Below are 922,746 nucleotides of genomic sequence, written 5' to 3'. Positions count from 1 at the left end.
CGCGCCCACCCTCGTCGACGGTGCGGGCATGGCGCAGATGGGGCGAGACCGGGCTGCTGTCGTGCACTTCGCAGGTGAGCGTGCGGTCCAGGATCAGCCGCAGCCGCAGCGGAGGGGTGCCGTAGCGGACCGCGTTGGTGACCAGTTCGCTCACGATGAGTTCGGTCGCCTCGATCGTCTCCTCGTCGAGGTGCCAGCCGTCGAGCCGGTCGCGCACGAGCCTGCGGGCGACGCCCGGCGCGGTCCGGTCCTGGGCCAGCTCCCAGATGGCGAACCGGTCCGGTGGGACGACGCCGGTACGGGCGAGGAGCAGGGCGGCACCCTCGGGATGCGCATCGTCCGGAAGGTTGTAGACCACGTCGTCGCACAGGTCCTGCAGGCTGCGGCCGGGCTTCGTGAAGGCCTCGCGCAAGCCGGCCGACTGCCGGCCCTCGGGCATGGGGGTACCGGAGAAGAACGCCAGGATGCTGCCTTCGTCGAGCTCGAAGGTGGCGGTGGCGAAGAGGGCGCTGTCGCCGGAGAAGAGCCGGGGGCCCTCGGGCACATCCAGCGGGACCGAGGTGCCGTCGGGGGAGATGAGGCCCGGTGTCGCGTTCCCCGCCCGTGCGATGGTGCAGGTGCCGGAGAACGGGTCGTGGACGGCGTACATGCAGGTTGCCGTCATGGACTGTCCGAGCAGCCGGTCCCCGGGCGGCAGCGCCGCCCGTTCCCCGGCGAGGCGGTCGGCGGTGTCGGCCAGCCGGGCCAGCACCTCGTCGGGTTCCAGGTCGAGCCCGGCCAGCGCGTGGATGGCGGTCCGCAACTGGCCCATGGTGATGGCCGTCTGGAGCCCCGGCCCCTCCACGGCGCCCACGACCAGGGCGGTGCGGGCGCCGGAGAGACCGATGGTGTCGAACCAGGAGCCGCTGTTGCGTCCGGGCAGCAGGACATGAGCGGTCTCCACGGCGACGTGGTCACTGTCGCGCTGCGGCAGGAGCCGGCGCTGAACCGTCGACGCGATCACATGGTCGCGCTCGTACCGCCGCGCGTTGTCGATGCTGAGGGCGACATGGGCGGCGGCCGTCAGCGTCAGCGGGAGATCGTTCTCCCCGAAGGGCTCCGACTCCCGGCACCGGTAGAGAGTCACCAGACCGAGGACCGCGCCGTGCAGTTTCAGCGGTGCCGTGATCATGGAGTGGGCCCCGATCGCCTCGATCAGCCGCGCACTGTCGGGGGCCGTGGCGAGCCAGGGCGTCCGAGCGCCGATCCGGACCAGGCGGGGCCGGAGATCCGATACGGCCAGCGCGTAGGGCGTACGGGCGGGCAGCCGGCGCATCTCGCCGACGAGGCCGTCCCGGTGACCGTCGGCACCGAGACCCCGAAGGGCCGCGCGGCGCAGCGGGACGTCGTGCCCCAGGGGCCCCGGCGGCGGATCCGCCCCCCGCAGGACCTCGTCCACCACCTCGACGACGGCGAAGTCGGCGAACACCGGCACCACTGCCGCGACGAGCCCCTCGCAGGTGGCCGCCACATCGAGCGACCTGCCCACCCGGGTGCGCACCGCGGTCAGGCACGCCGCCCGGGTGCGTGCCTTCTCCTGCTCGTCGACATCGACGACCGTGGCCAGCAGCCCGAGCGTTCGCCCCTGCGCGTCGTCCAGCCGGTGGACGGACACCTTGAGGCTGCGGTCGGGGCCGGTCGTGTCCACGAGCCGGCCGCGGACCACGAGGTCGCGCACGGCCACACCGCTGTCCAGCACTTCACGCAGCACCCGCTCCGCCTCGTGCGGCCGCTCCAGCCGGTACGCGTCGGTGAAGTAGTGCCCCGCGAGACGCTCGCCGGGAACGGTGCCGGAAAGGACGGTCGCCCGGACCACCCGCAACCGCGTGTCCAGAACATGCAGCCCCACGGCGGACTGGGTGAACAGGGTGTGCAGGATCGCCGCCGCCATACCGTCGGCCTCTGCCGACGCGGGGTCCGGTGCACCGGCGTCCGACACGGATTCACCCCCATCAGGCTCCGCCACCTGCCCGGATCGGCAGGTTGCGACAAGCCTCGGCGCACTGCGCGGACTCCGCCACCGGAGGGGCGGTGGACGGGCGAGCCGCTGTCCGGCCGACGCGCGCGACCGCCGTCGGTGTGCCACGGGCGCTACTCCCGCATTTCGCCCCGGGTTCACCCGATGGTTCCGGAATCAAGAAATCCTCCTGATGGCGGCCCTGCGGTCCGGGCCCCGGACCGTCGCCGCCCCGCACGAAGGAGAACGCCGCGTCATGTCCCACCCCGTGCCCGAATGGGCCGACCCCCAGGTTCCCGAGGAGTCGCTCGACCCCCAGGGCCTCAGCCGCCGAGGGCTGATGCGCCGCGCCGGTCTGTTCGGTGCGGCCTTCGCCGCTGCCTCGCTGCCGCTGCCCGCGCTGGCCGACAGCCGGGGAGGCCGGTCCCACGGGCACCATCACGGGCACGCCCCGGACCTGGTCTATCTGGTCGGCGACCATCACAACCACTCCGTGTACAGCCATGACGCCAAGTACACGTTCTCCCAGCTCGCCTCGGCAGGCCAGAAGTTCGGTCTCGACTGGATGGTCTTCACCGAGCACAGCAACATCGGCCATGCCGAGTTCGGCGCCGCGCAGGAGCACCGGGAGATCCTCAGGGCCCGCGCCGACAACAAGCGCATGCTCATCTTCCAGGGGCTGGAGTGGTACATCCCCGGCGCCGAGCACTGCACCGTCTTCTCGCCGCCCGGACGGCACGAGGTCGACCTCCTCACCCGCTTCGAGGAGGCCTTCGACGGCAAGCTGCTCGGCTACACGGCCGGCGCCCCGACGCACCCCGACACCCCGCGCAACGAGGCACACGCGGTCAAGGCCCTCAAGTGGCTGGCCGAACAGCGCCGCACCCGGTACGTCGACGACGTACTCGTCCTCGCCAACCACCCCATGCGCCTGGGCATCGACTCCCCGCACGAGATGCGCGCCTGGCGCGACGCCGCCCCCGGGATCATGATCGGCATGGAGGGTGCCCCCGGCGCCCAGGCCGGGGCGATCCCGGGCTGGCACCCGGACACCAACATCCGCGGCGAGTACAGCAATTCACCGTCCGCCGACTCCTGGCCCGGCTACCCGCGCGAGGCATACGTCACCTACGGCGGATTCGACTGGGCCACCGCGACCGTCGGCGGCCTGTGGGACGCGATGCTGGCGGAGGGCAAGCTCTTCACGATCACTTCCAACTCCGACGTCCACCGCGTCGCCCAGGACACCTGGGTCAACGGCGAGTGGCCGCCCGGCCGGAATTTCGACAACACCGGCCACCTCCCCGACCCCTACAACACCACCGAGCCGCAGCCCGGCGGCGACTTCTGGCCCGGCCAGTTCAGCCGCACGCACGTCGGCGTCACCCGATACGGCTACCGGAACGTGATGGAGGGGCTGCGGGCCGGCCGGGTCTGGGTCGACCACGGCCATCTGATCGACGGCATCGACGTCAAGGTGCGCGGCGAGCACGGCAACAGCGCCACACTCGGCGGCCGGCTGCGCGCCCGGCGCGGCGAGCGGCTCACCCTCACCGCCACGGTGACCGCGGCGTCCCGCCGCAACCCCTACGGTGTGCTGCCGCGCCTGGAGCACGTCGACGTCATCCGCGGTGCGGTCCGCGGCCCCGCTGCCGACCGCGACGACTGGCGAGCCCCCGACACCCGGCTCGCCCACACCGCCGACGTCTCGGGCCGCCGCGGCACGTACACCCTGCGCATCCCGGTCGGACGCGCGGACGAGCCGTTCTACCTGCGGCTGCGCGGCAGCGACGGCAAGCGCCACGGCAAGGGGTTCCTCGGCGCGGCGATCGACCCGCACGGCCCGCTGCCGCACGAGCCGGGCCAGGGCAACCCGTGGCTGGACACCTGGTTCTACACCAACCCGGTCTTCGTGGACGTCGTGCGCTGAGAGCCTGTCGGAGTTCACCCGACAGGCTCTCAGCCCGTCGGACGGCCGGGGCGGCCCGCGGACCGCCCCGGCGGAGCCTCAGGCCTCCAGGGCCGCGGAGACCACGGCCTTGGCCTCCTCCTGCACCCGGCCGAGATGGTCGGCGCCCAGGAACGACTCCGCGTAGATCTTGTACACGTCCTCGGTGCCCGAGGGACGTGCGGCGAACCAGGCGTTCTCGGTGGTCACCTTGATGCCGCCGATCGTTGCGCCGTTGCCGGGCGCCTCCGTCAGCACGGCCGTGACCGGTTCACCGGCCAGGGTGTCGGCCGTGACCTGCTCGGGGGAGAGGCGGGCGAGAACCGCCTTCTGCGCGCGGTCCGCGGGAGCGTCGATCCGCGCGTACGCCGGCTCCCCGAACCGGGCGGTGAGCGCCGCGTAGTGCTCGGACGGGGACTTGCCCGTCACCGCGAGAATCTCCGAGGCGAGCAGCGCCAGAATGATGCCGTCCTTGTCGGTCGTCCACACCGATCCGTCGCGGCGCAGGAACGAGGCCCCGGCGGACTCCTCGCCGCCGAACCCGAGCGAGCCGTCGACCAGGCCGTCCACGAACCACTTGAACCCGACCGGTACTTCGACCAGCTCACGGCCGAGATCGGCGGCGACCCGGTCGATCATCCCCGACGAGACCAGCGTCTTGCCGACCCCCGCGGCCACCGGCCACTGCTCCCGGTGGGCGTACAGGTAGTTGATGGCGACGGCGAGGTAGTGGTTCGGGTTCATCAGCCCGGCGTCCGGTGTCACGATGCCGTGCCGATCGGCGTCGGCGTCGTTCCCCGTCGCGATCTGGTACCGGTCGCGCTGCCCGATCAGCGAGGCCATCGCGTACGGCGACGAGCAGTCCATCCGGATCTTGCCGTCCCAGTCCAGCGTCATGAACCGCCAGGTGGGGTCGGTCAGCGGATTGACCACCGTCAGATCGAGCCGGTGCTGTTCGGCGATCCGGCCCCAGTACGCGACCGACGCGCCGCCCAACGGGTCGGCTCCGATACGGACTCCGGCCGCGCGGACCGCGTCCAGGTCGAGCACGGACGGCAGGTCGGCCACGTAGTTGCCGAGGAAGTCGTACGTCCCGGTGGTCGACGCCGCCCGTGCGCGGGCGTACGGCAGCCGGCGTACGTCCTTCATTCCGGCGGCGATGATCTCGTTGGCCCGCTCCTGGATCCAGCCGGTGGCATCGGACCCGGCCGGGCCGCCGTTCGGCGGGTTGTACTTGAACCCGCCGTCGCCGGGCGGGTTGTGGGACGGAGTGACCACCACACCGTCGGCGAGCCGCGCCGTCCGGCCCCGGTTGTGGCCGAGGACGGCGTGCGAGACCGCCGGGGTCGGGGTGTAGCCGTCGGCCGGATCGATGAGCACGGTCACGTCATTGGCGGCGAACACCTCGATGGCGGTGATCCGGGCCGGCTCCGACAGCGCATGGGTGTCGGCGCCGAGGAAGAGCGGCCCGTCCGTGCCCTGCAGCGCCCGGTACTCGCTGATGGCCTGGCTGGTGGCGGCGATGTGGTCCTCGTTGAACGCGGTGGCCGTGGACGACCCGCGGTGACCGGAGGTACCGAACGCCACCCGCTGGTCCGGCTCGGCCGGGTCCGGGTGCAGTGTGTAGTACGCCGTCACCAGCCGGGCCACATCGATGAGATCCTCCGGCCGGGCCGGCTGTCCAGCTCGTTCGTGCGGCATCTGCCCACTCCTCCGTATCGGTCGGTCGCTTCGGTCTTCCCCCGCCACATTTTCGCGGGTGGCCCGCGCCGCTCCGCGACCGCCCCGCCCGGACGGACAGGCCGAATCCCCCTGGCGGATCCGACGGGCTCCGGCATAGGTTCGTCCACGATCACGAGCAGTTCGTCGCGGACTGCGCGAAGTGGCGGGTTTCCGGCCGGACCAGGAGAGACGAGATGGCACCGAACGATTCCGAACCGCACGGCCGGATACTGCTGCGCGACGCCACCGCCGCGGACGCCGGACCACTGACCCGGCTCTTCCTCGCCTCGCGCGCCGAGTCCATGCCGTACCTGCCGAAGGTGCACAGCGACGAGGACACGCTCGCCTGGATGACCCATGTCGTCCTGCCCGGAACGACGGTGCGTATCGCCGAGACCGGTACCGGGGAACTGCTCGGCTTCGCCTCCCTCGACGGATCCGAGCTGGAACACCTCTACCTGCGCCCCGACGTACGGCGACGGGGCATCGGCTCACTGCTCCTGGCCGAAATGCGTGGGCTCGCGGCCGAAGAGCTCACGCTGTACGTCTTCCAGCGCAACACGGACGCCCGCGCCTTCTACGAACGGCACGGGTTCACCGCCGTCGAGTTCGACGACGGCAGCCGCAACGAGGAGAAGGAACCGGACGTCAGATACCGGTGGACGGCGGTGTCGACCCCCCGCGAGAGGAAGGCCCACGTGGCAGCCGGCCCTGCGCCCCAGGTCGCCTCGGACTGGTGGCGGGACGCCGTCATCTACCAGATCTACGTACGCAGCTTCGCCGACGGCGACGGGGACGGAACCGGCGACCTCGCGGGAGTACGCGCCAGACTGCCCTACCTCGTCGAACTGGGCGTGGACGCGATCTGGTTCACCCCCTGGTATCTGTCGCCACTCGCCGACGGCGGATACGACGTGGCCGACTACCGCACCATCGACCCCGCGTTCGGCAGTCTCGCCGAGGCCGAGGGACTGATCGCGGACGCCCGTGAGCTGGGCATCCGTGTGATCGTCGACATCGTCCCCAACCATGTCTCCGACCAGCACGCGTGGTTCCGCGCGGCCCTCGCCGCAGGGCCGGGCAGCCCCGAGCGGGAACTCTTCCACTTCCGGACCGGTCGCGGCACGGACGGCGAACTCCCGCCCAACGACTGGGTCTCCGAATTCGGCGGCGTCCCATGGACCCGGCTCGCGGACGGCGATTGGTACCTGCACCTGTTCGCCACCCAGCAGCCCGACCTCAACTGGGCACACCCGGCAGTCCGCCAGGAGCACGAGGACGTGCTCCGCTTCTGGCTCGACCGGGGCGTGTCCGGCGTACGGATCGACTCGGCGGCCCTGCTCGCCAAGGACCCCGCACTGCCCGACTTCGTCGAGGGCCGTGACCCCCACCCGTTCAGCGACCGCGACGAGCTCCACGACATCTACCGCTCCTGGCGGGCCATCGCCGACGAGTACGGGGCGATCTTCGTCGGTGAGGTATGGCTCCCGGACAGCGAGCGCTTCGCCCGCTATCTGCGCCCCGACGAACTGCACACCGCCTTCAACCTCAACTTCCTCGCCTGCCCCTGGGACGCCGGGCGGCTGCGCTCCACGATCGACGACACGCTCGCCGAGCACGCCGCGGTCGGCGCCCCCGCCACCTGGGTCCTGTGCAACCACGACGTGACCCGGACCGTCACCAGGTACGGCCGCGAGGACACCGGATTCGCCTTCGGCGCCAAGACCTTCGGCACGCCGACGGACCTGGCACTGGGCAGCCGACGGGCCCGTGCCGCGGCACTGCTGTCGCTCGCCCTGCCCGGCGCGGTCTACCTCTACCAGGGCGAGGAACTGGGACTTCCGGAAGCCGACATCCCGCGCGACCGGATCCAGGACCCGATGCATCTGCGCTCGGGCGGCACCGACCCGGGACGCGACGGGTGCCGGGTACCGCTTCCGTGGTCGGCGCAGGCACCGTACGCCGGATTCGGCTCCACCACGGAGCCATGGCTTCCGCAGCCGGCGGACTGGTCCTCGTACGCCGCCGACCGGCAGCGCACCGACCCGGACTCGATGCTCAGCCTCTACCGCGAGGCGCTGCGGCTGCGCCGGACCGAGCCCGGCTTCCGTGCGGCGGGGGCCGGTGGCCGGCGGCTGACCTGGCTGCCATCCGCACCTGGTGTGCTCGCCTTCACCCGTACCGGCGGACCGACCTGTGTGGTCAATCTGAGGGAGGAACCCGTGGAGCTGCCAGAACACACGGACACCCTCCTCCTCAGCGGCCCGCTGGACGAGCAGGGGCGGCTCCCGCAGGACACCGCGGCCTGGCTGCGGCCGCACGGGCGCCCGGCCGGGCAGGCGGCCGGGTGATCCGCGCGGCGGGCCGGCGCCAGGATCGCGGGGGGACGAGCACTGCGGCACAGTGGGCACATGGACGATCTGAATGCCCTCGCCGACGAGCATCTGGCCGCGGCCCGAGCCTCCGCACACGGCCGCAGCGCCCACCGCCTGCTGCATGAGGAACCCCTGAGGCAGACCGTCATCGCCCTCACCTCGGGTTCCGCACTCGACGAGCACAACGCCCCCGCCGCGGCCTCCCTCCAGGTGCTCCGCGGCAGGGTCCGTCTCACGGCGGCCTCGGGCGATGTGGAGCTGAGCGCCGGCGGGCTCCAGCCGATCCCGCAGGAGCGGCACGGGTTGCTGGCACTGGAGGACGCCGTGGTGCTGCTGACCGCCGTCAACGACTGACGGTGCCGGCCCCGGGACGTGCGGCGGAGGCCATCCGGGTGCGCTCCAGGACCCACAGCACGAGGCTGCCCGCGGCGAGCCCGCCGCCCAGGAGACAGATCCCGCTCCAGCCCGCCCGGGACCAGACCACCGAAGCGAGTGCTGCTCCGGCCGCCCCGCCCATGAAGAAGAGCGTCATGAACGCGGAGTTGATCCGGTTGCGGGCCTCCGGGCGGAGCGCGTAGATCACGTTCTGGCTGCTGTTGAGCCCCGCCTGCTGGGCGATGTTCAGCAGGATCACGCCGACCGTCAGCCACAGCAGGGACGACTCACCGGCCAGCAGCGGCACCCAGGCGAGTGTGAGGAGCGCGGCCGCCGTTCCCGACACCGCCTGCACCCGGCCGCGGTCGCTCAGCCGGGCCGCGATGTTCATGCCCACCACACCGATCACGCCCACCAGGCCGAAGAGCCCGATGGCGGCTGCGTTCCACCGGAAGGGCGGCCGGGTCAGCAGGAACGTCAGCGCGGTCAACTGCACGCTGTACGAGGCCATCGAGAACGCGCCGATGGCCGCCCGCCGGCGCAACAGGGGCTCCTGCCGCAGCAGGGCCAGTGTGGAGCGCAGCAGCCCGGTGTACGACATCGTGACCGTGTCGCGCGGCCGGGGCAGGCGGGGGAGACGGTTGTGCAGAAGTACCGCCATGACGGCCATGAGCAGCGCGTTCACCCAGTACACGGTCCGCCAGCCGCCGAGCTCGGACAGCGCGCCGGCGGCCAGCCGTCCGAACAGCCCGCCGAGCAGCACGCCGGACATGACGACGCCGACGATCCTGCCGCGCTCGGCCGGAGCAGCGAGGGCCGCCGCGAACGGCACCACGACCTGGGCCCCGACGGAGGTCAGCGCGGTCAGCAGCGTGCCGGCGATCAGCAGCGGGCCGGTGGGGGCGGCGGCCGTCACCAGGAGGAAGAAGGCGGTCAGCGCGAACAGGCCCACGGCGAGCCGTCGCCGGTCCATGACGTCCCCGAGCGGGACGAGCAGGATCAGCCCCAGCGCGTACCCGGCCTGCGCAGCGGTCACGATCAGCCCCGCCGCGGTGACACCTATGTGCAGATTCACCTCGATGATGTCGAGGAGCGGCTGCGCGAAGTAGTTCCCGGCGCAGGAGAGGGCGGCGGCGAGAGCCATCAGCAGAACCAGACCGCGCCCGAGCGAGGGCGGTTCGGACATGGTGCGGGGCACGGCCCGGCCGCGGGTTTCGTGAGTGGTGTGAGCCATGTGTCTCAGCGTCAGGGATCGACCATCCATGAGTCCAACACATGTTTTTCATTCCATCGATCGTGGTTCACGATGGATGGATGGAACTTCAGCAGATGCGGTACGTCGTCGCGGTGGCGGAACTGGGCAGCTTCACGCGTGCCGCGAAGCGGTGCCTGGTCGTCCAGTCCGCGCTCAGCCATCAGATCGCCCGGCTGGAGAAGGAGCTGGGGGCCCGGCTCTTCGACCGCACCAGCCGCCAGGTGCGGCTCACCGCGGCGGGCGAGGCGTTCCTGCCGGAGGCCCGGCAGGCGCTGGACGCGGCGGAGCGGGCCCGCGCCGAGGTCGCAGCGACGGCGGGGGAGGTCCGCGGGCGCCTCGCGGTGGGGGCCATTCCGACCGTTTCATCGGTCGACATCCCGGCGGCGCTGCGGGCGTTCCACCTCCGTTATCCGAAGGTGCACATCGTCCTGCGGGACGGGGCGAGCAAGGACCTGGTCCAGGAGGTGCGGGACGGGACGCTCGACGTGGCCTTCCTGGGAGTGCTGCCCAGCTACCGGCCCAAGGGCGTGAGCGATCACGAGCTCGCCACGGGCGAACTGGTCGCCGTCGTGGCGCCCACCCACGCCCTGGCCGGGCAGCCGGAAGCGGGTCTCGACCGGCTGGCGCAGGAGATGTTCGTCGATTACCCCGACGGCACCGCGGCCCGGGCGCAGTCGGAGGAGGCGTTCGCGGCGATGGGCCTCACCCGCGAGGTGGCGTTCGAGGTCAGCGGCACCGACTTCATCGTCCGGCTGGTACGCAGCGGGCTCGGCATCGCCATGCTGCCGGCCGCCTTCGCGGCGGAACTGACCGGCGTACACGTGCTGCCCGTCCGCGATGCCCCCGCACGCACGGAGCGCCTGGTCTGGAGCCGGTTCCGTCCCACCCCGGCCGCCGCGGCGTTCCTGACGGGACTCGGTATCGATCCCGGTGCCATGGGCGGCTGAAGATGATGCACAGCGCATGACATCGGCCCGGATCTACGCATTGGGATGACCTTGATCGGCCGTTCGGCGCGACCGGGCGCTGGCGGGGAAGCCGAGCGGCGGGCTCGGCGCGGTGATCACGCCGATGCTCCGGCCCGATCTGTTCGGCGCGTTCGCGACGCACTCGGGCGACTCGTTGTCGGAGGCCCAGTACATTCCTCATTTCCTCATGGCGGCACGCCACTTGAGGGCCTACGGCGGCGACATCTTCCGCTGGTGGGACGACTTCCGCTCACGCGTGGCCTTCACCAAGGACGAGGATCTGCGGCTGCTCGAACTGCTCGGCGTCTCGGCCTGCTTCTCGCCCGCCCCGGACGGCACGCCGCAGTTGCCCTTCGACCCGCGAACGGGTGCGCTCCGGCCGGAGATCTGGCAGCGCTGGCTGGACTGGGACCCGGTGCGGATGGCACCACTGCACGCCGAGGCGCTGCGGTCCCAGCGGGCGATCTGGATCGACGCGGGCACCCGCGACGAATGGTTCCTCGACCTGGGGGCGCAGGCGTTCCGCGATGCCCTGGCCGAGGCCGGGGTGGACGACGGGGTCATACGCTTCGAGTTGTTCGACGCGGGACACCACGCCGTCGAATACCGGATGCCGCCCGCACTGGCATGGCTCTCCCGGCAGATGGCGCAGCCGAGTTGACGAAACGGCGGTCCGGCGGGACGCCCCACCTGCCGGACGTCCACGGCATGTTCCGGCGGGCGCCGAGGTGTCGGTCCGGCCATGTGCGGGCTTCTTCACGTCATCCGCGCCGGCCGGGCCACCGGGTGGGGTGTCACGGGAGTTTGCTGGGCAGGTACTGGTGTACGACCCCGGAAAGAGGGGGCGTAGCGACCGGTGGCGAGAGGCGTGGTGACGTGAGGGAGCAGAGCGTGTGGCAGTTCTCCGACGATCGTGGGCAGTTGTCGACCGCCGGGCGGCGCCCGGCGCGGGTGCTCGCCTATGTTCAGGCCGGAGCGACCCTGTGGGACCACGGGATACGCCCGAGTGCGATATTCGGCTCCGATCACGACGACCGGGCCGTGCCGGACGCGGCGAAGACCGGTTCGCTCTCGTTGACCGAGGTCGGCTACCTCGGTGCGGGCAGCACGCTGGACGTGGAGACCCTGCTGAGCGGTGAGCCGGACCTCGTCGTGGCCGTCAGCTACGGCGGCGGCCATGTCTACGGGCTCGCCGCGGAGACCGCCAAGCATCTGGAGGAGCACGTCCCGGTCGTCGTCATCGATGTGGGGCAGGCGCGCACCCTCGCCGAGATCGGTGACCGGTTCGCCCTGCTCGCCCGCTCGCTCGGTGCGGAGGAGCCCGAGGCAGCGACTCAGGAGCTGGACGCCGCGCGGCACCGGCTGCGCACGCTCGTCGCCGGTGCGGACGGGCCCCGGATCGTCGCCCTTTCCCCGGCCGGCCAGGAACAGGCGCACCTCGCCCGACCCCGGATGTGGCCCGAGCTGCGGGTGCTGGCCGAGCTCGGCGCCGACATCGTGGAGCCGGCCGAGGGGCCCGGTTTGAACTGGTCCACGGTCGGCTGGGCGGAAGCGGCGGCCCTGCGCCCCGCGGTGGTCCTCGCCGACATCAGGGCCAATGCCACGCCGCTCGGCGAGCTGCGGAGGACCAACGAGGACTGGTCGGCGATCGAGCGGGACGCCCGGGTGGTGCCGTGGAACCCGGAGCCGGTGTGCAGTGCGCGGGCCCACGCGCGGTTCCTGACGCTCGTGGCCGACGCGGTGGAGGCGGCCAGGGGCTGAGCACGGGCGCCCGCCGCATAGCAGGGACGTCCGCCGTGCGCCCGGGCGCCCGGACGCCGACGCCCCCGTACGGACGTGTCCGATCGCGCGGGCCGCACCGGTTCGCGAGGCTGGTCGTGACCGCCCCGCGCCGATCCCGTACGTCCCCAGGAGCAGGCATGCAGCAGGACAAGCACCCTTCCTACCGTCCCGTCGTCTTCCGAGACCGTTCGGCGGGCTACGCCTTTCTGACCCGGTCCACCGCGTCGAGCGAGCAGACGATCGACTGGGACGACGGCAACAGCTATCCCGTCATCGACGTGGAGATCTCCGCCGAGAGCCACCCCTTCTTCACCGGGAAGGCGCGCGTCGTCGACTCGGAGGGGCAGGTCGCCAAATTCGAGCGCCGGTACGGGGGAGAGGGGAGCGACGGCACCTCCTGACCCGCGCAAGGACCCGCATCGGGACCCGAGTCCCCCGGCCCTCCACGAGGGGCGGGGGACTCGCTCCGTCACAGCTCTTGACACCGTCGGCCAACCCCTCGTAACTTGCCTGCAACATCGAACTAACGCGCGTTACTAAAGCGCGTAACCAGAGCACGGCCCGCAGTTCGCGGGACGCAGGGGGTAACCGAAGTGGCCACGAACAAGGCGCGACGCGTGACGATGAGCGATGTCGCCCGCCACGCCGGTGTCTCGCGCACCACCGTCTCCTTCGTCCTGAACGAGCGGGCCGACGCCGGCATCCCCGAAGAGACCCGGGTCCGCATCCGGGCCTCGATCGAGGAGCTCGGCTACCGGCCCAACGCCGGAGCGAGGGCGCTCGCCGCCAAGCGCAGCGAGTGGTACGGGCTGATCACCGAGATCGTCACCGCGCCGTTCGCCGTCGACGTGATCAAGGGGGCGCAGGATCGGGCCTGGGCCGACGGGAAGTTCCTGCTCATCACGGCGGGGGACCGGGACCCCGCCATGGAGGCCGCCGCCTTCGACAAGCTTCTCGAGCAGCGCGCCGAAGGGCTGCTGTACGCCACGACCTGGCACCGTGCGGTGACCCTGCCGCCCGCCGCCCGCGAGGTGCCGGTCGTCCTGGTGAACTGCTTCGACGCGGACGGCGCCCTGCCGTCCGTGGTGCCCGACGAGGTGGCGGGCGGCCACACCGCGACCCGGCGGCTGCTCGACGCGGGACACCGGCGCATCGGATTCATCAACCTCGACAGGGGCATCCCGGCCGCCGTCGGACGACGCCAGGGATACGAACAGGCGCTGTGCGAGGCCGGTCTGGACATCGACGACAGCCTCGTCGTACCGGGACATGCCACCGCCGACGGCGGATATGCCGCGGCCTGCGAACTCCTCGACCGCGAGGACGGCCGCCCCACGGCGCTGTTCTGCGGCAACGACCGGATGGCGATGGGCGCCTACGACGCCATCAAGGAACGCGGACTGCGGATCCCGGACGACATCGCCGTCATCGGATTCGACAACCAGGAACTCATCGCCGCCTACCTGCGGCCCGGCCTCACCACGGTCGCCCTGCCCTTCGAGGTCATGGGAGCCAAGGGCGTCGACATGCTCGGCGCTCTCACAGCGGGACAGCCGCTCGACACCACACAGATGACGGTCGGCTGCCCGCTGATCGAACGCTCGTCGGTCTGACTGCGAATCAGCCCGACGGGAATCCTCACCCGTCTTCGGCCAATGAAGAGAGAGAAGAAACCACATTATGGCACCGTCGATACGCGCCCGGCGCCGCGGTCCCGCGGCGCTCGCCGCCCCCGTCCTCGCCGCGGCCCTGCTGCTCACCGGCTGCAGCGGCACCGGCACGAAAGCGGCGGGGGACACCTCCGGTCATCAGCTCCTGACCGTCCCCCGCGAGGACTTCGCCACCTTCACCCGGAACTTCAATCCGTTCGCCCCCGGCCAGGTGGTCGCCCCGATGACCACCCAGGCGATCTACGAGGCGATGCTCGTCTACAACCCGGCCGACGGGAAGGCCACCCCCTGGCTGGCCACTTCCTGGGAGACGTCGAAGGACGGGAAGACCGTGACGTTCACCCTGCGCCACGGCGTCAAATGGTCCGACGGCAAGCCGCTGACCGCCGAGGACGTCGCGTACACCTTCGGACTGCAGAAGAAGCTGCTCGGCGGCTACGAGTATCTGCGGACGGCGAAGGCCGAAGGCACCGACAAGGTTGTCTTCTCCCTCACCAAGCCGTACTCGCCCGGCTTGTTCGAGCTGGGCAAGCAGATCATCGTGCCCAAGCACGTCTGGGAGAAGGTGAAGGACCCGGCGAAGGACACCAACCCCGACCCCGTCGGCTCCGGCCCGTACACCCAAGTCGCCAACTTCCAGAGCCAGTCGTACGAGCTGCGCAGGAACCCCGAGTACTGGCAGCCGAAGAAGCAGCGCATCGAAGGCATCCGGGTGCTGGGCTTCTCCGGCAACGACAGCGCCAACCTGGCCTTCGTCAACGGTGAGGCGGACTGGACGCAGTCGTTCATCCCCGATGTGGCCAAGAGCTTCGTCGCCAAGGACCCGGAACACAACAAGTACTGGTACCCGAAGACCGGTTCGATGGTCGACTGGACCATGAACACCACCAAGGCGCCGTTCGACGACGCGAAGGTGCGCAAGGCGCTCAGCCAGGCCGTCGATCGCGAGAGCGTCACCAAGGTCGGGATGAACGGCTACACCCGGCCCGCCGACTGCACGGGCCTGTCCGGTGGTTACGACAAGTGGCGCGACAAGGACCTCGCCGCCTCCTGCACCTGGACGAAGCACGACCCCGCGGCGGCGGCGAAGGCGCTCGACGACGCCGGTTACAAGAAGGGCTCCGACGGCAAGCGGAAACTCAAGAACGGCAAGCCCTTCACCTTCGACATCTCGGTCGGTTCCGCCTCCTCCGACTGGCTGTCCGTCGCCAACATCATCAAGCAGAACCTCGCCGAGATCGGCGTCACCGCGAACGTCAAGTCCCCGGACTGGGCCGCGGTCGTCAGCGACTACGAGACCGGCGACTACGACACCGGCATCGTCTGGAGCGACAACGGCGCCACGCCGTTCCAGTTCTACCGGACCACCATGGGCACCGAATCGGTCAAGCCCGCCGGCACCAAGACGGTCAGCAACTACCACCGCTTCGGCGACAAGAAGGCCGACACCCTGCTCGACCGGTTCGCCGCCGCCACCGACGAGGCCGGGCAGCGCGACGCGATCGACGGACTGCAGAAGCTGTTCGCCGAGGACGCGCCCGTCGTACCGCTCTTCCCCGGCCCGGAGTGGGGCGCCTACACCGACACCCGGTTCACCGGCTGGCCCACCGAGGACGACCCGTACGCCACGCTCACCAACCGCGGCGACACCACCGTCCTCGTCCTGACGAGCCTGAAGCCCGTCAAGAACTGACCGCACTGACACCCCGCCACTCCGGTGGCCCGCCCGCGCCGACCCCATGGGCGGGTCACCGGCCCTCATAGATTCGGAGAGGGACCAGTGCGTTACATCCTGCGCAACCTGGGCTTCTACCTGCTCGCCTTCTGGGCCTCCATCACCCTGAACTTCATGCTGCCCCGCTTCATGCCGGGCGACCCCGTCTCCCGGATGTTCGCCCGGTCGCAGAGCCAGATGCAGCCGGAGCAGATCGACCAGCTCCGCCGGCTGTTCGGCCTCGACCACCGACCGATGTGGCAGCAGTACATCGACTACATCAAGGACGTCTGCACCGGGAACATGGGCATCTCCATCTCCCGGTTCCCGACCCCCGTCTCCGAGGTCATCGCCTCCCAGATCGGCTGGACACTGCTGCTCGGCGGCACCGCCCTCGTCATCGCCGTCGTCATCGGCAACCTGCTGGGCATCCTCGCCGCGTGGCGGCGCGGCGGTCTGCTCGACTCGGTGTTCCCGCCGCTGCTCGTCTTCGCCGGTTCGTTCCCGTACTTCTGGCTCGCCATGGGTGCGCTCTACCTCTTCGGGATGACGCTCGGCTGGTTCCCCATGCGGCACGCCTTCGACGTCGGCCTCAGCCCCGACCTGTCCTGGGGCTTCGTCTCCAACGCCGCCTCGCACCTCTTCCTGCCCGCGCTGACCATCGTCCTGGTGTCGATCGGCGGCTGGATGCTCGGCATGCGCAACACCATGATCGCCACGGTCGCCGAGGACTACATCACGATGGCCGAGGCCAAGGGCCTCAGCCCGAGCCGGATCATGTTCCGGTACGCGGCACGCAACGCGATGCTCCCGTCCGTCACCAACTTCGGCATGGCGCTCGGATTCGTGGTCGGCGGCGCGCTGCTCACCGAGGTCGTCTTCGCCTACCCCGGCGTCGGCTTCCAGCTGCTCGCCGCCGTCCAGGGCCTCGACTACCCGCTGATGCAGGGGATCTTCCTCACCATCACCGCCGCCGTACTGGTCGCCAACTTCCTCGTCGACCTCGTCTACGTCCGACTCGACCCGCGTGTGCGCGTCCGCTGAGCGGCCGGACAAGGAGAAGACCCATGAGTGCCCTCGACTCCCGCACGGAGCCCGTCGCACCACCCACCTCGCCGCCGGCCGCCGGAACCCCGAAGCCCCGTCGCGCCCGCGCCGGACTGCTGCGGTCCCTGCTCGCCAACCGCAAGGCGCTGTTCGGAGCCGTCGTCCTGGTGCTCTTCGCGCTGCTCGCCCTGCTGGCACCGCTGATCGCCCCCGGCGATCCCTCGAAGATCAACGGCCTGGGCGCCTCCGCCCCATCCGGCTCCCACCTGCTCGGCACCACGGCCAAGGGGCAGGACGTCCTCGCACTGACCCTGTGGGGCGCGCGCAGCTCGCTGCTCGTCGGATTCTCCGTCGGGATCGCCGCGACAGCCCTCGCCGTGCTCGTCGGCATGGCCTGCGCCTACTTCGGCCGGATCGTCGACGACGTGCTCTCCCTCGTCACCAACATCTTCCTGTTGGTGCCCGGAGTGCCGCTGCTCGTCATCCTCGCCGCATTCATGCCGCCGGGCACTGCGACCGTCGTCCTGGTCCTCGTCGTCACCGGCTGGGCCGGCTCCGCCCGGGTGCTGCGCGCCCAGGCCAAGTCGATCCGCGGCAAGGACTTCGTCGCCGCGTCCGTCGTCACCGGTGAACGCGCGCTCCGGATCATGTTCCGGGAGATCCTCCCCAACATGGCGTCGGTCGTCATGACGACCCTGCTGGGCTGCGTCATCTTCGGCATCGGCGCCCAGGCGGGCCTCGAATTCCTCGGCCTCGGCGACGCCTCCGTCGTCAGCTGGGGCACCAACCTCTACTGGGCCGGCAACGACGGTGCGCTGATGACCGGCGCCTGGTGGGTGTTCGTGCCCTCCGGCCTCTGCATCGCCCTCGTCGCCTTCGCCCTCGCGATGGTCAACTACGCCGTCGACGAGATCACCAACCCACGACTGCGCGCACGCCGCACCAAGAACCGCAACCGGAAGGGCTGAACGATGAACACGCCCTCTCAGAAGAACCCCGTGCCCTCTCCGGACCTCGTACCCGCCCGGGAACCCGTCCTCGACGTACGGAACCTGCGCGTCGAGTACGGCGGCGACGGCCGCGGCGTCATCGGCGCCGACAATGTCTCCTTCACCATCGGAGCCGGTGAGGTCTTCGGCCTCGCCGGGGAGTCCGGCTGCGGCAAATCGACCGTCGCCAACGCCCTGATGCGCCTCCTCAAGCCGCCCGCGCGGATCACCGCGGGATCGGTCACGTTCAAGGGGCGCGATGTACTCGCCATGGACCCGCGCGAACTGCGCGCCTTCCGCTGGCGCGAGATCGCCATGGTGTTCCAGTCCGCGATGAACTCGCTCAACCCGGTCCTCACCATCGGCGAGCAGATCGGCGACATCTTCACCACCCATGAGCGGATGAGGAAGCGGCAGGCCAGGGAGCGTTCCGGCGAACTCCTCGAACTCGTCGGCATCGACCCCGCCAGGCTGAAGTCGTACCCTCACCAACTCTCCGGCGGCATGCGCCAGCGCGTCGTCATCGCCATGGCCGTGGCCCTGAAACCGGCGCTGCTCATCATGGACGAGCCGACCACCGCACTCGACGTTGTGGTCCAGCAGGAGATCATGGCGCAGATCGGCGACCTCCAGCGCGAACTGGGCTTCTCCGTCCTCTTCATCACCCACGACATGTCCCTGATGGTCGAACTCTCCCACCGGATGGGCGTGATGTACGGCGGACGGCTCGTCGAACTCGCCCCGGCCAAAGAGCTCTTCGCCGACCCGCTCCACCCCTACACCCAGGCGCTCATGAACGCCTTCCCGCCGCTCACCGGACCCCGCGTCCACCTGACCGGCCTCGCCGACCTCCCGCGCACGGGGACGAGCTGCGGATTCCACGCACACTGCCCCGACGACCGGTCGGACTGCTCCGTGAACATCCCCGATCTGCGCGAGGTGGCCGCCGGCCGCTTCGTCGCCCGTACCAGTGGAGGCGCGCGATGACGGCCCCGGCCACCACCACCCGCACCCCGCTGATGAGCGTGCGCGGACTCACCAAGGACTTCCGGATGGGCGGACTGTTCTCCCGCGACCACCACCGGGCCCTGAACGCCGTCGACCTCGACATCCCGCACGGGAAGATCGTCGCCCTCGTCGGCGAGTCCGGCAGCGGCAAATCCACCCTCGCCCGCTGCCTCGCCCGCCTCGAACAGCCCACCTCCGGCCAGGTCCTGCTGGAAGGCCGGGACGTGCTGAGGACCCAGCGGCGCGGCGCCTCCCGCGCCTACCGGGGCACCGTACAGATGGTGTTCCAGGACCCCTTCGGCTCCCTCAACCCCGTCCACCGCGTCGAGCACTTCCTGCGCCGCGCCCTGCTGGTGCACGGACGGCCCGCGGGCGAAAGCGAACTGCGCGAACTCATCACCACGGTCGGGCTGACCGAGGACATGCTCCAGTCCTACCCGCACGAACTCTCCGGCGGACAGCGCCAGCGCGTCGCCATCGCCCGCGCGCTCGCCGTCGACCCCCGTCTCGTCCTCGCCGACGAGCCGACCTCGATGCTCGACGTCTCCGTACGCATCGGCATTCTCAACCTGATGCGGCGGCTGCGGGACGACCACGGCATCTCCATGCTGTACATCACCCACGACCTGGCATCGGCCCGCTATGTCGCCGACACCACCCAGGTGCTCTTCGCCGGTGAACTCGTCGAGGGCGGCGACTCGCTCGCCCTGATGGACCGCCCCGCCCACCCCTACACCAGGCTCCTGCTCTCCGCCGTCCCCGACCCGGAGCGCAACCACGGCTACGACCACGTCGAGCGGGCCGCGCTGCGCGCCGCCGTGCTGACGCCCGACTCGTGCCCGTACGAGGACGAGGGCGCGTGCAGCCGCACGGAGCCCGTCCGCCATGTCATCGGCGAGGACGAAGGGCAGCCCCACTGGGTGCGCTGCCACCTCTACGCCCCCGCCACCCCCACCGCGCGCCGCGTCCTGACCGCGGCCACCCCGGAAGCCGAGAACGTCTGATCATGACGAACGACCTCACCCTGCCCCGCGCCCGTCACGAGGACGCGCCGAAGGGCCTGGCCGAACGGGCCGTCCTCGACCCGCACCGTCCCCGCTTCCACTTCACCGCCCCCGGCGGCTGGCTCAACGACCCCAACGGGCTCACTCATTGGGACGGCGTCTACCACCTCTTCTACCAGTACAACCCGCTCGCCGCCGCCCACCACCGCATCCACTGGGGCCACGCCACCAGCCGCGACCTGGTCCACTGGACCGACGAACCCGTCGCACTCGTCCCCGGCACCGACGGCCCCGACCGGGACGGCTGCTGGTCCGGCGTCCTCGTCGACGACGGCGGCACCCCGACCCTCGTCTACTCCGGCCGGCACGGCGAGCGCGAACTCCCCTGCGTGGCAACCGGATCGCCCGATCTGCGCAGCTGGCGCAAGGACCCCGCCAACCCGGTGATCGCCGCCCCGCCGCAGGACGACATCACCGCCTTCCGCGACCACTGCATCTGGCGCGAGAACGGGAAGTGGCGCCAGCTCGTCGGCTCCGGCATCCGGGGCGTCGGCGGCACCGCGTTCCTGTACGAGTCCGAGGACCTGCGCGACTGGCGGTACGTGGGCCCGCTGCTCACCGGCGACGCGAGCACCGGCACGGCCGCCGACCTCGACTGGACCGGCACCATGTGGGAGTGCGTCGACCTGTTCCGGATCGACGGCACCGACATCCTCGCCTTCTCCGCCTGGGACGAAGGCGCCACGCACTACCCGCTGTACTGGACCGGACGGTACGAGGGCGACACCTTCACCCCCGCCGGACTGCACCGGCTCGACTACGGGCAGCGCTACTTCTACGCCCCGCAGTCCACCCGCGACGCACTCGGCCGGCGCATCGTGTTCGGCTGGCTCCAGGAGGGCCGGGACGAGGACGCCGTGGCCGAGGCCGGCTGGTGCGGTGTGATGTCCCTGCCGCGCGTCGTCACCCTGGGCGCCGACGGCCGGCTCGCCCAGGCACCCGTTCCGGAACTCGCCCGCCTGCGCCGCGAGGCGGTGCGCACCGGTGCATTCGACGTGACCGACGGGACGTACCTGCGGCTCGACGACGTACGCGGCGACCAGCTCGACATCGAGACGACCCTGCGGCTGGCCCCCGGAGCGGCGGCCCGCCTGGTGGTGCGCGAGAGCGCGGACGGTTCGGAGCGGACCGTGATCGAGGTGGAGCGCGCCGCGGACGGCGCGACGGGCACCCTGCGGCTGCACCGCGAGGCGAGCAGCCTCGACCCGGCCGTCGACAGCGAACCCCGGTACGGGGAACTGCCGTTGAACGGCGAGGGCATCGTGGACCTGCGGGTCCTCGTCGACCATTCCGCGCTGGAGATCTTCGCCAACGGGCGTGCGCTGGCCGCCCGGATCTACCCGACCAGGACCGACGCACTGGGCGTCGGCATCGCGGCCGCAGGCACGGTCGCGGTGGAGCGGCTCGACGCCTGGCGGATGGCCGCGGTCTTCGACAGCCCCCGCCCGCTCTGGCCCTGAACGGCCCGCCTTCCCCCCCCACCCTGAGGAGACGACCATGTCCATTTCCCGGCGTGCACTCCTGTCCTCGGCCGGTCTGACGCTGCTGGCCCCCCTCGCGGGGGCCGGCCGGGCGTCGGCCGCGCCCCCGGCCCCGGACGCGGCCGGCCACCGAACGGCTTCGCTCTCCGGTGACCTCGCCGCGATACCCGATCCGCTCGGCCTCACCGGCACCTGGTCCCGTACCACCGACGGCGGGCAGCGGGTCGTGACCGGAGCCGAACGCAATGCCGTCGCCCTGTCCGAGCAGCGCATCGAAGCCGTCGCCGGATACGCGGCCCGGATCACCATCGACCCCGGATCGCCCTACGCGGTCGGCTCGCTGGTCGTACGCGCCACCGACGACGGCTCGGCCGGATACGCGGCGAGCGTCGACCCCAACCTGCACCGCATCCGCCTCCACGACCTGGCGACCGGACGCGACCTCGTGCCACCGGCCACCGCCACCCTCGCACCCGGAACCAGCTACGTCCTCGAAGTGACGCTGGACGGACCGGAGTTGACCGTCATCCTGGACGGCAAGCAGGTGCTCGCCGCCCGGGACACCGCGTACGGGCACGGCGCCGCCGGGCTGCACGCCTACAACGGCACCGTCGTCTTCGGACCGCCCGGACTGCGCTCCGTCACCACCGACGCGACCGGATGGACCACCGACGGCGGCACCTGGACCGCCACTTCGCTCGGCTGGCACGCGCAGGCCCCCGCCGACACCAACTGCCGTGCCGTGTCGTCCACCCGGGTGCATGACACGGCCTACCAGGCCGACATCCGGATCACCGATCCGTGCGCGGTCGCCGCCCTGCTGCTCCGTACCGACGCGCAGGGATCATCCGGTTACGGGGTCCAGATCGATCCGAACCTGAACCGGCTGCGGCTCTACCGGATCGACGGTGACATCACCCTCGGGACGCACAGCACCACCATCGACGTGGACAAGGTGTACCGGATCCGGGTCGAGGCGGACGGCCCGCGCCTCAGGGTGCGCTGGCAGACCGACTTCATCACCCCCGACGGCTACGCCCCGGTCATCACCGCGCAGGACGCCGAGCACGGTTCGGGACTGCTCGGCGTCCTGGCCTACAACGGGTCCGTCCGCTTCGAAGGGATCACCGCCAGCGGCCTCGTGACGGACCTTCAGGGCTGGTCGACGGTGTCCGGGGCCTGGACCCCCGATCTGCGCGGGCTGCGGGCCGAGGGCACCGGCGCGCTGCACATCGCACCGTTCCCCGGCGGCGACGTGCTGATCAGCGCCGACATCGGACTCGTCGGTGCGACCGGCGCGGGGCTCGTGGTCCGCGCTGACGCGGCCGGAGCGGGCGGCTACGAGGTCCGGCTCGACGCCAAGGGCGTACGCCTGCTGGACCGCGTCGACGGCACCGAGATCGGCCACGCCGCACCGCCCGTCCGGCCCTTCGAGGCGGGCGGCACCTACCGGACCGAAATCCATGCCCTCGGTACCACCGTCACCGTGACCGTGGACGGAGTCGAGGCCATCACCGCCACCGTGCCCCGTACCGGCGGAAGGACCGTCGGGCTCGCCGCGACCGGTGGCACGGCACACTTCCAGGAAGTCAGGGCCCGCACCCCGCGGACGTACTACACGGACACCTACCGCCCCGGCTACCGCTACACCCAACTCGCCTCGCACACCAGCGATCCCAACGGACTGGTCCACCACGAGGGCGAATACCACCTCTTCCACCAGGACTCCGGACAGTGGGCGCACGCCGTCTCCACCGATCTCCTGCACTGGCGCGCGCTGCCCGTCGCGCTTCCGGTCTCCGACTTCGGCCACACCTGGTCCGGATCGTGCGTGGTGGACTCCGACGACACCAGTGGGCTCTTCGGCGGCCGGGCGGGGCTCATCGCCTACTACACCAGCTACCACCCGGACAGGCCCGGCGGGAACCAGTGCGTACGCGTCGCGTACAGCGAGGACCGGGGCCGCTCCTGGCAGTGGCACGGCACCGACCCCGTCGTGCAGAACCCCGGTGGTCCGGAGGGCGGTTGGGACTTCCGCGACCCGAAGGTCGTGCGCGACGCCGGACGCGACCAGTGGGTGATGGTGGTCTCCGGCGGCGACCACGTGCGCTTCTTCACCTCCACCGACCTGCTGCACTGGGCGTACCGCTCCTCCTTCGGCTACGGCGACTGGGTGACCGGCGGCGTCTGGGAGTGCCCCGACCTGTTCCCGCTGCCCGTCGATGGCGACCCGGACCAGGTGCGTTGGGTGCTCGCGCTCTCGACCGGCGCGGTCCGCAGCACGGACGGGTCGGCGGCCGAGTACTTCCTCGGCGACTGGGACGGCACCACGTTCACCACCACGAACCAGGCCGGCACCCCACTGCGTGCCGAGGCCGGCCGGGACTACTACGCCGCCATGACCTTCTACGGACTGCCGGACGGCCGACGCGTCCAGCTCGGCTGGCTCAGCAACTGGGACTACGCGTTCAGCGCCCCGACCGGCGAATGGAACGGCCAGCTCAGCATCGCGCGCGAACTGACCCTGACCGGCAAGGGACTTGTCCAGCGGCCCGCCGCCGAGATCGAGACCCTGCGCACGAGCAGCACCACGATCGAGAACATTACCGTGCGTCCCGGCTCCGCCAACCCGCTCTCGGCCCAGCGCGGCCGGTCCTACGAGATCCAGGCCGAGATCGCCCTGCCGTACACGGGCGCCGCGACGGAATTCGGCTTCCGGCTGCGTACCGGGGGAGACCGGCGGACCCTCGTCGGCTACGACGTCGGCACCGGGAAACTCTTCGTGGACCGCAGCGCCGCGGGTGCCGACGACTTCACCGAGCACTTCGCCGGACGGACGGACGCGGCCGTGCCCCTCGCCACCGTCGACGGTGAACGGCGGCTGCGGATCAGGCTGTTCATGGACACCTCCTCGGTCGAGGTGTTCGGCGGCGACGGCCTGGTCACGATCAGCAGCCTCCTCTTCCCCGAACCGGACGACCGGGGCATGGCCTTCTACGCCACCGGAGGCGCGGCCCGCATCGTCACCCTGACCGTCCACCGGCTCCGCGATGTCTTCCGGGTGACGGACGCCGACCCCGAACCGGCCGTGAACCCACCGGGCGGCACCTTCCGCAACGGCGGGCTCGGCGAACTCACCGTCGTACCGGCCGGGCACTGGACGACCACCGGCGCCGGCCGTACCGGAGTCTTCGACCGGGACTCGACCGCCGTCTCCAGCACCGAGTACGGCGATCTGGAGCTGACCTCGCTCGTCCGCTTCGGCGGCCCCGACGGGACCGGCGGCGCCGGATCGGTGCTGCTGCGCGCCACCCCCGACACGGCCGACGGATACGCCCTCAACCTCGACCCGAACCTGCGGACCGTCAGGCTCTTCCGCAAGGACGGCGGGCGGACGACCGTGCTTGCCGAGGCGCCCCTGCTCGTCCGTACGGGAGTCAGCCTTCCGCTGCGGATCAGGGCCCGGGGCGGGCGGATCGAGGCATTCATCGACGGCCGGCCGGTCATCGATGTGACCGACACCCACCACACACGCGGCAGAATTGGACTCAATGTGTTCGGAGGCCGCGCCGCCTACCAGGACACCTTCGTCACCGCGCTATAGGAGATCCCACCCCATGTTCGACAGACTCGACCTGCTGGTCATCGGCGAATGCGTCGCCGACATCGTCCGGCTGCCGGGTGCGGCCGATCAGGTCCACCCGGGCGGGAGCCCGGCCAACGTCGCGTACGGCCTGGCCCGGCTCGGGCACGGCACCACCCTGCTCACCCAGCTCGGCCCCGACGACAACGGCCGGCTGATCAGGGACCATCTCGCCGGTGCCGGGGTCGAGGTCCGCACGGACGACGCCACGGCCCCCACCCCGTCCGCCGCCGTCGCCCTGGACGACGAGGGCCGGGCCGCGTACACCTTCGAGATCACCTGGACGCTCGGCCCGGTCTCCCTGGACCGGCCACCGCAACACGTCCACACCGGATCCATCGCGGCGGTGATGGAACCCGGCGCGGCCACCGTCCTCGGCACCGTCGAGTCGCTGCGGACGTCCGCGACCGTCAGCTACGACCCCAATGTGCGGCCCGAGCTGATGGGGGACCACGAGTCCGCCGTCCGCAGGGTCGAGCGGTGCGTCGCGCTCAGCGATGTGGTCAAGGCCAGTGACGAGGACCTGGAGTGGCTGTATCCGGGCCAGGATCCGGAGCGGGTCGCCGAGCGGTGGCTGGCCTCCGGCCCGGCGGTCGTCCTCGTCACCCGGGGCGGCGACGGTGCGCTGGCCGTACTGCCCGACGGACAGGTGACGGTCGACGCGCTGCCCACCGACGTCGTCGACACGGTGGGGGCGGGCGACGCCTTCATGTCGGGCACCCTGCACGCCCTCGCGGCGCACGGGCTGCTCGGTGCGGACGGCCGGGAGCGGCTGCGCTCGCTGGACCGGGCCCGGGTGACCGACGTCCTGCGGCACGCGGCGGCCTCCGCCGCGGTGACCGTCGCCCGGGCCGGCGCCAACCCGCCGGACGAGACGGAGCTGAAGGCGGCACTCGCCCGGACCTGAACCCGGCCGTCTCACCGGCCGGCAGGGCGCACCGTGCGGGAACGGTGCGCCCTGCCGGTGGGGAGCCCTTCGTCACCCGGGCACCGCCAGATGCGGGCTGCTGTCGTCGTCGAGGAACTCGACGACGGCGAGAACGAACAGCGCACACAGCGCGATCCACACGGTGACCAGGCCCGTCGGCCGGTCCCACGCCACCAGGACTGCGGCGGCCACCACGACCACCGTCCAGTTCAGCGGGCGCCTTGCGCGGTGCACCCACCGGCCGACCGGACCGCCGGTGAAACCAGCCGCGTCGCGTACCGCACCGATGCCGCCGCTCCACATCGCCATGACGCGGCCGGCGGCGCGGCCGTCACCGGTGAGCCAGGCGGCAAGGGCCACCACGATGCCGAGCGTGACGACCATGCGGACCAGGGCACGCATCTGGCCGACCAGGGCGTCGAAGACCGAACCGGCCGCCGGCTGCGACACCCCGGACGGCAGGCTGTCGAGATAGAACGCGCGGCCCACCCACACGGCCAGGCCGAGCACCGCGGCACCGGCCGCGACCGCGAGGGCCGTCGTGACCAGTGCGCGGCGGCGGCGCACCGCGAGGAGCACCCCGCTCGCGGCCAGCACCAGAGCGACCAACGGCAGCCAGAAACCGATGATCTGGAGGGCCCGGAACCACCTCTTGGCCTTGCCCACCGAGTCGGAGGTCAGCACCGTGAAATCGGTGTGGACCTCGGGGATCTTCGCCGCGACGCCCAGCCCCCGGTCGACGAGACGCTGCTTCACCCGGTCGATGACCGGAGCGAGGTCGATGGTGACGGTGTCATCGGTGAGCTTCACCGCCCCGCCGCCGCTTCCGGACAGCGCCTTCACCGCGGCGGACTGGGCGGCCCGGTTGAGGCCGGTCCAGATCGTCGCGAAGGCGTCACCGGAGACGAACCTCTCCACGGTCCCGTGCACGAAGTTCGAAATGCCCATGGTGATGGGGCCGTTCAGCTTCGACAGCGCCTTGTCGAGAACCGGCCGGTCCGCGGGGGAGACGTCGGACAGCAGGGTCTTCATATCCAGGTGCTGCATGACAGCACCGGTGACGCGATCGGTCACCGCGGCCTGCACATCGGGGTCGGAGGCGAGCGGCGCCATCATCGACACATAGTTGTCGGTGTCGCCGATCTGGTTCTTCGCCCAGGTGGACACAATGCTCAGCGGAGTGAGGACGGCCGCGACCAGGACGAGCAGCACGGCCAGGAACGAACGGGCCCGCGGCCGGTGCCGGGCCGGGGCACGGGTCTCCAGCACAGCCACCCTGGCGCGCAGCTCCTCCAGCTCGGCGCTGTCTTCCGGGGGCTTCGGCTGATCGCGGTCCGCTTCCATCCCCCCAGGGGACGGCCTGCCGAGGCACACGGCACGGCGGACGGCTCCGGACGGGTGAACACGGTCACCGTGGCGTGCGGCACCGTTCGGCCTGCCGGAGGTATCGATGACCCTTTCGGCTCATTGGGCGCATCCTCGCCCGGGCCACTGCCGTTCGACAACCGGTAGGCGTGATCGATTAAGGAGGAGGGGGCGGACATGACGCGGGTCGACAGGTACGTCGCGGTGACCGGACTGGGACTGGTGACGCCCGCGGGCGCGGACGAGCACACCTTCTGGGAGGGGCTGTGCGCCGGTGTGTCCACGGCCCGCAGCTGCGAGGAACTGGCCGGACTGCCGGTCGACTTCGGCTGCCCGGTGGACGGGATCGATCTGGACGCGGCGGTCGGCGGGCGTTCGGTGTGGCGGATGGCACGGTTCGTCAAGATGGCACTGGTCGCCGCCCGCCAGGCCGTGGCGGACGCCGGTCTGTCGCCGGAGCGGTGGGACGGCGACCGGGTCGCGGTGGTGCTCGGCGTCGGGGTGGGCGGGGTGTCCGTGCTCGTCGACAACGTGCGCAGACTCGACGACGGCGGAGCGGACGCGGTGTCGCCGCTCCTGGTCCCGATGATGATGCCCAACGCGGCCGCCGGGGAGGTAGCCATCGCCCTGCGGGCCCACGGCCCCAGTCTGGCCCCGGCGACCGCCTGCGCGTCCGGGGCGACGGCGCTCGCCGTCGCCCGCGACCTGCTGCTGAGCGACCGGTGCGATGTGGTGGTGGCGGGCGGTGCCGAGGCCGTGCTGACCCCGCTGGTGGTGAGCGCCTTCGCAGGAATGGGCGCGCTCTCGCTGCGCACCGGCGATCCGTCGGGGGCGTCGCGGCCGTTCGCCGCGGACCGGGACGGGTTCGTGATCGGCGAGGGCGCCGCCGTGCTCGTACTGGAACGGGCGGCCGATGCGCACGCCCGGGGCGGACGGGCGCGCGCCCTGCTGACCGGTGCGGGTTCTGCCACCGATGCCCACCACCCCACGGCCCCGGACCCGGACGGCGGCGGCGCGCGCAAGGCCATCGAGGCCGCGCTGCGCGAGGCGGGCTGGGCGGCCCACGAGGTCGACCACATCAACGCGCACGGCACATCGACCCCGCTGAACGACGCGATGGAGAGCGCGCTGATCTCCGGGCTCTTCCCCCACCGGCCTTCGGTGACCGCACCGAAAGGTGTACTCGGGCACACCCTTGCGGCGGCGGGGGCGATCGAGGCGGTCGCCACCGTACTGACCCTGGAGCACGGCCTCGTCCCGCCGATCGCCAACCTGGACTCGCTGCCGGACGGGTTCGACCTCGACTGCGTGGTCAAGGAACCCCGGGTCCAGCAGGTCGAGCGGGCGCTGAGCCACTCCTTCGGCTTTGGCGGACACAACGTCGTACTCGCCTTCCAGCGCGTCGACGCGGACGGCCCGGCACTGACGGACCCGGGTGTCCTCGCCATTGCTTGATCGTTATATTTTCATGACCGCAACCATCGACAGCCCCTCCGCAGAACAGTCCACGGACCTCCTCACCGGTGTGCTCCTCGGCGACAACTTCCGCCGGGAGCACGGCTTCTGGCAGCGACTGATCAGCACGGAACCCTTCCGCCGCCCGGACCGCCGCACTGCCGAGGAGCGCCTGGCTCTCACGTACGAGCGGCTGCGCGTCCTCAACGACTGTCTGGACAGCGGTGCCCGGCTGGCCGCGGACCCCCGTGCCCTCGCGGCGCTGCACGAATGGCTCGGCCCGGTGGACCCGGCGCTCACCACGGTGGCGGGGATCCACTACAGCCTCTTTCTCGGCAGCCTCCTCGACCACGGGGGCGACCGCGATCTGTCGGACTTCCTGCGGCTGCGGCGCATCGGCACCTTTCTCTGTACGGAGGTGGCACACGGCAACGACGCCGCGGCCGTCGAGACCACGGCCGAGTACGACCGTGAGCGCGACGGATTCGTGCTCCGCACACCGCATGCCGGGGCCCAGAAATTCATGCCCAACACCAGTCCGGCCGGCGGCCCCAAAACGGGGCTCGTGGCCGCGCGTCTGCTCGTCGACGGCGCCGATCACGGGGTCTTCCTCTTTCTCGTACCGCTCACCGACGCCGTTCAGGCCCTGCCCGGAGTACGGGTCCGCAGGCTCCCCACCCGCACCGGCAGCCCGGTGGACCACTGCCTGACCTCCTTCGACCGGGTCTTCGTGGGACGCGCCGCGCTGCTCGGCGGGGACCACGGACGGATCGGTGCGGACGGGGAGTTCAGCAGCGCCATCGACAACCGCAGGCGTCGCTTCCTCGCGTCGATCGCGCGCGTCACCGCCGGCAAGATCTCGATGACGGCCTGCGCGGTCGGCTGCGCGCGCGCGACACTCGCCGTCGCCGTCCGCTACGGCGGCCACCGGTACATCTCGGGCCCCCGCGGCTCGCGCCGGCTGCCGGTGATCGCCCACCGCAGTCACCACGGACCGCTCGCCTCGGCGATGGCCACCGTCTTCGCGATGAGCCTGCTGCACCGCAGGGCGCTGGACCGCTGGGAACGGGGTGGGGAAGGGGAGGAGGCGGAGCGGCTGGTCGCCGTCGCCAAGGGGTGGATCACCTGGCAGGCCAGGTCCGTGATCGTCGAATGCCGTGAACGCTGCGGTGCCCAGGCCCTCCTGGAGAACAACGGCATGAGCGAACTCGTCACCGGTGTGGAAGGCGCCATCACTGCCGAGGGCGACAATCTGGCCATCCACGCCAAGGCGGCCGCGGAAATGCTCTTCGCCGCAGCACCGGCTGGGCCCGAGTCTTCCCCCGGCGGCGGACCCGGCGATCTCGACGACCCGGACTTTCTCGGCAGGCTGCTCGCGGAGCTGGAGCGGATCTGGTTCGGCCGGGCCCGGGAGCGGATGGGCCTCGCACCGCACGGTGACCCGCTGGCGCGGTGGAACGCGGCATCCGGGCCCGCCCTGCGCGGCGTCGAGGCCCACGCCCACCGGCAGGCGGCCGAGGCGTACGCGGAAGCGGTGACCGCGCTGCCCGAGGGGCCCGCCCGCGACCGGCTCGGCGAGCTGCAGCGGCTCTTCGCACTCGACCGGATCGCCCGCGCCAGCGGTGATCTGCTGGCAGCGGGCCTGTTGACCGGCGAGCAGGTCAACGGCCTGCCGGACAGGGTGGAAGAGCTCATCACCGCTGTCGCCGCCCATCTGCCCGACCTCGCCGAGTCCTTCGCGCTGCCGCCGGAACTGCTCGCCGACTGGCCCATCGCCGGAGCCGATTACGTGGACGCCTACGACGATCCGGGCGCCGCCTGGCAGACGGACGGGGGCCGGGCGACGGCTCCGGGCGAGCGGTGAACGCCATGAAGAGGAAGGGGACAGTTGTGCGGGGCCGCCAGGGCAGGGAGGCGGCCGGGGCCCTCGGGGTCCGCGTTGTCCTGCTGGCCTTCTGGGGTACGGCGTCCGTCCTGGCCCGGTGGTGCGGGGAGCGCGGGGAGGACGGTGCCGAATCGGTTCGGCACAAGGCGTAACTGGAGGCACTCCACCCAGTTGATTCGGCGTCGGGACGGTGCCACCGCCGACCCCGACAGCCGGACCGAATGATGGAGAGAAAGCTCATGAGTGCGATTCACCCCAAGATCACCGAGGTTCTGACACACACCTTCAAAGTGCCCGCCGCCGAGATCCACCCGGGCTCCACGATGGACAGCCTGGAGATGGACTCCCTCGCCGTCGCCGAGTTCGCCGTCCTGATCAGGGATACGGCCGGCGGCGACCGGGACTTCGACCAGCTCCCCAAGGACGCCACGCTGGCCGACATCTCACGGTTCATCTACGCGGCGGCCGACGGCGGGGCGCGGGTCGGCGGCGGGACAGCGATGAGCAACGCCCGATGAACAGGCCGGCCGTCGCCGTCACCGGCCTGGGCATGATCACCCCGGTCGGCAACGACACCGAATCCACCTGGAAGGGCGTGTGCGCGGGCGTGTCACCGGCCCGTACCGTCGCCGAACTCGAAGGGTGCGCGATCGACTTCGCCTGCATGGTCGACGGCATCGACCTGGACGCCGCGATCGGCGGCCGCGCGTCCTTCCGCATGGGGAAGTACGTGAAGCTCGCCGTGGTCGCCGCCCGGGAGGCGGTCGCCGACGCCGGGCTCGACCCGGCCCGGTGGGAGGGCGCCCGGGTCGCGGTGGTCGTCGGTACCAGCAGCGGGGGATCCGCCTCGCTGACCGAGCAGGCCGTCGTGCTCGACCGGCTCGGGGCCGGGGCCACCTCGCCGTCGGGCATCCTGCTCACCATTCCGAACATGCCCGCCGCCGAGATCGCGATCCAGCTGCGGGCCACCGGACCCAGCATGGCCCCGTGCACCGCCTGTTCGTCAGGCGTCACCGCGCTGTCCGTCGCCCGCGACCTGCTGGTCACCGGGCAGTGCGACATCGCGATCGCCGGAGCCACCGAGTCGATCGTCTACCCGGTCGCCATGGCCGGGTTCGCCAGGTCCGGAGCCGGGGCCCGGACGGACGGCGACCCGGCCAGACTGTGCCGGCCCTTCGCGGCCGACCGGGCCGGCCTGGTCATGGGCGAGGGCGCGGCCGTCATGGTGCTGGAACGGGCGGACGACGCCCGGGCCCGGGGCGCGGCCCCACGGGCGCTGCTCGCCGGCACCGGCGCCACCACCGACGCCCACCACCCCATCAGCCCGCATCCGTCCGGCACGGTCGCCCAGGCGGCGGTCGAGGCCGCGCTGCGCGACGCGGGCTGGGCGGCCGAGGATGTCGAGCACGTCAACGCACACGGCACGGCGACCCCGGCCAACGATGCCACCGAGGCCGCTCTCATCGCCCGGGTCTATCCGCACCGGCCGCCCGTCACCGCCCCCAAGGGCGTACTGGGGCACTGCATGGGGGCGGCCGGAGCGATCGAGGCCGGACTCACCGTCCTCACGCTCCAACGCGGAGTCGTGCCACCGATCGCCAACCTGGACGCCCCGGCGCCCGAGTTCGACATCGACTGCGTCACCGAGCAACCTCTGCGGCGGCCCATCAGGCGCGCCGTCAGCCATTCCTTCGGATTCGGCGGACACAACGCCGTCATTGCTCTTCAGCGTCCGTAGGCAGCAGGAAGGTGGTGCGACGGGAACAGCCCGGCGTACCACCGGCCACACCGTCCGGACGCCGGGTGCGGCGTCGGGGACGTAGCGGCTGTCCGCTCTGTCGTGGCGGGAGCCGCGACGGCGAGCGGGCGGACCCGGCACGACATGGGCCCGCCCTCACGCTCCGGATGCGGCTGTCCGCCGCGGTGCCCGGGACGGGGTCAGCGGCGGCGCCCCCGGCCGATATCGCCGCCCATGTCCTTGCCACCGATGTCCGTGCTGTCCGTGTAGTCGATCTGCTCCTTGCGGAGTTCGGCGGAGACTTCCTTCTGCTCGGTCACCTTCTTGGTCTCCATCCGCACCCGCTCGACGGGCACGGTCTCCTTCCGCGTGGTCGCACGTTCCGCGTGCAGGGTGACCTCGACATCCTGCTCCCGGATGGCGGCACGCTCCGCCGTCTTCTCGCCGGGCTGCAGCGGCTCACGGATCAGGCGCACCTCTTCGTGGGTCACGGGCACGGTCCTGGTGACGTTCTCGGTGACGACGTACTTGTGCAGCCGTGCCGTTCCGCTCTCGTACTGCTCGGTACCGACGTGCAGTTGCTCCTCGGAGCGGATCATCTCCTCCTTGCCGCGCAGGTCGGCGGAGGACCGTTCGGAGCCTGCCCCGGCGCCGACGGGGGGACGCGAGGTGCCGGCCGCCCCGGTGTCGCGGTGCATGCCCTGGCCCATGCCGGACGAGGTTGTACGGGCCGTTCCCGTACCGGAGGCGGTGGGGCCGGTCATGGCCGTCCTGTCGGACCCGGTGGTGCGTCCGGCGCCGGCCGCTCCCATGGCTCCGGCTCCGGCGGCTCCCGCGGTTCCTGCGGATCCCATGGCCGTGGTGCCCGTCCCGGACGCCGTTGCGGTTCCCGTGCCGGTTGCCTTGCCCGACCGGCCGCCGAGCTTGGCGGTGGTGTTCGTGGCGAGGCCGTAGTGGTTGTAGAGCTCCTCCTCCTCCGCCACGGACAGATGAGCGTCCGCGTCCACCCGGGGGGCTTCCTTGACGCGGTCCTTCGGATGCGAGATGTGCAGATCGGATCCCACGCGGCGGGCTCCGGCAAGCGGAACGAAACTCTCCTTCATGCCGAACAGGCCGGTCTTCACCGTGATCCAGTCCGGTCGGCCGGTGTTGTCGTCGACATACACCCGGCCCACACTGCCGACCTTCTCGCCGTCGGTGTCGTACACCGTCAGGCCGTCGAGCTCTCCGGAATCCGTGAATCCGTCAGCGGCTCCCATGACCGATTCCTCCTCGTCCGGGCGCGTCCTGTGGCTGGGGCCATCAGAGGAGGCGCGTCCGCATTCCATCGCGCCTCACCTGGATGGCCGCTGCAACCGCCCGGGCCGCGGAGGCCGGGCGCCGCATGCTCGGCGGTCGCGCGGTGACCGCCTGCCACGGTGGCGGGCGCCCCGTTCGCGCGTTAGGCCATTCGGGTGAGGCGGGAGGTTGCGCACCGGGTATCCGGAGATGGCGCGGCGCGACCGGCGGTCGCATCGGGCGGCCGGAACCGTCGCGCCATGAAACCGCTGGGATCCGCTCGGAGTTGTACCCGGCATGAACGCGTCGCGCGGCACATTACGACGAGGACGCCGAGCTCTACGACCGGATGCGCCCGCGCTATCCGTCGGAGCTGGTCGCCGGAATCGTGACTCCGGCCGGTCTCACCCCGCACAGCAGGGTGCTCGAAGTCGGGCCCGGCACAGGTCGGTTGACGGTTCCGCTCGCGGAAATCGGATGTGAGCTGCGCGCCGCCGCCGAGGCCCTCGCCGCCCGCACCGAGTGGCCCGCCCTCTACGACCTGGACCGGCTCGCCGCCAACGAGGTCCCCGTCGTCGCTGCCGTCTACCACGACGACATGTACGTCGAGCGCGAGCAGTCCCTCGCCACCGCGGACGCGGTCCGCGGTCTGCGCACCTGGGTGACCGACGCCTACGCCCACGACGGGGTGCGCGCCGACGCCGCCGTGCTGGACCGGCTGATCGCCATGGCCCGCGACGAGTCCTGACTGCCCGTGCCGGGGCAGAGCACATTCGGGAGTGCCCTGCCCCGGCACATATCATCGACGGGCCAACTGCCGACCGTCGTCCTGCCGTGCCACCGGGGGTGCCCCATCCGTTCCGTACGCAGCCGGCTGCCCGAACAGCGCGGTGAACTGCTGGCCCGGCGCGAGGACGGTGCGGACCTGCACCATCTGGTGTGGCGGCTCGGGCCGGGGTGGCGGGTCTGCGGCAGCGCCGTGCTCGGCGGCGGCATCGGCCCGCGCGACTGGATCCTCAACGCCCAGGTGCCCGGCGGCTATCCGCGCCTGGACCCCGACCGGCACCTCGCCGAGATCGCCGCCGCCGAACACCTCACCGGACCCGGTGCCGGGCTGATGACGGCCGCCGACGTGACCGCGTACACGGTCGCGGCGGACGAGGGCGTGACGGCCACCGCCACTTGCGGACTCGGCGTACGCGGCTGGGCCGCCGCCCCGGCGGAGGGCACCGACGGGCCGCCGCGTCCGGGCACGATCAACATCGTCGTCACCCTCCCCGCGCCGCTCTCCGACGCCGCACTCGTCAACGCCGTCGCCACGGCCACCGAGGCCAAGGTCCAGGCACTTCTGGACGCGGGTCTCGACTGCTCCGGCACCCCCACGGACGCCGTCTGCATCGCCGCCCCGTCCCCGGGCCCCGCCCCCGCCGAACCCTTCGCGGGACCGCGCTCCCGCTGGGGCGCGCGACTCGCCAGGGCCGTGCACGCTGCCGTCCTCGAAGGCGCGCTCCGGCAATCCTGAGAACCCACAGCGCCGCGAGCCGACCCGGCGCGGCCGACGAAGGGAGCCCCCTCATGACATCGAGCGCCGCCGACGCCACCCCGCAGCGGCCGGTCGTCGCCGTCCTCGGTACCGGGATCATGGGATCGGGAATGGCCCGGAGCCTCCTGCGGGCCGGACTCGATGTCCGCGCCTGGAACCGTACGCCGTCCAAGGCGGCCCCACTCGCCGCCGACGGTGCCACGGTCACGGAGACGGCCGAGGAAGCCGTACGCGGTGCGGATGTCGTACTCACCATGCTCAACGACGGCCCCTCCGTCGCCGCCGCGCTCGCCGCGGCGTCCGGGGGAGTGCACGCCGGCCAGGTCCTGCTCCAGAGCTCGACGGTCGGGCCCGACGCCACCGCCGATCTCGCCCAGCGCGCCGCGGACCTGGGCCTGGTCTATCTGGACGCACCGGTCTCCGGCACCAAACAGCCCGCGGAACAAGGCGCGTTGACGGTCTTCGTCTCCGGTCCCTCCACCGTCCGCACGACGGTCGACCCCGTGCTGGACGCGATCGGGCAGCGCACGGTCTGGGTAGGAGAGGCCCCGGGAGCGGCCTCGCGGCTGAAGCTCGTGGTCAACACCTGGGTGATCACCATGGTCAACAACATCGCGGAATGTCTCAACCTCGCGGAAGGGCTGGGCATCGATCCACAGACGTTCCTCGACGTCATGAAGGGCGGCCCGCTGGACTCCGCCTATCTGCAGGGCAAGTCCGCCGCGGTCCTCTCCGGCGACCTCACCCCGAGCTTCACCCTGTCCACCGCGCTCAAGGACACCCGCCTCATCCTGGACGCGGCGCGGTCGTCGGGGGTGCGGCTGGACCTGGTCGCGGCGTCGGCCGACCGCTTCGTGCGCGCCGAGGCGGCGGGGCACGGCGGCGAGGACATGATCGCGACCTACTACGCGGGCCGTGCCCCGGAGAAGGACGGCGACTGAGCCCACGACCGGCGGCCCGAGGACGCCGGGGCTCCGGGCGCTCGGGCCCCCGGCAGGGGTCACTCCTCGACGAGCATCCCGCTGCGGAGCGTCCGCAGAATCCTGCTGATCAGCCGCGACACGTGCATCTGCGAGATGCCGAGTTCCGCGCCGATCCGGGCCTGTGTCATCTCCTGCACGAAACGCATGTCGATGATGCGACGATCGCGGTCGTCGAGACACCCCAGCAGCGGCGCGAGCGCGTGCAGGTTCTCGACCGTCTCCAGTGCGGGATCCGGACCGCCCAGGACATCGGCGAAGGTGCGCCCCGGTGCGTGGCGCCGCCCCGCTTCCGACGGATCGGCCGGCACGTCCAGTGAACCCGCCGCATACCCGTTGGCCGCCACGATGCCCTCGGTGACCTCGTCCTCGCTCAGCCCCATATGCTCGGCGAGCTCCGGGACGGTGGGGTCACGGTCGAGCTCCGTGACGAGCGACTCCTTGGTCCTGGCGATGTCGACCCGCAACTCCTGGAGCCGGCGCGGGACATGTACGGCCCAGGTGGTGTCGCGGAAGAAACGTTTGATCTCCCCGGTGATGTACGGGACCGCGAAGGAGGTGAACTCGACCTCGCGAGAGAGTTCGAACCGGTCGATGGCCTTGATCAGCCCGATGGTGCCGACCTGGACGATGTCCTCCATGTCGCCGCCGCCCCGGCTGCGGAACCGTCCTGCGGCGAACCGTACGAGGGAGAGGTTCATCTCGATGAGGGTGTTCCGCGCGTACTGATGGGCGGGGGTCCCCTCCTCCAGATCCTGGAGACGGGCGAAGAACAGCCTGGACAGTGCGCGCGCGTCAGAAGGGGCGATCTTTCCCGCGTCCTCGATCCACGGCAGCCCGCCGACGTCCCCGGCCGACGTGTCCGCCGGTGTCGGGCGGACACCCTCCGCACTTTCCGCTCGCTCCGCACCGGCGGTCCGCGCAGTGTGCGCCGTCATCTCGTCACGCTCCCCTGGTCGTAGCCCATGAGGTGTATGCACCTGCCCCGGGAGGGAGTTCCCATGCGAAATAACGGGAGTTGGTCAGGTCACACGGCAGCTATTGGCCAGGAATCGTCGTGATCCCGCGTCGTATCCCCTGCGGGTCGGGCGCGCGGGACAGCAGAACCGCCCCACCGGTACGGGGGAGCCCGGTGGGGCGGTCGCTCACCAGACTGCCACAGCCGACGGGGCAATGGGGACCGACCGGCGCATATCCAGCGGTAGTTGAGTCGAAATCGACGGTGTGCCGACTTCGACGCCGCATGTTCGGGAGAGGGACGGCGACTGCGGCCGGAGGACCGGCCCCGTCGCTCCGCCGCCTCACGCCCGGTCCGCGGAGCCCAGGCGTACAGCCGCGATGGACCGGCTGCGCGCAGCGGTGACGGCTCCCACCACCGGCATGGCCAGTACGGCCAGGATGACGGGTCCGTAGCCGCCCTCGGACGACACGTCCATCACCACCACCTCACCCGCGGACAGCGTCGTCCCCACCACGAAACACGTCAGACCGCGCAGGGGAGCGGACGCGAGCACGCGTGGGGGAACGAATGCCAGCACCACGCCCGTCACCAGGCCCAGTAACGCCCCCACCGCCAGGGAACCCAGCACGGCGACGGAGCCCGCCACGGGCTTCTCGAAGGTGCTTCCCACCGGCCCTCCGAACAGTCCCGCCAGTGCGATCACCGCCCACAGCACGGCGCAGATCCCGGCCGGGATCGCCCCGGCCCGGATACCGAACAGCAGCCCACGCCGCACCACGGCGCCCGACGCTCCCATGTGTTTTCCCCCTGCCCGTGCACCGCGCGTCCGTTGTCACCGAAGCCCGGCCCCAGACGACGCGCATCAGTGGGGCCGTGACATCTTCGCAGCTCCGCCGAGCGGTCGGACGGCGCGTCCGCACGGATGGGAACCCGCTCCCGTGCAGCGTCTTCGGGACCCGCGGTCGGCATGTGGACCATCATGTGGTGGACGGATGGTGCGGCCGAGGGGGCATGGGTGATTTCCGAGCCGGAGATGGTGGGCGAGTTCGGTGCGGTCGGCATGGGCGAGGTGGTGGGCGACTTCGACCGGAAACCCACGCGGGAACCACGGCCACGCCGCCCGTGGTGGTGGGCGCTGAGCGGAGCCGTGGTGGCCTCGGCCGTGTGGGCAGGTGCGTTGTACCTGTACCCGGTAGGCGACCGGAAGCCGGACATGCACGGGTACCGGCTGAACGGGGACCCGTGCCCGACCGTGCGGCTGAAGGCGCTGGGCGCGGCGATAGCGCCGAAGGAGGCCACCCCCGGGATCGAATCCGAGCTCCTGAGCGATCCGGCCCTGGACCGGGTGAAGTGCCTCTTCTCCTTTCGGTCCCCGGCCGCGAAGAAGTCGATCAGGAGCCGCTGGCACATCGAGTACTCCGTCGGAATCACCGTGGCGCTGCACAAGCGGTCCGATCCGGCAGCCGAATTCGAGGCGATGCGCGGGCTGACCGATTCCGGTGTCGATGCCGATGTGAAGGTGGAGGAGGTGCCGAACCTCGGCGACAGCGCGTACGCGCTGACACAGGACGACGGCAACGCGGAACTGCGGGTCCTGGAGGGCGGCGCGGTCCTCTCGCTGAGTCTCCCCGCCTACACGCAGTACAACAGCGACCGGGGCGAGCCGCCGTCGGATGACGGGCCGGACGCCTCTGATCTGTCCCCGTACCAGTCCGCGATGATCAGCGACATGCGCGACCTGATGAAGAGCCTCAAGCGCTGACCCCGAATCATTGCGGCCCGATGAACACACCGCCCCCGGGGAATACGTGCCCGGACGAAGGCCTTCCTGCTGCTGTGACGATCGGTGACCGGCCCGCCCGCCGGTGCCGTGAACAGGAGAGAGGGAGCTCATGCCCAAGGCGTACGTGTTCACCCGCAACGGCGGACCGGAGGTGGAGGCCCTCATCGAGCAGGACGTGCCGGTGCCGGGCCCAGGTGAGCTGCTCGTCGCGGTTCGGGCGGCCGGGGTCAACCCGGTCGACTGGAAGCTGCGCACGGGGTACATCAGGCCCGGCAGCGAGTCGCAGCCCTTTCCCACCGTCCTAGGCAGCGAGGCCGCCGGAGTCGTCGAGGCCATCGGCCCGGACGTCGAAGGGTTCGCGATCGGGGACGAGGTCTTCGGCAACCCGGTGACCGGCGGGTACGCCGAGTACACGCTGCTGCCCGTCGCCGTGACCGCGCACAAGCCGGCCGGGCTCTCGTTCACGGACGCGGCGGTACTGCCGGTCGCGGCCGCCACCGCGTACGACGGCGTGCGCCAGCTCGGCCTCGCCCCCGGCTCGACGCTGCTGATCACCGGGGCCGGGGGCGGTGTGGGAACCGCGGCCGTGCAGCTCGCCCGGCATGCCGGCGTCCAGGTCATCGGCGCCGCGAGCGCGGCCAAGAAGGACTTCGTCGAGTCGCTCGGTGCGGTGCACGTCGCATCCGGCCCCGGACTCGCCGACCGGGTGCGGGCGGCGGCCCCCGACGGCGTGGACGCCGTCTTCGACCTGGTCGGCGGCGACACCCTGAGGGCCGTGGCCCCGCTGCTCGCGGACCCGGCCGCACTGATCAGCGCCGGGGGCAAGCCGCTGGCCGTGGAGCTCGGCGGGGCGGCCGTCGAGCGGGCCCGCACCGCGGCGGTCCTCGACGAGGTGGCGGACCTCGTCGTCACCGGCGCCCTGCGGACCCATGTGAACCGGGCGTTTCCGCTCTCCGGGGCGGGAGACGCGCTGCGCGCCGTGGAGAACGGCCACACCCTCGGCAAGATCGTGATCGAGGTGGTCGCGTGAGCGCGCCGTATGCCGCCGCCGGTGATGTGCACCCGCTGGACAGCCCGGTCCGCGCCGCGCTGACCGGCCCGCACGCCCATTTCGCCGAGCGCCGTGGCCGTATCCTGCGCTACCCGGCGGACGTGGCCCCGTGGGTCGCGGTCCCGGACGACCCGAAGGCCGGGGACTGGGACGACGCGGCGGCGCTCGCCGGACCCGGTGGCGCCGTCACCATCACCGCCTTCCGCGAGCCGCCGCCGGACGACTGGGAGGTCGTCTTCCGGGCCGAGGGCGTCCAGCTCGTCGACGCCGGCGTCGCGACGGCGCCGTTCCCCGAGGCCGTACGGCTCGGACCCGCGGATGTGCCCGACATGATGGCCCTGGTCGAGCGCACCCGGCCGGGGCCGTTCCTGTCCCGCACCGTCGAGCTCGGCACCTACCTCGGGGTACGGCGCGAGGGGGTGCTCGTCGCCATGGCCGGCGAACGGCTGCGCCTGCCGGGCTGGACCGAGATCAGCGCTGTCTGCACGGACGAGTCCGTACGCGGTCAGGGGCTCGGCACCGGGCTCGTGCGCGCCGTCGCCCACGAGATCGGGCAGCGCGGCGAAACGGCGTTCCTGCACGCTTCCGCCTCCAACACCAACGCCGTCCGGCTCTACGAATCCCTGGGATTCGAGCTCCGCCGCCGGACGTCCTTCCTCTCGGCGCTCGTACCGGAACCGCTGCCGGCGCGCCTGCCGGGACCCGGTGGCGTCCGCGGCGAGCGCGAGGCCCGCGCGGCAGTCGTGCGCTGACCCGCGGCAGGGACCTTCGGCCCGGCAGTTGCGGGCCGAAGGTCCCTGCCGCCTTCCGGGTCGGGACCTTCGGCGCGGCCCGAGGGGCCCTAAGCCTCGTGTGCTGCCCCGAGGGGCCGGGTGCACTCGGAGGGAACGCCGGCACCGGGCCGGCAGGTCCCGGGAGGAGTCGGCCGTGACGTTCGGGCCTCAGCGCCAGCTTGCGACGCGTGGAGCGGCGCTCCCTGGGACGGACGCGGGGGAGGCGGCCGTTCGCGCGCCACGGGTCGGGAACCCCGCGCTGTTCGGCGGACTGGCCCTGCTGACGGCCCTGGTCGTCCTGCTGGATCTCCGGACCGGTGAGGACCTGCGCCTCGTACCGCTGCTGGTGGTCGTGCCCGCGCTCGTCTCGGTCTTCGGAACGATCCGGCAGACCGTGGGCGTGTCCGTCTTGATCATGATCGTCGTCGTCGGCTCGCATCTGGTGTCCGACGGCATGTTCTGGGACGTCGTCACAGGCGTCGTCGTCACCGTGCTGGCCTGTTGCCTGGGGATCGGCGCCTGCGCGCTGCGGATCCGCCACGCCACGCAGATTGCCAGGCTGCGCTCCGCCGCCGTCGCGCTCCAGCGCCAGATCCTGCGCCCGCTGCCCATCCTGACCGACCAGATCCTCGCCCACGGCATCTATACGCCGATCGAGGAGGACCGTCTGGTCGGCGGCGACATCTACGAGGTCGTCCAGTCGCCCTACGGAACCCGGGTGATCATCGGGGACGTCCAGGGCAAGGGCCTCGCCGCGATCGGGGCAGGCTTCGCCGTGCTCGGAGCGTTCCGGGAGGCGGCCATTCGCGAGCCCACCCTGACGGGTGTGGTCGATTCCCTGGAGGACGCGGTCGCCAGGCACAACGTGTTCTCCGCCCAGACGGGGGAGGCCGAGCGCTTCGTCACCGCCCTGGTGCTCGGCTTCGACGGGAGCGACCGGGCCCAGGCCGTCAACTGCGGCCATCTGTCGCCCCGGCTGCTGCACGACGGCGTGGCCGGTGCCGTTCCGCTGCGCCGCACCTCCGTTCCGCTGGGCCTGGCGGAACTCAGCCGTGAGGCGAGGGCCGCCGAGTGGCTGGACTTCCCGCCGGGTGCCACGCTGCTGATCTGTACCGACGGGGTCACCGAGGCACGCGACGCGTCCGGCGCCTTCTATCCCTTGGATGCCCGGCTGGGCCGCTGGGCGGAGCGGGCGCCGTACGAGGTGCTGGAGGCGCTCAACGCCGACCTCGACGCCTTCTCCGGAGGCGTGCGGCGCGACGACATCGCCGCGCTCGCCCTGCGCCGGACGGCCGCCGACGGCCTCGACCGGCCCGGGGCCACCGGTCATGGCGCCCGCCGGGCGGCCGAGACGTTCAGCGGCCGGTAGCGACAGCAATTTCATAGGCCAAATGTCCCGCCGAGACTTATGTCGCGGCGGGACATTTTTGGGTGTACGGTGCACTTATGAATCCGGAACGGAAGACCCCGGAGCGGCGGAGCCGCAAGGCCCGTAGGACCCGGGACACACTGGCGCAGGCCGCGTTCGAGCTCGTACTCGACCGGGGTCTGAAGAATGTGACGGTCGAGGAGATCGCGGAACGCGCGGACGTCGACCGGCGCACCTTCAGCCGGTACTTCACGAGCAAGGAAGCCGCGGTCCTGGACTCGCTCCGGGAGGACGGCGACCGGATCAACGACGCCCTGCGGGCCCGCCCCGCCGACGAGCCCCCGCTCACCGCCTACCGCAGGGCCGTCCACGACTGGCTCGAAGACCCCGGATCGCAGGCCTGGCACCGGCGCGAGCGGATCTTCGACCTGCTGGTCCTCGCCGAACAGGAGCCGACTCTCTACGCGGCGTTCCACCACATCCGGGTGGACGCCCAGGAGGAATCGGTCGCCATCGTCGCGGACCGGCTCGGGGTCGACCCGCGACGGGACATCCGCCCCGCCGTCACGGTCGCCGCGGGCGCCGGGGCACTCCTCGCGGCCCAGGCCGCCTGGGCGCGCGCCGGGCTACCGGACGACCTGCCCCGACTGATCGGGCAGGCCTTCGACGCCCTCGCCGGGGAACTGCTCGCGCAGCCTCCCGCCGGGCAGGCACCGCACAGCACCACGGAAGGAAGCACGGAATCATGAGCACCACCCCCACCCCCGCCGACCAGGAGTTCGCCGGCAGGACCGCCCTCATCACCGGCGGAGCCTCCGGCATCGGACTGGCCCTGGCCCACCGACTGGCCGCAGGCGGCGCGTCCGTCGTCGTCGCCGACTACGACGAGGCCAGTGCCCGCAAGGCGGTCGCCGAACTGGAGAGCGCCGGAGCCAAGGCCGCCGCCGTGGCCATGGACGTGACCGACCCCGCCTCCGTCGAAGCGGGCGTGCGCTTCGCCGTCGACACCTTCGGCGCCCTGCACCTCGCCGTCAACAACGCCGGCATCGGCGGCCCCAGCAACCCCACCGGTGAGTACGGGATCGAGGACTGGAACCGGGTCGTCGCCACCAACCTCAGCGGTGTCTTCTACTCGATGCGCTACGAGCTCCCCGCCATTGTCGCGGCGGGCGGCGGCGCCGTCGTCAACATGTCGTCGATCCTCGGCACCAACGGCTTCGCCGGATCGCCCGCCTACGTGGCCGCCAAGCACGGCGTCGTCGGCCTCACCAAGACGGCGGCCCTCGAATACGCGGCCCAGAACGTCCGGGTCAACGCTGTCGGACCCGGCTTCATCGACACGCCGCTGCTGCGCAACACCGACAGCGTGGCCCGCGACCACCTGATCTCGCTGCACCCGGCCGGACGCCTCGGCAAGGCGGAGGAAGTCGCCGAACTCGCCGCCTTCCTGCTCTCCGACCGCGCCTCCTTCATCCACGGCAGCTACCACCTCGTGGACGGCGGCTACTCCGCCTCCTGAGTGGTGGACGGGGGAACGGGGGCGAGTAATGGAACAAAGAACGTGAGGAGAATTCCATGAAGGCCGTTCAGTACCGCACCGTGGGCGCAGCACCCGAGGTCGTCACCGTGCCCGACCCGGAGCCCGGCCCCGGTCAGGTGATGCTGAAGGTCACTGCCGCGGGGGTCTGCCACTCCGACATCGCCGTGATGAGCCGGCCCGCGGAGCAGATCCCGTTCCCGCTGCCGCTCACCCTCGGCCATGAGGGCGTGGGCACCGTCGCCGCACTCGGCGACGGCGTGAGCGGGCTCTCGGTCGGCGAGTCCGTCGCGGTCTACGGCCCCTGGGGCTGCGGCACGTGCGTCAAGTGCGCCGAGGGCAAGGAGAACTACTGCCTGCGCGCCAAGGAGCTCGGCATCACCCCGCCCGGACTCGGCTCGCCCGGCGCCATGGCCGAGTACATGATCGTCGACGACCCGCGCCATCTGCTGCCGCTCGGCGACCTCGACCCGGTCCAGGCCGTGCCGCTCACCGACGCGGGCCTGACCCCGTACCACGCGATCAAGCGGTCGCTGCCCAAGCTGGTACCGGGCGCCACCGCCGTGGTCATCGGAACCGGTGGCCTGGGCCATGTCGCGATCCAGCTGCTGCGTGCCATGACGGCCGTCCGGGTCATCGCCCTCGACGTCACCGAGGACAAGCTCGCCCTCGCCCGCGCCGTCGGTGCCCACGAGACCGTCCTGTCCGACAAGGACGCCGCGGCGAAGGTCCGTGAGCTCACCGGCGGAGTCGGTGCCCAGGTCATCCTCGACTTCGTCGGAGCGCCGCCCACCGTCGCCACCGCCGGGGCCGCGGCCGCCATCGACTCCGACGTCACGATCGTCGGCATCGGCGGCGGTGCGCTGCCGGTCGGCTTCGGCTCCCTGCCGTACAACACGACGGTGACCTCCCCGTACTGGGGATCGCGTTCCGAGCTCGCCGAGGTGCTCGACCTCGCCCACGCCGGATCGGTCGAGGTCCACGTGGAGACGTACACCCTGGACGAGGCGCCGCTGGCGTACGAGCGACTGCACCACGGCAAGATCAACGGCCGCGCGGTCATCCTCCCCAACGGCTGACCGACCGGGAACTCCTTCTCACGGCCTCGCGGGCCGTCGCACGGTGCGACGGCCCGCATCGTCATACCCGCGACCGATGCGCACCGCGCCGCCCGCGGAGATACTCGGCGGATGGAATTCGTCGTGCTGATGACCCTGCCCGGACTGGTGATCGGGCTGACCGCGGTCGCCTTTCTCGATCAGCTGATGCTGCGCGCGGGGCGGGCCGGTCTGCTGCCCTGGCGCAACAGCGCGCGGCAGGGGCAGGTGTCGGCGACCGGGTTCGAGCAGCTGCACGCGAGCTTCTCGCCCGGCAAGCAGAGCGAGCTCAAGGAGCGCCAAAGCGCGCTGCTGATGCGCGACGACGAGGAGGACGGCGCCCCGCCCCACCGCTCCACCGTCGACCTCGACGGCGGCCGCGCCGTCATCCGCCTGCCTGGCACCGCAACCCGGTAGGACGCTCTTCCGCCTCCTCCAACAGCCTGCTCAGGACCCGTCCTGATCGGGCGTCACCCGCCCGTCCGCCAGGTGTTCCCGCAGCCGGTCGAGGAAGATCCGCTGTCCCGTGACGAGCCGCTCCGCCGCCTCCCCGGGCGTGCACCAGGCGAACCGGTCGACCTCCGGGAACTCCCGCAGCACGCCCGACCCCCTCGGCCACTCCATGGTGAACGTCCCGGGGACCGCCGTCGCGGCGTCGACATCCGCCTCCAGCGCCCACACCGTCACGGTCTTGCCGCCGGACTGGCGTGCCTCGCCCAGCGCCACCCACTCGCCGTCCGGCGCCGGATGCCCGAACTCCTCCTCGAACTCACGGCGGGCGGCGGCCTCGGGCTCCTCCTCGGGTCCGTACTCACCCTTGGGGAGCGACCACGCCGCGCTCTCGCGGCCCGCCCAGAACGGGCCGCCCATGTGCCCGATGAGCACCTCGAAACCGGCGCCGTCGTCCACAGCCGTATCGTCCACGGCCGTATCCTCCACGGCCCCGTCCGGTCGACGGAACAGGAGAAGGCCCGCACTGCGCCTGGCGCGCTTCTGAGATGGCATGCCGTCAAGTCTGCGTCCCGGCCGCGGTGCACCGAGGCGGACGACACTCCCTTCCCGGTGATCATCGGCGTCATCGAGCCGACGCGTTCTGTTCGCCGCGAGGTTCCCGATGCCCCCTGGTGCGCGGTTGCGCGCGCGGCCATGCTGTCCGCCGACAGCGCCTTTGCCCGGAACGGGCCGCGCAACCATCGCAATCCCAGGAGGACTTGTGGGCCTTGGCATAGTCGGCAGGACAACCGGACCGCGCGGGAGGGCGGCGCGAGGACTCGGGACGGTCGCGCGCCCGCTCGTGCTGCTCGCGACGGTGTCCGCCATGACCGTCGGCGCGGTCTCTCCCGCACTCGCCGATCCGACCCCCGACCCACGTCCCCGCACCCCTGCCGAGATCCTCAGACCGGTCGCCCCACCGCCCGCGAGCAACCCGGCGGGGGCACCCCGGTCGGTCGCGGACGGCGACGGCATCGAGACCGCACGCACGTCCCGCCCGATCGCCCCGGGGGCCCGCCTCAGCTCGTACGACCGGCTCGAGTCCGGCAAGTGGCTGCGGGTGGACAACCTCTCGGTGGACCTCGACGGCAGCGGCGTACGCGCCGACTACCTCTCCTCCGGCAAGGTCTCCGAGCGGCACACCGTCTCCGAACTCGCCGCCGGACACGACGCGGGCCGCGGCCGCCGCACCGTAGCCGCGATCAACGCGGACTTCTTCGACATCAACCAGACCGGCGCGCCCGAGGGGATCGGCATCAAGGACGGGGCCACCGTCCAGTCGCCCGCCCCCGGGATCAACCGGGCCGTCGGAATCGGCCCCGACAGCGCGGGCCGCATCCTGAACCTGTACTTCGAGGGGACGCTCACCCTGCCCGCCGGGCAGCGGCCGCTCGCCGCGTACAACGCGGCCAATGTGCCGGCCGGCGGAGTCGGCGCGTACACCTCTGCCTGGGGAATTGCCGACCGCGCCCTGACCGTGGACAAGGCGACCCCGGTCGCCGAAGCGGTCGTACGGGACGGCAAGGTCGTCTCCGTCTCGCACGCACCCGGATCGGGGGCCGTCCTCGACGGCACCACCGTCCTGGTCGGCCGTGAGGCCGGAGCCGTCGCGCTCGACGCCCTGAAGCCCGGCGACCCGGTGTCCCTGACCTACCGGGCACGTACCGACGGCGGGACCGTGCCGCGCACCGCCGTCGGCGGCCGGGAACTCCTGGTCGTCGACGGAGTCGCGCAGAACCACGACGGCGAGGGCAACAACACCGCCGCACCCCGCACCGCCGTCGGCTTCTCCGAGGACGGCCGGACCATGCAGATCCTCACCGTCGACGGGCGGCAGGCCGACAGCGGCGGCGTCACCCTCACCGAACTCGCCCTGATGATGAAGCGCGCCGGATCGTACAGCGCACTCAACCTGGACGGCGGCGGATCATCGACCCTCGTCGCCCGCGAACCCGGCAGCGACGCGCTCCGGGTGGAGAACAGCCCGTCCGACGGCAGCGAACGCACCGTCCCCAACGGCCTCGCCCTCACCGCCCCCGACGGCAGCGGCCGGCTGAAGGGCTACTGGGTCCAGCCCCGCACGCCCGCCGGCTCCGCGCCGGGCGCCGACCCCGTCAAGGGCGGCCACCCCGACCGGGTCTTCCCCGGCCTCACCCGACGCCTCACCGCGACCGGATACGACGAGACGTACGGCCCCGCGCAGGGCACCCCGCGCTGGCACACGGCACGGGGATCGGTCGGCACGGTCGACGGCAACGGGCTCTTCACCGCACGCCGCGGCGGCACCACCGATGTACGGGCCGAACGCGGACCGGCGCACGGCACCACCTCCCTGACCGTCCTCGACGAGCTGGCCCGGATCGAGCCCACCACCCAGCGGGTGGGCCTCGCCGACGCCGGGGCGACCGGAACGTTCGGCATCGTCGGGCTCGACGCCCACGGCACCAGCGCCCCCGTCGAACCACGCGACATCGCGGTCTACTACGACCGAGCCCTCTTCGACATCCGCGACGACGGACAGGGCTCCTTCACCGTCGCCTCACGCACCGGCTCCGGCGCCGGACAGATCAAGGCGACCGTCGCGGGCACCACCACCGTCCTCGCCGTCAGCGTCGGCCTCACCGAGCAGTCCGTCTCCTCCTTCGACGACGCCGGTTCCTGGAAATTCAGCCAGGCCAGGGCGGACGGATCGCTGGCGGCCACGCCCGACGGCCACACCGGCACCGCACTGAAGCTCACCTACGACTTCACCCGGTCCACCGCCACCCGCGCCGCCTACGCCGCCCCGCCCCAGCCGGTCACCGTGCCCGGCCAGCCCCAGTCGTTCAAGCTGTGGATCAAGGGCGACGGCCGGGGCGCCTGGCCGACCCTGCACCTCAAGGACGCGGCCGGCTCCGACCAACTGCTGCGCGGACCGTACGTCACCTGGAACGGCTGGCGGCAGGTCACCTTCGCCGTGCCGCCGGGAGCAGCCATGCCGCTCTCCGTGTCCCGCTTCTACATCGCGGAGACCGCGGCGGCCGAGCAGTACACCGGTGAGATCGTGATCGACGACCTCACCGCCCAGGTCCCGCCCACCGTCGACCTGCCCGAACAGGCCGCTTCTGCCGACCCGCTGATCGACCCGGCGGCCGTGACCGGGCGCAGGGACTGGCAGTTCGCGGTGATGTCCGACGCCCAGTTCGTCGCCCGCGACCCGGACAGCGCGATCGTCACCCAGGCACGGCGCACCCTGCGCGAGATCAAGGCGGCGGCCCCGGACTTCCTGGTCATCAACGGGGACCTCGTCGACGAGGGATCGCCCGCGGACCTGGCCTTCGCCCGCCGCATCCTCACCGAGGAACTCGGCGACTCGCTGCCCTGGTACTACGTGCCGGGCAACCATGAGGTGATGGGCGGCAGGATCGACAACTTCATCACCGAATTCGGGCCCGCCCAGCGGACGTTCGACCACAAGGGCACCCGCTTCGTCACGCTCGACACATCCAGCCTCAGCCTGCGCGGCGGCGGCTTCGCCCAGATCGAGCAGCTCCGCGCCCAGCTGGACGCGGCGGCGAAGGACCGGACCGTCGATTCGCTCATGCTGATCGAGCATGTGCCGCCGCGCGATCCGACCGTGCAGAAGGGCAGCCAGCTCGGGGACCGCAAGGAGGCGGCCCTGGTCGAACAGTGGCTCGCCGACTTCCGCCGTACGACGGGCAAGGGCGCGGCCTTCATCGGCAGTCACGTGGGGGTCTTCCACGCCTCGCACGTCGACGGAGTGCCGTATCTGATCAACGGCAACTCCGGCAAGGCACCGGCCGGGCCCGCGGACGAGGGCGGCTTCACCGGCTGGTCGCTGGTCGGCGCCGACCGCGTCACCCACGGAGCACAGGCCGCCGCGCGGCAACGGCCGTGGCAGGGCGGGCCCGACTGGGTCTCCGTGCAGACCCGCGCACATGTGGACGCGTTGAGGATCGACGCGCCTTCGGTGCTCGGCACCGGAAGCCGTACGAAAGTCACCGCGACCGTCACCCAGCAGACCCGCAGCGTCCCGGTCGGCTTCCCGCTGGCCGCGGACTGGACCGGCTCCCCGAACGTCCACATCGGCGACCGGAGTGGCGCCCGTCACCGCCACACGGCGGTACTGGACCCGTCCACCGGCACCCTCACCGCGCTCCGGCCGGGCACGATCACACTCGCCGTCGCGGTCAACGGCACGACACAGAAGGTGCAGATCAGGATCGGGGCGGCCGGGTCCGCGTCGGCCGCCTGACGGACCGAGAACCTGTCCGGCCCGGCGCGCCGGACAGGCCCTGGGGCGTGTCCGCCCACCCCAGGGCGCCGACCCGCCCCGCACCCGTCCAGGGCCGCCCCGCACCCACGCCACGGTGCGGGCGGCCCCGCCCGCCTACAGCTTGCGGTACCCGTACGCCTCCGAGGCCGCAGCCTCCACCGCCGCGATGTCGCCGCCCGCCGACGCGGTGACCACGGCCGCCACGGCACCCTCCACGAACGGCGCGTCCACCAGCCGCGAGCCGTCCGGCAGCTCGTCACCCTCGGCCAGCATCGACTTGACCGTCAGCACCGCGCTGCCCAGATCGACCAGCAGCGCGACGCCCGCGCCGGAATCCACCGACCTGGCGGCCTCGGCGATCAGTTCCGCACTCGTCCCGAGGCCGCCCGCGGGGGTGCCTCCGGCGGCAGCCACCGGAGCCGTGGCGCCGCCCGCGGCAAGGCCCTTGGCCAGCTCGGCGACGGACTCGGCCACCGGGCCGCTGTGCGAGACCAGCACGATGCCGACCTGATTCCCGTCACTCATGCCTTACTCCCGTCCGCCGCTCCGGTGTCGGCCAGTGCGGCGATCAGCAGGGCCGAGGACGTCGCCCCGGGATCCTGATGACCGATGCTGCGCTCGCCCAGGTAGCTCGCCCTGCCCTTGCGGGCCTGCATCGGCACCGTCGCCAGCGCGCCCGCCTCGGCCGCCTCCCGGGCCGCCCCGAACGAGGTGCCGAGCGCCTCGGCGGCCGGCAGCAGCGCATCGAGCATCGTCTTGTCCCCGGCCTGCGCCCCACCGAGCTGCGCCACGGCCGCGACGCCCGCCCCGAGCGCCTCCGCCAGCTGCTGCGGCGTCACGGCGGGGGCGTCGCCCAGGGCCTTACCCGTACGCCGCAGCAGCGTCCCGTACAAGGGGCCCGAAGCACCGCCGACCGTCGAGATCAACTGCCTTCCGGCCAGCATCAGTACGGCCCCCGGAGTCTGCGGTGGCTCCTTGTCGAGGACCGCGGTCACCGCTGTGAACCCCCGCTGCATGTTGCTGCCGTGATCGGCGTCCCCGATCGCGGAGTCGAGGTCGGTGAGGTGGTCCGCCTCACGGCTCACCAGAGCCGCGGCCGCGGTCATCCAACGGTGGAAGAAGTCGGTGTCGAGCACATGATCTCCTTGTAGCTCCAGCAGGACGGGATGCGGTACGGGCGGATCAACGGCCCCAACGCAGCGCCGGCGTCTCCACCGGCGCGTCCCAGAGTCGCAGCAGCTCCTCGTCCACCTGGCAGAGCGTCACCGAACAGCCCGCCATGTCGAGCGAGGTCACGTAGTTCCCCACGAGCGTACGAGCTGCCACGACTCCCCGCTCGGACAGCACCCGCTGGACCTCGGCATTGAACCCGTACAGCTCCAGTAGCGGCGTCGCACCCATACCGTTGACCAGCACGATCACCGGTCCGGTCGGCCGCAGGTCGTCCAGCACCGCGTGCACCGCGAAGTCCGCGATCTCCCGCGAGGTCATCATCGGCCGCCGCTCCCGCCCCGGCTCGCCATGGATGCCGATGCCGAGCTCCAGCTCACCCGGCGGCAGATCGAACGTGGGGGAGCCCTTGGCCGGTGTGGTCACGGCGCCGAGAGCCACCCCAAAACTCCGCGACGCCTCGTTCACCTGCCGGGCGACGGCCGCCACCCGGTCCAGTGGCGCACCCTCGTCGGCCGCCGCCCCGGCGATCTTCTCGACGAACAGGGTCGCGCCCGTGCCTCGCCGGCCGGCCGTGTACAGGCTGTCGGTCACCGCCACGTCGTCGTTGACGAGCACCTGGGCGACCTGCAACCCCTCGTCCTCGGCGAGCTCGGCCGCCATCTCGAAGTTCAGCACGTCACCCGTGTAGTTCTTGACGACGAACAGCACCCCCGCCCCGCTGTCGACCGCGGCGGCGGCCCGCACCATCTGATCCGGCACGGGCGAGGTGAACACCTCTCCGGGGCAGGCCGCGGAGAGCATCCCGGGCCCGACGAACCCCGCATGCAGCGGCTCGTGCCCGGAACCGCCACCGGAGACGAGCGCCACCTTCCCGGCCACGGGCGCGTCGCGTCGTACGACGACACGGTTGTCGACATCCACGGTCAGCTCGGGATGGGCGGCGGCCATACCGCGCAGTGCGTCCGCGACAACGGTTTCGGGGACGTTGATCAGCATCCTCAACGGTATCTCCTAGCGAGGTGGGAAGTTCCGGCGCTGAGCAGGGAGCACACGGGCCGGGCTGGATTCGCCGATTCACTGCCGACTCTACTGACGGGGTATCACGTTGTGCCGAAGGCAGCTGAACGGATGTCCGCACGAACGGCGGGCGGCCGGTGACCGTCGGAGCGGGTACCGGGGCCACCGCCCGAAGCGCCGCCCTTCGCGTCGTACCCGTTCCGTCGCCGTGCTGTCAGACGCCCGCCGCCCGCGCCGCCGCGTACACCTCGGCCGCCACGTCGATCAGCTCCGAGGCGTCGCGTGTGGTGCCCTGGAGATCCAGCATGATCTCCGGAACCCCCGTCTCGGCATGGGCCACCAGGTCCTCGACGATCTGGGACACACTGCCGTGGAAGGCGGCGCGGCCCGCACTGGCGACCGGTTCGGCGCTGTACATGGCATTGGCGCGGGCGCAGACGCCGACCGGACGCTCCCGGCCGCGCTCGGCCGCCAGGTCCTGGACCCGCTTCCACTGCTCGGCCAGCTGCGCGGCGCCCATGGCCACGGGCATCCAGCCGTCCGCCCGGTCGACCAGGCGGCGGGTGGCCCGGGGACTGTTCGCCGGCAGATAGACCGGGATGGGGCGCACCGGCTTCGGACCGACCTCGGACGGGGCGATGGTGGTCAGCTCGCCCTCGTACGAGACCGGATCCGGGCCCCAGACGGCCGCGCACACGTCCAGCAGCTCGTCCAGGACCGCGCCGCGCTTCTCGAAGGGGGCGACCGACGCGGCCGCGTACTCGTCCAGGGACCAGCCCGTGCCGAGGCCCGCGATCACCCGGCCGCCGCTCGCGACATCGAGCGAGGCGAGCGAACGGGCCAGCTGGAACGGTACGTGCAGCGGCGCGACCAGGACGCTGGTGCCGAGCCGCGCCCGGCTCGTCGCCCCGGCGGCCAGCGCGAGCGTGATCAGCGGGTCGGCGACACTGCGGTACTGCTCGGGCCAGGGCAGCCCCGGAACGCCGTACAGTCCCTGTGTGGCGGGCTCGGGAAAGATGATCCGCTCGAAGACCCACAGGCTCTCGTAGCCGGCCTCCTCCGCCGCGCGTGCCACGGCGGCCACATCGCGGCCGATGTCGTACTGCTTCATCTGCGGAAGACCGAGACCCAGCGAGACCGGCATGTGTGCGCTCCTTCTGGTGTGCAGTGGGACAACCACCGTATGACACCTGCCTGTTGCCCGCGCAGCCTCCCGTCGGGAGCGCTGCCGGGTGCGATCGTGATCGGGGGGCGGGTGTGGTGTGTACGCGGCGACCGGGGCGTACGCCGACGGGCGGCCGCCGGGCCGGGGCGGGGCACATATTGCGGTGTGTGGCCGTGGTGACACGCTTCGCCGCCGATGAAGGCAGGGCCCTGTCGAGGCCGGGGGGATCACGAGATATCTTGATGTCAAGCAATGTTGCAGACGTGGAGCGGAGCACAGGGTGACTGACTCGACCATCATCTATACACACACCGACGAGGCCCCGGCCCTGGCGACGTATTCGTTCTTGCCCGTGATCCAGGCGTACGCCTCGACGGCCGGGGTCAATGTCGAGAGCCGTGACATCTCGCTGGCCGGACGCATCATCGCCGGCTTCCCCGAGCGTCTTCAGGAGGGCCAGCGCATCGACGACGCGCTCGCCGAGCTCGGCGAGCTGGCCAAGCGCCCCGAGGCCAACATCATCAAGCTTCCGAACATCTCGGCCTCGATCCCGCAGCTGAAGGCGGCCATCGCCGAGCTGCAGGCGCAGGGCTACGCGCTCCCGGACTACCCGGACGACCCGCAGACCGACGAGGACAAGGACGTCCGCGCGCGCTACGACAAGGTCAAGGGCAGCGCGGTGAACCCCGTGCTGCGCGAGGGCAACTCCGACCGCCGTGCCCCCGCCTCGGTCAAGAACTACGCCAAGGCGCACCCGCACCGCATGGGCAAGTGGTCCGCCGACTCGAAGACGAACGTCGCCACCATGGGCGTCGACGACTTCCGCTCCACCGAGAAGTCCACGGTCATCGCCGAGGCCGGTTCGCTGCGCATCGAGCTCGCGGGCGACGACGGCAGCACCACCGTTCTGCGCGAGTCGGTGCCGGTGCTCGCGGGTGAGGTCGTCGACACGGCGGTCATGCGCGTCGCCGCCCTGCGCGAGTTCTTCACCGCGCAGGTCGCCCGCGCCAAGGCAGAGGGCGTGCTGTTCTCCGTACACCTCAAGGCCACCATGATGAAGGTCTCCGATCCGATCATCTTCGGTCACGTGGTCCGCGCCTTCTTCCCGAACACCTTCGCCAAGTACGGCGAGGTGCTCGTAGCCGCCGGCCTGTCCCCGAACGACGGTCTCGGCGCCATCCTCAACGGCCTGGACTCGGTGCCGCACGTGGGCGCCGAGATCAAGGCGTCCTTCGAGGCCGAGCTCGCCGAGGGCCCCGCGCTGGCCATGGTCGACTCCGACAAGGGCATCACCAACCTGCACGTCCCGAGCGATGTCATCGTCGACGCCTCTATGCCGGCCATGATCCGCACCTCCGGCCACATGTGGGGACCGGACGGCCAGGAGGCCGACACCCTCGCCGTCCTGCCGGACAGCAGCTACGCGGGTGTCTACCAGGTCGTCATCGACGACTGCCGCGCCAACGGCGCCTTCGACCCGTCGACCATGGGCTCGGTGCCGAACGTCGGCCTGATGGCACAGAAGGCCGAGGAGTACGGCAGCCACGACAAGACCTTCGAGATCCCCACCACCGGCACGGTGCGGGTCGTCGACGGCAGCGGCGACGTCGTGCTGGAGCAGGCCGTCGGCGCCGGCGACATTTTCCGTATGTGCCAGGCCAAGGACCTGCCGATCCAGGACTGGGTCAAGCTCGCCGTCACCCGCGCCCGCGCCACCGGCGTCCCGGCCGTGTTCTGGCTGGACGAGGCCCGCGCCCACGACGCGCAGCTGATCACCAAGGTCAAGAAGTACCTCGCCGACCACGACACCGACGGCCTGCAGATCGAGATCATGTCGCCGGAGAAGGCGACCGCGTTCTCGCTGGAGCGCATCCGCCGCGGTGAGGACACCATCTCCGTCACCGGCAACGTGCTGCGTGACTACCTGACCGACCTGTTCCCGATCCTCGAACTGGGCACGAGCGCGAAGATGCTCTCCGTCGTCCCGCTCATGAACGGCGGCGGCCTGTTCGAGACGGGCGCCGGCGGCTCCGCGCCCAAGCACGTCCAGCAGCTCGTCAAGGAGAACTACCTGCGCTGGGACAGCCTGGGCGAGTTCTTCGCGCTCGCGGCCAGCTTCGAACACCTGGCGACGACCACGGGCAACGCGCGCGCCCAGATCCTCGCCGACACGCTCGACCGCGCGACCGGCACCTTCCTCAACGAGGACAAGTCGCCGAGCCGCAAGCTGGGTGGCATCGACAACCGCGGCAGCCACTTCTACCTGGCCCTGTACTGGGCCCAGGAGCTGGCGCAGCAGACCGACGACGCACAGCTCGCGCAGGCGTTCGCCGGGCTCGCGAAGACGCTGGGCGAGCAGGAGCAGACCATCGTCGACGAGCTGATCGCGGTGCAGGGCTCGCCCGTCGACATCGGTGGCTACTACCAGCCGGACCCGGCCAAGGCCTCCGCCGTCATGCGTCCGTCGGCGACGTTCGTCCAGGCCATCGCGGCCATCGGCTGACGGAAGCCTGACGAGACACTCGCGGAAAGGGGCGCATCCCGGCGCCCCACCCTCCCGCCCCGGTCGGCACCATGCCCGACCGGGGCGGTTCCGTGTCCGGGACCGGGACGGGGACCGGCACCGAAGGCGTGGCCTGAGCATCGCCGGGGGAGCCCGCCCCCGGTCGGGGCGTTCGCCGGATCACGCGGCAACGGCACCGGACAGCAAAGGAGTTCGGCCCGCAGCTCCCGGGCCCGCGGTGGACCGACGGTCCGAGACGCAGCCCGTGCCCGCGGGCGCCCTGACGGGTGAATGTCGCGTGACGGCGGGCGGCGGGCCACACATAGCAGCCCCGCGGCTGATTTGCTGCAACTGGAATCTGGCGTGACGCGCGCGGGACCGGTCTGTCGGCGGTCCCGGTGGGAACGGCGCCCCTGCCGGGTGCTCGGTCCACCCGCGAATGACAATCGAAGGAGCGTCCCAGTGACGACGACGGGCACAACAGGGGCAGCCGACGAAGAGGAGGAGTACGCGAACGAACTTCCGGTCCGCGCCAAGGAACCGGGAAACGTCGTCATCAAATGGCTGACCACCACCGACCACAAGACGATCGGCACGCTCTATCTCGTCACCTCGTTCGCTTTCTTCATGATCGGCGGTGTGCTGGCCCTGGTCATGCGCGCCGAGCTGGCGCGTCCCGGGATCCAGATCGTCTCGCCCGAGCAGTTCAACCAGGCGTTCACGATCCACGGCACGATCATGCTGCTGATGTTCGCGACGCCGCTGTTCGCCGGGTTCACGAACTGGATCATGCCGCTGCAGATCGGCGCGCCCGACGTGGCGTTCCCGCGGCTGAACATGTTCGCCTACTGGCTGTACCTCTTCGGCTCGATCGTCGTCGTGGCCGGCTTCCTCACCCCGAACGGGGCGGCGGACTTCGGCTGGTTCGCCTACTCCCCGCTGACCGACGCGGTCCGCTCACCGGGCATCGGCAGCGACATGTGGATCATGGGGCTGGCCTTCTCCGGCTTCGGCACGATCCTCGGATCGGTCAACTTCATCACCACGATCATCTGCATGCGCGCCCCCGGCATGACGATGTTCCGCATGCCGATCTTCGTCTGGAACGTCCTGCTGACCGGTGTGCTGGTCCTGCTGGCCTTCCCGGTCCTCGCGGCGGCCCTCCTGGTACTGGAGGCGGACCGCAAGTTCGGCGCGCACGTCTTCGACGCGGCCAATGGCGGCGCACTGCTCTGGCAGCACCTCTTCTGGTTCTTCGGCCACCCGGAGGTGTATATCATCGCCCTGCCGTTCTTCGGCATCGTCAGTGAGGTCATCCCGGTCTTCAGCCGGAAGCCGATCTTCGGCTACATCGGCCTGATCAGCGCGACGATCGCCATCGCGGGTCTCTCCGCGACCGTGTGGGCGCACCACATGTTCGTCACGGGCGGTGTGCTGTTGCCGTTCTTCTCGTTCATGACCTTCCTCATCGCGGTACCGACCGGTGTGAAGTTCTTCAACTGGATCGGCACGATGTGGAAGGGATCGCTGTCCTTCGAGACACCGATGCTCTGGTCGGTCGGCTTCCTGGTGACCTTCCTCTTCGGCGGTCTGACCGGTGTGATCCTCGCGTCGCCCCCGATGGACTTCCACGTCTCGGACTCGTACTTCGTCGTCGCGCACTTCCACTACGTCGTCTTCGGCACCGTGGTCTTCGCGATGTTCGCCGGATTCCACTTCTGGTGGCCGAAGTTCACCGGCAAGTTGCTGGACGAGCGGCTCGGCAAGATCACGTTCTGGACGCTGTTCGTGGGCTTCCACGGCACGTTCCTGGTGCAGCACTGGCTCGGTGCCGAGGGCATGCCGCGCCGTTACGCGGACTACCTCGCCGCCGATGGTTTCACCGCGCTCAACACGATCTCGACGATCTCCTCGTTCCTGCTCGGCCTTTCGACGCTGCCGTTTCTCTACAACGTGTGGAAGACCGCCAAGTACGGCAGGAACGTCGGGGTCGACGACCCGTGGGGCTACGGCCGTTCGCTGGAGTGGGCGACCTCCTGCCCGCCGCCTCGGCACAACTTCCACACCCTGCCGCGGATCCGTTCCGAATCCCCGGCCTTCGACCTGCACCACCCCTCGGTCCGCGCGCTCGACGAAGCCCTCAGCCGTCCGGACATCGAGATGCCCCGGCCCCCGGGGGACGAGCGGGCGTGAGCACGACCGCCCGGGGAGAGGAGGAGCGAGTGGACCCCGACAAGGACAGCGCCCGCGGTCTGGCACAGCTGCAGGGCTACCTGCTGTGGAATGCCGAGGTCGAGGAGGCCCGCCGCCGGGCGGGCCGCTTCACCGACGAGCTGCCCTGGCTCACCACCGCCCAGCGTGAGGACGTGGAGCGCGTCTACACCGCCGACCGCCTCGCCGCGTCACGGGCGACGCTCTCCCGGATCTCCGCCCGCGCCACCTCGCTGCGCGGCGAGTACGAGGCGCGCTACCGCATGCTCAAGGCACGCTGCGTGGCCACCGGTGTCGTGCTCGTCGGCGCGGTCGGCGGCACCTGCACCGCGGTCACCCTGCTGACCCGCTGACCGGGTGTGTCGTCCGTCCGCCGCCCCCAGCAGGCGAACTCGCCCGCGGCTCGTGAAGATGAGAGAGGACGGGCGCGTGCGACGGGGCAGGCGAACGGATGAACGTACAGGCCCGAGAAGGGACGAACACCGTGGCACGACCCAGGATCCTCGTTGTCGGCGCCGGATTCGCCGGAGTGGAGTGCGTACGCCGTCTGGAGCGCGGGCTCATCCCGGGCGAGGCGGAGATCGCGCTCGTCGCCCCGTTCTCGTACCAGCTCTATCTCCCCCTGCTGCCGCAGGTGGCGTCGGGTGTGCTCACCCCGCAGTCGGTCGCCGTCTCGTTGCGCCGCAGCCGCAAGCACCGCACCCGGATCATTCCGGGCGGGGCCATCGGTGTGGATCCCGAGGCGAAGATCTGCGTCATCCGCAAGATCACCGACGAGATCGTCTACGAGCCCTACGACTACATCGTGCTCAGTGCCGGGAGCGTCACCCGCACCTTCGACATCCCCGGGCTGCTGGACAACGCACGGGGCATGAAGACCCTGGCCGATGCCGCTTACGTACGGGACCACGTGATCGCCCAGCTCGACCTCGCGGACGCCAGCCACGACGAGAACGAACGGGCTTCGCGGCTGCAGTTCGTGGTGGTCGGCGGTGGCTACGCGGGCACCGAGACGGCGGCCTGTCTGCAGCGCCTCACCAGCAACGCGGTCAGGCACTACCCGCGGCTCGACCCGAAGCTGATCAAGTGGCATCTCATCGACATCGCCCCGAAGCTGATGCCCGAGCTGGGGGACAAGCTGGGCCGGAGCGCCCTGGAGGTGCTGCGCGCACGCGGCATCGAGGTGTCGCTCGGGGTCTCGATCGCCGAGGCCGCCCCGGCGAAGGTCACCTTCACCGACGGCCGGGTGCTGCCCTGCCGGACCCTGATCTGGACGGCGGGCGTCGCGGCGAGTCCGCTGGTCAGCACGTTCGACGCGGAGACGGTACGCGGCCGGCTGGCCGTCACACCAGAGATGAGCCTGCCGGGCTTCGACGGCGTCTTCGCCCTCGGCGACTGCGCGGCCGTGCCGGACCTGAGCAAGGGCGACGGAGCGGTCTGCCCGCCCACCGCACAGCACGCCATGCGCCAGGGCCGCAGGCTCGCCGACAACCTCATCGCGACACTGCGGCACCAGCCGCTGAAGCCGTACGTCCACAAGGACCTCGGCCTCGTCGTGGACCTCGGTGGCAAGGACGCGGTCTCCAAACCGCTCGGCGTCGAGCTGCACGGAGTCCCCGCACAGGCCGTTGCCCGTGGCTACCACTGGTCGGCACTGCGCACCAATGTCGCCAAGGCGCGGGTCATGACCAACTGGATCCTCAACGCCGTCGCGGGCGACGACTTCGTACGCACCGGCTTCCTGTCCCGGCAGCCGGCCAAGCTACGCGACTTCGAGCACACGTACCCCTACCTCACACCGGCGGAGGTCCGTGAACACACCGCCTCGCTGCACACCGGCACCTGATCGCCGGCGCGGCCCGGACAGGCTCAGGCTTCCGGGACGGTGCGGTGGACGGAACGGAGGAACGCCGCGTTGTCCGGGGTGTGGCGGATCCGGTCCAGCAGCGTTTCGAGCGCGGTCCGCGGGTCCCTGGCGTGCAGTGCGCGCCGCAGTCCCCGTACCACCCGCAACTCGCCTTCCGGCACGAGGAGTTCCTCGCGCCGGGTGCCGGACGCCGGGATGTTCACGGCCGGATGGGTGCGCCTGTCCGCCAGGGCGCGGTCGAGCCGGAGTTCCATGTTGCCGGTGCTCTTCAGCTCCTCGAAGAAGTAGTCGTCGGCACGGGAGCCCGTCTCCACCAGCGCGGTGGCCAGGATGGTGAGGGAGCCGCCCTCCTCGGCGAGTCGTGCGGCGCCGAAGAGCTGCTTGGGGCCGAGCAGTGCGGCCGCGTCGACGCCGCCGCTGAGGGTGCGTCCGCCTGCGGCGGAGGCGTTGTTGTGGGCGCGGCACAGGCGGGTGAGCGAGTCGAGCAGGATGACGACGTCCTGGCCCTGCTCGACCAGCCGCTTGGCACGTTCGACCGCGAGTTCGGCGAGTGCGATGTGCTCCTTCGCGGGCCGGTCGAACGTCGAGGCGAGCACCTCGCCCCGTACGGACCGGCGCATGTCCGTGACCTCCTCGGGGCGTTCGTCGACCAGCACCACCATCAGGTGGCACTTGGGGTGGTTGGCGGCGACGGCGGCGGCGACCTGCTGGAGCAGCACCGTCTTTCCGGTTCTGGGCGGCGCGACGACGAGCCCGCGCTGCCCCTTGCCGATCGGCGCGACCAGGTCGACGAGACGCATCGCGGCACCGCCGGACGGTGTCTCCAGCCGCAGCCGTTGCCTCGGGTGGAGCGGGGTGAGATCGCGGAAGTGCGGCCGGCCGCGAAGCGCATGCGGGGAACGGCCGTTGACCCGCTCCACGCTGGACAGGGTGCGAGGCCGGTCGCAGAGCCCCTCGACGGCATCGCCCCGGCGCAGGCCGTGGCGGCGGATCAGGGCGGCCGGGACCAGTACGTCGCCGGGGGAGGGACGGCCGTCCCGGGCGCGCAGCGCGCCGTTTCCCTGGTGCGTGATGTCGAGGACGCCGACGGCCCCGGTGGCCTTGGCGGTGGTTGCGGACTCGGTGGTCAACTCATGCTGGTGCAGCGGGTGTTCGAGAGTGCTGGTCATGAAGGGTGGTCCTTTCGCGGACATGGCGAACGAAGGGGCCGGACGGCGCGGGGCGGAAGGGATCACACCCCCGACGACGGGCGGGAAAGTCCGAACGGCGATAACCCGGTCCGAACTGGATGAGATGAAGCGGAGAGCTGGATCGCCGGTCGGAAAAGAACGGGCGCGGCAGCCTCGGAGAGCTGATTCGGCACCGGCGCCTCAAGACGAGGCGGGCACATGTACCAATTGGACAGTACCACGGCCCTCGGGGAACGAAACCGTGTCGACGTTCCCGATATCCGGTTGCTGTGGTGTTTGCGGAGTGATGTGGTTCTCCGGGCCACCCGCCCGCTCACCCATCCCGATCGGCGCCCCGGGGCGCGGAGGAGTCACTTTGTCGATACGCATCACCGTGCTGGCCGACCCCGACCGGTCCGGCGGGAGCCACCGTTCGGCCTGGCTCGCCTCCGACCCCGCGGGTCACCCCGTCGGCTCGGCGTTCCTGCGCCTCTTCACCCGCGAGGGCCAGGACCACCTCGCCGAACTGGAACTGAACGTCCACCCCGCGGAGCGCCGCAACGGCGTCGGCTCGCGGCTGCTCGACACGGTGGTCGCAGCCGCCCGCGAGGAGGGCCGGCGCAGCGTCATCGCGCAGGTCGAGGCCGGTTCGGCAGGGGATCATTTCCTGCGGGCCAAAGGACTGCGCAAGGTCCTGACCCTGACGTACGTCCGGCTCCCGCTGGCCGAGGCCGACACCGGGACCCTGCGCCGGACCGTCGGGCAGCCGCATCCGGGCTACCGGCTCATCTCCTGGGACGGCACCGTCCCGGACGAGCTCGCGCCGACGTTCGCCGCTTCTCGCCGGGCCATGGACGACATGCCCATGGACGACACCGACTTCGGCACGGTCGTCTGGGACGTGGACCGGGTCCGGTCCGCGGCGGCGGCCATCGCGGCACGCGGCGACCTGCTCCACACGGTCGCGGCGGTCGACGAGTCCGACTCCACCATCGTGGGCTTCACGGAACTCGTCGTCCCGGGCGACGGAAAGGGCGACGGCCAGCACTACGGCACCGGAGTCCTGCCCGAACACCGGGGGCACGGCCTCGGCCGGTGGATGAAAGCGCGGTCCATCCTCCGGGCCCGCGAACGCCACCCGGGCCTGGAAGGGCTGCTGACGGACACCGCCGACAGCAATACGCACATGCGGAGCATCAACGACGCGCTCGGCTACGAGCCGACACACAGGTCGGTCGAGTACCAGCTCGATCTGTAGGAGCTTGCCGTCCGGCGGATCGGGGGAGGCCCCGACCGCCGGACCGATGCCGGCGCCCGGGGCCCGTCGTTCGGATCAGGCCGTGCCCCGGAACGCGCCCAGGATCCGCTCGGCCGCCAACGTGGCTGTCAACTCGCCGTCCCGTACCCGCTGTTCCAGCCCCGGAGCGAGCGCACGCACCTCCGGATGGCCGCGCAGACTCTCCAGCAGCTCGTCCCGCACCATCGTCCACGTCCAGTCGACCTGCTGGTCACGCCGCTTCGCGGCGAGCCGCCCGGTCGATTCCAGCAGCGCGCGGTGCTGCTCCAGCCGCTCCCACAGGGTGTCGAGACCGGCCGACTCACGGGCGCTGCAGGTGAGCACCGGAGGCGTCCACGCCGCGTCCACCGGGTGCATCAGCCGCAGCGCACCCGCCAGTTCACGCGCCGCCGCGCGCGCGTCGCGCTCGTGCGGGCCGTCCGCCTTGTTGACCGCGATCGCGTCCGCCAGCTCCAGGACGCCCTTCTTGATGCCCTGGAGCTGATCGCCGGTCCGGGCCAGCGTCAATAGCAGAAACGTGTCGACCATATTGGCCACCGCCGTCTCGGACTGTCCGACGCCGACCGTCTCCACCAGCACCACGTCGTATCCCGCGGCCTCCATCACCACGATGGACTCCCGGGTCGCCTTGGCCACCCCGCCGAGCGTCCCGGCGGTGGGGGACGGGCGCACGAACGCCGCCGGATCCACCGCGAGCCGCTCCATCCTGGTCTTGTCGCCCAGGATGGAGCCGCCCGTACGACTGGAGGAGGGATCGACGGCCAGCACCGCGACCCGGTACCCGAGCCCGGTGAGCATCGTGCCCAGCGCGTCGATGAAGGTGGACTTCCCGACCCCCGGCACGCCGCTGATGCCGATCCGCCGGGCAGCGCCGGAGTGCGGCAGCAGCTCGCGCAGCAACTGCTGGGCCAGCGCCCGGTGATCGGGTCGGGTGGACTCGACGAGAGTGATGGCGCGCGCGATGTGCGCCCGCTTCCCGTCGAGCACCCCCTTCACATAGCTGTCGATGTCGATCTTCGGTGCCATCGGGTCAGCGGCTCACAGCTCGTGGCCGAGCGCGGCACCGAGCCGCGTCACCAGGTCGTACGCGGCATCCGGGATGACCGTGCCGGGCGGGAACACGGCCGTCGCGCCCGCCTCGTGCAGCGCCTCGATGTCCTGCGGCGGAATCACCCCGCCCACCACGATCATGATGTCGTCGCGCCCCTCGGCCGCCAGCTCCTCGCGGAGCGCCGGCACCAGCGTGAGGTGCCCTGCGGCCAGCGAGGAGACGCCCACGATGTGCACGTCCGCCTCCACCGCCTGCCGTGCCACCTCGGCCGGCGTCTGGAACAGCGGGCCGACGTCCACGTCGAAGCCCAGGTCGGCGAAGGCGGTCGAGATCACCTTCTGGCCGCGGTCGTGGCCGTCCTGGCCCATCTTGGCGACCAGGATGCGCGGACGGCGCCCCTCGGCCTCCTCGAACCTGTCCACCAGAGCCCGGGTCCGGTCCACGGAAGGGGATTCACCTGCCTCGTTGCGGTACACACCGGAGATCGTACGGATCTGGCCCGCATGCCTCCCGTACACCTTCTCCAGGGCGTCCGAGATCTCGCCCACGGTCGCCATCGCGCGCGCCGCGTCGACGGCGAGTGCCAGCAGATTGCCTTCGAGGCCGGGGCCGGGGTCCCGCTCGGCCGCCGTCGTGAGCGCGCGCAGCGCGGCCTGGCAGGCCGACTCGTCGCGCTCCTCGCGCAGCCGGCGCAGCTTCTCGATCTGCTGGGCGCGCACCGAGGAGTTGTCGACCTTGAGCACATCGATCTGCTCGTCGCTCTCCACCCGGTACTTGTTCACCCCGATCACCGGCTGGCGCCCGGAGTCGATCCGCGCCTGGGTGCGGGCCGCGGCCTCCTCCACCCGGAGTTTCGGGATGCCCGCATCGATGGCCTGCGCCATGCCGCCCGCCGCCTCGACCTCCTCGATGTGCTGCCAGGCCCGGCGCGCCAGGTCGTACGTCAGCTTCTCCACGTACGCGCTGCCGCCCCACGGGTCGATCACCCGGCAGGTGCCCGACTCCTGCTGGAGCAGCAGCTGGGTGTTCCGGGCGATCCGGGCGGAGAAGTCCGTCGGCAGGGCGAGCGCCTCGTCGAGCGCGTTGGTGTGCAGCGACTGGGTGTGCCCCTGTGTGGCGGCCATCGCCTCCACACAGGTCCGGGTGACGTTGTTGAACACGTCCTGCGCGGTCAGCGACCACCCCGAGGTCTGCGAATGGGTGCGCAGCGAAAGCGACTTGGCGTTCTTCGGCTCGAACTCCTTGACCAGCTTGGCCCAGAGCAGCCGGGCCGCCCGCAGCTTCGCGATCTCCATGAAGAAGTTCATGCCGATCGCCCAGAAGAACGACAGCCGCGGTGCGAACGCGTCCACGTCGAGACCGGCGTCCCGGCCGGCCCGCAGGTACTCCACTCCGTCCGCGAGGGTGTACGCCAGCTCCAGATCGGCCGTCGCACCCGCCTCCTGGATGTGATAGCCGGAGATGGAGATCGAGTTGTAGCGCGGCATCTTCTGCGAGGTGTACGCGAAGATGTCGGAGATGATCCGCATCGAGGGCTTCGGCGGATAGATGTAGGTGTTGCGGACCATGAACTCCTTCAGAATGTCGTTCTGAATGGTCCCGGCCAGCTTCTCGGGCCCGACGCCCTGTTCCTCCGCGGCCACGATGTACAGCGCGAGCACGGGGAGCACCGCGCCGTTCATCGTCATCGACACCGACATCCGGTCCAGCGGGATGCCGTCGAAGAGCTGCCGCATGTCGTAGATCGAGTCGATCGCCACGCCCGCCATGCCGACATCGCCGGTCACCCGCGGGTGGTCGCTGTCGTAGCCACGGTGGGTCGGCAGGTCGAAGGCGACGGAGAGGCCCTTCTGTCCGGCCGCGAGGTTGCGGCGGTAGAAGGCGTTGGACTCCTCGGCGGTGGAGAACCCGGCGTACTGCCGGATCGTCCAGGGCTGATTGACGTACATCGTCGGGTACGGGCCGCGCAGATACGGGGCGATGCCCGGATACGTACCGAGGAAGTCGAGCCCTTCGAGGTCGTGCCCGGTGTACAGCGGCTTGACCGCGATACCTTCCGGGGTCTCCCACAGCAGGTCGCCGTCGGAACTGCCGGAGGACTCCTTCACCGAGGTCCGCCACCGGTCCTCGGACACCTCGGCGGCGCCGCCCGTACCGAGCTCGATGCCGGAGAAGTCAGGGATACGCATTACGCCACATCCATACGGTCGAGGAGGGAGGAGAGGACGGCCACCACATCGGAGCCCGCGAAGACGTACTCGTCGACGCCGGCGTACTCGCCGGGCCGGCCGGCCAGGAACACCCGCCGCGCCCCCGCCGATCCCAGCGCCTCGGCGACCGCCCCGGCCTGCTCGGCGTAGAGCGCGTCGCTGGAGCAGAGGCACGCCACGGCGGCCCCGCTGGCCCTGAACGCGTCGGCGGCCGTGGTCGCGTCGACCGAGACCGGGTCGTGGACCGGTTCGATGCCGCCCGCCTGGAAGAGGTTGGCGGCGAACGACACCCGCGCGGTGTGGGCCGCGGCGGGGCCGAGCGCGGCGAGGAACACCCTCGGCCGCTGTCCGGTCACCTCGAGGTGCGCGTCCGACCGGGCGCGCAGCGCCTCGAACGCCTCGTCACGGCGGACCCTGGGCAGACCGCCCGATGCGGCCGGTCCGGCGGGGGCCGGCTCGCGCTCCACCGGTCGCTCCGCCAGCTGCGGGAACTCGCTGACCCCGGTGATCGGCTCCTTGCGGCGCGCCAGGTCCTTGCTGCGCGCCGCCCAGGTGGCCGCGAGACGCTCGCCGATCATCCCCGAGCGAAGGGCGGCGGCCTGGCCGCCGGACCGCTCGATCTCCTGGAAGAACGACCATGCGGCGTCGGCGAGTTCGGCAGTGAGCCGTTCCACGTACCAGGAGCCGCCGGCCGGGTCGATCACCCGGGCCAGGTGCGATTCCTCCAGCAGGATCGTCGACGTGTTGCGGGCGATGCGCCGGGCGAACGCGTCCGGCAGGCCCAGGGCGTGATCGAACGGCAGCACGGTGACGGAGTCGGCGCCGCCGACACCCGCCCCCAGACACGCCAGCGTCGTGCGCAGCATGTTCACCCAGGGATCGCGCCGCGTCATCATCACCGACGACGTCACCGCGTGCTGGCGCTGGGCGCCGGCGTCGGCGGCCCCGCACACCTCCGCCACCCGGGACCACAGCCGGCGCGCGGCCCGCAGTTTGGCGATGGTCAGGAACTGGTCGGCGGTCGCCGCGTACCGGAACTCCAGCTGCCCGCAGGCGTCTTCGACCGGGAGTCCGGCGTCCGTCAGCGCCCGCAGACAGGCGACACCGGTCGCCAGCGAAGCACCCAGTTCTTCAGCTGCGGAGCCGCCGGCCTCGTGGTACGGCAGTGCGTCGACGGTCAGCGTCCGCAGTCCGGGAAACTCCCGTACGCACCGCTGCGCCCAGTGGACCGCGGCCGACAGGTCGGGCTCGGCGCCGCTGCGGGCGGCCTGCCCGAACGGGTCCGCACCGAGGCTGCCGCGCACGCTCCGCGTGTCGACGCCCCGCTCCGCGCAGATCCGCAGCAACTCCGTCGCCGCGGCGTCGGTCTCGCCGCCGGCATCGAGCACCACGGGAGCCAGATCGAGGTAGACGCCGTCCAGGGCCGCCGCCAGCGCGGACACGGGAACACCTGCGGCACCGCCCACGGTCAGCCACAGCGAGGTGACGCCGTTCTCCAGATCGGCGAGCACCGCCTCGTTGAGGCGCGCGGGATCCGGGAGGGTGTGCCGCTGCCGTACGTCCCAGCCGCCCGCCGCGTTGCCCTCGGCCTGGCTGCCGCGGGTGAAGGGGGCGAAGCCCGGATATCCGGCATCGGGCGCGCTGTCGCGCGAGGTGTAGAGGGGGCGGGTGATGAGCCCGTCCTCCACCGTGGTGGACAGCGCTTCCTCGGCGGCCGAACCCGCAGCCTCCTTGCCCGACTTGCGCAGCACACCTTCGACGAGGTGTTGCCAGTGCTCATGGGCGGGGGCAGGGAATTCGGCGGCCAACGAAAGCCCGTCGGCAGGCAGGACCGTCATGCCCAGATGCTAGGTCAGGGGGCTTGAGGGCAGCATGGGTTCCGCTTGTGACCTTGCCCTCTCCGGAGCGCACTTGATCCTTCACCCACCGTCGCGTAGACGGCCCGGATCCGGCGCTTGGTGATTCCTCCAAGACGCCTGGCATTTGCTCCACAGATCACTCGGACGGATTGCAGCTGCAAGCCGGATTCGAATATCTTGTCGCACATGCAGTCCTACACAATCGGGCAGGCGGCGCGTCTGCTGGGGGTCAGCCCCGACACGGCCCGTCGTTGGGCGGACGCCGGAAGGGTCGCCACCCACCGCGACGAAAGCGGCCGCAGGCTCATCGACGGCCGTGACCTGGCCGCGTTCTCCATCGAGATCGGCCAGGGCGCGGGAGGCGAGGACGACCCCTCGTACACCTCGGCCCGCAACGCCTTCCCCGGCATCGTCACCGCGGTGAAACTCGGCGATGTCGCGGCCCAGGTCGAGATCCAGGCAGGCCCGCACCGGCTGGTGTCACTGCTCACGCGGGAGGCCGTCGAGGAACTGGGGCTGGAGGTCGGCATGCAGGCCACCGCCCGCGTGAAGTCCACCAGTGTGCACATCGATCGCGTCTGACCGCGCGTCACCCACGGCACGCATCAACTCCAAGGAGTCACGGGACCATGACGACCCCCCTCACCGGGCGCCGCACCGCCGCCGCGGTCATCACCGCCGCGCTGCTGCTCCCACTCGCCGCGTGCGGCAGCGGCGACGACAGCAAGAAGGAACCCGGCGGGAAGTCCGCGGATTCGTCCGGGGCCCGGCTGACGGTGCTGGCCGCGGCCTCGCTCACCGATGTGTTCAAGACCGCGGGCGCCGCGTACGAGAAGGGACACCCGGGTACGAAGGTGACGTTCTCCTTCGCCGGTTCCCAGGAACTCGCCGCCCAGGTGAAGCAGGGCGCGCCCGCCGACGCTCTCGTCACCGCGGACACCAAGACGATGGACGGGCTGAAGTCCGACACCGCGACGCCCACCGTTATCGCGAAGAACCGCCTCGTCATCGCCGTCCGGGAGGGCAACCCGGAGAAGATCGCGGGCCTGAAGGACCTGACGGACCCCGGGTTGAAGGTCGTCCTGGCGGCACCCGAGGTGCCCGTCGGCCGCTACAGCAAGCAGGTCCTCGACGCCCAGAAGCTCACCGTCGAGCCGGTCTCGCAGGAGCCCAACGTCCGCGCGGTCCTCAGCAAGGTCGAGCTCGGCGAGGCCGACGCGGGCATCGTCTACAAGACCGACGCCGCCACGGCCACCGACAAGGTCGACGCCGTCGACATCCCCGACGCACAGAACGCCGTGGCCTCCTACCCGGCGGCTACGCTGCGACAGTCCGAGAACGCCGAGGCGGCCACGGCGTTCGTGAAGTGGCTGAGCACCCCGCAGGCGCAGAAGATCCTGCAGTCGGCGGGCTTCCAGCAGCCGTAGGGCCTGTCCGGCCCTGATCCGCCGGGCACCCCAGGCCCGCGGTCCGGCCGACCGGGGTCCGGTCGGCGGGGGGAGCGGGAGCGACCCCAGTCCTGCCCGAACCGACCGATCGCGGGAACCTCCGATGAGAGCCCTCCGCAGCCGGGTGCCCGGCATGCGCACCCCCGTCGCCCTGGCGCTCCCCGCGCTGCTCGCCGTCGCGTTCCTGCTGATTCCGCTGATCGGCATTCTGGCCCGTACCTCCTGGGCCGACCTCGGGACCCATCTGACCAGCCCGGGAGTCACCCAGGCACTCAGACTGTCCCTGCTCGTCTCCTTCTGGGCACTGGGCCTCTCGCTGCTGCTCGGGGTGCCCCTGGCCTGGCTGCTGGCCCGGACCGACTTCCCCGGCAAGGCGCTCGTGCGCTCGCTGGTCCTACTCCCGATGGTGCTGCCGCCCACCGTCGGAGGCGTGGCACTCCTCCTCGGCTTCGGCCGCCGGGGACTGCTGGGGCCCTGGCTGGAGGACACCTTCGGGATCACACTGCCCTTCCATACCTCGGGCGCGGTGGTCGCGGCGACCTTCGTCGCGATGCCGTTCCTCGTCATCAGCCTCGAAGGCGCCCTGGCCGGACTGCGCCCCGCATACGAGGAGACCGCGGCCTCCCTCGGGGCCTCACCGGTCCGGGTGTTCTTCACCGTCACCCTCCCGATGGTCGCCCCCGGGCTTGCCGCCGGGGCCGCACTCACCTGGGCGCGGGCGCTCGGCGAGTTCGGTGCCACCATCACCTTCGCGGGAAATCTGCCGGGTACCACCCAGACGCTTCCCCTCCAGGTCTACCTGCTGCTCCAGGACTCCCCGGAGGCCGCCACCTCCGTCTCGCTGCTGCTGCTCGCCATCGCCATGGCCGTACTGATCACTCTGCGCGGGCGCTGGACCGGAGCGCCGCGCGACCGCGCACGCGGCTCGGAACCCCCGGCGGACGACGCGGCCGACACGGACACGGCAGCCCGGGCGGGCCATGAGATGCCCCCGGTCCCGCAGGAACGACGGTCGCTGCATGCCGAGGTCACCGGCTTCAACCGGCTGACCCTCGACGCGGCGCCCGGCACCACGATCGCCGTCGTCGGCCCCAACGGCGCGGGCAAGACGACCCTGCTGCGCGCACTCCTCGGCCTGACCCCGCGCGCCCGGGCCCGGCTGCGCCTCGGCGACACCGACGTCACCGCGCTGCCCCCGCACCGCCGCCAGGTCGCCTGGGTGCCGCAGGACGGTGCGCTCTTCCCGCATCTGAGCGCGCTGACGAACACCGCGTACGGGCTCCGCGCCCACGGCGTCGCCCGCGCCGAGGCCCGGCGCGAGGCGCAGCAGTGGCTCGACCGGCTGGGTGTCGGCCACCTCGCCCACCGCCGGCCCGCCCAGCTCTCCGGCGGCCAGGCCCAGCGCGTCGCCCTGGCCAGGGCGCTCGCCGCCCGCCCCTGGCTGCTGCTGCTCGACGAGCCGCTCGCCGCCCTCGACCAGACCACCCGCGCCCATGTCCGGCACACCCTGCGAACCCATCTCGCCGGGTTCGGCGGCGTCTGTCTGATCGTCACCCACGACCCCGTCGAAGCGGTTTCACTGGCCGACCGGGTGCTCGTGCTCGACGAGGGCCGCACCCTTCAGTACGCGCCACCGGCCGAGGTCACCCGGCATCCCCGCTCGCCCTGGGTCGCCCGGATGCTCGGCCGCAACGCCTGGCCCGGCACCGCCGCGCCCGACGGCACCCTGGCCCTCGCGGGCGGCGGCCGGCTGGTCGTCGCGGACGCGCTTGCCGAGGGGGCGGCCGCCCTCGCGATCATCGCGCCCGAAGCGGTCTCCGTGCACCACGACAGGCCCGGCGGAAGCCCCCGTAACGTCTGGCCCGGAACGGTGCGCGAGCTCACCGCCGTCGGCAGTCGGCTCCGGGTGGTGATCGTCTCCGACGAGGCGCCGGACCTGGTCGCCGAGATCACCCCCGAAGCGGCGACCGAGCTGGGTCTCGTCGAGGGGACTGCCGTATGGACGAGCGTCAAGGCGACCGAGGTCACTGTCGTCAGCCTCTGAGGGCGAAGATTCCGCGGGCTGTGCGGGTGAAGATTTCGCCGCCTGACCCGTCCCGCCTCTGCGAGAATCGCGGTGCCGGGAATTCAGGGGGCGTAGTACCGGCGCGTGCGCTGACCGGCGTTGCCCTTCGAGCGGGGTTTCGGAGAAAACACCGCTATTGGTGTGGTGTGCCCCTGACCTGGGTGTGGACGGTTGCGGTTTCACATTTCCTTTATCTCCGAAGATGCCCCCGATCGATGCCGCCCGGCGTTTTACTTTGTCGATTTCCCGGCTGCGTGCGACGTTTGATCCGGACAATTTGGTCCGGCCAAGCCGAATGAATTCGGATACGCGTCGGGAAAAGGGGAAGTTCATCGTGCAGACCGCCAGGGCCGTCCCGGCATCCACCGTCCTCAACCTGCGCGACCTGGGCGGTATCGCCCTGGGTCCGCACCACCGGGTCCGGGCGGGTGCCGTGCTGCGGTCCGGACAGCTCAGTGGGCTCGACGCGGCGCAGGACTCGCAGGTGGCCGCGCTCGGCATCCGTACCGTCGTCGATCTGCGGACCGCCGACGAGCGCGCCGCGGCACCCGACCGGCTGCCTCCCGGGGCGCGGCTGTTCGTCGCCGACGTGCTCGGGGACAATCCGGGTGTGGCGCCTGCCCGGCTGCGCGCACTGCTCGCCGACCCCGTCGCCGCGGAGCAGATGCTGGGAGGCGGGAAGGCGGAGGGGCTGTTCGCGGAGACCTACCGGCAGATGGTGCTCTCGCCGGGTGCGTCCGCCGCCTACCGGGCCTTCGTCGAGACGGTCGCCGACGACCGTGCCCGCCCGGTGCTCTTCCACTGCACGGCGGGCAAGGACCGTACCGGCTGGGCCACCGCTCTCCTCCTGATGATGGCCGGCGCGTCACGCGATGTCGTGCGTGCCGAGTTCCTTGCGGTGAACCCGGTGGTACGGGTCGCCTTCGCGCCCTATGTGCAGGACTTCCTCGACGTGGGCGGTGATCCGGATATCGCGTCCGCGATCATCGAGGTCCGCCCCCGCTATCTCGATACGGCGCTGGACGCCATGGACGAGAGGTGGGGCGGACTCGAGGGATATGTACGCAACGGCCTGCGCATTCCCGAAGCCGCGGTGGAACGGCTGCGCGACGGACTGGTGGTGCCCGCCTGAGTGGTGGTCCCGGGTTGACTTGATACCCCCAGGGGGTATCTTGAGAGGCGTCGGGAAGCGCTGCCTCCCGGTCGACCCGATGGAGGGAACCGTCATGAACAACGCACTGAGGATCACCGCCTTCGCCGCCGCGCTCGCCGCGACCTTCGGAACCGCGTACGGAGTGGGCAGGGGCGTCGACCCGCTGGTGGCCGCGGAGGACCGCCCCGCAGGGCAGCACGGCGGCCACGACGGGGGAGAGGAGGGCGCGGCGGAGGCAGCGGCGGACCAGGTGCCCGGCGGGCTGCAGATCTCCGACGGCGGCTACACGCTGGCCCTGGAAACACCGACGGTCCGGGCCGGGGCCCGGACCGAGATCCGGTTCGCAGTCAAGGACGACAGTGGGCGCAAGGTCACGGCCTATCGACGCGAGCACGGCAAGGAGTTGCACTTCATCCTGGCCTCCACCGACCTCACCCAGTACCGGCATCTGCACCCCGTCCGTGCGGCCGACGGCACCTGGTCGACCCCCGTCGACCTTCCCGAAGCCGGTGGCTACCGGGTGTTCGCCGACTTCACCCCGGCGGCCGCGGGTGCCGAGAACCTCACGCTGGGCGCGGATCTGGCCGTCTCCGGCGCCTACCACCCCGCCGCTCTCCCGGCCCCGGGCGCCGTCGCCGAGGTCGATGGCTACCGCGTCACGCTCGGCGGCGAACTCCGGGCCGGGCAGGCCGGCGAACTGAGGCCGTCCATCAGCAGGAACGGCCGTCCCGTCACCGATCTGCAGCCCTACCTCGGTGCGTACGGGCACCTGGTCGCCCTGCGCTCGGGCGACCTGGCCTATCTGCACGTCCACCCGAACGAGGGCGGTCCGGGTCCGGTGGTGTCCTTTACCGCCACGGCGCCCAGCGCGGGAGCGTACCGGCTCTTCCTCGACTTCAAGCACGAGGGAAAGGTGCGCACCGCGGCGTTCACCGTCCGGGTGGCGGAACCGGGGAACGGCGGCGACAGCGACGGACACCGGGAGAGCGGGGCCGAGGCGCCCGCGGGGCACGCGCACTGACGCGGGCGCGGGCGGTCCGGTCCCGAAGTGGCGTCGCACTGAAGCGCGTTGCGATGCGGGGACGTGGGTGCACCGGGGGCTCCCTCGGCCCCCTGGGTATGGTGAAAGGACCGGATTTCGAATCCTCCGAGAGGGGCGTACGTTGACCGAGCGCAAGCCTGCGGGCGTCAGCTTCGAATCATGGGTCGACAAGCAGATCCGGGAGTCCGAGCAGCGCGGCGACTTCTCGCAGTTGCCGGGATTCGGCAAGCCGCTCGAAAGTCTTGAGGCTCCCTACGACGAGAACTGGTGGATCAAGCAGAAGATGCAGCGCGAGGGGGTGTCGGTGCTCCCGCCGGCGCTGGCCCTGCGCAAACAGGCGGAGGATGTGGCCGAGGCCGTGTCCGGGGCGCGGACGGAGGCCGAGGTGCGGCGCATGCTGGCCGAGGTCAACGAGAAGATCCTGGCGGCCATCAGGCGGCCGCCGCCGGGACCGCCGCTGAACCTCAAGCCGTTCGACATCGACGCCGTGGTCGATGAGTGGCGCGCGGCGCGCGATCAGTCGTAGCCCCAGGGCCCGCGGTGGGTGCCCCGCAGCCGGATGCGTAATACTCCATCCATGACATCGAGCATTACGCACCGGGGTGGCGAGGTGCGACGGGAGACCGTACGCGTCAGGCGGGCCACTGCACGGGACGCGAAGCGGCTCACCCGGCTGGTCAGGACGTCCCGCGCCTACGAGGGGCAGTACGCCGCCATGGTCGCCGGATACCGGGTGGGTCCCGACTACATCGAGACCCATCGGGTCTTCGCGGCCGTGGAGCCCGGCACCGACCGGCTGCTCGGCTTCTACTCGCTCGTTCTCGCGCCGCCGGAACTCGACCTCATGTTCGTCGCCGACGACGCGCAGGGGCTCGGCATCGGGCGGCTCCTCATCGGACATCTGCGCGACGAGGCGGAGCGCGTCGGCCTCACCGGCGTCCGTATCGTCTCGCACCCCCCTGCCGAGGGTTTCTACCGGAGTGTGGGTGCCCGGCGGACCGGCACCGTGGCGGCCAACCCGCCCGCGGTGATGTGGGACCGGCCCGAGCTGCTGCTGCCGATCGACTGACCCGAAACGGAAGGGTCCGGCCGGAACCCGTGCCCGAGTCCCGGCCGAACCCCCGTGTTCAGAACGGTGTGTTACGAGGTGAAGCCCCCGTACGGGCGCGTGATGATCTCCATGGCGTGACCGGCGGGATCGAGGAAGTACACGCCTCGGCCGCCGTCGTTGTGGTTGATCTCGCCCGGATGTTTCTGGTGCGGATCCGCGTAGTACGTGATCCCGAGCTCCTTGATCCGGGCGTACGCCGTGTCGAACTCCGCCTCCGAGACGAGGAAGGCGTAGTGCTGCATGACGATCGAGGATTCGGGAATGGTCGCGAAGTCCAGTGTGACCCCGTTCGCGGTTTCGACCGCGATGAACGGGCCCCATTCCGCGCCGACTTCCAGCCCCAGAATGTCCGCCAGGAACTCGGCGGACTCCCGGTTGTCCCGGGCGTGAACGATGGTGTGATTCAACTCGACTGACACTGTGGAATGCCTCCAACAGGCATCTCACGGGCGCCTCCACGCCTCACCCAGCCGGTGACCGACGCGCGATGCCGTACTTAGAATCCTAGGCGAGGTCGAACTGATCGTCGAAGTCGGGCGAACAGATCCGGCCACCGCCCGTCCCAGATGACCGGTTACGGTGGGGGAGGAGGGGAACGCGACGTACTCCGGGTATTCGGACGGAGGCTCCCGGTGACCTCGACAGCACGTCTTTCCGACAGTCAGGGCCGCGACGACGGCCGCGACGAGACCCCCGATGAACGGGCGGACCGGCGGTGGACCGATCTGCTCCAGGAACTGCGCGTGGCCCAGACCGGCGTCCAGATCCTGTTCGGCTTCCTGCTCGCCGTCGTCTTCCAGCCCCGCTTCTCCGAGCTCTCGGACACCGACCGCACCATCTACGTGGTCACCGTGATGCTGGGATCGGCCACCGCCGCCGCCCTGATCGGGCCCGTTTCGTACCACCGGCTGCTCACCGGGCGGCGGCTCAAGCCACAGACGGTCACCTGGGCGTCACGCATGACCGTGCTCGGACTCGTCCTGCTGTTCTGCACCATGTGCTCCGCCCTGCTGCTCATCCTGCGGGTGGCCCTGCACAACTCCGTCGCCCTGTGGCTGGTCGGCGGCATGGCGCTCTGGTTCCTGATCTGCTGGTTCGTCTTCCCGGCCTGGGCGCTGGCCCGCACCTCGTCCATGCGCGAGAATTTGACCGCGCCCCGGCGGAACGGCCCGGTCAGCCGGAATCGCCTGCCGAGATCCCCCGGACGTCCGTGACCGTGAAGAGGCCGCCGTCCGGGTCCAGCAGGGTCGCCTCCGTGCCCTGCGTCAGCGGCCGCTGCTCGACCAGGCTGCCGCCGTACTCCCGCGCCGCCGCGACCGTGGCCGCCACATCGGTGACGGGGAAGTACACCTGCCAGTGCGGGCGGACCAGCGGATCGGGCGCCGCCTCCACCGCGCCGGAGCCGATCCGCACGAGCCGGCGCCCGTCGCAGTCGACGATGACCTCGTCCTTCTCGTACGACACCTCGCAGCACCCCGGCCGCCCGCTCGCCCAGTCGAGCACCTGGCCGTAGAAGATCGCGGCATCGAAGGCGTTCCTGGTGTGCAGACGCAGCCAGGCGTGCGAATGGTCGTCGGGCGTGGGAGGCGAGGTCGCGGGCTCGGTCCGTTCCCAGATGCCGAACACCGCACCGTCCCGGTCCGCCGCGAGAGCCCCGCGCCCCTTGCCGAGTGCCAGTGGCCCCACCGCGACCGTGCCGCTGCGCTCACGGATGCGCGAGGCGGCCGCGTCGGCGTCGGCGACGGCGAAGTAGGGCGTCCAGGCCACGGCCACCCGGTAGGCGGTCGCCACAGCGCCGATGCCGGCGACCGGTACGTCGCCCCGGCGTGCGACCGAGAACTCCTGCCCCAGCTTGCCCGGGCGGAAGTTCCACCCCAGCACGGCGCCGTAGAACTCCTGCGCCGATCCCAGGTCGCGGGTCATGAGGTTGACCCAGCAGGGCGCTGCGGGTCCGGTCAGCGGCGCCGGTGTCGACGCCTTCCCCGGGTGGCTTCCGGTCATGGTCCTACTGCCTTCATCGGTTCCGAGGTCTGGGCACGCCCGTGGCCGTCGGGCCCCACCAGCCTCACCGGGGGCGGCCGCGCCCGCAACACGCGATGCCCCCACCGCGGACCGATGCCGGGAAGTCCGCGGGGTCAGTCGCGCTGCTCGTCGGTCTCGCGGCGGATGGGTTCGTTCCCGTGGTCACCGAGTTCGTACGGCGAAAGGCCCCGGCGGTCGGGCGGGAAGTGGTCGTCGCCGTGCACATCGCGTTCCTCGATGTGGTTGCGGTGGTCCGGCCGCGGGGGCTGCTCGTCGGGTCTGGGTGGTGGCAGCTCCTCGGCCCGGCGCCGCATCCCGAGCCAGACCGCGCCGATCAGCACGGCCACCAGAGCCACTCCGACAATGCCCATCACCGACCCGGTGGCGCCCCGGCCGTCGGCGAAGGTGAGGGCCAGCGAACTCAGGTCTGCGTTCGAAACGTCCATGCTTGCCGGATACCCCGAGGCGGAGCCCTCACTCAGTAATTCACATGAATTCATGTTTTAAGTGGATATGACCTAAAAGGTGTTTCACTCCGAGGGGCACGATCCGTTCGGATTCCGGTGGTCTCGTGTCGCCGTCGCCCTGCCACGGGGTGAGCCTGGAGACATCCCCGAATCGCCCCAGGGGCACGGAGCGGAAGGAACCGCGGTGAACACCATCAAGGAGAAGCAGGCGGAGGGGAGCGGGTACGGCCAGGAGGTCTCGGTCGTCATCAGCGGGTGCGAGAAGGCCGACGCGCGGATGGTCTTCGACGTGCTGCGGGCCGCGTTCACCACTGACCGGGCCTCGGTCGACGTGCCGCAGAACCTCGCCGGGAAGCGCCCCACCGCATGGGTGGTGACCGTCGACGTCACCGAGGCGCGAGTCGTCTCGGGACCGGTCGCGCTCGGCGCGCCCGTGAGCGTCGATGTGCAGGGCGGTTACTGGGCGGTGGAGCGGCTCCGGCAGAGCCTGGCGCATGCCTTCGACGTGAAGGTCGTCGGGACCGTCTCCGGTGACCAGGAGGAAGAGGTGCGGCTGCGTCTGGCGAGCCGGTAGACCGATGGGCCGACCGGCCGACGGGTCACCGCCCGGCGGCGGAGCAATGAAGCGGGAAGCCGTTTCATGTCTGGTAGAAAGCGGACAAAAGGCCACCTCTGAAAGGTGCGAGTGCGTGGACCCCTCTCGCGGGCGGGACGACGGTACGCAACAGCCGGGAGCAACCGGCGACCGTTCCACCCTGACACTGCAGATCAATGGAACCGAGCGGACGCTCACGCTCGATCACCGCACCACCGTCCTGGACGCCCTGCGCGAGCACCTCGGCCTCACCGGTGCGAAGAAGGGCTGCGACCACGGACAGTGCGGGGCGTGCACCGTCATCGTCGACGGCCGGCGCGCCAACAGCTGCCTGCTGCTCGCCGTCGCCCACGACGGCGCCGCCATCACCACCGTCGAGGGCCTCGCCGACGGCGACCGGCTCCACCCCCTCCAGGAAGCCTTCCTGGACCGCGACGCCCTGCAGTGCGGTTACTGCACCCCCGGCCAGATCTGCTCGGCCGTCGGCATGCTCGGCGAGGCGGCGGACGGCTTCCCGTCCCATGTCACCGCCCGCAGGGCGCCCGTATCGGCCCCGGCACCGCTCGACGCGGACGAGATCCGCGAGCGGATGAGCGGCAACCTGTGCCGCTGCGGCGCCTACCCCCGCATCGTCGAGGCGATCGAGGACGTGACGCCGTGAAGCCCTTCGCCTACCTCCGCGCCAGGTCCACCGAGGAAGCGGTCCAGGAGAGCGCAGCCCACCCCGGAGCCGTGTTCCTCGGCGGCGGCACCAACCTCGTCGACCTGATGAAGCTCGGTGTCGAAGCCCCGGACCGGCTCATCGACATCAGCCGGCTGCCGCTGGACCACGTGACCGAGACCGCGGACGGCGGCCTTCGGATCGGCGCGACCGTGCGCAACAGCGACCTGGCCGCCCATCCCGTCGTACGCACCCACTACCCCGTCCTGTCCCAGGCGCTGCTGTCCGGCGCCTCCGGGCAACTGCGCAACACCGCCACGACCGGTGGCAACCTGCTGCAGCGCACCCGTTGCCCGTACTTCCAGGACACCTCCAAGCCGTGCAACAAGCGGGAACCCGGCACCGGCTGCCCCGCCCTCGACAGCGCCCAGCGCGATCTCGCCGTGCTCGGTCACTCCACGTACTGCGTCGCCACCCACCCGTCCGACATGGCCGTCGCCCTTTCCGCCCTCGACGCCACCGTCCACCTGCACGGACCGGACGGCGGGCGGACCCTGCCCGCCACCGGATTCCACCGCCTGCCGGGCGACACCCCCGACCGGGACACCGAGATCCGGCCGGGCGAACTCATCACCGAGGTGGTCCTGCCACCGCGCCCGGACGGCGCCGCATCCCTCTATCGCAAGGCCCGCGACCGCGCCTCCTTCGCCTTCGCCCTCGCGTCCGTCGCCGCCGTACTGAGCGTCCGCGACGGCCGGATCGAGCATGCCGCGCTGGCCTTCGGCGGGCTCGCCCACCGGCCCTGGCGCGCACAGGCCGCCGAGGACGTGCTCCGGGGCGCACCGGCCACCGAGGAGACCTTCGCGCGGGCCGTGGACGCAGAACTCGCCGCGGCCCGCCCGCTGCGCGACAACGCCTTCAAGGTGGGCCTCGCCCGCAACCTGGCCGTCGACGCGCTCGCCGAACTCGCCGCCGACAGCTGAGCAACCCGCCCCGGCGCCGCCCCGCCGACAGCTGAGCAACCGCACCAACGCCGACCCCGCCGTGAGGACCCCGTCATGAGCCAGGCCCCGCCACCACTGGGCACCCCCGTCGTCCGCCGCGAGGGCCGGGACAAGGTCACGGGCACCGCCCGCTACGCCGCCGAGCACACCCCGCCGGGGTGTCTGTACGGCCGGCCCGTCCCCGCCACGATCGCCCGCGGCCGCGTCGATGCCGTCCACGCGGACGAGGCACTGGCCCTGCCGGGTGTGCACGCCGTACTCACCCACAGCAACGCCCCCCGGCTGAAGGAACCCGACGACCCGATCCTCGCCGTCCTCCAGAACGACCGGGTCCCGCACCGGGGCTGGCCCGTCGCACTCGTGGTGGCCGACACCCCGGAGCGTGCCCGCGCGGGGGCCGAGGCACTGCGGATCACGTACGAGACCGACGGGCACGACGTCCTGCTGACCGAGGACCACCCCGGCCTGTACACCCCGGAGACGGTCAACGGCGGCTACCCCGCCGTCCGCGAACGCGGCGACACCGACCGGGCCCTCGCCATCGCCCCCGTACAGGTCGACGCCACCTACACCATCGGCGCCCTGCACAACCACCCCATGGAGCCGCACGCCACGACGGCGCAGTGGGACGACGACGGACATCTGACCGTCCACGACTCCAGCCAGGGCTCCACCGCGGTCCGCGACAGCCTCGCCACCGCCTTCGGGCTCCGGCCGCAGCAGATCACCGCGGTCTCCGAGCACGTCGGCGGCGGCTTCGGGTCCAAGGGCACCCCACGCCCGCAGACCGTCCTGGCCGCCATGGCCGCGCGCCACACCGGGCGCCCCGTCAAGATGGCGCTGCCCCGCCGTCAGATGGCCTCCGTGGTCGGCCATCGCGCTCCCACCATCCAGCACGTCCGGCTCGGCGCCGAACTCGACGGCACCCTCACCGCCGTCGACCACGAGGTCATCACCCAGACCTCCACCGTCAAGGAGTTCGTGGAGCAGGCGGCCGTACCGACCCGGATCATGTACGGCTCCGCCACCAGCCGCACCACCCACCGGGTAGTCGCTCTGGACGTGCCGAGCCCCTCCTGGATGCGCGCACCGGGCGAAGCCCCGGGCATGTACGCACTCGAATCCGCCATGGACGAACTCGCTTCGGCCCTCGGCATGGACCCCGTCGAACTGCGCATCCTCAACGACCCGGCGAACGAACCGGACTCCGGACGCGCGTTCAGCAGCCGCGGCCTGGCCGCCTGCCTGGAGAAGGGCGCCGCACGGTTCGGCTGGTACGACCGCGACCCGCGCCCCGCGGCCCGTGAGGAGGGACCGCTGCTGCTCGGCACGGGCGTCGCCGCCGCCACCTACCCCGTGTACATCGCCGCCTCCAGTGCCTCGGCGCACGCGGCCCCCGACGGCTCGTACCGCATCCGGGTCAACGCCACCGACATCGGCACCGGCGCCCGCACCGTGCTCGCACAGATCGCCGCCGACGTCCTGGGCACCCCCGTGGAGAACGTCCGGATCGACATCGGCAACAGCGACCTGCCCGACGCCCCACTGGCCGGCGGATCGTCGGGCACGGCCTCCTGGGGCTGGTCCGTGCACAAGGCGTGCACCCTGCTGCTGCGGCAGTTGCGCGAGCGCACCGGCCCGGTTCCCGCCGACGGGCTCACCGTCACCGCCGACACCCAGCAGGAGACCGCCGGGCAATCCCCGTACGCACGCCATGCGTTCGGGGCACACTTCGCCGAAGTCGCCGTGCACGCACGGACCGGAGAGGTCCGACTGCGCCGGATGCTCGGCGTCTTCGCCGCCGGACGCATCCTCAACTCCCGTACCGCACGCTCCCAGTTCATCGGCGGCATGACCATGGGGATCGGCATGGCGCTGACCGAGGCCTCCACCATGGACCGCGTCTTCGGCGACTTCACCGAGAGCGATCTCGCCTCCTACCATGTGCCGGCCTGCGCCGACGTGCGGGAGATCGAGGCGCACTGGATCGACGAGGAGGATCCGCATCTCAACCCGATGGGCAGCAAGGGCATCGGCGAGATCGGCATCGTCGGCGCGGCGGCGGCCATCGGCAACGCCGTCCGGCACGCCACCGGTATCAGGTTGCGCACCCTCCCGCTCACCCCGGACGCGCTGCTGCCGTACCTCCTGTGACCGTCTCCTGTGCCCCGGGCGGACGTCCATACGTGTTGCGCGACCGGTTCTGCCGGGTCACCCTGTGGAGTGACCCATAAGAGTCATCTGCTCACTCTTCGTGTTCGGGGGTCGTTGTTCAACGGGGCGAAGTTCAGTGGGCCTCGATGTGAGGAGCCTCGACGATGACCGTTCCACTCGACCGGCACTATCTGGTCGAATTCCAGGTTTCGGCAGAGCGTGTGACCCAGCTGCGACGAATAATCGCCGCGCACCTCCGCCACTGGAATCTCGAACTCCATATCCGGCCGGTGTGCCGGGGTGTGGAGGAGCTGCTGACCAATGTCCACCGGCATGTCGGTGAGGACAACCACTGCGTCGTCGAACTCCGCTGGTCCGGGCGGCATCTCACGGTCTCCGTCGCCGACAACGGCTCCGAGATGCCGCGGCTGCTCAGCAACGGCGGCGGTGGCCTGAGCCGTGTCATGGCCCTGAGTGACAGCTGGGGCACCTGCCGTACGGCCGAGGGCAAGGTCGTCTGGTTCACCCGGTACGCCGAGGAGCCGTACAGCGTGGATCTGGACCCGCTCACGCCGCTGCCTGGTGTGCGCGAGTTCCGACGCCCGCCCGTCGCGGTCGCCGCCCCCGTCGTCGAGCCCGTGACGGCATCCGACCCCGCTCTCGTCTGAGACGGCCCCACCGGGACCGGTACCGCCGCCGTCCGTACCCGCTGAACGCTTCCCCCTCCCGGCGCGGACGACGTGCACACGCACGCACGGACCGCGCCGGTCGGGTGTCCGCCCGGCGGGGCCCGCGTTGCGGCGCGGCGTACGGCACGGCACGGTCGAAGAACCGAGCAAGGAGGACACGGCCATGCCCATCGCGACGGTCAATCCCGCGAACGGCGAAACCCTCAGAACATTCGACGCGCTCGACGAGGCGGGGATCGAGCAGCGGCTCGACGCCGCCGACACCGCGTTCAAGCGGTACCGGACCACCGGATTCACCGAACGGGCCCGGCTGCTGAACCAGGCCGCCGGGCTGCTCGACGAGGACCAGCAGGACATCGCGCGCACCATGACCACCGAAATGGGCAAACCCGTCAAGGCGGCCCGCGCGGAGGCCGCCAAATGCGCCAAGGCGATGCGCTGGTACGCGGCCCGGGCGGAGGAACTCCTCGCGGACGAGCACCCGTCCCCGGCCGATGTGCAGGACTCCGGCGCCTCCCGGGCCTACGTCCACTACCGGCCGCTCGGTGCCGTGCTCGCCGTGATGCCGTGGAACTTCCCGCTCTGGCAGGTCGTACGGTTCGCCGCCCCGGCCCTCATGGCGGGGAACGTCGGCCTGCTCAAGCACGCCTCCAACGTCCCGCAGACGGCAATGTACCTGGAGGGCCTGTTCCGCCGGGCCGGATTCCCGGCGGGGTGCTTCCAGAGCCTGCTGGTGGGATCGGGGGCGGTCGAGGCGATCCTGCGGGACCGCCGGGTCGCCGCGGCCACCCTCACCGGCAGCGAACCGGCCGGTCGCTCGGTCGCTTCGATCGCCGGCGACGAGGTGAAGCACTCCGTCCTGGAGCTGGGCGGCAGCGACCCGTATCTCGTCATGCCGTCGGCGGACGTCGCGAGGGCCGCCCGCACCGCCGTGACCGCGCGGGTGCAGAACAACGGGCAGTCCTGCATCGCCGCCAAACGGTTCATCGTGCACACGGAGGTGTACGAGGAGTTCGCCGAGCGGTTCACCGTGGGCATGAGCAATCTGGCGGTCGGTGACCCGATGCAGGAATCCACCGACGTCGGGCCGCTCGCCAGCGAACAGGGCCGCACCGACCTGGAGGAGCTGGTGGACGACGCGGTACGGCAGGGCGCGAGAGCGCTGTGCGGAGGCGGCAGGCCCGAGGGTCTGGCCCCGGAACTGGAGCGTGGCTGGTTCTACGCCCCCACGGTCCTCACCGGGATCACCCCCGCCATGCGCATCCACCGCGAGGAGACCTTCGGCCCCGTCGCCTCCCTCTACCGCGTCGACAGTCTCGACGAAGCCGTGGCGCTCGCCAACGACAGCCCGTTCGGCCTCAGCTCCAACGTATGGACCCGCGACGCGGACGAGGCGCGTCGCTGCGTACGTGACCTGGAGGCCGGTGGCGTCTTCTTCAACGGGATGACGGCGTCCCATCCCGCGCTGCCCTTCGGCGGCGTCAAGCGCTCCGGCTACGGACGTGAACTCGCCGGGCAGGGCATCCGCGCGTTCTGCAACGCGACCACGGTCTGGTACGGCCCCGAGCCCGTCGGCGCCACCTCCTAGGTGTACTGACCACGAGCGCCTCTCGTCTGGAGACACGCATGAGCAACGCCCCCGGCCCGACAGCCCCGTCCGGCCCGACAGCCCCGTCCGGCCCGTCCGGCCCGTCCGGCCCTTCCGACGAGGAGATCGCGGCACTCGACGCGCACTGGCGGGCCGCCAACTACCTGGCCGTCGGCCAGATCTATCTGATGGACAACCCGCTCCTGACCCGGCCGCTCGTCCGGGAGGACATCAAGCCGCGCCTGCTCGGCCACTGGGGCACCTCACCCGGACTGAACCTGGTCCACACCCACCTCAACCGTGTCATCAAGTCCCGCGGCGTCCAGGGCCTCTGCGTCTGGGGCCCCGGCCACGGCGGACCCGCCGTCCTCGCCAACTCCTGGCTGGAGGGCAGCTACTCGGAGACGTACCCCGACGTCGGCCGCGACGCCGACGGCATGGGCCTGCTGTTCAAGCAGTTCTCCTTCCCCGGCGGAGTGCCCAGCCACGTGGCACCGGAGACACCCGGCTCCATCCACGAGGGCGGCGAACTCGGCTATGCCCTCACCCACGCCTACGGGGCCGCCCTCGACCACCCCGACCTGCTCGTCACCTGCGTCATCGGCGACGGTGAGGCCGAGACCGGACCGCTCGCCGCGTCCTGGCACTCCAACAAGTTCCTCGACCCGGTGCACGACGGAGCCGTCCTGCCGGTCCTCCACCTCAACGGCTACAAGATCGCCAACCCGACCGTGCTCGCCCGCCTTCCCGAGACGGAGCTCGACGCCCTGCTGCGCGGCTACGGACACGACCCCCTCTACGTCGGCGGCGACGACCCGATCAGCGTCCACCGGGCGATGGCCGCCGCGATGGACCGCGCCGTCGACCGGATCCGGGAACTCCAGGCCGCCGCCCGCACCGGCGGCGACACCGACCGCCCGCACTGGCCGATGATCGTGCTGCGCACCCCCAAGGGCTGGACCGGCCCGGTCGAGGTCGACGGGGTGCCCGTCGAGGGCACCTGGCGCGCCCATCAGGTCCCGCTGCCCGGGGTCCGGGACAGCGAGGATCATCTGCGGCAGCTGGAGGCGTGGATGCGCTCCTACCGGCCCGAGGAGCTCTTCGACGCGTCGGGGCGGCCCGGCCCCCAGGTGCTCGCCTGTGTGCCCGAGGGCGACGCCCGGCTCGGCTCGACCCCGTACGCCAACGGCGGTCTGCTCCTGCGTGAGCTGCCGATCCCGCCGCTGGACGACCACGCCGTCGAGGTCGACAAGCCCGGCACCGTGCTGCACGAGCCGACCCGGGTGCTCGGCGGTCTGCTGGAGGCCGTCATGGCCGCCACCGCCGAACGCCGCGACTTCCGCGTCGTGGGCCCCGACGAAACCGCCTCGAACCGGCTCGACGCCCTCTACGGCGCCACCGCCAAGGCATGGCAGGAACGGACGCTGCCGACCGACGAGCACCTCGCCCGCGACGGACGCGTCATGGAGGTGCTCTCCGAGCATCTGTGCCAGGGCTGGCTGGAGGGATATCTCCTCACCGGCCGGCACGGTCTCTTCTCCTGCTACGAGGCGTTCGCCCACATCGTCGACTCGATGGTCAACCAGCACATCAAATGGCTCAGGACCGCCCGCCGGCTGGCCTGGCGCCGTCCCATCGCCTCGCTCAACTACCTGCTCACCTCGCACGTCTGGCGCCAGGACCACAACGGGTTCTCCCACCAGGACCCGGGCTTCGTCGACCACATCCTCAACAAGAGCCCCGAGGTCGTACGGGTCTACCTGCCACCGGACGCCAACACCCTGCTCTCCGTCGCCGACCACGCGCTGCGCAGCCGCGACTACGTCAATGTGATCGTGGCCGGCAAGCAGCCGTCCTTCGACTGGCTCACCCTCGACCAGGCCCGCGCGCACTGCGCCCGCGGCGCGGGCGTGTGGGAATGGGCGGGTACGGAGGACGGCAGCCGCGAACCCGACGTGGTGCTGGCCTGCGCCGGCGACGTGCCCACCCTGGAGACACTGGCCGCCGCCGACCTGTTGCGCAGGCACCTGCCGGAACTGGCGGTACGGGTGGTCAACGTGGTCGACATGGCACGGCTGCTGCCCCGCGAGGAGCACCCGCACGGCATGCCGGACTCCGAGTACGACGCGGTGTTCACCAGGAACACCCCCGTGATCTTCGCCTACCACGGCTATCCGTGGCTGATCCACCGGCTCGCCTACCGGCGCGCGGGTCATGCGCAGCTGCATGTGCGGGGCTACAAGGAGGAGGGCACCACCACAACGCCCTTCGACATGGTGGTCCGCAACGACCTGGACCGCTACCGGCTGGTCATGGACGTCATCGACCGGGTGCCCGGCCTCGGCGTCCGCGCAGTGGCGGTGCGCCAGGCGATGGCGGATGTCCGCACCCGCCATCACGCCTGGATCCGTGAACACGGCACGGACCTGCCCGAGGTGGCCGACTGGACCTGGAACGGCTGACTCCGCCCCGGCTGCCACGACGTCGGCTCAGCGGCCGACCGCCCGTGCCAGCTCGGCCTTCGTCATGTGCGACCGTCCGTGGATGTTCTTCCTCTTCGCCTCTTCGTAGAGCTGGTCGCGGGTCGGCCCTTCCGCTCCGCTGTGGGAGCGCAGACCGCCGCGCCGCGAGGACGACATGTCCTCGATGGAGGTACGGCTCGCCGTCCTCGATTCCCCGGCGCGGGCGCGTGCCTTGTTGACCGTACGGGCTGCGATCTCCTCGGCCCGTTCCTCGCTGACCCCGCGCTCCTGCGCGCTCTCCTTGATGTGTTCGTACTGCCGTTCCCGTTTGGCGTTGGATCCGCGTGGCATGGTGCGGTCACTCCTCTCCCTGGGATCAGCCCGGGGCCCGGCCCGGGATTCGATCGGGGGCCTCTCCAGTGTCCCAGCGGCCCCCCGGGCCCGCATGCCTGCCGTCGATTCATTCCTTTCACTCCTAATATGAGCGAGTTCTCGTCCTGCGGGCGAGCTCTTGTCCTGGGCCCAGGGAGGTACGAGCGATGTCCACGCTCACCGTGTGGAAGGTCCGGTGAGCGCCGCCGCCGAGGCCGTCACCGACGCCCTGCGTGAACTGCACACACGGTTCACCGGACTGCGGGACGGTCAACTCGCCGACTACATCCCGCAATTGGCGCGGACCGAGCCGGATGCGTTCGGGCTGGCGCTGATCAGCATGGACGGCCACCGCTACAGCGCGGGTGACGCCGACGCCCCATTCACCATGCAGTCCGTGTCGAAACCGTTCGTCTACGCGCTCGCCCTGTCCGTCCTCGGGCTCGACGAGGTGTGCCGCTGGGTCAATGCCGAGCCCAGCGGGGAGGCGTACAACGCCATCAGCCTGGAACCGGACACCGGCCGGCCCGACAACGCCATGGTCAACGCGGGGGCCATCATCACCACCGCGCTGATCCCCGACACCCCCGACGCCCCGAGGTTCGACCGCATCCTCGACTGCCTGAGCCGGTTCGCCGGCCGACGGCTGGACGTGGACGAGCAGGTGTACGCCTCCGAGGCCGCCACCGGCGACCGCAACCGCGCCCTCGCCTATCTGATCCGGAGCACCGGTCCGCTGCCCGTCGACCCGGTCGCGGCGGTCGAGACGTACTTCAGGCAGTGCGCGGTACGGGTCACCGCGCTCGACCTGGCCGCGATGGCCGCCACCCTCGCGCACGGCGGCGTGAACCCGCTCACCGGCGAGGCGGTGGTCCCGGAGCCGGTAGCCGCGCAGGTGCTGGCGGTGATGGCGACCTGCGGCATGTACGACGCCTCGGGCGACTGGCTGCTGCGCGTCGGGCTGCCGGCGAAGAGCGGCGTGTCCGGCGGGCTGATCGCCGCCGGTCCCGCGAGGTTCGGCCTGGCGACGTACAGCCCGCGGCTGGACCCGACCGGCACCTCGGTACGCGGGCGCGCCGCGCTCGGCGCCCTGTCGGAGCGGCTCGGCCTGCATCTGATGCACAATCCGGCATTGGCCGGCTCCACCGTCACGCTCGTCGCCACCGCCGACGAGCTGCCCGCCGCCGGGGCCGCGCCACGGGACCGTGCCCCGCGTGAACGGGGCGCGGTGGTGGCCGCCCAGGGGGCCATCGACTTCACCGCGGCCGAGCGGGTGCTGTACGCGCTGGACGAGTCGCGCCCTGGGGAGGCGGGGCCGGTCGTGCTGGACCTGCGGCAGGTGACCGGCATCGACAGGGTGGCCCGGGCGATGCTGCGCAGCGGGCTCGGCCGGATCGCGGCGGACGGGGTGCGCACCGCCGTCGCCGACCCGGCGCGCCGGCTCACCCCGCCTGGCCCCGGACGGCAGGACGGGCCGACGGCCCTGCGGTGCTTCGCCACCCGTGAGGAGGCCGTGGCCTGGTGCACCAGCGGCACGGCCGACTGAGTGCCGCCGGCCCGCACCGTCACGTCGCCGGGTGGGCCGGCGACGTGACGGGGACGGCAACCGGTCCGGCGGTTGTCCGCCGGTTGTCCGGGGCGGTCGGGTCTACCAGATGGACTCGACCCACTCGGGGTGATCGATGAACGGGTTCCGGTTGTGCTGGTACTGGTCGAATATGACGTCGTTGCGCCGCTTCTCGAAGGTGTCCGGCGGGTCCTCCTGGCTCCACGCCTTCAGTACCGACAGCCGGCCGATGTTCGGGGCGGAGCCGTTGGACACGCTTTCGTTGGGTTCCAGGTCGGCGAAGGAGTCGTCGCCCTCGTAGCGCACCGCCATGTAGAGGATCATGCGGGCCACATCGCCCTTGACCGCGTCGCGCGGCTCGAAGGAGTCGCTGTCGGTGTAGTTGCCCGGTGCGCCGCTGACCGAGCTGCCGCCGTTGTCGAAGTCCTTGTTGCCGCGGATCGAGTTGACGGTGACATCCTCCGGGCGCAGGTGGTGGATGTCGGTGCCGGGGCCGGTGGCGGTGCCGAAGTCGCCGTGGGACTTGGCCCAGACGTGCTCGCGGTTCCAGTCCCCGACCGAGCCGCCGTTGGAGTTCTTGGACAGGGAGCGGCCGGTGTAGAGCTCGATCACGTTCGAGCTGTTGGAGGGGTCCTCGTCGGTGTCCTTGAGGGCGGTCCAGACCTGGCTGTAGGAGAGCTTGGTCTGGTCGCTGATGATCTCGTGCAGTGCGCTCTTCAGCTGGGTGCCGGTCTTGCCGAGCGCGTCCTGGTAGTACGTGTCGTCGAGTGCCCGGAGCGGGGTCGCGGTGGTGGGCGTGGCCTCGGGTGTGGCGGCCGGTGCGGCGGCGGCGGTGCCGCCGAGCACCGCGAAGGCGGCAAGGGTCGCCAGCAGCGGGCGCCGGTAACGAAGGTGACGACGGGACATGTGGGGTGTCCTCTCCGAAAATGCGTGCGCCACGACACCGTCACCAGGTGGGGGGCGGCGCCGCGGCGGTCGTGTGGTACGTGGTAGGCGGGAGCCTTCCACACGCACCGTGACCGTGGTGTGAACACCGTGTACCTATCATGTGCAGGTCAAGTGATGGCTTGATCGTGACGTCCGGAGCGGATCGCGGGGGCCTCGGATGCGGTGGGCCGGGCGCGGGGCGAGAATGACCGAAAGGACGAGGAGGCGGCATGAGCGACGAGCCCGAATCCGTATCCGCATCTCGGGGAGTGACTCCCGACAGCCTCTTGCACACCGGCGGCAGCGACAATTCGTCGGCGGAGGACTTGGTGCTCGCCTCCGGGCGGGACCTGACTCCGAAGAATCTTGAGTGGGCGGAGCGCAGGCTCGCCCGGGAGGGCCGGTCGGCGATCGAGAAGGTGCTGCCGTAGCGGGGCGCAGCGGCCCGGTGGCCGGCGCGCGGGGAGTGTGTGGGCGCTCCCCGCGGCTCGGCTAGCCTGGGTGCACAATGAACCGTTTGACGACGTCAGGGGCCGGGTTCGATCTCGCCCGCTACCCCGAGGACCCGCGCGACCCGTTCCGCGCCTGGGACGCTGCCGACGAGTATCTGCTGCGGCGGCTGGAAGGGGCCGACGGCGCGGATCCGGTCGATCTGTCGGGCGCCGTGGTCGTGGTGGGCGACCGCTGGGGCGCGCTGAGCACCGTACTGGCCGGGCACCGGCCCGTACAGATCACCGACTCCTACCTGGCGCAGCGCGCGACCCTGGCGAACCTGGACCGCAATGGCGTGGACGCGGACGCGGTACGCCTGCTGTCGGCCAGGGACGCGCCGCCGGACCGTATCGACGTCCTGCTGGTACGTGTCCCGAAGAGCCTCGCACTCCTGGAGGACCAGCTGCACCGGCTCGCGCCGGCCGTCCACCCCGGCACCGTCGTCATCGGCACCGGGATGGTCAAGGAGATCCACACCTCCACCCTCAAGCTCTTCGAGCGGATCATCGGTCCTACCCGCACATCCCTCGCGGTCAAGAAGGCCCGGCTGATCTTCTGCACCCCGGGCCCGGGAACGGCCCGTACCCCCAGCCCCTGGCCGTACCGCTACGACCTGCCCGAAGGGCTCGGGCCGGTCTCCGGCCGGACCGTCACCAACCACGCCGGGATCTTCTGCGCCGAGCGCCTCGACATCGGCACCCGGTTCTTCCTCGGCCACCTCCCCGTGCGCAGCGGCCCCGACCGGGTCGTCGACCTCGGCTGCGGAAACGGCGTCGTCGGGCTGTCCGCGGCGCTCGCCAATTCCGAGGCGACGGTCACCTTCATCGACGAGTCGTACCAGGCGGTCGCCTCCGCCGAGGAGACCTTCCGGGCCAACGCCGGCCCGGACGCCAAGGCCGAGTTCGTCGTCGGCGACGGGCTGGCGGAACTGCCGGCCGCCAGTGTGGACCTGGTGCTCAACAACCCGCCGTTCCATTCCCACCAGGCCACCACCGACGCGACGGCCCGCACCATGTTCCACGGGGCCCGCGACGCACTGCGGCCCGGTGGCGAACTGTGGGTCGTCGGCAACCGGCACCTCGGCTACCACACCCGGCTCCGCCGTATCTTCGGCAACTGCGTCACGGTCGCAGGCGACCCGAAGTTCGTCGTCCTGCGAGCCGTCAAGCGCTGACCCCGCCGGAACCGCCCCGGCCCTTCCGGATTCTTGCAACACGTTCTACTGTGTGCCGCCGCACACGGACGACGCGACCGCGAGACTCCCGGAGGGGCCGTGCACCTCGAATACACGCCTGAACAGCAGCAGTTGCGCGCCGAGCTGCGCACCTACTTCGCCGCACTGGTCCCCGACGACGCATACGCGCGTTACGCCGCCCCCGCGGCCCAGAAGACCTTCTACCGGGAGACGATCCGCCGCCTCGGCACCGACGGCTGGCTCGGGGTCGGCTGGCCGGTGGAGTACGGCGGACGCGGACTGTCCCCGATGGAACAGTTCATCTTCTTCGACGAGGCCGCGCAGGCGGGCGTCCCGCTGCCGCTGATGGCCCTCAACACCGTGGGCCCGACGATCATGCGGTACGGCACCGACGAGCAGAAGGCGTACTTCCTGCCGAAGATCCTCGCCGGCGAGATCGACTTCGCGATCGGATACAGCGAACCCGACGCGGGCACCGACCTCGCAGCCCTCAAGACCCGGGCCGTGCGCGACGGCGACGAGTATGTCGTCAACGGGCAGAAGATCTGGACGACCAACGGCGACACCGCGGACTGGGTCTGGCTCGCCGTCCGCACCGACCCGGACGCGGCGCCGCACAAGGGCATCACCATGCTGCTCGTCCCGACCACGGATCCCGGCTACTCCTGCACCCTGATCAACACCCTCGCCTCGCACGACACCACCGCCAGCTACTACGAGAACATCCGCGTCCCCGTCTCGCGCCGCGTCGGCGACGAGAACCAGGGCTGGCGGCTCATCACCAACCAGCTCAACCACGAACGCGTCACCCTCGCCGCCCACGGCACCATGGCGATCCGCGCCCTCCACAACGTCCAGCGCTGGGCGGCGGACACCCGGCTCGCCGACGGGCGCCGCGTGATCGACCTCGGCTGGGTCCGCGCCCTGCTGGCCCGCACCCACACCAGGCTCGACGCCATGAAACTCCTGAACTGGCAGATGGTGTCCGCGGTACAGAACGCGACCCTCACCCCGCAGGACGCCTCCGCCGTGAAGGTCTACGGCTCCGAGGCACGCCGCGACGCCTACGCCTGGCTGATGGAGATCGTCGGCTCGGCGGGACCGCTCAAGGAAGGGTCGGCGGGCGCCGTGCTGCACGGCGAACTCGAACGCGGATACCGCTCCGCCGTCATCTTCACCTTCGGCGGCGGCAACAACGAGATCCAGCGGGAAATCATCTCGTGGATCGGCCTGGGGATGCCGCGCGTACGGCGGTGAGCGCATGCCGCCCGCCGTTCCTGCGGCGAGCGTTTGCCGGAGCTGTCGGCCGGCGCCAGGCTGGGAGCATGGCGCGCGCGTCGGCTCCGAACGTGCTGACCGGGTGGGCTGTTCGGAGTCCCGGTCCGATCGCGGACGGTCCGCTGGTGTCCGTGCAGCGTGCTGTGCCCCCGCCGGGGCCCGGTGAGCTGCTGCTGCGGGTGGAGGCGTGTGGCGTCTGCCGCACGGACCTGCACCTTGCCGAGGGGGACCTGCGCCCGCACCGGGCGTCGACCGTTCCCGGCCATGAGATCGTCGGCCGCGTGACCGCCGTCGGTGAATCCGTCACGCGTTTCCGGGTCGGTGACCGAGCCGGTGGGGCGTGGCTGCGCAGCACCTGCGGGCACTGCCGCTACTGCCGGGCCGGTCGCGAGAATCTCTGTCCGGCCTCCCTCTACACCGGCTGGGACGCGGACGGCGGTTTCGCCGATGCCACCCTCGTACCGGCGGACTACGCCTACCCGCTCCCGGACGACCAGGACGCCGCGCTGCTGGCGCCGCTGCTGTGTGCCGGGATCATCGGCTACCGCGCTCTGCGCCGTAGCGCCCTGCCACCCGACGGGCGGCTCGGGATCTACGGCTTCGGGGCCTCGGCCCATCTGGCGGCGCAGGTCGCCCTGGCCGAAGGAGCAACCGTGCACGTGCTGACCCGTTCGGCACGCGCCCGTGAGCTCGCCGTCGACCTCGGTGCCTCCTCCGTGGGCGACGCCTACGACCGCCCGCCCGAACCACTGGATTCGGCGATCCTGTTCGCACCGGTGGGCGATCTGGTGCCCGTGGCACTGGAGGCACTGGACCGTTCGGGAACGCTCGCCGTCGCGGGCATCCACCTCACCGACATCCCCGTGCTCAATTACCGGCGCCACCTCTTCGAGGAGCGGAATCTGCGCAGCGTCACCTCCAACACCCGGCAGGACGGCCGCGACTTCCTGAACACGGCCGCGCGGATCGGCATACGGGTCACCATCAGCCCGTATCCGCTGAGCAGCGCCGACCGGGCTCTGCGTGACCTGGCGGCCGACCGGGTCAACGGCGCCGCCGTGCTCGTGCCCGGATGACCCGCCGCGACGACTCCAGGACACCGACGAGGTGCTTCGGCGTTCAGCCGAAGGGCGTTCAGCCGAAGTGGGGGTCGCTGCTTCAGTCGAGTTCCATGCGTACGTCCACGACGCCTTCGACCGCGCGAATGGCCCGGGCCAGAAGTGGCACCAGCGAACGGTCCCGGAGAGGTCCCCGAACGGTGACGACACCGTTCAGCACAGTGAATTCCACCCGGTCCGGGGGAGACAGTTCGGCGACGACAGCGGACCGGATCTCCTCGTCGATCTCCTCGTCCGGGCGCAGGAACACCTTCAAGAGGTCGCTGCGGCTCACGACGCCCTCCAGCATGCCGAGATCGTTCACGACGGGCAGTCGTTTCACGCGCTTGCGCGCCATGATCCGGGCGGCCTCGGCGAGCGTGGCATCGGGGTGGACGGTGACGGCCGGACTCGACATCAGCTCCCCGGCCAGCACGGCGTCGGCCTTGGCCGCCTCCTCCAGCTGGGCGGGCCGCTTCGGGTCGTCCTGCCGGAACTCCTCCTTCGGCAGCAGGTCCGCCTCGGAGACGACCCCGACGACGCGGCCCTCGCCTTCCAGGACCGGCACGGCGCTCACCCTCCACTGGTGCATCAGCTCGACGATCTCCTTGTACGACGCCTCGCGGCCGATGGCCACAACCGTATGCGTCATGACGTCGCTGACGGTGTACGGGGACGCAGCCATGGGGTGCTCCTCGGGCGTGACTCCTGGGTGCTGGGACGACGGCGCACTCACACGAACCCGCCGCTGCCGTGCGGGGCGTAGAGATCGAGCAGACGGATCCGGGTGGCCTGCAACCGGTGGGCGAGGACCTGCCCGACCCAATGGCCGATGGCCGAACCGAAGGCGGGATCCGCGTCCATCATCATGCGTATGGTTGCCGCGTCGAACTCATGGGTACGGACAGGCGTCATCGCCTCTGCTCCGAGGTGCCAGATGTAGGGCTTGAACAGCCAGGCCCAGCCGACCAGTTCGCCGGACCCGAGACTCTCTATGGCTACCGGGGCGCTGCCGGGGACGCGGATGTCCAGCGTGACGGTGCCTGAGCGCAGGATCCAGAAGCGGTCCGCGTGGTCCCCTTCTCGGAAGAGACGGACCCCCTGGGGGAAATTGACCTCCTGCCCGATCCCCATCAGACGGGCACGGTACTCGGCGGGCAGGGCCGCGGTGATGCGAGTCGGAGAACCGCTCATCGGTGGCCTCCTCTGTGTTCTCCGGGTGCCGGCATCGCTGGGCAGTCGGCTCGCGGACATGGGCCGACGGGCCCCTGCCGTGGGCCCCTCCGGCCCTGGGCGGGCAGACCGGGCGGACTCTGCGGTCCCGGAGCGCCATACGGCTCCGCCCGGCCGGGCGGCACGGTGTGCGCCTTCGACTTCATGTGTGCTTCCGCAGGAAGAGGCCCCGTCGCGTCGCGTCGCCCCTCCAGGGCTGGTGCCCGGCTCCCTCCACTATCGGCCTCCCACACCTCGTGGGCCAACCGGCGCAGGGGCGTGGGGATGCGTTTCAGCCGCATCAGGGTCGGCATGCGGCACCAGGAGATGTGCGGTACTCCTCGAATGAGAAGAAGCCGGGATCGGCGCGTCGGCGCGGATCCCGGAGAAGGGCACAGGGACGACAGCAGGCCGGGGAGGCGGACCCCCTTGCCGTCATTCCGGCCTTCACGAGGCCTTACGACTTACGAGACGGAGACAGTCGCCATGGAGTCAGTCGTCACCGTGGGCCTCGACGGCTCACCCGAGAGCCTTGCCGCAGCCCGTTGGGCCGCCGACGAGGCCGAGCGGCGCAAGCTCACGCTGCGCCTGCTGCACGCGTGGCCTCTGCTGCTGCCGGAGCCGGCCCACGTCCCTGCCGAGATGGATCAGAACTACTGGGCCAGGCGGATCGTGCACAAGGCGCGGGCGGAGCTCCAGAGGCGCCACCCGGGTCTTTCCGTCGTCGGGAGCCTGGTTGCCGACGACGCCGAGCACGCGCTGCTGAAAGCGGCGTCGGAGTCCGCGATGATCGTGCTCGGTTCGCGCGGCCTCGTGCCCGTCGAGAGCTATTTCCTCGGAGACATCAGCATGCCCGTCGTGGCACGGGCCGACGGGCCCGTGGTCCTGGTACGCGCCGGAACGGGCGGAACGAGCGGAGAAGGGCCACAAGCCGCACCGGCCGTGGAAGGCGGTGTCGTGGTGGCACTGAAACTGCACGGCTCCTGCGACGACCTCCTCGAATTCGCCTTCGGCACCGCCGTGGCGCGAGGCGTACCTCTTCGCGCGGTCCACGGCCAGACTCTGCCGGTGGCCGCATACGCGCCCTGGGGCGTGGATCACGACGTGACGGAAGAAATCACCCAGGACGCGCGGAAGCACCTCGACCTGATCCTCCGCCCCTGGCGTGACAGGTTCCCGCTCGTGGAGGTGAACGACAGCATCGCTCTCGAAAGCCCCGCCAAGGCTGTCGTGCGGGCCGCCCACGGCGCCGGGCTGCTGGTTGTCGGCCGACGCAAGCACCACCTCGCCCCGCCGTCACACCTGGGCCCCGTCGCCCAGGCCGCCATTCATCACGCGCACTGCCCCGTCGCCGTCGTCCCCCATACCTGATCCGAGCAACACCTCAGCGCAGCCCGACGGCCGGGACCTGGTCCACCAGGGCGTCCACGACATCGAGGAGCGAACCGCGGCGAGCATGGACGGCGCGCTGTCGATCGGCCCCCGTTCCGGTGGCCGTCAGCCGCCGGAACAGCGCGACGACGGTCTCCCGGTCGCCGGTCTCCTCCAGAGCGGGGCCGATGTGGCGCAGCAGGGACGTGACCTGGCCGTCGGCAGGTGACAGCCGCCCCGTGCGCGGATCCATGCTCTCGCCGCGCAGCCCGTCGCGCGCCGCTCGCCAGCACGCCGCCCGCAGCAGTTCGGCGTGCGGTTCGGGGCCGGGGTCACCCTGCTCGACGGCCCGCAGGGCGGTGATGGTCAGCGCCCGCACCAGCATGGCCAGCAGGGCGCTCTCCTCGGCCGTCACGGGGACATCGGCCGCCCGCACCTCGATGGTCGGGTAACGGGACGAGAGCCGGACATCCCAGAAGAGCGTGCGACGGTCCGGCAGAGTCCCGCTGACGGTCAGCGCCGTCAGGAGATTCTCGTACTCCTCGTAGGAGGAGAAATACGGCGGAGGCCCGGAGACCGGCCACCGCTGCCACATCATGCGGCGCCAGCTCGCGTAACCCGTGTCACGCCCGCAGAAGAACGGCGAGTTCGCCGACAGCGCGATCAGAAGCGGAAGCCAGGGACGCAGATGATTGCTCACGAGCACGGCGCTCTCCCGGTCCGGGATGCTCACGTGCACATGGGTCGCGCAGATGACGTGCTCGTCGACCAGGCCCCGGTAGTCCCGCAGCTGCTCCGCGCAGCGGGCGTCGTCGCTGATCGGCATCGGGATCGGGGCGCCGAGCGGAACCGCGCCGACCGCGGCCGTACGGGCTCCCATGGACTCGGCAGCGGCGCCGACGGCCGTCCGCAATCGCCGTAACTCCCCGTGCAGTTCCTCGAAGGTGCCGCACGGCGGAGTCCTCGTCTCCACCTGGTACCTGCCGAGCTCCCGGGAGACCAGATCACCCAGGTCCTCCGAGGCCTTCCTCACCACATCGTCCGCGTACGGGACGACTTCACGGGTGAGGGGATCGATGAGAAAGTACTCCTCCTCGACGCCCATGAGCGGCACCGAAGGACATAATCCGCTCGTATCGGCCATGGAGGTCACCCTAGGAGGAACGTAAGCGCACCGCAACGGACCATCCCGGTGCCCCCGCGGGAGCCATGGGAGGTGTCGGCGCCCGCACGTATCCTTCGCGTACGTACGTCGCCGAGCGGGAGGTACGAGCGGCATGGTGGACGCCGACCCGGGGCTCTTCGGGCCCGAATCCGTCACCTGGCAGATGCACGGAGACCCGATGATGTGGGTCGCCGGAGTCCGGGCGCTCTACCTCCAGGCGCTGCACCCGCGCGCCGTACGCGGCGTCATGCAGAACTCCGACTTCCGCAAGGACGCCTGGGGGCGGCTGATGCGTACCGCCGGCTTCGTCGGAACGATCACGTACGGCACCACCGAGGCCGCCGAGAAGGCCGGTGCCCGGGTCCGCAGGATCCACCGGCTCATCAAGGCCACCGACCCGGAGACCGGGGAGAGCTACGGCGTCGACGAGCCCGAACTGCTGCTGTGGGTGCACTGCGCGGAGGTCGACTCCTACCTCCAGGTCGAACGCCGCTCCGGCTTCCCGCTCACCGACGCCCAGGCCGACCGCTACATCGACGAACACCGCCACAGCGCCCGCCTCGTCGGCCTCGACCCCGCGGACGTCCCGGCCACCACCGCACAGCTCGCCGCCTACTTCGAGCGGATGCGTCCCCGGCTCGCCGCGTCCGCGGAGGCGCTGGACGTCGACGACTTCCTGCGCCGGCCGCCCGTCCACGCGCTGCTCGTACCGGCGCGGGCCCTGCTGTGGCGGCGCGTCGCGGCACTCGCCTACCAGTCACTGCCCCCGTACGCCCATGAGCTCTACGGCAGACCCGTCGCCCCGGTGCGCACCGTCGACCGCCGCCTGCGCACCGCGGGTACCGCGCTGCGCTGCATCCCCGCCCGGCTGCGCTGGCGACTCCCGCCCGGTCACATTCTGAACGCGATGGCCCGACTCGGTCCCGGCAGCCGCCCCACCCCGTACAAACTGCGCAGCCGGGCCGCCATACTGGACGGGCCGGGGAGGGCGCGGAAGCAGGCGTAACGACGGGGGCGACAGCAGGCGATGGCGGACACCAGGCTGATCCAGAGCCGGTACCGGCTGCTCGATCTGATCGGGCGCGGAGGCATGGGTGAGGTGTGGCGCGCCCGCGACGAGTCGCTAGGCCGGCACGTCGCCGTCAAATGCCTCAAGCCGATGGGGCCCCAGCACGATCAGTCCTTCACCCGCGTCCTGCGCGAACGCTTCCGCCGCGAGGCCCGGGTCGCCGCCGCGCTCCAGCACCGCGGCGTCACCGTCGTCCACGACTTCGGTGAGCACGAGGGCGTCCTCTACCTGGTCATGGAGCTCCTCGACGGGCGCAACCTCAGCCAGCTCCTGGAGGACAACAAACAGCATCCACTGCCGGTCCCCGACGTCGTCGACATCGCCGAACAGGTCGCCGATGCCCTCGGCTACACCCACCAGCAGGGCATCGTGCACCGCGACCTCAAGCCCGCCAACATCATGCGGCTGGCCGACGGCACGGTGAAGATCTGCGACTTCGGCATCGCCAGGCTCGGCCACGACATCGGCTTCACCTCCCGCCTCACCGGCACCGGCATTGCCATGGGCACCCCGCACTACATGTCGCCCGAGCAGATCAGCGGCGGCCAGGTCGACCACCGCAGCGACCTCTACTCACTGGGCTGCGTGCTGTACGAGATCGCCACCGGAGCACCGCCGTTCGACCTCGCCGACGCCTGGGCCGTCCTCGTCGGACACCGCGACACCCAGCCCCGGCCGCTGCGCACCCACCGGGCCGAACTCCCGGGTTTCTTCGACCGCGTCGTGCTGGAGCTGCTGGCCAAGGCCCCCGAGGAGCGGCCCGTCGACGCGGGCGACCTCCGGCAGCGGATCGCCATCGGCCGCACCGGCGAGCAGCCGCACCTGCCGCCCACCGGGCAGATACCGCTCGCCCCGCCCGTTCCCGTCGTACGCCCGGGGCAGCAGTTGCCGGCCTGGGCCCGCTCCATGACCACCGGGCACAAGGCGAGCGGCGCCCACCCCGGGCTCGCCCCGCCCGACCACTCCGCGGGCCTCACCGGCGAGTGGACCACCGGCACCGACATGCGCAGCCTCACCGGCGAACTCCCACCGGTCAGGGCCGAGCGCCCGACCCCGTCGCCGGAACTGCTGTCGGTCCTCGCCAGCCGGCACAGCGCGGGCCTCAACCTGGGCCGCCTCGGCCACTGGGAGGAGGCCGGCGAGGTGCACCGCGCTGTCGCCGCCGAACGCGAGCACGCCCTCGGCCCCGACCACCCCGACACCCTCTCCAGCCGGTACGAGATCGGCTTCACCCTCAGCCGCACCGGACGCGCCTCGGACGCCCTGCGGGAGTTCGACCGTGTCGCCCGGGGCCGCGAGCGCAGCCTGGGCCCCGACCACCCGGAGACCCTGGCAGCCCGCCAGGAGACGGCGTACGTGCTGGGCCAGCTGGGCCGGCACTTCGAGGCCCATCAGGTGTACGCGGCGGTTCTCGCCTCCCGGGAACGGTCGATGGGCCCCGACCACCCCGACACCCTGCGCTGCCGCCACAACCTCGCCTTCAACCTCAGCAGACTCGGCCGCCTGGAGGACTCGTACCGGATGGCCAGGGACGTGGCGGCGGCCCGCAGCCGACTGCTCGGCGCCGACCACCCCGACACCCTGGTCACGCTCTATGAGGTGGCGTACACACTGGGCAGGCTCGGGCGCTGGACGGAGGCCCTGCAGGCGTACCGGGAAGTCGCCCAGGCCCGGTCGAGATCGCTCGGCGCCGACCACCCCGACACGCTCTCCGCCCGCTACGAGGTCGGCATCAGCCTCGGTCGCCTCGGCCGCAGCGCGGAGGCCTTGGAGCTGTACCGCGCCCTCGTGGCGGACCGGACCAGAGTGGGCGGCCCCACCGACCCCGAAACGCTCCGCGCCCGGCACGGGCTCGGCGTCAACCTGGGGCGCCTCGCCCGCTGGGAGGAGGCGCTCGCCGAAGCGCGCGACGTGTGCGCGATCCGCGAACGCGCCCTGGGCCCCGACCACCCCGACACCCTCGTCAGCCGCCGCGAGGTCGCCGTCGGCCTCGGCTGGCTCGGCCGCTGGGCCGACGCCCTCACCGTCTACCGCACGGTCGCCGCGGCCCGCGAGCGACTCCTGGGCGCCGACCACCCCGACGCCCTCGCCGCCCGCAACGACGAGGCGCACTGCCTGGAGCAGCTCGGCCGGGGACCGGAGGCCGTCGAGCTGTACCGGCAGGTCGCGGCATTGCGCCGCGGGCAGCAGGCATCGCCGCACTGACCGGGCACCACGGCCTCTGGCCGGCGGCGATCGCGCCGTGCTACGAAGGGTCATGCCCGCACCCGACAGCTATGACGCAGTGATCGTGGGCGGCGGCCACAACGGTCTGGTCGCCGCCGCCTACCTCGCCCGTGCCGGACAGTCCGTCCTGGTCCTGGAGCGCCTGGCCGGCACCGGGGGAGCGGCCGTCTCGACCCGCCCCTTCGACGGGGTCGACGCCCGCCTGTCGCGCTACTCGTACCTGGTGTCCCTGCTCCCGCGGAAGATCGTCCGCGACCTCGGACTGGATTTCGCGGTACGGAAACGGACCGTCTCCTCGTACACCCCGACCGTGCGCGGCGGCCGTGCCACCGGGCTGCTCGTCGGCGGGGACCGCACCCGGGACTCCTTCGCCGCGCTCACCGGCTCGGACCGGGAGTACGAGGCGTGGCAGCGGTTCTACGGCATGACGCGGCGCGTCGCCGAACGGACCTTCCCGACCCTCATCGAGCCGCTGCCCGGCCGCGACGCCCTGCGCGAGCGGATCGGTGACCCGGCGGCCTGGCGGACGCTCTTCGAGGAGCCCATCGGTGTCGCCGTCGAGAAGAACTTCACCGACGACCTGGTACGCGGAGTCGTCCTCACCGACGCGCTGATCGGCACCTTCGCCGACGCGCACGATCCGTCGCTGCTCCAGAACCGTTGCTTCCTCTACCACGTCATCGGCGGTGGCTCCGGCGACTGGGACGTCCCCGTCGGCGGCATGGGCGCGCTCACCGACGCCCTCGCCCGGGCCGCCCGCGAGGCCGGGGCGCAGATCCGGGTCCGGCACGAGGCGACCCGGATCGAGACCGACGGAACACGGGCCGAGATCACCGTCCGCTCACCCGAGGCGGAACATGTCGTCGCAGCCCGCAAGGTCCTTGTCAACGCCTCGCCGCAGGAGCTCGCCGCCCTCCTCGGGGACGAACAGCCTGCCCCGGCCGAGGGCGCGCAGCTGAAGGTGAACATGCTGCTCACCCGCCTGCCCCGGCTCCGCGACCGCTCCGTCGACCCGCGCGAGGCCTTCGCCGGTACGTTCCACATCGCCGAGGGGTACGGGCAGCTCGCCGACGCCTACCGGGACGCCGAGGCGGGGCGGCTGCCCGCCGCCCCGCCGTCCGAGATCTACTGCCACTCGTTGACCGACCCGTCGATCCTCGGCCCGGACCTGGCCGCCCGCGGCTACCAGACCTTCACCCTCTTCGGTCTGCACACCCCCGCCCGGCTCTTCGCCGCCGACAACGCGGCGACGCGGGCCGAGCTGCTGGCGGCGACGCTCGCCCAACTCGACGCGCACCTGGACGAGCCGGTCACCGACTGCCTGGCCCGCGACGAGAACGGCGAGCCGTGCATCGAGGCGAAGACCCCGCTCGACCTGGAGCGGGACTTGCGGCTGCCCGGCGGCCACATCTTCCACCGGGACCTCGCCTTCCCGTACGCCACGGAGTCCACCGGCCGGTGGGGGGTGGAGACGGCACACGCCAATGTGCTGCTCTGCGGGGCCGGTGCGGTACGCGGCGGTGGGGTCAGCGGGGTGCCCGGCCACAACGCCGCGATGGCGGCGCTGGGCCGGTGACCGTGGTCCGCTACCCGCCGAACACGCCCCGCAGCGCGCCGAGCTTGCGCGGCAGGTCGTACTCGGCGCCGCCCTCGTGCCCGTTGTACGTGAACACCTCGATCTGTGCCGGACCCGCGTAGCGGTGATAGGCGGCGAACACCGTGGACGACGGGCAGATCTTGTCCATCAGGCCGACCGAGAACCACGCCGGGGCGGTCGCCCGCGCCGCGAAGTTGACCCCGTCGAAGTAGGACAGGGTCTCCATCGCCTCATCGATCCGGAAGCGGTGCCCGGACAGCCAGCGGGCGATCTCCGCGTACGGTCCGGCGTCCGTGATCTGCGAGGCGCGCCGGTAGTGGCAGAGGAACGGCACATCGGCGACGGCGGCCACGATGTCGTCCCGCAGGCCGGCGACGGCCAGCGCGAGCCCGCCGCCCTGGCTGCCGCCGAGCACCGCCACCCGCGAGGCGTCCACCGCCTCGTGGGCCTTCGCCGCGTCCACCGCCCGCACCGCGTCCGTGATCAGCCGCCGGTAGTAGTGGCGGTACGGGTCCTCGATGCCGCGGGTCAGGAAGCCGGGGGAGGAGGAGCCGTGCCCGTCCGGCCCGATGTCCGGGGTGTCCGCGGTGTTCTTGCCGCCACCGCCCTGGCCCCGGTTGTCCATCACCAGATGCGCGTACCCGAGCGAGCTCCAGGTCAGCCAGGAGTACGGAATGCCCCGGCCGCCGTTGTAGCCGATGTACTGGACCACGGCGGGCAGCGGGCCGGAACGCGTCTTCGGCAGCAGCAGCCAGGCCTTCACCGGCTGGCCGCCCCAGCCCCGGAACGTCACGTCGAACACGTCGATGGTCGCGAACCCGGCGTCGTACGGGACGAACTCGGCGTCCAGGTCGTGGCGGGCCGTCTCGGTGAGCGTCTTCTCCCAGAAGGCGTCGAAGTCGGCCGGCTCCTCCGGCTCCGGCCGGTAGTCGTGCAGCCGGTCCAGAGGCATGTCGAACAGCAAGGGTCTAGCTCCTCTTCAGGGTGAGGTTGAGGGTTGCACCGTGGCGGCCGGTGGTGTCGGCGGTGATCCGGATGCCGTTGCCGGTGGGTGCGGCGCTGACACCCGGATCGGCGGAGACGACGCTCAGGCCACGCTGTGCCAGGTCCAGCACGACCGAGGACCGCAGCTGTGTCGGGTCGGACAGCGACACCTTCACGGTCTTCCCGTCCGGCCGCACCAGCACCGAGGCCGGGCCGTCCGAGGTCAGCTCCTGCGCGGTGCCGGCGGTCCAGAAGTTCGCGGCGACCAGTCCGTCCGCGCAGCGGCGTACCGCGTGCACGGCGGTGGAGCGGGCGATCAGCTTCACCGGCGGCGCGGACGACCACTGCCTGGTCCGCTCGGCCGAGGCCGCCGGGGCCTGCAGCCAGTAGTAGCCCGCCCCGCTCGGTGCGGCGCCGTGGTCCTGCCAGAGCGTCAGATACGGGCGGGTGACCGAGGTGTCCGTGCCGTACTTGAGGTTGATCTCGCGCCAGGTCGCGGTGCGCTCCTCACGCAGACCGTTCAGCGTGGCGGGCTCGGGGAAGATGTAGCCGCCGGTTCCGGCCACATGCAGCCACCGGACCTTGTCGAGGCGGGCCGACCAGCCGGCGTCCGTGGGCGCCGCGGTGCCGTTGACGATCAGGGCCGCCTTCGGGTCCCGCAGCTTCCGGTTCTCCACGACCGTCTCGGCCGTGCCCGCGTCGGCGCCGATGCCCGAGCCGACGCAGGCGATCACATCGTCCAGGCAGAACCAGCTCTTCAGCCCGTGCAGCGAACTGCCGTACGCGCGCAGCTCCATGCCGTACGCGCCGAGCGTCGTGCCAGGCAGTGCTGTGCCGCCCGCCCAGTCGGCCGTGCTGGTGGTGCGCTGGCCCGCTGCGTCCGCCGGGCGCCCGGCGATGACGGTGGTGCCGGGCAGCCGGGCCGGGTCGACGGTCGGCCAGTAGTCCTCGCTGTAGTGCCCGAGGTCGTCGGTGTAGAGCAGGACCATGCCGTCGGAGAGGTGCCAGGCGTGCAGGTTCTCGTTCTGGATCGACTCGTAGTTGTAGATCCGGGACGAGTACGCGGAGATGCCGAGCGAGAAGGACGGCCGGCGGTGGGCCGCCTTGTCCATCCGCGGGTGCTGCTTGTGCGCGACCAGCGGCCCCCGGGCCGGCACCGGGGAGGCGATGACCTGCCGGGCGGCGACCAGCGAGGCGAGGTCGGTGACGGCCAGGAAGTCCCGGTAGGTGTCCTCGGCGATCCACTGCTTGACCAGGGAGGTGAACCGGTCGGCCGTCTCGCCGGGGAAGCTCGGGATCAGGCGCACCACCGCCTCGATGACCGTCTGCGCCGACACATGGCCCTGCTTGCTGGGGCGGGCGATCTCGCGCCCGCACACCGACGCCATCACGTCGCCGCGCACCAGCAGCGGGTCGAAGCCGTCGTCGACCCAGCTGCGGATGTTGTCGAGGTCGGGGTCGGTGACCGCCCACGTGGTACCGGCGAGGAGGTTCAGCAGCCGGGACAGGTTGTTCAGCAGTTCCTTGCCGTACCCGCCGTTGTACGGATGCTTGTAGTGCTGGAGGAACGAACCGTCGGAGTAGAAGCCCTCGCCGGTACCCTCCGCCGCGGCGCTCGCGTCGTTGAAGGCGAGGACACTGTTGGCGCCCGAACCCTCGACGTCCGAAAGAGCGTCACGGACCCGGGCCAGATCGTCGCCCGTGTCGCTGAGCACCGCGTTGACGGCGACCACGGTGGAGATCCACACCCGGTTGGCACCGGTCGCGATCTGCCGGTCGGCCCGCCAGAGGTTCGGGTCGGGCGTGTAGTGCCGTACGGCCGCGGTGATCCGACCCAGCCGCTCCGTACCGAGCACGTCGTACAGCAGCACGGTCGCGTCGTTGAGGGCGAGCGCGGAGCCGATCTCCCAGTCCCAGTCGTTGTCGAACCTGGTGTGGGTGGGGCCGTAGCGGTTCGTCAGCATCCAGTCGAGGCCGGCCAGCAGCAGATCGCGCAGTGCGGTGTCGCCGTACTGCGGGGTGCCGGGGACGGCCCACGCGGTCGCGACCGTGGCGAGCCGTTTGAACGACGTCGTCACGTGGTTGGAGAGCGCGGTGCTGGTCAGATCGGGGAACAGCCCGTCGGTCCGGGCCGGGTCGAGGCCTTTGACCGAGGTGGTCGCGGCCTTGCCGATCCTGGCCACGGCCGCGGCGATCTGCGGGTCCGTCAGGTCGAGGCCGGGGCCGCCGGTGAGCAGTGTGTGCCAGCGGGCGCGCAGGGAGGCGGCGTTGTCGACGACGGTGGCCGTCGCCGCGTGCGCGGTGCCTGCGGCGTTGAGCGTCAGCGGCAGCGCGGCGGCCGCGCCGAGAGCCGCAGCACTGGCGAGAACGGTGCGTCGGGTGGTGCCCGGAGTGGTGCCTGGGTTCGTCATGCGGCCCTCACAGGAGGTGTCGGCGGTCGACGGCCGCTGCCAGCGAGGCATGGCCGGAAGGGTTGGGGTGGAGTCCGTCGCTGCTGTCGTACGTGGGCAGCATCAGGGACGGACGTTCCGGGTCGCGCAGTGCCGCGTCGAAGTCGACGACGGCGTCGAAGACCCGGCCGGTGCGCACCGCCGCGTTGATCCGCTGCCGCACCGCTTCGAGCTCGGGTGTCCAGCGGGTCCAGCCGCCGAACGGGGCGATGGTCGCGCCGACCACCCGCAGCCCGGCGCTGCGGGCGCGCAGCACCAGCTGCCGGTACCCGGCCAGGACGCGCGCCGGATCGGTCTGGCTCGGCGGCTGCTGGAGATCGTTGACGCCGAGATGGACGAGTACGGTGCGCAGCCCGGGCAGCGACAGCACATCGCGGTCGAACCGCGCCTGCCCGCCCGGCCCGAACCGGGCGTCGTCCAGCAGCAGCCGGTTGCCGCTGATGCCGAGATTGGCGACGGCCGAACCGGGAAGCCGCCTGGCCAGCTGGTCGGGCCAGCGCAGATCGGCGTCGTCGGGGGTGCCGACGCCCTCCGTGATGGAGTCGCCCAGTACCGCGACCACCGGCCCGTGCGCGCCCGTCACCTCGACGCCCGTCAGCAGGAACACGGAGGTGGTGCGCACGCCGTCGACGGAGTGCGAGGCATGGGTGTTGCGGTGGAAGGACAGCGGCCCGGTGGGACCGGGGAGCCGGGTCTCCACCGTCAGCCGCGCGGCCTCGGCGGCACGCAGTCCGGCGACCGGGTCACTGGTCAGCGAGGCGCCCGCGGCGATCCACGCCTGGCTCCGCCCGCCGAATGTCACCGGCAGGCCGCCCGCCGTCACCGGGCCGATGAGGACCGGGACCGTGCCGAAGGCGTGCCCGTAGCGCAGCCGGACGGCTCCGCCCGCGGACAGCCGCACGTTCGCGATGCATGTGCCGTCGGTCAGGCCGGCGCTCGCCACCGTGTCCGTGGCGGTGGGCGCTGTCTGCGCGGTGGACCAGGATGTCGTCCAGCGCGACCGGCCCGCTCCGCCGCTCGACGATTCGGCCGCCTGCGCCCCCGGCGCCGTGGCCGCGACCGCCGCCAGACCGGCCGCCGCCGTCAGTACCCCGCGTCTCGCGGGTCCCCGCCCGCTCACTGGGGGCACGCACCCGTCGGGTTGTACTCGCTGCCGTAGGTGCCGACCGCGTCGCCACCGGTGTTGCCGCTCATGGTGTTGGTGCACACCGGACCTTGCGGGGTGCGCATGAACTTGATGCCACCGCCCGCGTTCCCGGTGATGGTGTTGCCGTAAATACTGGTGTTGATGCCATCGGTCGCGGTGTCACCGCCGAGCCGGATGCCCGCGCCGACGTTGCCGTGAATGGTGTTGTAGCGGAAGATGTTGCCGCTGCCGCGTGCGTCCAGGCCGCCGGAGCTGGAGTCCTTCTGGCCGCTGCAGTCGTTGTACTCGACGTAGTTGTTGGTCGAGTTCTCCTTCACATCGACGCACTCGTTGCCCTGCGTGGCGATGGTGTTGTGATGGATGCGGTTGTTCTTGCTGATGTCGGGCGCCGCGTCCGGGGCGCCGTTCGCCCCCTGCTGCTCGGGGGCCGTGCCGAGGTAGATGCCCTCGCCGTTCTTGCCGCCGCCGCCGAACTTGAAGTCGGCGACCCCGCAGTTGGTGATCGTGTTGTCGGAGATGTCGGCGCCGGTCACCAGATAGCGCACCCGCAGGCACTCGTCGGCGGCGTTCTTCAGCGTCATCCCGGTGATGCGCAGGTCGCCCACACCGTTACCGGGAGTCGTGCTCATGACATAGACGAGCTTGAGGCGGTACCCCGACACATCGGTGGACGACCCGTGCAGCCCGTCCACGGTGAAACCGCTGAGCGTCGTCGAGTCGTGCTGCACCTGGATGATCCGGGCGTCGCCGGCCCCCTTCACCACGGCGTTCGACGGGCCGGTGATGGTGACTCCGGCGCGCTTGGTCACGACGTCCTGCTTGTACGTACCGGCGGCGAGGTTCACCACCGCGCCCGTCGGCGCCAGGTCGACCGCCTTCTGGATCGTGGCGAGCGGGGCGCCGGCCGACGTACCGGCGTTGGAGTCGCTGCCGGACGGCGACACGTAGTACGCGGTGGCAGCCTCGGCGGCCACCGAAGTCGGGGGGAAGGCCAGCGGGGCGCCCGCGGCGAGCGCCGCGACGAGTGTGGTGCGTAGTACACGGCTCATGAGGTGTGCCTCCTGGGGTCTGCGAAGGACAGAGCGAGCAGTACGGGGATGCTGGGGCCGAGGAGCAGGGGACCCAGCGGTACGACGAGGGAGAGCAGCGCGGCGGAGATCACCGCGCCGAGCAGTGCGGTGCCACGGGCCGCCGACCCGAAGCCGAGGGCCAGCGCACCGCGCGACCAGGTGCGGACCGTTCCGTGCGGGGACCGGCCTGCTTCGGCCGCGAGCGCCACATGATGGATGACGAGCGCGGCCGCGATGCCCACCTGCGCGGCGAGCAGCACGAACGTCCACGGCTCCGAACGGCTCAGCAGATGGACGATGTTGGCGGCCAGGACGATCCCCGCCGCGGTGGACGCCAGGGAGTGGCGCCACAGGGACCGCCAATACTGCGGGAAGGCGGCGAACGTGTTGGTGAAGCAGCGGCTGTCTCCCTCCGCCCGCCACCGCTGCAGGGCATGCCCCATCGCGGCGAGCGCGGGAAGCCAGGTCACGACACCGAGCGACAGCACGGTGAAGGCGGCCCCGGCGGCCGCCGGGTAGGCCACGAACTCCAGCCGCCGCAGCAGCGTCGGCCAGCCGGACGAGAGGGTTGCCTGCATGTTGATCAGCCGACCTTTCCTGTGTACGGCTCCGGGACATCGAGCAGCACGCGGCCGTCCAGCTCCAGCCGGGTGGCCGCCACCACGTACGGGGCCGAGCCGTCGGCCCCGAGCAGCACCGCCGCCGCGTCGGCCGACACCGCGGCGGTACGGATACGACGGGCGACGGGGGAGAGGAGCACGGTCTCCTCGCCGAAGGTGACGCCCTGGCCCTGCGCGCACACGACCTGCTCGACCGAGGCCGGTGCCGCGTCCGGGACGATCGCGGTGAGGAAGAGCGCCTCCGCCGAGCGCGCGGTCGTCGCCCGCAGGGTGTGCAGCGTGCGGGTGAGTCGCAGCTCCGGCGTGCTCGACGTCGGATTGGCCTCGACCTCGGTGGCCTCCGAGACGACCGTGGCGTCGAGCGGCGCGAACTGCCGCACCAGGGCGGAGGCCGCCCCGGACCGGATCAGCCGGCCGCCGTCCGGCCGCGGCTCGGTGGGCCGGTCTGTCTGGAGCAGGAACGTCCACTCCCGCTCCGCGTCGGCCTCGGCGAGATCCAGCAGCACGAGCCGTCCCGACGGGGTGAACACCAGCGTCCGGTCCAGCCGCCGCACCCCGAGCGCGGGGTCGTACATCGCGGCGATCTCGGCCGTGGCGTGCGCCCAGCCGCAGTCGGGACCGGCGAGCACATCGCGCTGCCGGGCCTGCCGCTCGTACGGGATGTCCTTGTAGACGTGGTAACGGTCCTCGTCCGCGTACCCCTGACCGTCCACCAGGAGCAGATTGTGGTGCGCGGCCCGCTTGCGGTTGCTGTAACCCTCGTCGACCGCGAGGAACGCACCCTGCGAGACCATTACGAACGAGCCCGAATCGGGGTGGTGGTGACCCTGGTTGAGGGTCTCCCAGCCCAGTTCCGCCTGGTGCTTCGCGGAGGTCTCCCACGCCTTGTGGCCACCGCCGGGGCTTGCCTTGAACGAGACGAGCGTGGCGTCGTCGTCCCATCCGGTGCGGGCCGCGAGGAGGCCGAGATCCGGGAAGAACGCCCGTGTCTCGGTGGGCCGGGCGGCGGCCACGGACGGGTCGTACCAGAGGTATTCGAGATACGCCTCCGGCAGGATCCCCGGCCGTACCCCGCTCTCCGCCGCCTCCTGCCACAGCAGTTCACCCGAGGCGAGATCGCCCAGCCACTGCGCCTGAGGAATCCCGTACTGCGCCGCGAGACGGTAGTACAGGCCGGCGCTGTGTCCGCTGCGCCGGTCGTGGCAGTCGCCGTGGTCGACGTTGAACGCGAAGCCGGGAGCCAACTGGTGCATCCGGTAGCGGAAGGTGTGCGAGAGGAAGCCGCCCCGCCCCCACCAGTCGATGCCCTCCGCCTCCTGGAGGAGATCCAGATGGATGGCGAGGAACGGCACGCCGTAGCGCCAGTAGACGACCCCTTCGGCGTGCGAACCGTCGTCCGGCATCAGATCGAGGACCGTGCCGAGGTTGTCCTTGGCACGCTCGGTCCACGCCTCCTTGCCCAGCACATAGCCGGCCGTAGCCAGACCCGCGTAACAGATCCAGTTGTGGTTCTGCCAGTACGAGGACGACCACCAGCGGCCCTCGCTCGCCACCGCGAACTCGTACATCCGCCGCCCCTGGAGCAGCAGTTTGTACCGCAGCAGCGCCCGCACCCCGTCCGGGAGCTCGTCGCCGATCCACCGGTAGGCGAGCGACAGATGGTGCAGCAGCCAGCCGGCGTCCAGATCGTGGTCCGGCATATGGGCCTTGCCCCAGTGCGGCAGCCGCACCGCGGCCTCGATCCAGCGCCGGCTCTCCGCCAGATGGGCCGGATCGCCGCTCACCCGGTAGGCCAGCGCCGGGTTGGAGGCGGCCGGGCCGAGCCACGTGATGCTGGCCAGGGGGTGCGTACGCGGCGGGGTCAGCCCGCGGTGGCGGGCTGCCTCCTCGTACAGCCGCACCTGCTGCGCGGGGCGCGGGCCGGGCGGCGGGGTCGCCGAGAGCAACAAGGGTCAGTCCTCCGTCCGGAACCGTGCGGTGCTGCCGTCGGTCAGCGAGACCGCCAGCACCCCGTCACCGTCCAGGCGTACGTCGGCCACGGCGGGCCCGGCCGACGCCGCCTGGTACACCGAGGCGAAGGTGACCTTCTCCGACTGCGCGGTGAAGTCGACCCGGGTGCGCACGCGCTGCGGATCGTCGGCCGCGCCCGGGCCCGGCCGGGAGAGCGGACGCACGGTCGCGCCGGGGGTGTGGGTGTGCCAGCCGTGCAGGGTCTCGTCGCCGTACCAGGTGGTGCGGACCTCGCCCGAGGCCTGGAGCTGGACGTCCAGGGCGACACCGGGACGGAGCTGCGCGGTGAGGCGCCGCTCGTCCTCGGCACGCACCGTCAGCAGATCGACCAGATAGCTGTCACCGAGCACCACTTGCCGCACCGCACGCACACCCTCGTACGCGGTCGTCACCTCGGCGGTGACGGACGAACCGTCCGAGCCGAGCAGCCGCCCGGTGCACTCGGCCTGTTCGGCGCCGTTCACCCGGAACGCCGGATGGGCCTCCGTCGATGCGTACAGATCGCGGAACTCTGCGTGTGCGTAGGGCACTTGACCGGGATCGGGCTGCCACGGAGTGGTGTCGCCGTACAGATACAGCGACAACTTGTCGCGATGGCCGTGGGAGCCGCCGTGCGGACCGAAGTCCAGCAGCGCGTGGACGCCCGCGTGGTGCAGCACCGCGTACCCGGCGGTCGGGAACACCGTGACCGGACCGGGCGCCGGGCGCTGCGGCAGCGGCGGACCGGCGAACCAGCCGTCCAGCTCCCGGTCGAGCCCGTCGTCGTGCGCGCCGAGCTCGGCCCGGGCCCGCCCGGCCACCGCCTCCAGCGCCGGTGACGGCACCAACTGCTGGGCAAGCGCGACGAGTTCGAGCCACTCCAGGGCGAGCGGACCACGCAGATACGGGCCGTCGTGCAGCGCCGGCAGGATGCCGCCCGGCGTGGCGATCGCCGCCAGCACATCCGTCATCCCGGCCAGCACACCCACCACATCGGACGGAACCGCCGCGGGGTCGGTGCCCCGCAGCGCCAGCAGCGCGGCCCGCAGCACGAACCCGTGGTAGTAGGTGCTGCCCTCCCACTCCCAGCCGTCATCGGCGACCGCGACCCGCAGATGCGCGTACAGCCCGTGCTCGCCCTCCAGCCACTGCCCGGCGCCCTCCCACTCGCTGCCACGAGCCGCCGCGGCCCCCCGGCTCGCCGCCACACCGGCCGCGTTGAGCCACGCGGTGTAGTTGGAGGCGAGGTGGCCCTGGCCGGTGAGCACGTCCCGGGCGTCGAGAGCGGCCTGCTCCAGCGCGTCCAGCAACGGAAGCACCGGGGCCAGGTCCTCGGTCGAGTGCTCGGCGAGCGTGATCACGGCGTGCCCGACGTTCACCGCCCAGATGGCATCGGTCAGCGCCTGGTGGAAGAGCCTGCCGCGCAGCATCCAGGACTGGGCCTCGCCGTGCCGCTCGGTGGCCAGCGACGCGTACAGCCCCGCGTACTCCACGAGCCGCGACACGGACTCCGCGCGCTCCTTGCGGTGGGCCAGCACCCGCAGGTGCCGCGCCCACGCCTGGTGCGAGAGCACCAGCCAGGCGCCGCGCACCGCCTCGTCGTCCACCCGGCAGCCGTACGCACAACGCGCACCGCCCTCGGGGAACACCCCGGCGAGCAGATCGCCGTGGTCGAGCTCCACGCCGTGCGCCGGGCAGACGTACGCGTGCCACCAGCCGCCCCGCTCCCGGGCGATCCGCCTCAACGCGGCCACACGCCACCGTCGATGTCCACGGTGGTGGCGGTGAGGAAGCCGGACGACGGCGACGCCAGGTGGACGACCGCGGCGGCGACGTCCTCGGGGGTGCCGGCCCGGCCGACGGGGATGCCCGCTTCCATCGCCTGCTGCGCCTCGGGCGCGGTGAACGTGTCGTGGAAGGCGGTGCCCTTGATGAAGCCGGGAGCGACGGTGTTGACGGTGATGCCCGTACCGCCGAGCTCCTTGGCCAGACCCTTGGTGAAACCGCGCACACCGGCCTTGGCCGCCGCGTAGGCCACCGAGCCGGGGCCGCCGCCGTTGTGCGCGGCCAGCGAGGACATCGTGATGATGCGGCCTGCCGACGACTGCTTCAGGTGCGGCAGCGCGGCGCGCACGGTGCGGAACGTGGACGTCAGATTGGTGGAGAGGACCTGGTCGAAGTGGTCGTCGGACATCTCGGCGATGGTGGCCCGGCCGATCAGATGACCCGCGTTGCAGACCAGGACGTCCAGGCCGCCGAGGAAGCCGGTCGCCTCGTCGACGAGCCGGTCCACGTCGCCGGTCACCGTGACATCGGCCTTGAACGCCTTCGCCCGGCGGCCCAGCGCCTCGATCGCGGAGACCGTCTTCGCGGCCTCGTCGGCGGAGGAGTGGTAGTGGACGGCGACGTCGGCGCCGGCCTCGGCGAGCGCGACGGCGATGGCACGGCCGATTCCGTGGCCCGCCCCTGTCACCAGTGCGCGGGAGCCGTTGAGATCAGCAGACATGGAGTAAGTACCTTTCGAGGAAAAACGGTCGTCGGGACCGGTGCCGGTCACTTGAGGCCGGCGGTCGCGAAGCCCTGCACGAAGTAGCGCTGGCCGATGAGGAAGAGAATGACCATGGGCAGGGTGGCCAGCGTGGTGCCGGCCATCAGGAAGTGCCACTGGGGGCCGTTCTCCGTCTTGAAGACGGAGAGTCCCACCTGGATCACCCGCAGGCTGTCCGTACGGGTCACCAGCAGTGGCCAGAGGAAGTTGTTCCACGACGACTCGAAGGTCAGCAGCGCCACGGTGGTGAGCGCGGGCTTGACCTGCGGCGTCATGATCCGGGCGTAGATCCGGAACTCGCCGAGACCGTCGAGCCTGGCCGCCTCCTCCAGTTCCACCGGAAGGTCCAGATAGAACTGGCGGAAGAGAAAGACCGCGAACGGAGTGACGGCGCCGGGAATGATGAGCGCCCACCAGGAGTCCAGCCAGCCGCTGCCGCCCTGGCCGAAGATGTCGTTCCCGCCGGCCAGCGGCATGAAGCGGACGATCAGGAACTCCGGCAGCACCTTGGTGTACGTGGGGATCATCAGCGCGGCGATGAAGAGGTAGAAGATGACCTCGCTGCCCCGGAACTTGATCCGCGCCAGCGAGTACCCGGCCATCGACGCCACGACCACATTGATGAGGGTGTGACTGAACGCGATGATGAAGCTGTTGCGCGCGTACGTCGCGAACGGCGCCGCCTTCAGTGCGTCGACATAGTTCCCGAACTCCCAGTGTTCCGGCAGCAGCCCGGCGTCCTGGGAGGCGATCTCCACCGGGGTCTTGAGCGAGGTGAGGACCATCCAGACGAACGGTGCCACCATCAGCAGCGAGACGACGCTGAGCGTCAGATAGAGCGCGATCCGGCCGACGGAGAGCGGCTTGCCCTTCGTCCGGGGCCGGTCCTTCTCCGCAACCCCGGGCCTGTGAAGCTCAGTTGTGGCCACGGGTGCCTCCCATGATCCGCCGGTTGACCAGGGTGAAGCCCATCAGCAGCACGAACAGCACCAGTGACTGCGCGGAGGCGTAGCCGATGCGGAACTCCCGGAAGGCGGACTTGTAGATCTCGAACGTCATCATCGTGGTGCTGTTGCCCGGGCCGCCGTCGGTCAGGATGTAGATCTGGTCGAAGGACTGGAACGCGCTGATCATCGACGTGATGAGGACGAAGAACGTCGCGGGTTTCAGCAGCGGCAGAGTGATCGAGAAGAACTGGCGCACCTTGGACGCGCCGTCCACCGAAGCCGCCTCGTACAGTTCCTTCGGCAGGGACTGCAGCGCGGCCAAGTAGATGAGCATCTTCATGCCGATGCCCTGCCAGATGCCGACCAGGATCACCGACGGCATCGCCCACGATGTCGACGACAGCCAGGCCGGGCCTTGGATCCCGAGGAACGACAGGAGCGTGTTCAGCAGCCCGTTGCCCGGGTTGTAGATCCACAGCCAGACCAGGGCGATCGCGACGGTCGCCGTCACCTGGGGAATGAAGACCGCGGTACGGAAGATGCCTCGTGCCTTCAGCCCGGTGTGCAGCGCCAGGGCCACGAGCAGCCCCAGCATCATGCCGAACGGCACGGTGAAGAAGGTGTAGACGACGGTGTTGACGATGGACTTGCGGAACACTGCGTCGTCCAGCATGTCCCGGAAGTTGTCCAGGCCCACGAACTGCGGCGCCGTCAGCACGTCGTACTTCGTGAAGGCCAGAACCACCGACGCGACGACAGGCAGGCCGATCCAGAGCGAGGCATGCAGCAGCGCGGGCGCCACCATCAGCATGCCGGCGCGTTGCCTGCGGCGCCCCGGGCCGGTGGGTGCCCGGCCGGTGCGTTTCTTCACGACCGGGTGCCCGGTCGGGGAAGGCGGCCGCGTGGGCCTCGCCTTCAATACGGATGTCGCTCCCACAGTGACGGGTCCTTACATCCGGCCGATGGCGGCCTCGGCGAGCCGGCCGAGTTCCGCGATGGCGTCCTTCGCGGACTGGCTGCCCACGATGGCGGGCTCCAGCGTGGGCTTGATCTTTTCGCGGATCTCCATCCAGGCAGCGGTGCCGCCCTCCGAACACGCGTCACCCATGCTCTGCAGGGAGAGATCGACGAACTTGTTCTCCTTCACATAGCTGGAGTCGCTGAGATCCTTCAGCCCGGGCACCGATCCTCGCTGCTTGGCCGCACCGAGGATGGACTCGGGCGTCGCGAGGTACTCGACGAGCGCACGGGCCGCTGCCGGGTGCTTGGAACTGGCGGACTGGGTGACGAGCGTGCCGCCCTGGAGCATCGCGGGCTTGCGGTTGGCGAGGATGAACGCCCCGAGCTTGTCGTCCTTGAGGAGTTCCGGATTCTGTTCCCCGACCTGCTTCCACAGGGCACTGCTCGTCATCATCATCGACGCCTTGCCGGTCTGTACGTTGGTCGGGGCCCCGAGGTCCGTCTTCTTGGCGTAGTCGGCGGAGCCGTCCTTGATCAGGTCCTTGAAGAACTGCAGCGCCTCGACCCCGCGGGCGTCGGTGAACAGCACCTTCTTGCCGTCCGCGCTGAACAGCTGGCCGCCGTTGGCGAAGAGGAAGGTCTCCCAGCACTGGCGCAGATGGATGGAGAACGGGTCGAATCCGAACCGGCCGTCCTTGGTCAGCTGCTTGGCCACGGCGCGTAGTTCGGCCCAGTTCGCCGGGGTCTTCTTGATGCCGGCCTCGGCGAAGTGGTCCTTGCGGTAGACGACGATGCGGGTGTCGAGGACGACCGGCAGCGCGTACAGCTTGCCGTCGTACCGGGACGGCTCCAGGACCCGCTTCTCGTAGTCGTGCGCGGTGGCGAACTTCTCCGGCAGCTCGGCGATCGCCTTCTTCGCGGCGAACGGCGGGATCCAGCCCACGCCCATCATCAGCACGTCGGGCAGCAGACCGCCTGCGAGCCCTGTGGTGATCTTCTCGTTGAGCTGGTCGTACGTGGTGTAGTCCACGTTCACCTTGACGTCCGGATACTTCTTCCGGAACCCGCCGAGTATCTCCTTCTCCAACAGCGTCTTGCCGTCGGCGCCTTCGTAGATCGGGGTGAGCAGAGTGATCTCACCCTCGGCGGGGCCGTCGGCGGAACCGCCCGCCGAAGTGCCGGTGCCGCACGCACTGAGGGCGGCGGCAGCGGTGCCGGCGCCGATGGCAGCAAGCAGCGACCGTCTTTTGAGTTCCATGGGACACCCCTTTTGAGGTGGAGACTGTGGATCGATCCAGCGATGGCATCCCGGCCATGGCTGAGAAGCGCTGGTAAATCGATGCACTGATGCTAGGAACGCTGTCGGAGGGACGTCAACAGCTGATGCACATGAATTTTCGGGAATGTTAACGGGTGTACCGGTCAACAGAGTTAAGTAAATCGATACACTGCTAGGGTCAGACGCGTTCCGAACCGGAGGTGGCATGAGCGGGGTAACGATCCATCAGGTCGCGGAGGCCGCGGGGGTCTCCGCGAGCACGGTCTCCAACGTCCTCAATGGGCGTACGGACCGTATGCAGGCGGCCACGCTGGCGCGCGTGGAGCAGGTGATCGAGCAGCTCAGCTACCGGCCCAACCGTGCGGCCCGGATGCTGCGCACCGGACGCATCAAGGTCATCGGTCTCATCGTGCCGTCCGTCGCCAACCCGTTCTGGGGGGCGCTCGCCCGTGAGCTGGAGGCCATCGCGCTGGCCGAGGGCTATCACGTACTGCTCTGCAACAGTGAGCGCGATCCGGCCCGCGAGCTCAAGTACGGCGAAGAGTTGCTCGCCGACGGGGTGAGCGGAGTGGTGCTCTGCTCCTCGCTTCCCTCGCTCGAACATATGACGCCGCTGCTCAGCCGCGGACTGAAGATGGTCGCCTTCGACCGCACCGCGCAGGCGGGCGATCCGCCGTCGCTGGCCTCCATCAGTGTCGACAACGCGATGGGTGCCGAGCTCGCCACCCGTCATCTGACCGAACTCGGCCACCGTCGGCTGGCGTTCGTCTCCGGCTCGGTCAACAGCGTCAACCGCCGCGAGCGGCTGCGCGGCTTCCGGGCCGCACTGGAGTCGGCGGGCCTCGATCCGGACGACGCGATCGTCTGGCCCGGCGCGGACGCCACCGAGTTCGGTGACAAGGACGCGGCCGAACTGGGGCGCAACGCCGCCAGGGAGCTCCTCGGCGGCCCCCGTCCGCCCACCGCGTTCGTCGCCATCAACGACATGTGCGCGATCGGGATCTGCCGTGGGGCCAAGGATGCCGGGCACAGCGCCGGACAGGACGTCTCCGTGGTCGGCTTCGACGACATCCTCCTCGCCGACCTCTTCGAACCGCCGCTCACCACGGTCCGCCAGCCGCTGCCGGAGATGGCCGCGGAGACCTTCCAGCAACTGCGGGCCCGGATCGACTCGGCCCCTGCGGCGGGACGGTCACTCCTCATCCGGCCGCGCCTGATCGTACGGGAGTCGACGGCCCCGGCGCCGACCGGTGCGAGCGCCGCGATCCCTGCACCGGGCGGACCGGAGCAGCTGATCGCGGGCCGGACGGCGTAGCCGGGGCGTGTCCGGCGGTTCAGGGATGGGCGAGTTCGAGTACGACAATGCCGGCGAGGACGGCCGCGCCGGCGGTGAGGCGCAGCCGCCCGAACCGTTCGCGGAAGAGGAGCGTGGCGATCAGCGCCGCGATGAGGATGCTGGTTTCGCGCAGGGCCGCGATGGTCGCGAGGTCGCCGTGGGCCTGCGCCCAGATGACCAGGCCGTAGGCGGTCAGTGAGACGACGCCGCCGGTCAGGCCGATCCCGCAGGCCGGCTTCAACTGTGCGAGCAGCGGACGGCCGCGCCGGGCGAGCGCCAGCAGTGGCAGAACGGGGCCCTGGCAGAGAAAGAGCCAGGCGATGTAGCCGATGACGGTCTGGGACCGGTGCACCCCCGTGCCGTCGACGACGGTGTAGGCCGCGATGACCGCGCCGGTGGCCACCGCCGCGCCGAGCGCGGGCAGCTGTGCGCGCCCGGGCCACCCGTCCGCGAAGGCCAGTCCGGCCAGTCCGGCCGAGATGACCAGTACGCCCGCCATTTCGGCGGCGGCGATCGGCCGGCCCAGCAGCGTCACGGAGGCGACGGCCACGAGCAATGGCGCGGTGCCACGGGCGATGGGGTACATCTGGCCGAAGTCGCCGAGCTGGTAGGCCCGCAACAGGAAGAGCTGGGAGAGCACCTCCAGCGCGGCGGAAACCAGGATGAACGGCCAGGCCCCGGCCTCGGGCAGCGGAACGAGGCAGACCATCACCGCCGCGCAGCCGGTGTACGCGAGGTTGATGAGGGTGAAACCCACGAGTTTGTCGGTGATGCGGTGAGCCATCGCGTTCCACAGGGCATGGAGAACGGCGGCGCAGAGCACGGCCGCAGGCACGGCTGAGCCAGGGGGAAGGAACGAGGGCATGACGGGGCTCCCTGCGGCAACAGAGTATCTGGAATAGAATTCCGCGCTACTCTAATCACATGGAACAGAATTCCAGTGACGGGTACCGGCTCGGTGCCCATGTGAGAGCCAGGCTCCCGGAGCTCCGCGAGACCGAGGCGCGTGTCGCGCAGGTGATCCTCGACCAGGGGGCCGACCTGGTCCGGCTCAGTGTCAGCGATGTCGCGGCCCTGGCCGGTACGGCTCCGTCGTCGGTCGTCCGCGCCTGTCAGCGCCTCGGATTCCGCGGCTATCAGGAACTGAAGATCGCGGCAGCACGCCAGGGCGCCGCGGGGAGCGGCGCGCTGGCCTCCGACCCCGGCGACGATCCGGCGGCCCGTGCGCTGGCCGACACGCTGCACGCCTCCCGCGAGGCACTCGGCGACCTGGCCACCACCCTCACCGCCACCGGGCTCCGCGCTGCCGCCGCCGCACTGGACGCGGCCCCCCGCGTCGTGGTCGCCGCGGCCGGCCTCTCCGCCGCCGTGGCCGCCGACGCCGCGTACCGCCTGCGTGCCCTCGGCTGTGTCGTCGACGCCCCCGCCGACGCCCTCACTGCCCAGCTCTCCGCCGCCCAACTCCCGCCGGGCGCCGTCTGCCTGGCCATCAGCCACACCGGAGCCACCCGCAGTACGGTCGACACCGCCCGCCGCGCCCGCCTGGCCGGAGCCGAGGTCATCGGCCTGACCAGCTACGCCCAGTCACCGCTGAGCGAAACCAGTACGCACACGCTCGTCGCCGGGGGACAGGACCTGGTCTTCGGCCTGGAGACCACGGCCAGCCGCATCGCCCACCTGGTCACCATCGACGCACTCGCCCAGACCCTCCTCGCCCTGCGCACGACGACGGCGGAACGAACACTCCACCTCTCGGCCGACGTCACGGCCGACCACTCCTACTGACCCGCGCGTACACGGGACTTCGCGGGCGGCTCGCGGCACGGGTCCATTCATCGGTGGCCCCGTGCCGGGCGCGCCGCCCGGTTCGCGCTCAGCGGCGATTGACGCGGTACACGTCCCTGACGCAGAGGTTGAGGAGTGTGGTCGCCACGATGACACCGGCGCAGACCAGCAGCACGGTCCGGTCGGCCCAGGCGTGCACGGCGAGCGCGGTGATCAGGTAGCCGAGCGGGATGGCGAGACGCTCCCCGACACCGTTGAACGAGCCCATCCGGCCCATCTCCTCCTGTGGCACGTGCTGTTGGAGCGCCGTGGTCCACGCCACGATGGCGATATCCAGCCCGATGCCCGCGAGTACGGCGCCGAGCAGCACCCACGGCAGAGCCAGGCCGAAGCCCAGCGCGGCCGGCGGCAGACAGAGCCCGGCGCCGTTGACGACGGCGACGGCCAGCAGACGGTACGGCTTCCAGCGCAGGCACACCACTGTCCCCGCGAACAGCCCGAACGCGAACGCGCCCTGGACGAGCCCCCAGGAACGTGCCCCCGAGTAATGCTCGGCCGCGACCACGGGACCGAGCAGCTGAAACCCGGCCAGCCACGCGGCGACCACCACCGTGCCGGCGGCGGTGTACGTCCACAGCCAGGTGCGCGACCGGAATCCGGACCACCCCGCCCGCAGGTCGGCCAGGGCGCTGCTCGTCGTGACCGGGGCGCTCAGCCGCAGGCCGAGCAACAGGAGCGCCGCGACGAGAAAGCTGAGCGCGTCCCAGGACAGGGCCCAGGCCGGCCCGCCGACCGCGACGATCACCCCTCCGGCAACAGGGCCGAGCACCTTGACGGCATTGCTCGGAAGCCGGAGCAGCGCGTTGGCCCGTTGCAGATGCTCGGCCGCGACGATCTGCGCCACGACGCCCGTCGCGGCCGGAGCCGTGAAGGCTGTGGCGATCCCTGAAACAAAGCCGCACCCGGCGATCGAAACGGTTGTCGCATGGCCGGTGGCCACGAGCGTCGCGAGCACGCCCTGCGCGGCCGCGGCCAGCAGATTGCTCAGGAACAGGATCCGGCTGCGTGACAGACGGTCCGCGAGAACACCGCCCGCGACGGTGAAGACGATCGTGGGGACCGAATTGGTCGCCAGCACCACACCGAGCGGCCCGGCTCCGCCGCCCTGGCCGATCACCGCGTAGGCGAGTGCGAGGGGCGCCATCGCGGAGCCGGTCGCCGAGACGAGAGTGGCGAGCGCGAACCGCCGGAAGGCCGGAACCCGCAAGGGCGTCGGACGGGTCGCGGGCGCCTCGACGGTGGACTCCATGATTCTCCTGCTGTGGGTGTCGTGGCGGTGGCTCCGGCTCCTGGTGCCGCCGGGCCGTCAGCTCACCGTCGGCGCTCCGTCCAGCTCCTCGCCGATCGCCGTCCGCAGCGCGTCGTGCTGCGGGCCGAGCGCGAAACGTTCGTCGGTCCACCGGTCATGGGGAAACAGTCGGACGGGCATGCGTACCAGATCGTCCGGCTCCCACGCGGGAGTTCCGAAAGGCGCTGTACGTGGGGTCGGTCGACCAGGAGCACCGAGTACCCCGGCAGGAACTGCACGTCCCCGATCACCGCGAATCCCGAGCCCAGCCGACGCAGCACGGTCGGGGTTCTCGACTCGCGGCGCGCTGCCTATTCGGTCGTTCTGCCAGTTCGAAGTCACGGCCGGAACCTACCCCGGCCCGTACGTCCCGCCTCCGTCAGAGACGTCGCTCGGCCAGATCCAGCCAGTGCTCCACATCGCTCGGTGCGAAGTGCCGGATGGCCCAGTCGGTCATCCGCAGACTCATATGGGCCCAGCAGGGGCGCAGGATGTCGTCGGGCAGTGCGTCCAGGATGTCGTCGAGCCGGCGGACGACCCCCGCCGCTTGCTCCTGTGTGTGCATCCCGAAGCGCAGGGTGACCAGGTCGAAACGGCGGTCTCCCCGCCCGGCGCCGTCCCAGTCGATGACCCCGGTGACCGTGCCGTCCACGGCGAGCAGGTTGCCGTGGTGAAAGTCCTGGTGCACGACATCGTCCCCGGCCAGGCGGGGAGGGTGATCGGCACCGACCGAACTGACCCGGTGCTCAAGGGCGGCGCTGCGTGGGCTGTGCCGACGCAGCGGCTCGTGAAGGCAGTAGCCGGGGCCGTCGTCGAGCAGATACAGGTGCATCGACGGGATGTCCGCGCGCCCGGCCAACAGCCCGGACTGCGACTCGTTGAGAGCGAGAGCCTGATCCAGAGCGTGGTGGTCCAGCAACTCCAGTGGTGCGCCCGGCAGAAGCTCCTGGACCAGCACCACTCCGCCGCCCACCTGGAGCGCCAGTTCTGTGGACGGGCAGGGATACCCCTGACTGCGCAGCGCCTCGCACACCGCCAGTGGCCCCGACCGCAGGGCGTCGAGCCGACTGTCCGGCCGCCACTTCAGCACGGACCGGTGGCCGTCGGGCCACCGGACGTACGCGGCGCCCACCTCGCCGCCCGGACAGGGCTCCTCGACCAGCAGCCGTACGCCGGTCTGGGCGTGCACGGCATCCGTCATCCGGCCGGCGTCGAGGCGCTCGGCACGTTCCCAGTGCTGCTGCGGTGAGGTGGTCATCGGAGCATTCTCCACGCGCAGCCCTCGGGGGGCTGTTTGACCAATGTGGACTCGGGCGCGGTCGATGCGGGCCGATTCCGCGTGGCTCCGCCACTCCGGTGTCGGTTGCTGGACGAGCCGTACCCGCCAGGGCCGGTCCGGCGGGTACTCGACCACCACGGTGCCGCCCGGCCGGTAGTCGGGGACATCGACCAGGTTGATGTCCGCCGTCATCTCGACGCGGTGGGTCGGTGCGTCGTCCGGATCGACCGAGAGGACGAACTGGATGGGTATGTCTGCCGATTCGCCCCCGGTGGCGCGCAGGCTCTCGATCTTCGCGAGAGCGGTGCGCGGGACCACGGCCGCCTCGCGGCCGCGTCGGGGCATCCGGGCCAGGAAGACCAGCAAGGCGGTGCGGCGTCCCACCGGGCCGGGCCGGACCGGGCCCCGCCCGGTGCGATGCGGGGCTCAGTCCGCCGACGCCGTCCAGCCGAGCGCCTCGATGCGCGCACCGTCGCCGGACCGGCCCTCGTCGAAGACCGTCCGGTTGCCGTCCTCGACCCGGACGGCGTCCACGTACACCCCGCGCCCGACGTACAGCTGGTCCGTCGTGTACCGCCACCTCAGCCGGACCTCCTTGCCGCGCCAGGCGGCGAGATCCGCGTCGAGGCGGTGCCATACCCGGCCGGACCAGCCGGAGACCGCGCCGCTGGGATGCGGATCGGGCTCGGGGTGGGGTTTCTCCGCCGTCGGCACGGTGGTGAAGGGTACGGGCTGCCAGGTCGCCCCGGCGTCCGCCGAAGCCTCCAGGAAGAGGAAGTCGGAGCCGGGCTCGGTGTCCCACCACAGGGCCGAGCTCAGCCGGGCGTGCGAGGAGGCGAGGCGCAGCGCCGGCAGTGTGAGCGTGGCCGAGGCGGCGCTCGCCATGCCCGAGAACCACGCCGTACGGCCACGCGCGGGACGGACCGCGACGGCGCGCGCCATCCGGTTGGCCGCGGCGACGCGCGGCGCGCTGCCGGAACGCCAACTGCGCACCGGGTGCACCGAGTTGCCGAGCACGATCAGGAACGAGTCGGTCGTCGGGTCCAGTACGAGACTGGTTCCGGTGAAACCGGTGTGGCCCGCGGTGCGCGGCGTGGCCATCGCCCCCATGTACCAGTGCTGGTAGAGCTCGAATCCGAGGCCGTGCGCATCGCCGGGGAACGCGGTGTTGAAGTCGGTGAACAGCAGGTCGACCGATTCGGCGGAGAGGATCCGCGCACGCCCGTACACCCCGCCGTTGAGCAGCGTACGGGCGAGGACCGCCAGGTCCCAGGCGCAGGAGAAGACTCCGGCGTGGCCCGCCACCCCGTCCAGGCTGTAAGCGTTCTCGTCGTGCACCTCGCCCCAGACCAGCCCGCGGTCCAGTCCGGACCAGGGCTGCCGGGCGTCCTCGGTCGCGGCGATCTTCGGCTTCCAGGAGGCCGGCGGGTTGTACCGGGTGCGGTGCATTCCGAGCGGAGCGGTGATCTGCTCACGGAGCAGGACATCCTGCGTGCGGCCGGTGATCTTCTCCAGGACCAGCTGGAGCGAGATCAGATTGAGGTCGGAGTAGAGGTACACCGTGCCGGGCGGGTTGGCCGGCACCTCGTTCCACAGCAGTTGCAGTTTCCCGTCCCGCGTCGGCGCCTTGTACAGCGGAATCCAGGCACGGAAGCCCGAGGTGTGCGTGAGCAGCTGACGGATCGTGATGTCCTGCTTGCCGCCGCCGCCGAAATCGGGCAGGTACGAGGCGACCTTCGCCTCCAGCTCCAGCGTCCCGCGCTCGATCTGCTGCACGGCCAGGATCGAGGTGAAGAGCTTCGAGACCGAGGCCAGGTCGAAGACGGTGTCCTCGGCCATCGGGATCTGCTGGTCGGGCGGGAACTCCACCCCGGTGTCGGTCTTCTCGTCGTACGCCGCATAGCGCACGGCCTTGCCGATCGGCCGGTGCAGGGCCACCGTGCCGCCCCGCCCGGCGAGCAGCACCGCACCCGCGTACCAGGGGTGCTTGGGGGAGGCGGAGAGGAACTTCTCCGCGTCGGCGACCAGTTGGTCAAGGGGTTCCTGCAGCAGCCCGGCGCGGGCGGCCGGTCCACGCCGCAGCGTCGGCCGGCCCTGACCCGATGCGGTGCTCCCGAGCGCCCCTGTGCGCATGTCCGACGACCCCGTCCCCGACTCCATGGCCGACGCCCGTTCCGCGAACGGAATCGGCGCCAGGGCGAGTGCCCCGCCCAGGGCCAGCATCCCACCGCCCAGCCTCCGACGGCTGATCCCTCTGCCCGCCGCGTCCTCGGTCATCCGGAACCCCTTCCTGCTGCACGAAAGTAACTTTCGAAATTTCGTCCGACAATGAAACTTCCTGCCGCCGCAGAGATTACTGTCACCCCCGCCGTCACGGAGGTCCCCTGCGTCACAAAGAATCTGACACTGCATCAGAAAATCTCTTCCCTCGGATGTCCGGCTGCGGCATCCTGCGGCCCATGGAGACGGAGCTGAGCAAGAAACTGGGAGTCGAGCACGCCATCTTCGGCTTCACGCCGTTCCCCGCAGTGGCCGCGGCCATCACCCGGGCCGGCGGATTCGGCGTACTCGGCGCGGTCCGCTACACCGCCCCCGACGACCTCGCGCGCGACCTCGACTGGATGCAGGAGCACACCGACGGCAAGCCGTACGGCCTCGACGTCGTCATGCCCGCGAAAAAGGTGGAGGGGGTGACCGAGGCCGATGTCGAGGCGATGATCCCGGCCGGGCACCGCCAGTTCGTCCAGGACACCCTCGCCAAGCACGGCGTACCGGAACTTCCCGACGGCGAGGCGTCCGGCTGGCGCATCACCGGCTGGATGGAGGAGGTCGCCCGCAACCAGCTCGACGTCGCCTTCGACTACCCCATCAGGCTCCTCGCCAACGCCCTCGGGTCGCCGCCCGCCGATGTCGTCCAGCGTGCCCACGACCGGGGCGTACTCGTCGCCGCCCTCGCCGGGAGCGCCAAGCACGCCCGCCACCACGCCGACGCGGGCATCGACATCGTCGTCGCCCAGGGGTACGAGGCGGGCGGCCACACCGGCGAGATCGCCTCCATGGTCCTGGTCCCGGACGTGGTCGACGCCGTCGGACCGCTTCCCGTCCTCGCCGCCGGCGGGATCGGCAGCGGCGAACAGATCGCCGCCGGACTCGCCCTCGGTGCCCAGGGTGTCTGGCTCGGCTCCCTCTGGCTGACCACCGAGGAGGCCGACCTCCACTCCCGCGCGCTGACCCGCAAACTCCTCGCCGCCGGCTCCGGCGACACCGTCCGCTCCCGCGCGCTCACCGGCAAACCCGCGCGTCAGCTCCGTACCGAATGGACCGACGCCTGGGACGACCCGGCGGGGCCCGGCACTCTTCCCATGCCGCTCCAGGGGCTGCTGGTGGCCGAGGCCGTGTCGCGCATCCAGAAGTACGAGACCGGCGCGCTGCTCGGCACCCCCGTCGGCCAGATCGTCGGCCGGATGAACAGTGAGCGCAGCGTTCAGGCCGTCTTCGACGACCTGACCCGCGGCTTCGAGCGAGCCGTGGACCGGATCAACCGCATCGCCGGACGGAGCGCCTCATGACCCCGCCGCCCAACGGCTTCTGGGCCCAGGCAACCGCCGACCCCGACCGCACGGTCCTGACCGCACCCGACGGCGAGAGCTGGACGGCGGGCCGGCTGCACGCCGCCGCCAACCGCCTCGTCCACGGACTGCGCGCCGCCGGGCTGCGGCGGGGCGACGCGTTCGCGGTCGTGCTGCCCAACGGCGTCGAGTTCTTCACCGCCTACCTCGCCGCCGCCCAGGCCGGCCTCTACCTCGTCCCCGTCAACCACCACTTCGTCGGCCCCGAGATCGCCTGGATCGTCTCCGACTCCGGCGCCAAGGTGCTCATCGCCCACGAGCGGTTCGCCCAGGCCGCGACCGAGGCCGCCGACGAGGCGGAGCTGCCGGCCACCCACCGCTTCGCCGTGGGCACGGTCGACGGCTTCCGCCCGTACGCCGAACTGCTCGAAGGGCAGTCCGGACAAGCCCCGGACGACCGCACCCTGGGCTGGGTCATGAACTACACCTCGGGCACCACCGGCCGCCCGCGCGGCATCCGCCGTCCGCTCTCCGGCAAGCTCCCCGAGGAGAGCCACCTCGGCGGATTCCTCGGCATCTTCGGCATCAAACCGTTCGACGGCAACGTCCACCTGGTCTGCTCGCCGCTCTACCACACGGCCGTGCTGCAGTTCGCCGCCGCGTCCCTGCACATCGGACACCCGCTGGTCCTGATGGACAGGTGGACGCCCGAGGACATGCTGCGGCTCATCGACACCCACCGCTGCACCCACACGCACATGGTCCCGACCCAGTTCCACCGCCTCCTCTCCCTCCCCGACGAGGTGAAACGGCGCTACGACGTCACGGCCATGCGGCACGCCATCCACGGTGCCGCGCCCTGCCCCGACCACGTCAAGCGCGCCATGATCGACTGGTGGGGGAGGTGCGTCGAGGAGTACTACGCGGCCAGCGAGGGCGGCGGCGCCTTCGCCACCGCCGAGGACTGGCTGAAGAAACCGGGCACGGTCGGCAGGGCCTGGCCGATCAGTGAACTCGCCGTCTTCGACGACGACGGCGAACGGCTGCCGCCCGGCGAGCTCGGCACCGTCTACATGAAGATGAACACCGGCGGCTTCAGCTACCACAAGGACGAGACCAAGACGCGGAAGAACCGCATCGGCGACTTCTTCACCGTCGGCGACCTCGGCATCCTCGACGAGGACGGCTACCTCTTCCTCCGCGACCGCAAGATCGACATGATCATCTCCGGTGGGGTCAACATCTACCCCGCCGAGATCGAGGGGGCTCTCCTCGGCCACCCCGCGGTCGCCGACGTCGCCGTCTTCGGCATCCCGCATCCCGACTGGGGCGAGGAGGTCAAGGCGGTCGTCGAACCGGCCGCGGGACACGAGGCGGGGGAGGCGCTCGCCGCCGGGATCCTGCGCCACTGCGAAGAGCGTCTCGCCGGGTACAAGCGCCCCAGGACCATCGACTTCATCGACGTGATGCCCCGCGACCCCAACGGCAAGCTCTACAAGCGGCGGCTGCGCGACCCGTACTGGGAAGGACGCCAACGGGCCGTGTGAACCACCGCCCGGCCGCCGCCGCCCGACGAGCGCCCCCGTACCGGCTCTGGCAGGGTGTGGCCCATGAACGCGCGCGCGACGGTCCGGTCACTGGCGACCCGGTGGACGGTGGCCGTGCCGATCGTCGCCGCGCTCGCGCTGGTCTTCAGCTGGGGACGGGAGCTGCCGGCGTTCGCCGTCGCCGTGGTCGCGCTCTGTCTCGCGGGCGCCGTTCTGGCCGCCGTGCACCACGCCGAGGTCATCGCCCACCGGGTCGGGGAACCGTTCGGCTCCCTCGTCCTGGCCGTCGCCGTCACCGTCATCGAAGTGGCCCTCATCGTCACCCTGATGGTGGACGGCGGCCCCAAGACGTCCGCGCTCGCCCGCGACACCGTGTTCGCCGCCGTGATGATCACCTGCAACGGCATCGTCGGACTGTCCCTGCTCCTGGGGGCCGTCCGTTCCCGCGTCGTCGTCTTCAACGCCGAAGGCTCCGGGGCCGCCCTCGCGACCGTCGCCACGCTCGCCACCCTCAGCCTGGTCCTGCCGACCTTCACCGTCGGCAAACCGGGCCCCGAATTCTCCACCGCCCAACTGGCCTTCGCGGCCGTCGCCTCACTCCTTCTGTACGGGCTGTTCGTCGCCGTACAGACGGTGCGGCACCGCGAGTACTTCCTGCCCCTCACACCCGAGGGCGCGCTCAAGCCGGACGAGCACCACGTGGTGCTGCCCGGCCGGGGCGCCACCGCGCTGAGCCTGGTGATGCTGCTGGTCGCGCTGGTCGCGGTCGTCGGCGACGCCAAGTCCGTCTCGCCGACCATCGAGTCCGGGGTGGAGGCGGCCGGGATGCCCCAGGCGGTGGTCGGTGTCGTCATCGCGCTGCTGGTGCTGCTGCCGGAGACCCTGGCGGCAGTGCGGGCCGCCCGTCGCGATCGTGTCCAGACCAGCCTCAACCTCGCCCTCGGCTCGGCGATGGCGAGCATCGGCCTGACCATCCCGGCCATCGCCCTCGCCTCGGTCTGGCTCGACGGACCGCTCCATCTCGGCCTCGGCGCCACCCATATGGTGCTCCTCGCACTCACCGTGATGGTCGGCGCGCTGACCGTCGTACCGGGACGGGCCACCCTGCTCCAGGGCGGCGTCCATCTGTCGATCTTCGCCGCGTTCGTCTTCCTCGCGATCAGCCCCTGATTCCTCCTGACCGGTCCCTGTCCGCCGCCCGCCGGGCGGACAGGGACCGATCGCACCGTGAGGAACTACCGGCGTTCGTGGACCCGCACGACCCGCAGTGCGGGCGAGCGCAGAATGTCCTTCTCGCAGAACCGGGACGTCACCCACCGCTCACCCGAGTACAGCTCGGTCTGGTCGCTGTAATACGGCGAACCCGGATTGGAGGACTGGGAGTACGTGAGCAGGGTGCGCGCCACCGGGCACCTGCTGCCGTTCCAGCCGACCGCCTGGATGTAGCTGGAGCCGGCCGGCACCTCCCGGTAGCCGCCGGCCGCCGTGTCCCACACCGGCTCCGTCTTGTTCCAGATGCCGAGCGACTCGGTACCGCCGCCGATCGGGATGCGCTTCCCGTTCCGTTCCACCGACTGGTGCCGCCCCAGCGGGTCGTCCAACGCGATTTTGGCCGCCCGCAGTTCGGCCACCGCGTCGGCGAGAGCCCTGGTGAGGCCGGGCGCCGAGGTGTTCAGCGTGTTGGGCGTACCGACCGGATCGGCGGGGGAGAAGGGCACCTTCCACAACTCGGTCTGCGGGACCGTGGCCGTCGCCCTGCGCCAGATCCGGTCGAAGAGCAGCGCGCCCCGACTCCCGGTGTCGACCTTCCGGTCCCAGCGCCTCAGCACCTCGCACGCCGCCGACACATCGACCGCCCTGCCGTCACTGCCGACCGCAGTGCCGCCGGGCAGCGCCGCGCACGCCCCCGCCAGATCCGCGGCGCCCAGATCACCGGCCGGTGCGCGGTTCGCGAACTGCTGGCCCTGCAGATCGGCCACGGTCAGCCGGCCCTTCGCCGCCATCGCGGACACATCCTCGATCGCGCCCCGGGTCCGCATCGAGCGGGGTGTGCCGATCGTGCCGAACACCCTCTCGTAGCCGGTCAGCGGCGCGTCCGCGTTCGTCAGCCAGGCGCTGTCGTTGGAGTTCTCCACGTACGGGGCGTCCTTCACGGTGGGCATCCGGCCCGGCCCGAAGATGCCCGGCTGCACGGCGTCCGGGTCCGACCCCAGTGCGCAGTCGCTCCTCGAACCGTCCAGCACCGCGAGCCCGGACGACGGATACGTCGCTTTGCCAAGCGGCGTGGAGCACTGTGCCGCGAGCTCGTCCGTGATCCTCGGCAGCACCTGCGACTGCGAGAAGAACGAGTGCCCGGACGAATCGGCGGCGATGGTGTTCACCCATGGCAGCCCCTGGGTACGGCGCAGCGCGGCCTGGATGTCCGCGGTGCTGCGCGCCCGGCTGAAACCGAGACCGGCGTCCGAGAAACGCAGATTCACGGCGTTCGGGTCATTGAGCGCGTACGCGGTCGTCGTCGTCCAGGGCAACGGCAGCCCGGCACCGAGCGAGGTGATCACCGGTCCGTACCGGGTCGACCACTGGGTGCGGGTCACGGTACCGCCGCCCTTCACCGCGACCGAGACCGTACGCTTCGTCATCCGCTCGGGCCTGCCGTCCACCAGATACACGGTCGGATCGGCCGGATCGAGGGTGAGCTGATGAAGGTTGAGCGGGACACCGGTGGCGACGGTGTGGCTCCATGCGATGTTCGCGTTGTGTCCGATCGAGACGATCGGCGCGCCGAGCAGCGAACCGCCCGCCACGTTCAGCTCGCCGGGAATCGTCTGCTGCGACTGCCAGAACCGCCGCCCGCCCTGCCACGGGTAGTGCGGATTGCCGAGCAGCAGGCCCCGCCCGTTCGCCGTCGTGTCCCCGCGGAACGCGACCGCGTTGGAGCCCATGTCCGCGTTCTGCGTCGACAGCAGCCGCCGGGCCGCGTCCGCCGCGTCGCCCGGCGACGGTACACCGGGCGTCCCCGCCGTGCCGGTGGGCGGCTGAGCGGCCGTGATGCCGTCGATGCCGCGCCCCTGACCGCCGAGCACCGAGAGCGCGTAGCCGCGCGTCACCACGTCCAGCGTCGTCACCGGCCGCACCCAGTCGGCGCCCCGGCAGGCCGGGTCGTCGATCCGGTTCTGCGCCAGCCACGCGTTGTAACCGGCCGCCCAGCCGCGCTCCAGCTCCCTGACGTCACGGCTCTGCCCGGCCGGCGCGGGCGCCTTCAGCAGCTTCTCCACGGTGCGGCTCTCGCGGACCCGGCGGAAGTAGAGATCGCTGGAGAGGTTCTTCGTCGCGGCGGAGAGCGAGCCGTCCGGAGCCGCGTCCGGACCGAAGTACCGGGACCGCTCGCCGCGCAGGGTCACGAAGCCGTCGGCGAGGGTGCACACCTGGTCGGCGGCCTGGGCCCAGCCGTTGCCGAAGCCCAGGCTCGCGTAGTCCTTCGCCAGGATGTGCGGGATGCCGTACTCGGTGTACCGGATCGTGGCGGACAGCCCGCCGCCCGACGGACGGTGGGAGCGCGAGCCGTCGGCCGAGGCGGGCGGCAACGACGCCGAAACGGTGAACAGCGCGAGGCCGGATATCGCAAGGAGTCTCAGACGGTTGCGGAGAGGCAACGGTCCTCCCAACTGTGCGGGTTCGAAAGGCGGTTACCCGAGGGTTCGAGTCGCCACGCGCAACTCAGCCAGCACCTCCGCACCCCTGTCAACATGCCCACCGGTATCCGGACCCTTGACCCCCGGGTTCCGGCCGCACAGGATCACGCCATGACAGGTGTACGGAGCAGCACAGTCGACGGAGTCCTGGCACGCAGCGCCCGGCGCGCCCCCGAGCGCACCGCCCTGCGGTACGCGGACAGGTCATGGACCTACGCGGAGCTCGACGCGGCCGTCGGTACCGCCGCCGCCGTCCTCGTCGGCGAGCACGGACTGCGCCCCGGTGACCGGGTGGCCTGCTACGCGCACAACTCCGACGCGTATCTGATCGGCTACCTCGGCTGTGCCCGCGCGGGCCTGGTCCATGTGCCGGTCAATCAGAACCTCACCGGCGACGACCTCACGTACATCCTGGAACAGTCCGGCAGCGCCCTCGTCCTCACCGACCCGGACCTCGCCGGCCGGATTCCGGCCGCGTTCCCCGTACGCCCGCTGCGCGACGCACCCGGCTCCCTCCTGGCGGCGACCGCCACCCCGCGCCCCTTCGCCCCGGAACGCGAACCGGCCGCGGGAGACCTCGTCCAGCTGCTCTACACCTCGGGCACCACCGCGCTGCCCAAGGGCGCGATGATGACCCACGGCGCACTCGTGCACGAGTACGTCAGCGCGATCACGGCGCTCGATCTGCGGGCCACCGACCGGCCCGTCCACTCGCTGCCGCTCTACCACTCCGCGCAGATGCACGTCTTCCTGCTGCCCTACCTCGCGGTCGGGGCACAGAACACCATCCTCGACGCACCCGACGCCGACCGGATCTTCGACCTCGTGGAGACGGGGCAGGCCGACAGCGTCTTCGCCCCGCCGACCGTCTGGATCGGCATCTCCCAGCACCCCGGTTTCACCACCCGCGAACTCGGCGGCCTGCGCAAGGCGTACTACGGCGCGTCGATCATGCCGGTACCCGTACTGGAACGGCTCCGCGAACGGCTGCCCGCGCTCGCCTTCTACAACTGCTTCGGACAGAGCGAGATCGGCCCGCTCGCCACCGTCCTCGGACCGGACGAGCACGAGGGCCGGATGGACTCCTGCGGCAGGCCGGTCCTCTTCGTCGAGGCCCGGGTCGTCGACAAGGACGACAAGGAGGTCCCCGACGGCACGGCCGGCGAAGTGGTCTACCGCTCGCCCCAGTTGTGCGAGGGCTACTGGGACAAGCCCGAGGAGACCGCCGAAGCCTTCCGCGACGGCTGGTTCCACTCCGGCGACCTCGCGGTGCGCGACTCCGAGGGTTTCTTCACCGTCGTCGACCGGGTGAAGGACGTCATCAACTCCGGCGGTGTCCTCGTCGCCTCCCGGCAGGTCGAGGACGCCCTCTACACCCACCCGGCCGTTGCCGAGGCCGCCGTCGTCGGACTGCCCGACGAGCGCTGGATCGAGGCCGTCACCGCCGTCGTGGTGCTGCGCGGGGACGCGACAGCGGCCGAACTCATCGACCACGCCCGCGAACGGCTCGCCCACTTCAAGGCCCCGAAGAAGATCCTCTTCGTGGACGAACTGCCGCGCAACGCCAGCGGGAAGATCCTCAAGCGGGAGCTGCGCGACCGGTTCGCGTAGCGGACCGCGTGCAGACCGAAGCCCTCAATGCCCGCCGCGCTCGTCCACGATCCGCCTGAATTTGCCGACCGACCTCTCCAGCGTCTCGGGATCGACGATCTCGACCCCGACCGACACCCCGATCCCGTCCTTGACGGCCGCCGTGATCGACGCCGCGGCCGCCGCCCGCTGCTCCGGGGTGGCCCCCGCCCGTGCCTCCGCCCGCACGGTCAGCGCGTCGAGGCGGCCCTCGCGGGTCAGCCGCAACTGGAAGTGCGGCGCCACCCCCGGCGTGCGCAGCACGATCTCCTCGATCTGGGTCGGGAAGAGGTTCACGCCGCGCAGGATCACCAGGTCGTCGCTGCGCCCGGTCACCTTCTCCATCCGCCGGAACACCCGGGCCGTGCCCGGCAGCAGCCGGGTCAGGTCCCGCGTCCGGTAGCGGATCACCGGCATGGCCTCCTTGGTGAGCGAGGTGAAGACCAGCTCGCCCTCCTCGCCCTCGGGCAGCACCTCACCGGTGAACGGATCGACGACCTCCGGATAGAAATGGTCCTCCCAGATGTGCAGCCCGTCCTTCGTCTCGACGCACTCCTGCGCCACACCGGGCCCCATCACCTCCGAAAGGCCGTAGATGTCGACGGCGTCGATCGCGAACCGCTCCTCGATCTCGCGCCGCATCTCCTCCGTCCACGGCTCGGCACCGAAGATCCCGACCTTGAGGGAGGTCGCACGCGGATCGACACCCTGCCGTTCGAACTCGTCGAGGAGCGTCAGCATGTAGGACGGGGTCACCATGATGATCTCGGGGCGGAAGTCCTGGATCAGCTGGACCTGGCGGGCCGTCATGCCTCCCGAGGCGGGTATGACCGTGCAGCCGAGCCGTTCCGCCCCGTAGTGCGCGCCGAGCCCACCGGTGAACAGCCCGTACCCGTACGCCACATGGACCTTCTGCCCGGGACGCCCGCCGGCGGCCCGGATGGAGCGGGCGACCACGTCGGCCCAGGTGTCCAGGTCCCGCTGGGTGTAGCCGACGACGGTCGGACGGCCCGTCGTCCCGCTGGACGCATGGATCCGCCGTACGCGCTCCTCGGGGACGGCGAACATGCCGAAGGGGTAGTTGTCCCGCAAGTCGGCCTTGGTCGTGAAAGGGAAACGGGCGAGATCGGCGAGCGTACGGCAGTCGTCCGGGCGCAGTCCGGCCTTGTCGAACGCGGCCCGGTAGTGGCCGACGTTCTCGTACGCGTGGTGCAGCGTGGCCCGCAGCCGCTCCAGCTGGAGTGCTTCCAGCGCGTCGCGACCCAGTCGTTCCGCCTCGTCCAGCAGAGACGTCATCCGGATCTCCCTCTTCCGAGCAGGCGACCGATCGTTCGGTCGATCTTTCGGTAGTAGTAATTCAGTATGTTCCGCCCCATGGCAAGAGGGGCGACGCAGCTCGTCCGCATCGTGGATACGCTCGTACCGAACATGGCTGCGCCACCCGTCCGGCGCTGTTTGGATGGCGTGCATGCCGATCTTCCACGCATACGACGGGACCGAACTCGCCTACCGCCTTCTGGGAAAGGGCGCACCGCTGATCTGTCTGCCCGGCGGGCCGATGCGGGCCGGTGCGTACCTGGGGGACCTCGGCGGGCTCTCCGCCCGCCGCCGGCTCGTGGTGCCGGATCCGCGCGGCACCGGGGACTCCGCGGTGCCGCACGATCCGTCGAGCTACCGCTGCGACCGGCTGGTCGACGACGTCGAGGCGCTGCGCGAACACCTCGGCGAGGAATGCATCGACCTGCTCGCCCACTCCGCCTCCGCCAACCTGGCCGCGCTCTACGCCGCCCGGTACCCGCAGCGGCTGCGTACGCTCACGCTCGTCACGCCCGGCACCCGGGCGGTAGGCATCGACGTCACCGACCAGGACTGGCGCGAGGCGAGCGAACTCCGGCGCGACGAGCCGTGGTACGCGGTCGCGCGGGCCGCCCTGGAAGACTTTCTGGCGGGTCGCGCTGCGGACCATGTCCGTTCCACTGTCGCGCCGTTCGCCTACGGGCGCTGGGACGAGGCCGCCCGTGCCCATGCCGCCGCCGGGCCCGAACAGGCCAACTCCGGTGCCGCCGCCTTCTATTACGAGGACGGCGCCTTCGACCCGGCCGCCACCGTCGCCGCACTGGCAGCGGTGACCGCACCGGTGCTCGTCCTCGCGGGGGAGTACGACGCGGGACCGACCCCGGACCGCGCCGCCGAACTGGTCGCGCTCTTCCCGAATGCCGAGTTCGTCGTGCAGCGCGGCGCCGCGCACTTCCCCTGGCTGGACGACCCGGGCGCCTTCGTCCGTACGGTGGAGGCCTTCCTCGACCCGGACGTACACAGCGTGCAGGCCGGTGGCACCCGGCTCGCCTACCGGGTGTGGGGCGATCCGTCGGCGCCGCCCGTCGTGCTCGCCCACGGCCGTTGCGGCGACAGCCGGACCTGGACCGGGATCGCCGAACGCCTCGCGGCCGAACACCGGGTGTACGCCTTCGACTTCCGGGGCCACGGACTCAGCGACTGGCCCGGCCGCTACTCCTTCGAGCTGTTCCGGGACGATCTGCATGCCTTCCTGGAGGCCCGCAACCTGGCGGGGGCCACCGTGGTGGGGCACTCCATGGGCGCCGCTGCCGCCTGTCTGCTCGCCGAACGGGAACCCGGGCTGATCGGCAGGCTCGTCCTGGAGGAGGTGCCGCCACCGTTTCCGCTCGATCCGCCGCGCGGCCCGGCCGAACGGCCCGACGGGGAGCTGGACTTCGACTGGCCGCTGGTCCCGTCGACCGATGCCCAGCTGAACGAACCGGACCCGGCCTGGCGGGAACGCCTCGGGGAGATCGCCGCACCGACCCTTGTCATCGGCGGCGGCCCCACCAGCCAGATCGCCCAGGAGAGACTGGTCTGGGTGGCGGGGCGGATACCCGGCGGCCGGTTCGTCACCATCGACGCCGGACACCTCGTCCACATCGAGCGGCCGGATGAATTCCTCGCGAAATTAAGGGCGTTCGGACTGTCCTGAGTCCGTCGCGGGCTCCGGCGGCGGGGTCAGGAACGGTGCAGCAGGGAGGTCAGGACCTCGTGGAGGGTGCTCTCGGCATCCGCCGCGGGGCCCGTCGACCGCCAGGCCACGAAGCCGTCGGGACGCACCAGCACGGCGCCTTCGGACGTCGTCCCGTGGACCTCGGCCCAGTCCACGCCGTTCTCCGGCTCCAGATCGGCGCCGGCGCCGATGCCGTACGCCTGGAGCCGTACCGAGAGCCGGTCGGCGACCCGCGCCGCCGCCCGGCGCCACGCCACGTCCTCACCGTCCGTGAGCAGCACCAGCGTCTGCTCGTACAGATCGAGTGTGGACTTGCGCTCGCCGCCCTGACGGACCCACAGATGCGGCGCACGGCTGCCTGGTTCACCGCTCAACTGCACCCCCTGTGGCACCACCGGCTGCTCGGGGTCGGTGCCCAGCACCGCGCCGCGGACGTAGCGGTAGCACAGCGCCACGCTGAGCATTCCGCCCTGCTTTCCGCCGCCCACGCCCGGAGCCGCGGAGTATCCCGGGTGACTGTGCTCGCTGGAGCGCGCCGATGCCCGTACGCTCGTCGCCCGTGCCACCGGCAGCCGCTCCGCCTCGTACGTGTCCAGCAGGCCGGGGCCCGCCTCGCCCTTCAGTACGGTGGCGAGCTTCCAGGCCAGGTTGTGCGCGTCCTGGATACCGGTGTTGGAGCCGAACGCCCCGGTGGGGGACATTTCGTGCGCCGAGTCACCGGCGAGGAAGACCCGTCCGGAGGAGTACCGCTCGGCGACCCGCTCCGCGGCGTGCCACGGCGCCTTGCCGGTGATCTCGATGTCGATGTCCGGGGCGCCGACCGCCGTACGGATGTGCTCGGCACACCGCTCGTTCGTGAAGTCCTCCAGGGTTTCCCCGAGTTGGGGCTGCCACGGCGCGTGGAACACCCACTCCTTCTTGTTGTCGACCGGCAACAGGGCACCGTCCGCTGCGGGGTTGGTCAGATAGCAGACGATGAAGCGCCGGTCGCCCAGCACATCGGCGAGCTTCCGGGAGCGGAAGGTGATGCTGACGTTGTGGAACAGGTCACCGGGGCCCGTACGGTCGATGCGCAGCTGGTCGCGGATGGGGCTGCGCGGCCCGTCGGCCGCGATGAGGTAGTCCGCGCGCACACTGATGTGCTCGCCGGTCTCCCGGTTCTTCAGCGCCGCGTCCACCCCTGACGAGTCCTGGTCGAAGCTCTGCATCTCGGTGGAGAACCGCAGGTCACCGCCCTGTTCCCGGGCCCGCTTCACCAGCACGGGCTCCAGGTCGTTCTGGCTGCACAGGCACCAGCCGGTCGGACTGAAACGGGCGATCCCGCCACCCGGGTCGATCTCCTTGAACAGCCACTCCTGGTCGTCCCCGGTGAGCGAACCGGCTTGCAGGATCCCGTGGTTGTCGGCGAGGACCGAAGCCGCCTGCCGGATGCCCGCCTCGGCACCCGCCGTGCGGAACACCTCCATCGTGCGGACGTTGTTGCCGCGGCCGCGCGGGTGTGTCGAGGTGGACCGGTGTTTCTCGACCAGCAGGTGCTCGATACCGAGCCGGCCGAGGAAAAGTGAGGCGGACAGGCCCACCAGGGAGCCGCCCACGATGAGGACCGGTACGCGAATGTCGACGCTCTCGTTCATCAGTTGCTCCAGCTCGGACGCCGTTCGGATGCATTGTTCAATGCCCTGGTGAGAGCGGTTCGGACGCCCGCTCACCTGAACGGTTCATAAATCTCGCGCCACCCGGACCAGCGTTTCACGATCGGTCACGGAGACGACGCCCGCGGCCTCGGGGGCGGACCATTCACATCCGCCGGGAGAGTCCCCGCTCCGAATCCACTCGCCAACCGACGGTTGACGGCCTGCCACCCGGCTCGACCACGAAACCGTCTCGAAGGAGATCGAAAGATGACCACCACCCTCTCGGAACGGATCTCCCAGTCCGCCTTCGACGGATCCCGGCTGCGCGTCGTGCTGCTGCTGGACCTCTACGACGGGGCCCAGAAGGAGTTCCTGGAGGCGTACGAGCACCTGCGCAATCAGGTGGCGTCCGTCCCCGGGCACATCAGTGACCAGCTGTGCCAGTCCATCGAGAACCCCTCCCAGTGGCTGATCACCAGCGAATGGGACAGCGCACCGCCGTTCCTCGCCTGGGTGAACAGCGAGGAGCACGTCGCTACGGTCCAACCGCTGCACAACTGCGTGCGTGACACCCGGTCGCTGCGCTTCAGCGTCCTGCGGGAGACCGGGAAGGCCTTCGAGATGGCGCCCGAGCCTGCCAAGGGCCGCCTCCAGGCGTCCCCGCGCCTGGGCGACGGGGTGGTGCGCCACGCGCTCACCTTCACCGTCAAGCCGGGCACCGAGGACATCGTGGCGAAGATCCTGGCCGACTACGATTCCCCCAACGCACGGGTCGACGAGGACACCCGACTGCGCCGCACTTCGCTCTTCATGCACGGAAACCGCGTCGTGCGGGCCGTCGAGGTCGAGGGCGACCTTCTCGCCGCCCTGCGTCACGTCGCCCGGCAGCCCGAGGTCAGGGCCGTCGAAGAGGCGATCAACCCGTATCTGGAGCAGGACCGGGACCTCAGCGACCCGGACTCCGCCCGGATGTTCTTCACCAGGGCGGCGCTCCCCACCGTCCACCACGTGACCGCCGGACGGCACAAGGCCGAGGACATCCGCCGGCACGCACTCTTCTACCAGGCCAAGGAGGGCTGCGGCATGTCACTCGCCCGCCTCCTGGCCGAGCACGACGAGGAGGCGGCCGACGACCCGGCGAGCATCATCGACAGCAGCACCATCTTCCAGCGCGACGACGTGGTCGTCCGCCTCCTCGAAGCGGTCGAACCCATCGACGCGAAGCCTGCCCAGGCGGTGGGCATCGACGGCCCCGGCAAGGTGGCCAGGCTCGGGCGCCTCCTCGACGGCGGCACCAGCGCCGTGCCCATGGACGATCAGGGCATCTCGCGCTTCCTCAACCAGTCCGAGATGACCCTGATCACAGATCGGCGGGCTATGGAGTCCTGAACCGCGCATCCGCACCCTGGGGGGTTCTCGCTCAACCCGTCAACACAACGCGCAATGCGCCAGGAGGAAAGCAGTCATGACCATGCACCGGCCACGCATCGTGGACCTCAGTGAGACGCAGCCCAACCGCAGGCGCGGAGGCGACCTTCGCGCCATGCTCACGCCGACAGCGGTGGGAGCCACCAGCGGCTTCATGGGACTGGCGATCGTTCAGCCCGGAGACCGCATCGGCGAGCACTACCACCCGTACTCCGAGGAGTTCGTGTACGTCGTGAACGGTCTGCTGGAAGTGGATCTGGACGGTGAACCGCACCGGATGCGGCCCGACCAGGGTCTGCTGATCCCGCCCCATGTACGCCACCGATTCCGCAACGTGGGCGACGTCGAGGCGCGCATGGTCTTCCACCTCGGCCCGCTCGCCCCGCGACCGGAGCTCGGCCACGTCGACACCGAGCACACCGAATCCTCCGACCGCGTCGCACCTCCGGAACGAACGGAGGCCGCCTCGTGACCCGCCGCGTGGCGGTCACCGGCGTCGGCGTCGTCGCCCCCGGCGGCATCGGCGCACCAGCCTTCTGGGACCTCCTCGCGAACGGACGCACCGCAACCAGGGGCATCACGCTCTTCGACCCGGCCGGCTTCCGCTCCCGTATCGCCGCCGAGTGCGACTTCGACCCGGCGGCGCACGGACTGGACGCCGACACCGTCGACCGGTCGGACCGCTACATCCAGTTCGCGATGGTGGCCGCCAGGGAGGCCCTCGGCGACGCGGGACTCGACCCGGAGAAGCTGGACCCCTGGCGCATGGGGGTGTCGCTGGGCACCGCGGTCGGCGGCACCACCCGACTGGAGCACGACTACGTCGCCGTCAGCGGGAGCGGTGCCCGCTGGGACGTCGACCACCGGCCGGCCGGGCCCCACCTGGAGCGGGCCTTCTCACCCAGCTCCCTGGCCTCGGCGGTGGCCGAGCAGGTCGGTGCGCACGGCCCGGTGCAGACCGTCTCCACGGGCTGCACCTCCGGCCTCGACGCGATCGGGTACGCCTTCCAGTCCATCGAGGAGGGCCGCGTCGATGTGTGCATCGCCGGGGCGTCCGACTCACCGATCACCCCGATCACAGTGGCGTGCTTCGACGCGATCAAGGCCACCTCGGCGAACAACGACGACCCGGAGCACGCCTCCCGGCCGTTCGACGCGCGCCGCGACGGCTTCGTCATGGGTGAGGGCGGAGCGGTCCTGGTCCTGGAGGAGCTGGAACACGCCCGTGCCCGCGGTGCCACCGTGTACTGCGAGATCGCGGGCTACGCCACCTTCGGCAACGCCTACCACATGACCGGGCTGACCCCCGAGGGCCTGGAGATGGCCGAGGCCATCAACCGGGCGCTGGGCCACGCCCGCATGGACGGCTCGCAGATCGACTACGTCAACGCGCACGGCTCGGGCACCAAGCAGAACGACCGGCACGAGACGGCCGCCGTGAAGCGGGCACTGGGCGCGCACGCCTTCGACGTCCCGATGAGTTCGATCAAGTCCATGGTCGGCCACTCGCTGGGGGCCATCGGCGCGATAGAAATCGCGGCCTGCGTACTGGCCCTGGAGCACCAGACGGTGCCGCCGACGGCGAACTACGAGACCCCCGACCCCGAGTGCGACCTCGACTACGTGCCGCGCACCGCACGCCCCATGAAGCTGCGCAGCGTCCTCTCGGTGGGCAGCGGGTTCGGCGGCTTCCAGTCCGCGGTGGCCCTGACGCGAACAGGTGGGAGGACACCATGAGAACCCGCAAAGCCCGGCGCACCGTCGTCACCGGCATCGGTGTGGTCGCACCCAACGGCACCAACACCGAGGCCTTCTGGAAGTGGACGCACGACGGAATGAGCGTCCTGGACCGGATCACCCGCGAGGGCTGCGAACACCTGCCCCTGCGGGTCGCGGGCGAGGTGCGGGGATTCGAGCCGGCCGAGCTGATCGAGGAGCGTTTCCTCGTCCAGACCGACCGGTTCACGCACTTCGCGATGGCCGCCGCGGACATCGCGCTGGACGATGCCCGGCTCGGCCGCGCCGACTACGAGGATTCACCCTTCGACGTCGGCGTGGTGACCGCAGCAGGGTCCGGCGGCGGCGAATTCGGCCAGCGTGAACTCCAGCGGTTGTGGGGACAGGGCTCCACCTACGTGGGTCCGTACCAGTCCATCGCCTGGTTCTACGCTGCCAGCACCGGCCAGATCTCGATCCGCGGCGGCTTCAAGGGGCCGTGCGCGGTCGTGGCCAGCGACGAGGCCGGCGGTCTGGACGCGCTGGCGCATGCCGCCCGTTCGATCCGCGGCGGCACCGAGGCGGTGGTGGTCGGCGCGGCCGAGGCCCCGCTGGCGCCCTACTCGGTCGTCTGCCAGCTCGGGTACGCGGACCTGAGCACCGTCGAGGACCCCACCTGCGCCTACCGGCCGTTCACCTCGGACGCCTGCGGCTTCGTGCCGGCCGAGGGCGGCGCCATGCTGGTGGTCGAGGAGGAGCAGTCGGCGCGGCGGCGCGGCGCCAACGTGCGGGCCGAACTGGCCGGGCACGCCGCCACGTTCACCGGAGCGGCCAGGTGGGAGGAGTCCCGGGAGGGCCTCGCCCAGGCGATCATCGGCGCGCTGCGGGAGGCCGACTGCGCGCCCGACGAGATCGACGTGGTCTTCGCGGACGCCCTCGGCGTACCCGCGGCCGACCGCGCCGAGGCGCTGGCGATCGCCGACGCCCTCGGCGCGCACGGCAAGCGGGTTCCGGTGACGGCGCCCAAGACCGGTATCGGGCGCGCCTACTGCGGTGCACCGGTGCTGGACGCGGCCGCCGCGGTGCTCTCCATGGAGAACGCGCTCATACCGCCCACCCCGAACGTCTACGAGGTGTGCCACGACCTCGACGTGGTCACCGGCAGCGCCCGCCCCGCCGAACTGCGGACGGCGCTGGTGCTCAGCCGCGGGCTCATGGGCTCGAACGCAGCGATGGTGCTGCGGCGCTCCGCCGACCCCCAATCGTGAGAAGGAGAAGTCCTCATGACCGACCGACTGACCTACACGGAACTCGCCGTCCTGATGAAGAAGGGCGCCGGAGTCACCGTCGACCCGCGCGACATGGAGCAGCGCCCCAGCTCGGCTTTCGACGAGTACGGCCTCGACTCGCTGGGCCTCCTCGGCATCGTGGGTGTGCTGGAGAACCGGCACGGCCGGGCGCTGCCGGCCGAGGCCGACCGTTGCAAGACCCCCCAGGAATTCCTCGACCTCGTCAACAACAGCCTCATGACAGGAGCCTGACGTGCCCGGACACACCGAGAACGAGATCACCATCGCCGCCCCCCTGGACCTGGTCTGGGACGTGACGAACGACCTGGAGAACTGGCCGCGGCTGTTCAGCGAGTACGCCGCGGTCGAGATCATCGAAAGGGACGGCGACAGCACGACGTTCCGTCTGACGATGCACCCCGACGAGAACGACAAGGTGTGGAGCTGGGTCTCCGAGCGGACCGTGGACCGTGCCGGGCGCACGGTCCACGCCCGTCGTGTGGAGCCCGGCCCGTTCCAGCACATGAACATCCGGTGGGAGTACTCCGCGGTTCCCGGCGGCACGAAGATGCACTGGACCCAGGACTTCGCGATGCGTCCCGACGCACCCGTCGACGACGCCTGGATGACCGACAACATCAACCGCAACTCCAAGGTCCAGATGGAGCTGATCCGGGACAAGATCGAGCAGCGCGACCGGGAGCGCCGCACCGCCTCGGTCGGGGCCAACTGACCCGCCATCCGCCCACGGCTCGGCACCCGGCCCAGGGCCGGGTGCCGAGCCGGGAACCAGAAAGGCATCTCCCGATGCACCACGCTCTGATCGTCGCCCGGATGGCACCGGGTTCGGCGCCGGACATCGCCGATCTGTTCGCAGCCTCCGACAGCGGCGAACTGCCGCACCTCGTCGGCGTCACCCGGCGCAAGCTCTTCCAGTTCGGCGACGTGTATCTGCACCTGATCGAATCGGAGCGCCCGCCGGGCCCCGAGATCGCGAAGGTGACCGAGCACCCGGAGTTCAAGGACATCAGCGACAAGCTCACCGCCTATGTCAGCGCGTACGACCCGCAGACCTGGCGTAGTCCCAAGGACGCCATGGCCCACGAGTTCTACCGGTGGGAGCGCGGCACCCCCGCTTGAGACGGAAGAGCGCCCCGGGCCCGGCCTTTCGGCCGGGCCCGGGGCGCTCTGTGTGCTGGGGAAGGGGAGGTCAGTCGGGGACCACGCACTCGAACGCGTGGAGGTAGGGGTTGACCGCGACGACCTCGCCGATCAGCAGCCCGGCGTCCGAGATCCGGGTGACCAGGCTCTCCCTGGTGTGCTTCGCGCCGCCGACGTTGAGGAGCAGCAGCAGGTCCATCGCGGTGGTGAACCGCATCGAGGGGGTGTCGTCGACGAGGTTCTCGATGACGACGACCCTGGCTCCCGGCCGGGCCGCCGCGACTACATTGCGCAGCGTCCGGCGGGTGCTGTCGTCGTCCCACTCCAGGATGTTCTTGATGATGTAGAGATCGGCCTCGACGGGGATGGCCTCACGGCAGTCCCCGGCGACGATCCGGGTCCGGTCGACGAGCGCGCCCTCGTCCCGCAGCCGCGCGTCGGCCCGGGCCACCACGCCCGGCAGGTCCATCAGGGTGCCGTGGAGCGACGGGTGCTTCTCCAGCAGGCTCGCCAGTACGTGCCCCTGGCCGCCGCCGATGTCGACGACCGAGGACACCCCGGTGAGGTCCAGGAGTTCGGCCACGTCCAGCGCGGACTGCATGCTGGAGGTGGTCATCGCACGGTTGAAGACCTGCGCGGACTCGTGGGCGTCCTGGTGGAGGTAGTCGAAGAACCCCTTGCCGTGCACGTCCGCGAAGACGCTCTTGCCGGTGCGTACCGCGTCGTCGAGGTGCGGCCAGACGTCCCAGGTCCAGGGCTCGGTGCACCACAGCGAGATGTACCGCAGGCTGTTGGGGTCGTCCTCGCGCAGCAGGCGTGACATCTCCGTGTGGGCGAACTGCCCGTCCGGGGTCTCGGTGAAGATCCCGTAGCAGGACAGGGCGCGCAGCAGCCGCCGCAGCGGCGCCGGCTCGGCCTTCACCAGTGCCGCGAGTTCCTGCGCCGTCGCGGGCGTCTCGCCCAGCGCGTCGGCGACGCCCAGGCGGGCGGCGGCGCGCACGGCGGCGGCCCTGGCCGCGCCGAAGACGAGCTCACGCAGCTGCATGGCCGGCTGCGGGGGAGTGACGGGGTGCGGGAGGGCGGCGTGTGCGGGGGAGGGTGTGGGGGTGGGGCTCACAGTGGTCATGCTGTTTCGCTTCTCCTCGTGCGGGGGTGCATCGGTCAGCACATACCGGCCGGTGCGGACTTGGCGCAGACGTTGTCGGTGAAGGAGTTGCCCTTACCGGTGTCCCCGTTGGCGAGGTCGGCCGGCTTGTTGCCGAGCACGACGTTGCCGCTGATGGTGTTGCCGGTGTTCTTCATGCCCACGAAGCTCTTGAACAGGACGACACCGCCGGACATCGGGCTGGCGCCGGAGTTGTCGCGGACCGTGTTCGAGCGCACCTTGGTGTCCGCGGCGCCGGTGAGCACGATGCCGGAGCCCTGGAGGGCCGGCAGCCGTTCGGTCGCGGAGCAGAACTTGTTGTTGCCGGTGATCGCGTTGGACTTGATCGTCATGGCGCCGGCCTGCGGCTTTCCTTCGTCGCCCACGACGAACACACCGGTGCAGTTGCCGGTGACGGTGTTGTCGTGGACCGACAGGTTCCGAACCCGCCTGGCGGTGAATCCGATCCGGTTGTCCGTCAGCGTGTTGTCCCGGGCCTCGGTGCCCCGGGTGTCGGTGGCGCCGCCCTCCTCGTCGATGGTGTTCGCGATGAAGATGCCCGCGTCGCCGTTGGCACGGGCGGTGTTGCCGGTGAACGCACCGCGGGTGGAGCGCTCCTGGGCGATGCCCCAGACACCGTTGTGCTCGGAGGTGACCCGGCGGACGGTCAGCCGGTCGGTCCGGGAGGCCCAGACGCCGTTCTTCTTGAACCCGGAGACGGTCAGCGATTCGACGCGGACGCCGTCCACGGTCTGGCCCGCCCGGCCCTGGACACAGATACCGTTGCCGGCCTTCGCGCAGGCGTCGGCGGCCTTCGCGCCCGGCCGCAGCACGGTCCGGCTGCCGGAGCCGCGCAGGGTCAGGCCGGGCTTGGTGACCAGGACGCTCTCCCGGTACGTGCCGGGCAGTACGACGACGGTGTCACCCGGCTGGGCGGCGTCCACCGCTTTCTGGATCGACTCGCCCGGACGGACCTCGTGCGAGCCCGTGGCCGAGGCGGAGGACATTCCGCACCCCGAGGCCGAGAGGACCGCGACCGTGACAAGGACCTTGATGTTTCGTTTCTTCATGAGCCGAAGCTATGGGCGATCTCCCCCTCTTGCCACATAGGGTGAGCGGATGGGTCCGGAGCGTGCGCGAATGGGTTACGCGGGCTCCGCCGCTCGGTGACCGGGCCCGTCCGCCCGCGCGGCCGGGCCGCCCTCATTCCCCGGGCTCGCGTCGGGGCGCGACGACCGAGCGGGCCCACCGGTAGTCGGCCTTGCCGCTCGGTGAGCGCTGGATCCGGGGGGTGATCACCAGCCGGCGGGGGATCTTGTAGCCCGCCAGACGGGTCCTGCAGTGGGCCTGGAGATCGTCGAGCGAGGGCTCGGGAGCCCCGTCGCGCAGCTGCACCACCGCCGCGACACGGTTGCCCCACCGTGCGTCGGGCACCGCGGCGACCAGGACGTCGTACACGTCCGGATGGGCCTTCAGCGCCTGCTCGACCTCCTCGGGGTACACCTTCTCGCCCCCGGTGTTGATGCACTGCGAGCCGCGGCCGAGGACCGTGACGATTCCGTCCTCGTCGACCGTCGCCATGTCACCGAGCAAAACCCATCGCTCGTCGCCCCGGCGGAAGAAGGTCTCCGCGGTCTTCTGCGGATCGTTGTAGTACCCGAGCGGCACGTGCCCGCGCTGGGCGATCCGCCCGGGCTCACCCGGAGCAACCGGCTCGTACGTCGCCGGGTCGACCACCGCCGTACGGGAGTTGACCTGGAGCCGGAATCCGTTCTCCGGGCCCGAGTCGGCCGTCGCCGTGCCGTTGAACCCGGACTCCGAGGAGCCGAAGTTGTTCAGCAGCATCACCGTCGGCACGAGTGCCTGGAACTCCGCGCGCACCGAGTCCGACATGATCGCGCCCGAGCTGGACACGGAGAACATCGACGAGCAGTCGGTGCCCTTCAGCGGGCCCTTCAGCGCGTCGATCAGCGGCCGCAGCATCGCGTCGCCCACCAACGACACGCTGGTGACCTTCTCCTTCTCGATCGTACGGAGCACCTCCTCGGGCACGAACTTGCGGTGGACCACGACCCGCTGCCCGAAGTTGAAACCGATGAAGGCGGTGAGTGTCGAGGTGCCGTGCATCAGCGGGGGAGTGGGGAAGAAGGTGATCCCGTCACCGCCCGCGGCGACCCGCTCGGCCAGCTCCTGCGGGGACTTCACCGGCTCACCGGTCGGCGCGCCCCCGCCGAGGCCGGAGAAGAAGAGGTCCTCCTGGCGCCACATCACACCCTTGGGCATTCCGGTGGTGCCGCCGGTGTAGATGATGAACTGGTCGTCGGCCGACCGCGGCGGGAAGCCGCGCTCGGGGCTCCCGGCCGCCTCGGCATCCGTGAAAGCGACCGTGTCCGGGCCCCGGACCCCCGCCGCCGGTGCGCCCACCCGCACCAGATGACGCAGGCCCGGGGCCTTCGGCGCGGCGGCCGCGACCCGCTCGTCGAACTCGGCGTCGAAGACCAGCGCCGCCAGATCCGCGTCACGGTAGAGGTAGATCAACTCCTCTTCCACATAGCGGTAGTTCACATTGACGGGGACGATGCGGGCCTTCAGGCAGGCCAGCACGGTCTGGAGGTACTCCACCCCGTTGTAGAGGTGCAGCCCCAGATGCTCGCCCGGGGCGATGCCCGCCTCGATCAGGTGGTGGGCGATGCGGTTGGCCGCCGCGTCCAGCTCCGCGTACGTCAGCCGGCGCTCCGCACCCGTGCCGGGATGGTCGAGGTAGACGAGCGCCTCGCGTTCCGGGACCGCGTCGACGACCGACTCGAACAGGTCGGCAAGGTTGTACTCCACCGTTCCTCCTGACCCCGGAAGCTGACTGGCTCGGCGGTCATTAGAGCGCCGGGAGGCGCAACTGGGAAGGGGTGCCGCCGAGGAAATCTGACTAGCTGTCAGAAAACTATTGAACTGGGCCACCACCTACTGCAACCTGTTCTAGGTCTTTGGATGGGAGGCGGACAATGGCTGGTACGGAACACCTCGGTGTGCGGCGCGAGGGCGCCACACTGGTGCTCACCCTGAACAGGCCGGAGGCGAAGAACGCCCTGTCGCTGCCGATGCTTGTCGGGCTGTACGACGGCTGGCTGGCGGCGGACGAGGACGACACGATCCGGTCGGTGGTCCTCACCGGCGCGGGCGGCTGCTTCTGCGCCGGCATGGACCTCAAGGCCCTGGCGGGCAAGGGAATGGAGGGCGAGCAGTACCGTGACCGGATGACCGCAGACCCCGATCTGCACTGGAAGGCGATGCTGCGCCACCACCGCCCCCGAAAACCGGTCATCGCCGCCGTGGAGGGCCACTGCGTCGCGGGCGGCACCGAGATCCTCCAGGGCACCGACATCCGGATCGCCGGGGCGGGCGCCACCTTCGGGCTCTTCGAGGTGCAGCGAGGCCTCTTCCCCATCGGAGGGTCGACGGTCCGGCTGCCGCGCCAGATCGCCCGGACGCACGCGCTCGAAATGCTCCTCACCGGACGCGCGTACAGCGCCGAGGAGGCGGCCGGCATCGGGCTGATCGGCCGGGTCGTCCCAGACGGCACCGCGCTGGAACACGCCCTCGCCGTCGCCGAGCGGATCAACGCCTGCGGACCGCTCGCCGTCGAAGCCGTCAAGGCCTCCGTGTACGAGACCGCCGAGATGACCGAGACCGAGGGACTGGCCGCCGAACTGAAGCGCGGCTGGCCCGTCTTCGCGACCGACGACGCCAAGGAAGGCGCCCGCGCCTTCGCCGAGAAGCGCCCGCCCGTCTACCGGCGCGCCTGAGCCGAGGAGGCAACCGTGCCCGATGCCCTCAGCGCACCGCTGGTGGTCGAATTCCCCTTCACCCGCTCCCTCGGCCCCGTCCAGAGCGCCTTCCTCACCGGACTGCGCGAACGCACCGTCCTGGGCGTCCGCACCGCCGGGGGAAAGGTCCTGGTCCCGCCCGTCGAGTACGACCCCGTCACCGCGGAGGAGATCCGTGAACTGGCCGAGGTCGCCGCCACCGGCACCGTCACCACCTGGGCCTGGAACCCCGACCCGCGCCCCGGCCAGCCCCTCGGCACCCCCTTCGCCTGGGTCCTCGTCCGGCTCGACGGCGCCGACACCGCCCTGCTGCACGCCCTCGCCGCACCCGGCCCCGGCGCCGTACGCACCGGCATGCGGGTACGGATCCGCTGGGCCCCCGAACGGACCGGCGCGATCACGGACATCGCCTGCTTCGAACCGTACGACGGCGGAAGCAACGGACAATCCGGCCCGCACGACGGCGAGTTCACCAACCCTGTCACCGGCATCGTCACCCCCGCCAGGCTCGACTACCGGTACACCCCCGGCCGCGCCCAGAGCGCGTACCTCGGCGCACTCGCCCGGCAACGCATCGTCGGCGAGCGCTGCCCGTCCTGCCACAAGGTGTACGTACCGCCCCGCGGCGCCTGCCCCACCTGCGGTGTCGCCACCGCCGAACAGGTCGAGGTCGGCCCACGCGGCACCGTGACCACGTTCTGCATCGTCAACATCAAGGCGAAGAACCTCGACATCGAAGTCCCGTACGTCTACGCGCACATCGCGCTCGACGGCGCGGACCTGGCACTGCACGCACGGATCGGCGGCATCCCCTACGACCGGGTGCGGATGGGCCTGCGCGTCGAACCCGTCTGGACCGAGGGCGGGCGGCACCCCGACCACTACCGGCCGACCGGCGAGCCCGACGCCGATTACGACGCGTACAAGGAGCTGCTCTAGATGCGAGACGTGGCGATCGTCGCCTTCGCGCAGACGGACCACCTGCGGCACACCGACGAACTCTCCGAAGTCGAGATGCTGATGCCCGTCCTCCACCGGGTCCTCGACGCGACCGGGCTCAGGGCCGGCGACATCGGCTTCACCTGCTCCGGCTCCAGCGACTATCTCGCGGGCCGCGCCTTCTCCTTCACCATGGCGCTCGACGGCGTCGGCGCGTACCCACCGATCTCCGAGTCCCATGTGGAGATGGACGGTGCCTGGGCGCTGTACGAGGCATGGGTGAAGATCCAGACGGGGCAGGCGGACACCGCGCTCGTCTACTCCTACGGAAAGTCCTCGCCCGGCGAGGTGCGCGACGTCCTCACCCGCCAGCTCGACCCCTACTACGTCGGCCCGCTCTGGCCGGACTCCGTCGCACTCGCCGCCCTCCAGGCCCAGGCACTGATCGACGCGGGCGAAACCGATGAGGCCGCTCTCGCCGCGATCGCCCACCGCAGCCGCGCCGCCGCGGCTGACAACCCGCACGCCCAGCTCAAGGGACCGGTCCCGGTCGGCGACTACGTCGTGCAGCCGCTGCGCACCGGCGACTGCCCGCCGGTCGGCGACGGTGCGGCCGCCGTGATCCTCGCCGCCGGTGACACCGCACGGGCCCTGTGCCCCCGCCCCGCCTGGATCCGCGGCATCGACCACCGCGTCGAGGCCCACTCGCTCGGGGTGCGGGAGCTGACCGACTCACCGTCCACCCGGCTCGCCGCGACCCGCGCCGGGGTCTTCGAACGGCCCGTGGACACCGCCGAGTTGCACGCCCCGTTCACCTCCCAGGAGGTGATACTGCGCAAGGCGCTCCGCCTCGACGCCGGCGTCGACGTCAACCCGTCCGGCGGCGCCCTCGCTGCCAACCCCGTCATGGCCGCCGGGCTGATCCGCCTCGGCGAGGCCGCTGCCCGCATCCACCGCGGCGAGTCCGACCGGGCGCTCGCCCACGCCACCTCCGGGCCCTGCCTGCAGCAGAACCTGGTCGCCGTCCTCGAAGGGGAGAGCGCTCATGCCTGAGGAGCCCGTGGCCGTCGTCGGCATCGGCCAGACGAAGCACGTGTCCGCGCGCCTGGACGTCTCCATCGCCGGACTCGTCCGCGAGGCCGCCGTCCGTGCGCTGGAGGACGCGGCACTGACCTGGGCGGACATCGACGCCGTCGTCATCGGCAAGGCCCCCGACTTCTTCGAGGGCCTGATGATGCCGGAGCTCTATCTCGCCGACGCCCTCGGCGCGGTCGGCAAACCGATGCTCCGGGTGCACACCGCGGGCTCCGTCGGCGGCTCCACCGCACTCGTCGCGGCCAACCTGGTCTCTGCACGGGTGCACCGCACCGTCCTCACACTCGCCTTCGAGAAGCAGTCCGAGTCCAACGCCATGTGGGGGCTCTCGCTGCCCATCCCGTTCCAGCAACCGCTGCTGGCCGGAGCGGGCGGCTTCTTCGCCCCGCACGTGCGGGCGTACATGCGCCGCACCGGCGCGCCCGACACGGTCGGCTCCCTCGTCGCGTACAAGGACCGCCGCAACGCGCTCAAGAATCCGTACGCGCACATCCACGACCCGGACATCACCCTGGAGAAGGTCCGGTCGGCACCGATGCTCTGGGACCCGATCCGCTACTCGGAGACCTGCCCGTCCTCCGACGGGGCCTGCGCGATGATCCTCACCGACCGTGCCGGAGCGGGCCGTTCGCCGCATCCGCCGGCCTGGGTGCACGGCGGCGCGATGCGCAGCGAGCCGACGCTCTTCGCCGGCAAGGACTTCGTCTCGCCGCGGGCGGGCCGGGACTGCGCTGCCGATGTGTACCGGCAGGCGGGCATCAGCGACCCGCGACGGGAGATCGACGCCGTGGAGATGTACGTGCCGTTCTCCTGGTACGAGCCGATGTGGCTGGAGAACCTCGGCTTCGCCGACGAGGGGGAGGGCTGGAAGCTCACCGAGTCCGGCGTCACCGAACTCGACGGCGATCTGCCGGTGAACCCCTCGGGCGGGGTGCTCTCCACCAATCCCATCGGCGCCTCCGGCATGATCCGCTTCGCCGAAGCCGCGTTGCAGGTACGGGGACAGGCGGGCGAACACCAGGTGGCGAGGGCCCGGAAGGCGCTCGGCCACGCGTACGGCGGCGGGGCGCAGTTCTTCTCCATGTGGCTGGTCGGAGCCGAGCCCCCCACCCGCTGACGCGCCGTCCCGGGCCGGCGGAAGCCCCGTTCGCGCCCTGTCCGCGCCGCAGCCGGCTACGCCTTGGCCCGGGACGACAAGCGGGAGGAGCCGACGTGGCGGAGCGCACCACGACCCAGCAGCCCTTCGCGGGCTGGGACAGGCCGGACCTGGATCTCAGCAACGCGCAGTGGCGGTCCGGCGGTCAGGGCGCGGGAGATGTCCAGATCGCCTTCGTCGAGGTATTCATCGCGATGCGCAACGTGGGGAAACCCGGCGGCCCGTCGCTCATCTTCACCCCGGCGGAATAACGCGCCTTCGTGGTGAATGCCCGCGACGGCGAGTTCGACCTCACCTGAGGGCGCGTCGTGCCGTGACACGGCCCTGAAGTCAATGGTCCTGGCCGCGGCTATCGTCAGGTCTGTGTCAGACACCCGGATCGCGCTCGACCTCGCCCTCACCATCCGCCACGACGGCCGCGGTGGCGTGGCCGACGACCTCGCCACCCCGGACGGACTGACCCGATGGGTGCACGAGCGGCGCGACCTGCTCGGTGACGCGGCGGCCGAGGACACCTGGGCGGCCGACGAACAGACCCTGGAGGCCGTACGGTCGCTGCGCGCCGCCGTCCGGGCACTGTTCGCGCACGCCGTCCGGCCCGGAGAACCCAGTCCCGCGGACGCCGGCCGGCTGCTCCCCTTCGGCGAAGCCCTCCACCTGCTGAACGCCGCCGCTGGCGCGGTCCCGACCGTGCCCCGCCTGGACTGGCAGCCGGACCGTGATCCGGTCGCCCATGACCACCCGATCGGCGGCGCGGCGGGACGGAATGCCGTGCCGGCCGCGCTCGCCCGCGCGGCCGTCGGCTTCCTCGCCGGCCCGGACCGCACCGCACTGCGTGCCTGCCGCGCACCGCGCTGCGTGCGCTACTTCGTCAAGGCGCACCCCCGTCAGGAATGGTGCAAGCCGTCCTGCGGCAACCGTGCCCGGGTGGCACGTCACCACGAGCGTCACCGCACACCGTAGGCAGCGTGGTCGCCGTGCGTGGTGAGCATGTCTGACGCTGGTCCTTCCGGAGGCGGAAGCGGAAGTGGTCGCGGCCGGGCTGGGCCGCAGCTGGCGTCGGCCGCGGAATCCGCGCCCGAGCCGGGGCACGGACCCGCCTGAGCCCGCTGCGCGTACCCGTCCGGGGCCGGCCCGCGTACCCGTCGGCGCCCCGGCCTGCGCGGACCCGGCTCCGCAACGTGAGCCCGGACACGTAACATGTCTGCATGTCCTTCCTCCGCCGCCGTAGCGCCGCCACACCCGCGGGCCCCGACTTCGACGTCCTGGCCATGGATCCGGGGGACTGGCCCGGAAACCTCGGCGCCGGCCTGCTGCCCGCGCCCGACGGAAGCTGTCAGGGCGTTTTTCTGCGCTACGACCTGTTCGGCGGCCGCGGCCCCGCGATGATCATCGGCAACCTCCCGGAGGGCTCGCCCGCCCGCGAGACCGAGGAGGGCCAGGTCCCGTTCGAGGTCGCCCAGCTACTGCTCGCGCTGGAGAACGACGAGCCGGTCGAGGTCACCGGCACGGAGGACATGCCGGTGATGCAGGGCGACAACCTGCTGATCGTCCGCCGGGTCAAGCTCTCCGAGAGCCGGATCTCCTGCGTCCAGTTCGACCGCAGCGACGGCGTGCTCGTCACCATCGCCAGCTGGGACCGGCCGATCACCGACGATCTGTACACCCTGCTGAAGCCCCTGCCCGCCGAGCTCTTCCAGCAGGGCTGAAACGCTCCTCCCGTCGGCCGTCCGTGCCTAGGGTCTGTCGTCAAACTGCCGTCTGCCGCGCGGCAGTTTGACGACAGACCCTAGCGGGCGGCTGCGGGGCGCACACCTCAACATCCGTCCAAGTGCTCGCGGCCTCCGTCCAAGAGGCCGCTTTGTCATGCTCCTTGTCGGGCTGGTCATCGGACCTTTACCGTCGGCCGCATGACATCCGGGATCACGCGACGTACCACCGTGAAGACAGCGATAGGGGCAACCAGCGCTCTGGCGCTGGGAGTTCCCGCCCACTCCGGCACGGCTGCGGCCGCCGGTACCTCCGATGAATCGGAGGGTGTCGCGTACTCGAAGGAACGAGCGGAACCGACGCTCCGGTACGGCGCGCCGGCCGCGAACTGGGAGCGCGAATCGCTGCCCATCGGCGGCGGTGCCCTCGGCGCGAGCGTGTACGGCACGCTCGCCTCCGAGCAGCTCACCTTCAACGAGAAGACGCTGTGGACCGGTGGTCCCGGCTCCGTCCAGGGCTACGACTTCGGGAACTGGACCGCCCCCAGGCCCGGCGCCCTCACCGGCGTACAGCAGCGCCTCGACAGCGAGGGCGCTCTCGGCCCGGACGCCGTCGCCGCCGAACTCGGACAGGCGCGGCGCGGCTACGGCGCCTACCAGGTCTTCGGCGACCTGCGGCTGGATCTGTCGAACGCCCCGGCCGCCCCCGACGCCTCGTACCGCCGCAGCCTCGATCTGCGCAGCGCACTCGCCTCCGTGATCTACACCCATCAAGAGGTGTGCCACACACGGGAGTTCTTCGTCTCCCATCCCGGCAGGGTCATCGCTGGACGCCTCGGCGCCGACCGTCCGGGGTAGGTGTCCTTCACCCTGCACTACACCTCGCCCCGCAGTGACTGCACCGTCACCGCCGACCGGGACCGGCTCACCGTACGCGGCGCGCTGAAGGACAACGGTCTGCGCTTCGAGGCCCAGGTCCGGGTCCGGACCAGCGGCGGCACCGTCACCGCGGGCGCGGACGGCACCCTCACCGTCACCGGCGCCGACACCGCCTGGTTCTTCCTCGCCGCGGGCACCGACTACGCCGACACCTACCCCACCTACCGCGGCGACGACCCGCACACGGCGGTCACCGCCGCCGTGGACTCCGCCGCCCGGACCCCCTACGAGAAGGTCCGCGACACCCACGTACGCGATCACCGCACCCTCTTCGACCGGGTCGCCCTCGATATCGGCCAGCAACTGCCCGACCTGCCCACCGACCAACTGCTCGCCCGGTACACGGGTGGCACGAGCCCCGCCGACCGGGCCCTGGAAGCGCTGTTCTTCCAGTACGGCCGCTACCTGCTGATCGCCTCCTCGCGGGCCGGCTCGCTGCCTGCCAACCTCCAGGGTGTCTGGAACAACTCGACCACCCCGCCCTGGTCGGCCGACTACCACAGCAACATCAATCTGCAGATGAACTACTGGCCCGCCGAGATCACCAACCTCGCCGAGACCACCGCACCGTACGACCGCTACATCGAAGCGATGCGCGCCCCAGGCCGGAAAACGGCGAAGGAGATGTTCGGGACGTCCGGCTGGGTGGTGCACAACGAGACCAACCCGTACGGCTTCACCGGCGTCCACGACTGGTCCACCGCCTTCTGGTTCCCGGAGGCCGCCGCCTGGCTCACCCAGCAGTTGTACGAGCACTACCGGTTCAGCGGCTCCACCGACTACCTGCGCTCCACCGCCTACCCGACGATGAAGGAGGCGGCCGAGTTCTGGCTGGCCAATCTGCGCACCGACCCGCGCGACGGACTGCTCGTCGTCACCCCCAGCTACTCTCCCGAGCACGGCGACTTCACCGCCGGTGCAGCGATGTCCCAGCAGATCGTGCACGACCTCCTCACCAACACCCTGGAGGCCGCCCGCACCCTCGGAGACGCACCCACCTTCCGCAGCCGACTGGAGACGGCCCTCGACCGGCTCGATCCCGGACTGCGGATCGGGTCGTGGGGTCAGCTCCAGGAGTGGAAGACCGACCGGGACGACCCGGCCGACACCCACCGCCATGTCTCGCACCTCTTCGCCCTGCACCCCGGGCGGCAGATCGAACCCGGCAGCAAGTGGGCCGAAGCGGCCGAGGTCTCCCTCGGGGCGCGCGGCGACGGCGGCACCGGCTGGTCCAAGGCATGGAAGATCAACTTCTGGGCGCGGCTGCGCGACGGCGACCACGCCCACAGGATGCTCGCCGAACAGCTGAAGAACTCCACCCTGCCCAACCTCTGGGACACCCACCCGCCCTTCCAGATCGACGGCAACTTCGGCGCCACCTCGGGCATCGCCGAAATGCTGCTGCAGAGCCAGCACGACACCGTCGACATCCTCCCCGCCCTCCCGTCGGGCTGGCCGGACGGATCGGTGCGCGGACTGCGCGCCCGGGGAGGCTTCACCGTCGATATCGAATGGGCCGCCGGGCAGGCCCGCCGTGTGGTGATCACGGCGAGCCGTACCCGTGAAGTGACCGTCCGCAGCTCGCTGTTCGCGAGCGGCGAGAAGGTCTTCAAGGCGCGTGCCGGCAGCCGCTACACGCTGGTCGCCGAGGGCTGAGCGAAGAGCGCGGTCACTCGCGCCGCCGAGACACCGAGCCCCGTGGGACCGCTGATGTGCCACGGGGTTCCGGTGCCCCGCCGCAGGTCCTGCTCGCGGTAGCGTCGGCAGTCCCGGTGCCAGATCAGGATGCCCGCGATCCAGTGCTTGAGCTCCAGCACGTACCCGGCCAGGACCTCCCTCGCCTCGGCGTCCAGCCCGAAGTCCTCGTAAAGCACCGGGAGTTCCTCCTCGGCGACATGCAGGAACTGCCTCAGCCGCGACTTCATCAGGTCGTACACGATCGCCACCCCGGTCGGATAGTCCACCCCGAAGAAGTTCTGCACGACCAGGACGCCATTGTGCACCTCACCCTCGAACTCGATCTCCTTCTGGTACGAGAACAGGTCGTTGAGCAGACATGCGTAGTCCGCCGCCGCGTTCTCCAGGGAGCGCAGCGGCCCGCTGTGGTAGATCTCCGGTGGGACCTTCCGGCCATGACCCAGCCGGCACAGGCTCATCGTGAGGTCGGAGCCGAACGTCATGCGCCGCATCTCGACGTAGTCCACCGGGTCCGGGATGCGGTTCTGCACCTGGTTCGCCAGCTCCCACACCCAGCTCGCGGTCATGTCCTCGACCGCCGTCCGGAACGCGCGGCGCCCACTCGCGTCCATCGGGGCCGAGGTCCTCGCCCAGAGGTCGGCCAGCCCCCGCTCCAGGGCGTTGACCGGTTCGGGCGTCCCGGAACCGTCCAGGGGCATGAACAGCGACAGACGCTCGTTGGCGAGCTTGGCCCCCGCCAGATCGCGGGCCCGCCCGTGCACCACCGGGAACCAGTCGTCGCCGTACGTCCCCCAGGTCAGCCACTGCGAGGAGAGGTCCAGTTCCTCCGGTGTCGCGTCCGGGTGCAGCCCCGCCGCGCACAGCGGCAGATCGGTAGCGAGGAGCCGCTCCTCGTCCCAGATGTGCGAACCGGGCACCCCCGGCTGCGCCTCCAGAATGCCCATGCGGCGCGCCCAGTCGACGATCCGTACCCGCGCCCCGTCCAGATGCGGACTGAGCGTCGTGCCGAAGGGCAGCTCGAAGTCGGGCAGCAGCGACGGTCCGACGCGCTGGTACGGCACATGGGTATGGCTGCGCAGCCGGGCCGCCTCCGAACGTGATGTGAACCGGATCGAGGCCGCGGCCATGCCGAAACCGGTCGTGGCCGCTTCGACCGCGCCGTCGTTCATGTAGCGGCTGGAGCGCATGTGCCACTCGTGACCGCCGGACTGCCAGTCCTGCAAGCCCTTGACGTACGCGAGAACCGCGGCGGACTGCGTGGGGTCGAGCCCCTTCTCCGCGCACAGCGGCCCGAGTTCGGTGAGCGCGGTGTTCTCGAACTGGTGCAGCCGGGACGTCAGTAGATCGTTCACCGCATCGGCGGCCTCCTGCGTGGAACAGCCGAGGAAGTGCTCCAGGACGAGCACGCCGTTGCTGTTCTCGCCCTCGTCCTCGACCTCCCGCTGGTACGAGAAGAGGTCGTTGCGCAGATGCACACCGTCGGAGAAGGCATCCCGCAGCACCCGCAGCGCACGCTCGCCGGCCACCGCCTCGGGGACCTCCGCGCCCGCCGCGTACTCCACGAGACCCGCCGACCACGGGGCGCCGCCCACCTTGCGGCGCATCTCGATGTACTCGACGGGGTTCGCGATGCGCCCCTCATTGATGTTGGCGAGCTCCCACAGCGACTCGTTGAGCAGGTTCTCCGTCGCCACGGCGAACCTGGCCCGCCAGGCGTCGGACATGCTCGGCACCGTACGCGTCCACAGATCGGCCAGCCCCGCCTCGACCGGATTGGTCGGTTCCGGCATCGGGGCCCCGCGGTCCATCGGCATGAACGCCGGCAACCGGTCCAGATAGTGCTTGGCGCCCTCGCGGTCGGGGTTGCGCTTGAAGAGCTCCAGGAAGTGGTCGTCGAAGAAGAAGACCCACACGTACCAGTCGGTGACCAGCGAGAGCGCCTCGGCCGAGCAGTCGGGGTGGGTGTACGCACACAGCAGCGCGTAGTCGTGGGAGTCGATGTCCTTCTCCTCCCAGATGCCCGAACCCTCCACCATCCCTATGCTGCGCGCCCACTCCTTGGTGTGTACTCGGGCCTCCTCGACGTGGGCGTTGAGCCGCGCCGGATACGGAACGTAGAAGTCCGGCAGGGTGAAGGGCTGAGCCATGTGCGTCCGGCCTTTCCTGGATCGCCGTGCGAACGTCGCACGGACGTGATCGTGTCGGCGCGAGCACTACCCTTTGGCCGTTCGGGGCACGCACGTCCGGGATTAGTCACATAAAAGGCACGCTCGTTGGTGGTGGCCGGGTGCGGCCGGCCGGCCACCCGGACCCTCCGTGAAACCCGGGTAACGAGCCGTCGCAGGTGACCAGTTGATTCTTTCCGCCGCAGGTCAAACATCCTGCCACTGGTCTGGTCCACTGGCTCGGCCCGCGACCTCCACGGATCCCTTGACGTGCTGTCATCTCAGGTCGGAGAGTGTGCGCGCACAGCGGAACAGTGGGATCGGATCACGCACGGCTCCATCACGCACGGCTCCAAGAAGGGTTGTCATGACGTCCAAGCAGAGGACCGGACTCGCACTCGCGTTGACAGGTGTCGGCGCACTGAGCATGACGCTGCTCAGCCCCGTGGCGCAGGCCGGTGCGGACGGGGTGCGACCGGAATGCCCGCGCAGCCTCGGCTGCGACTGGGTACCGGCGGCCTACCAGCAGACGGGTGACCCGGCCGACAAGGAGACGTACGGGAATTACGACACCGCGGACCGGCCGCACACCAACAAGGTCAGATTCATCGTTCTGCACGACACCGAGGAAGACTTCGACACCACCCTGAAGATCTTCCAGAACCCGCTGAAGCAGACCTCCGCCCACTACGTGGTGCGCTCGGCCGACGGGCACGTCACCCAGATGGTCAAGGGCAAGGACGTCGCCTGGCAGGCGGGCAACTGGTACGTCAACAGCCACTCGATCGGGATCGAGCAGGAGGGCGTCGCCGTCGAGGGCGCCAAGTGGTACACCCCCGAGATGTACCGCTCGACCGCGAAGCTGGTGCGCTACCTCGCGGCCAAGTACGACATACCGCTCGACCGCCAGCACATCATCGGCCACGACGGAGTGCCGCCCACCAGCGCGTCCGGCACCAAGAACATGCACTGGGACCCGGGCACGTACTGGGACTGGAACCGCTTCATGAAGCTGCTCGGCAAGCCCATCGTGCCGAGTGCCCCCAAGAGCAGCGAACTGATCACCGTCAGCCCGGACTTCAAGAAGAACCGGCAGGCGTTCCGCGACTGCGAGAAGGGCGTCGACCTGCCGGTCCAGGGCTCCAGCGCCGTCCCGCTCCACACCGCACCGTCCACCGACGCGCCCCTCTTCTCCGACCCCGGCCTGCACACCGACGGCTCGCCCGGCACGAACTGCGCCGCCGACTGGGGCAGCAAGATCAGCGCCACCCAGCAGGCCGTCGTCGCGGACCACGCGCCCGGCTGGACGGCGATCTGGTGGTACGGCCAGAAGGCCTGGTTCGAGACCCCGGCCCACAGCCGCAACACCACGCCCACCTCCGGCTACGTCGTCAGGCCGAAGGCCGGCCGTACGGACGTACCGGTGTACGGGGTCGCGTACCCGGAGAAGGCCGAGTACCCGGCGGACTTCGCGGACAAGCGGGTGGGCGCGCCGCTCCAGTACACGATCAAGGCCGGCCAGTCCTACCCCGGCGGCGGCGAGGCGCCGACGGGCTATTTCTACGCGCCCACGATCGACTCCTCGTACCCGCTGGACCACGCCTACTTCGGTGGCAAGGAGAAGTACGTGACGGTGCAGATCGGCCACCGGGTCGCCTTCGTGAAGGCGTCCGACGTGGACATCGTGCGCACTCGCTGAGACCGTACCGGGGCCGTCGCAGCGGCGACGGAACGCCGGGTATCCGTACAACGAGAAGGAGGCCCTCATGCACAAGCCGACCAGGACCGCCGCCACCGCGGCCGCAGGCGTCGCCATGGCGCTCGCACTCACCGGCGCCGGAGCCGTCGTCACCGTCGCGACCGCCTCGGCCGCCGCCGCGTCCGAAACCGGGGCGCAGGGCTGGGACGTCTCCGGCTCGTTCGACACCCAGCAGGAGTGCGTCGCGGCCGGGGACGCGGGCGTCGCCGACGGGAGCTGGGCGCAGTACCGGTGCGTGCTCTTCGAGGCCCGGTGGGACCTGATGACTCCGGCGTGACCGCGTGGCCAGTGCCCCCGCATGCACACTGTCCGTGCACGCGGGGGCACTTGGTCTCACCCCGCGACCAGCCGGTTCACCTGCGCGGGAGACAGGGCGTGCTCGATCGCGAGGATCCCCGCCCCCACCGCCGCCGCGTTCTCACCCGTGCGGCTCGGTTCGATCCGCAGCAGCTGGGTGGCCAGCGGATGCGAGCGCCGGTACACCGCCTCCCGGACACCCGCGAGCAACTGGTCGTGAACGGCGGCCAGCGCGCCGCCCATCACCACCGTGTCCGGATTGAAGAAGTTCACCAGACCGGCGAGGACCTCACCGACCGCTCGCCCGGCCTCCCGCACCATCCGCACGGCGTCCCGGTTCCCGGACTGCACCAGGCGCACGACATCGCTGCCCGATGTCGCGTCCAGTCCCAGACCGACCAGCTTCGCCGCCAGTGACGCACCACCCGCGACGGCCTCCAGACAGCCCGAATTGCCGCACCGGCACGGATCGTCGAGATCCCCGACCCGGATATGGCCGATGTCACCCGCGCACCCCTGCGCCCCCCGGTGCAGCTTGCCGTCGGCGACGATTCCGCAGCCGATCCCCGTACCGACCTTGATGTACAGCAGATAGCGACAGTCCGGGAAAGCTCGCCGCTGCTCGCCCAGCGCCATCACGTTCACATCGTTGTCGACGAGCGCCCGCACCCCGAACCGGGAAGCGAAGAACTCCGGGATCGGGTACTGGTGCCAGCCCGGCATGATCGGCGGATCGACGGGTCGGCCGGTGGAGAACTCCACCGGACCCGGCACCCCCACGCCGATGGACCGCAGCGTCGCCGGCTCCCGGTGCGTCTCCTCCAGCAGGGCTCGCACGGTGCGTTCCACGTGCCGCAGCACGGAATCCGGGCCGTCCCCGATCGACAGCGGTTCCTCGTGCGACGCGAGCGTGGTTCCACCGATGTCCATCAGCGCCACCCGGCAGTGCGAGGCCCCCAGATCCACCCCGGCCACCGCGTGTTCACGGGTGCGCAGCGCCAGCCGTCGCGGCGGCCGGCCGCCGGTGGAACCGCCGTCGGCGTCCTCGTCCACGAGACCGTGCGCGATCAGTGCGTCCACTCGCTGGGAGACCGTCGAACGGGCCATTCCGGTGACCCGGGCGATGTCGGCACGGGTCGCGACCGCCCCTGAACCGATCAGTGCGAGCACCTCGCCCGGCGAGTGCGATGCGGCAGCGGAATTGCGATCCGACGGCGAAGACATGGCAGTCACCCTAGGGACGACTTCCGCTGCTCACAAGGCATCCAGTGTTCGGCCATCGGCATAAGTACGTGCCAAGCCTCCTAAAAACAAAGGTGCTTGAGCTCTTGACACTCCCAATGCCTGTCACGACTCTGCTCTGCAGACCACTGAGCGAGGAGCAGTTCGATGCTGACGATGCAGGGTGTGTCCAAGAGCTTCCTCGGGGTGCGTGTGCTCGATGGGGTGGGGCTCGACCTCGAAGCCGGAGAAGTGCATGCCCTGGTGGGGGAGAACGGCGCCGGAAAGTCGACCCTCATGAAGATCCTCGCGGGCGAGCACTTACCCGACGCGGGAACCCTCACCATCGACGGCACCACCCACTCCTTCAGCCACCCGGCACAGGCCCAGGCCGCCGGGGTCGGCATCATCCACCAGGAGTTCGCGCTCCTGGAGCACCGCACGGTCGCCGAGAACGTCTTCCTCGGCCGCGAGCCGACCCGGTACGGACTCGTCGACCGGCGCGCCATGGAGCGGCGCACCGCCGAACTCCTCGCCGAACTCGACGAGACCGGCATCACCCCGCGGACCCCCGTCCATGAGCTGTCTGTCGCACGCCGGCAGACTGTGGAGATCGTCAAGGCCCTCGCGTCGGACGTCCGCATCCTGGTGATGGACGAGCCCACCGCCGCACTCGCCGACCACGAGGTCGAGCAACTCGGTTCCCTCGTACGGCGCCTGATCGCCCGCGGCATCGGCATCCTTTACATCTCGCACCGGCTCCGTGAGGTCTTCGACCTCTCGCAGCGCATCACCGTCCTCAAGGACGGCCGCCGCGTCACCACGCTCAACACCCGCGACACCGACGCCGACACGGTGGTACGCGCCATGGTCGGACGGGAACTCGGCGCCTACTACCCGCCCCGGGCCCGCCCGGGAGAGCGGGGCGAGGAGCGGCTCACGGTGAGCGGCGGCGGCAACTCCAGGATCTCCGGCATCGATCTGACCCTGCGGGCGGGCGAGGTCGTCGGCGTCGCCGGTCTCCAGGGCTCCGGCCGTACCTCCCTCGCCCGCGCCCTCTTCGGCGCCGCCCCCTTCACCACGGGCACCATGACCGTCGGCGGGGAACCGCTGCGCCCGGCGCACCCCCGGGAAGCCGTCCGGGCCGGGATCGCCCTGGTCACCGAGGACCGCAAGGGGGAGGGCCTCGCGCTGCACCAGTCCGTGGCCGACAACGCGCTGCTCGTGACCCGCGCCGTCCCCGCGCGCGGCAGACCGGCCGCGCGCCGCGAGGTGACCGCGCTGCTGGAACGCGTACGCCTCCATGCCCACGGCGAGGACCAGCAGGTCCAGTACCTGTCCGGCGGCAATCAGCAGAAGGTCGTCATCGCCAAGTGGCTCGCCGCCCGCCCCCGGGTGCTCCTCTTCGACGAACCGACCCGTGGCGTCGACGTCGGCGCCAAGGCGGCCATCCACACCCTCGTACGGGAACTGGCACGCGAGGGCCTCGCCGTACTGATCATCTCCTCCGAACTGCCCGAGCTGATCGGCATGAGCGACCGCATCCTCGTCATGTCCGAAGGCCGCCTCGCCGGCGAACTGCCCGCCGGAGCCACGGAAGAAGCCGTCATGCGCGTCGCCACGAGCGGCGACCGCACGCGGGAGGGAGCAGCATGACCGCACTCCGGCCCGACCTGAGCACCCGGCCCCGCACCGACCCGTCGCGGACGGCCCGGCCGCACCTCACCGGCCCCGTGGCCGGGGTCTGGCTCGCCGCCCTCGCCGTCACCGTGCTCGGCTGGATCGTCGTCGCGGCCCGTGGCGGGGACTTCCTGACCGTGACCAACGTGGTGACGATCCTCCAGAACTGTGTCGCCCTCGGCCTCGTGGCCGTCGGCCAGTCCGCCGTCATCCTCACCGGATCGCTCGACCTGTCCGTCGCCTACCTCATCAGCCTGGGCACCCTTGTCGCCGCGGAGACGATGGAGAGCGGCAGCGTGCTCGTCGCGGTCATCGCCGTCCTCGCCCTGAGCGCCGCCGTCGGCCTGGCCAACGGACTGATCGTCACCGGCCTCAAGGTCAACGCCTTCATAGCCACCCTCGGCACGGCCTTCATCCTGCGCGGCTGGATCGAGGACAACTACACCGGCCCCGCGGGCAAGGTCCCCGCCTCCTTCCAGCACCTCGGCTACGACCGGATCGGACCGGTTCCGGTCTCCCTCTTCCTCCTCCTCGCGGTCGCCGCCGCCCTCTGGCTGATCACCCGCCGCACCCGGCTCGGCCACCACATGTACGCGACCGGCGGCGACGAGCACGCCGCCCGGCTCTCCGGCGTCCGCACCCGGCGCACCGTCATCACCGCGCACCTGCTGTGCTCGCTCTGCGTCGGCGCCGCAGCCCTCTTCCTCGCCGCGCGGCTCGGTGCCGGTGCTCCCTGGGCGGGCACGGAGGCGCGCTACGACCTGGAGTCCGTCGCCGCCGTCGTCCTCGGCGGCACCGCGCTCGCCGGGGGGCGCGGGGGAGTGGCGGGCACCCTCGGCGGAGTCCTCGTCCTCGCCGTGCTCGACAGCGTCTTCAACCAGCTGTCCGTGGATCCGTTCTTCAAGAACGTCGTCCGCGGCGTCGTCATCATCGCGGCCGTCGCCCTCTACGCGCGAGGCCGCCGCACCCCGAAGGCGAGGACCGCATGACCACCGCCCAGGCACCCGCCGGCCGCCGTGTCCCGTGTGCCCTCACCGCCGGCACACCCGTCTACCTCCTGCTCGCGGTGCTCCTCGCCGCACTCGCCCTCACCGACCCGGGCTTCTACGAACCCGACCGCTTCCTCTCCTTCGTCAAGCGCGCCGCCCCCCTCGTCATCCTCGCCGCCGGCCAGTACCTGGTCATCGTCTGCGGCGAGTTCGATCTCTCCGTCGGGGCGATCGTCACCGCCGGGGTGGTCGTCGCCGCCGAACTGTACGGCTCGTTCCCGGCCGCACCCTGGCCGCTCGTCACCGCGGTCCTGCTGCTCGCCGGAGCCCTCGCCGGACTCGTCAGCGGACTGATCACCACCCTGCTGCGCGTGCCGTCGTTCATCACCACGCTCGGCATGATGCTGATCCTCGAAGGTGCCGTCTTCTTCTGGACGGGAGGCTCCCCGCACGGCGCGCTGCCCGCGGAGTTCCGCCGCCTCGGGCGCGGCACCGCGTTCGGCTGGCTGCCGTGGGCCGTACTCGCCTGCGTCGTCGCGGGCCTCCTGGCCGTACGCCTGATGCGTTCCGACTTCGGCCGTACGCTCCTCGCCACCGGCGACAGCGAACGTGCCGCGGCGCTCGCCGGAGTCCGGGTCACGCGCGCCCGGACCATCGCCTTCGTCCTCTCCGGCGTCGCGGCCGCGCTCGCGGCCGTACTCGTCGGCGGCTTCTCCGGAGTCTCGGCGCAGGCCGGCCGCGGCTACGAGTTCGAGGCGATCACCGCCGTCGTCCTGGGCGGCGTGGTGCTCGGCGGCGGGCGCGGATCCGTCGTCGCGGCGATGGCCGGGGCGTTCTCGCTCCAGGCACTGTTCACCCTGCTCAATCTCCAGGGCGTCTCCGGCGCCCTGGAATCGACCGTGCAAGGCGTCATCGTCATAGCCGCCGTCGCCCTCGGCGCAGCCGACTGGTCCCGGCTGCGCCGCCGCGGCACCGAACCCCCGGGAGCGAAAACCTCATGAGTACGCGAAAGCTCGGACACCTCCTCGCGCCGGTCGCCGCCCTGCTCGGCGCGGCCCTGCTCGCCGGCTGCACCAGCGACGCACCGCCCGACGCGCCCGCCGCCGGAGCGAGCGGCAGTACGGGCGATCCGGGCACCGGCGAGCAGTCGAAGTTCTTCGACCGGGCCGAGTACGAGCGCCAGCTCGGCCTCGCCGAGGTGACCCCGCAGGGTCCCGCCGGAAGACCGTGGGAGCAGATGCTGCGCCCCCGCCTCGTCGACACCACCCAGTACAAGAAGAACGGCTCCGGCGGAATCCGTCTCTGCTTCTCCAACGCCGGAGTCTTCAACCCCTGGCGCCAGGTCGGCCTGAAGAGCATGCGGGCCGAGGCCGAACTCCACAAGGAGATCACCGACTTCACCGTGCTCGACGCGCAGGGCAAGGACGACAAGCAGATCTCCGACATCCAGGAACTCGCCGGCCGGGACTGCGACGCCCTGATCGTCTCCCCGAACACCACGGCCACCCTCACCCCCGCCGTCGAACAGGCCTGCGGAAAGGTGCCGGTGATCGTCTTCGACCGGGGTGTCGAGACCGACTGCGCCGTCACCTTCATCAACCCGATCGGCGGTTACGGATACGGGGCGGTCGCCGCCGACTTCCTCGTCGGGAAGGTGAAGCCCAAGGGGAAGATCCTCGCCCTGCGGATCTCCCCCGGCGTCGATGTGCTGGAGACCCGCTGGTCGGCCGCGAAGCTCGCGTTCGACAAGAGCGGACTCGATGTCGTGGACGTGAAGTTCACCGACGGCGACCCCGCCAAGACCAAGGCGATCGTCACCGACGCCCTCACCCGCAACGGCGACATCGACGGCGTCTGGATGGACTCCGGGGCGACCTCGGTCGCCGCCGTCGAAGCCTTCGAGGACGCGGGCAAGGACGTACCGCCCATCACCGGCGAGGACCAGCAGGACTTCCTCCAGGCATGGAAGGAGAAGAAGCTCACCGCGATCGCCCCCTCGTACCCCACCTTCCAGTGGCGTACCCCGGTCATCGCCGCGCTGAGGATCCTCAAGGGGGAGCAGGTCCCGAAGGAGTGGAAGCTTCCGCAGCCCACCGTCACCCAGTCCACCCTCGACCAGTACTTCGAGCCCGGCATGCCACCACTGCACTACGCGATGTGCGGCTGCGAGAACCTCCCCGGGTTCCCGGAGAAGTGGGGAGGCAAGAAGTGACCGTCGCCTTCCCGCTCGGTGCCAATCCGTGGATCTGGCACTCGCCGGTGACGTACGAAACGCTCGGCGACGTCCTGCCGCGGCTGTCCGCGTGGGGATTCGACTGCGTCGAGATCCCGTTGGAGAACGAACGGGACTGGGCGCCCGCATCCGTCGCCAAGCTCCTCGACGCCTCCGGTCTCGCCCCCGCCGCAGTGGTCGCGGTCATGCCGCCCGGCCGCGACCTCGTCCGCACCGATCCGCAGACCGTCCGGGTCACCCAGGACTATCTGTACCGCTGCGTCGACGCCGCCCGGACGCTCGGCGCCCCCACCGTCGCCGGGCCCATGTATGCGGCGGTGGGCCGCACCTGGCGGATGGACCGCGCCGAACGCGCCGCGGCGTACGAGGAGTTACGGAAGAACCTCGCCCCGGTCGTCGAGCACGCCCGCGCGGCGGGGGTGCGGCTCGCCGTGGAACCTCTCAACCGGTACGAGACGAGTCTGCTCAACACCGTGGACCAGACCCTCGAAGCGCTGGCAGGGCTCCCCGAGGGTGCCATCGGCCTCGCGCTCGACGTGTACCACCAGAACATCGAGGAACGCTCGCTGCCCGACGCCGTACGCCGCGCGGCGGGCCGCATCGTCCACGTCCAGGTGTGCGCCAACGACCGGGGCACCCCCGGCGCCGACTGTCTCGATTGGCCCGGCTTCCTCACCGCGCTCACCACGAGCGGCTACTGGGGCCCGCTCTGCATCGAGTCGTTCACCGCGCACAACGACGCCATCGCGGTCGCCGCCTCGGTCTGGCGGCCGCTCGCCGATACCCAGGACAGCATCGCGACCGACGGGCTGGCCTTTCTGCGCCGCGCCCTGAGGGCTGTCCCGTAATCCCTGGCGGGCGTGCGACGACAGCCACGGCACCTCGCCGCGTTGTCGGGACACCCGAATACATCCAGTATTCGGGCGTCCCTCCGCCTTGCGATGCACCGCGTCTGACGCCGCACGCTGATCCACCAGGGATTACGGGACAGCCCTCGGCACCACCCCCTGACCCCGCTCGTCCGCAACCCGCAGAGAGGACCCGCTCGTGAGTCGTCACCGATTGCGCTGTCATGTTCGTGACATGCGGTGCACGTTCATCGCGCTGGTGGGCGCACTGCTCCTCGCGCTGACCGCACTGCCCGCGACCGCAGCCACCACCGGCAAGGCCCCCGCCTTCCGCGCCCTGCTCTTCACCCGCGCCGTCGGGTACGTGCACGCCTCCATCCCGGCCGGCATCCAGATGTTCAAGGAGGAGGCGGCCGCAGGAGGCTTCGAGCTCGTCGAGACCGCCGACCCCGCGGTCTTCGACACGGCGAAGCTCGAGGACTTCGACGTCATCGTCATGCTGCAGAACTCCGGCATGGTCTGGGACACCGACGCCCAGCGCGAAGCGATGCAGTCCTACGTGCGCGGCGGTGGCGGCGTCGTCGCCATCCACAACACCCTCGACATGGGCATCGAGGAAACCTTCCCCTGGTGGGACGAGGCCATCAACGGCGGCGTCCACATGCCCGCCCACTCACCCGGTGTCCTCCAGGGCACCGCCAAGGTCGCCGACCGGGTCCACCCGTCGACCGCCGGGCTCCCCGAACGCTGGGAGCGCCCCGAGGAGTGGTACAACTTCGACCGGAACCCCCGTGGCGACGTCCACGTCCTGGTCACCGCCGACGAAACCACGTACAACCCCGGCGGCTCAGCCATGGGCGCCGACCACCCGATCTCCTGGTGCCGCAACACCGTGGGCGGCAAGGTCTGGGCGACCGCCATGGGCCACGACACCGCCTCGTACAGCGAAGCAGCTTTCCGTACCCATGTCATGGGCGGCGTCAGGTGGGCCGCGGGCAACAAGCCCGGCGACTGCGGCGGCACCGTCTGGAGCGGCTACGAGAAGGTCGCCCTCGACGACAACACCGCCGACCCGATGGAACTCGACGTGGCCAAGGACGGCCGGGTCTTCTACGTCCAGCGCAGCGGCGAGGTCAACATCTACGACCCGGCGACCCACGCCACCACCACGGCCGGGAAGCTCGACGTCTACACCGGCGGCGAGGACGGCCTGGTCGGCATGGAACTCGACCCGGACTTCATGAAGAACCACTGGATCTACCTCTACTACGCCCCCGCGGACGCCACCGAGGACGTCAACCGGCTCTCCCGCTTCACGGTCAAGGGCAACACCCTCGACCGCGCCAGCGAGAAGAAGCTCCTCGACGTCCCCGCCTACCGCGACCGCACCTTCCCCGAGCCCGGACACACCGGCGGCGCCGTCGAGTTCGGCCCCGACCGCACGCTCTACCTCGGCGTCGGCGACGACACCCCGCCCAACCTCGACCCGAACTGGCAGGGGTACGCCCCGCTCGACTGGCGCGAGGGCAAGCAGATGCTGGACGCCGCCCGCACCGCGGGCAGCACCAACGACCTGCGGGGCAAGATCCTTCGCATCAAGCCCAAGAACTCCGGCGGCTACACCATTCCCGAGGGCAATCTCTTCGCCCCCGGCACGGCGAAGACCCGCCCCGAGATCTACGCGATGGGCTTCCGCAACCCCTTCCGCTTCACCGTCGACCCGAAGACGGGCTACGTCCACGCCTCCGACTACGGCCCCGACCGCGGACTGCCCACCACCGACCGAGGACCCGAGGGCCTCGTCGAGTACAACGTCATCAAGAAGGCCGGCAACTTCGGCTGGCCGTTCTGCCACGGCAACAACCAGGCGTACGCCCCGTACAACCCGGACACCAAGGAAGTCGGCCCCAAGTTCGACTGCGCCAACCCGGTCAACCCCTCGCCCAACAACACCGGTCTGACCGAACTCCCGCCCATCCAGCAGCCGGAGATCTGGTATGGCTACGGAGCGTCCGAGGAATTCCCCGAGGTCGGCAGCGGCGGCTCGGCCCCGATGAGCGGCCCCGTCTACCACTACGACGGGAAGAACCCGTCCACCACGAAGTTCCCCGCCTACTTCGAGGGCGCGAGCTTCTTCTACGAGTGGTCGCGCAACTTCGTCAAGGAAGTCCGCTTCGACCAGGACCAGAAGCTGCTCAAGATCAATGACTTCCTCTCCACCCAGAAGTTCAACAAGCCGATGGACATGACGTTCGGACCCGACGGCTCGCTCTACGTCCTCGAATGGGGCAGCTCCTTCGGCGGCGGCAACAACGACTCCGGGCTCTACCGCATCGACTACGCACAGGGACAGCGCGCGCCCATGGCCAAGGCCGCCGCCTCCGCCACGGACGGCCCCGTACCGCTGAAGGTCGACTTCTCCAGCGAGGGCAGCAACGACCCGGACGGCGACGCTCTCAGCTACGCCTGGGACTTCGACGGCGACGGCACCTACGACGCCACCGAGGCGGACCCCAGCCACACCTACACGGCCAAGGGCGACTTCGCCGCCCAGCTGAAGGTCACCGACTCCACCGGCAAGTCCGGCTACGCCAACATTCCCGTCACCGCGGGCAACACGGCACCGAAGGTGACCATCGATTTCCCGGTCAGCGGCAAGCTCATCGAGTTCGGCGACAAGATCCCGTACAAGGTCACGGTCACCGATCCCGAGGACGGCCCGGTCGACTGCTCCAAGGTCACCGTCAACCCGGCCCTGGGCCACGACGACCACGAGCACCCCACCACCGACATCCCCGGTTGCGAAGGGACCGTGGACACCGGTGATCTGGGCGGCCACCCCGAAGGCGCGGACCTCACCTACGTACTCAACGCCAAGTACACCGACAAGGGCGGCGACGGCGTCTCGGCCCTGACCGGCTACGGCCGCGCCGTGCTCCAGCCGAAGCACAAGCAGGCGGAGTACTACGACGCCCAGTCCGGCACCCGGATCGTCGCCCAGGAAGGAGCCGAGAACGGCAAGCGGATCGGAGACGTCTCCCACGGCGACTGGGTCGCCTTCGACCCGATGAGCGTCGAGGGCATCGGTACGGTCAGCTACCGGCTGTCCTCACCCAACGGAGTCGGCGCGATCGAACTGCGCGCGGACGCCGCCGACGGCCCGCTGCTCGCCACCACCCCGGTCCCCAATACGGGCGGCTGGGACAACTATCAGGCGACCCCACCCGTGCCCGTCCAGGACCTGAAGGGAACCCACAAGCTGTACCTCGTCTTCACGTCCCCGCAGAACAACTCGTTCGACGTGGACGCGGTCGACTTCAAGAGCCCCTGACAGCACATCGGCGCGCTGCGGGTCCGGTGTGTCGGCACCGGACCCGCAGCGCGCATCCCCCTGGCAGGGTCAGCGAGTGCCGACCGCGGCACGCACGGCCCTGCGGGCCATCGCGCAGTCGTCGTGCAGCCGGCGCAGCAACAGCCGCTGCTCCTCGCTCGACGACAGCGCACCAGGGCGGTCCTGACCGGCGCCCGAGGCCGTCGAATCCCGCATGGCCCGCTGTACGGCCGTCTCGTACGTACGGATCTCGCGGGTCAGCACCAGCATCAGGTTCACCAGGAACGCGTCCCGCGCGGCGGGTCCGTTGGCCTGCGCCAGCTGGCTGATCTGACGCCGCGCCGCCGGTGCGTCTCCGAGGACCGTCCAGAGCGTCGCCAGGTCGTAGCCGGGCAGGTACCAGCCCGCGTGCTCCCAGTCCACCAGCACCGGACCCGTGGGCGACAGCAGGATGTTGGAAAGCAGCGCGTCGCCGTGACAGAACTGCCCCATGCCCTGCCGCCCGCCCGCGTGCGCCAGGCCGTGCAGCAGCTTCTGCAGATCGCCCAGATCCCGGTCCGTGAAGAGCCCCAGCTCGTGGTACCGGGCGATCCGCGAGGCGTAGTCGAGCGGAGCGTCGAAGAGGCCCGGCGCAGGCCGCCAGGCGTTGACCCGGCTGATCGCGCCCAGCGCGGCCCGAATATCGGCACGGGGCGGAGCCTCCGACGGATGCCTGGTCAACGCGGCCACCCGGCCGGGCATCCGCTCGATCACCAGGGTGCAGTTCTCCGGATCGGCCGCGATGAGACGCGGCACGCGCACCGGCGGACGGTGCCGGACGAATGCACGATATGCAGCTATTTCGTGACGGAACCGCTCCGACCACGCGGGGGAGTGGTCCAGTAAACACTTGGCGACCGCGGTCGCGCGGCCGGTGGAGCCGACGAGCAGCACCGAACGGCCGCTGCGGCGCAGCACCTGGACCGGGTTGAACTCGGGGCAGATCCGGTGCACCGAGGCGATCGCCATTCTCAGCTGTGCGCCCTGCGCGCCGGACAGGTCCAGCCGACCGCTGAGCGGGGGGCCGACCAGCCCTGCCGGCCGCCGCGGCCGGACCGTGTTGGGCACCGGTGGAGCGGCATGCGGAGTGAGGTACGGTCCGCCGCCCGCCCCCAGGGGACGAAGCGGCCGGGGCGGGGCGGTCACGGAGGACGATGCTGTGTACATGAGGCGAGACAGATCCCTTCGTGCGCCGACAAGTTGCGTGCACCGCCCCGGCCGGCGGCCGTTCGGCACCCTGGGGAGTACCTAGGGCTGCCGGGCGGGGTGGCGCTTTCCTACCTGACACCGGCCGACGGGTGGCAGACCATCTGGCGCACCCTGGCGAACCCTGGCGAATAGTCGCATGGCATCTGACAGGGGGTTACTGTCAACACAGCCGAGAACCTGGGGGCTTGACGTGACCGGAGAACCCAACACCCGCCTGTCCGACCTGTTCGGCCTCGCCGGCTGGTCCAAGGGCGAACTCGCGAGAATGGTGAACAGGCAGGCGGCCGCCATGGGCCACCCGCAACTGGCCACCGACACCTCGCGGGTGAGGCGTTGGATCGACATGGGGGAGTCCCCCCGCGATCCCGTGCCCAAAGTGCTGGCTGCCCTGTTCACCGAGCGACTCGGTCGTGTCGTGACCATCGAGGACCTCGGGTTCGGCCGACGCGGGCGTGTGGGGAAGCGGCGAGAGGCCGGGACGCAGGACAATCCCGACGGACTGCCGTGGGCGCCCGAGCGGACGGCAGCGGTCCTCACCGAATTCACGGGAATGGACCTCATGCTCAACCGACGCGGCTTGGTGAGCGCGGGCGCCGCGCTCGCCGCAGGATCGACCATCACCGGCCCCATGCACGACTGGCTGCACTCCGACCCCGTACTGGCGGCCGACGCGCCACGGATCGACGACCCGCTGCACGCGGACCCGGCCGGTTTCGACCGGTACGAGGCCGCGCCCATCGGGTCGGACGAGATCGAGGCGCTCGAACGGTCCGTCGAGGTGTTCCGTGCCTGGGACGCCTCACGGGGCGGCGGACTCCAGCGCAAGGCCGTGGTGGGCCAGCTCAACGAGGTGGGCGGCATGCTCGCCTACCGCCACCCCGATCATCTCCAGCGCCGGCTCTGGGGCGTCGCGGCCAACCTCGCGGTACTCGCGGGATGGATGTCCCACGACATCGGCCTCGAACCAACCGCCCAGAAGTACTTCGTCATCGCGGCCCACTCGGCGCGCGAGGGCGGCGACCGCCCCCGCGCGGGCGAGGCGCTCTCCAGGGCGGCCCGTCAGATGGTCCACCTCGGCCGTCCCGACGACGCCCTGGACCTGATGAAGCTCGCCAAGTCCGGCTCCGGGGACATGGTTCTGCCACGCACCCAGGCGATGCTGCACACCATCGAGGCCTGGGCACAGGCGTCCATGGGCCGCGGCCAGGCGATGCGGCGCACGCTCGGGAAGGCCGAGGAACTCTTCACCTCGGACAAGAGCGATATGCCGCCTCCCAGTTGGATGCAGATGTTCGACGAGGCGGATCTGCACGGCATGCAGGCCCTGGCGTTCCGTACGCTCGCCGAACACGAGCCATCGGCGGCGATCGTGGCTCAGCGTCATGCCAAACAGGCGCTGGAGCTGCGGGCCAATGGCCGCCAGCGGTCCAAGATCTTCGACTACATCTCGCTCGCCTCGGCGTGCTTCATCGCCGACGATCCCGAGCAGGCCGACCGGTACGCGCGACTCGCCCTGGTGACGATGGGGGAGACCTCCTCGCACCGCACCTGGGACCGGCTGCGCGAAATGTACCGGCTCACGGGCCAGTTCGCGGGGTACGCGAAGATCAAGGACCTGCGCGAGGAGATCGAGCTCGCCCTGCCGCAGAGCTCCATCATCAAGCAGCCCAGGCGGTCGTCGGAGATCTGAAGTGCGGGCGCCGCGACGAAGGGGCGCCGAGCACAGACCGTCCGACCACCGACTTCCGACCTCTGGCCTTCTGACCTCCGGCCGTCCGAGCACCGCACCCGCAGGCGGGCACGCCCTCCTGCGCACTGCGCCGTGTCCGGTGTTCCGCGTTTCCGTGGCTCTGTACGCGTGCCGCCGTGCTGCTACGCCCCGATGCGGGCGATCAGCACGCAGGCGTCGTCCAGGCGCTCGGTGTCGCCGAACTCCGCGACGACGGCCCACAGGCACTCCTGTGCCGAACGGGCCTGCGCGAGTCGTGGTGCCAGAGCAAGCAGCGCGTCCGGGCCCGCACCCCGGTCGCTGTGACGGTTCAGCCCGTCGGTGTGCAGTACCAGCACGTCGCCGGGCAGCAGGTGCACTTCGTCCTGCTCGTACGCGACCCCGGGGGCCGCGCCGAGCAGGACCCCGTCCGGCGCGGGCAGCGGCCGCCCCTCTCCGTCGCGGAACAGCAACGGAGCGGGGTGTCCGGCCTGCGCCCAGGCGAGGGTGCCGGTGGCCGGATCGACACGGCAGCACACCGCGCTGCCGAGAGCGGATTGAACGGAGGACTCCAGTAACTGATTGAGGTGGCCCATCAGGGCACCCGGCTCGATGCCGGCCACGGCCATTCCACGCAGCGCGCCCAGCAGCATCGCCATGGCCGAGGTGGCCTGGACACCGTGGCCGGTCAGATCACCGACCGTGAGGACGGTCCTGCCGTCCGGCAATTCCAGCGCGTCGTACCAGTCGCCGCCGATGAGCGAACTCGACTCCGACGGAAGGTAGTGGGCCGCGATGTCCAGTGCGCCGGGCCCCTGCGCGGGAAGCCGCAGAGATCCCCGCCACGGGGGGAGTACGGCCTCCTGGAGCTCGACCGCCATGCGGTGCTCGGTCTGAGCCCTGTGCTCCCGGCGGCGCAGCGAGTCGTGGGTCCGGCGCACTGCCTGCTGGCTGCGCCGCAGCTCGCTGACGTCACGCAGGACGGCCCACATGGAGGCGGTGCACCCGTCCGAGTCGAGGACGGGCTCGCCCATCATGTGGAGTGTGCGCATCCGGCCGTCGGTCCGCATGATGCGGAATTCGCCGTCCATCGGCTTCCCGTCCACCAGACAGTCCGTCACCAGGGCGGTGAGCAGGGGCTGGTCATCGGGAAGGAGCATGGATGGGAGCTCGTCCAGCGAGAGCGGTCCGGCCGCGGGGGACCTGCCGAAGATCTGGAACAGCTCCTCGGACCAGCTGACGTCGTCGGTGAGCAGATTCCACTCCGCGCTGCCCACGCGGCCGATCAGCGATCCCGGCTGCGGCTCGTCGTAACGCTCCTGCGGGCTTTCCTCCGCCGTGTCCCGCCCTGCGCCCTGCGCCGAGGTCTCCGCGAGGCGTTCGGGGGCCCGGGGTGACAGGCCCTCCCTGAGCTGTCCCAGGTGCGTGCCGAGGTCGTCGAGATGATGGACCGCCAGTTTGCAGAGTGCCCGCTGCCAGCGCGTCTGCGGGTCTTCCTGGTCGATCAGCACCGTGTCCCGCCGCACGGCATCCATATCGCCACGGAGCCGAAGGGTCCGGTTGATCAGCGCATCGACGGCATCGCGCTCGGGTGGTTGTGGGGCGGGGCGGTCCGCGGACAGATGGGACGGCATCTCGTACTCCGATACAGGCACGGCACAACCAGGTCTGAAGGGTGGACCGAAGACGACTGTTGCACAGCCTGCGGGAGCCCGTAAGGGATTTGGCAACACTCGATGCGTTGTTGCGTCTGGCATATGCCACAGGCTGCGCTGGGTGCCGATCCGTCGAACAGCCTTGCTTTCGACGGACGTTGACGCAAGTCATCCGGCGTGTGCGGACGGTTGCGCGCCCGCGTGCGTCGATGCCTCGCCGCGCGCCCCGCCCGATCCGGGCATATGCGGGGTGCCGTCGGCTCCTGGGTGGGAATGCGGCAGCGGTCCGCCGTGTTATGGCACCGGAACGAAAATGAAACCCATTCCCATCAGGAGGGGATGGTGACGCAGGAGTCTGGAGGCGCCCATGGCCCGCAGTGAGGCCCGCCCTGTTGTGACACTCCGGTCGACGGCCGGAACGGGGCAGAGTTATGTGACCCGTAAGAGTCGTCGCAACAACCCCGACCGGCTGGTGCTGCGCAAGTTCGACCCCGCGGTGGGGCGGCACGTGCTCTTCCGTGAGGAGCGCTGACCGCGAATCTGCCGGAAGCCCTCATTCCGTGCTGTGGGTCACAGTCCGGGATGGGTGTTTCCGGGAACGGGGAGTGGTGGTTTATCGTTCACCTATATGTGGATGCCGCGCACCGCGCCCACCCATAAGCCGCCCCGGCTGGATTCCCCCGATCCGGCCGGGGCTTTCCTCTGCCCCGGCCCGGTCGTGGGTCAGCCGTCGGGCAGCCTTCTGCGCAACGTCTCGATCAGTAGCGCGCCCGCCGTCGGCACCACTGCCACCACACCTGCCGCGTCCGGCCAGAGGCGTACGGTCAGCGCGGTCAAGGCCGCGCCCACCACGACCGCGATCAACCGGCCGGCCACCCAGCGGTCCCCCTGTTCCCACGACCGCAGAGCCGCTCGGCCGACGAGAGCCGTGAGCGTACCGGTGAAGTAATTGGTGGGCGTCGCGCGGATCCGGCCCTGGATGCCCATGGCCACGGAGATGAGCACCAGCAGCCCCAGCCGGTCCCCGTCGGAAGTGATCAGCTCCAGTGCCCACAGCACGGCCCCCGCTGTCAGCAGCGCCACCTCGATCAGCAGCATCACCGGCAGTGACCATCGCAGTCGCTCGTTCATCCACGCACCACACGTGACGCCGAGGGCGTAGGCGACCAGCGCGGTGACCACCCGCAGCGCCACCCCTTGTTCCCCGCCACCGGCGGCAGAAGCGCCGAGCAGCACCAGATTCCCGGTCATCACGCCGGCGAAGACCTGACCGACGCAGATGAAGACGAACGCATCGGCCGCCCCGGAAGCGGCCGACAGAAGCAGCAGAGCCCATTCCCCCCGTGGATCGAGCTCGGCGCGGAGGGCGGGAGCAGAGGGACGCGTAGGAGTGGGCACGTCTGCATTCTCGGTTCGAGCCCCGCCAAGGGGCCCACTCCCGGACCGCACGGCGCGGCGAGCCGGAACGCTCCCGCCCCGCCGGAACACGCCGACGTGCCCCGCCGCATCCCTCCAGGCCCTAAAGTCCTCCGTCGTGACCAGGCATATAGCGTTCGAGCGACTGCACAACTTCCGCGACGTCGGAGGCTATCGGGGGGAGAGCGGCCGGCCGGTCCGCCGGGGCCGGCTCTACCGGTCCGATTCGCTGGGCAAACTGCGCGGCGAGGACTGGGACCGCTTCCAGGCCCTCGGGATCGGCACGGTCATCGACCTGAGGTACGACTGGGAGATCGCTGCCAAGGGGCGAGTGCCCGAGGCGCCGGGACTGCGCTACCACCACCTCAGCATCGAGCACCGGCCCTACGACCAGGCCGCACTGGGCCCGGAGGTGGAGACCGGACGCTTCCTGGCCGACCGGTACGCCGAGGTCGCCCACGACGGAGTCGTCGAACTCCGCCGCGCCCTGGAGGTGATCGCCGCCGAGGACAGCGGGCCCGTCGTCTTCCACTGCGCGTCGGGCAAGGACCGGACCGGGCTGCTCGCTGCACTCGTCCTGTCCCTGCTGGGCGTGGTCGAGGACGACATCGTCGCCGACTTCGCCCTCACCGGACTCGCCACCGAACGGCTCCTGGCCGACTGGCGGGCGGACCACGCCGGTCAGGAACCGGTCTGGCCCGGATACGGCAGAGCGCCCGCCGACGTAATGCGGTTCTTCCTGGCGGATCTGGCCGCGACTCACGGCTCCGTCCACGCCTATGCCACCGAATTCCTCGGCGCGAGCAAGGAATTGGTGGAGGCACTGCGCGGCAACCTCCTCGAACCCACTGGCTGAGTCCGGCCGGGTGCCCGGTCACGTGCCGGGCACCCGATCGGCCCGTGGCCGATTGCGGGGCGTCCCCACTCGGCCCAGCGTGGGGTGACGTCGTACGCGCCGATGGCGTACGGAACACCCGCCGACGAGGAGCGACATGGCCGACGCCCAGTGGAGTCCGGGCCCGCGGGCATGGGTCGCCGCCGAGTGGCTGCCCGTGCTGGACATCATCGAGCCGCCACGACAGCGCCGGCTCACCGTGCTGGTGCGGCTGCTCCTGCTGATCCCGCACTTCATCGTGCTGTTCTTGCTGCACATCGCGGCCGTGGTGACCGTCATCGTGGGCTGGTTCGCCGCGCTGTTCCTGGGACGGCTGCCCGAACCGGTCTTCCGCTTCCTGGCCGGATACCTCGGCTATCAGGTACGGGTCGGCGCGAGCAGCATGCTGCTCGTGGACCGCTACCCGCCGTTCGCCCTCGACCCGCCGCCGGACTACCCGGTCCAGATCGAAGTCCGGCCCACCGCACTCAACCGCCTGGCCGTCTTCTTCCGCCTGATCCTGATGATTCCGGCCGCCGTCGTACAGAGTCTCGCCGTGTCCGGCTGGTGGGCGGTGGCGATCATCTGGTGGCTGATCACCCTGATCCTGGGACGTATGCCCGGCCCCCTCTTCGAGGCCACGGCCGCCGTTCTCCGCTACGCAATGCGCTTCGCCGCCTACGCCATGATGCTCACCCCGGCCTACCCCAAGGGTTTCTTCGGCGAGGACGACCTCTCCGTACCGCAGCAGCAGACACGTTCCGCCACCCGGCCCCTCGTCATGAGCGGCGCGGGGAAGGGACTGCTCGTCCTGTTCCTGGTGCTCGGGGTGGCCACCTCCATCACCACCTCCACCACGACCACCTGGTCGACCGAGCCCACCGACGGCATGTGAAAAACCCTGTCCGGTTCCACCGCGGACGAGGCATGATCACGCCATGACATGGACAGCACCCGAGGTGACGCGCGTACCCGGTTCACTCGTGGCAGATGAGCGGGAGATGCTCACCGGCTATCTCGCATGGTTCCGCAGCTCCCTGCTGCACAAGTGCGCGGGCCTGACCGGGGAACAACTCGCCGAACAGACCGTAGCGCCGTCCAACCTCACTCTTCTGGGACTGATCCGCCACATGGCGAAGGTCGAACGCGTCTGGTTCCGGGAGCGGTTCGCCGGCCAGGCATTCGACCCCATGTACGACCCGGAGAAGGGCAAGGACGCGGACTTCGAGGACCTGGATCCGGCCCGCGCGGCCGAGGACTATGCCCGCCTGATCGAGGAATGCCGGCTCGCGGACGAGATCGTCGCCGGCGCCTCGCTGGACGACACCTTCGTCCATGGCGGCGAGGAGTACTCACTGCGGCTGATCCACCTGCACATGATCGGGGAGTACGCGCGTCACACCGGCCACGCCGACCTGGTGCGCGAGCGCGTCGACGGTGTGACGGGGTGGTGATGCGCCGCTGAAAGGGGCTCGGTGCGTCATCCGGCACCGGGCCCTGCCCGCCGGGTCCACGGAACACCGGCCTCTCTGTACAAGGCCTCCTGACCCACCCCGGCATCGGGCGGAACGGACGACTGCCGTTCTGCCCGATGCCCCGGCGCAACACAACACAACGGGACCGCGGGCGTGGAGAGGTGCGGCTACGTCGTGTGGTCCTCCCGGTCATGAACGCGCCGGGCCTGCGGAACACCGGAGTGGGTCGCGGAAGGGGCCGAGGGGGCGCTGCGGGTGACGTGCTCGGTCTGAGTCAGGCGCTCCGGATCGTCATCGACCGGCTGCACCTCGGTCCAGTAGATGCTGAGCATCGTGCGGAGTGTCGTCGGATGCTGGCCGGGGCCGGTGGGCACGGTCAGCCGGTCGAGATGCCGCCACAGCTCGTGGTCCGCCTGCTCGGCGCCGCCGCCGTTGCGGGCATGGACCGCTTGGTGACGTTGCACGGCAACAGCCAGTTCGCGGAGCGTCTCGCGGCTCTGCTGCCCGGCGTTGAGGCTCTGTGCGCGATTCATGTTCCGCTGCTCCTGGCCCAGCTCGGAGATGGCTCGCTGGACACGCTGATGAAAGTTGGCGGTGCGGCGGCGCAGCGATTCGAATTCGGCCCGGGTGGCGAACCACTCGCGCTTGCCGGCCTCGCCCCGGGCGAAGCACTCGATGCGAAACTCCTCGCGCTCGGTCTTCCGGCGGCGCAGGACGCTCGCGGTGCGTTCGTGGACATGCGTGAGGATCTTCCGGGCGCGCGGCAGATTGTCGGGGTGAGTGATCGCCGCCCACGTTCTGGCATCGCGGGTGGGCGGGTGAATGTTCGAGGTGAGCATCTGCTCGAACTCTTTGTCGGCGAGCTGCGCAAGGTCCTGGGCGTCCACTACTGGCCTCCAAGCCGGTGTTGGGCGGTATGTGTCCAGCGTGGCGTATGGCACTGACAAGAACGTAGAAATCCGGAAATAGAACGCACCGAGGCTGAAGGCGGCGAGGGGAACGTTTATGACGATGCGTCAGTTGGAGTTCGTCGGCCGCTCCACACGGCAGTGGTCAGCAGGCGCAGCCGACGAGAGACCGCCGGGGCGGTGCACGGACCACGGATACGACGCGACCGCTGAGCGCGGATTCGTGAACACGCTGCCCTCGGAAAGGGTCAAGGCCACCTTCCGCATGTCCGAAATTGAACGCCGCACGTTGCTCCGGCCGCTGGTGGCGTGCGCTTCGGGCACGGAACCCAGCGGCGGGGCGCACACAACGCCTTCCGGCACACCCCGCTCCCACGTCCCTGTCGACGACAGGGAAACGAAGAAGGCAGCTGTCGAGGCGCCGCGCGGGGCCGCTAGGCTGCGCCCATGACTCGAAGCCCTGTTGAACTGGTGATCTTCGACTGTGACGGTGTCCTCGTGGACAGTGAGCGGATCTGCGTCAAGGTGGACGCGGTGATCATGGCCGACCTGCCGCTGCCGCGCTCGCGACGCCCGGTGCGGTACTCCACGATCACGCCGAGACGCAGCGCATAGGAGGCAAGGGCCACCGCGCTCCCCACCAAAGCCCGTGGAAGGCGCCGACCACCAGCGCGAAGGTGAGCGGCACGACGGCGGCCGACACCAGCCTGTGGGCGGTGGGCACGTCCGAGTGAACCCGGGCTCCGCCCTTGGCGGCGAAGTACGCGTACGTGGTGCGCGAGACCACGACGGCGAGCACCGAGGCGAGCGGCGCGTTGTTGAGGAGCATGCCGATCAGGATGTTGGGCCAGTTGGACGGCTCCATGACGACGAGCGCCTCGCTCGTCTCACCTCCGCCGCCCAGCGTCCAGGCCAGCTTGAGGACGGGCACGGCGAAGACGACCGCCAACAGGACGATGTGGCCGGGGCCGCCCTTGAGATCCTCCAACTTTTCGTTGTTGCTCATGGCGCAAGTCTTGGCGGGGTCCGGACGCTCGGCGAGGCGACCGCCCGGGACCGTCCGCCCGCGCGTTGCGGCGCGGTCGGTCCAGGTGTCACCCGAACGGCGGATTCCCGGCCGGTTCGTCACCGGGCCAGGAAGTCCGTGACGCCGTGGTGGGCGACGGTCGCATGTGATGCGTGATCGTCCGCGCCGTTGCGTGACGGAGTAGGCGTTGGTCTAGTGAAATCACCTGCCGACGGGGGCTACGAGGCAACCTCGGTGATCCGTGAGCCGCGGGCACCCCCACGTCCGTGTCCGGCGCAGGGCGATCCTGGCCGGCACCCCGCTCGCGCTCCCCCACCCGCACTCACTGGACGGTGACCATGACCATGTCCTCCTTCGGTTCCTTCGGCGGCCCGGACCCGTTCGCGGAAATGCTCAACCGGTTCTTCGGGATGTCCCCGGCGTCCTCACCGCCACAGGTGCAGCGGGTTCCCATCGGGCGGCTGCTGACCGAATCGGCCCGCGAGCTGATAGGCCGGGCGACCACGCGCGCTACCGACGACGGCAGCCGGGACCTGGACACCGAGCATCTGCTGTGGGCCGCCACCCAGGTGGACCCGGCCCGCACCCTGCTCGAACAGGCCGGGGCGGACCCCGACGAGCTGGGCAAGCGGATCGCCGAAATCCTGCCGGGGGAGAGCGCCACCCCGTCCGCGAAGCCGAGCCTGACGCCCGCCGCCAAACGCGTACTGCTCCAGGCCTACGAGCGTTCACAGGCGGCCGGAGTCTCCTACATCGGGCCGGAGCACATCCTCGGCGCGCTGCTGGACACGCAGGAGTCCGGTGCGTCCAAACTGCTCGGCGCATACGGCACGGACACCGGCAGACTGCGGCGCGAGGCGGACAATGCGGCACGGGCCGAGGGCACCCCGGCGGGCGGTACGAGCGACACCCCCACACTCGACCAGTACGGACGCGACCTGACCGAGGAGGCCAAGGCCGGGAAACTCGATCCCGTGGTCGGCCGGGCCGAGGAGATCGAGCAGACCGTGGAGGTCCTCTCACGTCGCTCCAAGAACAACCCCGTACTGATCGGTGAGCCAGGTGTCGGCAAGACCGCGATCGTGGAGGGAATCGCCCAGCGCATCGTGGCCGGAGACGTCCCCCGCACCCTCAAGGACAAGCGGGTGATCGCCCTGGACCTCTCCGGCCTGGTGGCGGGCTCCCAGTACCGCGGCCAGTTCGAGGAACGGCTCAAGAACGTCATCGACGAGGTCAGCGCCGCCGCGGACTCGACGATCCTCTTCATCGACGAGCTGCACACCGTGGTCGGCGCCGGGGCGTCCGGCGAGGGTGCGATGGACGCGGGCAACATGCTCAAACCCGCCCTGGCCCGTGGTGAGTTGCACGTCGTCGGAGCGACGACCATCGACGAGTACCGCAAACACATCGAGAAGGACGCCGCCCTGGAGCGGCGCTTCCAGCCCGTGATGGTGCCCGAACCGACGGTCGAGGAGACCATCCAGATCCTGGAGGGCCTGCGGGACTCCTACGAGGCCCACCACCAGGTCCGCTTCGCCGACGATGCCCTGGTGGCGGCGGCCGAGCTGTCCGACCGCTACATCAGCGACCGCTTCCTGCCGGACAAGGCCATCGACCTCATGGACCAGGCAGGCGCCAGGGTGCGGCTGCGGTCGCTCGGCAGGTCCACCGAAGTCGTCTCCCGGGAGGACAAGCTCGCGAAGCTGAAGCGGGAGAAGGACGAAGCCGTCGCGTCCGAGGACTTCGAGAAGGCGTCGGGGCTGAAACCGCAGATCGCGGAGACCGAGGCCGAACTAGCCGGCATCGAAGAACGACGTGAGGGCGTCATGGACGTCACCACCGCCGACATCGCCGATGTCGTCTCCCGTCGCACCGGCATTCCGGTCACGCAGCTCACCGCCAGCGAGAAGGAGAAGCTCCTCAAGCTGGAGGACGCGCTGCACTCCCGTGTGGTCGGGCAGGACGAGGCGGTCACCGCGATCGCGCAAGCGGTGCGCCGCAACCGGGCCGGAATGGGTGACCCCAACCGCCCCGTCGGCTCCTTCCTCTTTCTCGGGCCCACCGGTGTGGGAAAGACAGAACTAGCCAAGGCACTGGCCGAGTTGCTGTTCGGCGACGAGAACCGCATGGCCCGCTTCGACATGAGCGAGTTCCAGGAGAAGCACACCGTCTCGCGGCTCGTCGGCGCACCACCCGGATACGTGGGCCACGAGGAGGCCGGCCAGCTGACGGAGAAGGTACGCCGCCAGCCGTACAGCGTGCTCCTGTTCGACGAGGTGGAGAAGGCCCACCCGGACGTCTTCAACACACTGCTGCAAGTCCTCGACGACGGACGACTGACCGACGCACAGGGGCGAACGGTGGGCTTCCGCCACACCGTCGTCATCATGACGTCCAACATCGGCGCCCAGCGCATCCTCGCCCACAAGGGCGATGTCTCCGAGATCCGCGACAACCTCATGGGCGACCTGCGGGGCCACTTCCCGCCGGAGTTCCTCAACCGCGTCGACGAGACGATCATCTTCCACGGGCTCGACAAGGACGACCTCGGCCGCATCGTCGACCTCATGCTGGACGGCAGCAAACGCCGCGTGCGGGCCCAGGGCATGGAACTGGAGGTCACTGAGGCAGCAAAGAGAATCCTTGTCGCGCACGGCCACCAGCCGGAGTTCGGGGCCCGCCCGCTGCGCCGCGCGATCCAGACCGAACTCGACAACCGCATCGCTTCCCTGCTGCTGAGCGGCGAAGCGGAGCCGGGCGACACCATCGTCGCCGACGTCAGGGACAACGCTCTGGTCTGCTCGATCGGGCGCTCGGAGACCTCTGCCGAGTCCCGGGCCGAGTCCGAGACGGCCGCAGCCGAGTAGACCCTGCCGCAGGACTGCCGCGCAGTTCCATGAACTGCGCGGCAAGTCCTGTTCATGGGGCCGTTCATGGGGCCCATGTCAGGCGAGGGGCCCTCGGAGGAACCTGCGGACCGCGATCCCGGTGCCGCGCCCACCGGAGTGCCGCATCGAGCGCTTCCGGCAGCACCACGTGAGGGCACGCGAACCCTCAAGATCACGTTCGCGAATGGTGGACGGATCTCAACGGCGCAGGTGGCGCCAGGGCTTGCTCGGGGTGGCGAACACCGGCGTGCACACCAGTAACGCCTGTGACATGGGTCACTCGACTGCATTAAGTGTGCAGGTCAGAGCATTGAGTGAGCATCGGGTTGATCACTATGCGCTAGGAACATGTGCCTGTCGGTTAACCCGAACGGGGGTAGCGGTCGGTGGAGTGGTGAGAACGTACCGATCCAGCTGGTCCGCAATGACGCGCTCCAGAACGACCTGAACGAAGGAGGGTCCGTGAGGCTCCTCAGGGCCTGGTACGCGCTGGTCACTCCCGGCGCCTACCGGTTGACCGAAGCGGGCGGCGGCATCACGCGCCGGACCACCCGCATCGCCTCGCAGGCTCGCGTACGGCGCTCCGCCGTGCGCTCCTCGGCACCGCAGTACCCACCGCCCGCCCGGCGCCGGGCGGTTACCGGGCCATGCCCGTCCGGACAGGCCCCGGGCCGCCTTCACCAGGAGGCTCCGTGACCGACTCACCCGAGAAGGAGGCACGTCAGTCCGAGCTCGACCAGGCCTTCACCGCGTTCTTCGTCCAGCACAAGGACGACTTCCTGCGAGTCGCGATGACACGTCTGCGCAATCTCCAGGACGCCGACGAAGCACTCATGGACGCGGCGATACAGATGCACCGCAAGTGGATCCGCATCGAGGCCCATTCGAACCCGATCGCTCTTGCCTACACCATCCTGAACGCGAAGATCACAGACTTCTACCGGCGCCGCGCCCGCCACGCCGAACGCGAGATCCCGGTCGGCACCGACTCCGCCGCCTACAGCAGTGCCGTCACCGTCGACGACATCCTCGCACTGCGCGGCTACGAACCCCTCGATCACGCTCTGGCGGAACTGCAGATGCGGGCGCCGAAACAGGCCGACTGCGTCAGGCTCCACTATCTCTCGGGGATGACCTTCGAGGAGATCGCCGAGTACCTCAACATCACGAGAGGCGCGGCAAAGAGCAACACCCACCTGGGCCGGAAGAAGCTGCACGATCTCATGGATCTCCCCGAAACGGGGAAAGGGGATTCCTGATGCTCGATGAAACCCTGCGCGCCGAAGCGCAGGTACTCCACGACATGCTCAGCACCCACGACACCGACGACTTCATGCGCCGACTGGCCCTGCGCATCGCCGAAGACGCCTCGCGGCCTCCGCGGGTGCGTACACCCGACTCACCCGAGTCCGCACCACCGATGGCCGCGCCCGCACAGGGATACGCGCCGCCGTCCTACGGCACCCCGGCCCATCCCTCCACGCGGCCGCGCACCCGCAATCGGCCACGTCGGCGCCCCACTCCCATCGTGGCCTCCGACGCCGCCGCTCACCCGTCCGCGGTGCTGGCACACGTACGGAGCGTGTGCGAGACGGTGCTCAGCTCGGACGACATCGACACCCTCCTGGCCTTCGACACCTACTACGATCACGCAGGGGCGCGCACATTCGCCTGCCTCCTGTACACCATCGACCGCCACGAGAGCGCCCTCTACTGGTGGGGCTTCGCGGCCGGCGCCGGAGACCCCATCGCCGCTCACCTCCTGGCCGCCCATCATGCGGCGGTCGGCACACCGCCCGACGCCCGGGTCTGGCGGGCCTTCGCCCGCATGCTCGGCTACCGCACCGGTGACCTGCCCCAGCCCGTCCGCTGGAGCAACCACCTGGACCAGGACTTCGCACTCCGCATCCCGATGGAACCCGAACTCCGTCAGTTCCTCATCCACGACCGGCTACCTCCCGCCCTCGTGAGGCACTGAACCGGTCCGCCCGCGCCGACCTCGCCTCGGCACAACACCGTGCGTGGGACCCCACGAACAGTGGGTCCCGCGCACGGGAAACACCACCGCCGTCCCTCGCCCTCCGCCGCGCGCCCCCGGGCCGGGGCGCCGCCCCCGTGCCCTGCCGCAGACAAGGACGACCCATGAGCACCGTGTCAGAACCCTCCCCACCGCTACCGCCAAGCCTCCGGGGCCGGCTCCGCGACTGGACCCGTGCCCAACGGGGCGCCGCGGCCTCGCACTTACTGAAAGGTATCTGTTACGGCACGGGAACCGCCCTGGCCGGCGTCATCAGCTTCTGGGTCGAGAACAGACTCTGACGGCAGGCCGAAGACCGTGGACGCGTCCCCGGCGGGATGTCCGGATCGCGACGGCACGGCTCGGACGCTGTGGGTGAATGAGTGGTTACTCTTTGTCAGTTACGGCGAATGATCACCAGCACCCGAGGGGAACTCTGAATGAACCGCATGCGCAACGTACTTGCCGTGCTCGGCATCACCGCCGGGCTCATCGCGGCTCCGGCCGCGAGCGCCTCGGCGAAGCCGGAGGACCGGTCGCCTGCGTCCTCGGCCCGCCACGAGCCCTGTACCGGTGAGTTCCGCGGCGATGCCAGGCTCGGCCCCAAGTGGCTTCCGAACAACCGGCTGGCCCCTGTGGGCCCGCTCCTCAAGGGATACAAGCGCACCGGAACCCTGTCTCCGCAGGCATTCCTGAAGAAGTACTGGGAAGGCCCCGCGGACTCCGGGAGCTGGAAGTACCCGCCCAACGACGGATTCGGTGAAGTCAACGGGCAGATCGACAAGGAGCCGACCAAGCTGCGCCCGGGCCAGCGTCTGGACCGCTTCGGTTCCGAGTACGGCGGCTACCTGGCACCCGCCGGTGATGCGTACGCGGAGCGGGCCCTGCCGCCGCAGAACCTCAACACCCGTGACGCAGTCGTCGCTTGTGACTACCGCGTCTACAAGGTGGCCAAGCCCTTCTGGGTGTGGCAGGGAAGTATCGCCCCGTGGTTCGAGCAGCCGGGAGGCGGTCAGCAGATCAAGCTGGACGCGGTCTTCCTCGATCCGGGCCAGGGGCAGCGGCTGAACGTCAAGTGGCTGCTGGAGCACGACTACCTCATGCCCGCCGGCGCCTAGCCTCGGCGTGGACCGTCGGGAGCTGTACGCGGCGCTGAGCCGGGCAGGAGTGCCCGACGGCTACTACCGCATCGAGGGCGTTCACGAACCGGTCCCCACCCCCACGGATTTCCTGTTCCTGCGGCAGGCATCCGACGGGGCGTGGGAGACCGGCGCGTACGAACGCGGAACCTACGAAGTCATCGCCCGGCACCCGAGCGAACAGGCCGCCTGCGGATATCTCCTCCGGCTTCTCCTCTGAGGGCTCGGGGAGAAGGCGGTCGAAAGAGTCGGTGGAGTCGGCGGAGTCGGGATGCGAAAATGCGTTCCGAGGGTGAACCTCGCGACCCGTACGGGTGATTGACCCCTCCGGTGGTGCGAAGGCGCGCCGGGGTGCGGCTATCTCTGCTGCTTGTGATCGAGAACTTGCTGCGTACCGCCACGGCGGTCGCTCTCACCGCCCTGCCCCTCACCATGGCCGGCCCCGCGCTCGCCGGAGACAGCTCCGTCGCACCACAGGCGAGCTCCGTCGCACCACAGTCAAGCCCGTGTGCTTCCGTCGTGGCGCCTGCGGGGCATGTCTGTGTGCCGTCGCCCAAGCAGTGCATCACGACGCCGTGCCCTCAGTACGACCTCGTCGCCATCCCGTTCCACCCCCTGCCCTCGGGCGGAGGAGTCATGGCTCCCGAAGGATCAGCGCGCACGCTCTGACGCCTGCCCAGGGCGAGGCACGATCCGCGCACCACTGAGGCGCCTGTTGCGCCGACCGACCCAACCGACCGGCATCAGCGTGGGGCCGCGGAGGCTCCTGCCGCGGTGCAGAATGCTCCGGCCCATGAGACAGGGCAGGGAATCCACGTGCATCCGGCGATGCCGGGCCTTGCGCCGGGGCCGTGTTCACGGCAGTGAGAGCTGTGCGTGACGCGGTCCTGCGGCCGCGACCGGGCGTTGTCAGTGGCCGTAGGTATGTTCGGTCGTGTCCTGCCGTTGTGGCGAGGAAGTCGCCCTGGTGTACATAGGAGTGGTGCGTTGTCAGACTGGGAGAGGTCGAGCACGGCACGGGTCATAGCACCCGCACGACCGCGCAAGCTGGCCAAAGTCCCGTTCGTCGAGCTGGCCGACGGACGCCTGCAGGGTGTGGTGTCCAGCGGCTCCGACATCGGGCGGGTGTATGTGTCGTCGGTCGCCGCCGGCACGTACGCGTTCGCCTGCAGCACCAATAACAACCGGCCCTGCGGCGGCGCGCGGGGGTCGTTCTGCAATCACATCCGGGCCCTGATCAACGAGGCGGTGCTGCAGTACGGCGCCGAGCGCGTCGCCCGCTACCTGAGGGTCGAGACCGCGGACGGGGAGCCGAGCGCGCAGACCCTCGCCACCGACATGAGCGGTGCACGTCCACCTCAGGGCGACACCAAGGCCGCCGCGCCCGTCTTCAGCCGGTTCCTGCGCCACCTCGCGTATCTGGAACTCACCCCGACCACGGCCCCGTTGCCGGAGATGCAGTGGTTCCCGCCGACCAGGGCGGTGGCGTGATGCGTGCCGACCTGTTCTCGGAGACCATCACCGGACTCGATGAAGCCCTGACGGCCGTCGACGGCTTCGACCAGGCTCTTGTCGCCGGCCTGCTCCGTCCTCAGCCCGCCCAGACCGCCGGCCTCACAGGACTCGCCCACGCCGTCGCCGGGACCCCGCTGGCCGGAAGGGTCGCCGAGGCGGCCGAGAAGGCGGCGGGCGGAGCTGCGAACGAAGACCACTTCGTCGCCCTCGCCGCCGCCCGTACCGCACTCCTCGGCTCCGTCCACGACGCACTGATGACCCGCATCGAAGAGGCGACCGGCCGACCACGCGGCGAGGAGACCGTCCCGGCGACCGCCGGGCAGCAGGCGGCGAACCTGCTCACCGCCGCCCGTTCCTGGCTGTCCGATCTGGCGCGCGCCGGGTGGCAGGGCATCGACCACGAGGTGGTCTCCGGGGCGGCGCCGGTCGTCTCCGCGATGCTTCCGGACCCCGCGCTGCGCCGCCTGGCAACGCTCCTCGACGGCTTCGCCGCCGAACTTGCCGCGTCCTGCCCGGGCATGTCCCTGGAACGGATCCCGGCACGCCGCTGGGCCGACCTGTGGTCACGCGCGCTGCTGCTCACCGTGCCCGGTGCAGCCGATGTGCCCGTGACAGGTACGGCCACCGGGCGCCTCCTGCCCCTCGGCGTAGACGTCCATGAACACGCGACCGCCGTGCAGGCCCAGGTCCACGCGGTGTTCGAGCCCGCGGACGGCGCCGCGCCGCGTCTGGTGCGCGCCGGGGTAGCGGTGCCGAAGCCCGACACGGTCGTCGGAGCAGGCCTCTGGCAGCTGCTCCGCCCGCACATGTCGCTCCTGGCAGCCGTCGGCGAAGGCCGCTCGATGGACCTCACCGACATGCCGGTCACCGCCGAGGGCGACCTGATCTGGAGCGACGAGTACGCACGCCAGGGCGAGCCCGCCGACGCCTTCGCCACCGCCCGCGTCGCCCTGCCCACCGCCGGTGACGCGGCGACCGGACCCCTGGACCGGCATCCGGCACGCATAGCCGTCCCGGTGTTCCTGGAGGGCTACACCGCCCACAAGGACGACGACGCACTGACGTTCACCCTCGCCGGAGGCCCTCTCGCCGTCGACATCGACCGCATTCCGACCGCCGGACCACTCACCCCCGAGGCCGTCGCGGCATCCGGCGCGTGCATCGGACTGCTTCGTTGGGACGCCGGGACGTACCGCGTCCAGCCCCTGGCCGTCGAGACGACCGTACGGAAGAAGGCCGTCGCGATCCACGCCGGGGGATGGGCGGGGGGTACGACGGACAAGGCCGGCGTCAAGGCCGAGAAGGCCGCCACCGACGCCGTGGCCGTGCTGCGGGAGCGTGCGGGGAGGCTGCTGCGGAAATGACGGAGCACACGGCAGAACGAACGGCCGAGAACACGGCCCCGCAAACCCTTCAGACCCCGCAGAGCCCGGAGGCGGATTCCCAGGACAACCGGCGTCAGGTCCTGTACTGGCGGCTCCTCGCCCGGCTCTTCGACCACGAGGAACAGGGCACGCTGGAATCCGCGAGCCTCGCCGTGGTCGAGGACATCGGCCTGCCCTCCGCGCTGCTGGACCCACAGGCCTCCGTCGACTCGATCGTGCAGCGCCACCCGGAGCTGGCCGCCGAGTTCGACGGTCTGATGGCGCCCGACCCCGAGGCCGCCGATGCACGGGACCGGGCCGCCGAAGTACGACGGGCGGCGTTGGTCTCGAAGGTGCTGCTCAACGTCTTCGCCTCCGGCTCGGGCACGGTCACCGCCGGACAGCTGGCGCGCTGGCAGTCCGACGCAGGCTGGCTGGAGCGGGCGCTCGGCTGCAAACCCGGCGAGCTGCGCGGCGGCCGTGCCGGGGGAGGGGCCGCAGGGCCGGGCGTCGGCCCGACCGGCACCGGCGGCCGAGGCACGACCCCCGACCTCAGCCGGCTGATTCCGGCCATCGGCCCGGAACTCGGCACCATCGAAGCCGATCTCGTCAAGCGGATGCACCTGCGCGAAGTGCTGGCAGACCCCAGGCTCGCCGCGCAGCTGACCCCGAGCATGTCGCTGATCGAACAGCTGCTGCGGGACAAGAACAACCTCTCCGGCGTGGCCCTGGCCAACGCCAAGGACCTGATCCGCCGCTTCGTCGACGAGGTCGCTGAAGTACTGCGCACCCAGGTGGAGAAGGCCACCGTGGGTGCCCTGGACCGCTCCGTCCCGCCCAAGCGGGTGTTCCGCAACCTCGACCTCGACCGCACGATCTGGAAGAACCTCACCAACTGGAGCCCGGAGGAGGAGCGGCTCTACGTCGACCGCCTCTACTACCGGCACACGGTCCGCAAGACGACACCCCAGCGGCTGATCGTCGTCGTTGACCAGTCGGGCTCGATGGTCGACTCGATGGTGAACTGCACCATCCTGGCGTCCATCTTCGCCGGGCTGCCGAAGGTGGACGTCCACCTGATCGCGTACGACACGCAGGCACTCGACCTCACGCCGTGGGTGCACGACCCCTTCGAGACCCTGTTGCGCACCAACCTCGGGGGCGGCACCGACGGCACGGTGGCCATGGCACTGGCCCAGCCGAAGATCGCCGAACCCCGCAACACCGTCGTGGTGTGGATCTCCGACTTCTACGAATGGCAGACCGAGCCACTGTTCGAGAGCATGGTCGCCATTCACCGCTCGGGAGCCAAGTTCATCCCGGTCGGCTCAGTCACCAGCTCCGGCCGCGGCAGCGTCAACCCGTGGTTCCGCGAGCGCTTCAAGGACCTCGGTACGCCGGTTCTCTCCGGCCACATCCGCAAGCTCGTCAACGAGCTCAAGACGTTCCTCGCTTAGAAAGGCCCTGTCATGTCCGACCTGTTGCGCGCCCCCGCCGAGATCAAGTACGCCGAGGAACTGGAGTGGCTCGAGTCCATCGACGACAACCCCAAGCCCTTCTCCTGGCGGCTCTCCCCGAAGATGGTCCGCCTGTTCATCCTGGGCTCCGAGCGCTCCGACGGCCTGGACCGGGAGATCTCGCAGAAGTGGTACGGCGACCGCAGTTTCGTCGAGCGTTCCATCGTCACGCTGGCCTCCGACCGCGGCCTGCTGCTCATAGGTGACCCCGGCACAGGCAAGAGCTGGCTGGCCGAGTTGCTGTCCGCCGCGATCTGCCGCAATTCCACACTGGTCGTGCAGGGGACGGCCGGCACCACCGAGGACCACATCAAGTACTCCTGGAACGTGTCGATGGTCATCGCCAAGGGCCAGTCGCGGGATTCGATGATTCCCTCGCCGATCATGACCGCGATGGAATCCGGCGCCATCGGCCGTTTCGAGGAACTCACCCGCTCCACCAGCGATGTGCAGGACGCGCTGATCTCGATCCTGTCCGAGAAGTACATCTCGGTTCCCGAACTGGACAGCGACAGCATCGTCTTCGCCAAGCCCGGCTTCTCGATCATCGCCACCGCGAACAGCCGCGACCGGGGCGTCAACGACCTGTCCTCGGCGCTCAAGCGCCGCTTCAACTTCGTCCGTATCCCGGTGGTGACGAACAAGAAGAGCGAGGTGGAGATCGTCCGCTTCCGCACCGAGGAGCTGCTGCGCCGTCACCAGATCGAACTGGAAGTCCCGCCGACGCTCCTCGACGTACTGCTGCAGAGCTTCGCCGACCTGCGTGCCTCGGCGGCCGCGGCCGGCAGCGACGACGAGAAGCTGGAGTCCGCGCTGTCCACCGCGGAGCAGATCGGTGTGCTCGAGGACGCGGTGCTGCACAGCAATTTCTTCGGCGAGCGCGCCCTGACCGCCCGTACGCTGGCTTCCTCGCTCGTCGGGTCACTGGCCCGGCGCGAGCCCGAGGACCTGGCCATCCTCAACAAGTACCTGCACGGTGTCGTCGAACCGCGCAGCAAGGAAGAGGGCGGATCCTGGCCGGAGTTCCTGGAGGGCGGCCGCGACGCGATCGCCACCCTGTCATGAGCAGCACCCACGAGGGAACCTTCGAAGGACTGCGTGCTCAGCTGCAGGAGGCCGCCGCGACGTTCGCCGACGGGCCCGACGCCCTGGAGGGCATCCTCCTCGGCATCGTCGACGACGTCGACCACGCGGTCCGCGAACCGCTGGAGATCTTCCCCGTCTGCCATCACTCACCCGCCTCGGCGATCGCGATGGCCCGCCGCCTGCGGGAGAAGCAGCCCAAGGTCGTGTACCTCGAGCTGTGCGAGGACATGGCGCCGCTGCTGACCGAACTGCGCAACTGCAAGCTCCCGGTGGCGGTCCAGTCGTTCGCGACCGAGGTCGACGGTTTCCCGGCCGAGTGGTCCCCGCTGTCGGTGGTCGCACCGATCACCGAGGCCTCCGCCGAGTACCAGGCGATCGCCTACGCACTGGACACGCCGGGCGTCGAACTGGTCCTCGTCGACCGGTCCTCGGACCACGTCTTCCAGTGGGACGCGCGCGGGACGGAGTCCGCCGAGCCGGCCGACCCGGACGCACCTCCCGCCGAGGAAGAGGCCGCGCTGCACGGCGACGCGGTCGGCGTGGAGATCGGCGACCTGCGACCGCGCTTCGCCGAACTGGAGGAGCACCTGCTGCGCCACGGCAAGGTGCGGCACTGGTCGGAATGGTGGCACCAGTACGTCGAGCTGCCGCTCGGCGACAGCGACCACGACACCTACCGCCAGGTCATGCTCCTGATCGGAAGCCTCTTCCGGCGACTCGCACCCGGCGATCCCCACCGGGTCCGCGTGGACGAGGACCGCGAACGCTACATGTGGACCAGGATGCGCGAACACCTGGCCGCGACCGGCGCCGATCCCGCGGACTGCCTCTACGTCTGCGGCGCCTTCCACGCCGCCAGCCGCGTCGCGGAGTTCGGCGTCCACGGCACGGACACCTTCGAGATCAGCCCACCCAGTGCCACCACGTGGCAGCACGGCCTGATTCCGTCCAGCCATGCGGCGATCGAGGCGCAATTCGGCCTCGCCGCAGGCTCGGTGTCGATCGCCGCGACCGTGTGGGCGAAGAACGTCCGACGCACGCGCGTGGAGCCGTACCGCCTGGCGGGACAGGCGGGCGCGAAGAAATCGAAGGCCAAGAAGGCCGCGGCCGCGGCGGGGCCCGTGCCGGCGATCCCGCCCTCGGACAAGCTGACCGGCTTCCTGCAGCAACCGCCCGCCCTGGACCGGCTGGACGAGGCCGAACTGCTCGGCTGGTCGGTGGAGATCGTGCGCGCCGCGCGCCGCAACGGCTACCTCGCCTCCACCGCCGACGCCATCGCGGTGTTCGAGACGTCGATCCTGCTGGCCGGAATGCGCGACCGGGCCAGGCCCACGCCGTACGACTTCCAGGACGCGGCCGTCACCTGCATCGAGAAGGACACCGTGCCCGGCCGGCGCGATGTGCGGCGCCTCGTGGAGATCATGATGGGCGGCGACCGGGTCGGCCAGGTCGGCTACGACGCGCTGCCACCCCTGGCCCGCGATGTGCACGACCGGCTCGCGCCCCTGGGCCTGAAGCTCCAGCAGAGCGGTGTGCAACGGGCACTGCTGGACATCGCCTCCCAGCCGGAACTGGAGCGGTGCTCCGACGCGTTGTGGATGCTGCGCTACCTGATGCCGCAAGGTGCCGCGCGCCCGATCATGGGTGAGCGGAAGCTGGGGGAGAGGCCGATCCAGGAGTCGTGGGACCTCGCGCTCGGCACCTACCAGCGTGCGCTCATCGAGCTCGGCTACGAGGGCGTCAGCATCGAGCAGGTGCTGGAGCAGCGCCTGCGCCGCACGGCGTACGACCGGCGTGCCACCGCGGCGACCGTCCTGGAAGCCGTCGAGGACGCGACACTGTACCTACGCAGCCGCCGCCTCGCCGACGAGCTGGGCACACATGCCCTGGAGGTGCTGTCGGCCGAACGCAGCGTCGACGGCGCACCGGAGGTACTGCGCCGAGTGCGGCGGCTGCTGGCGTACTACCGCACCAGCGAGCCGGTGCTGCCGCCCTGGATCGAGTCCTTCGTCAAGACCGGATACGCCCACTACTGCACCCTGCTGCCGACGGCGTTCACCGACGAGGACGCCACCGTCCGTCAAGTGGCGGCCATGCTGGGCTTCCTGTTCAGCATGGAGAGCCTGGCGCTGTCGCTGGGGTGCGACCGGACCCAGCTGGAACTGGCGGTGGTCCAGTCGCATCCGGAGGAGTCGTCGAAGACGGCGCTGCTGTGGGCGGCCCAGGTACAGCTCGGGCATCTCTCCCGCGCGGACCTGCGGGCGAAGTGCGACAAGCTGCTGGGCAACCCCTTGGTGGTGCCCGCCTATCCGCGCTACCTCAGCGGCTTCGTACACGCGCTGGATCCCGTACCGGGCCTCACCGACTTCGTGGTGGAGGCAGTGTCGAACGCGTTCGGAAGGCTGCCGGACCCGGTGCTCCTGCCCTGGCTGCCGACCCTGATCACCACTCTGCGATCGGGCGGCTCGGATCTGGCTCCGCTGCTGATCCGTGAGGCCGGGCGGACCTTCCCCGGCCGGCTCGCAGCGCTGGACGCGTGGGTGCCACCGTGGCGGGCGCAGCCGGAGCCGGCAGCCGGGCATCCGGCAGGCCGGGCGGAGGGCGGCCACGGTTGCACGCTGCTCGCCGCACACCCCGCGACGTGCGACGCGGTGGCGAGTCTGCTGGGCTGCGAGGGTACGTGGGAGACGGCGGACGCCGGCCGCCCGACGGGCGCGGTACTGGCCGGTCGCCATCCGGAGACGGCCGTCGCGCTGGAGGCGCTGCTGGCCGGCGCCTGACTCGGCGGTGCGAACCCGAACCCACGCAGCGGATCCGTCGAGGGCGGCGTCCGGTGCCACCGGCGCCCCGGCCGGGCCCGAAAGCGGGCCCGGCCGGGGCGCAGGGCCGTCTCTACGGCTGGACGACGAACCGGTAGACCTTGGAGTCCCGGGCCTGGAATCCCAGGCGTTCGTACAGTCGATTCGCTGCCTGGCGGGACGGACGTGAAGTGAGGTCGACCGTCCGAACCCCAGCCACCTCGGCGAGGCGCAGTGCCTCCTCCGTCAACGCCGCTCCGACGCCATGACCCCGGGCCGCTTCGTCGACCACGACATCCTCGATGCGGCCCCGCCGGCCCGACGACAACGGAAACATGATCAGAGTCAGCATGCCGACCGCCCGGCCTTCGATCCTGGCCACCAGCAGGGTGTTGGCGTCACTGCGCAACAACTGGGCCACCGAGTCCCGGTCGGGCGCACTGGCCGACCGGGAAAGCTGGGGCAGCAGGCGAGTGATTGCTTCGACCATTTCATCGGTCGCCTCGCGGACGACCTCCACTTCGACGCTCATGAACGCGACCCTACCGACAAGTCCCGCAAACGCAGTGGGACGAAGGCCACGCGGGGGCCGTAGCTCCGCCCCGAAGTACCTGGTCAGGGGCTTGTGCCGGGAGGTGGTGAAAGCCCTGGACGTCGAATCCGAGGGGTGATTCGATGACGGGATGACCTCTTTCTGGACGGGAAAACGGATACGTCTGCGCGGTATCGAACCCGACGACTGGACCGCGTTCAAGCGCTTCGCCGAGGACGAGGAGCGGTTGGGAGACTTGCTGAACCCGCCTCGATCCGCCGAGAGCCATCGCGCCTGGACGAAGGAGCAGGCCGTCGCCAAGCCCGACGGAGACTGTTTCCAGTTGGCCATCGAAGCCGCCGACACAGGGGAGACCGTCGGGGCCGTGGGCTCGTTCCAGGCCGACCCGCGTTCGGGCTGGTTCGAGTACGGCATCACGATCGGCGCCGATCACCGGCGCAATGGCTACGCGGCGGAAGCCGTGCTGTTGCTGCTGCGCTTCATGTTCGCAGAGCGGCGGTTCCACAAGTGTCAGGTGCGGATCTTCGCACACAACGAGGCATCGCTGGCACTTCACCGTCGGCTCGGATTCGTCGAGGAGGGCCGCCTGCGCGACCATGTGTTCATGGCCGGACAGCACCACGATCTCGTCATGATGGGCATGCTCGCCGATGAGTTCGCCCAACTGCACCCGATGGGCGAGCTCTGAACCCACCATCCGGATCCCGCGTCGAACGCGTCTCGCACCGGGAGGAGTTCGCCGCCGACGTGTGGATGGCAGCCGGATCGGGATACCTGCTGTCGGGTTCGTAGAACTCCCAATGGACGAACGCCCGGTCCCGGAAGAGCTGGAGGCGTTCCTGACAAACTCCCCGGCCACCAGCAGGCCGGCCAACGGAACGAACTGGGCTGCCAGACCAGCAGACCCAACTGCGCCGTGCTCAGGTCCAGATCACGCTGAAGGTGGATGCCCATCGCCCGATGCCCTGGACGAAGAAGCCGGATGCCGCCTGGGTGAAGGTCGCGATGGCGAGGACGACCCAGCGGTAGTGCCGCGTGCCGCGCATCAACGCTCTTCACCTCCTTTGGTCCGGGACGGCACCATGGGTTCGACCGGAGCCGGTACGAGGGCGGACGAGGTGAGTGTGCGCGTGAGCAGGGGAGCGGGAGGGGGAGTGGGAGGACGTCGATGTCGGGCGGTCACGGGCGCCAGTACAGCGACGGGTCGGGGTGGTTGGTGAAACCGAGCTCGCGATAGAGCGGTTCACCCTCTACGGAGGCGTACAGGTCGACCCGGGCGACGTCGCTTTCCCGGAACCAGCCGAGCAGGTCCTGCATGATCGAGCGGCTGAGGCCGAGCCGCCGGTACGCCGGGTCGGTGACCACTCCGATCACCTGTCCGATCCGGCCGTTGCGCAGGTGCGGGCCGGGCAGTCGTTGCTCGATCGTGCCGATGCCACAGGCGGCGAGGCCACTCCCGCCGTCCACGACAAGGATTCGCACGCCGTCCGCGGCCAACTGCTCCTTCAGTACCACGGCCAGGACGTCCAGCCAGTCGTCGCCTCCCCACGCGGGGTTGAAGAATTCGCCGCCGAGATTCTCGAAAAGCATCGCCCGCAGGCGTACGAGCTCCGCGATGTCGTTCTCCACCGCCTGCCGTACATCGGAGTTGTGTCCAGTGCGTTGTCTCATGCCGACCAGACTGATGTAATGGTCTTATGCACCTCAACCCTTACGGCGAGGATGTTGTGAACCTGGCCGCGGATCTGGCCAACCTGCGCCCTACGAGCGCCGACGAACTCGCGGACCGCTGCCGGGCTGCCGGCCTGGTGGTGGAGCTCCCGGTCACGCCACAGGACCTCGACCGGACCCATGAAGTGCTGGACGCGTGGGAGAAGGCCGTCGATGCCGACGACGAGCACGAGCGAGCCGAGATGCTCAACCGGATGCTGGCGGCGGCCGCCGCCTACCCGCGGCTGACCGACCACGCCGACGACGGCTGGCACCTGCACTACCGCGACGACCGGCAGCCGCTCGGCTCCCTGCTGTTCTCACTGATCTCCGTCGGCACCGCGCTGCACCTGGCGGGGCGGGGCATGCACCGGCTCCGGCGGTGCGCCGTGACCGAGTGCACCACGATCTTCGCCGATACTTCCCGCACCGGTCGCCAGCGCTACTGCTCCCAGCGGTGCGCCAACCGCGACGCGGTACGTAGGCACCGCGCACGAGCCGCACCATGACCGCATCCGGGCCATGGGGTGTGCCGTCCCGTGAACTTGCGGCGACTCGCGGCGCCGGCCCACGATGACTTCTGCGCCCGCCTGCCCTCACTGAGGGGTGGCGGCCCGGGGGCCTCCCACACCCCGTACGCACCGGCCCGCCCCACCACAAAGGCGGTGGTCAGCGCCATGGGAGCTGCGGTCGCGCGTTCGTAGTTTGGTCGTCGTACGGATCTTGCTGTGAGGTCCGACGGACCAGGAGGACCACCGCCGATGACCACCTCACGACGTCGCGCCAAGCTGGCCGTCTTCGCCGGGGCCGCCGCGCTCGCGTTGATGACGACCGCTTGTGACGACGCCGCGAAGCCCGGCCCCTCGACCGACGCCACGAAGTCTGCGTCGCCGACCGACTCCGCAAAGCCCGCCCCGTCCACCGGCGGCACGATCCAGCAGAGGATCGACGCTGTCACCGAGCAGGGGATCCCTGGCGTACAGGTGGTGATCTCCGACCCCGGCCGCGGTACGCGCACCCTGCGCGCGGGTACGGGCGACACCGGCACGGGGAAGCCGATCCCCGACGACGCACGGGTCCGGATCGGCAGCAACACCAAGGCATTCGTGGCGACCGTAGTCATGCAACTCGTCGACGAGGGGAGGGTCGACCTGAACGAGAGCGTCGAGCACTATCTGCCGGGACTCGTACCCGGCAAGGGGAACGACGGGAGCCGGGTGACGATCCGAGACCTCCTGCAGCACACGAGCGGGTTGACGGACTACGTCGTGGCGGGCGGCGCGAAGCCGGAGGACATCAAGCCCGGGCAGCTGCGGATAGCGGAGAGCGAAGAACCCCAGCAGCACCACACGCCGGACGAGCTGTTGAAGATCGCGCAGTCCTTGCCGCCCGGCCCGGCCGCGAAGGACTTGGCCGTCTACTCGAACACGAATTACATCCTGCTCGGAAGGCTCGTCGAAGAGGTGACGGGCCACCCCGCTCCGGAGGAGATCACCACACGCATCATCGACCGGCTCGGACTGAAGGGCACGTACTTCCCGAGGTCCGAGACGGACATCCGCGGACCGCACGCCCATGGCTATCACCGGATCGGCGGGAAGCAGGTCGATGTCACCGATGGCGATGTGTCATGGGCGCACACCGCAGGCGCGATGGTTGCGACCGGCGCCGATCTCAACACGTTCTACACGGCGCTGCTGCACGGCGACCTCGTATCGAAGGACCGGATCGCCGAGATGAAGCGCACCGTGCCGCTCAACAAGAACCCGAAGGACGGGTACGGCCTCGGAATCGTCCGTGTCCACAACTCCTGCGGCAAGGAGATCTGGGGGCACGGCGGGGGAATTCCGGGATTCATGACCGCCGGCGGCGTCGACCCGACAGGCCACGCGGTGACCCTGACGTTCACTCAGGTCCCGATGAGCAAGGAGTCCAATGAGGCAGTGATGCAGGCCGTCGACGCCGCTCTGTGCGGCAACTGACAGCGACTGCTCAGGACGCGTTTCGAGGCTCGTCGCCTGTGTGACGGACCTCGAACGGTCTTGATACACCGCGGTCTCGGTACACCGCGGTCTCACTGCGCCTCGGAGTTCGCATCATGGAAGTGCGGATTCCCGAGCCGCGAGCCACGACCCGGCGGAAACCCGATGGACGCGGCGGCCTGGCCGCTGAAATGGTCAGGCAGTGACCGCGACACCCGATTCCCCCGCATCCTCCGCATCCCCCGCATCCCCCGCACCCTCCGAACCCACCCCACTGACCGACGGCCTCGTCCTGCGCGAGGCGGGGCCCGCAGATCTCGACCAGATCGGTTCCCTCCTCGCCGAACGCGGCGACCCGGACGACGCCCTCGATCACCGGCTGGTCGTCACAGATCCGGACGCCGGCTGGCCCGCCTGCGCCGTGGTCGTCGACGGCGACCGGGTCGTCTCCACCGCAACGCTCCTCGACGAAGAAGTACGCATCGGCAGCGTGCACCTGCCCGCCGGCCAGGTCGAACTGGTTGCCACCGACCGGGAATACGAAGGACGCGGGCTCGTCCGGGCACTGATGCACTGGGCCCACGAACGCTCGGCCGCCCGTGGCCATGTCGTTCAGGCGATGATCGGGATCCCGTACTTCTACCGGCTGTTCGGTTACGAGTACGCCATCGACATCCCGCCGGCGCTCACCGTGCACACCACACCGCCCGGCGAGGGAGAACCCGCACTCCGTGCCGCCCGGTCCTCCGACATCCCCGCCATGGCAGCCCTGCAGAACACGGCCCAGAGCCGGTTCGGCGTGGCCATGCCGCACTCGGAGGCACGTTGGCGATGGCTGCTGGCCCACGAGGCGAGCAACCTCTGGGTCCTCGAGCACGCCGACACCGTCATCGCCACCGGCCGCACCACGCCCCCCGACGACCGGGTACTCCTGGCCGAGGCCGCCGCACTCGACGAGGCCTCGGCACGGGAGCTGCTCCGCGGTGTCGCCGGCCTGGCCCCCGACAGCCAGGTGCGGGCCGTCCACCGGACCGGCACCGTGACCGCCGCCGCTTGGCAGGAGTTCCTCGACCTCGAAGCGCCCAGGCAGGCGGAGCAGTACTACGTCCGCATCCCGGACGTCGCTGCGCTGCTCGACCGGCTGCGGCCGTTGCTCTGGCACCGCCTCACCACAGCCGGCACGGATCACACCGGTGGCGACATCGTCATCTCCACCTTCGGCGCCCACTACCGGATCCCGGTCCATGACGACGGCCTCGGCCAGGTCGTCACCGGCGGCGCGATGCAGGGGACCGGAGCCGTGGGAGGCGCAGCAGTGGCCCCCGACCACCTGCCCGCCCTGCTGTTCGGCCCGCACGGAATCGAGGGGCTGACCCGGATCCGTCCCGACGTCTACGCGGGGGACGAGGAACTGTTCCAGGCACTCTTCCCGCCGATCACGGCCGATCTGCTCAGCTACTACCTGCCGTACTAGGGCAACGGCCGCTCGCGCGACAGGCTGACCGCCAAGACCCCCGCCGCGATCGACCTCAGAGCCGCTGAAGATGGTTCATGGCCGTGTCCCAGAGCGATGGGACCGCTCCGTCGACCGGTAGTGGTTCCATCGGTGGCGAGATGGGCTCCGACGATTGCGAAAGGATCAGGTCCCGATACACTGCGTCAAAATCGGGAGAGGGAGTTACCCGAGGCTTCTTCACTCGCGAACGGATTGCTTCTTCCGTCACTCGTTCCAGCTCATGTGCAGCTCGCGCTGCCAGCCAGTCCGGACCGTGGACTGCGAACTTCAGGTCGCCCACAGCGCGCAGCGGATCCCCGACGTGGTCAGCAATCAGCAGACCACGAACAAGGCGGAGTACTGCTCGATCGCCAGGCCGCTCAATCCAGACGCTCAGCGCCATGTCGCAGCAGCGAATCGCAGTCTTCGGTTGGTGATGCAGCAGGGCCGAGCACACGTCCATCAGCCAAGCGTCCGGAGTGAATGATCCCCCACCGCTGACCCGCCATGCCATTGCCTTGCGATACAGCCCGTACCAATCACCCGCATCAAGCAGTTCAAGGCACCGTTCGCGCCACCACGAAGTGGGCCGCTCGGCAGCGGAATCAGGAGGTACACCCATGGCAGGAACCCTGTCGCGCGGCAACGGCCCTGAAAGTCTGTCACTCACAGCGAGGTCAACCGTCCGGTGATCGTTCCCGGCCAGGGTATTACCGGAGGCCCGCTGGACGACGGACCTGAGCGTGCGCCGAAAATCAGTGGTCCGGGTGCCTCGATACCCGGACACTGACCGGTTATGTCTATCAAGCCTTCGGCCGGCCCTATGTGTACCCGCGATTCCCTCGCCTCCGATCTCCGTGCAATGGGCCTGCGCCCAGGTGAGACCCTCCTTGTGCACTCCTCGCTCAGCTCGCTCGGCTGGGTCTGCGGCGGTCCCGCTGCTGTCGTCATGGCCCTGCTCGATGTTCTCGGCGCCGGTGGGACTCTGGTGGTGCCGACCCACTCCGGTGACAATTCGGATCCGGCGGACTGGGGGAACCCGCCTGTGCCCGAGGCATGGTGGGCGGACATCCGCGCCTCGATGCCGGCCTTTGACACACGGACGACTCCCACTCTCGGCGTTGGCATCATCCCGGAGACCGTCCGCAACTGGCCGGGCGCTCTGCGTAGTTGCCATCCGCAGACCTCCTTCGCGGCCGTGGGCCCACGCGCCGCCGCGATCCTGGACGGCCACGCACTCGACTGCCGGCTCGGTGAGCGGAGTCCGCTCGCCCGGCTGGAGGAAGGCGGGGCGCGGGTTCTTCTCCTGGGTGCGGGCTTCGAATCCTGCACGGCGTTCCACCTTGCCGAGTACCGGGTGCCCTCGCCGCAGGCGGACAACTCCTTCGCCGTCATGACTCCGCAGGGCCGTAGATGGGCGACTGTCCGTGACCTCTCGATCTCTGCGGACCGCTTCGATGATCTGGGTGCCGCCTTCGAGAAGGAACGCCCGGTGGAACAGGGCGCGGTGGGCGGTGCGGAGGCCCGGTTGTTCGACCTGGCTGACGCCGTCGCCTACGCCGAGGGCTGGCTGCCCGAGCACCGGCCACACACCGCGACGATCTGATCGCAGTGGCGCCCTCGGCGGTCGGGCGTCCTCGATTCCTTGCTGCCGCTACGTCGCCCTGATGCCGGGCTGGGCTCCCGCGCCGGCCGACGGTGTGGGATCGGGCGCGGGAGCAGGGGTGCTGAGGTGCGGTGGAGCAGCCTGGGGTACACGGTTAGATCACGAACTCGACCCTGCCGATCGCCACGTATGTCCGTCACCGACCGGCGGGCACTGTGCGACGGTCAGTTACGGAGACAGGGTCGAGCGCATCGGTCCGGCCCGTTCCGACCCTGATGTGCTGCTCTTCACGGAGCGGGCCGACCTCGAAGAACCGGAGGCGATTCTCGACCTGTGGACTGGATGTTCGTCACCCCGCATGAGTTGTTCGCGCAGCTCGGGGCGCAGCCCGTGGGCCATCGGCAGCGGCGAGCAACCCGAAGGAGCATTGAATGCCGGCCCTCGGAAAGATCAGGCCCGTAAACGGCGCTCCCTGCTGGGTCAGCCTGATGGCTTGCGATCTGCTCGCGGCCCAGGCCTTCTACGCCGATGTCATGGGCTGGGATTTCGTGGCCAGCACCCTGGGCAGTAACTTCTCCGTGGCCATGGCGCACGCCCGGCCCGTCGCAGGGATCGGATGCTGCTCTCCCGCCACCAGCCCTCCCGCTGTCTGGACCCCGTACTTCGCGGTGGACGACGCCGATGAGACCGCGGACCGGGTCAGGGAGCGCGGTGCCACACTCGGCGTCGGGCCGGTGAAACTGGGCGAGGGCCGCGCGGCGATTGCCGCGGACCGCGACGGGGCCGTCTTCGGCTTCTGGGAAGGCATGACCCTTGCCTGGTCGGTGGGGGAGGGCAGCGCCCCCGCACGGCTGGACCTGCAGACTCGCCACGCCTTCGAGGCGGCCATCTTCTACGCGGAGGTCTTCGACTGGGCCGAACCGCCCGGCGGCTGCATGGTCGACTACGCACAGGATCATGTCCGCGTGAAGCTCGAAGGGCGTACCGTCGCCACCCTGCGCGGCGGAGGCATCGAAACTGCCGCGGATCCCAGAATCCGGCCTCGGTGGATCGTCGACTTCCGCGTCGAAGACAGCGCACGGGCCGCAGCCGCAGCCGTCGACGCCGGTGGTGAATCGTCATTGGTTCCCGCACGCGACGGCCCTTCGAAGGACGCCTTCATCATCCGTGACCCCGACGGCGCGCTCTTCACCGTGTCCGGCCCATGACGGCAACCCCTCCGGGGCGCCGAAATGACGGTGCCGACCGGGTCGGCCGTCAAACCTGCCCGCACTCGTCAGTACGATCCGGATACGGACGACGAGCACTGCCGGCCGGGAGTGGGACACCTGCCGGTCGGCTGATGCCCTCATGGGGATGGGGTGCGATGCGATCCGGGCTGCAGCCACTCGCTACGGCAGGCGTGGATTCGTCGATCTCGGCACCTTGACCGCCTCCTCAGCCGTCATCTGGCTCCGCACGTAATGGACCGGCCGGGCTCATCGCCTCGGATGCGGGCGTGCAGGTGCATGTCGTGTCGGCCGTCGTCATGCACGGCGGCGCTGCGCTTGGTGCCTTCCAGGAGGTAGGCGGATTCCATGGCGACTCTGCAGGTCCAGGCCGCACAGGGCGATCCGGCCGAGCACCTCACCGCCGTCGCGGGTGACCGCCCAGTGGCCCCCTTCAGGCGGACCACGCCGGCATGAAGGCCATCGCGGACCTTGCCGCCTCCGGTGCGCTGAGGCCGCGGATCGAGGCGACGTTCCCGCTGACGAAGGCCGCCGAAGCGCACGCATTGCTCGAGAACGGGCGGAATGCGGGAAAGATCGTCCTGGTGGTCGAGGACGGGGGCACCGACTGAGTGAGTGGGCGGGTTGCGGAGGCCCGCGTCCCCGCCCGCACCCCGGCACACCATCACCTCGGCACGCCAGCACCCATAAATCCTCACAAGATCTACATATCCGTCCAAACGTTGGCAACGCTCCGAAGTCGCACATCTACACTGTGCTGACATCTCGCGAAGAGGCGGGTACTTGATCACCACGGGGGCCCCATGGGATTCGGCTTCGGGCAGCGGCGCGGCGGGCAACCCCCTGCCGAGCGGACCAGTTTCGTCGGACGTGCCGAGGAGATCTCGCTGATTCAGGAGGCCTTCCGCGAAGCGCGGCTCGTCACCCTGGTGGGGCCTGGAGGTGTCGGCAAGAGCCGCACCGCTCTGCGTGCGGCGGAGGGCCTGCGGGAACGGTTTCCGGACGGGGTGTGGCTGGCGGAGCTGTCGGCCTTGTCCGATCCCGAACTGGTCCCCGCGACGCTGGCCACCGTGCTGGGGGTTCCGGAACACGCCGGGATGGAACCGCTGGATGCGGTCGTCGCCCACCTCAAGGGACAGCAGTTGCTCATCGTGCTCGACACCTGCGAGCACATGGTCGACGCATGTGCCGTGCTCTGCGACGTCCTCCTGCGCGAGGCCGCCGAGGTGTGCGTCCTGGCCACCAGTCGGCAGCCCCTCGATCTGGTCGACGAGCAGACGATGCCGATCGCCCCGCTCGGAGTGGACGACGCCTTGGAGCTGTTCACGCAGCGAGCCGCCCGCGTCCTGCCGGGCTGGACCGTCACCGAATCCAACCGGACACAGACGCTGGCGCTCGTCGAACGGCTCGACAGGATCCCGCTCGCCCTCGAACTGGCCGCTGTGCGTCTGCGGGTCGCACCGCTCGCCGAGTTGGTGGCCCGGCTGGATCGCCGGTTCGAGGTGTTCACCGGCGGGCAGCGCGCTGCTTGCGCCCGGCATCAGACGCTGCGTACGACCATCGGCTGGTCCCACGAGCTCTGCACCCCGGCGGAGCGCCTGCTGTGGGCGCGCCTGTCCGTCTTCTCCGGTCCCTTCGAACTGTCGGCTGCGGAACGGGTGGGCGGGGGCGACGGGCTCCCGTCCGACGCCGTCCTGGAGGCGCTGTTCGGACTGGTGGACAAGTCGGTCGTGCAACGCGTCGGCGAGGACGGGGCGCGCTACCGGCTCCTGGACACGATCCGTGAATACGGTGCCGAGCGCCTCGACGAGGAGAGCAACGCGGCGGCCGTGCGCGGGCGGCACTTCGAGCACCATCGCGACACGGCCCGGCGCCTCTGGGACGAACTGATCACTCCGGCCCAGGCCGAGCTTCACCAAGCGGTGCGCGGCCAGATCGCCGACATCCGGGCCGCGATGAAGTACGCCTTCACGGCCACGGGCCGCGCGGCGGAAGGGCTGAGCCTTGCCGTGCAGCTCGCCCCGCACTGGAGGGCGACCGGCACCCTGTCGGAGGGGCGGTACTGGATCGAGAAAGGGCTCCATCTGGTGCCCGAGGACTGCGAGGAGCGGGCCTGGGGCCTGTTCACGACCGGAGTGATCGCTACCTGGACCGCTGACCTCGCGGAGGCGCCGACCTCTTTCCTGCAGGCGCGGGAGGTGGCGCTGAACTGCGATGAACAGCGCGTGGCGCTGTTCACGGAGCCGTACATCGGAGCGATGAGGGCACTCTGCGGCGAAATCGACGAGGGACTGGCCGAGCTGGAACAGGGACGTCGGCGCATCGTCGCCGTGGGCGACTCACTGGGCATCAGCATGGTCCACTACGAGGGTGCGCTGCTGCGGGCGGTGCTCGGAGACACCGACGGGGCACTGGAACTGTGCGAGGTGGGGCTGGCCCATCTGCACGGCACGGGTGATCGTCAGTTCTACGGATCCACACTCATGGCACAGGGCCTGATTCTCTGGCTTGCCGGACGCCACGAGGAAGGTGCCGACGCGCTGCGGCAGGCCCTGGACGCCATGAGTGAGATCGGTGACGTGCTGGTCGCGGCGCTCTGCTGCCTGGGCCTGGCCTGGCATGCCGCACAGCAGGAACGCTATGCCAGGGCAGCGTGGTTGCTGGGGTACGCGGAAGGCGCGCGGCGGCTGAGCGGTGACCCCGTGGCCATGCTGACGTCCGTGCTGGAACAGCAGGAGGCAACCCGGAACGCCGTGCGGGAAGCGCTGGGAAACACGGAGTACGAACGCTGGCACGGCGTGGGGGCGCGGTTGTCGGGGACCGAGATCCTGGAGACGGTACGGGCGGACACCGACACGCCGCTGTCGGCGCAGCGCCTGCCCCGCAGCCGGCAGGGGCCTCCGGCAACCGATGTGCTCACCCCGCGGGAACGGGAAGTCGCCACACTGGTAGCGCAAGGACTGTCCAACCGGGAGGTCGCCGAGCATCTCGTGATCTCCAAGCGGACTGCGGACACACACGTCGAGCGCATTCTCACCAAGCTCGAGATCGATTCGCGCACAGAGATCGGGGCGGCGCTGAAACCCTAGCCCGTTCGACCCGTATCTGGGGCGTCGCCACCGCCCGCCCTGTGGGTGCACCCCTCACCGGTCACACCAAGGGGGTGTACGCCGTAGCGACAGCAGTGGTTGCGGGCCGTCCCGTGGTGGTCAGTTCGGGCCACGACACCACCGTGCGCGTCTGGGACCCGGCCACCGGCCGACAAATCGGAAGGATGCCGGCCGGGCACGCCTACCCGGTGTGGGCCGTGGCGACGTCCGTCGTCGACGGGCGCCCCATGTCCAGACTCCCGGAGACCGCGACAAGTCGGCCCGAGAGCGATGCGGTTGCCACGGCCATCACCGGCTCCGTATGCCCGGTCAGAGTCGATGTGCTCACGTCTGCCGTCTGCCGTCTGCCGGTCGGCGGGTTTGCGTGGCGGGGTGGCATGCGGAACGGTCACGGCATTCACCCTATCCGGGCGGTGCTCGTAGCCAGAACACACCACTCTCCTGCTCCCCGCCTCGCCTACCGTCGGCGGATCTCGACCATGAAACAGCCGAATTCCACTGCGCGGACATGTACCAGGGCCACTGCCGGATCGGTGAAGACCTCGCGCAGCGCGTGGTCCACCTCGATCGCCCGCTCCTCGGGGATCTCGACCAGTCGCCCACCGAGGATGTGCCCCTGGGCGCTGTAGGCGCGCAGCACCCGGCGAGCACCGTGCAGTTCGACCGGATAGCCGGGGCCGGAAGTCGGCCCGTCGCACTCCTCGGCGTGAACGAATACCGGACCGCACTCGTCGTACGGGCCCGGCTCAGCGCCTGTCTCCACCGCCCAGCGACGCAACGGTGCGTACGAGACGAGGACAATCCGCTCACCTGCCTCGCTGTGCCGCAGACAGCAACGCAGCGGGGCACCGCCCTCCGGATCGGTGACGGGTGTCCGGGTGTGACCGGCGTCGTCCTGTTCCCGGAGTTGTTTCAGCACGGCGGGATCGATGGCCCGCACCTCGTAAGTCGTGGTCATGGCTTCAGCTTCCGCAAACGATCGTCCCGTCGCTGGCGGAAATCGGACATCGCCCTGTTGGGTATCGACTTGGCCCGCGATGACACCGCCCAACGGCGAGCTGGGCGTGGATCGTTACACTCACTGGTTGGGAGTTCTCAGACATACCGTGTCCGCGCTCGTCGGCGCTGTCACTTCCCAGGGCCTCGACAACGCTGAAGCTCTCCGGCTCCTGAAGCCCGGCATCGATATCCCTGCCGAGTACGCCGCCCGCGAGGCTGCCGGCCATGGGGAGCACCTGGATGAGACCGACCTGTACGAGACGTACGCCCCGCGCTCACCGCACTGCGGGATCTCGGCGTCCGGGTCGTCATCGCCGGGAACCAGACGGTGAAGGCGGGACAGCTGCTTCGGGCGCTGAATCTGCCGGCCGACTTCATCGCCACGTCCGGAGAGTGGGGGTGCGCCAAGCCGTCGGCTGACTTCTTCGCGCGGGTCCTCGACGCTTCCCGGGCCCCGGCGTGGGACACCATCTACATCGGTGATCACCCGCGGCAGTTGGGGGGACGACTGCGCGGCTGTCGCATCGGTGAGTTCGTACAGAAAACGGTGCCCACCTGGTTCTTGAGCACGCCGACCTCTTTGAACACCGTTTTCACGCAGGATCCGGCACCGATCCGGCTGCGAATCGTCACTTCCCGATCTCGCTCAGGAATCGGTCGATTCATCAACGATCGCTTTACTTCGCCACCGGGCGAGCTCGTGTCGGGCTTTCAGGGTGTCGGGGTGGTCGGGGCCCAGTACCCGCATCACGTCAGCCAGCAGGTCTTCCAATGCGGCCGCGGCACCCGCCGCGTCCCCCGCCTCACCCCGACACCGGGCGAGGTTGTTACGGGCGGCCAGGGCGTAAGGGTGGTCGGGGCCGAGGCGGTGGGAGGTCGCCTCGGTCAGGCGAGAGAAGTGGGCGGTGGCGGCGGTGACCTGGCCGGCTTCGCCGAGGCTTTGGCCGGTGCGGAAGAGCACCCGGTGGGGGACGGGCCGGTACAGGGCGTCTTCGGCGGCGCGGGTGAGGGCGGTGGCGTTGGCACGCAGGGCGCGGGCGAGGGCGGTGTCTCGTTCGATGGTGGGCCAGGCGGCGGTGAGGGTGTCAGCGGTGGTGCAGGCAAGTCGGTCGTGCTGGTCGGGGGTGAGGGTGTCACGGGTGGCACGCTGGACGAGCTGGTGGACGCGGACGGCCTGGTGGGGGATGTCGGGAGTGTGGTCGATCAGACTGAGCCGGTGGAGGGCCCGCAGCGCGAGCACGGCGTCCTCGGCCGAAACCTGGGCCGACTGGTGGGTACCGCCCGTGCCGGTTGGGGTGCGGCGACTGAGGTGCGCAAGGGCGGGCCGGCCGGTGAGGACTGTAGCGGGGATGCCGTTGGGGTCGAGGAAGGAAGCGAGCTGGAGCATGGGGCGGGCCAGGCCCGCCGGGCGGAGTTGGTTGGCGCGTTCGACGGACAGGGACCAGCTGGCGGCCACGGTGGCGGTCTGGTCGTCGGGCAGAGCACTGGGCTCCGGCAGCAAGTCGGCCAGCTTCCTCAGCCGGTCGGCCAGCAGCTCTCGGTAGGAGGCACAGGTCAGGTCCGCGTCAACGATGTAGGTCGCGGCCTGGGCCAAGGCGAGGGGCAGGTATCCCAAGTCGGCGGCCAGGCTGTTGATCTGATCGGCTGGCTCTTGGCGGTCGTGCGCGGCAAGCACGGCGGTGAAGTAAGCGGCGGCTTCCTGAGGGGTGAACAGGCCCACGGTCACCCGGCGCCGGCCTGCTCCGGGCAGGGCGGCCTCGCGGCGGCGCGTGGTGACCAGGGCGCGGCCGTGGCGGCTGGTGGGCGGCCACCAGCCGCGCATATCGGCGGGTTCCGCAACGTCGTCCAGGACGACCAGCCACCGGCACGGCTTCTGGTCGGCTTTGGGTTCCAGCCAGGCCAGGAACGATCGCGCGGCCTGCTCCGGGTCGCCGGGGTCGGCGGCAAGGATTTCGACACCGGCCTGCGCATACCCGGCTGTGATCGCTGAGCGGCTGCTCGCGCTGATCCACACCAGTACGTCGACCTCGCCGTTGTCCCAGGCGGTGCGGGCGCAGTCGGCGGCCAGCTGTGTCTTGCCCACCCCGCCGGCCCCGGTCAGTACCTGGGTGAGCACCTCGGTGCCCCCGCGGTTAACCGCTGCCCGCAACTGGTCGACTTCGGCCCGGTGCTGAAGAGACTGGGCGCGGGGCGGGAGCACGCCGACTTGGTGCGGCCAGGCGAAGGGCGCGCGCGGGGCGGCCTGCTGCACCAGGGTGAAGCGGTCGATCGCCAGGTACCCGGTGTTGGCCAGGCCGCCCTCGCTGGCGGTGGCGTCCCCCGTATGGCTCACGCGTACCGGGCCGGCGGGCCCTGAGGCCGGCCTGGTGTAGCCGGTCACCGCCGTGGCGCCGTCGCGGGCAGCGGCAGTACCGGTGTCCGCGAGGGTGACCGACGGCTCGCGCTTTGCGTCCGCGGCCCCGGGATCAGCGTTGGGCTCCCCGTCCCGTTCGGGGCGGCGATTGGGCCATCGCACCATCGGACAGAAACCTCCCACACGCTCCGGCTGTTTTGGACCGGTCAGCTGAAGTCGATACCCGTGCTTGCGCTGCTGTCAGGCCCGTCCGCGGTGGCGTCTCCGGTTCGCTCCGCCCGGACGGTCCCGCTCCCGGCTTCCTGCGGGCGTCGCACGCCGGTGGATGCCCGGCCTCCAGCGGTGGCTTTGGCCTTTCCGGTATCGATCGCCACGGCTCCAGGCTGCGGGCTGGTCGGGGACTGCATCAGCGCCCACGCCAGGGCGGCGATACCGGTGGCGCCCTGGACCGAGGCGGCGACCAACTGCCCGGTGTCCGGGTTGTCGAGCAGCCAGAAGAACGGTGTCGACACGGTCAGCACGACCGCTGCCACCATGACCGTGATCTTCCTACGTCGTGACACCCCCACGCCCCTTCTTGGCAGCCGACGGCCGCCTGTCCTGGCAGCATTGGACGAACTACACAGGTAGCACAGGACGCCTCTGTGTATCCACCGGTTCCCGTGCCCTGTCGGGACCCACCGTCCCCGCCGGCGCCCGGCACAGGTCGCAGGGTTCGGAGCGGCGGATTCCACGGCTCTCCCGAACTCTCCAGCCCAACATGGTTGGTAACCTCCCGGGATGACTGCGCCTTTCGACGAAGCCGTCCGTGCCCGACTGCAAGCCCCCAACATCTGGTACGTCGGCACCGTGTTCGCCGACGGAGCACCGCAGGTCAGCCCGATGTGGGTGGATCTGGAGGGGGAAGGGGAGCTGACGTTCAACACCTCGGTGGGTCGGGTGAAGGAGGAGAACCTGCGCCGCGACCCCCGCGTCTACCTCTCACACGCGGACGTCACCGACCCCTTCGACCGAGTGCAGATCAGTGGTGTGGTTGCCCGCTTCGTCGAGGGCGAGGAGGCACACGACCGAATGGACCGGCTGGCCCGCAAGTATCTGGGCATCGAGCGCTTCGAGTGGACCATGCCGGGGGAACAGCGGGTCGCGGTGATCGTGCGCCCCATCAAGGTGCGGCACATCGTCGGGGTGGAGCGGTTCCGGCCCGGCGGCCCCGTCCCCGCGCCCTGACCGGCACATCCGTTCGTGACAACCGTCGCCGGCATGGTTTCGCCTCAAGGGAGGGACGGCCGCTCTGCCCGTCGGCTGAAGCGCTGAGGCCCCCGACCACCACTACGGCCTCGGTCGGATGGTTGTCGGCCGTGCTCCGAAGGCCGGAGTGCTGCGGTCGTCTCAAAGCCCGGCTGTGCGGCCCCTTACCCGAGCCGCCCCGTTGTTCCTCAACTCCCGGCCTTCGGGCATCGCATGTTCAGCCGCTCAGGTCTGGCACTGCGCTGTGCCGGCGGTAGACCAGCCGCTCCAGGCGGCCCCGTCGGCACGGGCGTGTACGCGAATCTCGACCTTCACGGGCCCGCACACCCGGGTCGAGCTTCCCACCTCCGTGGGCTCGACGGTCCCACCCGCCGGGACATAGGTGCGACCGCTGCCCAACTTCACCCAGTGACCACCGACGACGACACGAAAGAACGCCTCGTAGGAGACGTTCACCGCCCTCGGCCCCGTGTTGCGCGCCTTGACGTATGCCGTGATCTCCCGAGTGTGGACCTTGCCTTCCTTTCCGCGTTGCGCGCTGATGCAGCCGTTGACGGCCACCCGGCCGGTCGACACACCACCGCCGCAGGCGACTGCTGCGGAGTGAGCGTTCGCCGGAATGGTCAGCATGGTGAGCGCGGCAGCGCTCAGGATTGTTCCGATGCGCCCCATATGCGCAACCCTGCTCCCTTTGATCCTGATTGCCTTAGAGGAACCATTACGCGTCGAGGCGTGGAGGGCAGCGGCTCATCGAGTTCTTCATTCCAACGGGAGCGGACGGTGCCCCGGTACGCGAGGCAGAACTGCGGACGGCGCGTTCTCCGCGATGGACCTCGCCGCCCGCCACCCGCGCACCGGAGAACCGCTGTCCACGGTGAAGTTCATGGTGCCGACCCTCGCAGCCGCCGGCGAGTCTGGCCCGGGCGCGTGAGGGACGACCGCGAGCTCCGCGGCTTGGCGTGAGGGTGTTCTCAGCCATTGCGTGCTGGGAACCGCGCAGTCTTCTCGGTGAGCGGCGAGCGGCGTGTGAGGGCCTGATGATCTGCGGCAGCGGCCCTGTCCAGGGCGCCCGCGCATCTTCCACTGGAGGCAGATCCGTGCACGACACCATCACTTTTGATGACGATTCCGACCTCGCTCACCTGGTCGATCTCATCGACGTCCTTCCGCCGCAACCGCGCAGGGAAGGGTGGGGAGAACAGGGGAGTGGTTCGCCGGAACGAACCTGGCACGCGATGGACGTCACCTGCCCGAAGTGGCATGCCGCGCCCAACGCCCCATGCACGCCCCACGGCACACACGGCGAACGAGTGCAGTGGGCAAAGGAGTTCACCCGAAGAGTCTGGGGCTGACCCGCGCACCGGCCGCCCGGATCCCGGGCGTCTTCGCGCTGCGCGGGCCGGGTAGTGGGCGGGCAACGACTGGAAGGCCGCAGGGGTTGAGGTCATGTCAGCGAGATGATCAGCCAGCCCCCGACCGCGGGCGTCGCGGAGGGAGAACGCGGTCTCAGGCGGTGACCGCCTGCGGGGAGCCGGTGCCGCTGCTTGTCATGACTGAGGAGATCCGCCAGCTCCAGCGCAGCAACACCGAGCACAACACACCGCGGACAGTGCGGGCTGTTAGCCAGGTTCTGTGCGTCGGCCTCGGCGGCGCCCTGCGACCAGCCGGCCAGGATACCCCCGACCATGATGGCCACGCCCTCAAAGTCTCCTCCGGTACCGGGCGCGGGCCGCGTCCGGTCCGTATGTGGAGCCAGCGCTCTGCCCAGTGGGACTGGTCCTCCTCTGCCGGGCAGTCACGCTCCGGGCTGCGAGCTTTCCCCAGTACAGAGGGGGGCTAGCCACACCATCGACCGACCCGTTGCCCGGATGGTCCGGCAGGCCTCGAACAACGAGGCTGAACGCATACGGATCCACCAAGCAAAAGGGAACCTTCTGTGTTCAGCTTCAAGCCGCTGCGCCACCGTACCGCCCGCACCGCTGCCGTCGGCGCTCTCACCGCCGCGGCCTGCGCCACCGTCATGGCCGGCAGCGCCGGAGCCATCGTCAACGGATCGGACTCCACCGAGAGCTACCCGTTCATGGCGACCATCCCGGAGTCGGCCCCCAAGCACGGTCTGAACGACGGGACCTGCGGGGCGTCGCTGATCGATCAGCAGTGGGTGCTGACGGCGGCCCACTGCGTGAAGGGCGACGGCCTCAAGCTGGACGGCATCGTGCGCGTCGGCAGCGACCACCGCAAGTCCGGCGGCACTGTCCGGAAGATAGACCGGACCTTCATCCACCCCGGCTATGTGAACGGCGACGCCAAGGCCGCCAACAAGAACGACATCGCGCTGATACGCCTGGACCGCCCGGTCGCCCAGCAACCCATCAAGATCGCCGAGCAGGCCGGGCGGCCCGGCACGCCGACCCGGCTCCTGGGCTTCGGCACCACCGTCGACACCGAGTTCAAGTTCCCGGAACGGCTGCAGGAGCTGAACACCCGCAGGGGCGCCGAGTCCGAGTGCGCGCCCGGCTACGCGGACCGGACCCGGCTGTGCACCATTACCACCGTGCCCAAGGCCATGGCGTGCTTCGGGGACTCCGGGGGACCGCAGGTCCAAAAGGGCCGGGACGGCCGCTGGGAACTGATCGGTGTCACCTCCGGGCCCGGCGCCCCGAAGGTGCCGTGCTCGCAGGGCCCCGGCCTCTACAGCAGCGCGCCCGCCTACGCGGGCTGGATCGACAAGACCATGAAGACCAACAGCGCCCAGCCGACTGCGGCCCAGGGCTCCGACCTCGCCGAGACCGGTACGAACGACAACACCGCGGCGATCGCCGGTGTGGCCGCCGCGCTGATCGTCGCCGGTGGCGGCACCGCCGTCGCGGTACGCCGCCGCAAGACCCGCCGTGCCGCCTGAGCGGAACCAGTGACGGTGCTCCCGTGGGCGGCTCGGTGGCGCTCAGCTGCGGGGCCAGGTCCCTGCCCTGCCCAGTCCGGGGACAGGACGGGCGCTCCGGCCGGGGCCTCGTCGCAGTCGACCGTGTGCACCACACCCCGGCCGGGCCCGCCGCCGACCTTCGCCAGTACCCAGGCCGGCGGCCGTCGGTGGTCGAGCAGCTTCTCAACCACCGACGGCCGCCCCAGACGCTCGGTAGGCACAGCGCCGTACGCCACACCTTCCGCGGGCCGCAGGTGGTCCTGCGGACTGAGCCACATCCGGTACTCCGCAGGCTTGACCCTGCCGCCCTATTGGTGAAGAGGCAGTATTCCGAGCCTGCGCTATTCCCCGTCGGCGTGACCACGGGGCGTGCCGAGCTGGCAGGACCGTCACAAGGGATCGAGGCTAGTCAGGAGGTGGCCTTGATCTGCTTCATGGTCAGGTGGGACTCGGTCCGCAGGACCCCGGGGAGGCCGGTGAGCCTGCCGGTCAGGAAGGCCTCGTAAGCGGCGTGGTCGGCGACCGCGACGCGCAGGAAGTAGTCCGGTCGCCCGAAGAGCCGGCGGAACTCGACGACCTCCTCGTAGGAGGCGACGGTCGCCTCGAACTCCTCGACGGTCTTGCGGTCGGTGGCGTAGACCTCGACATCGACGAGGACCTCCAGGCTGCGTCCCACCGCCGCCGGGTCGACGACGGCGCGATAGCCGGAGACCACTCCCGCCTCCTCCAGGCGCTTGACCCGGCGCAGGCACGGCGGCGGGGTGAGGCCGACGCGCTTGGCCAGCTCGACGTTGGTCAGTCGGCCGTCCTGCTGGAGGTGAAACAAAATTTCGCGATCGATGGCATCAAGGTGAAATTCATTGCCCATAGGCCCATCGTAGGGTCACTATCCGCAACCATGTGACGTCTGAATCGTCCTAAAATTTCCGCATGGCAATATCTCCTTCCGCTGTCGGCGACCCCGCCCGGCCCCCTGCCGCTTCCTCGCCGCCCCGCGCGTCGTCCGAACCCCGGGCCGCGTTCAAGGACTCCACCTCCGTCGGCCTCGGGCTCGTGCCGCTGGGCCTGGCGTTCGGGCTGCTCGTGACGGAGTCCGGGCTCGACTGGTGGTGGGCGACCGCCTTCACCACGCTCGTCTACGCGGGCTCGTTCGAGTTCCTCCTGATCGGTCTGGTCGTCGCCGTCGCACCCCTGGCCACCGTCGCGCTGACCGCGTTCCTGGTGAACATCCGGCACCTCTTCTACGCGCTGTCGTTTCCCCTCCACCGCGTGCGGGGGCGCCTGGCCAAGGCGTACAGCACCTTCGCGCTCACCGACGAGGCGTACGCGCTGACCACCGGCGAGCGCGCCCGCTCCTGGCCGGGCCGGCGGATCCTCTGGCTCCAGCTGATCATGCACCTGTACTGGGTCGGGGGTGCCACCGCCGGCGCCCTGCTCGGCTCCCTCCTGCCCGGCAGCGTCACCGGCCTGGACTTCGCCCTCACCGCGCTGTTCGCGGTGCTCGCGCTCGACGCCCTCCGGGACCGGCGCGGCGACCTTCCGACCCCCGTCCTCGCCGTCCTCGCGGCGCTGGCGGCCCGGCTCCTGTTCCCCGGGCAGATGCTCCTGGCCGCCTTCGCCCTCTTCACCGCCGGGCTGCTGGCCCGCCACCTCTCCACCGACAGGGAGCCGCACCGTGCCTGACACCCCGTACCTCATGGCCGCAGTCGCCGTCTCCGCCGCTGTCACCTGGGCCCTGCGCGCCGTCCCCTTCGCCGCGCTCGCCCCGCTGCGGTCCAGCAGTACGGTCCAGTACCTCAGCACCCGCATGCCGGCCGGCGTCATGCTGATCCTGCTCGCCTACTGCCTGCGGGATCTCCCGCTGACAGAACCACGCACGCTGGCCCCTCTGGCGGCACTCGCTGTCACCGTAGGGCTGCACCTCTGGCGCCGTAACGCGCTGCTGAGCATCCTCGGCGGCACCACCGCTCATGTCCTTCTGGTGAGCACGGTCTTCGCCCACTGATCCACGGTCAGCCGCCACCCGGCCGGGGCATTTGAAGTGCCTCCGGTCCGCGTTGTCAGGGCACTGTGACCAGGACGCGGCCGTGGTCGCCGGCGTCGAGGCGGGCGTGGGTCTTGGCGATGTCCTCCAGCGCGTAGCGGTCACCGACGGCGACGGTGAGGGCGCCGACGGCGGCCGCAGGGTGACGTTGTTGAACAGTAGGGGCCACAAGCGGCTGGCTCGGGTCGTCCATGCCGTACCCGAGGGTGATCCCGCACAGCGACGCGGCTGGTGTCGTCGACGCAGTGGGAAGCGGGGTCGAGGCCCGGCGGGTCGGGCAAAGGGTCTGGGGCTACGGGTTGACGTCCGACCAGAACAAGGCGGTCGGCCCGCCCAGGTCTTCGTCGGTGAGCTTCTTCGCCCAGGCCGGTTCGGCGAGGACCTGCTGAAGCGGCAGCGTGTTCACCTGTCAGCGTTTCCGGCGCGAGGCAAGTCGATAGGCGGTTCGGCCGGACGCTGTCGGCGGGCGGTTTTCTCCTGGCGCTCCTTCTCGTATTGCGCGGCGCGGCGCCACTGGTTCGCGGCCGGGAGTGTTGGTCCGCCTCGGCTTGCTGTGCGGGGCCTGCCTATGCTGCCGCTATGGGTCTGGATCTCACGCTGTTCATGGCGGACTGGAAGCAGTTGAGCGCTATACCTGTCGACAACCGGGTCCAAGCACTGGACGACACGACCTGGCCGCCAGGCGTTGACGACGAATACCTCCAGAGGTACGGACTTGCCGGCGGCTGGCTGTGGCCCCCGGACCGGGAAGCTGCGTGGTGCGCCGAATACGGCTTCTTCACCACCACCGGCGCCTATCGCGCGCATGCCCGCGCGGGCGATGCATGGGCCGACATACGGCCTCTCGTCGACGCATCCGTGCGCGAGGCGATGGACACCTTTCTCGTCGGTCTGATCTGGGACGCGGACCCGGCCGACGATCCTGCACTGACGGGCGGCGGAGGGTTCTTCCCGCCGGCTACCGACCGTGGGTTCCCGCACGTTCTTCTGGTGTGCCCGCCTGAGGCAGTATCCGGCAAGGCCCTCGCCTGGAAGCAGGTGGAGTCTCACCTCGAGGAGTTGCGCGAGCCGTTCGCCGCCGAGTGCGAGGGCTGGGCGGGCCGCCCGGACACCTTCGAGGACTTCACCGCGCTTCTGTGCGAATGGGGCGACGTGACCACAGAGGCCGCCCGCCGCAGTTGGGGACTGGTGGGCCTGCCTTAGAGGCCGCACAGATGGGCACGGTGGCGGTACCTCGTTGGCAAAGCAGGCACAAGTCTTGGCGATCATGGAGTTGCGACGCTCTGTGATCAGCGGGGAGACCTGTGCCTGTGCTGCCGTCATGGCTGACCGAACCATTCTGGAACCGTGCACCTGGACGCCGGCTACGACTCGGACAAGACCCGCACCCTGCTCCACGAACTCGGCCTGCACGGCCGCATCGCGCACGAGGGCGAGAAGGCACCCCTTCAGGCAAGTCAGAGGTGGCACGTCGAACGCACCCACGCCTGGCAGAACGCCTTCCATCGCCTCGCCCGCTGCTACGAGCGCCGGGCCACCGTCATCGGCGCCCTCTTCGACCTCGCCGACACCATCATCACCGTGCGTAGCCTGTTCCGCCGAGCGTGGACCACCCGCCGCTGGGAGGACCGCCCCCACAGCCGCCCGTGACGGACCGCCATCTGCGCCAGTGGTCGGCTGGTAGCTTGGCTTCCATGATGGTGGCATTGATCGACTCAGGGCTTGGCCTCCTTTCCACCACAGGATGGCTTCGGCACCTCGCCCCGGAGCTCGATCTGCTTCTGTTCCTGGACCCCGACGGCGCCCCCTGGGGATCGAGAACTGCCTCCTTCGTCACGGACCGTCTGTTCAGTGCCGCCCAATTGGCCGTCCAGCGAGGTGCGGAGGCCATCGTGGTCCCCTGCAACACCGCCACCGTCACCGCGATCGACGCTCTGCGTGAGAGTTTCGAACCCCGTGTGCCTGTGATCGGAACCGTGCCCGCCGTGAAGTCGGCCGCAGCGTCCGGCCAAGGCATCGCCGTGTGGGCAACCGTCCGGACCACGGCGAGTGACTACCAGGATCGCCTGATCGCGGACTTCGCGAACGGTCGGCCTGTCGCGCGTGTCGCATGCCCCGGCCTGGCCGAGGCGATCGACCACGGAGACATGGCCGCAGCAGCAGAAGCGATCGCCGACGCGGCCGAGCGGACCCCCCCGAATTGCGACTCCGTGGTGCTGGGATGCACGCACTACCCCCTGGTGGCACCAGAGATTCTGCAGAGCCTGCCCACCGGAACCACCCTGTACGACAGCGCGGAGGCAGTCGCCCGCCAAGCACTTCGGCGATTGGACCGAACCACAGAATCGCACAGCACCACGGGCTCCATCGACGTGGTGCTCAGCGGGCGCCGCGGACATCTCCCAGCAGGCGCCCACGCCTACCCGGTGGGTCGCGCCCTTGCCGCCGCAGCGCGGGTGCCCCGCGAAATTCTCATCTCCGCCGCAACTCGCGCCTCGATGAACGCTCGGGCGATCTGAGAAAGCCCCGGAATCTCTACAGCTTGTCGGCCAGGCATACAGCCACTCTGTTTCGCGGTAGACCCCTGGGAAATCACAGAGAGTGACAACTGTGTGATCGCCCAGGACCTGTGCCTGCCTCGCGCTGGGCTCCCCACCACACCTATCTGCGCGACCTCTTAGCTAGCCGGGGTGGAGGTCTGCGATCCGCCGCATCGCGAGGCCCGGCAGGTGGGCGACCCGGCAGCCCGCGTCCCGGGCGGCGGTCAGATGCGGTCTGGCGGGGTGTCGTCGGTGCGTGTTCCCAGGCCGTCCAGGACAAGGTCGACCAGGATACGGGGGAGGTCCTCGTCCAGGGGCTCCCGCGAGAGCAGCACTCTGCTGTGCAGGGGAGCAATCAGTGCTTCGAGCGCCACGCGCGGGTCGGTCCCGGCGCGCAGCTCACCTCGGGCGATGCCGCGTTCGATCATTACGGCGGCCAGCTCGATCCTTGATCGCCAGAACGTTTCGCGCGCCTTGGCTATCTCTGCATCCTCCACGGGGATCACTGCGACGTGGGCGAGGACGGCGCCGAGGGGGCTGTTGAGGTAGTCCGCCACCAGGGTGGCGAAAGCCAGCAGGTCCTCTCGTACGGAGCCGGTGTCCGGTACCGGAATGTGGCGGTCGCTCGCGGCGAGCAGGGCGTCGATGAGGAGGTTCTCGCGGGTGCGCCAACGGCGGTAGAGGGAGGTCTCGTTCACGCCGGCCCGCTTGGCGACGTCGGCGAAGCTGAACCGAGTCGTTCCGCCCTCGGTCAGCGCATCGAGGGTGGCGTCGAGCACCGCCTTGCGTACGCGGGCGGCCCGTCCGCCGGGCCTGCGCTGGATCTCGTCGTCACTCACATGTATCACCTCTCACACCCACCCTAACGCAAGAGTTCTTGCTTTTTTGGCGCGCGTGCACCACGGTGTTTGAAGCAAGTTTTCCTGCTTTTAGCGTAGCCCGGTGGTGACGTGAAAGGAGACCGACATGTCCTTCGTATGGCCCCAGGACCCGCGTGACCTGTTCGTCGAGCGCTACCCGCAGATGGTCGCCTTCGGACTGCCCGCCTCCGATGTCGACGCCGTCCGCGCCGCCATCACCGAGATGTGGCCCGATGCCCCGGGCGGCTGGGTTCGCGAGTGGTCGCAGCTCGCCGACCGATACGCCGCCGACGGTCGGCACGACCTGGCGGTGCTCGCCTACGGCTATGCCAAGTTCCCCACCCTGGCCAACGAGCCCAAGCGCATGGCCCTGGCCCGCCAGGCCGAGGAGTACCAGCTCGCCGCAGCCGGCTTCCCCGTCGACTTCTCACGCCGCATCCTGACGCTCCCGCACCAGGGCGGCTCGACCCAGGTCCCGGTGCACATCCTGGCCGCGCCGGACCTGCCCGCCGACGCTCCCGTCACCCTCGCCAGCGGCGGCGTGGACAGCTGGAAGATGGACCTGCACTCCCTGCTCGTCGGCCTCGCCCTGCAGACCCGCACCCGCATCATCGCCTTCGACCTGGCCGGTACCGGAGAGACCAGCCACATCCCCATGACCCACGACGGCGGCACCGAAATCATCGAGGGCCTCATCACCGAGGCCCGCAGGACGGGCAACGGGCAGGTCGTGCACTTCGGCCTGTCCATGGGCGGCTACTACTCCGCCCGCACCGGCCTCACCGGCGCCGTGGACGCCGCCATCAACATCGGCGGCCCCGTCGAAGCCGCCTTCGCCCCCGGACGCACCTTCGCCTTCGGCATGGAGGGCATCGTCGGCAACGCCCTCGGCTTCAACGAATCCCCCAGCCCTGAAGAGCAGTCCGCGGAATTCGCGAAGTTCAACCTGCGTCACCTGCTCGACCAGGACACCAACGCCCCCATGCTCGTGATCAACGGAGCCGACGACGTCCACGTGCCCCAGCACGACACCCTGGTCTTCCAGGGCCGCCGCGACACCCGCGTCGACCTCATCCCCGGCACCGGCCACTGCGCCATCACCAAACTGCCCGAGGTCATGCCGGTCATCAACGACTGGCTCAAGCGGACGCTCGGCATCTGACACGTCCCCAGCACCGACGGGCTGGTCGGGTGCCCGGCGTGCTCATACGCCGGGTGCCCGACCAGCCGGATCGCTCACCTCATGCCACGTCCTGAAGGCGGTGCCTCGGCTGCCCGCACTGTCGAGCCGTCGGGTCAAGGACCGTCCGCTGCTGCCCCGCGAGGCCGACGTCGAGCTGGTGCCGGTCATGTGGCGGCGGGTGATGCTGTTCAATGTCGAGCTGCCGTAGGGCGCGGTCGATCGCGATGCGTACGTGGTCTGCGTGCTGGAGCAGTCCCACCGCGCCCTGAACCGGCGGGACGTGTTCGCCGCCCCGCTCGCGATGGCCGCCCACGCCTTCCTCACCGTTGCCCGGGCCGGCGAACCCGACGCGAGGAAAGCAGAAACGGATCCTTTGAACTTGTCCCGCTCAGCGTCCCCGAGCTCAGACGCCTGATCACCCGCCACACCCACACCACCCGCCACGCCACCGATCAGGTCCTGCACTGGTCGAACTGGCGTCGACGCCAACAACACCAAGCCCGGATCAGCCACTGCAAGCAACGACGCCACAGCCCGTGAAGCTGCAACAACGCCACGCCCACCGCGATTGCAGTACTAACCGTCGATCCGCTCGGCCACGGCCATCAGATCAGGGTGCAACCGGGATCTGGCATCGAACAGTTCGATGCCCAGGAGCCGTCCTTGCGCGTCGTAGTCGAGTATCGCCGAGGTGTCCTCGTCGGAAGGCTCCTGCCGGACGGCTTCGCCCGGGCCGATCTTGTCGACGAGGTAGATGTACGCCATGTTTGCCGACGCGTCGTATTCGATCCGCATGTGCCGTCCCTCTGTGTCGTGGGTCGAACCGGGGCGCGGGGCGCCCGTCGGTGGGGATGAACCAGCCGTCGAGCGCTGGTCGGGGGTGTGCTGATTCCCGGGCTGCGCGGATGCGTTCGCGCGACCGGGCCGACATTACTCAGCCGGACCCCAGGGCGTCACGGACGATTGCGGCGGACGCTCGGGCGGCAGCGAGGACCGGAGCCGTGTCGTGGGCCGCGCGGGCGAGCATGAAGGCCCCTTCCAGCAGGGCGATCACCGAGCCCGCGGTCTCCCGGGCGGTGTCCGCCTCGATGCCCGCCCCGGCGTAGAAGCCGGCGAGGGCCTCGACCCACGAGGCGAAGACGTCCGCCGTCGCGCGACGCAGCGCCTCGTGCGTACTGGCGACCTCCAGGGCCACGGTGGCGATCGGGCACGGGTCGGCGAAGTCCAGCTCCCGCAGGGTTTCGGCCGCGCCCGTGAAGGCGGCGGCGGTGGCGGCTGCCGGATCCGCCTCGGAGGCGGCGAAAAGGCTGCCGATCAGCTCCAGATAGGCAGCCCCGGAGGTGCGGATCACCTCCTCGCCGAGCTGGCCCTTGCCGCCGGGGAAGAAGTGGTACGCCGAGCCGTACGGGGCCCCGGCCTCCGAGACGATCTGCTTCATGCCGGTCGCCGAGTAGCCCTGCCGCCGGAAGAGTTCGGTGGCGGCAGTGACAATCCGCTGCCTGGTGTCGCCAGTGATTCTCATGCCGGATAGTCTCTCACTAGATCGGTCTATCCAGTGGTGGATACGGGGAGGGCATGCGATGCCGGAGATCGAACTGAGCGCCGGAACCATCGAGTACACCGACACCGGGGGCGGCGTGGGCGAGACCGTGGTGCTCGTCCACGGGCTCGCTTTCGACGGATCGGTCTGGGACGCCCTCGTGGCGGATCTGCGCGAAGACTTCCGCGTAGTCGTCCCTGTCCTGCCGCTCGGCAGCCACCGCCGCCCGATGCGGCCGTCCGCGGACCTGTCGGCCCAGGGCGTGGCGGACCTGCTCGCCGAGTTCCTGGAGCGGCTGGACCTGCGTGAGGTGACGCTGGTGCAGAACGACGCGGGCACGGCCCAGCTCCTGCCCGGCGTACGCGACGAGCGCATCGCCCGACTGGTGCTCACTTCCTGCGAGGCGCTCGACAACTACCCACCGGGCATCCAGGGCCGCACCCTGCTGGCCGCGAGCCGAGTACCGGGTGGCCTGTTCCTGCTCCTCCAGTCCTTCCGGGTGCCCTTCCTGGCGTCGATGCGCAGCTCACTGGGTGGCATGACGGCGCATGGGATTCCGTACGAGCGGGTGCGTCGCTGGTACCGGCCGCTGCTGACCGACCGGGCGATCCGCCGAGACCTCGCGCGCTTTCTGCGCTCCACGCAGAAGGACACCTATCTTCGGGCCGCCGAACGGCTGCGGCACTTCGACCGGCCGGCGCTGGTGGCGTGGGGCGCGGAGGACCGGATGATGCCGCCCGAGACCGGCCGGAGCCTTGCCGAACTGTTGCCGCAGGGGCGCTACGTCGAGATCCCCGAGGCCGGAACGCTGGTCCCCTTGGACAACCCGGCGGCACTCGCCCACGAGCTGCGCCGGTTCATCGAGGGGAACGACTGAGAGCGGGAGGCCGAGGTGCTGCTGCCGGCGCGGCCACGGGGGTTCCCGTGAATCGTGACGGGTGCGATTTGTCGTACCGTCCGGTCCGGCGCTGATTCACTAGGCTGTACGGAGCAACACCGCGCGCGGGCACGCTTTCCCGCCGCCAGAGGGGAAAGCAGGCACGCGATGCGGAGCCCATCGCGTGCCAGGGCCACTGCTCCCGCTCCGTCGGCATCGCCCAGCCCCGAAAAGAGGAAGCACCATGTCCTTCGCTCCCCTCGGCCGGCACAACGGCGAGCACAGCGACTACTGCAACACCAGTCTGTGCTGCCGCTGTCAGCAGCGGAACTGGACGACTCAGCAGGGCAGCGAGCGGCTGTGCGGCCTGTGCGCGGCCTGCTGCCGCGAATGCGGCAGGGCGCCGGCACCGCACCTGGACGGGCTCAACGACGGGATCTGCGTGGACTGCCGAGGACTGTGCACCCGCTGCCACAAGCCGCTGCCCGACGGAGGAGTCTGCCACTGCCAGCAGTGGAAGCAGAGCCCGGGCGGCGACCCGATCCGCTTCATCATGCAGGGCTTTCCCCAACCACTGCTCCAGGCGCTCGGACACCGGGTCCCGCGCACCCTGCCCGACATCCTGTTCCGCGAGCTCGAGCACCGGACGGCTGCCCAGCTCCTCGACCGTATCGAAAGGCGCTGGAGCAACCGCTGGTCCCACGCGATCCACGAACGCGGCGAGGAGAACCGTCGCCGCTGGGCACCCCAGGAGATCGCTGAGGCCCTGGTGAGCCCCGGCACCTGCTCGAACCGGGCATGCGAGGACGGATACCTCCTCGCCGACGGCGCGCCCTGCCCGTACTGTCAGCACCCGGCCCACCGCTTCGTCCCCGCCACTGCCGACGCGATCTCCACCTCGGAACACGCACGGGCGACCGCCGCACAGATCCGGCAGGCGCTCATCAGCAACCGCTCCGCCGGGAAGAAACCCAACAGCGGAACGCGGCCGGGCGCGTGGCCGCCTCCTCCCGCCGGCTGAAACCGGGGATCAGCGGCCCGCGCCGACCGGTGGCCAGGCGGCTACTTCGCCGCTGCGGCGTTCTCCTGTGCGAGCCGTTCCATGCCGCTCTGCGTCTTGAGCGGCTTCTCCTTGATGAACAGCACCGCGATCAGCGCGAGAAACGCGAAGGGGGCTCCGATCAGGAAGACATCCGCGGTCGCGACGCCGTACGCCTGCTCGACCACCTGCCGAGCCGGTTCGGGAAGGGTGGACAGGTCGGGAACGCCATGGCCGGCGCCCCCGTTGTCCGCCGCCCCGCCGAAGCCCTTCGCCATCTCGCTCGCCACCCGGTGGCTCAGCACGGCGCCCAGCGCGCTCGTGCCGATCGCTCCACCGAGGCTGCGGAAGAACGACAGCACCGAGGTCGCCGCACCCAGCTCCGACGCGGGTACATCGTTCTGGGCCGCCAGCACCAGGTTCTGCATCAACATGCCGACGCCCACGCCGAGTACCACCATGTAGACGCTGAGCAGCCCGAACGAGGAGTCCGCACTGATCGTGGAGAGCAGGCCCATGCCCGCGGTCATGATGATGCCGCCCGCGATCAGGAAGCCCTTCCACTTGCCGCGGGCGGAGATGATCTGCCCGGCGACGGTCGTGGAGATCATCAGACCGAGGATCATCGGCAGGCTCATCAGGCCCGCGACGGTCGGCGTTTTGCCGAGCGAGATCTGGAAGTACTGGGAGAGGAACACCGTGCCGCCGAACATGGCCACGCCCACCAGCAGGCTCGCCACGGTCGTCAGCGTCACGGTGCGGTTGCGGAAGATGTCCAGGGGAATGATCGGCTCCTGGACCCTGGATTCGACCAGTACCGCGGCGACCAGCAGGACCACACCGGCGCTGACCAGGGCGGCGGTCTGCCACGAGGCCCAGTCGAATTGGTTGCCCGCGAGCGTCACCCACAGCAGCAGCGCGCTGACCCCGCTCATGATGAGGACGGCACCGAGATAGTCGATCTTCACCTCCCTGCGGACCGTGGGCAGCTTCAGGGTGAGCTGGAGCAGCACGATCGCGAGCAGCGCGAACGGCACACCGATGAAGAAGCACCAGCGCCACCCCAGCCAGGAGGTGTCCACGAGCACACCGCCGATGAGCGGTCCCGCGACGGTGCCGACGGCGAACACGGCGCCGAAGATGCCGGAGTAGCGGCCGAGTTCACGCGGCGGAATGATCGCCGCCATCACGACCTGGGCGAGCGCCGTGAGACCGCCCGCGCCGATGCCCTGCACCACACGGCTCACGATGAGCAGGCCGACGCTGTGCGAGAAGCCGGCGACGAGCGAGCCGACGATGAACATCGACAGAGACAGCTGGATGAGCAGCTTCTTGTCGTAGAGGTCGGACAGCTTGCCCCAGATCGGGACGGTCGCCGTCATCGCCAGAAGTTCGGCGGTGACCACCCAGGTGTACGAGGACTGGCTGCCATGCAGATCGGCGATGATCCTCGGAAGTGCGTTGGAGACCACGGTGGAGGCCAGGATGGCCACGAACATGCCGGCCATCAGGCCCGACATGGCCTGGAGTATATGACGACGCGTCATGGCCGGTGCGGCCCCCTCGGGCGCACCGGCGGTACCGGTTTCGGGTGTGACGGCAGCGGTCATCGGCTGGCGTTCCTCATTTTCTGGGTTCTCGGGTGACAGGCCCCGGGCGGGGCCTTCGGGCGTGCTTCAGTCGTTGAGGCCGGCAGCCAGAGAGGCGAACGCCTCGTGATAGATGCTCTGGAACGTGCGGGTACGGCCTGAGGCCACCCAGAGCTCGACGGCGGCGCGCACGGCGGCGATCGTCACGTGCGCGAGGAGCCGGGGGTAGAGATCGGACTCGGGGTCCTGGCCCAGACGTTCGGCCACGGCAGCGATCAGCGCGCGTTCGTCCGCGCCCTGGGCGGCCAGGAATTTGGACAGCAGCGCAGGGTTCTTCCTGAGCACGGCCATCTGGAGCTCCCAGCGCTCGTGGTCCTCCTCGATGTGGGCGAGTTCCTGGCCGATCGCCTCGCGCAGGGCATTGAGTGCCGTGAGCTCCCTCGGTGCGTCGAGCACCGCCCGACGGGCCCGCTCGGCGTTGTCCTGGTTGGGACGGGTGATCGCGTCCTCGAGGCACGGGAAGTAGTTGAAGAAGGTACGCACGGATACGCCGACCGCATCGGTGACCGCTTCCACGGTCACGTTCTCGATCCCGCGGTCTGCGGCCATGCGCAGCGCCACGTCCGCAAGGGCGTTGCGCGTCGCCCACTTCTTGCGCTCGCGCAGCCCGAGAGGGATGTCGTCGGCACTCATGAAGTGCATGCTATGCAAGTTTGCGTGATGTGCAAAATTCCCGGATGGCCCGGGACCGTCCCCCTGTGCGACCGCGGAGGACGGCCGACGGGGCCGGGAACGCGCAAGGGGCGGGTGGCGGGGACCGCCCCACTACCCGCCCGCCCCGGAACGCCGCTCAGGGAGTCTCGTGCGCCGATGCCGGGTACACCACCCCGTCCATGGAGAGGAGTTCGCCGATCCGCTCGGTGAGGTCCTGTGCGAGCAGCGGGCCGCCGTCCGCCGAGCGGATGCCCGGGGTCTCACCCGTCAGCACCCGCCCCACGCGGCCGCGCCCCGCGCTCAGCACCTCGCCCGTGACCGGCACCTCATCGGAGAGCAGCGCGGCCACTACCGGCGCGACCGCCTCGGGCGGCGCCTCCTCCCGCATCCGCTCCAGCACCTCGGGCGGTACGCCCTCGGCCGCCGCCGACATCCGCGACCAGGCCACCGGAGCCACGGCGTTGACCCGGATGCCGTGCGGGGCCCCCTCGGCGGCGAGCGTCCGCGTCAGCCCCACGATCCCGGCCTTGAGCAGAGAGTACGCGGCATTCCCCGCCATCCCGTACAGACCGGCCGCCGAGGTGACCAGGACGACCCGGCCCCGCCCGCGCTCCGTGAAACGGGGCCAGGCGGCCCGTACCAGTCGCCAGGCGCCGAGGGAGTGGATGGCCGTCATCCGCTCCAGCAGCCCCTCGTCGATCTCGGTGAACTCCAGCCCCGGCCGGTAGATCCCGGCGTTCGCCACGATCCCGTCGACCGAACCGAACTCGGCGCACGACAGGGCGATCAGGGACTGTGTTCCCTCGACGCTGCTCGCGTCCGCGGTACTGGCGACCGCCGTCCCGCCCGCCGCCCGGATCTCCTCGACGACCCGCGCTGCCGGGCCCGAATCCTGGCTCCCGGTGCCGTCCGTCGCCGTCCCCAGGTCATTGACGACGACACGGGCGCCACGCCCGGCGAGGTCGAGGGCATAGGCCCGGCCGAGCCCCCGGCCCGCGCCGGTGACGACGACGGCGCGTCCGTCCAGCCTCAGCGTGTCCCGCGTCATGCCGACACCTCCGTGCCCAGCGCGAAGCCCCGGTAGCCGGACCGCGCCACCTCCTCGCACCGCTCCCGATAGTGGCTGAGCCCACCCGCGTACGGCATGAACACCCGTGCCTTCCCTTCCACGTTGGCGCCCACGTACCAGGAATTGGCGCGCGGGTAGAGAGTCGTGTCGGCGACCTCGTTGACATGGGCGACCCAGGAGTCCTGTGCCTCGGGCCGCGCCTCGATCCGGTCCACCCCGTCCTCGCGCAGCCGGCGCAGGCAGTCCACGATCCAGTCGACGTGCTGCTCGACCGCCCGCACCATGTTGACCAGCACCGAGGGGCTGCCCGGCCCGGTGACCGTCAGCAGGTTGGGGAAGCCGGCCACCGCCACGCCCAGGTAGCTGCGCGGTCCGGAAGTCCACTGCTCCTTGAGGGCCCGGCCGCCCGTCCCGCGGATGTCGATGCGGGTGAGCGGTCCGGTCATGGCGTCGTAGCCGGTGGCCAGCACCAGCACATCGGCCGGGTAGGTGCCGGCTTCGGTGCGGATGCCGTCCTCGGTGATCTCCACGAGCGGTTCGTCCCGCAGGTCGACGAGGTCGACGTTCTCCCGGTTGTACGTGGAGAAGTAGCCGGTGTCGACGCAGATGCGTTTGGCGCCGATGGGGTAGTCCAGCGGGACGAGCTTCTGCGCCGTCGTCGGGTCGTCCACGGCGTCCCGGATCTTCTCGCGGACGAACTCGGCGAGGTGCTCGTTGGCCTTCCCGTCCGTCAGTACGTCGGTGAAGACCGACATGATCTCGGTCCCGCCGATGGCCCACTTGCGTTCGAAGGCGGCCCGGCGCTCCTCCTCGCCCACATCGAGGGCCGAGCGGCCGGTGGAGGCGATGTAGAAGCCGGAGAATCCGGTACGGGCGTACGTGCGCAGCTCCTCCAGTTCAGCCTTGGCCCGCCAGCTCTCCCGGCCCGACAGCGGACGGTTGCGGGCCGGCAGGCTGTAGTTGGGGGTGCGTTGAAAGACCGTCAAGTGCTCGGCCTGTGCGGCGAGTTCGGGCACTGCCTGGATGCCGGAGGAGCCGGTGCCGATGACGGCGACGCGTTTGCCGGCCAGGTCGACTCCCTCGTGCGGCCAGCGGCCGGTGTGGTGCACCTCGCCGCGGAAGGTGCCGAGGCCGGGCAGTTCGGGGACGCGCGATGCGGACAGGCAGCCCACGGCGGTGACGAGGAACCGCGCCCGGGCGCGGCGGCCGTCCTCGGTCGTCAGGAGCCATGCCCTGCTCTCCTCCTCCCAGGCGGCGGAGGCCACCCGCGTCTCGAAGGAGATCATCGGCCGCAGGTCGAAGCGGTCCGCGACGTGCCTGGCGTAACGCAGGATCTCGGGCTGGGTGGCGAAGCGCTCGGTCCAGTCCCACTCGGCGTGCAGCTCGGGGGAGAACGAGTAGCAGTAGTCCAGGCTCTCGACGTCGCAGCGGGCTCCGGGATAGCGGTTCCAGTACCACGTACCGCCGACGTCGTCGCCCGTCTCGAAGGCGTGGCAGCTGAACCCGTGGGCGCGCAGCTGGTGCAGGGCGTAGAGGCCGCCGAAACCGGCGCCGACGACGAGCGCGTCGTATTCCGGTACGGGGGTTGCTGAGTCGGTCATGTGCGGCTCCTTGCGGGGGAGAGGTTTCTTCGGACGCCGGGTTCTTCAGACGGCGAGGCCGCGGCGCAGCGCGTCCAGCGCGCCCTCGGTCATGCGGCGGGTCACGGCCGTGTCGGGCACGAAGCCCGCCGCGCCGTGGAAGGTGCCGGGGAAAAGGTGCAGTTCGGTCGGGACACCGGCCCGCACGAGGCGCTGGGCGTAGTCCAGGCCCTCGTCGCGCAGCGGGTCGAGGTCGCTGACGGCGACATACGCGGGCGGCAGCCCCGAAAGGTCCTCGGCGCGGGCGGGCGCGGCGTAGGCGGGCACCGGGGCGGCCGGGTCGCGGTCCGCCCCGAGGTAGGCCCGCCAGCTGTGCACGGCGTTGGGGCGGTTCCACACCGGCGTGTCGGTGAACTCCCGCATCGAGGGGGTCTCCAGGCGGTCGTCCAGCTCCGGGATGTCGAGCAGCTGGAAGCACAGCGCCGGTCCGCCGCGGTCCCTGGCCAGCAGGGCGAGGGCAGCGGCGAGGCCGCCCCCGGCGCTGACCCCGGCGACGGCGATCCGTGCCGGGTCCGCCCCCAGGTCGGCGGCGTTCGCCGCCAGCCACTCCAGGGCCGCGTAACAGTCGTCGGTGGCGGCCGGATAGGGGTGCTCCGGGGCCAGGCGGTAGCGCACGCTGACGACGACGGCGCCGAGTTCGGCCGCCCAGCGCGCCGCGAGGGCCCGGTCCCCGTCCCCCTCCTCCAGGATGAACCCGCCGCCGTGCACATAGAGCACGGCGGGCAGCGCGGTCCCGGCCCCCGCCGGGCGGAAGACCGCCACCGGCACCTCGGGGGCACCCGCGGTCCCCGGAACGCTGTGCTCGCTCAGCTCGACGCCCTCGGGGACGACGAAGGGCGGCGCGGCGGCGCCCATCGCCTCGACGGTGGCCCGCGCGGCGGCGGCGTCGCCGACATCGAGGGCGGGCAACAGGGCGAGCCACGGGGCGAGTTCGGGATCGACGGGCAGGGGAAGGGGCACAGGGGCCTCCGGCGGACGACACGGAGCGGCCCCGGACGGAGTGAGTACCGCCCGGGAGAACCGCTGCTGACGTCCCTCAGTCTGTGTCCGCGGCCCCGACCGGGTCATGAGCCGGTTGGCGCGCGATCCGCCCTCGTCCGCGCCGCTTGGCGCCTTGCGCCCGGCAGGCGGCGGAGACAAGGGGCGCGAGCGACTCGTCCGACGGCGTACTCCGTCCCCGCGCGTCCTTCGCCCTTTGCGCGTTCTCGTGCGCTGCCCGCGTCTGACGCCTCTGCGTGTCCTCGTGCGCCGCCCGCGTAGGCGGCTCTACGCGGGGTTGTCCCGCAGGCGGCGCAGGGCGAGGGCCAGCGCGAGCCGGAACCGGCCCACCGTCTCGCCCAGCTCGTAGCCGAGCGCCGCCTCCGCCCGCGCGACCCGTACCGCCACCGAGTTGTGGTGCAGGTGCAGTTCCCGCGCCGCCGCGCGCAGCGAACCCGCCTGGACCAGGACCTCCAGCGTGGTCAGCATCTCGGTACCGCCGCCCGGCTCCGCGGCGAGCGCGTCCAGTACGTCCAGGTCACCGATGCCGGCGATGGCAGGGCCGGACAGTTCCCGGGCGAGCACCTCGAAGGCGCCGAGCGAGGAGTGGTAGATGGCGGGCTCCTCCACGACCGGGGCCAGACCCACGTCCGAGCGTGAGGTCCCCGCGAACCGCAGCGCCCGCACCGCACCCTCCCAGGAGCGCGGCGCCTCGGTCGCGGTGGCCTCGGGACCGACCCCGATCCGGAAGCCCGCCGGGGCGAGCAGCCGCTCCGGCAGCGGGCCCGTCACGGCCACCGCGTGCACGGAGCCGAGCGCGGCCGTCCGGCGTCGGCCCGCCGAGGCGGGAGGGAGCCGTTCGAGGACCGGCGCCATCCCCTGCGGGCCGCGCCCGCCGTCGACGGCCAGGAGAGTGAGCGGGCCCGAAGGTGCGAACCCCAGCAGCCGCAGCGCACGCGCCCGCTCAGGCAGCGGGGCGGTGGAGCTGATGACGGTCTCCAGCAGCGCCGGATCGAGCGGCACCGCTTCGCTCCCGCGACGGCTCAGCACGGCGTCGCAGGCCAGCGCCAGCCGCTCCAGGAGCAGCTCGTCGAAGGGCTGCGGGGCACCCTCTCGTGCCAGCCAGGCGCACTTCCCGCCGCGCAGCTCCCGGAGGGTCGCGCCCGGCGGAGGCCCGCCCGGCCGCGTACTGCCGTTCGGCCCGGCCGTCAGACCGTCGGGACCGGGCCCGGCCAGACCGACCGGGCACTCGGCGACCCGGGCCGCCGTCCCCAGTACCCCGTCGAGGCCGAGCCGTTGCTCGACGAGGGTGTCGAAGAAGCCGATGAGCCGCATGGCGCTCTCCGCCCCGGCGTTGAGCCCGGCCAGCCGCAGCACGAGACCCCGCATGTGCCCACCCCGATCTCCCCGTCGCAGAGTGCTGTGATCTTGCTACGAGTGTCGTCCACTGCGGCGGGCTGGGGAAGAGGCGCGTCCGGCCCGGTGGCTCCGGGCGCTCGGGGGACGGGGCCCGAGGGCCCCTTGCCGGTGGTCTCGAAGCCCGCGACGAGCAGTGTCATCGCGACATTGACGAGTTCGCCCGGTCGACGGTGCCCGGCAGCAGCAGGTCACGGACCAGCTGAGACAGGACGTCGTCGTGGGACGCACGGGCCTTCTCCTGTACGAGGACGTCGAGGTAGTCGCCCAGTTCACGCAGAGCGATGCGTACGTCGGCGGGGTCCGCGTCGCCTGCCAGGGCGCGAGCGGCTGCCTGCTGGAAGAAGGCGTGGTCCGCGTAGGGCACACCGAGCAGCAGACAGATGACCCGTGCCGGAACGGGGCGGGCGACCAGCGCCACCAGGTCGGCGGGCGGTCCCGCGTCCAGCAGGTCGTCGAGTGCGGAGTCGATGACCTGCTGGATCCTGCCGGTACGAGTCCCCCTCGGACTCCACGGCAGTGGGGTCCCGGATACCCGGTCCGGCCCCCCGGGCCGTCAGCCGGCTGACGGCCCGGCGAGCCGGTCGTGGTACGGGAACAGCCAGGAGTGATGTCCGGGCCGGCCTTCGCCCTTCGCCACTGACCGACCGGCGAAAGCAGCAGCGTGGGCCGCGGTTGCTCAGACCTTGCGGCCGACCTGCAGGGTCTTCTCGAAGAGCGTGAACGACTTGGGCTCACCGCCCGGCTGCTGCTTGCCCGCCTTGTGGCCGACGAGCCGGTAGCCGTCGTTCACGTAGTAGGTGTTGAGGCGGGCATTCCCGGCCAGGCAGTCCAGACGGACGAACGCCCGCCCCACCGCGGCCACGCGCCGCTCCGCAGCCCGCAGCAGCAGCCGTCCCGTCCCCGGCCGGGCGCTGCTGTGGTCAACCATCAGCCGGTGCACGTAGCCGGCCACCGGCGGCTGCGGTCCCCAGGCGTCCTCGTCCGCCCACCACAGCTCCCAGGCCCCGGCCGCGCGGCCATCGGCCTCGGCGATCCAGACCTCGCCACTCGCCATGATCCGGCGGAAGTGGTCCTCGTCCAGCTCGCCGGGCCGCCACTGGCCGGTAATGCCCTGGTCGAGCATCCAGCGGGCCGCGTCGTCGCGCAGGCGAACGAGAACGGCGAGGTCGGTTTCGTCGGCGAGGCGGAAGCGCAGTTCGTTCACGTCGCGATCCTCGCACGGGCGCTCGATGCTGTACGTGCCGACCGAACGGGAACGTTTCCCGCCGTGGTGGCACCGACGCGAGAGGTCCACGAGATCGGTCAAGTGAGTGCTGGTTATCTGAGTGCTCGCGATAGTGCATCTCACCATGGGGCAGCATGTTGATGGCCTGCAGGGCACGATGCGATGCGGGCCATGTCACCTCGAAACGCACGCGAACTCCGCCGGATCGTCAGCCGGTTGACACCGTCTGGAACCAACCGCCATCGTCGTACGACCCGGGCGAAGGCCAATGAAGAAGCTCAGCTGAATTCGTGGACCAGCTGGATCTCACCGACGATATGGGCGTTGAATTCATCGAGTTCTTCGGCTGGAACCCACAGCTCAAGGATCGTCCGCCCGCCGGCCTGCTGGACGGGGTAGCGACGCAGAAACTCGGACTCGACCTCGAAACGCGTGACGAACCCGGCTCCGTCATGCTTCACGTTCCAGTCCCTCGCGATCCTGATTGCGTAGTCCTCGTTGAGGACCGGGTAGAAGATGGGCTGCTCGGGAAGACGAGGCGGCCACGCACGCCAGTTCAGTTCCCGGACCAGATCCAGCTCCTTGGGGCCGGTCGGGCGCCACAGGGTCGTCGTCGCTTGCTGGCTGATCATGAGAATCGCTCTCTGAACGTCGGAGGCCGCCGGAACGGCTGGTCGGGGACCGGACGATACCCGCACGGCAAGCCGGTCAGCCACGACGTTTCCGCACTTGGGCACGGGCACGAAGCCCGGGTGGGCAGTGCGTGCAGGCAGAGCAGAGGAATCGCCTTGCTCATCCTCCCGGAGAGTTACGGGCCCAGAGTGGCAGCGGCTGCTTCGGCTTCCGTTGGGCGGCTTGGGCTTGCCAGGGCTGGTTGAGGAAGCCGTCATTCGGCTGGGCGCTTTGATGTTCGGCCCCGAGGCACTTTACGGCCTGGACGGGTTCTCCCACCTTGAAGTGGTGTTCTTCTTCGACCAAGTCGACAGCCAGGAGATCGACTGCGGCACCCGTCCCGTCCCGTGCCTGGCCGGCAGGACGAACGCTGGTTGGCGTCTTCGCGCAACGCAGCCGTCGGCGACCCAACAGGCTCGGTGTTTCGATCTGTCGGCTCACGGCCGTGGATGGCCTGGACATTCGCGTCAGCGGACTGGACGTGGCGGCCGGTGCGGCGACGGGCCCCGCCGGAGACGAGACCGGGGTGCTCGCGCACATGCCGCCTCGGCCTCGTCGGGATGGAATGCGAGGCGGTGCCCCGAAGCCCTGGCGGGGTGGCGGCACCAGGCGTGTGACGTGTGGCGTGTGCCTGCCGAGTTCGACTTCGCGCTCCGGCAAATGGCGTAACCGTCGCTGGGCCGCGCTCGTGGTGATCAATAACCTGACGCCCGGCGCGTGACCTCGCGCCTGTCGGACAGAGAAGGCGAGCGACCCCCAGTGGAACTCCCGATGTTGCAGCGCATGGCTTGGATCACCGCGGCGGCCGCGGTGCTGACGATGCTCGGCGGCGCCCCGGCCGGTGCGGACGGCGAATGGCAGAAGGTCGGTGGTGACGTCCGTAGCGGAGTCAGCGGTCTCGCGTACGAAGGCCGTACCGCGGACGGAGAGGGGGTGCACGTGCTGGCCGTGCACGACAACAAGCAGTCTGGGCAGCGGCGCCTGTCGCGGATCACGCACTGGGAGGGCTCCGACGGCATCTCCCCGATCACCTGGGACGGGCCGGAACCCGTCGACCTGGAGGCCATCGAGGCCATCCCCGGCATGCCTGGGGAGTACCTGGCGCTCACCGGCCGCGGCATCGTCTACCGTCTGAAGGTCACCGGCTCCACGGCGGCGGTCGTCGACTACTCGCCGCTGCCGGGAATCGGCGAGGGCGACGACTTCGAGAGCTTCGCACTCGTCGCCCGGGACGGGAAGCTCGCCGCCCTGTGGGCGGACCGGGGAGCGGGCGCGGATCGTCCCGCCACGTTGTACGCGGCGGCGTTGTCGTTCGCTCCGTGGGGGCAGCCGCAGTTCGGCGCTGTGACGCGCCGGGCCTACCTGGCGGCGTACCCGACCGGTGAGGGCACGCGGCACATCTCCGACATCTCGGTGACCGGCTCCGGCCGGATCATCGTGAGTTCGGCAGCGGACGCCGGTGACGACGGCCCGTTCGACTCCGCGGTGAGCGACGCGGGCCGGGTGGCCGTGTCGGCCGCCGGCCGGGTACGGGTCACGCTCGCGGCGCACCCGACCGTGCTCGGGACGTTCCCGCGGTACAAGGTCGAGGCAGTGGAGTGTCTGCCCGGCTCCGCCGACGCCCTTCTGGGCACCGATGACGAGAACCTCGGCGGTTACGTGCGGACCATGCCGTTCTGCGGAGCCTGACCTCGTCGCCGTGCGCAGATCGACCCCTGAACACGCCGATGCCGTGGGCGGGTTCGGGGGCTCGCGTGATGTGATGCCGGTTTCCGGGATCCGGTTGGGGTTGTGGAGACCGGCGTTGTCGTTCGGGGCGGGCGCGGGCCGAGATCATCCGCGCCTACGAGCACGCCGTCGGAGCCCGGAAGAAAGAGGGCCCCGGACGGCGAACTGCGGCAGCATGCCCTCGCGCTGATGGGAGGGAAGCGGCCTGGCCGCTACACGGTGGGGGTTGTGCGGGCGTAGGTGAGGAAGGCTGCTCCGGACTTCAGGACGGTGTGGTCGGTGAGTTCCCAACTGCGCGGATCGAATGCTGCCTTGTGGGAGAAGAGCGGTATACCCGTGCCGATGGTCATCGGGCTCAGCTTGATGATCAGCCCGTCGATCTCGGAGTACAGCGCACCGGCCAGTTCGGCACCGCCTACCAACCAGATGTCCTTGCCGCCCTGCTGCTTCAACTGCCGGATCGTCGCTGCCGGATCGTCGGCAACCAGTTCCACGGCCGGGTCCGGGCTCTCGCTCATCGTCCGCGAGAACACCAGATGGCGCAGATGTGGGTAGGCGTCGGTCACTCCGGCCCGGAGACCGATCTCGTAGGAGCGCCGCCCTTCGACGATGGTGTCAAAGTGTGTGCCGTCGGCCGTGACGGACAGTGCGGCACGGGCCGGGCCGGGCAGGGTTTCCGGGTACTCGGTGATGAGGTGCTGAATGTAGTCCTCGGGGATCGGCCAGAAGCCGTCCGGACCGGTGGGGTCGGAACCGTCCGGTCCCGCGATGAAACCGTCGAGAGTGGACGCGATGTAGTACACGAGCTTGCGCACGGACGACCTTCCGTTGATCGATTGACAGTGGCTGGCTGGCTGGCTGGCGGCGCGGTGCGAAACGAACGCAAGCCGTACAGCTCAGCCCATGGAGCCTCCATGATCACTGCGCGCCTGTCCTGGAGCAAGGACTGCTAGAACTCAAGCCCACTCCTAGGGGAACCCTGTAGGGCCGGCCCTACATCGGGCGGGCAGGTGGCCCCATGTCCCTGTGGAACTGTCAGCGGGCAGGATCCATACATGACTTCACAGCGCTTCCATATCCGGTTGCTGGTCGGTGCGGCCGTCCTCGGCAGCGGGGCGGTTCTGACCGCGCCGGTCTCGGCCTCGGCCGTCGACAGCCAGACCCGACCGGCTCCGACCTCGCAGGCCTCGATCGCCGACACCCCTGCCCGGCAGGCACAGGGCGGAGCCGTTGTCTCCTCGCGCCAGGTCGCCGATCTGACGGCACAACAGATCGCCTCGGAACTGCAAGGAAAGATCGACTCCTCCCAGGTCCGTTACGGAGTGACGGCATACCAGGTCGTCTATCGCACCACGAACAGCGCGGGTGATCCCACCATCGCGAGCCAGCTCATCGTGTTACCCAAGACCGCCGGCCGGCGTCTGTCGACCGTCTCCTGGCTGCACGGCACCATCGCCTACCGCAAGGACGTCGCCTCGGAGGATCCTGCCTCCGGCGACCGACTCGCCGCGTACTTGTTCGCATCGACCGGACGCGCGGTCTCGGCCCCCGACTACGTGGGCCTCGGCGCGGGCGAGGGCTTCCATCCCTACGGCGACCCACGGGCCACCGTCGCCGCCGCCGTCGACGCGCTGCGCGCGGCCCGTACCTTCGCCCACCGAGACGGCCGGGAGCTCGAGCGTACGGTCCAGGTCAGCGGGTTCTCGCAGGGAGGGCCTGCGGCCATGCTGGTCGGCCGGGCCCTCCAGAAGGAGGGCGCCGACCGGTACTTCCGGCTCGGAGCGCTCGCCCCGGTCGCCGGCCCGTTCCATCTGTCCGCGTTCGAGGCGGACGCGGCGGACGACAAGATCGACAAGTCCGGGCTCTATCTCGCCTACTTCGCCACCGCCTGGAACAAGACCTACGGCCTCTACGGCTCGCCGAGCGAAGCCTTCCGCGCGCCTTACGACCAGATCGTGGAGGAGCTGTTCGACGGTGATCACACGACCGAGCAGATCGCCGGTGCGCTGTCGCCCGCTTCCAAGGACCTGTTCACCGAGGACTTCCTCGACAAGATCCGTACGCCAAGCGGTGTCCTCAAGCGCCGACTGCACGCGCTGGACACCACGTGCGACTGGAAGCCGAACGTTCCCGTGAGTCTCTTCCACGCCCGCGGCGACAAGGACGTCGATGACTCCCACTCCGAATACTGCGCGCAACAGCTGACGGACAACGGCGCCGACCACCGGCTCACCGATGTCGGCGACTACGACCACAACAACTCGGTGAGGCGGGCCCTTCCGCGCATCGTCCGCTTCTTCGACGAGGCCACTGACGCCGATTGACAAGCCCTCAAGGTGAGGATGCGATGACGCCTTGATCCTTCCGACTCCTTACCTGTTCAATCGATAGATGACCGAGACCGATGCCGACCTGAGTGCCTGGGCCGCGCTGCCCGAGGGCTTTCGTCCCTGCGAGCGCATCTCCCATGCGTGGTTGCGCGGCCTGGGCTCCAACCGGGCCGCGTCGGCGGAGGTGCTGATCAGCCTCTTCGACGCGAGGACGAAGCCCTTCGTGCACTTCCTGTACCGCGATGACCTTCCGGCCGGTGTCCTGGACGCGGCGGTCGTCCACCCCGCGAGAGCAGTCCGCGGCATTGCAGCGGAATCAGGAAGACTCTCGCCCATGCAGTGGAGCCGGCTCCTCTCCGCCACCCCGGATTCGCCGTTCCGCAAGGCTCTGGCGGAGCTGGCAGCGGAGCAGGCCGCTTATCAGGAGACCGGGGCACGAGTCGGTATCGAGCGGGCGCCGGACTCCGAGTCCCGACCGCCTTCGAGCCCGGCCGAGATCGCGGCGATGGCGGCCACCGTTCCTGATATCACCGCCGATGACCGTACGTACGCGGTGTGGTGGATTGCCGCCCTCCATGCAGACACTGACGCGATGCGCCGGCTCGCCGTGTCGCCGAACCTTCGGATCCGACGCAGTGTGGCCCGCGCTCCGCACCTTCCGCCGGACGTCGTGGAGCTCCTTGCCCGCGACGAGGACCGCATCGTGCGCCTCTTCCTCACCGAGTCCTGTGAGGACGCCCCGGCGAGCCTGCTCCTGGAAGTGTGGAGCTGGTGGTCCGGCAGCTTCTCGTTTCCGGGGCGTCCTCGCAACCACCCGAACTTTCCCCGTCATGACCTCCTCCGCTTCGCCGATGACCCAGAGCCCCGTATTCGCCTTCTGGCGCTCGACGACCCCGCATCGTGCCCCGCCCTCGTCGAACGGTTCAGCCGCGACCCCGACGCCGAAGTGCGCAGCAGCGCCGCCGGTGACCTGCGCCTTTCCCCCGAATCCGCTGCCAGACTGGCGGGCGATGCCGACCACCGCGTCCAGCGCTCGGCCTGGCAGAACCCGGCCCTGCCGCCGGAAGTCCTGATCTCCTTGCTCCTCGATGAGCACAGCGCCGAGGACGCCGCCCACAACCCATCGATTCCGGCGGCAGCCATGCACCGCATGATCGCCCTGGCCGCTGCGAACGCAGCGGCGCCTTCGACCTACGGCGGGCAGTGACGTGCTGCCCCATGTCTACCGGGTCACCAAGTACGACACCGCCGATCGTGATCAGCACGGCCGCTACATCGGTGCCGAGTCCGAGATCAGCGACCACGGACCGGTCGAGGCCGCCTACCTGATGGCCGTCGCCGCCTTCGCCGAGGACATGGGCATCGATCAACTGGCCATCCGTGAGCCGGAGATCAGCGGCTTCGTCCATTTCGGTGTGGAACCGGCAGTCGACGGCCACGGTCTGGCCGGCCTCTTCCCGCACGACCTCGCCGGTTTTCACGATGGTGCGCCGGTGCCGGTCGTGGTCGGTCTGGAACTCGTCCGGGCGATGCTCCGGGACAACGGCGCATGGTGCCGCCTGGAGGTTGAGGGGGCATTCACGGTGCACGTCGGCTGGGACCAGTACCTCTACGTCGGCAGCAGCCGGCCCTGCGAAGCGGCGCTGGCCCGAACCCGCTCGCTCGGACTGTTCGCGGAACGCCTGGACGCGTCGCCGTACGACTTCGCCCCCGACCAACTGCACGTACAGCGCCCGGCCGACGCCGACTTCTGGGCCCGCCTGAACTGGACGGTCAGTACCCGCCGCGCGACTTTCCTGGAGGAGACCTACGTCGGGAACGCGTCTCGCTGGCACCGTCTCACACGTGACAACATCGCGGCCGTGCGTGCCCGACTGGCTCCTCGTGCCCAGCTGGCAGTCTGGCCGGACCTGCTCACCGAGGTCGACGCGGTCGTGGCAGCTCTGCCCGACGAGGGCACGGTGGAAATCCTCTGGGAGGACGCGAACGGCCGCATCACCAACACGATTGCCGACGAGACCCAGTTCGAAGCACTGATCCCTCGTATCACCGATGCGTGTGCTGCTGCCGTCGTACCCCTGGACGCTGATGAGTGTCACCCGCTGTTCACGGCGGTTCTGCCCGACAACGACGGCATTCTCCGAGCGCGCTGGCAGACCGAGCCGACGCCCAGCGACCGGGACTGGGCCTTCCTGAAGACCCTGCGGCGCGGTCAGGTCGTCACCGGCACCGTGACGGCAATCGCCGATTTCGGAGTCACGTTCGTGGACATCGGCGGCTTCACCGCGATGATCAACATTCCGGAGTTGTCCTGGCGCCCCTTCGACCATCCCTCCGACGTCGTCAGCGTCGGCCAGGAGATCACGGCCGAAGTCCTCGACGTCGACATGGGCCGGGAACGGGTTCCGCTGTCGCTCAAAGCAGTGCAGGAGGACCCGTGGCCGCAGCTGGCGCAGCGGGTCGGGGAAATGGTCACCGGGCCGGTCACGAAGATTGTGCCGTTCGGGGTCTTCGTCCGTATCGAAGACCGGGAGGACGGCTTCGAGGGGCTGGTGCACATCGGAGAGCCGGCTGAAACGCCTGTCGAGCGGCCCGAGGACGTCGTGTGCGTGGGCGACATCCTCACCGTGAAGATCGTTGATGTCGATCTCACGCGCTGCCGCATCGCCCTTTCGCGTGCTCAGGCCGGTGATGACAGTGATGGCGGCGCTGCCGGTGCTGCCGGTTCGTGACGAGCTCGGCGGCGGCCCAGGACTCATTGTGACGGGCCGGGCCGGGGCACCGGACGGGAGCGATGGTGGAAATCTGTACCGCCCACCGCCGTGATGTTCGGCGCCCTGATCGGCCCGACCAGCGGGTTTGCCACAACCGTGACCGGCGCCCCGATCCAGACGGAGACCGACGCCCGACAACTCGGCCGGGTTGCCTCGGTAGGCCCACCACCGGGGGAGCGGCCGTCGGTCCACTTGCAGCCTGACGTTCACGCACTCCCCACAGCGGTTCCGCGTCTTCGAGGGCTACACCGACGGCAGAAGCGCCAGCGCCTTCTTCGCGTTGTGCTCGGCGACCCCCTGCATGAACGCCCGGTCGGGAAAGTCACCGTCGAGGAGGCGCAGCGGACCGGCTACCAGCGACAGCCGCATTGCGAGCATGTAGAGGTCGAGCCGTTGCGGATCGAGACCGGGACGGGCCAGTGTCGTGTACCGCTCGTGGAAGCGGATTTGGAGGAAGACATGCTCCCACTCGATGTCGAAGTACATCAGGTCCTCGATGTCGATCAGGACCGGGTGCCCGTCGGCATCGACCAGGACGTGGTCGGGTCCGAGTTCTCCGTGGATGAGGCCGTATTCCGTGCGAGGGCTCACCCGGTCGGCCAGCTCCTGCAGGCGGTCGTGCAATGCGGTGTCAGCCGTCGCGATGCTGTCGTCGCGCCCCGCCGCCTCCTTGAGGTCCCGCAGGGCGCGGTCGAGGACCCGTCGCTCGCACGAGAGCTCGGACACGCCGGCGCCCTGCTCCAGCAGGTCCACCCTGCCGTAGTGCTGGGCCCGGTCGCGGTGCATTACGCCGAGCATCTCGGCGAGGTCGACCAGGGCTCCCGCGGCGCGATCGGGATCACTCTCGAAGAGGGCTTCGAGCGTGCCGCCGGAGATGTCCTCGACCACGGCGAAGTCTGCCGGACAACGGCGTCGGCTGTCATCCGCCAGGAGTACCCGTGGAACCCGCACTCCGAGGCTGCACAGGGCCCGTTGTGCGGTCAGGAACGGGACCACTCCTGAGGCGGGCGCGAGCGGGTCGGCCGGATCGGTCTCTTGCGTGCTCGGCCAGTAGTTCTCGGCCTCGGCCCAGCTGTAGACGATCACACTCTCTGGGCGGGGACCGTCGAGGCGGACCCGGTACACACCCTTCTTGCTCCCCCCGCGCAACCGGTCCACCGCGACAACGCGGCGTCCTGCTCCCAGCGCATCACGCACAAGTTCCGACAGGCCTTCGACGTCCGCGAATTGCCGCATCCGCAGAACCTATAGGAGACGGCGCCGCGCGTACCACTGGATACTTCCGCCGTCTACCGACGAACGGCACCGCCCACGTGCACGGCACGCTGCTGACGGGGGAGCCACTCAGTCCTTGATCAGCAGGTCGTAGGGCTCGTCCTCCGCCGTGAAGATCAGGATGAAGTCCTTACCCGTCCTGGTGGCGACCCCGTGCAGGCGAGCCAGGACTTCGGTTTCAGCGGGAAGGCCGAGGCCGAGAACCTTGGCCGCACGGTCCCGTCGGACTGTCAGGTCGGCTCAGCGGACTCGGTCATAGACGAGAGCCAACGTGCCGTGCTCGCCCGCGGCCTGGCTGACCAGCGCCCACCGCCCCGTGGGCAGGCCGTCGTCGAACAGGCGCGGCCCGCCGCCGAGGAAGACCGGAAAGATCGTGAGCGCCAGCCGGTCGACCTTGTCGGCCGTCAGCAGCGCCTTGATGACGCTCGCGCTGTTGAGTACGAGGATGTCGCCGCCCTCGGTGGCCTTGAGGTCCGTGACCACCTCTGCGGCCGGCTTGTCGACGATCGTCGTCCGCTCCCACGGCGCCTGGCCGAGAGTGGAGGAGAGCACCACCTTGTCGGTGTCGAGGAGCCACTTCGCGAAGCCCTCGTCGCGCGGGTCGGCACCTTCCAGGCCGATGACGGTCGGCCAGAAACCGAGGAACCCCTCGGCGTTGACCCGCCCGAGCAGAGCCGTCGTCGCCTGCTCCCGCAGGCTGGTCATGTGGTCGCGGGCGACATCGGTGTGGGCGTACGGCATCACCCAGCCATTGTCCTCGGGGTCGCGCGGCCCGGCGTAGTGGCCGTCGAGGGAGAGGCTCATGTTGATGACGACCCTGCGGCCGGAGGACTGCTCTGTCACTTCGTGCTCCCTGTGTCGGTGTCGTGGGTGTCGTACGAGTCCGGGGCGAGGACCGCCGCGAGTTTGTCCAGGCTCTGGCCGAAGCCGATCTCGATGCCTGCGATGAAGTCCGCGGAGTCGACGGTGCTGTCGGTGATCCGCCAATGGACGTCGAGGTCCGTGCCGGTGTCGGTGGGCCGGAGACCGAGGTCGACATGGGCGGTGAAGGCGAGACTGCCATCGGGAAGCAGCGGGGAGAGCCGGTAGGCGAGGCACTCACCGGGGCGTACGTCCTCGACGACTCCCTCGGCGCGCCCGGCGACCGGGTCGCAGCCGTCGGCGTCCTCGGCATCGCGGTACTCCTGGACGATCCGCCCACCCGGTCGCGCCTCGAAGACGAGCTCGGAGACGCGGAGGTCGTCAGGCGTCCACCATCGAGCGAGAAGCGAGGGCTCGGTCAGGTGGTGCCAGACAAGCTCGGGGCGTCCCGCCAGCGACCGGAGGAACCTGAACGAACGACCGTCGGCCCACCCCGACTCCTGCGCGGCGAGCCGCTCTGCGCGGAGGCTGAGCCCGTAGCGGTCGTAGGTCGCGCGCGGACCACCGGCCTCGTCCGCGGTGTCGGCGAGCCGGCTGAGCTCAGCCGCCAGATCCCGCAGGGCAGCGGTCCGGAGTGCGTAGATGCGGCGCTGGCCGGTGCGCTGCGAGGTGACGACACCGGCACGCTCAAGGGTCTGCAGGTGCTTGGTCGTCTGCGGCTGGCGCGCCTCGGCGAGTTGGGCGAGGACTCCGACCGAGCGGGGTCGATCGGCCAGCAGGCTCACGAGTCGCCAGCGGGCCGGGTCGGCCAGTGCGGTGAGGAGTTCGTCCATGCGGACAAGTATTCCCCGTCAAGAATATTCGCGTCAAGGAATAATTGAACTCACCAGTCGACGTGTTCGTCGATCCATGCGGCCAAGGCGTCTTCGTCGTCCCGGTCTACGGGTACAGCTCGCCGAAGAACGGGAAGTGCCGGACGTCCGACTCTCCGAACGGGCTGCCGCCGTCGCTGCACAGCACGTGTTCGTGCCCGGTGCGGAAGGAGTCACAGACCAGTTCGTGTTCCCAGTCCCATCCGCGTTGCTGTAGCTCCGCGTCGAGGGCGTCGAAGTCGTCGGGTATGTGCGGCGCGGTGGGCAGGGCGACGAGCTCGGTGACGGCATGAGGGGTCAACGGCCGGTGGGCGAGGGCAGGTACGGGTGTCGGCATGTGGACCACTCTGGAAGCGGCCGACGCTGCCGAAACCGGGGTCCCTGCTCAACCTCTGTGGAGCGCGGCCGCAAAGCAGTCCACCGCGGCGTGTCGGGCGATATGCCTGGCTGAATCCCTTGGGCCTGCTGCGGTGTGCCTGGGTTCATCGTGAAGGAGTGCGGATGGGCCCGCGCGGCGATCTCCGGGACCACCCCGCTGAACCGGGGCATGCTCGTCCATACTCGATGCCACCGCATGCCCGAGGATCCGCCCGCACCAGCCGACCGCCGGCCAGCCCGGGGCCGGTGCCCGGGACGGTGGACGGCATCGCCGACCCGCTCTCGGTCCTCGGCGCCTCGACGATGTGCCCCAGCCGTCCCGGCAGAGTCGACCTGCCTTCATATGTCGCGTCCCGGTGAGCTGAACCCCGAGCGCGTACAGGGGCGCCCCGTCGGCGGCACCTTGCAGGCATTCGCCGCCCGGGCGACGGTGATCACCGGCTCGCGCGCGCCGACTCTCCATCCCTCCATACGCATACGAACTCTGGTGCTGCTCCACGCAGTCCGTGAAGGAAGGTTGATCGAGCAGTTGGTCGACTACTGTGCTGGAACATGAACATGAACGTGGACGGATGGTTGGCAGACACCCGGAGCTCCTACGACACGGTCGCGGTCAGCTATGCCGACCAACTGCGCGAGGCCCTGGCAGGGGAGCCGTACCTTCGCGCGGCACTGGCGGTGTTCGCCGACATGGTTCACGCAGCCGGCGGCGGGCCAGTGGCGGATGTGGGTTGCGGACCAGGGCACGTCACCGCCCATCTGCAGGAGTCGGGCGTCGATGCATTCGGTATCGACCTGTCTCCCGTGATGATCGACGTGGCTCGGCGTGACCATCCCGACCTGCGGTTCGAGGTGGGATCGATGACGGATCTCAACCTCGCCGACGCGTCGGTCACCGCCCTGCTCGCCTTCTGGTCGTTGATCCACGTTCCTGACGACGAGATCCCTACGGTCCTCGGGCATTTCCGGCGGGTGTTGCGCCCCGGCGGACCGCTGCTGCTCGGCTTTCACATCGGCGACGAGTCGAAACTGAAGACGCAGGGCTATGGCGGCCACCCGATGAAGGTCTATGTCCACCGCCGCCGGCCCGCCCAAATGGAAGCCTGGCTGTGCGACGCCGGATTCACTGTCGAGGCCCAATTGCTCCTGGACCTCGACGAGCGCCTTGCAGGAGCAGTCCTTTTTGCGCGCCGCCAGCTCTAGTTCCGTAGTTCCGTCGGCAACCCGGTTGCTCCAGGACCCGCAAGCCCGCCGTGGGCGTCACCTGCGGCGGGCCGAGATCCGAAGCGGGCCGATGCGCCTTGTCTGTGCCGGGAAGACGGTTCCTTCACGAGGTGGTGAGGGACCCCTTCTCCGGCAGGTCGTCGAAACCGAGGCAGCGCAGGCCCAGTTCGGTGGCCTGACCGAGCAGCCACTCGATCCGGTCCGGGGTGATGTAGTTGTGGCTGTGGGTGTCGGCGATCGCATGCGCGATGGGTGCGAACGCCTCGCCGCGTTCCGCCCGCCGTGCAGCACGTACTGCCGGAGATGCGCGCCCGGGGCGATGGCACGCTGCTGCTGACCACGGGCTTTTCCTCGACGATCCCGGCCCCCTGCCTGGCCAACGCCGGCATGGCCATGGCCGGGCTGCGGAACTGGGCACGCGCTCTGCACACCGAACTTGGGCCGGAAGGGGTCTACGTCGGCACGGTGACCATCGCCTCCGGCATTGTCCCCGGTGGCGGTGAGGCCGACCCCGACGCCATCGGGGCCCGGTACTACACCATGTATCAGCAGCGGGACCGTGCCGAGGAAATCATCGGCGACCCGGACGCCTTCGAAGCCCTGGTCGACCAGCGATTCCGCGTGGCACCGGACATTGCGGGCTCTGCCGACGCGACCCCGTAGCGACGTCGCCTTCCGGCAGCCCGCGGCGACGGCGCAGAAACCGCCCGGGCTCCTGCGCCGTCTACGGTCACCTCCAATGACCCGGTTGCTCGGCCTGCTCGTCGCTTCGCGGCAGACGGCTCAGAGCAAGCCCCAGAAGAATCACCGTGTACGCACACAGCACACCGACCCCGGCCCACCACGGAAGCGGGAAGTATCCGGCGGAGGGCGCGTAGTGGGCGACGATCTGCGGGTATTCGACGAGGGTCTGCTGGGCGGCGAACCCGGCGGCCGGAGTGACCCGCAACAGCCACTGCGAAAGGCCGTCGGTCAGCAGCGGGACGGAGGTCACAACGTACGGGACGGCGATCGCCAGGACGGCGACGAGAATCGCGAGCCAGGCGCGCCGAATCAGGGCGCCGAGCGCGAGCGCGAGCACCGCGGCGAGGGCGAGCACGGCGGCCGTACCGATGACGACCCGCACTCCGGTGAGCGCGGACACCCCGATGACGGTGGCCCCGTTCTCCATCAGGATCGCCCTGCCGACCGGGACCACGATGCCCACGGCGAGGAGACCGGTCACGAACGTGACGGCTCCGACGACGACCGCCTTCGCCGCGAGCGCCCGACGGGTGACCGGCGCGCCGCGCGCGGACTCGCGGCGGTACTCGGAGGTGACGAACCGCACGGCGACCACGAGCACGATGAGCAGCCCGAGGGCCAGGCCGCCGAGGGAGCGCTCCACCGGGCGGCCGCCGTCCTCGGTACCTCCCGGCCCGATGTCGCCGATGCCGGTGACGGTGATCGTGCCGTTCTTCTCCACCGCCCCGGATGCCTTGTGGTACTTCTCCCAGTCGGTCCGGTTCATCTCGCCGACGGCGTCGCCGCTCCAACCCCCGGCAGAGGCCGCGCCGTTGAGAACGACGTTGTCGAAGACACCGCCGGCCTGGGTGAAGCGCACCTCTTCCGTCGCACCGCCGAGGCCCATGGGCCGCAGTGTCAGGTCGCCGGGAGAGGCGGCGAACAGGCCGACCTGCACGGTCCTGGGCAGCCCGGCCGGCTGCGCCGTGCCGACCTTCGCCCACCTCTCGCCGTCGGCGGACTCGTAGCCGGTGATGATGCCGCCCGACCGCGTCAGCCGCAGCCAGCGCGGCGACTCGGCCGAGACTCCACCGTCGCTGCCTGCGGTGTCATGACGGTAGTCGTACTGCATCCGCACGCCATGGCTGCCGGTGAGCATCAACGCCGCGTAGGAGGATCCCTGGCGGATACCGTCCTTGATGATGATCCCGGCCTTCGCCCACGGCACCAGGCCCGGGACGATCCGGTCATGGTCTGGCGGGGGATAGGTGATCGTGCCCGTCATGGACGTCATGCGGACCGTGATGCTGCCGTTCTCGCCCAGGCCGCGATGCAGGAAGTAGAACTGGTCGTTGACGAGGGAGCCGTCCGGCCCGGTCGGTTCGGCCGGGCACGGGCCGTCGCAGGACGTGTGGTTGCCGAACGCAGGGAGCAGACCGAGGGCGACGACGACCAGAGCCGCAACCGCCATCGCGATCAGCCGACCCGGACGCCGGAACCTGGTCCACTCCTGCCGGAGTAGTTCGTTGGTCGTGAGCATGGTCCCGGTTCTACGGATCGGGCCATAACGTGGTCCGAACCGTCTCTGTCATGTCGCTGTTAGGTGCGGTGGGGCAACCTGGGTCCGTGTCCGGCCGGAACCGAGGAGGATGAGGAGCATGGGCAAGCTACGGAGCGGGACCGTCGGGCGGCGATTCACGATCCTGTACGCGGCGGGGTTCCTCGCGTCCGGAATCGTGCTGCTCGCCCTGACCTACCTGATGTCGGGTGGCCGGGTGACCAGCGTCGCTCCTGAACAGCCCCCGACCGGCGGCCAGTTCGACCTCGCCGCCGCCGAGCAGCAGATCCGGGATCTTGAGAGGCAGCTCTCGGACGTACATGCGCAGCAGAGCCACCAACTGCTGGTCGGCTCGCTGATCGCACTGGTGGTGATGGCGGGCGTCTCACTCCTGCTCGGCCGCATCCTCGCCGGCCGAGTCCTGCGCCCGCTGCGGCTGATCACCGCGGCGACACGGCGGATCTCCGCGGAGAACCTGCATCAGCGGCTCGCCGTGGCCGGACCCGTCGACGAGGTCAAGGAGCTCGCCGACACGGTCGACGGTCTGCTGGAACGCCTCGAAGCCTCATTCGTCGCGCAGCGCCGGTTCGTCGGCAACGCCTCGCACGAGCTGCGTACGCCGCTGGCGACGATGCGGGCGTCGCTGGATGTTGCCGTCGCCAAACCGGAGCCAGCCGCGCAGACCGTCGCGCTCGCAGGCCGGCTGCGGACCGAGCTCGACCGGGTGAATCACCTGCTGGACGGCTTCCTCGTCCTTGCCCGGGCCCAACACGGCACCCTCGCCGACCGGACCCTCGTGTCGCTGGGCGAGCTGGCGCGGGAGGCGTTGACCGCCCGGGCCGCCGACATTGCCGCGAAGACGCTGACCGTGGACGACGAGGTGCGGCCGGACGCCTGGACGCCGGGCAGCCCAGCGCTGCTGTCCCGGATGGTGGAGAACATGGTCGACAACGCGATCGTGCACAACCAGGAGAGCGGCTGGATCCGGATCTCCACCGAACACGACGACACCGAGGCACGCCTTGTCGTCGAGACCGGCGGGCGCGTCCTCGACCAGGCCCAGGTGGACCGGCTGACGCAGCCGTTCGAGCGGCTCGGCGCCGACCGGACCGGGTCGGAGGGGAGCTCTGGCCTGGGACTGTCGATCGTCGCAGCGATCGTCGCGGCGCACGGCGGTCGCCTCGCCCTCCTGGCCCGGCCGGAGGGCGGCCTGTGCGTCGGGGCGGCACTGCCGTCGGCGGGCGGTTCCGGAAGGGCGACACGGTGAGGGTTCTGGTCGTGGAGGACGCGCGGTCGCTCGCCGAGGTCGTCGCCGAGGGACTGCGGGATCAGGGGATGGCCGTCGACATCGCGCACGACGGTCTGGCCGCCGCCGCCAAGCTCGACCTGAACACGTACGACGTGGTGCTCCTCGACCGCGACCTGCCCGGCATCCACGGCGACACGCTCTGCCAGATGATCACCGAGCGGGACGATCGCGCGATGGTGCTGATGCTCACTGCTGCCGGAGCGCCCGGCGACCGGGTCAGCGGTCTCACCCTCGGCGCCGACGACTACCTCGCCAAGCCCTTCCACTTCCCGGAGCTGATCCTGCGCATCCGGTCCCTGGCCCGCCGCAGGCCGGACGCCCGGGCCCGCACACTGCGCACCGCCGGCCTCGAACTCGACCCGGTACGCCGAACCGCCCTCCGCGACGGCCGTCCGCTGGAGCTGTCCGTCAAGGAGTTCGCCGTCCTGGAGGCGCTGCTGCGTGCCGCCCCGGGCTTCCTGAGCACCGAGAACCTCCTGGAACAGGTGTGGGACGAGAACGCAGACCCGTTCACCAACACGGTGACCGTCACCATCGGCCGGTTGCGCCGCAAGCTGGGCACCCCGCCGGTCATCACGACGACGCCCGGGGTGGGCTATCGCGTCGCCGATACTCCGACCGCCTGACACAATTTCCGTAGAACTGCAGGAAACCACCGTTGTAGATGTCCGCTTCCAGTCGCGACGCTCGCGGATCGTCTCCTTCTTCGACCGCCTTCCCGGCCACGTCCCACCGCCGCGCGGGCACAGAGCGGGGGAACTGCCGCCGTGGCGACGGCGTCCTGCTGCCAGGATGGGCGTCGCCGGAGTGTGGCGGCGGGCGACGGAAGGCGGCGAGCGACAGCACGGCCGGTCGGCGGCGATCCGGTCGATGGGCAGCGGAGGTGTCGCCGCAGCGCAGGCCGGCCAGGAACCGCAGGGCAGAGCCGGACACAGCAACACCGGAAGGGTAGGGCGAACTGGTCGATGGCTCTCACAGCCGCCGCACGCGCAGTACAGCGGTCAGCATCGGGAGGGCGAACTCGCCGTCGGCGGTCTCCGGCCTGCTCGCGAGGAACGCGCGGATCCGGCCGAGCGTGGCCTCACGTTCCTGTTCCGGCATGACCAGCACCCCCGCGCGCGTCGCGAGGGTCGCGACGAGGGAGTCGGCGGTGCGGCGCAGCCCGTGCGGGAACTCGGCCTGCTCCGGCGAACGGAACCGGGCAGCCACGCCGGTCTTTGGAAGGTGCATGCCGGCCGTCTCGGCGCGCCAGCTGGTGGGCGTGTCACGCGGGCCGATGGCCGCGCTCCCGCTGACCTGCGCGAGCCCGGCAACCCAGTCGACCTGGTCGTCCATGACGTTCCACAGGCCGGCCAGGATGCCGCCGGGTGCGAGGACCCTGGCGATCTCGGGTCCCGCGACGGCCATGTCGAACCAGTGCATGGCGTTGCCGGCCAGCACGACATCGACGGACGCGTCCGGTAGCGGTATCGCCTCGGCGCTACCCGGCAGGGCACGAACAGTCGGCAGTGCGCGGCGCAGCTCGGTCAGCATCGCCGGGTCGGGCTCGACCGCGATGACGTCGACGCCCAGCGCGACCAGAGTGGCGGTCAGCTTGCCGGTTCCGGCGCCGAGGTCGAGCACTCGCAGGCCCGGCGCGGGCTCAAGCGCCCAGCGCACCGCGGCCTGTGCGTAGTCCGGGCGGTGTTCGGCGTATGCGGCCGCTGCTGTGCCGAACGATGAGCTGTGAAGTAACCATTCGTCCTTTTCCACGCGGTTACCCTAACTGCGACCGTAACCATGCCGCCATCTTCGTACGCAACGGCCGGCTCCCAATTCTTCGGACAACGGGTGTCGTCTGCGTGGCCCTGCTGCGAGAACAGCGAGGTTGCGCCGTTGCGAAGAACGGTGAATCCAGCAGTGCCTGCCAGTGTTTGCCTTTGCGGCGCCGACATGACCGTCCTCGCAGCCGGGAACCGTGTCGTGGCCGGCTGCGGGCCGTTTCGCCACACCGTCACTGTCCGGCCGAAGAGTGGTCCGGACCACCAGCTCCGCTACGACATCCTCGTGGTCACGGCCGGGGCGGTGACCCGCACCTTCCCGATAGCCGGGCTCAGCGACGAGGCGCTCGGCCTGAAACATGTCGAGGAGGCCGTCGCCATCCGCGACCGGCTGCTCACCTCGTTCGACCGCGCGGCGTCGCTGCCGCGCGGCCCCGAACGCTGCAGGCTCCTCACCGTCACCTTCGTGGGCGGTGGATTCTCCGGCGTCGAGAGGTTCGGTGAATTGCTGTACCTGGCGACCGCGTTGCTCAAGCACTACCCCGAACTCGCCGAGGACGAGCTGCGGTTCCATCTGGTCGAGGCGCGGGGCCGGATCCTGCCCGAGGTCGGCGACCGACCTGGCGCGTGGGTGGTGCGGGCGCTGCGAAAGCGCGGAGCGCACGTGCACCTGAACACCCAACTCGTCTCCGTCGAACACGGCCGTGTCGTGCTGTCGAACGGGGAGGAGTTCGACTCGGGTCTCTTCGTGTGGACCGCGGGCAACGCGTCGAACCCCCATCGTGCACAATCACACGGACCTGCCCGTAGGCGAACGGGGTCTGCTGGTCCGCGGGCCGACCTCCGCATCGGGCGGAGACCGAAGCGGTGGCGGACGTGTGGGCCGCAGGCGACGACGCGTCCGTACCCGACCTCGCAGCGCGGCGTCCCGGCGCGCACACGGTTTCCAACGCCCAGCACGCGGTGCGACAGGGCAAGCGCCTGGCGAAGAACATCCTGGCGACGCTGCGGGGGCGGGCGGCCAAGAGCTACGTCCACCACAACCTGGGAGTGGTGGCCACGTTGGGTTTGGGCCGCGGCATCGTCCAGTACCGGCGCCTGGTCATCAAGGGCTTCCCCGCCTGGCTCATGCACCGCGGCTACCACGTGCTTGCCGTACCGACGTGGGAACGCAAGGTCCGGGTGCTCGCGGTCTGGATCACCGCCGCTCTCTACGGTAGGGACGTCGTCTCCCCGGCTTCGGTGCAGCACCCGCGCGATGCCTCCCGCGCCGCAGTGAGCAGTCCGCGGACGTGCCTGTTCAGGCGGGCCATCAGGAGCGACGATGAGCGAAGGCTCCACACTGAGCGCACGGAGGCACATCTCGCAGCACGTGTGCCCCCGTACGATATGACGCCGCAGGGGGAAGGGGGTGATCGTCAGAGAGGCTACGCGGCGCGGTACAGGCCGCGGCCCGCGCGCCGGATCCGGGACGTGCCGACCAAGCGGTCGAGTGTGCTTCGGACGGCGTTGATGCTGCCACTGTCACTGTCGCGGCCGAGCGCCGCCGCGACATCACGCGCGCGTACGTCGACGTCGCCGACTGCAGCGAAGTAGTCCAGGATCTGTTCGGTCAGCTTGCCGTACTTCTTCTGCCCGCCGGCCTCGTCGGAAGACTCCGGCGCAGGGCCGTGCTCCTCAGGCACGGCCGTGGATTCAGGATCCCGGGTGGCGCGTCCGCTTCTGGCCGCGGCGTCGGCTGGATCCACGGCCGGCGAATCCGGCAGCTGTTCCACGTGTGCGACAGCCCTGGGTGCGGTGCCGGAAGACGCCGCCCCGGAGGGGGACATCAGGGCCTGAAAGGCGCCGAGAGCCCGCTGGACGGAGTGGAGATGGGCGATGACGGCAGCCAGCTCGCGCTCCAGGGCCTGCTTCTGGACCTTCAGACGGGCCAGATCCTCCTGGAGGCTCTCAGTGGTGACCTCGATGTCGTGTGCCGCATGGGTTACGGAGACCATGTGTTCCTCTCGTCCTCAACCCTTGTGGTCGCGTCCACGCCCGGCCTTCTTTTCGAAATGTCGCCCGGCTCCACTACAGATACCACCCCCATCATACGTAGGAACACTCTTGCGTTGATGGGAGACCAGGTCGACACCACATGGTGCTTCACGGTGCTTCACGCCAGGACAGGGCCTCGCAAGGGTGCCGTGGCCGCCTGCGTCCGCTATTCGAAGACACAGCCCGGATTGGAGGCGTCCTGGGAGAAGGGGGCACCGTGCGGCAGAACGTAGAGGACCTCGAGAACGACATCGGTGGTGCCGCGGTTCTGACCGATGTGCACGTGGTCGGCGCCCGACGGCTCCTGGAGAGAGCTTCCCTCGGGGTACACACCGTCCGAGGCGCAGGTGGCATCGAAGTGGCTCAGGGTTCCCTGCCTGACATAGCCGTACAGCGTGCCGTCGTGGTAGTGCCACCCCGTTCCCTGACCGGGCGGAATGGTGATCTTGCGCAGTGTGTAGTCACGGTCGCCGATGGTGGTCCGGGCGATGGTCTTCCCGGTGACTCCGGGGCCGCCCGGGGTCGCGTGGGCTGCGCCGGCAGGGGAGCAGAGGGCGGCGAGCAAGACACTGATCGCTCCCAGACGTGACAGGTTGCGCATGACGGTCCCTTCAGGGGGATGGGTGCATGGATGTGGCTGCCCGGTTGTCGCCAGCGGCGTGACAGGCCCCGGAGAGACGCAGCGCGCCGTCCCATCGAATGTCCACTGGATAACGTGCTAGGGCTGAACAGTGTTCCCTGCTCGTAGGGTAATGCAGAGATAGTGTTCGACAGTGTTTTTTGCCTCGTACGGCGGCAGAGCGCACGCCCGCTCCCCTCGGGTAGGCGCGCTCTCCGCTTCCGCCGCCCTCGTACCGGCGGGGCCGCCGAGCGCGGTCTCGTACCGGGGGCGTGAGTTGAGGAACGCGGCGATCTTGCTCGGGTTGAGCACCCACATGACCCGGTGAATGCCTTCGCTCGAAGCCGCGATCGTCATGAAGGTCGAGGGTCTGCTTGCGGGCCCGGCTCACGATCTTTCGGACGTTGACGACAGTCAGTTGGAGCATCTCCGCGATATCGGCACAGGCGTAGTCGAATGCTTCCTTCAGGACGTACGCGGCCCGTTCCGCGGGAGTCAGCTTCTCCAGGACGAGAAGGAGCGCGAGTTCCAGTGCTTCGGTCCGCTGGACGCCCACCTCCGGGTCACTGCTCGTGTCCACGGGTTCGGGCAGCCATGGGCCGATGTAGGTCTCGCGCCGCACATGGGCGGACTGGGCCACGTTGATCGCCAGTCGGGTGGTGGTGCTCGACAGAAAGGCCACGGGGCTGACCACGGCCGTTCGATCGGTCTTCTGCCAGCGCAACCACGCTTCCTGCACCACTTCCTCGGCCTCGACCGCGCTTCCCAGTACCCGGTGACATCACGGCGGCTGTGCTGCAGCGTCTCGGTTGCCGGTGCCCTGTTCGGCATCGTGCGGAAGCCGACGTGCCTGCGGCGGCGCGGACACCGCTTGGTGTCACACAGACGTCAACCGTCCGGTCTCATCTGCCAGAGACCGTGACCTGGCTCATCGAGGCAGCGGGGTGCGACACCGAACCCAGGGCTCGGCGTCGCACAGCTCCGGCCCACGACCAGGCCGACCCGTGCAAAATCCACCTTGCCGCGCAGGCTCCCCTCGGAAGGAGCAACAGTCTCCCGGCGCTGGCACAGACCGACGAGGCGAAAGCCGTGTGCCGCCTTCTCTGCGGGTGACTGTGTGGCGCGAGGCGAGTGAAGACCACTTCGTGCAGCTCAGCGACGTGTGTTCGACACTGTCGTGTGCAACACGTGTGGCACCACCACCGTGCCACCCAGAGCTGAGCACGTGGAAGTTCGTGTCCTCCTAGATTGATGCCAGAACACGGTCAAGCGCTGCCCGGCCCGCGGGTCCCCATGTCGGCTTGCCGCCGGGCAGGCCCCGATCCCCGGCCTGGCCGATGAGGATGAGGACGAGGCTCTTCAGGGCAGCCAACCCTCGTGCGCGACGGATCATCGCCTCATCCACGTGCGCGTACGCGTCGAAGAACCGTGCAGCCGCCCCCGCGGGAAGGAGCACCCACGCAGCCGCGAGATCGACCGCCGGATCGCCTGCGCACATGTCACCGAAGTCGATCACGCCCGAGAGCGTCCCGTCCAAGACGACGACATTTGCCGGGTGAAGGTCGCCGTGCAGCCATACCGGCGGGTCCTCCCAATCGGGAGCCGCAAGGGCCTCGTCCCAGACGTCCTGGACATTCCGGAGGTCAGCGGTAACGCTTTCGGGGGCGAGGTTTCCGAGTGTCTTCTCGAAGGCGTCCGTGAGCGTTTTGAGGGGAACGCCGCGATCTGGACTGACCGGTGCCTCGGCGGGCGCCTTCACATGGAGCGCCTTGAGGAAGCCCGCCAATGTGTCGGCCGCGCGGGCGTGGCTGATTGGGGCGCGGTCGGCCGGTTCGCCGGGAACCCATGTCGCGATGGTCCATGGCCGAGGGAAGCGTGTGGAGGGTTCACCGATCCGCATGGGGGTCGGGACCGGTAGTGGAAGGCGTGGGGCCAGGGTGGGCAGCCACCGGTGCTCGTTGCGCAGGAGGGACGGTGCGCGCTCCGTGCGCGGCATGCGCACGGCCAACTCATCCCCGAGACGCCACAGTTGGTTGTCCCAACCGCCGGCCACCTCACGCAGGTCCAATTCTGCAAGGTCCGGATGCTGCTCTCGCACCAGGGAGCGCACCAAGCTGTCGTCGATCTGGAAACTGTCCATGGTCCTACTCAACCATCTATGGCCCTTGGCCACCGATGGTGGAGCACGGGCAAACGCTGGGATTCAGCCGCGTTGGTTCTGAGATCTGGTGAGGTCGCGGTTGGCCGCTCGTGCGGCATCAACGCGTAGCCGGTCAGGTACCGGAGGAAGGGATCGGCGACACAGCCACGTCCGCGGCGCGGTGCTCGGCGCCGACGGCCCGAAGCCGGTGCAGGGTGTCGGACATGGACCGGATCTGCAGGTCGAGCAGGACCAGCGATTCACGCAGCTCGGTGATACGGGCCTGGAGCGAGATGGCCTCCGCAGCCAGAGACTGCACGGTGGCCGCAACGACGAGCGGGGCTTGGGAGATTGAGGTCATCACGCATCCTGTGTCGGCGGGCAGTGGCAAAGGAGGCAGTGGGGCGGAGTGCGTCCGGGAAAGACGCCCGACACGTCCGCCGGTGTTCTCGCGTCAGGCGTCGGCCCGGTCGACCTGGACCGCGGAGATGCCGAGGTTCAGCGACACCTTGTCGCTGACGAGAACGCCTCCCGTCTCCGGCGCCGTATTCCAGGTCAGCCCCCAGGCGGAACGCCGAAGGGTGGCACGCCCCTCGAAACCCACCCGGTTCTGCCCGTAGGCGTCACGGCCGGCACCTCCGAACTCGATATCGATCTCGATGGGCAGCTCGATGTCCTTGATCCTCAAACTCCGGAGCAGACGGAACTCGTCGTCACCGGCCGGGGCGATGCGGGTGGAGCGGAAGGTCAGGGGGAATCTCGACGAGTCGAAGAAGTCGGGCCCCTGGAGGTGGGCATCCCGCTCCTTGATCCCCGTGTCCAGGCTGTCGCTCTGCATACTCACGTGAGCCTCCGACAGCTCGGTCCGGGAGCGGTCGAGTTTGATAAGCCCTTCAAGGAGTCGAACTTTCCGCGCACATTGGAAATCATGGCGTGGCGTACGGAGAAACCGATCGTGCTGTGGGCCGGATCAATGGTGCAGGAGCCGGCCAGATGTTCGTAGGCGCTGACACGGGGATTTGTAGTCTGATTGCCGATTTCGGGCATGGCGCGCCTCCTTCCTCGTGCGATAAATGTCGAATGGGGGCGGAATCCCGTACGGACGGGCCGGAAGATTCTGCCGAGATGTGTTCCGTGGCGCGAAGGGCACGAGCGGCCGGAGCCGGGGTGGTCCTGCCGCCAGGGCCACCCCGGTGAGCTCACGCCTGCTGGGCGAGCCAGTCGCTGAAGCGGGTCCCGGCAATGTGCGCGTCGTCACCGGGCAGGAGCGTGGCCTCCTGCAGTTCGGCACCGAAGTATGTGGCGTGCGGATCGGTCACCACGGTGCGCGGGTCGTTCTTCGCGGCGAGGCCTTTGCGGATGAGCTCGTCCAGCTGGAACGTGTCAGGGCCAGCCGCCTCCACCACGCCGTTGACGGGCGTGCCGACAGCCGTGCGCCCCACGGCGGCGGCCACGTCGTCGGAGTAGATGGGCCGGATCTTGACAGGGGCCAGACGTACGGTGTCGCCGTCGGTCGCTTCGGCGGCGATGCCCTTCATGAACTCGAAGAACTGCGTGGCGTGGACGATGGAGAACGGAATCCCGGACGCCTTGATCAGCTCCTCCTGCGCCTGCTTCGCACGGAAGTACCCGCTCTCCTGAAGGCGCTCGGTGCCGACCACCGACAGGGCGACGTGGTGGGTCACGCCGGCCTCGGCCTCGGCCTCGAGGAGGTTGGTGGTCGAGGTACGGAAGAACTTCATGACGGCGTCGTCCTCGAACGAGGGGGAGTTGGACACGTCGACCACGACCTGGGCGCCCTCGAGGACTTCGGCGAGGCCCTCACCGGTCAGCGTGTTGACGCCGGTGTTGGGCGCGGCCGGCACTGCCCGGTGGCCGTGCTCGCTGAGCTTGGCGACCAGCTTCGAGCCGATGAGTCCGGTACCGCCAATGACTACGACCTTCATGATGGGAATCCTCTCGGGAGATTGTTTGTATGTGCCCGCGCGGCCTGATGGCTGCTGCCGCGTTTCGGCATCGGCGTCTTTCCGTCTGTATCAGGTAAAGACCGGATGGTGCCTGTGTTTGTGACGGCTGTCCGGAAGAATCTCGAAATTCTCTGTTCTCTGTTCGCCGGGCAGGCTCTCAGGCTTCAGCGCACACGCATGCGTAAGCGCCATGCGGGTGAGCGGGAATACGGCGGCCACTCGGGCAGAATTGGTCCGCCGTGCCGTCGGTGAAAGCGGGGGAGAGGGCAGCTACTCGGCGAGCTTGCCGTCGGTGGAGACGTCTTCCATGAGGGAGGCGATCTCGTCCGGGACGGGAGAAAGGGGCTCGCGGGTGATGCCCGCCCCGGGCGACCACACGAGGTTGACCCGCAGCGCCGGGTCGGGTTCCGGATAGTCGCTGCGGTTGTGACAGCCGCGGGTCCCGCGGCGTTCGAGCGCCGCCTCCAGGGTGGCGCGAGCTGCCAGGGCGGCCGCCTTGAGGTCGAAGGCGTGCGCGAGATCCTGGTAGCCGGCGATGTCGGGATGGACCCCGACGCTCTCCATCCGCTTCTCGATCTCCGCGAGCTCCGTCAGTCCGGTCCGCAGACAACGCGCTCGGCGAGCGGTACATGAACCGTTACGACGCGCAGCGTATGGAGCTGTCCACCCGCGACCGGGTGGCCCTCGCCTCGTACACGGAGATCAAGGAAGGCCGCGGAACGTCCAAGGGCGGTGCGACAAGCTGCTCGCCGCGGACGGGCCGGAGAACGTACGCGCGCTGCAGCGCGCCATCCGCAACATGATGACCGAGTACGCCGGTGTCGTACGCGACGAGGAAGTCCTGTCGGCGGCGCCCTCCTCGCACACGTCGGTCGACAGGACTTCGATGTTGGCGTGTGCGCGAGCGGTTTCCTCCAGCGCCTCCTGCCGCCGTCCCACGCCGAGAACGTGCGCCCCCGATGCCGCCAGGGCGATGGCTGTGGCCCGGCCGATGCCCGATCCTGCGCCCGTGACGATGGCGACGCGGTCCGAGAAGTGCAGCGGTGCTGAGCTGGGCATGGTGTTTGTTGTTCGATGCCCGCCGGCCCCGGCAGCGGACGGGCTCGATACCCGAGAGGCCCCTGAACCAGACGCCAGGGACCCCTCGGGCCGGGCCGGAAGCCCGCCTCTTTGCCGCAGGTCGGGGGAGGAGCGACGAGGAGACGGACAGCACGTCCACCGACGTTCCCGGCGGCTCAGCCGAACTGGCCGGGCTGATAGCCCCCAGCGGGCTGCTGGTTGATGACGTTGATGCGGTTGTAGGCGTTGATGACGGCGATGAGGGAGAGCAGCGCGGCCAGCTGGTCCTCGTCGAAGTGCTTGGCGGCGTTCGCCCAGGCTTCGTCGGTGACCCCGCCGGCGGCGTCGGCGATGCGGCTGCCCTGCTCCGCCAGCTCCAGTGCGGCACGTTCGGCGTCGGTGAAGACCGTGGCCTCCCGCCAGGCTGCCACCAGATTGAGGCGCTGGGCGGTCTCGCCCGCGTGGGTGGCGTCCTTGGTGTGCATGTCGGCGCAGAAGCCGCAGCCGTTGATCTGGCTTGCGCGGATCTTCACCAGCTCCTGTGTCGTGTGCGGCAGCGTTGAGTCCGAGACCACCTTGTTGGCCGAATTGATGTGCTTCAGAACCTTGGCCCCGAGCGCATTACCGAAGTAGTTGAGACGCGCATCCATGGTGTTCTCTCCTCGCCGTAGTGCCGATTCACACTATTGACCGGGCTGTCCCGGTTAACTGTGTGACAGGTCAGGGTGTGTGATCCATACCACATGCACCCTCTGTCGGGCCCGCCCCGACTCGCCCGGGCACCACGGAAGTGACACTGTCTGAACACGGTGTGTCTGAATATCATTGCAGTCGGTATGGTCGGGAGCACACCCTCACAACGGATGCCGCATTGTGAACGGAGCCGAGACCGCGACCATGAAGCTGTTGGAGTCGCACACAGACAATCCGCACCGGAAGGGGGCTGTGGTATTCCGGTGCGTTGTCCAGTCTCTGGGTGGGATCTGCGTTGAGGGAGTGGCTGCGTTCGGCTCGGCACTGGCATGGTCGGCGCATGAACGTCGGACTGATAGCGGCCTGCGCAGCCGTGGCAGTCGCAGCGGCCATCACCGGCGGCATCTTGACCACCCGGGCCACCTCGGGGGATCAAGACGACCGACAGAACCCGGCCGCCCATGACGTTCCACGATCACCTTCAACACCTCCGACGGCTGCCATCTGGGCGTCGGGCACGGCCCTTTGGGCGAGGAACCGCAGGTGGAACGCTTCCTCGGCCGCAGCGATGACCCGATCCGGCCGGTGCGGATGCGCCGGGCGCCGGTCAGCCCCGCTGGGATCGGCGGTGCACCCGCAGGAACCACACCGCAACGCCCGCGAAGATGACCGCGCCGGCGGCGCCGGCCACGTGCAGCCCGCTGGTGAACGCGTCGTGCGCAGCGCGCAGCAGGTCGGCCGCGGCCCGGTCGGGAAGCCGGTGCACCGCGTCGACCGCACCGGCCAGCGTCTCCCGGGCTGGGCGCGCCGCGCCCGCGGGCAGACCGGCCGACGTTGCGTCCGCCACCGGGCCGGCCATCCGCTGGTGGTAGAGGCCGCGGCGCCTGCCGCGCCGAGCAGCGCCATGCCCAGCGAAGCGCCGAAGAAGTTGCTGGCCGACGGCCGCCGCGATCGCGGTCGGGCTGGCCGACCAGCAGGGTGGGTAGCGCCAGCAGGGCCAGGCCCAGCCAGGCCCGCCGCCCGGCGCGGTCCACGGCCGGTGCCGTCTCGGTCGTCGTCGTACTCATGGAGCAACCACCTCTGGTGGATCGTCACGGTAGGGTCGGAGCCGCTCGACGGATCTTGACCCGGGCCGGTGGAATCATCTGATCTGCTGAACCCGTCGCCGGTATGTCAAGGACGGCCGGTCCGCGACGACCACCCGATGACGGGGCCCGACCGGGCGCCACGACGGTGAGGAGTTGGACATGAAGTTCCTGCTGATCATGCACATCAACCCGGCCATCATGGAGGAACTGACGGAGGCCGAGCGCCAGGAGATCATGGACGGCCACGGCACATTCATGAAGACGATCCGCGAGTCCGGCGAGATGATCGGCACCGAGGCACTGGCCGACCCGTCACAGAGCTCGGTGGTCCGCGTCCGCGACGGTGTGCCGGTCGTCACCGACGGCCCCTACCTGGAGGCCAAGGAGTTCCTCGGCGGCTACTACCTGGTCGACGTCGAGAACAGGGACCGCGCGCTGGAGCTGGCCGCGATGATCCCGGACGCCCGGTTCAACGGCCTGGGCATCGAGGTCCGCCAGGTGATCTTCTCCGGCGGCCCGACCGCGTGAGCGCCGACCGCGCCACCGTCGAGGGCCTGCTGCGCGCGCTCGCGCCGCAGGCCCTCGGCGCGCTGGTGCGCCGGTACGGGCAGTTCGACCTGAGCGAGGACGCCGTGCAGGAGGCACTGCTCGCCGCGGCGACACGCTGGCCGACCGAGGGCGTCCCGGACAACCCGCACGGATGGCTGACCACGGTCGCCGGCCGCCGCCTGGTCGACCAGATCCGCAGCGAGCAGGCCCGGCGCCGGCGCGAGGACGCGGTGGCCGCCCGGGAGCCGGATCCGACGTCGCCCGGCCCCGGCGAGGACACCCCGGCCGACCGGGACGACACGCTCACCCTGCTGTTCCTGTGCTGCCACCCGGCGCTGAGCCCGGCCTCGCAGGTCGCGCTGACGTTGCGCGCGGTCGGCGGCCTGACCACCGTGGAGATCGCCCGCGCCTACTTCGTACCGGAACCGACCATGGCGGCCCGGATCAGCCGGGCCAAGCAGCGGATCAAGGCCGCGGGCAGCGAGTTCACCATGCCGGTCGGGCAGGACCGGGCGGAACGCCTGCGGGTCGTGCTGCACGTGCTGTACGTGATCTTCAACGAGGGTTACACCGCCAGCTCCGGCGACCGGCTGCGCCGCGACGACCTGGCTGCCGAGGCGATCCGGCTGACCCGCTTGCTGCACCGGCTGCTGCCGGACGACGGCGCGGTGGCCGGCCTGCTGGCCCTGATGCTGCTCACCGACGCCCGCCGGGCCGCCCGCACCGGCCCACACGGCGAGCTGATTCCGCTCGACGAGCAGGACCGCTCGCGCTGGGACCGCGGTCGCATCGCCGAGGGCGTCGCGCTGGTCACCGACGCGATGACCCGATCGACGCTCGGCCCCTACCAGTTGCAGGCCGCCATCGCCGCGCTGCACGACGAGGCGCCCAGCACCGGCGAGACCGACTGGCGCCAGATCAACACGCTGTACAAGATCCTGGAGCGGCTCTCGCCGAACCCGATGGCCAGCCTGAACCGGGCGGTGGCGGTCGCCATGATCGACGGACCGCAGACCGGCCTGGCCCTGCTGGACGAGCTGGCCGCGGATGACCGGATCAACGACCACCACCGGCTGCACGCGGTCCGCGCACACCTGCTGGAGCTGGCCGGCGACCACCCGGCGGCCCGGAAGTACTACCACCGCGCCGCCCACGGCACCACCAGCCTGGCCGAGCGCCGCTACCTGGAAACCCGGGCCGCCCGACTGGTACCACGTCCCGCCACCGGCTGACCCATCCCGAGCCACTCCGGTCGGGACTGCCACCGCGTCGCCCCGAGGGCATCGGATGCTCTTCCAGCTCCTGGGCGCCATCGCCGCCGCCTGCGCCCGGGGCCGCACCTGCGACCAGAAACCCGATGGAGCGACGTTGGTGCTTCAGGCTTTGGCCGCCGTGATCGGACGGCCGGGTCGCGCGAAAACGCCAAGTGAGAACGCCAAGTGGGGGGCCAAGCGAAAAGGCCAGGTGAAAAGACCAAGTACTGACGACTCAGATCGTGTCAGGATGCTCGGCATGTCTGGTCGTGCACTGAGCTTCGGAATGATGGCAGAAGCATACGAACGGTTCCGGCCGGGGTATCCCGTGGAGCTTTTCGACATGGTGATGGCGTACGCGGGTCAGCCGGCTCGGCGTGCCCTCGAGATTGGCGCCGGGACAGGCAAAGCAACCCGCCTGTTCGCTCAACGGCAGGTCATGGTCACCGCGACCGATCCTGACAGGGCCATGCTCGCCGAGTTGCGCAAGCACGTGCCGGCAAGCGTCAGGACAGTGCAGGCCGCGTTCGAGGACTTGCAACCGGGCGAGAGGTACGGGCTGGTCTATGCGGCAGCAGCGCTGCATTGGACTAACCCGGAGGGTCGGTGGTCACGCATGGCCGCGCTGCTGGAGCCGGGTGGCGTGTTCGCCTCGTTCGGCGGGCCGATCCAGCTGGCCGACCCGGCTGTGGAGGAAGCTGTTCGCGCGGCACGAGCACCGTTCCTGGAGAGCGACGAGATTCCGTCCCCGGACGGGACACCTCCGGAGCATGAGATGCAGTGGCCGGGTACGGAACTCCAACGGTCTGAATGGTTCACCGGTGTTCAACAGGACGTGGTCGAACGGCGCTTGACGATCAGCGCAACCGAATACGTCGGCCAACTCTCGACCATCTCGGCCTATCTCGTATTGCCGACCTCGGAGCGGGAGCAGGTATTTGGCCAGATCATGCAGGTTCTGCCTGAGACGGTTGAGATTGCCGCCGACATCACCGTCCACCTCGCGCGTCGGCGCAACGCGCAGTAGTGCCTCGCCAATTGGATGTCCGCCTCTGCGAACGGCCATCCGGACATGTCGCAGACGACGGTGGGGCCATCGGGGTGTGACAGCTCCATGTTGTGCGCCGGCTGCTGCGTGAAGTCGAGCAGTTCCTCGACGAGAGCGTCGAGTGCGACGAGAGCATCGAAGAGGCTCTCGCGACCCACCTCGGGCTCAGCCCTGCCGTGGCCAGTGGGCCGTGGACGGTTCTGTAGCAGTTTCGGTTTCCTGGGTGGCGGCCCAGGAGGCGAGCAGACGCAGCCCCTCCTCCGAGGGCGAGCCGGGTTCGGCAGTGTAGATGGTGAGGGTGAGACCGGGTTCGGCGGCCATGTCCAGGCCCTCGTAGGCGAGGGTGAGCTCTCCGACGGCCGGGTGGTGGAACCGCTTCACTCCGGTGCCGTGGTGGCGGACGTTGTGGGTGCCCAGCGGGTGCGGAACTTCTCGCTGCGGGTGGACAGTTCGCCGACCAGGTCGTGCAGGTCCTTGTCGTGCGGGTTGCGCCCGGCCTCGGTGCGCAGGATGGCGACGGCGACGTCGGCGGCGAGGTCCCAGTCGGGGTAGAAGCGCCGGGAGGCGGGGTCGAGGAAGTTGAAGCGGGCGAGGTTGGAGGGCTGACCGCTGGTGTAGACGTCGCTGTAGAAGGCGTGGGTGAGCCGGTTGGCGGCCAGCAGGTCCATGCGGCCGTTGCGGACGAACGCGGGCCCGGCGGTGATCGCGTCCAGGGTCCACTGCAGGCTGCGGTGCGGCTTCCACTGCCGGGTGGTCCGGCGCCGGGGGCGGGTGAGGGTATCGGTGCCGTCGGCGGCCCGGGCCAGGTGCAGGAGATGGGCGCGCTCGGCGTCGTCGAGCTGCAGCGCGCGGCCGACGGCCTCGAGGACGGCCGGGGAGACGTCGGCGAGGTTGCCGCGTTCGAGTTTGGCGTAGTACTCGACGCTGACGTCGGCCAGGGCCGCGACCTCGCTCCTGCGCAGCCCCGGGACACGGCGCCGGGACCCTGCGGGCAGCCCGGCCCGCTCCGGGGTGATCGCCGCCAAGGAACTGGGCGCGGAACGGATCATCGCCATGAGCCGCCACGAACCCCGGCAGCAGCTCGCCCTGGAGTTCGGCGCCACCGACATCATCGTCGAGCGCGGCGAGGAAGGCGTCGCCCGCGTCAAGGACCTCACCGACGGGATCGGCGCCGACTCGGTCCTGGAATGCGTCGGCACCGCCCAGGCCATGCAGCAGGCCCTGCACTCGGCACGGCCCGGCGGCAACGTCGGCTTCGTCGGCGTCCCCCACGAGGTGGCCATCGACGGCCAGGAACTGTTCTTCACCCACGTCGGCCTGCGCGGCGGCCCCGCCCCCGTACGCCGCTACCTGCCCGACCCGGCCTCCTGATCACCGCCTTCGCCATCGGCATGATCGTCGGTGGGCCGACCATGGCCCTGGCCACCCTGCGCCTGCCCCAGCGGCAGACCTTGGTCCTGGCCCTGGCCGTCTTCGCCCTCGGACACGTCGTCGCTGCCCTCAGCTCTTCCTTCACGGTCGTCCTCGTAGCCCGTGTCGTCACCGCCCTGGCCACCGGGGCGTTCTGGGCCGTCGGATTCGTCATCGCCACCGCCGCAGCGGGCCCCGGCAACTCCACCCGGGCCGTCGGCGTCATGATGGGCGGCCTGACCCTGGCCAACGTCGTCGGCGTGCCGATCGGCTCCCTCGCCGGACAGCCCACCGGCTGGCGCGGCCCCTTCTGGGCCCTGGCCGTCCTCTCCGGCCTCGCCGCCGCATTCGTCGGCCGCTTCGTCCCCACCATCGAGCGGCGCGCAGAGGTGTCGGTGCGGGCCGAAGTCCGGGCCCTGCGGCAGGGCCGACTGTGGCTGGCACTCGGCGCCGCGATGCTGATCACGGGCGGTGTCCTGGCGACGTACACCTACAGCACCCCGCTCCTGACCGGCCGCGCCGGCATCGCGGAAGGCGCCGTCCCACTGGTCCTGATCGCCTTCGGCGTCGGCGCTCTGGGCGGCAACACCATCGGCGGCCGCCTGGGGGACCGCCGTCCGATGGCCACAACCATCACCGCCGCGGCAGCCACCGCTCTGACCCTGCTCCTGCTGATCCCACTGTCGGACAGCCCGGTGGCGGCCATGGCTCTGATCTTCCTCATGGCCCTGACCGGATTCACCGTGAACCCGGTCGTCACCTCCCTTGCCGTCCGCTTCGCCGGCGACGCCCCGACGCTCACCTCGGCCCTGACCACCTCCGCCTACGGCGCCGGCATCGCCGGGCGGGCCCTGGACTCCTCCCTCGGCCTGACCGGCCCCGCCTTGGTTGGCACGGTCTCCGCCGCCCTCACTCTGCTTCCGCTCATCGCACTGTCCCTGAGAGGCACCCACCACCCGACCCTGATCGTGGCGCAGCGCGCCGCCACCGCCACACTGCTACCGATCGTTGCTCTCGATGCCCGCACCCCACCGTGTTCGGAGCGTGAGCCAGACTGAGGCCATGGATACCTGCCCATCGTGCGGAACCGAACTGATCGACCGCACCCTGCGACAAGCTCTCCCCGATGAACCCGTGCGTGGTCGCCGCGGTCCGATGCGAGAGGTTCGCCGTTGTTCGTCGTGTCGGCGCCTGGCAGTGCGAGACGCCGGGGCACGCGGGCCCTGGGCGGACGCAGGCCTCGATCCCGGCTACGACTGTCTCTTCGACGGCGAATCGAGGCCCCTGCCGGAACCCTGGCTTCTGGCCCCCAGCGCGACGGCCAGAGTTCTGGAGGCACAGCTGCACGTCGAGGTGGGCCAGAGGCATCCGCTGTTCGGCACGCAGGCCACCGCACTCGCCCGTTGCAGCCGATGCGACGAAGTGTTGTTCAGCATCGAAGGAGACCCGCCTCGTTTCGCCCGAGTGCATCTGACCTGGCGCCAAGCACCCGAAACCCCACCGTGGCCGTGGACGGAGCACCTGTCGCACCCTCTCTTCGACGGCCTCACTGATCACTCACACTGACCCGCCGGACCTGATGAATCCGATCAATGACCGGTCCGTGGGCACGTTCATCCCGGGACCACGGCAGCGGCAGACGACAGCCGGGCGTTCGATTGTCGTAGGCGTCTGCTGGAATGCAGGCATGACCGTTCATGACGTCGCCCAACACCTTCCCGACATCCCGGCCTTGCGTGACCGGTGCCGCTCCATGGCGATGGCGGAAGCGATCCTCGCGCCCGGTGGCCCATACCGCCGCCACGGATTCGACGCCCACTGGTCCCCAGGGCGCGAACTGGGCTGGATGGACAACGGAGCAGGCGACGAGTACTCGGTCATCTTCTCGCCCGAGGGCGTGTACATCCGCGGGTTCGATCACGAGTCGCCCATGAGCCCATACGCAGGTGACCGAAGTGTCTGGCCGGGAGTCGTGGACTCGGTACCGGAGGTGTTCCGGTCCTGCGTCGAGGAGCCGTCCTTCATCGAGGACGGGACTCCGAATGTGACGGCCTGCCTGTGGCGCGAGACCGGCGACGACCGGTGGCGAACGGGCCAGATCGAGTACGACGGCGGAGGCAGCGACCCCGATGGGGCGTCGTACCTGTTCTCCTTCCTCGTGGACGGTACGCCCGAGGGGTTCGCCGACTGGGCCCGGAGCTACTACAACACCCCGGTGGACCTGGACGCCGTACGCCACATCTACGCGATGCGTCCGCTGACCCCGGAAATGGTGGCGGCGCTCAACCCCGATGTGACGCCCGAACAGCTGACGGCCGAGATCACGGCCATCGGCTATCCGCAGACCGTCCCAGTCCTGCCCCGGCCGGACCACCAATGACCCGCGAGCCCGAGGCCGGCCTGCTGCGGCTTGCCGCCGCGCTCACCGAGCATCTCGGCCACGACATCCACGCGGACGACGCGGACCCCCGTCTCATCTGGACGGACGGCCCGACCGTCACACAGATCCGGCATGCTGCCGGGGCGAGGGAGTCGGGCGAGTTCCGCTGTCTGCGACGGCTCTCCGAGAACGCCATCGCCCTCGGCGCCATACGCATCGCCACGACACAGGCACCCGACGGCCGAACCCGCCCCCGGATCACCCCGTCGACCGTCGAGGAGTACTGGCACGAGACGCCCCTGCCGTCCCCAGCGACGGACCGTGAGCAAGCCCTCGTGTACGCGGCGATCTATCAGATTCGCGACGATCACCACCGCAACACCGCCCGGTCCGGCGAGATCTGCGACCTCGTCGCCTCGGGTCTCGCCCCCCTGGCACGCCGCGCGGGCGTCCCCCTGGCACCCGCCGAGACTCTCACCGCGCACTACGCCACAGGCCCCGCCCGCCGAGCCTGGCACCACGCCCTGACCCCGATGCCTGCCCTGGACGCCGTCCTCGCCGTCCAGGCGGACCCGCGCGCCAAGCCCGAGCACATCACCGCGGCGCTCACTGTCGTGTCCGAGCTCCCGGCCGACACCGGAACAGCTGTCACCGAACTGACCGCCCGCCTGCACACACCCGGCCGATGGCAGCCACCGAGGCCGAACGGACAGCCCTGACCAGCAACATCAGCCGCCTCGCCGTCGTGGTCGTGGGCGGCTCCATGGTTCCAGTGGGGAAGGAAGCGCTGTACCTCATTGCCGCGCATGCCACGCCGCTCGGGTGAATGACCGGCGAGTGGCGCGCCCGCACGCCGGCGGAAGGACAACCATCGGGGAGAGATGATCTCCGAGTGAAAGGGCTCTTCCATGCGTCGTGCACTCATCATCGTCGATGTGCAGAAGGACTTCTGCGAGGGCGGGAGCATTCCGGTGAAGGGCGGTGCGGGGCGGGCCGCCGCCATCGCCGAGCTGGTCAGGCGTCCCGACGAGCAGTACGCCTTCGTCGTCGCCACCCGTGACCACCACATCGACCCGGGCGCCCACTTCTCCGAGAACCCCGACTTCCGGGACTCGTTCCCCGTGCATTGCGTCGTCGGCAGCGAGGGAGGCGAGTTCCATCCGGACTTCGCGCCCGCCGTGGACTCCGGGCACGTCGACGAGGTCGTCTTCAAGGGCGCGCACTCCGCCTCGAAGAGCGGTTTCGAGGGCTTCACTCAGGACGGTACGACGTTGTCCGACTGGCTGAAGGCCCGCGGCGTCACCGATCTCGACATCGTCGGCATCGCGACCGATCACTGTGTGAAGGCGACCGCACTGGACGGAGTGCGCGCGGGCCTCAGGGTGCGGGTCCTGCTCGACTACACCGCCGGCGTCTCCGCCGACACCACGCGCGCCGCACTCGACGAGCTGCGCCTGGCCGGTGTCGTACTGAGCGGTGAACCTGTCGTCGTTGCCTGAACAGGCCGGTCCGGCACCTCGTCATCGAGCCGGGGGCGCGAGGGATCCCCGCCCGCCCCGGGCCGGCTTTCGGGCCCAGCGGTGATCGTCTGCGCACGCGTCCGCGGTCGTGCGCCCGGCCCCGCGTCGGCCCGATCTCCGCCGTGACCTGGGTCGGGATTCGGCGTTGGGCGGGTGGAAATAGCCCCGGGCGCCGCGCAGGGGGCAGAGCCGCGGAAACGGGCGGCATACCGGAACAGTGGAGGCATGGCCATGACACTTTCGAGCGTGACAGCTCGTCAGGTGGATCCTGGTGACGCGGGGGCCATGCAGACGGGTCGGGTCAGGCTGGCGAGGTCGGCGTCGGCCGTGCTGATGCAGCCGACGACTCTTTGCAATCTCGATTGCTCCTACTGCTACCTGCCCGACCGGAAGGTGGCGCGGCGTATGAGTGTGGAGGTCGCCGAGGCCGTGGCAACCGGCGTCCGGGAGTGGTCCAGGCAGCATCCGGTGACCGTCGCGTGGCACGGCGGAGAACCGCTGGCGGTGGACCCGGCCTACTTCCGTTCCCTGGTGGCGCCCTTCGGGCCGGATGAGACGCATTCGGTGACTCATAAGGTGACGACGAACGCCACCCGTATCAATGACGCGTGGTGCGAAGTCTTTTCGCAGGTACCCGTCCAAGTGACGGTGAGCATCGATGGCCCTGGTGAAGCGAACGCCTCGCGGATGGACTGGGCGGGACACCCGAGCACGACGCAGGCCATGCGTGGAATCGATTCGCTGCGACGCGCTGGTATTGGCTTCAATATCATCGCGGTGGTGTCAGACCTGTCTGCCGGAGCGGCCGGTCGCCTGTACCGTTTCGCCTGCGAGCTGGACTGCGAAAGCCTGGCCGTGAACCTGGCCGAGAAGAAAGGCGTATACGCAGGCGGGCAGTTGCCGCAGACCGGGGCCATCGCCTTCTGGCAGGAATTGGCCGCCAGCCGGCAGGCCGACCCTCGTATCCGGATCAGGGATCTCGACCACGTCTACACCTACATCCGCGAGGAGCTCTCCGGAGCCGCGGCACAGCGTGCCGATCGTCCGATCATGCCCCTGCCCCTGGTGACCTGGGACGGCCACTACCTTCCCGTCGGCGCGGAACTTGCCGGGTTCCGTTCACCCCACCATGGCCCGTTCACCGCCGGCAACGTCCTGGACACCCCACTTTCCGACCTCGCAGCCCGCGCGGAGCAGGTGCCGTGGGTCGCGGAAGCCCTGGCCGGCATCGCCAACTGCCGTACGCAGTGCGAGTACTTCGCCTACTGCCGCGGCGGGCAGGTAGCCAACAAGTACTTCGAGACCGGCCGCCTGGACACCACCGAGACCGCATACTGCCGCACCAGCAAGATCAACCTATTGGAAGGAATCCTGCGCCATGCCGAACATGCCCGCACGTGAACAGGACATCGAGACAACGGTTACGCTCGCCGAACGGATTGAGGCCAGTCGGCACGAACTCACCCTGGCAGCAGATCAGACCGACGAATGCCATGACATCGCCAGCATCTTCGGCTGGGACTACTGACTGATCGTTTCAGGGACTCGCAGGCAAGGTATGCAGGGACGACCCGACCCGACCCGACCCGACCCGACCCGACCCGACCCGAGACCGGATCCAGCACCCGGCTGAAGGCGATCTCCGCGCCCGGCGTCTTCGGTGGCCCACTGCGCCACCCGGTGGGAGAGGGTGCTGGGTCCAAGGACCCATGCTCGAGGTGCCGGCAGTGCCCGGCCTGCCGACGGGCGCGGAGTGCACGGACCAGGAGTCCGCGGGACCCCGTCGTATTCGTTCAGGGCATGATGCCCGTCATCCGATGTCCTCGTTCCGGCAGAACCGTGCCGTGCCGTTGCATGCTGTTGCTCGCCGATGTGCTGAGACCGTACGACCGGCGTCGGGCGACTACCACTGTCCGAACCGAGCTTTCGCCGACACGCGCCGCTTCGGACGCTCCGGATGGTCGAGGAGTTCTCGGTGTCGCCTGCTCGACGCCGGCCATGGCCCGTTCCTGAGGGGCCGCCGAGCCGTCCCGGCCCACCGGCGCGCGGCCGGGGGACCGGGGCGACGCGGCATCGGGCGGTCAGTGGCTCCGCTTCACGCAGGTCCGGTCCTGCGCGGGCAGCTTTCCGGTGGCCAGGTACCGGTTGACCTCGTTGTCCACGCAGGCGTTGCCGTACTGGCCGTAGAGCGCGTGCCGGTTGGCGCCCTTGAGGGTGAGCAGCTTGGAGCTCGGCAGCAGGCTGTGCAGTGCCACGCTGCCCGTGTAGGGGGTGCGCGGGTCGCCGGTGGCGGCCACGATCAGTGCCGGGGTGTCGTGACGCACCCGGGTGGGCTTCTCGCGGGGCCGGTCCCAGAAGGCGCACGGCCCTATGTTGTTGGTGAGGGGGCCGAACAGCGCATGCTCGGCCCGGCTGCGTTCAATGTCCCGCCAATAGCTCTCGGGGTCGCGCGGCACGGAGACATCGCCGCAGAGGATCGCGGACTGCACACTGCCGTTGCGTGACCCCTCGTCGGTGAGTGCGCCCCGCAACATTACGGCGAACTGCCGTGACAGCTGGGTAGGTTGACCCGTTGCGGCCCTGGCGAGCACGGAGATCTGATCCCCGGCCGCCGCTCGTGCCTCATCGGTGTCGTCCGCGGTCCCGGAGAAGATCACGAAGGGCACCTGGGTGTCGTCGAGCCGGAACGTGTCCGCGCCGGTGCCGACAGTCAGCGGGTGGCGCGCAGACGTTGCGACGACGCGGTTGATCGTGGCGAGCACCTGTCCGCGCGTGCGGCCGAGGCCGTAGACGCTGTGGCGCTGCCCTGCCCAGGTGGCCCAGTCGGCGAGGGCCTGCTCGTTCTCGCGCTCCACGCCGCGCATCAGCCGAGGGTTGTAGCGGCGTGGATCCAGTGCCCCGTCGAGGACCACCCGGTCGTAGCGGCGGGGGAACATCTGGGTGTAGGCCGTGCCCAGGTAGGTGCCGTAGGACCAGCCCAGGTAGGAGACCCTGCGCTCGCCGAGCGCGCCCCGGATGACGTCCATGTCGCGGGCCGTATTGCGGGTGGTGACGTACGGCAGCACGGACGCGTTGGTGGCCCGGCACCTGTCGGCCAGGCCCTTCTGCAGGGCGACCTGGCGCTCGAAGCTCGCCCGGCTTCGACCGGCCGAGAGCACGGAGGAACCGACGGGCCAGCCGCAGTTGAGCGGGGTGCTGCGGCCGACGAAACGCGGGTCGAAGCCGATGACGTCGTAGCGTGCGCCGGTCTCCTTCAACACCTGGCGAATGAGCGGGGAGTAGCCGAGGCCGGGCCCGCCCGGCCCTCCGGGGTTGAACAGCAGTGAGCCGATCCGGTGACGGGTGTCGGTGGCAGCGAGTCGGGATATCGCGACCGTGAGGGTACGTCCACGGGGATCGGCGTAGTCGAGTGGGACAGTCACGTCGGCGCAGCGTGCGCCGGCCTTCTCCAGGTCATGGCCCGTGGCATCGTCCGGGCCCACGACGCAACTGCGCCAGTCGAGGCGCTGGTGGTAGTAGCGGTCGAGGCCGGCCCCGGCCGTCACCGCTCCGCCGTCGCGGTCCGCGGCTGTCGCCGACGTGCCGGGCAGCGCGGTGAAGCACGCGGTGAGGGCGAGGCCCACGGACGAGGCGCGGCGCACCGCTGCGCTGATGGTGGTCACACGGTCTCCTTGAGTGGGTGCGTGAGAGAGCGGCACAGAAGGTGGTGCGGAGAGCGAGAAGAGCGGGGCGGCCCGGTCCGACCCGGCCGGGGCCGCAGAAGGTGGGCCGGGGAACGCGGAGCGCTCCCTCATCCGCCCGCTGTCCCGGGCGTTCTCGTCATGCGGGCCAGCCTTTCACCACACCTGACACCACGTCATCGTCTCTCGGTAGTACCGTGCGCGTACGTCAGTGGTCCTAGGAGTTGTCGTCAAAGTGTCACGCTCACATCAGGAGCGATGTGTGGGTGACGGCTGCCCGGTAGGACTCGGCAGTTTTGTCGTAGCGAGTGGGAAGCAACCACAGGACTACGTCTTTGGTGCCGGTCCACTCGGGCCCGCGGTCCGATTCGCTGAGCCCCGACAATGGCTAGCGTCACACCATGCGTATAGGACTACTTGGCACCGGAAACGTCGCCCGAGCACTGGCTCAAGGCTGGAGCGACGCAGGACACGATGTGCTCCTCGGTTCACGTCGGCCTGAGGAGCGGACAGACCTTGGTCTCCCCGTGGCGGGCCTGAGCGAGACAGCTGCCCACGCAGAGGTACTGGTCAATGCCACCCCGGGGGCCGTCTCCGTGGAACTGCTGCACTCCATCGGGGCACCAGCGTTGGCCGGCACCCTGCTGATCGATGTCGGGGTCGGCCTCTCCGACGACTTCACCGAGCTCTCGCACCCCAACAGCAGCCTGGGTGAACAGATCCAGGAAGCCTTCCCCCTGACCCCCGTCGTCAAGACGCTGTGCACCATGGACTCCACCGTGATGACCGCCCCGGACGGTCTCGATGGCCCGAGCACCGTCTTCCTCTCCGGCGACGATGCCGAAGCCAAACGGACCACCGGCCGCCTGCTCAACGACCTTGGCTGGTCCCCGTCGTCCCAGCTGGACATCGGCGGCATCAGCACCGCACGCGGACAGGAGCACTTCGCCCTGCTCTTCATGGGCATCGCGGGCGGCCTGGGTGCCCACACGTTCAACATCAATGTGGTCACCCGCCCCTCTGCCCAGGGTCTGCCATCCATGTGATCTTGATTGATGGTTCATGGCCGAGTGATACGTCGCCATGAACCCTCCGAAGTCGAGCGGGACTTCGTGCGCCCCATCCCTGCCCCGCAGAGCGATGGGGCGGCCTCGGCTGGACGGCCGGACGATGCTCAGGGGGGGGTGCCCCTATCTGTTTCGTCAACCCTGTCAGGGTCGGTTCGTGGGAGTTGGTGCTGGTTTTTGGGAACGTCCCGCGAAGCGGGACGTTCCCGGCGGATCGGGTGCCTGATGGGCAGCCCGGTGGCCGGCACGGCGGGGGTGGCCGTGCCGGTGCGCGCGTGATGGGGTCAGGAAGGGAGGGGCGGTGGTGCTGTCAGGCCGCGAGGCCGATGTCGCCGGGGGTTCGTGGTTCGTAGAGGGCCCCGGTGCGGATCATTGCGTGGATGACGTTCACACGTTGGCGGGCCAGGCGGAGGATCGCTTGGGTGTGGGTCTTGCCGCGTGCGCGTTGACGGTCGTAGTAGGTGCGGGAGGAGCGGTCGGATTTGCAGCCGATCGCGGCGAACGCGGCCTGGAAGAGGGCGCGTTTGAGGAGTCGGTTGCCGCGGTGGGGTGCGTGCTCGCCACGGATGGAGGTGCCCGAGGACTTGGTGGCGGGGGCGAGTCCGGCGTAGGAGGCGAGGTGTCCTGCGGTGGGGAAGGTGGTGCCGTCGCCGATGGCGACGATCACGGCGGCGGTGGTCCTGACGCCCATGCCGGGCATGGAGGTCAGGAGGTGGAAAAGAGGGAGGGCCTCCAGCAGGGCGGCGATCTCCTGCTCGGCCTGGCGGCGCTGGGTGTGGGCGGCGGCGAGCTGGGCGGCAAGTCCGGGCACGATCAGCGCGCTGGCCTCGGTGCCGGGCACGATGACGGTCTGCTCGGCAAGCGCGTCGAAGATCTCCGCGGTGAGGTGGTGGGCCTTGCGCGAGCCGTGCGCCTTGAGCAGGGCCTCGCAGCGGGCGTGGCCCAGTTTCTTCAGCCTGGCCGGGGAGCCGTGCCGTTCAAGGAGGGCCAGGATGTAGGGGTAGCCCAGCCGGGGGCCGACCACCCGCTCCAGGGTGGGATGGATCTGGGAGAGCAGGCCGCGCAGCCGGTTGGAGGTGCGGTTGACCTCGCCGGCCAGGTCGTTGTCGTAGCCGGTGAGCATGGTCAGCTCGGCCAGCTTCTCGTCGTCGCGGTCCACCGCGCGCAGGGTGTGCGGCATGGTCCGGGCGGTGTCGGCGATGACGAAGGCGTCGCGGGCGTCGGTCTTGGCTTCGCCCGGGTAGAGGTCGGCGGCCCGGCGCATCGAGAGTCCCGGCAGGTAAGCGACCCGGCAGCCGGTCGCGCGGGCCACGGTCAGTGGCAGCGCGCCGATGTTGGCGACCTGGTCCACGATCACCAGGACGGTGCCGAACTTGGCCCTGAGCTTGTCGAACAACTCCCGCAGGCGGGCCTCGGTGTTGGGCAGCTTCTTGTCGTGGACGGTCTTGCCCTGCCCGGTCAGGCCGCGGGCGTGGTGGAACTCCTTGCCCAGGTCCAGGCCGAGGAACAGACCTATGCCGGAGATATCGATGACGGTGTCGGCCATGCGCGATGCCCCTCTTCGGTCGTGCCTTTCGCATCCGTCCCGGCCGTCCCTGCGGCACCACACGCCGGCAACCACGTTACGCAGACATCCCGCCCGTGAAGAGGTCCGGCGTTGCACCGGACCAGGCAGTCGTCAGGCCCCTCATCAGCGGTCAAGCGGTGCCCCGAAGCCCGGCGGCAACACCCCCCAGGTCATCGACTTCGACAGGGGGCACACAGCCATACCGGACCCGGGGGCCAGGCGCCCCATTTCGGGGCCACAGAAAAGGTAACGGGGCATCGCAGCCCAGCCCTCGGACGCCCCAGAGGCAGCCTGACCAGCAAGATCCACCTGGCCTGCGACGGCCTGGGCCACCCGCGCGCCCTGCTGGTCACGGGTGGCAACACCAACGCCTGCACCCGGTTCACCGCCGTGTTGGAGGCGATACGGGTGCCCCGCATCGGGCCGGGACGCCACGTGTGCGGCCCGCCCACGTCCTGGGCGACAAGGGTTACGACTCGAAGGCGATCCGCACCTGGCTGCGGCACCGCAACACCCCGCACGCCATCCCGCAGCGGGCCGACCAGGCCCCGGAACAGGATCCGCCGCGGCAGCTGCGGCGGAGCCCGGCCCTCAAGGGGGCTCGGACCGGACCTTCTCCGGTCGAACGCGGACGCCAGGGCAGCAAGCACCACTTGATCTCGACCGGCATGGCACCCCGTGATACCCCGCATCCGCGGAACACAAGGGCGACCGAGGCACCGGCCGGGCCGCGACCAGCCTCGCCACCGTCCGCCGCGCGCTCCTGAAAGATGGCGTCAGCTCCGCCTCGCTGGGGCCTGTCCAGGTCGCCCGAGGCGGATCCGTTCGGGCTCAGCGGCCCACTGCGGTCTCCTGGCCGATGCGTGAAGTTTCTCGGGGTTGCGGACGGCGTAGAGCCCGGTGATGAGGCCGCTTTCGAGCCGTACCGCACGGACAGTGTCGATCTCGCCACCCGTGCGCAGGATCAGTGCCGGGTGGCCGTTGACCTGGGCCGGCTGCAAGGACGCGGACGCGAGCCTGCCCAGCACGTTGGCCACCGCCTCGGCACCCACGACAGGCTCCAGTGCGGCCCGTACGACTCCGCCGCCGTCGGTCAGCAGCACGACGTCCGGAGCGATGATGTCGAGCAGGCGCTGCAAGTCGCCCGTTTCGACTGCCTGTTGGAAAGTCGCAAGCACGCTGCGTGTCCGGGGCGGGGATACGACCTCACGCGGTCGGCGCGCCGCGACGTGGGCCCGTGCGCGGTGGGCGATCTGCCGGACCGCGGCGGGGGTCTTGTCGACGGCCTGCGCGATCTCGTCGTACCCGAGATCGAAGACGTCGCGCAGCACGAACACGGCCCGCTCGGTCGGCGCGAACGTCTCCAGCACGAGCAGCATCGCCATGGAGACGCTGTCGGTCAACTCGATGTCCTCGGCGACATCGGGTGCCGTCAGCAGGGGTTCGGGCAGCCAGGGGCCGACATAGGACTCCTTGCGCCGACGCAGCGTACGCAGCCGTGTCAACGCCTGGCGCGTGGTGATGCGGACCAGGAAGGCACGCGGGTCCCGCGCCGCTTCGTGGTCGACGTCCGCCCAGCGCAGCCAGGTCTCCTGAAGGATGTCCTCGGCGTCGGCGGCGGAGCCGAGCATCTCGTAGGCAACCGTGAACAACAGGTTGCGATGGACGACGAACGTCTCGGTGGCGGAGTCCGTCTCGCCGGAGTGAGGACTGCGCCCGCTCACGCCGGTCGCTCGCTCGGTGCGTTCGTCCATCGTCGGCTCCTGCCTGTTGCGTCTCTTGTCCGTGTCGCGCACAAGATGCCGCCCCTCACTCTCCTGTGACACAGAAGATCGGTGGCCTTCGTCACATCGCCGCGCCGTCACAGGGCCGCGGCGGCCGGCGCCCTATGTGCATCAGGACGCTGCGCGGACGATCCGTGCGGCGCACGATTCCGCAAGCGAGGACGTTGTGATGGAACCCCGTATGAACCTGTTCGCCCACGAGATCGGTGCCAAGATCGGCAAGCGGATCTTTGCCGTCAGCCAGGTGATCCAGGAGTCGCCGCTGCCCAAGCCGACCCAGGAGCTGGTGCAGCTGCGTGCCAGCCAGATCAACGGCTGCGGCTTCTGCGTCGACATCCACACCAAGGACGCCGCGGTCGCCGGTGAGACCTCGGCCCGGCTGAACCTGGTCGCCGCCTGGCGCCACTCCACCGTGTTCACCGAGGCCGAGCGGGCCGCGCTGGCCCTCACCGAGGAGGGCACGCGCATCATCGACGGCCACGAGGGCGTTTCCGACGAGACGTGGGCCCAGGTGCGCAAGCACTACGACGACGACCAGGCCATCGCACTGGTCTCCCTGATCGCCGTGATCAACGCAACCAACCGGCTCGGCGTGATCCTCAACAACCAGGGCGGCGCCTACGAGTCAGGCAACCTCGCCACCATCGCCGTCTGATCGTCATCGAAGCCGCTGGTCCGGCCCTCGATCATTCGATCCGGGCCGGCCCAGCGGCACGGGCCCCGCCGATCTCGAGCCACTGTGACGCCTCGTGTTCGAGCCCGTGCACTTGACCTCAAGTGCAGTTGACGTATGAGAGTTGATGACCACGAAGCGTTTTCTCGATCTTGTTCATCCTGCAGTCAATACAGCCCTGATGAGCGAGTGGCTCACGGGTTCCTCCGAGCGTTCGCGCGCCGCCGCCGATGCCGTGATCGACGAGTGGGAGGCGGCCGATACGCCCACAGGGCGCTTGGCGCAGCACGTCTTCCTCTCCACGGACGGCACCGGGCTGCTCTTCTACGCTCAGTGGACCAGCGATGGGGACCATCTGTCGTGGGCCCGGGCCCATCGCGCCGATTCGGTCAGCCGCGTCGACACGCTCGTACCGGGGATCGAGCGTCCTGGACTCAACCGGACCCGACTCCATCGCAGCGTCCTTCATGATGCGGTGCACCCGACTGGCATCTTCGTGGCCGGCACCGTGACAGCCGCCGACGTGCAGAACGTGGTGGGCCCGGCTCCGGGCCTGCTTGCGGCACACGTCCACCAGGCTGCTGTCGAGGGCCACCCTCAGATGCAGCATGCGGGCCGACGAGATTGAGAAGCCTGCCCCGTGCCCCCTGGCTGGATCCGGCATCTACCAGCGCTGCTCGCCCCTCCCGGGGGCCCGTACGCGGGCGCGCTACGGCTCCGTCCTGACCTTCAGCCTCGGTGGTCGGGGCTCCTCGGAGTACGACTACTTCACCGTGCCCTGTTGGAAACGACGCGCCAGGGCTGTCGGCCGTGTTGTACGGGCCATCGGTCCTGAGCCGGGTGATGAGACCAGGGTTGGCCAGGTGGGGGCGGCCCGGGGCAACCGCGTCGGTGATGCCTTGCTGCTCTCGATATCGACCCGTCCCCGGCATTCGGAAGAGCGGTGTGCGGGCGAGTGGAGACTCGGAGCGAGAAATCAGTCCACTTTTCTCGGATTGGACTTGGCCCGGCTGTGATTGGCGTCGATATCGTCGCGGTATGCGTATCCACGTCGTAGACGCCTTCACCGACCGGCCCTTTGCCGGAAACCCCGCGGGCGTGTGCCTGCTTGATGCTGGAGACTGGCCTGAGGTTGCCTGGATGCAGCAGGTTGCCGCCGAGATGAATCACTCGGAGACCGCCTTCGTGCGGCCGCTCCCCGCCGACGAGGGCGCCGACTGGGAGATTCGCTGGTTCGCCCCACTCGTCGAGACCAATCTGTGCGGCCATGCCACATTGGCCACGGCGCACACGCTGCGGCGGGAGCGGGGGGTTGTCGGCGAAGTGCGGTTCCGTAGCCGGTTCAGCGGCATCCTCACCGCGCATGCGCACGAGGACGGCAGCATCACCCTGGACTTCCCGGCCGCGCCCGGCACTGAAGTACCGGTGCCGGCAGGCTTGTCGGAGGCCCTGGGGGTGAAGCCGGAGGCAGCCTTCCGTACCGGTGCGCTCGGCGACCTGCTGACCGTCCTGCCCGACGAGGCCACCGTCCGGGCCGTGACCCCCGACCTCGACGCGATAGCCGACCTGACCCGTCGTGAAGGCCTGCGCGGCGTCATCATCACGGCCCCGGCGCCCGGACCCGGCCTGGAGTACGACTTCGTCTCCCGCTTCTTCTCACCCGCCGAGGGCATCCTCGAGGATCCGGTCACAGGCAGTGCTCACACCGCCCTGGCCCCCTACTGGTCGGCGCGGATCGGCCGCAACGGGCTCACCGGCCTCCAGGTATCCGCGCGCACCGGGCTTGTCAGGACCGCCGTGCACGGTGACCGCGTCCATCTCACCGGGTACGCGGTCACCGTCCTCGATGGAAACCTGCACGCCTGACCGACCGATTGCAATGGGTCGGCCACGCACATGGGACGAGGGAGCCCGACATCGTTGTGTTGGACTCCCTCGCCATCGCACTGGGCGTGAAGTGCGACGACCTGCTGAAGGACTCGCCCGGTCCGGCCCCGCGGCGGCCGACTGCCCCTGGCCAACGCCGTGTTCAGCATAGACACCGTCGACGGACCGAAGCGGGACACTGTCGCGCAGGCGCTCGGGGGTGAGCGAACGGGCCGCCCACTCCCGCCTGACCCGCACGCCCTCCGCCGCTGACTGGCTCGTGAAAGCAGTATGAGCCCGAACCCACCGGACGCGCGGACAGTGTCGACAGCGGCCGCCTCTAAGCCACTGCTCGGCAACCTTGATCTCCTCAGCCGTTACGTGTACGTAGTCCGGCCGTGAGCCGGCTCGACCTCCTGTAGCTGACACGTCACCCGGGCCCGCGACGGCGGAACCGGTCCCGGCACCACACAGCCGTCCAGGTCCAGCCGAGTCGCAGATCATCAGGTCGCACCATTCGACCTCGGCTTGCTCGGCGGCCGCGTCCGGCGGGTAGGTGCCCATCTGGTACCGGCGCTCCTGCTCCACGTCGATCTGGAGCCGGTCGGGGTCCCCGGCGGGTGCCGACGAAGTCGTCGGGGTGGGCGTGGACGAAGAGGGCCTTCATGTCGTACTTCGTCGGGTGGTGGGACGGTGGGCCGTTGAGACCACGGCGGTGTTCGCAGCGACGATCACGGCGATCGCGAGCCAGGCGAGGCGGTCGAGGTGCTGCCCGAGGACGACGAGGCCGACCAGGGCCGCGAAGACGGGGTTGACGCTCATGAACACCCCGAAGAAGTGCGCCGGGACACGGCGCAGGGCCAGCAGGTCGGCGAGGAACGGCACCGCGGAGGAGAGCACTCCGGCCGCCAGGGCACAACCCAGGGCCGCGAGGGTGGGTCGGTGGTGCCAGAGCACCCAGGCGCCGATGGGCAGGTAGAGGGCTGCGGAGACGGCCGCGGCGGCGGCTGAGCCTTCCAGGCCGGGCAGCCGGGCGCCGACGGTCCGGTTGAGCAAGATGTAGCAGCCCCAGCACACTGCGGCCAGCGTGGCCAGGCAAATGCCCAAGTAATCGGTGGACGGGGTGGGGCGGGCAAGGACCACCACCGCGCCCGCGGCCGCCACACCGGCGACGAGGTCGGTGCGGCGGCGGGAACCGCTCAAGGCCACGGTCAGCGGGCCCAGGAACTCCAGGGTGACGGCCAGGCCGAGCCCGATCCGCTCGATCGCCACGTACAAGGACAGGTTCATCGCGGCGAAAACCAGCGCGAGCCCCAGCACCGGCCGCCACTGCGCCGCGGTGAACCGCCTCAGCCGCGGCCTGCCGACCGCGCCGAGCACGGCAGCGGCCACCCACTGGCGGACCGCCACGACCCCCACTGGGCCGATGACGGGGAATGCCAGCGCCGCGATGGCGGCCCCCGTCTGGTTGGACAGGCCACTTCCCAGCATCAGAGCCACCCCGCCCCAACGCCCGCTGCCACGGGCCCCGTCGGGCGCGGCGGGAGCAGGCGCCACGGTGGGAGAGGCGCAGGAGTCGATTTGCATACCCACCACCATGGGCACACCACTGGCATACGCAAAATGCATTCACGCGACCATCTATACGCTGGGTGTATGAATGAGCGTATGGATGACGAGCGGCGCAGCGCACAGGCACTGGAACTGAAACACCTGCGCTGCCTGGTCGCCATCATCGACACCGGCACTTTCACCGATGCCGCCTACGAACTCGGTACCTCCCAGGCCGCTGTCTCCCGCACCCTCGCCGCCCTCGAGAACCTGCTCGGGGTGCGACTGCTGCACCGCACCAGCCGCAGCGTCGCACCCACCCCCGCGGGTGTGCAGGTGCTCGCCCGCGCCCGCGTCCTGCTCGCCGGCGCCGACGAGCTCATCCACGAAGCCGCCACCGGCCGTACTCGCCTGCACATCGGCCACGCCTGGTCCGCCTTCGGCAGCCACACCACCGAATTCCAGCGCCGCTGGCACGAACAGCACCCCGAGACCGACCTGCGCCTGATCCGCCACAACACCCCCACCGGCGGCCTCGCCGAAGGGCTGTGCGACCTCGCCGTCATCCGCGCCCCGCTCGACCTCAAACCCTGGGCGCATGCCCTGATCGGCCACGAGGCGCGTTACGTCGCCCTGGCCTCCGACGATCCCTGGGCCCGCCGCCGTAGCGTCCGCCTGGCTGAGATCCCCACCCGCACTCTGGCCATCGACCGCCGCACCGGCACCACCACCCTCGGCCTGTGGCCCGAAGGGAAACGGCCCGACGTCGAGTACACCCACGACATCGACGACTGGCTCGCCGCCATCGCCACCGGCCGCTGCATCGGCCTCAGCGCTCAGGCCACAGCCGCCCAATACCGCCGCGACGACATCACTTACCGCCCCCTGCGCGACGCCGGCCCCATCCCCGTCCACCTCATCTGGCGCCCCCACGACGCCCACCCCGCCACTCACACCGCCATCGCCCTCGCCTCTCATCTCTACCGCCGGGACACCGACCCCAAGTGAGGGCGGGCGGGTTCGTCCGGAAAGTGCACGTGATCGACACTGGGCGGGGGCAGAGTTCCCCGACCGCCCTCGGCCGGGGAGAAGGCTCTTCGCCGACATCTTGCTGTGCCCCGCCGGCGGACAGAGGAGCCAACAGAACAATGAGTCGCATGCTGTTCGTGCTCCGCTATCGGAACGGTGAACCGGAGCCCCTCGACATGGAGCTCGTACGAGAAGTCCTGGCGCCGTACGTTGCGGCCGCCGACGAGGATCTCACGAACGGTGTGTTGATCCGCACCGCCGACGGCTACGAGGTCGACGTAGACATCAACCAGGTCTGCATCGCCGTCAACCGCTTTCCGCCCGGCCAGTTCTTCGATGTCCTGGCCGAGCTGGTGGACCGCCTCGGGGCGAGTGTGACCCCGACGGACCGGCCGGTGATTCTCCGCGAGGAGAGGGACCGGTCGCATCTTCCTGCAGGAGCTGGAGCGGATGCCGGCGTCGTTGCAATGACCGGCTCAGCTCTTGAGTACTACCTCAGCGGCTCCTGACGGGAGGCACGGCGACGAGGAGGGGACCGTTCCCGGCCCGATGTCCACGAGATACCACATCGAGACAGCGGCTAGGGGGTGCACATGGCCTCCCGGTAATCAGTACGGTGCGCGGTCGCGCCCGCCAGGATAGGACGGGTGACCACCACCGGAGACCTTTGGTATCACTACGGCCGGGGCCGTGCCGCTGCCGACCGGACCGTCCCCGAGGCCTTTCACTGGACCTGGAACCAGGACGGTGGACCCGGCCCGGAAGTGCTCGGCGACCTGACCGGCCGGTGCGTCGGTGACCTCGGCGCCGGGACGGCCCGGCACGCCGCGCACCTGGCAGTCCATCACCAACCCGCCTGGGTCACCGCGGTCGACGCCTCACCGGCCCAGTACGCCATGGCCACCGACCTGTACGGCCACCTCGCGCCGCGCCTGCGCATCGTGCTGTCCGACGTCGTGGCCTACTTGCAGGCGATGACCAACACGTACGACGTCCTCTACAGCGTCTTCGGCGCGGTCGACTTCACCGAGCCGCGGGAGCTGCTGCCGACCGCGGCCGCCGCGCTGCGGCCCGGCGGGCGGCTGGTGTTCTCCACCCTCGCCCACTACCTGAGCGGCGAGCACGCCCAGCCCGATGCCGTGCCCGCCGACATCCCGGCAAGGACACCGGAAGGAGAAGAGACCACGATGCGCCGCTGGGTGCTCCAGGAACACGTGTGGACGAAGGCCCTCGAAGAGGCCGGGTTCACCGAGATCACCGTCGATGCGCTGGCCGCCGCCGGGCAAGGGCCGCGCACGGCCGAAACGCTGCTGGTGTCTGCTGTCCGCCTACCGCAGCCCCCAAATCTCTAGCCGTCGACAGGGGGGCGGGCGGGCGCCGGTACGGGCCAGGGATTCTGGGCTCGGACGCCAGCCGCAAAGCAGGGCCTGGAGTTGCTCCTTCCTGATGCCGGCCGGGCGGAATTGTTACGGGGCTGCTTCGGGCGGGATGGTGGGCTCTGGCAGGGGGAGCGTGTCCGGCTGTGGTGCCGTCCAGCTGGTGAGGAGTTGGAGGGAGCGGGCGGTTTCGGAGTCCGGTTCGACGTTGTAGACGCACAGGGTCCGGTCGCTTTCGCCGGGCGCTTGGAAGGACTCGTAGGAGAAGCGGAGGTCTCCGACGAGGGGATGGTGGTAGGACTTTGCGCCATGGGTGCGGCGCAGGACGCGGTGATCGGTCCACCAGCTGGGGAACTCGGGTGATTTCAGAGTGAGTTCGCCGACGAGGTCGGCGAGCTGGGATGCCGCAGGCCGCCGCCCTCGCGCGAGGGCGGCCGGACCGGTCAGCACGCCGAGCAGCGCTCCCCACGCCAGCCGCGTCGTGGAAGCCGGCAGCATCGCCGCCAGTGAGACACCGGCCATTCCGTCATAGTCATTCAGAAGGGGATGATTATCGGGCGATGCCATGGGCTTGCCCAGGAGCAGGATGTCCCCGACAAGCCAGGCAATTTATGCCAGAACGCCCGCGATCCCGGCGAGCCGCACCTGTTTCATTCCGTTCCCATCCGTCCACACGTCGGCAGCCCCTAATGCAGTGATCGTGATCAGGTTAGCCTAGCCTAAGTGAGGCGTTGGGGTGCTTGCGGCGGCCCGCCGCTACCACGCTTGGAACTCCAGTGGCGTCTCGTTCCTGAGCTGGTGATTGCCGTTGCTCTGGAGCGGATGGGATAAATGAAGTCGGTTACCGGTCGGCAGAGTTGGAGTTGGTATCGGGCAGGTGGCAGCTGCCCCGTGGCATTCCAGGTGACGGATGCTCACTCGTTCTCATTCGAGGTGGCCGAGTCGCGGCGGGTCATGCCGTGAGCCGACACTGCGCAACCCTGCAGGGGTGAATCCTTTGGCGGTGGTCGCGCCTCTCATGGATGTGCGGACAACAGCGTCGGCACAGGAACCGGAGGTTTGTCGTGATCATTGGTGCCGTCATCGTCGCGGCTGTGCTCATCTGTGCGTGTGCTGTCATCGTGCGGCGTCGTCGGGGGCGATCGCATGGCTGACTTCACATGGCCCGGCGAACAGTTGATCGTCGCGGCGCAGAAGGGCGACGTCGAGGCCGCAGCCGCTCTGGTGTCGGGCTCGCACCCGCATGTGCAGCGGTTCGCGTACTCCTTGTGCGCCTCTCCCCAGGATGCCGAGGACGCCGCACAGGAAGCGCTGATCATCCTGTACCGAAAGATCGGAATGCTGCGGGCCTCCGGGGCGCTGGCGTCGTGGATGTTCCGCATTGTGCGCAACGAGTGCCTGCGGCGGGCGCGGCTGATGCTGCACAGTCACGGACCGGTCCCGGACACCGTCATGCCGTCCTTCGAGGACGAGGTGTTGCAGCGTCTGGAAGCAGGCCGGGTGGCGACGGCGATCGCCGGCCTGCCCGCCGACCAACGACGTGTGCTGATCATGCGCGACATCCAGGGCTACAGCGGGCGGATGGTCGCCGATGCGCTCGGCCTCAGCACCGCCGCAATGAAGTCGAGGCTGCACCGCGCCCGCACAACGGTTCGTCAGACATTGCAGGAAACGCCTGATTCACGCCCGGGAGCCAGTCATGACTGACCATCAGAGCTTCGCCAGTACGTCGCTGCCCCGGCACTTGGTGCGCGGCGCGCTGGGTTTCGGCGCCTTGACCGGTTCGGTCCTGCTCATCCCGGCAGTCGGGCCGGCCGGGCTGCTGCTCGCACCAGTGGGTCTGCTCGCGTTGCGCGGGTGTCCCATGTGCTGGACGATCGGGCTGCTGCAGACCATCTCGAAGGGCCGGCTACGGCGTTCGTGCGTGGACGGCCGCTGCGAGCTGTCCGTCGCCCAGCACATCCGGTCGCACGGAGACGACATCAGGCAGCCCCGAGCATCAGAACCGCACAGCGTCCCACGTCGCGAACCCGTCGCGCCGGGCCGGTAAGCGACAAACCGGCCGCCGCCCACGGCGCAACGCCACCTACTCGGCGCCATGCCGGAAGCTGTTGGCCCTTCCGGCCCAAGCCAGAAGGGCCAGCGGTCGGGTAGTTGAGCCAGTCGTCCATCACGATGCCGACGTACCCGTACGCGTACCGGGGCCCAGGTCCGTCACCCACTGTCCGCCGACGGCACCTGGGACTGTCTGCTCGCGTCAACGACTGCACCCAGTTCGAACCCGTCATGCAAGGGACGACGCCCCCGTACCCGGCCCGACCGCGTCGCCGCGGACAAGGGCTGCTCGGCCCGGAAGATCCGCGCCTGCATCCGCAGACGCGGTATCGCGGCGACGGTCCCGGAACGGATCGACCAGATCAACGGACGCCTGCGGCGCGGGGGGAGAGCCTGTGCCGGCTGGACGGGCCCCAACCAGCACGCCGAGCATGCTGCCGGGGCGGCAGGCGGAGACCAGGCCTCAGTCAGGCAGCCCCCAGAAAGATCCATTCAGGCCGACCTCGGCGAAGTAGGCGGTGGCGGAGGCGAGGTCGCGGCGGGTGTAGCCCGGTTCGAGGCGTCCGGTGTACCAGTCGCGGGCGAGGCGCCACAGGGTGCCAAGCAACGGTGTCCAGGGTGCACCTGTACCAGGTCCGGGGGCTTGAACGCTCGTGCGGCACAACTGGGACATGACGTCTTCCAGGGAACGAGCTGCCTACCGGCGGGTTCCCGGGCTCGGGCTGGAGGCCATGGACGCCCGCTTCGAGCACTACGCGTATCCGATGCACGCCCGTGGCGCGTGCTCCTTCGGAGTCACCGACGACGGCGCCCAGTCGTTCGTGTGCAGGGGAGAGCGGCACGTCAGCGCAGCCGGACTGGTCATGATCGACCGGACCGGCCGGGTGGCACGGACCACCAGGATCCCGGTGTCGGACGCGCCGATGATGCACGACTTCGCTCTCACCAGGAAGTACGTGGTGATTGTCGACGTGCCGATCACCTTCGACCTGGCGGCCGCCGAGGCGGGCACACCCGTGCCGTACATCTGGAACCCGAAGCACCCGATGCGAGTGGGGGTGATGCCGCGGACCGGCGGCGCCACCCGCTGGTTCGATATCGATCCGGTGCTCTACTCGAACAGGCTCAACGCCTACGACCACGGCGACACCGTCGTCATGGAACTCACCACCATGCCCGCGCCGTTCTACGCCGCGGGTCGGGGCAACGGCGGGCCCTCTGCGACCGGCACACCCGCGCTCGACCGCTGGACCATAGACCTGCGCGCGGGCCGCGTCCGCAGCACTTGCGAGGTGTCATCTCGTGGACGGTGGCGGCTCGCCGATTCCAGCCCAATGTCCCCAGGACGCACAGTACTTGGGCCATGCGTGCCGGTGGGCGGGCTCGACGACGGAGGTGTCCACCCGGACCAGGGTCATGTGATCGGTCGGACAAACCCTGGTTGATCCAGATCGGGTGTCTGTTGACGCCCTCGCAGTAAGCCGTGATGGCATCCAACTTCTTGCCCTTGCCCGCGTCGTACTCACTGTCTGCCACCTCGTTCACTTCCAGCAGCGGCATTTGTTTGTTCGAGGGGCTGGGTTCTTGCTCAACTCTTGTAGCGCTGTCACGTTGAGTGATTCTCGTCGCTTTCGATAATTCAAGAGGGGTGGAGTGCAGGCGCCCGTATGATCGCGAACGGGATGGGGCTCGTAGCGCAGTGGTCGTCGCGCCTTCACCGCGTGTGGGAGGACGCCGGTTCGAATCCGGTCGGCCCCATCCCGCCCGAGCAACCACGGTTCTGGCTCGCGGCGCTCAGGACGTCAACTGCTCGTTCAGTCGCTTCAACAGGTGCCGCCGGAACGCCAGAGGTTCAAGGGCTGAGCCGGGAAGAGTGATCCGGAGGAGGAAGTGGCGTCCGGTTTCCCGTCCTTCGCCTGCTTCAGGACGACGAGGACCTGCCACAGGGCGTCAATCTCCCACGCGGGCACTGCTCGCGCAGAATGCAGAAAAGCCAGTGGCCTCGGTGTGACAGCCCTGCAGTACCTGCACGGTTTCGACCTGAGTTGCGACCCGCGGCGCCCCGGGCTCGTGAGACATGGACGGGGCATCGCCTGGTGCCGATCGATCAAGGAAATCAGCGACGAGTTCAGCCGATGGCAGGCGAACTGCGCCGTCTACGATTCCGACCCTGAGCTCTGGCGGCAGTCCGTGTTGAGGCGGGCCCGGTCCTTTATCGAGGCCGAGAGGGCCAGTAGCCGACAGGAAGGCGAATGATCACTCCTGGTGCGCCAGTCAGGATCGGAGCCAGGCGACGAGAGGGGCAGCTGTGACGGTGCCGAGGGAGACGAGGGCGCGCTTTCAGCTCCGCGTGACCGTGGACGACGGCGTCGAGATCCCCGCGCCCGGCGACGGCGAGGTATGGACAGTCGGGGCAGTCATCCTCAACCAGGACGGCAGAGCTTTCGCTCAGAAGCGCGGCCCTGACAGGCGGCTCTTCCCCGACTGCTGGGACATCGTCGGAGGCCACGTCGAGCCCGGTGAATCCCTGCTGGACACCCTCGCCCGCGAGATAGAAGAGGAGACGGGCTGGCGCCTGCGCCGCGTCCGACACCTCCTCGGGATCACTACCTGGACGGGTGATGACGGGGGTGGAACGCGACACGAGGCCGACTATCTCGTCGAGGTCCAGGGCGATCTGGACCACCCCGCCCTGGAATGGTCCAAGCACACCGCCTACGACTGGTTCGGCATCGACGACCTCCCCCGCCTCAAGGAGAACCGAGCCCCCGGCGAGTACCTCATCCACGACATGATCGCGAAGGTTGTAGAAGATGGCCCGGACACGGCCCAGGTGTGTTGACCCGCAGGGTTGTTGACGCGGCTGATCGGGGCTCGGATGTGTGGTGCTGCCGGCCGATGGCCAAGTCGAACTGCAAGGTGAAGGGCAGTGAGAGCACCTCCTGTGCCTCGCCGAGAAGTCCGGTGCGAGCAATGGCCGGTGCTCGGCGAGGCTCTCGAAGCCGTGCATTCGGCCGGTTGCGCGCGGGTGGCGCAGGCCGGGCCGGGGCGGCCGCTCGTGCGGTCATGCCAACCATGGGCGGCACGCCTCATGCCCCGGCGACTCCGTCGATTCGCTCTCGGATCAGATCGGCATGGCCGTTGTGCCTTGCGTACTCCTCGATCATGTGGACCAGGATCCAGCGCAGTGACACTCCATGGTCGCCTACATGGGCGGCTTCCTGTTCAGGCAGGCGACCGGAGTCGTCCAGTGACGCGGCGGCAATGAACTCACGGCCTCGTGCGACTTCCTCCTGCCAGACAGCCGTCGCCTCGTCGAGTCCACGGTCCGGATGAAGGGCAAAGCCATCGGCATTGCTCTCCCCGAAGACCGGAGGCACGTCCCGGCCCGTGAACACGCGCTGGAACCAGTTGCGTTCCACCTCGGCCATGTGCTGGACGAGGCCCAGCAGCGTCATCGACGACGGTGCCGCCGAGGCCAGTCGTAGCTGAGCGTCTTCGAGGCCCGAGCACTTGAGGGCGAGTGTCGCACGGTGAAAGTCGAGCCATGCTTCCAGCATGGCGCGCTCATCAGCATGCGGGGGCGGGATGGGCCGTCCATCCGGTGTCGTTTCCATGACTGCACCTTGGCAGAAACGGCTATGACGTACCACCGTCTTCGCCGGCCGCGACGTTCGAGCACAGTGTGCGGCGAATGGCTCTGCGGCTGGTTGGCGTAGCAGCCGTCCTTCCAGGGCGTCGCGGACCGGCAAGGAGTCAGCCGTGCGGTGCAGGCGACTGCTCGGGCAGGGGGCGGTCGTCGATGACGTTCTTCATGACGAGGGTGGAGGTCAGGCGCTGGACCCCGGGCAGCCGGGCGAGCTGCTGGTCGTAGAGCTGCTGGAAGGCGGCCAGGTCGGCGGTGGCCACGCGCAGGAGGTAGTCGGGTTCGCCGAACAACCGTTGGGCCTGGAGTACGTGCGGGACGGCGGTCACGGCCTCTTCGAAGGACGTGACGGTGTCAGCGTCCTCCCAGCGCAGAGTGGCGAAGACGAGGGCTTCGAAGTTCAGGCCGACGGCGGCCGGGTCGACCACGGCGCGGTAACCGCGGATCGCCCCCTCGCGTTCGAGGTCCCGTACGCGGCGGTGGCAGGGCGAGACGCTGAGCTGCACGCGGGCGGCCAGCTCGGTGACCGTGAGACGGCCGTCGAGCTGTAGCTCGGTAAGAATCTTCCGATCCAGGGCATCCATGGAGAAGATTCTCCCTCACATAACGCGATCATGGGGTAAATGCGCAAACACTTTCGGGCATATCCGACCTAGCCTTCCCTCTCAAAGCAAGAAATGAGAGGGAACGACAGATGGACACGACGACGCTGGCGGCCTTCCTGGCAGTGGATCTGCTGCTGGTGTTCACCCCGGGCGCCGACTGGGCCTACGCCATCTCCGCCGGCCTGCGCGACCGCTCGGTCGTCCCGGCGGTCGCCGGGCTGATCGCCGGGTACGCCGGGTACACACTCCTCGCGGTCGCGGGCCTGGTGGTGATCGTGGCGAGCTCCCCGGTCGTACTCACCGCGCTGACCGTGGCCGGGGCCGGATATCTGGTGTGGCTGGGCTGGAGTGTGCTCCGGCGGCCGGCCGCGCTGGCTGCCCCCGGGGAGGCGATGGATTCCTCCCGCGCGCAGATCATGCTCAAAGGGGCCGGGATAAGCGGTCTGAACCCGAAGGCGCTGCTGCTGTACTTCTCGCTGTTCCCGCAGTTCATCGACACCGCGGCCGGCTGGCCGGTCGCCGCACAGACCGGCTTGCTCGGCGCGCTCCACATGACGGCCTGCGCGCTGGTCTACCTCGCCGTCGGCGTCCTTGCCCGTACCCTCCTGAAGACCCGGCCCTCGGCTGCCCGGGCGGTCACGCGGGCATCCGGTGCCATGATGATCGTCATCGGCGGGTTCCTGCTGGTGGAGCGCCTGGCCGGCTGACGAACCACCCCGCTCCACTCGATGACGAACCACCCCGCTCCACTCGATACGGACACGAAGGAGAGCACGTACGTGGAAGACCAGACGCAGCAGGAACAGGCGAGCCCCGCGGTCCAGAAGCGCGTCCAGGACAGCTTCGACCAGCAGGGCCTCATGACCCACCTCGGCGCGCGCCTCGCCCACATCGGCCCCGGCCGCGTACACATCGAACTCCCGGCCCGTCCCGAGGTGACCCAACAGCACGGCTACGTCCACGCCGGGGCCACCAGCGCCATCGCGGACAGCGCCGGTGGCTACGCGGCGCTCACACTGCTCTCCGAGGACGCCGAGGTCCTCACCGTCGAGTACAAGATCAACCTCCTGGCGCCCGCCGCCGGGGACCGTCTTGAGGCGATCGGCACCGTTCTGAAGTCCGGACGCACCCTGACCGTGCGCCAGTTGGAGGTGTACGGCGTCCAGGACGGCGGCGAGCGGAAGCTCGTCGCCAACGGACAGCAGACGCTGATCCGCGTGAACAGGCCCGCCGAGTGAGCCCGCAGCCGTCTCTGCCGTCCTGGCTGACGTGGTGGCAGCGTCCCTTTCCCGACTCCAACACCCTGCTGCTCCACGGACGGCAGCCGGCCCTGGTCGACACCGGCTTCGTGGCCCATGCCGAGGAGACCGCCGCCTGGGCCCGCGCCCACGCCGGGACCGTCGACCTGGTCGTGAACACCCACTGGCACTCCGACCACGTCGGCGGCAACGCTCTCCTCCAGGCGGGCGGCGTCGGCATCGCCGCCGGGGCACCCGAGGCGGAGGCGATCTCTCGCAGGGACCCGGGCTGCTGTGCGGCCGAGTACCTCGACCAGCCCGTGGCTCCGTACACGGTCGACGTCCCCCTCGAAGACGGGCAGGCCCTCCGCCTCGGGGAGACGGACTGGGAGGTCATACGAACACCCGGCCACACCCCGGGCCATCTGGCCCTGTGGCAGCCGGAGGAGCGGCTCCTCGTGGTCGGGGACGCGCTGTCGGACTATGACGTCGGCTGGGTCAACCTCGCACTCGACGGGCTCGACGCGGCCGCCACCGCGCTCGCCTCCCTCAAGCGGCTGGCCGACCTCGCCCCGCGAGTGATCCTCCCCTCTCACGGCCCGATCCCCACCGACCCCGACGCCGCCCTCGCCGCGGCCCTGCGCCGGGCCCAGCGCCTCGTCGACGACCCGGACGGAGCGGTCTGGTACGGCGCCCGCCGGATTTTCGCCTTCGCCCTGATGATCCGCGACGGCATCCCAGCTGCCGGGGTCGAGCCCTACTTGCACGCCCGGGCCTGGCTGACCGACGCCGCACGGCTCCTGGACGTGACCCCTGAGGTACTCGCCGCCGAGTTGGTCACGACCATGCTCCGCAGCGGCGCGCTCGTCCTGCGCGACGGGCTCCTGCATGCTGCCGCCGAGCACGCCACGGTCGACGGGACCGCCCTGCGCGTGCCGTACCCACGTGCCTGGCCGGCGGTGGCACCCGGGTAAGAGCGGCGCGAAGGGGCGGGGGCCACAGGGGCATCCTCGCCCCCCTGGTGAGGAGTCAGGCCAGGGCGAGCCGGCCGAGGAGCCGGACCGGCGATACAGCCCAGGTGCAGTCCGGTCGGCGAGAAGGTCTTGGACATGCTGCCGGTGGAGGTGCAGCGTTCGTCCAGCCCGGGCAGCCGATCGCTGCAGCCCATCGCCGCCCGGGAGGGGGAGCGGCCTCGCCACCGTCCGTATCGCACTGGTCATGTCGAGTCGGAGCTGTTCGACGGGGTACAGGTCCTGGCCGAAGCTGTGGCCTGCGTCAGCGCCCCACGGCGACCAGTCCACTCCCGTAGGCGAGGACGACCGCCTGGACCTGGTCGCGTAGCTGGAGTTTGCCGAGGATGCGGGAGACGTGGGTCCTCACAGTGGTCTCGGACAGGTGGAGGCGGGCGGCCAGTTCGGTGTTGCCCAGGCGGACGGCACCGACCAGGTGTTCCGGGGTGACGTCCTTGAGCAGGAACCCGCTGGCGCCGGCGGACAGGGCCTCGCGGACGAGGTCGTCGAGGTCGAAGGTCGTCAGCGTGATCACTCGGGGCGCCGGTGCGCCGTCGGGGCAGTCGCCCAGAATGCGGCGGGTGGCCTCCAGGCCGTCGGTTCGGGCATACGGATGTTCATGAGGACCACGTCGGGGCGGGTGCGGTGCACGGCGTCCACCGCCTCGACGCCATTGGCCGCATCGGCGACGACATAGATGCCGTCCGCCGTCGGGGTCGTGCGGAAGCCGGTGCGGACGAGCGCCTGGTCGTCGGCGACCACGTGATCATCCTGGTCGACTCAGGCATCCAAGCCGCTGGAGACATAAGCGATTTGACGGTCGCGCATCATCGGCTCACCAGGCCCGGTGCGGTGAACCCGGCAAAAGTGGCCGCAGGCTGCCGCATCGTCTCGGCCGAACGCACCGGCCGGCAGACCACCTTCCTCGGACGAGGAGGCGGCGTATCGCCCCTCGATACCGCCTGGGCTGTCGGTCACCTCGATGTAGAACCCCCAGGGCTTCTCGACCGGCGGAGGCGTCCGCGGGGACGCGGCCCAGCCCGCTACCCAGGTCCTGACCGTGTTCGCAACCATCAAGCCCTCCCGAATCAGCGACCGCATCGCCGATTGAGTAATGGTCAGCTATTCATGTCGCATGTTACGTCGCTGTGCGGCGTGTGACATCTGCTCGCGCTGCGGTCCTTCTTGTCGCATGGGTTGAGCTGGGAGAACGCTGTTCGGGGCCTGCGGCCAGCGGCTTGACTCCGCTCGTCAGCGCCCGGCTGATTGCTCAGCTGTGGGAGCCGGCGATGGTGATGAGGCGCGCTATGTCCTCGACGTTGGTGGCAAGTCTGGAGGTGGCCACCCGGATGCGAGGTGGCCCCGGCTTGGGATAGGAGGAGTTGCCGCGGTGGACGAGTACGCCATTGATGGCGAGGAAGCGGATGGCTGCCTCCTCGTCGAGGACAGGGATCCACAGGCACAGGCCGTCTTCCGCAGTCGTCGTCACGCCGCGGTTGGTGAGCGCGTCGGCCAACGCGGTGCGGCGGGCAGCGTAGACGTGAGCAGCGTGCGCTATCCGCGTACAGAACCGTAGCGAGCCGGAAACGCTGTCCCGGTGCTGCGCCCGTGGCATGGCGGGGCCGCCTCAACGGGACCGAGGTGAGGTGCTGGTGGCCCTCGGACGAGTTGAAACGCGATGAAGCGGAGGGCGACCGTGATCGCGTCCGGACGCGGAACGTACGATCGCTCGGTGAGCAGGCCTGGGAGGGCACAGTGGGATATTTCGAAGGCTTCGACGCGGCCGGGTTCTGGGACGATTCGGCGTACGCGCTGGAGGAGTACGTGGAGGAGGCTCCGCCCACGCAGGAACTGATCGCGTCGGTGGAGGAGGAACTCGGCGGGTACCGCCTGCCCGCCTCCTACATCGCGCTGATGACCGCGCACAACGGCGGTGTTCCGACCCGGGACCACTTCCCCATGACCGAGCCGACCACCTGGGCCGACGACCACATCGTGATCACCGGCATCAGGGGCATCGGACGGACAAGGCCGCAATCGCTCGGCGGCGAGTACGGCAGTCGGTTCTGGAGCGACATGTGGGAGTACCCCGAGATCGGTGTCTACTTCGCCGACACACCATCGGCCGGCCACGACATGCTCGCCCTCGACTACCGCGCCTGCGGCAAACACGGTGAGCCGACCGTGGTCCATGTCGACCAGGAGGACGACTTCGCGATCACCTTGGTCGCGGAGAACTTCGAGGCTTTCGTCACGGGTCTGGTCGACGGGTCCGTCTACGACACCGCGGAGGAGGACCGGATCGCCGCCCTGGCCACGGTGCGCGACGGCAGCTTCTCCCCGGTGCTGCTGCGCGCTTTCCGCGAGGTCGCTGAGGTTCTGCCCGACGCGGACCGGCGAATGCGGGCACTCGCGGAGGCCGTCGTGCACGACAAGGGGTTCTTCGCCCTGCACGCCGATGCGCGCTCCACGCTGATGTACGACTACCTGTTCTGGTTGTACACCAGCTTCAACCAGGTCGGATCCTTCGACCGGTACGTAAGGACGCCTCCGCAGTACGAGCGTTCCTACGCGCTGCCGGACTATGAGCTCATGATCGTCTTCGGTCTCGTGGCCGACCCCTACGACTTTTCCACCGGTGGATACGCTCCCGGCTTCCTCGAAGATTGGTGGAACTCCCGTGTCGCCTCGGGCCGCATCTCCGGGACCGCCGACGGCTATCGGATGACGGATGCCGCTGTCACCGCGTTGCTCGACGAACTCGCCACCGTGGTCGGCGACCGGTAGCCCGTACTCGTCAGGCGACGGCGTCTGAACGAACCGTCGTGTGTCCGCATCTCACCACGTCACTCTGCGCGCCCACGTTCCGAGCAGAGACCCTGGAGCGGGTGAGAGCTTTGCCGGCCGCCGACGTCTCCGTAGATGTTGACGACTACGGGCAGAGCCCCAACCCTCGGCGCGCCGCAGAACCCCTGACGCAATCCCCGGTACACCTCACACGCTCTCGGCTCGTGGACCTGTCGCGTATGCCAACGGCGGTGCGATCGCCCGTACGTCCGCCTGCTCATCCACCCACAGTCCGATGTACAGCGCCGCTGTCGCCTCCAGCAGTCCGGCGCGTTCCAGCCCGCCACAGGCACCGGCGCGCATCCCATGTCCCGCACCAGTTCGTATACCCGTGTGAGTGCGGCCTCGTCGTCCCCGCAGACCGGAACCGCGAGGGGCTGACCGTCGAAGAGCGGCGGGGTCATCCGCCACACGTCCTCGTGACAGAGGTTGAACGCCTTGACGACCTGCGCGCCGGGTGCCGCCGCGGCGAGGCGGCCCGCCGCCGAGGGGCCCCCTTCGGTCAGCAGCCGGAAGCCGGGCCCGACCGGATTGGCGCAGTCGAGCAGGACCTTCCCGCTCAGCGCCGCCTGGAGCTCCTTGACGACGTCTGCCCCCGCCCCGTACGGCAGCGCGACCAGTACCACCTCACCGAAGTCCGCCGCCGCATGCAGGGTCCCATGTCCCGCACCGCCGCCGATGCGCGTCGCGAGCCGCGGGGCCTTCAGTTCGTCCCGGCCTCCGACGAACACCTCGTGCCGGGCCCGCCCCCATCTGGGTCCTGCGGGACGGTCCCAGGCGACCCGGCGAACTCCGCGAGCGCATCGGCGGCATCAGCCCCAAGGTTTTGACCGAGACGCTGCGGCGGCTGGAGTTCAACGGTCTGGTGGAACGACATGCCTATGCAGAAGCGCCGCGCCGTGTGGAGTACGAACTCACCGCTCTCGGGCGGACGTTGCTCGGCCCGATTGACGCATTCGGCGCCTGGGCCTTTGAGCACGGCGATGAGGTCATGGCTGCCCGGGACCGAAACGACGGGTGAGTCCAGCCCGCGACCTCCACCTGACACGCTGTCATCACAACGAGATCGAGCGTTCCCGGACCGGACGCCGAGCTTGCGCTCGATGGTGGCGGAGCTGGTGACTTCGATCCTGTCGAGGAAGCCGGAGCGGTGCAGGACGCCCGTGCCGGCGCAGTTCGCGGCAGGTCCCCGACGCTGGTTGCGGGCCGGATACGGATGCGCAAGTTGTGCTGTCACAACGCGTGCATGTCGATGCTTCTGATCATGACCTCACACCTGCCCTGGCGGGGCGGGGCGGGGCGGGCGCGATCGCGCCGCAGCGGGCGGCTTGATCCAGCGGCAGGCCGCGAGGTAGGGGCAGCACCCTTGCGACACCGCGTGGCATCACATGGTGCAGGGTGGCACCGTTCGATGCTGTCTGGCGCCACTCGGCGCCATTTCGCGCCCCAAGAGACGCATGTGCACGCATGGCGCCACAATGACTCAGGTCGCTATCGCCATGTTTCCGCAGGTCGGAGGGGTCATTGCCGGGCTGACCCCGAGCGTGGCGCTACAGAGACTTGCACGGGGTGCCATCGTGATGCCATCATGGCGTCATGGACCTCACGCCGTATGTCGACACCCTCCGCCGCGAACTCGCGGTGGCCGCCGAAGCCGGCGGGAAAGATGCCCGCGAGCTGGCCGAGCGGCTCACTGCTCCTCTGGAGTCGGCGACCCGTCTGACCATGCTCAATGTGCTCTCCGCCGCGATGGACGAGATCACCCGCGAACTCGCCCCCGGCTCGGTCGACGTACGACTGCGCGGGCTCGACCCCGACTTCGTGGTGACGCCGCCGCCTGCCGACGTCAGTCCCATGGAGGTGGCAGCCGCGCCCGTCGAGCCGCTCAAGGCGCAGGCGCCCGCCGACGGCGACGAGGGTGGCACCGCCCGCGTCAACCTGCGACTTCCGGCCCACCTCAAGGCGCGCGCCGAGGAGGCCGCGAGCCGCGAGGGCCTGTCGGTCAACGCGTGGCTGGTGCGGGCCGTGTCGGCCGCGGTCAATGGCGGCACGCGGCCGCGTACGACGGAGAAGACCCACACCATCGGTCAGAGCATCACGGGCTGGGTCCGCTAGCCGCGCCCCGCCCGCCTCACCCGCCCCACTTCACCCACACCACGTCCCACCAGCGGGGACGCCCCGAAGACCCAAGAGGACGGTACGGCCATGCCTTCTTTCGACACTCCCGAAGCGATCTCCGCCACCGTGCACGTGGAAGCCGGCTCCGTCCGGTTCTCCGCCGGTGACCGTCTCGACACCCTCGTCGACGTGCGGCCCCGCGACCCCAAGAAGGACCAGGACGCGCGGACGGCCGAGCAGACCGAGGTCACGTACGCGAGCGGCGTACTGACCGTCAGGACGCCCAAGCCCAATCTGTTCGGCCGCACCGGCACCGTCGACGTGACGGTCGAACTGCCCACGGGCTCGCGCATCGACATGACCGGCGCCTGGGCCCAGGTGCTGGGCGAGGGCCGGCTCGGAGAGGTGCGTGTGAAGACCTCGTCCGGCGATGTGCGCCTCGACGCCACCGGGCCGCTGCACCTGAAGGCGTCACACGGGTCCATCACCGTCGACCGTGTCGAGGGCGCGGCCGAGATCACCACCAGCTCCGGCAGTCTGCGCGTCGGCACCGTGGACGGCTCTGCCGTCCTGAAGAACTCGCACGGCACCACGACCGTCGGTGCCGCGACCGGCGAGCTGCGGGTGAGCGGCGCCAACGGGGACATCGACATCGCGCGTGCCGAGGACTCGGTCACCGCCACCACCGCCCACGGCACCCTGCGCGTGGGCGAAGTGGCTCGCGGCACCGTCCAGTTGGAGACCTCCTACGGCGCCATCGAGGTCGGCATTCGCGAGGGCACGGCCGCCTGGCTCGACGCCAGCTCGGGCTCCGGCCAGGTGCGCAACACGCTCACCGCGTCCGAGGCCCCGGAGAAGACCGAGGACACCGTCAAGGTCCGCGCCCGCACTCGGTACGGCAACATCGACGTCCGCCGCGCCCGGGTCTGAGCAACGACCCCGCGAACTCGCCCAGTCACCCCAGTCGCCCCATTCGTCTCAGTCACTTCACCCTTCGAACGGGAGGGCTCCATGCCTTCATCTGTCATGTCCACGTCCAGAAGGGGCGATGGTCCGCAGTCGCCCGCAGCTGTCTCCACCGTCGGTCTGCGCAAGTCGTACGGCGACAAGACCGTGCTCAACGGCATCGACCTGCATATCCCGGCCGGGTCCGTGTTCGCGCTGCTCGGGCCGAACGGCGCCGGCAAGACCACCGCCGTGAAGATCCTGTCCACGCTCATCGCCGCCGACGGCGGCCAGGCCCAGGTCGCGGGCCACGACGTCGCCACGTCACCGGACGGGGTGCGTGCCGCGATCGGCGTCACCGGGCAGTTCTCCGCCGTCGACGGCCTGATCACCGGCGAGGAGAACATGCTCCTCATGGCGGACCTGCACCACCTGTCCAAGCGCGAGGGCCGCCGGGTCGCCGCCGAACTGCTGGAGCGGTTCGACCTGGTGGAGGCCGCGAAGAAGCCCGCCTCCACCTACTCCGGCGGCATGAAGCGCCGCCTCGACATCGCCATGACGCTGGTCGGCAACCCGCGGATCATCTTCCTCGACGAGCCCACCACCGGGCTCGACCCGCGCTCCCGCCACAACATGTGGCAGATCATCCGCGAGCTGGTCTCCGACGGGGTCACTGTCTTCCTCACCACCCAGTATCTGGAGGAGGCCGACGAGCTCGCCGACCATATCGCCGTCCTCAACGACGGCAGGATCGCCGCCGAAGGCACCGCCGACGAGCTGAAGCGGCTCATTCCCGGAGGGCACATCCGGCTGCGCTTCTCCGACCCGTCCACATACCAGAGCGCCGCCTCCGTGCTGCGCGAGGTCACCCGGGACGACGAGGCGCTGTCGCTGCAGATCCCCAGCGACGGCAGCCAGCGGGAGCTGCGCTCCATCCTCGACTGGCTGGACTCGGCCGGCATCGAGGCCGACGAGCTCACCGTGCACACCCCCGACCTCGACGACGTGTTCTTCGCCCTGACCGGCTCCAACCAGCCGAACCAGCCGAACCAGCCGAACCAGCCGAAGGAGGCTGTCCGATGAGCTCCCTGGCCCTCGCCGTACGCGACTCGTCCACGATGCTGCGCCGCAACCTCCTGCACGCGCGGCGCTACCCGTCCCTCACCCTGAACCTGCTGCTCACGCCGATCATGCTGCTGTTGCTCTTCGTCTACATCTTCGGCGATGTGATGAGCGCGGGCATGGGCGGCGGCGCCGACCGCTCCGAGTACATCGCCTACCTCGTGCCGGGCCTCCTGCTGATGACCGTCGGCAGCACCACGATCGGCACTGCGGTGTCCGTCTCCAATGACATGACCGAGGGCATCATCGCCCGTTTCCGCACGATGGCGATCCACCGCAGCTCCGTGATCACCGGGCATGTCATCGGCAGCGTGCTGCAGTCGGTCATGAGCGTGGTCCTCGTGGGTGCCGTCGCCGTGGCCATCGGCTTCCGCTCCACGGACGCCACGGCCCTGGAGTGGATCGCGGCATTCGGGCTGCTCACGCTGTTCGCCCTGGCGCTCACCTGGATCGCGGTCGGGATGGGTATGGTCAGCCCGAACGCCGAAGCAGCCAGCAACAATGCGATGCCGCTGATCTTCCTCCCGCTCATCTCCAGCGCCTTCGTCCCGGTCGACGCGATGCCGGGCTGGTTCCAGCCCATCGCCGAGTACCAGCCGTTCACGCCGGCCATCGAGACCCTGCGCGGCCTGCTGCTCGGCAGCGGGATCGGCAACAACGGGTGGCTCGCGGTCGCCTGGTGCCTGGCTCTCTCCGCGCTCGGCTACTTCTGGTCGAAGGCGGTTTTCAACCGCGATCCGAAGTAGCCCGGACGACCTCGCGGGCCGCCTTCCGCAACTTGTCCCACCCGGGGTGGCGTACTCCGACACCGCGTCGGCGTACGCCACCCCGTCCCCGTCCGCGGCATCCGAGGACGCTCAACTGTTGCGCGACTCGAAGATCTGGTGGATCGCCGCCAGCGGGTACGCGGTCTCGCGACTCTCGTGCTGCAGCTTCCCGTAGAAGTCCGTCACGACTGCCGCAAGCGATGCATGCCGGGCGATGGTCGCCATGACCTCCGGCGGGCCGACGGGAGGTCGGGCTCCTTCGGCACACGCGTGTATCAGCGCCTCCCGTTCCGCCCGCTCGTACCCGTACAGACCAGTGATCAGCCAGTTCACCAAGTAGCTGAGCGTGTACGCGCGATCGTACGTTCTGTGCCGCTCGAAGAAGTCGACCTCGGCGGGGGCCAAGTCGAAACAGGACGACAGAGCCAGGCCGTAGTCGGCGAAATAGAGGCGCCGGCCGTCAGTCAGGATGTTCTGGAAGTGGGCGTCAAAGTGCAGGAGACCGTGGTCGTTCATGAAGGAAGTACCGGCCTCCAGTTCCTTTTCCACCAGGGTGCAGGCCCGGCCGACTGCCTCGTCACCGACTCGTACCTGCTCGGTGAGCCACTCGTGCAGCGTCTGCGGGATGTACTCCAGGAACAGTACGAGGCTTGCCGGGGACTTGCTGAGGGCCTCGATACGGCGACGTACCTCCGGCCGGCCTCCCCAATAGGACACGGCCCGATCCACGTCGGCAAGCTCCTCCGGAAGGGCCGGTGCCGTGTCCGGCAGGACACGGCAGTGGTACATCAGCGGAAACCCCTGATATTGCCCTGAGAGCACCCAGTTGGTGGTCATCGTGTGGACGGCAGCCTCCCGCCACGCCCCGAAGCCCGGCCCGCCGATGCCGTACTGACAGAAGACGGGTAGCTCGAACACGTTCGCCGTAGACCGAAGATGGTCAGGCCGAAGCTCCAACTCAGTCAGGGAGACCCGCTTCACGAAGACCGACCTACCTGCAACCTCCAGCAGCGCCGACCGCCCACCGATGCCGGAACCGAGTGGTGCAGCAGCGTCCACGAGCTCGCCCAGTTCTTGATCGCTGCGCCGGGCCAGGGACGTGGAAACGGCGCTGTACGCGGCCGACCGCTCGCCGGACAGCATTCCGGCGCCGTCGACCATCGCCTGGATCCGCATGCCTACCTCGTTCCTCGTGGCTGACCGAAGGCGTTTTGAAGGCAACAGCCGCTGTCCATGGGCGAGCTTCACCGCACTGTACGTGAACGTCGGCGCCAGGATCAGCGAACGCAAAGCGGGTGAGCACGGCGCGCCGACCTCGCCAAGTACGACTGGTGGTGGCGCAGCTCGGGTCGTGCCCGACAGATGGCCCGGTCTCCAGTCAGGATGCCGTACGTCAGGCCCCCACCGGGGGCGTGGTGTGCAGTAGTTCCAGTCGGCGCTGGAGGTCTTCAACCGCTCCGGGGCGCCGGCCAGGTACGTGGTGGCGCAAGGAGACCAGGGGCGGGCCGAGTTCCCGGGCCCGTTGCGGGTCGCGAAGTTGCTGCCACTGGTGGTGGGCGCGGTCCACGGCGTCTTCTACGGCAGGGTCGTCCGGGGGTTGTTGCCGGGCAAGGCGGGCGTCGGCGGCAGCCATCCACAGCTCGCAGCTGCGTGCCGGATCGTCGGCCAGGCGAGCGAGGTCGGCCCGGACCTCCAGCCAGTGGGTGGTCTGCGCGGAGCCCGCACCGTGGGTACGCAGAGCCCACCCCTCCCACATGGAAGCGAGCGACGCGGCCTCACTGTGCCGCCCGGCATGGGCGGCGGCAAAGATCTCGGGCAGCGGATCCTCTTCGGACGCCCTGGCGCTCTCCGGGATCGGAGCAGGCGCTGTTGGCGCGGGTGAGGGCTCTTGGTGTGGCAGGCTCGGTGCCTGGACGGCCGAGCCCGCAGGGGCGGGGACGGTCGTGATGTCGACGGCGAGGAACAGTGCGTCGACGGGGCCGACGTGGGCGGCGGCCTGTTCGTGGAGCTGGGCGAGTGGCGGGTTGATGCCGTTGCGCCAGGTGGTCGCGAGGGCCTTCAGGTAGGCCGGTTCTGCGATTCGGCGGCGGGGCGGCGGTGGGGTGATCCGGCCGTATGCGCGGATTCCGTAGCCGAGTTCTAGGCCCTCGGCACGGAGCTGCTGCCAGGCGTCCGGGTCGGCGACCATGTCGGTGACGACGGTGGTGGTACCCGGCCGGCGCAGTTTGAGTTCGCCGGCCAACCAGTGCCAGGGCAATGCGGTGTAGCGGAGGGTGGTCGGCGTGGTCCGGGCGAGTGCGAGGTGGATCAGGCGCTGCTTGTGGTCGAGGTGGAGTTGTCCTGTTATGTAGAGGGTGAGTGGGCCCGGTGCGGCGGCTGCGGCGCGGATGCGGGTGAGGAGGGTCTGCGGGTCGGTCGGGTCGGCGAGTTCGATGATGGTGGCTGCCGTCGTGCCGGTCAGGATGCCGGGCGGGACCGCCGCGAGCGTGGGCAGGGCGCCGGTCGCGTTGATGAGACAGCCCTTGCCGGCCGGGGCTGCCGCGATCAACAGCGCGGTCCCGGGCGTCGTGTCCTCCCCGTTGATCATCACAACAGCACCGTAGCCGCTGCCCGGCTCGTGAACGTAACCAGCGGCCAACTCCTGTCCGATGACCAGCGGGAGACGGTCATCAATAACGTGCCGGGGAACGGCTCGGGCAGCCCGATTGATGAAGCGGATCGGGCGCGAGGGTGATGGTCATCCACGGCACGGCGATTTGGCAGAAGCTGTGCCCGACCGGCTCGAGGCCGCTCTGCTCGTTGAGGCTGAAGGTCGTCACCATGATCATCGCCGAGTCGTCTGCGACGGAGACGAGGTGGGTCCCGCAGCGCGGGCAGAAGCCGCGGTGCAGGCTCGGCCAGGTCGCATACCAGGCCGGTTCGCCTCCGGGGCCGGTCCAGGTCAGCTCCTCCCTGCGGAACCCGACCCACGACATGGCCGGCGAGCCGGAGATGAGCGTGCAGTGCTCGCAGGAGCACAGGTGGGGGTCGTCCGGAGCGCCGGTCACCTCGTAAACGATGTCGCCGCACCGGCAGCGTCCCGTCCGCGGTTCGGGTGCGGAGGCCGGTACGGTCATTCGAACATCTCCCTTGATCCAGAGGAGGGCTGGGAGCGTCAGTTTGCTACTGGGCCGGGGTCCCGGGCTGGTGTTCGGGGGTTTCAGGCCCCGCAGGTGGGATCAAGTTCACCCCGAGCGGTGAACCGTCGGCAGTCGTGAGGTTGAGGCCGGGGCAGGCCGTCGACGGCTGAGCGATGGGGGTGTAGCGACGGTCGCCGGGATACCGGCGATCGCGGCGAGAGCTTGGTGACGGTTCGGATGATCACCGTCACCATGGCTCAGTGATCAGGCGATGTCCGCGCTGGTGGTGGCGATCACGGGGCGGCCCGCACGCGGTTGCGGAGCGTGCCGATGCGCTCGACCTCGACCTCGACGATGTCGCCGGGGCGCAGATGGCGACCGGAGAATACGCCGGCGCCGCGTGGTGTTCCGGTGAGGATCACGTCTCCGGGTTCGAGGGTCTGATAGCGGGAGAGGTGGGAGATCAGCTCGCCCACACCGTGGATGAAGCTGCTGGTGCGGTCGTCCTGGCGTACGTCACCGTTGACCAGGGTGCGCAGCCGCAGATCGAGCGGCTCGGTGAACTCGTCCGGGGTGACCAGGCAGGGGCCGAGCGGTTTGAAGGTGTCGAAGCTCTTGGCCACGCCGATGGACGCGGTCGGATCGCCCGACATCGCGCGGTGCTGGATATCGCGCGCGGAGACGTCGTTGGCGATGGTCAGACCGGCGATGTGGCTCGCGGCCTCGGCAGCGGAGACCGCGCTCGCGGACCGGCCGATCACGACAGCCACCTCGCCCTCGTAGTCGACCTGGTCGGCCGCGACGGCCGGCAGGCGGATGTCGTCGCCCGGTGCGGTGACCGCGGATCCGGCGACCAGCTGGAAATTCGGCTCAGTGGGCAGGGTGATGTCCCTACGCCCCATCGCGGCGAACATCTCCAGGGCCTCCTCCGCGTGGCTGGGGTAGTTGAGGCCGACGATCAGGATCTTCCCGGGCCGGGGTACGGGGGCGTGCACCCGGACCTCGTCGAGGGCGACCCGCCGGACGACCGTCGCCGCGCGTGCGGCGTCGATACCCGGTCCGTGCAGGAGGGCGCCCAGGTCGGCGAAGGGGAGGTCGAGTACGGAGAGCTCGCCGGGGCTCTCCTCCCTGGCGATGCCCAGGGCTGTGCTGTACAGGCGCATCACGGACTCCCGCGTGTTGGGGACACATTCTCTTGTGCCTAAGTCAAGAGAGGTCTTGTTTCGAAGTCAAGAGTTCATCGGTTGCCGGGTTGCTGTTCTCGGATGCAGCGGATGGGGGCGGGGATGCGCCGCCTAGGCTGGGTTGCTATGCCAAGGAACCGTCAACAGATCCCGAAAGTCGAGCGTGAGGCCGTCCTGGTCGACAGCGCCTGGGAGCTCTTCGCCGTCAAGGGGTACAAGGGGACCAGTCTGACCGAGGTCGGCAAGGCGGCCGGCGTCGCGGCCAATGCCGTGCGCTGGTACTTCCCGACCAAGGACGACCTGTTCGCCGCCGCGCTGGACCGCCTCTTCCGGCGCGAGCGCGAGCGCGTGGAGACGGATCCCGTGATCGGAGAGGATCCGCGGCGGCAGCTGGTGACGTTCCTTGCCGACCTGGAGGCGTATCGCGGGCTGCACCGGGAGGCGTATGACCGCATGGACGAGTCGCCCGCCCTCGCCGATGTCTACTCCCGCATGCGGGAGTGGCTGGAGGATCGCCTTCTCGCGGCCGTCGCGAACCAGTTGCCCGAGGGGGTCGATGTCGCGCCCGTGGCGGATATGGCGAATGTGCTCTTCGAGGGGCTGCTGGTCAGTGCCCGGGGGCTTGACCGGTCGATCGGGGAGTTCATCGACCTCCTCATGGAGGCGCTGGTGGCCGTCGCGGCGGCGCGCTGACATCCATCTCTTGACTGTCATACAAGAGCCTGCCTAAGGTTCTCTTGTATGACAGCCAAGAGGGCTGTCGTGCCCTCGATAAGGAGGTCGCCGCTCCATGGCTTCTCCAGGCAAACTCGCCCACATCGTCCTGCGCACCGGCCGTCTGTCGCCCATGACCGACTGGTACATACGCGTCCTCGAAGGCCGCGTCACTTTCGCCAACGAGGCCCTCGCCTTCCTGACCTACGACGACGAGCACCACCGTGTCGCGCTTATCGCCACCGGAGCGTCCGAGCGTCCGACGGACGCGCACACCGGTCTGCACCACGCGGCATTCACCTACACCACGCTCGGAGACCTGCTCGGTACGTACCAGCGGCTGAAGAAGGACGGCATCCTGCCCTTCTGGTGCATCAACCACGGCCCGACCACCTCGATGTACTTCGAGGACCCCGACGGCAATCACATCGAGCTCCAGATCGACAACTTCGCCACCGACGAAGCCCTCGACGAGTGGTTCCGGTCCGGAGCCTTCGAAGCCAATCCGATCGGGGTCGAGTTCGACCCCGACGACCTGGTGCGCCGCTTCGACGCCGGTGAGTCCTTCGCCGAACTGGTCAGGCGCGCATGACCGACATCGATGCCCCGGTCGTCATCATCGGAGCCGGCCCCGTGGGGCTCGCCACCGCGCTCGTCCTAGGCCAGTACGGCGTCCGCAGTGTGGTCTTCGAACAGTACGACGGGATCAATCCGCACCCTCGCGCCCACGTCGTCAACACCAGGTCCATGGAGCTGTTCCGAACCTGGGGCATCGCGGACGCCGTCCGGGCGGACGCGGTCGACCCGGCATGGGCCGGCACCATCCTGTGGAAGCAGACCCTCGCCGGGGAACCACTGGGCCGGATCGACCTCGTCGAAGGCCCGGAGGACCAGCTCCTGCGCCGGATCCACGCCTCCGCCGAGCAGCTCACCTCCTGCGCCCAGGACCGCGTACAGCGACACCTCCTCGACGCGGTCCTCGCCCAGGGCATGGCCACCGTGCACTACAGCACCACCGTCGTGGAGGTGACGGACCTCGGCGACAGTGTCGACGTCACCGTGGAAGGCGTGGGCGGGCGGCAGATCCTGCGCACCTGTTACGCCGTGGCGGCGGACGGGGCGACCGGCGGCCTGCGCGACACGCTCGGCATCGCGATGGACGGCTCCCCGGTCCTCGGCCACCAGCTGAACATCTACTTCCACGCCGATCTGTCCCCGTGGATGAGAGAGGATCCTGCCCTGCTGGTCTGGCTGATCAACAGTGCCTCCCCGGGACTCCTCATCGGGATGGACGGTGCTCGCCGGTGGACCTTCCAGCGGACCATCGACCCGGCTGTCGAATCACCGCAGGACTACCCGCCCGAACGGTGCGCCCAGATCATCCGGGAGGCCGTCGGAACCACCGAACTCGACGTGGACGTCCGCTCCGTGGGGCCGTGGACCATGACGGCCCGGACCGCCGAGACGTACCGCAGCGGCCGTGTGTTCCTCGTGGGTGACGCGGCGCACCAGTTCCCGCCGACCGGCGGCCTGGGGATGAACAGCGGCCTCGCCGACGCGGACAACCTCGGTTGGAAACTCGCCGCCGTGCTGAGGGACGGTGCTTCCGACGCCCTGCTCGACACCTACGAGCGTGAGCGCCGTCCCGTCGCCGTCGGCAACGCCCGCCACAGCATGCTCAACGCCATCAAGATGGCCGAGGTCGGGATAGGGCCCGAAACGACCAGGATCGCCGGCCGCCTCGAAAGCCCCGACCCGGCAGTCGCCGCGGCGGAACGCCGACGGATCGCGGAGGCCATTCCTCCACAGCGCCCGCACTTCGACGCGCTCAACCAAGAGATCGGATACATCTACGGAGCGGCCCGGCACTCCGACGACGCCCCGATCTCGGCCACCGACTACGCGCCGATCGCCGTCACCGGAGCACGACTTCCGCACGCCTGGATCGAACGTGACGGGGAACGGGTGTCCACCCACGACCTCCTCGTACCGGGCTTCACCCTCATCACGGGGCCCGGGGGAGCCGACCGGGCCGATGCCTTCGCGGAGACTGGGGAGGGCATGGCGAAGCGGAGTGTCGTGATCGGCCGGGACGTCACCAGCCCGGACGGCTACTGCCCCAAGGTGCTCAGGATCGGTGAGGACGGAGCCGTTCTCGTCCGACCGGACGGTCACATCGCTTGGCACAGTGCCGAGGGATCATCCCCTGCCTCCGCACTCGCCGCCCTGCTCAACACCGCCGAGCGGTCCGTCTAGCCCGGCGCGGAGCGTCCGTGGGGCGCCGGGCCGCGTGGCCGGCGCCCTCCTGGCCCCCACTCCCGGCCTCCTGTCCCGTTCGGCGGCACGGCCCGTCCGTCGACGGGCCCTCGCTGGGTGTCCTGTCCACCGCAGCATTCCGGCGATCCGGCGATCCCGCCCTGAAGGCCGAGTCCGGCGGCCTCGGTCTGCCACGCCTGCCTCACGGATGTCGCAGTCTCGACCGGTCCCGGCCTGTTCGACCTGCGCCGACTGCCGGTGACCAGCGCCGGCCCGCGCCGACACGCGCACCGCACCATGGCCGCGCCCTGCCGACACAGCCGTTTCGGGCGCCCGCCCTTTGCCGTACCGGGCCGACTCCTCGTCCGCCCCGACGACCACAGATGCCCCACCCGGAGGAACGCAGTGGTGACCCCTCAGAAAGCAACCGGCTCCCGCCCCACGCTTCAGGATCGATACGTACGCGAAGAAGGCGTCCTTCACCTCACCGGCATCCAGGCCCTCGCCCGCCTGCCGCTCGACATCCGTCGCGCCGACCGTCGCGAGGGCCGAGGCACCGCGGGGTTCGTCTCCGGATACGAGGGTTCGCCGCTCGCCGGGTACGACATGGAACTCGCGCGGTGCGGCTCGCTTCTCGACGAGTACGACATCGTCTTCCGTCCCGGCGTCAACGAGGAACTCGCGGCGACGGCCGTCCAGGGCACCCAACTCGCCTCGGCGCAGCCGGACAAGCGCGTCGACGGCGTCACGGCCATCTGGTACGGCAAGTCCCCGGGCCTCGACCGTGCCTCGGACGCCATCCGGCACAACAACCTGATGGGCACCCACCCGGACGGCGGCGCACTGGCCCTGGTCGGCGACGATCCCGCCGCCAAGTCGTCGACCGTCCCCGGCGCCTCCGAACTGCTCCTCGCCGATCTGGGCCTGCCCACGCTCTACCCGTCCGACCCGCAGGAAGCCCTCGACTTCGGGCTGCACGGTGTGGCGATGTCCCGGGCATCCGGACTGTGGGTGGCGCTGAAGATCGTGACGGCCGTCGCCGACGGTTCCGGCACCGTCGACGTGAGCGCCGGACGGGTGTCACCGGTCGTTCCGGACCTCGCGGTCGACGGAGTGCCGTACCGCCACACCGTGGGCAGCCGGATGGTGCAACCGGTTCTCGGCGATCTGGAACGCAGCCGGGACGGCGCCCGCCTGGAGATCGCCCGTCGCTACGCCGCCGCCAACAACCTCAACCGGATCACCAGAACGGGCCCCGACGACCGTATCGGTGTCGTCGCGGCAGGCAAGACCTTCCTCGACCTCCGCCAGGCCCTGCGCATCCTCGGACTCGACGACGCCGAACTGGAGCGCCGCGGTGTGCGACTGCTGCGCCTCGGCATGATCCATCCGCTGGAACCCACGGTCGTCGAACGGTTCGCGAGGGGACTGCGCCACATCGTCGTCGTGGAGGAGAAGCGGCCACTCGTCGAGACCGCCCTCAAGGACCTGCTCTACGGCCGGGCTGACCAGCCGTCCGTCTCCGGCAAGCGCACACCCGACGGCTCGGCCCTGTTTCCCCTCGACGGAGAACTCGACCCCGACACCGTCGCCGCACGGCTCGCGTCCCATCTGAGCGGGCTGGGCGAATTCCCCACCGTACAGAGCTGGTTGGAGAACAACCGGGCAACGACCCGGCGCAAGTCGCTGCCCCTTCTTCCCTTGCTCACCCGCACCCCCTACTTCTGTTCCGGCTGCCCCCACAACCTCTCGACCAAGGCACCCGAGGGCGCCGCAGTCGGAGCCGGTATCGGCTGCCACGCCATGGTCACGCTCATGGACCCCGCCCAGGCCGGGGACGTGATCGGCATGACCCAGATGGGAGGCGAGGGCGCCCAGTGGATCGGCATGCAGCCGTTCCTCGAACGCGACCACCTGATCCAGAACCTCGGCGACGGCACCTTCCACCACTCCGGCAGCCTCGCCGTCCGCGCTGCGGTCTCGGCCGGGGTGAACGTCACCTACAAGCTGCTCTACAACTCGGCGGTGGCGATGACCGGCGGCCAGCAACCCGTCGGCGTCATGCCCGTGCCCGCGATAGCCCAGGGCCTCCTGGCGGAGGGCGTGAAGCGCATCATCGTCACGACCGAGGACGTCAAGCGCTACCGGAAGATCACGCTCCCGAAGGGCGTCGTCGTCTGGCACCGCGACCGGCTGACCGAGGCCCAGGAGGTGCTCGCCCGTACCCCCGGCGTCACCCTGCTCGTCCACGACCAGGAATGCGCGACGGAACTCCGACGCAAGCGCAAGCGCGGCCTTGTGCCCGAACCCACCGAGCGCGTGATGATCAACGAGCGGGTGTGCGAAGGGTGCGGCGACTGCGGACAGCAGTCCAACTGCCTCTCCGTGCAGCCCGTCGACACCGAGTTCGGCCGCAAGACCCGGATCGACCAGTCCTCCTGCAACAAGGACTATGCCTGTCTGGCGGGGGACTGCCCCTCGTTCCTCACCGTCGTTCCTGCCGGCGGAAAGCCCGCCTTCACCCCTGTCCCGATGCCGGACGGCGCTGCGCTGCCCGATCCGGAGCCTGTCGTACCGGCATCCCACACCACCCGGATCACCGGCGTCGGGGGCTCAGGCGTGGTCACCCTCGCCCAGATCCTCAGCACCGCGGCCTCACTCGCCGGACTGCACGTCCGGGCCCTCGACCAGACCGGCCTGGCCCAGAAGGGCGGCGCAGTGGTCTCCGACATCAAGATCACCAAGGAGGCGACGGAACAGGCCGCCAAAGCGGCCCTGGACGAGTGCGATCTCTACCTCGGCTGTGACCTGCTCGTCGCCGCCGAACCCGGACAACTGACGACGGCCGCCCCGGCGCGAACCGTGGCGGTCGTTTCCACGGCAGAGGTCCCGACCGGACAGATGGTGATCGACCCGGAGGTGTCGTTCCCCCCTGCCGAGCCTCTCAAGGAACGGATCCGGGCATCGTCCAGGGATGCGGTCTTCCTCGACGCGCGCCGGCTCGCCAACGACCTGCTGGGTGAGGACCAGTTCGCCAATCTCCTGCTCACGGGCGCGGCCTACCAGACCGGCGGGCTGCCGCTGCCGGCCCATGCCATCGAGGAGGCGATCACCCTCAACGGAGTGAAGGTCGAGGCCAACCTCAAGGCGTTCCGTCTCGGCCGCCAGGCCGTCGCCGACCCCGAGGCCTTCGCCGACCTCCTGGAGGGGCGGGCCGCCGCACCGAAGCCGGTGCGCGGTCTGTCCGCCGCGGCCCGGCACACCCTCGAACTGGTCGGGGCCGCCCCCGGGTCGGAGCTCGCCCGGCTCCTGGCGGTCCGGGTACCGGACCTCATCGCGTACCAGAACGCCGCCTACGCCACGAGGTACGCACGCTTCGTCGAACAGGTACGTCAAGCAGAGGGCGAGCGCGTCCCCGGCTCGACCGCACTCACCGAGGCCGTTGCCAGGCACCTGCACAAGCTGATGGCGTACAAGGACGAGTACGAGGTGGCCCGGCTCTCCCTCGACCCCGAGGTCGAGCGGGAGGCCAAGGCCCGCTTCGGGGACGGCGCGCGGATCTCCTACCGTCTCCATCCGCCCGTACTGCGGGTACTCGGAATGACTCGCAAGATCGAACTCGGCCCCTGGTTCAAGCCCGCCTTCCAAGCACTCGCCGCGATGCGCAGGCTCCGCGGCACCCGCCTGGACCCCTTCGGAGCGGCGCGTGTGCGGCGTACGGAACGGGCCCTGGTCTCCGAGTACGAGGCCACGATCAACGAGGTCTGCCGGAACCTCGACGAGGGCGGCCACGACTTGGCCGTCGAGATCGCCTCACTGCCCGACACCGTGCGCGGCTACGAGGAGATCAAGATGGCATCAGTGGCGCGATACAGGGCCCGGTCCGCGGAACTCGTCGGCCGGCTGTCCTCGGGACGCGAACGTACGGATGCCCACACGGCGGCGTCCCGAGACATGTTGTGAAGGCGGCACACACTGACCGGCACGAACGTGCGGGGGCGGCTCAGGGCGCCGTGAACCCGGTGATGCGCCCGTGGTCCATGGTGAGCCGGGCACCGGTGAACCGGGACCGCATCCGGCGGTCGTGGGTGACGACCACCACGGCACCCCGATAGTCCACCAGCGCCTGCTCCAGTTCCTCGACCAACACCGGGGTGAGGTGGTTGGTGGGCTCGTCCAGCAACAGCAGGTCCATCGGGTCGCTCACCAGCCGGGCGATCTCGATCCGGCGCCGCTGTCCGTACGACAGGTCCTTCACCCGCCGCCGTAGGTCGGACGGGCTGAACAGGCCCAGGGAGAGCAGTTTCTCGGCGTGGTCCTCCAAGTAGCCGTCCCGGCCGTGCGCGAAGGCCCGCAGCACGGTCAGCTCGGGCGACCAGGGCATCCCGTCCTGCCGCAGGTGCCCGACCCGGCAGCCGACGTGCGCCGAGCCGCTGTCCGGCGCCAGCTCCCCGGCGAGCACCCGCAGCAAGGTGGACTTGCCCGCGCCGTTGGGGCCGGTGACCAGCAGTCGCTCGCCCGGCCGGATCATCAGGGAGACGGCGGTGAGCCGGTCCGCGACTCGCACGTCGTCGAGCCCGGCCACCGCCTCCTCCGCCTCCGCGCCCGCCACGTCGATGCGGGCGGCGAAGGACAGCCGGTCCGCGGGGGCCAGGACCGGGTTCTCGGTCAGCTGCGCCACACGTTGCTTGGCGTTACGGATAGCGCTTGGTGATGTCATGCAGTGCGAATTGCGCAATCGACACGCGTGTGTCTCCTGTTTCACGATGAGGATGAGGGAATGCGTGAGCGCGCGCTCGGCGCATCGGCCGGAAACTCGGCGAATGGGCCGGAAATACGACACGGACGCCGCCACGGCGGACAGAGCCGGTGCAGTGGTGTGTCAACAGCGCGCTGCTGGATGCGGCAACGGAGTCCAGCTCAACGCCGCGCATCCTCATCTGTCACAGAGATCCCATGCGATGGACCATAGACGGGCGGCTGGAGGCCCGGCCAGGGAATAAGGGCCCCACCGGCCCGACATGATGCGGTCGGAACGGTGCTTCGACATCCTGGCGCGTCCGGCGTATCGGCATCGGCAGCACCGCGCGAGCATCGAGAATCATGAGGCTCAGCCACAGAAGAATGCGCTTTTATGACCCCCCACCCAGGCCGCAGGATGGCTGCGAGCCGGCTTCCGGGGAGGAAAGCATGACGTCAGCCATCGAAACGGGCCTGCTGCCCGGCACATCCGAAATCCGTCCGGAAGGGCTGGCCGTCGGTGGCGTCCTGCTCACCGAACTGGCGCGACGTTTCGGAACACCCCTCTTCGTGTATGACGAGGAGCATCTGCGCCGGCGCTGCCAGGAGGCGGTCGCCGCCTTCGGCCCGGACAACGTCGCCTACGCCTCCAAGGCGTTCCTGTGCACGGCCATGGCCCGGCTGGCCCATGAAGAGGGACTGTTGCTCGATGTCGCCTCCGGCGGCGAGCTGCGGGTCGCGCTGCATGCCGGGGTGCCGGCAGGGCGGATCGTCCTGCACGGCAACAACAAGGACGAGGCGGAACTGCGCACGGCCATGTCCGCCAAGGTGCGGCACGTGGTGGTCGACAGCTTCGACGAGATGGACCGCATCGAGCGCCTGCACGCCGAGGAACACCTGCCGCCCGCCCGAGTCCAGTTGCGGGTGGCGCCCGGAGTGGCCGCCGGTGCGCACGAGGCGATCCGGACCGGTGGCAACGACTCCAAGTTCGGCTTCGGCCTCGCAGGCGGAACCGCTGCGGCCGCCGTGCGCCGGGCCGCCGGCTCCCCGGCGATGATCCTGGAAGGCGTCCACGCGCATGTGGGCTCGCAGGTGCTGGACACGGTAGAGCTCGCGGCCGGCGCCGCGGCCGTCGCCCGGTTCGCCGCCGACACACGGATGCACCGGCTCACGGTCGGCGGCGGCCTCGGCGTCGCGTACGAGGCGGGACAGACCGCACCGTCGTTCGCCGAGTGGGCGGCCCGGGTGCGGACCGCGGTACGCGCCGCGGGCTGGGGCTCCTCGGTGACCGTGGAACCCGGCCGGTCCATCGCCGCCCGCGCCGGACTGACGCTCTACCGGGTGGGCACGATCAAGCGGATCGAGGGCGTGCGGACGTACGTCGGCGTGGACGGCGGGATGAGCGACAACCTGCGCCCCGCCCTGTACGGCAGCCGCTACGAGGTGTTCCTGCCGCGCAGCCCGCGCGCCCTGCGGCCCATGCGGGCACGGCTGGTCGGCAAGCACTGCGAGAGCGGCGACGTGATCGTCGACGACGCCGCCCTGCCCGCCGACGTCGCGGTGGACGATCTCCTGGCCACGCCGGTCACCGGCGCCTACGGATACGCCATGGCCTCCAACTACAACAAGCTGCCGCGCCCCGCCGTCGTCTTCGTACGCGACGGCCGCGCCCGCACCGTGGTGCGCCGGGAGACCGAGGAGGACCTGCTGCGTCTGGACGTCGACGAGCCCGCCGGGTTCCCGGCACCGGCGGCGGAGGCGGTACGGTCCGGTGCCGGAGCGGCGCAGTGCGTCGGCACGGTCTAACCTGACCCGATGCTGAACAGCGCCCGACTGCTCGTCCTGCTGGAGATATCCCGTACTGGCACCATCGTGGCCGCGGCCCAGGCGCTGCATCTGAGCCCGTCCGCGATCTCGCACCAACTCGCCCGGCTGGAGCAGGAACTCGGCGTGGCGTTGGTGGAACGTCAGCCGCAGAGCCTGCGGCTGACCGCGGCCGGGGTGCGACTGGCCGAGCACGCGCAGGCGGTCGCCGATCTGATGGCCGTCGCACAGGACGACCTGCGGGCGCACTCCGAGGGCGAGGCCGGTGTCCTGCGGCTGGGCTTCTTCGCGTCCTCGGGCCTGGAGCTGCTGCCCCGGGCCCTGTCGGGGTTCGCGGCGGCCCGCCCCCAGGTCGAGCTGGAACTGATCCTCGGCCAGCCGCACGAGCTGGTGCCAGACCTGGAGGCGGGCCGGCTCGACGCCGCGGTCGTCTTCGAGCATCCGCTGGACCCCTGGTGCCGGCAGGCGACCGTGGACGTGGAGATGTTCTTCGACGAGCCGCAGTTGGTGGTCCTTCCCCTGCGCCACCGCCTCGGGCGGCAGACCACGGTCCGGCTCGCCGCCCTGGAGGGGGAGAGCTGGATCGGTACGCACGGCGGCCACACCGGCGAACCGGTTCTGGAACGCGCGTGCGCGGCCGAGGGCTTCCGGCCCCGGGTCCGCTGCCGCAGCGACCATTACCAGGTCACGATCAACCTGGCGCGCGCGGGCATGGGCATCGCACTCGTCCCGGCTCTCGGACTCGGTGACACCACCGGCGTGCACGTCTGCCGACTGGACCACCCCCGACTGCACCGGCGCATCGGGGTCGCCACCCGGCCCACCAACCGCAACCCGCTGCTGCGGATCTTCCTCGCGGAACTGCGGTCGGCCGCCGAGGAGATCCGGTCGCTGCTGGAGGTGCAGTGGTCGTGACCGGTCCGCCGGTCGCGACCACCGCACCTCGGGGGGCTGCGCAGTGCCTCAGACGTCGGTCGGGCGCCCGGCGCATGCCGCGAGCGTCCGGCCCACGTCCCGAATGGCATGCACCGCGGCCCGCTCGGTGCTCGGGCCCAGTGCCGTGTCCCAGTGCGCCACCACCGCGTACGCAAGCCGGCGCCTGCCGATGATGACACCGGCGTCGGCACGGACCCCGGTGTCGGTGCCGGTCTTGTTGGCCACCAGAAGCCCGTCGCGCAGCCGCTCGGGAAAGCCCGGGTCGTACGGGTCGTGGTCGACCAGTGCGGGCACCAGGCCGTGATCGGTGTTGGCCCGCATCCAGCGCAACAGCCGGGCCGAGGCCGCCGGACAGCTCATGGTGCCGCGCACCGCGTGTGTCACCAGCCGCGCCAGGTCCCGTGCGGTGCCGGTGGCGAAGACGGGCGGCACGTCCGGGCCACGGACGTCGCGGACCTTGTCGTGCAGCGTGAGGTGATCGAGCCCGAGCTCCCGGGCGAGCCGGGCCGTGGACGCGCGCCCCACGAGGCGCAACAGCGCGTTGGTCGCGGTGTTGTCGCTCACCGAGGCGGTCAGCCAGGCCAGGTCCTCGACGGTCCAGCCGCGCCCGCTCAGCCGGCGCAGCAGACCGGTGCCGTCCGCCATGTCCTCGTCGAGGACCTCCACGAACCGGTCGGCGGGCAGCTCCCCGGTGTCCAGCCGGCGCGCGACCTCGGCGAGCAGCAGCAGCTTCGAGGCGGACGCCACCGGCAGCACCGTGCGCTCGTCCACCCCCACGGTGCCGCCGCCGTCGATGTCGACGGCGGCGACGGCCAGGGTGAGCGGCAGCGCGGCCGAACGCCGTGCCGCTGCGGCCACTTGGGCCAGACTCATCGGACTCTCACCACTTCTCCCGCCCGCGCAGAGGTCGGACGGCCGCCTCTTGCCGCGACCCGACCCGACACCACGACGGTATCGATGCCTTCGGGTGCCAGCAGGGGGCGGTCGAAGTCGGCGGTGTCGCGTACCGATGCCGGGTCGAGCACGACCAGATCGGCGAGGGCGCCGTCGCGGACCACACCGCGGCCGGTGAGGCCGAACCGCCCGGCGGGCAGACCGGTCATCTTGTGCACCGCGCTCTCCAGCGGCAGCAGTTGCTCGTCGCGGCTGTAACGACCGAGCACCCGGGCGAAACTCCCCGCCCAGCGCGGATGCGGCCGACCGGGTTTGGGGACGCCGTCCGAACCGATCATCGACAACGGGCTGGCGAGGACCCGGCGGACGTCGTCCTCGCGCATGGAATGGCTGATGATGGTCACTTCTCCCTGCTCGGCCAGCAAGAGATCGCACGCCTCGTCGACCGGATGGACGCCGCGCTCGGCCGCGAGGTCGGCGATGGTGCGCCCCTCGGCCTCGGGGTGTGTCTGCGCGGCGGCCACCGAGATGAGGTCCCAGCCACCGTTTCCCACGGTGTTCTCCCACCCCTCGACGCCCTGGGCGATGTCCGTCCTGATCCGGTCGCGCGTCTCGGGCCGGCGCAGCCGTTCCAGCAGGGCGCCGATGCCGCCCTCGCTCGCCCACGGGGGCAGCATGGCGTGCAGGACGGTGCTTCCCGCCGTGTACGGATAGACGTCGCACAGCACGTCCACGCCTTCGGCACGGGCCCGTTCGAGCCGGGGCAGGGTACGCAGTGTGGCGCCCCAGGCGTGCCGTCCCGCGGTCTTGTGGTGGGAGATCTGCAAGGGGGCGCCGGAGCGCACCGCGATCTCCAGGGCCTCCTCCAGGGCGGACTCCACCTGCGACATCTCGTCGCGCAGATGGGTGACGTAGGGCTTGCCGTGACGGGCGGCGACCTCGGCCAGCGCGACGATCTCCTCGGTGTCGGCGTAGGTGCCGGGAGGGTAGATCAGCCCGGTCGACAGACCGGCCGCCCCCTGGGCCAGCGCCCGGTCCAGCAGCGCGCACATGGTGTCCAGTTCGTCGGGCCGGGGCGGCCGGGCCTCGAAGCCCATCACTCCGGCGCGCAGTGTGCCGTGGCCGACCAGCGAGGCGATATGGGTGTGGCGCAGAGCGGGGTCCTGTCCGGCCGCGAACGCGTCGAAGTCCACGGCGGGCCGCACCGGTCCGAGCCCGAACGTCACCCTGAGATGCTCGGCGAGTTCCGGCAGCCGCCGGGGGAGCGAGGGGAACAGGCTCGTCCCGCAGTTGCCGGAGATCTCCGTGGTGACGCCCTGGAGCAGCGGAGCGAGACGGAGGCCGTCGATCGGCTCCGTGGCACCGCCGGGTCCGTGGGGCGCCGCGAGGGCGTCGGAGTGCGTGTGCACGTCGATGAAGCCGGGCGCGACGACCCGCCCGGTCACATCCAGGGTCTCGGCGGCCGAGGCAGGGGCGCCGGCGGGGAGTACCGTGATCCGCCCGTCCACCACCGCGATGTCCGCTTCCCGGGCGGGTGTGCCGGTTCCGTCGACGAGCGTGCCGCCGCGCAGCAGCAGATCGAGGGGGCGGCCCATCACAGCACCGTCGACAGGAAGGCCCGCGTGCGGTCGTGCCGCGGGTCGGTGAACAACAGGTCGGGGCTCCCGGCCTCGACGACGGCGCCCCGGTCCATGAACAGGACCCGGTCGGCGACCTCGCGGGCGAAGCCCATCTCGTGGGTCACCACGACCATCGTCATACCGCTGCGGGCCAGGTCGCGCATGACGCCGAGCACCTCGCCGACGAGTTCGGGATCGAGGGCGGAGGTCGGTTCGTCGAAGAGCATGAGGGCCGGTTCCATGGCCAGTGCGCGGGCGATCGCCACACGCTGCTGCTGCCCGCCGGACAGCTGCTGCGGGTAGTGGTCCGCCCGGTCCGCGAGACCGACGTCGGCCAGCAGCCCGCGGGCCTGCTTCTCGGCCTGCGCACGGGGCCGGCCCTTGACGGCGACCGGACCCTCCATCACGTTCTGCACCGCTGTGCGGTGCGGGAACAGGTGGAACCGCTGGAACACCATGCCGATCCGCTCGCGTTGCCGACGGACGTCCCGGGCGCGCCGCTCGCGCAGTACCCGGCCGGACGGGCCGTGCTGTTCGTAGCCGACCAGTTCACCGTCCATCCACACCCGCCCCGCGTCGATCCGCTCAAGGTGGTTGAAGCAGCGCAGCAGTGTGGATTTCCCGGACCCGGAGGGGCCGATGACACAGAGCACCTCACCGCTGCGGACATCGAGGTCGATGCCCTTCAGCACCTCGGTGTCACCGAACCTCTTACGGACCCCGCGGGCCCTGAGGATCACATCGTTCATGCCGCCGCTCCCTTCTTGGCGCGTCCGGGCAGGAGATTGGCCACGATCCTGCTCCGCAGCACGGGAGCGGAACCGGGGCTGTAGCGGCGCTCGACGGCGTGCTGGCCGATGGTGGCGATCGTGGTGAGCACGAGGTACCAGAGCGAGGCCACCAGGAGCAGCGCGACCACTTCGAAGTTGGCGAGGTAGAGGTGCTGGGACACGGTCATCAGATCGGCTCCGGCGATGACCGAGACCAGCGAGGTCGTCTTGAGCATGGAGATGAACTGGTTGCCGAACGGCGGAATGATGACCCGCATCGCCTGCGGAAGGATGATCCGGGACAGGATCCGACGGTTCGACATCCCGATGGACGCGCCTGCCTCGCGCTGGCCGGGATCCACGCTCTGAATGCCGGCCCGCACGATCTCGGCCATGTAGGCGCCCTCGTTGATGGAGAGACCGAGGAGCGCTGCCACGAAGCCGGTGATCACCTGGTTGGACTGCCAGCTGATGAGTTTGGGGCCGTCGAACGGGATTCCGATGCTGATCACGGGGAACAGCAGGGCCAGGTTGAACCAGAAGATGAGCTGGACCAGCAGCGGGGTGCCCCGGAAGAACCAGGTGTAGGCACCGGCGGTGAGACGCAGGACCGGACTGTCGGACAGCTGCATCACCGCGACGACGACCCCGATGACGATGCCGAGAGCCATCGAGACGAGAGTGAGCTGAATGGTCACCCCGAGGCCCTTGAGGATCACTCCGTCGAACTGGTACTTGGCGACGATGTCCCAGTGAAGGTTGGGGTTGACGATGATGGTGTAGGCGAGCCACACCGCGAACAGCGTGGCGGCGAGGACCGCGAGCCAGCGCCCGGGACGCGGGCGTCCGGTCACCTGGAGGGAGAGGTCGTCCTCCTGCGGCGTCCCGTCGGTGGGGATGACATCCGGCGCCCCGCCGGGGGCGGCGCCGGGTATTTTCTGGTGGTTCATGTCCGTTCTCACTGCCCGTCGTTGACGGTGGCCTCGGGTACGGCGCTGTCGCCGACTCCCCAGGTGTCGAGGATCTTCTTGTAGCCGCCGTTGTCGATGAGTTCCTGCAGGGCCTTGTGGACGGCGTCACGCAGTCCCCGCTGGCTTTTCGCGGACGCGATGCCCCAGGGAGCGGTGCCGTACTGCTCCGGCAGGACCTCGTACGCGCTGCTCTTCTTCGTGAACATCTTGGCGACGGGATAGTCGACGATGGTTGCGACCGCGCGTCCGCTGTCCAGTTGCAGCAGCCCGGTCGGTGCGTCCTCGCTCTGCGAGATCCGCATCTTCTCCTGGCACTTGGCGTTCTGTTCCTCGCCGATGTGGAGGTTGGAGCTGCCCTTGGCGAGGACGACGGTCTTTCCGCAGAGGTCCGCGAGCGACTTGATGCCCTGCGGGTTGCGCTTCTTCGTCATGATGACGCCGCCGGTGCGGAAGTAGTCGACGAAGTCGACCGCCCGGCGCCGCTGGGCACTGTCGGTCATGGACGACATGACCAGGTCGAACCGTCCGGACTCCAGGCCGGGAATCAGTCCGTCGAATGCGGCATTGGTGAGTTCGAGCTTCAGCTTGAGCCGCTCGGCAATGGCCTTGGCCAGATCGGGGTCGACGCCGGTGAGCCGGGTGGTGCCGGGCGCGTACATCTCCATCGGCGGATAGCCGACCGCGGTGGCCACCCGGAGCACACCCTTCTGCCGGTACTGGGCCGGCAGCAGCTCGGCCGCGGTTCGGCCGGATGCGGCCTGCGACTCGGCTCCGGACGGGGCGTCGCCCTGACCGGAGCGCCCACAGGCGGTGGCCGTGAGGGCCACCACGGCCAGGGCTGCCAGACAGCGCAGAGAACGGGGACGATTCATCGGATTTCTCCCTCACGGGTGGCGGTGCGCCGATGCTGGCAGCCGCACCCCGGTGAATGGAAGATGATGAAGCTATTCATGCCTGACCATCGAAATCTGTACGGGTCCGAGTCCGATGGGTGAGCGAGGATCCTCGACGGGTACGGGGTGAGCGAGGATCCTCAACGGGAATGAGTCATCGCATGCGACGACCGACGGCCACATGGTCATCGGCCCGGCCACCTCAATCGGGTTGACCGACGAGATCCATCACCACCATGCGCGGGCGGGATTCGCGGGCTGACGGCCGTGGGCGCGGTTCAGGCGAGCTGGTCGAGACCGGCGCCGGTCGGCGGCTGAGGGGCGTCGAGGAGCGAGGTGTCCACCTCGCCGACGCCCCAGCCGTAGGCCAGCTTGTGCACTTCCAGTACGAAGAACGAGTCGGTCGAGACGATCCCGTCGATGAGGTGGAGCCTGCGGTTCATCAGATCGGTGAAGTGATCGGTGTCCCGGCAGATAACCTCCGCCATCACGTCGTACGTACCCGCCGTCATGATGACGTAGGAGGTCTCCGGCAGCTCCCGCAGCCGCCTGCACACTTCCTGGGCGCTGCCCGGCGCGACGCGGATGCCGACCATGGCGAACCGGTCGAAGCCGATGGTCAGCGGGTTGGCGATGCCGACGATCTGGAGGGTGCCGTTCTCCTCCATGCGCTGGACGCGGTAGCGCACGGAGGAGGCCGGGATGTCCAGTTCCTCGGCGATCTGGCTGTACGGGCGGCGGCCGTCCGCCTGAAGCGCGGCGATGATCTGACGGTCGGTGTCGTCCAGGGGGCTGCCACCCAGCGTGCTCATGCGGTCGCTCCGGCTCTCATGTACGGCCCGCCACGGCGGGGCGGGCCTGGATCTTCGGTCGTACGGGGCTATCCTGCCCGGCTCAGGAGTCGAAGCCGAGGCCGAGTCGGTCCAGGGTACGCAGCCACAGGTTGCGGTGGCCGTGCGTGTCCTCGCGGGCCATGGACCACCGGGTGGCCTCGACCCCGAGATAGCGCACCGGTTCCGGGGGGAACGGCACCGGGGGGCGACGGATCATGGCGGGCCGGAGCCGCTCCGTACGCCGGCCGGAGAGCAGATCCAGCATGACCTGGGCGCCGTAGCGGGTGGCGCCGACGCCGAGACCGGTGAAGCCGAGGGCGTAGGAGACCCTGCCGTGCGCGGCGGTGCCGGCGAACATGCAGAAGCGGGTGGTGGAGTCGATGACACCGCCCCACGCGTGCGAGAAGCGCACGTCGGCGAGGGCGGGGAAGGCTTCGGCAAACTGGGCGGCGAGGGTGTCGAAGGTGGCGGGACGCTGGGTGAGGCGCTCGTCGACCCGGTTGCCGTAGTGGTAGATGGCGTCGTAGCCGCCGAACAGGATGCGGTTGTCGTCGGTCTTGCGGAGGTAGTGGAACTGGTTTCCGGCATCGGTGATGCCGTGCTCGCCGCTCCAGCCGATGGCGGAGAGCTGATCGGCACTCAGGGGTTCGGTGGTCAGCGCGTAGTCGTAGACCGGAATCATGCTGAGCGAGAGGCGCTTGAGCAGAGGCCGGTAGATGTTGGTGGCGAGGGCGACCTGCCGGGCACCGACCGCGGCGTAGGGGGTCGCGAGGCGGAGCCGGCCTGCATGACGGGTGGTCAGGGCGGTGACCTCGGTGTGCTCGGCGATGCGGACGCCGAGGTCGAGACAGGCGGCGCGCAGCCCCCAGACGAGCCGGGCGGGGTCGAGGAGTGCGTAGTCGGGGGACCAGAGCCCGGCCGTCCAGAGGGGGGAGTCGGCGTAGGACCGCAGTTCGTCACGGTCCAGCAGCCTGGTCTGTTCGCCGAACCGGTGGGCCAGTGCGTGCGCGCCCTTGAGCCCTTCCGCCTGCCAGGGCGTGGCCGCGACGGTGACCTTGCCGCCGCGTACGAACCCGCAGTCGATGCCGTGCGTGTCGAGATCGCGCCGGAAGGCGTCGAAGTTCTCCATGCCGAGGCGGTGCAGCAGCCGGGCCTCGGTGGGCCAGCGGTCGGCGCCGTTGGCGAGGCCGTGAGTGATGCTGGGGGAGCAGAATCCACCGTTCCGCCCGCTGGCCGCGTGGCCGCAGGTGTTCTGTTCGAGGACCAGGACGTCCCGCTCCGGGTGGGCGCGTTTGGCGAGCAGGGCGGTCCACAGCCCGGTGTAGCCACCGCCGACGACGGCGAGATCGCAGGTGGTGTCGGCGGTCAACCGGGGCAGTGGTGCGGGGTGTTCGGGCCGGTCGAGCCAGTAGGGGGCGGCCTTCGTGTCGCGCAGTCGGCTGCGGTGGTCGGTGGGGCGCGGGGCTGCGGTGGTCATGTGGCGGGTACCTCGTTGCCGGCGTGGTGGGGCAGCGCGGGCCGGGACCCCGACGCTGGTCGGGGCCCCGGTCGGCGGACGGTGGGCGGGCGGGGCGGTTCAGAGACTGATGACACCGGTACGGGTGTCGGTCATGTCCATGAGCGTCCATTTGCCGCCGATGCGGCCCCAGCCGGTGGAGCGGCTGCCGGCGCCGCCGAAGGGCATGTTGATGTCCCACCAGTTGTTGCTCTCGTTCACCACGACCTGACCGACGGCCATTTCCTCGATGAAGCGGAAGGCGGAGGTCATGCTGCGGGTGAAGACGGCGCCCTGGAGGCCCAGCTTGTCGTCGTTGGCGATGCGCAGCAGGTCGTCCTCGTCCTGCCCGGTGATGATCGGGACGACCGGTCCGAAGGACTCCTCGCGGGAGAGCAGGCTGTCCTCGGGCACCCCGTCCACCACGGTGAACTCGTAGTAGAGGTCGGTGGGGTGGCCCGAGGCGCGCTTGCCGCCGAGCAGGATGCGCGCGCCGCGCTCGCGGGCGTCGGCCATGTGACGGTCCATCTTGGCCGCGACGCCCTCGTTGTTGAGCGGGCCGAGCACCGTCTTGGGGTCGAACGGGTCGCCGAGGGTGATGCGTTGGGCCTCGCGGAGCACGGCCTCGACGAACTCGTCGTGGATGTCGGCGTGCACGATGACGCGTTCGGTGGCGCAACAGACCTGCCCGGCGCACGGGTAGGCGCCGTCCACAGCGGCCTTGGCGGCGGCTTCGACATCGGCGTCCGCGAGGACGACGAGCGGCCCGTTGCCCGAGCACTCCATGATGGAGCGCTTGAGTCCGGCGGCGGACTGGATCTTCGCGCCGGTCGCGGAGGAGCCGATGAACCCGATTGCGTGGATGCCCTCGTGGCGTACCAGAGCGTCGCCGATGTCGCCCTCTCCGGGCACGATGTTGACCAGGCCATCGGGCAGACCGGCGGCGACGAACGCCTCCATCGCCCTGAGGACGGTGAGCGGGGTGTTGGCAGGCGGCTTGACGACATGGGCGTTGCCGGTGGCGAGACCGGGGGCGACGAACTCCGCGAGCATCAGCAGCGGGAAGTTCCAGGGCGTGATGATGCCCCATGTGCCCACCGGGCGCTGGAAGGTGAACATCCGCTTGGTGTTGTCGGTGGAGGGCAGCGTCTCGCCGTGCAGCCGTACGGCGTCCTCGGCGTGGAGGTGGAAGAGTTTGGCCGCCTCCTCGATGTCGGCGATGGACTCGGCGAGCGGCTTGCCCTGCTCCAGGGACTGGAGGCGGGCGAGCTCGTCCACGCGCTTGCTCAGCTCCGTACCGATGCGGTGGCAGAGCTCGGCGCGGGTCCACACATTGGTCGAGGCCCAGCCGGCCTGGGCCTCGTTCGCGGCACGCACCGCCGCGTCGACATCGGCGGCCGAGGGCAGCGGGAAGGTGCCCACGACTTCGCCCGTCGCGGGGCTGATGACCTCGTGGGTGGTCCCGGAGGTGCCGTCGGTGCGGACGCCGTTGATGAAGAGCTGGTGCCGGTCGGCGGTCGGGGTGGTCATGCGTTGGCCTCTCTGTCCTGACCTGACCGGGGACGGGCGCGTCGGCTCTGGGCCGCGCCGTCCCGGGTCCGGTGCGAAGCGATGACTGGAGAGTCGCTGAGCAAACAGAAACTGTCAAGACTGCGTAATCAGCAAAACTGGAAGTCGATCATTGCTTGTTCATGAGTATTGACAGGTGTTTTTCGCTTCATCTATAACCAGGCCCCATCGACTCCCGTGTCTGCGCCCACCCTGAGGGGAACGCCATGCCATCTCAGCCCCAGACCCCGGCCCCGCCCTCCTCGGACCCTTCGGACTCCTCGGCGACGGTGGGTGCGTCCGCTCCCGCACTGCCGAAGAAGATGAGCTGGTTCGACGGATTCGCCATGTCGTTGACCATGCCGGCGGCACTCATCGCCTCGCTCGGCGCCTCCATCGGCGGCCTCGGCGCCTGGGGCGCGATCGCCCTGTGGGCGGCCTCGATGGTGCTGGCCACCGCCACCAACTGGATCTACACCGAGATGGCCGCGATGTTCCCCGACTCCTCCGGCGGAATCGCCCACTACGCCACCGAGGGCTGGAAGAAGCGGGCGCCCGTGGTGGGCCCGATCGCGAGCATCGGCTACTGGTTCCCCTGGACCACCGCCCTCGCCGTCTACTCCGGACTCATCGGCTCGTTCGTCCGGGCCCAGTGGTTCCCCGGCCAGGACTGGAGCGTGGAATTCGGGCCGGTGAAGGTGGACTTCCCCATAGCCGTGGGCCTGATCGTGATGCTGCTGCTGTTCGGCGCGGCGATGATCGGCCTGCACGTCGCCATGTGGGTCGTCTACGTCACCGGCGGTGCGCTGCTCATACCGCTCGCCGTCTTCATCGTGCTCCCGCTCTTCTCCGGTGACTGGAGCGCGCAGGGCCTGCACTGGAATCTGCACGGTGCCGCGGGACTGCGCGAGGCGCTGGTATGGCTCTACGTCATGGCGTGGACGTCCTTCGGCGTGGAGGTGTGCGCGACCTTCGCCCCCGAGTACAAGGACACGGTGCGCGACACCTCCCGCGCCCTGCGCGCCGGTGTGCTGTTCTCCCTCGGCGTCTTCATCCTGCTGCCGCTGACCCTGTCGGGGTACGTAGGCGAGAAGGCCATCGGCGAGGAGCCCACCACCTTCTTCATCGGCGCCTTCCAGGATCTGGTGGGCGGCGCCTCCGACCTCATGGTGGTCTTCCTCATTGCCTCGCTGCTACTCATCATGATCACCGGTCTCGCCGACGGTTCCCGGGTTCTGTACGAGATGGGCAAGTCGGGGCTCACCGTCAAGCAGGTGGGAGTCCTCAACAAGCGCGGGGTGCCGGCTCGGGCGTTGCTCGTGGCCCTGGTGCTGAACGTCTTCGTGCTGACGGTGCTTCAGACCCCGCTGGCCATCATCGTCACCGGCAACCTGGGATACATCCTCACCCATGTGCTGGCGGTCTCCGGCTTCGCGCTGCTGCGCAAGGACCGGCCCGACGCCGTGCGGCCCATCCGGCTGCCCCGGTTCTTCGTACCACTGGCCTGGACGCTCGCCGGATTCCTCACCGTGGTGCTGGTGGTGGGCGCGACCGGCTTCTCCATCACCGGATATGGCGGCTACATCGAACTGGGCGTGGCTCTCGCGGTCCTGATCGCTGCCGTACTTCTGTGGCTGTACCGGACCAAGGTGCAGGACCGGCACGCCGCCGCCGACGGTCCTGCCTGACCGGGCCGGGGCGCCGGGCGACGTCCACTCCCTTGATGCGTGCGGATCAGCGGGTGACGGGCGGCCTGTATCTGTTGCCCGACCCGCTTGCGCAACTGCGCGCTGTGCGGCCCGGACCCGCTCTGACCCCAGCAACACCCGGCGCTCGGCTCTTCTCGCGGTGAACAGGGCCCGGCCCGGGTGGGCCCGGTTCGCGCAATTCGCTGCAACTTCGTGGCGGCGGCATCCCACGGCTCATCATGCTGAATCCCGCAGTGGAGCATCGAGACAGGGGGCACAGGCATGACGGGTGCGGACGACGTGGCGGCGAGCGGCGAAGACGGCCCGGGAGGTCGAGCAGCAGCTGGCCTCCGATGACGGCTGTCCGGTGACAGTGCCATATCTTCCGCACCTCGGCTGCATCTGGGATCGGCGCGCCTCCGGTCAGCACCTGCATTCAAAGAATCAGCACGATGGCGGCGCTGATGCCACCGACACACAGGGCGAAGGCGGCTTCTGTCCAGCCACCCTTCCCCCAGCGGAAGGGCCTGTCGAGGGCGAGTTGGCCGGGTCCGATGGCAGCGATGGCCAGCGCCACAACCGCGATGCACACATTGAACTCGACGCCGCCTTGTGTACTCCACAGGCCATGTGCCGCGGTGACGGTCACCATGGCATTGATCATCACGCCGATCAGTGCAGCCGATGCCAATGGGGTGAACAGTCCCAGAGCCAGGCCGAGGCCCCCGAGGACCTCGGAGCCGCCGCCGATGGCGGCATAGACCACCCCGGGGTGGTAGCCCAGAGCGGCGAATCCTTTGCCCGTCTCGGTGAGACCGTCACCGCCGAATATCCCGAAGAGTTTTTGGCATCCGTGCCCTGCCATGAAGAGACCGAAGGTGAGTCTGATGAGGAGCAGACCGCAGTCGCCCGCGGAGACCGAAGCCTGCGCCGGTACACGCGCCGCGGACTGGGGCGGGGCGCGCAGTTTCGTATCGATGAACTTCACCGGGGGCTCCCTCTCTGGTCCGAACCCCCCGGGGCGGCGCCGACCGACCGCCCGGGACACTGCAGGATCGGCCGCACCGCGGCGAGCGCATGCCAGGCAGGGAGTACCACAGCGCTCCCGGGAGGCGGCCGGACCGCAGAAAGCCAACTGGACTGTCGCCCCCGCTCAGGCCGCCGGTCGTTTCCCATTGAACTACGTGACGTCTTGAAGTACGTGACGTCGGCTTGTCATTCCAAGCTTTATCCCTTCCCCAGCCGCTATCAACCCTGGAGCGGGAGAGAGTGCGCGGTATCAGCAGGCGCAAGGAGAAGCGACTGCTTCCGGCGCGGGGCAGGCAGGTGACGCATCGGTCACCTGCTCGAACGCCTGCCGCACCGCTGTGACCCCCGCCCCCGTGGCGGTGGAAGGGACTCCAAATTCCCCTGTCGGGTATGCGGCCGCCCGGTCACATCGTCGACAGGACCCCGCAGCGATCGCGTACGCCATTACCCGGCCGGACCAGGTCGACGTAAACAGTTCGTGGTACGGCACACCACCCAGCGGTGACGGCCGCGCGCCCCGGTAGCCCCTTCAGGACGCTATCGGGGCCGATGGCGGCCGGGGGACGCGCTCGACGGCGCGCACCACGAACTGCCGGTAGGCGACAGCGATTCGGCTGTGCTCCTTGGTCAGCCCTTTGCCGCCGGACCGACCGTGATACAGCTGCCTGGGCCCCAACCCAATGGCGATCCTGGTACGAGGTGGACCACCCGTCCTTGAGATGAACTCGCGGAGCGGGGGCTTTGAAGGCAAGTCCCTCGCCTCCATGCGGAACTGGTTCCTCGACGACTAGTTGCCCATGCCGACGAGGAAAGCCACGGAGCACAGCCGCGCCCCAGCCGACAAGACCGACTGAAACCCTACGATCGGCTCACTCCGAGCTGGCGTGCTGCTGCCTCGACCGTCTGCGCAAGGAGTACGGCGATGGTCATGGGCCCCACGCCGCCGGGGACAGGGGTGATCAGACCGGCCCGGTCCCTGGCAGACTCGAAGTCCACGTCCCCGACGTTGCCCGGGTTGTATCCCGCGTCGATCACAACCGCACCGGGCTTGATGTCCGCACCGGTGATGAAGCACGGTCGTCCGACGGCTGCGACCAAGACGTCTGCCTGCCGGGCGATCTCGGACAGGCCGGAGGTACGTGAGTGGCAGTAGGTAACCGTGGCATTCCTCCCGAGGAGGAGCATGCCCGCGGGCCTTCCCAGGATGGGACTGCGTCCCACCACGACCGCGTGCTTGCCTGCAAGGTCCACGCCGTACTCCTCCAGCAGACGCATGATTCCTCCGGGGGTGCAGGACACGAAGCCGGGTAGGCCGAAGCTCATCGCTGCGAAAGAGTGCATAGTCACCCCGTCGACGTCCTTATCCGGAGCGATTGCCTCGAAGGCAGCGCGTTCGTCGATGTGTGGTCCGACGGGATGCTGCAGCAGGATTCCGTGCACGCGGGGATCGTCCGAGAGTTCGGTGACTCTTTCGATCAGGCCACTGGTGCTGACCGAAGCGGGCAGGGCCACATGCCGTGACTCGATACCCGCCTTCTCGCACCGGGCGCGCTTCATCCGGACATAGGTCACCGAGGCCGGATCTTCTCCGACCAGGACGGTGGCCAGACACGGGGCTGTCCCAGTGCGCCGGTGAATTTCGGCAGCGGTTGCAGAGCTGGTTTCGATGATGCGGCGGGCAAGGCCAGTGCCGTCCATCAGTCGAGCTGTCTGTGTCCGAGCCACGTGCCACTCCTGAGCCGCACAGTGAGTTGCCCAGGCGCACGGCATCGACAGAGTGTCAGACCGCTCCCCGGTGGTACTCCACCTCAGCGCCAGTCACGGCCCACCCCTCACCTTAGTAGAGCGGGCGTCGGCACACGCAGCCTCTGCAGCATCCTCACTCCCGTGCGCCGCCGATCCCTCACCCACGGAACCAGACCAGCGGCTTCCCCGGCTTGAGGACTTAGATAGATCGGTTGGACAAAACCACCGGCACATCGTCGAGACACCCGGCCAAATCCGCAGGTCACGCCGTTACGGGCCGACAAGACTGACCGGTACCCACACTCGCAGCCGTCACCGCCGGACCGACCCTGCCCTGGAGCTCAGGTGTCGTCGAGGGCCACGTCAGCCGCATCAAAGTGATCAAGAGGCGGATGTACGGACGCGCCGGCTTCAAGCTGCTAAGCAAGCGGGTAATGCTCGCGGGCTGAGCCGATCGGTACAGCGACCGGCTACTTGAGAAGCCGGTCGCCAGGCTGTTCTGCCCAGGCCCGGAGGAACTCCGCCGAGCCGTAAGCGGCCGGCCACGGATCCGTCATCAGGGCGACCACGCCCGGAAGGCCCGCCACTCGGGTTCGGTGCCGAAGTTCAGGAGGCCGAGGGCTTCGTGCACGGTGTCCTGCAACTCGCGCATCAGGCGCACGAAGCCGTCGTCCACCGTCAGTTCGCTGCCGGCGAGCCGCACGGCCGGGTTGTGGTACGCGTTGAACGCGGTGATCACCGGGACAAGGCCGCTGAAGGTCTTGCGCATGGCGGGCTCGACGGGGGAGAGCAGCGCATCCGCGGTCTCCACCGCCTGGACGGGCGCGCTCCTCGGGAAGCTCCCCTGGAGAGTGCGGTGCAGGGGCGACCGGGAGACGCCGGACAGTTTCTCAAGGCGGCGCGGGCTGGGCGCGCCCGCAGCGCTGTACAGCTCCTCCACCCTGCGTTGCACCCCGCCGGGGGTCTGGTGGGGAAACGGAGCGGATGGCGCTCTCGGGGCGGAGGGGGTCTGCTGCCGCGCGACCGCGTCCACCGTGGCGGCCCGCCGCAGGTGACGCACCCGGGCCCACTCGTCCCGCGGTGTGCCGCAGGCTCCCGCAGCTCGGAGGCCGGGAGCGCCTGTCCGTTCAGGACTCGGGACAGGGTCGCCGGGCTGTAGGACGAACAGTCGTGCAGCCGGGATGGGTGAGTCCTCTTCCCGCTCGTAACTGCCGTAGGGAGGCAGCGAGTTCGATTCAGCCGCAGCGGTACCTGACCGCCATTGCGTGAAACACCTTCTTCGGTTCCCATCGGGTCTCGTCGAGCATGCGGACCACGCCGTAGGAGCCGAGGTCCGCGTCTCCGGGCCTGCTGTAACCGGCAAAGGTGAACCAGAGTGCGGTGTCCACACCTTCCTCTTCGAAGATGTCCTGCAGCTCGGTGAGGTAGCGAACCTGTTCATCCTCGTCCGGCACCGCATCGTGTGGTACCTGCCAGGCCGAGCCGCCGCGCTCGCCCGCGCCCCGGTAGGCGCAGGTTCCGTACTCGGTCACCGCAACGGGCTTGCCGTGTGCGAGGTGCCCCCGCAGTTCGGACCGGAAGGTGTCGGCGTTGTGGGCGGCGCGATAGGCATCGATGCCGACGAGGTCGAACGGGCGCCAGTCGACGAACTCCCAGGGAGCCGAGGCGTACGTGATGCGCCCGCCGAAGTGTGCACGTACCGTTTTGGCGGCTTGCGCCAGGAAGTCGTTGAGACGTTCCTGCACCGGGCCAAGGCCGTTCCACCACTCCATGTCGGCCTCAGCCATGGCCCGCAGGCGGTCGCCGTAGGTTTCACCCGGGATGAAGCCATCGCAGAACGCGCTCATCTCGCAGCCCGCGACGAACACCACTTCGGCACCGCTCAGTCGTACGGCTTCGGCCCGGCGGGCACAGTCGGCGAAGAACGGCAGCAGCAAGTCGGCGGAAAGGTCGACGGGGAACGGGGCGAACCACACCTCGAGGCCGACGGCCGCCGCACAGCGGGCGGCGATGCTCAGCCGTTCGGGATCACGGCCGGAGACGCGTACGGCATCGCAGTGCAGCTCGTCGGACATCACCGCCATGTCATGCTGGACCGTTTCGTGGGTGAAGGTCTTGCGGGAGAGGTCCTGGCCCGGGAGAAACCCGGTGTCGTAGTTGATGCCCCGTGCGCGCACGTCACTGTCCCTTCAGGTGGTGCTTCAGCCGGCCGATGCCGTGTTCCAGCAGGGCGAAGGCGAGCTCGGTGTCCTCGGCCAGGGAGCGGACCGCGTTCTGTGGCGATGCGCCGTCGGTCATGAGCTGGAAGTAGGACTCCCGGAGGGTGAGCGTGGTCGCCGCGATTTGAGCCGCCACCAGGGCGGCCGCCGTCTCGCCGTACTCCTCCGTCAGTACGTCGGCGAGCGCCCGGCGTTGCTGGTGGATCAGGGCGTTCGCGGCTCCGCTGAGCGCGGGGCTGTCGGAGATCACGCGCATCTGGGCGAGCACTTCGCCCCGGTCCGTCGCTGCCATCTGCCCGGCCACGAACGCCTTGTAGTGGGCCCGCAGCGCCTGGAGCGGGGAGTGCCCTGCCGGCCGCCGGGCGACGATCTCGGCCAGGTTCTCCTGCCCCACGCCCTGCAGCGCGAGCGACTCCTTGCTGGGGAAGTACATGAAGAGGGTGGCCTTGGCGACTTCGGCGGCCTCGGCGATTTCATTGACCGTCACGTCATCGAAGCCGCGCTCGGCGAACAACTGCCATGCCACAGCGGTGATCCGCTGCCTCGTCTGTTCCTTCTTGCGCTCGCGAAGCCCTGCCATGCGGAAAAAAATAACCAGACTCGGGCCAGAATCGAACCAGGTACGGAAATTAGGCGGATCGCCATCGGGGCGAAGAGGCATCAGGAGCACAGGGCGAAGCGCCTTGTCTGAGGCGAATTTCTCGTGTCTCCGCCGTGCTGCTACTCCTCGTCGATGGGAGCGTCCGGGGCGATGTGTCGGTGGCCTCGGAGAGCTTGACGACCTCGGCAGGGGCGTTGCGGCTGGACACCGGGCCGTCGCCCAGCTGACCGGAACCGTTGCTCCCCAGGACGGCAGAGTGCGCCTGGTGGCACGGGTGTTCCTGGTCGAAAATCCGTCTACCAGGAGCTTGGTCGCTCCGTACAGTCTCGTGCCGCCAACAGCCCGGGGGTCTTCGACGCCTACAGACGGACCGTGCCGCAGCCCTTACCCCCGAAGCCGGCGGCGGACCAGGACCCGGCCCACCCATTAGGGATTCGGGCCGTTGCCGGACCGAGCAGGCCGGAAATCGTAGACGTACAGGCCTCTTTCCCCGCCGACCGCCAGGAACCGGCCGTCCGGCCGCCAGCTGCAGGACCGCAGCGGGGCTTCGGTGCGCTGGGCTGCCACCAGGTGTCCGCTCGCGCGGTCCCAGACACGGACGGTGGCGTCCGCTCCCGCGGAGGCGATCCACCGCCCGTCCGGAGAGGTCGCCACCGAGCGGACCGGTCGGCCGTCGCCGGTCTCCAGCGCCCGGTAGGCCCCGGATCGCGGGTTCCAGAGGCGCACCGTGCCGTCTTCGCCCGCGCCGAACAGCCAACGCCCGTCCGGTGCGACCGACAGGGCCACCACCGCTCCGGATCCGCCGGTCAGCCGGGTGACCGGGGTGCGGGTGGCAAGGTCCCAGACGGTCACCACGCCTTCGTCCCCGGCGGTTGCGATTCTCGTTCCGTCGGGGAAGACCGCAATCGAGCGGGCGGGTCCTGCACCGGACAGCTCGCCCAACAGCCGGCCCGACCGGGGGTCCCACAGCCGTGGGACGCCGTCCGGTCCCGCGCCGACCAGCCAGGAGCCGTCCGGGGCGGCCGCCAGGGCGTCGAGGCCGTCCGGGCGGTTTCTGATCGTGGTCAGGACGGCCCCGTCGGCGGGGTCCCAGACCACTGCGTACTCACCCTCCGCCGAGGCCGCCAGCCAGGAGCCGTCGGGTGCCCACGCCAGCGAGCGTCCGGGAGACCGCAGGCCGCTGAGCAGCTGAGCCTCGGTGCCGTTCACCGTCTCGTGGATCCGTACCGTGGTGTCGAGCCTGGCGGTGGCCAGGCGTGCGCCGTCGTGCGCGTACCCGACGGCAGCCACGGCCCCGCTCGGTTCGTTGGGTTCCGCCACCGAGGGCTCGGGCGGGACTTCCCACAGCCGGACGGTGCCGTCCCGCCCGGTGCCGGCGAGCCAGGAGCCGTCGGGGGCGGCCACCAGCGAGGTGATGGCTCCGGCGTGTCCCCGCAGAACGGCGAAGGCGCGTCTGTCGGAGAGCCGCCACAGGCGCACGAGCCCGTTGCTGCTGCCCGTGGCATACCAGTTGCCGGAGGGCGCTACGGTCAGTGCCTCGCCCCTGTCGGCCCTGGTGGTGAGCAGCTCGGTCTCCCGCAGGCGGGGCTCCTGTGGCGCACTGTGACCGGTGAGGTCGTAGCGTCGGATCCAGCCCGACGAGTCGGCGATGACCAGGAAGGCGCCGTCTGCGGAGAAGGCGATGATGCGCGCGGGGTCCAAGGACAGGCACACCTGCACCGTTTGCGTGTGTGTGACCGTGTCCCACACCCGTACCCAGCCGTCTCGGCAGGCCACTGCGAGGAGACGGCTGTCGGGTGAGACGGCCAGTGGCCGGCGTCCGCTACGGTGCGCAGCGACTTGGAAGGGATGGTGCAGGTAGGCGATCGACGACCTGTCGCCGATGTGTATGTGCCCGCGCCCGTCGGTCACCGCGTACCAGTGCCCCTGTGGTGCGACCACCACATGCCGCGCTTCCTCGGGGCAGACGAAGAGGACCTCGGCAGGGCGTCCGCCCCGCGGGTCGACACTGAGAACGGCGAAACCGGCGACGACCGTCAGCGAACCGTCGTCCGGGTGGGGTACCAGGGCGCCGATGCGGCCGGCGTCGATGAACTCCCGTGCCAGTACCGCGTGAGTGGATGCGTCACGGATCACCACCTCGCCGGCGGCGTCGCCGGTCGCCACCCAGGTCCCGGCCGGATCGATCGCCACTGAGAGCAGCGGATTGCCCGGCTGGGCGAGCGTCTGCAGCAGGTGCGGGTCCGGGAGGTCCGGGAGCGGCCAATGAGGGACGAGCTGCGGCCGGAGGCCGATGTCCGCCGCCCAGCGGGCCGCGATCTGGTGGTCCCAGTGGGGCAGTTGGGCGAGCCGGCCGTGCAGCACCGAGGCGAGCATCTGCGGGGAATCCAGAGGGGCGAGCAGAGGGGCGGCGCGGGTGAGGTCGCGGGCCAGGGCGGCGGCGGTGGGGGTGGGGATGCGGGCGAGGTCGCTCGACGGGGCGGCGGGGCCGCGCTGGTGCAGCCGCGCCTCCACCCAGCCGAGGTCCCCCGCGAGCCGTTCGGCCCGGCTGTCCTGGCCGGCGGCCAGCAGGTGCTCGACCGCGTGGTCGAGCAGGTACCCGTCCTGGACGGACTGCAGGTCGTCCGGGAGCGTGGCGTCTATCAGGACGGCGTGGAGGCGGCGCAGATCGACCTGGCCCAATTCGCTGCGCAGATAGTCACGGAGCACGTCGTGGAGGACGATCCGCCCTCCGTTCACTGGGCTGAGGGTGACCAGGGAGAGACGGTCCAACAGTGCGCACAGCTCGCGCGCCGGCAACTCGGCCAGGCCGGCCGTGGCCTGCCAGAGCCGGACGACCAGGGGCACCGGGATGGACTCGTCCTCGATGAACACGGACAGCTCGGCCAGTCGGCGGGCGCCCCCCTCCGGGAGCAGGGTGATGCCGGCTTCGACGGTCGCCCGGACAGCACGTGATCGGCGGGCCGGGTCATCGAGGTCGAGTGGCTCGGCCGGAGGCTCCCCCAGCGCGGGCCCCTGGGTTCGCAGTCCCTCCAGGGCATGCCGGGCGGCCGCCACCGGATCGGCTCCTGTGGCGATCAGGCGTGCGATGAGGCGGTTTGTCAGCCGCAGCAACAGTGCCCACCGGCCCGTGGCGCGCAGCAGCCCGGCGACGAGGTCCTCCGGCAGGCCGGGCAGCTCCCAGGTGAGAACGGCCCGGGCCTGTTCCGGGGACATCTCGTCCACCCGTACGCGCGCCGAGCCCGGCGGCAGGACGGCTGGGACCCGAGTGGTCACCAGGCGCACGCAGTTCCGGCCGCTCCGCAGAAACGGTGCGAGCTGATCCGGCTCCCACACGTCGTCCAGGACGAGCAGGGTCCGCGGCCGCCTGGACAGGAGCCGCCACAGATGGTCACCGGCCCGGTCGGGGTCGTCGAAGGCGGTGGTGTCACCGGTGATGAAGGCGGTGGCCTCCGCGACCTTGGCGGCGATGGCCGCTCGCCCCCGGACGTCCCTGCCGACAGTCACCGTGTAGACGCGGTTCCGAAACCGGCGCCGCACCTGACGATTTGAGCAGACCAGGGTGGCGAGGGTGCTCTTGCCGAAGCCGCCCGCGCCTTCGAGGGATGTGGTGATGCCCACGTCCGCGGCTTCGGGGGCGCAGACGGCGGCCACGGCACGGCGGCTCTCCTCGCGATCCACCACCCAGGCCGGGACGGCGGGGGCGGCGGGCGGCGGCGGGTCCTCGTCAACCGTGGGCCTGCCACCGAAGGCCGCGACCGCAGCCAGCGCCATCGCCATGACACCCAACACGCCCACCCAGGGCCACGGGTCGGTCCGGAGGGTATCGAGGAGACCTGGCCAACGGGCTTGGGACGTCGCAGCGTTGGCCGCGAGCGAGGCCAGTACCGCCACTGCGGCCGTCAACGCCCCCGCCAGGCATAAGGTCGCCGTCCTCACGACGCGTCGCATCGCCCCACCCCCTGGCCGCCGATGCTAGCGAGGAACCCCCGCGCACAGGGCGTGAGCGGTTGGATCGGCCGGACTGGACGAGGATCACCAACAGGTGATGCCACATGACTGCGCGCGGGCGCACCGAGCACCTGGTCCGGCGCCGGCGCGAACTGACCCGCCCCACCAGCCAGTGCCGTGCATGGATCCGGTGGTGATGGCCGCCGCGATCATCATGCGGTTGCAGGCGGTGGTCTCCCGGGAGGTCGGCGCGACCCAGATGGCTGTGGTCACCGTGGGCTCGATACACGCCGGGGCGAAGGAGAACATCATCCCGGAGACCGCCGAGCTGAAGATTAATATCCGCAGCGCCAACCCGGCGGTGCAGGAGAAGACCGTCGCCGCGGTGAAACAGATCATCCGGGCCGAGGCCACGGCGTCCGCCGCGCCGCGCGAGCCGGAGATCACCGACCTGCACAGCTTCCCGGTGACGGTCAACGAACCCGCGGCCACCGACACGGTGCTTGCGGCGATGGCCCGGGTCGTGGGGCCCGAGCGAGCCTTCACGCTGCCGCAGCCGCTCACCGGCAGCGAGGACTTCGGCACCTTCGGCACGGCGCTGGGCGTCCCGTCGGTGTTCTGGCACTTCGGCGCGCTGGACCCTGCCCTGTTCGCCGGGTTCCGGCCGGAGGATCTGGCCGAAGAAGGCCTTCCGGCGGACATACCCGGCAACCACTCGCCCGGGTTCGCGCCGCTCGCCGAACCCACGCTGAAGGTCGGCGTACGGCTGATGCTGAGCGCCGCCTCCGAGTGGCTCGCCCGCCCCAGCAGCTGAACGGGTACCAGCAGCTGCACGGACAGCAGCAGTTGAGCGGCTGGAGCAGTTGGACGGACAGCCGCAGGTCGGCGGCCTGCCCGGTCGCGGCGGTACGCAGGGCGACCGATCCACCCGCCGGTCCGGCGGCCAAGAGCGCCGGCCCGGTGGGTTCTTTGCTGTGCCGTGCGGACCGACTCGGAGCCCGCTCCTCGGCCGGCAGCGGATTTCCTGCGGACAGACCCGCTTCCGTGAGGGAACTCTGTGAAATCGGTCTCCCGGCGCAGCGTCCATGCAAGGTGAGCGGCATGACCGACGCGAACTCTCTCAGGCCCTCCGACGCTCCGGGCGACCTCGCCTACCTCAGCGCCACGGATGCCCTGCGACTCTTCTCCGCACGTCGGCTCTCCCCAGTGGAGCTGCTGGAGGCCGTCATCGACCGTACCGAGCAGGTCGAGCCGCGGATCAACGCGTTCACCGAGTGCCTCTTCGACCAGGCACGTGCCCAGGCCCGCGAGGCCGAACGCCGCTACCTCGGCAAGAACGGCCTTGCTCCCCGTCCCCTGGAGGGCATCCCTGTCGCACTGAAGGAGAAGCACGCCATCAAGGGGCGCACCCTGACCGACGGGTCCCTCACCAACGACGGGAACATCGCGGCGGAGAACTCGCCTCTCACCGATCGCGTGCTGGAGGCCGGCGGCATCGTGCACGCCCGCACCACCACGCCCGAGTTCTCCATCGCCACGTTCACCCACTCCCGTATGCGGGGCATCACCCGCAATCCCTGGAACCCGGACTTCACCCCGGGCGGTTCCTCCGGAGGCTCCGGTGCGTCCCTGGCGGCGGCACGTCGCTGCTGGCGTCCGGTTCGGACGTCGGCGGCTCCACCCGGATCCCGGCCGCGTTCAACGGAGTCGTCGGGTTCAAGGCGCCCTACGGCCGCAACCCCGGCCACGGCATCCTCGTCAACGACCACTACCGGGGTGACGGCCCCCTCGGACGCACCGTGGATGACATGATCACCTTTCAGAACGTTCTGTCCGGCCAGGACTGGCGCGATCACACGTCCCTCCCCAAGGTGACCCTGCCGACCCAGTACGAGGATGTCGCCGGCATGCGCATCGCCCTGTGTGTCCGGTTGGGTGAGTACGACGTGCATCCGGAGGTCGAGGCGAACCTGCGGGCCACCGTCGCGGCCCTCGCCGACGCGGGAGCCACCGTCGAGGAGATCGAGATCCCCTGGACCCACCAGGATGTACTCGTCTCCGTCGCGGGGCACTTCGCCACCCTCTTCGGCCGCATGGTCACCGACGTGACCGAGACACAACGCGAGCAGCTTTCCTCGTACGCCGCGTCCTTCGCCGATGTCATGACGGACGTGCGCGTCCAGGTCGGCTACCTCGACAGCCTGCGCAGCGAAGGGCGCCTCCAGCGCCAACTCGCCGAAGCGATGCGGGGATTCGACGCACTTATGTGCCCGACGACGGCCATCCCTGGCTGGCTCGCCGGTGACGACCTGACCGGCGACAAGGTTGTTGTGCACGGGGAGGAGGTCGCTGACACGCGGTGGTGTGCGATGACCATTCCGTTCAACATCAATAATCGTTGTCCGGTACTCAACGTTCCCTCGGGGATGTCGAGTTGGGATGTACCCACCGGAATGCAGATCGTCGGCCACCCCTATGCCGACGCGACTGCCTTCCGCGTCGGCAAGGCCCTGGAGGCCGCCCGGCCATGGGCGTTCGGCCCGGAGAACCGCCCCGTCCTGTAGCAGCAGCCGCTCGCGGTCGAGCGGAATTCCCTGTGTCCCGCGCATGTCCTGGGGCGGCCGCGATCCCGTGATCGTCGGCGGCGCGTGCACCGGGCTTCGGGCCGCCCTGCCCGCCGGTGGCGCCACCCGGCCATACCGGAACGCCATGGCCGAGGCGCTCCTCCGGCAAGACCCCCGGCGTCCCCGGATCCCCGCCGACGGCCCGCGGCGAGGATTGACCGGCTCGGGCGAGCCGGTCAATCCGGCGGGGTTTCCTTCGGCGCGGGGGTGGTGAGTCCGGTGATCATGGGGGCGAAGGCGTGTGTGGCTCGTTCGTCGAGTTCCGGCAGGGGGATGCCGGAGTCGCGGGCGTACGCCTCGCAGAAATGGCGTAACCCATCTCATGCCCGTTCGCCGCCCGAAAGGCAGGTCCGGACAAGTTGCTTCAGGCCGGCATCCGCTTGTTCAACCCGCTGTTCAGGGGTGGAGAGGGTTTGCCATGGGCTTTCGGTCTTCCCGGCGGGCGCGGCTCGGAGGAACGGGGTGCGCGGCGGGCGCGCTGCCTGAGCTCGTGGCCGGGCTCCACTCGGATTCAGGGCGCCAGGCAGCTCGTGCCCGGAACCTCGGAGGGAGCTCCCAGGCCAGCAGGGTCGACGAGGGCCGTGAGGTCGGACGGGGCCTCGCTGAGGCAGGTGACCGTGTCCACGGGGTCGGGGTCGGCACTGGCAGGTGTGACGAGCGCCCCGAAGGCGGCGGCACCGAGGGAGAGAGCGGCGAGAATGCGCTTGGTGTTGTTCATGCCCTACCAACGATCTCGACCCGCCGGGGTTACAGGGCGGGTGGCAGTGCTCGCCTGTTCCCGGGGGAGTTCACCGGCCCGGCGGCGTCCGGGCCGACGAGCGTTGCCCGAGGCGGGCGGTCAGCGGTCGTCGACCGCCCGTCCGGGTCCGTGAGCTGACCGGCCGACAGATCCCGCGCCCGCCGCGCCTGCGGGCTTGCACCGTATGCCCGCAGCTGGCTCAGCGTCCGGCTGCGGGGTAGGCGATCCGTGCGGTGATGCGGGCGATGCGGCGGGCCATCGCCCGATACGGGGCGGCGACATGAGCCGCTACCACTGCCCGGCGTGCGGCTTCGTGTACGACGAGACCGAAGGCTGGCCGGAGGAGGGGATCGCCCCCGGCACCCGCTGGGAGGACATCCCCGATGACTGGTCGTGCCCCGACTGCGGCGCAGCCAGGGCGGACTTCGAGATGTCCGAGATCACGCATACCTGATCCCACGGTCGTCGTCGGCCCCGGCAACGCGGGAGCCACCGCCGCCCTCACCCTGCACGAGGAGGGTTACGACGAGCAGACCACGCCGATCGGCGAAGACCCCGAACGCCCCTACCACGGACCACCGTTGCCCAAGAAGGATGCTCGCCGGTTCGCAGCCCCGTCCCGCATGCCGCCGCGACCGGCGGGCAGCTGACCCGCACAGGGCACCGAGGTGCGCACCGTCACCGCGGTCGCGGACCTCCGCCCCGGCGACCGTACAGTCACGCTCGCCGACAGCACCGCTCTGTCCTACCGCCGACTGCAGCTGGCCACCGGCGGCCACCCGCGTACCCTCCCGGGAACCGGCCCCCCGCAGATCACCGAAGCGGTCACCGCGCTGCACCGCGCCAGGGATGTCGATGTGCGCACCGGCATGCGCCTGGAACACTTCGAGCGCCGGGGGAGATGCGGAGGCACTCGATCTCACCGCCGTCACCCGCCGGGAAAGCCGGATCACCGGGGTCGTCCGCGGGCAACCGCCCGGCCGACTTCCGCCGCCCGCGGACGCTGACCGGCGAGCCCGGCCAGGCCTGCACCGGGACGCCAGCGCCCACGGAACCGCCCCGGCGAACGCTCCCGGACACCGCACGCAACCGTCCCGCTCACCCTCGCGCCCGGCGCTGAGGACCACGGCCAGGATCCTGTCCGATGCATCAGGACCAAGAAAACTACCCGGGCCGGTGCGGGACCGCGCGATGCGCAGCAGTTCGCCCACGACTGCGCGGACACCCTCGGCCCAGCTCTCCTCGAAACCCCAGCTCTTCCCCGTACACGCCGTGCTGATCGGTACTCACGCCGCCCTCCTTCGGACCGGCTACGCGCATGCCACCTGGGTCCGTCGCACCGGGCGTTCGTCCTCCCGGGCCGGTCCCGCCGTTCTGGAGGCGGGTCCGGGTGAGGCGGAAGCACCGTCGCCATCTGCGTCCCAGGCCGGGCACCACCCTGGACCGATCTCGTCCAGCGCTTCGAGCCGTGTCTCGGTCAGGGCGCCCGCGCTGGTTTCGATGGGGGAGGCCCCAGCTTGTTCGTCAACCTTTGGCGGAGTCTCAGTGACGCCGGTAGGTTCTTCGCAGTGACTTTGATGGAGAAGCAGGGCCTCGTGTCGATGACCGACGAGGCGCAGTTGCGCTGGATGGCGCTGGGGGACACGACTCGGCAGCTGCCCGTGGTCATGCTCCATGGCGGTCCGGGTCTGCCGGACTATCTGGGCGATGTCGCCCTCATGGTCGCGGACCTCGCACCTGTATACCGGTACGACCAGCGTGGCACGGGCCGATCCCCGTGGCGGGGCCCCCATTCCTTCGCCCGGCATGTCGACGATCTCGCCGAGCTGCTCGACGCGTGGGATGTGCCCAAGGCCGTGCTGATCGGGCACTCCTACGGCACCGATCTGGCGAGCCGGTTCTGCCTGAGGCACTCTGACCGAGTGGCCGGGATGCTGCTGATGTGCGGGCCATTCGTCGGTGATTGGCGCACCGGGGACCGAGCGGAGCGAGGCCGCCGCATGTCCGCAGCGCAGCAGGAGCGGCTCCGCGCATTGGAGGAATTGCCGCACCGCACGGACGAGCAAGAAGTCGAGCTGCTCACGCTGTCCTGGTTCACCGACCACGCCGATCCCGGACGCGGGTGGCACTGGGCAGCCCAGGGTGCCAGGCAGCGTCGCCCGGTCAACTGGTCTATGAACGGCGAACTCGGCAAGGAAGGACGCGCGGATCCGCTCGATGAGCACCTTGCCGAGCTACGTGCGCGGCTGCCCGCGCGGGCGGAGCTCCTCGGTGGGGCCGACGATCCCCGTCCTGTGTCGGCGCTTGAATCACTCGCGCTCCGGCTCGCTCTTCCGCTGACCCGGATCGAGGGCGCAGGGCACGAGCCCTGGTTGGAGCAGCCCGACGCTGTGCGTACGCACCTCCGGCGATTCGTGCAAGGCGCCGTGGGCGTGGGCACATAGGGCTCGGGTTCGCTGGTTGGCCTCGTCCCCGGCTGCCGGCACTGCGTCATCCGGTGTCGCAATGTGCCTCGAACTGAGTTGCTGACCTTGGCATTCGCCGGACGTCTCGGAACCTCCGCCAGCACATGTCTTGTCCTGTCCTGCCCAAGCACCGAAACCCCACCGGACCGACTCCGGACGACCACCCGGCACCGGCAACAGACGCCGGGCACCCTGCTACGACGTGGGCAAATCCATCCGCCGCGAGAGGACACTCATCGCCCTACACCGACTGAAGGGTTGAAGAACAAGTGTACGTCCAGCAGTCCGGACGTCATCGCAGCTCAGATGGGGTGTGGTGGTGTAACCGGACGTCAAGCTCAGGATAGCCAGCCGGTGGAAGTCCGGTCCGGGGAGACGCCAGGGTCCCCGGTAGCTGAATCCTGGCGTCACTCGAAATGGTGGCGTCGAAGTGGAGTGACAAGCGCCCTTCGGGGGGCGTGCAACCGGCCAGTCCGCAACATGAAGTGAAGCCTGCAGCGTCGTTATTTAACCCCCGTCCTCGGGGGGCCAAGGAGGAGCCGAGCCTGTGCTTGTTTGGCGAAGGCCATGGAAGGCGATTTCGGACCTGGAGCGGTCGCCGAAGAACCTCCCGGCGTAAGGGGCGTGGAATGGTCGGAAGGTTGTCCTGGGAACTGGAGAGGACCTCCTCGGCCCGGGTTTGCGGCCCGGGAAGCGTGGCCTGCCTATAACCGGCAGAACTGGGAAATGGCGGGTTGTCGAGAGGCAGTCGGAGGGGCCGTAGTAGTGGTGATCGGCGGGACAACACAACCCGTCGGGAGCGAAGGACCCTGCTTCATCGATGTGATTCGCGAACTAGGAGGGACCCGGATGAGTGCCGTTTCGGTTAGCTCCATCCGCCGGGAGGAAGGCGCCACAGGACCGGGTGGCCGTCCTTTGGACAAGGTCCGAGTCCTGCAACGGACGCTTTACCGCTGTGCCAAGCAAGAACCCGAACGCCGGTTTCACGCCCTGTATGGCCATGTCCGCCGCATGAACGTTCTCAGGCGGGCGTGGGCTGGTGTGCGCAAACCGGGGTGCCCCCGGCGTGGACGGGACGGCCGCTGACGCTGTGGCGGCCTCGGGGGTGGATGTATTCCTCCTGGACCTGCCGCAGAAGTTGCGGTCGAATACGTATTCGTCCGTCGGTGCTGCGGCGGGTCCAGATTCCCAAACCGGGGCGGCCGGGGGGAGTTCCGGCCGCTATCGATTCTCACGGTGGCGGACCGGGTGGTGATGACGGCCGCGAAACTGGTCCTGGAACCGGTATTCGAGGCCCAGTTCACCGAGGCGAGCTACGGATTCCGGCCGAAGCGGTCCGCGATCGACGCGTGCGAAGCAGTGCGGGTTGCCGCGAACCGGCGGCGGGAGTGGGTGTTTCGAGGCCGACATCCGTGATTGCTTCGGCACGATCGACCACGAGGCGCTGATGGCTCAGGTGGCCCGACACGTGGTGGACCGGTCGATGCTGAAACTGATCCGGGCCTGGCTGCGGATGGGAGTTCTGGAGGGCGGGGTGACCTCCCCGACCGGGGCGGGTACCCCACAGGGCTCACCGGTTTCACCTCTGCTGGCGAATATCGCGCTGCACGTTCTCGATGAGGCGTGGCAAAACGAAGGCCGTCGGCTGGGGACACTGGTGAGGTACTGCGATGATTTCGTGGTGAACGATGTCGGAAAGCCGTGTGCGGGAGAACTGCATGCACGGTTTGAAGCGGCGGGGACTGGAAACGGAGCGACAGCCACCGCGCCAGTCCCCGACCCTACTCAGTGCCTGCTCCTGGACTGCATTGACGGGTGTCCTGGGGCCCTACGACGGCGTGGTGTCCGAGGACACCGGGCGGGCCGGGGAGCGGGTGTGCGGGGGCTGCGGTGAATGGCTGAGGCAGGGGGCGCGGCCCGATGCCGTGTACTGCTCGGCGGTGTGTCGTGCCAGGCGGTGGCGGCGGAACTGGGCGCCGGGGGCCCGTGGCCCGTGCCGGTCCTGGAACGGCCCGTCGACCCGTCGGCAGGGCGGCGGTGACCCGTACCGGCGTGGGCACCGCCGTACGGTCTGCCTGGCCGCCCGCACAACTATTCGGGGGCGGCTCCGGTCCAACTCCACATGTGGAAACGACTTGTCACCACCCTGGCCCTGACTGCGGCAACCGCCTGCGGGGCCCCCGGGGCCGTACCCGACTCCGCCGTCTCACCGAGCGTGACGCAGACCCCCACGGCCGCGAAGCGGCCCGCAGCCGACCCCGACACCGCCGGGGCCCACGCCGACTTCGACGGCGACGGGAAAGAGGATCTCGTCATCACCGACACCTCAGCCACGGTCAACGGCAAGTACGCCGCCGGCTACGCGGCCGTGGTGCACGGCTCGACGGCCGGACCCGATACCCGGCGCCACCAGGTGATCACCCAGGACAGTCTCGGCCTCGGCAAGGCGGGCACCGGCGGCCGATTCGGCAGCGGTGCCATCTCGGCCGACCTCGACGGCGACGGCCGCAGCGACCTCATCACGCAGGCCGGCAGCAGTACGGTCTTCGTGGTCTGGGGCGGAAAGAAGAAGCTCTCCGGAGCGGCCAGACTGACCGGCGCCACGCCGGTCGCCGGCGACTTCGACGGCGACGGCCACGCCGACCTCGTCACGAGCAGGAGCATGGACTCCAAGGCGACGGTCCGGTTCGGCCCGTTCACCCGGACGGGCAAGCCCGCCCGTACGAAGACGCTCGACCTCACCCCTGACAATCCGTCGTACTACACCCCCCGGCCCACCGGAGTCGGCGACGTGAACGGCGACGGCAAGGACGATCTGGTGGTCACCTGGTCGCATGTGTTCGCGGACGAGATGCCGGCCCCCCGAGCCACCGTCGTGTACCGCGGCGCGGCCGGCGGCGTACTGAAGAAGGGGCCGCGCCTCAAGGACGCGCGCGGCAAGGACATGTACGGCTCGATCACCCTCACGTCCGACGTGAACAAGGACGGCTTCGCCGATGTGATCGTCAGCCTCACTTGCGAGATCATCGGCGACGTAGCCACGCCCGAGGGCGGCAGCCGGCTGATGGTCGCGTACGGCGGAAAGAGCGGGCAGAGCACCAGCCTGAAGCCCACGACGATCGACGAGAAGACACCGGGGTTACCCGGCAAGCCGGTCTCCTCCCACTGCAACTTCGGGTACGCGCCGGCGACGGGTGACGTGAACGGCGACGGCTACGCCGACATCGCGTTCAGCGCCCCGGCCAAGGGCAACAAGATGGTGACCCTGGTGCTGCGCGGCGGACCGAAGGGCCTGGCCGGCAAGAACGCGCAGAGCTTGCCCGGCCTCCCGATGCGGCCCATGCTGGCGATCCAGGACCTGAACGGTGACGGCGCGGCCGAACTGGCGGTCGGCACGTGGTACGCGAGCGGGGCCGACGACACAGTGCGGGTCCTGCGCGGCGGCCCGTCCGGCATCAGCACCTCCAGGCCGACGCTCATCGGGCCCGCGGATCTGGGACTGAAGCCGGAGCCGGGGGACAGCTCCGACTTCGGCCACTGAAACAGCCGGCCGACGCTGCTTGGCACGGTGCTACGGGCCACCGGCCGGTAGAGCACTATGTGGCGACGATGAAGATCTGTCGCGTGACCTCCGCTCACCGGCCCACCTTGGACGATCACCCCGCCGATGGCCATACCGCGAGGTCGCCATGCTGGACGCCGTACGGCGAAGCTCTGCTCAGCCGGTGACCGCCCATGGCAGGCTCGTGCCTTCCAGGCGAGGGGAGCATGCCGAACAGCAGCCAACTCACCTGACCCAAGTTCATGTTCGACCAGGAACAGCCGCGTGAGCGGGGTCCTCGCATTGCCCCCTGCGGCTGAGTGTTTGTTGGGGGCGGCACCCCGGCGAGCCGTCCTCCAGAGACGTGCATCGCGCGAAGAGTCGGGCCCACGACCGGCCCGGACGGACCAGCAGCACGTCCGGACTACGGGGGGCGTGCGACGTCGATACCGGCCCTGGATACACTCGCTCGTATGGTCGAATCGTCCCGTAATGGCGCGAGCCCCGGGATGTGGCAGCGCGAAACGGGCACTGCGGTGCGCCGAGCCGCGGCACTTCCGGGGCAGACGGCGGCACCCTTTGTCATCCTCGCCGAATCACAGGTTCCTCCCGTTCCCACGGAGTGGGCGCCGCACTCGCATCACCTGCACGAGCTCGTCTGGGTGCGCGGGGGAACGCTGACGTCCCTTGTGGAGGGCCGTGTCTTCACCGTGTCCGAGGGGCACGGGCTGTGGATGCCGGCCGGAGTGGTGCACGGGGGCGGACGACGGCGGGTGTGGAGTTCCACGACGCCTTCTTCGCTCCCGATCGCACGCCGTTCACGTTCGAGGGGCCGACAGCGATCACGACGACGCCGGTGCTGGAGTCCTTGCTGACCCATCTGGCCCGCACGGATTTCGGTGACGGCACCATGGACGACCGCGCGTTCGCCGGCATCACCTTGCAGATGCACTCGGTCCAGGTCGTGGCCGGGGACGGCATCGGCTTCAGCTGGCCGGCGAAGTTCCCGGTGGCGCGGATCGGCCAGATCCTGGTTCGTGGCGTGGAGCCGAAGAGCTCGTGGCTGCTGCCGGCCACTGGCAGCGACCACCTGCCGGTGGCGGCCGGAATCAGCTGGTGAACATCGCGCAAAGCCGGCGGAGGGGATCGGCCTCGTAAGGCACTGGCCCAGAACATATCGTCGGCATATCGAATTCAAACGCGGCATCACCCGGTTCAACGCCGTCAACGATCAGGTCGCCCGGATCGGGCCGGTGGTCGTCCCGGGCACGCCGCGTGACACCCTGCGCATCCTGGACGCGATGCTGAACCTGGGCGGCGGGGGCAAGCCGGAGATGGTGGCCACCGGCAACGCCTCGTACTCGACATCGTGTTCGGGATCTTCAAGATCCTGGGCTACAACGTCAGCCCCCGCTTCAAGGACCTGGACGACCAGAGGTTCTGGCGGGCGACGATGCCCGGCGTTCAGACGGGGACGTACGGGGTGCTGGAGCTGCTCGCCCGCAACCGGGTCAACCTGAAGAAGATCGAAACGTGGTGGCCGGACATGCTGCGCGTGGCGGGCTCCCGGTCACCAATCAGGTCCGCGCCTACGACCTGCTGCGCGGATGTTCGGCCGCGAGGGCCACACCAACCCGCTGGGGCAGGCGTTCGCCGAGTACGGGCGGATCGCCAAGACCGAACACCTGGTGCCGATGGTGGACCCGGTCGACGACACCTACCGCCGACAGATGAACCGGCAGCTCACCGTGCAGGAGTCCCGCCACAAGCTGGCCTGCGACGTGTGCCACGGCAAGCGCGGCACCATCCACCAGACGTACCGGGACGGGATGGAGGACCAGCTTGGCTCGCTCGGCCTGGTCCTGAACGCCGTGGTGCTCTGGGCCACGCGGTACATCGACGCCGCCGTCGCCCCGGCCGCCGGCGCCCTGCGCCCGCTGCGCGATCCGGAGACATCGGAACTCGACGATGACGAGGATGGCGACTGACGGCGTCAGGAGCCGACCAGGGCGCCGATCAGCTTGTGGGCCGCCGCCTTGGCAGCCGCTTCGACGCCGTGGAGGTCCGCTCCCCGGGAGCCCGCGGCTTGAGGCCGGTGCCCTTGACCGCCTTGACGTACTCAGCGTCGAACCGCTCCGTGCCCGGCTGCTCCACGAGGCGGGTGAGGTACTTCAGCTGCGCGGGCGTGATCGGGGTCTTCTGCGCCGCTGCCTTCCGGTTCGCAGCTTCCTCGCGAATCCCACTCAAGCTCGGAGCTATTGAATCCGCAACCACAACCCTGGTGTGAGCCAACGTAGGTCGCATGTGGCGAGGTGAAACGGGTCCGGGCGGGTGCGTCAGCGGCAACCTCGCGAGCCCCGCAATAGCAGGTGACATCTGTGTTGGGATCTGCAGCGCAGACGATTGGCGGCACAGGCTGTTCGGTTCCATTCCACACCATCAGACACAGGCAGCCGAGGCTACGCTCGGCCCACCGTCATTGCACCCAGACCGGTAAGCCAATGCGAGCGCGCGGAGCCGTCCGTCGGGTGGCTCCGCGTAGGGCGCGTCGGGTTCAGTCGGTGATGTACCAATCGTTCTTGAGGTACTCCAGGGTGTAGCTGCCGAGGTCGCTCTCGGAGAAGGTTGCGGAAGCCCTGACCGCTTCGACCGGCATCTCGATCTTGTCGGGTGTGCGTACGGCGATGCGCTGCGGGTCGACCGTGGCGGTTTGCAGAGCCTTCTTCTGCGAGGGCGAGATCATCTGGACCACGATGGCGTACGTCGACGTGCACGGGCCGAGCCCCTGGTCCTGTGCCTTCTTCGCGGCGGGCCCGGCCACTTCGCAGACCGTGTCGATGTTTTCACGGCCCAGTGCGTGGAGGTATTGCTCGTAGCGCTGGATCGCACCCTCCTTCGTCCTGGGCGCGGGCTGGTCGCCGGTTGGCTCGGCCGACGGCTTCTCGGGCCGAGCGGACACGGACGGCGTGGCCGACGGCTCCTCGGCCCGCGTAGACGCGGACGGCGGCGAAGGCTTCGCGTCCGTGTCCGCCTTCGTTTTCTCACGCCACGACCATTCTCAAGACGTACGCACGCCTGTGGACCGACGAGTCGGACACATCGCTGGCGCTGCTGCGCGAACTGACCGGCGCAGAACCCGATCTCCGCTTCGCCTTCGACTCCATCGAACTCGCAGCAATCGGTGACTTCCTCGTCATCGCCGGTCCGCCCGCGGAGCGTGCCCGCTATTCCCACGCCAGCGCCACCGTGATCGTCAACGACCTCGATACCCTGACCAAGACGCTCGCGACCGCCGGCGCCGAGATCGCCACACCGGAAAGCACCAGTGCCACCGGTCGGTTCCTGTACGCGCGCCATCGCGGCGGCGCAGAGGTCGAGTACGTGGAATGGGTCCCGGAGTTGGTGGAGCGCATCGTGCAGGTATAGCGAGTGCGTCCGTGCCCCGTTGTCTTTTTCGCGGTCCTGCAAGAGGGCCGCAGGCCTCCGGGCCCGGCATGGCTGTGTTCCCCTGTCGAACTTGACGACCTGGCGGGTGGTGTCACCGGGCCCGTGGGGTGCCGTCGGAAACGCTGCTCAGAGGCCCACCCACCCACCCGGCCGGGCGGGCGGGCGGGTGGGATGGGGCGGCAACAGGCCTTCGCCTTCCCCAGGCTGCACATGGTTGGGACCGGTCCGATCGCCGTAGGGATCGCGGCGTGTCGTGGCGATCAGAGGGTGAAAGAACATCACCGATCCCGCGAAGGCAGCCCCGACGGCGAGGAATGCGGTGGGGAGCGTGGCTCCCTCGCGGGCGGCGAGCAGTCCGGTGCAGTCGGGGGACGGGTGAGGTCGCATGGTTCGTCACCTTTGGGTGTGCGGAGGATGGGAGGCAGCTCGAGGCGGCTGTGGAGCCGTGTGGTGATGTCGAGGCTCTGTCGAGTGCATGACCCACCTGCTCCGACCGCGGCCCGAGCGTGGACGATCGCCGCCGTCTCCTACAACAGCCCAGACGCCCGCAGGCTCTCCCAGGCCCTCCACCGCGAGCAGACAGCGACCTACGGCCGAGCCGACGACCCCGAAGCCGCCGAGTTCGAGCCACCCAGCGGCGTGTTCCTCCTCGCTGCCCGCTCGGGCGGCACCGCTTTGGCCTGCGGCGGGTGGCGTACAGCCGGACCGACCATCGCCGAGATCAAACGCATGTACGTCACCCCCGCCGCCCGTGGTCACGGCCTCGGGCGACAATTCTTGGAGGCTCTGGAGCACAACGCCCGCCAGCACGGGATGAGCGAGGCGATCCTGGAGACCGGCATCAGCAACCTCGCCGCGCTCACGCTCTACACCCGCTGCGGATACGCTCTGGTCGCCTCCTACGTCCCTGGCCGTGACCCCCGCATCAACCGGGCGCTGAGCAAGGCATTGGGGACGTCGGCCGAGGGGCAGTAGTTCGGCAGCGCGGCGCTTCCCAGAAGCGGGATCGCGTGAGCGGGGCCACGAGTGCGGGCACGACCACGGTGCAGTGGCTGGAGCGGGAAGCGCGGGACTGGTACGTCGTCAGTGCCCCGGGACGCGCCCCGGTACCGAGCATGGGGGCCGGGGTCGCCGACCGCCACCTGCCCCCGGACTACCTGCGCAAGCACGGCAAGCCCCTGGGCACGACGACCTGGGACGCCCTCCGCGGAAAGTCACAGCTTCCAGGTCATCCGAGCGACAGGGGGCAACAGTCATGCCGGGCTCGACCGCGAAAACGATAGCGGGGGCGAACCTCAGTGCGCGGATTTACCTGGCCAGAGCACAGAAGGGTTCCTGCAAATGAAATTGCGATGTACGGTTCTGCAATCACGTTTGCAGCATGCTGCGTTTCGTACCAGGGAGCAAGATCTGTGTCCGCATTGCAGAACCACGACCCCGCCGACAGCGGCAGCCAGTGGCTGGGCGACGCTCTGCCCGATGTGCCGCTGTCCAAGGCTCAGGCCCGGGTCGTCGACGTCATCGTCCGCAATCCGCAGCTGTCCTCGTACGCGGAGATCGCGGAGATCGCCGAGCGGGCGGACGTGAACAGTTCGACGGTGGTGCGGGCAGCCCAGACGTTGGGCTACCGGGGCTGGCCGGATCTGCAACGCGAGTTGCGGGCCCGCTACTTGGTGCACATCTCCATCGAGGAGACCCTGACCGAACACGGCGAGCACCGCAGCCCGCTGCACGACTCGCTCACGCACGACATCGAGAATCTGCGCCAGACCCTGGAAAGCAACTCCGCCGCCGACGCGGAGGCGGCCATCGCCACGCTGGCCTCAGCCCGTTCGATCCTGGTGGTCGGGGTCGGCTCCTTCGCCGGTCCGGCTAGTGTCATGGCGCACCTCGGCTCCACGATGGGCTACCCCGTCACGCTGGAGAACCGGGCCGGCGTCCATCTGGCGACCGCTGTCAACTGCCTCGGTCCGGGTGACGTGCTCGTGGTCGTCAACATGTGGCGGTCCATGAAACAGATCATCGTCGCAGCCGATGCAGCCCATGCGGCGGGCGCCACGGTGGTGGCGATCACCGACATGCGGCGCGGCCGGCTCGCCACCTCCATCGCCCACCACCTGCTGATCGTGCCGTCGGAGGGCATCTCCTTCTTCCAGTCCGTCACGGCCGCCACCTCGGTGGTCTACGGACTTCTCGCCGGCATGCAGACGGCTCAGCCCGAGCGCAGCCGTGCCGCTATCCGCCGCACCCAGCAACTCTGGAAGGACCTGGACGTCTACCTCGACTGAACCGCTCTCCCCCTCGCGCCGTGTGACGTCCGATCCGGTCCGCGCGGTCGGCGACACCCCGCAGCACAGCCCATATCGGGCGGCGCGCCCCACCGGCTGTCGCCGCTGTACCGCACACGCTCCCGCGCCGCCCGACCGGTGCCGCCCTCGGAGCGCCGGCGGCCTACGCGCCTTTCAACACACTCTTTCACTGCCGCGTGTGAGCGCTGACCGCGCCGATGGGCCTGCCCCGACTACCTCTTCCCAAGGTCTGTCGGGGCCCACTGAAAACCGTCTCCCCGGGCCGGCGAGGCCTGTCTCCCCGGCCTCGCTCGTGTCCGTACGCACGTCCCCTCATGACAGGAGCACTGATGAGCAAGCATATCGCCGTTGTCGGCCTCGGCTCGATGGGCGGTGCCATGGCTTCCGCCCTGCTGCGGGCGGGGTGGCAGGTGCGCGGATTCGATCCGGCGCCCGCCGCCCGGTCCGCCGCTGCAAAGGAGGGTGTGGAGGTCGTCGAGGACCTCGACCATTTGGCCGGCACGCCCTATGTGGTCCTGTCGCTGCCCTCGGCTCGCGTGGTCGAGGCGACCGTGCCCGCTCTGCTGGCGCGGCCGGGCACGCTCGCCATCGTCGACACCACGACGTCGGAGCCGGGCACGTCCGCCGAGTGCGCGGCCCTCGCAGCGGACAAGGACGCGGCCTTCGTGGACGCACCTGTCTCGGGCGGCCGTGACGGCGCGGCCGATGGTCGGCTCGCCGCGTTCGTCGGTGCCGACCCTGACGCGCTCGACGCGGCCCGGCCCGTCCTGGACGCACTCACCGGCGGCCAGTACCGCCACCTCGGCGCCCCCGGCTCCGGAAACGTGGTCAAACTCCTCAACAACGCCCTTGCGGCGGTCAACCTGGTCGCGGTCGGCGAGGCCCTCGCCGTGGCGAAGGCGTACGGCGTCGATCCCTCCTCCGCAGCGGCGGGTATCAGCGGCGCGTCCGGCGCCAGCAAAGCGTCCGCGGCCATGTACCCGGACTGGGTGCTCACCGGCACCTACGACTCCGGCTTCGCCCTGGGACTCATGGCTCGGGACGCCGCACTCGCCGTCGAGACCGCCGGGCAGCGCGGCGCGACCCCGCAACTGCTGGCCGCCGCCAGCCGCGTCTGGCAGGAGGCCCTGGCCGCGCTCGGTCCCGACGCCGACTTCACCGAGATCGCCCGCACAGTAGCCCCCTCCCTCACCTCCGAAGGAGCCACCGCAGCATGAGCACCACCACCTTCCCGACGGACCTGAGCACGTCCGGCGCGGCCACCGCCCGTGCCGCTCTCGACGCCGCCTTCCCGGAGGGCCTGGGCTCGTTCGTCGACGGTCAGGTCGTCACCGGCGGCGGCGAGACCGTGCGCCTCACCGCCGCCGCGACCGGAGAGGGCTTCGCCGACTACGCCGACGCCGGGGCCGAAGGGGCCGACGCCGTGCTGGCCTCCGCCGTCCGCGGGGCCGAGGTCTGGGCCGCGACCGACCCGTTCGAACGGGCCGCGATCCTGCGCGAGGTCTCCCGGACGATCGGTGAGCACACCGAGGAACTCGCCCTCCTGGAATCCGCCACCACCGGCAAGCCCGTCCGCGACACCCACGCCGAGGCCGCCAAGGTCGCCGAGATGTTCGGCTACTACGCAGGGTGGGCGGACAAGCTGCTGGGCCACACGATCCCCGTCCCGGGCAACTGGCACACCTACACCGAACGGATCCCCTGGGGCGTCGTGGTGGCCGTCACCCCGTGGAACGCGCCCCTGTTCACGGGCGGCTGGAACTCGGCGGCGCCGCTCGCGGCCGGCAACGCCGTCGTCGTCAAGCCCAGCGAATTCACCCCGGCCTCCACACTGCGGCTGGCCCAGCTGGCCCACCGGGCGGGGCTGCCGGACGGTGTGTTCAACGTCGCCACCGGCCTGGGCGCCACCGTCGGCGCCGCCCTCACCTCCGACTCCCGGGTCGGCAAGGTGTCCTTCATCGGCTCGGTCGCCACCGGCCGCCGGGTGGCGGTCGCCGCGGCGGGCGCCGGAATCCCGACCGTCCTCGAACTCGGTGGCAAGAGCGCCAACATCGTCTTCGCCGACGCCGACCTGGACCGGGCGGCCGACGGCGCCGTGTCGGCCGTCTTCTCCGGAGCGGGCCAGTCGTGCGTGGCCGGCTCCAGGCTGCTCGTGGAACGGTCCGTGTACGCCGAGTTCATCGCGCGCGTGGCCGAGCGAGCGTCCCGGCTGCGACTGGGCGACCCCCTCGACCCCACCACCGAGGTCGGCCCCATCATCACCCGGCCCCAGTTCGGCACGGTCACCTCGCTGATCGAGGCCGGGCTCGCGGGCGGCGCCCGCCGGGTGACCGGCACACAGCTGCCCGCCCGGCTCACCGACTCGGCGCTGGCGAGCGGACACTGGGTGCCGCCCACCCTGCTGGACGGGGTCACGCCCGCCAACCCGCTGGAGACCACGGAGGTCTTCGGACCAGTGGTCGGCGCCGACGCCTTCGACACCGAGGCGGAGGCCATCGCCCGCGCCAACGCCACGAACTTCGGCCTGGCCGGGGCCGTCTGGACCCAGGACGTCGCCCGCGCCCACCACGTGGCACGTGCCGTGAAGTCCGGCACCTTCTGGATCAACGCCTACAAGACCATCCACGTCGCGGTGCCCTTCGGCGGCTTCGGGGACTCCGGACACGGCCGCTCCTCCGGTCCCGGGGTGCTGGACGAGTACACGCAGACCAAGGCCGTCTGGACGCCCACCCGGGCCGCCGGTGCCCCGTTCCCCTCACTGAGCTACTAGGAGGCATCCGTGGCCACGAACAATCCCGCCGACGCCGGCAGCCGACTCAAGACCGACACCTCCACCGGCGTGTCGGACTGGCAGGACCGCGTACTCAAGCTGGCACGCGCCCTGCACGCACGTCCCGAAACCGCCTTCCAGGAAACCGAGTCCGCCGAGGCGATCACCAAGCTGCTCGCCGAGGGCGGGTTCACGGTCGAGCACGGCACGGGCGGTCTGCCGACCGCGTTCACCGCCACCGCGGGCAGCGGCGAACTGACGGTCGCGCTCTGTGTCGAGTACGACGCGCTGCCCGAGGTCGGTCATGCCTGCGGCCACAACCTCATCGCCGGCGCCTCGGTGGCCGCCGCGCTGGCCCTGGCCCCGCACGTCGACGAACTCGGCATCACGCTGAAGGCGATAGGCACCCCGGCCGAGGAGCACGGCGGCGGCAAGGCGCTGCTGTTGGAGGTTGGCGCGTTCGACGGAGTGGGCCTGGCCCTGATGGTCCACCCGGTACAGGACGGCATCGGCTACAACCCCGCCGGGAGCACCGCGCAGGCGGTCGGCCGGTACCGGGCCGTGTTCCGGGGACACGCGGCGCACGCCGCAGCCGCACCCCACCAGGGAGTGAACGCCGCCGACGCCGCCACGCTCTCCCAGGTGGCCGTCGGGCTGCTGCGCCAGCAACTGCCGGGCGACCATCGAGTGGCGCTGTTCGTCTCAGAAGGCGGCGTCGCCACCAACATCATCCCCGAGCGGGCCGTCGTCGACTTCGAGTGCCGGGCATTCACCCTGCCCGAGTACGAGACACTGCTGAAGCGCGTCCGGCGGTGTTTCGAGGGTGCGGCCCTGGCGACCGGCACCGAGCTGACAGTAGAGGCCACCGAGCCGCTCTACGAGCCGCTCGTGCAGGACGACACGCTGGCGGGCTTCTGGACGTCGGCCATGGCAGCCTTCGGACGGGACGTCACCTCCGGTGACCGGCTCGCCGGCGGTTCGACCGACATGGGCAACATCAGCCAGGTCATCCCCAGCCTGCATCCGTGGCTGAGCATCCCGGGAGCCGACGTCCCCATTCACTCCCATGCCTTCGCGGCCGTCGCCGACACATCCGTGGCGTACGACATGATGTTCGAGGCGGCCCGTGCCCTCGCCTGGACCGTCGTCGACGCGGCGGGCAACATCGAGCACCGGCACCGTTTTGTCGCCGCGGGCTACCGCCGTGACGTCCGTAAGGAGGCGGTGTCGACATGAGCACCCTCGCCGCCTCGGCCAAGGACCGCATCGCCGGGTCGCGTCAGGCCCTGCCGATCGCCGCCCTTGCCCTGATCATCGCCCTGGTCGTGCAGGCCGTCGGGCAGCTCGACATCGACCTGGGAATCGGCTCCGTCATCATCTTCCCCATGGTGTGGGGCCTGATCCTGGGCCTGCTGGTGTCGGTCCAGAAGGTCCGCCCCCTCGGCATCCGTCTCCAGAAAGTGGCGTCCGCGCTCGTCGGCGTGGCTGTGATGCTCCTGGTCGCCCGGCTCGCCTTCAACATCGGCCCCAGCCTGCCGACGCTCGTCAAGGCCGGGCCTGCGCTGCTGCTCCAGGAGATCGGCCATCTACTGGGCACGGTGGCCGTGGCCCTGCCGCTCGCCGTCGTACTGCGCCTGGGCAAGGCCACGGTCGGAGCCACCTTCTCACTGGACCGCGAGCCGTCTTTCGCGATGGTCTCGGAGAAGTACGGGCCGGACTCCGACCAGTACCGCGGCGTCCTGGCCATGTATGTGTTCGGCACGATGTTCGGAGCAGTGTTCATCACGCTCCTGACCTCGTTGGTGTCGAACTGGAACATCTTCGACCCACTGGCCCTCGCCATGGGCGCCGGCGTCGGCTCGGGATCGATGATGGCCGCGTCCTCGGCCAGCATCGTGGCCGCCTACCCGGGGCACGAGGAAGCCATCCTCGGCATGGCGGCGGTGTCGAACCTCATCACCACCATCCTCGGGGTCTACGTGGGCATCTACGTAGCACTGCCGCTGGCGGACCGGTTCTACCGCTTCCTCACCCGCCGTCAGAAGACCCGCACGCCGGAGACAACGACGCCCGACGTCCCCGACGCCACGGACGGCCCGACAGACGACGCCGCCGCGAACCGCGCTTTCCGGGAGGAAGTCGCCGCCGCCTCGGGCGAGATGAGGATCCCGCTCTGGCTTTCGCTCGGCGTCCTGACGGTGCTCGGCCTCGGCACCGCCTCCGTCGCGGCCGGCACGATCGGCTGGGACATCGTCGGCGGCTACGCCGTGCTGCTGGGCCTGGTGCTGCTCGGTCTGTTCCTCGCCAAGGTCAGCCGGAAGATCTCCGCGATTGTGTGGATCACCACGGTGGGCGCGTATGCGTCCAGCCCGTGGTTCTTCGCCTCCGGCAGCCTCAACAGTCTGGTCGGCTCGGTGGACTTTCTGTCCATCGCCACGATCATGCTGACCCTCGCGGGACTGTCGCTGGGCAAGGATCTGCCGTTGCTGCGCCGCATCGGCTGGAAGATCATCCCGGTTGGGCTCGTCGCGATCTCCGCTTCATTCCTGCTCTCGGTAGTGATCGCCGAGTTCACCCTCGGCGCGTGGGGCTGACTACCCCTCCACACCGCAGGCATGACCGTGCGACAGCGCCTCCTCTTGGTCGCCGAGCAGGGGTGGTACGCCGACGCTGACGGGGTCGCGACGTGCCCCGGCCGCACGGTCGATCTGGCGGAGGATGCGATGTGTCACTACAGCGGCACGTCACCGAGCACCCCGTCGAAGACGACCTCCAGTCGCCCCAATCCCGCGAACAGAACGGCCCCGTACAGGCACGTGCGGGGTCGTTCTGGCGCCCGAGCCGCGGGTTGCGCCGACGGATACCGGCGCCGACTCCCTGCCGATGCACCATCGGCTGCATAACATCGCATTCAGCGGTCTGTAGATGTCTCCGGAGCCGGTGACACCACCCCCAAGACCTGCGATCGCCAGGGGGAGAAAATCATGCCAACTCCGGAGGCCGGGCGCCCCATTGCGGAGCCATCAAAACGGTAATGGGGGGTGGTTCTCGTGCACCCGATGCCCTCCCGAAACCCGACGTGATCCGGAGCACAAGGCGTCAGCCTGCCATTACGAGAGCGCGTATCGGTGGGATGACCGATGTGCGGGAGGCAAGGGCGTGGCCATAGTCCTTGGGAGATCGTTCGCGGGTGGCCTGGTGCACCCGATCTTCGAAAGGACCCTTCTGTGGACATGTATGCGGATCTGGTGTTTCTCGGTGGGCGGGTGGTCACGGTCGATGCCGAGTTCTCCGTTGCCTCGGCCCTGGCGGTGACCGGTGGGGTCATCAGTGCCGTCGGTGGGCGGGACGATGTCGCGCCGCTCGTCGGACCCGGCACCCGCGTTGTCGACCTGCGGGGGGCGACACTGCTTCCCGGTATCAACGATTCCCATCTGCACGGATGCGCCTTCGGCATGGCGACGCCTCCGCTCTCCCTCGACCTCGGCCATCCCGCCGTGTCCTGCCTCGCGGACGTGGCCGAAGTGGTACGGGAGGCCGTCGGGCGGGTTCCGGGTGGGCAGTGGATCACGGGGCACGGCTGGGACACCGGTTACCTCGACGAGTGCGTCTCCGACCCTTCGCGGCTGCCCTCCCGGCGCGACCTCGACGCCGTGAGCCCGGACCACCCCGTCGTCCTGTACTCCTTCTCCGGGCACGCCACCTGGGTCAACTCCAAGGCACTGGAACTCATCGGGATCGACCGGCACACCGTCGCGCCGTCCGGCGGGGCCATCGTCGTGGACGAAGCCGGGGAGCCGACCGGGCTGCTCCACGAGGGGGCCCAGGCCCTCGTCCAGAACGCGTTGCCGTCGCTCAGCCGGCAGGAGCGGACCGCCGCGATCAGGTCGACCCTCGCCACGCTCGCCCGCCTCGGCGTGACCAGCTACACCGAGCCCGGGCTCGGCCCCGGCGGCGACGGCATCATGCGGGGCGCGCTCGGTGCGGAGACCCTCGACGTCTACCGCCAACTGCTGACCGACGGCGAACTGACCGCCCGCCTCGGCGTTCTGCTCCTGCCCACCGGAATGGCGAGCACCGCCGAGGAGTTCACCCGCACCCTCACCGCCCTCGACACGCCCGGCGACGCCGATCCGCGCCGTCTCGCGACCCTCGGGGTCAAGATCTTCGCCGACGGCATAGTTCCCAACAAGACGGCCTGGATGCACGAGCCGTACGTCGGCGGTGGCTGCGGCTCCCTGTGCGTCGGCGGCGAGACCGACGCCGAGCGGACCGCCGAGATCGACGCCATGATCCGGTATGCCCACGCCGCTGGGCACCAGCTGGGCGTTCACGTCACTGGCGACCGGGCCATCGACACCGTCGCGGACGCCTTCGCCGCGGCCATGGCCGAGCATCCGCGGCCCGACGCTCGCCACTACGTCATCCACGGAGACTTCCTCACCGCACACAGCATGAAGGTGCTGGCCGCACATGGCTTCGGCGTCAACATGAACCCCACCATCAAATGGACCGTCGCCGACATGGAGGAGGAGTTCGTCGGCACCGGACGGGCCGCGTACGCATGGCCCTACCGTGACGCCATCGACGCCGGCGTGCGGGTCGCGAGCGGGTCAGACGCCCCCGTCACGTACCCGGACTGGCGCCAGGGCGTCGCAACCATGCTGCTGCGCGAGTCGAAGGCCGCCGGCCGGGTCAGCGGCCCCGAGCAGCGCATCGGTCTGGCCGAGGCGATCCGTACATACACGATCGACGCGGCCTGGCAGGACTTCGCCGACGACTGGAAGGGCTCACTGGAGCCGGGCAAGGTCGCCGATCTCTGTGTGCTCGACGGAGACCTGCTCACCGCCGACCCCCACGACATCCCGGAGATGCCCGTCGTCCTCACTGTCATGGATGGGCAGGTCGTGCACGACACCCTTCGCGATTGACGTATTCCGGGCGCGTGATCATCCTTGGACGATGACAGCGAAGCGGAGCACGGCGGACATCCTGGACGCGGCCGTCCACGTCCGCGAGGCAGCCAGGAGCGCCACGAGCGGCGTGACCGGCGTCGACACGGTCCTGGCGGCGCTGTCAGAGGTAATGGAGTACGACCACGCTTCCCTGACCCGGTGGGACCCACTGCGCCGGTGTCACACCACCCTGGCCGGGAGCTACCCGGACGAAGCCACGGCCTACATCGAGACCCATCTCCACCACGATCCGATGTTCACCGTGCTCCGCAGTCCCGCCCGAGGCGGTCTCTGGCTCAGGGACGTCCCCTGGCAGCTCCTGGCTGCATCCCCGGGCTTCCAGGAGGTGCTGTGTCCGCTCGGCATCGAGGACGGCGTGGCCCAGTGCCTTTTCGCCGCCGACGGCCGGTACGTCGGCATGCTGAACGTCAGCACCCGCAGGCCACGGCGCGCGCCCGACCCGGCGCGCGCCGTGGTCACCCTGCTCACCGAGGCCTTCGCCGCGGCCGTCGGCCGGTGTGCGGGCCCGCCACCCGGGGAGATCGCCGCGGCCGCCCCCGCTGTGGATGCGCGGCGGCCTGGCGGACTCTCGCCGCGGGAGCTCCAGGTGCTGGCCGAACTGACCGTCGGCCGCACCAACCGGGAGATCGCCGAGCGGCTGCACATCACGCCGCGCACCGTAGGAACCCACATCGAGCACATCCTCGCCAAGCTCGACCTCCCCAACCGCGCGGCCGCCGCCGCCCGAGCCGCCGCCTGGGGAATCGAACCCTCCCGCTGACGCGAGCCCAGCAGGGCAAAACGCTTGGACTGCGGGCGTGTTCTTGCGGGTCACTCCTTTCTCGCCTCCTCAAGCAGGGGTCAGCTGTCGTCGTCCTCGGACGGGTGCCGGACCAGGCGCTTCAGCTTTCGCTCCACTTCATACCGGGACTGTCCCGTCGCCTCTGCGCGCGCGGTGATAGCCGCTTGCACCCGGGGCCGCGGTTTCCACCTTCAGCCGGTACTCCTGCTGCTCGGCCCACGCTGCTCGTTCCAGCGCGATCAGACCGTCATCCAGTTCGCCACGCGGGCCGGATATTGCCGACTGAATGCGATCGGCTTGCGGTACCACACAGCTGGTCACTGCGGTGACCACCGGCTGCGGCAAGGGCGCTTTCGTCGTGTTCGATGCCTCCCGTAGGGTGCCCACGGTGAAGACGATCGTGTTCGACATCGGCGAGACCCTTGTCCGCGATGACCGCTACTGGGCCTCTTGGGCCGACTGGTCGGGTGTTCTCAGACATACCGTGTCCGCGCTCGTCGGCGCTGTCACTTCCCAGGGCCTCGACAACGCTGAAGCTCTCCGGCTCCTGAAGCCCGGCATCGATATCCCTGCCGAGTACGCCGCCCGCGAGGCTGCCGGCCATGGGGAGCACCTGGATGAGACCGACCTGTACGAGACGTACGCCCCGCGCTCACCGCACTGCGGGATCTCGGCGTCCGGGTCGTCATCGCCGGGAACCAGACGGTGAAGGCGGGACAGCTGCTTCGGGCGCTGAATCTGCCGGCCGACTTCATCGCCACGTCCGGAGAGTGGGGGTGCGCCAAGCCGGCGGCTGACTTCTTCGCGCGGGTCCTCGACGCTTCCCGGGCCCCGGCATGGGACACCATCTACATCGGTGATCACCCCATGAACGATGTCTTCCCGGCCGCGCGAACTGGCCTTCGGACAGTGCACCTGCGGCGTGGGCCGTGGGGGCACTTGTGGGCCGCCCTCGATCGTCAGCGAGTAGTTGCCTGTACCGAATCCGTACTCTCGCGCAGTGACGGTGCGGGTACGGCCAGATCATGTCCGCCGACTCCCCGCACGAGGTCGGTGAGCGGATCGCCGCACGTCGCCGCGCACGTCGCCTCACCCAGACCAGTCTCGCCGCTGCCTCCCACGTCTCCTACGCCACTGTCCGAGCCGTCGAGCGCGGCGCGAGGCGGCCGAGTGACGAAGTACTCGAAGCGATTGCAGCCACCCTTGAGGTGGACGCCACGCAGCTGCGCACGGGGTACGTCGGCACCGAGCGTCGTGTCCACCGGGCCCTCCCGGAACTGTCGTCGATGATCGCTGGGTACGAGATCCCGCAGGGCTCTCCAGCGCGGAGACCGGACGAACTCGCGGAAGCGAGCGATTCGGCAGTGACCTGGCGGCTCGGTGCTCAGTACGGCCGGATCGCAGATGCCATCCCGAGTCTCCTCGGCGACGCCATCCGGTACGTCCACACCGCGCGCAGCACTGAGCATCGGGCCGCTGCCAGAGTGTTGGCTGCTGCCGCCCGAACCGCCGACGCGGATTGCGTTCAAGTACGGCGCGCACGATCTTTCCGCGCGGCTGATTGACCTGGTGCGCTCGGCCGCTGACCGTGCTGGCGACCCTCTCGTCCGGGCCGCCACGGCGTACGGCGTACGTACGGACAGAGGTCTTCTTCGCGGCTCGAGCCCACGCCGTGGGCCTCGTCGCATTGGAGCAGGCGATCGAGGACGCCCCCGCGCCGTCGTCCCGCTGCCCGCGGCGCCTTCCACATGCGGGCGGCCGTGATCGCTGGACGCGACGGAAACGTGGGCAGTGCGGACATCCACCTGAAGCACGCCCGACAGCTCGGCGATCAAGTCGCGCGCGAGGGTGTCTATCTGGGCACCACCTTCGGCCCGGACTCGGTCCGGATCCACGAAGTGTCCGTCGCTGTCAGCCTCGGCCGTGACCACGTCGACCGCGCCCTGCGCGTAGCTATTGAGTGGAAGCCGCCCGCTGATCTGCCGGCCGGGCGCCGCAGCGGCTTCTACATCGAGCTGGCCCGCGCGCAGGAATGGTCCGGGCTTCAGGCAGACGCGTTCGAGAGTCTCAAGGTGGCCCGTGCATCGGCTCCGCAGCACACCCGCGAGCACCCGTGGGCGCGTGAAGTCGCTGGTAGCTTGCGGCGTTTCCACCGTGCCGATGCCGAAAGCCTGTCCCACTTTGCTCACTGGATCGGCGCCGCCTGACGGGCTGCTACACCTTGTAGCAGTTGCACCTCTTCCCAGGGCCCACGCTCTATCTGTCCACACCACACAGGTAGAGGAGGGGCACCATGACCACCCCTGTGCTCATCAAGAAGCGAGTGAGTGAGTATTGCTCGGCTCCACGGCGAAGCCTGCTGGCGCTGCGGCGCCGTGACCCGGAAGCTCGTCCCGGCCGGGGCCGTCGTCTTGCCGGGGCAGACCCGGTGTTGGCCGATCGTCTCCTGCGGCTGCGGGCCTGCCACCGATGAGGGAGCCGGTCCTGCTCACTGCTGAGTTCACCGTGCCGGATCCGGCGTCACTGTCTGATGCGCAGCAGCGCGGCGCGCATTGCGTCTGGTGTTGCGTCGCGCCGGCCAGTGGGGCAGCCCATGACCAAGGCCCCGCCCGGTGGACGCGCACGGCATCTCGGCTCTGTGGTTCCCCAGCTGCTGCTCGATCTGCTGGAAAGGCCGCCAACAATGATCACCCTGACCAGGACACTGCCTGCGCCAGACGTCGCGTACCGCACGCTGCTCGGCCACACCTTGACCTGCGCGGCCTGCCGCGCTGGGACGGCCTGCCTCACGGTGGCGCAGCTCGGCCGTGTCTGGCGGAAGGCTCGTCGATGATCTGCGTCGACTGCGATCACACCATCACGGGCGATTACATCATTGCCGCCTACGGCGACTCAATGTCCGGAGCCCGGTCCGACAGCTACGCACACCCGCCCGGTACGTCGGACTGCAAGCCGCGCGATCGATTGCGAGCCGCGTTCCGGCGCGCACTCGGCACACCGAAACCGAGCAGGAGGCGGCGCTTCTGATTTCCCGTCCGCGGCTGCATCCGCCGGCCAGTCGCGGGCGGGTCTACTCCTCCGAGGCGCGGTGCTTCCGGAGGTACTGGTTCAGTTGAGGAAGCTGAAGGATCTTTCCCTTGGACGGGATCGGTGGCGATCAGGCCGGCCGTCAGTGGGCGGGGGCCTCTGTGGTGTCCGAGGTCGTCTTTGTCGGAGTGGCGGCGACCAGCAGTGCGGCGAACATGACGGGGGCGGCTGTCTGGTACCCGATCCACACTTCACCCCCGGCGCTGCTGCCTTGCCGCGCCATCAGGAAGCCTACGACAGCCGCCAACACCCAGCCGCTGTCGTAGGCAACCATGAGCTGCGTGTACGTGCGCATCGACCGGCTGCGCGTGTATCCGATCTCGATGCCACCGCCTATTAGCAGGGCCACGCCCGAGACAACCATCAGCCACGCTGGCGTGCCGAGTAACCGGCCGAGTGGGGCAACGCCGGCGATGTAGACAGCGGCGAGCAACACCTTGAAGGCGCCATCGGCGATGGCCCCCACCGTCCGGCGGGTCACCCGCAGTGCCACGACCTGGGCCATGAGCGTTCCTCCTTGAAGCTCGTCCTGACTGGTTCCATAATGAGATTACGGTAATAATCAAACTATGAGAATGACGAGAGCGGAGGCCAAGGAACGCAACCGCCGCGCCTTGCTGGACGCCGCGTTCCAGGTCGTTTCCCGGGACGGGTACCGGGCCAAGCTTGATGAGATCGCCGAGCGCGCCGACCTGACCACCGGCGCCATCTACTCACTGTTCGGGAGCAAGAACGGCCTGGTGGTCGCCCTCGTCGTCGACTACCTGCGGCCGTACTACGAAGAGATCGAGCAGGCGGTTCCAGTCGGGCTGGATTTGCTCGAAGCGGTCGATGCCTTCGCCAGGCACTACCGGCGTAGTTGTGACGCCCCCGACGCGCTGTCTCGCCAGTCGCTCCAGATCACCTTGCTGGATATGGCCCTGCATGACCCCGATCTGGGGACCCAGCTCGCCACGTCCATCCGATCGCAGGAGAACCACCTCATCGCGCTGTTCACCGGAAGATCGCACCATGGGAGCGTCGTGACGGCGCATCAAGCACAGCGTTTGACCACCGCACTCAGGGCACTGTTCGTCGGCCTCGGCCAGGGCGTCACCCTCGGCCTCGCCCACGGTGCCGACGAGCAGTACTTCGCCGACACCGCCCGCGCTCTGGCATCCGACATGTCCCTCATCGATCACGATGCGGATGCTTCGTGATTGTCGGTCAAGGTGAGGCATGGTGGAAGGCCGGCGCCTCGGATTGACCGGGACGCGAGAACAGGTGCCTCGCAAAGACCGTGACTGCCTCAACTTCACAGAGGCGCGACAGCAAATCTCCGAAGGAAATCAGAGCTGAGGCGATGGCCCTTGGCGCAGCATTTGCAATGGGCCGGCGGCAGGGGGCACTGCTGTGCTCTGCTCTGCTCCAGAACGATCCGGTGTACCTGGTGCTACCAGCGTGCTGCCGTGCCCGGGCCGTGGAACGAAGACGGCGCCCTCCCAGCCCGGGGCCGTGGTGATGCGCGGAGTGCGGCGGGAGTTCAGCCGGCAGGGGATGCCAGCGGCGCGGCCGGACTCACGTACCCTGCCGCGTCCGCCCATCCGCAAGACCTCTAACATCATGTGGCGTTTCGTAGTCGGACGCCGATGCCTGCCTGGCCGTGTCCGCCGCCCAACGCCCACGACGTCCGCCGCAGAGCGATGGAGTCGGGTATCGAGCAGCCGAGGAGAGGAACGTTCATGCGCGCTCGGAGCATCGGCGCAGCCGCCGCAACAGCATTGGCGCTGGTGGCTGCCCGCGACCTCGTCCAGAAGAAGCACGCACTGCTCAGAAACTTCCCCGTGATCGGGCACGCCCGGTACCTGTTGGAGACGATCGGGCCGGAACTGCGCCAGTACGTCGTGACGTCCAACGAGGAAGAGCGCCCGTTCAGCCGTGACCAGCGCACCTGGATCTATGCGTCGGCGAAGGAAGAGAACAACTACTTCGGGTTCGGAACCGACGTAGATGTCGAGCATGTGCAAGGGCACGCGTACGTGAAGCAGCGGACGTTCGCCGACACGCTGCCCGATCTGCACGACCCGCAGGCCCCGCTGCCCTCGGCCAAGGTGCTGGGCGGCCCGCGCGGGCGCGCCAAGGCGTTCCGGCCGACGAGCGTCGTGAACATCTCGGCGATGAGCTTCGGATCGCTGTCCGGCGCGGCCATCACGGCGCTCAACAAGGGCGCGGCGCTGGCCGGCGCGATGCAGAACACGGGCGAGGGCGGCCTCTCGCAGTACCACCGCAACGGCGGTGACCTCATCCTCCAGATCGGGACGTCGTACTTCGGTTGCCGCAATGAAGACGGCACCTTCAACCTCGACAAGCTCAAGGCCGTGGTCGCAGGCGCCCCGGTCAAGGCGATAGAGATCAAGCTCTCCCAGGGCGCCAAGCCGGGGCTCGGTGGGATGCTGCCGGGCGCGAAGGTGACCCCCGAGATCGCCAGGATCCGCGGCATCCCGGTCGGCAAGGACTGCGCCTCCCCCTCTCGGCACACCGCGTTCCACGACGTCGACTCGATGCTCGACTTCGTGGAGTTGCTCGCTACCGAGACCGGTCTGCCGGTCGGGATCAAGAGCGCTGTGGGGGAGATGAGCTTCTGGCAGGAGCTGGCCACGCTGATGGCGCGTGGTGATCGCGGCGTCGACTTCGTGACCATCGACGGAGGCGAGGGCGGCACCGGGGCGGCTCCCCTGATCTTCACCGACTCGGTGTCGCTGCCGTTCCGGATGGGCTTCTCCCGCGTCTACAGCACGTTCGCCGAGCGGGGTCTGACCGACGACCTCACCTTCACCGGCTCCGGCAAGCTCGGTCTGCCCGAGAATGCCGCCGTCGCCTTCGCCCTGGGTGTCGACATGATCAACGTCGCCCGCGAGGCAATGCTGTCCATCGGCTGCATCCAGGCGCAGAAATGCCACACCGACAAGTGCCCCACCGGCATCGCCACTCAGGACCCGTGGCTGGTGCGCGGCATCGACGCGCCCTCGAAGGCCACCCGGGCTGCTGTCTACCTGCGCACCCTGCGTAAGGAGCTGCTGAAGGTCTCGGGAGCTGTCGGCGTCGCCCACCCGGCACTCATCACCACCACCGACATCGAGATCATGAACGGCGACTACGACGCCCGCACCCTGGCGAGCGTCTACGGCTACAAGGACGGCTGGGGCGAACTCGGCCCGGAGCTCGCCCAGGAGATCACCGCACTGCTCACCACCAGGCCGACCCCTTTCCAGAAGCCTGCCGGTTGACGCGTGACCAGGCCAGCCTGGGTGGACAGATGGCTTGACCGGCTCGCAGACGGGGGAAACGTGGGAGATGCGGCGCAGGTGAACAACGTCCTCGGCGGCCGGTTGAAGTGGCGCTCTCGCTATCTCATCCACAAGGCCCGCCGTCGAGGCCGGACAAGCCTGCTGATCCAGGTGGACCTGCTCGACCCACCCCGCAGCATGTCACCCAAGTGGCGCCTGGTGTCCATCACGGAAGGCGAGCGCCGGCTCAGCGGCATGGACCGAACCAGCATCAGAACGGCTCGTTTCGTCCCTCTTGCCCCAGGCCCGCACTCATGCAGCTTGAGGTCCACCGAACCAGCAAGTGACGTTCCACATGAGTCGACCGGGAGGCTGTGCTCGGGCAGGGAGACATCCTGCTGGTCACATGTGACCCGGTTCAGCCGAACGTCTTCCACCGGCGCAGTCCCGAGGTGGACACCTGGAGTCTGCAGATCACCTGATTCCTTCTGCAGCCCATTCGGTCCCGTGGGTGACAACTACCGAGCCTCGGCACAGTATTGCGACTGGGCGCCTCAGTCGGCCAGTGTTCACCGGCGTTGGGGTGCAGGTCATCAACGCCTGGCGGGCCAGAGCGTCGGCCACCTCTCCAAGCCACCTGCGGCGCTTCGACGCCCCCGTACGGCATGTCCTGCTCGCAGCCCTGCTTTTCCAGCGTCAGCGGGAGATCACCGACACCCTCGTGGAGCTGTTGAACTCCACCGTGCACCGCATCAACGCGTGGGCGAAGAAGAAGGTCACCGAGGCGTTCGTCGCCGAGTTCACCAAGGTCCGCGGCAGGGCCGGGCTGCTTGGGAAGATCGCCACTGCCTCCCTCGGCGCCCCCGAGGGCAGCGTGCGCGAGGTGGTCTATCCGGCCGTCGGCGGGGAGAAGGCCCTGAAAGACCTGGTCGCCGAGTTGAAAGCGACGAACGCGGAGTTCGCCCGCTCCAAGCGGGAGGTGTTCAAGTGCTCCCACTCCTGGTCCTGCTGCTCGCCATTGTGTGCAACAGCTTCTGCGCGGTGGGTCCGGTGAGTGGTGGTCGTCGTCGCGGTGGTGCTGCTCGTGGTCCTGGTGGTGGTAGCCGGGTGGCAGCAGGCGGTGTCGTGGTACAGCGCAGCATTTGCATGGCCCATGCTGCACACGGCAGTTGCCGGGGGAGCAGGCCAGTCCGTTGTCGGCCTGAGCCTGCTCAGCGGCCTGCGGCCCGAGGCTCTGCTGCACACAACGAGTTCTGCTGCTCCGAGGTCAGCAGCACGGCGTCAGTTTCCGTACTGGCGGCTGCATACATCGCAGTGCTGAGATGTTCCACGCGAGATCTATGCACAGCTGCTGCATGCACTGCGGAATGCACCCCTGGTGCACTTTTCTGTGCAGCAGGGGGACATTCGAGAGCCGGATATCACCTGGGGGCGATACCGCCAGTGCTGAGCCACGTTCCGTTGACCTGGTCGTTTCCCCTCCAGGGGAACGAACGCGCTCGCTGCCCTGCACCTTCGGATCGCAGGCAAAGCACAAGAAGGTGCCGGGAGTGAAGCGTGCAAGGCTCATGAAAGGATCGAGTCGTGGTACGACCTTCCCGGTACCCGCTTGAGCTCCGTCGCCGTGCAGTGCGCATGGTCGCCGAGGAAACAGAGGTGGGCGAATGGTTCGGGAGAGCATGATGCGCGTCGCCGTGGTCGGCTCGGGCGCGCTGGGAGCGGCGGCGGCGGACGAGCTCGTGCGCCGCGGCCTGTCCGTCGTGGTCTGCACGGCGGAGGAGTCGCGGCCGCCGGTGACGGATGTGGCGTTCGGCTGGCTCAACTCGCACGGGTCGGCGGCGGAACCGCCGTCGGGCGCGCGCGATCGGGACGAGCTCGCCCGGTCGCTCGGCGTGCTGCGCAATGTCACGGCGACGCGGCCGTTGCGCGGCGTCATCACCTGGAACGGCGCCGTGAGCTGGGCATCGACCGCAGCCGCAACGGCTCGATTCGCCGAGCAATCGGGTCCCGGCGTCGCGACCGTCGAGGCGGAGGCTCTGAGACAGATCCTTCCCGGCCTGCGGGTGCCGCCGCCGGTCGTCGCGCACGCGAGCGACGAGGGCATGGTCGAGCCGGACGACCTGCGCCGCGCGTTCCTCGCCCGCGCGCGGGCCGGCGGGGCCACCGTCGTCGCCGCTCGGGTGGATCGCATCCGGGCGCGGCGGGCGGGCGGCTATGAGCTGCAGGGCACCGGAGTGGCACTCGTCGTCGATCGGATCGTACTCGCCTGCGGGACGGGCCTGCCCGCCCTCGCGGAGCAGCTCGGCGAGCACATCGAAGTGCCCGGTGTCCCGGCCGCGCGCTTCACCTTCATCGCGCCGGAACTACGCCTGGACCGGGTGGTGTCCACGCCGGCTTTCGAGATCCGGCCGTCCGCCCGGCATGGCTTCGTCGGCGCCGAGGACGTGGTCCCGGGCGAGACGGAGACGGCGACGCGAGCGCGGGTACGTGCGTCCCTGAGTGCCGTAAGGGAGGCGTTCGGACTGCCGCGGGAACCGGTGCTGGGGGACGTGACCATAGGGGTCCGCCCGATCCCGGCTGGCGACGGCGTGCTCTGCGCACCGCTGGCGAGCACTCCGGGGGTCGTCGCACTGGCTGCGCACCCCGGGGTGACGCTCGCGGCCTCGCTGGCGCTGCGTGCGGCGGAACAACTCGGGGGGCTTTCCCCTTGATCGTGGACACCGGTTGTCATGCGGCGGTGGCCAGCGTAGTTGATCGTTGTTCGTAGGCGATCGGGCTGATCTGGTCGAGGCGGGAGTGCCGTCGGCGGGTGTTGTAGCGGGTTGCCCATCGGAAGGCCGCGAGGCGGGCCTCGCGGGCCCCGTCCCACCGTTTCCGTCCCTGGAGCGTCTCGCGTTTCATGGTCGCGTTCAGACTCTCCGCGGTGGCGTTGTCCGCGCTCGTGCCCGCCGCGCCGCGTGATCTGGTCACGCCGAGTTCCGAGCAGACCTGGGCGAACTCCCTCGACGCGTACTGGGCTCCGTTGTCGCTGTGGAAAATCGCCCCGTGCAGGCCGTCGGCGCCGCGGGCCGCTGCGGCGGCCCTGAGTGCGTCGGTGACCAGCTCCGTGCGCTCTACCTTCTTCCTGGGAGGCCCCAGTCATTCGTAGGGTTGCGGCACCCAGGGGAGGCGGGTGTGGCTCTCGGTGCGCTGCCGCCTTGTGGCTCCACATGCTTGGCCGCCCGGCTCCCCACGACGACTCGGCCGCCGATTAGGAAGTGCGAACAAGTCGCTGCGTAGAGCAATGCCGGCGAGGTCGTCCGTGGTACGCATCGTTCGAACGAGCATGTCAGGAGCGGGATGAGCCGGATGTGGGCTGGGATCGACAGCGGCAAGGGCCACCACCACTGCCTCGCATTGGACTCCAGCGGAAAGACACTGCTGTCGCGGCGGGTCGCCAACGACGAGCCCGAACTGCTGAAGCTGATCGGGGACGTCCTGGCCCTGGCCGGCGGCGAGCAGGTGACCTGGGCCATCGACATGACCGGCGGGGAGCCCGCGCTGCTGCTGGCCCTGCTGATCAACCACGGTCAGGAAGTCCTCTACATCCCGGGCCGCTTGGTGAACCGGGCATCCGACGGCTACCGAGGTGAGGGCAAGACCGACGCCCGCGACGCCTACGTCATCGCCGACCAGGCCAGGATGCGACGCGACCTGCGACCCATCCGCCCCGGCGACGAAATCGCCATCGAGCTCAAGCTGCTGACCGGCCGCCGCGGTGACCTGGTCGAGGACCGCACCCGCGCGGTGAACCGGCTACGCGGCACACTTCTGAGTATGTTCCCGGCCCTGGAGAGGGCCTTGGACCTGACCAATACGGGACCGCTCAAGCTCCTTGCGGGCTACCAGACCCCGGGCTCGATCCGTCGCGCCGGCACCGCGCGGCTGACGAAGTGGCTGGCCAATCGCAAGGTCCGCAACGCGCGATCCCTTGCCGAAACGGCCGTCGAGGCCGCCGAGCGCCAGCACACAGCTGTCCCCGGGGAGAAGACCATCGCAGCGATCGACCAGCCCGCCAGCCGCTTCGAGTGCAGGTCCAACACCGTTACCATATAGAGGAATTGGCCGCCTCCGATCGGGAGACAGGTGATGTCGCCCACGTACTTGGTGTTCGGCGCCTGGGCGGTGAAGTCGCGCCGCAGCAGGTCTGGCACCGGCGTTGCCGATGGCTCGGGAATGGTGGTGCGGACCTTCTTGCGCAGGTGCAGCCCGACGGTGCGGAACGTGCGCATGACGCGCTCGACGCGCTTGTGATTGACCCGCCTCCCGGCGTCCTTCAGCTCGGCGGTGACGCGCGGGACCCCGTAGGTGCCGTCCGATTCCCGGTGGATCTCAGCGATACGTTCGGCGAGCTCTGCATCTGCCTGGGCCCGGGCAGCCCGCGCGTCCGCGCCGGCCAGCCACCGGCAGAAGCCGGAACGCGAGACATGCAGCATCCGGCACAGCCGCTTGACGCCGAAGGCGCCACGGTGATCGTCGACGAACTGGAAGCGGCTGCTCACCAGCTGGTCTCCGCCGCAAAATACTTCGCGGCCCTCCGCAGGATCTCCCGCTCAGGCTCGAGTTCCTTCACCCGTGCCCGCAGCTGCCGGTTCTCCTTCTCCATCGCGGTGGCCTCCACGGCCCCGGGCCGGGCGGCCTGCCCGGCGTCCCGCACCCACGTGCGCAGCGTCTCGTGGCTGACGCCCACGTCCTTGGCCACCGACGCATACGTCCCACCCGGACTGGCGTGGTACAGCGCGACGGCATCGGCCCGGAACTCAGGCGAGTACTTCGATGTCCCCAACGGGAACTCCTGTCCTATGGATCTTCACGATCCAATGATCAGGGTGTCCACGATCAAGGGGAAACGCCCCCCTACAGCCCCGGCCATCACTTCCCCAAGGGCAGGAGCGATCCCGGCTTCCGCACGAAACTGCAGATCGCCGCAGAACTCGCCCGCACCGCCAAGGCCACCGGGGTGACCTTCCGGGCCGTTGCCGCCGACTGCGCCTACGGCGACCAGGACAGCTTCCGCAGACAACTCAGCGAGGCGGGACTGCCGTTCGTCATGGCCCTCAAACCGAGCCACGGCACCTGGGCCTACGGCAAGGACGCCTACACCCCCGCCGACGCCGCCCGCGCCCTGACCTGGACGGATCCCGAGCATCCCGGCGACTGGACTGCCATCGAGCGAACCTTCCGCGACGGACACACCGAGACCTGGTGGGCCGCCGATGCCCATCTCGGCTGGTGGGGCCCCGACGGAAACGTCCGCCTGATCGTGGCGACCGCAGACCCGGCCACCCTGCCCGCGAAGGCCACCTGGTACCTGGCCACCGACCTGCCCCGACCCGGCGGCCCCCGCGAGGCCGATAGTCCCGAACCCGCCGCTGACCTGCACGAAGTCGTCCGGATCTACGGAATCCGGCACTGGATCGAGCAGAACTACAAGCAGGTCAAGGACGAACTCGGGTGGGCCGACTTCCAGGTCCGCTCCGACACCGCCATCCGCCGCCACCAGACGCTGGTCACCTGCGCGTTCTCGTTCTGTTGGGACGCCTGGTTCAGTCCGCCACCCGAGGTTTCGCCCGGCACAGCACCACCGGAGCCGCCCGAAGAACCGAGCCGGCCCGAGAGGGGGCCCAACCAGACCCCACCAGCCCCACACGGCCAGCTGGCCAAAGCAATACGCGCCGTCCGGGCCTGGCTCGACCCCTGGACCAGCCTCCAACGATGCTGGCGAGCCTGGACGAATGCACCCCCACCACCGGAACTCCAAGCCCTGATCAACGCCGTCGGCGCAGGCCACCCGCTTGACCTCTACTCCCCGGCTTAACAAACCACCGCTAGAGCGAGGGCTCGGGCGACCGGTTCGGTGATCCACCAGTGCTTGCGGGGGAAGTCAGCCTCTCCCTTGACCTCCGTCGAGATCACGGTCGGCGCCCCGAAATGCTCGGCCACTGAGCCCTTGACGATGTTGTGGCCTACTGGTCGAAGAAACCCGTCATCGGAAACTGAACGTCGCAGAGAGCGGCTTCCGAGAGCGCTCGTCAGCTCTGATGCCAGACCAGCGTGTAGCGCCAGAACAGGCGTCGGCGCAGCCGAACACCGGGCAGAACACGGCGGGCGTCACGAACAATGTCGGCGAAGCTCATGGTCGCTGGTCGGGTGGAAGCCGTCATGGAGTCCGGCCGTGGTGCTCTGCGTCCCTTGTTCTTGATCCATGCCATGGCGATATTCAGCGGAATGGCGGCAGCGCCGAGAAGATGGTCGCCGGGTGACTGCGCACGGGCTACGCCTACGACGACCAAAGTCCCGCCTGGTGCCAAGCGCTGGCGAAGGTGGATGAGAGTGTCCGAGAACGGCAGGTGGTGGATGGTGGCGACACACGTGATGACGTCGTAGAAACCAGGCGGTATCTCCGTCAGTGCGTCTCCTGCGGTGAACGTCACTGGGGCAGCCGGCGCAGTGAGCTCCCGGGCCCGAGCAACGATTGTGTGGTCGGCATCCAGACCCTGCACGGATTTGGCACGTGAGGCCAGGAGCCGGGCCAAATCTCCGCTACCCGATCCAACGTCCAAAGCTCTGTCGAAGCGCCTGGGGACCTGCCGCATGATCCACCGGTGGTAGTGGGCGTTGTGGTCCCACGGGGGACGTTGTGGAATCGGTTAATTGCCTCAAAAATGCGGGTCGCCAATGTCGTCATGGCACCCAGTCCATCATCCTCGGTCCACCTGCAATAGCGTCGCAGGATCTCAAACAGTCACTGAGCTTGTTCTTTATGGTCCGACCTCGAACGATGTCCCGAACGCACTCGCTCGTACGAGGATTCCGGGGACGTGAACACGGCCTTCGTCTGATCCTGCGCTCCGACCAAAGAGGCACTTGACCAGTACGAAGGCCGTGGGGGAATGAGTCTGCTGCAACATGATGTCCGGCGGGAGACGTTCGCGGTCGCGTCACACTTCCGGGACGACTTCTTCGACTGCCTGACCCCGCGTGAGGACACGCTGTTCGAGCTGACCAACGCGTTGCTGTGCGCGGACGGGCCGGTGACCACGCCGGTGGACCTCACGCTGACGGCCGAGCACCGGCGCGGGCACGGTGCGATGTACGACGCGTTGAACAGCGGGAACGTCGATGTGTCGCGGCTGCAGCAGGTGCTGGCCGGGCTGCCGCAGCCCGAGGCCGCCGACGGGCGTCTGGTCCTGGCGGTGGACGTCACCCACTGGCTCCGGCCGGACGCACCGACCAGCGCGGACCGCTTGTTCTGCCACGTCTACGGCCGCAGCGGCCGGTCCTCGGACCAGTTCGTGCCCGGCTGGCCCTACTCGTTCGTCGCCGTGCTGGAGTCGGGCCGGACCTCGTGGTGCCAGATCCTGGACGCTCTGCGGCTGGGGCCGGCCGACGACGTCGCCAAGGTCACCGCTGCCCAGGTCCGCCGGGTGGTCGAGGACCTGATCGACATGGGCCGTTGGCGCGCGGGGGACCGCGACATCCTGGTCGTCTTCGACGCAGGCTACGACGCTCCGCGCATGGCCCATCTGCTGGAAGGACTGCCGGTGGAGGTCCTCGGGCGGATGCGCACGGACCGCGTGATGCGCAAGCCCGTCCCGGTCCCCTGGATCTCACCGCCGCAGGGCGGACGGCCGCCCAAGCACGGCAAGGAGTTCCGCTTCGCCAAGCCCGACACCTGGGAAGAGCCCGATACTGCGACCGTGCAGGTCACCGACCGCTACGGCACCGCTCGCGTGATGGCCTGGGACCGCATCCATCCCCGGCTGACCACCCGCTCCGCGTGGATTGACCACACCGGCGAACTCCCCGTCATCGAGCACGTTGATCCGCCTGGAGGTCGAGCGCCTGCCCGGCGGCCACGATCCACTCCCGGTCTGGCTGCGGTCGTCGGTCACCGGCCTGTCGGGCGAGGGCGTCGACCTGCGCTGGCAGGCGTTCCTGCGCAGATTCGACCTGGAGCACACTTTCCGCCCTTTCAAGCAAACGCTGGGCTGGACCCGCCCGAAGCTCCGTACCCCCGAGGCGGCGGACCGGTGGACCTGGCTGATCATCGCCGCCCATACCCAACTCCGCCTTGCCCGGCCGCTGGCTGCGGACCTCCGCCGCCCCTGGGAGAGGCCGGCCGAGCCCGGCCGGCTCACCCCCGCCCGGGTCCGCCGGGGGTTCAGAAACCTCCGCCCGTACTTGCCGAGGCTGTCGCACGGCTCCTGCCCCGTGAAGGTCAAGAGCGATTCGTTGTTCGGTTCCAAGGATCAGGGAGGCGTCGGATTCTTGGCCGGTGGAGCGGAACTTCTTGTCGTGCGACCGTGAACGTGATCTTGAGATGCCGCGGGATGTCCGGCAGTGGCTGCCGCCCGAGCACCTGTGCTGGAAGGTGCTCGACGTCGTCGAGGTTCTTGACCTGTCGGCGTTCGAGAACAGCTACCGTGACGACGGGCGGGGCGGGGTGGCCTACCCTCCCGCGAGCCTGATTGCGTTGCTCCTGTACTGCTACAGCAAGGGAGTGCGCTCCTCCCGTCGCATCGGGCAGGCTTGCTGGGACGACGTGGGCTGCCGAATCATCACCGCGAACCGCCGAGTGGACCACTCCACCGTCGCGCGGTTCGTACGACGCCACCGTGCCGCCTTGAACTCGCTGTTCGTCCAGGTGTTGTCGCTGTGTGGCCGACGTGGCCTGGTCGATCTTTCGGCGGTGGCCGTGGACGGCTCACCGATGGAGGCGAATGCCTCACGCGACGCCAACCAGCGGCTCCAGCGCCTGGAGGGGACCATCTCCCAGTGCGAGAAAGAGATCCGCACGCTGATGGAGGATGTAGTCGACCACGCGCTGAGCGTCGAGGCCGACGGCTCGGCAGCACAGGGCGATGGCGAGGACCCGTGCGATAACTGGCCTCGCCTGTCCCGGCTGTGCGACCGGCTCACCCGCGCGCACACGGCCAGGGACAGACTGCATGAACGGGCTATGCCTTCACCTACCGAGATCCGGGTCAAGGTCGAAGCCGCCGAGCGGATGGTGGCCCGCGCGGAGATGCGCCTGGCCGCCGAGACCGAGGCGCACCAGGAGAAGCTGAAGAAGTACGAGTTCCGCGTCCAAGAGGACCGGGCGGCAGGACGTCGTGGAGCGAACGGACGGCCGCCGGTCCCGATGGAGCACAAGACCGTCCTCGTTCGCCAGCGAACGCGACTGGTGAAGATGCGGGCCTGGCTGGAGCGGGCCCACGCACCCCGACCGGTCCCCTCCCCGGATTCCCGTGCCTGCCTGAGCGATCCCGACTCCCGGCTGATTCCCGGCAAACGCGGTGGCTACCTGCAGGGATACAACATCCAGATCGTGTGCGCCCGCCGTCAATTCTTGCTGGCCATCGAAGCGCACGACAATCCCTCGGACAGGACGGCCCTCGTTCCGATGGTGAAGAAGACCCAGCACAATCACCAGGCCGCACGGCTCCCCGGCGACATCCAACTCTGGCTCGCTGACAGCGGGTACGCTTCCGCCACGTCCTTCGAGGCCCTCGCTGACCTCCCGCTACTGGTCTCGGTCACCAGCGATACCGACCAGGCAGGCTTTCCCGCGAAACGTCAGCAGGCCCCTGCCGGCCAGCAGGACATGGCGGCCCGCCTCGCCACCCCAACGGGACGGGCCCAGTACCGTCAACGAAGTGCCCTGGTCGAGCCGGGATTCGCCCAGTTCTTCCAACGGATCGGACGACACCTCAACTACCGCGGCCGCCAAGCGGTGGACGCCGAGATCAAGCTCCTCGGCACGGTGCACAACCTCAACAAGCTCATCAATCACACACCCAAGAATCGCTCTTGACCTTCACGGGGCAGGAGCCGTGCGACAGCCTCTGCCCTGTCCGGCCCGTGCGCCGAAACTCAACCGGCCCGGCCCCGGCAGGCCGATCGGCTCGAAGAACCGGCACCCCGCCATCCGCTACGACGTGGGTAAAACGGTCAGGCGACCTGAGACCATCGCCGAACGCGACCAGGTCAGACCATAAAGAACAAGCTGAGAGGTCGTTTTCACCTTGGATGCCAGTGTATCCGTCGATTTTTGGAGTGCGGGACTGTGGTGCTGGTGAGGCTGGAGGTGTGGTTGAGGCCTGTTGGCCGGGTGGGGTGACAGCAGGGGCGGGAGGCGGTCCGTGTCTGTCTCATCCCAGGATGTCCAGTCCTCGGGGGGTGCCTCTATGTTCTTCGTCAACCCCAAGGTGCCGGTTCTGGGGTGGTTTGCCGGGGTGGGGTTCATGCGGTTGCTGGGTGTTGGTTCGGGGTTCGCGGGGCTCGTAGAAGGTGCCGTCTCGGAGCATGGCGAACAGGACGCTGATGCGTTGGCGTGCGAGGCGGAGGAGGGCCTGTGTGTGGGTCTTGCCCCTCTCTGTCAGCCTTGGGTGAGACATCCCGTTCTGCGGGGTTAGCCTGAGAGGGCACGACAGGAGAACCGTCCCTTATGCCCAGTACAGAGCCCGTCGGGTCCGAGCCGGCGCCGAGGCCGAAGCGCCGCACTTTCACCTCGGAGTACAAGCTGCGAATCGTCGCCGAGTACGACGCCGCGCCCAGGAACGAGAAGGGTGCGGTCCTGCGCAGGGAACGGCTCTACCACTCGCATGTCAAGGAGTGGCGGGCCGCCCGGGATGCCGGGGCCCTGGAAAACCTGGTCGACCGCCGGACCAGCCCGGCCCGTGCGAAGAAGTCCGCCGCGGAGGTGGAGAACGAAAAGCTGCGGCAGCAGGTGGAGCGGTTGCAGAGGGACCTGGCACGGAACAAGGCCGCACTCGAGGTGATGGGAAAAGCTTCCGCGCTCTTGGAAATGATCTCCGAGAGCGCGGACTGAAGCCTGCCGCCGACCCTGTCGTGGACGAGGCGTTCACCAGCGTCGAGGTTCAGCTGGGCATCACGGCCGCCTGTCGGCTGACCGGCCGCTCCCGCGCCACGCATTACCGTCGGCTCCGGCCCCCACCACCACGCAGAACACGTGCCCCACAGATGCAGCCGTCGGCCCTGACGGCCGAAGAGCGTTCTGCGGTACTCGAGTTGATGAACGGCGACGAGTACGCCGAGCTGGCGCCCGCGCAGATCTGGGCCCGCGAGCTGGATGCCGGGCGCTATCACTGCTCCGTCTCGACGATGTACCGGATCCTGCGCGAGCAGGATCAGTCCGGTGAGCGCCGACGGCAGGCCACCCATCCCGCCAAGGCGGTGCCCGAGCTGGTCGCCACCGGGCCCTCGCAGGTGTTCACCTGGGACATCACCAAGGCGGCCGGGCCGGCCAAGGGCGTCTGGTATCACGCCTACGTGATCATCGACATCTTCAGCCGGTATATCGTCGGCCACACCGTCGAGCGAGCCGAATCAGCTGTGCGGGCCGAGGAGCTGATCCGCGAGACCATCGCCCGCAACGGCATCGTGCCCCAGACCGTGCACGCGGACCGCGGCACCTCGATGACGTCGAAGAAGGTCTCCCAACTACTGATCGATCTGGGCGTGACGCGGTCGCACTCGAGGCCGAAGGTCTCCAACGACAACCCTTACAGCGAGGCCCAGTTCAAGACCACGAAGTACATGTCGGATTATCCTGAACGGTTCGATTCGCTGGCCCACGCCCGCGAGTGGTTCGACGCGTTCATCGCGTATTACAACCATGAGCACCGGCACTCGGGTATCGGCTGGCACACACCAGCCTCCGTCCACTTCGGGACCGCCGAGGAAGTCCGCGACCAGCGCGCGGTCACCCTCGCCGAGGCATACGCCCGCCACCCCGAACGCTTCGGCCGCCGCCCCAGACCACCCGAGATACCCCAGACGGCCTGGATCAACGACCCGGCCAAACGCAGGGAACCCGCACCACAAACCTCATAGCGTCACGACCGTCTCACTGGACTTGAAATCTTCCGTGCCGCGGGCGCGTTGTTTGTCGTAGTAGGTGCGGGAGACGGGATCGGCGTTCATGCAGGCGAAGGCGGAGAGGAACATGGCGCGTTTGAGCTGCCGGTTTCCTCCTCGGGGTGCGTGTTCGCCGTGGATCGATGTGCCTGACTGCTTGGTGGTGGGGGCGAGGCCGGCGTAGGAGGCGAGGTGGGCGGCGGTGGGGAAGCCGGTGCCGTCGCCGACGGTGGTCAGCAGGACTGCGGCGGTCCTGACGCCGACTCCGGGCATCGAGGTCAGGACCGGGGAAAGAGACATCCGATGCAGTTGATCTGTCAAGCGGCGATGGTGAGTTGTGGGGTTGACGGTGCGGGGAACGCGGCGAGCTCGTCATAGCGGGTTCGCTTGGTAAGGCAGTGGTGGAGGCAGCCGAGCATGCGGTTGAAGAGGTTGCGCTGAGCGGCAGTGTGACGGTCTCCATCGGCTCGCCGCCGGTCGTAGTGGGCCCGGGCTCCGGGTGAAGCGGTCAGGCTGGCGAAGGCCCAGACATAGCCGACCGAGGCCAGACGCTGGTTCTTGACCCGTCGGGCCATGACCGCGAGGCTCCTGCCGGACGCCCGGGTGACCGGTGCGGCTCCGGCGAAGGCCTTGAGCCCTCTAGCGTCGGTGAAGCGGGATCGGTCGTCACCGATCTCGGCGAGCACCCGGGCGCCGGTGAGAGCCCCGAGCCCTGGAAAGCTGGTGATGACCTCGGCGTCCGGGTGCGTGTCAAAAGACTCCACCGTCGCTTCGGCGAGGTCGTCGACACTGGTGCAGGCGGCATCAAGTTGTCTGAGCAGGGCGATGGCCTGGCGGCCCATGGCCTGCTCGACCTGCGGAGGCTGGCGCATCTGCGGGATGCGCAGTGCGTCTCGGAGCCGTTCGGCTTCCGCCTCGATGCCGCGTTGGCGGCCGGCCCTTTTCAGGAGCGAGCGCAGCTGGACGCGGGTGAGCCTGGCCGCCTGTTCGGGTGTGGGGGCCGCGGCCAGGAGGACGCGGGCGACGTTGCTGCTGATTCCTTCGCGGTTGTGCTGGAAGGTCGCGAGGAAGCCGGGGAAGCATTCGCGCAGGTGGGAGCGGAGTTTGTTGCCCGCTTGGGTGCGGTCCCAGACCGCGTCCTGCTGAGCGCGGGCCAGGACGGCTATAGCGCGGGCGAGTTCGCTGTCGTCGGGCAGCGGCCGGTGGGCGGCCTTGTCCGTGCGCAAGATGTTCGCGAGCACCATGGCGTCGAGGTGGTCGGACTTCTTGCGGGTGACCGTATGCCGGTCGCGGTAGCGTGCGGCGGCCATCGGGTTGATCGCGTAGACGGGCCGGCCGGTGGCTCGCAGGCAGGCCACAAGGAGGCCGCGGGAGGTCTCGATCGCGACAGGAATCAGGGTGTTCGCGCTGTCGCCGTGAGCGGTGAGGAGACTGAGGAGCTGGTGCAGGCCCTCGAGGTCGTCGTTGATTCGGGCCCTGGATAACAAGGTGCCCTCGTGGTCGATCAGAGCGACATCGTGGTGGTCGCTGGCCCAGTCGATTCCGCAGGTGACGGTCATCGTGGCGTGTTCGTCCTCTCGGTCTGGGGTGTCCTGCTGGTCGCAGCCGTGCGGGGGCACGCGTCTCCCTAATGGAAGGGCTCGATGGCCCTGCATCCGATTAGCCGTTCGTGACCCCAGCGACTCACAGGGCCCTCGGTCTGCTCCAGAGCTCGGCGGCTCCAGGCGTGGTGAGAGGTGACCCCTGTGGGCGGCTCGGACCACAAACTTCAACGATCCGATCATCGGACTGGATGCGGTGGGGTACGGACTCGTGACGCTGGACGGCACCGGAGGCCGACTCTTGACCAAGGGATCCAAGTCCCTGGGGGTGTGCGCGGCTTCTCCGGCACCGACCACCGTCACGAGGGTGATGCGGGGCCCGCAGTCTCTTTCAAGGCGTCGACGGGCCGGGGTGGGCCTGGCGGTGCCCCGCATCACTGCCCATTAGGGTGGGCCTCCAGCAGGGTGTTGATCTGGGCTTCCAGGGCCCGGCGTTGTTCGTGGACGGCGGCGAGCGAGCGGGCCAGGGAGGGCAGGACGATGTCGAGGGTGCCGGTCCCCGGGACCACGACGGTCTGCTCGTCCAGGGCGTCGAAGACGTCGTCGATCAGCCGTCCTGCCATGCGCGGGGCCTTGGGGCGGACGAGCTCGACGAGGCGGCGGCGTCCGGCTTTGCGTAGGGCGGCCGGCGAGCCGTGGCGTTCCAGCAGCCAGGTGACGGCCTGGTGGTCGAGACGGGGGCCGAGGACACGTTCCAGCGAGGGGTGGAACTGGGTGAGCAGGCCGCGTATCCGGTTGCTGGTGCGGGTGGCCTCGGCCGCGAGGTCCTGGTCGAAGCCGGCGAGGACGGTCAGCTCGGCGGTGATCTCGTCGGTGAGTTCCAGGGTTCGCAGGGTGTGCGGCATGGTGCGGGCCGCGTCCGCGATGACGGCGGCGTCGCGGGCGTCCGTTTTGGCCTCGCCGGGGTAGAGGTCGGCGATCCGGCGCATGGCCAGGCCGGGCAGGTAGGCGACCTTGCAGCCCGTGTCCCGGGCGACGGCCAGGGGCAGGGCTCCGATGGAGGCGGGCTGGTCCACGATCACCAGGACGGTGCCGAACTTGGCGGCCAGTTTGTCGAAGACGGCCCGCAGTTTCGGCTCGCTGTTGGGCAGGGGCTTGTCGAAGACCTTCTTGCCTGCCGGGGTGAGCCCGTGGCCGTGATGGGCCGTCTTGCCGACGTCCAGGCCGAGGAACACGCCCACGTCTTCGGTTTCGAACATTGTTCCCTTCCAGGGGAGTTGAACGTGCCGGCCTCGGCGTCGGTGTCGTACGCGCGCATCCACGTTATGCAGACCTGCCGCCCGCGAGCTGTCCGGCATTGCGCCGGACCGGGCGGTGGCCGGACCTCTCATCAGCGTCTCCGACGGCACCTCCCGGGCCCGGTGACACCACCCCCCCCAGGTCATCCGTTCGACAGGGGGACACAGTCATGCCGGGCCCGGAGGCCAGCGGCCCTCTTGCAGGACCGCGAAAAACATAACGGGGGGCTTCCGTCGCCGTTGCCGTGCGCCGGGGCGCACTCGGTCCGGAGCGGTACGCCAGGAGCATGCCTGCGCGACGTCCGTACCCGAGTGATCTGTCCGATGCTCGCTGGGAGTTGATCGAGCCGGTCCTTGCCGCCTGGCGATTCGAGCGCCGGGGCAGGGCCCTGGATTTCGGCCGGCCACCCGGGCACGACCTGTGCGACATCATGGACGCGATCTTGTATGTGGACCGCACCGGCGTGCAGTGGCGCTACCTTCCGCACGACTTCCCGCCCTGGGAAACGGTCTGCGGATACTTCGCGAAGTGGACGAAGGAAGGAGTGTTCGCCCAGCTCAACGGCCTGCTCAGGCAGCTCTTGCGGCAGAAGGAAGGGCAGGACGCCGAACTGAGGTTCCCCCGAGATGCGGGGATGGGTGACAGAAGGTCAGATGGGTCTCATGAGAGGAGCCCAGACGATGCCTGCGCCGAGAAAGTACCCGCTGGAGTTGCGTGAGCGTGCGGTCCGGATGTACCGGACCGCCGAGCCGAAGCCCGTGATCCGCCGCATGGCCGAGGAACTCGGCGTGCACCACGAGGCCCTGCGCAACTGGATCCGCCAGGCCGAGGCCGACGCCGGCGAACGCGACGACCTGCTCACCACCGCCGAGCGTGAGGAGCTTGCCGCCCTGCGCAAGGAGAATGCCCAGCTCAAGCGTGCGAATGAGGTCCTGCGGACGGCCTCGGCTTTTTCGCGGCCCAGCTCGACCCGACCCGGCCCAGGTGACGGCGCTCGTTGACGAGCACCCGCATCTGGGGGTCGAGCCCGTACTCCGGGAACTGAACATCCCTTCCTCCACCTACTACCGGTGGCGCCAGGCCGAGAAGGAACCGTGCGAACGGCGCCGCCGGGACGCCGAGCTGACGGGCAGGATCCAGCAGGTCCACGACGAGTCCGGCGGGATCTATGGCTCACCTCGCGTGCACGCCGTCCTCAAGCGTGAGGGCGTCCACGTCGGCAGGAAGCGCGTCGAGCGGCTCATGCGGGAGGCCGGCCTGGCCGGGATCAGCCCCCGCCGGGGCACGGGTTTCACTCGCCGTGACCCGGACGCCGATCTGGCCCCTGACCTGGTGCAACGCGACTTCACCGCGAATGGGCCGAACCGGCTGTGGGTTACCGACTTGACCATGATCTCCACCGGGGAGGGGCCGTTGTGGCTGTCCGCGATCCGCGACGCGTTCTCCCGCCGGGTGGTCGCCTGGGAGACCTCCGCCCGCGCGGACGCCGACCTGGTCCTCACCTCGCTGGAGTATGCCCTGGCCAGCCGCGAGGTCGCCCCCGGTGAGCTCATTCACCACGCCGACCACGGCTGTCAATACACGTCCGTGAAGCTCACAACACGCCTGGTCAGGGCCGGTATCCAGGCGTCCATGGGCTCGGTCGGCGACTCGTTCGACAATGCCCTGGCGGAGAACCTGTGGATGGTCATCAAGACCGAGTGCATCCGCGGCCGCGTCTTCGCCACCAGAGCCGAAGCGAACCTCGCGCTCTTCGAGTACATCGACGGCTTCTACAACCCCCGCCGCATCCAGAAACGACTGGGCTACCTCAGCCCGATCGAGTTCGAGGAGAAGTACTACGCCGCCCCGGCAGCGACCGAACAAGTGAACCTGAAACCACGTCAACCCGCTCTGACCAGCTAGTCAGCCACTCCCGCGCTGCGGGGGAACCTCAAACCGTCGGGCTGCGTGATCGAAGCGCAGAGCGTCAAGACCTCCAGTCATGGACGGCGGCGGCCCGGCGATCAGCCGGGCCGCCCGCACGCCGAGGGGCCGTGGGGGAGCGGACCAGGACCCGTTCGTGTAACGGAGCATCCAGCGCCACGCCCAGCTGCCCGTGCCACAGCGCGTGGAAGGCGACGGGCAGGACCTCGATCGGGTCGCCTACCGCCTTGATGCCCTCGATCAGCGGCCGTGCCTCGGCGAACGCCTCAAGCATGGCGGCCATCAGGCCCGGGCGGCCACAGTTCCTCGGTTGCCGTCGGCCTGGCCACCGCCACCGCGGCCGGCCCCCACACCCCCGCCCGGCAGGCCCCCGCCGGTCAGAAGCTGTATCCATACCGATCATCGAGCATGAGGATCGAACGGATTTCAGATCGGTGATCGGTTCGGTATGGATACAGTTTCCGGGAAATCATCACGCGTTTGCGGGCATCGCCAGCCACAGCAAAGGCGCCCTGCCTTTCGCATCCGGCTGCTCGGGGGGCCACAGGGCCCCTGGGGCGCGCCCCAGGGCCTGTGCCGCGTCCACGAAGTTGACCTGTGGCGAGGTCAGCCTGTCAGCTGCCCGTACCCAGAACCGGTTCTGGCCGGCCAGTAGCATCGCTGACCAATCCAGGTCACTGCCCGAGGACGTAGCAAGGACCGTGTCCGACGGGACAGCGCGCACAGTCTTGCGGGCCGCCTCAAGGATCGTGTCGCCCACCAGGTGGAGCGGCTGGGCATCCAGCCGCTCCAGGCCGGCAATCGGCTCCCTGTCGGGTGCGATGCGCAATGCGGCCCGCTGCTCCCGCTCGTCCCACTCCAGGTGCAAGAAGCCTCCCTCGGCCTGGACGGCCGGGTTCGGGGACAGAAAGACCACGTACAGGCCGGAGAGCGGCCATCGTCCGGGCAGGTCGACAGGCATTTCGTCGCCCCCTTCGCACTCTGCCTCGTGCGGCCAGGGGATGAGGTCGTCGTCCGGGTGGACCATGTGCCGCCCTGCGGCCCGCCACGCCCCGATCGACGCCAGCCGCGCGGCATCGACGGACCTCTGTGCTGTAGGGGAGGCGCCTTCGACGCCCGTCCCGTGACTGGTGTAGTGGTGCGCCAGTACCTCTTGAACCCGGGCCACCGGCAGCCAGCACCACGAGGGGACAGTGGCCCCGGCTGCCACGCGTTCCGTGTCCAGGCGCTCGAAGACCCCCGGATACCTCTGCTCTGCCTCCCGCTCCAGTTTTTCCAGCCGCGCCGCGGCGGCCCTGTACATTTCAGGAAGCCACCGCAGCGTCTCCGACGTCTCACCGTCACGGTGCTCGACGAAGCTCTCGGCATACATGGTCCGGTCCATCAGTGCTCTCCACAACGCAACATCGACAACGCAGCAGCTCCGGGCGGTAGGAGCTGCCACTCCGCCACTGTGCCCTATGTAACCGCCAGTGCAGGCACCCAGAGGCCGTATCGGGCCCGAGCCGAGGAAACCGCCAAGGTCGGCTGACCGCCAGCGGCTGTCCTCCCGGAACCGATGGCGGTGCGTTGCGGGAGACCAGGGCCACTGTCGGTGGTGCCATGCAGGATGTGGTTATGGAACCTTCAAACACCATTCAGATGCTTTAGGACCGCATGCAGGCCCGGGACTGGGCAGGCGTCGGCGAACTGCTGGCGGAAGATGTAGTTGTGGAATGGCCGGTCAGCGGTGAACGTATCCATGGCCGGGAGAACTTCGTACGTATCAACGCGGAATATCCGGAAGGGTGGTTGATCAAGATCCTTCGTGTCCTGTCGTCCGGGAACGAAGTCGTTTCCGAGGTCGAGTTCCTCACGGCACGATGGGCATCCACCGGGTGGCATCCTTCTGGACTGTCCGTAACGGCCTGTCACCAGCGGCCGTGAGTACTGGACGGAGCTAGGGCCAATACCGTTCAGTTAGTGGATTTGGATGGTGATGTGGGGGTTGTGTTTGGGTTGGGGCGAGTGTGTGTGGTGGGAGCGTTTCGCGGCCCATTTCAGGATCTTGCGTTTGACGACTCGTGGGTGTGTGCGCTTTCGGCGTGGTGGGTTGAGGTGTTGGGTGAGCCATCGGATGGCGTGATGCCAGATCGTGTCGGCCGTGTCAGTGCTCGGAGGGGGGAAATGCGCTCTGCGCGACTGAACGGCGAGCGATGCGGAGGGCTTTGACGAAGGAGACTCTGTCGGGGTCGTGGCCGGCGTGTGCGGCGGTGTCGGCCATCAGGGTGCGGATGGCGTAGTGGCAGCACAGGTGTCCCCAGATTTCTTGCTGGACGAGCTCGGGGGCTTTCGAGCGCAGTACCGCGCGGGGCCCGCGCTGGTGGGTTTTCAGTTCGTCGAAGGTGGTCTCGATTTCCCACCGTTGGACGTAGGCGGCTGCGAGGTCCTCGGCGCCGGCCTCGGCCGGGTCGAGGATCGTGGTCAGCAGACGGTATTCCTCGGGGTTGTCCCGGCCGTCATCGACCGTGTAGTCGATCACTCTGACCGTGAGTGGATCCGTCGTGGCCCGGTTCGGGCCCGACGTCGGGACGATCCTGGCCAGCCACGACCCGTCGGCCAGGGTTTCCAGATACCGGGGCCTCAGGTTCGTCTTCACTCGCCAGAGCAGATCCGCGCCCGTGGCTGCGGACTGCTGCCAGAGGCGGAACCCGTAAAAGCCCCGGTCGGCCAGGACCAGCTGGCCCGGCTCAAGTCGCCCGACGAGCTGCCGGGACAACTCGATCTCCGACACACTGCACGGGCCGGTGACAGCGTCGAAGACCGCATGAGTACCGCATTCCGCCAATGCCACCAGGCGGGCCTGCGGAAACGCGGACCGCTCCCCCCTGCTGGAAGCGGGCCGCCCGAAGAACTCCGCGTTGGCCGCCGTGTCCGCCACGTCCAGGCACGTCCCGTCGATCGCCACCAGGCGACGCCCGGCCAGCCACGACCCCGGCGTGTCCGGCCCCGCCAGCGGACGCGCGACACGGGCGAAGAGATCCCGCACTGGCTCGAACCCCAGACGAGCCCTGGCCTGGAAGATCGCCGACTTCGAGGGCGGCGGAAACGACTCCGACCACCCCGACGCCCACGACAGCCCGTCCGTGAGCTGCGCGAACACATCCTCGTAGGAACCATCCGAATACAACGCCATCCCCATCGAGAAGTACGCCATCACCCGGGCAGGCAACGACCGGTGACGCCGCTCAGTACGCCCCGCCTCCTCGATCACCGCGTCAACCACGTCCGCGGGAAACACCCGCGTCAGCAACCCCACAGACACCAAATCCGACAACCGGACATCAGAAGACGGCTTCACCCAACCAGAACGCGGCATGCACCCACGATAACCCAGCAGGGCTTAACTGAACGGTATTGGAGCTAGGGCATGTATCGAGTCGTGATCAATCTGAGGGATTCGCCCTCGCGGCGGGGCCTGGACCGGTAGATGTTCTTGCATGACGCGAGTGCAACTGACGGACAGGGATTGGGGGTTCATCGAGCTGTACCTGCCGATCGGCGAGTACGGCCCGTACCCCGAGCGGCTGCGGCAGCAGTTCGAGGGGGTGATCTGGCGGTTCAAGACGGGCGGGCAGTGGCGGGAGATGCCGCAGGAGTTCGGTGCCTGGTCGACCGTCCACAACCGCTTCCGGCAGTGGCGTGACGCCGGCGTCTTCGAGGCCCTGCTGGAGGGGCTGATCGCGGAGGCCGCGAAGCGGGGCGAGGTGGACCTGTCCCTGGTCAGCGTCGACTCCACCACCGCGCGGGCTCACCACGACGCCGCCGGGATGCATCTGGACCAGGACGTCGTCGCCGCGCTGGAGGAGGCCGCCGCCGAGGAGGAGAAGGCCAGGTCAAAGGAGGCGACCTCGAAGAACAAACCGGGCAGGACGCCGAAAACGATCCCGAGCGGGAAGAGCGACGACGCATCCGGCGTCGCCGAAAACTCCGACTGAAGGCCGCCCTCCTGGGACGCTCTCTAGAGGTGGGCAGACCGGCAAGGTCCACCTTGCCGCCGACCGCAAGTGCCGCCCGCCGGCGTTCGTTCTGACCGCGGGACAGGCCGCCGACAGCCCGCAGTTCATCCCCGTGCTGGGGAAGATACGAGTCCGCGGGCCCGTCGGCCGCCCCCGTACCCGGCCGGACGCGGTCGCCGGGGACAAGGCCTACTCGTCCCGCGGTATCCGGGCCCACCTGCGGAAACGTCACATCAAGGCAGTCATCCCGGAGAAGAAGGACCAAGCCGCCAATCGGAAGAAGAAGGGCAGCAGGGGCGGCCGGCCCGCCAGTCACGACGCGGACCTCTACAAAGAGCGGAACACCGTCGAACGCCAGATCAACAAGCTCAAGGCCTGGCGTGGCATCGCCACCCGATACGACAAGACCCCGGACAGCTACCTCGCCGGACTCCACCTGCGCGCCTCGATGATCTGGATCAAAGACCTCACCCCGACCATCCGGTGATCACGACTCGATACACGCCCTAGTGTGATGCGCCAGAAAAGCCGGTCTTAAGTCTGTAGGCTGTTTTTATGTCGCATCGAGGCCCTCGTGCTGTCGAAGTCGTGCTGTCCGCTGAGGAGCGTGCGGAGTTGCTGCGCTGGGCGGGTGGCGGGGTGCCGGCCCGTGTGGCGGAGCGGGCGCGGATCATCCTGGCCTGTGCGGACGGGGCGTCAAGTACCGCTGTGGCGGCGGGCTGTGGGGTGTCCGTGGAGACGGTGCGCAAGTGGCGTTCGCGGTTCGTGGCCCGGCGGCTGGCGGGCTTGGTGGATGAGCCGCGGCCGGGCCGGCGCAAGCCGGACCTGGTGCTCAGCGAAGCCGAGCGTGCGGAGCTGACGCGCTGGGCGCGGCGGGCGAAGACCGCGCAGTTCCTGGCACTGCGCGCGAAGATCGTGCTGCGGTGTGCGGAGGGCGGGACGAACAAGGAGGTCGCGGCCGAACTCGGCATCGCCCACGCGACGGTGAACCGCTGGCGCTCCAGGTTCATCACCCTGCGTCTGGACGGACTGACGGACGAGCCCCGCCCCGGCAGGCCGCCCTCGGTCCTGCTCGACCAGGTCGAGGACGTACTCGTGGCGACTCTGGAGTCCGTCCCGGGCAAGGACACGCACTGGTCGCGTGCCTCGATGGCGAAGCACAGCGGGCTGTCGGAGTCGACCGTCGGGCGGATCTGGAAGAAGTTCGGCCTCAAGCCCCACCTGCAGGACTCCTTCAAACTGTCCACCGACCCGCAGTTCGTCGCCAAGGTCGTCGACGTCGTCGGCCTCTACCACCAGCCGCCGGAGAAGGCGGTGGTTCTCTGCGTCGATGAAAAGAGCCAGATCCAGGCACTGGACCGCTCGCAGCCGGTACTGCCGATGATGCCGGGCATGCCCGAACGCCGGACCCACGACTACTACCGGCACGGGATCACCAGCCTGTTCGCCGCCTTCAACATCGCCGACGGCACCGTCATATCGGAACTGCACCGCCGCCACCGCGCCATCGAGTTCAAGAAGTTCCTGATCCGGATCGACAAGGCCGTGCCCACCGGACTCGACGTCCACCTGGTCTGTGACAATTACGCCACCCACAACACCGCCGAGATCAAGACGTGGCTGGGAAAACACCCCCGCTTCCACGTCCACTTCACCCCGACCGGCTCTTCCTGGATGAACCAGGTCGAGCGGTGGTTCGGCCTGCTGACCGACAAACTCATCCGCCGCGGCGTCCACACCTCCGTGACAGCCCTGGAGAAGGACATCACCGCCTGGATCGACACCTGGAACGAGAACCCGAAGCCGTTCACCTGGACCAAGACCGCCGACGAGATCCTCAAGTCCCTCGCCGACTACCTCACCAAAATCAGCCCACCCAGCACCGAAAACCAGCGGCAGACTTAAGATCACCTTTTCTGGCGCATCACACTAGTGCTGTGACCGGCAACGTTCACCGGTTTGCCATGGATGAACGGAGAGTTAGGCAGGGCGGAACCGATGTCTGGACTACTGCGCTGAGGGAGCGCGCTGTGCGGTGAGCACGGGCTGGTAGTACCCGCTGGAGGCCGGACTGTGCCAGGCGATTTTGGTGAAGCCGGCTTCAGTCACGAACTCTGTCAGCTGCGGCGGCGTCAGCGCCCAGTGGGTGGTCCGGCGGACTCGGACCTGCCAGGTGTTCTTTGCGGGGATGAGCTGGAAGTGCTCCAGGTCATAGCGTTCGCCGTCTTCGTGCCAGTGCCACAGCTGGAAGGTGATCGCTTGGCCTTCGCGTGTTTGCGAGACCTGGGGAGGTGTCGACGTGGGTCTGGTCTGGCGCGTCTCGTTATAGGACCGGACGGTGATCACCAGCAGTCCGTCGTCTCGGAGTACCCGTCTCATGCCGAGGAGTGCCGTCCGGAGATCTTGCCCGGAGAGTAGGTGCGTGAGCGAATTGTCCGCGCAGAGGACGACATCGAATGACGTCTCTTTAAAAGGCAGTTGGCGCATGTCGGCCGCAGCGGCCGGAAGCCGACTTCCCCGGGCCGCCGCCTCGGCGCCGGCGCGCGCGGCGGCGACCGGGCTCAGGTCGCTGCCGACGACCTGGTGCCCGGCCAGGGCCAGCCCGATGGCCTGGGTACCGATCCCACACGAGCAGTCCAGGACGGTGTGCGGTCCCGCGCCGAGAGATTGGCGGACGAGCCCGCCCAATACCTCGGCCTGGTAGGCCATGCTCGCGTCCCAGTCCCGGAACATCAGGTGGTAGTCGTGGGCCAAATCGTCGTAGAAATCCCGCACGGAGGGCTCGGACATGTATCCCACCGTAGTGCGTGGCCGCCGGGGAGTGCGGGCAGTTTTAGGCAGCGGCTGCCTGACTTCGGCCGCCCCAGCGGATGCCCTTCTCGCTGCGGATACGGGCGCGTTCGCGGCGTTGGGCGGCCAGCACGTCGGGGTGGCGGGCGTTCGCGTTGCGCCAGCGGAGGTAGGCATGGAGGGCTCGGGTCTGCGCGGTGTGGCTGCGGTGGTTGGAGTTAGGGCTCGTAAAGAATCAACACGTTGGTTTGGTCTCTGTCGTGAGGGTCGCGCCGTGTGCGGTGGCGTGGACGAGGAGTCCTGCCAGGGTGCTGAGGTGTGCTGCTGGGGGCTGGGGTGTGTGCGCGTGCTGGTCCATCAGTCGTCGGATCTCGCTGGTGGTGTGGCGGATGGTGTCCTTGCTGACGGCGAAGAGGTGGGCCAGCACGGTAGGCGGCAGAGCGAGGTTTTGTTGCAGCACGGTGGCCAGGACCCGGTCGGCCAGGTCGAGTTTGGCTTTGCGGCCGCCGCCCGGGGCCCGGCGCCGGGTGCCGCCGTCGCGTCGGGTGGCCGGGTCCTGTTTCTGCAGCGCCTGCCAGCCAGGGGTCAGGGTCTCGGTCAGCTCGGCCAGTGCGGTGCAGGTCATGCCGGTCAGCGCGGGATGTGACAGGGCACCGCGGTCGAAGACCGCCGCCGGCCCGGGCGTCGGCCTGGTGGGGTCTGCCGGGCTGGCGGGGTGGGGGTGCACGGTGTAGTTCCATTCGCCGTGGAAGGCATGTCCGGTGACCGGCGCCGCGTTCAGCTCGGTGTCGCTGACCTTCACACCGGTGGGATAGGTGCCGGTGTCGAGTTCGGCGTGGACGGTGAGACCGGTGCGGGTGGTGGTCGCGGCGATGGACTGCACGACGACCTCGTGGCTGTTCAGCGCTCTGCCGCGCCAGTTCATGGTGATCGCGGAGAACAGCCGATGCTCCACCTTGTTCCACTTCGATGTGCCCGGCGGCATGTGGCAGACCGTGACGGCCAGGCCGGTCCGGGCGGCGAACGCGGCCAACTCGGTCTTGAAGGCCCGGGTGCGGTAGCCGTTGGAGCCGCCGGCATCGGCAGTGATCAACAGACGTCTGGCCTGCGGGTAGTCGAGGCGTCCTTGCCCGTTCCACCAACGGCGGATCGATTCGACCGCGAAGGCTGCGGTGTCGTGATCCGTACCGACATTCACCCAGCCGGTGTCCGCCGCCAGATCGTAGATGCCATAAGGCAGGGCCTTGCCCAGTGCATCGCTGGGGAAGTCATGGACGTCAACCCGCACGGGTTCACCGGCCGGCCGCCATTGACGTCCCGCATTCTTGAAATCCCCGACGACTTCCTTCTTTTTCGTGTCCACACTGACCACCGGCTCGCCCTCCGCCTGATGGTCCTTGACCTGGTCGTTGATGTACCGGAACTGCGCGTCCCGGTCGGGGTGCTGAGCGCCCTCAAGGGTCTTGGCATTGGCCTGCAGACTGAAACCGTTCTCCCGCAGCAGCCTGCCCACGGTCGGCGCCGACGCGGTATGGCCCTGCCGCGTCAGCTCCCCGGCCAGAGACCGCAGCGACTTGGTCGTCCACCGCAGCGGCGACATCGGATCCCCCCGCTCATCCGGCTCGACCAGCGCCAGCAACGCCGGAACGAGCAGCCGGTCAAGCTTCTCGGCGCTCTTGCGACCGCCGCCGTCCCGGCGGACCCGGCCATCGGGCAGTGGGTCCTCACCGCCCTCCAACTCGAAGACACCCTTCCGCACCGTCGTCTCGCTCACCCCTGCGGCACGCGCGACGGCCCGGACCCCACCGTGCCCCAGCAGCCGGGCCTCGGCGGCCAGCGCCAGCCGCTGCTGCCGCTCATTCAGATGAGGGAACAACACTCCGAATCTCAGGGCAAGTTGGTCACGAACCTCACTCGGTATGCGCATACCACACCAACGACAGGGAGACCGTGAAGCAACGTGTTGATTCTTTACGAGCCCTAACCACCCGGCCTTGGGTCAAGGCCCATCTGCCCGGCTTTCCGGATGGTGGTGCCGGCCGCCCTGCGGGCCCGGCTGCGCGGCCCGCCCCCTCCGGCGCGTACCGGCTCGGCCGCTGGGGGCTGCCGGTGAACCTCGGCGCCTTGGCGTACGGCCTGGCGGCCATAGTCAACATCTGCTGGGGCATACCCCGGACGCCGCCTGGTGCGACGACTACCTGGTGCCACTCACTGCGCTGGTGGTCCTCGCGGGTCGGCGGTCTCTCCTTCGCGCTCGCCCGTCCGCGCCTGCGCGGGGACGCTCCGTCCGGCGACGCCATGTGACCCGTCGAGGGGCCGGCCTCCGTTTGACAGGGCTCACGGCAACGGTTTACCTACTGTGAGTAGCTAAATAATCACTCTTTGTGATTTATGGTGATTGTGTCACCCCTTACGAATCCGTCGCCGCCCTCCACCCCACGCGAGGAGCCCCACCGTGACCACGACCCCCACCCGTCCCACCGCCGTTCCGTCCATCGAGCAGCTGCCCCAGCCGGAGCTGCGCGGGTCCACCGATATCCAGGGCAACATCCTGGCCGCGTTCAACAAGGACTTCATGGACTTCCGCTACCTGCGCTTCCCGGACGCCGCCAAGGGCCGCGGCTGGCTCTCCGCGATCCTCAACACCGTCGCCACAACCAACGAGACGGAGGACTTCAACGAGCAGTACTCGCTGGCCCGCCGGGCCTTCGGCCGCGACCCGTCGATCACCACCGTCCGCTGCGGGGTCTCCCTCACCTTCGAGGGCCTCATGATGATCGCCAACAAGCCCGATCAGATCAAGAAGGACCTCAGCGCCTTCACGTCGTTCTGCGCGGGCGCGGCCGCACGGGCCAAGGATCTCGGGGACACCGGCGAGAGCGACCCGAGGACCTGGTTGTTCGGGGCCAGCAGCGGCGACAAGGTCGTGCACGCGGTCCTCATCGTCGCCGCGGACACCGAGGCGCTGCTGAAGGAGAAGCTGAAGAACCTCGACACGGTCGAGCAGACCCACCAGATCACGCGCGTCCATGTGGACGAGGGCCGCACCCTGAAGGGCGATCTGAAGGGTCACGAGCACTTCGGCTACAAGGACGGCATCTCCCAGCCCGGCGTCAAGGACTTCCACCGCGAGGATGCCGGCCGCAAGGGCTTCCGCGACAACCACGCCGGGACCGAGCTGATCGAACCCGGCGAGTTCGTCTTCGGTTACAAGAGCGAACAGGGCGACCGGAAGGCGCCGGCGTGGATGAAGAACGGCTCCCTCCAGGTGGTGCGCCGCCTTCGCCAGGATGTCGCCGGCTGGAACAAGGCCGTGGTGGACGGCGTCAAGAACTTCACCGGGAACATGGACGCCAACCGGCTCGGTGCTTGTCTGGTCGGCCGGGCCAAGGACGGCACACCGCTCGCCCCGCCGTGCAGCGCCGTGACCGGCCTCGGCTCGGACCGGAACGACTTCGACTACGCGAACGACCCCATCGGCCGGCACACCCCCTGGGCCGCGCATATCCGCCGCACCCATCCGCGCGTCTTCGCCGGAATCGTCGACAAAAAGCCGATGAGCCACCGCCTGATGCGCCGCGGCATTCCGTACGGCCCTGAGTTCAAAGGCGGCCCGGACGACGGCAAGGACCGCGGGCTGATGTTCGTCTGCTACGGCACCTCGCTGGAAGAGCAGTTCGAACTGGTCCAGCGGCACTGGTCCAACGACGACACGTTCACCCCCGGGGAAAGCCGGTCCGACCAGGTGGTCGCCAACGGCTTCGACAAGGTCACCGGCCTCGCAGGCAAGGCCTCGGTCGAACTCGCGGACGGCACCCTCGGCACGATCGACATGAAGCGCTTCGTCCGCACCACGGGCGCGCTCTACGCCTTCACCCCCTCGATCAGCACGCTGCGGCTGCTCGCCGAGGGCGAGGACCTCCCCAACAAGCCGGCCGGCTCCTGAGCGGCGAGGAGAAGCCATGAACGAGAACCCCACCATCGAGGGCACGGTCAACGACCGCGCCCGCCGGCGGACCTGCCAGCAGCTGGCCCGCGAGCTGCTGCTGGTCGGTCCGGACGACAAGGACCTGAAGCTGCGCTACCTCGACGTCCTGATCAAGGAGGGCATCCCGGAGACCGACGAGCCCAAGGACGTGCTGATCGTCGGCGCCGGGATCGCCGGTCTGGTTGTCGGGAAGCTGCTCAAGGACGCCGGGCACAACGTCACCATCCTGGAGGCCAATGCCAACCGGGTCGGCGGGCGGATCAAGACCTTCCGCTCGACCGACGACGAGCAGGACGGCCCGTTCTGCGACCCGGAGCAGTACGGGGAGGCCGGGGCGATGCGCCTGCCCAGCTTCCACCCTCTCACCCTGGCCCTGGTCGACAGCCTAGGCCTGAAACGGCAGCTGTTCTACAACGTCGACGTCGATCCCGACACCGGCAACCAGAACACGCCCGTCCCGCCGGTGGTCTACGAGTCCTTCGAGGACGGCAAGGTCTGGAAGTACGGCGAGGACAGCCCGGACTTCCGCGAGCCGGTCAAGCGCTTCAACAGCTGGATCCGCACCAACCGGATCCAGGCCCGCCGCAGCGAGTACGCCGCCGACCCCAGCAGCGTCAACGAGGACTTTCACCTCACCGGCGACGAGGTGCGGATCACCGCCGCCGAGATGGTCAACCAGGCGCTGGAGCCGGTCCGCGACTACTACTCGTACATCGAGAACGGCAAGCGGGTGCGCAAGCCGTTCGCCGACTGGCTGGACGGCTGGGCCCGGGTGATCCGCGACTTCGACGGCTACTCGATGGGCCGTTTCCTGCGCGAGTACGCGGGCTTCAGCGATGAGGCCATCGAGGCGATCGGCACGATCGAGAACATGACCTCGCGACTGCACCTGTCCTTTTTCCACACCTTCCTGGGCCGCAGCGACATCAACCCGGACGCCACCTACTGGGAGATCGAGGGCGGCAGCTGGCAGCTGCCCTACGCCCTCGCCATGGAGCTCCAGGAGGAGCTCGAAATGGGCGAGCGGATGATCCGGATGGAGTACTGGGACCCGCGCCGCGACGGCGAGGCCGGCGAGGACGTCGGACCGAACGGACCGCAGGTCGCCGTTCACACCGTGCCCGAGGACGACCCAGAGGCCGAACCGACGGTCTGGAAGGGTGACTTCGCGATCGTCACCGTCCCGTTCTCCGCGCTGCGGTTCGTCCAGGTCTCGCCCCCGTACTCGTACAAGAAGCGCCGGGCGATCATCGAGACGCACTACGACCAGGCCACCAAGGTGCTGCTGGAGTTCTCCCGCCGGTGGTGGGAGTTCACCGAGGCGGACTGGAAGGACGAGCTCGACTCCATCGAACCCGGCCTGTACGAGTACTACCAGCGGGTCGGCGAGGAGGACGCCGAGGCGGCCGCGACGGTTGCTTCGGCCGCGCACAACGGGCACCGGCCGCCGCTCAATCCACCGAGGGTGCTGCTCGGCGCCCACCGGAGCGTGGACTCCAGCCGGATCAGCCAGGAGCAGTTCGAGGTCTTCCGGCACACCCCGCTGCGCCGGGCGAGCGTGCGCCCCGCCACCAACTGCTTCGGCGGCGGTTCGACCACCGACAACCCGAACCGCTTCATGTACTACCCCTCGCACCCGGTGCCCGACAGCGACGGCGGCGGCGTGGTGCTGGCCAGCTACAGCTGGTCGGACGACGCGGTGCGCTGGGACTCGATGGCCGACGCCGAGCGGTACGTGTACGCGCTGCGCAACCTCCAGTCGGTGCACGGCCGGCGGATCGAGGTGTTCTACACCGGCTACGGCCAGACCCAGAGCTGGCTGCGCGACCCGTACGCTTTCGGCGAGGCGGCGGTGTACACCCCGCACCAGATGACCAGCTTCCACCTCGACGTGGTCAAGCCGGAGGGCCCGGTGCACTTCGCCGGCGAGCACGTCTCGCTCAAGCACGCCTGGATCGAGGGCGCTGTGGAGACCGCTGTCCGCGCGGCGATCGCCGTGCACGAGGCACCCGCGCCACCGCCCCGCGCCAAACCGGAGATCCGGCCCGAGGCGCGGACCGGCCGCGCACGCAGAGCGGAGGTACTGAGCAGATGAACAGCAACGACGAATGGACGGTGGGCCGTTACCTGGCCACCAGACTGGAGCAGTTGGGCATCCGGTACCTGTTCGGGGTGCCGGGCGACCACCTCGGCCCCTTCCTGACGATCATGCACGCCACCACCGGGGTGCGCTGGGTCGGCACCCCGACCGAGATCGGTGGCGGCTACGCCGCCGACGCCTACGCCCGGGTGCGAGCCGCCGACGCCGACCTCGCCAAGGGCGAGCAGGGCGTCGCTGCCGTCGCGGTCACCTATGGTGTGGGCGCTTTCAGCCTGCTCAACCCGATCGGCGGCGCGTACGTCGAATACGTGCCGGTGATCGCGATCAACGCGGCGCCGTCGTACGAGCAGTGGCTCAACTACCAGGCGGTTGGTCTGCTCACCTCGCACATGAGCCAGCGCCGGGAGAGCAATCTGGAGGTCTACCGGCAGGTCACGGTGGACGCGCAGGTGATCTCCAACCCCGGGCTCGCGCCCTCGCAGATCGACAGCGCGATCACCGCCGGCCTGACCGAGCGCAGGCCGGTCTACCTGGAGGTGATGGACGACCTCTGGAATGCCCCGTGCGCCGCACCGCAGGGCGAACTCCGTCGCCAGGAACGACCGTTCACCAAGAAGCACGAGGAAATGCTCGCCAAGGCGGTGGAGGCCTCGGTGAAGCTGGTCGAACGGCTCGGCACGCCGGTGCTGTGGGCGGGCGAGGAGATCGAGCGCAATCGGCTGGAGCGGGAACTGGTCTCGCTGGTGCAGCTGACCGGCATCCCGTTCTGCACCACCGTAGGCGCGAAGTCCGTGGTCTCCGAGAACACCCCGGGCTTCACGGGCGTCTACAACGGCAAGGCGAGCCTGCCGGAGGTGCGCAAGGCATTCATGGCCGCCGGGTGCCGGATCGGCCTGGGCACCTGGTCGACGTCGAAGAATCTCGGTGGCGAGAAGTCGATCGGCGACGACTGGATCGTGGCCGCCCGCGAGGGCGTCAGCGTCGGCGCGCAGTACTTCCCGGACGTCCAGCTGGCGCGGTTCGTCCCGGCGCTGCGGGACGCGCTGGGTGTCGCTTTCGGCAAGCGGGCGTTCGAGACCGACCTCTTCGCGCTGGCACATGCCAAGGACCGGCAGGTCCCGACGAGCACGATCGCCTTCCTGACCGGCCTGAGCGGCACGGACTACCCCGAGGAGCTCACGTACGACGGGTTCTTCCAGCACATGAACGCCTTTCTGCTGAGCCAGTCGCAGGGCGACGGCCCGGAGGCCACCTCGCCGTTCACGGTGGTCTCGGACGCAGCGTTCGCACTGCTGGGCTCGATGAATCTGCGGATGGCGGAGCGGGCGAGCTTCGTGGCGCAGAACAGTTGGCTGTCCATCGGCTACTCGGTCGGCGCGGCCACCGGGGTGGCGCTGGGCCGCCAGCAGCCGCTCAAGCGGCCGCTGGTGTTCGTCGGGGACGGCTCGTTCCAGGAGATCTGCCAGGAGCTGTCCACGCATGTGCGCCACCACCTGCGGCCGGTGGTCTTCGTCCTGGACAACGAGGGCTTCTACGGCATCGAGCAAATGCTGGTCAGCCCCTGCTACTACAAGGAGAAGCCGTCCGACGGGGCCGACTTCTACAACGTGCTGCACTCGTGGCAGTACGAGAAGCTCGCGGAGGTCTTCGGCTCGGAGAAGGACCGGATGCACGGGCGGGAGCTCACCACCCACACCCAGCTGGAGTCACTGCTGCTCGACATCGCCGATCCGGGCAATGACATCAACCGCGCCCCGATCCTGGCCCGGGTCCGGCTCAGCCGGCACGACTACCCGCGGGCACTCCAGTACAAGATCGATGAGAAGTGCAAGTAGCCGCCGTACGGCCCCCGGCCCCCGTCCGAGGGCCGGGGGCAGTCTTCTGGCCGGGTGTGAGCCCGAGCTTGTGGGTGTGGGCGATTGCGGTGAAGCCGGTGACGATCACGGGGTCGTGTCAGTCGTTGTCCAGGTCGCCGAAGCCAAGGTCCGTGAGGGCTCCGATGAGCAGGAGGGTGGCTCTGCGGGTGTTTCTGTTGCGCACGTGATGCTCGACGACGTCGTCTTCCGCAAGGTCACCTTCTGCGCATTCATCGCCGGGCAGGTCGCAGTGGATGACGCGTGCACGTCCGCGTTCGGTCATCACCTCCGTCAACTCCCGTGCTTCCTGCACGGGTAGGGACCAGGATCTACTGGAACTCCAGTCTCGGAGACAGGGGGGTGCCCCTATCTGTTTCGTCAACCCTGTCAGGGTCGGTTCGTGGGAGTTGGTGCTGGTTTTTGGGAACGTCCCGCGAAGCGGGACGTTCCCGGCGGATCGGGTGCCTGATGGGCAGCCCGGTGGCCGGCACGGCGGGGGTGGCCGTGCCGGTGCGCGCGTGATGGGGTCAGGAAGGGAGGGGCGGTGGTGCTGTCAGGCCGCGAGGCCGATGTCGCCGGGGGTTCGTGGTTCGTAGAGGGCCCCGGTGCGGATCATTGCGTGGATGACGTTCACACGTTGGCGGGCCAGGCGGAGGATCGCTTGGGTGTGGGTCTTGCCGCGTGCGCGTTGACGGTCGTAGTAGGTGCGGGAGGAGCGGTCGGATTTGCAGCCGATCGCGGCGAACGCGGCCTGGAAGAGGGCGCGTTTGAGGAGTCGGTTGCCGCGGTGGGGTGCGTGCTCGCCACGGATGGAGGTGCCCGAGGACTTGGTGGCGGGGGCGAGTCCGGCGTAGGAGGCGAGGTGTCCTGCGGTGGGGAAGGTGGTGCCGTCGCCGATGGCGACGATCACGGCGGCGGTGGTCCTGACGCCCATGCCGGGCATGGAGGTCAGGAGGTGGAAAAGAGGGAGGGCCTCCAGCAGGGCGGCGATCTCCTGCTCGGCCTGGCGGCGCTGGGTGTGGGCGGCGGCGAGCTGGGCGGCAAGTCCGGGCACGATCAGCGCGCTGGCCTCGGTGCCGGGCACGATGACGGTCTGCTCGGCAAGCGCGTCGAAGATCTCCGCGGTGAGGTGGTGGGCCTTGCGCGAGCCGTGCGCCTTGAGCAGGGCCTCGCAGCGGGCGTGGCCCAGTTTCTTCAGCCTGGCCGGGGAGCCGTGCCGTTCAAGGAGGGCCAGGATGTAGGGGTAGCCCAGCCGGGGGCCGACCACCCGCTCCAGGGTGGGATGGATCTGGGAGAGCAGGCCGCGCAGCCGGTTGGAGGTGCGGTTGACCTCGCCGGCCAGGTCGTTGTCGTAGCCGGTGAGCATGGTCAGCTCGGCCAGCTTCTCGTCGTCGCGGTCCACCGCGCGCAGGGTGTGCGGCATGGTCCGGGCGGTGTCGGCGATGACGAAGGCGTCGCGGGCGTCGGTCTTGGCTTCGCCCGGGTAGAGGTCGGCGGCCCGGCGCATCGAGAGTCCCGGCAGGTAAGCGACCCGGCAGCCGGTCGCGCGGGCCACGGTCAGTGGCAGCGCGCCGATGTTGGCGACCTGGTCCACGATCACCAGGACGGTGCCGAACTTGGCCCTGAGCTTGTCGAACAACTCCCGCAGGCGGGCCTCGGTGTTGGGCAGCTTCTTGTCGTGGACGGTCTTGCCCTGCCCGGTCAGGCCGCGGGCGTGGTGGAACTCCTTGCCCAGGTCCAGGCCGAGGAACAGACCTATGCCGGAGATATCGATGACGGTGTCGGCCATGCGCGATGCCCCTCTTCGGTCGTGCCTTTCGCATCCGTCCCGGCCGTCCCTGCGGCACCACACGCCGGCAACCACGTTACGCAGACATCCCGCCCGTGAAGAGGTCCGGCGTTGCACCGGACCAGGCAGTCGTCAGGCCCCTCATCAGCGGTCAAGCGGTGCCCCGAAGCCCGGCGGCAACACCCCCCAGGTCATCGACTTCGACAGGGGGCACACAGCCATACCGGACCCGGGGGCCAGGCGCCCCATTTCGGGGCCACAGAAAAGGTAACGGGGCGAGCGCGGGGCAGGGGCACAGGATTTCGTACAGAGAGTCGCCCAGGGGACTGCTGTCCGGCCCGGCGGGATGCTGTCCGGGCGCCCCGCGTCCCCCGACCGCCGTCGAAGGCGGCCAGCTTGGAACAGGGAGCATGGTCGGGTCCATGGCGTTGCAGCGGTCGGACGTCCCTGCCCTCCCACTTCGCTTCCAGGGGCTTGCGCCAGCCTTGGGGCGGGGGCCAGGGGACGTTCACTGCCGCGCTCGATCTACCAGCGCATACCAAGCTGATCGAGGTCCGCACGGCGCTGCTCGGGGAGTTTCGCGGCGCGCTTGCGGACGTTGTCGAGCCATGTGCCGAGCTTGACCACCACGAGCCCGTCAGTACCGGCCTGACGGTCTCCCAGCCCGTTCTCCGTCTCCAGGTGCTCAGCATGCTTGCGCGGTACCCGCAGGTGCCCTTCACGGGCGTGGTACTGCCGTGCCGCCGCGAGGTTGAGGGCCCACATGGTGTCCTGCGTCCGCTTCACCGGCCGCTCGTCTTCCTCGGCCGGTGTGATCTCGAGGGTGTTTTCCAGGATCCACTGCTGTACGGGCAGGAGCTGTTCCCACCCGTACCGCTGCGCACTCACCCACCGTCCGAGGTTCTCGCCCTGGACGACGACCACGCCCGCGGCCGTGGGGAGTGTTCCGCCGGCCTGGACGTGGTTCTGGACGAGGCGGTAGCAGCGCTGCCACCCGGTGTCCCATACCGGGCACCACCCCGGATCGATCGCGTCAGCTCGTCCCGCCGCGCCTCAGTCATCGCCCCGGCGGCCGAGGGGACGGGACGGCCGGCCTCGCGCAGCTCCTCGTTCTCCCGCGCCCTACGAGCCGCGGCCCTCGAGTTCTTCGCCCAGACCCCAATGGGGTGCCCCTCCCACACCGCGGTGGTCGGAGGGAGGAAGTGCCCGTGCACCGCGGCGTACTCCTCGGCGACGGCCACCCCGTCCGCCCATGCCGCCTCCTGCTCGGACCACACCATCCCGAGCTGCTCCAGCTCGGCCACCCGCCCGCCGTCGGCGTCCCGGCCGTGTAGGCGCGGCGCTGGTCGGCGATCCACTGCCCGAGCGGATACCCGCCGACCCCACCCCAGTCCTCCGGCGTGACGAGCGTGTACGGCACCCGCAGCACACCGTTCCCCGACTCGCGCAGCCACCGCCCGGCCGCCTCGATCCCACGCCGCCAGCAGCGCCCACAGGCCGTGGGACAGGTCGAGCGCGCCCACGATCAGCCGACCGGCCGCCAGGGCCAGCGCGATTTGGACGGCGTTCTGGAAGTACACCGATGCGGCGTGAGATGGCCTGCAGGCGGCGTGCGTAGAGCGAGAGCGCAGGCTGCCCTTTGTACCAGAACAGGCCCGGCCGGTCCGCGCCGCGTCCACGGGTACGGGCGCCCCGAGCGCGATCCGCGCCGCCGTGACCAGGAGAGCCCCGGTGTACGCGATGTCCAGGGCGATCGCGCCGCCGCGCACCACGGCCGCGCTGCTCGCGCCCCGCGTCGGCGAGCGGATGCGGTGGGCCTCGAAGTCCGCCGCGGCGGCGGTGTACGGGGCGTCGGAAGGCGCCGGGCCCCGGCCGGACAGCCCGAGGGCGACGTCGTTGGATGCGGTGGCACCACATCACCCAGGGTGGGGGTGCGAGGCGGCGCATCCGTGGTGAGGATTGATGTGTGAGGGCGATGTCGCCCCATGATTCTGGCGCTTGGCGACCCTCGCATCGATCCGTGGCAGGAGAATCTCACGATGACTGCGACGACAGGTGCAAACCAGCCAGCTCAGCCCGAGCGCCCGGGCAGGACGGATGGGGTGTGTGGCGAGTTCACCGTCTTTACCAAGATCAAGCCGGCCACGCGGATGCACTGCGTGAGGATCTCGCCACGCTCGCCAGCGGGTCGGATGACGCGGACAACCGTGCGGCGCTGCACCAGATCGGCACCCTGCACGACGCACGGCACGTGATCTTCGACAACGACACCCGGTTCATGTTCGCCAGCGTCTTCGACGGCTCCTGGGACACCTACATCGACGACTTCGCCAGGACGGTAGTCGGGGCCCACTTCGACAGGATCTTCTCGCACAGCGAAGGGTTCCCGGGCATCGCCGATCCGGGGGTGAAGGACTGGTTCGTCGCCCACCAGGAGCCCGCGGGGATCTTCGTCAGCTCCTATCCCGAACTGACCGTTCAGCAGATCTGGAAGGACCACCGAGTGGACGAGGCGTTCGAAGAGGTGCTGGACACGCCTGAGTTCCGGGCGGCGCTGGACAACCCGGCGAACGCCGAGTTGGTGGCCACGCCAGCCTTCCAGAAGTTGTTGAAGGAAGCCTCAGCCTAGCACCCGAACACAACCAACCCACTCGGCCCGGCCCAGTGAAGCCGGCCTCGTCTGCCTGTTTGTACAGGCAGAGCACCCGGCCGGTGTCGGCACCGAGACGGGTCGTCAGCAACTCCTCGGTCGCCCCCCGCCTCCCGCAGGGACAGCATGCTGAGATCGCCCTTCAGGTCCGCAGGCGCGCAGATGCCGGTCCAGGCCGCCAGATGCCTCTCGCCCGCATCGCCCGCCGCCCCTTCCTCGTCCAGCGGGACCAGCTGGGTATGCGCCCGACCTCAACCCGGTCGAGGGCCTGTGGGCGCATATCAAGCGGAGCCTGGCCAACCTGGCCGCCCGCACCCTCAGCGAGCTGGAGACTCTGCTCCGCAGGCGGCTCAAGGCGCCGCAGTACCGGCACAGCATCCTCAGCGGATTCCTCGCCGGGACGGGCCTCGCTCTCAACAGACCGGACGGACCCTAACCTTGGGCTTTCACGAGCGGGCTTGTGCGGGTCTTGATCAGATAGGTGGAGAGTGCTGCTGAGCTGCAACGATGGGACTTGCCAGGGGTTCTGCCCGCTGCAAGGAAAGAAGCATTCTCCAGGTGAACGAGCGCATCGGGCCGTACCCACCTGCCCGAGCCCTTGTCGGCGGTGGCGCGGGGTCTCGTAGGCGCCCGCAAAATGGCTGGTCACGGGTGCGGTCTGTGCAGGACCCTGAGCGTATGCCTCGACGTCTCATGTTCGTGCAGTTGAAGACTGGTTACAACACCGACCGCGGACCCTCGTGGATCGGGTGGGTGGACTTCTCGAAGACCTGGAGCACTGGGTACTTTCACGGGAGGACACTGCGCCGGGCAGGGGGGATGTTCGATGCGAACTTCTACGACGTGCAGACCAACGAGGAGTTCTGGGTCTCCGGGCCGAAGCGGGACCGCACCGACACCCGCTACGGCCCCTCCAACCCTGAAGTCGATCCGGAAGCCGTCGAGACCTATCACGCCTTCCTGGAGGGTGCGCCCCTGCCGGGCCGGGAAAACGGCTAACCTCGCGCCCTTGCGAGCGGGCTTGTCCGGGTCTTGATCAGATAAACGGAGAATGCTTCTGACCTGCAACGATGGGACTCGGTGAGGGTCCTGTCAGCTGCAAGGAAAGAAGCACTCTCCAGGTGAACAAGCGTATCGGGTCGTATCCGCCTGTCCGCGTCCAGGGCGACGGCGGCGCGGTGGTCTCGCAGGCCGGCGGGGTGCTGCTGGCGGAGACCGTCCGCAAGACCGGTCTGGACACGGCGATATCGGCGGCGCTGGCGCCGTGGCGCAAGCCGCGGGCGGTGCACGACCCGGGCAAGATCCTGCTGGACCTCGCGCTGGCGGTCGCGCTGGGCGGGGACTGCTTGTCAGACGTGGCGGTGCTGCGGGCCGAGCCCGCGCTGTTCGGACCAGTGGCCTCCGATCCCACCGTCTCCAGACTGGTGGACACCCTGGCCGGGGCCGGCTCTCATGCGCTGGCCGCGATCCGCCGGGCCAGGGCCGAAGTGCGCGAGCACGTATGGAAGTTGGCCCAGGCCGATGCCCCCGACGCGAACGGTCAAGTCATCGTGGACATCGACGGCGTGCTGGTCCTGGCGCACTCCGAGAAGCAGGACGCCACCGCGACCTGGAAGCGAACCTTCGGGCACCATCCGCTGGTCGCGTTCGTCGACCACGGGTCGGCCGGGTCCGGGGAGCCGGTGGCCGCCCTGTTGCGGCCGGGCAACGCAGGCAGCAACACCGCGGCCGACCACATCACCACCACCCGGCTGGCCCTGGCCCAGTTGCCCAAGCAGTACCGGCGCGGCCGCCGCACCCTGATCCGCACCGACTCCGCCGGCGGCACCCACGAGTTCCTGGACTGGCTCACTGCGCGCGGCCGGTGGCTGTCCTACTCGGTCGGTATGACGATCACCGACGCCGTCCACCACGCTGTGCTGCGGGTCCCGGACTCGGCCTGGACGGCAGCGGTCGAACCTGACAGCCAGCTCCGCGACGGCGCCTGGGTGGCCGGACTGGCCGGGGACCTCCTCAAGGGCTGGCCGGCCGGGATGCGGTTGATTGTGCGCAAGGAACGTCCCCATCCCGGAGCGCAGTTGAGGTTCACCGACACCGACGGCATGCGTCTGACCTGTTTCGCCACCAACACCACCGGCACCGCGATCGCGGCCTTGGAACTGCGGCACCGCCAGCGCGCCCGCGCCGAGGACCGGATCCACGCGGCCCGCGACACCGGCCTGCGCAACCCGCCCCTGCACCACACTGCCCAGAACCAGGTCTGGCTGGAGATCGTCCAGCTCGCCCTGGACCTGCTGGCATGGATGCCGATGCTCGCCCTGACCGGCACGGCCCGCCGCTGGGAACCCAAACGCCTACGGCTGCGACTGTTCACCGCCGCAGCCCGCCTGGTCACCACCAGCCGCCGACGCATCCTCCGCCTGGCCCGCCACTGGCCCTGGACCGACACGATCACCAGCGCCTTCGCCCGGCTCCAAGCCCTGCCGAACCCCAACTGAACAGCAACAACGACCCACCCCGACCAGCAGCCGAATGCCCTCGGAGCCGTGGAACCCGACGCCCACCCGACGCGACAGCCGGGCCATCAACATGCACACAGCCGCCCCGACAAGCCGAAACGGCCCACCGGAGAAACCAACGGACCGTCACGAAACATCGAGGTCAGTGAGCGCCAGGCCCAACAGGTCCTGAAGGCGCTCGGGGACAGGATGGAAGAGGTCGGGCTGCGGCTGCACCCCGACAAAACCAAGATCGTGTACTGCAGTGTGTCCCGAACGCGAAGGGAAGCTTTATGTAGGTAGAGCGACTTGATGCGGTGCTGTGCGGAAGATGAAGGAAGGCCCTTCGAAGTCGCCCTGCGGGGGGAGGCTTCAAACCGCCTCATGCTGCGTTGGATTGAAGACCGTCGTGGTGAGCGATGAGGAAAAGGCGTCGTAAGAGACGTCAGGTAGGGATCAGGAAGACGAGCGCAAGCGAATCGTTGCTGACGTGTCGTAACACGAACAGCTGACATCAAAACCGGGATGTTGCAGTTATCCCGGGACAAGTCTGGCGGGTACCCGCTCATTGGCCAGGCGGTGTCCGGCATGTAGACGACGTGATCCTGATCTGCCGCTTCCGTACGGAACGGGAGAAGGCGTGCCCCGATGCCGTCAACCCTCGGGTGGGCGAAAGGGAGCGCCCCAAGTGGCAGAAACCACAAGGGGCTGAGTACCGAGTCGGGGTCCGCTGGCGGACCGGTTCGTAGTAGTGATGAAGCTCCTGTAATGGGAGTGGAGCCAAGGGGCCGGGCTGTCCGTGGCTGTTGTTCGTTCGATCAACCGGGCTGAGTGCCCGGGAGGAGTCGCGTGGACGAGTTGAAATCGTCAGGCAAGCCGTTTGAAATTTCGAAACGGGCTGTCTGGGAGGCATACAAGAAGGTCAAGGCCAACAAAGGGGCGCCGGGGGTCGACGGGGTATCGATCGAGGAGTTTGAGAAGGATCTCAAGGGAAACCTGTACAAGATCTGGAAAAGGATGTCCTCCGGTTCGTACTTCCCGCCCCCGGTGCAGGCCGTGGAGATCGCCAAGGCGCATGGTGGTGGCACCAGGATTCTCGGGGTGCCGACTGTGGGCGACCGGATTGCGCAAACGGTAGTGGCCCAGGTATTGGAGCAGAAGGTCGAGCCGATCTTCCATCCTGACTCCTATGGCTACCGGCCGAGGCGCTCGGCGCTGGATGCAGTCGAGGTCTGCCGGCGACGTTGTTGGAAAGCCGACTGGGTGATCGATCTCGACATCCGGAAGTTCTTCGACAGTGTCCCGTGGGACCTGATCGTCAAAGCGGTAGAGGCCAACACTGACCTCCCGTGGGTGGTGCTGTACGTGCGACGGTGGCTCAATGCCCCGCTGCAACTGCCCGACGGGACCTTGCAGCAGCGCGACCGCGGGACTCCTCAGGGTTCAGCGGTTTCACCCGTACTCGCCAACCTGTTCCTCCACTACGCCTTCGACACATGGATGGCCAGGAAGTTCCCGGCCATCAGGTTCGAACGCTATGTGGATGATGCAGTGTTGCACTGTTTCAGCGAACGCCAGGCACGTTTTGTGCTCAAGGCGCTTATGGAGCGAATGGATGAGGTCGGGCTGGCGCTGCATCCGGAGAAGACCAGGATTGTCTATTGCCGGGACGGGACGCGGCGTGGCTCGCATGAGTACACGTCGTTCACCTTCCTGGGATATACGTTCCGGGCTCGTGGAGCGCGGGACAGGGAAGGGAAGATGTTCACCTCGTTCCTGCCTGCGATCAGTAAGGATGCCTTGAACAGAATCAGTGCAGAAGTGCGGTCCTGGAGGCTGCACTCACGCACTGGTCACACCTTCATGGACCTCGTGCGGGAGATCAACCCGATCGTGCGAGGTTGGATTAACTACTATGGCGCTTTCTACAGATCGGCGCTGTATCCGCTCCTGACGCGCATCAATGCCTACTTGGTGCGTTGGATCCGTCAGAAATACAAACGGCTGCGGTCAAGGAAGAAAGCCCAGGAAAGTTGGCAAGGGATCGTCAAGCGATACCCTCGCCTGCTTGTGCATTGGCAATGGGTTCCTTCGGTACCGCGCGTGTGGTGACCAGGACAGTAAGAGCCCGGTGAACTGAGAAGTTCACGCCGGGATCTGTGGGAGCCCGGGGGTGAGATTCCCCCGGGCCACCCGACAGGACGGGAATCGCCGAAGCTCCTACGAGCACACGGCGTTCACGTTTCTCGGGTACACGTTCCGTGCCAGGAAGAACCGGAGCCGACAGGGAAATGTGTTCCTGGCGGTCGACCCGGGGATCAGCAAGGACGCCCTGAAAAGGATCGGCCGGGTAGTGCGGAGCTGGCACCTACATACCCGCACAGATCTGACCTTTCAAGAACTCGCCCGATGGGTCAACCCCAAGGTAGCGGGCTGGATCAATTACTACGGCCGTTTCAGGCCCTGGGAACTGATCCCTTTCATGGTGCGCATCAACGCCTACCTGGTGCGCTGGATCCGCAAGAAGTACAAACGGCTCGCGGCCAAACGGAAGGCGCTCGCGAAATTGCAGGAGATCGCTCGGCGATATCCCCGCATGTTCGCGCACTGGCGCCTTGCCCCAACAGTGAGCGCCGTACTGGTCTGATGATCAGGACGACAAGAGCCGTGTAACGGGAGACTGTTAAGCACGGTTCTGTGAGGGCCGAGGGGTGAAATTCCCCTCGGCTACTCGGCGACGCGCTGGTGAGGAGCTGTCAGTAAATTACTGACGGTTTCGATGCGGCTGCCGTACGTGCCGTGATACGTGGTCTGTTGTGGGGATTTCTGAGGAGGATCTGGCGGTCCTGGACGTGAAGTTCGCGGCGTTGTTGCCGCATCTGGATGAGCGGCAGCGTCGTTTGTATCTGGCGTCGGAGGCCGAGGCGCTGGGGCACGGCGGGATCGTGGCGGTGGCCCGGCTGGCGGAGGTCTCGGAGTCGACCGTCGCGCGGGGATGCGCCGAACTCGCCGGCGGGGCGGAGTCGTTGGGCCGGGAGCGCCGGCCAGGCGGTGGCCGCAGGTCGGCTGCTGAGCGGGACCCTGGTCTCCGGCCGGCGCTCGAGGCGTTGATCGAGCCGCGGGAGGTGGGTGATCCGGTGTCTTCGTTGCGCTGGACGACGGCGTCGTTGCGGTACCTGGCCCGAGAGCTGAGCGATGCGGGGCATCCGGTCAGCGCTCCGGTGGTCGGCGGGCTGCTGCGGGAGATGGGGTTCAGTCTGCAGGGCATGGCCAAGACCCGGGCCGGCTCGCAGTCCCCGGACCGTGACGCCCAGTTCCGGCATATCAACGCGGCCGCCGAGCTCTTTCTGGCCCGCGGCCTGCCCGTGGTGAGCGTGGACGCGAAGCAGAAGGAGCCGATCGGCGAGTTCGCCCGTCCCGGCCGCACCTACCGTCCCAAGGGTGATCCGATCACCGCTCCGGACCATGATTTCACCGGGCCGGACACCCCGATCGCCATCCCCTACGGCGTCTACGACCTTGGACGAGACACCGGCTGGGTGAACGTGGGCACCAACCGCAACACCGCAGCCTTCGCGGTGGAGTCCCTGCGCCGCTGGTGGAACGACCAGGGCAAGGCGGACTACCCCGGCGCCGGCAGGCTGCTGGTCACCGCGGACTCCGGCGGAGCGAACTCCGCCGGCTCCCACCTGTTCAAGATGGACCTCGCCGCCTTCGCCGACGAGTCCGGCCTGTCCGTCACCGTCGCCCACTTCCCGCCCGGGACACAATGCCGTTGTTTGAAGGTTCATTGAGTTGGTGGTGACGGACTGAGCGTCGCGCCGTTATGCGGGGTGTGCATCCGTGGAGCGGGGTATCTGAGCGAGTACGGCTGGGCTTGATCACGCAGTGGGTGACGCCCGAGTTGGTGGACGAGGTCCTGTCGGAGTGTCGCAAACGGGACCGTCGGCCGGGAGCGTTGCCGTCGGGGTTCATGGTCTATTTCACACTCGCACTTGCGCTCTTCCATCAGGACTCCTACGACGATGTGGCAGAACAACTGGTGGGCGGAATGAATGAGTTGAGCGGGTGTATCCCGCACAAGGCGTCTTTCGCCCGGGCTCGGGAGCGCCTGGGACCGGAGGTTGTTGAGCGGATCTTCCACCGCCTGGCCGGCCCGCTGGCCCCTGCGGGCTGGCCGGGTCCTTCTACCGGGGGATGCGTCTCGCTGCGGTCGACGGGTTCCTGCTGGACGTGCCGGACAATGAGGCCAACCGACGTGCCTTCGGCGGCCCGAAGGACTCCAGCGGGAAACCGGGCGGGTTTCCGCAGGTGAGAGTCGTGACGCTGACCGAGACCGGCACGCATTCTTCCATCGACGCCCGGGTGGGCGGCTACAACAGCGGTGAACGCGACCCAGCCGTGGCAATGGCTGCCTCGGCCTCCGGGATGCTCGTGATCATGGACCGGGGGTTCCCCGGGGTGGAGTTATGGAAGGCGTATATCGGCGCCGGTGCCCACCTCCTGCTGCGGGCCCGCTCGTGTGTGGCACGCCGCCCAGTACGACACCTGCCCGACGGCACCTACCTGGCGCGCATGAACCTCGCGGGGCAGAAGGGCGCCCATCCGGGCGGTGTGCTGGTGCGCGTGATCGAGTACCGCGTCGACGGAGGCGAAGTGATCCGGCTACTGACCGACCTCTTCGACAACGACGCTTACCCAGCAAGGGAGTTAGCGGTCCTGTATCACGAAAGGTGGGAGGTGGAATCAGCCTATCGGCAGATCAAGACCTTCCAGCGGGGCCGGCAGGAAGTTCTGCGATCCACCGACCCACAGCTGGTGCGCCAGGAAGTGTGGGCGCATCTGGTCGTGCACCACTGCCTGACCGGCATCATCATGCAACTTGCCGACAGCAACGGCATCGACCCGGACCGCATCTCGTTCGTCAAGGTCCTCAAGCACACCCGACGCAGCGTGGTCTGCCAACTCGCCGACACCCCGCCGAAGATCCGCAGGTTCCTGACAGCACTGGCGGCGAAGGTCCGGCGGAAACTCGACAGCGGCACCCGCCGACTGCGAGAGGCGGACCGTTTCCTCAAACGGCCCAACTCGCTGTACTCCTACCGGCCGAAGGGTAAACCGAAAGCCCCACCACGCCGCGTACTCGCCAGGACAATCACACTGCAGGCGACGATAGTTCAGTAGTCAAACAACGGCATTGGCCCGGGACATCGAAATGGAACAAGGTCGAACACCGCCTGTTCTCCCGCATTACCCACAGCCTGCGCGGCCGACCCCTGACCAGCTACGAAGTACTGATCCAGACGATCTCGGCGACCCGGACCCGCACCGGACCGACCGTCAAGGCCGCACTGGACGAGAACACCTACCCCACCGGCCGCAAACTCACCCGGGCCGACCGCAAAGCGATCACGGAGCGCGTCACCCGCGACGAGTTCCATGGCGAGTGGAACTACACGATCACCCCGCACAAGCTGCCCGATCCGCACCCGAGCCAGCACCGCCGCCGGTCCCGGCCGAGGCGACTTTCCTCCTCACCCACCCTGTCCTGACCGGCCTGACACGCGAGGAGTTCGACCAGTTCGTGCTCCAGCTCGAACCATGTCGCCAGATCCTGGCCGAGGCCCAGCGCCAGAACGAAGGGCGGGACCGGCGCGGCCGCAACCCCGGATTCGGCATCCTCGACCACCGCCACCGCGTCCTGGTCGCCCTACTCAGAGTCCGCAACACCGTCACCCTGACCCTGATGGGCAAGATCCTCGGACACGACCGCAACACGCTGAGCTACCACGCCATGACGAGCAGGCCACTGCTGGCCTTCGCCGGAACCGACCTCACCCCCACCCTCACCCCACAGACGCATCCACCACGCACACTCGAAGCTCTGCAAAAGGTGATCACCGACCACGACAACAAGATCAAATCAGGCAGTAGTTGATTGACGGCTCCTGAACCGCTGCCAGTTCGTTGAAGATCACCAGCGCCGGTTCGGCGTCACGCGGTTGTGCTCGTTGCTGGGAATCGCCCGCTCGAGCTTCTACTACTGGCGCCGCACCGCGGCTGCACGGACGGCCCGGCAGGCCGCCGAGGCCGAACTCGCGGCCCGGATACGCAAGGTTCACCAGGACTCCGACGGCACCTACGGCGCCCCGAGGATCACCGCGGAGCTCCGCGAGGACGGCGGCCTGGTGGTCAATCACAAGCGGGTCGCGAGGATCATGCGGACCGTCGGCCTGGAAGGCGTCCGCCTGCGGCGCCGGCACCGCACCACCGTCGCGGACCCGGCCACGGCGAAGGTGCCGGACCTGATCGGACGCGACTTCACCGCGACCGCGGTGAACGCGAAGTACGTCGGCGACATCACATACTTGCCGGTCAGCGGCGCGAAACCGCTCTATCTCGCGACCGTGATCGACCTGTGTTCACGCCGTCTGGCCGGGTGGGCGATCGCCGATCACATGCTTCCTAATGCTGTTGTCAAGCGGCTGTGATCGCAGCGGGTGTGACTTCGTAGCACCGTCGGTCACGGATCAGGGCCCATAGGACGTTGACGCGTCGGCGGGCGAGAGCGAGCACGGCCTGGACATGCTTCTTGCCCTCGGCGCGTTTGCGGTCGTAGAACTTCCGCGAGTTCGGGTCGAACTGAACGCTCACCAGCGCGGAGGTATAGAAGACGCGCTGGAGTCTTCGGTGGTAGTTGTTCGGCCGGTGGAGATTGCCGCTGACCTTGCCCGAGTCACGAGGCGCGGGAGCGACGCCGGCGAAGGCCGCCAGCGCGTCAGCTGAGTCGAACCCGTCCAGGCTGCCGCCGACCGAGGCGAGGAACTCCGCGCCGAGCACAGCACCGATACCCGGGACGCTCTGGACTATGTCGGCGAGTTCGTGTTCGCGAAACCGGCCCTCGATGAGCTTGTCCATCTCGGAGATCTGCCCGTTGAGGGCCATCACCTCCGCGGCCAGGGTGTGGACCAGCTTCGCGATGGTCTTCTCCCCGGGGACAGCTGTGTGCTGGCGCTCGGCGGCCTCGACGGCCGTTTCGGCAAGGGATCGCGCGTTGCGGACCTTGCGATTGGCCAGCCACTTCGTCAGCCGCGCGGTGCCGGCGCGACGGATCGAGCCCGGGGTCTGGTAGCCCGCAAGGAGCTTGAGCGGTCCCGTATTGGTCAGGTCCAAGGCCCTCTCCAGGGCCGGGAACATACTCAGAAGTGTGCCGCGTAGCCGGTTCACCGCGCGGGTGCGGTCCTCGACCAGGTCACCGCGGCGGCCGGTCAGCAGCTTGAGCTCGATGGCGATTTCGTCGCCGGGGCGGATGGGTCGCAGGTCGCGTCGCATCCTGGCCTGGTCGGCGATGACGTAGGCGTCGCGGGCGTCGGTCTTGCCCTCACCTCGGTAGCCGTCGGATGCCCGGTTCACCAAGCGGCCCGGGATGTAGAGGACTTCCTGACCGTGGTTGATCAGCAGGGCCAGCAGCAGCGCGGGCTCCCCGCCGGTCATGTCGATGGCCCAGGTCACCTGCTCGCCGCCGGCCAGGGCCAGGACGTCCCCGATCAGCTTCAGCAGCTCGGGCTCGTCGTTGGCGACCCGCCGCGACAGCAGTGTCTTTCCGCTGGAGTCCAATGCGAGGCAGTGGTGGTGGCCCTTGCCGCTGTCGATCCCAGCCCACATCCGGCTCATCCCGCTCCTGACATGCTCGTTCGAACGATGCGTACCACGGACGACCTCGCCGGCATTGCTCTACGCAGCGACTTGTTCGCACTTCCTAATCGGCGGCCGAGTCGTCGTGGGGAGCCGGGCGGCCAAGCATGTGGAGCCACAAGGCGGCAGCGCACCGAGAGCCACACCCGCCTCCCCTGGGTGCCGCAACCCTACGAATGACTGGGGCCTCCCAGGAAGAAGGTAGAGCGCACCGAGCTCGTCATCGATGCCCTCCAGGCTGCCGAGCGGACCCGCGGGAGCCTGGCCGGGGCGGTGATGCACACCGATCACGGCTCGCAATATACGAGTCGAATCTTCGCTGAAGTCTGCAGGTCAGCTGGGGTGCGGCAGAGTATGAGCGCGGTCGGGTCCAGCGCGGACAACGCCGCCGCCGAATCGTTCAACGCCAGCTTCAAAAGAGAGACATTGAAAGGCCGAAAGGGCTGGTCGAGCGAGCGTGAGGCCCGACTCGACGCCTTCCGCTGGCTGACCCGATACAACACCCGACGCCGGCACTCCCGCCTCGGACAACGCTCCCCGATCGCTTACGAGAACACCTTCCAAACAACATCAACTACCCTGACCCGAGCCGCATAGACGTGTTCAAGATCCGGGGTCAAGGCCCCTGCGCTGGTTTCCTTGTCATCAGCATGCTGCGGATATTGGCAGACACCACTGACAAAGACTCCGACCGGAACAATTAAATGCAAACACTCAAGAATTCTGAATTCCTGTAATCCGGTTTCGGCACGGGCCGGCTCATCCGGCGGGGTGGCGGATGAGTGCGAACAACCGCGCCTTGACTCCGGGATTACCTGCCCTCGGACGCACATGTCCGTTCCTGATGTCGCCCAGAGTTGGTCTGGCACGGACATGACCGCGTGGGCAATCCCGTCGTCGGCCGTGGTGATGTCGAAGACGACAAGACCGGGCTCCCTGAGATGCTGTTCGTGGATCGGTTCCATGTCCGTACCGACGAGGGTCACCCGCCAGGTTCTTCCGAGGCCGGCCTGATCCGCTGTCACGGGTGACACCACATCACCTGCTCTCCATCGCGATGAGCCGGGGGAAGCCGTGGCCGCGCGGCACATCATGCATCGTGCGCGCAGCACTCAGCCACGTCCTACGTCGTGGTGGACTGCCGTCGCGGCCTGGTTCGATGTAAGGGGCAGCCGCGCCGACGAACCCTCGCCGACGGCATGTGAGCCCTGGTCCCGAGCGGCCGCTGTGAATCAGTTCGCTGTGAATCGACAGCGGTGACGAGTCGCTGCCAGGCCCTGTCAGGGGGCGCAAGGTGGACCGGGCGAGCCGGTGGGCCAGACCGTGAACGGCTCGGACAGCGACGTTGATGAACAGTCGCTGGATCTCGTTGCAGGACAGCAGGATGACGTTGTCCGGCCCGGGGCGCCGGGACCAACGGTTCGGCCCGGGAGGTTCATCCCGTGGGCGCCGGCCGGTGGTGCGCCAGGGCCCGCGCCACCAGGGCGGCGGGCTCGGGGCGTGCCTGCAACGACTTCAGGATCAGCAGCCACCACCGGTGCAGCCGGTCGGAGAGGTCCTCGTGCTCCGGCATCTCCTCGGTGAGGCCGTACAGCCCGAAGAACGCGCACACCAAGGTAGTGGCGGTGCCCGACGGCTCGACTTCGTCGGCCAGTTCGCCGTCGGCGCGTGCCTCGGCCAGAAGGCGCGTGACGGCAGCCGTCCAGACGGCGAAGGGCGTGGGTATGGCGACGTCGATGGTGCGACGCTCAGCCCACAGACGCGCGCCGGCCCGGGTCATGACGTCGTCGCGCAGTGCCTTGGCGATATCGAAGCTGAGGGCGACCAGCTTCTCCAGCGGCGGTATCCCGGGGGCGGCATAGCGGTCGGCCAACAACGGCCAGGCTGCGAACTGTTCGCGCACGACCGCCAGAGCGAGTTTCTCCTTGCTGGAGTAGTGGAAGTAGACGGCTCCGCTGGTGCGCCCTGAAAGGTCGCTGATCTCATTGATGCTTGTCCGTGCGTACCCTTGTTCAACGAAAAGGTGCGCTGCCGATTCCAGTAGAGACCTTCGGGTCGCGCGTGCCCTGTCCTGCATGTGTGTTCCGCCTTCGTTCGTCAGTTCCCATTTTCTTGATCCGGGAGAGTCGTGCGCCGTGGCGCACTTACGGCGCTCCGTGCCGTTAATGCGTGGAGATTATTATGTTTCTGGGTCGTACGTGAGTACGGTCAATTGCGGAAATTCGCGCTTCGCCGGTGCTGCCGAGTGCGGTCACCGGTCTCCGGGGTTCGGCGTCTACGGTCAAGTCCCCTTTTTTCCAATGGAGTTGGAGGGATCGAGGGTCTCACTCGCCCGTTGCCGGTTGTCGCGCGCGCATCGCGAGTACTTGGTAATGAACGTGCCGTCAAACACTCAAAATGATGATTGCGCCTTCTCGGCTGGGAAATTAACGTAGTCATCACGATGTTTCTGGGGTCATCCGGAGAAGATCGGACGATGTCCGTCGCTGGAGGACCCGGAGGCGAAGCATCGGCCTTCACGCGTGGTCGAGCGGGGCTCGTTCGACAGCGCACCTTCTGCGGCCGAGCGGGCCTCTCCGCAGTCCCCTGCTTCTTACTGCAAGCACTGACGACGCGGGGCGGCGCGCTCTTCGAGAACGGCAGGCAAATGACACCTCGTCGCATCTTCATCTGGTCCCCGGCTGCCATGGTCTTCGACTGTGACGGAACCCTCGTGGATACCGAACGACACTGGCAGGACGCGCGCAGCCGGGTCTTCGGAGAGTTCGGGCTGAAGCCCCGCCCTGGCTTTGCCGAGCGGGCCAAGGGCGTGCACTACACCGAGTGCGGCAGCCTCATGGCGAGAGAGACCGGGAAGCCGCAACTCGCCGACGACATGACGCATGCGCTCTTGAGGCACTTCACGGCGCTCGTTGCCGAAGACCCCGTGACCATGCCGGGTGCGGCGGCACTGGTCCGCCTCGCCGCCCGCCATATCCCGCTCGCGGTCGCCAGTAACTGCCCGTTGGACGTGGTCGAGTCCAGCCTCGCCCGGGTCGGCCTCCTCAGCTATTTCGCCCATGTCGTCGTCGCGGGTGATGGACTGCTGCCGAAACCCCATCCGGACGTTTACGCCACCGCAGTCCGCCTGTGCAGCGTGCGGCCGGAGGACGCGATGGCTGTGGAAGACTCGGTCACCGGCGTCGAGTCGGCCCGGAGAGCAGGCATGCGCGTGCTCGGCGTGGGACCTCGACCGGCCGAAGAGGGGGCTGACCAGGCCGACCTGTGGCTGCGCACTCTGGCTGATCCGGAACTCCAGGCATGGGCCCATGCGTGGGCGGACGGGACCGCCTAGCCTCGCGCTTTCATGAGCGTGCTCGTCCATGCCTTGATCAAATAAGCAGAGAGTGCTTCTGACCTGCAACGATGGGACTTGTCTAGGGTCCTGTTGGCTGCACGGAAAGAAGCACTCTCCAGGTGAGTAAGCGTATCGGGTTGTACCCACGTGTCCGCGTCGAGGGCGGCGGCAGAGGGGCGGTCTCGCAGGCCGGGGCGGTGCTGCTGGTCGAGACGGTCCGCACGTTGGGCCTGGACGATGCGATATCGGCGGCGCTGGCGCCCTGGCGCAAGCCGCGGACGATGCATGATCCGGGCAAGGTCCTGCTGGATATCGCACTCGCGACGGCTCTGGGCGGGGACTGCCTCGCTGATGTCGCCATGCTGCGGGCCGAGGCCGACGTGTTCGGTCCAGTGGCATCGGACCCCACGGTCTCCCGGCTCATCGACGCGCTCGCCGCGGCCGGGCCGAAGGCGCTCACCGCGATCCGCGCGGCACGAGCCGAAGTGCGCACGCGAGTATGGGAGTTGGCCGGTGAAGACAATCCGGCCGCCGGTGGCAGCGTGATCGTGGACATCGACGGCGTGCTGGTGCTTGCGCACTCCGAGAAGCAGGACGCCACCGCGACCTGGAAGAAGACCTTCGGTCACCATCCGCTCGTTGCGTTCGTCGACCACGGCCAGGCCGGTTCCGGGGAACCGGTGGCCGCGCTGCTGCGGCCTGGCAACGCAGGCTCCAACACCGCGAGCGATCACATCGAAACCACCCGCCTCGCCCTGGCCCAACTGCCCAAACACCTGCGGCGGGGACGGCAGACGCTGGTCCGCACCGACTCCGCCGGCGGCACCCACGCCTTCCTCGACTGGCTCTCCCGCCGCGGCCGGTGGCTGTCCTACTCGGTCGGAATGACCATCACCGACGCCATCCACCAGGCTGTGCTGAAGATCCCGAAACGGGCCTGGACACCGGCCTACGACTCCGACGGCACCGAACGGCCCGGCGCCTGGGTCGCAGAGATCACCGACATGCCCGACCTGAGCACCTGGCCCAAGGGCATGCGGCTGATCGTCCGCAAGGAACGGCCACACCCCGGCGCCCAGTTGCGCTTCACCGACGTTGACGGGCTGCGACTGACCTGCTTCGCGACCAACACAAAGGGCGGCCAGCTCGCCGACCTCGAACTGCGTCACCGCAGGCGGGCCCGCTGCGAGGACCGCATCCGAAACGCCCGCGATACCGGCCTGCGCAACCTGCCCCTGCACGACACAGCCCAGAACCGGATCTGGCTGGAGATCGTCTCCATCGCGCTCGACCTCCTCGCCTGGATGCCGATGCTCGCCCTGACAGGCGAAACCCGCCGTTGGGAGCCGAAGCGCCTCCGCCTCCGCTTGTTTTCCGCCGCCGCCCAGCTCGTGAACACCGGCCGCCGCCGCTGGCTCCGCCTGGCCGCCCGATGGCCCTGGACATCCGTGATCACCAGCGCCATGGACCGGCTCCAGGCCCTACCGAACCCCGGCTGACCAGTAAATTCACCCGTCCCAACAACCTGCACGACCACCCCGGGAGTGGAACCCGGCGCCCACCCGACGCGACAACCGGGCCACCAACATGCCCTCGCACATCCGCAACAGCAAAACGGCCCGACGGAAGAACCGACGGACCGTCATGCAAGATCGAGGCTAGTACTCCAGTCGTGCTTCTCCATTTGTCCTGGTCACAGGGCTCTTTTGAAGTCTATCGAGCTGACACTCCGTCAGAGTGGTGGTGGTTCGTGACTCACCCGATCGGGGTTGGTGCGGCGCTGGTAGTGGCAGTGGCGGGCGGTGGCCTGGTGGCGTCGGCGCCAGCGGGACCAGTGGAGCCGGCGCGCGGGTGACTGGTGCCGGGCTGCGGGGGGATGGGCAAGGTCCAGGAGCCGTCGGATTTCAGTCAGGGTGAGGGGAACGAGGCTGCTCGAACCGCTTCTTCGGCCCCTTTTTCGAGGGCCTGGGCTGTCATCGCCGCCAGGAAGGCGTGCGCGAGCATGGCCAGGGTGATGTGGCGGTACCAGCCGACGTAGCGGCGGACTTCGTACTGGTCCAGGCCGCATTCGTTCTTCGCGGCCTGGAAGCACTCCTCGATGGCCCACCGGGCACCGGCCACCCTCACCAGCTCGAAGACGGTGGCTTGCGCCGGCGCGAAGGCGAGGTAGTAGGCGACCTCTTCGGGACGCGCCAGGCTGTGGCGGGCCAGCACCCAGCGGTAGTGGGTGGGATCCGTGCCGTCGATGGTGGGCAGCTTGGCTGCTGCCCAGTCGTAGACCCGCGGTCCCTTCGCGCCATCCCCGCAGGAGATCCGCTCCCAGGCATCGGCCGGGGCGCCGGTCAGTACGTGGTCGATGCGCCAGCTCCCCGCGGGCGATTTGACCTGCTGCGACTTGGGCACCGCCAGGAAGTAGCCGACACCGGCCTCCTCCGGCATCCGCCGGAAGTGGCACTCCTGCCCGTAGGCCGCATCCGCGGTCACCCAGGCGATCGGCAGCACGGAGTCCAGGGCCCGCCGGACCATGGCGCGTGCGAGTCCCGGCTTGGTCGCGAAGGACTTGCCCTCGGGGATCCGGGCGGCGCGGCACCGGTCGGGATCCTCGGTCCAGGACTTGGGCAGGTAGAGCTCGCGGTCCACCAGCGCCCGGCCCTTGGCGGAAGCGTAGGCGGCGAACAGTCGGGTAGCGGGGACGCATTGCTGCGTCCCCGCCCCCTCAGAACCGGCCGTGCGGGCTTTCCCCGCAGCTCGGCTCAAGCAAGCCCCGAGGGCTCACAGACGTGCAGTGTTGCAGGAGGCATGGACAAGACGGAGTTGCACTCCGTCCGACGTGTCGATCCCGCGGTAGGCGATCTTCCTGGTGGTGATCGCCTGGCGGGTGCCCCGCAGCCATCGCTCCCACTCGGTGGGGCTGGACGGCGGGGCGTCGGCGTGCAGCAACGGGCCCCCGCAGATCAGACATTGCCCGTTCTGCGCCTGGAGCAGGCGTAGAGTGGCGCGGTTGATCGGCGGTGGTGCGCTGGTGCGGCGCCGTTCGGCCCAGTAGGAAGCCAGGGCTGGGTCGTCCGGAGACGCCGAGCCGTGGACCATCTGGTGTCGGACGATCTTCGTCCAGGCGAATTTCAGCAGGTAGGCGCCGCTGTCGCGGTCGCCGAATACCCACTGGTCCTGCCGGGACTTGTTGAACTTGCCGTAGTACCGGGCGGTGACCCAGTGCCGGGGCTTGTTCGGGTGAGCGCGGGTCGCCCACTTGTAGGTGAGCTTCCACATGTAGTCGTCCAGCGCGGTGAAGACCTCGCTGGCGACCACACTCCGGTAATAGGCCGACCACCCCCGGATAATCGGGTTGAGCCGTTGCAGCACCGCCGCGACATTGGCCCCACGCAGGGACCGCACCTCGGTGCGCAGCCTGTTCCGGATCCGTCTGACGGCTTCACAGCTCGGCTTGATCAGCAGCTTGCCGTGATAGCGGCGGATGGTGAAGCCGAGGAAGTCACAGCCCTCTTCGAGGTGGACGACGCGCGTCTTGTCCTCGTTGAAGACCAGTCCTCTCGGCCTCAGCCACTCGGCAAGCCGGGCCTTGACCTGTTCGGCCTGTTCCCGTGAATGGCACAGGGCGACAAGATCGTCGGCGTATCTCACCAGCAGCGGGGAGCCCGGCATGGTGTCACCGGCCCGGCGGCCGGTCTGCCGGTACCGGACTCCCGCAGCCGTCTCCATCCCGTGCAGAGCGATGTTCAAGAGCACTGGACTGATCACGCCACCCTGCGGAGTTCCCTCCTCGGTGAGCGTGAACCGGCCCTCTTCGACCACACCCGCCCTCAGCCACTGCCCGATCTCTTCCCGCGCGGGGAATGTGCCAAGCTGCTGGAGAAGGCGGTCGTGATCGATTCGGTCGAACGCCGTTGCCAGGTCCGCGTCCAGTACCCACCGGCGGCGGGCTTTGCTGCCCTTCGCCGTCCAGTAGATCGCCGCGATCGCGTCCTGACAGCCGCGGCCGGGCCGGAAGCCGTACGACTTCGGCTCGAACCGCGCTTCCCACTCCGGCTCCAGTGCCTGGGAGACCCGGGCTTGTTCCACCCGGTCCAGGATCACGGGAATGCCGAGAGGGCGTCTCTTGCCGCCTGGCTTGGGGATGTATACCCGCTTGACGGGCCTGGCTCGGCCCGGGCTCATCCGGTGCTGGACCCAGTGGGCCAGCTCCGCCTTGCCCGGGGCGGTCAGGACAACCCGACCATCGATTTCGGCCGTCTTGCGTCCTGCGTTGATCTCCGTGACCCGTCGCACGCTGACCAGCGTGTTGGCCCGAGAGCGGAGCATCAATTTCTGCAAGTTGCGGACCTTCTTGAGGTCCCCTGCCTGCGATGCCGTGAAGATTCTCTGCCTCAATCGCCGTACTGACTCTTCCTGGGCCTGCCAGTCGATGGCATCCCAGTCGAGAGGGTCCTCCGGTCCGTTCACCGGGTCGGTGCTGATCGCGGCCGAGTCGGCAGCGGGTATGACCGTCACGGTGTCCAACTTGTCCTTCGGTTCCGGTTCCTGTTCGGTGGAGTTCTTCACAGGCTCACCCGGCCCACGTCAGCACCCTTTCGGGTTCGGGCATCTACCCGTATCCGGCCAGTTATGTGGGACTCGGCGGAGGTGCCTATGTTCTGTCCCGGTTTCCTGCTGCCTTTCGGCTACCGGCGTTGGCTTCTTGGGCCGTCCTGCGCCCGCTGGGGAGTTGGGCCTTCCTTGCGGTTGGCTGACCAGACCGGTTGGTCTGGACCCCAACGGGGTTGTCGCGTTCCGCACGTGTGAGATGCGACCGGGGTGGGCGCCCTCATTACCCCGGGACGGTGGTGTCCTCCCGGCCGACTCGGTGTCTTCGACCGGCACCTGCCGCTTCTCAGCGGCCAGTCCTGCACCCCGCTGTTGCTTCCCATCTGCGAGGCTTGCCATCACGGAGCATCGTTGAGGATTCAGTGAGCTTCACCCGTCCGGTCTTCCCCTTGCCTGTGACACCCGGATGGAACGGGCGTCCTTGGGCTTCTTCCCCGAGCTTCGCACCCCGCCGTTACCAGCGACGCACGTCGGGAAGGGGACAGGCCTTGGACACTGGCCCGGGTTACGTACTCGGCGTCATGCCGACCTCCTCCCTGCGTAACCACTCACAGCGTGCGACCTCGCGTCGCACCACCGATCTGGCAATTGTCGATCTTCCCCGACGTGCCGGTGTACTGCCGGCCAACCCCCGCCGATGTGGTGCCCTTCTTGATGAGTTGGGTCGGGGACGGGACGCCGTGCACCTTTTCGGGTGTCGGTTCTCCCATCCCCGCCCGCCGAACCGGACGTGCCCATTGGCCGAGCATCCGGCTCTCCACGCGATCCGATGGATCAGGCGAGGTATTCGCTGACCTGTCCGACGAAGGTGAGGTTCCCCCGAGATGCGGGGAAAGGTGACAGCAGGTCAGATGGGTCTCATGAGAGGAGCCCAGACGATGCCTGCCCCGAGGAAATATCCGCTGGAGTTGCGTGAGCGGGCGGTGCGGCGGTCGGTGGAGCGCTGGCGGCGGCAGTGGCGGGAGCGGGGCGAGGCTGGTGTTCGATCGAAGGGTTCACCCGGACGTCCGAGGCTGTCTGGGGAGCAAATATCCCTGTTGGAGGGTGAGTTGGAGCGTGGTCCGCTGGCTCATGGCTGGGCGGACCAGCGATGGACGCTGGCTCGGGTGAAGACGTTGATCGGGCGGCTGTTCCATGTCAGCTGCACGGTGGAGGGGACATGGCGGCTGTTGAAGCGTCATGGCTGGTCCTGGCAGCAGCCGGCTCGCAGGTTGATCGAGTGGGATGACAGCGCGATGGAGTTGTGGAAGAAGGAGGTGTGGCCGCAGGTAAAAGCAGGGCGGCGGCCCGCGGAGCCTGGATCGTCTGTGAGGACGAGGCCAGCCAGTCGCTGAGGCCGCCACGAGCGAGGTCCTGGGGTCGGGTCGGTCATACTCCGGTCGTTCGCGTCCGGGGCCGGGGATCCGGGCGGGTTTCGATGGCGGGAATGGTCTGTTTCCGCCCCGGAGACCGGTCCCGGATGATCTACAGCTTCCGCGTTCATCGGGGCCGCAAGGGTGAACCCAAGGGTTTCAACTGGCGGGACTACCACGATCTGATCGTGAGGGCGCACAACCAGCTCAAAGGGCCCATCGTTTTGCTCTGGGACAACCTGCGTACCCATCTCATGCCGCAGATAGAGGAGTTCATCGCCGCGAACGAGGACTGGCTGAGCGTCTTCCACTTCCCCTCCTACGCACCTGATCTCAACCCGCAGGAGGGCATCTGGTCGCTGGTGAAGCGGACCATCGGCAACCTCGCCGCCGCGAACCTCGACCAGCTCGCCACCGCCGTGAAGCGCAGCCTCAAGAGAACCCAATACCGCCCGCACCTCATCGACGGATGTCTCATAGGCACCGGCCTGCCCCTGGACACCTGACACGACCAGCCGACATCACACATTCAAGTTCAGTAGCCGTCGCGCGAAGCTGATGACAGCTGCGCGCGAGGGTGAGTCGTTTGATGAGCACACCGGTCTGCCTGCTTCCGAGTTGCGGGCCATCAAGCAGCAAACTACGTGGTATGACCTGGCGCACGAATACACCGAGCAAAGATGGGAGCGCACGCCAGGGAACACCGCCGCACCCTGGCTGATGACTTCGCCACGGTCACGCCCGCCCTGGTACTCCCCGGCGCAACGTAGTCCGAGCCGCGGGTACTGCGGCGTGCCCTGTACTCGTGGGCATTCAACAAGAAAGCCTGGCAGCGTGAGCCCGCCGAGGGGTGGCTCCACGCGCTGGACTGGATGAAGCGGAACTCTCTACCGGCCAGCGCCCTCGCGGAAGCCGACGTTCTGAGGCGGGCCCTCGATGCGCTGTGTCACAAACTGGACGGCAAGGCGGCTGCGGCCAAGACAGCCCGACGCAAGAGGGCTGCGTTCAACGAAGGTCTCAACACTGCGGTGGAGAAGGGGTACTTCGCGGCTATGCGGCCAGCTGAGGTCATCCATCTTCGGATCGATCAATGCCACTTGCCGAAGACTGGATGGGGGATGCTCAATCTCTCGGGTGGGGTTGTCACGTCTGGCAAGGAGTGGACCGACGACGGTGAGGTGCGCGAGGTGCACTCGCTCAAGCGTCGCGCGGCAAGCGCGACGCGGCCTGTTCCCATCCCGCCGCAATTCGTACGCATGCTGCGTGCCCATGTGAAACGGTTCGACGTGGCACCTGACGGCCGACTCTTCCGGGACCAGGCTGCCAACTACGTGGACGTTGCCGCCTACGGCATCACGTGGGCGCGGGCCAGGTAGCACGCCCTGACTCGTACTGAGCGCACTTCTCGCCTGGTCAAGCGACCTTACGATCTCCGGCACGCCGGGATCTCGTTCTGGCTCTACTCCGGAGTGGACCCGGCCGAATGCGCCCGTCGCGCAGGCCAGAGCATCGAGGTTCTCTTCCGCCACTATGCCAAGTTCCTCGACGGCCTGCGAGAGCAGGCGAACCGCCTCATCGAGCAGTCCATGAACGAGTGGCAGCGCCTCAGCCAAGGTGAGGCACTCTAGTGTGATGCGCCAGAAAAGCTGATCTTAAGTCTGCTGCTGGTTTTCGGTGCTGGGTGGGCTGATTTTGGTGAGGTAGTCGGCGAGGGACTTGAGGATCTCGTCGGCGGTCTTGGTCCAGGTGAACGGCTTCGGGTTCTCGTTCCAGGTGTCGATCCAGGCGGTGATGTCCTTCTCCAGGGCTGTCACGGAGGTGTGGACGCCGCGGCGGATGAGTTTGTCGGTCAGCAGGCCGAACCACCGCTCGACCTGGTTCATCCAGGAAGAGCCGGTCGGGGTGAAGTGGACGTGGAAGCGGGGGTGTTTTCCCAGCCACGTCTTGATCTCGGCGGTGTTGTGGGTGGCGTAATTTGTCACAGACCAGATGGACGTCGCGTCCGCTGGGCACGGCCTTGTCGATCCGGATCAGGAACTTCTTGAACTCGATGGCGCGGTGCGGCGAACAGGCTGGTGATCCCGTGCCGGTAGTAGTCGTGGGTGCGGCGTTCGGGCATGCCCGGCATCATCGGCAGTACCGGCTGCGAGCGGTCCAGTGCCTGGATCTGGCTCTTTCCATCGACGCAGAGAACCACCGCCTTCTCCGGCGGCTGGTGGTAGAGGCCGACGACGTCGACGACCTTGGCGACGAACTGCGGGTCGGTGGACAGTCTGAAGGAGTCCTGCAGGTGGGGCTTGAGGTCGAACTTCTTCCAGATCCGCCCGACGGTCGATTTCGACAGCCCGCTGTGCTTCGCCATCGAGGCACGCGACCAGTGCGTGTCCTTGCCCGGGACGGACTCCAGAGTCGCCACGAGTACGTCCTCGACCTGGTCGAGCAGGACCGAGGGCGGCCTGCCGGGGCGGGGCTCGTCCGTCAGTCCGTCCAGACGCAGGGTGATGAACCTGGAGCGCCAGCGGTTCACCGTCGCGTGGGCGATGCCGAGTTCGGCCGTGACCTGAAAGGCCAATTGGCTGCGCCGGGAACAGCGGTCCGGTTGGCACGGTTGCATCGACCGAGGGACCGGCGCCGTACGAGCGGGGAGACACGGAGACTGCAAGGGTGTCCGCCCCGCCAGGATCCGGGCCCCAGGGTCGCGGTACGCCCGTCGCGCCCTCGGACCAACCCGTATTTCTGCAGGAGGACTGTTTCATGATTGACCGGCTCTTGACGCTCATGGCAGTACACGCCCACCCCGACGACGAGGCCACCGGAACCGGAGGGGTCCTCGCGCGGTACGCGGCGGAAGGCATCCGCACGGTTCTCGTGACGTGTACCGATGGCGGTTGCGGTGACGGGCCGGGGGGTGTCAAGCCGGGCGATCCCGGGCACGATCCGGCGGCCGTCGCCCTGATGCGCCGCCAAGAACTCAAGGCGAGCTGTGACGTCCTGAAGGTCAGCGATCTGGAGACGCTGGACTATGCCGACTCCGGGATGATCGGCTGGCCGAGCAATGACGCCCCCGGGTCCTTCTGGCAGACCCCCGTGGAGGAAGGTGCTGCCCGACTTGCGGAACTCATGCGTCACTACCGACCCGATGTGGTCGTCACCTACGACGAGAACGGCTTCTACGGCCACCCCGACCATATTCAGGCCCACCGCATCACGATGGCGGCGCTGGAGATGACCGCGCTGACACCGAAGGTGTACTGGACGACGATGCCTCGCTCGATGATGCAGCGGTTCGGGGAGACCATGCGCGAGTTTCACGAGGACATGCCGGAACCGGATCCTGCCGAGGCCGCCGCGATGGCCGAGATCGGCCTGCCCGACGGTGAGATCACCACATGGGTGGACACCACCGCATTCAGCGGTCAGAAGTTCGATGCGCTGGCCGCGCACGCCAGTCAGGGCGAGAACATCTTCTTCCTCAAGATGGGCAAGGAGAGATTCGGCGAGTTGATGGGCATGGAGACCTTCGTACGTGTCAAGGACGCCACCGGCGCGGCCGTACCCGAGAACGATCTCTTCGCCGGACTGCGCTGATCCGCTGTGTGTCGTCATTACCGTGTTGGCGCCGGCGTGGACTGGACAGTTCGCCAGCCGGGTGGCGGCCGGCACGGCACTGGGGCTCCTGCCCGCAGTCGGGCTGCCCACGATGCCCGAATGTCGCAGAGCGGGATCCGTGAGTGGCGACAACTCGCCATGGACGGGCTGCTGTTTGCGGGGGTGCTTCGGGTCGCTTCGGAGTCGGCCTGCTTTGCTGTCCACATGACCGTGTTGTGTGAAGACGCAGGATGCTCGGTCCGGCCAGTTGGTGACATCCTTCTCTGGAGGACCCTCGGGCTGTCTGTCGAACTCACCGTCGCTGAACGCACGTCTGGGCTGGTTCCGGTCGGGGGTGAGGAGTGAGCTGCGGGATCATCGACGCGCTCGCCGCGGCCGAGCCGAAGTGCTGGGCGGACAAGGTGTACCAGGGAGCCGGCCACCCTACGGAAGCTCCGCTGCAGCACCAAACGCATCACCGCGATCGTCCGGACCGCCCTCGTCCTCCATCACGCATAACGTGAGGTTTGCAAAGGCTCAGTGAGGTGGGTGAACGCGTTGATGAGTTCGTGCTGCCAGGGCCAGGTTGCAAAGACGTGCAGGTGGAGTCGGCGGCCGTCGCGGGCGGCTGTGTGCAGCAGCCGGTAGCGCAGCTTTTTCGGCTCGGCGGTGGCGGGTTCGCCGTCCAGTAGCCGCGTCTGCGTCCAGGCGGACGGGTCGGTAGCGGTCGGCGCGAGTTCGAGCCGGGCCGCGTTGATGTGGAAGTGCCGGGAGGGGAAGCGGCCGAAGCCGGTGGTCTTGCCGCAGCGGATACGCGTCTTCGACGCGGGCGTGTGCGCGGTGGTGGACTTCCAGGTGCTGCAGGGAGCCCTCGCCGTAGAGGGTATCGGCGAGGAAGGGTTTGGGGGCCTGGAGCGCATCCTGGACCGGGCGAACGCGGCCGGCGCCCTCATCGACCACGCGCTGTGTTCCGGGAGCCCAGGCACCCCGTGAGCGGAGGCGGCGCCATGGGGGGCCGACGGGCGCCCCGAGGTCGACCGCGGCGCGCTGCCGTTCCTCTACGTGCGCCGTACAGGAAGAGGTCCCTCCGGCGGTACGGAGCCCAGCCGTGAGTCGGCGCTGGTATCAGTCCGCGTACCGCCGGAATTCAGCCACCTCCTCGACTGCACAGACTTCTGTGCACAGGAGTCTGTGCACAGGAGTCTTTGTCATCTACCTTGGGCCTCATGGAACCTCCTGAGCAGCCCTCCCAAGTGCAACTGACCGCTCGTAACCTGCGGGGTGTCGCACATCCGCTGCGGGTGCGGATGCTGACGGTCCTGCGGACGGAGGGGCCGGCCACGGCCACCACGCTCGCCCGGCGGCTGAACCAGAACACCGGCGCGACCAGCTATCACCTGCGCCAGCTCGCCGAGTACGGCTTCATCGTCGAGGCGTCGTCCCAGGGCAGCCGTCGTGAGCGCTGGTGGCAGGCGGCGCACGTCAACACGGTCGTACCGGACGATTCGGTGCTGGCGGGCGATGACGGTCTCGGCATCGCCTACTTGCAGGCGCTCGGCCGGGTCTGGTCCGACGCGATGACGACCGCCATCGACGCGACCACCTCGCTGTCGCCCGAGTGGCGCGACGCCCAGGACTTCGGCGACTACGTGCTCACGCTCACCCCGGCCGAGGCCGAAGAGCTGTCGGCGGAGATCCACCGACTGCTCCGCCGACGCAACTCCTCGCCCGAACCGGCAGGTTCGCCGCTGCCCGAGGGCGCGGCGCGAGTCGCCTTCCAGTTCCAGTTGTTCCCCACCAGCGCAGACCGGCACGTCTCCCACCCCACCGACTCGGAGTGAGAAAGATGACCTCTCGGCACGCGGCCGCCCAGCAAGCGGCGGACAGTGGCACACGCACACCATCCTCGGACGCCTCGGACGCCTCGGACGCCTCGGACGCCTCGGACGCCTCGGACGCCTCGGACGCCCCGGACGACGGGCCCCGGGTCCTGCGCGGACTGGTCGGCATGCTGTCGGCCAACGCGGCGTCCCTGTCGGCCAATCGGGTGCTCTCGATCGCCCTGCCCTGGTTCGTCCTGACGACGACCGGCAGCGTCGGCAAGACGGGTCTGGTCGCTTTCTGTCAGATAGTCCCCTACGTGGTGGCCCAGGCGCTGGCGGGGCCGATCATCGACCGGGTCGGCCCCAAGCGCATCAGCGTGGCCGGCGACCTGGCTTCCACCATCGCGACGGCCACCGCCCCGTTGCTCTACCTGACGGGACACCTGTCCTTCGGCCTGCTGCTGGGGCTGCTGGCCGTGGTCGGCGCGGCGGACGGCCCGGCCAACGGGGCAAAGGGGCTCTTCGTGCCCGCGGCCACCCGCGCGGCCCGGGTGCCGCTGGAACGGGGGACCGGTCTGTCGGCGGCGGTCGAACGGACCGCGACGACCATCGGACCGGCCGTCGCCGGTGTGGTCGTCGCCTCCTTCGGCAGCCTTTACGCCCTGTGGATCACCGCCTGCCTGTTCGGTGTGTCGGCGCTGATCGTCTCCACCACCCTCAGCGACCCGGTGCCCGAGCCGCACGAGACGCCGGTCGAGGAGGCCGAGGGCTATCTCTCGCGGCTGCGTCAGGGCGCCGTGTTCCTGCGCGACGCCAAGCTGCTGCGGTCCATCGTGTGCATGCTCGCCGTGACCAACCTGCTCGACCAGGCGTTCATGTCGGTGCTGCTGCCGGTCTGGGCGAAGGAGACGGGCAACGGTGCGGGAGCCATTGGCCTGGTGGTCAGCGTCTTCGCCGCGACATCGATCGTCGCCGCGCTCGTGGCCGCGGGAGTGGCCGAGCGGCTGCCCCGGCGTGCCGTCTATCTGATCGGCTTCACGCTGGGCGGCGTCCCGCGCTTCGTGGCCATGGCCACGGGGGCGCCCCTGTGGCTGGTGCTGGTGGTGCTGGCGGTGGGTGGCCTGGGCTCAGGCTTCGTCAATCCGATCGTGGGGGCCGTGACGTACGAACTGATCCCCACTCCGCTGCTGGGACGGGTCAAGACGCTGGCTCAGGCCGTCACCTGGGCGGGCATCCCCTTCGGCGGGCTGCTGGGCGCGGGACTGGTGACGGTGGCGGGCACCTCGGGCGCGCTGTGGATCGTGGGCGGGCTCTACCTCGTTGCCATCGGTGTGCCGGCCCTGAACCGGGAGTGGGCGGGCATGCGCAAGCGGACGGTGTCCGACGCGAGCCCTGTCGGCACCGAACACGGGAACGGGAGCATGGCCGGTACCGCTTCGGTTCCCGGGGAAGCGGCGGCCAAGGAAGCCGCGTAAGCGGCGGTACGGGACCGGCACAGGCCGGGCGGTGGACCGCCCGTCGGCCGCCGGTTCCACGTCCCCGCCTCTGCCCGGACGGCAGATCTCCGCCACGGTGAGCGGAACTCCGCTGGCCGGGCGCAGTGTTCACGCCCGGACCGGCGTAAGTGCCCACGCCCGACGGGCAGAAGTGACCACGTCCGACGGGCAGAAGTGACCAGTTATCTCCTCCAGATCGCTCTGCGAGCATCGGATTCGGCTGAGTTTCCGAGGGTTTTCGCAAACGGTCGATGACGAGGAACTGGTGGACACATGACGACGAAGCCGATGATGGCCGCGGCCTCCGGCCAGAGGGCCGAGCAGGGCGGTTTCTCTCCTGCGGAAGCCCGCATCGCAACAGTGTGGAATGCGGTACTCGGCGCCGAGGTGACCGGGTCGGAGGACGAATTCTTCCGGCTCGGCGGAACCCGCCCGCAGGCGGCGGAAATGGCACGCCGGATCGCGGAGGAATTCGGTTCGGAATTCGGCACGGAAACACTGCCGGAGCCGTTGACGGTGCGGGCGGTGGCGTCGTTCCTCGCGGAGGAAGCTCTGATGCGGACCCACCGGCTGTTCGAGTCGGCCGACTTCGATGTCGAGGGCGCGACGGACGCCATGGACGCCCTGGTGGCGGCCGGGGCTCCGGACGACGCTCCGGTCATCCCCCGCGCGCCCCGGCACGGACGTCCGCTGCCGCTGTCGTTCGCGCAGCACCGACTGTGGTTCCTGGACCAGTTGGAGCCCGGCCGGGCCGAGTACCTGATCCCCATGGGACTGCGCATCCGCGGCCCGCTGGACGTCCCGGCGCTGCGCGCGTCGCTGTCGGAGCTGGTGAGCCGGCACGAGGTGCTGCGCACCCGTTTCGCCAGCGACGCGGACGGCAACCCCGGCCAGGTCGTCGACCCACCCCGGCCGCTGCCGCTCGCCGTTCACGACCTGCGGTCCGTCGCCGGACAGGACGCGCGCGAGGAGGCGGCCGCCGCGATCGTGGACACCGAGGGCTTCCGCCCGATGGACCTCGGCACCGGACCGATGGTGCGTGCGCTGCTGATCCGGCTGGCCGACGAGGAACACCTGCTTTATATGACGGTGCATCACATCGCCTTCGACGGCTGGTCGGCGGGGGTGCTGTCCCGGGAGCTGACCGCGCTGTACGGCGCGCGGGCCGCGGGCATGGCCGCCGGCCTGTCCGAACCTCCCCTCCAGTACACCGACTTCGCGGTCTGGCAGCGCCAGTGGTTCACCGGCGAGGTGCTGGCGGAGCAACTGGACTACTGGCGCGCCCGACTGGCCGGCACCGAACCGCTGGAGCTGCCCACCGACCGCCGACGCCCGGCGCGGCGCAGCGGCAACGGTGCCATGCTCACCTTCCGCGTGCCGACGGAGACCACCGACGGCGCCCGCAGGCTCTCCCAGGAGACCGGCGCGAGCCTGTTCATGACCCTGCTGGCGGTCTTCCAGGTGGTGCTGTCGCGCTACAGCGGCCAGGAGGACATCGCGGTAGGCACCCCGATCGCGGGCCGCAACCGGGCCGAGATCGAGAACGTGATCGGCTTCTTCGTGAACACGCTGGTCATGCGCACCGACCTGTCCGGCGACCCGACGTTCGCCGAACTGCTGGCCCGGGTCAAGGACACCGCGCTCGGCGCCTACGACCACCAGGACCTGCCCTTCGAACGCTTGGTGGAGGAGCTGGCCCCGCAGCGGGACCTGTCGCGCAATCCGCTGTTCCAGACGATGTTCGTCCTCCAGAACACCCCCGACAGCCGGTCTTGGGAACTGCCGGGCCTGACCGTGCGGCAGCTCGACGTGTCCGCCCAGGACTCCAAGTTCGACTTCACCTTCTACGCCACCGAGGCCGCCGACGGCGCTCTGGACGGCACCGTCGTGTACTCCACCGACCTGTTCGACGAAGCCACGATGGTGCGGCTCGCCGGGCACTTCGAGACGCTGCTGGCTGCCGCCTGCGCCACCCCGGACGCCCGGCTGTCCGAGCTCCCGATGCTGACCGCCGCCGAGCGCCGGACGATCCTCGGCGAGTGGAACGGGGCCGACACCGACGCTCCGGACACGGTGACCGTGACCCGGCTGATCGAGGAGCAGGCCGCTCGCCACCCCGACGCGCCGGCCGTGACCTGCGGTACCGACCGGCTGACCTACCGTCAGCTCGACGAGCGGGCCGAGTGGATCGCCGGCCGGCTGCGCGAGCGCGGTGCCGGGCCGGGCACTCTGGTCGCGGTCTGCCTGGACCGCGGAACGGACATGGTGTGCGCGCTGCTCGGCATCCACAAGTCGGGGGCGGCATACGTGCCGCTGGACCCGGCGTACCCCACGGACCGGCTCGCCTACATGGTCGAGGACAGCGGCGCCCCACTGATCGTCACCCAGTCCGCGCACACCGGCCGCCTGCCCGCCCACACGCCGACGCTGCTGCTGGACGGGTACTGGCCAGAGCGGCCGCACACCGCCTCCGCCGGTCCGGTGGCGCAGGCCGGCCCGGACGACGTGGCCTACGTGATCTACACCAGTGGTTCCACCGGCCGCCCCAAGGGCGTGCAGATCACCCACGGCGCGCTGCGTGCGCGGATGCGGGAGACACGCCGTGAGCTGGGGCTCACGCCCGAGGACCGGGTCCTGCAGTTCGCCTCGATCGCGTTCGACTCGTCGGTGGGTCAGATGTTCGCCCCGCTCGTCTCCGGGGCGGGTCTGGTGCTGCGCGACGACACCTGGGACCCGGGCCGGCTGGCGGCGGCGCTGCGCGAGCACCGGGTCACGGTGGCATGGCTCACCCCGTCGGCGTTCGGGGCACTGGCCGCCGACCTGGACGGGCCGGACGCGCTGGGCCCGCAGCTGCGACTGGTCCGGCTCGGCGGCGAGGCGCTCCAGCGGGAACAGGTCAGGCAGTGGTTCCGGCACTGCGCGGTGCCTCTGGTCAACGGTTACGGCCCCACGGAGGCCGCGCAGGAGGCGACGACCGCCAAGATCACCGGTCCCGTCGACCGGGTGCCGATCGGCCGGCCGGTCGCCAACGCGAAGGTGTTCGTGGTCGACCGCCAAGGCCGGCCGGTGCCGGTGGGCGTGCCGGGCGAGATGTGGATCGGCTGCCCCGGGCTGGCCCGCGGCTATCTGCACCGGCCCGAGCTGACCGGCGAGAAGTTCACCGTCGTGGACGTGGACGGCACGCCGCGGCGCGTCTACCGCACCGGTGACCTCGCCCGGTGGCTGCCGGACGGGCGGCTGGAGTTCGTGGGCCGCTCCGACAACCAGGTCAAGCTGCGCGGCTACCGCATCGAACTGGGCGAGATCGAGACGGCGTTGCTCGCCCACCCCACGATCACCGGCGCCACCGTCGTGCTGCGCGAGGACGTTCCCGGTGTGCAGAGGCTGGTGGCGTACGTGGTGCCCGTGGGCCCCCTCGACGCGAGCGCGCTGCGCACCCACCTCCAGCGCGACCTGCCGGACTACATGGTGCCCACGGCGTTCGTGCCGCTGGAGCGCATCCCGCTCACCCCGAACGGCAAGACCGACCGCCGGGCACTTCCCGCGCCTGCCTCCGACCGGTCCGGACTGGGCGCCGCGTACACCGAGCCGCGCACGGACATCGAACGCACGGTGACCGAGGTGTGGTCCGAGGTGCTGGGCGTCGACCGGATCGGCGTGCACGACGACTTCTTCGCGCTGGGCGGGCATTCGCTGCTGGCCACCCAGGTCGTGTCACGGCTGCGCCGGCGGTTGGGCGCCGATGTGCCGGTGCGCACGCTGTTCAGCGCGCCGACCTCGGCGCTGTTGGCCGCGGCCGTGACGGAGATGGATGGCACGGAGGCCGGCCGCATCCCGGCGGCGCCGCGCCACAGCACTCCGCCGCCACTCAGCTTTGCGCAGCAACGGCTTTGGTTTCTGGACCAGTTGGAGCCGGGTCGGGCCGAATACCTGCTGCCCTTCGCCTTCCGCATCCACGGCCCCCTGGACACTGACGCCCTGAACGCCGCGTTCACCGCGGTGGTGGCGCGCCACGAGATCCTGCGCACCCGGTTCGGTACGGACGCGGCGGGCTCCCCGGCGCAGCTGATCGACCCGGCGCGGCCGGTGCGGATGCTGGTACGGGACCTGCGCCGGATGGGTGACACGGCTGCCCGCGAGGACGCCCTGGCGGAGGTGCTGCGCGAGGACGGACTGCGGCCGGTGGACCTCGGCACCGGACCGATGCTGCGCGCGCTGCTGGTACGGCTGGCCGACGAGGAGTACGTCCTGGCGGTCACCGTGCACCACATCGCCTTCGACGGCTGGTCGGTGGGCGTGCTGGTGCGCGAGCTGTCCGCGCGGTACGCAGAAGCCCTCTCGGACCGCTCCGGCACGCCCGGACCGGATCCGCTGCCCGTGCAGTACGCCGACTACGCGGTGTGGCAGCGCGCCTGGCTGTCCGGTGCGCCGCTGTATCGGCAACTCTCCTACTGGCGCGGTCGGTTGAGCGGAATGGAGCCGCTGGAGCTGCCGACCGACCACGCGCGGCCGGCGGAGCGCGGCGGGCGGGGCGAGGTGGTCCGGTTCTCGGTGCCCGCCGAGGTCGCCGCCCGTGCCCGCGCGGTGTCCGCCGAGAGCGGCGCGAGCCTGTTCATGACCCTGCTGGCCGTCTTCCAGCTGCTGCTGGCCCGCTACAGCGGGCAGCGGGACATCGCGGTCGGCAGCCCGGTCGCCGGTCGCAACCGTGCCGAGACGGAGGATCTGATCGGTTTCTTCGTCAATACTCTCGTCCTGCGCACCGACCTGTCCGGCGACCCGACGTTCGCCGAACTGCTGGCCCGGGTCAAGGACGCCGCGCTGGGTGCCTACGACCACCAGGACCTGCCCTTCGAACGCCTCGTGGAGGAACTCGCCCCCGACCGCGACCTGTCCCGCAACCCCCTGTTCCAGACCCTGTTCGCGTTGCAGAACATGCCGGGCGCGGACGCCTGGAACCTGCCGGGCCTGACGGCGGAGCCCGTCGAGCCCCCGGTCCGGGACGCCAAGTTCGACCTGTCGATGTACCTCGCGGAGGCGGCGGACGGCACGCTGGACGGCGCCGTGGTCTACGCGGACGACCTCTTCACCGAGGACACTGCGCGCCGCCTGGCCGGCCACTTCACCAACCTGCTGGCCGCGGCCACGATTCGCCCGCACAGCGCGCTGTCCGAGGTGGAGATGCTGGACGCGGGGGAGCGGCACCGTGTCCTCACCGAATGGAATGACACCGCCGCGCCCGTCCCGGCAGCGACACTGCACCGGTTGTTCGAGCAGCGGGCGGCACAGGACCCGGACGCGGTCGCAGTCGTCTGCGGCACGGACAGTCTGACGTACCGTCAGCTCGATGAGCGGGCCAACCGTCTGGCCCACCGGCTGCGCGCTGTGCCGGGCATCGGTCCGGACGTACCCGTGGGCGTCTGCCTGGAACGCTCGCCCGCCATGGTGTGGACGTTGCTCGGCATCCTGAAGGCCGGTGCCGCGTACGTCCCGCTCGACCCGGAGCACCCGGAGGAACGGCTGGCGTACCTGGTGACGGACTCCGGCGCGCCGCTGATCGTCACCGACATCGCGCACGCCGCCCTGCTGCCGGACGGTCCGGACCTGCTGGCCGTGGACCGCCCCGCCGACCTGCCGGACACTCTGCCCACGGACGCGCCGGAACCCGTCGCGGACCCCGGCGACCTGTGCTACCTGATCTACACCAGCGGCTCCACGGGCCGCCCGAAGGGCGTCCGCATCGAACACCGCGGAGTGGTCAACTACCTGGCCGGCATGCAGCACGCGTTCCCGATCGCTCCGGGCGAGGGCTTCCTCCAGGCCACGCCGCTGTCCTTCGACGTGTCGGCGTACGAGATCTTCTGGCCCCTGTGGCAGGGTGCCACGGTCGTGCTGGTGCCGGGCTCCGACCGGCTCGACATGGCCGAGGTGTCCCGCCTGATGCGCGCCCACCGCGTGGTCGGCCTGCACTTCGTGCCGAGCCTGCTGGACTTGTTCGTCTCCCGGGTACGGCCCGTGGACTGCACGCACCTGCGGTACGCCTTCGCCAGTGGCGAGCCGCTCCAGCCGACGCTGGTGAGCCGGTTCACCGAGAGCTTCCCCGGTGACCTCGTCAACCTGTACGGCGCCACCGAGGTCTCGGTGGACACGACGTACTGGCGGGCCTCGCGCACGGACCCGGCCGGACCGGTCTTCGCGGGCCGTCCCATGGTCAACCAGACCGTGTACGTCCTGGACCCGGACCGCCGTCCCGTGCCTGCGGGTGTGCTGGGCGAGGTGTACCTCGGTGGCGACAGCGTCGGGCGCGGTTACCACCAGCGGCCCGACCTCACTGCCGAGCGTTTCGTCGCCGACCCGTTCCGCGGCGGCCGGATGTACCGCACGGGCGATCTCGGCCGGTTCACCGCGGACGGAGAACTGGACCTGCTGGGACGGATCGACCGTCAGGTGAAACTGCGCGGCGTCCGGGTCGAACTCGGCGAGATCGAGGCGACGCTGCTCACCCACGGCGCGGTCGGGGCCTGCGCGGTGGTGGTCCGGGAGGACACTCCCGGCGACAAGCGGCTGGTCGCCTACTGCGTGCCCGCGCCCGACGCCACGGTGGACGTCGGCGCGCTGCGCGAGTGGGCCGCCGAACGCCTGCCTCGCGCCATGATGCCGTCCGCGTTCGCGATCCTGCCGGAACTGCCGCTCAACCGGAACGGCAAGGTCGACCACGCGGCACTGCCGGCCCCCGGGAACGACGGCGACAGCACGGCCGGATACACCGCGCCACGGGACGAGATCGAGGCGGAGATCGCCGGGATCATGGCCGCCGTGCTCGGCGTCGAACGCGTAGGGGTCCACGAGAGGTTCTTCGACGTCGGCGGGCACTCCCTGCTCGCCCTCCAACTCGTCAATCAGGTCGAGTCGGTGACCGGAGTACGCATCGGCCTGCGACGCCTTTTTCAGTCGTCGACCGTCATCGGCATCAAGCAACAGCTCATCGAATTGTTCGACGTGCAGGAACAGCTTTCCTGAAACAGCGGCCCATTGCCCACGCGAGAAGACGAAGAGGACGGAACATCATGGGCGAGAACTCGGTGGAGGCACGGCTGCTGTCCCGCATGCGGCGGCGTGCGGAAGCGGCCCGGATCGTACGGGCTGACCAGGAGGCCGGACCGCTGCCGCTGTCGTTCGCGCAGCAGCGGCTGTGGTTCCTGGACCGGCTGACGCCGGACAGCGCGGAATACCTGGTGCCGACAGTGCTGCGGGTGCGCGGCGCGCTGGACGTCCCCGCGCTCGGCGCAGCACTGTCAGGTCTGGTGGCCCGGCACGAGGTGCTGCGGACGGCGTTCCCGGCGGACGACAACGGCACACCGCGGCAGGTGATCAGCGCACCCTGGCCGGTGGAGGTCACGGTCCACGACCTGCGGGCCGAGGCGGACGCGGAGACCCGCGCGGGCGAGGTGCTGCGCACCGAGGCGACGCGGCCGTTCGACCTGGAGGCCGGGCGGCTCCTGCGGGCCGACGTGGTGCGGCTCGCGGACGACGACCACTTCCTGCTGCTGACGGTGCATCACATCGCTTCGGACGGCTGGTCCTCCGGGATTCTGGCCCGCGAACTGCGCGAACTGTACGCGGCCGCCGTTGCCGGACGCGAGGCTTCGCTGCCCGAACTCCTCATCCAGTACGCGGACTTCGCCGCCTGGCAGCGGGAGCAACTCAGCGGGGATTTCCTGGAGAGGCAGTTGGCGTACTGGCGCGAGCGCCTCGCCCACGTGACGCCGCTCGAGCTTCCCACCGACCACCAGCGTCCGGCGCAGCCGAGCGGCGGCGGTGACGTGGTCACTTTCTCGGTGCCGTCGGAGGTGACGGAGGCGCTGCGGGCGACGGCGAGCGGGCAGGGCGCGAGCCTGTTCATGGCGTTGCTGTCCCTGTTTCAGATCGTTCTGGCCCGCTACTGCCGCCAGGACGACATCGCGGTCGGCACCCCGGTCGCCGGCCGTAACCGTGCCGAGACGGAGGATCTGATCGGTTTCTTCGTCAACACCCTCGTCCTGCGCACCGACCTGTCCGGTGACCCGGCGTTCACCGAACTCCTCGACCGGGTCAAGGACACCGCGCTCGGTGCCTACGACCACCAGGACCTCCCCTTCGAACGCCTCGTGGAGGAACTCGCCCCCGACCGGGACCTGTCCCGCAACCCGCTGTTCCAGACCCTTTTCGTCTTCCAGGCGCCCGGCAGCGCGGAGGCCCAGGCATGGGAGCTGGCGGGCACACGGATCGAGCCGGTCGAGATCGAGCGGGGTGTCGCCAAGTTCGACCTGACGCTCACGGCGGTCGAGTCGGCGGAGGGACTGCGCGCGGTCCTGGAGTACCGGACGGATCTGTTCGAGCGGGCGTCGATCGAGCGGTTGGCCGGCCATTTCACGACTCTGGCGGCGTCGGTGGCGGCCGCACCGGGTGCGCGTCTGTCGGAGCTGAATATGCTCACGGTGGGGGAGCGGCGGGAGGTGCTGGTCGAGTGGAATGGTGTCACCGGTCCGTATCCGGACGCCGTGACCATTCATCGGCTCGTCGAGGAGCGTGTCGCGGCCAGTCCTGATGCGGTTGCTGTCACGGATGGGGGGCGTCGTTGGACCTATGGTGACATCAACGCCCGTGCGAACCGGCTCGCCCACCACCTCCGCGGCACCGGTGTCACCGCAGACACCCTGATTGCTGTCTGTCTCGACCGTTCGCCCGATCTCATTGCCACGCTGCTGGGCATCCTGAAGGCCGGTGCCGCGTTTGTTCCTCTCGATCCGGACTATCCGACCGACCGGATCACCTACATGGTCGAGGACACCGGCACGCCGTTGATCATCACCAGTTCCGGTCTGGCCGACCGGCTGCCCGGCGGGATCGAGCGCATCCTGGTCGACACTCAGTGGCCGGCCGGTCCGGACACCGATCCCGAACCGCTGGCCTCTCCGGACGATCTGGCCTATGTGATCTATACCTCGGGTTCGACGGGCAAGCCGAAGGGTGTCGCTCTCGAGCACCGGGGTGTCGTGAATTATCTGCACTGGTGTGATCAGAACTATCCCGCGCACATCCCGGGCGGGATCGGTTCGGTCCTGTATTCGTCGGTGACGTTCGATCTGACGATCACGGCGCTGTTCCTGCCTCTCATCCAGGGCCAGCAGCTCGTCATTCCCGTCACCGCACCGGACCAGACGGCGTTCGACGCGGCGATCGACCTGATCTGCACCGATACCCCGATCAGTTTCCTCAAGGCCACTCCTTCCCATCTGGAGGTCCTTGCCGCGCATCTGGAGACCCGTAGCGCGCGTCATCACATCACCACCATCGTGGCCGGCGGCGAGAATCTCACCCCGCAGTTGGTCGCCCGGCTCCTGAGCACCAGCAGCACGCAAACGACGTTCAGCAACGAGTACGGCGCGACCGAGGGCTCGGTGGCGAACGTGATGAGCCTGACGACCGCACCTGATCCGCACGGGGGCACCACCACGCTGGGCCGGCCGATCACGAACACCACCGCCTACGTCGTCGATCACCACAACCAGCCCGCCCCCGTCGGCATCCCCGGCCACGCCCTGCTGGGCGGTATCTGTCTGGCCCGGCACTACCACAACCGGTCCGACCTCACCCGCCAGCGCTTCACCCCCAACCCTTTCACCCCGCCCCGTCCCGATCCGCGCACCTATCACACCGGGGACCTGGTCAAATGGCGGCCCGACGGCACCCTCGAGTTCATCGGCCGGATCGACAACCAGATCAAGCTGCGCGGCTACCGCATCGAACTCGGCGAGATCGAAGCCGCCCTCAACACCCACCCCCACATCCACACCACCGCCGTCACCACCCGCGAAGACACCCCCGGGGACAAGCGTCTGGTCGCCTACGTCGTGCCCGCCCCGGGACACAGTCCCGACGCGTCCGAACTCCGCACGCACCTGCAGCGGCAACTGCCGGACTACATGGTCCCCAGCACCTACGTCCCCCTCGACCAACTGCCCCTGACACCCAACGGAAAGGTCGACACCAAGGCGCTCCCCGCGCCCGGCCACCACCGCCCCGAACTCGCCACCACCTACACCGCACCCCGGAACTCGACGGAGGAGACCATCGCCGGCGTGTGGTCCGACGTCCTCGGCGTCGACACCATCGGCATCCACGACAACTTCTTCGAACTGGGCGGGCATTCACTGCTCGCGACACAGGTGACGTCGCGTCTGCGGCAGCGGCTCGGGTTGGACGTCCCGGTGCGTGCCCTCTTCACCTCACCCACCCCGGCCACACTGGCCGGGGTCGTGCGAGAGCTGGGGACGGCCGACGAGGCGCCGCTGGTACCGCTCGACCGCGGCAGCGGTCCACTGCCCCTGTCGTTCGCGCAGCAGCGGCTTTGGTTCCTGGACCAGTTGACGCCGGGCAGCGCCGAATACCTCGTGCCGTTCGGCCTGCGGGTGCGCGGCACGCTCGACGCCTGTGCACTGGGTGCGGCGTTCACCGGTCTGGTGACCCGGCACGAGGTGCTGCGGACCCGGTTCGTCACGGACGACTCAGGCCGTCCCGCGCAGATCGTGGACGCACCGTGGTCGGTCACTCCGGTGGTGCACGACGTCCGGACCGTCCCGACGGCCGACCGGGAGCGGGCCGCACTGGAGATCACGGCGGCCGAGGCGCGGCGACCGTTCGAGCTGGACGGCGGGCGGCTTCTGCGGGTTGACGTGGTGCGCGTCGCTGACGACGACCAGTACGTGCTGATCACGCTGCACCACATCGTCTCGGACGGCTGGTCCTCCGGGATTCTGGTCCGCGAACTGCGCGAGCTGTACATGGCTGCCGTCGCCGGACGCGAGGCGTCGCTGCCCGAACTGCCCGTGCAGTACGCGGACTTCGCCGCCTGGCAGCGGGAGCAACTCAGCGGGGATTTCCTGGAGAGGCAGTTGGCGTACTGGCGCGAGCGTCTCGCAGGGGTACCGGCCCTGGAGCTGCCGACCGACCACGGTCGGTCCGCCGAACGGGAGGGCGCCGAGGGCGACACCGTGTACTTCTCGGTGCCGTCGGAGGTGACGGAGGCGCTGCGGGCGACGGCGAGCGGGCAGGGCGCGAGCCTGTTCATGGCGTTGCTGTCCCTGTTTCAGATCGTTCTGGCCCGCTACTGCCGCCAGGACGACATCGCGGTCGGCACCCCGATCGCCGGCCGCAACCGCGCCGAGACGGAGGGCCTGATCGGTTTCTTCGTCAACACCCTCGTCCTGCGCACCGACCTGTCCGGTGACCCGGCGTTCACCGAACTCCTCGACCGGGTCAAGGACACCGCGCTCGGTGCCTACGACCACCAGGACCTCCCCTTCGAACGCCTTGTCGACGAGCTGGCCCCCGACCGGGACCTGTCCCGCAACCCGCTGTTCCAGACCCTTTTCGTCTTCCAGAACACCCCGGACGGGGAGTCGTGGAGCCTGCCCGGTCTGACGGTCGAGCAGGTCGGTGTGGGCGGTCAGGATGCCAAGTTCGACCTCCAGCTGACCGCGGCGGAGGAGGACGGTGAGCTGCTGGCGGTCCTGGAGTACCGGACGGATCTGTTCGAGCGGGCGTCGATCGAGCGGTTGGCCGGCCATTTCACGACTCTGGCGGCGTCGGTGGCGGCCGCACCGGGTGCGCGTCTGTCGGAGCTGAATATGCTCACGGTGGGGGAGCGGCGGGAGGTGCTGGTCGAGTGGAATGGTGTCACCGGTCCGTATCCGGACGCCGTGACCATTCATCGGCTCGTCGAGGAGCGTGTCGCGGCCAGTCCTGATGCGGTTGCTGTCACGGATGGGGGGCGTCGTTGGACCTATGGTGACATCAACGCCCGTGCGAACCGGCTCGCCCACCACCTCCGCGGCACCGGTGTCACCGCAGACACCCTGATTGCTGTCTGTCTCGACCGTTCGCCCGATCTCATTGCCACGCTGCTGGGCATCCTGAAGGCCGGTGCCGCGTTTGTTCCTCTCGATCCGGACTATCCGACCGACCGGATCACCTACATGGTCGAGGACACCGGCACGCCGTTGATCATCACCAGTTCCGGTCTGGCCGACCGGCTGCCCGGCGGGATCGAGCGCATCCTGGTCGACACTCAGTGGCCGGCCGGTCCGGACACCGATCCCGAACCGCTGGCCTCTCCGGACGATCTGGCCTATGTGATCTATACCTCGGGTTCGACGGGCAAGCCGAAGGGTGTCGCTCTCGAGCACCGGGGTGTCGTGAATTATCTGCACTGGTGTGATCAGAACTATCCCGCGCACATCCCGGGCGGGATCGGTTCGGTCCTGTATTCGTCGGTGACGTTCGATCTGACGATCACGGCGCTGTTCCTGCCTCTCATCCAGGGCCAGCAGCTCGTCATTCCCGTCACCGCACCGGACCAGACGGCGTTCGACGCGGCGATCGACCTGATCTGCACCGATACCCCGATCAGTTTCCTCAAGGCCACTCCTTCCCATCTGGAGGTCCTTGCCGCGCATCTGGAGACCCGTAGCGCGCGTCATCACATCACCACCATCGTGGCCGGCGGCGAGAATCTCACCCCGCAGTTGGTCGCCCGGCTCCTGAGCACCAGCAGCACGCAAACGACGTTCAGCAACGAGTACGGCGCGACCGAGGGCTCGGTGGCGAACGTGATGAGCCTGACGACCGCACCTGATCCGCACGGGGGCACCACCACGCTGGGCCGGCCGATCACGAACACCACCGCCTACGTCGTCGATCACCACAACCAGCCCGCCCCCGTCGGCATCCCCGGCCACGCCCTGCTGGGCGGTATCTGTCTGGCCCGGCACTACCACAACCGGTCCGACCTCACCCGCCAGCGCTTCACCCCCAACCCTTTCACCCCGCCCCGTCCCGATCCGCGCACCTATCACACCGGGGACCTGGTCAAATGGCGGCCCGACGGCACCCTCGAGTTCATCGGCCGGATCGACAACCAGATCAAGCTGCGCGGCTACCGCATCGAACTCGGCGAGATCGAAGCCGCCCTCAACACCCACCCCCACATCCACACCACCACCGTCACCACCCGCGAAGACACCCCCGGCAACAAACAGCTCATCGCCTACATCGTCGCCACTCCCGGCAACACCCCCACCACACACCAACTCCGCACGCACCTGCAGCGGCAACTGCCGGACTATATGGTCCCCAGCACCTACGTCCCCCTCGACCAACTGCCCCTGACACCCAACGGAAAGGTCGACACCAAGGCGCTCCCCGCGCCCGGCCACCACCGCCCCGAACTCGCCACCACCTACACCGCACCCCGGACGGACACCGAGCGCACCCTTGCCGCGATCTGGTCGGAGATCCTCGGTATCGACACCGTCGGCATCCACGACAACTTCTTCGAACTGGGCGGGGATTCGATCGTCAGCATTCAGATGATCGCCCGGGCCAAGAAGTTCGGTGTGCACCTCACTCCGCGGCTGATCTTCAAGAACCAGACGATCGCCGAGATCGCGGTCCACGCCGCTGCGACCACGCCGGTCGACGCAGAGCAGGGCCGCGTGGCGGGCGAGGTCCCGCTGACACCGATCCAGCACTGGTTCTTCGAGAAGGACCTGCCGACGTTCGACCACTTCAACCAGGCCGAGCTTCTCGTCACCGACGGGCTCGCCCCCGACGTGCTGCGGCTCGCGCTGGCCGACCTGATCGAGCACCACGACGCGTTGCGCCTGCGCTGCGTGGACGGGCCCGACGGCCGGCGGCAGTACCTGGACGAGACCGTGGACACCGACATCCTCGACGTGCACGACCTGTCCGGATTCTCGGACGAGTCCCTGGCGTCGGTGGCGCTGGACATCGCGGAGGAGACGCAGCAGAGCCTCGGCCTGGCCAAGGGCCCGTTGTTGCGGGCCGCCCTGCTGGAGTTGGGACCGACGCGCGGCCAGCGGTTGCTCACCGTCGTACACCACCTGGCAGTCGACGGTGTGTCCTGGCGGATCCTCCTGGAGGACCTGGGCAGTTGCTACGAGCGGCGGGCTGCCGATCTCGCGCCCCTGCTGCCGGCGAAGACGACGTCGTTCCGGTCGTGGGCCCAGCGACTGAACGGCTTCGCCGACTCCGCTCAGGCGCGGGCCGAGTACGCCTACTGGGCCGAGCCCAAGCCGGCCGGTCGGGTGCCGCGTGACCGGGACGGTCGCAACGACCTGGCATCCGCCGCCAGCGTCGTGGCGGCGCTCAGCCCCGAGGAGACGCGTGCCTTGTTGCGGGACGTGCCACGGGTCTTCAGCACCCAGATCAACGACGCGTTGCTCACCGCACTGGCGCACGCCCTGCGAGACTGGACGAGGGACGACGAGATCCTGATCGGTCTGGAGGGACACGGCCGTGAGGATCTGTTCCCGGACGTGGACCTGTCGCGAACGGTCGGATGGTTCACGTCCGTCTTCCCCGTCGCGCTGCGGCTGGCGCCGGGAGCCACCGATCCGGTGGCCTCGCTCGACTCCGTCCGCGAGCAGGTGGCGCGGATCCCCAACAAGGGCGTCGGCTACGGCATCCTGCGTCATCTCGGCGCCCCGGACATGGCCGCCGTACTGCGCCGGCAGCCCACTCCGGAAGTGAACTTCAACTACCTGGGGCAGTTCACCAGGGACCTGCCGGGCATCGGGTGGTACGCCGGTCCTGACGAGCCCAAGGGCCACTCGATCAGCCCGGACGGCATGCGCTGGAACGTGCTGGACGTGACCGCCGCCGTCGAAGGCGACACGTTCGGCCTGTACATCAACTACTCGACCGCGCTGCACGAGCGGCGCACCGTCGAGCGCCTGGCCGACGGTGTCGTCGGCCACCTGCGCGAGCTGATCGCCGGCAGTGCCGACGGAGCCGCCGACGCCCGCCGGGAGTCCCCCGGTGTTCCCCTCACCGATGTCGGTGACGCCGACATGGCCGCGATCCTGAAGAGGTTCTCGATATGAGTGCGCACAACGTGGAAGACGTCTACGGACTTTCGCCCCTGCAGTTCGGCATGCTTTACCACTCGCTGGAGGACACTTCCGACACGCGCCCGTACATGGTGCAGATGACGGAGGAGGTCGAAGGACCCTTCGACGAGACGCTGTTCGGAGCCGCCTGGCAGCAGCTCGTCGACCGGCATTCGATCCTGCGCAGCGCGTTCGTGTGGGAGGGAGTGTCGGAGCCGGTGCAGGTGGTGCAGCGCCAAGCTCCCCTCCCCTTCGAAGTGAGGGATCTGCGCGGCCTGTCCGGTCAGGAGGAGCGGCTGAGCACCTTCCTGGCGGAGGACTGGGACCGGGGGTTCGACCTCTCACGGGCCCCGCTGGTCCGGGTCACCGTGCTGCGGATGGGGGAGGAGCGCCGGATCGTTGTCTGGTCGTTCCATCACATCCTCCTCGACGGCTGGAGTGTGCAGATCCTCCAGAAGGAGCTGTTCGCCCTCTACCGCGCGCTGTTCGGCGGCACTTCCGCCGAACTGCCGCCGACCGTCCCCTACCGCCGCTACATCGAGTGGCTCAACTCCCGGCAGGACGACGGCTCCGCGGCGTTCTGGACCGACTACCTGGCGGGCATCACGGAGCCCACCGCCCTGCACATCGACCGGGACACCGGTGACACGGGAGTCGGCGAGTTCGAGGTGTGCGCCTCCGCAGAGCTGTTCGCGCGGGCCCGGGACTACGCCAAGTCCCAGCGCGTCACGATGAACACACTGGTGCAGGGCCTGTGGTCGGTCCTGCTCTCACGGTACAGCCGCCAGGACGAGGTGCTGTTCGGCTCCACCATCTCGGGCCGGTCGATCGATCTGCCCGGCGTCGAGTCGATGATGGGCCTGTTCATCAACACGCTGCCGGTGCGCGGCCGGCTCACGGGCGACCTGGTCGTCTCCGAGTGGCTGAGGGATCTCCAGGACGAACAACTGGAGATGCGGCAGTGGGAGTACTGTCACCTCGTCGACGTGCAGAAGCACAGCAGGATCCCGCGCGGCGAGCCACTGTTCCGGTCGATCCTCGTCTTCGAGAACTACCCGGTGGTGCAGAAGCCGTCTGACTTCCCCGAGGGACTGACCCGGCGCCTGGTCAACTGTGTGGAGCGCACCGGGTACCCGCTGACCCTCGTCGTATCGGCGGGCCGGGCCCTGGAGTTCCGCTTCGTCTACGACCGGAGCAGGTTCGACGCGAAGACGATCGAGCGCATGGCCGGACACCTCGAGAGCCTGCTGACCTCCCTAGTGGACTCGCCCGGCGCACGCATCGGCGATCTCAATATGCTCACGGTGGGGGAGCGGCGGGAGGTGCTGGTCGAGTGGAATGGTGTCACCGGTCCGTATCCGGACGCCGTGACCATTCATCGGCTCGTCGAGGAGCGTGTCGCGGCCAGTCCTGATGCGGTTGCTGTCACGGATGGGGGGCGTCGTTGGACCTATGGTGACATCAACGCCCGTGCGAACCGGCTCGCCCACCACCTCCGCGGCACCGGTGTCACCGCAGACACCCTGATTGCTGTCTGTCTCGACCGTTCGCCCGATCTCATTGCCACGCTGCTGGGCATCCTGAAGGCCGGTGCCGCGTTTGTTCCTCTCGATCCGGACTATCCGACCGACCGGATCACCTACATGGTCGAGGACACCGGCACGCCGTTGATCATCACCAGTTCCGGTCTGGCCGACCGGCTGCCCGGCGGGATCGAGCGCATCCTGGTCGACACTCAGTGGCCGGCCGGTCCGGACACCGATCCCGAACCGCTGGCCTCTCCGGACGATCTGGCCTATGTGATCTATACCTCGGGTTCGACGGGCAAGCCGAAGGGTGTCGCTCTCGAGCACCGGGGTGTCGTGAATTATCTGCACTGGTGTGATCAGAACTATCCCGCGCACATCCCGGGCGGGATCGGTTCGGTCCTGTATTCGTCGGTGACGTTCGATCTGACGATCACGGCGCTGTTCCTGCCTCTCATCCAGGGCCAGCAGCTCGTCATTCCCGTCACCGCACCGGACCAGACGGCGTTCGACGCGGCGATCGACCTGATCTGCACCGATACCCCGATCAGTTTCCTCAAGGCCACTCCTTCCCATCTGGAGGTCCTTGCCGCGCATCTGGAGACCCGTAGCGCGCGTCATCACATCACCACCATCGTGGCCGGCGGCGAGAATCTCACCCCGCAGTTGGTCGCCCGGCTCCTGAGCACCAGCAGCACGCAAACGACGTTCAGCAACGAGTACGGCGCGACCGAGGGCTCGGTGGCGAACGTGATGAGCCTGACGACCGCACCTGATCCGCACGGGGGCACCACCACGCTGGGCCGGCCGATCACGAACACCACCGCCTACGTCGTCGATCACCACAACCAGCCCGCCCCCGTCGGCATCCCCGGCCACGCCCTGCTGGGCGGTATCTGTCTGGCCCGGCACTACCACAACCGGTCCGACCTCACCCGCCAGCGCTTCACCCCCAACCCTTTCACCCCGCCCCGTCCCGATCCGCGCACCTATCACACCGGGGACCTGGTCAAATGGCGGCCCGACGGCACCCTCGAGTTCATCGGCCGGATCGACAACCAGATCAAGCTGCGCGGCTACCGCATCGAACTCGGCGAGATCGAAGCCGCCCTCAACACCCACCCCCACATCCACACCACCGCCGTCACCACCCGCGAAGACACCCCCGGGGACAAGCGTCTGGTCGCCTACGTCGTGCCCGCCCCGGAACACAGTCCCGACGCGTCCGAACTCCGCACGCACCTGCAGCGGCAACTGCCGGACTACATGGTCCCCAGCACCTACGTCCCCCTCGACCAACTGCCCCTGACACCCAACGGAAAGGTCGACACCAAGGCGCTCCCCGCGCCCGGCCACCACCGCCCCGAACTCGCCACCACCTACACCGCACCCCGGAACTCGACGGAGGAGACCATCGCCGGCGTGTGGTCCGACGTCCTCGGCGTCGACACCATCGGCATCCACGACAACTTCTTCGAACTGGGCGGACAGTCGATCAGCTCGGTGCGGGTGGTTTCTCGGCTGCGGGAAGCCGGTCTGGGCGTCTCCCTCCAGCAGTTCGTGCGGCAGCCGACGGTGGCCCAGTTGGCTGCCGCGCTGGACGTCCCGCAAGCGGAGTCGGCCGGGCTGGTGGTGCTCCTGTCGTCCGTGGCGGACCCGGAGCTGCCCGTCCTTTTCTGCGTGCACCCGGGCGGCGGCAGCACCCACCCGTACCGGGCTCTCGCACGATGCCTGACGGGCAGGTGCACCGTGTACGGCGTCCAGGCGCCGGGACTGAACGCGGACGAGGCGCCGCTCGTCGGGATCGAGTCGATCGCGGACCGGTACTGGCGGGAGATCCGCCGTGTGCGGCCCGCGGGCCCGTGCACCATCCTCGGATGGTCGACCGGCGCGGTGATTGCACACGCGATGGGCGTGCAGGCCCCGGAGGAGGTGGCCGGTCTGTACCTGCTGGAGCCGGCGGTGACCGGCGACGACCAGCGGGACCGCTTCCAGCGACACGCCGAGGTGTACCGCCGGGTGAACGAGTTGTGGCGCCGTGGTCAGGACGAGCACGGTGCCGAACGGGCCACGACGGAGCGGGAGCTGCGACGTCTGGCTCCGGAGATGAACCTCGACGAGGATCTGGTCACGCTCGACGAGTGGCTTCCCTTTGCGGTGCTGGAGGCCGAGGTGCGCTCGCTCGCCGCCTACCGGCCCGGCCGCTCGGTGGCCAGGGCGACGCTGTTCGTCAGCGACACGGTGCGCGACGGCAGCGGTGACGAGGTACCGGAGGCCCGGTACCTCGCCCACTGGCGCGGGCTTTACCCGGCAGGTCTGGCCCAGCGGGCGATGCCGGGTCGTCACATGGAGATGGTCAGGGGCGACGAGCAACTGGACGCCGTGGTCTCCGCGTTGCGGGAGGCGGTGCCGGCCGGCGGCGCCGACCGGGAACGGGAGCTGCTGCAGGTCTGACCGCGGATCGTCGCCGGAGTACGGGAGCCGGCAGAGCCGACGAGGGGCCCACCACGGAAACGTGGTGGGCCCCTCGTCATGATCGGCTCGCCGTCGTCCGTGAGCGGCGGTGGCCGTGGCCTGGGGAGAGCGCCGCCCTGCTCGGTCCCTTCATCACCCGGCCCCACCGGGGCTCCACCCGACCCGCCAGGCCGGACCGCGCGGTGCACCGGGGACGGAGGCCGCTGCGGGGGCTCGGCCCGCGCTGTCGGCCCGGGGCGGCGCGGGGCTTCGGGGCCTCGGGGTCTCCCTGCCCGGCGCTGCCCCGGGCCCCCGCTGCGGGTGACGTCTCCACCCCGGTATTCCCACATTTCCCTCCCTGCCCCTTTCGGCGCACATGCCGACGCCCCGGTCTCGTGGTCCCACCAGGTGTTCGGTGGGAGCGTGAGACCGGGGCGTCGGAGGATGCGGCCAGTGCCGCCCGGCTCACCAGCGCTTCAACTCGGGGAAGAAACCCGGTATCTCGGTGGCGCGACCGGTGCGCAGGGCGGTTCGGTAGATGTGGTAGCCGACGGCCAGGTCGAGGACGCCGAGGCCGAACGGGGAAAAGACGGTGGGGCGGTCGTGGGCCAGGGTCACATCGCCGCGCAGCACGTCGGCCAGCGTGCCGTCGATGAAGTCGCGCGTGCCGTACTCCATCTCCGTCAGATGGGGCGAGGTCTGCGCGGTGAGGCAGTGGTCGATGTCGTCCAGGACGTTGTGGCACTTGATCATGACGGTGGGGTGGATGTCGCGCAGGGACAGGTTCAGGATGAGCTGGCCCGGCACGAGGGTCTGCCGGTCCGTCAGCCAGGGCGCCGGCGCGGTGGTGGCGAGGATGACCAGGTCGGCGGTGGCCAGGGCCGCGTCGATCTGTGCCACGGTGCGGGTCTGCCAGCCGTGGGTGCCGGCGGCGTAGGCGGCGAAGGTCTCGGCGTACGCGTCGACGTGGTCGTGGACCAGGCATTCGCGGACGTTGGTGCCGCGCGCCGCGAGGAAGTCGGAGACGGTCCGGCCGATGACGCCGGCGCCGACGAAGAGCACCGTCTTCGGGCTGTCGCCGTCGGCGAGGGTCTCCACGGCGAGCGCGGCGGATGCCGCGGTGCGGGCGGCGCTGATGCCGGACGCCTCCAGGCAGGCGAACGGGTAGCCGGTCTCGGCGTCGTTCAGCAGGAGGACGGCGGAGGCGCGCGGCAGGTTCTGGCTCACGTTCTGCGGGTAGCTGGCGATCCACTTGAGGCCGGAGACCGGTGTGTCGCCGCCGAGGTGGGCGGGCAGAGCGATGATCCGGGCGCCGGGATCGTGCGGGAAGCGCAGGAAGTGGCTGTTGGGGTTCACGGTGGCCCCGCGGCTGTGCTGGAGGTAGGTCTCCCGCACGAGGTCCAGGACGTCCGACGGCGCGGAGTCGATGACATCCTGGGTAACGGAGCCGTCGATCACGTGGAAGGTTGACATCGGTGGTTGCCTTTCGCGGGCGGGATCAGGTGGGGACGCCGAAGTTCCGCTCGACCCAGTCGTTGTTGTAGACCGTGCCGAGGTAGCGCTCGCCGAGGTCGGGAGAGATCGCGGCGATGCGGGAGCCGGCTGGGATGGTGTCGGCGCGGCGGCGGACGGCGGCCAGGACCGAGCCGGTGGAGCCGCCGGTGAGCAGGCCGTGGGTGCGGGCGAGCAGCCGGCACTCGCGTATGGCGTCCTCCTCGGCTACCAGTACCACGTCGTCGGCGAGGCCGGGTTCGAACAGTTCGGGGATGCGGCTGGCGCCCAGCCCGGGGATGCGTCGCGGGCCGGGTGCGGCGCCGAAGACGACGGAGCCGAGGGCGTCGACGGCGACGATCCGGGTGTGCGGCGAGAACTCGCGCAGGTATTGCGCGCAGCCGACGAACGTGCCGGTGGAGCCGACGCCGATGAACAGGTAGTCGAGATGCTGGACCGTCTTGAGCAGGGTGCGCGCGGTCTGTTCGTAATGGGCGCGCGGGTTGGCCGGGTTGGCGTACTGGTTGAGCCAGACCACGGTCGGGTCCGCTTCGATGTGGCGCCGGATGTGGGCGATGCGGGACTGGAGGAAGCCGCCGTTGGCGTCGACGGTGTCGACGACGACCACCTCGGCGCCCAGGGCACGCATGTGATCGATGCTGGTGGCGTTGGTGTTCGGGTCGACGACGCAGGTGAAGCGGTAGCCCTTGGTGGCGCAGATGGAGCTGAGGGCGATACCGAGGTTTCCGGACGAGGACTCGATGACGCGGGCGCCCGGCGTGAGGACGCCGCGGTGCTCGGCGTCCTCGATGAGGCTCAGCGCGGTCTTCAGCTTGACGGAGCCGGCCGGGTTGAGGCCCTCGATCTTCAGGAAGAGGTCCGAGCCGGGCACCATCCGGGGCAGCAGGACGAAGAGGTCGTCGGTGACCAGCTCGTAGGTGTGTTCGTAGATCATGACCGGGGCTCCCAAAGGTCTTCGGGGCCGGTCTCCTCCGCCGCGTAGCGGCCCAGTGCGCTGACAGCCATGCGCAATTCCAGTGCCATGGCGTCCAGCAGGCGTTCGAGGCCGTGCTCGGGGTCCTCGTCGGCGGCGATCAGTGCGGCGCGGCCGAGGCCGACGGCGCGGGCGCCGAGGGCGAGCAGTTTCACGGCGCGGATGCCGTCCCAGACACGTCCGCTGGCGAGGAGGGTGCGGCCGGCGGGGTCGACGCGGCGCAGGCATTCGGAGAGGGGCAGTCCGACGTGGCCGAGGAAGCCGGTCGGGGCCCAGCCGGTGCCGCCCTCGGCACCGTCGACGGCGACGGCGTCGGCGCCGGCGTCCCAGGCGATGGTGGCGGCTTGGCCGATGTCGCGGCCGGGGAAGAGCTTCACCCAGCAGCGGGCGCGTGGGTAGTTGTTGCGCATGAGCTGGATCTGCCGGCGGAAGATCTCGTCGGTGAAGGTGCCCGGGCTCGCGCAGCGCAGGATCGAAGAGGCGCTGGGGCCCAGCCGTTCGACGGCGTACTGTCCGGCGAGGTCGGCCGCGACCGCTTCGCTGATCATGGTGAGGCCGCCGAGGCCGGGCTTGGCACCCTGGCCGACCTTGAGTTCGAAGCCGAGGCGGCCGGTGGCCAGGAGGCCGGTGACGGCGGGGTCGCTGTAGACCTGGTTCCAGACCTCGGAGTCGGCGTCCTCGGTGCTCTGCTGGACGCAGATGCCGCCTACGCCGTCGGGGAGTTCCTCGCAGTACGCCTGGACGCGTTCCAGCAGGCCCTTGCGGTGGTCGTCGCCGCTGGAGCGGAAGCCGTTCATGGGGGCGACGTTCTCGCCGATGACCATGGGGATGCCGAGCCGTCCGGCCTGGCGGCTGAGGGCGAGGCTGATGCCGGTGACGTGGGTGGAGCCGAGAGCCGACAGGTAGACCGGCAGCGGAGCCGTGAAGCCGCCGAGGGCGGTATCGAGGCGGACATCGGAGTAGAGGGGTTCGCGGCCGAGGTCGATGAGCTTGGCCAGGCGGCCCGGCATGAAGACGGGCGGGGCCAGGCGCAGTCCGTCGATCTCGTCGCCGGCGGATTCGGGGGCGGCGCCGAAGACGGCGGTGCCGTAGCTGTTCAGGGGCGGGAAGACGGCGGCGGCGCCGTCGCGGGCCCGGGCGCGGACGGTGTCCTCGGGCAGGCCGGGTGCAGCCAGCTGGGTCACGGCGACACGACCCCCGCGATCTTCGGGAAGGCTGTGGTCCGCCAGACGGAGTCCAGGCCGGTGACCCAGCGGGTCAGGCGCTCCAGGCCGATGCCGAAGCCGGCGCTGCTGGGGATGCCGTGCCGGGCGACGTCGAGGTACCAGGCGTACTTGGAGGGGTTCTCGCCTGTTTCGCGCATCCGGGTGACCAGGGCCGCGTAGTCGTACTCGCGTTCGCTGCCGCTGCACAGTTCGCCGCAGCCCTCGGGGGCGATGAGGTCGAAGTTGAGCAGGGTGCCGGGCTCGGCCGTGCTCTCCTTGTCGTAGAAGCCGCGGGAGCCCTTGGGGTAGCCGACGATGAAGAACGGGGCGTCGGCCTGGCGGGAGATGCGCTCCTCGGCCTCCCACTCGATCTCGGTGCCGGCGGCCTGCGGGTACCCGTCGCGGCGCAGACCGTCGACGACCTCGCCGTGCGGGACGCGGGCGAACGGCCGGGCCACGCGGCGGCGCAGGGCGTCGGGGTCGCGGCCGAGGACGGCGAGGTCGTCGCCGCACCCGTCGACGACGGTGGTCACGGCGTGGCGGACCAGCCGCTCAGCGACGCCCATGGCATCGTCCCGGGTGGCGCCCGCGTACTCGACGTCGATCTGCCGGAACTCGGTGAGGTGGCGGTGGGTGCTGCTGGTCTCGACGGGTTCGAGGCGGACGTTGGGCGCGATGAGGAAGATGCGGTCGAAGGCCAGCAGCGATGCCTGCTTGTAGAGGATGGCGCTGGTCATCAGCTTGTAGCGGTGGCCGTAGTAGTCGACGTCGACCTGCTTGGCGCCGCGCGAGCCCGGGTCGGTGACGGGGCCGATGACCGGGTGGGCCATCTCCACGGCGCCGTCGGAGCGCAGGAAGGAACGGGCACCGGCCATGAGTGCCTGCTGGATGCGCAAGGCCGCGTGGGTGCGCGGGTCGCGCAGGTGGTCCAACGGTGAGGGCAACGCGGCGGCCTCGGGCGCCGACGGGAGATCCGTCTGAAGTGTCATGTCTGTCCTGTCCTGTCGTTGCCGGGTCGGGGGCACCAGCCACCGGTGGCGGAGGGGCACCGGGGCGGGGGCCGCTCGGATCAGCTCGCCCTGTCGAGGCGGGCGGCGGGGTCGTCGTAGCGGTTCTTGACGTGGTTGAGCGCTTGCAGCAGTCCGGACGAGGTCAGCCGCCGGGACGGCTGTGCGGCGGTGGGCCGGCCGAGCGGGAGCGACCCGGTGCGGGACCACTCCAGCCGGCCGCGGTCGGAGATGAAGCTGCGGGTGCGCCCCGCGTTGTCGGGGTGCAGGCAGAAGGGGACGTCGAGGTAGCCGTGGGCGAAGGCGCGGATCAGGGCCTGGCCGAGGTCGTCGTGCAGGTTCAGGACGGCCTCGACGAGGGAGCGGGCCTCCGCCTCGATGCCGGTGGACGGCGGCGGAGCGGCCGGCCGCGTGGTGCGGGCGGCAGCGGCGGCGGTCTCCAGCGCGATGACGTTCTCCTCGACGGAGGGGATGCGGGCCGACTCCGCCGGTGTCTTGACGATGAGCCGGGTGGCGCCGGTGCGCACGGCGAGCCGGGCGGCGTCCGCCACGAGCCGCAGCGCACCGTCCCAGGTCTCCGGATAGACGCCCATGTACGCGTAGACGACCACGTGCCAGGAGGTGTCCGGGAGTTGGTCGGCGGCGAGGGCGCGCAGCGCGTGGACGGCCTCCTCGTCCTGTTCGCGGCTGGTCTGCTGGGCGTAGCTGAGGGAGATGCTGCGCAGGCCGTGCTGGCGGAAGAACATGGCTTCCAGGACGGAGAGGGCGACGAGCAGGGAGGGCGGGCAGAGCTGGCCCAGCATGCAGCCGCCGAAGGTCTCCAGGTGCGGTTCGGTGCCGGCCTCGCGCAGTGCGGCGAGCCTGCGGCATGCTTCGGCCCAGGCGCGGACCGAGGTGGCCAGCGGGGTGCGGCCGTAGGGCAGGCAGTAGGAGACAGGGCCGCCCTCGGTGGCGTCGAGTCCGGCGGCGATGAGGGCTTCGACGATCCGGCCGGGCTGTGCGGAGCCGTGCCGTACCTGGACGGGGAAACCGGGGCCGTGGACGCCGTCGAGGAGACCGGTGGTGGTCTCGATGGGCATGCTGACCAGCGGATAGCCGTTGAGGTGGTGGTCCTGGGCGACGGCGCGGGCGGCGGCGGCGTAATCGCCGACGCGGGTGAAGCTGTCCAGGGTGAGGGTGCCGACGGTGGTGGCGTCGGCGGCACGGGTGGCGATCAGGCCGGTGCGCATCCGGGCGGGGTCGGCGAAGCCCATACGGGGCTGCACGACGAGGCTGCCGGTGCGGGCGGCGTCGGCAATGAAGCGGTGGAAGGCGCCGCCGGCGGGGGCGGGTTCAGCGGACGGCATCGGCATGGGGCCTTCCGTGCCGGTGCTCGGGCAGGGTGTCGAGCAGGGCGAGCAGTCCGGGGACGGCGTTCGCGCCGGTCAGGACGGCGTCGAAGCCGGCGTCGATGAGCGAGGCGTGGACGTCCGGGGCGATGGTGCCCGAGGTGTTCAGCTTGCCTCCGACGACGAGCGGCACCCTGGCCAGCGCCGGCACGGCGCGCACCGCGCGGGCCAGGCCCGTGGCCTCCTCGGCGCCGTGTCCGTTGACCGTGCTGACGACGATGAGGCCGGGCGTACGGGCCGTGGCCTCCTCGATCAGGACGCCGACCGGGACGCACGCGCCGAGATTGGTGACCTCCCAGCCCTGTTCCTCGAGCAGCAGTTGCAGGAAGAGCAGGTTCCAGGTGTGTGAGTCCGAGGCGATGGTGGTCAGGACTGCGTGGTGCGGGCTGTCCGGGGGCTGGCGATGCGGGTACACGACCGGCTTTTCCTCTCGACACCGTGATGGGGCCGCGACCGCTGCGATCGGGCCGGGTACCCGTGAAATCGCCCTCCGTGGGGGCGTCCGGGCTGTGCACTAGTGACGCCGTCCATGGTGGCCAGCGGTGATCGCGAGCGGCACTGGGCAGTTGTGACCATCCCGAGGGGCGTCATTTGTGTCCACTGGGGTCGCGCGTCCGCGCGTCCTAGCCTGCTCGTCGCGGACGTTCGGCGCCGGCGGTCGCGGTTTTGTCGGCGGCACGGTCCCCGGCCCGCCCGGAGGCCCCCGCCCTGCCCCTCGCCGCGCGCCGTACGGCGTGCCGCCCGTGAACCGCTTGTACCGCTGACGATGTCCTGACGATGGGGAGTGAACGGTGGCTGATCACCAGCTGGGGGAGTGGCGGCATGCACTGGCGGGCCTCGAGCCGCTGGAACTGCCGTCGGACCGCCGGCCGTCGGACGACGGACCGGGCCTTGCGGACCGGGTTCCGTTCGACGTGCTCGCCCGCACCGCCGACGCGCTGGCCGCGCTGGCCCGCGACCGGGGCGTGGAGCTGCCCGCGGTCCTGCTGACGGTGTTCCACACGCTGCTGGCGCGGCACGCCGGCCGGGGCGACGTCCCGGTGGCGGTGCCGGCGGACGGCACGCGGGACACGGATGCGGCGACCGTGGTGCGGGGCGCGGCCGGCGACCCCGCGTTCACCGAGGCCCTGGCGCATGTCGCGCGGGGCATGGCGGACGCCGTCGGCCGTGGTCCGGTGCCGCTCGCGGTGCTGGCGGACGCGGCCGGCGGTGCGGTGGCGTGGTTCGCGTGGCGCACAGCCGGCCGGGAGGCCGCCGCGTTCCCGCCGGACGCGCACGTCACGCTGGAAGTCGTCGCGGACGGCGGGGGGCTGAGCGGTGTCCTCGGCTACCGGACCGATCTGTTCGAACGGGCTACGGCGGAGCGGATGGCGGGGCACCTCGCGACGCTCGCGTGTTCCGCCGCCGACGCGCCCGGGGAGCCGCTCAGCGCATTGGAGATGCTGACGGAGCCGGAGCGGCACCGGATCCTGACCGAGTGGAACGGGCCGCGGTCCGCGTTCCCGGACACCGCGACCGTGCACCGGCTGGTGGGGGAGCGGGCCGCGCTCCAGCCCGACGCGGTGGCCCTGGAACACGGCGGGCAGCGGCTGACCTACCGGGAGCTGGACGAGCGGGCCGAGGGGCTGGCGCGGTACCTGGCGGAGCAGGGCGTCGGCCCCGGCGCGCTGGTCGCGGTGTGCCTGGACCACGGCCCGGACCTGGTGTGCGCGCTGCTCGGCGTGCTCAAGTCGGGTGCCGCCTACGTGCCGTTGGACCCGGCCTACCCGGCCGAGCGGTTGCGGTACATGGTCGAGGACAGTGCCGCGCCGGTGGTGGTGACGCAGTCCGCGCACGCGGGCCTGTTCGCGCCGGGCACCGCGCTGCTGCTGGCCGACCGGGAGTGGCCGGCCGGCACCGGCACCGTCCCGGTCGCCGCTGCGGGCCCGGACGACGTGGCGTACGTCATCTACACCTCGGGTTCGACGGGCCGCCCCAAGGGCGTGCGGGTCGGGCACCGGGGTGTCGTCAATTACCTGCACTGGTGCGACCGGAACTATCCCCCGGCGCCCGGTGCGCGGATCGGTTCGCTGCTGTGCTCGTCGGCGGCTTTCGACCTGACGGTGACCGCGCTGTTCCTGCCGCTGGTGCAGGGGCTGTGCCTGGTGGTGCCGCAGCCGGAGCCGGGACGCGGCGTGTTCGACGCGGCCGTGGACATCGTCGCGACCGGTGTCCCGATCAGCTTTCTGAAGGCAACGCCCTCGCACCTGGAGCTGCTGACCGCTCGGCTGGAGCAGGACGGCGTCCGGCACGGCATTGCCACGGTGGTCGCAGGTGGCGAGGACCTGACACCGGCGCTGGCGCACCGGGCGCTGGCCCTGGGCACCGGGGACACCGCGATCGTCAACGAGTACGGGCCGACCGAGGCGACCGTCGGCAACGTGGTCAGCCGGACGGTGTCGGTGGACCCGGCGGCGGACCACGTGCCGATGGGCCGGGCGATCGACAACACCGAGGTGTACGTGGTCGGGGCGCACGGCGAGGTCCAGCCGGTCGGAGTGCCCGGTGAGCTGCTGATCGGCGGTGTCAACGTGGCCCTCGGCTATCTGGGCCGACACGATCTGACAGCACGGCGGTTTGTGCCGCACCCGTTCTCGGCCGATCCCGAGGCGCGCGTGTACCGCACCGGCGACCTGGTGAAGTGGCTGCCGGACGGGCGCCTGGTCTACCTGGGCCGTATGGACGACCAGGTCAAGCTGCGTGGGCACCGGGTGGAACTCGGAGAGATCGAGAACGCCCTGCTGTCCCGGCCGGCCGTCGCGGCGGCCACGGTCGTGGTCCGCGAGGACGTCCCGGGCGACAAGCGGCTGGTGGCGTACCTGGTGCCGACCGGCGGCACGGCCGTGGCCGTGGCCGGGCTGCGCGCGGCGCTGGCGCGGGAGCTGCCCGAGCACATGCTGCCCGCCCGGTACGTCGTGCTGGAGCGACTGCCGCTCACCCCGAACGGCAAGGTGGACCGGCGGGCGCTGCCCGCGCCCGAGGGCCACCGCCCGGACGTCTCCGCCGCGTTCGCCGCGCCGCGTACACCCACCCAGCGGGCGGTCGTCGGCATCTGGGCCGAGCTGCTGGGCGTCGATGAGGTCGGCGCGGACGACGATTTCTTCGAACTGGGCGGTCACTCCCTGCTGGCCGTCCGGATCGCCTCCCGGCTGCGTCGGGACCTCGGGGTGGACGTGCCATACCGGACGCTGTTCGACGCGCCGACGCCGGCGCTGCTGGCGACGGCCGTGGACGCGCTGGATCCGGGGACCTGCGCCGCGATCCCGCGGGCGGACCGGTCGGCGGGGGCCCTGCCGCTGTCCTTCGCGCAGCAACGCCTTTGGTTCCTGGACCAGTTGGCGCCGGGCCGGGCCGAGTATGCGATCCCGGTGGGGCTGCGGGTCGAGGGGGACTTCGCGCCGGACGCGTTCGGTGCCGCGCTGACAGCCCTGGCCGCCTCGCACGAGATCCTGCGGACCCGGTTCGTCGCGGACGCCACGGGACGTCCGTTCCAGGTCGTCGACGCCGTGCGGGAGGTGGCGGTGGACGTCCACGACGCCCGCCAACTCGGTGCCGGCGCCGCGCGCGAGATGCTGCGCGAGGCAGCGGGACGGCCGTTCGACCTGGCCGCCGGGCCGCTGCTGCGTGCGGTGGCGGTGCGGGTGGCCGACACGGAGTGGCTGCTGCTGCTCACGGTGCACCACATCGTCTCCGACGGCTGGTCGGAGGGCATTCTGGCTCGAGAGCTGGGCGAGCTGTACGGCGCGGCGGTGGCCGGCCGGCCGTGCACCCTGGCCCCCCTCGGCCTCCAGTACGCGGACTTTGCGAGCTGGCAGCGCGAGGTGCTGGACGGTCCGGCTCTGGCGGGACAGTCGGCGTATTGGCGGGAGCGGCTCGCCGGAGTACGGCCGCTGGAACTGCCGACCGATCACCGGCGGCCGGCCGAGCGGTCGGGCCGGGGCGGCACGGTGTCCTTCTCGGTGCCCGCCGACGTGGCCGGCGCGGCCCGGCGGCTGGCGGCGGGGCAGGGGGCGAGCCTGTTCATGTCGCTGCTGGCGGTGTTCCAGCTGCTGATGGCGAAGTACAGCGGTCAGGACGACATCGCGGTCGGCAGCCCGGCCGCAGGTCGCAACCGTGCCGAGACGGAGGATCTGATCGGTTTCTTCGTCAACACCCTCGTCCTGCGCACCGACCTGTCCGGCGACCCGGCGTTCACCGAACTCCTCGACCGGGTCAAGGACACCGCGCTCGGTGCCTACGACCACCAGGACCTCCCCTTCGAACGCCTCGTCGAGGAACTCGCCCCCGACCGCGACCTGTCCCGCAACCCGCTGTTCCAGACGATGTTCGTCCTCCAGAACACCCCTGACGGCCACGCCTGGCAGCTGCCCGGAGCGGTGGTGGAGCCGTTCGCCGTCCGCGAGGAGGAGGCCAAGTTCGACCTGACCCTGATTCTCACCGAGCGGCCCGACGGCTCGCTCGACGGCGATCTGGTGTTCGCCCTCGACCTGTTCGCACCGGACACGGCGGAGCGGCTGGCGGGGCACTTCACCACGCTGCTGTGCGCGGCGGTCGCCGGCCCGGAGCGCCCACTGTCCGAGCTGGAGGTGCTGACCGGTGCCGAGCGGCGCCGGGTGCTGGCCGAGTGGAGCGGGACGGCGTCCGCCGCGGACACCGGGGCCGAAGCCGGGGCCGGGGCGACGGTGCACCGGCTCGTCGAGGAGTGCGCCGCCCTGCGGCCGGACACGACGGCGGTGCTCTCGACCGACGGAGAACTGACCTATCGGGAGCTGAACGCGAGGGCCAACCGGCTCGCCCGGCACCTGCGTTTTTGCGGAGCCGGTCCCGGGGCCGCGGTCGCCGTGTGCCTGGAGCGCGGCCCCGAGCAGATCACCGCACTGCTCGCGGTACTCAAGTCCGGCGCCGCCTACCTGCCGCTGGATCCGGAGCACCCCACCGACCGGCTCGCCTACATGGTCGCGGACGCGCGGGCCGCGCTCGTGGTCACCGACAGCGCCCGGGCCGCACGGCTGCCTGACGAGCCCGGCCGGTTCCTCACCGACCGGGACTGGCCGTCCCTCGCGGACCTGCCGGCCCACGACCCGGAACCCGCAGCGTCCTCCGGCGACCTGGCGTACGTGATCTACACCAGCGGATCCACCGGCCGGCCCAAGGGCGTCGAGATCGAGCACCGCAGCCTGGTCGGCCTGGTCCGCTGGACGGCCGACACCTTCGGCGCGGCCCCGGGACGGCGTGTCGCGCTGCTGGCCGGGGTCGGGTTCGACGCGGCGGCGTGGGAGTTGTGGCCCGCGCTGGCGACTGGTGCCACCGTGTGCGTACCCGACGACACGGTGCGGCTGACGCCGGCGCTGCTCCAGCGCTGGCTGAGCGAGCGGCGGGTCACGGGCACCTTCGTCTCGACGCCGATGCTGGAGTCGCTGGCGGCCCTCGACTGGTCGGAGCCGACCTCCCTGGAGTACGTGCTGACCGGTGGTGACGCGCTGCGCCTGCCGGCCGGGCTGCGCCTGCCCTTCCGCGTCGTCAACAACTACGGGCCGACCGAGTCGACGGTGGTGACGACCTCGGCCGAGGTCGTCACCGGCACGGCCGTGCCGCCGATCGGCCGCCCGGTGCGCGGCACCTTCGTGTACGTGGTGGACCGGTACGGCAGGCCGGTGCCGACCGGGGTGCCGGGCGAACTCCTCGTCGGTGGCGCTGGGCTGGCGCGCGGATACCGGGGGCAGCCGGGCCAAACGGCGGAGCGGTTCGTGACCGCCGACGTCGACGGCACACCGCGCCGGGTCTACCGCACCGGGGACCGGGTGCGCTGGCTGGCCGACGGGCAACTGGAGTTCCTGGGGCGGCTGGACGACCAGGTGAAGCTGCGCGGGCACCGCATCGAGCCCGGTGAGATCGAGGCGGTGCTGCTGGTCGGCCCCGACGTCGCCGCAGCCACCGTCGTCGTCCGCGAGGACGCCCCCGGCGACAAGCGGCTGGTCGCGTATGTCGTCCCGGCAGCGGGCGCTACGGTGCGCGGCGAGGTCCTGCGCGGGCGGCTGCGCCGTGAACTGCCCGACTTCATGGTGCCGTCCGCGTTCGTGGCGCTGGAGCGGCTGCCACTGACCCCGAACGGCAAGGTGGACCGGCGGGAGCTGCCCGCGCCCGAACCCCGCGCATCCGGGGCCGGCGGTCCGGCCCCTCGTACTCCGGTCGAGCGCGCGATCGCGGCGGCCTGGTCCCAGGTGTTGGGCACCGAGGTCACCGGTGTGGACGACAACTTCTTCGAGCTCGGCGGCCACTCCCTGCTCGCCACCCAGGTGACGTCACGGCTGCGGGACGCGCTGGGCGTGGAGGTGCCGGTGCGGGAGCTGTTCGCGGCACCCACCGTCGTCGGGCTGGCCGCGGCCGTGGCGGAGCTCGCTGCCGACGGGACGGCCGGTGCGGAGCGAATCGTGTCGGCCGACCGGACCGGCGGGCCGCTGCCGCTGAGCTTCGCCCAGCAGCGGCTGTGGTTCCTCGACCAACTGGAGCCCGGACGCGCCGAGTACGCCGTGCCCTTCGCACTGCGCGTCAGCGGTGCGCTGGACACCGATGCCCTCGACGCGGCGCTGACCCGCATGCTGGCGCGGCACGAGATCCTGCGGACGAGGTTCGTCGCCGACGACGACGGCGAGCCGGCGCAGGTCGTCGATCCGCCGGCGCCGGTGCACACGGCCGTCCACGACCTGCGGCACATCGCCGACACCGAGGAACGGCAGGAGGCGGCACGGCACTTGGCCCGCGCGGAGGCCGCCCGCCCGTTCGACCTGGCGGCGGGACCGCTGCTGCGCGCGCACCTGGTGCGGCTGGCCGACGAGGAGGCGCACCTGCTGCTGACGGTGCACCACATCGCCTGCGACGGCTGGTCGGAGCCGGTCATGGCGCGCGAACTGCGGGAGGGCTACCGGGCGGCGACGACCGGCATCTCGCCCGAGGACACGGAACTGCCTGTGCAGTACGCGGACTTCTCCGTGTGGCAGCGACAGCAGCTCACCGGTGACGTGCTGGAGGGGCAGCTGGCGTACTGGCGGGAGCGGCTCGCCGGGGTGGAACCTCTGGAACTGCCCACCGACCACCGCCGCCCGGAGGGGCGGCCCGGAGGCGGCGACACCGTGACGTTCGAGGTGAGCGCGGCAGTGGCCGCCGGGCTGAGGAAGGCGGCCAGGAACGGCACCGCGAGCCTGTACATGGTGCTGCTGGCTGCCTTCCAGGTGCTGCTGGTCAAGTACGCCCGCCAGGACGACGTGACCGTCGGCAGCCCGGTCGCAGGCCGCAACCGCGCCGAGACGGAGGATCTGATCGGTTTCTTCGTCAACACCCTCGTCCTGCGCACCGACCTGTCCGGCGACCCGGCGTTCACCGAACTCCTCGACCGGGTCAAGGACACCGCGCTCGGTGCCTACGACCACCAGGACCTCCCCTTCGAACGCATCGTGGAGGAACTCGCCCCCGACCGGGACCCGTCCCGCAACCCGCTGTTCCAGACGATGTTCGTGTTCCAGAACACGCCGGACGAGCACGGCTGGAGCCTCCCGGGGCTGGACGTGGAGCCGTTCACGGTCACGCTGCCGGACGCCAAGTTCGACCTCACCCTGATGATGTCCGAGGACGCGGGCGGCGGACTGCGCGGCGCCCTGGAGTACCGGACGGACCTCTTCGAGCGGGACACGGTCGCCCGGCTGGCCGGCCACCTGGGCACACTGCTGGAGACGGTGGCCCGCGAGCCCGCGGCACGGCTGTCCCGGCTGTGCCTGCTCACTGCCGAGGAAGGACGGCGGACGGTGGTCGAGTGGAACGACACCGCGGCCGCCTTCCCGGACACCGCCACGCTGCACGGCCTGTTCGAGGAGCGGGCGGCACAGCAGCCGGACACGGTGGCCGTCGAGGGGCCGCAGGGAACGCTGACCTACGGCGAACTGAACGCGCTTGCCAACCGGATCGCCCACCACCTGCGCACTCGGTACGGAGTGCGGCCGGACATGCCGGTCGCGGTGTGCCTGGAGCGTGGCCCCGATCTGGTGGCGGCCGTGCTGGGCGTCCTGAAGGCGGGGGCGCCGTATGTGCCGCTGGATCCGGACCATCCGGCGGAGCGGCTGGCGTGCATGGTGCGGGACACCGCGACCCCGGTCGTCCTCACCGGCTCCGCGCACACCGGCCGGCTGCCCTCGGACGTACCGTTGCTGCTGCTCGACGAGGACACCGCGACGCTGGCCGACGAGCCGGACACCGATCCCCGACCGGCCGCCGCACCGCACCACCTTGCCTACCTGATCTACACCAGCGGTTCCACCGGCCGCCCCAAGGGCGTCCAGGTCGAGCACCGCAGCCTGGTCAATCTGGTGCACTGGACGGCGCGGGAGTACGGGCTGGAACCCGGGCAGCGGATCGCGCTGCTGGCCGGGATCGGTTTCGACGCGGCGGCGTGGGAGCTGTGGCTCGGCCTGACCCGCGGCGCGACCTGCTGCGTCACCACCGAGACCGTCCGGCTCACCCCGCATCTGCTGCGGGACTGGCTGTGCGAGCAGCGCGTCCACGCCACGTTCCTGTCCACGCCGATGCTCGAGGCCCTGGTGGCGCTGCCGTGGGCGGCGGACAGCCCTCTCGACTACGTGCTGACCGGCGGTGACCGGCTGCGGATGCCGCCGCAGGCACGGCTGCCGTTCCGCGTGGTCAACAACTACGGACCCACCGAGACCACGGTCCTCGCCACCTCGACGGTGGTCGAACCCGGCGACGCGGTCCCGCCGATCGGCCGGCCCATCCCCAACGCCCTGGTGTTCGTGGTGGACCAGCACGGCCGGCCGGTGCCGGTCGGGGTGCCCGGCGAACTTCTCATCGGGGGCGTGCCGGTGGCCCGCGGCTACCGGGGCAGGCCGGAGCTGACCGAGGAGAGGTTCACCGCGTACGAGGCCGAAGGGGTGAGCACCCGGGTCTACCGCACCGGTGACCTGGTGCGGTGGCGGGCGGACGGGCAGCTCGAGTTCCTGCGGCGGATCGACAACCAGGTGAAGATCCGCGGCAACCGCATCGAGCTCGGCGAGGTCGAGTCCACATTGCTGACCCACCCCGGCATCGGCGAGGTCAGTGTGATCGTTCGCGAGGACACGCCCGGCGACAAGCGGCTCGTGGCGTATCTCGTGACCACCGGCGCGGACGCGCCGAGCACCGCGGATCTCCACGCCCACCTGGGGCGGTTCCTGCCCGACTATATGATCCCGGCGGCGTTCGTCACGCTGGAGCGCCTCCCGCTGACCGCCAACGGCAAGGTGGACCGGGCGGCCCTGCCGGTGCCGGACCACCAGCGGCCGGATCTGGGGAGGGAGTACACGGCGCCGCGCAACGCCGTCGAGCGGACTGTCACCGCCGTGTGGCAGGAGCTGCTGGGCATCGACCGCGTCGGCGTGCACGACAACTTCTTCCAACTGGGCGGGCATTCGCTGCTCGCCACGCAGGTGGCCTCCCGGCTGCGGAAGGCGCTGCGGGTCGATGTGCCGGTGCGAGCCGTGTTCGACTCTCCCACCCCGGCGCAACTCGCCCAGGCCATCGCCGACCTGATGATGGCGGCGATCACAGCGCAGTTCGCGCCGGCCAGGTGACCGCACCCGTTGCCACACCACGAAGGGGCCGGACCTCGGCGACGAGGTCCGGCCCCTCACGGCCCGGTCACGCCAGGTGGGACGGTTCAGGCCATGTCCTCGGCGCGGATGCCGCCGCTGGCGAGCGCGAGGGCGCCGAGCTGAAACCGGCTCTGGGCACCGAACCGGTCGGTCAGCTTCTCCGAGAGCCGGCGCACCGTGCGCAGTGAGACGTCCATCCGGCGGGCCGCCGCCGCGTCCGTGAGCCCTTGCGCCCACAGCCGGAGCACGTGCTGCTCCTGGAGGGAGAGGTTGCCGCTGGTACGGGGGCGTGCCTCCGCGAGCGGCAGGGCTTCCTTCCACAGCCGGGCGAACAGGGTCGCGAAGGCTTCCGTGACCGACTCGACGCCGCACGCCATCGCGCCGACCACGCTGCGGCCGCTCGTGACCGGCACGACGGCGTGCCTGCGGTCGGAGACGATCATCCACACCGGCAGCGACGGCAGGGTGCGGACGGCGCCGCCGCACTCCTCGTTCCGGCGCAGGCGCTCCGTCGCCTCGGGGTCGTTGCGGACGCTCTCCAGCACGATGGCGCGAGCGGGCGTTCCGCGTCGCCGCAGGATTTCGTCCAGCGAGTGGCCGGCCTCGAAGGCCGCCGCGTCCGGCCGCTCGACCGGTCCGACGGTCAGCCATTCGTTCGCGCACTCATCGGCGAGAGAGGTGATGTGCCGCCACACGGCGTCCGCGCCGGCCAGCCACTTGACGTCCGGAACGCTCTCCCGGCCGCCGCGCCCGCGCTCCGACAGCAGCCGCGTCACCTCCAGTCGGCTGCCCTCCACCTGGAGCCGGTGGCGGGCTAATTCCTCCTGCTGCCGGGTGAGCATCGCTGCCAGTCCGACCTCCGGATCGATCGGCCGCCAGCCGCTGGCGGAGTCCCCCGGAACGACGAGCAGCAGGGCGGACAGCCGCTCCAGCCCGCCCCGGACCGTTTCCTCGGTCTCCTTCAGTTGCGCGGCCAGCTCGGCCACCTCCGCGCCGGGCCGGTCGACCATCGAGATGTACACACTCCGTGCAACGGAGTCGATACCCAAAGAGGTCCGCATGTCGTGCGCTCCTGTATGTCTTGTCGTACGGCACCTGTTGGCTGTGGGTCACGAGTCGAGTTCGGACCGGCGGCGCTCCTTCGGGACGTCACCGCGGGAACCCGCCAGCCGGACACCAGTAGAGCGGGTGCCGCAGCGACGGCGGATGCGGGATGATCCCCCAAGTTCCTTTGGGGCAACCACTCGTGGGGTGGGCGAAGACATCCCCCCGGATGGCTCCCGCGCCTCGACGAGCCGGTCTCCCGCGGCCGGAGCGCACACCGGACCGGACACCATCGCGCACGCCGTCCTGTTCGCAGGCCGCCGACGAGTTGCCTTCCGTGCCCGTCGGCGGGCGCGACCGGATGGTGGTTGCACAGGCCGTAGCAGCGCTGTGTGATCGGACGGTCGGTCAGGCCGCCGCGTGCCTAAGGTAATCGGGCGACCGGCCAAGCCCTGCGGGCCTGCACGACAAGCAAGCGCGGCAGACCGGGCCGTGTGGTGGCGGCCGGGGTCGCGTGCCTCCCCCATGGTGCGTCGTGGATGCCCCCATATACCCGCTGGGCTGACCACCTGCCCGTGCGCCCCTCGGCCGGACGGCACCCGGTCGCACGCCGCTGACCTGCCTCGTCGGGCGGCACGGCCGCGACCGGCCGTCCTCCGACGCCGCGGCGCTCCGTGCGCCCCTCTGTCTCACCGGCCAGGGGGCCGAGGATATGGGGGACAGTCCCCCATGCGGGGGCCTCAGCACATCTGTGATCTTGGGCTCGTGGCCGATTCAGCCGCACACGTGACTCCACCGACCGTGCCCCCCGGCCCCGTCCCGGCGGGCCACCGCGATCCTCCAGGCCGGTACCCGCCGCGCCCCGCTCCGCACCGGCGCCCCCGTCCCTACTGCGCCGATCCGCGGACCATCCTGTACCGGCCCGGTCTTCGCACGCTGAGAGCCACCGGGCGGGACCTGCCGACGCCGCCTCGCTCCCCTTCCCGCATCCGCTCTCACGGACACGAGGTTCTTCCGCCGTTGAGTCGACGACGGCCGGGCGTCGGTGAGTCCGGGGCCGGCCAGAGGACGGGCATGCTGATCCGGATGCGAGAAGTGAGCAGAAGGTCTTCCGGGGATTCGAGGAGAGCCCCGGTCGAGGAGCTGCGGGTAGCGTGCCGGAACGGGTGTGCCGTCCGGTCGCCGCACCAGGCGCGGTGTGCGCCTTCTACCGCGGCCGGCGGCTGATTGCGATCGACGGGACCACGTTCGACCTGCCCGACACGAAGGCGAACGCGGAGGCGTTCGGTCGTCCTCCCCGGTCCGGGCGGGGCGAACAGGACATCGGCTACCCGCAGATCCGCATGGTCGGCCTGGTGAAGTGCGGCACCCACGTCATCTTCGACGCCGCGCTGGCAGCTCTTCGCATCGGAGAGCAGATTCTCCGCCCGAGCGGTCCTGGGATCCCTGCGGCAGGGGATGCTGCCGGCCGACCGCGGCTTCGACGGCGTGGACCTGTGGTGCCGAGCCGCGGCGACCGGGGCGGACCTGCTGTGGCGGGTCCGCAAAGACCTCGCGCTGCCCGTGGTTGAGCAACTGCCGGACGGCTTCTGCCTCCCCGAGATCTTCGACCGCGGCGACATCCACCACACCCGTCGCGGGGTGCCGGTACGCGCGGTGGAGTACACCGTCGCAGGCCACGAGGGCGTCTACCGGCTCATCACCACGATCCTCGACCCGAACAAGGCCCCGGCCGGCTACGTCGGGCTGATCCGTATCACGCTCACCGCACACAGGACAGTCGTACTCGTCGATCGAGTCGATCACGACCGGGTCACCGCAGAAGTCGCACGGACGCATGCCCTCACCAACCGACCGCTGAACAGCCGCTTCATCAGTCATGACAGCCACAGTGCCAGGCGCCCTCACGCCTGACATCAACACCACCTTGACTGAACGCACAGGGGCCCCGCGAGAGAAACAGGACGGCTGCCGCAGATCCAACGGGGAGCCGAATGGCCCGCCCAGAACGAACAAGGACTGGGACGGACCACGATCGGACACCCCCAGAACATCTCAGGGCCAAACCTCCACGGCCTCCGCTGCGCGGGCAAACGAGACACATTGTGCTCGTACCCCTCAGCAACCCTGAGGGCACGATGCGCCATCGAGCCCGCACCACATCACCGAATCGAACGCCCGTCTGGTGAAAGTGGCGTGACGGCCCGCTACTTCAGGTTTACTCGCGTCATGAACGATTGGACACCCCCAGCGCACAACACCGGCCTGCTGACCGGCAGGACCGTGATGATCACCGGAGCGTCGAGCGGCATAGGCGAGGCCGCAGCGCGGCTCTTCGCCTCCGAAGGCGCGGCCGTCGTCCTCATGGCCCGCCGCGAAGACCGGCTCAAGGACCTCACCCGCGAGATCGAGACATCCGGCGGACAAGCGGCCTGCAGCGTCGGCGACGTGACGCGGGCCGACGACGTCGAGCGCGCCGTCGCGACGGCCATCGAACGCTTCGGCCGCCTCGACGGCGCCTTCAACAACGCCGGCTACGCCGGCTCCACCTTCGGCCGATCGCACGAACTGCCGGAAGAGGATTTCGACCGCATCATGGATGTCAACGTACGCGGGACATGGAACTGTCTGCGCCGTCAGATCCCCGTCATGCTGGAAGCCGGCCACGGGACGATCGTCAACACCGCCAGTTCGGCGGGCCTCATCGCCACCGGCGCACCATCCCCCTACGTCGCGGCGAAGCACGCCGTCCTGGGCCTGACGAAGGCCACGGCCGCCGAATACGGGGCGTACGGCATCCGCGTCAACTCCTTGATCGTGGGCACCACCCGGACGGAAATGATCAACGCGGCGGTGGAGGCCAACCCGGCTTTGGAGGAGGCATTCGTCGCACGCCAGATCCAAAAGCGGATGGCCGAGCCGCAAGAGGTGGCGGAAGCGGCCCTGTGGCTGCTGAGCGACCGCTCCTCATTCGCCACCGGCAGCTATGTGGCGGTGGACGGCGGCATTCTGGCCATCTGAGCGGCAAGGGGCCCGGGGCGGCCGACGCCGCCAAACCCCACGCACGAGCGCCGCCGTGATCACAGCGACGGAGCTGTCCTGCACAACCCCGTTCACCGAGCCGAGCCCGAAACAGCCCGGGAAGCCGGTGACCGCCCTACGGCACCAGAGTGATATCTGGCCGTATGCGGGGATAAACCGCGCGGTAAGCGGCCGCCTACGGGGAGCTAGCCACGACCGCCGTCAGAGGCAAGTGCGCCGGCGGCGGGTGCATCAGCGAGGCCGTCAGTTCTCCGAGGGAGTTCGTGGAGACCGATGGCCGGGACGCTCCTGGCGTACGGGAGTGCTTCGTCGTGCAGTTCGGTGCGCCGTTCGCTGACTCTGTGTGAACTGATGGTGCCGAACAGAGGTCCAGGGCGTGATCCGTTTCCTGGCGGGAGTCTTCGGGTTCACCGGCTGCCAGGTGTGTCCGGGCCGGTGCGAGGCGACCGAAGGTTTTGCTTCGTACGCGAGGTGGCGGGCGGGCTTCGGGTGCCTGTTGGATGAGCCGGATCCCTGATTCTGCGTGGCGGGCCCGGTCCGTGCCCGCTGCTCCCACCCGTGCCGCTGTACGGTGATCCAGCGTCCGGGATCCTCGACCCGGACGACGACGTCACCCGCAGCCTTCGGGAGCGCCCCCGGCCGCCTGGCCCACGGCGGCGGGTTCGCCAGGGAAGGCGAAGGCGCAGTGCGGGGAGATCACCAGACCTGGTGTCCGCCATCGAGGACATCGATGCCGCAGCGTACGGCATCACCTGGGGGCGAGTGCGTGACGTCGCTCTCACCCTTGACGAGCACTCCCTTGAGCTGGCGAAGCGCCCCTACGACCTGCGCCACGCCGGCATCTCGTTCTGGTTGGCCTCCGGAGTCGACCCCGCCGAGTGCGCGCGCCGAGCCGGACAAAGCATGCAGGTCCTCTTCCGCTACTACGCCAAGTTCCTGGCCGACGCGCGGAACCATGTGAACCGGCTGATCGAGGAGTCCATGCAGCGGTGGGAGACGCTGACGGGCGACGCGGAGGGCGCCTGAGCGGGACCTTGGCCCGGAAATGCCCCGGAACGGCTGGTCAGAGCTGGAATATTGGTGGGAGGTATCGGGAGCAAGGGCGTGTATCGCCTTACCGTTTGGTCGTGCGCCGTGGAGGGCGCCTGACGGGTATCTTGCCTGGTCAGGCGCCCTTTTTTCTGCGTCTAGAAGAAGCCGAGCTTCTTCGGCGAATAGGACACCAGGAGGTTCTTCGTCTGCTGGTAGTGCTCCAGCATCATCTTGTGGTTCTCGCGGCCGATCCCGGACTGCTTGTAGCCGCCGAACGCCGCGTGTGCCGGGTACGCGTGGTAGCAGTTCGTCCAGACCCGGCCCGCCTGGATGGCGCGGCCCGCCCGGTACGCGGTGTTCATGTCGCGAGTCCATACGCCGGCCCCGAGGCCGTACAGCGTGTCGTTCGCGGTCCCGATCGCGTCGTCGAAGTCGGAGAAGGACGTGACCGCCACGACCGGGCCGAAGATCTCCTCCTGGAAGACCCGCATCCGGTTGTCACCCTCGAAGATGGTGGGCTGGACGTAGAAGCCGCCCGCCAGTTCCCCGTCGTACTCGATCCGCTCACCACCCGTGAGGACCTTCGCGCCCTCCCGCCGGCCGATGTCCAGGTATGAAAGGATTTTCTTCAGCTGTTCGTCGGAGGCCTGTGCGCCGATCATCGTGTCCGTGTCCAGCGGGTGACCGGGCACGATCCGTTCGGTGCGGGCGATACCCGCTTCCAGGAATTCGCCGTACACCCCGCGCTGGATCAGTGCGCGCGACGGACAGGTACAGACCTCGCCCTGATTGAGGGCGAACATGGTGAAGCCTTCAAGGGCCTTGTCGCGGAAGTCGTCGTCCGCGTTCCACACGTCGTCGAAGAAGATGTTGGGCGACTTGCCGCCGAGTTCCAGGGTCACCGGCTTGAGGTTCTCGGAGGCGTACTGCATGATCAGCCGCCCCGTCGTCGTCTCACCGGTGAAGGCGACCTTCGCGACGCGCGGGCTGGAGGCGAGGGGTTTGCCGGCCTCCGTTCCGAAGCCGTTCACAATGTTGACGACGCCCGGCGGCAGCAGATCGGCCACCAGTTTCAGCCACACGTGGATGGAGGCCGGGGTCTGTTCGGCCGGCTTGAGGACCACCGCGTTGCCCGCCGCGAGCGCCGGCGCCAGCTTCCACGTGGCCATCAGGATCGGGAAGTTCCACGGGATGATCTGCGCGACGACGCCGAGCGGCTCATGGAAGTGGTACGCGACCGTGTCGTCGTCGATCTCGCTGAGCGAGCCCTCCTGCGCGCGCAACGCACCGGCGAAGTAGCGGAAGTGGTCGATGGCCAGCGGAATGTCGGCCGCCAGGGTCTCGCGCACCGGCTTGCCGTTGTCCCAGCTCTCGGCGACCGCGAGCTCCTCCAGATGGGCCTCCATCCGGTCGGCGATCCTGTTGAGGAGCCCCGCGCGGTCGCCCGCCGCCGTGGCTCCCCAGGCGGGCGCCGCGGCGTGTGCCGCGTCCAGGGCGAGCTCGACGTCCTCGGCCGTACCGCGGGCGATCTCGGTGAAGGGGCGGCCGTTGACGGGGCTGGGGTTCTCGAAGTACTGACCACGGGCGGGCGGAACGTACGCGCCGCCGATCCAGTGGTCGTAGCGGGACTCGTACGAGACGATGGCGCCCTCGGCGCCCGGCGCGGCGTAACGGGTCATCTCTGTGGCCTCCCGGATCCGGTGCCGCCCGCCATTGGACGGCCCTCGGCGCGAGGGTAGGCAGCGGTACGTTGCAACCCCGTTGCACGGGTCGCGGGGGAGCGGCTACCCCTGCTCGGCGTTCAGCGCCCGGGCCCTGGCGAGCAGTGCCGGGCGCTGCCCGGCGGGAACGGCCGCGGCGAGTGCCTCCCAGACCGGGAGGTCGTCCTCGCCCCAAGGGCTGTACGCCCAGTCGGCCAGCAGCCCCGGGTCGCCGCGTGCGATGAGTGCCGCCCGCAGCTGCTCCTCGAGCCGCCGCCGCAGCCGGATGACGGAGGGTGCCTGCGAGCCCGGCAGCAACGGGCCCGCGTAGGCCCCGAGCGCAGCGGCCACCGCGCCCGACGCCAGTCTGCGCGCCACCGTGTCGAAATCGGCGTCGACCGGGGCGGAGAGCCGGTAGGGGCGCGAGAGGAGCAGTTCCGGACCGAGCAGTCGCCGCAGCCTGGAGAGTTCGGCCCGCAAGGTAACCGGGGTCACCGACTCGTCCTCGTACAGCTCGACGAGGAGTTCGTCGCCGCCGAGGCCCTCGGGACGGCGGGCCAGCGTCGCCAGGATCTCGCTGTGCCGCCTGCTGAGCCGGATCCTGCGGCCTCCGGCCACCAGCAGCGCCTCGTCCCTGCCGAGCGCGCTGAGCCGAACGGTCTCACCGGCCGGCGAGGGGGCCAGCAGCGCGAGCTGCGACTCGGCGGCGCGCGCCACCGCCTGCACGAACGCCAGGCTGTGCGGATGCGCGAGCCGGTCCCCGCCGGTGATGTCCACGGCACCCAGGACCCGTCCGGTGTGCGGGTCGTGCAGCGGGGCCGCCGCGCAGGTCCACTGCTGGACCGGCCGCAGGAAGTGCTCGGCGGCGAAGACCTGCACCGGGCGGTCCACGGCGATGGCCGTACCCGGCGCGTTCGTCCCGGCCGCCGACTCGGCCCAGCGGGCACCCTCCACGAAGTTCATCCGGCCGGCGGCCCGGCGGGTCACCGCGGGGCCTTCGACCCACAGCAGTCTGCCGTGCGCGTCGCACACCGCGAGGAGATGCTCCCCGTCCGTCGCGTAGGCGCCCATCAGCTCACGGATCACCGGCATGGCGGGGGCCAGGGGATGCCCGTCCCGGTACGGGCCGAGGTCGTCCGAGCCCAGCTCGACCAGGGCCGCACCGTCCGGGCTGACCCTGGCCCGCGCCGAGCGCCGCCAGGACTCACCGACGACCGCCCGTACCGGCCGCTCCAGCCGGCCCGCCGTGGTGAACACCTCGTGTGCGCGGCGCAGTTGGCCGATCCGTGCACCGGGGTCCGTATCGGCTGCCAGCGCCACCCAGGGATCCGTCAACTCACCCTCCCGTCCAGGGGCTTCGTGCACACCCCATCGTCGTCGCAGCGGGCCGCTGCGACAACTGCGGCGCGCGGGGTAATCGGCCCCGGGTGGCGAAGGTGTGTCAGCCCGCCTCAGCCCGCCGAGTACAGATTGACGAGGCGGATGTAGCGCACCCAGTCCCAGTTCGGGCCGGGATCGGTGTGGTCGGTCCCGGGGACCTGGGCGTGGGCGAGGATGTGCGCGCGGTCCTTCGGGATGTTGTACCGGTCGCACACCGAAGCGGTCAGCAGCGCCGACTTCTCGTACATCGCGTCGGTGAAGTAGGAGGGCTTGTCCACCCAGCCCTCGTGCTCGATGCCGATGCTGCGCGTGTTGTAGTCCCAATTGCCCGCATGCCAGGCGATGTTCTTCTCCCGGACGCACTGGGCGACATAGCCGTCCGCCGAACGCACCACATAGTGCGCGGAGACCTGCTTCGCCGGATTCTGGAAGATCCCGATCGTATTCGGATACGTCTCCTGGGTGACATGGATGATCACGTACTGCACCGGATAGGCCGAAGGGCGGCTCGAAGCCGTGTAGTTGGAAGTGGAGGCGGGCGTCCAGTGGGCGAGCGGATAGTCCGTGTCGCCCGCGGTCGTGGCGGCCATGGCGCGGGTGGAGGCCGGGATCAGGGCGGCGGCCGCCGTCGCGGCGACGCCTTGGAGAATCCTTCTGCGGTGCATGAACACTCCTGTGGGGGAGGGGGTTGGGGACGCGGATGGAAGCGATGGGTCAGGGGCTGGACAGCAGCGTCGCAGTCTCCCGCAGGTGGCGGTGGAGCCCGCGATGGGGGTCGCCTGCGGGCAGCCACTCCTTGCGGATCTTCGCCACACAGGTGTAGTTGGTGTCGCACACATTGGCCAGCGGAGCCTCACCGGCCTGGCTGACCAGCTGATAGGCGTCGAGCTCGGACAGGCCGTAGTCGCGTGCGAGCCACTGCACCAGGTCCAGCTGGGAGATCCGGAAGGCGTCTTCGAGCGGGCGCGCGGAGCCGGTCGACATCAGATGGGTGTCGGACTCGATGCGCGGCCACGGAGTGGTGACGCCCTTCAGCAGCTCGACGAGCACCACCGTGTTCATCGCGCACTCCACGGCGACTCCGCAGGTCTCGCCCTCGCCCTGGCGGGCATGGCCGTCCCCCAGACTGAGCAGCGCACCCTCGACATTGACGCCCAGGTAGCAGGTGACACCCGCCCGCATCTCGGGCGTGTCCATGTTCCCGCCGTGTGCGTCGGGCACCAGCGCGGACCGTACCTCCAGATTCGCCGGTGCCACCCCGACCGTGCCGTGCATCGGATCCATCGGCAGTTCCACCTGGATGTCGCTGTCCCGGGCACTGAACAGACAGGTGCGGCGCGCCCGGTCGAGCTGCCACATCCACACCACCTCGGGCAGCGGAGCCTGCAACGACGCGGTGGCATGGGTGGAGGTGAGCGCGCCGAAGAGCGGCACGGTCGTCGACGCGGCCCAGTCCCTGGCCGGTTCGACGGAGACGAAATGCACCGCGACGGTGTCGCCGGGCTCCGCACCCACCACGTGGAAGGGGCCGGTCTGCGGGTTGAGGAAGGGGAACTCGCAGACTTCGGAGACCAGGTCCTTCTCGGAGCGGACCCGCCCGGCGAAGCAGTCCTCCGTGTACACGTCGAGGAACGTCCCCGGCTCGATACGGGCGACCGGAGCCGCTCCGCCGAAGGTCCAGGCGTACTCACCCTCCTTGGGGCGGACGGTCAGGATGCGGGGGTCGCTCATGGCTGTACTGCTCCTGTCTCTGCTTCCCCGGCCGGCGCCGGGGTGTCGTCAAGATGGATCCGTCCGGTCTGTGCCACCCGCTCCGGATGCCTGCGCAGCAGCACCGCCAGCACAACGATCCCGATCAGCATCCAGACACCGACGACCGGACCGGCGTACGAGACGGGTGCGCTGAGTTCGGAGACGAAGCCGAAAGCCGGGATTCCGGCGGCCGTCAGCAGCGCGGGGACGAAAGCCGCGATGCCCAGCACCGGGAACAGGAGATGGAGTACAGGGTTGAAGGCGTCGCGACGCCGTCGCAGGAAGTAACCGGCACAGGACAGATTCACGATGATGTACACGCCGATGATCACCGTGACGATCACGGTGGCCAGCAGTACGAACGCGGTCACCGGGTCATAGGCGAAACCCAGCCCGAGTGCCGCGCCGACCGCGATCACGAACTGCACGGCCACGCCGGTGACGGGGGAGCGGCGCCGCGGGTGGAGCCTCGCGAAGGCCTGCGGGAACACACCGATGCGGCCGAGGGCGAACGCTGTTCGGGTCGACACATTGGCACACGCGTTGGCGTTCGCCACGGTCGAGTTGACCACGGCGAGGAAGAGCAGCACCCAGAACAGCCCGAACGAGGCGCGGGCCACACCTTCCCAGGAGGCCGCCCCCGATCCACCGAAGCCGGCGAACCTGTCGGGCCCGAAGTACACCGACATCGCATAGGTGGTCAGCACGTACACCAGGCCGATGGAGAGCGCCGCGCCGAGCACCGCGCGCCGCATCGTGCGCCGCGGGTTCCCGGTCTCCTCGGCGAGCGGCGCCGCGGCCTCGAAGCCCGCGAAGGCGAGCACGGTGTAGACGGAGCCTGCGAAGATCCCGCTTATGCCGTCGAATTCCTCGGCGGTGTGCGAAGTACCGAACACCGAAAGGGTGTTGTCGGAACCGGCCTGCCCGATGAGCAGCACGGCGAAGACGAGCACCTCGCGCAGCCCGATGGCATCGCGTAACAGTCCGCTGCTCGATTCCCCCGCCATCCCGTGGCTCCCTTGGCGTCCGATGACCGGAAGGTGTTGTCCGATGTGCGGCCGAGTGTCTCGCGCGCCCTACCGTACGGGCGCCGCGCGGGTGGCGGAAGACGGCAGGGGCCGAAATCGACTCCGTGGGAACGGGTGTACGCCGGAATGTACGGCGACGTCGGTACGGGGGCGGGCAGTTGGGCTCAACGGCCCCGGTGGGCCGCGTGCGTGGACGGCGAAGTGCTATACGGATCAGGTGAGTTGGCGATCCCGGCCCTCGGCGGGCACTCGCCGCTGAGGACCGGGATGCTGAACGACGCCCGTGGATCAGCCGCGCAGCGGGCGAGGCAGCTTCAGCTGCGTCACCGACGTCTCGATGCCGCTGTCGACCAGGCGGCCGTTCGCGTCGAATGCCTCGGCGCCGTCAGTCATCCCGAAGTCGTTGTCGTTGATGAGAGCGAGCGTGTCCCGGCCCGTCACCGCCACCCCTTCGATCTTCCCGGGCACGCCCGCGACTTTGCCCAGGTCGACCACCAGGCTCTTGCGGAGCACCGGTACGCCCGACGCCGAGGGGTCGGTGAGTTCCTCGTACGAGGGAGACGTCGCCGGGTCGTCCCAGGCGGAGCCCAGGATGCCGGAGCCGTGCGGGAGCGTCACCCGGTGCAGCCTGGCCGCTTTGTCCGTGCGCTCCTCGACCAGCAGCTCGTGCCGGCCGATCGCGACGACCGAGGAGATCTTCAGCTCGGAGGTGTCGTCCTCGCCCGGGTCCACGACATCCACCGCGTCGAACCGGTAGGCGTACTCCGCGGTGACCGCGCTCTTCTTCGTCGAGAAGCGCAGGAGCCGCACATTGCGCGAGGACTCGCCCGCGTCCTGGTCCGGCAGCGAGAGCGGACTCTGCACGGCGAGCACCAGATCACCGCCCGGGAGGAGGGCCAGCCCCTCGAAACCACGGTTGATCTTGCGGTGCAGGAGTACGCCCGGCAGCGCCTCCACCACCGGATAGTCGGCGCCCGTCAGTCCGAGACCCTGCGGCACGTAGCGGGTCAGTACCCGGCCGCGGGCGGAGACATGCACCAGGGAGGGGCCGTACTCGTCGACGAGCCAGAAGCTGCCGTCGGCGGCACGGACGATGCCTTCGGTGTCCAGACCGTTCGGGTCGTAGCCGAGCGGCGTCTTCGCGTCGTACGTGTAGGGGGCCTCGTCGCGGTCCCGCTGGTTCGGCAGGCCGGTGACCGCGGCGCCGGACCGGGTGGTGATCGGAATGGCCTTCAGCACCCGGATGTGCTTCCCGCTGACCCGTACCTTGACGATCGCCGGGTCGAAGCCGGGGACGGGGAAGGTGCGCCGCTTCTTCCCGTCGATCTTGATCTGCCCGTTGGGTCCGCGGTCGGTGACCGTCCAGAACTCGCCGCGGCGGCCCGCGGGATAGATGTCGCTGCCGATGCCGCCGAGCTCCACCCCGCGGTCGTCCGAGACCGTACCCGGCAGCAGCCCGTTGCTGAAGCCGGCCAGCGGGATGTCGCCGAGCACGGCGGTCCCGGTGACCCGCGCCGTACGCTCCGGACGTTCGTGCCGGTCCTGCGCGCCGGTTGCCGTTCCGGCCGCGATCACCGTACCGAGCAGAGCGAGCGGCAGGCCGACGGCAAGGGAACGACGGACAACACGCGCGGACATGGGGCCTCCTGGGGCACGAACAGCTCTGACGGCCGTCAGGTTCCGTCCTCGCCATCAACGCACGGTGACATCCAGTTGAACGCACGGACAGAACACGACGACGGGCGCGGGCGGGAGGCACTGGTCGCCCCCGCCCGTCCGTCGTCGATCGGCCGGGGGCGTACGAACGAGGCCCTCAGTCGTCCGCCACGCCCGAGCCACCCAGCGCGGCCGCCGGATCGTCGTCCGCCGGACCCGCCGGGACCCAGTGCCCGCCCTCCTTGCGGTACGGCCACCAGCGCCCGTCCCGCCCGTAGCGGAGCTGCACACCACCGTCCACCGCGGTCCAGCGATTGCCCGCCGACCGCAGCCGGGGCCGCTCGCCCTCCTCCCACGCCTCGGCGAGCCGGGCCCGTGCCCTGGCCAGGGCCTCCGGACCGGGCGTCCACTCCTCTTCGAGCACGGTGAGCGCGGCCGCCCCGCCGTACCGCCACGCCCGCACCGCCGCATCGAGCTCGGCCTGTCGCCGCCCCGAACCGGTGGCCAGCCGCTTCGCGATCCAGGGCTCGGGCCGGGCTTCCGCGACCAGCCGTACGGCATCCTGCTGCGGTGTCAGCCCGGCCGGCAGCGGCTGCCGTTCGTGGCCGGGGGAGAGAGCCTCGGACAGCATCCGGTGGGCGCGCGCCGCACCGTCCGTCGCCAGCAACTCCAACGCCGCCGGATCGACGCCGGCCTGCGGTTCGGTCTCCGTCTCCAGCGACGGCGCCGGGCCGGGCTCCGCAGGCAGCGGCGGAGAAGCGGGCAACGGGGGCAGGATGTCCCGGGCCGCGAACGCCTCGTCCGCCCGTACGCCCAGGTCGTCGGCCTTTCCTGCCGCAGCCGCGGACCCGTCGGCGGGTTCGGCCGGGCCGGACGGCCCGTGCCCCTCGGCGCGGGCCGCGATGCGGACCTGCAGTTCGTCCAGGAGCCGCCGCTCACCGCGCCCCCGCATCAGCAGCAGCACGAACGGGTCCTGGTCCAGCAGCCGCGCCACCTGGTAGCACAGGGCAGCGGTGTGCGGGCAGTGGTCCCATGCGTCACAGGTGCACTCCGGGTCCAGATCGCCGATCCCGGGCAGCAGCTCCACCCCGGCCGCCGCCGCGTCCTCCACCAGGTGCGGCGGCATCTCCCGGTCCAGCAGTGCCGCGATGTGCCCGGCCCGTTCGACAGCCATGCCGAGGAACCGTTCCCACTCGGCCTTGCTCAGCTCCTGGAGCAGCACATCGCTGCGGTACGTGAACGAGTCCCCGTCCCGGACCACCGCGGTGATGCGGCCGGGCCGCACGGAGACCGCACCGACCCGGCCCTCGCGGGCGAACCTGCGCCCCTTCTTGAGCTGCTTGCCGTCCAGCGCGGTGTCCTCCAGGGCCTTCAGCCATGCCTGGCCCCACCAGGATCGAGCGAAGCCGCGGCCGTGTGCGGGCGGCATCGCGGCGAAGGTCCGCTCCTGTCCCGGGGCAGGGGTGTCTCTGCCGTCGCTCTCGTACTCGCCGCCGTCGTAGCGGTCGCCGTCGTGTCCGTCGCTCATCGCGTGCCCCCTCGCAGCTCCACCAGATCGGCCAGTTCCGCATCGCTCAGTTCCGTCAGCGCCGCCTCGCCGGAGCCGAGCACCGCGTCCGCGAGGCCCTGCTTGCGGGCCAGCATGTCGGCGATCCGGTCCTCGATGGTGCCCTCGGCGATCAGCCGGTGCACCTGCACCGGCTGGGTCTGGCCGATCCGGTACGCGCGGTCGGTGGCCTGCGCCTCGACCGCCGGGTTCCACCAGCGGTCGAAGTGCACGACATGACCGGCCCGGGTGAGGTTGAGACCGGTACCGGCCGCCTTCAACGACAGCAGGAAGACCTGGGCCTCGCCCGCCTGGAAGCGGTCGACCATGGCCTCGCGCTCCGCGACGGGCGTACCGCCGTGCAGGAACTGCGTACGCACCTCGCGCGCTGCCAGATGCCGTTCGAGCAGCCGGGCCATCTGCACGTACTGGGTGAACACGAGCACGCTCGCATCCTCCGCCAGGATCGTGTCGAGCAGCTCGTCCAGCAGCTCCACCTTTCCCGAACGGTCCGCGATCCGCGGCTCGTTCTCCTTCAGGTACTGCGCCGGGTGGTTGCAGATCTGTTTCAGCGCCGTCAGCAGCTTGACGACGAGACCGCGTCGGGCGAAGCCGTCGGCGCCGGAGATCGCGGCCAGCGTCTCGCGCACCACCGCTTCGTACAGACCCGTCTGTTCCGACGTCAGCGACACCGTGCGGTCCGTCTCGGTCTTCGGCGGCAGTTCCGGCGCGATGCCCGGATCGGATTTGCGACGTCGCAGCAGGAACGGACGCACCAGCGCGGCGAGCCGCTCGGCAGCCGCCGGGTCACCGCCCTCCGCGGTCCGTGCGTACCGGGTACGGAAGGTGCCGAGCCGCCCCAGCAGACCGGGCGTCGTCCAGTCGAGGATCGCCCACAGCTCGGAGAGGTTGTTCTCCACCGGAGTACCGGTGAGCGCCACCCGGGCCTGCGAGCCGATCGTCCGCAGCTGCTTGGCCGTCGCCGAGTACGGGTTCTTCACGTGCTGCGCCTCGTCGGCGACCACCATGCCCCACCGGATCTCCGCGAGCTTCGCCGCGTCCAGCCGCATGGTGCCGTACGTGGTGAGGACGAACTCGCCGTCCGACAGGTCGGCAAGGCTGCGTGAGCCGCCGTGGAAGCGGCGTACCGGTGTACCCGGCGCGAACTTCTCGATCTCCCGCTGCCAGTTCCCCATGAGCGACGTCGGGCAGACCACCAGCGTCGGGCCGGCGGCCGATTCGATGCTCCGGCGGTGCAGATGCAGAGCGATGAGCGTGATGGTCTTGCCGAGACCCATGTCGTCGGCGAGGCAGCCGCCGAGACCGAGCGAGGTCATGGTGTGCAGCCAGTTCAGACCCCTCAGCTGATAGTCGCGCAACGTGGCGGCGAGGGCCTCGGGCGGGCCGACCGGCTGTGGCTCGCCCTGCTGTCCGGCCGCCTCCGGGTCGGCCACCCGGCGGCGCAACTGCTCCAGCCAGCCGGTGGCCCGGACCTCGACCCGCTGCCCGTCGACCTCGGTGGAACCGGTCAGGACCGCACCCAGCGCATCGATCGGCGTGACCTTGCGGTCCTGGGTCTCGCGGGCTCGCCGGGCCTCCTCGGGGTCGATCAGCACCCACTGGTCCCGCAGTCGCACCACCGGCCGGTTGGCCTCGGCCAGGCGGTCCAGCTCGGCACGGCTGAGCTTCTGATCACCCAGCGCGAACCACCAGTTGAACGTCAGCAGCGCGCCGGCCGACAGGAGCGGAGGAGCCTCGGAACCGGTGCGTGCGACCCCCTCGCGCTCCTCGTTCCCCTCGTCGTCGGGCGGCCCGATCACGGCGCGTGCGGTGAGCTTGCGGGCCAGCTCCTTGGGCCAGTGCACCTGGACCCCGGTCGCGGCCAGTGCCCGTCCGGCGGAGCCGAGGAGTTCGGCGAGCTCGTCGTCGGCCGGCTCCACGGAGTCGGGCACCGCGGCGGACAGCAGTGGCGACAGTGGTGGCCAGGCGCGGGCGGCCCGGCGCAGCGCGAGCAGGACATCCATCCGGGCGCGCGGTCCGAAGGCCGCAGCAGTGCGCGCGCCGCCCGCCCAGACCTCGGCGGCATCGGCGACCAGCGTCGGATCACTGACACTGTGGATCTGCAGAACGGCCCGGAAGGAGGGGCCGGCGGACCGCCCGTCGTCCTCGTCCGGCGCGGTGAGCCCGGACATCTCCACCCGGAGCGAGAGCCGGACGCCCGCGTCGTGCCCGGCCGCGACATCGGTGGCCCAGGCCCGATGGCCGGGCAGGTGCTGTGGTTTATCGACGGTGAATGCCGGGCCGCCGCCGGCGAACGCCGCAGCGGGGGTGCGGGGCAGACCGTCCGCCACCGCGTCGAGGAACGCGCGCAGCAGCCGCTCCGGCTCGGGAAGCAGAACGGGCTGCGCGGACCCGTCGAGTGGCACCGCGTGGGCCAGCGGCGGCATCGAGGCCGCGAGCGTTCGGATCCGCGACTGGTCGTCGGCGGTCAGCGGACCGGCCCGCCAGGCATCGTGGTCCGTGGCGCTCAGTCCCGGCAGCAGCAGGCCCCGGGCGGCGAGTTGGAGAGCGAGAATGGTGGCCGCACCCCAGAACGCGGCTGCGTCGGAGGCATGCGCCGAGGCGCGCGCACGCGTCAGGACAGGCAGCGCGTCGCGGACCGGAAGCAATCGTGCCGGTACGGCGTACGCCCGCGCGTCGGTGCCGACGACGGCCAGCTCCTCCACATGTCCGGGAGCATCGGGCGGGCTGCTGCCGTCCGGGTGCCAGAAGGCGACTCGGCCGGTACGGGAGGGATCCCCGGGCAGGAAGACCACGGAGCAGGCGGAGAGTGCGGAGATCTCGGAGAGCGTTGCCGCAGGGAGTCTGTGCACAGTGATGCCGAGTTCCTCAAATTTGACTAGTGGGGGCCGGGTCGCCGAGGGTACCCCACGGAAGTCCCTGGCCGTGAGGCGAATCGCCGTGATCCATGCCACATCCGGATCCGCCGGTATGCCTGATCATTTGTCGGCCGGGAGGGCATGCTGCACTCCTGGGTGTGGGCAGCACCCCTACCGGGGGAGGGGGTATACCCCCGGAGAGCCCGGGTGTTGGTGCCATGGTTGCCGCATACGCGGTCCCCTTACGTTTCTACAGGTCAGCGCAGCTTTCCAGAGACCGGAGTTGTCATGCCCCAGGCCATAGCCACCGCAGCGGAAGGTGCCCGTGAGGGTACGGGAGGTGCCGCAGCGGGAAGTGCGGGAGCGGGAAGTGCGGCAGGTGCCGTCGGCACCGGAACCGCTCCGGCTCAGGGAAGCGACTTCGCGCCCCTGCTGCGGGCCGTGAAGGGGCAGGGCCTCCTGGAGCGGCGAACCGGTTGGTACGCCGCAGGAATCGCCATCAACCTGCTCGCACTGGGCGCCGTGATCACGGGCATGGTCCTCCTCGGCAACACCTGGTGGACCCTGCTGCTCGCACTTCCGCTGGCGATCTTCTGGTCGCGCACCGCGTTCGTCGGACACGATGCCGGGCACGCCCAGATAACCGGCGCCCGCAAGGCGGGCCGCGCCATCGGCTTCGTGCACGCCAACCTGCTGCTCGGCATGAACGAGGCATGGTGGAACGACAAGCACGTCCGCCATCACGCCAACCCCAACCACATCGACAAGGACCCGGACGTCGGTGTCGGTGCCCTCGTCTGGACCCAGAAGCAGGCGGCCCAGCGTGAGGGCTTCGCCCGCTGGCTCACCCGTAACCAGGCCCGTCTCTTCTTCCCGATGCTGCTCCTGGAAGGCATCGCGCTGAAGGTCTCCGGCTTCCAGTACCTGCGACAGCAGCCCGCCCGGGAACGAGTTCTCTCGGGACTGCTCCTCGTCGCTCACCTGGGCCTCTACGCGACGCTGCTGCTCACCGTCCTGTCCCCGGGGAAGGCCATCGTCTTCGCGCTGGTGCACCATGCGCTGTTCGGGCTCCATCTGGGCATGGCCTTCGCGCCGAACCACAAGGGCATGGAGATGCCCGACCCCGACGGCGATCGCTGGGGCCACCTCCAGCGTCAGGTCCTCACCTCGCGGAACGTACGTGGCGGCATCCTCACCGACTGGTTCCTCGGCGGGCTCAATTACCAGATCGAGCACCACCTCTTCCCGAGCATGCCCCGCCCGCACCTGCGCCTGGCGCAGCCCATGGTGCGCGCCCACTGCGAGGCACTGGGGATGCCGTACGCGGAGACCGGACTGATCGAGTCCTACCGGCAGGCACTCCAGCACATGCACGAGGTCGGCGAACCCCTGAGGTGAGCCTCGGGTCCTGGGGCGATTCCTCGGCCCTGAGGAGAGTCCTCGGCCTGCTGGAACCGATGGACACGCACATGCGTTCTCACAGCAGAAGCGGCTTCGGGCCGCGAAGGAGGCGTGGACGATGTCGAACAGCGCGAAGATCGCCATCGGGGGAGTGGTCGTAGCGGTCATCCTGATGCCGTTCATCGGTTTCTGGCTGTCGTTGCTGGTCCTGGTCGGAGTTCCGGCAATCGCGTATCTGCTGCTGGACCCCAGTCAGCGACGCAGGCTCCGCAGGATCACCCGCAAGGAAATAGGCCGCTGAGAGGGAAGGCTCCGTATTAAGCGGGACAGCCGCGGTGGTGAGCGGAAACGAGACGTTTTCGTTCACCGAGCCGAACCGGGAGAGCGTCAGGCTGCCGGTCGTACCGCAAGCGCGTCCAGAGCCTTCAGCAAGCCCGGCAGTTCGGTGCCGCGACCGACCGGCAGCACCTCGCCCGGCTCCTCGTCCAGCAGGATGAACGCGATGTCGTCGGTCCGGGCGACCAGGGACCAGCCGGGGCCGTCGACGCGCAGCATTCGGGCATCGTCCGTGGCGAAGGAGGACCGGACGCGGCCGGGTGGCGGCGGGGTGCCGACGTAGCCGTGTGCCTGCGCGAGAGCCCGCCGTACACCGGGGTGCACTCCGGAAGGCGCGTCCGTGGCCGGGTTCGCGGTGGTGGCGTCGGACCGGTCGTTCCCGGAGTCGACCGGGGACTCGTTCCCGGACTCGGTCAGGGACTCCTCCCCGGACTCCTTCGCGGCGGCGTCGCCCGCTTCGGATTGGCGGATGGCTTCAGGCCCGGTCTCGACATCGACCTCAACGTGAACCTCTACCTCAGGTTCACGGTCGGATTCAGGTTCAGGGTCAGGTTCGGCGACGGCTTCGGCCCCTGGCAGGTCTTCCGGCTCGGCATCGCTCCCGGCAGCGTCCGTGCCCGCCGGGGTGATGAAGGCCGCCTCGTCGTCGATCTGCTCGCGCCAAGCGGTCCACTGATGCGCTATCTCGTCCGCGCCCATGCGCCGCTGGGCCGGTCCCCACGATTCCGTGTCGGGCGGTGTCAGCGGCGCCGGAGCGGTGCCCTCGGCCTCCGGGTCCGGCAGCGGATCGTGCGGCGCGGCCACGCCCGGGGCGGCGACCGCCACCGGGAGGGGCCAGCCCGGCAGTGCGCAGACCACCGAGCGGTCGTCGGGAGAGAGGTCGTAGTCCATGCCGCAGTCCCAGGCCGCGATCGCGACGGCGACCAGCGACACGTCCTCGACGACGACGGTCCACCGCGCGCCACTGCCGTCCTGGCCGAGGACCAGCCCGTATCCCTCGGCGTAAGGTTCGAGGGCGAGTGCCGCACAGGCGGCCGGGTAGTCGTCACCGAGGACGCTCGGGAATTGCGCCGGTGTCAGCAGCACCGCGGTCAGCACATACAGTGCGTCGTCGTCGGCGACCGTGTCGTTCGGCGCGGCCACGGCGCCCTCCTCGTCCCTCGTCGTTGTCCGTCGGCGCACCTTAACGAGTGAGTAACCCACTCGTCGAGGCCCTGACAAGGGAAGACGTCAGTTCCGTGTGCGGCGCACGGCACTCATCGTTCGGCGGGGAGACCGAGCAGGGTACGGGCCACTGTCTGCGGCGACTCGCCGCGCTCGCGGGCCAGTGCGATGACGGCCCGGCAGGCCAGCTCGCTGACGCCGAAGGAGAGCGCCTCGGGCGACACCCAACCGCTCGCTTCGTCGAGCCGTGCCTGATCCTCCTCCACCGACGCCGAGACAAAGGTGGCGGCCGCCTCGAAGAGATTGTGCTGCTTGCGCCGGTCCTCTTTGGAGGGTGCTGCGGACTGGCCTGCCTTGCGGTCGGAGGCGACAACCTTCCGCAGGCTGCCGATTATGTCGATCATGGGGACCGCCTTCCCGAGGAGCTGTGAGTGCGTGACTTGCTGGTACCTGCTTGTGGTATTCCCCGCCGACGTAGAGTTGGACCTTCGGCCGATACGAGGGGGCAGCGCGGTGAAGAGGTACGACCGGCTGAAGGAGATTCAGCGTCTCGATCCGGAGCAGGACTTCCTTCGAATCTACCGGATCACGGCAACCTACGAGTTTCCCTGGGACATCACCCGCGCGCTCGAACTGGCCCTGTACCGCACCTATGCCGTACCCAGCATCGGCCGACTCCTCGCGCAGACCGCCGAACTGACGGATCGTTCACAGAAGCGCTACGACGACACCGCACTGCTCCTCGACACAGTCCTGGAGCACGGCTTCGACAGCGACTCGGGACGTACGGCACTCTGCCGGATCAACCAGATGCACCGCAGCTACGACATCAGCAATGACGACATGCGCTATGTGCTGTGCACCTTCGTCGTCACCCCGAAGCGTTGGCTCGACAACTACGGCTGGCGCCGGCTCTCCGACCACGAACTGCGGGCGTGCGCCGCCTACTACCGGAACCTGGGCGCGCACATGGGCATCAAGGAACTGCCGCGGACGTACGAGGACTTCGAGCGCACCCTCGACACCTACGAGGCCGAACACTTCGGCTGGGACGAAGGGGGGCGCCGCGTCTCCGACGCCACCCTGGACCTGATGGGCTCCTGGTACCCGCGCCCCTTGGCCCCCGTCGCGCGGAAGGTCGCCCTCGCGCTGCTCGACGATTCCCTGCTGCGGGCGTTCCGGTACGAACGCCCCGGCTCTGCGGCCCGCAACCTCACTCATGGCGCTCTGCGGCTGAGGGCACGCGCGGTGCGACTCCTGCCGCCGCGTTCCACCCCGCACTACGCCCGGCAGAACCCGGAGATCAAGGGCTACCCGGACGGCTACGAGGTCTCCGGGCTGGGCACGTTCCCGCTCCCGGGCGTCGGCGGTTGTCCGGTCCCGCACAACCGGCGCTCCGACGCGCCGGTGGAGTGAGCGCGAAGGTACGGGGCGGGCAGGTCAGGACGTCCGTGCGGCGAGGGCGAGGAAGCGGTCGTCCTCATCGGTGTACGCATCGAGCCGCCAGCCCGAACGCGCCAGCAACGGGCGGAGGTTGTGTTCGGCCCGCAGATCGTCGTCCGTGATCCGGCGGCCGTGGCGTGCTGCGAGGGCGGCCCGCCCGATGGGGTGGAAGAGCGACAGCCGCCCGCCCGGTCGCACCACTCGTGCCAGCTCCGCCAGGTCCGGACCGGGGTGCGACAGATGGGAGAGCAGCCCGGCCGCGAACACCGCGTCGAGCGTCCGCGACCTCAAGGGCAGACGGGCGACATCGGCGAGGAGCAGCGTCCCCTCGCGGTCGCGCCCCGCCCGTACCGCCGACTCCAGCATCGCCGCCGTGAGGTCCACGCCCAGGACCGTGCCCTGCGTCCCGACCGCCGCCCGCAGGGCGGGCAGTGCCCGCCCCGTGCCGCAGCCGGCGTCGAGCACCGCATCCCCCGGGCTCAGTGCGAGGGAGTCGACGGCGGCGTCGTAGGCGGGCCCGTCGTCGGGGAAGCGGGTGTCCCAGTCCGCTGCGCGCGCTGTGAAGAACTCCTGGACGTGTGTGTGGTCGTCGGCCATACAGACATGATCGCGTAGTTGCCGATTGAGCGAAACAGAGCGAAACATCGGGAAATGGGGTGCGTGCTCGAGCACTGGCCGATCGTTCGGCAACCTCTCTCTGTCATATTCCGGCAGCTTTCGAAATGCGCCCCTGGCGCGCGCCCCCATCGCGGCTAGCGTCCCCGATCCATGGGACACCTGGACCACGCCACCTTCGGCTGGCTGACACCCGCGCTGTCGTACGTGATGGCATGCATCGGCGCGGCACTCGGCCTGAGCTGCACCGTGCGCGCTCTCGACACGACCGGCCGTTCGCGCCGCAACTGGCTGATCACGGCCGCATCCGCCATCGGTTCGGGCATCTGGACCATGCACTTCATCGCGATGCTCGGTTTCGGCGTGAACGGCACCGACATCCGCTATGACGTGCCGCTGACCCTGCTCAGCCTGCTCGGCGCCATGGTGGTGGTCGGCGGCGGCGTCTTCGCCGTCGGCTACAGCCGCGACCGGACGCGGGCGCTGCTGCTCGGAGGGCTCGCCACCGGAATCGGCGTCGCCAGCATGCACTACCTGGGCATGGCGGCACTTCGTCTGCACGGCACGATCCACTACAACCCGCTGCGGGTCGCACTCTCCGTCGTCATCGCGGTCGCTGCGGCGACGGCGGCCCTGTGGGCGGCACTCAACATCAAGTCGTCCCGGGCCGTCGCGTCGGCCTCCCTCGTCATGGGCGCCGCGGTCAGCAGCATGCACTACACCGGAATGCTCGCGGTCTCCGCGCAGGTCGTACCCTCCGGCGACGAATTGCCCGGCGCCACCACCATGCAGTTCATCTTTCCCCTGGCCGTAGGCCTCGGCTCGTATCTCTTCCTCACCTCGGCATTCGTCGCGCTCTCCCCGACAGCCAGGGAACGCGCCGCCTACGTCTTCGCCGAACGTGCCGCAGGACCCGCCGACACGGGCCCGATCGCTGACGCGCGGGGCTTCACCGGGCGGCGACCCGCCCGCCAGGAACGAGGCGGCGACATCGGCGACCACGACACATCGCCCGTCGTCGCCCCCTGAAACGGCCGCGGCCCGGCAATCGCGACACACCCAGCACCACACTCGGAACGAGGAGGCCATGCGCCCACCCCGCACGACCACGGAAACCGGTGCGTCGGCCGCCCAGCCGCCGCGCGGACGCCGCGCACACGCGGGCCCACCGGCCGACGAGAGCGCCGAGCACGACCTGCGACCGCTGCTGTCACCAGCTCCGTCCGCACCGCTAGGACGGTGGACGCTTCGGCCCAGGACCGTACGCGCGAAGATCATCTCGCTGCTGATGGTGCCCGTTGTCTCGCTGCTCGCCCTGTGGGGATTCGCCACCGTCACCACTGCCCAGGACGTGGCACGGCTCCGCCAGCTGCAGCGGGTCGACGAGGAGGTCCGGGCCCCGATATCCGCCGCTGTCGCGGCGCTCCAGAGCGAGCGCCGGGAGGCCATGCTCCAGCTCGCGGCACCCAGCAGTGCCCAGGCCGCGGAGCTGGAACGCCGGACCGGACGCACCGACAGGGTGCTCGCCGCCCTGAGGCTGGACAGCGCCCACACCATCGCCGACACCGGCAACGTTCCGTCCGCGGTCGCTGACCGGCTCGACCGATTCCTCGGCCTCACCCGGCGTCTGCGCGCCGAGAAGGGCAACGAGGGAGATGTGAACGTGAACAGCGAAGCGAGCGATGCGGACGGTGACGCACGCGCTGTGAACGCCGCGTACGACCGGTACACGGCGGCCGTCTCCGTGGCCTTGGGAGTCTCCGGCGCACTCACCGGAATCCAGGACGACGCAGGCGGTTCCGATGCCCGCGTACTGCTCGAACTCGCCCGCGCCGACGAGATGCTCGCCCGCGAGGACGCCCTGCTGGCCACCGCCGCACGCACCGGAACGCTCAGGGGCGACCAACTGCGCCTGTTCACCGGCGCGGTGGCAACCCGGAGGGACCTCACCGAGACCGCGGGCGAGGACCTGCCCGCCACCGAGCGGGCCGCCTGGCAGAGGTTCACCGCGGGCCCCGCCCACCGACGGATCCAGGCAGCCGAGGACAGGGTGCTCGCCGCACCCGCCGGACGCAGGGCCGCGCGGGCCGTTCCGGCCGACGACTGGGAACGAGCAGCCGGTCGCGTCCGGAGCGAGACCCGCACCATCGGCACCAGCGCCGGACAGCACGCCGCCGACCGCTCCACCCCGCTCGCCCGAGGACTCTTCACCCCGTCCGGAGCCGCCGTCCTGTTCGGCTGTGTCGCCGTCGCGGCGTCCCTGGTGATCTCCGTACGCATCGGCCGGTCACTCGTCGTCGAACTCATCAGCCTCCGCAACAGCGCCCTGGAGGTCGCCCGCCGCAAACTGCCCCGGGCCATGCAACGGCTACGGTCCGGTGAGGAGCTCGACATCGGTGCCGAGGCTCCGCAGGGCCCGGCCGCCCACGACGAGATCGGCCAGGTCGCCGAGGCGCTCGGCACCGTGCACCGGGCGGCCCTCGGCGCAGCCGTCGAACGGGCCGAACTCGCCGACGGCATCTCCGGAGTCTTCGTCAACCTGGCCCGGCGCAGCCAGGTGCTGGTCCACCGTCAGCTCAACCTCCTCGACAGCATGGAACGCCGCGCCGACGACCCCGACGAACTGAGCGATCTCTTCCGGCTCGACCACCTCACCACCAGGATGAGGCGGCACGCCGAGAGCCTGATCATCCTGTCCGGTGCGGCACCGGGACGCGCCTGGCGCATGCCCGTACCCCTGACCGACGTCGTACGGGCCGCCGTGTCCGAGATCGAGGACTACGCCCGGATCGAGCTGCGGCAACTCCCCGACGCCGCCGTGAAGGGCGCCGCCGTCGCCGACCTCACCCACCTGCTCGCCGAACTCATCGAGAACGCCGCACAGTTCTCACCGCCCCACACCAAGGTACGCATCAGCGGCGAACCCGTGGGCAACGGCTACGCCCTGGAGATCGAGGACCGTGGCCTCGGCATGGGCGACGAACTCCTCGGCGAGGCGAACCGGCGGATCGTGCAGGCAGAGGCGCTCGATCTCTTCGACAGCGACCGGCTCGGACTCTTCGTCGTCAGCAGGCTCGCCGTTCGCCACCACATCAAGGTCCAGTTGCGCACCTCCGCGTACGGCGGGACGACCGCGGTGGTGCTGCTGCCCACCGCACTGCTGCAGAGCGCGCTTCCGGCCGACAAGGAGCCGGTCGCACCGGGGAACACCCCGGGCCGACGCGGGGACGACCACGACCGGCCACGCCCCGGCTCCGGTCTCGGTCCCGGCCCCCGTGCCGCCCGGCCGAGGATCACCGCCTTCCCGTCGCCGGTAGCGGTACCCGCTCTCGACTCCGGTCCCGGGACCCGCACGGAACCGCGGCGCGACGAGGACACACTGCCGCGCCGGGTGCGGCAGGCGAGCCTCGTCCCGCAGCTCCGCGAGGAGCCCCGCCCCGATGAACCGGCACCGGCCGACGATCCGAACGGCACCGGCAACCCCCAAGAGCGCACCCCCGAGCAGGCCAGGGACCGGATGACCGCCTACCGCAACGGCTGGATGCGCGGCGGCGGTACGGCTCCCGGTACGTCCGCGCCCCGGCCCGGCGTCACCGATCCCCGTCCACGCAGCGAAGGAGACCATGAATGATCGCGAATGAGAGGACCGCCGGGCGCCGCGCCTCGGGCGAACTCGACTGGCTGCTGGACGACCTGGTGGCACGGGTCGGCGAGATCAGGCACGCTGTCGTGCTCTCCGGCGACGGCCTTGCTGTGGGCGCCTCCAGTGCGCTCAGCCGTGAGGACGCCGAGCATCTCGCCGCGGTGGCCTCCGGATTCCACAGCCTCGCCAAGGGCGCCGGCCGCCATTTCGGGGCCGGGAACGTACGGCAGACCATGGTCGAGATGGACGAGGGCTTTCTGTTCGTGGCGGCGGCGGGCGAGGGATCGTGCCTGGCAGTGCTGAGCACGGCCTTCGCCGATATCGGCCTGGTCGCCTACGAGATGGCCGGGCTCGTCAAACGTGTCGGTGAGCATCTGCGTACCCCGCCGCGGTTCGCCGCACCCCCGACGGCCGTCGGCCGATCGGGCGGAGACGGCCGTGTCCATGTCCGATGAGGGCCCGGGAGGCATCCCGCGACTCCCGGGACCGCACCTGCTTCCGGGCAGCCGGTGGTACGACGCCGAAGCCGGACCACTGGTCCGTCCGTACGCGGTGACGGGCGGCCGGACCGAACCGGGCCACAACGGTGCGCAGTTCGATCTGATCGCGCTCGTCACCTTCGACGGCAACGCACCGGACCGTTCGGAGGAGTCCTTCCTCGGCCCCGAACACCGGGCGCTGCTCAGGCTCTGCCGGTCGGAGACCCCGTCCGTCGCGGAACTCTCGGCCGATGCCGACCTTGCCGTGGGCGTCGTCCGCGTGCTCCTCGGTGATCTGCTCGAAGCCGGCTACGTACGCGTCAGCAGCCCCGTACCGCCCGCGCAGTTGCCCGACGAGCGCATCCTGCGCGAGGTGATCAACGGCTTGCGGGCCCTGTAGGAGCGCGCCGGGCGAGCGGGCCGTGCGGGCCCCGCTCCCCGCTCCGGCGGAGGGGAAGAAGGGCCCGCGCCCGTTGCTCACGGGATCCGTCCCGGTCAGACGTTGACGCCGTAGTCGGACGCGATTCCCGCCAGACCCGAGGCGTAACCCTGGCCGACCGCACGGAACTTCCACTCCGCACCATGCCGGTACAGCTCGCCGAAGACCATGGCGGTCTCCGTCGAGGCGTCCTCGCTGAGGTCGTAGCGGGCCAGCTCCACGCCGTTCGCCCGGTTCACCACGCGGATGAACGCGTTGCGTACCTGGCCGAAGCTCTGACCGCGGCTCTGCGCGTCATGAATGGAGACCGGGAAGACGATCTTGGCCACATCCGACGGGACGGTGGCCAGGTCCACATTGATGGACTCGTCGTCGCCCTCGCCCTCACCGGTCAGGTTGTCGCCGGTGTGCTGAACCGAACCGTCCGGGCTCGTGAGGTTGTTGTAGAAGACGAAGTGCAGGTCGGAGAGGACCTTGCCCGCGTTCGAGCACAGCAGCGCGCTCGCGTCCAGGTCGTGGTCCGCGCCCGTCGTCGTCCGTACGTCCCAGCCCAGGCCGACCGTCACTGCGGTCAGGCCGGGTGCCTCCTTCGACAAGGAGACGTTGCCGCCCTTGGCCAGGGTCACACCCATGAACATCCTCCATTGATCCAGTGGTCCAGCGATTCGGTGAACGGCGCTGCTCCGGCCGTCACCCGGTCAACGACGGCATCGTGACCATGGTTCCCTTGCTTGCGCAAGCCTTGAAGTGAACCTCTGTGAGACGTGCCGTACGTTGGTGGGCCGGTGGCCTAAGCGTGTGGGTCGGTACGGGGCGCCTGCACATCGGTCTCCTTCATGGCCTTCGCCTCACTCTTCAGGATCCGCATGGATTTGCCCAGGGCTCGGGCCGTGTCCGGCAACTTCTTCGAGCCGAACAGTGCGATCACCACGATCGCCAGGATCAACAGGTGCCAGGGTGCGAGGCCGTTGTGCAACATGTGCGTCCCGCCCTTCCTTTCGGTGCTTTGGTCGGATTTTCCGCTCGGCGTACGTGGGCGGTGCTGCAGGCTGTCTGTAGGTAGGTCCGGTGATCCACTCGGACATCAATACTTGCTACATTGCGCAACTGTACAACCATGGGGCGGTGGAGCACGTCTTCCCTCATGGAAACCGGACGGACGGGGTGGCCGATGACGGGTAGTCGCAAAGCGGGAGTGGGCAGTGGGAGGGCCGGCCGCCTGCGCCGGACAGCCATGTTCGGGCTGTCGTTCCTCGTGCTGCTGGTCGCCGGCGTCGGGTGGGGCTACCTCAAACTCGGCGGCAGCATCGACACCTTCAGCGCGGACGGGATCTCCGGCGACCGGCCACCCGGTTCCTCGCAGGGGCAGAACGTCCTGGTCATCGGATCGGACTCGCGCTCGGGCGACAACAGCAGACTCGGTGGCGGCACGGGGGCGGTGGGGCGCTCCGATACCGCCTTCCTCCTCCACGTGTACGGCGACCACAAGCATGCGGTGGCCGTGTCCATTCCGCGTGACGCGCTGGTCGACATCCCGGCCTGCAAAGGGCCCGACGGCGAGTGGACCGCGCCGCAGCACGACGTGATGTTCAACGGGGCGTTCTCGGTGGGGGAGACGGCCGAGGGGAACCCGGCCTGCACCCAGAACACCGTCGAACACCTCACCGGCCTGCGCGTCGACCACACCGTCGTCATCGACTTCGCCGGATTCTCCGCGCTGACCTCGGCCGTCGGCGGCGTACCGGTGTGTCTGCCCAAGGACATCTACCAGCGCGACCTCAGCCCCAAGCGGCCCACCCGAGGGGCCAAGATCTTCACGAAGGGCCCGCAAAACGTCTCCGGGCAACGGGCACTCGACTACGTCCGGCTGCGGCACGGCATCGGCGACGGCTCGGACATAGGGCGCATCAAGCGACAGCAGGCCTTCGTCGCCTCCCTCATCAAGAAGGTCAAGTCCCAGGGGCTCAACCCCACCACTCTGCTGCCTCTGGCCAATGTGGCCACCGACGCGATGACCGTCGACCCCGGACTCGGCTCGGCCGACCGGCTGCTGTCGTTCGCCATGTCGATGAAGAAGATCGACCTGCACAACACCAAGTTCGTGACCGTCCCCTGGCGTTACGAGGGTGCACGCGTCGCGATCGTCGAACCGGACGCCGACGCGCTCTGGGCCTCACTGAAAGCCGACCGTACGGTCGACGGCAAGGACGCCAGCGGGTCGTCGGGGAAGGGCGACGGGAAGGTCAACCGCCCGGCGTCACCCACGGCGGACGCCCCGGTCTCCGGCAAGGGAATCAGCGTCGCCGTCTACAACGGAACCACGGTCAGGGGTCTCGCCGCCCAGGCGGCCGAACTCCTGCGCTCTCGGGGCTTCACCGTCACCACCACGGCCACGGCCAGCAGCCAGGACCACACTTCGACCGTCATCGAGTACGGGCCCGGACTGCGGGACGAGGCGGAGACCACCGCACGGCTCTTCGCCGGAGCGCGGACAACGGCGTCCGGCACCGCCGGAATCCAGGTGATCCTGGGCAGTTACTACGCACAGAACCCATCGGCCACACCCGGGGCACCGGCCCCCTCCACCGTTCCGTCCACCGTCGCCGACGAGGCCCGGTCGGCCGACGACGACCCGTGCGCGGACCTCACGTACGGCTGACCCGCCATCGGGAGCAGGCCGGCGGCGCTCAGCGCGGTGCCCCGGCCGTTCGGAGCTGCAGCACCGGGTGACGGGGAGCCACGAAGCCGTACGACTCGTACAGCGCGGCCCCGTCCTCGGTGGCGTTCAGACCGACCACCGTGACCCGGGCCTCCTCGCGGAACCAGGTGAGCAGGGCGTCGAGGCAGACCCGGGCATGCCCGAGACGGCGCCGTCGGGGATCGGTGCTGACATTGGAGACATGCCCCTGCAGACCGCTCAGGTTCGCCGGGCCGGGGGCATGCGCGTGGCACGTCCCGACCGCACTGGAGACGACGCCGAGCGCGGGATCGTCGACGAGGAACGCGGCGAACACAGCGGGGTGACGCAGGCGCTCGGCGAACCACTGCGTGGACGCCGCCCGCCACGGCGCGTCGGGGCCGCCCGTCTCCACTCCCATCTCGGCCAGCATCAGCCCGCGCAGCCGTACCAACGCGGGCACGTCGTCCAGCGTGGCACGGCGGGCACGCACCACCGGCCCGCCGCCGATACCGGTACTCGTGCCGGACTCCGGACGGTCGATGCGCGACGGGATCATGAGTGGCTCCACTTCCGCTCGTAGCGGGTACGGGCCGCCCGCAACCCGTATGCGTACAGGGCCAGCACCGTTGCCAGCAACAAGTAATAGAACGGTGGCAGCGCGCTCATGCCCAGCAGCCCACCGAGCGGGGTGAGTGGAAGCAGCAGCCCGACCACCGCGAGACCGCACGCGGCCAGCCGCAACGGACCGCCGCTGCGACCGCCGGCAACGCGTCCGCCCGTACGGAGCAGCAGCATCACCAGGGCCTGGGTGAGCAGATTCTCGGTGAACCATCCCGAGTGGAAGGCCTCCTGCCCGCCCGACGTCGCGGAACCGTGCAGGGCGAAGGCCAGCACGGCGAACGTCGCCAGGTCGGCGGTGGCGTTCAGCAGACCGAAGCCCGTGATGAAGCGGAGGAAGTCGCGCGGACGCAGCACCGTGGGCCACCGCAGCACCTCGGACGCGGGCCGGTCGAAGGCGAAGGCGAGCTGCGCCACGTCGAAGCACAGGTTCTGCACCAGGACCTGCGCCGGAAGCATCGGCAGGAACGGCAGCATCAGCCCTGCCGCGAGCATCGCGATGACGTTGCCGAGGTTCGACGAGAGCGTGATGCGCAGATACGTGGCGATGTTCCCGCTGCAGTGCCGACCCGCGGTGATCGCATCATCGATGGCCGCGAGGTCCTTTTCGGCAAGGACCACGTCCGCGGTCTCCCGCGCCACATCGACCGCGTTGCGCGGGCAGATGCCGACGTCCGCGGCGTGCATCGCGGGCAGATCGTTGACCCCGTCGCCGAGGAAACCGGTGGTCCGCCCGGCGGTGCGCAGCGCGGACACGATCCGTGCCTTGTGCTCCGGCGTGCAGCGGGCGAAGACCGTGACCCGGTCGGCGGCCTCCGCGAGTGCCCCGTCCGGCAGTGCGTCGATCCGCTCCGCCGACATGACCTCGCCCGGATCGAGGCCGAGATCCCGGCAGGCACGGGTGACGGTTCCCGGATCGTCGCCGGTGAGGACCTTGACGGCGATGCCCCGGTCCTTCAGTGCGGCCAGCGCATCCGCCGCGCTCGGTGTGAGTGCGTCCCGCAGAGCGACGAAGCCGAGGAACGTCAGTCCCCTTTCGTCGGCCGTGGTGTACGCACGTGGCCGGGCCGGGCGCTCGGTACGGGCCACGGCGAGCAGCCGCAGACCGTTGGCGGTCTCGCGGGCGGCGAGTTCGCTCAGCCGGACCCGTTCGGCCTCGTCCAGCGCGCACCGCTCGAGTACCGCCTCGACCGCTCCCTTGGTCACGAGGGTGTGGACGCCGAGCCTTCCGGGGCGGCGGACGACCGCGGTGGCGATTCGGCGCACCGGATCGAACGGCAGCGCGGCGACGCCGTCGTGCGCGGACAGCGTCTCCTCCCGCTCCTCGGCCGCGTCCAGCACCGCTTCGTCGAGTGCGTCGGGGGCGGGCAGATCGGCGAGCTGCAGCGTCCAGAGCGCGTTGACCGCGGCCCAGTGGAGTGGCTCGGGATCGGTCCGGCCCGACGCGTTCAGGGAACGTTCGACGACTGGCCGGTCCTGAGTGAGGGTTCCGGTCTTGTCCACGCAGAGCACATCGATCGCACCGAGGTCGTGCAGCGCGGGCAGCCGCTTGACGATCACCCCATGGTTCCTGGCGAGCAGCGAAGCGCCCCTGGCCAGCGCCGTCGTGACGATCACCGGCAGCATTTCCGGAGTCAGCCCGACAGCCACCGCGACGGCGAACGGCAGCGTCTCCAGGCCCCGGCCGCGCAGCGCCGCGTTGGCCATGAGCACCAGGGGCGGGGTGAGCAGCATGAAGCGGATCAGCGTCCAGGAGATCCCGTGCACCGAACGGTCGAAGGCGCTCGTGCCGCGGCGGCGCGCCGAACCGTCGTACGCGGCGGCGAACCTGGTTTCCGCACCGGTCGCCGTCACCACCGCCGTACCGCTGCCGGACGCCACGCTGCTGCCCTGGAAACACAGCTCCGGCCGAGCGAACAGCCCTTCCTCGTCGCCGCATCCGCCGCCGGTGGCGCGTGGCTGTGACGGCGTGTCGACGGGATGCTTCGCGACCGGGGCCGACTCTCCGGTGAGCGCCGACTGATGAATGGTCAGCCCGCTCGCACGCAACAGCCGCACATCGGCAGGTACGAGATCACCCGGACCGAGCCGGATCACATCGCCCGGCACCAGCTCCCCGACCGGCGTCTCACGGGCCTGCGGCGCGGCATCCGGCCCCGCACGGCGCAGTACGGTCGCGGTGGTCGCCACCAGCTCCCGCAGCGCGGCCGTGGACCGGTCCGCCCGGTGCTCCTCCGCGGAGCGCAACAGACAGCTGACGACCACGAGCACCAGCGTCACGCACGCCGTGCCCCATGAGGCCACGGCTGCCGAGACCAGGCCCAGGCACAGGAGCACCGAGGTGAACGGATCGCGCAGACTGCGCAGGAAACGGCGGGGCCAGGAGACCGGACGCCAGGCCGGCAGCGTGTTCTCGCCGAACCGCGCCAGCCGTTCCCCGGCCTGTTCCTCCAGCAGCCCCCGCGGTCCGCTGTTCAGCGAGCGGAGAACCTGCAGGGAGGTCGGTGCGGCAACCGCGAAGGCGGCAGCCGTGGCATCGGGGGCGGCGCCCCGCCCGGCTGTCGCGCCGCCCATCGGCACGACGACGGCGGACGGACCATCGGGGCCGGTGCTGCCGGGACCCGCGGCGGCACTGCTCTCAGGCACCGAGCCCACGGAGGCGTGAGGGTCGTGCGGGCGAGTGTCCGGCGCGCTCCGCGAGCTGGCCGACCATCAGCCGGACGACGGTCACCACATCGGGATCGTCGACCAGGTACACCTGCCGGCGGCCTTCGCGCCGGGACCGTACGAGACCTGCCAGTTTGAGTTTCGTCAGATGCTGGCTCACCGAAGGAAGGGTGCCGCCCACCCGGTCCGCGAGTCCGGTCACATCGCTCTCGCCCTGGGACAGCGCCCACACGATGTGCAGCCGCGCAGGCGTCGCCAGCAGGCCGAAGGCCGCTGCGGCCTCCGCCAGTACCTCCGCGGGCGGATCCTCGAAACCGCCTTCGGCAGCTCTCGACACTCTTGTTCTCCCTGTCCGCGTGGCCCGATTCCTCGCACCCGAAGTCTTCAGTGTAGGCGCCGGACCTCCGCCGTCCGCGGGCCGCTCGGGCAGCAGCAGCCCGGACTCCTGGACTCACCGTGTCCGCCGGGCGACAGGGGCAGGCGCTTGTGCCCATGACCGGCAGCGGCAGGCATCGCCCCGAAAGACGTGTCGGATTGTGGACTGATCCGGGCAGTGAATGAGCTGGAACTGTCACATGGCCAAAAAATCGATCTCATCCCGCGGTGCAGGTTCTTCTTTGCCATGCTGTCGGCCTGCGTAGGCGGGAAGCAGGCGGGAAGTCGATGTGCGCTTGCTGACGATTCATGGGGGCCGAGCCCTCTCAAGGCTGCTTTGACCTGCGCATTCGACGTCCAGGGACGCACTGGTGAGAGAAGTGATCGATGCCTTCCGAGCACGCTGACAACACATACGGGGAGACGGCCGGGGAGCCTGCGGAGACCGATGCTCTCGCACTGAAGATATTGGTCGCCGGAGGCTTCGGGGTCGGAAAGACAACGCTGGTCGGTGCCGTCAGTGAGATCCGGCCACTGCGGACGGAGGAACTGCTCAGTGAGGCGGGACAGTCGGTCGACGACACGGACGGGGTCGGTCAGAAGACCACTACGACCGTCGCCATGGACTTCGGACGGATCACCATCCGGTCCGGTCTCTCGCTCTATCTGTTCGGCACACCGGGACAGGACCGTTTCTGGTTCCTGTGGGACGAACTCTCCCAGGGCGCGCTCGGGGCCGTCGTCCTCGCCGACACCCGCCGGCTGGAAGACTGTTTTCCGGCCGTCGACTATTTCGAGCACCGCCGCATCCCCTTCGTCGTCGCGGTCAACTGCTTTGCCGGCGCCCGCACGTACGGCGAAAGCGAGGTGTCCCGCGCCCTCGATCTCGACCTCGGCACACCCGTCGTCCTGTGCGACGCGCGCGACCGGGAATCCGGTAAGGAAGTCCTGATCCGCATGGTCGAGTACGCCGGCCGGATGCACACCGCACGGCTCCTCGACTCGGTGAGCTGACCCTTCCGGGCGCTCTTCCCCCGCCTGCCACGTGGCTCGGACCAAGCCACATGACTGAGGAGTGCTTGCCCCTGCGTGACCAGTGCGCAAGGCTTACGGCAACGGGGCACGGGGAACGTATGAGCGGGGAGGAGCGGGGAAATGGCGCTGGACAGGGGACTCGACTGGCTCCTTGACGACCTCACGAGCAGGGTCGAGCACATACGGCACGCGTTGGTGCTGTCGAACGACGGACTGGTGACGGGGGCGAGTACGGGTCTGGCCCGCGAGGATGCCGAGCATCTCGCCGCGGTCTCGTCGGGGCTGCACAGCCTGGCCCGTGGGTCGGGACGTCACTTCCGGGCCGGAAGGGCCCGGCAGACCATGGTGGAGTTCGACGAGGCACTGCTCTTCGTGACGGCGGCGGGGGATGGCAGCTGTCTGTGCGTGCTGAGCGAGGCCGAGGCCGACGTCGGCCAGATCGCGTACGAGATGACGCTGCTCGTCAACAGGGTCGGTGAGCATCTCGGCGTCGCCGCGCGGCAGGCGGCGGATGAAGAAGCCGATCGCGTTTGATCCGGCCGCGTTTGATCCGGTCGCGTCCGATTCGGCCGCAGGCGTTATCCACAGGCCGGGCGGACGCATTCCCTTCGGGGCTACGGTACTCACAGAGAGTAACCAAGTCTCACGGGGGAGAGCGTCATGGCTGTTACTGAAGACATGTGCACGGAGACCATCGGCGTGATGGCGGCGGGCCCGGCCGCCGCAGGCACGATGGCGGTGGGCACAGCGGCTCAGGAACTCCAGTTGAAGCGCGGCGAGTTGGCGATCGCCGTACATCTGGGGCTGATCCGCCTGATGGTGCCGCGGGACGGCGGCAGGCCGCGGGTCCGCTGCGACGAGGTCGACCGGCTCCGGTCGCAGGACGGGTTCCCGGAGGCGCTGCGGGAAAGGGTGCGCACGGTCGGGACGGCAAAGGGAGCTCAGCAGCTCGGGATCAGTCCGGACCGCTTCACCAAACTCGCCCGCGCAGGATGCTTCACGCCGATCACGTTCTACCTCAACCGGTACCGGGCGATCGTCTGGCTCTATCTCGCAGACGAGCTCGCCGGGTTCGCCGCCCGGGAGCCCCGGCTCCTGGTGGGCAGGAGCCCGGCCTGGCTGCGTGGCCGGTTGGAGGGAGGCACCGACTGCCGGGCGCGCAACTGGCGCTCGCGCCGGGTCGAACGGCTGCTGATCCTCACGGAGGATCCTTGGGCCCGCGCGGCCGTGCTCGCGGACACGCTGGACGCGGTGCAGTTGGCGGAGGTGGTCGACGATCCGTACGAGCGCGCGTACCTCGCCAGGATCCGGCCCGAACCGGCCTTCGGGCCGACTGGGCCGCCCTTGGCACGGGAGACCATGGCGCACCTGATGCAGGCCGACGAACCGGACGAGATGCTGTGGCGGCGGGTGAGCCTGATCATGGAGTTGGACAACGCCCGGGAGGCGCGGCCGGCTCCGCGTCCGGGCGGCGAATGGCGCGCCTTCCAGCGCCCGGGGAATGGGTGTGAAGGCGCGCCGGACTCCCACCCTGGTGCCGGACCCGTTCCGGCGCCCGCTCTCGCGCCCGAGTCCGTTCCCGCCGTCCCGCCTCATCCTGGTCCGGCACCAGGCCCTGTCCACGCGCCGACAGACGTGGCGGAACCCGCACTTGGGCTGCTGGCTCGGATCGGTCTGCGCAGGCGTACGACCAGGGCCGCGGGCCGTCGGCAATCCGGGCCGGGGTGCGCGCCGTTCGGCGCGTGACGAGGAGGCTGCCGCCGGCCACGACCGATGGGCAACTGCCGGACGGATAAAGAACTCGCGCGGGGAGACCGGCACCGGCATCCTGGCTCCCATGCTGATCAGGGAAGCCACCAACGAGGACTGGCCCGCCATCTGGCCGTTCTTCCACGAAATCGTCGCCGCGGGAGAGACCTTCACCTACCCACTCGATCTCGGCGAGGGTGATGCCCGCTCCTGGTGGCTTCTCGAGTCACCCAACCGTACGGTCGTCGCGGTCGACGACGACGGAACGATCCTCGGCACGGCCAAGATGAACAACAACCACATGGGCAATGGCTCGCACATCGCCAGCGCCAGTTACATGGTGGATCCCAAACGTTCGGGGCAAGGGGTCGGCCGGGCCCTGTGCGAGTACACCCTGGAGTGGGCTCGCGCGTCGGGGTTCAGGGCGATGCAGTTCAACGCAGTGGTGGAGACGAACACCCACGCCGTCCGGCTCTACCGTTCGCTCGGTTTCGAGATCCTGGGCACGCTGCCGGAGGGATTCAACCACCCGGTTCAGGGGTTCGTCGGGCTGCACATCATGCACCGTCGTCTCTGACAACGGCTTCGCCGGTCTCTCCTCGACCTCTGCGCCAATCGCTCCGGCGGTGGCTGTTCTGCGCCGCCGCCCACGCGGTCCCATCTTCCGCACCGTGTCCGTCATGTTCGAACCAGCGGTGATGCGTGGGCAGTTGATGCCGCAAGTGCTTCATGGGGCGGGTGCGCGCGGTGTCGGCAGGGGCAGTACTCTGCGCCCCACTGCCATTCGGGCGATGAAACTCATGCGGAGGAAGAATCCATGACCATACCCAGGAGATCGTTGCGCGCCGCGGGAACGCTCGCGGCCGCCGCGGTTGTCGGCCTGACCGGCGTGGTGCTCTCCGCCGGCCCGGCCACAGCTCACACCCCCACCTGGGCGGTGACCTGTTCCGAGGTGAGCCTCGACCTGACCGCCTACAACAGCAACGTCACCAACCGGGTGACCATCACTGTCGACGGCAAGGACCTTCTGCCGACCGAGACCTTCGGCGAGGAGTTCCACAAGAAGCTCGAACTGCCCGAACACGACAAGGCGCTGACGGTCCACCTCGTCGTCAAGGCCGGTGACGGCGACAACTTCTCGCGCGACGAGACCAAGACGGCACCCGTGTGCGAGGACGCTACCCCGTCGCCCGCGCCGTCCGAGGGCACGCCGTCCACGGCTCCGTCGACCGGGGCGCCGATCGCGAGTGCCACGCCCAGCGAGGTGCCTTCGGCGTCCGCGCCCGGCGCGGTCTCCCCGAGCCCCAGCTCGCCCGACCTGGCCGAGACGGGTTCCTCGTCCGCCACTCCGGTCATTGCCGGAGCGGCTGTGGCCGTACTGCTGGCGGGCGGCGGCATCATGTGGGCTGTGCGCAAGCGTCGTACCGCACAGCACTGACCATTGAACCGGTGGTCCTGACGCAGGCCGTGCCGGGACCGCCGGTCGAGGCGGCACCGCCTCACGCCCGGCGCGGCGCGTGTTTCGTCGTCACACCTGCTTCGCGGCAGGCGGGGGAGTGGCGACGGGTGGCACCGAGGGCCCGATCTCGCACCAGACCGCCTTGCCCTCGCCGCGGGGCTCGATGCCCCAGCGGGTGGCGACGGCATCCAGGAGCAGCAGGCCCCGCCCCGATGTCGCGGTTTCGCCCGGACTGCGACGCCTCGGCCAGGCGCTGGAACGGTCCTGCACGGACAAGCGGACCCGCCGGACGGGTTCCGGCAGTACCTCCAGGGTGAGTACCGCGCCGCCTTCCGTGTGCAGCAGGACATTCACCAGCAGCTCGCCGGTCACCAGCTCGGCATCGTCCGCGAGTTCGGCCATCTCCCAGTCGGTCAGGGCCTGACGCACGATGGTCCGGGCGTCGGACAGCCCCTCCGGATCCGCCTGGTGGATGTACTGGTGCAACCGCGGGGCCCGTGGTGACCCGGGGTCCGGGCTGCGCCGAAGGACCAGAAGAGCCACGTCGTCCCCCGAACCCCAACGTTCCCAGAGCTGGTCCGACAGATGGTCCGCCAGTGCCTGGGCGCCCGCCGGCCCCGCGCTCACCTCGTTGATCAGTGCCTGCACACCCGAATCGATGTCGGTCCCCGGCTCCTCCACCAGTCCATCGGTGTACAGGACAAGCGTTTCGCCCGGCACCAGGTCGAGGCGAGTCTCCGGGAACTCCTCGTCCCCGAAGTCGGTCGAGATGCCCAGCGGCAGACCGCCCCGCACCTGGGGGCTGCCGACCCGGCCGTCCATGTGCCGGATCAGTGGGCCGAAATGCCCGGCCCGAACCACGCGCACGGTCCCCGACGCGAGATCGACCTGGGCGTACGTACAGGTCGCGAAGCGGTCCGTGTCCAGTTCGGCGAGGAAGCGCGAGGCCCGGGCCAGCACCGTCGACGGAGGATGACCCTCGCCGGCGTACGCGCGCAGGGCGATACGCAACTGGCCCATGATGGCGGCGGCGTGCGTGTCATGACCCTGTACATCACCGACCACGATCCCGAACCGGTTCTTGGGCAACGCGATCACGTCGTACCAGTCACCGCCGACCTGGCGTCCGCTCCAGGCGGCGTGATAGCGCACGGCGATCTCGCCGCCCTCGATCTCCTGGATGCGCCGCGGCAACATCGCCGACTGAAGGCCGGTGGCGAATTCGCGCTCCTCGTCGAAGAGCTTCGCGCGCTGCAGGGACTGTGCCACGATGGCGGCCAGCCCCAGACAGAGATTGCGCTCATCCGCGTTGAAGGACGTGTTCTCGCGGTAGAAGAGCGCCAGGGTGCCGAGGGAACGTGCCTGGGCCACGAGAGGCAGATAGGCGGCGGCCCGGAACTTCAACCGGTCGGCATAGGGGGTCAGCACGGGGTAACGATGGGTGAGAGCCGAGGCCGAGGTCAGGAACCGGGGCCGACCGCTGAGAACGGTGTCTGCCAGCGGGAACCGCCGGTCCAGCCCGGCGTCCCCGAGCGCGTCGATCGCCTCCACCGAGTCTCCGCTCAGAGCGATGACGCTCAGCGTGGTGTTCTCGACCAGACCGAGCGAGAGACCGTCGGCCCCCAGCCGGGCAAGCCCGCCCGGTCCGGTGAGCGCGGCGGTCACATCGTCGACGGTCACCGCGCGTGACAACGCGCTCGTTGTACGTTCAACGATGCTGGTCTGTCGCTGCCGCCGCTTTTCCAGGTCGAGCACGAAGGCCGAATGGGTGACTTCCGCCGTGGCGTCCTGCACCACCCCGATGACCCGGTGCGCCTGGCCGTCGTCGCTGCGCAATATGCGTGCCTGGATGTGGGTCCACTGGTCCCTGCCGTCGTCCAGCGGCACCTGGAAATGAACACTGTACGAACTGCGTCCGCTCTTGACAGCCTCGTCGATCGCCATTTCGAGACGGGTCCGTTCAGACTGTTCGAGCCGATCCAGCACGGTCTCGGCCCGTGAGTCGAAGGTCTGCGGGTCCAGACCGAACACCAGCAGCCCGGCATCGTCCATGTCGACCGTCCCGGTCCTCACATCCCACTCGAAGCTGCCCGTCCGATTCATGGCAAGGCGCTGGGCCGTCGCGTTCTCGCCGTTGTGTGACTTCCCGATCAGCAGGCGTGGCGGGACGGAAGTGCTCGGTTGCTGGTCGTGATCGGTCATTCCTGCTCCGGAGGTCGCCGGGCGGGCAGCCGGGCGGCACGGCCCGTACTGAGTGACTTAATTGTCGAACCGCTTTCGGCAGGTTGCCACAGCGGGAACCCGGCAAAATCCGGCCGGAAGGCCGGACCGGGCGGACTCGGGACCCCTGCTGCCCCGGCACCGGCCCCGCCCCGCAGAATGGCAGCGGAAGATCGTCCGCGATCGGCGGTCGATACGGCACAGGGGCTGACCGGAGCGCACTCATGAACCACGAAGATCCCGTTCTGCTGCACACCGAAGGACGCGTCCGGCACATCACCCTCAACCGTCCACATGCCCTCAACGCGCTGAATCACGCCATGGTGGCGTGCGTCGCCGAAGCACTCGCCGACGCCGAGCTCGACGACTCCGTCACCGCGGTCCTGATCACCGGGGCGGGCGAGCGCGGCCTCTGCGCGGGCGGCGACATCCGGTCGATCTACGAGGACGCCCGGGCCGGCGGCCGCACATCGATGGACTTCTGGCGCGACGAGTACCGGCTCAATGCCCGCATCGCCCGATTCCCCAAGCCCTATGTCGCGATCATGGACGGCATCGTGATGGGCGGCGGCGTCGGAGTCTCGGCCCACGGCGACGTCCGTGTCGTCACCGAACGATCGCGCATCGCCATGCCCGAGACCGGCATCGGATTCGTCCCCGACGTCGGCGGTACGCACCTGCTCGGTGCGGCGCCCGGCGAGCTCGGCACCCACCTGGCGCTCACCGCGGACGCGGTCGGCGCGGGTGATGCGCTGCTGTGCGGGCTCGCCGACCACTTCGTACCGTCTCAGCGGCTCTCCGAGCTCACCGCGGACCTCGCCGGCTGCGGTACGGCCGCTGAGATCGAGGAGACGGTGCGACGGTACGCCTCACCCGCGCCAGGCGGTGAACTGGCCGCGCACCGTGAGTGGATCGACTCCTGCTACCGGGCGGACTCGGTCGAGGAGATCGTCGACCGGCTCGACAACAGTGGCGTCCCCGCCGCCAAGCAGGCCGCCGAAACCATCCTGACCAAGTCGCCCACCGCGCTCAAGGTGACCCTCTCCGCCCTGCGCAGGGCACGTGCGCTCGGCAGCCTGGAGGCGGTGCTCGACCAGGAGTACCGGACTTCGTGCACCGCCTTCACCAGGCCCGACTTCGTGGAGGGCGTGCGCGCCCAGATCATCGACAAGGACCGCAATCCGCAGTGGAGCCCGGCGGTTCTCGCCGAGGTCACCGAGGCCGACGTGGCATTCTTCTTCGCCCCGCTGGGCGACCGCGAACTCGGCCTGCATGCCGCTTCCAGGACGACGGACTGAGAAACACTGCGGCGGGGCGAGAGACCACGTACGGAATCAGAGGTCGTTCGGCCCGTCGACCGTGCGGAACGGGAGGCCGAGCAGGTCGGCCGCGGCCTTGAGGTCCTTGGCGCGATGGCCGGTGCACAGCGTCCAGTGGTGGCCGATGCCGGTCGCGGACCAGGCATCGGTCCACTCGCCGGGGTCGAAGCCGAAGTCGACACGGGAGGTGGTGTTGCCGATCTCCAGCAGCGGTCCCGGGACGACCTCGCCTTCCGAGGTGATGAAGGTGAAGGTCCCGTCGGCTTCCTGCCCGATGCCGAACGTGGTGACCGGGCCGTGTCTGACGTCGAATTCCACGCTCACGCCCCAGCCGCGCTTGCCGTGGTAGACACCCAGTCCGCGCAACAGCGGATCCTTGGCGCTGATGGCAAGGTGGGCCGGACCGTCGTGCCCCATCTCGACGACCCGGTCCCGGAAATTGAGGGCCTGGAGTTCGGTGAAGGAGCCACCGGCACCGATGGTGTCGGCGATCAGCATGGCGAGGCTGGTACGCAGTTCGTACTCACCGGCCATCGGGATGCCGCGCGCGGTCAACAGCGATGCGCCGAGGATCATGCCGGCGCCGAGCCGCTCGTGGATCTCGCCCTCAAGGCCGCGGTGGTAGTAGGCGAGACTGTCGAGTCCGAAGTCCTCGACGAGCCGGTCCAGTCCGACCGAGACCCGGGCGGCCCAGGCGAGATCGACCTCGTCGACGGAGTCGTCGAGGGTGAAGACCGTACGCGCGAGCGCGACGCGTTCGGCGGCCGCCTCGTTTGTCACGCCGGCGACCCGGACCCGCAGATCGTCGAATTCGAGGACCTCGACATGGCCGCCGAACTGGGTGGAGACCAGCGTCATGTCGGTGGACACGTCGAGCATGCCGGGGTAGAGGTGGCCCATCAGACCGTGTCGGCCGTGGCGCATCGCGCCGCGCACCTGAGCGGCCCGGATCCAGCGGCGGATCCGGTTCCAGGCGTTCTCGTCGCGCAGATGACCCGAGACGGAGCGGAAGGGGATGCCACCGCGCCGGAACACATTGGCGACCTCCGGCAGCGGGCACTGCCCGCAGTACGCCAGCCACTTGGCCGTGTCGGTGTCCGGGTGGTCCATGGCCTCGGTCGGCTGGAGGTCGATGACCAGCACCGGAGCGTGCGCGCGCTGGGCGATCGGCAGCACCATCGAGGCTGTCAGATACGTCGTCAGAAACGTCACGACGATGTCGCAGTCGGCCGAGCGCAGCCGTTCCGCGGCCTTCGCGGCCTCCTGCGGATCGGAGATGAAACCGGCGTCGACGACCTCGCAGCCCATCTCCTCGAACTGCCCGGTCACGAAGCGGGCCGACTGCCGCAGCCGGTCGAGCAGACCGGGGAACTGCGGCCAGTACGCACCGAGTCCGCCGGACACCAGACCGACACGGGTACGACGGCGTGTGGTGCGGGCGAGCACACCGTCGAGCACGGCGGGCGAGACATCAGTCATGAGTTTCCTTCCTTCGGTTCCGTCGAAGGTCCGGGCTTCCCCGAAGGGCTCCCGGGCTGCCCGTCGAGGGCAGGTGACGAATGGGCTCAGGTCGGTTCCAGCCTGGCGGCAGCTCGGTCCCAGGCCCGCTGGTTCCCCTGCGGGGTGTAGTGGCGCAATTCCTGGGTCCGTGCCACCAGTTGTCGCATGTCCATGAGGTCGCCCACCAGCCCATGGGCACGTGCCTGCAACAGGATGTTGCCGAGCGCGGTCGCCTCGGCCGGGCCGGCCGTGACGGGCAGCCCGGTGGCATCGGCGGTCCACTGGCACAGGAGCTCGTTGCGTGAACCCCCGCCGACAAGGTGGATCCGGCTCAACTCCCGCCCCGCAAGACCGGCAGCCTGCCGCAGCGTCCTGCGATGAGCCAGTGCCAGGCTCTCCAGCACACATCTGACATAGCCACCGCGACTGTCGGGCGGCGCCTGCCCGGTCCGTACGAGATGGGTGTCGATGCGCAACGGCATGTCACCCGGCGCGAGGAACGCCTCGTCGTCGGGATCGATCACCGCCGCGAACGGCCGGGCACGGGCCGCCTCCGCGAGCAGCGCGGCCAGGCCCGGAGCCTCGCCCCGCCGGTCCCAGGTCCGTCGGCACTCCTCCAGCAGCCACATCCCCATGATGTTGCGGAGATAGCGGACGGTGCCGTCCACCCCACGCTCGTTGGTGAAGTTCGCCGAACGGGACTCCTCCGTCAGTACCGGAGCCGTCAGCTCAAGTCCTGCCAACGACCACGTTCCGCAGGACACATAGGCGAACCTGGGCTCGGTGGCGGGAACCGCCGCGACCGCCGACGCCGTGTCGTGCGAGGCGACGGCTGTCACCGGCGTCCCGGCCGGCAGTCCGGTGTACTCGGCAACATGCGGCAGCAGTGTCCCCGCCGGGTCACCCGGCTCGCGCAACGGCGGGAACCAGGAACGCTCCAGACCCAGCCTGCCGATCAGCGCATCGGACCAGGCGCCGGCCGACGCGTCGAACAGACCGGTCGTCGACGCATTGGTGATCTCCGCGCCCACCTCCCCGGTCAGCCAGTGGGTCAGCAGATCGGGGATCAGCAGCATTGTCCGTGCCGCGCCCCACTGGGCACTCGCTCGGTGGGCAGCGAGCTGGAACACCGTGTTGAACGGCAGATGCTGCAACCCGCCGACGGCATACAGCTCCTGTGCCCCGCACACCGCCAGCACCTGCTCGGCGGCCCTCCCGTTCCGGCGGTCGCGGTAGTGGAACGGCAGCCCGAGCAGGGCCCCGTCGGCATCGAGAAGGCCGTAGTCGACCGCCCACGTATCGATGCCGATCGAGGCGATCGGACCGCTGCGCGCAGCGGTCCGCAGACCGTCCAGCATTCCCTGGTACAGCGCGAGCACGTCCCACCGCAGTCCGTCCGGCAACCGGACCGGCGTATTGGCGAATCGGTGCGCCTCGGTCAGTACGAGCCTCCCGGGACCGGCCAGACCGGTGATCACCCGGCCACTGGTGGCACCGAGGTCCACGGCGGCGAAGGTCGCGTCGCTTCGTGACGTCACAGACATGGAAATCTCATCCGGGTGATCGCGGAGGACCGGGGCATCCCGAGAACTCGCGTCGTCGCGGGAACACGGGGCGTCGCGGGAACGGGGGTCATCGAAGGAACGCCGAGGCCACACCGGCGTCGACGGGAACATGGAGTCCGGTCGTGTGCGTGAGGTCCCCGCCGGTCAGCGCGAAGACGGCGTTGGCCACATGCTCCGGGAGCACTTCGCGCTTGAGGAGGGTCCGCTGGGCGTAGAACTCGCCGAGCTTCTCCTCCTCGATGCCGTACGTCGCCGCGCGCTGGGCGCCCCAGCCGGCCGCGAAGATCCCCGAACCGCGCACCACGCCGTCGGGGTTGATGCCGTTGACGCGGATCCCGTGCTCGCCCAGCTCGGCGGCCAGCAGCCGCACCTGGTGGGCCTGGTCTGCCTTGGTGGCCGAGTAGGCGATGTTGTTCGGACCCGCGAACACCGCGTTCTTCGACGCGATGTAGACGATGTCACCACCGATGTTCTGCGCCCTCATCATCCGGGCGGCCTCGCGCGACACCAGGAACGAGCCGCGCGCCATGATGTCGTGCTGGAGATCCCAGTCCCGGGCCGTGGTCTCCAGCAGCGGCTTCGAGATGGAGATCCCGGCATTGTTCACCACGAGATCCACACCGCCGAACGCCAGCGCGGCGGCCCGGAACGCGTCGGCGATCTGCTCCTCACTGGTCACATCGACCGGCACGGCGACAGCCCTGTCGGACCCGCCGAGTTCCTGCGCCACCGAGTCGGCGTTCTCCGCATCGATGTCCGCGACGACGACACATGCGCCCTCCGCGACCAGCCGGTGCGCGATGGCCTTGCCGATGCCCGACCCCGCGCCGGTGACCAGTGCCACCCGGGTGGCCAGCGGCTTGGCCTTCGGCATCCGGCGCAGCTTGGCCTCCTCCAGCTCCCAGTACTCGATCCGGAACTTCTCGGACTCCTCGATCGGTGCGTACGAGGAGACGGCCTCGGCACCGCGCATCACATTGATGGCGTTGAGGTAGAACTCTCCGGCGACCCGGGCCGTCTGCTTGTCCTTGCCGAAGGAGAACATGCCGACCCCGGGCACCAGCACGATCGCCGGGTCCGCTCCGCGCATTGCGGGGGAGTCGGGCGAGGCATGACGCTCGTAGTACGCGCGATACGCCTCCCGGTACTCCTCGTGCAGTTCCTTCAGCCGCGCCGCCGCCTCGTCCAGCGGGGCGTCCGCAGGCAGGTCGAGCACCAGCGGGCTGACCTTCGTACGAAGGAAGTGGTCCGGGCACGAGGTGCCCAGCGAGGCGAGCCGCGGATGTTCGGTACGGGCGAGGAAGTCCAGCACCGGCTCCGTGTCGGTGAAGTGGCCCACCTGTGGACGGTCGGTGGAGGCCAGACCGCGGATCAGCGGGGCGAGCGCGGCCGCACGCTCCCGGCGCCGCTCCTCGGGAAGCGGCTCCCGGCCCGCCCATTCGGGGCCGAAGGGTTCAGCCCTGCCCCGTTCCTGGAGGAAGGTCTCGGCGGTGCGGATCATCCACAGGGCGTTGTGCTCGCACTCCTCGGACGTCTCGCCCCAGGCCGTGATGCCATGGCCGCCGAGGATCACCCCGACGGCCCGCGGGTTTGCCGCCTTGACCGCGGCGATGTCCAGACCGAGCTGGAACCCCGGCCTGCGCCAGCCCACCCAGGCCACCTTGTCGCCGAAACACTCCGCGGTCAGCTTCTCACCGTCGACGGCGCACGCCAGCGCGATCCCCGAGTCCGGATGCAGATGGTCGACGTGAGCGGCCTCGACCAGGGCATGCATCGCCGTGTCGATGGACGGGGCCGCACCGCCCTTGCCGTGCAGGCAGTAGTCGAACGCCGGCACCATCTCGTCCTCGCGCTCCACCCCCGGATACACGTCCTTGAGCGCGCGTACCCGGTCCAGGCGCAGTACGGCGAGCCCGGCCTCGGTGAGCGTGCCGAGATCACCACCGGAACCCTTGACCCACAGCAGTTCGGTGTCGCCCCCGGTGACCGGGTCGGTGCCGGTGGTCTTGACCGATGTGTTGCCACCGGCGTAGTTGGTGTTGCGGGCGTCGGAGCCGATCCGGTGGGCGCGTTGCAGGAGAGCGGCGACTTCGGGGTGCGTCGCGGAGGTCATGAGTTTCCTTCGTGGTCGGGGGCTGTCTGAACCGGTCGATGGTCGTGCGGGGGAGCGGACAGGGGCTCAGGCGCCCCAGCCGGCCTGCTCGCCACCGACCCGGGCGGCGGCGATCCGCTCCTGGTTGCCCGAGGCCAGGTACGCCGCGAACGGGTCCCCCGCCAGGCCGAGTTCCGCACGCACCTCGGCCAGCAGCGGACGTACATCGGTGTTGTACGCATCCATCAGGGCGCCGTTCGCGGCCAGTACATCGCCGGACCGCTGCGCGGCGCCCAGCGCCTCCACGTCGACCAGGAGCGCCTTGGCGGTCGCTTCCTGCACATTGGCGACCGACCGGATGACGGCGGGGATCTTCGCCTCGATGTTGTGACACTGGTCGAGCATGAAGTTGACGTTCGTCTCGGGCTTCAGACCGTCGTTCCTGACCACCTCGTGCATGATCCGGAACAACTGGAACGGGTCGGCGGCGCCGGCCATCAGATCGTCGTCCGCGTAGAACCGGGAGTTGAAGTCGAACGCGCCGAGCTTTCCCGCGCGCAGCAGAGAGGCCACGATGAACTCGATGTTGGTGCCCGGTGCGTGGTGTCCGGTGTCCACGACCACCTGGGCCTTCGGACCGAGACGCAGACAGTGCGCGTACGCCGTACCCCAGTCGGGAACGTCGGTCGCGTAGAACGCGGGCTCGAAGAACTTGTACTCCAGCAGCATCCGCTGGTCGTCACCCAGCCGCTCGTACACCTCGGCCAGCGCCTCGGCCAGCCGGTCCTGGCGGGCCGTGATGTCGTCCTGCCCCGGGTAGTTCGTGCCGTCGGAGAACCAGAGCTTGAGATCGGGAGACCCGCTCTCGTCCATGATGTCGACGCACTCCAGCAGATGGTCGGTGGCCTTGCGGCGCACCTTCGGATCGGGGTGGGTGACCGAACCGAGCTTGTAGTCGTCGTCCTGGAAGACGTTGGAGTTGATCGCTCCGATCCTCAGCCCGAGACCCTCGGCGTGCCGGGTCAGCGCGGCGTAGTCCTCGACCTTGTCCCACGGAATGTGCAGCGACACCTTCGGTGCCACACCCGTGAAGCCGTGCACCTGCGCCGCGTCCTCCATCTTCTCGAACGGGTCGCGCGGCACACCCGGCTGCGCGAACACCTTGAATCGCGTCCCGGAGTTCCCGTACCCCCACGAGGGCGTCTCGATGACCTGGGACTTCAGAGCTGCCTTGACGGCCGACACATCAGACATGAACACCTCGTAAGCAGAGTCATCCAGCGACCGGAGACCGTTCGGACGTATGAATCGTTTCATCTGGACCGTACGCTAGGTTTCCCACGAGCTTCCAGTCAAGCAGCTGGTCGGGTTCTCTTCTGTCTTGAATCAATTCATCGTGCACTGCCCGGTCCGCCGACCCGTTCAGAGCATGGTGGCGCATCGGGGCGACGAGGTGAAGGGAGACGGCGCGAGGCCGGCCGAGCCGATTCGGCCGGGCCTCGTGCGGCGGTGGAGCATCGCGCGACCGCGGTGCCGTTCAGCAGGTGCGTTCAGCGACCGCTGCCGGACATGCTCGGCTGCAGCGAGCTGACGAGGTCGAAGAACCGGGACTCGTTGCCGCAGAGGCCGGCACGCTGCAGCGCACCATCGGCCTCGGCAATCGGCGAGGCGAGCAACGGCACATACAAGGGGCCGTCGTCCGGCTCCGCGAGCGCGGCGCGGGTTGCCTCCAGCAGTCGGACATACGCCTGGGCCGCGGCGAGTTCGTCTTTGCGCATCTCAGCATCTCCCGGTCAGAGGTGTCGGACCCACCAGCATCCCTCATGGGTCTGACAACGCCCGCCGACGGCGGCGTGGAGGGCGCCCGCTACCCGTCGTTCGGCCTTCGCGCACCGGCCGGTGGCTCGACCTCCAGGAATCTTCGACGACGCGCTCCTCGGTACAGCAGCACCGTCCAGCCCAACTCCCGCAGCACGGCCGCGCACCGCGCCAGTTCGGCCTCCTCCGAACGGGCCGCCCCACTGCCGGGCGGACCGAGCCACTCGACACGTACGCCGCCCGGTACCTCGCCCCGCTGCAAGCGGTAACCGGTCGCCGTACGCAGGCCCGATCCGTCAACGGCCGAGGCGGCCAGGCCCGATGCCTCCAGGGCGATGGCGACCGCCCGTACCGGCCGGTGTATCTCCCACTGCGCGGGTATGCCCTGCGGGTCGGCGTGTGCGGTGTTCGTCAGCCGGCGGATCTGCAGCAGTCCCTCGAACGCGGTCCGCACAGAGGCGGAGCGCCTTCCGCCCGGAACCGGAGCCGTCGGACCGTCCCCGGTGGCCGGTTCGAACCCGGTCCCGTCCTCGGTGTCCATCGGCGTCCCCCTTCGCCCGTGCCGTACTGCTGCCAGTGTGCGCCGGGCCACTGACAGTGGCCCGGGCGAGCGGCGCCCGGTCGTCCCCCGTCGCCGATGCCGTCGCGCCCGACGCCCCGGGTCACGCCTGCGGGGCGTCCCCTTCACCCGTGAGCGGCGACCCGCCCCCGCCGAGCACCTTGCCGGGGTTGAGAATGCCGTACGGGTCCAGCGCCGCCTTCACCGCGTAATGCATGCCCAGCACCGCGGAACCCAGTTCCTTGTCCATGCCGCGCATCTTCAGCAGGCCCACTCCGTGCTCGCCCGTCACCGTGCCCCCGAGGGCGATCGCATCGTCGAGGATGTCCTCGAAGGCCGACTGGGCGCGGGCGCGCGCGGCTTCGTCGCCCGGCGTGGTGATGATGAGCGGGTGCAGGTTCCCGTCCCCGGCATGGGCGATGTTGGCCACCGGAATGTCGTGCCGGGCCGCGGTCTTCTCGATCCGGGCCAGCATCTCGGGCACCGCGGTCCGCGGTACACACACGTCCTCGGTCAGGACCGGACCGAGCCGCTCCAGCGCCGGGCAGGCCAGTCGGCGTGCCTGGAAGAGCGCATCGGCTTCCTGCTGGTCCGTGGAGACCGCGGCCCAGGTGGCAACCCGCCCGCTCGAAACACTCCCGTACCAGCTCGGCCTCGGCGTCGCCCTCGGCGCCCGGCGTGTCGACCCGGCCGAGCAGCACCACGTCCGCGTCGGCGGAGAGCCCCAACTTCTTCCAGGCGTCGACGGCGGCCAGGCAGTGACGGTCGACCAGTTCGAGCGCCGAGGGGATCACGCCCGAAGCGGTCACGGCGCTCACCGCCTCACCCGCGGCGACCACCGAGGAGAAGTACCCGGCCACGGTCCGCTCCTGCGGCCGCGCCGGACGCAGCCGCACCGTGATCTCCGTGATCACGCCCAGGGTGCCCTCGGACCCGACCATCAGTCCGGCCAGGTCGTACCCCGCCACCCCTTCGCGGTACGCCGGCCGAGCGAGACGACCTCGCCGAGCCCGTTGACCACTTCGAGACCGAGGACGTGGTCGCGCGTCACGCCGTACTTGACGCAGCACATGCCCCGGCGTTGGTCGCGACGTTCCCGCCGATCGTCGACCAGGGCGAGCTCGCCGGATCCGGCGGGTACCAGAGCCCGTGCTCCGCGCACGCCGCCCGCAGATCGTCGTTGACCACTCCCGGCTGGACGACGGCCAGCCGCTCCGCCGCGTCGATGCGGACGATGCGGTTCATGTCCTCGAAGGACAGGATGATCGCCCCGTCCACGGCGTTCGCACCCCCCGACAGGCCGGTGCCCGCCCGCGCGGAACCAGCGGGATGCGGTGGGCCAGACAGTGCCGGACCACGTCCCGGACCTCTTCGGTGGTCTGCAGACGCACCATGGCCAGGGGAGTTCCGTACGGGGCCCACTCGGCCTCGTCGTGCTGATACCGGGTGAGGCCGGCCGGATCGGTCAATACCCGCCGGGCAGGGATGTCGTCGGCTGGCGCGTTCGCCACGTCTGTGGCCACCTCCTACAAAGATGTACTACCCACCATCATTGAGCGCAGAATTCGAGCCCGGAGCCGAGCCCCCGGTCCGGCTCAGCGGTGATCATGAAATTGACGCGAACGGGTGACCGATCCCGATAAAGTCGACTGTCCGACAGTTCCGTACCCAGAGGATCCACGCACCGTGCCCGACAACGTCCAAGGCCCCGGCGCCGACCGCACCGATCGTGCCGCCCTGCGCGCCGACTGCGCCAACTGCTTCGGACTGTGCTGTGTAGCACTGACCCTGACACGGTCCGCGGACTTCGCGATCGACAAGGACGCCGGGAAGCCCTGCCGGAACCTCCGGGCGGACTTCCGCTGCGGCATCCACACGGAACTGCGGACACAGGGCTTCCCCGGTTGCACCGTGTACGACTGCTTCGGGGCGGGCCAGAAGGTCTCCGTCGAGACCTTCGACGGACAGGACTGGCGCAGGGCCCCACAGACCGCCCAGCAGATGTTCCAGGTGTTCCCCGTCATGCGGCAGCTCCACGAACTCCTCTGGTACCTCACGGAAGCGCTGTCCCTGGAACCGGCGCGGCCCCTCCACGGTGAGATCCGGTGCACCCTCGACGAGACGGATCGCCTCACCCGCCTCCCGGCGGACGCGTTCCCGGATCTGGATGTGGCAGGGCACCGCGACGCCGTGGCCGAGCTGCTGCTCCGTACCAGCGAACTCGTACGGGCCACGGCGCCGCGCAGGAAGAAGCGTGACCATCGTGGCGCCGACCTCATCGGAGCCAGACTCAGGGGCGCCGATCTGCGGGGCGCCGACCTGCGCGGCGCGTATCTGATCGCGGCGGACCTCGCCGGTGCCGATCTGCGTCTGGCCGACCTGATCGGCGCCGACTTCCGGGACGCGGACCTCTCCGGCGCCGACCTCACCGGAAGCCTCTTCCTTACGCAGGCCCAGCTCAACGCGGCCAGGGGGGACGCGGCGACGAAGCTTCCGCCGTCACTCGGCCGCCCCACGCACTGGGACCGGTGACTTCCGGCCCGGAGGCAGCCACCGACCGACGACCCGGACCGCGCCACTCACGGCCGCGGACCGCCCGCGTCGGCCCGGGGCGAATCGGCCGGTGCGTCGGGGCACTGCGGACGTGTCCGGTTCGTTGCACAGTGTGGCGTACCCGGAACGCCGCAGACGACCGGACCGAGGAGTCCCGCACATGCCCAGCAGTACCGACCGCAGCCGCACCGAGCCAAGTCGCACGGACGGGAACCGCACCCGCCTGGTCGAGCGCCTCATGGAGCAGTTCCCGCACGTGCCCCGGGAAGCCGTCATCAAGGAGGATCTGCTGCGCGGCGGCGTGGCGTTCGACGAGTCCGCGCTCAGCGACAACGAGGGCGGTGACGTCAAGCCGAAGTCCTACTTCATCTTCTCGTTCGACCACGGCACCCTCCCCGAGCTCGGCGCGGCCGCCCTCCGCCGCCCGCCGGAGGAGATCGTCCTCACCGGCGGTCCGTACGACCTGCGCAGGACCGTCGTGTCGGTCCGGGTCAACCCGTCGTCCCCCTACCGTGTCGCGGCCGACGACGACGGTGTGCTCGGGCTGCATCTCGACGGCCGGCGGATCTCCGACGTGGGTCTGCCGCCCATGCCGGACTACTACCGGCACACGCTGGAGAACGGCAAGTCCGTGATGGAGGTGGCGCCCACCATCCAGTGGGGATACCTCGTCTACCTGACGGTCTTCCGGGTCTGCCAGTACTTCGGTGCGAAGGAGGAGTGCCAGTACTGCGACATCAACCACAACTGGCGCCAGCACAAGGCGGCGGGACGCCCGTACACCGGAGTGAAGCCGGTCGAGGAGGTCCTGGAGGCGCTCGCCATCATCGACAAGTACGACACGGCGAAGACCTCCACCGCCTACACCCTCACCGGTGGGGCCATCACCTCCCACATCGGCGGCCGCGACGAGGCCGATTTCTACGGGCAGTACGCCAAGGCCATCGAGGAGCGCTTCCCGGGCCGCTGGATCGGCAAGGTCGTCGCCCAGGCCCTGCCCAAGGCCGACGTACAGCGGTTCCACGACTACGGCGTGCAGATCTACCACCCCAACTACGAGGTGTGGGACCGCCGTCTGTTCGAGCTCTACTGCCCGGGCAAGGAACGCTACGTGGGCCGTGACGAGTGGCACCGCCGCATCCTGGACTCCGCCGAGGTATTCGGCCCTCGCAATGTCATCCCCAACTTCGTGGCGGGTGTGGAGATGGCCGAGCCCTTCGGCTTCACCACGGTGGACGAAGCCATCGCCTCGACCACCGAGGGCCTGCGGTTCTTCATGTCGCACGGCATCACCCCGCGGTTCACCACCTGGTGCCCGGAGCCCACCACCCCGCTCGGGAAGACCAACCCGGACGGGGCGCCGTTGGAGTACCACATCCGCCTGCTGGACGCCTATCGCGCGACCATGGAGGATTACGGTCTCAGCTCGCCCCCCGGCTACGGCCCGCCCGGACCCGGACGCGCCGTCTTCTCCGTCAGTTCGTTCATGGACAGTCTTCCGGCCCGTCCGGACGACGCCGGGTAGTGCCGGTCCGGTCGTCGGGCCCGGGCTCGACCCGGGCCCCGGGCCGCCAGTTCACGCACGACGCGCGCGAACCAGGGAGTGCGGCCGGGGCACACGGCTGCCGACGGGCCCGGCGGGGACGGGGTGCCCGGCGCGACGAGGGTGACCCCGTCGATCGCCGGCGCCGGGGACCGTCGGTGCGGGGGACCGTCAGGCACGCCACTCGGCCGTGCGCTCGGGGGACGCTTCGGCGAGCACCTTGCCGATGGCCTCCACGTCGCCCTGATGACCGTAGACGGGCGTGCCGGGCTGCTGCCGCCAGGACTCGTCGAGACCCCCCGCGTCCACGGTGTCGAATCCCAGCTCGTCGATGAGATCGCGCACGACCTGCTTGGCCGCCGCGTCGTCACCGGCCACCGGCAGCGCCTGACGGCCGGGACTGCCCTTGGGGAGGCCGTTGGAGAGGATGTCCTGCGCGTACGTCCCGTTGAACGCCTTGATCACCGGATGGCCGATCTGCTCCTCGGTCCACCGGCTCTCGGGCTTGCCGTCCTCGATCGCGGCGATGCGGCCGTCGCGCTGTTGCGGGTAGTAATTGCCTGTGTCGATGACCGCGACCCCTTCCGCGGCACCGTCGATCAGACCGGTGGGCAGATCGGGGACGGCTTTGAGGGGGACGGTGACGACAACGACTCGGGCTCCTCGAGCCGCCTCCGCGGCGTTGACCGCGGTGGCTCCGGTCTCGGCGGCGAGCGCGGAGAGCGTCTGCGGGCCGCGCGAATTGGCGATGGACACCTCGTGGCCCAGCGCGGTGAGGCGCCGGGCGAGGTTGCCGCCGATGTTGCCCGCTCCGATGATGCCGATCTTCATGGATCCGACCTTCCGATGGCGCCTGCGGTACCTGAAGTGGTCTGGCCGCTTCAACAACTACCCGCTGCCGGTCCGTATTCCTGGCAATGAGAAAACGATTCGCCCGTTCACCCGAAGGATGGGAACGAGTGCCTGCGGGCACGTAGAGGAAGAGAACGGAATCACTGAGCCCATTTGAAGGCGGTGCCCATGCTGCATGGTGTCGATGTCAGCTCCCATCAGTCGTCCTTCGACACGGACGGACTGGACTTCGTCTTCATCAAGGCCACCGAGGGGCGTTCGTACATCAATCCGCATCTCTCGGCACAGGTGAAACGCGCGAGGGACGCTGAGTGCGTGGTCGGTTTCTACCACTTTCTCTGGCCGGGGAACATCACGGCCCAGGCCGAGTATTTCGTGAGCAAGGCTCCGGAGAAGGCGGGTGATCTGCTCGCCGTGGACTGGGAGGAGAACGGCGAAGGCACGAGGGCCGGCAATGCTGAAAAGGACCGCTTCATCCGTGAGGTCAAGCGGCTGCGGCCGCACCACAAGGTCCTGCTGTACTGCAACCGCTACTTCTGGCTGAACCACGACACCACGTCGTATGCGGGGGACGGTCTGTGGATCGCCGACTACGTGACCGCGGGGAAGCCGAGGATCAAGGCCTCCTGGCGCATCCATCAGTACACCGACCGGCCGCTCGACAAGGACGTCGCAGCCTTCTCCTCACGGACAGCCATGCGCAACTGGGCCCGGGGCTAGGGTCTTTCGTCTGGACCGGGGTCGGACACGGCGCGGCGGCGGGTGTCCCGTCGTCCGAGCCCTGCGCCGCGCCGTGCCGTGCTCCGATCAGTGGGTGAAAACCTATGATGGGTGCGTGCCTAAGATGGTGTCGATGAGCCAGACCCCGCCCAGCCTCCTGGGACTCACGACGTATCTGCTGTCCAAGACCGGCAAGGCGGCGCGGAGCCGACTGGCGGCGCGACTGGCCGAGCGGGATCTGCGGCTCTGGCACATGGCCGTGCTGTCGGCGCTCGTCGACTTCGGCCCCCATGTGCAACGGGAACTGGCATCACGGCTCGGGATCGACCGGAGTGACATCGTCAAGATCGTGGACGATCTCGCGGTGGCCGGTCTCGTCGACCGGGCCCGGGACACCGCCGACCGCCGCCGGGTGACCGTCACGCCCACCCCGGCCGGCCGCGTAGTGCTTGCAGAGCTCCAGGACGAGGCGCTGACCGAGCAGGAGGCACTGCTCGCCCCTCTGACCGGCCCCGAACAAGCCCAGCTTGCAGCGCTGTTGAGGCGGGTCCACACCCATGTCCACGACGGCCCCGAAGAGTCGCAGTCAGGTCGCTGACCAATTCCCCGGGTTCGGTGCGGCACACTTCTCGGGTGACCACAGCCGCGGCTCAGCCGCCTCGCGACCGCGCGCTCGGGCGCGGAATCACCACCCTCATTCCACACGCCGCCACGGCGACCCCGGCCGAACAGGCGGCGGCCGTACTGACGGCGATGCAGAGCGTTCCGGTGCGCGTGGGCGTCCTCCAGGCAGCAGTGGTCCTGCTGGAGGAACGAGTGCGCGCGACGGAGGACGGCGCGGAACGTGCGGCCGCCGCGACGACGGTCGCCATGCTGCGCAGCGCGATCGGCCGGGCCGGCTGACCGGGTCGGGGTCCGACGGAGTTGATCAGTACAGGCTGGGTCGGGCCCGGGGAGTTGATCAGTACGGACAGAGCAGGGCCAGGGGAGTTGATCAGTTCAGCTCGTCGAGGGCCCGGTCGCACGCCTCGGGTTGGTTCCGCCAATACTGCCAACTGTCCTCATGGGACAGGACACTGGCGAGTGCCTCCCTCAGACCGAGACGCCGGGGCCCGGCGATCTCCCGTACGACCACGACGGCCGCCTTCAGCCCGTCCCACCCGCCCTCGGCAAGAAACCCGAGTGCGGCGGCAGGGTCCTCCGCGGCTGTCGTGCGCGTGGACTCCACCAGCGGTTGCAGCCACCGGGCCCACTGCCGGTACCGGTCCGATCCACCTGAGTCCGCCCTGTCCGGTCGCTCCGCCGTCTCCAGCAGCGGCGCCAGCGCCCGCGCGAGACGTCCGCAGTGGCTCGCCGCACTCTCCGTGACCCACGGGTGTTCGGTGGTGAAGTGCTCCCAACCGGTCTGGTCCCCCAACTCGTGGAGCCACCAGGCGCCGACGGGCCGCAGGCCCTCGGTCCCGCCGAGAACGAAGGCTTCCCGCACCAGTTCGTAACTCGGCGGGGTGCGTTCCGCGAGTAGCACGGCGTCGTACAGATCCTTGCCCTGCGGATACGCGTCGGTGACCAGCCACAGCAACTTCCAGGCCAGTGACAGCTCGGGGGACACGGCCTGCACACGGCAGCCCGGGCCGTCTCCCAGCGGCTGGAGTTCGGTGAGCTCGGCGGGGGAGGGCAGGGCCTCGTTGAAGACCACGTCGAGCTGTACGGTGCCACCGGGCACCCCGTCCGCCGTCCACGGCAGCAACATGCGTCGGCCCGGAACCCGGTCGTACGTCCAGATGTCCTCCGTCACCATGCCTGGCGCGTCGATCTGGACGGAGCCGCGGGCGGCGGCCCTTGCCGCGTCCCGGGCGATCGTCTCGAAGAGGCCCGAGGATCGAGGGTCGTCCATGGCCCAGTCCCGGGGCACGAAGAGAAAGTCCAGATCTCCCGGATCACGGGCGGCCTCCCCGAACCACGTGGCCATCAACACGCTGCCACGCAGCACCAGATGGTCGCCCCACGGGCCGTCCGCGATGGACGCGAGCACCGTGTCCAGCACGGTACGCCGCGCCCGGTGCCAGGCCCGCCCCAGCTCTTCCTGGCCATCGCTGAAGTCAGGCTCTCCCGCCCGGTAGGCATTGGCGAACTGCTTCAGAGCGGGCTCGAAGATCAACGGATGTTTCATCCCGTCCGGTGCAGGCAGCAATGTGCCCGGAAGCTCCGAGTTGCGCCGTGTCTCCTCGTCGAGGGGCGCATGGGGAACCCGTGGGGACCCCTTCCACAACCTGCTCCAGGAGGCGGATTCGTCGGCGGACGATGTCATGGTGAGGCTCCTGCGGGAAAGTGTGCTGCTGTTCGCGAGGCTCGTGGTGGAGGCTGACGTATGGGGGACGCGCGATCATCTGACGCGAGCATAGATGTCCGCGCCGTGCGCAGATCGGCGGGTCCCGGTGCAGGGCCGTCGAGGGCAGAAGGCGTCCGCCTCCCGGCGGGCCGGAAACATCCATTGGCATGGACCTGATAGGCGCACTGCGTTACAGTCCGTTGCGGCACACTCTGAGAGCGCTCTCAGGTGAGAGCTCCCGGACGCCTGCTGTTCCTCCCCCACAATGCCGGAACAACAGAAGGGCCATTGCCTTGAGATGTATGAACGCGTTGCGTGCGAGCCTGGCTGCCGCGCTGGTTGTCGGAGCCTGGGCCACTGTGGGTCTTGCCTCCGGTCCGGCATCTGCCGCCGCCGTGGACTCGCCTTCCGGGACACCCCGATCCGCGACCGATGAAGCACCGGCGTCCGCAGGACTGCTCTCCGCCATGCGCAGAGACCTCGGCCTGACAGAGGATCAGGCCAGGGCGCGGCTGGCCGCGGAGAAGACGGCAACCGCCGTACAGGGCAAGGCGCGACGAGCCGCCGGATCGTCCTACGCCGGCTCCTGGTTCGATCCGGCCACCGGCAGACTCACCGTGGCCGTCACCGACGGCCGGAAGTCGGGCGCCGTACGGGCGTCCGGCGCGTCCGTACGGCTGGTGCGCCACAGCGCGCAACAGCTCGACGCGGCCAAGGCGCGGATCGACAGACTGACCGCGCCGGACGGTGTCAGCAGCTGGCACGTCGACCCGAAGGTCAACCGGGTCGTCGTCGACGTTGTCGCTTCGGCGGCACATGACAACGATGTCCGCGAGTTCGTCGAACGGGCCCGCAAGTCCGGCCCCGTACTGGTCAATCGGACGCCCGAGGCGCCCAGGACCTTCTCTGCCGGAACCGTGGGCGGCGATCCCTACTACACGGGCAACGTCCGATGCTCCATCGGCTTCTCCGTGCACGGCGGCTTCGTCACGGCAGGGCATTGCGGCCAGGCCGGCGCCGCGGTCAGCGGATGGGACCGTTCGGCCATCGGCAACTTCCAGGGGTCGTCCTTCCCCGGTGACGACTACGCCTGGGTCAGCGTCGGCAACGGCTGGTGGACCGTCCCCGTGGTACTCGGCTGGGGCACCGTTTCGGACCAGTTGGTGCGGGGCTCCGCAGAGGCACCCATCGGGGCCTCGATATGCCGCTCCGGCTCCACCAGCCACTGGCACTGCGGCAATGTGCAGGCCACGAACGAAACCGTGAACTACAGCCAGGGTGCGGTCCATCAGATGACCAAGACGAGCGTCTGCGCCGAGCCGGGAGATTCGGGCGGCTCGTTCATCAGCGGGGACCAGGCGCAAGGAGTCACGTCGGGCGGCTGGGGCGACTGCACCAGCGGCGGGCAGACCTGGCACCAGCCGATCAACGAGATTCTGAACCGGTACGGACTGACACTGCACACAGCCTGACGGTACGCAGGGCCGGCTGGACCCGGTCCGTCCGTCGCCCACTGCGCGAGGCCTGCCGCGGCACGAGCTCCATCGCTCGGACGCGGCAGGCCCTTCGTGGAACGCGGGCGCGAGGGAAGCAGGGTTGACCATTGTTTCGGCGACCGGGTGCCCGGTGCCATCAGCATCGACGACGGGCGCTGTCAGCATTCACCAAGTGCAGGTGTTCTGCAGGTCGTTGATGCTGTCGGCGAGTTCGGCCGGCCGGTCCGGCCAGCCCGCCGTGTACCAGTGAGCGATGCGCCAGGCCAGCCGCCGCGGCCACACCGGAGTGGTGGGCAGCCGGTCGACCGGAATCCACGTGGGCGTTCCGCCGTGGTTGTCGAGTTCCGCACGGGCACCGATCTCGCCTTCGGCATGTACGAGGAAGTAGTGCTCCCGGCGACTGTCCTTCCAGACGCGGGCCACTTCCCTGACCACACTGCCGCCCAGGCCGGTCTCCTCCCGCAGCTCGCGGATCACCGCAGCGTGCAGTGTCTCGCCGTCTTCGACCCCGCCGCCGGGAATCTCGTAGAACGGCTCTCTGTCCTCCTCGAAGCCGATGAGCAGCATCCGCCCATCACGAATCACCACCGCGCCGGCCCGGACCCGTACCGGATCTGCGGATGCCGGATCGTCCCAGGAAGTCACTCCTCGCACCGGGCCTCCCACCACCCAGCTCCGCAGCACGGTCTCAGCAGTTCCGACGGGCCGGATCCGCGCATGCAATGCGTCGGCCAGGGGCAGCGAGCACAATGCACTGTCCGGTACCCGGTCATGGCGAGGAAAGCGGTAGGTCCCGTCCTCATCGGTCTCTTTGACAACGACAAGGCCGACATCGTCGAACTGAACGTTCACCGGAACAGGGTCATCGGTCATTCGCGAACACTAGCCCCCCGCTGAGGCCACTGAGCAGGCGACGGAGGCAGCCGAGGCTGAAATCCGACGGACAACGGGCTCAGGACTCCGCGCGGGCACGCCACTCGTCGAACTGCTCAGGTGTGCGGACGCGGTCGTCCAGGACCGATCGGTAGATGTCGACGCTCTTCACGGACCTGCCGTACTCGGCACGGTCTGCCCAGGCCTGCTTGATGCCGGTAATCGCCGCGTGGGTTTCGGGAGTGAGACGCGGAGACAATGTCTTGAGATGGGCGAGGTCGGGCTGTCGGTCTGGTTCGTCGACGAAACCAGATGTCCAGGTTCCAGTCCTCACCCCGGACGGAACGACAGTCCACTCCGAGGTGGAGCCCATCGGGGTAGCCCAGGTCGATGTTCCACTCGCCGGTGTCGTCGCGGAACCGGACCTGCCGCACTCGCCGGTGCTGCGCCAGTCGTGCGCCGATCCCGGCAACGACTTCCAGGGTCTGCGGTTCGAGCTTCGGGCAGATCACCGTCACGTCCAGGTCGCGACGGACCGTCAGACCGAGGGCATAACTCCCCACCCGCACCGGCCGGCCGACCCCGGGCAGCAGTTCCTCGAGCCGTAGATCGGCGCTGACCGCATCCGCCGCGGACCGCATGGCGTCCTGTTGCCGCAGGAGTTCCTCTGTCGCCACCACACGACCATTCTCACAGAGGACGAGAACCGGGTGCTTTTCCATGTGACTGCGGCACGGCGCTTGCTGCCGCTCACATACCCTCCGGCCCAATTCCCGGACAGGGCACGGTGCCGACGTCGGACAATGTACGTATGACCCGACCCGGAATCCGTGTTGCCGCATACGTGATCCGGCATTGTTCCGTACCCGAGTTGCTGGTGTTCGACCACATCGGAATGCCGGAGGCTGGCACCCAAGTGCCCGCAGGTGGAGTCGGACCGGACGAGGAACTGGAACAGGCTGTCCGGCGGGAGGTCGCTGAGGAAACCGGGCTGTCGGCAGTCGCCTTGGTCCGGCAGATCGCCGTGGAGGACAAGCCACACCCCGAAACGGGGCAGCCACGCCGGACCACCTTCTTCTTCCTCCGAGCAACGGCCGACACCCCTGATGCGTGGGAGCACCAGGTCCGTGGAGACGGCGACGACGCCGGCCTCATCTTCGCCTGCCGCTTCCTCCCGCTTCCCCTCAAGCAACCGCTGGCGGACGAACAGGACGTCTGGCTGGGCCGCATCGATCCGTTCTGGACCACCATGCCCGGCACTCCTGCCCTGCCCCGACATGCGGACATCGGCGAACTCACGGGACAGGATGGATCGCATGCCCGGCGATGAATCGTGGGATCTCGTGGATGGACGACTGCCACAGATTCGGCTCAAGCCCGTCGATCCGGCCTATATTCGGAAGGGCACCTTCCGTTCGGCCCGCGGCTGAAGCACTGGCCGGGAACGCACACCGTCCCCGGAGCCGTTGTGCGCTCGGGGGACGGCGGGGACAGCTGAGGTTACGGCGTCGCGTCGAGGTCGCGAGCGAGGAGCGTGGCCAGCTCCTCGACTGCGGCCTCCGCGCCGTCGCCCTCCGCGGTCAGTACCACTGAATCGCCGTGCTGTGCCCCGAGGGCGAGTACGGAGAGCAGGCTCCGGGCGTCGACCGCGCCCTGACCGTCCCGGCCGATCGTCACCTTGACCGGCTGCTGGGTGGCTGCCTTGACGAACAACGAGGCCGGGCGGGCGTGAAGACCGCTGCGGGAACCAACGGCGACGGTGCGCTGATGCATGGGGAACTCTCCTGTGTGTCGGTGGGGGAGCGGGGACGGGGATACGGGGGAATCCGTCAGGTGGCGACGGAGCAGGGGCATGGGGATTCCGGTCAGGCAGCGACGGAGATCCTGGACTTCTCGGTCGCCGGGGCGGGCGCCTCCGTGTTCCGGCGCATGCCCTTGAGCAGGACGACCAGGGCGGTCGCGACCGCCGTACCGGCGGCGATGGCCAGCAGGTAGAGGAGCGGATTCCCGATGAGCGGCACCACGAAGATGCCACCGTGCGGGGCACGCAATGTGCAGCCGAAGGCCATCGAAAGCGCACCGGTCACCGCGCCGCCGGCCATCACCGACGGGATCACCCGGAGCGGGTCGGCCGCCGCGAACGGGATCGCGCCCTCGCTGATGAAGGATGCGCCCAGGACCCACGCCGCCCGGCCGTTCTCCCGTTCGGTCCTGCTGAACAGCCTGCCGCGCACGGTGGTCGCGAGTGCCATGGCCAGCGGCGGCACCATGCCGGCCGCCATGACCGCGGCCATCACCTTGAGGCTGCCGGGCGTCGGGTCGGCCAGACCGCCGACCGCGAAGGCGTACGCCACCTTGTTGAGCGGCCCGCCCATGTCGAAGCACATCATCAGGCCGAGGACGATGCCGAGAATGATCGCGTTCGAGCCGGAAAGTCCGTTGAGGCCGTCGGTCAGGGCGCGCTGTAGGGACGCGATCGGCTTGCCGACGACGATGAACATCAGGAATCCGACGACCGCCGAGGCGACCAGGGGAATCACCAGCACCGGCATGATGCCCCGCAGCGTGGGATGGACCTTCACCCGCTGGATCGCCATCACCACCGCACCGGCCAGTAGCCCCGCTGCGAGGCCGCCGAGGAAGCCCGCGTTGATGCTGAGTGCGATGGCGCCGCCGACGAAGCCGGGAACGAGCGCGGGCCGGTCCGCCATCCCGTACGCGATGTACCCGGCCAGCACCGGCACCAGGAAGGCGAACGCGGCGGTGCCGATCTGGTTGAGCAGCGCGGCCCAGCTGTCGGCCTCGCCCCAGACGAAGTGGTCCGCGACGGATTTCGCACCGGCTATCTCGTAGCCGCCGATGGCGAACGAAAGCGCGACGAGGAGCCCGCCCGCCGCGACGAACGGCACCATGTAACTGACGCCGGACATCAGGTAGGTGCGCAGTCGGACGCCGAAGTGCGCGTGGTCACCGCCGGTCGTGGCTCCACCGTCCTGCTGAGCGGTGCCGGCCGGGACGGTGCTGGTCTCGCCGCGCTCCGCCTTCCGCCTGGCTTCGGCGATCAGCTCGGCAGGACGGTTGATCCCTGCCTTGACCCCGGTGTCGACGATCGGCTTGCCGTCGAAACGTGCCTTCTCGCGTACCTCGACGTCATGTGCCCAGATGACCGCGTCGGCGGCGGCGATCAGCTCGGGATCGAGCCGCTCGAACCCGGCTGAGCCCTGCGTCTCGACATTGAGCACCACGCCCTCGTCGCGGGCCGCGGCCGCCAGTGACTCGGCGGCCATATAGGTGTGTGCGATACCGGTCGGACATGACGTGACGGCGACGATCCGGAAGGGTTCGGCGGACAGAGGGGCGCTGTCCGTGACAGAGCCGTCCACCGGTGCGTCGGCCGGCGTCGAGGCCTGGGGAGTCGAGTCGGCCGGAGCCGAGGCCTGCGGAGTCGGGTCAGCCGGAGTCGAGTCGGCTGCAGCGGCCTTCTCGCCGCGGATCAGCGCCGCGGCCGCGTCGGGGTCGCGCTCCGCACGCAGGGCGCCCGTGAATTCCGGGTCCATCAGCCGTCGAGCCAGGGCGGAGAGGATCGTGAGGTGGTCGTCGTCGGCTCCGGCGGGCGCGGCTATCAGGAAGACCAGATCGGCGGGGCCGTCCGCCGCACCGAAGTCGATGCCCGGGCCGCTGCGGCCGAACGCGAGCGTGGGCGCGGTGACATGCTCGCTGCGGCAGTGCGGGATGCCGATGCCGCCGTCCAGACCGGTCGGCATCTGTGCTTCGCGGGCTGCCACATCGGCGAGGAAGCCGTCGAGATCGGTCACCCGGCCCTCGGTAACCATCCGCTCGGCGAGCGACCGGGCGGCGTCGTGCTTCGTCTCGGCGGACAGATCGAGATCGACCAGTTCCGCGGTGATCAGTTCACTCATCGCGGGGCTCCTTGTTCGTGGACCGTCCTGTGGGCGGCTCGGGGGACACTCGGGGCGGCGGGCTGGGTCGCGGATGCGCGGCAGTCATGAAGTCGGCTCCGTCAGGGGTCGGTCCAGGGGGATTTCGGTGGTCGTGGTGACCGCCGACAGATCGAGATCGGCGGGTGCCGGCATAACGCTGCCCGGCAGCTTTACGGCTGCCGCGCCATGGGCGACCGCCGCGGCGAGCGCCACCTGCCCGGTTCCACCCGCGGCGAGGAAGCCCGCGAGAGAGGCGTCGCCCGCCCCGACGTTGCTGCGGACCGTTTTCACCCGGGCGCTGCCGAAGTACGTACCCGTGCCCTCGACCAGCAACTGTCCGTCGGCCCCGAGGCTGGCCAGAACGGACCGGGCACCGCACTCGCGGAGCTCCTCCGCCGCCTTCACGGCATCACCCACCGTCGCCAGCGGGCGACCGACGGCCTGGGCAAGCTCCTCCGCGTTCGGCTTGATCACATCGGGGCGCTCCCGGAGCGCCGCCGTCAGCGCAGCGCCGGAGGTGTCGAGGGCGATCCGGGCCCCGGCACGGTGGCTCCGGGCCACCAGCTCGGCGTACCACTGCGGGGGCAGTCCACGCGGCAGACTGCCGCAGCAGGCGATCCAGTCCGCGGCCGCCGACCTGGTCTGTACGGCATCCAGCAGGGCCTCGGCCTCGGCCTCGGTGATCTCCGGGCCCACCGCATTGACCTTGGTGAGCGTTCCGTCGGGCTCGACGAGCGTGACATTGATACGGGTGCTGCCGACGATCGGCACACCGGCTGCCTCGATGCCGTGCTCGCCCAACAGCCGTGCGAGCAGCTCGCCCTCGGGCCCGCCGAGCGGTGCGACAGCGATCGTGCGGTGGCCGGCCGCCGCCACTGCACGCGAGACGTTGATGCCTTTGCCGCCGGGGTCGACCCGGTCGTCCGTGGCCCGGAGCACGGCTCCGCGGGTCAGCCCGGGCAGCTCGTACGTCCGGTCGAGGCTTGGATTGGGGGTGACGGTGAGGATCATGCGCATACTACTTCCGTGCCCCGGCCCTCGATGGCGAGGGCGTCGTCGGAGCCGAGTCCGGTGTCCGTGATGAGCAGATCGACCTGGGCGAGATCGCCGAACCGTGCGAAGTGCTCCTGGCCGAACTTGGCGGAGTCGGCCAGGAGCACGACCCGCCGGGCGGCAGAGATCATGGCGCGCTTGACGGCGGCCTCGGCCAGATCGGGCGTGGTCAGACCGCCCGTCGGCGAGAAGCCGTTGGTGGCGAGGAAGACGACGTCGGCGTTGATCTCGCTGTAGGCGTTCAATGCCCAGGCATCGACGGCGGCGCGGGTTCGGGGCCGGACCCGGCCGCCGACGAGATGCAACGCGATGCCGGGGTGGTCGGCGAGCCGGGCGGCCACCGGCAGCGCATGGGTGACCACGGTGAGGTGGGCGTCGAGCGGAATGGCCGCGGCAAGCCGGGCGGCCGTACTGCCCGCGTCGATGATCACGCTGCCGTCGGTGGGGAGCTCGCCGATCGCGGCTGCGGCGATGCGCTCCTTCTCGTCGATGGCCACCGCATCGCGCTCGGCGAGATCGGGCTCGAAGTCGAGCCGCCCGGCCGGGATCGCACCGCCATGGACGCGCCGCAGCAGCCCGGCCCGGTCAAGGCTCTTCAGATCACGCCGCACGGTCTCGGCGGTGACCTGGAATTCCTCGGCCAGGGACAGCACATCGACCCGGCCGCTCTCGCGGGCGAGGCGGAGGATCTCTTGCTGCCGCTCCGGTGCATACATGTTGTTTTGGATCCGTTCCATGTCCGAGTGTGTGGTTTCGCTGTCACGTTACGCCCGCGGATCGGGGATGTAAATAGATTCGGGCATTTGCGGGCCTGAACGGATACGTGGCGCTGGGACCTACCTGGCGCCGGGGCCGCGGTCGTCGGAATCACCGGGCGCGCCGGATGGCCGGCGGCCGCGGCGACTCACCCGGAGGCTCCCGGAGCGGCGCGCAGGGGTGCACCGCCCGGTCGCGGGTCCAGATCGCAGTGTCGGACCCCCTCTGTAGGGTGCGTGGGATGAGTGACGTGTTCGAGTTGGCGGTATCGGTCGATCTGCGGGACGAGCTCTCCGAGCAGGAACTCGCCGAACTGCACTGGCATCTGGGAATCGGGCCGCAGCCGGAGCGCCTGTCCATCGTGACCGAGTTCCCGTTCGTCGTGGTGGACGAGGCGGGGGAACCGGTGGTCGAGGACGAACCTCGTCCACTGCTGGCCGGCAGTGGCGCGGCCTGGCGGGTGGGTGGTGTGCTCGGCTCGGCACTGGTCAGCCGAGCGGATCTGCCGCGGAACGGCTGGTCGCTGACCTCCCGGCAGGAAATCCACCCGGATGATTTCGAGAAGGTCGGCGAGCTGCTCTGCTGGCTGGCGGTGCGGGTTCACGACACACACCGGCTCGTGGGCGATGCCGTTTGGATCGGCCACCTGAGGTTCCACGAAGCCCTGGTGCCGGATGTGCTGGAGGTTGCGAACGGGCAGATCGCGTGGCGGGACTAGGGTCTTCCGTCTGGTTCTGGCCGGATCAGGCACCGGGGCACGCGAGCTATCGGGGAATTGGAGACGCTGGGCGTCAGCGGCTGTCCGCGGCGTCTGCCGTGCGGGCACCGATGGCCGACGGCGCAGGTGTGTATTCGTTCACCGGTGGATCGGCGTACCTTCGGCGCATGGCTGACGAGAACTTCACGCATCCACGGCTCGCTGCGCTCTACGACGTGCTCGACCCTGATCGCAGTGATCTCGACGCCTATGTCCACCTGGCCGAGGAGCTCGGGGCGCGTCAGGTCCTGGACATCGGCTGTGGGACAGGAGTGTTCGCCCTCCTGCTGGCCGATCGCGGGATCGAGGTCGTGGGCGTCGATCCCGCCGCGGCGTCCATCGATGTGGCCCGTGGCAAGCCGGGCAGCGAGCGGGTGCGTTGGATCTGCGGTGATGCGACAGCACTCCCGCCACTGCAGGCCGACCTCGCGACCATGACGGCGAACGTCGCCCAGGCCATCGTCGACCCGGAGGCGTGGCGGACAACCCTGCGGGGGGCCTACGCAGCACTCCGGCCCGGCGGATTCCTTGTGTTCGAGACGCGGGACCCGGCCCGGCGCGCCTGGGAGGAGTGGAATCGTGAGGCCTCGTACAGCACGACGGAGATACCGGGAGTCGGCGGGGTCGAGAGCTGGCTCCAACTGCTCGAAGTGAGGGGGCCGCTGGTGACCTTCCGCGGGACCCTCGTGTTCGCTGCGGACGGGCAGGTGCTGACATCGGATTCGACGTTGCGTTTCCGTGAGCGGCGCGAGGTCGAGGCGGGGCTGGTCGCGCAGGGTTTCGTGGTGGAGGACGTTCGCGACGCTCCAGACCGCCCGGGCCGGGAGTTCGTCTTCCTCGCCCGGCGCCCCGAGGCCAGTTCCTGACCGACTGTGCACTGCGCACCGCAGACGTTGTCGTCGCAGACCGGGTCCGGCGCGTGCGGGGCTGACTGCGACGCGCGGTGGTCCTCGGGAACCGGTCCGGGGCCTGGAGCGCGGCATCCGGCAGATCGTCCGAGGCGGGGACGCCGACGACGAGCAGCGCCCCGGTGTCGGTCACCGCTGCTCGTGCAGGCTGTGCGGGTGGTGTGATCTGCGCTGCTCAAAGCCCGCAGCGGTGCTCATTTCGGGTACGACGGGTGTCGGGACCCCGACCACGGATGATAGGCAGGAGCGCGTGATCGATACGGGGGAGGACGCTCCATGAGGACGATGCGCCGGATCGCGCTGTACGCCGTGGTGCCACTGGTCGTGCTGCTCGCGGCCGGCTACGGCTGGTACCGGACGAGCGACACCGGCAAACGGTGGCGGTACGAGGACCGGCTCGCCACGTACTGCGAGGGCCTGCTTCCGGTCTCCGAATCCGCCGCCCTGACCTCGTACTCCACCGACCCCGGGCTGCCGGGGGACCGCACGGGCGGTGCGGATGACGACCGCTGGGACGCGTGCGGGGTGGCGGACACCCGGCTGCTGGTCGCCCTGATTCCGCACGACGCCGTCCGCAACCGCAACCTTTCCGGTGAGCCGCTCTCGATGCTGCGCGACGGGGGTTCCGACCATCTGCCCGTTGCCATCGGCGGCGGCTGGCAGGGACACACCGATTTCCGCGACACCGGCGTCGTGCTCAACTGCACCAACAGGCCCGCGTCCCTCGTCGTGGCCGTGAGTGCCGACGAGTCGCACGAGAACGCCGAGGAGACCAGGCAGATCGCCCGGCTGGCCACGGTCACCGCCGAACGGGCCGCCGAACGATGGTCGTGCGACGCCCCGCACGGCACCGTTGTGCCGCCCATCCCCGTACAGCCCGACCGCCCGGCGCCCGGCACCGCCACGGCAACATGCGCCGGGGTACCCGTTCCGGGCGACGAATCCGTCGACTGGCACCGTGAGACCACGGCCCCCGGCACCGCCCTCCTGGAGACCTGCGCACTGGGCGAGAGCAAGGCGCGGGACGAGGAACTCTACTGGTTCGGCGCCGCGTTCGGCCCGTACGCACAGCGCCTGCGGACCTCCGCGGGCGACCCCGGCAGCTACCGAGGCGACGCGGGCGCCGACCGCCACAGCGCCTGGGGGAGCGCCGCATGCGGCACGGGGCCGCGCGCCCTCTTCACCGTCAACGACACCGAGTACGCGGCACCGCCGAGCGGCTACCTCCGCACCGCACTGCGTGCCTTTGCCGAACGTGCGGCGCAGCGCCATGGATGCACGGACCTGAAACTGCCCTCCTGACGGCACGGAATGACGGTGGGCAGCTCGCCACCCCCACCCCCGCAAGCACCGAATGCTCGACCCGCCGCCGAGCCGGCGGGTCGGCAAACGACCCGGCTGCTTCGGTCCGGGGTGTGACCGGAGGGGCCGGGGCGCTTGTCCAGGGGTGACCAAAATTGGCCGTAGCATGTCAAGAATCATGGCGATGTGCCTTGTTGCTTCAAGGGGGCCGTGCCTCAATGGGGAAGGCAATCTCCGCTGACGGTTCGTCAGGGAATTGCTGTGTTCCGGCGCGCCACGTCGATTAAGCGCGTCGGCAGTCCCCCCACATGAAGGGCAACCACCATGAGGTATGGCATACGGCGACTCGCCATCTGTTCCGCCCTCGCCGCGGGCACGCTCGCGCTGGCACCCACAGCTGAGGCGGTCACCCCCACCACCGCCACGATTTCCTTCGACTGCGGAGTCTACGGCTCGGGCAGCGCGACCCTCACCGCCACCCAGAACGGCGCGACCGCGACCATCAACGTCTCGACTTCCGCCATCACCGCACCGATCAGCGTCGGGGCGAACTCGGTCAAATCAACACTCACGCTCACGAACAAGGGCACGGGAACGGTGACGTTCACCGGGAACTCCAACCCCGCCATCCCCGCCGGAAGCCCTGTGTCGACAGGCCCGCTCCAGGGGACCGTCGCCTCGGGGGACAGCCTGGTGGCCACGTCCCTCAAGGTCGTGGTCCTGGGTATCACCGCCACCTGCAACGCGACGTCCGCCCAGTCGCCCGGACCGTTCGTATTCTGAGTCGGCTCTGCACGCCGAGCTAAGCACCGGGCTGAGACCGCGGTGCGGTCGGCCCGTGTCCCCGCCTGCGGGCGGGTGGCACGGGCCATCCGCCCAGCCACGAGCGGGCGCGAATGCTTCTCACCGTCGCCGTCGCCGTCCGGCCGGATGAGCGGGGCGACTGGTAGTACAGCTCGAAAACCTCCTCCCCGTCCTCATTGGAGATGTCATTGCTGTAGCCCGGGCCGAGTTCGCCCCGCCAGTACCCGTAGGCGACCGCGAAAGCAAGGTCCTTGTGGGTGCCGTAGCGAACGGCAGCAACCTCGCGGCTCTGCGCGTTGCTGTACCCCTCAAGGCCACTGGCTGTGTACTCACCCAGCGGAACAGGGGCGAGGTCTTTCGCGATGCGGGCGACCAGTTCTTAGACCTCCACGCCGCGCGCCAGGTAGCTGCGGCGGCCGGACCAGGTGATGTCTGTGTCGGCTATCCACGTGACCCCGTGGTCACTCATCTCGTATCTCCGTTTCGCGGGTGCGGTGCGGCTGGGGCGGCTCGGTAATGATCCGCAGGCGGTCGGCTCAAGGGAGCCGCATGTCGATCCAGGGGATGGTGTCTCCCGGCAGCAGGTAGCGCTCCGTCTCGACGAACCCGTGCTTCTGCGCGAACCGCAGACCGTCCTCGTTGGACGACAGGACGACGGTCTCGACCACCTCGGCACCGAGTTCCCGTGCCCTCTTCAGCCCGCGCGCATACAGTTCCTCGCCGAATCCCTGCCCACGGTGATCGGCGAGCACACGGGCGATCACCGTGGCTGCCGACGTATCACCCGTCGGCGGGCGCAAAGTGCTGCAACCCAACAGTGCCTGCTCCCGGGTGGCTGCCCGTCATGGCCAGGCAGCCATCCGGCCTCGTGATCGCACAGCCACCCGGACCCGCCAGATCATGCTGCCGCTCGGGAGCGGGCCTCCTCCGTTTCCCTCCTGTCCACGTCATGGTGGATAGGTGCGCCCGAACCGGTCAGTGGAACACCCGTCCCGCCCCGGCGCGCCGCGACGATCTCCGCCGCGATGGACAGGGCCGTCTCCTCGGGGGTGCGGGCGCCGAGGTCGAGGCCGATCGGGGAGTGCAGGCGGGCCAACTCATCGACCGTGACGCCGACTTCGCGCAGACGGCGGTTGCGGTCCTCGTGGGTGCGGCGCGAGCCCATCGCGCCCACGAAAGCGACCGGCAGCCGCAGTGCCGTCTCCAGGAGAGGAACGTCGAACTTGGCGTCATGGGTGAGCACGCACAGGACGGTACGTTCGTCGGTCGCGGTGCGCCGGAGATAGCGGTGCGGCCAGTCGACCACCAGGTCGTCGGCCTCGGGGAAGCGGACGTGAGTGGCGAAGACCGGCCGGGCGTCGCACACGGTGACGTGGTAGCCGAGGAACTTGCCCGCCCGGACCAACGCCGTCGCGAAGTCCACGGCGCCGAACACGATCATCCGGGGCGGTGGCACCCTGGATTCCACGAACAGCGTCACGCCGCCCGGACAGCGCGACCCGTCCTCCGCGATCTCGACGGTGCCGGTTCGGCCGGCGTCCAGCATCGCACGGGCCTCTGCCACCGCCGTCCGGTCCAGTTCCGGTTGTCCGTCGAGACTGCCCTCGTACGATCCGTCGGGTCGGACGAGCAGCGCCCGGCCGAGCAGTTCCACCGCGCCCCGGGCCACCCGGGCGAGTGCCGCCGCCTCGCCTCGGCCCGCGGCCGAAACCCCTGCCCGGAACACCGGCGCGTCCACGCGCACCGGCGTGACCAGGACTTCGATGACGCCGCCGCAGGTGAGCCCCACCGCGAAGGCGTCCTCGTCGTCGTAGCCGAATCGTTCGCGTACCGTCCGCCCGTCCAGGAGCGCCTGGACGCACAGGTCGTACACCGCGCCTTCCACGCAACCGCCGGAGACGGAGCCGATGGCAGTGCCATCACTGTCGACGGCCAGGGCAGCGCCGGGACCGCGCGGCGCGCTGCCGCTGACGGCCACGACGGTGGCGACGGCGAAGTCCCGGCCCTCCTCGAACCACCGGCTCAGCTCCTCGGCGATGTCAAGCACTCCGGGCTCCTCCCGCCGCCCGTCGCCGGGCCTCGTCCGCCGCACGCAGGACGCGATCCGGGCGGATCGGTAGATTCCGGTGGCGTACGCCCGTCGCGTGCCACACCGCGTTGGCGATCGCGGCGGCCACTCCCACGACGCCGATCTCGCCGATGCCCTTGATCCCGACCGGATCGCCCGGGACGGGGTCGTCCACCCAGTCGGCCTCGATGAGCGGCACGTCGGCGTGCGCGGCGAAGTGATAGCCGGCGAGGTCGGCGCCGACATGGCCGCCCGAGGCCAGGTCCCTGACCGCCTCCTCGTGGAGCGCCATGGACAGTCCCCAGGTCATTCCGCCGATGAACTGGCTCCGGGCGGTGAGCGGGTTGACGATGGTGCCTGCGGCGTAGATGCCGAGCAGCCGCCGCACGCGCACTTCACCGGTGTCCACATCCACCGCGACCTCGGCGAACTGCGCTCCGAAGGAGTGGCGTTCCTTCTTCGTGAGGGCACCGATTGCCTCGGCCGTGTTCGACCGGGCGGTGATTCCCTCCGGCGGAATGCCGCCTCCCAGGGCCAGCCGCTCCCGTAGTTCGTCCGCGGCGACCGTCACCGCCCACGCCCAGGAGCGCGTTCCCATCGAGCCGCCGGCGATCATCGCCGGGCCGAGGCCGCTGTCCGCGATGCGCGCCCGGATGCGGTCCGGATCCACCTCCAGCGCGTCCGCGGCGACCAGGGTCATCGCGGTCCGTGCCCCGGTTCCGATGTCCGCCGCGTTGATCCGTACGGTGAAGGTTCCGTCCGGCTCCGCGGTCACGGCCGCGGTGGACGGCCCGACCCCCGAGGGATAGGTGGCCGCCGCCGTTCCGGTACCGAGCAGCCAGCGCCCCTCACGGCGCAGGCCGGGACGAGGATCACGGTCCGCCCAGCCGAACCTGCGGGCGCCCTCCTTGAAGCAGGCGAGCACATTGCGGCTGCTGAACGGCAGCCCGGACACGGGGCCCGTCTCGGGTTCGTTGCGTGCGCGCAGCGCGATCGGGTCCACGCCGCACTTCTCGGCCAGCTCATCGAGGGCGGATTCGAGCGCGAAGGACCCCGGTGCCTCGCCCGGCGCGCGCATCCACGTCGGGGTCGGTACGTCGAGCCGTACGAGCCGGTGAAGGGTGTGATGCGCGTCGGCGTCGTACATCACGCGCCCCAGCGCGGCGCTCGACTCGATGAACTCGTACACGGTCGACGTGAGACTCTGCGCCCGGTGGTCGAAGGCACGCAGTCGGCCATCGGCGTCGGCACCGAGCCTGATCCGCTGTGCCGTGGGGCTGCGGTAGCCGATGAGGGAGAACATCTGTCGGCGAGTCAGTACGACACGGACCGGGCGGTGGAGGACGGTCGTGGCCATCACGGCCGCAACTTGATGCGGGCTCAGCCCCTTCGATCCGAAGGCACCCCCGACATGCTCGGACCGCACCCGCACGGAGGCCGGATCGAGGGAGAAGAGCTGCGCCAGTTCGCTCGCCACCCAGGTGCTGCCCTGGTTGGAGTCGATGACGTCGAGCCGACCGCCGTCCCAACGGGCGGTCGCCGCATGCGGCTCCATCGGGTTGTGGTGCTCCTCAGGAGTGGTGTACTCCGCGTCCACGACGACGGCGGAGGCATCGAGTTGAGCTTCGACGTCCCCCTTCTCCGTCTCGGGCTGGACCATCGGGGTGCTCTCCGGCGTGTAGGCATCCGAACGGCCGGCGTGGAACGCGACATCGTGCGGCTCCACGTCGTACCGAACCACCAGCGCCTCGGCGGCCTCCCTGGCCTGCTCGGACGTCTCGGCCACCACCAACGCCACGGGCCAGCCCACGAAGGGCACGCGGTCGTGCTGGAAGATGCCGAGGACGGGGTTCGGCCGCCCCAGCATGCCCATGTACTCGGTGTCGACGCGCGGCGCGTTCCCGTGGTGCAGCACGGTGAGGACGCCGGGCATGGCCAGGACGGGGCCGTCCTCCACAGAGCGGATCCGGCCACGGGCCACGGTCGACAACACCAGCCAGCCGTGGGCGAGTTCGGCGAAGGAAACCTCTCCGGCGTAGCGGGCCGCCCCGGTGACCTTGTCGCGGCCCTCCACCCGGGTGCGGGCGGAGCCGACTGCTCCTGTCGCGGCGGCGACCCCGGTCGTCGTGGTCATCGGGAGACCTCCTCGGTGAGTTCGGTCAGCACGGCCACGACGAGGTTGCGCATCAGCGTCACCTTGTATCCGTTCTCGGGAAGGGCCTTGGCGGCCCCCAGTTCGGCATCCGCCGCGGCGGCGAACGCCTCCGCGCTCGCTGGTCTGCCGATCAGTGCCCGCTCGGCCGCACGGGCCCGCCACGGCCTCGACGCGACGGCCCCGAGCGCGAGACGTACTTCGCGTACGACACCGTCCTGGATGTCGAGCGCGGCGGCGATCGAGCCGATCGCGAACGCGAACGAGGCGCGCTCGCGCACCTTCCGGTACCGCGAGTGGGCGGCGACCGGGGCGGGCGGCAGCGTAACGCCGGTGATCAGCGCGCCGGGCGGAAGAGCGGTCTCGACGTGCGGTGTGTCGCCCACGGGCGGATAGAGCTCGTCGATCGGCAACTCGCCCGGCCCGTCGGCCGTTTCGTACGAGATGGCGGCGTCGAACGCGGCGAGCGCGACCGCCATGTCCGAGGGATGGGTGGCGATGCAGTGCTCGGAGGCTCCCAGGATCGCGTGGTTGTGGTGTTCGCCGTCGACGGCGGGACAACCACTGCCGGGGGCACGCTTGTTGCACGGCCTGCTGATGTCGGTGAAGTAGCCGCACCGGGTCCGCTGGAGCAGATTCCCGCCGACCGTGGCCATGTTGCGCAACTGCCCCGAGGCACCGGCCAGCACGGCCTGCGCCAAAGCCGGGTAGTGACGACGTACGTCGGGGTGGGCCGCGAGATCGCTGTTGGTGACGGTCGCGCCGATGCGCAGTCCGCCGTCGTGGGTTAACTCGACGCTGTCGAGCGGAAGTTCTCGTACGTCGACGAGCAGCGCCGGCCTTTCCACGCCGGCCTTCATCAGGTCGACGAGGTTGGTGCCGCCGCCGAGGAAACGGGCGTCGGGATCGGAACCGAGCAGAGCGACCGCTCCGGAAACATCGAAGGCTCGTTCGTAGCCGAATTCCCTCATGCCACTGCCTCCCCGCCCTGGGCCTCGGCCGCTTCCGCGGCTCGTGCGACCGCCTGCACGATCGACACATAGGCGCCGCAGCGGCACAGGTTGCCGCTCATGCGCTCGCCGATCTCTTCCGCGCTGAGCGCGGGCACCCCCGCTTCGGGCCGGACATCGTCGGTCACCGCGCTCGGCCAGCCCGCCGCGTGTTCCTCGATCACCGCGATGGCCGAACAGATCTGCCCGGGTGTGCAGTAGCCGCACTGATAGCCGTCGAGATCGAGAAAGGCCTGCTGCACCGGATGGAGGCGCTCGCCGTCGGCCACGCCTTCGATGGTGGTGATCGCGCGCCCCTCGGCCGCGACTGCGAGCTGGAGGCAGGAAAGAGCCCGGCGGCCATCGAGCAGCACCGTGCAGGCGCCGCATTGCCCCTGGTCGCAGCCCTTCTTGGAACCGGTCAGGTCGAGGTGCTCGCGCAGGGCGTCGAGCAGGGTGGTGCGATGGTCGACGGGTAGTGCGTACTTCTCGCCATTGATGTTCAGAGTGATGGCGCTGGACGTCGATGGGGTCATGATCAGCCTTCTTTCGCATTGCTGATGCGCGTCGAACGAGACGATCCCGGTGGACATTCCGGGAGGGAGAGGGCGATGAGGGCGAACGAACCATTGACGGTGGGCGCAGGCCGGCCACAACGGCCGGATCTGCAGCTATGGTGAATCCAAGCGGACAGCTGTCCACTTTTTCGTCGAACCTAGCGGACAGCTGTCCGCTCAGCAAGGGCGGACTTGGCTGCGCCTGCCGGGAGGAGGACGAGTGCGGGACGAGAAATGCGCGACGCTGCGCCCGGACGCGCGACGGAATCGTGAGCGCATCCTGGAAGTCGCACTGGCCGAGCTGACGCGGGCGGCGGACGCCCCGTTGAGCACCATCGCGAAGAAGGCGGGCGTCGGGCAGGGCACGTTCTACCGTAACTTCCCCAACCGCGAGGCCCTCGTCCTGGAGGTCTACCGCTACGAGATGCAACAGGTCGCCGACACCGCGGCCCAACTGCTCCGGACCCGCGCACCTGACCGGGCCCTGAGGGAGTGGATGGACCGTCTCGCCCAGTACGCCATGGCCAAGGCCGGCCTGGCCGACGCGTTGCGCAAGTCCACCAGCAAGTACGGCAGCCTGGCCCAGCTGGGGCACGGCCCGGTGACTCAGGCGGTCACACTGCTGCTGAACGCGAACGAGAAGGCCGGCACCATCCGTCCGGGTCTGACCCCCGACGACTTCGTGCTCGCCATCGCCGGGCTCTGGCAGATCGACCCGCACAGCGACTGGCAGCCGCGTGCGACGCGCCTCCTGGACCTTGTGATGGACGGCCTGCGGGCAGGGGCCCCTGGAGCGGACGGGAACGGAAGGTAGCCGGCAGACCGGTAGAACGTTCTGGTGCGGGCGTAGCCAGGTTGCCCTGATTCCGGTCGTTCAGCAGCCAGGACGCGCGCAAGGGTTCAGGCTGGAGCCATGCCGTTTGCCGATGAAGTGGCCGCAGTGGCCGTGCTTGAGTACCGGTCGCAGTGGCCGGTCGGAAGATTTCAAGTCCAGTGAGACGGTCGTGACGCTATGAGGTTTGTGGTGCGGGTTCCCTGCGTTTGGCCGGGTCGTTGATCCAGGCCGTCTGGGGTATCTCGGGTGGTCTGGGGCGGCGGCCGAAGCGTTCGGGGTGGCGGGCGTATGCCTCGGCGAGGGTGACCGCGCGCTGGTCGCGGACTTCCTCGGCGGTCCCGAAGTGGACGGAGGCTGGTGTGTGCCAGCCGATACCCGAGTGCCGGTGCTCATGGTTGTAATACGCGATGAACGCGTCGAACCACTCGCGGGCGTGGGCCAGCGAATCGAACCGTTCAGGATAATCCGACATGTACTTCGTGGTCTTGAACTGGGCCTCGCTGTAAGGGTTGTCGTTGGAGACCTTCGGCCTCGAGTGCGACCGCGTCACGCCCAGATCGATCAGTAGTTGGGAGACCTTCTTCGACGTCATCGAGGTGCCGCGGTCCGCGTGCACGGTCTGGGGCACGATGCCGTTGCGGGCGATGGTCTCGCGGATCAGCTCCTCGGCCCGCACAGCTGATTCGGCTCGCTCGACGGTGTGGCCGACGATATACCGGCTGAAGATGTCGATGATCACGTAGGCGTGATACCAGACGCCCTTGGCCGGCCCGGCCGCCTTGGTGATGTCCCAGGTGAACACCTGCGAGGGCCCGGTGGCGACCAGCTCGGGCACCGCCTTGGCGGGATGGGTGGCCTGCCGTCGGCGCTCACCGGACTGATCCTGCTCGCGCAGGATCCGGTACATCGTCGAGACGGAGCAGTGATAGCGCCCGGCATCCAGCTCGCGGGCCCAGATCTGCGCGGGCGCCAGCTCGGCGTACTCGTCGCCGTTCATCAACTCGAGTACCGCAGAACGCTCTTCGGCCGTCAGGGCCGACGGCTGCATCTGTGGGGCACGTGTTCTGCGTGGTGGTGGGGGCCGGAGCCGACGGTAATGCGTGGCGCGGGAGCGGCCGGTCAGCCGACAGGCGGCCGTGATGCCCAGCTGAACCTCGACGCTGGTGAACGCCTCGTCCACGACAGGGTCGGCGGCAGGCTTCAGTCCGCGCTCTCGGAGATCATTTCCAAGAGCGCGGAAGCTTTTCCCATCACCTCGAGTGCGGCCTTGTTCCGTGCCAGGTCCCTCTGCAACCGCTCCACCTGCTGCCGCAGCTTTTCGTTCTCCACCTCCGCGGCGGACTTCTTCGCACGGGCCGGGCTGGTCCGGCGGTCGACCAGGTTTTCCAGGGCCCCGGCATCCCGGGCGGCCCGCCACTCCTTGACATGCGAGTGGTAGAGCCGTTCCCTGCGCAGGACCGCACCCTTCTCGTTCCTGGGCGCGGCGTCGTACTCGGCGACGATTCGCAGCTTGTACTCCGAGGTGAAAGTGCGGCGCTTCGGCCTCGGCGCCGGCTCGGACCCGACGGGCTCTGTACTGGGCATAAGGGACGGTTCTCCTGTCGTGCCCTCTCAGGCTAACCCCGCAGAACGGGATGTCTCACCCAAGGCTGACAGAGAGGGGTGGACTTCGAGCGGCTGGCCGGGAAGTTGTACAGGGCTCTGGGGAGCCACGCGCGTGCGATCGACCACGTCGGGTCCACAGCGGTGCCGGGCCTGGCGGCCAAGGACTGTGTGGACATCCAGGTACGCGTGGACGCGATCCATGAAACCGGGCAGATCGGGCTCCTTGCCGCGATCGGTTTCCGTTGTCGCCCCGAGCCGTGGAACCGAGTGGAAACCTCGGGCGGACAGGAGTGCCGCAAGCTGGTGTTCGCGCCTCCGGTGGGTGCGCGAAGCTGCAACGTCCACCTGCGCGAGGAAGGCGGCCCGAACTGCCGTTTCGCTCTCCTGTTCCGCGACTACCTGCGCGCCGATGAAGCCGCCCGTGGGGAGTGGGGAGCGTTCAAACGACGGCTGTCCCACAGCGTGCCGGACCTACTGGACTACGGGCAGATCAAGGCCCCGGCCACCGAGATCCTGATGATCGCTGCCGAACGCTGGGCGGCGGCAACGGGCTGGCAGCCACCGCCGGCGCGCTCGGCCGGTGCGTAGGGTGCGGGAATGATCGAAGTACCAGAAGGGTTCGCGAGGAGCACGATCGAGCGCGAGGGTGAGCCCGGAGCGGTTTGGCTTTCCGAACTGCCAAGGCTTGTGGAAGAGCTGTTGGGGCGCTGGGAATGCGTGCCGGACGGCGAGGTCATGCATGGAGGCGTCGGGGTCATTGTTCCGGTGCGACGGCCGGCAGAGGGGGCGGCCGTGGTGAAGGTTTCCTTTCCTCACCCCGGCAACGTCCACGAGCCGGACGCGTTCGCGGCCTGGGGCGGACGCGGAGCCGTGCTGTTGCACGAGCGCGACGACGAGCACTTCGCGATGTTGCTGGAGCGGGTCGGGTCGTCGACGCTGGCGGAGGCCGCAGAGGCCGCAGAGGCCGCAGAGGGCGACGAGGTGGTGAGGGTCGCAGGGCGGATCAGTCGTCAGCTGGCCGTCCCCGCGCCGCCTGGACTTCCCCGGCTTCGCGAGCAGGCCGATGCCTGGGAGGCCCAACTCCGTCAGGACGCAGAGGAGCTGACGCACACGCTGTCCCGGTATGCGATGGACGCCGCAGTGGCGACCGTCCGGGAGCTGGGCCGCGATCAGCCGGACACCCTCATCCACGGCGACTTGCATGCTCGTAACATCCTGCGCGCCGACCGTGAGCCGTGGCTGGCCGTCGACCCCAAGGGGTACGCAGGAGACCCGGCGTACGACGCCGGCACTCTGCTCAAGTCGCAGGCGCTGACGCTCCTCGAAGCGGGCGACCTGCGGAAGGCGCTGGACCGCACCCTGCAGGTCTTCGCCGAGGCGGCCGAGGTCGACCGCGAACGCGCCCGGCGTTGGGCACAGTTCCATGCTGTCCAGGCTGCGTTCTGGGGCCGCCGCCACGGATTTCGTAGGGCGCGGCGAGGTGCACGACTGGACTGGCTCACGCAATTTGCCGACTCCCTGACGGAGTTGCTCGTTGATCGCGCATAGTCCAGGGTCTCGTGGGCGGGCAGGCGCGAACCTGTCTCGCGGATCGGCATGCTCGCGACACAGGCGTCCGGCGCCGACGGGAACCCGGCCTGTGCCATGGCCTCCCGCGACAGATAGGCGCGTACGGGTGGAGCACGCTGGAACCCTTCGTCGGGGATGACTTGTCGTCGCTGCCGCGCCGGGAAGCCATGCCGGAGGGGTGGCTGCATGCCGGGCGTTGGTACGACAATCCTGGACATGACCATGCGACGCAACGGCGGTAGCGCCGCCGACGACAACGCCGGTTGGACCATGGACAAGTTGCGCGACGGCACCCTCATCCGTACGAAGGTCCACCCGGAGCGCATCGGCGAGATCTCCGACCACCACCGAACCATCCTCACCGAGGAGGCGCGTGACCGGGGGATGACGCTGCTCGAGTACGTCGGCTGGGTGGGCAGGATGCCCAAGTCCGAGCTGCACGTGTACCGCGACCGGGTCCGGTCCGGCAGCGGCGGGCCGCGCCTGGCCGCAGTGTACGACGCGTGGTTGTCGGCACGGATGGCGGTGACGGAGACGCAGTCCCTGCAGCGAGGCTGGGGGCCCGGTGAACCCGACAGGTGGATCTGAACAGGGTGCACGGTGAGTTCCCCGCCCCGCTGAACCGATGCCTTTCGCAGCTGCCATGATCTCGTCCCATGGACGAGACGATCGAAGTTCTGAGGCGGGAGTTCAACGCCGAGGAGGGCAGCTTCCTTCTCCAGCTGCGTGGCCGGCAGTGGGACCGGACCGCCTTTACCCGTCTGGAGCAGGCCATGCGGGCAGCATGCGCACAGTTCGAGACGAGCGAGAAGATCGATCGCTGGCTGGCCGAAGGGTTCTACGAGGTCGCGACGGCCGTGCCGTCGTGGACATCGCACCCCGCCTTTCCGAGACCGGCACCGGATGCCTACTACGAGGAGTGCCTCGAACGTATCGGTGACCTCGCCGACCGGTTCTTCCGAGGCGAGTCCAACTACTACCCAGGGCATGTCTGGACCGACCTGTGAACATCGCGACCCAGACAGCCCTTGGTAACTTTTGTTGCAGGATCCCTATTTGGTAACTAGAGTTACCTGCATGATGCTGCCTGAGATCACCGCTGCGGAACAGACGGCCCTTGACAAGGCTCTTCTGGACGCCCTCAACCCACTCGCCTCGGCCATCCGTGCCCGAGCGACCGGACTTCCTGAAGAGCGCATGTGGGATGCCGACCCTGTCGGCGTGACTCTGTCGATCCTCACCACCTGGAAGGTGGTGGACGCGGAAGTCAAGCGGCTGACAGCGATCGCAGCAACGACAGCCGGCTCCTATGGAGCGAGCTACGAGCAGTTGGGTGCCGCTTGGGGCATTACCCGGCAGGGCGCCCGCAAGAAATGGCCCGATGCCGTCGACAGGCCGGCCTCCGCGGAAGCGGAGCCGAGCCGCATCGAACTGTGCGGTGGCAGCGCCGAATTGACCCGGGACCCCTCAGCGGGTGGCTGGCGATGGGCCGGAGAGGGGGCCGATGGAACACGCGATGAGGCCGACAGCACCTCGTACTACGCAACGAAGGAAGAAGCTGCCGCCCACGCAGGCGCCTTCTTGAAGGAGCATGCCACCGACCGGGGCTAGGTTCAGCGGGTGCTTCCGGGTGTACGAGTACGGCCCCGCACTCGCCCCTACAACCCTGCGCTGCCCTGGGAGCCTTCGTCCACCGTCCCGGAAGGGTCCAGGACCGTGGCCGTCAGGTGGTCACGGAACCAGCGGTGCCCCGGGTCGGTCGAGTCTCGCACGCCCTCGCCGGGGCTGTCGGTGGTGGGCGACACAATTGGGGCCATGAGAAAGCGCCTTGGCTGGTCCCAGCTCCCCTCGCCGCTGCGCTGACCGCGGGCATCGCCTTCCAGGTGGCGGTGTTCGCTTCCGCCGGACTGCGGCCGCGGCATGCCCCCGAGCCTGTGCTGGTGGCGTACGACGACGGGGGCGGCAGCTCGCTCGTACTGGACCTGAGCCCAGCTGCACCCGTGCTCGTGGTGACTGACCACGACGAGCGTGGCGCTCCCCTGAACGCCGACGACGTCACCGCCGCGCTGGGCCTGACCGCACTGCCGGGCCCCTTCGCCGGGGAGACGGAGCGGACGTTCAGTGGCGCAGCCCGCTGGGACGGGACGTCGTGGGTTTCCGCGCTGGGAGTGCCGGGCCTGGTGGTCGAGCACGTCGTCGACGACCGGCATCTGCTCGCCGAGGCCGGTGAGGCACTGTACGCGCACACCGAGGGCGAGGCCGAGGAACGTGCTCTGACCGCTCTTCTGGCCGCGGTTCGCGCGGGCGCCTGGGATCCCGACACTGTGACAGCGGCGCTGCGCGTCACACCGTACGAGGAGGGCGAGAAGCTCACCTGCGAGCCGGACCGGGACGCCGCTGTCGCTTTGCTGGAGCAGTTCCGCCCGGCCCTTCGGCGGGCCGGAGCCGGTACGCGTACGTGACCCATATCGGCTTCGCCGCGTAACTCGCGCACGGAACGCGAAGCAGCGCACTGGGGTGCTGGGGCGCGTGGTGAAAGTGCTGGTCCCGGGTCTCGCGCCGAGCTTGTCAGTGGCGTGGTGCATGATCGGCACGTTGGCTCTTCGAGAGAGATGGGGCACCATGCCGATCACGAACCAGCAGGTGACTGAGCACGCCTTTCTGCATCAGTTGTACGCGGACGAATACTTTCCGGATCACGTCCTCGACAAGGGCAGGACGATCCTGCTGAAGCTGTGCGAGCGGATCGAGGCAGAGCGGCCGGCGGATCTGCCGGCGCTGTATGTGCTCACGGAGGCGGCGACGGAGCAGTTCAACCTGCTGGAGGCCGAGTTCGAGGCGGCAGGGAGTGAGATCGAGACCGTTGCGCGGGAGGAGATAGCCGAGGATTTCTGGTTCGTGGCGTCGGCCTACGGGTTCTCGGACGCAGACGTAGAGGAGCTGATCGCCGCCAGGGATTGGTGAGCGATGAGCGACGGGTGGAAAGTTGTGGCGGTCGGCCTCTTCGATCCAGGGCGATCGCGGGGCCGTCCGACCCCGAAGCCGCTCCAGACAACTGACGATCGCTGGGATCGGCCCACCCATCGGGCGTCAACGTTGCAAGGCGTCCAGGGCGGCGAGACCGCTGCGGACGGCAGCAGACGTCTCGTCGAGCTGCTCTCGTTCATGAACACGCCAGTCGGAGCCAATGCGAAAGGGATCACCTGCGAAGCGGGGGATCACATGGAGGTGCACATGGAAAACTTCCTGGAACGCTGCCTTGCCGTCCGCAAGGAGCAGGTTGACGCCCTCACACCGCAGGCCTGATCGGCGCAATGCCCGCCCGAGCCGGTGCGCCACCTTCCAGACCTGGACGCCGACGTCCTCCTGGAGATCCTCCAGCCCCACCGCGTGCGTCTTGGGAACGACCAACAAGTGGCCTGGGTTGACGGGCTGGAGATCCATGAAGGCGATCACCGACTGATCTTCATGAACGATGCTGGCATCCGCCTGACCGCGCACTATCGCGCAGAATATGCATCCGTCGTCCGCCACAGCAGTCCCCTCGCTCCAAAGCGCCTCGTGCCGATCACCACATCAGAAGAGTCACGCGAGCGCGAGCGAATTTGCCCCAGACATCCTCCGCCTCGCCGCTTTGCGCGCCGCGAGAACTGAAAAGCCCACCGGGCGAGGACGTTCATGAGCCCACCAGCCGCGACCGGGGCGTGCCCAGGACCTGAGGCTTCCGGTGTGTCGGGTACTCAGAGTGTCCGGGGCACGATGGTGCATACGCCTTTGGAACGGCTGGGGTGGGGACCGGCGGTTGGGGCGCGGATACCCGAGGGGCCGTCCGATCACGCGCACGCCGTGCTGCCCGGCAGCGTCGGTGGTGCCCCAGTCGAGGATCTCGACACCGACGACGCAGGTGACCTCTACCGTGGTGTCAGGCCGTCCCCGCTCACCTTCGCCGTGGTTGGCGAAGTTCGCGATCCCGAGAGCGCACAATGCTCCGAATCCTCCCGGAAGTACCCACCATGACCAGCCGAATCGGGCAAGGCAGACCATGGTGACCACGATCGTGAGCGCTGCCAGTGGGATCGTGAGGCGCCGGCGTGCCCGCATCCGCCGGACGTACCTGGCGTGCTGGGCGACCATGAAGTCATCCGGCGCCCCTGTCACCGTGAGCAGGCGTGCTGGCGGCGACCATGGTCAGTACCACGTGGGCCACAGTGCCCACTGTCCTCGGGCCGGCTGGGTCAGGGGGACTTCGCCGCAGTGCCGGGCGGTAGCGATCTCCTCGGGGCGCAGGAACCCCCCGTACCGACACGACCCCGGACCCGGTGTCGTCCGGCTGGACGCTCAGGTCGACTTCCACGTGTCCGGACCGCACTCGGCCGGTCGGGCTCAGTGCGGTGAGCTTTGTCAGTCCGGCGTGGCCGGTCATGAGCGCATCGCAGGAGTCGTCCAGAAGCCCCAGCCCACGACGGTGATCGAGCAGAAGGCGGCGGGTGTCCGCGGGGGAGAGGTTCTCGACCGGCTCGACGGTGTCGCCCGACACATGACTGAGCCCGGCACGGAACGGCCGGGCTGGCACGAACATGCCCGGGCGAACGTTCATGGTGTCATTGACGAACGTGTTCACCACGGTCTCGTGCCCGTCGGGCAGCCGTAGCCGCAGCCTGGTGTGGATATCGTTGACGTCGTCGCTGCTCGTGCCGTCGAGGACAGCGAGGATCTGGGCGACCTCGACCTCGACGCCGTCGGCGTCGTCAGCGGTGACCTTGCTGCTGGTCGACTTCCACCGGGCTGCCTCCACCGGTGCGCTTTCCCATGCGAACATGCGCCTTCGGAAGTAGCGGGCTGGATCACGCGGGGCCTGCGGCGTCTTCAGTTCCCGCCACCGCGACATCGATTCGTACCAGATCAACAGCGAGCTGAGCCCGAGTATCGCGGTCACGACGATCGCGAGGATGGCTTCCCCCCTTACCCATGAGCCGATCCTATCGGGACGGTGGGCGCGGTGACCGGGTCGTTCAGGTCGGTTCGCGGGGGAACAACGGGATGAATGCTCCGAGTTCGGAATCCATGAGGACCATGCTCACGGTTGTCACCCAAGAGGTCATCCGCCATCCGTCGCGCATTCCGGCTCGATCACGCACCGATAGGCGCCCCTGATCCTTCTACCCTTCTGTGCTGGTGATCAGCTCGGACAGCGGCGAGGTGGCCAGTGCCCGGGCGTTGCCACTCCTGGGTTTCGCCGCTGACCTGCCGCGCGTACGAGCGAGTTCGGATCCTTCTCCAAGTGTTTGGAAATTCCCGCACTGAAGCAGAGGTGGTGATACGTGGCTCGGAAGCCGTAGGGGGGCGAAGTGCACGAGGCACGACCGTAGATTCGTATGCCGGACGAGCGTCAGCAGGCTCTCGTCGCAGACCCGTATCCGGTGCGTGTTGAAGCTGCTCATCCGAGGACGTGGCGGTCTGGCAGCCAGGGACCGCATTTCACTTCGGCGGCCCGAGGTCCGGGTGGGGCGGACCTGCTTGCCCCAGTGGCGGTCCGGTCGGCGAGCGTTGAGGCGAGATGGTGGCAGTGCCGTAGCTCCGTAGCGAACCCCGATCTCATCGCGGCCCGACCGTACTAGGGTCGGTCGGAAGCCTGGACGGAGGCCGTGGCGTCGACTGTCTCCGTGCGGTCCTCGGCCACCCGCAGCGTCACGGCAGCCGCGACTCCCGCCGCCGGCCCACAGGTCAGGGCGGCCGGCACGCCGCCACCAATGCCGGCGGCAAGTTGCAGCAGCCCCCAGCGCAGTCCCACCCCGTCCGTCGCCATCCGGAGCAGCTGGCTCGCCAGCAGCCCGAGGACGGTCGCGCAGACTGCGCCCACGGCCATCGCCGGGACAGTGGTCCGGGTGAGCAGCCGGGGCGGCCGCCGCAGTGCCAGCACCACGGCGAGCAGCAGCACAACGGCGGCCCGGTACAGGAGCCAGTCGCCGATCGGCGCGCCCGACGGGATCGACCAGGCGCCGAGCAGCAGCCACTGGCGCAGGAGATCGCCCGGTTCGGCGAACAGCCCGCCGTCGGGGGAGACCGTCTGGAGGGCGGCGGCGACCGGCTGGTACGAGAGGACCACCAGGGACAGCGCGATCACCGCGGTCCCGGCGGTGGTGGCCAGCCGGGCGGGGCGCACCCGGACGACCACCTGCGGCAGCGGTCCGGCGCCCTTGGCGGTGACCCGCGCGACGAGCACCGTTCCCACCGCCGCGACCAGCGCGGTCCCCAGCAGTACTTGCCGCCCGGAGGAGATCACGCTCGCCAGCTGGGGCAGGAAGCGGTAACTGCCATGCCCCTGCGCGGCGATCAGCCACGGCGCGGAGACGGCCCACCGCCAGAGTCCCGGCCACCAGGCCCACACCGCGAGCAGCGCGGCCGGCATCCGGCCGTGCACCGGGGGCAGCCCTGCCGATCAAGAGCAGCGCCACGGGCACGAAGAAGGCGAAGACCGCGGCGAACCGGATCTGCTGCGCGGTTGCGTACAGCGAGAGGTAGCGGGTGCTGTCGGTCCCGGCCGTGTTCCCGATCCCGCTGGACACTTCGGCGCCGAGTTGAGCCGAGGCCGGAGGGTCGTACGACCAGGGGATGAGCCAGCGTTCGAGCTCGGCGGCTGCCTGGCTGCCGAACACGCTTGTGGCGCCCGGCAGGTGCAGTGCCTGCGCACTCGCCCCGCCCACCACAGAAGCGCTGCGAGAAGCAGCCCGCCCACCAGCGCCGATATCACCACGCGCCGGTATGTCATGTGCTGCCCCCGCTTTGACTGCTCGTCCCGTGCATCCCCTGGCCGTGGAGATTACGAGGCGCTGATCACATACGGATCACGGTCGTAACGGCCGTTGGTACTTTGATCGGGAAGATCCTCCGGGTCCGGACCGGCGAAACGCCGTGCGGAGGCCTCTGCTGGCGGATAGCGTCATGCTCTATAGCGAAGGGGGCGTGATCACAATCATGACGGAACGTGCGGTTCCGCCTCGTGTGGTGGCCGCAGAGCGTATCGCCTCTGAGGCGGGATTCAAGAAGAGCTGCATCCCCGAAGTGGGCAGGCTGCTCAGGCTGGCCGCTGCTGCGAAACCCCACGGAATCATCGCGGAGAGCGGCACCGGCTCCGGAGTGGGCACCGCTTGGCTGCACAGTGGCCTCGGCACCAATGCACGCCTGGTCACGGCAGAGCGCGACGAGGAGCTGGCCTGTCGAGCGGCCGGTGTCTTCGCGGACGACGAGCGTGTCAGCGTTCTCACCGGTGATTGGCGGCTGCTTGAGCAGCATGCCCCCTTCGACGTCTTCTTCTGCGACGGCGGGGGCAAGCGCGACGATCCCCAGGGGGTCGTCGAGCTGCTCGCTCCCGGTGGCCTTCTCATCCTGGACGACTTCACCCCCTCACCCGAGTGGCCGCCTCGTTTCGGCGGCGAAGTGGATGAGCTCCGCCTGTTCTACCTCACTCATCCGGCACTGGACGCCACTGAAGTACTCACAACACCTTCCAGTTCAGCGGTTGTTGCGGCTCGCCGGCTGTAGGCGTGTCTCTTCGACCAGGTAGCTCGTTGTTCTCATCCTGCTCAGCAGGGGGAGCTGTCTGACGACGAGTGGGCTGGGCCGGTGCCGATCCCTCCGCCGACGCGGTATCAGGCATGTGATGGACGTGATCCCGCACCGAGCCGAGGGGGCCGGGAACTGGTGTCAGTGGCGGACCAGGCAGAACGGATGCCCGGCTGGATCGGCGTAGATGCGCCAGCTCCGCCCGTCAGTACCGTCGTCCAGCACTGTCGCGCCGCAGGCCAGCACCTGCTCCTGGGCTTGGTCGAGGTCCGCGACACCGAAGTCCAGATGGAACTGCTGGGGCCGTTCAGGGTCGGGCCACTGCGGCGGCCGGTAGTCGGCGGATCGTTGGAAGGCGAGGACGAGACCGGCCTCTGTGTGCAGCGTCGTCCAGTCGTCGTCGACTGCCCACCGCTTGTCCTGCCGATTGACGGTCCCACCGAGCAGCGACCAGTAGAATCCGGCAAGCTCCGCCGGATCCGAGCAGTCCAGCACCACACATTGCAGATCAGCGATCACGGGCAGATCTTATGCGGCCTCCGGAGCGGTCCGTCCCTCGATACGCAAGACCGAAGAGACAGAACGAAGAGACAGAACGCAGCCAGGAAGGTTTGCAGGGTTCTTGACCCCGCAACGAGAGCCGGTCTGCCTCTCTCGACGATGTCCGTCACCAGCTGTCGGGCATTGGTCATGGAAGCGAGGAACGATTCCGGCGTCCATCGCGTTGTAGGCAGGCGAGTACCAGCCTGCCCTGCCTCGACGTTCCCATGGAGTCGCATGCCAGCCGAATTGCACACTCTGCCTTCGATTGCCGCGCAAGCAGAGCGATTGATCGAGCTCGGAGTGCATGAACTCGGCGGTTTCCGGCCCGCTGAGCTGCGCTCCATGGCCGCGGAGACCAGGGCTCGCGCCGGCCTTCTTGTGGTTGGCGCGGACCGGGTCCCGGCGTCGGCCCTCGCGCCCCTGCTCCGGCATCGGGGGAAGCCGGGGTTCGTCGTGGTGGACATGCCCGATATCGATCAGTTCTCGCCCATCGAGCCCATGAACGTGCCCGACGAACCGATCTACGTGGTGGAGGGCCTCGACCGAGGCGATCACATGGCGAACTGGAGCCCTGACGAGGCACTACCCGCCATAGTTGAAGGAGGCCGCACTCCTCTGCTCCTGGTGGAGGCCATCCACTGGGTGCTCCAGCAGCCGGCGGTACTCGAACGGGGCCACTGCTTCATGACCATCGGCTCCCGCCTACGGAAAGCCAACGGCACGCTCGACGCGCGAACACCGGCCCTGTGGATCAGTAATGGGACCGGGCGAGACGGCCGAGACAACCGTAACGCGCCGAAGGTGGGCTGGTGTTGGGAGGGCAACCGACACACGTGGCTCGGCTTCGCTTCAGCGACCACCCGAGCCGTGGCCTGATCCGCGTCCGCCGCCGTGCAGCCGGACGATGGCGCCCTGTTCCGGGTGCGGGCGGTAGATCCGTACCGGCACGTCCGGATCGGCGGGCACCGTCCGGTCCTCGATCTCCACGACGGCCATCCTCCCGGCCACCGCACCCGACCTCATCCGCCTTCCGTCGCGCATCCGGCCCGGATCATGCACCGATCGGCGCACCTACTCCTGCCATGGTGGTTACGGCTGTCAGGACTGAACGCGTGCGTCGAAGGAGGGAATGGTGCATCGGCTCCGGGTGTCCTACCTGGTTTCGCTCGACTGCTCGGCGGAATGGGAACGTCGGTGGGCTGCGACGCGTTCGCGGGTTGCGCACCGGCGGGAGCAGTAGCGGCGCTCCGGGCCGCTGCCTTGCGTGATGAAGACGTTCCGGCAGCTGAGCGAGGAGCAGATCCTGCCGGGCGGACGTTGGCGGTCCCAGACAAGAACAGTCAGGGCCATGCAGGACGAGGCTAGGAGCCACTCGTCCCAGGGGGCGTTGTCGTCGTGGTCGAGATGGGGGTGCCAGGGGGCGCTGCCCCCGTGCGAAGTCAGGCGGAGCGCTCCGGTGTGTTCCCGCAGGAGGCGATTGAGGCGGTCGGCGGCACCGTCGGTGGTCTCGGCGGCGAAGACTTCCCACAGCAGGGCCGCAGCCGCACGCATTGCGGCTGCGTCGTGAGTGGTGAGTTCGATGGGGTCGGTCTCACCGTATGCACGAAGTACTTCGGCGACTTCGGTGGGGTTGGGGCAGTCGTTGTCGAGAACGTTGATCAGGGCTGCGGTCCGCCGAGCCATGCTCAGTACGGAGTGCCGGGTGGACCAGTCGTCGATGGTGGAGGACACATGCGCAATGTAACGCATATTGCGGAGTTTTGAGTTACCTCCGTAACGTCTCCCTCATGGAAAGGCGTTACTCGCTCCGCTGCTATCTCGCCGGAGCAGTGGCAGCTCGTGCCGGGGACGAGATGTCAGGACCGGCGTTGATGCTGGCAGGATTCACGCTGGCCGGATCGACCACGGAAGCGTCGTCGCTGCTCGCTGGCATCACGATCTCCGCCGCGGTGGGAGGGCCGGTGCTCGGGGCGATCCTCGACAGAGCAGGACGGCCGGGCCGCCTGCTGGCCGTGGCCCTCGTCCTGTACGCGGCCGGCCTGGGGACGATCCTCGTGGGGCTCGGCCGCTTGCCGTTCGCTGTCACCATTCTGATCGCAGTTGTCACGGGGCTGCTGGGGCCGGCCCTGTCGGGCGGATGGACGGCCCAACTGCCTCGGGTGGTGACGGGTGACGGCCTGCCCCGGGCGAACACGCTCGATTCCATGACGTTCAGTGCGGCGAGTCTGGCCGGTCCGGCACTCGCCGGCGGCATGGCGGAGGTGTTGGGAGCCCCGACGGCTGTGGTGGTCTCCGCGGGGCTCATCGGCCTGGCGCTGCCCGCCGCGTGGATGCTGCCTGCCCGTCCCGGTCGGGGGCGGCGCCTTCGGACGACGTCAGTGACCAGCGACCTCGCTGCCGGAATACGGGTCATCATCAGGAAACCGCCGCTGGCCCGAGCGACCCTCACCTCGGTCGTCTCCTGTGCCGCTCAGGGCATGCTGACGGCCTGCATCGCGCTCCTCGGCGAGCGTGTCCTGGGCGGAGCCGGCCGAGGCGCGATGCTGCTCTCCTGTGCGGCGACTTCTGCCCTGATGGCCAACGCCGTACTCGCGAGGTTTCCGCGCTTGGTCGCCCCCGACACGGTCATCTGGGTCAGTGCCCTCGTCCAGGCTGCCGCGTTGGCCTTGGCCGCGCCGGGGCAACCAGCTTTGCTGATCGTGGCCGTGGTGATGGTCGGGATCGGTGAAGGGCCCCAACTGGCCGCATTGTTCGCAGTCCGTCATCGGGAGGCTCCAGAACACCTGCGGGGCCAGATCTTCACCACCGGTGCCAGCTTGAAGATCACCGGATTCGCGTTAGGAGCTTCGGCTGCCGGACCGGTCGCGACCTGGTCCCTTCCAAGCGCTTTGGCACTTGCAGCGAGTGTGGCGGTCCTCGCTGCACTGGCTTTCTTCGTCATCCCGTCGGCAGCCCGACCCGGGCTGCTGACGGAGCGATCCGCGCCGGCAGCCTCGGGGCGGGTGACGGACCGTGCCGCGGCCGAGGCAGCCTCAAGGGCGTGTCCGGCGGATCAGGGTCGGACAGGTCCTAGCTCTGCGGGATGTCCTTGATGAAGACGATGCCGTCGCTGCCCGCCAGGTGGGCCGGGGCGAGCGCGGAATAGCCGAACCAGGGGGACACGCGGGGCGCGGGCAACCTGTCGCCGAGGGCGGTGGCCAGCCGTGAGGCATCGATGACGCAGCGGTCCTCCGGGAGCGCGTACAGGAGTCCTTCGACGCTGTCCGGCGGCGGCGTGTCCACACCCTGGTGCCGGATCGTGCCGAGGGCCGTGGCCACGAAGGCGTACCCCTCGCCGAGCTGGGCGCTCACCAGCGCACCGGCGCTCCACCACTCCAGCGGCTTCCCGCCCATCCGCATCGTGCTCTTCTCCCGCTGGAGATGGGAGTTGTGGGCGTGGACGAGTGCCGGGCCCCGAGCGGCGACGGCGAGGAGGTTGTGGGCCATCATCTGATCCCGCACGCCCACGAGCCAGGTCATGCGGGCCGGTGAGGTGTCGGCCATCCAGTGGTGGTAGCGCAGCAGGCCGGTCGCGGTGCGCCCGTACAGGCGCGCCCGGTCCCAGCCGTCCCGAGAGGTCGCCGTGATCAGGTGCGGCGTCTGCGCATCGAGAAGCGCCACCAGATCATCGGCGAGCAGCCGCAGCTGACCGGCCTCGGCCGACTGCCCCACGGACTGGGACGGGTCCATCATCGCGGCGGGATCGGTCCACCGGTCGTCGGTGCCGATCAGGCGGTCGAGTGTTTCCGCGGTGCAGGGGAGCAGGTCCGCGTCCACCCGGCCCGCGAGGTAGCCGTGAAGTGCGGTGAGGGCCTGCCGGGGGCTCGCGGCGCCGGTGATCTCCAGCGGGCCGTCGAAACCGGCGAAGCGGAGCCGCTCGGAGGCGGGCCGGCCGTCGTTGTAGTCGTGCATCCAGCGCACGAGTTCGCGGTTGGCCGCGGAGGTGCCCCAGCCGTGGCTGATTCCATGCTCCATGACCTCGTCGAGAGTGCCCGTGCCCGAGGTGACGTAGTCGTCCACGACCAGGCCCATCATGCAGTCGCTCTCGAGCGCGATCGTCCGGTAGCCCTCCTGTTCGACCAGCTGCCGGAAGAGCTCGTTGCGCAGGTCGAGCAGAGTGTCCTCGCCGTGGGTGGGTTCGCCCAGGGCGAGCAGCCGAGGCCGGGTCGGGAGCAGCCTCAGGACGGCGGCAGCATCGACGGCATGGGCTGTTTCCTTGATGTCAGTAGCCATGCATTCAACGGTATCGTTGAACCTTCGGTTGAAACTTTCCCGCGCTATCGTCGGTCCCATGGGACGAAACCTTCAAAACGGTGAGCGACTCAGGCCGGTTGATCTGGCGCGCGGGCACGGTCTGTCCACACAGGCGATCAGGAACTACGAGGAGGCCGGCATCCTTCCGGCCGCCGATCGCACACCTCACGGCTACCGCACCTATACCTCGCTGCACGCGCAGGCCCTGCGCGCGTTCCTCGCCCTGGTGCCCGGGCACGGCCACCGGACGGCGACGTCGATTATGCGGGCGGTGAACGAGGGTACGGTCGACGTGGCGTTCCGCCTGATCGACGAGAGCCACGCCCAGTTGCTCGACGACCGGCGAACACTCCAGGCCGTGGAGAGCGCCCTCCGCGACCTGGAGCCCACTCCGGCACCCGAGGCCGGCGTGGGGGCCGAGCCGACCACGGTGTCCGGGCCCGGAGACACGTTCATCGGGCCCCTGTCGGGGAAGCTCGGAATCCGGCCCGCGACGCTGCGCAAATGGGAGCGCGCCGGGCTGGTGAACCCGCGCCGCGACCCGCTGACCGGTTACCGCGTCTACGACGAGGCCGACGTACGGGACGCCCGGCTGGCCCACCAACTCAGGCGGGGCGGCTACCTGCTGGAACAGATCGCGCCGCTGATCACTCAGGTGCGGGCGGCCGGCGGGCTGGAGCCACTGGAGGCCGCACTGTGCGACTGGCACGCCCGGCTGTCCGCCCGCGGCCGCGGGATGCTGAACGGGGCCGCCGAGCTGGCGGCGTACCTCCGCAAGCACGGATGAGACCTCGGCCGTCGGCCGAAGCGGAAACAGGAACTCCTGGGGCAGACACGCCTGTTTGGCAGTGACTCAGTGACTCAGTGACTCAGTGACTCAGTGACTCAGTGAATCAGTTGCTCAACTACTCAAGGAACAAGAAGGCTCCGGCACTCACTGTGATCACTGCCGATAGGCGGCGAGGCGATCGGGCAGGATTACGGGCGGCGCCCCCACGCGGAGATCATGGGAGCGGTGGCAAGGTCGAGGCGTCCGGTGGCGACGTTCGCCAGGTGGCGGTCGATCTCCTCGTCGGTGGCGAGCCCTTCCGCCACCAGGCTGTGGCGGATCTGCCGTACGGTCGCGGCCTCGAGGACGGCACAAGCCGGCGAGGTGATCGGGAAGTACGCATCGGCCTGGACGTCCTCAAGACCGGCCTCACGCAGCAGCCGGGGGAGCGTTCGCCCGTACGCGAGGTCAGCGCCACGTGCCGCCATCAAGGCGCGGAAACCGGATCGCAGTCGGTTCGCAAGCCGCTGTTCGGGACCGGACTCGTCCGGACACAACAGCGGCTGCAACCCCGGGTCGGCATCCTCCAGGAGCAGCCGGCCGCCGGGCCGAAGCGCCTGGACCATCCGGCGCAGCGCCTCGGCGCGATCAGTGACGTGTACCAGGACCAGCCGGGCATGGACGAGGTCGAAGCCCCCGGGCGGCGGCGGGTCGGCTGCCACATCGTGCCGCAGCACCTCGATCACGCCACCGTCGATGTTCCGGGTCCACGACACGTCGATGTCGGTGGCGACCACCGCTCCCGTCGGGCCGACCCGCTCGGCCAGCCCGAGGGGTACGGACGGAGCGCCGGCACCGACCTCCCAGCATCGCATCCCGGCGGCGATACCGAGCTGATCGACGTGACGGAACGTCACCGGATCGAACAACTCGCTGAGGGCGCCGAAGCGGATGCCCGCCTCCGATTGCTGGTTGTCCAGCAGGTAGCCGTGACCCTTGTTGCGTTCAGCCATGTGGCGATTCTGGCAGGAGCGGCGAGCTCACCGTGGAAGGCGCTGGGCCCGGCTTACCGGCTGAGCGCTGATCCCACCGACGCACGGCTGACCACCGGACACCGCGCCCGGTGGACCTCGATGCCCGGGGTGTCCCGGCGTCGATGGCATCGAGAAGCAGCCGGGCGGCCGATTCTCCCATCAACCGGTGGGGTAGTGCGACCGTGCTCAGGGGCGGGGTGAGGTACGCGGCCATGTGCTCCTGGTCGTCGTACCCGACGACCGACAGATCATCGGGTACGACGATGCCGAGCCGGGCGGCGGCGTGCAGAACCCCCGCCGCGACCCGGTCGATATAACAGACGATCCCCGTGGGACGCTGCTCGGGCGCGGCGTTGGGGAGCAACCGTATTGCCCCCTCGTATCCGGCGGAGATCTCCCCACCGGTCCGGACGATCCACTCCTGCGCCACCGTGTCTCCCACGGGGACGTTCATCGCTCTCGACCCCAATATCCGACCTGGGCTGATCCCCGACGCGGACACGTACCGGAAGCGCTTCGACAACTGGCTGCCTTATGTCTCCCTGCTGAAGCTGAGCGAGGAGGACGCCGACTGGTTGGGCGGAGCCGTACAGGGCTGGCTCACCGCCGGGCCCACGGCCGTGGTGATCACCAGGGGCGGCGGCGGGCTCACGGTCTTCACACGGGACGGCGGTCCCTCACGGTCCCGGGCGAGACCGTCGAGGTCGTGGACACGATCGGCGCCGGCGACACGGTGAACGCGGCCCTGCTGCACGCGCTTGCCGAGCGGGATCTGCTTGTGCCGGGTGCGCTGGCCGCGCTGGGGAGCGATGGCTGGCACCCCCAAGCGATGGCTGGCACCCGCTGCTGACATTCGCCGCCCGGGCGGCGGCAATCACCTGCTCGCGCGCGGGCGCCGAGCCTCCGTACGCATACGAACTGGTCAGCATTCGGCCGTCGTCGAGAGTATCCGTAGGATCACCTCATGACTGACGATGTTGCGCTCAGCCGGGAGTCATTCCGGCGCCTCCATCCGATCAACGCGCCCAGGCCGGTGCCTCAGTTGCCTGATCGTGTTTGGACCGACGAGGACTGGGACCGGATCCGGCGCGGATATCGAGCCCGGGGCATGGACGAGAAGTGGAACATCTTCGTCGAAGCCGATGTCGTTCTCATGCACCGGAGTTGGACCGGTCACGGCGTCTATGAGGCGTCCTTTGCCCAGGTGACCGGTGGTGGGAGGAAGATCGCCTCTGCCGTGGTGGAGGCCGATGGGGAGCGCTATCGGAGCATGGGCGACGAGTACGACCGCCTGATGATGGAGCTGATCATCAGCGCGATCGTCCTTGGTGAGCCGGCCGCCGACCTCCGGGCCGGACTCGTGGAGCTGACTGCTCGGGCTTCGGGAAAGAGCGATCTTCCCTCGGGTGTGGTGGAGCACAGTGCTCTGGGCTTGCGTTCTGGATCGTGAGCTCTGGACCCAGGCGAGTGCTGTTACGGCCTCGGGCCATGTGACCGGATCACGCGTTGCAAGCGCAGGATCCCGCTGTGTGCCGTCCGGCTCCTGTTCTGGCTGGGGAGCAGTTCGGGCGCTGCGTGAATCAGGGCTGCGCGAAGCGGGCGGTCAGGTCGCGGCCAGCGGACATGCGGGTGCGGTGCCCACACCAGGCGACAGGAGGCGCCGAGCTCCCCTGACCGGAGCAGGAGCAGGAGCAGTTCACGCCGAGTGTTCTCCGGAGAGGAGCGCCATCTCCTCATCGGTCAGCCGCAGTGCACCTGCCGCCAGATTCTCGATCAGATGGTCCGGGTTGCCGGTGCCGGGAATGGGCAGCACGTGGTCCCCCTGCTGTAGCGTCCAGGCGAGCCGGACCTGGGCAGATGACGTGCCGTGCGCGCGGGCGACAGCGAGTACCGCAGGGCTTTCGACAGCCGGTGCTCCCGTCTCGCGCCCGTCGCCGGCGATGGAGAAGAACGGTACGAACGCGATGCCTTGTGCAGCGCAGTGCCGCATCAGCCCCTCACTGTCACGTGCATCGATTCCATAGCGGTTCTGAACACAGACCACTGGCGCGATCGCCTGGGCCTCAACAAGGTGATGCGGCCGGATACCGGAGATCCCGAGGTGCCGTACAAGGCCGGTGTCGCGCAACTCGGCAAGGGCCCCGAAGTGCTCTGCGATGGATTCCTGACCCATGACGCGTAGGTTGACCAGATCGAGGTGGTCGCGACCGAGCTGGCGCAGGTTCTCCTCGACTTGGCCGCGCAGTTGGTCGGGCCGGGCCGGCGTTGTCCACTCGCCCGAGGCGTCCCGGGCGGGGCCGACCTTGGTGGCAATGACGAGGTCGTCCTGGTACGGCGACAAGGCCGAGTTGATCAGTTCATTGGCGGAGCGGAGGCGCGAGAAGTAGAACGCCGCAGTGTCGATGTGGTTGACGCCGAGCTCGACGGCTCGGCGCAACACATCCAGCGCCTGGCCTCGGGCGCCGGATGTGCCGAGGTGGAAGGCTGCGCTGCCGGTCAGTCGCATGGCACCGAAGCCGATCCGGTTGACTCTCATGTCGCCGAGGAGCCAAGTGCCTGCGACAGCAGTGGGGATCGTTTCCGGTGTCATGACTGCTGGGTCCCTCTCGATCGATCACCATCATGTGTGGGGCAGTGCGCCCCTGGACTATGCACGGGCGACAGCCAGTTGTGGAAGGCGCGAAGCCTGGGGGAATGTCACAGCGGTCTCGGGAATTCGGGCGCCACCACGAGGAGTTGTTACTAACATCTGAGTACCCGTTCCGCTGGGTTCACGGACGGGTTCCTGCTCGACGTCGTAGCCGCGCAGGACCTACCCCGCGGGGTACGTCCTGGAGGTGGGCGGTGCCTTGATCCGGTGGCGGTAGCGGGGGCGGGGCTTCTCGGCCAGGCGCAGGATGTGCAGGCCCTTGGCGATCCGTGCGCAGTGCGCGGTCGCGTTGCCGACCGCGGTTGGCTGCCCGTCGCGCGACCGCATTTGTTCGGCACCGACGTCCGCGCCTTCATCGGCACACTCAGTGGCTGATCCCCGTGGCGGACGACGGAACCCGTGCGCCGGTGAGGATGCGCTGAAGAGCCTGCAGGAGTTCCGGGCAGGCGGACGGGGACGAGGCGCGCCAGGCGATGTGGCCGTCAGGGCGGACCAGAACGGCTCCGGTTGCGGCCATGGCGCACAACCGGTTGAAGGAACCGGGATGTTCCTCGCGCAGCCGGCCGCTGTTGAGCCGGCGGACGGTGACGGGGATGTCGGCTGCTGTGGCGGTATCCGCCTGCTGCTGCCAGGCCGGGGTGACCGCCGCTGTGATCAGGGTGAAGTCGGGTCCGATGAGGTCCAGGGTGGAGGAGATCCCGGACGGTCCGTTGAGCCTTGTGTGCGGGGCACGGTGTCCCGGGTCGCCACTCGGGTGGTAGCTGGATGCGTCCAGCGGTGGCCGGGTGGGTGTTTCGGGGTTGGGGATGACGGCGGTGGAGCAGTAGGCGGCGGTGAGCAGGAGTTCGTCGTCGATGCGGTAGCCGGCACGGGCACGGGCGTTTTCGGTGGACAGGTCGATGACCTGCCGGGCCACCGGGTGGCGTTCGGCCTCGTAGCTGTCCAGCAGTGCCGCGGTGGCGCGGCCGGTGGTGACGGCGGCGAGCTTCCAGGCAAGGTTGTCCACGTCGCCGATCCCCGTGTTCATGCCGTGCCCTCCGGTCGGCGGGATGACATGTGCCGCATCTCCGGCCAGCAGGATGCGCCCGCTGCGGTAGGTGGAGGCCAGTTGGGCGTCCATACGCCAGACCATGGTGTCGCGGACGGACACCTCCAGGTCCGGGATGCCGGCCGCGGCCCGGACGAGGTTCTTGAGGTGCTCCTGGTCGGTGAGGTCCTCGTCCCCGCGCCGGTGATCGGGGTCGAAGGGGTATTGGTAGATCCAGTGACGGTTGTTGTCCACGGCCATGAAGCCGCCCTGCCCGGGGGGAGTGAGGAAGTACGAGGCGCTCGCCCGGTCGGCCACCACCTCGCCGAGCGGCGCTTCGAAACGGACGCTGAGGAAATGACCCAGGCCCGTCGGGCCGTCCATCCCGACGCCCGCACCAGCACGGACCGTACCGGCGGCACCGTCGCAGCCGACGAGCCACTCGGCACGCACAGTGTGCTGCTCGCCGTCGGCGCGGTCCTCCAGCACGGCGCGCACGCCTTCCCCGTCTTCGGTGAAGGACAGCAAGCGCGCGCTGAATCGGACCCGGTCAGCCGCCGGCTCGCGGGCCCGCCGCAACAGGACCGGTTCCAGCGCGTCCTGAGAACAGATCAGCCCTGGCGACGGGGTGTTCCCATCACCCCCCGGCGCGTCGTGAGCAACGCCGCTGCGCACGAAGTCCGGGTCGACCAGATCCCTGCCCCGGTAGAAAAAGACCTGGGAGGCCGGAAGGCCGGCGCCGCGGACCGCGTCTTCGAGCCCGCAGCGCCGGAAGATCTCCATCGAGCGGGCCGAGACCCCGCGGGCCTTGGGATGGCGGGAGGTGCCCGGACGGGCTTCGACCAGCAGATGGTCCACGCCGTACCGGGACAACAGGTTCGACAGAGTAAGACCCACTGGCCCACCACCCACGATGAGTACGGGAGTCGTCTTCGGAAAATGCATGGCTCTCCATGGGGTGGTTCACGGCAGGCGTCAAAACGGCCTGCCACGAGGCGGATCGAGAGCGACCGGGTCCGGCAACCATCAGTCGTAACGTTCATTTCTGAATTTTGACGTTACCGTGAGAGAGTGCTGCCCGCTGGACGAACCCACCCGGAGAGGTTGAAGCCCATGACCGAGGACCTGACCGGGGCCAACCCCCGCGGCCTCCACTTCATCGCTGAACTGGCCAACACCGTCCAGGACGGCACCCAGATGAGCGCGGCAGATTTCCAGGCCCTCCTGGAGCGCCACAGCGGTCCATCGTTCGCGCTCACCGAGTCCGATGCCCGGCGGCTGCGCGAAGCCACCGCCCGCCTGATCCACATCCTGGCGATGCACGACGAGGACCAGGCGGCCGAAGCGATCAACACCCTCCTCGACCAGCACCCCGCCCAGCCCTACCTCGTCCGCCTCCCTGGGCGCCCCTGGTCCCTCCACACCAGAGCGCCTCAAAACGCCGACCCCACCCACTGGCTGCTGTCCACCACCGCACTGGCCCTCGGGCTCTGGCTCAGCGAACGTGGCCGGTGCGCCTGGGGGCAGTGCGCCGCACCCAACTGCAACCACTACTTCATCGACACGGGCCGCCGCACCCCGCAGCGCTACTGCACCCCGCGCTGCGCAACCCGGGTCCGGGTGGCCTCACACCGAGCCCAGCGGGGCAGGTAGAACGTGCCGTCGGTGTCGGCGCGCCGCCGCACGGCAGCAGCTGGCGCCTGCGGCCGCCGACGCGGTCCGTGCCTACGCCGCCCAGCGCCCGGCCGTCGCCTGATGACACCCGGCCACACCCCACCACACCCCCAGACGCGCCCGGATCGCGTTCAGTGAATCCGCGGCCAAGCAGCTCGAAGAACTCACCACCGAGCACGCGATCCATGCCCTGGACCGCTCCCTGGTCGCCGGCTCCGTCGACCCCGAGATAGGCGAGCCTCTACCCGGCGACAGCGCCCGTCCCGAGTTGCGCCACTACACGGACGAGATCGAAGCCGTCCGCGTCCTGTACTTCGTCACCGCGCTGCGTACGGTCGTTGTGGTGGCCTGCATCGAGGCATGACGACTCTGCCAGGTACGGCTGAACCGGCCTGTTCAGCCCCTGGCGCTTGTGCGGGACAACTTTTCTTGCACAGACACGTCAAGGCCCCGCGCCCGGGCGCCCGGTTGGCAGGTCCAGTTGGTCTTCCTGCCGGCCTACGGCTCATGGCTGAACTGGATCGAAGCGATCATCCGGCGAAGGTGCCCGGCCCGACTCCGCAATGGGTGCCGCGGCGGGCGATCACGTGCACGATGCCGCAAACCTCCGTAGGCGGATGAGTGCCGAGCGTATTTCTACTCCAGCAGCTTTCACCTGGTGCAGTAACTTGCCAACGGCCCCTGGGAACGACCAGTTGCCGCAGCGCAGGACAGCCGGAGGATCGCTCATGCCCCGAGAGGCGCCGTACCTCGCAGTAGCCGACGTGCTGCGCGCACGGATTCTCGCGGGAGAGTGGGAGATCGGGGAGCGCCTGCCGTCCCGGGCGCGGCTCGCCGAGGAGTACGGGGTCGGACGCAACGTCATGCAGAGGGCCATGGACCGCCTGATCACCGACGGTCTGCTCGAAGGACGCGCCGGCTCGGGCACGTACGTCCGCACGCCGCGCGAGCGCCTGCGGCTGGTCCGCTCGCGGCACCGCGAACGCAGGCAAGGCCCACACGCCTGGACCGACGGGAAAGAGCGGGGGAGGGCCGACGCCTGGGATTCACATAGCCAGGTACGCGTCCCTGCCCCCGAGGCAGTCGCCGAGCGGCTCGCCATCAGTCCCGGAGACCTCTGCGTCAATACGCATTACGAGTTCCTCGCTGACGGGCAACCCGTCCAGCTTTCCGAATCCTGGGAGCCGATGGCGATCACGGATGGAACGCCGATCGTGCTGCCCGAGATGGGTCCCCTGGCGGGAAAGGGGGTGGTCGAGCGCATGCGCTCCATCGGCGTGGTCATCTCGACTGTGGTCGAGGTGCCGCGCCCGGCTCGTGCCACCCAGGTGGAGGCGAACCTTTTAGGGATCAGCGTGGGTGACCTCGTGCTTCAGATCGAGCGGACCATCTACGACATCGACGGACGTCCGGTGGAAACGGCTGACATGGTCATTCCGGACGTGCGCCGGGAAGTGGTCTACGAGTTCGGGGTCGACCGTCCGTAGTCGTTGAAGTCATTACAGAGAAATTGCAATTCGACAGTGGGGTATTCGAATGTCAAAACCCTCCCGACTCGGTCTCTTAGGTGATCGGGACTTCGGGCGATTGTTTGCCGCCACTGCGCTCGGTCAGCTGGGTGATCGCATCATCTTTCTTGCCCTGCCCCTGGTTGCCATTGCGGCATTGCATGTCGGCGAGTTCCAGGTCGGACTACTGACCGCGATGACTGCGGCAGGATCGCTCCTGGTCGGGCTGCCGGCAGGCGCGTGGGTGGACCGCATGCGGAAGCGATCGATGATGATCAGTGCTGATCTCGTTCGCGCGCTGGTCCTCTTGACGGTACCGGTGGCGTGGTGGGCAGATCTTCTCACCATCTGGTGGCTCTACGCAGTCGCCTTGGTTCATGGAGTGTTGACTGTTTTCTTCGATGTCGCGTACGTCAGCTATCTCCCGCACTTGGTGGGACGCGACAATCTTGTTGAAGGAAACTCAAAACTGTCGGCAATGCGCTCGGTGACCAGCATCAGCGGGCCGACGGTGGCAGGGCCGCTGGTCGGGCTGGTCGGAGCCCCTGCAACGCTTTTGGTGAGTTCGGCCGGGATGGCTATGTCGGGGCTGCTGGCGGTCACTATCCGGAAACGTGAACAGAAGCCAGAGCGAAGTGGGCACCCTCAATTGGGTCGAGAGATCAAGGAAGGATTGAAGTTCGTTCTAAGTCATCCGATCCTGCGTGCAATCATGCTCGGAGATGCGGTATTCAACCTCTTTCTGGTCATGTATCAAAGTATGTTGCTGGTGTTTTTGGAGCGGGAGGTAGGGCTCCAGCCCTTCGGTATTGGTCTCATTCTTTCGGGAATGGGTTGTGGTGCCTTGCTGGGTGCACTGTTGGCAGCCACGGTCTCGAAGCGGGTCGGGCAAGGCCCGGTCATCTGGATCGCGTCGCTGGTCACCTGTCCGTTCACCGTCCTCATGCCGTTGGCGCGGCCAGGTTGGAGCGTGTATGTGGCTGCGATCGGACTAGCGGTTCTTTCACTGGGTGGAGTCGTCCGCGTCGTTTCTCAATCGAGCTTCCAACAGGCGCTGACACCGGATCGGCTTCTGGGTCGGATGAGCGCAACGACGCGATTCATATCCTGGGGTGGCATTCCTCTCGGTGGTCTTTTGGGCGGAGTCTCGGGCTCTGTGTTCGGAGCGACAGGAACCCTGTGGATCGGTGCAGTCGGTATGACGCTCAGCGTCCTCCCCAACTTCCTGTCGCCGCTTCGAACAATGCGCACATCACCTGCGGGCAAGGCGCCCGAGTTTGTGTGCTGAGGCTTCACAAATGGCTGACAAACAAGCGCTCGCCTTGTCGTCTGACCCGAGGGGTCGGTAGAGCGACCTTCGCCGGGTCACCTGGCGTGACCGGTGATGAGGTCGGCTACGCGATCTGGTGGGATGCGAGCCGGCGGGATGCGAGCCGTGTCGATCACTGTGGCTGTCCGGCTCGGTGCCGGTCTCGTTGCGATGGGCGAGGGCGTCGTGGTCGGCGTGCAGCAGGAAGTGTGCCTTCTGCTCAACTCGTGTGGGACGTCACCCGCGGGTCCGGAGGACCTCAAGGTGCAGCGCGTGGGGCCTGGCGGCAGAGGGACGAAACGGACCTTCTGGCTTGCGCAGGTCCACCTGGAACAGCAGACCGGTCCGGCCTCGGGCCTGTCCGGCGGATCATGGCGATGGCAGAGTGTACCCGTGAGTTACAGCATCTTCCTGCTCCGGTTCATGGCCGGTGAGGCCGTCGCCCTGGACGCCGAACGATTCCGGCAGGTGACGGAGCCGTACGTGGTGGCGGGCGGCCCGGGGGAGGGCTTCTCCCAGCTCCGCGCGGAGGACGGGGGCGAGGCGGACCTCTACCACGCGTCCCAGGACGAGGACGTGATGTTGTGCGTGACGGCGACGCACTTCGCCCGTGGCGCGATGAGCGGCGTGCTTGCTCGGCTGGCGGCAGCCCTCAGGGCCTCGATCGTGCCCCAGGACGGTGGCGCGCTGATCTTCCACGAGGAGGAGCGCCGCCATCTTCCTGCGGATCTCCGGGGGAAGGCGGTCGTCATAGTCCCCACGGCGGACGCGTTCCAGGCGGCATTCGACGCGCTCTGAGCGTTGCCGCCCCGACAAGTGCGCCACGGCGTGTTCCGGAAGTGGATCTTGAGCGTGGGATGATCCCGGATCGCGGTACGTGATGGTGAGGGCCTCCTGAACGATGCGGTGGACGGTGAGGGAGACCGGTGCGGGGACGGCGGCGAGATCGCCGGACGTCCCCAGCCGGATGTCCAGCTCCGCCGACTGCATCCGGTCGACGAGCGCCGCGACCTCGGGGACTCCGGCGGCGGGGTCTTCCGGGGCCTCGCCCGGCGCGCGCAGCACGTGGACGAGCGCGCCGAGGTCCCGTACGGCCTCGGTACGGACCTGCTGGTCGGTGGTTGAGCGAGGCCTGCGCCTCCTGCGGTGAGTCGTCCAGGACCTCCGCCGCGACCCGGAGCCGGATCCCGACGACGGTGAGGGTGTGCCCGACGACATCGTGCAGTTCGCGGGCGATCTCCAGGCGGGCCTCCGCGATCCGCCGGCCGGCCTCCGAGTCCCGTTCCCGCACGGCCCGCAGCAGGTGCTCGTCGAGTTCGGCGCGCCAGCGGAGGCGGTTGCGGTAGGCGGTCGCGGCGGCGAGGAGCACCGCCAGCCACAGGGCCTCGGCGCCCAGGGAGCCGAGGCCTTCGCGCGGGGTGGCGCCGCCGGTGGTCGTCTCCCAGGTCGCGGCGAAGGCCAGTTCTGCCAAGCCGACACCGGCCGCCCATGGGAGGCCGGGGCAGCCGGGCCGGTCGTCGGCGGCCAGGGTGGCGTACGTGGCGGAGCGGCCACACCCAGCCGGTGTCGGTGAGTCCGGAGGTGCGGAACACGACGACGGCCTGCACGCTCAGCAGCAGCACGGCGAGCGGCCACCGGCGGCGAGTCAGAAGGAGCAGGCCCAGCCACAGGGCGAGCGGCAGGGCTCCCGCGGCGTCCAGCCGGCCGCCGAGCCGGGCGGTGCCGGCCAGGAGGGCGACGGCGGTGCCGGCCGCGAGGAACCAGTCGACGAGTCGAACCGCGCGGGGTTGGCAGGGGCGGGGACGGCGAGTCGGTCCATGCGCCGATCAGGCACGACGGTCCCGCCCCTGCTCGTTGCGGGCGCCCGCCGCTGCTATGGCGAGCGCGACCCACCCGAAGTCGGCGGCGAGTACCAGGCGTTCGACGAGACCGACGAGCGTGGGGGCACCGCCCAGTCCCAGCGACGGGCCGCCGTCCATCACGTCGACCAGGAAGACCGCGAGCGGCGCCGTGGTCGTGACCGAGGCCACGGTGAGGGTGTTCAGGGCCGTGCGCAGGCCGTGCGCAGGCCGGGCCGTGAGCGTCCTGCGGAGCAGCGCGGCGGCGGTCGGCAGGGCGGCGAAGACGAGGAAGGCGGCGTTGCCGTGGACGAGTTCGGAGAGGGAGGGTCGGGGCAAGTCCTACCTGGACGACCGCTGGAACGAGGGCTGCACCAACGCCTGGAAGCTCTGGGAGGAGATCGTCCCGCTCGGCTACCTGGGCAGTTACGGCATTGTCAGCGCCTACATCCGGGAGAGCAGCGCGCCTCGCCCCGCCCCGTCACCGCACAGACGCCGGCACCCCGCGTGGTGGCCAAGTGGATCCTCAGCCGTCCGGAATCCCTCACCGAGACTGAGCAACTCCGGCTCAAAGCTGTCCTGGCCAACTGTCCCGAACTCGATGCCCTTACCGGCTATGTCCGATCCTTCGCCCAGATGCCCACCGAGCGCCAGGGTGAACGCCTCCCGCAGTGGCTCCACGCGGTCCGCCAGGACGACTTGCCCAGTCTGCACACTCTCGCCGTGGGTATCGACCGCGACCGCGACGCCGTTATCGCCGGTCTGACCCTGCCCTGGAACTCGGGCGTGGTCGAAGGGCAAGTCAACCGGATCAAGATGCTCAAGCGTCAGATGTTCGGCCGAGCCGGCTTCCAGCTCCTCCGGAAACGCGTACTTCTCGCTCCGTGAACGCGGCGCTCAGGCAGATGCCATCTGGAGCGGTCGAGGGGCGAGAAGCTGGTGCCATGAACACAAGAGAGGGCGAAGTGCCACTGTCCGGAGGCCGGATCACTCCGGGGGTGGTACGCGTTGACGACACTGTGCGCCGACCCGTCACAGCTAGATCATCCTTCGTCGCCGAATTGCTGAATCACCTGCAACAATGCGGGTTCACAGGCGCGCCAAGGTATCTCGGACTCGACAGCAAAGACCGCGACACGTTCACCTATGTGCCCGGCCGAGTGCCAGCCAGATTCCAGCTCTGGAAAGACGATCAGGTTGCGGCTGCCGGCGCCCTTCTGCGCTCGTTGCACGAGGCCACGCGCAGCAGTCGCCTTACCGAAACCTCTCCGATCGTCTGCCATCACGATCCCGGCCCGAACAACGTCGTCTTCCAGCAGGGTCGCCCGATGGCCTTCATCGACTTCGACACCGCCGCCCCCGGCGACCCCCTGGAAGATCTTGGATACATGGCCTGGACCTGGTGCATCTCCTCCAGGTCGCAAGCCCCACCTCCCCGCGCACAGGCAGACCAGGTACGAATTCTCGCCAACTCCTACGGGTTGGAGACCTCCGAGCGCTTCAACCTCGTTGACGCCATCCTGGACCGCCAGAACCGCAACGCCCTCTGGTGGCACCAGCACCTCAACACCCCAGAGCCACGCGTGGCTGACAGCGAGCAGATCCTCGCAAGGATCGACTGGTCCCGGCGTGAACACGACCACACAGCCCTCAATCGCGCTGTCTTCATGAACGCTCTACGCTAACCGGGATCGATCTCGGCTCTGCTGAGCTCGAATACGGAGAGTGAACCCATCACGGAATTTGGCTCTGTCGCTATTTTGGGGGTAGTTGGGCATCGATCTTGTGTGATGGGTGGGGTTCGCGTCGCGGACGTTCTGTTGCCAGGTGTCGGGGTTCAGGTCGAGGAAGTGGCACTCACGGATACGGAGGTTCGACTGGCTGTGCGGTCGCAAGCCGCGTCGTCCGCATGTCCCGACTGCGGACGGATGGGGCTTTCCCCTTGATCGTGGACACCGGTTGTCATGCGGCGGTGGCCAGCGTAGTTGATCGTTGTTCGTAGGCGATCGGGCTGATCTGGCCGAGGCGGGAGTGCCGTCGGCGGGTGTTGTAGCGGGTTGCCCATCGGAAGACCGCGAGGCGGGCCTCGCGGGCCCCGTCCCACCGTTTCCGTCCCTGGAGCGTCCCGCGTTTCATGGTCGCGTTCAGACTCTCCGCGGTGGCGTTGTCCGCGCTCGTGCCCGCCGCGCCGCGTGATCTGGTCACGCCGAGTTCCGAGCAGACCTGGGCGAACTCCCTCGACGCGTACTGGGCTCCGTTGTCGCTGTGGAAAATCGCCCCATGCAGGCCGTCGGCGCCGCGGGCCGCTGCGGCGGCCCTGAGTGCGTCGGTGACCAGCTCCGTGCGCATGTGGTCGGCGATCGACCAGCCCGCCAGCCGCTTCGAGTGCAGGTCCAACACCGTTGCCAGATAGAGGAATCGGCCGCCTCCGATCGGGAGACAGGTTATGTCGCCCACGTACTTGGTGCTCGGCGCCTGGGCGGTGAAGTCGCGCCGCAGCAGGTCTGGCACCGGCGTCGCCGATGGCTCGGGAATGGTGGTGCGGACCTTCTTGCGCAGGTGCAGCCCGACGATGCGGAACGTGCGCATGACGCGCTCGACGCGCTTGTGATTGACCCGCCTCCCGGCGTCCTTCAGCTCGGCGGTGACGCGCGGGACCCCGTAGGCGCCGTCCGATTCCCGGTGGATCTCAGCGATACGTTCGGCGAGCTCTGCATCTGCCTGGGCCCGGGCAGCCCGCGCGTCCGCGCCGGCCAGCCACCGGCAGAAGCCGGAACGCGAGACATGCAGCATCCGGCACAGCCGCTTGACGCCGAAGGCGCCACGGTGATCGCCGACGAACTGGAAGCGGCTGCTCACCAGCTGGTCTCCGCCGCAAAATACTTCGCGGCCCTCCGCAGGATCTCCCGCTCAAGCTCGAGTTCCTTCACCCGTGCCCGCAGCTGCCGGTTCTCCTTCTCCATCGCGGTGGCCTCCACCGCCCCGGGCCGGGCGGCCTGCCCGGCGTCCCGCACCCACGTGCGCAGCGTCTCGTGGCTGACGCCCACGTCCTTGGCCACCGACGCATACGTCCCACCCGGACTGGCGTGGTACAGCGCGACGGCATCGGCCCGGAACTCAGGCGAGTACTTCGACGTCCCCAACGGGAACTCCTGTCCTATGGATCTTCACGATCCAATGATCAGGGTGTCCACGATCAAGGGGAAACGCCCACCAGTTGCTACCCCCAAAATGGCGACAGAGCCCGGAATGTGAGCCAGAACCCGTTCTCATGGACAAAGACATCAGGGAGCCGCCGACGAAGAAGCTGCTGCCGAACAGGACGGGCTCGAGCCGGGCGTGGGCGGCGCAAAGGGCAGCGGTGTGTCCGGCGGGCCGGAGCCGATGATGACGACGTCGCGTATGTCGCTCACACCGTGGTCTCCGGGGCGATCTCTGCGATCAGGCCCTCGACCAGGGTCTTGATCTCGTCGCGGATCGGGCGGACGGCTTCGACGCCCTGTCCGGCCGGGTCGTCGAGCTTCCAGTCGAGGTAGCGCTTGCCTGGGAAGACGGGGCAGGTGTCGCCGCAGCCCATCGTGATGCACACATCGGATTCGCGTACGGCATCGATCGTGAGGATCTTCGGGGTCTCGGCGGAGATGTCGATACCGACCTCGGCCATTGCCTCGACGGCCGCCGGGTTCACGGCGTCGCCAGGGTTGGAGCCTGCGGAGCGGACCTCGACGCGGTCTCCGGCCAGGTGGGTCAGCCAGGCGGTGGCCATCTGGGAGCGGCCGGCGTTGTGGATGCAGACGAACAGGACGGACGGCTTGCCGGAGGACTCGGCCATGTTGATCGTTCTCTCTCGTCGCGTGGCAGTATCAGCTGCCGATGACTTCAGCCCTCGCTGGTATCAGCGGGTAATGATGTGAAAGTATCAGTGCATGCTGACTTCAGTCGATCCTGATCTGATCCGGGTGCTGGGCGATCCGCTCCGCCTCCAGATCGTGACCCTGCTGGCGCGCGAGACGCTCTGCACGACGCACCTGGTCGAGGAGACCGGAGCGAAGCAGACCAACCTCTCCAACCACCTGAAGGTCCTGCGCGAGGCCGGAGTGGTGGAGACGGAACCGTGCGGCCGCTTCACTTATTACAAGCTGCGCCCCGAAGTCCTGGCCGGCCTCTCCGAGCAGTTCGCGGCGCTCGCCGAGTCCGCCCGTACCGCCGCCGGGAACAAGAGGGCCTGCCCGTGACCACCGAGTGCACCACGACGGCCCCCAGCGCCGACCAGGCCACGGGCGGGGACGACTCGATCGTCAAGAAGCTCTCCACCCTTGACCGGTATCTCGCGGTGTGGATCTTGCTCGCCATGGCCGTCGGCCTGGGACTGGGGCGGCTGATCCCGGGGATGAATGGCGCGTTGGCGAAGATCGAGATCGGCGGTATCTCCCTGCCGATCGCGCTCGGCCTGCTTGTGATGATGTACCCGGTCCTGGCCAAGGTCCGCTACGACCGGCTCGACCGTGTGACCGGTGACCGCACGCTGATGGTGTCCTCGCTGGTCATCAACTGGATCGTCGGCCCGGCTGTCATGTTCGCGCTGGCGTGGATCTTCCTGCCGGACCTGCCCGAGTACCGCACCGGTCTGATCATCGTCGGCCTCGCGCGCTGCATCGCCATGGTCATCATCTGGAACGACCTCGCCTGCGGCGACCGCGAAGCAGCCGCCGTACTCGTCGCCCTCAACAGCGTGTTCCAGGTCATCGCGTTCGGCCTGCTGGGCTGGTTCTACCTCGACCTGCTGCCCCGGTGGCTGAACCTCGGCGACGGCCAGGGCCTGGACGTCTCGGTGTGGCACATCGCCCTCAATGTGATTGTGTTCCTCGGTATCCCGTTGCTGGCCGGCTTCCTCACACGCCGCATCGGTGAGCAGAAGATGGGCCGCGAGGGCTACGAGGCGAAGTTCCTGCCGAAGATCGGCCCGTGGGCTTTGTACGGGCTGCTCTTCACGATCGTCATCCTGTTCGCCCTGCAGGGGAAGACGATTACCTCGCAGCCCCTGGACGTCGTACGGATCGCCTCGCCGCTGCTGGTCTACTTCGCGGTCATGTTCTTCGGCACCTTCCTGCTCGGCAAGGCCCTCGGACTGGCCTACGACCGCACCGCGACACTGGCGTTCACCGCAGCGGGCAACAACTTCGAGCTCGCCATCGCCGTCGCCATCGCGACCTTCGGCGTCACCTCCGGCCAGGCTCTGTCCGGAGTCGTCGGCCCGCTCATCGAGGTACCCGTCCTGATCGGACTCGTGTACGTCGCGCTCGCCTGGCGCAAGAAGTTCGCGCCCGCAGCACTGACGACCGCCGGGAGGGACGACTGATGCGCTGCCTCGGCTGCCGCACCACGGGAGGAGCGAACAGTCCCACCGTCGGCTCTGCCAGGGCTGCGGAGCCGGAGTCTGCGCGGCGCATGCCCGCATCGCGCCCCGGAACATGCGTCGGGGCAGCCTGATCGGAACGCCTGGTGGTCGAAGCGCGGACGGTGCTGTGCCCGGAGTGTGCCGCAGTCGGGGCGCCGGCCATGGCGGCTCTGACCCGGTGACCGGGGTGGTGGACGTTGTGGTGATCGGCGGCGGGCAGGCAGGACTCGCCGCCGGGTACCACCTGCGCGGCAAGAATCTGGACTTCGTGATCCTCGATGCCCAGAGCACGCCCGGCGGGGCCTGGGCGGCACACCTGGGACTCCCTGCATCTGTTCTCCCCGGCCGCGTTCTCCTCCCTGCCCGGCCGCATCATGCCCGCCCAACCGGGCCAGGAATACCCCGACACCGGGCACGTGGTGAAGTACCTGACCGACTACGAGCAGCGCTACGGTCTGCCCGTCCACCGCCCGGTCCGCGTCCAAGCGGTGCGCCGGGACGGTACCCGCCTGCGGGTGGAGACGGACTTCGGCGACTGGTCGGCGCGGGCGGTCATCTCGGCGACCGGTACCTGGTGGCGCCCCTTCCTGCCCGCCGTCCCCGGCCGGGAGGTCTCCACCGGCCGCCGGCTCCACACCACCGGCTTCCGCCCCGCCCTCTCCCACCTCGCCCCGCTGAGCCTGCGCGGGACTCGCGGCCACATCGCCACAGACGGCACCCGCGCGGTCAGCGAACCACGGCTGCACCTGCTCGGCCACGGCGACTGGACGGGGCCGGCCTCCGCCACCCTCATCGGCGTGGGGCGCCCCGCACGCGAGGCCGTCCGGCAGATCGCCGAGCTGCCGGCCTGAGTGCCTGCGGCATGCTGGAGGCATGCGGGTCGAGGTCGTGGTCGTTAAGGAATGCCCGAACGAACAGCTGGCTGTTGGCCGGTTGCGGCAGGCGCTGGAGGCGGCCGGGCTGGACGAGGCCGATGTCGTCACACGGGTGGTGACCGACCAGGCCGAGGCCGAACGCATCGGCTTCACCGGCTCCCCGACCATCCTCATCGACGGTGAAGACCCGTTCGCAGAAGCCGGACAGGCGCAGGGGATGGCTTGCCGTCTCTACCGCACGCCCGAAGGCCTGGACGGTGCACCCAGCGTTGCCCAGCTGCAACAGGCACTCGCGACCGCCTCCCGCCACTCCTGATCTCGACTCACCCGGCCACTGCGGTACGCAATCGCTTCAGGACGTGCTCGGCATCCCGGCCGACGCCGCGCAGGGTTTTGGAGGAGAAGTTGCGCTGGAACTCCATGCCGACGAAGCCGAGACCCGGCACCGGAGTGGAGAGGCCGCTCTGATGCAGCGGCTCGCCGTTGGTGCCGAGAGCACCACTGCCGTGCAGAGGGGAAGGTGAGACAGTATCCGGTGGCGAGCTGGACCGCGCCGACATCTTCCTTCGTTCCGTCGGCCCACACGACACCCTCGCTCGTGAAGCGGCTGAACATGTCGCGCCGGTCGACGCCATGCTGGTCCAGGGCGGTGCGGTAGCGACCGTCATCGGGCACCGAGACGGGGATCTTCGCCAGCAGCCGCCGGATCGGTGCGACGTCGAGGCGGGTGTGCTTGAGCCACCAGGGCAGGTCCCGGCCCAGCGGGCGCTGGGGTGTCCATCCGATCGGGCGTTGGGTGGCCAGGGTGGTGTCGGCGAGCGGGCCGGGTTCGGCGGCGATCTGGGTCGCGGAATTGCCCCCGCCGACCACGACGAACCGCTGCCCGGCGAACGTGCCGGGGCTGCGGTAGTCGGCGGCGTGCAGCACCCGGCCGCCGAAGTTCGCCCGCCCGCCCGGAACGTCCGGAACAAGGGGTGTGCCGTAGTCACCGGTCGCGGCGATGACCGCCCGCGCGGTGAACTCCCGCCCGTCATCGGCCCGCACGGACCAAGCGCCCCGGGTGAGGCTGTCGTAGTAGCGCGGCCAGGATCCGTCCGGTTCCTCGGCCCCTACAGCACCAGAATGCGGGTGAAGCCGCGGCGCGGGGCCGGGGCCGCGGTGGCCTGGTGATCTCCCGTAAAGAAGCCAAGCAGGTCTTCTACCGGGCCGACGGCGCCACTATGGCGAAGCGCGTCTCCGCACTCCAGGCGTATCCGGCGCGCTGCTGCCCGTCCGACTGCACGGGCCGACCCGTCGGCGCGGGCCGTTGACTGATGGCCGTTGGCTGTTGGTCAGGAGCGCAGGTCGAGCATGGCGGACATGGCCGCCACGACGGAAGGGGCGACTTGGTAATAGACCCAGGTCCCGCGCCGCTCCGAGGTCAGGAGCCCGGCCTCGCGCAGCTTCTTCAGATGGTGGGAAACGGTCGGCTGGGAGACGCCGACGTCGGAGATATCGCACACGCACGCCTCACCGCCCGGATGCGAGGCGACCTTGGAGAACAGGCGCAGCCGCACCGGGTCGGACAGGGCCTTGAACATCACGGCCATCTTCTCCGCGTCATCCTGCGACAGCTCCCCAGCGGTGATCGGCGGGCAGCACGGCACCACGGCCCCCGCGTCCAGGACCGGCGCCTCCGCAAACTCTGACTTCGACATATGTCTATGTTGACACTTGTCGATACCGGTGGCAAGCTCCGGATGCCGAAGGACATCGACAGGCGTCGAAGCAAGGGGGTGTCGTGACCGCACTCATCCGCACCGCTCTCACCACCGCCGGGGCCCGACGCACGGCCCGCCACGTGGCTGGCATCTGCTTCTGCGATGGCTGTGCACAGGTCTGCTGTGACAGCGCTTGCCGGGGCACGGCCCACCAGCGGCGCACCCAGCTGTCCGCCTTCTCTTCCGTCCGCTGATTCGTAGCACCTACTCAGGGAGATCGACCGCCATGACCATCACTGCAGACCTGCCGGTTGTTGTTATCGGCGCCGGTCCCGCCGGGCTGGCCGCCGCCGCCCACCTGGCCGAGCGCGGCATCACCCCGCTGGTCCTGGAAGCGGGACCGGCCGCCGCCTCCGCGGTACGCGACTGGTCGCATGTGCGGCTCTTCTCCGCCTGGGGCGAGGTCACCGACCCGGCCGCCGAGAAGCTCCTGGCACCGACCGGCTGGACCAAGCCCGACGCGGCCACCTACCCGTCCGGCGGGGACTGGGCCGAGCAGTACCTCCAGCCGCTGGCCGACGCCCTGGGCGACCGCGTCCGCTACACCGCCACCGTCACCGGAGTCTCGCGCGCGGGCCGTGACCGTATCGTCGACGCCGACCGCGAAGCCCAGCCCTTCGTCGTCCACTTCACCACTGCCGACGGCGGTGAGGAGCGCGTCTTCGCCCGCGCGGTCATCGACGCCTCCGGCACCTGGACCACGCCCAGCCCGGCCGGGGCCGACGGCCTGCCAGCCCTCGGTGAGAAGAAAGCGGCCGACCGCATCACCCACCGCGTCCCCGACCTCAAGGACCCGGCCGTCCGCGCCCGCTACGCGGGCAAGCGCACCGCTGTGATCGGCTCCGGCGCCTCCGCTTTCACCGCCCTGGCGACCCTCGCCGACCTCGCGAAGGACGTGACAGCCACCCACGCGGTATGGATTCTGCGCCGCGGCATCAGCGGCGCGACCTTCGGCGGCGGCACCGCCGACCAGCTTCCCGCCCGCGGCGCCCTCGGCCTCGCCGCGAAGGCCGCCGTCGATAACGGCCACGCCGGTGCGATCACCGGCTTCCGCACCGAAGCCATCGACCAGGACGACGACGGCCGTCTCGTCCTGGTCGGCGAGGACGGCCGCCGTCTGGACCCGGTGGACGAGGTGATCGTCCTGACCGGCTTCCGCCCCGACCTGTCCTTCCTCTCCGAGATCCGCCTCGGCCTCGACGAACGACTCCAGGCCCCCGTCGAGCTCGCCCCGCTGATCGACCCCAACCAGCACTCCTGCGGCACCGTCTACCCCCACGGCCACCGCGAGCTCTCCCACCCCGAACCTGGCATCTACCTGGTCGGCATGAAGTCCTACGGCCGCGCCCCGACCTTCCTCGCCATGACCGGCTACGAGCAGGTCCGTTCCGTCACCGCCGCCATCGCCGGTGACACCGAATCCGCAGACCGCGTCGAACTCACCCTCCCCGAAACCGGAGTCTGCGGCGGCGCCGGACTCTTCGATGACCCGGCAGCCGACCAGGCCGACGACGGAGGCTGCTGCGCCGCACCGGCACCCGCGCTCGTACAGATCGGCGGCGGCACCTCTCTGCCGGTCACGGCCACCGAGGAACCACCGGCCGGCGACTGCTGCGGAGCCTGAACCACCGCGCCCCAGCCCGCTGACGGCTGGGGCGCTTCCCTCTGCGTCAGGAGGAACGTCATGTCCCGAGTGCAGCTCGCACTGCGCGTCCCCGACCTTCCCGCCTCGATCGCCTTCTACAGCAAGCTTCCTCGGCACCGAGCCGGCCAAACTGCGCGACGGCTACGCCAAACTTCGCCATCGCCGACCCCCCCGCTCAAACTCGTCCTCGTCCAGGGCCCGCCGGACGAGGAGGCGCGCATGGACCACCTCGGCGTCGAAGTCGACACCACCGAGGCCGTCCGTGCCTCCGCCACCCGCCTCGCCGACCAGGGCCTTGCAACAGACATCGAAAACGGCCGTCGACCCCCGCCGAGCGGGATGCCTTCATCGTCGTGCTCGTGGCCGACATCAAGTCCTGGGCCGCGTATCGGGTCGTGATCGGATGGTGGTCCGGATGAGGTCTTTGATCCAGGTCATCGCGGCACAAAGGCGGAGGCCGGCAAGGCAGCTGTCCGGGTCTTGTCGTAGCGGGTGGCGATACCCTTGCCCGGCCTTCAGCTTGTTGATCAGGCGCTCGACGGTGTTGTGCTGCCTGTACAGCTCGGCATCGTGACTGACGGGCCGGCCGCCCCTGCTGCCCTTTCTCTTCCGGTTGGCGGCCGGCGACGGCGCCCGGCCGGGTGCGGGGGCGGCAGACGGGGCTGCGGATTCGTATCGTGCCCAGCACGGGGGTGAACTGCTGGCTGGCGTTCGTCCTGCCTGGCCTGCGGTCAGGGACGAACGTCGGCGGGCGGCACCTGCGGTGGGCGGCGAGGCGGAGCTTGCTGGTCTGCCCGCCCCTGGAGTGTCCGAGGAGAGCGGCCTTCAGCCGCAGTTCTATCCGTTCTTCTCCTCCTTGGGGACAGCCTTCTCCGGGGCAGTGATGACGTCTCGCCCAGGGGTATCCCGGTAGCGTCGTAGTGAGTGCGCGCGGTGGTGGAGTCGATGCTGACCAGGGACAGGTCCACCTCACCCCTCTTCGAGGCTTCGGTGATCAGGCCCCCAGCAAGGCCTCGAAGATGTCTGCGTCTTCGCAGGCAGGACCGGTTATGGCGGGAGTCGTGTGCCTTGTCGCCCCGTACTCGGTCCGGTCGCCTGCGGGTCCTGGAGCCTGTCTCATTGACCGGCCGGTGATTCGCGGCGGGGCCGGTCGGGTCGTGCCCGTATACGGAGACCCTCATTCGGCCGTTGCTACCACCGTTCAGGTCCGGATGACCATGTACGGGCCTCAGGGGGTCAAGGATACTTTCCCCTGTACTGCGATCAACTCCAAGACGGGCATCGGCTCGACGGTCTGGAAGGAACCTAGTGGTGGCAACGCTTCCAGAGATCACAGCCCTGTTGGGCGAACCCCGGTTCCACTGGTCGGATCCGGCTCCGTGGATCGAACTGGAGCGGGAACTCGGTATCGAATTTCCTGCGGACTTCCGTGAGTTCGTGGACGCCTACGGTTCGATCGAGATCAACAGGGAGTTGTATCTGAAGCACCCCGCCGGCCATCTTCTGCACAGTCTGGGAGAGAACATCAGGAGGGATCTCGAGCTCTGGCGCGAGGAGGACATGGCGGAGTTCCTGCCGAGTCCAGTGGGGGGCGAACTCCGGGGAATTGATGCCGGTGGCGTCGGCAACGACGGGTGAGGCGGTTTTCCTTCGCGTTCCCGACGACCCATCGTCGCCCTGGCGCGTCGTGGTCCAGGAGTTCGACAGTCCGGCCTGGACTCTTTACGAGATGACGTTCAGTGAGTGGTTGCTGGCTTATCTCAAGGGCAGGGACGTGACGTTGTGTTCTCGCAACTTTGCGCCTGACGGCCCGTTCTGCAAATTCCTTCCCTGAAAATGCCTGGGGTGGTATCTCCTGTCCTGGTGACAGGAGATACCACCGTGTGCAGATTTACCCGTGATCACCTGGGCCACGTTACGGTGTCTGGGTGGTCAGTATCCCTGCTCCGCTCGGGGGGTCATGTTCACTCCTGGCCGGGATCTGGTTTCGTGTCAGTCCGGCTGCCGCAGGACTCGCAAACGTGGCTGTCGATCGCGGTCACCAGGTCGTGAGCCGCTGCCTGCACGGCGGCATCCTCGTTATGGGCCAGCACGTCCGCCATGCTCCTGCCGTCGAGCACGGCTCGGTGAGCTGCGTGCTGCACCTCGATCTGTGGAGGATTGGCGTGTTCGAGGATCGACTGCAGCAACTCGATCACGCCGGCCCGACTGGTGACGGATTCGGTCACCGCGAGATCCCACAGAAACGGAACCGCCTCGACGGTCGCGTCGAAGACAGCCAGCTCACCGAGCCACAGACCGAGATCACTCAACGCTGAAGCACTGGTCCGAGCGTCACCCCACGCTACCCGTGACAGCCGACCCGGAACCTCTACCGCTGATCCGTACGCGTGCGTCAACTCATGCCACCGAACGCGGCTCATGCCCTTGAGGATCGTCCCCACCACGCACTCCATTCCTGCTGCCTGTCCTGCGACGCCAAGCGCCCCCATTTCACCCCACGACCCATGTTGACCACGAGCCTCGCCCGCCACGCCGAAGAGGCGTTACCAGAACTCGCCAACATTTCCGTGACCACCGATGCGCGGATCGCGCACCGCACGGTCTGCCCCTACCTCCAGCCCGAAGACCGCTGGCCTTGGACCACCGCGCTCCGACAGGAGAACGAACGACGGGCGCAGCGCCTGTTCAACCTCCCTGAAGACTGGGGCCTCCCCGGCGCCGGCTGACCACAGTGTCAGCCGGTGCTGCGTGCCGCGGCCGGGTCGATCCGCTCCGGCCCCGCTGCCGCCGGTGTCTGGGTTGCTGGCGGCGGCACGGCATCTGAGATCGCGTCATGCCCGGTCCTCCGATGGCATGACGCGACCTGATGCCCGCGAGACTGTTCTCCTGCGGGGCTCAAGCCGGGGAACGGCCCGTCCGCAGCCTCTGGCGTACCTGGCCGGTGGTTCGACGTCTACTGGCGGGACCACGTGCTGAAGACTTGCTGAACGTCTGCGCCAAGCACGTCGCGGAGCCGCTGGAATGTGGACCGCAGCGTCCCTGTACCGGCCCATGTGGCGAGCGGAGGTACCGGGCGAGCGGGGGCCACTACCCCGGGAAGAGGGCGACCGCCTGTCCGCCGGCCAGCGCGTTGAGCCGTGCGGCCGCATCGTCGTTGAGGAAGAAGAGCGTCATGGCCTGGCCGTTGTGCCGGACACGGAAGCGCCAGTCCCCGTGTTCCAGCTCGTCGATGAGATAGCCGACGACCATCAGGTCGGCCCAGTCGTCCCTGACTTCGATGGGCCAGTTGACCCGTCGGCCGTCGGCCGTGTACTCGATCCACGCCTCCTCTGCGCCGAGGTCGACGTGGTCCCGCAGGCCGGACAGGGCATCCGGCAGGCCGGCGATCCGGCACAGCTGCCGGGCGATCGCCACGTACGAACCCCGGCCGCGGACGCACTCGGTGTCGAAGTGCCACGCCCGGTCGCAGAACCACCGCTCCCACGGCTCGTCCTCGACCGCGCAGCCCAGCGCGAACAGCACCAGGTCGAATGGCTTGCACTCGTATGCCTCCCGCGGCCACGAGTACAGCAACTCGTCCACGGTCCGGTCAGCCGCGAGCGGCAGCCCCAGTTCCGCCAGCCTGTCCAGCTGATCCTCAAGACGCATGACCGGGATCGTAACCGCCACTTCTGACAACGCCCCCGGACGCTACGAGGCGGGCTCTGCCCCGGGGTGCCGCAGCGCCAGGGTTCGGCACGCTCATGCCGGTCGGCGGGATGACATCCGCCAGACGCCGCATGCACGCTGCCGCCACGCCCAGGTGAGGCTGTAACAATGGCGCTGATCACCCCGCCCGCACGGGCAGGGCTTGGCCGGGCATGCCTTCTCCTGTTCCACACGTGGCTTCGTTCATCTCTGGGGTTCTGGCTCAACCTCCGTTTGCGCCGTGAGGCGCTGTTGGTTCGAGTGGAGGTGGAAGGCCTGCACCAACCCGCTGTCGCAGCAGCTGGGTTGAAGCTGAGGGCAGCCTGATCCGGGTGATGCCGGGGAGGGTGAGAGCGGCCCTGACGAAGCCGGGACGTGTCCAGTACTGCCAGATGGGGCGGGTCCGGCAAGTGTGATGGAGAGGAGTACGCGAGGAACCGGCGTTTTACGTCTCTTAACGAGCCTCCGGCTCCAACCTGGTGGATCTGGGCCGGAAGCGGTGCGTACTCGGGTCATCCTTTCGGGTGGTCTGACAACTCCTGGGTCGGTTTACGAAAGCTGGCCGGGAGGCCACGAGGAAAGCCTGCGGCGTACTCGTGGCGATGCCGCAGGGACACAGTCGGGCTCCTACTCCGTCGAGCGAACCACAGTGAACACGGGAACCGTCCCGAACCTCGCCCCGCTACCTGTCTCCAGCAGGCTGCCGGGGCTGGGCGCATCGACCGCCGATCGGTCCGGGACGGGGCGGAGCCGCCGTAGTACTCCGAGGCCGGGGTGCGACACGAAAGTCGCACGAGTTGAGTGAGCTTCATCGAAGGAGGTCGGCTGATGCCGAAGGTGTAGTTACGGATCAGTGTTCGAGGATCTGTCCCCGGCCTGACGTGCGTCGCTGGTAACGGCGGGGTGCGAAGCTCAGGTCTCCAGGCCCAAGGGCTCCCGTTCCATCCGGGAGTTACAGGTCACGGGGAAGGCCGACAGGGTGAACAGTGTGAACCCCTGGTGATGCCTCGTCATCGGAAGCCCCGCAGATGGGTCGTTGCAGTGGGGTCAAGGACTGGCCGTTGAGAAGCGGCAGGCGCCGACCGGAAGACGCTAGTCCGGTCGGGAGAACACCGCCGTCCTCGGGGTATAGGGGGCACCCGACCCGGCCGCACCTCACTCGTGCGGAACGTGACAACCCCGTTGGAGTCCACAGACGCCACGACGTCTACGGCAAGCCGACCGCAAGGAAGGCCCGATTCTCCAGCGGGCGCAGGATGGCCTCAGAAGCCAATGCCGGCGGCCGAAAGGCAGCGGGAAATCGAGACACCATGACCGGCTCTCCGCCGGCCGTCTCGCATAACCGGCCGGATACGGGCTGGTGCCCGGACCCGAAAGGGTGCTGACGGAGGCCAGGTGAGCCTGTGGAGAGACGAAGAGAACGACACCGGAACCGAAGGGCAAGTTGGACGCCATGACGAAGACGCAGGTGAAAGCCGACGTAGACGTGATGGCGAACGGACCGGAGGACAACATCCCCGACTGGCACGATATTGACTGGCGTGCCGTCGAGGATGAAGTACGGCGTCTGCGACAGAGAATCTTCACGGCATCGCGGGAAGGCGACCTCAAACGAGTTCGCAACTTGCAGAAACTGATGCTTCGTTCCCGTGCCAACACGCTGCTGAGCGTGCGGCGCGTGACGGAGATCAACGCTGGGCGCAAGACCGCCGGAGTGGACGGGCGAACGGCGTTGCTGCCCCAGTCGAAGACCAAACTGGCCGACTGGGCGCAATACCGTGCGAAAACCTGGACGCCTTTGCCGGTCAAGCGCGTGCATATTCCCAAAGCAGACGGAAAGAAGCGCCCACTGGGGATTCCGGTCATCGCTGACCGGACACTGCAAGCGCGGGTGGTCAACGCGCTGGAACCCGAGTGGGAGGCGCGGTTCGAGCCGAAGTCGTACGGCTTCCGGCCCGGCCGCGGCTGCCATGACGCGATATCCGCCATCTACTTGACGCTGAAAGGCAAGAATCCCCAGCGGATGTGGGTGCTGGACGCGGACTTGAGAGCGGCGTTCGACCGCATCGACCACGGGCACCTGCTCGCCCAACTCGGCACGTTCCCCGCCAGGGAACTGGTCAAGCACTGGCTGAAGGCCGGAGTGGTCGACGGCGGCCGGTTCGCCCCGACAGAGGAAGGCACCCCACAAGGGGGAGTCGTCAGCCCTCTGTTGCTGAACATCGCTCTGCACGGAATGGAACAAGCCGCCGGAGTCCGATACCGCAAGCTCGGCACGAATGCCGCCGAGTCGGTTGAAGGTTCCCCGGCCCTGATCAGGTACGCCGACGATCTTGTTGCGCTGTGTCACAGCCATGACGAAGCCCAACAGGTCAAGGCGAAGCTCGCCGAATGGCTGCTGCCCAGAGGACTGGCGTTCAACGAGGACAAGACAAGAATCGTCCACGCTGACTCCGGTTTCGACTTTCTGGGATTCAACGTCCGCCGCTATGACGGAAAGCTGCTGATCAAACCGAGTCCGGCGGCTCTGAAACGAATCCGGGAACGGCTACGCACCGAGATGTTGGCCCTGCGAGGGTCCAATGTCAGTGCGGTGCTGCACAAGATGGATCCGATCGTGCGCGGCTGGTCGGCCTACTACCGGACGGTGGTCTCCAGTGCGGCGTTCACCGCGCTGGACGACTACATGTGGAAGCTCACCTACAAGTGGGCCAAGCACGGCCACCAGAACAAATCGAGGAACTGGATCGTCAACCGGTACTTCGGTCAGTTCAACAAGTCCAGCAAGAACCGCTGGGTATTCGGCAACCGGGAGACCGGTGCTCACCTGCGGAAATTCTCCTGGACAAAGATTGTTCGACACCAGATGGTCCCGGGCACATCGTCTCCGGACGATCCAGCCCTGGCCGAATACTGGGCCAAACGGCGGCGCAAAGAGAAACCCCTGCCACTGGACGCGTTCGGAATGCGGCTGCTGACGTCGCAAGACGGCCGCTGCCCGCTGTGTCGGGGCTTCCTCCTGCACGCCGACCACCAACCGCAGAGCCCGGCTGAATGGGAACAGTGGATGGCGGTGGTCCGAAGGGCAATGACGAAGCAATACCTCGTCCTCGCTCCGGACCAGGGCACGTCGAACGTGGTCCTTCGTTTCGTGCACACAGCCTGCCGACGTCGGCGTTCTGCCGGTATCGCGCCAGGTCCAGCAACCCTGCAAACCCGCGAGCCTTCAGGGCTTGCTTGAGCCGGATGCCGGGATGACTGGCACGTCCGGTTCTTAGGGGGCTCCGGCGCGGCAACGCGCCGGAGCTACCCGACAAAGCCGGCCGCATGGGGAAGGGCGGCAGCGGTATCGAGAAGGGAAGGACGCTGCAATGCCGGAAGATGCCCCGCCGAATGGCGGAGCCCCGGGCCCTCGGGCCCGGGTACTGGAGATGCAGGCCAAGCTTCACCGTTGGGCGGTGGCCGATCCCGGCCGCCGGTTCGATGACCTGTTCAACTTCGTGCACGATCCGGCGACGCTGTTGGTGGCGTTCGACCGGGTCGCGGGCAACCGGGGAGCCCGGACTCCCGGCGTCGACGGCCTGACCGCCACCGACGTCGAGGAATCCATCGGTGTCCCCGGATTCCTGAACGACCTGCGGGTCGCCGTCAAGGGCGGTGCGTTCTGTCCTCTGCCGGTGCGGGAACGCAGCATTCCCAAGCCGGGAGGCTCGGGAAAGGTCCGTAAACTCGGGATTCCGACGATCGCGGACCGGGTCGCTCAGGCAGCGCTGAAACTGGTGCTGGAACCGATCTTCGAGGCCGACTTCAAGCCGGTCTCCTACGGGTTCCGGCCCCGACGGCGGGCCCAGGACGCCATCGCCGAGATCCACTATTTCGGCACCCGGGGATATCGCTGGGTGCTGGATGCGGACATCGAGGCGTGCTTCGACTCGATCAACCACACGGCCCTGATGGACCGAGTGCGTCATCGGGTGAAGGACAAGCGTGTCCTGTCGCTGGTCAAAGCCTTCCTCAAGGCCGGGATTCTTACTGAACTCGGTGAGAACAAGGAGACGTTGACCGGCACCCCGCAAGGCGGCATCCTCTCCCCGCTGCTGGCGAACATTGCTCTGTCGGCGCTCGATGAGCACCTGCACGAGACGTGGGAGCCGGGCGGGACGATGGCCACCGAAGGTAAACGCGCCCACCGGCGCCGCAAGGGTCGGCCGACGTGGCGGGTCGTCCGCTACGCGGACGACTTCGTCGTCCTGGTGCACGGCACCGAGGCCGACACTGCGGCACTGCGCGAAGAAGTCGCTGACGTGCTCGAACCTCTGGGATTGCGCCTGTCGCAGGCGAAGACCCGGATCGCGCACATGAGTGATGGGTTCGACTTCCTGGGCTTCCGCATCCAGTGGAAACGCAAAGGAGGCACGGACAGATGGCACGTCTACACCTTCATCGCGGACCGGCCCATCCGGTCCTTGAAGGCGAAGGTCCGTGCTGTGACAGGCAGGACATCGCAGCAGGATCTCGCCACCGTGCTGATCAGACTCACTCAGATCATGCGCGGTTGGGCCAACTACTTCAAGCACGCTGTCGCCAAGCATGTCTTCACGAAGCTTGACGCCTTCGTGTGGTGGCGTCTGATCCGCATGCTGCGGGAACGTCACCACTGGAGTTGGGGCGAAGTCCGCCGCCGGTTCACCACCCCCACCGGGCGGTGGCTACCGATCGCGGCGGACGGGGCCGAACTGTTCCAGATCGCATCGGTCACGGTCAGCCGTTACCGATACCGGGCCAGCAGGATCCCCAACCCATGGCACCCTGCGAACCCCGTCTGACGGCAGAGACCGTGGAGAGCCCGTTGCGCTGAGAGGCGCACTGCGGGTTCGGCGAGAGGTCCGGAGAAACGGACCGGGAGCAATCCCGGCACCGCGCTCCGGGCCTACTCAGCGAAACGCACACGTTGAGTGACGACTGACACCTGCAGCGTCTCGGGGAAGATGCCTGAAAATGATCAGTGACGGCGCTCGTGTGGCCATAGTTCGGTCCCGTGAAAGAAATATTGCGTCCGCTGAAGGAGCTGTTGTTCCCGTCGGTCGCAGACGTGACGATGCTGTCGGTGGACGCGAGCGACGAGACCGTACGTATCGAGGCTTGTAGTGCGACGGCGGTGGCCGAGTGTCCGGGTTTCGGGCGCCGGTCGAGCCGCGTCCACAGCTCCTACCTGCGCCTGGCATCGAGGTCGTCTGCCGGGATCGCGCTCCGTTCTTCGCGGAAGGTGCCAGGACTGGGGCGCCGCAAGCGGTCCAGGTCGCTGACCGGTGGCATCTGTGGCACAACCTCAGCGAGGCCGCCGAGCGGGCCGTTGCTCGCCACCGTCAGTGCTTGCGCGTCCTGATCCCCGAACCGGTCGAGGAGAGAGCCGACGAGCCCACACCGCCCGAGAAGGCCCCGGCCTCGCCCTGGAAGAGCGACCGGTTCGCCAACCGCATCCGGCCAGGCACGCTACCGTGAACGCGATGCTGAACGCCGGCCACAGCCGCCGTTCCGTCGGCCGCCAACTCCACATGACGCACCGCACCGTCAAGAGCCTTGCCGACGCCGTCAGGCCGGAAGACCTCTTCAGTGGTCGATATCAGTTCGACCGAGCCTCCGTTCTGGACGAGTACAAGCCCTACCTCGACGACCGCTGGAACGAGGGCTGCACCAACGCCTGGAAGCTCTGGGAGGAGATCGTCCCGCTCGGTTACAAGGGCAGCTACGGCATTGTCAGCGCCTACATCAGGAAGAAGCGCACGTCACCCCGGCCGATCACAGCACAGCCCCCGCCACCCCGCTTGGTGGCCAGATGGATTCTCAGCCGCCCAGAATCGCTCACGGAGATCGAACAACTCCGACTCAAGGCCGTCCTGGCCAACTGCCCCGAGCTTGACGACCTTACTGGCCAGGTCCGGTCCTTCGCCCAGATGCTCACCGAGCGCCAGGGCGAACGGCTCCCCGAGTGGCTCGACGCCGTCCGCCAAGACGACCTGCCCAGCCTTCACACCCTCGCCGCGGGCATCGACCGCGACCGCGATGCTGTGATCGCCGGTCTGCCCCTGCCCCGGAGCTCAGGCGTGGTCAAGGGCCACATCAATCGGATCAAGATGCTGAAGCGCCAAATGTTCGGCAGGGCCGGCTTTGGCCTCCTCCGCAAGCGCGTCCTGCTCTACTCGTAGAGCGCACAGGTCAGGCTGCATCCTCAAGCAGCCCGAAGTTCTCCGGAAACCCCTCCAGAAACTCCCGCCGAGCCGGATCGGCCTCTGCCTCGGCCATCGTTCCAAGCAGGTCGATCAACTCGCCCCGCTGGTCACTCGACAGCTTGCTGACCAGATGGGCAACGCCCTCCAGAACCTTGACGGCGTCGTCCGGATCCACTTGTTCGTCTTCACTGCCTTCGACGAACCACAAGACATCGACCAGAGCCTCGGTCAGGACATGTGTCAAAGACGGGTACACGGACACGAGCACGGTCTCCCAGCACGTCAACGACAGAGTCCGGCCATCCCACCACACACCGCTGACATCACGGTCAGTCAGCTCTTCACGGAATGTGTGCCAGAACCGACTCGCAGCAGCAGTAGTTCACGGAGGTGGGAGGCACTCGCAGAGCGGCGAGGCCGATGTCCACCAGTCCGGGCAGCAGCCCGGAGAGAGGCGGGAAGTCGGCGACGGCGCAGCCACCACCGACCAGCTGTCGCCGTAGCCAGCGCATTTGTCCCTGAGCCACCGGGAGCCGCGGACGATCAGCCGGCGGTCGCCGTCCAGGCCCTGTTCTCGTATAGCTACGGCCATGTGGCGTGTAGCTCTGCGTGGCTGATCGGCGCTGCGACCAGGGGCGATCGGGCGGCGGAGCTGTGGTGTCGGTGGCATGTCGGGGGCTGTCGGTCCGATGTCGGTGGGGCCTGGCACCTTTCATGAGGTCCTGCCGGGTGCCCATCCGGCTGTGGCTCTCCGCATTCCTCTCCTCACCCGAGTTCAAGGAGCGCACATGACGATCACTGTCCGACCGGGAAGCACCGTGATGTTCACCGGCGATTCGATCACCGACTGCCAACGGCTGGAGAGCGAAGACGGTCTCGGGTTCGGCTACCCGCTGCGCGTCGCGGGCGAGTGGGGACTGCGGCACCCGGACCGGCCCGTGACCTGGCTGAACACCGGGATTGGCGGCAACAAGGTGATGGACCTCGAAGCCCGTTGGCAGACAGACGTACTCGACGCGCGACCGGACGTGGTGTCGATCCTCGTCGGGGTCAACGACATGGGCTGGCACACGCTGGACCCGAAGGGGTACGTGATCCCCGTGGAGGAGTTCGAAGCGGGTTATGACCGCCTGCTCACGCCCCTCGCCGAGGCGGGCACGAAGCTGATCCTCATCGAGCCGTTCCTCCTGCCGATCCACGGCGTCGTCGAGGCCGGTGCCGGTGTCGTGCTCATCGGAGAGGAAGAGCGAAAGGAATGGCGCACCGACCTGGACCCGAAGATCCAGATTGTGCGCAAGCTCGCCCGCAAGTACGGCGCGCATGTGCTCGCCGCCGATGGCATGTTCGCCGAGCTCGCCGCGACGACCGGGCCGGAGTACTGGGCCGCGGACGGCGTACACCCGACGCCGGCCGGTCACGCCGCACTCGCGGCGGCCTGGCTGCGCCTGGTCGCGTGACCGGAAATCGCAATCACCCGCGACACCGGCGATCGCGGACGAGAGGAAACGACAGCCGGAACATCACCCAGCATTGCTCGCCACCTGGCCGTAGCTGTACGAGAACAGGGCCGTCTACCGGGCGTCGTCGTGAACATCCGCGGCGCGTCGCCAGTGGTGATGCCTCCCGAACTGCTGTCGAAGCGCTGCTCCCTGTCACGTACAAAGCCACGAGGGTGAGGGCAGTGGCCGGTGCGCGTACGGCGGGGCTGTCCAGGGTCAGCACGGCCACCACACGCTGCGGATCGGCGACGCACTGGTCGATGGGGCAGCCCAGCGGACCCTCCTGGACGTTCTGGAGCGGGCCCAACAGATCGCTGGTGCCCGGCTCGCTCGCCTGTCGTTTGCGACCCGGCCCACAGGGCGGTGACGGCCAGGGCAACGACCGGGGCTGTTCAGGCCGCTTGCAGTGTTTCGCCGGTCCGGGGATGGGCGGCACTGGGGTAAACGGGCTGGCGGGTGAGGCACCGTAGCATCAGCCTGATCGCCGCGAGGTTGAGCGTTGCCTCGGAGCTCTCTGCCAGTCGTTCATGTTCCCTGACCAGGCGTCGGGCGTACATCGCCCACGCCCGAGATCCTTGCACCACCCAGCGACGCTGCAGGACTACGCAGCTTTTGAGTCGATTGCGGAGCGGGCCACGTGTGACGCGCTACGGGCTGAGTGGTGCGGCCAGCACCGGCCGATCGGTGGCCGGTCGGTGGCCGGTCGGCTTCCGACGTGCCACGGCGCTCACCTGACCGGTCAGCTGTCGAGGCGCTGCTGGCCGGTGCCCCCGCACTGCAAGCAGTCCATTCCGAGACCACACTCGATACACCGCTGGCCGTTAATGAAGCCCAGGCCCTCGCATTCGGTGCATGTGCCCCAGCCGTCACACATGCGGCACAACCGGTAGCCGGGCATCATCGTCTGTGGCGTTGCCGCGCGCGGCGGACGTATCCAGCGGGCGTGGAACCATACGGTGGGAGCCTTGCCCCACACGCCCATGCCGCCGAACGGCCGGCTGAAGAGGCCCGCCTCGAATCCGTCGCGCCGTGCATTCAGGTGGGGCCCCCAGACGCCCTCGCTACTCTCGATGCACCAGCCTGCCGCGACCATCGCGTCAGAGGCGGCCGCACTCGCATAGGGAGTGCCGGGCAGAGTCATACGCATCGTGAACTGGCTGCCCATGGCCCCGCGCGTGGTGCGCCGTTCCTGGATCCGCTCCTCGACCTCCGGTTCCACGCCGCGTGCGACGGCGGCCGCGATGGCCCTCAATTCGCTTCGCAGCCAGTTCGCCGAACGCTCGAACTCCTCGGCCGCGCCCCGGATTTCCTCACTCAAAGCCACCTCCGCCTCTCTTTGGATCCCCCGGTCCTCCCTCGGTGGCGAGAGGCGGGCCACGTCCTCGTCCTTGATGTCGTGGCCCTGGGTACGCAGCTGGGCGATGGCGGCGTCCAGGTAGCGGTTGTTCCAGAGCACGACGGCGTTGAGGACGAGCCCGAGGGCGGCGAGCTGGTCCTCCTGTCCGTCCCGGTGCGCCTGGCGGATCGGCCCGCGGCCGCCGTGACAGATCGCGCGGGCCAGGCGGTGGCGGGACTCCTGGACGGTGAGCTGCTGGTTCATCAGTTGCCGGTAGGTGTCGTCCATCGGGTCGGGCACCCTCGTACCACCTCTTCGGTCTTCATCGTTCGTGCTCATCGCCGAGGACATCTGCGCAGTGCTCCTCGCGGGTCTTGAGCGGTGGTTGGGAGCGGCGTCGTCCTGAAGCGGCCGGACCGTTCATACTGGTCGCGGCCGCGAGCAGTACATGCGCCGGGACCGGGTCCGGCGCTGGAAGGCAGAGCGGCCTTCTCCAACGGAGTCGGTCGAGCACAGGAACCACAGGCTGCGCAGGCCGTCCACCAACAACTGGGCGGGGCGCGAGCCGGGAGGGTGGGCCTGGCGCGCGGTGGTCCATTCCACGAGCATGCGGCCTGCCAGCCGGGCCATCCTGGGTGAGTCCAGCTCGAATCGGCGGCTGCAACCTTCCGACGCCATGTACCACATGGCGTCCAGGGACTCTCTCACCTGCTCCCGCAGGGCCCTCAGATCGTCGTCGGTCACAGCCAGAAAGGTCTCAAGCCGCTCCAGGCCGGAGGTTTCGCTGCGCTCTGCGAGCTGCTCGCTGTGGCAGTGCGCTGCGAGCAGCCACGCTGCACGGGACAGTTCGGGCGGTCCGGCGAACGCCATGGCGGCGCGCAGGTCCGCCATGAACACGCTGTCACGCGTGGGCAAAGCCGGCGCATTCAGCCAGATCAGTACGCCGCGGACTCGTTCATCGAGCTCGGCGCGCGATGCTGTCGCCAGGTCGCGGCGGCGTCGGAGGTTGTCTCTCATCTGCTGGACGGCCGCCTTGTTCTCCATGTCCAGGGAAGCTGCGGATTCTGCCCAGTCGTACCAGGGCCTGTCCTGCTCACGATGTTCCGCCGGGATCCGCTGCAACGCCTCGTTCTCCCGTTTCCGGATCTTGCTGTACTGGGGAAAGTAGTTCTTGAGTAGGGCAGCGCGTACGGGATCGGAGGGCACTGGGACCTCATTGAAGAACGCCAGAAGAGCCAGGTCCTCGTTCGTTCTGCACAGCGGAGCACATACCAGGAGCCCTGTCACGAGGGCGGCTGTCTCCGGCGGGTAGACCTTGGCGCTCCCGATCCGCACCAGGGTGTCCGGCCCAGGCCGGGGAATCAGCCCGGCCGTTCGCCACCGCTCCAGCTGGTAGGGGCTCAGTTCCAGTCCGGATGCTGCTGTGAGCTGGATCAAGTGCCTGTCGGCCGCGTTGGGTTCAGTTCTCACCATAGGCTCAAGCTACGAAAGAGGGTTCCGATGTTTCTGTGAGTGAGCGCGGGGACAAGGGTATCCGCTGGGGGGAGGTGTGGGTGGAGCACCCGACAGCCACAGTCGAGGAGGCACCAGAAGCTCCTCCGGTACCAGGCGGGCGCCGTGCTCGTAGGCGAGCTGTCGGATTCCGAAGTGTGCAAGTGGCCCCGTGGCACGTGCGACGGACCAGCGGGGACACACGGGCACCGTCCTGTCAGGGCGACCACACCGGCCGTACGGGCAGCCAGACCTGACCGCCCGTCGAGAGCCTCTCCCGCGCGCCGGCAGGAAAGATGGGCTTCCACCACACATCACCCACTTCCGAGCAACTGACGCGGATAGAGGCCAAAAGGCCCCGAGAACGCGCGGGGCACTGTGGGAAAGGAGGACGAATGGATGAAGAACCAGGAAGCCGAGAAGCAGAAGGAGAGCTTCGTACGCCGAGTGGCCACTAAGTGGTCGGCTCTCGAAGTCCTTCGGGGGTTGACTCCGGGCTGGTTGTGGGTGTGTCCGCTGTCAGGTGTCGAGGGCGACGAGGTGGAGGATCGTCGCACGGAGGCGGAGCGTCCGGTCACGCGCTGTGGATAGCCCCGATCTCAGGCAGCTCCACGAACTCGACCCCCCTCGGCCTGAACCGCTTCGCACCTTCGGTGAATCTCTCCGAGCAGAAGGCAACACCCAGGAGCGAGATGCAGTCGAGGAAGAACAGGTCGCGCTCCGGTGATTTCCTGAATCGGAGCTCCCAGACCTTCTTGATCTGCCCGTCGCGGCGGTAGTCGATTTTCGACCTCTCGAGGTCGACCACGTCCTCGACCTTCAGCAGCTCGGCCCGGGGGAACTTTACAAAGAAGTAGTCCTTCACCGAGATCCGTTTGCCCTTGGTGGACACCGCATGCAGCCTCGCGGCCTGCCAGCTGCCAGTGTCGGTGGACTGCATCAGGGACAGGAAGTCGCCGCTGACAACGTGCCCGTCGAACGACGTATGGAAGTCGAAGTCGTATGCCCGGTCCTTCGCGATCAGCCACAGCTCGGGCGGAAGGTCGGCCAGCGGGGCGTGGCCCATGGCGTGGTGCCAGGTGTACTGCATCGACCTGTCGTAGCCATTGTCCGAGAACGCCTCGTGGATCATTCCGTTGAGGAAGACGGGGCAGCGGGCCTCTTTTTTGTATGCCAACGCGAAGTACAAAGCGTCCATCACCGTTCGCCAGCCTGACGCGGAGTCGGCCTCCGCCACCGCCAGCTTAGTGGTCGGCTCCGGCAATCCTTCGGGGGTTGACTCCGAAGCCGCTGCTGTGTGTGTCGCTGGGGTCAGAGTTCGGGTCGGGCGAGGTGGAGCTGGCAGGCGCAGTCGAGGGTGTCTTCGGGGCTGCCGGCGAAGGCGCCGGTGGGTAGCAGGGAGTCCTCGTAGCGGTCGCTGCTGGCGTAGTAGAGGGCGAAGCCCCATCGGCTGGCGGTGCCGCCGTAGCGCAGGCGCATCAGCTTGACCCGCTCGCCGTCTGCCAGTTCGCCCTCTACGTAGGCGAAGGCACCGCGGTGGCGGATGTGCAGGTCCGTCAGTTGCGGCCAGGCGGTGCGGGCGTACTGGGTCAACTGCTGGGCGAGTGACAGCTGGGTGGACTCCGGCGTCGTGGGCATGACGGCCATCCTGCCGGATCGTCCCGGCGCCGGATGCGGCAGACTACGGCCCGCCGTGATCCACTTCTGCCGATCGGTCCATCTGCTGTGCCCGTTGCCCCAGCCCGTCCGATAACCCTGACCGCTGCCGAGCGGCACCGGCTGAAAAAGATGGCCTACGGCCACAAGACCGGGCACCAGGCCCGGCAGCGGGCGACCGTTGTGCTGCTGGCGGCACGCGGCCGGGGCAAATGCCCGGATCGCCGCCGAGACCCGTCTGCACGTGGATACCGTGCGGACCTGGCGCGGCCGGTTCGCCCAGGGCGGGCTGCCGGCCCTGGCCGACCGCAAACGCTCCGGGCGTCCCTCCCGCTTCACCCCCGTGCGGGTCGCCGAAGCCAAGGCCCTGGCCTGCCAGTTACCCGCCGAGACCGGCACGCCCCTGTCGCGCTGGTCGTGCCCGGAGCTGGCCGCCGAGCTGACCGCGCGCGGCGTCACCGACACCGTCTCGGCGTCCACCGTGCGCCGTTGGCTGCGCGAGGACGCACTCAAGCCCTGGCAGTACCGGTCCTGGATCTTCATCCGGGACCCGGACTTCCGCGCCAAGGCCCAGCGCGTCCTTGACCTGTACGCCCGAACCTACGAAGGCGAACCCCTCGGCGCGGACGAGTACGTGGTCTCCAGCGACGAGAAGACCTCGGTCCAGGCCCGCTGCCGCTGCCACCCGACCCTGGCCCCGGGCCAGGCCAGGGCGATGCGCGTCAATCACGAGTACGGCCGCGGCGGTGCCGTGGCCTACCTGGCCGCCTACGACGTCCACCAGGCGAAAGTCTTCGGCCGCTGCGAGGCCACCACCGGCATCGTGCCGTTCATGGCCCTGGTCGAACAGGTCATGGCGCAGGAGCCCTACGCCGGCGCGAAGCGCGTCTTCTGGATCGTGGACAACGGCTCCTCGCACCGCGGCAAGAAGGCCATCGACCGCCTGGCCGCCAAGTTCCCGAACACCGTCCCGGTCCACGCCTCCTGGGTGAACCAGATCGAGGTCTTCTTCTCCATCGTGCAACGCAAGGTCGTCTCGCCCAACGACTTCACCGACCTCGATCAGGTCAGGGATCGGCTCCGAGGGTTCGAAGACCGCTACAACGCCACGGCACAGCCGTTCCAGTGGAAGTTCACCACCTCCGACCTGGACGATCTGCTGGCCCGGATCGACCGGCACACGCTCACCGACCGACACCAAGAATCCTCCGTCGCACTGGCTGCCTGATCAACCCCCGAAGGACTTCCAGCGTCGACCACTAAGCTTGGCGTTTATCGTCCGCGGTCGAACGTAGCGTCGAACTTGGTGTCGCTTTCGGCTGAGTGCCTGACGCGAGAGCGGCCTTCGCCTGATCCTGTGCTCCGTCACAGAGGCACTTGACCAGCACGAAGGCCGGAACAATGAGTCTGCTGCAGCGGGATGCGTTTGCCGAACTGTCGGGCTTCCGGACGGAGTTCTATGCCTGCCTGACCAAGAGGCCCGACGCCTTGTTCGAGCTGAGTGACGCCTTGCTGTGTGCGGACGGCCCAGTGAGGACGTTGGTCGAGCTGTCCCTGGCGCCTGAGCATCAGCGTGGGCATGGTGCGTTGTACGGCGGGCTGAACCTCGGGCATCTGGATGTGGCACGGCTGCGCCGGGCGCTGGCGGGTCTGCCGCTTCCCCGGACGGCGGAGGGGCGGTTGGTCTTGGCGGTCGATGTCAGCAACTGGTTGCGGCCTGATGCGAGTACCAGCCCGGATCGGCTGTTTTGCCATACATACGGTCGGGGCAGGGGCTCGGCCCAGATGATCCCCGGGTGGCCCTACTCCTTCATTGCCGCTCTGGAACCGGGGCGGACGTCGTGGACTGCCATGCTGGACGTGGTCCGGCTGTGTCCGTGGGACGACGCGATCGCCGTCTCCGCAGCCCAGGTCCGGGACGTGTTCCAGCGGCTGTATGTGACAGGGCAGTGGCAGATCGGTGACCCGCCCGTCCTGGTCGTCGTCGATGCCGGCTATGACGTGACCCGTCTGGCTTTCCTGCTCGCGGACCTGCCCGTGGAACTGTTGGGCCGGATGCGTTCGAACCGCGTCCTGTACTTCCCGCCCCCGCCACAGCCGGCGGGCAAACGCGGGCGCAAGCCCAAGCGCGGGGCGGAGTTCGCGTTCGAGGTTGCGGCCACTCAGCCGATCCCGTCGGTCACCACGGTGACCGACACCACCCACTACGGGAAGGCCGTCGCCACTGCCTGGGATCGACTGCACCCACTACTGGTCCGGCGCTCGGCCTGGGCCAACCACCCCGAAGGAGACCTGCCGGTCATCGAAGGCACCGTCATCCGTGTTCAGGTCGACCACCTCCGTGGAGACCGCAGCCCCAGGCCGGTCTGGCTGTGGTGGTCGGCCACTGCCGCGACTGCTGGGGATGTGGACCGGCTCTGGCAGGCATTCCTGCGCAGATTCGACCTTGAGCACACCTTCAGGATGTTCAAGCAGACGTTGGGGTGGACCGCTCCCAAACTCCGCGAGCCGGCCGCCGCCGACCGCTGGACCTGGCTCGTCATTGCAGCCCACACCCAACTCCGCCTTGCCCGGCCCCTCGCAGAAGACCTCCGCAATCCCTGGGAGCGGCCCGCCCGCCAAGGGCGCCTCACACCCGCGCGCGTCCGTCGAGGATTTCGCCGCCTCCACGGGAAAACGCCTCAGCCGGCCAGCGCACCGAAACCCAGCACCGCAGGCCCCGGCCGGCCAATTGGGATGAAGAACAAGCACCGCGCACGCGAGCACCCCGTCGGGAAACAGGACAAACCAAACCTCGCGGCAGCCATCACAAACAGCAGAGCTGCATAAACGCCAAGCTAACGACTCGGTACGCGATAGTCGGGACTCTCGAAGCGATTCGATGGGGCCCTGGCGGTCCTGTGGGAGAGTGCCGGCATGACTGGCATGATCGTGGTCAGCGACTACGACCCCCGATGGGCTGAGCGATTCCAGGATCTGCGGCAGCGACTTGTACCTCACGTCGCGGATCTACCTGTATCCATCGAGCATGTCGGAAGTACGGCCGTGCCCGGATGTGCTGCCAAGCCGATCATCGACCTTGACATTGTGGTGGCCGAGGGGGCGGTCATGCCCGAGCTGATCTCCCTGCTTACCGGGCAGGGTTACCGGCACGAAGGTGATCTGGGGATTCCGGGGCGGGAGGCCTTTCAAGCCCCTTCTGCGGCTCCCGGACATCACCTGTACGGCGTGGTCGCAGGTTCCAAGCCCTACCTTGATCACATCTTGCTCCGTGACTACCTGCGTCAGCGGCCCGATGAAGTCCGGCGCTACAGCGCGTTGAAGTTGGCCCTCGCACAGCGGTTAAACGCCGACAGCGGGGGCAGGCAGGAGTACTCGACGGCGAAGGGCGCTCTGGTGGAGGAACTGCTCGCGAGGTCCTACGCCGCTCGGGCCGCCGGAGAACCGTGATGTGACAGCGGCCGCACGGGTTGGTGATGTTGTGACGCATTACCGGGCCGGCCGTCGAGCGATTCAGCCCGGACGCGGGCCGCGTCATCCTGGATCCCGCCGCCCGCACCATGTACTGGCCCGTACCGTCCGGCATTGTCAGCACCAGAAACCTGCCCGAGTCCACCGACCTCGGAGAAACGAACCACCTCGTCCTCCCGCCACAGAACAAGCAGGCCCCGCCGGCCCGTACTGGCTGATCGCGTCGCGCAGTCCCCTGACCGACGCCGCCGCACTGCAGAAAGTGCAGGAACTGAGAGCAGTTGCCGCGCGGCCCATCAACGTGACAGAACTGGCGATCTGTCAGGTCAAAGGATGGGACTGCGTCCTGTGCGGGGCGCGCCTGGACGCCGACCGCTCACTCGGCATCCATACCGCCGACACGGGCCTGCTCACCGAGCCAACCTAGCTCTGGGCCTGCATGCCGCTGAGCTGAAATCGGTGGAGGTGAGCTTCCCGGCCGTGGCGACCCGGCACCGCGAACCCGAAGACACCATGCGTTCTGTGGGCGTCGCCGGCGGGGTGCATCAGCCTCAGGGAAGGTCGGTGCGGCCCCACCAGGTCGGCTGCACTGGCACTCCGTCCGCATAGCGTTCCACCGGCGGCGTCGAGGGCTGAGGCGGCACCGTGTCCGCAGGATCCGGTTCAACCTCCGGTGGGGCCGCCTCCGCCGACGGCGGGGCAGGTGCGGCGCTGTCGTCCAGCAGCTCCGCCACCGTGAACCGCGTGCTGAAGGACTGCCAGGCGCCGTCGATCACCAGAAGCAAGCCGTCGCCTTCCCGGAAGAGCCGACGGCGCTTCGGACTTCTAGGGTGCTCCGGCCTATGTCTCCGGGCACGCCGCTCCAACTCCACCAGAGCTTCTTCGCGCGTACCCTCCACGTGCGTCAGCACGTACGCCTCCGCGTGCTTGCGCTCCCCGACGCCCACGGTCGTCTCGATGACCAGTCCCCAAATCGCCATGCTCCCGCCCCTCCCGTTCGAATCAAGGGAAAGCCTAAAGCGTGTCGCAGAAGGTTGTGGGGCGGGTATTTCTCCTGTATGGGTGGGGTGTTGCGGGTTGAGCCGTTGCTGAAGGTCGTGCGTGAAACGCAGAAGCGGAGCGGGGCGTATCGGGAGATGCTCTGTGCCGGGCGGCCACCGAGGGTGCCGGACGCGAAGCGTAGGCCGCGATCGGCAGCCCCGAGACGACCGGCCTCTCCCGCCGGGAAGGTCCGCACGACGTCAACGAGCTGCAGAGCCGGCTCGCCGCGATGCGTGAACGGCTCCCCGGACATCGAGCGGATCACCAACCGCACAGTTGCGCGGAGCTCCATCACCGCCGAGCGGTAGTGTCACGGAGCTCCGTGGCACTGCGCAGAAGCACACCACCACGGCGGGCAAACTACAGGCGGAGAAAACGCTGCGCTTGCGCATGGCGACCGAGGCCCGCAGCCGACACGCCCGCGAGTCACAGCAGCGTGCGGCGCACATCAAACAGGCCCGGCAGCGGGCCGCCGAACAGACCCGCGCAACCGCCCGGCGCGCGCAGAACGATTACCAGTTCCAGCTGCTGGCCCGGGGCCGGTCCGGTCGCTCCTGCGGGCGCTGAACCCCCGCGTCAGCGCCCGGTCGGCAGAATGAGCGAGGGCCGGACACCGCAGACGCGGCGTCGAGCCTTGGCGAGTCTTCCGAAACTGCCGGGTAGCCCCAGCCTATTGCTGGGCCGGGCCCCCTCGGAACCGTACGTGCGCCTCTCAACGCATACGGCTCAAGCAGACCGCGCCACTGGTCCGCTGGAGATCTTTCTGGGGCCGTTTGTAGTCCCTCGCATGGTGAATGCGGTGACAATCGGCGTGTACCAGCCGCAGGTTACTACGATCATCGCTGCCGCCGTCGGGGCGGTAGACCAGGTGGTCTTCGTGAAGCCGGTTACGCATGGCTTCGAACCAGTCCACCCGCTCCCTCACGTTGTCTCAGCTGATGTAGAGGTTCGTCGTAGCCAGACCGACATGCCTGGTCACACTCCGATGAAGCTCACTGTTTCTGTCATGTCCGCCCGCCCGGTGCGCAGCCGTGGCACGCCTTCCTTCTCGAATCCCACCGAGACACCGCAGAACAGCACGAGCCCGTCATCGGCCCCAACCATCTGGCTGACGGTCTTGCGATACATCGTCCACATCACCTGGGGGCAGCTGTGCAACCCTTCTGCCCTCAGCAACAGCATGACCGTCTGCAAGTACATTCCCGCGTCCCCCCACTGTCCGGGTCCCATCGTCCGGTCGAGGTAGCAGAACAGTACGACCGGTGCCCCGAACGCCTCCGAGTTCAATGCGGCAATCTTCATGGGCCTGTCAGGGTCGTCGCGCTCAATTCCCAGCGCTTCGTACCGCTGGGCAGCCGCGGCGGAAAAACGGTCCAGATACGGCGAGGCCAGTCCGGCCGGGTACATCGGATACTCCCGCTCATCACCCGGGTCCCCAGCCAGTGCCCTGGCCGTCGCATGCCTCTTCAGTTCGGCCAAGGGCTCGCCGGCCACGACATACACATGCCATGGCTGGAGGTTCCCACTCGACGGAGCCCGCGTTGCTGCAGCCAGCACTCGTTCGAGTATTTCTTTGGATACCGGCTCATCGCTGAACGTCCGCACAGCCCGGCGACTGTCCACAGCTTCGTACACATCCACGTCTTCTCGTCCTCTCGCTCAACGACAACCTCCTCTCTACCGTCTTCAGCACGCACAAGAAGCAACAAGTGATCCGGATCGCACTTCGATCTGCAGCAGTGCCCTGCTTTCATGCATCGGCTGCGCCGAGATCATCCGATCCAGAGCCCTGTTCGATCCCAAGGTCCGTCATCGGTACGAAGACGGCTTCTGGCCGGACAGCCCGATCACCACTGATTCCCGGTAGGCCCCCGGCCAGATCCGGAGGGTCTATCAGGAATGAGGTGTGATTCGTCTGATTGGCCCACAGGTTCTCCGGTGGGCTGATTGGTCTACACCCGTCCGGCGGTGAGGCGGCCGTCGAAGAGGAGGTCGAATTCGTTGAGCGCGCTCTTCCAGCGGTTGTTCCAGCGTTGGCGGCCCCGTCCGGTGGGGTCGAGGGCGAGGGTGGCCAGGTAGAGGCGCTTGAGGGCGGCGGTCTCGTTGGGGAAATGTCCGCAGGCTTGGGCCGCTCGCCGGTAGCGGGCGTTCAGCGACTCGATGGCGTTGGTGGCCGAGGGAGTGTCGTCCGTGCGGAGGGACTCGAGGCGGAGCGGAAGTCCAGTGATGGGCTGATCCTCCTTGGCCGCGACGCGGATTCTCTCCAGAGGACGTGGCTCGCCGCCGCCCCGGCCGGCGTAGCGGGCCTCGGCTTCGACCGCAGCAGCGCGGGCCTGTTCCTGAAGGAGCCGGTGGCTCAGGGCGTTGACGGTCGGCTCGACGGCGTCCGCCCAGTCCTCGACAGTGTCGAGGTCCTCGACGGGCGACAGCGCCCTGGTCCGGCATGCCTCCAGCAGTTCTTGCGCGCTGAGGTAGTGCGGATCTGTCATGAACTTTCCTTCGTGTTCTGTGTCGCATCCGTGCCGGCGAGCACGGCGTAGAGGTCGGACCGACGGGCCCGGAGGTGGAGCGCGTACCCGGCCCCGCCGAGGCCGAGCAGCACCACCGGGCTGAGCAGCGCGGCGTTGATGCAGCCGGTGCGGCCGGTGAGCAGCTCGAAATCGGTGAGCATCAGGTACAGGCCGACGGTGAGGCCGACGGCGGCGAGTGCCGGAGCGGCCTTGACCCGTGCGAAATGGTGCCCGCAGTTGTCCTTCCAGAGGAACCGGATGACCGCGAGCGCGCACAGCACCTGCAGGGCGACGATCCCGGTGACCCCGACGCCGTTCGCCCACAACAGCAGCTGCATGTAGGGGTCGGCGTGGACGAGCGTCGCGAGCACCACGAGGACCACGGAGACCACGGTCATGACGACGCTGGCCACGTGCGCCGAGCTGTGCTTCGTGTGGGTGCGGGCGGGAGCCGACGGGGCAGGAGCCGCTCACGGCCCAGGGCGAACAGGTAGCGGGTGCTGGCGTTGTGGAACGCGATGAGCGCCGCGAAGATGATCGTGACGATGAGGACTTCCATCACGGACTTCGCCGCGTGTCCGACGAACTCGTCGGCGAGGTCGAAGTACATGTTCCCGAAGTCGTCGGAATGGGCCAGGCTCACAAGGCCGTCGGCTCCGAAACCGACGGTCGCGGCCCATGTGGCGAACGTGTAGAAGAGGGCCAGGAAGGCGACGGCCAGGTAGGTCGCGCGAGGGATCGTCCGCTTCGGTTCCCGCGTCTCCCCCGAGTAGATCGCGGTGCCTTCGAATCCGATGAACGCGCCGAGGACGAGCACGAACATCCCGCCGGCGCCGGCGCCGAACACCTGGCCGGGCTGGAAGGCTGGAAGGATCCGGCTGACATACCCTCCGGGCCCCCGGTCACCAGCACGGCCACGACCACGACGATCAGGATGAGGACCTCGGCGGCCATGAACACCCCGAGCACCCGGGCGCCCACGTCGATCTGGCGGCGACCGAGGCACCCGACGACGGGCTGGACGCCGAAATCATGCGCGAGCATCTTGCCCACAGCCGCGGCATCCGGGCGGGACGGGCCGAGATGGCCTCCCGAGTGAGAGGCGTACGCGGGACGCAGGCACTGCGCACGCGCTTGCTCAGCCGGTCGGCGGGGCGGCTACCGCAGGACGAAGCCGGTGCCGAGGTCATCCGCGGGATTGAGTTCGAAGCGGTGCTCGCCGGTCCGGTATGCCTTCCCCGTGACCTCCGCAACGACGGCGGGGTGGCCGTCGACGGCCGTCTCCGCGACGATCCGCGCGTGGAAGCGGGTGCCGACGATCGAGTCGTGGACGAGGATCTGGCCTGGCTTGAGGTGACCGGTCGCTGCGAGCACGGCGACACGGGAGCAGGTGCCGGAGCCGCATGGGGAACGGTCGACCTGGCCGTCGGCGAAGACGGTGACGTTACGCTGGTACGGGTTGCCGTTCTCGTCGGTGCCGAGGTCGTCGTACAGGATGGTGCCGTAGATGCCGCTGAGGCGGTCGTCGACGGGGTGACGGGCGTGCTCGCTGTTGTTCAGCGCCCATTTGACCTCGCGTCCGATCGCGATGAGGTCGGAGTAGTGCTCAGGGGTAACGGCCAGTCCTACGCTGGCTGCGTCCAGATGCGCGTAGATGGCGCCGCCGTAGGCGACATCGACGACGACGTCCCCGCAGGACGTGGCGACGGTGACGCGTTCGGCGAGCCGGTAGCTGGGGACGTTGACGAAGTCGACGCCGGTGACCTGTTCGTCGGCGGTGTGCACGCGCAGGGTGACCCGGCCTGAGGGCACGTCGATAACGACTGTGGTGATGCCGGACCGGTCGCGGGCGACGCGGCCGGTCTGCACGGCCCAGACGGCGAGCGCGATGGAACCGTGGCCGCAGGCTGTTGAGAAGCCGTCCTTGTGCCAGAACAGCACGCCGAAGTGAGCGCCCTCGTCGTCCGGCGGTGTAATGAATCCGCCGTACATGTCGGCGTGTCCGCGGGGTTCGAAGCACAGCAGTTTGCGCAGGTTGTCCACGTCGGGGTTGCCGATGGCGAAGATGCGGCGTTCGGCGACGGTGGCTCCTTCGATGGCGACCGGCGGTTCGGGGACGATGCGAAACGGTTCACCGCCGGTGTGATAGTCGGTGGTGAGTACCTGGTGGATGGTCATGAGGTCCTCCACAGAGCTGGTGAGGGCAGGGTGTGAGGCGGTCAGAACCGGCCGGCGTCGACGAAATCATCCAGTTCGGGATCGCGTGAGGTTAGAGGATCAAGGCGAGCTTGGCGGAGAAGAACCCAGCGAACCTGGTGCCGGTGACAATGCTGTCAGCCAGCGAACCGGGCTATCCACGCCTCGGCCCAGGCTCTCGTGACCGTCCTCGGTGACGACCATTCCAGGTCGTCCTCGATCCGGACGCCGTTGCCGCGCCGCTCTTCGGGCACGGTGAGGTCGTCCGGATGGGCCGGCGTAGCCCCCTCGCCGAGTCGGAGCTCGTGCTCGCTCTGCCCTGCCGGGACGTCCGTGCGCCGACCGACGACCTGGCTGACGCCTCCGGTGCGCCGACCGGGATCGTCCACGCTCTTGACCCGTCGGTGAATCTGCACACCGTGGAGTCCACGGCCTTGCGCAGTTCGACGATCTCCCAGTCCCCCTTGACGAGGCGGAGATCGCTGAGGACCTCTTCGAGTTCGGCGTCACGTTCCTCCTCGGTGGTGACGGCGGCCGCCCAGCGCGGCTCGGGTACCCTCGCTGCCGCCGTTCGGCGGCTCCCGGACGGTATCCCGCACCGCGCCCGCTCGGTGCCCAGGAGCGCCACTGGCACGGATCGGCCACGGTTGGCGGCCGCCTCATCCCGAGCGGTGTGGTGAGCGACGATGCCGGCACGGTGGTCACGTACAGGACTGGCGCGGGCGACCAGCACGCCGCTCACATCGCCCGTCGTGATCCGGCCCGCGCCCTGCGTGAAGTCGAGGCCAAGCGTGGCCTGCTCGAGCGGTACGAGGAGCCGGAGACGGGTGGGGCGCTGTCGGACTCCTTCAACAAGTTCACGGCCGGCATGGAATGCACGGTCCCCCTTGAGGTCTTCCGCCACCTGACCCTGCCCTACGCCGACCACCCCGACTATCGCGAGGACTGGCGGCCGGCAGTCGGACAGCGGCGAACGCGATGACTCCGCCCTCCGGCTGGTGGTCGACTGCTCGCAACTGCTGGAAGAGTTTGTGACCCCTGGTCCGTCCGTCCGGCCTCGGGGGCCGGGCGGCCCGTTCCGCACCGAGGACACCTGAGACGCCCGGCGCGGGGGTGCCGTGGTGTCAGCTGACCTGGAGAGCCAGGTTGCTCGGCCAGTCGGTTGCGGCGGGCGTGAGGCCCTTACGCCGCAGCCAAGGCCCGGCGCCCCTCCATCACGGTAGACAGGTAGAGCAATGCAAAGAAGTGAGCGTCCCGTGTCGGCCGGACCCGGCCAGCACCTCTACTACCAGGTCCGTCTCCACCCGCGTGTAGACCTCGCCCCCGGCCCTCTCTGGCTGGCCAGGCGCCCCGAACGCCGTATCGCGCCGCAGGGCGGCGGTGTCGGTCTGGCCGGCGAACACCAACGGGGCAGCGACGCCCGGGCGCGCGGCTCAGCCCGGCGGACAAGATCGTCCCAGAGAGCAGAGACATCGGGGCACCCGCCAGGTCGCACGCCGCGACGATTACCCGTTCGGCCAGCACCGCTGCCCCGCCCGGCTCGTCGAAGGCGGCATCGCTGCCTACAAGGATCCTTATGTGCCGTGACGGAGTGTCATGGCAAGGTCATGCCCGAAGTAGCAGCGCTGCGCCGACGTGCGGCACCACTCACGAGTCTCTCCCTGGTCTGCCGTTAACGGGGTGTGGTGGCATTGAGCCAGTCGTCGACGGTGACGACGTCCGCCCACTGCGGGAAAAGTTTCTCGGTGAGGAACCGGTGAACCTCGGCGTCGGTGTCCAGGCAGGCGTCGGCGAGGACGGTGAGGTCGAAGTCCAGGTCGTTGGCCTGGCACAGGGTGTGCAGCACCACGGCGCTGGTAGCGATGCCGGTGAGGACGAGGCTGTCGATGCCATGCGCCCTGAGCACCACGTCGAGGTCGCTGCCCGAGAACGCGCTCGCCCGTCTCTTGGTGACCACCACCTCGCCTGGCCGGGGCGCGACATCGGGGTGGATTTCGGTGCCGGGGTCGCCCTCGACATGGAGCCCGGCTCGCGCGACGGCGGTGAGTGCCCTGTTGCGCGAGCCGACTTCCGGAAAGCCCGGGCGTAATGCGATGACCACGTAGATGACAGGAATGTCTGCCGCCCGGGCACCATTGATCGCCCTGCGCAGGCGCGGCAGGTATCCGGAGCCGTCGTCGACAATGTCCACGACGGCTCGCTGGACGTCCATCACGAGAAGGGCGCTGCTCATACGGTCTCCAGGAACGACGTCGGTTCGGCGCTGAAGCGGGCCGGGTTCTCCATGTTCGGGTAGTGCGTGGCGCACCGTGGCAGTGTGCCCGCCGGGGACGAGTTTCGCCAGGCGGCCCTCCTTGGCGAGGTGGTCCGGTGCGTCCAGGCACCGTTGATCGCGCCGCCTCCCGTTTCAGCCCGCGCAGGTGATGGAAGTCGAACTCCTCCAGGGTCTTGCGGGCGGGGAAACGGGCCGCGCGGATGCGGCCTTCTCCGCCGTGGGCCTCTCGGGCGGCGACCTCGCGCTGCAGGCAGGCGGCCAGATACTCCTGATGCGTCCAGGACTCGGCGGTGGCGCGTTCGGCGAGCCGGTCGGCAGCGTCCAGCAGGGCTGGTGCCTTCAACGCACGGCTGAGGATGGCCAGTTCCGCGGCGATGTCCCGGGACGTGGTGGGGCGGGTGGCCATGGCTTCACTCCTCTCCTCCTCCGCCCTCAATCAGATGGAAGACGCGGTCGTAGGCCGGCAGATCCGGCTGTGCGACCTCCACCGCCGCGGCGACGGCCCCGCTCTGGCGGTACTGGCGCCGCATCGCCGTGGCGGCATCGGCGTGGTCCGGGTCGGTCAGCGTCTGGTGGCGGGCCCAGCAGCGCGCGTGCTCGGCGACCAGGCGGCCGTCCAGATGAGCCCGCACCGTTTCGGTGTCCGCCTCGATCCGCACGATCCGTCCGATCGCGGCCGGGTGGACGGAATAGTCACAGGTGTCCAGGCGGATGTAGTGGTCCCGGCCGATCCGCACCGAGGTCTGCCACCAGCGCGGCGGCGCGGTCGGCGGCAGTGGCAGCATCGCGGCCCGGTCGGCCTCCCACCGCTCGGCCGGACGGGCCTCCAGGGTGCGGTGCACCCGTCGGTTGGCGACCTCAAGCCACGCGGCCAGCTGCGTGTTGAAGTCGCCCGGGGAGGTGAACACCCTGCCGGGCACGAACGACGTCTGCAGGTAGCCGTTGGCCCGCTCGACCAGACCCTTGGCCTCCGGGTCGCGGGGCCGGCACAGGATCACCTTGCAGGCCAGCAGCCCGGCCAGGGCAGCGAACTCATGACCGAGCACGACCCGCCCCTCCCGGCGGCGTCCGATGGCCGCCTCGTTGTCCCAGACCAGCGCCCGGGGCACCGCATTCCAACCGAACAGCAGGTCCCAGTGCCCGCTCACAAGATCGGCGGCCTGCCTCGACGGCAGCATCCGCGCGGTGATTACCCGCGAATAGCCGGCCACCATCACCAGCACCGGCGGGCGCCCGGTCTGCCCGAAGCCCAGCGGGATATCCACTGGCGGGAACCACAGATCGCACTGGGCCAGCTCGCCGGGCTGATACGCCGTCCGCGAGACCGGGTCCGCCGGAAGGTAGACCGGCCGCAGTTCCCGCACCCGCCGCTTCAGTACTGACAACGACCGTTCCCATCCGATCCGCTCGGCGATCACCGTGGCGGGCATCCGCGGGTACTCCGCCAGCAACTCGCGGATCGCCGGCTCCACCGCGTCCACGATCGAGCCCTTCGGCGCCCGCCGGTACTTCGGCGGATCGTCGCTGGCCACGGCCCGCCGCACAGTGTTCCGGGCGATCCCCAGATGCCGCGCGATCCCCTTGATCGACATGCCTTCCGCACGGTGGAGCCGCCGGATCTCACCGTACGGTCGCCGCAGGGGTGGCGAGGCTGCTGCGCTCCAGCTGTGCCACGAAGCCCACGATGCCGGTGGCGGTCTGGACCTCCACATCGACGCGACCCGCCTGGAACGGGCGCTGCGCCGACCAGGCGGGATCGGAGAACGCATCCTCCGGCGCCGGGGCCGCACCGGTCGTACGGCGGGCCGAGCAGCTGGCACCCGGCAGCATGGGACGCGGCATCACCCTCAGCGTCCAGGGCACCGGCCGGGGCATGGACGCGATCATCACCTCCACCCGCCCGGCCGGCATCTACGTCATCAACGGCATCCGGCCGCACATCATCAGGCCCCGGAGTGCACGCGCCCTACGTTTCCAGGCGGGCGGGCGGAACCGTGTACGCAGCCGTCGTTCACCATCCCGGAACGACTGCGAACAACTTCCTCGCTCGGGCTCTTCGCGAAGCGCTCTGATTCGGACCCCTGGGTCTCGTCAACGTCTGGTCGTGCTGCTCGTGACCAACGGGGAGCGGTGTCGTTGCCTGGTTGATCTGATCTCTGACCAACCCGGAGCGTGCTTCATGTCTCTTACTACAGCTACCCGGCTTGCCGCAGTGTCCTCTGCTGTGATCGCCGCCGTGTCGGTGTGTCTGGGCGCGGCCTCGGCGGTCGAGGCCGCCGAGCCCGCGCAGGTTCGGGCAGTGGAGCGGAGTGCCGCCCCGGCCGACGACGACCCCGAGGTCTCCGCCCAGTTCGTCCCGCTGGGCAGCCTGCTGTTCTCGGACCGGGCCGTAAAGACCAGCGTGAGCCCGGTGCGATGGGATCGCTGACCGAACGCCTTCACCGCGCCCGGATCGCCGGCATTCGGGCCTACCGGGCGCGCCTGCACCCCGACACGCCCAATCCCGCTGGAATGACGTCCACAGCCTCCCGGGAATCTGTCGCAGAGGCGGGTGACGGTGTGAACGGGTTCGATGTCCTTGCCGCGGTGGTCGGCCTACCTGTGAGCACATGGCGGTACCGGTGGGAGGACGACGAAGTGCGCCACCTGGGGCCGATGGCACAGGACTGGCGGGCCCACCTGGGCCTGGGAGCCGACGACAAGACGATCTGCTGCACCGATGCCAACGGCGTCGTGATCGTGGCGATTCAGGCACTTCACCGGCAACTCACAGACCTTCAGGCTGAGGTCAGGGAACTCCGGGCGCAGAAGATTGAGCCGGCAGCTCACGCACCTGGTGCGGAGACCCCGCGGGGCTGACCATCTCAACCGCTGGGCCTGACTGTGGCTGGGTGCAGCGGTTGCGGATGGATGACGCGTCTGCGACCTCTGCCTGCCCGGCCTGCGCCACCGGGTGCGCTACCTCGCTGACCTCTCCCTGGTGACCCATACCGTCGAAACTCTGCTGCGCCTGTTTCCTGAGTGACGTCCCGGCCGGGCGTCCGCACAGACCCGGTGGGTGTTGTGCTCGGCTCGGGACCAGGCCGCCGAGAACCGCAGCTGACCACCGATGACCTGGACCGCTACCCGGCATACATCCGCTACGTCGGGACCGACGGCTGGTGCCTGGAGCGCGCACCGTCACCGTCAGCTCCGGTGACGACAGCCACGTATTCGACAACCTCGACCTCCAGGGGCTGGGCGAAGCCCGCCGCATCTGGCTGCGCGACGACTATGGGTAAAGGCTCGGGCTGACCCGTACCGTCGGCCGGCCCTCCACCGGCTCCGGCCAGAGCTGCGGCACCACGGCGACGGGCCGACGCCTGGTGTTCGGCAACGTCAACGCAGACAGAAGCGCCGCCAGCGGCAGCGGCGACTTCTGGGTGACCAGGGAGAACGAAGGCCGCTACTCCATCGTCTTCCAGAACCCCTTCACGACGCTGCCCAGCGTCACCTCCAACGTCTGGGGAGACGGCTGGTACGCCCTGAACAGCACCCAGGCCGCCGTCATCGAACCCGGACGGATCGTCATCGTCACCGGCAACAGCGCCGGGCAGCGCAGCAACCGCGGCTTCAGCTTCCAGTTCATCGGATAGCTGCCGAACCGGCTGACCTTCAGTCCGCAGGCCGAACGCGGCTGAACAGCACCAGAAGCTGACCGAGCAGAAGGCCGGCGGCCGCCTCTGCCACCTCCACTCACGGTCCGGACAGCCCCACCCGATGGCCCTGGCCCGCCACGGCCATCCTGGGGGCAAGCCCCGCACCGTACGGCGGAAGCCTCATGGGACCGTTCACCGGGCAGGCAACCCGTCCTTCACGATCCCACTTACCCCTTCCTCGGTCCGGCCCGGCCACCTCGCCGGCCGGACCGAGCCGATTCTCTCCGCCGCCCCCGGGCCTGCTGCCTCAATCCAACCGAGCGCGGGACAACAGTCCGCCGCCTGATGCCGTAGTGGTGAACCGGACGATAAGGCTGGTGGCCCGTATTCCGGAACGGCGGATGTGTGCCGGGTTCGCCGTGGGTGTCAGGTGCACGTGCGGGGTCGATGCCAGCCGGGGGCGGGCCCGTTCCGGCTCCTGCAGAGACCTTCACCACGGCGCGATGTCGGCGGATTCGGCGAGGCGTGTTACGAGATGGCGCGGAGCCGGCCCTGTGGCCGGTGGCGGAGTTGGTCGACGGCCTGGGCGGTTTCCTCGTCCGCAGGGAGGAGGACGACCAGTTGTTGGGCATCCGAGGGGAGTTCGAGCGTCTCACGGATCAGCTGGAGTTGGCAGCCGGACGGGTGGTTGAGCCGGAGGACGCCGCGTTGCGGAACCAGGTGACGGTTCATGCGCCGTGTGAAGTCGGGGCCGGCGAGGGGCGCGAGTTCCGCGGTGAGCCACTCGGTGTTCTCGACGGACGGTCCGAGCCACAGATCGAATGCCTGCTCGTCCGCGATGTCGTCCCAGTCGGCGAAGAACGTCCGGGCGCGGGAGTCGGTAAAGACGAAGCGGGTGAGGTTTGGGTTGTCGCCGTCGAGCAGTCCGGTTCCGCTCGTCACCGACTCGTATCCGCTTGTGTGGGCGAGGACGTCGCCCAGCCGGTTGGTCACCATGGCGATGCCGGGTTCAAGTAGCCGGAGGGTTTTCAGGACGGTCGGACGCACGTCACGGCGCGGTGGTGCGGGCCGGGCGTGAGCGGCGCATTCGCCGCCGGTGATCTTCGCGAGGTAGCGCAGGTGGTTGCGCTCCGAGGGATCGAGACTGAGTGCGTCGGCGAGCGCGTTCATCACCGCCACCGAGGGATTGCGGTCACGGCCCTGTTCCATGCGGGTCAGGTATTCGACGCTGATACCGGCCCGGGTGGCGAGATCCGAGCGCCGCAGCCCCGGTGATCGGCGGCGGCCGCGATCCGGCAGCCCCAGCGAGGCCGGCTGGATGCTGTCACGCTTGGCCCGGATGAAGTCGCCCAGCGGTGTACTCATGCCATGAGGGTAGGACGCTGTCCCGCCTGGAGTGGAGTGCCGAGGGTGGCCCTGCCGGGGCCAGCCTCGGCACGGTCTGGTTGTGGTTACGGAACGGCCCGATCGTGGTGGGCATGGAGAACAAGAACACGCACAAGCTGGTGATCATCGTCGGAAGCGTCCGCGAAGGGCGGTTCGGGCCGGTGGTGGCTTCGTGGGTCGCTGAACAGGCGGGTATACACGGCGGTTTCGACGTGGACGTCGTCGATCTGGCCGAGATCGACATCCCCTTGTCCCTGCCTGCGGCATCGCCGAAGTCCGCCGGCGACGCATATCCTCGTCCGGCCGGGATGGCGGCACTGACGTCGACTCTGGAGGGCGCTGATGCGTTCATCGTGGTCACGCCGGAGTACAACCACAGCTATCCCGCGTCGCTGAAGGCAGCCATCGACTGGCACTTCACCCAGTGGACGGCCAAGCCTGTTGCCTTCGTCAGCTACGGCGGCGCAGCCGGTGGCCGGCACGCGGTGCTGCACCTGGAGAACGTGCTGACCGAATTGCACGCGGTGACGATTCGCGACGGTCTCGCCTTCCCGAACTACTTCACGGCGTGGCAGGACGATCGTCCGCTCGACCCCGGGGTCCCCGGGTACGCCAAGACGATGCTCGATCAGTTGGCCTGGTGGGCGAAGGCGCTCCGGTCAGCTCGCGAGGTTGCTCCCTACCCAGCGTGAGCACAGCTCGCTGCATTGCTGTGAGGTCCTCGTAGCGGAGCTACGAGGACCTCACAGGCGTCCGCCGACTTGAAGCGCGTCGACATGGCCATCATGTGCCTGGACCCCACCAACAAGGGCCAGGACCGCTGGACCATGCGCTGGAGGACCGCACTCAACGCCTTCGACGGCCGCCTCTCCGGAGGCCGCCAGTGAACCCAACCACCCCGATACACCGCTCGTTTGACAGATTCCTTCCCGGCAAATGGCGTACGGCCGTGCATCGTCGGTGCATTCCACTGGTCGAGTGAAACCTGCAGTCATTCTGCCCAGTTGGATCCTCAGCACGCCGCACCCGCCGAGAATCGGGCCTTCGCGGACGATGCTGCCTCGATTACGGAGTCCAGGGTGGATGGAACCTTCTCACTGATCCTGCTTCTCCTCTTCCTCTGGGGTCTGTACTCGCAGCGACTGGCGCGCGTCGAACTCACGGCCCCCGTCGCGTTCGTGCTGCTGGGTCTGCTGCTGGGCGAAGGAATCGGCGTACTGCACCTGGCCCCCTCGCCCGGGACGGTGCGAACACTCGCCGAGGTCACGCTGGCCTGGGTGCTCTTCACCGATGCCGCACGGCTGTCATTCCGGGCCCTGCGCCCGGAGCTCGGTCTGTATGTGCGACTTCTGTTGCTCGGGCTGCCGATGTGTATCGGTCTCGGTACCCTGCTGGCCATGGGCCTCCTCCCCGGGGTGTCGGGCTGGGCTGCGCTGTACGTAGCGGCCGCCCTCGCTCCGACAGACGCCGCGCTCGGTGCCACGATGATGGTCAATCCGGTGGTGCCCGCGAGGATTCGCCGCCTCATCAACGTCGAGAGCGGTCTGAACGACGGTATCGCCACCCCGTTCGTCGTGCTCGCCCTGGCCGGAGTCGCCGCGGCCGGGAGTACGTCGGAAACCCATGCCCCCGGAGGCGCCCTCGTGGAACTCGCCATCGGTCTGGCCTACGGCACGGTGCTCGGGCTGACGGCCGGATGGCTGCTGCGCTCCGCCCTGCGCAGGGGCTGGGCCACCGAGGATGTCGCCGGAGCGGGCGTCCTGGCTTTGGCCCTCCTGAGCTATACCTCAGCCATCGCGATCGGTGGCAACGGCTTCGTCGCCGCTTTTGTCGCCGGTCTGGCCTTCGGATCGACGCACGGCGCTCCACGGCGCGTGCTGTTGTTCGTCGAGCAGTCCGCTTCGCTGTCTTCCGTCCTGGTGTGGCTGCTCTTCGGTGCCGTACTGGTACCGGCCGCCGTCCATCACCTCACCTGGCAGGCGGTGCTCTACGCGGCGCTGAGCCTGACGGTGGTACGCATGGTGCCAGTGGCCCTGTCCTTGGCCGGAAGCGGCCTGGACAGGAAAACCGTCCTGTTCGTGGGCTGGTTCGGCCCACGCGGGCTGGCGTCCGTCATCTTCGGCCTGCTGGCGGTCGAGGAACTGGAACCGTCAGCCTCGCAGACGATCGTCCCGGTGGTCGCCTGCACCGTGCTGCTCAGTGTCTTCGCACACGGCATCGTCTCCGCTCCTCTCGCCCAACGTTACGGAAGAGCGGAAGCCGTCACCGGCCCGCCCCCGGTCGGCCCGACCGTGGATGAACTGCCTATCCGGGGGATGGTGGCAGGCGCCGCCAAGTATCACCGGCACGGCAGGCGAGACGGACATGTATGACCCAGCCGGGCATGCGCGACCGCCCGCAAGCGGCACCTGGTCGTCGACACCAAGGGTGGTGACCAGGTCCAGGAGCTCCACCGACCGGTCGATGCTGCGGACCGCCGGCGCGACGGGGCTGGTCTCCTTGAAGTGCTCGCGGGCCTGTCGGCCCCGCTCCTGGGCGTGGTTGACTTGGTGGCGGGCAGTGTCGTCCGACACCGCGCGGAACGCGACATCCGGACGCCGCAGCAGCTTGACTGCCCGGTCATGGATGAACAGGAACTGCTTGCTGCCGTTCACACCCTGGTGGCTCACAACCGGCAAGACTTGCTGTGCGGCCGGGCCGGTCATGGTGCGGACCATGCCTGCCTACCAGCGGATGAGGCCGTCGACCTGAGGGCTTTGAGCAAGGAACTGACCGTCCAGTACGGACGGTTGCGTAACCTGGCCATGGACGAGTACGTCGATCCGACGGTGATCGGACGCAACGGAGCACCGCTCCTCACCCCTTTCGAGGACCAGGTCGTCGAGATGCGCGCGTGGTAGTACGCCGACTGGTGGATCGGCTGTGGTGCGGTCCGGGCCGACGGGGTCGTGAGGCCCGTCGTGCTGGTGGCCGGGCAGGCTGTGCAGCAGCAGCCGGACGCGGAGGCCGTACCTCGGCAGCCGGGCGGGCAGGTCGGAACATCGCAGCAGCCGGTGGCGAAAGCCGTTCCGAAGGAGCAGCCGGACGGGCCGACGGAGGAGAGGTCCTGGGTGGACGAGGTCGCCGCCGTCACTGGATGGACACGGGAGCGGGGCGACGCCGCTGTCGACTGGGCGACGGTCGAGTCCCGGCTCGGGACAGCGTTGCCCAGAGACTACAAGGAACTGGTCGAGCGGTTCGGCTACGGCGACTTCGATGACTACCTCGGCCTCCTGATTCCCAACGGCCCGCCCGGCAGCCTCGACCTCGTCGAGTTCAACGAGTTCTGGGCCCGGGCGGCCGCAGAGGACAGTGGCGAGCCATGGGAGCCGTACCACCTCTACCCGGCCCCGGGAGGCCTGCTGCAGTGGGCGAGCACAGAGCAGCGGACCTCGTTCTACTGGCTCACCGAGGGCGCCGACCCCGACCGGTGGCCCATCCTCGTCACGGGCGACGACTACAGGGAGTGGGACCGGTTCGACGGCCCGACCGCGTGAAGGTGTAGCCCTTGTTGCCGCCCTTGAACGCGGCGATGTCCATCGGGTAGACGTCGTAGCCGAGCGGGGCGAGGGCGTGGTGCTGCCAGTCGATCACCCCGGAAGGGAACGCGTTGGGCATCCCGTGGTCGAGGTGGCTCTCGCACATCGGCACCGAGGCAAGGCGGTCCAGGGCCCGGGCGACCAGGAGGCGGGTGCGGTCGGTGTCCAGGTCCGGGTTCTCGGTGAAGACATCGGTGACAAACGCAGCTCGCTCGAACCATTGCCGCCGTGCTGCTTCGACTGCGGGGCGGGCGTTGCGGGCCTGCGCCGCAAGGAGCCGGCTGGAGACGCGGCCGGCGGTGTCGATGGTGGTGTCGGCGAGCAGGGCTTCCAACTACGAACAGCAGGCACCCGCCGCCGCGAACCCCTCGACTTCGACGGCCTCACCCTGATCGCCTTCCAGCGAGAAATTCAGGAGATGGCAAACCCTCTCTAACGTGCCAGGTCAGAAAGGTGCTCTCCGCGAGAGCGGAGGCGAGCCCTCCACGGCTGGAGCTGCCACAGCGACGCCGCCCAGGCCGCCCGCGATGCCCATGAGGCCGCCGTTCTCCACGGCGCCACCCCCGACCGGAAGCCCCATGAGGGTGGCGGCGCGATGGCGGATACGCCACCGAAGCAGGATGCGAGGCGGTTGCCCTCAGCAGAGCAGCGTGAACGAGGCTTCCCCGTGGGATCGGCCGTTGACCTGGAGCTGCACCAGATGGACACCCGGGTGGTATCGCCGCGTGCTGATCGGCTTGAAGGAGTGTCTGCGTGTCGCGCGCCACGTCTCGCCGGGAGCCAGGGACCGCGTGGTGAGTTTGAAGACCTTGGGAGTGCGGGTCCCGTTGGCTTTCATATGGTGGACGACGTAGTCGATGACGAGGTGAGCGGTCTGATTGTGGGCGTTGGTCACCGAGTAGTCGAACAGCAGATAGTCGCCGACCCGGATCTCTGAGGCGTGGGCGTGCGGGCCCTCGACAGCGACGGGACTGTCCGGGGAGTGGCCGAGCAGCGTAAGGGCTCCGGCGTGGCCGGACTTGATCAGGGTCCGCAGGCCGTGCCGTACCAACCGGGTCGTCGTCGGTGCCGGCTCGCTCAGCCAGCGCGCCGCGACACCAGTGGCGATGTTGGGGTGGTCACGGCTGATGTCGTTGAGGTGGTTGGCCACTGATCTGCGGACGTATTCGGAGTCATCCCGGTACAGCGCGTCGAGCAGGGGCAGTGTGGGTGTCGGATCCGCGAGCAGCTCCGGAAGCTGGGGCGCCCAGGGCAGTCTTGGCCGCGTGCCCTCACTGGCCAGTCGGCGGACGTGGAGGTCGGGATGCGCGGTCCACGGCGTCATGACCCGGAGCGCGCGTTCCAGGTCGGCACGGAGGAAGGGCCGGACGGCGATCTCCGCGGTCAGGCGCGGGGTGAGTTCTGCAAGCAGGGCGAGCGCCGGTTCGAAGACGTCCCGGCCACGTACGGCGACGGCCTCGGTGACAGGGAAGATCATCCAACCGGTGAAATCGCTGTCCCGCAGTGCGGCGCGCAACACGTTCGCGAAGGCAGGGTAGTCCGCCGGAAGATCAGCCAGGACGGCATTTCTGATCACGGTGACACGCTCGGTGAAGCTCAGCCCGTTCAGGACTGCGCCGCACCCCCGGGTCTCATGCGCCGTGATCCCGTCACCGGCTCGCGTGAGGCATCGGGCGAGGTCGGCGACGGTGTCCGCGCCGAGTAGTTCGTCTGCCGAGGGCACGGCGTCATTCTCCTTGATCTCGGGGGCTATGCGGTGTGCAGCACCTGAGCGTGCCGCATCTCGTGCACGGTGCCGATTCGGCTGAAGAAGCCCTGCGCCCTGGGGTCGGTCGGCATTTCCTTGGCTGCGCGCTCGGCGACGGCGGCGGACGACCAGATGATGAAGTCCAGGACGGTGCCGTCGTCGAACTGGGCGAGGTGGGCGCCCTGAAAGCCGTCGCCGTAGTGCTCCTTGAGTAGTTCGACGAGCTGCTCTCGGTGGGCGATGAGGGCGGCGGGGTCGTCGGTGTCGAACCTGACGTACTCGATGGTCGTACTCATGGCATCACCCTTCGACGATCACGTGACTCACGGATTTAGTGGATCAAATCCGTGAGCTGAAGTTATCGCGGGTTCGCTGACCTGAATCCAGTAGATTGAGGGGCATGACCATCCGGGACCTGCAGGAAATGCCGTGGATCGGCGAGGACCCGGTCCTCGACCTGGCCAACACCGTCGTCGTCGGCGCAGGCCCGGCGCGCGGCGACGTCGACTTCCTCGCCGATCGGGAACTCACCAGGCGATGGCGCGCCCGCGCCGCCGACCGCAGACTGGTTGCCCTCCCCTTGGAGGAGCTGAAGCGGCTGCGTGGGTTGGTCCGCGACGCGCTGGACGCGACAGCCGGACAGCGGCCGCTCACCGACAGCCTGCGGACCCGTTTGAACGAACTCGCCTCGTCCGCCCCCGTCGTCATCCGGATGACCGGCGACGGCCTGCTCACACAGCAGGAACAGGGTGGCGGCGCCGACGCCGTCGTCGCCCGCGAGACGCTCGTCCTGGCCGCGCGTCCGGACCGCCAGCGGGTGCGGCGCTGCCACGCTCCCAGTTGCGGGATGTTCTTCCTGGCCAGGCGCCGTGACCAGGCATGGTGTTCCCTCGGCTGCGGCAACCGGGCGAGGTCCACCCGGCGCCAGCCACGAGAAACGGGAACCCGCAGCTGATGAGACAAGGGAACCCAAAATCAGGTTATGACACCAGACTTGGACTCCCTCGCGACCGCACTCTATGCGGAGACCGACGACCTGCTGAAAGGTTCGCCGCAGCTTGCTCCGTGGCGGCCGGCGGTGGGTATCGCCCCGAAGCTCACCGACGCCGAGCTGGTCACGCTCGCGATGACGCAGGCCATGCTCGGCTTCACCTCCGAGGCCCGGTGGCTCCGCCATGCCCGCTGATCAGTGCTACGGAGTTGATGGCCTCGGCACCCTTACAGATGTGCCGATTTCGGATGGCCAAGTGGGCCTGAATCGGGCAACGAAATCGGCGAAGTCCTCGCACAGGTACTGCGGATCAGACGGCTTCAGCCGTATCTGCTGATGATTACTGTGCACCCACCAGACCTCGAAGTCGGTCACAGTCCCCTCGGCAGGCCAATCCTTGCTTCGGCGACGAGGCAGAAGCACGATGTCGACGAACCCTCCGACACTGAGGCCGATGTCCACGAAGACACCGATCGCCCCGGGCCTGGGCACCCGGACGACAGTGCCTGTGAAGACCTGACCGAAGCGCAGCTCACCTTGAACTCGCTCCCACTCTGCTTCTGTCACCACTTACGCATCCTCGCACCTCAGCACCAGCCTGGACAGGAGAGCCCGGTGCGAGCTGAAGCTCGCGCCGGGCTCGACATCTGCATTCGCCACAGCGTCCCCGGGGGTGCCTCTATGGGTTCGGTCAAGGAAATCGGGCTGCCTCGTGAGGGTGTGGCGGGCAGGATGACGGGGTGGCTGATCTGCTGTGGGAAGACGTCAAAGGCTTCTTCGACCCTGATCTGATGGGGTCGTTGCCGGACGTGCTTGTTCCCGAGACCTCGATGGAGGACTGGCAGGCGGTCCTCGATCTCGTCGGCGCGAGCGGCTGGATGTGCCAGTACTCCGAAGGCGAGACTGTGCTGCCGGTGCCTCGGGCGGAGGCGGTGTTGTCTCGCCTGGCTGACGCCGAGTGCCCAGAGCTGCGGGTCTGGCCGACTGCCGATGTGTTGGCGATCTTCCGTTTCTATTCGGTGGAGGAGATCGACTTCGATGTTGATCTGCGGGAACTCCAGGGCCAGGAGCGACTTGACATGTTCTGCGGCTTTCTCACCGCGATCGGGCGGCGGCTGGGCAAGCCGGTGGTGGTGTATTCCGAGGGCGGTGCTTACAGCCATCCGGTACTCGGGTTCGATGTTGAGAACGATCAGGTGGTTCTGCTGGCGGAACCGCTGGTCAGATGACCGCCGCCGTTGGCCGTGGTTCGTAGAAGGTGCCGTCGCGGAGCATCGTGATGAGGACATCGGCTCGTCGTCTGGTGAGGTGGAGGAGGGCTTGGGTGTGGTGCTTTCTCTGGGCGATCTTCTTGTCGTAGCAGGTCCTCGATCTGGGGTCGGACAGGGCTGCGAAAGCGGACAGGAAGAAGGCCCTCTTGAGCTGTTTGTTCCCGCGTCGGGACGGTTGCTCGCCGCGGATCGAGGACCCGGAGTTCCGGGTCGCCGGGGCGAGGCCGGCGTAGGCGGCGAGGTGGGCGGCGGAGGGGAAGTTACTGCCGTCGCCGACGTTGACGAGGGTGCGGGCTCGGGTCCTGACGCCGATGCCGGCCATCGAGGTCAGGACCTTGGAAAGAGGCTGGGCCTCCAGCAGCTCCTCGATCCGGCGGCCAAGATTTTGCGCTGGTCGAGCACGGCAGTCAGCGAGGTGGCGAGGCTGGGGACGATCAGCGCTGAGGCGTCCGTGCCCGGGACGATGACGGTCTGCTCGTCGAGCGCGGTGAAGATGTCCTCGACCAGGCGCTCGGCCATCATCGGGGCCTTCGGGCGTATGAGGTTGATCAACCGTCGGCGTCCGGCCTTGCGGATCTGGGCCGGGGATCCGAACCGTTCCAGCAGCGTGAGGACGGCCGGGTGCTGGATCCTGGGGGCGATCACCCGCTCCAGGTGCGGGTGGATCTGGGTGAGCAGGCCGCGGAGCCTGTTCCCGACCCGGTCACCTCGCCCGCGAGATAGTTGTCGAATCCCACGATCATCTCCAGCTCGGCGACCGTCTCGACCTCCGGCTCGATCGCACGCAGCGTGTGGGGCATCGCGCGGGCGGTGTCCGCGATGATGAACGCGTCGCGGGCGTCGGCCTCCGGTGATCAGCAGGGCCTGGACGACGCCTGGGAGGACATCGTCGACCTGGGGTCGCAGTGGGGGCAGTACGAGTACGTCACCAACGTCGGCTTCGCTGCCTGAACAGTCACCCGCCTGTCAACCGCACTGGGTCTCACAGCCCGGGTCGGTCACCGTATGCCTCGGCGTGGTTCCCAGTGCCTGGAACCACGCCGAGGAAGCCCCCTACGCGGAGGGATTCTGGGGCGCGGTGCTGGTGTCTCCAGGGCGGGGGCGACGGTGAGTCCTACGCTGGCCCAGCCGTCCACGGTGGCGTCCGCTTCTGCTTCCCAGCAGCGGCAGACGGCGTCCGTGATTGTTGTTCTGCGACCGTCCCGGCTCCTGCGGCAGGCTTGCGCATCGGGGAACGTCGTTTCTCCGGTTGGGGCGGTTGAGGGCGGACTCTCCGTGACGACCGCCGCAGATGATGCGCCGTCGCCGTCGGCACGCGCAGCTGACCGCGGCTCTCACCGTCTCGGCGGTGACCGGGGCCTGCGCAGCCGGATCGCCACCAGCCGGATCCGGGGGAGTTGGACAGATGAGGCTGAAGAAGAGGGTGTCCTGCGTGTACCAGTCGACGTTCCTCGTCGCCGACTGCCATTCCTCGTGCTCGAAGTCGAGCTTCTCGATGAGATCCTGGACGTCGTGGCGGAAGTCCGGGTCCATGCGGTCGAGAACGGCGCGGTAGGCGTCGGCGGCGGGCTTGGTCCTGGCCAGCGGCAGGTGGCCGATGGTCGGGTACCCGTCCAACGAGTGTGGTATATGGGGGAAGCCGGCCGGCAGTCCGCCGTAGAGGTAGCCGTGGGGCAGCAGGTCGTCCGGCACCCCCAGACGGCGCATCTCCTCGTCGACCAGCCTGAAGAACGTCGAAGGCTTCGAGTAGGCGCCCAGGGTGTACGGGTCGGAGGCATTGCGGTCGATGATGATCTGCAACGCGCAGTAGTAGGCGTTTCCCGCACACTCCGCCGCCGAGGAGGTGTGCCCGGCCAGGAGGTGATCGAGAGCCTCGGGGATGGGCAGGCCCCAGCCGACGCCCTGGTGGTCGAGATCGTCCTGTCGCGCGCGGGCGGCCTTCCGCATGTTGCAGAGGCAGCGCTGCTGGTCCGCGGTGAGGTTGCCGTTGCTGCCCGGGAAGGCGAGGACGTCTGCCTGGTCGGCGGTGGAGTAGGAGATGTTGTGACTCCTGAGTGCCATGGTGCCAAGAGGGACTGACACCCCCCAGGCCAGAACGGGCTACAGGTCAAGCTCGGCAAGGACTGGACGGACATCCCGGAGCCGGCCGCCGCTGTGATCCGCTTCCCCGACGAGGCGGAGCCGCAGCAATGAGCGCCGGACTCCTCTTCCACCGCCCCGGCGACGGCTACCGTGGCGGTCGACCCCACCAGGAGGTGCCGATGAGCGCGCAGCCCGAGGAACACCCCGCCCCGCCGGCCCCGGACGCCGCCGCCCAGCTGTGCGCCGACCGCCGCGCCGCCACGTGGGTGCCCGCGTTCGAGCAGGACTGGGTCCGGGCGTTGGACGATGCCTGCCACGGCTGCAGCCTCGCCCCGCTGCACGGTGTCGTGGACACGTGGCGGGCCCGGCTCGCCGCCGCCCCGGTCGTGGGCGCGTACTTCGCGGGCGGCTGCGACGACTCCGACGGCGTCGACCTGGACCAGGTCCTCGGGGCCCGCCCATGAAAGACCGGCCCTCCTGGCCCGCACGCCTGTCACCCCCTGCGGCAGGCACCGTCGGCGAACTTCCCGATCACGCCCGCGAGATGCTCCGGGACGTCCTGGACATCGCCTGCCGCGACCCGTGGTCCTTCCCGCCGTTCGATCTCCGTGACCCCGAGGGCGAGGACGTCCGTTCCGCAGCGGTCGGACAGCTCACCGCCGTCTACTGGATCAACCGCCTGTCCCGCCCCTGGCATTGCAGCTGCCAGGGGCGGGACGTTGTCAGTCGTGCTGGCCGTTCGCCGCGGCGGCGTCCAGGCCGAGGAGGGTCCACATTGACGACAGATCCTAGCGAGCTCCCGTCCGCCGCCCGGTAACCGGACATGACCGAACGCCTGCGGCAGCTCAGAGAAGCAGCGACGTACGAGCATCGTCCGACCGGTAAGGACGCCCCGGCCGAGCCGGTCCGTGCACGCCCCGGCAAGGGAGCAGACCGCGATGGTGTACGACGCCTGGGCCTACCGAACGGAGGCCGATCCGCGGGCAGTGGATCGGGACATGTGGCACGACGTGCGGCGACGCGTTGACGGCTCGCACACCAGCCGCCCACATTTTGCGCGACCGTCACCTCAGCGCACTTTCCTCAGGCCCGGGTCCTCTTGAATACTCCGTATGCCCCTCTTCGTGGACGGACATCACCGAAGCAACAGGAGGACCCCCACAACCATGACCGAAATCAATCGGCGTCGCTTCCTCCAAATCGCCGGAGCTACTACGGGGTTCGCCGCCCTATCCGGCTCCATCGACCGCGCCGCCGCCATCCCCGCGGCGCGCCGCAGCGGAACCGTCCAGGACATCGAACACATCGTCGTCCTCATGCAGGAGAACCGTTCCTTCGATCATTACTTCGGGTCGATGAAGGGCGTCCGGGGCTTCGGGGACCCCCGCCCGGTGACACTGCCCAGCGGTAAACCGGTATGGCACCAGGCAAGCGGCGGCAAGGAAACCCTGCCCTACCACCCGGACGCCGACGACCTGGGCATGCAGTTCATCGCGGGCCTCGACCACGACTGGGCCGGCGGCCACAACGCGTTCAACAACGGCAAGTACGATAACTGGATCCCCGCCAAAGGCACCGGCGCCATGGCGTACCTGACACGGGACGACATCCCGTTCCACTACGCCCTCGCCGACAAATTCACCATCTGCGACGACTACCACTGCTCGTTCATCGGTGCGACCGACCCGAACCGCTACTACATGCTCTCCGGTCACGTCGGCAACGACGGCACCGGCGGCGGCCCGGTCCTCGGCAACCAGGAAGCAGGCTACGGCTGGACGACATACGCCGAACGCCTCGAGAAGGCAGGCATCTCCTGGAAGGTGTACCAGGACATTGGCGACGGCCTCGACGCGGCCGGCGGCTGGGGCTGGATCAACGACGCATACCGCGGCAACTACGGCGACAACTCCCTGCTGTACTTCAACAACTACCGCAACGCCAAGCCCGGCGACCCGCTGTACGAAAAAGCCCGCACCGGCACGAACGCCAAGGCAGGAGACGGATACTTCGACATCCTCAAAGCCGACGTCAAGGCCGCAAGACTGCCGCAGATCTCCTGGATCGCCGCCCCCGAAGCGTTCTCCGAACACCCCAACTGGCCTGCAAATTATGGCGCTTGGTACATCTCGCATGTCCTTGACGCGCTCACCTCGAACCCCGACGTATGGAGCAGGACCGCGCTGTTCATCACATACGACGAGAACGACGGCTACTTCGACCATGTCGTGCCGCCCTACCCGCCGGCCTCCGCCAGCCAAGGCCTGTCCACCGTCGACACCACACTCGACCACTACAAGGGGAGTGTCGGATACGCCGCAGGCCCCTACGGCCTCGGGCAGCGCGTCCCGATGATCGTGGTCTCGCCATGGTCCACCGGCGGATACGTCTGCTCGGAGACCTTCGACCACACCTCGATCCTGCGCTTCATGGAGAACCGGTTTGGAGTGAAGGAGACCAACATTTCACCATGGCGGCGCGCCATCTGCGGTGACCTCACATCCGCCTTCGACTTCTCCCTCAAGATCACAGACCCGGCTGACCTGCCGGACACCGCGGGCTACGCGCCGCCGGACCGCGACCGCCACAACAGCTACGTACCGAGGCCACCCGCCCAGGGCGCCCTGCCCCGGCAAGAGGCCGGGGCGCGGCCGAGCCGCCCGCTCTCCTACGCTCCCTACGTCGACGGGGCCGCAGACCTCGCGACCGGCAAGTACAAGCTGATGTTCAGCGCAGGGGACCAGGCGGGCGCCGCCTTCCAGGTGCGCTCGCAGAAGCGCACCGACGGCCCGTGGACGTACACAGCGGCAGCCGGGAAGCCCGTCTCCGACAGCTGGAACTCGGTATACTCCGGCGGCAGTTACGACCTCACGGCCCACGGACCGAACGGCTTCCTGCGCACCTTCAAGGGCAATAACAAAGCTGCCGAGCCGGAGGTGACGGCACGCCACGACGCCGGCAACCTGAAGCTCACCCTGACCAACCCGTCGACCGCCGACGCACACCTCACCGTGACCAACGCCTACGGCGGCGAGCGCCAAACCTACACGGTCCGCGCCGGCGCCACCGTCGAGCAGAGCATTGACCTGCGCGCCACCAAGCGCTGGTACGACCTGACGGTCGTCGTCGAGGGCAACGCCGGATACCTGCGGCGCCTGGCCGGGCACGTCGAGAATGGTCAAACCGGCGTGAGCGACCCGGGCATCGCAACCGTGTGAGACCCGCACCCCACCACCCGACGGACGGAGGGGCACACGCCACATATGTGACGAGGCATCAGCGCGACGCGCCGGAATTCACCAAGATCTTGGACACATGCACGAGCAAGCACACCGGCAAGAGAACCCTGACCGGCCGGGCCGTGTGGCTACCGCACCCGCACGTCGTAGGCGCGCTTGACGGTCTGGGTGACCGCGTTGCCGTTGGCGGTCGCGGACTCCGACGGCCGGGCGCCGGCCAGCGCGGTCAGCCTCCGGGGCACCACCTCCACGCCGGACTCTGGATCACGGAGCGTGGACGGCGACCCGGGCCCGTCCGCTGCCGCCCCGCCGTCCGCGGTCCAGGTCGCGCATGGTGCGGGCGAGCTGCTTGCGGCCGTAGCGGTCCCACCCGGTGGCCTCGCGGAGCAGGACGAGTTCGACGCGTTCTGCCGGCGTCTCCGGCTGTTGAGAGGCGGCCGCTCGGATCGCGTGGAAGTCGCGGAGGGAGCAGGTCGCGATGTCGCTCATGGGCATCAGGCATGTCGTCCTGGGTGAGCGGAATCTGACCGCCGGCCCGCTGCGCAGCCGTGCTGCGGCCAAGGACGCCGGCCTGGCGGTGACCGACCGGACGCTGCCGGCGTGGCTGGAGGGAAAACGCCAGCCGTCGAAGGTCAACCTGGAGCGCATCGACGCCGCCTACCGGACGGTGTGCCGCCGCAACGTGGCCCGGCATCTCCTGGCTCGTCTCAACCGTGAGGGGCGCGGGACCCGGGATCCGGGTGGAGTTCCATCTGCTGAACCAGTCGCAGGTGGCGATGCCTCTGCAACGGGTGGTGGAGTTCCGGACGATGAACGTCCGCGCTGGGAGCGCATCGTCGTGGCCTGGGCCTCCGGTGATCAGCAGGGCTTGGACGACGCCTGGGAGGACACGATCGTTGACCTGGGGTCGCTGTGCGGCAGTACGAGTGCGTCACTGACGCGAGTGGCCAGCTGACGGCCCCGTAGCCCGAGCCCAGACCAGCCCCTGACTGCTGCAGGGCACACGACGTGCGAAGCCGGTGGCCGGTCGTGGTGGACCGGGCCTGGGAGATCGTGGAGAGCTGCGAGGGTGGTGTCACGCTGGAACTGCACGCCATCGCCATTGATCTGTTCTTCCTGCACGGGATCGTTGGGCGCGGTATGTACTCCGCCCCCGACTCGTTCGCCGACGCCGCCGCGCTGGTCGACGAGGCGCACGCGATCGCGGCGGAACTCGGCACCCCGGCCATGCTCCACGTCGACGTCACCGTCGCCGCGTGGCGCGGCGACGCGGAAAACACCACCCGGCTCGCCCACATCGCCACCCGCGACGCCGACTCGCGTGGCGAGGGACGGCTCCTCAGCGCCACCGAGTACGCCCGGACCGTACTGCTCAACGGCCTGGGCCGCTACGACGCCGCCCTCGAGGCGTGCCAAGCGGCAGGCGATCTCGACGAGATCAGCTTCCACTCCTGGATACCCGTGGAGTTCATCGAGGCCGCGACGCACGCCGGACGCCGCGATCTCGCGGAGCCCGTCATGAAGCTCCTGTCCGAGCGCACTGCCGCGAGCGGCTCCGCGTGGGCGCTCGGGACCGAGCTGCGCTCGCGGGCCCTGCTCACCGAAGGGCCGGCCGCCGAGAAGCTGTACCGGGAGGCGATCGAGCGGCTCGCACGCAGCGACGGCGCCCCCCACGTCGCGCGCCCGACTGGTGTACGGCGAATGGCTGCGCCGCGAGGGCCGGCGGTCCGAGGCGCGGGTGGAGCTGCAGGCGGCGTACGAGCAGTTGTCCATGCTCGGGGCAGCGGCGTTCGCAGCACGGGCCGTCCGGGAACTCGCCGCGACCGGCGCCCGCGCGCGGAAACGGGTCGGCGACGCGCCTACCCGTCTCACCGCGCAGGAGTTCCAGATCGCCCGGCTGGTCGCCACGGGCGCGACATCGAAGGAGGTGGGCACGCAGCTGTTCCTGAGCCCGCGCACCATCGACGCCCACCTGCGGAACATCTTCCGCAAGCTCGGCATCACCTCGCGCCGCCAACTGCGCGACCTGCCGCTGACGACCTGACCGCGTGACTGCTGCGGGAGGGGTGGGCTCGGTGGGCGGGGGCGAGCTGCCACCCACCCGCCCCCATGCGCGTTGTCAGTCCTGGCTGAGGAGCTGAAGCTCCCAGGCCAGGCTGGTGCCGAAGCTGCCACCGTGGTCGAACATGATCTGGCTGATGCCAGGGACGGTCGCCTCGCGCGCCCAGTCGCGCTGCCATTCCGAGACGACGGTGCCGGCGGTCATCGGGATGACACCCGCCTGGACCATGCGCTGGACCCCGCGCTCGTGCGCCTCGACGGTCGTCGCGCCGGACGCGTCCGTCACCGCGTAGACCCGGTAGCCGTCGGCCAGCGCGTGGATCGCCGGGAAGGCGAGGCAGATGTCCGTCCACAGGCCGGCTATGACGAGGTCCTTGCGGCCGGTGGCGGCGACGGCGTCGACGACCCGCTGGTCCTCCCAGGTGTTGATCGTGGTGCGGTCGATCGGCTTCTGGTCGGGGAAGACGTCCTGGATCTGCCGGATGATCCGCCCGCCGCGGTCCTCGACGACCGTGCTGAGGATCGTCGGCACGTCGAACAGCTTGGCGCCCTTCGCCAAAGCGGTCACGTTGTTGACCACGAGGTTGGGATCCATGCTGTGCATCCCGGCGAACTGCGCGCCCTGGTGGTCGATCAGCAGGAGGACCGACCTCTCGGGCGTGAGCAGTGCGTCCAGGCCGGTGTAGGTGACGCCGTTGGGGCTGCCATGTATGAATCTCCGGTCTCGCTGGTTCCCCGAGAGGCCGATCGGCCCTCGCCGAACCGAAGTTCCCATCACGGAGCGCTGCCTCGCGTCGGTGACGGCTACCTAGCCACGCCCTACGTACGCACCGTGCCCCGCCTTCCCGGAAGACGGGGCACGCCCCTGGGGGACGGGGGTCCTCCAGGGGCGTCGGGCTCAACTGCCAGGCGCGTCGTCGGTGTCGGGGATCCAGGAGCCGTGGATTCCCGCGGCGACAAGGCGCGGGAGGTGGACGGTGGCGATCCGGTCGAGGCCGGAGGCGTCGAGGACCAGGAGCCGGGAGGCGTCCTGCTTGAGGTCGGATACCACGGTGAGCAGGTAGCCGTCGTCCTCGCGGGTGGCGCGGGCGGCGGGGACGAAGACGGCCTCGCTGGGCAGGCGGGCGTCGCCGACCCGGTGGATGCGGCGGGCGCCGGTGGTGCGGCCGTACTTGACGACGCCGTAGCCGCCGTATCCGTGCTGGTCGGGGAAGGAGACGGCGTACTGGTAGCGGTGTTCGGAGCCGAGGAAGTCCTCGTTGAGGGTGGGGAATTCGACGGCGAGGTCGTCGATGATCTGCTCGTCGACGCTTCCTGCGGCCAGGTCTATGATCCAACGTCGAGTGTACGAGCGCGTGTTGGGCTCCGTCCCGTGTTCGGGGGCGCCGACCCGCCAGTTCCAGGACCGCTGGAAGCCCTCCCGCTCCACGGTCGGGCCCTCAAGCGCGACGCGGCCTTCGGTGTCCTCGCAGGCGTTGGCGACGTGCAGCATGTTGCCGGGTTCGATGTCGAACCAGCGGATCTTCCCGGCGCCCTGTGGGCCGCGGGGCATGACGCCGATGTGGGCCGGCTGGTCGTCGTTCCAGCCGTAGGGGATGCCGGAGCGCTCGGTCGGGTCGAAGGTGACGGTGCCCTCGACGAACACCACGCGGTGGCGGGTGATCGCGAAGTCGTGCTTGAGGGAGGCGGTGGCCCCCGGGACCTCGAGCTGCCACCCCCGACTGACCGATGGCCAGTGACATCCCAGGGCCTCTGGACGGGATTGACGCAACGTCAGAAGACCATCTCGTCGTCAGCCGTCGAGCGCAACGTGCTCACAGTCAAGGCCGAACGCCGTCCGAGCGCCGGGCGAGGACACCAAGGTCGTGACCGCAGAACGGCCCGAGGTCTACCCACCGCTGTTCGGCTGGGCATGGCCGGATCCGTCAGCGGCCTGTTTCCCCGGCCCGCCCTGTGCGGGAGGCTGTGGCGACCACGGACAGCGGCCCGGCCGGCAGAACGGAGCATGTGATGGCCGAGGTACGGGAAGACGACGCGGGGGAGCCCGCGCAGCGCACGATGACCCCGTTCGACGACATCTACGACCAGGCCGATCCCCGCGCCTTCTTCCGCGAACTTGGCGCGTTCGGCTACCGGACACCGCATCACGCCCAGCGCATTTTCCGCCGCCTGGCAGCACTCCGGCTGCGGGCCCCGGGGGAAGTGGTGCTGGACCTGTGCTGTTCGTACGGCATCAACGCAGCCCTGCTCAACCACGAGCTGACCCTGGCCGACTTGTACGCCCACTACACGTCGCCGCGGGTGGTGGCCATGACCGCGGAGGAACTGGCAGAGCACGACAGGTCCTTCTTCCACGCCCGCCGCAGACGGGACGCCGTCCCGGTGATCGGCCTCGACATCGCGCCCAACGCCATCGCCTACGCACGAGCGGTCGGCTTGCTCGACGATGGGTTCGCCGAGAATCTGGAGACCGCCCCGCCGACCCGAGACCTGCTGGACGCGGCCCGGAGCATCCGACTCATCACCGTCACGGGTGGTGCAAGCTTCCTGTCCCGGGCCACATTCCAGCCACTCCTGGACAGCGCCCGCACACTGCCGTGGGTCGCTGCCTTCGTCCTGCGTACCGGCTCCTACGCGCCCATCGCCGAGCACCTGGCCAGTCATGGCCTGACCACCGAGACGTACGCCGGGCGCACCTTCGTCCAACGCCGCTTCACCGGCGCTGCCGAGCAGCAGTACGCCATCGACGCGGTGACCGCCCATGGGCAGGACCCGGACGGCAAGGAATCGGCGGGCCATTTCCACACCGCACTGCATCTCGCGCGTCCCGCGGCCGATGTCAGCATGCCTTCACTCGGCGAACTGGTCGCCTGGTGAATGATTTTGCGGGGCGTGAGGCCCGGTCCCTTGGATCGTGTCCATGCGTGGTGAGGCGGATGAGCTGTTGACGGTACGGGGAACTCCGATACGGCTCCCGCCTACGCCCACGCGGTCGAGACCCTCTACACAGCCGCCTACACCCTCAAGTTCGCCAGCAAGCGCACAGCGGGCGGTGATTTCGTCGTCGCTCCGCTGGAAGGCTGTGGTGGGCGGACCGGCCCGAAGCCTTCACCAGCGGAGCCAAGCTGCGTCACGAGATTTGCCTCAGCGACCCCCGCAAGACCGTCCCTCGGAAGCTGAAGACCATCCTGCGCCAGCCGGTCGAAGACCTCGACAGGTAGCTGCATGGCCGCTGCCGCACTCGCACCCGTCCGCACGACGGCTTGCTGAATCACCCCCCAGCACGCTCATCGAACACTCTCTCCCGCCTGTCCAGATGCCCATCGCATGCCGCGCTCGTCGAGTTCGGCCCGCCAATCCGCACTGAGCTTCCCGGCCCCGTTTGGGGTCGTTGTCGAGCCATGTGCCGAGCTTGCCCCCCACAGGACCTCCAGTACCTGCCTGACGGCCCGCCGTACCCTCCAGATGCTCGACATGCTTACGAGCCACCGTCAGATGCCCTTCAAGGGCATGGAACTGCCGGGCCGCTGCCAGGTTGAGCGCCCACATATCGTCTTGTGTCCTTCGTGCCGGGTGTTGGTCGTCCCCGGCCGGTCCGGTACCGAGTAACCGGGTCCCGTGCGGTTGTGGCTCCGATCGGCTCGCTGCTACGTGCCGCCAACTCCTTTTCCGATCCCGCCACTTGAAGAAAGTTCTGCCGATGTCGATCTGTTTCCGCAGCTCACCGGAGCGCAGATTGGCCTAGACCACTAACGAACCGGAAAACTGTTTGCCGCGCGCACACCCCTGTGGCTCACTATGTCGTGTTCGCGTCAACCGGGCGCGCGTAGATCCCTCAGCGGGAGGCGCGCGGCCGAACCCTCCTGACCGGACGCACGCCGACCCTTCTGTTTGCCGCGCCGCTCTCACACCGGCGCGCCGAGATCCACCGCACCGAAGGACCACTCGGCACCACTGCATCTCACCCCCCACCAAGCAGGAGGAAGCCTTGTTCCCCCGGAGCCTTTCCCTCAAATCCGCACAGCAAAGACTCACTGCGGCCGGTGTTATCGGCATGAGCGTCATACTGACCCTCAGCCTGATGTCGGGCACCGCCTCCTCGGCGCCGCTGCCGTCGGACGGCGCTGTACCGCCGGGCAAGGGCTACATGGGCGTGGGCTACGTCCAGGACAGCAAGGACTTCAAGCCGGACACCCGGCAGCTGCACCTTGAAGCGGCGCCGGATGGGAACCTCCTGGCGAACCCCGTGGGTGTGGACGTCTCCAGCTGGCAGGGCAGCATCAACTGGGGCGCGGTCCGCAGCGCGGGCATCGAGTTCGCCTGGATGAAGGCGACCGAGGGCACCTCGTACAAGGACCCCACGTTCAGCGCCAACTACCTGGGCGCCTACAACGCCGGCGTGATCCGGGGCGCGTACCACTTCGCGCGGCCCGACGTGTCCGGGGGCGCGGAGCAGGCAAACTTCTTCGCCAGCAACGGTGGCGCCTGGTCCCGCGACAACCTGACGCTCCCCGGCGTGATGGACATCGAGGGCAGTTGCTACGGCAAGACCCCCGCGGCGATGCAGTCCTGGATCCTCGACTTCTACAACACGTACAAGGCCCGCACCGGCCGCGACGTCGTGATCTACACCAGCCCGAGCTGGTGGAACTCCTGCACCGGCGGCTGGACCGGCATGTCCGCCAGGAGCCCGCTGTGGGTGGCCCACTGGACCTCCGCAGGCAGCCCCAGCATCCCGCAGGGCTTCCCGTTCTGGACCGTCTGGCAGTACACGTCCACTGGCTCGGTGAGCGGCATCTCCGGGAACGTCGACCGCGACCGCTTCAGCGGCGACCGCTCTCGCCTGCTGGCCCTGGCCAACAACACCCCGTGACCGTACACGGTGACTACCTCCGGGGGGTGTGACCCCGGCGTGATCGGTACCGCGGTCGGAGCAGGCCAACTGACCTGCTCCGACCCGGAGTTCCGGCCGACAGTCCGGCCGGGCACAATGACAGTTCGCGAAGGAGCAAGTCATGAACCCGACCCCACGTCCACTCAGCAGGCGCGGCGCTCTGCTCGCCGGAACGGCTGCCCTGACCGGAGGGCTGGGGCTTGCGGGCAGTGCGGACGCGGCCGCGCGAATTCCCGAGAGGTCGCGGTCCCGCTTGCCTGCTCCGACCCCGGCGCAGCGCGCCGGGCAGTGCGTCATCCACTCCTACCCGGGACTCACGCCTCCGGCCCGGCTGATGGACGCGATCAGGGAGGGCCGTACGGCCGGGGTGATCTTCTTCGCGGAGAACATCAAGAGCTTGAGCCAGATCGAGGGCGTCATCCAGGCGATGAACGAGGCGAACGCCTCCGCCCCCGTGAAGACCACGCTGCTCCTGATGACCGACCAGGAGGGTGGCATGGTGCGCCGCCTGCCCGGCGAGCCCGTAATGTCCGCGAAGGACGTCGGCGCCTCCACGGACCCGGAGACACAGGCGGAGTTCACCGGCAGCGGTGCGGGCATGAACCTCGCGGGCGTCGGCATGAACGTCAACCTGGCGCCGGTACTCGACGTGTACCGCACGGCCGGCGACTTCACCGACCAGTACGAGCGGTCGTACAGCAAGGACCAGGAGGCGGTCGGCACCTGCGGCTCGGCCTTCATCACTGCGCAACAGAACGCCGGGGTGGCGGCCACCGCCAAGCACTTCCCCGGCCTCGGCCCCGCCTCCGCGAACCAGAACACCGACCTGGGCCCCGTCACCCTCACCACGTCCGCGTCCACGTTGCGCAGCGTCGACGAGGTGCCGTACCGGGCGGCGATCTCGGCCGGGACCAAGCTGGTCATGCTGTCCTGGGCCGTCTACCGGGCGTTGGACGCCGACCGGCCCGCCGGCCTGTCCCCGACCGTGGTCGGCGAGCTGCGGAACCGGCTCGGTTTCTCGGGCGTGACGGTCACCGACGCCTTGGAGGCCGGGGCTCTTCGGGCCTATGGCAGCACGGCGGAACGCGCCGTACTGGCCGCCGCGGCCGGCATGGACCTGATTCTGTGCTCGGCCCGCGACGCCGCCCAGGGGGAGGAAGCAGTGACCGCACTGAGCGAGGCCCTGGCGGCCGGCACTCTCGACGGAACCGCCTTCGACGCGGGCGCCGCGCGCGTCAACGCTCTTCGCGCCGGCCTGTCCTGACTGCTGCCTGCCCGCTGCCGGTCGCCGCACCACGGCACGCACCGCACGCCAGGCCTTCAGCAGAGCGGCGGCGACCGCGCCGCCCTGACCGCCGGTCGCGCCCAGCACCGCCTACGGGTTCGTCGAGGTCTCCCCGGTCGTGGGACATGTGTCCATGCTGACCGGAGGAAACCGGCGCCACCGGGGCATCGCCCGCAGGTCCGGTCAGGCCTCCTGCCGGGGTCTTTGTCGGAGCCGGAGCAGCCGTCCGGCGTTCGGCACGGGCGGGCGCGGCGCGTCGCGCGGATCCTATGCCGTTGCCTCTTCCGGCTCGACGTTCACAAAGCCGAGCCGTCGGCTCATGACAAGGACGGTCTGAACATCCCCATCCCTGGCCGTATTTGACCGTTGAAGACTCTGATCGAACCGCCCCTTCGGCTAAAACTGGCCGTTTCATCAGCGGGCAACAACTCATACACGTATCGGCGTCACACTGATGAACCATGCCCCACTCAAGCACCACAGCCAACAACATCAGCCGCCGGTATCTGCTGGCCGCCTCGGGCGCACTCGCACTCACCGCCGCCTGCGGTTCCAACACCGGCCGTGCCGGCGGAGCGGGCGATCACCCCGCCCTCGACCAGTGGTACCACCAGTACGGCGAGGCCGGGACCGAACAGGCGGTGAAACGATATGCGGCCGCGTACCGCAAGGCGGAGATCACGATCGAGTGGCGGCCCGGCAATTATGACCAGCAGACGGCCGCAGCACTGTTGACCAAGAACGCACCGGACGTCTTCGAGGGCAGTCCGACCCTGGACCAGATCCGGGGTGGGCAGGTCGCCGATCTCACCGACCTCCTGGACGGGGCACACGATGACTTCAACCCCGCGGTCCTCACCCCCAAGACATACAAGGGCAAGGTCTACGGGATCCCCCAGGCCATCGACATGCAGATGCTCTATTACCGAAAGAGCCTGCTGGCCGAGGCCGGCGTCCGGCCACCGCAGACCCTTGACGAACTGGCCGACGCTGCAAGGGCCCTGACGACCAAGGATGTCAAAGGCCTCTTCCTCGGCAACGACGGGGGAGCCGGCGTGCTCGGTGCCACCCCGCTTCGCGCCGCAGGCCTGGAACTGGTGACCTCCGACGGAGCAGTCGGATTCGACGACCCGCAAGCCGCCAGGACCCTCGGCAAACTGCATCGATTCCACAAGGACGATTCCCTGCTGCTCGGAGCCCCCACTGACTGGTCCGACCCGTCCGCGTTCCTCCAGGGCCTGACCGCCATGCAGTGGACGGGACTGTGGGCCCTCCCACAGATCGAGAAGGCGCTGGGCGACGACTTCGGCGTCCTGCCCTTTCCCCGCGACGGGGCACAGGGCAGGCCTTCGGTACCGGTCGGCGCCTACGGGGCGGCCGTCAGCGCGCACAGCAGCCACATCGACGCGGCGAAGGCATATGTGAAGTGGCTGTGGGTGGAACGGACCGACTACCAGGAAGACTTCGCGCTATCCTACGGCTTCCACATTCCCGCCCGGATCTCGCTGGCGAAGAAGGCAGCCGGACTTGCCAAGGGCGCGGCGGCCGAGGCCGTCCGCTTCACGACTGAACACGGCTACGCGCAACCCCTGTTGTGGACCGACAGGAGCCAGACCGCCTACCAGGACGCCCTGAGCCGGATCATCACCGAAGGCGCCGACCCGGACGCCCAGATCAGGTCGGTCGTCACGACGGCGAACGCCGAGTTGAAGCGGGTGCGGTCATAGCCACGCAGACGCCTGAAGGCGCCAAACGGCCGCTGGGACGGCGACTGCTGGGTCCCCAGAACCGCTACCTGTGGTTCTGGGTCTTCGTCGGCCCCTTTGCCGCCGGGCTCGCCCTCTTCACGTACGTACCGCTGCTGTGGAGCGTGTGGCTCAGCTTCTTCGACGCCCACAACACGGTGACGCCGACCGACTTCGTGGGCCTGGACAACTACTCCGAGATCCTTGGCGATCCGTCCTTCATCTCCAGTCTCGTCACCTTCGTCGTCTTCTCGCTCTTCATCGTTCCGGCAACCTATGGGCTCTCGCTCGCCCTCGCTCTGATGATCGCCAGACTGCGCTTCGCCCAGGCGTTCTTCCGGTCGGTCTTCTTCCTGCCGACCGCCTGCTCGTACGTCGTCGCCGCAATGATCTGGAAGCTGTCGATCTTCAACGGGGTACGGTTCGGGCTGGCGAACACGGTGTGGGGATGGTTCGGCGGCTCGGACATCGCCTGGCTGTCGACCACCAGCCCGCCCTGGTACTGGCTGGTCATCGTGACCGTGCGCCTGTGGCTCCAGGCAGGCTTCTACATGGTGATCCTGCTGGCCGGACTCCAGCGAATCCCACGCACCCTCTACGAGGCGGCGGCCGTCGACGGCGCCCGCCCCGGCTGGCAGGTCTTCAGGCACATCACCTTCCCGCAACTGCGTGCGACCTCCGTCGCCGTCGTCCTGCTCCTGGTGATCAACGCCTTCCAGGCCTTCGACGAGTTCTACAACCTGCTGTCGACGGCACGTGGCTACCCGCCCTACGCCAGGCCGCCCCTGGTCTACCTGTACTACGTGGCGTTGGGGCAGGGACAGAACCTGGGCCTCGGCAGCGCGGGCGCGGTGATCCTCGCACTGATCATCGCGGTCGTGGCGGTGGTACAGGCACGCTGGTTCGGTCTCGGACGCCAGGAGGACTGACGTATGCGACAGCACTCGACGGATCAACCAACGGGGCTCTCCACGGCCCATGCCTTCCGACGGCTCGCGCGTGGACTGCGGCTCGTGCTGCTCATCGCGCTCGCCGTGCTCTTCCTCGTCCCGTTCTATCTACTGGTGCGCAACGGCCTGGCCACCGAAGCGGACATCACCGGGGCGGACTGGACGTTCTTCCCGCGCAGCCTCCAGTGGGGCAACCTGCGGGAACTGTTCAACGACAGCAGTGTCCCCATGCTGCACGCCCTGTGGAATTCGGCCGTGATCGCCGTCCTCACGACCGCCGGCACCCTGCTGCTCGCCTCGCTGGCCGGATACGGGCTGGCCCGCATCGAGTATCCCTATGCGAGCCAGGTCTTCTACGCGTTCCTGGTCACCCTGATGATCCCGTCCGCCGTCACTTTCGTCCCGAGCTTCGTCCTGGTTTCGTCGCTCGGCTGGATCTCCACCCTGCGCGGACTGATCGTCCCCACCCTTTTCAGCGCGTTCGCGGCCTTCCTCTTCCGGCAGTACTTCCTCGGCTTTCCCCGGGAACTGGAGGACGCGTCCAGGGTGGACGGGCTCGGCTACTGGCGTACGTACTGGCGGATCGTCGTCCCCAACACACGGCCGGTCTTCGCCGCTGTGGGGGCGATCGTCTTCATCGGCTCGTGGAACTCGTTCCTCTGGCCACTGGTGATCGGCCAGCAGCGCGACGCCTGGACCGTGCAGGTTGCGCTCGCAACCTTCACCACGGCTCAGACGGTCAACCTGCACGAGCTGTTCATCGCAGCCGCCGTTTCGATCCTGCCCCTGCTGGTGGTCTTCCTGGTACTCCAGCGCCACATCGTCGCGGGCGCGGAGCGCTCCGGCATCGATGAATGATCAAGAGCCCGGGGCGCCGACGCGGACCACCGTCCGCACCGGGGTCAGCGGTCGGCGATGTCCTCGCGGAGGCCGTCGGAGAATTCCCACCACGACAGCGGTAGCCAGTCGCCGTTGATGAAGGCATCGACAGTTGCGCCTCGACCGCGGACAGTCACCGTCGTTCCTGGCGGGTACGTGGTGCCGGACAGGCCGGGCACTGGGACGAGCAGGGTCCCGAGGCGTTGTGCAGCCACTTTGTGCCCTCCCTTTCCGGGCGAAAAAACGTGCATCGCCGAGCGGAGGTGGCAGTCATGAAGGCCGTCGTATACAAGGAACCGTTCACCGTGGCGGTCGAAGACGTCGAAAAGCCCAGAATCCAGCACCCGAACGACGTGATCGTAAAGATCACCTCCACCGCGATATGCGGCTCGGACCTGCATATGTATGAGGGCCGTACCGCAGCCGAACCCGGCATCGTCTTCGGCCACGAGAACATGGGGATCATCGAGGAAACCGGTCAGGGCATCACCTCGCTCAAAGCGGGCGACCGCGTGGTCATGCCCTTCAACGTCGCCTGCGGGTTCTGCACCAATTGCGTCGAGGGATTCACCGGATTCTGTCAGACCGTCAATCCTGGCTTTGCGGGAGGTGCTTACGGATATGTCGCCATGGGGCCCTGGCCAGGCGGCCAGGCGGAATACCTGCGCGTTCCGTACGCCGACTTCAACTGTCTGAAGCTGCCGCCGGGAAACGAGCACGAGACCGACTTCATGCTGCTTGCCGACATCTTCCCCACCGGCTACCACGGCTGTGAACTCGCCGGGGTCCGCCCAGGTGAGAGCGTCGCCGTGTACGGCGGCGGGCCGGTCGGGCTCATGGCCGCCTACTCAGCCCTGTTGCGCGGCGCGAAGAAGGTCTTCGTCGTGGACCGAGTTCCCGAGCGGCTGGAAAAGGCCCGGGAGATCGGTGCGATTCCGGTCAACTTTGCCGAGGGCGATCCCGTGGAGCAGATCAAGGAGCAGACCGAAGGCATCGGCACGGACAAGGGCGTGGACGCCGTCGGCTACCAGGCGGCGGCGCGCGGCACCGACCGCGAGGAACCGGCGACAGTCCTGAACTCGCTCGTCGGCACGGTCCGGGCCACCGGAGCGCTCGGCGTGCCCGGCCTCTACGTTCCGTCCGACCCCGGAGGCCCCGACGAGCAGGCCAAGCACGGCATGCTCCTCGTCTCGATCGGCAAGCTCTTTGAGAAGGGCCTACGCATGGGTACGGGGCAGTGCAACGTGAAGCGCTACAACCGGTACCTGCGCGACATGATCATCGAGGGCCGGGCGCAGCCGAACTTCGTCGTTTCGCATGAACTGCCCCTGGACCAGGCGCCCTCGGCGTACGACAAGTTCGACAAGCGGATCGAGGGCTACACGAAGGTCGTGCTGCACCCGTAGCGGGAGACCCGACGGCGTGCCGTACGAGCCGGGCTCTCCCGTTCGGCTGAGAGCGGGCACGTCTCGCCGCCGATGACGTCTGGCTTCGTTCACTTCTATCAGCAGTGTTTGTCCCAGTATTTTGGGCAGCAGATGGAGGTCGACGAGCTCGGGAATGTTCACGAGAAATGAAATGACGTCAGTGCATGGTCGGCCCGCCGCCCTCACGGGCGGTGGGCCGTCGAAGTGGGCTGGGTTGAGGCCATCCGGCTTTGGCGGGGTCGAGATGGCGGGTGTCGCCGAGACTGACGACTTGGATGTGGAAGAAGTCGTCTTCGTGCAGTGTGGTGACGCTGCCGGAGGGTGCCCGGAAACCGGCATAGCCGGCCGACTCGATCGGCATCCTGATCCAGGACGCCACGATGCACGTCAGGGAGCCGCCGTGCGGCACGATGATCTGGTGCTCGCAAGGGCCCTGCAGGATCTCGTCCATGGCCGCGTAGATGCGCCGCGCCCACGCCGCCTTGGTCTCCGCACCCTCCACACCCTCGTCGTGTTCCACCCGCTCCCCGACAGCCCGCGGTGAGACGAAACGCCGGTCCAGCCACTCCTGCGGTGTCGGTGAGGACACGGCGGACCGGGACGATGTCGTCGGCTGCGAAGAACGCGACAGCACGATGCCAGAAGGCGGTTGCCGTGACGGCGCGTTCGTCCTCCAGGGCCTCTGCGCAGACGAACCCGGGAGTGGTCGTCGATCGCGCTGTGCAGGTAGGTGTAGCCGACCTTCCCCGTGCCGGGGCCAAGTCGTTTGGAGGCACGGGCGGCGGCGCTGCCAACGCCGTGCATCCTCCGCTCACCGCCGGTGGGGATGCGTCCCAGCTTCTTGATGTCGACGTGGACCAGGTCGCCGACGAGGTCGTGTTCGTAGCGGATGACTCCGCGCAGCTGCTCGCCGGTGGGCGGATCGAGGTCGCGCAGCCGGCTGATTCCGCGCCTCACCAGGATGCGGTGCACGGTGGCAGGCGCCACCGTGCACCGCGGAGCTGCTGGAGCTCGGCAACGAGGCGGGCGGGCCCGTACTTGGTCTGCCGCCGCACCGTCTTCACCAGATCCGCGATGGCCTCCGAGGCCCGGTCCGGGCTTCGTGGTAGGGCGGGGAGAGTGGTCGAGCAGCCCGTTCTCACCGTGCGCCCGCCAGCGGGCGTACCACTTGGCCAGACAGCGGCGGGAGAACCCTGCTTCCGCTGCGACGTGCGCGATCGGACGTCCCGAGCCCACGCGCTCACATGGTCGACGACGCCCTTCCGGCGTCAGCGGGGCGTTGGGATGCCCCGCCATATCAGCCCATCGAGGTACCAGCTCTGAATGCCCATCAGCTGCAGCATGCGTGCAGGCACTGACATTGCGCCGTACGCGCAAGTCACCCGTTGGCGCGCCTTACGTTCCCTGCGCCCGATGCGCGGATGCCGGGGCGGGGCACAGGCCGGTGGGCGTCTCCTCGTTCGTGCTGGGCTCGCACAACACGAACCGGCGATAGTCGTTCTCCCACCGCTCGTGGGCGATCCTGTCCTCCAGCAGCTTGCGGCCAGCGGCGCCCAGCACGAGCAGTAGGCCCTGCTGCGGGTCGTGAGCTTCACGACGCACCAGCGGGTAGACCACCCGATTCAGCAGACCAGACAGACTCAGCGACTGGATGGCGTAATCATCGAGTGCCACCCGTCAGCACATGCGCGCGGGTCACCTGTCGTCGCAGTCGTTTCCGACTCGCCCGAGCAGCGGGCACTCCGGAGCGACACGGTCTGCCGTGTCCACTGGCGTTCGGCCTGGTCGATCTCTGCAGGCGCGACATTGGCGAGTGCGGCGTTTGCGCGGTGAGGCTCGCTGCTGACGGGAATACAGAATCTCTCGCTGAGTTCACCGTCGGCCCTCCGCCTGAGACGACCGATGAGGGCCGGTGCGTACGTGCGCACGCATACCGTGCGGGCCGAACAGGATGAGAAGCTCAACCACGCCGCCGTCGGCGCTGCCCAGCCAGTGGGGCAAGGACGTGTCGAACTCGGCTGCCTCACCGGCCGGCAGCGTCAGGTCGCGGTCGCCGATCACGAGACGCAGGCGTCCGTTGAGCACGTAGAGCCATTCGAAGCCTTCGTGGGTCTGCGAGGTCGGTTCGAGTGGTTCCGGCTGGGCGGGGATGATCATCTTGAACGCGTGCACACCGCCCGGTCGCCGCGACAGGGGCACGAAGGTCATTCCGAACCGCCTGATCGGCTTGAGGTGGATCCGGGGGTCGCCGGTGCGCGGGGCACCGACGAGGTCGTCCAGCGGAACGTCGTAGATACGGGCCAGCGGCAGCAGCAGTTCCAGGCTCGGCCGGCGCTGCCCGCTCTCCAGCCGGGACAGGCTGCTCTCCGATACGCCGGTCGTCGCCGCGAGGCCGGCGAGGGTGATGCCGTGGTCACGACGCAGCGCACGAAGCCGCGGCCCCACCGCGTCAAGCACGTCGTCGTTCGTCTTGCGATCCACGCGGCCATCTTGCCATTTCCGCAAGATTTCGTGCCAGGTCGTGGTGCGCCTGGCAAGACTGAGCGCCCACCGACACAAGGAGTCTTGATGAGCACCACCGAAGCGGTCGCCTTCTGGGACGGCGTCTACGCGGCCCGACCGGCAGTCAGCAACCCGCAGCCGAATACTCGCCTTACCGAGACGGTGACGGGCTTGCGGCCCGGTGACGCGTTGGACCTCGGATGCGGCGACGGCGGCGACGCGCTGTGGCTCGCCGGCCAGGGGTGGCAGGTCACCGCCGCCGACATCTCGGCCGTGGCGGTCGAGCGGCTCGCCGTCCTCGCCCGCTCACACAGCCTGGGTGACCGCGTCACCACCGTGCGGGCCGACTTGCACAAGTCTTTCCCGCCCAGCGGATTCGACCTGGTCTGCGCCCACTACCTGCACACCCCCTTTGACCTGGACCGGGCAACCGTACTGCGCTCGGCCGCGCACGCACTGCGCCCGGGCGGGCGGCTGCTGGTCGTCGACCACGGCTCGGCCGCGCCGTGGTCATGGAACCAGGATCCCGACATCCGCTACCCGAGCCCGCGGGAAGTCGCCGCGGGTATCGACCTGGCTCCGGAGACATGGACGGTCGAGCGGGCCGACGCACCCCGCCGGATCGCAACCGGACCAGACGGGCGCACCGCCGAGGTCACCGACCACGTCCTCCTCATCCGCCGCACCGCCTGACACGGCGGTCGGCGCCCGCACTCGACAAAGGAAGGGAGCCCACGATGCCCAGCACCACACGCCGTAACCGCCGCCGCGACACGCCGCCGCCCCGGACGGGAAGCAACGAGATCGAGGTCTTGCGCGGATTCCTCGACTACCTCCGGACCTCGATCGCCGCGAAGGTCGATGGCGCCCCCGAGCCGCAGGTGCGAACAGCCGCAGCGCCGTCGGGCACGAACCTGCTCGGCCTGCTCAACCACCTGACTTTCGTCGAGCGCTCGATGTTCCTCGGGGACGACGTCACCGACTGGCAGGCGACGTTCCAAGCCGCACCGGCGGACAGCGTGGCCGATGTCGTCGCCCGCTACCGAGACGCGGTCAAGCGCACGAACGACGTTCTCGACGGGTGCACCGATCTCGGAGCACAGGTCCCCCGACCGCGGCCGGACCGCCCCTCTCCCAGCATCCGCTGGGCACTCACCCACATGATCGAGGAGACCGGCCGACACGCGGGCCACGCGGACATCCTCCGCGAACTCATCGACGGCACGACCGGCCGCTGATCCAGCTTCTCCAGGGCGGGAACACGTGATCACAGCACCACGGCCGTTGCCGCGCCGCTTCCTCCGATCCGCGCACACGGTGGCTCCGCGCATGACCAACACCGTTCGGGCGGTGGACGTGCCGAACGCCGGGCACTGGCTCGTCGAGGAGAACGCTCCGTTCGTCACCGCCGAGCTATCGCGCTTCCTCGACAGATGACCACGCCACCAAGGCCGCGCGGGATGCCGCTCGGCACGGGCTGCAGTATCGGGCGTCGCCATTCCAGTACGCCGACTGGCTCTCGCCCTAGCAGATCAACGTGTGCCCGGCTGGCCGCTACCGCGTCGACCGCGCCTTCTCGGCCGGGGACGCTGCCCGCATCCACTCACAGGAGCCCTCTACCATGCACACATACGATGTCACAGTGAGCACCAGCGCCTCGCCGGAAATCGTCTGGAAGCTGCTGGTCAACGCCGCAAGCTGGCCGCTGTGGTCCAAGGTGGACAGTCTGGACACGACACGGTCGGTCGGCCTCGACCCCGGTGGGAGCCGACCCTTTCGCACGATCGAAGGACACCGTGCCGCCGGAGAACTCCGCATCGTTGAAGCCGCCGGAGAACGAAGAAGGGCATCAAGTCGGCCGGGATCCAGAGGCCGTACTCCGGAACGGCCGGGCGCGCGGAGAACTGCCAGACTGATGGTGGCGCGTCGAACGCCGAAACTGCCTCTGCGGAGATCCGCAGGCTGACACAGCGGCGGGTCCGGGCAGGCGGTCAGGCCGTTTGTGCGCTGCGGGCGTACGGCGCGAACAGCAGCGACCAGTTGCCGACCGTGGTCCGGGCCAGTGCCGTCCCCAGCTCCCCGTCCTCGTCATCGGGGGCCACTTCGTCGGGCCGGAGGCCGGTATGCGTGGCCGGCTCCTGGGATCCGGTCCCGGTGTGGACGGGTTCGCCGTCAGCAGGGTCCTTCGTTGCCGCGTCGAGGAGGTAGAGCAGGTGCCCGTGTGCGGGGCCGGCGTCCCCTGCTTCCAGTGATTGCGTGGTGAAGGTGCGCTGCTCTTCATACCGCACCAGATCTGAGTTCTCCACGGCGGCCTGGACGAGCTGGGCCCAGTAGGACTCGTCGTGGGCACCTGTGCGCTGGCACATGTGCCGTGCGGCGTACCCGCCATGGCCCCTGCGTCGTCGATCAGGGGGGAGAGCACCTGGTCGGAGGTGAAATCGAAGCCGAACCACAGGCGGCGGCCGTCGAGGGCCAGCGACTCGATACCGCCGACGACGCCGATGCGCCCGATCAGCCCGGGTACCGGATCCGTCACGCTTGCTCCTGGTGTGGTGTCCGAGATTGCGTTGTCTGCCATGGTGGGTCCCTCTTCCGCGGTCGCGTTCACGCTACTGCCGGAGTGTCTATCGCAGAGCACTGACATCGAGTACGCGGTCCGTCAGCCGGAGTTCCGCAGTCTGCCACGGGTCCGATTCAGTGCGGTGGGGGAGAAGACCGGGGCGGCCCCGCACCGGGCGCCGGCGCTCGCGTCGCACGCCCGGCAGCGTGAGTGCCGAGGCGAGCTGGGGGAGCCGTCCATGTCGGTGCGGGAGCTCGCAGGGCTGGCAGCGCGCACCCGGCAGGGGCGACCGCCGAATGCAAGGACGGGACCCACAACTACGCGGCGAAGTTCCTCGGCCTGCAGCCACCATGGCGGCGTCCGCTACTGGTACAAGTAGGCCACGTCTACCAGCGGGGCGGTCTTGCCGGGACAGTTGGAGGGCCAGGCGGCGGACTCAGACGTGGCCGCTCGCCCGCCGCCGGTGGATCGCACGGACTCTCCCGCCTGGCGCCACCAGCCTGCACGAACCGAACGGGCCCCGTTTACAACGGAGGCTCCCCAGAGGCATCCCCCGCCGACAGCCGCCGGGACGGGGCATCACGAGCAGAACGAGTGTGGGGGTGTTCGGTGCCGAGTAGTTGCTGGCTGTCGGCGAGGACGCGCTCTTCAATTCGATGGCGTCGTTGGTGCGCCCGGCCGGCCAGTAGGAGGCGGCGAGGTTGGCGCGGGTGGTCAGGGTGTCGGGGTGTTCGTTGCCGATTAGACACGTGCCTCCCGCACCCTGTGGTCCCCGGCGGGGAGGCGAGACCACGGGCAAGACCCCCCACCACGCAATTCGGTGGGGGTCTTCTGCTGAACGCGGTAAACCGCCCGCATCCAGTCGTCCCCATAGTGGATTTCGCCGCCCGCGTGGGTGCGGTCAGTCGGTCACGGCGACGGTTTCGGTCGCGCCCGACTCGGTACCGTCCGCGTAGAGGACCGTGACGCGGTAGTACACCGTGGTGGCGGTCGGCTGGGTGTGGTCGTACCAGGAGCCGGTGCTGGAGTTGTCCTCGGGCTCGGTGCCGATCAGGTCGAACGTCTTGGTCTGCGGGTTCCAGCGGTAGATGTTGAAGCCGGAGACCGCACTGCCGTTTTCGTTCGTGGCGCTGGAGAGGGCCCACGCGAGCCCGCCGTGCGGATTGGTGCTGAGATTCGCGAGTGGTGCGCCGGTCGCGGGCGGGGCGGTCGGGCGGAGGTCCAGCTCGGTGACGTCGGTGACGGTCGCGCCGGTGTCCGGGGTGAGCTGGTTGCCGTACTGGTCGACGGCGACGACGCCGTAACGCACCTGCTGACCGTCGGCCGGTACCGCGTCGTGGAATGTCGTCTCCGTGATCTCCCGCGGCCGCAGGGTCCAGGGGTCCTGCACCGGGGCGTACGTCCACTTCCCGTCGACGAAGGTGCCGCGCAGCACGCGGTAGTGGTCGAGACCAGGCTCGTTGCTCGCGTTCCAGGAGAGGGTGACGCCGTTCTCCTTCGGGGCCGCGGTCACGCCGGTGACCGCGGCGGGGGCGGTCGTGTTGCCGGCGACCGTGACGGCGACCTCCTCGGACGGGGCGCCCCCGTTTCCTGCGTGGTCCAGGGCGACCACCCCGTAGTAGTACGTGACGCCGGGCGGCGGGGCGGCATCGGTGAAGCGGGTGCCCTTCACTCCCTTGCCGACCTCCTCGCGCTGGGCCCCGGCGACGGTGCGCGGCTGGCGCGATCGGAAGACCGAGTAGCCCGCGAAGTCGTCGCTGGTCCGCTCGGAGGCGTCCCAGGTCAGCGTGACGCCCGCCTCGCTCTCCGCGCCTCGCGCGTTGAGGGCGGTGTCCACCGGGCCCGTCAGATCACGGGTGTAGTACATCGCCGCGCCCGAGGCCGCCGACTCGTGACCGTGCGTGTCGACGGCGGTGACGACGTAGTAGTAGATGTCGCCGGTCTGCGGCAGGGGCCCGCTGTAACCACCGCCCGAGAGCTTGTCGCCGTTCAGCAGGTTCTCGGGGGTGAGGGCGACCGGGGTGGACGTCGAGCGGTACACGCGGTAGCCGGCGAGGTCGGACTCCGTGTTGCTGTTCCAGTAGAGAGTGATCTTGTCCGGATAGCCCATGGCCCAGTTGTCCTCGACGCCCTTCGGAGCGGCGGGGGCGGTTTGGTCGAGGGTGGTGATGCCGAGGTCGGCGGTGCCCGAGGAGGCGTTGCCGGCCTTGTCGTAGGCGCGGACCTCGTAGTAGTAGACGTTGCCGTCCTTCGGGACGGTCGTGTCGGTGTACGAGGTGGACTTCGTGGTCGCGATCGGCTTCGCGGGGTAGGAGGTGCCCTTCAGCCGCCGGTACACGTGGTACCCGGCGAGGTCCATCTCCATGTTCCTGGCCCAGCTGATCTTCGTGGACGTGGTCGCCGTGCTGTAGGTGACGGTGGTCCCGGTCGGGACGAGCGGCCTGACCTTGTCGACGGTCGCCGAAGTGCGTGGGGTGTAGGTGAACTTGACGTTGGCGGCGCCGGTCCAGTTGACGAAGTCGACGCGGAGACTGTGCCTGCCCGACGGGATGGTCACATTGACGGTCTTGGACACGGTGTTGGCGACGTTCTTCCACATGTCGACCTTGCGGATGCCGTCGAGGTACACGCGGATGCCGTCGCGGGAGGAGGCAGTGAACGTGAAGGGCCCGCCGGAGCCGAAGTCGCGGGTCATGGACCAGCGGACGCCGAAGTCGTTGGCGGGCATGCCCTTGTAGCCGGGTGCGCCGGTGCCCCAGTTCTGGTCGATCACGGAGTCGCAGTCCGTGCCCTTGGGGGTCCCGGAGAAGGTGGTGTTTGCGTAGAACGTCCGCTTGAAGACGGGCGATGCACAGGTCACGGCGGCGGAGGCAGGGGTGGCCGCGGTGAGCAGGCCGCCCGCGGTGGCGAGCACGACGGCGCCGGCAGTGGTGGCCGTCGTGCCTCTGGGTCGGTTCATGCGTTCCTTCAGTCTTGATCGTCCATGGCGGGATGTGACCGCCGAGATCAAGACTCGCGAGGAACGCGCTTGGTTGTAGGTCCGGGAAATCCGACTCCGGCCCACTGCCCCGGCGCTTCACGACGAACGGGTCCTCGTCCTCGGAGCGGGTGATCCACGAAACCTGGCCGGGTACGAGGACGGGGCGGACACCCCGGATTCACCGGGACCGGCCTGTGCCTCGCCGGGGGACTCCTCGGGCAGGGGACGCCGGACCGGCCGCGTGCCGCGCTGGGTGAGCGCAGATCCTGACCCCGGACGCACGGAAGCGCCCCCTCCTGCCCGAAGGGGGACCGCCGATACGTTGGCCGTCCCGCGAGCATCCGGGATGCCGGTCGACGTGGGTATGGCCGGAGGGTGTGGAGTACGTACGCCGAGGGCGGGCAGAGCACCGACACGACGGCGGTGCGGAGCGCGGCTCGACCCGATATCGGTTGGGCTACAGCTGTCCGCCCGGTGCGGGCGGGGGGTTCAGGGCCCGGTTGAGTGTTGCCTCGCCACCCCGGGACCGAACACCCATTACGCCCAGCTCAAGCCGCTCCTGACGGAGTACGCCGACCAGCTCGCCAGCACCATCGACCAGCGGCAACCATAAACGCCTGATGCCGCCTCCAGCAGCACCCTCCACCGGGCAGCGTTCGTCGGGAGGCCGGGCGCTGGCGGCCTGACGCAGCGCGACTGGTGACCGCGGAGGGTCACGCTGGAAATAGTGCCTGGGGCTCTATGCGGCAAGGCGCCAAGAAGGCTCCCGAGTAGCCCTCTGGCGCATTTTCAAGTAGTCAAGGCAGGGGGGATTGGCTTAGGTGGAGTAGGGGTCGCACGACGGCGTATGGAGGTGTTCTCGCCCCATCGGTAAGGGGTGTCTCCGGTATCTTGGGCAGCGTCCCGGTAGTCGATGGTCCCGAGGCCCGTGAGCCCCGGGGCCCTGTTTGGGCTGCCGTGCCCTGTCTCCGCCAGCTGTCCGGCCGCTCCCGCACCGTGGTGCGGGAGCGCGGTCTGCCATGCCCGAAAGAGAGCATCTGTGACCACTTACGACACTCACGCCGCCACCGATACCCCCGGGTCCCAGCAGCCCGGCCATCTAGGGGCGGCGTCGTACGACGCCAACGCGATCACTGTTCTGGACGGTCTGGACGCCGTGCGCAAGCGGCCCGGGATGTACATCGGCTCCACGGGCGAGCGGGGGCTCCATCACCTGGTGCAGGAGCTCGTGGACAACTCCGTGGACGAGGCACTCGCGGGGGTGGCCGACCGGATCGACGTGACGATCCTGGCCGACGGTGGCGTGCGGGTGGTCGACAACGGCCGCGGCATCCCGGTGGGGATGCACCCGGTGGAGAAGCGGCCGGCCGTCGAGGTGGTGCTGACCGTGCTGCACGCGGGCGGGAAGTTCGGGGGCGGCGGGTATGCGGTCTCCGGCGGTCTGCACGGTGTGGGTCTGTCGGTGGTCAACGCGCTGTCGACACGGCTGTCGGCGGAGATCTGGACCGACGGCTACCGGTGGACGCAGGACTACAGGGACGGTGATCCCGCCGCCCCGCTGGCCCGGCACGAGGCCACCTCCCGGACGGGCACCTCGCTGACGTTCTGGGCAGACGGCGGCATCTTCGAGACCACCGAGTACTCCTTCGAGACGCTGGCCAGGCGTTTCCAGGAGATGGCCTTCCTCAATCGCGGGCTCACTCTGACCCTGACCGACGAACGGCCCTCCGCGCGCGCGTCGGCCGCGGCCGACGAAGCCGACTCGGACCCGGCAGCGAAGACGGTCTCCTACCGCTACGACGGCGGCATCAGCGACTTCGTCGCCTACCTCAATGCCCGCAAGGGTGAGCCGGTCCATCCCTCGGTCATCACCATCGCCGTGGAGGACACGGAACGGCTGTTGTCGGTCGAGGTAGCCCTGCAGTGGAATGGCCAGTACGCCGACAGCGTCTACTCCTACGCCAACGCGATCCACACCCATGAGGGCGGTACACACAAGGAGGGCTTCCGCACGGCGCTGACCACCGTGGTCAACCGCTACGCGCGGGAGAAGAAGCTGCTGCGGGAAAAGGATGCCAATCTCTCCGGCGAGGACATCCGCGAGGGCCTGACCGCGATCATCTCGGTCAAGCTCGGCGAGCCGCAGTTCGAGGGCCAGACCAAGACCAAGCTCGGCAACACCGAGGCGCGCACTTTCGTGCAGAAGGTCGTCCACGAGCACCTGACCGACTGGTTCGACCGCAACCCGAACGAGGCCGCGGACATCGTGCGCAAGGCCATCCAGGCGGCCACGGCCCGGGTCGCAGCCCGCAAGGCGCGCGACCTGACCCGCCGCAAGGGCCTGCTGGAAACGGCGGCGCTGCCGGGCAAGCTGTCCGACTGCCAGTCGAACGACCCGGCGATGTCGGAGGTCTTCATCGTCGAGGGTGACTCCGCCGGCGGTTCGGCCAAATCCGGCCGCAACCCGCAGTACCAGGCGATCCTCCCGATCCGCGGCAAGATCCTCAACGTGGAGAAGGCCCGGATCGACAAAATCCTGCACAACCAGGAGATCCAGTCGATCATCTCCGCGTTCGGCACGGGCGTGCACGAGGACTTCGACATCGCCAAACTCCGCTACCACAAGATCATCCTGATGGCGGACGCCGACGTCGACGGCCAGCACATCAACACCCTGCTGCTGACCTTCCTGTTCCGCTTCATGCGCCCACTGATCGAGGAGGGCCACGTCTACCTCTCCCGCCCCCCGCTGTACAAGATCAAGTGGAGCCGGGACCACGTCGAATACGCCTACTCCGACCGTGAACGCAACATGCTCCTGGAGCGGGGCAGGCAGGACGGCCGCCGGATCAAGGACGACTCCATCCAGCGCTTCAAGGGTCTGGGCGAGATGAACGCCGAGGAACTGCGCGTCACCACCATGGACCCCGACCACCGGGTCCTGGGCCAGGTCACCCTCGATGACGCAGCCGTCGCCGACGACCTGTTCTCCGTCCTGATGGGTGAGGACGTCGAAGCCCGCCGCCACTTCATCCAGCGCAACGCCAAGGACGTCCGCTTCCTCGACATCTGACCCTGGGCACTGCTCCCGCCCCGGCGGGAGGCCCGACCCGAAGCCCGACCGCTACCCTCTGTTGCCCAGGAGAGCACTGCGTGAGCACGTTCCCCGTCCCGGCCACCGGCAGCCGCCCCCAGGCCGGCTCCGACTACACCGCACGGCACCTGATGGTGCTCGAAGGACTGGAGGCCGTACGCAAACGCCCAGGCATGTACATCGGATCCAGCGACAGCCGCGGCCTGATGCATTGCCTGTGGGAGATCATCGACAACGCCGTCGACGAAGTCCTGGCCGGCGCCTGCGACCACATCGAGGTCATCCTCCACGATGACGGCTCCGTGGAAGTCACCGACAACGGCCGCGGTATCCCCGTGGACACCGAACCCCGCACCGGCCTGTCCGGCGTCGAGATCGCCTACACCAAACTCCACGCCGGCGGAAAATTCGGAGGCGGCTCGTACACCGCCTCCGGTGGCCTGCACGGCGTCGGCGCCTCCGTCGTCAACGCTCTTTCCGCCCGGCTGGACGTCCAGGTCGACCGCCACTGCCACACCCACGCCATCAGCTTCCGCCGCGGCACACCCGGCACCTACACCGGCACCGGACCCGACGCCCCCTTCACCCCCGCCCAGGGCCTGCGCCAGACCACCAAAATCCCCAAGAGCCGCACCGGCACGCGCGTGCGCTACTGGGCCGACCGACAGATCTTCCTCAAGGACGCCAAGGTCTCCCTGGAGAACCTGCACCAGCGCGCCCGCCAGACTGCCTTCCTGGTGCCCGGCCTGACCATCGTCGTCCGCGACGAGTACGGCCTCGGCGAGGGCGGCAGCAAGGGGGAGGAGTCCTTCCGCTTCGACGGCGGCATCAGCGAGTTCTGCGAGTACCTGGCGAGCGACAAACCCATCTGTGACACCCTCCGCTTCACCGGACAGGGCACTTTCAAGGAGACCGTCCCGGTCCTCGACGACCACGGCCAGATGACCCCCACCGAGGTCACCCGGGAACTCGGCGTGGACGTGGCGATGCGCTGGGGCACCGGCTACGACACCACGGTGAAGTCCTTCGTCAACATCATCGCCACCCCCAAGGGCGGCACCCACGTCGCCAGCTTCGAACAGGCCGTCGCCAACACGATGAACGAGGTGCTGCGCGCCAAGAAGCTGCTGCGCGTCGCCGAGGACGACATCGTCAAGGACGACGCGCTGGAGGGCCTCACCGCGGTCGTCACGGTCCGTCTCGCCGAGCCGCAGTTCGAGGGCCAGACCAAGGAGGTCCTCGGCACCTCGGCGGCCCGCCGCATCGTCAACAACGTGGTCACCAAGGAACTCAAGTCGTTCCTGACCTCCACCAAGCGTGACGCCGCCGCCCAGGCCCGGGTGGTCATGGAGAGGGCCGTCGCCGCCGCCAGGACGCGCATCGCCGCCCGCCAGCACAAGGACGCCCAGCGCCGCAAGACGGCCCTGGAGTCCTCCGCTCTGCCCGCCAAGCTCGCCGACTGCCGCAGCGACGACGTCGAGCGCAGCGAGCTGTTCATCGTCGAGGGCGACTCCGCGCTCGGCACGGCCAAGCTCGCCCGGAACTCCGAGTTCCAGGCACTGCTGCCGATCCGCGGCAAGATCCTCAACGTCCAGAAGTCCTCCGTGACCGACATGCTGAAGAACGCCGAGTGCGGCGCGATCATCCAGGTCATAGGAGTCGGCTCCGGTCGGACTTTCGACATCGACGCGGCCCGCTACGGCAAGATCATCATGATGACCGACGCCGACATCGACGGCTCCCACATCCGCACCCTGCTCCTGACCCTGTTCCACCGCTACATGCGCCCCATGGTCGATGCCGGCCGGGTCTTCGCCGCGGTGCCGCCACTGCACCGCATCGAGCTGATCCAGCCGAAGAGGGGCCAGGACAAGTACGTCTACACGTACTCGGACCACGAGCTGCGCGACAAGCTGCTCGAGTTCCAGAGCAAGAACATCCGGTACAAGGACTCCATCCAGCGCTACAAGGGCCTCGGCGAGATGGACGCTGACCAGCTGGCCGAGACCACCATGGACCCGCGCTACCGCACCCTGCGCCGGATCAACCTCTCCGACCTCGATGCCGCGGAAGGCGTGTTCGACCTGCTTATGGGCAACGACGTGGCTCCCCGCAAGGAGTTCATCGCCAGCTCCGCTGCCACGCTCGACCGGTCCAGGATCGATATCTGAGAATCGCGCGACCCGCCCAGGCGGTTCCCCTCCGCACCGCCTGCTCCATTGCCCGGCCCAACGCCCGATTGGCCAACTACTGGACGACAAAATGGCCAACCAGGAATCGTCACAGCCGCCCGACCAGTAGGAATCGAAGCGTCACTGGCCATCTAGCGGCCGAGGTCACAACTGCGGATGATCGGCACCCCCACGGCGGTGACCGCCCGGCTCTCCGCCCTACCGTTCACGCCAGGTGTAGGGGGCGACGGCGGCGGTGTCGATGTCGGTGTCGGGCCAGCGGCGGCGCAGCAGGGCCGCCGTGGACCGGCACCAGGCCGCCAGGTGGGGGAGTACCCGGTGCGCCTCGGCGGTGCGGGCTCCGGATTCCAGCAGGGCCACCATCTGGGTGCGGGAGTCGTTGCCGGGGCTGCGTGCGTCCAGCGTCTTGAGCCGGCCGGTGCGCATTATCACCCAGACCATGGAAGCCGAAGCCAGGCCGAAGCCGAACCGCTGGTCGTCCTCGGCCTCGGGGACCGTCCGGGCAAGGGCTCGACGGAACGCCTCGACCTGGCCCGGCCCCGACACTCCCAACCAGTCCGGGCCGGGGACTGCGAAGCTGGTCGCGGCGGTGAGGGCATGGCGGAAGCCCGCCCCCTCGAAGTCGATCAGCCGGCCGCCGCCGCTCAGCCCGGTCAGGAAGTTGTGTGACTCGGGGTCGCCGTTGGTCAGGGCCAGGAATGGGCCGGGATCTGCCAGTTCGGCCACGGCCGCTTCCAGATCGCGCTCCGCGGCGGCGGGCAGCGGGACGCCGAAGGCGGCGGCCCGGGCGAGCCCGTTCCGCCAGAGGCCGGTGTAGGCGTGTTCCCAGTCGCCCAGCCGGTCGGCGCCGGTGCCCAGTGCCGTGCGGCGGGCATTGAACAACGCGGCGCGGCCGACGGATGCGGCGGCCAGCTCGCCCATCGAGGAGGCGAAGGCGGTCAGTTCGGCGTCCAGGGCCGGGGTGTGGCCGTCGCGGTGCAGCAGTTCGGCCAGTTCGCTGCGCGGGTACAGGTCCTCCAGCACGAGCAGGCGGGAGTCCGGTGAGGCGGCGTGCAGGCCTGGTGCGAGGTCGAGGCAGAGGTCGTCGGCGATGAAGGCGAGCGCGGCGTGCTCGCACCGCGTCAGCTCCTCAGCGGAGCGGAGGCCGTATCCCTCGGGGCGGAGGCATTTCACGATGACCGTTTCAGGGAGCCCGGTCGCCTCCGCCAGGTGGGCGCGCAGCACCCAGGGATGGTGCAGCGGCTCGATGCGCTCGATGGTGGTCCGGGCGCCGACGGAGGCCGTGAGCAGTGCCTCGATCTCGGCGGATGTGGGAAGGGCGACGTCCAGAGGTGCGGGCATCGGGGGATCCTCGCACGGCCGGGCCAGGATCATGCAGAATTCTGCGCCGAGCGGCGTTCCGCCAGCGCAATGCCGTTGTTAAACACCCCGGCAACTTTCGGCTTCGTCATCCTGCCGGCGAGGACATCGCGACCCTTATCAGGCGCAAGCACCACCCAATCCAGGGATAGCGCCACACCTGTTGCACTCGATACGGTGGATGGAGACAGCGCTGATCTGCGCAGACCTACCCCTGCCGAACCCGCTCAACAGTCCACCCCCAAGAGAACATGGAACTCAGGCTAGGCACGGCCCTGGACGGGGAAGCGGTGATCTGGCGGGACAGCCGGCTGGACTTCGCGGCGGCGCAGTCACGGGCTGTGTCGTCCGTGACCCGGGCCCGCGCCCGGTATCCGGCCTCCTACGTCTGCTGGGACGTCCTGCAGCACCCGGACCCGGCGGTCGGCGACTGCCGAAGCCGCCCGTACACCGAGCGCCGCGCCTTCCTCCTGGAGCTCCTCGCCGATGTCGAGCCGCGATCCAGGCCGCCCCGGCAACGGACGACTGGGATGTCGCCGTGCTCTGGTGCGACACCCTGCGCGACCAGGGCATCGAAGGAATCGTCTGGAAGCGGGGCAGCGCGAGCGATCCGTCAGGACGGCGCCGGTGGGTGAAGATACGGCACGCGGACACGGTCGATGCCCTGGCGCTGGGGTTCACCGGCCCTCGGCTCAGACCGCACCATCTGGTCCTGCCGGTGGGGGACGAGGGCGGGTCGGCCCGGGTGTCCGCCCGCCTGGGGCCTGTCCTCGCGGCTCGTGTCGGTGAGACCTTGACCGGCACGACGGTGGTGGTGGGGGAGCGGGCGGGCAGGGGCGAGTCGTATACGCGGGTGGAGACGGACCTGGTTGTGGAGGTGCTGGCCGGGTCCCGGCCAGCACGGCACCCTCACCCCTGACTGCTGGTCAGAGTGCGACTTCTACTTCACGACGGTGTCGGAGCAGCCGGTGGCGAGCTTCTCCGGCGCGGCCCGTTCCTTGTCGTCCGCTGCGGCATGGCGGGAGCTCCGGGGAGAATGGCGTAGGGCGGGGCGTTTCACAGTCTTGGCGACCGGGTATGGCGGGTCAGGTCGTCGGCTGCCCGCCGCCTGCCGTCAGGCGTGCCTGCTTCGCGCCGTCGTGTACGCGGGCGTCGAACTCGGCGGCGGCCGCGAGGGATCGCCGGGCGGACTCCGGTGTGATGTTCCGTGCTCCGGCGGCCGCGGCGGCGCCCCGCTCCGTCCCGAACGCCTGCTTCAGGTTGCCGGCCCGCAGCCATGCCAGGAGGCGGATCTCCTCCCGGGGCTGGTCCATCTGACCTCGGATCATGCTGTCGATTACCGCGGGGTCTGTGCTTCGGGCCTGGAGCGCGGTCAGCCGTACCGACTCCAGCTCGTCGAGTGCATCGAGGTCGTCCTCTTCCAGGCCGGGGTGTATCTCGTAGATCTCGGCCTGTTCCGGGGAGGCGACGCGGTCGAGCACGAGCGTGAGGGTCTCCGTGATCCAGTCAACGGCCTCTGCGGCAGGTTTGTGGTCCAGCGTCCACTCGTCCTTGCCGGGCTCGCTCCTGGCATGCCACACGGCCTGGTCGCTCTCGTCCAGCCAGACACTGTGGTGGTCGTCGCCGGCGTGGGCGGTGATCTCGTTCAGCAGGCGTGCGTGCGGCGCGCGATCGGCGACGATCGCGGCCAACGGCTCGTAGGCGTCGGCGGTTTCAACCTGCGATGGGTTGGCCCTGCGGAACGTGTGAAGTGGCCGCAGGGCCGACCCGGGAGCACCGTCCTGCCAGGGCACTCACGCCCGACCGTACGAGCAGCAGCGGTTCACCGCCCGGCGAGCTGCTGCATACATGCTCACATCGGCCTCGGGCACAGTTGCGATGAGCCCGCATCGCTTTCTCTGGAGTACCGCCTGGATAGAGGCCAGAAGGCCCCGAGAACACGGGGTACTTCCACGGAGAGGGGGGCTCATGGTTGAACAAGCCCGAGCAGCAGACGACGAAGGATTCGTTCGGACGCCGCGTCGCAGCGAACATCGCAGCGCGCGCACTGTGGGAGGGTCTCAAGACCCTAATCGACGTCATCACGTCGTCCCTCTGATGCAACGAAGCCCCGGCTGATGCAACGAAGCCCCGGCACCCACAGGCCGGGGCCTTCATCCATCGCGACCGGCTTCGCCGCAGGGCAGTCCTGTGAGCTGCTGAACATCGCCGGGGCGGTCTCCGGCGGAAACGACGAGTGCAACCGTGGGTTCGAGCAGCCGATCGAGATGCCTGTGGGGGGTCTGCCGATCCTGGAATGTGTCTGGCTTGGGACGGTGCGCTGCGGGTTCGGCCTCGGCCTGGTCTCCGTGATGACGGTGGTACGCGGGTACCGGGCGGATGCGGGCCTCTTGGTCCCCCCAAAGCCTGATCGGCGACGGCACCGATAGCCTCGGCCGCGTGATCGATGAAGCGACCCAATGGCGTGGGTTTGCTGCGCTGCTGCCACCCGCTGACGCTGCGGGATTTATGGACTGCTGGGACATCGGGGAGCAGGAAGCCGGACTCGACCAGTTCATCGCCAGCCTGCTGAAGCATCAGGTGCCGATCAGCGACACCGTGCGGGCCGAGATCGCCGTGACGGCCGAGGTCTGGGGCATGCGGACAGCACTCGCTCCCGGCCTCGGCCGATGTCTCGGCGACCACCAGGAGGACAACAGGCTGAGGTTGATCGAGCATGCCGACACCGTCCCCTTGCCCGGATCCTCCGTAGCCACCGACGCGGCGCTGGCTGATCTCCTGGTTGTCCCGTGGATTGCCTGTACGCGTTGCGACCGAGTGCTTGCGCGTGCGCACAGTCAGGAGCCGTGGGGTGACCTCTCCTACCTGGCAAGGCACTATGTGCTGTTCGTCCCTGGACGGAGCACGTCGACGGCGCTGATCGCTACCGACGCAGCCTGGGGCGCCTTGACGGAGTTGCGCATGTCCTGCGTCCAGGCATAGGCAATGGACCGGTTGATGGTGCGCAGGATGTTCCGCACCGGCCAATGACCTGCATGGCCTTGAGGGTGCCCCTATGCCTTTTGCCAAGCTGACATGGCATCCGATGTTGCCTTTGCCCAGCCTGACCGGGCTGGGCAAAGGCGCGAAGGTGCTGGCCTCGGCGGGCCGGCCCCCGCTTCTGGGAGCACGCGCGGAGCCCCGCTGTCTTGTACGTCGCGGGGCGGGAGGATCAGCGGTAGTCGTCCGCGGGGCTGTCCTTCCCGCTGTACCTGTTGTCCTCGAAGTACGCCCAGACGTCCGGCTGGCTGCCGTCGGTGTCCCGGACGTTGTAGGTCCTGGCGAGTTCGGCGCTGGCGGTGGACTTGCCGTTCCAGCGGGCGGCGCGGTCCGGGTCGGCGGCGAGCGCGGCTACCGCGCGGGCGAGGTAGTGCGGTGATTCGGCGATCGCGAAGCCCGGTTCCTGGGCGATGGCGTCGCGCCAGTTGTCCTCGTTCACGCCGAAGTGGGTGAGCATCTGTTCCGAGCGCAGGAAGCCCGGTGTGACGGCGACCGCCGTGCCCCCGTACTCCGCCAGTTCCCGACCAGCCCGAAGGCGATCGGGATCGGGGCGTTCTTCGCGAGGTCGTAGTAGAGGTTCTCGCGTTATCGGCGGTTGGAGACCGCTGTGCCGTCGGTGACCTCCACGTGCAGGGGCGTGTTGGGGCGGACAGAGAGCGGGAGGGCGAGTGCCGCGGTGATCACGTGCGTGCGCACCCCGAGCTCCAGGATGCGCAGGCCGTCGGCGAGCGGTGTCTCCCAGCTCTTCTTGCCGAAGACGGAGCCGACGAGCAGGTGCTCGCCGCCCCAACGAGTAGTTCGCCACCGCGATGCTGGCGCGGGTTACCGCTGGCACCTGGCACTGGCTCGCCGGCGTCTGGCCATGTGAGCAAAAGCGCAAGAAGGCACCATGAGACGACACATGAACAGATTTAGCCACTCATGGTGATAAGTGAATGCAATGGGTAGCGGAGCGGTAGGTTCCAGAAGGCTGTGACCGAATCAGCCAGTCCCTGAGTGAGGAGTACCGCCATGCGTCGCACCCTCGTGTCCGCCCTGACTACCGCCGGAATCGCTGCCGCGCTGACCGTCATCGGCCCCGTCTCCAGCACCTCCGCCGCGCCCACCGGCACCGCTGCCTGCCCGAGCGGCTACCTGTGCGTGTGGGACCAGACCGGCTACAAGGGCCACATGTACAAGTTCTCCGGCAAGAACGCCTCGTGGGAGGCCTGGCCCATCAACAACCACGACGCGTCCTGGTACAACAACGCAAAATCGGGACTGGACGCCTGCGTCTGGCAGGGAAAGAACTACACCGGCAGCGTCAAGGTCATCAAGGCCGGCAAGTCCTCCCCGCGCGACTCGGCCCATGCCCACCGCGGCAGCTCCAACAGCTGGGGCAACTGCTGAGAACTTTCCTGAGCTGAGCCATTGAGACGAGTTGGGGTGCCCGGCTTCAGACCCGGGCACCCCAACTCGTCTCAATGGTTGGCAGAGCGGGAAGCGCGCGCCCGTCAGGCCCGCCTCAACGGACAGCTCAGTACCGGAGTGAACCGCCCCGGGTTCGGTAGAGATCTCAGCTTGTGGTTGTGACCTGGGGTTTCGTGGTGGCGAGGTAGTAGTTGGTCTCGTATTCGGCGGGTGGGATGTGCCCTATTTCCCCGTGGAGACGTCGGTGGTAGTACCAGTAACCCGCCCAGCGCCCCAGGAACGGACGGACGAGTAGACGCGAGAGGGGGCCCGGACCCACGTCGAATCCGGGCCCCTCTCGCGTTCTGTACCCCAGCCGTCTACCAACGCATGCCGAGCGCGTCGAGGTCCGCCCGGCGCTACTCGGGGAGCTTCGCGGCGCGCTTGCGGACGTTGTCGAGCCATGTGCCGAGCTTGAGCACCGTGGGGTGTCCCTCACAGGCGTGGAACTGCCGTGCTGCTGTCAGGTTGACCGCCCACTTCGTATCCTGCGTCTGTTTCACCGGCCGTTCCTCTTCCCTGGCCGCCTGGATCCCGAGGGTGTTCTCCAGAAGCCACCGCTGTGTGGGCAGAAGCTGTTCCCACCCGTACCGCTGCGCCGTGCCCCAGCGTCCGAGGTCTTCGCCCTGGACGACGACGTCGTCCGCAGCCGTGGGGGGTGTTCCGTCGGCCTGGATGTGGTTCTGGACGAGGCGGTAGCAGCGCTGCCACGCGGTGTCCCCAGCCGGGCACCATCCCGGATCGATCGCATCCAGTTCATCCCGCCGCGCTTCGGTCATAGCCCCGGCCGCTGAGGGGACGGGGCGGCCGGCCGCGCGCAGCTCCTCGTTCTCCCGCGCCCTACGGGCCGCTGCCCGGGCGCTCTTCGCCCACACCCCAAGGGGATGCCCTTCCCGCACCGCGGTGGTCGGAGGGAGGAAATGCCCATGGGCGGCGGCGTACGCGCGGGCGACGGCCACCCCGTCCGCCCAGGCCGCCTCCTGCTCCGACCACACCGATCGTGGGTTGTCCCGTGCTGAACGTAAACCCACCTGATACCGCGAGGGCTACGGTCAGCAGGTTCCGGGGCACCTCCCGGACCTGGCCGAGGTGCCGGAACTGCCCCGGGTCCCACCGCAGCCATCCGGCACCGGCGGAGCGGACTCGCATACGGGAGACCGGACCGGCAGCCTGTAACCACCTCCGAGGGGATCAGGCCCCCGTTACGGTGACAGGCATGTCTGACACCGACTTCTGGACCTTGCCTCCCGACCGCATGACCCAGGGCAGCGGCAGCCGCTACGAACTGACCGTCATCCACCCACCGTTCACAGTGGACGCTAGCGAACTTTCTCCCAACGCCCCGGACCGGGCCGAGGAGTTCGCCCGCTCCCTGGAGACGATCGACGACGTCATCGAAGACCTCGGTCCCCGTAAGCAGAGCGACTCGGTCACGGTCGCCACGAGGTCTGATCTGGACGTCGTCCAGGTGGGGGCGTGGGGGAACGTCATGTCGATCTCCGATCCGGCTTTCGCGGACGACGGCAACGACATGCCGCTGCTCGCGGAGGCCACCCGGCTGCGTGAGCGCTTCCCCAATGCGCGGATCGTGGGCCGGGTGGAGGTGCACTGTGGCGCCGAGCACACCGAAGACCTCGTGTGGCTGCCGGACGGCACCATGTTCCATGCCTGCGGCTGGCCCGGTGACGAACCGTTCGTCGTGACTGGCGATCCGCAGGCGGTGATGTCCACCCTCGGGATCACTGCGGAAGTGCTCGAAGAGCTCGACGTGTACTTCGACCTGGACGACGACCCGAACCAGAACGACTGGGGCGCCCTCGCCACGGCATGCCTCGGGGACGCGGACCCGTGGGGAAGGGCCGATCTGGACGCCTCCTCACTGCGGGTGCGGCACAGCGAGCACGCGACCAGCCACATGGAAAGCCTTTATTTCACTGGCTGAGTACCTCTCAACTTCCGACGCATTCAACATGGTTGACACGCCGACACGCACTTATCCGCTTCTTGCGCGGCGGTGGATCTGCCTAGGATGAACGGGCGGCGCGTACACGTCACGGGGGCCCACACGCGCCGCCCCTATCCCCTCAAGGCCCCACTCATGAGGGAAGATCACACTTGAATAGAGCACTGCGCATACCCGAGCGGTGGCGTCTGGCAGGCCGAGTTCTGGCCGTTTTCGGGATCGCTTCGGCGATCACCGTGACTGGCCTGCCCGGCATCGAGACCGACACCGCGACCGCCGCGCCGCGCGCCGTCGCGGCCAGGATCAAGCCGGGCGCGAAGCGCTGCGACGTGAAGAACCTGGGAAGCAAGTACCAGAGCACGCCGACGAACTCAGGGTTCCCCAACGACCCCACCGGCTCGAACTTCTCCGCCTGGCAGGGCAACCCGAAGAACTTCAACTACGACCTGCCCGGCAAGGCGTACGACGGGGTGAAGCCTCCGACAGCCGCAGACAAGACGCAGGCCCTGTCGAAGGTCCCGAACGACACGGAGCAGAACTACAAGGCGTGGCAGAAGATCGCGGACAAGTCCGGTGACCCGGAGGACCGCAAGTTCGAGATCTACGCCCGGTACTTCCACAACAAGGAGGGCCTGAGCTTCGAGCACTGGTTCGAGCACCGGTTCATCCGCAACCAGACCAACAACCACAAGGGATCGGCGTTCGAACGCCAGCTCGTCCGTGACTTCCGCCTGGTCGGACCGGACTGGCTGTGCGAGGTCACCGTCGAACTCATCGACGCACAGGGCAACGTCGTCGAGACGCGCCGGTACGACGCCTACAACCAGCGCACCAAGGAGTTCAACGAGTTCAAGTCGAACTCGGAGCTGACGAACAAGCAGCTCGCCAAGGACCGGAAGATCGCCCGGTTCATGCCGGACCACAAGTTCCGGTTCACCGGCGCGAAGGCGTTCACCACGGGCCAGCGCAAGAAGATCGACAACCTGAACCGGTACATCAACCGGCTGAGGCCCGGCCAGACGAACCAGGTCCGCGGCAACCAGCGGATCTACAACCCCGTCCCGCGGACCAAGCCGATCAAGGGCTACTCCGACTATCAGCGGTGGTTCGCCCCGGGCTGCCAGGGCGGCCAGGGCAGGATGCAGCTCGCCGCCGCCTCAACCTGCGGCACCCGCGGCCCGCTGAACGACCGGATCAACGGCTCCGGGAAGAACCTGGAACAGGCCAAGAGGATCCAGGCCGACGCCCGCCGGCTCGACACCCGGGGCACCCTTCCGCGCGGCGGCCCGGGCGGCGTCGACTTCACCACCCTGGAACTGCGCTACGTCGGCGGCCTGGGCAAGGGCAAGGGCATGCAGTACTCCATGCGTGCCGACCAGATGCCCAACCCCGACGAGAACCCCGGCTTCGGTGGCGAGGCGCGCATGCAGCTCTCCTCCGACGCCCTGTTCACCTGGCTCGCACTCACCCCGGAGAAGTTCTGGGTCAACCTCAACCCGGACGAGCCCGACCGGGTCATGGACGCCAAGTTCGGCAAGACCGACGCGGGCCGGGTCCTGCTCGAAGCCGACCTGGAGATGAAGCACGACTTCTCCGAAGCCCTCAACCCCAACAAGCACGCCGGCGCCAAGCGGTACTGGGACACCGCACCCCGCCAGAACGGCATGCCCTGCTTCCCCGGCGTGCGCATGTGGATCGAGCCCAAGCCTGCCCAGGTCCGCGAGCAGGACGGCGGAATCTACATCCTCGACGCACCCCTGAAGGTGTCCACTCAGTGGCTGGACGTCGAGTGGCAGGCACCCGGCTCCACCGAGTGCAAGGGCCTGACCGACGAGCAGAAGCACGCCATTGAGGCCAACGTCCGCACGAACGTGATGCCGCTGGTGGAGGACCGGGTCAACACCGACCCCGACTACGCCGACCTGCGCGCCGTCTACACCGCCCGCGTCGCCGCCGAGTACATCCGCCAGCAGGATGCGAAGACCCCGACCGACTTCCACAAGACCATCGACTCGAACGACGTCTCCGCGTGGCCGCTGCGCGCGCCCAACGAGAACTGGACCCGCGAGGGCGTCCACAAGCGCTACATGGACTCCATCAAGAAGGGCATCGAGTGGTTCGAGCTGGAGTACGGCGGCAAGGTCTACAACCAGGGCGTCGGCGGCGTGGACTTCTCCAAGCAGCCCAAGCAGAACATCTCCCGCACCCGGTTCAACGTCGAACACCGCACCCTGGACACCACCACCAAGACGTCCCTCCAGTCCGATGACGTCTCCTACCGGGACACCGACACCCTCTACCTCGGCGGCGGCAAGATGGCGGCCGGCGAAGGCGAGGATCCCAAGCCCACCCCCACCCCCACGAAGCCTGGTCCCGACCCGTCCAAGCCGGGTGACGACCCGTCGACCCCGACCCCGGACCCGACCCGGACCGGCGGGAGCACCCAGCCGCCGGCGAACAAGCCGGACCCGCACGGCGACCTCGCCGACACCGGCTCCGACACCCCGATCGGGCTGATCTCCGGTATCGCCGTGGCGGTCGTCGCCGCCGGCGCGGCCCTGGTGTGGTGGATGCGCCGCAGGCGTCAGGACGCCACCGGCTGAACCGGCCAGCGGCGACTCGCCCGTTGAACACGAGAAGGGCCCCGCACTCCCGACTTCCGTTCTAGTGGTCGTCGCAACACCCCAGTTCAGGGGGTGCGATGGACTTCAGGATTCGGGAGAACCGGCAGGGGGCTCAGGGCCGCAGGGCCCTGGTCCGTGAGCGAGCGGAATACTTCCGGCTCATGGACCAGGGCTTCACCAACACAGAGGCTTGCCGGATCGTCGGTATCAACCGGCGTACCGGCAAGCGCTGGCGGCACGGCCGCCAGGCCACGGGAGCGACACGGGGTGCTCCACCGGTCCGTAGACCGCTCTCGCCCGACAGGCCGTCGCGCTACCTGCGGGAGTCCGATCGCATCCACATCGCCGACCGGTTGCGGGAGAAGGCGTCGATCCGGCAGATAGCCGCGGAGCTGGGCCGCAGCCCGTCCACGATCAGCCGGGAGATACGCCGCAACGGCATGCCTCTGCGCGGGGACACCTCCCGCTGGGCCTACCGGCCGCACGCCGCGCAGTCCCGCGCCGACGCCAGGCGGCTTCGCCCGAAGCCGGGAAAGATCGGCCAGAACCCTGAGCTGCGCGACTTCATCAGGACCGCCTCGCGCGGCGCTGGAGTCCGGAACAGATCTGCTTGCTTCGGCGGGCCAAGACGGGTCTGGTTCCGGACAGCTCAGCTGTGGTTGACGCTTGCGACCTCGCGGGTCATACGTAGGTTGGGCAGCCTTCCTTGCCAAAGCTCCCGCTCGCCCGTGACCTTGAATCCGTGGCGTTGGTAGAAGCGGACCGCGCTGGCGTTGTAGTCAGTGACCCATAGGCATATGGGTGCGGCTCCGGCCCAGGTGAGGAACTCGGTCATCATGCGGCCACCGAGTCCCTGGCCCTGGACGTGGTTCAGCAAATACATCGGTCCGAGGGTGACCACCTCGCTGCGGCGCCCGCAGAGAACGCCGACGATCTCGGTGCCGGAACGGACAACACAGCAGAGCAGCAGGTCCGGTTGCTGGTTTGCTGCCTCGATGAACTCCCGCCACTGGGTGATGCCTTCCGCGGTGGCTGACGAGCCACGATGCTCACGGATCCAGTCCTCGTCGATCCCCATCTTCGGATTGGGGTATGTCTGCAGCCAAGCGCTCAGCAGCAACGGCCCCAACCACGCGGAGTCGTCTGGACGAGCGGATTCGATCACGTAGGTCATGGCAACGATCCTCGTCGATCATCCACCGCCTCAGGCCGCTAGACAGACATCAGCGAAGTGACCGTGGGGCCAGCCCATGAGCACCGTCCTGTCAGGGCACCCATGCCCGACCGTACGAGTAACAGCGGTTCACCGCCCGGCGAGCTGCTGCATACGCGTTCACACCGGCCTCGGGCACAGTTGCGATGAGCCCGCATCGCTTTCCCTGGAGTACCGCCTGGATAGAGGCCAGAAGGCCCCGAGAACACGGGGTACTTCCACGGAGAGGGGGGCTCATGGTTGAACAAGCCCGAGCAGCAGACGACGAAGGATTCGTTCGGACGCCGCGTCGCAGCGAACATCGCAGCGCGCGCACTGTGGGAGGGTCTCAAGACCCTAATCGACGTCATCACGTCGTCCCTCTGATGCAACGAAGCCCCGGCTGATGCAACGAAGCCCCGGCACCCACAGGCCGGGGCCTTCATCCATCGCCCGGCCGGACGCCTCTACACGCTGGACACCGTCTGGCTCGGGTAGCCACCCGTGACCGGCGAACTCCTGCGCAACCTGCTGCCGCGCCCGATTACGCGCGCCCGCTGGTTCTGGGACCGAAGCTGATGACAGGGCCGTATACCCTCATGGGGGGCCGCTCCCGCCCGGTGGTGACCTCACCTCGAAGCCGATGCCGCCACCGGGCTCAGCCCCGGTCGGCGAGAGCTCCATCGCCGGCCCCGAGAACCGCTTCAAGCCCGCTCGGCAACTGCCCGATCCAGGGACAGACAGGCGCTCCGGCCGGGCTTCGTCGCAGTCGACCGCGTGCCCGACACCCCGGCCGGGCCCGCTGCCGATCTGCGCCAGCACCCAGCCCGACGGCCGTCGATTGCCGCGCAGCTCCTCAACCACCGACGCCCGCACCAGACGCTCGGTAGGCGCAGCGCCGTACGCCACACCTTCCATGGGCCGCGGGTGGTCCCGCGGGCTGAGCCATTTCGTGCGGCAGATTCCCAGGTGGTGGCGCCCTGGATGGGGGTGGCAGGGGGCGTCGTGGGGTGGTGGTGGCGAGGATCGCGGCCGCAAAGTAGGTCCCGGGTAGCTGGACGAGCCCGTTTCCTTGCCCTGCGCGCGTCGTTGCTCTGATCGAGTGCCATCTTCGCGAGATGCGACACCTGTTCAGCTCACGACAAGGGGGACGCATGACGCGTATCCAGGTGACCGACCGGACCAGGAAGCCAGGGAAGGCAGCTTCGACCATGGGCCTGCTCGCCGTGCTGGCCAGCACGCTCGTCGTGTCGGCCTCGCCGGCCGCGCAGGCCAACGACGACTACTGCGGTTTCAAGGTGGTGGGCGACATCGAGAAGCGGTACATCGCGATGGACGGCCCCAAAGGATCGCTTGGCTGTCCACTCACGGAGGAGCTGGTCAACCCCGACGGGATCGGCCGCCGAACGCAGTTCAAGAACGGGACCATCTACTGGTCCCCTCGCAGCGGCGCGTGGCCTGTGTGGGGAGCCATCGGCGACTACTGGTGCGATCAGGGATGTGAGGCAGGGTGGATGGGCTACCCGACGTCCTACGAGTACGCCGTCGGTAACGAGACCCGGCAGAACTTCCAGTGTGCCGTCGTCCACTGGCAGGCCCTGCCGGGCAACGCCGCCAAGACCTGGAGCGACAACAAGTGCGTGTGATGCTCTGACGTCGGACAGGCCTACTTTGCGGCTGGTGTCTGAGCTAGGACACCGGGGCCTTGTAGATCGTGTTGCGAGAGACGCCCGCGAACCTCGTCGTGGTCGGCCTCGATGTCCAGCAGGCGCATCTGCTCAGCGACGGTGCTGTACAGCGACGGATCTCCCGAGCACAGACGCGCGACCGGGAACGGTCAGCTCGCGGCCCAGGACCGCAGCTTCCTGGTCGCCAGACCTCGCTCGTTCGAGGGAATCGACTGCCCGTCCTCTTCGGCTGGTGCGGTTGGGCCGGTTAGCGTCCTGCCTGGCTAGTGGCGTACTGCCGATCACTGCCTGCTTCCGGAGCCGCGCTGACCGGATGCGGCGGTCAAGGTCTTTTGGGGCCCGCCCTCCCAGTTCTGCGTTCCGTCGTGTCAACGGCAGTCGTACGAGTCGGGTCGGGGGCGTGACCCGGCCCGGCAGAGGTGTACGTCAGGCCGAAGAACCAGTCCACCGCCTCGCAGACCGCCCGCAGGGCCAGCCAGAGCGGGGGCAAGTACACCGAGGCTCTGCCACGGCTGCGCTTCACTTGCGCCGACGCAGCCGTGTACTTGCAGGCAGCAAAGCTGTACGAGGCCATCTACTCCCGCAACGGGCCCAGCTATATTGACGCTTCCGCATCCTTCCCGCACTCGCCCAGGCGCTGGCACCGGCAGGGCGCCTGCGCTCTTCGTGGCGTGCCGGGACGTCAGGCCGGCCGGATCGGGAGAGTTGATCCGGCCGGTCTCGGCCCGGGACACCGCCGCCGGTGCCGTCAGTCGCTGTAGACGCCGACCTCTTGGAGTGAGTAGCCCCACTTGGTGCCGCGCTCCAGGCCGTGGATTCGTATGTAGCGCGCCGGAGTTCGGGCGAACCACGCTGTGTCCAGGCCGCCGTCACCAGCGGCCGTGGACCATGCCGCCTGCCAGTTCTTGCCGTCCTGCGACAGCTCGATGCGGTACGACTTCGCGTATGCCGCCTCCCAGCCGAGGGTGACACGCTTGACCGGCTTCGCGGATCTGAGGTCGATCTGCAGCCACTGGTCGTTCTTCCACTCGCTGGCCCAGCGGGTGCCCTTGTCTCCGTCCACGGCCTTGCCGGGAGCGAAGCTGACGAACGGGTTCCACCACTCCGACGTGGACGCCGAGGCGGCCGCACCCGAGGCCAGATTCACCCCGGACTTGTGCTTCTCGGCGTTCCCCCAGGTGCGCAGGTAGGACTCGGCACCCGTGAAGAGGTCGTCCACGACCTCCTGGCCGCCGACGATCCGGATGTCCTCGATCCAGTCCGGGACCATGCCGTAGTGCGCCGCGCCATCGGTGTTGAAGTCCCACGTGCGCTCGCCGGTGGTCTGCTTGTCGATCACCGAGCCGCCGTCCGTGCTGCGGAAGGGGTACTTCACCGGGTTGGGGGTGTCCCCGCCCCGCGGGCCCGGCCAGCCGCCGACGCCGTTCATGTCGGTGCCGTAGCCGTAGCCGACCTGGTACTTCTCGCGCAGCGCGTCCGTGCGTCTGGCCTCCGAGCTGAACGCCGCGGAGCCGCTCATGTACTGGGTGGCGAACCCGCCGAGCTTGTAGAGCCGCTCGGTCCACCCCAGGTCCATCCAGCTGTGTGAGGAGATGACGCCCGGGTACGACTCGGACTCGAGGACATCGAAGGCCTGATCCGCGGCCTTGACGCTCATGTGGTCGACCTCCAGCATCATGTGGCGCTTCATCAGCCCGCGCACCGCGTACTCACCCAGGCTGGTCAGCCCGCGGGTGTTGCACTGCGCGCCCGAGGCGTACGATGGGACGGCCACCCCCCTCGGCAGTTGCTTCTCCGCCTCCGCCGCCACCGCGTTGCCGATGGGGTTGTCGTGCTGCGGGCCGCGGCAGGTCTCCGTCTTCCAGAAGGTGCCGGTCGACAGGAACTGGCCCACGTTGATCGCCGTACCGAGGGCGCCGGAGTCGTAGCGCACCCCGCACAGGGCGTTGTCGAACTTGTGGCACAGGAACATGCTGCTCACGCCCAGTTCGTGCAGCTCGTCCAGGCCGCGGTCGATGTCCTCCTTGCTGCACTGCGCGATGTCCAGGATCTGCTTGCAGCCGAACGGCTCGGACGTCTCGACCCCCAGGACGACAGCCAGCTTGCCCTGCTCGATGACCTCGCGGGCTTGCGCGCTGTTGGTGACGATCCGGAACCATCCCTTGCCTGGGCCGCCGTACATCTTGTCGATGAAGGCCTGCATGTCGTAGGACTTCTTCGCCTCAAGACGGATGGCGGTCATCTCGTCGCAGCTGCGGTCCTTGAAGAAGTAGACCGAGCAGATTACGCCGTTGGTGACCAGGTCGTTGACCAGCACCCGCTGGCCGCCGCGCCATGCCCGCTCGATTTCGGCGTAGTAGTTCTGCTGGTGGGTCAGCGAGTCGTGGGCGGGCCAGTCCTTGAAGGTGGGCCACCCATTGGGGTCGTGTTTGCCGTCGCCGCCCTTGGTGACGAAGTCGAAGATGGCGAGCGAGCCGTCGGGGTAGTGCTCGGGGCAGTCCTTGAGCGCATCAGCGACGCCCTGCTCCGAGAACGGCTTGCCGCAGATCAGTCGGCCGCCGAAGCCCTCGTTGGCCATGATGTGGTCGTGGGCGTCGACGAAGCCTCTTACGCGGCCCTGGGCGTCGGTGCCCTTGAAGGGCTCGCCCGTGACGTCGATCTGCGCGTCGGGCGTGGGCCGCGCGGTCGGGGTCCACCAGCCGGGGTCGGGCTCCGCCGCGGAGCTGGGCATCGGGCCGAGTACCAGGGACATCACGGCGAGGAGCAGTGACACCACCGTGAGGGATCTGAGTCTGCGGCGCGGAGGTTGAGCCATGGTCATCACTCACTTTGATTGACATGTGCACTCAAGTTACTGACGGGTTTTCAGAATCGCGACCACCGTCGGCGGAGTCAACGGTCCGGGTCGAAAAACATGAGGAATTCTCAGCTTTGGTGAACTCGTGTTCGACTGCGGTCGGTTGAGAGTTGAGCGAGTGTCGAGAGTCGAGTGGCCCGGACGGACAGGCCCGCCCGTCCGGCCATTCGTCAGGCCACGCTGCGGATGCGGTTGACGAGGAGACCGCCGATGAGGATGACCAGGGCCGCGGTGGTGTAGAGGCCGGTGTAGCCGCCGAGGTGGGTGGTGATCGGCGAGGCGAGGGCGGGGGCGAGGACCTGCGGGCCGGAGTTGGCGATGTTGATGACGCCGAGGTCTTTGGCGCGGTCGGCGGCCTAGCCTCGATCGTTCATGAGTCCTCGTCGGTTCGCTGACGGGGGCTCTGCTTTTGCGACATGACGGTTTTCCGGTGGTGTGGCAGGTTGAGCGCCCGGCTCGCGCGTCGGGTGGGCGCCGGGTTCCACGTTTCCGGGGCGATGGTGAGGGTTGTCGGGGCGGTTGAAGTTGCTGGTCAGTCGGGGTTCGGTAGGGCTTGGAGCCGGTCGATCGCTTGGGTGAGGACGTCGGTCCAGGGCCATCGGGTAGGCAGGCGGAGGAAGCGGCGGCGTCCGGTGTTCACGAGTTGGGCGGCGGTGGAGAACAGCCGGAGCCGGAGCCGTTTGGGTTCCCAGCGGCGGGTGTCCCCGGTCAGGGCGAGCATCGGCATCCAGGCCAGGAGGTCGAGTGCGATGGAGACGATCTCGAGCCAGATCTGGTTCTGGGCGGTGTCGTGGAGGGGAAGGTTGCGCAGGCCGGTGTCGCGGGCGTTTCGGATGCGGTCTTCGCAGCGGGCCCGTCTGCGGTGACGTAGTTCGAGGTCGGCGAGCTGGCCGCCTTTGGTGTTGGTGGCGAAGCAGGTCAGCCGTAGTCCGTCGAGGTCGGTGAAGCGCAACTGGGCGCCGGGGTGTGGGCGTTCTTTGCGGACGATCAGCCGCATGCCCTTCGGCCAGGTGGTCAGGTCGGGCATGTCGGTGATCTCTGCGACCCAGGCGCCGGGCCGTTCGGTGCCGCCCGCGTCATAGGCCGGCGTCCATGCCTTCTTCGGGATCTTCAGGACGGCTTGGTGGATGGCCCCGGTGATCGTCATTCCGACGGAATACGACAGCCACCGCCCCGGCTTGGAGAGCCAGTCGAGGAATACGTGGGTGCCGCCGGCGGAGTCGGTTCGGATCAGGGTCTTCCGCCCTCGCCGCAAGGCTTTGGGCAGTTGAGCCAGGGCGAGTTGGGTGGTCTCGATGTGATCGCTTGCGGTGTTGGAGCCCGCGTTGCCGGGCCGTAGTAGCGCGGCCACCGGCTCACCGGATCCGTCCTGGCCGTGGTCGACGAACGCGACGAGGGGGTGATGACCGAAGGTCTTCTTCCACGTCGCGGTGGCGTCCTGCTTCTCGGAGTGCGCAAGCACCAGCACGCCGTCGATGTCCACGATCACGCTGCCGTCGGCGGCAGGTCCGTTCGCCCCGGCCAACTCCCAGACCCGCGCCCGTACGTCGGCTCGCGCCGTGCGGATCGCGGTGAGCGCCTTCGGCCCGGCTGCGGCGAGGACGTCGATGAGACGGGAGACCGTCGGGCCGGATGCCACCGGGCCGAACACTTCCGGCTCGGCCCGCAGCATGGCGACATCAGCCAGGCAGTCCCCGCCCAGAGCGACTCCGAGCGCGACATCCAGCAGGACCTTGCCCGGATCGTGCACCGCCCGCGGCTTACGCCACGGCGCCAGTGCCGCCGATATCGCACCGCCCAGACCGGACTTGCGAACCGTCTCGACCAGCACCACCGCCCTGGCCTGCGAGACCACTGAGCGGCCACCGCCCTGGACACGGACAGGCGGATAGGACCCGCTACTCTGCTTCACCTGGAAAGTGCCTCCGACGGCGGCGGGAACAAGGGCCTCAACAATCCTTATTCTCGCTGGGCAGAGCAATGCCGGTGAGTTAGCGCGTCGGTGCAGGTCAGGTGGGGTACTTGGTGACTTTGAGTGTGTAGCGGACGTTACTGGGAGTGCGGGGCTGGTCCCGCTTTCTGACCTCGAAGGTGTTCTTGGACGGCTTCTTGATGCGTTGGCACTGCCGGTTGCGGCGGGGCGGGAGGAGGGCGGCCAAGAGCTCTGTGGTGACCTCGCGGCGGGCGGCGGCCAGTGTGGTGGCGTCTGTTGCGGCCTGGGCAGCGACGGCCAGCCGGGCGATTTGTGCGGTGACGGTGAAGGAGATCCGGTCGGGATCGGTCCCGCCGTGTTCTGCCGCGCGCGTCTGCAGTGCGCACAGTGCCTGGTAGACGGTGAGAAGGGCGTAGATCTCCTGGCAGATCAGCTCGGGCGCAGGCGGTTCTTCAGTTCCGCGAATCCGTTTTCGATCTCCCACCGCTGGTGATATGCCCTCGCCAGCTGGTGGGCCGGGGCGAGGCGGTGGTCCAGCAGGCTGGTGACCAGCCGGAACGTCTCGGTGCGGGGTGGGCCGGCCTGCGGGTGGATGGTCACGGTGTACTCGATGATCCGTACCAGGTGTCCCCGGGGCGGCTCGGTCAGGGTGCGTCCGGCCGCGCGGGCCTGACCGTGGCGGATGTTCTCCGCGGGCGTGCGCATGATGGACAGGTAGGACCCGTCGGACAGTACCCGCAGCGGCACGAAGACCAGGTTCTTCTTGATCCGCCAGGCCAGGTGGGCGCCGGTGGCGCGGGCCAGGCCCCACAGCTGGTATCCGGCGAAGTTGCGGTCGGCCAGCAGTAGCATGTCTGGTCGCAGGGAGGCCAGCAGCCGGCGGGCGAGCTTGTGCTCGCTGAACCTGGCCACGGCGTCGAAGGCCGCGTCGACCAGGGCGTGGGTGCCGCATTCGGTCAGGGCCATCAGGCGCACCTGCGGGTGTCCGCTCTGGTTGACCCCGCCCTTGCCGGTGAAGCCGAACTCGGCGGCGTTTGCCGGGGTGTCGGGGACGTCCAGCGCGGTGCCGTCCCAGGCGACCAGCCGCAGCCCGAAGGCGAACGCGCCCGGAGTGACGGTCGTGGCCAGCGTGCCGCACCGCCGCTCGAACAGCGCCTGCAGCGGCTTGTCGCCCAGCCGCTGCCGGGCCCGTGTCAGGGCCGAACTGGTGGGCAGCCGCTGCACACACAGGCCCGGCAGATGCCGCAGCTTCTCCGTCAACGTGCGCAGGACCGACCGGTATCCCGGCGGCCCGGCACTGTCGGAGCTGCTGAACAGGCACAACGCCAGGACGAAGTAGACCACCGCCCGGGCCGGCAACAACCGGCGGCGACGCTCGCCGCAGCCGGTCAACTCCACGACCTCATCGACCAGTTCAGGGCTGATCTCCTCGGTCAACACGCCGAGACGGATACGTTCGCCAAAGCGTCGGTCCGAGGGCGCCGCCAGCCTGTTCAACGGGGCCTGGCTGCCCTCGGCGATGGCAGACGGCATGCGGACGATGGCACACTGAGTACCCAACGGAGTTCCCTCGCGGACAGTCGGATCTTGGTCGATCTTCTGTCCTACCGGGAACTCCGTTGCCGTGTCCCGGCCTCCGCCGACACATCACCAGAAGTGACGGATCACGCAACGTCACCAGGGGATATGACCACCCAAACCCCGCACCATCAAGTTCCTGACCTGCACCGACGCGCTAACTCACCGGCATTGCTGGGCAGAGGCACTTTCTGCTTTTCAGACCACCCGTCGGACAGCCCGCTTCATGAAAGCGCGAGGCTAGGGCAGGACTCGGACCCCTGCTGACCCCGGAACGGGGCCGCGAGCTGCTGTCCACCCCCAGGGGCGGGCAGCAGGTGAGGCACCGAGCCCGACGGCCGGCCTCGACCCGGACAACCTGGCGTGGCTCGCGGACCCGGACCCCTGCGACAACCTCACGTCCTACCGGTTCGTCCTGGTCGAAGGTGTGAAGCCGGAGGACCTTCCCGGACGCCTCGCGGACGGGAACGAGGCAGCGCTGGGCGATCCCATGACTTCCGAGGAAGCACGTCACCGATTGCTCCGCGGACAGAGGCCCTCATGGGGGTCGGCCGAGTTCGGAGCTTGGCCTTCGACAGCGACCCTGCGCATTTCGCCCCGCAGCGGTTCGTCTGGCTCTCCCTCGACTTCTATGCGGGAGTCCTTCCCGAACGGGGTGTGATTGTGGCCCGAGCTCTTGCAGACGATATTGCCAACAAGTGTTGACCTCGGCATTTCCTGACGGCTCGCCAGTTCTACTGGCGGGCCGTCACGGCTTTTCGGGCCGGTGACGGGCGGGCGGCTGCAGGCCCGCACCGCCTGAACGAAGATCACGAACCGTCACGAGACATTACAAAAGGGTTCATTCACGCAGGGAATTGACGGGTATTTTCCCGAGTGCCCGTCAAATTATCTGGGCCACGGAGTGAAACCAGATATCGGAAGCGCGGAGTGCTTCAAATGGCGTACCTACGTCCCGTAATTGAAGCACCGTTTCCGAATGTCGTTGGTCAGTGGATCTGAGCAGGGGTGAGTTCTCTGGCCAGGGCGGGAGCCGGTTCTCCTGCGGGTTGGCTTTATTCACGCCACGCAGGTCAGGAGTGGGCCCCACCGCGTCTCCTCGCCCCGTCTACCAGCGCATGCCGAGCGCATTCAGATCCGCCCGGCGCTGCTCGGGGAGCTTCGCGGCGCGTTTGCGGACGTTGTCGAGCCAGGTGCCGAGCTTGACCACCGCGGCCCCGTCGGCGCCGCACTGACGGTCCGACAGTGCGTCCTCGGTCTCCAACTGCTCGACGTGCTTCCGGGGTACCCGCAGGTGCCCTTCACGGGCGTGGAACTGCCGTGCCGCCGTGAGGTTCGTGGCCCACATGGTGTCCTGCGTCCGTTTCACCGGCCGCTCGTCCTCCTCGGCTGGTGTGATCTCGAGGGTGTTCTCCAGGATCCACTGCTGTACAGGCAGGAGCTGTTCCCACCCGAACCGCTGCGTGCTCACCCAGCGTCCGAGGTCTTCGCCCTGGACGAGGACGTCGCCTGCGTCCGTGGGGAGTGTTCCGCCGGCCTGGATGTGGTCCTGGACGAGGCGGTAGCAGCGCTGCCACCCGGTGTACCAGGCCGGGCACCAGCCCGGATCGATCGCGTCCAGCTCATCCTGGCGTGCCTCGGCCATCGCCCCGGCCGCCGAGGGGACGGTGAGGCCGACCGCGCGCAGCTCCTCGTTCTCCCGCGCCCTACGGGCCGCCGCGCGGGCGTTCTTCGCCCACACACCAATGGGATGCCCGTCCCAGACCGCGGTGGTCGGAGGGGAGGGAGTGGCCGTGCACCGCGGCGTACGCTCGGGCAACGGCCACCCCGTCCGCCCAGGCCGCCTCCTGCTCCGACCACACCATCCCGAGCTTCTCCAGCTCGGCCCCCCGACCGGCCGTCAGCGTCCCGGCCGCGTAGGCGCGGCGCTGCTCGGCGATCCGCTGCCCGAGCGGATGCCCACCGACCCCGCCCCAGACCTGCGGCGTGACGAGCGTGTACGGCACCCGCAGCGCACTGTTCCCTGTCTCCCGCAGCCACCACCCGGCGGCCGATCCCGCGCCGCCAGTAGGCGCCTACCGGGTCGATGACCCGCAGCCGTACGAACTGGGCCAGGACCGCGGGGTCGCGTTCCTCGCTGAACCGCAGCATCCCGGCCGCCGCTCCACTCACCCCCGCCCCCTCTCCGCCCTCCAGGACACCCTCGGCGCCCTCGCCGTCGTGCTCCTGGTCCTGGTCGTCGGTGTCCTCCCGGCCGCTGCGGACGTGGGGATCGGCCAGCGCCTCGATGGTGTCCGTGTCGTGCGCCCGCAGCGCCCCGAGGACCTTCGAGAGGGTCTCGTAGGCGTCCGACGTCACCATTTCATCCGGCTTCTCACCCGGCCCGAGGAATACCGGCGCAATCAAGGTTGCGAGTTTCCCGCGTCCGGGTCGTGTCCGCAGGGCACGCCCGACCAATTGCACGATGTCGACCATCGACCCACGTGCATCCGCGAAAAGAACCGCATCGCACTCCGCCGCATCCACCCCTTCCCCGAGCACCTTCACGGAACTGGGAACACGAAGTGCGGCGGAAATATCAGAAGTGCCACCGACGAAATCGGAGGCGAATTCGTCGAGGATCTGGCGGCGGTGGGTGGGGGAGTGCTCGCCGTAGAGCCGGTCCGCCCACACCCGGCTCGCGGGCGGGTAGGTGTCCGGGGCGTCCTCGGCCAGGGCTGCGGCGACCGCCGGCACACTGGCTGCCATCGCCTCGGCTTCACCCACCCGGGAATGGAACAACAACACCTTTCGGATCCGTTCCTCGGCCGCGGCCCGCATCAACCCGGCCTGGATCGCCGCCATCCGTGCCCCGCGCACCGCCTCCGACCCGAGCCCCTCCTCCAGGAGTGCGGCGTGGAGCTCCGGATCGCGGATGTCCAGGCACAGCACCTGATACGGGGCAATAATCCCCCGGCGGATACCCTCTGAGAGCTTCAGCTTGTACGCCACAGGACGGAACACGGGGCTGTCCGGATCCATGCTCGCGATCAGCCGCGGCACCCCACCCTCGGCCTCCCACACCCGTGCCGTCGCCGTCATGTAGAGCCGCCGCACCGCCGGGATCCGGTCCTGGTCGTGCACCGCAGCCCACGGCTTCCCCGCATCACCACTGGTCCGGTGCGCTTCGTAGACGATCATCAGGCTCCAAACCGGGAGGCCGGCCTCGTGTGCCCGTTGAAGCACGCTCATCCCCACCGAGGCGTACGTCGCGAACACCGTCACCACATCCAGGCCCCGTACCCACTCCGTGAGTTCGTCGGGGTTCGTGGTGCAGGGGATCCCGTCGGACTCCTCGGCCCGCAGCGAGCACACCCCGACCATCGCCCCATGCCGCCCGCCCTGCCGCCAGGCACGGGACGTCTGCGTCAGCAGGTCCAGCGTCGGTACCAGGACCAGCACACGCTTCGCAGAGATCCTGTTCGCGGCCTCCACACCGATCAGCGTCTTCCCCGACCCCGTAGCGGCAATTACCTGTGCGCGAAGGCCCACCGCCGATCCGCGCGACGGGGTTCTTCTGGTGGTCGGCGACTTCGACTGTTCCTGCGAGGACGCGGCAGCGAGCCGAGGCGTCCACGTCACCGGCACCAGAAGGGCGGTTGCGGTGACAACGAGTCTTCGATGCGCTGGCCGTGGCCGTGGCCGTGGCCGTGGCCGTGGCCGTGGTCTGGGCCGAAGTGCCGTTTCCGTACCTGTACCGACATGCCCACATTGTGTAGCGGGGTGGTGGGTGGTCGAATTGTGGCGAGGGCAACGATCGCGAAAGTCTCTTGCCAGAGCGCGAGCAGGAGCGGGGCCCGCTTCCCGCGTTCCCGGGATCTTCAACGGCCCTGGCGAATTCTGCTTTCCGAAAGGCTGAAAAAATCGGAGCCCTCGAAAACTACGAGAGGTGTTCCGCGCCCCGGTGCCCCGCCAGCGATCAAGACCACGGCAGCGTTCGGAGAACGCCGAACAAACTGCGCCCGTCGCACCAAGGAGTCCGGAGGATGACCAGCAAACCAATCCGCGACCAGGAAACCGACAGCCTGTTGACGCCGAAGAACGCCGCGCTCGTCATCATCGACTACCAACCGGTCCAAGTGAACTCGATCGACTCCATGGACCGGCAATTGCTGGTCAACAACGTCGTCGGGCTGGCGAAGATCGGCCGGACGTACGGAGTGCCGATCGTTCACTCGACGGTCAACGTCGAGACCGGACTCAACAAACCGGCGATCCCGCAACTGCGCAAAGTCCTCGACGATCTGCCGACGTACGATCGCACGTCGATCAACGCATGGGAGGACCAGGAGTTCGTCGACGCGGTCAAGGCCACCGGCCGCCGGAAACTGATCATGGCGGCACTCTGGACGGAAGCGTGTCTGACGTTCCCCACCCACGACGCCCTCCACGAGGGCTACGAGGTGTACCCCGTGGTGGATGCGGTCGGCGGCACATCGCTCACGGCACACGAAACCGCCCTGCGTCGTATGGAACAGGCAGGCGCACAATTGATCACGTGGACCCAGCTCCTGTGCGAGCTCCAGCGTGACTGGTCTCGCAAAGACACCGCCGAGCAGTTCATGAAGCTCTTCATCGAGACCGGCGGCACAGCCGGGCTGCAGTTCGCCAGCGAACGCGACCAGGGCTGAACGACCGGTGCACTGGCCTTGCCTCCGTCCTGACAACACACAGCCCCAACCCGACCCAGCAGATCGCCCGCGAGGAACAACAGCGCCGCGCCCTGACCGACTTCCTCGACAGCTGGGGCACAGCACCCGAGACCTCCTGGCCCCGCTCGTCCCGCCGCCCCACCACGCCCGGTGCTCCTCACCGAAGCCGCACACGCGCTCCCGGGGCTGGCCCATGCCCACGCGAACGGCGAGCTGCTCCCCGGAGCAGCCCCCGCCTACCTCTCCGACCACCAGGTGGCCAACACCCTCACCCCGTTGTACGACGAAACCGGCATCGGCCACGACCATGGCTTCGGCGCCCGCCGCTACGCCCTCACCTCGGACCGTCGCAGAGATTCACGGTTTCGCTGACCCTGAGCGGTTTGTCGGCGGGCCATTTGACGCGAGCGGGGCAGCGGCCGCCGGCGTGAGCAGCTCCCTGATATGCGTCGACATCGACGCCGCTTTTCAGAGGCGAAGGGCCTGGTTGAGTTCGTCGATGGTGGCGGCCCGAAGTTCCGGCGTGTACGCGGCGGTGACCTCGTCCGGCGTGATGCCGAGCCCGCGGGCGAGCCGCCCGGTCTGCGCGGGGGTGAGCTCGTCGGCCAGCGCGATCGACGCCCACACGAGGAAGAGGCGCCGCCGCGGGACGGTGACACCATCCATCCCGTCGACCGCGTCGAGATCCCAGCCCATCAGCCGAGCGTGGTGAAGCAACCACCGGTAGAACTCACTGTCTCCCGCACTGATCCGTATGAGTTTCCTTGATCGGGGCCGTGGCGCCCTCGGTCCGCGACTCCGCGGCCGCGGGCATACGGTCAGCCTGTATGACACGCTTGGGTCCGAAGCGCGGCTGCACAGCCCACGTGCGTAGCATCGGCAGCGTCGTCGTGAGATGCAGGAACGGGGCCGTCCCCGAAGGAACGGCCCCGTGGAGCGGTCGCCGGGCTGGGCTACAGCGGGAGCCGACTGAGTAAGTCGAGCAGCAACTGCCCGAGCCCGCCGATCCCAGCCTGGTCGCCCCGCATTGCACTGGCGCCCGCCGCCACCGGACCGGTCCGGTGGCGGCGGGCGGACGCAGGCCACCCGGCCGAGTCGCGATCGCCACAGGCACCACCGCCACGGCTCCCACTGACGCGCTGCATACCCCCTCACCGTATGATGAGTGGGTGAAATCCGAGGTGACGAGGCGCCCGAGGGCTGCGACGTGGTGGGGTCGGTTTGTGCTCGCCGTCGCGCTGCTCGTCGGCATCGTGCTGATGCACAGCCTCGGCCACCCTGGCGAGCACGTGGATGCCACGCACGTATCAGGCGGGCACGTGGCCGCCGCAATGGAGCATGTGGTGGCCGACGCCGGCCACGCCACGCACCCCGACCCCGCCCCCGCGCACGGGGTCGGCTTCGCGGGCGTGTGCCTGGCGGTGCTTGGCGCCGGGGTCGGCATCGTGCTGGCGGTCCGTGGCGCGCTCGTACGACGAGGCCGACGCAATGCGGCCGACGAGCCGCCGACTGCCGTGCGGCTTGCCAATGCCCTCTGGGTGATCCCGCCGCCCGAGTCACCCAGGTCCCTGCTGACCCGCCTCTCGTTGTTGCGCATATAGGCAGACCGGCCGCTCCGCGTCGTGAGCGGAAAGCCTTGTTCATGCAACGACTACCTCAAGAGGTTGCACAGTCATGTCCCGACTCACCCGTCGTACTGTCCTCGGCGCCGGCCTCGCCGCCGCCGGCACCGGTCTGCTGACCGCCTGCTCAGGTTCCATGGGCGACATGGACCACTCCTCCGTCGGGGGTGGCATGGCGTCGAGCGCCGACTACCTCGGCCCGGACAGCAAGGAGGTCGCCGCGACCGAAGCCCTCCGCAAGCCCGGCCCGGAACGGCGGTTCAAGCTGACCGCTGTCGAGACCCCACTCGACCTCGGCGGAGGACGGACCGTCCGGACGTGGGCGTACGGGGACGACCTCCCCGGCAAAGAAGTCAGGGTCACCGCCGGCGACACCTTGACGCTCACCCTCGCGAACCACCTTCCCGAGGCCACCTCCGTCCACTGGCACGGACTTGCCCTGCGCAACGACATGGACGGTGTCCCCGGTCTCACGCAGCGCGACATCAAGCCGGGCGGCTCCTTCGACTACCGCTTCGCGGTCTCCCACCCCGGCACCTACTGGTTCCATCCGCACTCCGGCGTTCAGCAGGACCGCGGCCTGTACGCCCCGCTGATCGTCGAAGATCCCAAGGAACCGCTCAAGTACGACAAGGAGTGGGTGATCGTCCTCGACGACTGGGTCGATGGCGTCGACGGTTCCACTCCGGACGCCGTGCTTGCCGAGCTGAGCAAGGGCATGGGCGGCATGGACCACGGGGGATCGGGCGGCATGGAGGGCCACGACACGTCGAAGATGTCGATGACCACCCGGAAGTCCCCCCGCCGAAGCCTTCTGGGCCCTCCCGGATGCTCATGGGCGCAACGAGCGACCTGCTCGGCGGCGACGCCGGAGACGTCGGCTAACCGCACTACCTGATCAACGGCCGGACGCCGGACCAGCCGCAGACCTTCAGAGCCCGCCCCGGCGACCGGATCAGGCTCCGGGCCATCAACGCCAGCGGCGACACCGCCTTCCGTATCGCCCTCGGCGGCCACAAACTCACCGTCACGCACACCGACGGCTTCCCCGTCGAGCAGACGCAGGCCGACGCACTCCTGCTCGGCATGGGCGAACGCATCGACGCCGTCGTGACCGTCCGGGATGGCACCTTCCCGCTCACCGCGCTCGCCGAGGGCAAAAGCCGCTCCGCCCTCGCCGTCCTGCGCACCGGCGGCGGCGCTGCGCCTACCGCCTCCGCACGCCCGAAGGAGCTCGACGGGAAGGTCGTCCATGGCGGTCAGTTGAAGGCGGCCGAGTCCGTACGGCTTGAGTCCGGGCGCCCGGACCGGACGATCGAGTTCAAGCTCACCGGCTCGATGATGAAGTACGACTAGTGTGATGCGCCAGAAAAGGTGATCTTAAGTCTGCCGCTGGTTTTCGGTGCTGGGTGGGCTGATTTTGGTGAGGTAGTCGGCGAGGGAGTTGAGGATCTCGTCGGCGGTCTTGGTCCAGGTGAAGGGCCGTGGGCTCTCGTTCCAGGTGTCGATCCAGGCGGTGATGTCGTCCTCCAGGGCTGTCACGGAGGTGTGGACGCCGCGGCGGATGAGTTTGTCGGTCAGCAGGCCGAACCACCGCTCGACCTGGTTCATCCAGGAGGAGCCCGTGGGGGTGAAGTGGATGTGGAAGCGCGGGTGTTTGCCCAGCCACGTCTTGATCTCGGCGGTGTTGTGGGTGGCGTAGTTGTCACAGACGAGGTGGACGTCGAGCCCGGCGGGCACTGCCTTGTCGATCCGGACCAAGAACTTCTTGAACTCAATCGCACGGTGGCGGCGGTGGAGCTGAGATATGACGGTGCCGTCAGTGATGTTGAAGGCGGCGAACAGGCTGGTGATGCCGTGCCGGTAGTAGTCGTGGGTCCGGCGTTCGGGCATGCCCGGCATCATCGGCAGGACTGGCTGTGAGCGGTCCAGTGCCTGGATCTGGGACTTCTCGTCCACGCAGAGCACGACCGCCTTCTCGGGCGGATGGTGGTACAGGCCGACGACATCGACGACCTTGGCGACGAACTGCGGATCGGTGGAAAGTTTGAAGGAGTCCTGCAGGTGGGGCTTGAGGTCGAACTTCTTCCAGATCCGGCCGATAGTCGACTTCGACAGGCCGGTGCGCTGGGCCATCGAGGACCGTGACCAGTGCGTGTCCCTGCCCGCGGTCGACTCCAGGGTGGCCACGATGACCTCCTCGACCCGGTCGAGGAGAATCGAGGGCGGCCGGCCCGAGCGGGGCTCGTCATGCAGACCGTCGAGGCGTTTGGCGATGAACCGGGCCCGCCAGCGGTCCACGGTCGACCTGTCGATACCAAGGTCGGCCGCGGCCTGCTGGTTCGTCCCGCCCTCCGCGCAGCGCAGCACGATCTTGGCTCGCAACGCGAGGAACTGAGCGGTCTTCGCCCGCCGCGCCCACTGCGTCAACTGCCTCCGCTCAGCCTCGTCCAGGACCAGGTCGGCCTTCGGCCGCCCAATCCAGCCGGCATCCTCAAGCCCGGCCATCCGCTCTGCCGCGAAAGCCCGACGCCACTTGCCAACCGTCTTGGCCTGGACGCCGACGATCCGTGCGACACCCGCGTTTGACATGCCGTCAGCGCAGGCCAGGACGATGCGGGCCCTCTCGGCCGAGCGCCGGTCCGACATCTTCGTCCGGCGCACCAACTCAGCGCGCTCGGACCCGGACAACGCGATCTCCACAGCGGAAGGACCTGGATACACCATGGCAACAGGGTAGTAAATAACCATCAGGATTTCTGGCGCATCACACTAGCGATGTTTCTGTTCCCCGAGGTCGGCTACCGGCTGGTCTGGGACAAGCTGACCGCTGGCCTGGCCGGGATGCCGGTGGTCTGTCCGACGCCGAAGGCTCTTCGTGATCTGCGCCGCCGGCTGGGATACGCGCCGGTCAGGGCGCTGTTCGAGGTACTCGCCGGGCCACTGGCCCAGCCGATGATTGCCGGGGGTGCGGTTCGGTCCGTTTCGGACGGTGTCGTTCGACGGCTGCAGTTCGCAGAAGTTCGCCGACTCCGAGCAGGGTCTGGCTGGGGCGGACGTCTCATCACGGCTATCCGACAATGGAGTTGATGACGCTGGTCGAGACGGGGACCAGGGCGCTTATCGGCGCGGTGTTCGGACCGCCCGCCGGCGGCGAGACCGGTTACGCCTCCCGGCTGTTGCATCTGCTGCGGCCGGACATGCTGGTCCTATGGGACAAGGGTTTCGACGGCAATGGCTTCCTCGCCGCAGTGAGGGCGACCGACGCCCAGGTACTGGGCCGGCTCCGCGCCAACCGTCGTGCCCCGGTCCTGACACGTCTGGCCGACGGTTCGTACCTGTCGGTGATCGGCACCGAGAAAGTACGTGTCATCGACGCGAACATCACGGTGACCTGCGCGGACGGCACCGTCTTCACCGGTTCCTACCGCCTGGTCACCACCCTGACCGACGCCCGGCGTTACCCGGCGGCCACGCTGGCGGGCCTCTACCACCAGCGGTGGGAACACGAATCGGCGTACTACGCGCTCCGCCACACCATCATGGACGGGCGCGTCCTGCGCTCGGGCGACCCGGCCGGTGCCGAGCAGGAAATGTGGGCTCTGCTCACGCTCTACCAGGCCCTGCGGATTGTGATGGTCGAGGCCGCCGAGTCCCAGCCCGGCACCGACCCGGACCGTTGTTGCTTCACCGTCGCCGTCCAGACCGCCCGTGATCAGGTCGTCCAGGCCGCCGGCGTCCTCCCCACCGACCCCGCGGCTGTCCATTGCGCCGGACTGATCGGGGACCGGATCCTGACCCGTCTCCTCCCACTCCGGTGGCAGCGGGTCAGCACCCGCAAGGTCAAGTCACCGATGTCCCGCTACAGCACCCGCCACGACGACGGCAGGCCCGATACCAGCCGCACCATCACCGGTCTCGACATCAGCGTCTTCGAGCCCTGCGAAGCGCACCCCCAGATCCCCGCCGTCTCCCGCGATGACCGGCACACCGCCCCCGCCGATCGCCGCCACCGGATCCTGGCTCTGCTCGAAGAAGACCCCACCCGCCTCTGGCGCCCCCGCGACATCGCCTCCCACTTCGGCGACATCACCATGGAAACCATGTATAGACAGCTCTCCAGATGGGCCGAGACCGGCCTCATCCACAAGCTCGGCCCCGGGCTCTACGCCGCCACGACATGGTCACCAACGCCCCTTGCATGACCTGCGAAAACGTTAAGGGCTCGTAAGGAATCAACACGTTGGTTTGGTCTCTGTCGTGAGGGTCGCGCCGTGTGCGGTGGCGTGGACGAGGAGTCCTGCCAGGGTGCTGAGGTGTGCTGCTGGGGGCTGGGGTGTGTGCGTGCTGGTCCATCAGTCGTCGGATCTCGCTGGTGGTGTGGCGGATGGTGTCCTTGCTGACGGCGAAGAGGTGGGCCAGCACGGTAGGCGGCAGAGCGAGGTTTTGTTGCAGCACGGTGGCCAGGACCCGGTCGGCCAGGTCGAGTTTGGCTTTGCGGCCGCCGCCCGGGGCCCGGCGCCGGGTGCCGCCGTCGCGTCGGGTGGCCGGGTCCTGTTTTGCAGCGCCTGCCAGCCAGGGGTCAGGGTCTCGGTCAGCTCGGCCAGTGCGGTGCAGGTCATGCCGGTCAGCGCGGGATGTGACAGGGCACCGCGGTCGAAGACCGCCGCCGGCCCGGGCGTCGGCCTGGTGGGGTCTGCCGGGCTGGCGGGGTGGGGGTGCACGGTGTAGTTCCATTCGCCGTGGAAGGCATGTCCGGTGACCGGCGCCGCGTTCAGCTCGGTGTCGCTGACCTTCACACCGGTGGGATAGGTGCCGGTGTCGAGTTCGGCGTGGACGGTGAGACCGGTGCGGGTGGTGGTCGCGGCGATGGACTGCACGACGACCTCGTGGCTGTTCAGCGCTCTGCCGCGCCAGTTCATGGTGATCGCGGAGAACAGCCGATGCTCCACCTTGTTCCACTTCGATGTGCCCGGCGGCATGTGGCAGACCGTGACGGCCAGGCCGGTCCGGGCGGCGAACGCGGCCAACTCGGTCTTGAAGGCCCGGGTGCGGTAGCCGTTGGAGCCGCCGGCATCGGCAGTGATCAACAGACGTCTGGCCTGCGGGTAGTCGAGGCGTCCTTGCCCGTTCCACCAACGGCGGATCGATTCGACCGCGAAGGCTGCGGTGTCGTGATCCGTACCGACATTCACCCAGCCGGTGTCCGCCGCCAGATCGTAGATGCCATAAGGCAGGGCCTTGCCCAGTGCATCGCTGGGGAAGTCATGGACGTCAACCCGCACGGGTTCACCGGCCGGCCGCCATTGACGTCCCGCATTCTTGAAATCCCCGACGACTTCCTTCTTTTTCGTGTCCACACTGACCACCGGCTCGCCCTCCGCCTGATGGTCCTTGACCTGGTCGTTGATGTACCGGAACTGCGCGTCCCGGTCGGGGTGCTGAGCGCCCTCAAGGGTCTTGGCATTGGCCTGCAGACTGAAACCGTTCTCCCGCAGCAGCCTGCCCACGGTCGGCGCCGACGCGGTATGGCCCTGCCGCGTCAGCTCCCCGGCCAGAGACCGCAGCGACTTGGTCGTCCACCGCAGCGGCGACATCGGATCCCCCCGCTCATCCGGCTCGACCAGCGCCAGCAACGCCGGAACGAGCAGCCGGTCAAGCTTCTCGGCGCTCTTGCGACCGCCGCCGTCCCGGCGGACCCGGCCATCGGGCAGTGGGTCCTCACCGCCCTCCAACTCGAAGACACCCTTCCGCACCGTCGTCTCGCTCACCCCTGCGGCACGCGCGACGGCCCGGACCCCACCGTGCCCCAGCAGCCGGGCCTCGGCGGCCAGCGCCAGCCGCTGCTGCCGCTCATTCAGATGAGGGAACAACACTCCGAATCTCAGGGCAAGTTGGTCACGAACCTCACTCGGTATGCGCATACCACACCAACGACAGGGAGACCGTGAAGCAACGTGTTGATTCTTTACGAGCCCTTACTGATCGTTTCAGAATGAAGTTCTGAGTCGTCTCAAGCAGATGATGCTGCATGCGAGTTGGAGCAAGGCGAGGTGTAGGTCGGCCCGTATCTCATAGCGGATGCGGAGCCGTTTGAACTGATGCAGCCAGGCGAAGGTTCGCTCGACGACCCACCGGGTCTTGCCCAGCCCGGAGCCGTGCGGGGTGCTGCGGCGGGCGATCTTGGGTGTGATCCCACGCGCCCGGACGAGGCGCCGGTACTTGTCGAAGTCGTAGCCGCGGTCGGCGAACAGCCGCAGAGGTCGGTGACGTGGCCGGCCGCGCAGTCCGCGAATGTGGGGTATGGCGTCCAGCAGGGGCGTGAGCTGGGTGACGTCGTGACGGTTTCCGCTGGTCAGAGAGACAGCAAGGGGAGTGCCGTGCCGGTCGACGATGATGTGGTGCTTGCTGCCGGGCCGGGCACGGTCGACCGGCGAAGGTCCGGTGTGAGCCCCTCTTTGAGCGCCCTGACGTGCGAACCGTCGATCGCAGCGTCATCCATCTCCAGCAGACCTTCTCTGTGTAGTTCTGCAAGCAGGACCTCATGCAGGCGGGGCCATACGCCAGCCTCGGTCCAGTCCCGCAGGCGCCGCCAGGCCGTCACCCCACTGCAGCCGACCAGCTCTGCAGGTACATCCCGCCGCGCTCGCGCCGCCCGGATCGTCGCAGGCGAAATCCCCGACTACGTGCGGAGCGCGGCCAGGCAGGAGCCAAGGCCGCTCAAGCCGAACCACAAAGTGGTCCAGGCCCAGCCAGAGCAACCAGCCAGAGCACTCATCCCTCCCAGGAGTACCCCGCTCGTACCTCGGGACCGGGAGCAGTACGCGGACAACGCACCGCCGATGTGGGTGAGAGGAACCTTCCATGCCCAAGATGACTGGTGCTGCTCCGCGGAAGTTCGTTGAGGGGCGTTTATCAGGCGGCCTTGAGTGGGGCAGCACGAGGCAAGCGGCAGGGCTGAATCAGGACACCGGGACACCCCTGACCCGCCCGCGCTGCGGCCCCTCGCGCCGCTGCACAGGAAGTCGGCCGGGCCGCCTTCCTGTGCAGCGGCGGTTCCGCCGGCGGACGCTCAGGCCCGCAGGGGCCGCGCCCGCCTCACCCCACCCGCCTTCGCGCCCGCCGCTGAAACCTGCCAGGCCGCCCGGCCCAGCAGCAGGCACAGCGGGGTGTAGAGCAGCAGGTTGAGCCAGTAGAACATGTCGCCAGGGTCCGCCCAGGCCCCCGTCACCCAGACCAGTCCGACCGCGCCGCGGGCCAGCAGTCCGGCGGCCACCGCCCGGCTCCCCCAGCGCGGCAACACGGCGGGCAGCCGGCGGGCCAGGGCCGGCAGCCGACCGCCGTGGACCAGCACCAGCGTCGCGCCCGAGAAGAGCAGTCCCGCGAGTGGGACCAGCACTTGCGGAGTGAACGGCACTTGGGTGTTGAGCACCAGCTGCGAGAGCCGGGTGGTGCTGTGCACCGGCCAGGTCCGCCCGGTGGCCCAGTACAGGTGGATCAGACCGTCCACCGCCAGCACCGCGCCGATCGCGGTGGCCTTGCTGCGGGTGTTCGCCGACTTCACCGGCTTCATGTCGTCACCTCACGGAGTGTCAGGACGCTTGGACACCCGAAGGAGCACCCCGCCCGTCGATCCGTTCCTGTGACGAGGAACACTGCGGCCGGGCGGAAATCGCAGGGAACCTTTCGCCGTCTCGGGGCCTCCCTCCACGGACCCCTGTCACCGATCGACGGAGAAGGCGCCATGCAGGAGCCACCGCCCGGCCTTGCCGAGCTGGTTCGGGCCGCCCAGGGCGGCGACCAACTCGCGGTCGGCCGGCTGCTGGACCTGATCAGCCCGTACGTCCGCCGGCTCTGCGGCCCGATCGCGCTGGACGACGGCGCGGACGCGACCCAGGAGGCACTCATCGTGGTCTTCCGCAAGCTGCGCCAACTCCGGGATCCCGCCGCACTGTTCGGCTGGGTCCGGGCGATCGCGGTGCGGGAGGCGGTGCGGTACGCCACCCGTTCGGCGCGCTCGCAGCCGGCCGAGCTCGGCGAACTCCCAGCGCCCGGCGACCCCCAACTCGCCGCGGACATCCGCGACGTGCTGTCCCGGCTCTCCCCGGAGCATCGCGCCGTGCTGCTCCTGCGCGACCTGGAGGGGCTGGATGAACGGCAGACCGCGGCACTGCTCGCGGTCGCGCCCGGGACGGTCAAGTCCCGCCTCTCCCGGGCCCGACTCAGCTTCCGAAAGGCGTGGCAGCAGTGACCGAGACCCCGATGCCGCAGTGGCCCGTCGCCGCCTTCGACCCGGTCCGCCGCCTGCATGTGATCGCCGCGACCACGCCCGGAGCGGCGCGGATCGGCGAGGCCGTTCTCGACGCACCGTTCGAGCGGGTCTGGTCGATCGCCCAGGACCTGGAACGCACGATGCCACTCTGGATCCCCGATGTCCGCACGGTCCGTCTCCTCGCCCCCGAGTCGACCGGTGCTCCGCTCCAGGCCCGGATCCACGGCCACACCCGGCTCCGTGCGACCTTCGCCATCGACCTCGCCCCCGGCTGGTGCCTGATGCAGAGCCGCCTCCTCCTCGGCGGAATGGCGGCCCGCCCCGAGACCGACCGTACGACCCGCTTCGCCTTCCTCGGCGGCCTGCGTTTCCCCGGCGCGCGCCTCCTCGCCCCCGCGCTGCGCCCGTTCACCGGGAACCCTCTGGCGCGGTTCGCCGCACTCCTCGACGAGGAGTAGCGGAGACGCTGCGGGGCGGCCACCACCGTAAGGGGCGACGCGAAGCAGCACTGGGGCTGCTCCGCGAAGGTTCGTGGAGGGGTGTTCAGGCTGCTTGGAGTGGGCTGGCGGCGTAGGTCCACTTGAAGGGCCGGGCGGTCTCGTTGCGCTTGATCATGGCCGTGCAGGAAGGTGCGGAACTCCCGTCCCCGCGCCGGGTCCTCGTACTCGTGGTAGCCATGGGGTCGGGCTGTTGCGCGGGCCGCAGCGGACAGCACCCGCTCCAGCACCTGCCTTGAGACGCGCCGGTCGGGTGAACCCACGCACCGCCCGGCGGCTCGTGACCGCCTCATACACGTCCAAGATCATCTACCTCGCTCATTTGCTCCAGTTGTCTACTCGTTGACCATCCGGGACCGCGAAATGCGACAAGGCCCTCTCCTTCGGCCCACCGGTACTGGCGCATCCAGCGCCATGCACCGGCCCTCGACCGTCGCGACGCCCATGGGCCCGTCCCACCCTGAGAGCCGTGACCCGTCTATCCCGGCGGGACCGAATGGGCGCACGCGAGCCCCCTCCGCCTGACCGGGGATCGGGGGACCGCAGCCGGATCCCCCGTCCGAAGCAAGCCGCCGCCCGGCGGGCGCAACGAAAGGGCTGCCGGGCTGGGACGGAGCACACAGGAGGCGGTGAAGTCAGGAGAGCCAGTCGGCGTAACGGGTGGCGGAGAGGCGGGCGTCCTTGTCGGTGAGGACGTCACCCTTGACGGCGGCGAACATGCCAGCAGTGGGGTCGGTGACGACCGTGCGGTTGTCGCCCTTGTGGGACAGGGTGATCCGGCCCAGCTCGTCCAGGGCGAAGATCTCGGGGCCGGCGATGTTGCGGATGCCGTTCAGCGGGGCACCTGCGGCGACCTCCGCCACCGCGGCGGCCACGTCCTTGGAGGCGATCGGCTGGATTGGTGTGGCGGGCAGCCGTACGGTGTCGGCGTCGGCGGTCCAGGACAGGACGGCGTCCATGAACTCCATGAACTGCGTCGCCCGGACGATCGAGTAGGGGATCGACCCGGCGGCGAGGAGGTTCTCCTGGAGCGCCTTGGCGCGGTAGTAGTCCAGCTCCGGCACCTGGTCCGTGCCGACGATCGAGAGGATGACGACGTGGCCGACGCCGCCCTTGCGGGCCGCGGCCAGGAGGTTGTCCATCGAGGTCCGGAAGAAGGCCGGGGAGGCATCGTCGAAGGTCGGCGAGTTCGTCAGGTTGACGACGACGTCGGCTCCCGCCACCGCCTCGTCCAGTCCCTGGCCGCTGATGACGTCGACTCCGCTGGACTGCGAGTGCGGCACCACCTCGTACCCGGCGGCGTTCAGAGTCTTGACGACCTGCGACCCGATCAGCCCGGTGCCGCCGATGACCGCGATCTTCATGGCATGCCTTTCGTTGGGGTTATGTGCGGAATATGGCATATGAACGGTTACGTGGGCCGGGCAAGGAGCGGCGCCCTGATCAGCCGAGGAGGGGCGACGTCACAGGCCGTCGACGAACGTGACCGTCTCGTCGAGCGGGGCCCTGAACCGGCTGCTCTTCCCGGGTCCGATCAAGGAGTTTGAGGCCCACCGCGAGGCGTACGGCGACACCTCCGTCCTGCCGACCCAGGACTTCCTGTATGGGATGGAGACGGAGACCGAGCACACGGTCACGCTCGACCCCGGTGTCACCCTGCTGGTCGAGCTGGAGGCCATCTCCGAGGTCGACGAGCGCGGGTTCCGCAGCGTGCTGGCCACTCTCAACGGGCAGTTGCGGCCGGTGTCGGTACGGGACAGGCCCGTCGCCACCGAGGCCAAGGCCGCCGAGAAGGCGGAGCGCGGCAACGAGGGACATGTCGCGGCGCCGTTCGCCGGGGTCGTCCGCTCTTTGAGTTCCTCGTCGCGCACGGAACGGGCGGAAGGAGTTTCGAGGCGTTTCTTGTGGGCGTAGTAGGTGGAAGGGGCGATCTGGCAGTCGTGCCCGGTGAGCGTCCTGCAGATCGTGTGCCGTTCAGAAACTCATCGCTGCTGGTCAAGCCGCGTATCTGTACTCGTTGATGACGCCGCCCAGTACTCGGGTGCGGAGGAGTCGGTGCGCGGTCAAGTCGGTCGGGGGCGCCGGGTGCTCCTGGGCGAGGGGAGGAAGTTGCCCCCGGGCCTGGTGGGGGCGATGGCCGTTGTAGTGGAAGGCGTAGACGTCGAGCACGCGTCGAGCGTGGGCTTCGTTCAGGAGCAGCAGGTGGTCGAGGGCCTCGCGCCGGAGTGTCCCGATGACCCTTTCGTAGTGCGCGTTCATCCGTGGGGCCCGCGGCGCCGTCTTCAGGGTCTCGATGCCCTCGGACGCGAAGACCGCGTCGAAGGACTCGGTGTACTTGCGGTTCCGGTCGCGGACCAAGAAGCGCAGCGACTCCAAGCGCAGGCCCAGGTCGACGGCGAGGTTGCGGGCTTGCTGGACCGTCCACTGCGTGGTCGGATGCGCGGTCACACCAGCGATGTGCAGGCGGCGCGTGCCGTGCTCGAGGAAGACGAGCGCGTAGACCCGGCGGAGATCGACCAGGTCGATGTGCAGGAAGTCGCAGGCGATGACGCCGTCGGCCTGCGCCGTCAGGAACTCTCGCCACGTCGGCCCACCTCTGCGGGGAGCAGGGCCTACTCCGGCAAAAGTCAAGATCTCCCAGACCGTGGAGGCTCCGACCCGATGCCCGAGCCGCGCGAGCTCGCCTTGGATCCTGCGACGCCCCCAACGCGGGTTCTCTGCGGCCAGCCGCAGCACCAGCTTTTGATCGCCTTCGTGGTCGGTGGCCGGCCGGGCCTGCTCCGGCGCTTGCTGTAGTCCCACCGGCGCGCCACGAGCCTTCGATGCCCCGCCGGCACGGTGTCCGGAGTCACCGGGAACACCTGCGCCCACGACGCCGGGGTATCAGCGAGGACAACGCCGCGAACCACAGCCGGTCCGCCGGCTCGTAGCGCACCGGACCTGCAAGTTGCCTGCGCAGCACCGCGTTCTCGTGCCGCAGGACAAGAAGTTCGGCGTCCTTGGCCACCTGCCGACGCAGCAGCAACACCGGGACCGACAACAGCTTCCTCGTCACCCGATAGACCAGCGAGACAATCACCCGCGGCATCGTCCCACGTGACCCTGAGCGCCACCAGACCCCCTACGACCTGCAGCAACGCATTTCTGAACGGCACAGGCCGCCTGGTCGGCAAGGACCCGGAGGCCTTCATGCGAGACGCCGCACTCGAAGCCGCCGAGGACCCGTTCCTCAAGGCCCTCAAGAACGCGGGCGCAACCGTGGCCCGCCTCGCCTCCGCCTTCGGTACCGCCGAGGTCGGCACCAGCTCAGCCGCGGAAGTCACCCGGTGGCCCGACGCGGCGCCTGGTATGCGTGACCTCGAGCACGGCCGCGCTGCGTGACCCGCCACCTCACCCCCCGCGAGCTCCTGCAGGTCGCCCAGACCCTCCCCGGAGACCCGGCATGCCTTGACCTCGGCGTGCTCGACGCCGCATGCGCCCGCACCCGCGCGCGCTACATGGACCAGGACGTCTACGGCTCGACCTGGCTCAATGCAGCGGCCCTCCTGCAGACACTGGCCCTGCACGAACCGCTCGAAGACCGCAACGCATTCTTCGCCTGGCTCGCCGGCGAAGTGTTCCTCGAAGTCAACGGCATCCACATGGACTACCAGCCGGAAGAGGCTCTCGCGCTCGTCATGAGCGCCGGCCACAAGAACGCCAGCGTGCAGGAGATCGCCGCCCAGCTCCGCGGCTGGACCATCACCAGCTGATCGGGCGGCGTGCCTGCCGCCATCGACAGCTTCACTGATGTAGAGCAGGTCGGCGATCTACCTGGTTGCTGAACAGCGGGTCCGTGCACCCGGCGGCTCCACCTCGCCGGTGCTTGTGGCGGCCCTGACGACTGCGCGGGGCTGATGTTCGGACCCTGGAGCCCCGACGGTTCACGGCCGGGGGCTCGGCTGTCCTACGGAGCCGGGCTGATGTCGCCGTTGGTGTCCATGTCGAAGATGCCCTGGGTCTTGCCGTCGACCTTCAGGTGCTTGAGCCAGTGCTTTGAGAGGTTGTGCACGTTCTTGTGCTGCATCTCCCACACCACCGAATGCCCGGCGCAGTCCAGCTTGACCATCAGCTTGTGGTCGCCCGCGATGGCGTTGTAGAGCGCGGGGACCGAGAAGTTGAGTTCCGGATCTTCGCTGGACGTGTTTACCTGCCTGTCGTGCTCCCCGTACGCGATGAGGACCGGCACGCTGCCGCCAAGGACGCCGCCCTGCGCCGCGGTGGTCTTGTTCCAGCCCCACCGGACGAAGTTTCTGATGCGGTTGAGCCCTTCACCTTCCGTCCCCCACGTGCTGCCAACCGGATCGCTTTGCATGATCGCGTCCCACACCACGTGCTCCATCGCGGGTTCGCGCTGGCCCTCGCAGAGCGCCTCATTGCCCCACCCATTCCAGGTTCCCGATTTCGTGCTCACGAACATCGGGAAGCCGGGCCGCGGCAGCGGGTCGGGGGCGTTCGACGTGCCGCCGGGCGGGAAGATCGGCGCCAGCAGGAACAGGCTCGACACCTTGCCGGGGTTCTTGACCGCGTACGGCCCCATCGTGAACGCGGCCGCAGACCAGCCGATGAAGGCGACCTTCTTCACCTTGCGCTCGCGGATGATCCACTCCACGACGGTGTTCAGCTCGTCCCGGTCGCTGTTCGAGTTGGTCAGCTGGAACGGATAGTTCGGCAGGCCTGGCGTGAAACCTGGAGGTCTCGGCTTCAGAAGGTGCTGCTGGGCGGGGTTGACGTTGCGAGGGTCGTCCATCTTCGGCCGCGGCGACAGCCCAGAGCCCTGGAGGTCCATCATGAAGACGTCGTAACCGGCCTTCGCCAGCGCATTGGCCCAGCTGTACGACTTGTACTCGAGATCAAAGCCCGGGAGCACCGGAATGCTCCGGCCGTGGAGCATCAGGACGGCCGTGCGCTCGTCGAGGTGGCCGGGGGGCGTGCCGTCGCGCTCCCGCACGAAGAGCTTGACCTGATCCCCCTCGTTCGCGCCGGGGACGGTGGACTTGTGGGGTATTGCGTGGTTGTGCACTTCGACGGGCATGAGGATCCGTTCTGTGAGCTCGGCCGGGGCGTCGTTGCCCTGCCCAGACCACACTCGAGGCGCGGGACCGTCCGCGCCAAAACAGGGGGGCCAGCCGTGTGACGTGCACTTTCTCCGTGCCGTCGGCGGCCTGCTCCTGTAGTCGTCGTCCTCGAACGGCGACAGCGACAGCGCCACCCCAGTCGGCGGTCAGCTCGACCGCCAGCTCCGCCAGCCCGGCGTGCAGCGCGGCCACCTCCCGCACGATCCGCCTCGGCGTGTTCTCCGGCGCCGCCCAACGAACGCAGGAGCCGTCTCGGTGGCACGGGGGGATCCACCTGTGCGACTGTCGGGTAGCCGGAGCGCGTTGCCGCGCCCCGGCCCCCTCAGAACCGGACTTGCCAGTCGTCCCGGCATCCGGCTCAAGCAAGCCCCAAGGGCTCACAGAACCTGCGTAGTTGGACGTCTGTCGATCTTCGCGTTATGCATCTGATGACAGTCCGCGTGTACGAGGATCAGGTTCTTCTTTTCGTCCGTCCCGCCGTTCTTTCGATAGGTGAGGTGGTGCCTGTTGAGCCCGCCTCCCCTGAGCTGAATCCAGAACCACTCTGCCCAAAAGCGTGGGTCCTCGCGCTCAAATTCAGCTCCGGCAATGAGCGCTTTCCTGCACAGTGGACACAGACCCCTCTGTAGGTAGGCCAACGAGAGTGCCTTCTTGTCCAGCGGCAGGGTGCGTGCTTGCCTCTTCCGGCGATCGTTCCAGTATGTCGCGAGTGCCGGATCGTCCATCGACGCGGATCCTCGCACCTTCACGTGTCGGACAATCTTGGTCCAGGCGAGCTTCTGGAGGTGGGCAAACCCGTGGTGGCGAGGTGACGTTCTAGGTGATGCTGCGGTCGTGATCGAACGGGATGACGCGGTACGCATCGTTGAGGAAGAGCTGGCGCGTAGCCATCAGGCGTGGGTTGCCGCTGGCGTCGAGCAGTTCCCGCGCAGCGTGGTCGTGCGCGTGGTCGAGCACGAGCTCGTCTGGAAGGTCTATGTCCAATCCGAGGAGTATGCGCGAACGCGCAATGTAGCCGCGATGCTGGTGGGACACGGTCCGTATCTGGTCGACCGCGCCAATGGCGGGCTCCACTCGATTGGAGTGCTCTCCGAGATCGAGGGGGCTTGGGAGGACGACTACCGCAGTCGTATCCGAGGGCTGCCGGTCCGCACTCCGGTGGATGATCTCCACGACGAGCTACGGACGGTAGCTGAAGCAACGGGCGGACGCATCGCTGCTGTCCGTGCCCTTCGTCGGAGGGTGACTGGGCTCTCCCCGACGCATGCCCTCGCCTACGTAACCGGGCTGCTCGCGGGTGAAGTGCCGACTCAGCTCCTGGCCATCGCTCACCAGGAGCTTGTGAAACCGCTCGACCGTGTGCTCGCCGTACGTACCTTCGGCGTTGATGTTGATTTCTGAGATGCGACCAGTCGAAACCGCAGAAGGCACGCTGTTGGCCTTGCTGGCCCCTTTCTGGGCGCATGCGTCGCCGTCTCGCAGCTCGGCGCAGGTCCCGACAACCTGCGCAGTCAGCTCGCAGACCCACTGGTTCGGCTGAGGCGGGACATCACGGTGGCTGCACGAGGACGAGGGTCCGCGCAGGCTGACGCCGCCGAGGTTCCCTTCGGCGGCAAGTGTTTCGACCGCTTTGCATGGTTTCGGCGCGCCATTCGCATCCGATATTCGAACAGACGTACTCTTGGGGTGTTGTGCCGAAAGCCTTCTCCTTCCCGCAAGACCTCCTCGACGCCCAGGTCGCCCTCGACGAGCCGTGCCGCGTGCGAGGACTACGCCAAGACCTTGCCGTGGTCGGCCGAGCCGATGCCCGGGTGGGAGGGCGACAAGCAGCTGCACTCCTCCTACCGGTCCCACAAGGAGGACTCTCCCGGGTATACGGAGGGGCAGGCCGCGGAAGTTGCCCGCTTCCGCGCGCGGCTGCTGGAGCTCAGCATCGCCGTGTCCACGCATCCTTTCTGGGATTCCGTCGACGCCGGCGACCGTGTCGAGGCCCGCATGGCACTCAAGCACGCACACGAGCCGGCCGAGGCGTAGCCGTGTCCGGCGGCATATCCGACCTGGACAAGAACCGGGCCCTGGCCGACTGGCTGGAGTGGCAGCTGCGGCAGACCCGCTCCCGGATCCGCGAACTGGAGATCAAGGAGCAGCAGGAGGCACGTGCCCGGGAGCGGGCGCGGGCCGAGCAGTCGTGGAAGATTCAGCCGCAGCGGTCGGGCAGGACGGCGCTGCTGCATCGCGGCGGGTGCGGCCTGTACAACGCGCAGCTCGGTTTCCTTGACCGGGATGAGGCACTCATCGCCCTGGCTGAGCCGGACATCGAGCCGTGCGAGGTGTGCCGGCCCGAGACGGGGCTGGTACAGGTGTAGGCCGTACGGGCCGCCCGATGCGCTGCTTTGGGCAGGGGCACGCAAGCTGGGGGTGTGGATTTTCCCGTCAGGGTCGCCCTGGCCCAGGCCGTCCCTGTCCTGCCCGAGGGGCCGGGCTGGTGGTACGAACCGAAGTTCGGCGGTTCTTCAGATGCTTCAACATGTCTCGTCCCTCCATGTGGGAGGACGACGCCACGCGCCTGATGATCTTGTTCCCTTCGACCGTTCGCAGCCGCTCGGTGGACAGGCGGACGAAGCGGCTCGGGGATCCAGTGCAGCGAGGACCCGCCGTTCTGACGTCGTCGGCAGAAACTCCCGCCGCCTTACGAAAGGGCTTCGGCCGCGCGGGCGGGGCGATACTGATTGTGACAGTCGCCCCGCCGCCGGGCCGGCCTCGGGCGCGGACCCGGTCGGTGGGGACGCACCTTTGTCGATGTCTCCGAGGGGAGCCGTTCATGACCACGGCGAAAGACCTGTTCATCATCGCCATGGACCTGAAGCATTCCGTGGGACAGGGCGACCTGTCCCTCGCACTCGCGGGAGCCGAGCTGATCGATCTCATCGGTGCGGGGGCGGTCGCCGTGGACGGCGACCGCATCGTGCCGGGTGGACCGCCGACGCTGGACGATCGGTTCATGGGCGAGGCTGCGGCAGGGCTCACTCGGCAGGCGCCCTACGAGCGGATCGAGGACTGGCTGTGGCGCCGGGGCCGAGACCTCTCGGCCGCGTACCAGGCCGCCCTGGAAGAGAACGGTGAGCTGAAGCCGCAGCGAAGCGGCCGGTTGTCCTTCGGCTCGGAACGCGTGGAACCGGTCGATACGCCCGCGCGCCGCCGTGCAGCCGACCGCTGGAGAGGGAAGGAACCCGTCCTGGCCGCCCTCGCCTCGGTCGTAGGCATCGACGACGAAGGATCCGACGATGAGGCCGGCCTCGATGACGTGGCGGTGACGACCGTGGTTGCCGCCGTCCACGACGCGGTGATGGAGCTGGAGGCCGTACGCCAGAGGCGGACCATCGAGAATTCGGCCTTCGCCAACCTCTGGCGCGGACCGTGAGCCGAGCCCGCCTTCGGGGGCGCGGTCGAGTCCGACGGCGACGGTGAGCGGTCGCACGGCCGCCGGGCGGCGCTTACGGCGTGCCCGTGGACCGGTTCCGGTCAGGGGCCGCGCGGCCTACGCCTGGAAACTGGGTGTGGCACGAGGACGAAGTCCCGGTATCCATCGAAGTCGCCGGGGTCGCCTGCCACACCGATTTGGACGGGCGCATCATCAGGCAGGTCTTTGAGCGCGTCGCGAAGCTGCGCGGCATTCCAGACCTGCGGGGTGTGCTCGAAGACCACCGTCATGGGCACAGAGTGCCGGACCGGACCGCGTGGCCGGTGGAGACACGGCTACGACCGGGGCCAGAGGTCGAACTCGGGCCAGGCTGGTGACCGTACGGCGACGCCTTGGCGCACCGTGAGTCAATACGCCTGTGACGGAACGAAGACATCGCGGAGGACCGCCTGTGACTCGGTGCGAGATACAAATACTTCCGACCACATGCACCGCGCTACTCCTGGGGGAACACCGTGAAGTACACCCGCATCACTGCTCTCGCCGCCATCGGCGTCGCCGCCACCCTCTCGCTCACCGCCTGTGGCAGCGACAGCACCGGGAAGGACTCGTCCTCCAAGGGCTCCTCATCCTCATCTTCTTCGTCCTCGGACAGTGGCTCGAAGTCGCAGGGCGGCTCGGGCTCCGGCGGCTCGGAGGCCAGCAACGCGAAGTCGGGCTCCGGTGAGGAAACCAAGGCAGAGGCAGCCGCGAACGGCGCGACGAAGACCGGCGGCAAGGTCACGTCCTGCAAGACGGAGGACCTGGCCATCGATGCCAGGGACGCCGCGCCCGACGAGAACTCCGGCAGGATCGACATCACCATGATCAACCGGGGTTCGACCACCTGCTCGGCGACGGGCTTCGCGGGCGTCGACATCAAGGACGCCGACAACACCTCGAACCCCATCGAGCGCGGCCACGCCCAGCCGCGTATCACCACCCTGAAGCCCGGCGACGCCGCTGTCTTCAACCTCGCCTACGACATCGACAACACCGGCGACAGCCTCGCGTCCCCGACCAACATCCTGGTGACGCCCCCGAACGAGACCCACACCGTGAGCCTGAAGTGGCCCGCGGGCGCGGGGGAGATCAAGGGCGCCTACACCGACGTTGAGGTCTACCCCACGCATACGATCAAGTAGGGGTGGTGCCTGCGGGCTGCTCCTGGCGGCGGGCCTGCTGAGAGATTACCGGCCCGGACTGCGCGGCAGGTGCCGCGCCGCGGTACGCGGCGGCCGCCGCCCGCTTCAGCGCCTCCTGGCCGCATCCTTCTCAGGGCCGGCCCCGGCGGGACGGACGTCGGAGGCGTGGGGGACCGGGCCGGGCTCGGATCGTCGCTCCGCCCCTGGCCGCGGTCACGGTGATGGCAGGCCCCGCCCTGTTCTGACGCAGACGAGCTGGTTCCAGGAGTGCATCCGCTCACTCAGCCGGATGTCTGCGCTCGGGCGGGCGCGCCGTCCAGGGAATCGGCTCGCCTTGCGCGCTGAACCGGGCTCCTGCTGGGTCGTCATCTGCCGCCTCGTACGGCGCTTTCTGCTCCTTCGTCTGTCCGTTGAAGTTCGCCGGAGTCGTCGTTGGTGCTTCTGCGCCTGATGTGGGTCCCGCCTCCTTCACGACGGCGGGGTTTGTCCCCGAAGCTGGTCGAGGACGCGGCCGCGACCAGAATTCCGACCTGCTCAGCGAAGTCGGGCCCGGGCAGAGGCAGATCGACGTCCGGCTCATCGTGGACGTAGCCGACCGCGACGGCTGTGGGGAGGTACTGCATCAGGGCGTCGACTACCTCGGAGCGGCGGCGGCCACTGCGGTGGAGGAGCTGGCGGAACACCCGCAGCACGGTAGGCGTGCTGGTGTCGACGCTCCATACCGTCTCCGGTACGGTCCAGGATCCCTGCGATTCCTTCTGGCCAGGGGCGGATCCCTTCGCCGGCGTGGATGGGGCCGGGCAACTGTCCGTCTGTGTCTGCTCGTACCACCAGGCTGCGGCGTCGTTCTCGCCGAGGGACAGGTGGTGCAGATACAGGCAGTAGGACGCGGCCTTGTCTCCGGCTCCGGAGGCGTACTGCCACCCACGACCGGGCCCCGTCCTCCGACTCGGCGAGCTGAAGGATGCAGCCCAGCACCCGGGCTCCGTCCGGATCGGGCAGTTGCTCGGTCACGAACCCGCTCAGCGCGGAGGTGGGGGTGCGTGACACCAGCGCCTCGCACAAGGCCAGCAGATCCTGATTCGCCGCCTCACTCAGCAGGTCTGCGGAGCTGGCGCCGGACTCACCGGCCACGAGCCCGCCCGCGCCGGAGATCCTGTCGTACGGATCTTCCGGCCTGCTCGGATGGTCGATCAGCCGGGCCCGCGAGAAGAGCTCGTCGATAGCGGTCACAGTACATTCCCTTCAGGGTCGCTTTCAGTACCGAGAACGGCTTCCACCACATGCCTGGCGTGCCGCTCATCGGATCGGACGGAGGCAATCGGAACACCGAGGACATCGGCAACGGTGGAAGGCGGCATGCCGCGCAGGTGCCCTGACGTGGTGCCGCTGCACCGGCCGGGATTGGACGACGGCGGCGGGCCGTCTGGGCAGCTTTATGTTCTGGCTGCGGCACTCGACCGGTGACGGCAGTCCGGTGGCGGCCGGGCCGGGCAGTGAACCCGTTCGCGGGCCTCGCCGGATCAACACCGTGCTGGCCGGCGTCCGCGAGTTCCTCACCCACGGCACGACGCTCGGCACGGTGCCGACGTTCGTGCTGTCCCAGCTCTACGAGGTCGCTGACGACCGGGACTTGCCGATGCAGGCCCGCGGCGAGGGAAGCCACCTTCGCTACTACGCCAAGGCTCGGCACCGGGCAGCCGAACCGCAAGAGCCGGTCGGCCGCGCAAGCGACGAGGAAGTCCTTGCCCTGCTGCGGGCCTGCCGCTCGGCCCGGGACCGGTTCATCGTCCTCCTGCTCGCCAGGGCCGGGCTGCGCCGCAGCGAGGCCCTGGGCATGCGGCGCGAGGACATCCATTTCATCCTGGACGCCAGCGTGCTGGGCTGCCGGATTCCCGGCTCTCACCTGCACGTGGTGCGACGGGACAACGACAACGGCGCCTGGGCGAAGTCAAAGCGTTCGCGCGCCGTCCCGGTCGACTTTCTGCTGGTTCAGGCTTACGACCAGTACGTCGTCGAACGAGACACCTGCCGCGAAGCCCGCGACAGCGACTTCGTGCTGGTGAACCTGTTTCGGCCCCCACTGGGGGCGCCCATGCCGCCGGGCGCCCTGAACGACCTCTTCGATCGGCTCTCCCGTCGGGCCGGCCTGGCCGACGGCGTTCATCCCCACGCTTTGCGGCACGGATTCGCCAGTAACGCGGCCGACGCCGGCGCCGTCCTGGACGAGATCGCCGACCTCCTCGGGCACGCCAGCGCGGCCAGCTCGCAGGTCTACCTGCATCCCGATCCGCAGCGGCTACGGTCCGCCGTCGAACGGGTCGCCGCTCTCGCTCCCAGGAGGAACGGATGACCACGGCCCTGCGACTGGTGCCCGCGCCCGCATCGGATCTGCTGCCTGCCCGCGCGAAACGGCTACGCGCCCTGATCCGGCCGGAGACGCTGGACGTTCTGCACTGGGACGAGAAATCCCGAATCCTTCGGCCCTCGCCGGACCACCCTTTCCTCGGCATGCACATCTGCGCCCGTTCCGGCTGCTGGGCAGCAGCCCGGAAGACAGAACTGGGGCTGTGCTCGGCCTGCCGCAGCGTCTGGAAGCGGAGCGGCAAAACGCCAGAGGACTTCCTGGCCAGCGAGCCAAAACAGATCAGCAACATCTCGGGCGGATGCGCGGTGAAGCTTCCCCTTGATCGTGGACACCTGGAGACTGGGCCGTGAGAGCCCAGAGGAAGCAGTGCCAGGTGGGAAGCAAGTACACGAAGCGGTACTCGGACGAGTACAAGCGGGACGCGATCGAGCTCGTGCGGTCGTCGGGCCGGACGGTGACCGAGGTCGCCCGGGAGCTCGGGGTCAGCTCGGAGTCCCTGCGGGGCTGGGTGAAGAAGGCCCGTGCCGCTCAGGACACCGGATCCGGTCCCGCCGCCGGGCGAGCCGACGACCGGGACGAGGAACTGAAGAGGCTGCGGAAGCTGACCGGCGAGCAGGCGAAAACAATCGAGATCCTGAAAAAAGCGACGGCCTTCTTCGCGAAGGAGAGCGACCGGTGAGCGAGATATGCCGGTTCATCCACGCGGAGAAGGCGAACTACCCGGTCACGCTGCTGTGCAAGGTGACGAAGACCGCCCGTTCCACGTACTACGCGTGGGTGGCCGGACGGGAAGCCCGCGCAGCGCGGCGGCGGGCCGATGAGGCCCTGGCGCACGAGATCACGGTGATCCACCTCGCGTCCCGGCGGAACTACGGCGTCCCGCGCGTCACCGCCGAACTGCGTCGGCGGGGCCGGCCGGTCAACCGCAAGCGGGTGGAACGGGTCATGCGGGAGCACGGCATCGCCGGGAACAGCCGGCGCACCGGACGCCGCAGCCTGACCAGGGCCGACACCAAAGCCGCCCCGTCGCCGGACCTGATTGGCCGGGACTTCACCGCCACCCGCCCCGGCACGAAGATCGTCGGGGACATCACCTACATCCCCACCGCCGAGGGCTGGCTCTACCTCGCCGCGTGGCTGGACCTGGCCACGCGCGAGGTCATCGGCTACTCGATGGCCAACCACCACCGCACCGAACTCGTCGTCGACGCGCTCGACATGGCCGCCGCGCTGGGCCGCCTGGAACCCGGCTGCGTGATCCACAGCGACCGCGGATCGGAATACACCTCCCGCCAACTGCGCGACAGAATCGGCCTGTTGGAGCACAGGCAAAGCATGGGCCGGACCGGGAGCTGCTTCGACAACGCCGCCGCGGAGAGCTTCTGGGCTGTGCTCAAAGAGGAGATCGGCACCCACTTCTGGCCCGACCGCGCGACCGCCCGCGCCGGGCGCGCTGCAGCACATCGCTCTGGCTCCCGACATCAGGCCCGCACCGGCGGCCGCGCTCGACCTCATGCGGCACGCGGTCCGCTCCTGGGCCGCCCAGGCAGCGGTTTCGGGCGACGACGCTGGAGGAGTTCTTCGCCGACCCCCGCGTTCGCCCGCTGCCGGGCTTCGGCCTGTGCTCGGTCGACGCCTGCCACCGGCACCAGGCGAACAGCTCGAACCCGTTCTGCCCCCCGCACTGGGTCAGGTGGCAGGAGGCACAAGTCCCCGACGCTGAATTCGAGACCTGGTGCCGCATCGAGCCCGGCACGGCAGAGTCCACCGCGCTGAGCCTGCGGGGTCTGCCGGCCCTGGTGACTGCCGAGATCCTCTACGTCCTTCAGGCCCGCACGGACGCCGAGGTCAAAAGCCCGCCCGTCCTGCTGCGAGGCCTCGTCCGGCACCTGCGTGAGCAACGCGTCGAGCAGTTCGACGACGTCCAGGTGCCCCGCAACACCCACCTGGCCGGCATGACCAACCGCATGCGCCACATGCTCGCAGCCGCCGTCTCCACTCCGGAACTGGAGCAGATCAAGGACGTCTGGAACATGGGCGCCTTCGGACTGGGCCAGTGGCGTCGGATGGACTTCACGCCGTTGCACCAGGAGTGGATGCGGCGAGCCTGCAAGACGTGGGTGCTTGATGAGATCCCCCGCCGCTACGGCAAGAACATCCCCAACGGCCTCTCCGACATGATCCTCTGCCTGCGCTACCTCTCCCAAAGCCTCGTCCGCTCCCGTCAGGACGACGGAGCGGACATGGCCGCGCTCGGCCGAAGCGACATCGAGACGTTCACGCAGTACGTGGCTCACCTCGCGCACACCGGCGAGATCAGCGCTTTCCGCCGCACGACGGTCTGCCGCTTCACCAGCCGGTTCCTGCGCGAAATCCGCGACCTGGGCCTGACCCGGCCCGGCGAAATCCTCGCCGACCTGCCCGACGACTTCGCGCTGCGCAGGCACGACATGCCGCCTGTCGTCATCGAGGAAGGACCCGGAAGAGCCCTGCCGAAGGAGATCCTCAGCCAGCTCTGCGAGCGGCTGCCCACCCTCGACCAGATCCGGGACGGCAGCGACGACGCGCGCGCCGCCATTGAGATCCTCGTCGATACCGGGCGACGCCCCGACGAGATCGGATGCCTGCCCTGGGACTGCATGGAGACCGACGAGCATGGCAAGTCCGTGCTCGTCTACACCGACTTCAAGAACAACCGCATCGGCCTGCGCCTGCCGATCCCGGACTCCACCGCAGAGATCATCGTCCGGCAAAAGAAGGCCATCCGCGCCCGGTTCCCAGACACCAAGCTGTCCGAGCTGGTCCTCTTCCCCCAGCCCCGGCAGAACTCCGAAGGCACCAAGCCGTTCCGGATGCAGCACATCGGCAACGTCCACCGCCGCTGGATTAACGCCATGCCCCCACTGCTGCTGGCCGACGGCACCGAGTTCCACAAGCTGGAAGTCGTGCCCTACTCCTACCGCCACTCCTACGCCCAACGGCACGCCGACGCCGGAACCCTGCCCGACGTGCTGCGCGAGCTCATGGGGCACCGGTCGTTGCAGACCACCCAGCAGTACTACCGGAACTCTCAGGAATTGCATCAGACGGGCGAGAAACCGCAGGTCGCGAGGTCAGGGCGGGGCCTGACAAGGACTCCATCCTCCTGCAACTTGGCGTCCTGAGCTGGGAGTTTGGCGATCAGATCCCGTCTGATGCAGGATTTGCCCTCTGAAGGGGAGGGTGAAAGTGGGTCTACAGCGACGTGCCGACCTGGCGGGGGCGGCTCAACTGGAGCTGGTCTCCGGGGTGGCCCAGCTGCGTCCACAGGACGCGATGGTCGAGGCGATGGTGCGGGGCTGGAGGGCCCAACAGGCCGCTCGTGGGCTCCGCGAGGACACGGTCACCGCCCGGGAACGACTCGTACGCCGGTTCCTGGAGTACACCAACGAATATCCGTGGGCCTGGGCTCCTGGCCATGTGGACGAGTGGTCACTGTGGCTGACCAGCGAGAAGCACCTCGCGCCGTCCACGATCCGCAGCTATCAGGGCAGTCTGCGCCTGTTCAGCGAGTTCTTGATCGACGGTCGTTACGGCTGGTCGGTGGCCTGCGAGGACGCCTTCGGCACTCACCCGGTGGCCATCTGCCACCGGGTGGAACACCATCGCCCACCTCAATGACTACGAGGGGCGCCCCGAGGCGAGGCCGTTCACCCGCGAGGAGATCCAGCGCTTCCTCGACTACGCCGACGACCAGGTCGAACGGGCGGTCCGGGCCAAGCGCAAGGGAGCCCTCGCCGCCTACCGCGACGCCACCCTCTTCAAGGTCATCTACGGGTGGGGTCTGCGCCGGACCGAGACATCGAAGCTGGATGTGGTGGACTTCGGGCGGAACGCGAAGGCTCCGCAGTTCGGCCGGTACGGCACACTCAACGTCCGCTACGGCAAAGCGAAGAAGGGTCAGCCACCGCGTCGTCGGAACGTGTTGTCGGTGATGGACTGGGCGGTGGATGCGGTCGCCGACTACGTGGAGAACGTACGGCCGCGGTTCGGCTGCGAGGACCACCCCGCGTTGTGGGTGACCGAGAGGGGCGGCCGGGTCAAGCCGGCGGAGATCAATGCCCGGTTCGTCGCCTACCGCGACGCACTGAAGCTCCCGAAGGCGCTGACGGTCCACTCCGCTCGCCATTCTTACGTCACCCACCTCACGGAGGACGGGGTTGACCGGCGGTTTCTGCAGCAGCAAGTCGGTCACGAGAATGACAGCTCTACCGCCATCTACACCCACGTCAGCGACGACTTCATGAACACGATGCTCCACAAGGCACTTGCTCCCGCGCTCGCCCCGATCCCCGCAGACAAGGACCGCTGATGGCCGCGAAGCTCGACTACCACTGGCACCTGCGCAAGGTCATGGCCGACCGTGGGCTCTTCTCCACCACCGACCTCATCCCGCTACTGGACAAACGGGGCATCACCCTGTCGTCCAGCCAGGTCTACCGGCTCGTCGTCGAGCGCCCCGAGCGGCTCAGCCTGAAGATCCTCATGGCCCTGCTCGACATCCTTAACTGCACCATGGACGACCTCATCGAGCCCGTCGCCGCAGCAGGTTCCGGACCAACTACCCGGACAAGGAAGGCCGTTGGTGCCGAGACAGGTGTCGGTGACCTGCGACCCAAGCGAGCCCGCATCCGCGGTCTCGAGCGGCCGTGACCACACCCGGGCTCCCCGATCGGGCCGTCTGCGACCCGATCGGGCTCATCGTGGACCTGGTCGCGGCCGTCGAACATCAGCTGGAGCCTGACCGGATCCGTGCCGTGGTCGCCAGCGTCGCGGGCGGCCGCTCGAAGTCACGCCGCCTCGCGGCACATCTCTCTGAGCATCCTCGCGTGCTGAACGACGGTCGCTCGCCGGCGCCCAGGGCCGTCGGCGACCTGCTCATCGCCCTGCGTGAGGCCGGGGCCCAGAGGGTCTCGCCGCCGTGTTGCGCCGAGTGCGGCAGGCAGATGCGAACTCTCCAGCGCCGCGGTCAGGACTGGTACTGCTGGAACTGCGGGCCGCAGCCCGAGCCATGTGCTGCCTGCGGAAACGCCCGCCGGGTCGCTTCACGCGACCGGGCCGGGCGGCCACGATGCGGCAAGTGCCCGGACACCGACGGACGTGACCCCATCGCAGTGATCGGCGCCCTGATCGCCGCGCTGGACCCGCAGGCCGGACGAGAGACGATCGCCGACGCGGTCCGCCGATCGGCGCCTCGTCCCTCCTACCAGCAGAAACTCGCCTGGACCCTGGAATCCAACCCCGCTCTGTTGACCGGGGAAGGCCACCTTGCACCCCACCGCGCGGTCCTCAAACTGATCGACCTGCTGCACGAGGCCGGCATCGCCGGGATCGTCCGGCCCTCCTGCCCCGGCTGCCACAGAGTCGTACGCATCGACAAGCCTCTGGACGGAAAGCGGGTCTGCCGCATGTGCATCTCCCACTCCCGCATCGAGGAGTGCTCGGGATGCGGAGCCCGCCGAGAGCCCGCCACCCGCGACGACCAAGGCCGGCCAGTGTGTCCGAACTGCCTGGTCAGTGCCCCGGCGAACCTGGAGACCTGCATCAACTGCGGCCGGCGAAAGGTCGTGAACACCCGCACACCGGACGGTCCGCTCTGCGCGAGCTGCCCCTCTTTGCCCACCGCGACTTGCAGCATCTGCGACGCGGAAAAGCCCTGCGGCACCTCCCGCACCACGGGTCGGCCATGGTGCCTGGACTGCCAGCATCGCTCAGCGCCGTGCTCGGCCTGCGGCGGCGTCGCGGCGGTCGTCTCCGGCACTCTCGACCAGCCCCTTTGCACGGACTGCACCGCGCTTGAGGTCTGGCACACCTGTCCCACCTGCAGCGATCCCGACTACCCGCACCCCGGCCAGTGCGCTCGCTGTCTCATCAACCGGCGCCTCAACGAGCTCCTGGGCCCTCCATCCGATGCCCTCCACCCCGCTCTCGAAGTCCTGCGGAACAACATCGCCACCGCCGAGCACCCCATCACCGCCAAGCGGTGGCTGAACAAGCCGTCCGTGTCTCCGGTTCTGGCCGACCTCGCGGCCAGCAGACGAGCCCTGACTCACGAGGCCCTCGACGAGCTGCCCGACAGCCCACCTCTCGCTCACCTCCGCCAAGTCCTCGTCGGCGTCGGTGCACTGTCCGAGCGGGACGAGTACATGGTCCGCCTCGAACGCTTCCTCACCGGCCTTCTTGCATCACAGCAAGACCCCGAACAGCGCAAAGTCCTGCACCGGTACGCGATATGGCACCTGGTCCGGCGACTACGTCGACGCAGCAACAGCCGACCCCTGACCCCGCAGCAGTTCATGTCCGCGCGTCAACGAACCCACGCGGCCGTCGCCTTCCTGACCTGGCTGAAAGCTCACGACCTCGCCTTGGAGACCTGCCAGCAGGCCGACCTCGACCAGTGGCTCACCGACGACTCCGCCACCTACCGCCACACGGCCGGACACTTCATCCGCTGGGCTCGCACCAACAAGCTCACCACCGTCCACGTCCCCGCCGTCCGCTGGCACGGCCCCACCCAGCCACTCGATGACGAGCATCGATGGAACGTCGCACGCCGACTCCTGCACGACGACACCCTCAAACCAGAAGACCGCCTCGCAGGACTCCTTCTCCTCCTTTACGCCCAAGGACCGTCAGCGATCAGCCGGTTGACCACCGAGGACGTCGAGGCCAGCGCCCAGGAAGTACGTCTCCACCTTGGCGATGCCCCCGTCCGGTTGCCCGAGCCCGTCGCCGCACTGGCCCGCCTGGTTGCCGCGAACCGCAAGGGTCACGCCACCATCGGGGCCTTGACTCCGTCTCCATGGCTCTTCCCTGGCGGCCAGCCCGGACGGCCGATCAGCACCACACAGCTGACCCAGCGGCTGAACCAGCTCGGGATCCGGCCCAATCAGGCCCGCAGCACCGCGCTCTTCCAGCTCGCCACCGAGATCCCGGCCGGGATCCTCGCCCGCACGCTCGGCATCCACACCGATGTCGCTGTCGCCTGGCAACGTCTCTCCGCGGGCGACTGGGCCACCTACGCAGCCGAGATCAGCCACAGAACAAGTCGCCACGACCACGAAATCGCGTCCGGCGACCGGTGCCGCGACTCACGACACGAATGAGATCCAATGCGAACCTATCGCTACAAAGTGCAGAAGAGTGGCTTCGGACTGTTTCTCGGGATCGCAGCCGAAGCCATCCGGCTGACGGTCCCGCCAACTGCCGGCGCCCCCGTCAGCGACCGGGTCTGGCTAGACGCTTCCGAGGTCAACAACGCCTACTACGGCAGTCGGCTGACACTCACCGAGAGTGAAGTCGCCACGCTGCGAGTCGGCCTGGGCAAGGTCTCTGGCGACATCGAACTCGTCGAAAGCAGCCCTTACATACTGATCGCAGTCCGAGCACTGGAGATCTTCGAGGTCGATTACGCAGAGGTGGCCCTCGCGCTGGCGATCGCCAGGTGGGCCGAAGCGGAGTTCTCTCTGGCACCCCGCCGCTGCCACGCCACTCGCGACAGCGCTACCGGCGAGTTCACGTTGGACTGTGATGAGTGACCTACATGGCCAATGGTGTCATCGGGTGCGATCACGCCCAAGGCATTCGGACAGTTCCAATACCCGACGTCACCATTAGTCACGGAAAAACGCACCCGGGCCGCGGTCGACAAACTTGTCTCGCACCAGTTCGACCGGCACGGCAACAAGATTTGGACCCAGGCCCGCCAGCTCCTGGAGCACGAGCACGCCCGCCTGCGGATCGGCCAGGTGTCCGTCCCCTACGGCATCTGCGTCGAACCGAGCAACGTCAAGGCCGGCGGTCACAGCTGCCCGTTCCGGTTTCGCTGCGTCGGCTGCGACCACTTCCGCACTGACCCGTCGTACTTGCCGGAGCTGCGGACCTACCTGGACACCCTGCTGAGGGACCGCGAACGTCTCGCCGCGGCCTCGGACCTCGACGCCTGGGCCCGCACCGAAGCGACTCCGTCCGACGAGGAGATCAAGCGCATCCGCACATTGATCCGCCGCGTCGAGACCGACCTCGACGGGCTCACCGAGGACGAACGCGAGCAGATCAAGGACGCCACCCGGACCCTGCGCAAGTCCCGCACCGTCTCCCTGGGCATGCCCGGCATCCGTCCGCCCGAGCCGGACCTGCGGCTGGAGCGTGACGCGTGAGCGCATCACCGGACCACCTGACCCGAGCGCGGGCCGCTGACTCCGACCGTCGAAGAAACCGAGTGTTCAAAGCCCTCGACCAACTGGTCTCCGCCGGCGAGGAGATCAGCGTTTCCTCGGTCGCCCGTGCCGCCGGCGTTCACCGCAGCCTGATTCACCGCCACGGTGATCTGCACGCAGCCGTCATCGCCCGCGCGGGCCAGCCCCTGCCCAGCACGACTGCCGGAACGCAGGTCAGCCGCAAGTCGCTGCTGGCCGACGTCGCGAACCTCACGGCCCGCAACGGGAGACTGGCCGCGCACATCACCCGGCTCGAACGGCGCCTGTCCGAGGCTCTGGGCCAGACGGCTTGGGAAGCATCCGGCCTCGGCGCCCCGGCCGACATCGAGACGCTCACACGCCGCGCCACCGAGCTGGAACAGCAGATTCTCGACCTCCGCGGCGAGCTTGCGGAACGGGACGAGGACCTCGAAGCCGCCCGCGCCGCGAACCGTGAGCTGATGGCCCAGCTCAACCGCTGACCGCATCATCGCCGTCAGCGGTCACCCGACGACGGTGTCCCAGACGACCGACCTCTGATGGACTCACGCCATGACGACACTGCTGCCCCGCATCCTTCGAGCACTTGAACAGTTCCATGCCACCCATCCCTGGGACCACAACGCCCATTACCACCAGTGGATCCTGCGCCAGCTCCCGAGACGCTTCAACAGCGCCCTGGACGTCGGATCGGGCAGCGGTGACCTTGCCAGGCTCCTGGCCTCACGGGCAGGAGTGGTGCACGGCGTCGACGTGGACGCCGACATCGTCGCTCGCGCGCGGGAGCTCACAGCCCCGGCAGCCCCGGTGACCTTCACCGTCGGAGACGCATTGAACGAGATACCCCCTGGTCCCTACGACGTCATCACATGTGTCGCCACCATCCATCACCTGCCGTTTAGTGACGCCCTCACCCGCTTTCGGCAGCACCTGGCCCCCGGCGGAACCCTGGTCGTCATCGGTCTCTACCGCCCACAGTCTCGGAGTGACTACCTGATCGATGCCGTCGCCATTCCGTCGAATGTCGCCATGGCATGGATCAAGAACAAGGGCCGCAAGTCACCGCGACCGACCTCGATGACTGCCCCGACCCGACCGGCGACCATGAATTTCGCAGACATCGTGCGCGAGGCTCGCCATGAACTACCCGGCGCACGGCTGCGCCGGCGACTGTTTTGGCGCTACACGCTGGTCTGGCACCAGCGCTGAACAGCCAACGCGCCACGGTCTGGCATCGGAACGAGCCTGTATCCACGACACCTGTCGCGCACACGGCACCGAACGAGTCATGCCACTGAGCTGGGAAAACGTGGCGCCCGTCGCGTCCACTCGACTTCAAGCCCGAGAGAAAGGACGGACCGTTCCGTCGTTCCTCGGGGCAGGCGGCCAAGGTGTCCCAGGTCCACTAGATCGAAACGGCCGCCGCCGGCGCGGTCGTGAGACACGAGGGTGGCCCACCTCGGAGGAATGGGGGTGGGCCACCGGTTCGTGGCCGGGTCAGCCGCAGTCGTTGCGGTTGATCTTCAGGGATCGGGTCTGGTCGTTGAGGTTGTAGCCGCGCAGGTCGTGGATGGAGCCGCCGCTGCGGGTCACGCACACCCAGCGGCCGGAGTAGTTCCGCTTCTCGTAGACGCGGGCGGTTCGGTCAGAATTGTTCCGGATGGAGCTGCCCCGGTCCCGGATCGCGGAGGGCAGGTCTTTGACGCTGCCGTCGACGGCTCGGCGGACCCAGGGCTGGCCGCCGAAGTTGATCTCGGGGTAGATGCAGACGTAGCCGGACGGGCAGTCGATCGCCGCCCGCACCCCGCCGGCCGGAGAGGCGGCGGAGGCGGTGGCGGTGGTGGCGGCGAGCGGCATGAGGGCCAGGGCGGCGAAGGCCGCGACACGCTTCACAGTTTTGATTACGGCACCAGACTTCCCGGCCGCCCTGGCCGGATGCGGGCGATCTTCTGCGCGTTCACTCCGCCAGCGGAGCGCGGAAGGAGCATGCCGGGCGCGAGATAGGAGACAAGACCGGGCAGCATGAGCTGAGCCGCCTCACCCACCAGGACAAACTGACACTGCTGGAGACAGCGGAGAACAAGACCCTCCCGGGCAGTCCCCTGTGGTCAGCTGTCCTGGCCGCCACCGGCAGCGATGACGCGCTGCGCCTGCACCGGGACCTGCTGCACCGCTTGCAACGCCCTGCGCCCGCCGACGACACCGACCTCCTCGCCCAGATCACTGCGGAGTGCGTCCAGCTGCGCCGCCAGTGGTAAGAGCCTGAACGGCTTCTATGACTCACGGCGCATCCAGAAGCGCCGGCTACCTCTCCGGTCGAGTTCGTGGAGAAGTACTACGCCGACCAGGCAACGGCCAAACGAACGTACCTGAAGCCCCCGTCAACCGCCCTGACCAGCTGATCAGCACCTCCCGCACGCCGGGGAGAACCTCAGCGCGGCCTGGTCTTCGTTGACAGCCCGGGGCGGGTGCCCGAGGCAGGTACACGGCGGCTGTCCCGGCGTAGATGGACCCGTCCCAGCCAAAAGACCGGCATGACGACGCTCGCGTCGCTGCGGCGCGAGCCCTGGGCCATGCCATTCCCCTGATTCGGGAGGCGTTCAGCTCACGAGCGGTGTGGGGGCTCCAGGCCCGGCCGGATGTACTTCCAGGCCGCTGTCGGCGTTCAGCACCGGACGACGGCCCGGGTAGGTACGGCGTGCTGTCTCCAGGTCACGCTCGTCGAAGTCGCCAGCGAAGACGAGCACTCCGTGGAGAAGTTTCCACCTTCTGCGCGGCGGTGGGCCACCGGGTGAGTAGGGCTTCCACAGTCATGGGAGCCGCCGGCGGCGGCAGGTCCGGCCCAGGCATGCGCGGCCTTCTCTCGATCGGTGGGCAGACGTTCCGTTACTGGAGTTGCCCCGCCTGATAGTGCTGGATCGCTTGCTGGGGAAAGGCGCGGGCCAGCCAGTCTTCTGGTGCGCCGGCTTGGCGCAGTGTCGTGATCTGCTGGTGGTAGTCGCGTCCTTCGGGGCTGGCGTGGACGCGCAGGTAGATGGGGTCGTCCTTGCCCACTGGTTAAGAGTCGGTGTTTCAACCCTGCGCTATTCGGAGGTTGATACTGATGGGCTCATTCAACTGTCACGGGTTCTCCCGGGAGTCCAGCCTGCTGGTGACCGTGTGTGGGTGGAGCGGCTGGTCGGCGCGTCGTCCGGGAAGAAGCCAGCGGGAGTCGCGGGTTCGTCGCAGTGCGCAGGCCACCGCACCGGTCAGGAGTTGAGAATCAGCCGCCGCTCCCCGGCCACAGGGCGTAATCCTGTCTTGCGTGAACCCGGTCCGCGTGTGGGACTGTCGTCGTGAGTTTCGTGGGTTAACGCTGTCGTGTGCGTGCCCGTTTGGTGTTGCTGCGGTGTCCAGAACGGGGGTTCTTGATGGCTGGACAAGTGTCAGGTGGGCAGCGGCGGTTCGGCTCGCTTGTCGATCAGAGGGGCGTGACGGAGAGTCTTAGCCGCCGGGGAGCGCTGCGGCTCGGGCTTGGTGTGGTGACCTCATTGGTCGGTGCGACTACTGCCGGTTGTTCTGATGGCGGCTCCGCTAAGGAAGACGACGGCGGCAGCAGGCGCAAGCAAGACGGCAGCGAGGGACGTATCCCTGAGTCAACGCCGTGGCGCCCCTGGCGTCACACCATCGGAGGCCAGGTCCTCGAGTCGTTGCCGGCGGTGGTCGATGGGGTCGTCTACGTTGGCGGCGGCACCAAGGGGGTTGGGTGCAGATCTTGTGAGGGTGCTTCGTTGGGGTGATTCGCAGAGGTTCGGGATGTGCCGGTGTGGGGCGGTCTCTAACGTCGGCGAGGTGAGCCGGCCGTGGGTGCGGGCACCGGGTGAGGCGGGGTGGTGTGGTGCCGTCGTTGATGGCCGCGTTGGATGCCAGAGAGAGTGAATGCCGGGCCAGGGTCGCGGAGTTGCGCAAGCAGATCGCAGAGCTTTCCGAAGCGGTGTCCCAGGCGGAAGCTGAACTGTCCCGGTTGCAGATCACGCGGGAGACGGTGAAGCAGGTGCTGGCCGACGGTCCGGTGGCCACACGTGATGTCTCCGTGCCGGCGGCGTCCGGGCCGGTCGATGTTGCCGCGGCGCTGCTGGCCGCCGAGGCCGCGGGCGATGTGACGGTGATGTCGCCGGACTACCAGCGGATCACCGCGCTGTTCGCGACGTCGGGGTCGGCGTGGCGGTGCAAGGACGTGTGCGTGGAGCTGGGGCTTCAGACCGAGGCCCGTCACGTGGAGGGCATGCGCTCGAAGCTGAAGCGCCTGGTGGAGCGGGGGATCCTGGCCGAGACTGCGCCGGGGCTGTTCAGGGTGGACGGACGGGAGTTGGGCTGGTGAGCGCCGCCCTGGAGACCGGCGGTCCGGCGGTGGCCGAGACCGCGTTCGCCGCCGCCCGCGGCCTGTTCGAGCAGGTCGCCAAGGATCTGACGTCGCCGGACGCCGCCGCGTTGACGCATTCAGGGCTGGAAGACCTGCTCGCGGCGCGCATGCGCGAGGTGACCCGGCAGCTGTTCCAGGACCATCTGGATCTGCGCGCGGTGCGCGAGCGGCGGGCCGGGCAGGTGGTCGATGAGACCGGGGTTGAACGCACCCGGATCGAGCGGGGCCGACGCCGGATCCTGGCCACGGTGTTCGGGAAGGTCACCGCGACCCGGATCGCCTACCGGGCCACCGGCTCGGCGGATCTGCACCTGGCCGACGCCGCGCTGAACATGCCGGCCGGGATGCACAGCCATGGGCTGGCCAGGCTCGCCGCCACCGAGTCCGCCCGCGGCTCCTTCGCCGAGGCGGTCGACCGCGTCAACGCGCTGACCGGCGCCGGGGTCGGCCACAGGCAGGTCCAGGAGCTCGCCGTGGCCGCCGCGGCCGGCATCGACGCTTTCTACCAGGCCCTGGTGCCCGAGCCGTGCACCGACGCCACGCTGCTGGTGCTGTCCACCGACGGCAAGGGCGTGGTGATAAGGCCCGAGGCGCTGCGCGAGGCCACGGCGAAGGCCGCTGCGACCAAGAGCGGCAACAAGATGGCGACCAGGCTCGCGCCCGGGGAGAAGCACGGCCGCAAACGGATGGCCACCCTGGGCACCGTCTACGACACCGAGCCCGCCGTCCGCGGCGTCGACGACATCATCGCCGACCCCGCCGACCCCGCGAAGGAGTGTCGCCCGGGACCGAGAGCCAGGTCCAAGTGGCTGTGCGGCTCGGTGAACGACACCGCCGAACAAGTCATCGCCGCGGTATTCGACCAGGCCGAAGCCCGCGACCCCGCCCACCGCCGGACCTGGGTCGTGCTGGTCGACGGCGCCCGGCACCAGCTCGACCTCATCCGAGCCGAGGCAGCACGCCGGAACGTCACCGTGCACATCGTCATCGACATCATCCACGTGCTCGAATACCTGTGGGGCGCCGCGCACTGCCTGCACCCGGCCGGCGACCGCGCGGCCGAGGCCTGGGTCGCCGGACAGGCCCGTACCATCCTGGCCGGAGGCTCCGAGCAGGCCGCGGCCTCGATCAGCGCCGCCGCCGACGCCGTCGGGCTCAGGCCTGGCTCACGCAAGGGTATCGACGACGCCGTCGGTTACCTGAAGAACAAGGCCGCCTACCTGCGTTACGACACCGCGCTGACCGAAGGCTTCCCGATCGCCACCGGGATCATCGAGGGGGCGTGCCGCCACCTGGTCAAAGACCGCCTCGACATCACCGGAGCCCGCTGGGGCCTCTCCGGCGCCGAAGCCGTCCTGAAACTCCGTGCCCTGCGCAGCAACGGCGACTTCGACACCTACTGGGCCTGGCACGAGACACAGGAGTTCACGCGCAACCACCAGGCCCGATACCGCGACACGCTCATACCAGCGGCTTGATCGCCAGAACCCTCATTGGATCTGCACCCAAGGGGGTTTGCGCCCTGGACGCCGCCACTGGCAGGGAGAAGTGGGTCTACGGTACGGGTGACCAGGTCCAGTCGTCGCCGACAGTAGTCGACGGGCTGGTGTACATCGGCTCCGACGACAACAACGTCTACGCTTTGGACGCCGACTCCGGTGAGAAAAAGTGGGCGTTCCGCACGAACAGTTGGGTCCACTCGACACCGATGGTGGTCGACGGCGTGCTGTACGTCGGGAGCTGGGACAGCGGCGTGTACGCACTGGACGCCGCCACCGGGGCCAGGAAGTGGGCCTACGACACGGACAATTGGGTCTCCGCCTCGCCTGCGGTTGCCGACGGGGTCGTCTATATCGGCAGCAATGACGGGAACGTCTACGCCTTGGATGCCGTGACTGGCAAGAAGAAGTGGGCCTATACCACTGCGCACGATTTCGTCGCTTCGCCGGCCGTGGCCGACGGGGTCGTCTATGTCGGCGCCCGCGACGGGAACATGTACGCCCTCGATGCGGGCTCAGGCCGCGAGAAGTGGGCCTTCGACTCCGGAGGCTGGATCACCTCGAAGCCGTGGGCGGCCGACGGAGCGGTCTACTTCGGCAGCAGGCGCTCCGTATACCGCTTGGACGCCGCCACCGGCGGAAAGGAGTGGGCCTACTCCGCCAAAGGCGAGATCGAGTCCTCCGCCACCGTGGCAGGCGGGGTGGTGTACATCGGCAGCCGCGACGAGAATCTGTACGCCCTGGACGCGGCCACCGGCAACGAGAAGTGGGCCTACTCCACGGGCGGGGAGGTCAACTCCACGCCGGCGGTGGCGGATGGGGTGGTGTACTTCGGGAGCAACGACGGAAACGTCTACGCCCTCGACGCCGACACCGGCCAAGGCCCGACAGCACCCTCCCCGACCGGCCCCGCACCTGGATGGTCACCACCCCGCCCCTGACAGTCCTCGGCGCACGCCCTGACCGATGGCATTCCGTATCCAATCCACGGGGGACCTCATGGCCACGACTCCGCCTTCTCGCCCTCCCTCCGAGCCGGATGTACCGGAGGAGGAGGAGGAGGAGGAGGAGGAGGAAAGACCGGAGCCGAACAGCACCGCAGCACAGACGCCCGCCGACCGAACGTCCGACGACGACCCCGCCTCCGCCCCGCAGCCCGCCCCTTCGGACCCCGTGCCACCGCGAGAGAGCGGCTGGGGTGCGTGGGCCGACAACCATCTGCCGGGCTTTCGCGGACTGCCGCCCGCACAGCGCGCGGTATACGCGACCCTCGCGGTCCTCGTGGTCCTGGCAGGCTTCGCCCTCGCCTACTACGCCACTTTCGTCCTGGACCGCTCGACGGCGACGGAACGGGTGCGCTCGGACAAGCAAGCGGAAAAGTCGGTCGACCGCGAGCAGCCCGCCTTCGTCTCGACCGTCACGCCCCACGACTACGAGCAGGAGATGCCCGAGGTCATCACCGTACTGCTCGACCGGACTCTGACCGCCCGCGAACAGGCCGGCCTCACCGCTCTCAGGGGCAATTCCGCGGAGGCGTGGGCGTTCCTGAAGCCGCTGGGCGGTCGCATCGTCGAACATCCCTCGGAAGCGATGAACCCTGAGGACGGCAACCAGAATCGCGGCCAGTCGCAGACGTTCAACCTCAACCTCAACAGCGACCGCAGTGCTGGACTCACGATCAATGACATGACGGCCGTCAAGGACGCATGCCGCGCACCCGAAGCCCAGGCCGTCGTCCACCTCCCGTCGGCAGGAGCCGAGTCCCGGCAGGGCTTGCTGTGGGACCTGACCGGCGGGAGCAAGGACAAGGCCAAAGGGCCGTACGTCCTTGACGAAGGCGCCTCGCAGGGCCAGCTGTACTTCCGCCGCAACGTTGTCGAGCTGGGCAACGGCCAGTCCAACGTGGCATTCCGCATTCAGCCCGAGGTGTCCACGCACACGTGCGAGTGGCACATCGTCGCCTCGTACACCGACACGAGCGGCTCCCACGAGCAGCGCATCCCGAGCGGCACCGGCACATTCACCACCGAAGCCATCCCGCTGCGCCCCGTTCAGTACTTCGAGTGGGTCATCACTGAGGGGTGGGGCTGCGTCGGCGACATGAGCCAGAAGGGGTGCGAGGCGACCGACCGGCTGCGGTGATCAGGTAGCCGGTGTTCTCAGGGCCATGCCTGATAAAGCAGTTAGGTGTTTACCGGTCTACATCTGAACGTCTTCCGTGGCCTGGGCGGCTTCAAGGTACTCCGCCCAGTTGTTCTGGGCGTACTGGGCCCAGGCGTAGGCGGTGTGGGGATGCATGCCGAAGAGGTCGCTGACGACGATGGGCGGGAGGTCTGTGATCGCTTCCATCATGGCCGTGCTACGGGCGCTGATGCCTGGCAGGCCGTGCTGCCGCCCGGCCCTGGGGGCCGTTCGGCTCCGGTGCCTCCGTGCCCCGTCCTGTAAGGCCCTGCATATCCGGGCCCTGGCCGACTGGCTGGAGTGGCAGCTGCGTCAGGTCCGGGGCCGAATCCGGGAACTGGAGATCAAGGAGCAGCAGGAGCAACAGCGCCGGGAGCAGGCGCACGCCGCGCTGCGGTGGAAGATCCAGCCGCAGCGGTCATCGTCGATGGCTCTGGTGCACCGCAGGGACTGTGCCCTATATCCGGTCGAGGGCGGATTCCTCAACCGTGAGGAGGCCGTGATCGCCTTGGCGGAGCCCGACATCGAGGCGTGCCAGATCTGCAAGCCCGAGACGGGGCTCGTCGACGGGTAGGGCCGTACAAACCGCCCGACGCGCTTTGCGGGAGCCGGGCTCGCAGGATCGGTCTGTGGAGTTCCCGACCAAGGTGGCACTGGCCCAGGCCGTCCCGGTCCTGCCTGAGGGGCCGGGCTGGTGGTACGAGCCGAAGTTCGACGGCCACAGAACTGTGCTGCGTCGTACCGATGAGACCGTCGTGCTGTACGCACGGTCCGGCAGAGTCGTCACCCAGCACTGGATGGACCTGGCCGTCGCCGGCATGGAACTGCGCCCCGGCACGGTGCTGGACGGGGAGGCCGTGATCTGGCGGGACGGTCGGCTCGACTTCGCGGCCGCGCAGTCACGGGCCGCGTCGTCCGTGACCCGGGCCCGCGCCCTGGCGGCCCGGCATCCGGCTTCCTACGTCTGCTGGGACGTTCTGCAGCACCCGGATCCGGCGATCGGCGACTGCCGAAGCCTGCCGTACATCGAGCGCCGCGCCTTCCTCCTGGAGCTCCTCGCCGATGTCGGGCCGCCGATCCAGGTTGTCCCGGCGACCGACGACCGGGACGTGGCTGTGCTCTGGTACGACGCCCTGCGCGAGCAGGGCATCGAGGGGATCGTCTGCAAGCGGGGCGGCGCGGGCTATCCGTCAGGACAGCGCCGGTGGGTGAAAGTACGAAACAGGATGAATTGCATTGGCTGCAACAGTTCGTACAGCCCTACCTCGAACGTTCCTGCTGATCAGAGACCCTGTATCGGGAACGCCCTGGGCCTCCTTCGGTAGCTGACCAGCACCGCTCGATATGGACGCAACAATGATGCGTTTGATACAACGACGGGCATGGTCACTGAGGCACCCGGTTCGGTGCGTCTTGCCCTGGCCCCGAACGTTGTCCTCCTGGACCCGGAGCCAGCGGTTTCCTCTGCAATGAAGGAAGGATGGGCTCGGCAGCAGTCCGCGCGGTTTCTCCAGGCTTCGACGGTCCAGCCCCGGCTGCGTCTGGTCCAACGGTTCGAGGATTTCACGGGGTTGTACCCGTGGCAGTGGACTCCGGCCGATGGCGAGGCGTTCATCGTCCACCTTCGCAGCGGGGCCAAGCCGGTCCAGTTGTCTACGGCTCGGTCTTACGGGGTAGTGATCGAGCTGTTCGTGGAGTACCTGCTGGACCGCCGGTACGGGTGGATCGAGACCTGCCAGGAACGGTTCGGCCTGTCACCGCAGGTGATCTTTCACGAGGGCAACTCCGTCCTGCACTCGGTGGAGTACGAGGGCGATCCCCGACGTCGGCCTCTGACCTACGACGAGGTCCAGGCGCTGTTCGACGCCGCCGATGCCCGACCTCGACGCATTCACAGGCAGGGCCGCAAGGGCACGCTCACCGCGCTACGCGATGCGGCCGCGCTAAAGACGATCTACGCCTACGGCACGCGGCGGACCGAGTCCTCGAAGGTCGACCTGGTGGATCTGCGGCGTCATAGGAAGGCGCCGCAGTTCGGGACCGCCGGCAGCATGACCGTCCGGTACGGCAAGTCCTCCAAGGGCACACCTCCGAAGCGACGCACCGTGCTCCTGGTCCCGGAGATGGACTGGGTGGTCGACGTCCTCGACGAGTGGGTGCACGAGATTCGCCCGCGGCTCGCACCGGGCCGACACCCGGCCTTGTGGGTGACCGAGCGGGCTGGCCGGATGTCTCCCCGCTCGATCAACGAGGCATTCGTGACGGCACGCCAGGACGCCGGCCTCGACGAAGACCTCGACCTGCACTGTCTGCGCCACAGTTACATCACGCATCTGACCGAGTTCGGCTACCCTGCCCGCTTCGTTCAAGAGCAGGTGGGCCACAGTCACGCTTCTACGACGGCCATCTACATGGGTGTCTCTGACGAGTACCGGAACCAGCTCCTGGAGGCTTCGCTGAAGCGCCGGCTGGGTGACGACTGGGACCTTAAATGATCAAGAAGATGGGCTACGAGTGGTGTCTGCGGGCCACGATGGCCGAGCACCAGATGTTCCAGACCTCGGACCTGGTGCCGCTCCTGGCGGAACGCGGCGTGACCCTGTCGCGTGAGCAGGTCTACCGCTTGGTGACGCAACCGCCCCAGCGGATGAGCATGGACACCCTGGTCGCGCTGTGCGACATCTTCGGGTGCACGCCGAACGATCTCATCAAGCCGAAGGTAGTCAACGCACAGGTCAAGAAGACCGCGGACGGACAAGCCGAGCCACTGCCGCTCAAGGAGCGGCGAACCACGATCCGGCGCCCGGGTCAGCCGTGAGGCCGCTGACGCCGGATCAGATCCGCCTACGCGCCGAACTCGCCGCCGCGCAAGAGCAGATCATCGCGATGCTGCGGTCAGCGGTAGGCGAATCCCTTGCCCCCGAACACGCGCAGGCCGTGGCGGAGGAGGCTCGGGCATGGCGTGGTGCTAACGCCTTCCGTCTGGTGCGCTATCTGTCCGAAAGGCCCGACGCTCTGACTATGCCCCGTGCCGACTGCCCGACCTGTGTCGTGCGTTTGCTGGCCGCGCTGACCGCTGCCGGGCATGGTGACAAGGTCGCCCTGGTGGCCTGTGGCGACTGCGGACGCACCGACCCTCTTCCCACCCGCACGGGACCGGAGGGGCGGCTATGTGAACGCTGCGCAGGGCGACGTGCCAAGAAGCCGTGCGCCCGCTGCGGCAGAGTGACCAGCATCTACGCCCGCCGAGCAGAGGGCGGCATCTGTAGCCCGTGCAGGAGCAAGGAGCCGGACGCCAAAGAGGAATGCGTCGGCTGCCGCCGGATGATGATCTCGTACCGGCGCCTGCCCGACGGCACCAGCCTCTGTCAGACCTGTATTCCGAAGAATCGTCAGACGTGCTGCCGTTGCGGACGGGTACGCCGGGTCAACGCACTGACCTCCGACGGGCCGGTCTGCGGCGGCTGCTACTCCAGCCCTCCCCGCCGGTGCGGTGTCTGCGGACAGATCGTTCCCATCGTCGCCCGGGCCGACGGCACCAGGCCGGACACCTGCGAGAGGTGCTACAAGCGACACGAGAAGACCTGCGCCATCTGTGAAAGAGTCCGACCCGGCCACCACATCAACGGCGGTCTGGGCCCGTTCCACTGCGACACGTGCCGTCCTCGCGAAGAGCGCGCATGTGCCCTGTGCGGCCGGGTCGGGAAGGTCAAGGTCTTCTGGCCGCGAGGGCCGGTTTGCGACTCCTGCTACAGAGCGGCTCTGTCGACCCCTGCACCGTGCGCCTCGTGTAGTCGACATCGCATTCTGATAGGTCAGACAGCCGAGGGAACCCTCCTGTGCAAGGCCTGCTCGTTCCCCGACGAACCGGTCGAGCGGTGTTCGGCCTGCGGTGAGCCGGCGGACCTCTACTCCGGCGACCGCTGCCCCCGCTGCACCCTGGCCGCCCGCGTGACCGATCTACTTTCCGCGGATGGCGCAAGCGTGGCCCAGCCACTCCAACCCCTCGCCGTCGTTCTGACCGGCGCGGAAAACCCCTACCGCGTCCTGCAGTGGCTGCGCCGAAGCCCCGCCGCCCACCTCTTGGGGCGCCTGGCTCTCGATCCTGGAGCCCTAAACCATGAGTCCCTCGACACGCTGCCTCAACGGGCTGCCACCGCATACGTGCGCGGGCTACTCGTCACTGCCGGCATCCTGCCGCCACGCGATGAGAACCTCGCCCTGCTCACCAACTGGGTCGCGCGGGCTGTGGCCGAACTCCCAGCACGGCACGCCAATCTCATCCGTCCGTTCGCCGAATGGCACATCATCCGCGACGCCCGCCGACGCTCAACCCGAGGCCGCTACACCTATGCCGCGTACAAAGGCGACTGCGGCAACGTGGCTGCCGCCATCGACTTCCTGAACTGGCTCGACTCCCAGCCCCTGAGCCTCCGCCGACTTCAGCAGCCGCATCTGGACACCTGGGCGACCGACAGGCCAACCCTACGCTCCCGATCCATCCCCTTCCTCCGCTGGAGCACAGCACGACGCCTCTGCCCGCCCGGTCTGGTCATCGATCGCCCAGCCTCGCAACTCCCCGGCCACTTCCAAGCCGAGGACGAGGCCCGAAACGAGCTGCTGCGCTGCTTCAACGACACCACGTTGCCCCTGGACGTCCGCGTCGCGGCTGCTCTCGTCCGTCTCTATGCCCTTCCCCTGACCCGCATCGTCGAGCTCACCGAGGACCACATCAGCCGCGACCAGGAGCACACCTACCTGGCCGTCAACCAGCACCCCTTCGTGCTCCCGCCGAAGCTCGCCCGTCTCATCGACGATCAGCTCCGACACAGCACGCCCCGTCACAGCATTCCGGCCGGACGTAGGTACCTCTTACCCGGCCAGAGCCCTGGACGCCTGCGTAACCCCCTCGGCCTCGCCGACACACTGAGACACCACGGTCTGTCCGCCCGCGCAGCACGGAACACCGCCATGATGGACGCCCTGGTAGACCTGCCGCCCATGGTCATCGCCGACCTGCTCGGCATCCACCCCAAGACTGCCGAACGCTGGGCCACCCTCGCCGGCGGGAACTGGTCCGAATATTTGGCAGCGAGACGGGACGCCCCGCAGGGCTAGGAGTGTGGGTCAGTAAACAACTCCTGGAAAGCCACGCCTCGTGGTGAAGTGCGGCTGCCGACCGCTGCTCTTGAAAAGGCGTGGCTGCGGGGCAGTCGTGATGCGACAATCCTTCCGCAACTTGATCCACATCCGCGTCCCGGAGGTCCGCATGGACATCGCTTCGCTGCTGCCGTTGACCACGTCCCGGTTGTCGCTGCGTCTGTTCACTCCCGGCGACGCCGACGACCTGTACGCCTACCAGAGCCTGCCGAGCGTGGCGCGCTACTTGTACCGGCCGGCGCACACGCGTGAGCGCAGCGAGCAAGTTGCCGCCGAGCGTGCGGCGCAGACGGCCTGGCGCGCCGACGGGGACAAGCTGGCGCTCGCTGTCTGCCGACGCGATGAGCCCGGCGTCCTTGGAGAGGTGAGCCTCACCCTGGCCGATGTCCGCGCCGCCCAGGCCGAGATCGGCTGGACTCTCGACCCAAGTCACGAGGGACACGGCTACGCGACCGAGGCGGCCGCGGCGCTGGCCGGGATTGCCTTCGACACGCTGGGCGTGCACCGGCTCTACGCACGGCTGGATGTGGAGAACACCGGGTCTGTGCGGGTCTGTGAGCGCCTCGGGATGCGCCGGGAGGCGCACCTGGTCGAGAACGACCTCGACGGGGATCGCTGGGGCAGCGAGTACATCTACGCGGCGCTGTCCGCAGATCTTGGCAGTCGATCAGGCGATTGAGTCCGACGCTGCCCGGCTGGTTCTTCGGCTCTGGGATCGTGTGCTTGATCTGGCGTCGTCGCAGGTAGCACCCGTTGCGGCAGGAGCCTTACACCTTGTCACCGCTGGCGTGACCAGGTCGGGTGCGGGGCTGCTCGCCCCGTGGGCGAATACTGCAACTCTCGAATACCGACACTCCACCAGTGGCACGCAGACACCGTCGACGCCTTGGTACTGGGGTTCACCGGCTCCCGGCTCAGACCGCACCATCTGGTCCTGGCGGTGGGGGACGAGGGCGGGCCGGCCAGGATGTCCGCACGCCTGGAGCCCGTTCTCGCGGCCCGTGTCGGTGAGGCCTTGAGCGGCGCGACGGTGGTGGGAGAGCGACGAGCAGAGGGCGAGCCGTATACACGGGTGGAGACGGACCTGGTCGTGGAGGTGCTGGCCGGATTCGGTCGGCACGGCACCCTCACCGTGATTCGGATGCGGTGAGGATGCCGTGCCCGCTGGTCAGGCGGCGACCTCGTACTTCACGACGGTGTTGGAGTAGCCCTTGGCCAGCTTCTCCAGGGCGGCCCGTTCCTTGTCGTCCGCGGACAGCTTCCAGCGGAGCTTCGTGGCGGTCCAGTCGGCGAGGTAGGTGCACTTCGCGGAGTTGGCCGGCGGCATCCACTCCGAGGGGTCCTTGTCGGCCTTGCTGCGATTCTCATGTGCGGTGACCGCCACGAGGCTGCGCTCGGCATCGAGGTCGTTCGCGTATCGCATGCGCCGGTCGGAGTCCCACGCCGAGGCTCCGCTGTCCCATGCCTCGGCCAGCGGCACCATGTGGTCGATGTCCAGCTTCCTGGCCTCGGTGACCGTGGCTTCGTGTCGGGTAGGACCGGACGGTTGCCCGGCCGGTCCCCCCTCAGAACCGGACGTGCGACTTTCACCGCATCCGGCTCAAGCAGGCCGCTAGGGCTGCGCGTTCATTACCTTTCCTGGATCGGGATGGTCAGCAGCATGATGCTGCCGATGGCATTCGGCATGAATGAGTACGAGGTTGGTCGTGCTGTCTGATCCCCCTTGACTCCGGTAGACCAGGTGGTGCCTGTGGATCGATCGGTATTTCGCGTGGAACCAGTCGGCCCACTCCCGAACGGATTCCGGTTCATATCCGGCTCCATCGATCAAGTCCTGCCCGCACAGTGGGCACAGACCCTTCTGTCGTGCTGCGAGGTAGACATTCTTTCCGTCGACCTGCGGGTGCGCGCGCTTCCGGGTACGACTTGCCCAATACTCTTCGAGGCTTGGGTCATCTTTTGATGACCTTCCTTTAACTGGGATGTGCCTCTTGATATTGGTCCAAGTGAACTTGCACAGGTATTTTCCGGTCTCCTTGTCTCCGAAGATCCAGCGGTCTTTCCTCGTCGGGTAGAGAAATTGACCCCAGTACTTGTCCAATACCCACTGCTTGGACTTTCTTGGGTGTCGTCTCACTGCCCACCTCCACATTCGCTTCCACACGTAGTGGTCGAGCGATGAGAAGATCTCCGACGAGACTGCTCCTCTGTAGTAGGTGGACCACCCCTTGATCATTGGGTTGAGGCGTCTTACTACCTCTTCGGTGCGGGCTTGGCTCATCGACCCAGCCACGTCCCTCATCGCCCCGATGATCCGCCTGACAGCTCCCTTACTCGGCTTGATAAGCGTCTTTCCTGAGTACTTTCTGACGTTGAATCCGAGGAAGTCGAACCCTTCATCAAGGTGGACCACCTTGGTCTTGTCCTCGTTGAAGGAGAGTCCCTTGGGTTCGAGCCATTCAGTCAGTCTCTTCTTGACGTCCCACGCTTCTTCTTCCGTCCTGCAAAACACGACGAAATCATCCGCGTATCTGACCGTATCGGGCGAGCGCAAGCGTTCGTTGCGTCCGGCGTCAGCACGTCGGCCGGCCGCTTCTTCCATGCCATGTAGGGCAATGTTGAGCAGCAGTGGGCTGATCACCCCGCCTTGAGGCGTTCCTGCCTCTGTCGGCGCGAACCGCCCTCTGTCCATCACCCCTGCCTTGAGCCATCGCCGGACGGCTTCCCTGGCTGGGAAGTCTCCGATGGCTTCCAAGAGCCGGTCTTGATTGATCTGGTCGAAAGCACTTGCCAGGTCCGCGTCGAGCACCCATGGCCGCCTGGCTTGGCGGGATGAGGTGATCCGGAAGATCCGTTCGACCGCGTCGTGGCAACTCCGTCCAGGACGGAAGCCGTAGCTTCCCGCCTCGAAGCGTGCTTCCCACTCAGGTTCGAGTGCGTTTTTCACCCGTGCCTGGTGCACTCGGTCCCTGATCGTTGGGATTCCGAGTGGCCGCATCTTTCCATTGGCCTTGGGGATATACACCCGACGTACAGGCATGACACCTTTTGCTGGGCGATTTCCGGTGGACCTTGCCAACCTTCCCCTATCCGAGGGCCTGAGGGCTGTCTCACCATCGACGCCAGCTGTACGCCTTCCAGCGCTCTTCTGCGTCACCCTCTTTACACTTTGAAGTGTATTTGAGTGCGATCGCAGCATGAGCTTCTGTAGGTTGCGAACCTTCTTGAGGTCGCCGTCTTGCGCAGCCTTGAAAATCCTCTGCCGAAGTCGCTTTACGTTGCGCTCCGTTTTGATCCAGTCGATACTGGACCAATAGGAGGCATCGCCCGAGGTTCCGTTCCCTGGAGGTACCTCAATTGCTTCTCGTGCCCTTTCGCACGTCTCCACTATTCCCACCTCCGGTATCCAACTTGCGCCACGGTTAATTCGATTTGACCGATTCCATTCAAAGGCCCACCTGACCCGCGTGGGCTCCCTTTCGGGCCGGGCGTCGTGCCCGTATCTGCCGGGTTATACATGGCGAGTGAGGCCCCGGTACCCATGTTTTCCCCTGAGCTTTCGCTCCAGCAGCATTTGCTTTTCGGGTCATCCTGCGCCCGCAAGGGAGTTCCGCCTTCGTTGCCTCCGGCTTACCAACTTCCGCTGGACCCTTACGGGGTTGTCGTGTTCCGCTCCTGTCAGATATGCCCGAAGGAGGGCGCCTCCTATACCCCGGGACCAATGGTGATCTCACTCTTCTAACTACGGAAGAAGAGCCATTTGGATGCTTTCCAGCTCCAGGTCCTCTTACACGCCACCGAAATCTGACCATTGCGGCGCGACTGACTGACGGGGCCTCATCGGAGGTTCACCTGCGTTCGCCCTTTCCGGACTTCCCCACTGCCTGTTGCTCACGATGGCCCGTGCGCCCTTGGGCTTTCCGCGTCGGTCGGCTTAGCACGATCTCGTTGCCGAGACCGCACCCGACCTAGGGGACCGGCTGTTTTGATCACTTAGCCGGAGACGGCCCTTTCCTCTAGGACCGCCCACTGACGAAGAGCGACTTCACGCCGCACCGTAGTACGACAGCCACTCACCCCCGGTCAGGACACACTTCGCGCCCTGTTCGGGCTTGTTCGTCGCCTCGGCCAGCAGCACTTCGTTCCGGGTGGAGCAGCCGTCGCTGTCCTCGTCGATCCAGTGGCGGAAGGAATCGCGCTTGTATCCGGCCCGGCTCTCGTCCCCGGCCGGGATCTGTGCGATTGCCTCCGCGAGGGACAGGTCGCCGCCGCCCGCAGGGGCGCCGGGGCAGCGGAGGCACCGTCACCCGGGGCGCCAGAAGCGCTGGCGGCGGCGGGGGCCGACGGCTTCGAGTCGGACTCGGTCTTCGCCGCGCTTGAGCCGCAGGCGGCGAGCGAGGCCGCGAGGAAGATGGCGGCGATGGGGGCGAGGCGACGTGCTGTCACGGCGATGCTCCGAAGTCAGGGGCTGATACAGCCTCATGATTTCAGAGACGAAGCCTGACGAATCGCCACATAGATGGTTACAGTGGCTGCGCCCGGGCAAGGACTGCGGCGCCGCCGGGCCGTTTGGCCCTGCACCGATGGATCTTTGTCCACCCAGGCGGGGATCTCTGGCATCGGCATCGACACCGAGCACGCGAACGGCGCTGCACCCGGGGAAGCGCAGCGCCGATGTCCGTACGAGGCCGGCCACTGGGTCAGTCGACGGCGTGCAACGCTCTGCGGCGCTTGTCCGCGGCCGCCTTCCCCGCCTCTGGCCAGGGGCAGTTCATGGGCAGGGTGTTTCGGGCCCGGGCGGCTTCCCGGCTGAGAGATGGCAACGCTGCAATGCTCCGGGCGAGATACATGCACGGCCGCTGCATGGACCGGGTCTCCAGAGCGTGGAAACGGCGCTGCACCTGGGGGTGCAGCGCCGTATGTTCGGGGTCAGGCGACGCGGAGCTTCTTGCGTCGTTCGAGGGCAAGCTGCTCACGGTACTTCTCGACGGCTTTGTGCTCACCGCCAACCCGAGCGAGGTCAACGCCCTGTCCGAGATGCTCGACACCTGCAACACCTGACTTCGCCAGCCGACGCGCCAGGCGGCACTCGCTGGCAACTCGGCCCGGCGAACCAGGCCGGAGTGCCGGACGACCCCGTCCGCACCTGACCCGCCGCGGGGGAGGAGAAGCAGGACACCCCGCCCCCGCCCTCTTCCCCCGAGGCGCCCCAACCTCCTTGAGTCCTCGGCATCGGCGATGCGCGAGGGCCGTGCGGGGCTGTCCGATCGGGGGAGCGAACCCGGTCATCATCCAGGAAGCACCCGGGGCGGGGGCTGTCCCCGCGGGACGTGCGGAGTGACCACGGGGACAACCAAGAGCACCGTCCTGTCAGGGCACCCGCACCCGACGGTACGGACACCGGCGCGTTTTGGGTGGGACCACGGTCGCGTTCCACCATCAGGCAAGTGCGCGCAGTGTCCGCCAAACACGGCCACGCCCTCCGCGATGGCCCCCGGTGTGGTCGTTGCGTAGCCGAGAACGAGCCCCTGCGGGCCGGGCGACTGGCGATGCCAGGACAGTCAGCTGTGCGTCGACGCATGCAAATCGACAGGCAGTGAGGCATCGCGGTCTCCCCGCCCTCAAGTTGATCGTGATCAGCCGAACAGCTGGGAACCGAGCGGGTGTTGCCGGTCGAAGCCGGGGAGGATTAGGAATGTCGCGCTGGCGGTTGTGGTGGTGAAGGGCAGCAGTGCGTCGGAGGTGTCCATGTGGGTGAGGGTGGCGGTGAAGGTCCGCAGGTCGTTCTGGAAGCTGATGAAGAGCAGGCCGGGGGCAGGCTCGTCGGTGCTGTAGGAGCGGCGGAGCATGAGCCCGACCCCGACCACGGTGGCGTGCGCTCTGCGCACGTGGGCGTCCGCGGGGACGAGGTAGCGCCCGTCTGGTGTCTTGGCTCCGAGTTCCGGGCCCGAGGCGGCGGTGCCGCCGGAGAGGGGGACGCCGCTGGCCCGGCGCCGCCCGAAGACCGCTTCCTGTTCGGCTACGGACAGGGCGGCGAACCGCGGCAGGTCGAGTTCCATACGCCGCAGTACGGCAAGGGTGCCGCCGGCGACCGCAGGGGGCCCCGCCAGCCACAGGTCGCGTTGTTGTTCGGCGGTCGTGTGCGGGCCTACGATGCCATCGATGAAACCGAGCGGGTTGCGTGGCGCGGTAAGGCCGTTGCCGACGGACACGTTCGTACCGCGGCGTGCGGACTGGCGCCAGCGTTCGCGGATGCGGTCACCGGCCTGGTCCAGAAGCGCGGCGGCGACGACCGGTAAGAGCAGCGCGTCGCTGGCGCAGATCTGTATCAGCAGGTCACCGCCACGTGCTTGCGGGTCGATCCGCTCGCGGGAGAATCGCGGGAGGTCGGCCGCACCGGGCAGCGAGGCACCGGCCGTGCGTACCAGCCGGGGGCCCACGCCGACGGTCACGGTGAGGTCGCCCGGCGGCAGGCCCAGCAGCCGCGTGTCGGTCCCCGCTGTGAGTGTGCGGATGGCCTGGCCGAGTTCGGCCAGGAACGGGCCGGGAGCCACGGTGGCACCGAGGTCGGTCACCACGGCGAGCAGGTTGGGCTGGGCCGGCTGGGGGAACGTGATGCCTGCCTGATGGCGGCCCGTCGCCGGAACCGGCATTGGCGTGGCCCCTGGGGTAGGGGCGTGCCGGCCTGGCTGGGCGGAGTCCGATGTGCACCCGGCGGTCAGACCGGCGGCCATCATGGCGCCGGTGAGATCGAGGAACGTGCGGCGTGACGGGTGGTGATCGGCTCGGCGCATGGGGTGCAGAGTGCCACACCCGAATCGAGCGTGCCGGTCAACCTCGCGATTCTGGCGTGGAATTGGGCGTCATGCCAGACTGGGATCATGCCTCGATTAGCTCTTCGCGTGTTGGCGGCGGTAATGGGCACGCTGACGCTGGTGGCAGGCTGCGGCGGCGATGGCGGATCGGGCGCGGGCCGGCGTCCGGCCGGTGCGCATGTGACGATCGGAGTACCTGCCGATGCCCCGACGATCTCGGATGCGGTGTCCTTGGCTCGGCCCGGTGACCTGGTGCTGGTCGCGCCGGGCGTGTACCACGAGTCGGTGAAGATCGACACGGCGCGCATCACTCTTCGCGGTTTGTCCCGGGACAAGGTCGTCATCGACGGGCGGTTGCAGCAGCCGAACGGCGTCGTCGTCTCGGCGCCCGGGGTGGCCGTGGAGAACCTGACCGTGGAGAACAACACGCAGAACGGGGTCCTGGTCACCGGTTCGGCGAAGGCGGCCGTCGGTCTGCCGGGGGGAAGCGGCGGCTACGACACCGGCGACGAGCCTGTCACCCTCCTGAAGTCGTTCCTGGTCTCCCACGTGACCGCGACCCGCAACGGTCTGTACGGCATCTACGCGTTCTCCGCCCAGAACGGTGTCATCGAGCACTCGTACGCGTCGGGCAGCGCCGACTCGGGGATCTATGTCGGCCAGTGCAAGCCCTGCAACATCGTGGTGCGGGACAGCGTCGCCGAACTCAACGCGGTCGGTTACGAAGGCACCAACGCCAGCGAGGACATGTACGTGGTCGGCAACCGCCTGCTTGGCAACCGGGTCGGACTCACCACCAACTCCGACCACCAGGAGAAACTGCTCCCGCAGAAGGGGTCCGTCATCGCGGGCAATCTGATCGCCGCCAACCAGCAGAAGGCCACCCCGGAGCAGGCCGACGGCGGGTGGGGCATCGGCGCCGGCATCGACGGCGGCAGCGACAACCGGTTCATCCGCAACCGCATCGCCGGCAACCGCAACGCCGGGCTGGTGATCACCGCGACCACCGACATACCTCCGGTCGGCAACCAGATCGTGGACAACACGTTCACCGGCAACGGCGTCGACGTCGGCTGGACGTTCCCCACCGCCACGCGGGGACGGGGCAACTGCCTGCGGGGCAACGATCTGCGCACCACCGTGCCCGCCCGGCTCGCGACGACTGCGGCCTGCCCGCTTCCGGCCGGGGCGTCCTCGCCGGCCGGCACGTGGGCGGCGCCGACGGCACCCGGTGGCATCCCGTTCACCGAGGTCGCGGCGCCTGCTCCGCAGCCGCAGTTCCCCGACGCCGCCACTGCGGGCGCCACCGCTGTCCCGCCCGTCCCGGCCCTGCCGAAGACGGAGGGCATCCGGCTGCCGCCGGCGTCCCTGCTCGCCGCGTACGCGCGGGTGCAGACGTCCTGAACAGCGGCTACCGGGTCGGGGTGGTTCCGGGTACCGGCTTGACCGGAACGTACTTGTGGGTGTCGAAATCGATGACTACCGGCTCCGGCTGCGAACCCACGCTGACGCGGACCCGGTACATGGTGCCGTCGGAGCCGATCCAGTAGCGCACGTTGCCCGCCGTACCGGAGCGGTCAGGGGAGGACGGTCCGGTCATGACGTCCACCCAGCGCCCGTCCACCTGCTCCCGCCCCCACCAGGCGGCGCCGTTCTGCGGCAGCAGTTCGGCGTTGTCCGGCCGGTCGCCGCCGAGACCGAGCGCGATGGACAGGGAGGTGTCCAGCGCGCTGCCGGACGACAGCAGCGGACGGTCGTACCAGCCCGAACGGGGCGGCGACGCGGGTGCGTGCGCCGGGGCGTCCGTCATCGGGCGGACGTGCACCGAGGTGGGCGTCCACTGGATCAGCCCTTCGCTGGATGTGTCGCGCCCGGTGCCGTGCACCACGCCGTAACCGACCTTGCGCCGATAGTCGACGGACCCGGTGACGGTCAGCCCGCCGGCAGTGCCCGGCACGGTGATCGTCACCGCGCGCCCCTGCGCCTGGTAGTTACGGAATCGCGTGATCGCCAGCCGGCTCGCCTCATCCGTCGTCAGCGGGCGCGGACCGTCGGCGCCGGAGCCGCCGTCGGCGACCAGGAACGCGGCCACCGCGGCCACCGCGATGCCGATGACGGCCGCGGCCCGGCGCGACCGCGGCCATCGGCGCCGGTCAGCCGGACGACCCGGTGGGGCTTGCCGGATTCTCACGCTCCGCACGCGGTTCGACGCTGACATTCTCCGATTCATCCTTTCGATCACCACACCGTCCGGCCGCCGCGGGCTCGCGGCGGCACTCGGCAGTCCGGTGGCAGACGACGCCAAGGCCGGCCCTCGTGGACCGGCCGAGACGTGATCTGCCCGTCCGCGCCGTCCGGATCGCGGACGGGCAGATCACCGTTGTGCGGTTCGTTCAGTGTTGCCGGGCGCGACGATTCCGGGTCACGAACGCGATGACCAGGCCCGCACCCACCAGCAGACCGACGATGCCGATCACCTCCGCCAGCCCGGGCGTACCGGTGTTCGCCAGCGAACCCCCGCCTCCACCGGCCGGGGCCGGGTGGTTGGCAGGCGGCGCGGACGACGGCGGCGTGGAGGCCGCGGGCGGCGTCGGAGTCGGTGTGGGAGTCGGCGTTTCCTTCGGGATGTACACCCCGGCGTCGATCGTGTGATCGACCCCGCCCGGCTTGTCCGGCGCCGTGACAGGCGCGTAGCCGTTGCACAACGGTCCGGTGGTCGGCGGGGTCACATTGGAGTCGTGCGCACGGTTGGCACCGGCCCGCGGGAGCGTGAACCTCAGCTCGCGCGCCGGGGGCTGCTCGGGCACCTGGCTGGTGTCCGCGGTGCACACGTCGAACTGCACCGTGTACTTCGCGCCCGGCGTGAGCTCGTACGCGGCGCCGACACCGCCGAAGTAGTACTCGCCGGCGGCATTGGTCCTGGTCGTGGCGACCTGTTTGCCGTCCGCGTCCAGCAGGTTGATCGTCGCCCCCGGCAGCAGCACGTGCCCCGGGTCCTGAATCCCGTTGTGGTCGCCGTCGAACCACACGACGTTGCCGACCTGGATCGGCGCGTTCGCCGCCGCGTACGCGATGTCACCGAGCCCGCCGGCCTTGCCGAACCCGCCTTGTTCCCGGTTGACGAACTGGAACCCGTTGGCGGTCGGGTTGTTGCCCGGGCCCTGACCGGTCGTGATGTTGTGGTACCCGGTCCCTGAGGTCGCGACGTTGACGACCGGGTCGAACTCCGTGCTGACGACCCACTGCTGCTGCGGGATATAGGCCACCGACCCCAGCGCGGTCTCCTGGTGCGCGTTGGCGTAAAAGTCGCCCGGGAAGTATTCGACGACATCGGCGGCCTGGCCGCCATTGTTGGCGGGGGTGGCGTGGTTGGGGCAGCTCCCGGTGCCTTCCCACTGGTATTCACCGGTGGGAGTGGCGCAGACCATGGTGATGTCACCACCGGACATGCCGTTTTCCGCCGTGTCGTTCCCCGGGCGGGGGTCCAGCCCTCCCCAACTGAGCACGTCCATGAACCGGTCGCGGAAACCCAGGATCATCGAGCCGTCGCGGGCGAAGGCGAGGGAGGCCAGCTCCGGCTGCGGATCGATGAAGACGCTGCCCGTCTTCCTGTCGTCCCACGTGTCCAGGCTGGTGTTCCACGGGTTCCAGTGGGTGGCCTTGTCGCCGGAACCGAAGACGCTGCCGCGTTCGTCCGTGAGCGGGTGGCTCAGCACCGTGGTGAACCGCTTGCCGTCGTAGGTGGAGACGAAGGCTTTCAGGTCCGCGCGCTGCTGCGTGCTCTCCGCGCTGCACACGCCGCCGACGTACAGCGTGTTGTTGTGGACCTGGAGACCGAACGGCCGCCAGTCGTCGGGGCTTGCGCACCCCGGGTCCGGGATCGGGACCGTCGACTTGGGCGCCGCGGCGGTGGCCCCTGTCGCGTCGAAGCTCACCAGGCTGCGGGTCCGCAGGTTCACCGCGTACAGCGTGGAGCCGTCCTCCGACAGGGCCAGGCCACCGATGCTCTCCTTGCCCGGCGCGTCGGTGAACCCGGGATCCTTGATCATGTTGGCGGTGTCGTGCCGCGTCACCGCGGCGTCCGGCACCCGCGCGAACAGCTCCGGCGCACCCGAGCCGTTGACCGGCACCGTGTAGATCGCGCCCCCGCCCTGCGGCCCGTACGGGGCGTACCGGCGGGCGAACGCGCTCTGGAACAGCCGGGTCCGGTACTTGTCGTACGCCAACCCGAACGTCGTGCCCACCTGGTCCTGCGTGGCCAGCGTGGTCGGGCACGCCACATCGGTGGGACACGTGCCCCGGGTCTTCGTCCCGAACGCCACCAACGCCCGGTTGTCGGTCCCGTTGGCGCCGTTGTGGATCGGCACGAAGTACCGCGAGTCCGGCAGCGCGTAGTCGGCCGGATCCCACACCCCTGTCACCACCGAGGCGTTCTGTCCGCCCGACACATCCACGAACGACGTGAAGCTGTCGAAGTGGTTCCCCGCTGTCGACGCAGGCGCCGCCTGCAGATAGCCGCTGTACGGCGCCGGGATGCTGACGTCGACGCGGTACTGGCCGCCGCTCAGCACGGTCGACCGCGACACCACGACCTTTCCGGTGGCATCCGTGACGCCGGTGACAACGTGCCCAGCGGGGTCGGAGATCTCCACCTTCATGCCCCGCTGCGGCACGTCCATCGTCGTGTTGATCACGCCGGTGCCGAAGAAGTCGCGCAGCACCTCAACCGTCAGCGTACCGTCGGCGGTCGAAGCGGCGGCCGGTCCAGCCGTCGCTCCCACGGCGCCGCCTGCCAGCAAAAGAACAGATAACGCGATGCGCGCCGGCGGCTCCACAAGCCTCCAGGCTAATCGGCGCGAGTCTCTGCCGAGTCGGTTCATGGCATCACACTCCACACTTCTCTTGTCGTGAAAACGAAGCACTCGCTTCTCGCTACACGTCCACTTCGTGACCCCAGGCGCGGACGCCGGTGGCGAACGTCACGGAAGAAAAAAGGGCCCACTGCTGTTGAGTGGACCGCTTTGTGGTGATCGTATGAGGATATTGTGGGTGATTTGTAAGCGCTGCAGGACAGGAAAAGCAAACGCGCGTTCACGACCTCGGGCAGGACCGCCCTGGGTTGCGTGTTTTTGCAGCTCAATCACGGTGCCTTCGCCCCCGCCCCCGACCTCACCGACCGCCACCGCGAGCAGTGCGCGATATCCTATCCCCCGGAGTCCCGCTGTCACCAGCAGAACCCCTCGCATCCATCGGGATCCGCGACAGTCTCCGAGTGCTCAGCGAATGGCGACCGGAAGAATGTGCGACAGCGAAGTGATGGCTGAATCTGTTCCCGTCGGGTCCGTGCCGTCCGGATGACGCGACTGGGGCGTGCTCGTCGCACAGGGGCGTTGCGTAGTCGAGATTGGTCCGGTTCGCCTGCTGCACGATTGACGTGGCGTGATAACTGGTATGCGGATCCGGACAGCCCTGACGGCCCGACAGTGCGCCCTCCGTCTCCAACTGCTCGACGTGCTTCCGAGGGACTCTCAGGTGTCCTTCACGGGCGTGGAACTGCCGTGCTGCTGCCAGGTTGGCCGCCCACTTCGCTTCCTGCGTCTGCTTCACCGGCCGCTCGTCTTCCTCGGCTGGTGTGATCGTGAGGGTGTTCTCCAGGATCCACTGCTGTACAGGCAAGAGCTGCTCCCACCCGAACTGCTGCGCGTTCACCCAGCGTCCGAGGTCCTCGCCCTGGACGACGACGTCGCCCGCAGCCTCGGGGAGCGTGCCGCCGGCCTGGACGTGGTTGTGGACGAGGCGGTAGCAGCGCTGCCGGCACTGTCACGTTGACTGACCGGCCTGGGATGATCCTCTGGTTGGTCGTGCTGGGAGGGGGCGTCCGTGGACAGCGCGCCGCCGTCGTACAGGGGGCACCGGTACCCGGTGGAGATCATCGCGCACTGCGTGTGGCTGTACTTCCGTTTCCCGTTGTCGTTCCGCGAGGTCGAGGAGCTGATGCTCGAGCGCGGCGTGATCGTCTCCCACGAGACGGTCCGCCGCTGGTGTACGAAGTTCGGGCAGGCCTACGCCAACGGCCTGGGCCGCCGGCGTGTGCAGCCGGGCGACAAGTGGCACCTGGACGAGGTCTTCCTCAGGATCAACGGTGAGCTGAAGTACCTGTGGCGGGCCGTCGACGCCGATGGCAACGTGCTCGACATTTTGGTCCAGAACCGGCGGGACACCGCTGCGGCCAGGCGGTTCTTCCGCAAACTGCTCAAGAAGACATGCTCGGTGCCGAGGGTGGTCGTCACCGACAAGCCGCGTGGCAAAAGGCCCGGTCAGCACAGGTGTTGGCATGCGGCCGCAGCCACGGCGAGACGTCCACGGCCAGCACCAGCCTGCCGTCCGCAGCCCGTGGCAGCGGCACCCCGGCCAGGGCCCGGCGAAGCCGGACGACGTCGATCTGCCCCTGGTTGAGCCCGCCGTACAGGGCTCCGTGACCACGACGGTGTTCCGGCGCGAGGGCCAGGTCGACCAGCGTCCGTACCGGCCCGTCCGTACACAACAGCGCGTCGCACAACTCGAACAACGCGTCGCCCCGAGCGGTCAGGCACGCGTACAGCTCCGACCGGAAGTGTGACGCTTCCGCGAACGCGTCCCGCAGGACGCCCTTATGTACCAAACTCACGACCACGGCCTTCGTGCTGATCTTCTGCCTCTGTGACGGAGCAAAGGATCAGCCGAAGGCCGCTTTCACGTCCGGTGAACTGCGAAAACGCTCACCAAGTTCGAGCCGCGTTCGACAGCGGACCATAAACGACAAGCTGAACAACCGGGCCGAGAACAGTCATCAGCCGACGAGGCAGCGCGAACGCGCGATGAAGGGCTTCCGCAGTACCGGCGGGGCCCAGCGGTTCCTGTCCGCGTTCAGCGGCATCTCACCGCACTTCCGACCACGCCGCCACCTGATGACCGCCACCGAATACCGCACCGAGATGACCACCCGCTTCGCCATCTGGGACGAGATCACCGGCGCCACCTACCAGCCCATCGCAGCGTAAGCCAGGCCCCCACCCGACCCCTACACACCCTGACGCGCCCTCAATCGATCAACACCGCACCAATGTGACAACGCCGCTTCCCCTTCCCGGGGAACCGCGCCGTCTCCGGACTTTCCGGACCCACCCCCGTGACGAGGCCGAGGAAACAACCTCACCGCTCGCTTCCCTCACCAAGGGCACTGTCGGTGATGTCGCCACCAGTCGCGACCCCGTCCCGCCCGGCTCGCACGTCATCCCCGTCCCGCTGCGTGGGGACGCTGCCCGGCGGGGTGCGGGGGCCAGTCACCTTCGAGTCCTTTCCGAGAGCGGAGCCCGTGATGTTGCCACCGGCCGCGACTGCCCCACGCCCGGCACGCACGCGCCGCCCGCTCCTGGATCCGCCACCACGGAACAGCGTGACCACCGACACCAGTAACGCCGCCAGCCCGACCATCGATCCCACCACGCTCGCGGCCTGACCAGCCGTATCCAGATCAGCCAGAACCGCGACCAGCGCCAGCCCCACCGTGGCCAGCAAGGCCAAACCCGCCGTCACCCACACCCACGCCCGTGCCGCTCCTGACGAAGCCACGAGTTCACTGTCCTTCCCACAACAGCCCGTATGGACACAGCAGTTCAAGACTCAAGAGCCGAGAATCCAATGTGCCGTCAGCTCTACTGAGACCGTAGCGGCCCAGCGCTCCCTAGCCCCAGCCAAGCAGGAAACGCCCACCCCCCCCGCCGACGCATCCGTGCCGGCTCCGCCCTGCCGCCGATGGCGCTGCGGCTACCAGCTCATCCCGAGGGCATCCAGGTCCGCACTCACTCCTGTGCGCCGTTCCATCCTGCGGAAATCTGTGCTTTGCCCCGAGCCGGGCGGTGCGGCCTCTTGTGAGGTCGTATTGCCGATACCGTGCGGTGTCTACGGCGTCAAATAGCGGGCGCCGAGAAATGGAGGCAGCACCCTATGCTGATTGCTCAGCGTCCCGCGTTGACTGAAGAGGTTGTCGATGCGTTCCGCTCGCGGTTCGTGATCGAGCCGCTGGAGCCGGGCTTCGGTTACACCCTCGGCAACTCTCTCCGCCGTACGCTCCTCTCCTCGATCCCCGGCGCTGCTGTCACCAGCATCCGGATCGACGGTGTCCTGCACGAGTTCACCACCGTGCCGGGCGTCAAGGAGGACGTCACCGACCTCATCCTCAACATCAAGCAGCTGGTCGTCTCCTCGGAGCACGACGAGCCGGTCGTGATGTACCTGCGCAAGCAGAGTCCCGGCCTGGTCACCGCTGCTGACATCGCCCCGCCGGCCGGTGTCGAGGTCCACAACCCGGACCTGGTCCTGGCCACGCTGAACGGCAAGGGCCAGCTGGAGATGGAGCTGACCGTCGAGCGCGGTCGCGGCTACGTCTCCGCCGTCCAGAACAAGCAGGTGGGCCAGGAGATCGGCCGTATCCCGGTCGACTCCATCTACTCGCCGGTGCTCAAGGTCACGTACAAGGTCGAGGCGACCCGCGTCGAGCAGCGCACCGACTTCGACAAGCTGATCGTCGACGTCGAGACCAAGCAGGCCATGCGCCCGCGTGACGCCATGGCTTCGGCCGGTAAGACCCTGGTCGAGCTGTTCGGTCTTGCCCGCGAACTCAACATCGACGCCGAAGGCATCGACATGGGCCCGTCCCCGACGGACGCCGCCCTCGCCTCTGACCTCGCGCTGCCGATCGAGGAGCTGGAGCTCACGGTCCGTTCGTACAACTGCCTCAAGCGCGAGGGCATCCACTCCGTGGGTGAGCTCGTGGGCCGCTCGGAGGCCGACCTGCTCGACATCCGTAACTTCGGTGCGAAGTCGATCGACGAGGTCAAGGCGAAGCTGGCCGGCATGGGCCTGACTTTCAAGGACAGCCCGCCCGGATTCGACCCGACGGCCGCCGCGTTCGGCGCCGGCGACGACGCCGACGCCGGGTTCGTCGAGACCGAGCAGTACTGACAGGGCGATTCACGAGGTTCGGCGCTGGCGCCCGTCCGCGCCGGATGCGCGCCACCGCTTGGGCGTCCGCCCCTTCCCCGCTGGGGCCTTCACGGCCAGGCAACCAACGACCCCGGTCCGTGCAACGCCGCTCCGCTCCTCAGCCTTTACGTACGTGACGTTGCCCAAGTCTGATCGCGAAGACCTGAAGCGGATGGCATACGAAAAGGGGCTCTGGATCGGAGACCTGATCGGCACCCTGCTGACGCCGACGCTCGAAGAGTGGCGCCAGCTCAACATGACGACGACGGCGAAGACCCTCAAGGCGGCGCATAGGCGCCTCTCCGTCCAGCCCAGTGCGGGTCACCCCGTTACCTTTTCTGTGGCCCCGAAATGGGGCGCCTGGCCCCCGGGTCCGGTATGGCTGTGTGCCCCCTGTCGAAGTCGATGACCTGGGGGGTGTTGCCGCCGGGCTTCGGGGCACCGCTTGACCGCTGATGAGGGGCCTGACGACTGCCTGGTCCGGTGCAACGCCGGACCTCTTCACGGGCGGGATGTCTGCGTAACGTGGTTGCCGGCGTGTGGTGCCGCAGGGACGGCCGGGACGGATGCGAAAGGCACGACCGAAGAGGGGCATCGCGCATGGCCGACACCGTCATCGATATCTCCGGCATAGGTCTGTTCCTCGGCCTGGACCTGGGCAAGGAGTTCCACCACGCCCGCGGCCTGACCGGGCAGGGCAAGACCGTCCACGACAAGAAGCTGCCCAACACCGAGGCCCGCCTGCGGGAGTTGTTCGACAAGCTCAGGGCCAAGTTCGGCACCGTCCTGGTGATCGTGGACCAGGTCGCCAACATCGGCGCGCTGCCACTGACCGTGGCCCGCGCGACCGGCTGCCGGGTCGCTTACCTGCCGGGACTCTCGATGCGCCGGGCCGCCGACCTCTACCCGGGCGAAGCCAAGACCGACGCCCGCGACGCCTTCGTCATCGCCGACACCGCCCGGACCATGCCGCACACCCTGCGCGCGGTGGACCGCGACGACGAGAAGCTGGCCGAGCTGACCATGCTCACCGGCTACGACAACGACCTGGCCGGCGAGGTCAACCGCACCTCCAACCGGCTGCGCGGCCTGCTCTCCCAGATCCATCCCACCCTGGAGCGGGTGGTCGGCCCCCGGCTGGGCTACCCCTACATCCTGGCCCTCCTTGAACGGCACGGCTCCCCGGCCAGGCTGAAGAAACTGGGCCACGCCCGCTGCGAGGCCCTGCTCAAGGCGCACGGCTCGCGCAAGGCCCACCACCTCACCGCGGAGATCTTCGACGCGCTTGCCGAGCAGACCGTCATCGTGCCCGGCACCGAGGCCAGCGCGCTGATCGTGCCCGGACTTGCCGCCCAGCTCGCCGCCGCCCACACCCAGCGCCGCCAGGCCGAGCAGGAGATCGCCGCCCTGCTGGAGGCCCTCCCTCTTTTCCACCTCCTGACCTCCATGCCCGGCATGGGCGTCAGGACCACCGCCGCCGTGATCGTCGCCATCGGCGACGGCACCACCTTCCCCACCGCAGGACACCTCGCCTCCTACGCCGGACTCGCCCCCGCCACCAAGTCCTCGGGCACCTCCATCCGTGGCGAGCACGCACCCCACCGCGGCAACCGACTCCTCAAACGCGCCCTCTTCCAGGCCGCGTTCGCCGCGATCGGCTGCAAATCCGACCGCTCCTCCCGCACCTACTACGACCGTCAACGCGCACGCGGCAAGACCCACACCCAAGCGATCCTCCGCCTGGCCCGCCAACGTGTGAACGTCATCCACGCAATGATCCGCACCGGGGCCCTCTACGAACCACGAACCCCCGGCGACATCGGCCTCGCGGCCTGACAGCACCACCGCCCCTCCCTTCCTGACCCCATCACGCGCGCACCGGCACGGCCACCCCCGCCGTGCCGGCCACCGGGCTGCCCATCAGGCACCCGATCCGCCGGGAACGTCCCGCTTCGCGGGACGTTCCCAAAAACCAGCACCAACTCCCACGAACCGACCCTGACAGGGTTGACGAAACAGATAGGGGCACCCCCCCACTCGCACCCGATCCCGTCCCCATCGCGGTCGAGGTGCAGCCCGTAGCCAGGCTCCCCCTGCGCACCGGAGTGGCGCCAGCAGCTCGCGCAGCGGCGCAGTTGGCGTACGCCTCCTGGCCGTCGGCCTCCTCGCGGTACCTGCCGTCCGGCGAATGCCCAGGCCAGCGGCCCAGTTCGGAGTGCATTTCGACACCGGAGGTCAAGAACAGCTCAGCGGAAGGGACCGTCGGTCGCGAAGGCGTGGGCAGCAAAGCGCTTGCCCATTCGGCGGTACGCGGCGGCGGTGGGGTGAAGGCCGTCGGTCAGGTCGTCTGTCTCGTCCGGGCCGAGCAGCGCTCGTCCGTCGAGACAGTGGAGGTGGGGATCAGACGCCTGTCGTGCCGCAGAGATCCGGGCCAGCTCGGCACGGACCACCGTCAGCGACAGTGCGCCGCCGGCCACATCGGCCGGGTCGCCCAGGGCAGCGATCCTCCCGTCCGGTCCGGTCTCGGTCGGGCCGGGAACCTGCTCAAGGGCCGGACAGCTCACCGGGGAGATCAACAGCAGCGGGGTGTCCGGGTGACCGTCCCGGATCGTGTCCAGAAATCCGTGTACCGCCGGGCCGAACGTCCGCAGCCGGAAGGCGGACAGGCTCACGATGTTGATGCCCACCTTCAGGCTGATCAGGTCGGCGGGCGTGTCGCGGATCGTCCGGGCGACATAGGGATCCAGCAGCGCGTTGCCCGCCTGGCTGAGGTTGATCACCTCCACCGCTCCGAGCGCAGCTGCCACCACCGGCCAGGTCCCGGTCGGGCCGTCAGCCTCGATGCAGTGGCTGATGGAACTGCCGTGGTGCACCCAGCGGCGCCGCCCGTCCGGCAGCGGCGCCAGCACGTCGCCGTCAGCGCGCAGTGCCACCAGTTCCGTAGGGGTCTGCTGCGGAAGCCACAGCTCGACGTTCTTCATACCGGCCGGCAGTCCGGCGAACCGTACGGTCCCGGGCTTGCCTGGGATGAGTCGCTGTACTGCCCCGGGGCCCGCCATCCGCAGCACGTTGCCCACCGGCGCCTGACGACGCCCGGCCAGGGCACCGTCCACCAACAACTCCAGCATCCCGGTTGGGCGAGGGTGGGGGTCGGCGTCGAGCTGGCCGGTGGAGGTGAGTACCTCGAACTCCAATGCGCGCGCATCGGTGCGGAACACCAGCCGCACCCCCGAAGGCATCACGGTCACCCCGTAGACCGACGGGTCCTGGTACTGCTCCTTGGTCCACGCGGGCAACCGGCGCGGCATCACCCCTGCCGCTGTGGTCTCCAAATCCAGTGCACCCCGTAACTCCACCGGCCCGCCCACCAATGGAACCGCCCGCATCGCCACCGTCACCGCTCCTGTCCCAGGTCAATGCGCTCCGGAGACGGCATCGGCCCGGTGCCTCCGTGGTTCATCGACGCCCGCCGAACTCCCAGTCGTGGACCTCGATGTCCGCGTACCGGTCCGGAGTCAGGGCGGCGCGTGCCGTATCCGGGTTTGGGGCCCTGAGCAGCACCGCCGTACCCAGCCATGTGTCGCCGTCGTCGGACAGCAGTGGCCCGTACGCGATCAGCTCGTCCTGGTCGGGCGGCAGGGCGAGGTCTGCGGCCAGGCCCTCACCGAGGCCGAGCACCAGGTACCGGTTGCCACCGCTCCGGCCACCGGGAAAATCCCACATGGTGCGCCCCAGCACGTTGCGCCACCGGCGCAGCAGCACGTCCCGGTACGCACCGGCCTGGTAGTTGGGCTCGTCGAAGGCGAACGCACGGGCAGCGGCGGGATCGGGCAGATCGACGATATGCACGCTTCCAGTGGGCGTTTCACCATCATCGGCGAAGGTCGGACCGCGAGCGATCAGCTCCTTCGCGTACCGGTCCATGTAGGACCAGTGCTCCTCCAGCAACTCCTCGCGTAACGCGAGGGAGCCCAGCCGGTCTCGGTGGTAGCAGAAGTACTCCATGACCACAGACCCTTCCTCACCAAGGGCACCATCTCAACCGGCTTTGTCGCCGAAGACCCCGCGTTCCAAATGAAACAGCATCGGAGCATCTGACGAGCGTGTGCCGACGGATGGGGATCTCGATCCAGCCAGCGCGGCTGAGGACGGGCCGGGACAAGGGCCGGTCGAGCGGTTCTTCCGCACTCTGCGGATCAGCCTTCGGCCAGCACCTGCCAGTGCGCTACCTCCTCATCGGCATGAACGAAGTAGAGTCACGTCCGATGCCACCACCGGGCTCATTCCCGGCCAGCCGCCCGTATCGCCGAAGCGCAGCCGCCCGTCGCCCGCCTGGTTTGGTTAGGGGAGGGGGCAGGTGAGAGGCAGGATGTGTTCGGTCAGCCGTCCGGTGAGGTGGGTGTCGGTGACGGCGGTTTCGGTGATCCAGTCCGCTGCGGTCAGCTGGTCGACCAGGTGCTGCAGTTCGCCGGGACCCACTGGGCACAAGGCGGCGAGGGAGTCCAGGGCGACGCCCGTTCCGCCGGGGCCGAGCCGTCCCGATGCGCTGGTCTGGGTGGCCAGGGTCAGGGCGAGCAGCCGGGTGCCTGCGGTGGTCCTGGCCTTGCGGAGCTTCTTGTCCGAGACGACTCTCTGGGCCCATCCGCTGAGTTTGGGCCGCATCTTCCTGCCGAACGTGAACGGGGCCGGGCCGTCCTCGTGGGGCACGAGGGACGGGACAGTGACCGGGGTGGGATTCTCGGGCCGGGAGGCGAGTAGGTCACCGGCGGTGCCGGGGATGCTCAGCCACCCGCAGCCGGTCAACTGCTCGACCAGGCCCTCCGGATCGGTCAGGCCCAGCGAGGTGAGGTCCTGGCCCACGAGGTTGCCGGTGCCGGTGTGCGCGGTGCGCAGCGTCAGCATCACCACCAGCAGCCGCGCCTCGGGGCCGGGCAGCGGGCTGTGGTCGGCCACGTACGCGAGGACGGACCGGGCGTGATTCCACTGCGTTGCCGCGGTCAGCAGCCGGGCCACCGCCGGCCCATCGCTGTCCGCTCCGCCACCGGTGCGCTGCTGGTGCTGGAGACGGGCGGTGGCGGCGGCCTGCTCGGCGCGCCGGGCGTCCAGCCGCAGGCCCGTGTCGCAGGTGACATCGGACCAGGTGGCGAAGGCGCGTGCCTTGCGTTCGTGGAGGTCGGCGAGGAGCGCCAGATCGGGCTCGGTGCGCTGCTGGTAGGCCCGGAAGAGCTGGCCGAGTTCGGCGAGTTCGTCCCGCAGGGCGACGGGCCGCAGGTCCTGGGGGACAGTCCGCTGCGCGATCCTTCCATACGGATGGCGGCGCCGGACCGGAGCGGAACGCGGCGCAGGCACTTCCCGCGGCCGGACCGCGGGCACGGGGCGGTCGGAGAACTGCGGAGCGCCGACAGGGGTGGTGGACGGGCGGTCGGCAGCGTCCGGGGTATCGGGCACAGGGCCGGAGGCGGTCTGTGCGGTGGTGACGACCTGCGCGCCGGGCGTGGCCGCCGCGCAGCGAGAACAGCACTCCATGGCCTGCCACCAGCGCCGCTCCCGGTCGGTGATCACGGCCCAGACGACCGCCCCGCCGCACCGCCAGGGCTGGGTCCGCGCCTGCCGGTCGTCGGGACGGATGTGCGTGCGGCAGCTCTCGGCCCGGCACGCGCAGTACACGCCGTCCCGGGGCCCGGCCGCGGCCCGCAAGTGGGCCTTGAGGTGGGCGACCGCAGCCGCACGACCGACGGTCGCCGACGGCAGGCGCTGCTCAACGCAGGTGGGCCGGCTGCACGAGACACGTACCGCCGCACTGCCCCGGCCGGCGGCGTCCAGACGCACTGTCCACCTGCGCCCCACCACCCGCTCGTCCAGCTCGTTCGCAGTGGCCTGCGTCATCCTGCTCTTCCTCCCATTCCATGTCGCCCGCACCGCCATCACGGACGGGACGTGTCAGCAGGGCCCACCGTACGCGGCAAGCGGCCCGATAGCGGTGAACTCGCCTGGCCAACAGCGCCAGTGGCTGTACGGGGGCGGTGCGAGGACGGTGGGTTCCCGGCGGGGACTCGGCTGTGCCCGGTGTGGCCGGTCTCGGCCCGGTGTGCGCGCGGACGCGGCCGAGGAGGGCGGTGAGCGCTGGTGGTTCGGAGATATCCAGCCGCCATCGGCGAGTTCGTGGGCGAGCGCGCCCAGCCCGGCGCATCCGAAAGTGCGGTGGGCGTAGTCGGTCACGGCGAGCAGTAGACCCTGACAGGCAACCAGGTTGGCGCTGGCCAGGGGAGTCAGCATCGACGGCGACGAACCCGAATGACACAGGCCGCCCCGGCAGGGGCTGAGGGGCGGGCACGACTTTCGGGACAATCACGTCTGGATGTTCTGACCTGACGGATGGGTTGGCCCTGCGGAACGTGCGAAGTGACCGCGGGGCCATCCCAGGAGCACCGTCCTGTCAGGGCACTCATGTCCGACCGTACGAGCAGCATCGGTTCACCGCCCGTCGAGCTGCTGCACACGTGCTCCCCCCCACCTGCGGGGTGATTCTCCTGACTGAGATCGCAGACTTCCAGCCCGGCGACCAGGCTCGGGGACGTCGTGGTCCGCGACGCAGCACAGGCTGCGCGAGGGCCGCCTGACGGGGCGGCCACGCCCCGTAGCCCGAATCCACCACATCCCCTGACTGCTGCTGACAGCCGTCCCACACCTCCAGGGCCCTGGGCTCGTCGAGGTTGAGGTGGTTGGCGCCGCCGCTGACATGGCGGTCGCTGGCTGCCTGTAGCGGCCGCTCTCGTGTGCTGTCAGGATTTCCGATGCCCTGCGGGAGCCGGGCAGGCCCGTGTCCCCACGGGTTCGTTCGGCCGAGGCGTAGCGCGTTACTCGCGCTTCGGAAGCAGGACACGCAGCCTTGGGTAGCGGACGAGCAGACGGGCGAGCTGGGTGCTGAGGACGCCCGGCCTGAGGGCGGCGGCGGTGTGGGTGTCCCAGAAGTCCTCCACGGTGCGCCTGGCGTGTGCGTGAGCTGCCTCGGACGGCTTGGTCTCGTCTTGGTCGGGAAGGTGCCGGCCGTACACGGGGATTACCTCGACACCGGCGGCGCGCAGTGCACACAGGCGGTGCTGACCGTTGGTCAGGTTCTTCTGCCCGGTGTCCCACCAGATATGGCCTCCGCCGATCAGAGAGCGAAACCAGGCCCGGTCGCGGTCGCTCAGGTGCGCGGCGCGGTAGAGCCGGTCCTGTTCGTCGCTGTCGCGTTCGGCGCGGGCGAAGGCGAGCACGGCTTCGGCGATGGCCTTCCAGTCGTCGGCCTGGTGGTAGGGACAGGCGGCGAAGTCCTGCCCGTCGAGCTGGGTGAACAGCTCGGCGTGGGCGGTCTTGCTGTGGCCCTTGGGGTAGGTGGCGGCCAGGCTCTTGGCCCGCTCACCCAAGGGACACTTGAACAACCCGTGTGGCCAGGGCAGGTGGGACGCGGCGACAGGGCGGATGCTGGTGACACCGTCCAGGTGTAGAGCGCGCGCGGCGGCGCTGCTGAACCGGCTGGGATACAGCTCGGCCTCGGACGCGGGCGGCTCCGGCCGCAGACCGGCATCGGCGCGCCGCTGCTCGGCGAGGTCGGGTTCGGTGGCGCCCGCCAGCTCGTAGAAGGGGCCTTCGTGCCAGGCTTCGTCCTCGTCGGAGCGGCGCCGCTCCGGGTTGGGCCGGACCAGAACGGGCACCGGGATTTCGGGCAGCACGAGGATGCCGGACAGGCCGTGGACCGAGACGAGGGTGAGGTGGCCGCGAGCCCACGCCGGGTTGTTCAGCACTCCCGCGAGGGCCCCGCCGGTGAGGTGACCGACCCACTCCACTCGGTGGAAGCCCTCGTCGATGCGCATGTCCCACTTCGGGTGGCGCACAGCGTGAACCTGCAGGTAGTCACCGACCATGACTGTGTGGGCCGGCTTGTCGAACACGGCCGCCCGCCGCCGCGGCGGATGCGGTTCGCACGAAGCGGCCTGCTTCACGAGGCTGGGGCCTTCGATGGTGCTGCGAAATGGATGCGGGCCGGTGGCCAGGCGGCTGCCAGTGAACAGCGGCCCGTGCATCTCGGGCCACCAAGGGTGGGCGGCATCCCAGCGGGCCCGGTCGCCGTCCACCTCACCGAGGGTCCACTGATCACCCTCGCGCAGCATGACCGGGCCCAGCATGCCGTGGCAGAACACGACCGCGATCTCCCGGGCTGCCCGGGTCCGCATGTGGGCGGAGCCCCGTGCCAGGAAGCCGATGTCGGAGATGAGCTCCACCTGCTCGATCCGGGCGTACCCCTCTCCGTCCGGTACCCCGTCGACGGCCATCCGCTCCGAAGCGATCTGGAGGTAGTCCCCCGGGCGAAGCGCAGTACTCACGTGCGGCACGGTCATTCCCCACCCCCGATGCGCCGCCTCGCCGTGCGGCAGCCTGTGATCTCCTCGTGTATACCGCACCGGACCGGTACCACCTGCCCGGTCTCGCCCAAGCGTTGGCCTCCCGCACGGCGGGCAGGCCCGTCCAGACCGTCACTCCTTCGGGGGAAGGCCGTCGGGAGGGGCCACTGGATACGCTGCCGTCGGGGCTGCGCCACTGGCGCACAGAAGCACAGGACGGGGAGGGCGGGAAACCCGCATGGCAACTTCGGAATCGGTGAGCGAGGACGACCTGCGCACGATGCTGGCCGAGCGCAGCGGCCTGGACAGAGACTCGCTCTGGTACCCCGTCCACGAGGTTCCGCGCGCGTCAGGCATGTCGTGGCCCCTGACCGCGGAGCAGGCCGAAGAAGCGCTGTCCGACCTGCTCGACCGGCTTCGCCGTGTCCTGCCCGCACCTCGGCAGGAACGCCCCGGCCGACGGTACGTGTACCTGTCCGAGATCACCGACCGCTACCAGCGCGGAGACACCCGCCGCCTCCTTGAGCGCATCCAGAGCCGCGGGGCAACCCCGGCATCTTTGGCCTTCGGCGGTGAGGACTACGACCCGCGCTCGGAGCGGGGCTGGGGTGCCCGCCCCTCGACCGCCTTTGATCACGACGGCAGGCCGGACTGGGCCTGGTGGCGTGAGGTACGCGAGGCCGGCCCGCGAACCCTCTACAAAATGCCCGACCCCTACCTCGGAGAAGACGAACCGCCCGTCGACCGCGCGCTCGACCTGCGCGACCGTACAGGCGACACCGCCGCCTACCGCGCGGCACTGAGTGCTGCAGTGCGCGAGGACCCGCGGCAGATCGACTGCTGGGTGCACCTGGGCAGCGACGCGCTCGACCGCGCCGATGCCGACGATTCCGCTCTGCCGGAAGCCCTGGGCTACTACCAGACGGCCGTAGCCGTCGCCGAGCTGTCGCTGCCGCCGGCGTTCACCGGAGTCCTGGCATGGGGAGAACTGAGCAACCGCCCCTTCCACCGGGCATTGCAGGGCCTGGGACTGACGTGGTGGCAGCTGGGCGAGACAGCCAAGGCGGCGGCAGTCTTCGGCGACAGCCTGTGGACCAACCCCGACGACAACCAGGGCATCCGCTACCTGATCGGGCAAGCCAAGGCCGGCGTGCCGTGGAACCAGGCTCAAGAGAACTAGTGTGATGCGCCAGAAAAGGCGGTCTTAAGTCTGTAGGCTGTTTTTATGTCGCATCGAGGCCCTCGTGCTGTCGAAGTCGTGCTGTCCGCTGAGGAGCGTGCGGAGTTGCTGCGCTGGGCGGGTGGCGGGGTGCCGGCCCGTGTGGCGGAGCGGGCGCGGATCATCCTGGCCTGTGCGGACGGGGCGTCAAATACCGCTGTGGCGGCGGACTGTGGGGTGTCCGTGGAGACGGTGCGCAAGTGGCGTTCGCGGTTCGTGGCCCGGCGGCTGGCGGGCTTGGTGGATGAGCCGCGGCCGGGCCGGCGCAAGCCGGACCTGGTGCTCAGCGAAGCCGAGCGTGCGGAGCTGACGCGCTGGGCGCGGCGGGCGAAGACCGCGCAGTTCCTGGCACTGCGCGCGAAGATCGTGCTGCGGTGTGCGGAGGGCGGGACGAACAAGGAGGTCGCGGCCGAACTCGGCATCGCCCACGCGACGGTGAACCGCTGGCGCTCCAGGTTCATCACCCTGCGTCTGGACGGACTGACGGACGAGCCCCGCCCCGGCAGGCCGCCCTCGGTCCTGCTCGACCAGGTCGAGGACGTACTCGTGGCGACTCTGGAGTCCGTCCCGGGCAAGGACACGCACTGGTCGCGTGCCTCGATGGCGAAGCACAGCGGGCTGTCGAAATCGACCGTCGGGCGGATCTGGAAGAAGTTCGACCTCAAGCCCCACCTGCAGGACTCCTTCAAACTGTCCACCGACCCGCAGTTCGTCGCCAAGGTCGTCGACGTCGTCGGCCTCTACCACCAGCCGCCGGAGAAGGCGGTGGTTCTCTGCGTCGATGGAAAGAGCCAGATCCAGGCACTGGACCGCTCGCAGCCGGTACTGCCGATGATGCCGGGCATGCCCGAACGCCGCACCCACGACTACTACCGGCACGGGATCACCAGCCTGTTCGCCGCCTTCAACATCGCCGACGGCACCGTCATATCGGAACTGCACCGCCGCCACCGCGCCATCGAGTTCAAGAAGTTCCTGATCCGGATCGACAAGGCCGTGCCCACCGGACTCGACGTCCATCTGGTCTGTGACAAATTACGCCACCCACAACACCGCCGAGATCAAGACGTGGCTGGGAAAACACCCCCGCTTCCACGTCCACTTCACCCCGACCGGCTCTTCCTGGATGAACCAGGTCGAGCGGTGGTTCGGCCTGCTGACCGACAAACTCATCCGCCGCGGCGTCCACACCTCCGTGACAGCCCTGGAGAAGGACATCACCGCCTGGATCGACACCTGGAACGAGAACCCGAAGCCGTTCACCTGGACCAAGACCGCCGACGAGATCCTCAAGTCCCTCGCCGACTACCTCACCAAAATCAGCCCACCCAGCACCGAAAACCAGCGGCAGACTTAAGATCACCTTTTCTGGCGCATCACACTAGCGCAGGACAGCGTGCCGCGCCGCCGGGCCCCGGCGGCGCTTGCCCCTCTCCGCACCCTGGAATCGACAGTCGGCGCATGCCGCTCCCAGCCGTTGAAGCCCGCCTGCCGTCCGTTCCGTTTTGGCAATCCGGCGTGCGAGCGATGAACGAGGCACCGACGACCGGGCCGAGGCAATGATCCGGACCCGCCTCCATGTCCGCTGCCGGGATCAGTGACCCCGGCAGGCCTCTACGCTGGAACCCGGCGTGAACGAGGGAGATCAGACGTGAAGCGAGCGCGAGCCGTTGAACTGGTCGAGGGGATGCTCCACCGGCTTGACGACGACCATGAATGGCCGCTGCACCTGGTCCGGCAGGTGTGGCTGTTCGGGAGCTTCGCACGGGGCGCGACCGAGCCGCACGACGTCGACGTCGCCGTACAGTTCGAGCGCGACGAGCGGATGAGAGAGGTCGTCATCCAGTCCCTGTTCAACGGGAGCAACCCCTACGCACCCATTCGCCGCGCGCTCGCGGGTCCTTCCCGCGGGCTGCAATTCCAGTTCGAGGACTCCACGCGCCAACAACTGGAAGCTGAGGGCACGGTCATGCTCCCGCTGTGGCAGCGAGACGACACACTCGCCCAGGCCCTTGCCAAACTGCACGCGATCGCCGTGGACCCGGATGCCGGCCGGGCCGAGCGCCACGACATGATCGACGCGTTCGACGGCCTCGACCGCTACATCCCCCGCCCCGTGCGAGCGGAGCTGATCGGATGGCAACAGCAGGGACACATCACCATCTCTCGCGTCACGCTGCCCGACGCGCCGGACAACACCGACCTGCTGACGACCCCGGAACGCGCCGGGTTCTGGCACGGCATCGAGCAGTCTGCCAAGGTACTGCCCCCGCCGCCGCCGTGAGCCTTGACCGCTAGGGCAGACCCACCAGTCCCCAACTGCGGCGCGCGGCCGTTGTGATCACGGCGCCCCACTCACGCAGAAGTGCGGTGAAGTCCTCGAAGGTGTCCGGGCGTCCTGCCCAGCCCTCGCACTCGGCGGCGAACGGCTCGCGCAGCACATCCAGGTGGGACACCGCTCGCTTCCAGGCGCGGGCCTTGCCGGTTACTGCCTCAGGCGGGCACACCAGGAGGACGCGCAGGAGCCCGCGGTCGGTGGCCGGCGGGAAGAACCCTCCGCCGCCCGTCAGCGCAGGATCGTCGGCCGGGTTCGCGTCCCAGATCAGACCGACGAGAAAGGCGTCGATCGCCTCGCGCACGGATGCGTCGACGAGGAGCCGTATGTCGTCCCATGCATCGCCCGCCCGGGCGGGCGGGCTATAGCCGCCGGTGGTGGAAAAGTCGTACTCGGCGCACCATGCAGACTCCCGATCCGGGGGCCACAGCCAGCCGCCGGCCAGTCCGTACCGCTGGGGGTACTCGCCGTCGAGCTCTGGTGGCCAGGTCGTGTCATCCAGTGCTCGGACCCGGTTCTCCACAGGGATAGCGCTCAACTTCTCCCAGTCCGCCATGAACAGCGTGATATCCAGACCCATAGCGGCAGCATAGGCAGAGCCGCGCGACAAGCCGAAGCGGTCAGCCGCCGCAGATCAGCGGCGTCCAGGGATCGACCACAGCAGCACACCGATGCCGCGCTCCAACAGGTTTGCGCCCAGGCATGTGACCGCACGTCAAGGAGCAGCAAGTTCTGACCAACGGGGACTCCGCCCGCAAGCACGGCCGCGGTTGGGGATGTCGCCCGATCACCCCGACGCTCTGGACCACGCGGTGCGGCTGACGGCTTCCCGGCCGAAGGTACCGGCCGAAAACCGATGGCGGCGCTAAACGTTTCGTTTAGTTTGGGGTGGTGACCTTCCCTTGGACGCGTAGCCATCACACCCTTGCTGACTCCTATTCCGGCGCCGCCATCGCGCGACTGACCGGCCTGACCCCGGGGCGAGTATCCCAACTGCGAACCGAGGGAACGTCCGAGGCGCTCCCAGAACCCGATGCCGCAGACAGCACCGCAGCACGGCCCCTGTGGCGAGGCGGCACCGTGGCCCGTTGGTGCGCGAGGACCGGCCGCCGTCTCCCGCCGCGCACCGCGTCGTGGCTGCTGCCGGGCCCGGACGGCCCGAACCTGCACCGTGAGGGCCAGCAGACACTGCATCTGTGTCAGCCGGAAGAGGCGACCCGAGGTACCGAGCTGCGGCACCCGCCGGTCGATGTCCATGTCACCCGCTACACGGCCCCCGACGGGCGTGGCCCCTCTGTGTGGCTGGCGACCGTGCTCGCCCCGGGTGAGATGAGCCGCCTGCTCGGCTGGCCGCACGCCTGGCCCCACGGAAGCCCGTTGCAGCACCTGGTGCACGAGGTCCTCGCCGACATCGAGCCCGATCACTTCGCGGCCACCGACCTGCTGGGCACCCTGGTCCTGCTGCCCACCCGCGCCGAACCCCAGTACGGCTCCCTGTCCGGGGACGTGCGCATGCTCGACCTCTACGACGTCGACGCCGACGGCCGCGGCCGTACCGAGGATTCCCTCCACCGCCTCCTGCGCCAGATGCGCCCCGCCGACGACGAACTGGGAGACCTGGTCCGGGCCCTGGGGCACCGCCTGCCGTGGTGGCCGCCCGGCTGCGCCACCCCGGCCCTCGTGGCCAGCTGGGCACCGGACGTCCAGCGGATTTCCGACCACGTTCCGCCGCCCCTGGCCGAGGCACAGGCGTTCGTCCGCCGCTGCGAGAGCGCCGCCGCCGGCCTGGAGGGCACGCTGCGCGCCTCCGTGCTGGAGCTGGGCAACACCCGGTGGGACAGCGCCACCTCCGGATGGCGCCGCGGAGGCGTCCCCGACCACGGCGCGCTGCCCAAGGACAGCGATGCCACGGTCTGGCAGGTCCCCGTGGAGTTCGTCCTGCCGCCCGCCCCCAGAATGACCGGTGACTTCTGGGAGGGCCTGGAATGGGTCATGGACCACGCCCCGTCCCAGCGTCTGGCACGCGAAGCACTGCGCTTCTTCGGAGACCCCGGCAGCGCGGGGACCGTACTCTGCGACACCGGCCAACTGCCCCTCCCGCTGCGGACCTTGTTCACCGACCGGGTCACCCCCGCAGAGAACACCGGCAGCCTCCGGGCGCACCGAGCCCTGGAGGCCCTGGACTCCCATCCGAACGCGGCGGCCGGATCCGTCCTGGGCACCTGGCCCGCACCGGCCGGCCCAGCCTGGTGCGCTACATCACCCGGCACCGGGCTCATCGCTCTGCACGTACCGCGCACCATGCCCGCGCCCGGCCCTTCCACCGGGGCTCCCCTTGAAGTCGTGCTGCTGCGCGGCGAGTCCGTGACAACCTACGGGCAGCCGCCGGCTTTCGGTTTCGTGGTCACCGACCGGGACCAGGTTCTCCTCCTGCCCGCCCGGGGCGGCCCTGTGGAGCTCGCGGCTGCGGTCGAGCACGCCGTGTGGCATCCGGGCGTGCCGGCTCTGGTCGTCGGACTGGAGCCGAGCCTCAACGAGTCCCTCGTCGCTGCGGTGGACGCGCTGGTGGAAACAGGTCCCCGCACCACTCCGTGGACTCAGCTGACCGCGCTGGTCGGCCCGCACCCCGACGACGTCCACTGTTTCTACTGCGGCCAACGAGAAGCCGATGACACCCTGCCCGACACCGAATCCGGAACAGGCGGCTGAGACATCGCTCCCGTACCCCGTACTCGCAGACCTGGCACTGGGCTGCTGCTCGGCGAATCGGTGAGGCTCTCGTCGAGCCGGTCCTTCCATGCCGTGTCTGCCGCCGCTACCGCGCGTGCGGTAGTCACCAACCTCCGCCCGGAGTTCCTCTCGTGGCCGGCGGCCCATCCTGGTCACCGACGTCGAAGAGGTCCAAGAGCCCACCGTGCCCGCGCTGCGCCGACCCCCCCCAGGTCGGCTGCGCCGCCTGCGGGTGCCACGGCGGCTACCGGCTGAGGGACCGGGAACCGCTGGGGCGGGCCTGGGCGAGGGAGGGAGTGACAGGTAGTGCTGCCAGCCGGGCGCGTCCTCGGTGTAGTACTGCCCGGGCGGGCCGCTCAGCGGGCGGATACTGACGAGAGGGCTGTCGAACTCCTCGAGCTGCGCGTCCTCCTGCGGATGGGTCCAGCGCAGCACCCGCAGCCGGTGCATCCACTTGTCCCCGAAATCGAAGAGGTAGCCCAGCTTGAAGCCCGGTGCGAGCATCGCGGCCAGCGCCGTCTGCCCGGTCGGGATCTCACCGGGGGAGAAGGGCACGGCCGCGGGTTCAGGCCGGGGGCGGTCAATGGTGATCCGCTCGAAGCTGGAGCCGTAGTAGAACCCGTCGTCACCAGCCGGAAGGTCCCAGGTCAGGGACTGGATGAAGAACGCGGCGAGATGATCGTCGTCGCGGGCGAAGACGCGGTCGATGGCCTCCGCCAGGTGGATCCAGGTATGCGAGGCGTGGCAGGCGAGCGTGAAGGCCATCGGCGCGGGCAACGACGCTGCGCCGCTGACTATGAGAACCAGGCCGCGGCCCGGGTCGGGTGACCCCGCACGGTGGACAGCACGGCCGCGCGCGGACCGACACAGCTCCTCGTCCCGTTCCAGCAGAGCATCGAGGGAGAGCTCCTTGCGGGCCCGGTCGTAGGAGGCCCGGTACGGCAAGGACGGCGGTACGTAGGGCATCAGCTCCTGGTACGGGTACACCCCCGTCACCTCGGCCAGAGCGAGCTGCAGGAAGATCTCGCCGGGCCGGTATCCGTGGTGGGTGTGCCACTGCTTCCACAGCCAGTCGCCCACCGGCTGCCCGTCGTGGACGGCCGAGCGGGGGACGGTCTGTCCATGTGCGGATGTCCAGCCACTGAGGCACTCGAACAGGGCCAGCCACTCCTTCGCGGGCTGCGCGTCCAGGCCCCAGCGGGCAAGGTTCTCGCGTTCGTCGGAGCTCAGGTTCTGCCAGGACCGTCCCACCGCCATCAGAGCCTGTCCCCACCCGATCCCCGGAGCGGGGCCCGGACGTTCGGGCTCGGGCCGCCGTCCCCGGGCGAGCAACACGGTGAGGATCTCCGCATCGCGCTCCGGCGGGTATCCGGCGTAGGGCACCGCGGGTTCCTGTTCGTCGTGTTCCGGAAGGATCTGGCCAACAGGGGCCGGCACGGGGGCGGGGGAGTCCAGGGCGGCGGCGAGGACTTCGACGGCCTTCTGCCTCCCGGCCAGGTCCAGCGGCCGGGGAAGCAGGCCCTGTTCGGCAGCGAGCCGGACGCGGCGAAGGGCTTCCTGGTAGCCGCAGCCGGTCCTCGTGTGCAGGGCTTTGGCGATCTGCTGCTGGTGGGTGGTGTTGCTGTGCTGGGTCACATGAGCTCTTCCGCGCCCGGCGCGACCCGGCCCACCCCGAACCTGCCCGGCGTAGCGGAGCGTCCCGAAACACGGCAGCACCAACGGTCACACGCCGTGTCCTGCGGTCGCCTGGTTCTCCAACTGCCGGTGGTGGGACCGGCCCTGGAACGTGCCACGACACACGCTCGCCAGCAGCCTATCCGGGCGCTGTTGCGCGGGAAGACCATCACCAGGTATTGGGACAGCGCGGCTGCTCCCGGAGCGAGGGCCCCGAGACCGGCAGCCGGGCGGCAGCCCCAGGCCGCCTCGTCCCGACCAGAGGCTCAGGGCCCTTTCGACGTGACGCAGGGCCAGAAAGGGCACGAACGGCGTGGCGACCCCTTGGAACCGAGACCCGCCGCTACAGTGACGCCCTGCGGCACCGGTCTGCTGCTCCTCACGCGAACCTCGGCCCACTGGTTCAAGGCGGAGGCGAAGAAGCAAGGCTTCGATCAGTTCAACCCCACCGACCTCCACGCTGCACCCAGTACCTGTTCCTCACGCTCCGCGGGCCGACGGAGCCGAGCGGAAGGTGCTTGAAGCCAATGTCGGCCAACCAGACCAGCAACCGGGCCCGGACGTACGCGCTGTACACCGGTGCTCCCCGCCAGCTCGCATGCGAGGTCGTCGCCGGCCTCCCCCGGCACACCCCTCTCATCCCGGCACCCGCCCACCACGCGCAACTCCTCCTTGAGTCCGAGGCGTTCTACTGGATCCTCAGCTCCCAGAGGAACTTCTTCGAGTTCCCCTTCAGCATCCGGTACGTGCAGCCCACCGAGAAGAGCATCCGGCTCCACCTGGAGAGCGACGCGAGCCTCGACAGCCTGCTGGCCGGGCTGCTGCCCGGCCGCGTGCCCGTAGGCACCGGCCGCGACGAGATCCACGGCCTCAACGGGCTGCGGATCGCCGCACGAAGCGAGCGCGGCATCGAGCTCCGCCGCCTCGGACAGCCGGCCAGTATCCAGCTCACCGGCCCCTCCCGACGCGCCTTCCACAAGGCCGAAGCCGCCCTCGCCGAGCAAATCCACGCCGACGGGGGCGAGGCCAGCTGGCTCGCCGGTGACACCTGGACCACCCACGAACGGCTGTGGGAAGACGAGCGCCAGCCGCTCGCCTACGAATCCACCTGGCACGAGGCGGCCTGGCTCCCCAGCGGGCTGCTGCGCCGCCTCGGCCTCCTGCACACCGTCGCCGTCCCCCACCTCGTCACCGGCCACGAGGCCCGGCTGGGGGAGTGGTGGATCCTGGAGCTGGACCACGCCTCCGACACCGGCCTGCGCCGAGCCGAGCTGGTGCAAGCCCTCACCGACCCGGAACACGGTCTGCCGCTGGAACTGCGCGGGCACCGCGACCTGACCCCCAGCGAGAGCCTCGGCCTGGTCCTCCTGAAGTCCCCGGACAACACCGCCACCCTCCAACTGCGCTACGACCGCATCGACTACCCGGTCAAGGAGGAGCAGGCCGAGATGTTCGCAGCGATCCGGCGGCGGATCGGACGCGTGGAGAAGGCCGCACCGCAGGAGGCCCGCCGTCCCTCGGTACGTGCCTGACGGCCGATGCTGCCGCCCGCCGACCGGACTGCCCGGTATCGCCACCTTTCCCGACGCATCGGCAGCCATCCGGACGCTTCACCTGACCCCCATCGTCCATGGGCCGAGGGTGCACCCGATGAGCGGGGACGATTCGGCACGGGACCTTCGATGTGGTAACGGGCTCCCCACCGAGCCGTCGTCCCGCCGCGCCGCCGCTGCGCTTCTCGGGACGTCCTTGCCCGGCCAGGGCCGACCTGGCCGGAAGGTCCGTTTTCCGAAGCCGCCGGGTACGGAGTCAGAGCATGCGCGAGAACATCTGCTCGCCGGGGAGCGGTGAGGCACCGACGCCGGCGTGCTTGGAGCCGCCGGCGAGAAGGACCGGCTCGCCCGGGGCGTGGATGGTGAACCCCTGGCGCTGGTAGAACCGGGCCAGAGCGGCGTCCCCGGCGGTGAACTGCCCGTACGCGAAGAACGCGCTGTGATCGCGGTGGACGGTCAGGGCCCTGACGAGGAGGGCGGAGGCGATGCCCTGGCGGCGGCAGTCGTCCGCGACGGCCAGAGCGCGGATCTTGACGTAAGCCATCGCGGTAGCGCCCAGGACGGTGGGATCCGCCCCGTCGCGTTCCATGCCGGCGAGTACGGCCAGGGGCGGGATGCTGGACGAGACGCCGACGATGCGCCCGGTGGGCGTGTGTTCGGCGACCAGGAAAACGAACTGCCCGGCCTTGTACCGGCTGATGAACGGTCCGCCTTCGTCAATGGTCTCGCACATGGCCTCGCGGTCGTCGAAGTCGCCGTGGCCTTCCATGGCGAGCGCGGCGAGATCAGTGAACGCCTTGCCCTCTCCGGGACGGGTCTGTCTGATCTGGACGTGGCCGGGCGGGTCGTCGGGGCGGCGGCGTCGGACCTTGCCGGGCTTGTGTCGTCCCACGGGCGTCCTTTCGGGTCGGGGCAGAGCGTGCGCCGCGCGGCCGCTGAGGGCTATTTGGCAGCCGGCGCGGAGGCATGGTTACCAGTAGGTCAAAAGGCCGTTCCTGTTTGAGAGCAAAGGTGGCTATTGCGTCGCCGGAGGCGCGAAGGATGGCGCATTCCTTTCGCACCGAAGGGGCTCGGCAGACTCGTTCGAATCCCACGGGCGGGGACGGGCCCGGCCCTGCGGACGCAGCGGCCGCACTCGTCCACGTGCGTCCTGCCGCCGCTGGGCTGCCCGCGCTTCGCGTCGCCCAGCGGTGCGGGCGCGAGTGGTCCGTGCTTGTGTCCGGCGCTCGTCGTTCCGGGTCCGCGGTGGTCCGCAGTCCGGTGTTCCGGCCGGTTACGGGGCCACGGGGTCGGACGCGTAGTCCAGCAGCAGTTCGTCCTCTGCCCGGTCGGCGGCCAGTGCCGCTACCAGGGCGCCGGTCCGCCATCCGACGTGCTGCCGTGCGGGGCTGTCCGGGGCCCGGCCGTAGAGCTCCACTGTCTGCCCGTCGTCCAGCAGTACCACGTCCCGCACGGTGAGGCGGGCCAGCGCTTCGGCCTCCCACCCGGTGGTCCGCAGCAAGGCCTCCCTCGTCCGCGTCGCCAGCGCAACGGCCCGGTCCGACGCACGGACCGTTTCTGCGGAGCCGGCACGGTCCAGCACGCCGCGCTGCACCGCGTGCGCGTGCACGGCCCGGCTCGGCTCCTCCTTTCTGAGCAGCTGGTTGCACATGTCGGCGCCGTCCATCAGGGCGTGTACGGACCGCAGTGCGGCGCGTGCCGCGGCCTCCTGGTCCGGCCGCAGCCGCTTCATATCCCGCTTCAGGCGCTGCGCCCAGTCGGTGACGGCCAGCGGCGGCCAGAAGAATCCCGGGGCCAGGGACATATCGACCATCTTGCGGGTGGTGCCGCCCTTGACGTGGTCGTCCACCCAGGCGGAGATACCGGCGAAGCGGCCCAGCAGGCAGCCCGGGGTGGTCCGGTCGAGGATCGGGTGGTCGCCCTGCGCGAGTGCCTCACGGACTTCGGCGACAGGCACCTCGTGTTCCTGGGCGAGGAGGTCCAGGCTCCACAACCCGGGGTCCTCCCGCCGTTGGCGGCGGATCACCGCCTCCCGCAAGAGGTCGGACAGACCGTCGTAGTCGCGGGTGTCGAGGAGGAGGGCGAGGAAGGCCATGGGTGCTCCCGGTACGTGGCGTGCGCGGACCGCCGTCGCACCCGCCCGGAGACAGGCAGGCTCGACGGCACACATGCGTCGTTGCGATCCTCAGGCGCCGGCCCCGGCACCCGCCACGCCCCCGTCGGCAGTTCCGCCGCCGTGAAAGGGACAGCCCGAGCATAGGACATGACGCCCGGGCCGCAGGCGGTGCTCGCCGTGGTCGCTGCGGCGAACCGTCCTCTGCCCGCCAGGTGGTGCACCCTCTGCCGAACTCCTGCTCCGCAGCCAGGCATAGGAGAGGATGTCGCATGTGATCAACGAAGATCTCTCATTGCGCCTGGCCGGAGCACGAGGCCGCATCATCATCAAGCTCAGCGGCGCCGCGGCTCGGTGGGGCGGTGTAGTGCCGGACGATCCAGGCGTCGCCGAGCTGGCCGACCTCTTGGAAGAGGCTGCAGGAACCTTTCACGACGAGACCGCCTCCCGCGCCAAGGCCGAATTGATGTCCGGCGTTGCTCACTTGAGGGCCGCCGACCGGCTCGGCGGACTCCTCCCTGCCGTGACGCTGTGGCACCTGAACCAAACTCTCCAGCGGGCGGACACCGCCCGCGGGACCTGAATCCCGCGGACACCACGATCTGCCCGCGTCGTGTCCCGGTCGGCAGGCAACCGGCAGACAAGGAGTGGCGGGTGGGCGCGTGCCGCGGGGAACTTTGACGGTCAGGCCGGAAGTTGGCTCCCTGAAGCCGTCCGCAGCACATAGGAGCAGCCAACCGTGGATGAGTCGTCCGAGATCCCGGAGCCTTCTTACACCAGAGTCCAGTTGAGCGGGCCACCGCAAGCGGTCGCCCGGCTCATGGCCGCCCTTGGCGGCGCGGGTGAAATCATTTTCGATCACAGGTCGGAGCCCGACGTCCGTGGTGATGTGGCGTGCACGGCCCGGGTGGCCACCTACGGTGCGCCCGGGCCCCAGCCAGCGCCCGGGCGGGCTGCGGCAATCATGCAGAACACGCTGAGCCTTGACGCAGCCCGCTGGCCCCTGACCGGTGAGCGTGGGGACACCCAGCGGCTGGAAGCCTGTGCCGATGCCGCACTGTCTGCGGTGGAGGGTGTCCACGCGGTGAGCAGTCGGCTCGTCGCCGTGACGCCCTCGGCTTCCGCTCGGTAGCCATGGCCCAGGAGGCGAACGGCCTGCCCGACGAGGGCCTGTCGCTGTGGCTGACAGAGTGGAAGGACAGCGCCAGCGCCCTCTGGCCTGGGCGCCACTTGGTCGCGTCCATCGGCCGGTCCGTGGCCGGGCAGATCGACTTCTTCCTCCACCCTGACGGACAGGCGCTGAAGGTGGGCATGTTGCGCGTCCATCCCGACTTCCAGCGCCGTGGTCTGGCCAGCGTGATGATGGACGCGTTGTACGCGGCCTATCCCACGGCCTGGATCAACCACGGCTGGCGCACCCCGCAAGGCGCACGCTGGTGGAACGGTTACCAGGAGCCAGCACCGCAGCGCAACATCCATAACAGGCCGCCCGGCGAGTGGGCCGGCTACTTCGACGCGGTGGACGTCGCCGCGGACAAGGCCCAGAACGCGCACACCAACACTTCCTACGGCCTGGACGGCCATCAGGATGCCGTCTACCGCTACGGCGAGCACCTCGAAACGGAAGCGGCCCTGCACACGGCCGCCTTCCGGCCAGCCACACCGGTGCGTGTGGATCCGACGGCCCAACCACTGCACGGCGCAGCACGGCTTGTCCTGCCACCCGCCATTCACGACTTCGTGCACGACTGCACGAAGGATCGGCATGCGAGGGCTGCAGCACTGCTGGAACACATCGGTCACGGGAACCTTCCCCGTGACGCGTACTGGAATGCCACCCGCAATGCGGCGTTCGCCGACGCCCACCACGAGGAACTCTTCAGCAGCCAGCCATCCGGACCCGCCACACACGTGGTGTTCACGCTGCCCCCGGTGGACATCGATCTTCTGCCTCAGGCGCACGCCCTGGCTACGAGCATCGAATTCAGGCACCGAGGCGGTCTTGCGGTCGCCGTCACCGAACTGTCCTGGCGCCAGGCCGACCACCCTCATATAACCCACACAGCCGAGTTCACACCCGCCGTCCCAGCCGCCATTGCCCCTCTCTCAGAACAGTACGCGAGCACCGCCTACCAGAACCGCTACGACGAGAAGGGCTTCCTGCGTCCAGCACCGCGGCGAAACGCGCAGCCCTTCGCTGACCGGGCTGCGCAGATCCAGGCCCTGGCCGAACGACTCCTGCGGGACCAAGCCTCACGCCTCAGAGCGCTTCGACCTCAACCCGCGACACCGCAGACGGCCGTGCCACATCAACAGACGCCCCAGCAACGAACTCCAGGACCGGGCCGTCGCGCATGAACATGCACCCGCAGCCCTCGCCGACGCGTGAACGCCCAGGTGACGCTGCTGGTGCGAGCAGCGACGGGCCGAGGCCGAAGAGTTCCATGGCTCGCCTCCGTTGGACGCCGACTGCCGCGGCGACGCGCCCGTACAAAAGGCACCCGAAGTGCGCCGGAACCGCGCACCAGCCGGACACCTGTGCGACAGCACCCCCTCCTGGAGTGGGACTGGGCCGCCACCGGTCCGGCGATGTCAGTGGCGCGTGGTGGGATAGCGTCACTTACCGCCGACCCGGGAAGCGCCCACATGAGCTTACGGATGCCAGCGCATCGTGGTAGGTCGGGCTCGGGGTCTACCAGGGTGGGCGGGTGTCGCGGAGTGCTGCCGGGGTCTGGTCGGGCAGGGCTGTGTCTTGGTCGGTGCGCAGCAGCATGCCCGGGTCGGGTTCGAAGTCTTCGTCGGGCGGTGCCGGCTGGTGGAAACGTTCGGTGCGCGGGATCGTGACTTCCACCAGCCGGTCCTCCTGGAACATCCACAGCCCGAAGCAGTCGTCATCCTGGTCGCGAAGCAGCACTTGCACCGTGTGCGGATGCGGCCACGGCAGCGACTCCAGGTGCTTGAGTAGGCCCTTGCGGGCGCGCATCTTCTCGAACTCCAGGGCCCACCCGAACTCATAGCCCCAGTGCCCCGCGATCGGGACGAAGCGGCCTCGCCACGTGCGTTCCGGGTCGTCCTGAGTCAGCGGTTCCATGATCTCGTCCGACCAACGGGCAAGCACGATGACCTCGGCATCTCTACTCATGACGGAGTATCACCGCATCCGCACAATCTTCCGCAACCAAATTCCTCAGCCGGCCGACGCAGACAGCAGCAGGTCGAGCGAGTCGACACAAAAAAATCGGCGTTTTCCATCAACAACGCGTACTTGTCGCGCCTCACGCGTCTGCGCTGAGTGGGAACATGACGCTCAACCTTGGCAGCCTGCGGGCCGCCTCGTCTTCATCCCGAACATTCCAGCGCGTCCCGGCCAGGCCCTGGCTGACCGCGTGCTCACCCCGCCGAGTCTTCACAGCCGCATAGAAAGCATCCCCGCACTCGTCGGGATCCCCGGTCACAAGCCCATGGGCTTCCAATGCCACATAGTCGAGCGATTCCCACCCGGGCCAGTCATTACCCCAGGTCCTCCAAGTTCGCCCCGCCAGGCGCAGGACCTCAGGAGTGTCAGCCAGAGCATCAGGGTCGAGCACGGCTCGCCCGAAGGCGTCTTTTCCCAGCCCGACCATCCAGAGGCCGAAGTAGCAGAAGTCGTCATCCGAACACCGGCCGCCGAAGATCCGCTCCGCCGCAGCCACCAGCTCCCAGGTGAAAGCCTGACGGGTCACCTGGTCGAGGCACATCTGGAACTCAACGATCTCCGCCAGCGGCCTGCGCGACAAATCGGAACGAAGCCATGCAAGTCGCGCATCCCTGCCGTCTGCCTGTCGGCGACACGTCTCTACAAGTTCCCAGAAGTTTTCAAGGTTCACGAAGAGCACCCTCGCAGGCGCCACTGACAACGGACGGGCTACCTGGCCCCCATCACCACTTCCGCGAAAGCCAGATCGTTTGAGATCGCCACCGGCCCGAAGTCCCAGAACATCTGGCACCTATGCAAGTCAGCGTCACGTGAACTGCCACCTGCGCTGCGACAGGACACTGTGGCACCTGCACCAAACTCTCCAGCGGGCGGACGCCGCCCGCGCGGCCTGAATCCCGCGGACAGCCTGCCCGACGAGGGCCTGTCGCTACGGCGCCCATGAGTGCGTGCTCCTGATCCGGCCCATTGATCCGAACTACGACCTGGTCCCCGAAGCACCAGGCGGTGTTGGTGCGGGCGTTCGCAGTCGCGTGCGGTGATGCTGAAAGCGTGAGCATCAGCAGCGAGCACCCGGTGAGCGCAGACCAGATCTATCGAGCCCTGGTGGCCTTGGGAGCCGAGCCGCTCTTCGATCCGGAGATGCGGCCCGAAGGCCCGCAGGATGAGGACCGCCGGCGACTGCTCGGTGCCCTGCTGGCCAAAGTGGAGTTGGAGATCACCGCCGCGACCCGGCTGGGCAATGACGAGGACGAAGGCGAAGTGCTGCTGGGATGGATCGAGGAGGCGGGTCCGGACTCTGGCATGACGAACAATGTGCTGATCAACCGGCTGCATCGCACTGGGGTGCAGCTCCTGGGGCTCGACGAGGACGAGACTTTCCCAGGGCAATCGGCCGCCTCCATGGCCATCGTGGTCTCGGCGGACACGTTCGGCGCTCACCTTCGCTTCCAGGACGGCGATGTGGAAGGCGTCCGGAGTGCCCTCGGCCGGGCCGAGGTGTCCGTGATCGAGGTCCAGCAGAGCATGCACGACCTCCGCGTCGCCATCGGCGACGCGGAGGAAGAGGAGGAATAAGGGCGAGCGGTCAGCCATCGGCTGGCGCCGGGAACTGGAAGCCCCGGTGCAGTCGTACCACTGCACCTACAGCCGCGCCTGGATCAGCGTGAAGGCCCACTACCACCTCACCGCCAACCCCACCGAGGCCACCGCCCTGGCACAGATGCTCGACACCTGCGCCTGACCTGACCGCGCGAGAGCCCCGCCGGATCCCTCTGAGTTCTAGCGGTTGTCGCAACACCTCAGTTCAAGGGGTGCGATGGACTTCGAGACCCGCAAGAACAGGACGCCGGGGGGCGGCAAGCTAAGGAGAGGGCGGGGGCACCGGATAGCGTCCGGTCCCGCCGTTGTGGCGCCGGAAGGTCAATCGGCCGGGGCGGCCGTCCACCCGAGACGCTCGCACAGCCCGAGGACCGTCCGGCGCGCGTCCGGGGCGATATGCGAGGGGATGCCGACGGCCGCGTCAAGGACAGCTGATTTCGTCAGACTCTGGCGGAAGACTCCGACTGCCGCGAACGGGTACTCCGCCCCGAAGTCCTTGTTCACGGCGAGGCGGCCAGCCCACACCCGGGCCGGCCGCATCCAGGCGGCGCCGTAACGGGAGATGTCAACGGCCAGGATTACCGGTGCCCCGTCCAGGGACCGCCCCTGCTCCGCCTTTGCCGCCTCGCGGCCGGCCTGGAAGACCGCGTACTCCGCCGACGCCATCGGCCCCTCCAGCTCCCCGCCGGTCACCTGCCACATCAGCGGCCCCCCGCCGGGGCGGACCCGGACCGTGACCGTCACCGGGACGACGTTCTTCTTGTCCTCGACCGTGACCACCGCATCGCCCGCCTGGCCGCCGCCGGCCAGTACCGCGGCCTGGACGCGGACCGCGTCCAGGATCTGCCCGGCCGCGCCGTCCTGCAGCCGCGAGGGGTAGGCGGTGAACTCCAGCTCACCCGCACATCCCCGAGCCCGCCCTCACTCTCGACGAGCTCGCACAGCTCGGCGATCCCCTTCGGGCTGACGGCCGTCACCTCCACCCCGGCCACCGGCCCGGCCCCGCCGCCCGCGCCGTCGGCGAGCAGGAAGTCGGGATTCGAGACCCGGAGATCCCCCAGCCCGTACGGGACGCCGGCCTCGGCCAGCGTACGGGCGATGACGAACTCGCCGCGCATCTAAAGCAACTGGCCGGGGCTGCGCAGGCCGGCGAACTCGGCCCGCTTGGCCCGCCAGCGCGGATCGTCACCGGCGACCCGGTCCAGGGCACCGAGCACGTCCTCCATAGCGTCGAGAGCGGCGCCGACAGCCGCCGGCCCCGCCCCGCGCGACCAGCCGGCCACCGGATGCTCCTCGCCCGCGTCCGCGAGCCACCGATCCAGCACCGGCCGCTTCCTCTCCACCGGGCCGGTCCCGCCCGGATGAGGAAAGACGCCGAACGGACCGTGCTCCCCGGGCACACGGGCGCCGAGCTCGGAAGCACCGCCCTTGCGGCGGTGGTAGTCGCTGAACATGGGACCTGCCTCGCTGACGAACCATCTGGGGCGACGATTCTTCCAGCCGGACCCCACCCCCGGCGGTGCCGTGCCCACGGAACCGGGCCACTGCCGACAAGCCAGGCACGACTCTTCCTCCATCCCGTAGCAGGCAGCAACGCGGCCCGGAAGGGACGACGTCGTCTCCCCGGCGAGCGGAGCCAGCCGCAGCACCCGCTGCCAGATCCCACCGCGATCGCCTCGCGGCGTCCACTGTCCACTCCACACCGCGCCCCATCCGAGCCGGCAGCCATGTACCCACCGCCCGAGGTCCTCTCCCTGGACCACCGCCGCGCCGGTCTCCAGGGGCATGCTGCCGCCGTCGGCAAGCTGGTTCTGGACCAGGCGCAGGCACCGCTGCCATCCGGCGTCCCAGACCGGCGACCACCCGGTGCCGATCTCGTCCAGGGCAGCACGGGGCCGACACTGAACGGCCGGGCTCCGGCCGCTCGGCGTGATGTCGTGCGGGGCCGTGACTCAGGGCCCCGCGGCGGTGAACCGCGAGACCCTCCCCGCCTTAGAGCTGGTGACGCACACAGATGAGGCTGCGCAGGCCGCTGAGGCGCGGCCGTGCCAGCACGGTGGCCAGTCGGCCTGTCCCGGTCAGGACCATCGGAATACGAGCCCCGCCCGCGGTCTTCCAGATCCCGCCGACAGTTTCCAGGGCCTCGGTGCGCCACTGGTGGGTGTGGTGGAGGACGAGTACGGGCTGGGTACGGCGAGCGAGTACGCCGTCGACGTGGCGGAGAGCCTCTTCGGTATGCCGGGGCCGGGCCCACCGTTCCTGGTGGAGCCCGGTCCACAACGCGTCCACGAGGGTCTTGGTGGAGTAGGGGCGACCGCGACGACATCGACGATGTCGTGCTCGCCGAGGTCGACGAGCACGGTGCGGACGGCCCGTACGACGCCGGCCGCGTCCTCGCCGGTCACCGTCATCAGCGCCCTGGCCTCGATCACGGAGACCATCTGGTCCCGCAACCCCGGCCCTGCGGGGCTCTCTGTCGAGAGCGTGTCCATGGGCGCTTCCTTCCTCACGGCATCGGTGCGGCTCCAGCCCACCAAGGCCACGACACCAGCAGGATCAACTCCCCCAAAAGCAGACCGAGATACCTGTACGCGTGGTAGTAGCCCGTGTAGAGGTAGTGGGCCGTAGTCGCCGCCGGGCCCGCGGACCTCCAACTCAGCGTGGTGGCCGACGGCGCGTACGGAGGTGGCCAGCTCCAGCTTGAGCAGGGTGGTGCTCCATAGACTCCCCAGACAGGGCGCAGGTCGGCGAGCCGGGGTCGTGGGCGAAGAACCGCAGGCCGTGGTGGGAGACCTTCGAGTGGACCGGGTGGGCGCACTCGGGACAGGCCATCGCGACGCAGGGACGGGCGCGGTGAACGGCCTCCCATGCCCAGCCGCAGCCGAGGCGTGCCGGAAACGCGCACCAGTCGGACGCCTGTACGACGGCACCACCTCCTCAAGTAGGAATGTGCCGGGACCGGCCCGGCGATGTCAGTGGCACATGGTGGGATAGCGTCACTTACCGCCGACCCGGGAAGCGCCCGCATGAGCTCACGGATTCCCCTGCCGCCCCCGCGGCCGCCCGAGATGACGCCGGAGCGCGCCCGTCACCTCGCCCTGACCGCCCGGATCGCCGAAGAACAGCGGGCAGCCGGGCAGCGTCCCGGGCAGGTCCGCTGTGGCCGTCGTTGAACCGGCCGGACACGGCCGCGCGAGCACGAAGGTGCTGCTGGAGCCCACGCCCCCGCTGACGATCCTCACCACGTCGGCCGACGCCACCCCGGTCACCGGACCGGGAACGTACCGGTCCTCGGTAGTCCCGTCGCCAAGCTGCCCGGCGTCGCCCGCTCCCCACGCCAGCACCATCTGCGGCGAATCCGTCATCGTCGTCGCTTCACCATGTGCTCCTGGCCGTCGACGTCGACGGGCTCCTCGTGCTTCCTTGGGACGGGTCGTTCGTGCCCTTCTCGCTGGAGGTACTGCGCGAGCGCCGCAACCCCCCGCCGGAACGGCGCCGACAACCCGCCGCCCGCCTCGGCTATGCCGGGGCGGGCGGCGGACACGACGGCCGAGGACCGGATCCGGCACCTCACCGTGGCTCTCCCGCCCCAGCACGCCGCCTGGCTCTTCGACGCCCAAAGCAAGGCGCCACCGATGACCGGCTGCGCGAGCTCACCGCCGAAGCCCTGAAGGGAGGTCGACTTCCAGGACAACAGCGTCCCGGGGTGAAGGGGATCGTTTCATGCGCGTGCGCGGAGGCGTAGGGGAAAACCAAGGCCCGCCGCGCGGCCCGGAGCCGTAGCTTATGGTGCGCCCGGCTCCTCGCGCTTGCCCCGGTTCGTGCCCGCGCGGGCGTCGGCGGACGGCACGATCCGCGGGGACGTCGGTCACCTGGACCGGACGCGGGCCTGGTTCGGCCGGCTGCTGTGGGACACGGAACCCGCCGAGGCGGACGCGTATTTCGGGAAGGTGCTGCGGGGCTGCCGAGCGGCACCCGGGGGCTGGGCGTCGGCCTCCGGTGACGCGTTCACCTGCTTTGGGGCCGGGCGGGGTGAGCATGCCCGCTTTTTAGGTCGAGTGACCTATAGTCGTATTCATGAAGATTGATCAGCTGGTGCATGACCCCGAGGGCCCGATTCTGCTCGTCGGTGGATACGGGACGGTGGGCGCGGAACTGGCGAGGGCGGCGCGGGGGCGGTGGCCGCTGCTGTTCGCGGGGCGTTCGCCGGGGAAGGCTGCGGAGCTGTGCCGCGAGGTCTCCGCCGAGGCCCGCCGGTGGGACCTGTCCGCCCCCGAGCCGTTCCACGCCTCCGTTCGAGCCGTGGTGAGCCTGGTGAACGATCCGGACGACCGGGTGCTGCGGGCGGCCCTGGGCGGCGGAATCCCGTATGTGGACGTGACGCGCTGGACGGCCAGGATGCAGCGCGCGGTAGCCCTGGTGTCGCTGGGCTCGCCCACGGCGCCGACGCTGCTCTCGTCCGGGTGGATGGGCGGGGTGGTTCCGCTGGTGGCCGCCGCGCTCGCGGAGCGGCTGGGCGGAGTGGAGAGCGTCGACACCGCGATCCGCTACGACCTCGCCGACCGGGCGGGGGTGGACTCGGTGGAGTTCATGGACCGGCTCGGGGTCGACTTCGAGGTGCTCGAAGAGGGCCGGGGCAGGGTGGTGAGCCCGCTCACCAGCGCCCGTACGCTCACCATCGGCCAGGACCGCACCAGGGTCGCCAGGATCGACACCCCCGAGCAGTTCACCCTGCCTCTGACCCTGGGAGCCCGTACCGTCACCACCCGTATCGGCTTCAGCAGCAACTCCTCCACGTCCACCCTGATTGCCCTCGGCAGGACCGGATTCTTCCGCCACGCCCGGGGCGACTGCTGGCGGCCCGTGCGCCGCCGCCTCCTCTACTCGCCCGGCGAGGGCGGCACCGCGGCCGTCGTAATCGAGGTGTGCGGGCCGGGGCGCTCCCTGACTGCCACCGTGACCGACCCGCGCGGCCAGGCGCACATGACCGCCGTCGGCGGGCTCCTCGGCCTGCGGCGCGTACTCGGTGACGACGGCGCACCGGCGGCGCGGGCCGGGCTCGCCTTCCCCGAGTCGCATCCGCTGCCGGCCACGGTTCTGCCGGCCCTGGAAGCGGCGGGCGTCCTGGTCGACGTCGTGCCGTCTTCTTCTGCGTCTTCCACGGCTTCTTCCGTGGAGGCCGCGTGACCACCGCCAAAGGCGCCGCGCGCCGGGCCGCCCTCCTCGACGCCGCAGAGGCCACCCTCGTCGGCGGCGGGTACACGGCCCTCTCTCTCCGCGCCGTCGCGGACACAGCGGGCATCCGACTCGGCCACCTCCAGCACTACTTCCCCTCCCGGGACAGCCTGGTCGCCGAACTCCTCGCCCGCATCCTCCAACGCTCCCTCGACCGGGTCACCGAGGTGGTCCCGGACGGCAGGCCGGACGAAGTGATCGGTCTGCTGCTCGCTCAGCAGTCCGACACTCAGCTGGTCCGCGTCTTCGTTGAACTGTGGGCCCTCGCGGCGCGTGACGAGGCCGTCGCCGTCGCGGTCCGCGCCTTCTACCGCCAGTACGCGGATCTGCTCGCCCACCGCATCCGCACCCACGCACCCGGCGTCCCGCAGGAGGAACAGCACGCCCGCGCCGAGGTGTTCATCGCCCTGATCGAGGGCAGCACTCTGATGCGCTCCGGAGTGGCGGGCACCCCGTCCACCGCCACGGACGCACTGATCTCCCGTACCGCCCTCGGGATTCTCACCGGGGTGTATTGAGTCTCGGTGTGGGTTGGGGTGTGGGAACGGGGCTGGGCTGGGGTGTTCTTGACCAGCACTACGGCGAGCCGATCACCGGCCTGCAAGGAGACTGGCTGGTCGAGTTCACTTCTGGCACGCACGTCAAGAGGTCGTTGCAACACCCCGTCTGTAGGGAGTTGCAGTGGACTTCGAGATCCGGGAGGACCGGAGGCCGCAGGGGCCCAGGAAGCTACTGAAGGAGCGTGAGCTCTACCTTTCCCTTGTGGATCAAGGGATGGGGAACGCGCAGGCCTGCCGGATTGTTGGCGGGGTGGGTGGGTTGAGGTGTGGGGTGTGGTGTGGTGTGAGCTGAGGTGTTGCAGATCGGGTGAGAACGGCTCGTGGTGCGGCACCCGAATGCCACCGGCCCCACCACCGCACCTCCGGCGCGCCACACCGCCAACGGTTCCCCGCCCTTTCCGGCGGGGAACTTGGCGCCTTCCCGGCACCAGGACGGCAACGCCCGCCCCAGTACCTCCTGCCCGACCCCACACAACCGGGCCAGAACATCCCGCCCCGCCGCGTTCAGCACCACCTCGCCCCGGCTCACCGCCTGTGAGAGCGTCAGTTTGTACGCCACCGGCCCGAACACCCGCGACCCCGGATCCATGCTCGCGATCAGCCGCGGCTCCCCGCCCTCACCACTTCGAGCGTGCTCGGGTGCTTCCCAGATCCGGGCCGTCGCGGTCATGTTGTGGCCTCTCAGGGACGCGCCACCGACGTCCGCGTATGACCCCGACACCGGCGAACGACGTGCTCCCCCTGAGACACATCTATGCGCCTCGCCGCGAATCCGAATCCATCGAGCGAAGTCGGCTCAGCCTCGACCGGGGGCGTCGCGAGGATCGGGAGTTTAGTTTGGACTGGTTGTGTAACTCTAGATAATACGTCTAATGTGACGGGTGGCAGATCGACTGAGGTGCTGGTCGACCAATTGCATGCGTGCAGGGAGGTCAAACGACAGTGAGCACGATCAGGAACGCCACGAGCGTCGCGGCCAGCAGTTCGCCCACTCCCGCGTCCGAGGGGACCGCGAAACCCAGCGAGAGCACATCGAAGAGGACAGGGACCTGGGTGGCCCTTTCCCTGGTGGCGGGGGTGGTCGCAGGGCTCGGGCTGCATCAGTTGCCGGCTGGCCCACGAGCCGACGTCGTCGCGACGCTCGAGACGGTCACGCACCTGTTCTTGAACTTGATCAAGATGGTCGTGGCGCCGCTGATCTTCGCGACGATCGTCTCCGGGATCACGGGCATGGCGCGCTCCAAGGGGCTGGGCTCTCTGTTCGCGCGGTCGCTGGTGTGGTTCGTCTCCGCTTCGCTGCTGGTCGGGGCCTTCGGCTTCGCGACAGCGCACCTGATCGGAGTCGGTGACGGGTTGGCGCTGCGCGACACCGGAGGAGGGGCCGGCCTCGACGCAGAGCCCGTAACCGCCTCCTCGTTCATCGAGGATCTGGTGCCGCAGAGCTTCATCCAGGCTTTGGCCACCAACAAGCCGGTCCAGATCCTGCTCTTCTCGATGCTGTTCGGGCTGGCGCTGCTGGCCGTCCGATCGACCTCGGGCGGCTCGCGGCTCGCCGAGGCCGTCGATGAGCTCGCCGCCATCATGTTGAAGATGACGGGTTACGTCATGCTCCTGGCGCCTGTCGGGGTGTTCGCGGCCGTCGCGGGGGCGTTCACAGCACAGGGGCTCGACGCCCTCACCACGTACGGATCCCTGATCGGTGGCTTCTACGCGGCGCTCGCCGGGCTGTGGGTGCTGCTCCTGTTGGTCGGAGCGCTGTTCCTCGGCCGTTCGATCCTCGCCCTGGTGCGCGCGGTGCGGGAGCCCATGTTCATCGCCTTCTCCACCGCGAGCACCGAGGCGGCGTTCCCCAAGCTGATCAGCAGTCTCACCACCTTCGGTGTCGACCGCAGAACGACGGGACTCGTGCTGCCCTTGGGCTACGCGTTCAACATCGACGGCTCGATGATGTACATGACCTTCGCCTCGGCCTTCCTCGTCAACGCCTACGACGTCGACATCTCGCTGAGCCAGCAGATCCTGATGTGCCTCGTCCTTCTGCTCAGCAGCAAGGGCATGGCCGGGGTGCCTCGCGGCGCGCTGGTGATCGTGGCAGCCGTCGTGCCCGGCTTCGGAGTCCCGGCCGTCGGAGTCGCGCTTCTCCTCGCGATCGACCAGATCCTCGACATGGGCCGCACCGCCACGAACATCCTCGGCAATGCGATCGCCGTCGCCGTCCTCGGCCGCAAGCCGACCACCAACGCAAGTCCCCCAAGCCGACACCAGAGCCCTGCCCCGACCGACACCGTCACCGCCGGCTGAGAACACCGCCAACCACTCCACAAGAAGAACCTGGAACAGACCATGAACGCCGAACAGCACGCAGCCGCCCCCGCACCCCACCTGTACGACCGATCCGGGAACCGCTACCCCCTGGACGATCCCCGTTGGCGAGGCGAGGACAGCAGCCCTCTCGCCGTCAGCCCTCAGCCGGGCTTGCGGCCCGACCAGATCGACACGACCGAACGGTCCCTCTGGCGCTACCACGCGGCACTGCCCGTCCCGGCCGCCCACCGAGTCAGCCTGGGCGAAGGATGCACGCCGATGATCCCGGTCGACTGGGCCGGTCGACGCGTCCACTTCAAGCTGGAGTGGTTCAACCCGACCTCCAGCTTCAAGGACCGAGGCGTATCGGTCATGGTCTCCCACCTCGCAGCACACGGCGCCCGCCGAGTCCTTGAGGACAGTTCGGGAAACGGTGGTTCCTCGGTGGCCGCCTACGCCGCCGCTGCCGGCATCCACGCCAAGATCATCGTTCCCGCCGCCACCTCGGCAGCCAAGATCCTCCAGGCCCGCGCCTACGGAGCCGAGATCGAACTCGTCAGCGGCACCCGCGACGAGGTCTCGGACGAGGCGATCCGGCAGTCGGAGCAGATTCCCTACGCCAGCCACAACTGGCACCCCATGTTCATCCAGGGCACCAAGACCGTTGCCTACGAGATGTGGGAGTCCCTCGGCTTCACGGCACCCGACAACGTCGTCCTGGTGGCTGGGGCAGGCAGCAACATCATCGGTTGCGACATCGCGTTCGGCGAGCTGCTCGCCGCGGGTCAGATCGACAAGCGCCCGCGCCTGTTCGTCGGGCAGCCCGAGCACTGGGCGACCATCGCCGACACGTTCAACGGCATCGCCCCGGTCGGCCGCGGCGAGCGGGTACCGACGATCGCCGAAGGCGCATCCATCGCCAACCCGGTCCGACTGCCCGAGGCAGTGGAGGCCATCAGCCGCTCCAAGGGCGCCGCATACGCCGTCCCCGAGGCGGAGATCCACGCCGCGGTACGCGCGCTGAGCGCGCGCGGTCTGTACGCCGAGCCGACGAGCAGCGTCGCCGCGGCAACCCTCGATCACTTCATCGCGACCGGAGACATCGCGCCGGACGAGACGACCGTGGTCGTGCTCACCGGCGCCGGGCTGAAGTCCGCCGAGAAGATAGCCTCAGTGTTCGATGGGATTTCCAACTGACCTCCAAGAGAGAAGGAGACCGTGATGGCGCCCTCCTCGGAGCCCCCGCACCAGGGCGATACGAATGACGTTGACAACGTGGACCCGTCAGCCGAGTCCTCCCATGACCGGCCCAATGACGAACTCGCAGACGAGCACCTCCTGCAGGAAGCAGAACGCATCGCGGTCGCCATCGGGCGCATGTTCCCGGGCCTGTGCGAGGTCGTCCTGCATGACCTGCGTCGGCCGCGCAGTGCCATCCGCGTCATCGAGAACAACCTGTCCGGGCGTCAGGTCGGCGACTCCGCCACCGAACTGGGGCTACGCCGCATCGAGGACCCCAACTACCCCAGCGTCATCCAGAACTACAGCAACCAGTTCCCTGACGGACGTCCGGCCAAGAGCACCTCGATCGGGATCAAGAATGCCGACGGGCGTTACGTCGCGGCACTGTGCCTGAACCTCGACGTCAGCACAATGTCGCCGCTGGCGCTGACCCTGGCGAACCTCGTCGCCACAGGCAACGAGCACCGCGGCGAGGCCCTCGAGACGCTGCGCGACCGCACCGGGCGCGAACTCCGAGCGGTCATCGACTCCTTCGCGGCGGAGCGCTCCAGCACGCCACGCAGTCTCAACCGCGACCAGAAGCGCGAACTGGTCCGGCAACTGCATCGCGATGGGTTCTTCGAGACCCGAAGTTCCGCACAGCTCATCGCCGACCAACTCGGCGTCTCCCGAGCAACTGTCTACAACTACACAAAGTAGCTGTAGCAAACTGACCACCCTGTTGCGACCCAGGAAGAAGGACCGTGACCAACCCTCCGACCAACCATGTAACCAGCGCTGCGACCAGCCCGGCGGCGCGTCCCGAGGCCGACGCGCCAACCGGCTCCACCGCCATGCGGCTGACCAACAGCACCGCCATGATCGCCCCGCTCGGCCACTACTCGCACGTCGCGGTCCACAACGGCGTCGCCTACATATCCGGTCAGCTCCCGCTCGACGCAGACGGGGCCCCCGCAACTGACGAGTCGTTCGAGACCCAGGCGCGGATGGTCCTTCGCAACGTCGACAACTGCCTGGCAGCGGCCGGCACGGATCGTCACCACCTGATCTCTGTGACCGTCTACGTCACCGACATCGACCAGTGGCCCGAGTTCGACAAGATCTATGCCGAGTGGATCGGTTCGCACCGACCTGCCCGTGCGGTCGCTGGCGTGAGCAGCTTGCACTACGGCGCCGCCGTTGAAGTCCACGCCGTCGCAGCCATCGATGTGGACGACCAAGATTGACCGAGCAGACGACGAACGCCAGCGAGTCAGAGGTCTTCGTTCTGACCACCGGCGGCAGCATCGACAAGATCTACACCCGCCAAGGACAGATGGATATCGGGCCGCCCGCGGCTGAGGTGCTCGAACGAGCAGGCGTCGCCGGCTACTCGATCATCCCTGTCCTGGCAAAGGACAGCCGCGGCCTGGACGATGTGCTCATGCTCGTCTGCGATGGCCTCAAGGGCCTGCCCGAGGCGGTGGAGGCCGTTTGGCCTCGAACGATTGTCCAGACCTGCGTGGTTCACCTCCTGCGCAACAGCTTCCGTTACGCGGCCCGCCAGGACTGGGACAAGGTCGCCAAGGCCCTCAAGCCCGTCTACACCGCACCCAACGAAGACGCGGCGACAGAGCGGTTCGGGGAGTTCCAGGAAGCCTGGGGCCGGAAGTATCCGGCGATCATCAAGCTGTGGGAGAACGCCTGGGCCGAGTTCGTGCCCTTCCTCTCCTTTGACGTCGAGATCCGAAAGGTCATCTGCTCGACGAACGCGATCGAGTCCGTGAACGCCCGCATACGCAAGGCCGTACGGGCCCGCGGACACTTCCCCAACGAGGACGCCGCCCTCAAGTGCGTCTACATGGCGCTGATGAGCCTGGACCCGACGGGGAAGGGCCGCAAGAGGTGGGCCATGCGCTGGAAGGCACCCCTCAACGCGTTCCAGATCACCTTCGAGGGCCGGCTCACCCCGGCCAACAACTGAACCTCAACAACCAAGATCAGCCGTTAAATTGGCTCTGTTCCGTAGTCGGTGGTGACGGCAGGTAACGAGCGTCGTTGACGTTGTATGCGAGATGCCAACTCCCTTGTGGCAACGGTGTTTTCAGGGCTATCGGCACTGGTCATCGATGATGTGGCGGACGACGGCGAGGTGATCCGGGTCTTGGCCCGGACCAGGGATGTTCCCTTTCCCTGCCCGATGTGCGGGATGCCGACGGGGAAGGTGCACGGATACCACGTCCGGACGGTTGCGGATGTGCCGGTCGATGGCCGCCGGGTCGTGGTCAACGTCCGGGTACGACGTCTGGTCTGCCGGCGGCAGACCTTCCGCGAGCAGGTCCCTGGGCTGATCGAGCGCCTTCAGCGCCGCACCACGCGTCTGACCAGCCAGGTCTCGGGGGTGGTCAAGGAGTTATGCGGCCGGGCGGCCGCCCGGCTCACCCGGATACTGGCCCTGCCCGTCTCGTTCGCCACCGCCCTGCGGGTGCTGCGGGGAATCCCCCCGCCGGCGGTGCGGATCCCGCGGGTGATCGGGGTCGACGACTTCGCCCTGCGCCGCCGTCACCGCTACGCCACGATCATCATCGACGCCGAAACAGGCGAGCGCATCGATGTCCTACCCGACCGCGAAGCCGCCACATTGGAGGCATGGCTGCGAGGGAAGAAAGGGATCGAAGTCGTGTGCCGGGACGGCTCGGCCACCTACGCCGAGGCGATCCGCCGGGCCCTGCCTGACGCGATGCAGGTCGGCGACCGCTGGCATCTGTGGCGGTACCTGTGCGACAAAGCCCTGGCCGAGGCCCGCGCCCACGCCCCCTGCTGGGCCGCCGTCAACCCACCCCGGCCCGGCGGCGTCCGCGAGCAGACCACCCGCGAGCGCTGGCACAAAGTCCACACCCTCCTCGACTCCGGCGTCGGCCTGCTCGACTGCTCCCGCAGACTGAACCTCGCCCTGAACACCGTCAAGCGCTACGCCCGCATCCCCGAACCGCCCGCGGATCGCATCGCCCCCCGCTACCGGCCCACCCTGGTCGACCCCTACCGCGACCACCTGCGCCGGCGCTGGTCCGACAACCCGGCTGTTCCCGTCACGCACCTCCTGCACGAGATCAGGGAACTGGGCTATACCGGCAGCGCCAACCTGCTGGTCCGCTACCTCAATCAGGGCCGCGCCGAAGGCGACCGCCCTGTGACGACCCCCCCGCCGCCTCGCCCGGCTCCTGCTCACCCACCCCGAGCACCTGTGGACCAGAGACACCGACCTGCTCAGCCTCCTCACCGCAGCGTGCCCGGAGATGACCGCACTCGCCCGGCTCACCGGCGAGTTCGCCGCGCTCCTGGCCCCGGCCCAGGCCAACGACAACAAGCTCACCCAGTGGATCGCCACGGCCCGCACCGCCGGCCTGCCCCACCTGCACAGCTTCTGCAACGGCCTCGAACTCGACCGCGCCGCCGTGAACGCCGGCCTCACCCTGCCCCACCACAACGGACGGACAGAAGGCGTCAATACCCGAACCAAGAAGATCATGCGGCAGATGCATGGCCGAGCAGGATTCGACCTCCTCCGTCACCGCATCCTCCTGCAATAAGGAGAGAACGCACCGTCACCACCGACTACGGGCCAGACCCGTTAAAATTGACACACCCCTCACCCGACGACTTCACCTGTCCAGGCCTTGGCACACCACACCCAACGACCCACCACCACCAAAGTCACCGGTATTGCACCTAGGGGTCCTGCGCCCGCACCAGCGCGTCGCCGGCAGCTGTGCGGTAGTAGAGGACGGACCGTCCCGTACGGCGGCGGCTGACCAGCCGGGCGTCCAGGAGTACCTTGAGGTGGCGGCCCACCGAGCCGAGACCCTGCCCCGTCATCGCCACCAGGTGCGTCGTGCTCATCGGGCTGTCCAGGAGTACCAGCACGCTTGCCCGCCCGGCGCCGAGCAGCCTGGCAAGCGCCTCCGGAGCGGCGGCCCGCTCCGCCTCCGCCAGCGTGCCCGAGCACGGGTACACCACGGCGTTGCGGTGCACCACGCCGTGAGAGTCGGGCCGGTCTATGGAGATCCATCCCCTGCGCGGCGTGACCGGCGCGAGCAGTAGCTGTGATCCCATCAGTTGCCGGGGCGGGAAGGCCCGGGTGTTGATCTGGAGCCGATTGCCGCCCAGCCACCGCATCTCCGGATGCATGTCGTCCAGTGCGGCAGCCCAGCCCGCCCGGCTCAACTGGCCCGTACGCGCGACGACGTCGGCTTCGATGACGCGCCGTCGCCGCGGCCAGTCGGGCGCCACGGTCTCCCGCCACACCCACTCCAGCAGGTCGGCGATGCGCTCCGGCAGATCGGGGCGCAGCAACGGGTCGGGCAGTGGTCCGCGGTGAGCGATCTCGAGGTCGGTGCGGGCGGTGTCGGCCGGTGTCTCGCGGATCCGTGCGAGCTCGTCGTGGAACTCCGCACCGCCCGGTGTCTCGTCCTCTCGGGACGGCACCGGCGTGAGGAAGTCGGCGATCCAGCGGTGTCTGCCCAGGGCGACGCGCACCAGCAGGCCTGTAACCGGATCGGCGGCCAGCCGTGCCCGGTAGGCAGGTCCGTGGCTGTCCAGCCAGCGGCGCTCGGCGGGATGCGCGGGCGAGTCCTTCTCCAGGACCATCAGGCTCGCTGTTGTCTCGCAGAGGGGCGACACGACGAACCGGCTGCTCGCGAGCGTATCCGCGTTGACTTCCCACCAGCCCAATTGTTTCGCCTCCCCGCGAAACATTACCTCCGTGTCCGACCGCCTGACGACACTGCGGCCATGCGTACGTACCAGGAGCTTTTCAAGACCTCGGAGTTCACCCCGCTGTTCGCGGCCTTTGCCTCACACGTGGCGGCCCAGACGGTGAGCAGAATGGCCGTGGGGACGCTCGTCTACGGTGCGACCGGCTCACCGCTCCTGGCCGCCCTCAGCATGTTCGGCCCGTTGCTGGCGCAGATGATCGGCGCGAGTGTGCTGCTGTCAGCGGTGGACCGCCTGCCGCCGCGCGCCGCAACCATCGGCCTGGCGCTCTTCTTCGCCGTGACCACCACCACCCTGGCCCTGCCCGGCCTGTCCATGGGGGCGATCTTCGCGATCCTGTCGGTACAGGGTATGCTCGGCTCGGTCGGCGGCGGAGTGCGCTACGGACTACTCACCGAGATCCTCCCCGCAGAGGGCTACTTGCTCGGCCGCTCGGTACTCAACATGTGCGCGGGAAGCCTGCAGATCTGCGGCTACGCCGTCGGCGGCGTACTCGTCAACGTCCTGGCGCCGCGCGGGACCCTGCTCACCGGCGCCGCACTCTTCGTCGTCTCCGCGGCCGTCGCCCGCATCGGTCTCGCGAGACGGCCGCCGCGCGCACAAGGCCGCCCGTCCGCACGTGAGACCTGGCGGACCAACGCGTGCCTGTGGGCGGCGAAACCGCGACGCCGCGTCTACCTCGCGCTGTGGGTGCCCAACGGACTCGTCGTCGGCTGCGAGTCCCTCTTCGTCTCCTACACACCACACCACGCCGGACTCCTGTTCGCCTCCGCCGCGGTCGGCATGCTGGCGGGAGACACCCTGACCGGACGCTTCCTGCCCGCCCGCTGGCGCGACAGACTCGGAGCGCCGCCACTGCTGCTGCTGCTCGCCGCCCCGTACCTGATCTTCGTCCTGCACCCGGCACTGCCCGTCGCACTCGCCGCCGTGACCCTGGGATCGATCGGCTTCTCCGCCAACCTGCTGCTCCAGGAACGCCTGATGTCCCTGGTCCCGAGCGAGCTGAGGGGCCACGCCCTCGGACTGCACTCCTCAGGGATGTTCACCATGCAGGGCGTCGCCGCGGCGGTCGCAGGCGGCGTCGCACAGCTCGCCTCACCCGCGACCGCCATGACCGTGATGGCCGCCGCCTCTGCCGCGGTCACCCTCGCCCTCACACCCGGTCTCCGGCGCATGGGACCGGTGGCCGGGGGCGTGTTGGCCGGAGCTGACGTCGGCCGTGAGCTTACCGATACGCGCAAGGGCCTCAGGTCGACGGACACGGCCTGAAGCCCGCTGAGCCGCTAACTGATCGTTTCAGACTGAGGTTCGGAGTCCCCGCCGCCCCGGCTCGGCCCGGCCCCCGCCCCACCGGAAGACCTCCTGCCACCCGCAGCCCCGCATCAGGTGCCGGCTGCACGCGCCCACGAGCAGGACCCCGATCACTACGAGAACAGTGACCACCATTGGTGCTTCCTGCCGGCTTTTGCCGGGCTGTTCGGCCGGTACACGGATAAGAGACAGAGAGGACCCGAGGGGATTCGCGTCCGGCCGAGTTTTCCTTTCGGGTGCGGGCAGGGGCGCCGAGGCTCGGTGATCAACCTTTGGGGCGGGCCTGCTCGCCGTCGGCGGGTGTTTGCGTCCTGGCTCGGTAGGTGCGCTTCTTGGCGAGGGCGCCGCAGGTCTTCATCGAGCACCAGCGGCGGGCGCCCGCGCGGGAGGTGTCGACGAATGGTGTGCTGCACGCGGGGTTTCCGCAGATGCGGACGCGTGTGCGGTGTTCCGTGTGGCAGAGCTCGATCAGATCCCGCGCGACCATGGAGAGCACCGCTGCGGCCCTGTCCCCGTGCCAGCGCGCGGAGGCCGCGTCGGCCGAGAGTTCGGGCACTGAGGGGGGCTCGGCGGCCGCGCTGTTGATTAGCGCGATGTCCTCGCGGGCGGGCGGGGCTTCGTCCGCCAGGGCTTGGCCCGTCCGCTGGATCGCCTCGCGTAGTCGTCTGGCGTGGTCCAGGTCGGCTTCGATGCAGACCGGCGCCACCGTGGTGCAGCCGCTCTCCACGCTCCAGCGGCCCAGGTCCTCTGGCCGGGCCAGCCGTTCGAAGGGCGTGTCCGTGCCGCGGTCGGCCAGGGTGGCGGCGAAGGCGAAGCACAGTCGCGCGTCGTCGAAGCGGAAGTCGGCCTTGGCGCGCTGGCGCCCTCCGCGTCGACCGTCCTTGTCATCCATGTCCACCACTTTATGCGGTTGACATCGCACCGGGCAAGCGATTAGGGCCTGGACGATCGCCGTGAGGCGGTTGGTGCTGCAGCGGAGCTTCCGCAGGAGGCGCCAGCCTTCAAAGTGGCCATGGCCTGCTCGCCGAGGCAGCGGATCTCAGCGCGCTGTCGCCGACCTTCATCGCGGTTGGCGAACTCGACTGCTTCCGCGACGAGGACCTCGACTACGCCGCACGCCTGCGCGCGACGATGATGTGGTGCTTGCTGCCAGTGCGCTTGCCGATAATCTCATCCGCCCTGGTCGGAGTTGGTGTGCGGGGTGTACGGGATGTCGAGCGCGGTCGGTCGAGTCTGCTCCGTCGCGCGGCTATCGATCAACGCGGCATGATGACCAACCGTGCTGCTGCGACTGGCCTACTTGAGCATGGCGAACGCGTTCGCCATGCTGCGCCTGCTACCGATGAGCGATCGGGACAAGGACGTGGAGATCCTCGCCCTGCGCCACCAACTGTCGGTGCTGGAGCGCCAACTCGGTAAGGAGAAGGTGCGGTTCAGCCCGAGCGACCGGGCGTTCCTGGCGGCGCTGCTGCACCGGCTGCCGCGGGACGTGCTGCGCAGGCTGCGGCTGCTGGTCCGGCCGGACACGGTGCTACGTTGGCACCGCGACCTGGTCGCCCGCCGCCACGCCGCCGAGTCCAAGCCGAAGCGCCCGGGTCGGCCCCGCACCGTGCGCTCCATCCGTGCCCTGGTGCTGCGCCTGGCACGGGAAAATCCCACGTGGGGCTACCGGCGCCTCCACGGCGAGCTGCTGGTGCTGGGCGTGACGGTGGCCCCCTCCACGGTCTGGGAGATCCTGCGGGAGGCCGGGATCGATCCGTCACCCCAACGGAGCTCAAGTACGTGGGCGGGCTTCCTGCGCTCGCAGGCCGACGCCCTGCTGGCGTGCGATTTCTTCGAGACGGTCACCTTGTCCGGGGCACGGATGTACGTGCTCGCAGTGATCGAGCACGGCAGTCGGCGGATCCGGATTCTGGGCGCCACGGCACACCCGACCGCCGCCTGGGTGGCGCAGGCCGCGAAGAATCTCGTCATGGACCTGGAGGACGCACGCTGCCGGGCGCGGTTCTTGATCCGGGACCGGGACGGGAAGTTCCCCGCCTTGTTCGACGCGATCCTCGCCGATGCGGGCATCGAGGTTGTGCTCAGCGGCGTCCGGATGCCGAGAACGAACTCGATTATGGAGAGGTGGGTGCAGACCTGCCGGCGCGAGCTGCTGGACCGCACGTTGATCTGGAATCAGCGGCATCTGCTCCACGCCTTGCGCGCGTTCGAACAGTTCTACAACTCCCATCGGCCGCATCAGGGCATCGCGAATGCCCGCCCGCTGTATCCATTGCCCACGCCGATCACTGATCCGGACGAGATCGCCCGCCTCGACATACACCGCTGCGATCGCCTCGGCGGCATTCTCCACGAGTACCGACATGCCGCATGACCTCAATGGATGACGTTTTCGGCAAGGGCAACCCCAGACTCCTTCCGGTCGTCATGACCGGACCAACCTCGCCGAGCACGGCCCCCGATGAGCCCAGAAGATCAAAAACGCTGACAAGCACACCCCAGATCCGCTACAGAGAGCTACTTGTCACTTCGCCGTAGCTTCGGGAGAACAGGGCCTTGACCCTCGACTTGGTGGAGGGCTCAGAGTGCTGGGTGTGGAGAGCGAGATGCGCAGTATTGGTGAGATGGCCCGGGACAGTGGACTGAGCGTGAGCGCTCTGCGGTTCTACGACGGTGCTGGCGTGCTGGTCCCGGCCTGGGTGGATCCGGTGAGCGGCTACCGCTGGTACGGCCCTGAGCAGCTTGAGGAGTCCCAGTTGCTGGCCCGGCTGCGCCGGGCTGGTATGCCGTTGGCGGACATTCGGCTGGTACTGGCCGGATGGTCCGGTGCGGACACCGACCTGGTGCGGAAGCTGCTCCAGGCGCATCTGCGTCGTCTCGAACTCGGGCTGTCCGATGCCCGCAATGAGTTCTCCACGATCCGAGCGCTACTCGAATGCAGGGAGAACCCCATGACTTCGCTCCGCACCACGACCGTCCGGTCGGCTGTCTTCGCACCTGAGCTGGCCGCCGCGCTGGACGCGGTCCGCTTCGCCGCCAGCACCGACCCCGAGCTGCCGATGCTTAGCGGTGTCCTGTTCGACATCGAGGGCGACGAGCTCCGTGTCGTGGCCACCGACCGGTACCGGATGGCTGTCGCACAGGCCGCTACCACCGGGCATGGCGGCCCCCGTGTGCAGATCATCGTGCCGGCCCCGCTCGCCGACGCGATGCGGGCGCTGCTGAGTGACGACGCATCCGTTCAACTCACTGTGGATGGTGACCGCGTGGCCTTGGAGACGGGGGACCGTCAGGCGGCTGGCCAGTGCCTCGATCACGACTTTCCTGATTACCGTCGCCTCGTCCGCCTGCCAGCAGGGCGCCGTGCCCTTGTCGATGTCCCGGCTTTCCGGGAGATGGTGGAAACCGGCCCCGTCCGTGCAAGCGAGGTGCGCGAGCAGGACGGCGTGCCCTGTGATCTCAGCGTGCTTAAGGTGGCGGCCGACGGCGTGGTGACCGTCTGCGAAGACGGTGACGACGATCAGGACCACATCGCCGTCAACCGCGAGTTCCTACTGCATGCCCTCGCCGCCGGAGCCCGGGACCAACTGATTCTGGAGTTCGGCGCCCCTACAGCGCCCCTGGCGATCCGCCGAACCGACACCGAGGACACCTTTTCGATACTGATGCCTGTCCGCCTGGAGAACTGACCACTGGGGCAGGCGCTCCGCCGGTCTCCCTCGGCGATCAACTTGGGGCCGGGTTCAAGGCGCTGCTGGTGCGGTCCTTGGACTCGGCTTCTGCGGTGCGGGGGCTGGGCAGCGTGGCCGCGGCGAGATCGAGGCGGACGGCCATGTCGAGGTTGACCTCGCCGTACCGGCGCATACGGGCCCGCGCCGCCTACTCGGAGCACGGCGTCACAACTCGTCCGGGCAGGGTCTGGGGCGTGCGAGCTCGTCCTCTCCGTTCGGAACGGGGCGGAGTATGCACATGACAACATCCTCGGCTGGATAATTACGTCTCATGATGGAAGCTGTGTTGTTGGTGCTGGGGGCGGTCCTCGGATACGTAGGTCACTGGGCCAGACGGCACTTGACCGAAGGCACAAGCGCAAGGACGCCGATGAAGAACGCATCGGTGAACTGCTAACCAAACTGTTCGAGTTCCGAGATCTGAAGGGCAATGACACCGGGAGGCAAGGCCGCGACCTTGCCAAGATGTTGGCGCCTGAAGCAGCGCTTCTGAGGAATAGGAAGCTACGTCGGCGCGTACTGGAGGCCACCTCCAGCCTTCAGACTTTTTGGATAACCACGCCCCCGGAAAACACGGTCGAATCGGTCCGGACAGTTTGGGCCGAAGACGCCATAGCTTGCTGCCAGGCCGCGCTGCGAGGTGACAGACTCCCCGGGCACGAAGTCGAGCTACAGCTCCACCTCTTTGCCTTTCGTGAGGTTCTCGATCGAAGCATGCGCGGCCTAAGCGAGGCACTGGCCGACTACGTGGCCGACCCGGCCCTTATCGCCCGGCAGCGAGCGTTCAAGAGGTGGCAAGCGAAGCAGCGCCCGTTCTGGCGCCGTACACCTCGCATGTGGGTCATGCTGCTTCGTTCCGAGTAGCAAGGGCAACAGGGCTCGGCTTGGCCCCGCTGGCGCTCGTGCGGGTGACGCAGCCGACGGCCGGGTCCTGCCCCACTCATCGAGTCCTCGCTCGGCATGTGACGCGCGGCCGGCCCGCTTCCGCCGGGTGGTGCGGAGTGGTCCCCAAGGCCCGCGCCCGCCCGATACCGTGGTGGCACAAGCCAGTTCCGCGCCCTGGAGGCCCCGATGAGCGAGAAGCCGGCCCCCGCCGACACCGCAGCCCGGCAGCAGCTGGACCCCGCCGCCGCCGACGGGTTGCGCGTGTACGCGGCCAGGACACGCGAGAGCGCCGACCAGCTCGCCGCCGTCCTGGAGGACATCGCTGCCAACGGCCTGCCCGCGGTGGAGGACTGCACGCCCTGGGAGGAACTGCGCGAGGCACACCTCGCCCGGCTCGCCGCCCAGCGCCCGGCCGTCGCCTGATGGCACCGCAGCACGGCCGCCGCGCCCGAATCGCCTTCTCCGACGCCGCCGCGAAACAGCTGGAGAACCTGACCAGTGAAGCCGAACTCCACGCCCTAGACCGCGCCCTGGTCGTCATCTCCGTCGACCCCGACGCCGGCGAACCGCTCCCCGGCGACACCACCGGCCCCCAGCTGCGCCAGTACGCCGACGACGTCGAGCGCGTCCGGCTTCTGTACTGGGTCACGGCACTCCGGACCGTCGTGGTCGTCGCGTACATCGAGGCCTGAACCGTCAAGGAGTTGAAGTGCGCTCCGCACCGTGCCGGTGTGCTGACATCCCTGACCGGTATTTGCCCGGCGACGTGTGGTGGCGTCTGGGCCGACGCCTGAACGCCGACGGCGGGACGCGGGTGAAGATCCATCCGCTGAACCAGTCGCAGGTACCGCGCCCGCTCCAGCGGATGGTGGAGTACCGCGCGATTGGCTTTGTACGTGAGAACGGGCTCTGGTCCACTTCCTGTGGTCGCGTACGCAGCGTGAGTGCCGATCTTCGTCATGCCGCATCGGACGAAGGTGCAGGTGTACGCCGACACCTGGTGCACGGAACTCCCCCCGGGGAGCGCTGGACCTACTCCAGCGGTGACCGCGGCGCCGAGGCGGGCTCGTCCGGGTTCCTGCGTCGGAGGGCCGCACCATCGCTGATCGGGCCCGATACGTTGGTTGGATGGGAGCCTCTGTGCAGTATGACCGCCCTGGTCACGTGATCTTTCTCAACGGCACATCAAGTGCTGGTAAGACCACCTTGGCCCGCGCGATCCAGGAAGAAAGCGATGAGCCGTACCTGTACTGGGGCATCGATACGCTGTTCTCGATGGTGCCGGAGAAGTGGGCCGGCGCCCGCGGCGGGCACTTGAGCTTCGAAGGGTTCCGCTACGACCGGTCGGAGCATGACGAGGACGGCCGTCAGCTGATCAGCATCCGGTACGGCGACGTCGGCCGCCGGATGCTTGCCGCCGCCTGTGCGTCGGTCGCCAAGCTGGCGCTCAAGGGCTGCAACGTCGTGGTCGACGAGATGCTGCTGGATCCCGATCTGCTGGAGGACTGGCTCCAGGCGCTCTCCGGCGTAGAGGTCTATCTCGTTGGGGTGTACTGCCCGGTCGATGTGCTGGAGGAGCGGGAGGCGGCACGGGGCAATTCGGCGGGCCTGGCGAGGGGGCACCTGCGGACGGTTCATGCCCATGAGGCCAGGTACGACCTCAAGGTCGATACCAGCAAGGTCCCCGCGCAAGAGCTGGCGCGTACGGTTCTTCGGGCTCACTCGCTGGCTGTAGCAGCGGGGCACTTCGGAGGCGGGTCCGCCGCCCGTCATTTCTGATGACCGTGTCCGAGGTACAGCCGGCCCCGAAGTCCATGGTGAGTCGGCATCTTCGGGGTGACCACGAAGGCGTGATGCGGGCAATTGATCGGTACGTAGCGCAGATACAGCTCTTTGCGCCTGAAGGGCTGATACCGCACGTGCAGCAGGTGTTCGCCATGGTTGAGCAGGTGTGCGGTGGGGGCATCTGCCGAGGGCGACTGGCTCCAGCTCAAGGCCGTCCTGGCCAACTGCCCTGAGATGGCAGCACTCGCTGAGCATGTCCGCTTCTTCGCCCACATGCTCACCCACCTGCAAGGCGACCAGCTGCCGACATGGATCGAAGCGGCCACCGCCACCACCGAGTTGCCCAGTCTCCGCCGGTTCGCTCAGCACCTCGAACGCGACCTCGACGCCGTCACCGCTGGCCTCACACAACCGTGGAACTCGGGTGTCGTTGCGGGTCATGTCAACCGGATCAAGATGCTCAAGCGTCAGATGTTCGGCCGCGCAGGATTCGCCCTGTTGAGGAAGAGAGTCCTGCTCTCGTGACTCATGCGGAGGATCAACGAGAGGGCAGACTGGCTGGGCGATCCAGGGCATACACCGTGGCTGGGCTGCCCTGGAGCTGGTCTTCGCGACGCGGCGAGAACCCCAGACGCTCGGCCACCTTCACCGATGCCTCGTTGCCCGGCCGCATGAGAGCCGTGAAGTAGTCGTTTTCAAGCGTGGCGAAACCCCAGTCCAGGCACGATTGAGCGGCCTCGGTCGCATACCCGTGCCCCCAGTGATCCGCTCGGAGGGCCCAACCCAGTTCCACTTCATCGAACTGTTCCCAGTACTGCAGACCGCTTCGACCGACGAATGCGCCGCTCGACTTGAGCTCAATGGCGCACAGACCATGACCTCGTTCATCCCACTGCCGCTCGATCCCAGTGAGTCGTTCCAGCGCTTGTTGACGCGAGAAGGCTCCGACGAAGCGGTTGACCAGCGGGTCAGCATGAAGCTCGACGAAAACGTCGAGGTCAGACACACGAAGAGGTCGCAGGAGCAACCGCTCAGTCTCGATCATGTGTCCGAGCATAGATCTCAGCGTCAACCGAACCGACGCAGTCTCAGCCATATCACCGAGCGTGAACGCACCACAAGAAGTGGACCAGAGCCGGTTCTCGCGTACAGAGCCACCAGTTCGACCCAGAGATCTATTGCGCTATCTCTTGCGCCTTCTATTGCACTATCTGTTGACCCCTCTCTCCGGGACGTCATGTGTTTATGCAGGTCACCATGCCTGTAAAGGCATGGTCGGGGTGCTGACATCCCCTCTGCGTACCCCCTGCCGCCCGAACTGCCGAAATGGAGGGCGGAGCGCCTCGGGGATCGGCGGCCGGCCAGTCCCCTCTCGCGCGTCGGCGGGGCCGCGCGCGCCGGTGCCTCGGCGTTCACCGCGACGCGGCGCACAGAGCGCCAGAACGCTGGCAGCGGTCACCCTCAGTCAGCGGCCGTTGGACTCAGCAGCGTGGCGGCCGCGGCGATAAAGGCGACGGATGCTTCCTTCGCCGCATGCCGCCGGGCGTCCAGCTCGGTCCGGTCGATGGCCTTGCGCAGCGCGTACGTGGCATCTGCGGCCTGCTGGGCGGGGCCGACCAGCCCGGGGACCAGGACCTGAAGGCGGATGTGGGGCGCGGTGATTGCCGCCCGGGTGTCGTGGGATCTCGTCTGGGCCTCCAACTGGTGCTCGGTGCCTGCCTCGGCCAGGGCCAGACGCTCCCGATGGAACATCGCCGAGCGGTGCGCGTCCAGGGCGGCCGCGAAGTCGGTGACGGCGCCGCTGATCCTGACGGTGGCTGTCGGCACGCTCCTCGGCGCGTGCGGAGCGTGCCGAACGGTGCTGGAGGAGTCCGGCGGTCAGAGCACCGGCGAGGGTACCGAGTACAGCAACGATCGAAGGCCATATGGACATCAGGTGTGGTTCCCCTCAGGTAGTCGGTTTCGGTGGTGAGGCCAACGGAGAGCGAGATACGCGGCGGCGCCTTCGGTGGCTGGGTTACGCCTGCGGCGCTCCGGACCTACCCTGGCGGCTAGTCTGGGCCAGAGATGGACCCGGATCCCCATCGAATCCCGGCCCCTTCTCGGGTCCTGCGTCCTGGCCGTCTACCAGCGCATGCCGAGGGCATCGAGGTCTGTCGGGCGCTGTTCGGGGAGCTTCGCGGCGCGTTTGCGGACGTTGTCCAGCCACGTCCCGAGCTTGACCACCAGGGGCCCGTCAGCACCGTCTTGACGGCCTGCCGGGCCGTTCTCCGTCTCCATGTGCTCGACGTGCTTGCGGGGGACTCTCAGGTGTCCTTCATGGGCGTGGAACTGGCGTGCCGCCGCGAGGTTGACCGCCCACTTCGCATCCTGCGTCTGCTTCACCGGCCGCTCGTCCTCCCTGGCTGCCTGGAGCCCGAGGGTGTTTTCCAGGATCCATTGCTGTACGGGCAGGAGCTGCTCCCACCCGAACCGCTGCGCCGTGACCCAGCGTCCGAGGTCTTCGCCCTAGACGACGACGTCGCCGTCGAGTGTGGGGAGGGTGCCGCCGGCCTGGAGATGGTTCTGGACGAGGCGGTAGCAGCGCTGCCACCCGGTGTCCCAGACCGGGCACCATCCCGGATCGATCGCGTCCAACTCCTCCTGCCGCGCCTGGTTCATCGCGCCGGCCGACGAGGGGACGGGGAGGCCCGCCGCGCGCAGTTCCTCGTTCTCCCGCGCCCTGCGCGCCGCTGCCCGGGCGTTCTTCGCCCACGCACCGATCGGATGCCCCTCCCACGTCGCGGTGGTCGGCGGGAGGAAGTGGCCGTGGGCGGCGGCGTATTCCTTGGCGACGGCGATTCCGTCCGCCCAGGCCGCGTCCTGCTCCGACCACACCATCCCGAGCTGCTCCAGCTCGGCGACCCGCCCGGCCTCCAGCGTCCCTGCCGTGTAGGCGCGGCGCTGCTCGGCGATCCACTGCCCGAGCGGATACCCGCCGACGCCGCCCCAGTCCTCCGGCGTGACGGCCGTGTACGGCACCCGCAGCACGGTGTTCCCGGTCTCCCGCAGCCAACAACGCCCGGCCGCCTCGATCCCACGCCGCCAGTACGCGCCCTCCGGGTCGATGACCCGCAGCCGCACGAACTGCGCCAGGACAGCGGGGTCGCGTTCCTCGCTGAACCGCAGCACCCCGGCCGCCGCCCTGCTCAGCGCCACCGCCCCGCCCCCGTTCCCGCCCTCCAGGACGTCCCCGTCGACGCCGTCGTGCTCCTGGTCCTGGTCGTCGGTGTTCTCCCGGCCGCTGCGGACGCGGGGATCGGCCAGTGCCTCGATGGTGTCCGTGTCATGCGCCCGCAGAGCCCCGAGGACCTTCGAGAGGGTCTTGTAGGCGTCCGCGACGTACCATTTCATCGCCACTTTCGCCCGGCCCGAGGAATACCGGCACGATCAAAGTGGAGAGTTTCCCCCGCCCGCTTCTCGAGGGCGAGAAAGGCGTCTCATTCCTCCGACGTGGGAGTGCGGTATTCCTCGCTGGGCCGCAGGGCCCGGCGCCGGGCGCGGGCGATCCGCGCCACGATCTCTCCCGCATCGGCGGGGGCGGGATGCAGGATGCCGCGCTCCGCGGCGACGCTCGCCCGCGCGAGGCGGGCGCCGGGCCCCGCGTTTCCCCAGTTCAGAGAGGGGGGGCTAGCCATACCATCGACCGACCTGTTGCCCGGATGGTGCGGCAGGTTTCGGACAACGAGGCTGAATGCATACGGATCCACCAAGCAAAAGGGAACCTTCTGTGTTCAACTTCAAGTTGTCGCGTCGCCGTACCGTACGCACCGCTGCCGTCGGCGCTCTCGCCGCCGCGGCCTGCGTCTCTGTCATGGCCGGCAGCGCCTCAGCCATCGTCAACGGGTCGGACTCCACCGAGAGCTACCCGTTCATGGCGACCATCCCGGAGTCGGCCCCGGAACAGGGTCTGATCGATGGGAACTGTGGGGCGTCGCTGATCGATCAGCAGTGGGTGCTGACGGCGGCTCACTGCCTGAAGGTCGAGGGCATCAAGCTGGACGGCATCGTGCGGGTCGGCAGCGACCACCGCAAGTCCGGCGGCACCGTCCGGAAAATCGACCGGACCTTCGTCCACCCCGGCTATGTGAACGGCGACAACAAGGTCGCCAACAAGGACGACATCGCGCTGGTACGCCTGGACCGCCCGGTCGCCCAGCAACCCGTCAAGATCGCCAAGCAGGCAGGGAAGCCCGGCACGCCGACCCGGCTCCTGGGCTTCGGCACCACCGTCGACACCGAGTTCAAGTTCCCGGACCGGCTGCAGGAGCTGAACACCCGCAGGGGCGCCGAGTCCGAGTGCGCGCCCGGCTGGGCGGACCGGACCCGGCTGTGCACGATCACCACCGTGCCCAAGGCCATGGCGTGCTTCGGGGACTCCGGCGGACCGCAGGTCCAAAGGGGCCGGGACGGCCGCTGGGAACTGATCGGCGTCACCTCCGGGCCCGGCGCCCCGAACGTGCCGTGCTCGCAGGGCCCCGGCCTCTACACCAGCGCGCCCGCCTACGCGGGCTGGATCAACAAGACCATGAAGACCAACAGCGCTCCGTCGACTGCGGCCAAGGGCTCCGACCTCGCCGAGACCGGTACGAACGACAACGCCGCGGCGATTGCCGGTGTGGCCGCCGCGCTTGTCGTCGCCGGTGGCGGCACCGCCGTCGTGGTACGCCGCCGCAAGACCCGCCACGCCGCCTGAGTGAAACCGCCGCAACCCAAGGGCGGCGGCCCCCTCGCTACGGACCGCCACTCTTCGCCGCGTCCTGCCCGCCCTCCTCCGCTCCGAACCCGCAACGACACCACGACGCCCTGGCCCGCCGTCGGCATGTCCACGGGAAAGCGGAGGTACGAGCTATGCACCCGGTCCGACCGGCCGTCGCAGACCGGGCAGCCTCCTCGGTCGTTGCGCGCCGAAAGTCCCCTCCTAGCGGAGGGGACTTTCGTGTTTATTGGGCGAGACCGAGGAGGGGATCCGTGCTGATTCCAGAAGAGAGCGGGGTCGGTTGATGGGCGTCGTGGGTGGGAGTTCTCGCTTCTGTGTCCGAGGTGGTTCTCAGTTTGATGTCTGGTCTTGTGTGCTGTGGGCCGGGCCGGTTCGGGCCTATGGGGTGTTGAGCAGTGGTGGCCGGGCGCTGGCGCTGGACAAGCAGTGGGGATTGGCTGGTCACTGAGTGAGGAATACCTGGTCAGCGGGGCGGGAGTTCCAAGAGGGGTGGGCCCGGCGTCAGCCGGTTACGGGCGTCCCGGCTGTTCGACGTCGCGCACGTCCTGGGCGCCATCCGGGCCGCCGTGGCCGCAGGTGTCCCGCATGCGAGACAGCGACGTGGCGACCGCGGCTGTGCTCGATTACGGCTTGTCCTAGCCCGCCCTGGTTGCTGTCTCCGCCTGTTCCAGCGATGTCGCCGACCTTGATCCGCTCACTGCCTTCCCAGGCTCGCTCGCAGCGGCTTGACCCGGCCACTGTGCACGCGGTGGTCCGCCAAGCCGTCCGCGACATCCGCACCGCCGCCCCCGCCACCGGACGAACCGCCGGCGGCCCCCGCGCTCGTGGCCCCGTGCCAGGCCGTCGACGGCCTGGCCGTCGGCACATACGCGATCAGCGGGCTGATGCTCGAAGTCGCCCCCGCCTACCGCCCTGACCACGAGGCCGTCGATGTCCTCGTCCCGTTCTGCAGCGAAATCGGAACCGGCCTCGACCGCGGCCTCGCTGCCCGCCGGCTGGGGTCAGCGCTCTCAGGTGAACTTGGCATTCGTGAAGACGGGTTCGACACAGGGTTTCGGCGTAGTCGGCGGGCGTCCGTTTCGTGATCACTTGAGATAAGAGGGCGAGCGGACGGTTCCCGCTCACGTCCGTTGCGCCTCGGAGTGCTTGCGTCTCCCCTGCACCGTCGGGTGGAGCAAGCCGACTACGCTAGGAGATGATCCCGTGCGTGGCTGAAGAGGCAGGTACAGATACGGACGACGCTTGTGCATGGGCTGAGCGACTGGGTTGGGCGTTCGGACTTATAGCGGAGGATCCGGCTGCGAGAGGTGCAGCGCTCGTCCATCTGGCGGAGGCCCAGAGGAAGGTCACGGACGCGCGCGCCCGGTACCACGAGATGTGGCGGCTGACGCTGGGAGCGGACGAGCGGTACCGAGAGCCGGCTTTTCTGCAGGCGCGCCGGAGGTATCAGCAAGCCCAGAGGCGTTCACTTCCTGATGGAGTGTGGGGCGGTCCTGTGGGCGGGGATCTGGCGACGTGGCCGGGGCTGCTCTATGTGTTGCTCTTCCTGGAGTGGGAGGCGAGGTACCCGCGGGAGTGGACGCGGCATGCGAAGGCGTGGGGTACGAAGGAGAGCCTGATCCGAGAGGTGGCCCGTGCTCGCCAGGAGGAGGCGATCAAGGCGAAGCTCACCGACCTGGTCGAGATCGTCGTCCACCGGGCGTATCGCTGCAAGGATCGCGAGTACGTGCGGGTTGCCCGGGCTGTCGACAGCGCTGACCTACGGGGCAGGCTCGATCGTGCAGTCGATTCGGACAGTTCGTGGGCCCGGTGCCATGCCGGGTATGTGCTCTGGCTCCTTGACCGCCCTGACCTGCCGAACACCCGTCATGTCTGGCAGACCTGGGTGGCAGGCGGGGCTGCGGCGTTGATGTGACCGGGGGACGATACAGGGAAGGTTCCCGTGATCACGGAGTGTTCTACGCCCCGTGACCTGCCTGGAAGACCGTGCCTGCCGACGCTTCATCCCTGATTCCGCCTGCCCTTGACAGGCTCCGCGAGCAGTCCGACGTCGGGCCCGGGGAGGTGCCCGGCCTGCTGGAGCGGCTGGCTCAGGTGCCGGATCCACGCGATCCGCGCGGCGTGCGCCATGCCCTGGCCGTCGTGCTCACGCTAACCGCGTGCGCGGTGCTGACCGGCGCGACCTCGCTGCTGGCGGTCGGCGAGTGGATCGCGGACGCGCCGCCGCACGTGCTGGAGCGACTCGGCGTGCGCCCCGATCCAGTACTGCCCCGGAGGCTGGTGCCCTCGGAGGCGACGGTCCGCCGACTGCTCGCCCGCATCGACGGTGATGCCCTGGACCGGGCGGTGGGCGGATGGCTCACCGACCGCCGACCCGAGAGCACCGGGCTGAGCGGACTGTCCGTGGACGGCAAGTCCCTGCGCGGCGCGGCGAAGGCCCAGGGGCGGAGGATCCACCTGCTCGCCGCGGTGGAGCACACCACCCGGCTGGTCCTGGCCCAGCTCGACGTCGGCGAGAAGACCGCTGAGGTCACCCGCTTCCAGCCGCTGCTCGACACCGTCGCCGACCTGGCCGCAACCGCGGTCACCAGCGACGCGCTCCATACGCAACGCGAGCACGCCGCCTACCTCCTCCTGGGCCGCGGGGCCCATTACATCGCGATCGTCAAGGGCAACCAGAAGAAGCTGCGCAAGCAGCTGAAGTCCCTTCCCTGGAAGGACATCCCGTTCCAGGGCCGCACCCGGGGCGCCGGCCACGGCCGCGCGGAGATCCGCCGGATCAAGGTAGCCACCGTGAACAACTTGCTCTTCCCCGGCGCCCGCCAGGCCGTCCAGATCAAGCGCCGCCGCACCGACCGCAAGACCGGCAAGACCACCATCACGACCGTCTACGCGGTCACCAGCCTGACCGCCGAGCAGGCCACCCCCGTCCAACTCGCGAGACTGATCCGCGACCACTGGAAGATCGAGGCCCTGCACCACGTCCGCGACACCGCCTTCGCCGAGGACGCCTCCCAGCTTCGGACCGGCAACGCACCCCGCGCGATGGCGACATGGCGCAACCTCGCCGTCGGCGCTCTCCGGCTGAGTGGCGTCAAGAACATCGCCGCCGGCCTCCGCCGCAACGCACGCGACGCCCGCCGACCCCTCGCACTCCTCGGCCTCGCGTGATCACAAAACGGGCGCCCGCCGACTACGCCGAAGCCCTGGCTTTCGCCCGGCCCGAGGAATACCGGCACGATCAAGGTGGCGAGTTTCCCGCGCCCTGGACGCGTCCGCAGGGAACGCCCGACCATTTGCACGCGGAACCGGCAGGCTACTGCCGGTTCCGCCCGAATCGGAGGGCTCCCGTTCGACCGCGTCCAGCTCCGCGGCCGTCGGCTCGCGGCCGATGCTGTCGGCGGGCACGGCAACGGCCGCCCGCTGTCACTGCGGATGGTGCTGTTCCCCACCACCCGGCTCTCTCGCGCCAACCAGCTCGGAGCGGCCGTACGACTCCAGCTCGGTCGGCTACTGGCTGAACGTGTGGATGGTTGCGCTCATCGTTCTGGTCGACGAGCACGGGAACGACTTCGACCGCTCGCGGGTCTTCCAGCTCGCGCTGCTGGAGACTGCCTACGGCACCGTGCTCACCCCCACAGCCTTGACCCGGGCGAACATGGAGCTCCTGCGCCAGGAGATCATCCAGGTCGATGAGCTGATCACCAAGTGCGAAACGGACCTCGGCTCGCTCACCGACAGCGACAGAGCGACGGTGGAGTCCTGGATACACAGTCGCGACCGGTTCGTCACGGTCATCCCCGCAGAGGCGGCGCTGGCCGGCCGCGCGCTGCGGGTCAGCGCAGTGGAGGCGAAGCACACCTGGGCGTGATCGTTGAGGGCTCATGCAGCACCGCTGCCCTCATTCCGGTTGGGCGCGTTTGAGCGAAAGGCTGATGCGGCGACGCTGGCGGTCCACGTCAAGGATGGCGACACGGACCTGGTCGCCGACCGCGAGCACCTCCTGCGGGTACTCGACGTCGTGATCGACCAACTCGGTAAGGTGGACGAGGCCCTCGACGCCCTCTTCCACCTGGACAAACGCGCCGAACGGCACCAGCTTGGTCACCGTCCCCGAGACCGTGTCCCCGCCCTTGTGGGTGTCGGCATAGTGCTGCCAGGGATCGGGCTGCAGCGCCTTCATGGACAGGCTCACTTGCTCCTGCGCGAAGTCGATGCTGATGATCTCGGCGCGGACTTCCCGACCGATCGGGGCAATGTCGTCCGCCGAGTCGAAACGGGTCCAGGACATCTCGGGAACACGGAGAAAGCCGAGGAAACGGCCCAGATCGTCATCGAGGTGCACGTACACCCCGATGTCATTGAGACCCGTCGCGACAACGCCGGTGACAGCCTCGCCCACTCGCAGCGAGCCAAGGAACGTCCGCCGCTCCTCGGCCCGGCTGCGATTGGTGCGCCAGCGTGCCCGAAGGACACCGTCCCCGTCGGGCAGCACTGCCGCGAGAAGAGGATGGCGATCAGCTCGTTCCAGCGGAACCAACGCAACGCGGTGGCCCGGGCCCGCCGTGATCTGGGGATTCGGCCCGTCTGCACGTCCCATGCCTGGTTCGGCGACACACGCCCTGTGGAACCCCCCGCCCGGATGCTGCCGTACGAGCAGGTGAAGGCGTTCCCCGCGCACGACGGCGGCGCGGATCGCCTCGACGTCGTCGGTGAGGTCCGGCCATACCGCCAGCCGCGCCCGTGGGGTCAGACGCTCATGCACAGCCTCGACCTCGTGAGCGGCCGTCAGGCGGTGCCAGCGGTAGGCGTTGCCGGACGGACGCTCCTCCAGCAGGACCCCGCCGCGGTCCGCGACCAGTGCGCCGACCTCAGACCAGAACTCCTCGTCGGCGGCCCGCGAGGCGTCGGTCTCGTCGAGGGCCGGGTCGTAGGGTGAGCTCGCGACCCGGTCGGCGAACAGCCCAAGAATGCGGGTGCGGGACACGGCGTTCTCTTGGTCCCGGCCGCCGCCGACGTATATGTCGTCCCGGTCGCCGACATGGACGAAGAATCCATTGTCCGCCTGCAGCCGGCACCAGGCGCCCTCGCGCAGCACCATCGCCCGCAGCAACCCGAGACCGGTGGTGAGCGGGACGCGCGCGCCGTCGTGGAACCCGACGCTGTCATAGGGGAAGAGCCCGCTCAGCCCATGCCCCCCTCTTCCCGCGAGGACGGAGAAGGAGAAGAACCCCTCGGCCATGGGATTGTCGATCGTCACCTGCTCGACGGCGGCATCGAGCGCGAACCCGGCCACGGCCGCCATGCAGGCAGCAGCGACGCGTTCTCTCGAGTCATACGCGATGAAGGTGCTGTCTCTGCCGGCCGCCGCGTCGAGGTCAGCAGGGTCGTACGGAGTAATGCGGTACACAAAGGGCGCCATGTCAGCGGCCCGGATGGCTCGTAGTCGCCCTGAGGGCCGGTCGCGGGTGGACAGGGGGAATGATCACCTTCGAACTCTACCGGCACCAGGCCCGGCATGAGCAGGATTCATTCGCGGCAACGGTGACCCGGATCGGGTGCGCAAAGTCGGGGCGGCTTGAATACGGACATGGACTCCCCGATCTGGGCCGCGCTGTCGGCCGCCGAGCGCTCAAGGCAACGCTCGCCGCCCACCCGCGTACCCTCGTCCTGGACGAGGCACAGTGGCTCTCCAGCGAGCAACTTGAGTACATCCGCTACCTCTGGGACGACCCCTACACCCAGCTCGCCGTCATCTTCGTCGGCGGCGAAGGCTGCCACGCCACCCTCCGCAAAGAACCGATGCTGTCCTCCCGCATCTTCATCTGGCAGCGCTTCACCCGCCTCACCACCGACGAAGTCCTCGAGACCATCCCGCTCTACCACCCGATCTGGGCCGACGCCGACCCCAAAGACATCACCTACGCCGACAGCCGCGCCGCCCACGGCAACTTCCGCAACTGGGCCCGCCTCACCGCCCACACCCTCTCCGCCCTGAACCGCACCGGCCGCCCCCGCGTCGACCAAGAAGTCCTCCGCTGGGCCTTCAGCCGCCTCGGATCAGGCACATAGCCTCCACCCGACTACCGCCCGCTTTACCAGCGCATGCCAAGCGCGTCGAGGTCGGCGCGGCGTTGTTCGGTGAGCTTCGTGGCGCGTTTGCGGACGTTGTCGAGCCATGTGCCGAGCTTGACCACCACGACCCCGTCAGCGCCTGCCTGATGGCCCGACGGGCCTGCCGTGCCCTCCGCCACGCCCTCCAGGTATTCGACGTGCTTCCGAGGCACCCTCAGATGCCCCTCACGGCCATGGAACTGCTGTGCCGCACGCAGGTTGAGGGCCCACATATCGTCCTGCGTCCGTTTCACCGGCCGTTCTGCTTCCTCGGCGGGTTCGATCCCGAGGACGTTCTCCAGCAGCCACTGCTGTGCGGGAAGGAGCTGTTCCCACCCGAGCCGCTGCGCGGTGACCCACCTTCCGAGGTCTTCTCCTTGCACGATCACTTTGCCGACTGCCACCGGCAGGGCCCCGCCGTTCTGGAGGAGGTTCTGGATGAGCCGGAAACAGCGTTGCCATCCCGTGTCCCATACCGGGCACCACCCCGGATCGATCTCTTCCAGCGCTGCTCGCCGCGCTTCGGTCAAGGCACCCGCACTGTTTTCGACGGGGAGGCCGGCCTGCCGACGTTGCGCGTTCTGATCTGCTGCCCGGGCGGCGTATCGCTGGTTCTTGACCCAGGTCCCGACCGGGTATCCGTCCCATGCCGCGGTCGTGGGTGGCAGCAGGTGTCCGTGCGCCGTGGCCCAGGCGCGGGCGGCTGTGAGGCCTTCTTCGAACGCGACGTCCTGGTGGGACCACACCATGCCCAGCCCGTCGAGCTGTTTCACCCGCCCCGCATCCAGGCACCCTGCCTTGTGGGTTTTCCGCTGGTCGGCGAGCCAGGTCCCCAGCGGGAACCCGGCCGGCACCCAGGTATCGGGGGTGATGTAGTCGTACGGCACCCGCAACTGCGCTGCCCCGGTCTCCTTCACGTACCGTACGCACGCCTGGATACCGCGCCGCCAAAACGTGTTCTCGGGTTCGATGACCCGCAGCTTCACGAACTGGGCCAGCAGTGCCGGATCCCTGGGTGTGCTGAACTTCAGCAGCTCCCGCGCGGGCACGCTCGGCCCCCGCTCACCCTCCGGCTCTTCCCGCTCAGCCTCCGCTTCGCCTTCCTCGGCTCCCTCCGGGTGCCAACTCCCGCCCGGATACGGGGATCCGCGAGGTGTTCGATCGTTTCGGTGTCGTGCGCCCGCAGCGCCCCGAGGACCTTCGCGAGGGTTCCGTAGGCGTCCGAGGTCAGCATTTCGCCCGGTATTTCACCCGGAGCGAGGAATACCGGAACAATCAGAGAAGCAATTTTCCCTTCCCCCGGCTTCATTCTCAGAGCCCGACCGACCATTTGCACGATATCGATCATCGACCCCCGCGCATCGCAGAATGCGACGGAATCACAATTCGCCGTATCGACCCCCTCGCCCAGCACCTTCACCGTGGTGATCGGTGTCGTTTTGTCGGTGGGTGTTCGTCATCGTTTTGTCAGTGGCTCGGTGGTGTTTCCTGGCCGATGATGCGGGGTGCTGGGTTCTGACAGCGGATGCCGATGAAGGACTGTCGTTCTTGCGGGGCGTGGTGGTCGGTTTGCTGCTGATCGCTACGAGGGTGGGGTGTTCGTGCTGGTCAGTGGTGTGGTGTGGGCGGGTGTCCGATCCCGGTGAAGGTGGCGAACGGACCGCTGATCACGGCGAGCCGGTGAAAGGTCGAATTGAGTGTGCGGCAGAGTGGATCTGTCCGTCTCCTCCGTGGCCGTCCGATGGGTCAGCGGCCGGGGCGTGGTGCCGCGCGCATGGATTCGCGTGACGCGTCCAGGAAGGCACTGCGAGCTTTCCCTGCATTCCTGTACATGTCGCGATATATGTCGTAGTTGGGCCAGCCCGAGGTTCCGGATTTCGAGCGCACCGAAGATCCCAGGGCCTCCAGCGCCTCGGCAAGGTTGATGCACGCCTTGTCCACAAGCTCCGGGACGAGAAGCAGCACCCGCTCCAGGGGACGCTGCACACCTTCAGAGATCCGATCCACATGGGCCGCCGTACTCTCTTCGTGGTCCTCCCAGAAGCTGTCGCCCATCCGAGCTTCCTCATGCGCCGCTATTTCGTCGAAGTACTCTCCCTGGTCGATCTCCTCTTGGAATTCCTTCACCGCGGTGTCCCAGGCATCAAGGAGTGCAACGTATGCGTCCTGACGCTGTCCACGGAGCCACTGGCCGTGCTCAACCGCAGCTTGGTCCCTGACCTGCCGCCGACCGAGGAAGAAGCCACTAACCACTCCCGCCAACGCCACCCCCTCGCCTATCTGCTGCGCCGTCCCCGCGGGGCGTCGCAACGTGCCTTCAGCAAGGGCCTGCATGCTGCCTACATGTTCTGGCGCCGCCACGAACACTTCGACGTCCCCTACGGTTACCTGCATGAGGAGGACGGCCAGAGCCTCCATCTGGGGCGCTGGATCGCGGAACGACGCCGGAACGTAACCCAGCTCAGAGCTGAGCAGATCGCCGCCCTCGAGGCCCTCGACATGCGCTGGATCCCTCGCCCCAGCCACACAGGCGCTTGACCGGCCACACCCGCTTACGAACAGTCGTGCGTCGTACTTGACCAGCAACGGCCGCCGCAGCGGCTTGGCTGGCTCAGTCCCGTCGAGTTTGAGGAGAAGTATTGCGTCGGCCAGGTGACGGTCGAACAACTGAACCTGAAACCCCGTCAACCCGCCCTGACCAGCTGATCGGCACCTCCCGCACACCGGGGAAACCTCATGGCCGGCCCGGTCCGTGCCGCTGGATCCGCGCTGGTCGGACGCGGAAGCGGCCTGCCCTATGCCCAGATGAGCGCTTGGACCGGTATTCCTGAAGACGACCTGGCCCAGCAGGTCCAGGACTATCACCGCCTCATGGCTCTCTGAGCTGCTGCACGATCGCTGTCGCGAGGCTCGACGGGTCGGACCCGGGGCTCGCACGCCCGATTCCTGAATGCTGGTCTGGTGGGTGAGGGCAGCGCTGGCGGGGCGGGTTGGTCACCTGGTGGCGGGGGCGAGTTGCACGCGCATGCTGCGAGAGTTCGTCACGTGACCGCAGAGTCATTCCCGGCGGTCACGCTCTGGTACCGCCTGGCCAACGCGGGCCCTAGAACCCACGTGATGTCGTCGGATCCCGGGTCGTACGACCACCCGTCCGCTACCCGGGCGGCAACCAGCCGGTCGAGGGTGGCAGTCAGGGCGCCAGGTGTGTCTGCTGCGCACACGCGCCCGAGTCGGTCTGCCTCGATGATGCCGTGCACGTGGCCGGGGGAGAGGTAGGTGGCCAGCGCGAGTCCGGCGAGCTGTTCTGAGGCCGACAGGCTGCGAAGCGCCGGGCAGGATGTCAGGCGCAGCGCTGCGTCGGCGGCATGGGCACGGTCCCGGCGCCCAGGGGCCTGTGTCAGGACAGCAGCGTCGAGAAGTTGAGGTTCCCCCGAGATGCGGGGATGGGTGACAGAAGGTCAGATGGGTCTCATGAGAGGAGCCCAGACGATGCCTGCGCCGAGAAAGTACCCGCTGGAGTTGCGTGAGCGTGCGGTCCGGATGTACCGGACCGCCGAGCCGAAGCCCGTGATCCGCCGCATGGCCGAGGAACTCGGCGTGCACCACGAGGCCCTGCGCAACTGGATCCGCCAGGCCGAGGCCGACGCCGGCGAACGCGACGACCTGCTCACCACCGCCGAGCGTGAGGAGCTTGCCGCCCTGCGCAAGGAGAATGCCCAGCTCAAGCGTGCGAATGAGGTCCTGCGGACGGCCTCGGCTTTTTTCGCGGCCCAGCTCGACCCGACCCGGCCCAGGTGACGGCGCTCGTTGACGAGCACCCGCATCTGGGGGTCGAGCCCGTACTCCGGGAACTGAACATCCCTTCCTCCACCTACTACCGGTGGCGCCAGGCCGAGAAGGAACCGTGCGAACGGCGCCGCCGGGACGCCGAGCTGACGGGCAGGATCCAGCAGGTCCACGACGAGTCCGGCGGGATCTATGGCTCACCTCGCGTGCACGCCGTCCTCAAGCGTGAGGGCGTCCACGTCGGCAGGAAGCGCGTCGAGCGGCTCATGCGGGAGGCCGGCCTGGCCGGGATCAGCCCCCGCCGGGGCACGGGTTTCACTCGCCGTGACCCGGACGCCGATCTGGCCCCTGACCTGGTGCAACGCGACCTCACCGCGAATGGGCCGAACCGGCTGTGGGTTACCGACTTGACCATGATCTCCACCGGGGAGGGGCCGTTGTGGCTGTCCGCGATCCGCGACGCGTTCTCCCGCCGGGTGGTCGCCTGGGAGACCTCCGCCCGCGCGGACGCCGACCTGGTCCTCACCTCGCTGGAGTATGCCCTGGCCAGCCGCGAGGTCGCCCCCGGTGAGCTCATTCACCACGCCGACCACGGCTGTCAATACACGTCCGTGAAGCTCACAACACGCCTGGTCAGGGCCGGTATCCAGGCGTCCATGGGCTCGGTCGGCGACTCGTTCGACAATGCCCTGGCGGAGAACCTGTGGATGGTCATCAAGACCGAGTGCATCCGCGGCCGCGTCTTCGCCACCAGAGCCGAAGCGAACCTCGCGCTCTTCGAGTACATCGACGGCTTCTACAACCCCCGCCGCATCCAGAAACGACTGGGCTACCTCAGCCCGATCGAGTTCGAGGAGAAGTACTACGCCGCCCCGGCAGCGACCGAACAAGTGAACCTGAAACCACGTCAACCCGCTCTGACCAGCTAGTCAGCCACTCCCGCGCTGCGGGGGAACCTCAGCAGCGTCGAGAAGTTGCACCGCGAACCCGCGCTGCTTTGCCCAAGGCGGGTTCGTAGCCAGACGCGTGAGCCAGCCGGATTGCTCCAGCTCTTGCCAGAGAGACGAATGACGATTCATGCGCAGGCCTCGCAGTAGCCCTGCCAGCATCCAGAGCCGGCCGGAGACAGTTGCCCGCAGCGCGCACTGCAGAGCCAGCAGCCGCGCAGCGGCACCGACCTCGGAGGGGAGGGCGGCTGCGAGGTAGCTGAGCATTTCCTGGATCCGAACTGCCGCCCCTGGCCCGCGCTCCCGTTGCTTGCGGCGTTCTGGGAGAGCGTCGGGGTGGGGTGCCGTCGCGCGCGTCGTGGGTTCGGGGACGATGGCGCTGTGTGCGGTGGCCTGCGCGCAGGCGCTGCACCGCCCTGGCCTCGGCCACGAAGGCTGCGGGGGACTCCTCGAGACTCCGCCCGTCCAGCATCAGTACGGTGCGATCCGCTGCTGCGGCCCGCTGGGCGAAGCGTCCCAGCAGCGCCGACTTGCCGACACCGCCGGGGCCATGAATGAACAGCACTCGGCCGCCGGTGCACAGCGCCTCCTCGAAGGCAGCGAGCTCTTCCTTTCGTCCGACGAAGGCACGTTGCCTCGCGGCCTGGAGACGCCCCTCCAGGCGCCCGGCATGCTGCCCCTCGTCAACGAGCTTGCAGGGCATCGCGGATCTCCTGGGTCGTTGGTGGCACGTCGGCGTCCGGGCGGTACTCGAAGTGCCACCACTCGTTGTCGTAGATGCGGTAGAGGTCGTAGCGGGCACCGTGTTCCTCGAGCCAGCGCGCGCCTTCGAACGGGCGCACATCCAGCGCGGTGCCCTTGACGTGCCTGGATTCCGCCGGTGGCAGTACGAGCATCCGGGCCGCGGCCGGTGAGCCGACGCGGCGCACCTCCTCGTCGAACAACCGCTGCTGGACGAGGGGATCGCGGTATCCCGAGGTGAGGCCGACGAGCTGCCCATGACGCCAGAGCGCCTCAGCGCGTGCAGCGGTGAACGCCGCCCTGGCACCGTCGGTGAGCCCGGTGAGATCCTCGGCAGGAAATCGGATCCCCAACGCCCAGTGGCAGGCCAGTTCACGGGCGCGGCCGGGATCGCGGACGAACGCAACGGGGAGCAGGAGCACGGCGAGCACCACCGCAAGTACGGTGAACAGCCGGTCACGGGGCCGAAGCGGGATAACGTGTGGCTCGTTCATGCCCCCAGTCAAGGGGGCGTGATGTTGCCAGCCCGTATCCAGTTTTCGATATACCGACGATACGTACCGGCTCGTAACATCGGACTATGCGTGTATTAGTCGTCGAGGACGAACCCTACATGGCAGAGGCGATCCGCGATGGGCTGCGCCTGGAAGCGATCGCGGCCGACACCGCCGGTGACGGTGATACCGCTCTGGAACTGCTGAGCACCAACGCTTACGACATCGCCGTCCTCGACCGGGACATCCCCGGACCTACCGGTGACGAGATCGCCAAACACATCGTCGCCTCCGGCAGCGGCATGCCGATCCTCATGCTGACCGCTGCCGACCGGCTCGACGACAAGGCCACCGGGTTCGAGATCGGCGCCGACGACTACCTCACCAAGCCCTTCGAACTCCGCGAACTCGTGCTCAGGCTCAGAGCACTCGACCGCAGGCGAGCCCACAACAGACCACCTGTGCGAGAGATCGCAGGCTTACGTGTGGATCCGTTCCGCCGCGAGGTCTACCGCGAGGGCCGCTACATCGCGCTGACCAGGAAGCAGTTCGCTGTGCTCGAAGTCCTCGTCGCTGCCGAAGGCGGTGCCGTCAGCGCAGAAGAGTTGCTGGAGCGAGCGTGGGATGAGAACGCCGATCCGTTCACCAACGCCGTGCGCATCACGGTCTCGGCCCTGCGCAAACGCCTTGGCGAGCCCTGGCTGATCGCCACCGTGCTCGGGGTCGGTTACCGCATCGACGCAGGACCGGACGCCGATGACCGGGGAGCGGTGCGTGGATAGGCGTCAAGGGTTGAGCGTCCGCCTCAAGTTCACCCTCAGCTATGCCGGGTTCCTCGTGATCGCGGGCGCATTGCTGCTCGCCGCCGTGTGGGTGTTCCTTCTGCGGGGAAGGTCGAACAGCCTGGCCGTCCCCGATTGGTCCGACTTCCTACGCGTCTTCAAGCCAAGCAATTTCGGCCCAGTCGTCTTCGTCCCGGCGGGAATCCTGGCGCTGGGGTTCCTGCTGGTGTTCGGTCTCGTGGGCGGGTGGATTCTGGCCGGCCGGATGCTCGCCCCGCTGATACGCATCACCGACGCCACACACAGGGTGGCGAACGGACCGCTCTCCCACCGGATCCGCCTACCGGGCCGCCGAGATGAGTTCCGCGAACTCGCCGACTCCTTCGACACCATGCTCGCGCAGCTCGAAGCCCACGTCGCCGAACAGCAGCGATTCGCGGCCAATGCCTCTCACGAACTGCGCACCCCGCTGGCGGTCACGCAGACGCTTCTCGACGCGACCCGCAACGATCCGAACCGCGACACCTGTGAGCTTGTCGAGCGCCTCCGCGTGGTCAACACCCGAGCCATCGACCTCACTGAAGCACTGCTCCTGCTCAACCGCGCCAACCAGCGGTCATTCACCAGGGAAGACGTCGACCTGTCCCTCCTGGCGGAAGAAGCCACTGAAACGCTCCTCCCCTTGGCAGAAAAGCATGGCGTCACCATCGAAACCTCCGGCGACATGAGCACCACCATCGGCTCACAGGCGCTCCTGCTGCAGATGGTCATGAACCTTCTGCACAACGCGATCGGCCACAACCTGCCTGAACAGGGCACCGTATGGGTGCATACCAGCGTCCGCCCCGACACTGTTGTGCTCACTGTCGAGAACACTGGCGAGAAGCTCACCTCACAGCTGGTCTCGACACTCACCGAGCCATTCCAGCGCGGCACCGAACGCATACACAGCAGCCACGCAGGTGTCGGCCTCGGCCTGGCCATCGTCAAGACCATCACCCAGGCACACGACGGAACCCTCACCCTCACCCCCCGCCCCGCCGGCGGGCTCCGCGTCACGGTGCAACTGCCCGCCGCGTCAGCGCACACACAAACAGATGGCGATCAGGCCTGAAGAACGTCCGAATCTCACCGGGGAAACCCGCTGCCTGCTCACGCCCGAACTACGCCGGTCGCTGCTTCCACGCCCACTTCGCGTCTCGCCCGCCGAGTTCCGCCACCGACAGGCCGCCTCAGCCTCGATGGGATATGGAGACGTCGAATGCCTTACAAAGCAGGCGATTCAGCGGCAGATCCCATTCGCCGAGATACTCCAAGGCTTCGCCGCCGGTGCCGACCTTGAACTGGATCAGGCCCAGGTGCAGGAAGTTGTCGTCCACGGCGCCGGTGATGCCGCGCAGGTCGTGGACCGTACATCCGGCAGCCAGAGCATCAGTGATCATCTTCCGCTGCACGGCGTTCGACCCACATACCTCCCGTTCGGCCGTGGCGGAGGCGCCGTAGCTGTACCAGGCGTGTTCTCCGACCCGGGCCCGCAGCTCGCAGCACTCCAGATGCGGGCCACCGCCGTCGACCCGATGCGTAGGGCGAAGGTGCCAGAGTGCTTCAGGTGGTCCACCAATGGGTCGAGCCAGCCGGCCAGATCATCCGAGGCCCAGTCGATCACCGGCCCTTCGGGCAGGTACGCCAGCGATGTCTTGAACCCGGGCAGCCGCCACCGCAGGTTGGGTCGCGTTGGACGAGGCGTGATCGCTCACCGTGATGGCACGTACCCGAAAAGCCACAGCCGCTCCTACCTGTCGTCCATCGGTCGACCTACCAGCACATCGTGGGGTCCGGACGCGAGCGCGGCGGCGACCTTGTCGAGGCGCGCCCCGCGGGAGGCCTTGACGAGCACCACATCGCCGGCAGTGAGCCGACCGCGCAGCCACTCGACGGCCGCGGCGTTGTCGGCCAGCGCCACCGCCCGCTCTCCGGCACCGTCGGCGAGCGGCCGGGTGCCGACCGCGACCACCACGTCGGCCCGGGAGGCGGCGTACTCCCCGATGGCGCGGTGCTCGGCCTCGTTGTCGTCGCCGAGTTCGAGCATTTCGCCGAGGACGGCGATGCGGCGCCCGCCCTCGATTGCCGCCAGCGCGTCCAGGGCGGCGCGGGTCGAGTCGGGGTCGGCGTTGAAGGAGTCGTTGAGCAGCGTTGCGCCGCCGACGAGGTCACGTAGTTCCAAGCGCCACTTCGACAGCGAGACCGTGGGCAGCGCTGCCGCGGCCCCATCGAGGGGAACGCCGGCCGCCAGCCCTGCCGCCGCGGCAGCCGACGCGTTGAGCGTCTGGTGAGTGCCCACGAGCGGCAGCCCGACGCGAGCCGAGGTGGCGGCGGTCCGCAGTGTGAAGGACGGCCGGGCGAGCCGGTCAAGGACTACGTCGAGTACGCGAACGTCGGCGTGTTCCGCCTGGCCGAACGTCAGCACCGGGCAGTCGGTGAGCGAGCGCATCGCGACCACCCGGGGATCGTCGGCGCTCAGGACCGCGGTGCCGCCGGGCGCCAGACCCTGCACCAGCTCACCCTTGGCCTGGGCGGTTGCCTCGCGCGACCCGAGATGGCTGAGGTGGGCCTGGCCGACGTTGAGGACGACACCGACGTCGGGCGCGACCAGGCCGGTGAGTTTGGAGATGTCGCCGATGCGGCGGACTCCCATCTCAAGGACGAGGAACCGGGTGGCCGCGTTGGAACGCAGCATGGTGAGCGGCACGCCGAGGTCGTTGTTGAGCGAGCCGATCGTGGCGATCGTCGGCGCGGCGCTCGACAACACGGCCGCCAGCAGGTCCTTGGTGCTGGTCTTGCCGCGGGATCCGGTCACCCCGACGACAGTCAGCCCGTCGCGCAGCCGTGCCACGACGTGGGTGGCGAGCGCCTGCAACGCGGCCTTGGCGTCCTCGACCACGACGGTCGGTAGCGCCGTGGGCCGGGAGCCGAGCACGGCCACCGCGCCGGCCCGGCCGGCCTGGATGGCGTAGTCGTGGCCGTCGACGTGTTCGCCGGCGAAGGCCACGAAGAGGCCGCCCGGCTCGGCCTGCCGGCCGTCGAGCACGGCCGGCGCGGTCACTGTCACGGCGCCGTCGCCCTCGACCGTCCCGCCGACAACTGTGGCGATCTCACCGAGGCTGAGCGGGATCATGCCCGGACCACGCAAGGATCGGCGAAGCACATCAACAACCGTCCGGTCGCTGTGCTGGCGATCGGGGGCGGGCTGGCGAAGTAGAGGATGGCAGAGGCTGATTCGCTGGAACTCATGCCTTCCAGTCAAGAGAGCGTGGTGTTGCCGGCGCGTATGCAGTTTTCGATACGTCGACGATATGTATGTTGCCGGCCGCTACAGGCGCAGGACGATGCTCGTCCTGATCTTCAAGGACGAGTCCCCAGCCCGTAGAGGTGCCGGCGAGGCGAATGCACAACACGTTGCGTGTCGCCCGCAGAGCTCCGGTCGATCCCACGGGCGAAGCCAGCGCGGCCGACCAGCCGCATCCATGCTCGCGCAGGGTGTTGGCCGGCAACGTATCGTCGGCGTATCAAAAAATGCATACGCGCTGGCAACACCACGCTCTCTTGACTGGAAGGCATGAGTTCCAGCGGACCAACACGAGCAGCGGCGTGCCGCACCCGAGCGCCAGCGTCGCCCTCACGGGCTGTCTCGGCAACGGGAATCACAGTCTATGGGTGCGAGCAGGACGAGGCCCTTCTATTCCGAGAAATGGCGCCTCGCTTTGGCATGGCGCCAACCATCACAAAGGAAGCGGTATCTGAAGCCAATATCGACCTGGCAGTCGGGAACCGATACATCAGCATCGGCCACAAGACGCACGTCACCCGTGCCACACTCAGCGCACTGAGCCGCGCCGGTGTGGAGTATCTCTCCACACGAAGCGTCGGATGCAACCACATCGACGTGAGCTACGCGGACAGCGTCGGTATCTCCGTCGGAAACGTGGCGTATTCTCCCGACAGCGTTGCCGACTACACGCTCATGCTGATGCTGATGGCCGTGCGCCACGCGAAGGCCACCGTCCGCCGCACCGATGCTCATGACTACCGGCTGAGTGAGATACGCGGCAAAGAGCTGCGCGACCTGACTGTCGGAGTGGTCGGCACGGGGCGTATCGGCACAGCAGTCATCGACCGATTGCGAGGCTTCGGCTGCCGCGTGCTGGCCTACGGCAATCGCCCCAAGACCCCCGCCGATTACACGCCGATCGACGAGCTGCTTCAGCACAGCGACATTGTCACGCTCCACACCCCGCTCACCGCAGAAACCCGCCATCTCGTCGATCGCCGACGTATCGACCAGATGAAACACGGCGCGTTCATCGTCAACACCGGACGCGGGCCACTCATCGATACCGAAGCCCTTCTATCGGCATTGGAGAGCGGCAGATTGGGCGGCGCGGCGCTGGACGTCCTCGACGGCGAAGAAGGAATCTTCTACACCGACTGCCGGAACAAGCCCATAGAGAACCGCCAGCTGTTGCGACTACAGGATCTGCCGAATGTGCTCATCAGCCCGCACACGGCCTATTACACCGACCACGCGCTGAGCGACACCATCAGAAACAGCCTCATCAACTGCCTCAACTTTGAAAGCGGGAAAACATGGACAGGTTGAAGATCGGCGTCATCTTCGGGGGCTCTTCCGAAGAACACCCCGTCTCCGTCAAGTCCGCCCAAGAGGTCGCAAAGAACCTCGACACCGGTAAATACGAGCCGTACTGGATCGGCATCACGCAGTCCGGTGCCTGGCAGCTCTGTGACTCCCCTGGCACAGACTGGGAGAACACCGACGCTCGGCCGGTCATGCTGTCACCCGACCGAAGCGTCCACGGACTGCTCGTCCTGGAACAGGACCGATTCGAAGTGATCCGTCTGGACCTCGTGCTGCCCGTCCTGCACGGCACACTCGGCGAAGACGGGGCGATCCAGGGCCTGTTGGAGCTCTCTGGCGTCCCCTATGCCGGCTGCGATATCCAGAGCTCTGCCATCTGCATGGACAAATCCCTGACCTACGCCGTCGCCAAGAGCGCGGGCATCGCCACGCCAAATTTCCGGGTGGTCGCGGGAGACGAGAAGGTCGACGCCGAACAGCTTCCTTATCCCGTCTTCGTGAAGCCAGCCCGTTCGGGCTCATCCTTCGGCGTCAGCAAAGTCGCCGGAGCAGAGGACTTGCCGAGTGCGCTGGAGGCCGCACGGCAGTACGACTCGAAGGTCCTGATCGAAGAGGCCGTGGCCGGGAGTGAGGTCGGCTGCGCGATCCTGGGGGACCCATCCACCCCGATCGCGGGCGAGGTGGACCGCGTAGCCCTCTCCCACGGATTCTTCAGGATCCACCAGGAGGAGTCACCCGAGAGTGGTTCGGAGAACTCGACGTTCATCGTTCCCGCCGACATCTCCGAAGAATCGCGTCGGCTCGTCCAAGAGAGCGCCAAGACCATCTACCGCACACTGGGCTGCCAGGGGCTTGCCCGCGTGGACGTGTTCCTCCAGGACGACGGCCAGGTGGTACTCAACGAAGTCAACACCTTTCCCGGCATGACCTCCTACAGCCGCTATCCACGGATGATGGGCGCCGCAGGAATGCCGCTTTCCGACGTCATCGACCGGCTCGTGTCAATGACACTGCACCGGAAAAAGCGATGAACGGCGACTTCGGGTACCTGGACGAGCTGGTGCCCGGCATCCGTTGGGATGCCAAGTACGCCACCGGGGACAACTTCACCGGAAAGCCGGTAGACGGATACCTGGTGAATCGGATAGTCGGCACCAGAGCCTTGTGCGCAGCCCTGGGGCGAGCGCAGGAAAAAGCCGCGTCCCGCGGCTTCGGCTTGCTTGTCTGGGACGGATACCGTCCGCAACGCGCCGTCGACTGCTTCATGCGCTGGTCCGAACAGTCGGAGGACGGCCGGACAAAGCAGCGGCACTACCCCAATATCGACAGGTCCGAGCTTTTCGACAAGGGATACGTGGCTGCCAAGTCAGGCCACAGCCGCGGCAGTTCCGTCGACTTGACGCTCTACACCCTTGCCACCGGAGAAAATGCTTGCATGGGTGGTGAACACGACCTCATGGACTCGATCTCACATCATGGAGCAGCAGGAATAAGACCCATCGAAGCGGAAAACCGCGAGCACCTTTGCTCCGTAATGGAGGACTGCGGATTTGCTCGCTACGCCTGCGAGTGGTGGCACTACACGCTGGAAAGCGAGCCTTACTCAGATGTCTATTTCGACTTTCCCATCACCTGATGGAAGCCTCCCTTACGTCTCACAGTGGGGAAGCCTGGACCGGAACGACGAGGTCGTCATGCGGCGTGCCGCCCCATCCAGGATCGACGTCTTCCTGAGGCGCACCGATCCATCGCAACTGCACGACTGGACCTCCGACGGGTACCACTCGCGCGAGGAGTACCTGTTCTGGTCCCGCAAAGTCTGCGGCTTGGCATGTCTGCAGTCCCTGCTCCACGGCTGGACGGACACCCGACTGCTGATGCGTGAACTCCTTGCGCTGGCCCTCGACTGGGGTTGCTACGTGGTGGAACCCCAGGGCAAGGTCCAAGGACTGATATACCGGCCATTCATGGCTTGGGTCAGCTCACACTTCGGATTCAAATGCCAACTGGTCGAGAACACACCGATTCAAGCATCCGCCCGAGCGGTGCGCCCCGGGCAAGCCCTGATCGCTTCAGTGTCTCCTGAGATTCGCGACCCAAGCACCTATAAACCGCGGCGGGGAGGGCATCTTGTGCTGGTTCATGAGGTCCATGGCGGGACGGTGCGGTTCCATAATCCGTCGGGCTACTCCCACAATGCGGACTCCGCATCGCTGCCCATGCGCGTATTCGAGCGCTTCCACGCAGGACGAGGAATCCTGGTCAGTGTGACACCGTGAGGCCAGGCGAACCGGCACCGCGCGCCGCTGCGAGCGCACGATTGAGGGTCTGCTGAGCCGGCATCAGCCCGGCCCGGGCGGGCGCGGGAGGAGTGTGGTCCCTCACGGCCCGTCCCCCGAGCCGTGGTCGGCCTGAAAGAGCTCCAGTTGAGCTTCTTCGGCGCTGCCGCTGCGGGCTGGAGACCGCTTCGACGATTGACGTCCTGCGGTGGGACTGCCACGGTATCTGCGGACGACCCGCCAGGACGTCAGGCGGGCGGCGCCGCGCTCGACCGGTGCCCGGGCCCGCCGGGGGCCCCGGTGACGCCCGCGCTCAGCCAGGGGCCGGCGCCCTGGGTCGGCGGGATCGGCCAGGACGGAAACGGCCTGGCCCTCACAGATGCGGATGATCCGGTGAGTGCGGGCGCGGTCAGGTCGTGAGCCCGGCCCGACAGCGTGCGGGCGGAATACCCCACGACGGTCGCTGAGATGTACCACGGGGGTCGGGACGCCCCCGTACACAGCCTTCTCCACACCCAGCTCCACCGGCCGGTCCGCGTTGCCGGACCGGTCCGACCCCTGCGGTACGGCGATCACCGGGGCCCTGTTCGCGGCGGTGCCTCACTGCAGTCGGGGCCGACCACTTCGGTGGTGGGCTGCATGACCCTCGGGATCAGGACCAGGGCTTGTTCCGGGCTGCCCGGCATGAAGGTGAAAGCCGGCCGCCCGGTGACTGCCCGCACCTGCACCCCGTGCCGGCGGCGCGTGGGGGAGCAGTCCGCGCGTGAGACTGCGACCCGGTCGCACTCGGCGAGGGCGCCGCCCGGCAGAGGGTCGAGTACGGCAGGACAGATGACCAACGAGGCCCCCCGGGCAGCATGATGGAGACATCAGACATCTCGATCAACAGCCCCGGGGCCTCGCTCGTGGCGGCTCGCAGACCGTCACTTGACGCGGCCACCTCGAAGAGGCTCACCGTCGGCAAAAGCGGGATCACGTCACGGCGGCAAGCCGACGAGCCCCGGGGCGAGAGGGTGATCGCGGTGGTCCCCCGCGCCGCGGCAGCCGTGCGGCACGGACACCGACAGATGCGTCCAAGTGCCCGAAGTCTTCAGTTGGACTCACTCGTGGACATCGACTTGGTTCAGCACGATTGAGATTCGCTGACTTCGTGAGCCGTGTGAGAGGGGCACCTGCGTGGAAATGGTGTTGCGCTACCAGGGGGTGAGGAAGAGCGATGACGATCCCGATCCCTGGCGGACCACGATCCACCCGGGGACGGTGCGCCGAGTGCTCGCCTACTTCCGCCCGCACATCCGCATGGTGGCGCTCTTCGTCGTAGTCGCCACGATGGAGGCGCTGACCGTCGCCGCAACTCCCTTGCTGCTGAGGGAGCTCGTCGACAACGGCATCGTCAAGAACGATCGCGGGGTCGTGATCTTGACGGCCTGCCTGGCCGTCGGCCTTGCCGTGCTGGGCGCGGGGTTGTCGCTGGTGTCCGCCTATATCTCCGGGCGGATCGGGCAGGTGGTCAGCTACGACCTCCGGGTTCAGGCGCTCGACCACGTCCGGCGGCTGCCGCTCGCGTTCTTCACCCGCACCCAGACGGGGGTGCTGGTCGGCCGGCTGCACACCGAACTGATCATGGCACAGCAGCAGTTCAGCGGCTTGCTGATGGCGGCCACCAGTGCGGTCATGGTCGTGGTGGTGCTGGCCGAGCTGTTCTACCTGTCGTGGCTTGTCGGCGTCATCACGCTGGCGCTGGTTCCGATATTCATCGTGCCCTGGGTTCACGTGGGGCGGGTGATACAGCGGCGCACCCAACGGCAGATGGACGAGAACGCCGGCCTCGGCGGACGGCTGCAGGAGCGGTTCAACGTACAGGGGGCGATGCTCTCCAAGCTCTTCGGCCGTCCGGACGAGGAGATGGCCGAATACGCGGATCGTGCCAATAGGATCCGCGAGATCGGCGTGAACCTTGCCGTCTGGGGCCGGATGGCCTTCGTGATGATGACGCTGATGGCCTCGCTCTTCCGCTATCCCACCGCGGAGGAGGTCTCACTGGCGTCTCTGGAGCATCTGCGGACCGATCGCGAGCACGGGAAAGCGACGCCGGATGTCCTGCGCGACGTGAGTTTTCACGTGCAGGCCGGAACCCTCACCGCAGAACTCCCGCCTGGGGCGGCTGTCCCTGGTCGCCGCCTCGATCGACGACGCGGCGGCCTGGTGCTTCCTGGCCACGCTGACGGCCGTGCACACCGGTTCCGGGGCCGCCGACGCTCTGCCCATGATCGGCTACAGCATCCTGTTCACCGCCGTGATGCTGCTCGGAGTGTCCCGGCTGCTGCGGCCGCTGGCGCGGCACGTCGGCCGACAGGGCACGCTGAGCCCCGGCGTGATGTACGTCGTCGTCATCGTCCCGATCGTCTGCGGATACCTCACCGACCTGATCGGGATCTACTCGGTCTTCGGCGGCTTCATCGCCGGCCTGGCCATGCCCCGTGACCCGCAGTTCCGCCAAGCGCTGCACAGCCGGATGATGGATACCGTCTCCACGCTACTGCTGCCCGTCTTCTTCGCCCTGTCCGGCCTCACCACCGACCTGCGGAGCATTTCGGCCGACACCCTGCTGTTCGGCGTCGCCGCGCTCCTGGCGGGACTCGCGGGCAAATACTTCGGCAGCACCCTGGCTATGAAGACACTCCGCTTCAGTTGGCGCGAGGCATTCGCTGTGGGAGGACTGATGAACGCCCGCGGCATGATGATCATCATCTTCATCAACATCGGCTTGGCGCAGGGCCTGATCACCAAGCCGGTGTTCTCCGTTCTCGTCATGGTCGCCGTCATCACGAGCACCGCGGCCCTGCCGCTGTACCGCCGGGCGCTCCCGAAACACCTGGAGATGCACTCGGCAGCGAAGCGCCCACTCCGGCGCCGGCACCACGCCCCCTGACGACAACCGACATGCACTGATGTGCAAGTACCCGCCGGAGGTCCAGACCCATGGTCGGGTCGAGGACATCCCGGCAGCCACCGGCTGGTGGCGGCCAGAACCAGATAGTGAGCCGCCGGGTGGTGACATATCGTCGGCGTATCGAGAATCGCATACGCCCGGGCAACACCCTGCTACATTGACTGGTGGCATGTCCTTCAACCCCTCCAGCGAACCAATGCGACCTGCAGCCCGGAATCCGGTCGTCAGGCCGATCAGCGCCGCCGAGCATATGGCGTTCGTGCGGGCCCAGCGGTCGGTCAGCTTTCTGCAGACCCCGGCGTGGGGCCGCGTCAAGACCGAGTGGCGCAGCGAGTCCCTCGGCTGGTTCGAGGGGCGGCGCCTGGTTGGTGCTGGGCTCGTACTGCACCGCCCGGTGCCGCGGCTCGACCGCTTCACGCTGGCGTATCTACCCGAGGGCCCGGTCATCGACTGGAGCGGCGAGATCGGTGCTTGGCTCGATCCGCTGGCGATCCATCTCAAGGCCCACGGCGCGTTCGCGATCCGGCTCGGCCCGCCGGTGTGCACACACACCTGGAGCGCCGCCCAGGTCAAGGAGGGCATCGCCGACCCGGGCAGCAAACGGCTCACCGACATCTCCGGCCACTGGGCCGACCCGGTCGGTGCCCGCGTGGCCAGCTGGTTCCGGGACGCCGGCTGGCTGCCGCAGAGCCCGGAGGACGGGTTCGGGGTCGGGCATCCACAGTTCAAGTACGAGATCCCGATGGTAGGCAGGACCGAGGACGAGCTGCTCAGGGGCATGAACCAGCAGTGGCGTCGCAACATCAAGAAGGCGGCTAAGGAGGGCGTCGAGGTCACGGTCAGCGACAGGGGCCCGGAGGACCTCAAGGCGTTTCACGACCTCTACGTCCACACCGCCGAGCGCGACCACTTCACACCCCGGCCGCTGCGCTACTTCGAGACCATGTTCGCGGCGCTGAGTGCCGAGGACCCCGAGCGGATCAAGCTCTACCTGGCCCGCCATCAGGGCGACTTGGCCGCCGCTACTCTCCTGGTCCGCGTCGGCACCCACGCCGTGTACGCCTATGGCGCCTCCTCCACCGCGAAGCGCGAGGTGCGCGGCTCCAACGCCTGCCAGTGGGCGATGATCCGCGACTCGCTCGCGGCCGGCTGCGACGTCTACGATCTGCGTGGCATCACCCCCACCCTCGACGCCGACGACCCGCACGTCGGCCTTGTCCAGTTCAAAGTCGGCACCGGCGGCCAGGCGATGCGGTACATCGGCGAGTGGGACCTGCCGCTGCGACCGATGGTTTACCGGGCCTTCGATCTCTATATGAGGCGGCGCGGACGCTGAACCGCACACACGACTCGATCGGTGCGGCGGTCACGACGACTCCCCGAGCCGGATCGCTGTCGCGGGGCATATCGTGGCCGACTCGCGTACGGCGTCGTGGAGTTCGGAGGGCGGAGTGTCATCGAGGAGTTCGACCATGCCGTCCTCGTCCCGCTGGTCGAAGACGTCGGGGCGAGCATCACGCACTGGCCCGAGGCAACACACCTGGGAACGTCGACCTCAACACGCATCATGGTTCTTCCCTGTTTCTCTGTGTGGGGCCCGTCACCAGATGACGGGTATTTACTCGACGCCGTAGACGATGGAGCCCTGCCTGAAGTCGATCTCCCTCCGGGGCACGGCAATCTTCAGGTCGGGAGGTGCCGGAAGAGCTCGGGCAGGACGATCCGCAGTTCGGTACGGGGCGGGCACTGGAAGGGCCGGGGATGACTCCGTTGCGCGAAGGGGACTTGGGAAGGTCACCTCCGCAACGGAGAAGCTTCGTTGCGTGTGGTTGCGCATCCATCCATCGTCGTCTCGCTACTGTGACCTGCGCACTCACAAGATCCCCGGGGCTTTGCAATCGCCCTGCCTGGCTACCGGCGACTGCGATATTCGCGTTACGCCGACGACACCATGCTCGGTGTCGTTTCGTGGGGTGTAGTTGAGGTACGGGGAGGGGTGTGTGCTGGGGATATCCGGGATTGGTTGAGACCGTGTGAGCGCGGGTTCGCGGGGGCGTAGGCCTGCTGGTCTGGGGATGTCTCTTCTTCGTTGAGATCACCTTGGCGTTCCTCAGATAGCGTCAACTCCTAAAGGACCAAGTGTGTTTTCCCTGGTCACAGCCTTCTGCGTCGACCGCTGGGCAGAAAATGAGAGGGGCTACCGGCGGGGTGCGCGGGACCCGTTCGGGGCGGGGCGGCGGTGGGTTTCGGCGAGGTGGTCCAGGCGGACCTGGTCCAGGGACGCCTTGGTGATGCGTTCGGTGCCGTCGAGGATGCTCGTGATCGCGGCTTGGCGGATCAGCCGGGTCAGGCTCCCGATCCTGCCTGCGGTCCTTTGGTGGAGGTAGGCGGTGTGGCGGGGGAGTGTCCCGGCCCGGTGCGCGCGGAGATCGAGTGCGGCTTCTACGCCCGCGATCAGTTCTCTGAAGGGTTCGCGTGTGCCGAGCCGTGCCGGGAACGCCCCGCATTCCACGAGGGAAGCCCGCCCGGCAAGCTGGGCCCCGCGCACACCGCTGAACAACGCGGTGGTGGTGACGTCGATGCCCGCGTACACGAACGTCGCCCCGATGCGTTCGGTGAGGTCTTTGAGCAGGTCGGTGGTTTCCGCGCCGGTGGTGGTGCGGGGGTTGAGCCGGTGGATCTCGTCGATGAGTACCAGACGCACGCCCGCATGGTTGTAGGTGTGGCAGACGGCGTCGGTGATCTGGGCCTGGGTCATGCGGGCGGTGACGGGGATGCCGAGGTAGCGGGCGAACTCCGTGGCCAGGGCTTTTGCTGTCGCCGCGGGCGGTACCAGGACGTAGGCGACCGGCACCGGCGCAGGAGGCGGCGGCCTGGCTGCGCGAGCTGGTGGCCGGCGGCGAACTCACCGCCGGCGAGGTCCTCGACGAGGCGGCCGACTCCGCGGTGCTGACCGGTCTGCTGGCGCTGCAGGAGGCGCGCATCGCGTCCAATCCGTGCACGGCGGCGGAGCTGTGCCTGAGCGCTGTGCCCCACATCGCGCTCGCGGTCACCCTGGCCAGCGCCGACCTGGACTGAGCGAGACCAGGAAAGAGACCCCCTATGTCAATCATCGGACCCGGCTACGACGACCCCGAGTACGACAACTACGACGGCAGCGCCGGTCCGGGTGCGCGGGTCAGGATTCGGGTCAGACGCACAGCGTTGAGCACCAGGAGGACGACATCGGTCCGCGGCTGCTCCGGCCGCGGCGGCCGTGAGGACCGGTTCTCGTCCAGGGCTGTTCGGTTGGCTGACCAGTGTGGATTCCTGAAGGTGGACGACCGGCTTCAGCGGACCAGGTCGTCCACCCCCGCCCAGCAGACCTCGGGGCAGGGCCGATTCTTGAAACCAGCTCGCCGACGCCCGCTGCCATGGGGTGGCCAGTTGCGGCTCCTCCAGGATCTCGGCGACCTTCCGCGCCAGCCCCGCGACCTGCGGCGGCAGGTAGCCGTCCAGCGAGTCGACGTCGTCACACAGCCTGGCCCTCAGCCCGTGCAGGCACGCCTCGGTGAACAGCTGCTGCTCATCGACCTCGGCCATCAACCCACCCTCGGCATAGCCCTGACCACAGCAATCGTCAAAACCTGTGGGTCGAGGCGTTAGCGTCGCCGAGCGGGGCGTTTGCAGCGGCGCCGGATGTGTTGCCTGAATCCTTCAGAGTCGCGCACTATCCGCGTGCCACAACTGCCGCAACGGCACGTCAGATTGGATTCTCCCCAGCCACCGACGTCTCGACGGTCACGAAGATCCGGTCCAGGTGATGATGGAGTACCTCGATGGCCGACTCCGGACTCCGCTGGCCCACGAGGATGCTGGTGCCCATGGTCGCCGCCATCGCAAGCAGACTGATCGCCTCCGTGCGTGCGTCGATGTCGGGACCGGCCAGGCCTGATGCCTGGGTCTGTTCGAGCAAGCCTGTCAGGGCGTTTTCCGCGGCGTCGGGGTTGTCGAGGAAGGGCTGAGCAGCCAGCGCCTCATTGGTCACGGACAGGATCGAGTAGGAGCTGTAGAGGAGGTGGAAGGTGCGGCTCTCCTCGTCGGTGGGGAGGGACGCCACGAGGATCGCCTCGATAGTCGCGCGGGGGCCCGGGTCCGGGCCGGCGGCAGCCAGGCGGGTGCCCACCCGTGCGGTGAAGCGATCGGTCAGGTGCTGGACCCCGTAGAAAAGCAGCTTCTCCTTGGTCTCGAAGTAGTACTGCACGAGCCGGAGTGACACTCCGGCCTCCGCGGCCACGTCGCGCATGCCGACGGCGTGCAGTCCTCGCCGCCCCGCGACCCGGATGAACGCATCGGCGATCTGGGTGCGCCGCTCCTCGTGATCCACACGCTTTGGCATGTGCCGGTGTCTCCGCCCGTCGGTGGTGGGGTTCGCCGTCCGCTCTCTCCGGACCCCTTCATGGTACCGCCGTACCACCATCATGGTACGGTCGTATTACGAAGAACGGATCTTCCCGGAGGTGCCCCGTGCCCGAGAACACGACCCGTGTGCGCCGCGACGTCGGCCGCTACGTCAACGACACCCTGCGCGACCGCTACTTCGCCGCCAGCGACGTCCTCTACGCGATGGGCGCACCCGTTCGTTCCGAGACGGACGTCGAGACGAGCTTCGGCACCACGCACGTCTACCGGTACGGCCCCTCGGACCCCGCCGCCGAATCCCGCACGCCGGTCGTCCTGATCCACGGCGCGGGCTACTGCTCGGCGATGTGGTACCCCAACACCCCCGCGCTCAGCGGCGAACGGCCCGTCTACGCGCTCGACACCCCAGGTGACGCCGGGCGCAGCGTGCACCGGGAGCCCATGTGGCAGCCCGAGCGTGCCGCCCAGTGGATGGACGAGGCCCTCGACGCGCTCGGCCTGGACCGGGTCCACCTCGTCGGCTCCTCATATGGCGGCTGGCTGGTGCTCAACCAGGCGCACCGCCGACCCGGACGGCTCGCCTCGGTCACCGCCCTCGACCCCGGCGGCCTGGAGAAGGTAGGCCTGCGCTTCTTCGCCTGGGTCTTCGTGAGCCTCTTCGCCAGCTTCGCCCCCAAGGCGCTGCGCCCCCGCCTCGCCTCCTGGCTGGAGCAGCCGGTCATCGCCGTTCCCGAGTTGCGAAAGTGGGTCCAGGTGGGCGCCCGGGCCTTCAGGATCCGCCGCCCCGCACCGCTGCCGCTGGCCGAGGATGCACTGCGCTCCATCCGGACCCCGCTCTACGTCATCATGGGCAAGCGCAGCCTTCTGGTACACCCGCAACGGCAGTTGGAGCGGGTGCCGCGCCTGATCCCCGGGGCCCGTGCCGAGATCATCGCCGCGACGGGCCACGGACCGCAGATCGACCATCCCGACGTGGTCAACGCCCGGATGCTGAGCTTCATGGAGGATGTCGACTCCCTCGACCCGGCCGCAGTCGACGCGTAGGACCTGCGGCTGGGGAACACTGGCGCAGGTGTGGCGGCTGCAGTCAGTGCAGGTGCAGCGGTGGTACGACCAGGACCACGGCGAGGAGACGTGGCCTTGGTGACGGATATCGCCTGCCCCGAATAGGCGAGAGTCGACACCGTTGGCCCGAGAGGCTGGACCCTCCCCGAAGCGGACCGACCTCGAGGCCGCCCGGTACGGTATCCACCGGCTGGGCCTGCTTCACCACCGGTGATCAGCTTTTCACCCCAGTCCCCTGTACCCCGGATCAGCGCTCTGGCCCGGGGTACAGCCGTGTCTCCACCAGCAACGCCGCCTGGTTCGGCACTCTGTGCGCATGACCGACGTCTTTGACCACGCGCCGCAGGTATGGAACGCCGCGCAGCTCCGCGCAGCACTCAAGGACCTGCCCGACGACACCCCCATTCACATTGGTGTCGCTGAAGACCCCGGCGACTTCGGCGGGTACCGCGAATCCGTCCTCGTCGACGCCGACCACGTGGAGAACTGGTGGCCGGCCACTGGCACCACGCCCGAACGGGCAGAGAAGGAGAAGGCGCTCACTCTCTTTGCCGACTGGACGCCCGGAGAGTACGACCTGCTCGACTGAACCTGTGAACCTGAATCCGGCTCTGACCGGAATTGCGTGAAAGCTCAGCCCGGTGACCAACTCCGTTGGTCGCCCAGGGACAGCGGCTCTAATCTGACGAGGTGATGAAACCGGAGGGGAGCCTGGTGCCGCGCCCGAGCGCGCGCGTGGTGTTGCTGGACGACGTCAGTCGGCTACTGCTGTTCTCCGCCCTGAACAAGGGGGACGGTTCCGTCCGGTGGTTCACCCCTGGAGGCGGGCTCAAGCCAGGCGAAAGCCACGAGCAGGCAGCCCTGCGGGAGTTGCAGGAGGAAACCGGGCTGACGAACCTCTCGCTGGGTCCGGAGATTTGGCGAGGGCGTCCGTGGACAGCGGTCCGGGGCAGCGTCGCTTATGAGGTTCGCCAGCGCTACTACATGGCCCGGGTGCCTGCGTTCCAGGTCGATACCTCGGCTTTCGAGGAGATCGAGAAGGCCGCGATCACTGGGCACCGCTGGTGGACCGTAGCGGAACTGGCCGCGACCTCGGATGTATTGCGGCCGGCTGGGCTGCCGAAACTGTTGGCGTCCTTGCTGACCGACGGCCCACCGGACCGACCGATCCCCGTAGACGGCTGAGCGCACGTCCTTACTGATCGTTTCAGAATGAGATCGGTGTGTTGGCTTGGCACTTAGGTGTTGCGTCGGCAGGATCTGCCGGGTGTCTGCTGATCTTGTGCCTGATGACTTGTGGGAGCGCATAGCCCCGCTGCTGCCGGTTCGTCCGCCTCGTCGGCAGCGGTATCCCGGGCGGTTGCCCGCCGATGACCGTGCTGCCCTGCGGGGCATCGTTTACGTGCTGCGCAAGAGTGTGAGCTGGCGGGATGTACCTGCAGAGCTGGTCGGCTGCAGTGGGGTGACGGCCTGGCGGCGCCTGCGGGACTGGACCGAGGCTGGCGTATGGCCCCGCCTGCATGAGGTCCTGCTTGCAGAACTACGCAGAGAAGGTCTGCTGGAGATGGATGACGCTGCGATCGACGGTTCGCACGTCAGAAGCTGTTGTCTTTCCGGACGTGATGGACGTGTTTCCGCTGGTCGGGGATAGGAGTGGTGGGTTCGTGGGAGTGGTGGCCTGTCGGGTCGTCGTTCCCCGGGAGGTCGCGGATGCCGTCGGTTGTTGGACTGCTGGAACAACACGAACTCGCTGCTCGGCGTCGAGTCGACGGGCTGCGGGCGGAGGCCGACCGCATCCAGGCCGAGCTGGCTGCGGCCGAGCTGGAATGGCAGGAGTGGGCGATCGCTCGCAGGCGGGTCGATGCGGTGCTGGCTCCGGTCGGCGGCACCGCCGAAACGGAGGTCCCCGAGGATCCGCGGGACGCGGAGGCGCGGTCAGTGTCTGGGGAGGCGGCGAAGCCGAAGTCGCAGGTGCCGGTGTGGCGTGACGGTCTTTCCTCGGCGGCGCTGTCGGTGGACTACCAGCGCATTCTGCAGGCTCTCGCGGACCGGGCCCGGCTCGGTCAAGGGCCGCTGACCTGCCAGGAGATGGCCGCGGTGTTCGGCGTGGACCCGGTGCCGGCCAAGGTGGAGGCGCTGCGGTCGAAGGCGAAACGTCTGGTCGCGCGCGGCTGACTGGCCGAGCGGCAGCCGGGCCGGTTCACGCTCGCTGCGGGTGTGGCCGGGCCAGGCGGCGGGTCATGAGCAGGGTCATCGACCAGTAGATCATCGCCTCGGCGCTGGTGGTGCGGCGCTCGAAGTCGCGGGCCAGGCGGCGGGTGCGCATCAGATGCGCGAAGAACCGTTCGACGATCCACCGCTTGGGCAGCACCACGAAGCCGCGCATGTCGTCGCTGCGTTTGACGATCGCCAGGACCAGGGCGAGCGTGGCCAGGCAGTGCTCGACGAGGCTGCCGGTGTAGCCGCCGTCGGCCCAGACGCGGGCGAGGCGGTGGTGCGAGTCGGCCACTTGCCTCAGCAGGACGTGGGCGGCAGCGCGGTCGCCGGTGTCCGCGGCGGTGACCATCACGCCCAGCAGCAGGCCGAGGGTGTCGACCACGACGTGCCGCTTGCGCCCGTTGACCAGCTTGCCGCCGTCAAAGCCGCGGCTGTCCACGCCGACGACGGCGTCCGCCTTGACGGACTGCGAGTCGATCACACCCGCACTCGGCTCCGCATCGCGGCCCAGCCTCTCGCGGACCCTGGCACGCAGCCGGTCGTGGAACTCCTTGACCAGCACGTGGTCGCGCCAGCGGCGGAAGAAGGCATACACCCGGTCCCACGGCGGGAAGTCGGCGGGCATCGCCCGCCACTTGATCCCGTTGTCCACGAGATACCGGACCGCGTCCAGCAGCGCGCGGTGGCAGTACCCTTCCGGCCGGCCGCCCCGCCCGCGCATCCAGCCCGGCACCGGCAGCAGCGGCCGGACCTCAGCCCACTCCCCGTCCGTCATGTCCGTCGGGTACCGGCGCTGCCGCGCGGGCCGGTCGGCCGCGTTGCCGTACACGTGCGCGAGGCAATCACACGATGGAGCAGCCGAGTTGGACTGCCCGGCCGTCGGCACGGAAGACTGCGGCATCGGGGCCTCCTGTTGCTCTATGGATTCGACACCCACGAGCTGTTCAGGAGGTCCCGTCTTCATGCCCTGGCCACGGCAGGATCACCCAACCGGGAATCCACGTTCGACCGCCACCGCTCAAGATCGAAAAGACAACAGCTTCTGAGCGGCGGGATCACCATGTGGCGCCCATGAGATCAGGTACCCGATGCGTTCGGCTCTTGGCGGGCCTCGCGCCTGGCCTTCTGGGCGGCGGGCTGGGCGGGCTGGGCGGGGGCAATGAACAAGCCGTCGAGCACCCTGTTCATGAAGTTCATCACGACCAAGAGCTTCATGCCGTTCGTCATCTACCGGATCATTCTGGGCATTTTGCTTTTTGTCCTGGTCGGCGCGGGAGTCCTGAGCCCGCACGCAGGCGAGTCTGCCGGGTGATCCACTCTCCATCCCCTGCCTCCCCCCGTTATGTTTTTCGCGGTCCTGCAAGAGGGCCGCTGGCCTCCGGGCCCGGCATGACTGTGTCCCCCTGTCGAACGGATGACCTGGGGGGGGTGGTGTCACCGGGCCCGGGAGGTGCCGTCGGAGACGCTGATGAGAGGTCCGGCCACCGCCCGGTCCGGCGCAATGCCGGACAGCTCGCGGGCGGCAGGTCTGCATAACGTGGATGCGCGCGTACGACACCGACGCCGAGGCCGGCACGTTCAACTCCCCTGGAAGGGAACAATGTTCGAAACCGAAGACGTGGGCGTGTTCCTCGGCCTGGACGTCGGCAAGACGGCCCATCACGGCCACGGGCTCACCCCGGCAGGCAAGAAGGTCTTCGACAAGCCCCTGCCCAACAGCGAGCCGAAACTGCGGGCCGTCTTCGACAAACTGGCCGCCAAGTTCGGCACCGTCCTGGTGATCGTGGACCAGCCCGCCTCCATCGGAGCCCTGCCCCTGGCCGTCGCCCGGGACACGGGCTGCAAGGTCGCCTACCTGCCCGGCCTGGCCATGCGCCGGATCGCCGACCTCTACCCCGGCGAGGCCAAAACGGACGCCCGCGACGCCGCCGTCATCGCGGACGCGGCCCGCACCATGCCGCACACCCTGCGAACCCTGGAACTCACCGACGAGATCACCGCCGAGCTGACCGTCCTCGCCGGCTTCGACCAGGACCTCGCGGCCGAGGCCACCCGCACCAGCAACCGGATACGCGGCCTGCTCACCCAGTTCCACCCCTCGCTGGAACGTGTCCTCGGCCCCCGTCTCGACCACCAGGCCGTCACCTGGCTGCTGGAACGCCACGGCTCGCCGGCCGCCCTACGCAAAGCCGGACGCCGCCGCCTCGTCGAGCTCGTCCGCCCCAAGGCCCCGCGCATGGCAGGACGGCTGATCGACGACGTCTTCGACGCCCTGGACGAGCAGACCGTCGTGGTCCCGGGGACCGGCACCCTCGACATCGTCCTGCCCTCCCTGGCCCGCTCGCTCGCCGCCGTCCACGAACAACGCCGGGCCCTGGAAGCCCAGATCAACACCCTGCTGGAGGCCCACCCTAATGGGCAGTGATGCGGGGCACCGCCAGGCCCACCCCGGCCCGTCGACGCCTTGAAAGAGACTGCGGGCCCCGCATCACCCTCGTGACGGTGGTCGGTGCCGGAGAAGCCGCGCACACCCCCAGGGACTTGGATCCCTTGGTCAAGAGTCGGCCTCCGGTGCCGTCCAGCGTCACGAGTCCGTACCCCACCGCATCCAGTCCGATGATCGGATCGTTGAAGTTTGTGGTCCGAGCCGCCCACAGGGGTCACCTCTCACCACGCCTGGAGCCGCCGAGCTCTGGAGCAGACCGAGGGCCCTGTGAGTCGCTGGGGTCACGAACGGCTAATCGGATGCAGGGCCATCGAGCCCTTCCATTAGGGAGACGCGTGCCCCCGCACGGCTGCGACCAGCAGGACACCCCAGACCGAGAGGACGAACACGCCACGATGACCGTCACCTGCGGAATCGACTGGGCCAGCGACCACCACGATGTCGCTCTGATCGACCACGAGGGCACCTTGTTATCCAGGGCCCGAATCAACGACGACCTCGAGGGCCTGCACCAGCTCCTCAGTCTCCTCACCGCTCACGGCGACAGCGCGAACACCCTGATTCCTGTCGCGATCGAGACCTCCCGCGGCCTCCTTGTGGCCTGCCTGCGAGCCACCGGCCGGCCCGTCTACGCGATCAACCCGATGGCCGCCGCACGCTACCGCGACCGGCATACGGTCACCCGCAAGAAGTCCGACCACCTCGACGCCATGGTGCTCGCGAACATCTTGCGCACGGACAAGGCCGCCCACCGGCCGCTGCCCGACGACAGCGAACTCGCCCGCGCTATAGCCGTCCTGGCCCGCGCTCAGCAGGACGCGGTCTGGGACCGCACCCAAGCGGGCAACAAACTCCGCTCCCACCTGCGCGAATGCTTCCCCGGCTTCCTCGCGACCTTCCAGCACAACCGCGAAGGAATCAGCAGCAACGTCGCCCGCGTCCTCCTGGCCGCGGCCCCCACACCCGAACAGGCGGCCAGGCTCACCCGCGTCCAGCTGCGCTCGCTCCTGAAAAGGGCCGGCCGCCAACGCGGCATCGAGGCGGAAGCCGAACGGCTCCGAGACGCACTGCGCATCCCGCAGATGCGCCAGCCTCCGCAGGTCGAGCAGGCCATGGGCCGCCAGGCCATCGCCCTGCTCAGACAACTTGATGCCGCCTGCACCAGTGTCGACGACCTCGCCGAAGCGACGGTGGAGTCTTTTGACACGCACCCGGACGCCGAGGTCATCACCAGCTTTCCAGGGCTCGGGGCTCTCACCGGCGCCCGGGTGCTCGCCGAGATCGGTGACGACCGATCCCGCTTCACCGACGCTAGAGGGCTCAAGGCCTTCGCCGGAGCCGCACCGGTCACCCGGGCGTCCGGCAGGAGCCTCGCGGTCATGGCCCGACGGGTCAAGAACCAGCGTCTGGCCTCGGTCGGCTATGTCTGGGCCTTCGCCAGCCTGACCGCTTCACCCGGAGCCCGGGCCCACTACGACCGGCGGCGAGCCGATGGAGACCGTCACACCGCCGCTCAGCGCAACCTCTTCAACCGCATGCTCGGCTGCCTCCACCACTGCCTTACCAAGCGAACCCGCTATGACGAGCTCGCCGCGTTCCCCGCACCGTCAACCCCACAACTCACCATCGCCGCTTGACAGATCAACTGCATCGGATGTCTCTTTCCCCGGTCCTGACCTCGATGCCCGGAGTCGGCGTCAGGACCGCCGCAGTCCTGCTGACCACCGTCGGCGACGGCACCGGCTTCCCCACCGCCGCCCACCTCGCCTCCTACGCCGGCCTCGCCCCCACCACCAAGCAGTCAGGCATATCGATCCACGGCGAACACGCACCCCGAGGAGGAAACCGGCAGCTCAAACGCGCCATGTTCCTCTCCGCCTTCGCCTGCATGAACGCCGATCCCGTCTCCCGCACCTACTACGACAAACAACGCGCCCGCGGCAAGACCCACACACAGGCCCTCCTCCGCCTCGCACGCCAACGCATCAGCGTCCTGTTCGCCATGCTCCGAGACGGCACCTTCTACGAGCCCCGCGAACCCCGAACCAACACCCCAGCAACCGCATGAACCCCACCCCGGCAAACCACCCCAGAACCGGCACCTTGGGGTTGACGAAGAACATAGAGGCACCCCCCGCCAGAAAGCGAGATTGCTCCGCGTCGTCAGGGCGTGGGGGGCACCGCGTTCGCCGTCGCCGCCGCGCTCCTGGTCCCGGCTGTTCAGGCCGAGGCGACGGCCGCGTGCGCGCCCCGCGCCACCGGCGTGTGCAAGGCCGGCAGCGCGCACCCCGGCGGGTGTCACCGCCCAATGCAAGGACGGGGCCTACAGCTCCTCGAAGACGTTCCGCGGTACTTGCAGCCGCCACGGCGGTGTTCGGTACAGGTACAAGTACAGCTGCTTGGAGACTACTTGGTGCGCGATCGACCTGCTCGGCCACCACGGAGCCGTCCACGTGTGGTGGTGGCACATCACGACACGCGCCTCAGGTTCGCCGAGCGAAGGAGACCGCCCCACTCGCCCTCACCGGCTGCTGTTTCGGGCGAGGGAAACGGGATCGGCCACGAGTCGAGCCAGGCGCCGATGTCCTTGGGTGTCTTGGGATTCGGGCCCGGTTTTCAGTGACCGCCTGCCCCAGGTGCAGCGGACGGTTTCCTGCGCGACGGTGGATGGGGGCCATCTGACTCTCGGGAGAGCCATGATCATCAAAGTGCTGCACGAGAAGGGCCTGAAGTCCGAGCACGCGTACTGCGCCGGCTTCCTTTCCGTCGGTCTGGCCGTTGCCTCGTGGGCCGGGTCGTTGAAAGCGGAGTGCCGGACGGGGCGTGCAGATCACTGGGGCATCTTCGTCGGCGAGTGGGCGCCGACCTTCTTCGCTATCGGTCTGGCCCTCGCCAACTACGAGCACGACGACCAGGAGACCGCATCTGAGGCGTTGCACACCGTGGCCGACTGACAACCGAGCGCGCTGTCGTCGTGATCACCCACCGTGAAGCCCTCGCCCGGGCACTGTCACGTTGACTGACCGGCCTGGGATGATCTTCTGGTTGGTCGTGCTGGGAGGGGGCGTCCGTGGACAGCGCGCCGCCGTCGTACAAGGGGCACCGGTAACCGGTGGAGATCATTGCGCACTGCGTGTGGCTGTACTTCCGTTTCCCGCTGTCGTTCCGCGAGGTCGAGGAGCTGATGCTCGAGCGCGGCGTGATCGTCTCCCACGAGACGGTCCGCCGCTGGTGTACGAAGTTCGGGCAGGCCTACGCCAACGGCCTGGGCCGCCGGCGTGTGCAGCCGGGTGACAAGTGGCACCTGGACGAGGTCTTCCTCAGGATCAACGGTGAGCTGAAGTACCTGTGGCGGGCCGTCGACGCCGATGGCAACGTGCTCGACATTTTGGTCCAGGGCCGAAGGGACAAGGCTGCGGCCAGGCGGTTCTTCCACAAACTGCTCAAGAAGACCTGCTCGGTGCCGAGGGTGATCGTCACCGACAAGCTCCGCTCCTACGGCGCGGCCCACCGCGAGGTCATGCCCTCCGTAGAACACCGCGCCCACAAGGGTCTGAACAACCGGGCCGAGAACAGCCATCAGCCGACGAGGCAGCACGAACGCGCGATGAAGGGCTTCCGCAGTACCGGCGGGGCCCAGCGGTTCCTGTCCGCGTTCAGCGGCATCTCACCGCACTTCCGACCACGCCGCCACCTGATGACCGCCACCCAATACCGCACCGAGATGACCACCCGCTTCACCATCTGGGACGAGATCACCGGCGCCACCGACCAGCCCATCGCAGCGTAAGCCAGGCCCCCACCCGACCCCTACACACCCTGACGCGCCCTCAATCGATCAACACCGCACCAACGTGACAACGCCCCGCTGCGCACTCACCCACCGTCCGAGGTCTTCGCCCTGGACGACGACGTTGCGTTCACGGTTCGCCAGCGGGCCTTTCACGCGCTGGGGCGTACGCTGCGTTCGGCGATGCGGATCAGGGGGCGCTCGGGTACCAGGCGGCTGACGACGCGTGACACCAGGGCATTGCCGGCGCCGTCGACGACGGTCGCCTTGCGTCCGCCGAGCGCCGCGAGTGCTGTGGCGACGACCTGCTGCGGTGTGCGCCGGCTGCCGACCGACGCGTTGTCACCGGCCACGTCGAAGAACGGGGTGTCGGTGGCGCCCGGGCAGATCCCGAGGACGGTCACACCGGTGCCGCGGGTCTCGCCCCAGAGGGAACGCGTGAAGGACAGGACGAATGCCTTCGTCGCGGAGTACACCGCCATGTGCGGCACCGCCTGGAATCCGGCCGTGCTGGCGACGTTGATGACGGTGCCGCGCCCGCGCTCGACCATGCCGGGCAGGAGCCGGGTGGTGTTGCCGACGAGCGTGCCGACGTTGAGCTGCACCTGGGACGCCATGTGGCCGGGGTCGGCCTCGGCGAGGTCGCCGTGGGAAGCGAAGCCGGCGTTGTTGATGAGGATGTCCACCACGACGCCCTGCTTGTCGAGCGTGCGCGCGAGGGTCTCGGAGGAGTCGGGCAGGGAGAGGTCGAGGGCGATGGGTCTGACGGTCACGCCGTGCTTGGTCCGCAGGGTCGAGGCGAGCTCCTCCAGCTTGTCTTTCGAACGGGCGACGAGGACCAGGTCCACACCGCGGGCGGCCAGCTGTCGGGCGAACTCGGCGCCGATCCCTGACGAAGCGCCGGTGACGACGGCCAGCTGGGAGGTGAGAGTGTCCGAGTAGTTCATGTCTGTCTCCATACCGACTTGAAGGTTTTTTTCTTGGCGATGAAAAGGCCGACGTGGCCGACGTGCGTGATGTCCGGCCTGCCCGCGTTCAGTGAGCTTCGATGGTCGCCTCAATGACTTCGGCGAGAGCGCCTGCTGCACGGCGCAGCTCTTCGGGAGTGGCGCGCCCCGTGGCCTCGAGGACGCCCTTCAGCCCGTCGAACGCGCCCACGAATACGGTCGCCAGCACGTGGGCGTCGGCCGGAAGGTGCAGGTCGCCCGCGCGGGCGCCGGCCAGAAGGAGTTCTTCGACCAGGCCGACCCACTCCGCGAGAACGGACACCTGAGCGCGTTCCTGCGGTGACTCGGTGGTGAGCTCGCGGTCGAGCCGCACGACGGACCATCCCGCGGGTTCGGCGATGACGAGGTCCACGAGGACGGGGACGAGTCCGCGTACCTGCGCAGCCGGCCCTCCGAGCCCCTCGAGCTGCCTGCGCACATGCGCAAGCATCCCCTGCTTCTGATCGTCGACGACCGCATGGGCCAGGGCGGCCTTGCTCTTGAAGTGGAAGTACACGGCACCCTTGGTGAGGCCGGTCTCGCTCACCACGTCGTCCATCCGGGCCAGGGCGTACCCCTTGGCATCGAAGACACGGGCGGCGGCGCGCAGAATCTCCCGGCGCGTCGCCGCGCCCTTCGGTGTCAGTTGATCCACTGGCCTTCCCATGCCCCCAATACTAAATACCTTCGAGTCGGTTTTTCAAGTTGATCAAGAGCCGCGTCACCCGGAGGGCCCCGGCCGCGGCGAGCGGCGAACTGGTGTGTTCGGCATGACCGGCCGGATGCAGGTGCCCGATCCGGGAATCGTGGAGGCGGCCCAGACCGCCCTCGACGAGGCCCTGGCGCCGCCCGCTGGTCTCAGCCAAGCGGTTCTGCCCGTCCATGCGCTCCCTGTACGCCGGGCCCAGGCCGCGCACCCTGACGCGGCCGGCGCTAGCGATCGGCTGCTGTCCCGGCTGGGAACAGGCCGGTTTCCCCCACGCGGTCCTGGCCGCCCAGGACCGTGTCCGAGGGGCCGAAAAGCGGCACGGCTGGACCAGTGTCGTGGACAGCGAGGCTGCCGAACTGCTTCCACTACGCCCGCCGGTCATCATGGTCAACCCCGAAGACCTGGCCGAACTGGGCATCGCCGACGGCGATCCGGTGGACCTGGCCAGCGGGCGGCGCAATGGCTGGGAGCGCTGCGCAGAAGGCTATTGCATGGTCGTCTACCCGGCGAGCGGGGCCACGGTCTGGCGCTCTGGGGCCCTGCACAATGAAAAGGGGCTGAAGGGCGAACCAGGCCCGCGTGGGCGGCATAGTGTCGGGGACTTTCGCAGTCATCGGTGTCACGGATCTGGCGGGCGTTCGACCCACAGCCGCACCGCTCGGAGAAGACCTTCAAGCTGTCGACCGATCCGTACGTCGTCGACAAGGTCCACGATGTCGTCGGCCTCTACCTGGACCCGCCGAACGGGCATTGGTGTTCTGTGTGGATGAGTCGGGTCGGACTGGGGCGCGGTGACACCATTTCTGGTGTTCCGTTTCCCCGGCCCGCCCGCCCGCCGAACCGGACGTGCCCGTCTCCGAGCATCCGGCTCTCCACGTGCTCTTGCCGCCGGTTGGCCGACGGCTGCCGGTATTGGCGTCCATGGTGTCGGTATGTTCCGCCTCCGATATCGGTAGCGGACCACCGGAACCTTTTGGGGTTGGATCAGCGAGATCCCGTCTTCGGCCGGCGTTTCCCCGGGAGGAAACGCCGGAACAAGGATGCCCACGGGACACGAGGATGTCGTTTACGCAGCCAGCGGGTCACCCGATGCCAGGAATACTCATCGAGATAGCAGCCACGCAACCGTCGACTTTCGTTGAGACGGTCGAATCGTCATGCCTGTCCGATTCTTTCGGGGACGCCGGTGACGTCCCGTTGGTGTGGTTCAGCTGAACGTGATCGTCAGGTGGAGAGCGCCAGGGTGCGGGATGCGGAGTAGGTGGGCGCGGCGGGTGGCGTCGCGCAGGAACGTGGTGGGGCCGCTGGTGAGGCTGGCGGCGCGTGGGGCATCCCACCGGATCAAGATCGTGGTGTCGCCACGGCGCACGGTAAGGCCGTCCGCGGCAGCCGAAGTCGCGCTGCCGTAGGCCGCCTCCGTGCCGTCGGTGAAGGTCACCTGGTCGGTCGGGTGCAGCACGAGCGGGATCAGTTCGCTCGCCGCCGAGCCGGCGGTCACGACGCGACGCACGGACTGCTGGGCGACAGTGACGTCGGTGGTGACCGCGGAGTCGGGGGTGCGATACTGGATGCAGAAGGGTTCGCCGGGGGAGAGGTCGCCGCCGGTCCAGGGCCGTGCGGTGGGCGCACCGGTGAAGTACTCGGCCGTCAGGTCGCTGTTGGCGTCGAGCCGGCCGCCGTCGAGCTCGGTGGCCCAGGAGTCGCCGTTGTTGAGTGAGTACACGACCATGCCTGCGTCGGGGTGCCACAGGAAGGTGAGGCCGGAGCGGACGAGGCTGGTGGCTCGGGTGCCGAAGAAGGTTCCCAGGTAGAGGCTGGGGCGCCGGATGAAGAGGAAGTCCTGTTTGGCGTCACGGCGGAGTTCGACGAAGTTGTCCTGCCTCAGGTACGGCAGATCGGAGATCGCGTCGTTCTTCTCTGCACGGGTCGGGGACCCATCGCCGTAAGGGACGTGCGCGATGACGCGCGGGGAGGTCTTGCCGCGCTCCAGCACCGGCACGGGATTCGGATCCGCCGCCCAGGCGGCGCGTGCGTCCGCCCGGTCCTCACGGGCGGTGAAGAACGCCGCGAGCTCGGGTGTTTCAGGCACGAAGAGCGAGCCGAGGTGCGTGCGGTCGGGCTCCAGCATGACCCCGTCGTACGAGAGGGAGCTGGTGCGGGCGGAGGCGGCGACGTTGGTGAAGTAGCCCGATCCATCGGGCTCCCACACCAGGTTGTAGCCGAGCCAGGGGGCGAATTTGCGGGCCATGGAGAGCATGGCCGGATCGCCGGTGAGGTGATAGAGCTCGGCCATGTCCGGCAGCATGACATCGAAGTTGTAGCCGACATCCATGCCGCGTGGTTCGTAGAAGAAACCTTGTGGGCTCTGACCGCGGTCTGCGATGAAGGTGATGCGTTCTGCCAGCCGTGTCTGCAAAGCGGCATCGGGGTCCAGTTGCAGACTCAGAGTCGCGCCTGCGAGGCCGGCGATGTAGTGGTTGGTGTATCTCAGGGGGTTCTGCCAGACGGTGGTGTTGCCGGGGTCGAGGAACCACACCATCGCTCTGTGCACGGCGGTCCGGATCTCGGTCTGCCGCTCGGGCAGGGCCCCGGCCGTGCGCAGAACCTGCAGCGTCTTGCTCAGATACCCGAGTCCGAAACCGGTGGCCGCTCTGGAATATTCGGTGGGGCGGTACTCCGGCCATGAGCCGTTGTCGTGCTGCAGGCGCAGATAGTGCTGGAGCGCTGCGTCGAGGCGGGCCAGCAGTGCCGGGTCACCGGCGTACGGGTTCCAGGGCCGGGAGTTGGCGTAGAACCAGCTCAGCGTGTACACGTGCTCCTGGATCCGGGCGTTGTACGGCTCGTCCGGCGTGCGCCACCAGCCGCCCTTGAACCAGCCGTATGTGGCCGGGTCGGCATCCTCGATGTCGTTTGCCATCGGCGCGAGGGTCACCAGGTACGGCGCGTACCGCTGCTCCTCGGGGGCGAACAGCGTGCGGTCGGGGAGTCCCGGGGGCAGCGGGTCGAGGAGCCGCAGGGCGGTCGTCCCCTCGGTGGCGCCGGCGGGGCGGGCGGGCAGCGCGGTCAGCAGCGCTGCGGCGCCGGCAGCTCCGAGCAGCGCGCGGCGGCTGAGGCCGGGGAGTCCGGGCGCGGTGTGGATAGGTCTGTCGGTCGGGTGTCGCACTGGTGTCTCCTTCTGAAGAGGTGGTTTCAGCTGCGGGTGAATTCAGTGAGGAGTTCCGCCAGCGGCGTGCGAGGTATACAGGCGTCGACGCGGAATGAGCCGGCCAGAGCTGCGATGCCGGCGTCGTCGACAGTGGCGAAGAGGGCGGCGAAGTCGGCGAGCATGGGCTCCCCGAGCAGAAGTTCACGGACGAGCCTGCGCACGTACCAGCGCTGGCCGAAGGGCTGGGGGTCGAAGTCGGGGTACTCGGTGGCCATCAGCTCATCGAGCGGGGCGAGGGCGTGGCCGATGCCCTCCTCGCCGGTGGACCAAGGCTCGGTGCCCAGCCGCTCCTTCTTCTCCCTGATCGGCTGCAGCAGCCGGGACCAGGGTGAGTCGGGGTCGAGGGACACCAGCCCGGACAGATGGGTGTCCTTGTAGGTCCAGATGGACCAGTTCGCCCCGTGCTCACGGTAGATCTCCAGCTGATCGCGCAGTACGGCGTAGCGGTGCTTGTCGACTGCGGGGTCGCCGGAATAGACCGGCCCGAACTCGCCCACCCAGACTGGTGTGCCCGTTCTGCGGGAGTGCTCGGTTCGCTCCAGGAAGCGCTCCTCCAGCCAGCTGCGGTCGACATACTGTCCGCGTACTACGCCCGGGTACTCGGTCGCGTCACGGATTCCGGCGAGGGCGTAGTCGTGGGCGGAGTACACGGTGTTGTCGAATCCACTGCCGATGGCATCGAAGTCGTTGGCGTAGCGGTTGCCGTCGAGGAAGATCACATGGTCCGGGTCTATGGCCCGTACGGCGTCGACGAGTCGGCGGTAGAACGGACCGATCACCTCGCCGGTGGGATCGCCGGGCTCGTTGAGCAGGTTGAACCCGGCTACCTCGGGCCGGCCCCGGAACCGGTCCGCAAGCGCCTCCCAGATGGCCACCACTCGGTCCTGGAAGTGGCGGTGGCGCCACAGCCAGGCATGGTGGCTCGGATTGTCGCTGTGCTCGGACTGGTTCTGAAAGCCTGGTGCGGCATGCAGGTCGATGATGGTGTAGATGCCGTGCCGGGCGCAGGCGTCGATGGCGGTAGTGAGCCGCCGTATTCCGTCCTCCTTGATGTCGAACGGGTTGGCATCGTCGGAGAGGTGCCGGTAATTGACCGCAATGCGAACGCAGTTGAGTCCGGTGCGGGCGATCAGCGCTGCATCGGCGTCGGTGAAGAACTCGTCCAGGATGAGGTCGAACAGCCGGTCGGCCTTTTCTGCGCCCATGGAATGCCGCAGCGCGTCCCTGGCCTGGTGCTCGGCGCCGGGGAAGCCGTTGAGGAAGTTCTCCATCATCATCCAGCCGCCGAGCCCGGTGCCGCGCAGAGTCACTGGATTTCCGGACGGGGTGACGAACCGGTCACCGGATACTGTGAGCATTTCCATGACTAACCCTTCAGACCACTGTTGACGATTGACTTGATGAACCAGCGCTGGGCCACCAGGAATACCGCGAGAACCGGAATGACCGTGAGCGTGCTGGCCGCGAGCTGCACATTCCAGACCGGGGCTCCAAAGTTGTCCACGATCTGGGTGAGCGCTACCGGCAGGGTGAACATCTCCGGGCTGCGCAGGAACACCAGCGGTTCCAGGAAGGAGTTCCAGCTGTGCAGGAAGGAGAGCAGTGCCACCGCTGAGAGCGAAGGTCCGGCCAGCGGGAGCGCGATCCGGAAGAACAGCCCGAAACGCCCCAGACCGTCGAGCCTTCCGCTCTCCTCCAGCTCGGCCGGCAGGCCAAGGAAGAACTGGCGCATGACGAAGGTGCCGAAGACCGAGTTGCTGCCGAACACGGCCGGAATGATCAGCGGCCAGTGCGTGTCGGTCCAGCCGATCTCGGAGAACAGCCGGAACAGCGGAACGATGATGACCTCGCTCGGCATCAGCAATGCGGTGAGCAGGAGGACGAACATGGTGCCGCCGCCGATGAGGCGGACCCGGGCGAAGGCGTAACCGGCCATGGCCGAGACCACGACGCTGCCGACACACACCAACGCCGCGATATAGAGACTGTTGAAGTACTGACGGCCGAAGGGCTGGTAATCGGTGATACGGGCGTAGTTGTCCCACCGCCAGTCGCTCGGGAGCAGCGAGGGCGGATAGGAAAAGATCTCCGAGATCGGTTTGAGGGAGCTGCTCACCATCCACAGCAGGGGCAGGAGGAACGGCACCGCGAGGGCCACCATCAGTACGTACAGCAGGATCCGCCCGAATGCGGGCTTCCGAGCCCTGCGTCGGAACAGGGCCAAGGGGTTACTGCTCATGGAACACCCACTTCTTGCGCAACCACCACTGCACGACGGTCAGGACCAGGACAGCGAGGAAGAGCAGTACCGCGAGGGCACTCGCGTAGCCGAGGTCGAAGAACTTGAATGCCTGCAGATAGACGTAGTAGGCGAGTACGGTCGTGGCGTTACCCGGACCGCCGCCGGTCAGCACCATGACCTGGCCGAAGACCTGAAGCGAGCCGATCACCGTGACGATCGCGGCCAGCAGCATGGTCGGGCTGATCATCGGCAGGGTGATCCGGCGGAATATGGTCCAGGGAGGGGCGCCGTCGACCCTTGCCGCCTCCCGCAGCTCCGTGGGGACGCTTTGCAGGGCGGCCAGAAAGAGCACCATGTTCACGCCCACACCTTTGAGGACCTGCACCAGGATCACCGAGAACATCGCGGTGTCCGGCTCGCGCAGCCAGTTGGGACCATCGGCGCCGACCATGCGTATGAGCAGGTTGAGGCCGCCGTCCTTGCTGAGCAGGAAGCTCCATACGATGGTCCACGCGATGACCGACACGACGGTCGGGGAGAAGAAGATCGCGCGGAACACTATGGTGCCGCGCAGCCCCTGGTCCAGCAGCACGGCGAGCAGCAGGGCGAGGCAGATGTTGAGCGGCACCAGACCCAGGGAGAACACGGCCGTGTTCTGAGCCACCTCAATCGCGAGCGGGTCGTCGAGCAGCTTCCGGTAATTGTCACCGCCGATGAAGCTGATATCGCCGGTGAGATTGTTGTACTTCGTAAAGCTGTAGTAGACGACGGCTATGAGGGGCCCCAGCACGAAAGCGGCGAATCCCACCATCTGCGGGGCGATGAGTACGTACCCGGCGAGCATGTCCCGCCGACGCCACCGCGGGGTCCGTTGCCGCCCGCCCCGGCGGGCCGGCCGCACCTTGAGAGGCACGGTGGCCCGCCGGGACACGGCAGGGGTCGGGGCCTTCTTTGTCAGGCTCACGATCCGGCCTGCAGCAGGGGCTCGATGGCGGTACAGACGGCACGGGTGACCTTGTGCGTATCGGCCTTCGGCTTCCATGCCGCGTCGAGGGCCGCCCGCGTCTTCTCGTTCAGCTCGGCGTACCCGCTATGGCCGGGGCGCACCGTACCGGACTTAAGCGAATCGATGATGCTCTCTTGGAGCTGGTCCTTGCTGAGCAGCGGGTTGGTTCTGGCAAGGGTCTCGGCCGTCAGCAGTGAGGCGCGCGGCGGCGGGAAGAACTGGGCAAGTTCGGCGGTGTTCTTCTTGTCGGTGGCGAAGAGGAAGAACTGTTTGGCCAGTTCCTGGTTCTTGGCCTTGGCGAAGACGGCCAGGCCGGCCTGCCCGATCACCTGGTGAGCTCCGGCCGGTCCGGACGGCAGCGGTACGACGCCCCACTTCCACGAGACGTCGGCGAGCGGGCCGGCCTTGCTGACCTGGGTAATGATCATGCCGCTTTCGCCGGAGAAGAAGTCTGCCTGCTCTCCGGGCCCCGGCGTACTCCGGTCGGTGAAGGCCATCTTCCGGAAGAAGTCAATCGCGTCGACCATCTTCCCGTCGGAGAACCCGCAGTCGTTGTCGGACGTCCACGGTGCCGCCCCGTACGCGCTCATGATCGGATAGAGCCGGTCCCAGTGCTTGTAGTCGAAATCGTGGACGAGCAGGCCGAACCGTGCAGTCTTGGCATCGGTGACCTTCCTGGCCGCGGCGGCGAGCGCGTCCCATGTCCAGGCGTCTTCGGAGGCGAGCTTGGCCGGATCGTCCGCGTCGGCCTTGGCCAGGGCGTCGGCGTTGTAGAAGACCGCGAGGGGCGAGCTGGAGAACGGGTACGCGTAGAGCGATTTGCCGCGCCGCCACTGGCTGAGCAGCGCCGGCTCCAAGTCGTTGTATCCGTAGCCGCTCTCCGCCTTCATGGCCGGAGCCATGTCGACGAGCGTGTCGGCCTCGATGAAGTCGGCCGCGTTCGTTTCCAGAATCCAGCCCAGGTCGGGCGGGTTGCCCGAGGCGAGCTGAGTGGTCAGCGCGGTGGTGTAGTCCATGGGGTTGAGCGATTCGAACTTGATGCTCTTCACCTTCGGGTTACTGGCTTTGAAGGCGTCCGCGATGCTGTTCAGCAGCGCCAGATGCTCCTTCACCGCCGTCCACACGGCGATGCGCAGGTTGCCGTCGTCGGCTCCCGACCGACCGCCGCCGTTGCCGCAGCCGGCGGTGAGGGCAGCGGTCGCGGCTGCGGCCGCGGTCGCCGCGAGGACGGAGCGTCTCGATGGGTTCATTGCTGTACTCCTTGCGATGATTGGCTAGTAACCCGCTATTCGCGGCCACTGCAGCTCGACCCCGTCGCCGGTGAGACGGTCCTGGAAGTCGGCCAGGAGGCCGGGCGTGTTTCTGACGGCGCGCGGGGAGACCCGGCGCTCCAGGCAGAAGGCGGCCAGTGCACCGGCCGCCTCGCCGACGTTCCACTCGACGGGGTGCAGGCGGTAGCACCCATTGGTGATGTGTGTCGTGCCGATGTTCTTGGAGGCGGGGAGCAGGTTTTCCACCCGCTGTGGGAGCAGCGCACCCAGCGGGATCCGGAACGGGCAGCACGCCACATCGAGGTAGTTGTCGCCGCCGGTGGTGGGGTGCAGGTCAATGCGGTACATGCCGATGCCCACCGTGTCGGGATACTCCACGGCACCCTTGTCGCCCCGTAACGCGATGGACAGGTCCTGTTCGACGACCGTGTATTCGGCGCGGATACGCCGTGACTCGCGGATATACGGTGCCTGTGCCAGACCGTCGGCCGAGCCAGTGATATCGCCGCGCAGCCGCAGACCGGGGAAGCCGGTGCCGCCGTCGGGCCGTGGAGCCTCGGTCTGCAGCCAGTACAGGTACGCGAAGGACAGTTCGCGAGCGGCCGCGAGGTGCTGCGCGGCATCAGGTACGTCGTAGACTGGACCTGCCAGGTAATCGATCATCGGCCAGTTGACCAGCGTGATGTCGCTACTGTACGCGCCGTCGGTGAAGTTGCGCCGTGCCGCGATACGCCGGAACGTCCACAGGTTGCTGTCGCCGGCGCTGAGCCGCTGGTCCGCGACGACGGCCAGCGGGTCGTCGTCGGGATTCGGGGTGAAGCTGCGCTCGACGATCTCCTTGGTCCGTGGGTGAGGCGCGCTCAGGGAGAGCATCGGGCCGCCCCAGAAGTCCGGCTGGTAGGTGCGCCAGAAGTCGTATCGGACCGGTTTGTCGATCGTGTGATCGCCGTCCACATGGTCCAGCGCGAAGCAGACCGAGGCGGCTTGCATGTTCAAGGGCTGCGCCGTGCCCGGGGCGCTCGGCTCACCGGTCTCGGACTGCGCCTCGAAGCCGGTGACGTACTCGGTACCGGTGAGAGGTAGCAGCTCGCCGGTCTCCGTCGCGTCGAGAATGTACGGTGCGGCGATGGTGATCTCGTCGCCATCTCCGCAGTGCCCCACCGTCACGGCACAGACCCGGTCGCCGTCGGTCTCGGCGGACACCGGTCGGTACGGCTGCAGCACGCGCAACCGCCCGCTGCCCCGGTACGGCGCGAGCATTGCCTCGATGACCGCCACTGCCACCTGCGGCTCGTGGCAGAGCCGACTGACGTGTCCGGCCCCCGGGTTGAGGTGGCGCCAGGCCCGGGACCGCTCGGTCAGCGGGTAGTGCTGGCGGTAGTAGTCGCGGATTCCGTCCCGCAGTGCCCGGTAGCCGGCGGTCACACCGAACTGCTCCACCCAGCTGGGCTCGTCCGGTGGGACGGCCTGGCTCGTCAGCTGGCCACCCAGCCAGTCGTACTCCTCGGTGAGCACTACCCGCCGGCCGGCGCGCAGGGCGGCCAATGCCGCTGCCACTCCGCCGAGCCCTCCGCCGATGACGAGGATCTCCGTTTCCATCCACGTTCCTTTCACTGTGCGGGTGCGGGCGCCAGGGTGGCGCCGGTGACGAGTTCGCAGGGCAGCAGTAGCTGCGGGGTGTCCGCGGTGCCTTGGAGGAGGTCGGTCAGCAGCGCGATGGACTGTCGGCCCATCTCCTCTCTCGGGATCTTGAATCCGGTGAAGTCCACATCGGCAGGTACGGGCGTGGTCGGATCGCCGAGAGTCAGGACCGACAGGTCCTCCGGTACGGCCAGGCCGCGCCGACGCGCGGAAGCGACCAGATCCGCAGCGGTGGCGAAGTCTTCGACCAGGACTACCGTTGCGCGTGAGGCCAGCAACGCCGACAGCAACTCGTCGGGTTCGCGTCCGGGAGACAGCTCGTCGAGCGCGATGAGGACGCCGGGCCCCGGTGCCGCCTGGGTGGCCTGCAGAAAGCCTTTCCGACGGTCTGCGGAGGACTCCACGTCGGTGGGGAGTCCGAGGTATGCCACGCGACGGTGGCCGCGGGTCACCGCCAGCTCGACGAGGCGGCTGACGGCCGTCGCGTAATCGGCGCCCACGTGAGGCACCGGGCCTCCGGCGTCATCGCGCCGGCCAACTGCCACGAAGGGGTATCCGTCGGCGACCATCCGCCTCAGGTCGTCGCGGTCGAGCGACCGGCCGAGCAGCAGGCAGCCGTCCGCCAGCCGGAGCCGATTGTCGCCCTCGAAGACACGCCGCCGACCGCCCGTCACTGATGTGCTGGTGAGCAACAGCAGGTCGCAGCCGACCTGTTCGGCCGCGCCCTCGATACCGACCAGGAACGGGTGGTAGAAGTCGCTGGTGGCGCTGGGGAAGACCGCCTCATAGGTGAAGACGCCCAGTATGCGGTTGCGTTTGTCAGCCAGCCGTCGTGCCACTGGATCGGGCACGTACCCGGATTCCCGGATCACCTTCAACACGCGCTCGCGGGTCTCCTCGGGAATCCGGATATCCGCGTCGGCCCGACCGTTGAGCACCAGCGACACGGTCGGCTGACTCACCCCGGCCAGCTTGGCAATGTCCCGCTGCGTGATCCGCCGCGCAGGGCGACCAATTGTCACTTGAGCCTCCGCTAATACGAATTATCTCGCCTCGGGATCAGTGTGAACCCTGTGTTTCAAACACGTCAAGACTTGGGGGCGCTGATAATGCGAATTAGTAAGTCGGGCGTCAACAGCTTCCGTTGGCAGCAGCTGAGCCGGGGGCGGGCCAGAGCGCCGGAGTGTTCCGTGGATGTCTGATTCGTTCCCGGGATGTCGTGGAGGGCGAGGGTGATTTCGCGGGTGAGGGATCCACGCCCCGGTGGTGAAGAGGCGCTTGAGCGCGTCGTAGCGGCTGATGCCCCACTTGGTCACAACCGGAACGGAACCCGTGGACACTCTGGTCAGACCAGCGGATGACCCCTGCCCGCACCCGGCCAACGGCACCGAACGCCGCCCTGCACAGCCTCAGGAAACCACTTCAAACCGGACCGGTAAATCGAGGCTCAGGCGACCGGGAAGCCAGACGGTGTTCACCGCGTCGGGCAGGGCTGAGGTTCCCGGTCCGCGCTGTGCTCGGCGTGCAGATGCGAGATCCAGATCGCGTCCAGCTCATCCAGTTGGACGTGCCGTTGAAGCTGAGCCAGCGTCCCGCTGCCCGCGTCCATCCACACCCGTGTGTCGCCGCTGGACACCAGGTGGCCGGAGCAAGGGATTGTCCACGCTCGGACAAGGCGTCGCACACCCCGGGACGGTGAGACGGAGAAGCTCGGTGGTCATCCGGGGAGAACGCTTGATCCACAGGTGTTGACGACCTTGATACTGCACCGGCGACTGGTCCGCGACTACGAGGGCCGCCCGGCCCCCTCGGAGTCGCGATGAAGCTCTTGTCCTGCGGGTTCCGCTCGACGATCTCGATGCCGATCCCGTGTCTGTGGCCGTGGGCTTCGCCTCGGTCTTCGCCGGACGGTCGCCGGCGCGCGGGCAGGCGTCAGTCGGTGACGAGGTCGTCCGGGGCGGACCGGGCGAGTTCGGCCAGTGTGGCCAGCGCCTGGGAGAGAACGTCGGTCTGCGGGGAGGCAAGCCCCAGCCGGATCGCGTTGGGGGCCTGGTTATTGCCGACGGTGAACGCGGCGGCCGGCACCACTCCGATGCCGTGCCGGGCAGCGGCGGCGACGAAGGTGTCCGCGCGCCACGGGCGGGGCAGTTGCCACCAGCAGTGGTACGAGCGCGGGTCGCTCCGTACAGCGAAGCCGCCGAGGTGCCGGGCCGCGATCTCCTGTCGTACGGCGGCTTCCCGCTGCTTGGCCTGTACGAGCGCCTTCACGGTGCCGTCCTGCTGCCAGTGGTAGGCCGCCTCCAGTGCGAAGCGCATGGGGGTCCAGCCCCCCGAGCGCAGCGACGTGGCGATCTCGCCCACCAGGAAGCCGGGCGCCACCACGAACCCGAGGGTCAGGCCAGGGGCTATGCGCTTGGACAGGCTGTCGACGAGGACGGTCTGCTGGGGGGCCAGAGAGGCGAGCGGCGGCACTTCGTCGTCGGTCGGCGGCGGGGTCGAGGAGGACGACGCGACCATCGAGGCGGCCCTGCACCGCGAGGTATTCGAGGAGCTGGGCGGCAAGCTGCAACGTGCCGAGCTCGTCCACCTGATCACCGACGAGCTGGAGGGCGGCACCGGGGTTCAACACGGTCGCGGCGAGGCTGAGTTCGAGCCATGCGGCGTTGACCAGGAAGTGGCGGGATGGGAAGCGTCCGAAGCCGGTGGTCTTGCCGCACCGGATGTGGTCCTCGACGGTGGCATGCCCGCGGTGGCGGACTTCCAGGAACTGGGCGGAGCCGGCGCCGGCGAGCGGGGTGTCGGTGAGGAAGACCTGGTGCCGCAGGCCCTCGTCCTGGTCGAACAAGGAGAGCTGGGCTCCGGGGTGCGGGCGCTCGCGGCGCACGATGATGCGGGTGCCGTCCGGGTAGCCGGCAATGTCGACCGTGCCGGTCAGCTCGGCGACCGAGGCGCCGGCACGCAGTGTTCCGTCCTGGTCCAGGGCGGGGTGCCAGACCTGTTCGGGCAGGGCCCGGATCGCGCGGCGGACCGGTTCGGTGACCGCGTATCCGACCGAGAAGAAGGTGCGGATTCCTCGTATCCGCATGTCTCGGACGTGGGCGAGGAAGGCTTTCGCCGATCCGGCGCTGTCGGTGCGGACGAGGATGTCGGTGCCGTGCCGGTGGGTGTCGGGGATCTGCGCGAGAGCGTCGTCCAGCACCGCGATGTGATCGGCGGCGGTGTTGGCTCCGGCGTTGCCGGGCCGCAGCCGCCCGGACATGCCCTCGCCGGTGTTGGCCAGGAAACACACCAGAGGGTGGAATCCGAAGCCGCCTTTGTAGGTGGGTGCGGCTTGGTCCTTCTCGGAGTGGCAGGTCACCAGCGTGGCGTCGAGGTCCAGGACCAGGCCGGGCAGTTCCCGTCCGCCGGCTTTTGCCGCCGGTATTCCGCAGCGGGTCTCGGCGGCCTGCAGCCAGGCCACTTCCCGTGCCTGGGCGCGGGCCGCTCGCAGCCGAGCGAGTCCGGTCTCGTCGATGTCGGCGAGCAGCCGCCAGGCCGTCGGTGTCGAGGCGACCGGGCCGAACACCTTGCCCTGGTCCCGCAACACGGCCAGATCCGTGATGGATTCCCCGCCATCAGCCAGCATCACCGCGAGGTCGGTGGCGATCCGGCCCGGGTCGTGGCCAGTGCCGCGTGGCCGAAGTGGTCCCAACGCGGTGGAGTACGCGCTGGTCAGTTCGGTGGCATCGGCAAGATCAGCCAGCAACCGTGCCCCGGCGTGACCAACCACCCCGGCACCGTCAGCAGAGACATGGAGCTTGGGACGCGAACCGATACCCTGCACGCAGAAAGTGCCTTCCGCCTGGACCGACAGAACCCCTTGGCTCTGTTGATGACGAGGAACAGCGATTCGATTCTCGGGCAGTTCGGGAGGCGCGTACGCACTCCAGAGGGCCCGAATGTCGACGAGTCCGGACGGCACACTCCTGGATCCGCGTGACCTAATTCCCGTCTGCGCGTCCCCGCACCGAGGCAAGCTGAGGTCAAAGATGCTGGCTACGGGATCAGGTGGCCGGGTGGACCGACTCCGTTGCCGGCGCGGAGGTCTCCGTGGGCACTGCCTCCCGTACTCGTCGATACCGGGATCGGGACACCGAAGGCGCCTCCCAAACCCATCGAGAAGCGCCTTCACTGCTGCTCGATAAAGCCACGCCGGTCTTTTGACCGGGGTTCGCTTCCTGAGTCAGGCCGTCTTCGTCCAGGTCGATGTCTCAGCTCAGGCGGTAGCCGAGGAGGGCGAGGCCCGCGGCGGCGGCGCGGTGCTGGTAGGCGCGCAGTCCGGGGGCGCCGGGGGTGCGGGTTTGCGGGCGTTGCGGTGCCAGTGACCGGTGAGTGCGGTGAGGAACGCGGTGGTGGCGTCGGGGTTGGTGGCGGTGGCGGGGTGGTCGCAAAGCAGGCGGGCGATGTCTGCGGGTGCGTGTCCGGCGAGGACGAGTTGCGGGGCGAGAGATGCGGCGTCGATGCAGGCCGGGCCGGTGGTGGCGTGTGCCCAGTCCACGAAGGTCACGCCGAGGTGGCGGTCGCGGACCATGTTGTCGGCCCGCAGGTCTCCGTGGACGATGCGGTTGCCGCGGGCAAGGGCGGGCCAGGCGGCTTCCAGTTCGGCGAGCTGGGGCAGGCGGTCACGGGCGGCGGGGGCGAGGTCTGCGGGCGGATCGCGGAGGAGTTCGTCCCAGCCGTGCAGGCCGGCCGCTGTCGAGGGTGTGGTGCTGACCGCCTTGGCGTACGGTGCCGGGGCGGGGCTGGAGGTGAGCTTGTCCAGGAGCGCCCATGTCTGCCCGGCGTCGCCTGAGGCGGGGGAGAGGTCGGGGTGCGGGCCGTCGAGGTGGGCGATGACGACGGCGGTCCAGTTGGCGGCGTGGTGGATGCCCAGCAGTTTTGGGGCCGGGGCGCCGGGAGGCAGCGCGTCCAGGACGGCGGCTTCGTGGACGTTGGCGGCGGTGAGCGGGTCGTCGTCGGGAGCTGCCTTGACGAAGGCCCGTCGCCCGTCGGCCAGACGGAGGGCGGCGGCCAGTTGGTGGCCGAAGCCGCCGCCGGGGGTGACGGTGTCGGTGACGGGTGCGCCGAGGGCGTCTTCGAGGCGGGCGCGCAGCGCCGTGGGGACGTCGGTCCATTGCAGACGGCCGCTGGTGGGCGGTACAGGCATCGGGGCAGCTTTCAGAGGTCCAGGGGACGGGTGACGGGGTGATGGGGGTGCGCGCCGAGCCGGACCGGGAGTCGGGGCTGAGGGGCGGGGTCCGCTCTCTCAGTGCTCCAGCTCGGCGCCGGGCGCTCGTCGCCGCATCACGCGCATTCGCCTGTGTCCTCTGAGCTTGATCTTTAAGGCTGCTGGTCGGCCCCGTCGCGTCTAGGCATTATCCGTTTTGCGCTGTTTCTTGCCGACTGGGTGGCGGGGTGCGGGTGTGGAGGTGCGGCCCTTGGGGCGGCCTGGGCCGGGGCGGGAGGCTTTTGGCGCGCGGGCTGGAGTGCCCACGGTCCGTCGGATGCGGGGATAGCCCCGTCGGACTCGGCCCGGGGTGAGCTGATCCGGTGTCAGGGGTTTCTCCCAGGGCCGCCGGAGGTCCTCGGCCAGAGGCCGGATGAGACGGAGTTGCGCGTAGGCGGCGAGGATCAGCCACACCCACCGGTCGGCCTGTTCGGGGGTGCGCAAGCGGGGTCGGGTCAGGCCGAGCGTCTGCTTGAAGAAGCGGAAAGTGTGCTCGATGTCGAACCTTCGAAGGAAGATCCGCCAGAGGCGGTCGACGTCGTGCGCGGTGGCGTCGGGGTCGCTGTGCCACAGCCATAGCGGCTTGGGGTCGCGATTGCCGGGCAGGTGCTCGACCGCCAGATGGACCAACGTTCCCTCGACGATGGGGAGTTCGCCTTCGTGGTCAGCCCAGGAGCCGCGCCGGTCCAGCCTGGGGTGCAGGCGGCCCCAGCAGCGGGCGAGGACTTGACCGAAGCGGTCGTGGACGCCGGCCGACTCCTGGACCGGCGCGGGATAGGTCGCGGCGTGGGCCAGGCGGAACTCCGCTCCATGCCGGGGCGGGCGCCCGGGGTTCGTCCCGCGGCGCTTGCCGGCTGGGGCGCGCATCACCCGGTCGGCGCGGATGCGTCCCAGTAGCCGCACCGGCTCCTCGCGCAGCAGCCAGGTCAGACGAACCAGGTCGTAGCCGGAGTCCAGGACGAACAGCACCGGCAAGTCCCCCGGGCGCCACTGCCCGGCCCGCTCCAGGCGGGCGACAAGGTCGCGGATCTGGGCGGCGGTGACCTCGGTGGGATCGTCCTCGGGCCCCAACCGCACCGCGTCCAGCGGCCCGGTCCACGAGGAGCGGCCCCCACCCAGGGCCGCCGCGACCTGGTAGGGCCAGCCCGGGATGGTCTGACGCACCCCGTCGCACCGGCACGGACGGTGGCAGTGCAGCCGCTCGGGCGAGCACTCGGCATCCGGACGCGGCCACGGCGTGACATCCAACGCGATCGACAGCTGCCCGTCCGTCCCGCGCGGCAGCCGCAGACCGGCCAGCGCCATCCGAAGCCGGGACACGTTGATGTGTCCCTGGGTCAGCGCGTCGTACATCGCTCCGTGCCCGCGCCGATGCACCCCCGACAGCGAGAGTTCCGGCAGGGACGTCACCGGCCCGTCTGCGCACAGCACCGCATCCATGAGCTCGAACAGAGCATCCGCCCGCAACGTCAGGCACTCGTACAGCTCACGGCGAAACCGGGACAACCTGGCCAGGGCCTCGACGCGCACGGCGCCGTCTTGCAGACTGTCCATCACGGCCTTTGGTTGATCAACGTGTCTCTTGGCGGAAACATATGATCAAGCAGAGGCCGCTCAGCTGTCAGGCGAACGACAAACCCCACCAAGAAATGATCTTGGTGGGGTTTAAAGCCAAGCTGAGTGCAGAAGTGCAATAAGGGGCGCCCGTGGGGGGCGCCCCTTCACTGTAGTGCGGCGGGTGGGTCACGCGCTGTCGGTTGGGGGCAGGTGGTTGAGCAGGGACGGCCCGATGCTGGCGGGTTCGGGCAGGAGGTGATCGGCCCCGGCGGCGTGCAGGGCGGCGGGAGGGTGCCAGCCCCAGACCGCTCCGAGTGCGACGACGCCGGCGGCGCGGGCCGCGGTCATGTCGGTGGGGCTGTCCCCTACGAACACCGCGCGTTCCGGTGGGATGTCGAGCCGGCTCAGGGCGAGATGCAGTCCGTCGGGAGCCGGTTTGGGCGGCGCGTCCTGCCGTGTGACGACGACCTCCAGCAGTTTGGTCAGGGCTGGTGGCAGCAGCCACCGCAGCCGGTCGGGGTCCTGGACCGTGACGACGCCGACGGCCGTGCCCTGCGCGCGCAGGGCCAGCAGCCCGGCGAGAATCCCGGGGAACGGTTCGACGGGGAGGGTTGACGCCGCGCCGTCCCACCACCGGTCGCAGGCGTCGTCGGGATCGGCGACGTCCAGGAGTGCCAGGACCTCGCAGCGGGGGCGGCGCAGGGCAGCAGGCGGAAGGTCATCCGGCATCACCCGGCGGCCGAGAGCACAGGTGGCGACCGCCGCGAGGGTGGAGCGCACTGCGGCGGCACTGTCCAGCAGCACTCCGTCCAGGTCGAACAGCGCCGCTTGGCGGGGCCCGGTCACCGGGCACCGTCCGGATCTTGGACCAGGGCGCGCAGGACGATGTGGTGGTCGGCGAGCAGGGTGGCGGCGCCCGCGTCGCGGTCCAGGACGCACAGGGCCGTGCCGACCCGCGCGCCGCCCATCCGCAGCAGGCGGGCACTGCGCAGGAGACTTGTGCCGCTGCGGGCGGTGTCGTCCAGCAGGACCGTTTGCCGGCCGCTCAGCTCGGCGCCCTCGATCTGCTGCCACGTGCCGTGTTCCTTGGGAGAGGGGCGAAGGAAGGCGGCGGGCAGACCGGTGTGCAGGGACACCGCCGTGACCAGCGGGATGCCGGCCAGCGCGGGACCCGCCAGGACCTCGGTGCCAGCGGGCAGCAGGCTGGCGAGCGCGGCTGCGGTCTCCGCCAGCAGCTCCGGGTCACCGGCCAGCCGGTACGGGTCGAAGTAGGTGTCCAGGGTGCCGCCTTCCGGCAGCCGGTAGGGGCCGGGCCGGTAGGCGACGCCCGCGATCTTCTCCGCGAAGGTGACGGCGGGCAACGTCATCGCTTGCACCGCCCGGCATCGAGGGCCTTGAGATCCGCTTCGAGCGCCGCGGCGTCGGGCAGTTCCCGCAGGAAGCCCAGCGGCCGGATGGGGCTCTCGGTCAGCCATCCCCCGGCCCGCAGGAACGCACCCAGACGGCACGCGGTGGGCCCGAGCAGCCGCACGGGAAGGGAACGGATCGTGGTGGCGTAGTACAGGGCGGCGGTGAGTTCGTGCAGCGTGCCGACCCCTCCGCCCATCGCGACGACCAGGTCGGCGTCGTCGAGATAGGCATGCAGCCGGGCGCCGATGGTCGGGGCGTACACGGTGGCGGTGACGTGGGGGTTGAGCGCTCCCCAGTCGGGGCGGCCGGCCAGCGTGATCGCGGTGACCGGTACTCCGTGGGGTGCGGCGCCGCGCGCGGCGGCCTCCATCAGTCCGTTGTAGCCGCCGTGCCGCAGGGCGTACCCGGCGCGGGCCAGTGCGGCGCCGGCAGCCTCCGCCAGCGGTTCCTCGCCGTCCGGCGGTACGACTCCGGCGAACAGGGCCGCGGTGAGGTCGGTGCTGTTCATACGAGTCCTTCCTCGTGCTGCTGGTAGGAGCGGTATGCGGAGATCTCGTCGGTCAGCGAGCCGGCGGCGTGCGGGGCGATCCGCTGCGCAAGGCGCACGATGCGGTCCAGTGCTTCATCGGCCTGCGCCACGGTGGGGACCGGCGGACTGGTCAGCGCCTGCGTCAGCTGGGCCAGACACTCCCGGCCGGTGGCGGTGCGGCCGACTTCGTCGGGCAGGTGGTACCAGCCGTGATGCCGGGAGTGCGGCACCAGCGCGGTGCGGATCACGTCCCGGCAGGTGGCGTTCAGGTCGTGCAGGAGGCCGTAGGCGATGTAGTGCTGGCCCCTGGCCAGGCGTTTGCGGAGCATCGCGTGCAGGACCATCGCCTGGACGAGGAGACTGCCGCAGTCCGCGGGTGCCTGTGCCGCGCGGGCGAGTTCCTGCGCCGTGCGCTGCCGGGTGCCGGCATCGGCGAGGCTGTCGGCGCCGGGGCCCTGCCACAGCAGGCGGGGGCCGATCCTGCGGCGCAGCGCCCCGACCGTGCTGGTCGGGCACAGGTACAGGTCGAGCTGGAGCAGGTGGCCGTCGTGCGGCAGCAGGTAGACGAACCCGGCGCCGCCGAGATCGCCGACGATGGTGTCCCGCCATCCGGGCAGCAGCGTGCCGAAGGTGGTGGACATCAGCGCGTCCAGGCTGTTCATCAGGTCGGGCAGTCGGCTGTCGTGGACGGCGACGACCAGGTCGACGTCGGAGAGCCGGTCCGCGGTGCCGGTGGCCAGCGAGCCGCGGACCAGGAGGTGGGTCACGGCCGTGGTGGCGGACAGGGCCTGGACCAGGTCGCCCAGGACGGCGAGTTGCGCCGGCCGGTGGGCGTGCGCGAGTTCCTCGATCGCGGGCAGCTCGCGCGGCGGGGATGCCGAGGTGGACATCAGTGTCCTGCCTTTCGGATGAAGAGGATCGGGGCTGGGGTCAGGGGCGGTCGAGCAGGTGCGCCTTCGCCTGGCGCCACCGGTGCGCATCGCTGTCCGCGCCGCGGCCCGTGTGGAGTTCGGCGATCAGGTCGTAGGCCCCGCCCTCCGGCAGGGCGTAGCTGTAGAAAGCGCGCAGCAGGGTCTGTTCCGCCGCGTCGGTGAAGCCGAGTTCGGCAAGCTGCCCGGCCCCGGACAGCAGTGCGGCCCGGTTCGCCCCGGTCATCTCCGGCAGGTCCGCCGCGTCCCCGTCACGCAGGCAGGGGCGGGCGGCCAGGGCCTGGTAGGCGTCGTTGGCGTACACGTCGGCGATCAGGTGGAGCCGGTCCGGGCCGGTCGTGTTGCATACGCCGTGTGCCTGCGAGGGCGTCAGCCGCCACAATGCGCCGGCTGCCATGTGGACCCTGGTCCCTGCGGTGACCAGAACTGCCGAAGGATTGGTGACGAGCGGGATGTGCAGACGGTGCCTGCCCATGTCTCGCAGTTCCGCGTAGTCGCGGTGCTCCCACAGGTAGGAGTGCGGTTCCAGGCGGGCCAGGCGCACGTACATGAAGTCCAGTCCCAGCCCGTCGAGGAACCGCGTGGTGGCGGGCATGGCCTCCAGTAAGGAGGTGGGCCGGGGGCGGCCGTCGCCGATCACGACGTCGTGGGGGTCACCGGAGTGGTTCAGCAGCGACGTGGTCCACCAGCCGCCCGACTGGTACTCGCCGTACGCGACGACGCCGCGGGCGGGCGCTGCCAGCGCCTCGGCCCGCATCTGCTCGACCGTCAGCTCGTCCAGGTCGGCCAGCCGGGCGACCTGGGCAAGGACGTCCGCCCGCCCGGGGCCGGCCTGCGCCACCGGGGTGGCTGCGGGGAGTATGGTCACCATCGGAATCCTCCTGACATCTTGTCGGACGCTGCCCTGCAGGGCAGCCGTGCAAGGACACCGCAGGCACGAACCGCCTCACAGACCGCTGGCGTTGCCGCCCGTTGCAGGCCGTTGCCGTTCACCTCCGGCGGCCTTCCCCCGCCCGCCGGAAGCCGGGAAACTGGTGGCGCCCGCGCCCGCGAAAAGGGATGGCCGTGACCACTGACGCCGCCGAACGCCACCCGCTTGCCTACCTCCTGGCCGTACGCGGCCAGAAGGCGCAGGCGTACCTGCTCCGGGTCGCCGAGCAGCACCAGCGCATGGGATACGGGCAGATGGCGTACCGCCGGGAGAAGGCATCCCGCTGGATCAGGGGGGACTACGCGCCCAACTACCGCACCCAGCTCGCCATGGCCGCGCTCGAAGGCATCCCGCCCGAGGCGATCCACGCCCACGGCTGGCCGGGCTGGCTCCTGTTGGCCCTGCCGGACCACACCCTCTTCACCCTCCCGTGGACGACCACGGGGGTGGTGCAGGCACTGGAGATCACAGGAGGTCCGGTGGACCGCAGGAAGTTTCTGATCACCACATCCGTCACCCTGGGCACCACCGTGGCGCAATGGTCCGCCGCCGCCCCCGCAGGAGCGGCCCCCACCACGGGCTGCCGGATCGGTGACGACGTCCCCGACCTCTTCGAACGCCGCCTTGAGGGCCTGCGCCGGCTCGACGACACCGTCGGCTCCGGCGACGTCTACGACGCGGCCCGCGCCGAACTCCGCCTGATCACCGCCACCCTCAAGAACGCCTCCTTCGGCGAAGGCGTCGAGCGCCGCCTGTTCGCCGCGGCGGCCGAAGCCTCCCGCTCCGCGGGCTGGACGGCCTACGACAGCGGGAAGACCGCCGCCGCCGAACGCCACTACGTCACCGCCCTGCGCGCCGCCGCCAGCGCCGACGACCCCGTGGTCGGAGCGAACACTCTCGCCTTCTGGGCCATCCAGCACTACTCCACCGGCAATCCCCGCGGCGCGGTCGACCTCATCGAGGCCGCCCTGTCAAAAGCACCAAGGACCGGCTCGCCCCGCCTGACCTCCATGCTCCACGCCCGCGCCTGCCGGGCCCACGCCCATGCCGGCGATGCCCGGGCCGCCGACCGGGCCGCCAACGCCGCCCTGGACGCCTACGAGCACGCCGGACCCATCGAGGACGATCTCTCCTGCGTCTACTGGTACAACCTCGGCGAGACCCACCAGCTCATCGGCAGCTCCGCCCTCAACCTGGGCAACCCCAAACGGGCCCTCGCCCACTTCCTGGAAGCCTCCACCGTCCACACCAACCAGGAGGCATACAACGGCGACGCCTTCCCCCGCGGCCACGCCATCTACCTCGCCCGGCTCGCCGAGGCCCATCTCGGTCTCGGCGATGTCGATGCCGCCGTGGCCACCGCCCACGACGCCGTCGACCGGATGGGAGGCATCACCTCCGCCCGCAGCACCCACACCCTGGAAGACCTGCGCAGCAAACTCGCCCGCCGCCGCGGGATACCCGCCGTCGCCGAATTCCTGGACTACACCAACACCGAGTGATCGCCCAACGGCCGGCCGCCAGGCACCCCTCCGGCCATGCTCAACCGTTCTCAAAGGCCATGCGGGGTTGTCCGATTGCGGGAGCGGCTGTCTACAACAACCTCGAATGCCCAGTGGTCTTCGGCGCCCGACGGCGGCAGGCTGCCGGGCGTGGCGAGCATCGGAGCGATCCGCGGCAACCTCATGACCATCCCGCTTCGCGCCTGCTCAGGACGCGCTGCGCTTCTTCGTGGTGGTCTTCTTCGCCGTGCGCTTCTTCGTGGCTGTGGTCTTCTTCGCGGTGGTCTTCCTGGCCGGGGCGGCCTTCTTCTTGGCCGCGGTCTTCTTGCGGGGCTGCATCGTGTGCACAGTGGCGTCCTGGCCGCCGTGCTCGCCGCGCGATTCCTTGGCTGCCTTGACTGAGGCGTTCAGGGCCGCCATAAGGTCGACGACCTTCCCGGATTCCCGTTCCTCGCCCTCGGCCGGCTCCGGGAGCTCCGTGCCTTCCGCCTTCGCCTCGATCAGTTCCTCCAGGGCGTCGCGGTACTCGTCCCGGAAGCCGGAGATGTCGTCGAGGGCCATGGTGTCGGTGAGCTGGACGGCCCGCTCGATCTCGTCGTCGTCCAGGTCGACGTCCTTCGGCTTGAGGGACTCGGGGCTGCGGATCTCGTCGGGCCATCGCATCGCGTGCAGCACGATCGCGTCCTCGCGCACCCGGAGCAGCCCGAGCCTTTCGCGGTTGTGCCACGCGAATTTGGCGACGGCGACCTTGTCGGACCGCTCCAGCGCCTTGCGGAGCAACGTGTAGGGCTTGGCTGCGACTTGTCCGTCGATCGCGAGGTAGTAGCTGTCGCTGATCCGGATCGGGTCGATGCTGTCGGCATCGACGAACGCCACAATCTCGATCGCCTTCGCGGTCGGCAGCGGCATCTCGTCGAGCTCTTCATCGGTGACCGCGACGAGTTGGTCCTTGGCGACCTCGTAGCCCTTGCCGATCTCCTCCTGCGGCACGACCTCGTCCTCGATCTCACAGACCTTGCGGGTTCGGACCCGGCCCATGTCCTCCAGATGGACCTGGTGGAAATGAACCGAGCGGTCTTCGGTCGCGCTGACGACCTTGATCGGGATGGTAACCAGGCCAAAAGAAATGGCTCCGGTCCACAAGGGCCGCGGCATACGTACCTCCAGAACCCCCTGATCGCACTGCGCCGGGAAACGGTCGGAGCACCGGGGAAAGGCAGGAGTCGGGGGCGCGACCGGCCGCCAATACGATCCTTGCCTGAGGCGGACGTGATCGCATACGGAGCGGCCGGCTGCCTGGATCGGGTAGCCACCCGTGGCCGCCGGCAGCTGAGGCAGATGCCGGGTACGCCCAGCGGAACGGTACGAGTAGCGATGACAACCGGGCTTGGTCAGTCCGGCGGCCACGACTTCAGCACGCGCCCGTCGGCCGCTTCGTCGGCGAGGGTGACCCGGGCACCGTTTACGCTGCCGCGCTCGCCGATCCATCGCAGGTACTTCCGTTCGGCGGTTGGTAGGTCGGGCCACCAGCCGCGCATGATGGTCCGGGCTCCGATCGCCAGGGTCAGTCGATAGCGATCCATGATCGCTACACCCCGTCAGCGGCAGTCGTCAGGGTGACGCCCGCCGTTCGGGCCGCCTCCCGCAGCACGGCGAGCGGCTCCGCGAGGGGCGCCTGCGGGCCGCCGCGCGGGGTGGTGGCGACGAGGCAGGGAACGCAGCGGTCCACCCAGCGCCGGCCGTGCTCGGGCACTTCGACGACCCCGGCCACGGTCGACGGCCGGCCACAGCGCACGCATGGATGCCTGCCATGGAGACGCTGGATGCCTGCGCTCCCGCACGGCGTCCATGGCGGGGCGGGATCCAGGTCCGACGGGTCGATGGCGAGGGATCGCAGCAGGTCAGCGTTGATCATGCTGTCCTCCTCGTCCGCTCAGTCCCACGGCGTAGAGTAGAACACATATACGATTTGCCGCCCGATCTGCCGCGTCTCCGCACCCTAGAAGTTACGTGGAATCAGCCGGGGTGATCATGTCCCTCGGTGCCCACGGACCGAGGGAAAGCGTGAGGATGACCCCGATAGAGAAGTGGCCGGTCTTTCGCCGTGGCTTCGTTCACTTTCAGCAGCAGCGTTTGTCCGGCACTTTGGTGTCCTGTCTCAACCAAGCCAGTCGATCCCGAGTTGCTGACCAGTGCGGACAAACTTCGTTGAGACGGGCGCCTTGGAACGGAGCCGCTCTCTCAAGGACGCCGACCTGCAGCGACTGGATTCGATGAGACGGATCGGCGGACAACTCGGTTCGTCGAGACAGGACATTTGGTGTCCTTTGTCATCCAACCGAGTCGTTTGACATCGAACCCAGTCGTTCCGACTTCTCTAACAGGGGTATGTACGGTCGACGGTGGATCTTGAACGCGCCAGTCGAGCACGCCCCCTTCCTGCGCATGCCCCGTCTTGCCAGCGCAACGGCCAGCCCTCGTTGGTGCGCTGGGCAACGACTGCCCGTTCGCCGAGCTCTACGAGCGCCGGGTCACGTCTGCCTTCGCAGGCATCGGCCACAACTGGGTCGCGGCGGTGCCGGATGTCGGCGACGCCAATGGGGTCCACTTTCCACGGGTCGGCGAGGAAGCGTACGCGGCTGGTCTGATCCGCCGCCGCACCATCCGCTCCGCCGTGTGCGAGCTGATGGACGCGCTTCCCTTTGTCGACTTCGCCGCAGCCGGCCCTGGACGCAGGGCAAAGGGCAGCTCGGAGGGGGTACGGCCGTGCCTCACCCGGCCGGTGACGCCGTCGCGACACCGCACGACGAGCCCGGGCGAGGGAGGGGAGCTACGCGGTGACTGCGTCCGTGGCCGTGGTGTCGTCGTCGAAGGTCATCTCCGGTGCGGGCCGGCGGAAGCCCTTGGTCAGGACGGCCAGGTAGACGACGCCGATCGCCAGCCAGACGCCGCCGATCTGGAGTGCGACGTCACCGAGCTTCGTGAGCAGGTAGAGGGAAACGCCGGCGCCGATGGCCGGCATCACCAGGAACGAGAAGAGGTTGGGGGTGCGGCCGTGTCTGCGCTCGCGGACCAGGTGGGCGATCACACAGACGTTCACCAGGGCGAAGCCGAGGAAGGCGCCGAAGTTGATGAACGAGGTGGCTGTGGTCAGGTCGAGTTTCATGGCGATGACACCGGCGGCCGCGGTCAGCAGCAGGTTCAAGACGGGCGTGCCGGTCTTCTTCGACAGGTTGCCGAAGACGGCCTTGGGCAGTGCGCCGTCGCGTCCCATGACGTACATGAGGCGGGCGGCGGAGGCTTGCAGGGCGATACAGGAGGCGATGGATCCGGCGATGGTGACGAAGTTGATGATCTCGGCGTACGTTTTGCCGCCGACCTGCACCTTCAGGTGGTAGGCGGCCGCGTCGACGTCGGCGAACTTCGCGCCGGGGTGGACCAGTTGCATCACGAAGGACAGCACGATGAAGATCGCTCCGGCGGCGATGACGCAGCCGATGATGCCGCGGCCGATCGTCCTCGCCCCGCCCCTGGCCTCCTCACCGAGCGTGGAGACGGCGTCGAAGCCGAGGAAGGAGTACGCGGCGATGGCTGCGGCCGCCGTGACCGCGCCGATCGACGTGCCGGAGTTCCACACGGCGTCCGTGGCAGGGGCGGACGAGCCGTGCTTGCCGAGGAAGACGACACACAGGGTGGCGAAGAGGACCAGCGACCCCAGAGCGATGAACATCAGGACCTTGTTGACGCGGTCCGCGAGCTTCATGCCGAAGACGTTGATGGCGGTGGTGATGCCTACCGAGACGATCAGCCAGACCCACTTGGGTATGTCAGGGAACTGGGCGTTGAAGTAGATCGCCGTGATCAGCCAGCCGACCATCGGGATGAAGAAGTAGTCGAGCAGCATCGCCCAGCCGGACAGGAAACCGATGCGGCTGTCGAGCATCTTGCGGGCGTAGGTGTAGACCGATCCCGCGCCGGGCACGGCGCGCGCCATCTTCGCGTAACTCAGCCCGGTGAGCAGCATCGCGAGGGTGGCGATGGCGAACGCGGTCGGGGCCGCGCCGCCGCTGGTGGCGGCGACCACGCCGAAGATCGTGACGACGATGCCGGGGGAGATGTAGGCCAGGCCGAACAGGACGACGGAGAGGAGGCTCAGGTCGCCCTTCAGTCTCATGGTGTTTCCTGTGGTCTCGCTGTTCATCGTGGCGGCTCCTCGGTGGTGTGGGCGGGGTTCCAGGTGGCGGGGTCGATGCGGCCCCCGTACAGCGGGAGTTCGAGGGCTGGGTCGCCGGGGCGGAACTGGTCCCAGATCCGGTTGAGACCGGCGGTGCCGTAGCGGCGGACGTTGCTGACCTCGTCGAGGTCGATCACGTCGGTGAGGGTGGAGTCTCCGGCATCGACGGTTTCGGCGCGCACCGTGCCCTGTGGATCGATGACGAGGCTGCGGCCGATCCCGGATGGGGCGGCGGAGTTGACGCTGGCAACGAAGACCTGATTGGTGATGGCGTTGGCGCGGCTGAGGACGACTTCCTGCGCGCGGTCGCTCGTCGACGTGCGGACCACGTTGACGATCAGCTCGGCGCCCATCCAGGCCAGATGGCGGGAGATCTCCGGGAACCAGGTGTCGTAGCAGATGGACAGTCCGATGCGGCCGACCCCGGCGAGGTCGACGACCTCGAACCGGTTGCCGGGTGTGGTCGTCTCGTACGGGCGCCACGGGCAGATCTTGCGGTACGCGGCGAGGCGCTCACCTCGTGGTGAATAGACCGGTGTCGTGTTGTGGACGCGGTCGCCGGTGCCTCGCTCGTAGACGCTGCCGGGTACCAGCCAGATGCCCAGATCCCCCGCGAGCTCGGCGAAGGCCGCATCGCGTTTGCCGTCGAGCGGCTCGGCGGCCTTCTCCGGGGCGGCCGGGACGCCGGGGGCGCTCTCGCCTAGGTGCAGTTCGGGGTAGACGACGAGGGCGCCGGGTGCGCGCAGTTTCACGCGCCGCTCCACGTCGGCGGCAAAGCCTGCGAGGTCGTCGGCCGGGCGGCCGGGCGCCTGGGCGAGGATCAGGGGCAGGGGGCGGGCCATGCGGGAACACCAGCCAATCGAAGGGAGGGTTCTACGAGGAGAAACCGACGGAGATTCGGGCGCCGCCGGCCAGAGATTCTGGAGGGCGGGGCCGAGGGTGGGACAAGAATGCAGCCAGTCAGCCATAGCTTCAAATACTTGTGAGGGTTGACTATCATGCCTTCGAGGCATGAGGGTGTCATGCCTCCTCCGTCTCCCGAGGGGCCACCGCCATGGAACTCCGAGTGCTGCGCTACTTCCTGTCCATCGTGGAGACCGGTTCCGTCACCAAGGCTGCCGAGGTGGTCCGCGTCGCCCAGCCCTCGCTGTCGCGTCAACTGCGCGGCCTGGAAGGGTCCTTGGGGATGACGCTCTTCGACCGCGGCGGCAAGCAGATGGTCCTGACGGCGGCCGGCCGGCGCTTCCTTCCCCTGGCCCGCGACCTGGTCGCCCGTGCGGATGCCGCCGAGGCCGCAGTCGGTGCGCTGGCTGCCGGTCGTGCCATGCGGATCACCGTGGCGGCGCCGCCCACCACCATCACCGACGTGATCGCGCCGTTCCTGGCCACCTGGGGGCCGGAGGATCCGCTCGTCACCGTGCAGGCGGAGAGTCCGGCACGTGCGTACCAGGCCCTTGCGTGGGGCGCCGATGTAGCCATCTCCTCGGCACCTCCGAGGCGCCGTTTCGCCGGGCTCCCGGTGGCCCGCCTGCCGCTGTGGGCCTACGTCCGTGCCGACCATGCCTGGGCGGACCGGGGCCGCGTCACCATCAGGGAACTTGCCGCGGAGCCCCTCATCGTCCTCACCCCGGCGCACGGCACCCGCCGCATCCTGGACCATGCCGTGCAGGATGCGGACGCCTCGTACGACATCGTGCTCGAATGCGACACCCCGCACGTCGCACAGGCCATGGCGGCTTCGGGCCATGGTGTCGCGGTGGTCTCCGACGATCCCCGCTTCGACCTGCACCCGCTGCTGATCCTCGACAGCACGGGCGAACCGCTGCAGATCCACCTGCACGCGGCGTGGGACGCCGGCCACTACGCGCTGCACAGCATCGAGGCATTCGCGGCCGGGCTGTCATGTTTTTGTGTCGAGCGGTACGGGCCACAGGTCGCCGCCCGCCTGTGAACTGCAGCGACGACTCCAGACCACGGCCCTCACCACAACGCGAGGCGTGACCGCACGCCGACCCGACGGCCGACAGGCCAAGGAGAGCTGGAGGTATGCCTGGCGAGCAGCCTGACCAGACCGGGCAGGCATTGGACGGCGGCACCGGTGCGCCCCACCATGCAGCGATATTCCGCATCAGTTGCCAGCCCGAGAGGACCTCGGACCATGCCAAGACCGTTCCATGCCCGGCGGCTACGCCGTGCCGCCGCCACTGCCGCCGTGCTCGCGGGGCTGTTCGCCGTCCCGCTGCCGACGATGGCGGCGCCCGCAACCGCACCCGTACCGGGTGATCCGCTCACCGGAAGCGGTGCGGTGAACCGGACCGAACTCACCGCCGGCCAACTCACCGGGGGCAGCGCCGAGGACACCGTGCCCGACAGCGCTTTCGCCCTGCCGGCGCAAGCGGCGCCACCCACCCACAGCTTCGAAGGCACCCTCACCCTCGACGGGCTCTCCACCGCCGGCGGTTTCCGCGCACTGAAGGACCCGAACGGATACGGAGACACGGCGGCAACCCGACACCTGCCGCCGATCGACGTCGCCCTCGTGCAGAACGGCAGCCACCTCGTCCCGGCGAAGCGCGGGCTGCAGTACACGGGGAACCCGGCGTGGAACCTGGCGGTGGGACCCGGCCGCGCGTGGAACGAGGACGGCGACGGCGAACGCACCCGTGCCTCCCTGCCGTTCGCGCTCGTCGAGCGCAACGCCAACTGCGTGCACAACGGCGCCCTGACGTTCCTCTTCGACGCCACATCGATCTCCGAGGTCCGCTACCAGATCACCACGGAGACCTGCGAGTACTTCCAGTTCGACATGTGGGGCCAGGTAACGGCCGACTACCGGCCCGGACCCGTCGACGGCGCCGAGAACCGGCGCGACGCGTACGCCGCCGAGGTCGGGGACCGGCTTCCGGCCAAGCCCATCTCGGCGCTGGCCACCGACTACCCGGACAGTGGGGTGGACGTGACGAAGTTCGGCTCCGGCATCACGCCGTCCGCGCTGAGCACCTTCGGCTTCTACTTCGGCGGAGTCCACTACGTGGGCAACTGTCGCACGCGGCAAGGGGAGTACCCGTTCTGCGGCCAGATGCTGCTGCCCTCGTACTCGACCGCGAAGTCGGCGTTCGCGGGAACAGCCATGCTGCGTCTGGCGCAGCGCTACAGCCCGGCCGTGGCCCAGGAGAAACTCTCCAACCGCATCCCCGAGACCGCCGGCAACACTGCCTGGAGCGGCGTCACACTCGACCACACCCTCGACATGGCCACCGGGAACTACACCTCGCCCGGCTACGAGACCGACGAATCGCGCCGCACCATGGCGGACTTCTTCGCAGCCGAGCCCTACGCCGACAAGATGCGACTCGCCCTGTCCTTCCCACGTAAGGCCAGCCCCGGCAGCAAGTGGGTCTACCACACCTCGGACACCTTCCTCGCCACCCGCGCAATGAACAACTACCTGCGGGACAAGGCCGGTTCGGACGCCGACATCTTCGACATGCTCCGCGACGACGTGCTCGAACCCATCGGCGTCGGGCCCGACTCCCTCGTCTCCTCCCGCACCGACAACAGCCCCGGCGGGGTGCCCTTCGGCGGCTACGGCATGTTCTGGACGCAGGACTCCATCGCCCGGTTCGCGAAGTTTCTCAACAACGACCACGGCGCCGTCAACGGCACGCAGATACTCGACCCGACACTGCTCGCGGCCACCATGCAACGCACACCGGAGGCCCCGGGCATGACCACCACCGGCACCAAGCCCATGAAGTACCAGAACGGCTTCTGGGGCCAGGAGTTCACCTCCGCCGACAACCCCGCCTACACCAGCCCCTTCTACGTACCCTTCATGTCGGGATACGGCGGCATCACCGTCGCGATGATGCCGAACGGCGCCACCTACTACTACTTCAGCGACAACAACGAGTTCAGTTGGAACGCCGCCGTCGTCGAAGCCGACAAGCTGGCGCCCATGCCCGGAGCGGCAGTTACTGCGAGGTAGACCCCATCGAACGCACCCTTGTCGGCCTGGGATGCGCTTCGCCTGACGATGACCGTTGCCGGGGTGTCCCACCCGAACCCTTCCAGGCTCGATAGGAGACTCCGGCCAGCCGACAGGCGCTGAGGGGTGGACAGTTCAGCCTCCTTCGTGTGGTCACGCTCCTGCCCGTCGGGTGCTACAACCGACGGGCAGGAGCGTGCCTGGGTGCGTCACCGGGGCGGGATCGCGATCAAGCAATGACGCACCCAGGCTCAACTGATAGCTCCCACGCAAGGGGCCCATCAGAATCTGCGACCGCTGCTGGCGAAGACCTATTCAGCCGCGCCATCCGGTCGACCCATGAGGCGGAAGCCTCGCCTGCTAGCGGAGCCGTGACCAGCGCTAATTGCCGTGCAAGCATCCTCATATACGGCCTTCACTCTCAACCGCTGTCGGGCATCTCCTGAGTGAATGGCCAGCCTCCCCCTTGACATCCAACTCAGTCGCCCCAGGTCAGCCCACTCCACCCGACTAACTTCGATGGGTGCAGATCTTGTGAGGGTGCTTCGTTGGGGTGATTCGCAGAGGTTCGGGATGTGCCGGTGTGGGGCGGTCTCTAACGTCGGCGAGGTGAGCCGGCCGTGGGTGCGGGCACCGGGTGAGGCGGGGTGGTGTGGTGCCGTCGTTGATGGCCGCGTTGGATGCCAGAGAGAGTGAATGCCGGGCCAGGGTCGCGGAGTTGCGCAAGCAGATCGCAGAGCTTTCCGAAGCGGTGTCCCAGGCGGAAGCTGAACTGTCCCGGTTGCAGATCACGCGGGAGACGGTGAAGCAGGTGCTGGCCGACGGTCCGGTGGCCACACGTGATGTCTCCGTGCCGGCGGCGTCCGGGCCGGTCGATGTTGCCGCGGCGCTGCTGGCCGCCGAGGCCGCGGGCGATGTGACGGTGATGTCGCCGGACTACCAGCGGATCACCGCGCTGTTCGCGACGTCGGGGTCGGCGTGGCGGTGCAAGGACGTGTGCGTGGAGCTGGGGCTTCAGACCGAGGCCCGTCACGTGGAGGGCATGCGCTCGAAGCTGAAGCGCCTGGTGGAGCGGGGGATCCTGGCCGAGACTGCGCCGGGGCTGTTCAGGGTGGACGGACGGGAGTTGGGCTGGTGAGCGCCGCCCTGGAGACCGGCGGTCCGGCGGTGGCCGAGACCGCGTTCGCCGCCGCCCGCGGCCTGTTCGAGCAGGTCGCCAAGGATCTGACGTCGCCGGACGCCGCCGCGTTGACGCATTCAGGGCTGGAAGACCTGCTCGCGGCGCGCATGCGCGAGGTGACCCGGCAGCTGTTCCAGGACCATCTGGATCTGCGCGCGGTGCGCGAGCGGCGGGCCGGGCAGGTGGTCGATGAGACCGGGGTTGAACGCACCCGGATCGAGCGGGGCCGACGCCGGATCCTGGCCACGGTGTTCGGGAAGGTCACCGCGACCCGGATCGCCTACCGGGCCACCGGCTCGGCGGATCTGCACCTGGCCGACGCCGCGCTGAACATGCCGGCCGGGATGCACAGCCATGGGCTGGCCAGGCTCGCCGCCACCGAGTCCGCCCGCGGCTCCTTCGCCGAGGCGGTCGACCGCGTCAACGCGCTGACCGGCGCCGGGGTCGGCCACAGGCAGGTCCAGGAGCTCGCCGTGGCCGCCGCGGCCGGCATCGACGCTTTCTACCAGGCCCTGGTGCCCGAGCCGTGCACCGACGCCACGCTGCTGGTGCTGTCCACCGACGGCAAGGGCGTGGTGATAAGGCCCGAGGCGCTGCGCGAGGCCACGGCGAAGGCCGCTGCGACCAAGAGCGGCAACAAGATGGCGACCAGGCTCGCGCCCGGGGAGAAGCACGGCCGCAAACGGATGGCCACCCTGGGCACCGTCTACGACACCGAGCCCGCCGTCCGCGGCGTCGACGACATCATCGCCGACCCCGCCGACCCCGCGAAGGAGTGTCGCCCGGGACCGAGAGCCAGGTCCAAGTGGCTGTGCGGCTCGGTGAACGACACCGCCGAACAAGTCATCGCCGCGGTATTCGACCAGGCCGAAGCCCGCGACCCCGCCCACCGCCGGACCTGGGTCGTGCTGGTCGACGGCGCCCGGCACCAGCTCGACCTCATCCGAGCCGAGGCAGCACGCCGGAACGTCACCGTGCACATCGTCATCGACATCATCCACGTGCTCGAATACCTGTGGGGCGCCGCGCACTGCCTGCACCCGGCCGGCGACCGCGCGGCCGAGGCCTGGGTCGCCGGACAGGCCCGTACCATCCTGGCCGGAGGCTCCGAGCAGGCCGCGGCCTCGATCAGCGCCGCCGCCGACGCCGTCGGGCTCAGGCCTGGCTCACGCAAGGGTATCGACGACGCCGTCGGTTACCTGAAGAACAAGGCCGCCTACCTGCGTTACGACACCGCGCTGACCGAAGGCTTCCCGATCGCCACCGGGATCATCGAGGGGGCGTGCCGCCACCTGGTCAAAGACCGCCTCGACATCACCGGAGCCCGCTGGGGCCTCTCCGGCGCCGAAGCCGTCCTGAAACTCCGTGCCCTGCGCAGCAACGGCGACTTCGACACCTACTGGGCCTGGCACGAGACACAGGAGTTCACGCGCAACCACCAGGCCCGATACCGCGACACGCTCATACCAGCGGCTTGATCGCCAGAACCCTCATTGGATCTGCACCCGGCGCGGATTGTTCGGCGTGGTGGAGGAGGACATCGGCGAGGGCGTCGAGGTTCTCGGGTTCCGCTGCTGCCAGGTGGCCGGCGAGCGTGTTGGTGGCGTCGTCGATGTCGGTGCCGGGGGTTTCGACGAGTCCGTCGGTGTACAGGGCGAGGACGGCGCCGGGAGGGAGGGGGATCTCGGTGGTGGGGTAGTCGGCGTCCGGGTCGATGCCCAGCAGCAGCCCTGGCGGCACGCGAAGGATGTCGGTGTGCCCGTCGGGGTGGCGGAGCAGGGCCGGGGGGTGTCCGGCCGTGGCGAGAAGCGCGCGGTGGTGGGTGTGGTCGAGGTGGGCGATGAGGCAGCTGGCGAACAGGCCGGGGTCGAGGTCGGCCAGGAGGCGGTTGGTGCAGGCGAGGACCGCGCCGGGGGAGGCGCTGGCGGTGGCGGCGTAGGCGTGGACGGCGGTGCGGACCTGTCCCATGAGGGCGGCGGCGGTGGTGTTGTGGCCTTGCACGTCGCCGATCACCGCGGCGGCCGTCGTGGGTGTGCAGACGATGAGGTCGTAGAAGTCGCCGCCGATGTCCATGCCGTGACCGGCTGGCCGGTAGCGGGCGGCGACGTCAAAGCCAGTGAGGCGCGGGAGGGTGTGCGGCAGCAGTCCGGTCTGCAGGGTGTGGGCGAGAGTGTGGTTGGCGTCGTAGAGGCGGGCGCGGTCCAAGGCCTGGGCGATCAGGCCGGTCAATGACGTGAGCATGGCCCGCTCGGCGGGCGGGAAGGGCCGAGGCTGGTCGTAGGCGAGGACCAGGGAGCCGACCGGGCGTCCTGACACGATCAGGGGGAGGAAGGCCCAGCCTGCCATCTCGTCCTGGTGCACGGCAGGAGGGTAGGCCCTCTTGAGATCGGTGAAGGTGGCGAAGAAGCTGGCCACACCTGTGGTGATGACATGTGCAGCGGGGATGTCAGAGGTCAGGGGGGCCGCGTCGAAGCGGTCCATTAGTTCCGGGCTGTAGCCTCGGTAGCCGGTGATCCGCAGCCGTCCGTCGTTCACCGTGAGAAGAGCCAGCGCCTTCGGGCCGAAGGCCGGCACGATCTGGTCGGCGGCAAGTTCGACCACGTCCTGCACGCTGACGGCCTCGGCTAGGGCGGTGGCAAGGTGCGTCAGGTGGTACAGCCCCGTCGCGCCGACGAGCCCGGCGGGGGATGGGGCCGCGGCCTTGGCCGCTGTGGCGGTCGGATCCCCGGCGGTGGGGGTGATGTGGACGCTGATGCCGCTGTCATGAGGGTAGAGCTGGAAGGACAGCCGGATGTCGGGCGGACGCCTGGCGGTGAAGGAGGTGGGCTGCCGGGAGACCACCGCCTCCCGGTAGCGGTCTTCGAACACCGGGTCGTACAGCCACAGAAGTACCTCCCATGGGCGTTTGCCCAGCAGGGAGGCGGCACCGGCACCGACCAGTCCGGCGCCGGCGGGGTTGATGTAGGTGAGTCGGCCGTCCAGATCGAGCGCGCAGCAGCCCACGGGCAGCCGCTCGGCACAGTCCAGGGCGGCCACGGCCCGGGCCGAGTCGGCCTCGCGGGAGTGCAGCGCAGGCAGCAGACGGGGTTCGTCGGCGAACCCCAGCGGACGGCCGCTGTCGGCGGCCTGTTGCAAGAGCGGTGCCGCGCGCCGGCAGCAGGCGGTGATCGTCTCCTGCTCGGCCGCACTGAGCTGCGCCGGGTGCCGGACGGGCCACAGCAGCACGATGCCGCCCCACACGGTGGTGCCGTCGGTGATCGGGGCTGCGGCGACCCTGAAGTCGTACGGCAGGACGATGCCGACCCGGGGGTAGCGGCGGGCGATCTCCTCCTGGCTGCCCAGCCAGACCAGGCACCTCTGGCGCACGGCGTCCGCCACCGGGATCGCCGCATTGATGGGAACACGGGCCCAGGGAGCGGCGATCTCCCGGGACATCCCGGAAGCCAGCACCAGCCGCAGCACCCGCTCCCCCGGCGGCAGCAGAAACACCAGGCCCACCGATGCGCCGGTATCCCGCATGACGTCGACCAGGACCGCATCCAGCAGCCCCTTTCCGGGGCCGGCAGCACTTGCAGGGACAGCAGGGCCCCGCATGGCCGTCACCCGCCCCGGCCGGCAGGCGCGGCTCTGCGGCTGCGCCCGAAGCGGCTGCGGGCCGCCTCGGCGCTGATCCCCAGCCCCGCACCGATCTGTGCCCAGCTCGCCCCGGCCCGCCGATCCGCCAGCACCGCCGCACGGACCAGCTGTCCGGCCAGATCAGATACCCGGGCCACGGCAGCGCAGTTCCAGCCCACGGGCGAACCCGGGCGAGGCGGCTCCACGGGTAGCCGCGCGACGCTTGTGACGTGCAGCAACAGGAGCTCACCGGCCGCGGCCACCCCTTTCCGCGCGGGCGCTGCCTCCCGCCAACGGCGCCGGGCCCGCCAAGCCGCCTGCCGGTGAGCCGGCCGGCAGTACCGGCGCCCGCGGGCCTCGGATCCCGACAGCCGCGCACCGCACCAGCCGCACCGCACGTCACCCATATACGGACAATATGCCCGTCCCTGTGTGACGGCACCCCGTCCCGACCTCGTCAGAGGGACGTAGCAGCGCATCCGTTACTCCGCCTCGGCTTTGTCCAGAACCTTGTCCGGGTCGCGCAGGGACCGCAACCCTGCATCGCAGCCGGGACCGCCTCACCCTGACGTGGCACCGCCTGTGCTGCCCTCACTACGCGGCCGACCGCGTCCTTCTGGTCTCGGGTATCGAGCTGAAACGCGAAAGTCTCTCCGGTGTCCAAAACCCGGGGTCAAGGCCCAAGGCCGGGTAGTTAGCGTTTTCGCTGGTCACGCAAGCCCGTTGAGGGATTCTCGGCGTGGAGCAACGGAGCTCGTTGGTACAGACAGTCGTCCAAGACAGCTTGTTCCCGAGGAGGTCCGTTGCCGTTTCATCATGTCCTTTCGGCCCCGGTAGTGGCCATCACCCGTACGGTCACCGTGGCGGCGGGCCGGTTCGCGCCGGGGCATCTGGGCGAGCTGACAGCCGTCGTGCCGTTTGAGCTGGTCGACGCGGTCCTGGAGGAGACGCGGTCGATACAGCGGCGACTGCGTGATCTCCCGTCGCGGGTGGGGGTGTACTTCCTGCTCGCGATGTGCCTGTTCCCCGAGGTCGGATACCGGTTGGTCTGGGACAAGCTGGCGGCGGGCCTGGACGGGGTTTCGGTGGCCGGTCCGACGCCGAAGGCCCTGCGTGATCTGCGCCGTCGGCTTGGAGCCGCACCGGTTCGGGCACTGTTCGAGGTGCTGGCCGGTCCGCTGGCCCGGCCGACGACACCGGGGGTGCGATTCGGTCCGTTCCGGACGGTGTCGTTCGACGGGTGCAGTTCACAGAAGGTCGCCGACTCCGAGCGGAACCGGGGCTGGCTGGGGCGGACGTCTCACCACGGCTATCCGACCATGGAGTTGATGACGCTGGTCGAGACCGGGACCAGGGCGCTCATCGGCGCGGTGTTCGGGCCACCGTCCGGCGGCGAAACCGGTTACGCCTCACGGCTACTGCATCTGCTGCGGCCGGACATGCTGGTCCTGTGGGACAAGGGCTTCGACGGCAACAGCTTCCTCGCTGCCGTGAACGCGACCGGCGCTCAGGTGCTGGGCCGGCTCCGGGCCAACCGCCGCACTCCGGTCCTGACGCGTCTCGGTGACGGCTCGTACCTGTCGGTGATCGGTACGGAGAAAGTCCGTGTCATCGACGCGACCATCACGGTGACCTGCGCGGGCGGGACCGTCTTCGCAGGCTCCTACCGGCTGGTCACTACCCTGACCGACGCCCGCCGCTACCCGGCGGCCGTGCTGGCAGGTCTCTACCACCAGCGGTGGGAACACGAATCGGCGTACTACGCGCTCCGCCACACGATCATGAACGGGCGCGTCCTGCGTTCGGGCGACCCGGCCGGCGTCGAACAGGAGATGTGGGCCCTGCTCACTCTCTACCAGACCCTGCGGACCGTGATGGTCGAGGCCGCGGAGTCGCTGCCGGGCACCGACCCGGACCGCTGCTGCTTCACCGTCGCCCTCCAGACCGCCCGTGACCAGGTCGTCCAGGCCGCCGCCGTCATCACCGACCCCGTCGATGCCGGTCGTCCCGGACTGATCGGCCACCGGATCCTGACCCGCCTCCTCCCGCCCAGACGCCAGCGGGTCAGCACCCGCAAGGTCAAGTCACCGATGTCCCGCTACAGCACCCGCCACGAGGACGGCAGGCCCGACAACACCTGCACCGTCACCGGTCTCGACATCAACATCCTCGAGCCTCCGGAATCCCACCCTCAGCTCCCCGCCGTCTCCCGCGACGACCGGCACACCGCCCTCGCCAAGCGCCGCCGGCACCGAATCCTGGCCCTGCTCGAGAAGGACCCCGACCGCCTCTGGCGCCTCCAGATGGGCCGAGACCGGCCTCATCCACAAACTCGGCCCCGGCCTCTACGCCGCCACAACATGGACCCCAACTCCCCTTGCGTGACCAGCGAAAACGCTAACTACCCGGCCTTGGGCCCTCACCCCTGATCTTGGACACTCGAGATAGTGGATCTTGAGGATCTGAGAGATGGACGTGTCGTGGTCATGAAGCACTACTCCGCCGAGTTCAAGGCGGATGCGGTCGCGTTGTACGAGTCGCGGCCGGAAGCGACGATCAAGCAGGTTGCCGCGGACCTGGGGATCAACCCGGAGACCCTGCGGAACTGGATCCGGGTGGCCGGCTCCGGCTGCCCGCGGGGCCGCCGTTCGACCGCCCCGTCTTCAGCCCCGGTAGTGCCGTCGGCGCTGGAAGCCGAGGTCGCCGCCCTGCGACGGGAAAACGCCGAGCTGAAGAAGGAACGCGAGATCCTGCGCAAGGCGGCCCGCTATTTCGCGGCGGAGACGGGCTGGTGAACCGCTGCCAGTTCGTTGAGGACCACCAGCGCCGATACGGCGTGAAGCGGTTGTGCCGTGTGCTGGGCCTGGCCCGGTCGACCTTCTACTACTGGCGCCGGACGGCGTCGCTGCGGGCAGCCCGGCAGGCGGCCGACGCACGGCTTGCCACCCTGATACGCACCGTCCACCGAGCCTCGGACGGCACCTACGGTGTCCCGAGGATCACCGCCGAGCTTCGCGACGGGGGTGAGGTGGTGAACCACAAACGCGTCGCCCGGGTCATGAAGGCCATCGGCCTGGCCGGGCTCCGCCTGCGCCGCCGGCACCGCACCACCGTCCCCGACCTCACCGTCGCGAAGGTCCCGGCCCTGATCGGCCGCGACTTCACCGCCACCGACGTCAACACCAAGTACGTCGGCGACATCACCTATCTGCCGCTGAGCGGCGGGACGTTCCGCTACCTGGCGACCGTGATCGACCTCGCCTCGCGGCGCCTGGCGGGGTGGGCGATCGCCGACCACATGCGGGCCGACCTCGTCATCGACGCCCTGCATGCGGCCGAACGGACCCGCGGCAATCTCACCGGCGCCATTTTCCACAGCGATCACGGGGCCCAGTACTGCAGCCGGGCCTTCGCCGATGCCTGCCGCGAAGCCGGCGTCACCCAGTCCATGAGCGCGGTCGGCTCCAGCGCGGACAACGCACTCGCCGAGTCGTTCAACGCGACCTGCAAACGGGAGACCCTCCAAGGCCGCCGGGCCTGGGACACCGAGCACGAGGCCCACCTGGACCTCCTCCGCTGGCTCCACCGATACAACACCGTCCGACGCCACTCCCGCCTCGGACATCGCAGCCCCATCGCCTACGAGCGAGCACTCCGAACAACATCAACTACGCTGGCCGAATCCGCATAACCCGTGTTCAAGATCAGGGGTCAAGGCCCCTATCTGGCAGTTCCCGACCTTGCCCAGGGTGCCGGAGTACTGCCTGGCCACCCCGGGCGAGGACCTTCCGTCCTTCGGGAACCCGGTGTCGTCCACGGCCCACACCTGCGGCCGGACCACAGCCACCGCCCTGCGAGCCAGCCTGGCACGAACCGTGTCCACCGGCCAGGTCGACGAGGTCATGAACTGCTGCAATTGCTGGTGGTCCACACCCAGCCGACCAGCCATCGGCTGCATCGACTTCCGATGCCCGTCCAGCAGCAGGCCCCGCAGGTACAGCCCGCCCTTCCTCCGCTGATCAGCACGCGCCAAAGGCGCGAACACCTCCCCAGCGAACTCCTCCAACCGGGCCCTGCACGCCGCGAGTTCATCCGCCCTCATAACTGCAGGAAACCATCAAGGCGACCACTTGCCCAGATACGTAACAAAGCCCTACTAGCCACCCCCCAGCGTTGCGGGGGTGGGGCGGAAGGTGCGGCGGTATGCCTGGGGTGTGATCCCGATGGCGGCATGAAGGTGCTGGCGCAGGGAGACACCGGTGCCGAATCCGGCGCGGCCGGCGACCAGGTCGACGGGCCAGTCAGTGGTCTCCAGCAGGTGCCGGGCCAGGTCGACGCGCTGGCGGACGAGCCACTGGCCGGGGCTGGTGCCGACCTCGTCGCGGAAGCGGCGGGTGAAGGTGCGCACGCTGACGTTGGCGTGGGCGGCCATATCGGCCAGAGTGACGGGTTCGGCGAGGTGTTCCATGATCCACGCCTGTGTGGGGGCGGTGCCGGGGGCAGTGGGGTCGGGGACGGGGCGCTGGATGTACTGAGCCTGTCCGCCGTCGCGCCAGGGCGGTACGACGCACGAGCGGGCGACCTCGTTGGCGATTTCGCTGCCGTGGTCGCGGCGGACGATGTGCAGGCACAGGTCGATTCCGGCGGCGACCCCGGCAGAGGTGAGGATCTCGCCGTCGTCGATGAAGAGGACGTCAGGGTTGATGCGCGCGGTGGGGAACATGCGCTGCAGGCGGTCGGCTTCGCGCCAGTGGGTAGTGGCGGGGCGGCCGTCTAGCAGCCCCGCGGCGGCCAGCACGTAGGTGCCGGTGCAGATCGCCACGATCCGGGTTTCGGGGCGGATGGCGGCCAGGGCCTCGCGCAGGGGGTCGGGCAGGCGGCCCTCCTCGCGAATGGGGCCCAGCGCGTGGGAGGGCGGGATGACGACGGTGTCGACGGTGGTCAGCAGGGAGGCGTCGTGGGAGACGGTGAGCTGGTAGTCGGCCTCGGTGCGGACGGGGTGGCCGTCCAGGCTGCACGTGGTCACGGAGTAGAGCCGGTTGCCCGTGCCGTCGCGGGCGGCGCCGAAGATCCGCGCGGGGATGCCGAGCTCGAAGGGGACGACACCTTCCAGGGCCAGAACGCCAATGTGGTGCATGACCCGATCCTTTCACTCCATGGCCATCGGGCCACTACTGGGGGTCTTTCCTCCCAGGCAGTCTTAGGACGTGCCCAGGAGAAACGGCACGAACGACAAGAAACGCACTGCTGAAAAGAGCACGTCATCATGGACCAGGCCACCAGCCCCTCGACCATGCGCGCCGTCTCCCAGGACGCCGCTGGAGCCCCGGAGGTCCTCAAGACCGTCGAGACGCAGCGTCCGGTCCCGGGCCGGGGCGAGATCCTGGTCCGGGTGCACGCGGCAGGCGTGAACCCGGCCGACTGGAAGACCCGCGAGCGCGGCGTGTTCGCCACCGGAGCCAGGCCGCCGTTCACCCTGGGCTTCGACGTCGCTGGGGTGGTCGAGGCGGTCGGCGGCGGGGTGACACTCTTCGAGGTCGGCGACGAGGTGTTCGGGATGCCGCGCTTCCCGCACCCGGCGGGGGCCTATGCCGAGTACGTCGCCGCCCCGACCCGCCACTTCGCCCCGCGCCCCAACGGCCTGAACCACATCCAGGCCGGCGCCCTGCCGCTGGCCTCGCTGACCGCTTGGCAGGCCCTGGTGGACACCGCGAACGTCCAGCCCGGCCAGCGCGTCCTGATCCACGCGGCCGCCGGAGGCGTCGGCCACCTGGCCGTGCAGATCGCCAAGGCCCGCGGCGCGTACGTCATCGGCACGGCCAGCGCGGCCAAGCACGAGCTGCTGCGCTCGCTGGGCGCCGACGAGCTGATCGACTACCGCACCCAGGACTTCGCCGAGACCCTCCGCGACGTCGATGTCGTCCTGGACACCCTCGGCGGCCCCAACTGGGCCCGGTCCCTGCAAACGCTGCGGCCGGGCGGCACGCTGATCTCGATCCTGCCGCTGGACGACACCTTCCCCGCGAAGGAGGCCGAGGCGGCCGGTATCCGGGCGGTGTTCATGCTCGTCGAGCCCGACCATGCGGGGTTGCGCGAGATCACCTCCCTGGTCGAGGACGGCCACCTGCGCGTGATTGTCGACGCGGTCTTCCCCCTCGAAGAAGCCGTCCGGGCCCACACGCTGGGCGAGATCGGCCGCACCACCGGCAAGATCGTCCTCTCCATCGCCCCCTGACCCGCCCCGCAGCTTCTGCCCTGCGGCAGCCAGACCGCCGGCTCCCCGGCCTGCGTCAGGCAGGACCCATCCCACCCGCACGACACACACCACACAGAACGGAACCACCATGAGCACCATCACCGCCCAGGCCAGCACCCGTGACGTTGTCGACGCATTCTTCGCCCGCTTCGGCGAAGGCGACATGCCCGCCCTGCTGGACCTGTTCGCCGACGACATTGCCTTCCACGTCGGCGGCGCTCCCAACGTCCCCTGGGCCGGAAACCGCACCACCAAGGACGACATCGCCGCGTTCTTCGCCTCCTTCGGCCGGCACCTCACCCCCGCAAAGGAGTACGTCGTCGCCACGACCGTCGTCGATGGTGACCACGCCGTGGTCATCGGCCACAACCGCTTCGGGGTCCTGGCCACCGGCAAGACCTTCACCAACCACTTTGCCCTCCACATCACCGCAGCCGAAGGCAAGATCACCGGCTACCGCATGTACGAGGACAGCCACGCCATCAGCGAAGCCTTCACCTTCTGACCACACGTCGGCAACTACCGCACAGTGCTCCAGGGCACTGTCACGTTGACTGGCCGGGTGGGATGATCTTCTGGTTGGTCGTGCCGGGGAGAGATTCGTTCGTGTCGTCCGCGTCGCCGTCGTACAAGGGCCACCGGTACCCGGTGGAGGTGATCGCGCACGCGGTATGGCTGTACTTCCGCTTCCCGCTGTCCTTCCGCGAGGTCGAGGAGCTGATGCTCGAGCGCGGCGTCATCGTCTCCTACGAGACCATCCGCCGCTGGTCCGCCAAGTTCGGCCAGGCCTACGCGGACGGACTGCGCCGCCGTCGGCCACGGCCCGGGGACAAGTGGCACCTGGACGAGGTCTTCGTGAAGAACAACGGAGAGCAGAAGTACCTGTGGCGGGCCGTCGACCAGGACGGCAACGTGCTCGACATCCTCCTGCAGAGCCGCCGGGACAAGGCCGCGGCAGGACGCTTCTTCCGCCGCCTGATGAAGAAGACCCGTACGGTGCCGCGGGTGGTCGTCACCGACAAGCTCCGTTCCTACGGCGCGGCGCACCGCGAGGTCATGCCCTCGGTGGAACACCGTGCCCACAAGGGCCTGAACAACCGGGCCGAGAACAGTCATCAGCCTACCCGGCAGCGCGAACGTGCCATTAAGGGATTCCGCTCCGTCGGCGGGGCCCAGCGGTTCCTGTCCGCGTTCAGCGGCATCTCACCCCACTTCCGCCCTCACCGCCACCTGATGACCGCCTCCGACCACCGAGCCGAGATGACCGTCCGCTTCGCGATCTGGGACCAGATCACCGGCGCTGCCGGCCGGCCCACCACAGCCTGACCACAGGCCCGGACCGCGGGCCCCACCAGGCCACGACGCACCGTCAGGCACCTGCAACCCAACAACGTAACAGCACCCGTGAGGGTGTTCTCCAGGATCCACTGCTGTTCGGGTAGGAGCTGCTCCCACCCGAACCGCTGCACGTTTACCCACCGTCCGAGGTCCTTGCGCCCGGCCAGGTGGTGGGCAGTCCTCCGATCAGCGTCTCCGACGGCACCCCTCAGCCCTCGACGGGCGCGCGGTCGACCTCTACCTCACCGGTCGCCGAAGGTCACCTCCTTCGCGTCCTCGGCGTACTCGAAGTTGCCGGTGAAACCCCAGTTCTTCCAGCCGCCGTCCCCCTTGTTGGTGATGGTTCCGCTGTCGAGGGCGAACACATCGACACCGTCCACCACCGCAAGATGTTCGAGGCCGGACACCCCGGAGAAGGAGAGGTTGTTGAACGATTTCGCCACGATGATGTTCTTGCCGGGGAAGCTGCGGCTGTACTCGTCGATCAGTGAATGGGTCAGCTCGGCGTCGTCGCCCGGCACCTTGCCGGAGTAGTCGGTACCGGGGTACGGGCCGCCGTCCGTGTACTTCGGCGACTCGTCGTCGAAATTGACCGTGCCCGATCCGGTGGCAGTGGAATCGGCCTCCATTTAAAGTCAACCCGGGCAGCGAAACGTCTGCGCGAAACCGTGGCCTTCCTCAGGTGCGCTCCGCGATGAGCTGACGGCACAGGCGCGCGCGGTCTGCCAGCCCATCGCCCGCAGCCGAAAGTTCAGCCAACCCGCGCGAGGTCCGCCGCTGGAAGAGGGAGACAGAGAAGGGGCCGGCGGAGAGCCACTTGCGAGAAGCGACCCGGCACACCACCGGCCCCTGACCAACATCCACGCAGACGTCACCGCCAGCCGAGGAAGTCCCACCAGCGTAGCCCGTCCGCCGGAACACCCGAGAGAAGCCAACCGCCCGTGATCCCCCACAGCCGCCCCGTGATCAACGAAGCCGACATCGCCCAGCAGGCCGGCGTACCCATCGCCACCTGGCGGCGCCGCGACGCCCCCGCATTCCGCCAGCACGTGCCAACCCTCTTCCCCGACAGTCGCGTCCTGGTCTACGACCTCGCCCAGGCCCAGGCCCACCTCGACGGGCGGCCCATCCCCGCCCTGCCCACCCGCGAACACCCCGACGACCTCCTCAACGACGAGGAGGCCGCCGCCCTGCTCGACGTCGCGGCAAGCACCGTCCGCGCCTACGCGACCCAGGGCTACCTCCCGCCCGGCACAACCGTCTACAGCCTCCGACTCTGGGCCCGACGCGACGTCGAGAAACGCCGCAACGCCCCTCCCCGGCAGGGAAAGGGAGGCGGACGCCCCCCGGGCACAGGGAACGGGCCCCTCAAGGCCCACGCCTACGAAGGCGACCCCCGCCTGCGCACCGCCACCGAGGCACTCGAAACCGCCGAGGACGTCCCCCGTACCCGCCTCGCGGCCGCTCTCGCCGCCCAGTACGGCGGATCAACCCGTACCTGGGAACGGCTCCTCGCCCAAGCCCACCGCAGCTCCCCGTCCCGGTGACCTTCTTCTCCGTCCGCGCCCCGATCCGGGGCACCGTGGAGATCAGCAGCGAATGCGGGTCGCGCCGGTTCTCCAGCGACACCCCGTTCGGCATCAGGAAGCGCTCGGACAGTCGGCGGTACTGCTCACCGAGGTGCCGTACGAGGGCCTGGCGTCGGTGTTCGCGTTCAGGACCGGAAGCCGATGACTCCAAAGCCAGGCCGTCCCGCGGCGTGCCGCATCCAGCCGAGACACTGCATAACGGCCTCCACGACCTCAGACTCCAGCGGTGGCGCCTGGCCCGACTCGTCGACCGCCCGCTTGGTGGCCTCGAACTGCTCCAGCGCCTGTGCGATGTGATCGGGCGTCCACTCGCCGCAGCCCGGTATGAATGTGTACGGCAGAGGATCGGGCAGGTCGCTGTAGCTGAAGTCCTCAACAGACACGGCGGTGACGCCCAGAGCATTCAGGCCCTCGTCGACCACCGACAGCCAGTCACCCCGGTGCGGCGTAAAACGGTCGTTGTCCAAGAACGAGCCGGTGAGCGAACACAGCCGCTTGTAGGCGTAGCCGTACTGGAAGGCGTGGTCCCTATCCTCACTGAAGGGCTCGCCGTCGATGACCGCGCGCAGTGCCTCGTATGCCGTGGGGGCGCCTTCCTCGATCGCGTCGCTGAAATAGTCGTCGTCGCGTGCCAGGTCGTCCCCGAAGCCGTTGCGGATCGCCTCCAGCAACTGGTTGTCGCGGGATCCGACCAAGGCGCGCGTAGCGGCCACGTCGAGCAGGTAGACGCTCAGAGAAGAACTCATGGGACGAACCTAAGGGAAGCCGCTGACACTGCTGCGCGCGGGCACCGCCCGGCCAGGCAGGTCACGGCCCGGTGCAGTCTTCGAGGGCGTGCCGGTCATCATGACCACCGCGGAGGAGCGCGGAACGGTCGACGCGCTGCATGTCGTCGATGCCGGTCCGCCCCGCGGCTTCACCCTGAGTCACCCGGACCGGCGTCCTACGGCACGCTACGAGCGGCCAACCCGACCGCGTCCCGCTCGGAGGACAGAACCACGCCCACGATGTCGTTGGGCGCCAGGTCCTGATCCAGGACCTCGATCTCCAGGTAACGGAAGCCGTGGATGGTGAAGCTCGGTTCGAACCACTCACCCGGGGCGCCGATGATGACCTCGTCACGCTGGTACCACGGCTTTTTCCTGTCGCTCAGAATCCACTGCGTGTCCAGCTCGCCGTCAGGGCTGATGAGCTCGCTATAGGTGACGCGGACAGAGGTGCCCGCCCGGCCGGTGAGGCGCAGGCGCGCGACGCCGGCGAAGTTCTGCCCGAAATCAACCAGTTGGCGTCCCCTGGGGGATCGCCACACCGAAACCGGTGTCAGCTCTTTCACGGCAGTGACCGGTGGTACCTGCTCAGCGATCAGCTGCCGGGAGTGCGGGGAGAACGGACGCACCGGGCGCGACTGAGCGTGGTCATGAGGCTGACTCCACGGCGCAGGGATACGCAGATCTGCAAACTCACCGAACTTCGGGTCGGCACGCACGACGGGCCCGCGGCCCACGGTCCACGTGGCGTCCGTGCCCCACGTGCGTCGGGTTCCGTCGGCGAACTCCAGCTCCAAGTGCAGGTATGCCGCCAGTTCCGGCCCGTAGACGCAGCGGCGTGCGAGAAACCCGAGGCGGCCACGGAAACGCCCGTCGGCGACCACCAGGTGGAACAGATTCATGCCGGGGACGATCGCGCCGGCCGGGTCGTACTCGCGGTACTCGACCTCCTGCTCGAACGGCGTGAAGCGTGGCACCAGGCTCGCCCCGGTCAGGTCCTTGCCGTTGACCACCAGGCGGTACCAGCCCAGGGCCGAGGCGTAGGCGCGGGCCCGGACGACCCGTTCGGGAATTTCCAGGGCGGCCCCGAAGTAGAGCACCGGATCTTCGTCGGCTGCGTACGTCATCGAGTCCGTGATCCACTCGCCTTGCAGTACTCGAAGCGCGTAAGGAGACTCTGTCGGGGTCGTGGCCGGCGTGGGCGGCGGTGTCGGCCATCAGGGTGCGAATGGCGTAGTGGCAGCACAGGTGTCCCCAGATTTCTTGCTGGACAAGGTCGGGGGCCTTCGAGCGCAGTACCGCGCGGGGCCCGCGCTGGTGGGTCTTCAGCTCGTCGAAGGTGGTCTCGATTTCCCACCGTTGGGCGTAGGCGGCTGCGAGGTCCTCGGCGCCGGCCTCGGCAGGGTCGAGGATCGTGGTCAGCAGCCGGTATTCCTCGGGGTTGTCCCGGCCGTCATCGATCGTGTAGTCGATCACTCTGACCGTGAGTGGATCCGTCGTGGCCCGGTTCGTTCCCGATGTCGGGACGATCCGGGCCAGCCACGACCCGTCGGCCAGGGTTTCCAGGTACCGGGGCCTCAGGTTCGTCTTCACTCGCCAGAGCAGATCCGCGCCCGTGGCTGCGGCCTGTTGCCAGAGGCGGAACCCGTAGAAACCCCGGTCGGCCAGGACCAGCTGGCCCGGCTCCAGCCGCCCGACGAGCTGCCGGGACAACTCCATCTCCGACACACCGCACGGGCCGGTAACAGCGTCGAAGACCGCATGGGTGCCGCATTCAGCCAATGCCACCAGGCGGGCCTGCGGAAACGCGGCCCGCTCCCCTCGGCTTGAAGCGGGCCGCCCGAAGAACTCTGCGTTGACTGACGTGTCCGCCACGTCCAGGCACGTCCCATCGACCGCCACCAGACGACGCCCCGCCAGCCACGACCCCGGCGTGCCCGGCCCCGCCAGCGGACGTGCGACCCGCGCGAAGAGATCCCGCACCGGCTCGAACCCCAAACGAGACCTGGCCTGGAAGATCGCCGACTTCGACGGCGGCGGGAACGACTCGGACCACCCCGACGCCCACGACAGCCCGTCCGTGAGCTGCGCGAACACATCCTCGTACGAGTCATCGGAATACAGCGCCATCCCGATCGAGAAGTACGCCATTACCCGTGCGGGCAACGACCGGCGACGCCGCTCAGTACGCCCCGCCTCCTCGATCACCGCGTCAACCACGTCCGCGGGAAACACCCGCGTCAGCAACCCCACAGACACCAAATCCGACAACCGGACACCAGAAGACGGCTTCACCCAACCAGAACGCGGCATGCCCCCACAGTACCGCCCTGACCCTTAACTGAACGGTATTGGGTTTAAGCCAAGCTTAGCCTCGATCTTGCATGACGGTCCGTCGGTTCTTCCGTCGGGCCGTTTTGCTGTTGCGGATGTGCGAGGGCATGTTGGTGGCCCGGTTGTCGCGTCGGGTGGGCGCCGGGTTCCACTCCCGGGGTGGTCGTGCAGGTTGTTGGGACGGGTGAATTTACTGGTCAGCCGGGGTTCGGTAGGGCCTGGAGCCGGTCCATGGCGCTGGTGATCACGGATGTCCAGGGCCATCGGGCGGCCAGGCGGAGCCAGCGGCGGCGGCCGGTGTTCACGAGCTGGGCGGCGGCGGAAAACAAGCGGAGGCGGAGGCGCTTCGGCTCCCAACGGCGGGTTTCGCCTGTCAGGGCGAGCATCGGCATCCAGGCGAGGAGGTAGAGCGCGATGGAGACGATCTCCAGCCAGATCCGGTTCTGGGCTGTGTCGTGCAGGGGCAGGTTGCGCAGGCTGGTATCGCGGGCGTTTCGGATGCGGTCCTCGCAGCGGGCCCGCCTGCGGTGACGCAGTTCGAGGTCGGCGAGCTGGCCGCCCTTTGTGTTGGTCGCGAAGCAGGTCAGTCGCAGCCCGTCAACGTCGGTGAAGCGCAACTGGGCGCCGGGGTGTGGCCGTTCCTTGCGGACGATCAGCCGCATGCCCTTGGGCCAGGTGCTCAGGTCGGGCATGTCGGTGATCTCTGCGACCCAGGCGCCGGGCCGTTCGGTGCCGTCGGAGTCGTAGGCCGGTGTCCAGGCCCGTTTCGGGATCTTCAGCACAGCCTGGTGGATGGCGTCGGTGATGGTCATTCCGACCGAGTAGGACAGCCACCGGCCGCGGCGGGAGAGCCAGTCGAGGAAGGCGTGGGTGCCGCTCGGCGGAGTCGGTGCGGACCAGCGTCTGCCGTCCCCGCCGCAGGTGTTTGGGCAGTTGGGCCAGGGCGAGGCGGGTGGTTTCGATGTGATCGCTCGCGGTGTTGGAGCCTGCGTTGCCAGGCCGCAGCAGCGCGGCCACCGGTTCCCCGGAACCGGCCTGGCCGTGGTCGACGAACGCAACGAGCGGATGGTGACCGAAGGTCTTCTTCCAGGTCGCGGTGGCGTCCTGCTTCTCGGAGTGCGCAAGCACCAGCACGCCGTCGATGTCCACGATCACGCTGCCACCGGCGGCCGGATTGTCTTCACCGGCCAACTCCCATACTCGCGTGCGCACTTCGGCTCGTGCCGCGCGGATCGCGGTGAGCGCCTTCGGCCCGGCCGCGGCGAGCGCGTCGATGAGCCGGGAGACCGTGGGGTCCGATGCCACTGGACCGAACACGTCGGCCTCGGCCCGCAGCATGGCGACATCAGCGAGGCAGTCCCCGCCCAGAGCCGTCGCGAGTGCGATATCCAGCAGGACCTTGCCCGGATCATGCATCGTCCGCGGCTTGCGCCAGGGCGCCAGCGCCGCCGATATCGCATCGTCCAGGCCCAACGTGCGGACCGTCTCGACCAGCAGCACCGCCCCGGCCTGCGAGACCGCCCCTCTGCCGCCGCCCTCGACGCGGACACGTGGGTACAACCCGATACGCTTACTCACCTGGAGAGTGCTTCTTTCCGTGCAGCCAACAGGACCCTAGACAAGTCCCATCGTTGCAGGTCAGAAGCACTCTCTGCTTATTTGATCAAGGCATGGACGAGCACGCTCATGAAAGCGCGAGGTTAGGGCTCGTAAAGAATCAACACGTTGCTTCACGGTCTCCCTGTCGTTGGTGTGGTGTGCGCATACCGAGTGAGGTTCGTGACCAACTTGCCCTGAGATTCGGAGTGTTGTTCCCTCATCTGAATGAGCGGCAGCAGCGGCTGGCGCTGGCCGCCGAGGCCCGGCTGCTGGGGCACGGTGGGGTCCGGGCCGTCGCGCGTGCCGCAGGGGTGAGCGAGACGACGGTGCGGAAGGGTGTCTTCGAGTTGGAGGGCGGTGAGGACCCACTGCCCGATGGCCGGGTCCGCCGGGACGGCGGCGGTCGCAAGAGCGCCGAGAAGCTTGACCGGCTGCTCGTTCCGGCGTTGCTGGCGCTGGTCGAGCCGGATGAGCGGGGGATCCGATGTCGCCGCTGCGGTGGACGACCAAGTCGCTGCGGTCTCTGGCCGGGGAGCTGACGCGGCAGGGCCATACCGCGTCGGCGCCGACCGTGGGCAGGCTGCTGCGGGAGAACGGTTTCAGTCTGCAGGCCAATGCCAAGACCCTTGAGGGCGCTCAGCACCCCGACCGGGACGCGCAGTTCCGGTACATCAACGACCAGGTCAAGGACCATCAGGCGGAGGGCGAGCCGGTGGTCAGTGTGGACACGAAAAAGAAGGAAGTCGTCGGGGATTTCAAGAATGCGGGACGTCAATGGCGGCCGGCCGGTGAACCCGTGCGGGTTGACGTCCATGACTTCCCCAGCGATGCACTGGGCAAGGCCCTGCCTTATGGCATCTACGATCTGGCGGCGGACACCGGCTGGGTGAATGTCGGTACGGATCACGACACCGCAGCCTTCGCGGTCGAATCGATCCGCCGTTGGTGGAACGGGCAAGGACGCCTCGACTACCCGCAGGCCAGACGTCTGTTGATCACTGCCGATGCCGGCGGCTCCAACGGCTACCGCACCCGGGCCTTCAAGACCGAGTTGGCCGCGTTCGCCGCCCGGACCGGCCTGGCCGTCACGGTCTGCCACATGCCGCCGGGCACATCGAAGTGGAACAAGGTGGAGCATCGGCTGTTCTCCGCGATCACCATGAACTGGCGCGGCAGAGCGCTGAACAGCCACGAGGTCGTCGTGCAGTCCATCGCCGCGACCACCACCCGCACCGGTCTCACCGTCCACGCCGAACTCGACACCGGCACCTATCCCACCGGTGTGAAGGTCAGCGACACCGAGCTGAACGCGGCGCCGGTCACCGGACATGCCTTCCACGGCGAATGGAACTACACCGTGCACCCCCACCCCGCCAGCCCGGCAGACCCCACCAGGCCGACGCCCGGGCCGGCGGCGGTCTTCGACCGCGGTGCCCTGTCACATCCCGCGCTGACCGGCATGACCTGCACCGCACTGGCCGAGCTGACCGAGACCCTGACCCCTGGCTGGCAGGCGCTGCAGAAACAGGACCCGGCCACCCGACGCGACGGCGGCACCCGGCGCCGGGCCCCGGGCGGCGGCCGCAAAGCCAAACTCGACCTGGCCGACCGGGTCCTGGCCACCGTGCTGCAACAAAACCTCGCTCTGCCGCCTACCGTGCTGGCCCACCTCTTCGCCGTCAGCAAGGACACCATCCGCCACACCACCAGCGAGATCCGACGACTGATGGACCAGCACGCACACACCCCAGCCCCCAGCAGCACACCTCAGCACCCTGGCAGGACTCCTCGTCCACGCCACCGCACACGGCGCGACCCTCACGACAGAGACCAAACCAACGTGTTGATTCTTTACGAGCCCTTAGGGCTCGTAAAGAATCAACACGTTGCTTCACGGTCTCCCTGTCGTTGGTGTGGTATGCGCATACCGAGTGAGGTTCGTGACCAACTTGCCCTGAGATTCGGAGTGTTGTTCCCTCATCTGAATGAGCGGCAGCAGCGGCTGGCGCTGGCCGCCGAGGCCCGGCTGCTGGGGCACGGTGGGGTCCGGGCCGTCGCGCGTGCCGCAGGGGTGAGCGAGACGACGGTGCGGAAGGGTGTCTTCGAGTTGGAGGGCGGTGAGGACCCACTGCCCGATGGCCGGGTCCGCCGGGACGGCGGCGGTCGCAAGAGCGCCGAGAAGCTTGACCGGCTGCTCGTTCCGGCGTTGCTGGCGCTGGTCGAGCCGGATGAGCGGGGGATCCGATGTCGCCGCTGCGGTGGACGACCAAGTCGCTGCGGTCTCTGGCCGGGGAGCTGACGCGGCAGGGCCATACCGCGTCGGCGCCGACCGTGGGCAGGCTGCTGCGGGAGAACGGTTTCAGTCTGCAGGCCAATGCCAAGACCCTTGAGGGCGCTCAGCACCCCGACCGGGACGCGCAGTTCCGGTACATCAACGACCAGGTCAAGGACCATCAGGCGGAGGGCGAGCCGGTGGTCAGTGTGGACACGAAAAAGAAGGAAGTCGTCGGGGATTTCAAGAATGCGGGACGTCAATGGCGGCCGGCCGGTGAACCCGTGCGGGTTGACGTCCATGACTTCCCCAGCGATGCACTGGGCAAGGCCCTGCCTTATGGCATCTACGATCTGGCGGCGGACACCGGCTGGGTGAATGTCGGTACGGATCACGACACCGCAGCCTTCGCGGTCGAATCGATCCGCCGTTGGTGGAACGGGCAAGGACGCCTCGACTACCCGCAGGCCAGACGTCTGTTGATCACTGCCGATGCCGGCGGCTCCAACGGCTACCGCACCCGGGCCTTCAAGACCGAGTTGGCCGCGTTCGCCGCCCGGACCGGCCTGGCCGTCACGGTCTGCCACATGCCGCCGGGCACATCGAAGTGGAACAAGGTGGAGCATCGGCTGTTCTCCGCGATCACCATGAACTGGCGCGGCAGAGCGCTGAACAGCCACGAGGTCGTCGTGCAGTCCATCGCCGCGACCACCACCCGCACCGGTCTCACCGTCCACGCCGAACTCGACACCGGCACCTATCCCACCGGTGTGAAGGTCAGCGACACCGAGCTGAACGCGGCGCCGGTCACCGGACATGCCTTCCACGGCGAATGGAACTACACCGTGCACCCCCACCCCGCCAGCCCGGCAGACCCCACCAGGCCGACGCCCGGGCCGGCGGCGGTCTTCGACCGCGGTGCCCTGTCACATCCCGCGCTGACCGGCATGACCTGCACCGCACTGGCCGAGCTGACCGAGACCCTGACCCCTGGCTGGCAGGCGCTGCAGAAACAGGACCCGGCCACCCGACGCGACGGCGGCACCCGGCGCCGGGCCCCGGGCGGCGGCCGCAAAGCCAAACTCGACCTGGCCGACCGGGTCCTGGCCACCGTGCTGCAACAAAACCTCGCTCTGCCGCCTACCGTGCTGGCCCACCTCTTCGCCGTCAGCAAGGACACCATCCGCCACACCACCAGCGAGATCCGACGACTGATGGACCAGCACGCGCACACACCCCAGCCCCCAGCAGCACACCTCAGCACCCTGGCAGGACTCCTCGTCCACGCCACCGCACACGGCGCGACCCTCACGACAGAGACCAAACCAACGTGTTGATTCTTTACGAGCCCTTAGGGCGTGCAGATCTTTTACCCGTGGCTTTCCGCTCGGTGGTTCGTTGGTCTGGCATGGGTGGGTTGGAAGAGCAACAGCCGTGTTGTCAGCCAAGTTCGGGGCGATTCTGCCGCATCTCGACGAGCGGCAGCGTCGTCTGTTGATAGGGGCGGAGGCCCGGTCGCTCGGTCACGGCGGGATCCGGGCGGTCGCCCGTGCCGTCGGCGTCCGGGAGGCCACTGTGTCGCTCGGGGTGCGGGAACTGGACTCCGGAGAGGCGCCGTTGGGGTGGGTTCGCCGGCCCGGTGGTGGCAACCGCCCGGCCGCGCGCAGCTCGTCGTTCTCGGCGGCCCGGCGGGCCGCTGTGCGGGCGTTCTTGGCCCAGACCCCGATCGGGTAGTCGGCCCACACCGCACTGGTCGACGGGAGGAAGTGGCCGTGGGCGGCGGTGTAGAGCCGGGCCGCGGCCACCCCGTCCGCCCAGGCCGCGTCCCGCTCGGCCCAGACCATCCCCAATGCCTCCAGCTCCACGAGGCGCTCCGCCTCCAGGGTGCCGTCGGTGTAGTAGCGACCGCGGTGCCGAGTGCCTCGGGCGGAAGGGTGAAGGGAAGCCGCAGATAGCGATCCAGAGCGCCGTCGGGAGAGAAGTGGAAGCCCGGAGTGAGGGCGAGGTTGCGCGTGGCCGCCAGGTCGGCCAACCGGCGGGGGGTGCCCCTATCTGTTTCGTCAACCCTGTCAGGGTCGGTTCGTGGGAGTTGGTGCTGGTTTTGGGAACGTCCCGCGAAGCGGGACGTTCCCGGCGGATCGGGTGCCTGATGGGCAGCCCGGTGGCCGGCACGGCGGGGGTGGCCGTGCCGGTGCGCGCGTGATGGGGTCAGGAAGGGAGGGGCGGTGGTGCTGTCAGGCCGCGAGGCCGATGTCGCCGGGGGTTCGTGGTTCGTAGAGGGCCCCGGTGCGGATCATTGCGTGGATGACGTTCACACGTTGGCGGGCCAGGCGGAGGATCGCTTGGGTGTGGGTCTTGCCGCGTGCGCGTTGACGGTCGTAGTAGGTGCGGGAGGAGCGGTCGGATTTGCAGCCGATCGCGGCGAACGCGGCCTGGAAGAGGGCGCGTTTGAGGAGTCGGTTGCCGCGGTGGGGTGCGTGCTCGCCACGGATGGAGGTGCCCGAGGACTTGGTGGCGGGGGCGAGTCCGGCGTAGGAGGCGAGGTGTCCTGCGGTGGGGAAGGTGGTGCCGTCGCCGATGGCGACGATCACGGCGGCGGTGGTCCTGACGCCCATGCCGGGCATGGAGGTCAGGAGGTGGAAAAGAGGGAGGGCCTCCAGCAGGGCGGCGATCTCCTGCTCGGCCTGGCGGCGCTGGGTGTGGGCGGCGGCGAGCTGGGCGGCAAGTCCGGGCACGATCAGCGCGCTGGCCTCGGTGCCGGGCACGATGACGGTCTGCTCGGCAAGCGCGTCGAAGATCTCCGCGGTGAGGTGGTGGGCCTTGCGCGAGCCGTGCGCCTTGAGCAGGGCCTCGCAGCGGGCGTGGCCCAGTTTCTTCAGCCTGGCCGGGGAGCCGTGCCGTTCAAGGAGGGCCAGGATGTAGGGGTAGCCCAGCCGGGGGCCGACCACCCGCTCCAGGGTGGGATGGATCTGGGAGAGCAGGCCGCGCAGCCGGTTGGAGGTGCGGTTGACCTCGCCGGCCAGGTCGTTGTCGTAGCCGGTGAGCATGGTCAGCTCGGCCAGCTTCTCGTCGTCGCGGTCCACCGCGCGCAGGGTGTGCGGCATGGTCCGGGCGGTGTCGGCGATGACGAAGGCGTCGCGGGCGTCGGTCTTGGCTTCGCCCGGGTAGAGGTCGGCGGCCCGGCGCATCGAGAGTCCCGGCAGGTAAGCGACCCGGCAGCCGGTCGCGCGGGCCACGGTCAGTGGCAGCGCGCCGATGTTGGCGACCTGGTCCACGATCACCAGGACGGTGCCGAACTTGGCCCTGAGCTTGTCGAACAACTCCCGCAGGCGGGCCTCGGTGTTGGGCAGCTTCTTGTCGTGGACGGTCTTGCCCTGCCCGGTCAGGCCGCGGGCGTGGTGGAACTCCTTGCCCAGGTCCAGGCCGAGGAACAGACCTATGCCGGAGATATCGATGACGGTGTCGGCCATGCGCGATGCCCCTCTTCGGTCGTGCCTTTCGCATCCGTCCCGGCCGTCCCTGCGGCACCACACGCCGGCAACCACGTTACGCAGACATCCCGCCCGTGAAGAGGTCCGGCGTTGCACCGGACCAGGCAGTCGTCAGGCCCCTCATCAGCGGTCAAGCGGTGCCCCGAAGCCCGGCGGCAACACCCCCCAGGTCATCGACTTCGACAGGGGGCACACAGCCATACCGGACCCGGGGGCCAGGCGCCCCATTTCGGGGCCACAGAAAAGGTAACGGGGCGGCGTCGAGGAGCATGAGCCACAGGGACCGACCGCCCTGCGGGACCGGGAAACAACACCACGGAAGACCTGCGAGTCGCGCGACCAAGTAGTTTCTCTGGGACCTGAGTTGGGCGCGTCGGCGGCCGAGGACCGTCCGCTGGCGCTCCAGGAGCCGGGCGGCGACGAGCTGGTCGAACGGCGAGGGGGCGAGCGCGGCCGCGAGCGGGAGCGCCGCCAGCCGCCGGGTGACGTCGGGATGGGCCCGGATCCAACCTACGCGCAGGCCCGGCCACAAGGACTTGCTCAAGGAACCCACGTACACGACGTGCCGGTCACCGGCGCATGACGTGATACGCGGCGGCGGCGCGGCTCCCTCGCGCAGGTCCAAGTCCCGCATGGTCTCGTCGAAGACGACCAAGGTGTCGTGGGCGTGCAACCGCCGGCGCAGTTCGGCGCGCTCCTCCTTGCCCATCAACAGGCCCGTCGGGTTGTGGAAATCCGCGATCAGGTAAGTCAGGGACGGCCGGGCAGTCGCGAGAGTACGGTCCATGGCGGGGACGTCCCAGCCGGTGGGGGTGAGGGGCTGGGAGACCAGCCGGGCACCCGCGCCCCGGAACAGGGCGAGCGCGCCCGGATAGGTGGGGGAGTCCAGGACGACTCTGCTGTTCGGCCGCAGGTATGCCGCGCTGAGCAGGCTCAGCGCGACATCGGCGCCGCTGGTCAGCAGGAGGTGCCCGCTGTCGGTCGCGAGCCCTTGGGCCTCGTAGGCGTCGGCGATGGCTGTGCGCAGCGCCGACGGACCGGCGCCTTCAGAGGGGGCGCGCAACAGTGTGGCGGACAGCGTGTCGGTCGCTTCCCTCACGGCCTGGAGCAGTTCGCCGAAGGGTGCCGCGGGTTCCGCGATGGTGAGGTCCAGCGGTGCCCCGTTCTTGCCTGCTTCGCCCCGGTCGCTGGCCCAGGGCGAGAGGCGCTCGTGCAGCCGGGGCAGGGAGACGGTGCTGCCGGAGCCGGTCCGGGTAACGATCAGTTGCTCGGCGCGCAGGATCTGGTAGCCCATCGTCACGGTGCCCCGAGCGAGACCGAACTCGCCGGCGAGCAGGCGTTCGGCGGGAAGCCGCGCCCCGAGAGGAAGCCGACCGTCGCGGATGGCCTTCTCCACGGCATCGGCCAACCGTCGTGCGAGCGGTCCGTCGCCGGCGAGCCAGTTGCCGAGCAACTGGAAGAACCGTGACGCCGGGACGTGCCACACCGTGCCATTCACGTAGGCCACTTTATTGGGATTGGACCATGACCGGATGGATGGTCTCGCCCTAGCGTCGAGCCGTGACCAGCCACTACCGCATCAGTCCTGAAGACCACACGCCCCTGCACTACCGCCATGTCGATGTGTTTGCCAGCAAGGCGTTCACCGGCAACTCCCTTGCCGTCTTTCCCGACGTCCCCGGCCTCTCCGCCGCACAGATGCTCGCGATCACCCAGGAACTCCGGCACTTCGAGACGATCTTCCTGCGCGGTGAGGATGAGAGCCAGGACGTCACCGCCCGGGTGTTCGACCTCTTCGAGGAACTCGACTTCGCCGGACATCCGGTCCTGGGCGCGGCCGCCGTCCTTCACGAGCGTGACGGCGGCCGGGGCCTGCGGCGCTGGACGTTGCGCCTGGTCGGCGGGACCGTCGAGGTGACGACCCGGCGCACCGCCACCGGGTACCACGCGGAACTCGACCAGGGAGCGCCGGAATTCCTTGCGACTGTACCGGCGGAGGACAGGACGGAGATCGCCGCGGCGCTGAATCTGCCCACCCGGGCACTCGCCGACCTTCCCCTGTGTGTCGTCTCCACCGGCTTGCGCTATCTCATCGTGCCGGTGGTGGCGGGTCTGGCCGAGGCGAGGATCGTCCGCAGCGACTTCGCGGAGCTCGTCGGGCGGTACGGCGCGCAGTTCGCGTACGTGCTCGACATCGAGGCACTGGAAGGTCGCCACTGGAACAACGACGGCGTTCTGGAGGACATCGCGACCGGCAGTGCGGCGGGCTGCGTCGGCGCGTACCTGGCTCTGCACGGCGTTGTGCCCGTCGAGGAGGAGTTCACCCTGGGGCAGGGGCGTTTCACCGGCCGTCCGAGCCGGCTCACCGTCCTGCCGCAGGGACGCCCCGACGCGCTGCACAACATCCGGGTCGGCGGTGACGTGAGCATGGTGGCCCGGGGAACCCTGGACGCCCTGCCCGAGTGAGGACCATTGCCATGCCCAGCTTTCCCCTTCACACGGCCGACCGTATTCGCGCGGTCGTGGACCTCACCGACCTCGCGGAGCCGGTCGCCGACGCCTTCAACGCGTTCAGTACCGCCGACGGCGCCCGGGCGCCGTCGGCGGTACTGCCCGTCGCCGACGGCGGGGACTCCCATGTCAAGACCGCCCACCTGCACGTCATGCGGGATGCCGGCGCATCGGTGGGGCTGGTGTTTGCTCCATCCCGGACATGGCCGGGAGCGCGGTGAACTCGATGCTGGAGGGGTCGTGGGAGCCCTTCAGTTCTCCGGGAGGAACTCCAGGCCGATGTCGCTCGCCTTCAGTTCCTCGGCGAGCATGGCGAGTTCGATGCCGCGGCCGTGCCGCTTGTGCTCGTGGACGACGAGGGTCACGGCGACGCCGGAGGAGCGGATCTCCCCGGCGAGCTTCACGGCGGCCTCCAGCTCGGGGCGCCGGGTGGCGCGGGTGGAGATCTTCTCCGAGAAGACCCGCGTCACCCCGGTCTCGGCGAGGGAGTCAAGCTGTGCGTCGAGGGACTGCCGGGCAGTCGAGGCCCGTGCGTAGCCGAGACGGACGTGCCCGGCCGGTTCAGCGCCGGCGCTCACCGGCCGGGCAGCTCGGTCCACTCATGAAGCACCCGCCACTCCCGCTTTTGACTCCGACGTGGACATCGCTGCGACAAGCTTGAGACGCTTCACAAAATCTATAGACCGGTCTATTCTTGAGTCATGGATGGAACCAAGGGAGCCAGGACCAGCTCGCGGCTGGCGGAATCGATGCTGGAACTGATCCAGCGGCACGGCTATAGCGGCACGGGACTCAACACGGTGGTGGAGCACGCGGGTGCCCCGAAAGGGTCGCTCTACTTCCACTTCCCCCAGGGGAAGGAGGCCCTCGGAGAGAAGGCCGTCGAGCTGGCGGCCGCGCGATTTGGCTCTCTCGTCGCCGACTCGGCGCGAGGGTCGGCCACGCCGGGTGAGGTGGTACGCCGTGTGATCGACGAACTGGCCGGGATACTCAACGACAGCGGCTTCCAGCTGGGATGCCCGGTCTCGGTGGTGACACTGGAGATGGGTGCGCAGAGCGAACGTCTGCGAGACGCCTGCGCCCGTGCCTTCGAGTCATGGATCGCGCCGGTAAGTGACCTGCTCAGTGCGCACGGCCACCCTCGTCCCGTCGCCCGAGCCCTGGCGACAGCCGTGGTCAGCATGGTGGAAGGAGCGGTGATCGTCTCGCGTGCCCAGCGGTCCACCGAGCCGCTGCACTGCGCCGCCCAGGCGATCGCCGTGCTGCTGGAACAGAGCGCGGAGGCTTCGGCATGAGCCCGGAGGACCGGCATGCACTGGTGCTGGGTGCGAGCGGCTTCATCGGGCGCCACTTGGTACTCGCGCTCGGCCAGGCCGGCGTTCGAGTCAGCGCGGCCAGCCGGAGCCATGAGTCCTACCAGCGGCTGACTCGGTGGCTGGCCGGGCGCGGGTATGACCAGGTCCCGATCGACCTCCGGGTCGACTTCGCCAAGGCGTCACTGATGGACGGCGAGTGCGACGACATCACCGAGATCTACAACTGCGCCGGCGCCTACCGGTTCGGCATGTCGGTGGATGAGGCGCGTCGCGCCAACGTTGGCAGCGTCCGCGCGGTCGTCGCGTTCGGGGCGCGGCTGCCGAACCTGCGCCGCCTGGTTCAGGTCTCCGGATACCGCGTGGGCGGGCAGGACGCCGCCCCGTGGAGCGAGGAGTATCGACAGGAGACCTACCGGGCCCTGGGCGCCTACGAGGCGTCCAGGGCCGAGGCGGACGCCGTCTTCCAGGATCTGGCAGGGCAGTTGGGTGTCCCCTGGTCCATCGTCAACCCGGCCAGCGTAATCGGCGACAGCGCCACCGGGGAGTCCGACCAGTACCTCGGACTCGCCTCCAATGTGAAAGACCTCTGGCACGGCTCGCTTCCCGTGCTCCCGGGCAACGGGCACACGTTCGTCCCCGTGGTCGCGGTCGATTACCTCGCCCGTTTCATGACGCTGCTTCCGATGGACGAGGCCACCCACCGCACTGCGTACTGGACGCTGGACGACGGCACGCCCGCACTGCCCGACCTGCTCACGCTCATAGCGGAGCACTACGGGGTCAAGGCACCCAGGACACGGGTCCCGGTGTCCCTGCTCAAGCGGCTGCCCCAGTGGCTCACCAAGGCTGATCCGGAGACCGTGACGTTTTTGTCGACCGACCGCTACCCGACCGATTCGGCCCGTGCCTTCGCCGCCCGGCACGGGCTGGCCATGCCGGACACCGCCACGACGATCCGCCGCTGGGCCGACCACCTTGCAGCCCACCGCTTCGGCGACGCCCCCGCAGGTGACAGACGATTCACCAAGCTGGGCGGGATACGGACTTTCGAGCTCGGCAAGGCAGGCGCACCCACGGTGGTGCTGCCCGGTCTGCCGGTCAACGCCGACACCTGGGCGCCGGTCGTTACGGCGGTCGGGCACGCGCGCGCCGTCGACCTGCCGGGGTTGGGTATGAGCGCCGGACGCCGCGAGGACTGGCAGTCCTGGCTGACCGCGCTGGTCACCGAGACCGGTGCCCGTCACCTGGTGGGTCACTCCATCGGCGCCGCGGCCGCCGTCGACGCCGCGACCGCCCATCCCGATGCGGTGGATCAACTCACGCTGGTGTCACCGTTCTTCCTGCAGGGGCACCCGCCCCGCACCGCCAGGCGGCCGGCCCTGACCCGCTGGTACCTGAGGCGGACACCCCCCGAGGCGCTGGCCGAGCGGCTGACCGGCGCCACGGGCCACGCGGCCGCGCTCCGGTCGGCTGTCGCGGATCTTCGCCGCGGCACCGTTGGGGCCACCGCCGCCGGGCTTCTGGCCGCCACGGCGAACCCGCAGTGGCGTGCCGACCTCCAGGCCAAGCTGCAGCACTACCCAGGGCGTGTCCACATCGTCCTGGGATCCAACGATCCGCTCACCGCTGAGGGACAGTCGCTGCTGGACACCCTCCCGCACGCCACCGTGACAGTGGTTGCCGGCGCGGGGCACCATCCTCAGCTGACGCACTCAGAAGTCGTCGCTCAGGCCATCGGTTCGCAGACCGCCTTCCTGGGCTCGCACAGTGAACCCGGCGTCAGGGCGGCACGCGCACGACCGCGGTGACGAGGTGCTTGGCAGTCGAGGCAGTGCGACGAGCACGGCGGGTACGCCAACTGGTCCGCCTCCTAGGTGCGCGAAATGCTCCACGATCGCGGCGCGGTCGCGAGCGGCGCAGACACGCATCAGGTCGAGCGCCCGCCACGTTAGTCGTCCAAGGGTGGCGATGAGGTCGGCGAAGTCCTTCATCGTGTCTCCACGGTCAAATGGGCGACGGCCTCCGCCGGGGCTTGGGGGCGGGGCACTATGATCCCCAGGTCGAGGCGCTTGTCCATGTCGGAGTGATCGTCAAGGCCTGCGGATCGGTGGCTTTCTGCGGAGTCTGACTTTGGTGACGCTATGACCGGGCTGAGTTTCTCAGGCGAGGCCCTTGAAGAAGTCCGAGATCACGGTGTGCAGGGCTTCAGGCTGTTCCAGGTGCAGGTCGTGGCGGGTGCCGGGGATGCTCATGGCCATGGTGGCGGGTCGCTGCCGGAGCATTTCGTCGGCTTCCTGCGCGGGGATGAAGCTGGTTTGGGCCAGGACGACCAGGGTGGGGCATGCGACCTGACCCCACTCGTGATGGAAGGAACGCTGGGCGTTCTCCGCCAGCGAGCGGACCATCACGTCCCGGTCGAAGCGAGGCCACCATCCGCCCTCGCGTTCCTCCAGCCCGGCCGCCCAGCCTGCGCCGACTGGTCCGCCGCCGAGGAACGCGGCTGCCGCTTCGCGTGAGGGGAACGGTGTCGGCCATGAGTCGAGCCATCCGCCGATGTCCGCGGGGCCGTTCGGGTTTGCCCCGCAGGGCCGGCCTCGACGAGCACGAGCGCGCGGACGAGCCCGGTATGTGCGGCGGCGGTGAGCATGGCGGTGTGCCCGCCCAGCGATTGGCCGACCAGGACGGGCCGCGGCAGCGCCAGCTGATCGACAACGGCGATGACGTCGGCGACGTAGGCGGCGCGGGAGACGTCCCGCGGGTGACGCTCGCTGGCGCCGTGCCCGCGCTGGTCGACCGCGACGACCCGATACCCGGAGCTCAAGCGTTGTGCCAGCACGTCCCATTCACCCGTGTGACCGGCCAAGCCGTGCAGCAGCACGATGGGCTGTCCCGGCCCGCCCCAGTCCCGGCAGGTAAGCCGGACGCCGTCTCGCACCACTACGTGTTCAGACCATGCCACGTCGGCCCCCAGGTAATCGGCTGGCGTCGGCCGTTCGACGAGCCGGCCGCGTTCGAAGCGGGCGCCTGCCCGGACGAGGGCGACGAGGTAGGGCGCATTCACCGCCCGCCACCGCTGCCGGGCGGACTCGACCAGCTTGAAGACCATCGCCAGGGCGGCGGTGCGGGAGCCGGTCCCGCGGGTGACCTTGGTCCGCAGCCGGACCGTGGCGAACGTGGACTCGATCGGATTCGTGGTCCGCAGATGCATCCAGTGCTCGGCCGGGAACGCGTAAAACGTCAGCAGCTCGGCCTGGTCGTCGGTGATCTTCATGACGGCCTTGGGGAACTTCGCCCCGTAGAGCTGCACGAACGTTTTGATCGCCGCCTCAGCGTGCTGCATGTCCTCCGCGCTGTAGATGTCCTGGATGGCCTTCTTCGCGCCCGGCTGCGCGGACTTCGGTAGGGAGTCGAGCACGTTTGCGGTTTTGTGAACCCAGCACCTCTGCTCGCGGTGGTGGGGAAACACCTCGGCCAGCGCCTTCCAGAAGCCCAGGGCACCGTCCCCGACCGCTAGCACCGGGGCGCGCATGCCCCAGCGGGCGCAGTCCCGCATCAGGTCGGCCCACGACTCACCGGACTCGCGGTAACCATCCTTGAGCGCGACCAGCTGCTTGGAACCGTCGGCGCGGACCCCGATGAGCACCAGGACGCAGGCTTTGGCCTCCTTCAGGCGGACGTTGAGGTGGATGCCGTCGGCCCACATGTACACATAGTCGACCTCGGACAGATCACGGTCCATGAACGCGGCGTGATCGGCCTGCCACTGCTGGGTCAGCCGGGTGACCGTCGCCGGAGAGAGCCCGGCGGAGGAGCCGAGGAACTGCTGGCGGGCACGAAGTCGCCGGAGGACATGGTCAGGCGTCCGTCCCGCTTGAAGCGGTGCCCGGTGCGCAGGGCGGTGCACTTGGTGGGGTCCCGGCACCGGCGGCGGGAGGGACGGTGCCGGAGATGTCGGGGACACCCGCGAAGCGGCAACGGATCTCCCGCCAGGCGGTCTCCGTCGGTCTTCAGGATCTGGCCCGGGTGGCTGGCTGCTGCGGAACGATCGCGGGGTAGCCCGCAAGGCTGGGGGCGCAGGTTGATTGTAGTGATGGGCGGGGAACACAGGGGCAGCCCAGGGGAGTCTACGCAGGCCGCGAGGAGAATGTCCTGGCCGATGGCGCGGCCCATCATCTGAAGGGCGTGCTGGGCGATTTGGGCGGTGCCATCGGGGCCACAGATGAGTGCGTCGGTGCCGGGACGGTCCATCGGGGACCATTTTGCAACCAAATGAGGATGAGGAAGGAGAGACGAGCCCCGGTAACCCGCGGCCGGGTCCGTCGGCATGTCAGGAGTGGGGGTCTACGAGGATCTTGACGGCCGTCTCATTGTGGTGGATTAGGGTCTCGAAGCCTTCGGTGACGAGGTCGTCCAGGCCGATGGTCTTGGTGATGAACGGCGCCAGGTCGATGCGCCCCTCCTGCACGAGCTTGATGGTTTGCGGGTGGGAGTTGACGTAGGCGATCGTGCCGCGCAGGTCGACCTCCTTGAGGACGAGCTTCTGCATGTCGAGCGACGCGGGCTTGCCCCAGATTGAGATGACGGTGATGACGCCGCCCGGCTTAACGGCGTCCAGCAGTGTGTCGAGGACGACGTTGACGGACGTGGCCTCGAATGCGACGTCCGCGCCCTTGCCGCCGGTGAGACGCCGGACCTCCTCGGCAACGTCGCTGGCGGCGGGATCGATGACGTGGTCGGCGACCTTGGTGTCCAGCGCCTTCTGCCGGCGCAGCGGGCTGAGTTCGGTGACCGCGACCTCGACGCCCATCGCCTTGAGCACCGCGCAGGTGAGCAGCCCGATGGGGCCGGCGCCGCCGACGAGGGCGAAGTCGCCCGCCTTCGCGCCCGAGCGCTGGAACGCGTGGTACCCAACCGACAGCGGCTCGATGAGGGCCGCCTGGTCCAGCGGGACGTCTCCGACCGGGTGGACCCACCGGCGCTCGACGACGACTTTCTCCGCGAGCCCGCCGCCGCGCCCGCCCAGCCCGATGAAGTTCATATCGGGCGAGATGTGATAAGTCGGGTTATTTTCGCTGGTGTCGACGTCGGGGCGCAGGATGTAGGGCTCGACGACGACGCGGTCGCCCGGCTTCAGGCCTTCGACGCCATCACCCACCGCGTACACGACGCCGGACATCTCGTGGCCAAGCGTCACGGGGGCGGACTCACCCGAGACCGGGTGCGGGTGGCCGGCCGGCGGGACGAAGATCGGTCCGTCGAGGTACTCGTGTAGGTCGGTGCCGCAAATCCCGCAGTATGCGACGTCGATGCCCACCGTGCCCGGTCGGACAGTGGGCTCCGGGATGTCCTCGATGCGGATGTCACCGCGGTCGAAGTAGCGTGCAGCCTTCACTTTGAGCCGGCTCCTTCGTCTATTTTCTGCTCACACCTCGTGTCGGGTCTGCCGTGGAGTGAGGTGTGTGCCTCGCGCGGCGCATTTACATTATCAATGCACAATACGGTTCGATACGGTCGGGCACGCGCGGCGGCCATGGCGGCCCCCGAGAAGCGCACCGGCTGCACCCGCTGCTGAGCCGATGCTCGGCCTGGCCGACCACCCCGCCGGCGACCTCCCGGTCATCTCAGGCACGGTCATCCGGCTGCAAGTCGGCCACCTGCCCATCCGTTCGTCGGCGACTTGGAACTCGACCAGGAAGCCATGAGTCTCCCGGACGAGACGGGCGGCCGAGTAATTGTCAAGAGTTGTGGATCGCCTGAGGGCAAGGCTGCCTGTTCGGAGCGGAACCGCTGGACTTCCAGCTGAGCGGCTGACTTCTATGAACGTTGCTCCCACTTGGTTCGGGTGAGTTCGTACTCGACTTCTCCGTGCTCGGAGCCTTCGATCGCCTCCGGCCAGTCGCCGGTGAAGTTGCGGAGAAAGGACAGGCCCGCCTTCTCCATCACACGTCGGGATCCCGCGTTGACCGTCATGGTGTTCGCGGTCACCCGACCCACCCCGAGTTCCATGAATCCCTTGCGGATCAGGGCCCGTGATCCCTCGGTGGCGTAGCCGCTGCCCCAGGCGGCCTTGTTCAGCCGGTAGCCGAGCTCCACCAAAGCGGGGCTGTGTTCGTCCAGGGGGCGGAATTCGAACCAGCCCAGGAAGGCCCCGGTGTCCTTCTCCTGCGCGGCCCAGTAGCCGCGGGTCCCGAAGCACGGGTACTCGTGGAGGAGCCTGGGCAAGGTCTGTGCCTGGATCATCTCGCGGCTCGTTGGCCGGCCGCCGTTGATGAAGCGCATGACGTCGGGATCGTTGTCCAGCGCGAACAGATGGTCGACGTCGGCCTCGGTGAACGCGCGCAGCACGAGCCGATCGGTCTCCAGAAAGATGTTCATGCCGCGATCTTCACCACCGGCAGTAGAGCCCGCCACCGGATATTCGCAGCAGGCCGGCGAAGGGATGGTTGCTCATGCCGCTAGAGCTCAGGTGACAGGCCGGTTCGATGAGCTCGAACAGCTGCTCCGCACACGCCTGCTCGACAAGCAGCACGAACATGACCTGCAGTTCGCGGCCTTCACCGAGGACGGAACCTTCACGTACACACCGACCCTGACCAGATTCACATTCCGCTGTCGCATCGAAGCCGACGCGGACACCGCTGTCGAGGCCGACGACCTCGCCGCAGTGGAGGCCGAAGTCATGGCAATCGACTATCTGACATCCGAGAAGATCCCGTTCAAGCACCTGAGAACCACCACGACCTGCTTGGACGACGTAAAGATCAAACGCCCCCATCCGCAAGGGCGCCGCGACCAACACCACGTTCACGAGGACTGACCATGCCCATCGCCGACGTCCCTTCCGGGGCTTCCATCGCCTACGACACCTTCGGCGAGGCTGCCGATCCGCCCGTCCTGCTGGTCATGGGCTTCGGAGCCCAGATGATCTCCTGGCACGAGGATTTCTGTCACATGCTCGCCGCGCGAGGGCGCTACGTGATCCGCTACGACAACCGCGACAGCGGCCTGTCCACCAAGTTCGACGCCCATCCGGTCGACATGACGCGGTTCATCGAGACAGTGAGCGCCGGCGAAATCCCCGCTGCTCAAGCGATGATCCCCTACACGCTGCAGGACATGGCCGACGACGGCCTGGGCCTGCTCACCGCCATGGGGATCACTCGCGCCCACATTTTCGGCTCGTCGATGGGCGGGATGATCGCTCAGACCATGGCGATCACCCACCCTGAGCGGTGCCTCACCCTGACCTCGATGATGTCCTCCACCGGCGAGTCCGAATACGGACAACCCAGTCCCGCAGCCCAGCAGGCGCTGTTCAGCCCCAAGCCCGCAGACCGTGCCGGATACATCAACGCATCCGAGAAAGAAGCCATCTGGGCGTCCCGGCGTTACACCGATATCGACGGCATCCGAGAACTCGCCGCCCGTAGCTACGACCGCGCGTACTACCCAGCGGGCACAGGCCGTCAGCTCGGAGCGATGATCCTCGGAGGATCGCGCGCCGAAGCACTTACCTCCCTCACCGTCCCGACCCTCGTGATCCACGGCCTCGACGACACCCTCATCGACCCGAGAGGAGGGAAGCGAACAGCCGAACTCGTGCCCGGCGCGGAACTGATCCTGCTCGCCGACATGGGCCACGACCGACCACGAGAACTCTGGCCCGCAATCATCGACGCCGTGGGTGCTCACACGACACGCACATGAGCAAGACATGCTCAGCGAAGCAGCACGCCGCGAGACCGGAGATAGTGCGCTCGGTCTGTAGTGCCCAACGACTGCCGACGTAGGGCGACGCCTTCCGCTGCTCGGTCCCTGGTCCTCACCCGGCCCGCATCCGCCTCCTCTACGGCAACGCCAGGAACCGGGTGGCGATCGGGGTGAGTACGACACGAGAAGGTTCTTCGTCTGCTGGTGGTACAGACTCGATACGTCGTTGACCAGCGGAAACGAAGGGTTCTAAGGCCTGGGAAGCGGTGTTGGCCCGCGTATGGTCAGGATCTTGTGAGAGGGCGTCGATGGGTGCAGAACACTAGCTTCGGATCATTTGCAGCTTGCCGAGCTCGGCTGAGGGCGCGTCTGGACCGTTCCAGCCAACCCAGCGAGTTCCACTGATGTCGGCGACGAGCGCGGAGTCAACGTTCCAGAAGCTGTGGCTGGGTTCTTCGAAGACGTACCAGCCGTCCAGCCAGAGCGGGATCGACTGGTCGGGGTCGCCGGCTCGCTGGTGGTGGCGAGGTTGCGGCATCCGAAGACCGTTTCTTGGAGCACGAAGCTCGTGAGGAACTGTTCGAGAGATGGTGTCAGCGGCATGTACTCGCCTTCCGAGTCGTCGTCCCACATCCAGTGGGCGTTGCTCAGCACGACGGGTGCCGCTGGACCGGCGGCTGTAACACGACATGTCCAGCTGTCCTGGTTCTCGCTGAGGAACTCGACCGTTCCGTCGTGAAGGCTCAGGGCCTCGGCGCGTACGAGCACATCTTGTTGTTGGAAGATCCCGGGCGAGTCCGGCAAGTGCTCCTCCGGATTCGGGCCGGGCCAGCGTCCGGCATGGCGATACAGGCATCGGAGCGGTACTGGGAGGAAGTCGGGTAGTTCCGTCTCGGTCAGGCCGTAGCTCGGTTGACGTGCTCCGTGCCACGCAGTGATGAAGTCCTCAAGCCACTCGACCGAACCATCCGATGCTCGCATGACACCACGATAGACAAATCCGAACGAGGGCGTGAGACGCGTGAACGGGGCGACGATGGTCACGCGAGCGCAGGCAGTCTCACAGCCAGGTGGTGATCGCTGCTGAGACCGTTTCCTGCATGGTCAGTTTGAGGAGCCGTTTGTAGCAGCAGAGGGCGGCGGCAAGTCCGAGACAGGACAGGTAGTTGCCTGGTTTGCGCTCGTAGCGGTGGTTGAGGCGGTGGTATCCGGTCAGCCAGGAGGTTGGGTCGGCCGCGCGGTGAGGTGCTCGCCGTGGGCGAGTCCTGTTCCGCGCGGCCTCCCGCCGAACCGGACATGACGGTTTCCCGGTCATCCGGCTCTCCAGTGACTACGGTGAATGTTCTGGCTGGCTGTTCCGAATGAATGCGGTTGTGGCAGACGGCGCAGGCCACGACCGGGACGAGGGCGGGCCGGCCCGAATGTCCGCGCGCCTGGAACCTGTCCTTGCGACTCGTGTCGGTGAGGCCTTGAGTGGCGCGGTCGTGGTGGGGGAGAGGACGGCAGGCGGCGAGCCGTATAAGCGGGTGGAGACGGATAAGCGGGTGGAGACGGACCTGGTCGTGGATGTGCTGGCCGGGTCCGGCCGGCACGGCACCCTCACCGTGGTCCGGATGCGGTGAAGGCGGGGGGGTGCCCCTATGTAGTTCGTCAAGGCGGCGGGTTAGCTTGCTGGTGATGCCGGCTGGAGAGGGGGATTCGGTGGGGGTGCCAGGCGGAGAGTCGAAGGCACGCGCTGCTGAAGAGTGGCGGGACGTCTATGACCTGCTGGAAGCCGTTCGGCAGCGGCCGAACGCATGGGTGCGTAACAGCTCGTTGCAGGAACTGGCGGTGATGATGTTCGGCTACCACCTCGCTCTTCAGGTCCACGATGCCGATGAGGAGTTCGCGTTTCATCGTGGAAGTGGAGGGTTTGCCTCTTGGCTCAGCAGGACCCGTGGTTGGTCGATGGCAACTGGATGGGACGCTGCGATTGTGGAGAACCTTCCTGGTGAACCTCCGCTTGACGCCTTCTTCCGGCTCGTGGACGAGTACCGAGACGTCGCAGATCAGCCCGTCTCGTGAGCTCTCGCAGCATGGTGTTCGGTCAAGCTGATCGGGTGGGTTGGGGCTCGTAGAAGGTGCTGTCGCGGAGCATCGCGAAGAGGACATCGGCTCGTCGTCTCGCGAGGCAGAGGAGGGCCTGAGTGTGGTGCTTGCCCTGGGCGATCTTCTTGTCGTAGTAGGCCCGGGAGGTCGGGTCGCCCAGGGCTGCGAACGCGGAGAGGAAGAAGGCCCGTTTGAGCTGTTTGTTCCCTCTCCGGGACGGTTGTTCGCCTCGGATCGAGGAGCCCGAGTTGCGGGTTGCCGGGGCGAGTCCTGCGTAGGCGGCGAGGTGGGCGGCGGAGGGGAAGCTGCTGCCGTCGCCGACCTCGATGAGGATCCTGGCTCCGGTCCTGATCCCGACTCCGGGCATCGAGGTCAGGACCGGGGAAAGAGACATCCGATGCAGTTGATCTGTCAAGCGGCGATGGTGAGTTGTGGGGTTGACGGTGCGGGGAACGCGGCGAGCTCGTCATAGCGGGTTCGCTTGGTAAGGCAGTGGTGGAGGCAGCCGAGCATGCGGTTGAAGAGGTTGCGCTGAGCGGCGGTGTGACGGTCTCCATCGGCTCGCCGCCGGTCGTAGTGGGCCCGGGCTCCGGGTGAAGCGGTCAGGCTGGCGAAGGCCCAGACATAGCCGACCGAGGCCAGACGCTGGTTCTTGACCCGTCGGGCCATGACCGCGAGGCTCCTGCCGGACGCCCGGGTGACCGGTGCGGCTCCGGCGAAGGCCTTGAGCCCTCTAGCGTCGGTGAAGCGGGATCGGTCGTCACCGATCTCGGCGAGCACCCGGGCGCCGGTGAGAGCCCCGAGCCCTGGAAAGCTGGTGATGACCTCGGCGTCCGGGTGCGTGTCAAAAGACTCCACCGTCGCTTCGGCGAGGTCGTCGACACTGGTGCAGGCGGCATCAAGTTGTCTGAGCAGGGCGATGGCCTGGCGGCCCATGGCCTGCTCGACCTGCGGAGGCTGGCGCATCTGCGGGATGCGCAGTGCGTCTCGGAGCCGTTCGGCTTCCGCCTCGATGCCGCGTTGGCGGCCGGCCCTTTTCAGGAGCGAGCGCAGCTGGACGCGGGTGAGCCTGGCCGCCTGTTCGGGTGTGGGGGCCGCGGCCAGGAGGACGCGGGCGACGTTGCTGCTGATTCCTTCGCGGTTGTGCTGGAAGGTCGCGAGGAAGCCGGGGAAGCATTCGCGCAGGTGGGAGCGGAGTTTGTTGCCCGCTTGGGTGCGGTCCCAGACCGCGTCCTGCTGAGCGCGGGCCAGGACGGCTATAGCGCGGGCGAGTTCGCTGTCGTCGGGCAGCGGCCGGTGGGCGGCCTTGTCCGTGCGCAAGATGTTCGCGAGCACCATGGCGTCGAGGTGGTCGGACTTCTTGCGGGTGACCGTATGCCGGTCGCGGTAGCGTGCGGCGGCCATCGGGTTGATCGCGTAGACGGGCCGGCCGGTGGCTCGCAGGCAGGCCACAAGGAGGCCGCGGGAGGTCTTGATCGCGACAGGAATCAGGGTGTTCGCGCTGTCGCCGTGAGCGGTGAGGAGACTGAGGAGCTGGTGCAGGCCCTCGAGGTCGTCGTTGATTCGGGCCCTGGATAACAAGGTGCCCTCGTGGTCGATCAGAGCGACATCGTGGTGGTCGCTGGCCCAGTCGATTCCGCAGGTGACGGTCATCGTGGCGTGTTCGTCCTCTCGGTCTGGGGTGTCCTGCTGGTCGCAGCCGTGCGGGGGCACGCGTCTCCCTAATGGAAGGGCTCGATGGCCCTGCATCCGATTAGCCGTTCGTGACCCCAGCGACTCACAGGGCCCTCGGTCTGCTCCAGAGCTCGGCGGCTCCAGGCGTGGTGAGAGGTGACCCCTGTGGGCGGCTCGGACCACAAACTTCAACGATCCGATCATCGGACTGGATGCGGTGGGGTACGGACTCGTGACGCTGGACGGCACCGGAGGCCGACTCTTGACCAAGGGATCCAAGTCCCTGGGGGTGTGCGCGGCTTCTCCGGCACCGACCACCGTCACGAGGGTGATGCGGGGCCCGCAGTCTCTTTCAAGGCGTCGACGGGCCGGGGTGGGCCTGGCGGTGCCCCGCATCACTGCCCATTAGGGTGGGCCTCCAGCAGTTCCTCGATGCGCCCGGCCAGGAGCTTGCGCTGGTCAAGGACGGCGGCGAGCGAGCCGGCCAGGCTCGGGACGATCAGCGCGGCCGCTTCGGTGCCGGGAACCACCACGGTCTGCTCGTCCAGCGCGGTGAATATGTCCTCGACCAGCCGCTCGGCCATCCGCGGCGCCTTCGGCCGCAGCAGCGTGACCAGCCGCCGACGGCCTGCCTTGCGGATCTGGGCCGGTGACCCGAACCGCTCCAGCAGGGCCAGGACAGCCGGGTGTTGCAACCGTGGGCCCAGAACCCGTTCCAGGGACGGGTGGATCTGGGTGAGCAGGCCGTGGAGCCGGTTCGCGACCCGGGTGGCCTCACCGGTCAGGTCGTCGTCGAAGCCGACGATCATCTCCAGCTCGGCGATCGTCTCGTCTTCGAGGTCGACCGAGCGCAGAGTGTGAGGCATCGCGCGGGCGGCGTCGGCGATGATGAACGCGTCCCTCGCGTCTGTCTTGGCCTCGCCGGGATAGAGGTCGGCGATCCGCCGCATCGTCAGACCGGGCAGGTAGGCGACGGGGCAGCCCATGTCCCGGGCCACCGCCAGCGGCAGGGCTCCGATCGAGGCCGGCTGCCCACGACCAGCACCGTTCCGTGCTTGGCCTGGAGTTTCGCGAACAGCTCGCGGAGCTTGGGCTCGGTGTTGGGCAGGCGCTTGTCGAACGCCTTCTTCCCTGCCGGGGTGACGGCGGTGGCGTGGTGTTCGCCTTTGCCGACGTCCAGGCCGAGATAGACGTCGATGTCGCCGGTGTCGATCACGTGCATCCTCCGGTCGTGCTTCTGCCCGGCCTCGTCCACGGCACCGATCGCCACATCCACATTACGAAGAGCCTCCCGACCTGCGAAGAGTCGGTGGTCATGCCCCTAATCAGCGGTCAGTCAGTGCCTCCGGGCTCGGTGACACCACCCCCCGGATCATGGTTAACAAGGGGGGAAGTCATGCCGAGCCCGGAGGCCGGGAGCCCCGTTGCGGAGCCACCAAAAAGGTAAATGGGGGGGAGCCGATCACGGTCCTGTCGCTGGAGCCCGAACCGTACGCGGGTACCGGCATCACTCCACTGAACCCCACCTGACCCCGTGCCGGGGCGAGGCGCCGCGGTGGGTGCCGGTTCAGTCCAGGCGGTCGTAGGTGCCTGGCTCCCAGTCGGCGAACAGCGTCAGCGCCTCCGCCGCCGCGGTACGTTCCGGCGCCGTGGAGGTGGCCGGCCCACCGTGGGCGCCGAGACGGGATGCCCCTGCCCGGCGAGCTCCTCGGCCAGGTGCCGCAGCGACTTGGTCGTCCAGCGCAGCGGCGACATGGGATCACCCCGCTCGTCCGGCTCGACCAGCGCCAGCAGAGCCGGAACGAGCCGCGGGTCCAGCTCCTCGGCACTCTTGTGCCCCGTCACCACAGCGGCGAACCCTCCACCCGGGCAGCGGATCCTCGCCGCCCTCCAGCTCGAAGACCCCCTTTCGCACCGTCGTTTCGCTCACGCCCGCAGTGCGCGCGACGGCCCGGACCCCGCCGTGGCCCAGCAGCCGGGCCTCGGTGGCCAGCGCCAGCCGCTGCTGCCGCTCATCCAGATGCGGAAACAACACCCCGAACCTCAGGGCGAGTTGATCACGAACCTCACTCGGTATGCGCATACCAGACCAACGCGCCAGAGCCCCCAAAGCAACGCGTTGATTCTTTACAATCCCCTGGGCGGGGCCCAGCGGTTCCTGTCCGCGTTCAGCGGCATCTCACCCCACTTCCGGCCACGCCGGCACCGGAGGACCGCCCCCGACCACCGCACCGAGATGACCACCCGCTTCGTGATCTGGGACCAGATCACCGGCGCCACCGCCCCGCCCACCGCAGCGTGACCCAGGCCCCCGCCCAACCCCCACACGCCCTCAACCGATCAACAACCCACCAACGTGACAACGCCCTGTGAACACCTGATGCGCGAGAACCGTCCGACTGAGCATGATCGCCACATCCGGATCATGCCACCCACCAGCAAGAACACATCACCCGCTATCACGCACCAGCTCGTTACGCTGAGGTTCCCCCGCTGCGCGGGAGTGGCTGACTAGCTGGTCAGGGCGGCCGCCAGGTAGAGGCCGCCATGCAGGCACTCCGCAACGTCAACCAGCGGCTGATGGTCGAGAACAGCCAGCTGATCGCCGCAGATGCTCCGGAACCACCCGCAGGGTAGCCCGTGTACTCAGAAGCCACGGCGCCCCGGCGGGGTGAGCGGCACGGTTACCGAAGCCGGGCCGGAACAGCTGGGCTGTGCTGGTCCTGATCGCCGACGCCACGCGTGCGTTATTGCCTGCGCAGTTCGATGACTGTGATGTCGGGTGGTGCTCCGACTCTGATGGGTGGCAGGGATGCTCCGACTCCGCGGGAGACGTAGAGCTGTGTGTGGTCGATGGTAGCCAGTCCCGCTGTGAGGGGTTGGGTCAGTGGCACGAGCAGGTTGCCGGGGAAGAAGGCTCCGCCGTGTGTGTGCCCGGACAGTTGGAGATCGACTTTGTGTCGGGCGGCTTCGTGCACCTGCACAGGTTGGTGGGCGAGCAGGACGACGGGGTGGGAGGCGTCGCGGTCGCCGAGGGCCCTGTCGTAGTCGGGTGTGTCGCGGTTCTGCTCGCCTGTGATGTCGGTGACGCCTGCGAGGTCGATGGCTCCGCCCCGATGTTTGATGAGTGTTCGGGTGTTGCGCAGGGTGGTAACGCGGAAGTCGGCGAGTGTGGCGATCCAGGCGTCGACATCGTGGCGGTAGTCGTGGTTGCCCGTGACGAAGAAGGTGCCGTGGGTCGAGGACAGCCGGGTGAGCGGCGCGGCGTGAGCGGCCAGGTCGCCGGCGGTGCCGTCGGAGAGATCGCCCACGATGGCGACGATGTCGGGCGACGTGTTGTTGATCATCCGGACCATGCGTGCGGTGTGGGCGCGGCCGAAGAATGGCCCTAGGTGGAGGTCGCTGGCCATGGTGATGCGCATGCCGTCGAGGGAGGGGTGCAGTCGGCGCAGGGCCACGGGCACGACTTTCACATCGGGTGCTCCCAGGCCGCGGTGAAAGCCGTAGCCGGTGGTGGCCATGGCGGTACTGGTGGCGAGCAGCGCGACCGAGCGGGCCAGCACGAGACGGCGGTCCACCATCCGCGGTGGGTCCTGGGCCGGTCGGGGATTCGGGGCGCCCATGATCGGAGCCGCGACGGACTGGCTCTGCTGCACGACCGGCGCCCGAGGGGCCTGCGCGGGAATCGCGGGGCCGGTTCCGGTTCGACGCCGCAGTGCACGCGCCGTGAGGCGTGCAGGGATCTCCAGGGCGACGAGCGTCATCAGCAGGTAGGCGGCCAGGGCGACCCACACGAAGGCCGGCCAGGCCAGCCATGCGATGCGTGTGGGGTTCGCGTACTGAGCGGCGAGGACACCGGTGGGGACCAGGACCGTGAGGGCGACCGCCGTGGCCCCGCCCGCGCTGCGCAGCCGGGCGGACGATGTGACGTCCTTGACGAGCCTCAGGTAGAGGTAGCGGTGTGCGGCGGCCGAGGCGACGATGCTCACGGCGGCGACGGTGGCTTCCTGCGCGAGGGTGCTCACGCCGCTGCCTCAGCCGGTGGGAACGGACTGGAGACGGATCGCCCGTCGTGGGTGCTGGGGCCGAGGTGTCGGTGCATGGCGGCGGGGTGCTCCGGGAGAGTTGTCGAACGGTCAGGGTCGGCTGGTCCGGGGGGCGGGGCGCCCGGCCGGAGGGACGGCCGCGTCGGACGGCGGCATCTGGGGTCCATCTGTCTGCTCGCGCGGATTCACTGCGGGCGGGCCAGGCCCACGTCGTAGGCGAAGATGACGGCCTGTACGCGGTCGCGGACGTCGATCTTTGCCAGGATGCGGCTGACGTGGGATTTGACCGTCGACTCGGCCAGGTGGAGGTGGGCGGCTATCTCGGTGTTGGACCATCCCGTGGCAACGGCGGCGAGAACTTCGCGTTCGCGTTCGGTCAGGGCGGCCAGTTGTCGTCGCTGTCCGGGGCTGAGCACAAGAGCGCCGGACGTCCGTTGTGGGTGAGAGGTAGTGAAGGCGTCGATGAGTCTGCGTGTCAGGCTCGGGGAGATGACGCTGTCGCCGGCCGCCACGGCCCGGATGCCGACGACGAGTTCCTCGGGGCGTGCGTCCTTGAGGAAGAAGCCGGCCGCGCCGGCCCGCAGGGCCTCGTAGGCGTACTCGTCGAGGTCGAAGGTGGTCAGGACCAAAACCCGCGAACGGCCGCCGGACTCGACGATGCGGCGGGTGGCCTCGATGCCGTTGACGCCGGGCATCCGGACGTCCATCAGGACGACGTCGGGACGCAGTTCCGCGGTCAGGCGGACGGCCTCCTGGCCCTGGGAGGCTTCGCCGACGACCGAGATGTCCGGCTGTGCTTCGAGGAGCATGCGAAAGCCCAGTCGTTGCAGGGTCTGGTCGTCGACGATGAGGACGGTGGTCATATGCGGTGCTTCTCCTGGGCGGCGCTGGGCAGGGTGCGGGATGTGCTCAGGACGGTGTGGACGCGCCAGCCGCCAGCGAGGGTCGGGCCTGCGCTGATGCGCCCCTGGTAGAGGGCGGCGCGGTGGCGCATGCCGACCAGTCCTTGCCCGCTGTGCCTGGCGTGCCGTTCGCTGTCCGCCGCACGGGTCGGGCCCGTGTCCTCCACCGTGACGTGCACCGATTCCTCATCTCTGTACAGGTCGACGGACACGGTGGTGTCGGCCGCGGCATGTTTGAGGGTGTTGGTGAGGGCTTCCTGCACGATGCGGTAGACGGTGAGCTGAAGGCCGGGACTGAGCGGTGTCAGGTCCCCGTTGGTGTGCAGGTCGGCGGTGGGGCCGGCGGCGCGGACGCGGTGGAGCAGCGTGGGCAGGTCCTGAAGGGTCGGCTGCGGGGCGAGCGGGGTGGTGTCCCGTGGTGTCGCGGGGTTGTCGACCACGATGAGCAGGCGGCGTAGTTCCGCGAGGGCCTCGCGGCCGCTGTCACCGATGAGGTCGAGGGTGTCGGCGGATTTCTCCGAGCGGGACCTGGCCAGAGCGGCAGCTCCGTCGGCCAGCCCGATGATCACGGCGAGGGTGTGGCCGAGGATGTCGTGCATCTCGTGGGAGACGCGGGTGCGCTCCGCGGCTGCGGCCAGGCGGGTCTGTTGGTCCCGCTCGGTCTCCAGGGCCACAATGTAGGCTTTCGCCAGGCGTCCGGTGAGGGCCAGTGCGGCGCAGGCGGTCACGGCGAGCATGGCCAGCAGTGTGACGATTTCTGGGCGCTTGGCGTGTTGCAGATGGCCGCTTCCCCAGAATGCCGCGATCCAGAGAACGAGCTGGGCGGCGGTGACCGTGCAGGCGAGGACCAGCTGGCGGTGGCTACCGTAGCGGCCGACGTTGTAGAGCGCGACGATCCGGGCCGCGTCGGCGCCGTTGAGGACGTTCAGCGGCAGCGCGAGGACGGAGGCGGCTGTGGTGATCGCGAACACCAGGCCGGGCCGTCGTTCCCGCCACAGCAGCGGAACCGTGTAGGCGAGGGTGAGGACGATCTCGCTTGGCAGGTGGGCGCGGTTGGCCGGGTTGAGCAGAGCGGGCAGTGCGAGGACGGCGCAGAAGACGGGCACGGCCCACAGCCGCAGACGGGGGTGGTCGCGGTCGAGTATCCGCCAGGCGGCCAGCCCGCTGATGATCGACACCGTGACGCGGTGGTCGGGGTCGCTGGTCAGTGACCGCGGAAGCCGGGAAGCATGGGGCGAGGTGCCGTGTACAGGTTCTCGGGTGGTCGGCTCGCTCATGGCAGGTGGGGGCCTTTTCGCTGTCCGGGAGGGCCGCCCGCCGCTCCATGGGGAGCGTGAACCGGCGGGCGGGGGCAAAAGGGGCCCGGACAGCCGATGTGCGGTGCACGGTGTGCTGTCCGGGCCCCGGGGGGCCGTCTGCCGCCCCTCGGGGGGGTGGGGGCCGGCAGGCGGGGTCGGGGTGTGCCGGGGCTGTGCCTATCCGATGGGCGCGGGCGCCGTCGGCTCCTGGTCGTTCTGCGCGGGGAAGCGGGTCTGGCGGTCGCGTTCGGCCAGTACCCGGCGGAGCTTCTCGCCCTCCACGTCGACGTTGGGCAGGAGGCGGTCGAGCCAGCGGGGAAGTGCCCAGGCCCGTGCGCCGAGCAGGGTCATCACCGCGGGGACGAGGGTCATGCGGATGACGAAGGCGTCGAAGAGGACCGCGGTGGCAAGGCCCATGCCGATGGATTTCACCAGGGCGATGTCGTCGAGGAGGAACCCGGCGAACACCGAGATCATGATGATGGCGGCGGCGGTGACCACGCGGGCGCCGTGGCGGAACCCGGTGACGATCGCTTCGGTGGGGCCGGCGCCGTGGACATAGGCCTCGCGCATCCCGGAGACGAGGAACACCTCGTAGTCCATGGCCAGGCCGAAGACCACGCCGATCAGCAGGATAGGCAGCAGGCTGACGATGGGTGCGGTCTCGTCGACGCCGAAGACGTCCTTGAGCCAGCCCCACTGGAACACGGCGACCAGCACGCCGAGGGTGGCGACGACGCTGAGCAGGAAGCCGGCCGCGGCCTTGATCGGGATCAGGACCGAGCGGAACACGAGGAGCAGCAGGACCAGCGCGAGGCCGACGACGATGGCCAGGTAGGGCACCATCGCCTCGCCGAGCTTGGCGGAGACATCGATGTTGAGCGCGGTCGTGCCTGTCACCATCACCTGCGTGCCGCTGTCCTTCTCCACCGCGTCGCTGCCCTCGCGGATGTCGCCGACCAGGTCGACGGTCTCCTGGCTGGTGGGCGGACTGCTCGGCACCGCAGTGATCAGGGCGACGTCACCGGCCTCGTTGAAGACCGGGGGCCGTACGGTGGCGACGTCGTCGAGACCCTCCAGCATGGCGGAGGTGTCCATGGCCGCGGTCTTGGCGTCGTCGCTGTCGCGAGCGTCGACGACGATGGTCAGCGGGCCGCTGAAGCCCGGCCCGAAACCCTTGCTGAGCGTGTCGTAGGCCACGCGCTGGGTGCTGCCGGGAGCGGCCATGCTGTCGTCGGGCAGGGTCAGCCGCAGCGACAGTGCCGGAATGGCCAGCACACCCAGGCCGATAACCGACGCCAGCAGCATCTTCCAGGGGTGGCGGGTGACGAAGCGACCCCAGCGAACGCCCATCGTGACGCGTCGGCCGTGCTGCTCGGCACGCACGCGGCGTGTGGTGAGGCGGCCGTGGGCCACGCGGGTACCGGTGAAGCCCAGCGTGGCCGGCAGGAGGGTGAGCGCGACCAGCACGGCGACGGTGATGGCGAAGGCCGCGGCCAGGCCCATGGTGGTGAGCATCGCGATGCCGATGACACTCAGACCGGCGAGCGCGATGACGACGGTCAGACCGGCGAAGACCACCGCCGAGCCCGCGGTGCCCAGGGCACGCCCGGCGGCTTCCTCGGGCGTGTGCCCCTCACGCAGCTCTGTGCGGTAGCGGGAGACGATGAACAGGGCGTAGTCGATGGCCACCGCCAGACCCAGCATGAGCGCCAGGGTCTGCGCGTTGGAGGCCATGTCGACGAACGACGAGGCGACGGTGATGGCACACAGGGCGATGCCGACGCCGACGATCGCAGACACCAGGGGCAGTCCGGCCGCGACCAGTGAACCGAAGGTGATGACCAGGACGAATGCGGCGACCAGCAGGCCGATCAGTTCGGCCGCGTTGCTCTGCTCCTCCTCCAGCACCGCGTTGCCGCCGAGGCTGATCTTCAGGCTTGCCTTCTCGCCCTTGTCCGCCACCTCGTGCAGGGCGTCCGACGCGGCGGGAGTGATGTCGGCCTGCGGGACGGCGTAGGTCACCTGGGCGTAGGCGATGCTGCCCGAGGAGCTGACCAGGCCGGCGGTGAAGGGGTCGGCGACGTTCGCCACCTGCGGTGCCTTGCGCAGGTCGGCGACCAGGGACTCCACCTCCTGCTTGTGCGCGGCGGACGTCAGCTTCTGCCCGTCCGGAGCCTCGATGACCACACGGGCCGTGGCGCCGCCGGCCGAAGCCTGCGGGAACTCCTTCTCCAGCAGGTCGATGGCCTGCTGCGACTGGGTTCCGGGAAGCGTGAAGTCGTCCGTCGTACTGCCCGACACGCTGCTGACGCCGATGACCGCGGCGACGAGCACCGCGATCCACGCCAGCAGCACCAGCCTGCGCCGCCGGAAGGCGAGCCGGCCGAGCCGGTAGAGAAAGGTGGCCACGAAAGTTACTCCCACCAAGAGGGAAAACGGATGTGTGAGGGCGAGCCCGACAGGCTCCGCCCATGAACGTAGAAGTCGCGTGCGGCTGAAATGAGCTACGCGAGGACGAATCTGCGGCCGGGACGGTACCCCCGTACCGGGCGGTGTCCTCCTCGAGGCGGACGTCCCGGGTCTCAGCCAGCCGGGCGGGCGGCAAGAAGCGCCACCGTCGCGTCCCACAGCTCCCGCTGCACGCGCGGCTCCCGGCCGGGCTCGGGGCACTGCAAGGGACGGGCGTCACGGACGGAGAAGTAGCCCCCGGTGGTGCCCGCGAGCGCCGGGTCGGTGGCGAGTCGCACGATGATGCCAGCGCCCTTGCGGGGATCGCCGATCCTCAGGGTGTTCAGCACCCGCTGCAGGACGGCGGAGCCGGGCAGGTCCCGGCCCAGGCCGGTGGCGTTGAAGCCGGGGTCGCAGCAGTTCACGGTCACCTTGTCCGCATCCAGGCGGCGGGCGAGTTCCTGCGTCCACATGATGGTCATCAACTTGGTGCGCCCGTACAGGGACATCGACTCCCGCCGGGTGTAGGGCTCGGTGCGCCGCAGATCCTCGGCCGGGGCGATCGTTTTCGCCTGCTGGGCTGCTTCGGAGGCGACGTTGACGATCCGGACCGGCGCCGAGGCGCCGAGCTTCGCCGTCAGCGCCTCGGTCAGGACGAACGGGCCGAGGTAGTTCACCGCCGTCATCTCCGCGAGGCCCTCGGTGGTGATGCGCTGCGCGAAGGCGTGCAGGCCGGCGTTGTTCACCAGGACGTCCAGGCGCGGATAGCGCGCGGCGATCTCCTCGCCCGCGCGGCGGGCGTCGGAGAGCACGCCGAGGTCGGCATGGAAGACATCGACGGGCTCGGCGGTCACCGCCCTCAGGTCGGCGACGAGGGCTTGTGCCTTGCTGCGGGAGCGGGCCACGGTGCCGATGTGGTAGCCCCGGCGGGCCAGCTCGAAGGCAGCGATGCGGCCCAGCCCGGAGGTGGCTCCCGTGATCACAGCGACGGGACGATCCATCCCACAACCCCTTTCGTGAGGTACCTCATGATTATGTTGTGCGAGGATACCCGAACCATGGAGCAGCACGAATCAACAACGGCAGGCAGCGCCCCGGAGCAGGTGGGACTGTCCTTCCTCACCCTCGCGTACAGCCTGCGCGAACAGGTCGACCAGCACATGCTGGCGACCGCAGGCCTGTCCCTGTCCCGCACCAAGGTCCTTCAGGCACTGGTCAGCAGCGGCGCGCTCCACCAAGCACAGCTGGCCGCCTCCCTCGGCCAAGCACCGCGCTCCGTCACCCAGATCGTGGAGGGCCTGGAGCGCCTCGGCATGGTCGCCCGAACCGGCGACCCCGAGGACCGCCGCCGCAAGACCGTCTCCATCACCGACATCGGCCGCACGGCACTAAGGGCCGCGGAAGAAGCAGGCACGCACGTGCTTCGCCAGCGCTTCGGCCGCCTCGAACCACAACAGCTGGCCACACTCGACACACTGCTCGCGCACCTGGACATCGCCCTCACTGGCGGCAAGACCGGCTGACAGGCACGAAAGAGCCCCCGCCCCAGTGGCCTCCGTTCTAGCCGTCGTCGCAACACCCCAGCTCAGGGGATGCGATGGGGTTCGAAGCTCGGAAGGACCGCAGGCCGCAGGGGCGCAAGAGGCTCCATGCTGAGCGGGAGGAATACTTCCGGCTCGTGCAACAGGGCTACAGCAGTGCAGATGCGGCCAAGCGTGTAGGTGTCCATGTGCGGACCGCTCGTGGGTGGCGTAACGGCCGCCTGCTCAATAGCGGCAGGGTCGAGCCGCCCGTTCGTTCACAGCGGGCGGCCGTCCCCGTTTCGTCCGGCCGCTACCTCGGTGCAGATGAGCGCATCCACATCGCTGACCGGCTGCGGGAGAAGGTGTCCATCCGCACGATTGCCGCCGAGCTGGGCCGCAGCCCGTCGATCATCGCCGAGAAATACGCCGCAACGGCGCGCTCGGCGCGGCACCGAGTGGACCTACCGGCCTGACGTCGCCCAGGCCCGTGCCGATGCCCGCCGACCTCGCCCCAAGGCCGGGAAGATCGGCCGGTGTCCGCGGCTGCGTGACTACATTCAAGAGCGTCTGGAACGGCGCTGGAGCCCGGAGCAGATAGCCCACCAGCTCCGCCGGGACTTGCCCGTCCACCCGGAGATGCGCGTGACGCACGAGACGATCTACCAGGCCCTCTACATCCAAGGCCGTGGAGAACTCCACCGCGAACTCACCAAGGCCCTGCGGAGCGGGCGGGCCCGCCGGCGCCCCCACCGCCAGGCAAACAAGCGGCAGCCCCGGTTCACCGCCCCCATGGTGATGATTAGCGACCGGCCCGCTGAAGCGGCTGATCGCGCCATACCCGGCCACTGGGAAGGCGACTGCATCGTCGGCGCCGACCACCGCTCCGCCATCGGCACACTCGTCGAGCGCACGACCCGCTTCACCATGCTGGTGCACCTGCCCAACGGGCATCGGGCAGAGCACTTCCACCAGGCGCTCACCGCCACCATCAGCCAGCTTCCGCCCCATCTGCGACGGTCACTGACCTGGGACCAGGGCAACGAGATGGCAGGTCATGAGCTCTTCTCCGCCGCCGCGAACATGCCGGTCTACTTCTGCAACCCGGGCAGTCCCTGGCAGCGCGGCTCGAACGAGAATACGAACGGCCTTCTCCGGCAGTACTTTGCCAAGGGAACCGACCTGTCCCGGCACACCCGCGAGCACCTGGACGCGGTGGCTGCCGAACTCAACAGCCGCCCACGCAAAACGCTCGGCTGGGAAACTCCAGCCGAGCGCCTGCAAAGTCTGCTGAGTACGGGACTCCTGACGGCACAGGGGGCCCTCCGCGCGGCGCCTTTGGCCCCAGGCCAAGCCGAGGCCGACCTCCTAGTGGCGGTGCCAGACCAGCGTGTAGCGCCAAAACAGTCGTCGGTGCAGCCGTGCACCGGGTAGCGCCTGGTGGGCGTCGCGAACGATGTCTGCAAAGGTCGTAGTTGCCGGTCGGGTCGGGGCGGTCATTGAGGCTGGTCGCGGCGCCTTGCGGCCCTTGTTCTTGATCCAGGCCATGGCCACGTTCGCCGGAATGGCCACGGCGTCGATCAGGTAATCGCTCCGAGACTGCGGGCGATACACGCCGACGACGACCAGCGTTCCGCCAGGCGCCAGCTCCTGACGGAAGCAGGTGAGGGCGTCGCTGAACGGCATGTGGTGGATGGTGGCGACACATGTGATGACGTTGTAGGGACCAGGCGGCACATCCTTCAAGGCGTCTCCGACAGTGAAGGTCACCGGGGCGGCGGGTTTTGTGAGTTCCCGCGCGCGATCGACGATCGTGGGATCGACGTCGATACCGTGCACCGCTCCGGCCCGTGAGGCCAGGAGTCTGGCGAGGTCACCGCTCCCTGATCCGACGTCCAAAGCCCTGTTGAAACGGCTGGCCAGCTGGCGCAGGATCCACCGGTGGTAATGGGCGTTGTGGTCCCAGGGATGGGCGGCATGGAACTGCTCAAGTGCTCGAAGGACGCGGGGCAGCAAAGTCGTCATGGCGTGAGTCCATCAGCCCCTCGGCCGCCTGCGAAACCACAACCGAGATAAATGTGAGCTGGCCGGGGCGCCCGGCCTGGAACGACCGACAGCCGCTCGGCCGGGTAGCCCGGCGGAGCGGCTGTCTAGACTGCTCGCCATCACACAACGGCGATCACGTGTTGCGACGATCCTTGGAATCCGACGCCATCGCCCTGCCGGAGTCAGGGCCGCCGACGGAACAGGCTGCGGATTCTGCCTTCGTCCCCTCGTCGTGCTCGTACGTCACGTCCTGGTCCCGCCTGCGGCGAGCCCGAAACCCCGGCGGGGCAGGCCAGCCACCCTCACCCGCCGGCCCGCCCCCACGGGGTCTCGTTGGCGACGCCGCCACCAGGCCCTGTCACAGACCAGCCACTACCAGCGACAACCCACTCAAGCATGAAGATCGCGATCTACAGCAGGAGTGCTAGTGTGATGCGCCAGAAAAGGTGATCTTAAGTCTGCCGCTGGTTTTCGGTGCTGGGTGGGCTGATTTTGGTGAGGTAGTCGGCGAGGGACTTGAGGATCTCGTCGGCGGTCTTGGTCCAGGTGAACGGCTTCGGGTTCTCGTTCCAGGTGTCGATCCAGGCGGTGATGTCCTTCTCCAGGGCTGTCACGGAAGTGTGGACGCCGCGGCGGATGAGTTTGTCGGTCAGCAGGCCGAACCACCGCTCGACCTGGTTCATCCAGGAAGAGCCGGTCGGGGTGAAGTGGACGTGGAAGCGGGGGTGTTTTCCCAGCCACGTCTTGATCTCGGCGGTGTTGTGGGTGGCGTAATTTGTCACAGACCAGATGGACGTCGAGTCCGCTGGGCACGGCCTTGTCGATCCGGATCAGGAACTTCTTGAACTCGATGGCGCGGTGGCGGCGGTGCAGTTCCGATATGACGGTGCCGTCGGCGATGTTGAAGGCGGCGAACAGGCTGGTGATCCCGTGCCGGTAGTAGTCGTGGGTGCGGCGTTCGGGCATGCCCGGCATCATCGGCAGTACCGGCTGCGAGCGGTCCAGTGCCTGGATCTGGCTCTTTTCATCGACGCAGAGAACCACCGCCTTCTCCGGCGGCTGGTGGTAGAGGCCGACGACGTCGACGACCTTGGCGACGAACTGCGGGTCGGTGGACAGTCTGAAGGAGTCCTGCAGGTGGGGCTTGAGGTCGAACTTCTTCCAGATCCGCCCGACGGTCGATTTCGACAGCCCGCTGTGCTTCGCCATCGAGGCACGCGACCAGTGCGTGTCCTTGCCCGGGACGGACTCCAGAGTCGCCACGAGTACGTCCTCGACCTGGTCGAGCAGGACCGAGGGCGGCCTGCCGGGGCGGGGCTCGTCCGTCAGTCCGTCCAGACGCAGGGTGATGAACCTGGAGCGCCAGCGGTTCACCGTCGCGTGGGCGATGCCGAGTTCGGCCGCGACCTCCTTGTTCGTCCCGCCCTCCGCACACCGCAGCACGATCTTCGCGCGCAGTGCCAGGAACTGCGCGGTCTTCGCCCGCCGCGCCCAGCGCGTCAGCTCCGCACGCTCGGCTTCGCTGAGCACCAGGTCCGGCTTGCGCCGGCCCGGCCGCGGCTCATCCACCAAGCCCGCCAGCCGCCGGGCCACGAACCGCGAACGCCACTTGCGCACCGTCTCCACGGACACCCCACAGTCCGCCGCCACAGCGGTATTTGACGCCCCGTCCGCACAGGCCAGGATGATCCGCGCCCGCTCGGCCACACGGGCCGGCACCCCGCCACCCGCCCAGCGCAGCAACTCCGCACGCTCCTCAGCGGACAGCACGACTTCGACAGCACGAGGGCCTCGATGCGACATAAAAACAGCCTACAGACTTAAGACCGCCTTTTCTGGCGCATCACACTAGTACTCCAGCCGTAGTTCGTGATCTCGATCGTGAGGGGCGCCGAGGAGGCAGCCGGCAGCGTCGATCATCTGGATGAGACCGACCACGCCGTCGCGGGCGTTCGTTTCCTTCTCCGCCTACCCGAGTCCACCGAGACGGAGGGCGTTCCTTATCTCGCTGAGCTTCGCGGTCGTCGCCGGGGTCCACTCCTTCGCCTGCTCACCGAGACGGAGGGCGTTCTCAATCTCGCTGAGTTTCGCGGAGGACAGGGCGCCCGCCCGCTCGATCAGGTCGTCCCGGGACACGGTGGTCAGCCACGTGCAAGGGGTAAAGCCCCGGACGCGGGAACGCGAACCGAAGCACGCCTTCAAAGGGCAGTCCTTCCACGGCGCCTACTGCCACTTCGACGCCCAGATCGGTGATGTCGACACCCGCCCGAGCGACGACCTGCATCACCCGGATCCCGGACGCGTCGTCTCCCGACAGCAGCACGACCGGCCGCCGCTCGTCGAACTCCACCCACCAGACTTCGCCACGTTGCACATGTCCTCCTGACACAGGACGGCGGGCGGGCGCTGCGCGACCCCGACGCGCTGTGGAGACGGGTGCGGCCACCCGTTGATCATCGGTGTGTGAAGACAAACGATCACGCGGTGGCCGCAGGTCACAGCGTAGACCCTGCCCGCTGGCAGGAGGCGTTCGAGGGCCTGATGAGCCGGATAGCGGGACGGTTCACACGGGTCGAACCTCGGTTCCGGGTCCGGAAGTTGGTGCTCGGACTGCTGTCGGACCTGCCGCGCAAGAACTGCTGGACCATCGCCGAATGGGCCGGGGAGAGGACCCCGGACGGCATGCAGCATCTGCTGGGGCGGGCCAAGTGGGACGCCGACCGGGTCCGCGACGATGTGTGTGACTACGTGGTGGACCACCTGCACGACGACCAGGCGGTACTGGTGGTCGACGAGACCGGGGACGTGAAGAAGGGCACCGGCACGGTCGGCGTTCAGCGCCAGTACACCGGCACCGCGGGCAGGATCGAAAATGCCAGGTCGCCGTCTACCTGGTCTACGCCGGCCGGCGCGGGCACGCGGCAGTGGACCGGGAACTGTACGTCCCGCGTTCATGGACCTCCGACCCTGACCGCTGCCGGGATGCCGGACTCGACCAGGACACCGCCTTCGCCACCAAGCCGGAACTGGCCACTCGTATGGTTGCCCGGTTCCTGGACGCCGGCCACCAGGCCGCATGGGTCGCCGGCGACGAGGTCTACGGCGGCAACCCCAGGCTGCGAACCGCACTGGAGGAACGCGGCACCGGCTACGTCCTCGCGGTGGCCTGCTCGCACGAAGTCACCACCGGCGCCGGGAAGTTCCGCGCGGACACCCTGGCCAAGAAGGTGCCCAAGCGGGCCTGGCAGAAGCTCTCCACAGGGGCCGGGGCCAAGGGCCACCGTTTCTACGACTGGGCAGTCATCGACCTCGCCGACCCCCGACCCGGGAGTCGTCAGCTGCTGATCCGCCGTAACCGCAGCACCGGCGAACTCGCCTACTACCGCTGCTACTCGCGCGCACCCGTGCCGCTGACCGTGCTGGTCAGAGTCGCTGGATCAAGATGGCGGGTGGAGGAGTTCTTCCAGTCGGGCAAGGGCCTGGCCGCGCTCGACGAGCACCAGGTCCGCCGCTATGCCTCCTGGTCCCGCTGGGTCACCCTCGCCATGCTCGCGCACGCCTTCCTCGCCGTCGTACGCGCAGACGAGCACACCCGCCCCGCACCCGATGCCCTCATTCCGCTCACCTGCAACGAGATCCAGCGCCTGTTCATCACACTCGTTGTCCGACCCGTCCACGATGCCGCCCACCGGCTCGGTTGGTCCGACTGGCGGCGCCGCCACCAGGCCCGATCCCAGGCCAGCCACTACCGTCGACAAGCCACTCAGGCATGAAGATCACGATCTACGGCTGGAGTATTAGCCATATGCCCCCGACCTGGAGATGGAGGCGCCGGCTGCGGCATCGGAGGCTACCGATCGGGTAACGTGCCCCGGTTCTCGACAGACGCAGGACGCCGAGAACCGGGGCGGATGGTCTGACTGGCTCAGTTCAGACAGTGGCCGGTCGTGATCAAGGCCGGTAATTTAGGGATCGGGTCAACTCCCGGTTGGCCGCCCGCGAGGCATCCAACTCTTCTGTTCGTTCTTCAAGTTCGCCCTGCTTGGTGGCGAGCTCTTGTTCGAGGAGGGCGATGCGGTGTTGGAGCCGGTCGATGTCGACCGGGGTGCCGAGGCCGGATTCGGCCCAGATGGCCTCTCCGAGTTGGGAGGACAACCGGCTCTCTAGATGTCGGACTCGTGCCGCAAGGCGCTTGTTACGGTCGAGCGCGTTTGTGAGGTCAGCCTGGAGCGAAGCCCGGCTGACCGCGGCGATTCGCCCCTCATTGACAGGGGTGTTGGCGGCGGCATGGACGCGTTCGAGTAGGTCGCGGTGGCGATAGAGGAAGGTGCGATCGACTCGGGCGGCTCTGGCGAGACCGGAAACGGTGATGTCTCCGCCGTTCTTGGCGGCGGTGTCGATGGCTTTGAGGACGCGTTCGCGGCGGCGGGCCGAGTCTGCGCGTTTTCCATCGATCATGGGATTGGTCATCCTGCGGGCCTTTCGGGACGGAGGCCCTCGGGTGGTCCAACGCGGGGCAGGCCGAGTGAGACGACGCGACGGGTGCGGCGGACCACAGTGACGGCTTCCTTGATCTGAATCTGGTCCTCCTCGGTGAGGTCGCCCAGGTCCTCCCGAACGCGTTTGATCAGGCGGCGGACCCGCGTGATCTCCTCGTCGGAAGGCATGGCCTCGTCCTTTGCCCAGGAATCGGCTGCGAATGCGGCGAGGCGTTCGCGGCCGCGGAGGAGATCGGCGAGGTATGCCTCCAGGTCGGGAAGGTAGGAGACGTCGGTGCGGTAGTGGTCGCAGCCGACGCAGCGGAATCGGACGGGGCAGTCGTGGCCACCGGCCTGGACGTTGGTGGGTTCGGTGCAGAGCCCATAAGGGACCTGGACCTCCCCGATGGCCCGGCGGGCATGCTCGGAGTCGAGCAGGGCCTGTGCCTTGCGCCAGACACGGTTGCCGTTCCGGTCGAACTGCATTGAGGTGACCCGTTCCACCGCCTCACGCTTGCGCTTCTCGCCGACTAATGGTGACGTCGGGTATTGGAACTGTCCGAATGCCTTGGGCGTGATCGCACCCGATGACACCATTGGCCATGTAGGTCACTCATCACAGTCCAACGTGAACTCGCCGGTAGCGCTGTCGCGAGTGGCGTGGCAGCGGCGGGGTGCCAGAGAGAACTCCGCTTCGGCCCACCTGGCGATCGCCGGCGCGAGGGCCACCTCTGCGTAATCGACCTCGAAGATCTCCAGTGCTCGGACTGCGATCAGTATGTAAGGGCTGCTTTCGACGAGTTCGATGTCGCCAGAGACCTTGCCCAGGCCGACTCGCAGCGTGGCGACTTCACTCTCGGTGAGTGTCAGCCGACTGCCGTAGTAGGCGTTGTTGACCTCGGAAGCGTCTAGCCAGACCCGGTCGCTGACGGGGGCGCCGGCAGTTGGCGGGACCGTCAGCCGGATGGCTTCGGCTGCGATCCCGAGAAACAGTCCGAAGCCACTCTTCTGCACTTTGTAGCGATAGGTTCGCATTGGATCTCATTCGTGTCGTGAGTCGCGGCACCGGTCGCCGGACGCGATTTCGTGGTCGTGGCGACTTGTTCTGTGGCTGATCTCGGCTGCGTAGGTGGCCCAGTCGCCCGCGGAGAGACGTTGCCAGGCGACAGCGACATCGGTGTGGATGCCGAGCGTGCGGGCGAGGATCCCGGCCGGGATCTCGGTGGCGAGCTGGAAGAGCGCGGTGCTGCGGGCCTGATTGGGCCGGATCCCGAGCTGGTTCAGCCGCTGGGTCAGCTGTGTGGTGCTGATCGGCCGTCCGGGCTGGCCGCCAGGGAAGAGCCATGGAGACGGAGTCAAGGCCCCGATGGTGGCGTGACCCTTGCGGTTCGCGGCAACCAGGCGGGCCAGTGCGGCGACGGGCTCGGGCAACCGGACGGGGGCATCGCCAAGGTGGAGACGTACTTCCTGGGCGCTGGCCTCGACGTCCTCGGTGGTCAACCGGCTGATCGCTGACGGTCCTTGGGCGTAAAGGAGGAGAAGGAGTCCTGCGAGGCGGTCTTCTGGTTTGAGGGTGTCGTCGTGCAGGAGTCGGCGTGCGACGTTCCATCGATGCTCGTCATCGAGTGGCTGGGTGGGGCCGTGCCAGCGGACGGCGGGGACGTGGACGGTGGTGAGCTTGTTGGTGCGAGCCCAGCGGATGAAGTGTCCGGCCGTGTGGCGGTAGGTGGCGGAGTCGTCGGTGAGCCACTGGTCGAGGTCGGCCTGCTGGCAGGTCTCCAAGGCGAGGTCGTGAGCTTTCAGCCAGGTCAGGAAGGCGACGGCCGCGTGGGTTCGTTGACGCGCGGACATGAACTGCTGCGGGGTCAGGGGTCGGCTGTTGCTGCGTCGACGTAGTCGCCGGACCAGGTGCCATATCGCGTACCGGTGCAGGACTTTGCGCTGTTCGGGGTCTTGCTGTGATGCAAGAAGGCCGGTGAGGAAGCGTTCGAGGCGGACCATGTACTCGTCCCGCTCGGACAGTGCACCGACGCCGACGAGGACTTGGCGGAGGTGAGCGAGAGGTGGGCTGTCGGGCAGCTCGTCGAGGGCCTCGTGAGTCAGGGCTCGTCTGCTGGCCGCGAGGTCGGCCAGAACCGGAGACACGGACGGCTTGTTCAGCCACCGCTTGGCGGTGATGGGGTGCTCGGCGGTGGCGATGTTGTTCCGCAGGACTTCGAGAGCGGGGTGGAGGGCATCGGATGGAGGGCCCAGGAGCTCGTTGAGGCGCCGGTTGATGAGACAGCGAGCGCACTGGCCGGGGTGCGGGTAGTCGGGATCGCTGCAGGTGGGACAGGTGTGCCAGACCTCAAGCGCGGTGCAGTCCGTGCAAAGGGGCTGGTCGAGAGTGCCGGAGACGACCGCCGCGACGCCGCCGCAGGCCGAGCACGGCGCTGAGCGATGCTGGCAGTCCAGGCACCATGGCCGACCCGTGGTGCGGGAGGTGCCGCAGGGCTTTTCCGCGTCGCAGATGCTGCAAGTCGCGGTGGGCAAAGAGGGGCAGCTCGCGCAGAGCGGACCGTCCGGTGTGCGGGTGTTCACGACCTTTCGCCGGCCGCAGTTGATGCAGGTCTCCAGGTTCGCCGGGGCACTGACCAGGCAGTTCGGACACACTGGCCGGCCTTGGTCGTCGCGGGTGGCGGGCTCTCGGCGGGCTCCGCATCCCGAGCACTCCTCGATGCGGGAGTGGGAGATGCACATGCGGCAGACCCGCTTTCCGTCCAGAGGCTTGTCGATGCGTACGACTCTGTGGCAGCCGGGGCAGGAGGGCCGGACGATCCCGGCGATGCCGGCCTCGTGCAGCAGGTCGATCAGTTTGAGGACCGCGCGGTGGGGTGCAAGGTGGCCTTCCCCGGTCAACAGAGCGGGGTTGGATTCCAGGGTCCAGGCGAGTTTCTGCTGGTAGGAGGGACGAGGCGCCGATCGGCGGACCGCGTCGGCGATCGTCTCTCGTCCGGCCTGCGGGTCCAGCGCGGCGATCAGGGCGCCGATCACTGCGATGGGGTCACGTCCGTCGGTGTCCGGGCACTTGCCGCATCGTGGCCGCCCGGCCCGGTCGCGTGAAGCGACCCGGCGGGCGTTTCCGCAGGCAGCACATGGCTCGGGCTGCGGCCCGCAGTTCCAGCAGTACCAGTCCTGACCGCGGCGCTGGAGAGTTCGCATCTGCCTGCCGCACTCGGCGCAACACGGCGGCGAGACCCTCTGGGCCCCGGCCTCACGCAGGGCGATGAGCAGGTCGCCGACGGCCCTGGGCGCCGGCGAGCGACCGTCGTTCAGCACGCGAGGATGCTCAGAGAGATGTGCCGCGAGGCGGCGTGACTTCGAGCGGCCGCCCGCGACGCTGGCGACCACGGCACGGATCCGGTCAGGCTCCAGCTGATGTTCGACGGCCGCGACCAGGTCCACGATGAGCCCGATCGGGTCGCAGACGGCCCGATCGGGGAGCCCGGGTGTGGTCACGGCCGCTCGAGACCGCGGATGCGGGCTCGCTTGGGTCGCAGGTCACCGACACCTGTCTCGGCACCAACGGCCTTCCTTGTCCGGGTAGTTGGTCCGGAACCTGCTGCGGCGACGGGCTCGATGAGGTCGTCCATGGTGCAGTTAAGGATGTCGAGCAGGGCCATGAGGATCTTCAGGCTGAGCCGCTCGGGGCGCTCGACGACGAGCCGGTAGACCTGGCTGGACGACAGGGTGATGCCCCGTTTGTCCAGTAGCGGGATGAGGTCGGTGGTGGAGAAGAGCCCACGGTCGGCCATGACCTTGCGCAGGTGCCAGTGGTAGTCGAGCTTCGCGGCCATCAGCGGTCCTTGTCTGCGGGGATCGGGGCGAGCGCGGGAGCAAGTGCCTTGTGGAGCATCGTGTTCATGAAGTCGTCGCTGACGTGGGTGTAGATGGCGGTAGAGCTGTCATTCTCGTGACCGACTTGCTGCTGCAGAAACCGCCGGTCAACCCCGTCCTCCGTGAGGTGGGTGACGTAAGAATGGCGAGCGGAGTGGACCGTCAGCGCCTTCGGGAGCTTCAGTGCGTCGCGGTAGGCGACGAACCGGGCATTGATCTCCGCCGGCTTGACCCGGCCGCCCCTCTCGGTCACCCACAACGCGGGGTGGTCCTCGCAGCCGAACCGCGGCCGTACGTTCTCCACGTAGTCGGCGACCGCATCCACCGCCCAGTCCATCACCGACAACACGTTCCGACGACGCGGTGGCTGACCCTTCTTCGCTTTGCCGTAGCGGACGTTGAGTGTGCCGTACCGGCCGAACTGCGGAGCCTTCGCGTTCCGCCCGAAGTCCACCACATCCAGCTTCGATGTCTCGGTCCGGCGCAGACCCCACCCGTAGATGACCTTGAAGAGGGTGGCGTCGCGGTAGGCGGCGAGGGCTCCCTTGCGCTTGGCCCGGACCGCCCGTTCGACCTGGTCGTCGGCGTAGTCGAGGAAGCGCTGGATCTCCTCGCGGGTGAACGGCCTCGCCTCGGGGCGCCCCTCGTAGTCATTGAGGTGGGCGATGGTGTTCCACCCGGTGGCAGATGGCCACCGGGTGAGTGCCGAAGGCGTCCTCGCAGGCCACCGACCAGCCGTAACGACCGTCGATCAAGAACTCGCTGAACAGGCGCAGACTGCCCTGATAGCTGCGGATCGTGGACGGCGCGAGGTGCTTCTCGCTGGTCAGCCACAGTGACCACTCGTCCACATGGCCAGGAGCCCAGGCCCACGGATATTCGTTGGTGTACTCCAGGAACCGGCGTACGAGTCGTTCCCGGGCGGTGACCGTGTCCTCGCGGAGCCCACGAGCGGCCTGTTGGGCCCTCCAGCCCCGCACCATCGCCTCGACCATCGCGTCCTGTGGACGCAGCTGGGCCACCCCGGAGACCAGCTCCAGTTGAGCCGCCCCCGCCAGGTCGGCACGTCGCTGTAGACCCACTTTCACCCTCCCCTTCAGAGGGCAAATCCTGCATCAGACGGGATCTGATCGCCAAACTCCCAGCTCAGGACGCCAAGTTGCAGGAGGATGGAGTCCTTGTCAGGCCCCGCCCTGACCTCGCGACCTGCGGTTTCTCGCCCGTCTGATGCAATTCCTGAGAGTTCCGGTAGTACTGCTGGGTGGTCGTCAGTTGACGATGGTCCATGAGTGACTGCAGAGCATCGGGAGCGACGCCGGCGTCAGCGTGCCGCTGAGCGTAGGTGTGTCGGTAGGCGTAGGGAAAAATCTTAGCCTTGTCGAACGGCAGCATCTGGGTGACCTGGCGGTCCTTGACTGTGACCACGGTGGGGACCAGGAACTCGGGCAGTGAATCCACCCAGGTTCGACGGCGCCCGACCGCGCCGCGGACGAGGACGTAGAGAGTCACACAGAAGGCACCGATGTTGCAGGCGACGAGCATGGTGATGAACAGCCAGTAGGTGAAGCCGTGGCCGTCGGACGAGGCGATGAGGGATCCGTAGGTGAGGCTGATGAAGATGCCGGTGCCGGTGAGCCCGACAGCAGGTCCCGGCTCGTCGGCCACTACATGACCGGCACCTTCGACGACTGGAACGCCGTGTCTGTGGTTCGAGGGCAGGGCTCTGGATGCTGCCGAAAATAGGTGACTTGCCCTGTCTGCGATATGCGAGCATGCGGCCATGAACAAGCAGTGTGAGCCGGAGCCGGAGCCGGAGGACGAGACGCTCGGAGGAATAGACCTTTCCCGGATTGTCCTGCCGGACCTGTCTGGCTTCTACAAGTCGATCCTCAATCCGTACCGTGAGCAGCAGAGTCATCTGTCAAGGCTCGTTGCCGGGCTTGCCGTCCCACGTGTGGCCATCCCAACCTCGGAACTCACCGCCGCGGTAGAGGCCATGCGTTTCGACATGGTTGACCTGACTGGTTTCAACGACGCGATCACACGGGCCCTCGCACCGCTTACAGCTGCGACCTTCCAGACCGCGCGTTGGCACCAGGTCTTCTCCTCGCTGGCCGAAGCAGCCCGGAGTATCTACCCGGAGAACCTGCGAGAGCTGGCGCCCAGGCTCGACGAGATGGAGACGCTCCTTGTCGATGAGGGGATCCCGCTCATGTGGGTTCCCGGACCAAGCACGGTTCAGGTTCTCCTGGAGGCTCCCGACGCCGCTGCCCGCAGACGGCTCATCGGGCAGCGCTGGAATGGCATCGTCAACAGCTGCGAGGATGCCCTGGAAGAGGTTAGGCACCCCGACCTTCAGGATGTCCGTAGCTTCGCCCTGGACGTCGTGGACGCGTTGCGGGACGGCCACACCAGCGCGGCCCAGGCCCTGGCGACCAACCTGCTTGACTCCATCCTCCAGCGCCACCTCAGCCAGGCACTGAGAGTCGAGCTCACGAGGAACGACTTCAAGAAGAATGGTGCCAAGTTCAAGCTGGACGCCTACAAGTTCAGGACGGCCTGCACGTTCGCCCCTGTCTGGTACGCGCACGCCAAGTACTTCCCGGCGAACGGAGGCACGATCGGAAGATTTCAAGTCCAGTGAGACGGTCGTGACGCTATGAGGTTTGTGGTGCGGGTTCCCTGCGTTTGGCCGGGTCGTTGATCCAGGCCGTCTGGGGTATCTCGGGTGGTCTGGGGCGGCGGCCGAAGCGTTCGGGGTGGCGGGCGTATGCCTCGGCGAGGGTGACCGCGCGCTGGTCGCGGACTTCCTCGGCGGTCCCGAAGTGGACGGAGGCTGGTGTGTGCCAGCCGATACCCGAGTGCCGGTGCTCATGGTTGTAATACGCGATGAACGCGTCGAACCACTCGCGGGCGTGGGCCAGCGAATCGAACCGTTCAGGATAATCCGACATGTACTTCGTGGTCTTGAACTGGGCCTCGCTGTAAGGGTTGTCGTTGGAGACCTTCGGCCTCGAGTGCGACCGCGTCACGCCCAGATCGATCAGTAGTTGGGAGACCTTCTTCGACGTCATCGAGGTGCCGCGGTCCGCGTGCACGGTCTGGGGCACGATGCCGTTGCGGGCGATGGTCTCGCGGATCAGCTCCTCGGCCCGCACAGCTGATTCGGCTCGCTCGACGGTGTGGCCGACGATATACCGGCTGAAGATGTCGATGATCACGTAGGCGTGATACCAGACGCCCTTGGCCGGCCCGGCCGCCTTGGTGATGTCCCAGGTGAACACCTGCGAGGGCCCGGTGGCGACCAGCTCGGGCACCGCCTTGGCGGGATGGGTGGCCTGCCGTCGGCGCTCACCGGACTGATCCTGCTCGCGCAGGATCCGGTACATCGTCGAGACGGAGCAGTGATAGCGCCCGGCATCCAGCTCGCGGGCCCAGATCTGCGCGGGCGCCAGCTCGGCGTACTCGTCGCCGTTCATCAACTCGAGTACCGCAGAACGCTCTTCGGCCGTCAGGGCCGACGGCTGCATCTGTGGGGCACGTGTTCTGCGTGGTGGTGGGGGCCGGAGCCGACGGTAATGCGTGGCGCGGGAGCGGCCGGTCAGCCGACAGGCGGCCGTGATGCCCAGCTGAACCTCGACGCTGGTGAACGCCTCGTCCACGACAGGGTCGGCGGCAGGCTTCAGTCCGCGCTCTCGGAGATCATTTCCAAGAGCGCGGAAGCTTTTCCCATCACCTCGAGTGCGGCCTTGTTCCGTGCCAGGTCCCTCTGCAACCGCTCCACCTGCTGCCGCAGCTTTTCGTTCTCCACCTCCGCGGCGGACTTCTTCGCACGGGCCGGGCTGGTCCGGCGGTCGACCAGGTTTTCCAGGGCCCCGGCATCCCGGGCGGCCCGCCACTCCTTGACATGCGAGTGGTAGAGCCGTTCCCTGCGCAGGACCGCACCCTTCTCGTTCCTGGGCGCGGCGTCGTACTCGGCGACGATTCGCAGCTTGTACTCCGAGGTGAAAGTGCGGCGCTTCGGCCTCGGCGCCGGCTCGGACCCGACGGGCTCTGTACTGGGCATAAGGGACGGTTCTCCTGTCGTGCCCTCTCAGGCTAACCCCGCAGAACGGGATGTCTCACCCAAGGCTGACAGAGAGGGATCCCCCGCACGTTCGGTAGACACCCCAGTGCCCACGGAGTCTCCAAGGCCCAGTACTCGCGTATCAACACCGTGTACGCCTTGATGCTCGTCACCTCAGTGACCAAGCTCTTCGACACCGAGCTGCCTCACTGAGGCGGAAGCGCCGGCAGTGGGATGGCTGACATGGGCCGGTCTTTGCTGGGGCAGGGGAAAAGGGGACTTCGGGCAAGACCGGTCGTACGGGGCCGGCACACGGCACGGGCCCGGTCCTTCGACGGAGCGGAAGGCCGGGCCCGAAGTCTCACGGAGGCGGGGGATCAGTCAGAGCCCTTTCGACGTGACCCAGGGCCAGAAAGGGCACGAACGGCGTGGCGCCCCCTTGGAATTGAGATCTGCCGGATGCCGAAGGGGAACTCGAAGAAGTTCCTCTGGGAGCTGAGGATCCAGTACGGCGACGTCCGCGTCGCCGTACGGGGCGGCCCGCAGCGCCGGAAGGATGTCGAGCACCTTCTCGCCGGAGGCGAGCAGCCGGGCCTCCTCGTGCGAGGGGCCCCGGGGCGGGGGGCGTCGTCCGGGTCCTCTGTGTCCCACGGGTACGCCTCGGTCTGCAGCACCGCACCGACGGGAGGCCGGTCCCGGTTGGCCTGGCCGCTGACGCTGCCCCAGTTGAGGCTCGCGTTGACGCAGAGGTTCCCCGCGAGGAGCGCCCACGGGGTCCGGACCACACGCTCTCGCGCCAGCTCGACCGCGAGCCGGCCGAACGCCTCCGACCGCACGAGAGTTGGTGCCGGGGGCGGGATGAAGGCGTCGGTCCAGATTCCCATGCCCCTTCTTATAGCAACGGGCCACGGCCCGGCGCGCCGCGGCATCACGTGAGGCTGAAGGAGAGGGTGTCCTGCGTGTACCCGTCGGCTCTGTGCTTTGCATACGACCACTGCTCATGCTCGAATTCGAGTTTCTCCGTGAGCTCCTTCCGGTTGCGCGGCCAGCAGCATGCGTGCCACCCGACGTGCCGAGCGCTGGCCTGCGGTGGCGTATACGGGACAGCCCTAAGGCGTTGTCCAATAGTCTATGCAGGTAGGTGACGGCGGCTCAGCTCTACCAAGCGTCCGAGTGGCACGATCCGGTGTCTGTGCTGTTCGCCAGGAGCCAGAAGGCGGCCGCATGGGGTTGTGACGGAGGGGGAAGCAGTGACTGACAAGCAAGTAGGGTTATTCCTCTTAGTTAGCACCGCAACATTTCTCGTCTTGCATTCTTTGGATAAAGGTGACGGATCCCTAGCAATCTTCATCGGTCTATTGGCGGCAGTCGGTGTATGGCTCTACCCGGACAATATCGACGAGGGCCCTAAGCGCTCTATTTTTACCGTAGCTGCTGAAATCGCAGGGGTCGTCGGAGTGGTGTTAGCCGTTATCGAGTTTGCCAAGAAATAGGCAATGGGGAGGTCTGAACCGCCGACTTATATGGGGAAAGCGGGACGCGGTCGGGTTGGCCGCTCGTAGCGTGCCGTAGGACGCCAGTCCGGGTGACTCGTGAACCGTCTGCCGCTCTTCGGGGCTGGCTCTCCCGGGGTATGTCGCCGGTCCGGTGTCCGTCCGCGGTCTGACTCAGCAGAGGCGTGTCCCGGCCAGGTTGGTTCCGGAAGTCGGCGTGTCGACCGTGGCTGTCCCCGTCGTCCGACTGTGAGGAATCAGGTCCCGTGATACTGCTCGGTGTCGACCCACACAAGTCCACCCACACCGCCACCGCCGTCGAGCCGGTCTCGAACCAGCAGGTCGGGTCGATGCGGATCGAGGCCAGTCTGGCGGACTACCGGCGGCTGCTGGCCTGGGCCAAGCGGTGGCCACAGCGGAAGTGGGCTGTGGAGAACGCCAACGGCCTGGGCCGGCATCTCGCCCAGTGGCTCATCGCCCGCGGTGAGAGCGTCGTCGACGTGCCTGCCGCGGCGACCAGCCGGGTGCGCGAACTTTCCCGCGGTGGACGGCGTAAGAACGACCAGATAGACGCAGCGGCCGCAGCCACCGTTGCTTATCTGCAGGGAGAAGGGCGGGATCTCGCGCCCGAGGATCACACCACGGCGCTGGCCCTCCTGGACGAACGGCGTGTGAACCTGGCCCAGGCCCGGGTGCGCACGGTCAACCAGCTCCACGCGCTGCTGCGTGACCTGCTGCCCGGCGGCGCCCCGCCACAGCTGTCCGCGGACCTGGCCGCCAAACTGCTGCGATCCGTCCGCCCCGCCGGCGATATCGAGACCGTCCGGAAGGACATCGCCTGGGACCTGGTCGCCGAGATCCGGAAACTGGACAAGCAGCTCACGGACAACGCTGCCCGGATGCAGAGCCTGGTAGAGGCATCGAGCAGCACGCTGATGGACACCCCGGGCATCGGGCCGGTCATGGCCGCTCGGCTGATCGGCCGCACCGGACGGGCTCACCGCTTCTCCACCTCGGCGGCATTCGCGAACTATGCCGGTGCCGCCCCGGTGGAGATCGCCAGCGCGGACAAAGCCCGCCACCGGCTCTCCCGCTCCGGCGACCGCCAGCTCAACTCCGTCCTCCACACCATCGCGGTCGTGCAGATACGGATGCCGAAATCACCCGGACACGCCTACTACCAGCGCAAACTCTCCGAGGGTAAGACGCCGAAGGAAGCGAAGCGGTGCCTGAAACGCCGCCTGGCCGACCACGTGTGGCGCGTCATGATCGCCGATGAGCGAAAAGCCAAGCCGCTCCCTATCCAAGGGACTTGACAAGACACAGAGGCACCCCGGGTTCGGTAGAGATCTCAGCTTGTTGTTGGGGCTCGATCTGTCCAGTTCCACCCTTCGATGCCTGTCCGGTCTGCTGAGCGCCCGGCGTCGCGAACGCGGCACGCGGCTGCTCAGTTGCCGACCAGGGCGTCGTGGATGGCCCACCCCATGTCGCCGGCGCACCAGCTGATGTTGCCGAGGACTGCGACGTCCAGGCCCTGCTGCGGGTAGTGATAGAGGCGGGCGCTGGCCCCGTCCTCCTCGCCCGTGTGGCCCCAGCGGACGATGGTTCCTTCGTCGTCGAGGATGTGGGTGAGGCCGAAGCCGTACATCCACTGGTAGCCGCGGACCTTCTCCTCACGCTCGTCGACCTGCGGGGTCAGAGCCAGGCGCGTGGTCTCCTCGTTCAGCAGCCGCCCGTGGCGCAGTGCGTGGGCGAAGGCCGTCAGATCGGCGGCGCTACAGGTAGCCCCTCCGTCGGCGGCGGCCCCGGGGGTGGTCGCGTAGTGATTGGTCCGGTACGGGGTGGGGCTGCCGGCGGTGGTGAGGTATCCCTCGGCAATGTCCGGCCCCAGGTCGTCCAGGGCCGGGAATCCTGCCGCGCTCATTCCGGCACGGGCGAATACATCGTCGGCGATGACCTCCTCGAAGGAGCGGCCGGTCACCGATTCGATGAGCAGGCCGAGCAGGATGTAGCCGGCGCCGTTGTACAGATGACGCTCCCCGGGAGGGAAGTGGGGCTGCTTACCGGCGAACAGCGACAGGTAGTCCTTGTTGCTCCGCAGCAGGTAGAGCGGGTGGGAGGAGGTCAGGGCGGCCCATTCGGCCTCCCAGTCGTCGCTGCCCTCCTCGAACCAGTCGCCGATGCCCGCCGTCATCGTCAGGGCGTGGTGGACCGTGACACGCGGATCGAGCTGGGGCATGTGCTCTTTCACGAAGCCCACCAGCGCGTCGTCGAGGCAGACCTGCTTCCGCTCGACGAGCTGCAGGACGGCCACCGCTGTGAACATCTTGGACACCGACGCCACCCGGAATCGCGTGTCGCACGTGTTCGGTATGGACCACCGCCGTGACGCCATCCCGAACGCGCGGGTGAATACCGGCTCCCCGTGACGCGTGACCCGGACCGTGCCGGAGAACCCCCTTTCCTGCGCCACTGCGGAGACGGCCTCCTCCAGGCAAGCCGGATCGAATCCGTCAGCCCTCGTCACGATCGTCACCGCAGACCCCTCACAGAAGAAAGTTCACCAGTCATCGGTGATGATGATCGTCACCAGTCCGCCTGCGAGCAACCGCTTTACCCTGACCGCACGCGCCGCGGGGAGAGTGTCGCCCCAACCCGCCTCGGCCGCCGGTCCGTTGACCGCGACGTACATTCCGTCACCTCGCGGATCGCGTGTCGTCGGTATCCCCTCCGGCCCCGCGGTGGAGCCGCTGCCCCCCGAGCCCGCGACCGCCTTCAAGGGCCGCAGGTCGACGGACGGCACTGTCACGTTGGCTGACGGGTGGGATGATCTTCGGGTTGATCATGGTGGAGGGGGTTGTCCGTGGACAGTACGCCGCCGTCGTACAAGGGGCACCGGTACCCGGTCGAGGTGATCTCCCACTGCGTGTGGCTGTACTTCCGGTTCCCGCTCAGCTTCCGCGAGGTCGAGGAGCTGATGCTCGAGCGCGGCGTCATGGTGTCCTACGAGACGGTGCGCCGGTGGTGCCTGAAGTTCGGCCAGGCCTACGCGAACAGCCTGCGGCGCCGCCGTCCTCGGCCCGGCGATAAATGGCACCTGGACGAGGTCTTCATCAAGGTCAACGGCGAGGTGAAGTACCTGTGGCGGGCCGTCGACGTCGACGGCAACTTGCTCGACATCCTGATCCAGAACCGCCGCGACAAGGCCGCGGCCAGGCGTTTCTTCCGCAGACTCCTCAAAGAGACCGGCACGGTGCCGCGGGTGGTCGTCACCGACAAGCTCCGCTCCTACAGCGCCGCCCACCGCGAGGTGATGCCCTCGGTCGAGCACCGCTCCCACAAAGGACTGAACAACCGGGCGGAGAACTCGCACCAGCCCACCAGGCAGCGCGAGCGCGCGATGAAGGGCTTCCGCAGCGTCGGTGGCGCCCAAAGATTCCTGGCCGCGTTCAGCGGTATCTCGCCCCACTTCCGACCCGGCCGTTACCACCGCACCGCACCCGACCACCGCCTCGAGATGACCGTCCGCTTCACGATCTGGGACCAGATCACCGGCACCGCCGGCCTGCCCGCCACGGCCTGACCGACAGCCGACAGCCGCCTCGACCACGCCCTGACGCACCGCCAGACGCCTATACCCCCGACAACGTGACAACGCCCGATGCGGCCCAGGCCGCCAATCGGGAACTGACCAGCGCGCTGAAACATCGTGATTGACGGGGAGTTATATGCGGCGAGAATCAGCCATTCTGCTACATGTGTTCGGCAACCGACGAATCAGTCCTCACGGAAATCATACAGGTTGTGCCCTATCTCGGCGCTGATCCGCTCTCGCGAGCGCTTACGGAAAGCAGTCAAGCGTGATCGTTGAGTGGCCGCAGAATGTTCGATCCACGTCATCACGACTCCAGGCAGGCCCTAGTGCTCGGCGTCGACGCGGGAGACGTGGTACTGGCGGATCTGCCAGCCGGCGTTGTCGAGGCGGAGGACCAGCGACAGATGTACATGGGCCTCCCAGTCGTGCGCGTCGCCGAACGTGACGTCCGCGAAGCCTCCGGCGACCTGCTCGCCGATCGTGTATGTGTGCAGGATCGTTGCCTCGGCCCTTCGGTCGGCCGGTACGGCTGTGTAGTAGCCCCGCACCGCGTCCCGGCCGGTGAGGACGGCGGGTCCGAAGCCCTGGAAGAGGGTGTCCGGGGTGAACAGATCGGCCATGGTGTCGGGCTGGTGGCCGTCGAAAGCGGCCTTCCAGCGCCGAAGGACGTCATGCATCGGGTGGGTCATTGCTTTAGCTCTCATCTGCGCGTGGGTGTGCGGGCAGCGGCTCCAGCTGCGGACGGTCGCGGATTGCGACCGAGTGGTCCCGCGGAGTTGCTAGCCGACCGGTCCAGTACAAAATAGTCGAGCGGTCGTATACTTGCAACCATGGGACGGACCAGTGACGCCAGGGAAAAGATCATCAGCACCGCGCAGTCGCTCATCGAGCTGCGTGGCTACTCGGCGCTGGGCGTGGCCGAGATCTGCAAGACGGCCGGGGTGCCCAAGGGGAGCTTCTACTACTTCTTCGAGTCCAAGGAGGCTCTGGCGCTGACTGTGCTCGACGAGCACTGGGCCGACCAGCGTCGCGAGTGGGCCCGTGTTCTGCGCGGCGACGCCGACCCTCTGCAGCGGCTGCGGCAGCTCTTCGAGGAGACCGAGGCGATCCAGCGCGCGGGGCAGAAGAGCTGTGGCACCGTCTCCGGCTGCTTGTTCGGGAACCTCACGTTGGAGCTGAGCAATCAGACCGAAGCGATCCGCCGACGCCTGCAGGAGATCTTCGACGCCCAGGTCGACATGGTGGAGTCGGTCGTCGCCGAGGCGCGTGAGCGTGGCGAGGTCACTGTCGCCGACACCCGTGAGGCGGCGCGATCGGTCGTCGCGCAGCTCGAAGGACAGGTGCTGTTCGCCAAGCTCTACAACAGCACGTCCCAGCTGAGCGTTCTCTGGGCGAACTGCCTGGCTCTGCTGGGCGCCCGGGCGCCGCAGGAGGCAGCGGCCGAGGCATGAGCCCCGGTCCGCTGCCGGCGGGTCGGAGTGTCGGGCGCCAGAGTCCCGTTGGCCCGGAGGTCCCGGACTGCCGGTGCCTTGGTGTGCGTCGGGCGCCGAGGGCGTTCAGACGTGGGAGGCCAGTCTCCGCAGGATCTGGGCGGCGGGCTCGGCGGTGGCCTGGCGGTACCCGGTCCCGGCCCACAGATTGATCCGCTCGGGGTCGCCGGCCGCGGCGGCGGCCTGGCGCATCGGCCTGGTCAGATGGTGCAGGGCGGGGTAGCCAGAGGGGGCGAGGCCGCTGTAGTGGTCGGTGAACCGGTTGGCCAGAGCCCGTGCGGGCCGGCCTGTGAACGCCCTGGTCACCACGGTCCGGCGGCGCTTCGGGTCGGCCAGGGCCGCCTTGTGGGGGAGCGACGTACCGGCTTCGTCCGCCCGCAGCAGGACCGTACCGACCATTACCGCCTCGGCCCCGGCGCGTAGTGCCTCGGCCACGCCGGCCGGGGTGGCCAGCCCGCCCGCGGCGACGAGCGGCAGCGACACCGCCTCCCGTATCTGCCCCAGCAGATCGGTCAGTGGGACGGAGGCCGGAACACGTTCTGGGGTGAGTGTGCCTGAGTGCCCTCCGGCGGCCGACGCCTGTACGGCCAGTACGTCGGCGCCCGCGTCCGCGGCCAGGCGGGCCTCCGCCGGTGACGTGACCGTCTGGACGACCAGGGTTCCGGCGGCGCGCAGTGAGGCGATGACGGCTGTGTCCGGGATGGCGAAGGTGAAGCTGACGACCGGTACCGGTGCGGACAGCAACAAGTCGATCTTGTCCGACCAGTGGTCGTTGTCCTCGACGATTTCCGCTGCCTGGATGTCGAGTTCGTAGACCCGGGCTTCGGGGGCGATCGCGGCGGCATAGCGTCGGAAGGCCTCCGGATCGACCGGCAGGGGGTTGGGAGCGAAGAGGTTGACCCCGAAGGCGATGTCGTGGCGTCGGACCTCGGCGATCTGCTCGGCCAGTGCGTCGGCGGTCTTGTATCCGCCGGCGAGGAACCCTAGTCCGTTCGCACGGGCCGCCGCCACGACCAGTGCGGGGGTGCTGGGACCGCCGGCCATCGGCGCGGCCAGAACCGGGTTGTCCACGGCGAGGCCGTCGAGTGGCGAGGTCATGGAGTGTCTTCTCTCCTCGTGAGATGGGGACGGACTTGGTCCGGCAGGAGGCAGTGGCCCGCCCCGGGCCGGTCCCCGAGGGGGCCGGTGCCGGCCGGTTCGTCGTCGGCGCCGGGCCGTCGGCAGCCGGTTCCGGGGCGGCTGGCAAGGGCACGGGCACGGTGGCGCGCCCCGCCTCGGGCCCGCGCGGGCGAAGCCAGGCGTTGAGTGCCCGCGCTCAGTACCCGGCGCTCTGGCCGCCGTCGACGTGGAGGATCTCGCCTGTGACGAACGGGGCGTTCTCGAGGTAGACGACCGCGTCGACGATGTCGCTCACCTCGCCCATACGGCCGACCGGATGCAGTGCCGCGAGTGCCGCGTGATGCTCCTCGGGGTGCATGGGTGTCTTGATGGTGCCCAGCGCCACGGCGTTGCTGCGGATGCCGCGGCCGGCGTACTCGATGGCCAGCGCCTTGGTGGCGGACTGCAGTCCGCCCTTGGTCAGAGAGGCGAGTACGGAGGTCACACTGGAGCTGGCCTGGTCGGCGAGCGTGCTCGTGATCTGCACGACGTGACCGCCGCCCTGCTCGAGCATGCGCTCCACCGCGAGCTGGGTGATGCGGAAGAAACCGTCCAGGTTCACGCCGAGCACCGCGTCGTAGTCGTCCTCGGTGTAGTCGGTGAAGGGCTTCGCGACGAAGATCCCCGCGTTGTTGACCAGCGTGTCGATACGGCCGAACTGCTCGACGCCGGCGGCGATGACGCGCTCTGCGGTCGCGCGGTCGGCGATGTCGCCCTGGACGGTGACGACGTCGGGGTCGTCCGACGCGGGGATGCGGCGCGAGGTGGCGACGACGCCATAGCCCAGCTTGCGGTAGGCGGTGACAATCCCGGCTCCGATGCCCTGCGACGCACCCGTGACGACCGCGACCTTCTGAACCTGCGTGCTCATGATGACCTTCTTCCAGGGAGATGAGGATGAGATGACTAGCCGACCGGTCACTTATGTCAAAGTAGACGACCGGTCGAAATATTTCAAAAGGCGTGCGTACCGTCGTGGCGGCAGGGTGTGCGCCCGCGGAAGGGCGGCTGCGCCGCCTCGTGTGCGTCGTCACGAGGGGCCGGTAGGCCCCGCAGAGAGAAGGAGAAGTGCCATGAAGGAGTTCCTGGTCGAGCTCACCACCACCGTTCCCGAGGGCACCGACCCGGCGGAGGTCGACCGCCGTCGCGCCGAGGAATCCGTAAGGGCTGGGGAGCTGGCCGCGGCCGGTCACCTCGTCAGGCTGTGGCGCCCGGTGGGCGAACTGCGCAGCATCGGTCTGTGGCGGGCCGCCGACGAGGGTGAGCTGTACGAGAAGGTGCTCGGCGCACTGCCGCTCTGGCCGTGGATGACCTCGGTGGTGACGGTCCTGCAGTCCCACCCCAACGACCCGGGCAGGACTGCCGTCACCGCCTGATCGCACGGGCCTCGTCGCTCCCGCCGTAACCGCGGCACCCGGCCTTGAATCATCTGGACCGGTCGTCTACCTTGAATTAGTGGACCGGTCGTCTAGTTCGGTCTCGCGACAACCCCACCAGAATCCCCACAAGGAACGGAGCCGCTGCCGTGGCTACTCCCGTCAAGCTTTCGATCGTCTACTACTCCTCCACCGGCACCATCGCCGAGATAGCCGAGGAGCTCCGCGATGCCGGTGTGAAGGCCGGTGCCGAGGTCCGCCTGGTGAAGGCCGCCGAGCTGGCCCCGCGGGCGGCCATCGAGGCCAATCCGGCGTGGGCAGCCAACCACGCCGCCACCGCGGGCATCCCCGAGGCGACACCCGAGGACATCGAGTGGGCCGACGCCGTACTGTTCGGATCCGCCACCCGGTTCGGCAACCTCTCCTCGCAGCTCAAGCAGTTCATCGACACCCTCGGCGGGCTGTGGGCACAGGGGAAGCTGGCCGACAAGGTCTACAGCGGCTTCACCTCGTCCGCGACCCTCCACGCCGGACAGGAGACGACGCTCCAGGCGCTCTACACCAGCGTCCACCACTTCGGCGGCATCGTGGTCGCCCCCGGCTTCACGGACCCGGTCAAGTTCGCCGACGGCAACCCTTACGGCACCTCGCACGTGGACGGGCAGGGCACGAACCCGGTGGACGACACCACCCGCGCCGCCGCCCGCCACCAGGCCGAACGCGTCGTGAGGATAGCGGCCCAGCTCAAGGCAGCCTGACCCGTCCACCAGCCGCGTCAGGCAGGCCGGCGCCGCCACACCGGCGGCGCCGGCCGACGCGTCACCGCGCCGGCGCAGGGCGCGGACCCGGCCGGGCCTACAGCGACTCCGGTCGCTCGCCGCCCGACGGCGGCAAAGCGGTGCTGTGGCCCCATCGCCGTGCGCGAGCCCGAGAATCTGCCCGCAGCAGGTGACCCGACGCCCACCCGTGGGCGACGGCCGGTGCACCAGGATCGGCGCGCTGCTCATGGCCCAGGGTGCGATGGGTGGCCGGTCACATCGTGCTCTACCGCAAGGAAGCCGGTATCGACCACAGCGAGCTGCGCGTGCTGACCAAGGGCAGGCACGCGATGACGTACTCCAATGACGCCGGCTCCACTTGGACGGACACTGGCGCGGGAGCCGCCCCGCTGCGCGCCGCCTTCCACGCCCTGTACTTCCACTCCCGCTGGTGACCCCCATTCAGACCGAATGGTAGAGGGCCGCGGCTCAGGGTCTCGCACCTGGATGCGTGCGAGGCCCTGAGCCATAAGATCGCCTCTCCTTCGAACGCCGCAGTTCGCGAGGCCTGGTGTGGTGGCACTACCACGTCCAGCGGAACCTCACATGAGGTCAGGCATCCGGTGCGCCTTGCGCCCGGCCGGGGGTAGAACCGTCACCGGCGAGGTCGGTGCACTGCGCCAGCACGGCCCGGTGGACCGTGAGCGGGGCCGTCACCCGCGCCGAGCAGCCCTGTCGATCGTTCGGCTGGAGCCCCATGGAGCCCTCCGCCGAGAGGTGACCACCCTCCGCACCCACACACCTCACGGTCCCGGCCGGTCTTCCCCGGCCAGCCGGGGCTTTCCCGCGCTCAGGCACCGCTGCCGCTCGGACGGGGACTTCCTGGCCCGGTTGGTGGATCGGCTGCGGAAAGGGGGTGCTGCCCGTCGGGGGAGGGGGAGTTCGTTATGCCGTGGGTGAAGCCGTATGTGTGCAGGGACAGATTCCATGAACCGGTTGACTGCTTTGGCTTATGAGGGTGCGGAGGGTGGCCGCATCCGGTGAGGATGCGCCACCCTCTGGGGCGCCGCGCTGGAACGCGGTGATGCCCGGTCCCTGTTCCATGGTGCAGCCACGACGCCAGGGAGACCTCGGGTACGAGTACCCGAGACAGCGTTGCTAGGAGGGTGTCATCGCGTGCGTGCCTTCGGCAACGCCGGATGGACGGAAACGAATGAAAAAATTGGTTTCATTCTCCTGACCTGCAGCCTCCTGGTAGCCGGCTGCCGGCTCGTCCACCCGTTCGCCCGCATCGCGGACCCGGGCTCTGGACGTTCATGAATCAACGCCCTTGCCCGAAGGGCCACGCATTGTGATGGTCGGGTTACTGGTGAGAGGATCGCCGAACGTTGACGGACCGGACCTGGAAGTCCCCGTCAGCTGTTCACGGTGCAGCCCAAGTCCGCGCCCTATTCAGGGTTCTGACGCGACGCCAGTTGGAGACACGCATGCGTTCATCACTCTTCCCGCCGTCCTCGCCCAGCGCCTACCCGGGCGCGCTGACGCCCGGCGAGGTGGTCATCATCCTCGTCGTCATCCTCGTGGCAGGAGCCCTCGCCCTGGCCGGCCTGCCGATGTTCGGCGCTCTTGAGTTCATCGCAGGCGCCCTCTACGTCGCCGTCAGCTCGCTGAGGGCGATGCGCACGACGACAGCGCCCTCGCCCGAGGCAGTCTGACCCACCTATGGGACGGCGTGAGAACGCCGTCGCCGCAGAACCCGGCAGTCCGAAGCGCTCGCGCTGTGGCTACGTGCCCAGCGCGAGCGCCGAGGCGTCACCTACGCGGCGATGGCCAAACTGATCGGATACCGGTTCACCGCGACCATGCTCTCGCGCGGCGCCAGCGGGAAAGTCCCCTCCCGTAAACTCGTCGAAGCCTACGCACAAGCCT

776 protein-coding genes, 1 tRNA gene, 128 pseudogenes and 1 riboswitch (2 of these 906 cut by a window edge) are annotated in these 922,746 nt (G+C 69.1%); of the genes and pseudogenes, 498 read left to right on the top strand and 407 right to left on the bottom strand.

Annotated elements, in window-relative coordinates; genetic code table 11:
• A protein-coding gene (locus OG978_RS04785; RefSeq protein WP_442817655.1) for a SpoIIE family protein phosphatase crosses the window boundary here: on the bottom strand, positions 1-1,978 show its 5' portion. Its footprint begins 110 nt before the window's first position; the window shows 1,978 of its 2,088 coding nt (coding positions 1-1,978); it begins with the start codon at positions 1,976-1,978; the stop codon falls past the left edge of the window.
• Positions 1,979-2,252: 274 nt separating this feature from the next.
• On the opposite strand from OG978_RS04785, the gene OG978_RS04780 reads away from it, so the two are divergent.
• On the top strand, positions 2,253-3,926 hold the full coding sequence (locus OG978_RS04780) for a PHP domain-containing protein (RefSeq protein ID WP_326763969.1): 1,674 nt from the start codon (positions 2,253-2,255) through the stop codon (positions 3,924-3,926).
• Positions 3,927-4,004: 78 nt separating this feature from the next.
• Here OG978_RS04780 and pgm read toward each other — a convergent pair whose 3' ends face one another.
• Complete coding sequence (gene pgm, locus OG978_RS04775; protein WP_326763968.1) at positions 4,005-5,645, bottom strand: phosphoglucomutase (alpha-D-glucose-1,6-bisphosphate-dependent); 1,641 nt, start codon at positions 5,643-5,645, stop codon at positions 4,005-4,007.
• Positions 5,646-5,860: 215 nt separating this feature from the next.
• On the opposite strand from pgm, the pseudogene OG978_RS04770 reads away from it, so the two are divergent.
• The 3 genes and pseudogenes from OG978_RS04770 to OG978_RS04760 all read left to right on the top strand — a co-directional run.
• Positions 5,861-6,262: pseudogene (locus tag OG978_RS04770) on the top strand (GNAT family N-acetyltransferase); the annotation flags it as partial.
• A gap of 102 nt (positions 6,263-6,364) precedes the next feature.
• Positions 6,365-8,017 carry a glycoside hydrolase family 13 protein gene (locus OG978_RS04765; RefSeq protein ID WP_326769930.1) on the top strand — a complete coding sequence of 551 codons (1,653 nt, stop codon included), beginning with the start codon at positions 6,365-6,367 and terminating at the stop codon, positions 8,015-8,017.
• A gap of 60 nt (positions 8,018-8,077) precedes the next feature.
• Positions 8,078-8,395, top strand: a complete 318-nt coding sequence (locus OG978_RS04760; RefSeq protein ID WP_326763967.1) for a cupin — start codon at positions 8,078-8,080, stop codon at positions 8,393-8,395.
• On the opposite strand, the gene OG978_RS04755 is transcribed toward OG978_RS04760, so the two are convergent.
• Complete coding sequence (locus tag OG978_RS04755; RefSeq protein ID WP_326763966.1) at positions 8,385-9,650, bottom strand: MFS transporter; 1,266 nt, start codon at positions 9,648-9,650, stop codon at positions 8,385-8,387. The two genes, OG978_RS04760 and OG978_RS04755, sit on opposite strands and share 11 nt — an antisense overlap.
• An 80-nt stretch (positions 9,651-9,730) precedes the next feature.
• Here OG978_RS04755 and OG978_RS04750 point away from each other — a divergent pair, with 80 nt between their 5' ends.
• The 13 genes from OG978_RS04750 to OG978_RS04690 all read left to right on the top strand — a co-directional run bounded on the left by OG978_RS04750 (position 9,731) and on the right by OG978_RS04690 (position 25,944).
• On the top strand, positions 9,731-10,618 hold the full coding sequence (locus tag OG978_RS04750) for a LysR family transcriptional regulator (protein WP_326763965.1): 888 nt from the start codon (positions 9,731-9,733) through the stop codon (positions 10,616-10,618).
• A 79-nt stretch (positions 10,619-10,697) separates the two neighbouring features.
• Positions 10,698-11,300, top strand: coding sequence for a hypothetical protein (locus OG978_RS04745; RefSeq protein WP_326769929.1), 603 nt, complete (start codon positions 10,698-10,700; stop codon positions 11,298-11,300).
• Between the two features lie 215 nt (positions 11,301-11,515).
• Positions 11,516-12,400, top strand: coding sequence for an ABC transporter substrate-binding protein (locus OG978_RS04740; protein ID WP_326763964.1), 885 nt, complete (start codon positions 11,516-11,518; stop codon positions 12,398-12,400).
• A gap of 158 nt (positions 12,401-12,558) precedes the next feature.
• The gene (locus OG978_RS04735; protein WP_326763963.1) at positions 12,559-12,822 is read left to right on the top strand and encodes a type B 50S ribosomal protein L31; all 264 of its coding nucleotides are present in this window, start codon (positions 12,559-12,561) and stop codon (positions 12,820-12,822) included.
• A gap of 192 nt (positions 12,823-13,014) precedes the next feature.
• The gene (locus OG978_RS04730) at positions 13,015-14,034 is read left to right on the top strand and encodes a LacI family DNA-binding transcriptional regulator (protein ID WP_326763962.1); all 1,020 of its coding nucleotides are present in this window, start codon (positions 13,015-13,017) and stop codon (positions 14,032-14,034) included.
• 67 nt (positions 14,035-14,101) lie between these two features.
• Positions 14,102-15,784, top strand: coding sequence for an ABC transporter substrate-binding protein (locus OG978_RS04725; protein WP_326763961.1), 1,683 nt, complete (start codon positions 14,102-14,104; stop codon positions 15,782-15,784).
• Positions 15,785-15,871: 87 nt separating this feature from the next.
• On the top strand, positions 15,872-16,849 hold the full coding sequence (locus tag OG978_RS04720) for an ABC transporter permease (RefSeq protein WP_326763960.1): 978 nt from the start codon (positions 15,872-15,874) through the stop codon (positions 16,847-16,849).
• Positions 16,850-16,872: 23 nt separating this feature from the next.
• Positions 16,873-17,820 (top strand): ABC transporter permease, encoded by a 948-nt coding sequence (locus OG978_RS04715; protein ID WP_326763959.1) that lies wholly within the window; start codon positions 16,873-16,875, stop codon positions 17,818-17,820.
• Between the two features lie 3 nt (positions 17,821-17,823).
• Complete coding sequence (locus tag OG978_RS04710) at positions 17,824-18,828, top strand: ABC transporter ATP-binding protein (RefSeq protein WP_326763958.1); 1,005 nt, start codon at positions 17,824-17,826, stop codon at positions 18,826-18,828.
• A complete protein-coding gene (locus OG978_RS04705; RefSeq protein ID WP_326763957.1) occupies positions 18,825-19,853 on the top strand; it encodes an ABC transporter ATP-binding protein in 1,029 nt (342 codons plus the stop codon). Before OG978_RS04710 ends, OG978_RS04705 begins: the two co-directional genes overlap by 4 nt.
• 2 nt (positions 19,854-19,855) lie before the next feature.
• The gene (locus OG978_RS04700; RefSeq protein ID WP_326763956.1) at positions 19,856-21,373 is read left to right on the top strand and encodes a glycoside hydrolase family 32 protein; all 1,518 of its coding nucleotides are present in this window, start codon (positions 19,856-19,858) and stop codon (positions 21,371-21,373) included.
• A 37-nt stretch (positions 21,374-21,410) separates the two neighbouring features.
• The gene (locus OG978_RS04695) at positions 21,411-24,998 is read left to right on the top strand and encodes a glycoside hydrolase family 32 protein (protein WP_326763955.1); all 3,588 of its coding nucleotides are present in this window, start codon (positions 21,411-21,413) and stop codon (positions 24,996-24,998) included.
• Between the two features lie 13 nt (positions 24,999-25,011).
• Positions 25,012-25,944 carry a carbohydrate kinase family protein gene (locus tag OG978_RS04690; protein ID WP_326763954.1) on the top strand — a complete coding sequence of 311 codons (933 nt, stop codon included), beginning with the start codon at positions 25,012-25,014 and terminating at the stop codon, positions 25,942-25,944.
• A gap of 72 nt (positions 25,945-26,016) precedes the next feature.
• Here the strand turns inward: OG978_RS04690 and OG978_RS04685 are convergent, their stop codons facing one another.
• Positions 26,017-27,309, bottom strand: a complete 1,293-nt coding sequence (locus OG978_RS04685; protein WP_326763953.1) for a hypothetical protein — start codon at positions 27,307-27,309, stop codon at positions 26,017-26,019.
• Between the two features lie 198 nt (positions 27,310-27,507).
• Between OG978_RS04685 and OG978_RS04680 the strand changes: the two genes are divergently transcribed.
• From OG978_RS04680 to OG978_RS04665, 4 genes are all read left to right on the top strand, one after another.
• Entirely contained in the window at positions 27,508-28,785 is a 1,278-nt protein-coding gene (locus OG978_RS04680; RefSeq protein ID WP_326763952.1) for a beta-ketoacyl-[acyl-carrier-protein] synthase family protein, read from the top strand.
• Between the two features lie 13 nt (positions 28,786-28,798).
• A complete protein-coding gene (locus OG978_RS04675) occupies positions 28,799-30,649 on the top strand; it encodes an acyl-CoA dehydrogenase family protein (protein ID WP_326763951.1) in 1,851 nt (616 codons plus the stop codon).
• Positions 30,650-30,909: 260 nt separating this feature from the next.
• The gene (locus OG978_RS04670; protein WP_326763950.1) at positions 30,910-31,188 is read left to right on the top strand and encodes an acyl carrier protein; all 279 of its coding nucleotides are present in this window, start codon (positions 30,910-30,912) and stop codon (positions 31,186-31,188) included.
• Positions 31,185-32,408, top strand: a complete 1,224-nt coding sequence (locus OG978_RS04665; RefSeq protein ID WP_326763949.1) for a beta-ketoacyl-[acyl-carrier-protein] synthase family protein — start codon at positions 31,185-31,187, stop codon at positions 32,406-32,408. The genes OG978_RS04670 and OG978_RS04665 overlap by 4 nt, the downstream gene beginning before the upstream one ends.
• A gap of 200 nt (positions 32,409-32,608) precedes the next feature.
• On the opposite strand, the gene OG978_RS04660 is transcribed toward OG978_RS04665, so the two are convergent.
• Positions 32,609-33,667: a PRC and DUF2382 domain-containing protein gene (locus tag OG978_RS04660; RefSeq protein WP_326763948.1), complete on the bottom strand. Its 1,059-nt coding sequence runs from the start codon at positions 33,665-33,667 to the stop codon at positions 32,609-32,611.
• Positions 33,668-34,170: 503 nt separating this feature from the next.
• Between OG978_RS04660 and OG978_RS04655 the strand changes: the two are divergent.
• From OG978_RS04655 to OG978_RS04645, 3 genes and pseudogenes are all read left to right on the top strand, one after another.
• Positions 34,171-34,434 (top strand): annotated as a pseudogene (locus OG978_RS04655) (alpha/beta hydrolase); the annotation flags it as partial.
• Positions 34,435-34,560: 126 nt separating this feature from the next.
• Positions 34,561-35,208 carry an adenosylcobinamide amidohydrolase gene (locus OG978_RS04650; protein ID WP_442817820.1) on the top strand — a complete coding sequence of 216 codons (648 nt, stop codon included), beginning with the start codon at positions 34,561-34,563 and terminating at the stop codon, positions 35,206-35,208.
• 53 nt (positions 35,209-35,261) lie between these two features.
• Positions 35,262-36,170: an NAD(P)-dependent oxidoreductase gene (locus OG978_RS04645; protein ID WP_326763947.1), complete on the top strand. Its 909-nt coding sequence runs from the start codon at positions 35,262-35,264 to the stop codon at positions 36,168-36,170.
• Positions 36,171-36,229: 59 nt separating this feature from the next.
• Here the strand turns inward: OG978_RS04645 and OG978_RS04640 are convergent, their stop codons facing one another.
• Positions 36,230-37,147: an RNA polymerase sigma factor SigF gene (locus tag OG978_RS04640; RefSeq protein ID WP_326763946.1), complete on the bottom strand. Its 918-nt coding sequence runs from the start codon at positions 37,145-37,147 to the stop codon at positions 36,230-36,232.
• A 363-nt stretch (positions 37,148-37,510) separates the two neighbouring features.
• Positions 37,511-37,966: a hypothetical protein gene (locus OG978_RS04635; protein ID WP_326763945.1), complete on the bottom strand. Its 456-nt coding sequence runs from the start codon at positions 37,964-37,966 to the stop codon at positions 37,511-37,513.
• A gap of 219 nt (positions 37,967-38,185) precedes the next feature.
• Between OG978_RS04635 and OG978_RS04630 the strand changes: the two genes are divergently transcribed.
• The 8 genes from OG978_RS04630 to OG978_RS04595 all read left to right on the top strand — a co-directional run bounded on the left by OG978_RS04630 (position 38,186) and on the right by OG978_RS04595 (position 45,197).
• Positions 38,186-38,932, top strand: a complete 747-nt coding sequence (locus OG978_RS04630; RefSeq protein ID WP_326763944.1) for a hypothetical protein — start codon at positions 38,186-38,188, stop codon at positions 38,930-38,932.
• Between the two features lie 130 nt (positions 38,933-39,062).
• Positions 39,063-39,983: an NADP-dependent oxidoreductase gene (locus OG978_RS04625; protein ID WP_326763943.1), complete on the top strand. Its 921-nt coding sequence runs from the start codon at positions 39,063-39,065 to the stop codon at positions 39,981-39,983.
• Entirely contained in the window at positions 39,980-40,756 is a 777-nt protein-coding gene (locus tag OG978_RS04620; protein ID WP_326763942.1) for a GNAT family N-acetyltransferase, read from the top strand. Before OG978_RS04625 ends, OG978_RS04620 begins: the two co-directional genes overlap by 4 nt.
• A 175-nt stretch (positions 40,757-40,931) precedes the next feature.
• Positions 40,932-42,146 (top strand): PP2C family protein-serine/threonine phosphatase, encoded by a 1,215-nt coding sequence (locus OG978_RS04615; protein WP_326763941.1) that lies wholly within the window; start codon positions 40,932-40,934, stop codon positions 42,144-42,146.
• Positions 42,147-42,223: 77 nt separating this feature from the next.
• Positions 42,224-42,895: a TetR family transcriptional regulator gene (locus OG978_RS04610; protein ID WP_326763940.1), complete on the top strand. Its 672-nt coding sequence runs from the start codon at positions 42,224-42,226 to the stop codon at positions 42,893-42,895.
• Positions 42,892-43,665: an SDR family NAD(P)-dependent oxidoreductase gene (locus OG978_RS04605; RefSeq protein WP_326763939.1), complete on the top strand. Its 774-nt coding sequence runs from the start codon at positions 42,892-42,894 to the stop codon at positions 43,663-43,665. The genes OG978_RS04610 and OG978_RS04605 overlap by 4 nt, the downstream gene beginning before the upstream one ends.
• A gap of 56 nt (positions 43,666-43,721) precedes the next feature.
• Positions 43,722-44,762 (top strand): NAD(P)-dependent alcohol dehydrogenase, encoded by a 1,041-nt coding sequence (locus OG978_RS04600; protein WP_326763938.1) that lies wholly within the window; start codon positions 43,722-43,724, stop codon positions 44,760-44,762.
• 111 nt (positions 44,763-44,873) lie between these two features.
• Complete coding sequence (locus OG978_RS04595) at positions 44,874-45,197, top strand: DUF6191 domain-containing protein (protein ID WP_326763937.1); 324 nt, start codon at positions 44,874-44,876, stop codon at positions 45,195-45,197.
• Between the two features lie 30 nt (positions 45,198-45,227).
• Here OG978_RS04595 and OG978_RS04590 read toward each other — a convergent pair whose 3' ends face one another.
• Positions 45,228-45,785 (bottom strand): NUDIX domain-containing protein, encoded by a 558-nt coding sequence (locus tag OG978_RS04590; protein ID WP_326763936.1) that lies wholly within the window; start codon positions 45,783-45,785, stop codon positions 45,228-45,230.
• A gap of 313 nt (positions 45,786-46,098) precedes the next feature.
• Between OG978_RS04590 and OG978_RS04585 the strand changes: the two genes are divergently transcribed.
• The gene (locus OG978_RS04585) at positions 46,099-49,527 is read left to right on the top strand and encodes a phosphodiester glycosidase family protein (RefSeq protein WP_326763935.1); all 3,429 of its coding nucleotides are present in this window, start codon (positions 46,099-46,101) and stop codon (positions 49,525-49,527) included.
• 135 nt (positions 49,528-49,662) lie between these two features.
• On the opposite strand, the gene OG978_RS04580 is transcribed toward OG978_RS04585, so the two are convergent.
• The 4 genes from OG978_RS04580 to OG978_RS04565 all read right to left on the bottom strand — a co-directional run bounded on the left by OG978_RS04580 (position 49,663) and on the right by OG978_RS04565 (position 52,882).
• Positions 49,663-50,073, bottom strand: coding sequence for a PTS-dependent dihydroxyacetone kinase phosphotransferase subunit DhaM (locus tag OG978_RS04580; RefSeq protein WP_326763934.1), 411 nt, complete (start codon positions 50,071-50,073; stop codon positions 49,663-49,665).
• Positions 50,070-50,684, bottom strand: a complete 615-nt coding sequence (gene dhaL / locus OG978_RS04575) for a dihydroxyacetone kinase subunit DhaL (protein WP_326763933.1) — start codon at positions 50,682-50,684, stop codon at positions 50,070-50,072. The genes OG978_RS04580 and dhaL overlap by 4 nt, the downstream gene beginning before the upstream one ends.
• 46 nt (positions 50,685-50,730) lie before the next feature.
• Positions 50,731-51,723: a dihydroxyacetone kinase subunit DhaK gene (gene dhaK / locus OG978_RS04570; RefSeq protein WP_326763932.1), complete on the bottom strand. Its 993-nt coding sequence runs from the start codon at positions 51,721-51,723 to the stop codon at positions 50,731-50,733.
• Between the two features lie 229 nt (positions 51,724-51,952).
• Positions 51,953-52,882 (bottom strand): LLM class F420-dependent oxidoreductase, encoded by a 930-nt coding sequence (locus OG978_RS04565; RefSeq protein ID WP_326763931.1) that lies wholly within the window; start codon positions 52,880-52,882, stop codon positions 51,953-51,955.
• Positions 52,883-53,183: 301 nt separating this feature from the next.
• On the opposite strand from OG978_RS04565, the gene OG978_RS04560 reads away from it, so the two are divergent.
• From OG978_RS04560 to OG978_RS04545, 4 genes are all read left to right on the top strand, one after another.
• Positions 53,184-55,406 carry an NADP-dependent isocitrate dehydrogenase gene (locus tag OG978_RS04560; protein WP_326763930.1) on the top strand — a complete coding sequence of 741 codons (2,223 nt, stop codon included), beginning with the start codon at positions 53,184-53,186 and terminating at the stop codon, positions 55,404-55,406.
• A gap of 462 nt (positions 55,407-55,868) precedes the next feature.
• On the top strand, positions 55,869-57,599 hold the full coding sequence (gene ctaD, locus OG978_RS04555) for an aa3-type cytochrome oxidase subunit I (protein WP_326763929.1): 1,731 nt from the start codon (positions 55,869-55,871) through the stop codon (positions 57,597-57,599).
• Between the two features lie 29 nt (positions 57,600-57,628).
• Positions 57,629-57,970: a hypothetical protein gene (locus tag OG978_RS04550; RefSeq protein WP_326769927.1), complete on the top strand. Its 342-nt coding sequence runs from the start codon at positions 57,629-57,631 to the stop codon at positions 57,968-57,970.
• Between the two features lie 131 nt (positions 57,971-58,101).
• Positions 58,102-59,463, top strand: a complete 1,362-nt coding sequence (locus OG978_RS04545; protein ID WP_326763928.1) for an NAD(P)/FAD-dependent oxidoreductase — start codon at positions 58,102-58,104, stop codon at positions 59,461-59,463.
• A 23-nt stretch (positions 59,464-59,486) separates the two neighbouring features.
• On the opposite strand, the gene rho is transcribed toward OG978_RS04545, so the two are convergent.
• Positions 59,487-60,653 carry a transcription termination factor Rho gene (rho, locus tag OG978_RS04540; RefSeq protein WP_326763927.1) on the bottom strand — a complete coding sequence of 389 codons (1,167 nt, stop codon included), beginning with the start codon at positions 60,651-60,653 and terminating at the stop codon, positions 59,487-59,489.
• Between the two features lie 376 nt (positions 60,654-61,029).
• On the opposite strand from rho, the gene OG978_RS04535 reads away from it, so the two are divergent.
• A complete protein-coding gene (locus tag OG978_RS04535) occupies positions 61,030-61,911 on the top strand; it encodes a GNAT family N-acetyltransferase (protein ID WP_326763926.1) in 882 nt (293 codons plus the stop codon).
• Between the two features lie 75 nt (positions 61,912-61,986).
• Here OG978_RS04535 and meaB read toward each other — a convergent pair whose 3' ends face one another.
• Genes meaB through mutA form a run of 3 tightly spaced genes read right to left on the bottom strand, consistent with a single transcriptional unit; the run spans position 61,987 to position 67,049 of the window.
• A complete protein-coding gene (gene meaB, locus OG978_RS04530) occupies positions 61,987-62,976 on the bottom strand; it encodes a methylmalonyl Co-A mutase-associated GTPase MeaB (RefSeq protein WP_326763925.1) in 990 nt (329 codons plus the stop codon).
• 12 nt (positions 62,977-62,988) lie between these two features.
• Entirely contained in the window at positions 62,989-65,190 is a 2,202-nt protein-coding gene (gene scpA / locus OG978_RS04525; RefSeq protein ID WP_326763924.1) for a methylmalonyl-CoA mutase, read from the bottom strand.
• Positions 65,190-67,049 carry a methylmalonyl-CoA mutase small subunit gene (mutA, locus tag OG978_RS04520; protein ID WP_326763923.1) on the bottom strand — a complete coding sequence of 620 codons (1,860 nt, stop codon included), beginning with the start codon at positions 67,047-67,049 and terminating at the stop codon, positions 65,190-65,192. The genes scpA and mutA overlap by 1 nt, the downstream gene beginning before the upstream one ends.
• Before the next feature lie 207 nt (positions 67,050-67,256).
• Here mutA and OG978_RS04515 point away from each other — a divergent pair, with 207 nt between their 5' ends.
• The 7 genes from OG978_RS04515 to OG978_RS04485 all read left to right on the top strand — a co-directional run bounded on the left by OG978_RS04515 (position 67,257) and on the right by OG978_RS04485 (position 73,847).
• Positions 67,257-67,652, top strand: a complete 396-nt coding sequence (locus OG978_RS04515) for a TOBE domain-containing protein (protein ID WP_326763922.1) — start codon at positions 67,257-67,259, stop codon at positions 67,650-67,652.
• A 47-nt stretch (positions 67,653-67,699) separates the two neighbouring features.
• A complete protein-coding gene (gene modA / locus OG978_RS04510; protein WP_326763921.1) occupies positions 67,700-68,497 on the top strand; it encodes a molybdate ABC transporter substrate-binding protein in 798 nt (265 codons plus the stop codon).
• Between the two features lie 124 nt (positions 68,498-68,621).
• Entirely contained in the window at positions 68,622-70,562 is a 1,941-nt protein-coding gene (locus OG978_RS04505) for an ABC transporter permease (RefSeq protein ID WP_326763920.1), read from the top strand.
• Positions 70,563-70,917: 355 nt separating this feature from the next.
• Positions 70,918-71,715: a tyrosine-protein phosphatase gene (locus tag OG978_RS04500; RefSeq protein ID WP_326763919.1), complete on the top strand. Its 798-nt coding sequence runs from the start codon at positions 70,918-70,920 to the stop codon at positions 71,713-71,715.
• A gap of 94 nt (positions 71,716-71,809) precedes the next feature.
• Positions 71,810-72,757, top strand: coding sequence for a hypothetical protein (locus OG978_RS04495; protein WP_326763918.1), 948 nt, complete (start codon positions 71,810-71,812; stop codon positions 72,755-72,757).
• 142 nt (positions 72,758-72,899) lie between these two features.
• Complete coding sequence (locus OG978_RS04490) at positions 72,900-73,304, top strand: J-domain-containing protein (protein WP_326763917.1); 405 nt, start codon at positions 72,900-72,902, stop codon at positions 73,302-73,304.
• 51 nt (positions 73,305-73,355) lie between these two features.
• The gene (locus tag OG978_RS04485) at positions 73,356-73,847 is read left to right on the top strand and encodes a GNAT family N-acetyltransferase (RefSeq protein WP_326763916.1); all 492 of its coding nucleotides are present in this window, start codon (positions 73,356-73,358) and stop codon (positions 73,845-73,847) included.
• A gap of 71 nt (positions 73,848-73,918) precedes the next feature.
• On the opposite strand, the gene OG978_RS04480 is transcribed toward OG978_RS04485, so the two are convergent.
• Positions 73,919-74,308: a VOC family protein gene (locus OG978_RS04480; protein ID WP_326763915.1), complete on the bottom strand. Its 390-nt coding sequence runs from the start codon at positions 74,306-74,308 to the stop codon at positions 73,919-73,921.
• A 213-nt stretch (positions 74,309-74,521) separates the two neighbouring features.
• On the opposite strand from OG978_RS04480, the gene OG978_RS04475 reads away from it, so the two are divergent.
• Entirely contained in the window at positions 74,522-75,103 is a 582-nt protein-coding gene (locus OG978_RS04475; RefSeq protein WP_326763914.1) for a DUF6328 family protein, read from the top strand.
• Here the strand turns inward: OG978_RS04475 and OG978_RS04470 are convergent.
• Positions 75,063-75,890, bottom strand: a complete 828-nt coding sequence (locus OG978_RS04470; RefSeq protein WP_326763913.1) for a VOC family protein — start codon at positions 75,888-75,890, stop codon at positions 75,063-75,065. The genes OG978_RS04475 and OG978_RS04470 overlap by 41 nt on opposite strands.
• Before the next feature lie 134 nt (positions 75,891-76,024).
• Positions 76,025-76,357, bottom strand: a complete 333-nt coding sequence (locus OG978_RS04465; protein WP_326763912.1) for a DUF6479 family protein — start codon at positions 76,355-76,357, stop codon at positions 76,025-76,027.
• A 205-nt stretch (positions 76,358-76,562) separates the two neighbouring features.
• Between OG978_RS04465 and OG978_RS04460 the strand changes: the two genes are divergently transcribed.
• From OG978_RS04460 to OG978_RS04430, 7 genes are all read left to right on the top strand, one after another.
• The gene (locus OG978_RS04460; protein ID WP_326763911.1) at positions 76,563-76,952 is read left to right on the top strand and encodes a hypothetical protein; all 390 of its coding nucleotides are present in this window, start codon (positions 76,563-76,565) and stop codon (positions 76,950-76,952) included.
• 115 nt (positions 76,953-77,067) lie between these two features.
• Complete coding sequence (locus tag OG978_RS04455) at positions 77,068-77,634, top strand: 2Fe-2S iron-sulfur cluster-binding protein (RefSeq protein ID WP_326763910.1); 567 nt, start codon at positions 77,068-77,070, stop codon at positions 77,632-77,634.
• Entirely contained in the window at positions 77,631-78,617 is a 987-nt protein-coding gene (locus OG978_RS04450; protein ID WP_326763909.1) for an FAD binding domain-containing protein, read from the top strand. Before OG978_RS04455 ends, OG978_RS04450 begins: the two co-directional genes overlap by 4 nt.
• A 75-nt stretch (positions 78,618-78,692) precedes the next feature.
• Complete coding sequence (locus OG978_RS04445; protein ID WP_326763908.1) at positions 78,693-80,792, top strand: xanthine dehydrogenase family protein molybdopterin-binding subunit; 2,100 nt, start codon at positions 78,693-78,695, stop codon at positions 80,790-80,792.
• Between the two features lie 164 nt (positions 80,793-80,956).
• The gene (locus OG978_RS04440) at positions 80,957-81,460 is read left to right on the top strand and encodes an ATP-binding protein (protein WP_326763907.1); all 504 of its coding nucleotides are present in this window, start codon (positions 80,957-80,959) and stop codon (positions 81,458-81,460) included.
• Positions 81,461-81,644: 184 nt separating this feature from the next.
• Complete coding sequence (locus OG978_RS04435) at positions 81,645-83,069, top strand: NADP-dependent succinic semialdehyde dehydrogenase (protein ID WP_326763906.1); 1,425 nt, start codon at positions 81,645-81,647, stop codon at positions 83,067-83,069.
• Between the two features lie 38 nt (positions 83,070-83,107).
• The gene (locus OG978_RS04430; protein ID WP_326763905.1) at positions 83,108-85,531 is read left to right on the top strand and encodes a phosphoketolase family protein; all 2,424 of its coding nucleotides are present in this window, start codon (positions 83,108-83,110) and stop codon (positions 85,529-85,531) included.
• Between the two features lie 27 nt (positions 85,532-85,558).
• Here the strand turns inward: OG978_RS04430 and OG978_RS04425 are convergent, their stop codons facing one another.
• The gene (locus OG978_RS04425; protein WP_326763904.1) at positions 85,559-85,882 is read right to left on the bottom strand and encodes a plasmid stabilization protein; all 324 of its coding nucleotides are present in this window, start codon (positions 85,880-85,882) and stop codon (positions 85,559-85,561) included.
• 205 nt (positions 85,883-86,087) lie between these two features.
• On the opposite strand from OG978_RS04425, the gene glsA reads away from it, so the two are divergent.
• Positions 86,088-87,449 (top strand): glutaminase A, encoded by a 1,362-nt coding sequence (gene glsA, locus OG978_RS04420; RefSeq protein ID WP_326763903.1) that lies wholly within the window; start codon positions 86,088-86,090, stop codon positions 87,447-87,449.
• Between the two features lie 102 nt (positions 87,450-87,551).
• Here the strand turns inward: glsA and OG978_RS04415 are convergent, their stop codons facing one another.
• Positions 87,552-88,376, bottom strand: a complete 825-nt coding sequence (locus OG978_RS04415) for an endonuclease I family protein (protein WP_326763902.1) — start codon at positions 88,374-88,376, stop codon at positions 87,552-87,554.
• Positions 88,377-88,627: 251 nt separating this feature from the next.
• Between OG978_RS04415 and OG978_RS04410 the strand changes: the two genes are divergently transcribed.
• The 4 genes from OG978_RS04410 (at position 88,628) to OG978_RS04395 (ending at position 92,438) form a co-directional block, all read left to right on the top strand.
• Positions 88,628-88,828 carry a hypothetical protein gene (locus OG978_RS04410; protein ID WP_326763901.1) on the top strand — a complete coding sequence of 67 codons (201 nt, stop codon included), beginning with the start codon at positions 88,628-88,630 and terminating at the stop codon, positions 88,826-88,828.
• A 77-nt stretch (positions 88,829-88,905) separates the two neighbouring features.
• Complete coding sequence (locus OG978_RS04405) at positions 88,906-90,063, top strand: methyltransferase (RefSeq protein WP_326763900.1); 1,158 nt, start codon at positions 88,906-88,908, stop codon at positions 90,061-90,063.
• A gap of 99 nt (positions 90,064-90,162) precedes the next feature.
• Positions 90,163-91,341, top strand: coding sequence for an acyl-CoA dehydrogenase family protein (locus OG978_RS04400; protein ID WP_326763899.1), 1,179 nt, complete (start codon positions 90,163-90,165; stop codon positions 91,339-91,341).
• 95 nt (positions 91,342-91,436) lie between these two features.
• Entirely contained in the window at positions 91,437-92,438 is a 1,002-nt protein-coding gene (locus OG978_RS04395) for a zinc-dependent alcohol dehydrogenase family protein (RefSeq protein WP_442817819.1), read from the top strand.
• A gap of 82 nt (positions 92,439-92,520) precedes the next feature.
• Here OG978_RS04395 and OG978_RS04390 read toward each other — a convergent pair whose 3' ends face one another.
• Positions 92,521-93,144 (bottom strand): CBS domain-containing protein, encoded by a 624-nt coding sequence (locus OG978_RS04390; RefSeq protein ID WP_326763897.1) that lies wholly within the window; start codon positions 93,142-93,144, stop codon positions 92,521-92,523.
• Between the two features lie 47 nt (positions 93,145-93,191).
• A complete protein-coding gene (locus OG978_RS04385; RefSeq protein WP_326763896.1) occupies positions 93,192-93,653 on the bottom strand; it encodes a cyclic nucleotide-binding domain-containing protein in 462 nt (153 codons plus the stop codon).
• A 504-nt stretch (positions 93,654-94,157) separates the two neighbouring features.
• Between OG978_RS04385 and OG978_RS04380 the strand changes: the two genes are divergently transcribed.
• Positions 94,158-95,042 carry a universal stress protein gene (locus OG978_RS04380; protein ID WP_326763895.1) on the top strand — a complete coding sequence of 295 codons (885 nt, stop codon included), beginning with the start codon at positions 94,158-94,160 and terminating at the stop codon, positions 95,040-95,042.
• Positions 95,043-95,055: 13 nt separating this feature from the next.
• Here OG978_RS04380 and OG978_RS04375 read toward each other — a convergent pair whose 3' ends face one another.
• Entirely contained in the window at positions 95,056-96,186 is a 1,131-nt protein-coding gene (locus OG978_RS04375) for a carboxylate-amine ligase (protein WP_326763894.1), read from the bottom strand.
• Positions 96,187-96,319: 133 nt separating this feature from the next.
• Here OG978_RS04375 and OG978_RS04370 point away from each other — a divergent pair, with 133 nt between their 5' ends.
• From OG978_RS04370 to OG978_RS04360, 3 genes are read left to right on the top strand one after another with little or no spacing between them, the layout of a single operon-like run.
• On the top strand, positions 96,320-97,213 hold the full coding sequence (locus tag OG978_RS04370; protein WP_326763893.1) for an oxygenase MpaB family protein: 894 nt from the start codon (positions 96,320-96,322) through the stop codon (positions 97,211-97,213).
• Between the two features lie 21 nt (positions 97,214-97,234).
• Positions 97,235-99,481 carry a serine/threonine-protein kinase gene (locus tag OG978_RS04365; RefSeq protein WP_326763892.1) on the top strand — a complete coding sequence of 749 codons (2,247 nt, stop codon included), beginning with the start codon at positions 97,235-97,237 and terminating at the stop codon, positions 99,479-99,481.
• Positions 99,482-99,533: 52 nt separating this feature from the next.
• Positions 99,534-101,078 carry a phytoene desaturase family protein gene (locus OG978_RS04360; RefSeq protein WP_326763891.1) on the top strand — a complete coding sequence of 515 codons (1,545 nt, stop codon included), beginning with the start codon at positions 99,534-99,536 and terminating at the stop codon, positions 101,076-101,078.
• 10 nt (positions 101,079-101,088) lie between these two features.
• Here the strand turns inward: OG978_RS04360 and OG978_RS04355 are convergent, their stop codons facing one another.
• From OG978_RS04355 to OG978_RS04305, 11 genes are all read right to left on the bottom strand, one after another.
• Positions 101,089-102,063, bottom strand: coding sequence for an acetylxylan esterase (locus OG978_RS04355; RefSeq protein ID WP_326763890.1), 975 nt, complete (start codon positions 102,061-102,063; stop codon positions 101,089-101,091).
• Between the two features lie 4 nt (positions 102,064-102,067).
• On the bottom strand, positions 102,068-104,494 hold the full coding sequence (locus OG978_RS04350) for a polysaccharide lyase 8 family protein (protein WP_326763889.1): 2,427 nt from the start codon (positions 104,492-104,494) through the stop codon (positions 102,068-102,070).
• A 7-nt stretch (positions 104,495-104,501) separates the two neighbouring features.
• Entirely contained in the window at positions 104,502-105,653 is a 1,152-nt protein-coding gene (locus OG978_RS04345; protein WP_326763888.1) for an SGNH/GDSL hydrolase family protein, read from the bottom strand.
• Positions 105,650-106,729 (bottom strand): right-handed parallel beta-helix repeat-containing protein, encoded by a 1,080-nt coding sequence (locus OG978_RS04340; protein WP_326763887.1) that lies wholly within the window; start codon positions 106,727-106,729, stop codon positions 105,650-105,652. The genes OG978_RS04345 and OG978_RS04340 overlap by 4 nt, the downstream gene beginning before the upstream one ends.
• Positions 106,726-107,328 (bottom strand): DUF624 domain-containing protein, encoded by a 603-nt coding sequence (locus OG978_RS04335; protein WP_326763886.1) that lies wholly within the window; start codon positions 107,326-107,328, stop codon positions 106,726-106,728. The genes OG978_RS04340 and OG978_RS04335 overlap by 4 nt, the downstream gene beginning before the upstream one ends.
• A gap of 5 nt (positions 107,329-107,333) precedes the next feature.
• On the bottom strand, positions 107,334-109,319 hold the full coding sequence (locus OG978_RS04330) for a hypothetical protein (RefSeq protein WP_326763885.1): 1,986 nt from the start codon (positions 109,317-109,319) through the stop codon (positions 107,334-107,336).
• A 3-nt stretch (positions 109,320-109,322) separates the two neighbouring features.
• On the bottom strand, positions 109,323-111,113 hold the full coding sequence (locus tag OG978_RS04325; RefSeq protein ID WP_326763884.1) for a heparinase II/III domain-containing protein: 1,791 nt from the start codon (positions 111,111-111,113) through the stop codon (positions 109,323-109,325).
• Positions 111,101-111,865, bottom strand: a complete 765-nt coding sequence (locus OG978_RS04320; protein ID WP_326763883.1) for an SDR family NAD(P)-dependent oxidoreductase — start codon at positions 111,863-111,865, stop codon at positions 111,101-111,103. Before OG978_RS04320 ends, OG978_RS04325 begins: the two co-directional genes overlap by 13 nt.
• A 47-nt stretch (positions 111,866-111,912) precedes the next feature.
• Positions 111,913-112,836: a carbohydrate ABC transporter permease gene (locus OG978_RS04315; RefSeq protein ID WP_326763882.1), complete on the bottom strand. Its 924-nt coding sequence runs from the start codon at positions 112,834-112,836 to the stop codon at positions 111,913-111,915.
• The gene (locus OG978_RS04310; RefSeq protein WP_326763881.1) at positions 112,823-113,725 is read right to left on the bottom strand and encodes a carbohydrate ABC transporter permease; all 903 of its coding nucleotides are present in this window, start codon (positions 113,723-113,725) and stop codon (positions 112,823-112,825) included. Before OG978_RS04310 ends, OG978_RS04315 begins: the two co-directional genes overlap by 14 nt.
• A gap of 78 nt (positions 113,726-113,803) precedes the next feature.
• Positions 113,804-115,072 (bottom strand): ABC transporter substrate-binding protein, encoded by a 1,269-nt coding sequence (locus OG978_RS04305; RefSeq protein WP_326763880.1) that lies wholly within the window; start codon positions 115,070-115,072, stop codon positions 113,804-113,806.
• Between the two features lie 226 nt (positions 115,073-115,298).
• Between OG978_RS04305 and OG978_RS04300 the strand changes: the two genes are divergently transcribed.
• Positions 115,299-116,408: a LacI family DNA-binding transcriptional regulator gene (locus tag OG978_RS04300; protein ID WP_326763879.1), complete on the top strand. Its 1,110-nt coding sequence runs from the start codon at positions 115,299-115,301 to the stop codon at positions 116,406-116,408.
• Between the two features lie 19 nt (positions 116,409-116,427).
• Here the strand turns inward: OG978_RS04300 and OG978_RS04295 are convergent, their stop codons facing one another.
• The gene (locus OG978_RS04295; protein ID WP_326763878.1) at positions 116,428-117,294 is read right to left on the bottom strand and encodes an EamA family transporter; all 867 of its coding nucleotides are present in this window, start codon (positions 117,292-117,294) and stop codon (positions 116,428-116,430) included.
• 59 nt (positions 117,295-117,353) lie between these two features.
• On the opposite strand from OG978_RS04295, the gene OG978_RS04290 reads away from it, so the two are divergent.
• The gene (locus tag OG978_RS04290) at positions 117,354-118,214 is read left to right on the top strand and encodes a MurR/RpiR family transcriptional regulator (protein WP_326763877.1); all 861 of its coding nucleotides are present in this window, start codon (positions 117,354-117,356) and stop codon (positions 118,212-118,214) included.
• Between the two features lie 88 nt (positions 118,215-118,302).
• Here OG978_RS04290 and OG978_RS04285 read toward each other — a convergent pair whose 3' ends face one another.
• From OG978_RS04285 to OG978_RS04270, 4 genes and pseudogenes are all read right to left on the bottom strand, one after another.
• Positions 118,303-119,523 (bottom strand): MFS transporter, encoded by a 1,221-nt coding sequence (locus OG978_RS04285; RefSeq protein WP_326763876.1) that lies wholly within the window; start codon positions 119,521-119,523, stop codon positions 118,303-118,305.
• A 57-nt stretch (positions 119,524-119,580) separates the two neighbouring features.
• Positions 119,581-119,904: pseudogene (locus OG978_RS04280) on the bottom strand (hypothetical protein).
• A 37-nt stretch (positions 119,905-119,941) separates the two neighbouring features.
• Complete coding sequence (locus OG978_RS04275; RefSeq protein ID WP_326763875.1) at positions 119,942-121,225, bottom strand: aminoglycoside phosphotransferase family protein; 1,284 nt, start codon at positions 121,223-121,225, stop codon at positions 119,942-119,944.
• 42 nt (positions 121,226-121,267) lie between these two features.
• Complete coding sequence (locus tag OG978_RS04270) at positions 121,268-123,118, bottom strand: serine hydrolase (RefSeq protein ID WP_326763874.1); 1,851 nt, start codon at positions 123,116-123,118, stop codon at positions 121,268-121,270.
• A 182-nt stretch (positions 123,119-123,300) separates the two neighbouring features.
• On the opposite strand from OG978_RS04270, the gene OG978_RS04265 reads away from it, so the two are divergent.
• From OG978_RS04265 to OG978_RS04255, 3 genes are all read left to right on the top strand, one after another.
• Positions 123,301-124,410, top strand: a complete 1,110-nt coding sequence (locus tag OG978_RS04265; RefSeq protein WP_326763873.1) for an NAD(P)H-dependent flavin oxidoreductase — start codon at positions 123,301-123,303, stop codon at positions 124,408-124,410.
• Positions 124,407-125,957, top strand: a complete 1,551-nt coding sequence (locus OG978_RS04260; protein ID WP_326763872.1) for an acyl-CoA synthetase — start codon at positions 124,407-124,409, stop codon at positions 125,955-125,957. Before OG978_RS04265 ends, OG978_RS04260 begins: the two co-directional genes overlap by 4 nt.
• Before the next feature lie 63 nt (positions 125,958-126,020).
• Complete coding sequence (locus tag OG978_RS04255) at positions 126,021-127,127, top strand: calcium:proton antiporter (protein WP_326763871.1); 1,107 nt, start codon at positions 126,021-126,023, stop codon at positions 127,125-127,127.
• Between the two features lie 65 nt (positions 127,128-127,192).
• On the opposite strand, the gene OG978_RS04250 is transcribed toward OG978_RS04255, so the two are convergent.
• Entirely contained in the window at positions 127,193-129,610 is a 2,418-nt protein-coding gene (locus OG978_RS04250) for a penicillin acylase family protein (RefSeq protein ID WP_326763870.1), read from the bottom strand.
• 150 nt (positions 129,611-129,760) lie between these two features.
• Between OG978_RS04250 and OG978_RS04245 the strand changes: the two genes are divergently transcribed.
• Positions 129,761-131,260, top strand: a complete 1,500-nt coding sequence (locus OG978_RS04245; protein WP_326763869.1) for an acyl-CoA synthetase — start codon at positions 129,761-129,763, stop codon at positions 131,258-131,260.
• Positions 131,261-131,284: 24 nt separating this feature from the next.
• On the opposite strand, the gene paaK is transcribed toward OG978_RS04245, so the two are convergent.
• Positions 131,285-132,574 carry a phenylacetate--CoA ligase PaaK gene (gene paaK, locus OG978_RS04240; RefSeq protein ID WP_326763868.1) on the bottom strand — a complete coding sequence of 430 codons (1,290 nt, stop codon included), beginning with the start codon at positions 132,572-132,574 and terminating at the stop codon, positions 131,285-131,287.
• Between the two features lie 172 nt (positions 132,575-132,746).
• Between paaK and OG978_RS04235 the strand changes: the two genes are divergently transcribed.
• Positions 132,747-134,270: an alpha/beta fold hydrolase gene (locus tag OG978_RS04235; RefSeq protein ID WP_326763867.1), complete on the top strand. Its 1,524-nt coding sequence runs from the start codon at positions 132,747-132,749 to the stop codon at positions 134,268-134,270.
• A gap of 26 nt (positions 134,271-134,296) precedes the next feature.
• Here OG978_RS04235 and OG978_RS04230 read toward each other — a convergent pair whose 3' ends face one another.
• The gene (locus OG978_RS04230; protein WP_326763866.1) at positions 134,297-135,925 is read right to left on the bottom strand and encodes an FAD-dependent oxidoreductase; all 1,629 of its coding nucleotides are present in this window, start codon (positions 135,923-135,925) and stop codon (positions 134,297-134,299) included.
• 267 nt (positions 135,926-136,192) lie between these two features.
• Between OG978_RS04230 and OG978_RS04225 the strand changes: the two genes are divergently transcribed.
• The 7 genes from OG978_RS04225 (at position 136,193) to OG978_RS04195 (ending at position 141,498) form a co-directional block, all read left to right on the top strand.
• Positions 136,193-137,314: a SchA/CurD-like domain-containing protein gene (locus tag OG978_RS04225; protein WP_326763865.1), complete on the top strand. Its 1,122-nt coding sequence runs from the start codon at positions 136,193-136,195 to the stop codon at positions 137,312-137,314.
• Between the two features lie 76 nt (positions 137,315-137,390).
• On the top strand, positions 137,391-137,825 hold the full coding sequence (locus OG978_RS04220; protein WP_326763864.1) for a cupin domain-containing protein: 435 nt from the start codon (positions 137,391-137,393) through the stop codon (positions 137,823-137,825).
• Positions 137,822-139,090 carry a beta-ketoacyl-[acyl-carrier-protein] synthase family protein gene (locus OG978_RS04215; RefSeq protein WP_326763863.1) on the top strand — a complete coding sequence of 423 codons (1,269 nt, stop codon included), beginning with the start codon at positions 137,822-137,824 and terminating at the stop codon, positions 139,088-139,090. Before OG978_RS04220 ends, OG978_RS04215 begins: the two co-directional genes overlap by 4 nt.
• Positions 139,087-140,337, top strand: coding sequence for a ketosynthase chain-length factor (locus tag OG978_RS04210; protein WP_326763862.1), 1,251 nt, complete (start codon positions 139,087-139,089; stop codon positions 140,335-140,337). The genes OG978_RS04215 and OG978_RS04210 overlap by 4 nt, the downstream gene beginning before the upstream one ends.
• 15 nt (positions 140,338-140,352) lie before the next feature.
• A complete protein-coding gene (locus OG978_RS04205) occupies positions 140,353-140,610 on the top strand; it encodes an acyl carrier protein (protein WP_326763861.1) in 258 nt (85 codons plus the stop codon).
• Position 140,611: 1 nt separating this feature from the next.
• Entirely contained in the window at positions 140,612-141,091 is a 480-nt protein-coding gene (locus OG978_RS04200) for an SRPBCC family protein (protein ID WP_326763860.1), read from the top strand.
• 74 nt (positions 141,092-141,165) lie between these two features.
• Positions 141,166-141,498 carry a TcmI family type II polyketide cyclase gene (locus tag OG978_RS04195; protein WP_326763859.1) on the top strand — a complete coding sequence of 111 codons (333 nt, stop codon included), beginning with the start codon at positions 141,166-141,168 and terminating at the stop codon, positions 141,496-141,498.
• A 70-nt stretch (positions 141,499-141,568) separates the two neighbouring features.
• On the opposite strand, the gene OG978_RS04190 is transcribed toward OG978_RS04195, so the two are convergent.
• From OG978_RS04190 to OG978_RS04180, 3 genes are all read right to left on the bottom strand, one after another.
• The gene (locus tag OG978_RS04190; protein ID WP_326763858.1) at positions 141,569-142,645 is read right to left on the bottom strand and encodes a methyltransferase; all 1,077 of its coding nucleotides are present in this window, start codon (positions 142,643-142,645) and stop codon (positions 141,569-141,571) included.
• Between the two features lie 35 nt (positions 142,646-142,680).
• Positions 142,681-143,733, bottom strand: coding sequence for a right-handed parallel beta-helix repeat-containing protein (locus OG978_RS04185; RefSeq protein WP_326763857.1), 1,053 nt, complete (start codon positions 143,731-143,733; stop codon positions 142,681-142,683).
• Positions 143,734-143,866: 133 nt separating this feature from the next.
• On the bottom strand, positions 143,867-145,495 hold the full coding sequence (locus tag OG978_RS04180; protein WP_326763856.1) for an acyl-CoA synthetase: 1,629 nt from the start codon (positions 145,493-145,495) through the stop codon (positions 143,867-143,869).
• A 167-nt stretch (positions 145,496-145,662) separates the two neighbouring features.
• Between OG978_RS04180 and OG978_RS04175 the strand changes: the two genes are divergently transcribed.
• The 8 genes and pseudogenes from OG978_RS04175 (at position 145,663) to OG978_RS04140 (ending at position 153,978) form a co-directional block, all read left to right on the top strand.
• Positions 145,663-146,463 carry a crotonase/enoyl-CoA hydratase family protein gene (locus OG978_RS04175; protein WP_326763855.1) on the top strand — a complete coding sequence of 267 codons (801 nt, stop codon included), beginning with the start codon at positions 145,663-145,665 and terminating at the stop codon, positions 146,461-146,463.
• A gap of 15 nt (positions 146,464-146,478) precedes the next feature.
• Positions 146,479-147,423 carry a Zn-ribbon domain-containing OB-fold protein gene (locus OG978_RS04170; protein ID WP_326763854.1) on the top strand — a complete coding sequence of 315 codons (945 nt, stop codon included), beginning with the start codon at positions 146,479-146,481 and terminating at the stop codon, positions 147,421-147,423.
• Positions 147,424-148,476, top strand: coding sequence for a thiolase domain-containing protein (locus OG978_RS04165; RefSeq protein WP_326763853.1), 1,053 nt, complete (start codon positions 147,424-147,426; stop codon positions 148,474-148,476). It abuts the gene before it with no gap.
• Entirely contained in the window at positions 148,469-149,635 is a 1,167-nt protein-coding gene (locus OG978_RS04160) for a thiolase domain-containing protein (RefSeq protein WP_326763852.1), read from the top strand. The genes OG978_RS04165 and OG978_RS04160 overlap by 8 nt, the downstream gene beginning before the upstream one ends.
• A gap of 95 nt (positions 149,636-149,730) precedes the next feature.
• The gene (locus OG978_RS04155) at positions 149,731-149,925 is read left to right on the top strand and encodes a DUF397 domain-containing protein (protein ID WP_326763851.1); all 195 of its coding nucleotides are present in this window, start codon (positions 149,731-149,733) and stop codon (positions 149,923-149,925) included.
• 112 nt (positions 149,926-150,037) lie between these two features.
• Entirely contained in the window at positions 150,038-150,637 is a 600-nt protein-coding gene (locus tag OG978_RS04150) for a CGNR zinc finger domain-containing protein (protein WP_442817654.1), read from the top strand.
• Positions 150,638-150,882: 245 nt separating this feature from the next.
• Positions 150,883-151,383, top strand: coding sequence for a hypothetical protein (locus tag OG978_RS04145; RefSeq protein WP_018550733.1), 501 nt, complete (start codon positions 150,883-150,885; stop codon positions 151,381-151,383).
• A gap of 201 nt (positions 151,384-151,584) precedes the next feature.
• Positions 151,585-153,978, top strand: a pseudogene (locus OG978_RS04140) (glycoside hydrolase family 95 protein).
• Here the strand turns inward: OG978_RS04140 and OG978_RS04135 are convergent.
• A complete protein-coding gene (locus OG978_RS04135) occupies positions 153,954-156,167 on the bottom strand; it encodes a terpene synthase family protein (RefSeq protein ID WP_326763849.1) in 2,214 nt (737 codons plus the stop codon). The pseudogene OG978_RS04140 and the gene OG978_RS04135 sit on opposite strands and share 25 nt — an antisense overlap.
• Before the next feature lie 385 nt (positions 156,168-156,552).
• Here OG978_RS04135 and OG978_RS04130 point away from each other — a divergent pair, with 385 nt between their 5' ends.
• The gene (locus OG978_RS04130) at positions 156,553-157,884 is read left to right on the top strand and encodes an N-acetylmuramoyl-L-alanine amidase (protein WP_326763848.1); all 1,332 of its coding nucleotides are present in this window, start codon (positions 156,553-156,555) and stop codon (positions 157,882-157,884) included.
• Positions 157,885-157,951: 67 nt separating this feature from the next.
• Positions 157,952-158,221: a hypothetical protein gene (locus OG978_RS04125; protein ID WP_326763847.1), complete on the top strand. Its 270-nt coding sequence runs from the start codon at positions 157,952-157,954 to the stop codon at positions 158,219-158,221.
• A 56-nt stretch (positions 158,222-158,277) separates the two neighbouring features.
• On the opposite strand, the gene OG978_RS04120 is transcribed toward OG978_RS04125, so the two are convergent.
• The gene (locus OG978_RS04120) at positions 158,278-159,465 is read right to left on the bottom strand and encodes an ROK family transcriptional regulator (RefSeq protein WP_326763846.1); all 1,188 of its coding nucleotides are present in this window, start codon (positions 159,463-159,465) and stop codon (positions 158,278-158,280) included.
• A gap of 165 nt (positions 159,466-159,630) precedes the next feature.
• Between OG978_RS04120 and OG978_RS04115 the strand changes: the two genes are divergently transcribed.
• From OG978_RS04115 to OG978_RS04090, 6 genes are all read left to right on the top strand, one after another.
• Positions 159,631-161,118, top strand: coding sequence for a sugar ABC transporter ATP-binding protein (locus OG978_RS04115; RefSeq protein WP_326763845.1), 1,488 nt, complete (start codon positions 159,631-159,633; stop codon positions 161,116-161,118).
• A complete protein-coding gene (locus OG978_RS04110; RefSeq protein ID WP_326763844.1) occupies positions 161,115-162,131 on the top strand; it encodes an ABC transporter permease in 1,017 nt (338 codons plus the stop codon). The genes OG978_RS04115 and OG978_RS04110 overlap by 4 nt, the downstream gene beginning before the upstream one ends.
• Positions 162,128-163,132 (top strand): ABC transporter permease, encoded by a 1,005-nt coding sequence (locus tag OG978_RS04105; RefSeq protein ID WP_326763843.1) that lies wholly within the window; start codon positions 162,128-162,130, stop codon positions 163,130-163,132. The genes OG978_RS04110 and OG978_RS04105 overlap by 4 nt, the downstream gene beginning before the upstream one ends.
• Complete coding sequence (locus tag OG978_RS04100; RefSeq protein WP_326763842.1) at positions 163,129-164,343, top strand: ABC transporter substrate-binding protein; 1,215 nt, start codon at positions 163,129-163,131, stop codon at positions 164,341-164,343. Before OG978_RS04105 ends, OG978_RS04100 begins: the two co-directional genes overlap by 4 nt.
• Entirely contained in the window at positions 164,340-165,212 is an 873-nt protein-coding gene (locus tag OG978_RS04095) for a sugar phosphate isomerase/epimerase family protein (protein ID WP_326763841.1), read from the top strand. Before OG978_RS04100 ends, OG978_RS04095 begins: the two co-directional genes overlap by 4 nt.
• A gap of 235 nt (positions 165,213-165,447) precedes the next feature.
• Complete coding sequence (locus OG978_RS04090; RefSeq protein WP_326763840.1) at positions 165,448-168,543, top strand: ThuA domain-containing protein; 3,096 nt, start codon at positions 165,448-165,450, stop codon at positions 168,541-168,543.
• Positions 168,544-168,612: 69 nt separating this feature from the next.
• Here the strand turns inward: OG978_RS04090 and OG978_RS04085 are convergent, their stop codons facing one another.
• A complete protein-coding gene (locus OG978_RS04085; protein WP_326763839.1) occupies positions 168,613-169,749 on the bottom strand; it encodes an aminoglycoside phosphotransferase family protein in 1,137 nt (378 codons plus the stop codon).
• A gap of 232 nt (positions 169,750-169,981) precedes the next feature.
• Here OG978_RS04085 and OG978_RS04080 point away from each other — a divergent pair, with 232 nt between their 5' ends.
• Complete coding sequence (locus OG978_RS04080) at positions 169,982-171,481, top strand: DNA-binding protein NsdB (RefSeq protein ID WP_326763838.1); 1,500 nt, start codon at positions 169,982-169,984, stop codon at positions 171,479-171,481.
• A 182-nt stretch (positions 171,482-171,663) separates the two neighbouring features.
• Here the strand turns inward: OG978_RS04080 and OG978_RS04075 are convergent, their stop codons facing one another.
• Positions 171,664-173,133, bottom strand: a complete 1,470-nt coding sequence (locus OG978_RS04075; protein WP_326769926.1) for a PP2C family protein-serine/threonine phosphatase — start codon at positions 173,131-173,133, stop codon at positions 171,664-171,666.
• Between the two features lie 388 nt (positions 173,134-173,521).
• Here OG978_RS04075 and rpmG point away from each other — a divergent pair, with 388 nt between their 5' ends.
• Positions 173,522-173,686: a 50S ribosomal protein L33 gene (rpmG, locus tag OG978_RS04070; protein ID WP_326763837.1), complete on the top strand. Its 165-nt coding sequence runs from the start codon at positions 173,522-173,524 to the stop codon at positions 173,684-173,686.
• An 88-nt stretch (positions 173,687-173,774) separates the two neighbouring features.
• Here rpmG and OG978_RS04065 read toward each other — a convergent pair.
• Positions 173,775-174,480 (bottom strand): annotated as a pseudogene (locus OG978_RS04065) (YoaK family protein).
• A gap of 208 nt (positions 174,481-174,688) precedes the next feature.
• Between OG978_RS04065 and OG978_RS04060 the strand changes: the two are divergent.
• From OG978_RS04060 to OG978_RS04050, 3 genes are all read left to right on the top strand, one after another.
• Positions 174,689-175,426 (top strand): tyrosine-protein phosphatase, encoded by a 738-nt coding sequence (locus tag OG978_RS04060; protein WP_326763836.1) that lies wholly within the window; start codon positions 174,689-174,691, stop codon positions 175,424-175,426.
• A gap of 136 nt (positions 175,427-175,562) precedes the next feature.
• Positions 175,563-176,339 carry a DUF4389 domain-containing protein gene (locus tag OG978_RS04055; protein WP_326763835.1) on the top strand — a complete coding sequence of 259 codons (777 nt, stop codon included), beginning with the start codon at positions 175,563-175,565 and terminating at the stop codon, positions 176,337-176,339.
• Positions 176,340-176,382: 43 nt separating this feature from the next.
• Positions 176,383-176,898, top strand: coding sequence for a DinB family protein (locus OG978_RS04050; RefSeq protein WP_326763833.1), 516 nt, complete (start codon positions 176,383-176,385; stop codon positions 176,896-176,898).
• 188 nt (positions 176,899-177,086) lie between these two features.
• Here the strand turns inward: OG978_RS04050 and OG978_RS04045 are convergent, their stop codons facing one another.
• Entirely contained in the window at positions 177,087-177,806 is a 720-nt protein-coding gene (locus OG978_RS04045; protein ID WP_326763832.1) for a hypothetical protein, read from the bottom strand.
• A gap of 468 nt (positions 177,807-178,274) precedes the next feature.
• Between OG978_RS04045 and OG978_RS04040 the strand changes: the two are divergent.
• Positions 178,275-178,379, top strand: a pseudogene (locus OG978_RS04040) (HAD family hydrolase); the annotation flags it as partial.
• 40 nt (positions 178,380-178,419) lie between these two features.
• Here the strand turns inward: OG978_RS04040 and OG978_RS04035 are convergent.
• Complete coding sequence (locus OG978_RS04035) at positions 178,420-178,833, bottom strand: hypothetical protein (protein ID WP_326763831.1); 414 nt, start codon at positions 178,831-178,833, stop codon at positions 178,420-178,422.
• Positions 178,834-179,192: 359 nt separating this feature from the next.
• Here OG978_RS04035 and OG978_RS04030 point away from each other — a divergent pair, with 359 nt between their 5' ends.
• The 11 genes from OG978_RS04030 to OG978_RS03980 all read left to right on the top strand — a co-directional run bounded on the left by OG978_RS04030 (position 179,193) and on the right by OG978_RS03980 (position 193,160).
• Entirely contained in the window at positions 179,193-181,721 is a 2,529-nt protein-coding gene (locus OG978_RS04030) for an ATP-dependent Clp protease ATP-binding subunit (protein ID WP_326763830.1), read from the top strand.
• A gap of 483 nt (positions 181,722-182,204) precedes the next feature.
• The gene (locus tag OG978_RS04025) at positions 182,205-182,438 is read left to right on the top strand and encodes a hypothetical protein (protein WP_326763828.1); all 234 of its coding nucleotides are present in this window, start codon (positions 182,205-182,207) and stop codon (positions 182,436-182,438) included.
• Positions 182,435-183,001 (top strand): RNA polymerase sigma factor, encoded by a 567-nt coding sequence (locus OG978_RS04020; protein WP_326763827.1) that lies wholly within the window; start codon positions 182,435-182,437, stop codon positions 182,999-183,001. The genes OG978_RS04025 and OG978_RS04020 overlap by 4 nt, the downstream gene beginning before the upstream one ends.
• Positions 183,001-183,720 (top strand): hypothetical protein, encoded by a 720-nt coding sequence (locus OG978_RS04015; protein WP_326763826.1) that lies wholly within the window; start codon positions 183,001-183,003, stop codon positions 183,718-183,720. The genes OG978_RS04020 and OG978_RS04015 overlap by 1 nt, the downstream gene beginning before the upstream one ends.
• 479 nt (positions 183,721-184,199) lie before the next feature.
• On the top strand, positions 184,200-184,877 hold the full coding sequence (locus tag OG978_RS04010) for a TNT domain-containing protein (protein ID WP_326763825.1): 678 nt from the start codon (positions 184,200-184,202) through the stop codon (positions 184,875-184,877).
• 7 nt (positions 184,878-184,884) lie between these two features.
• Entirely contained in the window at positions 184,885-185,118 is a 234-nt protein-coding gene (locus tag OG978_RS04005) for a hypothetical protein (protein WP_326763824.1), read from the top strand.
• A 767-nt stretch (positions 185,119-185,885) separates the two neighbouring features.
• Complete coding sequence (locus OG978_RS04000; protein WP_326763823.1) at positions 185,886-186,389, top strand: hypothetical protein; 504 nt, start codon at positions 185,886-185,888, stop codon at positions 186,387-186,389.
• Positions 186,359-187,777, top strand: a complete 1,419-nt coding sequence (locus OG978_RS03995; RefSeq protein WP_326763822.1) for a hypothetical protein — start codon at positions 186,359-186,361, stop codon at positions 187,775-187,777. The genes OG978_RS04000 and OG978_RS03995 overlap by 31 nt, the downstream gene beginning before the upstream one ends.
• Positions 187,774-189,234, top strand: a complete 1,461-nt coding sequence (locus OG978_RS03990) for a vWA domain-containing protein (protein WP_326763821.1) — start codon at positions 187,774-187,776, stop codon at positions 189,232-189,234. The genes OG978_RS03995 and OG978_RS03990 overlap by 4 nt, the downstream gene beginning before the upstream one ends.
• Before the next feature lie 12 nt (positions 189,235-189,246).
• Positions 189,247-190,359, top strand: coding sequence for an ATP-binding protein (locus OG978_RS03985; RefSeq protein ID WP_326763820.1), 1,113 nt, complete (start codon positions 189,247-189,249; stop codon positions 190,357-190,359).
• Positions 190,356-193,160 carry a hypothetical protein gene (locus OG978_RS03980; protein WP_326763819.1) on the top strand — a complete coding sequence of 935 codons (2,805 nt, stop codon included), beginning with the start codon at positions 190,356-190,358 and terminating at the stop codon, positions 193,158-193,160. The genes OG978_RS03985 and OG978_RS03980 overlap by 4 nt, the downstream gene beginning before the upstream one ends.
• A 112-nt stretch (positions 193,161-193,272) precedes the next feature.
• Here the strand turns inward: OG978_RS03980 and OG978_RS03975 are convergent, their stop codons facing one another.
• Complete coding sequence (locus OG978_RS03975) at positions 193,273-193,710, bottom strand: GNAT family N-acetyltransferase (RefSeq protein ID WP_326763818.1); 438 nt, start codon at positions 193,708-193,710, stop codon at positions 193,273-193,275.
• Positions 193,711-193,861: 151 nt separating this feature from the next.
• Between OG978_RS03975 and OG978_RS03970 the strand changes: the two genes are divergently transcribed.
• Entirely contained in the window at positions 193,862-194,419 is a 558-nt protein-coding gene (locus OG978_RS03970; protein WP_326763817.1) for a GNAT family N-acetyltransferase, read from the top strand.
• A 232-nt stretch (positions 194,420-194,651) separates the two neighbouring features.
• On the opposite strand, the gene OG978_RS03965 is transcribed toward OG978_RS03970, so the two are convergent.
• Complete coding sequence (locus tag OG978_RS03965) at positions 194,652-194,777, bottom strand: hypothetical protein (RefSeq protein ID WP_326763816.1); 126 nt, start codon at positions 194,775-194,777, stop codon at positions 194,652-194,654.
• A gap of 133 nt (positions 194,778-194,910) precedes the next feature.
• Entirely contained in the window at positions 194,911-195,402 is a 492-nt protein-coding gene (locus OG978_RS03960; protein ID WP_326763815.1) for a GNAT family N-acetyltransferase, read from the bottom strand.
• 26 nt (positions 195,403-195,428) lie between these two features.
• Between OG978_RS03960 and OG978_RS03955 the strand changes: the two genes are divergently transcribed.
• From OG978_RS03955 to OG978_RS03945, 3 genes are all read left to right on the top strand, one after another.
• Positions 195,429-195,950 (top strand): CGNR zinc finger domain-containing protein, encoded by a 522-nt coding sequence (locus tag OG978_RS03955; RefSeq protein WP_326763814.1) that lies wholly within the window; start codon positions 195,429-195,431, stop codon positions 195,948-195,950.
• A 252-nt stretch (positions 195,951-196,202) separates the two neighbouring features.
• Entirely contained in the window at positions 196,203-197,423 is a 1,221-nt protein-coding gene (locus tag OG978_RS03950; protein WP_326763813.1) for a serine hydrolase domain-containing protein, read from the top strand.
• Positions 197,424-197,625: 202 nt separating this feature from the next.
• The gene (locus tag OG978_RS03945) at positions 197,626-198,897 is read left to right on the top strand and encodes a GNAT family N-acetyltransferase (RefSeq protein WP_326763812.1); all 1,272 of its coding nucleotides are present in this window, start codon (positions 197,626-197,628) and stop codon (positions 198,895-198,897) included.
• A 55-nt stretch (positions 198,898-198,952) separates the two neighbouring features.
• Here OG978_RS03945 and OG978_RS03940 read toward each other — a convergent pair whose 3' ends face one another.
• Positions 198,953-199,540 (bottom strand): hypothetical protein, encoded by a 588-nt coding sequence (locus OG978_RS03940; RefSeq protein WP_326763811.1) that lies wholly within the window; start codon positions 199,538-199,540, stop codon positions 198,953-198,955.
• A 174-nt stretch (positions 199,541-199,714) separates the two neighbouring features.
• On the opposite strand from OG978_RS03940, the gene OG978_RS03935 reads away from it, so the two are divergent.
• The 5 genes and pseudogenes from OG978_RS03935 to OG978_RS48235 all read left to right on the top strand — a co-directional run.
• Positions 199,715-200,524, top strand: coding sequence for an aminoglycoside N(3)-acetyltransferase (locus OG978_RS03935; RefSeq protein ID WP_326763810.1), 810 nt, complete (start codon positions 199,715-199,717; stop codon positions 200,522-200,524).
• 431 nt (positions 200,525-200,955) lie between these two features.
• On the top strand, positions 200,956-201,732 hold the full coding sequence (locus OG978_RS03930) for a VOC family protein (RefSeq protein ID WP_326763809.1): 777 nt from the start codon (positions 200,956-200,958) through the stop codon (positions 201,730-201,732).
• A gap of 473 nt (positions 201,733-202,205) precedes the next feature.
• Entirely contained in the window at positions 202,206-202,364 is a 159-nt protein-coding gene (locus OG978_RS03925) for a zinc-binding dehydrogenase (RefSeq protein WP_442817653.1), read from the top strand.
• A gap of 192 nt (positions 202,365-202,556) precedes the next feature.
• On the top strand, positions 202,557-204,842 hold the full coding sequence (locus tag OG978_RS03920; RefSeq protein WP_326763808.1) for an ATP-binding protein: 2,286 nt from the start codon (positions 202,557-202,559) through the stop codon (positions 204,840-204,842).
• Between the two features lie 41 nt (positions 204,843-204,883).
• Positions 204,884-204,988 (top strand): annotated as a pseudogene (locus tag OG978_RS48235) (hypothetical protein); the annotation flags it as partial.
• A gap of 332 nt (positions 204,989-205,320) precedes the next feature.
• On the opposite strand, the gene OG978_RS03915 reads toward OG978_RS48235, so the two are convergent.
• On the bottom strand, positions 205,321-205,821 hold the full coding sequence (locus tag OG978_RS03915; protein WP_326763807.1) for a DUF1203 domain-containing protein: 501 nt from the start codon (positions 205,819-205,821) through the stop codon (positions 205,321-205,323).
• A 79-nt stretch (positions 205,822-205,900) separates the two neighbouring features.
• On the opposite strand from OG978_RS03915, the pseudogene OG978_RS03910 reads away from it, so the two are divergent.
• Positions 205,901-206,352: pseudogene (locus OG978_RS03910) on the top strand (HAD family hydrolase); the annotation flags it as partial.
• Positions 206,353-206,508: 156 nt separating this feature from the next.
• Here the strand turns inward: OG978_RS03910 and OG978_RS03905 are convergent.
• Positions 206,509-208,380: an NB-ARC domain-containing protein gene (locus tag OG978_RS03905; RefSeq protein WP_326763806.1), complete on the bottom strand. Its 1,872-nt coding sequence runs from the start codon at positions 208,378-208,380 to the stop codon at positions 206,509-206,511.
• 41 nt (positions 208,381-208,421) lie between these two features.
• A complete protein-coding gene (locus tag OG978_RS03900) occupies positions 208,422-208,778 on the bottom strand; it encodes a hypothetical protein (RefSeq protein ID WP_326763805.1) in 357 nt (118 codons plus the stop codon).
• 217 nt (positions 208,779-208,995) lie between these two features.
• Here OG978_RS03900 and OG978_RS03895 point away from each other — a divergent pair, with 217 nt between their 5' ends.
• Positions 208,996-209,442, top strand: coding sequence for a PPOX class F420-dependent oxidoreductase (locus tag OG978_RS03895; protein WP_326763804.1), 447 nt, complete (start codon positions 208,996-208,998; stop codon positions 209,440-209,442).
• Positions 209,443-209,688: 246 nt separating this feature from the next.
• Here the strand turns inward: OG978_RS03895 and OG978_RS03890 are convergent, their stop codons facing one another.
• Positions 209,689-210,135 carry a hypothetical protein gene (locus OG978_RS03890; protein ID WP_326763803.1) on the bottom strand — a complete coding sequence of 149 codons (447 nt, stop codon included), beginning with the start codon at positions 210,133-210,135 and terminating at the stop codon, positions 209,689-209,691.
• 127 nt (positions 210,136-210,262) lie between these two features.
• Here OG978_RS03890 and OG978_RS03885 point away from each other — a divergent pair.
• Together OG978_RS03885 and OG978_RS03880 are read left to right on the top strand one after the other, a co-directional pair.
• Positions 210,263-210,376, top strand: a pseudogene (locus OG978_RS03885) (recombinase family protein); the annotation flags it as partial.
• 184 nt (positions 210,377-210,560) lie between these two features.
• Positions 210,561-210,815: a hypothetical protein gene (locus OG978_RS03880; protein WP_326763802.1), complete on the top strand. Its 255-nt coding sequence runs from the start codon at positions 210,561-210,563 to the stop codon at positions 210,813-210,815.
• Between the two features lie 92 nt (positions 210,816-210,907).
• On the opposite strand, the gene OG978_RS03875 is transcribed toward OG978_RS03880, so the two are convergent.
• Complete coding sequence (locus OG978_RS03875) at positions 210,908-211,159, bottom strand: hypothetical protein (protein WP_326763801.1); 252 nt, start codon at positions 211,157-211,159, stop codon at positions 210,908-210,910.
• A 240-nt stretch (positions 211,160-211,399) separates the two neighbouring features.
• On the opposite strand from OG978_RS03875, the gene OG978_RS03870 reads away from it, so the two are divergent.
• On the top strand, positions 211,400-212,365 hold the full coding sequence (locus OG978_RS03870; RefSeq protein WP_442817652.1) for a S1 family peptidase: 966 nt from the start codon (positions 211,400-211,402) through the stop codon (positions 212,363-212,365).
• Positions 212,366-212,795: 430 nt separating this feature from the next.
• Here the strand turns inward: OG978_RS03870 and OG978_RS03860 are convergent, their stop codons facing one another.
• Complete coding sequence (locus tag OG978_RS03860; RefSeq protein ID WP_326763800.1) at positions 212,796-213,254, bottom strand: Lrp/AsnC family transcriptional regulator; 459 nt, start codon at positions 213,252-213,254, stop codon at positions 212,796-212,798.
• A gap of 62 nt (positions 213,255-213,316) precedes the next feature.
• On the opposite strand from OG978_RS03860, the gene OG978_RS03855 reads away from it, so the two are divergent.
• Positions 213,317-214,069, top strand: a complete 753-nt coding sequence (locus tag OG978_RS03855; protein WP_326763799.1) for an AzlC family ABC transporter permease — start codon at positions 213,317-213,319, stop codon at positions 214,067-214,069.
• Positions 214,062-214,391 carry a branched-chain amino acid transporter permease gene (locus OG978_RS03850; RefSeq protein ID WP_326763798.1) on the top strand — a complete coding sequence of 110 codons (330 nt, stop codon included), beginning with the start codon at positions 214,062-214,064 and terminating at the stop codon, positions 214,389-214,391. Before OG978_RS03855 ends, OG978_RS03850 begins: the two co-directional genes overlap by 8 nt.
• 55 nt (positions 214,392-214,446) lie before the next feature.
• Here OG978_RS03850 and OG978_RS03845 read toward each other — a convergent pair whose 3' ends face one another.
• On the bottom strand, positions 214,447-214,623 hold the full coding sequence (locus OG978_RS03845; RefSeq protein ID WP_326763797.1) for a hypothetical protein: 177 nt from the start codon (positions 214,621-214,623) through the stop codon (positions 214,447-214,449).
• Between OG978_RS03845 and OG978_RS03840 the strand changes: the two are divergent.
• From OG978_RS03840 to OG978_RS03825, 4 genes and pseudogenes are all read left to right on the top strand, one after another.
• Positions 214,604-214,738: pseudogene (locus OG978_RS03840) on the top strand (alcohol dehydrogenase catalytic domain-containing protein); the annotation flags it as partial. The gene OG978_RS03845 and the pseudogene OG978_RS03840 sit on opposite strands and share 20 nt — an antisense overlap.
• A gap of 271 nt (positions 214,739-215,009) precedes the next feature.
• A complete protein-coding gene (locus tag OG978_RS03835; protein WP_326763796.1) occupies positions 215,010-215,633 on the top strand; it encodes a hypothetical protein in 624 nt (207 codons plus the stop codon).
• A 141-nt stretch (positions 215,634-215,774) separates the two neighbouring features.
• Positions 215,775-216,080 (top strand): annotated as a pseudogene (locus tag OG978_RS03830) (transposase); the annotation flags it as partial.
• A 44-nt stretch (positions 216,081-216,124) separates the two neighbouring features.
• Complete coding sequence (locus OG978_RS03825) at positions 216,125-216,949, top strand: glutamate racemase (protein WP_326763795.1); 825 nt, start codon at positions 216,125-216,127, stop codon at positions 216,947-216,949.
• A gap of 245 nt (positions 216,950-217,194) precedes the next feature.
• On the opposite strand, the gene OG978_RS03820 is transcribed toward OG978_RS03825, so the two are convergent.
• A complete protein-coding gene (locus tag OG978_RS03820; protein ID WP_326763794.1) occupies positions 217,195-217,809 on the bottom strand; it encodes a TetR/AcrR family transcriptional regulator in 615 nt (204 codons plus the stop codon).
• Positions 217,810-217,936: 127 nt separating this feature from the next.
• Between OG978_RS03820 and OG978_RS03815 the strand changes: the two genes are divergently transcribed.
• Positions 217,937-218,992 (top strand): alpha/beta hydrolase, encoded by a 1,056-nt coding sequence (locus OG978_RS03815; RefSeq protein WP_326763793.1) that lies wholly within the window; start codon positions 217,937-217,939, stop codon positions 218,990-218,992.
• Between the two features lie 88 nt (positions 218,993-219,080).
• Positions 219,081-219,308: pseudogene (locus OG978_RS48230) on the top strand (hypothetical protein); the annotation flags it as partial.
• A 281-nt stretch (positions 219,309-219,589) separates the two neighbouring features.
• On the opposite strand, the gene OG978_RS03805 reads toward OG978_RS48230, so the two are convergent.
• Positions 219,590-219,808, bottom strand: coding sequence for a DUF2283 domain-containing protein (locus OG978_RS03805; RefSeq protein WP_326763791.1), 219 nt, complete (start codon positions 219,806-219,808; stop codon positions 219,590-219,592).
• Positions 219,809-219,947: 139 nt separating this feature from the next.
• Positions 219,948-220,535 carry a TetR/AcrR family transcriptional regulator gene (locus OG978_RS03800; RefSeq protein ID WP_326763790.1) on the bottom strand — a complete coding sequence of 196 codons (588 nt, stop codon included), beginning with the start codon at positions 220,533-220,535 and terminating at the stop codon, positions 219,948-219,950.
• A 58-nt stretch (positions 220,536-220,593) separates the two neighbouring features.
• Between OG978_RS03800 and OG978_RS03795 the strand changes: the two genes are divergently transcribed.
• Both OG978_RS03795 and OG978_RS03790 read left to right on the top strand, forming a co-directional pair.
• The gene (locus OG978_RS03795) at positions 220,594-221,430 is read left to right on the top strand and encodes an alpha/beta fold hydrolase (RefSeq protein WP_326763789.1); all 837 of its coding nucleotides are present in this window, start codon (positions 220,594-220,596) and stop codon (positions 221,428-221,430) included.
• A gap of 244 nt (positions 221,431-221,674) precedes the next feature.
• Positions 221,675-222,451: a hypothetical protein gene (locus OG978_RS03790; RefSeq protein ID WP_326763788.1), complete on the top strand. Its 777-nt coding sequence runs from the start codon at positions 221,675-221,677 to the stop codon at positions 222,449-222,451.
• A gap of 41 nt (positions 222,452-222,492) precedes the next feature.
• Here the strand turns inward: OG978_RS03790 and OG978_RS03785 are convergent, their stop codons facing one another.
• The 9 genes from OG978_RS03785 to OG978_RS03745 form a co-directional block, all read right to left on the bottom strand.
• Positions 222,493-224,079, bottom strand: coding sequence for an MDR family MFS transporter (locus OG978_RS03785; RefSeq protein WP_326763787.1), 1,587 nt, complete (start codon positions 224,077-224,079; stop codon positions 222,493-222,495).
• A 66-nt stretch (positions 224,080-224,145) separates the two neighbouring features.
• On the bottom strand, positions 224,146-224,751 hold the full coding sequence (locus tag OG978_RS03780) for an acyl-CoA-like ligand-binding transcription factor (protein ID WP_326763786.1): 606 nt from the start codon (positions 224,749-224,751) through the stop codon (positions 224,146-224,148).
• Between the two features lie 157 nt (positions 224,752-224,908).
• Complete coding sequence (locus OG978_RS03775) at positions 224,909-225,820, bottom strand: SDR family NAD(P)-dependent oxidoreductase (RefSeq protein WP_326763785.1); 912 nt, start codon at positions 225,818-225,820, stop codon at positions 224,909-224,911.
• Positions 225,817-227,442, bottom strand: coding sequence for a flavin-containing monooxygenase (locus OG978_RS03770; protein ID WP_326763784.1), 1,626 nt, complete (start codon positions 227,440-227,442; stop codon positions 225,817-225,819). Before OG978_RS03770 ends, OG978_RS03775 begins: the two co-directional genes overlap by 4 nt.
• A 45-nt stretch (positions 227,443-227,487) precedes the next feature.
• Positions 227,488-228,441, bottom strand: coding sequence for an alpha/beta hydrolase (locus OG978_RS03765; protein ID WP_326763783.1), 954 nt, complete (start codon positions 228,439-228,441; stop codon positions 227,488-227,490).
• Between the two features lie 306 nt (positions 228,442-228,747).
• Positions 228,748-229,848: a helix-turn-helix domain-containing protein gene (locus OG978_RS03760; protein WP_326763782.1), complete on the bottom strand. Its 1,101-nt coding sequence runs from the start codon at positions 229,846-229,848 to the stop codon at positions 228,748-228,750.
• A gap of 166 nt (positions 229,849-230,014) precedes the next feature.
• Positions 230,015-230,296 (bottom strand): hypothetical protein, encoded by a 282-nt coding sequence (locus OG978_RS03755; RefSeq protein WP_326763781.1) that lies wholly within the window; start codon positions 230,294-230,296, stop codon positions 230,015-230,017.
• A 258-nt stretch (positions 230,297-230,554) separates the two neighbouring features.
• Positions 230,555-231,082 carry a GNAT family N-acetyltransferase gene (locus tag OG978_RS03750; protein ID WP_326763780.1) on the bottom strand — a complete coding sequence of 176 codons (528 nt, stop codon included), beginning with the start codon at positions 231,080-231,082 and terminating at the stop codon, positions 230,555-230,557.
• A gap of 299 nt (positions 231,083-231,381) precedes the next feature.
• Complete coding sequence (locus OG978_RS03745; RefSeq protein WP_326763779.1) at positions 231,382-231,735, bottom strand: hypothetical protein; 354 nt, start codon at positions 231,733-231,735, stop codon at positions 231,382-231,384.
• A gap of 320 nt (positions 231,736-232,055) precedes the next feature.
• Here OG978_RS03745 and OG978_RS03740 point away from each other — a divergent pair, with 320 nt between their 5' ends.
• Both OG978_RS03740 and OG978_RS03735 read left to right on the top strand, forming a co-directional pair.
• Positions 232,056-232,496, top strand: a complete 441-nt coding sequence (locus OG978_RS03740; RefSeq protein WP_326763778.1) for a TrmO family methyltransferase domain-containing protein — start codon at positions 232,056-232,058, stop codon at positions 232,494-232,496.
• 62 nt (positions 232,497-232,558) lie between these two features.
• The gene (locus OG978_RS03735; protein ID WP_326763777.1) at positions 232,559-233,464 is read left to right on the top strand and encodes a hypothetical protein; all 906 of its coding nucleotides are present in this window, start codon (positions 232,559-232,561) and stop codon (positions 233,462-233,464) included.
• 251 nt (positions 233,465-233,715) lie between these two features.
• Here OG978_RS03735 and OG978_RS03730 read toward each other — a convergent pair whose 3' ends face one another.
• A complete protein-coding gene (locus tag OG978_RS03730) occupies positions 233,716-234,318 on the bottom strand; it encodes a dihydrofolate reductase family protein (RefSeq protein ID WP_326763776.1) in 603 nt (200 codons plus the stop codon).
• Positions 234,319-234,558: 240 nt separating this feature from the next.
• Here OG978_RS03730 and OG978_RS03725 point away from each other — a divergent pair, with 240 nt between their 5' ends.
• The 3 genes from OG978_RS03725 to OG978_RS03715 all read left to right on the top strand — a co-directional run bounded on the left by OG978_RS03725 (position 234,559) and on the right by OG978_RS03715 (position 238,565).
• Entirely contained in the window at positions 234,559-235,827 is a 1,269-nt protein-coding gene (locus OG978_RS03725) for a hypothetical protein (RefSeq protein WP_326763775.1), read from the top strand.
• Between the two features lie 67 nt (positions 235,828-235,894).
• Entirely contained in the window at positions 235,895-237,040 is a 1,146-nt protein-coding gene (locus OG978_RS03720) for a hypothetical protein (RefSeq protein ID WP_326763773.1), read from the top strand.
• A gap of 1 nt (position 237,041) precedes the next feature.
• The gene (locus OG978_RS03715) at positions 237,042-238,565 is read left to right on the top strand and encodes a S1 RNA-binding domain-containing protein (RefSeq protein WP_326763772.1); all 1,524 of its coding nucleotides are present in this window, start codon (positions 237,042-237,044) and stop codon (positions 238,563-238,565) included.
• 285 nt (positions 238,566-238,850) lie between these two features.
• Here OG978_RS03715 and OG978_RS03710 read toward each other — a convergent pair whose 3' ends face one another.
• The 4 genes from OG978_RS03710 to OG978_RS03695 all read right to left on the bottom strand — a co-directional run bounded on the left by OG978_RS03710 (position 238,851) and on the right by OG978_RS03695 (position 241,952).
• Positions 238,851-239,843, bottom strand: a complete 993-nt coding sequence (locus OG978_RS03710; RefSeq protein ID WP_326763771.1) for a phosphotransferase family protein — start codon at positions 239,841-239,843, stop codon at positions 238,851-238,853.
• Positions 239,844-240,122: 279 nt separating this feature from the next.
• Complete coding sequence (locus tag OG978_RS03705) at positions 240,123-240,725, bottom strand: dihydrofolate reductase family protein (RefSeq protein ID WP_326763770.1); 603 nt, start codon at positions 240,723-240,725, stop codon at positions 240,123-240,125.
• A complete protein-coding gene (locus tag OG978_RS03700) occupies positions 240,722-241,576 on the bottom strand; it encodes a metalloregulator ArsR/SmtB family transcription factor (protein ID WP_326763769.1) in 855 nt (284 codons plus the stop codon). The genes OG978_RS03705 and OG978_RS03700 overlap by 4 nt, the downstream gene beginning before the upstream one ends.
• 106 nt (positions 241,577-241,682) lie before the next feature.
• The gene (locus tag OG978_RS03695; protein ID WP_326763768.1) at positions 241,683-241,952 is read right to left on the bottom strand and encodes a hypothetical protein; all 270 of its coding nucleotides are present in this window, start codon (positions 241,950-241,952) and stop codon (positions 241,683-241,685) included.
• Between the two features lie 599 nt (positions 241,953-242,551).
• Between OG978_RS03695 and OG978_RS03690 the strand changes: the two genes are divergently transcribed.
• Both OG978_RS03690 and OG978_RS03685 read left to right on the top strand, forming a co-directional pair.
• Positions 242,552-243,196, top strand: coding sequence for a class I SAM-dependent methyltransferase (locus OG978_RS03690; protein ID WP_326769924.1), 645 nt, complete (start codon positions 242,552-242,554; stop codon positions 243,194-243,196).
• Between the two features lie 273 nt (positions 243,197-243,469).
• Positions 243,470-243,880 carry a hypothetical protein gene (locus OG978_RS03685; RefSeq protein ID WP_326763767.1) on the top strand — a complete coding sequence of 137 codons (411 nt, stop codon included), beginning with the start codon at positions 243,470-243,472 and terminating at the stop codon, positions 243,878-243,880.
• 67 nt (positions 243,881-243,947) lie between these two features.
• Here the strand turns inward: OG978_RS03685 and OG978_RS03680 are convergent, their stop codons facing one another.
• The gene (locus OG978_RS03680; protein ID WP_326763766.1) at positions 243,948-245,480 is read right to left on the bottom strand and encodes a hypothetical protein; all 1,533 of its coding nucleotides are present in this window, start codon (positions 245,478-245,480) and stop codon (positions 243,948-243,950) included.
• Positions 245,481-245,598: 118 nt separating this feature from the next.
• Here OG978_RS03680 and OG978_RS03675 point away from each other — a divergent pair, with 118 nt between their 5' ends.
• The gene (locus OG978_RS03675) at positions 245,599-246,765 is read left to right on the top strand and encodes a sensor histidine kinase (RefSeq protein ID WP_326763765.1); all 1,167 of its coding nucleotides are present in this window, start codon (positions 245,599-245,601) and stop codon (positions 246,763-246,765) included.
• Positions 246,762-247,433: a response regulator transcription factor gene (locus tag OG978_RS03670; protein ID WP_326763764.1), complete on the top strand. Its 672-nt coding sequence runs from the start codon at positions 246,762-246,764 to the stop codon at positions 247,431-247,433. The genes OG978_RS03675 and OG978_RS03670 overlap by 4 nt, the downstream gene beginning before the upstream one ends.
• Positions 247,434-247,779: 346 nt before the next feature.
• Here OG978_RS03670 and OG978_RS03665 read toward each other — a convergent pair whose 3' ends face one another.
• The gene (locus OG978_RS03665; protein WP_326763763.1) at positions 247,780-248,559 is read right to left on the bottom strand and encodes a class I SAM-dependent methyltransferase; all 780 of its coding nucleotides are present in this window, start codon (positions 248,557-248,559) and stop codon (positions 247,780-247,782) included.
• A 234-nt stretch (positions 248,560-248,793) separates the two neighbouring features.
• On the opposite strand from OG978_RS03665, the pseudogene OG978_RS03660 reads away from it, so the two are divergent.
• Positions 248,794-249,895 (top strand): annotated as a pseudogene (locus OG978_RS03660) (NAD(P)/FAD-dependent oxidoreductase); the annotation flags it as partial.
• A 99-nt stretch (positions 249,896-249,994) separates the two neighbouring features.
• On the opposite strand, the gene OG978_RS03655 reads toward OG978_RS03660, so the two are convergent.
• The 11 genes and pseudogenes from OG978_RS03655 to OG978_RS03600 all read right to left on the bottom strand — a co-directional run bounded on the left by OG978_RS03655 (position 249,995) and on the right by OG978_RS03600 (position 257,941).
• Positions 249,995-250,564, bottom strand: a complete 570-nt coding sequence (locus OG978_RS03655) for a hypothetical protein (protein WP_326763762.1) — start codon at positions 250,562-250,564, stop codon at positions 249,995-249,997.
• Between the two features lie 206 nt (positions 250,565-250,770).
• Positions 250,771-251,205: a cupin domain-containing protein gene (locus tag OG978_RS03650; RefSeq protein WP_326763761.1), complete on the bottom strand. Its 435-nt coding sequence runs from the start codon at positions 251,203-251,205 to the stop codon at positions 250,771-250,773.
• Between the two features lie 10 nt (positions 251,206-251,215).
• Positions 251,216-252,001, bottom strand: a pseudogene (locus OG978_RS03645) (sigma factor-like helix-turn-helix DNA-binding protein); the annotation flags it as partial.
• A 465-nt stretch (positions 252,002-252,466) separates the two neighbouring features.
• Entirely contained in the window at positions 252,467-253,363 is an 897-nt protein-coding gene (locus OG978_RS03640; protein WP_326763759.1) for an aminoglycoside phosphotransferase family protein, read from the bottom strand.
• Positions 253,364-253,496: 133 nt separating this feature from the next.
• Entirely contained in the window at positions 253,497-253,724 is a 228-nt protein-coding gene (locus tag OG978_RS03635) for a hypothetical protein (RefSeq protein ID WP_326763758.1), read from the bottom strand.
• Positions 253,725-253,817: 93 nt separating this feature from the next.
• A pseudogene (locus OG978_RS03630) lies at positions 253,818-254,410 on the bottom strand (YceI family protein).
• 152 nt (positions 254,411-254,562) lie between these two features.
• Complete coding sequence (locus OG978_RS03625) at positions 254,563-255,309, bottom strand: SDR family oxidoreductase (RefSeq protein WP_326763757.1); 747 nt, start codon at positions 255,307-255,309, stop codon at positions 254,563-254,565.
• Positions 255,310-255,600: 291 nt separating this feature from the next.
• Positions 255,601-255,936, bottom strand: a pseudogene (locus OG978_RS03620) (succinate dehydrogenase); the annotation flags it as partial.
• Between the two features lie 96 nt (positions 255,937-256,032).
• On the bottom strand, positions 256,033-256,389 hold the full coding sequence (locus tag OG978_RS48225; protein ID WP_442817651.1) for an SDR family NAD(P)-dependent oxidoreductase: 357 nt from the start codon (positions 256,387-256,389) through the stop codon (positions 256,033-256,035).
• 176 nt (positions 256,390-256,565) lie between these two features.
• Positions 256,566-257,039 (bottom strand): carboxymuconolactone decarboxylase family protein, encoded by a 474-nt coding sequence (locus tag OG978_RS03605; protein ID WP_326763756.1) that lies wholly within the window; start codon positions 257,037-257,039, stop codon positions 256,566-256,568.
• A 650-nt stretch (positions 257,040-257,689) separates the two neighbouring features.
• Positions 257,690-257,941 carry a hypothetical protein gene (locus tag OG978_RS03600; protein ID WP_326763755.1) on the bottom strand — a complete coding sequence of 84 codons (252 nt, stop codon included), beginning with the start codon at positions 257,939-257,941 and terminating at the stop codon, positions 257,690-257,692.
• 388 nt (positions 257,942-258,329) lie between these two features.
• On the opposite strand from OG978_RS03600, the gene OG978_RS03595 reads away from it, so the two are divergent.
• From OG978_RS03595 to OG978_RS03585, 3 genes are read left to right on the top strand one after another with little or no spacing between them, the layout of a single operon-like run.
• Entirely contained in the window at positions 258,330-258,698 is a 369-nt protein-coding gene (locus OG978_RS03595; RefSeq protein WP_326763754.1) for a YciI family protein, read from the top strand.
• Positions 258,695-259,951: an RNA polymerase sigma factor gene (locus tag OG978_RS03590; protein ID WP_326763753.1), complete on the top strand. Its 1,257-nt coding sequence runs from the start codon at positions 258,695-258,697 to the stop codon at positions 259,949-259,951. Before OG978_RS03595 ends, OG978_RS03590 begins: the two co-directional genes overlap by 4 nt.
• Before the next feature lie 55 nt (positions 259,952-260,006).
• A complete protein-coding gene (locus tag OG978_RS03585; protein ID WP_326763752.1) occupies positions 260,007-260,999 on the top strand; it encodes a class I SAM-dependent methyltransferase in 993 nt (330 codons plus the stop codon).
• Positions 261,000-261,185: 186 nt separating this feature from the next.
• On the opposite strand, the pseudogene OG978_RS03580 reads toward OG978_RS03585, so the two are convergent.
• Positions 261,186-262,069 (bottom strand): annotated as a pseudogene (locus OG978_RS03580) (helix-turn-helix transcriptional regulator).
• Here OG978_RS03580 and OG978_RS03575 point away from each other — a divergent pair.
• The 8 genes and pseudogenes from OG978_RS03575 to OG978_RS03540 form a co-directional block, all read left to right on the top strand.
• A pseudogene (locus OG978_RS03575) lies at positions 262,026-262,379 on the top strand (zinc-binding dehydrogenase); the annotation flags it as partial. The pseudogenes OG978_RS03580 and OG978_RS03575 overlap by 44 nt on opposite strands.
• A gap of 32 nt (positions 262,380-262,411) precedes the next feature.
• The gene (locus tag OG978_RS03570) at positions 262,412-263,488 is read left to right on the top strand and encodes an MFS transporter (RefSeq protein ID WP_326763751.1); all 1,077 of its coding nucleotides are present in this window, start codon (positions 262,412-262,414) and stop codon (positions 263,486-263,488) included.
• A 629-nt stretch (positions 263,489-264,117) separates the two neighbouring features.
• On the top strand, positions 264,118-264,810 hold the full coding sequence (locus OG978_RS03565) for a hypothetical protein (protein ID WP_326763750.1): 693 nt from the start codon (positions 264,118-264,120) through the stop codon (positions 264,808-264,810).
• Complete coding sequence (locus OG978_RS03560; RefSeq protein ID WP_326763749.1) at positions 264,807-265,529, top strand: hypothetical protein; 723 nt, start codon at positions 264,807-264,809, stop codon at positions 265,527-265,529. The genes OG978_RS03565 and OG978_RS03560 overlap by 4 nt, the downstream gene beginning before the upstream one ends.
• Entirely contained in the window at positions 265,496-265,636 is a 141-nt protein-coding gene (locus OG978_RS03555; protein WP_326763748.1) for a hypothetical protein, read from the top strand. Before OG978_RS03560 ends, OG978_RS03555 begins: the two co-directional genes overlap by 34 nt.
• An 82-nt stretch (positions 265,637-265,718) precedes the next feature.
• Positions 265,719-266,309, top strand: coding sequence for an isochorismatase family protein (locus OG978_RS03550; protein WP_326763747.1), 591 nt, complete (start codon positions 265,719-265,721; stop codon positions 266,307-266,309).
• Between the two features lie 246 nt (positions 266,310-266,555).
• Positions 266,556-267,731: a cyclophane-forming radical SAM peptide maturase AmcB gene (amcB, locus tag OG978_RS03545; RefSeq protein WP_326763746.1), complete on the top strand. Its 1,176-nt coding sequence runs from the start codon at positions 266,556-266,558 to the stop codon at positions 267,729-267,731.
• Complete coding sequence (locus tag OG978_RS03540; RefSeq protein ID WP_326763745.1) at positions 267,709-267,858, top strand: hypothetical protein; 150 nt, start codon at positions 267,709-267,711, stop codon at positions 267,856-267,858. The genes amcB and OG978_RS03540 overlap by 23 nt, the downstream gene beginning before the upstream one ends.
• Before the next feature lie 553 nt (positions 267,859-268,411).
• Here OG978_RS03540 and OG978_RS03535 read toward each other — a convergent pair.
• Positions 268,412-269,992: an alpha/beta hydrolase gene (locus tag OG978_RS03535; protein WP_326763744.1), complete on the bottom strand. Its 1,581-nt coding sequence runs from the start codon at positions 269,990-269,992 to the stop codon at positions 268,412-268,414.
• A 419-nt stretch (positions 269,993-270,411) separates the two neighbouring features.
• On the opposite strand from OG978_RS03535, the gene OG978_RS03530 reads away from it, so the two are divergent.
• Entirely contained in the window at positions 270,412-271,056 is a 645-nt protein-coding gene (locus OG978_RS03530; protein WP_326763743.1) for an NADPH-dependent F420 reductase, read from the top strand.
• A 331-nt stretch (positions 271,057-271,387) separates the two neighbouring features.
• Here OG978_RS03530 and OG978_RS03525 read toward each other — a convergent pair whose 3' ends face one another.
• The gene (locus OG978_RS03525; RefSeq protein WP_326763311.1) at positions 271,388-272,623 is read right to left on the bottom strand and encodes an IS110 family transposase; all 1,236 of its coding nucleotides are present in this window, start codon (positions 272,621-272,623) and stop codon (positions 271,388-271,390) included.
• Positions 272,624-273,081: 458 nt separating this feature from the next.
• Here OG978_RS03525 and OG978_RS03520 point away from each other — a divergent pair, with 458 nt between their 5' ends.
• Positions 273,082-273,411: a transposase gene (locus OG978_RS03520; protein WP_326763742.1), complete on the top strand. Its 330-nt coding sequence runs from the start codon at positions 273,082-273,084 to the stop codon at positions 273,409-273,411.
• A 9-nt stretch (positions 273,412-273,420) separates the two neighbouring features.
• Here OG978_RS03520 and OG978_RS03515 read toward each other — a convergent pair whose 3' ends face one another.
• Positions 273,421-274,398, bottom strand: coding sequence for an RNA polymerase sigma-70 factor (locus tag OG978_RS03515; RefSeq protein ID WP_326763741.1), 978 nt, complete (start codon positions 274,396-274,398; stop codon positions 273,421-273,423).
• 199 nt (positions 274,399-274,597) lie between these two features.
• Here OG978_RS03515 and OG978_RS03510 point away from each other — a divergent pair, with 199 nt between their 5' ends.
• The 3 genes from OG978_RS03510 to OG978_RS03500 all read left to right on the top strand — a co-directional run bounded on the left by OG978_RS03510 (position 274,598) and on the right by OG978_RS03500 (position 276,967).
• The gene (locus OG978_RS03510) at positions 274,598-275,083 is read left to right on the top strand and encodes a carboxymuconolactone decarboxylase family protein (RefSeq protein ID WP_326763740.1); all 486 of its coding nucleotides are present in this window, start codon (positions 274,598-274,600) and stop codon (positions 275,081-275,083) included.
• Positions 275,084-275,228: 145 nt separating this feature from the next.
• Entirely contained in the window at positions 275,229-275,729 is a 501-nt protein-coding gene (locus OG978_RS03505; protein ID WP_326763739.1) for a hypothetical protein, read from the top strand.
• 410 nt (positions 275,730-276,139) lie between these two features.
• A complete protein-coding gene (locus tag OG978_RS03500; RefSeq protein ID WP_326763738.1) occupies positions 276,140-276,967 on the top strand; it encodes a PhzF family phenazine biosynthesis protein in 828 nt (275 codons plus the stop codon).
• Between the two features lie 663 nt (positions 276,968-277,630).
• On the opposite strand, the gene OG978_RS03495 is transcribed toward OG978_RS03500, so the two are convergent.
• The gene (locus tag OG978_RS03495) at positions 277,631-278,467 is read right to left on the bottom strand and encodes an EamA family transporter (protein ID WP_442817818.1); all 837 of its coding nucleotides are present in this window, start codon (positions 278,465-278,467) and stop codon (positions 277,631-277,633) included.
• Positions 278,468-278,623: 156 nt separating this feature from the next.
• Here OG978_RS03495 and OG978_RS03490 point away from each other — a divergent pair, with 156 nt between their 5' ends.
• The 3 genes from OG978_RS03490 to OG978_RS03480 all read left to right on the top strand — a co-directional run bounded on the left by OG978_RS03490 (position 278,624) and on the right by OG978_RS03480 (position 280,899).
• Complete coding sequence (locus OG978_RS03490) at positions 278,624-279,526, top strand: LysR family transcriptional regulator (protein ID WP_442817650.1); 903 nt, start codon at positions 278,624-278,626, stop codon at positions 279,524-279,526.
• Between the two features lie 149 nt (positions 279,527-279,675).
• The gene (locus OG978_RS03485; RefSeq protein WP_326763736.1) at positions 279,676-280,056 is read left to right on the top strand and encodes a hypothetical protein; all 381 of its coding nucleotides are present in this window, start codon (positions 279,676-279,678) and stop codon (positions 280,054-280,056) included.
• A 138-nt stretch (positions 280,057-280,194) separates the two neighbouring features.
• A complete protein-coding gene (locus OG978_RS03480) occupies positions 280,195-280,899 on the top strand; it encodes a class I SAM-dependent methyltransferase (protein ID WP_326763735.1) in 705 nt (234 codons plus the stop codon).
• Positions 280,900-281,013: 114 nt separating this feature from the next.
• Here OG978_RS03480 and OG978_RS03475 read toward each other — a convergent pair whose 3' ends face one another.
• Complete coding sequence (locus OG978_RS03475) at positions 281,014-281,445, bottom strand: MmyB family transcriptional regulator (RefSeq protein ID WP_326763734.1); 432 nt, start codon at positions 281,443-281,445, stop codon at positions 281,014-281,016.
• Between the two features lie 624 nt (positions 281,446-282,069).
• On the opposite strand from OG978_RS03475, the gene OG978_RS03470 reads away from it, so the two are divergent.
• The 3 genes and pseudogenes from OG978_RS03470 to OG978_RS48220 form a co-directional block, all read left to right on the top strand.
• Complete coding sequence (locus tag OG978_RS03470) at positions 282,070-282,630, top strand: RNA polymerase sigma factor (RefSeq protein WP_326763733.1); 561 nt, start codon at positions 282,070-282,072, stop codon at positions 282,628-282,630.
• Positions 282,623-282,973, top strand: a complete 351-nt coding sequence (locus OG978_RS03465; protein WP_326763732.1) for a hypothetical protein — start codon at positions 282,623-282,625, stop codon at positions 282,971-282,973. The genes OG978_RS03470 and OG978_RS03465 overlap by 8 nt, the downstream gene beginning before the upstream one ends.
• Before the next feature lie 197 nt (positions 282,974-283,170).
• Positions 283,171-283,407, top strand: a pseudogene (locus OG978_RS48220) (hypothetical protein); the annotation flags it as partial.
• Between the two features lie 34 nt (positions 283,408-283,441).
• On the opposite strand, the gene OG978_RS03455 reads toward OG978_RS48220, so the two are convergent.
• On the bottom strand, positions 283,442-283,585 hold the full coding sequence (locus tag OG978_RS03455; RefSeq protein WP_326763731.1) for a hypothetical protein: 144 nt from the start codon (positions 283,583-283,585) through the stop codon (positions 283,442-283,444).
• 64 nt (positions 283,586-283,649) lie between these two features.
• Between OG978_RS03455 and OG978_RS03450 the strand changes: the two genes are divergently transcribed.
• The 3 genes from OG978_RS03450 to OG978_RS03440 all read left to right on the top strand — a co-directional run bounded on the left by OG978_RS03450 (position 283,650) and on the right by OG978_RS03440 (position 285,820).
• A complete protein-coding gene (locus OG978_RS03450) occupies positions 283,650-284,423 on the top strand; it encodes a carotenoid oxygenase family protein (RefSeq protein WP_326763730.1) in 774 nt (257 codons plus the stop codon).
• Positions 284,424-284,662: 239 nt separating this feature from the next.
• Positions 284,663-284,736 (top strand) — tRNA-OTHER (locus OG978_RS03445).
• 592 nt (positions 284,737-285,328) lie between these two features.
• A complete protein-coding gene (locus OG978_RS03440) occupies positions 285,329-285,820 on the top strand; it encodes an NUDIX hydrolase (RefSeq protein ID WP_442817649.1) in 492 nt (163 codons plus the stop codon).
• 247 nt (positions 285,821-286,067) lie between these two features.
• Here the strand turns inward: OG978_RS03440 and OG978_RS03435 are convergent, their stop codons facing one another.
• Positions 286,068-286,595: a DinB family protein gene (locus OG978_RS03435; RefSeq protein WP_326763729.1), complete on the bottom strand. Its 528-nt coding sequence runs from the start codon at positions 286,593-286,595 to the stop codon at positions 286,068-286,070.
• A gap of 139 nt (positions 286,596-286,734) precedes the next feature.
• A complete protein-coding gene (locus OG978_RS03430; RefSeq protein ID WP_326763728.1) occupies positions 286,735-287,208 on the bottom strand; it encodes an Lrp/AsnC family transcriptional regulator in 474 nt (157 codons plus the stop codon).
• Between the two features lie 110 nt (positions 287,209-287,318).
• Between OG978_RS03430 and OG978_RS03425 the strand changes: the two genes are divergently transcribed.
• The 3 genes from OG978_RS03425 to OG978_RS03415 all read left to right on the top strand — a co-directional run bounded on the left by OG978_RS03425 (position 287,319) and on the right by OG978_RS03415 (position 289,441).
• On the top strand, positions 287,319-287,936 hold the full coding sequence (locus OG978_RS03425; RefSeq protein WP_326763727.1) for a LysE family translocator: 618 nt from the start codon (positions 287,319-287,321) through the stop codon (positions 287,934-287,936).
• Positions 287,937-288,008: 72 nt separating this feature from the next.
• Positions 288,009-288,467, top strand: coding sequence for a PaaI family thioesterase (locus OG978_RS03420; RefSeq protein ID WP_326763726.1), 459 nt, complete (start codon positions 288,009-288,011; stop codon positions 288,465-288,467).
• Positions 288,464-289,441 carry an MBL fold metallo-hydrolase gene (locus OG978_RS03415; RefSeq protein WP_326763725.1) on the top strand — a complete coding sequence of 326 codons (978 nt, stop codon included), beginning with the start codon at positions 288,464-288,466 and terminating at the stop codon, positions 289,439-289,441. Before OG978_RS03420 ends, OG978_RS03415 begins: the two co-directional genes overlap by 4 nt.
• A gap of 301 nt (positions 289,442-289,742) precedes the next feature.
• Here the strand turns inward: OG978_RS03415 and OG978_RS03410 are convergent.
• Positions 289,743-290,239, bottom strand: a pseudogene (locus OG978_RS03410) (response regulator).
• Positions 290,240-290,747: 508 nt separating this feature from the next.
• A complete protein-coding gene (locus OG978_RS03405; RefSeq protein ID WP_326763724.1) occupies positions 290,748-291,092 on the bottom strand; it encodes a hypothetical protein in 345 nt (114 codons plus the stop codon).
• A 140-nt stretch (positions 291,093-291,232) separates the two neighbouring features.
• Here OG978_RS03405 and OG978_RS03400 point away from each other — a divergent pair, with 140 nt between their 5' ends.
• On the top strand, positions 291,233-292,264 hold the full coding sequence (locus OG978_RS03400) for an SMI1/KNR4 family protein (protein ID WP_326763723.1): 1,032 nt from the start codon (positions 291,233-291,235) through the stop codon (positions 292,262-292,264).
• 207 nt (positions 292,265-292,471) lie between these two features.
• Here OG978_RS03400 and OG978_RS03395 read toward each other — a convergent pair.
• Positions 292,472-293,055 (bottom strand): annotated as a pseudogene (locus tag OG978_RS03395) (NADPH-dependent F420 reductase).
• Positions 293,056-293,075: 20 nt separating this feature from the next.
• On the opposite strand from OG978_RS03395, the pseudogene OG978_RS03390 reads away from it, so the two are divergent.
• The 5 genes and pseudogenes from OG978_RS03390 to OG978_RS03370 form a co-directional block, all read left to right on the top strand.
• A pseudogene (locus OG978_RS03390) lies at positions 293,076-293,345 on the top strand (winged helix-turn-helix transcriptional regulator); the annotation flags it as partial.
• Positions 293,346-293,920: 575 nt separating this feature from the next.
• On the top strand, positions 293,921-294,439 hold the full coding sequence (locus tag OG978_RS03385) for a toxin-antitoxin system HicB family antitoxin (RefSeq protein ID WP_326763722.1): 519 nt from the start codon (positions 293,921-293,923) through the stop codon (positions 294,437-294,439).
• A gap of 90 nt (positions 294,440-294,529) precedes the next feature.
• The gene (locus tag OG978_RS03380) at positions 294,530-295,372 is read left to right on the top strand and encodes a DUF4097 family beta strand repeat-containing protein (RefSeq protein WP_326763721.1); all 843 of its coding nucleotides are present in this window, start codon (positions 294,530-294,532) and stop codon (positions 295,370-295,372) included.
• An 81-nt stretch (positions 295,373-295,453) separates the two neighbouring features.
• Positions 295,454-296,470: an ATP-binding cassette domain-containing protein gene (locus OG978_RS03375; protein ID WP_326763720.1), complete on the top strand. Its 1,017-nt coding sequence runs from the start codon at positions 295,454-295,456 to the stop codon at positions 296,468-296,470.
• Positions 296,467-297,255, top strand: coding sequence for an ABC transporter permease (locus tag OG978_RS03370; protein ID WP_326763719.1), 789 nt, complete (start codon positions 296,467-296,469; stop codon positions 297,253-297,255). Before OG978_RS03375 ends, OG978_RS03370 begins: the two co-directional genes overlap by 4 nt.
• 111 nt (positions 297,256-297,366) lie before the next feature.
• Here the strand turns inward: OG978_RS03370 and OG978_RS03365 are convergent, their stop codons facing one another.
• From OG978_RS03365 to OG978_RS03350, 4 genes are all read right to left on the bottom strand, one after another.
• Positions 297,367-298,452, bottom strand: coding sequence for a protein kinase family protein (locus OG978_RS03365; RefSeq protein ID WP_326763718.1), 1,086 nt, complete (start codon positions 298,450-298,452; stop codon positions 297,367-297,369).
• Positions 298,453-298,669: 217 nt separating this feature from the next.
• Complete coding sequence (locus tag OG978_RS03360) at positions 298,670-299,863, bottom strand: hypothetical protein (protein ID WP_326769921.1); 1,194 nt, start codon at positions 299,861-299,863, stop codon at positions 298,670-298,672.
• An 82-nt stretch (positions 299,864-299,945) separates the two neighbouring features.
• Positions 299,946-300,392, bottom strand: a complete 447-nt coding sequence (locus tag OG978_RS03355) for a GFA family protein (protein WP_442817648.1) — start codon at positions 300,390-300,392, stop codon at positions 299,946-299,948.
• Positions 300,393-300,688: 296 nt separating this feature from the next.
• Positions 300,689-301,558 carry a fumarylacetoacetate hydrolase family protein gene (locus OG978_RS03350; protein WP_326763716.1) on the bottom strand — a complete coding sequence of 290 codons (870 nt, stop codon included), beginning with the start codon at positions 301,556-301,558 and terminating at the stop codon, positions 300,689-300,691.
• 147 nt (positions 301,559-301,705) lie between these two features.
• On the opposite strand from OG978_RS03350, the gene OG978_RS03345 reads away from it, so the two are divergent.
• The 4 genes from OG978_RS03345 to OG978_RS03330 all read left to right on the top strand — a co-directional run bounded on the left by OG978_RS03345 (position 301,706) and on the right by OG978_RS03330 (position 308,512).
• Positions 301,706-302,272 (top strand): TetR/AcrR family transcriptional regulator, encoded by a 567-nt coding sequence (locus tag OG978_RS03345; RefSeq protein WP_326763715.1) that lies wholly within the window; start codon positions 301,706-301,708, stop codon positions 302,270-302,272.
• A 97-nt stretch (positions 302,273-302,369) separates the two neighbouring features.
• The gene (locus OG978_RS03340) at positions 302,370-302,885 is read left to right on the top strand and encodes a VOC family protein (RefSeq protein ID WP_326763714.1); all 516 of its coding nucleotides are present in this window, start codon (positions 302,370-302,372) and stop codon (positions 302,883-302,885) included.
• Positions 302,882-304,549, top strand: coding sequence for an FAD-dependent monooxygenase (locus OG978_RS03335; RefSeq protein WP_326763713.1), 1,668 nt, complete (start codon positions 302,882-302,884; stop codon positions 304,547-304,549). The genes OG978_RS03340 and OG978_RS03335 overlap by 4 nt, the downstream gene beginning before the upstream one ends.
• Before the next feature lie 408 nt (positions 304,550-304,957).
• Positions 304,958-308,512 carry an indolepyruvate ferredoxin oxidoreductase family protein gene (locus OG978_RS03330; protein ID WP_326763712.1) on the top strand — a complete coding sequence of 1,185 codons (3,555 nt, stop codon included), beginning with the start codon at positions 304,958-304,960 and terminating at the stop codon, positions 308,510-308,512.
• A 40-nt stretch (positions 308,513-308,552) separates the two neighbouring features.
• On the opposite strand, the pseudogene OG978_RS03325 reads toward OG978_RS03330, so the two are convergent.
• A pseudogene (locus tag OG978_RS03325) lies at positions 308,553-309,251 on the bottom strand (ATP-binding cassette domain-containing protein); the annotation flags it as partial.
• A 488-nt stretch (positions 309,252-309,739) separates the two neighbouring features.
• Between OG978_RS03325 and lysA the strand changes: the two are divergent.
• The gene (lysA, locus tag OG978_RS03320; RefSeq protein ID WP_326763711.1) at positions 309,740-311,095 is read left to right on the top strand and encodes a diaminopimelate decarboxylase; all 1,356 of its coding nucleotides are present in this window, start codon (positions 309,740-309,742) and stop codon (positions 311,093-311,095) included.
• A gap of 9 nt (positions 311,096-311,104) precedes the next feature.
• On the top strand, positions 311,105-312,028 hold the full coding sequence (locus OG978_RS03315; RefSeq protein ID WP_326763710.1) for a LysR family transcriptional regulator: 924 nt from the start codon (positions 311,105-311,107) through the stop codon (positions 312,026-312,028).
• A gap of 48 nt (positions 312,029-312,076) precedes the next feature.
• Here OG978_RS03315 and OG978_RS03310 read toward each other — a convergent pair whose 3' ends face one another.
• From OG978_RS03310 to OG978_RS03275, 8 genes are all read right to left on the bottom strand, one after another.
• A complete protein-coding gene (locus tag OG978_RS03310; protein ID WP_326763709.1) occupies positions 312,077-312,922 on the bottom strand; it encodes a serine hydrolase in 846 nt (281 codons plus the stop codon).
• The gene (locus OG978_RS03305; protein WP_326763708.1) at positions 312,919-314,538 is read right to left on the bottom strand and encodes an N-acyl-D-amino-acid deacylase family protein; all 1,620 of its coding nucleotides are present in this window, start codon (positions 314,536-314,538) and stop codon (positions 312,919-312,921) included. Before OG978_RS03305 ends, OG978_RS03310 begins: the two co-directional genes overlap by 4 nt.
• Positions 314,538-315,311, bottom strand: a complete 774-nt coding sequence (locus tag OG978_RS03300) for an amino acid ABC transporter ATP-binding protein (protein ID WP_326763707.1) — start codon at positions 315,309-315,311, stop codon at positions 314,538-314,540. Before OG978_RS03300 ends, OG978_RS03305 begins: the two co-directional genes overlap by 1 nt.
• Entirely contained in the window at positions 315,308-316,282 is a 975-nt protein-coding gene (locus OG978_RS03295; protein WP_326763706.1) for an amino acid ABC transporter permease, read from the bottom strand. Before OG978_RS03295 ends, OG978_RS03300 begins: the two co-directional genes overlap by 4 nt.
• 8 nt (positions 316,283-316,290) lie before the next feature.
• Complete coding sequence (locus OG978_RS03290) at positions 316,291-317,175, bottom strand: ABC transporter substrate-binding protein (protein WP_326763705.1); 885 nt, start codon at positions 317,173-317,175, stop codon at positions 316,291-316,293.
• A gap of 299 nt (positions 317,176-317,474) precedes the next feature.
• Positions 317,475-318,008, bottom strand: coding sequence for an Lrp/AsnC family transcriptional regulator (locus OG978_RS03285; protein ID WP_326763704.1), 534 nt, complete (start codon positions 318,006-318,008; stop codon positions 317,475-317,477).
• 82 nt (positions 318,009-318,090) lie between these two features.
• Positions 318,091-319,506 carry an NAD(P)/FAD-dependent oxidoreductase gene (locus tag OG978_RS03280; RefSeq protein ID WP_326763703.1) on the bottom strand — a complete coding sequence of 472 codons (1,416 nt, stop codon included), beginning with the start codon at positions 319,504-319,506 and terminating at the stop codon, positions 318,091-318,093.
• A 99-nt stretch (positions 319,507-319,605) separates the two neighbouring features.
• Positions 319,606-321,054 (bottom strand): aldehyde dehydrogenase family protein, encoded by a 1,449-nt coding sequence (locus OG978_RS03275; RefSeq protein WP_326763702.1) that lies wholly within the window; start codon positions 321,052-321,054, stop codon positions 319,606-319,608.
• A gap of 365 nt (positions 321,055-321,419) precedes the next feature.
• Between OG978_RS03275 and OG978_RS03270 the strand changes: the two genes are divergently transcribed.
• Positions 321,420-322,760: an APC family permease gene (locus OG978_RS03270; protein WP_326763701.1), complete on the top strand. Its 1,341-nt coding sequence runs from the start codon at positions 321,420-321,422 to the stop codon at positions 322,758-322,760.
• 436 nt (positions 322,761-323,196) lie between these two features.
• Here the strand turns inward: OG978_RS03270 and OG978_RS03265 are convergent, their stop codons facing one another.
• The 7 genes from OG978_RS03265 to OG978_RS03240 form a co-directional block, all read right to left on the bottom strand.
• Positions 323,197-323,625 carry a DoxX family protein gene (locus OG978_RS03265; RefSeq protein WP_442817817.1) on the bottom strand — a complete coding sequence of 143 codons (429 nt, stop codon included), beginning with the start codon at positions 323,623-323,625 and terminating at the stop codon, positions 323,197-323,199.
• A gap of 1,022 nt (positions 323,626-324,647) precedes the next feature.
• Positions 324,648-325,487 carry a bifunctional 5,10-methylenetetrahydrofolate dehydrogenase/5,10-methenyltetrahydrofolate cyclohydrolase gene (locus tag OG978_RS03260; RefSeq protein ID WP_442817647.1) on the bottom strand — a complete coding sequence of 280 codons (840 nt, stop codon included), beginning with the start codon at positions 325,485-325,487 and terminating at the stop codon, positions 324,648-324,650.
• A 48-nt stretch (positions 325,488-325,535) separates the two neighbouring features.
• Positions 325,536-325,621: riboswitch (ZMP/ZTP riboswitch) on the bottom strand.
• A 384-nt stretch (positions 325,622-326,005) separates the two neighbouring features.
• Positions 326,006-326,092: a hypothetical protein gene (locus OG978_RS48215; protein ID WP_442817816.1), complete on the bottom strand. Its 87-nt coding sequence runs from the start codon at positions 326,090-326,092 to the stop codon at positions 326,006-326,008.
• A complete protein-coding gene (locus OG978_RS03255; protein WP_326763700.1) occupies positions 326,092-326,487 on the bottom strand; it encodes a hypothetical protein in 396 nt (131 codons plus the stop codon). The genes OG978_RS48215 and OG978_RS03255 overlap by 1 nt, the downstream gene beginning before the upstream one ends.
• Positions 326,488-326,770: 283 nt before the next feature.
• Complete coding sequence (locus OG978_RS03250) at positions 326,771-327,712, bottom strand: hypothetical protein (RefSeq protein ID WP_326763699.1); 942 nt, start codon at positions 327,710-327,712, stop codon at positions 326,771-326,773.
• 1 nt (position 327,713) lies between these two features.
• A complete protein-coding gene (locus OG978_RS03245) occupies positions 327,714-328,334 on the bottom strand; it encodes a TetR/AcrR family transcriptional regulator (protein WP_326763698.1) in 621 nt (206 codons plus the stop codon).
• Positions 328,335-328,781: 447 nt separating this feature from the next.
• Complete coding sequence (locus OG978_RS03240; protein WP_326763697.1) at positions 328,782-332,129, bottom strand: NB-ARC domain-containing protein; 3,348 nt, start codon at positions 332,127-332,129, stop codon at positions 328,782-328,784.
• Positions 332,130-332,487: 358 nt separating this feature from the next.
• Between OG978_RS03240 and OG978_RS03235 the strand changes: the two genes are divergently transcribed.
• Together OG978_RS03235 and OG978_RS03230 are read left to right on the top strand one after the other, a co-directional pair.
• Positions 332,488-333,120, top strand: a complete 633-nt coding sequence (locus OG978_RS03235) for a M20/M25/M40 family metallo-hydrolase (RefSeq protein ID WP_326763696.1) — start codon at positions 332,488-332,490, stop codon at positions 333,118-333,120.
• A gap of 287 nt (positions 333,121-333,407) precedes the next feature.
• A pseudogene (locus tag OG978_RS03230) lies at positions 333,408-334,870 on the top strand (amidase).
• Between the two features lie 571 nt (positions 334,871-335,441).
• Here OG978_RS03230 and OG978_RS03225 read toward each other — a convergent pair.
• Positions 335,442-335,648, bottom strand: a complete 207-nt coding sequence (locus OG978_RS03225; protein WP_326763695.1) for a hypothetical protein — start codon at positions 335,646-335,648, stop codon at positions 335,442-335,444.
• 301 nt (positions 335,649-335,949) lie between these two features.
• On the opposite strand from OG978_RS03225, the gene OG978_RS03220 reads away from it, so the two are divergent.
• From OG978_RS03220 to OG978_RS03190, 7 genes and pseudogenes are all read left to right on the top strand, one after another.
• Positions 335,950-336,123: a rubredoxin gene (locus tag OG978_RS03220; protein WP_326763694.1), complete on the top strand. Its 174-nt coding sequence runs from the start codon at positions 335,950-335,952 to the stop codon at positions 336,121-336,123.
• 1,123 nt (positions 336,124-337,246) lie between these two features.
• Positions 337,247-338,113: an alpha/beta fold hydrolase gene (locus OG978_RS03215; protein WP_326769918.1), complete on the top strand. Its 867-nt coding sequence runs from the start codon at positions 337,247-337,249 to the stop codon at positions 338,111-338,113.
• A 1,134-nt stretch (positions 338,114-339,247) separates the two neighbouring features.
• Positions 339,248-340,028 (top strand): annotated as a pseudogene (locus OG978_RS48210) (reverse transcriptase domain-containing protein).
• 228 nt (positions 340,029-340,256) lie between these two features.
• Positions 340,257-341,675 (top strand): FG-GAP and VCBS repeat-containing protein, encoded by a 1,419-nt coding sequence (locus tag OG978_RS03205; RefSeq protein ID WP_326763693.1) that lies wholly within the window; start codon positions 340,257-340,259, stop codon positions 341,673-341,675.
• Between the two features lie 509 nt (positions 341,676-342,184).
• Positions 342,185-342,570, top strand: a pseudogene (locus tag OG978_RS03200) (AraC family ligand binding domain-containing protein); the annotation flags it as partial.
• Positions 342,571-342,576: 6 nt separating this feature from the next.
• Positions 342,577-342,795 (top strand): annotated as a pseudogene (locus OG978_RS03195) (hypothetical protein); the annotation flags it as partial.
• A gap of 79 nt (positions 342,796-342,874) precedes the next feature.
• Positions 342,875-343,663: pseudogene (locus OG978_RS03190) on the top strand (Tn3 family transposase); the annotation flags it as partial.
• A 28-nt stretch (positions 343,664-343,691) separates the two neighbouring features.
• On the opposite strand, the gene OG978_RS03185 reads toward OG978_RS03190, so the two are convergent.
• Both OG978_RS03185 and OG978_RS03180 read right to left on the bottom strand, forming a co-directional pair.
• Entirely contained in the window at positions 343,692-343,922 is a 231-nt protein-coding gene (locus OG978_RS03185; protein WP_326763691.1) for a hypothetical protein, read from the bottom strand.
• 307 nt (positions 343,923-344,229) lie between these two features.
• Positions 344,230-344,634, bottom strand: a complete 405-nt coding sequence (locus OG978_RS03180) for a hypothetical protein (protein ID WP_326763690.1) — start codon at positions 344,632-344,634, stop codon at positions 344,230-344,232.
• Positions 344,635-344,729: 95 nt separating this feature from the next.
• Here OG978_RS03180 and OG978_RS03175 point away from each other — a divergent pair, with 95 nt between their 5' ends.
• A complete protein-coding gene (locus OG978_RS03175) occupies positions 344,730-345,101 on the top strand; it encodes a VOC family protein (protein ID WP_326769916.1) in 372 nt (123 codons plus the stop codon).
• 147 nt (positions 345,102-345,248) lie between these two features.
• Here the strand turns inward: OG978_RS03175 and OG978_RS03170 are convergent, their stop codons facing one another.
• Positions 345,249-345,509, bottom strand: a complete 261-nt coding sequence (locus OG978_RS03170) for a hypothetical protein (RefSeq protein WP_326763689.1) — start codon at positions 345,507-345,509, stop codon at positions 345,249-345,251.
• A gap of 84 nt (positions 345,510-345,593) precedes the next feature.
• On the opposite strand from OG978_RS03170, the gene OG978_RS03165 reads away from it, so the two are divergent.
• From OG978_RS03165 to OG978_RS03130, 8 genes are all read left to right on the top strand, one after another.
• Positions 345,594-346,097, top strand: a complete 504-nt coding sequence (locus OG978_RS03165) for a GNAT family N-acetyltransferase (RefSeq protein WP_326763688.1) — start codon at positions 345,594-345,596, stop codon at positions 346,095-346,097.
• Positions 346,098-346,534: 437 nt separating this feature from the next.
• Positions 346,535-347,410, top strand: coding sequence for a MurR/RpiR family transcriptional regulator (locus tag OG978_RS03160; RefSeq protein ID WP_326763687.1), 876 nt, complete (start codon positions 346,535-346,537; stop codon positions 347,408-347,410).
• 350 nt (positions 347,411-347,760) lie between these two features.
• Positions 347,761-348,648 (top strand): NAD(P)-dependent oxidoreductase, encoded by an 888-nt coding sequence (locus OG978_RS03155; protein WP_326763686.1) that lies wholly within the window; start codon positions 347,761-347,763, stop codon positions 348,646-348,648.
• A complete protein-coding gene (locus OG978_RS03150; protein WP_326763685.1) occupies positions 348,645-350,201 on the top strand; it encodes an aldehyde dehydrogenase family protein in 1,557 nt (518 codons plus the stop codon). The genes OG978_RS03155 and OG978_RS03150 overlap by 4 nt, the downstream gene beginning before the upstream one ends.
• 9 nt (positions 350,202-350,210) lie before the next feature.
• Positions 350,211-351,437 (top strand): amidohydrolase, encoded by a 1,227-nt coding sequence (locus OG978_RS03145; protein ID WP_326763684.1) that lies wholly within the window; start codon positions 350,211-350,213, stop codon positions 351,435-351,437.
• Positions 351,434-352,795, top strand: coding sequence for a DUF3100 domain-containing protein (locus tag OG978_RS03140; protein WP_326763683.1), 1,362 nt, complete (start codon positions 351,434-351,436; stop codon positions 352,793-352,795). Before OG978_RS03145 ends, OG978_RS03140 begins: the two co-directional genes overlap by 4 nt.
• 639 nt (positions 352,796-353,434) lie before the next feature.
• A complete protein-coding gene (locus tag OG978_RS03135) occupies positions 353,435-355,132 on the top strand; it encodes an amidohydrolase (RefSeq protein ID WP_326769915.1) in 1,698 nt (565 codons plus the stop codon).
• Between the two features lie 31 nt (positions 355,133-355,163).
• On the top strand, positions 355,164-355,937 hold the full coding sequence (locus OG978_RS03130) for a helix-turn-helix transcriptional regulator (protein ID WP_326763682.1): 774 nt from the start codon (positions 355,164-355,166) through the stop codon (positions 355,935-355,937).
• A gap of 138 nt (positions 355,938-356,075) precedes the next feature.
• On the opposite strand, the gene OG978_RS03125 is transcribed toward OG978_RS03130, so the two are convergent.
• On the bottom strand, positions 356,076-356,369 hold the full coding sequence (locus OG978_RS03125; RefSeq protein WP_326763681.1) for a hypothetical protein: 294 nt from the start codon (positions 356,367-356,369) through the stop codon (positions 356,076-356,078).
• On the opposite strand from OG978_RS03125, the pseudogene OG978_RS03120 reads away from it, so the two are divergent.
• The 3 genes and pseudogenes from OG978_RS03120 to OG978_RS48200 form a co-directional block, all read left to right on the top strand.
• Positions 356,347-356,924, top strand: a pseudogene (locus OG978_RS03120) (HAD family hydrolase); the annotation flags it as partial. The gene OG978_RS03125 and the pseudogene OG978_RS03120 overlap by 23 nt on opposite strands.
• 59 nt (positions 356,925-356,983) lie before the next feature.
• Positions 356,984-357,523, top strand: coding sequence for a helix-turn-helix domain-containing protein (locus OG978_RS48205; protein ID WP_442817646.1), 540 nt, complete (start codon positions 356,984-356,986; stop codon positions 357,521-357,523).
• A 195-nt stretch (positions 357,524-357,718) separates the two neighbouring features.
• Positions 357,719-358,165, top strand: coding sequence for a hypothetical protein (locus OG978_RS48200; protein WP_442817645.1), 447 nt, complete (start codon positions 357,719-357,721; stop codon positions 358,163-358,165).
• Between the two features lie 962 nt (positions 358,166-359,127).
• On the opposite strand, the gene OG978_RS03110 is transcribed toward OG978_RS48200, so the two are convergent.
• The gene (locus OG978_RS03110; RefSeq protein ID WP_326763680.1) at positions 359,128-359,550 is read right to left on the bottom strand and encodes a hypothetical protein; all 423 of its coding nucleotides are present in this window, start codon (positions 359,548-359,550) and stop codon (positions 359,128-359,130) included.
• A gap of 70 nt (positions 359,551-359,620) precedes the next feature.
• On the opposite strand from OG978_RS03110, the gene OG978_RS03105 reads away from it, so the two are divergent.
• From OG978_RS03105 to OG978_RS03090, 4 genes are all read left to right on the top strand, one after another.
• Entirely contained in the window at positions 359,621-360,244 is a 624-nt protein-coding gene (locus OG978_RS03105) for a TetR/AcrR family transcriptional regulator (RefSeq protein WP_326769914.1), read from the top strand.
• A 522-nt stretch (positions 360,245-360,766) separates the two neighbouring features.
• Positions 360,767-362,311, top strand: coding sequence for an FMN-binding glutamate synthase family protein (locus OG978_RS03100; protein ID WP_326763679.1), 1,545 nt, complete (start codon positions 360,767-360,769; stop codon positions 362,309-362,311).
• A gap of 565 nt (positions 362,312-362,876) precedes the next feature.
• Positions 362,877-363,365, top strand: a complete 489-nt coding sequence (locus tag OG978_RS03095; protein ID WP_326763678.1) for a hypothetical protein — start codon at positions 362,877-362,879, stop codon at positions 363,363-363,365.
• A 610-nt stretch (positions 363,366-363,975) separates the two neighbouring features.
• Positions 363,976-365,022 (top strand): FAD-dependent oxidoreductase, encoded by a 1,047-nt coding sequence (locus OG978_RS03090; protein WP_326763677.1) that lies wholly within the window; start codon positions 363,976-363,978, stop codon positions 365,020-365,022.
• 16 nt (positions 365,023-365,038) lie between these two features.
• Here OG978_RS03090 and OG978_RS03085 read toward each other — a convergent pair.
• Positions 365,039-365,422, bottom strand: a pseudogene (locus OG978_RS03085) (transposase); the annotation flags it as partial.
• A gap of 228 nt (positions 365,423-365,650) precedes the next feature.
• Here OG978_RS03085 and OG978_RS03080 point away from each other — a divergent pair.
• Positions 365,651-366,349 (top strand): annotated as a pseudogene (locus tag OG978_RS03080) (IS110 family transposase); the annotation flags it as partial.
• On the opposite strand, the pseudogene OG978_RS03075 reads toward OG978_RS03080, so the two are convergent.
• Positions 366,298-367,136 (bottom strand): annotated as a pseudogene (locus OG978_RS03075) (IS3 family transposase); the annotation flags it as partial. The pseudogenes OG978_RS03080 and OG978_RS03075 overlap by 52 nt on opposite strands.
• A 69-nt stretch (positions 367,137-367,205) precedes the next feature.
• On the opposite strand from OG978_RS03075, the pseudogene OG978_RS03070 reads away from it, so the two are divergent.
• A pseudogene (locus OG978_RS03070) lies at positions 367,206-368,149 on the top strand (IS701 family transposase); the annotation flags it as partial.
• 233 nt (positions 368,150-368,382) lie between these two features.
• On the opposite strand, the pseudogene OG978_RS03065 reads toward OG978_RS03070, so the two are convergent.
• Positions 368,383-369,038: pseudogene (locus OG978_RS03065) on the bottom strand (class I SAM-dependent methyltransferase).
• Positions 369,039-369,243: 205 nt separating this feature from the next.
• Here OG978_RS03065 and OG978_RS03060 point away from each other — a divergent pair.
• The 5 genes and pseudogenes from OG978_RS03060 to OG978_RS03040 form a co-directional block, all read left to right on the top strand.
• Positions 369,244-370,585 (top strand): annotated as a pseudogene (locus tag OG978_RS03060) (NF041680 family putative transposase); the annotation flags it as partial.
• Positions 370,586-370,673: 88 nt separating this feature from the next.
• Positions 370,674-372,167 (top strand): transposase, encoded by a 1,494-nt coding sequence (locus OG978_RS03055; RefSeq protein WP_326763675.1) that lies wholly within the window; start codon positions 370,674-370,676, stop codon positions 372,165-372,167.
• Between the two features lie 19 nt (positions 372,168-372,186).
• Positions 372,187-372,351, top strand: a pseudogene (locus tag OG978_RS03050) (NF041680 family putative transposase); the annotation flags it as partial.
• Positions 372,352-372,800: 449 nt separating this feature from the next.
• Positions 372,801-373,184 carry a hypothetical protein gene (locus tag OG978_RS03045; RefSeq protein ID WP_266726502.1) on the top strand — a complete coding sequence of 128 codons (384 nt, stop codon included), beginning with the start codon at positions 372,801-372,803 and terminating at the stop codon, positions 373,182-373,184.
• Positions 373,185-373,204: 20 nt separating this feature from the next.
• Positions 373,205-374,209 carry an IS3 family transposase gene (locus OG978_RS03040; RefSeq protein ID WP_326763270.1) on the top strand — a complete coding sequence of 335 codons (1,005 nt, stop codon included), beginning with the start codon at positions 373,205-373,207 and terminating at the stop codon, positions 374,207-374,209.
• A 36-nt stretch (positions 374,210-374,245) separates the two neighbouring features.
• Here the strand turns inward: OG978_RS03040 and OG978_RS03035 are convergent.
• The 3 genes and pseudogenes from OG978_RS03035 to OG978_RS03025 form a co-directional block, all read right to left on the bottom strand.
• A pseudogene (locus tag OG978_RS03035) lies at positions 374,246-374,527 on the bottom strand (IS110 family transposase); the annotation flags it as partial.
• A 23-nt stretch (positions 374,528-374,550) separates the two neighbouring features.
• Complete coding sequence (locus OG978_RS03030) at positions 374,551-375,792, bottom strand: IS110 family transposase (protein ID WP_326769885.1); 1,242 nt, start codon at positions 375,790-375,792, stop codon at positions 374,551-374,553.
• A 428-nt stretch (positions 375,793-376,220) separates the two neighbouring features.
• Positions 376,221-377,033, bottom strand: a pseudogene (locus OG978_RS03025) (IS110 family transposase); the annotation flags it as partial.
• Positions 377,034-377,359: 326 nt separating this feature from the next.
• Here OG978_RS03025 and OG978_RS03020 point away from each other — a divergent pair.
• From OG978_RS03020 to OG978_RS03010, 3 genes and pseudogenes are all read left to right on the top strand, one after another.
• Positions 377,360-377,683 (top strand): annotated as a pseudogene (locus OG978_RS03020) (transposase); the annotation flags it as partial.
• Positions 377,684-377,753: 70 nt separating this feature from the next.
• Positions 377,754-378,074, top strand: coding sequence for a transposase (locus OG978_RS03015; protein ID WP_326763674.1), 321 nt, complete (start codon positions 377,754-377,756; stop codon positions 378,072-378,074).
• Positions 378,058-378,978, top strand: coding sequence for an IS3 family transposase (locus tag OG978_RS03010; protein ID WP_326763673.1), 921 nt, complete (start codon positions 378,058-378,060; stop codon positions 378,976-378,978). The genes OG978_RS03015 and OG978_RS03010 overlap by 17 nt, the downstream gene beginning before the upstream one ends.
• A gap of 64 nt (positions 378,979-379,042) precedes the next feature.
• Here OG978_RS03010 and OG978_RS03005 read toward each other — a convergent pair whose 3' ends face one another.
• Together OG978_RS03005 and OG978_RS03000 are read right to left on the bottom strand one after the other, a co-directional pair.
• Complete coding sequence (locus OG978_RS03005; protein ID WP_326763672.1) at positions 379,043-379,273, bottom strand: hypothetical protein; 231 nt, start codon at positions 379,271-379,273, stop codon at positions 379,043-379,045.
• 198 nt (positions 379,274-379,471) lie between these two features.
• Positions 379,472-380,383 carry a hypothetical protein gene (locus OG978_RS03000; RefSeq protein ID WP_326763671.1) on the bottom strand — a complete coding sequence of 304 codons (912 nt, stop codon included), beginning with the start codon at positions 380,381-380,383 and terminating at the stop codon, positions 379,472-379,474.
• A 272-nt stretch (positions 380,384-380,655) separates the two neighbouring features.
• Here OG978_RS03000 and OG978_RS02995 point away from each other — a divergent pair, with 272 nt between their 5' ends.
• Positions 380,656-380,925 carry a nuclear transport factor 2 family protein gene (locus OG978_RS02995; protein ID WP_326763670.1) on the top strand — a complete coding sequence of 90 codons (270 nt, stop codon included), beginning with the start codon at positions 380,656-380,658 and terminating at the stop codon, positions 380,923-380,925.
• A 220-nt stretch (positions 380,926-381,145) separates the two neighbouring features.
• On the opposite strand, the gene OG978_RS02990 is transcribed toward OG978_RS02995, so the two are convergent.
• The gene (locus OG978_RS02990; protein WP_326763669.1) at positions 381,146-382,357 is read right to left on the bottom strand and encodes an IS4 family transposase; all 1,212 of its coding nucleotides are present in this window, start codon (positions 382,355-382,357) and stop codon (positions 381,146-381,148) included.
• 121 nt (positions 382,358-382,478) lie between these two features.
• Here OG978_RS02990 and OG978_RS02985 point away from each other — a divergent pair.
• Both OG978_RS02985 and OG978_RS02980 read left to right on the top strand, forming a co-directional pair.
• A pseudogene (locus OG978_RS02985) lies at positions 382,479-383,484 on the top strand (IS5 family transposase).
• Positions 383,485-383,552: 68 nt separating this feature from the next.
• A complete protein-coding gene (locus OG978_RS02980; protein WP_326763668.1) occupies positions 383,553-384,902 on the top strand; it encodes an IS630 family transposase in 1,350 nt (449 codons plus the stop codon).
• 102 nt (positions 384,903-385,004) lie between these two features.
• Here OG978_RS02980 and OG978_RS02975 read toward each other — a convergent pair whose 3' ends face one another.
• The 3 genes and pseudogenes from OG978_RS02975 to OG978_RS02965 form a co-directional block, all read right to left on the bottom strand.
• Positions 385,005-385,787 carry a class I SAM-dependent methyltransferase gene (locus OG978_RS02975; protein ID WP_326763667.1) on the bottom strand — a complete coding sequence of 261 codons (783 nt, stop codon included), beginning with the start codon at positions 385,785-385,787 and terminating at the stop codon, positions 385,005-385,007.
• Positions 385,788-385,830: 43 nt separating this feature from the next.
• Positions 385,831-386,019, bottom strand: a pseudogene (locus OG978_RS02970) (integrase); the annotation flags it as partial.
• Between the two features lie 3 nt (positions 386,020-386,022).
• Entirely contained in the window at positions 386,023-387,714 is a 1,692-nt protein-coding gene (locus OG978_RS02965) for an ISAzo13 family transposase (RefSeq protein WP_326763666.1), read from the bottom strand.
• Between the two features lie 23 nt (positions 387,715-387,737).
• On the opposite strand from OG978_RS02965, the gene OG978_RS02960 reads away from it, so the two are divergent.
• The 4 genes from OG978_RS02960 (at position 387,738) to OG978_RS02945 (ending at position 393,711) form a co-directional block, all read left to right on the top strand.
• Positions 387,738-388,091 carry a hypothetical protein gene (locus OG978_RS02960; RefSeq protein WP_326763665.1) on the top strand — a complete coding sequence of 118 codons (354 nt, stop codon included), beginning with the start codon at positions 387,738-387,740 and terminating at the stop codon, positions 388,089-388,091.
• 151 nt (positions 388,092-388,242) lie between these two features.
• The gene (locus tag OG978_RS02955; protein WP_326763664.1) at positions 388,243-389,733 is read left to right on the top strand and encodes a Dyp-type peroxidase; all 1,491 of its coding nucleotides are present in this window, start codon (positions 388,243-388,245) and stop codon (positions 389,731-389,733) included.
• A gap of 16 nt (positions 389,734-389,749) precedes the next feature.
• Entirely contained in the window at positions 389,750-391,870 is a 2,121-nt protein-coding gene (locus OG978_RS02950) for a flavin monoamine oxidase family protein (protein ID WP_326763663.1), read from the top strand.
• On the top strand, positions 391,867-393,711 hold the full coding sequence (locus tag OG978_RS02945; RefSeq protein ID WP_326763662.1) for an alpha-keto acid decarboxylase family protein: 1,845 nt from the start codon (positions 391,867-391,869) through the stop codon (positions 393,709-393,711). Before OG978_RS02950 ends, OG978_RS02945 begins: the two co-directional genes overlap by 4 nt.
• A gap of 118 nt (positions 393,712-393,829) precedes the next feature.
• Here OG978_RS02945 and OG978_RS02940 read toward each other — a convergent pair whose 3' ends face one another.
• The 4 genes from OG978_RS02940 to OG978_RS02925 all read right to left on the bottom strand — a co-directional run bounded on the left by OG978_RS02940 (position 393,830) and on the right by OG978_RS02925 (position 396,735).
• Positions 393,830-394,015 carry a hypothetical protein gene (locus OG978_RS02940; protein WP_143166479.1) on the bottom strand — a complete coding sequence of 62 codons (186 nt, stop codon included), beginning with the start codon at positions 394,013-394,015 and terminating at the stop codon, positions 393,830-393,832.
• A gap of 270 nt (positions 394,016-394,285) precedes the next feature.
• Positions 394,286-395,521, bottom strand: coding sequence for an IS110 family transposase (locus tag OG978_RS02935; protein ID WP_326763311.1), 1,236 nt, complete (start codon positions 395,519-395,521; stop codon positions 394,286-394,288).
• A gap of 525 nt (positions 395,522-396,046) precedes the next feature.
• A complete protein-coding gene (locus OG978_RS02930) occupies positions 396,047-396,445 on the bottom strand; it encodes a helicase associated domain-containing protein (protein WP_326763661.1) in 399 nt (132 codons plus the stop codon).
• A complete protein-coding gene (locus OG978_RS02925; protein ID WP_326769913.1) occupies positions 396,406-396,735 on the bottom strand; it encodes a hypothetical protein in 330 nt (109 codons plus the stop codon). The genes OG978_RS02930 and OG978_RS02925 overlap by 40 nt, the downstream gene beginning before the upstream one ends.
• Between OG978_RS02925 and OG978_RS02920 the strand changes: the two genes are divergently transcribed.
• On the top strand, positions 396,730-396,855 hold the full coding sequence (locus tag OG978_RS02920) for a hypothetical protein (protein WP_326770314.1): 126 nt from the start codon (positions 396,730-396,732) through the stop codon (positions 396,853-396,855). The genes OG978_RS02925 and OG978_RS02920 overlap by 6 nt on opposite strands.
• A 44-nt stretch (positions 396,856-396,899) precedes the next feature.
• Here the strand turns inward: OG978_RS02920 and OG978_RS02915 are convergent.
• Positions 396,900-396,950, bottom strand: a pseudogene (locus OG978_RS02915) (hypothetical protein); the annotation flags it as partial.
• A 675-nt stretch (positions 396,951-397,625) separates the two neighbouring features.
• Between OG978_RS02915 and OG978_RS02910 the strand changes: the two are divergent.
• The 11 genes and pseudogenes from OG978_RS02910 to OG978_RS02865 form a co-directional block, all read left to right on the top strand.
• The gene (locus OG978_RS02910) at positions 397,626-398,150 is read left to right on the top strand and encodes a hypothetical protein (protein ID WP_326763660.1); all 525 of its coding nucleotides are present in this window, start codon (positions 397,626-397,628) and stop codon (positions 398,148-398,150) included.
• A 256-nt stretch (positions 398,151-398,406) separates the two neighbouring features.
• Positions 398,407-398,607 (top strand): annotated as a pseudogene (locus OG978_RS48195) (IS630 family transposase); the annotation flags it as partial.
• A 383-nt stretch (positions 398,608-398,990) separates the two neighbouring features.
• On the top strand, positions 398,991-399,170 hold the full coding sequence (locus OG978_RS02905) for a hypothetical protein (RefSeq protein ID WP_326763659.1): 180 nt from the start codon (positions 398,991-398,993) through the stop codon (positions 399,168-399,170).
• Between the two features lie 122 nt (positions 399,171-399,292).
• Positions 399,293-400,669 (top strand): IS1380 family transposase, encoded by a 1,377-nt coding sequence (locus OG978_RS02900; protein WP_326763658.1) that lies wholly within the window; start codon positions 399,293-399,295, stop codon positions 400,667-400,669.
• Between the two features lie 849 nt (positions 400,670-401,518).
• The gene (gene ltrA / locus OG978_RS02895; protein ID WP_326763657.1) at positions 401,519-402,781 is read left to right on the top strand and encodes a group II intron reverse transcriptase/maturase; all 1,263 of its coding nucleotides are present in this window, start codon (positions 401,519-401,521) and stop codon (positions 402,779-402,781) included.
• A gap of 181 nt (positions 402,782-402,962) precedes the next feature.
• On the top strand, positions 402,963-403,316 hold the full coding sequence (locus tag OG978_RS02890) for a group II intron maturase-specific domain-containing protein (RefSeq protein ID WP_326763656.1): 354 nt from the start codon (positions 402,963-402,965) through the stop codon (positions 403,314-403,316).
• 175 nt (positions 403,317-403,491) lie between these two features.
• Positions 403,492-404,436 (top strand): annotated as a pseudogene (locus tag OG978_RS02885) (ISAzo13 family transposase); the annotation flags it as partial.
• A gap of 59 nt (positions 404,437-404,495) precedes the next feature.
• Positions 404,496-404,798: pseudogene (locus OG978_RS48190) on the top strand (transposase domain-containing protein); the annotation flags it as partial.
• Positions 404,799-404,842: 44 nt separating this feature from the next.
• Positions 404,843-405,853 carry an IS4 family transposase gene (locus OG978_RS02880; RefSeq protein WP_326769912.1) on the top strand — a complete coding sequence of 337 codons (1,011 nt, stop codon included), beginning with the start codon at positions 404,843-404,845 and terminating at the stop codon, positions 405,851-405,853.
• A 17-nt stretch (positions 405,854-405,870) separates the two neighbouring features.
• A pseudogene (locus OG978_RS02870) lies at positions 405,871-406,607 on the top strand (ISAzo13-like element transposase-related protein); the annotation flags it as partial.
• 7 nt (positions 406,608-406,614) lie between these two features.
• A pseudogene (locus tag OG978_RS02865) lies at positions 406,615-407,130 on the top strand (IS3 family transposase); the annotation flags it as partial.
• 16 nt (positions 407,131-407,146) lie between these two features.
• Here the strand turns inward: OG978_RS02865 and OG978_RS02860 are convergent.
• Complete coding sequence (locus tag OG978_RS02860; protein ID WP_326763654.1) at positions 407,147-408,343, bottom strand: IS110 family transposase; 1,197 nt, start codon at positions 408,341-408,343, stop codon at positions 407,147-407,149.
• Between the two features lie 228 nt (positions 408,344-408,571).
• Between OG978_RS02860 and OG978_RS02855 the strand changes: the two are divergent.
• Positions 408,572-408,961: pseudogene (locus OG978_RS02855) on the top strand (transposase); the annotation flags it as partial.
• On the opposite strand, the gene OG978_RS02850 reads toward OG978_RS02855, so the two are convergent.
• A complete protein-coding gene (locus OG978_RS02850) occupies positions 408,910-409,389 on the bottom strand; it encodes a DUF6207 family protein (protein WP_326763653.1) in 480 nt (159 codons plus the stop codon). The pseudogene OG978_RS02855 and the gene OG978_RS02850 overlap by 52 nt on opposite strands.
• 410 nt (positions 409,390-409,799) lie before the next feature.
• A complete protein-coding gene (locus OG978_RS02845; protein WP_326763652.1) occupies positions 409,800-410,441 on the bottom strand; it encodes a ScbR family autoregulator-binding transcription factor in 642 nt (213 codons plus the stop codon).
• A gap of 570 nt (positions 410,442-411,011) precedes the next feature.
• Between OG978_RS02845 and OG978_RS02840 the strand changes: the two genes are divergently transcribed.
• The gene (locus tag OG978_RS02840; RefSeq protein WP_326763651.1) at positions 411,012-411,698 is read left to right on the top strand and encodes an HAD family hydrolase; all 687 of its coding nucleotides are present in this window, start codon (positions 411,012-411,014) and stop codon (positions 411,696-411,698) included.
• 122 nt (positions 411,699-411,820) lie between these two features.
• Positions 411,821-413,200 carry an IS1380 family transposase gene (locus OG978_RS02835; RefSeq protein WP_326763650.1) on the top strand — a complete coding sequence of 460 codons (1,380 nt, stop codon included), beginning with the start codon at positions 411,821-411,823 and terminating at the stop codon, positions 413,198-413,200.
• 409 nt (positions 413,201-413,609) lie between these two features.
• On the opposite strand, the pseudogene OG978_RS02830 reads toward OG978_RS02835, so the two are convergent.
• The 3 genes and pseudogenes from OG978_RS02830 to OG978_RS02820 form a co-directional block, all read right to left on the bottom strand.
• A pseudogene (locus OG978_RS02830) lies at positions 413,610-414,449 on the bottom strand (IS701 family transposase); the annotation flags it as partial.
• Between the two features lie 24 nt (positions 414,450-414,473).
• Positions 414,474-416,261, bottom strand: a complete 1,788-nt coding sequence (gene ltrA, locus OG978_RS02825) for a group II intron reverse transcriptase/maturase (RefSeq protein ID WP_442817644.1) — start codon at positions 416,259-416,261, stop codon at positions 414,474-414,476.
• A gap of 617 nt (positions 416,262-416,878) precedes the next feature.
• Positions 416,879-416,968: pseudogene (locus OG978_RS02820) on the bottom strand (transposase); the annotation flags it as partial.
• Between the two features lie 252 nt (positions 416,969-417,220).
• Here OG978_RS02820 and OG978_RS02810 point away from each other — a divergent pair.
• Together OG978_RS02810 and OG978_RS02805 are read left to right on the top strand one after the other, a co-directional pair.
• A pseudogene (locus tag OG978_RS02810) lies at positions 417,221-418,161 on the top strand (IS630 family transposase); the annotation flags it as partial.
• Between the two features lie 366 nt (positions 418,162-418,527).
• Positions 418,528-419,031, top strand: a complete 504-nt coding sequence (locus OG978_RS02805; RefSeq protein ID WP_326763646.1) for a hypothetical protein — start codon at positions 418,528-418,530, stop codon at positions 419,029-419,031.
• A gap of 276 nt (positions 419,032-419,307) precedes the next feature.
• On the opposite strand, the pseudogene OG978_RS02800 reads toward OG978_RS02805, so the two are convergent.
• Positions 419,308-420,215, bottom strand: a pseudogene (locus OG978_RS02800) (IS630 family transposase); the annotation flags it as partial.
• 194 nt (positions 420,216-420,409) lie between these two features.
• On the opposite strand from OG978_RS02800, the gene OG978_RS02795 reads away from it, so the two are divergent.
• Both OG978_RS02795 and OG978_RS02790 read left to right on the top strand, forming a co-directional pair.
• The gene (locus OG978_RS02795; RefSeq protein ID WP_326763645.1) at positions 420,410-421,243 is read left to right on the top strand and encodes a PIG-L family deacetylase; all 834 of its coding nucleotides are present in this window, start codon (positions 420,410-420,412) and stop codon (positions 421,241-421,243) included.
• Between the two features lie 371 nt (positions 421,244-421,614).
• Positions 421,615-421,762: pseudogene (locus tag OG978_RS02790) on the top strand (IS5/IS1182 family transposase); the annotation flags it as partial.
• Here the strand turns inward: OG978_RS02790 and OG978_RS02785 are convergent.
• Positions 421,753-422,131 (bottom strand): annotated as a pseudogene (locus OG978_RS02785) (transposase); the annotation flags it as partial. The pseudogenes OG978_RS02790 and OG978_RS02785 overlap by 10 nt on opposite strands.
• A 338-nt stretch (positions 422,132-422,469) precedes the next feature.
• Here OG978_RS02785 and OG978_RS02780 point away from each other — a divergent pair.
• The 5 genes from OG978_RS02780 to OG978_RS02760 all read left to right on the top strand — a co-directional run bounded on the left by OG978_RS02780 (position 422,470) and on the right by OG978_RS02760 (position 443,490).
• A complete protein-coding gene (locus OG978_RS02780; protein ID WP_326763644.1) occupies positions 422,470-423,084 on the top strand; it encodes an ArsR/SmtB family transcription factor in 615 nt (204 codons plus the stop codon).
• Between the two features lie 5 nt (positions 423,085-423,089).
• Positions 423,090-424,541, top strand: coding sequence for an MFS transporter (locus tag OG978_RS02775; protein WP_326763643.1), 1,452 nt, complete (start codon positions 423,090-423,092; stop codon positions 424,539-424,541).
• Positions 424,542-424,835: 294 nt separating this feature from the next.
• Positions 424,836-431,579, top strand: coding sequence for a non-ribosomal peptide synthetase (locus tag OG978_RS02770; protein ID WP_326763642.1), 6,744 nt, complete (start codon positions 424,836-424,838; stop codon positions 431,577-431,579).
• A gap of 47 nt (positions 431,580-431,626) precedes the next feature.
• Positions 431,627-439,504, top strand: a complete 7,878-nt coding sequence (locus tag OG978_RS02765) for a non-ribosomal peptide synthetase (protein WP_326763641.1) — start codon at positions 431,627-431,629, stop codon at positions 439,502-439,504.
• The gene (locus tag OG978_RS02760; RefSeq protein ID WP_326763640.1) at positions 439,501-443,490 is read left to right on the top strand and encodes an amino acid adenylation domain-containing protein; all 3,990 of its coding nucleotides are present in this window, start codon (positions 439,501-439,503) and stop codon (positions 443,488-443,490) included. Before OG978_RS02765 ends, OG978_RS02760 begins: the two co-directional genes overlap by 4 nt.
• 465 nt (positions 443,491-443,955) lie before the next feature.
• On the opposite strand, the gene sbnB is transcribed toward OG978_RS02760, so the two are convergent.
• The 6 genes from sbnB to OG978_RS02730 all read right to left on the bottom strand — a co-directional run bounded on the left by sbnB (position 443,956) and on the right by OG978_RS02730 (position 449,990).
• On the bottom strand, positions 443,956-444,963 hold the full coding sequence (gene sbnB / locus OG978_RS02755) for a 2,3-diaminopropionate biosynthesis protein SbnB (protein WP_326763639.1): 1,008 nt from the start codon (positions 444,961-444,963) through the stop codon (positions 443,956-443,958).
• A gap of 25 nt (positions 444,964-444,988) precedes the next feature.
• Entirely contained in the window at positions 444,989-445,936 is a 948-nt protein-coding gene (sbnA, locus tag OG978_RS02750; protein ID WP_326763638.1) for a 2,3-diaminopropionate biosynthesis protein SbnA, read from the bottom strand.
• Positions 445,933-447,159, bottom strand: coding sequence for a glutamate synthase-related protein (locus tag OG978_RS02745; protein ID WP_326763637.1), 1,227 nt, complete (start codon positions 447,157-447,159; stop codon positions 445,933-445,935). Before OG978_RS02745 ends, sbnA begins: the two co-directional genes overlap by 4 nt.
• Positions 447,156-448,169: an asparagine synthetase A gene (locus OG978_RS02740; RefSeq protein ID WP_326763636.1), complete on the bottom strand. Its 1,014-nt coding sequence runs from the start codon at positions 448,167-448,169 to the stop codon at positions 447,156-447,158. The genes OG978_RS02745 and OG978_RS02740 overlap by 4 nt, the downstream gene beginning before the upstream one ends.
• Positions 448,170-448,249: 80 nt before the next feature.
• A complete protein-coding gene (locus OG978_RS02735) occupies positions 448,250-449,533 on the bottom strand; it encodes a methylaspartate mutase (protein WP_326769909.1) in 1,284 nt (427 codons plus the stop codon).
• A complete protein-coding gene (locus tag OG978_RS02730) occupies positions 449,520-449,990 on the bottom strand; it encodes a cobalamin B12-binding domain-containing protein (protein ID WP_326763635.1) in 471 nt (156 codons plus the stop codon). The genes OG978_RS02735 and OG978_RS02730 overlap by 14 nt, the downstream gene beginning before the upstream one ends.
• 376 nt (positions 449,991-450,366) lie before the next feature.
• On the opposite strand from OG978_RS02730, the gene OG978_RS02725 reads away from it, so the two are divergent.
• Positions 450,367-459,228, top strand: coding sequence for a non-ribosomal peptide synthetase (locus tag OG978_RS02725; RefSeq protein ID WP_326763634.1), 8,862 nt, complete (start codon positions 450,367-450,369; stop codon positions 459,226-459,228).
• An 86-nt stretch (positions 459,229-459,314) separates the two neighbouring features.
• Here the strand turns inward: OG978_RS02725 and OG978_RS02720 are convergent, their stop codons facing one another.
• Positions 459,315-460,310, bottom strand: coding sequence for a helix-turn-helix domain-containing protein (locus OG978_RS02720; RefSeq protein WP_326763633.1), 996 nt, complete (start codon positions 460,308-460,310; stop codon positions 459,315-459,317).
• Between the two features lie 1,441 nt (positions 460,311-461,751).
• Here OG978_RS02720 and OG978_RS02715 point away from each other — a divergent pair.
• The 3 genes from OG978_RS02715 (at position 461,752) to OG978_RS02705 (ending at position 464,361) form a co-directional block, all read left to right on the top strand.
• On the top strand, positions 461,752-462,207 hold the full coding sequence (locus OG978_RS02715) for a hypothetical protein (protein ID WP_326763632.1): 456 nt from the start codon (positions 461,752-461,754) through the stop codon (positions 462,205-462,207).
• Between the two features lie 315 nt (positions 462,208-462,522).
• Positions 462,523-463,314, top strand: a complete 792-nt coding sequence (locus OG978_RS02710) for an SDR family NAD(P)-dependent oxidoreductase (RefSeq protein WP_326769908.1) — start codon at positions 462,523-462,525, stop codon at positions 463,312-463,314.
• A 729-nt stretch (positions 463,315-464,043) separates the two neighbouring features.
• Positions 464,044-464,361 (top strand): hypothetical protein, encoded by a 318-nt coding sequence (locus OG978_RS02705; protein WP_442817643.1) that lies wholly within the window; start codon positions 464,044-464,046, stop codon positions 464,359-464,361.
• Positions 464,362-464,522: 161 nt separating this feature from the next.
• Here the strand turns inward: OG978_RS02705 and exaC are convergent, their stop codons facing one another.
• The 8 genes from exaC to OG978_RS02665 all read right to left on the bottom strand — a co-directional run bounded on the left by exaC (position 464,523) and on the right by OG978_RS02665 (position 476,302).
• Positions 464,523-466,046 carry an acetaldehyde dehydrogenase ExaC gene (exaC, locus tag OG978_RS02700; protein WP_326763631.1) on the bottom strand — a complete coding sequence of 508 codons (1,524 nt, stop codon included), beginning with the start codon at positions 466,044-466,046 and terminating at the stop codon, positions 464,523-464,525.
• Between the two features lie 105 nt (positions 466,047-466,151).
• Complete coding sequence (locus OG978_RS02695; RefSeq protein WP_326763630.1) at positions 466,152-467,402, bottom strand: GAF domain-containing protein; 1,251 nt, start codon at positions 467,400-467,402, stop codon at positions 466,152-466,154.
• 116 nt (positions 467,403-467,518) lie between these two features.
• Complete coding sequence (locus OG978_RS02690) at positions 467,519-468,112, bottom strand: N-acetylmuramoyl-L-alanine amidase (protein ID WP_326763629.1); 594 nt, start codon at positions 468,110-468,112, stop codon at positions 467,519-467,521.
• A 49-nt stretch (positions 468,113-468,161) separates the two neighbouring features.
• Entirely contained in the window at positions 468,162-469,178 is a 1,017-nt protein-coding gene (locus OG978_RS02685; RefSeq protein WP_326763628.1) for an acetamidase/formamidase family protein, read from the bottom strand.
• A complete protein-coding gene (locus OG978_RS02680; protein WP_326763627.1) occupies positions 469,175-470,206 on the bottom strand; it encodes an APC family permease in 1,032 nt (343 codons plus the stop codon). Before OG978_RS02680 ends, OG978_RS02685 begins: the two co-directional genes overlap by 4 nt.
• A 309-nt stretch (positions 470,207-470,515) precedes the next feature.
• Positions 470,516-471,865, bottom strand: a complete 1,350-nt coding sequence (locus OG978_RS02675; protein WP_326763626.1) for an esterase-like activity of phytase family protein — start codon at positions 471,863-471,865, stop codon at positions 470,516-470,518.
• A gap of 175 nt (positions 471,866-472,040) precedes the next feature.
• Positions 472,041-473,411 (bottom strand): SWIM zinc finger family protein, encoded by a 1,371-nt coding sequence (locus tag OG978_RS02670; protein ID WP_326763625.1) that lies wholly within the window; start codon positions 473,409-473,411, stop codon positions 472,041-472,043.
• Positions 473,408-476,302 carry a DEAD/DEAH box helicase gene (locus OG978_RS02665; RefSeq protein ID WP_326763624.1) on the bottom strand — a complete coding sequence of 965 codons (2,895 nt, stop codon included), beginning with the start codon at positions 476,300-476,302 and terminating at the stop codon, positions 473,408-473,410. The genes OG978_RS02670 and OG978_RS02665 overlap by 4 nt, the downstream gene beginning before the upstream one ends.
• Positions 476,303-476,596: 294 nt before the next feature.
• Here OG978_RS02665 and OG978_RS02660 point away from each other — a divergent pair, with 294 nt between their 5' ends.
• Positions 476,597-477,706 (top strand): fatty acid desaturase family protein, encoded by a 1,110-nt coding sequence (locus OG978_RS02660; RefSeq protein WP_326763623.1) that lies wholly within the window; start codon positions 476,597-476,599, stop codon positions 477,704-477,706.
• Positions 477,707-477,827: 121 nt separating this feature from the next.
• Positions 477,828-478,010 (top strand): hypothetical protein, encoded by a 183-nt coding sequence (locus OG978_RS02655; protein WP_326763622.1) that lies wholly within the window; start codon positions 477,828-477,830, stop codon positions 478,008-478,010.
• Positions 478,011-478,096: 86 nt separating this feature from the next.
• Here the strand turns inward: OG978_RS02655 and OG978_RS02650 are convergent, their stop codons facing one another.
• Positions 478,097-479,188, bottom strand: coding sequence for a hypothetical protein (locus OG978_RS02650; RefSeq protein WP_326763621.1), 1,092 nt, complete (start codon positions 479,186-479,188; stop codon positions 478,097-478,099).
• 113 nt (positions 479,189-479,301) lie between these two features.
• Entirely contained in the window at positions 479,302-479,613 is a 312-nt protein-coding gene (locus OG978_RS02645; RefSeq protein ID WP_326763620.1) for a hypothetical protein, read from the bottom strand.
• 109 nt (positions 479,614-479,722) lie between these two features.
• Between OG978_RS02645 and OG978_RS02640 the strand changes: the two genes are divergently transcribed.
• Positions 479,723-480,625: an oxygenase MpaB family protein gene (locus OG978_RS02640; protein ID WP_326763619.1), complete on the top strand. Its 903-nt coding sequence runs from the start codon at positions 479,723-479,725 to the stop codon at positions 480,623-480,625.
• A gap of 24 nt (positions 480,626-480,649) precedes the next feature.
• On the opposite strand, the gene OG978_RS02635 is transcribed toward OG978_RS02640, so the two are convergent.
• Positions 480,650-481,249, bottom strand: a complete 600-nt coding sequence (locus tag OG978_RS02635; protein ID WP_326763618.1) for a class I SAM-dependent methyltransferase — start codon at positions 481,247-481,249, stop codon at positions 480,650-480,652.
• Positions 481,250-481,420: 171 nt separating this feature from the next.
• Between OG978_RS02635 and OG978_RS02630 the strand changes: the two genes are divergently transcribed.
• Genes OG978_RS02630 through OG978_RS02615 form a run of 4 tightly spaced genes read left to right on the top strand, consistent with a single transcriptional unit; the run spans position 481,421 to position 485,789 of the window.
• On the top strand, positions 481,421-482,296 hold the full coding sequence (locus tag OG978_RS02630) for an MHYT domain-containing protein (protein WP_326763617.1): 876 nt from the start codon (positions 481,421-481,423) through the stop codon (positions 482,294-482,296).
• A 58-nt stretch (positions 482,297-482,354) separates the two neighbouring features.
• Positions 482,355-484,898, top strand: coding sequence for a sensor histidine kinase (locus OG978_RS02625; RefSeq protein WP_326763616.1), 2,544 nt, complete (start codon positions 482,355-482,357; stop codon positions 484,896-484,898).
• Positions 484,895-485,365, top strand: coding sequence for a roadblock/LC7 domain-containing protein (locus tag OG978_RS02620; RefSeq protein WP_326763615.1), 471 nt, complete (start codon positions 484,895-484,897; stop codon positions 485,363-485,365). Before OG978_RS02625 ends, OG978_RS02620 begins: the two co-directional genes overlap by 4 nt.
• Positions 485,355-485,789 (top strand): DUF742 domain-containing protein, encoded by a 435-nt coding sequence (locus OG978_RS02615; protein ID WP_326769907.1) that lies wholly within the window; start codon positions 485,355-485,357, stop codon positions 485,787-485,789. The genes OG978_RS02620 and OG978_RS02615 overlap by 11 nt, the downstream gene beginning before the upstream one ends.
• A gap of 95 nt (positions 485,790-485,884) precedes the next feature.
• On the opposite strand, the gene OG978_RS02610 is transcribed toward OG978_RS02615, so the two are convergent.
• A complete protein-coding gene (locus tag OG978_RS02610) occupies positions 485,885-486,460 on the bottom strand; it encodes a TerD family protein (protein WP_326763614.1) in 576 nt (191 codons plus the stop codon).
• A gap of 158 nt (positions 486,461-486,618) precedes the next feature.
• Entirely contained in the window at positions 486,619-486,807 is a 189-nt protein-coding gene (tatA, locus tag OG978_RS02605; RefSeq protein WP_326763613.1) for a Sec-independent protein translocase subunit TatA, read from the bottom strand.
• 192 nt (positions 486,808-486,999) lie between these two features.
• On the opposite strand from tatA, the gene OG978_RS02600 reads away from it, so the two are divergent.
• Positions 487,000-488,487: an LCP family protein gene (locus OG978_RS02600; protein ID WP_442817642.1), complete on the top strand. Its 1,488-nt coding sequence runs from the start codon at positions 487,000-487,002 to the stop codon at positions 488,485-488,487.
• A gap of 28 nt (positions 488,488-488,515) precedes the next feature.
• Here OG978_RS02600 and OG978_RS02595 read toward each other — a convergent pair whose 3' ends face one another.
• The 3 genes from OG978_RS02595 to OG978_RS02585 are packed head-to-tail and all read right to left on the bottom strand — an operon-like array spanning position 488,516 to position 492,130.
• The gene (locus OG978_RS02595) at positions 488,516-489,064 is read right to left on the bottom strand and encodes a GNAT family N-acetyltransferase (RefSeq protein WP_326763611.1); all 549 of its coding nucleotides are present in this window, start codon (positions 489,062-489,064) and stop codon (positions 488,516-488,518) included.
• Positions 489,061-491,772, bottom strand: coding sequence for a magnesium-translocating P-type ATPase (mgtA, locus tag OG978_RS02590; protein ID WP_442817641.1), 2,712 nt, complete (start codon positions 491,770-491,772; stop codon positions 489,061-489,063). Before mgtA ends, OG978_RS02595 begins: the two co-directional genes overlap by 4 nt.
• The gene (locus OG978_RS02585) at positions 491,765-492,130 is read right to left on the bottom strand and encodes an ArsR/SmtB family transcription factor (RefSeq protein WP_326763609.1); all 366 of its coding nucleotides are present in this window, start codon (positions 492,128-492,130) and stop codon (positions 491,765-491,767) included. The genes mgtA and OG978_RS02585 overlap by 8 nt, the downstream gene beginning before the upstream one ends.
• 425 nt (positions 492,131-492,555) lie before the next feature.
• Between OG978_RS02585 and OG978_RS02580 the strand changes: the two genes are divergently transcribed.
• The 5 genes from OG978_RS02580 to OG978_RS02560 all read left to right on the top strand — a co-directional run bounded on the left by OG978_RS02580 (position 492,556) and on the right by OG978_RS02560 (position 496,390).
• Entirely contained in the window at positions 492,556-493,182 is a 627-nt protein-coding gene (locus tag OG978_RS02580; protein ID WP_326763608.1) for a GTP-binding protein, read from the top strand.
• Between the two features lie 141 nt (positions 493,183-493,323).
• Positions 493,324-493,737 carry a roadblock/LC7 domain-containing protein gene (locus tag OG978_RS02575; RefSeq protein ID WP_326763607.1) on the top strand — a complete coding sequence of 138 codons (414 nt, stop codon included), beginning with the start codon at positions 493,324-493,326 and terminating at the stop codon, positions 493,735-493,737.
• Between the two features lie 126 nt (positions 493,738-493,863).
• On the top strand, positions 493,864-494,949 hold the full coding sequence (locus OG978_RS02570) for a DUF6397 family protein (RefSeq protein WP_326763606.1): 1,086 nt from the start codon (positions 493,864-493,866) through the stop codon (positions 494,947-494,949).
• A gap of 91 nt (positions 494,950-495,040) precedes the next feature.
• Positions 495,041-495,529 (top strand): GNAT family N-acetyltransferase, encoded by a 489-nt coding sequence (locus OG978_RS02565; protein WP_326763605.1) that lies wholly within the window; start codon positions 495,041-495,043, stop codon positions 495,527-495,529.
• A 240-nt stretch (positions 495,530-495,769) separates the two neighbouring features.
• Positions 495,770-496,390, top strand: coding sequence for an LAETG motif-containing sortase-dependent surface protein (locus tag OG978_RS02560; RefSeq protein WP_326763604.1), 621 nt, complete (start codon positions 495,770-495,772; stop codon positions 496,388-496,390).
• Positions 496,391-496,480: 90 nt separating this feature from the next.
• Here the strand turns inward: OG978_RS02560 and OG978_RS02555 are convergent, their stop codons facing one another.
• Entirely contained in the window at positions 496,481-498,613 is a 2,133-nt protein-coding gene (locus OG978_RS02555; RefSeq protein WP_326763603.1) for a SpoIIE family protein phosphatase, read from the bottom strand.
• Between the two features lie 242 nt (positions 498,614-498,855).
• Here OG978_RS02555 and OG978_RS02550 point away from each other — a divergent pair, with 242 nt between their 5' ends.
• The gene (locus OG978_RS02550) at positions 498,856-499,929 is read left to right on the top strand and encodes an enoyl-CoA hydratase/isomerase family protein (RefSeq protein ID WP_326763602.1); all 1,074 of its coding nucleotides are present in this window, start codon (positions 498,856-498,858) and stop codon (positions 499,927-499,929) included.
• A gap of 36 nt (positions 499,930-499,965) precedes the next feature.
• Here the strand turns inward: OG978_RS02550 and OG978_RS02545 are convergent, their stop codons facing one another.
• From OG978_RS02545 to OG978_RS02515, 7 genes and pseudogenes are all read right to left on the bottom strand, one after another.
• On the bottom strand, positions 499,966-501,429 hold the full coding sequence (locus OG978_RS02545; protein ID WP_326763601.1) for an L-fucose/L-arabinose isomerase family protein: 1,464 nt from the start codon (positions 501,427-501,429) through the stop codon (positions 499,966-499,968).
• 86 nt (positions 501,430-501,515) lie between these two features.
• A complete protein-coding gene (locus tag OG978_RS02540; RefSeq protein WP_326763600.1) occupies positions 501,516-502,994 on the bottom strand; it encodes a rhamnulokinase in 1,479 nt (492 codons plus the stop codon).
• An 88-nt stretch (positions 502,995-503,082) separates the two neighbouring features.
• Positions 503,083-505,128 carry a bifunctional aldolase/short-chain dehydrogenase gene (locus tag OG978_RS02535; RefSeq protein WP_326763599.1) on the bottom strand — a complete coding sequence of 682 codons (2,046 nt, stop codon included), beginning with the start codon at positions 505,126-505,128 and terminating at the stop codon, positions 503,083-503,085.
• A gap of 66 nt (positions 505,129-505,194) precedes the next feature.
• Entirely contained in the window at positions 505,195-506,361 is a 1,167-nt protein-coding gene (rhaI, locus tag OG978_RS02530) for an L-rhamnose isomerase (protein WP_326763598.1), read from the bottom strand.
• A 296-nt stretch (positions 506,362-506,657) separates the two neighbouring features.
• The gene (locus OG978_RS02525) at positions 506,658-506,885 is read right to left on the bottom strand and encodes a hypothetical protein (RefSeq protein WP_326763597.1); all 228 of its coding nucleotides are present in this window, start codon (positions 506,883-506,885) and stop codon (positions 506,658-506,660) included.
• A gap of 89 nt (positions 506,886-506,974) precedes the next feature.
• Positions 506,975-507,466 carry a hypothetical protein gene (locus OG978_RS02520; protein WP_326763596.1) on the bottom strand — a complete coding sequence of 164 codons (492 nt, stop codon included), beginning with the start codon at positions 507,464-507,466 and terminating at the stop codon, positions 506,975-506,977.
• A 121-nt stretch (positions 507,467-507,587) separates the two neighbouring features.
• Positions 507,588-508,995: pseudogene (locus tag OG978_RS02515) on the bottom strand (FAD-binding oxidoreductase).
• 175 nt (positions 508,996-509,170) lie between these two features.
• Between OG978_RS02515 and OG978_RS02510 the strand changes: the two are divergent.
• Together OG978_RS02510 and OG978_RS02505 are read left to right on the top strand one after the other, a co-directional pair.
• Complete coding sequence (locus OG978_RS02510; protein ID WP_326763595.1) at positions 509,171-510,016, top strand: pentapeptide repeat-containing protein; 846 nt, start codon at positions 509,171-509,173, stop codon at positions 510,014-510,016.
• A gap of 181 nt (positions 510,017-510,197) precedes the next feature.
• A complete protein-coding gene (locus OG978_RS02505; protein WP_326763594.1) occupies positions 510,198-511,562 on the top strand; it encodes a radical SAM protein in 1,365 nt (454 codons plus the stop codon).
• A gap of 189 nt (positions 511,563-511,751) precedes the next feature.
• Here OG978_RS02505 and OG978_RS02500 read toward each other — a convergent pair whose 3' ends face one another.
• Positions 511,752-512,465, bottom strand: a complete 714-nt coding sequence (locus OG978_RS02500) for an NADPH-dependent F420 reductase (protein WP_326763593.1) — start codon at positions 512,463-512,465, stop codon at positions 511,752-511,754.
• Between the two features lie 135 nt (positions 512,466-512,600).
• Between OG978_RS02500 and OG978_RS02495 the strand changes: the two genes are divergently transcribed.
• The 3 genes from OG978_RS02495 (at position 512,601) to OG978_RS02485 (ending at position 514,055) form a co-directional block, all read left to right on the top strand.
• Positions 512,601-513,152 carry a glycoside hydrolase family 25 protein gene (locus tag OG978_RS02495; RefSeq protein WP_326763592.1) on the top strand — a complete coding sequence of 184 codons (552 nt, stop codon included), beginning with the start codon at positions 512,601-512,603 and terminating at the stop codon, positions 513,150-513,152.
• A gap of 133 nt (positions 513,153-513,285) precedes the next feature.
• Entirely contained in the window at positions 513,286-513,750 is a 465-nt protein-coding gene (locus tag OG978_RS02490) for a MarR family winged helix-turn-helix transcriptional regulator (RefSeq protein ID WP_326763591.1), read from the top strand.
• Between the two features lie 35 nt (positions 513,751-513,785).
• Entirely contained in the window at positions 513,786-514,055 is a 270-nt protein-coding gene (locus tag OG978_RS02485) for a hypothetical protein (RefSeq protein WP_326763590.1), read from the top strand.
• 91 nt (positions 514,056-514,146) lie between these two features.
• On the opposite strand, the gene OG978_RS02480 is transcribed toward OG978_RS02485, so the two are convergent.
• Positions 514,147-515,322, bottom strand: coding sequence for a nucleotidyl transferase AbiEii/AbiGii toxin family protein (locus OG978_RS02480; RefSeq protein WP_326763589.1), 1,176 nt, complete (start codon positions 515,320-515,322; stop codon positions 514,147-514,149).
• 461 nt (positions 515,323-515,783) lie between these two features.
• On the opposite strand from OG978_RS02480, the gene OG978_RS02475 reads away from it, so the two are divergent.
• Positions 515,784-516,953: a S1 family peptidase gene (locus OG978_RS02475; protein WP_326763588.1), complete on the top strand. Its 1,170-nt coding sequence runs from the start codon at positions 515,784-515,786 to the stop codon at positions 516,951-516,953.
• A 189-nt stretch (positions 516,954-517,142) separates the two neighbouring features.
• On the opposite strand, the gene OG978_RS02470 is transcribed toward OG978_RS02475, so the two are convergent.
• Both OG978_RS02470 and OG978_RS02465 read right to left on the bottom strand, forming a co-directional pair.
• The gene (locus tag OG978_RS02470; RefSeq protein WP_326763587.1) at positions 517,143-517,850 is read right to left on the bottom strand and encodes an NUDIX domain-containing protein; all 708 of its coding nucleotides are present in this window, start codon (positions 517,848-517,850) and stop codon (positions 517,143-517,145) included.
• A gap of 79 nt (positions 517,851-517,929) precedes the next feature.
• Positions 517,930-518,184 carry a hypothetical protein gene (locus tag OG978_RS02465; RefSeq protein ID WP_326763586.1) on the bottom strand — a complete coding sequence of 85 codons (255 nt, stop codon included), beginning with the start codon at positions 518,182-518,184 and terminating at the stop codon, positions 517,930-517,932.
• Between the two features lie 28 nt (positions 518,185-518,212).
• On the opposite strand from OG978_RS02465, the gene OG978_RS02460 reads away from it, so the two are divergent.
• Together OG978_RS02460 and OG978_RS02455 are read left to right on the top strand one after the other, a co-directional pair.
• Entirely contained in the window at positions 518,213-518,458 is a 246-nt protein-coding gene (locus OG978_RS02460; RefSeq protein ID WP_326763585.1) for a hypothetical protein, read from the top strand.
• 203 nt (positions 518,459-518,661) lie between these two features.
• Positions 518,662-519,180, top strand: a complete 519-nt coding sequence (locus OG978_RS02455; RefSeq protein ID WP_326763584.1) for an NUDIX hydrolase — start codon at positions 518,662-518,664, stop codon at positions 519,178-519,180.
• A gap of 170 nt (positions 519,181-519,350) precedes the next feature.
• On the opposite strand, the gene OG978_RS02450 is transcribed toward OG978_RS02455, so the two are convergent.
• From OG978_RS02450 to OG978_RS02435, 4 genes are all read right to left on the bottom strand, one after another.
• Positions 519,351-519,623: an HPr family phosphocarrier protein gene (locus OG978_RS02450; RefSeq protein ID WP_326763583.1), complete on the bottom strand. Its 273-nt coding sequence runs from the start codon at positions 519,621-519,623 to the stop codon at positions 519,351-519,353.
• Positions 519,624-519,715: 92 nt separating this feature from the next.
• On the bottom strand, positions 519,716-521,770 hold the full coding sequence (locus tag OG978_RS02445; RefSeq protein WP_326763582.1) for a PTS fructose transporter subunit IIABC: 2,055 nt from the start codon (positions 521,768-521,770) through the stop codon (positions 519,716-519,718).
• An 84-nt stretch (positions 521,771-521,854) separates the two neighbouring features.
• Positions 521,855-522,802 (bottom strand): 1-phosphofructokinase, encoded by a 948-nt coding sequence (gene pfkB / locus OG978_RS02440; RefSeq protein ID WP_326763581.1) that lies wholly within the window; start codon positions 522,800-522,802, stop codon positions 521,855-521,857.
• Complete coding sequence (locus tag OG978_RS02435) at positions 522,799-523,560, bottom strand: DeoR/GlpR family DNA-binding transcription regulator (protein WP_326769906.1); 762 nt, start codon at positions 523,558-523,560, stop codon at positions 522,799-522,801. Before OG978_RS02435 ends, pfkB begins: the two co-directional genes overlap by 4 nt.
• Positions 523,561-523,841: 281 nt before the next feature.
• On the opposite strand from OG978_RS02435, the gene OG978_RS02430 reads away from it, so the two are divergent.
• The 4 genes from OG978_RS02430 (at position 523,842) to OG978_RS02415 (ending at position 527,350) form a co-directional block, all read left to right on the top strand.
• Positions 523,842-524,318, top strand: a complete 477-nt coding sequence (locus OG978_RS02430; RefSeq protein WP_326763580.1) for a hypothetical protein — start codon at positions 523,842-523,844, stop codon at positions 524,316-524,318.
• Between the two features lie 167 nt (positions 524,319-524,485).
• Positions 524,486-525,223: a class I SAM-dependent methyltransferase gene (locus OG978_RS02425; RefSeq protein ID WP_326763579.1), complete on the top strand. Its 738-nt coding sequence runs from the start codon at positions 524,486-524,488 to the stop codon at positions 525,221-525,223.
• Positions 525,224-525,541: 318 nt separating this feature from the next.
• Complete coding sequence (locus OG978_RS02420) at positions 525,542-526,567, top strand: hypothetical protein (RefSeq protein WP_326763578.1); 1,026 nt, start codon at positions 525,542-525,544, stop codon at positions 526,565-526,567.
• A 324-nt stretch (positions 526,568-526,891) separates the two neighbouring features.
• Complete coding sequence (locus OG978_RS02415) at positions 526,892-527,350, top strand: hypothetical protein (protein WP_326763577.1); 459 nt, start codon at positions 526,892-526,894, stop codon at positions 527,348-527,350.
• A 557-nt stretch (positions 527,351-527,907) separates the two neighbouring features.
• Here OG978_RS02415 and OG978_RS02410 read toward each other — a convergent pair.
• The 5 genes and pseudogenes from OG978_RS02410 to OG978_RS02390 form a co-directional block, all read right to left on the bottom strand.
• A pseudogene (locus OG978_RS02410) lies at positions 527,908-528,192 on the bottom strand (GNAT family N-acetyltransferase); the annotation flags it as partial.
• Between the two features lie 77 nt (positions 528,193-528,269).
• Positions 528,270-529,418 (bottom strand): XdhC/CoxI family protein, encoded by a 1,149-nt coding sequence (locus tag OG978_RS02405; RefSeq protein ID WP_326763576.1) that lies wholly within the window; start codon positions 529,416-529,418, stop codon positions 528,270-528,272.
• Positions 529,411-531,573 carry a xanthine dehydrogenase family protein molybdopterin-binding subunit gene (locus OG978_RS02400; protein ID WP_326763575.1) on the bottom strand — a complete coding sequence of 721 codons (2,163 nt, stop codon included), beginning with the start codon at positions 531,571-531,573 and terminating at the stop codon, positions 529,411-529,413. Before OG978_RS02400 ends, OG978_RS02405 begins: the two co-directional genes overlap by 8 nt.
• The gene (locus tag OG978_RS02395; RefSeq protein ID WP_326763574.1) at positions 531,570-532,562 is read right to left on the bottom strand and encodes an FAD binding domain-containing protein; all 993 of its coding nucleotides are present in this window, start codon (positions 532,560-532,562) and stop codon (positions 531,570-531,572) included. The genes OG978_RS02400 and OG978_RS02395 overlap by 4 nt, the downstream gene beginning before the upstream one ends.
• A complete protein-coding gene (locus tag OG978_RS02390; RefSeq protein ID WP_326769905.1) occupies positions 532,559-533,116 on the bottom strand; it encodes a 2Fe-2S iron-sulfur cluster-binding protein in 558 nt (185 codons plus the stop codon). The genes OG978_RS02395 and OG978_RS02390 overlap by 4 nt, the downstream gene beginning before the upstream one ends.
• A 241-nt stretch (positions 533,117-533,357) precedes the next feature.
• Between OG978_RS02390 and OG978_RS02385 the strand changes: the two genes are divergently transcribed.
• Complete coding sequence (locus tag OG978_RS02385; RefSeq protein ID WP_326763573.1) at positions 533,358-533,951, top strand: TetR/AcrR family transcriptional regulator; 594 nt, start codon at positions 533,358-533,360, stop codon at positions 533,949-533,951.
• Between the two features lie 196 nt (positions 533,952-534,147).
• Here OG978_RS02385 and OG978_RS02380 read toward each other — a convergent pair whose 3' ends face one another.
• Both OG978_RS02380 and OG978_RS02375 read right to left on the bottom strand, forming a co-directional pair.
• Positions 534,148-535,152 (bottom strand): IS3 family transposase, encoded by a 1,005-nt coding sequence (locus tag OG978_RS02380; RefSeq protein WP_326763270.1) that lies wholly within the window; start codon positions 535,150-535,152, stop codon positions 534,148-534,150.
• Between the two features lie 20 nt (positions 535,153-535,172).
• Positions 535,173-535,556: a hypothetical protein gene (locus OG978_RS02375; RefSeq protein WP_266726502.1), complete on the bottom strand. Its 384-nt coding sequence runs from the start codon at positions 535,554-535,556 to the stop codon at positions 535,173-535,175.
• Positions 535,557-535,634: 78 nt separating this feature from the next.
• On the opposite strand from OG978_RS02375, the gene OG978_RS02370 reads away from it, so the two are divergent.
• The 5 genes from OG978_RS02370 (at position 535,635) to OG978_RS02350 (ending at position 538,757) form a co-directional block, all read left to right on the top strand.
• The gene (locus tag OG978_RS02370) at positions 535,635-536,165 is read left to right on the top strand and encodes a GrpB family protein (protein ID WP_326763572.1); all 531 of its coding nucleotides are present in this window, start codon (positions 535,635-535,637) and stop codon (positions 536,163-536,165) included.
• A gap of 9 nt (positions 536,166-536,174) precedes the next feature.
• Positions 536,175-537,125: an aminoglycoside phosphotransferase family protein gene (locus OG978_RS02365; RefSeq protein ID WP_326763571.1), complete on the top strand. Its 951-nt coding sequence runs from the start codon at positions 536,175-536,177 to the stop codon at positions 537,123-537,125.
• Between the two features lie 237 nt (positions 537,126-537,362).
• Positions 537,363-537,734 (top strand): hypothetical protein, encoded by a 372-nt coding sequence (locus OG978_RS02360; RefSeq protein ID WP_326763570.1) that lies wholly within the window; start codon positions 537,363-537,365, stop codon positions 537,732-537,734.
• A gap of 68 nt (positions 537,735-537,802) precedes the next feature.
• Positions 537,803-538,153 (top strand): hypothetical protein, encoded by a 351-nt coding sequence (locus tag OG978_RS02355; RefSeq protein WP_326763569.1) that lies wholly within the window; start codon positions 537,803-537,805, stop codon positions 538,151-538,153.
• 70 nt (positions 538,154-538,223) lie between these two features.
• Positions 538,224-538,757, top strand: coding sequence for a hypothetical protein (locus OG978_RS02350; protein ID WP_326763568.1), 534 nt, complete (start codon positions 538,224-538,226; stop codon positions 538,755-538,757).
• A 47-nt stretch (positions 538,758-538,804) separates the two neighbouring features.
• On the opposite strand, the gene OG978_RS02345 is transcribed toward OG978_RS02350, so the two are convergent.
• The gene (locus tag OG978_RS02345; RefSeq protein ID WP_326763567.1) at positions 538,805-538,963 is read right to left on the bottom strand and encodes a hypothetical protein; all 159 of its coding nucleotides are present in this window, start codon (positions 538,961-538,963) and stop codon (positions 538,805-538,807) included.
• Between the two features lie 72 nt (positions 538,964-539,035).
• Here OG978_RS02345 and OG978_RS02340 point away from each other — a divergent pair, with 72 nt between their 5' ends.
• A complete protein-coding gene (locus OG978_RS02340; RefSeq protein ID WP_326763566.1) occupies positions 539,036-539,608 on the top strand; it encodes a hypothetical protein in 573 nt (190 codons plus the stop codon).
• A 160-nt stretch (positions 539,609-539,768) separates the two neighbouring features.
• Entirely contained in the window at positions 539,769-540,110 is a 342-nt protein-coding gene (locus OG978_RS02335) for a DUF5713 family protein (protein ID WP_326763565.1), read from the top strand.
• 126 nt (positions 540,111-540,236) lie between these two features.
• Here the strand turns inward: OG978_RS02335 and OG978_RS02330 are convergent, their stop codons facing one another.
• From OG978_RS02330 to OG978_RS02320, 3 genes and pseudogenes are all read right to left on the bottom strand, one after another.
• Positions 540,237-540,680 (bottom strand): HIT family protein, encoded by a 444-nt coding sequence (locus tag OG978_RS02330; protein WP_326763564.1) that lies wholly within the window; start codon positions 540,678-540,680, stop codon positions 540,237-540,239.
• A 604-nt stretch (positions 540,681-541,284) separates the two neighbouring features.
• A complete protein-coding gene (locus OG978_RS02325) occupies positions 541,285-542,082 on the bottom strand; it encodes a hypothetical protein (protein ID WP_326763563.1) in 798 nt (265 codons plus the stop codon).
• A 678-nt stretch (positions 542,083-542,760) separates the two neighbouring features.
• Positions 542,761-543,915, bottom strand: a pseudogene (locus OG978_RS02320) (hypothetical protein).
• A gap of 173 nt (positions 543,916-544,088) precedes the next feature.
• On the opposite strand from OG978_RS02320, the gene OG978_RS02315 reads away from it, so the two are divergent.
• The gene (locus tag OG978_RS02315; RefSeq protein WP_326769904.1) at positions 544,089-544,688 is read left to right on the top strand and encodes an O-methyltransferase; all 600 of its coding nucleotides are present in this window, start codon (positions 544,089-544,091) and stop codon (positions 544,686-544,688) included.
• Between the two features lie 162 nt (positions 544,689-544,850).
• Here the strand turns inward: OG978_RS02315 and OG978_RS02310 are convergent, their stop codons facing one another.
• A complete protein-coding gene (locus OG978_RS02310; protein WP_326763562.1) occupies positions 544,851-545,228 on the bottom strand; it encodes a VOC family protein in 378 nt (125 codons plus the stop codon).
• A 258-nt stretch (positions 545,229-545,486) separates the two neighbouring features.
• Between OG978_RS02310 and OG978_RS02305 the strand changes: the two genes are divergently transcribed.
• On the top strand, positions 545,487-546,128 hold the full coding sequence (locus OG978_RS02305) for a DUF5701 family protein (protein WP_326763561.1): 642 nt from the start codon (positions 545,487-545,489) through the stop codon (positions 546,126-546,128).
• Here the strand turns inward: OG978_RS02305 and OG978_RS02300 are convergent.
• Together OG978_RS02300 and OG978_RS02295 are read right to left on the bottom strand one after the other, a co-directional pair.
• Positions 546,102-546,260, bottom strand: coding sequence for a hypothetical protein (locus OG978_RS02300; RefSeq protein WP_326763560.1), 159 nt, complete (start codon positions 546,258-546,260; stop codon positions 546,102-546,104). The genes OG978_RS02305 and OG978_RS02300 overlap by 27 nt on opposite strands.
• A 144-nt stretch (positions 546,261-546,404) precedes the next feature.
• Positions 546,405-547,001: a CGNR zinc finger domain-containing protein gene (locus OG978_RS02295; RefSeq protein ID WP_326763559.1), complete on the bottom strand. Its 597-nt coding sequence runs from the start codon at positions 546,999-547,001 to the stop codon at positions 546,405-546,407.
• 38 nt (positions 547,002-547,039) lie between these two features.
• On the opposite strand from OG978_RS02295, the gene OG978_RS02290 reads away from it, so the two are divergent.
• The gene (locus tag OG978_RS02290) at positions 547,040-548,344 is read left to right on the top strand and encodes an MFS transporter (RefSeq protein ID WP_326763558.1); all 1,305 of its coding nucleotides are present in this window, start codon (positions 547,040-547,042) and stop codon (positions 548,342-548,344) included.
• Here the strand turns inward: OG978_RS02290 and OG978_RS02285 are convergent.
• Complete coding sequence (locus OG978_RS02285; RefSeq protein ID WP_326763557.1) at positions 548,322-549,524, bottom strand: erythromycin esterase family protein; 1,203 nt, start codon at positions 549,522-549,524, stop codon at positions 548,322-548,324. The two genes, OG978_RS02290 and OG978_RS02285, sit on opposite strands and share 23 nt — an antisense overlap.
• Positions 549,525-549,582: 58 nt before the next feature.
• Here OG978_RS02285 and OG978_RS02280 point away from each other — a divergent pair, with 58 nt between their 5' ends.
• On the top strand, positions 549,583-550,332 hold the full coding sequence (locus tag OG978_RS02280; RefSeq protein WP_326763556.1) for a TioE family transcriptional regulator: 750 nt from the start codon (positions 549,583-549,585) through the stop codon (positions 550,330-550,332).
• 191 nt (positions 550,333-550,523) lie between these two features.
• On the opposite strand, the gene OG978_RS02275 is transcribed toward OG978_RS02280, so the two are convergent.
• Both OG978_RS02275 and OG978_RS02270 read right to left on the bottom strand, forming a co-directional pair.
• Positions 550,524-551,327, bottom strand: coding sequence for a methyltransferase domain-containing protein (locus OG978_RS02275; protein ID WP_326763555.1), 804 nt, complete (start codon positions 551,325-551,327; stop codon positions 550,524-550,526).
• A 53-nt stretch (positions 551,328-551,380) separates the two neighbouring features.
• Positions 551,381-551,823 (bottom strand): annotated as a pseudogene (locus tag OG978_RS02270) (substrate-binding domain-containing protein); the annotation flags it as partial.
• Between OG978_RS02270 and OG978_RS02265 the strand changes: the two are divergent.
• Both OG978_RS02265 and OG978_RS02260 read left to right on the top strand, forming a co-directional pair.
• A pseudogene (locus OG978_RS02265) lies at positions 551,792-552,320 on the top strand (PfkB family carbohydrate kinase); the annotation flags it as partial. The pseudogenes OG978_RS02270 and OG978_RS02265 overlap by 32 nt on opposite strands.
• On the top strand, positions 552,313-552,798 hold the full coding sequence (locus tag OG978_RS02260; RefSeq protein ID WP_326763554.1) for a hypothetical protein: 486 nt from the start codon (positions 552,313-552,315) through the stop codon (positions 552,796-552,798). The pseudogene OG978_RS02265 and the gene OG978_RS02260, both read left to right, overlap by 8 nt.
• 246 nt (positions 552,799-553,044) lie before the next feature.
• Here OG978_RS02260 and OG978_RS02255 read toward each other — a convergent pair whose 3' ends face one another.
• The 3 genes from OG978_RS02255 to OG978_RS02245 form a co-directional block, all read right to left on the bottom strand.
• Positions 553,045-553,938, bottom strand: a complete 894-nt coding sequence (locus OG978_RS02255) for an aldo/keto reductase (RefSeq protein ID WP_326763553.1) — start codon at positions 553,936-553,938, stop codon at positions 553,045-553,047.
• Between the two features lie 222 nt (positions 553,939-554,160).
• Positions 554,161-554,325, bottom strand: coding sequence for a hypothetical protein (locus OG978_RS02250; protein WP_326763552.1), 165 nt, complete (start codon positions 554,323-554,325; stop codon positions 554,161-554,163).
• A 37-nt stretch (positions 554,326-554,362) separates the two neighbouring features.
• Entirely contained in the window at positions 554,363-555,970 is a 1,608-nt protein-coding gene (locus OG978_RS02245) for an FAD-dependent monooxygenase (protein ID WP_326763551.1), read from the bottom strand.
• A 168-nt stretch (positions 555,971-556,138) separates the two neighbouring features.
• Between OG978_RS02245 and OG978_RS02240 the strand changes: the two genes are divergently transcribed.
• The 6 genes from OG978_RS02240 (at position 556,139) to OG978_RS02215 (ending at position 560,641) form a co-directional block, all read left to right on the top strand.
• On the top strand, positions 556,139-556,678 hold the full coding sequence (locus OG978_RS02240) for a CGNR zinc finger domain-containing protein (RefSeq protein WP_326763550.1): 540 nt from the start codon (positions 556,139-556,141) through the stop codon (positions 556,676-556,678).
• A gap of 145 nt (positions 556,679-556,823) precedes the next feature.
• Complete coding sequence (locus OG978_RS02235; RefSeq protein WP_326769903.1) at positions 556,824-557,063, top strand: hypothetical protein; 240 nt, start codon at positions 556,824-556,826, stop codon at positions 557,061-557,063.
• 364 nt (positions 557,064-557,427) lie between these two features.
• The gene (locus OG978_RS02230) at positions 557,428-558,186 is read left to right on the top strand and encodes a GntR family transcriptional regulator (protein ID WP_326763549.1); all 759 of its coding nucleotides are present in this window, start codon (positions 557,428-557,430) and stop codon (positions 558,184-558,186) included.
• A 49-nt stretch (positions 558,187-558,235) separates the two neighbouring features.
• Positions 558,236-559,495: an MFS transporter gene (locus OG978_RS02225; RefSeq protein WP_326763548.1), complete on the top strand. Its 1,260-nt coding sequence runs from the start codon at positions 558,236-558,238 to the stop codon at positions 559,493-559,495.
• Positions 559,496-559,909: 414 nt separating this feature from the next.
• Positions 559,910-560,314, top strand: a complete 405-nt coding sequence (locus OG978_RS02220; RefSeq protein ID WP_326763547.1) for a hypothetical protein — start codon at positions 559,910-559,912, stop codon at positions 560,312-560,314.
• Positions 560,315-560,422: 108 nt separating this feature from the next.
• Positions 560,423-560,641, top strand: coding sequence for a hypothetical protein (locus tag OG978_RS02215; RefSeq protein WP_326763546.1), 219 nt, complete (start codon positions 560,423-560,425; stop codon positions 560,639-560,641).
• A gap of 10 nt (positions 560,642-560,651) precedes the next feature.
• On the opposite strand, the pseudogene OG978_RS48185 reads toward OG978_RS02215, so the two are convergent.
• Together OG978_RS48185 and OG978_RS02210 are read right to left on the bottom strand one after the other, a co-directional pair.
• Positions 560,652-560,807, bottom strand: a pseudogene (locus tag OG978_RS48185) (histidine kinase); the annotation flags it as partial.
• Positions 560,808-561,342: 535 nt separating this feature from the next.
• Complete coding sequence (locus tag OG978_RS02210) at positions 561,343-561,693, bottom strand: hypothetical protein (RefSeq protein WP_326763545.1); 351 nt, start codon at positions 561,691-561,693, stop codon at positions 561,343-561,345.
• On the opposite strand from OG978_RS02210, the gene OG978_RS48180 reads away from it, so the two are divergent.
• Together OG978_RS48180 and OG978_RS02200 are read left to right on the top strand one after the other, a co-directional pair.
• Positions 561,577-562,242, top strand: coding sequence for an ISL3 family transposase (locus OG978_RS48180; protein ID WP_442817640.1), 666 nt, complete (start codon positions 561,577-561,579; stop codon positions 562,240-562,242). The genes OG978_RS02210 and OG978_RS48180 overlap by 117 nt on opposite strands.
• A gap of 56 nt (positions 562,243-562,298) precedes the next feature.
• The gene (locus OG978_RS02200) at positions 562,299-563,039 is read left to right on the top strand and encodes an aminoglycoside phosphotransferase family protein (RefSeq protein ID WP_326763543.1); all 741 of its coding nucleotides are present in this window, start codon (positions 562,299-562,301) and stop codon (positions 563,037-563,039) included.
• Between the two features lie 277 nt (positions 563,040-563,316).
• On the opposite strand, the gene OG978_RS02195 is transcribed toward OG978_RS02200, so the two are convergent.
• Positions 563,317-564,497 (bottom strand): IS3 family transposase gene (locus OG978_RS02195; protein WP_326763542.1). Its coding sequence is split into 2 segments (ribosomal slippage): positions 563,317-564,230 and positions 564,230-564,497, totalling 1,182 coding nucleotides; the frame shifts between segments, so codons are not numbered across the junction.
• Positions 564,498-564,763: 266 nt separating this feature from the next.
• Positions 564,764-565,186, bottom strand: a complete 423-nt coding sequence (locus OG978_RS02190) for an arsenate reductase ArsC (RefSeq protein WP_326763541.1) — start codon at positions 565,184-565,186, stop codon at positions 564,764-564,766.
• Positions 565,187-565,280: 94 nt separating this feature from the next.
• Between OG978_RS02190 and OG978_RS02185 the strand changes: the two genes are divergently transcribed.
• From OG978_RS02185 to OG978_RS02170, 4 genes and pseudogenes are all read left to right on the top strand, one after another.
• A complete protein-coding gene (locus OG978_RS02185) occupies positions 565,281-565,589 on the top strand; it encodes an ArsR/SmtB family transcription factor (protein WP_326763540.1) in 309 nt (102 codons plus the stop codon).
• Positions 565,586-566,713 carry an ACR3 family arsenite efflux transporter gene (arsB, locus tag OG978_RS02180; protein WP_326763539.1) on the top strand — a complete coding sequence of 376 codons (1,128 nt, stop codon included), beginning with the start codon at positions 565,586-565,588 and terminating at the stop codon, positions 566,711-566,713. The genes OG978_RS02185 and arsB overlap by 4 nt, the downstream gene beginning before the upstream one ends.
• A gap of 217 nt (positions 566,714-566,930) precedes the next feature.
• Positions 566,931-567,603, top strand: a pseudogene (locus OG978_RS02175) (FAD-dependent oxidoreductase).
• A 22-nt stretch (positions 567,604-567,625) separates the two neighbouring features.
• Positions 567,626-567,943, top strand: a complete 318-nt coding sequence (locus tag OG978_RS02170; RefSeq protein ID WP_326763538.1) for a DsbA family protein — start codon at positions 567,626-567,628, stop codon at positions 567,941-567,943.
• A 7-nt stretch (positions 567,944-567,950) separates the two neighbouring features.
• Here OG978_RS02170 and OG978_RS02165 read toward each other — a convergent pair whose 3' ends face one another.
• Both OG978_RS02165 and OG978_RS02160 read right to left on the bottom strand, forming a co-directional pair.
• Positions 567,951-568,187: a hypothetical protein gene (locus OG978_RS02165; RefSeq protein WP_326770313.1), complete on the bottom strand. Its 237-nt coding sequence runs from the start codon at positions 568,185-568,187 to the stop codon at positions 567,951-567,953.
• 238 nt (positions 568,188-568,425) lie between these two features.
• Positions 568,426-568,671: pseudogene (locus tag OG978_RS02160) on the bottom strand (NAD(P)-binding domain-containing protein); the annotation flags it as partial.
• A 122-nt stretch (positions 568,672-568,793) separates the two neighbouring features.
• Between OG978_RS02160 and OG978_RS02155 the strand changes: the two are divergent.
• Positions 568,794-568,937, top strand: coding sequence for a hypothetical protein (locus OG978_RS02155; protein ID WP_326763537.1), 144 nt, complete (start codon positions 568,794-568,796; stop codon positions 568,935-568,937).
• A gap of 21 nt (positions 568,938-568,958) precedes the next feature.
• Here OG978_RS02155 and OG978_RS02150 read toward each other — a convergent pair whose 3' ends face one another.
• A complete protein-coding gene (locus OG978_RS02150; protein ID WP_326763536.1) occupies positions 568,959-569,324 on the bottom strand; it encodes an ArsR/SmtB family transcription factor in 366 nt (121 codons plus the stop codon).
• 289 nt (positions 569,325-569,613) lie between these two features.
• Here OG978_RS02150 and OG978_RS02145 point away from each other — a divergent pair, with 289 nt between their 5' ends.
• Together OG978_RS02145 and OG978_RS02140 are read left to right on the top strand one after the other, a co-directional pair.
• Positions 569,614-571,011, top strand: a complete 1,398-nt coding sequence (locus tag OG978_RS02145; protein WP_326763535.1) for an NAD(P)-binding domain-containing protein — start codon at positions 569,614-569,616, stop codon at positions 571,009-571,011.
• Positions 571,012-571,071: 60 nt separating this feature from the next.
• Complete coding sequence (locus OG978_RS02140) at positions 571,072-571,431, top strand: VOC family protein (protein ID WP_326763534.1); 360 nt, start codon at positions 571,072-571,074, stop codon at positions 571,429-571,431.
• Here OG978_RS02140 and OG978_RS48175 read toward each other — a convergent pair.
• Positions 571,402-572,062, bottom strand: a pseudogene (locus OG978_RS48175) (hypothetical protein); the annotation flags it as partial. The gene OG978_RS02140 and the pseudogene OG978_RS48175 sit on opposite strands and share 30 nt — an antisense overlap.
• A 278-nt stretch (positions 572,063-572,340) precedes the next feature.
• On the opposite strand from OG978_RS48175, the gene OG978_RS02125 reads away from it, so the two are divergent.
• Positions 572,341-572,670, top strand: a complete 330-nt coding sequence (locus tag OG978_RS02125; RefSeq protein WP_326763533.1) for a hypothetical protein — start codon at positions 572,341-572,343, stop codon at positions 572,668-572,670.
• A gap of 326 nt (positions 572,671-572,996) precedes the next feature.
• On the opposite strand, the gene OG978_RS02120 is transcribed toward OG978_RS02125, so the two are convergent.
• Positions 572,997-573,476, bottom strand: coding sequence for a hypothetical protein (locus OG978_RS02120; protein WP_326763532.1), 480 nt, complete (start codon positions 573,474-573,476; stop codon positions 572,997-572,999).
• Between the two features lie 63 nt (positions 573,477-573,539).
• On the opposite strand from OG978_RS02120, the gene OG978_RS02115 reads away from it, so the two are divergent.
• Positions 573,540-573,761 (top strand): DUF6083 domain-containing protein, encoded by a 222-nt coding sequence (locus OG978_RS02115; protein WP_326763531.1) that lies wholly within the window; start codon positions 573,540-573,542, stop codon positions 573,759-573,761.
• Between the two features lie 361 nt (positions 573,762-574,122).
• On the opposite strand, the gene OG978_RS02110 is transcribed toward OG978_RS02115, so the two are convergent.
• Complete coding sequence (locus OG978_RS02110) at positions 574,123-574,683, bottom strand: hypothetical protein (protein ID WP_326763530.1); 561 nt, start codon at positions 574,681-574,683, stop codon at positions 574,123-574,125.
• A 1,492-nt stretch (positions 574,684-576,175) separates the two neighbouring features.
• On the opposite strand from OG978_RS02110, the gene ltrA (OG978_RS02105) reads away from it, so the two are divergent.
• From ltrA (OG978_RS02105) to OG978_RS02085, 5 genes and pseudogenes are all read left to right on the top strand, one after another.
• A complete protein-coding gene (gene ltrA, locus OG978_RS02105; protein WP_326763529.1) occupies positions 576,176-577,963 on the top strand; it encodes a group II intron reverse transcriptase/maturase in 1,788 nt (595 codons plus the stop codon).
• 130 nt (positions 577,964-578,093) lie between these two features.
• Positions 578,094-579,548, top strand: coding sequence for a group II intron reverse transcriptase/maturase (ltrA, locus tag OG978_RS02100; RefSeq protein ID WP_326763267.1), 1,455 nt, complete (start codon positions 578,094-578,096; stop codon positions 579,546-579,548).
• A gap of 340 nt (positions 579,549-579,888) precedes the next feature.
• Positions 579,889-580,032, top strand: a pseudogene (locus tag OG978_RS48170) (hypothetical protein); the annotation flags it as partial.
• Positions 580,033-580,095: 63 nt separating this feature from the next.
• Entirely contained in the window at positions 580,096-580,224 is a 129-nt protein-coding gene (locus tag OG978_RS02090) for a hypothetical protein (RefSeq protein ID WP_326770312.1), read from the top strand.
• 5 nt (positions 580,225-580,229) lie between these two features.
• Positions 580,230-580,928 (top strand): transposase, encoded by a 699-nt coding sequence (locus OG978_RS02085; RefSeq protein ID WP_326763528.1) that lies wholly within the window; start codon positions 580,230-580,232, stop codon positions 580,926-580,928.
• A gap of 10 nt (positions 580,929-580,938) precedes the next feature.
• Here OG978_RS02085 and OG978_RS02080 read toward each other — a convergent pair whose 3' ends face one another.
• A complete protein-coding gene (locus OG978_RS02080; protein WP_326763527.1) occupies positions 580,939-581,214 on the bottom strand; it encodes a hypothetical protein in 276 nt (91 codons plus the stop codon).
• A 79-nt stretch (positions 581,215-581,293) separates the two neighbouring features.
• Entirely contained in the window at positions 581,294-581,464 is a 171-nt protein-coding gene (locus OG978_RS02075) for a hypothetical protein (RefSeq protein ID WP_326763526.1), read from the bottom strand.
• A gap of 276 nt (positions 581,465-581,740) precedes the next feature.
• On the opposite strand from OG978_RS02075, the gene OG978_RS02070 reads away from it, so the two are divergent.
• Positions 581,741-582,409, top strand: a complete 669-nt coding sequence (locus OG978_RS02070) for an SGNH/GDSL hydrolase family protein (RefSeq protein WP_326763525.1) — start codon at positions 581,741-581,743, stop codon at positions 582,407-582,409.
• Between the two features lie 1,402 nt (positions 582,410-583,811).
• Here OG978_RS02070 and OG978_RS02065 read toward each other — a convergent pair.
• From OG978_RS02065 to OG978_RS02050, 4 genes and pseudogenes are all read right to left on the bottom strand, one after another.
• A pseudogene (locus OG978_RS02065) lies at positions 583,812-584,081 on the bottom strand (Tn3 family transposase); the annotation flags it as partial.
• Between the two features lie 126 nt (positions 584,082-584,207).
• Complete coding sequence (locus tag OG978_RS02060; RefSeq protein ID WP_326763524.1) at positions 584,208-584,993, bottom strand: hypothetical protein; 786 nt, start codon at positions 584,991-584,993, stop codon at positions 584,208-584,210.
• 859 nt (positions 584,994-585,852) lie between these two features.
• Positions 585,853-586,542 carry an Imm43 family immunity protein gene (locus OG978_RS02055; RefSeq protein ID WP_326763523.1) on the bottom strand — a complete coding sequence of 230 codons (690 nt, stop codon included), beginning with the start codon at positions 586,540-586,542 and terminating at the stop codon, positions 585,853-585,855.
• 47 nt (positions 586,543-586,589) lie between these two features.
• Positions 586,590-586,916, bottom strand: coding sequence for a hypothetical protein (locus tag OG978_RS02050; protein WP_326763522.1), 327 nt, complete (start codon positions 586,914-586,916; stop codon positions 586,590-586,592).
• Positions 586,917-587,115: 199 nt separating this feature from the next.
• On the opposite strand from OG978_RS02050, the gene OG978_RS02045 reads away from it, so the two are divergent.
• The 3 genes from OG978_RS02045 (at position 587,116) to OG978_RS02035 (ending at position 590,384) form a co-directional block, all read left to right on the top strand.
• Positions 587,116-588,162 carry an IS630 family transposase gene (locus tag OG978_RS02045; RefSeq protein ID WP_442817639.1) on the top strand — a complete coding sequence of 349 codons (1,047 nt, stop codon included), beginning with the start codon at positions 587,116-587,118 and terminating at the stop codon, positions 588,160-588,162.
• Between the two features lie 173 nt (positions 588,163-588,335).
• Positions 588,336-589,763: an NF041680 family putative transposase gene (locus OG978_RS02040; protein ID WP_326763520.1), complete on the top strand. Its 1,428-nt coding sequence runs from the start codon at positions 588,336-588,338 to the stop codon at positions 589,761-589,763.
• Positions 589,764-589,850: 87 nt separating this feature from the next.
• On the top strand, positions 589,851-590,384 hold the full coding sequence (locus OG978_RS02035; protein ID WP_326763519.1) for a GrpB family protein: 534 nt from the start codon (positions 589,851-589,853) through the stop codon (positions 590,382-590,384).
• 572 nt (positions 590,385-590,956) lie between these two features.
• Here OG978_RS02035 and OG978_RS02030 read toward each other — a convergent pair.
• Entirely contained in the window at positions 590,957-591,385 is a 429-nt protein-coding gene (locus tag OG978_RS02030) for a hypothetical protein (protein WP_326763518.1), read from the bottom strand.
• A gap of 445 nt (positions 591,386-591,830) precedes the next feature.
• Here OG978_RS02030 and OG978_RS02025 point away from each other — a divergent pair, with 445 nt between their 5' ends.
• Positions 591,831-592,013 (top strand): hypothetical protein, encoded by a 183-nt coding sequence (locus OG978_RS02025; RefSeq protein ID WP_326763517.1) that lies wholly within the window; start codon positions 591,831-591,833, stop codon positions 592,011-592,013.
• A 145-nt stretch (positions 592,014-592,158) separates the two neighbouring features.
• Here the strand turns inward: OG978_RS02025 and OG978_RS02020 are convergent, their stop codons facing one another.
• From OG978_RS02020 to OG978_RS01990, 7 genes and pseudogenes are all read right to left on the bottom strand, one after another.
• Positions 592,159-592,341 (bottom strand): HNH endonuclease, encoded by a 183-nt coding sequence (locus OG978_RS02020; RefSeq protein ID WP_326769902.1) that lies wholly within the window; start codon positions 592,339-592,341, stop codon positions 592,159-592,161.
• 80 nt (positions 592,342-592,421) lie between these two features.
• Positions 592,422-593,087, bottom strand: a complete 666-nt coding sequence (locus OG978_RS02015) for a nitroreductase (protein WP_326763516.1) — start codon at positions 593,085-593,087, stop codon at positions 592,422-592,424.
• Between the two features lie 311 nt (positions 593,088-593,398).
• Positions 593,399-593,617, bottom strand: a pseudogene (locus tag OG978_RS02010) (transposase); the annotation flags it as partial.
• 314 nt (positions 593,618-593,931) lie between these two features.
• Positions 593,932-594,369 (bottom strand): hypothetical protein, encoded by a 438-nt coding sequence (locus tag OG978_RS02005; protein ID WP_326763515.1) that lies wholly within the window; start codon positions 594,367-594,369, stop codon positions 593,932-593,934.
• Positions 594,351-594,962 carry an APC family permease gene (locus OG978_RS02000; RefSeq protein ID WP_326763514.1) on the bottom strand — a complete coding sequence of 204 codons (612 nt, stop codon included), beginning with the start codon at positions 594,960-594,962 and terminating at the stop codon, positions 594,351-594,353. Before OG978_RS02000 ends, OG978_RS02005 begins: the two co-directional genes overlap by 19 nt.
• 152 nt (positions 594,963-595,114) lie before the next feature.
• A complete protein-coding gene (locus tag OG978_RS01995; RefSeq protein ID WP_326763513.1) occupies positions 595,115-596,134 on the bottom strand; it encodes a proline racemase family protein in 1,020 nt (339 codons plus the stop codon).
• Positions 596,135-596,289: 155 nt separating this feature from the next.
• Positions 596,290-596,568, bottom strand: a complete 279-nt coding sequence (locus OG978_RS01990) for a hypothetical protein (RefSeq protein WP_326770311.1) — start codon at positions 596,566-596,568, stop codon at positions 596,290-596,292.
• Between the two features lie 260 nt (positions 596,569-596,828).
• Between OG978_RS01990 and OG978_RS01985 the strand changes: the two genes are divergently transcribed.
• On the top strand, positions 596,829-597,134 hold the full coding sequence (locus tag OG978_RS01985; protein ID WP_326763512.1) for a DUF6221 family protein: 306 nt from the start codon (positions 596,829-596,831) through the stop codon (positions 597,132-597,134).
• Between the two features lie 690 nt (positions 597,135-597,824).
• On the opposite strand, the gene OG978_RS01980 is transcribed toward OG978_RS01985, so the two are convergent.
• The 4 genes and pseudogenes from OG978_RS01980 to OG978_RS01965 form a co-directional block, all read right to left on the bottom strand.
• Positions 597,825-598,385: a cysteine hydrolase family protein gene (locus OG978_RS01980; RefSeq protein WP_326763511.1), complete on the bottom strand. Its 561-nt coding sequence runs from the start codon at positions 598,383-598,385 to the stop codon at positions 597,825-597,827.
• 181 nt (positions 598,386-598,566) lie between these two features.
• Positions 598,567-598,833 (bottom strand): annotated as a pseudogene (locus OG978_RS01975) (ATP-binding protein); the annotation flags it as partial.
• Positions 598,834-598,837: 4 nt separating this feature from the next.
• Positions 598,838-600,067, bottom strand: coding sequence for an IS21 family transposase (gene istA / locus OG978_RS01970; protein WP_326769901.1), 1,230 nt, complete (start codon positions 600,065-600,067; stop codon positions 598,838-598,840).
• Complete coding sequence (locus OG978_RS01965) at positions 600,048-600,269, bottom strand: hypothetical protein (RefSeq protein WP_326763510.1); 222 nt, start codon at positions 600,267-600,269, stop codon at positions 600,048-600,050. Before OG978_RS01965 ends, istA begins: the two co-directional genes overlap by 20 nt.
• Before the next feature lie 370 nt (positions 600,270-600,639).
• On the opposite strand from OG978_RS01965, the gene OG978_RS01960 reads away from it, so the two are divergent.
• From OG978_RS01960 to OG978_RS01950, 3 genes are all read left to right on the top strand, one after another.
• The gene (locus OG978_RS01960) at positions 600,640-600,855 is read left to right on the top strand and encodes a hypothetical protein (RefSeq protein WP_326763509.1); all 216 of its coding nucleotides are present in this window, start codon (positions 600,640-600,642) and stop codon (positions 600,853-600,855) included.
• Positions 600,843-601,286: a tail fiber domain-containing protein gene (locus tag OG978_RS01955; RefSeq protein ID WP_326763508.1), complete on the top strand. Its 444-nt coding sequence runs from the start codon at positions 600,843-600,845 to the stop codon at positions 601,284-601,286. Before OG978_RS01960 ends, OG978_RS01955 begins: the two co-directional genes overlap by 13 nt.
• Before the next feature lie 506 nt (positions 601,287-601,792).
• Positions 601,793-602,062, top strand: a complete 270-nt coding sequence (locus tag OG978_RS01950; protein WP_326763507.1) for a hypothetical protein — start codon at positions 601,793-601,795, stop codon at positions 602,060-602,062.
• Between the two features lie 531 nt (positions 602,063-602,593).
• On the opposite strand, the gene OG978_RS01945 is transcribed toward OG978_RS01950, so the two are convergent.
• Positions 602,594-603,430 carry a helix-turn-helix domain-containing protein gene (locus tag OG978_RS01945; RefSeq protein ID WP_326763506.1) on the bottom strand — a complete coding sequence of 279 codons (837 nt, stop codon included), beginning with the start codon at positions 603,428-603,430 and terminating at the stop codon, positions 602,594-602,596.
• A 113-nt stretch (positions 603,431-603,543) separates the two neighbouring features.
• On the opposite strand from OG978_RS01945, the gene OG978_RS01940 reads away from it, so the two are divergent.
• From OG978_RS01940 to OG978_RS01930, 3 genes and pseudogenes are all read left to right on the top strand, one after another.
• Positions 603,544-604,143: an NADPH-dependent FMN reductase gene (locus OG978_RS01940; protein WP_326763505.1), complete on the top strand. Its 600-nt coding sequence runs from the start codon at positions 603,544-603,546 to the stop codon at positions 604,141-604,143.
• Positions 604,144-604,206: 63 nt separating this feature from the next.
• A pseudogene (locus OG978_RS01935) lies at positions 604,207-604,338 on the top strand (IS256 family transposase); the annotation flags it as partial.
• Between the two features lie 192 nt (positions 604,339-604,530).
• Positions 604,531-605,823, top strand: coding sequence for a cation:proton antiporter domain-containing protein (locus tag OG978_RS01930; protein WP_326763504.1), 1,293 nt, complete (start codon positions 604,531-604,533; stop codon positions 605,821-605,823).
• Positions 605,824-605,880: 57 nt separating this feature from the next.
• Here the strand turns inward: OG978_RS01930 and OG978_RS01925 are convergent.
• A pseudogene (locus OG978_RS01925) lies at positions 605,881-606,066 on the bottom strand (DUF6192 family protein); the annotation flags it as partial.
• On the opposite strand from OG978_RS01925, the gene OG978_RS01920 reads away from it, so the two are divergent.
• Positions 605,989-606,351, top strand: a complete 363-nt coding sequence (locus OG978_RS01920; RefSeq protein WP_326770310.1) for a hypothetical protein — start codon at positions 605,989-605,991, stop codon at positions 606,349-606,351. The pseudogene OG978_RS01925 and the gene OG978_RS01920 sit on opposite strands and share 78 nt — an antisense overlap.
• Before the next feature lie 48 nt (positions 606,352-606,399).
• Entirely contained in the window at positions 606,400-606,987 is a 588-nt protein-coding gene (locus OG978_RS01915) for a hypothetical protein (RefSeq protein ID WP_326763503.1), read from the top strand.
• Here the strand turns inward: OG978_RS01915 and OG978_RS01910 are convergent.
• Entirely contained in the window at positions 606,935-607,363 is a 429-nt protein-coding gene (locus tag OG978_RS01910; RefSeq protein WP_326770309.1) for a hypothetical protein, read from the bottom strand. The genes OG978_RS01915 and OG978_RS01910 overlap by 53 nt on opposite strands.
• Between OG978_RS01910 and OG978_RS01905 the strand changes: the two are divergent.
• Positions 607,349-607,465, top strand: a pseudogene (locus OG978_RS01905) (type I-E CRISPR-associated endoribonuclease Cas2); the annotation flags it as partial. The gene OG978_RS01910 and the pseudogene OG978_RS01905 sit on opposite strands and share 15 nt — an antisense overlap.
• Positions 607,466-607,666: 201 nt before the next feature.
• Here OG978_RS01905 and OG978_RS01900 read toward each other — a convergent pair.
• Positions 607,667-608,752 carry a DNA alkylation repair protein gene (locus OG978_RS01900; RefSeq protein WP_326763502.1) on the bottom strand — a complete coding sequence of 362 codons (1,086 nt, stop codon included), beginning with the start codon at positions 608,750-608,752 and terminating at the stop codon, positions 607,667-607,669.
• Between the two features lie 26 nt (positions 608,753-608,778).
• The gene (locus OG978_RS01895) at positions 608,779-609,072 is read right to left on the bottom strand and encodes a hypothetical protein (protein ID WP_326763501.1); all 294 of its coding nucleotides are present in this window, start codon (positions 609,070-609,072) and stop codon (positions 608,779-608,781) included.
• 104 nt (positions 609,073-609,176) lie between these two features.
• Here OG978_RS01895 and OG978_RS01890 point away from each other — a divergent pair, with 104 nt between their 5' ends.
• The 3 genes and pseudogenes from OG978_RS01890 (at position 609,177) to OG978_RS01880 (ending at position 610,996) form a co-directional block, all read left to right on the top strand.
• Complete coding sequence (locus OG978_RS01890; protein WP_326763500.1) at positions 609,177-609,731, top strand: ABATE domain-containing protein; 555 nt, start codon at positions 609,177-609,179, stop codon at positions 609,729-609,731.
• Between the two features lie 27 nt (positions 609,732-609,758).
• Positions 609,759-609,956 (top strand): annotated as a pseudogene (locus OG978_RS01885) (IS982 family transposase); the annotation flags it as partial.
• A 551-nt stretch (positions 609,957-610,507) separates the two neighbouring features.
• On the top strand, positions 610,508-610,996 hold the full coding sequence (locus OG978_RS01880; RefSeq protein WP_326763499.1) for a hypothetical protein: 489 nt from the start codon (positions 610,508-610,510) through the stop codon (positions 610,994-610,996).
• Here the strand turns inward: OG978_RS01880 and OG978_RS01875 are convergent.
• A pseudogene (locus tag OG978_RS01875) lies at positions 610,989-611,886 on the bottom strand (IS110 family transposase); the annotation flags it as partial. The gene OG978_RS01880 and the pseudogene OG978_RS01875 sit on opposite strands and share 8 nt — an antisense overlap.
• Between OG978_RS01875 and OG978_RS01870 the strand changes: the two are divergent.
• Positions 611,876-611,989, top strand: a pseudogene (locus OG978_RS01870) (transcriptional regulator); the annotation flags it as partial. The pseudogenes OG978_RS01875 and OG978_RS01870 sit on opposite strands and share 11 nt — an antisense overlap.
• A 102-nt stretch (positions 611,990-612,091) precedes the next feature.
• Here the strand turns inward: OG978_RS01870 and OG978_RS01865 are convergent.
• Positions 612,092-613,099: a DUF7691 family protein gene (locus OG978_RS01865; protein WP_326763497.1), complete on the bottom strand. Its 1,008-nt coding sequence runs from the start codon at positions 613,097-613,099 to the stop codon at positions 612,092-612,094.
• A 128-nt stretch (positions 613,100-613,227) separates the two neighbouring features.
• Between OG978_RS01865 and OG978_RS01860 the strand changes: the two genes are divergently transcribed.
• Positions 613,228-613,584 carry a DUF6247 family protein gene (locus OG978_RS01860; protein WP_326763496.1) on the top strand — a complete coding sequence of 119 codons (357 nt, stop codon included), beginning with the start codon at positions 613,228-613,230 and terminating at the stop codon, positions 613,582-613,584.
• Positions 613,585-614,286: 702 nt separating this feature from the next.
• Entirely contained in the window at positions 614,287-616,338 is a 2,052-nt protein-coding gene (locus OG978_RS01855) for a phosphocholine-specific phospholipase C (RefSeq protein ID WP_326763495.1), read from the top strand.
• Between the two features lie 285 nt (positions 616,339-616,623).
• Here OG978_RS01855 and OG978_RS01850 read toward each other — a convergent pair whose 3' ends face one another.
• A complete protein-coding gene (locus OG978_RS01850) occupies positions 616,624-616,848 on the bottom strand; it encodes a hypothetical protein (protein WP_326763494.1) in 225 nt (74 codons plus the stop codon).
• 52 nt (positions 616,849-616,900) lie between these two features.
• Between OG978_RS01850 and OG978_RS01845 the strand changes: the two are divergent.
• Positions 616,901-617,314 (top strand): annotated as a pseudogene (locus tag OG978_RS01845) (transcriptional regulator); the annotation flags it as partial.
• 206 nt (positions 617,315-617,520) lie between these two features.
• Positions 617,521-618,403, top strand: a pseudogene (locus tag OG978_RS01840) (helix-turn-helix transcriptional regulator); the annotation flags it as partial.
• A 75-nt stretch (positions 618,404-618,478) separates the two neighbouring features.
• Here OG978_RS01840 and OG978_RS01835 read toward each other — a convergent pair.
• Together OG978_RS01835 and OG978_RS01830 are read right to left on the bottom strand one after the other, a co-directional pair.
• Positions 618,479-619,195: a hydrolase gene (locus tag OG978_RS01835; protein WP_326763492.1), complete on the bottom strand. Its 717-nt coding sequence runs from the start codon at positions 619,193-619,195 to the stop codon at positions 618,479-618,481.
• Positions 619,196-619,318: 123 nt separating this feature from the next.
• Positions 619,319-620,191, bottom strand: coding sequence for a carotenoid oxygenase family protein (locus OG978_RS01830; RefSeq protein ID WP_326763491.1), 873 nt, complete (start codon positions 620,189-620,191; stop codon positions 619,319-619,321).
• Between the two features lie 239 nt (positions 620,192-620,430).
• Here OG978_RS01830 and OG978_RS01825 point away from each other — a divergent pair, with 239 nt between their 5' ends.
• From OG978_RS01825 to OG978_RS01800, 6 genes are all read left to right on the top strand, one after another.
• On the top strand, positions 620,431-621,297 hold the full coding sequence (locus OG978_RS01825; RefSeq protein WP_326763490.1) for a hypothetical protein: 867 nt from the start codon (positions 620,431-620,433) through the stop codon (positions 621,295-621,297).
• Positions 621,298-622,474: 1,177 nt separating this feature from the next.
• Complete coding sequence (locus OG978_RS01820; protein ID WP_326763489.1) at positions 622,475-623,293, top strand: GH25 family lysozyme; 819 nt, start codon at positions 622,475-622,477, stop codon at positions 623,291-623,293.
• 142 nt (positions 623,294-623,435) lie between these two features.
• Positions 623,436-624,578: a glycoside hydrolase family 3 N-terminal domain-containing protein gene (locus OG978_RS01815; RefSeq protein ID WP_326763488.1), complete on the top strand. Its 1,143-nt coding sequence runs from the start codon at positions 623,436-623,438 to the stop codon at positions 624,576-624,578.
• 482 nt (positions 624,579-625,060) lie between these two features.
• A complete protein-coding gene (locus OG978_RS01810; protein ID WP_326763487.1) occupies positions 625,061-626,326 on the top strand; it encodes an ABC transporter substrate-binding protein in 1,266 nt (421 codons plus the stop codon).
• Positions 626,327-626,358: 32 nt separating this feature from the next.
• Positions 626,359-627,273, top strand: coding sequence for a carbohydrate ABC transporter permease (locus tag OG978_RS01805; protein ID WP_326769900.1), 915 nt, complete (start codon positions 626,359-626,361; stop codon positions 627,271-627,273).
• A 3-nt stretch (positions 627,274-627,276) separates the two neighbouring features.
• Positions 627,277-628,152 (top strand): carbohydrate ABC transporter permease, encoded by an 876-nt coding sequence (locus tag OG978_RS01800; RefSeq protein ID WP_326763486.1) that lies wholly within the window; start codon positions 627,277-627,279, stop codon positions 628,150-628,152.
• Positions 628,153-628,196: 44 nt separating this feature from the next.
• On the opposite strand, the gene OG978_RS01795 is transcribed toward OG978_RS01800, so the two are convergent.
• Positions 628,197-628,388 carry a hypothetical protein gene (locus tag OG978_RS01795; RefSeq protein WP_093545857.1) on the bottom strand — a complete coding sequence of 64 codons (192 nt, stop codon included), beginning with the start codon at positions 628,386-628,388 and terminating at the stop codon, positions 628,197-628,199.
• 57 nt (positions 628,389-628,445) lie between these two features.
• Between OG978_RS01795 and OG978_RS01790 the strand changes: the two genes are divergently transcribed.
• Complete coding sequence (locus OG978_RS01790) at positions 628,446-629,579, top strand: glutathione-independent formaldehyde dehydrogenase (protein ID WP_326763485.1); 1,134 nt, start codon at positions 628,446-628,448, stop codon at positions 629,577-629,579.
• 178 nt (positions 629,580-629,757) lie between these two features.
• On the opposite strand, the gene OG978_RS01785 is transcribed toward OG978_RS01790, so the two are convergent.
• The 4 genes and pseudogenes from OG978_RS01785 to OG978_RS01775 form a co-directional block, all read right to left on the bottom strand.
• Positions 629,758-630,120: a histidine phosphatase family protein gene (locus OG978_RS01785; protein ID WP_326763484.1), complete on the bottom strand. Its 363-nt coding sequence runs from the start codon at positions 630,118-630,120 to the stop codon at positions 629,758-629,760.
• A gap of 587 nt (positions 630,121-630,707) precedes the next feature.
• A pseudogene (locus OG978_RS48165) lies at positions 630,708-630,896 on the bottom strand (helix-turn-helix domain-containing protein); the annotation flags it as partial.
• 99 nt (positions 630,897-630,995) lie between these two features.
• The gene (locus tag OG978_RS01780) at positions 630,996-631,274 is read right to left on the bottom strand and encodes a hypothetical protein (protein ID WP_326763483.1); all 279 of its coding nucleotides are present in this window, start codon (positions 631,272-631,274) and stop codon (positions 630,996-630,998) included.
• A 198-nt stretch (positions 631,275-631,472) separates the two neighbouring features.
• Positions 631,473-632,081, bottom strand: coding sequence for a helix-turn-helix domain-containing protein (locus OG978_RS01775; protein ID WP_326763482.1), 609 nt, complete (start codon positions 632,079-632,081; stop codon positions 631,473-631,475).
• Between the two features lie 87 nt (positions 632,082-632,168).
• On the opposite strand from OG978_RS01775, the gene OG978_RS01770 reads away from it, so the two are divergent.
• Together OG978_RS01770 and OG978_RS01765 are read left to right on the top strand one after the other, a co-directional pair.
• Complete coding sequence (locus tag OG978_RS01770; RefSeq protein WP_326763481.1) at positions 632,169-632,795, top strand: class I SAM-dependent methyltransferase; 627 nt, start codon at positions 632,169-632,171, stop codon at positions 632,793-632,795.
• Positions 632,796-632,839: 44 nt separating this feature from the next.
• Complete coding sequence (locus tag OG978_RS01765) at positions 632,840-633,340, top strand: DinB family protein (protein WP_326763480.1); 501 nt, start codon at positions 632,840-632,842, stop codon at positions 633,338-633,340.
• A 753-nt stretch (positions 633,341-634,093) separates the two neighbouring features.
• On the opposite strand, the gene OG978_RS01760 is transcribed toward OG978_RS01765, so the two are convergent.
• Complete coding sequence (locus tag OG978_RS01760) at positions 634,094-634,468, bottom strand: hypothetical protein (RefSeq protein ID WP_326763479.1); 375 nt, start codon at positions 634,466-634,468, stop codon at positions 634,094-634,096.
• Between the two features lie 1,095 nt (positions 634,469-635,563).
• The gene (locus OG978_RS01755) at positions 635,564-637,621 is read right to left on the bottom strand and encodes a PA14 domain-containing protein (protein WP_326763478.1); all 2,058 of its coding nucleotides are present in this window, start codon (positions 637,619-637,621) and stop codon (positions 635,564-635,566) included.
• A gap of 1,060 nt (positions 637,622-638,681) precedes the next feature.
• Between OG978_RS01755 and gyrB the strand changes: the two genes are divergently transcribed.
• Together gyrB and OG978_RS01745 are read left to right on the top strand one after the other, a co-directional pair.
• Complete coding sequence (gene gyrB, locus OG978_RS01750; RefSeq protein WP_326763477.1) at positions 638,682-640,715, top strand: DNA topoisomerase (ATP-hydrolyzing) subunit B; 2,034 nt, start codon at positions 638,682-638,684, stop codon at positions 640,713-640,715.
• Positions 640,716-640,795: 80 nt separating this feature from the next.
• Positions 640,796-642,907 (top strand): DNA gyrase/topoisomerase IV subunit B, encoded by a 2,112-nt coding sequence (locus tag OG978_RS01745; protein ID WP_326763476.1) that lies wholly within the window; start codon positions 640,796-640,798, stop codon positions 642,905-642,907.
• Between the two features lie 219 nt (positions 642,908-643,126).
• Here OG978_RS01745 and OG978_RS01740 read toward each other — a convergent pair whose 3' ends face one another.
• Positions 643,127-644,269 (bottom strand): hypothetical protein, encoded by a 1,143-nt coding sequence (locus OG978_RS01740; RefSeq protein ID WP_326763475.1) that lies wholly within the window; start codon positions 644,267-644,269, stop codon positions 643,127-643,129.
• A 556-nt stretch (positions 644,270-644,825) separates the two neighbouring features.
• Here OG978_RS01740 and OG978_RS01735 point away from each other — a divergent pair.
• The gene (locus tag OG978_RS01735; protein ID WP_326763474.1) at positions 644,826-645,206 is read left to right on the top strand and encodes a hypothetical protein; all 381 of its coding nucleotides are present in this window, start codon (positions 644,826-644,828) and stop codon (positions 645,204-645,206) included.
• Between the two features lie 166 nt (positions 645,207-645,372).
• Here OG978_RS01735 and OG978_RS01730 read toward each other — a convergent pair whose 3' ends face one another.
• Complete coding sequence (locus OG978_RS01730; RefSeq protein ID WP_326763473.1) at positions 645,373-646,080, bottom strand: hypothetical protein; 708 nt, start codon at positions 646,078-646,080, stop codon at positions 645,373-645,375.
• Between the two features lie 646 nt (positions 646,081-646,726).
• Here OG978_RS01730 and OG978_RS01725 point away from each other — a divergent pair.
• A complete protein-coding gene (locus OG978_RS01725; RefSeq protein WP_326763472.1) occupies positions 646,727-647,269 on the top strand; it encodes a hypothetical protein in 543 nt (180 codons plus the stop codon).
• 229 nt (positions 647,270-647,498) lie between these two features.
• On the opposite strand, the pseudogene OG978_RS01720 reads toward OG978_RS01725, so the two are convergent.
• Positions 647,499-648,115: pseudogene (locus OG978_RS01720) on the bottom strand (SDR family oxidoreductase); the annotation flags it as partial.
• Between the two features lie 222 nt (positions 648,116-648,337).
• Here OG978_RS01720 and OG978_RS01715 point away from each other — a divergent pair.
• A complete protein-coding gene (locus OG978_RS01715; protein WP_326763471.1) occupies positions 648,338-648,715 on the top strand; it encodes a peptidase inhibitor family I36 protein in 378 nt (125 codons plus the stop codon).
• A 419-nt stretch (positions 648,716-649,134) separates the two neighbouring features.
• Here OG978_RS01715 and OG978_RS01710 read toward each other — a convergent pair whose 3' ends face one another.
• Positions 649,135-649,770, bottom strand: coding sequence for a helicase associated domain-containing protein (locus tag OG978_RS01710; protein WP_326763470.1), 636 nt, complete (start codon positions 649,768-649,770; stop codon positions 649,135-649,137).
• Positions 649,771-649,991: 221 nt separating this feature from the next.
• Between OG978_RS01710 and OG978_RS01705 the strand changes: the two genes are divergently transcribed.
• The 3 genes and pseudogenes from OG978_RS01705 to OG978_RS01695 all read left to right on the top strand — a co-directional run.
• Positions 649,992-650,717 carry a DUF6333 family protein gene (locus OG978_RS01705; protein WP_326763469.1) on the top strand — a complete coding sequence of 242 codons (726 nt, stop codon included), beginning with the start codon at positions 649,992-649,994 and terminating at the stop codon, positions 650,715-650,717.
• A 257-nt stretch (positions 650,718-650,974) separates the two neighbouring features.
• Positions 650,975-653,341, top strand: coding sequence for an LAETG motif-containing sortase-dependent surface protein (locus OG978_RS01700; protein ID WP_326763468.1), 2,367 nt, complete (start codon positions 650,975-650,977; stop codon positions 653,339-653,341).
• Between the two features lie 98 nt (positions 653,342-653,439).
• A pseudogene (locus OG978_RS01695) lies at positions 653,440-653,990 on the top strand (helix-turn-helix domain-containing protein); the annotation flags it as partial.
• A gap of 21 nt (positions 653,991-654,011) precedes the next feature.
• On the opposite strand, the gene OG978_RS01690 reads toward OG978_RS01695, so the two are convergent.
• Positions 654,012-654,536: a GNAT family N-acetyltransferase gene (locus OG978_RS01690; RefSeq protein WP_326763467.1), complete on the bottom strand. Its 525-nt coding sequence runs from the start codon at positions 654,534-654,536 to the stop codon at positions 654,012-654,014.
• Positions 654,537-655,708: 1,172 nt separating this feature from the next.
• Between OG978_RS01690 and OG978_RS01685 the strand changes: the two genes are divergently transcribed.
• Positions 655,709-656,200, top strand: coding sequence for an LGFP repeat-containing protein (locus tag OG978_RS01685; protein ID WP_326763466.1), 492 nt, complete (start codon positions 655,709-655,711; stop codon positions 656,198-656,200).
• A 790-nt stretch (positions 656,201-656,990) separates the two neighbouring features.
• Here the strand turns inward: OG978_RS01685 and OG978_RS01680 are convergent.
• The 5 genes and pseudogenes from OG978_RS01680 to OG978_RS01660 form a co-directional block, all read right to left on the bottom strand.
• Entirely contained in the window at positions 656,991-659,063 is a 2,073-nt protein-coding gene (locus OG978_RS01680) for a discoidin domain-containing protein (protein ID WP_326763465.1), read from the bottom strand.
• A gap of 206 nt (positions 659,064-659,269) precedes the next feature.
• Positions 659,270-659,455 (bottom strand): annotated as a pseudogene (locus tag OG978_RS01675) (MFS transporter); the annotation flags it as partial.
• A gap of 176 nt (positions 659,456-659,631) precedes the next feature.
• Positions 659,632-661,011, bottom strand: a complete 1,380-nt coding sequence (locus OG978_RS01670; protein WP_326763464.1) for an IS1380 family transposase — start codon at positions 661,009-661,011, stop codon at positions 659,632-659,634.
• 97 nt (positions 661,012-661,108) lie between these two features.
• Positions 661,109-661,516, bottom strand: a complete 408-nt coding sequence (locus OG978_RS01665; RefSeq protein WP_326763463.1) for a hypothetical protein — start codon at positions 661,514-661,516, stop codon at positions 661,109-661,111.
• Positions 661,462-662,565 (bottom strand): IS4 family transposase, encoded by a 1,104-nt coding sequence (locus tag OG978_RS01660; protein WP_326763462.1) that lies wholly within the window; start codon positions 662,563-662,565, stop codon positions 661,462-661,464. Before OG978_RS01660 ends, OG978_RS01665 begins: the two co-directional genes overlap by 55 nt.
• Positions 662,566-662,861: 296 nt before the next feature.
• Between OG978_RS01660 and OG978_RS01655 the strand changes: the two are divergent.
• Positions 662,862-663,222, top strand: a pseudogene (locus OG978_RS01655) (SMI1/KNR4 family protein); the annotation flags it as partial.
• A gap of 496 nt (positions 663,223-663,718) precedes the next feature.
• On the opposite strand, the gene OG978_RS01650 reads toward OG978_RS01655, so the two are convergent.
• From OG978_RS01650 to OG978_RS01640, 3 genes and pseudogenes are all read right to left on the bottom strand, one after another.
• Positions 663,719-664,351, bottom strand: coding sequence for a helicase associated domain-containing protein (locus OG978_RS01650; protein WP_326763461.1), 633 nt, complete (start codon positions 664,349-664,351; stop codon positions 663,719-663,721).
• Positions 664,317-664,616 carry a helicase associated domain-containing protein gene (locus OG978_RS01645; RefSeq protein ID WP_326763460.1) on the bottom strand — a complete coding sequence of 100 codons (300 nt, stop codon included), beginning with the start codon at positions 664,614-664,616 and terminating at the stop codon, positions 664,317-664,319. The genes OG978_RS01650 and OG978_RS01645 overlap by 35 nt, the downstream gene beginning before the upstream one ends.
• 487 nt (positions 664,617-665,103) lie before the next feature.
• Positions 665,104-666,084, bottom strand: a pseudogene (locus OG978_RS01640) (DEAD/DEAH box helicase family protein); the annotation flags it as partial.
• Between the two features lie 551 nt (positions 666,085-666,635).
• Here OG978_RS01640 and OG978_RS01635 point away from each other — a divergent pair.
• Positions 666,636-667,280: a hydrolase gene (locus tag OG978_RS01635; RefSeq protein ID WP_326763459.1), complete on the top strand. Its 645-nt coding sequence runs from the start codon at positions 666,636-666,638 to the stop codon at positions 667,278-667,280.
• A 171-nt stretch (positions 667,281-667,451) separates the two neighbouring features.
• Entirely contained in the window at positions 667,452-667,673 is a 222-nt protein-coding gene (locus OG978_RS01630; RefSeq protein WP_326763458.1) for a hypothetical protein, read from the top strand.
• 96 nt (positions 667,674-667,769) lie between these two features.
• On the opposite strand, the gene OG978_RS01625 is transcribed toward OG978_RS01630, so the two are convergent.
• Positions 667,770-667,997: a hypothetical protein gene (locus OG978_RS01625; RefSeq protein ID WP_326763457.1), complete on the bottom strand. Its 228-nt coding sequence runs from the start codon at positions 667,995-667,997 to the stop codon at positions 667,770-667,772.
• Between the two features lie 473 nt (positions 667,998-668,470).
• Here OG978_RS01625 and OG978_RS01620 point away from each other — a divergent pair, with 473 nt between their 5' ends.
• Complete coding sequence (locus tag OG978_RS01620; RefSeq protein ID WP_326763456.1) at positions 668,471-668,902, top strand: DUF6153 family protein; 432 nt, start codon at positions 668,471-668,473, stop codon at positions 668,900-668,902.
• 73 nt (positions 668,903-668,975) lie between these two features.
• A pseudogene (locus OG978_RS01615) lies at positions 668,976-670,276 on the top strand (multicopper oxidase family protein); the annotation flags it as partial.
• Positions 670,277-670,303: 27 nt separating this feature from the next.
• Here OG978_RS01615 and OG978_RS01605 read toward each other — a convergent pair.
• Complete coding sequence (locus OG978_RS01605) at positions 670,304-671,650, bottom strand: IS630 family transposase (protein ID WP_326763454.1); 1,347 nt, start codon at positions 671,648-671,650, stop codon at positions 670,304-670,306.
• Positions 671,651-671,701: 51 nt separating this feature from the next.
• On the opposite strand from OG978_RS01605, the gene OG978_RS48160 reads away from it, so the two are divergent.
• A complete protein-coding gene (locus OG978_RS48160; protein ID WP_442817638.1) occupies positions 671,702-672,013 on the top strand; it encodes a transposase domain-containing protein in 312 nt (103 codons plus the stop codon).
• Positions 671,971-673,128 carry a transposase gene (locus OG978_RS01600; protein WP_442817815.1) on the top strand — a complete coding sequence of 386 codons (1,158 nt, stop codon included), beginning with the start codon at positions 671,971-671,973 and terminating at the stop codon, positions 673,126-673,128. The genes OG978_RS48160 and OG978_RS01600 overlap by 43 nt, the downstream gene beginning before the upstream one ends.
• 30 nt (positions 673,129-673,158) lie before the next feature.
• Here the strand turns inward: OG978_RS01600 and OG978_RS01595 are convergent.
• The 3 genes and pseudogenes from OG978_RS01595 to OG978_RS01585 form a co-directional block, all read right to left on the bottom strand.
• Positions 673,159-674,847, bottom strand: a pseudogene (locus OG978_RS01595) (ISAzo13 family transposase).
• A 66-nt stretch (positions 674,848-674,913) separates the two neighbouring features.
• Positions 674,914-675,557 (bottom strand): annotated as a pseudogene (locus OG978_RS01590) (IS5 family transposase); the annotation flags it as partial.
• A 438-nt stretch (positions 675,558-675,995) separates the two neighbouring features.
• Positions 675,996-676,496 carry a DUF3995 domain-containing protein gene (locus tag OG978_RS01585; protein WP_326763453.1) on the bottom strand — a complete coding sequence of 167 codons (501 nt, stop codon included), beginning with the start codon at positions 676,494-676,496 and terminating at the stop codon, positions 675,996-675,998.
• A 171-nt stretch (positions 676,497-676,667) separates the two neighbouring features.
• On the opposite strand from OG978_RS01585, the gene OG978_RS01580 reads away from it, so the two are divergent.
• The gene (locus OG978_RS01580; protein WP_326763452.1) at positions 676,668-677,174 is read left to right on the top strand and encodes an RNA polymerase sigma factor; all 507 of its coding nucleotides are present in this window, start codon (positions 676,668-676,670) and stop codon (positions 677,172-677,174) included.
• On the top strand, positions 677,171-677,653 hold the full coding sequence (locus tag OG978_RS01575; RefSeq protein WP_326763451.1) for a hypothetical protein: 483 nt from the start codon (positions 677,171-677,173) through the stop codon (positions 677,651-677,653). The genes OG978_RS01580 and OG978_RS01575 overlap by 4 nt, the downstream gene beginning before the upstream one ends.
• 674 nt (positions 677,654-678,327) lie before the next feature.
• Here OG978_RS01575 and OG978_RS01570 read toward each other — a convergent pair.
• Positions 678,328-679,056, bottom strand: a complete 729-nt coding sequence (locus OG978_RS01570; RefSeq protein WP_326763450.1) for an SDR family oxidoreductase — start codon at positions 679,054-679,056, stop codon at positions 678,328-678,330.
• A 127-nt stretch (positions 679,057-679,183) separates the two neighbouring features.
• Here OG978_RS01570 and OG978_RS01565 point away from each other — a divergent pair.
• A pseudogene (locus tag OG978_RS01565) lies at positions 679,184-679,537 on the top strand (pyruvate carboxylase); the annotation flags it as partial.
• 150 nt (positions 679,538-679,687) lie between these two features.
• Here the strand turns inward: OG978_RS01565 and OG978_RS01560 are convergent.
• Positions 679,688-680,771, bottom strand: a pseudogene (locus tag OG978_RS01560) (integrase core domain-containing protein).
• Positions 680,772-680,881: 110 nt separating this feature from the next.
• On the opposite strand from OG978_RS01560, the gene OG978_RS01555 reads away from it, so the two are divergent.
• Together OG978_RS01555 and OG978_RS01550 are read left to right on the top strand one after the other, a co-directional pair.
• Positions 680,882-681,073 (top strand): hypothetical protein, encoded by a 192-nt coding sequence (locus OG978_RS01555; RefSeq protein ID WP_326763449.1) that lies wholly within the window; start codon positions 680,882-680,884, stop codon positions 681,071-681,073.
• Positions 681,070-681,444, top strand: a complete 375-nt coding sequence (locus tag OG978_RS01550; protein WP_326763448.1) for a fic family toxin-antitoxin system, toxin component — start codon at positions 681,070-681,072, stop codon at positions 681,442-681,444. Before OG978_RS01555 ends, OG978_RS01550 begins: the two co-directional genes overlap by 4 nt.
• 194 nt (positions 681,445-681,638) lie before the next feature.
• Here OG978_RS01550 and OG978_RS01545 read toward each other — a convergent pair whose 3' ends face one another.
• Together OG978_RS01545 and OG978_RS01540 are read right to left on the bottom strand one after the other, a co-directional pair.
• Entirely contained in the window at positions 681,639-682,682 is a 1,044-nt protein-coding gene (locus OG978_RS01545) for an alpha/beta fold hydrolase (protein ID WP_326769897.1), read from the bottom strand.
• Positions 682,683-683,186: 504 nt separating this feature from the next.
• On the bottom strand, positions 683,187-683,534 hold the full coding sequence (locus OG978_RS01540) for an HNH endonuclease (protein ID WP_326763447.1): 348 nt from the start codon (positions 683,532-683,534) through the stop codon (positions 683,187-683,189).
• A 109-nt stretch (positions 683,535-683,643) separates the two neighbouring features.
• On the opposite strand from OG978_RS01540, the gene OG978_RS01535 reads away from it, so the two are divergent.
• From OG978_RS01535 to OG978_RS01520, 4 genes are all read left to right on the top strand, one after another.
• On the top strand, positions 683,644-684,210 hold the full coding sequence (locus tag OG978_RS01535) for a YrhB domain-containing protein (protein ID WP_326763446.1): 567 nt from the start codon (positions 683,644-683,646) through the stop codon (positions 684,208-684,210).
• A 288-nt stretch (positions 684,211-684,498) separates the two neighbouring features.
• Entirely contained in the window at positions 684,499-684,843 is a 345-nt protein-coding gene (locus tag OG978_RS01530; RefSeq protein WP_326763445.1) for a hypothetical protein, read from the top strand.
• 2 nt (positions 684,844-684,845) lie between these two features.
• Positions 684,846-685,175: a DUF6233 domain-containing protein gene (locus tag OG978_RS01525; protein ID WP_326763444.1), complete on the top strand. Its 330-nt coding sequence runs from the start codon at positions 684,846-684,848 to the stop codon at positions 685,173-685,175.
• Positions 685,176-685,630: 455 nt separating this feature from the next.
• On the top strand, positions 685,631-686,230 hold the full coding sequence (locus OG978_RS01520; RefSeq protein ID WP_326763443.1) for a GOLPH3/VPS74 family protein: 600 nt from the start codon (positions 685,631-685,633) through the stop codon (positions 686,228-686,230).
• Between the two features lie 101 nt (positions 686,231-686,331).
• Here the strand turns inward: OG978_RS01520 and OG978_RS01515 are convergent, their stop codons facing one another.
• Positions 686,332-686,520 carry a DUF6225 family protein gene (locus OG978_RS01515; RefSeq protein ID WP_326763442.1) on the bottom strand — a complete coding sequence of 63 codons (189 nt, stop codon included), beginning with the start codon at positions 686,518-686,520 and terminating at the stop codon, positions 686,332-686,334.
• A gap of 225 nt (positions 686,521-686,745) precedes the next feature.
• On the opposite strand from OG978_RS01515, the gene OG978_RS01510 reads away from it, so the two are divergent.
• Positions 686,746-687,414 (top strand): DUF4232 domain-containing protein, encoded by a 669-nt coding sequence (locus OG978_RS01510; RefSeq protein ID WP_326763441.1) that lies wholly within the window; start codon positions 686,746-686,748, stop codon positions 687,412-687,414.
• Between the two features lie 365 nt (positions 687,415-687,779).
• On the opposite strand, the gene OG978_RS01505 is transcribed toward OG978_RS01510, so the two are convergent.
• On the bottom strand, positions 687,780-688,097 hold the full coding sequence (locus OG978_RS01505; RefSeq protein WP_326763440.1) for a hypothetical protein: 318 nt from the start codon (positions 688,095-688,097) through the stop codon (positions 687,780-687,782).
• Positions 688,098-688,852: 755 nt separating this feature from the next.
• On the opposite strand from OG978_RS01505, the gene OG978_RS01500 reads away from it, so the two are divergent.
• The 13 genes from OG978_RS01500 (at position 688,853) to OG978_RS01440 (ending at position 699,228) form a co-directional block, all read left to right on the top strand.
• Positions 688,853-689,767: a tyrosine-type recombinase/integrase gene (locus OG978_RS01500; protein WP_326763439.1), complete on the top strand. Its 915-nt coding sequence runs from the start codon at positions 688,853-688,855 to the stop codon at positions 689,765-689,767.
• Positions 689,764-690,132, top strand: coding sequence for a hypothetical protein (locus OG978_RS01495; protein WP_326763438.1), 369 nt, complete (start codon positions 689,764-689,766; stop codon positions 690,130-690,132). Before OG978_RS01500 ends, OG978_RS01495 begins: the two co-directional genes overlap by 4 nt.
• 23 nt (positions 690,133-690,155) lie before the next feature.
• Positions 690,156-690,461: a transposase gene (locus tag OG978_RS01490; protein WP_326763437.1), complete on the top strand. Its 306-nt coding sequence runs from the start codon at positions 690,156-690,158 to the stop codon at positions 690,459-690,461.
• On the top strand, positions 690,458-691,558 hold the full coding sequence (locus OG978_RS01485) for an IS3 family transposase (protein ID WP_326763436.1): 1,101 nt from the start codon (positions 690,458-690,460) through the stop codon (positions 691,556-691,558). The genes OG978_RS01490 and OG978_RS01485 overlap by 4 nt, the downstream gene beginning before the upstream one ends.
• A 23-nt stretch (positions 691,559-691,581) precedes the next feature.
• Positions 691,582-692,946 carry a site-specific integrase gene (locus OG978_RS01480; RefSeq protein ID WP_326763435.1) on the top strand — a complete coding sequence of 455 codons (1,365 nt, stop codon included), beginning with the start codon at positions 691,582-691,584 and terminating at the stop codon, positions 692,944-692,946.
• A gap of 64 nt (positions 692,947-693,010) precedes the next feature.
• Positions 693,011-693,442, top strand: coding sequence for a hypothetical protein (locus OG978_RS01475; protein WP_326763286.1), 432 nt, complete (start codon positions 693,011-693,013; stop codon positions 693,440-693,442).
• Positions 693,426-694,133 carry a tyrosine-type recombinase/integrase gene (locus OG978_RS01470; protein ID WP_326769896.1) on the top strand — a complete coding sequence of 236 codons (708 nt, stop codon included), beginning with the start codon at positions 693,426-693,428 and terminating at the stop codon, positions 694,131-694,133. Before OG978_RS01475 ends, OG978_RS01470 begins: the two co-directional genes overlap by 17 nt.
• On the top strand, positions 694,133-694,474 hold the full coding sequence (locus OG978_RS01465; RefSeq protein WP_326763287.1) for a helix-turn-helix domain-containing protein: 342 nt from the start codon (positions 694,133-694,135) through the stop codon (positions 694,472-694,474). The genes OG978_RS01470 and OG978_RS01465 overlap by 1 nt, the downstream gene beginning before the upstream one ends.
• On the top strand, positions 694,471-696,927 hold the full coding sequence (locus OG978_RS01460; RefSeq protein ID WP_326763288.1) for a site-specific integrase: 2,457 nt from the start codon (positions 694,471-694,473) through the stop codon (positions 696,925-696,927). Before OG978_RS01465 ends, OG978_RS01460 begins: the two co-directional genes overlap by 4 nt.
• 6 nt (positions 696,928-696,933) lie before the next feature.
• Positions 696,934-697,359, top strand: coding sequence for a hypothetical protein (locus OG978_RS01455; RefSeq protein WP_326763434.1), 426 nt, complete (start codon positions 696,934-696,936; stop codon positions 697,357-697,359).
• Between the two features lie 12 nt (positions 697,360-697,371).
• Positions 697,372-697,980, top strand: a complete 609-nt coding sequence (locus tag OG978_RS01450) for a hypothetical protein (RefSeq protein WP_326763433.1) — start codon at positions 697,372-697,374, stop codon at positions 697,978-697,980.
• A gap of 62 nt (positions 697,981-698,042) precedes the next feature.
• Positions 698,043-698,501: a hypothetical protein gene (locus OG978_RS01445; RefSeq protein ID WP_326763432.1), complete on the top strand. Its 459-nt coding sequence runs from the start codon at positions 698,043-698,045 to the stop codon at positions 698,499-698,501.
• 70 nt (positions 698,502-698,571) lie between these two features.
• Positions 698,572-699,228, top strand: coding sequence for a class I SAM-dependent methyltransferase (locus tag OG978_RS01440; protein WP_326763431.1), 657 nt, complete (start codon positions 698,572-698,574; stop codon positions 699,226-699,228).
• A gap of 288 nt (positions 699,229-699,516) precedes the next feature.
• Here OG978_RS01440 and OG978_RS01435 read toward each other — a convergent pair whose 3' ends face one another.
• Together OG978_RS01435 and OG978_RS01430 are read right to left on the bottom strand one after the other, a co-directional pair.
• Positions 699,517-699,912, bottom strand: a complete 396-nt coding sequence (locus OG978_RS01435; RefSeq protein WP_326763430.1) for a peptidase inhibitor family I36 protein — start codon at positions 699,910-699,912, stop codon at positions 699,517-699,519.
• A gap of 993 nt (positions 699,913-700,905) precedes the next feature.
• Positions 700,906-701,073 carry a hypothetical protein gene (locus OG978_RS01430; protein WP_326763429.1) on the bottom strand — a complete coding sequence of 56 codons (168 nt, stop codon included), beginning with the start codon at positions 701,071-701,073 and terminating at the stop codon, positions 700,906-700,908.
• A gap of 886 nt (positions 701,074-701,959) precedes the next feature.
• Here OG978_RS01430 and OG978_RS01425 point away from each other — a divergent pair.
• From OG978_RS01425 to OG978_RS01410, 4 genes are read left to right on the top strand one after another with little or no spacing between them, the layout of a single operon-like run.
• On the top strand, positions 701,960-702,379 hold the full coding sequence (locus OG978_RS01425) for a hypothetical protein (RefSeq protein WP_326763325.1): 420 nt from the start codon (positions 701,960-701,962) through the stop codon (positions 702,377-702,379).
• Between the two features lie 29 nt (positions 702,380-702,408).
• Positions 702,409-703,899 (top strand): ISKra4 family transposase, encoded by a 1,491-nt coding sequence (locus OG978_RS01420; RefSeq protein WP_442817814.1) that lies wholly within the window; start codon positions 702,409-702,411, stop codon positions 703,897-703,899.
• A complete protein-coding gene (locus OG978_RS01415; RefSeq protein WP_326763428.1) occupies positions 703,896-704,861 on the top strand; it encodes a beta-alanine-activating enzyme beta-propeller domain-containing protein in 966 nt (321 codons plus the stop codon). Before OG978_RS01420 ends, OG978_RS01415 begins: the two co-directional genes overlap by 4 nt.
• A gap of 58 nt (positions 704,862-704,919) precedes the next feature.
• Positions 704,920-706,062: a hypothetical protein gene (locus tag OG978_RS01410; RefSeq protein WP_326763427.1), complete on the top strand. Its 1,143-nt coding sequence runs from the start codon at positions 704,920-704,922 to the stop codon at positions 706,060-706,062.
• 57 nt (positions 706,063-706,119) lie between these two features.
• Here the strand turns inward: OG978_RS01410 and OG978_RS01405 are convergent, their stop codons facing one another.
• A complete protein-coding gene (locus OG978_RS01405; RefSeq protein ID WP_326763426.1) occupies positions 706,120-706,269 on the bottom strand; it encodes a hypothetical protein in 150 nt (49 codons plus the stop codon).
• Between OG978_RS01405 and OG978_RS01400 the strand changes: the two genes are divergently transcribed.
• The 7 genes from OG978_RS01400 to OG978_RS01365 all read left to right on the top strand — a co-directional run bounded on the left by OG978_RS01400 (position 706,256) and on the right by OG978_RS01365 (position 712,411).
• Positions 706,256-706,675: a DUF6233 domain-containing protein gene (locus tag OG978_RS01400; RefSeq protein WP_326763425.1), complete on the top strand. Its 420-nt coding sequence runs from the start codon at positions 706,256-706,258 to the stop codon at positions 706,673-706,675. The two genes, OG978_RS01405 and OG978_RS01400, sit on opposite strands and share 14 nt — an antisense overlap.
• Before the next feature lie 55 nt (positions 706,676-706,730).
• Positions 706,731-707,426 (top strand): ATP-dependent DNA ligase, encoded by a 696-nt coding sequence (locus OG978_RS01395; RefSeq protein ID WP_326763424.1) that lies wholly within the window; start codon positions 706,731-706,733, stop codon positions 707,424-707,426.
• A gap of 57 nt (positions 707,427-707,483) precedes the next feature.
• Positions 707,484-708,596, top strand: coding sequence for a tyrosine-type recombinase/integrase (locus tag OG978_RS01390; RefSeq protein ID WP_442817637.1), 1,113 nt, complete (start codon positions 707,484-707,486; stop codon positions 708,594-708,596).
• The gene (locus OG978_RS01385; RefSeq protein WP_326763422.1) at positions 708,593-708,919 is read left to right on the top strand and encodes a helix-turn-helix domain-containing protein; all 327 of its coding nucleotides are present in this window, start codon (positions 708,593-708,595) and stop codon (positions 708,917-708,919) included. The genes OG978_RS01390 and OG978_RS01385 overlap by 4 nt, the downstream gene beginning before the upstream one ends.
• A gap of 1,166 nt (positions 708,920-710,085) precedes the next feature.
• Positions 710,086-711,219, top strand: a complete 1,134-nt coding sequence (locus OG978_RS01380) for a hypothetical protein (RefSeq protein WP_326763421.1) — start codon at positions 710,086-710,088, stop codon at positions 711,217-711,219.
• A gap of 151 nt (positions 711,220-711,370) precedes the next feature.
• On the top strand, positions 711,371-711,940 hold the full coding sequence (locus tag OG978_RS01375) for a GNAT family N-acetyltransferase (RefSeq protein WP_326763420.1): 570 nt from the start codon (positions 711,371-711,373) through the stop codon (positions 711,938-711,940).
• A 141-nt stretch (positions 711,941-712,081) separates the two neighbouring features.
• A complete protein-coding gene (locus OG978_RS01365; protein ID WP_326763419.1) occupies positions 712,082-712,411 on the top strand; it encodes a hypothetical protein in 330 nt (109 codons plus the stop codon).
• An 18-nt stretch (positions 712,412-712,429) separates the two neighbouring features.
• On the opposite strand, the pseudogene OG978_RS01360 reads toward OG978_RS01365, so the two are convergent.
• Positions 712,430-712,786 (bottom strand): annotated as a pseudogene (locus OG978_RS01360) (HNH endonuclease family protein); the annotation flags it as partial.
• A gap of 87 nt (positions 712,787-712,873) precedes the next feature.
• Positions 712,874-714,658 (bottom strand): group II intron reverse transcriptase/maturase, encoded by a 1,785-nt coding sequence (gene ltrA / locus OG978_RS01355; protein ID WP_326763418.1) that lies wholly within the window; start codon positions 714,656-714,658, stop codon positions 712,874-712,876.
• Positions 714,659-716,091: 1,433 nt separating this feature from the next.
• On the opposite strand from ltrA (OG978_RS01355), the gene OG978_RS01350 reads away from it, so the two are divergent.
• On the top strand, positions 716,092-716,322 hold the full coding sequence (locus tag OG978_RS01350) for a hypothetical protein (protein ID WP_326763417.1): 231 nt from the start codon (positions 716,092-716,094) through the stop codon (positions 716,320-716,322).
• Between the two features lie 575 nt (positions 716,323-716,897).
• Here OG978_RS01350 and OG978_RS01345 read toward each other — a convergent pair.
• Positions 716,898-718,055, bottom strand: a complete 1,158-nt coding sequence (locus OG978_RS01345) for a Dyp-type peroxidase (RefSeq protein WP_326763416.1) — start codon at positions 718,053-718,055, stop codon at positions 716,898-716,900.
• An 87-nt stretch (positions 718,056-718,142) separates the two neighbouring features.
• Here OG978_RS01345 and OG978_RS01340 point away from each other — a divergent pair, with 87 nt between their 5' ends.
• The gene (locus OG978_RS01340; protein ID WP_326763415.1) at positions 718,143-719,480 is read left to right on the top strand and encodes a right-handed parallel beta-helix repeat-containing protein; all 1,338 of its coding nucleotides are present in this window, start codon (positions 718,143-718,145) and stop codon (positions 719,478-719,480) included.
• 7 nt (positions 719,481-719,487) lie between these two features.
• On the opposite strand, the gene OG978_RS01335 is transcribed toward OG978_RS01340, so the two are convergent.
• Both OG978_RS01335 and OG978_RS01330 read right to left on the bottom strand, forming a co-directional pair.
• A complete protein-coding gene (locus OG978_RS01335) occupies positions 719,488-720,168 on the bottom strand; it encodes a hypothetical protein (protein ID WP_326769895.1) in 681 nt (226 codons plus the stop codon).
• Positions 720,169-720,469: 301 nt separating this feature from the next.
• Complete coding sequence (locus OG978_RS01330) at positions 720,470-722,857, bottom strand: SdrD B-like domain-containing protein (RefSeq protein ID WP_326769894.1); 2,388 nt, start codon at positions 722,855-722,857, stop codon at positions 720,470-720,472.
• A gap of 751 nt (positions 722,858-723,608) precedes the next feature.
• On the opposite strand from OG978_RS01330, the gene OG978_RS01325 reads away from it, so the two are divergent.
• Both OG978_RS01325 and OG978_RS01320 read left to right on the top strand, forming a co-directional pair.
• A complete protein-coding gene (locus OG978_RS01325) occupies positions 723,609-723,905 on the top strand; it encodes a hypothetical protein (protein WP_326763414.1) in 297 nt (98 codons plus the stop codon).
• A gap of 51 nt (positions 723,906-723,956) precedes the next feature.
• Positions 723,957-724,379, top strand: a pseudogene (locus tag OG978_RS01320) (IS6 family transposase); the annotation flags it as partial.
• Here OG978_RS01320 and OG978_RS01315 read toward each other — a convergent pair.
• Positions 724,378-724,743 (bottom strand): annotated as a pseudogene (locus tag OG978_RS01315) (transposase); the annotation flags it as partial. The pseudogenes OG978_RS01320 and OG978_RS01315 overlap by 2 nt on opposite strands.
• Positions 724,744-724,822: 79 nt before the next feature.
• Between OG978_RS01315 and OG978_RS01310 the strand changes: the two are divergent.
• Positions 724,823-725,116 carry a DDE-type integrase/transposase/recombinase gene (locus OG978_RS01310; protein ID WP_326769893.1) on the top strand — a complete coding sequence of 98 codons (294 nt, stop codon included), beginning with the start codon at positions 724,823-724,825 and terminating at the stop codon, positions 725,114-725,116.
• A gap of 151 nt (positions 725,117-725,267) precedes the next feature.
• On the opposite strand, the gene OG978_RS01305 is transcribed toward OG978_RS01310, so the two are convergent.
• Entirely contained in the window at positions 725,268-725,657 is a 390-nt protein-coding gene (locus OG978_RS01305) for a hypothetical protein (protein ID WP_326763413.1), read from the bottom strand.
• A gap of 405 nt (positions 725,658-726,062) precedes the next feature.
• Here OG978_RS01305 and OG978_RS01300 point away from each other — a divergent pair, with 405 nt between their 5' ends.
• Positions 726,063-727,079: a DNA-directed RNA polymerase subunit alpha gene (locus OG978_RS01300; RefSeq protein ID WP_326763412.1), complete on the top strand. Its 1,017-nt coding sequence runs from the start codon at positions 726,063-726,065 to the stop codon at positions 727,077-727,079.
• Positions 727,080-727,700: 621 nt separating this feature from the next.
• Positions 727,701-728,936: an IS110 family transposase gene (locus OG978_RS01295; RefSeq protein WP_326763311.1), complete on the top strand. Its 1,236-nt coding sequence runs from the start codon at positions 727,701-727,703 to the stop codon at positions 728,934-728,936.
• A 194-nt stretch (positions 728,937-729,130) separates the two neighbouring features.
• Here OG978_RS01295 and OG978_RS01290 read toward each other — a convergent pair.
• The 5 genes and pseudogenes from OG978_RS01290 to OG978_RS01270 form a co-directional block, all read right to left on the bottom strand.
• A pseudogene (locus OG978_RS01290) lies at positions 729,131-729,246 on the bottom strand (excalibur calcium-binding domain-containing protein); the annotation flags it as partial.
• 100 nt (positions 729,247-729,346) lie between these two features.
• Entirely contained in the window at positions 729,347-730,486 is a 1,140-nt protein-coding gene (locus OG978_RS01285; protein WP_326769892.1) for a lipase, read from the bottom strand.
• Between the two features lie 70 nt (positions 730,487-730,556).
• Positions 730,557-731,105, bottom strand: coding sequence for a YciI family protein (locus OG978_RS01280; protein WP_326769891.1), 549 nt, complete (start codon positions 731,103-731,105; stop codon positions 730,557-730,559).
• Positions 731,106-731,441: 336 nt separating this feature from the next.
• Positions 731,442-732,986 carry a hypothetical protein gene (locus tag OG978_RS01275; RefSeq protein WP_326763411.1) on the bottom strand — a complete coding sequence of 515 codons (1,545 nt, stop codon included), beginning with the start codon at positions 732,984-732,986 and terminating at the stop codon, positions 731,442-731,444.
• 971 nt (positions 732,987-733,957) lie between these two features.
• On the bottom strand, positions 733,958-735,466 hold the full coding sequence (locus OG978_RS01270; protein ID WP_326763410.1) for a hypothetical protein: 1,509 nt from the start codon (positions 735,464-735,466) through the stop codon (positions 733,958-733,960).
• A gap of 256 nt (positions 735,467-735,722) precedes the next feature.
• Here OG978_RS01270 and OG978_RS01265 point away from each other — a divergent pair, with 256 nt between their 5' ends.
• From OG978_RS01265 to OG978_RS01255, 3 genes and pseudogenes are all read left to right on the top strand, one after another.
• A complete protein-coding gene (locus OG978_RS01265; RefSeq protein ID WP_326763409.1) occupies positions 735,723-736,664 on the top strand; it encodes a hypothetical protein in 942 nt (313 codons plus the stop codon).
• A gap of 45 nt (positions 736,665-736,709) precedes the next feature.
• Positions 736,710-738,060 (top strand): annotated as a pseudogene (locus OG978_RS01260) (IS630 family transposase).
• A 294-nt stretch (positions 738,061-738,354) separates the two neighbouring features.
• A complete protein-coding gene (locus OG978_RS01255; RefSeq protein WP_326763408.1) occupies positions 738,355-738,987 on the top strand; it encodes a nucleotidyltransferase family protein in 633 nt (210 codons plus the stop codon).
• 10 nt (positions 738,988-738,997) lie between these two features.
• On the opposite strand, the gene OG978_RS01250 is transcribed toward OG978_RS01255, so the two are convergent.
• Entirely contained in the window at positions 738,998-739,618 is a 621-nt protein-coding gene (locus OG978_RS01250) for a hypothetical protein (protein ID WP_326763407.1), read from the bottom strand.
• 311 nt (positions 739,619-739,929) lie between these two features.
• On the opposite strand from OG978_RS01250, the gene OG978_RS01245 reads away from it, so the two are divergent.
• Complete coding sequence (locus OG978_RS01245) at positions 739,930-741,747, top strand: hypothetical protein (protein ID WP_442817636.1); 1,818 nt, start codon at positions 739,930-739,932, stop codon at positions 741,745-741,747.
• Between the two features lie 432 nt (positions 741,748-742,179).
• Here the strand turns inward: OG978_RS01245 and OG978_RS48155 are convergent.
• Positions 742,180-742,533: pseudogene (locus OG978_RS48155) on the bottom strand (IS1096 element passenger TnpR family protein); the annotation flags it as partial.
• A 1,436-nt stretch (positions 742,534-743,969) separates the two neighbouring features.
• On the opposite strand from OG978_RS48155, the gene OG978_RS01240 reads away from it, so the two are divergent.
• The gene (locus OG978_RS01240; protein WP_326763405.1) at positions 743,970-744,974 is read left to right on the top strand and encodes a hypothetical protein; all 1,005 of its coding nucleotides are present in this window, start codon (positions 743,970-743,972) and stop codon (positions 744,972-744,974) included.
• 277 nt (positions 744,975-745,251) lie between these two features.
• On the opposite strand, the gene OG978_RS01235 is transcribed toward OG978_RS01240, so the two are convergent.
• A complete protein-coding gene (locus OG978_RS01235; RefSeq protein ID WP_326763404.1) occupies positions 745,252-745,887 on the bottom strand; it encodes a GNAT family N-acetyltransferase in 636 nt (211 codons plus the stop codon).
• Between the two features lie 381 nt (positions 745,888-746,268).
• Positions 746,269-747,090, bottom strand: a complete 822-nt coding sequence (locus tag OG978_RS01230; protein ID WP_326763403.1) for a hypothetical protein — start codon at positions 747,088-747,090, stop codon at positions 746,269-746,271.
• Positions 747,091-747,382: 292 nt separating this feature from the next.
• Between OG978_RS01230 and OG978_RS01225 the strand changes: the two genes are divergently transcribed.
• Positions 747,383-747,691: a hypothetical protein gene (locus tag OG978_RS01225; protein ID WP_326763402.1), complete on the top strand. Its 309-nt coding sequence runs from the start codon at positions 747,383-747,385 to the stop codon at positions 747,689-747,691.
• A gap of 551 nt (positions 747,692-748,242) precedes the next feature.
• Positions 748,243-749,466 (top strand): GNAT family N-acetyltransferase, encoded by a 1,224-nt coding sequence (locus OG978_RS01220; RefSeq protein WP_326763401.1) that lies wholly within the window; start codon positions 748,243-748,245, stop codon positions 749,464-749,466.
• A 334-nt stretch (positions 749,467-749,800) separates the two neighbouring features.
• Here the strand turns inward: OG978_RS01220 and OG978_RS01215 are convergent, their stop codons facing one another.
• Together OG978_RS01215 and OG978_RS01210 are read right to left on the bottom strand one after the other, a co-directional pair.
• Positions 749,801-750,250 carry a hypothetical protein gene (locus OG978_RS01215; RefSeq protein ID WP_326763400.1) on the bottom strand — a complete coding sequence of 150 codons (450 nt, stop codon included), beginning with the start codon at positions 750,248-750,250 and terminating at the stop codon, positions 749,801-749,803.
• Between the two features lie 133 nt (positions 750,251-750,383).
• Positions 750,384-750,974: a DUF4240 domain-containing protein gene (locus OG978_RS01210; protein WP_326763399.1), complete on the bottom strand. Its 591-nt coding sequence runs from the start codon at positions 750,972-750,974 to the stop codon at positions 750,384-750,386.
• A gap of 341 nt (positions 750,975-751,315) precedes the next feature.
• Here OG978_RS01210 and OG978_RS01205 point away from each other — a divergent pair, with 341 nt between their 5' ends.
• On the top strand, positions 751,316-751,879 hold the full coding sequence (locus OG978_RS01205) for a hypothetical protein (RefSeq protein ID WP_326763398.1): 564 nt from the start codon (positions 751,316-751,318) through the stop codon (positions 751,877-751,879).
• Between the two features lie 345 nt (positions 751,880-752,224).
• On the opposite strand, the gene OG978_RS01200 is transcribed toward OG978_RS01205, so the two are convergent.
• The 5 genes from OG978_RS01200 to OG978_RS01180 all read right to left on the bottom strand — a co-directional run bounded on the left by OG978_RS01200 (position 752,225) and on the right by OG978_RS01180 (position 755,268).
• Entirely contained in the window at positions 752,225-752,683 is a 459-nt protein-coding gene (locus tag OG978_RS01200; RefSeq protein WP_326763397.1) for a hypothetical protein, read from the bottom strand.
• Positions 752,644-753,021: a hypothetical protein gene (locus OG978_RS01195; RefSeq protein WP_326763396.1), complete on the bottom strand. Its 378-nt coding sequence runs from the start codon at positions 753,019-753,021 to the stop codon at positions 752,644-752,646. The genes OG978_RS01200 and OG978_RS01195 overlap by 40 nt, the downstream gene beginning before the upstream one ends.
• Positions 753,022-753,357 carry a hypothetical protein gene (locus OG978_RS01190; protein ID WP_326763395.1) on the bottom strand — a complete coding sequence of 112 codons (336 nt, stop codon included), beginning with the start codon at positions 753,355-753,357 and terminating at the stop codon, positions 753,022-753,024.
• Between the two features lie 624 nt (positions 753,358-753,981).
• The gene (locus OG978_RS01185; RefSeq protein WP_326763394.1) at positions 753,982-754,395 is read right to left on the bottom strand and encodes a hypothetical protein; all 414 of its coding nucleotides are present in this window, start codon (positions 754,393-754,395) and stop codon (positions 753,982-753,984) included.
• Between the two features lie 540 nt (positions 754,396-754,935).
• Positions 754,936-755,268 (bottom strand): RCC1-like domain-containing protein, encoded by a 333-nt coding sequence (locus OG978_RS01180; protein ID WP_326763393.1) that lies wholly within the window; start codon positions 755,266-755,268, stop codon positions 754,936-754,938.
• 177 nt (positions 755,269-755,445) lie between these two features.
• Between OG978_RS01180 and OG978_RS48150 the strand changes: the two are divergent.
• From OG978_RS48150 to OG978_RS01135, 10 genes and pseudogenes are all read left to right on the top strand, one after another.
• A pseudogene (locus tag OG978_RS48150) lies at positions 755,446-755,648 on the top strand (hypothetical protein); the annotation flags it as partial.
• A 332-nt stretch (positions 755,649-755,980) separates the two neighbouring features.
• Positions 755,981-757,090 (top strand): saccharopine dehydrogenase, encoded by a 1,110-nt coding sequence (locus OG978_RS01170; protein ID WP_326763392.1) that lies wholly within the window; start codon positions 755,981-755,983, stop codon positions 757,088-757,090.
• Positions 757,087-757,656: a TetR/AcrR family transcriptional regulator gene (locus tag OG978_RS01165; protein WP_326763391.1), complete on the top strand. Its 570-nt coding sequence runs from the start codon at positions 757,087-757,089 to the stop codon at positions 757,654-757,656. The genes OG978_RS01170 and OG978_RS01165 overlap by 4 nt, the downstream gene beginning before the upstream one ends.
• Positions 757,657-757,819: 163 nt before the next feature.
• Positions 757,820-757,945, top strand: a pseudogene (locus tag OG978_RS48145) (IS30 family transposase); the annotation flags it as partial.
• Positions 757,946-758,751: 806 nt separating this feature from the next.
• A complete protein-coding gene (locus OG978_RS01160; protein WP_326763390.1) occupies positions 758,752-759,999 on the top strand; it encodes a dicarboxylate/amino acid:cation symporter in 1,248 nt (415 codons plus the stop codon).
• 42 nt (positions 760,000-760,041) lie between these two features.
• Positions 760,042-761,199, top strand: a complete 1,158-nt coding sequence (locus tag OG978_RS01155; protein ID WP_326763389.1) for a threonine synthase — start codon at positions 760,042-760,044, stop codon at positions 761,197-761,199.
• Positions 761,200-761,277: 78 nt separating this feature from the next.
• Positions 761,278-761,943, top strand: a complete 666-nt coding sequence (locus OG978_RS01150) for a helix-turn-helix transcriptional regulator (protein ID WP_326763388.1) — start codon at positions 761,278-761,280, stop codon at positions 761,941-761,943.
• A 44-nt stretch (positions 761,944-761,987) separates the two neighbouring features.
• Positions 761,988-762,470, top strand: a complete 483-nt coding sequence (locus tag OG978_RS01145; protein ID WP_326763387.1) for a RidA family protein — start codon at positions 761,988-761,990, stop codon at positions 762,468-762,470.
• A gap of 173 nt (positions 762,471-762,643) precedes the next feature.
• A pseudogene (locus OG978_RS01140) lies at positions 762,644-763,207 on the top strand (IS256 family transposase); the annotation flags it as partial.
• 84 nt (positions 763,208-763,291) lie between these two features.
• A pseudogene (locus tag OG978_RS01135) lies at positions 763,292-764,813 on the top strand (ISL3 family transposase).
• A gap of 139 nt (positions 764,814-764,952) precedes the next feature.
• On the opposite strand, the gene OG978_RS01130 reads toward OG978_RS01135, so the two are convergent.
• Entirely contained in the window at positions 764,953-765,954 is a 1,002-nt protein-coding gene (locus OG978_RS01130; RefSeq protein ID WP_326763386.1) for an ArsR/SmtB family transcription factor, read from the bottom strand.
• Positions 765,955-766,014: 60 nt separating this feature from the next.
• On the opposite strand from OG978_RS01130, the gene OG978_RS01125 reads away from it, so the two are divergent.
• Positions 766,015-767,265: an MFS transporter gene (locus tag OG978_RS01125; protein ID WP_326763385.1), complete on the top strand. Its 1,251-nt coding sequence runs from the start codon at positions 766,015-766,017 to the stop codon at positions 767,263-767,265.
• A gap of 307 nt (positions 767,266-767,572) precedes the next feature.
• Here the strand turns inward: OG978_RS01125 and OG978_RS01120 are convergent, their stop codons facing one another.
• Positions 767,573-768,199, bottom strand: coding sequence for a CGNR zinc finger domain-containing protein (locus tag OG978_RS01120; protein ID WP_326763384.1), 627 nt, complete (start codon positions 768,197-768,199; stop codon positions 767,573-767,575).
• Positions 768,200-768,586: 387 nt separating this feature from the next.
• Between OG978_RS01120 and OG978_RS01115 the strand changes: the two genes are divergently transcribed.
• Positions 768,587-769,684 (top strand): integrase core domain-containing protein, encoded by a 1,098-nt coding sequence (locus OG978_RS01115; RefSeq protein ID WP_326763383.1) that lies wholly within the window; start codon positions 768,587-768,589, stop codon positions 769,682-769,684.
• A 220-nt stretch (positions 769,685-769,904) separates the two neighbouring features.
• Complete coding sequence (locus OG978_RS01110) at positions 769,905-770,999, top strand: DNA polymerase III subunit beta family protein (protein WP_326763382.1); 1,095 nt, start codon at positions 769,905-769,907, stop codon at positions 770,997-770,999.
• A 37-nt stretch (positions 771,000-771,036) separates the two neighbouring features.
• On the opposite strand, the gene OG978_RS01105 is transcribed toward OG978_RS01110, so the two are convergent.
• Complete coding sequence (locus OG978_RS01105) at positions 771,037-771,174, bottom strand: hypothetical protein (protein WP_326763381.1); 138 nt, start codon at positions 771,172-771,174, stop codon at positions 771,037-771,039.
• Positions 771,175-772,112: 938 nt separating this feature from the next.
• Here OG978_RS01105 and OG978_RS01100 point away from each other — a divergent pair.
• From OG978_RS01100 to OG978_RS48140, 4 genes are all read left to right on the top strand, one after another.
• Complete coding sequence (locus tag OG978_RS01100; protein ID WP_326763380.1) at positions 772,113-772,349, top strand: hypothetical protein; 237 nt, start codon at positions 772,113-772,115, stop codon at positions 772,347-772,349.
• Positions 772,349-772,618, top strand: coding sequence for a hypothetical protein (locus OG978_RS01095; protein WP_326763379.1), 270 nt, complete (start codon positions 772,349-772,351; stop codon positions 772,616-772,618). Before OG978_RS01100 ends, OG978_RS01095 begins: the two co-directional genes overlap by 1 nt.
• 436 nt (positions 772,619-773,054) lie before the next feature.
• Positions 773,055-773,705: a chloramphenicol phosphotransferase CPT family protein gene (locus OG978_RS01085; protein WP_326763378.1), complete on the top strand. Its 651-nt coding sequence runs from the start codon at positions 773,055-773,057 to the stop codon at positions 773,703-773,705.
• Positions 773,706-773,882: 177 nt separating this feature from the next.
• On the top strand, positions 773,883-774,236 hold the full coding sequence (locus OG978_RS48140; RefSeq protein WP_442817872.1) for a transposase: 354 nt from the start codon (positions 773,883-773,885) through the stop codon (positions 774,234-774,236).
• Between the two features lie 13 nt (positions 774,237-774,249).
• Here the strand turns inward: OG978_RS48140 and OG978_RS01075 are convergent, their stop codons facing one another.
• From OG978_RS01075 to OG978_RS01055, 5 genes are all read right to left on the bottom strand, one after another.
• Entirely contained in the window at positions 774,250-774,756 is a 507-nt protein-coding gene (locus OG978_RS01075) for a GNAT family N-acetyltransferase (RefSeq protein WP_326763377.1), read from the bottom strand.
• A 416-nt stretch (positions 774,757-775,172) separates the two neighbouring features.
• Entirely contained in the window at positions 775,173-775,538 is a 366-nt protein-coding gene (locus OG978_RS01070; protein ID WP_326763376.1) for a protein kilB, read from the bottom strand.
• Positions 775,539-775,835: 297 nt separating this feature from the next.
• Positions 775,836-776,096 carry a helicase associated domain-containing protein gene (locus OG978_RS01065; RefSeq protein ID WP_326763375.1) on the bottom strand — a complete coding sequence of 87 codons (261 nt, stop codon included), beginning with the start codon at positions 776,094-776,096 and terminating at the stop codon, positions 775,836-775,838.
• Positions 776,097-776,219: 123 nt separating this feature from the next.
• Entirely contained in the window at positions 776,220-777,104 is an 885-nt protein-coding gene (locus tag OG978_RS01060) for a helicase associated domain-containing protein (RefSeq protein ID WP_326763374.1), read from the bottom strand.
• Between the two features lie 86 nt (positions 777,105-777,190).
• Positions 777,191-777,388, bottom strand: coding sequence for a hypothetical protein (locus tag OG978_RS01055; protein ID WP_326763373.1), 198 nt, complete (start codon positions 777,386-777,388; stop codon positions 777,191-777,193).
• A gap of 92 nt (positions 777,389-777,480) precedes the next feature.
• Between OG978_RS01055 and OG978_RS01050 the strand changes: the two genes are divergently transcribed.
• The 4 genes from OG978_RS01050 (at position 777,481) to OG978_RS01035 (ending at position 782,341) form a co-directional block, all read left to right on the top strand.
• Positions 777,481-778,446, top strand: a complete 966-nt coding sequence (locus tag OG978_RS01050) for a S1 family peptidase (protein ID WP_326763372.1) — start codon at positions 777,481-777,483, stop codon at positions 778,444-778,446.
• A 1,231-nt stretch (positions 778,447-779,677) separates the two neighbouring features.
• Positions 779,678-780,385 carry a hypothetical protein gene (locus OG978_RS01045; protein WP_326763371.1) on the top strand — a complete coding sequence of 236 codons (708 nt, stop codon included), beginning with the start codon at positions 779,678-779,680 and terminating at the stop codon, positions 780,383-780,385.
• A gap of 71 nt (positions 780,386-780,456) precedes the next feature.
• Positions 780,457-781,641, top strand: coding sequence for an ISAs1 family transposase (locus OG978_RS01040; RefSeq protein WP_326763370.1), 1,185 nt, complete (start codon positions 780,457-780,459; stop codon positions 781,639-781,641).
• Positions 781,642-781,999: 358 nt separating this feature from the next.
• Positions 782,000-782,341, top strand: a complete 342-nt coding sequence (locus OG978_RS01035) for a hypothetical protein (RefSeq protein ID WP_326763369.1) — start codon at positions 782,000-782,002, stop codon at positions 782,339-782,341.
• A gap of 30 nt (positions 782,342-782,371) precedes the next feature.
• Here the strand turns inward: OG978_RS01035 and OG978_RS01030 are convergent, their stop codons facing one another.
• Entirely contained in the window at positions 782,372-783,892 is a 1,521-nt protein-coding gene (locus tag OG978_RS01030) for a S1 RNA-binding domain-containing protein (protein ID WP_326763368.1), read from the bottom strand.
• Between the two features lie 59 nt (positions 783,893-783,951).
• Here OG978_RS01030 and OG978_RS01025 point away from each other — a divergent pair, with 59 nt between their 5' ends.
• Positions 783,952-784,542, top strand: a complete 591-nt coding sequence (locus tag OG978_RS01025; protein ID WP_326763367.1) for an ATP-binding protein — start codon at positions 783,952-783,954, stop codon at positions 784,540-784,542.
• Between the two features lie 23 nt (positions 784,543-784,565).
• Here the strand turns inward: OG978_RS01025 and OG978_RS01020 are convergent, their stop codons facing one another.
• The 3 genes from OG978_RS01020 to OG978_RS01010 form a co-directional block, all read right to left on the bottom strand.
• On the bottom strand, positions 784,566-785,633 hold the full coding sequence (locus OG978_RS01020; protein WP_326763366.1) for a helicase associated domain-containing protein: 1,068 nt from the start codon (positions 785,631-785,633) through the stop codon (positions 784,566-784,568).
• Positions 785,612-785,998, bottom strand: a complete 387-nt coding sequence (locus tag OG978_RS01015; RefSeq protein WP_326769890.1) for a hypothetical protein — start codon at positions 785,996-785,998, stop codon at positions 785,612-785,614. Before OG978_RS01015 ends, OG978_RS01020 begins: the two co-directional genes overlap by 22 nt.
• A gap of 332 nt (positions 785,999-786,330) precedes the next feature.
• Positions 786,331-786,591 (bottom strand): hypothetical protein, encoded by a 261-nt coding sequence (locus OG978_RS01010; protein WP_326763365.1) that lies wholly within the window; start codon positions 786,589-786,591, stop codon positions 786,331-786,333.
• Between OG978_RS01010 and OG978_RS01005 the strand changes: the two genes are divergently transcribed.
• From OG978_RS01005 to OG978_RS00995, 3 genes are all read left to right on the top strand, one after another.
• Positions 786,592-787,122 (top strand): helicase associated domain-containing protein, encoded by a 531-nt coding sequence (locus OG978_RS01005; protein ID WP_326763364.1) that lies wholly within the window; start codon positions 786,592-786,594, stop codon positions 787,120-787,122. It begins immediately after the preceding gene.
• A 951-nt stretch (positions 787,123-788,073) separates the two neighbouring features.
• Positions 788,074-788,382: a transposase gene (locus OG978_RS01000; RefSeq protein WP_176740405.1), complete on the top strand. Its 309-nt coding sequence runs from the start codon at positions 788,074-788,076 to the stop codon at positions 788,380-788,382.
• A complete protein-coding gene (locus OG978_RS00995) occupies positions 788,379-789,299 on the top strand; it encodes an IS3 family transposase (RefSeq protein ID WP_326763363.1) in 921 nt (306 codons plus the stop codon). The genes OG978_RS01000 and OG978_RS00995 overlap by 4 nt, the downstream gene beginning before the upstream one ends.
• 28 nt (positions 789,300-789,327) lie before the next feature.
• On the opposite strand, the gene OG978_RS48135 is transcribed toward OG978_RS00995, so the two are convergent.
• Together OG978_RS48135 and vanY-N are read right to left on the bottom strand one after the other, a co-directional pair.
• The gene (locus tag OG978_RS48135) at positions 789,328-790,020 is read right to left on the bottom strand and encodes an ATP-binding protein (RefSeq protein ID WP_442817635.1); all 693 of its coding nucleotides are present in this window, start codon (positions 790,018-790,020) and stop codon (positions 789,328-789,330) included.
• Positions 790,001-790,552 (bottom strand): D,D-peptidase/D,D-carboxypeptidase VanY-N, encoded by a 552-nt coding sequence (gene vanY-N / locus OG978_RS00990; RefSeq protein WP_266694172.1) that lies wholly within the window; start codon positions 790,550-790,552, stop codon positions 790,001-790,003. The genes OG978_RS48135 and vanY-N overlap by 20 nt, the downstream gene beginning before the upstream one ends.
• An 86-nt stretch (positions 790,553-790,638) precedes the next feature.
• Here vanY-N and OG978_RS00985 point away from each other — a divergent pair, with 86 nt between their 5' ends.
• Entirely contained in the window at positions 790,639-791,334 is a 696-nt protein-coding gene (locus OG978_RS00985) for a response regulator transcription factor (protein WP_317865726.1), read from the top strand.
• Positions 791,327-792,448 (top strand): sensor histidine kinase, encoded by a 1,122-nt coding sequence (locus OG978_RS00980; RefSeq protein ID WP_326769889.1) that lies wholly within the window; start codon positions 791,327-791,329, stop codon positions 792,446-792,448. The genes OG978_RS00985 and OG978_RS00980 overlap by 8 nt, the downstream gene beginning before the upstream one ends.
• Positions 792,449-792,566: 118 nt before the next feature.
• On the opposite strand, the pseudogene OG978_RS00975 reads toward OG978_RS00980, so the two are convergent.
• Together OG978_RS00975 and OG978_RS00970 are read right to left on the bottom strand one after the other, a co-directional pair.
• A pseudogene (locus OG978_RS00975) lies at positions 792,567-792,860 on the bottom strand (peptidoglycan bridge formation glycyltransferase FemA/FemB family protein); the annotation flags it as partial.
• Positions 792,861-793,126: 266 nt separating this feature from the next.
• Positions 793,127-794,509, bottom strand: a complete 1,383-nt coding sequence (locus OG978_RS00970; protein WP_317865730.1) for a UDP-N-acetylmuramoyl-tripeptide--D-alanyl-D-alanine ligase — start codon at positions 794,507-794,509, stop codon at positions 793,127-793,129.
• Between the two features lie 441 nt (positions 794,510-794,950).
• Here OG978_RS00970 and vanH point away from each other — a divergent pair, with 441 nt between their 5' ends.
• The 4 genes from vanH to OG978_RS00950 are packed head-to-tail and all read left to right on the top strand — an operon-like array spanning position 794,951 to position 798,267.
• Positions 794,951-795,991 carry a D-lactate dehydrogenase VanH gene (gene vanH, locus OG978_RS00965; protein WP_326763362.1) on the top strand — a complete coding sequence of 347 codons (1,041 nt, stop codon included), beginning with the start codon at positions 794,951-794,953 and terminating at the stop codon, positions 795,989-795,991.
• The gene (gene vanA, locus OG978_RS00960; protein ID WP_326763361.1) at positions 795,979-797,019 is read left to right on the top strand and encodes a D-alanine--(R)-lactate ligase; all 1,041 of its coding nucleotides are present in this window, start codon (positions 795,979-795,981) and stop codon (positions 797,017-797,019) included. Before vanH ends, vanA begins: the two co-directional genes overlap by 13 nt.
• A complete protein-coding gene (gene vanX, locus OG978_RS00955; protein ID WP_326763360.1) occupies positions 797,016-797,624 on the top strand; it encodes a D-Ala-D-Ala dipeptidase VanX in 609 nt (202 codons plus the stop codon). The genes vanA and vanX overlap by 4 nt, the downstream gene beginning before the upstream one ends.
• The gene (locus OG978_RS00950; protein ID WP_326763359.1) at positions 797,596-798,267 is read left to right on the top strand and encodes a hypothetical protein; all 672 of its coding nucleotides are present in this window, start codon (positions 797,596-797,598) and stop codon (positions 798,265-798,267) included. The genes vanX and OG978_RS00950 overlap by 29 nt, the downstream gene beginning before the upstream one ends.
• Before the next feature lie 160 nt (positions 798,268-798,427).
• On the opposite strand, the pseudogene OG978_RS00945 reads toward OG978_RS00950, so the two are convergent.
• Positions 798,428-798,701, bottom strand: a pseudogene (locus OG978_RS00945) (IS5/IS1182 family transposase); the annotation flags it as partial.
• 748 nt (positions 798,702-799,449) lie between these two features.
• On the opposite strand from OG978_RS00945, the pseudogene OG978_RS00935 reads away from it, so the two are divergent.
• The 3 genes and pseudogenes from OG978_RS00935 to OG978_RS00925 all read left to right on the top strand — a co-directional run.
• Positions 799,450-800,265, top strand: a pseudogene (locus tag OG978_RS00935) (ABC transporter transmembrane domain-containing protein); the annotation flags it as partial.
• A 157-nt stretch (positions 800,266-800,422) separates the two neighbouring features.
• Positions 800,423-801,199, top strand: coding sequence for a cation:proton antiporter (locus tag OG978_RS00930; protein WP_326769887.1), 777 nt, complete (start codon positions 800,423-800,425; stop codon positions 801,197-801,199).
• Positions 801,200-801,416: 217 nt separating this feature from the next.
• Complete coding sequence (locus OG978_RS00925) at positions 801,417-802,556, top strand: lipid II:glycine glycyltransferase FemX (protein ID WP_442817634.1); 1,140 nt, start codon at positions 801,417-801,419, stop codon at positions 802,554-802,556.
• 30 nt (positions 802,557-802,586) lie between these two features.
• On the opposite strand, the pseudogene OG978_RS00920 reads toward OG978_RS00925, so the two are convergent.
• Both OG978_RS00920 and OG978_RS00915 read right to left on the bottom strand, forming a co-directional pair.
• A pseudogene (locus OG978_RS00920) lies at positions 802,587-802,786 on the bottom strand (ferredoxin).
• A 631-nt stretch (positions 802,787-803,417) separates the two neighbouring features.
• Positions 803,418-804,077 (bottom strand): annotated as a pseudogene (locus tag OG978_RS00915) (TniB family NTP-binding protein); the annotation flags it as partial.
• Positions 804,078-804,109: 32 nt separating this feature from the next.
• Between OG978_RS00915 and OG978_RS00910 the strand changes: the two are divergent.
• A complete protein-coding gene (locus tag OG978_RS00910) occupies positions 804,110-804,298 on the top strand; it encodes a hypothetical protein (protein WP_326763357.1) in 189 nt (62 codons plus the stop codon).
• Between the two features lie 27 nt (positions 804,299-804,325).
• Here OG978_RS00910 and OG978_RS00905 read toward each other — a convergent pair whose 3' ends face one another.
• Complete coding sequence (locus OG978_RS00905) at positions 804,326-804,802, bottom strand: hypothetical protein (protein WP_326763356.1); 477 nt, start codon at positions 804,800-804,802, stop codon at positions 804,326-804,328.
• A 160-nt stretch (positions 804,803-804,962) separates the two neighbouring features.
• Complete coding sequence (locus OG978_RS00900) at positions 804,963-805,598, bottom strand: TetR/AcrR family transcriptional regulator (protein ID WP_326763355.1); 636 nt, start codon at positions 805,596-805,598, stop codon at positions 804,963-804,965.
• Positions 805,599-805,726: 128 nt separating this feature from the next.
• Here OG978_RS00900 and OG978_RS00895 point away from each other — a divergent pair, with 128 nt between their 5' ends.
• The 5 genes and pseudogenes from OG978_RS00895 (at position 805,727) to OG978_RS00875 (ending at position 808,930) form a co-directional block, all read left to right on the top strand.
• Positions 805,727-806,665 (top strand): alpha/beta fold hydrolase, encoded by a 939-nt coding sequence (locus tag OG978_RS00895; protein WP_326763354.1) that lies wholly within the window; start codon positions 805,727-805,729, stop codon positions 806,663-806,665.
• A 337-nt stretch (positions 806,666-807,002) separates the two neighbouring features.
• The gene (locus OG978_RS00890) at positions 807,003-807,275 is read left to right on the top strand and encodes a DUF6225 family protein (protein WP_326763353.1); all 273 of its coding nucleotides are present in this window, start codon (positions 807,003-807,005) and stop codon (positions 807,273-807,275) included.
• Positions 807,276-807,379: 104 nt separating this feature from the next.
• Positions 807,380-807,871 (top strand): NUDIX hydrolase, encoded by a 492-nt coding sequence (locus tag OG978_RS00885; protein WP_326769886.1) that lies wholly within the window; start codon positions 807,380-807,382, stop codon positions 807,869-807,871.
• An 82-nt stretch (positions 807,872-807,953) separates the two neighbouring features.
• Positions 807,954-808,334, top strand: a pseudogene (locus OG978_RS00880) (transposase); the annotation flags it as partial.
• A 62-nt stretch (positions 808,335-808,396) separates the two neighbouring features.
• A pseudogene (locus tag OG978_RS00875) lies at positions 808,397-808,930 on the top strand (hypothetical protein).
• On the opposite strand, the gene OG978_RS00870 reads toward OG978_RS00875, so the two are convergent.
• Positions 808,887-809,804, bottom strand: coding sequence for an IS5 family transposase (locus tag OG978_RS00870; protein ID WP_326763352.1), 918 nt, complete (start codon positions 809,802-809,804; stop codon positions 808,887-808,889). The pseudogene OG978_RS00875 and the gene OG978_RS00870 overlap by 44 nt on opposite strands.
• 176 nt (positions 809,805-809,980) lie before the next feature.
• Positions 809,981-810,130 carry a hypothetical protein gene (locus OG978_RS00865; protein ID WP_326770308.1) on the bottom strand — a complete coding sequence of 50 codons (150 nt, stop codon included), beginning with the start codon at positions 810,128-810,130 and terminating at the stop codon, positions 809,981-809,983.
• Here OG978_RS00865 and OG978_RS00860 point away from each other — a divergent pair.
• The 7 genes and pseudogenes from OG978_RS00860 to OG978_RS00830 all read left to right on the top strand — a co-directional run.
• Positions 810,087-810,215, top strand: a pseudogene (locus OG978_RS00860) (undecaprenyl-diphosphatase); the annotation flags it as partial. The gene OG978_RS00865 and the pseudogene OG978_RS00860 overlap by 44 nt on opposite strands.
• A 288-nt stretch (positions 810,216-810,503) precedes the next feature.
• Positions 810,504-811,316: pseudogene (locus OG978_RS00855) on the top strand (IS110 family transposase); the annotation flags it as partial.
• A gap of 428 nt (positions 811,317-811,744) precedes the next feature.
• Positions 811,745-812,986: an IS110 family transposase gene (locus tag OG978_RS00850; protein ID WP_326769885.1), complete on the top strand. Its 1,242-nt coding sequence runs from the start codon at positions 811,745-811,747 to the stop codon at positions 812,984-812,986.
• Between the two features lie 23 nt (positions 812,987-813,009).
• Positions 813,010-813,417, top strand: a pseudogene (locus OG978_RS00845) (transposase); the annotation flags it as partial.
• Positions 813,418-813,499: 82 nt separating this feature from the next.
• Positions 813,500-813,712, top strand: a pseudogene (locus OG978_RS00840) (DUF3761 domain-containing protein); the annotation flags it as partial.
• 333 nt (positions 813,713-814,045) lie between these two features.
• Positions 814,046-814,303, top strand: a complete 258-nt coding sequence (locus tag OG978_RS00835) for a hypothetical protein (protein WP_326769884.1) — start codon at positions 814,046-814,048, stop codon at positions 814,301-814,303.
• A 158-nt stretch (positions 814,304-814,461) separates the two neighbouring features.
• The gene (locus OG978_RS00830; RefSeq protein WP_326763351.1) at positions 814,462-815,139 is read left to right on the top strand and encodes an IS6 family transposase; all 678 of its coding nucleotides are present in this window, start codon (positions 814,462-814,464) and stop codon (positions 815,137-815,139) included.
• 152 nt (positions 815,140-815,291) lie between these two features.
• On the opposite strand, the gene OG978_RS00825 is transcribed toward OG978_RS00830, so the two are convergent.
• The 3 genes from OG978_RS00825 to OG978_RS00815 form a co-directional block, all read right to left on the bottom strand.
• Complete coding sequence (locus OG978_RS00825) at positions 815,292-816,086, bottom strand: SDR family NAD(P)-dependent oxidoreductase (protein ID WP_326763350.1); 795 nt, start codon at positions 816,084-816,086, stop codon at positions 815,292-815,294.
• Between the two features lie 88 nt (positions 816,087-816,174).
• Positions 816,175-816,792, bottom strand: coding sequence for a TetR/AcrR family transcriptional regulator (locus OG978_RS00820; protein WP_326763349.1), 618 nt, complete (start codon positions 816,790-816,792; stop codon positions 816,175-816,177).
• Positions 816,793-816,802: 10 nt separating this feature from the next.
• On the bottom strand, positions 816,803-817,009 hold the full coding sequence (locus OG978_RS00815) for a hypothetical protein (RefSeq protein ID WP_326763348.1): 207 nt from the start codon (positions 817,007-817,009) through the stop codon (positions 816,803-816,805).
• Between OG978_RS00815 and OG978_RS00810 the strand changes: the two are divergent.
• Both OG978_RS00810 and OG978_RS00805 read left to right on the top strand, forming a co-directional pair.
• Positions 817,008-817,277: pseudogene (locus tag OG978_RS00810) on the top strand (hypothetical protein); the annotation flags it as partial. The gene OG978_RS00815 and the pseudogene OG978_RS00810 overlap by 2 nt on opposite strands.
• Positions 817,278-817,432: 155 nt before the next feature.
• Positions 817,433-817,623, top strand: a pseudogene (locus OG978_RS00805) (IS630 family transposase); the annotation flags it as partial.
• A 418-nt stretch (positions 817,624-818,041) separates the two neighbouring features.
• Here the strand turns inward: OG978_RS00805 and OG978_RS00800 are convergent.
• The 9 genes and pseudogenes from OG978_RS00800 to OG978_RS00760 form a co-directional block, all read right to left on the bottom strand.
• Positions 818,042-819,997, bottom strand: a complete 1,956-nt coding sequence (locus OG978_RS00800) for a hypothetical protein (RefSeq protein ID WP_326763347.1) — start codon at positions 819,995-819,997, stop codon at positions 818,042-818,044.
• A gap of 26 nt (positions 819,998-820,023) precedes the next feature.
• Positions 820,024-821,397 carry a glycoside hydrolase family 5 protein gene (locus tag OG978_RS00795; RefSeq protein ID WP_326763346.1) on the bottom strand — a complete coding sequence of 458 codons (1,374 nt, stop codon included), beginning with the start codon at positions 821,395-821,397 and terminating at the stop codon, positions 820,024-820,026.
• Positions 821,398-821,405: 8 nt separating this feature from the next.
• Entirely contained in the window at positions 821,406-822,278 is an 873-nt protein-coding gene (locus OG978_RS00790; protein ID WP_326763345.1) for a carbohydrate ABC transporter permease, read from the bottom strand.
• A complete protein-coding gene (locus OG978_RS00785) occupies positions 822,268-823,125 on the bottom strand; it encodes a carbohydrate ABC transporter permease (protein ID WP_326771045.1) in 858 nt (285 codons plus the stop codon). The genes OG978_RS00790 and OG978_RS00785 overlap by 11 nt, the downstream gene beginning before the upstream one ends.
• Before the next feature lie 116 nt (positions 823,126-823,241).
• The gene (locus tag OG978_RS00780; RefSeq protein WP_326763343.1) at positions 823,242-824,537 is read right to left on the bottom strand and encodes an extracellular solute-binding protein; all 1,296 of its coding nucleotides are present in this window, start codon (positions 824,535-824,537) and stop codon (positions 823,242-823,244) included.
• A 24-nt stretch (positions 824,538-824,561) separates the two neighbouring features.
• Positions 824,562-826,157 carry an FAD-dependent oxidoreductase gene (locus OG978_RS00775; RefSeq protein WP_326763342.1) on the bottom strand — a complete coding sequence of 532 codons (1,596 nt, stop codon included), beginning with the start codon at positions 826,155-826,157 and terminating at the stop codon, positions 824,562-824,564.
• A gap of 11 nt (positions 826,158-826,168) precedes the next feature.
• Positions 826,169-827,221, bottom strand: a complete 1,053-nt coding sequence (locus OG978_RS00770) for a LacI family DNA-binding transcriptional regulator (RefSeq protein WP_326763341.1) — start codon at positions 827,219-827,221, stop codon at positions 826,169-826,171.
• A 482-nt stretch (positions 827,222-827,703) separates the two neighbouring features.
• Positions 827,704-827,920, bottom strand: a pseudogene (locus tag OG978_RS00765) (MBL fold metallo-hydrolase); the annotation flags it as partial.
• A gap of 211 nt (positions 827,921-828,131) precedes the next feature.
• Positions 828,132-828,677, bottom strand: a pseudogene (locus tag OG978_RS00760) (PLP-dependent aminotransferase family protein); the annotation flags it as partial.
• Between the two features lies 1 nt (position 828,678).
• Here OG978_RS00760 and OG978_RS00755 point away from each other — a divergent pair.
• Positions 828,679-828,828: pseudogene (locus OG978_RS00755) on the top strand (NUDIX domain-containing protein); the annotation flags it as partial.
• On the opposite strand, the pseudogene OG978_RS00750 reads toward OG978_RS00755, so the two are convergent.
• The 8 genes and pseudogenes from OG978_RS00750 to OG978_RS00715 all read right to left on the bottom strand — a co-directional run.
• Positions 828,796-830,052, bottom strand: a pseudogene (locus OG978_RS00750) (IS1380 family transposase); the annotation flags it as partial. The pseudogenes OG978_RS00755 and OG978_RS00750 overlap by 33 nt on opposite strands.
• Before the next feature lie 402 nt (positions 830,053-830,454).
• Positions 830,455-831,384: a phosphotransferase family protein gene (locus OG978_RS00745; protein ID WP_326763340.1), complete on the bottom strand. Its 930-nt coding sequence runs from the start codon at positions 831,382-831,384 to the stop codon at positions 830,455-830,457.
• Between the two features lie 201 nt (positions 831,385-831,585).
• Complete coding sequence (locus OG978_RS00740) at positions 831,586-832,998, bottom strand: NF041680 family putative transposase (RefSeq protein WP_326763339.1); 1,413 nt, start codon at positions 832,996-832,998, stop codon at positions 831,586-831,588.
• 189 nt (positions 832,999-833,187) lie between these two features.
• Complete coding sequence (locus tag OG978_RS00735; protein WP_326763338.1) at positions 833,188-833,847, bottom strand: HAD family hydrolase; 660 nt, start codon at positions 833,845-833,847, stop codon at positions 833,188-833,190.
• Entirely contained in the window at positions 833,844-834,368 is a 525-nt protein-coding gene (locus tag OG978_RS00730; protein WP_326763337.1) for an orotate phosphoribosyltransferase, read from the bottom strand. Before OG978_RS00730 ends, OG978_RS00735 begins: the two co-directional genes overlap by 4 nt.
• Positions 834,365-834,919 (bottom strand): LOG family protein, encoded by a 555-nt coding sequence (locus OG978_RS00725; protein WP_326763336.1) that lies wholly within the window; start codon positions 834,917-834,919, stop codon positions 834,365-834,367. Before OG978_RS00725 ends, OG978_RS00730 begins: the two co-directional genes overlap by 4 nt.
• A complete protein-coding gene (locus OG978_RS00720) occupies positions 834,916-835,830 on the bottom strand; it encodes a nucleotidyltransferase domain-containing protein (protein ID WP_326763335.1) in 915 nt (304 codons plus the stop codon). The genes OG978_RS00725 and OG978_RS00720 overlap by 4 nt, the downstream gene beginning before the upstream one ends.
• 40 nt (positions 835,831-835,870) lie before the next feature.
• Positions 835,871-836,740, bottom strand: a complete 870-nt coding sequence (locus OG978_RS00715; protein ID WP_326763334.1) for an aspartyl/asparaginyl beta-hydroxylase domain-containing protein — start codon at positions 836,738-836,740, stop codon at positions 835,871-835,873.
• Positions 836,741-836,934: 194 nt separating this feature from the next.
• Between OG978_RS00715 and OG978_RS00710 the strand changes: the two genes are divergently transcribed.
• Positions 836,935-838,302: a transcriptional regulator gene (locus tag OG978_RS00710; protein WP_326763333.1), complete on the top strand. Its 1,368-nt coding sequence runs from the start codon at positions 836,935-836,937 to the stop codon at positions 838,300-838,302.
• Positions 838,303-838,509: 207 nt separating this feature from the next.
• Here the strand turns inward: OG978_RS00710 and ku are convergent, their stop codons facing one another.
• The 5 genes from ku to OG978_RS00685 all read right to left on the bottom strand — a co-directional run bounded on the left by ku (position 838,510) and on the right by OG978_RS00685 (position 843,378).
• Positions 838,510-839,457, bottom strand: coding sequence for a non-homologous end joining protein Ku (gene ku / locus OG978_RS00705; RefSeq protein ID WP_326763332.1), 948 nt, complete (start codon positions 839,455-839,457; stop codon positions 838,510-838,512).
• A 236-nt stretch (positions 839,458-839,693) separates the two neighbouring features.
• Positions 839,694-839,885, bottom strand: coding sequence for a hypothetical protein (locus OG978_RS00700; protein ID WP_326763331.1), 192 nt, complete (start codon positions 839,883-839,885; stop codon positions 839,694-839,696).
• Positions 839,886-839,890: 5 nt separating this feature from the next.
• On the bottom strand, positions 839,891-840,217 hold the full coding sequence (locus OG978_RS00695) for a hypothetical protein (protein ID WP_326763330.1): 327 nt from the start codon (positions 840,215-840,217) through the stop codon (positions 839,891-839,893).
• Positions 840,218-841,132: 915 nt separating this feature from the next.
• On the bottom strand, positions 841,133-842,503 hold the full coding sequence (locus tag OG978_RS00690; RefSeq protein WP_326763329.1) for an APC family permease: 1,371 nt from the start codon (positions 842,501-842,503) through the stop codon (positions 841,133-841,135).
• Positions 842,500-843,378: a carbon-nitrogen hydrolase family protein gene (locus tag OG978_RS00685; RefSeq protein WP_326763328.1), complete on the bottom strand. Its 879-nt coding sequence runs from the start codon at positions 843,376-843,378 to the stop codon at positions 842,500-842,502. The genes OG978_RS00690 and OG978_RS00685 overlap by 4 nt, the downstream gene beginning before the upstream one ends.
• A gap of 212 nt (positions 843,379-843,590) precedes the next feature.
• Between OG978_RS00685 and OG978_RS00680 the strand changes: the two genes are divergently transcribed.
• From OG978_RS00680 to OG978_RS00665, 4 genes are all read left to right on the top strand, one after another.
• Positions 843,591-844,487, top strand: coding sequence for a LysR family transcriptional regulator (locus tag OG978_RS00680; protein WP_326763327.1), 897 nt, complete (start codon positions 843,591-843,593; stop codon positions 844,485-844,487).
• 207 nt (positions 844,488-844,694) lie between these two features.
• The gene (locus OG978_RS00675) at positions 844,695-846,524 is read left to right on the top strand and encodes a hypothetical protein (RefSeq protein WP_326763326.1); all 1,830 of its coding nucleotides are present in this window, start codon (positions 844,695-844,697) and stop codon (positions 846,522-846,524) included.
• A gap of 718 nt (positions 846,525-847,242) precedes the next feature.
• Positions 847,243-847,662: a hypothetical protein gene (locus tag OG978_RS00670; protein WP_326763325.1), complete on the top strand. Its 420-nt coding sequence runs from the start codon at positions 847,243-847,245 to the stop codon at positions 847,660-847,662.
• Between the two features lie 29 nt (positions 847,663-847,691).
• Positions 847,692-849,182, top strand: a complete 1,491-nt coding sequence (locus tag OG978_RS00665; RefSeq protein WP_442817814.1) for an ISKra4 family transposase — start codon at positions 847,692-847,694, stop codon at positions 849,180-849,182.
• Here the strand turns inward: OG978_RS00665 and OG978_RS00660 are convergent.
• Entirely contained in the window at positions 849,166-851,298 is a 2,133-nt protein-coding gene (locus OG978_RS00660; RefSeq protein WP_442817633.1) for a SpoIIE family protein phosphatase, read from the bottom strand. The two genes, OG978_RS00665 and OG978_RS00660, sit on opposite strands and share 17 nt — an antisense overlap.
• A 5-nt stretch (positions 851,299-851,303) precedes the next feature.
• Positions 851,304-851,477, bottom strand: coding sequence for a hypothetical protein (locus OG978_RS00655; RefSeq protein WP_164495457.1), 174 nt, complete (start codon positions 851,475-851,477; stop codon positions 851,304-851,306).
• Between the two features lie 645 nt (positions 851,478-852,122).
• Between OG978_RS00655 and OG978_RS00650 the strand changes: the two genes are divergently transcribed.
• Both OG978_RS00650 and OG978_RS00645 read left to right on the top strand, forming a co-directional pair.
• Positions 852,123-853,748, top strand: a complete 1,626-nt coding sequence (locus tag OG978_RS00650) for an IS4 family transposase (RefSeq protein ID WP_326763322.1) — start codon at positions 852,123-852,125, stop codon at positions 853,746-853,748.
• Positions 853,749-853,799: 51 nt separating this feature from the next.
• Positions 853,800-855,010 (top strand): IS3 family transposase gene (locus OG978_RS00645; protein WP_326769883.1). Its coding sequence is split into 2 segments (ribosomal slippage): positions 853,800-854,094 and positions 854,094-855,010, totalling 1,212 coding nucleotides; the frame shifts between segments, so codons are not numbered across the junction.
• A gap of 27 nt (positions 855,011-855,037) precedes the next feature.
• Here OG978_RS00645 and OG978_RS00640 read toward each other — a convergent pair.
• Positions 855,038-855,421, bottom strand: a pseudogene (locus OG978_RS00640) (transposase); the annotation flags it as partial.
• Positions 855,422-855,475: 54 nt separating this feature from the next.
• Positions 855,476-856,456: a GlxA family transcriptional regulator gene (locus OG978_RS00635; protein ID WP_326763320.1), complete on the bottom strand. Its 981-nt coding sequence runs from the start codon at positions 856,454-856,456 to the stop codon at positions 855,476-855,478.
• Positions 856,457-856,585: 129 nt separating this feature from the next.
• On the opposite strand from OG978_RS00635, the gene OG978_RS00630 reads away from it, so the two are divergent.
• The 3 genes from OG978_RS00630 to OG978_RS00620 all read left to right on the top strand — a co-directional run bounded on the left by OG978_RS00630 (position 856,586) and on the right by OG978_RS00620 (position 858,901).
• A complete protein-coding gene (locus tag OG978_RS00630; RefSeq protein ID WP_326763319.1) occupies positions 856,586-857,554 on the top strand; it encodes an NADP-dependent oxidoreductase in 969 nt (322 codons plus the stop codon).
• A 109-nt stretch (positions 857,555-857,663) separates the two neighbouring features.
• Entirely contained in the window at positions 857,664-858,080 is a 417-nt protein-coding gene (locus tag OG978_RS00625; RefSeq protein WP_326763318.1) for a nuclear transport factor 2 family protein, read from the top strand.
• Between the two features lie 62 nt (positions 858,081-858,142).
• The gene (locus OG978_RS00620; RefSeq protein ID WP_326763317.1) at positions 858,143-858,901 is read left to right on the top strand and encodes an IS6 family transposase; all 759 of its coding nucleotides are present in this window, start codon (positions 858,143-858,145) and stop codon (positions 858,899-858,901) included.
• Positions 858,902-859,155: 254 nt separating this feature from the next.
• Here OG978_RS00620 and OG978_RS00615 read toward each other — a convergent pair whose 3' ends face one another.
• Positions 859,156-859,542: a hypothetical protein gene (locus tag OG978_RS00615; protein WP_326763316.1), complete on the bottom strand. Its 387-nt coding sequence runs from the start codon at positions 859,540-859,542 to the stop codon at positions 859,156-859,158.
• Positions 859,543-859,875: 333 nt separating this feature from the next.
• On the opposite strand from OG978_RS00615, the gene OG978_RS00610 reads away from it, so the two are divergent.
• Complete coding sequence (locus OG978_RS00610; protein WP_326763315.1) at positions 859,876-860,460, top strand: DNA-binding protein; 585 nt, start codon at positions 859,876-859,878, stop codon at positions 860,458-860,460.
• Between the two features lie 167 nt (positions 860,461-860,627).
• Here OG978_RS00610 and OG978_RS00605 read toward each other — a convergent pair whose 3' ends face one another.
• The 5 genes and pseudogenes from OG978_RS00605 to OG978_RS00585 all read right to left on the bottom strand — a co-directional run bounded on the left by OG978_RS00605 (position 860,628) and on the right by OG978_RS00585 (position 865,181).
• Entirely contained in the window at positions 860,628-861,248 is a 621-nt protein-coding gene (locus OG978_RS00605; RefSeq protein ID WP_326763314.1) for a DUF7691 family protein, read from the bottom strand.
• Between the two features lie 61 nt (positions 861,249-861,309).
• Positions 861,310-861,432, bottom strand: coding sequence for a hypothetical protein (locus OG978_RS00600; protein WP_326763313.1), 123 nt, complete (start codon positions 861,430-861,432; stop codon positions 861,310-861,312).
• Between the two features lie 13 nt (positions 861,433-861,445).
• Entirely contained in the window at positions 861,446-862,396 is a 951-nt protein-coding gene (locus OG978_RS00595) for a family 78 glycoside hydrolase catalytic domain (protein WP_326763312.1), read from the bottom strand.
• 16 nt (positions 862,397-862,412) lie between these two features.
• Positions 862,413-863,582: pseudogene (locus OG978_RS00590) on the bottom strand (IS4 family transposase); the annotation flags it as partial.
• 218 nt (positions 863,583-863,800) lie between these two features.
• Positions 863,801-865,181 (bottom strand): annotated as a pseudogene (locus OG978_RS00585) (IS1380 family transposase).
• Between the two features lie 179 nt (positions 865,182-865,360).
• Between OG978_RS00585 and OG978_RS00580 the strand changes: the two are divergent.
• From OG978_RS00580 to OG978_RS00570, 3 pseudogenes are all read left to right on the top strand, one after another.
• A pseudogene (locus OG978_RS00580) lies at positions 865,361-867,049 on the top strand (ISAzo13 family transposase).
• A 71-nt stretch (positions 867,050-867,120) separates the two neighbouring features.
• A pseudogene (locus OG978_RS00575) lies at positions 867,121-868,811 on the top strand (ISAzo13 family transposase).
• Between the two features lie 97 nt (positions 868,812-868,908).
• Positions 868,909-869,133 (top strand): annotated as a pseudogene (locus tag OG978_RS00570) (ISAzo13 family transposase); the annotation flags it as partial.
• 80 nt (positions 869,134-869,213) lie between these two features.
• On the opposite strand, the pseudogene OG978_RS00565 reads toward OG978_RS00570, so the two are convergent.
• From OG978_RS00565 to yczR, 3 genes and pseudogenes are all read right to left on the bottom strand, one after another.
• Positions 869,214-869,318, bottom strand: a pseudogene (locus OG978_RS00565) (hypothetical protein); the annotation flags it as partial.
• Positions 869,319-869,708: 390 nt separating this feature from the next.
• Positions 869,709-870,944 (bottom strand): IS110 family transposase, encoded by a 1,236-nt coding sequence (locus OG978_RS00560; protein ID WP_326763311.1) that lies wholly within the window; start codon positions 870,942-870,944, stop codon positions 869,709-869,711.
• Positions 870,945-871,095: 151 nt separating this feature from the next.
• A complete protein-coding gene (yczR, locus tag OG978_RS00555; protein WP_326763310.1) occupies positions 871,096-872,463 on the bottom strand; it encodes an aminotransferase-like domain-containing protein in 1,368 nt (455 codons plus the stop codon).
• Positions 872,464-872,525: 62 nt separating this feature from the next.
• Here yczR and OG978_RS00550 point away from each other — a divergent pair, with 62 nt between their 5' ends.
• Both OG978_RS00550 and OG978_RS00545 read left to right on the top strand, forming a co-directional pair.
• A complete protein-coding gene (locus OG978_RS00550; protein ID WP_326763309.1) occupies positions 872,526-873,431 on the top strand; it encodes a PhzF family phenazine biosynthesis protein in 906 nt (301 codons plus the stop codon).
• Between the two features lie 11 nt (positions 873,432-873,442).
• On the top strand, positions 873,443-873,697 hold the full coding sequence (locus tag OG978_RS00545; protein WP_326763308.1) for a hypothetical protein: 255 nt from the start codon (positions 873,443-873,445) through the stop codon (positions 873,695-873,697).
• A 30-nt stretch (positions 873,698-873,727) separates the two neighbouring features.
• Here the strand turns inward: OG978_RS00545 and OG978_RS00540 are convergent, their stop codons facing one another.
• Complete coding sequence (locus OG978_RS00540; protein ID WP_326763307.1) at positions 873,728-874,054, bottom strand: recombinase family protein; 327 nt, start codon at positions 874,052-874,054, stop codon at positions 873,728-873,730.
• 123 nt (positions 874,055-874,177) lie between these two features.
• On the opposite strand from OG978_RS00540, the gene OG978_RS00535 reads away from it, so the two are divergent.
• Both OG978_RS00535 and OG978_RS00530 read left to right on the top strand, forming a co-directional pair.
• Positions 874,178-874,771: a TetR/AcrR family transcriptional regulator gene (locus OG978_RS00535; protein ID WP_326763306.1), complete on the top strand. Its 594-nt coding sequence runs from the start codon at positions 874,178-874,180 to the stop codon at positions 874,769-874,771.
• The gene (locus tag OG978_RS00530) at positions 874,768-876,600 is read left to right on the top strand and encodes an alpha/beta fold hydrolase (protein ID WP_326763305.1); all 1,833 of its coding nucleotides are present in this window, start codon (positions 874,768-874,770) and stop codon (positions 876,598-876,600) included. Before OG978_RS00535 ends, OG978_RS00530 begins: the two co-directional genes overlap by 4 nt.
• A gap of 351 nt (positions 876,601-876,951) precedes the next feature.
• Here the strand turns inward: OG978_RS00530 and OG978_RS00525 are convergent, their stop codons facing one another.
• From OG978_RS00525 to OG978_RS00505, 6 genes and pseudogenes are all read right to left on the bottom strand, one after another.
• Positions 876,952-877,200, bottom strand: coding sequence for an alpha/beta fold hydrolase (locus OG978_RS00525; RefSeq protein ID WP_326763304.1), 249 nt, complete (start codon positions 877,198-877,200; stop codon positions 876,952-876,954).
• Positions 877,197-877,628: an alpha/beta fold hydrolase gene (locus OG978_RS00520; RefSeq protein WP_326769882.1), complete on the bottom strand. Its 432-nt coding sequence runs from the start codon at positions 877,626-877,628 to the stop codon at positions 877,197-877,199. Before OG978_RS00520 ends, OG978_RS00525 begins: the two co-directional genes overlap by 4 nt.
• Positions 877,629-877,766: 138 nt before the next feature.
• Positions 877,767-878,624: pseudogene (locus OG978_RS00515) on the bottom strand (IS256 family transposase); the annotation flags it as partial.
• Positions 878,564-879,118, bottom strand: coding sequence for a substrate-binding domain-containing protein (locus OG978_RS48130; protein ID WP_442817632.1), 555 nt, complete (start codon positions 879,116-879,118; stop codon positions 878,564-878,566). The gene OG978_RS48130 and the pseudogene OG978_RS00515, both read right to left, overlap by 61 nt.
• A gap of 1 nt (position 879,119) precedes the next feature.
• On the bottom strand, positions 879,120-880,184 hold the full coding sequence (locus tag OG978_RS00510; protein ID WP_326763303.1) for a 2,3-butanediol dehydrogenase: 1,065 nt from the start codon (positions 880,182-880,184) through the stop codon (positions 879,120-879,122).
• 422 nt (positions 880,185-880,606) lie between these two features.
• Positions 880,607-881,167, bottom strand: coding sequence for a GNAT family N-acetyltransferase (locus OG978_RS00505; RefSeq protein WP_266816616.1), 561 nt, complete (start codon positions 881,165-881,167; stop codon positions 880,607-880,609).
• Between OG978_RS00505 and OG978_RS00500 the strand changes: the two genes are divergently transcribed.
• Positions 881,160-881,609, top strand: a complete 450-nt coding sequence (locus OG978_RS00500) for a DUF6204 family protein (RefSeq protein WP_326763302.1) — start codon at positions 881,160-881,162, stop codon at positions 881,607-881,609. The genes OG978_RS00505 and OG978_RS00500 overlap by 8 nt on opposite strands.
• A gap of 2 nt (positions 881,610-881,611) precedes the next feature.
• Entirely contained in the window at positions 881,612-882,499 is an 888-nt protein-coding gene (locus OG978_RS00495; RefSeq protein WP_326763301.1) for an alpha/beta fold hydrolase, read from the top strand.
• 336 nt (positions 882,500-882,835) lie between these two features.
• Here OG978_RS00495 and OG978_RS00490 read toward each other — a convergent pair whose 3' ends face one another.
• Positions 882,836-883,546: a hypothetical protein gene (locus tag OG978_RS00490; RefSeq protein ID WP_326763300.1), complete on the bottom strand. Its 711-nt coding sequence runs from the start codon at positions 883,544-883,546 to the stop codon at positions 882,836-882,838.
• 624 nt (positions 883,547-884,170) lie between these two features.
• Here OG978_RS00490 and OG978_RS00485 point away from each other — a divergent pair.
• Positions 884,171-884,566, top strand: a complete 396-nt coding sequence (locus OG978_RS00485; RefSeq protein ID WP_326763299.1) for a hypothetical protein — start codon at positions 884,171-884,173, stop codon at positions 884,564-884,566.
• 22 nt (positions 884,567-884,588) lie between these two features.
• On the opposite strand, the pseudogene OG978_RS00480 reads toward OG978_RS00485, so the two are convergent.
• From OG978_RS00480 to OG978_RS00465, 4 genes and pseudogenes are all read right to left on the bottom strand, one after another.
• Positions 884,589-884,978: pseudogene (locus OG978_RS00480) on the bottom strand (transposase); the annotation flags it as partial.
• Between the two features lie 23 nt (positions 884,979-885,001).
• The gene (locus OG978_RS00475) at positions 885,002-886,243 is read right to left on the bottom strand and encodes an IS110 family transposase (protein ID WP_326769881.1); all 1,242 of its coding nucleotides are present in this window, start codon (positions 886,241-886,243) and stop codon (positions 885,002-885,004) included.
• Positions 886,244-886,671: 428 nt separating this feature from the next.
• Positions 886,672-887,486: pseudogene (locus tag OG978_RS00470) on the bottom strand (IS110 family transposase); the annotation flags it as partial.
• Between the two features lie 440 nt (positions 887,487-887,926).
• Positions 887,927-888,347 (bottom strand): annotated as a pseudogene (locus tag OG978_RS00465) (ISAzo13-like element transposase-related protein); the annotation flags it as partial.
• 36 nt (positions 888,348-888,383) lie between these two features.
• Here OG978_RS00465 and OG978_RS00460 point away from each other — a divergent pair.
• Positions 888,384-888,566, top strand: coding sequence for a hypothetical protein (locus tag OG978_RS00460; RefSeq protein ID WP_442817631.1), 183 nt, complete (start codon positions 888,384-888,386; stop codon positions 888,564-888,566).
• Positions 888,567-889,011: 445 nt separating this feature from the next.
• Here OG978_RS00460 and OG978_RS00455 read toward each other — a convergent pair whose 3' ends face one another.
• The 5 genes from OG978_RS00455 to OG978_RS00435 all read right to left on the bottom strand — a co-directional run bounded on the left by OG978_RS00455 (position 889,012) and on the right by OG978_RS00435 (position 895,962).
• Positions 889,012-890,289, bottom strand: a complete 1,278-nt coding sequence (locus OG978_RS00455) for a metallophosphoesterase (RefSeq protein ID WP_326763298.1) — start codon at positions 890,287-890,289, stop codon at positions 889,012-889,014.
• Between the two features lie 206 nt (positions 890,290-890,495).
• Positions 890,496-891,173 carry a response regulator transcription factor gene (locus OG978_RS00450; protein WP_326763297.1) on the bottom strand — a complete coding sequence of 226 codons (678 nt, stop codon included), beginning with the start codon at positions 891,171-891,173 and terminating at the stop codon, positions 890,496-890,498.
• Positions 891,170-892,489: a sensor histidine kinase gene (locus OG978_RS00445; protein ID WP_326763296.1), complete on the bottom strand. Its 1,320-nt coding sequence runs from the start codon at positions 892,487-892,489 to the stop codon at positions 891,170-891,172. The genes OG978_RS00450 and OG978_RS00445 overlap by 4 nt, the downstream gene beginning before the upstream one ends.
• 198 nt (positions 892,490-892,687) lie before the next feature.
• Positions 892,688-894,922 (bottom strand): MMPL family transporter, encoded by a 2,235-nt coding sequence (locus OG978_RS00440; RefSeq protein WP_326763295.1) that lies wholly within the window; start codon positions 894,920-894,922, stop codon positions 892,688-892,690.
• Between the two features lie 173 nt (positions 894,923-895,095).
• Entirely contained in the window at positions 895,096-895,962 is an 867-nt protein-coding gene (locus OG978_RS00435) for an SDR family NAD(P)-dependent oxidoreductase (RefSeq protein WP_326763294.1), read from the bottom strand.
• A 57-nt stretch (positions 895,963-896,019) separates the two neighbouring features.
• Here OG978_RS00435 and OG978_RS00430 point away from each other — a divergent pair, with 57 nt between their 5' ends.
• Positions 896,020-896,484, top strand: a complete 465-nt coding sequence (locus tag OG978_RS00430; RefSeq protein ID WP_326763293.1) for a MarR family winged helix-turn-helix transcriptional regulator — start codon at positions 896,020-896,022, stop codon at positions 896,482-896,484.
• Between the two features lie 74 nt (positions 896,485-896,558).
• A pseudogene (locus OG978_RS00425) lies at positions 896,559-897,783 on the top strand (IS30 family transposase); the annotation flags it as partial.
• A 66-nt stretch (positions 897,784-897,849) separates the two neighbouring features.
• On the opposite strand, the gene OG978_RS00420 reads toward OG978_RS00425, so the two are convergent.
• From OG978_RS00420 to OG978_RS00410, 3 genes and pseudogenes are all read right to left on the bottom strand, one after another.
• Positions 897,850-898,506, bottom strand: coding sequence for a class I SAM-dependent methyltransferase (locus OG978_RS00420; RefSeq protein WP_326763292.1), 657 nt, complete (start codon positions 898,504-898,506; stop codon positions 897,850-897,852).
• A 473-nt stretch (positions 898,507-898,979) separates the two neighbouring features.
• Positions 898,980-900,330: pseudogene (locus OG978_RS00415) on the bottom strand (IS630 family transposase).
• 165 nt (positions 900,331-900,495) lie between these two features.
• A pseudogene (locus OG978_RS00410) lies at positions 900,496-900,901 on the bottom strand (type II toxin-antitoxin system PemK/MazF family toxin).
• A gap of 167 nt (positions 900,902-901,068) precedes the next feature.
• On the opposite strand from OG978_RS00410, the pseudogene OG978_RS00405 reads away from it, so the two are divergent.
• A pseudogene (locus tag OG978_RS00405) lies at positions 901,069-902,300 on the top strand (IS701 family transposase).
• 178 nt (positions 902,301-902,478) lie between these two features.
• Here the strand turns inward: OG978_RS00405 and OG978_RS00400 are convergent.
• From OG978_RS00400 to OG978_RS00365, 8 genes are all read right to left on the bottom strand, one after another.
• A complete protein-coding gene (locus OG978_RS00400; RefSeq protein ID WP_326763291.1) occupies positions 902,479-902,997 on the bottom strand; it encodes a DUF6262 family protein in 519 nt (172 codons plus the stop codon).
• A complete protein-coding gene (locus OG978_RS00395) occupies positions 902,994-903,602 on the bottom strand; it encodes a hypothetical protein (RefSeq protein WP_326763290.1) in 609 nt (202 codons plus the stop codon). Before OG978_RS00395 ends, OG978_RS00400 begins: the two co-directional genes overlap by 4 nt.
• 12 nt (positions 903,603-903,614) lie before the next feature.
• Entirely contained in the window at positions 903,615-904,040 is a 426-nt protein-coding gene (locus OG978_RS00390) for a hypothetical protein (protein ID WP_326763289.1), read from the bottom strand.
• Positions 904,041-904,046: 6 nt separating this feature from the next.
• Entirely contained in the window at positions 904,047-906,503 is a 2,457-nt protein-coding gene (locus tag OG978_RS00385; RefSeq protein WP_326763288.1) for a site-specific integrase, read from the bottom strand.
• Complete coding sequence (locus OG978_RS00380) at positions 906,500-906,841, bottom strand: helix-turn-helix domain-containing protein (protein WP_326763287.1); 342 nt, start codon at positions 906,839-906,841, stop codon at positions 906,500-906,502. Before OG978_RS00380 ends, OG978_RS00385 begins: the two co-directional genes overlap by 4 nt.
• Positions 906,841-907,488 (bottom strand): tyrosine-type recombinase/integrase, encoded by a 648-nt coding sequence (locus tag OG978_RS00375; RefSeq protein WP_326769880.1) that lies wholly within the window; start codon positions 907,486-907,488, stop codon positions 906,841-906,843. Before OG978_RS00375 ends, OG978_RS00380 begins: the two co-directional genes overlap by 1 nt.
• Positions 907,489-907,531: 43 nt before the next feature.
• Positions 907,532-907,963: a hypothetical protein gene (locus OG978_RS00370; RefSeq protein ID WP_326763286.1), complete on the bottom strand. Its 432-nt coding sequence runs from the start codon at positions 907,961-907,963 to the stop codon at positions 907,532-907,534.
• A gap of 64 nt (positions 907,964-908,027) precedes the next feature.
• Complete coding sequence (locus tag OG978_RS00365) at positions 908,028-908,546, bottom strand: tyrosine-type recombinase/integrase (RefSeq protein ID WP_326763285.1); 519 nt, start codon at positions 908,544-908,546, stop codon at positions 908,028-908,030.
• 115 nt (positions 908,547-908,661) lie between these two features.
• Between OG978_RS00365 and OG978_RS00360 the strand changes: the two genes are divergently transcribed.
• Entirely contained in the window at positions 908,662-909,525 is an 864-nt protein-coding gene (locus OG978_RS00360; protein WP_326763284.1) for a hypothetical protein, read from the top strand.
• A 13-nt stretch (positions 909,526-909,538) separates the two neighbouring features.
• On the opposite strand, the gene OG978_RS00355 is transcribed toward OG978_RS00360, so the two are convergent.
• Together OG978_RS00355 and OG978_RS00350 are read right to left on the bottom strand one after the other, a co-directional pair.
• A complete protein-coding gene (locus OG978_RS00355) occupies positions 909,539-910,543 on the bottom strand; it encodes an IS3 family transposase (RefSeq protein ID WP_326763270.1) in 1,005 nt (334 codons plus the stop codon).
• A gap of 20 nt (positions 910,544-910,563) precedes the next feature.
• Positions 910,564-910,947 (bottom strand): hypothetical protein, encoded by a 384-nt coding sequence (locus OG978_RS00350; RefSeq protein WP_266726502.1) that lies wholly within the window; start codon positions 910,945-910,947, stop codon positions 910,564-910,566.
• Between the two features lie 1,250 nt (positions 910,948-912,197).
• Here OG978_RS00350 and OG978_RS00345 point away from each other — a divergent pair.
• Positions 912,198-912,440 (top strand): hypothetical protein, encoded by a 243-nt coding sequence (locus OG978_RS00345; RefSeq protein ID WP_326763283.1) that lies wholly within the window; start codon positions 912,198-912,200, stop codon positions 912,438-912,440.
• A 266-nt stretch (positions 912,441-912,706) separates the two neighbouring features.
• Complete coding sequence (locus tag OG978_RS00340; RefSeq protein ID WP_326763282.1) at positions 912,707-913,756, top strand: IS110 family transposase; 1,050 nt, start codon at positions 912,707-912,709, stop codon at positions 913,754-913,756.
• A gap of 131 nt (positions 913,757-913,887) precedes the next feature.
• Here the strand turns inward: OG978_RS00340 and OG978_RS00335 are convergent, their stop codons facing one another.
• Both OG978_RS00335 and OG978_RS00330 read right to left on the bottom strand, forming a co-directional pair.
• Positions 913,888-914,913 (bottom strand): serine hydrolase domain-containing protein, encoded by a 1,026-nt coding sequence (locus OG978_RS00335; protein WP_326769879.1) that lies wholly within the window; start codon positions 914,911-914,913, stop codon positions 913,888-913,890.
• A gap of 87 nt (positions 914,914-915,000) precedes the next feature.
• Complete coding sequence (locus OG978_RS00330; RefSeq protein WP_326763281.1) at positions 915,001-915,132, bottom strand: hypothetical protein; 132 nt, start codon at positions 915,130-915,132, stop codon at positions 915,001-915,003.
• Between the two features lie 171 nt (positions 915,133-915,303).
• On the opposite strand from OG978_RS00330, the gene OG978_RS00325 reads away from it, so the two are divergent.
• Positions 915,304-916,023: an IS6 family transposase gene (locus OG978_RS00325; RefSeq protein WP_442817630.1), complete on the top strand. Its 720-nt coding sequence runs from the start codon at positions 915,304-915,306 to the stop codon at positions 916,021-916,023.
• Positions 916,024-916,358: 335 nt separating this feature from the next.
• On the opposite strand, the gene OG978_RS00320 is transcribed toward OG978_RS00325, so the two are convergent.
• Positions 916,359-916,712 carry a nuclear transport factor 2 family protein gene (locus tag OG978_RS00320; protein WP_326763279.1) on the bottom strand — a complete coding sequence of 118 codons (354 nt, stop codon included), beginning with the start codon at positions 916,710-916,712 and terminating at the stop codon, positions 916,359-916,361.
• Positions 916,713-916,865: 153 nt separating this feature from the next.
• On the opposite strand from OG978_RS00320, the gene OG978_RS00315 reads away from it, so the two are divergent.
• On the top strand, positions 916,866-917,486 hold the full coding sequence (locus OG978_RS00315) for a TetR/AcrR family transcriptional regulator (protein WP_326763278.1): 621 nt from the start codon (positions 916,866-916,868) through the stop codon (positions 917,484-917,486).
• Positions 917,487-917,591: 105 nt separating this feature from the next.
• On the opposite strand, the gene OG978_RS00310 is transcribed toward OG978_RS00315, so the two are convergent.
• Together OG978_RS00310 and OG978_RS00305 are read right to left on the bottom strand one after the other, a co-directional pair.
• On the bottom strand, positions 917,592-918,623 hold the full coding sequence (locus tag OG978_RS00310; RefSeq protein WP_326763277.1) for a nitronate monooxygenase: 1,032 nt from the start codon (positions 918,621-918,623) through the stop codon (positions 917,592-917,594).
• 217 nt (positions 918,624-918,840) lie between these two features.
• Entirely contained in the window at positions 918,841-919,554 is a 714-nt protein-coding gene (locus OG978_RS00305) for an SDR family NAD(P)-dependent oxidoreductase (protein ID WP_326763276.1), read from the bottom strand.
• 202 nt (positions 919,555-919,756) lie between these two features.
• Between OG978_RS00305 and OG978_RS00300 the strand changes: the two genes are divergently transcribed.
• From OG978_RS00300 to OG978_RS00280, 5 genes are all read left to right on the top strand, one after another.
• Positions 919,757-920,059, top strand: coding sequence for a muconolactone Delta-isomerase family protein (locus OG978_RS00300; RefSeq protein WP_326763275.1), 303 nt, complete (start codon positions 919,757-919,759; stop codon positions 920,057-920,059).
• Positions 920,060-920,208: 149 nt separating this feature from the next.
• Positions 920,209-920,817 (top strand): NAD(P)H:quinone oxidoreductase, encoded by a 609-nt coding sequence (gene wrbA / locus OG978_RS00295; protein WP_326763274.1) that lies wholly within the window; start codon positions 920,209-920,211, stop codon positions 920,815-920,817.
• Positions 920,818-921,083: 266 nt separating this feature from the next.
• The gene (locus tag OG978_RS00290; RefSeq protein WP_326763273.1) at positions 921,084-921,272 is read left to right on the top strand and encodes a hypothetical protein; all 189 of its coding nucleotides are present in this window, start codon (positions 921,084-921,086) and stop codon (positions 921,270-921,272) included.
• Positions 921,273-922,304: 1,032 nt separating this feature from the next.
• A complete protein-coding gene (locus tag OG978_RS00285; RefSeq protein WP_326763272.1) occupies positions 922,305-922,532 on the top strand; it encodes a hypothetical protein in 228 nt (75 codons plus the stop codon).
• 111 nt (positions 922,533-922,643) lie between these two features.
• On the top strand, positions 922,644-922,746 hold the 5' end (the start) of the coding sequence (locus OG978_RS00280) for a hypothetical protein (RefSeq protein ID WP_442817629.1). 527 nt of this gene lie beyond the right edge of the window; the window shows 103 of its 630 coding nt (coding positions 1-103); its start codon is at positions 922,644-922,646; its stop codon lies off the right edge, out of view.

Source organism: Streptomyces sp. NBC_01591, assembly GCF_035918155.1.
In the GTDB taxonomy this organism is placed as follows: Bacteria; Actinomycetota; Actinomycetes; order Streptomycetales; family Streptomycetaceae; genus Streptomyces.
Note: the sequence above shows the minus strand (reverse complement) of the source record. Positions and strands in the feature narration are given on the sequence as shown.

Coding starts and splice junctions, on each gene's coding strand:
- amcB (WP_326763746.1), top strand. CDS start 266,556: ATGGCCATGACACTTTCGAGCGTGACAGCTCGTCAGGTGGATCCTGGT.
- OG978_RS03925 (WP_442817653.1), top strand. CDS start 202,206: ATGAAGGCCATCGCGGACCTTGCCGCCTCCGGTGCGCTGAGGCCGCGG.
- OG978_RS04605 (WP_326763939.1), top strand. CDS start 42,892: ATGAGCACCACCCCCACCCCCGCCGACCAGGAGTTCGCCGGCAGGACC.
- OG978_RS04465 (WP_326763912.1), bottom strand. CDS start 76,357: ATGGACGTTTCGAACGCAGACCTGAGTTCGCTGGCCCTCACCTTCGCC.
- OG978_RS02675 (WP_326763626.1), bottom strand. CDS start 471,865: ATGTCCGCGCGTGTTGTCCGTCGTTCCCTTGCCGTCGGCCTGCCGCTC.
- OG978_RS00885 (WP_326769886.1), top strand. CDS start 807,380: ATGAAACCGGAGGGGAGCCTGGTGCCGCGCCCGAGCGCGCGCGTGGTG.
- OG978_RS04245 (WP_326763869.1), top strand. CDS start 129,761: ATGACAGGTGTACGGAGCAGCACAGTCGACGGAGTCCTGGCACGCAGC.
- OG978_RS04255 (WP_326763871.1), top strand. CDS start 126,021: ATGAACGCGCGCGCGACGGTCCGGTCACTGGCGACCCGGTGGACGGTG.
- OG978_RS03570 (WP_326763751.1), top strand. CDS start 262,412: ATGATCGTCGGTGGGCCGACCATGGCCCTGGCCACCCTGCGCCTGCCC.
- OG978_RS02400 (WP_326763575.1), bottom strand. CDS start 531,573: ATGACCACGACGACCGGGGTCGCCGCCGCGACAGGAGCAGTCGGCTCC.
- OG978_RS02240 (WP_326763550.1), top strand. CDS start 556,139: ATGACCGAGGACCTGACCGGGGCCAACCCCCGCGGCCTCCACTTCATC.
- OG978_RS02040 (WP_326763520.1), top strand. CDS start 588,336: ATGAGTCTGCTGCAGCGGGATGCGTTTGCCGAACTGTCGGGCTTCCGG.
- OG978_RS03895 (WP_326763804.1), top strand. CDS start 208,996: ATGACTGCGCCTTTCGACGAAGCCGTCCGTGCCCGACTGCAAGCCCCC.
- OG978_RS04445 (WP_326763908.1), top strand. CDS start 78,693: ATGAGCCAGGCCCCGCCACCACTGGGCACCCCCGTCGTCCGCCGCGAG.
- OG978_RS03560 (WP_326763749.1), top strand. CDS start 264,807: ATGACCCGCGAGCCCGAGGCCGGCCTGCTGCGGCTTGCCGCCGCGCTC.
- OG978_RS02280 (WP_326763556.1), top strand. CDS start 549,583: ATGGGACGAAACCTTCAAAACGGTGAGCGACTCAGGCCGGTTGATCTG.
- OG978_RS00695 (WP_326763330.1), bottom strand. CDS start 840,217: ATGATCAACGCTGACCTGCTGCGATCCCTCGCCATCGACCCGTCGGAC.
- OG978_RS04015 (WP_326763826.1), top strand. CDS start 183,001: ATGCTCGATGAAACCCTGCGCGCCGAAGCGCAGGTACTCCACGACATG.
- OG978_RS02290 (WP_326763558.1), top strand. CDS start 547,040: ATGGAAAGGCGTTACTCGCTCCGCTGCTATCTCGCCGGAGCAGTGGCA.
- OG978_RS03405 (WP_326763724.1), bottom strand. CDS start 291,092: ATGCCACGGGCGCAGCACCGGGACAGCGTTTCCGGCTCGCTACGGTTC.
- OG978_RS04565 (WP_326763931.1), bottom strand. CDS start 52,882: ATGCCGGTCTCGCTGGGTCTCGGTCTTCCGCAGATGAAGCAGTACGAC.
- OG978_RS02345 (WP_326763567.1), bottom strand. CDS start 538,963: ATGGCCCCAATTGTGTCGCCCACCACCGACAGCCCCGGCGAGGGCGTG.
- OG978_RS00500 (WP_326763302.1), top strand. CDS start 881,160: ATGTTCATGCCGCGATCTTCACCACCGGCAGTAGAGCCCGCCACCGGA.
- OG978_RS04035 (WP_326763831.1), bottom strand. CDS start 178,833: ATGAGCAACAACGAAAAGTTGGAGGATCTCAAGGGCGGCCCCGGCCAC.
- OG978_RS00400 (WP_326763291.1), bottom strand. CDS start 902,997: ATGACCAATCCCATGATCGATGGAAAACGCGCAGACTCGGCCCGCCGC.
- OG978_RS02685 (WP_326763628.1), bottom strand. CDS start 469,178: ATGAGCGACCCCCGCATCCTGACCGTCCGCCCCAAGGAGGGTGAGTAC.
- OG978_RS04695 (WP_326763955.1), top strand. CDS start 21,411: ATGTCCATTTCCCGGCGTGCACTCCTGTCCTCGGCCGGTCTGACGCTG.
- OG978_RS02965 (WP_326763666.1), bottom strand. CDS start 387,714: ATGCGCATACCGAGTGAGGTTCGTGACCAACTTGCCCTGAGATTCGGA.
- OG978_RS03505 (WP_326763739.1), top strand. CDS start 275,229: ATGACCACGAAGCGTTTTCTCGATCTTGTTCATCCTGCAGTCAATACA.
- OG978_RS03125 (WP_326763681.1), bottom strand. CDS start 356,369: ATGTCGAACACGATCGTCTTCACCGTGGGCACCCTACGGGAGGCATCG.
- OG978_RS02505 (WP_326763594.1), top strand. CDS start 510,198: ATGCCCAGCAGTACCGACCGCAGCCGCACCGAGCCAAGTCGCACGGAC.
- OG978_RS04350 (WP_326763889.1), bottom strand. CDS start 104,494: ATGACGAACCCAGGCACCACTCCGGGCACCACCCGACGCACCGTTCTC.
- OG978_RS03450 (WP_326763730.1), top strand. CDS start 283,650: ATGACGTCTTCCAGGGAACGAGCTGCCTACCGGCGGGTTCCCGGGCTC.
- rpmG (WP_326763837.1), top strand. CDS start 173,522: ATGGCCCGCAGTGAGGCCCGCCCTGTTGTGACACTCCGGTCGACGGCC.
- OG978_RS02110 (WP_326763530.1), bottom strand. CDS start 574,683: ATGCGTCTTGAGGATCAGCTGGACAGGCTGGCGGAACTGGGGCTGCCG.
- OG978_RS03725 (WP_326763775.1), top strand. CDS start 234,559: ATGACTTCACAGCGCTTCCATATCCGGTTGCTGGTCGGTGCGGCCGTC.
- OG978_RS01515 (WP_326763442.1), bottom strand. CDS start 686,520: ATGACGGTGGTCTTCGAGCACACCCCGCAGGTCTGGAATGCCGCGCAG.
- paaK (WP_326763868.1), bottom strand. CDS start 132,574: ATGACGTCTCTGCTGGACGAGGCGGAACGACTGGGTCGCGACGCGCTG.
- vanY-N (WP_266694172.1), bottom strand. CDS start 790,552: ATGAACGAGCCACACGTTATCCCGCTTCGGCCCCGTGACCGGCTGTTC.
- OG978_RS03550 (WP_326763747.1), top strand. CDS start 265,719: ATGCGTCGTGCACTCATCATCGTCGATGTGCAGAAGGACTTCTGCGAG.
- OG978_RS03540 (WP_326763745.1), top strand. CDS start 267,709: ATGCCGAACATGCCCGCACGTGAACAGGACATCGAGACAACGGTTACG.
- OG978_RS03340 (WP_326763714.1), top strand. CDS start 302,370: ATGGCTTCTCCAGGCAAACTCGCCCACATCGTCCTGCGCACCGGCCGT.
- OG978_RS04710 (WP_326763958.1), top strand. CDS start 17,824: ATGAACACGCCCTCTCAGAAGAACCCCGTGCCCTCTCCGGACCTCGTA.
- OG978_RS03240 (WP_326763697.1), bottom strand. CDS start 332,129: ATGGCGCTGGCTGCGGTCGCGGCCTTCGGTGGCAGGCCCACGGTTGAC.
- OG978_RS04135 (WP_326763849.1), bottom strand. CDS start 156,167: ATGGCTCAGCCCTTCACCCTGCCGGACTTCTACGTTCCGTATCCGGCG.
- OG978_RS03055 (WP_326763675.1), top strand. CDS start 370,674: ATGCCGCGGGATGTCCGGCAGTGGCTGCCGCCCGAGCACCTGTGCTGG.
- OG978_RS01375 (WP_326763420.1), top strand. CDS start 711,371: ATGGACATCGCTTCGCTGCTGCCGTTGACCACGTCCCGGTTGTCGCTG.
- OG978_RS03835 (WP_326763796.1), top strand. CDS start 215,010: ATGGGTCTGGATCTCACGCTGTTCATGGCGGACTGGAAGCAGTTGAGC.
- OG978_RS03930 (WP_326763809.1), top strand. CDS start 200,956: ATGCCGGCCCTCGGAAAGATCAGGCCCGTAAACGGCGCTCCCTGCTGG.
- OG978_RS03105 (WP_326769914.1), top strand. CDS start 359,621: ATGACGAGAGCGGAGGCCAAGGAACGCAACCGCCGCGCCTTGCTGGAC.
- OG978_RS03500 (WP_326763738.1), top strand. CDS start 276,140: ATGCGTATCCACGTCGTAGACGCCTTCACCGACCGGCCCTTTGCCGGA.
- OG978_RS02860 (WP_326763654.1), bottom strand. CDS start 408,343: ATGAGCCGGATGTGGGCTGGGATCGACAGCGGCAAGGGCCACCACCAC.
- OG978_RS03280 (WP_326763703.1), bottom strand. CDS start 319,506: ATGACCACCGCAGCCCCGCGCCCCACCGACCACCGCAGCCGACTGCGC.
- OG978_RS03795 (WP_326763789.1), top strand. CDS start 220,594: ATGCCGGAGATCGAACTGAGCGCCGGAACCATCGAGTACACCGACACC.
- OG978_RS00720 (WP_326763335.1), bottom strand. CDS start 835,830: ATGTCCACCTCGGCATCCCCGCCGCGCGAGCTGCCCGCGATCGAGGAA.
- ku (WP_326763332.1), bottom strand. CDS start 839,457: ATGCCGCGGCCCTTGTGGACCGGAGCCATTTCTTTTGGCCTGGTTACC.
- OG978_RS03825 (WP_326763795.1), top strand. CDS start 216,125: ATGATGGTGGCATTGATCGACTCAGGGCTTGGCCTCCTTTCCACCACA.
- OG978_RS03490 (WP_442817650.1), top strand. CDS start 278,624: ATGAATGAGCGTATGGATGACGAGCGGCGCAGCGCACAGGCACTGGAA.
- OG978_RS03940 (WP_326763811.1), bottom strand. CDS start 199,540: ATGGGTGTACCTCCTGATTCCGCTGCCGAGCGGCCCACTTCGTGGTGG.
- OG978_RS02535 (WP_326763599.1), bottom strand. CDS start 505,128: ATGACCTCCGCGACGCACCCCGAAGTCGCCGCTCTCCTGCAACGCGCC.
- OG978_RS03775 (WP_326763785.1), bottom strand. CDS start 225,820: ATGACGCGGGACACGCTGAGGCTGGACGGACGCGCCGTCGTCGTCACC.
- OG978_RS04435 (WP_326763906.1), top strand. CDS start 81,645: ATGCCCATCGCGACGGTCAATCCCGCGAACGGCGAAACCCTCAGAACA.
- OG978_RS04335 (WP_326763886.1), bottom strand. CDS start 107,328: ATGCAGGCAACCCTCTCGTCCGGCTGGCCGACGCTGCTGCGGCGGCTG.
- OG978_RS03990 (WP_326763821.1), top strand. CDS start 187,774: ATGACGGAGCACACGGCAGAACGAACGGCCGAGAACACGGCCCCGCAA.
- OG978_RS00985 (WP_317865726.1), top strand. CDS start 790,639: ATGCGTGTATTAGTCGTCGAGGACGAACCCTACATGGCAGAGGCGATC.
- OG978_RS04050 (WP_326763833.1), top strand. CDS start 176,383: ATGACATGGACAGCACCCGAGGTGACGCGCGTACCCGGTTCACTCGTG.
- OG978_RS03695 (WP_326763768.1), bottom strand. CDS start 241,952: ATGCCGACACCCGTACCTGCCCTCGCCCACCGGCCGTTGACCCCTCAT.
- OG978_RS01520 (WP_326763443.1), top strand. CDS start 685,631: ATGACCACGGCGAAAGACCTGTTCATCATCGCCATGGACCTGAAGCAT.
- OG978_RS02495 (WP_326763592.1), top strand. CDS start 512,601: ATGCTGCATGGTGTCGATGTCAGCTCCCATCAGTCGTCCTTCGACACG.
- OG978_RS00905 (WP_326763356.1), bottom strand. CDS start 804,802: ATGGCCGAGGTCGATGAGCAGCAGCTGTTCACCGAGGCGTGCCTGCAC.
- OG978_RS04675 (WP_326763951.1), top strand. CDS start 28,799: ATGACCGCAACCATCGACAGCCCCTCCGCAGAACAGTCCACGGACCTC.
- OG978_RS03315 (WP_326763710.1), top strand. CDS start 311,105: ATGCTGAACAGCGCCCGACTGCTCGTCCTGCTGGAGATATCCCGTACT.
- OG978_RS02355 (WP_326763569.1), top strand. CDS start 537,803: ATGGACGAGACGATCGAAGTTCTGAGGCGGGAGTTCAACGCCGAGGAG.
- OG978_RS04415 (WP_326763902.1), bottom strand. CDS start 88,376: ATGTCCCGTCGTCACCTTCGTTACCGGCGCCCGCTGCTGGCGACCCTT.
- OG978_RS03935 (WP_326763810.1), top strand. CDS start 199,715: ATGTCTATCAAGCCTTCGGCCGGCCCTATGTGTACCCGCGATTCCCTC.
- OG978_RS03515 (WP_326763741.1), bottom strand. CDS start 274,398: ATGGACGAACGCACCGAGCGAGCGACCGGCGTGAGCGGGCGCAGTCCT.
- OG978_RS03975 (WP_326763818.1), bottom strand. CDS start 193,710: ATGAGCGTCGAAGTGGAGGTCGTCCGCGAGGCGACCGATGAAATGGTC.
- OG978_RS01465 (WP_326763287.1), top strand. CDS start 694,133: ATGGCCGCGAAGCTCGACTACCACTGGCACCTGCGCAAGGTCATGGCC.
- OG978_RS02775 (WP_326763643.1), top strand. CDS start 423,090: ATGACCTCTCGGCACGCGGCCGCCCAGCAAGCGGCGGACAGTGGCACA.
- pgm (WP_326763968.1), bottom strand. CDS start 5,645: ATGCCGCACGAACGAGCTGGACAGCCGGCCCGGCCGGAGGATCTCATC.
- OG978_RS02760 (WP_326763640.1), top strand. CDS start 439,501: ATGAGTGCGCACAACGTGGAAGACGTCTACGGACTTTCGCCCCTGCAG.
- OG978_RS03375 (WP_326763720.1), top strand. CDS start 295,454: ATGCCTTCATCTGTCATGTCCACGTCCAGAAGGGGCGATGGTCCGCAG.
- OG978_RS04340 (WP_326763887.1), bottom strand. CDS start 106,729: ATGAGCCGTGTACTACGCACCACACTCGTCGCGGCGCTCGCCGCGGGC.
- OG978_RS03485 (WP_326763736.1), top strand. CDS start 279,676: ATGCTGTTCGTGCTCCGCTATCGGAACGGTGAACCGGAGCCCCTCGAC.
- OG978_RS02645 (WP_326763620.1), bottom strand. CDS start 479,613: ATGATCGACATAATCGGCAGCCTGCGGAAGGTTGTCGCCTCCGACCGC.
- OG978_RS02795 (WP_326763645.1), top strand. CDS start 420,410: ATGATTGACCGGCTCTTGACGCTCATGGCAGTACACGCCCACCCCGAC.
- OG978_RS03635 (WP_326763758.1), bottom strand. CDS start 253,724: ATGACCTCAATCTCCCAAGCCCCGCTCGTCGTTGCGGCCACCGTGCAG.
- OG978_RS02085 (WP_326763528.1), top strand. CDS start 580,230: ATGCTGAACGCCGGCCACAGCCGCCGTTCCGTCGGCCGCCAACTCCAC.
- OG978_RS02200 (WP_326763543.1), top strand. CDS start 562,299: ATGAACACAAGAGAGGGCGAAGTGCCACTGTCCGGAGGCCGGATCACT.
- OG978_RS03565 (WP_326763750.1), top strand. CDS start 264,118: ATGACCGTTCATGACGTCGCCCAACACCTTCCCGACATCCCGGCCTTG.
- OG978_RS02305 (WP_326763561.1), top strand. CDS start 545,487: ATGCCAGCCGAATTGCACACTCTGCCTTCGATTGCCGCGCAAGCAGAG.
- OG978_RS00780 (WP_326763343.1), bottom strand. CDS start 824,537: ATGAACCCATCGAGACGCTCCGTCCTCGCGGCGACCGCGGCCGCAGCC.
- OG978_RS00395 (WP_326763290.1), bottom strand. CDS start 903,602: ATGGTGTCATCGGGTGCGATCACGCCCAAGGCATTCGGACAGTTCCAA.
- OG978_RS01250 (WP_326763407.1), bottom strand. CDS start 739,618: ATGGGTCTGGATATCACGCTGTTCATGGCGGACTGGGAGAAGTTGAGC.
- OG978_RS00635 (WP_326763320.1), bottom strand. CDS start 856,456: ATGCACCACATTGGCGTTCTGGCCCTGGAAGGTGTCGTCCCCTTCGAG.
- OG978_RS02225 (WP_326763548.1), top strand. CDS start 558,236: ATGTCAAAACCCTCCCGACTCGGTCTCTTAGGTGATCGGGACTTCGGG.
- OG978_RS04270 (WP_326763874.1), bottom strand. CDS start 123,118: ATGACCGAGGACGCGGCGGGCAGAGGGATCAGCCGTCGGAGGCTGGGC.
- OG978_RS04645 (WP_326763947.1), top strand. CDS start 35,262: ATGACATCGAGCGCCGCCGACGCCACCCCGCAGCGGCCGGTCGTCGCC.
- OG978_RS02375 (WP_266726502.1), bottom strand. CDS start 535,556: ATGCCCAGTACAGAGCCCGTCGGGTCCGAGCCGGCGCCGAGGCCGAAG.
- OG978_RS04300 (WP_326763879.1), top strand. CDS start 115,299: ATGAGCGGGGTAACGATCCATCAGGTCGCGGAGGCCGCGGGGGTCTCC.
- vanA (WP_326763361.1), top strand. CDS start 795,979: ATGGACAGGTTGAAGATCGGCGTCATCTTCGGGGGCTCTTCCGAAGAA.
- OG978_RS02540 (WP_326763600.1), bottom strand. CDS start 502,994: ATGTCTGTGACGTCACGAAGCGACGCGACCTTCGCCGCCGTGGACCTC.
- OG978_RS02935 (WP_326763311.1), bottom strand. CDS start 395,521: ATGGCCGACACCGTCATCGATATCTCCGGCATAGGTCTGTTCCTCGGC.
- OG978_RS04185 (WP_326763857.1), bottom strand. CDS start 143,733: ATGAAGAAACGAAACATCAAGGTCCTTGTCACGGTCGCGGTCCTCTCG.
- OG978_RS04590 (WP_326763936.1), bottom strand. CDS start 45,785: ATGCCATCTCAGAAGCGCGCCAGGCGCAGTGCGGGCCTTCTCCTGTTC.
- OG978_RS02595 (WP_326763611.1), bottom strand. CDS start 489,064: ATGATCCCGTCGCGCATCGACCGTCCGGAGTCCGGCACGAGTACCGGT.
- OG978_RS01685 (WP_326763466.1), top strand. CDS start 655,709: ATGACGCGTATCCAGGTGACCGACCGGACCAGGAAGCCAGGGAAGGCA.
- OG978_RS00865 (WP_326770308.1), bottom strand. CDS start 810,130: ATGACGAACGGCATGAAGCTCTTGGTCGTGATGAACTTCATGAACAGG.
- OG978_RS01835 (WP_326763492.1), bottom strand. CDS start 619,195: ATGGGAACTTCGGTTCGGCGAGGGCCGATCGGCCTCTCGGGGAACCAG.
- OG978_RS03005 (WP_326763672.1), bottom strand. CDS start 379,273: ATGCTTGAGGCGTTCGCCGAGGCACGGCCGCTGATCGAGGGCATCAAG.
- OG978_RS03700 (WP_326763769.1), bottom strand. CDS start 241,576: ATGGACGAACTCCTCACCGCACTGGCCGACCCGGCCCGCTGGCGACTC.
- OG978_RS02425 (WP_326763579.1), top strand. CDS start 524,486: ATGGCTGACGAGAACTTCACGCATCCACGGCTCGCTGCGCTCTACGAC.
- OG978_RS01865 (WP_326763497.1), bottom strand. CDS start 613,099: ATGGCACTCAGGAGTCACAACATCTCCTACTCCACCGCCGACCAGGCA.
- OG978_RS03170 (WP_326763689.1), bottom strand. CDS start 345,509: ATGCGACCTCACCCGTCCCCCGACTGCACCGGACTGCTCGCCGCCCGC.
- OG978_RS04160 (WP_326763852.1), top strand. CDS start 148,469: ATGCCTGAGGAGCCCGTGGCCGTCGTCGGCATCGGCCAGACGAAGCAC.
- OG978_RS03800 (WP_326763790.1), bottom strand. CDS start 220,535: ATGAGAATCACTGGCGACACCAGGCAGCGGATTGTCACTGCCGCCACC.
- OG978_RS03530 (WP_326763743.1), top strand. CDS start 270,412: ATGCGTATAGGACTACTTGGCACCGGAAACGTCGCCCGAGCACTGGCT.
- OG978_RS00680 (WP_326763327.1), top strand. CDS start 843,591: ATGGAACTCCGAGTGCTGCGCTACTTCCTGTCCATCGTGGAGACCGGT.
- OG978_RS00820 (WP_326763349.1), bottom strand. CDS start 816,792: ATGGGAAGGCCAGTGGATCAACTGACACCGAAGGGCGCGGCGACGCGC.
- OG978_RS02615 (WP_326769907.1), top strand. CDS start 485,355: ATGTCCGATGAGGGCCCGGGAGGCATCCCGCGACTCCCGGGACCGCAC.
- OG978_RS04735 (WP_326763963.1), top strand. CDS start 12,559: ATGCAGCAGGACAAGCACCCTTCCTACCGTCCCGTCGTCTTCCGAGAC.
- OG978_RS03475 (WP_326763734.1), bottom strand. CDS start 281,445: ATGGCCGGTGTCTCACTGGCGGCGATGCTGCCGGCTTCCACGACGCGG.
- OG978_RS01800 (WP_326763486.1), top strand. CDS start 627,277: ATGCGACAGCACTCGACGGATCAACCAACGGGGCTCTCCACGGCCCAT.
- OG978_RS01125 (WP_326763385.1), top strand. CDS start 766,015: ATGCGTACGTACCAGGAGCTTTTCAAGACCTCGGAGTTCACCCCGCTG.
- scpA (WP_326763924.1), bottom strand. CDS start 65,190: ATGCGTATCCCTGACTTCTCCGGCATCGAGCTCGGTACGGGCGGCGCC.
- OG978_RS01680 (WP_326763465.1), bottom strand. CDS start 659,063: ATGACCATGGCTCAACCTCCGCGCCGCAGACTCAGATCCCTCACGGTG.
- OG978_RS04505 (WP_326763920.1), top strand. CDS start 68,622: ATGAGAGCCCTCCGCAGCCGGGTGCCCGGCATGCGCACCCCCGTCGCC.
- OG978_RS00660 (WP_442817633.1), bottom strand. CDS start 851,298: ATGCGGGGCCCTGCTGTCCCTGCAAGTGCTGCCGGCCCCGGAAAGGGG.
- OG978_RS02550 (WP_326763602.1), top strand. CDS start 498,856: ATGAACCACGAAGATCCCGTTCTGCTGCACACCGAAGGACGCGTCCGG.
- OG978_RS01030 (WP_326763368.1), bottom strand. CDS start 783,892: ATGGCGCCCTTTGTGTACCGCATTACTCCGTACGACCCTGCTGACCTC.
- OG978_RS02035 (WP_326763519.1), top strand. CDS start 589,851: ATGACTGGCATGATCGTGGTCAGCGACTACGACCCCCGATGGGCTGAG.
- OG978_RS02020 (WP_326769902.1), bottom strand. CDS start 592,341: ATGCGTAACCGGCTTCACGAAGACCACCTGGTCTACCGCCCCGACGGC.
- OG978_RS03015 (WP_326763674.1), top strand. CDS start 377,754: ATGCCTGCGCCGAGAAAGTACCCGCTGGAGTTGCGTGAGCGTGCGGTC.
- OG978_RS04235 (WP_326763867.1), top strand. CDS start 132,747: ATGCCGATCTTCCACGCATACGACGGGACCGAACTCGCCTACCGCCTT.
- OG978_RS00475 (WP_326769881.1), bottom strand. CDS start 886,243: ATGACCGTCACCTGCGGAATCGACTGGGCCAGCGACCACCACGATGTC.
- OG978_RS04130 (WP_326763848.1), top strand. CDS start 156,553: ATGACGTCCAAGCAGAGGACCGGACTCGCACTCGCGTTGACAGGTGTC.
- OG978_RS02570 (WP_326763606.1), top strand. CDS start 493,864: ATGGCTGTTACTGAAGACATGTGCACGGAGACCATCGGCGTGATGGCG.
- OG978_RS04440 (WP_326763907.1), top strand. CDS start 80,957: ATGACCGTTCCACTCGACCGGCACTATCTGGTCGAATTCCAGGTTTCG.
- OG978_RS03605 (WP_326763756.1), bottom strand. CDS start 257,039: ATGGATGCGCGTCTCAACTACTTCGGTAATGCGCTCGGGGCCAAGGTT.
- OG978_RS00795 (WP_326763346.1), bottom strand. CDS start 821,397: ATGCTCACAGTATCCGGTGACCGGTTCGTCACCCCGTCCGGAAATCCA.
- OG978_RS04370 (WP_326763893.1), top strand. CDS start 96,320: ATGGTGGACGCCGACCCGGGGCTCTTCGGGCCCGAATCCGTCACCTGG.
- OG978_RS00330 (WP_326763281.1), bottom strand. CDS start 915,132: ATGTACGTCGCGGTCAACGGACCGGCGGCCGAGGCGGGTTGGGGCGAC.
- OG978_RS01980 (WP_326763511.1), bottom strand. CDS start 598,385: ATGAGCAGCGCCCTTCTCGTGATGGACGTCCAGCGAGCCGTCGTGGAC.
- OG978_RS03970 (WP_326763817.1), top strand. CDS start 193,862: ATGACCTCTTTCTGGACGGGAAAACGGATACGTCTGCGCGGTATCGAA.
- OG978_RS03355 (WP_442817648.1), bottom strand. CDS start 300,392: ATGACCGTACCGGCCTCCGCACCCGAACCGCGGACGGGACGCTGCCGG.
- OG978_RS00730 (WP_326763337.1), bottom strand. CDS start 834,368: ATGACGTTGCCCGCCGTCACCTTCGCGGAGAAGATCGCGGGCGTCGCC.
- OG978_RS02475 (WP_326763588.1), top strand. CDS start 515,784: ATGAACGCGTTGCGTGCGAGCCTGGCTGCCGCGCTGGTTGTCGGAGCC.
- OG978_RS00435 (WP_326763294.1), bottom strand. CDS start 895,962: ATGGATCGTCCCGTCGCTGTGATCACGGGAGCCACCTCCGGGCTGGGC.
- OG978_RS04375 (WP_326763894.1), bottom strand. CDS start 96,186: ATGGCCGATACGAGCGGATTATGTCCTTCGGTGCCGCTCATGGGCGTC.
- OG978_RS02070 (WP_326763525.1), top strand. CDS start 581,741: ATGACGATCACTGTCCGACCGGGAAGCACCGTGATGTTCACCGGCGAT.
- OG978_RS04190 (WP_326763858.1), bottom strand. CDS start 142,645: ATGACCACTGTGAGCCCCACCCCCACACCCTCCCCCGCACACGCCGCC.
- OG978_RS02450 (WP_326763583.1), bottom strand. CDS start 519,623: ATGCATCAGCGCACCGTCGCCGTTGGTTCCCGCAGCGGTCTTCACGCC.
- modA (WP_326763921.1), top strand. CDS start 67,700: ATGACGACCCCCCTCACCGGGCGCCGCACCGCCGCCGCGGTCATCACC.
- OG978_RS03310 (WP_326763709.1), bottom strand. CDS start 312,922: ATGAGTCTGGCCCAAGTGGCCGCAGCGGCACGGCGTTCGGCCGCGCTG.
- OG978_RS01940 (WP_326763505.1), top strand. CDS start 603,544: ATGGAGAACAAGAACACGCACAAGCTGGTGATCATCGTCGGAAGCGTC.
- OG978_RS01265 (WP_326763409.1), top strand. CDS start 735,723: ATGGCAACTTCGGAATCGGTGAGCGAGGACGACCTGCGCACGATGCTG.
- OG978_RS04110 (WP_326763844.1), top strand. CDS start 161,115: ATGACCGCACTCCGGCCCGACCTGAGCACCCGGCCCCGCACCGACCCG.
- OG978_RS04380 (WP_326763895.1), top strand. CDS start 94,158: ATGGAGTCAGTCGTCACCGTGGGCCTCGACGGCTCACCCGAGAGCCTT.
- OG978_RS01000 (WP_176740405.1), top strand. CDS start 788,074: ATGCCTGCGCCGAGAAAGTACCCGCTGGAGTTGCGTGAGCGTGCGGTC.
- OG978_RS04725 (WP_326763961.1), top strand. CDS start 14,102: ATGGCACCGTCGATACGCGCCCGGCGCCGCGGTCCCGCGGCGCTCGCC.
- OG978_RS03290 (WP_326763705.1), bottom strand. CDS start 317,175: ATGAATCGTCCCCGTTCTCTGCGCTGTCTGGCAGCCCTGGCCGTGGTG.
- OG978_RS03675 (WP_326763765.1), top strand. CDS start 245,599: ATGGGCAAGCTACGGAGCGGGACCGTCGGGCGGCGATTCACGATCCTG.
- OG978_RS00790 (WP_326763345.1), bottom strand. CDS start 822,278: ATGAGCAGTAACCCCTTGGCCCTGTTCCGACGCAGGGCTCGGAAGCCC.
- OG978_RS03510 (WP_326763740.1), top strand. CDS start 274,598: ATGGAACCCCGTATGAACCTGTTCGCCCACGAGATCGGTGCCAAGATC.
- OG978_RS01180 (WP_326763393.1), bottom strand. CDS start 755,268: ATGACGGATTCGCCGCAGATGGTGCTGGCGTGGGGAGCGGGCGACGCC.
- OG978_RS03235 (WP_326763696.1), top strand. CDS start 332,488: ATGGATCCGGTGGTGATGGCCGCCGCGATCATCATGCGGTTGCAGGCG.
- OG978_RS04260 (WP_326763872.1), top strand. CDS start 124,407: ATGACCCCGCCGCCCAACGGCTTCTGGGCCCAGGCAACCGCCGACCCC.
- OG978_RS02660 (WP_326763623.1), top strand. CDS start 476,597: ATGCCCCAGGCCATAGCCACCGCAGCGGAAGGTGCCCGTGAGGGTACG.
- OG978_RS04760 (WP_326763967.1), top strand. CDS start 8,078: ATGGACGATCTGAATGCCCTCGCCGACGAGCATCTGGCCGCGGCCCGA.
- OG978_RS03350 (WP_326763716.1), bottom strand. CDS start 301,558: ATGCGCCTGTACAGCACAGCCCTGGGCATCGCCAGGGAGGAGAGCCCC.
- OG978_RS00890 (WP_326763353.1), top strand. CDS start 807,003: ATGACCGACGTCTTTGACCACGCGCCGCAGGTATGGAACGCCGCGCAG.
- OG978_RS04225 (WP_326763865.1), top strand. CDS start 136,193: ATGACCACCACCCTCTCGGAACGGATCTCCCAGTCCGCCTTCGACGGA.
- OG978_RS01055 (WP_326763373.1), bottom strand. CDS start 777,388: ATGGCTAGCCCCCCCTCTCTGAACTGGGGAAACGCGGGGCCCGGCGCC.
- OG978_RS02995 (WP_326763670.1), top strand. CDS start 380,656: ATGCAGGCCCGGGACTGGGCAGGCGTCGGCGAACTGCTGGCGGAAGAT.
- OG978_RS01095 (WP_326763379.1), top strand. CDS start 772,349: ATGGCACCGCAGCACGGCCGCCGCGCCCGAATCGCCTTCTCCGACGCC.
- OG978_RS04405 (WP_326763900.1), top strand. CDS start 88,906: ATGAACCGTTTGACGACGTCAGGGGCCGGGTTCGATCTCGCCCGCTAC.
- OG978_RS01100 (WP_326763380.1), top strand. CDS start 772,113: ATGAGCGAGAAGCCGGCCCCCGCCGACACCGCAGCCCGGCAGCAGCTG.
- OG978_RS03220 (WP_326763694.1), top strand. CDS start 335,950: ATGAGCCGCTACCACTGCCCGGCGTGCGGCTTCGTGTACGACGAGACC.
- OG978_RS04580 (WP_326763934.1), bottom strand. CDS start 50,073: ATGAGTGACGGGAATCAGGTCGGCATCGTGCTGGTCTCGCACAGCGGC.
- OG978_RS04430 (WP_326763905.1), top strand. CDS start 83,108: ATGAGCAACGCCCCCGGCCCGACAGCCCCGTCCGGCCCGACAGCCCCG.
- OG978_RS01825 (WP_326763490.1), top strand. CDS start 620,431: ATGGCCGAGGTACGGGAAGACGACGCGGGGGAGCCCGCGCAGCGCACG.
- OG978_RS03260 (WP_442817647.1), bottom strand. CDS start 325,487: ATGGACGGCACTGGCCTTGCCCGCCGCATCATCGAAACCAGCTCTGCA.
- OG978_RS01955 (WP_326763508.1), top strand. CDS start 600,843: ATGGGATCGCTGACCGAACGCCTTCACCGCGCCCGGATCGCCGGCATT.
- OG978_RS01495 (WP_326763438.1), top strand. CDS start 689,764: ATGACCACGGCCCTGCGACTGGTGCCCGCGCCCGCATCGGATCTGCTG.
- OG978_RS00310 (WP_326763277.1), bottom strand. CDS start 918,623: ATGACCTCGCCACTCGACGGCCTCGCCGTGGACAACCCGGTTCTGGCC.
- OG978_RS02740 (WP_326763636.1), bottom strand. CDS start 448,169: ATGACACTTCAGACGGATCTCCCGTCGGCGCCCGAGGCCGCCGCGTTG.
- OG978_RS02600 (WP_442817642.1), top strand. CDS start 487,000: ATGACGGGTAGTCGCAAAGCGGGAGTGGGCAGTGGGAGGGCCGGCCGC.
- OG978_RS03555 (WP_326763748.1), top strand. CDS start 265,496: ATGGCAGCCACCGAGGCCGAACGGACAGCCCTGACCAGCAACATCAGC.
- OG978_RS00545 (WP_326763308.1), top strand. CDS start 873,443: ATGCCCAGCTTTCCCCTTCACACGGCCGACCGTATTCGCGCGGTCGTG.
- OG978_RS01340 (WP_326763415.1), top strand. CDS start 718,143: ATGCCTCGATTAGCTCTTCGCGTGTTGGCGGCGGTAATGGGCACGCTG.
- OG978_RS02580 (WP_326763608.1), top strand. CDS start 492,556: ATGCCTTCCGAGCACGCTGACAACACATACGGGGAGACGGCCGGGGAG.
- OG978_RS04385 (WP_326763896.1), bottom strand. CDS start 93,653: ATGAGCGGTTCTCCGACTCGCATCACCGCGGCCCTGCCCGCCGAGTAC.
- OG978_RS48225 (WP_442817651.1), bottom strand. CDS start 256,389: ATGCCCAGCTCAGCACCGCTGCACTTCTCGGACCGCGTCGCCATCGTC.
- OG978_RS03090 (WP_326763677.1), top strand. CDS start 363,976: ATGGTTCGGGAGAGCATGATGCGCGTCGCCGTGGTCGGCTCGGGCGCG.
- OG978_RS02415 (WP_326763577.1), top strand. CDS start 526,892: ATGAGGTATGGCATACGGCGACTCGCCATCTGTTCCGCCCTCGCCGCG.
- OG978_RS00315 (WP_326763278.1), top strand. CDS start 916,866: ATGGGACGGACCAGTGACGCCAGGGAAAAGATCATCAGCACCGCGCAG.
- OG978_RS01945 (WP_326763506.1), bottom strand. CDS start 603,430: ATGAGTACACCGCTGGGCGACTTCATCCGGGCCAAGCGTGACAGCATC.
- OG978_RS03950 (WP_326763813.1), top strand. CDS start 196,203: ATGACCACCTCACGACGTCGCGCCAAGCTGGCCGTCTTCGCCGGGGCC.
- OG978_RS00530 (WP_326763305.1), top strand. CDS start 874,768: ATGAGCCCGGAGGACCGGCATGCACTGGTGCTGGGTGCGAGCGGCTTC.
- OG978_RS04120 (WP_326763846.1), bottom strand. CDS start 159,465: ATGTCTTCGCCGTCGGATCGCAATTCCGCTGCCGCATCGCACTCGCCG.
- OG978_RS00380 (WP_326763287.1), bottom strand. CDS start 906,841: ATGGCCGCGAAGCTCGACTACCACTGGCACCTGCGCAAGGTCATGGCC.
- OG978_RS03735 (WP_326763777.1), top strand. CDS start 232,559: ATGGCTTGGATCACCGCGGCGGCCGCGGTGCTGACGATGCTCGGCGGC.
- OG978_RS01405 (WP_326763426.1), bottom strand. CDS start 706,269: ATGGAAGCGATCACAGACCTCCCGCCCATCGTCGTCAGCGACCTCTTC.
- OG978_RS00900 (WP_326763355.1), bottom strand. CDS start 805,598: ATGCCAAAGCGTGTGGATCACGAGGAGCGGCGCACCCAGATCGCCGAT.
- OG978_RS03465 (WP_326763732.1), top strand. CDS start 282,623: ATGACTGACCATCAGAGCTTCGCCAGTACGTCGCTGCCCCGGCACTTG.
- OG978_RS03600 (WP_326763755.1), bottom strand. CDS start 257,941: ATGGCCGGCCCGGTGGCGGACGCAACGTCGGCCGGTCTGCCCGCGGGC.
- OG978_RS02905 (WP_326763659.1), top strand. CDS start 398,991: ATGTTCGATGCGAACTTCTACGACGTGCAGACCAACGAGGAGTTCTGG.
- OG978_RS02275 (WP_326763555.1), bottom strand. CDS start 551,327: ATGGCTGAACGCAACAAGGGTCACGGCTACCTGCTGGACAACCAGCAA.
- OG978_RS01275 (WP_326763411.1), bottom strand. CDS start 732,986: ATGACGCAGGCCACTGCGAACGAGCTGGACGAGCGGGTGGTGGGGCGC.
- OG978_RS01890 (WP_326763500.1), top strand. CDS start 609,177: ATGACCATCCGGGACCTGCAGGAAATGCCGTGGATCGGCGAGGACCCG.
- OG978_RS04660 (WP_326763948.1), bottom strand. CDS start 33,667: ATGGGAGCCGCTGACGGATTCACGGATTCCGGAGAGCTCGACGGCCTG.
- OG978_RS02680 (WP_326763627.1), bottom strand. CDS start 470,206: ATGGCGGGGGAATCGAGCAGCGGACTGTTACGCGATGCCATCGGGCTG.
- OG978_RS01705 (WP_326763469.1), top strand. CDS start 649,992: ATGTCTGACACCGACTTCTGGACCTTGCCTCCCGACCGCATGACCCAG.
- OG978_RS04625 (WP_326763943.1), top strand. CDS start 39,063: ATGCCCAAGGCGTACGTGTTCACCCGCAACGGCGGACCGGAGGTGGAG.
- OG978_RS01300 (WP_326763412.1), top strand. CDS start 726,063: ATGCTGATTGCTCAGCGTCCCGCGTTGACTGAAGAGGTTGTCGATGCG.
- OG978_RS02395 (WP_326763574.1), bottom strand. CDS start 532,562: ATGAGGGAATTCGGCTACGAACGAGCCTTCGATGTTTCCGGAGCGGTC.
- vanX (WP_326763360.1), top strand. CDS start 797,016: ATGAACGGCGACTTCGGGTACCTGGACGAGCTGGTGCCCGGCATCCGT.
- OG978_RS02150 (WP_326763536.1), bottom strand. CDS start 569,324: ATGTCGAAGTCAGAGTTTGCGGAGGCGCCGGTCCTGGACGCGGGGGCC.
- OG978_RS02720 (WP_326763633.1), bottom strand. CDS start 460,310: ATGCGGACCTCTTTGGGTATCGACTCCGTTGCACGGAGTGTGTACATC.
- OG978_RS02420 (WP_326763578.1), top strand. CDS start 525,542: ATGAGGACGATGCGCCGGATCGCGCTGTACGCCGTGGTGCCACTGGTC.
- OG978_RS04780 (WP_326763969.1), top strand. CDS start 2,253: ATGTCCCACCCCGTGCCCGAATGGGCCGACCCCCAGGTTCCCGAGGAG.
- lysA (WP_326763711.1), top strand. CDS start 309,740: ATGACGTCAGCCATCGAAACGGGCCTGCTGCCCGGCACATCCGAAATC.
- OG978_RS03680 (WP_326763766.1), bottom strand. CDS start 245,480: ATGCTCACGACCAACGAACTACTCCGGCAGGAGTGGACCAGGTTCCGG.
- OG978_RS02445 (WP_326763582.1), bottom strand. CDS start 521,770: ATGAGTGAACTGATCACCGCGGAACTGGTCGATCTCGATCTGTCCGCC.
- OG978_RS01820 (WP_326763489.1), top strand. CDS start 622,475: ATGAGCGTCATACTGACCCTCAGCCTGATGTCGGGCACCGCCTCCTCG.
- OG978_RS02435 (WP_326769906.1), bottom strand. CDS start 523,560: ATGTATGCACCGGAGCGGCAGCAAGAGATCCTCCGCCTCGCCCGCGAG.
- OG978_RS04665 (WP_326763949.1), top strand. CDS start 31,185: ATGAACAGGCCGGCCGTCGCCGTCACCGGCCTGGGCATGATCACCCCG.
- OG978_RS03985 (WP_326763820.1), top strand. CDS start 189,247: ATGTCCGACCTGTTGCGCGCCCCCGCCGAGATCAAGTACGCCGAGGAA.
- OG978_RS01350 (WP_326763417.1), top strand. CDS start 716,092: ATGCTCCGGGCGAGATACATGCACGGCCGCTGCATGGACCGGGTCTCC.
- OG978_RS01285 (WP_326769892.1), bottom strand. CDS start 730,486: ATGCGGGCGGTTCCATTGGTGGGCGGGCCGGTGGAGTTACGGGGTGCA.
- OG978_RS04290 (WP_326763877.1), top strand. CDS start 117,354: ATGGAACAGAATTCCAGTGACGGGTACCGGCTCGGTGCCCATGTGAGA.
- OG978_RS03805 (WP_326763791.1), bottom strand. CDS start 219,808: ATGCGGATCGAATACGACGCGTCGGCAAACATGGCGTACATCTACCTC.
- OG978_RS01390 (WP_442817637.1), top strand. CDS start 707,484: ATGGTCACTGAGGCACCCGGTTCGGTGCGTCTTGCCCTGGCCCCGAAC.
- OG978_RS03030 (WP_326769885.1), bottom strand. CDS start 375,792: ATGACCGTCACCTGCGGAATCGACTGGGCCAGCGACCACCACGATGTC.
- OG978_RS02630 (WP_326763617.1), top strand. CDS start 481,421: ATGGGACACCTGGACCACGCCACCTTCGGCTGGCTGACACCCGCGCTG.
- OG978_RS01455 (WP_326763434.1), top strand. CDS start 696,934: ATGCGAACCTATCGCTACAAAGTGCAGAAGAGTGGCTTCGGACTGTTT.
- OG978_RS01740 (WP_326763475.1), bottom strand. CDS start 644,269: ATGCCCGCACCTCTGGACGTCGCCCTTCCCACATCCGCCGAGATCGAG.
- OG978_RS01005 (WP_326763364.1), top strand. CDS start 786,592: ATGGGCCGCCGTACTCTCTTCGTGGTCCTCCCAGAAGCTGTCGCCCAT.
- OG978_RS03960 (WP_326763815.1), bottom strand. CDS start 195,402: ATGAGACAACGCACTGGACACAACTCCGATGTACGGCAGGCGGTGGAG.
- OG978_RS01660 (WP_326763462.1), bottom strand. CDS start 662,565: ATGCCGTCTGCCATCGCCGAGGGCAGCCAGGCCCCGTTGAACAGGCTG.
- OG978_RS01570 (WP_326763450.1), bottom strand. CDS start 679,056: ATGAAGATCGCGGTCATCGGCGGCACCGGGCTGATCGGGTCGCAGGTC.
- OG978_RS01190 (WP_326763395.1), bottom strand. CDS start 753,357: ATGTTCAGCGACTACCACCGCCGCAAGGGCGGTGCTTCCGAGCTCGGC.
- OG978_RS01855 (WP_326763495.1), top strand. CDS start 614,287: ATGACCGAAATCAATCGGCGTCGCTTCCTCCAAATCGCCGGAGCTACT.
- OG978_RS02845 (WP_326763652.1), bottom strand. CDS start 410,441: ATGCAGGACAGGGCACGCGCGACCCGAAGGTCTCTACTGGAATCGGCA.
- OG978_RS03655 (WP_326763762.1), bottom strand. CDS start 250,564: ATGGTCTCCGTAACCCATGCGGCACACGACATCGAGGTCACCACTGAG.
- OG978_RS02765 (WP_326763641.1), top strand. CDS start 431,627: ATGGGCGAGAACTCGGTGGAGGCACGGCTGCTGTCCCGCATGCGGCGG.
- OG978_RS00560 (WP_326763311.1), bottom strand. CDS start 870,944: ATGGCCGACACCGTCATCGATATCTCCGGCATAGGTCTGTTCCTCGGC.
- OG978_RS01105 (WP_326763381.1), bottom strand. CDS start 771,174: ATGCGCCGGTACGGCGAGGTCAACCTCGACATGGCCGTCCGCCTCGAT.
- OG978_RS03760 (WP_326763782.1), bottom strand. CDS start 229,848: ATGCGGGGTCTCGTGCTGCGGCTGGCCGGGCTCAACGCCGGGGCGGAG.
- OG978_RS04210 (WP_326763862.1), top strand. CDS start 139,087: ATGAGAACCCGCAAAGCCCGGCGCACCGTCGTCACCGGCATCGGTGTG.
- OG978_RS02715 (WP_326763632.1), top strand. CDS start 461,752: ATGCTGCCGGCCGACCGCGGCTTCGACGGCGTGGACCTGTGGTGCCGA.
- OG978_RS03370 (WP_326763719.1), top strand. CDS start 296,467: ATGAGCTCCCTGGCCCTCGCCGTACGCGACTCGTCCACGATGCTGCGC.
- OG978_RS04085 (WP_326763839.1), bottom strand. CDS start 169,749: ATGTACACAGCATCGTCCTCCGTGACCGCCCCGCCCCGGCCGCTTCGT.
- OG978_RS01085 (WP_326763378.1), top strand. CDS start 773,055: ATGGGAGCCTCTGTGCAGTATGACCGCCCTGGTCACGTGATCTTTCTC.
- OG978_RS01585 (WP_326763453.1), bottom strand. CDS start 676,496: ATGAAGCCGGTGAAGTCGGCGAACACCCGCAGCAAGGCCACCGCGATC.
- OG978_RS03130 (WP_326763682.1), top strand. CDS start 355,164: ATGACAGCGAAGCGGAGCACGGCGGACATCCTGGACGCGGCCGTCCAC.
- OG978_RS02245 (WP_326763551.1), bottom strand. CDS start 555,970: ATGCATTTTCCGAAGACGACTCCCGTACTCATCGTGGGTGGTGGGCCA.
- OG978_RS04055 (WP_326763835.1), top strand. CDS start 175,563: ATGGCCGACGCCCAGTGGAGTCCGGGCCCGCGGGCATGGGTCGCCGCC.
- OG978_RS04230 (WP_326763866.1), bottom strand. CDS start 135,925: ATGAACGAGAGCGTCGACATTCGCGTACCGGTCCTCATCGTGGGCGGC.
- OG978_RS00285 (WP_326763272.1), top strand. CDS start 922,305: ATGCGTTCATCACTCTTCCCGCCGTCCTCGCCCAGCGCCTACCCGGGC.
- tatA (WP_326763613.1), bottom strand. CDS start 486,807: ATGTTGCACAACGGCCTCGCACCCTGGCACCTGTTGATCCTGGCGATC.
- OG978_RS04390 (WP_326763897.1), bottom strand. CDS start 93,144: ATGGCTGCGTCCCCGTACACCGTCAGCGACGTCATGACGCATACGGTT.
- OG978_RS03270 (WP_326763701.1), top strand. CDS start 321,420: ATGTCGTTGACCATGCCGGCGGCACTCATCGCCTCGCTCGGCGCCTCC.
- OG978_RS01170 (WP_326763392.1), top strand. CDS start 755,981: ATGAAGATTGATCAGCTGGTGCATGACCCCGAGGGCCCGATTCTGCTC.
- OG978_RS00785 (WP_326771045.1), bottom strand. CDS start 823,125: ATGCTCGCCGGGTACGTACTCATCGCCCCGCAGATGGTGGGATTCGCC.
- OG978_RS02165 (WP_326770313.1), bottom strand. CDS start 568,187: ATGTCGGCGCGGTCCAGCTCGCCACCGGATACTGTCTCACCTTCCCCT.
- OG978_RS00925 (WP_442817634.1), top strand. CDS start 801,417: ATGCGACCTGCAGCCCGGAATCCGGTCGTCAGGCCGATCAGCGCCGCC.
- OG978_RS01295 (WP_326763311.1), top strand. CDS start 727,701: ATGGCCGACACCGTCATCGATATCTCCGGCATAGGTCTGTTCCTCGGC.
- OG978_RS04410 (WP_326763901.1), top strand. CDS start 88,628: ATGAGCGACGAGCCCGAATCCGTATCCGCATCTCGGGGAGTGACTCCC.
- OG978_RS03300 (WP_326763707.1), bottom strand. CDS start 315,311: ATGAACGATGTGATCCTCAGGGCCCGCGGGGTCCGTAAGAGGTTCGGT.
- OG978_RS04145 (WP_018550733.1), top strand. CDS start 150,883: ATGTCCTTCCTCCGCCGCCGTAGCGCCGCCACACCCGCGGGCCCCGAC.
- OG978_RS04320 (WP_326763883.1), bottom strand. CDS start 111,865: ATGTCTGCTGATCTCAACGGCTCCCGCGCACTGGTGACAGGGGCGGGC.
- OG978_RS01220 (WP_326763401.1), top strand. CDS start 748,243: ATGGCCCAGGAGGCGAACGGCCTGCCCGACGAGGGCCTGTCGCTGTGG.
- OG978_RS00815 (WP_326763348.1), bottom strand. CDS start 817,009: ATGGACGGGCAGAACCGCTTGGCTGAGACCAGCGGGCGGCGCCAGGGC.
- OG978_RS03365 (WP_326763718.1), bottom strand. CDS start 298,452: ATGCGGATCCAGGCGATGGTCGACGGCGCCGGAATGCTGTCCGGCGAG.
- OG978_RS00445 (WP_326763296.1), bottom strand. CDS start 892,489: ATGAGCGAGCCGACCACCCGAGAACCTGTACACGGCACCTCGCCCCAT.
- OG978_RS00615 (WP_326763316.1), bottom strand. CDS start 859,542: ATGGAGGCCGATTCCACTGCCACCGGATCGGGCACGGTCAATTTCGAC.
- OG978_RS01765 (WP_326763480.1), top strand. CDS start 632,840: ATGCCCAGCACCACACGCCGTAACCGCCGCCGCGACACGCCGCCGCCC.
- OG978_RS03745 (WP_326763779.1), bottom strand. CDS start 231,735: ATGATCAGCCAGCAAGCGACGACGACCCTGTGGCGCCCGACCGGCCCC.
- OG978_RS03295 (WP_326763706.1), bottom strand. CDS start 316,282: ATGAACCACCAGAAAATACCCGGCGCCGCCCCCGGCGGGGCGCCGGAT.
- OG978_RS01555 (WP_326763449.1), top strand. CDS start 680,882: ATGCGAGACGCCGCACTCGAAGCCGCCGAGGACCCGTTCCTCAAGGCC.
- OG978_RS03110 (WP_326763680.1), bottom strand. CDS start 359,550: ATGGCCCAGGTCGTGGCACTGCGGGTGACCCGCCGGACGGTGGGGGCC.
- OG978_RS01860 (WP_326763496.1), top strand. CDS start 613,228: ATGAGCGCCGGACTCCTCTTCCACCGCCCCGGCGACGGCTACCGTGGC.
- OG978_RS01760 (WP_326763479.1), bottom strand. CDS start 634,468: ATGTGCCAGCGCACAGGTGCCCACGACGAGTCCTACTGGGCCCAGCTC.
- OG978_RS04470 (WP_326763913.1), bottom strand. CDS start 75,890: ATGACCGGAAGCCACCCGGGGAAGGCGTCGACACCGGCGCCGCTGACC.
- OG978_RS03045 (WP_266726502.1), top strand. CDS start 372,801: ATGCCCAGTACAGAGCCCGTCGGGTCCGAGCCGGCGCCGAGGCCGAAG.
- OG978_RS48215 (WP_442817816.1), bottom strand. CDS start 326,092: ATGACGGATCCGTGGCCGGCCGCTTACGGCTCGGCGGAGTTCCTCCGG.
- OG978_RS02030 (WP_326763518.1), bottom strand. CDS start 591,385: ATGGCGATTTGGGGACTGGTCATCGAGACGACCGTGGGCGTCGGGGAG.
- OG978_RS04755 (WP_326763966.1), bottom strand. CDS start 9,650: ATGGCTCACACCACTCACGAAACCCGCGGCCGGGCCGTGCCCCGCACC.
- OG978_RS00835 (WP_326769884.1), top strand. CDS start 814,046: ATGATCATCAAAGTGCTGCACGAGAAGGGCCTGAAGTCCGAGCACGCG.
- OG978_RS02360 (WP_326763570.1), top strand. CDS start 537,363: ATGACCATGCGACGCAACGGCGGTAGCGCCGCCGACGACAACGCCGGT.
- OG978_RS01755 (WP_326763478.1), bottom strand. CDS start 637,621: ATGAACCGACCCAGAGGCACGACGGCCACCACTGCCGGCGCCGTCGTG.
- OG978_RS03595 (WP_326763754.1), top strand. CDS start 258,330: ATGAAGTTCCTGCTGATCATGCACATCAACCCGGCCATCATGGAGGAA.
- OG978_RS00300 (WP_326763275.1), top strand. CDS start 919,757: ATGAAGGAGTTCCTGGTCGAGCTCACCACCACCGTTCCCGAGGGCACC.
- OG978_RS04205 (WP_326763861.1), top strand. CDS start 140,353: ATGACCGACCGACTGACCTACACGGAACTCGCCGTCCTGATGAAGAAG.
- OG978_RS01345 (WP_326763416.1), bottom strand. CDS start 718,055: ATGCGCCGAGCCGATCACCACCCGTCACGCCGCACGTTCCTCGATCTC.
- OG978_RS00850 (WP_326769885.1), top strand. CDS start 811,745: ATGACCGTCACCTGCGGAATCGACTGGGCCAGCGACCACCACGATGTC.
- ltrA (WP_326763529.1), top strand. CDS start 576,176: ATGACGAAGACGCAGGTGAAAGCCGACGTAGACGTGATGGCGAACGGA.
- OG978_RS03215 (WP_326769918.1), top strand. CDS start 337,247: ATGGAGAAGCAGGGCCTCGTGTCGATGACCGACGAGGCGCAGTTGCGC.
- OG978_RS01195 (WP_326763396.1), bottom strand. CDS start 753,021: ATGCGCGGCGAGTTCGTCATCGCCCGTACGCTGGCCGAGGCCGGCGTC.
- OG978_RS02635 (WP_326763618.1), bottom strand. CDS start 481,249: ATGGCCGACGACCACACACACGTCCAGGAGTTCTTCACAGCGCGCGCA.
- OG978_RS03845 (WP_326763797.1), bottom strand. CDS start 214,623: ATGGACGACCCGAGCCAGCCGCTTGTGGCCCCTACTGTTCAACAACGT.
- OG978_RS04265 (WP_326763873.1), top strand. CDS start 123,301: ATGGAGACGGAGCTGAGCAAGAAACTGGGAGTCGAGCACGCCATCTTC.
- OG978_RS00870 (WP_326763352.1), bottom strand. CDS start 809,804: ATGCCGCAGTCTTCCGTGCCGACGGCCGGGCAGTCCAACTCGGCTGCT.
- OG978_RS01410 (WP_326763427.1), top strand. CDS start 704,920: ATGGCCACGACTCCGCCTTCTCGCCCTCCCTCCGAGCCGGATGTACCG.
- rho (WP_326763927.1), bottom strand. CDS start 60,653: ATGACCAGCACTCTCGAACACCCGCTGCACCAGCATGAGTTGACCACC.
- OG978_RS02115 (WP_326763531.1), top strand. CDS start 573,540: ATGTTGACCACGAGCCTCGCCCGCCACGCCGAAGAGGCGTTACCAGAA.
- OG978_RS03275 (WP_326763702.1), bottom strand. CDS start 321,054: ATGACCACCCCGACCGCCGACCGGCACCAGCTCTTCATCAACGGCGTC.
- OG978_RS01280 (WP_326769891.1), bottom strand. CDS start 731,105: ATGGAGTACTTCTGCTACCACCGAGACCGGCTGGGCTCCCTCGCGTTA.
- OG978_RS02555 (WP_326763603.1), bottom strand. CDS start 498,613: ATGACCGATCACGACCAGCAACCGAGCACTTCCGTCCCGCCACGCCTG.
- OG978_RS02770 (WP_326763642.1), top strand. CDS start 424,836: ATGACGACGAAGCCGATGATGGCCGCGGCCTCCGGCCAGAGGGCCGAG.
- OG978_RS00675 (WP_326763326.1), top strand. CDS start 844,695: ATGCCAAGACCGTTCCATGCCCGGCGGCTACGCCGTGCCGCCGCCACT.
- OG978_RS03770 (WP_326763784.1), bottom strand. CDS start 227,442: ATGACCGACTCAGCAACCCCCGTACCGGAATACGACGCGCTCGTCGTC.
- OG978_RS02805 (WP_326763646.1), top strand. CDS start 418,528: ATGAAGCGGAACTCTCTACCGGCCAGCGCCCTCGCGGAAGCCGACGTT.
- OG978_RS03225 (WP_326763695.1), bottom strand. CDS start 335,648: ATGAACAACACCAAGCGCATTCTCGCCGCTCTCTCCCTCGGTGCCGCC.
- OG978_RS00450 (WP_326763297.1), bottom strand. CDS start 891,173: ATGACCACCGTCCTCATCGTCGACGACCAGACCCTGCAACGACTGGGC.
- OG978_RS00775 (WP_326763342.1), bottom strand. CDS start 826,157: ATGGAAACGGAGATCCTCGTCATCGGCGGAGGGCTCGGCGGAGTGGCA.
- OG978_RS04195 (WP_326763859.1), top strand. CDS start 141,166: ATGCACCACGCTCTGATCGTCGCCCGGATGGCACCGGGTTCGGCGCCG.
- OG978_RS00715 (WP_326763334.1), bottom strand. CDS start 836,740: ATGGTGACCATACTCCCCGCAGCCACCCCGGTGGCGCAGGCCGGCCCC.
- OG978_RS01230 (WP_326763403.1), bottom strand. CDS start 747,090: ATGGCCTTCCTCGCCCTCCTCCTCGACACCCGCGACTACGACGGTCTG.
- OG978_RS04600 (WP_326763938.1), top strand. CDS start 43,722: ATGAAGGCCGTTCAGTACCGCACCGTGGGCGCAGCACCCGAGGTCGTC.
- OG978_RS01215 (WP_326763400.1), bottom strand. CDS start 750,250: ATGAGTAGAGATGCCGAGGTCATCGTGCTTGCCCGTTGGTCGGACGAG.
- OG978_RS04220 (WP_326763864.1), top strand. CDS start 137,391: ATGACCATGCACCGGCCACGCATCGTGGACCTCAGTGAGACGCAGCCC.
- OG978_RS03890 (WP_326763803.1), bottom strand. CDS start 210,135: ATGGGGCGCATCGGAACAATCCTGAGCGCTGCCGCGCTCACCATGCTG.
- OG978_RS02610 (WP_326763614.1), bottom strand. CDS start 486,460: ATGGGTGTGACCCTGGCCAAGGGCGGCAACGTCTCCTTGTCGAAGGAG.
- OG978_RS03785 (WP_326763787.1), bottom strand. CDS start 224,079: ATGACCGCTGCCGTCACACCCGAAACCGGTACCGCCGGTGCGCCCGAG.
- OG978_RS03860 (WP_326763800.1), bottom strand. CDS start 213,254: ATGGGCAATGAATTTCACCTTGATGCCATCGATCGCGAAATTTTGTTT.
- OG978_RS01690 (WP_326763467.1), bottom strand. CDS start 654,536: ATGACCTACGTGATCGAATCCGCTCGTCCAGACGACTCCGCGTGGTTG.
- OG978_RS01540 (WP_326763447.1), bottom strand. CDS start 683,534: ATGGACGATCCGGCACTCGCGACATACTGGAACGATCGCCGGAAGAGG.
- OG978_RS03140 (WP_326763683.1), top strand. CDS start 351,434: ATGAGCACCCTCGCCGCCTCGGCCAAGGACCGCATCGCCGGGTCGCGT.
- OG978_RS02430 (WP_326763580.1), top strand. CDS start 523,842: ATGAGTGACGTGTTCGAGTTGGCGGTATCGGTCGATCTGCGGGACGAG.
- OG978_RS02145 (WP_326763535.1), top strand. CDS start 569,614: ATGACCATCACTGCAGACCTGCCGGTTGTTGTTATCGGCGCCGGTCCC.
- OG978_RS02520 (WP_326763596.1), bottom strand. CDS start 507,466: ATGGACACCGAGGACGGGACCGGGTTCGAACCGGCCACCGGGGACGGT.
- OG978_RS04175 (WP_326763855.1), top strand. CDS start 145,663: ATGGCTGGTACGGAACACCTCGGTGTGCGGCGCGAGGGCGCCACACTG.
- OG978_RS04495 (WP_326763918.1), top strand. CDS start 71,810: ATGAACAACGCACTGAGGATCACCGCCTTCGCCGCCGCGCTCGCCGCG.
- OG978_RS04030 (WP_326763830.1), top strand. CDS start 179,193: ATGACCATGTCCTCCTTCGGTTCCTTCGGCGGCCCGGACCCGTTCGCG.
- OG978_RS03955 (WP_326763814.1), top strand. CDS start 195,429: ATGCACCTCAACCCTTACGGCGAGGATGTTGTGAACCTGGCCGCGGAT.
- OG978_RS01850 (WP_326763494.1), bottom strand. CDS start 616,848: ATGAGCGACATCGCGACCTGCTCCCTCCGCGACTTCCACGCGATCCGA.
- meaB (WP_326763925.1), bottom strand. CDS start 62,976: ATGGCACCGAAGATCGACATCGACAGCTATGTGAAGGGGGTGCTCGAC.
- OG978_RS03710 (WP_326763771.1), bottom strand. CDS start 239,843: ATGCGGCAATTCGCGGACGTCGAAGGCCTGTCGGAACTTGTGCGTGAT.
- OG978_RS00745 (WP_326763340.1), bottom strand. CDS start 831,384: ATGCCTGTACCGCCCACCAGCGGCCGTCTGCAATGGACCGACGTCCCC.
- OG978_RS00505 (WP_266816616.1), bottom strand. CDS start 881,167: ATGAACATCTTTCTGGAGACCGATCGGCTCGTGCTGCGCGCGTTCACC.
- OG978_RS03305 (WP_326763708.1), bottom strand. CDS start 314,538: ATGGGCCGCCCCCTCGATCTGCTGCTGCGCGGCGGCACGCTCGTCGAC.
- OG978_RS03915 (WP_326763807.1), bottom strand. CDS start 205,821: ATGACCACGACTTACGAGGTGCGGGCCATCGATCCCGCCGTGCTGAAA.
- OG978_RS01075 (WP_326763377.1), bottom strand. CDS start 774,756: ATGATCGAGACTGAGCGGTTGCTCCTGCGACCTCTTCGTGTGTCTGAC.
- OG978_RS02945 (WP_326763662.1), top strand. CDS start 391,867: ATGAACAGCAACGACGAATGGACGGTGGGCCGTTACCTGGCCACCAGA.
- OG978_RS00740 (WP_326763339.1), bottom strand. CDS start 832,998: ATGGACAGTCTGCAAGACGGCGCCGTGCGCGTCGAGGCCCTGGCCAGG.
- OG978_RS00360 (WP_326763284.1), top strand. CDS start 908,662: ATGAACAAGCAGTGTGAGCCGGAGCCGGAGCCGGAGGACGAGACGCTC.
- OG978_RS00825 (WP_326763350.1), bottom strand. CDS start 816,086: ATGAACTACTCGGACACTCTCACCTCCCAGCTGGCCGTCGTCACCGGC.
- OG978_RS02335 (WP_326763565.1), top strand. CDS start 539,769: ATGCCGATCACGAACCAGCAGGTGACTGAGCACGCCTTTCTGCATCAG.
- OG978_RS01995 (WP_326763513.1), bottom strand. CDS start 596,134: ATGACCATCCACCAGGTACTCACCACCGACTATCACACCGGCGGTGAA.
- OG978_RS02990 (WP_326763669.1), bottom strand. CDS start 382,357: ATGCCGCGTTCTGGTTGGGTGAAGCCGTCTTCTGATGTCCGGTTGTCG.
- OG978_RS04635 (WP_326763945.1), bottom strand. CDS start 37,966: ATGGGAGCGTCGGGCGCCGTGGTGCGGCGTGGGCTGCTGTTCGGTATC.
- OG978_RS03265 (WP_442817817.1), bottom strand. CDS start 323,625: ATGGCAGGGCACGGATGCCAAAAACTCTTCGGGATATTCGGCGGTGAC.
- OG978_RS03380 (WP_326763721.1), top strand. CDS start 294,530: ATGCCTTCTTTCGACACTCCCGAAGCGATCTCCGCCACCGTGCACGTG.
- OG978_RS02670 (WP_326763625.1), bottom strand. CDS start 473,411: ATGAGCGACGGACACGACGGCGACCGCTACGACGGCGGCGAGTACGAG.
- OG978_RS01025 (WP_326763367.1), top strand. CDS start 783,952: ATGATCACCTTCGAACTCTACCGGCACCAGGCCCGGCATGAGCAGGAT.
- OG978_RS00535 (WP_326763306.1), top strand. CDS start 874,178: ATGGATGGAACCAAGGGAGCCAGGACCAGCTCGCGGCTGGCGGAATCG.
- OG978_RS04690 (WP_326763954.1), top strand. CDS start 25,012: ATGTTCGACAGACTCGACCTGCTGGTCATCGGCGAATGCGTCGCCGAC.
- OG978_RS02490 (WP_326763591.1), top strand. CDS start 513,286: ATGAGCCAGACCCCGCCCAGCCTCCTGGGACTCACGACGTATCTGCTG.
- OG978_RS04125 (WP_326763847.1), top strand. CDS start 157,952: ATGCACAAGCCGACCAGGACCGCCGCCACCGCGGCCGCAGGCGTCGCC.
- OG978_RS03000 (WP_326763671.1), bottom strand. CDS start 380,383: ATGGACCGGACCATGTATGCCGAGAGCTTCGTCGAGCACCGTGACGGT.
- OG978_RS48135 (WP_442817635.1), bottom strand. CDS start 790,020: ATGCCCTGCAAGCTCGTTGACGAGGGGCAGCATGCCGGGCGCCTGGAG.
- OG978_RS00430 (WP_326763293.1), top strand. CDS start 896,020: ATGGAGCAGCACGAATCAACAACGGCAGGCAGCGCCCCGGAGCAGGTG.
- OG978_RS02050 (WP_326763522.1), bottom strand. CDS start 586,916: ATGCCCACGACGCCGGAGTCCACCCAGCTGTCACTCGCCCAGCAGTTG.
- OG978_RS02980 (WP_326763668.1), top strand. CDS start 383,553: ATGTCGCATCGAGGCCCTCGTGCTGTCGAAGTCGTGCTGTCCGCTGAG.
- OG978_RS00700 (WP_326763331.1), bottom strand. CDS start 839,885: ATGGATCGCTATCGACTGACCCTGGCGATCGGAGCCCGGACCATCATG.
- OG978_RS03790 (WP_326763788.1), top strand. CDS start 221,675: ATGTCCTTCGCTCCCCTCGGCCGGCACAACGGCGAGCACAGCGACTAC.
- OG978_RS04515 (WP_326763922.1), top strand. CDS start 67,257: ATGCAGTCCTACACAATCGGGCAGGCGGCGCGTCTGCTGGGGGTCAGC.
- OG978_RS02575 (WP_326763607.1), top strand. CDS start 493,324: ATGGCGCTGGACAGGGGACTCGACTGGCTCCTTGACGACCTCACGAGC.
- OG978_RS03100 (WP_326763679.1), top strand. CDS start 360,767: ATGCGCGCTCGGAGCATCGGCGCAGCCGCCGCAACAGCATTGGCGCTG.
- OG978_RS48130 (WP_442817632.1), bottom strand. CDS start 879,118: ATGCCGACGGACCCGGCCGCGGGTTACCGGGGCTCGTCTCTCCTTCCT.
- rhaI (WP_326763598.1), bottom strand. CDS start 506,361: ATGTCTGATGTGTCGGCCGTCAAGGCAGCTCTGAAGTCCCAGGTCATC.
- OG978_RS03525 (WP_326763311.1), bottom strand. CDS start 272,623: ATGGCCGACACCGTCATCGATATCTCCGGCATAGGTCTGTTCCTCGGC.
- OG978_RS04365 (WP_326763892.1), top strand. CDS start 97,235: ATGGCGGACACCAGGCTGATCCAGAGCCGGTACCGGCTGCTCGATCTG.
- OG978_RS03385 (WP_326763722.1), top strand. CDS start 293,921: ATGGACCTCACGCCGTATGTCGACACCCTCCGCCGCGAACTCGCGGTG.
- OG978_RS01790 (WP_326763485.1), top strand. CDS start 628,446: ATGAAGGCCGTCGTATACAAGGAACCGTTCACCGTGGCGGTCGAAGAC.
- OG978_RS02140 (WP_326763534.1), top strand. CDS start 571,072: ATGTCCCGAGTGCAGCTCGCACTGCGCGTCCCCGACCTTCCCGCCTCG.
- OG978_RS03980 (WP_326763819.1), top strand. CDS start 190,356: ATGAGCAGCACCCACGAGGGAACCTTCGAAGGACTGCGTGCTCAGCTG.
- OG978_RS00305 (WP_326763276.1), bottom strand. CDS start 919,554: ATGAGCACGCAGGTTCAGAAGGTCGCGGTCGTCACGGGTGCGTCGCAG.
- OG978_RS00350 (WP_266726502.1), bottom strand. CDS start 910,947: ATGCCCAGTACAGAGCCCGTCGGGTCCGAGCCGGCGCCGAGGCCGAAG.
- OG978_RS04360 (WP_326763891.1), top strand. CDS start 99,534: ATGCCCGCACCCGACAGCTATGACGCAGTGATCGTGGGCGGCGGCCAC.
- OG978_RS02560 (WP_326763604.1), top strand. CDS start 495,770: ATGACCATACCCAGGAGATCGTTGCGCGCCGCGGGAACGCTCGCGGCC.
- OG978_RS00630 (WP_326763319.1), top strand. CDS start 856,586: ATGGACCAGGCCACCAGCCCCTCGACCATGCGCGCCGTCTCCCAGGAC.
- OG978_RS01580 (WP_326763452.1), top strand. CDS start 676,668: ATGCAGGAGCCACCGCCCGGCCTTGCCGAGCTGGTTCGGGCCGCCCAG.
- OG978_RS00390 (WP_326763289.1), bottom strand. CDS start 904,040: ATGCGAACCTATCGCTACAAAGTGCAGAAGAGTGGCTTCGGACTGTTT.
- OG978_RS02185 (WP_326763540.1), top strand. CDS start 565,281: ATGCTGACTTCAGTCGATCCTGATCTGATCCGGGTGCTGGGCGATCCG.
- OG978_RS02190 (WP_326763541.1), bottom strand. CDS start 565,186: ATGGCCGAGTCCTCCGGCAAGCCGTCCGTCCTGTTCGTCTGCATCCAC.
- OG978_RS03920 (WP_326763808.1), top strand. CDS start 202,557: ATGGGATTCGGCTTCGGGCAGCGGCGCGGCGGGCAACCCCCTGCCGAG.
- OG978_RS03905 (WP_326763806.1), bottom strand. CDS start 208,380: ATGGTGCGATGGCCCAATCGCCGCCCCGAACGGGACGGGGAGCCCAAC.
- OG978_RS02250 (WP_326763552.1), bottom strand. CDS start 554,325: ATGCGGTCGCGCGACGGGCAGCCAACCGCGGTCGGCAACGCGACCGCG.
- OG978_RS04090 (WP_326763840.1), top strand. CDS start 165,448: ATGCGGTGCACGTTCATCGCGCTGGTGGGCGCACTGCTCCTCGCGCTG.
- OG978_RS04425 (WP_326763904.1), bottom strand. CDS start 85,882: ATGCCACGCGGATCCAACGCCAAACGGGAACGGCAGTACGAACACATC.
- OG978_RS01965 (WP_326763510.1), bottom strand. CDS start 600,269: ATGCCGCGTCCCATGCTGCCGGGTGCCAGCTGCTCGGCCCGCCGTACG.
- OG978_RS02620 (WP_326763615.1), top strand. CDS start 484,895: ATGATCGCGAATGAGAGGACCGCCGGGCGCCGCGCCTCGGGCGAACTC.
- OG978_RS02255 (WP_326763553.1), bottom strand. CDS start 553,938: ATGACACCGGAAACGATCCCCACTGCTGTCGCAGGCACTTGGCTCCTC.
- OG978_RS01715 (WP_326763471.1), top strand. CDS start 648,338: ATGCGTCGCACCCTCGTGTCCGCCCTGACTACCGCCGGAATCGCTGCC.
- OG978_RS00970 (WP_317865730.1), bottom strand. CDS start 794,509: ATGATCCCGCTCAGCCTCGGTGAGATCGCCACAGTTGTCGGCGGGACG.
- OG978_RS02625 (WP_326763616.1), top strand. CDS start 482,355: ATGCGCCCACCCCGCACGACCACGGAAACCGGTGCGTCGGCCGCCCAG.
- OG978_RS03435 (WP_326763729.1), bottom strand. CDS start 286,595: ATGGAAACGACACCGGATGGACGGCCCATCCCGCCCCCGCATGCTGAT.
- OG978_RS01155 (WP_326763389.1), top strand. CDS start 760,042: ATGAACGCCGAACAGCACGCAGCCGCCCCCGCACCCCACCTGTACGAC.
- OG978_RS02565 (WP_326763605.1), top strand. CDS start 495,041: ATGCTGATCAGGGAAGCCACCAACGAGGACTGGCCCGCCATCTGGCCG.
- OG978_RS00625 (WP_326763318.1), top strand. CDS start 857,664: ATGAGCACCATCACCGCCCAGGCCAGCACCCGTGACGTTGTCGACGCA.
- OG978_RS01770 (WP_326763481.1), top strand. CDS start 632,169: ATGAGCACCACCGAAGCGGTCGCCTTCTGGGACGGCGTCTACGCGGCC.
- OG978_RS03425 (WP_326763727.1), top strand. CDS start 287,319: ATGGACACGACGACGCTGGCGGCCTTCCTGGCAGTGGATCTGCTGCTG.
- OG978_RS02545 (WP_326763601.1), bottom strand. CDS start 501,429: ATGACTGATGTCTCGCCCGCCGTGCTCGACGGTGTGCTCGCCCGCACC.
- sbnA (WP_326763638.1), bottom strand. CDS start 445,936: ATGATCTACGAACACACCTACGAGCTGGTCACCGACGACCTCTTCGTC.
- OG978_RS03640 (WP_326763759.1), bottom strand. CDS start 253,363: ATGGACAGTTTCCAGATCGACGACAGCTTGGTGCGCTCCCTGGTGCGA.
- OG978_RS03135 (WP_326769915.1), top strand. CDS start 353,435: ATGTATGCGGATCTGGTGTTTCTCGGTGGGCGGGTGGTCACGGTCGAT.
- OG978_RS02365 (WP_326763571.1), top strand. CDS start 536,175: ATGATCGAAGTACCAGAAGGGTTCGCGAGGAGCACGATCGAGCGCGAG.
- OG978_RS02975 (WP_326763667.1), bottom strand. CDS start 385,787: ATGTCCGAGCCCTCCGTGCGGGATTTCTACGACGATTTGGCCCACGAC.
- OG978_RS01185 (WP_326763394.1), bottom strand. CDS start 754,395: ATGGACACGCTCTCGACAGAGAGCCCCGCAGGGCCGGGGTTGCGGGAC.
- OG978_RS01120 (WP_326763384.1), bottom strand. CDS start 768,199: ATGGATGACAAGGACGGTCGACGCGGAGGGCGCCAGCGCGCCAAGGCC.
- OG978_RS02170 (WP_326763538.1), top strand. CDS start 567,626: ATGCGGGTCGAGGTCGTGGTCGTTAAGGAATGCCCGAACGAACAGCTG.
- OG978_RS01635 (WP_326763459.1), top strand. CDS start 666,636: ATGACCAGCAAACCAATCCGCGACCAGGAAACCGACAGCCTGTTGACG.
- OG978_RS03335 (WP_326763713.1), top strand. CDS start 302,882: ATGACCGACATCGATGCCCCGGTCGTCATCATCGGAGCCGGCCCCGTG.
- OG978_RS03650 (WP_326763761.1), bottom strand. CDS start 251,205: ATGCGCAACCTGTCACGTCTGGGAGCGATCAGTGTCTTGCTCGCCGCC.
- OG978_RS00495 (WP_326763301.1), top strand. CDS start 881,612: ATGCCCATCGCCGACGTCCCTTCCGGGGCTTCCATCGCCTACGACACC.
- OG978_RS02710 (WP_326769908.1), top strand. CDS start 462,523: ATGAACGATTGGACACCCCCAGCGCACAACACCGGCCTGCTGACCGGC.
- OG978_RS02260 (WP_326763554.1), top strand. CDS start 552,313: ATGACTGACGATGTTGCGCTCAGCCGGGAGTCATTCCGGCGCCTCCAT.
- OG978_RS02480 (WP_326763589.1), bottom strand. CDS start 515,322: ATGAAACATCCGTTGATCTTCGAGCCCGCTCTGAAGCAGTTCGCCAAT.
- OG978_RS04705 (WP_326763957.1), top strand. CDS start 18,825: ATGACGGCCCCGGCCACCACCACCCGCACCCCGCTGATGAGCGTGCGC.
- OG978_RS02940 (WP_143166479.1), bottom strand. CDS start 394,015: ATGACCGAACGCGGACGTGCACGCGTCATCCACTGCGACCTGCCCGGC.
- mutA (WP_326763923.1), bottom strand. CDS start 67,049: ATGACGGTCCTGCCTGCCGACGGGCTTTCGTTGGCCGCCGAATTCCCT.
- OG978_RS02295 (WP_326763559.1), bottom strand. CDS start 547,001: ATGCGTTACATTGCGCATGTGTCCTCCACCATCGACGACTGGTCCACC.
- OG978_RS04595 (WP_326763937.1), top strand. CDS start 44,874: ATGGAATTCGTCGTGCTGATGACCCTGCCCGGACTGGTGATCGGGCTG.
- OG978_RS01895 (WP_326763501.1), bottom strand. CDS start 609,072: ATGAGTACGACCATCGAGTACGTCAGGTTCGACACCGACGACCCCGCC.
- OG978_RS02285 (WP_326763557.1), bottom strand. CDS start 549,524: ATGGCTACTGACATCAAGGAAACAGCCCATGCCGTCGATGCTGCCGCC.
- OG978_RS04700 (WP_326763956.1), top strand. CDS start 19,856: ATGACGAACGACCTCACCCTGCCCCGCGCCCGTCACGAGGACGCGCCG.
- OG978_RS48205 (WP_442817646.1), top strand. CDS start 356,984: ATGTCCGCCGACTCCCCGCACGAGGTCGGTGAGCGGATCGCCGCACGT.
- OG978_RS04585 (WP_326763935.1), top strand. CDS start 46,099: ATGACCGTCGGCGCGGTCTCTCCCGCACTCGCCGATCCGACCCCCGAC.
- OG978_RS04640 (WP_326763946.1), bottom strand. CDS start 37,147: ATGACGGCGCACACTGCGCGGACCGCCGGTGCGGAGCGAGCGGAAAGT.
- OG978_RS02315 (WP_326769904.1), top strand. CDS start 544,089: ATGCTCTATAGCGAAGGGGGCGTGATCACAATCATGACGGAACGTGCG.
- OG978_RS00685 (WP_326763328.1), bottom strand. CDS start 843,378: ATGGCCCGCCCCCTGCCCCTGATCCTCGCCCAGGCGCCCGGCCGCCCG.
- OG978_RS00950 (WP_326763359.1), top strand. CDS start 797,596: ATGTCTATTTCGACTTTCCCATCACCTGATGGAAGCCTCCCTTACGTC.
- OG978_RS03245 (WP_326763698.1), bottom strand. CDS start 328,334: ATGGCAGGGCTTCGCGAGCGCAAGAAGGAACAGACGAGGCAGCGGATC.
- OG978_RS03150 (WP_326763685.1), top strand. CDS start 348,645: ATGAGCACCACCACCTTCCCGACGGACCTGAGCACGTCCGGCGCGGCC.
- exaC (WP_326763631.1), bottom strand. CDS start 466,046: ATGACCCGTTACGCCGCGCCGGGCGCCGAGGGCGCCATCGTCTCGTAC.
- OG978_RS03720 (WP_326763773.1), top strand. CDS start 235,895: ATGACCGAGACCGATGCCGACCTGAGTGCCTGGGCCGCGCTGCCCGAG.
- OG978_RS03345 (WP_326763715.1), top strand. CDS start 301,706: ATGCCAAGGAACCGTCAACAGATCCCGAAAGTCGAGCGTGAGGCCGTC.
- OG978_RS01385 (WP_326763422.1), top strand. CDS start 708,593: ATGATCAAGAAGATGGGCTACGAGTGGTGTCTGCGGGCCACGATGGCC.
- OG978_RS02690 (WP_326763629.1), bottom strand. CDS start 468,112: ATGCACCGCAGAAGGATTCTCCAAGGCGTCGCCGCGACGGCGGCCGCC.
- OG978_RS01440 (WP_326763431.1), top strand. CDS start 698,572: ATGACGACACTGCTGCCCCGCATCCTTCGAGCACTTGAACAGTTCCAT.
- OG978_RS04010 (WP_326763825.1), top strand. CDS start 184,200: ATGAACCGCATGCGCAACGTACTTGCCGTGCTCGGCATCACCGCCGGG.
- OG978_RS02735 (WP_326769909.1), bottom strand. CDS start 449,533: ATGCCGTCCGCTGAACCCGCCCCCGCCGGCGGCGCCTTCCACCGCTTC.
- OG978_RS02470 (WP_326763587.1), bottom strand. CDS start 517,850: ATGACCGATGACCCTGTTCCGGTGAACGTTCAGTTCGACGATGTCGGC.
- OG978_RS48160 (WP_442817638.1), top strand. CDS start 671,702: ATGTTTCTGTTCCCCGAGGTCGGCTACCGGCTGGTCTGGGACAAGCTG.
- OG978_RS00725 (WP_326763336.1), bottom strand. CDS start 834,919: ATGAACAGCACCGACCTCACCGCGGCCCTGTTCGCCGGAGTCGTACCG.
- OG978_RS02350 (WP_326763568.1), top strand. CDS start 538,224: ATGATGCTGCCTGAGATCACCGCTGCGGAACAGACGGCCCTTGACAAG.
- OG978_RS03155 (WP_326763686.1), top strand. CDS start 347,761: ATGAGCAAGCATATCGCCGTTGTCGGCCTCGGCTCGATGGGCGGTGCC.
- OG978_RS04685 (WP_326763953.1), bottom strand. CDS start 27,309: ATGGAAGCGGACCGCGATCAGCCGAAGCCCCCGGAAGACAGCGCCGAG.
- OG978_RS03625 (WP_326763757.1), bottom strand. CDS start 255,309: ATGAAGGTCGTAGTCATTGGCGGTACCGGACTCATCGGCTCGAAGCTG.
- OG978_RS03430 (WP_326763728.1), bottom strand. CDS start 287,208: ATGGATGCCCTGGATCGGAAGATTCTTACCGAGCTACAGCTCGACGGC.
- OG978_RS04115 (WP_326763845.1), top strand. CDS start 159,631: ATGCTGACGATGCAGGGTGTGTCCAAGAGCTTCCTCGGGGTGCGTGTG.
- OG978_RS02840 (WP_326763651.1), top strand. CDS start 411,012: ATGACACCTCGTCGCATCTTCATCTGGTCCCCGGCTGCCATGGTCTTC.
- OG978_RS01060 (WP_326763374.1), bottom strand. CDS start 777,104: ATGAAATGGTACGTCGCGGACGCCTACAAGACCCTCTCGAAGGTCCTC.
- OG978_RS03205 (WP_326763693.1), top strand. CDS start 340,257: ATGTGGAAACGACTTGTCACCACCCTGGCCCTGACTGCGGCAACCGCC.
- OG978_RS01810 (WP_326763487.1), top strand. CDS start 625,061: ATGCCCCACTCAAGCACCACAGCCAACAACATCAGCCGCCGGTATCTG.
- OG978_RS04485 (WP_326763916.1), top strand. CDS start 73,356: ATGACATCGAGCATTACGCACCGGGGTGGCGAGGTGCGACGGGAGACC.
- vanH (WP_326763362.1), top strand. CDS start 794,951: ATGAGTTCCAGCGGACCAACACGAGCAGCGGCGTGCCGCACCCGAGCG.
- OG978_RS03470 (WP_326763733.1), top strand. CDS start 282,070: ATGGCTGACTTCACATGGCCCGGCGAACAGTTGATCGTCGCGGCGCAG.
- OG978_RS02390 (WP_326769905.1), bottom strand. CDS start 533,116: ATGACCCCATCGACGTCCAGCGCCATCACTCTGAACATCAATGGCGAG.
- OG978_RS03585 (WP_326763752.1), top strand. CDS start 260,007: ATGCTCTTCCAGCTCCTGGGCGCCATCGCCGCCGCCTGCGCCCGGGGC.
- OG978_RS00605 (WP_326763314.1), bottom strand. CDS start 861,248: ATGAGTTCTTCTCTGAGCGTCTACCTGCTCGACGTGGCCGCTACGCGC.
- OG978_RS01450 (WP_326763433.1), top strand. CDS start 697,372: ATGGTGTCATCGGGTGCGATCACGCCCAAGGCATTCGGACAGTTCCAA.
- OG978_RS02655 (WP_326763622.1), top strand. CDS start 477,828: ATGTCGAACAGCGCGAAGATCGCCATCGGGGGAGTGGTCGTAGCGGTC.
- OG978_RS02950 (WP_326763663.1), top strand. CDS start 389,750: ATGAACGAGAACCCCACCATCGAGGGCACGGTCAACGACCGCGCCCGC.
- OG978_RS04295 (WP_326763878.1), bottom strand. CDS start 117,294: ATGCCCTCGTTCCTTCCCCCTGGCTCAGCCGTGCCTGCGGCCGTGCTC.
- OG978_RS03285 (WP_326763704.1), bottom strand. CDS start 318,008: ATGAGCACGCTGGGTGGCAGCCCCCTGGACGACACCGACCGTCAGATC.
- OG978_RS04105 (WP_326763843.1), top strand. CDS start 162,128: ATGACCACCGCCCAGGCACCCGCCGGCCGCCGTGTCCCGTGTGCCCTC.
- OG978_RS04305 (WP_326763880.1), bottom strand. CDS start 115,072: ATGGAACTCAAAAGACGGTCGCTGCTTGCTGCCATCGGCGCCGGCACC.
- OG978_RS01240 (WP_326763405.1), top strand. CDS start 743,970: ATGTCGGCCAACCAGACCAGCAACCGGGCCCGGACGTACGCGCTGTAC.
- OG978_RS03855 (WP_326763799.1), top strand. CDS start 213,317: ATGGCAATATCTCCTTCCGCTGTCGGCGACCCCGCCCGGCCCCCTGCC.
- OG978_RS00595 (WP_326763312.1), bottom strand. CDS start 862,396: ATGACGTACGCAGCCGACGAAGATCCGGTGCTCTACTTCGGGGCCGCC.
- OG978_RS01815 (WP_326763488.1), top strand. CDS start 623,436: ATGAACCCGACCCCACGTCCACTCAGCAGGCGCGGCGCTCTGCTCGCC.
- OG978_RS04715 (WP_326763959.1), top strand. CDS start 16,873: ATGAGTGCCCTCGACTCCCGCACGGAGCCCGTCGCACCACCCACCTCG.
- OG978_RS01035 (WP_326763369.1), top strand. CDS start 782,000: ATGGTTGCGCTCATCGTTCTGGTCGACGAGCACGGGAACGACTTCGAC.
- OG978_RS04165 (WP_326763853.1), top strand. CDS start 147,424: ATGCGAGACGTGGCGATCGTCGCCTTCGCGCAGACGGACCACCTGCGG.
- OG978_RS04610 (WP_326763940.1), top strand. CDS start 42,224: ATGAATCCGGAACGGAAGACCCCGGAGCGGCGGAGCCGCAAGGCCCGT.
- OG978_RS02075 (WP_326763526.1), bottom strand. CDS start 581,464: ATGCGCTGGCTACGGCGACAGCTGGTCGGTGGTGGCTGCGCCGTCGCC.
- OG978_RS02780 (WP_326763644.1), top strand. CDS start 422,470: ATGGAACCTCCTGAGCAGCCCTCCCAAGTGCAACTGACCGCTCGTAAC.
- OG978_RS04750 (WP_326763965.1), top strand. CDS start 9,731: ATGGAACTTCAGCAGATGCGGTACGTCGTCGCGGTGGCGGAACTGGGC.
- OG978_RS03360 (WP_326769921.1), bottom strand. CDS start 299,863: ATGATCAACGGGGAGGACACGACGCCCGGGACCGCGCTGTTGATCGCG.
- OG978_RS03965 (WP_326763816.1), bottom strand. CDS start 194,777: ATGCGCGGCACGCGGCACTACCGCTGGGTCGTCCTCGCCATCGCGACC.
- OG978_RS00420 (WP_326763292.1), bottom strand. CDS start 898,506: ATGACGACTTTGCTGCCCCGCGTCCTTCGAGCACTTGAGCAGTTCCAT.
- OG978_RS02525 (WP_326763597.1), bottom strand. CDS start 506,885: ATGCGCAAAGACGAACTCGCCGCGGCCCAGGCGTATGTCCGACTGCTG.
- pfkB (WP_326763581.1), bottom strand. CDS start 522,802: ATGATCCTCACCGTCACCCCCAATCCAAGCCTCGACCGGACGTACGAG.
- OG978_RS00320 (WP_326763279.1), bottom strand. CDS start 916,712: ATGCATGACGTCCTTCGGCGCTGGAAGGCCGCTTTCGACGGCCACCAG.
- OG978_RS03780 (WP_326763786.1), bottom strand. CDS start 224,751: ATGAGTGCCGACGACATCCCTCTCGGGCTGCGCGAGCGCAAGAAGTGG.
- OG978_RS04075 (WP_326769926.1), bottom strand. CDS start 173,133: ATGCCGTCCCATCTGTCCGCGGACCGCCCCGCCCCACAACCACCCGAG.
- OG978_RS01625 (WP_326763457.1), bottom strand. CDS start 667,997: ATGGGCTGGGATCTCGACGCGGTCGACGGGATGGATGGTGTCACCGTC.
- OG978_RS01500 (WP_326763439.1), top strand. CDS start 688,853: ATGTTCTGGCTGCGGCACTCGACCGGTGACGGCAGTCCGGTGGCGGCC.
- OG978_RS02230 (WP_326763549.1), top strand. CDS start 557,428: ATGCCCCGAGAGGCGCCGTACCTCGCAGTAGCCGACGTGCTGCGCGCA.
- OG978_RS01605 (WP_326763454.1), bottom strand. CDS start 671,650: ATGGTGTATCCAGGTCCTTCCGCTGTGGAGATCGCGTTGTCCGGGTCC.
- OG978_RS03815 (WP_326763793.1), top strand. CDS start 217,937: ATGTCCTTCGTATGGCCCCAGGACCCGCGTGACCTGTTCGTCGAGCGC.
- OG978_RS04285 (WP_326763876.1), bottom strand. CDS start 119,523: ATGGAGTCCACCGTCGAGGCGCCCGCGACCCGTCCGACGCCCTTGCGG.
- OG978_RS04670 (WP_326763950.1), top strand. CDS start 30,910: ATGAGTGCGATTCACCCCAAGATCACCGAGGTTCTGACACACACCTTC.
- OG978_RS04680 (WP_326763952.1), top strand. CDS start 27,508: ATGACGCGGGTCGACAGGTACGTCGCGGTGACCGGACTGGGACTGGTG.
- ltrA (WP_326763267.1), top strand. CDS start 578,094: ATGCCGGAAGATGCCCCGCCGAATGGCGGAGCCCCGGGCCCTCGGGCC.
- OG978_RS04100 (WP_326763842.1), top strand. CDS start 163,129: ATGAGTACGCGAAAGCTCGGACACCTCCTCGCGCCGGTCGCCGCCCTG.
- OG978_RS03690 (WP_326769924.1), top strand. CDS start 242,552: ATGAACGTGGACGGATGGTTGGCAGACACCCGGAGCTCCTACGACACG.
- sbnB (WP_326763639.1), bottom strand. CDS start 444,963: ATGTCAACCTTCCACGTGATCGACGGCTCCGTTACCCAGGATGTCATC.
- OG978_RS00690 (WP_326763329.1), bottom strand. CDS start 842,503: ATGAACAGCGAGACCACAGGAAACACCATGAGACTGAAGGGCGACCTG.
- OG978_RS02455 (WP_326763584.1), top strand. CDS start 518,662: ATGACCCGACCCGGAATCCGTGTTGCCGCATACGTGATCCGGCATTGT.
- OG978_RS00620 (WP_326763317.1), top strand. CDS start 858,143: ATGATCTTCTGGTTGGTCGTGCCGGGGAGAGATTCGTTCGTGTCGTCC.